Annotated in this window: 887 protein-coding genes, 11 tRNA genes, 1 rRNA gene, 1 other RNA gene, 1 pseudogene and 2 riboswitches (1 of these 903 running past the window's edge); of the genes and pseudogenes, 360 read left to right on the forward strand and 541 right to left on the reverse strand. The window is 71.2% G+C overall.

The genetic code is table 11. The annotated features are described in order from the left end of the window. The 3 genes from rrf to Q5722_RS00010 all read left to right on the forward strand — a co-directional run. Positions 1-69, forward strand: a 5S ribosomal RNA gene (rrf, locus tag Q5722_RS14955); the annotation flags it as partial. A gap of 109 nt (positions 70-178) precedes the next feature. Beyond that, positions 179-1,210, forward strand: a complete 1,032-nt coding sequence (locus tag Q5722_RS00005; protein ID WP_305026162.1) for a tetratricopeptide repeat protein — start codon at positions 179-181, stop codon at positions 1,208-1,210. Between the two features lie 108 nt (positions 1,211-1,318). Beyond that, positions 1,319-1,642, forward strand: coding sequence for a single-stranded DNA-binding protein (locus Q5722_RS00010; RefSeq protein ID WP_305026163.1), 324 nt, complete (start codon positions 1,319-1,321; stop codon positions 1,640-1,642). Here Q5722_RS00010 and Q5722_RS00015 read toward each other — a convergent pair. After that, positions 1,620-2,699: a DUF1015 family protein gene (locus tag Q5722_RS00015; protein ID WP_305026164.1), complete on the reverse strand. Its 1,080-nt coding sequence runs from the start codon at positions 2,697-2,699 to the stop codon at positions 1,620-1,622. The genes Q5722_RS00010 and Q5722_RS00015 overlap by 23 nt on opposite strands. Before the next feature lie 27 nt (positions 2,700-2,726). Between Q5722_RS00015 and Q5722_RS00020 the strand changes: the two genes are divergently transcribed. From Q5722_RS00020 to Q5722_RS00060, 9 genes are all read left to right on the forward strand, one after another. Next, entirely contained in the window at positions 2,727-3,737 is a 1,011-nt protein-coding gene (locus tag Q5722_RS00020; RefSeq protein ID WP_305026165.1) for an HAD-IIA family hydrolase, read from the forward strand. Then, positions 3,734-3,964: a hypothetical protein gene (locus Q5722_RS00025; RefSeq protein WP_305026166.1), complete on the forward strand. Its 231-nt coding sequence runs from the start codon at positions 3,734-3,736 to the stop codon at positions 3,962-3,964. Before Q5722_RS00020 ends, Q5722_RS00025 begins: the two co-directional genes overlap by 4 nt. Next, positions 3,964-4,818: a TlyA family RNA methyltransferase gene (locus tag Q5722_RS00030; protein ID WP_305026167.1), complete on the forward strand. Its 855-nt coding sequence runs from the start codon at positions 3,964-3,966 to the stop codon at positions 4,816-4,818. Before Q5722_RS00025 ends, Q5722_RS00030 begins: the two co-directional genes overlap by 1 nt. Continuing rightward, complete coding sequence (locus Q5722_RS00035) at positions 4,815-5,777, forward strand: NAD kinase (RefSeq protein WP_305026168.1); 963 nt, start codon at positions 4,815-4,817, stop codon at positions 5,775-5,777. The genes Q5722_RS00030 and Q5722_RS00035 overlap by 4 nt, the downstream gene beginning before the upstream one ends. Next, positions 5,778-7,526: a DNA repair protein RecN gene (recN, locus tag Q5722_RS00040; RefSeq protein ID WP_305026169.1), complete on the forward strand. Its 1,749-nt coding sequence runs from the start codon at positions 5,778-5,780 to the stop codon at positions 7,524-7,526. It begins immediately after the preceding gene. A gap of 156 nt (positions 7,527-7,682) precedes the next feature. After that, positions 7,683-9,389, forward strand: a complete 1,707-nt coding sequence (pyrG, locus tag Q5722_RS00045) for a CTP synthase (protein WP_305026170.1) — start codon at positions 7,683-7,685, stop codon at positions 9,387-9,389. A 9-nt stretch (positions 9,390-9,398) separates the two neighbouring features. Beyond that, complete coding sequence (locus Q5722_RS00050; protein ID WP_305026171.1) at positions 9,399-9,986, forward strand: NUDIX domain-containing protein; 588 nt, start codon at positions 9,399-9,401, stop codon at positions 9,984-9,986. Beyond that, positions 9,983-10,909 carry a site-specific tyrosine recombinase XerD gene (xerD, locus tag Q5722_RS00055; protein ID WP_305026172.1) on the forward strand — a complete coding sequence of 309 codons (927 nt, stop codon included), beginning with the start codon at positions 9,983-9,985 and terminating at the stop codon, positions 10,907-10,909. Before Q5722_RS00050 ends, xerD begins: the two co-directional genes overlap by 4 nt. After that, positions 10,906-13,428 carry a DEAD/DEAH box helicase gene (locus tag Q5722_RS00060; protein WP_305026173.1) on the forward strand — a complete coding sequence of 841 codons (2,523 nt, stop codon included), beginning with the start codon at positions 10,906-10,908 and terminating at the stop codon, positions 13,426-13,428. The genes xerD and Q5722_RS00060 overlap by 4 nt, the downstream gene beginning before the upstream one ends. Positions 13,429-13,453: 25 nt before the next feature. Here the strand turns inward: Q5722_RS00060 and Q5722_RS00065 are convergent, their stop codons facing one another. Genes Q5722_RS00065 through Q5722_RS00075 form a run of 3 tightly spaced genes read right to left on the reverse strand, consistent with a single transcriptional unit; the run spans position 13,454 to position 15,822 of the window. Next, a complete protein-coding gene (locus Q5722_RS00065; protein WP_305026174.1) occupies positions 13,454-14,449 on the reverse strand; it encodes an aldo/keto reductase in 996 nt (331 codons plus the stop codon). 8 nt (positions 14,450-14,457) lie between these two features. Next, entirely contained in the window at positions 14,458-14,853 is a 396-nt protein-coding gene (locus tag Q5722_RS00070) for a MerR family transcriptional regulator (protein WP_305026175.1), read from the reverse strand. 33 nt (positions 14,854-14,886) lie between these two features. Then, a complete protein-coding gene (locus Q5722_RS00075) occupies positions 14,887-15,822 on the reverse strand; it encodes a methylenetetrahydrofolate reductase (protein WP_305026176.1) in 936 nt (311 codons plus the stop codon). Positions 15,823-16,108: 286 nt separating this feature from the next. Here Q5722_RS00075 and Q5722_RS00080 point away from each other — a divergent pair, with 286 nt between their 5' ends. Genes Q5722_RS00080 through Q5722_RS00100 form a run of 5 tightly spaced genes read left to right on the forward strand, consistent with a single transcriptional unit; the run spans position 16,109 to position 19,769 of the window. Continuing rightward, complete coding sequence (locus Q5722_RS00080) at positions 16,109-17,083, forward strand: ParA family protein (RefSeq protein WP_305026177.1); 975 nt, start codon at positions 16,109-16,111, stop codon at positions 17,081-17,083. After that, the gene (locus Q5722_RS00085) at positions 17,068-17,415 is read left to right on the forward strand and encodes a hypothetical protein (RefSeq protein ID WP_305026178.1); all 348 of its coding nucleotides are present in this window, start codon (positions 17,068-17,070) and stop codon (positions 17,413-17,415) included. The genes Q5722_RS00080 and Q5722_RS00085 overlap by 16 nt, the downstream gene beginning before the upstream one ends. Further along, positions 17,412-18,341, forward strand: a complete 930-nt coding sequence (locus tag Q5722_RS00090) for a segregation and condensation protein A (RefSeq protein WP_305026179.1) — start codon at positions 17,412-17,414, stop codon at positions 18,339-18,341. Before Q5722_RS00085 ends, Q5722_RS00090 begins: the two co-directional genes overlap by 4 nt. Continuing rightward, complete coding sequence (scpB, locus tag Q5722_RS00095) at positions 18,334-18,966, forward strand: SMC-Scp complex subunit ScpB (RefSeq protein WP_305026180.1); 633 nt, start codon at positions 18,334-18,336, stop codon at positions 18,964-18,966. The genes Q5722_RS00090 and scpB overlap by 8 nt, the downstream gene beginning before the upstream one ends. Then, positions 18,963-19,769 carry a pseudouridine synthase gene (locus tag Q5722_RS00100; RefSeq protein WP_305026181.1) on the forward strand — a complete coding sequence of 269 codons (807 nt, stop codon included), beginning with the start codon at positions 18,963-18,965 and terminating at the stop codon, positions 19,767-19,769. Before scpB ends, Q5722_RS00100 begins: the two co-directional genes overlap by 4 nt. A 9-nt stretch (positions 19,770-19,778) precedes the next feature. On the opposite strand, the gene Q5722_RS00105 is transcribed toward Q5722_RS00100, so the two are convergent. Next, positions 19,779-20,342, reverse strand: a complete 564-nt coding sequence (locus Q5722_RS00105; RefSeq protein ID WP_305026183.1) for an NYN domain-containing protein — start codon at positions 20,340-20,342, stop codon at positions 19,779-19,781. Between the two features lie 83 nt (positions 20,343-20,425). On the opposite strand from Q5722_RS00105, the gene aroH reads away from it, so the two are divergent. The 6 genes from aroH (at position 20,426) to Q5722_RS00135 (ending at position 26,180) form a co-directional block, all read left to right on the forward strand. Next, positions 20,426-20,830 carry a chorismate mutase gene (aroH, locus tag Q5722_RS00110; RefSeq protein ID WP_305026184.1) on the forward strand — a complete coding sequence of 135 codons (405 nt, stop codon included), beginning with the start codon at positions 20,426-20,428 and terminating at the stop codon, positions 20,828-20,830. Beyond that, on the forward strand, positions 20,823-21,911 hold the full coding sequence (locus Q5722_RS00115; protein WP_305026185.1) for a prephenate dehydrogenase: 1,089 nt from the start codon (positions 20,823-20,825) through the stop codon (positions 21,909-21,911). The genes aroH and Q5722_RS00115 overlap by 8 nt, the downstream gene beginning before the upstream one ends. Positions 21,912-21,951: 40 nt before the next feature. Continuing rightward, positions 21,952-22,629, forward strand: a complete 678-nt coding sequence (cmk, locus tag Q5722_RS00120; RefSeq protein ID WP_305026186.1) for a (d)CMP kinase — start codon at positions 21,952-21,954, stop codon at positions 22,627-22,629. Between the two features lie 10 nt (positions 22,630-22,639). Further along, on the forward strand, positions 22,640-23,335 hold the full coding sequence (locus Q5722_RS00125) for a lysophospholipid acyltransferase family protein (RefSeq protein ID WP_305026187.1): 696 nt from the start codon (positions 22,640-22,642) through the stop codon (positions 23,333-23,335). Further along, on the forward strand, positions 23,332-24,723 hold the full coding sequence (gene der / locus Q5722_RS00130; RefSeq protein WP_305026188.1) for a ribosome biogenesis GTPase Der: 1,392 nt from the start codon (positions 23,332-23,334) through the stop codon (positions 24,721-24,723). The genes Q5722_RS00125 and der overlap by 4 nt, the downstream gene beginning before the upstream one ends. 143 nt (positions 24,724-24,866) lie before the next feature. Beyond that, positions 24,867-26,180: a sigma-54-dependent transcriptional regulator gene (locus Q5722_RS00135; RefSeq protein WP_305026189.1), complete on the forward strand. Its 1,314-nt coding sequence runs from the start codon at positions 24,867-24,869 to the stop codon at positions 26,178-26,180. On the opposite strand, the gene Q5722_RS00140 is transcribed toward Q5722_RS00135, so the two are convergent. The 10 genes from Q5722_RS00140 to Q5722_RS00185 form a co-directional block, all read right to left on the reverse strand. Continuing rightward, entirely contained in the window at positions 26,177-26,728 is a 552-nt protein-coding gene (locus Q5722_RS00140) for a hypothetical protein (RefSeq protein WP_305026190.1), read from the reverse strand. The two genes, Q5722_RS00135 and Q5722_RS00140, sit on opposite strands and share 4 nt — an antisense overlap. A 9-nt stretch (positions 26,729-26,737) precedes the next feature. Beyond that, the gene (locus tag Q5722_RS00145; RefSeq protein WP_305026191.1) at positions 26,738-27,871 is read right to left on the reverse strand and encodes an amidohydrolase; all 1,134 of its coding nucleotides are present in this window, start codon (positions 27,869-27,871) and stop codon (positions 26,738-26,740) included. After that, positions 27,868-28,653: an amidohydrolase family protein gene (locus tag Q5722_RS00150; RefSeq protein WP_305026192.1), complete on the reverse strand. Its 786-nt coding sequence runs from the start codon at positions 28,651-28,653 to the stop codon at positions 27,868-27,870. The genes Q5722_RS00145 and Q5722_RS00150 overlap by 4 nt, the downstream gene beginning before the upstream one ends. Then, a complete protein-coding gene (locus Q5722_RS00155; protein ID WP_305026193.1) occupies positions 28,650-29,675 on the reverse strand; it encodes an aminotransferase class I/II-fold pyridoxal phosphate-dependent enzyme in 1,026 nt (341 codons plus the stop codon). Before Q5722_RS00155 ends, Q5722_RS00150 begins: the two co-directional genes overlap by 4 nt. Beyond that, positions 29,668-31,284, reverse strand: a complete 1,617-nt coding sequence (locus Q5722_RS00160; RefSeq protein ID WP_305026194.1) for a hypothetical protein — start codon at positions 31,282-31,284, stop codon at positions 29,668-29,670. The genes Q5722_RS00155 and Q5722_RS00160 overlap by 8 nt, the downstream gene beginning before the upstream one ends. Before the next feature lie 12 nt (positions 31,285-31,296). Next, complete coding sequence (locus Q5722_RS00165) at positions 31,297-32,601, reverse strand: hypothetical protein (RefSeq protein ID WP_305026195.1); 1,305 nt, start codon at positions 32,599-32,601, stop codon at positions 31,297-31,299. A gap of 11 nt (positions 32,602-32,612) precedes the next feature. Next, positions 32,613-33,497 (reverse strand): hypothetical protein, encoded by an 885-nt coding sequence (locus Q5722_RS00170; protein ID WP_305026196.1) that lies wholly within the window; start codon positions 33,495-33,497, stop codon positions 32,613-32,615. 35 nt (positions 33,498-33,532) lie between these two features. Continuing rightward, positions 33,533-34,213 carry a hypothetical protein gene (locus tag Q5722_RS00175; protein ID WP_305026197.1) on the reverse strand — a complete coding sequence of 227 codons (681 nt, stop codon included), beginning with the start codon at positions 34,211-34,213 and terminating at the stop codon, positions 33,533-33,535. 122 nt (positions 34,214-34,335) lie between these two features. Then, the gene (locus Q5722_RS00180; protein WP_305026198.1) at positions 34,336-35,583 is read right to left on the reverse strand and encodes an RNA polymerase factor sigma-54; all 1,248 of its coding nucleotides are present in this window, start codon (positions 35,581-35,583) and stop codon (positions 34,336-34,338) included. Between the two features lie 82 nt (positions 35,584-35,665). Further along, positions 35,666-36,220, reverse strand: a complete 555-nt coding sequence (locus Q5722_RS00185) for a hemerythrin domain-containing protein (RefSeq protein WP_305026199.1) — start codon at positions 36,218-36,220, stop codon at positions 35,666-35,668. A gap of 85 nt (positions 36,221-36,305) precedes the next feature. On the opposite strand from Q5722_RS00185, the gene Q5722_RS00190 reads away from it, so the two are divergent. Together Q5722_RS00190 and Q5722_RS00195 are read left to right on the forward strand one after the other, a co-directional pair. Beyond that, positions 36,306-37,241 carry a hypothetical protein gene (locus tag Q5722_RS00190; RefSeq protein ID WP_305026200.1) on the forward strand — a complete coding sequence of 312 codons (936 nt, stop codon included), beginning with the start codon at positions 36,306-36,308 and terminating at the stop codon, positions 37,239-37,241. A 50-nt stretch (positions 37,242-37,291) separates the two neighbouring features. Continuing rightward, positions 37,292-38,440, forward strand: coding sequence for a CDP-glycerol glycerophosphotransferase family protein (locus Q5722_RS00195; protein ID WP_305026201.1), 1,149 nt, complete (start codon positions 37,292-37,294; stop codon positions 38,438-38,440). 15 nt (positions 38,441-38,455) lie between these two features. Here Q5722_RS00195 and Q5722_RS00200 read toward each other — a convergent pair whose 3' ends face one another. Then, complete coding sequence (locus Q5722_RS00200; RefSeq protein ID WP_305026202.1) at positions 38,456-39,145, reverse strand: acyltransferase; 690 nt, start codon at positions 39,143-39,145, stop codon at positions 38,456-38,458. A 98-nt stretch (positions 39,146-39,243) separates the two neighbouring features. Here Q5722_RS00200 and hutH point away from each other — a divergent pair, with 98 nt between their 5' ends. The 6 genes from hutH (at position 39,244) to hutI (ending at position 47,096) form a co-directional block, all read left to right on the forward strand. Continuing rightward, positions 39,244-40,812, forward strand: coding sequence for a histidine ammonia-lyase (gene hutH / locus Q5722_RS00205; RefSeq protein ID WP_305026203.1), 1,569 nt, complete (start codon positions 39,244-39,246; stop codon positions 40,810-40,812). Between the two features lie 19 nt (positions 40,813-40,831). Then, on the forward strand, positions 40,832-41,584 hold the full coding sequence (locus tag Q5722_RS00210) for an IclR family transcriptional regulator (protein ID WP_305026204.1): 753 nt from the start codon (positions 40,832-40,834) through the stop codon (positions 41,582-41,584). A 127-nt stretch (positions 41,585-41,711) separates the two neighbouring features. Next, entirely contained in the window at positions 41,712-43,370 is a 1,659-nt protein-coding gene (gene hutU, locus Q5722_RS00215; protein WP_305026205.1) for a urocanate hydratase, read from the forward strand. Then, positions 43,367-44,755 carry a formimidoylglutamate deiminase gene (locus tag Q5722_RS00220; protein WP_305026206.1) on the forward strand — a complete coding sequence of 463 codons (1,389 nt, stop codon included), beginning with the start codon at positions 43,367-43,369 and terminating at the stop codon, positions 44,753-44,755. Before hutU ends, Q5722_RS00220 begins: the two co-directional genes overlap by 4 nt. Further along, positions 44,752-45,939 (forward strand): allantoate amidohydrolase, encoded by a 1,188-nt coding sequence (locus tag Q5722_RS00225; RefSeq protein WP_305026207.1) that lies wholly within the window; start codon positions 44,752-44,754, stop codon positions 45,937-45,939. The genes Q5722_RS00220 and Q5722_RS00225 overlap by 4 nt, the downstream gene beginning before the upstream one ends. Further along, a complete protein-coding gene (gene hutI / locus Q5722_RS00230) occupies positions 45,936-47,096 on the forward strand; it encodes an imidazolonepropionase (protein ID WP_305026208.1) in 1,161 nt (386 codons plus the stop codon). The genes Q5722_RS00225 and hutI overlap by 4 nt, the downstream gene beginning before the upstream one ends. A 66-nt stretch (positions 47,097-47,162) precedes the next feature. Here hutI and Q5722_RS00235 read toward each other — a convergent pair. From Q5722_RS00235 to Q5722_RS00245, 3 genes are all read right to left on the reverse strand, one after another. Continuing rightward, positions 47,163-47,236, reverse strand: a tRNA-Pro gene (locus tag Q5722_RS00235). A 30-nt stretch (positions 47,237-47,266) separates the two neighbouring features. Next, the gene (locus Q5722_RS00240) at positions 47,267-47,935 is read right to left on the reverse strand and encodes a hypothetical protein (protein ID WP_305026209.1); all 669 of its coding nucleotides are present in this window, start codon (positions 47,933-47,935) and stop codon (positions 47,267-47,269) included. A 90-nt stretch (positions 47,936-48,025) separates the two neighbouring features. Beyond that, positions 48,026-48,856: an adenylate/guanylate cyclase domain-containing protein gene (locus tag Q5722_RS00245; RefSeq protein WP_305026210.1), complete on the reverse strand. Its 831-nt coding sequence runs from the start codon at positions 48,854-48,856 to the stop codon at positions 48,026-48,028. A gap of 80 nt (positions 48,857-48,936) precedes the next feature. Between Q5722_RS00245 and Q5722_RS00250 the strand changes: the two genes are divergently transcribed. The 13 genes from Q5722_RS00250 to gcvP all read left to right on the forward strand — a co-directional run bounded on the left by Q5722_RS00250 (position 48,937) and on the right by gcvP (position 61,357). Further along, positions 48,937-50,289, forward strand: coding sequence for a hemolysin family protein (locus Q5722_RS00250; RefSeq protein ID WP_305026211.1), 1,353 nt, complete (start codon positions 48,937-48,939; stop codon positions 50,287-50,289). Further along, entirely contained in the window at positions 50,286-51,323 is a 1,038-nt protein-coding gene (locus Q5722_RS00255) for a hemolysin family protein (RefSeq protein WP_305026212.1), read from the forward strand. The genes Q5722_RS00250 and Q5722_RS00255 overlap by 4 nt, the downstream gene beginning before the upstream one ends. Positions 51,324-51,386: 63 nt before the next feature. Continuing rightward, a complete protein-coding gene (gene clsA / locus Q5722_RS00260) occupies positions 51,387-51,986 on the forward strand; it encodes a cardiolipin synthase ClsA (protein ID WP_305026213.1) in 600 nt (199 codons plus the stop codon). Further along, entirely contained in the window at positions 51,979-52,824 is an 846-nt protein-coding gene (locus tag Q5722_RS00265) for a DUF881 domain-containing protein (protein ID WP_305026214.1), read from the forward strand. The genes clsA and Q5722_RS00265 overlap by 8 nt, the downstream gene beginning before the upstream one ends. After that, on the forward strand, positions 52,821-53,153 hold the full coding sequence (locus tag Q5722_RS00270) for a small basic family protein (RefSeq protein WP_131584125.1): 333 nt from the start codon (positions 52,821-52,823) through the stop codon (positions 53,151-53,153). Before Q5722_RS00265 ends, Q5722_RS00270 begins: the two co-directional genes overlap by 4 nt. Then, positions 53,146-53,883: a DUF881 domain-containing protein gene (locus Q5722_RS00275; RefSeq protein ID WP_305026215.1), complete on the forward strand. Its 738-nt coding sequence runs from the start codon at positions 53,146-53,148 to the stop codon at positions 53,881-53,883. The genes Q5722_RS00270 and Q5722_RS00275 overlap by 8 nt, the downstream gene beginning before the upstream one ends. 55 nt (positions 53,884-53,938) lie before the next feature. After that, a complete protein-coding gene (gene gcvH, locus Q5722_RS00280; protein WP_369415003.1) occupies positions 53,939-54,325 on the forward strand; it encodes a glycine cleavage system protein GcvH in 387 nt (128 codons plus the stop codon). Positions 54,326-54,469: 144 nt separating this feature from the next. Further along, the gene (locus Q5722_RS00285; protein ID WP_305026217.1) at positions 54,470-54,967 is read left to right on the forward strand and encodes a zinc-ribbon and FHA domain-containing protein; all 498 of its coding nucleotides are present in this window, start codon (positions 54,470-54,472) and stop codon (positions 54,965-54,967) included. Between the two features lie 11 nt (positions 54,968-54,978). Then, positions 54,979-55,704, forward strand: coding sequence for a transcriptional regulator FtsR (ftsR, locus tag Q5722_RS00290; protein WP_305026218.1), 726 nt, complete (start codon positions 54,979-54,981; stop codon positions 55,702-55,704). A gap of 32 nt (positions 55,705-55,736) precedes the next feature. Then, positions 55,737-56,201 (forward strand): bifunctional nuclease family protein, encoded by a 465-nt coding sequence (locus Q5722_RS00295; RefSeq protein WP_305026219.1) that lies wholly within the window; start codon positions 55,737-55,739, stop codon positions 56,199-56,201. Positions 56,202-56,427: 226 nt separating this feature from the next. Then, a complete protein-coding gene (locus Q5722_RS00300) occupies positions 56,428-56,979 on the forward strand; it encodes a MerR family transcriptional regulator (protein ID WP_305028304.1) in 552 nt (183 codons plus the stop codon). Positions 56,980-57,055: 76 nt separating this feature from the next. Continuing rightward, positions 57,056-58,261: a low temperature requirement protein A gene (locus tag Q5722_RS00305; RefSeq protein WP_305026220.1), complete on the forward strand. Its 1,206-nt coding sequence runs from the start codon at positions 57,056-57,058 to the stop codon at positions 58,259-58,261. A gap of 30 nt (positions 58,262-58,291) precedes the next feature. After that, a riboswitch (glycine riboswitch) is annotated at positions 58,292-58,384 on the forward strand. A gap of 75 nt (positions 58,385-58,459) precedes the next feature. Further along, positions 58,460-61,357: an aminomethyl-transferring glycine dehydrogenase gene (gene gcvP / locus Q5722_RS00310; protein ID WP_305026221.1), complete on the forward strand. Its 2,898-nt coding sequence runs from the start codon at positions 58,460-58,462 to the stop codon at positions 61,355-61,357. A gap of 81 nt (positions 61,358-61,438) precedes the next feature. Here gcvP and Q5722_RS00315 read toward each other — a convergent pair whose 3' ends face one another. Further along, positions 61,439-62,653: an SGNH/GDSL hydrolase family protein gene (locus Q5722_RS00315; protein ID WP_305026222.1), complete on the reverse strand. Its 1,215-nt coding sequence runs from the start codon at positions 62,651-62,653 to the stop codon at positions 61,439-61,441. 177 nt (positions 62,654-62,830) lie between these two features. Between Q5722_RS00315 and Q5722_RS00320 the strand changes: the two genes are divergently transcribed. Continuing rightward, positions 62,831-63,493 (forward strand): hypothetical protein, encoded by a 663-nt coding sequence (locus tag Q5722_RS00320; protein ID WP_305026223.1) that lies wholly within the window; start codon positions 62,831-62,833, stop codon positions 63,491-63,493. A gap of 30 nt (positions 63,494-63,523) precedes the next feature. Here the strand turns inward: Q5722_RS00320 and Q5722_RS00325 are convergent, their stop codons facing one another. Beyond that, a complete protein-coding gene (locus Q5722_RS00325) occupies positions 63,524-64,906 on the reverse strand; it encodes a DNA recombination protein RmuC (RefSeq protein ID WP_305026224.1) in 1,383 nt (460 codons plus the stop codon). 80 nt (positions 64,907-64,986) lie between these two features. Here Q5722_RS00325 and Q5722_RS00330 point away from each other — a divergent pair, with 80 nt between their 5' ends. Beyond that, on the forward strand, positions 64,987-65,415 hold the full coding sequence (locus tag Q5722_RS00330; protein WP_305026225.1) for an OsmC family protein: 429 nt from the start codon (positions 64,987-64,989) through the stop codon (positions 65,413-65,415). Positions 65,416-65,418: 3 nt separating this feature from the next. Here the strand turns inward: Q5722_RS00330 and Q5722_RS00335 are convergent, their stop codons facing one another. After that, positions 65,419-66,069: a peptidylprolyl isomerase gene (locus Q5722_RS00335; protein ID WP_305026226.1), complete on the reverse strand. Its 651-nt coding sequence runs from the start codon at positions 66,067-66,069 to the stop codon at positions 65,419-65,421. A 511-nt stretch (positions 66,070-66,580) separates the two neighbouring features. Beyond that, on the reverse strand, positions 66,581-67,216 hold the full coding sequence (locus Q5722_RS00340) for an aggregation-promoting factor C-terminal-like domain-containing protein (protein ID WP_305026227.1): 636 nt from the start codon (positions 67,214-67,216) through the stop codon (positions 66,581-66,583). A 60-nt stretch (positions 67,217-67,276) separates the two neighbouring features. On the opposite strand from Q5722_RS00340, the gene Q5722_RS00345 reads away from it, so the two are divergent. Then, positions 67,277-67,771 carry an asparaginase gene (locus Q5722_RS00345; protein WP_305026228.1) on the forward strand — a complete coding sequence of 165 codons (495 nt, stop codon included), beginning with the start codon at positions 67,277-67,279 and terminating at the stop codon, positions 67,769-67,771. A gap of 304 nt (positions 67,772-68,075) precedes the next feature. Then, positions 68,076-69,551, forward strand: coding sequence for a glycosyltransferase family 39 protein (locus tag Q5722_RS00350; RefSeq protein WP_305026229.1), 1,476 nt, complete (start codon positions 68,076-68,078; stop codon positions 69,549-69,551). On the opposite strand, the gene Q5722_RS00355 is transcribed toward Q5722_RS00350, so the two are convergent. Continuing rightward, the gene (locus tag Q5722_RS00355; protein ID WP_305026230.1) at positions 69,532-69,999 is read right to left on the reverse strand and encodes a GNAT family N-acetyltransferase; all 468 of its coding nucleotides are present in this window, start codon (positions 69,997-69,999) and stop codon (positions 69,532-69,534) included. The genes Q5722_RS00350 and Q5722_RS00355 overlap by 20 nt on opposite strands. Further along, on the reverse strand, positions 69,996-71,012 hold the full coding sequence (locus Q5722_RS00360) for a zinc-dependent alcohol dehydrogenase family protein (protein ID WP_305026231.1): 1,017 nt from the start codon (positions 71,010-71,012) through the stop codon (positions 69,996-69,998). Before Q5722_RS00360 ends, Q5722_RS00355 begins: the two co-directional genes overlap by 4 nt. A gap of 99 nt (positions 71,013-71,111) precedes the next feature. Between Q5722_RS00360 and Q5722_RS00365 the strand changes: the two genes are divergently transcribed. Beyond that, positions 71,112-72,638 carry a UDP-N-acetylglucosamine 1-carboxyvinyltransferase gene (locus Q5722_RS00365; protein ID WP_305026232.1) on the forward strand — a complete coding sequence of 509 codons (1,527 nt, stop codon included), beginning with the start codon at positions 71,112-71,114 and terminating at the stop codon, positions 72,636-72,638. Between the two features lie 58 nt (positions 72,639-72,696). Here Q5722_RS00365 and Q5722_RS00370 read toward each other — a convergent pair whose 3' ends face one another. Beyond that, the gene (locus Q5722_RS00370; protein ID WP_305026233.1) at positions 72,697-72,963 is read right to left on the reverse strand and encodes a TFIIB-type zinc ribbon-containing protein; all 267 of its coding nucleotides are present in this window, start codon (positions 72,961-72,963) and stop codon (positions 72,697-72,699) included. An 81-nt stretch (positions 72,964-73,044) separates the two neighbouring features. Here Q5722_RS00370 and Q5722_RS00375 point away from each other — a divergent pair, with 81 nt between their 5' ends. The 3 genes from Q5722_RS00375 (at position 73,045) to Q5722_RS00385 (ending at position 75,676) form a co-directional block, all read left to right on the forward strand. Further along, the gene (locus Q5722_RS00375; protein WP_305026234.1) at positions 73,045-73,803 is read left to right on the forward strand and encodes a glycerophosphodiester phosphodiesterase family protein; all 759 of its coding nucleotides are present in this window, start codon (positions 73,045-73,047) and stop codon (positions 73,801-73,803) included. Continuing rightward, positions 73,800-75,131 carry an MFS transporter gene (locus Q5722_RS00380; RefSeq protein ID WP_305026235.1) on the forward strand — a complete coding sequence of 444 codons (1,332 nt, stop codon included), beginning with the start codon at positions 73,800-73,802 and terminating at the stop codon, positions 75,129-75,131. Before Q5722_RS00375 ends, Q5722_RS00380 begins: the two co-directional genes overlap by 4 nt. A gap of 158 nt (positions 75,132-75,289) precedes the next feature. Then, on the forward strand, positions 75,290-75,676 hold the full coding sequence (locus Q5722_RS00385) for an RNA polymerase-binding protein RbpA (protein ID WP_107699674.1): 387 nt from the start codon (positions 75,290-75,292) through the stop codon (positions 75,674-75,676). A 27-nt stretch (positions 75,677-75,703) separates the two neighbouring features. Here Q5722_RS00385 and Q5722_RS00390 read toward each other — a convergent pair whose 3' ends face one another. From Q5722_RS00390 to Q5722_RS00405, 4 genes are all read right to left on the reverse strand, one after another. Then, a complete protein-coding gene (locus tag Q5722_RS00390) occupies positions 75,704-76,198 on the reverse strand; it encodes an FxsA family protein (RefSeq protein WP_305026236.1) in 495 nt (164 codons plus the stop codon). A gap of 4 nt (positions 76,199-76,202) precedes the next feature. Next, entirely contained in the window at positions 76,203-76,982 is a 780-nt protein-coding gene (locus tag Q5722_RS00395) for a polyprenol monophosphomannose synthase (RefSeq protein WP_305026237.1), read from the reverse strand. Then, positions 76,960-78,459, reverse strand: a complete 1,500-nt coding sequence (lnt, locus tag Q5722_RS00400) for an apolipoprotein N-acyltransferase (protein WP_305026238.1) — start codon at positions 78,457-78,459, stop codon at positions 76,960-76,962. Before lnt ends, Q5722_RS00395 begins: the two co-directional genes overlap by 23 nt. Before the next feature lie 414 nt (positions 78,460-78,873). After that, complete coding sequence (locus Q5722_RS00405; RefSeq protein ID WP_305026239.1) at positions 78,874-79,818, reverse strand: alpha/beta hydrolase; 945 nt, start codon at positions 79,816-79,818, stop codon at positions 78,874-78,876. Positions 79,819-79,923: 105 nt separating this feature from the next. Between Q5722_RS00405 and Q5722_RS00410 the strand changes: the two genes are divergently transcribed. From Q5722_RS00410 to Q5722_RS00465, 12 genes are all read left to right on the forward strand, one after another. Continuing rightward, complete coding sequence (locus tag Q5722_RS00410; protein WP_369415004.1) at positions 79,924-80,856, forward strand: 5'-3' exonuclease; 933 nt, start codon at positions 79,924-79,926, stop codon at positions 80,854-80,856. Positions 80,857-80,955: 99 nt separating this feature from the next. Continuing rightward, positions 80,956-82,239: an urea ABC transporter substrate-binding protein gene (gene urtA, locus Q5722_RS00415; protein ID WP_305026240.1), complete on the forward strand. Its 1,284-nt coding sequence runs from the start codon at positions 80,956-80,958 to the stop codon at positions 82,237-82,239. A 96-nt stretch (positions 82,240-82,335) separates the two neighbouring features. Beyond that, positions 82,336-83,220, forward strand: coding sequence for an urea ABC transporter permease subunit UrtB (gene urtB, locus Q5722_RS00420; protein ID WP_305026241.1), 885 nt, complete (start codon positions 82,336-82,338; stop codon positions 83,218-83,220). After that, positions 83,217-84,293, forward strand: coding sequence for an urea ABC transporter permease subunit UrtC (gene urtC, locus Q5722_RS00425; RefSeq protein ID WP_305026242.1), 1,077 nt, complete (start codon positions 83,217-83,219; stop codon positions 84,291-84,293). The genes urtB and urtC overlap by 4 nt, the downstream gene beginning before the upstream one ends. Then, complete coding sequence (urtD, locus tag Q5722_RS00430) at positions 84,290-85,057, forward strand: urea ABC transporter ATP-binding protein UrtD (RefSeq protein ID WP_305026243.1); 768 nt, start codon at positions 84,290-84,292, stop codon at positions 85,055-85,057. Before urtC ends, urtD begins: the two co-directional genes overlap by 4 nt. Next, complete coding sequence (locus Q5722_RS00435; RefSeq protein ID WP_305026244.1) at positions 85,050-85,730, forward strand: ATP-binding cassette domain-containing protein; 681 nt, start codon at positions 85,050-85,052, stop codon at positions 85,728-85,730. The genes urtD and Q5722_RS00435 overlap by 8 nt, the downstream gene beginning before the upstream one ends. A gap of 1 nt (position 85,731) precedes the next feature. Further along, complete coding sequence (locus tag Q5722_RS00440) at positions 85,732-86,034, forward strand: urease subunit gamma (RefSeq protein WP_305026245.1); 303 nt, start codon at positions 85,732-85,734, stop codon at positions 86,032-86,034. A gap of 8 nt (positions 86,035-86,042) precedes the next feature. Beyond that, positions 86,043-86,354, forward strand: coding sequence for an urease subunit beta (ureB, locus tag Q5722_RS00445; RefSeq protein ID WP_369415005.1), 312 nt, complete (start codon positions 86,043-86,045; stop codon positions 86,352-86,354). Further along, the gene (locus Q5722_RS00450) at positions 86,355-88,061 is read left to right on the forward strand and encodes an urease subunit alpha (RefSeq protein ID WP_305026246.1); all 1,707 of its coding nucleotides are present in this window, start codon (positions 86,355-86,357) and stop codon (positions 88,059-88,061) included. 3 nt (positions 88,062-88,064) lie between these two features. Beyond that, complete coding sequence (locus tag Q5722_RS00455; protein ID WP_305026247.1) at positions 88,065-88,736, forward strand: urease accessory protein UreF; 672 nt, start codon at positions 88,065-88,067, stop codon at positions 88,734-88,736. Next, the gene (gene ureG, locus Q5722_RS00460; protein WP_305026248.1) at positions 88,729-89,442 is read left to right on the forward strand and encodes an urease accessory protein UreG; all 714 of its coding nucleotides are present in this window, start codon (positions 88,729-88,731) and stop codon (positions 89,440-89,442) included. The genes Q5722_RS00455 and ureG overlap by 8 nt, the downstream gene beginning before the upstream one ends. Beyond that, the gene (locus Q5722_RS00465; protein WP_305026249.1) at positions 89,426-90,205 is read left to right on the forward strand and encodes an urease accessory protein UreD; all 780 of its coding nucleotides are present in this window, start codon (positions 89,426-89,428) and stop codon (positions 90,203-90,205) included. The genes ureG and Q5722_RS00465 overlap by 17 nt, the downstream gene beginning before the upstream one ends. On the opposite strand, the gene Q5722_RS00470 is transcribed toward Q5722_RS00465, so the two are convergent. Then, positions 90,142-91,233: a substrate-binding domain-containing protein gene (locus tag Q5722_RS00470; protein WP_305026250.1), complete on the reverse strand. Its 1,092-nt coding sequence runs from the start codon at positions 91,231-91,233 to the stop codon at positions 90,142-90,144. The two genes, Q5722_RS00465 and Q5722_RS00470, sit on opposite strands and share 64 nt — an antisense overlap. 41 nt (positions 91,234-91,274) lie before the next feature. On the opposite strand from Q5722_RS00470, the gene Q5722_RS00475 reads away from it, so the two are divergent. After that, on the forward strand, positions 91,275-91,745 hold the full coding sequence (locus tag Q5722_RS00475; protein WP_305026251.1) for a MarR family winged helix-turn-helix transcriptional regulator: 471 nt from the start codon (positions 91,275-91,277) through the stop codon (positions 91,743-91,745). A gap of 23 nt (positions 91,746-91,768) precedes the next feature. Here Q5722_RS00475 and Q5722_RS00480 read toward each other — a convergent pair whose 3' ends face one another. The 7 genes from Q5722_RS00480 to pafA all read right to left on the reverse strand — a co-directional run bounded on the left by Q5722_RS00480 (position 91,769) and on the right by pafA (position 100,018). Continuing rightward, positions 91,769-94,570, reverse strand: coding sequence for a DEAD/DEAH box helicase (locus tag Q5722_RS00480; protein WP_305026252.1), 2,802 nt, complete (start codon positions 94,568-94,570; stop codon positions 91,769-91,771). Between the two features lie 25 nt (positions 94,571-94,595). Next, entirely contained in the window at positions 94,596-95,432 is an 837-nt protein-coding gene (gene tatC / locus Q5722_RS00485) for a twin-arginine translocase subunit TatC (protein ID WP_305026253.1), read from the reverse strand. A 14-nt stretch (positions 95,433-95,446) separates the two neighbouring features. Continuing rightward, positions 95,447-95,674: a twin-arginine translocase TatA/TatE family subunit gene (gene tatA / locus Q5722_RS00490; RefSeq protein WP_305026254.1), complete on the reverse strand. Its 228-nt coding sequence runs from the start codon at positions 95,672-95,674 to the stop codon at positions 95,447-95,449. A gap of 47 nt (positions 95,675-95,721) precedes the next feature. Beyond that, entirely contained in the window at positions 95,722-96,678 is a 957-nt protein-coding gene (locus tag Q5722_RS00495; RefSeq protein ID WP_305026255.1) for a helix-turn-helix transcriptional regulator, read from the reverse strand. Next, positions 96,675-97,646 carry a helix-turn-helix transcriptional regulator gene (locus Q5722_RS00500; protein WP_305026256.1) on the reverse strand — a complete coding sequence of 324 codons (972 nt, stop codon included), beginning with the start codon at positions 97,644-97,646 and terminating at the stop codon, positions 96,675-96,677. Before Q5722_RS00500 ends, Q5722_RS00495 begins: the two co-directional genes overlap by 4 nt. A gap of 17 nt (positions 97,647-97,663) precedes the next feature. Then, entirely contained in the window at positions 97,664-98,581 is a 918-nt protein-coding gene (locus Q5722_RS00505; protein WP_305026257.1) for an FKBP-type peptidyl-prolyl cis-trans isomerase, read from the reverse strand. A 75-nt stretch (positions 98,582-98,656) separates the two neighbouring features. After that, positions 98,657-100,018 (reverse strand): Pup--protein ligase, encoded by a 1,362-nt coding sequence (gene pafA, locus Q5722_RS00510; protein ID WP_305026258.1) that lies wholly within the window; start codon positions 100,016-100,018, stop codon positions 98,657-98,659. Between the two features lie 51 nt (positions 100,019-100,069). Between pafA and Q5722_RS00515 the strand changes: the two genes are divergently transcribed. Next, on the forward strand, positions 100,070-101,479 hold the full coding sequence (locus tag Q5722_RS00515; RefSeq protein WP_305026259.1) for an FAD-dependent oxidoreductase: 1,410 nt from the start codon (positions 100,070-100,072) through the stop codon (positions 101,477-101,479). Positions 101,480-101,486: 7 nt separating this feature from the next. Here the strand turns inward: Q5722_RS00515 and prcA are convergent, their stop codons facing one another. From prcA to Q5722_RS00550, 7 genes are all read right to left on the reverse strand, one after another. Next, entirely contained in the window at positions 101,487-102,404 is a 918-nt protein-coding gene (prcA, locus tag Q5722_RS00520; protein WP_305026260.1) for a proteasome subunit alpha, read from the reverse strand. A 4-nt stretch (positions 102,405-102,408) separates the two neighbouring features. Then, positions 102,409-103,254, reverse strand: a complete 846-nt coding sequence (gene prcB / locus Q5722_RS00525) for a proteasome subunit beta (RefSeq protein ID WP_305026261.1) — start codon at positions 103,252-103,254, stop codon at positions 102,409-102,411. Beyond that, positions 103,251-103,454 carry a ubiquitin-like protein Pup gene (locus Q5722_RS00530; protein ID WP_305026262.1) on the reverse strand — a complete coding sequence of 68 codons (204 nt, stop codon included), beginning with the start codon at positions 103,452-103,454 and terminating at the stop codon, positions 103,251-103,253. The genes prcB and Q5722_RS00530 overlap by 4 nt, the downstream gene beginning before the upstream one ends. 18 nt (positions 103,455-103,472) lie before the next feature. Next, the gene (dop, locus tag Q5722_RS00535; RefSeq protein WP_305026263.1) at positions 103,473-104,981 is read right to left on the reverse strand and encodes a depupylase/deamidase Dop; all 1,509 of its coding nucleotides are present in this window, start codon (positions 104,979-104,981) and stop codon (positions 103,473-103,475) included. Between the two features lie 23 nt (positions 104,982-105,004). Continuing rightward, positions 105,005-106,639 carry a proteasome ATPase gene (arc, locus tag Q5722_RS00540; protein WP_305026264.1) on the reverse strand — a complete coding sequence of 545 codons (1,635 nt, stop codon included), beginning with the start codon at positions 106,637-106,639 and terminating at the stop codon, positions 105,005-105,007. 87 nt (positions 106,640-106,726) lie between these two features. Next, complete coding sequence (locus tag Q5722_RS00545) at positions 106,727-107,632, reverse strand: tRNA (adenine-N1)-methyltransferase (RefSeq protein ID WP_305028306.1); 906 nt, start codon at positions 107,630-107,632, stop codon at positions 106,727-106,729. 147 nt (positions 107,633-107,779) lie between these two features. Beyond that, the gene (locus tag Q5722_RS00550) at positions 107,780-108,949 is read right to left on the reverse strand and encodes a site-2 protease family protein (protein WP_305026265.1); all 1,170 of its coding nucleotides are present in this window, start codon (positions 108,947-108,949) and stop codon (positions 107,780-107,782) included. 71 nt (positions 108,950-109,020) lie between these two features. Between Q5722_RS00550 and Q5722_RS00555 the strand changes: the two genes are divergently transcribed. Then, the gene (locus Q5722_RS00555) at positions 109,021-109,908 is read left to right on the forward strand and encodes a RecB family exonuclease (RefSeq protein WP_305026266.1); all 888 of its coding nucleotides are present in this window, start codon (positions 109,021-109,023) and stop codon (positions 109,906-109,908) included. A gap of 20 nt (positions 109,909-109,928) precedes the next feature. Here the strand turns inward: Q5722_RS00555 and Q5722_RS00560 are convergent, their stop codons facing one another. Then, complete coding sequence (locus tag Q5722_RS00560) at positions 109,929-110,594, reverse strand: HAD family hydrolase (RefSeq protein WP_305026267.1); 666 nt, start codon at positions 110,592-110,594, stop codon at positions 109,929-109,931. A 22-nt stretch (positions 110,595-110,616) separates the two neighbouring features. On the opposite strand from Q5722_RS00560, the gene Q5722_RS00565 reads away from it, so the two are divergent. Next, positions 110,617-111,042, forward strand: coding sequence for an SRPBCC family protein (locus Q5722_RS00565; protein ID WP_305026268.1), 426 nt, complete (start codon positions 110,617-110,619; stop codon positions 111,040-111,042). Between the two features lie 116 nt (positions 111,043-111,158). Beyond that, positions 111,159-112,427, forward strand: coding sequence for an MFS transporter (locus Q5722_RS00570; RefSeq protein ID WP_305026269.1), 1,269 nt, complete (start codon positions 111,159-111,161; stop codon positions 112,425-112,427). A gap of 13 nt (positions 112,428-112,440) precedes the next feature. On the opposite strand, the gene metH is transcribed toward Q5722_RS00570, so the two are convergent. Then, entirely contained in the window at positions 112,441-116,148 is a 3,708-nt protein-coding gene (gene metH, locus Q5722_RS00575) for a methionine synthase (protein WP_305028307.1), read from the reverse strand. A 250-nt stretch (positions 116,149-116,398) separates the two neighbouring features. Between metH and Q5722_RS00580 the strand changes: the two genes are divergently transcribed. After that, on the forward strand, positions 116,399-117,244 hold the full coding sequence (locus Q5722_RS00580; RefSeq protein WP_305026270.1) for a PAC2 family protein: 846 nt from the start codon (positions 116,399-116,401) through the stop codon (positions 117,242-117,244). Positions 117,245-117,262: 18 nt separating this feature from the next. On the opposite strand, the gene mshC is transcribed toward Q5722_RS00580, so the two are convergent. From mshC to Q5722_RS00600, 4 genes are read right to left on the reverse strand one after another with little or no spacing between them, the layout of a single operon-like run. Further along, positions 117,263-118,489 (reverse strand): cysteine--1-D-myo-inosityl 2-amino-2-deoxy-alpha-D-glucopyranoside ligase, encoded by a 1,227-nt coding sequence (gene mshC, locus Q5722_RS00585; protein ID WP_305026271.1) that lies wholly within the window; start codon positions 118,487-118,489, stop codon positions 117,263-117,265. Positions 118,490-118,518: 29 nt separating this feature from the next. Further along, positions 118,519-119,253, reverse strand: coding sequence for an SCO1664 family protein (locus Q5722_RS00590; RefSeq protein WP_305026272.1), 735 nt, complete (start codon positions 119,251-119,253; stop codon positions 118,519-118,521). Next, positions 119,246-119,806, reverse strand: coding sequence for a DUF3090 domain-containing protein (locus Q5722_RS00595; protein ID WP_305026273.1), 561 nt, complete (start codon positions 119,804-119,806; stop codon positions 119,246-119,248). Before Q5722_RS00595 ends, Q5722_RS00590 begins: the two co-directional genes overlap by 8 nt. A gap of 9 nt (positions 119,807-119,815) precedes the next feature. Further along, complete coding sequence (locus Q5722_RS00600; RefSeq protein ID WP_305026274.1) at positions 119,816-120,517, reverse strand: MSMEG_4193 family putative phosphomutase; 702 nt, start codon at positions 120,515-120,517, stop codon at positions 119,816-119,818. Between the two features lie 23 nt (positions 120,518-120,540). On the opposite strand from Q5722_RS00600, the gene Q5722_RS00605 reads away from it, so the two are divergent. After that, a complete protein-coding gene (locus Q5722_RS00605) occupies positions 120,541-121,542 on the forward strand; it encodes a magnesium and cobalt transport protein CorA (protein ID WP_305026275.1) in 1,002 nt (333 codons plus the stop codon). A gap of 16 nt (positions 121,543-121,558) precedes the next feature. On the opposite strand, the gene Q5722_RS00610 is transcribed toward Q5722_RS00605, so the two are convergent. Both Q5722_RS00610 and Q5722_RS00615 read right to left on the reverse strand, forming a co-directional pair. After that, on the reverse strand, positions 121,559-122,389 hold the full coding sequence (locus Q5722_RS00610) for an undecaprenyl-diphosphate phosphatase (protein ID WP_305026276.1): 831 nt from the start codon (positions 122,387-122,389) through the stop codon (positions 121,559-121,561). Between the two features lie 10 nt (positions 122,390-122,399). Beyond that, on the reverse strand, positions 122,400-122,594 hold the full coding sequence (locus tag Q5722_RS00615) for a hypothetical protein (protein WP_305026277.1): 195 nt from the start codon (positions 122,592-122,594) through the stop codon (positions 122,400-122,402). A 72-nt stretch (positions 122,595-122,666) separates the two neighbouring features. Between Q5722_RS00615 and Q5722_RS00620 the strand changes: the two genes are divergently transcribed. Together Q5722_RS00620 and Q5722_RS00625 are read left to right on the forward strand one after the other, a co-directional pair. After that, complete coding sequence (locus Q5722_RS00620; RefSeq protein WP_305026278.1) at positions 122,667-123,614, forward strand: aldo/keto reductase; 948 nt, start codon at positions 122,667-122,669, stop codon at positions 123,612-123,614. 1 nt (position 123,615) lies between these two features. Continuing rightward, positions 123,616-123,846 (forward strand): DUF5703 family protein, encoded by a 231-nt coding sequence (locus tag Q5722_RS00625; protein ID WP_305026279.1) that lies wholly within the window; start codon positions 123,616-123,618, stop codon positions 123,844-123,846. A gap of 2 nt (positions 123,847-123,848) precedes the next feature. On the opposite strand, the gene Q5722_RS00630 is transcribed toward Q5722_RS00625, so the two are convergent. The 6 genes from Q5722_RS00630 to rpe all read right to left on the reverse strand — a co-directional run bounded on the left by Q5722_RS00630 (position 123,849) and on the right by rpe (position 129,727). Then, positions 123,849-125,168 carry a M20/M25/M40 family metallo-hydrolase gene (locus Q5722_RS00630; protein ID WP_305026280.1) on the reverse strand — a complete coding sequence of 440 codons (1,320 nt, stop codon included), beginning with the start codon at positions 125,166-125,168 and terminating at the stop codon, positions 123,849-123,851. Between the two features lie 61 nt (positions 125,169-125,229). After that, positions 125,230-125,712 (reverse strand): 6,7-dimethyl-8-ribityllumazine synthase, encoded by a 483-nt coding sequence (ribH, locus tag Q5722_RS00635; protein ID WP_305026281.1) that lies wholly within the window; start codon positions 125,710-125,712, stop codon positions 125,230-125,232. Then, positions 125,709-126,989 carry a bifunctional 3,4-dihydroxy-2-butanone-4-phosphate synthase/GTP cyclohydrolase II gene (locus Q5722_RS00640; protein WP_305026282.1) on the reverse strand — a complete coding sequence of 427 codons (1,281 nt, stop codon included), beginning with the start codon at positions 126,987-126,989 and terminating at the stop codon, positions 125,709-125,711. Before Q5722_RS00640 ends, ribH begins: the two co-directional genes overlap by 4 nt. Then, on the reverse strand, positions 126,986-127,612 hold the full coding sequence (locus tag Q5722_RS00645; protein ID WP_305026283.1) for a riboflavin synthase: 627 nt from the start codon (positions 127,610-127,612) through the stop codon (positions 126,986-126,988). The genes Q5722_RS00640 and Q5722_RS00645 overlap by 4 nt, the downstream gene beginning before the upstream one ends. Then, the gene (ribD, locus tag Q5722_RS00650) at positions 127,612-128,661 is read right to left on the reverse strand and encodes a bifunctional diaminohydroxyphosphoribosylaminopyrimidine deaminase/5-amino-6-(5-phosphoribosylamino)uracil reductase RibD (protein WP_305026284.1); all 1,050 of its coding nucleotides are present in this window, start codon (positions 128,659-128,661) and stop codon (positions 127,612-127,614) included. Before ribD ends, Q5722_RS00645 begins: the two co-directional genes overlap by 1 nt. Positions 128,662-128,791: 130 nt before the next feature. After that, a riboswitch (FMN riboswitch) is annotated at positions 128,792-128,951 on the reverse strand. A 119-nt stretch (positions 128,952-129,070) separates the two neighbouring features. Next, positions 129,071-129,727 carry a ribulose-phosphate 3-epimerase gene (rpe, locus tag Q5722_RS00655; protein WP_305028308.1) on the reverse strand — a complete coding sequence of 219 codons (657 nt, stop codon included), beginning with the start codon at positions 129,725-129,727 and terminating at the stop codon, positions 129,071-129,073. A gap of 86 nt (positions 129,728-129,813) precedes the next feature. On the opposite strand from rpe, the gene Q5722_RS00660 reads away from it, so the two are divergent. Continuing rightward, positions 129,814-130,095: a hypothetical protein gene (locus Q5722_RS00660; protein ID WP_305026285.1), complete on the forward strand. Its 282-nt coding sequence runs from the start codon at positions 129,814-129,816 to the stop codon at positions 130,093-130,095. Further along, entirely contained in the window at positions 130,080-131,201 is a 1,122-nt protein-coding gene (locus Q5722_RS00665) for a hypothetical protein (protein ID WP_305026286.1), read from the forward strand. The genes Q5722_RS00660 and Q5722_RS00665 overlap by 16 nt, the downstream gene beginning before the upstream one ends. 4 nt (positions 131,202-131,205) lie before the next feature. On the opposite strand, the gene ligD is transcribed toward Q5722_RS00665, so the two are convergent. The 26 genes from ligD to efp form a co-directional block, all read right to left on the reverse strand. Beyond that, positions 131,206-132,159 carry a non-homologous end-joining DNA ligase gene (gene ligD, locus Q5722_RS00670; protein ID WP_305026287.1) on the reverse strand — a complete coding sequence of 318 codons (954 nt, stop codon included), beginning with the start codon at positions 132,157-132,159 and terminating at the stop codon, positions 131,206-131,208. A gap of 9 nt (positions 132,160-132,168) precedes the next feature. Continuing rightward, positions 132,169-133,551, reverse strand: coding sequence for an RsmB/NOP family class I SAM-dependent RNA methyltransferase (locus Q5722_RS00675; RefSeq protein ID WP_305026288.1), 1,383 nt, complete (start codon positions 133,549-133,551; stop codon positions 132,169-132,171). A gap of 1 nt (position 133,552) precedes the next feature. Next, entirely contained in the window at positions 133,553-134,488 is a 936-nt protein-coding gene (fmt, locus tag Q5722_RS00680) for a methionyl-tRNA formyltransferase (protein WP_305026289.1), read from the reverse strand. Then, positions 134,488-135,036 (reverse strand): peptide deformylase, encoded by a 549-nt coding sequence (gene def, locus Q5722_RS00685; RefSeq protein ID WP_305026290.1) that lies wholly within the window; start codon positions 135,034-135,036, stop codon positions 134,488-134,490. Before def ends, fmt begins: the two co-directional genes overlap by 1 nt. A gap of 42 nt (positions 135,037-135,078) precedes the next feature. Continuing rightward, on the reverse strand, positions 135,079-137,133 hold the full coding sequence (locus Q5722_RS00690; protein ID WP_305026291.1) for a primosomal protein N': 2,055 nt from the start codon (positions 137,131-137,133) through the stop codon (positions 135,079-135,081). Between the two features lie 97 nt (positions 137,134-137,230). Beyond that, complete coding sequence (gene metK, locus Q5722_RS00695) at positions 137,231-138,430, reverse strand: methionine adenosyltransferase (RefSeq protein WP_305026292.1); 1,200 nt, start codon at positions 138,428-138,430, stop codon at positions 137,231-137,233. 77 nt (positions 138,431-138,507) lie between these two features. Continuing rightward, the gene (gene coaBC / locus Q5722_RS00700; protein WP_305026293.1) at positions 138,508-139,731 is read right to left on the reverse strand and encodes a bifunctional phosphopantothenoylcysteine decarboxylase/phosphopantothenate--cysteine ligase CoaBC; all 1,224 of its coding nucleotides are present in this window, start codon (positions 139,729-139,731) and stop codon (positions 138,508-138,510) included. Between the two features lie 16 nt (positions 139,732-139,747). Continuing rightward, a complete protein-coding gene (gene rpoZ, locus Q5722_RS00705) occupies positions 139,748-140,077 on the reverse strand; it encodes a DNA-directed RNA polymerase subunit omega (protein ID WP_305026294.1) in 330 nt (109 codons plus the stop codon). A 61-nt stretch (positions 140,078-140,138) separates the two neighbouring features. Continuing rightward, positions 140,139-140,699 (reverse strand): guanylate kinase, encoded by a 561-nt coding sequence (gene gmk / locus Q5722_RS00710; RefSeq protein ID WP_305026295.1) that lies wholly within the window; start codon positions 140,697-140,699, stop codon positions 140,139-140,141. Further along, complete coding sequence (gene mihF / locus Q5722_RS00715) at positions 140,699-141,016, reverse strand: integration host factor, actinobacterial type (protein ID WP_131584923.1); 318 nt, start codon at positions 141,014-141,016, stop codon at positions 140,699-140,701. Before mihF ends, gmk begins: the two co-directional genes overlap by 1 nt. A 98-nt stretch (positions 141,017-141,114) precedes the next feature. Beyond that, positions 141,115-141,498: a hypothetical protein gene (locus tag Q5722_RS00720; protein ID WP_305026296.1), complete on the reverse strand. Its 384-nt coding sequence runs from the start codon at positions 141,496-141,498 to the stop codon at positions 141,115-141,117. Then, positions 141,495-142,334, reverse strand: a complete 840-nt coding sequence (gene pyrF / locus Q5722_RS00725) for an orotidine-5'-phosphate decarboxylase (RefSeq protein ID WP_305026297.1) — start codon at positions 142,332-142,334, stop codon at positions 141,495-141,497. Before pyrF ends, Q5722_RS00720 begins: the two co-directional genes overlap by 4 nt. After that, complete coding sequence (locus tag Q5722_RS00730; RefSeq protein WP_305026298.1) at positions 142,331-143,131, reverse strand: nitronate monooxygenase; 801 nt, start codon at positions 143,129-143,131, stop codon at positions 142,331-142,333. Before Q5722_RS00730 ends, pyrF begins: the two co-directional genes overlap by 4 nt. Continuing rightward, positions 143,128-143,928, reverse strand: a complete 801-nt coding sequence (locus Q5722_RS00735) for an iron-sulfur cluster-binding protein (protein ID WP_305026299.1) — start codon at positions 143,926-143,928, stop codon at positions 143,128-143,130. The genes Q5722_RS00730 and Q5722_RS00735 overlap by 4 nt, the downstream gene beginning before the upstream one ends. Continuing rightward, positions 143,925-144,980 (reverse strand): quinone-dependent dihydroorotate dehydrogenase, encoded by a 1,056-nt coding sequence (locus tag Q5722_RS00740; protein ID WP_305026300.1) that lies wholly within the window; start codon positions 144,978-144,980, stop codon positions 143,925-143,927. The genes Q5722_RS00735 and Q5722_RS00740 overlap by 4 nt, the downstream gene beginning before the upstream one ends. Beyond that, the gene (carB, locus tag Q5722_RS00745) at positions 144,977-148,300 is read right to left on the reverse strand and encodes a carbamoyl-phosphate synthase large subunit (RefSeq protein WP_305026301.1); all 3,324 of its coding nucleotides are present in this window, start codon (positions 148,298-148,300) and stop codon (positions 144,977-144,979) included. The genes Q5722_RS00740 and carB overlap by 4 nt, the downstream gene beginning before the upstream one ends. A gap of 5 nt (positions 148,301-148,305) precedes the next feature. Next, a complete protein-coding gene (gene carA, locus Q5722_RS00750) occupies positions 148,306-149,424 on the reverse strand; it encodes a glutamine-hydrolyzing carbamoyl-phosphate synthase small subunit (RefSeq protein ID WP_305028309.1) in 1,119 nt (372 codons plus the stop codon). A gap of 2 nt (positions 149,425-149,426) precedes the next feature. Further along, positions 149,427-150,722: a dihydroorotase gene (locus tag Q5722_RS00755; protein ID WP_305026302.1), complete on the reverse strand. Its 1,296-nt coding sequence runs from the start codon at positions 150,720-150,722 to the stop codon at positions 149,427-149,429. Positions 150,723-150,727: 5 nt separating this feature from the next. Continuing rightward, positions 150,728-151,678 carry an aspartate carbamoyltransferase catalytic subunit gene (locus Q5722_RS00760; protein ID WP_305026303.1) on the reverse strand — a complete coding sequence of 317 codons (951 nt, stop codon included), beginning with the start codon at positions 151,676-151,678 and terminating at the stop codon, positions 150,728-150,730. Beyond that, positions 151,675-152,265: a bifunctional pyr operon transcriptional regulator/uracil phosphoribosyltransferase PyrR gene (gene pyrR, locus Q5722_RS00765; RefSeq protein WP_305026304.1), complete on the reverse strand. Its 591-nt coding sequence runs from the start codon at positions 152,263-152,265 to the stop codon at positions 151,675-151,677. The genes Q5722_RS00760 and pyrR overlap by 4 nt, the downstream gene beginning before the upstream one ends. Before the next feature lie 111 nt (positions 152,266-152,376). Further along, positions 152,377-153,201, reverse strand: a complete 825-nt coding sequence (locus Q5722_RS00770) for a DUF1206 domain-containing protein (RefSeq protein ID WP_305026305.1) — start codon at positions 153,199-153,201, stop codon at positions 152,377-152,379. A gap of 37 nt (positions 153,202-153,238) precedes the next feature. Continuing rightward, a complete protein-coding gene (locus Q5722_RS00775) occupies positions 153,239-154,954 on the reverse strand; it encodes a TIGR03767 family metallophosphoesterase (RefSeq protein ID WP_305026306.1) in 1,716 nt (571 codons plus the stop codon). Between the two features lie 78 nt (positions 154,955-155,032). Then, a complete protein-coding gene (locus Q5722_RS00780) occupies positions 155,033-155,611 on the reverse strand; it encodes a hypothetical protein (protein ID WP_305026307.1) in 579 nt (192 codons plus the stop codon). Beyond that, complete coding sequence (locus Q5722_RS00785; RefSeq protein ID WP_305026308.1) at positions 155,608-157,338, reverse strand: lamin tail domain-containing protein; 1,731 nt, start codon at positions 157,336-157,338, stop codon at positions 155,608-155,610. The genes Q5722_RS00780 and Q5722_RS00785 overlap by 4 nt, the downstream gene beginning before the upstream one ends. Positions 157,339-157,526: 188 nt before the next feature. Then, positions 157,527-157,925 carry a transcription antitermination factor NusB gene (nusB, locus tag Q5722_RS00790; RefSeq protein ID WP_305026309.1) on the reverse strand — a complete coding sequence of 133 codons (399 nt, stop codon included), beginning with the start codon at positions 157,923-157,925 and terminating at the stop codon, positions 157,527-157,529. Next, a complete protein-coding gene (efp, locus tag Q5722_RS00795) occupies positions 157,925-158,491 on the reverse strand; it encodes an elongation factor P (protein ID WP_305026310.1) in 567 nt (188 codons plus the stop codon). The genes nusB and efp overlap by 1 nt, the downstream gene beginning before the upstream one ends. Before the next feature lie 574 nt (positions 158,492-159,065). Here efp and Q5722_RS00800 point away from each other — a divergent pair. The 4 genes from Q5722_RS00800 to Q5722_RS00815 are packed head-to-tail and all read left to right on the forward strand — an operon-like array spanning position 159,066 to position 161,376. Next, the gene (locus Q5722_RS00800) at positions 159,066-159,521 is read left to right on the forward strand and encodes a prolipoprotein diacylglyceryl transferase (RefSeq protein ID WP_305026311.1); all 456 of its coding nucleotides are present in this window, start codon (positions 159,066-159,068) and stop codon (positions 159,519-159,521) included. An 8-nt stretch (positions 159,522-159,529) separates the two neighbouring features. Next, a complete protein-coding gene (locus Q5722_RS00805) occupies positions 159,530-160,087 on the forward strand; it encodes a hypothetical protein (protein WP_305026312.1) in 558 nt (185 codons plus the stop codon). Then, entirely contained in the window at positions 160,084-160,614 is a 531-nt protein-coding gene (locus Q5722_RS00810) for an RNA polymerase sigma factor (RefSeq protein ID WP_305026313.1), read from the forward strand. Before Q5722_RS00805 ends, Q5722_RS00810 begins: the two co-directional genes overlap by 4 nt. Before the next feature lie 15 nt (positions 160,615-160,629). Next, positions 160,630-161,376, forward strand: a complete 747-nt coding sequence (locus tag Q5722_RS00815) for a DUF4184 family protein (RefSeq protein ID WP_305028310.1) — start codon at positions 160,630-160,632, stop codon at positions 161,374-161,376. On the opposite strand, the gene Q5722_RS00820 is transcribed toward Q5722_RS00815, so the two are convergent. The 21 genes from Q5722_RS00820 to Q5722_RS00925 all read right to left on the reverse strand — a co-directional run bounded on the left by Q5722_RS00820 (position 161,339) and on the right by Q5722_RS00925 (position 186,339). Further along, on the reverse strand, positions 161,339-162,082 hold the full coding sequence (locus Q5722_RS00820; protein WP_305026314.1) for an SIMPL domain-containing protein: 744 nt from the start codon (positions 162,080-162,082) through the stop codon (positions 161,339-161,341). The two genes, Q5722_RS00815 and Q5722_RS00820, sit on opposite strands and share 38 nt — an antisense overlap. 93 nt (positions 162,083-162,175) lie before the next feature. Next, positions 162,176-162,607: a type II 3-dehydroquinate dehydratase gene (locus tag Q5722_RS00825; RefSeq protein ID WP_305026315.1), complete on the reverse strand. Its 432-nt coding sequence runs from the start codon at positions 162,605-162,607 to the stop codon at positions 162,176-162,178. Between the two features lies 1 nt (position 162,608). Next, positions 162,609-163,721 carry a 3-dehydroquinate synthase gene (gene aroB / locus Q5722_RS00830; protein ID WP_305026316.1) on the reverse strand — a complete coding sequence of 371 codons (1,113 nt, stop codon included), beginning with the start codon at positions 163,719-163,721 and terminating at the stop codon, positions 162,609-162,611. Beyond that, the gene (locus Q5722_RS00835) at positions 163,718-164,227 is read right to left on the reverse strand and encodes a shikimate kinase (protein ID WP_305026317.1); all 510 of its coding nucleotides are present in this window, start codon (positions 164,225-164,227) and stop codon (positions 163,718-163,720) included. The genes aroB and Q5722_RS00835 overlap by 4 nt, the downstream gene beginning before the upstream one ends. A gap of 7 nt (positions 164,228-164,234) precedes the next feature. Then, a complete protein-coding gene (gene aroC, locus Q5722_RS00840; protein WP_305026318.1) occupies positions 164,235-165,416 on the reverse strand; it encodes a chorismate synthase in 1,182 nt (393 codons plus the stop codon). Between the two features lie 67 nt (positions 165,417-165,483). Beyond that, entirely contained in the window at positions 165,484-167,388 is a 1,905-nt protein-coding gene (locus Q5722_RS00845) for a hypothetical protein (RefSeq protein WP_305026319.1), read from the reverse strand. Positions 167,389-167,440: 52 nt separating this feature from the next. Then, complete coding sequence (locus tag Q5722_RS00850; protein ID WP_305026320.1) at positions 167,441-168,118, reverse strand: prepilin peptidase; 678 nt, start codon at positions 168,116-168,118, stop codon at positions 167,441-167,443. Next, complete coding sequence (locus tag Q5722_RS00855) at positions 168,118-168,924, reverse strand: shikimate dehydrogenase (RefSeq protein ID WP_305026321.1); 807 nt, start codon at positions 168,922-168,924, stop codon at positions 168,118-168,120. The genes Q5722_RS00850 and Q5722_RS00855 overlap by 1 nt, the downstream gene beginning before the upstream one ends. Further along, entirely contained in the window at positions 168,924-170,165 is a 1,242-nt protein-coding gene (gene mltG / locus Q5722_RS00860; protein ID WP_305026322.1) for an endolytic transglycosylase MltG, read from the reverse strand. The genes Q5722_RS00855 and mltG overlap by 1 nt, the downstream gene beginning before the upstream one ends. Next, positions 170,162-170,647 (reverse strand): Holliday junction resolvase RuvX, encoded by a 486-nt coding sequence (ruvX, locus tag Q5722_RS00865; protein WP_305026323.1) that lies wholly within the window; start codon positions 170,645-170,647, stop codon positions 170,162-170,164. Before ruvX ends, mltG begins: the two co-directional genes overlap by 4 nt. 15 nt (positions 170,648-170,662) lie before the next feature. After that, entirely contained in the window at positions 170,663-173,347 is a 2,685-nt protein-coding gene (gene alaS / locus Q5722_RS00870) for an alanine--tRNA ligase (protein WP_305026324.1), read from the reverse strand. Continuing rightward, positions 173,347-173,649 (reverse strand): DUF6167 family protein, encoded by a 303-nt coding sequence (locus tag Q5722_RS00875; RefSeq protein ID WP_305026325.1) that lies wholly within the window; start codon positions 173,647-173,649, stop codon positions 173,347-173,349. Before Q5722_RS00875 ends, alaS begins: the two co-directional genes overlap by 1 nt. Beyond that, on the reverse strand, positions 173,646-174,158 hold the full coding sequence (locus Q5722_RS00880; RefSeq protein ID WP_305026326.1) for a hypothetical protein: 513 nt from the start codon (positions 174,156-174,158) through the stop codon (positions 173,646-173,648). Before Q5722_RS00880 ends, Q5722_RS00875 begins: the two co-directional genes overlap by 4 nt. Before the next feature lie 201 nt (positions 174,159-174,359). Then, positions 174,360-175,751 (reverse strand): replication-associated recombination protein A, encoded by a 1,392-nt coding sequence (locus Q5722_RS00885; protein ID WP_439652464.1) that lies wholly within the window; start codon positions 175,749-175,751, stop codon positions 174,360-174,362. Positions 175,752-175,789: 38 nt separating this feature from the next. Continuing rightward, positions 175,790-177,457 carry an ABC transporter ATP-binding protein gene (locus Q5722_RS00890; RefSeq protein ID WP_305026327.1) on the reverse strand — a complete coding sequence of 556 codons (1,668 nt, stop codon included), beginning with the start codon at positions 177,455-177,457 and terminating at the stop codon, positions 175,790-175,792. A 360-nt stretch (positions 177,458-177,817) separates the two neighbouring features. Next, on the reverse strand, positions 177,818-178,903 hold the full coding sequence (locus tag Q5722_RS00900) for an ABC transporter permease (protein ID WP_305026328.1): 1,086 nt from the start codon (positions 178,901-178,903) through the stop codon (positions 177,818-177,820). Then, positions 178,900-180,462: an ABC transporter permease gene (locus Q5722_RS00905; RefSeq protein ID WP_305026329.1), complete on the reverse strand. Its 1,563-nt coding sequence runs from the start codon at positions 180,460-180,462 to the stop codon at positions 178,900-178,902. The genes Q5722_RS00900 and Q5722_RS00905 overlap by 4 nt, the downstream gene beginning before the upstream one ends. A 58-nt stretch (positions 180,463-180,520) precedes the next feature. Continuing rightward, on the reverse strand, positions 180,521-182,347 hold the full coding sequence (locus tag Q5722_RS00910; RefSeq protein WP_305026330.1) for an ABC transporter substrate-binding protein: 1,827 nt from the start codon (positions 182,345-182,347) through the stop codon (positions 180,521-180,523). A gap of 145 nt (positions 182,348-182,492) precedes the next feature. After that, positions 182,493-184,283 carry an aspartate--tRNA ligase gene (gene aspS, locus Q5722_RS00915; protein ID WP_305026331.1) on the reverse strand — a complete coding sequence of 597 codons (1,791 nt, stop codon included), beginning with the start codon at positions 184,281-184,283 and terminating at the stop codon, positions 182,493-182,495. Continuing rightward, on the reverse strand, positions 184,280-185,632 hold the full coding sequence (gene hisS / locus Q5722_RS00920) for a histidine--tRNA ligase (RefSeq protein ID WP_305026332.1): 1,353 nt from the start codon (positions 185,630-185,632) through the stop codon (positions 184,280-184,282). The genes aspS and hisS overlap by 4 nt, the downstream gene beginning before the upstream one ends. After that, complete coding sequence (locus Q5722_RS00925) at positions 185,632-186,339, reverse strand: MBL fold metallo-hydrolase (RefSeq protein WP_305026333.1); 708 nt, start codon at positions 186,337-186,339, stop codon at positions 185,632-185,634. Before Q5722_RS00925 ends, hisS begins: the two co-directional genes overlap by 1 nt. Before the next feature lie 93 nt (positions 186,340-186,432). Between Q5722_RS00925 and Q5722_RS00930 the strand changes: the two genes are divergently transcribed. From Q5722_RS00930 to Q5722_RS00940, 3 genes are read left to right on the forward strand one after another with little or no spacing between them, the layout of a single operon-like run. Continuing rightward, positions 186,433-187,707, forward strand: coding sequence for a DUF349 domain-containing protein (locus Q5722_RS00930; RefSeq protein WP_305026334.1), 1,275 nt, complete (start codon positions 186,433-186,435; stop codon positions 187,705-187,707). An 18-nt stretch (positions 187,708-187,725) separates the two neighbouring features. Next, complete coding sequence (locus tag Q5722_RS00935; protein WP_369415006.1) at positions 187,726-188,187, forward strand: helix-turn-helix transcriptional regulator; 462 nt, start codon at positions 187,726-187,728, stop codon at positions 188,185-188,187. Positions 188,188-188,197: 10 nt separating this feature from the next. Beyond that, positions 188,198-188,596 carry a VOC family protein gene (locus Q5722_RS00940; RefSeq protein WP_305026335.1) on the forward strand — a complete coding sequence of 133 codons (399 nt, stop codon included), beginning with the start codon at positions 188,198-188,200 and terminating at the stop codon, positions 188,594-188,596. Between the two features lie 40 nt (positions 188,597-188,636). On the opposite strand, the gene Q5722_RS00945 is transcribed toward Q5722_RS00940, so the two are convergent. The 24 genes from Q5722_RS00945 to Q5722_RS01060 form a co-directional block, all read right to left on the reverse strand. Continuing rightward, entirely contained in the window at positions 188,637-190,970 is a 2,334-nt protein-coding gene (locus tag Q5722_RS00945; protein WP_439652465.1) for a RelA/SpoT family protein, read from the reverse strand. 112 nt (positions 190,971-191,082) lie between these two features. Further along, positions 191,083-192,516, reverse strand: a complete 1,434-nt coding sequence (locus Q5722_RS00950) for a glyceraldehyde-3-phosphate dehydrogenase (RefSeq protein WP_305026336.1) — start codon at positions 192,514-192,516, stop codon at positions 191,083-191,085. A gap of 45 nt (positions 192,517-192,561) precedes the next feature. Further along, positions 192,562-193,125, reverse strand: a complete 564-nt coding sequence (locus Q5722_RS00955; RefSeq protein WP_305026337.1) for an adenine phosphoribosyltransferase — start codon at positions 193,123-193,125, stop codon at positions 192,562-192,564. Beyond that, the gene (gene secF / locus Q5722_RS00960; protein ID WP_305026338.1) at positions 193,125-194,309 is read right to left on the reverse strand and encodes a protein translocase subunit SecF; all 1,185 of its coding nucleotides are present in this window, start codon (positions 194,307-194,309) and stop codon (positions 193,125-193,127) included. Before secF ends, Q5722_RS00955 begins: the two co-directional genes overlap by 1 nt. Next, positions 194,309-195,841, reverse strand: coding sequence for a protein translocase subunit SecD (gene secD, locus Q5722_RS00965; protein WP_305026339.1), 1,533 nt, complete (start codon positions 195,839-195,841; stop codon positions 194,309-194,311). Before secD ends, secF begins: the two co-directional genes overlap by 1 nt. A gap of 1 nt (position 195,842) precedes the next feature. After that, a complete protein-coding gene (gene yajC, locus Q5722_RS00970; protein WP_305026340.1) occupies positions 195,843-196,118 on the reverse strand; it encodes a preprotein translocase subunit YajC in 276 nt (91 codons plus the stop codon). A gap of 69 nt (positions 196,119-196,187) precedes the next feature. Next, a complete protein-coding gene (gene ruvB / locus Q5722_RS00975) occupies positions 196,188-197,219 on the reverse strand; it encodes a Holliday junction branch migration DNA helicase RuvB (RefSeq protein ID WP_305028314.1) in 1,032 nt (343 codons plus the stop codon). A 71-nt stretch (positions 197,220-197,290) separates the two neighbouring features. Further along, the gene (gene ruvA, locus Q5722_RS00980) at positions 197,291-197,887 is read right to left on the reverse strand and encodes a Holliday junction branch migration protein RuvA (RefSeq protein WP_305026341.1); all 597 of its coding nucleotides are present in this window, start codon (positions 197,885-197,887) and stop codon (positions 197,291-197,293) included. After that, positions 197,884-198,405, reverse strand: coding sequence for a crossover junction endodeoxyribonuclease RuvC (ruvC, locus tag Q5722_RS00985; protein ID WP_305028315.1), 522 nt, complete (start codon positions 198,403-198,405; stop codon positions 197,884-197,886). The genes ruvA and ruvC overlap by 4 nt, the downstream gene beginning before the upstream one ends. A gap of 82 nt (positions 198,406-198,487) precedes the next feature. After that, positions 198,488-198,841 carry an iron chaperone gene (locus tag Q5722_RS00990; protein WP_305026342.1) on the reverse strand — a complete coding sequence of 118 codons (354 nt, stop codon included), beginning with the start codon at positions 198,839-198,841 and terminating at the stop codon, positions 198,488-198,490. A 71-nt stretch (positions 198,842-198,912) separates the two neighbouring features. Then, positions 198,913-199,680, reverse strand: a complete 768-nt coding sequence (locus Q5722_RS00995; RefSeq protein ID WP_305026343.1) for a YebC/PmpR family DNA-binding transcriptional regulator — start codon at positions 199,678-199,680, stop codon at positions 198,913-198,915. A gap of 47 nt (positions 199,681-199,727) precedes the next feature. Next, positions 199,728-200,339: a pyridoxal 5'-phosphate synthase glutaminase subunit PdxT gene (gene pdxT, locus Q5722_RS01000; RefSeq protein WP_305026344.1), complete on the reverse strand. Its 612-nt coding sequence runs from the start codon at positions 200,337-200,339 to the stop codon at positions 199,728-199,730. 9 nt (positions 200,340-200,348) lie between these two features. Continuing rightward, on the reverse strand, positions 200,349-201,047 hold the full coding sequence (locus Q5722_RS01005) for a TetR/AcrR family transcriptional regulator (protein ID WP_305026345.1): 699 nt from the start codon (positions 201,045-201,047) through the stop codon (positions 200,349-200,351). A gap of 45 nt (positions 201,048-201,092) precedes the next feature. Continuing rightward, entirely contained in the window at positions 201,093-202,562 is a 1,470-nt protein-coding gene (locus Q5722_RS01010) for an FAD-dependent oxidoreductase (RefSeq protein WP_305026346.1), read from the reverse strand. A gap of 33 nt (positions 202,563-202,595) precedes the next feature. Beyond that, a complete protein-coding gene (locus Q5722_RS01015; RefSeq protein ID WP_305026347.1) occupies positions 202,596-203,594 on the reverse strand; it encodes an AurF N-oxygenase family protein in 999 nt (332 codons plus the stop codon). A 63-nt stretch (positions 203,595-203,657) separates the two neighbouring features. Further along, entirely contained in the window at positions 203,658-204,551 is an 894-nt protein-coding gene (locus tag Q5722_RS01020; protein WP_305026348.1) for an acyltransferase family protein, read from the reverse strand. 50 nt (positions 204,552-204,601) lie between these two features. Next, positions 204,602-205,153, reverse strand: coding sequence for a DUF6891 domain-containing protein (locus tag Q5722_RS01025; RefSeq protein ID WP_305026349.1), 552 nt, complete (start codon positions 205,151-205,153; stop codon positions 204,602-204,604). Positions 205,154-205,188: 35 nt separating this feature from the next. Further along, complete coding sequence (gene pdxS / locus Q5722_RS01030) at positions 205,189-206,088, reverse strand: pyridoxal 5'-phosphate synthase lyase subunit PdxS (protein ID WP_305026350.1); 900 nt, start codon at positions 206,086-206,088, stop codon at positions 205,189-205,191. Positions 206,089-206,158: 70 nt separating this feature from the next. Further along, positions 206,159-206,812, reverse strand: coding sequence for a phosphatidylinositol phosphate synthase (gene pgsA, locus Q5722_RS01035; RefSeq protein ID WP_305026351.1), 654 nt, complete (start codon positions 206,810-206,812; stop codon positions 206,159-206,161). A gap of 12 nt (positions 206,813-206,824) precedes the next feature. Further along, on the reverse strand, positions 206,825-207,595 hold the full coding sequence (locus Q5722_RS01040; protein ID WP_305026352.1) for an inositol monophosphatase family protein: 771 nt from the start codon (positions 207,593-207,595) through the stop codon (positions 206,825-206,827). Positions 207,596-207,681: 86 nt separating this feature from the next. Then, positions 207,682-208,302: an antibiotic biosynthesis monooxygenase gene (locus Q5722_RS01045; RefSeq protein WP_305026353.1), complete on the reverse strand. Its 621-nt coding sequence runs from the start codon at positions 208,300-208,302 to the stop codon at positions 207,682-207,684. Positions 208,303-208,402: 100 nt separating this feature from the next. After that, positions 208,403-208,945: an HIT family protein gene (locus Q5722_RS01050; protein WP_305026354.1), complete on the reverse strand. Its 543-nt coding sequence runs from the start codon at positions 208,943-208,945 to the stop codon at positions 208,403-208,405. Between the two features lie 103 nt (positions 208,946-209,048). Further along, positions 209,049-211,040, reverse strand: a complete 1,992-nt coding sequence (thrS, locus tag Q5722_RS01055; RefSeq protein ID WP_305026355.1) for a threonine--tRNA ligase — start codon at positions 211,038-211,040, stop codon at positions 209,049-209,051. Positions 211,041-211,171: 131 nt separating this feature from the next. Further along, positions 211,172-211,855, reverse strand: a complete 684-nt coding sequence (locus Q5722_RS01060; RefSeq protein WP_305026356.1) for a GAF and ANTAR domain-containing protein — start codon at positions 211,853-211,855, stop codon at positions 211,172-211,174. A 143-nt stretch (positions 211,856-211,998) separates the two neighbouring features. On the opposite strand from Q5722_RS01060, the gene Q5722_RS01065 reads away from it, so the two are divergent. Then, positions 211,999-212,511: a DUF6328 family protein gene (locus tag Q5722_RS01065; protein ID WP_305026357.1), complete on the forward strand. Its 513-nt coding sequence runs from the start codon at positions 211,999-212,001 to the stop codon at positions 212,509-212,511. Here the strand turns inward: Q5722_RS01065 and Q5722_RS01070 are convergent. Then, entirely contained in the window at positions 212,482-212,715 is a 234-nt protein-coding gene (locus Q5722_RS01070; protein ID WP_305026358.1) for a hypothetical protein, read from the reverse strand. The genes Q5722_RS01065 and Q5722_RS01070 overlap by 30 nt on opposite strands. 35 nt (positions 212,716-212,750) lie before the next feature. Then, positions 212,751-212,927: a hypothetical protein gene (locus tag Q5722_RS01075; protein WP_305026359.1), complete on the reverse strand. Its 177-nt coding sequence runs from the start codon at positions 212,925-212,927 to the stop codon at positions 212,751-212,753. Between the two features lie 154 nt (positions 212,928-213,081). On the opposite strand from Q5722_RS01075, the gene Q5722_RS01080 reads away from it, so the two are divergent. The 4 genes from Q5722_RS01080 (at position 213,082) to Q5722_RS01095 (ending at position 215,844) form a co-directional block, all read left to right on the forward strand. Continuing rightward, positions 213,082-213,906, forward strand: a complete 825-nt coding sequence (locus tag Q5722_RS01080; RefSeq protein WP_305026360.1) for a sigma-70 family RNA polymerase sigma factor — start codon at positions 213,082-213,084, stop codon at positions 213,904-213,906. A 1-nt stretch (position 213,907) separates the two neighbouring features. Then, entirely contained in the window at positions 213,908-214,759 is an 852-nt protein-coding gene (locus Q5722_RS01085) for an SDR family oxidoreductase (protein ID WP_305026361.1), read from the forward strand. A 39-nt stretch (positions 214,760-214,798) separates the two neighbouring features. Then, positions 214,799-215,527 carry a VIT1/CCC1 transporter family protein gene (locus tag Q5722_RS01090; protein ID WP_305026362.1) on the forward strand — a complete coding sequence of 243 codons (729 nt, stop codon included), beginning with the start codon at positions 214,799-214,801 and terminating at the stop codon, positions 215,525-215,527. A gap of 122 nt (positions 215,528-215,649) precedes the next feature. Continuing rightward, entirely contained in the window at positions 215,650-215,844 is a 195-nt protein-coding gene (locus Q5722_RS01095) for a hypothetical protein (RefSeq protein WP_305026363.1), read from the forward strand. A 37-nt stretch (positions 215,845-215,881) separates the two neighbouring features. On the opposite strand, the gene Q5722_RS01100 is transcribed toward Q5722_RS01095, so the two are convergent. The 3 genes from Q5722_RS01100 to Q5722_RS01110 form a co-directional block, all read right to left on the reverse strand. Continuing rightward, a tRNA-Val gene (locus Q5722_RS01100) sits at positions 215,882-215,956 on the reverse strand. A 22-nt stretch (positions 215,957-215,978) separates the two neighbouring features. After that, a tRNA-Cys gene (locus tag Q5722_RS01105) sits at positions 215,979-216,052 on the reverse strand. Positions 216,053-216,097: 45 nt separating this feature from the next. Then, a tRNA-Gly gene (locus tag Q5722_RS01110) sits at positions 216,098-216,170 on the reverse strand. A 107-nt stretch (positions 216,171-216,277) separates the two neighbouring features. Here Q5722_RS01110 and Q5722_RS01115 point away from each other — a divergent pair. Next, a complete protein-coding gene (locus Q5722_RS01115; RefSeq protein WP_305026364.1) occupies positions 216,278-216,994 on the forward strand; it encodes an aminotransferase class IV in 717 nt (238 codons plus the stop codon). 76 nt (positions 216,995-217,070) lie between these two features. Here Q5722_RS01115 and Q5722_RS01120 read toward each other — a convergent pair whose 3' ends face one another. Continuing rightward, the gene (locus tag Q5722_RS01120; RefSeq protein ID WP_305026365.1) at positions 217,071-217,499 is read right to left on the reverse strand and encodes an SsgA family sporulation/cell division regulator; all 429 of its coding nucleotides are present in this window, start codon (positions 217,497-217,499) and stop codon (positions 217,071-217,073) included. A gap of 170 nt (positions 217,500-217,669) precedes the next feature. Here Q5722_RS01120 and Q5722_RS01125 point away from each other — a divergent pair, with 170 nt between their 5' ends. From Q5722_RS01125 to Q5722_RS01135, 3 genes are all read left to right on the forward strand, one after another. Then, positions 217,670-218,062 carry a PGPGW domain-containing protein gene (locus Q5722_RS01125; RefSeq protein ID WP_305026366.1) on the forward strand — a complete coding sequence of 131 codons (393 nt, stop codon included), beginning with the start codon at positions 217,670-217,672 and terminating at the stop codon, positions 218,060-218,062. 17 nt (positions 218,063-218,079) lie between these two features. Continuing rightward, a tRNA-Val gene (locus tag Q5722_RS01130) sits at positions 218,080-218,151 on the forward strand. A gap of 73 nt (positions 218,152-218,224) precedes the next feature. After that, entirely contained in the window at positions 218,225-219,229 is a 1,005-nt protein-coding gene (locus tag Q5722_RS01135; RefSeq protein WP_305026367.1) for an FUSC family protein, read from the forward strand. Here Q5722_RS01135 and Q5722_RS01140 read toward each other — a convergent pair. The 5 genes from Q5722_RS01140 to Q5722_RS01160 form a co-directional block, all read right to left on the reverse strand. Next, the gene (locus Q5722_RS01140) at positions 219,219-219,392 is read right to left on the reverse strand and encodes a CsbD family protein (RefSeq protein WP_305026368.1); all 174 of its coding nucleotides are present in this window, start codon (positions 219,390-219,392) and stop codon (positions 219,219-219,221) included. The two genes, Q5722_RS01135 and Q5722_RS01140, sit on opposite strands and share 11 nt — an antisense overlap. A gap of 46 nt (positions 219,393-219,438) precedes the next feature. After that, a complete protein-coding gene (locus tag Q5722_RS01145) occupies positions 219,439-220,413 on the reverse strand; it encodes a DUF389 domain-containing protein (RefSeq protein ID WP_305026369.1) in 975 nt (324 codons plus the stop codon). Between the two features lie 12 nt (positions 220,414-220,425). After that, entirely contained in the window at positions 220,426-220,770 is a 345-nt protein-coding gene (locus tag Q5722_RS01150; protein ID WP_305026370.1) for a hypothetical protein, read from the reverse strand. A gap of 5 nt (positions 220,771-220,775) precedes the next feature. Continuing rightward, a complete protein-coding gene (locus Q5722_RS01155) occupies positions 220,776-221,684 on the reverse strand; it encodes a YihY/virulence factor BrkB family protein (RefSeq protein WP_305026371.1) in 909 nt (302 codons plus the stop codon). A gap of 110 nt (positions 221,685-221,794) precedes the next feature. Continuing rightward, positions 221,795-223,165 (reverse strand): cation:dicarboxylate symporter family transporter, encoded by a 1,371-nt coding sequence (locus Q5722_RS01160; protein WP_305026372.1) that lies wholly within the window; start codon positions 223,163-223,165, stop codon positions 221,795-221,797. Between the two features lie 130 nt (positions 223,166-223,295). On the opposite strand from Q5722_RS01160, the gene Q5722_RS01165 reads away from it, so the two are divergent. Beyond that, a complete protein-coding gene (locus Q5722_RS01165) occupies positions 223,296-224,873 on the forward strand; it encodes a sensor histidine kinase (protein WP_305026373.1) in 1,578 nt (525 codons plus the stop codon). Beyond that, positions 224,870-225,550: a response regulator gene (locus Q5722_RS01170; protein WP_305026374.1), complete on the forward strand. Its 681-nt coding sequence runs from the start codon at positions 224,870-224,872 to the stop codon at positions 225,548-225,550. The genes Q5722_RS01165 and Q5722_RS01170 overlap by 4 nt, the downstream gene beginning before the upstream one ends. A gap of 62 nt (positions 225,551-225,612) precedes the next feature. On the opposite strand, the gene Q5722_RS01175 is transcribed toward Q5722_RS01170, so the two are convergent. Next, positions 225,613-227,055 carry a glycine hydroxymethyltransferase gene (locus Q5722_RS01175; protein ID WP_305026375.1) on the reverse strand — a complete coding sequence of 481 codons (1,443 nt, stop codon included), beginning with the start codon at positions 227,053-227,055 and terminating at the stop codon, positions 225,613-225,615. 148 nt (positions 227,056-227,203) lie between these two features. On the opposite strand from Q5722_RS01175, the gene Q5722_RS01180 reads away from it, so the two are divergent. The 4 genes from Q5722_RS01180 (at position 227,204) to Q5722_RS01195 (ending at position 232,260) form a co-directional block, all read left to right on the forward strand. Continuing rightward, positions 227,204-228,574 (forward strand): FAD-binding oxidoreductase, encoded by a 1,371-nt coding sequence (locus Q5722_RS01180; RefSeq protein WP_305026376.1) that lies wholly within the window; start codon positions 227,204-227,206, stop codon positions 228,572-228,574. Positions 228,575-228,800: 226 nt separating this feature from the next. Continuing rightward, positions 228,801-230,486 (forward strand): nitrite/sulfite reductase, encoded by a 1,686-nt coding sequence (locus Q5722_RS01185; RefSeq protein ID WP_305026377.1) that lies wholly within the window; start codon positions 228,801-228,803, stop codon positions 230,484-230,486. A 196-nt stretch (positions 230,487-230,682) separates the two neighbouring features. After that, entirely contained in the window at positions 230,683-231,429 is a 747-nt protein-coding gene (locus Q5722_RS01190; RefSeq protein WP_305026378.1) for a phosphoadenylyl-sulfate reductase, read from the forward strand. An 87-nt stretch (positions 231,430-231,516) separates the two neighbouring features. Continuing rightward, a complete protein-coding gene (locus Q5722_RS01195) occupies positions 231,517-232,260 on the forward strand; it encodes a sirohydrochlorin chelatase (protein ID WP_305026379.1) in 744 nt (247 codons plus the stop codon). Between the two features lie 105 nt (positions 232,261-232,365). Here Q5722_RS01195 and Q5722_RS01200 read toward each other — a convergent pair whose 3' ends face one another. The 5 genes from Q5722_RS01200 to recA all read right to left on the reverse strand — a co-directional run bounded on the left by Q5722_RS01200 (position 232,366) and on the right by recA (position 236,094). After that, positions 232,366-232,749: a DUF3037 domain-containing protein gene (locus Q5722_RS01200; protein WP_305026380.1), complete on the reverse strand. Its 384-nt coding sequence runs from the start codon at positions 232,747-232,749 to the stop codon at positions 232,366-232,368. Further along, positions 232,746-233,513 (reverse strand): HipA family kinase, encoded by a 768-nt coding sequence (locus Q5722_RS01205; protein ID WP_305026381.1) that lies wholly within the window; start codon positions 233,511-233,513, stop codon positions 232,746-232,748. The genes Q5722_RS01200 and Q5722_RS01205 overlap by 4 nt, the downstream gene beginning before the upstream one ends. Beyond that, on the reverse strand, positions 233,513-234,355 hold the full coding sequence (locus Q5722_RS01210) for a PPK2 family polyphosphate kinase (RefSeq protein ID WP_305026382.1): 843 nt from the start codon (positions 234,353-234,355) through the stop codon (positions 233,513-233,515). The genes Q5722_RS01205 and Q5722_RS01210 overlap by 1 nt, the downstream gene beginning before the upstream one ends. Before the next feature lie 63 nt (positions 234,356-234,418). After that, positions 234,419-235,060 carry a regulatory protein RecX gene (locus Q5722_RS01215; protein WP_305026383.1) on the reverse strand — a complete coding sequence of 214 codons (642 nt, stop codon included), beginning with the start codon at positions 235,058-235,060 and terminating at the stop codon, positions 234,419-234,421. Continuing rightward, positions 235,060-236,094 carry a recombinase RecA gene (gene recA, locus Q5722_RS01220; protein ID WP_439652466.1) on the reverse strand — a complete coding sequence of 345 codons (1,035 nt, stop codon included), beginning with the start codon at positions 236,092-236,094 and terminating at the stop codon, positions 235,060-235,062. The genes Q5722_RS01215 and recA overlap by 1 nt, the downstream gene beginning before the upstream one ends. A 230-nt stretch (positions 236,095-236,324) precedes the next feature. Here recA and Q5722_RS01225 point away from each other — a divergent pair, with 230 nt between their 5' ends. The 3 genes from Q5722_RS01225 to Q5722_RS01235 are packed head-to-tail and all read left to right on the forward strand — an operon-like array spanning position 236,325 to position 238,766. Then, entirely contained in the window at positions 236,325-237,368 is a 1,044-nt protein-coding gene (locus Q5722_RS01225) for a polysaccharide pyruvyl transferase family protein (RefSeq protein ID WP_305026385.1), read from the forward strand. Continuing rightward, positions 237,368-238,240, forward strand: a complete 873-nt coding sequence (locus Q5722_RS01230) for a glycosyltransferase family A protein (RefSeq protein ID WP_305026386.1) — start codon at positions 237,368-237,370, stop codon at positions 238,238-238,240. The genes Q5722_RS01225 and Q5722_RS01230 overlap by 1 nt, the downstream gene beginning before the upstream one ends. Positions 238,241-238,286: 46 nt before the next feature. Continuing rightward, entirely contained in the window at positions 238,287-238,766 is a 480-nt protein-coding gene (locus Q5722_RS01235; protein WP_305026387.1) for a nucleoside deaminase, read from the forward strand. Positions 238,767-238,815: 49 nt separating this feature from the next. Here the strand turns inward: Q5722_RS01235 and Q5722_RS01240 are convergent, their stop codons facing one another. The 3 genes from Q5722_RS01240 to Q5722_RS01250 are packed head-to-tail and all read right to left on the reverse strand — an operon-like array spanning position 238,816 to position 240,819. Next, on the reverse strand, positions 238,816-240,075 hold the full coding sequence (locus Q5722_RS01240; RefSeq protein ID WP_305026388.1) for an MFS transporter: 1,260 nt from the start codon (positions 240,073-240,075) through the stop codon (positions 238,816-238,818). Between the two features lie 19 nt (positions 240,076-240,094). Continuing rightward, the gene (locus Q5722_RS01245) at positions 240,095-240,292 is read right to left on the reverse strand and encodes a DUF3046 domain-containing protein (RefSeq protein ID WP_305026389.1); all 198 of its coding nucleotides are present in this window, start codon (positions 240,290-240,292) and stop codon (positions 240,095-240,097) included. After that, positions 240,292-240,819: a DinB family protein gene (locus Q5722_RS01250; RefSeq protein WP_305026390.1), complete on the reverse strand. Its 528-nt coding sequence runs from the start codon at positions 240,817-240,819 to the stop codon at positions 240,292-240,294. The genes Q5722_RS01245 and Q5722_RS01250 overlap by 1 nt, the downstream gene beginning before the upstream one ends. A gap of 70 nt (positions 240,820-240,889) precedes the next feature. Between Q5722_RS01250 and Q5722_RS01255 the strand changes: the two genes are divergently transcribed. The 5 genes from Q5722_RS01255 to Q5722_RS01275 all read left to right on the forward strand — a co-directional run bounded on the left by Q5722_RS01255 (position 240,890) and on the right by Q5722_RS01275 (position 248,536). After that, a complete protein-coding gene (locus Q5722_RS01255; RefSeq protein ID WP_305026391.1) occupies positions 240,890-241,468 on the forward strand; it encodes a DUF305 domain-containing protein in 579 nt (192 codons plus the stop codon). A 31-nt stretch (positions 241,469-241,499) separates the two neighbouring features. Beyond that, positions 241,500-246,044, forward strand: coding sequence for an ATP-dependent helicase (locus Q5722_RS01260; protein ID WP_305026392.1), 4,545 nt, complete (start codon positions 241,500-241,502; stop codon positions 246,042-246,044). After that, on the forward strand, positions 246,037-246,810 hold the full coding sequence (locus Q5722_RS01265) for a DNA-formamidopyrimidine glycosylase family protein (RefSeq protein ID WP_305026393.1): 774 nt from the start codon (positions 246,037-246,039) through the stop codon (positions 246,808-246,810). Before Q5722_RS01260 ends, Q5722_RS01265 begins: the two co-directional genes overlap by 8 nt. Before the next feature lie 293 nt (positions 246,811-247,103). After that, a complete protein-coding gene (locus Q5722_RS01270; protein WP_305026394.1) occupies positions 247,104-247,490 on the forward strand; it encodes a GNAT family N-acetyltransferase in 387 nt (128 codons plus the stop codon). 62 nt (positions 247,491-247,552) lie between these two features. Beyond that, positions 247,553-248,536: a pseudouridine synthase gene (locus tag Q5722_RS01275; RefSeq protein WP_305026395.1), complete on the forward strand. Its 984-nt coding sequence runs from the start codon at positions 247,553-247,555 to the stop codon at positions 248,534-248,536. A 104-nt stretch (positions 248,537-248,640) separates the two neighbouring features. Here Q5722_RS01275 and Q5722_RS01280 read toward each other — a convergent pair whose 3' ends face one another. The 7 genes from Q5722_RS01280 to Q5722_RS01310 form a co-directional block, all read right to left on the reverse strand. Beyond that, entirely contained in the window at positions 248,641-248,946 is a 306-nt protein-coding gene (locus Q5722_RS01280; RefSeq protein WP_439652489.1) for a helix-turn-helix domain-containing protein, read from the reverse strand. A 30-nt stretch (positions 248,947-248,976) separates the two neighbouring features. Beyond that, positions 248,977-249,489 (reverse strand): CinA family protein, encoded by a 513-nt coding sequence (locus Q5722_RS01285; protein WP_305026397.1) that lies wholly within the window; start codon positions 249,487-249,489, stop codon positions 248,977-248,979. Between the two features lie 20 nt (positions 249,490-249,509). Further along, entirely contained in the window at positions 249,510-250,151 is a 642-nt protein-coding gene (gene pgsA, locus Q5722_RS01290; RefSeq protein WP_305026398.1) for a CDP-diacylglycerol--glycerol-3-phosphate 3-phosphatidyltransferase, read from the reverse strand. Further along, a complete protein-coding gene (gene rimO, locus Q5722_RS01295; RefSeq protein WP_305026399.1) occupies positions 250,148-251,611 on the reverse strand; it encodes a 30S ribosomal protein S12 methylthiotransferase RimO in 1,464 nt (487 codons plus the stop codon). The genes pgsA (Q5722_RS01290) and rimO overlap by 4 nt, the downstream gene beginning before the upstream one ends. 36 nt (positions 251,612-251,647) lie before the next feature. Continuing rightward, on the reverse strand, positions 251,648-252,343 hold the full coding sequence (locus Q5722_RS01300; protein WP_305026400.1) for a sunset domain-containing protein: 696 nt from the start codon (positions 252,341-252,343) through the stop codon (positions 251,648-251,650). Positions 252,344-252,487: 144 nt separating this feature from the next. After that, positions 252,488-254,281 carry a helix-turn-helix domain-containing protein gene (locus tag Q5722_RS01305; RefSeq protein ID WP_305026401.1) on the reverse strand — a complete coding sequence of 598 codons (1,794 nt, stop codon included), beginning with the start codon at positions 254,279-254,281 and terminating at the stop codon, positions 252,488-252,490. Beyond that, entirely contained in the window at positions 254,278-256,863 is a 2,586-nt protein-coding gene (locus tag Q5722_RS01310; RefSeq protein WP_305026402.1) for an FtsK/SpoIIIE family DNA translocase, read from the reverse strand. Before Q5722_RS01310 ends, Q5722_RS01305 begins: the two co-directional genes overlap by 4 nt. A 112-nt stretch (positions 256,864-256,975) precedes the next feature. On the opposite strand from Q5722_RS01310, the gene Q5722_RS01315 reads away from it, so the two are divergent. Next, the gene (locus Q5722_RS01315; RefSeq protein WP_305026403.1) at positions 256,976-257,683 is read left to right on the forward strand and encodes a lysoplasmalogenase; all 708 of its coding nucleotides are present in this window, start codon (positions 256,976-256,978) and stop codon (positions 257,681-257,683) included. Here the strand turns inward: Q5722_RS01315 and Q5722_RS01320 are convergent, their stop codons facing one another. Genes Q5722_RS01320 through Q5722_RS01350 form a run of 7 tightly spaced genes read right to left on the reverse strand, consistent with a single transcriptional unit; the run spans position 257,684 to position 264,620 of the window. After that, on the reverse strand, positions 257,684-259,375 hold the full coding sequence (locus Q5722_RS01320) for a ribonuclease J (RefSeq protein ID WP_305026404.1): 1,692 nt from the start codon (positions 259,373-259,375) through the stop codon (positions 257,684-257,686). 25 nt (positions 259,376-259,400) lie between these two features. Next, the gene (dapA, locus tag Q5722_RS01325; protein WP_305026405.1) at positions 259,401-260,294 is read right to left on the reverse strand and encodes a 4-hydroxy-tetrahydrodipicolinate synthase; all 894 of its coding nucleotides are present in this window, start codon (positions 260,292-260,294) and stop codon (positions 259,401-259,403) included. A gap of 37 nt (positions 260,295-260,331) precedes the next feature. Continuing rightward, positions 260,332-262,236 carry a serine/threonine protein kinase gene (locus Q5722_RS01330; protein ID WP_305026406.1) on the reverse strand — a complete coding sequence of 635 codons (1,905 nt, stop codon included), beginning with the start codon at positions 262,234-262,236 and terminating at the stop codon, positions 260,332-260,334. Positions 262,237-262,296: 60 nt separating this feature from the next. Further along, entirely contained in the window at positions 262,297-262,779 is a 483-nt protein-coding gene (locus Q5722_RS01335; protein ID WP_305026407.1) for a dihydrofolate reductase, read from the reverse strand. Continuing rightward, positions 262,776-263,570 carry a thymidylate synthase gene (locus Q5722_RS01340; protein WP_305026408.1) on the reverse strand — a complete coding sequence of 265 codons (795 nt, stop codon included), beginning with the start codon at positions 263,568-263,570 and terminating at the stop codon, positions 262,776-262,778. Before Q5722_RS01340 ends, Q5722_RS01335 begins: the two co-directional genes overlap by 4 nt. A gap of 4 nt (positions 263,571-263,574) precedes the next feature. Continuing rightward, positions 263,575-264,375: an aminoglycoside adenylyltransferase domain-containing protein gene (locus Q5722_RS01345; RefSeq protein WP_305026409.1), complete on the reverse strand. Its 801-nt coding sequence runs from the start codon at positions 264,373-264,375 to the stop codon at positions 263,575-263,577. Further along, positions 264,372-264,620 (reverse strand): hypothetical protein, encoded by a 249-nt coding sequence (locus Q5722_RS01350; RefSeq protein WP_305026410.1) that lies wholly within the window; start codon positions 264,618-264,620, stop codon positions 264,372-264,374. The genes Q5722_RS01345 and Q5722_RS01350 overlap by 4 nt, the downstream gene beginning before the upstream one ends. Before the next feature lie 29 nt (positions 264,621-264,649). Between Q5722_RS01350 and Q5722_RS01355 the strand changes: the two genes are divergently transcribed. Together Q5722_RS01355 and Q5722_RS01360 are read left to right on the forward strand one after the other, a co-directional pair. Next, the gene (locus tag Q5722_RS01355) at positions 264,650-265,180 is read left to right on the forward strand and encodes a bifunctional adenosylcobinamide kinase/adenosylcobinamide-phosphate guanylyltransferase (RefSeq protein WP_305026411.1); all 531 of its coding nucleotides are present in this window, start codon (positions 264,650-264,652) and stop codon (positions 265,178-265,180) included. Beyond that, positions 265,177-266,001, forward strand: a complete 825-nt coding sequence (locus Q5722_RS01360) for an adenosylcobinamide-GDP ribazoletransferase (RefSeq protein WP_305026412.1) — start codon at positions 265,177-265,179, stop codon at positions 265,999-266,001. Before Q5722_RS01355 ends, Q5722_RS01360 begins: the two co-directional genes overlap by 4 nt. A 3-nt stretch (positions 266,002-266,004) precedes the next feature. On the opposite strand, the gene gcvT is transcribed toward Q5722_RS01360, so the two are convergent. Beyond that, positions 266,005-267,108: a glycine cleavage system aminomethyltransferase GcvT gene (gcvT, locus tag Q5722_RS01365; RefSeq protein ID WP_305026413.1), complete on the reverse strand. Its 1,104-nt coding sequence runs from the start codon at positions 267,106-267,108 to the stop codon at positions 266,005-266,007. 33 nt (positions 267,109-267,141) lie between these two features. Here gcvT and Q5722_RS01370 point away from each other — a divergent pair, with 33 nt between their 5' ends. Then, positions 267,142-268,620: a leucyl aminopeptidase gene (locus tag Q5722_RS01370; RefSeq protein WP_305026414.1), complete on the forward strand. Its 1,479-nt coding sequence runs from the start codon at positions 267,142-267,144 to the stop codon at positions 268,618-268,620. 83 nt (positions 268,621-268,703) lie between these two features. Here the strand turns inward: Q5722_RS01370 and Q5722_RS01375 are convergent, their stop codons facing one another. Next, positions 268,704-268,997: a hypothetical protein gene (locus tag Q5722_RS01375; RefSeq protein ID WP_305026415.1), complete on the reverse strand. Its 294-nt coding sequence runs from the start codon at positions 268,995-268,997 to the stop codon at positions 268,704-268,706. A 118-nt stretch (positions 268,998-269,115) separates the two neighbouring features. On the opposite strand from Q5722_RS01375, the gene sucB reads away from it, so the two are divergent. From sucB to Q5722_RS01425, 10 genes are all read left to right on the forward strand, one after another. After that, positions 269,116-271,188: a 2-oxoglutarate dehydrogenase, E2 component, dihydrolipoamide succinyltransferase gene (gene sucB / locus Q5722_RS01380; protein ID WP_305026416.1), complete on the forward strand. Its 2,073-nt coding sequence runs from the start codon at positions 269,116-269,118 to the stop codon at positions 271,186-271,188. Between the two features lie 162 nt (positions 271,189-271,350). Next, positions 271,351-273,264 (forward strand): hypothetical protein, encoded by a 1,914-nt coding sequence (locus Q5722_RS01385; RefSeq protein WP_305026417.1) that lies wholly within the window; start codon positions 271,351-271,353, stop codon positions 273,262-273,264. Between the two features lie 5 nt (positions 273,265-273,269). Next, positions 273,270-275,177 carry a hypothetical protein gene (locus tag Q5722_RS01390; RefSeq protein WP_305026418.1) on the forward strand — a complete coding sequence of 636 codons (1,908 nt, stop codon included), beginning with the start codon at positions 273,270-273,272 and terminating at the stop codon, positions 275,175-275,177. 123 nt (positions 275,178-275,300) lie between these two features. Further along, on the forward strand, positions 275,301-277,253 hold the full coding sequence (locus tag Q5722_RS01395) for a hypothetical protein (RefSeq protein ID WP_305026419.1): 1,953 nt from the start codon (positions 275,301-275,303) through the stop codon (positions 277,251-277,253). Then, the gene (locus Q5722_RS01400; RefSeq protein ID WP_305026420.1) at positions 277,250-278,155 is read left to right on the forward strand and encodes an SDR family oxidoreductase; all 906 of its coding nucleotides are present in this window, start codon (positions 277,250-277,252) and stop codon (positions 278,153-278,155) included. Before Q5722_RS01395 ends, Q5722_RS01400 begins: the two co-directional genes overlap by 4 nt. 5 nt (positions 278,156-278,160) lie before the next feature. After that, the gene (locus tag Q5722_RS01405; RefSeq protein ID WP_305026421.1) at positions 278,161-279,612 is read left to right on the forward strand and encodes a flavin-containing monooxygenase; all 1,452 of its coding nucleotides are present in this window, start codon (positions 278,161-278,163) and stop codon (positions 279,610-279,612) included. An 88-nt stretch (positions 279,613-279,700) separates the two neighbouring features. Further along, positions 279,701-280,600 carry a TIGR01777 family oxidoreductase gene (locus tag Q5722_RS01410; RefSeq protein ID WP_305026422.1) on the forward strand — a complete coding sequence of 300 codons (900 nt, stop codon included), beginning with the start codon at positions 279,701-279,703 and terminating at the stop codon, positions 280,598-280,600. After that, entirely contained in the window at positions 280,597-281,364 is a 768-nt protein-coding gene (gene lipB, locus Q5722_RS01415) for a lipoyl(octanoyl) transferase LipB (protein ID WP_305028316.1), read from the forward strand. The genes Q5722_RS01410 and lipB overlap by 4 nt, the downstream gene beginning before the upstream one ends. Positions 281,365-281,375: 11 nt before the next feature. Further along, entirely contained in the window at positions 281,376-282,323 is a 948-nt protein-coding gene (gene lipA, locus Q5722_RS01420) for a lipoyl synthase (protein ID WP_305026423.1), read from the forward strand. Between the two features lie 25 nt (positions 282,324-282,348). Continuing rightward, entirely contained in the window at positions 282,349-283,047 is a 699-nt protein-coding gene (locus Q5722_RS01425) for a DUF4191 domain-containing protein (protein WP_305026424.1), read from the forward strand. Between the two features lie 54 nt (positions 283,048-283,101). On the opposite strand, the gene Q5722_RS01430 is transcribed toward Q5722_RS01425, so the two are convergent. Together Q5722_RS01430 and Q5722_RS01435 are read right to left on the reverse strand one after the other, a co-directional pair. Further along, entirely contained in the window at positions 283,102-283,878 is a 777-nt protein-coding gene (locus tag Q5722_RS01430; protein WP_305026425.1) for a hypothetical protein, read from the reverse strand. Next, on the reverse strand, positions 283,875-284,270 hold the full coding sequence (locus tag Q5722_RS01435) for an RDD family protein (protein ID WP_305026426.1): 396 nt from the start codon (positions 284,268-284,270) through the stop codon (positions 283,875-283,877). The genes Q5722_RS01430 and Q5722_RS01435 overlap by 4 nt, the downstream gene beginning before the upstream one ends. 191 nt (positions 284,271-284,461) lie before the next feature. Between Q5722_RS01435 and Q5722_RS01440 the strand changes: the two genes are divergently transcribed. The 5 genes from Q5722_RS01440 (at position 284,462) to Q5722_RS01460 (ending at position 290,481) form a co-directional block, all read left to right on the forward strand. Further along, positions 284,462-286,639 (forward strand): glutamine synthetase III family protein, encoded by a 2,178-nt coding sequence (locus Q5722_RS01440; RefSeq protein WP_305026427.1) that lies wholly within the window; start codon positions 284,462-284,464, stop codon positions 286,637-286,639. A gap of 93 nt (positions 286,640-286,732) precedes the next feature. Then, positions 286,733-287,266, forward strand: coding sequence for a GNAT family N-acetyltransferase (locus Q5722_RS01445; RefSeq protein WP_305026428.1), 534 nt, complete (start codon positions 286,733-286,735; stop codon positions 287,264-287,266). Between the two features lie 79 nt (positions 287,267-287,345). Further along, entirely contained in the window at positions 287,346-288,512 is a 1,167-nt protein-coding gene (locus Q5722_RS01450) for a permease (protein ID WP_305026429.1), read from the forward strand. 9 nt (positions 288,513-288,521) lie between these two features. Beyond that, a complete protein-coding gene (glnA, locus tag Q5722_RS01455; protein WP_305026430.1) occupies positions 288,522-289,940 on the forward strand; it encodes a type I glutamate--ammonia ligase in 1,419 nt (472 codons plus the stop codon). Positions 289,941-290,115: 175 nt separating this feature from the next. Next, positions 290,116-290,481, forward strand: a complete 366-nt coding sequence (locus tag Q5722_RS01460; protein ID WP_305026431.1) for a hypothetical protein — start codon at positions 290,116-290,118, stop codon at positions 290,479-290,481. Between the two features lie 214 nt (positions 290,482-290,695). Here the strand turns inward: Q5722_RS01460 and Q5722_RS01465 are convergent, their stop codons facing one another. Then, positions 290,696-291,736, reverse strand: a complete 1,041-nt coding sequence (locus tag Q5722_RS01465) for a fatty acid desaturase family protein (RefSeq protein ID WP_305026432.1) — start codon at positions 291,734-291,736, stop codon at positions 290,696-290,698. Between the two features lie 517 nt (positions 291,737-292,253). On the opposite strand from Q5722_RS01465, the gene Q5722_RS01470 reads away from it, so the two are divergent. After that, a complete protein-coding gene (locus tag Q5722_RS01470) occupies positions 292,254-292,547 on the forward strand; it encodes an ANTAR domain-containing protein (protein ID WP_305026433.1) in 294 nt (97 codons plus the stop codon). A gap of 45 nt (positions 292,548-292,592) precedes the next feature. Beyond that, complete coding sequence (locus Q5722_RS01475) at positions 292,593-293,315, forward strand: GAF and ANTAR domain-containing protein (protein WP_305026434.1); 723 nt, start codon at positions 292,593-292,595, stop codon at positions 293,313-293,315. A gap of 66 nt (positions 293,316-293,381) precedes the next feature. Here Q5722_RS01475 and Q5722_RS01480 read toward each other — a convergent pair whose 3' ends face one another. From Q5722_RS01480 to Q5722_RS01500, 5 genes are all read right to left on the reverse strand, one after another. After that, entirely contained in the window at positions 293,382-293,897 is a 516-nt protein-coding gene (locus tag Q5722_RS01480; RefSeq protein ID WP_305026435.1) for a DUF5994 family protein, read from the reverse strand. 167 nt (positions 293,898-294,064) lie between these two features. Beyond that, positions 294,065-294,289: a hypothetical protein gene (locus Q5722_RS01485; protein ID WP_305026436.1), complete on the reverse strand. Its 225-nt coding sequence runs from the start codon at positions 294,287-294,289 to the stop codon at positions 294,065-294,067. A 2-nt stretch (positions 294,290-294,291) separates the two neighbouring features. Continuing rightward, on the reverse strand, positions 294,292-294,612 hold the full coding sequence (locus tag Q5722_RS01490) for a hypothetical protein (protein WP_305026437.1): 321 nt from the start codon (positions 294,610-294,612) through the stop codon (positions 294,292-294,294). Between the two features lie 38 nt (positions 294,613-294,650). Beyond that, positions 294,651-294,899, reverse strand: a complete 249-nt coding sequence (locus Q5722_RS01495; protein ID WP_305026438.1) for a hypothetical protein — start codon at positions 294,897-294,899, stop codon at positions 294,651-294,653. A 2-nt stretch (positions 294,900-294,901) separates the two neighbouring features. Beyond that, complete coding sequence (locus Q5722_RS01500; protein ID WP_305026439.1) at positions 294,902-295,372, reverse strand: DUF5994 family protein; 471 nt, start codon at positions 295,370-295,372, stop codon at positions 294,902-294,904. Between the two features lie 374 nt (positions 295,373-295,746). Here Q5722_RS01500 and Q5722_RS01505 point away from each other — a divergent pair, with 374 nt between their 5' ends. From Q5722_RS01505 to Q5722_RS01525, 5 genes are all read left to right on the forward strand, one after another. Next, on the forward strand, positions 295,747-296,154 hold the full coding sequence (locus Q5722_RS01505) for a hypothetical protein (RefSeq protein ID WP_305026440.1): 408 nt from the start codon (positions 295,747-295,749) through the stop codon (positions 296,152-296,154). Positions 296,155-296,396: 242 nt separating this feature from the next. Further along, positions 296,397-297,470, forward strand: a complete 1,074-nt coding sequence (locus Q5722_RS01510; RefSeq protein WP_305026441.1) for a helix-turn-helix domain-containing protein — start codon at positions 296,397-296,399, stop codon at positions 297,468-297,470. Then, on the forward strand, positions 297,442-298,626 hold the full coding sequence (locus Q5722_RS01515; protein ID WP_305026442.1) for a tyrosine-type recombinase/integrase: 1,185 nt from the start codon (positions 297,442-297,444) through the stop codon (positions 298,624-298,626). The genes Q5722_RS01510 and Q5722_RS01515 overlap by 29 nt, the downstream gene beginning before the upstream one ends. 445 nt (positions 298,627-299,071) lie before the next feature. Next, entirely contained in the window at positions 299,072-299,761 is a 690-nt protein-coding gene (locus Q5722_RS01520) for a ferredoxin--NADP reductase (protein WP_305026443.1), read from the forward strand. Positions 299,762-299,996: 235 nt separating this feature from the next. After that, complete coding sequence (locus Q5722_RS01525) at positions 299,997-300,710, forward strand: flavodoxin family protein (protein WP_305026444.1); 714 nt, start codon at positions 299,997-299,999, stop codon at positions 300,708-300,710. On the opposite strand, the gene Q5722_RS01530 is transcribed toward Q5722_RS01525, so the two are convergent. After that, positions 300,707-301,297: a hypothetical protein gene (locus Q5722_RS01530; protein ID WP_305026445.1), complete on the reverse strand. Its 591-nt coding sequence runs from the start codon at positions 301,295-301,297 to the stop codon at positions 300,707-300,709. The two genes, Q5722_RS01525 and Q5722_RS01530, sit on opposite strands and share 4 nt — an antisense overlap. 147 nt (positions 301,298-301,444) lie before the next feature. Next, on the reverse strand, positions 301,445-303,010 hold the full coding sequence (locus Q5722_RS01535; RefSeq protein WP_305026446.1) for an alpha-amylase family protein: 1,566 nt from the start codon (positions 303,008-303,010) through the stop codon (positions 301,445-301,447). An 81-nt stretch (positions 303,011-303,091) separates the two neighbouring features. Here Q5722_RS01535 and Q5722_RS01540 point away from each other — a divergent pair, with 81 nt between their 5' ends. After that, entirely contained in the window at positions 303,092-304,102 is a 1,011-nt protein-coding gene (locus tag Q5722_RS01540; RefSeq protein WP_305026447.1) for a 5'-3' exonuclease, read from the forward strand. Between the two features lie 39 nt (positions 304,103-304,141). On the opposite strand, the gene Q5722_RS01545 is transcribed toward Q5722_RS01540, so the two are convergent. After that, on the reverse strand, positions 304,142-304,264 hold the full coding sequence (locus tag Q5722_RS01545; protein ID WP_305026448.1) for a hypothetical protein: 123 nt from the start codon (positions 304,262-304,264) through the stop codon (positions 304,142-304,144). 52 nt (positions 304,265-304,316) lie between these two features. Between Q5722_RS01545 and Q5722_RS01550 the strand changes: the two genes are divergently transcribed. Further along, entirely contained in the window at positions 304,317-304,757 is a 441-nt protein-coding gene (locus Q5722_RS01550) for a PaaI family thioesterase (protein ID WP_305026449.1), read from the forward strand. 56 nt (positions 304,758-304,813) lie between these two features. Next, on the forward strand, positions 304,814-305,752 hold the full coding sequence (locus tag Q5722_RS01555) for an alpha/beta hydrolase (protein ID WP_305026450.1): 939 nt from the start codon (positions 304,814-304,816) through the stop codon (positions 305,750-305,752). Here the strand turns inward: Q5722_RS01555 and Q5722_RS01560 are convergent. Further along, the gene (locus tag Q5722_RS01560; RefSeq protein WP_305026451.1) at positions 305,674-306,534 is read right to left on the reverse strand and encodes a class II glutamine amidotransferase; all 861 of its coding nucleotides are present in this window, start codon (positions 306,532-306,534) and stop codon (positions 305,674-305,676) included. The genes Q5722_RS01555 and Q5722_RS01560 overlap by 79 nt on opposite strands. A 71-nt stretch (positions 306,535-306,605) precedes the next feature. On the opposite strand from Q5722_RS01560, the gene Q5722_RS01565 reads away from it, so the two are divergent. The 7 genes from Q5722_RS01565 (at position 306,606) to Q5722_RS01595 (ending at position 312,567) form a co-directional block, all read left to right on the forward strand. Beyond that, entirely contained in the window at positions 306,606-307,724 is a 1,119-nt protein-coding gene (locus Q5722_RS01565) for a carboxylate-amine ligase (RefSeq protein ID WP_305026452.1), read from the forward strand. Between the two features lie 23 nt (positions 307,725-307,747). Next, the gene (locus Q5722_RS01570) at positions 307,748-308,317 is read left to right on the forward strand and encodes an HNH endonuclease (RefSeq protein ID WP_305026453.1); all 570 of its coding nucleotides are present in this window, start codon (positions 307,748-307,750) and stop codon (positions 308,315-308,317) included. Between the two features lie 10 nt (positions 308,318-308,327). Next, positions 308,328-308,825 carry a MarR family winged helix-turn-helix transcriptional regulator gene (locus Q5722_RS01575; RefSeq protein ID WP_305026454.1) on the forward strand — a complete coding sequence of 166 codons (498 nt, stop codon included), beginning with the start codon at positions 308,328-308,330 and terminating at the stop codon, positions 308,823-308,825. A gap of 32 nt (positions 308,826-308,857) precedes the next feature. Next, a complete protein-coding gene (locus Q5722_RS01580; protein WP_305026455.1) occupies positions 308,858-310,078 on the forward strand; it encodes an acyl-CoA dehydrogenase family protein in 1,221 nt (406 codons plus the stop codon). Positions 310,079-310,229: 151 nt separating this feature from the next. Continuing rightward, a complete protein-coding gene (locus tag Q5722_RS01585) occupies positions 310,230-310,655 on the forward strand; it encodes a hypothetical protein (RefSeq protein WP_305026456.1) in 426 nt (141 codons plus the stop codon). After that, complete coding sequence (locus Q5722_RS01590; protein WP_305026457.1) at positions 310,652-311,881, forward strand: NRAMP family divalent metal transporter; 1,230 nt, start codon at positions 310,652-310,654, stop codon at positions 311,879-311,881. The genes Q5722_RS01585 and Q5722_RS01590 overlap by 4 nt, the downstream gene beginning before the upstream one ends. Next, positions 311,881-312,567 carry a hypothetical protein gene (locus Q5722_RS01595; protein ID WP_305026458.1) on the forward strand — a complete coding sequence of 229 codons (687 nt, stop codon included), beginning with the start codon at positions 311,881-311,883 and terminating at the stop codon, positions 312,565-312,567. Before Q5722_RS01590 ends, Q5722_RS01595 begins: the two co-directional genes overlap by 1 nt. 6 nt (positions 312,568-312,573) lie before the next feature. Here the strand turns inward: Q5722_RS01595 and Q5722_RS01600 are convergent, their stop codons facing one another. Further along, positions 312,574-313,251: a spermidine synthase gene (locus tag Q5722_RS01600; protein WP_305026459.1), complete on the reverse strand. Its 678-nt coding sequence runs from the start codon at positions 313,249-313,251 to the stop codon at positions 312,574-312,576. A 114-nt stretch (positions 313,252-313,365) separates the two neighbouring features. On the opposite strand from Q5722_RS01600, the gene Q5722_RS01605 reads away from it, so the two are divergent. Further along, entirely contained in the window at positions 313,366-313,740 is a 375-nt protein-coding gene (locus Q5722_RS01605; RefSeq protein ID WP_305026460.1) for a VOC family protein, read from the forward strand. 4 nt (positions 313,741-313,744) lie between these two features. On the opposite strand, the gene helR is transcribed toward Q5722_RS01605, so the two are convergent. Both helR and Q5722_RS01615 read right to left on the reverse strand, forming a co-directional pair. After that, complete coding sequence (gene helR, locus Q5722_RS01610; protein WP_305026461.1) at positions 313,745-315,892, reverse strand: RNA polymerase recycling motor ATPase HelR; 2,148 nt, start codon at positions 315,890-315,892, stop codon at positions 313,745-313,747. A 152-nt stretch (positions 315,893-316,044) separates the two neighbouring features. Next, on the reverse strand, positions 316,045-316,317 hold the full coding sequence (locus tag Q5722_RS01615) for an SHOCT domain-containing protein (RefSeq protein WP_305026462.1): 273 nt from the start codon (positions 316,315-316,317) through the stop codon (positions 316,045-316,047). A 140-nt stretch (positions 316,318-316,457) separates the two neighbouring features. On the opposite strand from Q5722_RS01615, the gene Q5722_RS01620 reads away from it, so the two are divergent. Together Q5722_RS01620 and Q5722_RS01625 are read left to right on the forward strand one after the other, a co-directional pair. Further along, positions 316,458-316,877: a pyridoxamine 5'-phosphate oxidase family protein gene (locus tag Q5722_RS01620; RefSeq protein WP_305026463.1), complete on the forward strand. Its 420-nt coding sequence runs from the start codon at positions 316,458-316,460 to the stop codon at positions 316,875-316,877. A gap of 105 nt (positions 316,878-316,982) precedes the next feature. Next, positions 316,983-318,431 (forward strand): annotated as a pseudogene (locus Q5722_RS01625) (GAF domain-containing sensor histidine kinase); the annotation flags it as partial. A gap of 66 nt (positions 318,432-318,497) precedes the next feature. Here Q5722_RS01625 and Q5722_RS01630 read toward each other — a convergent pair. From Q5722_RS01630 to Q5722_RS01650, 5 genes are all read right to left on the reverse strand, one after another. Further along, positions 318,498-319,130, reverse strand: a complete 633-nt coding sequence (locus tag Q5722_RS01630) for a response regulator (protein WP_305026465.1) — start codon at positions 319,128-319,130, stop codon at positions 318,498-318,500. Between the two features lie 46 nt (positions 319,131-319,176). Further along, positions 319,177-319,602: a pyridoxamine 5'-phosphate oxidase family protein gene (locus Q5722_RS01635; protein WP_305026466.1), complete on the reverse strand. Its 426-nt coding sequence runs from the start codon at positions 319,600-319,602 to the stop codon at positions 319,177-319,179. Then, the gene (locus Q5722_RS01640) at positions 319,593-320,471 is read right to left on the reverse strand and encodes a universal stress protein (RefSeq protein ID WP_305026467.1); all 879 of its coding nucleotides are present in this window, start codon (positions 320,469-320,471) and stop codon (positions 319,593-319,595) included. Before Q5722_RS01640 ends, Q5722_RS01635 begins: the two co-directional genes overlap by 10 nt. Positions 320,472-320,613: 142 nt before the next feature. Next, positions 320,614-322,410, reverse strand: coding sequence for an acyl-CoA dehydrogenase (locus Q5722_RS01645; RefSeq protein WP_305026468.1), 1,797 nt, complete (start codon positions 322,408-322,410; stop codon positions 320,614-320,616). A gap of 53 nt (positions 322,411-322,463) precedes the next feature. Next, positions 322,464-323,516, reverse strand: coding sequence for an oxygenase MpaB family protein (locus Q5722_RS01650; RefSeq protein ID WP_305026469.1), 1,053 nt, complete (start codon positions 323,514-323,516; stop codon positions 322,464-322,466). Positions 323,517-323,637: 121 nt separating this feature from the next. Between Q5722_RS01650 and Q5722_RS01655 the strand changes: the two genes are divergently transcribed. Next, positions 323,638-324,264 (forward strand): TetR/AcrR family transcriptional regulator, encoded by a 627-nt coding sequence (locus tag Q5722_RS01655; RefSeq protein ID WP_305026470.1) that lies wholly within the window; start codon positions 323,638-323,640, stop codon positions 324,262-324,264. A 58-nt stretch (positions 324,265-324,322) separates the two neighbouring features. Then, positions 324,323-325,993, forward strand: a complete 1,671-nt coding sequence (locus tag Q5722_RS01660; protein ID WP_305026471.1) for a GMC oxidoreductase — start codon at positions 324,323-324,325, stop codon at positions 325,991-325,993. Here the strand turns inward: Q5722_RS01660 and Q5722_RS01665 are convergent. The 3 genes from Q5722_RS01665 to Q5722_RS01675 all read right to left on the reverse strand — a co-directional run bounded on the left by Q5722_RS01665 (position 325,990) and on the right by Q5722_RS01675 (position 331,214). After that, positions 325,990-326,517, reverse strand: coding sequence for a DUF4334 domain-containing protein (locus tag Q5722_RS01665; protein WP_305026472.1), 528 nt, complete (start codon positions 326,515-326,517; stop codon positions 325,990-325,992). The two genes, Q5722_RS01660 and Q5722_RS01665, sit on opposite strands and share 4 nt — an antisense overlap. A gap of 108 nt (positions 326,518-326,625) precedes the next feature. Beyond that, positions 326,626-330,084, reverse strand: a complete 3,459-nt coding sequence (locus Q5722_RS01670; RefSeq protein ID WP_305026473.1) for an indolepyruvate ferredoxin oxidoreductase family protein — start codon at positions 330,082-330,084, stop codon at positions 326,626-326,628. Continuing rightward, positions 330,081-331,214, reverse strand: a complete 1,134-nt coding sequence (locus tag Q5722_RS01675) for a Glu/Leu/Phe/Val dehydrogenase dimerization domain-containing protein (RefSeq protein WP_305026474.1) — start codon at positions 331,212-331,214, stop codon at positions 330,081-330,083. Before Q5722_RS01675 ends, Q5722_RS01670 begins: the two co-directional genes overlap by 4 nt. A 213-nt stretch (positions 331,215-331,427) precedes the next feature. Here Q5722_RS01675 and Q5722_RS01680 point away from each other — a divergent pair, with 213 nt between their 5' ends. Beyond that, positions 331,428-331,715, forward strand: a complete 288-nt coding sequence (locus tag Q5722_RS01680) for a Dabb family protein (protein ID WP_305026475.1) — start codon at positions 331,428-331,430, stop codon at positions 331,713-331,715. A 10-nt stretch (positions 331,716-331,725) separates the two neighbouring features. Then, positions 331,726-332,454 (forward strand): ABC transporter permease, encoded by a 729-nt coding sequence (locus Q5722_RS01685; protein WP_305026476.1) that lies wholly within the window; start codon positions 331,726-331,728, stop codon positions 332,452-332,454. A 27-nt stretch (positions 332,455-332,481) separates the two neighbouring features. Here the strand turns inward: Q5722_RS01685 and Q5722_RS01690 are convergent, their stop codons facing one another. Both Q5722_RS01690 and Q5722_RS01695 read right to left on the reverse strand, forming a co-directional pair. After that, positions 332,482-332,949 (reverse strand): Rieske (2Fe-2S) protein, encoded by a 468-nt coding sequence (locus Q5722_RS01690; RefSeq protein ID WP_305026477.1) that lies wholly within the window; start codon positions 332,947-332,949, stop codon positions 332,482-332,484. A gap of 10 nt (positions 332,950-332,959) precedes the next feature. Beyond that, positions 332,960-333,433: a DUF2231 domain-containing protein gene (locus Q5722_RS01695; protein ID WP_305026478.1), complete on the reverse strand. Its 474-nt coding sequence runs from the start codon at positions 333,431-333,433 to the stop codon at positions 332,960-332,962. Between the two features lie 101 nt (positions 333,434-333,534). Here Q5722_RS01695 and Q5722_RS01700 point away from each other — a divergent pair, with 101 nt between their 5' ends. After that, complete coding sequence (locus Q5722_RS01700; RefSeq protein WP_305026479.1) at positions 333,535-334,227, forward strand: response regulator transcription factor; 693 nt, start codon at positions 333,535-333,537, stop codon at positions 334,225-334,227. After that, positions 334,224-335,552, forward strand: a complete 1,329-nt coding sequence (locus tag Q5722_RS01705) for a sensor histidine kinase (protein WP_305026480.1) — start codon at positions 334,224-334,226, stop codon at positions 335,550-335,552. Before Q5722_RS01700 ends, Q5722_RS01705 begins: the two co-directional genes overlap by 4 nt. An 18-nt stretch (positions 335,553-335,570) precedes the next feature. Here the strand turns inward: Q5722_RS01705 and Q5722_RS01710 are convergent, their stop codons facing one another. Beyond that, positions 335,571-336,290, reverse strand: a complete 720-nt coding sequence (locus tag Q5722_RS01710) for a lysophospholipid acyltransferase family protein (RefSeq protein ID WP_305026481.1) — start codon at positions 336,288-336,290, stop codon at positions 335,571-335,573. A gap of 48 nt (positions 336,291-336,338) precedes the next feature. On the opposite strand from Q5722_RS01710, the gene Q5722_RS01715 reads away from it, so the two are divergent. From Q5722_RS01715 to Q5722_RS01730, 4 genes are all read left to right on the forward strand, one after another. Further along, complete coding sequence (locus tag Q5722_RS01715) at positions 336,339-336,758, forward strand: DoxX family protein (protein ID WP_305026482.1); 420 nt, start codon at positions 336,339-336,341, stop codon at positions 336,756-336,758. Positions 336,759-336,886: 128 nt separating this feature from the next. After that, positions 336,887-338,485, forward strand: coding sequence for an AMP-binding protein (locus Q5722_RS01720; protein WP_305026483.1), 1,599 nt, complete (start codon positions 336,887-336,889; stop codon positions 338,483-338,485). Then, the gene (locus tag Q5722_RS01725) at positions 338,482-339,561 is read left to right on the forward strand and encodes an alpha/beta hydrolase (protein WP_305026484.1); all 1,080 of its coding nucleotides are present in this window, start codon (positions 338,482-338,484) and stop codon (positions 339,559-339,561) included. The genes Q5722_RS01720 and Q5722_RS01725 overlap by 4 nt, the downstream gene beginning before the upstream one ends. Positions 339,562-339,629: 68 nt before the next feature. Next, positions 339,630-341,117 carry a flavin-containing monooxygenase gene (locus Q5722_RS01730; protein WP_305026485.1) on the forward strand — a complete coding sequence of 496 codons (1,488 nt, stop codon included), beginning with the start codon at positions 339,630-339,632 and terminating at the stop codon, positions 341,115-341,117. Between the two features lie 111 nt (positions 341,118-341,228). Here Q5722_RS01730 and Q5722_RS01735 read toward each other — a convergent pair whose 3' ends face one another. After that, complete coding sequence (locus Q5722_RS01735) at positions 341,229-342,536, reverse strand: acyl-CoA dehydrogenase family protein (protein ID WP_305026486.1); 1,308 nt, start codon at positions 342,534-342,536, stop codon at positions 341,229-341,231. A gap of 130 nt (positions 342,537-342,666) precedes the next feature. Further along, positions 342,667-343,362 carry a TetR/AcrR family transcriptional regulator gene (locus tag Q5722_RS01740; protein ID WP_305026487.1) on the reverse strand — a complete coding sequence of 232 codons (696 nt, stop codon included), beginning with the start codon at positions 343,360-343,362 and terminating at the stop codon, positions 342,667-342,669. Between the two features lie 121 nt (positions 343,363-343,483). On the opposite strand from Q5722_RS01740, the gene Q5722_RS01745 reads away from it, so the two are divergent. From Q5722_RS01745 to icmF, 12 genes are all read left to right on the forward strand, one after another. Continuing rightward, the gene (locus Q5722_RS01745; RefSeq protein ID WP_305026488.1) at positions 343,484-344,683 is read left to right on the forward strand and encodes a lipid-transfer protein; all 1,200 of its coding nucleotides are present in this window, start codon (positions 343,484-343,486) and stop codon (positions 344,681-344,683) included. A 41-nt stretch (positions 344,684-344,724) separates the two neighbouring features. Next, on the forward strand, positions 344,725-345,165 hold the full coding sequence (locus Q5722_RS01750; protein ID WP_305026489.1) for a type II toxin-antitoxin system Rv0910 family toxin: 441 nt from the start codon (positions 344,725-344,727) through the stop codon (positions 345,163-345,165). A gap of 28 nt (positions 345,166-345,193) precedes the next feature. Then, a complete protein-coding gene (locus Q5722_RS01755) occupies positions 345,194-346,078 on the forward strand; it encodes a MaoC/PaaZ C-terminal domain-containing protein (protein ID WP_305026490.1) in 885 nt (294 codons plus the stop codon). A 38-nt stretch (positions 346,079-346,116) separates the two neighbouring features. Next, positions 346,117-346,986, forward strand: coding sequence for an SDR family oxidoreductase (locus tag Q5722_RS01760; protein WP_305026491.1), 870 nt, complete (start codon positions 346,117-346,119; stop codon positions 346,984-346,986). Between the two features lie 39 nt (positions 346,987-347,025). Further along, a complete protein-coding gene (locus Q5722_RS01765; protein WP_305026492.1) occupies positions 347,026-349,236 on the forward strand; it encodes an acyl-CoA dehydrogenase family protein in 2,211 nt (736 codons plus the stop codon). Further along, entirely contained in the window at positions 349,226-351,016 is a 1,791-nt protein-coding gene (locus Q5722_RS01770; RefSeq protein ID WP_439652467.1) for a GMC oxidoreductase, read from the forward strand. The genes Q5722_RS01765 and Q5722_RS01770 overlap by 11 nt, the downstream gene beginning before the upstream one ends. 19 nt (positions 351,017-351,035) lie before the next feature. Then, complete coding sequence (locus Q5722_RS01775) at positions 351,036-351,839, forward strand: alpha/beta fold hydrolase (RefSeq protein WP_305026494.1); 804 nt, start codon at positions 351,036-351,038, stop codon at positions 351,837-351,839. 57 nt (positions 351,840-351,896) lie between these two features. Beyond that, entirely contained in the window at positions 351,897-353,042 is a 1,146-nt protein-coding gene (locus tag Q5722_RS01780; protein WP_305026495.1) for an acyl-CoA dehydrogenase family protein, read from the forward strand. 168 nt (positions 353,043-353,210) lie between these two features. Further along, on the forward strand, positions 353,211-354,707 hold the full coding sequence (gene mqo, locus Q5722_RS01785; RefSeq protein ID WP_305026496.1) for a malate dehydrogenase (quinone): 1,497 nt from the start codon (positions 353,211-353,213) through the stop codon (positions 354,705-354,707). Between the two features lie 74 nt (positions 354,708-354,781). Continuing rightward, the gene (locus Q5722_RS01790) at positions 354,782-355,087 is read left to right on the forward strand and encodes an MGMT family protein (RefSeq protein ID WP_305026497.1); all 306 of its coding nucleotides are present in this window, start codon (positions 354,782-354,784) and stop codon (positions 355,085-355,087) included. A 9-nt stretch (positions 355,088-355,096) separates the two neighbouring features. Then, positions 355,097-355,597 carry a MarR family winged helix-turn-helix transcriptional regulator gene (locus tag Q5722_RS01795; RefSeq protein WP_305026498.1) on the forward strand — a complete coding sequence of 167 codons (501 nt, stop codon included), beginning with the start codon at positions 355,097-355,099 and terminating at the stop codon, positions 355,595-355,597. 76 nt (positions 355,598-355,673) lie between these two features. Continuing rightward, positions 355,674-358,787 carry a fused isobutyryl-CoA mutase/GTPase IcmF gene (icmF, locus tag Q5722_RS01800; RefSeq protein ID WP_305026499.1) on the forward strand — a complete coding sequence of 1,038 codons (3,114 nt, stop codon included), beginning with the start codon at positions 355,674-355,676 and terminating at the stop codon, positions 358,785-358,787. 3 nt (positions 358,788-358,790) lie between these two features. Here icmF and Q5722_RS01805 read toward each other — a convergent pair whose 3' ends face one another. The 5 genes from Q5722_RS01805 to glnA (Q5722_RS01825) form a co-directional block, all read right to left on the reverse strand. Next, complete coding sequence (locus tag Q5722_RS01805; protein ID WP_305026500.1) at positions 358,791-359,669, reverse strand: DUF3592 domain-containing protein; 879 nt, start codon at positions 359,667-359,669, stop codon at positions 358,791-358,793. A gap of 2 nt (positions 359,670-359,671) precedes the next feature. After that, the gene (locus Q5722_RS01810) at positions 359,672-360,178 is read right to left on the reverse strand and encodes a hypothetical protein (protein WP_305026501.1); all 507 of its coding nucleotides are present in this window, start codon (positions 360,176-360,178) and stop codon (positions 359,672-359,674) included. A gap of 17 nt (positions 360,179-360,195) precedes the next feature. Then, a complete protein-coding gene (locus Q5722_RS01815) occupies positions 360,196-361,383 on the reverse strand; it encodes a WXG100 family type VII secretion target (RefSeq protein ID WP_305026502.1) in 1,188 nt (395 codons plus the stop codon). A 232-nt stretch (positions 361,384-361,615) separates the two neighbouring features. After that, positions 361,616-364,594 (reverse strand): bifunctional [glutamine synthetase] adenylyltransferase/[glutamine synthetase]-adenylyl-L-tyrosine phosphorylase, encoded by a 2,979-nt coding sequence (locus Q5722_RS01820; protein WP_305026503.1) that lies wholly within the window; start codon positions 364,592-364,594, stop codon positions 361,616-361,618. 36 nt (positions 364,595-364,630) lie between these two features. Continuing rightward, positions 364,631-365,974, reverse strand: coding sequence for a type I glutamate--ammonia ligase (glnA, locus tag Q5722_RS01825; RefSeq protein WP_305026504.1), 1,344 nt, complete (start codon positions 365,972-365,974; stop codon positions 364,631-364,633). A gap of 164 nt (positions 365,975-366,138) precedes the next feature. Between glnA (Q5722_RS01825) and Q5722_RS01830 the strand changes: the two genes are divergently transcribed. Beyond that, positions 366,139-366,597 (forward strand): hypothetical protein, encoded by a 459-nt coding sequence (locus Q5722_RS01830; protein ID WP_305026505.1) that lies wholly within the window; start codon positions 366,139-366,141, stop codon positions 366,595-366,597. Positions 366,598-366,703: 106 nt separating this feature from the next. Here the strand turns inward: Q5722_RS01830 and Q5722_RS01835 are convergent, their stop codons facing one another. From Q5722_RS01835 to Q5722_RS01845, 3 genes are read right to left on the reverse strand one after another with little or no spacing between them, the layout of a single operon-like run. Continuing rightward, positions 366,704-368,773 (reverse strand): NAD(+) synthase, encoded by a 2,070-nt coding sequence (locus tag Q5722_RS01835; RefSeq protein WP_305026506.1) that lies wholly within the window; start codon positions 368,771-368,773, stop codon positions 366,704-366,706. A gap of 34 nt (positions 368,774-368,807) precedes the next feature. Further along, a complete protein-coding gene (locus Q5722_RS01840) occupies positions 368,808-369,968 on the reverse strand; it encodes a TIGR03118 family protein (protein ID WP_305026507.1) in 1,161 nt (386 codons plus the stop codon). 57 nt (positions 369,969-370,025) lie between these two features. Beyond that, positions 370,026-370,574 (reverse strand): hypothetical protein, encoded by a 549-nt coding sequence (locus Q5722_RS01845; protein WP_305026508.1) that lies wholly within the window; start codon positions 370,572-370,574, stop codon positions 370,026-370,028. Between the two features lie 211 nt (positions 370,575-370,785). Between Q5722_RS01845 and Q5722_RS01850 the strand changes: the two genes are divergently transcribed. Then, a complete protein-coding gene (locus Q5722_RS01850; protein ID WP_305026509.1) occupies positions 370,786-372,246 on the forward strand; it encodes an alpha/beta hydrolase in 1,461 nt (486 codons plus the stop codon). A 112-nt stretch (positions 372,247-372,358) separates the two neighbouring features. Then, entirely contained in the window at positions 372,359-373,237 is an 879-nt protein-coding gene (panB, locus tag Q5722_RS01855) for a 3-methyl-2-oxobutanoate hydroxymethyltransferase (protein WP_305026510.1), read from the forward strand. Positions 373,238-373,323: 86 nt separating this feature from the next. Here panB and Q5722_RS01860 read toward each other — a convergent pair whose 3' ends face one another. The 6 genes from Q5722_RS01860 to Q5722_RS01885 all read right to left on the reverse strand — a co-directional run bounded on the left by Q5722_RS01860 (position 373,324) and on the right by Q5722_RS01885 (position 376,135). Further along, positions 373,324-374,064: a hypothetical protein gene (locus tag Q5722_RS01860; RefSeq protein WP_305026511.1), complete on the reverse strand. Its 741-nt coding sequence runs from the start codon at positions 374,062-374,064 to the stop codon at positions 373,324-373,326. Beyond that, complete coding sequence (locus Q5722_RS01865) at positions 374,061-374,705, reverse strand: SatD family protein (protein WP_305026512.1); 645 nt, start codon at positions 374,703-374,705, stop codon at positions 374,061-374,063. The genes Q5722_RS01860 and Q5722_RS01865 overlap by 4 nt, the downstream gene beginning before the upstream one ends. 43 nt (positions 374,706-374,748) lie before the next feature. Then, complete coding sequence (locus Q5722_RS01870; RefSeq protein WP_305026513.1) at positions 374,749-375,240, reverse strand: SRPBCC family protein; 492 nt, start codon at positions 375,238-375,240, stop codon at positions 374,749-374,751. Next, positions 375,237-375,584: an ArsR/SmtB family transcription factor gene (locus Q5722_RS01875; protein ID WP_305026514.1), complete on the reverse strand. Its 348-nt coding sequence runs from the start codon at positions 375,582-375,584 to the stop codon at positions 375,237-375,239. Before Q5722_RS01875 ends, Q5722_RS01870 begins: the two co-directional genes overlap by 4 nt. A gap of 78 nt (positions 375,585-375,662) precedes the next feature. Continuing rightward, entirely contained in the window at positions 375,663-375,950 is a 288-nt protein-coding gene (locus Q5722_RS01880; protein ID WP_305026515.1) for a hypothetical protein, read from the reverse strand. Further along, positions 375,947-376,135 carry a hypothetical protein gene (locus Q5722_RS01885; RefSeq protein ID WP_305026516.1) on the reverse strand — a complete coding sequence of 63 codons (189 nt, stop codon included), beginning with the start codon at positions 376,133-376,135 and terminating at the stop codon, positions 375,947-375,949. The genes Q5722_RS01880 and Q5722_RS01885 overlap by 4 nt, the downstream gene beginning before the upstream one ends. 24 nt (positions 376,136-376,159) lie before the next feature. Here Q5722_RS01885 and map point away from each other — a divergent pair, with 24 nt between their 5' ends. Together map and Q5722_RS01895 are read left to right on the forward strand one after the other, a co-directional pair. Continuing rightward, positions 376,160-377,017 carry a type I methionyl aminopeptidase gene (gene map / locus Q5722_RS01890; protein ID WP_305026517.1) on the forward strand — a complete coding sequence of 286 codons (858 nt, stop codon included), beginning with the start codon at positions 376,160-376,162 and terminating at the stop codon, positions 377,015-377,017. 100 nt (positions 377,018-377,117) lie between these two features. Next, a complete protein-coding gene (locus tag Q5722_RS01895; protein WP_305026518.1) occupies positions 377,118-377,834 on the forward strand; it encodes a L,D-transpeptidase family protein in 717 nt (238 codons plus the stop codon). 4 nt (positions 377,835-377,838) lie between these two features. Here the strand turns inward: Q5722_RS01895 and Q5722_RS01900 are convergent, their stop codons facing one another. Then, entirely contained in the window at positions 377,839-378,252 is a 414-nt protein-coding gene (locus tag Q5722_RS01900; RefSeq protein WP_305026519.1) for a tetratricopeptide repeat protein, read from the reverse strand. Positions 378,253-378,373: 121 nt separating this feature from the next. On the opposite strand from Q5722_RS01900, the gene Q5722_RS01905 reads away from it, so the two are divergent. Genes Q5722_RS01905 through Q5722_RS01915 form a run of 3 tightly spaced genes read left to right on the forward strand, consistent with a single transcriptional unit; the run spans position 378,374 to position 381,728 of the window. Next, positions 378,374-379,960, forward strand: a complete 1,587-nt coding sequence (locus Q5722_RS01905) for a circularly permuted type 2 ATP-grasp protein (protein ID WP_305026520.1) — start codon at positions 378,374-378,376, stop codon at positions 379,958-379,960. After that, the gene (locus tag Q5722_RS01910) at positions 379,954-380,889 is read left to right on the forward strand and encodes an alpha-E domain-containing protein (protein ID WP_305026521.1); all 936 of its coding nucleotides are present in this window, start codon (positions 379,954-379,956) and stop codon (positions 380,887-380,889) included. Before Q5722_RS01905 ends, Q5722_RS01910 begins: the two co-directional genes overlap by 7 nt. Further along, a complete protein-coding gene (locus tag Q5722_RS01915; RefSeq protein ID WP_305026522.1) occupies positions 380,889-381,728 on the forward strand; it encodes a transglutaminase family protein in 840 nt (279 codons plus the stop codon). The genes Q5722_RS01910 and Q5722_RS01915 overlap by 1 nt, the downstream gene beginning before the upstream one ends. 12 nt (positions 381,729-381,740) lie before the next feature. On the opposite strand, the gene Q5722_RS01920 is transcribed toward Q5722_RS01915, so the two are convergent. Then, the gene (locus Q5722_RS01920; RefSeq protein ID WP_305026523.1) at positions 381,741-382,079 is read right to left on the reverse strand and encodes a hypothetical protein; all 339 of its coding nucleotides are present in this window, start codon (positions 382,077-382,079) and stop codon (positions 381,741-381,743) included. A 200-nt stretch (positions 382,080-382,279) separates the two neighbouring features. Between Q5722_RS01920 and Q5722_RS01925 the strand changes: the two genes are divergently transcribed. The 5 genes from Q5722_RS01925 to Q5722_RS01945 are packed head-to-tail and all read left to right on the forward strand — an operon-like array spanning position 382,280 to position 389,873. Then, positions 382,280-383,716: a cytochrome ubiquinol oxidase subunit I gene (locus Q5722_RS01925; RefSeq protein ID WP_305026524.1), complete on the forward strand. Its 1,437-nt coding sequence runs from the start codon at positions 382,280-382,282 to the stop codon at positions 383,714-383,716. Positions 383,717-383,736: 20 nt separating this feature from the next. Continuing rightward, a complete protein-coding gene (cydB, locus tag Q5722_RS01930) occupies positions 383,737-384,759 on the forward strand; it encodes a cytochrome d ubiquinol oxidase subunit II (protein ID WP_305026525.1) in 1,023 nt (340 codons plus the stop codon). Further along, positions 384,756-388,121 carry a thiol reductant ABC exporter subunit CydD gene (gene cydD / locus Q5722_RS01935; protein ID WP_305026526.1) on the forward strand — a complete coding sequence of 1,122 codons (3,366 nt, stop codon included), beginning with the start codon at positions 384,756-384,758 and terminating at the stop codon, positions 388,119-388,121. Before cydB ends, cydD begins: the two co-directional genes overlap by 4 nt. After that, on the forward strand, positions 388,108-389,049 hold the full coding sequence (locus Q5722_RS01940; RefSeq protein WP_305026527.1) for a universal stress protein: 942 nt from the start codon (positions 388,108-388,110) through the stop codon (positions 389,047-389,049). The genes cydD and Q5722_RS01940 overlap by 14 nt, the downstream gene beginning before the upstream one ends. After that, positions 389,049-389,873, forward strand: coding sequence for an SDR family NAD(P)-dependent oxidoreductase (locus Q5722_RS01945; protein ID WP_305026528.1), 825 nt, complete (start codon positions 389,049-389,051; stop codon positions 389,871-389,873). The genes Q5722_RS01940 and Q5722_RS01945 overlap by 1 nt, the downstream gene beginning before the upstream one ends. Positions 389,874-389,925: 52 nt before the next feature. Here Q5722_RS01945 and rnpB read toward each other — a convergent pair. Together rnpB and Q5722_RS01955 are read right to left on the reverse strand one after the other, a co-directional pair. Then, an RNA gene (rnpB, locus tag Q5722_RS01950) (RNase P RNA component class A) lies at positions 389,926-390,312 on the reverse strand. Positions 390,313-390,337: 25 nt separating this feature from the next. Beyond that, complete coding sequence (locus tag Q5722_RS01955) at positions 390,338-391,780, reverse strand: RNB domain-containing ribonuclease (RefSeq protein ID WP_305026529.1); 1,443 nt, start codon at positions 391,778-391,780, stop codon at positions 390,338-390,340. Positions 391,781-391,837: 57 nt separating this feature from the next. Between Q5722_RS01955 and yaaA the strand changes: the two genes are divergently transcribed. After that, positions 391,838-392,653 carry a peroxide stress protein YaaA gene (gene yaaA / locus Q5722_RS01960; RefSeq protein ID WP_305026530.1) on the forward strand — a complete coding sequence of 272 codons (816 nt, stop codon included), beginning with the start codon at positions 391,838-391,840 and terminating at the stop codon, positions 392,651-392,653. Between the two features lie 6 nt (positions 392,654-392,659). Here yaaA and Q5722_RS01965 read toward each other — a convergent pair whose 3' ends face one another. The 10 genes from Q5722_RS01965 to Q5722_RS02010 form a co-directional block, all read right to left on the reverse strand. Then, the gene (locus Q5722_RS01965) at positions 392,660-393,403 is read right to left on the reverse strand and encodes a histidine phosphatase family protein (protein WP_305026531.1); all 744 of its coding nucleotides are present in this window, start codon (positions 393,401-393,403) and stop codon (positions 392,660-392,662) included. A 4-nt stretch (positions 393,404-393,407) separates the two neighbouring features. Next, a complete protein-coding gene (locus Q5722_RS01970) occupies positions 393,408-394,148 on the reverse strand; it encodes a zinc ribbon domain-containing protein (RefSeq protein ID WP_305026532.1) in 741 nt (246 codons plus the stop codon). 30 nt (positions 394,149-394,178) lie between these two features. Beyond that, complete coding sequence (locus Q5722_RS01975) at positions 394,179-395,300, reverse strand: Nif3-like dinuclear metal center hexameric protein (RefSeq protein ID WP_305026533.1); 1,122 nt, start codon at positions 395,298-395,300, stop codon at positions 394,179-394,181. 13 nt (positions 395,301-395,313) lie between these two features. After that, positions 395,314-396,063: a CHAD domain-containing protein gene (locus Q5722_RS01980; protein WP_305026534.1), complete on the reverse strand. Its 750-nt coding sequence runs from the start codon at positions 396,061-396,063 to the stop codon at positions 395,314-395,316. A 16-nt stretch (positions 396,064-396,079) separates the two neighbouring features. Beyond that, positions 396,080-397,612 carry an AMP-binding protein gene (locus Q5722_RS01985; protein WP_305026535.1) on the reverse strand — a complete coding sequence of 511 codons (1,533 nt, stop codon included), beginning with the start codon at positions 397,610-397,612 and terminating at the stop codon, positions 396,080-396,082. A 76-nt stretch (positions 397,613-397,688) separates the two neighbouring features. Further along, positions 397,689-397,763 (reverse strand) — tRNA-Val (locus Q5722_RS01990). A 212-nt stretch (positions 397,764-397,975) separates the two neighbouring features. After that, entirely contained in the window at positions 397,976-398,473 is a 498-nt protein-coding gene (locus tag Q5722_RS01995) for a peroxiredoxin (protein ID WP_369415007.1), read from the reverse strand. A 2-nt stretch (positions 398,474-398,475) separates the two neighbouring features. Next, the gene (locus Q5722_RS02000; RefSeq protein WP_305026536.1) at positions 398,476-400,074 is read right to left on the reverse strand and encodes an AMP-binding protein; all 1,599 of its coding nucleotides are present in this window, start codon (positions 400,072-400,074) and stop codon (positions 398,476-398,478) included. Positions 400,075-400,090: 16 nt separating this feature from the next. Continuing rightward, entirely contained in the window at positions 400,091-400,525 is a 435-nt protein-coding gene (locus tag Q5722_RS02005) for a DUF3052 domain-containing protein (RefSeq protein WP_305026537.1), read from the reverse strand. Between the two features lie 95 nt (positions 400,526-400,620). Then, entirely contained in the window at positions 400,621-401,586 is a 966-nt protein-coding gene (locus Q5722_RS02010) for an alpha/beta fold hydrolase (protein ID WP_305026538.1), read from the reverse strand. A gap of 93 nt (positions 401,587-401,679) precedes the next feature. Here Q5722_RS02010 and Q5722_RS02015 point away from each other — a divergent pair, with 93 nt between their 5' ends. Both Q5722_RS02015 and Q5722_RS02020 read left to right on the forward strand, forming a co-directional pair. Further along, positions 401,680-401,928, forward strand: coding sequence for an acyl carrier protein (locus Q5722_RS02015; RefSeq protein ID WP_305026539.1), 249 nt, complete (start codon positions 401,680-401,682; stop codon positions 401,926-401,928). Between the two features lie 13 nt (positions 401,929-401,941). Then, a complete protein-coding gene (locus Q5722_RS02020) occupies positions 401,942-402,817 on the forward strand; it encodes a crotonase/enoyl-CoA hydratase family protein (protein ID WP_305026540.1) in 876 nt (291 codons plus the stop codon). Positions 402,818-402,907: 90 nt separating this feature from the next. Here the strand turns inward: Q5722_RS02020 and Q5722_RS02025 are convergent, their stop codons facing one another. The 3 genes from Q5722_RS02025 to Q5722_RS02035 form a co-directional block, all read right to left on the reverse strand. After that, entirely contained in the window at positions 402,908-403,417 is a 510-nt protein-coding gene (locus Q5722_RS02025) for a DUF3145 domain-containing protein (protein ID WP_305026541.1), read from the reverse strand. Positions 403,418-403,570: 153 nt separating this feature from the next. Next, positions 403,571-404,389 (reverse strand): PP2C family protein-serine/threonine phosphatase, encoded by an 819-nt coding sequence (locus tag Q5722_RS02030; protein ID WP_305026542.1) that lies wholly within the window; start codon positions 404,387-404,389, stop codon positions 403,571-403,573. Between the two features lie 79 nt (positions 404,390-404,468). Beyond that, positions 404,469-404,924, reverse strand: coding sequence for an MOSC domain-containing protein (locus Q5722_RS02035; protein WP_305026543.1), 456 nt, complete (start codon positions 404,922-404,924; stop codon positions 404,469-404,471). A 61-nt stretch (positions 404,925-404,985) separates the two neighbouring features. On the opposite strand from Q5722_RS02035, the gene Q5722_RS02040 reads away from it, so the two are divergent. Continuing rightward, positions 404,986-405,381 (forward strand): hypothetical protein, encoded by a 396-nt coding sequence (locus Q5722_RS02040; protein ID WP_305026544.1) that lies wholly within the window; start codon positions 404,986-404,988, stop codon positions 405,379-405,381. A 141-nt stretch (positions 405,382-405,522) separates the two neighbouring features. On the opposite strand, the gene Q5722_RS02045 is transcribed toward Q5722_RS02040, so the two are convergent. Further along, entirely contained in the window at positions 405,523-405,945 is a 423-nt protein-coding gene (locus Q5722_RS02045; RefSeq protein WP_305026545.1) for a hypothetical protein, read from the reverse strand. 49 nt (positions 405,946-405,994) lie between these two features. After that, positions 405,995-406,068 (reverse strand) — tRNA-Ile (locus tag Q5722_RS02050). Between the two features lie 173 nt (positions 406,069-406,241). Between Q5722_RS02050 and Q5722_RS02055 the strand changes: the two genes are divergently transcribed. Continuing rightward, the gene (locus tag Q5722_RS02055; protein ID WP_305026546.1) at positions 406,242-406,673 is read left to right on the forward strand and encodes a MarR family winged helix-turn-helix transcriptional regulator; all 432 of its coding nucleotides are present in this window, start codon (positions 406,242-406,244) and stop codon (positions 406,671-406,673) included. Beyond that, complete coding sequence (locus Q5722_RS02060) at positions 406,670-408,109, forward strand: DHA2 family efflux MFS transporter permease subunit (protein WP_305026547.1); 1,440 nt, start codon at positions 406,670-406,672, stop codon at positions 408,107-408,109. The genes Q5722_RS02055 and Q5722_RS02060 overlap by 4 nt, the downstream gene beginning before the upstream one ends. Positions 408,110-408,342: 233 nt before the next feature. On the opposite strand, the gene Q5722_RS02065 is transcribed toward Q5722_RS02060, so the two are convergent. The 3 genes from Q5722_RS02065 to dnaG all read right to left on the reverse strand — a co-directional run bounded on the left by Q5722_RS02065 (position 408,343) and on the right by dnaG (position 411,136). After that, positions 408,343-408,981, reverse strand: a complete 639-nt coding sequence (locus Q5722_RS02065; RefSeq protein ID WP_305026548.1) for a sortase domain-containing protein — start codon at positions 408,979-408,981, stop codon at positions 408,343-408,345. A gap of 100 nt (positions 408,982-409,081) precedes the next feature. Next, a tRNA-Asn gene (locus Q5722_RS02070) sits at positions 409,082-409,157 on the reverse strand. A 65-nt stretch (positions 409,158-409,222) separates the two neighbouring features. Continuing rightward, positions 409,223-411,136 carry a DNA primase gene (dnaG, locus tag Q5722_RS02075; RefSeq protein WP_305026549.1) on the reverse strand — a complete coding sequence of 638 codons (1,914 nt, stop codon included), beginning with the start codon at positions 411,134-411,136 and terminating at the stop codon, positions 409,223-409,225. A 182-nt stretch (positions 411,137-411,318) separates the two neighbouring features. Between dnaG and Q5722_RS02080 the strand changes: the two genes are divergently transcribed. Then, positions 411,319-412,086 (forward strand): L,D-transpeptidase, encoded by a 768-nt coding sequence (locus tag Q5722_RS02080; RefSeq protein WP_305026550.1) that lies wholly within the window; start codon positions 411,319-411,321, stop codon positions 412,084-412,086. 92 nt (positions 412,087-412,178) lie between these two features. Next, positions 412,179-413,072 (forward strand): hypothetical protein, encoded by an 894-nt coding sequence (locus Q5722_RS02085; protein WP_305026551.1) that lies wholly within the window; start codon positions 412,179-412,181, stop codon positions 413,070-413,072. Between the two features lie 86 nt (positions 413,073-413,158). Here Q5722_RS02085 and Q5722_RS02090 read toward each other — a convergent pair whose 3' ends face one another. From Q5722_RS02090 to Q5722_RS02120, 7 genes are all read right to left on the reverse strand, one after another. Beyond that, positions 413,159-414,394 (reverse strand): deoxyguanosinetriphosphate triphosphohydrolase, encoded by a 1,236-nt coding sequence (locus tag Q5722_RS02090; RefSeq protein WP_305026552.1) that lies wholly within the window; start codon positions 414,392-414,394, stop codon positions 413,159-413,161. 25 nt (positions 414,395-414,419) lie between these two features. Then, a complete protein-coding gene (locus tag Q5722_RS02095; RefSeq protein WP_305026553.1) occupies positions 414,420-415,199 on the reverse strand; it encodes an ABC transporter permease in 780 nt (259 codons plus the stop codon). Continuing rightward, the gene (locus Q5722_RS02100) at positions 415,196-416,128 is read right to left on the reverse strand and encodes an ABC transporter ATP-binding protein (RefSeq protein WP_439652468.1); all 933 of its coding nucleotides are present in this window, start codon (positions 416,126-416,128) and stop codon (positions 415,196-415,198) included. The genes Q5722_RS02095 and Q5722_RS02100 overlap by 4 nt, the downstream gene beginning before the upstream one ends. A gap of 69 nt (positions 416,129-416,197) precedes the next feature. Next, positions 416,198-417,046, reverse strand: a complete 849-nt coding sequence (locus Q5722_RS02105) for a VldE C-terminal domain-containing protein (protein WP_305026555.1) — start codon at positions 417,044-417,046, stop codon at positions 416,198-416,200. A gap of 170 nt (positions 417,047-417,216) precedes the next feature. Beyond that, complete coding sequence (gene dusB, locus Q5722_RS02110; protein ID WP_305026556.1) at positions 417,217-418,356, reverse strand: tRNA dihydrouridine synthase DusB; 1,140 nt, start codon at positions 418,354-418,356, stop codon at positions 417,217-417,219. A gap of 47 nt (positions 418,357-418,403) precedes the next feature. Further along, positions 418,404-419,081: a hypothetical protein gene (locus Q5722_RS02115; RefSeq protein WP_305026557.1), complete on the reverse strand. Its 678-nt coding sequence runs from the start codon at positions 419,079-419,081 to the stop codon at positions 418,404-418,406. 24 nt (positions 419,082-419,105) lie between these two features. Further along, positions 419,106-420,506 (reverse strand): glycine--tRNA ligase, encoded by a 1,401-nt coding sequence (locus Q5722_RS02120; protein WP_305026558.1) that lies wholly within the window; start codon positions 420,504-420,506, stop codon positions 419,106-419,108. Between the two features lie 107 nt (positions 420,507-420,613). Between Q5722_RS02120 and Q5722_RS02125 the strand changes: the two genes are divergently transcribed. The 3 genes from Q5722_RS02125 (at position 420,614) to Q5722_RS02135 (ending at position 425,653) form a co-directional block, all read left to right on the forward strand. Beyond that, on the forward strand, positions 420,614-422,575 hold the full coding sequence (locus Q5722_RS02125; RefSeq protein WP_305026559.1) for an APC family permease: 1,962 nt from the start codon (positions 420,614-420,616) through the stop codon (positions 422,573-422,575). A gap of 88 nt (positions 422,576-422,663) precedes the next feature. Beyond that, positions 422,664-425,105, forward strand: coding sequence for a molybdopterin-dependent oxidoreductase (locus Q5722_RS02130; RefSeq protein ID WP_305026560.1), 2,442 nt, complete (start codon positions 422,664-422,666; stop codon positions 425,103-425,105). Further along, positions 425,102-425,653, forward strand: a complete 552-nt coding sequence (locus tag Q5722_RS02135; RefSeq protein ID WP_305026561.1) for a TetR/AcrR family transcriptional regulator — start codon at positions 425,102-425,104, stop codon at positions 425,651-425,653. Before Q5722_RS02130 ends, Q5722_RS02135 begins: the two co-directional genes overlap by 4 nt. A gap of 9 nt (positions 425,654-425,662) precedes the next feature. Here Q5722_RS02135 and Q5722_RS02140 read toward each other — a convergent pair whose 3' ends face one another. Next, positions 425,663-426,910 carry a YibE/F family protein gene (locus Q5722_RS02140; RefSeq protein WP_305026562.1) on the reverse strand — a complete coding sequence of 416 codons (1,248 nt, stop codon included), beginning with the start codon at positions 426,908-426,910 and terminating at the stop codon, positions 425,663-425,665. Positions 426,911-427,010: 100 nt separating this feature from the next. On the opposite strand from Q5722_RS02140, the gene Q5722_RS02145 reads away from it, so the two are divergent. From Q5722_RS02145 to Q5722_RS02160, 4 genes are read left to right on the forward strand one after another with little or no spacing between them, the layout of a single operon-like run. Then, positions 427,011-427,949, forward strand: coding sequence for a metal ABC transporter substrate-binding protein (locus tag Q5722_RS02145; RefSeq protein ID WP_305026563.1), 939 nt, complete (start codon positions 427,011-427,013; stop codon positions 427,947-427,949). Beyond that, entirely contained in the window at positions 427,946-428,791 is an 846-nt protein-coding gene (locus tag Q5722_RS02150) for a metal ABC transporter ATP-binding protein (protein ID WP_305026564.1), read from the forward strand. The genes Q5722_RS02145 and Q5722_RS02150 overlap by 4 nt, the downstream gene beginning before the upstream one ends. Next, a complete protein-coding gene (locus Q5722_RS02155; RefSeq protein ID WP_305026565.1) occupies positions 428,788-429,795 on the forward strand; it encodes a metal ABC transporter permease in 1,008 nt (335 codons plus the stop codon). Before Q5722_RS02150 ends, Q5722_RS02155 begins: the two co-directional genes overlap by 4 nt. Next, complete coding sequence (locus tag Q5722_RS02160; RefSeq protein ID WP_305026566.1) at positions 429,782-430,198, forward strand: Fur family transcriptional regulator; 417 nt, start codon at positions 429,782-429,784, stop codon at positions 430,196-430,198. Before Q5722_RS02155 ends, Q5722_RS02160 begins: the two co-directional genes overlap by 14 nt. Before the next feature lie 3 nt (positions 430,199-430,201). Here the strand turns inward: Q5722_RS02160 and Q5722_RS02165 are convergent, their stop codons facing one another. Next, entirely contained in the window at positions 430,202-430,999 is a 798-nt protein-coding gene (locus tag Q5722_RS02165) for an isoprenyl transferase (RefSeq protein ID WP_305026567.1), read from the reverse strand. A gap of 120 nt (positions 431,000-431,119) precedes the next feature. Here Q5722_RS02165 and Q5722_RS02170 point away from each other — a divergent pair, with 120 nt between their 5' ends. Continuing rightward, entirely contained in the window at positions 431,120-431,632 is a 513-nt protein-coding gene (locus Q5722_RS02170; RefSeq protein WP_305026568.1) for a MarR family winged helix-turn-helix transcriptional regulator, read from the forward strand. Positions 431,633-431,659: 27 nt separating this feature from the next. Here Q5722_RS02170 and recO read toward each other — a convergent pair whose 3' ends face one another. Beyond that, positions 431,660-432,400, reverse strand: a complete 741-nt coding sequence (recO, locus tag Q5722_RS02175; protein WP_305026569.1) for a DNA repair protein RecO — start codon at positions 432,398-432,400, stop codon at positions 431,660-431,662. Between the two features lie 18 nt (positions 432,401-432,418). Here recO and Q5722_RS02180 point away from each other — a divergent pair, with 18 nt between their 5' ends. Then, complete coding sequence (locus tag Q5722_RS02180) at positions 432,419-433,237, forward strand: ion transporter (protein WP_305026570.1); 819 nt, start codon at positions 432,419-432,421, stop codon at positions 433,235-433,237. 132 nt (positions 433,238-433,369) lie between these two features. After that, on the forward strand, positions 433,370-433,735 hold the full coding sequence (locus Q5722_RS02185; protein ID WP_305026571.1) for a hypothetical protein: 366 nt from the start codon (positions 433,370-433,372) through the stop codon (positions 433,733-433,735). 52 nt (positions 433,736-433,787) lie between these two features. Here Q5722_RS02185 and leuA read toward each other — a convergent pair whose 3' ends face one another. Together leuA and Q5722_RS02195 are read right to left on the reverse strand one after the other, a co-directional pair. Further along, on the reverse strand, positions 433,788-435,515 hold the full coding sequence (leuA, locus tag Q5722_RS02190) for a 2-isopropylmalate synthase (protein ID WP_305026572.1): 1,728 nt from the start codon (positions 435,513-435,515) through the stop codon (positions 433,788-433,790). A 144-nt stretch (positions 435,516-435,659) separates the two neighbouring features. Further along, positions 435,660-436,058 carry a DUF1003 domain-containing protein gene (locus tag Q5722_RS02195; RefSeq protein ID WP_305026573.1) on the reverse strand — a complete coding sequence of 133 codons (399 nt, stop codon included), beginning with the start codon at positions 436,056-436,058 and terminating at the stop codon, positions 435,660-435,662. Between the two features lie 30 nt (positions 436,059-436,088). Between Q5722_RS02195 and Q5722_RS02200 the strand changes: the two genes are divergently transcribed. From Q5722_RS02200 to Q5722_RS02210, 3 genes are read left to right on the forward strand one after another with little or no spacing between them, the layout of a single operon-like run. Beyond that, positions 436,089-436,592 (forward strand): flavodoxin family protein, encoded by a 504-nt coding sequence (locus tag Q5722_RS02200; RefSeq protein WP_305026574.1) that lies wholly within the window; start codon positions 436,089-436,091, stop codon positions 436,590-436,592. A 19-nt stretch (positions 436,593-436,611) separates the two neighbouring features. Next, the gene (locus tag Q5722_RS02205; protein ID WP_305026575.1) at positions 436,612-437,448 is read left to right on the forward strand and encodes a septum formation family protein; all 837 of its coding nucleotides are present in this window, start codon (positions 436,612-436,614) and stop codon (positions 437,446-437,448) included. Positions 437,449-437,456: 8 nt separating this feature from the next. Further along, the gene (locus Q5722_RS02210) at positions 437,457-438,281 is read left to right on the forward strand and encodes a septum formation family protein (RefSeq protein WP_305026576.1); all 825 of its coding nucleotides are present in this window, start codon (positions 437,457-437,459) and stop codon (positions 438,279-438,281) included. 52 nt (positions 438,282-438,333) lie between these two features. Here the strand turns inward: Q5722_RS02210 and era are convergent, their stop codons facing one another. The 9 genes from era to Q5722_RS02255 form a co-directional block, all read right to left on the reverse strand. Then, entirely contained in the window at positions 438,334-439,320 is a 987-nt protein-coding gene (gene era, locus Q5722_RS02215) for a GTPase Era (protein WP_305026577.1), read from the reverse strand. Continuing rightward, positions 439,317-440,117: a siderophore-interacting protein gene (locus tag Q5722_RS02220; RefSeq protein ID WP_305026578.1), complete on the reverse strand. Its 801-nt coding sequence runs from the start codon at positions 440,115-440,117 to the stop codon at positions 439,317-439,319. The genes era and Q5722_RS02220 overlap by 4 nt, the downstream gene beginning before the upstream one ends. Before the next feature lie 25 nt (positions 440,118-440,142). After that, entirely contained in the window at positions 440,143-441,423 is a 1,281-nt protein-coding gene (locus Q5722_RS02225) for an SAM-dependent methyltransferase (protein ID WP_305026579.1), read from the reverse strand. A 2-nt stretch (positions 441,424-441,425) separates the two neighbouring features. Beyond that, positions 441,426-442,808: an FAD-binding oxidoreductase gene (locus tag Q5722_RS02230; RefSeq protein WP_305026580.1), complete on the reverse strand. Its 1,383-nt coding sequence runs from the start codon at positions 442,806-442,808 to the stop codon at positions 441,426-441,428. Between the two features lie 46 nt (positions 442,809-442,854). Beyond that, positions 442,855-443,181, reverse strand: a complete 327-nt coding sequence (locus Q5722_RS02235; protein ID WP_305026581.1) for a cytidine deaminase-like protein — start codon at positions 443,179-443,181, stop codon at positions 442,855-442,857. 5 nt (positions 443,182-443,186) lie between these two features. Then, a complete protein-coding gene (locus Q5722_RS02240; protein WP_305026582.1) occupies positions 443,187-444,515 on the reverse strand; it encodes a hemolysin family protein in 1,329 nt (442 codons plus the stop codon). 4 nt (positions 444,516-444,519) lie between these two features. After that, positions 444,520-444,987 (reverse strand): rRNA maturation RNase YbeY, encoded by a 468-nt coding sequence (gene ybeY, locus Q5722_RS02245; RefSeq protein ID WP_305026583.1) that lies wholly within the window; start codon positions 444,985-444,987, stop codon positions 444,520-444,522. Next, positions 444,984-445,958 (reverse strand): PhoH family protein, encoded by a 975-nt coding sequence (locus Q5722_RS02250; RefSeq protein ID WP_305028319.1) that lies wholly within the window; start codon positions 445,956-445,958, stop codon positions 444,984-444,986. The genes ybeY and Q5722_RS02250 overlap by 4 nt, the downstream gene beginning before the upstream one ends. Positions 445,959-446,101: 143 nt before the next feature. Continuing rightward, positions 446,102-446,461, reverse strand: coding sequence for a histidine triad nucleotide-binding protein (locus Q5722_RS02255; protein ID WP_305026584.1), 360 nt, complete (start codon positions 446,459-446,461; stop codon positions 446,102-446,104). 87 nt (positions 446,462-446,548) lie between these two features. On the opposite strand from Q5722_RS02255, the gene Q5722_RS02260 reads away from it, so the two are divergent. Both Q5722_RS02260 and Q5722_RS02265 read left to right on the forward strand, forming a co-directional pair. Next, positions 446,549-447,088 carry a SigE family RNA polymerase sigma factor gene (locus Q5722_RS02260; RefSeq protein WP_305026585.1) on the forward strand — a complete coding sequence of 180 codons (540 nt, stop codon included), beginning with the start codon at positions 446,549-446,551 and terminating at the stop codon, positions 447,086-447,088. After that, the gene (locus Q5722_RS02265; RefSeq protein ID WP_305026587.1) at positions 447,085-448,179 is read left to right on the forward strand and encodes a Gmad2 immunoglobulin-like domain-containing protein; all 1,095 of its coding nucleotides are present in this window, start codon (positions 447,085-447,087) and stop codon (positions 448,177-448,179) included. The genes Q5722_RS02260 and Q5722_RS02265 overlap by 4 nt, the downstream gene beginning before the upstream one ends. A 6-nt stretch (positions 448,180-448,185) precedes the next feature. On the opposite strand, the gene Q5722_RS02270 is transcribed toward Q5722_RS02265, so the two are convergent. The 3 genes from Q5722_RS02270 to hrcA are packed head-to-tail and all read right to left on the reverse strand — an operon-like array spanning position 448,186 to position 451,149. Further along, positions 448,186-448,926, reverse strand: a complete 741-nt coding sequence (locus tag Q5722_RS02270; protein WP_305026588.1) for a 16S rRNA (uracil(1498)-N(3))-methyltransferase — start codon at positions 448,924-448,926, stop codon at positions 448,186-448,188. A gap of 14 nt (positions 448,927-448,940) precedes the next feature. Continuing rightward, a complete protein-coding gene (gene dnaJ / locus Q5722_RS02275; RefSeq protein ID WP_305026589.1) occupies positions 448,941-450,104 on the reverse strand; it encodes a molecular chaperone DnaJ in 1,164 nt (387 codons plus the stop codon). 22 nt (positions 450,105-450,126) lie between these two features. Then, positions 450,127-451,149, reverse strand: a complete 1,023-nt coding sequence (hrcA, locus tag Q5722_RS02280; RefSeq protein ID WP_305026590.1) for a heat-inducible transcriptional repressor HrcA — start codon at positions 451,147-451,149, stop codon at positions 450,127-450,129. 151 nt (positions 451,150-451,300) lie between these two features. On the opposite strand from hrcA, the gene Q5722_RS02285 reads away from it, so the two are divergent. Next, positions 451,301-452,149: a DUF3097 domain-containing protein gene (locus Q5722_RS02285; protein WP_305026591.1), complete on the forward strand. Its 849-nt coding sequence runs from the start codon at positions 451,301-451,303 to the stop codon at positions 452,147-452,149. 6 nt (positions 452,150-452,155) lie between these two features. Here Q5722_RS02285 and Q5722_RS02290 read toward each other — a convergent pair whose 3' ends face one another. The 3 genes from Q5722_RS02290 to hemW are packed head-to-tail and all read right to left on the reverse strand — an operon-like array spanning position 452,156 to position 454,271. Then, positions 452,156-452,656: a hypothetical protein gene (locus Q5722_RS02290; protein WP_305026592.1), complete on the reverse strand. Its 501-nt coding sequence runs from the start codon at positions 452,654-452,656 to the stop codon at positions 452,156-452,158. Then, on the reverse strand, positions 452,643-453,023 hold the full coding sequence (locus Q5722_RS02295) for a hypothetical protein (protein ID WP_305026593.1): 381 nt from the start codon (positions 453,021-453,023) through the stop codon (positions 452,643-452,645). Before Q5722_RS02295 ends, Q5722_RS02290 begins: the two co-directional genes overlap by 14 nt. Positions 453,024-453,050: 27 nt before the next feature. Continuing rightward, the gene (gene hemW, locus Q5722_RS02300) at positions 453,051-454,271 is read right to left on the reverse strand and encodes a radical SAM family heme chaperone HemW (RefSeq protein WP_305026594.1); all 1,221 of its coding nucleotides are present in this window, start codon (positions 454,269-454,271) and stop codon (positions 453,051-453,053) included. 128 nt (positions 454,272-454,399) lie between these two features. On the opposite strand from hemW, the gene Q5722_RS02305 reads away from it, so the two are divergent. Next, entirely contained in the window at positions 454,400-455,245 is an 846-nt protein-coding gene (locus Q5722_RS02305) for a putative endonuclease domain-containing protein (RefSeq protein ID WP_305026595.1), read from the forward strand. A gap of 50 nt (positions 455,246-455,295) precedes the next feature. Here Q5722_RS02305 and Q5722_RS02310 read toward each other — a convergent pair whose 3' ends face one another. Next, positions 455,296-457,107, reverse strand: a complete 1,812-nt coding sequence (locus Q5722_RS02310) for an AMP-dependent synthetase/ligase (protein ID WP_305026596.1) — start codon at positions 457,105-457,107, stop codon at positions 455,296-455,298. A gap of 27 nt (positions 457,108-457,134) precedes the next feature. Then, positions 457,135-457,794 (reverse strand): MOSC domain-containing protein, encoded by a 660-nt coding sequence (locus Q5722_RS02315; protein ID WP_305026597.1) that lies wholly within the window; start codon positions 457,792-457,794, stop codon positions 457,135-457,137. 28 nt (positions 457,795-457,822) lie between these two features. Between Q5722_RS02315 and Q5722_RS02320 the strand changes: the two genes are divergently transcribed. The 6 genes from Q5722_RS02320 to Q5722_RS02345 all read left to right on the forward strand — a co-directional run bounded on the left by Q5722_RS02320 (position 457,823) and on the right by Q5722_RS02345 (position 462,462). Continuing rightward, the gene (locus tag Q5722_RS02320; RefSeq protein ID WP_305026598.1) at positions 457,823-458,692 is read left to right on the forward strand and encodes an AIM24 family protein; all 870 of its coding nucleotides are present in this window, start codon (positions 457,823-457,825) and stop codon (positions 458,690-458,692) included. Positions 458,693-458,792: 100 nt separating this feature from the next. Further along, positions 458,793-459,158, forward strand: a complete 366-nt coding sequence (locus Q5722_RS02325) for a YciI family protein (RefSeq protein WP_305026599.1) — start codon at positions 458,793-458,795, stop codon at positions 459,156-459,158. A 10-nt stretch (positions 459,159-459,168) separates the two neighbouring features. After that, positions 459,169-460,431 (forward strand): RNA polymerase sigma factor, encoded by a 1,263-nt coding sequence (locus Q5722_RS02330; RefSeq protein ID WP_305026600.1) that lies wholly within the window; start codon positions 459,169-459,171, stop codon positions 460,429-460,431. A 17-nt stretch (positions 460,432-460,448) separates the two neighbouring features. Continuing rightward, entirely contained in the window at positions 460,449-460,850 is a 402-nt protein-coding gene (locus Q5722_RS02335) for a hypothetical protein (RefSeq protein ID WP_305026601.1), read from the forward strand. A 331-nt stretch (positions 460,851-461,181) separates the two neighbouring features. Continuing rightward, positions 461,182-461,823, forward strand: coding sequence for a hypothetical protein (locus tag Q5722_RS02340; protein ID WP_305026602.1), 642 nt, complete (start codon positions 461,182-461,184; stop codon positions 461,821-461,823). Positions 461,824-461,973: 150 nt separating this feature from the next. Beyond that, a complete protein-coding gene (locus Q5722_RS02345) occupies positions 461,974-462,462 on the forward strand; it encodes an SRPBCC family protein (RefSeq protein WP_305026603.1) in 489 nt (162 codons plus the stop codon). 1 nt (position 462,463) lies between these two features. Here Q5722_RS02345 and Q5722_RS02350 read toward each other — a convergent pair whose 3' ends face one another. Both Q5722_RS02350 and Q5722_RS02355 read right to left on the reverse strand, forming a co-directional pair. Then, a complete protein-coding gene (locus Q5722_RS02350) occupies positions 462,464-463,231 on the reverse strand; it encodes a hypothetical protein (protein WP_305026604.1) in 768 nt (255 codons plus the stop codon). 31 nt (positions 463,232-463,262) lie between these two features. Then, positions 463,263-464,126 carry an SGNH/GDSL hydrolase family protein gene (locus tag Q5722_RS02355; RefSeq protein WP_305026605.1) on the reverse strand — a complete coding sequence of 288 codons (864 nt, stop codon included), beginning with the start codon at positions 464,124-464,126 and terminating at the stop codon, positions 463,263-463,265. Positions 464,127-464,241: 115 nt separating this feature from the next. On the opposite strand from Q5722_RS02355, the gene Q5722_RS02360 reads away from it, so the two are divergent. Continuing rightward, positions 464,242-465,552: a GDSL-type esterase/lipase family protein gene (locus Q5722_RS02360; protein WP_305026606.1), complete on the forward strand. Its 1,311-nt coding sequence runs from the start codon at positions 464,242-464,244 to the stop codon at positions 465,550-465,552. Between the two features lie 23 nt (positions 465,553-465,575). On the opposite strand, the gene Q5722_RS02365 is transcribed toward Q5722_RS02360, so the two are convergent. The 4 genes from Q5722_RS02365 to lepA form a co-directional block, all read right to left on the reverse strand. Then, positions 465,576-466,394 carry an aminoglycoside phosphotransferase family protein gene (locus Q5722_RS02365; protein ID WP_305026607.1) on the reverse strand — a complete coding sequence of 273 codons (819 nt, stop codon included), beginning with the start codon at positions 466,392-466,394 and terminating at the stop codon, positions 465,576-465,578. Continuing rightward, the gene (locus Q5722_RS02370; RefSeq protein ID WP_305026608.1) at positions 466,391-466,810 is read right to left on the reverse strand and encodes a DUF309 domain-containing protein; all 420 of its coding nucleotides are present in this window, start codon (positions 466,808-466,810) and stop codon (positions 466,391-466,393) included. Before Q5722_RS02370 ends, Q5722_RS02365 begins: the two co-directional genes overlap by 4 nt. Continuing rightward, on the reverse strand, positions 466,807-467,538 hold the full coding sequence (locus tag Q5722_RS02375) for a DUF4328 domain-containing protein (RefSeq protein WP_305026609.1): 732 nt from the start codon (positions 467,536-467,538) through the stop codon (positions 466,807-466,809). The genes Q5722_RS02370 and Q5722_RS02375 overlap by 4 nt, the downstream gene beginning before the upstream one ends. Before the next feature lie 148 nt (positions 467,539-467,686). Beyond that, complete coding sequence (lepA, locus tag Q5722_RS02380; protein WP_305026610.1) at positions 467,687-469,582, reverse strand: translation elongation factor 4; 1,896 nt, start codon at positions 469,580-469,582, stop codon at positions 467,687-467,689. 55 nt (positions 469,583-469,637) lie between these two features. On the opposite strand from lepA, the gene Q5722_RS02385 reads away from it, so the two are divergent. Further along, entirely contained in the window at positions 469,638-470,567 is a 930-nt protein-coding gene (locus Q5722_RS02385; RefSeq protein WP_305026611.1) for a protein kinase family protein, read from the forward strand. Positions 470,568-470,711: 144 nt separating this feature from the next. After that, positions 470,712-470,972: a 30S ribosomal protein S20 gene (gene rpsT, locus Q5722_RS02390; protein WP_305026612.1), complete on the forward strand. Its 261-nt coding sequence runs from the start codon at positions 470,712-470,714 to the stop codon at positions 470,970-470,972. A gap of 86 nt (positions 470,973-471,058) precedes the next feature. On the opposite strand, the gene Q5722_RS02395 is transcribed toward rpsT, so the two are convergent. From Q5722_RS02395 to leuS, 6 genes are all read right to left on the reverse strand, one after another. Beyond that, positions 471,059-471,295 carry a hypothetical protein gene (locus Q5722_RS02395; protein WP_305026613.1) on the reverse strand — a complete coding sequence of 79 codons (237 nt, stop codon included), beginning with the start codon at positions 471,293-471,295 and terminating at the stop codon, positions 471,059-471,061. A gap of 130 nt (positions 471,296-471,425) precedes the next feature. Further along, a complete protein-coding gene (gene holA, locus Q5722_RS02400) occupies positions 471,426-472,400 on the reverse strand; it encodes a DNA polymerase III subunit delta (RefSeq protein ID WP_305026614.1) in 975 nt (324 codons plus the stop codon). Positions 472,401-472,410: 10 nt separating this feature from the next. Then, positions 472,411-474,735, reverse strand: a complete 2,325-nt coding sequence (locus Q5722_RS02405; RefSeq protein ID WP_305026615.1) for a ComEC/Rec2 family competence protein — start codon at positions 474,733-474,735, stop codon at positions 472,411-472,413. Next, on the reverse strand, positions 474,732-475,640 hold the full coding sequence (locus tag Q5722_RS02410) for a ComEA family DNA-binding protein (RefSeq protein ID WP_305026616.1): 909 nt from the start codon (positions 475,638-475,640) through the stop codon (positions 474,732-474,734). The genes Q5722_RS02405 and Q5722_RS02410 overlap by 4 nt, the downstream gene beginning before the upstream one ends. Positions 475,641-475,704: 64 nt before the next feature. Beyond that, positions 475,705-476,589, reverse strand: a complete 885-nt coding sequence (locus Q5722_RS02415) for a DegV family protein (protein WP_305026617.1) — start codon at positions 476,587-476,589, stop codon at positions 475,705-475,707. 21 nt (positions 476,590-476,610) lie between these two features. Beyond that, complete coding sequence (gene leuS, locus Q5722_RS02420; RefSeq protein ID WP_305026618.1) at positions 476,611-479,064, reverse strand: leucine--tRNA ligase; 2,454 nt, start codon at positions 479,062-479,064, stop codon at positions 476,611-476,613. A gap of 243 nt (positions 479,065-479,307) precedes the next feature. Between leuS and Q5722_RS02425 the strand changes: the two genes are divergently transcribed. Next, entirely contained in the window at positions 479,308-482,379 is a 3,072-nt protein-coding gene (locus Q5722_RS02425; RefSeq protein WP_305026619.1) for a choice-of-anchor G family protein, read from the forward strand. Between the two features lie 73 nt (positions 482,380-482,452). Here the strand turns inward: Q5722_RS02425 and Q5722_RS02430 are convergent, their stop codons facing one another. After that, positions 482,453-483,286, reverse strand: coding sequence for an SDR family oxidoreductase (locus Q5722_RS02430; RefSeq protein ID WP_305026620.1), 834 nt, complete (start codon positions 483,284-483,286; stop codon positions 482,453-482,455). A 9-nt stretch (positions 483,287-483,295) separates the two neighbouring features. Continuing rightward, positions 483,296-483,883, reverse strand: a complete 588-nt coding sequence (locus Q5722_RS02435; protein WP_305026621.1) for a TetR/AcrR family transcriptional regulator — start codon at positions 483,881-483,883, stop codon at positions 483,296-483,298. Between the two features lie 146 nt (positions 483,884-484,029). On the opposite strand from Q5722_RS02435, the gene imuA' reads away from it, so the two are divergent. Genes imuA' through Q5722_RS02455 form a run of 4 tightly spaced genes read left to right on the forward strand, consistent with a single transcriptional unit; the run spans position 484,030 to position 489,955 of the window. Then, positions 484,030-484,677: a DnaE2-dependent mutagenesis accessory factor ImuA' gene (gene imuA', locus Q5722_RS02440; protein ID WP_305026622.1), complete on the forward strand. Its 648-nt coding sequence runs from the start codon at positions 484,030-484,032 to the stop codon at positions 484,675-484,677. Next, positions 484,674-486,299 (forward strand): DNA polymerase Y family protein, encoded by a 1,626-nt coding sequence (locus Q5722_RS02445; protein ID WP_305026623.1) that lies wholly within the window; start codon positions 484,674-484,676, stop codon positions 486,297-486,299. The genes imuA' and Q5722_RS02445 overlap by 4 nt, the downstream gene beginning before the upstream one ends. A gap of 13 nt (positions 486,300-486,312) precedes the next feature. Continuing rightward, positions 486,313-489,699, forward strand: coding sequence for an error-prone DNA polymerase (locus tag Q5722_RS02450; protein ID WP_305026624.1), 3,387 nt, complete (start codon positions 486,313-486,315; stop codon positions 489,697-489,699). Positions 489,700-489,751: 52 nt separating this feature from the next. After that, positions 489,752-489,955, forward strand: a complete 204-nt coding sequence (locus Q5722_RS02455) for a PLD nuclease N-terminal domain-containing protein (RefSeq protein WP_305026625.1) — start codon at positions 489,752-489,754, stop codon at positions 489,953-489,955. An 8-nt stretch (positions 489,956-489,963) separates the two neighbouring features. Here the strand turns inward: Q5722_RS02455 and Q5722_RS02460 are convergent, their stop codons facing one another. Further along, a complete protein-coding gene (locus Q5722_RS02460; RefSeq protein WP_305026626.1) occupies positions 489,964-490,599 on the reverse strand; it encodes a TetR/AcrR family transcriptional regulator in 636 nt (211 codons plus the stop codon). Positions 490,600-490,662: 63 nt separating this feature from the next. Between Q5722_RS02460 and Q5722_RS02465 the strand changes: the two genes are divergently transcribed. After that, positions 490,663-491,109: an ester cyclase gene (locus tag Q5722_RS02465; protein WP_305026627.1), complete on the forward strand. Its 447-nt coding sequence runs from the start codon at positions 490,663-490,665 to the stop codon at positions 491,107-491,109. On the opposite strand, the gene Q5722_RS02470 is transcribed toward Q5722_RS02465, so the two are convergent. Beyond that, positions 491,093-493,333, reverse strand: a complete 2,241-nt coding sequence (locus Q5722_RS02470; protein WP_305026628.1) for a polyprenol monophosphomannose synthase — start codon at positions 493,331-493,333, stop codon at positions 491,093-491,095. The two genes, Q5722_RS02465 and Q5722_RS02470, sit on opposite strands and share 17 nt — an antisense overlap. A gap of 67 nt (positions 493,334-493,400) precedes the next feature. Between Q5722_RS02470 and Q5722_RS02475 the strand changes: the two genes are divergently transcribed. Together Q5722_RS02475 and Q5722_RS02480 are read left to right on the forward strand one after the other, a co-directional pair. Further along, on the forward strand, positions 493,401-494,081 hold the full coding sequence (locus Q5722_RS02475; protein WP_305026629.1) for a response regulator transcription factor: 681 nt from the start codon (positions 493,401-493,403) through the stop codon (positions 494,079-494,081). Continuing rightward, positions 494,078-495,460, forward strand: a complete 1,383-nt coding sequence (locus Q5722_RS02480; RefSeq protein WP_305026630.1) for a sensor histidine kinase — start codon at positions 494,078-494,080, stop codon at positions 495,458-495,460. Before Q5722_RS02475 ends, Q5722_RS02480 begins: the two co-directional genes overlap by 4 nt. A 21-nt stretch (positions 495,461-495,481) precedes the next feature. On the opposite strand, the gene Q5722_RS02485 is transcribed toward Q5722_RS02480, so the two are convergent. From Q5722_RS02485 to Q5722_RS02500, 4 genes are all read right to left on the reverse strand, one after another. Continuing rightward, complete coding sequence (locus tag Q5722_RS02485; RefSeq protein ID WP_305026631.1) at positions 495,482-497,389, reverse strand: hypothetical protein; 1,908 nt, start codon at positions 497,387-497,389, stop codon at positions 495,482-495,484. A 159-nt stretch (positions 497,390-497,548) separates the two neighbouring features. Next, the gene (locus tag Q5722_RS02490) at positions 497,549-498,604 is read right to left on the reverse strand and encodes a hypothetical protein (protein WP_305026632.1); all 1,056 of its coding nucleotides are present in this window, start codon (positions 498,602-498,604) and stop codon (positions 497,549-497,551) included. After that, a complete protein-coding gene (locus Q5722_RS02495) occupies positions 498,601-500,556 on the reverse strand; it encodes an acetoacetate--CoA ligase (RefSeq protein ID WP_305026633.1) in 1,956 nt (651 codons plus the stop codon). The genes Q5722_RS02490 and Q5722_RS02495 overlap by 4 nt, the downstream gene beginning before the upstream one ends. 76 nt (positions 500,557-500,632) lie before the next feature. Then, on the reverse strand, positions 500,633-500,923 hold the full coding sequence (locus tag Q5722_RS02500) for a hypothetical protein (RefSeq protein WP_305026634.1): 291 nt from the start codon (positions 500,921-500,923) through the stop codon (positions 500,633-500,635). 294 nt (positions 500,924-501,217) lie between these two features. On the opposite strand from Q5722_RS02500, the gene Q5722_RS02505 reads away from it, so the two are divergent. Further along, a complete protein-coding gene (locus Q5722_RS02505) occupies positions 501,218-502,273 on the forward strand; it encodes a sensor histidine kinase (protein WP_305026635.1) in 1,056 nt (351 codons plus the stop codon). Beyond that, positions 502,263-502,919, forward strand: a complete 657-nt coding sequence (locus tag Q5722_RS02510; RefSeq protein WP_305026636.1) for a response regulator transcription factor — start codon at positions 502,263-502,265, stop codon at positions 502,917-502,919. The genes Q5722_RS02505 and Q5722_RS02510 overlap by 11 nt, the downstream gene beginning before the upstream one ends. Here the strand turns inward: Q5722_RS02510 and Q5722_RS02515 are convergent. The 3 genes from Q5722_RS02515 to Q5722_RS02525 are packed head-to-tail and all read right to left on the reverse strand — an operon-like array spanning position 502,905 to position 507,582. Beyond that, entirely contained in the window at positions 502,905-503,966 is a 1,062-nt protein-coding gene (locus Q5722_RS02515) for an FUSC family protein (RefSeq protein ID WP_305026637.1), read from the reverse strand. The genes Q5722_RS02510 and Q5722_RS02515 overlap by 15 nt on opposite strands. Continuing rightward, positions 503,967-505,175 carry a PucR family transcriptional regulator gene (locus tag Q5722_RS02520; protein WP_305026638.1) on the reverse strand — a complete coding sequence of 403 codons (1,209 nt, stop codon included), beginning with the start codon at positions 505,173-505,175 and terminating at the stop codon, positions 503,967-503,969. It abuts the gene before it with no gap. A 25-nt stretch (positions 505,176-505,200) separates the two neighbouring features. Further along, complete coding sequence (locus Q5722_RS02525; RefSeq protein WP_305026639.1) at positions 505,201-507,582, reverse strand: FdhF/YdeP family oxidoreductase; 2,382 nt, start codon at positions 507,580-507,582, stop codon at positions 505,201-505,203. Between the two features lie 199 nt (positions 507,583-507,781). On the opposite strand from Q5722_RS02525, the gene fdhD reads away from it, so the two are divergent. After that, a complete protein-coding gene (fdhD, locus tag Q5722_RS02530; protein WP_305026640.1) occupies positions 507,782-508,606 on the forward strand; it encodes a formate dehydrogenase accessory sulfurtransferase FdhD in 825 nt (274 codons plus the stop codon). Positions 508,607-508,715: 109 nt separating this feature from the next. Continuing rightward, on the forward strand, positions 508,716-509,948 hold the full coding sequence (locus Q5722_RS02535) for a PucR family transcriptional regulator (protein ID WP_305026641.1): 1,233 nt from the start codon (positions 508,716-508,718) through the stop codon (positions 509,946-509,948). Positions 509,949-509,950: 2 nt separating this feature from the next. Here Q5722_RS02535 and Q5722_RS02540 read toward each other — a convergent pair whose 3' ends face one another. The 6 genes from Q5722_RS02540 to Q5722_RS02565 form a co-directional block, all read right to left on the reverse strand. After that, positions 509,951-511,195, reverse strand: coding sequence for an NAD(P)/FAD-dependent oxidoreductase (locus Q5722_RS02540; RefSeq protein WP_305026642.1), 1,245 nt, complete (start codon positions 511,193-511,195; stop codon positions 509,951-509,953). 1 nt (position 511,196) lies between these two features. Beyond that, on the reverse strand, positions 511,197-511,388 hold the full coding sequence (locus tag Q5722_RS02545) for a ferredoxin (protein ID WP_305026643.1): 192 nt from the start codon (positions 511,386-511,388) through the stop codon (positions 511,197-511,199). A gap of 4 nt (positions 511,389-511,392) precedes the next feature. Further along, positions 511,393-512,808, reverse strand: a complete 1,416-nt coding sequence (locus Q5722_RS02550) for a fatty acid desaturase (protein WP_305026644.1) — start codon at positions 512,806-512,808, stop codon at positions 511,393-511,395. 132 nt (positions 512,809-512,940) lie between these two features. After that, positions 512,941-514,320: a YncE family protein gene (locus tag Q5722_RS02555; RefSeq protein WP_305026645.1), complete on the reverse strand. Its 1,380-nt coding sequence runs from the start codon at positions 514,318-514,320 to the stop codon at positions 512,941-512,943. A gap of 47 nt (positions 514,321-514,367) precedes the next feature. Continuing rightward, positions 514,368-515,594: an amino acid deaminase/aldolase gene (locus tag Q5722_RS02560; protein ID WP_305026646.1), complete on the reverse strand. Its 1,227-nt coding sequence runs from the start codon at positions 515,592-515,594 to the stop codon at positions 514,368-514,370. Continuing rightward, complete coding sequence (locus Q5722_RS02565) at positions 515,591-516,862, reverse strand: D-arabinono-1,4-lactone oxidase (protein WP_305026647.1); 1,272 nt, start codon at positions 516,860-516,862, stop codon at positions 515,591-515,593. The genes Q5722_RS02560 and Q5722_RS02565 overlap by 4 nt, the downstream gene beginning before the upstream one ends. 158 nt (positions 516,863-517,020) lie before the next feature. Between Q5722_RS02565 and Q5722_RS02570 the strand changes: the two genes are divergently transcribed. The 3 genes from Q5722_RS02570 to Q5722_RS02580 all read left to right on the forward strand — a co-directional run bounded on the left by Q5722_RS02570 (position 517,021) and on the right by Q5722_RS02580 (position 518,843). Next, a complete protein-coding gene (locus Q5722_RS02570) occupies positions 517,021-517,953 on the forward strand; it encodes a LysR family transcriptional regulator (RefSeq protein WP_305026648.1) in 933 nt (310 codons plus the stop codon). Between the two features lie 119 nt (positions 517,954-518,072). After that, complete coding sequence (locus Q5722_RS02575; protein ID WP_305026649.1) at positions 518,073-518,483, forward strand: pyridoxamine 5'-phosphate oxidase family protein; 411 nt, start codon at positions 518,073-518,075, stop codon at positions 518,481-518,483. 123 nt (positions 518,484-518,606) lie between these two features. Beyond that, the gene (locus Q5722_RS02580) at positions 518,607-518,843 is read left to right on the forward strand and encodes a hypothetical protein (RefSeq protein WP_305026650.1); all 237 of its coding nucleotides are present in this window, start codon (positions 518,607-518,609) and stop codon (positions 518,841-518,843) included. A gap of 432 nt (positions 518,844-519,275) precedes the next feature. Here Q5722_RS02580 and Q5722_RS02585 read toward each other — a convergent pair whose 3' ends face one another. From Q5722_RS02585 to Q5722_RS02630, 10 genes are all read right to left on the reverse strand, one after another. Continuing rightward, positions 519,276-520,346 carry an STAS-like domain-containing protein gene (locus tag Q5722_RS02585; protein WP_305026651.1) on the reverse strand — a complete coding sequence of 357 codons (1,071 nt, stop codon included), beginning with the start codon at positions 520,344-520,346 and terminating at the stop codon, positions 519,276-519,278. An 844-nt stretch (positions 520,347-521,190) separates the two neighbouring features. Continuing rightward, entirely contained in the window at positions 521,191-521,859 is a 669-nt protein-coding gene (locus Q5722_RS02590; protein ID WP_305026652.1) for a TetR/AcrR family transcriptional regulator, read from the reverse strand. Between the two features lie 15 nt (positions 521,860-521,874). Further along, complete coding sequence (locus Q5722_RS02595) at positions 521,875-522,963, reverse strand: MCE family protein (protein WP_305026653.1); 1,089 nt, start codon at positions 522,961-522,963, stop codon at positions 521,875-521,877. Beyond that, complete coding sequence (locus tag Q5722_RS02600; RefSeq protein WP_305026654.1) at positions 522,960-524,093, reverse strand: MCE family protein; 1,134 nt, start codon at positions 524,091-524,093, stop codon at positions 522,960-522,962. The genes Q5722_RS02595 and Q5722_RS02600 overlap by 4 nt, the downstream gene beginning before the upstream one ends. A 2-nt stretch (positions 524,094-524,095) precedes the next feature. Then, positions 524,096-525,130, reverse strand: a complete 1,035-nt coding sequence (locus Q5722_RS02605; RefSeq protein WP_305026655.1) for an MCE family protein — start codon at positions 525,128-525,130, stop codon at positions 524,096-524,098. Positions 525,131-525,150: 20 nt separating this feature from the next. After that, entirely contained in the window at positions 525,151-526,122 is a 972-nt protein-coding gene (locus Q5722_RS02610) for an MCE family protein (protein ID WP_305026656.1), read from the reverse strand. After that, positions 526,119-527,129 carry an MCE family protein gene (locus tag Q5722_RS02615; RefSeq protein ID WP_305026657.1) on the reverse strand — a complete coding sequence of 337 codons (1,011 nt, stop codon included), beginning with the start codon at positions 527,127-527,129 and terminating at the stop codon, positions 526,119-526,121. Before Q5722_RS02615 ends, Q5722_RS02610 begins: the two co-directional genes overlap by 4 nt. Position 527,130: 1 nt before the next feature. Beyond that, the gene (locus Q5722_RS02620; protein ID WP_305026658.1) at positions 527,131-528,177 is read right to left on the reverse strand and encodes an MCE family protein; all 1,047 of its coding nucleotides are present in this window, start codon (positions 528,175-528,177) and stop codon (positions 527,131-527,133) included. 4 nt (positions 528,178-528,181) lie between these two features. After that, a complete protein-coding gene (locus Q5722_RS02625; protein WP_305026659.1) occupies positions 528,182-529,054 on the reverse strand; it encodes an MlaE family ABC transporter permease in 873 nt (290 codons plus the stop codon). Next, positions 529,054-529,884 (reverse strand): MlaE family ABC transporter permease, encoded by an 831-nt coding sequence (locus tag Q5722_RS02630; RefSeq protein ID WP_305026660.1) that lies wholly within the window; start codon positions 529,882-529,884, stop codon positions 529,054-529,056. Before Q5722_RS02630 ends, Q5722_RS02625 begins: the two co-directional genes overlap by 1 nt. A gap of 183 nt (positions 529,885-530,067) precedes the next feature. On the opposite strand from Q5722_RS02630, the gene Q5722_RS02635 reads away from it, so the two are divergent. The 3 genes from Q5722_RS02635 (at position 530,068) to Q5722_RS02645 (ending at position 533,184) form a co-directional block, all read left to right on the forward strand. Further along, entirely contained in the window at positions 530,068-530,835 is a 768-nt protein-coding gene (locus Q5722_RS02635) for a 1-acyl-sn-glycerol-3-phosphate acyltransferase (RefSeq protein WP_305026661.1), read from the forward strand. A gap of 25 nt (positions 530,836-530,860) precedes the next feature. Beyond that, on the forward strand, positions 530,861-532,390 hold the full coding sequence (locus tag Q5722_RS02640) for a bifunctional 3-(3-hydroxy-phenyl)propionate/3-hydroxycinnamic acid hydroxylase (protein ID WP_305026662.1): 1,530 nt from the start codon (positions 530,861-530,863) through the stop codon (positions 532,388-532,390). Positions 532,391-532,521: 131 nt separating this feature from the next. After that, entirely contained in the window at positions 532,522-533,184 is a 663-nt protein-coding gene (locus tag Q5722_RS02645; protein ID WP_305026663.1) for a TetR/AcrR family transcriptional regulator, read from the forward strand. A gap of 18 nt (positions 533,185-533,202) precedes the next feature. On the opposite strand, the gene Q5722_RS02650 is transcribed toward Q5722_RS02645, so the two are convergent. The 4 genes from Q5722_RS02650 to Q5722_RS02665 all read right to left on the reverse strand — a co-directional run bounded on the left by Q5722_RS02650 (position 533,203) and on the right by Q5722_RS02665 (position 538,269). Next, positions 533,203-534,141, reverse strand: coding sequence for a chymotrypsin family serine protease (locus Q5722_RS02650; RefSeq protein ID WP_305026664.1), 939 nt, complete (start codon positions 534,139-534,141; stop codon positions 533,203-533,205). Between the two features lie 164 nt (positions 534,142-534,305). Further along, positions 534,306-536,192, reverse strand: coding sequence for an acyl-CoA synthetase (locus tag Q5722_RS02655; RefSeq protein WP_305026665.1), 1,887 nt, complete (start codon positions 536,190-536,192; stop codon positions 534,306-534,308). Continuing rightward, on the reverse strand, positions 536,189-537,130 hold the full coding sequence (locus Q5722_RS02660; RefSeq protein WP_305026666.1) for a fumarylacetoacetate hydrolase family protein: 942 nt from the start codon (positions 537,128-537,130) through the stop codon (positions 536,189-536,191). The genes Q5722_RS02655 and Q5722_RS02660 overlap by 4 nt, the downstream gene beginning before the upstream one ends. After that, positions 537,127-538,269 carry a VOC family protein gene (locus Q5722_RS02665; protein ID WP_305026667.1) on the reverse strand — a complete coding sequence of 381 codons (1,143 nt, stop codon included), beginning with the start codon at positions 538,267-538,269 and terminating at the stop codon, positions 537,127-537,129. Before Q5722_RS02665 ends, Q5722_RS02660 begins: the two co-directional genes overlap by 4 nt. 112 nt (positions 538,270-538,381) lie before the next feature. Here Q5722_RS02665 and Q5722_RS02670 point away from each other — a divergent pair, with 112 nt between their 5' ends. Beyond that, positions 538,382-538,993: a TetR/AcrR family transcriptional regulator gene (locus tag Q5722_RS02670; protein ID WP_305026668.1), complete on the forward strand. Its 612-nt coding sequence runs from the start codon at positions 538,382-538,384 to the stop codon at positions 538,991-538,993. A gap of 64 nt (positions 538,994-539,057) precedes the next feature. On the opposite strand, the gene Q5722_RS02675 is transcribed toward Q5722_RS02670, so the two are convergent. Beyond that, entirely contained in the window at positions 539,058-539,837 is a 780-nt protein-coding gene (locus Q5722_RS02675; RefSeq protein WP_305026669.1) for a hypothetical protein, read from the reverse strand. A gap of 200 nt (positions 539,838-540,037) precedes the next feature. Here Q5722_RS02675 and Q5722_RS02680 point away from each other — a divergent pair, with 200 nt between their 5' ends. Then, a complete protein-coding gene (locus tag Q5722_RS02680; protein ID WP_305026670.1) occupies positions 540,038-540,472 on the forward strand; it encodes a tyrosine-type recombinase/integrase in 435 nt (144 codons plus the stop codon). Between the two features lie 113 nt (positions 540,473-540,585). Here the strand turns inward: Q5722_RS02680 and Q5722_RS02685 are convergent. The 7 genes from Q5722_RS02685 to Q5722_RS02715 all read right to left on the reverse strand — a co-directional run bounded on the left by Q5722_RS02685 (position 540,586) and on the right by Q5722_RS02715 (position 544,406). Then, positions 540,586-540,658 (reverse strand) — tRNA-Ala (locus Q5722_RS02685). A 41-nt stretch (positions 540,659-540,699) separates the two neighbouring features. After that, complete coding sequence (locus Q5722_RS02690; RefSeq protein WP_305026671.1) at positions 540,700-541,386, reverse strand: histidine phosphatase family protein; 687 nt, start codon at positions 541,384-541,386, stop codon at positions 540,700-540,702. 21 nt (positions 541,387-541,407) lie between these two features. Next, on the reverse strand, positions 541,408-541,791 hold the full coding sequence (rsfS, locus tag Q5722_RS02695) for a ribosome silencing factor (RefSeq protein WP_305026672.1): 384 nt from the start codon (positions 541,789-541,791) through the stop codon (positions 541,408-541,410). Then, positions 541,788-542,417 (reverse strand): nicotinate-nucleotide adenylyltransferase, encoded by a 630-nt coding sequence (gene nadD / locus Q5722_RS02700; protein WP_305026673.1) that lies wholly within the window; start codon positions 542,415-542,417, stop codon positions 541,788-541,790. The genes rsfS and nadD overlap by 4 nt, the downstream gene beginning before the upstream one ends. Positions 542,418-542,421: 4 nt before the next feature. Further along, positions 542,422-542,580 (reverse strand): hypothetical protein, encoded by a 159-nt coding sequence (locus tag Q5722_RS02705; RefSeq protein ID WP_305026674.1) that lies wholly within the window; start codon positions 542,578-542,580, stop codon positions 542,422-542,424. Positions 542,581-542,644: 64 nt separating this feature from the next. Then, positions 542,645-543,121 carry a hypothetical protein gene (locus tag Q5722_RS02710; protein WP_305026675.1) on the reverse strand — a complete coding sequence of 159 codons (477 nt, stop codon included), beginning with the start codon at positions 543,119-543,121 and terminating at the stop codon, positions 542,645-542,647. Between the two features lie 34 nt (positions 543,122-543,155). Beyond that, the gene (locus Q5722_RS02715) at positions 543,156-544,406 is read right to left on the reverse strand and encodes a glutamate-5-semialdehyde dehydrogenase (RefSeq protein ID WP_305026676.1); all 1,251 of its coding nucleotides are present in this window, start codon (positions 544,404-544,406) and stop codon (positions 543,156-543,158) included. 57 nt (positions 544,407-544,463) lie between these two features. Here Q5722_RS02715 and Q5722_RS02720 point away from each other — a divergent pair, with 57 nt between their 5' ends. Then, positions 544,464-544,976: an SGNH/GDSL hydrolase family protein gene (locus Q5722_RS02720; RefSeq protein ID WP_305026677.1), complete on the forward strand. Its 513-nt coding sequence runs from the start codon at positions 544,464-544,466 to the stop codon at positions 544,974-544,976. Then, positions 544,973-545,494 carry an SGNH/GDSL hydrolase family protein gene (locus Q5722_RS02725; protein WP_305026678.1) on the forward strand — a complete coding sequence of 174 codons (522 nt, stop codon included), beginning with the start codon at positions 544,973-544,975 and terminating at the stop codon, positions 545,492-545,494. The genes Q5722_RS02720 and Q5722_RS02725 overlap by 4 nt, the downstream gene beginning before the upstream one ends. A 271-nt stretch (positions 545,495-545,765) precedes the next feature. Here the strand turns inward: Q5722_RS02725 and Q5722_RS02730 are convergent, their stop codons facing one another. The 5 genes from Q5722_RS02730 to Q5722_RS02750 all read right to left on the reverse strand — a co-directional run bounded on the left by Q5722_RS02730 (position 545,766) and on the right by Q5722_RS02750 (position 549,118). Next, on the reverse strand, positions 545,766-546,710 hold the full coding sequence (locus Q5722_RS02730) for an electron transfer flavoprotein subunit alpha/FixB family protein (protein WP_305026679.1): 945 nt from the start codon (positions 546,708-546,710) through the stop codon (positions 545,766-545,768). Between the two features lie 11 nt (positions 546,711-546,721). Continuing rightward, a complete protein-coding gene (locus tag Q5722_RS02735) occupies positions 546,722-547,489 on the reverse strand; it encodes an electron transfer flavoprotein subunit beta/FixA family protein (protein ID WP_439652469.1) in 768 nt (255 codons plus the stop codon). A 132-nt stretch (positions 547,490-547,621) separates the two neighbouring features. Continuing rightward, positions 547,622-547,939, reverse strand: a complete 318-nt coding sequence (locus Q5722_RS02740) for a hypothetical protein (protein ID WP_305026681.1) — start codon at positions 547,937-547,939, stop codon at positions 547,622-547,624. Between the two features lie 64 nt (positions 547,940-548,003). Continuing rightward, complete coding sequence (locus tag Q5722_RS02745; RefSeq protein WP_305026682.1) at positions 548,004-548,792, reverse strand: enoyl-CoA hydratase/isomerase family protein; 789 nt, start codon at positions 548,790-548,792, stop codon at positions 548,004-548,006. Between the two features lie 134 nt (positions 548,793-548,926). Further along, positions 548,927-549,118 carry a hypothetical protein gene (locus Q5722_RS02750; protein WP_305026683.1) on the reverse strand — a complete coding sequence of 64 codons (192 nt, stop codon included), beginning with the start codon at positions 549,116-549,118 and terminating at the stop codon, positions 548,927-548,929. A gap of 155 nt (positions 549,119-549,273) precedes the next feature. Between Q5722_RS02750 and treS the strand changes: the two genes are divergently transcribed. Genes treS through Q5722_RS02770 form a run of 4 tightly spaced genes read left to right on the forward strand, consistent with a single transcriptional unit; the run spans position 549,274 to position 553,742 of the window. Then, complete coding sequence (gene treS, locus Q5722_RS02755) at positions 549,274-550,950, forward strand: maltose alpha-D-glucosyltransferase (RefSeq protein ID WP_305026684.1); 1,677 nt, start codon at positions 549,274-549,276, stop codon at positions 550,948-550,950. Further along, complete coding sequence (locus tag Q5722_RS02760) at positions 550,947-552,329, forward strand: maltokinase N-terminal cap-like domain-containing protein (RefSeq protein ID WP_305026685.1); 1,383 nt, start codon at positions 550,947-550,949, stop codon at positions 552,327-552,329. The genes treS and Q5722_RS02760 overlap by 4 nt, the downstream gene beginning before the upstream one ends. A 4-nt stretch (positions 552,330-552,333) precedes the next feature. After that, positions 552,334-552,930, forward strand: a complete 597-nt coding sequence (locus Q5722_RS02765; protein WP_305026686.1) for a hypothetical protein — start codon at positions 552,334-552,336, stop codon at positions 552,928-552,930. A gap of 44 nt (positions 552,931-552,974) precedes the next feature. Beyond that, a complete protein-coding gene (locus Q5722_RS02770; RefSeq protein ID WP_305026687.1) occupies positions 552,975-553,742 on the forward strand; it encodes an NUDIX domain-containing protein in 768 nt (255 codons plus the stop codon). On the opposite strand, the gene Q5722_RS02775 is transcribed toward Q5722_RS02770, so the two are convergent. The 6 genes from Q5722_RS02775 to Q5722_RS02800 all read right to left on the reverse strand — a co-directional run bounded on the left by Q5722_RS02775 (position 553,743) and on the right by Q5722_RS02800 (position 558,668). Further along, the gene (locus tag Q5722_RS02775) at positions 553,743-554,633 is read right to left on the reverse strand and encodes an EamA family transporter (RefSeq protein WP_305026688.1); all 891 of its coding nucleotides are present in this window, start codon (positions 554,631-554,633) and stop codon (positions 553,743-553,745) included. Positions 554,634-554,701: 68 nt separating this feature from the next. Further along, positions 554,702-555,628, reverse strand: a complete 927-nt coding sequence (locus Q5722_RS02780) for a co-chaperone YbbN (RefSeq protein ID WP_305026689.1) — start codon at positions 555,626-555,628, stop codon at positions 554,702-554,704. A 28-nt stretch (positions 555,629-555,656) separates the two neighbouring features. Further along, positions 555,657-556,175, reverse strand: a complete 519-nt coding sequence (locus Q5722_RS02785; protein ID WP_305026690.1) for a PH domain-containing protein — start codon at positions 556,173-556,175, stop codon at positions 555,657-555,659. 9 nt (positions 556,176-556,184) lie between these two features. Then, positions 556,185-556,361: a hypothetical protein gene (locus Q5722_RS02790; RefSeq protein ID WP_305026691.1), complete on the reverse strand. Its 177-nt coding sequence runs from the start codon at positions 556,359-556,361 to the stop codon at positions 556,185-556,187. 121 nt (positions 556,362-556,482) lie between these two features. Continuing rightward, complete coding sequence (gene meaB, locus Q5722_RS02795) at positions 556,483-557,484, reverse strand: methylmalonyl Co-A mutase-associated GTPase MeaB (RefSeq protein ID WP_305026692.1); 1,002 nt, start codon at positions 557,482-557,484, stop codon at positions 556,483-556,485. Beyond that, the gene (locus Q5722_RS02800; RefSeq protein ID WP_305026693.1) at positions 557,481-558,668 is read right to left on the reverse strand and encodes an acetyl-CoA C-acetyltransferase; all 1,188 of its coding nucleotides are present in this window, start codon (positions 558,666-558,668) and stop codon (positions 557,481-557,483) included. Before Q5722_RS02800 ends, meaB (Q5722_RS02795) begins: the two co-directional genes overlap by 4 nt. Before the next feature lie 154 nt (positions 558,669-558,822). Here Q5722_RS02800 and mce point away from each other — a divergent pair, with 154 nt between their 5' ends. The 4 genes from mce (at position 558,823) to Q5722_RS02820 (ending at position 563,205) form a co-directional block, all read left to right on the forward strand. Then, a complete protein-coding gene (mce, locus tag Q5722_RS02805) occupies positions 558,823-559,269 on the forward strand; it encodes a methylmalonyl-CoA epimerase (RefSeq protein WP_305026694.1) in 447 nt (148 codons plus the stop codon). 223 nt (positions 559,270-559,492) lie between these two features. Further along, entirely contained in the window at positions 559,493-560,830 is a 1,338-nt protein-coding gene (ccrA, locus tag Q5722_RS02810; RefSeq protein WP_305026695.1) for a crotonyl-CoA carboxylase/reductase, read from the forward strand. 136 nt (positions 560,831-560,966) lie between these two features. Continuing rightward, positions 560,967-562,130, forward strand: a complete 1,164-nt coding sequence (locus Q5722_RS02815) for a coiled-coil domain-containing protein (RefSeq protein WP_305026696.1) — start codon at positions 560,967-560,969, stop codon at positions 562,128-562,130. 1 nt (position 562,131) lies between these two features. After that, a complete protein-coding gene (locus tag Q5722_RS02820) occupies positions 562,132-563,205 on the forward strand; it encodes an AI-2E family transporter (protein WP_305026697.1) in 1,074 nt (357 codons plus the stop codon). Positions 563,206-563,240: 35 nt separating this feature from the next. Here Q5722_RS02820 and Q5722_RS02825 read toward each other — a convergent pair whose 3' ends face one another. Continuing rightward, a complete protein-coding gene (locus Q5722_RS02825) occupies positions 563,241-564,200 on the reverse strand; it encodes an EamA family transporter (RefSeq protein WP_305026698.1) in 960 nt (319 codons plus the stop codon). Positions 564,201-564,239: 39 nt separating this feature from the next. Here Q5722_RS02825 and Q5722_RS02830 point away from each other — a divergent pair, with 39 nt between their 5' ends. Then, positions 564,240-564,782 carry a CGNR zinc finger domain-containing protein gene (locus tag Q5722_RS02830; RefSeq protein ID WP_305026699.1) on the forward strand — a complete coding sequence of 181 codons (543 nt, stop codon included), beginning with the start codon at positions 564,240-564,242 and terminating at the stop codon, positions 564,780-564,782. Between the two features lie 13 nt (positions 564,783-564,795). Here the strand turns inward: Q5722_RS02830 and Q5722_RS02835 are convergent, their stop codons facing one another. Continuing rightward, positions 564,796-565,569 carry an alpha/beta fold hydrolase gene (locus tag Q5722_RS02835; protein WP_305026700.1) on the reverse strand — a complete coding sequence of 258 codons (774 nt, stop codon included), beginning with the start codon at positions 565,567-565,569 and terminating at the stop codon, positions 564,796-564,798. A gap of 198 nt (positions 565,570-565,767) precedes the next feature. On the opposite strand from Q5722_RS02835, the gene Q5722_RS02840 reads away from it, so the two are divergent. Then, complete coding sequence (locus Q5722_RS02840) at positions 565,768-566,502, forward strand: MBL fold metallo-hydrolase (RefSeq protein ID WP_305026701.1); 735 nt, start codon at positions 565,768-565,770, stop codon at positions 566,500-566,502. A gap of 78 nt (positions 566,503-566,580) precedes the next feature. On the opposite strand, the gene Q5722_RS02845 is transcribed toward Q5722_RS02840, so the two are convergent. Together Q5722_RS02845 and Q5722_RS02850 are read right to left on the reverse strand one after the other, a co-directional pair. Then, a complete protein-coding gene (locus Q5722_RS02845; RefSeq protein ID WP_305026702.1) occupies positions 566,581-567,663 on the reverse strand; it encodes a 3-hydroxyacyl-CoA dehydrogenase family protein in 1,083 nt (360 codons plus the stop codon). Positions 567,664-567,721: 58 nt separating this feature from the next. Further along, complete coding sequence (locus tag Q5722_RS02850) at positions 567,722-568,399, reverse strand: hypothetical protein (RefSeq protein WP_305026703.1); 678 nt, start codon at positions 568,397-568,399, stop codon at positions 567,722-567,724. Positions 568,400-568,485: 86 nt separating this feature from the next. Between Q5722_RS02850 and nucS the strand changes: the two genes are divergently transcribed. Together nucS and Q5722_RS02860 are read left to right on the forward strand one after the other, a co-directional pair. Next, the gene (nucS, locus tag Q5722_RS02855) at positions 568,486-569,184 is read left to right on the forward strand and encodes an endonuclease NucS (RefSeq protein WP_305026704.1); all 699 of its coding nucleotides are present in this window, start codon (positions 568,486-568,488) and stop codon (positions 569,182-569,184) included. Next, positions 569,184-569,702, forward strand: a complete 519-nt coding sequence (locus Q5722_RS02860; RefSeq protein ID WP_305026705.1) for a DUF952 domain-containing protein — start codon at positions 569,184-569,186, stop codon at positions 569,700-569,702. The genes nucS and Q5722_RS02860 overlap by 1 nt, the downstream gene beginning before the upstream one ends. A gap of 13 nt (positions 569,703-569,715) precedes the next feature. On the opposite strand, the gene Q5722_RS02865 is transcribed toward Q5722_RS02860, so the two are convergent. The 4 genes from Q5722_RS02865 to Q5722_RS02880 form a co-directional block, all read right to left on the reverse strand. Further along, the gene (locus Q5722_RS02865) at positions 569,716-570,240 is read right to left on the reverse strand and encodes a ferritin (protein ID WP_305026706.1); all 525 of its coding nucleotides are present in this window, start codon (positions 570,238-570,240) and stop codon (positions 569,716-569,718) included. Positions 570,241-570,331: 91 nt separating this feature from the next. Next, on the reverse strand, positions 570,332-570,691 hold the full coding sequence (locus Q5722_RS02870; RefSeq protein ID WP_305026707.1) for a hypothetical protein: 360 nt from the start codon (positions 570,689-570,691) through the stop codon (positions 570,332-570,334). A 78-nt stretch (positions 570,692-570,769) separates the two neighbouring features. After that, positions 570,770-571,456, reverse strand: a complete 687-nt coding sequence (locus Q5722_RS02875) for a response regulator (RefSeq protein WP_305026708.1) — start codon at positions 571,454-571,456, stop codon at positions 570,770-570,772. After that, positions 571,453-573,096: a sensor histidine kinase gene (locus Q5722_RS02880; RefSeq protein WP_305026709.1), complete on the reverse strand. Its 1,644-nt coding sequence runs from the start codon at positions 573,094-573,096 to the stop codon at positions 571,453-571,455. The genes Q5722_RS02875 and Q5722_RS02880 overlap by 4 nt, the downstream gene beginning before the upstream one ends. A gap of 139 nt (positions 573,097-573,235) precedes the next feature. Here Q5722_RS02880 and Q5722_RS02885 point away from each other — a divergent pair, with 139 nt between their 5' ends. From Q5722_RS02885 to Q5722_RS02895, 3 genes are read left to right on the forward strand one after another with little or no spacing between them, the layout of a single operon-like run. Continuing rightward, entirely contained in the window at positions 573,236-574,207 is a 972-nt protein-coding gene (locus Q5722_RS02885) for a Bug family tripartite tricarboxylate transporter substrate binding protein (RefSeq protein ID WP_305026710.1), read from the forward strand. After that, positions 574,207-574,716 carry a tripartite tricarboxylate transporter TctB family protein gene (locus Q5722_RS02890; RefSeq protein WP_305026711.1) on the forward strand — a complete coding sequence of 170 codons (510 nt, stop codon included), beginning with the start codon at positions 574,207-574,209 and terminating at the stop codon, positions 574,714-574,716. The genes Q5722_RS02885 and Q5722_RS02890 overlap by 1 nt, the downstream gene beginning before the upstream one ends. Further along, complete coding sequence (locus tag Q5722_RS02895) at positions 574,716-576,230, forward strand: tripartite tricarboxylate transporter permease (RefSeq protein ID WP_305026712.1); 1,515 nt, start codon at positions 574,716-574,718, stop codon at positions 576,228-576,230. Before Q5722_RS02890 ends, Q5722_RS02895 begins: the two co-directional genes overlap by 1 nt. Before the next feature lie 64 nt (positions 576,231-576,294). On the opposite strand, the gene Q5722_RS02900 is transcribed toward Q5722_RS02895, so the two are convergent. Next, on the reverse strand, positions 576,295-578,292 hold the full coding sequence (locus tag Q5722_RS02900; protein WP_305026713.1) for a protein meaA: 1,998 nt from the start codon (positions 578,290-578,292) through the stop codon (positions 576,295-576,297). Between the two features lie 34 nt (positions 578,293-578,326). Then, entirely contained in the window at positions 578,327-578,713 is a 387-nt protein-coding gene (locus tag Q5722_RS02905; RefSeq protein WP_305026714.1) for an STAS domain-containing protein, read from the reverse strand. A gap of 42 nt (positions 578,714-578,755) precedes the next feature. Here Q5722_RS02905 and Q5722_RS02910 point away from each other — a divergent pair, with 42 nt between their 5' ends. Next, positions 578,756-579,340 carry a cob(I)yrinic acid a,c-diamide adenosyltransferase gene (locus Q5722_RS02910; protein WP_305026715.1) on the forward strand — a complete coding sequence of 195 codons (585 nt, stop codon included), beginning with the start codon at positions 578,756-578,758 and terminating at the stop codon, positions 579,338-579,340. A 1-nt stretch (position 579,341) separates the two neighbouring features. Here Q5722_RS02910 and Q5722_RS02915 read toward each other — a convergent pair whose 3' ends face one another. From Q5722_RS02915 to Q5722_RS03005, 19 genes are all read right to left on the reverse strand, one after another. Further along, complete coding sequence (locus Q5722_RS02915; protein WP_305026716.1) at positions 579,342-580,220, reverse strand: catalase; 879 nt, start codon at positions 580,218-580,220, stop codon at positions 579,342-579,344. Then, the gene (locus Q5722_RS02920) at positions 580,220-580,651 is read right to left on the reverse strand and encodes a DUF2550 domain-containing protein (protein WP_305026717.1); all 432 of its coding nucleotides are present in this window, start codon (positions 580,649-580,651) and stop codon (positions 580,220-580,222) included. The genes Q5722_RS02915 and Q5722_RS02920 overlap by 1 nt, the downstream gene beginning before the upstream one ends. Before the next feature lie 99 nt (positions 580,652-580,750). Beyond that, positions 580,751-581,149 (reverse strand): F0F1 ATP synthase subunit epsilon, encoded by a 399-nt coding sequence (locus Q5722_RS02925; RefSeq protein WP_305026718.1) that lies wholly within the window; start codon positions 581,147-581,149, stop codon positions 580,751-580,753. Beyond that, entirely contained in the window at positions 581,149-582,606 is a 1,458-nt protein-coding gene (gene atpD, locus Q5722_RS02930; RefSeq protein ID WP_305026719.1) for a F0F1 ATP synthase subunit beta, read from the reverse strand. Before atpD ends, Q5722_RS02925 begins: the two co-directional genes overlap by 1 nt. A gap of 5 nt (positions 582,607-582,611) precedes the next feature. Then, positions 582,612-583,517, reverse strand: coding sequence for a F0F1 ATP synthase subunit gamma (locus Q5722_RS02935; protein ID WP_305026720.1), 906 nt, complete (start codon positions 583,515-583,517; stop codon positions 582,612-582,614). A gap of 3 nt (positions 583,518-583,520) precedes the next feature. Further along, on the reverse strand, positions 583,521-585,161 hold the full coding sequence (gene atpA, locus Q5722_RS02940; RefSeq protein ID WP_305026721.1) for a F0F1 ATP synthase subunit alpha: 1,641 nt from the start codon (positions 585,159-585,161) through the stop codon (positions 583,521-583,523). Between the two features lie 59 nt (positions 585,162-585,220). Continuing rightward, positions 585,221-586,030 carry a F0F1 ATP synthase subunit delta gene (locus Q5722_RS02945; protein WP_305026722.1) on the reverse strand — a complete coding sequence of 270 codons (810 nt, stop codon included), beginning with the start codon at positions 586,028-586,030 and terminating at the stop codon, positions 585,221-585,223. Beyond that, on the reverse strand, positions 586,027-586,575 hold the full coding sequence (locus Q5722_RS02950; protein ID WP_305026723.1) for a F0F1 ATP synthase subunit B: 549 nt from the start codon (positions 586,573-586,575) through the stop codon (positions 586,027-586,029). Before Q5722_RS02950 ends, Q5722_RS02945 begins: the two co-directional genes overlap by 4 nt. Before the next feature lie 41 nt (positions 586,576-586,616). Continuing rightward, positions 586,617-586,823: an ATP synthase F0 subunit C gene (locus Q5722_RS02955; RefSeq protein WP_131580974.1), complete on the reverse strand. Its 207-nt coding sequence runs from the start codon at positions 586,821-586,823 to the stop codon at positions 586,617-586,619. 102 nt (positions 586,824-586,925) lie between these two features. Then, positions 586,926-587,726 carry a F0F1 ATP synthase subunit A gene (gene atpB, locus Q5722_RS02960; protein ID WP_305026724.1) on the reverse strand — a complete coding sequence of 267 codons (801 nt, stop codon included), beginning with the start codon at positions 587,724-587,726 and terminating at the stop codon, positions 586,926-586,928. Continuing rightward, positions 587,723-587,902 carry a hypothetical protein gene (locus Q5722_RS02965; protein ID WP_305026725.1) on the reverse strand — a complete coding sequence of 60 codons (180 nt, stop codon included), beginning with the start codon at positions 587,900-587,902 and terminating at the stop codon, positions 587,723-587,725. Before Q5722_RS02965 ends, atpB begins: the two co-directional genes overlap by 4 nt. A gap of 83 nt (positions 587,903-587,985) precedes the next feature. Beyond that, positions 587,986-588,456: a hypothetical protein gene (locus Q5722_RS02970; protein ID WP_305026726.1), complete on the reverse strand. Its 471-nt coding sequence runs from the start codon at positions 588,454-588,456 to the stop codon at positions 587,986-587,988. Beyond that, complete coding sequence (locus Q5722_RS02975; protein WP_305026727.1) at positions 588,453-589,601, reverse strand: glycosyltransferase family 4 protein; 1,149 nt, start codon at positions 589,599-589,601, stop codon at positions 588,453-588,455. The genes Q5722_RS02970 and Q5722_RS02975 overlap by 4 nt, the downstream gene beginning before the upstream one ends. Beyond that, positions 589,601-590,284 (reverse strand): L-threonylcarbamoyladenylate synthase, encoded by a 684-nt coding sequence (locus Q5722_RS02980; protein WP_305026728.1) that lies wholly within the window; start codon positions 590,282-590,284, stop codon positions 589,601-589,603. Before Q5722_RS02980 ends, Q5722_RS02975 begins: the two co-directional genes overlap by 1 nt. Beyond that, positions 590,281-591,138, reverse strand: coding sequence for a peptide chain release factor N(5)-glutamine methyltransferase (gene prmC, locus Q5722_RS02985; RefSeq protein WP_305026729.1), 858 nt, complete (start codon positions 591,136-591,138; stop codon positions 590,281-590,283). The genes Q5722_RS02980 and prmC overlap by 4 nt, the downstream gene beginning before the upstream one ends. After that, the gene (prfA, locus tag Q5722_RS02990; RefSeq protein WP_305026730.1) at positions 591,135-592,205 is read right to left on the reverse strand and encodes a peptide chain release factor 1; all 1,071 of its coding nucleotides are present in this window, start codon (positions 592,203-592,205) and stop codon (positions 591,135-591,137) included. Before prfA ends, prmC begins: the two co-directional genes overlap by 4 nt. 87 nt (positions 592,206-592,292) lie before the next feature. After that, a complete protein-coding gene (gene rpmE, locus Q5722_RS02995) occupies positions 592,293-592,499 on the reverse strand; it encodes a 50S ribosomal protein L31 (protein ID WP_305026731.1) in 207 nt (68 codons plus the stop codon). 110 nt (positions 592,500-592,609) lie between these two features. After that, on the reverse strand, positions 592,610-593,998 hold the full coding sequence (locus tag Q5722_RS03000; protein ID WP_305026732.1) for a GntP family permease: 1,389 nt from the start codon (positions 593,996-593,998) through the stop codon (positions 592,610-592,612). Further along, complete coding sequence (locus tag Q5722_RS03005; RefSeq protein ID WP_305026733.1) at positions 593,995-594,540, reverse strand: gluconokinase; 546 nt, start codon at positions 594,538-594,540, stop codon at positions 593,995-593,997. Before Q5722_RS03005 ends, Q5722_RS03000 begins: the two co-directional genes overlap by 4 nt. 119 nt (positions 594,541-594,659) lie before the next feature. Here Q5722_RS03005 and Q5722_RS03010 point away from each other — a divergent pair, with 119 nt between their 5' ends. Beyond that, positions 594,660-595,367: a FadR/GntR family transcriptional regulator gene (locus Q5722_RS03010; RefSeq protein WP_305026734.1), complete on the forward strand. Its 708-nt coding sequence runs from the start codon at positions 594,660-594,662 to the stop codon at positions 595,365-595,367. Positions 595,368-595,400: 33 nt separating this feature from the next. On the opposite strand, the gene rho is transcribed toward Q5722_RS03010, so the two are convergent. The 7 genes from rho to argS all read right to left on the reverse strand — a co-directional run bounded on the left by rho (position 595,401) and on the right by argS (position 604,668). Continuing rightward, a complete protein-coding gene (gene rho / locus Q5722_RS03015; protein WP_305026735.1) occupies positions 595,401-597,041 on the reverse strand; it encodes a transcription termination factor Rho in 1,641 nt (546 codons plus the stop codon). Positions 597,042-597,257: 216 nt separating this feature from the next. Further along, positions 597,258-598,163 (reverse strand): hypothetical protein, encoded by a 906-nt coding sequence (locus Q5722_RS03020; RefSeq protein WP_305026736.1) that lies wholly within the window; start codon positions 598,161-598,163, stop codon positions 597,258-597,260. Between the two features lie 47 nt (positions 598,164-598,210). Further along, positions 598,211-599,131 (reverse strand): homoserine kinase, encoded by a 921-nt coding sequence (thrB, locus tag Q5722_RS03025; RefSeq protein ID WP_305026737.1) that lies wholly within the window; start codon positions 599,129-599,131, stop codon positions 598,211-598,213. An 8-nt stretch (positions 599,132-599,139) separates the two neighbouring features. Next, positions 599,140-600,204 carry a threonine synthase gene (thrC, locus tag Q5722_RS03030; RefSeq protein ID WP_305026738.1) on the reverse strand — a complete coding sequence of 355 codons (1,065 nt, stop codon included), beginning with the start codon at positions 600,202-600,204 and terminating at the stop codon, positions 599,140-599,142. Beyond that, a complete protein-coding gene (locus Q5722_RS03035; RefSeq protein ID WP_305026739.1) occupies positions 600,204-601,490 on the reverse strand; it encodes a homoserine dehydrogenase in 1,287 nt (428 codons plus the stop codon). Before Q5722_RS03035 ends, thrC begins: the two co-directional genes overlap by 1 nt. An 84-nt stretch (positions 601,491-601,574) precedes the next feature. Continuing rightward, positions 601,575-602,963 (reverse strand): diaminopimelate decarboxylase, encoded by a 1,389-nt coding sequence (gene lysA / locus Q5722_RS03040; protein ID WP_305026740.1) that lies wholly within the window; start codon positions 602,961-602,963, stop codon positions 601,575-601,577. A 13-nt stretch (positions 602,964-602,976) separates the two neighbouring features. After that, positions 602,977-604,668 (reverse strand): arginine--tRNA ligase, encoded by a 1,692-nt coding sequence (gene argS, locus Q5722_RS03045; protein WP_305026741.1) that lies wholly within the window; start codon positions 604,666-604,668, stop codon positions 602,977-602,979. Positions 604,669-604,751: 83 nt separating this feature from the next. Between argS and Q5722_RS03050 the strand changes: the two genes are divergently transcribed. After that, positions 604,752-604,824, forward strand: a tRNA-Arg gene (locus Q5722_RS03050). Between the two features lie 54 nt (positions 604,825-604,878). Here Q5722_RS03050 and Q5722_RS03055 read toward each other — a convergent pair. Then, entirely contained in the window at positions 604,879-605,952 is a 1,074-nt protein-coding gene (locus tag Q5722_RS03055; RefSeq protein WP_305026742.1) for an acyltransferase family protein, read from the reverse strand. Between the two features lie 229 nt (positions 605,953-606,181). Here Q5722_RS03055 and Q5722_RS03060 point away from each other — a divergent pair, with 229 nt between their 5' ends. Both Q5722_RS03060 and Q5722_RS03065 read left to right on the forward strand, forming a co-directional pair. Next, complete coding sequence (locus tag Q5722_RS03060) at positions 606,182-609,856, forward strand: multifunctional oxoglutarate decarboxylase/oxoglutarate dehydrogenase thiamine pyrophosphate-binding subunit/dihydrolipoyllysine-residue succinyltransferase subunit (RefSeq protein ID WP_305026743.1); 3,675 nt, start codon at positions 606,182-606,184, stop codon at positions 609,854-609,856. A gap of 83 nt (positions 609,857-609,939) precedes the next feature. Beyond that, a complete protein-coding gene (locus Q5722_RS03065; protein ID WP_305026744.1) occupies positions 609,940-610,119 on the forward strand; it encodes a DUF6104 family protein in 180 nt (59 codons plus the stop codon). Positions 610,120-610,259: 140 nt separating this feature from the next. Here the strand turns inward: Q5722_RS03065 and Q5722_RS03070 are convergent, their stop codons facing one another. The 3 genes from Q5722_RS03070 to Q5722_RS03080 are packed head-to-tail and all read right to left on the reverse strand — an operon-like array spanning position 610,260 to position 612,830. Continuing rightward, entirely contained in the window at positions 610,260-610,475 is a 216-nt protein-coding gene (locus tag Q5722_RS03070) for a hypothetical protein (protein WP_305026745.1), read from the reverse strand. Positions 610,476-610,485: 10 nt separating this feature from the next. Further along, positions 610,486-611,685: a fatty acid desaturase family protein gene (locus Q5722_RS03075; RefSeq protein ID WP_305026746.1), complete on the reverse strand. Its 1,200-nt coding sequence runs from the start codon at positions 611,683-611,685 to the stop codon at positions 610,486-610,488. A gap of 32 nt (positions 611,686-611,717) precedes the next feature. Further along, a complete protein-coding gene (locus Q5722_RS03080; protein WP_305026747.1) occupies positions 611,718-612,830 on the reverse strand; it encodes a ferredoxin reductase in 1,113 nt (370 codons plus the stop codon). 155 nt (positions 612,831-612,985) lie between these two features. Between Q5722_RS03080 and Q5722_RS03085 the strand changes: the two genes are divergently transcribed. Both Q5722_RS03085 and Q5722_RS03090 read left to right on the forward strand, forming a co-directional pair. Beyond that, a complete protein-coding gene (locus tag Q5722_RS03085) occupies positions 612,986-613,633 on the forward strand; it encodes a TetR family transcriptional regulator (protein ID WP_305026748.1) in 648 nt (215 codons plus the stop codon). After that, a complete protein-coding gene (locus tag Q5722_RS03090; RefSeq protein WP_305026749.1) occupies positions 613,630-614,715 on the forward strand; it encodes an alpha/beta hydrolase in 1,086 nt (361 codons plus the stop codon). Before Q5722_RS03085 ends, Q5722_RS03090 begins: the two co-directional genes overlap by 4 nt. 31 nt (positions 614,716-614,746) lie before the next feature. On the opposite strand, the gene Q5722_RS03095 is transcribed toward Q5722_RS03090, so the two are convergent. Together Q5722_RS03095 and Q5722_RS03100 are read right to left on the reverse strand one after the other, a co-directional pair. Continuing rightward, the gene (locus Q5722_RS03095) at positions 614,747-615,136 is read right to left on the reverse strand and encodes a DUF6234 family protein (RefSeq protein ID WP_305026750.1); all 390 of its coding nucleotides are present in this window, start codon (positions 615,134-615,136) and stop codon (positions 614,747-614,749) included. Between the two features lie 181 nt (positions 615,137-615,317). Then, positions 615,318-616,784, reverse strand: a complete 1,467-nt coding sequence (locus tag Q5722_RS03100; RefSeq protein ID WP_305026751.1) for an MDR family MFS transporter — start codon at positions 616,782-616,784, stop codon at positions 615,318-615,320. Between the two features lie 220 nt (positions 616,785-617,004). On the opposite strand from Q5722_RS03100, the gene Q5722_RS03105 reads away from it, so the two are divergent. Together Q5722_RS03105 and Q5722_RS03110 are read left to right on the forward strand one after the other, a co-directional pair. Further along, the gene (locus Q5722_RS03105; RefSeq protein WP_305026752.1) at positions 617,005-617,763 is read left to right on the forward strand and encodes a dihydrofolate reductase family protein; all 759 of its coding nucleotides are present in this window, start codon (positions 617,005-617,007) and stop codon (positions 617,761-617,763) included. Beyond that, entirely contained in the window at positions 617,753-618,298 is a 546-nt protein-coding gene (locus Q5722_RS03110) for a flavin reductase family protein (RefSeq protein WP_305026753.1), read from the forward strand. The genes Q5722_RS03105 and Q5722_RS03110 overlap by 11 nt, the downstream gene beginning before the upstream one ends. On the opposite strand, the gene Q5722_RS03115 is transcribed toward Q5722_RS03110, so the two are convergent. From Q5722_RS03115 to Q5722_RS03130, 4 genes are all read right to left on the reverse strand, one after another. After that, the gene (locus Q5722_RS03115) at positions 618,273-618,968 is read right to left on the reverse strand and encodes an SDR family oxidoreductase (protein ID WP_305026754.1); all 696 of its coding nucleotides are present in this window, start codon (positions 618,966-618,968) and stop codon (positions 618,273-618,275) included. The two genes, Q5722_RS03110 and Q5722_RS03115, sit on opposite strands and share 26 nt — an antisense overlap. Next, positions 618,965-619,933 carry a zinc-binding dehydrogenase gene (locus Q5722_RS03120; RefSeq protein WP_305026755.1) on the reverse strand — a complete coding sequence of 323 codons (969 nt, stop codon included), beginning with the start codon at positions 619,931-619,933 and terminating at the stop codon, positions 618,965-618,967. Before Q5722_RS03120 ends, Q5722_RS03115 begins: the two co-directional genes overlap by 4 nt. A 79-nt stretch (positions 619,934-620,012) precedes the next feature. Beyond that, positions 620,013-621,212 (reverse strand): NAD(P)-dependent malic enzyme, encoded by a 1,200-nt coding sequence (locus tag Q5722_RS03125; protein WP_305026756.1) that lies wholly within the window; start codon positions 621,210-621,212, stop codon positions 620,013-620,015. A 106-nt stretch (positions 621,213-621,318) separates the two neighbouring features. After that, on the reverse strand, positions 621,319-621,675 hold the full coding sequence (locus tag Q5722_RS03130) for a S24/S26 family peptidase (RefSeq protein WP_305026757.1): 357 nt from the start codon (positions 621,673-621,675) through the stop codon (positions 621,319-621,321). Positions 621,676-621,702: 27 nt separating this feature from the next. On the opposite strand from Q5722_RS03130, the gene sodN reads away from it, so the two are divergent. Together sodN and Q5722_RS03140 are read left to right on the forward strand one after the other, a co-directional pair. Further along, positions 621,703-622,122, forward strand: coding sequence for a superoxide dismutase, Ni (sodN, locus tag Q5722_RS03135; protein WP_439652470.1), 420 nt, complete (start codon positions 621,703-621,705; stop codon positions 622,120-622,122). A gap of 144 nt (positions 622,123-622,266) precedes the next feature. After that, a complete protein-coding gene (locus tag Q5722_RS03140; protein ID WP_305026758.1) occupies positions 622,267-622,809 on the forward strand; it encodes a sigma-70 family RNA polymerase sigma factor in 543 nt (180 codons plus the stop codon). Here the strand turns inward: Q5722_RS03140 and Q5722_RS03145 are convergent. Continuing rightward, entirely contained in the window at positions 622,781-623,188 is a 408-nt protein-coding gene (locus Q5722_RS03145) for a hypothetical protein (RefSeq protein WP_305026759.1), read from the reverse strand. The genes Q5722_RS03140 and Q5722_RS03145 overlap by 29 nt on opposite strands. Before the next feature lie 182 nt (positions 623,189-623,370). Here Q5722_RS03145 and Q5722_RS03150 point away from each other — a divergent pair, with 182 nt between their 5' ends. Further along, positions 623,371-623,622, forward strand: a complete 252-nt coding sequence (locus Q5722_RS03150; protein WP_107699106.1) for a WhiB family transcriptional regulator — start codon at positions 623,371-623,373, stop codon at positions 623,620-623,622. An 18-nt stretch (positions 623,623-623,640) separates the two neighbouring features. Here the strand turns inward: Q5722_RS03150 and Q5722_RS03155 are convergent, their stop codons facing one another. Beyond that, positions 623,641-625,143, reverse strand: coding sequence for a sensor histidine kinase (locus Q5722_RS03155; protein ID WP_305026760.1), 1,503 nt, complete (start codon positions 625,141-625,143; stop codon positions 623,641-623,643). Positions 625,144-625,218: 75 nt separating this feature from the next. On the opposite strand from Q5722_RS03155, the gene Q5722_RS03160 reads away from it, so the two are divergent. After that, positions 625,219-626,022: a DUF2785 domain-containing protein gene (locus Q5722_RS03160; protein WP_305026761.1), complete on the forward strand. Its 804-nt coding sequence runs from the start codon at positions 625,219-625,221 to the stop codon at positions 626,020-626,022. A gap of 153 nt (positions 626,023-626,175) precedes the next feature. Here Q5722_RS03160 and Q5722_RS14960 read toward each other — a convergent pair whose 3' ends face one another. The 6 genes from Q5722_RS14960 to Q5722_RS03185 form a co-directional block, all read right to left on the reverse strand. Continuing rightward, the gene (locus Q5722_RS14960; RefSeq protein ID WP_369759046.1) at positions 626,176-626,250 is read right to left on the reverse strand and encodes a 50S ribosomal protein bL37; all 75 of its coding nucleotides are present in this window, start codon (positions 626,248-626,250) and stop codon (positions 626,176-626,178) included. 89 nt (positions 626,251-626,339) lie between these two features. Next, positions 626,340-626,621, reverse strand: a complete 282-nt coding sequence (gene rsrA, locus Q5722_RS03165; RefSeq protein ID WP_305026762.1) for a mycothiol system anti-sigma-R factor — start codon at positions 626,619-626,621, stop codon at positions 626,340-626,342. Beyond that, on the reverse strand, positions 626,618-627,229 hold the full coding sequence (locus tag Q5722_RS03170; RefSeq protein ID WP_305026763.1) for a sigma-70 family RNA polymerase sigma factor: 612 nt from the start codon (positions 627,227-627,229) through the stop codon (positions 626,618-626,620). The genes rsrA and Q5722_RS03170 overlap by 4 nt, the downstream gene beginning before the upstream one ends. Before the next feature lie 113 nt (positions 627,230-627,342). After that, positions 627,343-627,978 (reverse strand): alpha/beta hydrolase family protein, encoded by a 636-nt coding sequence (locus tag Q5722_RS03175; RefSeq protein WP_305026764.1) that lies wholly within the window; start codon positions 627,976-627,978, stop codon positions 627,343-627,345. A 20-nt stretch (positions 627,979-627,998) separates the two neighbouring features. Next, positions 627,999-628,721, reverse strand: coding sequence for an SOS response-associated peptidase (locus tag Q5722_RS03180; RefSeq protein WP_305026765.1), 723 nt, complete (start codon positions 628,719-628,721; stop codon positions 627,999-628,001). A gap of 100 nt (positions 628,722-628,821) precedes the next feature. Continuing rightward, entirely contained in the window at positions 628,822-629,562 is a 741-nt protein-coding gene (locus Q5722_RS03185; protein ID WP_439652471.1) for a hypothetical protein, read from the reverse strand. 197 nt (positions 629,563-629,759) lie between these two features. Here Q5722_RS03185 and Q5722_RS03190 point away from each other — a divergent pair, with 197 nt between their 5' ends. From Q5722_RS03190 to rsgA, 3 genes are read left to right on the forward strand one after another with little or no spacing between them, the layout of a single operon-like run. Beyond that, positions 629,760-631,721, forward strand: a complete 1,962-nt coding sequence (locus Q5722_RS03190) for a sigma-70 family RNA polymerase sigma factor (RefSeq protein WP_305026767.1) — start codon at positions 629,760-629,762, stop codon at positions 631,719-631,721. 23 nt (positions 631,722-631,744) lie between these two features. Further along, on the forward strand, positions 631,745-633,007 hold the full coding sequence (aroA, locus tag Q5722_RS03195; protein ID WP_305026768.1) for a 3-phosphoshikimate 1-carboxyvinyltransferase: 1,263 nt from the start codon (positions 631,745-631,747) through the stop codon (positions 633,005-633,007). A gap of 13 nt (positions 633,008-633,020) precedes the next feature. Further along, positions 633,021-634,025: a ribosome small subunit-dependent GTPase A gene (rsgA, locus tag Q5722_RS03200; protein ID WP_305026769.1), complete on the forward strand. Its 1,005-nt coding sequence runs from the start codon at positions 633,021-633,023 to the stop codon at positions 634,023-634,025. Positions 634,026-634,035: 10 nt separating this feature from the next. Here the strand turns inward: rsgA and Q5722_RS03205 are convergent, their stop codons facing one another. Next, complete coding sequence (locus tag Q5722_RS03205; protein ID WP_305026770.1) at positions 634,036-634,500, reverse strand: DUF2231 domain-containing protein; 465 nt, start codon at positions 634,498-634,500, stop codon at positions 634,036-634,038. 90 nt (positions 634,501-634,590) lie between these two features. On the opposite strand from Q5722_RS03205, the gene hisN reads away from it, so the two are divergent. From hisN to Q5722_RS03225, 4 genes are all read left to right on the forward strand, one after another. Continuing rightward, positions 634,591-635,451 carry a histidinol-phosphatase gene (hisN, locus tag Q5722_RS03210; protein WP_305026771.1) on the forward strand — a complete coding sequence of 287 codons (861 nt, stop codon included), beginning with the start codon at positions 634,591-634,593 and terminating at the stop codon, positions 635,449-635,451. Between the two features lie 36 nt (positions 635,452-635,487). Further along, a complete protein-coding gene (locus Q5722_RS03215; RefSeq protein ID WP_305026772.1) occupies positions 635,488-635,919 on the forward strand; it encodes a CBS domain-containing protein in 432 nt (143 codons plus the stop codon). An 85-nt stretch (positions 635,920-636,004) separates the two neighbouring features. Beyond that, positions 636,005-636,715, forward strand: a complete 711-nt coding sequence (locus Q5722_RS03220) for a response regulator transcription factor (RefSeq protein ID WP_305026773.1) — start codon at positions 636,005-636,007, stop codon at positions 636,713-636,715. Then, positions 636,712-639,288: a DUF4153 domain-containing protein gene (locus Q5722_RS03225; protein WP_305026774.1), complete on the forward strand. Its 2,577-nt coding sequence runs from the start codon at positions 636,712-636,714 to the stop codon at positions 639,286-639,288. The genes Q5722_RS03220 and Q5722_RS03225 overlap by 4 nt, the downstream gene beginning before the upstream one ends. A 64-nt stretch (positions 639,289-639,352) precedes the next feature. Here Q5722_RS03225 and Q5722_RS03230 read toward each other — a convergent pair whose 3' ends face one another. The 7 genes from Q5722_RS03230 to Q5722_RS03260 are packed head-to-tail and all read right to left on the reverse strand — an operon-like array spanning position 639,353 to position 645,593. Next, on the reverse strand, positions 639,353-639,724 hold the full coding sequence (locus Q5722_RS03230; RefSeq protein ID WP_305026775.1) for an FKBP-type peptidyl-prolyl cis-trans isomerase: 372 nt from the start codon (positions 639,722-639,724) through the stop codon (positions 639,353-639,355). Positions 639,725-639,780: 56 nt separating this feature from the next. Further along, positions 639,781-640,071, reverse strand: coding sequence for an RNA-binding S4 domain-containing protein (locus tag Q5722_RS03235; protein WP_305026776.1), 291 nt, complete (start codon positions 640,069-640,071; stop codon positions 639,781-639,783). Continuing rightward, entirely contained in the window at positions 640,068-640,427 is a 360-nt protein-coding gene (locus Q5722_RS03240) for a hypothetical protein (RefSeq protein WP_305026777.1), read from the reverse strand. The genes Q5722_RS03235 and Q5722_RS03240 overlap by 4 nt, the downstream gene beginning before the upstream one ends. A gap of 29 nt (positions 640,428-640,456) precedes the next feature. Beyond that, entirely contained in the window at positions 640,457-641,764 is a 1,308-nt protein-coding gene (locus tag Q5722_RS03245; RefSeq protein WP_305026778.1) for a DUF445 domain-containing protein, read from the reverse strand. A 13-nt stretch (positions 641,765-641,777) separates the two neighbouring features. Continuing rightward, positions 641,778-642,872, reverse strand: a complete 1,095-nt coding sequence (locus Q5722_RS03250; protein WP_305026779.1) for an ABC transporter ATP-binding protein — start codon at positions 642,870-642,872, stop codon at positions 641,778-641,780. After that, entirely contained in the window at positions 642,869-644,548 is a 1,680-nt protein-coding gene (locus Q5722_RS03255; RefSeq protein WP_305026780.1) for an ABC transporter permease, read from the reverse strand. Before Q5722_RS03255 ends, Q5722_RS03250 begins: the two co-directional genes overlap by 4 nt. Before the next feature lie 7 nt (positions 644,549-644,555). After that, the gene (locus Q5722_RS03260; RefSeq protein WP_305026781.1) at positions 644,556-645,593 is read right to left on the reverse strand and encodes an extracellular solute-binding protein; all 1,038 of its coding nucleotides are present in this window, start codon (positions 645,591-645,593) and stop codon (positions 644,556-644,558) included. Between the two features lie 106 nt (positions 645,594-645,699). Between Q5722_RS03260 and Q5722_RS03265 the strand changes: the two genes are divergently transcribed. From Q5722_RS03265 to Q5722_RS03275, 3 genes are all read left to right on the forward strand, one after another. Beyond that, complete coding sequence (locus Q5722_RS03265) at positions 645,700-646,098, forward strand: FAD synthase family protein (protein ID WP_131581074.1); 399 nt, start codon at positions 645,700-645,702, stop codon at positions 646,096-646,098. Between the two features lie 41 nt (positions 646,099-646,139). Continuing rightward, on the forward strand, positions 646,140-647,756 hold the full coding sequence (locus Q5722_RS03270; protein ID WP_305026782.1) for an MXAN_6640 family putative metalloprotease: 1,617 nt from the start codon (positions 646,140-646,142) through the stop codon (positions 647,754-647,756). Between the two features lie 133 nt (positions 647,757-647,889). Beyond that, positions 647,890-649,437, forward strand: coding sequence for an MXAN_6640 family putative metalloprotease (locus Q5722_RS03275; protein ID WP_305026783.1), 1,548 nt, complete (start codon positions 647,890-647,892; stop codon positions 649,435-649,437). Positions 649,438-649,455: 18 nt separating this feature from the next. Here the strand turns inward: Q5722_RS03275 and Q5722_RS03280 are convergent, their stop codons facing one another. Continuing rightward, positions 649,456-649,845, reverse strand: coding sequence for a hypothetical protein (locus Q5722_RS03280; protein ID WP_305026784.1), 390 nt, complete (start codon positions 649,843-649,845; stop codon positions 649,456-649,458). Positions 649,846-650,004: 159 nt separating this feature from the next. Here Q5722_RS03280 and Q5722_RS03285 point away from each other — a divergent pair, with 159 nt between their 5' ends. Further along, entirely contained in the window at positions 650,005-651,270 is a 1,266-nt protein-coding gene (locus Q5722_RS03285) for a choice-of-anchor P family protein (protein ID WP_305026785.1), read from the forward strand. A gap of 349 nt (positions 651,271-651,619) precedes the next feature. Here Q5722_RS03285 and pntB read toward each other — a convergent pair whose 3' ends face one another. The 6 genes from pntB to Q5722_RS03315 form a co-directional block, all read right to left on the reverse strand. Beyond that, a complete protein-coding gene (gene pntB / locus Q5722_RS03290; protein ID WP_305026786.1) occupies positions 651,620-653,035 on the reverse strand; it encodes a Re/Si-specific NAD(P)(+) transhydrogenase subunit beta in 1,416 nt (471 codons plus the stop codon). A 2-nt stretch (positions 653,036-653,037) separates the two neighbouring features. After that, the gene (locus Q5722_RS03295; RefSeq protein WP_305026788.1) at positions 653,038-654,567 is read right to left on the reverse strand and encodes a Re/Si-specific NAD(P)(+) transhydrogenase subunit alpha; all 1,530 of its coding nucleotides are present in this window, start codon (positions 654,565-654,567) and stop codon (positions 653,038-653,040) included. 173 nt (positions 654,568-654,740) lie between these two features. Continuing rightward, positions 654,741-655,940: a phospholipase D-like domain-containing protein gene (locus tag Q5722_RS03300; RefSeq protein ID WP_305026789.1), complete on the reverse strand. Its 1,200-nt coding sequence runs from the start codon at positions 655,938-655,940 to the stop codon at positions 654,741-654,743. Between the two features lie 113 nt (positions 655,941-656,053). Then, positions 656,054-656,506, reverse strand: coding sequence for a DUF5709 domain-containing protein (locus Q5722_RS03305; protein ID WP_305026790.1), 453 nt, complete (start codon positions 656,504-656,506; stop codon positions 656,054-656,056). 29 nt (positions 656,507-656,535) lie between these two features. Further along, on the reverse strand, positions 656,536-657,168 hold the full coding sequence (locus Q5722_RS03310) for an SRPBCC family protein (RefSeq protein WP_305026791.1): 633 nt from the start codon (positions 657,166-657,168) through the stop codon (positions 656,536-656,538). Between the two features lie 63 nt (positions 657,169-657,231). Continuing rightward, positions 657,232-658,215 (reverse strand): LysR substrate-binding domain-containing protein, encoded by a 984-nt coding sequence (locus tag Q5722_RS03315; RefSeq protein ID WP_439652472.1) that lies wholly within the window; start codon positions 658,213-658,215, stop codon positions 657,232-657,234. A 26-nt stretch (positions 658,216-658,241) separates the two neighbouring features. Between Q5722_RS03315 and Q5722_RS03320 the strand changes: the two genes are divergently transcribed. The 3 genes from Q5722_RS03320 to Q5722_RS03330 all read left to right on the forward strand — a co-directional run bounded on the left by Q5722_RS03320 (position 658,242) and on the right by Q5722_RS03330 (position 661,344). Then, on the forward strand, positions 658,242-659,579 hold the full coding sequence (locus tag Q5722_RS03320) for an FAD-dependent oxidoreductase (RefSeq protein ID WP_305026793.1): 1,338 nt from the start codon (positions 658,242-658,244) through the stop codon (positions 659,577-659,579). 215 nt (positions 659,580-659,794) lie between these two features. Next, on the forward strand, positions 659,795-660,364 hold the full coding sequence (locus tag Q5722_RS03325) for a DinB family protein (RefSeq protein ID WP_305026794.1): 570 nt from the start codon (positions 659,795-659,797) through the stop codon (positions 660,362-660,364). A 59-nt stretch (positions 660,365-660,423) separates the two neighbouring features. Further along, a complete protein-coding gene (locus tag Q5722_RS03330) occupies positions 660,424-661,344 on the forward strand; it encodes an alpha/beta fold hydrolase (protein WP_305026795.1) in 921 nt (306 codons plus the stop codon). Positions 661,345-661,394: 50 nt separating this feature from the next. Here Q5722_RS03330 and Q5722_RS03335 read toward each other — a convergent pair whose 3' ends face one another. The 3 genes from Q5722_RS03335 to Q5722_RS03345 form a co-directional block, all read right to left on the reverse strand. Then, positions 661,395-662,066, reverse strand: coding sequence for a GTP cyclohydrolase II (locus Q5722_RS03335; RefSeq protein ID WP_305026796.1), 672 nt, complete (start codon positions 662,064-662,066; stop codon positions 661,395-661,397). Between the two features lie 107 nt (positions 662,067-662,173). Further along, positions 662,174-662,977: a DUF3152 domain-containing protein gene (locus Q5722_RS03340; protein ID WP_305026797.1), complete on the reverse strand. Its 804-nt coding sequence runs from the start codon at positions 662,975-662,977 to the stop codon at positions 662,174-662,176. A 36-nt stretch (positions 662,978-663,013) separates the two neighbouring features. Beyond that, positions 663,014-663,490: a hypothetical protein gene (locus Q5722_RS03345; RefSeq protein ID WP_305026798.1), complete on the reverse strand. Its 477-nt coding sequence runs from the start codon at positions 663,488-663,490 to the stop codon at positions 663,014-663,016. An 84-nt stretch (positions 663,491-663,574) separates the two neighbouring features. Here Q5722_RS03345 and Q5722_RS03350 point away from each other — a divergent pair, with 84 nt between their 5' ends. Next, positions 663,575-663,922, forward strand: coding sequence for a DUF2200 domain-containing protein (locus Q5722_RS03350; RefSeq protein WP_305026799.1), 348 nt, complete (start codon positions 663,575-663,577; stop codon positions 663,920-663,922). Between the two features lie 11 nt (positions 663,923-663,933). Here Q5722_RS03350 and Q5722_RS03355 read toward each other — a convergent pair whose 3' ends face one another. Next, positions 663,934-664,125 carry a hypothetical protein gene (locus Q5722_RS03355; RefSeq protein ID WP_305026800.1) on the reverse strand — a complete coding sequence of 64 codons (192 nt, stop codon included), beginning with the start codon at positions 664,123-664,125 and terminating at the stop codon, positions 663,934-663,936. A 92-nt stretch (positions 664,126-664,217) separates the two neighbouring features. Between Q5722_RS03355 and Q5722_RS03360 the strand changes: the two genes are divergently transcribed. Then, complete coding sequence (locus Q5722_RS03360) at positions 664,218-665,141, forward strand: Gfo/Idh/MocA family protein (protein ID WP_305026801.1); 924 nt, start codon at positions 664,218-664,220, stop codon at positions 665,139-665,141. Here the strand turns inward: Q5722_RS03360 and Q5722_RS03365 are convergent. After that, positions 665,088-666,254 carry an ROK family transcriptional regulator gene (locus Q5722_RS03365; RefSeq protein ID WP_305026802.1) on the reverse strand — a complete coding sequence of 389 codons (1,167 nt, stop codon included), beginning with the start codon at positions 666,252-666,254 and terminating at the stop codon, positions 665,088-665,090. The two genes, Q5722_RS03360 and Q5722_RS03365, sit on opposite strands and share 54 nt — an antisense overlap. Positions 666,255-666,433: 179 nt before the next feature. Here Q5722_RS03365 and Q5722_RS03370 point away from each other — a divergent pair, with 179 nt between their 5' ends. Genes Q5722_RS03370 through Q5722_RS03380 form a run of 3 tightly spaced genes read left to right on the forward strand, consistent with a single transcriptional unit; the run spans position 666,434 to position 669,545 of the window. Further along, positions 666,434-667,504 carry a sugar ABC transporter substrate-binding protein gene (locus Q5722_RS03370; RefSeq protein WP_305026803.1) on the forward strand — a complete coding sequence of 357 codons (1,071 nt, stop codon included), beginning with the start codon at positions 666,434-666,436 and terminating at the stop codon, positions 667,502-667,504. Then, complete coding sequence (locus Q5722_RS03375; RefSeq protein ID WP_305026805.1) at positions 667,501-668,304, forward strand: ATP-binding cassette domain-containing protein; 804 nt, start codon at positions 667,501-667,503, stop codon at positions 668,302-668,304. The genes Q5722_RS03370 and Q5722_RS03375 overlap by 4 nt, the downstream gene beginning before the upstream one ends. Next, positions 668,301-669,545, forward strand: coding sequence for a sugar ABC transporter permease (locus tag Q5722_RS03380; RefSeq protein WP_305026806.1), 1,245 nt, complete (start codon positions 668,301-668,303; stop codon positions 669,543-669,545). Before Q5722_RS03375 ends, Q5722_RS03380 begins: the two co-directional genes overlap by 4 nt. Before the next feature lie 66 nt (positions 669,546-669,611). On the opposite strand, the gene Q5722_RS03385 is transcribed toward Q5722_RS03380, so the two are convergent. The 10 genes from Q5722_RS03385 to Q5722_RS03430 form a co-directional block, all read right to left on the reverse strand. Further along, positions 669,612-670,391: a prepilin peptidase gene (locus Q5722_RS03385; protein ID WP_305026807.1), complete on the reverse strand. Its 780-nt coding sequence runs from the start codon at positions 670,389-670,391 to the stop codon at positions 669,612-669,614. Then, positions 670,388-672,484, reverse strand: a complete 2,097-nt coding sequence (locus Q5722_RS03390; protein ID WP_305026808.1) for a hypothetical protein — start codon at positions 672,482-672,484, stop codon at positions 670,388-670,390. Before Q5722_RS03390 ends, Q5722_RS03385 begins: the two co-directional genes overlap by 4 nt. Then, positions 672,481-673,140: a PulJ/GspJ family protein gene (locus Q5722_RS03395; protein ID WP_305026809.1), complete on the reverse strand. Its 660-nt coding sequence runs from the start codon at positions 673,138-673,140 to the stop codon at positions 672,481-672,483. Before Q5722_RS03395 ends, Q5722_RS03390 begins: the two co-directional genes overlap by 4 nt. Further along, positions 673,128-673,616: a type IV pilus modification PilV family protein gene (locus Q5722_RS03400; protein WP_305026810.1), complete on the reverse strand. Its 489-nt coding sequence runs from the start codon at positions 673,614-673,616 to the stop codon at positions 673,128-673,130. The genes Q5722_RS03395 and Q5722_RS03400 overlap by 13 nt, the downstream gene beginning before the upstream one ends. Further along, positions 673,616-674,821 carry a type II secretion system F family protein gene (locus Q5722_RS03405; RefSeq protein WP_305026811.1) on the reverse strand — a complete coding sequence of 402 codons (1,206 nt, stop codon included), beginning with the start codon at positions 674,819-674,821 and terminating at the stop codon, positions 673,616-673,618. The genes Q5722_RS03400 and Q5722_RS03405 overlap by 1 nt, the downstream gene beginning before the upstream one ends. Position 674,822: 1 nt before the next feature. Further along, positions 674,823-676,556 (reverse strand): GspE/PulE family protein, encoded by a 1,734-nt coding sequence (locus Q5722_RS03410; RefSeq protein ID WP_305028320.1) that lies wholly within the window; start codon positions 676,554-676,556, stop codon positions 674,823-674,825. Positions 676,557-676,560: 4 nt separating this feature from the next. Further along, a complete protein-coding gene (locus Q5722_RS03415) occupies positions 676,561-677,661 on the reverse strand; it encodes a type IV pilus twitching motility protein PilT (RefSeq protein WP_305026812.1) in 1,101 nt (366 codons plus the stop codon). 84 nt (positions 677,662-677,745) lie between these two features. After that, positions 677,746-678,075, reverse strand: a complete 330-nt coding sequence (locus Q5722_RS03420) for a prepilin-type N-terminal cleavage/methylation domain-containing protein (RefSeq protein ID WP_305026813.1) — start codon at positions 678,073-678,075, stop codon at positions 677,746-677,748. Positions 678,076-678,289: 214 nt separating this feature from the next. After that, a complete protein-coding gene (locus tag Q5722_RS03425; RefSeq protein WP_305026814.1) occupies positions 678,290-678,805 on the reverse strand; it encodes an NAD(P)H-dependent oxidoreductase in 516 nt (171 codons plus the stop codon). Positions 678,806-678,931: 126 nt separating this feature from the next. After that, a tRNA-Met gene (locus tag Q5722_RS03430) sits at positions 678,932-679,005 on the reverse strand. Between the two features lie 146 nt (positions 679,006-679,151). Here Q5722_RS03430 and eda point away from each other — a divergent pair. After that, entirely contained in the window at positions 679,152-679,799 is a 648-nt protein-coding gene (eda, locus tag Q5722_RS03435) for a bifunctional 4-hydroxy-2-oxoglutarate aldolase/2-dehydro-3-deoxy-phosphogluconate aldolase (RefSeq protein ID WP_305026815.1), read from the forward strand. A 1-nt stretch (position 679,800) separates the two neighbouring features. Here the strand turns inward: eda and Q5722_RS03440 are convergent, their stop codons facing one another. The 5 genes from Q5722_RS03440 to Q5722_RS03460 are packed head-to-tail and all read right to left on the reverse strand — an operon-like array spanning position 679,801 to position 685,230. After that, positions 679,801-682,818: a UPF0182 family membrane protein gene (locus tag Q5722_RS03440; RefSeq protein ID WP_305026816.1), complete on the reverse strand. Its 3,018-nt coding sequence runs from the start codon at positions 682,816-682,818 to the stop codon at positions 679,801-679,803. Beyond that, complete coding sequence (locus tag Q5722_RS03445) at positions 682,815-683,360, reverse strand: PPA1309 family protein (RefSeq protein WP_305026817.1); 546 nt, start codon at positions 683,358-683,360, stop codon at positions 682,815-682,817. The genes Q5722_RS03440 and Q5722_RS03445 overlap by 4 nt, the downstream gene beginning before the upstream one ends. Next, complete coding sequence (locus tag Q5722_RS03450; protein WP_305026818.1) at positions 683,344-684,489, reverse strand: YlbL family protein; 1,146 nt, start codon at positions 684,487-684,489, stop codon at positions 683,344-683,346. Before Q5722_RS03450 ends, Q5722_RS03445 begins: the two co-directional genes overlap by 17 nt. Beyond that, complete coding sequence (locus Q5722_RS03455; RefSeq protein ID WP_305026819.1) at positions 684,482-684,718, reverse strand: hypothetical protein; 237 nt, start codon at positions 684,716-684,718, stop codon at positions 684,482-684,484. The genes Q5722_RS03450 and Q5722_RS03455 overlap by 8 nt, the downstream gene beginning before the upstream one ends. Positions 684,719-684,735: 17 nt before the next feature. Further along, entirely contained in the window at positions 684,736-685,230 is a 495-nt protein-coding gene (locus Q5722_RS03460; RefSeq protein ID WP_305026820.1) for a molybdenum cofactor biosynthesis protein MoaE, read from the reverse strand. A gap of 24 nt (positions 685,231-685,254) precedes the next feature. Here Q5722_RS03460 and Q5722_RS03465 point away from each other — a divergent pair, with 24 nt between their 5' ends. Next, positions 685,255-686,601: a zinc-dependent metalloprotease gene (locus Q5722_RS03465; RefSeq protein WP_305026821.1), complete on the forward strand. Its 1,347-nt coding sequence runs from the start codon at positions 685,255-685,257 to the stop codon at positions 686,599-686,601. Then, complete coding sequence (locus Q5722_RS03470) at positions 686,598-687,176, forward strand: NUDIX hydrolase (protein WP_305026822.1); 579 nt, start codon at positions 686,598-686,600, stop codon at positions 687,174-687,176. The genes Q5722_RS03465 and Q5722_RS03470 overlap by 4 nt, the downstream gene beginning before the upstream one ends. 93 nt (positions 687,177-687,269) lie before the next feature. On the opposite strand, the gene Q5722_RS03475 is transcribed toward Q5722_RS03470, so the two are convergent. From Q5722_RS03475 to Q5722_RS03490, 4 genes are all read right to left on the reverse strand, one after another. After that, entirely contained in the window at positions 687,270-687,827 is a 558-nt protein-coding gene (locus Q5722_RS03475) for a hypothetical protein (protein ID WP_305026823.1), read from the reverse strand. Positions 687,828-687,907: 80 nt separating this feature from the next. Then, a complete protein-coding gene (locus Q5722_RS03480; protein ID WP_305026824.1) occupies positions 687,908-688,471 on the reverse strand; it encodes a M48 metallopeptidase family protein in 564 nt (187 codons plus the stop codon). A gap of 18 nt (positions 688,472-688,489) precedes the next feature. Beyond that, entirely contained in the window at positions 688,490-689,542 is a 1,053-nt protein-coding gene (locus Q5722_RS03485; protein WP_305026825.1) for a PHP domain-containing protein, read from the reverse strand. A 320-nt stretch (positions 689,543-689,862) separates the two neighbouring features. Further along, complete coding sequence (locus Q5722_RS03490) at positions 689,863-690,666, reverse strand: enoyl-CoA hydratase/isomerase family protein (protein WP_305026826.1); 804 nt, start codon at positions 690,664-690,666, stop codon at positions 689,863-689,865. Between the two features lie 155 nt (positions 690,667-690,821). Here Q5722_RS03490 and Q5722_RS03495 point away from each other — a divergent pair, with 155 nt between their 5' ends. Together Q5722_RS03495 and Q5722_RS03500 are read left to right on the forward strand one after the other, a co-directional pair. After that, positions 690,822-690,980: a DUF5679 domain-containing protein gene (locus Q5722_RS03495; RefSeq protein ID WP_165872837.1), complete on the forward strand. Its 159-nt coding sequence runs from the start codon at positions 690,822-690,824 to the stop codon at positions 690,978-690,980. Between the two features lie 211 nt (positions 690,981-691,191). After that, on the forward strand, positions 691,192-692,040 hold the full coding sequence (locus tag Q5722_RS03500; RefSeq protein ID WP_305026827.1) for a hypothetical protein: 849 nt from the start codon (positions 691,192-691,194) through the stop codon (positions 692,038-692,040). Positions 692,041-692,065: 25 nt separating this feature from the next. Here the strand turns inward: Q5722_RS03500 and Q5722_RS03505 are convergent, their stop codons facing one another. From Q5722_RS03505 to Q5722_RS03520, 4 genes are all read right to left on the reverse strand, one after another. Next, a complete protein-coding gene (locus Q5722_RS03505) occupies positions 692,066-692,290 on the reverse strand; it encodes a putative WhiB-interacting protein (protein ID WP_500797203.1) in 225 nt (74 codons plus the stop codon). Continuing rightward, positions 692,287-692,568, reverse strand: a complete 282-nt coding sequence (locus tag Q5722_RS03510) for a WhiB family transcriptional regulator (RefSeq protein WP_305026829.1) — start codon at positions 692,566-692,568, stop codon at positions 692,287-692,289. The genes Q5722_RS03505 and Q5722_RS03510 overlap by 4 nt, the downstream gene beginning before the upstream one ends. A 112-nt stretch (positions 692,569-692,680) precedes the next feature. Continuing rightward, on the reverse strand, positions 692,681-692,881 hold the full coding sequence (locus Q5722_RS03515; RefSeq protein WP_305026830.1) for a hypothetical protein: 201 nt from the start codon (positions 692,879-692,881) through the stop codon (positions 692,681-692,683). 155 nt (positions 692,882-693,036) lie between these two features. Then, positions 693,037-695,088 carry an ATP-dependent DNA helicase UvrD2 gene (locus tag Q5722_RS03520; RefSeq protein ID WP_305026831.1) on the reverse strand — a complete coding sequence of 684 codons (2,052 nt, stop codon included), beginning with the start codon at positions 695,086-695,088 and terminating at the stop codon, positions 693,037-693,039. Positions 695,089-695,191: 103 nt separating this feature from the next. On the opposite strand from Q5722_RS03520, the gene Q5722_RS03525 reads away from it, so the two are divergent. After that, positions 695,192-695,437, forward strand: coding sequence for a mycoredoxin (locus Q5722_RS03525; protein WP_305026832.1), 246 nt, complete (start codon positions 695,192-695,194; stop codon positions 695,435-695,437). Here the strand turns inward: Q5722_RS03525 and nudC are convergent, their stop codons facing one another. Genes nudC through moeZ form a run of 5 tightly spaced genes read right to left on the reverse strand, consistent with a single transcriptional unit; the run spans position 695,438 to position 705,033 of the window. Beyond that, on the reverse strand, positions 695,438-696,355 hold the full coding sequence (gene nudC, locus Q5722_RS03530) for an NAD(+) diphosphatase (RefSeq protein ID WP_305026833.1): 918 nt from the start codon (positions 696,353-696,355) through the stop codon (positions 695,438-695,440). Positions 696,356-696,377: 22 nt separating this feature from the next. Then, on the reverse strand, positions 696,378-699,596 hold the full coding sequence (locus tag Q5722_RS03535) for an ATP-dependent helicase (protein WP_305026834.1): 3,219 nt from the start codon (positions 699,594-699,596) through the stop codon (positions 696,378-696,380). Beyond that, the gene (locus Q5722_RS03540) at positions 699,593-702,862 is read right to left on the reverse strand and encodes an ATP-dependent helicase (RefSeq protein WP_305026835.1); all 3,270 of its coding nucleotides are present in this window, start codon (positions 702,860-702,862) and stop codon (positions 699,593-699,595) included. Before Q5722_RS03540 ends, Q5722_RS03535 begins: the two co-directional genes overlap by 4 nt. Before the next feature lie 39 nt (positions 702,863-702,901). After that, complete coding sequence (locus Q5722_RS03545) at positions 702,902-703,744, reverse strand: hypothetical protein (protein WP_305026836.1); 843 nt, start codon at positions 703,742-703,744, stop codon at positions 702,902-702,904. Positions 703,745-703,803: 59 nt separating this feature from the next. Next, complete coding sequence (gene moeZ / locus Q5722_RS03550; RefSeq protein WP_305026837.1) at positions 703,804-705,033, reverse strand: adenylyltransferase/sulfurtransferase MoeZ; 1,230 nt, start codon at positions 705,031-705,033, stop codon at positions 703,804-703,806. 235 nt (positions 705,034-705,268) lie between these two features. On the opposite strand from moeZ, the gene Q5722_RS03555 reads away from it, so the two are divergent. From Q5722_RS03555 to Q5722_RS03580, 6 genes are all read left to right on the forward strand, one after another. Beyond that, positions 705,269-707,545: an immune inhibitor A domain-containing protein gene (locus Q5722_RS03555; RefSeq protein ID WP_305026838.1), complete on the forward strand. Its 2,277-nt coding sequence runs from the start codon at positions 705,269-705,271 to the stop codon at positions 707,543-707,545. 103 nt (positions 707,546-707,648) lie between these two features. Then, positions 707,649-708,272, forward strand: coding sequence for a TetR/AcrR family transcriptional regulator (locus Q5722_RS03560; RefSeq protein ID WP_439652473.1), 624 nt, complete (start codon positions 707,649-707,651; stop codon positions 708,270-708,272). Between the two features lie 49 nt (positions 708,273-708,321). Next, complete coding sequence (locus tag Q5722_RS03565; RefSeq protein ID WP_305026839.1) at positions 708,322-708,543, forward strand: DUF3107 domain-containing protein; 222 nt, start codon at positions 708,322-708,324, stop codon at positions 708,541-708,543. Between the two features lie 137 nt (positions 708,544-708,680). Continuing rightward, the gene (locus tag Q5722_RS03570; RefSeq protein WP_305026840.1) at positions 708,681-708,950 is read left to right on the forward strand and encodes a GlsB/YeaQ/YmgE family stress response membrane protein; all 270 of its coding nucleotides are present in this window, start codon (positions 708,681-708,683) and stop codon (positions 708,948-708,950) included. Between the two features lie 143 nt (positions 708,951-709,093). Beyond that, the gene (locus tag Q5722_RS03575) at positions 709,094-710,611 is read left to right on the forward strand and encodes a DEAD/DEAH box helicase (RefSeq protein WP_439652474.1); all 1,518 of its coding nucleotides are present in this window, start codon (positions 709,094-709,096) and stop codon (positions 710,609-710,611) included. 369 nt (positions 710,612-710,980) lie between these two features. Beyond that, positions 710,981-711,532, forward strand: coding sequence for an alpha/beta fold hydrolase (locus tag Q5722_RS03580; protein WP_305026841.1), 552 nt, complete (start codon positions 710,981-710,983; stop codon positions 711,530-711,532). Between the two features lie 9 nt (positions 711,533-711,541). Here the strand turns inward: Q5722_RS03580 and Q5722_RS03585 are convergent, their stop codons facing one another. Beyond that, complete coding sequence (locus tag Q5722_RS03585) at positions 711,542-712,315, reverse strand: ParA family protein (RefSeq protein ID WP_305026842.1); 774 nt, start codon at positions 712,313-712,315, stop codon at positions 711,542-711,544. Between the two features lie 77 nt (positions 712,316-712,392). On the opposite strand from Q5722_RS03585, the gene Q5722_RS03590 reads away from it, so the two are divergent. Beyond that, positions 712,393-713,274, forward strand: a complete 882-nt coding sequence (locus Q5722_RS03590) for an SDR family NAD(P)-dependent oxidoreductase (RefSeq protein ID WP_305026843.1) — start codon at positions 712,393-712,395, stop codon at positions 713,272-713,274. A 21-nt stretch (positions 713,275-713,295) separates the two neighbouring features. On the opposite strand, the gene Q5722_RS03595 is transcribed toward Q5722_RS03590, so the two are convergent. From Q5722_RS03595 to Q5722_RS03615, 5 genes are all read right to left on the reverse strand, one after another. After that, positions 713,296-713,916, reverse strand: coding sequence for a MarC family protein (locus Q5722_RS03595; protein WP_305026844.1), 621 nt, complete (start codon positions 713,914-713,916; stop codon positions 713,296-713,298). Further along, the gene (locus Q5722_RS03600; protein WP_305026845.1) at positions 713,913-714,806 is read right to left on the reverse strand and encodes a PHP domain-containing protein; all 894 of its coding nucleotides are present in this window, start codon (positions 714,804-714,806) and stop codon (positions 713,913-713,915) included. Before Q5722_RS03600 ends, Q5722_RS03595 begins: the two co-directional genes overlap by 4 nt. 31 nt (positions 714,807-714,837) lie before the next feature. Continuing rightward, positions 714,838-715,392, reverse strand: coding sequence for a DUF6758 family protein (locus Q5722_RS03605; RefSeq protein ID WP_305026846.1), 555 nt, complete (start codon positions 715,390-715,392; stop codon positions 714,838-714,840). Positions 715,393-715,466: 74 nt separating this feature from the next. After that, positions 715,467-716,117, reverse strand: a complete 651-nt coding sequence (locus Q5722_RS03610; RefSeq protein ID WP_305026847.1) for a class I SAM-dependent methyltransferase — start codon at positions 716,115-716,117, stop codon at positions 715,467-715,469. Beyond that, positions 716,114-716,671, reverse strand: coding sequence for a histidine phosphatase family protein (locus Q5722_RS03615; RefSeq protein WP_305026848.1), 558 nt, complete (start codon positions 716,669-716,671; stop codon positions 716,114-716,116). The genes Q5722_RS03610 and Q5722_RS03615 overlap by 4 nt, the downstream gene beginning before the upstream one ends. 62 nt (positions 716,672-716,733) lie before the next feature. Here Q5722_RS03615 and Q5722_RS03620 point away from each other — a divergent pair, with 62 nt between their 5' ends. After that, entirely contained in the window at positions 716,734-718,095 is a 1,362-nt protein-coding gene (locus Q5722_RS03620; RefSeq protein ID WP_305026849.1) for a cytochrome P450, read from the forward strand. Positions 718,096-718,154: 59 nt separating this feature from the next. On the opposite strand, the gene Q5722_RS03625 is transcribed toward Q5722_RS03620, so the two are convergent. The 7 genes from Q5722_RS03625 to Q5722_RS03655 form a co-directional block, all read right to left on the reverse strand. After that, the gene (locus Q5722_RS03625) at positions 718,155-719,192 is read right to left on the reverse strand and encodes a MaoC family dehydratase (RefSeq protein WP_305026850.1); all 1,038 of its coding nucleotides are present in this window, start codon (positions 719,190-719,192) and stop codon (positions 718,155-718,157) included. 115 nt (positions 719,193-719,307) lie between these two features. Beyond that, positions 719,308-720,501, reverse strand: coding sequence for an acyl-CoA dehydrogenase family protein (locus tag Q5722_RS03630; RefSeq protein WP_305026851.1), 1,194 nt, complete (start codon positions 720,499-720,501; stop codon positions 719,308-719,310). A gap of 135 nt (positions 720,502-720,636) precedes the next feature. Then, the gene (locus Q5722_RS03635; RefSeq protein WP_305026852.1) at positions 720,637-721,863 is read right to left on the reverse strand and encodes a phospholipase D-like domain-containing protein; all 1,227 of its coding nucleotides are present in this window, start codon (positions 721,861-721,863) and stop codon (positions 720,637-720,639) included. Between the two features lie 94 nt (positions 721,864-721,957). Beyond that, on the reverse strand, positions 721,958-723,070 hold the full coding sequence (locus Q5722_RS03640; RefSeq protein ID WP_305026853.1) for a hypothetical protein: 1,113 nt from the start codon (positions 723,068-723,070) through the stop codon (positions 721,958-721,960). A 10-nt stretch (positions 723,071-723,080) separates the two neighbouring features. Then, complete coding sequence (locus Q5722_RS03645; RefSeq protein WP_305026854.1) at positions 723,081-724,187, reverse strand: PIN domain-containing protein; 1,107 nt, start codon at positions 724,185-724,187, stop codon at positions 723,081-723,083. Between the two features lie 3 nt (positions 724,188-724,190). Beyond that, positions 724,191-724,403 (reverse strand): DUF6752 domain-containing protein, encoded by a 213-nt coding sequence (locus Q5722_RS03650; protein ID WP_305026855.1) that lies wholly within the window; start codon positions 724,401-724,403, stop codon positions 724,191-724,193. Further along, positions 724,400-725,905, reverse strand: coding sequence for a LicD family protein (locus tag Q5722_RS03655; RefSeq protein ID WP_305026856.1), 1,506 nt, complete (start codon positions 725,903-725,905; stop codon positions 724,400-724,402). Before Q5722_RS03655 ends, Q5722_RS03650 begins: the two co-directional genes overlap by 4 nt. 176 nt (positions 725,906-726,081) lie before the next feature. Between Q5722_RS03655 and Q5722_RS03660 the strand changes: the two genes are divergently transcribed. The 5 genes from Q5722_RS03660 to Q5722_RS03680 are packed head-to-tail and all read left to right on the forward strand — an operon-like array spanning position 726,082 to position 731,375. Then, positions 726,082-728,031 carry an alkaline phosphatase family protein gene (locus tag Q5722_RS03660; RefSeq protein ID WP_305026857.1) on the forward strand — a complete coding sequence of 650 codons (1,950 nt, stop codon included), beginning with the start codon at positions 726,082-726,084 and terminating at the stop codon, positions 728,029-728,031. Between the two features lie 19 nt (positions 728,032-728,050). Further along, positions 728,051-729,304: a magnesium transporter MgtE N-terminal domain-containing protein gene (locus tag Q5722_RS03665; protein ID WP_305026858.1), complete on the forward strand. Its 1,254-nt coding sequence runs from the start codon at positions 728,051-728,053 to the stop codon at positions 729,302-729,304. After that, complete coding sequence (locus Q5722_RS03670) at positions 729,301-729,834, forward strand: DUF1003 domain-containing protein (RefSeq protein ID WP_439652475.1); 534 nt, start codon at positions 729,301-729,303, stop codon at positions 729,832-729,834. Before Q5722_RS03665 ends, Q5722_RS03670 begins: the two co-directional genes overlap by 4 nt. Positions 729,835-729,879: 45 nt before the next feature. Next, positions 729,880-731,025 (forward strand): Mrp/NBP35 family ATP-binding protein, encoded by a 1,146-nt coding sequence (locus tag Q5722_RS03675; RefSeq protein WP_305026859.1) that lies wholly within the window; start codon positions 729,880-729,882, stop codon positions 731,023-731,025. Positions 731,026-731,045: 20 nt separating this feature from the next. Further along, on the forward strand, positions 731,046-731,375 hold the full coding sequence (locus tag Q5722_RS03680) for a sec-independent translocase (protein ID WP_305026860.1): 330 nt from the start codon (positions 731,046-731,048) through the stop codon (positions 731,373-731,375). Positions 731,376-731,391: 16 nt separating this feature from the next. Here the strand turns inward: Q5722_RS03680 and Q5722_RS03685 are convergent, their stop codons facing one another. Continuing rightward, a complete protein-coding gene (locus Q5722_RS03685) occupies positions 731,392-731,919 on the reverse strand; it encodes a hypothetical protein (RefSeq protein ID WP_305026861.1) in 528 nt (175 codons plus the stop codon). Positions 731,920-732,097: 178 nt separating this feature from the next. Between Q5722_RS03685 and Q5722_RS03690 the strand changes: the two genes are divergently transcribed. Together Q5722_RS03690 and Q5722_RS03695 are read left to right on the forward strand one after the other, a co-directional pair. Continuing rightward, on the forward strand, positions 732,098-732,655 hold the full coding sequence (locus Q5722_RS03690) for a LysM peptidoglycan-binding domain-containing protein (RefSeq protein WP_305026862.1): 558 nt from the start codon (positions 732,098-732,100) through the stop codon (positions 732,653-732,655). Continuing rightward, positions 732,652-733,179: an Rv3235 family protein gene (locus tag Q5722_RS03695; RefSeq protein ID WP_305026863.1), complete on the forward strand. Its 528-nt coding sequence runs from the start codon at positions 732,652-732,654 to the stop codon at positions 733,177-733,179. Before Q5722_RS03690 ends, Q5722_RS03695 begins: the two co-directional genes overlap by 4 nt. 90 nt (positions 733,180-733,269) lie before the next feature. Here the strand turns inward: Q5722_RS03695 and secA are convergent, their stop codons facing one another. The 14 genes from secA to Q5722_RS03765 all read right to left on the reverse strand — a co-directional run bounded on the left by secA (position 733,270) and on the right by Q5722_RS03765 (position 749,323). Continuing rightward, complete coding sequence (secA, locus tag Q5722_RS03700) at positions 733,270-736,095, reverse strand: preprotein translocase subunit SecA (protein ID WP_305026864.1); 2,826 nt, start codon at positions 736,093-736,095, stop codon at positions 733,270-733,272. 63 nt (positions 736,096-736,158) lie between these two features. Then, on the reverse strand, positions 736,159-737,379 hold the full coding sequence (locus Q5722_RS03705) for a winged helix-turn-helix domain-containing protein (protein ID WP_305026865.1): 1,221 nt from the start codon (positions 737,377-737,379) through the stop codon (positions 736,159-736,161). Between the two features lie 7 nt (positions 737,380-737,386). Further along, entirely contained in the window at positions 737,387-738,061 is a 675-nt protein-coding gene (locus tag Q5722_RS03710) for a response regulator (protein ID WP_305028324.1), read from the reverse strand. A gap of 52 nt (positions 738,062-738,113) precedes the next feature. Continuing rightward, positions 738,114-738,734 carry a ribosome hibernation-promoting factor, HPF/YfiA family gene (hpf, locus tag Q5722_RS03715; protein WP_305026866.1) on the reverse strand — a complete coding sequence of 207 codons (621 nt, stop codon included), beginning with the start codon at positions 738,732-738,734 and terminating at the stop codon, positions 738,114-738,116. A gap of 51 nt (positions 738,735-738,785) precedes the next feature. Next, a complete protein-coding gene (locus tag Q5722_RS03720) occupies positions 738,786-739,670 on the reverse strand; it encodes a ComF family protein (RefSeq protein WP_305026867.1) in 885 nt (294 codons plus the stop codon). A gap of 68 nt (positions 739,671-739,738) precedes the next feature. After that, complete coding sequence (locus tag Q5722_RS03725) at positions 739,739-741,442, reverse strand: LpqB family beta-propeller domain-containing protein (protein WP_305026868.1); 1,704 nt, start codon at positions 741,440-741,442, stop codon at positions 739,739-739,741. Beyond that, entirely contained in the window at positions 741,439-743,040 is a 1,602-nt protein-coding gene (gene mtrB, locus Q5722_RS03730; RefSeq protein WP_305026869.1) for an MtrAB system histidine kinase MtrB, read from the reverse strand. The genes Q5722_RS03725 and mtrB overlap by 4 nt, the downstream gene beginning before the upstream one ends. A gap of 3 nt (positions 743,041-743,043) precedes the next feature. Next, positions 743,044-743,748, reverse strand: a complete 705-nt coding sequence (gene mtrA / locus Q5722_RS03735) for an MtrAB system response regulator MtrA (RefSeq protein WP_305026870.1) — start codon at positions 743,746-743,748, stop codon at positions 743,044-743,046. A gap of 25 nt (positions 743,749-743,773) precedes the next feature. After that, the gene (gene ahcY, locus Q5722_RS03740; protein WP_305026871.1) at positions 743,774-745,216 is read right to left on the reverse strand and encodes an adenosylhomocysteinase; all 1,443 of its coding nucleotides are present in this window, start codon (positions 745,214-745,216) and stop codon (positions 743,774-743,776) included. A 141-nt stretch (positions 745,217-745,357) separates the two neighbouring features. Then, positions 745,358-746,293, reverse strand: a complete 936-nt coding sequence (locus Q5722_RS03745) for a DUF808 domain-containing protein (RefSeq protein ID WP_305026872.1) — start codon at positions 746,291-746,293, stop codon at positions 745,358-745,360. A 24-nt stretch (positions 746,294-746,317) separates the two neighbouring features. After that, positions 746,318-747,337 (reverse strand): SIS domain-containing protein, encoded by a 1,020-nt coding sequence (locus tag Q5722_RS03750; protein WP_305026873.1) that lies wholly within the window; start codon positions 747,335-747,337, stop codon positions 746,318-746,320. A 25-nt stretch (positions 747,338-747,362) separates the two neighbouring features. Next, positions 747,363-747,527 carry a Trm112 family protein gene (locus tag Q5722_RS03755; RefSeq protein WP_305026874.1) on the reverse strand — a complete coding sequence of 55 codons (165 nt, stop codon included), beginning with the start codon at positions 747,525-747,527 and terminating at the stop codon, positions 747,363-747,365. Further along, complete coding sequence (locus tag Q5722_RS03760) at positions 747,524-748,900, reverse strand: phosphomannomutase/phosphoglucomutase (protein ID WP_305026875.1); 1,377 nt, start codon at positions 748,898-748,900, stop codon at positions 747,524-747,526. The genes Q5722_RS03755 and Q5722_RS03760 overlap by 4 nt, the downstream gene beginning before the upstream one ends. Before the next feature lie 51 nt (positions 748,901-748,951). Beyond that, on the reverse strand, positions 748,952-749,323 hold the full coding sequence (locus tag Q5722_RS03765) for a DUF3499 domain-containing protein (protein WP_305026876.1): 372 nt from the start codon (positions 749,321-749,323) through the stop codon (positions 748,952-748,954). Between the two features lie 63 nt (positions 749,324-749,386). On the opposite strand from Q5722_RS03765, the gene Q5722_RS03770 reads away from it, so the two are divergent. Next, entirely contained in the window at positions 749,387-749,833 is a 447-nt protein-coding gene (locus tag Q5722_RS03770; RefSeq protein WP_305026877.1) for a metallopeptidase family protein, read from the forward strand. 35 nt (positions 749,834-749,868) lie between these two features. Here the strand turns inward: Q5722_RS03770 and Q5722_RS03775 are convergent, their stop codons facing one another. The 3 genes from Q5722_RS03775 to Q5722_RS03785 form a co-directional block, all read right to left on the reverse strand. After that, positions 749,869-751,251: a DUF5719 family protein gene (locus tag Q5722_RS03775; protein ID WP_305026878.1), complete on the reverse strand. Its 1,383-nt coding sequence runs from the start codon at positions 751,249-751,251 to the stop codon at positions 749,869-749,871. After that, positions 751,248-754,064: a glycosyltransferase family 2 protein gene (locus Q5722_RS03780; RefSeq protein ID WP_305026879.1), complete on the reverse strand. Its 2,817-nt coding sequence runs from the start codon at positions 754,062-754,064 to the stop codon at positions 751,248-751,250. The genes Q5722_RS03775 and Q5722_RS03780 overlap by 4 nt, the downstream gene beginning before the upstream one ends. A gap of 90 nt (positions 754,065-754,154) precedes the next feature. Then, positions 754,155-754,409 carry a WhiB family transcriptional regulator gene (locus Q5722_RS03785; protein WP_305026880.1) on the reverse strand — a complete coding sequence of 85 codons (255 nt, stop codon included), beginning with the start codon at positions 754,407-754,409 and terminating at the stop codon, positions 754,155-754,157. Positions 754,410-754,665: 256 nt separating this feature from the next. Here Q5722_RS03785 and Q5722_RS03790 point away from each other — a divergent pair, with 256 nt between their 5' ends. Next, positions 754,666-755,427, forward strand: a complete 762-nt coding sequence (locus tag Q5722_RS03790; RefSeq protein ID WP_305026881.1) for a DUF3105 domain-containing protein — start codon at positions 754,666-754,668, stop codon at positions 755,425-755,427. An 87-nt stretch (positions 755,428-755,514) separates the two neighbouring features. On the opposite strand, the gene Q5722_RS03795 is transcribed toward Q5722_RS03790, so the two are convergent. Further along, positions 755,515-756,600, reverse strand: coding sequence for a mannose-1-phosphate guanylyltransferase (locus Q5722_RS03795; RefSeq protein ID WP_305026882.1), 1,086 nt, complete (start codon positions 756,598-756,600; stop codon positions 755,515-755,517). A 70-nt stretch (positions 756,601-756,670) separates the two neighbouring features. Between Q5722_RS03795 and Q5722_RS03800 the strand changes: the two genes are divergently transcribed. After that, positions 756,671-757,390 (forward strand): TIGR03089 family protein, encoded by a 720-nt coding sequence (locus Q5722_RS03800; protein WP_305026883.1) that lies wholly within the window; start codon positions 756,671-756,673, stop codon positions 757,388-757,390. 3 nt (positions 757,391-757,393) lie between these two features. On the opposite strand, the gene Q5722_RS03805 is transcribed toward Q5722_RS03800, so the two are convergent. The 9 genes from Q5722_RS03805 to Q5722_RS03845 form a co-directional block, all read right to left on the reverse strand. Then, a complete protein-coding gene (locus Q5722_RS03805; protein WP_305026884.1) occupies positions 757,394-760,240 on the reverse strand; it encodes an FG-GAP-like repeat-containing protein in 2,847 nt (948 codons plus the stop codon). A gap of 193 nt (positions 760,241-760,433) precedes the next feature. Then, complete coding sequence (locus Q5722_RS03810; RefSeq protein ID WP_305026885.1) at positions 760,434-761,201, reverse strand: ABC transporter ATP-binding protein; 768 nt, start codon at positions 761,199-761,201, stop codon at positions 760,434-760,436. A 1-nt stretch (position 761,202) separates the two neighbouring features. Further along, the gene (locus Q5722_RS03815; protein WP_305026886.1) at positions 761,203-762,078 is read right to left on the reverse strand and encodes an ABC transporter permease; all 876 of its coding nucleotides are present in this window, start codon (positions 762,076-762,078) and stop codon (positions 761,203-761,205) included. After that, positions 762,075-764,054 carry a glycosyltransferase gene (locus Q5722_RS03820; protein ID WP_305026887.1) on the reverse strand — a complete coding sequence of 660 codons (1,980 nt, stop codon included), beginning with the start codon at positions 764,052-764,054 and terminating at the stop codon, positions 762,075-762,077. Before Q5722_RS03820 ends, Q5722_RS03815 begins: the two co-directional genes overlap by 4 nt. Beyond that, positions 764,054-765,241, reverse strand: a complete 1,188-nt coding sequence (gene glf, locus Q5722_RS03825; RefSeq protein WP_305026888.1) for a UDP-galactopyranose mutase — start codon at positions 765,239-765,241, stop codon at positions 764,054-764,056. Before glf ends, Q5722_RS03820 begins: the two co-directional genes overlap by 1 nt. A gap of 47 nt (positions 765,242-765,288) precedes the next feature. Further along, positions 765,289-766,227 (reverse strand): glycosyltransferase family 2 protein, encoded by a 939-nt coding sequence (locus Q5722_RS03830; protein ID WP_305026889.1) that lies wholly within the window; start codon positions 766,225-766,227, stop codon positions 765,289-765,291. Continuing rightward, positions 766,224-767,162 carry a glycosyltransferase family 2 protein gene (locus Q5722_RS03835; protein WP_305026890.1) on the reverse strand — a complete coding sequence of 313 codons (939 nt, stop codon included), beginning with the start codon at positions 767,160-767,162 and terminating at the stop codon, positions 766,224-766,226. The genes Q5722_RS03830 and Q5722_RS03835 overlap by 4 nt, the downstream gene beginning before the upstream one ends. A gap of 25 nt (positions 767,163-767,187) precedes the next feature. After that, positions 767,188-768,555, reverse strand: a complete 1,368-nt coding sequence (locus Q5722_RS03840) for an LCP family protein (protein WP_305026891.1) — start codon at positions 768,553-768,555, stop codon at positions 767,188-767,190. A 187-nt stretch (positions 768,556-768,742) separates the two neighbouring features. Continuing rightward, positions 768,743-769,252 (reverse strand): acyl-CoA thioesterase, encoded by a 510-nt coding sequence (locus Q5722_RS03845; RefSeq protein ID WP_305026892.1) that lies wholly within the window; start codon positions 769,250-769,252, stop codon positions 768,743-768,745. A gap of 26 nt (positions 769,253-769,278) precedes the next feature. Between Q5722_RS03845 and Q5722_RS03850 the strand changes: the two genes are divergently transcribed. After that, positions 769,279-770,508: an LCP family protein gene (locus Q5722_RS03850; protein ID WP_305026893.1), complete on the forward strand. Its 1,230-nt coding sequence runs from the start codon at positions 769,279-769,281 to the stop codon at positions 770,506-770,508. Positions 770,509-770,709: 201 nt separating this feature from the next. Further along, complete coding sequence (locus Q5722_RS03855) at positions 770,710-771,561, forward strand: universal stress protein (RefSeq protein WP_305026894.1); 852 nt, start codon at positions 770,710-770,712, stop codon at positions 771,559-771,561. Between the two features lie 77 nt (positions 771,562-771,638). Here the strand turns inward: Q5722_RS03855 and Q5722_RS03860 are convergent, their stop codons facing one another. Continuing rightward, positions 771,639-772,808 (reverse strand): acyl-CoA dehydrogenase family protein, encoded by a 1,170-nt coding sequence (locus Q5722_RS03860; RefSeq protein ID WP_305026895.1) that lies wholly within the window; start codon positions 772,806-772,808, stop codon positions 771,639-771,641. A gap of 112 nt (positions 772,809-772,920) precedes the next feature. Between Q5722_RS03860 and Q5722_RS03865 the strand changes: the two genes are divergently transcribed. Then, the gene (locus Q5722_RS03865; RefSeq protein ID WP_305026896.1) at positions 772,921-773,595 is read left to right on the forward strand and encodes a TetR/AcrR family transcriptional regulator; all 675 of its coding nucleotides are present in this window, start codon (positions 772,921-772,923) and stop codon (positions 773,593-773,595) included. A 66-nt stretch (positions 773,596-773,661) separates the two neighbouring features. On the opposite strand, the gene purE is transcribed toward Q5722_RS03865, so the two are convergent. The 4 genes from purE to Q5722_RS03885 form a co-directional block, all read right to left on the reverse strand. After that, positions 773,662-774,186: a 5-(carboxyamino)imidazole ribonucleotide mutase gene (purE, locus tag Q5722_RS03870; protein ID WP_305026897.1), complete on the reverse strand. Its 525-nt coding sequence runs from the start codon at positions 774,184-774,186 to the stop codon at positions 773,662-773,664. A gap of 4 nt (positions 774,187-774,190) precedes the next feature. Further along, on the reverse strand, positions 774,191-775,348 hold the full coding sequence (locus Q5722_RS03875) for a 5-(carboxyamino)imidazole ribonucleotide synthase (protein WP_305026898.1): 1,158 nt from the start codon (positions 775,346-775,348) through the stop codon (positions 774,191-774,193). 93 nt (positions 775,349-775,441) lie between these two features. Then, positions 775,442-775,969, reverse strand: coding sequence for a PH domain-containing protein (locus tag Q5722_RS03880; protein WP_305026899.1), 528 nt, complete (start codon positions 775,967-775,969; stop codon positions 775,442-775,444). Next, the gene (locus tag Q5722_RS03885) at positions 775,966-776,685 is read right to left on the reverse strand and encodes a biotin--[acetyl-CoA-carboxylase] ligase (RefSeq protein ID WP_305026900.1); all 720 of its coding nucleotides are present in this window, start codon (positions 776,683-776,685) and stop codon (positions 775,966-775,968) included. The genes Q5722_RS03880 and Q5722_RS03885 overlap by 4 nt, the downstream gene beginning before the upstream one ends. A 110-nt stretch (positions 776,686-776,795) precedes the next feature. Between Q5722_RS03885 and Q5722_RS03890 the strand changes: the two genes are divergently transcribed. The 7 genes from Q5722_RS03890 (at position 776,796) to Q5722_RS03920 (ending at position 784,425) form a co-directional block, all read left to right on the forward strand. Then, positions 776,796-778,400, forward strand: coding sequence for an acyl-CoA carboxylase subunit beta (locus tag Q5722_RS03890; protein WP_305026901.1), 1,605 nt, complete (start codon positions 776,796-776,798; stop codon positions 778,398-778,400). Continuing rightward, on the forward strand, positions 778,400-778,651 hold the full coding sequence (locus Q5722_RS03895; protein ID WP_305026902.1) for an acyl-CoA carboxylase subunit epsilon: 252 nt from the start codon (positions 778,400-778,402) through the stop codon (positions 778,649-778,651). The genes Q5722_RS03890 and Q5722_RS03895 overlap by 1 nt, the downstream gene beginning before the upstream one ends. Before the next feature lie 100 nt (positions 778,652-778,751). Then, complete coding sequence (locus Q5722_RS03900) at positions 778,752-779,342, forward strand: hypothetical protein (protein ID WP_305028325.1); 591 nt, start codon at positions 778,752-778,754, stop codon at positions 779,340-779,342. Between the two features lie 46 nt (positions 779,343-779,388). Further along, positions 779,389-779,997, forward strand: a complete 609-nt coding sequence (locus Q5722_RS03905) for a Maf family protein (RefSeq protein WP_305026903.1) — start codon at positions 779,389-779,391, stop codon at positions 779,995-779,997. Between the two features lie 51 nt (positions 779,998-780,048). After that, positions 780,049-780,933 (forward strand): ABC transporter ATP-binding protein, encoded by an 885-nt coding sequence (locus tag Q5722_RS03910; protein ID WP_305026904.1) that lies wholly within the window; start codon positions 780,049-780,051, stop codon positions 780,931-780,933. Next, positions 780,930-782,507: an ABC transporter permease gene (locus tag Q5722_RS03915; protein ID WP_305026905.1), complete on the forward strand. Its 1,578-nt coding sequence runs from the start codon at positions 780,930-780,932 to the stop codon at positions 782,505-782,507. The genes Q5722_RS03910 and Q5722_RS03915 overlap by 4 nt, the downstream gene beginning before the upstream one ends. Positions 782,508-782,625: 118 nt before the next feature. Continuing rightward, positions 782,626-784,425, forward strand: a complete 1,800-nt coding sequence (locus Q5722_RS03920) for an acetyl/propionyl/methylcrotonyl-CoA carboxylase subunit alpha (RefSeq protein ID WP_305026906.1) — start codon at positions 782,626-782,628, stop codon at positions 784,423-784,425. Positions 784,426-784,529: 104 nt separating this feature from the next. Here Q5722_RS03920 and Q5722_RS03925 read toward each other — a convergent pair whose 3' ends face one another. The 6 genes from Q5722_RS03925 to Q5722_RS03950 form a co-directional block, all read right to left on the reverse strand. Then, positions 784,530-785,747, reverse strand: coding sequence for a SpoIID/LytB domain-containing protein (locus tag Q5722_RS03925; RefSeq protein ID WP_305026907.1), 1,218 nt, complete (start codon positions 785,745-785,747; stop codon positions 784,530-784,532). Positions 785,748-785,863: 116 nt separating this feature from the next. Next, entirely contained in the window at positions 785,864-787,255 is a 1,392-nt protein-coding gene (locus Q5722_RS03930) for an NAD(P)H-quinone dehydrogenase (protein WP_305026908.1), read from the reverse strand. 72 nt (positions 787,256-787,327) lie between these two features. Further along, positions 787,328-788,170, reverse strand: coding sequence for an ABC transporter permease (locus Q5722_RS03935; RefSeq protein ID WP_305026909.1), 843 nt, complete (start codon positions 788,168-788,170; stop codon positions 787,328-787,330). After that, a complete protein-coding gene (locus tag Q5722_RS03940; RefSeq protein WP_305026910.1) occupies positions 788,160-788,984 on the reverse strand; it encodes an ABC transporter ATP-binding protein in 825 nt (274 codons plus the stop codon). The genes Q5722_RS03935 and Q5722_RS03940 overlap by 11 nt, the downstream gene beginning before the upstream one ends. A 10-nt stretch (positions 788,985-788,994) precedes the next feature. Beyond that, positions 788,995-790,029: an ABC transporter substrate-binding protein gene (locus Q5722_RS03945; protein ID WP_305026911.1), complete on the reverse strand. Its 1,035-nt coding sequence runs from the start codon at positions 790,027-790,029 to the stop codon at positions 788,995-788,997. A 63-nt stretch (positions 790,030-790,092) separates the two neighbouring features. Continuing rightward, positions 790,093-791,439, reverse strand: coding sequence for an LLM class flavin-dependent oxidoreductase (locus tag Q5722_RS03950; protein WP_305026912.1), 1,347 nt, complete (start codon positions 791,437-791,439; stop codon positions 790,093-790,095). Between the two features lie 142 nt (positions 791,440-791,581). On the opposite strand from Q5722_RS03950, the gene Q5722_RS03955 reads away from it, so the two are divergent. Beyond that, positions 791,582-792,559 carry a DMT family transporter gene (locus tag Q5722_RS03955; protein WP_305026913.1) on the forward strand — a complete coding sequence of 326 codons (978 nt, stop codon included), beginning with the start codon at positions 791,582-791,584 and terminating at the stop codon, positions 792,557-792,559. A gap of 63 nt (positions 792,560-792,622) precedes the next feature. On the opposite strand, the gene Q5722_RS03960 is transcribed toward Q5722_RS03955, so the two are convergent. Continuing rightward, entirely contained in the window at positions 792,623-793,639 is a 1,017-nt protein-coding gene (locus Q5722_RS03960; RefSeq protein WP_305026914.1) for an AurF N-oxygenase family protein, read from the reverse strand. Positions 793,640-793,913: 274 nt separating this feature from the next. Here Q5722_RS03960 and Q5722_RS03965 point away from each other — a divergent pair, with 274 nt between their 5' ends. Further along, positions 793,914-794,162 (forward strand): hypothetical protein, encoded by a 249-nt coding sequence (locus tag Q5722_RS03965; RefSeq protein ID WP_305026915.1) that lies wholly within the window; start codon positions 793,914-793,916, stop codon positions 794,160-794,162. A gap of 70 nt (positions 794,163-794,232) precedes the next feature. Here the strand turns inward: Q5722_RS03965 and lpdA are convergent, their stop codons facing one another. Continuing rightward, positions 794,233-795,633: a dihydrolipoyl dehydrogenase gene (lpdA, locus tag Q5722_RS03970; protein ID WP_305026916.1), complete on the reverse strand. Its 1,401-nt coding sequence runs from the start codon at positions 795,631-795,633 to the stop codon at positions 794,233-794,235. A gap of 59 nt (positions 795,634-795,692) precedes the next feature. Between lpdA and Q5722_RS03975 the strand changes: the two genes are divergently transcribed. The 5 genes from Q5722_RS03975 to Q5722_RS03995 all read left to right on the forward strand — a co-directional run bounded on the left by Q5722_RS03975 (position 795,693) and on the right by Q5722_RS03995 (position 800,167). Beyond that, positions 795,693-796,145: a gamma-glutamylcyclotransferase family protein gene (locus Q5722_RS03975; protein WP_305026917.1), complete on the forward strand. Its 453-nt coding sequence runs from the start codon at positions 795,693-795,695 to the stop codon at positions 796,143-796,145. 65 nt (positions 796,146-796,210) lie between these two features. Continuing rightward, positions 796,211-797,005: a purine-nucleoside phosphorylase gene (locus Q5722_RS03980; RefSeq protein ID WP_305026918.1), complete on the forward strand. Its 795-nt coding sequence runs from the start codon at positions 796,211-796,213 to the stop codon at positions 797,003-797,005. Between the two features lie 13 nt (positions 797,006-797,018). Then, the gene (locus Q5722_RS03985; RefSeq protein WP_305026919.1) at positions 797,019-798,023 is read left to right on the forward strand and encodes a hypothetical protein; all 1,005 of its coding nucleotides are present in this window, start codon (positions 797,019-797,021) and stop codon (positions 798,021-798,023) included. An 8-nt stretch (positions 798,024-798,031) separates the two neighbouring features. Next, positions 798,032-798,469, forward strand: a complete 438-nt coding sequence (locus tag Q5722_RS03990; RefSeq protein WP_305026920.1) for an SRPBCC family protein — start codon at positions 798,032-798,034, stop codon at positions 798,467-798,469. 18 nt (positions 798,470-798,487) lie between these two features. After that, entirely contained in the window at positions 798,488-800,167 is a 1,680-nt protein-coding gene (locus Q5722_RS03995) for a phospho-sugar mutase (protein ID WP_305026921.1), read from the forward strand. A 7-nt stretch (positions 800,168-800,174) separates the two neighbouring features. On the opposite strand, the gene Q5722_RS04000 is transcribed toward Q5722_RS03995, so the two are convergent. Then, a complete protein-coding gene (locus Q5722_RS04000; protein WP_305026922.1) occupies positions 800,175-801,854 on the reverse strand; it encodes a phosphatidylglycerol lysyltransferase domain-containing protein in 1,680 nt (559 codons plus the stop codon). Positions 801,855-801,965: 111 nt separating this feature from the next. On the opposite strand from Q5722_RS04000, the gene deoC reads away from it, so the two are divergent. The 3 genes from deoC to Q5722_RS04015 all read left to right on the forward strand — a co-directional run bounded on the left by deoC (position 801,966) and on the right by Q5722_RS04015 (position 804,329). Then, the gene (gene deoC / locus Q5722_RS04005; protein ID WP_305028326.1) at positions 801,966-802,613 is read left to right on the forward strand and encodes a deoxyribose-phosphate aldolase; all 648 of its coding nucleotides are present in this window, start codon (positions 801,966-801,968) and stop codon (positions 802,611-802,613) included. 116 nt (positions 802,614-802,729) lie between these two features. Then, on the forward strand, positions 802,730-803,182 hold the full coding sequence (locus Q5722_RS04010) for a MaoC family dehydratase (RefSeq protein ID WP_305026923.1): 453 nt from the start codon (positions 802,730-802,732) through the stop codon (positions 803,180-803,182). Between the two features lie 199 nt (positions 803,183-803,381). Next, positions 803,382-804,329 carry a putative endonuclease domain-containing protein gene (locus Q5722_RS04015; RefSeq protein ID WP_305026924.1) on the forward strand — a complete coding sequence of 316 codons (948 nt, stop codon included), beginning with the start codon at positions 803,382-803,384 and terminating at the stop codon, positions 804,327-804,329. 100 nt (positions 804,330-804,429) lie between these two features. Here the strand turns inward: Q5722_RS04015 and Q5722_RS04020 are convergent, their stop codons facing one another. The 8 genes from Q5722_RS04020 to meaB (Q5722_RS04055) all read right to left on the reverse strand — a co-directional run bounded on the left by Q5722_RS04020 (position 804,430) and on the right by meaB (Q5722_RS04055) (position 813,384). Further along, entirely contained in the window at positions 804,430-805,518 is a 1,089-nt protein-coding gene (locus Q5722_RS04020; RefSeq protein ID WP_305026925.1) for an adenosine deaminase, read from the reverse strand. After that, positions 805,518-806,804 carry a thymidine phosphorylase gene (locus Q5722_RS04025; protein WP_305026926.1) on the reverse strand — a complete coding sequence of 429 codons (1,287 nt, stop codon included), beginning with the start codon at positions 806,802-806,804 and terminating at the stop codon, positions 805,518-805,520. The genes Q5722_RS04020 and Q5722_RS04025 overlap by 1 nt, the downstream gene beginning before the upstream one ends. Then, positions 806,801-807,193, reverse strand: coding sequence for a cytidine deaminase (locus Q5722_RS04030; protein WP_305028327.1), 393 nt, complete (start codon positions 807,191-807,193; stop codon positions 806,801-806,803). The genes Q5722_RS04025 and Q5722_RS04030 overlap by 4 nt, the downstream gene beginning before the upstream one ends. Beyond that, positions 807,190-808,452 carry an ABC transporter permease gene (locus tag Q5722_RS04035; RefSeq protein ID WP_305026927.1) on the reverse strand — a complete coding sequence of 421 codons (1,263 nt, stop codon included), beginning with the start codon at positions 808,450-808,452 and terminating at the stop codon, positions 807,190-807,192. Before Q5722_RS04035 ends, Q5722_RS04030 begins: the two co-directional genes overlap by 4 nt. Next, positions 808,449-809,549, reverse strand: coding sequence for an ABC transporter permease (locus Q5722_RS04040; protein ID WP_305026928.1), 1,101 nt, complete (start codon positions 809,547-809,549; stop codon positions 808,449-808,451). The genes Q5722_RS04035 and Q5722_RS04040 overlap by 4 nt, the downstream gene beginning before the upstream one ends. Further along, entirely contained in the window at positions 809,549-811,066 is a 1,518-nt protein-coding gene (locus Q5722_RS04045) for an ABC transporter ATP-binding protein (protein ID WP_305026929.1), read from the reverse strand. The genes Q5722_RS04040 and Q5722_RS04045 overlap by 1 nt, the downstream gene beginning before the upstream one ends. Before the next feature lie 114 nt (positions 811,067-811,180). After that, the gene (locus Q5722_RS04050) at positions 811,181-812,263 is read right to left on the reverse strand and encodes a BMP family lipoprotein (protein WP_305026930.1); all 1,083 of its coding nucleotides are present in this window, start codon (positions 812,261-812,263) and stop codon (positions 811,181-811,183) included. A gap of 140 nt (positions 812,264-812,403) precedes the next feature. Further along, positions 812,404-813,384, reverse strand: a complete 981-nt coding sequence (gene meaB / locus Q5722_RS04055) for a methylmalonyl Co-A mutase-associated GTPase MeaB (protein ID WP_305026931.1) — start codon at positions 813,382-813,384, stop codon at positions 812,404-812,406. 85 nt (positions 813,385-813,469) lie between these two features. On the opposite strand from meaB (Q5722_RS04055), the gene Q5722_RS04060 reads away from it, so the two are divergent. Then, on the forward strand, positions 813,470-813,712 hold the full coding sequence (locus Q5722_RS04060; RefSeq protein ID WP_305026932.1) for a hypothetical protein: 243 nt from the start codon (positions 813,470-813,472) through the stop codon (positions 813,710-813,712). 3 nt (positions 813,713-813,715) lie between these two features. Here Q5722_RS04060 and Q5722_RS04065 read toward each other — a convergent pair whose 3' ends face one another. The 3 genes from Q5722_RS04065 to Q5722_RS04075 are packed head-to-tail and all read right to left on the reverse strand — an operon-like array spanning position 813,716 to position 815,021. After that, positions 813,716-814,015, reverse strand: a complete 300-nt coding sequence (locus tag Q5722_RS04065; protein ID WP_305026933.1) for a YciI family protein — start codon at positions 814,013-814,015, stop codon at positions 813,716-813,718. Then, on the reverse strand, positions 814,015-814,497 hold the full coding sequence (locus Q5722_RS04070; protein ID WP_305026934.1) for a DUF8821 family protein: 483 nt from the start codon (positions 814,495-814,497) through the stop codon (positions 814,015-814,017). The genes Q5722_RS04065 and Q5722_RS04070 overlap by 1 nt, the downstream gene beginning before the upstream one ends. Positions 814,498-814,535: 38 nt before the next feature. After that, a complete protein-coding gene (locus tag Q5722_RS04075) occupies positions 814,536-815,021 on the reverse strand; it encodes a cupin domain-containing protein (RefSeq protein WP_305026935.1) in 486 nt (161 codons plus the stop codon). Positions 815,022-815,262: 241 nt separating this feature from the next. Between Q5722_RS04075 and infA the strand changes: the two genes are divergently transcribed. Beyond that, the gene (gene infA / locus Q5722_RS04080; RefSeq protein ID WP_305026936.1) at positions 815,263-815,493 is read left to right on the forward strand and encodes a translation initiation factor IF-1; all 231 of its coding nucleotides are present in this window, start codon (positions 815,263-815,265) and stop codon (positions 815,491-815,493) included. 26 nt (positions 815,494-815,519) lie between these two features. Here infA and Q5722_RS04085 read toward each other — a convergent pair whose 3' ends face one another. The 4 genes from Q5722_RS04085 to Q5722_RS04100 form a co-directional block, all read right to left on the reverse strand. Beyond that, the gene (locus tag Q5722_RS04085) at positions 815,520-815,900 is read right to left on the reverse strand and encodes a limonene-1,2-epoxide hydrolase family protein (protein WP_305026937.1); all 381 of its coding nucleotides are present in this window, start codon (positions 815,898-815,900) and stop codon (positions 815,520-815,522) included. A gap of 131 nt (positions 815,901-816,031) precedes the next feature. Beyond that, complete coding sequence (locus tag Q5722_RS04090) at positions 816,032-816,799, reverse strand: class I SAM-dependent methyltransferase (RefSeq protein WP_305026938.1); 768 nt, start codon at positions 816,797-816,799, stop codon at positions 816,032-816,034. 98 nt (positions 816,800-816,897) lie between these two features. After that, on the reverse strand, positions 816,898-819,054 hold the full coding sequence (gene scpA / locus Q5722_RS04095) for a methylmalonyl-CoA mutase (RefSeq protein WP_305026939.1): 2,157 nt from the start codon (positions 819,052-819,054) through the stop codon (positions 816,898-816,900). Further along, positions 819,051-820,784 (reverse strand): methylmalonyl-CoA mutase family protein, encoded by a 1,734-nt coding sequence (locus Q5722_RS04100; protein WP_305026940.1) that lies wholly within the window; start codon positions 820,782-820,784, stop codon positions 819,051-819,053. The genes scpA and Q5722_RS04100 overlap by 4 nt, the downstream gene beginning before the upstream one ends. A gap of 292 nt (positions 820,785-821,076) precedes the next feature. Between Q5722_RS04100 and Q5722_RS04105 the strand changes: the two genes are divergently transcribed. The 6 genes from Q5722_RS04105 (at position 821,077) to Q5722_RS04130 (ending at position 826,659) form a co-directional block, all read left to right on the forward strand. Then, the gene (locus Q5722_RS04105; RefSeq protein ID WP_305026941.1) at positions 821,077-821,271 is read left to right on the forward strand and encodes a hypothetical protein; all 195 of its coding nucleotides are present in this window, start codon (positions 821,077-821,079) and stop codon (positions 821,269-821,271) included. A gap of 42 nt (positions 821,272-821,313) precedes the next feature. Continuing rightward, positions 821,314-821,775: a hypothetical protein gene (locus tag Q5722_RS04110; RefSeq protein ID WP_305026942.1), complete on the forward strand. Its 462-nt coding sequence runs from the start codon at positions 821,314-821,316 to the stop codon at positions 821,773-821,775. Positions 821,776-821,924: 149 nt separating this feature from the next. After that, positions 821,925-822,992 carry a glycosyltransferase gene (locus tag Q5722_RS04115; RefSeq protein ID WP_305026943.1) on the forward strand — a complete coding sequence of 356 codons (1,068 nt, stop codon included), beginning with the start codon at positions 821,925-821,927 and terminating at the stop codon, positions 822,990-822,992. A 146-nt stretch (positions 822,993-823,138) separates the two neighbouring features. After that, on the forward strand, positions 823,139-823,843 hold the full coding sequence (locus tag Q5722_RS04120; protein WP_305026944.1) for a succinate dehydrogenase cytochrome b subunit: 705 nt from the start codon (positions 823,139-823,141) through the stop codon (positions 823,841-823,843). A 39-nt stretch (positions 823,844-823,882) separates the two neighbouring features. After that, a complete protein-coding gene (locus tag Q5722_RS04125; RefSeq protein WP_305028328.1) occupies positions 823,883-825,907 on the forward strand; it encodes a fumarate reductase/succinate dehydrogenase flavoprotein subunit in 2,025 nt (674 codons plus the stop codon). A gap of 8 nt (positions 825,908-825,915) precedes the next feature. Continuing rightward, the gene (locus Q5722_RS04130; protein WP_305028329.1) at positions 825,916-826,659 is read left to right on the forward strand and encodes a succinate dehydrogenase/fumarate reductase iron-sulfur subunit; all 744 of its coding nucleotides are present in this window, start codon (positions 825,916-825,918) and stop codon (positions 826,657-826,659) included. 162 nt (positions 826,660-826,821) lie between these two features. On the opposite strand, the gene Q5722_RS04135 is transcribed toward Q5722_RS04130, so the two are convergent. The 7 genes from Q5722_RS04135 to Q5722_RS04165 all read right to left on the reverse strand — a co-directional run bounded on the left by Q5722_RS04135 (position 826,822) and on the right by Q5722_RS04165 (position 834,551). Beyond that, positions 826,822-827,052 (reverse strand): SCO4848 family membrane protein, encoded by a 231-nt coding sequence (locus Q5722_RS04135; RefSeq protein ID WP_305026945.1) that lies wholly within the window; start codon positions 827,050-827,052, stop codon positions 826,822-826,824. A 19-nt stretch (positions 827,053-827,071) separates the two neighbouring features. Continuing rightward, positions 827,072-828,220: a YihY/virulence factor BrkB family protein gene (locus Q5722_RS04140; RefSeq protein WP_305028330.1), complete on the reverse strand. Its 1,149-nt coding sequence runs from the start codon at positions 828,218-828,220 to the stop codon at positions 827,072-827,074. Between the two features lie 13 nt (positions 828,221-828,233). Continuing rightward, entirely contained in the window at positions 828,234-828,776 is a 543-nt protein-coding gene (locus Q5722_RS04145) for a 2'-5' RNA ligase family protein (protein WP_305026946.1), read from the reverse strand. A gap of 9 nt (positions 828,777-828,785) precedes the next feature. Beyond that, positions 828,786-829,832 (reverse strand): tryptophan--tRNA ligase, encoded by a 1,047-nt coding sequence (trpS, locus tag Q5722_RS04150; RefSeq protein WP_439652476.1) that lies wholly within the window; start codon positions 829,830-829,832, stop codon positions 828,786-828,788. 15 nt (positions 829,833-829,847) lie between these two features. Further along, complete coding sequence (locus tag Q5722_RS04155; protein WP_305026948.1) at positions 829,848-831,092, reverse strand: MFS transporter; 1,245 nt, start codon at positions 831,090-831,092, stop codon at positions 829,848-829,850. Between the two features lie 68 nt (positions 831,093-831,160). Continuing rightward, on the reverse strand, positions 831,161-832,267 hold the full coding sequence (cax, locus tag Q5722_RS04160; RefSeq protein ID WP_305026949.1) for a calcium/proton exchanger: 1,107 nt from the start codon (positions 832,265-832,267) through the stop codon (positions 831,161-831,163). A 79-nt stretch (positions 832,268-832,346) separates the two neighbouring features. Further along, complete coding sequence (locus Q5722_RS04165) at positions 832,347-834,551, reverse strand: NADP-dependent isocitrate dehydrogenase (RefSeq protein WP_305026950.1); 2,205 nt, start codon at positions 834,549-834,551, stop codon at positions 832,347-832,349. A gap of 283 nt (positions 834,552-834,834) precedes the next feature. Between Q5722_RS04165 and aqpZ the strand changes: the two genes are divergently transcribed. After that, the gene (gene aqpZ / locus Q5722_RS04170; protein WP_305026951.1) at positions 834,835-835,572 is read left to right on the forward strand and encodes an aquaporin Z; all 738 of its coding nucleotides are present in this window, start codon (positions 834,835-834,837) and stop codon (positions 835,570-835,572) included. Positions 835,573-835,686: 114 nt separating this feature from the next. Here aqpZ and katG read toward each other — a convergent pair whose 3' ends face one another. Then, entirely contained in the window at positions 835,687-837,924 is a 2,238-nt protein-coding gene (katG, locus tag Q5722_RS04175) for a catalase/peroxidase HPI (RefSeq protein WP_305026952.1), read from the reverse strand. A gap of 32 nt (positions 837,925-837,956) precedes the next feature. Beyond that, on the reverse strand, positions 837,957-838,391 hold the full coding sequence (locus Q5722_RS04180) for a Fur family transcriptional regulator (RefSeq protein WP_305026953.1): 435 nt from the start codon (positions 838,389-838,391) through the stop codon (positions 837,957-837,959). Between the two features lie 159 nt (positions 838,392-838,550). Here Q5722_RS04180 and Q5722_RS04185 point away from each other — a divergent pair, with 159 nt between their 5' ends. After that, the gene (locus tag Q5722_RS04185) at positions 838,551-839,534 is read left to right on the forward strand and encodes a malate dehydrogenase (protein ID WP_305026954.1); all 984 of its coding nucleotides are present in this window, start codon (positions 838,551-838,553) and stop codon (positions 839,532-839,534) included. 99 nt (positions 839,535-839,633) lie between these two features. On the opposite strand, the gene Q5722_RS04190 is transcribed toward Q5722_RS04185, so the two are convergent. Next, on the reverse strand, positions 839,634-840,041 hold the full coding sequence (locus Q5722_RS04190; RefSeq protein ID WP_305026955.1) for a DUF3017 domain-containing protein: 408 nt from the start codon (positions 840,039-840,041) through the stop codon (positions 839,634-839,636). 1 nt (position 840,042) lies between these two features. Further along, positions 840,043-840,894, reverse strand: coding sequence for a bifunctional methylenetetrahydrofolate dehydrogenase/methenyltetrahydrofolate cyclohydrolase (locus Q5722_RS04195; RefSeq protein WP_305026956.1), 852 nt, complete (start codon positions 840,892-840,894; stop codon positions 840,043-840,045). A 197-nt stretch (positions 840,895-841,091) separates the two neighbouring features. Here Q5722_RS04195 and Q5722_RS04200 point away from each other — a divergent pair, with 197 nt between their 5' ends. Further along, positions 841,092-841,313: a cupin domain-containing protein gene (locus tag Q5722_RS04200; RefSeq protein WP_305026957.1), complete on the forward strand. Its 222-nt coding sequence runs from the start codon at positions 841,092-841,094 to the stop codon at positions 841,311-841,313. 225 nt (positions 841,314-841,538) lie between these two features. Here the strand turns inward: Q5722_RS04200 and purH are convergent, their stop codons facing one another. The 3 genes from purH to Q5722_RS04215 are packed head-to-tail and all read right to left on the reverse strand — an operon-like array spanning position 841,539 to position 845,268. Continuing rightward, entirely contained in the window at positions 841,539-843,152 is a 1,614-nt protein-coding gene (purH, locus tag Q5722_RS04205; protein ID WP_305026958.1) for a bifunctional phosphoribosylaminoimidazolecarboxamide formyltransferase/IMP cyclohydrolase, read from the reverse strand. Beyond that, positions 843,149-843,790 carry a phosphoribosylglycinamide formyltransferase gene (gene purN, locus Q5722_RS04210; RefSeq protein WP_305026959.1) on the reverse strand — a complete coding sequence of 214 codons (642 nt, stop codon included), beginning with the start codon at positions 843,788-843,790 and terminating at the stop codon, positions 843,149-843,151. The genes purH and purN overlap by 4 nt, the downstream gene beginning before the upstream one ends. Positions 843,791-843,801: 11 nt before the next feature. Then, complete coding sequence (locus tag Q5722_RS04215; protein WP_305026960.1) at positions 843,802-845,268, reverse strand: cell division protein PerM; 1,467 nt, start codon at positions 845,266-845,268, stop codon at positions 843,802-843,804. A 71-nt stretch (positions 845,269-845,339) separates the two neighbouring features. Between Q5722_RS04215 and Q5722_RS04220 the strand changes: the two genes are divergently transcribed. The 3 genes from Q5722_RS04220 to Q5722_RS04230 all read left to right on the forward strand — a co-directional run bounded on the left by Q5722_RS04220 (position 845,340) and on the right by Q5722_RS04230 (position 848,980). Next, on the forward strand, positions 845,340-847,178 hold the full coding sequence (locus Q5722_RS04220; RefSeq protein ID WP_305026961.1) for a SigE family RNA polymerase sigma factor: 1,839 nt from the start codon (positions 845,340-845,342) through the stop codon (positions 847,176-847,178). Positions 847,179-847,278: 100 nt separating this feature from the next. Beyond that, positions 847,279-847,773, forward strand: coding sequence for a SigE family RNA polymerase sigma factor (locus Q5722_RS04225; protein WP_305026962.1), 495 nt, complete (start codon positions 847,279-847,281; stop codon positions 847,771-847,773). Continuing rightward, on the forward strand, positions 847,766-848,980 hold the full coding sequence (locus Q5722_RS04230; protein ID WP_305026963.1) for a DUF4232 domain-containing protein: 1,215 nt from the start codon (positions 847,766-847,768) through the stop codon (positions 848,978-848,980). The genes Q5722_RS04225 and Q5722_RS04230 overlap by 8 nt, the downstream gene beginning before the upstream one ends. A gap of 269 nt (positions 848,981-849,249) precedes the next feature. Here the strand turns inward: Q5722_RS04230 and sucD are convergent, their stop codons facing one another. Next, entirely contained in the window at positions 849,250-850,164 is a 915-nt protein-coding gene (gene sucD / locus Q5722_RS04235; protein WP_305026964.1) for a succinate--CoA ligase subunit alpha, read from the reverse strand. Between the two features lie 20 nt (positions 850,165-850,184). Further along, positions 850,185-851,351, reverse strand: a complete 1,167-nt coding sequence (sucC, locus tag Q5722_RS04240; protein ID WP_305026965.1) for an ADP-forming succinate--CoA ligase subunit beta — start codon at positions 851,349-851,351, stop codon at positions 850,185-850,187. Between the two features lie 302 nt (positions 851,352-851,653). Between sucC and Q5722_RS04245 the strand changes: the two genes are divergently transcribed. After that, positions 851,654-852,532, forward strand: a complete 879-nt coding sequence (locus tag Q5722_RS04245; RefSeq protein ID WP_305026966.1) for a M23 family metallopeptidase — start codon at positions 851,654-851,656, stop codon at positions 852,530-852,532. Between the two features lie 60 nt (positions 852,533-852,592). Here the strand turns inward: Q5722_RS04245 and Q5722_RS04250 are convergent, their stop codons facing one another. Further along, positions 852,593-853,516 carry a cation diffusion facilitator family transporter gene (locus tag Q5722_RS04250; protein WP_305026967.1) on the reverse strand — a complete coding sequence of 308 codons (924 nt, stop codon included), beginning with the start codon at positions 853,514-853,516 and terminating at the stop codon, positions 852,593-852,595. Positions 853,517-853,568: 52 nt separating this feature from the next. Continuing rightward, positions 853,569-856,031 carry a DNA helicase PcrA gene (gene pcrA, locus Q5722_RS04255; protein WP_305026968.1) on the reverse strand — a complete coding sequence of 821 codons (2,463 nt, stop codon included), beginning with the start codon at positions 856,029-856,031 and terminating at the stop codon, positions 853,569-853,571. Positions 856,032-856,131: 100 nt separating this feature from the next. Here pcrA and Q5722_RS04260 point away from each other — a divergent pair, with 100 nt between their 5' ends. Continuing rightward, on the forward strand, positions 856,132-857,154 hold the full coding sequence (locus Q5722_RS04260; RefSeq protein WP_305026969.1) for an LLM class flavin-dependent oxidoreductase: 1,023 nt from the start codon (positions 856,132-856,134) through the stop codon (positions 857,152-857,154). Positions 857,155-857,228: 74 nt separating this feature from the next. Here the strand turns inward: Q5722_RS04260 and Q5722_RS04265 are convergent, their stop codons facing one another. Both Q5722_RS04265 and yczR read right to left on the reverse strand, forming a co-directional pair. Beyond that, a complete protein-coding gene (locus Q5722_RS04265; protein ID WP_305026970.1) occupies positions 857,229-857,573 on the reverse strand; it encodes a hypothetical protein in 345 nt (114 codons plus the stop codon). A gap of 41 nt (positions 857,574-857,614) precedes the next feature. Beyond that, complete coding sequence (gene yczR, locus Q5722_RS04270) at positions 857,615-859,045, reverse strand: MocR-like transcription factor YczR (protein WP_305026971.1); 1,431 nt, start codon at positions 859,043-859,045, stop codon at positions 857,615-857,617. Positions 859,046-859,106: 61 nt separating this feature from the next. Between yczR and yczE the strand changes: the two genes are divergently transcribed. Beyond that, on the forward strand, positions 859,107-859,808 hold the full coding sequence (gene yczE / locus Q5722_RS04275) for a membrane protein YczE (RefSeq protein WP_305026972.1): 702 nt from the start codon (positions 859,107-859,109) through the stop codon (positions 859,806-859,808). Positions 859,809-859,859: 51 nt separating this feature from the next. On the opposite strand, the gene Q5722_RS04280 is transcribed toward yczE, so the two are convergent. Beyond that, positions 859,860-860,498 (reverse strand): LuxR C-terminal-related transcriptional regulator, encoded by a 639-nt coding sequence (locus Q5722_RS04280; protein ID WP_305026973.1) that lies wholly within the window; start codon positions 860,496-860,498, stop codon positions 859,860-859,862. After that, the gene (locus Q5722_RS04285; RefSeq protein ID WP_305026974.1) at positions 860,495-861,775 is read right to left on the reverse strand and encodes an ATP-binding protein; all 1,281 of its coding nucleotides are present in this window, start codon (positions 861,773-861,775) and stop codon (positions 860,495-860,497) included. Before Q5722_RS04285 ends, Q5722_RS04280 begins: the two co-directional genes overlap by 4 nt. Positions 861,776-861,918: 143 nt before the next feature. Here Q5722_RS04285 and Q5722_RS04290 point away from each other — a divergent pair, with 143 nt between their 5' ends. Together Q5722_RS04290 and Q5722_RS04295 are read left to right on the forward strand one after the other, a co-directional pair. Continuing rightward, a complete protein-coding gene (locus Q5722_RS04290) occupies positions 861,919-863,220 on the forward strand; it encodes a PspC domain-containing protein (RefSeq protein WP_305026975.1) in 1,302 nt (433 codons plus the stop codon). Continuing rightward, positions 863,220-863,477 carry a hypothetical protein gene (locus tag Q5722_RS04295; protein ID WP_305026976.1) on the forward strand — a complete coding sequence of 86 codons (258 nt, stop codon included), beginning with the start codon at positions 863,220-863,222 and terminating at the stop codon, positions 863,475-863,477. Before Q5722_RS04290 ends, Q5722_RS04295 begins: the two co-directional genes overlap by 1 nt. Before the next feature lie 72 nt (positions 863,478-863,549). Here Q5722_RS04295 and Q5722_RS04300 read toward each other — a convergent pair whose 3' ends face one another. The 4 genes from Q5722_RS04300 to Q5722_RS04315 form a co-directional block, all read right to left on the reverse strand. Further along, complete coding sequence (locus Q5722_RS04300) at positions 863,550-864,281, reverse strand: hypothetical protein (RefSeq protein WP_305026977.1); 732 nt, start codon at positions 864,279-864,281, stop codon at positions 863,550-863,552. A 5-nt stretch (positions 864,282-864,286) separates the two neighbouring features. Continuing rightward, a complete protein-coding gene (locus tag Q5722_RS04305) occupies positions 864,287-864,871 on the reverse strand; it encodes a SigE family RNA polymerase sigma factor (protein ID WP_305026978.1) in 585 nt (194 codons plus the stop codon). Positions 864,872-864,936: 65 nt separating this feature from the next. Then, positions 864,937-866,061, reverse strand: coding sequence for a glycerophosphodiester phosphodiesterase family protein (locus tag Q5722_RS04310; RefSeq protein WP_305026979.1), 1,125 nt, complete (start codon positions 866,059-866,061; stop codon positions 864,937-864,939). Positions 866,062-866,163: 102 nt separating this feature from the next. Then, positions 866,164-867,399 (reverse strand): cytochrome P450, encoded by a 1,236-nt coding sequence (locus Q5722_RS04315; protein WP_305026980.1) that lies wholly within the window; start codon positions 867,397-867,399, stop codon positions 866,164-866,166. Positions 867,400-867,635: 236 nt separating this feature from the next. Between Q5722_RS04315 and Q5722_RS04320 the strand changes: the two genes are divergently transcribed. From Q5722_RS04320 to Q5722_RS04330, 3 genes are all read left to right on the forward strand, one after another. Beyond that, complete coding sequence (locus Q5722_RS04320; RefSeq protein ID WP_305026981.1) at positions 867,636-868,697, forward strand: TerC family protein; 1,062 nt, start codon at positions 867,636-867,638, stop codon at positions 868,695-868,697. A gap of 256 nt (positions 868,698-868,953) precedes the next feature. Then, entirely contained in the window at positions 868,954-871,698 is a 2,745-nt protein-coding gene (locus Q5722_RS04325; RefSeq protein ID WP_305026982.1) for an FAD/NAD(P)-binding protein, read from the forward strand. An 88-nt stretch (positions 871,699-871,786) separates the two neighbouring features. Further along, positions 871,787-871,933: a GPGG-motif small membrane protein gene (locus tag Q5722_RS04330; RefSeq protein WP_305026983.1), complete on the forward strand. Its 147-nt coding sequence runs from the start codon at positions 871,787-871,789 to the stop codon at positions 871,931-871,933. A gap of 19 nt (positions 871,934-871,952) precedes the next feature. Here Q5722_RS04330 and Q5722_RS04335 read toward each other — a convergent pair whose 3' ends face one another. From Q5722_RS04335 to Q5722_RS04345, 3 genes are all read right to left on the reverse strand, one after another. Then, positions 871,953-872,948 carry a hypothetical protein gene (locus tag Q5722_RS04335; protein WP_305026984.1) on the reverse strand — a complete coding sequence of 332 codons (996 nt, stop codon included), beginning with the start codon at positions 872,946-872,948 and terminating at the stop codon, positions 871,953-871,955. An 88-nt stretch (positions 872,949-873,036) separates the two neighbouring features. Next, on the reverse strand, positions 873,037-873,297 hold the full coding sequence (locus Q5722_RS04340; RefSeq protein WP_305026985.1) for a metal-sensitive transcriptional regulator: 261 nt from the start codon (positions 873,295-873,297) through the stop codon (positions 873,037-873,039). 1 nt (position 873,298) lies between these two features. Next, the gene (locus Q5722_RS04345) at positions 873,299-873,703 is read right to left on the reverse strand and encodes a DUF302 domain-containing protein (RefSeq protein ID WP_305026986.1); all 405 of its coding nucleotides are present in this window, start codon (positions 873,701-873,703) and stop codon (positions 873,299-873,301) included. Positions 873,704-873,801: 98 nt separating this feature from the next. On the opposite strand from Q5722_RS04345, the gene Q5722_RS04350 reads away from it, so the two are divergent. The 4 genes from Q5722_RS04350 to Q5722_RS04365 are packed head-to-tail and all read left to right on the forward strand — an operon-like array spanning position 873,802 to position 876,782. Beyond that, positions 873,802-875,973, forward strand: coding sequence for an MMPL family transporter (locus Q5722_RS04350; RefSeq protein WP_305026987.1), 2,172 nt, complete (start codon positions 873,802-873,804; stop codon positions 875,971-875,973). Between the two features lie 11 nt (positions 875,974-875,984). Further along, entirely contained in the window at positions 875,985-876,365 is a 381-nt protein-coding gene (locus Q5722_RS04355; protein WP_305026988.1) for a carboxymuconolactone decarboxylase family protein, read from the forward strand. A 29-nt stretch (positions 876,366-876,394) separates the two neighbouring features. Next, entirely contained in the window at positions 876,395-876,571 is a 177-nt protein-coding gene (locus tag Q5722_RS04360) for a DUF8730 family Cys-rich protein (protein WP_305026989.1), read from the forward strand. A gap of 1 nt (position 876,572) precedes the next feature. Continuing rightward, the gene (locus Q5722_RS04365; protein ID WP_305026990.1) at positions 876,573-876,782 is read left to right on the forward strand and encodes a YgaP family membrane protein; all 210 of its coding nucleotides are present in this window, start codon (positions 876,573-876,575) and stop codon (positions 876,780-876,782) included. A gap of 275 nt (positions 876,783-877,057) precedes the next feature. Here Q5722_RS04365 and guaA read toward each other — a convergent pair whose 3' ends face one another. From guaA to Q5722_RS04415, 10 genes are all read right to left on the reverse strand, one after another. Beyond that, entirely contained in the window at positions 877,058-878,629 is a 1,572-nt protein-coding gene (gene guaA / locus Q5722_RS04370) for a glutamine-hydrolyzing GMP synthase (RefSeq protein WP_305026991.1), read from the reverse strand. Between the two features lie 352 nt (positions 878,630-878,981). Continuing rightward, positions 878,982-880,718, reverse strand: a complete 1,737-nt coding sequence (locus Q5722_RS04375) for a GMC oxidoreductase (protein WP_305026992.1) — start codon at positions 880,716-880,718, stop codon at positions 878,982-878,984. Beyond that, positions 880,715-882,343, reverse strand: coding sequence for a succinic semialdehyde dehydrogenase (locus Q5722_RS04380; protein WP_305026993.1), 1,629 nt, complete (start codon positions 882,341-882,343; stop codon positions 880,715-880,717). Before Q5722_RS04380 ends, Q5722_RS04375 begins: the two co-directional genes overlap by 4 nt. 98 nt (positions 882,344-882,441) lie before the next feature. Further along, on the reverse strand, positions 882,442-884,163 hold the full coding sequence (locus tag Q5722_RS04385; protein WP_305026994.1) for a glycerol-3-phosphate dehydrogenase/oxidase: 1,722 nt from the start codon (positions 884,161-884,163) through the stop codon (positions 882,442-882,444). 71 nt (positions 884,164-884,234) lie between these two features. Next, positions 884,235-885,344, reverse strand: a complete 1,110-nt coding sequence (locus Q5722_RS04390; RefSeq protein WP_305026995.1) for a GuaB3 family IMP dehydrogenase-related protein — start codon at positions 885,342-885,344, stop codon at positions 884,235-884,237. Positions 885,345-885,388: 44 nt separating this feature from the next. Further along, the gene (locus tag Q5722_RS04395; RefSeq protein ID WP_305026996.1) at positions 885,389-887,155 is read right to left on the reverse strand and encodes a hydroxysqualene dehydroxylase; all 1,767 of its coding nucleotides are present in this window, start codon (positions 887,153-887,155) and stop codon (positions 885,389-885,391) included. A gap of 100 nt (positions 887,156-887,255) precedes the next feature. Continuing rightward, positions 887,256-887,648, reverse strand: a complete 393-nt coding sequence (locus tag Q5722_RS04400; protein WP_305026997.1) for an RNA-binding S4 domain-containing protein — start codon at positions 887,646-887,648, stop codon at positions 887,256-887,258. A gap of 115 nt (positions 887,649-887,763) precedes the next feature. Continuing rightward, entirely contained in the window at positions 887,764-889,266 is a 1,503-nt protein-coding gene (gene guaB / locus Q5722_RS04405; protein WP_305026998.1) for an IMP dehydrogenase, read from the reverse strand. A gap of 91 nt (positions 889,267-889,357) precedes the next feature. Continuing rightward, positions 889,358-890,239, reverse strand: coding sequence for a GNAT family N-acetyltransferase (locus Q5722_RS04410; protein ID WP_305026999.1), 882 nt, complete (start codon positions 890,237-890,239; stop codon positions 889,358-889,360). Between the two features lie 138 nt (positions 890,240-890,377). Continuing rightward, a complete protein-coding gene (locus Q5722_RS04415; RefSeq protein WP_305027000.1) occupies positions 890,378-891,289 on the reverse strand; it encodes a sterol desaturase family protein in 912 nt (303 codons plus the stop codon). Positions 891,290-891,402: 113 nt separating this feature from the next. Here Q5722_RS04415 and Q5722_RS04420 point away from each other — a divergent pair, with 113 nt between their 5' ends. After that, entirely contained in the window at positions 891,403-892,053 is a 651-nt protein-coding gene (locus Q5722_RS04420) for a TetR/AcrR family transcriptional regulator (protein WP_305027001.1), read from the forward strand. 68 nt (positions 892,054-892,121) lie between these two features. Here the strand turns inward: Q5722_RS04420 and Q5722_RS04425 are convergent, their stop codons facing one another. From Q5722_RS04425 to Q5722_RS04455, 7 genes are all read right to left on the reverse strand, one after another. Continuing rightward, positions 892,122-893,297, reverse strand: coding sequence for a sensor histidine kinase (locus Q5722_RS04425; protein WP_305027002.1), 1,176 nt, complete (start codon positions 893,295-893,297; stop codon positions 892,122-892,124). 158 nt (positions 893,298-893,455) lie between these two features. Beyond that, positions 893,456-895,093, reverse strand: coding sequence for a chaperonin GroEL (gene groL / locus Q5722_RS04430; RefSeq protein ID WP_305027003.1), 1,638 nt, complete (start codon positions 895,091-895,093; stop codon positions 893,456-893,458). Then, the gene (groES, locus tag Q5722_RS04435) at positions 895,093-895,386 is read right to left on the reverse strand and encodes a co-chaperone GroES (RefSeq protein WP_305027004.1); all 294 of its coding nucleotides are present in this window, start codon (positions 895,384-895,386) and stop codon (positions 895,093-895,095) included. Before groES ends, groL begins: the two co-directional genes overlap by 1 nt. 179 nt (positions 895,387-895,565) lie before the next feature. After that, a complete protein-coding gene (locus tag Q5722_RS04440; protein ID WP_305028331.1) occupies positions 895,566-896,132 on the reverse strand; it encodes a thermonuclease family protein in 567 nt (188 codons plus the stop codon). 53 nt (positions 896,133-896,185) lie between these two features. Beyond that, the gene (locus tag Q5722_RS04445) at positions 896,186-896,704 is read right to left on the reverse strand and encodes a hypothetical protein (RefSeq protein WP_305027005.1); all 519 of its coding nucleotides are present in this window, start codon (positions 896,702-896,704) and stop codon (positions 896,186-896,188) included. A gap of 27 nt (positions 896,705-896,731) precedes the next feature. Further along, positions 896,732-897,886 carry a 23S rRNA (uracil(747)-C(5))-methyltransferase RlmC gene (gene rlmC, locus Q5722_RS04450; protein ID WP_305027006.1) on the reverse strand — a complete coding sequence of 385 codons (1,155 nt, stop codon included), beginning with the start codon at positions 897,884-897,886 and terminating at the stop codon, positions 896,732-896,734. Further along, a complete protein-coding gene (locus Q5722_RS04455; protein ID WP_305027007.1) occupies positions 897,883-898,311 on the reverse strand; it encodes a homing endonuclease associated repeat-containing protein in 429 nt (142 codons plus the stop codon). The genes rlmC and Q5722_RS04455 overlap by 4 nt, the downstream gene beginning before the upstream one ends. A 58-nt stretch (positions 898,312-898,369) precedes the next feature. Between Q5722_RS04455 and Q5722_RS04460 the strand changes: the two genes are divergently transcribed. Next, positions 898,370-899,356, forward strand: a complete 987-nt coding sequence (locus tag Q5722_RS04460; protein ID WP_305027008.1) for a TolB-like translocation protein — start codon at positions 898,370-898,372, stop codon at positions 899,354-899,356. Positions 899,357-899,360: 4 nt separating this feature from the next. On the opposite strand, the gene Q5722_RS04465 is transcribed toward Q5722_RS04460, so the two are convergent. Further along, on the reverse strand, positions 899,361-899,795 hold the full coding sequence (locus tag Q5722_RS04465) for a hypothetical protein (protein ID WP_305027009.1): 435 nt from the start codon (positions 899,793-899,795) through the stop codon (positions 899,361-899,363). 239 nt (positions 899,796-900,034) lie between these two features. On the opposite strand from Q5722_RS04465, the gene Q5722_RS04470 reads away from it, so the two are divergent. The 6 genes from Q5722_RS04470 (at position 900,035) to Q5722_RS04495 (ending at position 906,407) form a co-directional block, all read left to right on the forward strand. Next, complete coding sequence (locus tag Q5722_RS04470; RefSeq protein ID WP_305027010.1) at positions 900,035-902,221, forward strand: DEAD/DEAH box helicase; 2,187 nt, start codon at positions 900,035-900,037, stop codon at positions 902,219-902,221. 51 nt (positions 902,222-902,272) lie between these two features. Then, positions 902,273-903,307 carry a GTP pyrophosphokinase gene (locus Q5722_RS04475; protein ID WP_305027011.1) on the forward strand — a complete coding sequence of 345 codons (1,035 nt, stop codon included), beginning with the start codon at positions 902,273-902,275 and terminating at the stop codon, positions 903,305-903,307. Beyond that, positions 903,304-903,708 carry a DUF2237 family protein gene (locus tag Q5722_RS04480; protein WP_305027012.1) on the forward strand — a complete coding sequence of 135 codons (405 nt, stop codon included), beginning with the start codon at positions 903,304-903,306 and terminating at the stop codon, positions 903,706-903,708. The genes Q5722_RS04475 and Q5722_RS04480 overlap by 4 nt, the downstream gene beginning before the upstream one ends. 13 nt (positions 903,709-903,721) lie before the next feature. Then, positions 903,722-904,639 carry a WYL domain-containing protein gene (locus Q5722_RS04485; RefSeq protein WP_305027013.1) on the forward strand — a complete coding sequence of 306 codons (918 nt, stop codon included), beginning with the start codon at positions 903,722-903,724 and terminating at the stop codon, positions 904,637-904,639. A gap of 1 nt (position 904,640) precedes the next feature. Then, positions 904,641-905,624 carry a helix-turn-helix transcriptional regulator gene (locus Q5722_RS04490; protein ID WP_305028332.1) on the forward strand — a complete coding sequence of 328 codons (984 nt, stop codon included), beginning with the start codon at positions 904,641-904,643 and terminating at the stop codon, positions 905,622-905,624. A 306-nt stretch (positions 905,625-905,930) separates the two neighbouring features. Further along, positions 905,931-906,407: a ScoMcrA-related endonuclease gene (locus Q5722_RS04495; protein WP_305027014.1), complete on the forward strand. Its 477-nt coding sequence runs from the start codon at positions 905,931-905,933 to the stop codon at positions 906,405-906,407. A 105-nt stretch (positions 906,408-906,512) separates the two neighbouring features. On the opposite strand, the gene Q5722_RS04500 is transcribed toward Q5722_RS04495, so the two are convergent. Continuing rightward, positions 906,513-907,859, reverse strand: the 3' portion of a protein-coding gene (locus Q5722_RS04500) for an adenylate/guanylate cyclase domain-containing protein (RefSeq protein WP_305027015.1). The gene runs 153 nt beyond the window's last position; the window shows 1,347 of its 1,500 coding nt (coding positions 154-1,500); the start codon falls outside the window, past its right edge; it ends in the stop codon at positions 906,513-906,515.

Below are 907,859 nucleotides of genomic sequence, written 5' to 3' on the forward strand. Positions count from 1 at the left end.
GAAGTTAAGCCTGACAGCGCCGATGGTACTGCAACCGGGAGGTTGTGGGAGAGTAGGACGTCGCCGGACAAATTTTCACTAGGGGCCTCCGCCTTCGCGGGGGCCCCTAGTCTTTTGTCCACCACTTCGTGCACGCAGGTCCGTGTGCGCACGCCGCCGTTGTTGAAAGGTTGCCCCCATGGCTGACCAGTCCCGTCCCCGTCGTTCCGACGCCCCGCGCGGTGGGCGCCCCCAGGGTGGCGGCCGCCCCGCTTCGGGTGGCGGCAAGCCCGGTGCAGGGCGTGGTGGCAACGGCAAGTCGGACTTCCGTGCCTCGGGCCGCTCCGAGGGGCGCGAGGGCACGGCTGCCGACCGGGGTGCCAAGAGCTACAGCGACAGGGGTGGCAAGCCCGAGGCGCGTGGCGGTGGCCGTCCTGGCGGTCGCGACGGGAAGCCGGCGTACGTCGATCGCAAGCCGGGCTCGCGTCCGGGCCGCAAGGACGACTGGAAGCGTCCCGCTGACGACCAGCGCCCCCGTACGGAGGAGCAGGCCCGTTACGACGGACCCGAGATCCCCGAGGAGATCACGGGCAAGGAGCTCGACCGGTCGGTGCAGGCGCAGCTGAAGGGTCTCCCCGAGAAGCTGGCCGCGCGCGTTGCGCGTCATCTGGCTGCTGCGGGCATGATCATCGACGAGGACCCGCAGACTGCGTACAAGCACACGCTTGCCGCTCGTGCGCGTGCTGCACGCCTCGCCGTCGTGCGCGAGGCCTGCGGCGAGGCCGCGTACGCCGCGGGGGAGTATGCCGAGGCGCTCTCCGAGCTGCGTGCGGCCAAGCGGATGAACGGCAACTCGGCCTACCTGCCGATCATGGCCGACTGCGAGCGTGCGCTCGGCCGTCCGGACCGCGCCCTCGCCCTGGCGAAGAACCCGTCCGTCGCGAACTTCGAGCCCGACGCCAAGGCGGAGATGACGATCGTCGAAGCCGGCGCCCGCCGCGACCTGGGCGAGATCGACGCCGCGCTGCGCACGCTCGAGTTCGCTCCGCTGATGTCGCGTTCACGCGCGTCGTGGGTCGTTCGTCTTCGCTACGCGTACGCCGACACCCTCGAGGCCGCCGGCCGGCTGGAGGAGGCACTCACCTGGTTCCACCGGACGGCGGGTATCGACGGGGACGAGATCACCGACGCGATGGAGCGTGCGGAGGCGCTGGAGAAGCAGGTGCGCTGAGCCGCTTTCGCTCCACAGGGCCCGCACGGAGCCCGTAGCTCAACAGGCCCGAACCACACGGTTCGGGCCTGTTCGCATTTCGGGTCTGATCGCCGTGGAGGTGACGTGATGACCAATGAGGTTCGTCTCGCAGGCAGGGTGTCCCGTGCTCCTGAGGAGCGCCTGCTCCCGAGCGGGGACAGGGTGGTGTCGTTCCGGCTCGCTGTCCCGCGGGACACGGCAGCAGCCCGGTCTGGGTCGGACTGGGTGGACTGCGCTGCCTGGTCCGCGCGTCTCCGGCGGGCCGTCGCAGGCTGGGAGGTGGGTGACGAGGTCGAGGTGACGGGCGCATTGCGTCGACGTGTGTTCCGTGCGGGTCACCGCGCCGTCCCTCTGGTGGAGATCGAGATCGGCGTGGCGCGCCGGCTGGTCAGGTCCGGAGGTCGCGCATGAGCGCGCCGAGGTGTGGCTTGGGCTGGAACGACGTGGCCTTCTGCGGGAAGGGGCGCCCCGCCCTCGCCGCGGTGGCGACCTGCTCGAACGACGGCGCGGGCAGCAGGATCGCGACGCCGTCCCGCGCGCGGGCGAGTGCCTGGCCGGCGGTGTGGTGATGGTGCACCTGGTCCTCGTCGACTCCCCACGCGGGCAGGAGCTCCTCGTGGAGGGCGAAGACCGGAAGCTGCAGGCCGCGGGGGTGCAGGGTCGCCCACGCCTCACCGTCGTGCAGGACGAGCGCGTGCTCCAGGCCTGCGAGCGCGTCGCGGCGGTTGGCCTGCGGCCGGTAGTCGTCGCCGCGACGAATGGCGGCCTGGGCGACGGTCTCGAGGCTGAGGCCGGTGACGGAGCGGTGGATCGCTCCGAGCTGGAGGGGCGTGTCGGACTGATCGACGAGCATGACCAGCGTCTGCTCCCATTCGGTCCCCGGTCGCTGCTCGGCGAGCTCGAGGGCGGCGGCGTACCGGTGGTGCCCGTCGGCGATGACGGCTCGGCTGGAGGCCACGAGGGTGCCCAGCAGCTGGACGTCGTCCGCGTCCTGGATCCGCCACATCCGGTGGTGCTGGCCGCCGGGGTCGGAGAAGGAGACATCGGGCTTCCGCTCGGTCAGGAGGCCGACGGCAGTGCGGAGTGCGGCCGTGCCGCGGTGCATGAGGAGGATCGGTGCGGGGTTGAGCGCGATCGTCTCCATCCGCTCCGCCAGCTCGGCGACCTGCTCGAGCCGGACCGCTTCGTGGGGGAGGACGGCGTCGCCCGCGCGCGTGACGTCGAGCTCGCCGACGATCCCGCGCACGCTGACTCCCGACGAGGTGTACTCGTGGATGTAGAGAGCCGGGCCGTCGTCGAGCCTGATGTGGCGCTGCCGCTGCCAGTCCTGCAGTCGGCGGGCGGCCGAACGGTAGGGTCGCGCGAAGATCCTGTTGGCGACCGGTGCGCCGACGAAGCTCTCACGGAGCCGGAGCGCGCGGAACGGTCGCAGCACCAGCTGCGGGCCGGGTTCCGACGTGATCTCCATCCGCTGCATCGTAGGGGGAACCAGCAAGTGCTCCGCGCCAGTGACGTGCCCCTGGTCGATCGCTACGACCTCGCGATGCTGGACCTCGACGGCGTCGTCTACATCGGTGACCACGCGGTCCCGGGCGCTGCGCAGGCCATCGCGGCTGCCCGGTCGCACGGCGTGGCGGTCGCCTTCGTGACCAACAACGCGGCGCGCCCGCCGGCAGCCGTCGCAGGCCACCTCACCCGGATCGGGGTGGAGGCCGCTCCGCGCGACGTCGTCACCTCGTCGCAGGCGGCGGCCCGGCTCGTCCGCGAGCGGTGGGGTGCCGGAAGCCGGATCTTCCTCTGCGGTGGCCCCGGTGTGGAGTCCGCCCTGCTCGCCGAGGGCCTGGTGCCGACCGTGGAGCCTGCGGAAGCGGTCGCCGTCGTCACCGGCTATGGCCCTGAGCTGCCCTGGCATCGGATCCTCGAGGCCGCGATCCTCGTGAAGGCGGGGCTCCCGTGGGTCGCCACGAACGCGGACATGACGATCCCGACCTCCGCCGGGGTCGGGCCCGGCCACGGAGCGGTGGTCCGGCTCATCGAGGAGTTCAGCTCCGTGCGGGCGGAGGTCGCGGGGAAGCCCGAGCGGCCGCTGCTCGACGAGACGATCCGCCGTGTGGGTGGTCGACGCCCGCTGATGGTCGGCGACCGCCTCGACACCGACATCGAGGGAGCGCACAACGCGGGGCTCGACTCGCTCCTGGTCCTCACCGGGGTCTCGGGGCTGGCCGACCTCGTCGTCGCCCCGCCGGAGCTTCGTCCGACCTATCTCGCAGAGGACCTCGGTGGCCTGCTCGTGTCGCACCCGCCCACGCAGCGGGGTGCTGAGGGCCGCTTCACCTGCGGCGGGTGGACAGCCCACGTCGAGGAGGGACAGGTCACCCTCGCTGGTGCAGGCAGCCGCGTCGACTGCTGGCGGTCGGTGGTGGGCGCTGCGTGGCACCACCTCGACGCCACGGGGAGCCCGGTGCTCCTTCCGGAGGCCGTGCGTTCGGTAGCGTTGGCGCCATGAGCGAGGAGCAGTTCGTGGCCGACGGCGCACCCACCGCGCAGGTCGGAGAGACCGCCGCGACCGGTCATGGGTCCGTGGACGGCGTCATCGCCAGCCTCGGTCAGCTGGCCGAGCTCCCGGTCGACGAGCACGTGGCGGTGTTCGAGCGAGCGCACGAGCAGCTCCGCGGTGCGCTCGACGCCCCGTCCGGTCCCCGTCCACCGGCCGGCACGGCCTCCGTCGGCTGATGCCGCCCCGCAGACTCCGCCTGGACGCCGAGCTCGTCCGGCGCGGCCTCGCCGCCTCGCGTTCGCACGCCTCCGAGCTGCTGGGCGCGGGCCGCGTCAAGGTCGGCGGCGCCGTCGCGACGAAGCCGGCGACCCAGGTCACCACCGATGCCGACATCTACGTCATCGACGACCCGGATGACCCCGGCTACGCCTCGCGCGGAGCCCACAAGCTGGCAGGCGCGCTGGCGGCGTTCGGGCCACTGGGGCTGGTCGTCGAGGGGCGCCGCTGCCTCGACGCCGGCGCATCGACGGGTGGCTTCACCGACGTGCTCCTCCGCGCCGGCGCACGTGAGGTCGTCGCGGTCGACGTGGGCTACGGCCAGCTCATCTGGCGTCTCCAGAACGACGACCGGGTGCAGGTGCACGACCGCACGAACATCCGCGACATCACGCCTGAGATGCTCGGCGGTACCGTCGACGTGGTCGTCGGCGACCTGTCGTTCATCAGCCTCGAGCTCGTGCTCGACGCCCTGATCGGCGTGTGTGCTCCTGACGCGGACCTCGCGCTCATGGTCAAGCCACAGTTCGAGGTCGGCAAGGACCGGCTCGGCAAGGGTGGCGTCGTGCGGAGCGCGGCGCTCCGTGCGGAGACCGTGACAGCCATCGCCGATGCCGCAGCCCGCCGCGGTTGGGGCGCGCGGGCGGTCTCCACGAGCAAGCTGCCCGGGCCGTCGGGCAACGTCGAGTTCTTCCTGTGGCTGCGCAGGGGCGCGGCGACGATCGGTGAGACGGAGATCGCTGCCGAAGCAGGCGTCGCCACCGCGGGAACCTCCACCGGCACGTCGGTGCCGGGTGAGAAGGTGGACCCGTGACGACAACCGAGACGACGGCCGGGAGTGGCGCCGCGCCGCGGCGTGTGCTCGTCGTCGCCAACACGACCCGGGAGGCCGCGTGCGACATCGCCCACGCCTTCGTGAAGTCGCTGGGGGCGCACGGGATCGTCGTACGTCTCCTCGCGGCCGAGGCGAGCGAGCTCGGCCTCCGCCCGGACGGCGCGCTCGTGGAGGTCGTTCCTGACGACGGTTCCGCGGCCGTCCACTGCGAGCTCGCGGTCGTCATCGGCGGGGACGGGACGATCCTGCGGGCTGCGGAGATCACGCACCGTTCGGGTACGCCCCTGCTCGGGGTGAACCTGGGCCACGTCGGGTTCCTCGCCGAGGCCGAGCCCGACGACGTCGAGCACACGATCAGCGCGATCGTCGACCGCAGGTGGACCACGGAGGAGCGGCTCACCGTCGACGTCACCGTGCTCCAGGGGTCGGAGATCGTGGCCAACACGTTCGCGCTCAACGAGGCGTCGGTCGAGAAGGCGGCGCGTGAGCGGATGCTCGAGCTGGTCGTCGAGATCGACGGCCGTCCGCTCTCGCGCTGGGGCGCGGACGGCGTCGTCTGCGCGACGCCGACGGGCTCCACGGCGTACAACTTCAGTGCGGGTGGCCCCGTGGTGTGGCCGGTCGTGGAAGCGCTCCTCATCGTGCCGCTCAGCGCGCACGCGCTCTTCGCACGACCGATGGTCGTCGCCCCCAGCTCTGTCATCGCCGTCGAGGTGATGTCGACCAACGAGGGCGCCGGAGTGCTCTGGTGCGACGGTCGCCGGACCGTCGACCTGCCCCCGGGCGCCCGCATCGAAGTGCGACGAGGTGCCCCGGTGCCGCTCGTCCGCCTGCACGACTCGCCGTTCACCGACCGTCTGGTCGCGAAGTTCGGGCTGTCGGTCGAGGGCTGGCGCGGAGCGGCGGAGCGGCGCATGCGCGAGAACGGAAACGACTAGATGTTTGAAGAGATCCGGATCCAGTCGCTCGGCGTCATCGAGTCCTCCACGCTGGAGCTCGGTCCCGGCCTCACGGCGATCACCGGTGAGACCGGTGCCGGCAAGACGATGATCGTCACCGCGCTCGGTCTGCTGATGGGCGGACGGGCCGACTCCGGCGCCGTGCGTCGTGGGGCGAAGGCAGCCCGTGTCGAGGGCGTCGTCCACGCCGAGGGTCTCGCCGACTTCACCGGCGCCGTCGAGGAGCTCGGGGGAGAAGCCGAGGACGGTCGCGTGCTGCTGGCGCGCAACATCTCGAGCGAAGGGCGCTCGCGCGCGTTCGTCGGCGGTGCAGCCGTGCCCGCGTCGCAGCTCGCCGACCTCTCCGACGCGCTGGTCGCGGTGCACGGCCAGTCCGACCAGCACCGGCTGCTCAAGGCCAGCGCCCAGCGCGAGGCGCTGGACCGCTTCGGAGGCGACACGATCGCCGCGCTGCTCGAGGCATACCGCCTGCTCCACAAGGAGCTCGGGGCCACGGAGCGTGAGCTCGCTGACGTCGTCGCGCACGCCCGAGAGCGGGCGCGTGAGGCGGACCTGCTCCGGTTCGGCCTCGAGGAGGTCGGCGCCGTCGAGCCGCTGTCCGGCGAGGACACCGCCCTGGCTGCCGAGGAGGCCCGCCTCGGCTTCGCCGACACGCTGCGCGGCGCTGCCGAGCAGGCTCGTGAGGCGCTCTCCTCCGAGCACGACCGCCCCGACGCCCTCGGCGCCGTCTCCGCTGCGCGCCGTCTGCTCGATGGCGTGCGCGACCACGACGTGGAGGCGGCTGCCCTCGCGGACCGCCTGGCGGAGGTGAGCTACCTCCTCGCCGACGTCGCGGCCGACGTCGCGTCGTACGCTGCCGGACTCGACACCGACCCCGCCCGCCTCGCCGTGGTGTCGGAGCGGCGTGCGGCGCTCGGTGCGCTGACCCGGAAGTACGGCGAGACCATCGACGAGGTGCTCGCGTGGTCACAGCAGGCGTCCGTGCGGCTGCTCGAGCTCGACGGCACCGACGACCGGATCGCCGAGCTCCGCGAGAAGCGTGCCGACCTGCGGTCCCGCCTTGCCGAGGCCGCCCAGTCGCTGAGCACCGCGCGCCAGGAGGCCGCCGGACGCCTCGCGGACGAGATCACCGCCGAGCTCGGCCTGCTGGCGATGCCCCACGCGCGCGTCTCGCTCGCGGTGACCCAGGTCGAGGAGGCGGCACCGGAGGGTGACGCCGCTTCCCTCCCGCTGCAGGTGGGGGAGCGCTGGGTTCGCTACGCGGGGCATGGCATCGACGAGGTCGAGTTCCTGCTGGCTGCCAACACCGGCTCCGATCCGCGCCCGCTCCACAAGGGGGCCTCGGGTGGTGAGCTCTCCCGCGTGATGCTGGCGCTCGAGGTGGCGCTGGCCGGCACGAGCCCCGTGCCGACGTTCGTCTTCGACGAGGTCGACTCCGGCGTGGGCGGCAAGGCCGCGGTCGAGATCGGTCGGCGCCTCGCGCAGCTCGCGCGCAGTGCCCAGGTCCTCGTCGTCACCCACCTCCCTCAGGTCGCGGCGTACGCCGACCGGCACGTGGTGATCGCGAAGTCGACCGACGGCGTCGTGACGACGTCGGGCCTGACGGTGCTCAGCGAGGACGAGCGCGCCCGCGAGCTCTCGCGCATGCTGGCGGGGATGGACGAGTCCGACACCGCCCTCGCGCACGCGGAGGAGCTCCTCGAGGCCGCACGAGCGGCCCGGGGCTGAGGCGGCGCCCGTTGCCGGGCCCGTTTCCCGGCCCGTTTCCCGGGCTGGGCCCCGACAGGGCCAGACGCACCACGCGCGCCACGTGGAGCGTCGGATGCCATACGTGGGATAGGATCGAACCCCGTAGCCGATAGAGATTCGACAACGGGAGTTCCCTTGGCCAGTGCCTCGCAGACCAAGCACGTCTTCGTCACCGGAGGCGTCGCGTCGTCCCTCGGCAAGGGCCTCACCGCCTCGAGCCTGGGCGCCCTTCTCAAGGCTCGCGGTCTGCGGGTCACGATGCAGAAGCTCGACCCGTACCTCAACGTGGACCCGGGCACGATGAACCCGTTCCAGCACGGCGAGGTGTTCGTGACCGAGGACGGCGCGGAGACCGACCTCGACATCGGCCACTACGAGCGCTTCCTCGACACCGACCTGGTCGGCAACGCGAACGTGACGACCGGTCAGGTGTACTCCAACGTGATCGCCAAGGAGCGGCGCGGCGAGTACCTCGGCGAGACTGTCCAGGTGATCCCGCACATCACCAATGAGATCGTCGACCGGATCCTCGCGATGCACGCTCCCGAGATCGACGTCGTCATCACCGAGATCGGCGGCACGGTCGGCGACATCGAGTCGCTGCCGTTCCTCGAGGCCGCGCGCCAGGTCCGCCAGAAGATCGGCCGCGACAACGTCTTCTTCATCCACGTCTCGCTCGTTCCCTACATCGGCCCGTCCAAGGAGCTGAAGACCAAGCCGACGCAGCACTCCGTCGCCGCCCTGCGGACGATCGGTCTCCAGCCCGACGCGGTCGTGTGCCGCGCCGACCGTGAGCTCCCGCAGGGCATCAAGTCGAAGATCGCGCTCATGTGCGACGTCGACGAGGACGCCGTCGTGACCGCCGCGGACGCCCCGTCGATCTACGACATCCCCAAGGTCCTGCACCGTGAGCGCCTCGACGCCCTCGTCGTGCGCAAGCTGGACCTGCCCTTCCGCGACGTCGACTGGTCGGTCTGGAACGACCTGCTCAAGCGGGTCCACCACCCGAAGGAGGAGGTCACCGTCGCGCTGGTCGGCAAGTACATCGACCTCCCCGACGCCTACCTCTCCGTGGCCGAGGCGCTGCGTGCGGGTGGCTTCGCCAACGAGGCCAAGGTCAACGTCCAGTGGATCGCCTCGGACGAGTGCGAGACGCCGGCCGGCGCAGCCAAGCACCTCGGTGACGTCGACGCCGTCCTCGTTCCCGGCGGCTTCGGCATCCGTGGCCTCGAGGGCAAGCTCGGCGCCCTGCAGTACGCGCGCACCCACGGCATCCCGACTCTCGGCATCTGCCTCGGCCTGCAGTCGATGGTCATCGAGTACTCGCGCAACGTGCTCGGCCTCGACAAGGCCGCGTCGACGGAGTTCGACCCCGAGACTCCCGAGCCGGTCATCGCGACGATGGAGGAGCAGAAGGCGTTCGTCGAGGGTGCTGGTGACCTGGGCGGCACCATGCGCCTCGGTTCCTACCCGGCGAAGCTCGGCAAGGGCACGCTGGCGCGCGAGGTCTACGGCGAGGAGCTGATCACCGAGCGGCACCGCCACCGCTACGAGGTGAACAACGCCTACCGCGCGCCCCTCGAGGACGCGGGCCTGGTCTTCTCCGGCATCAACCCCGACCTCGACGTCGTCGAGTTCGTGGAGCTGCCGAAGGACGTCCACCCCTACTACATCGCGACGCAGGCCCACCCCGAGCTCAAGTCGCGGCCGACCCGGCCGCACCCCCTCTTCGCCGGCCTGGTGAAGGCAGCGATCGAGCGCCAGCGCGAGCTGCGCATCCCGATCGACGACTCCAACCTGCACAAGGTCGAGGAGTCCGCCGACGACCGCATCGAGGACTGACAGCACCTCATGCCGATCGCGGACCGACCCGAGTCGTGGCCGGTGGTGTCCACCGAGGACATCCACCGGGACGACTGGGTGGTCGCGCTCCGCGCCGACGCCGTACGCCGACCCGGCGACGACGGCACGGGGGAGGGCGCGCCGTTCCGGCGCCTGGTGCTCGAGCACCCCGGCGCCGCGATCATCCTGGCCGTCGACGACGAGGGCCAGGTGCTCTGTCTCCAGCAGTACCGCCATCCAGCCCGGATGTCGTTCGTCGAGCTGCCTGCGGGGATCTGCGACGTCCCGGGCGAGGACCCGATCGAGGTCGCGAAGCGGGAGCTGCGCGAGGAGGTCGAGCTCGCCGCTGACGAGTGGGTCCACCTCGGCTCGGTCTGGGCCAGCCCCGGCATCAGCGCCGAGCGGCACCACCTCTACTTCGCCCGTGGGCTGACGCCGTCGAGCCGCGGTGACTTCGAGCTGCACGGCGAGGAGGCGGAGATGGAGGTCTTCCGGGCCCCCTTCGAGGAGCTGCACGCCGCGGTCCTCGACGGCCGGGTCTCCGACGCCCCGATCGCCCTCGCCCTGCTGATGGCCCGCGCGAAGGGCCTGGCGTGAGCGAGGGTGCGGTCGAGCGAGCGATCCGCACCTGGCTGGACCACCTGGCCGTCGAGCGCGGTCTCGCCGCCAACACGCTGAGCTCCTACCGCCGCGACCTCCGCCGCTACGCCGCCTACCTCGCCGCCCGTGACGTGGCCACGATGGAGGCGATCACGGAGGCGACCGTCACCGACTTCCTGGTCAGCCTGCGCGAAGGCGACGCCGACCACCCGCCGCTCGGCTCGACCAGTGCGGCGCGGACGATCGTCGCGGTGCGCGGCTTCCACAAGTTCGCGGTCCTGGACGGGCTGGCGACGCACGACCCCGCCGCCGCGGTGAAGCCCCCGGCTCCTGCGAAGCGCCTGCCCAAGGCGCTCCCGCTGTCGGAGGTCGAGGCGATCCTCGACGCCGCCGGTGCCCCCGGCACGCAGCTCGCTCTGCGTGACAGGGCGCTGCTCGAGGTGCTCTACGGCACCGGCGCCCGCATCTCCGAGGCGGTCGGCCTCGACATCGACGACATCGACCTCGAGCTGGGCCAGGTGCTGCTGCGGGGCAAGGGGTCGAAGGAGCGGATCGTGCCGATCGGCTCCTACGCCAGAGAGGCGCTGTCGGCGTACCTCCGGGACGCGCGGCCGGAGCTGATGAGCACGACGACGCCGGCCGGTGCGGTCTTCCTCAACTCGCGCGGAGGGCGGCTCTCGCGCCAGTCGGCGTGGGCTGTGCTGGTCAAGGCGGCCGGGCACGCGGGGATCACCAAGGACGTGTCGCCACACACCCTCCGGCACTCGTTCGCCACGCACCTGCTCGACGGCGGAGCCGACGTACGCGTGGTGCAGGAGCTGCTCGGGCACGCCAGCGTCACGACCACGCAGGTCTACACGCTGGTCACCGTCGACAACCTCCGCGAGGTCTTCGCGACCGCGCACCCGAGGGCCCGATGACGGCCAGCGAGCAGGGCTACGAGGCGTTCTCGACCTGGGCGGACGGTGCGGGCATCAGCCTGTATCCGCACCAGGAGGAGGCGGTCCTCGAGGTGTTCGCCGGCAACAACGTCGTCCTGGCCACCCCGACCGGCTCGGGGAAGTCGCTGGTCGCGATCGCCGCGCACTTCGCTGCGCTGGCCGATGACCGGGTCAGTTTCTACACCGCGCCGATCAAGGCGCTGGTCAGCGAGAAGTTCTTCGCGCTGTGCGAGGTCTTCGGTCCCGAGGACGTCGGCATGCTGACCGGGGACGCGAGCGTCAACCCGGATGCCCCGATCATCTGCTGCACCGCCGAGGTGCTGGCCAACATCGCGCTGCGCGAGGGCAGGGCCGCCGACGTCGGCCTGGTCGTCATGGACGAGTTCCACTACTACGCCGAGCCCGACCGCGGCTGGGCCTGGCAGGTGCCGCTGCTGGAGCTGCCGCAGGCGCAGTTCCTGCTGATGAGCGCGACGCTCGGCGACGTCACGGAGATCAGCGCCGACCTGTGCCGGCGTACCGGCAGGGAGACGGCGCTCGTCGACGGCGCGGAGCGACCGATCCCGCTGCACTTCACCTGGTCGCTGACGCCGCTGTCGGAGACGCTCGAGGAGCTGGTCACGACGAAGCAGGCGCCGGTCTACGTCGTGCACTTCACGCAGAAGGACGCCGTCGAGCACGCGACCGCACTGCTCAAGGCGAAGCTCGCCGTCCCCGGGGACAACAAGGCGGCGATCGCCGAGCGGATCGCGACCGTGCGCTTCGGCACCGGCTTCGGCAAGACGCTGAGCCAGCTGCTCAAGGCCGGCATCGGCGTGCACCACGCCGGCATGCTGCCGCGCTACCGGCGCCTCGTCGAGCAGCTCGCGCAGCAGGGCCTGCTCACCGTCATCTGCGGCACCGACACGCTCGGCGTCGGCATCAACGTGCCGATCCGCACCGTGCTCTTCACGGGCCTGGCCAAGTTCGACGGCTCCCGCCAGCGGGTGCTCCGGGTGCGGGAGTTCCTCCAGATCGCGGGGCGCGCGGGGCGAGCCGGCTACGACACGGCCGGGTACGTCGTCGTGCAGGCGCCCGAGCACGTCATCGAGAACGAGCGGGCCAAGGCCAAGGCGGAGGAGCGTCGCGCCGCCGGCAAGAAGAACTCCAAGGCCCAGCTCCGCAAGGCGCCCGAGGGCACGGTGGTGTGGACCGAGGCGACCTTCAGCAAGCTCGTCGAGGGCGTCCCGGAGTCACTGCAGAGCCGGATGAAGGTCGACAACTCGATGCTCCTCAACGTAGCCGCGCGCACGGAGGACACCTCGGAGGCGATGCGGCGGATCCTGCAGGAGAACCACGAGGACCGCCGCTCCCAGCTCCGGTTGACCCGGCGGGCGATCCGGCTCACCCGTTCGCTGCTCGCCTCGGGGGTGCTGACCCGCCTCGACGACGTCGACGCGTTCGGACGTCGTTTCGTGCTCACCGAGACCCTCCCGGCCGACTTCGCGCTCAACCAGCCACTCGCGCACTTCGCCATCGAGGTGCTCGACCTGCTGGACCCGGACTCCGACACCCGCATGCTCGACACCGTCTCCGTGATCGAGTCGGTCCTCGAGGCGCCGCGGCAGATCCTCTTCGCCCAGCAGTACGCCGCCCGCGGAGCCGCGGTGCAGGAGATGAAGGCCGACGGCGTCGAGTACGACGAGCGGATGGCGCTGCTCGAAGAGATCACCTGGCCGCAGCCGCTCGCGGAGCTGCTCGGTGCGGCGTACGAGATGTACCGCTCGAAGCACCCGTGGCTGCCCGACGACGCCCTCTCGCCGAAGAGCATCGTGCGGGAGATGTGGGAGAGCGCGATGTCGTTCACCGACTTCGTCTCCCGCTACCAGCTGGCGCGCTCGGAGGGACTGGTCCTGCGCTACCTCACCGACGCCTACCGCACCCTGCGGCAGACCGTGCCCGACGCGCACCGCACCCCCGAGCTCGACGAGCTCGTGGAGTGGCTGGGCGAGACGGTGCGGCAGACCGACTCGAGCCTGCTCGACGAGTGGGAGGCGCTGGCGCACCCCGACCACGTCGCCCCCGAGGTCAGTCATCACCAGCCGCCGAAGCCGCCGCGCGCGCTGACCGACACCCCGGCCTTCCTGGTGATGATCCGCAACGCCATGTGGCGCCGCGTCGACCTCGCGGCGCGCGACGACCTCGACGGGCTGATGCGCCTCGAGCGGGACGCCGCCGACCGCACCGACCCGCCCGCCGACGTCGTCATGACCCGCAGCGTGTGGGACAACGCGCTCGAGGAGTACTTCGCCGAGCACGACGACATCGTGCTCGAAGGTGACGCACGCGGCCCGAAGTTCCTCACCATCGAGCGCACCGGACGGCTCTGGAGGGCCGTCCAGACGATCGCCGACCCGGAGGGCAACCACGACTGGGTCATCGAGGCCGAGGTCGACCTCGACGCCACGGACGCGTGCGGGGAAGCCGTCGTCCGTGGAGTCGCGATGCGCTGCCTCTGACGGCCAGGGTGCAGCTGGCGCCGGCTCAGGCGTCGATGTGGCTCATGTCGCCGTAGCGCGCACCGGCCACGGCGTCGCGGGGCACAGCCGCCTCGAGCGCGGCCAGGTCGGCGGGGGAGAGCTCGACGGTGAGCGAGCCGGCGTTCTCCTCGAGGTAGCGGACCCGCTTGGTGCCCGGGATCGGGACGACGTCGTCACCCTGCGCCAGGACCCAGGCGAGCGCGACCTGGCCCGGCGTCGCGCCCTTCTGCTCGGCGATCGCACGCACGTTGTCGACGAGCACCAGGTTCCGGGCGAGCGCCTCGCCCTCGAACCGCGGGAAGTACGCCGACCGGCGGAAGTCGGCCGCGCCGTCCGCCCCGCTCTCCGCCGTGATCGTCCCGGTCAGCAGGCCTCGCCCGAGGGGGGAGTAGGGGACCAGACCGATGCCGAGCTCGCGGAGGACGGGGAGGATCTCGTCCTCGAGGTCGCGCGTGAAGAGGGAGTACTCCGTCTGGAGGGCGGTGATCGGGTGTACGCCGTGCGCACGCCGGATCGTGTCTGCGGACGCCTCCGAGAGCCCGAGGTGCCGGACCTTGCCGGCCTCGACCAGCTCGGCCATCGCCCCGACGGACTCCTCGATCGGCACCGTCTTGTCGACGCGGTGCTGGTAGTAGAGGTCGATGTGGTCGACGCCGAGCCGCTGGAGCGAGGCGTCGCAGGCGGCACGGACGTACTCCGGCCGACCGTTGATGCCGACCCGCGTGCCGTCGGGGAGCCGTTCGTTGCCGAACTTGGTGGCCAGCTGGACCTCGTCGCGCCGGCCTGCGACGGCGCGGCCGACGAGCTGCTCGTTGCTGAACGGGCCGTACATGTCTGCGGTGTCGAGGAAGGTGATGCCGAGGTCGAGGGCGCGACGGATGGTCGCGACGCCGCCAGCCTCGTCAGGGGTGCCGTAGAACTCCGACATCCCCATGCAGCCCAGGCCGAGCGCGGAGACGTCGAGTGCGGATGCAGTGCCGAGAGTGCGTCGTGGGGTCATGGCTCCACTCAACGGCTTCGAGTGCGCTCGAAGTCAAGCGCCTGCTCGACCTTTCCCTCGTAGATCCCGATCTTGTGGTCGACGGCTCGCAGGTGCCCGGTGATCTCGGCCAGCTGCGCCTCCACCCGGGCGCGGTGGGCGAGCAGCAGGTCGAGGCGTTCCTGCTCGTTGCCGTCGCCGGCCCGGACCAGGGCGGCGTACCGCTTCACGTCGCGGATCGGCATCCCGGTGGCCCGCAGCCGCGTGATCAGCGTGATCCAGGCCAGGTCCTGCTCGGAGTAGCGGCGGTGGCCGGAGGCACCCCGCTCGACGGGGCGGAGCAGCAGGCCGTCGCGCTCGTAGTAGCGCAGCGTGTGGGCGGTGAGGCCGGTCTGGTCGGCGACCTCGGCGATCGTGAACGGCATCGGACCAGTCTGTGGCCTCGAGTGCACTCGAGGTCAAGCGGGGGCGGTGGTGCCGCGCAACGTCCCGATCAGGCGGCGGGCCAGCTCGACCGAGGCGTCGATCTCCACCTTGCGGATGGAGACGCTCTCGATGTTGAGGCCGAACGGGACGCCGAGCCGCTCGCAGTAGGCGACCAGCTCGGTCGCCGTGGCGAGCGCCTGCTCGAACGAGGCCTGCAGGGTGTCCTCCGCGTGGCGCAGGTCGTTCTCGATCCAGCGAGGAACGTCGACGCCGAGCCAGCGCAGGAACTCCAGGGTCTTCATCGAGCCGCACACCGAGAACGTGAAGACGATCGGCACCGGTGCGATGCCGGCCTCGCGGCACGCGTAGGCGTAGTCGGAGACGAGGTTCTTCGCAGCGTTGACGTCGTAGACGACCTGGGTGACGAAGAAGCGGCAGCCGGCCGCCTGCTTGGCGAGGAGCCGCTCGTGCTCGTTGCCACGGCGGGTGTGGCGCTCCGGGATCGCGACACCGCCCAGCAGCAGGTCCGGGTTGGCTGCGCCGGCGAGCTGCTGCGCCTCGGCGAGGGTCAGTGCCGGCTTGCTGTCGCTGGAGGCGGCGCCGACCAGCACCGAGAGCGTGCGCCCGGGATCCTGGGCCCCGGCCCAGCCCTCCAGGGTGGGCCGCTCGTACTTCCCGACGGCGCGGTAGACGACGACCGGCGTCTCCCAGTCGGTGAGGTCCTCCGCCAGGTACGCCGCGGGGTCGAGGGTCGGCGTGAACGGGAACGGGCGCTCGGTGGGGTTGCGCGAGCTCTCGTCGTCGATGTCGTAGAGGACGAGGCCGTCGAGCCCCAGGGGGCGCAGGCGCGCCTTGGTGGCCTCGGCGATCTCCGCGACGCGCTCCGGTGCGGTCGACTGGCGAGGCGGCGTCAGGGCGAAGAGCACGAAGCTCCCCTGACGGTCGCGGATGCGTGCGGCGAGGTCCATGGACAGGACCCTATGCGCACGCGGGGGTGCGTGCCGCACGGGTGCCGGGCGCCGTGACCGCGCCAGCGTTCGCGCGGCGTTTCCTCCACAGATTGCTCCACAGGCAACGAGATCCTGTGCACTCAAGCGGGGGCGATTCCACACGTCGTGCACAGATTTCCGTAGCCCCGGTGGACAACCCTCACCCGCCTTGCGACGCGCGAGACGGCCTCCCTAGAGTCCGCATCAACTCGGCGAGTTGTCGCCGAGTCGACAAACGGACCACGACCTCGAGGAGAGCTGGCAGATGAGCGGATTCACCCCCACGGGAACCACCGCGACCGAGATGCCGCCCCTCGTGCGTACGCCGGCCGCACCCGAGACCGCAGGAGCGACCGTGAGCGCCTTCCCGACCCCGACCACGACGCCGGCCCTGACCGGCGAGATCGGCCCGACCGGCCGCCCGCTGCCGGTCTTCCCCGACCCCAAGCCGCTGACCACGCACGGCAACGCGCGCATCATCGCGATGTGCAACCAGAAGGGTGGCGTCGGCAAGACCACGACGACGATCAACCTCGGTGCCGCGCTGGCCGAGTTCGGACGCAAGGTCCTGCTCGTCGACTTCGACCCGCAGGGCTCGCTCTCGGTCGGCCTGGGCCTCAACCCCAACGACATCGAGGTCGGCACCTACCAGCTGCTCATGGACCCGGCCACGACGTTCGACGACGTGGTCGTCGAGACCGGCGTCGAGGGCATGGACCTCCTCCCGGCCAACATCGACCTGTCGGCCGCCGAGATCCAGCTCGTCCACGAGGTGGGCCGCGAGCAGGTCCTGGCCAGCAAGCTGGCCCCCGTGCGCGACCGCTACGACGTGATCCTGATCGACTGCCAGCCGTCCCTCGGCCTGCTCACCGTCAACGCGCTGACCGCCGCCCAGGGCGTGATCATCCCGCTCGAGTGCGAGTACTTCGCGCTCCGTGGCGTCGCACTGCTCAAGGACACCATCGACAAGGTCAAGAGCCGCCTCAACCCCGGCCTGCAGATCGACGGGCTGCTCGGCACCATGTTCGACGGCCGCACGCTGCACAGCCGCGAGGTGATGGAGACCCTGGTCAAGGGCTGGAGCGACATCGTCTTCCACACCGTCATCCGTCGTACGGTGAAGTTCTCCGACTCCACCGTGGCCGGTGAGCCGATCACGACGTACGCCTCGACCTCGTCCGGCGCCGACCAGTACCGCCAGCTCGCGAAGGAGGTGGCCGCACGGTGTCTCGACGCGTGAGCATGCCGGCGGCGGACGACCTCTTCCGTCCGACCGCCGCGTCACTGCAGGCTGTCCCGAACGTCGGCAGCGCGGCGCCCGCGCCCGCCCCCGAGCCGGCTCCGCAGGGCCGCAAGACGTCGTCGGGCCGGGTCCGGCACGACGAGAAGATGACCGTCTACATCACCTCCGACGAGCTGATGGACATCGAGCACGCCCGCCTGGTGCTGCGGCGTGAGCACGGCATCGCCGCCGACCGCGGCCGCGTCGTCCGTGAGGCGGTCGCGCTCGTGCTCGCCGAGTTCGAGGCGCACGGCGAGGACTCCGCACTCGTCCGCCGCCTGACGCGATGACCACGATCTCGGAGGAGGCCGGTGACCGAGCACCGGTCTCCTCCGCCCGGTCCGGGGCTGACGGTGCCGACCTGCCGCCCTCGGACATCGAGGGAGCGGCGGAGTCCGGCGGCTTCGCGGTCCGGCTCGACAACTTCGAGGGGCCCTTCGACCTGCTCCTGTCGCTGATCTCCAAGCACAAGCTGGACATCACCGAGGTCGCCTTGTCGAAGGTCACCGACGAGTTCATCGCCCACGTGAAGGCGGCGGGCGACGCCTGGGACCTCGAGCAGACGACGTCGTTCCTGCTCGTGGCGAGCACGCTGCTCGACCTCAAGGCCGCGCGCCTGCTCCCGCAGGGCGACGTGGAGGACGAGGAGGACCTCGCGCTCCTCGACGCCCGCGACCTCCTCTTCGCCCGGCTGCTGCAGTACAAGGCGTTCAAGCAGGTCGCGTCGGTCTTCGAGGCGCGCATGGCGGGTGAGGAGAAGCGCCACGCACGGGCCGTCGGGCTCGAGGAGCGCTTCGCCTCGCTGCTCCCGGAGGTGCTGATCGGCATCGGCCTGGAGCAGTTCGCGGCGCTCGCGGCCAAGGCGATGGCACCCAAGCCGGTGCTCGCGCTCCCGACGCACCACATCCACCAGAACACCGTCTCCGTCCGTGAGCAGGCCGCGCTCGTCGTCGAGCGCCTCAAGCGCTCGGGCACGCTGACCTTCCGCGCCCTCTGCGGAGACGCCCCCGACACGCTGACCCGCGTGGCCCGGTTCCTGTCGCTGCTGGAGCTCTACCGCGAAGGCGCCATCGCCTTCGACCAGGTCTCGCCGCTGGGTGATCTGTCGGTGCGCTGGACCGGCGACGACGACACTGACTTCGAGATCGACGAGTTCGAGGGCGCGCCGCTCGACCCGACCGACGACGTACCCCTTCCGGAGGAGAGCGATGACTGAGCCGACCGACGTGGCCGCCACCGACGCGGTGGTGGGCGAGGAGACGACGCTCGCCGTGGCCGTGGCCGATCTCAACCCGGCCCTGGAGGCGATCCTGATGATCGCCGACCAGCCGCTCGACTCGGTGACCCTCGCCTCGGCCGTGGGCTACCCGGTCGAGGAGGTCGTCGGCGCGCTCCAGACCCTCGCCGAGGAGTACACCGAGCAGGGACGCGGCTTCGAGCTGCGCAACGTCGCCGGAGGCTGGCGCTTCTACACCCGCGAGGAGTACGCCGCCGTGGTCGAGGCGTTCGTCCTCGACGGACAGCAGGCGCGGCTGACGCAGGCGGCGCTGGAGACGCTCGCGGTCGTGGCCTACAAGCAGCCGGTCTCGCGTGCCCGGGTCTCCGCGATCCGTGGCGTCAACGTCGACGGCGTCATGCGCACGCTTCTCGCACGCGGCCTGGTCGAGGAGGCCGGCAGCGACGACCAGACCGGCGCCAACCTCTACCGGACCACGAGCTACTTCCTCGAGCGCATCGGCGTGACGTCACTGGAGGAGCTGCCCGAGCTGGCGCCGTTCCTCCCCGAGATGGACGACCTCGAGGACGAGCTCGCGGCGGCGTTCGCGGAGGGCTCGGCGTGAGCGACGACATCACGAAGCCCCCGAAGACCTCGCGGCACACCCGGGCGCTCGTCGAGACCGACGAGGACGGCCTGGTCCGGCTGCAGAAGTTCCTGGCGCAGTCCGGCGTCGCGTCGCGCCGCAAGTGCGAGGAGCTCATGCTCGACGGGCTGGTCGAGGTCGACGGTGAGGTGGTCACCAAGCTCGGCACCAAGGTGGACCCGCACACCGCGGTCATCCACGTCGACGGCAAGCGGCTTCCGCCCGTCTCCGCCCACGTCTACCTCGTGCTCAACAAGCCGCGGGGCGTGGTGTCGACGATGAGCGACCCCGAGGGGCGTCGCACGCTCACGGAGTTCGTCGAGGACCGCCCGGAGCGGCTCTTCCACGTCGGCCGCCTCGACACCGACACCTCCGGCCTGATCCTGCTCACCAACGACGGGGAGTTCGCGCACCGCATGGCGCACCCGTCGTACGAGGTGGACAAGACCTACGTCGCCGAGGTCGACGGCGAGGTCTGGCCCTCGACGCTGAAGCAGCTGCGCGGGGGCGTGTCGCTCGAGGACGGTCCGGTGCTGCCCTCGAAGGTGAAGCTCATCGCCGGTCCGAAGGGCAACCCCACCGGCCGCTCCATCGTCGAGATCACCCTCCACGAGGGCCGCAACCGCATCGTGCGTCGCCTCATGGACGAGGTCGGCCACCCGGTGCGCCGGCTGACCCGCACGTCGTTCGGGCCTGTGCTGCTGATGGGCCTGGGTCTGGGCAAGGTCCGCGAGCTGACCGACGACGAGCTGGGCGCGCTGCTGGACTCCGTCGGCCTCTGACGGCTCCGCTCAGAGCAGGAACTGCGCCGGGTCGAACTCGTGGATGGGGATGATCCGGATCCGGGGGAGCGACTCGGTGAAGGCCTGGACGTCGTACTCCAGGTCGAAGGTCTCCAGACCGGCAGAGACCAGCTGCTGGAAGGCGCTGTTGCGGAACTCGGTGAAGCCGGCGACACCGACCCGGCGGCCGTCGAGGAGCTCGTCGATCTCGTCGACGAAGTCTCCGTCGTTGCTGACCAGGATGACGTCGTCGTCGCGCTCGCGCAGCGCGTCGAGCGTGCGCTGGATGGCGATGTCGACGACCTTCTCGCCGGGAGCACCGGAGAGGGGCACCGGCCGGTAGCCGATCGCGATCAGGGCCTGCACGAACGCCATCGGCAGGTTCTCGTTCGCGGCGAGGAAGAAGAGACCCGCCACGGGCTGGCGCCAGTGCTCCTCGGCGAACTGCAGCACGCGGTCCCACCGGGGGCGCTCGTCGGCGCGTGGACGCCGACCGAGGATGTTGCCGCCGAGGGTGGCGTCGATGTTCTCGCCGTCGACGAGGACGTAGGTGGTGCGCGGTGCCTCAGCCATGTCCCGGACCCTACTGCTGCGCAGCGGCATCCGGGTGGAGGCCGCTAGGGTTGCCCCCAATGTCAACGTCTTGAGGAGGACCCGTGGCAGTGCGCGCGGTGCGAGGCGCCACCCAGCTCGACAGCGACACCCGCGAGCAGATGCTCGACCGGGTCGCCGAGATGGTGCGCGGCGTGATGGAGAGCAACGACATCACCGTCGACGACTTCATCTCGATCATCTTCACCTCCACCTCCGACCTGACCAGCGAGTTCCCGGCGTACGCCGCCCGGGTGCTCGGCTTCCACGACGTCCCACTCGTGTGCGCCCGCGAGCTCGAGATCGAGGGTTCGATGCCGCGGGTCGTGCGGATGATGGCGCACGTCGAGACCGACCTGGCGCGCGCGGATGTCACCCACGTCTACCTCCACGGCGCCGCCAACCTCCGTCGCGACCTGACCAAGGTCCGCGAGGTGCCGGACGACGAGACCGCTGCGACGGATGCCTGAGGTCGACCGCGGTCCGGCGGCCCTGGTCGGCCCCGTCCGCATCATCGGTGCCGGCCTGCTCGGTGCCTCGATCGGCCTCGCGCTGCGGGCCCGCGGCCTCGACGTGCAGCTCGAGGACCTCGACCCCGCCAACTTGCGCACGGCGAGCGGCCTCGGAGCCGGCGTGCCGGTCGCGGGTGACGAGACCGAGCCCCAGCTCGTCGTGGTCGCCGTCCCGCCCGACCACCTCGCCGGCGTGATCGAGGGAGCGCTGGAGGCGCACCCCGGCGCGGTCGTGACCGATGTCGGCAGCGTGAAGTCGGGACCGCTCGCGACGGTCGCCGCCCATGCCGACGTGGCGCGCTACTGCGGCAGCCACCCGATGGCGGGTACCCAGCACACCGGCCCGCTCACCGCGTCGGCGACGCTCTTCGAGGGCCGCCCCTGGGCGATCACGCCGCACGCGTCGACCACACCCGAGGCCACGCAGGTCGTGACCGGGCTCGCCGAGCTCACCGGCGCCATGCCGCTGACCTTCGCCCCCGACGAGCACGACCTCGCCGTGGCCCGCACCAGCCACGTGCCGCACCTGATGTCGGCCCTCGTCGCCGGCCGTCTCGCCGACGCGCCCGAGGGGCACCTCGCCCTGTCCGGACCGGGGGTCCGCGACGTCACCCGCGTCGCTGGCACCGATCCGGGCATGTGGCTCCAGATCGTCCCCGCCAACGCGCCCGCGATCCTGGAGCTGCTGGGGCAGATCCGGGCTGACCTCGACCGGCTCGAGTCGGCGATCCAGGACGGCGACCGCGAGGCGCTGCGCGGCGTCCTCGCCAACGGCGTCGCCGGCACGAAGGCGATCCCGGGCAAGCACGGCGGGCCGGTGCGACCGACGACCTCCCTCTTCGTCCACGTACCGGACCGTCCCGGCAACCTGGCCCGGCTCTTCGCCGACGTGGACGCGGTGGGCGTCAACATCGAGGACGTCCGCATCGACCACGACCCTGCGCGTGCCGGTGGACAGGTCGAGCTCGTCGTCGACCAGGCGCGCGTCGAGGACCTGACGGAGGCGCTCGACGCGCGAGGATGGGCCCTGCACCAGTAGGTGCGGTGCCGGGGGTGCCGGAGCAGTAGGCTCCGGGCTCATGAGCAGCGCCCCCACCCTCGCCACCATCGTCGTCGCCATGGACGGGCCCTCCGGCTCGGGCAAGTCGAGCACGTCGCGTGGCGTCGCCGACCGGCTCGGTCTGCGCTACCTCGACACGGGCGCCATGTTCCGTGCGATGACCTGGTTCATGCTGGAGCAGGGTGTCGACCTGACCGACGCCGCGGCGATCGCCGCGCTGGCGGACAAGCCCGCCATCGTCTCCGGTACGGACCCGCTCGCGCCCACCATCACGGTCGACGGCACCGACGTGGCCGAGGCGATCCGCGGCGAGGCCGTGACCGGTGCGGTCAGCCCGGTCTCGGCGGTGCCCGAGGTGCGTGCCCGCCTGCTGCAGCTGCAGCGCGAGATCATCGGCGCCGGCGGCATCGTCGTGGAGGGCCGTGACATCGGTTCCGTCGTCGCGCCCGATGCGCCGGTGAAGGTGTACATGACCGCCGATCCGGCGGCCCGGGCGGCTCGCCGGGCACTCGAGGAGGGCGGCACCGACGCGGCTGCCGTGGAGGCGAGCCTCCTCGCCCGCGACAAGATCGACTCCAGCCGGGCCACGGCGCCGCTCACCATGCCCGAGGGTGCGCACCACATCGACACCACGCCGTTCACCCTCGACGAGGTGATCGGGCAGGTCGTGGCGCTCGTCGAGGCCGCGACCGCCTGATGGCTCCCGCATGAGCGCAGGGGCCGTCGTCCCGCGCACCGGGCTGCTGCGCGGAGCGCGACCCGCGGCGCGGTGGCTCGTCCGGCGCCGGTACGACGTGCACCTGCACGGCGCGGCCCGGGTGCCGTCGTCCGGCCCGGTGGTCCTGGCCAGCAACCACGTCGGCTTCCTCGACGGCCCGCTGCTGGCGACGTTCGCCCCTCGGCCCGTGCACGCGCTGGCCAAGCGTGAGCTGTTCGCCGGTCCGATGTCGCCCTTCCTGCGGGCGGCCGGTCAGATCCCGGTCGACCGGACGCACCCGGACCCGGCGGCTGTCCGCTCGTGCCTGGCGGTGCTCGCCCGCGGGGGCGTCGTCGGCATCTTCCCCGAGGGTGCGCGTGGGGCGGGGGAGTTCGAGGAGGTCCACGGGGGAGCGGCGTACCTGGCGCTGGTGACGGGTGCGCCCGTGGTTCCCGTCACGCTGTTCGGCACGCGGGAGCGCGGAGCGGGTTCGGAGAGCCTTCCCCCGAAGGGCGCTCGCGTGGACATGGTCTTCGGAGCCCCGTACCGTTTGCAGGCGGTGTCGTGGCCGCGGACCCAGGAACAGGTCGGGTCGGCCACGGTGTCGCTGCGCAGCCACCTCCTGGCTGCGCTCGAGGACGCGAAGGTCCTCACCGGGCGGGAACTTCCCGGCACCCTTCCAGCTGAACAGGACGACCACGCATGAGCGACGACTACACCGGCGCGACCCTCCCCGCAGGCTTCGGCGACGACGAGGAGACCGGCCCCGTTCCGGTCCTCGCGGTCGTGGGCCGCCCCAATGTCGGCAAGTCGACGCTGGTCAACCGGATCATCGGCCGTCGCGAGGCCGTCGTCGAGGACCGTCCGGGCGTCACCCGCGACCGCGTCCCGTACGACGCCAGCTGGAACGGCCGCGCGTTCACCGTCGTCGACACCGGCGGCTGGATCCCGGACGCCGAGGGCCTGGCGCTCAACATCGCCGCCCAGGCCGAGATCGCGGTCCGCCTCGCCGACGCGGTGCTCTTCGTCGTCGACGCCACGGTCGGCATCACCGACGACGACGAGGCAGTCGTCAAGATCCTCCGCCAGGCGAAGAAGCCGGTCATCCTCGCGGCCAACAAGGTCGACAACCTGGCCCTGGAGGCCGAGGCCTACTCGCTGTGGAACCTCGGCCTGGGCGAGCCCTACCCGATCTCCGCCGCCCACGGCCGCGGCACCGGTGACCTGCTCGACGTCGTCCTGGAGAAGCTTCCCGAGCCGCCGCCCGAGCGCGAGGGCAAGGAGGTCGGCGGCCCCCGCCGCATCGCGATCGTCGGTCGCCCCAACGTCGGCAAGTCGTCGCTGCTCAACAAGCTCGCCGGCGAGAACCGCGTCGTCGTCGACAACGCCGCCGGCACCACGGTCGACCCGGTCGACGAGCTGGTCGAGTTCGGCGGGCGCGAGTGGCGCTTCATCGACACCGCGGGTATCCGCAAGCGGGTCAAGGAGGCCTCGGGCCACGAGTACTACGCCAGCCTGCGCACGGCCACCGCGATCGAGCGGGCCGAGGTCTGCATCCTGGTGCTGGACGCCGAGCAGAGCATCGCCGAGCAGGACGTCCGGATCATCCAGATGGTCCGGGAGATGGGCAAGGCGCTGGTCATCGCCTTCAACAAGTGGGACCTGGTCGACGAGGAGCGCCGCTACTACCTCGACCGCGAGATCGAGCGCGAGCTCGTGCAGGTCCAGTGGGCGCCGCGGATCAACATCACCGCGCGCACCGGCTGGCACATCGACCGCATCGTGCCCGCGCTCGACAAGGCCCTCGAGGGCTGGGAGACCCGGATCTCCACCGGCACGTTCAACGCCTTCCTCGGCCGCCTCGTGCAGGAGCACCCGCACCCGGTCCGCGGTGGCAAGCAGCCCCGCATCCTCTTCGGCTCGCAGGTCTCCGTCGCCCACCCGACGTTCAAGCTCTTCACGACCGGCAAGCTCGACGCCGGCTACGAGCGCTTCATCGAGCGTCGCCTCCGCGAGGAGTTCGGCTTCGTCGGAACGCCGATCGAGATCAAGGTGCAGCCGCGCGAGAAGCGGAAGGGCACGCACAAGCGCTGATTGGTTGCATCTTCCTCGATAGCGGAGAGCGCCATTGATCACCCGAACGGGCTATTGGGGCCCCGGGGACCGGCGCTGCCATTCTCGTGGGAGCGGCGCGATGCCGTGACGTGGACGGGGACCACCACCGGATTCGGGGCGGCGTGGCAACGATCATCGGACACCCAGGTGCAGTCGAGGCGGCAGAGCTCTGCCGGGCCCTCGACGATGCGGGGCTCTCCGGAGCCGGCGACGGGTACGTCGTCGCGCTCCACGACCCGGCGCAGGGTGTGCCGCTCCGGCCCGAGCCGGGCCGGAGGCTGCTCGTCGTCACGCCGTGCACCGCGACCACGCCACAGGTCTGGGCCCTGGTCCGGGGCGGGGCGTCGGACGTCATCAGCTGGGTGGGGCCCGAGGCGGCCGAGGCCGTCGTACGCCGGATCCAGCGGTGGAAGGCGGTCGACGAGGTCGTCGCCTCGCCTGCCGTGACGGACCTGATCGTGGGCTCGAGCCCGGAGCTCAGGGCCGCGCTGACCGAGCTCGTCGAGCTGGCGCTGTTCGGGTCCGGCCCGATCCTCGTCATCGGGGAGACCGGCACCGGCAAGGAGCTTGCTGCCCGCCTCGTGCACGCCGTCGGCCGGGCGGCGGGGGAGCTGGTGGTGCTCGACTGCACGACGATCGTGCCCTCGCTCTCGGGCAGCGAGCTGTTCGGCCACGAGAAGGGCGCCTTCACGGGTGCCGACCGGGCCCGCGCCGGGGCGTTCGCCGCCGCGGATGGCGGCACCCTCTTCCTCGACGAGATCGGCGACCTGCCGCTGGGCCTGCAGGCCGAGCTCCTGCGTGTCGTGCAGGAGGGGACCTACAAGCGGGTCGGCGGCGACGTGTGGGCGCGGACGTCGTTCAGGCTGGTGAGCGCGACCAACCGCGACCTCGCCGCCGAGCAGGCAGCGGGGCGCTTCCGGAGCGACCTCTTCCACCGCATCGCCTCGGGCGTCGTGCGGCTGCCGGCGCTGCGAGAGCGCCCGGACGACATCGAGCCACTCTTCCGCCACTTCCTGCGGGAGGCCTCCTGCGGTGCCGAACCGGACCTCGCCCCGGCGGTGTCGGCGCTGCTGCAGGCACGGGCCTTCCCGGGCAACCTCCGTGAGCTGCGCCAGCTCGCCTTCGCCGTCGCCGCGCACCACGCCGGTCCCGGGCCCGTGACGCCGGGTGAGATCCCGGCCCGCTACTGGCCCGCCGCCGACGCCGACGTACCGCACGGGTTCCAGCCGCCGCTGGAGGCCGCAGTTCGCGCCTGCCTGCGCTGCGGTGTCGGGCTGAGCGAGATGAAGGCGATGGTCGGAGACCTCGCCGTCGATCTGGCGCTGGCCGAGCACGGCGGCAACGCGCGACGCGCCGCCGCGGCGCTCGGCGTGACCGACCGGGCGATCCAGCTGCGGAAGCAGGTGCCCAGGCAGCGCCAGCCGACGGATCACTAGCTGCCGTACCGCGCCTCCAGCTCGAGCTCGGTCGCGAGCTCGTGGAGGAACTCCGCGAGCTCGTGCTGGAAGTCGGGCCCGTGGGCGGCCGACGACTTGAGCGCAAGCGGGGGGATGCCGATGCGGGCCGCGTAGTGCGAGCGGACACGTCGCTCGATGAGCCCGCCGAGCAGGGAGGGACAGTCACGGCGCTGGATCGTCTGCAGCGCCTCGGCGAAGTAGAACTCGCCGAGGCTGTACCAGGGGATGCCTGCCGGCTTCACGCCAGTGAGCGCCCACTGCTTCAGGAGGGTGGAGTCGGGTGCGAGCACCTCGTAGTAGCCGTCGCGTGCCGAGGCGCGATAGGTCACGAGTTGGGGGCGGATCGCGATGCGCTGGGCCGGTGACACCGCAAGCAGCCGCCTGCGCAGCTGTGCGACGCCGGCGGAGATCCCCGAGCTGGTGTGGGGCTTGATCTCGCCGATCACCTTGGCCTGGGGGAACGGGTCCCGGGAGCGGTTGGGCGCCCCCGCTGGAGTGGGCAGGAATCGCTGCGTGGACGTTGTCATGTCGGCTCCTCAGGTCCGGTTCCAGATGTCGAGGGTCAGGTGTGCCAGCAGGGCCGCACCGTCGAGGACGGCGCGGTCGCCTGCGGGGGAGACGGCGGCGCGTGCGAACTCGGCCGAGTGCTGGGGGACGGCACCGATGCCGAGCTTGGGGTGCAGTGCGGGCACGAGGTGGCTGACGTTGCCCAGGTCCGTGCTTCCCGCGGTCAGGACGTCGGACTCGCGCGGCGGCAACGGATGGCGGCCGAGGCTCCGCAGGTGGACCTCGGCCCGGGACGCCAGCCACGGGTCGCTGCGCACCTCGCGATAGGTCGGGCCGTCGGGCCGGACCGCCACGGAGCAGCCGGTGGCGAGCGCGCCGGCATCAGCCGCACGGCGTACGACGGCGGCGAGGGCGGGCAGCCTGCGTGCCTCCGCCGCGCGGGTCATCACCCGCAGCAGCGCACGGTCAGGCACGACGTTCGGGGCTCTGCCGCCCTCGGTGAGGACGGCGGTGACCTGGTCACCGAAGGCGAGTGTCGGCCGGGCCGCCCGCAGCGCGTCGTAGGCGAGCAGGGCGGCGTCGAGGGCGTTGCGGCCCTGCTCGGGTGCCATTGCGGCGTGGGCTGCCCGCCCCCGGAAGGCCACGCGCCACGACGCCGCGGCGCGGAAGGTGGCGCGGACCTGGTCGTTCGGACCCGGATGCGCGAGCAGTGCCGCGGCGGCCCCGTCGAAGGCGCCCCGGGCCAGCAGCTCGATCTTGCCGCCACCGCCCTCCTCCGCCGGCGTACCCAGGACCACGACCCGGCCGCCCCGCCGCGCAGCGAGCGGTGCGAGCACGGCGCCGGCACCGGCGGCGGCGCTGGCGATGACGTTGTGGCCGCAGCCGTGGCCCAGACCCGGCAGCGCGTCGTACTCGCAGCAGAGGACGACCAGGGGACCGCGCGTCCCGGCGTGCGCTACGAAGGCGGTCGGCAGGCCGTGGGCACCCCGGCTGACTGCCAGACCTGCCCGCTCGAGGGTGCTGGCCAGGACGGCGCTCGAGCGGTGCTCGCGCCAGGCGAGCTCGGGATGGTCGTGCAGGTCGTGCGAGAGGGAGAGCAGCTGGGGCGCCAGCGCGCGGACGGCCCCCGCGATGTCGGCGCGTTGCGGCGTGAGGGTCGTCATCGTGCTGCTCCGGCCCGGAGAGCCACACGCCGTGCACGGAACCTGCTCCGGGCCGGCGCCGTCAGCCGCAGGACGTTGCCCGCCAGCACCTGGGCCTGACCGGCCGCGTCGAACGGGAGGGCACGGGCCTTGGCCAGCTCGACCGCGGGATGCAGGAAGGGCCCGTCGCTGCCGAAGAGGATCTTGCCCGGGCCCGCTCGCCGCGCCGCGTCCTCCAGCAGGTCGAAGTACCGCACCCCCGAGGTGTCGGTGAAGAGGTTCGGGAGCCGCACCAGCTGGTCGACGAACGCGCACTGCGCCTTCCAGTCGTCGGCGAACGACGAGAGGTGCGGGACCACCCACGCGACGTCGGGATAGGACCGCACGACCATCTCGACCGTGGCCGTGTCACCGGCGGGGTCGTACAGCACGGGCAGGTGCCAGCGCCGCGCCGCCTCGGCGACCTCGCGGGTGATGCGGGCGTCGTGCGCGTGCACCTTCAGGCCGCAGAACCCGTCCCGGAGCACGGCCGTGGCCACCCGTTCACCCACCTGGCCGGCCTCGGTACGGGCGTTGACGAACAGGTACCCGAGCAGCCCCCGGTGCTGCCGCAGGAGTCGGGCGACCTCTGCGTTCGCCCGGGGATAGTCCGAGGTGAGGGGCGCCATGATGACCGCGCCCCGGATGCCGGCCGGCCGCGCCCGGGCGAGGTACGTCGCCAGGGAGGCCCGCGTGTCCCAGGGGCCGCGCAGCCCGTCGCCCGTGCCGATGTGCACGTGGGCGTCGATCACCAGGTTGCTCATGCCGCCACCTCGCCGACGGCGCGCGTCAGGGCACGGTCGAGGCGGTCGAGCTCGCCCGGGCCGAGGTCCGCCCGCAGGCAGAGGGTCAGCGTCGGCCGTCCGGTGCAGCGGCCGCGCGTCGCCAGCGTCCGGACGCCCAGGCTCGCGAGGCGTCGCTGCAGCTCGAGCGGGTCGACGCGGCCACCCTCGGTGCACACCACGGCGAAGGGGACGCCGAGCGGTGCCAGGCCCAGCCGGACGAAGGTGGACCGGACCCGCTGGACATGACTTCCGAGCCGGCGCCGGCGGCCCGGTGTCGTCGGGTCGGCCAGTGCCTGGCGCAGGGCATCGACGTCGCACGCCGACGCCGGGCTGCTGTGCGTCCGGGTGGGACCGTCCCGCCGGAGTCGCGTCACCAGGTCGGCCGGCCCGAGGACCGCGGCGACGGGTGCGGCGTACCCCTTGGCGAGCGAGGCCGCCACGAGCATGCGCTCCGGGGCGGGCGCGAGCCAGCCCGCCGTCCCTGCGCCGCCGGGCCCGAGGCCGGCAGCGAGCGAGTCGTCGACGACGAGGTGCCCGCCGTGACGCGCGGCGACAGCGGCCAGGTCGGCGAGCGGGGCGGGACGGAGGCAGGAGCCGCACAGCCCGTCGGTCACCACCACGACAGGGCGTCCGGCGCGACGAGCCACGCGTGCGGCGTCGCGCACGTCCTGGTGCCGGAAGGTGAGCACGGTGCCTCCTTCGCAGGTGCCGGATCCGACGGCGGCGTCGGCTGCCCAGCGACCGACGGGGTAGATCGCCTCGTCGACGAGGAGCGCCGCGCCGCTGGGGGCGGTCGACAGGGCGTCGATGAGCGCGTGGAGGCTGGAGCGCGCCAGGACCGCGTCGGCGACGCCGACGGTCCGGGCGAGACGAGCAGCCACGTGGGTGTGGAGGGCCGGCTCGCCGACCACGGCCGGGCGGCCGGTGGTCAGCGGGCCGGCCGCCACGGCGGCGGGCCTCAGCCCGAGGAAGTGCCCGGAGGTGAGATCGACATCAGGCACGGATCCGGTTCCCGGCGAGCTTCCGCGCCAGCAGGGTCGAGGGCATCTCGGCGTTGGCCTCACGGGCCAGGTCCACGCCCGTCGCGGTGCGGTACGCCGCTGCGTACTGCTGGATGCTGCCGCGCAGGGCCTTCGCCCACGTCGCGGCATCGCCGGTGCCGTCGCTGGTGCCGACCCAGTTGCCGAGGCGGATGGTGAGGACGAGCTGCTCGCCGATCGAGGCGAGGTCGTGGAAGTGCATGATGCTCGTGTCCGTCCACCCCTGGATCGCCTTCATCGAGTCGACGCGGTCCATCCAGGGCTCGGGGTACGGCGTCATCGGCCGACCGCCGAGGAACTCGCGCATCTGCGGCTCGGCGAGGATGTCCTGCATCACGAGGAACTCCGCCCGTGCGGCGACGGCCATCTCTCCGTACTGGTTCTGGCTGCCCTGGCTGAGCACGATGTGGCAGTCACGCAGCGCCCGGTACAGGGGGAACGAGTCGGCCTGGATGGTCAGGTCGTCGAGCTCCTTGAAGTACTGGTGCGCGAGGAACAGCACCTGGTGGAAGGCGGGCAGGAAGCCGCTGCGCCGCTCGACCTCGACGCCGCCGCGGGGGACGGCGCGGCCGATCAGGTCGAAGCCGAGCTCGTACTTGTACTCCAGCGCACGGCGCCGGATCGTCATCCGGTGGACCTCGTCCTCCGCGAAGCCCCACAGCTTGTTGCGCAGCGGCAGCAGGGGAGTGACGTCGAAGCGGACGAGCGGGTCCCGTCCCGGCAGGCGGCGGTTCTGGAAGCGCGCCAGGATCACGTTGAGGGTCTGCACGAGCATGCCCTCCTCGAGCCAGTAGTTCCAGATCAGCTCGACGCCGGGCACACGATCCCGGGACCGCTCGACGGTCTTCCGGAGGTACACGGCGCGGTCGCCGACCACCAGCTCGTCGATCTCGCGCGCGTCCTGGCCGCCGGTCGCCGCGATGCCGGCCTCTGCCTCCTTCGCCGCGAGGTAGCCGGCGGGGATGAGGTCGTCATAGGCGGTGAGGTGCGAGGCGTCGGTGACGTAGCTGCGGGCGGCGTTGCGGAGCTCGACGTACTGGGCTCCGCCGAATGTCGGGAAGTCGTAGGTGAACCCGTGGGACCGCAGGTACTCCCGGAAGCCCAGGTAGGTCACCGCCGAGGGCCGGCTGGCCGTGGTGGTCACACCGTCGCGCACTAGCGAGATGCGCAGGGGCTCGCCGGCGTCGGCTGCCTCGGCGCCGATGCCCGCCGGGACGTTCTCGGCCACGCTGAAGGCATCCTCGTCGAGCACCTGCGCGGTCTGGACGAAGTCGAGGAACGCCACGTCGTCCGGTGACTGGGCGCCTTCCGGGCGGCCGTTGTAGAGCCGGACCGCGTAGTCGCCCTCCGGCACGGGGTCGAGGGTGATCGAGTGTTCCGAGGCGGGGCGCCGGGTGGAGGTCGGCGACTTGGGCCGCCAGCCTGCGGTGACCAGCACCTCCTCGTCGGTCTCGTCCGTCGCGAAGACGGCATAGGTGAAGGCCGACACCGCCGACTCGATCGCGATCTCGATCACGACAGCGTCGTCCGGCTCGAAGGCCCGGCTGACCGGCCTGATCTGGTTGGACATGGTGACTCCTTCTCAAGATGCGCGCTGGAGGGCGCGTCGGTGGGTGGTGACGTTCTCGGCGGTGCTCAGGCTGCTCCGCAGTGCCCATGCGCGGAGCAGCGCGGAGACGAGCTGCGTCTCGGCCTCGGGGTCGATCCGGCCGGCGGCTCGCGCCTGGCCGATGACCGCGAAGACGAGCGCGGGGCGTTGGCGGGCCATGACCCCGAGGTCTCCCTTCCAGGCCTGGTGGAGCGCGAGCAGCCGGGCCGGTTGCCGCTCGGCGAGGGGGAAGGTCTCCCGAAGGGGGCGTCCCTTCAGCGAGGCGGGGCGGTGGTTCACCAGTACCTTCACGAAGGCCGGGATCCCGGCTTCGATGAGCGCGAACTCCCGCTGCCGTTCGGGTGGCAGGGACGTGACCGGGTACAGCGCCTTCCACGTCCGCGCCATGTCGGCCCACTGCGGGTGCGGGTAGAGCTCCTGGCCGATCGCGCAGCTCAGCAGGACACGCACGTACGGGATCGGGTGCGGGTCGTCCCCGGAGGGGCGGAACACGAAGAAGCGAGGGAGGCTCACCACCGCCAGGAGGCCCAGGGTCGAGGAGATCCCGAGGGTGGCGACCGACCAGAAGTCGGCGACGATCTCCGAGATCCAGTTCTCCCAGTTCTTCCACACCGGGGCGGACGCACCGGCCCGCGCCCGGTGGCCGGCCAGCTCCTTGCGGAGCGACGGCACGAGGTCCAGCAGGGCGGCGCCCTGGTGGCCGACCTCGTGCACGAGCGAGGAGGCGATGCCGTGCCCCACCATCCGCTCACGGGGGACCCGGATGATGCCGGCGGGACTCAGGTCGCCACCGGGCATCTTGGTCTTCGCCCGCCGGATCGCGGCGCCGGGCCCCCGGGCGAGGTAGCAGACCAGGGGTGGAGGATCGGTGATGTACGGGTTGGTCACCAGCGCGTCCGCCGCGACGACGTCGAGCCCGGCGAGCCAGACCCCGGTGCGGTACTCGCTGCGCTGGGTCACGACCTCGGTGAACATGTCGAACTGGCTGAGGATGGCGTTGAACCGCATGCGGATGAGCACGAAGCGGTACTGCTGCTGCTCGGGCGTCGCCGTCCGGCCGGGTCCGCGCAGCCAGGCGAGGTACTCCCGCACCTGGTTGCGCAGCACCTGACGGCCGGTGTGCAGGAACCGTTCGATGTCGAGGCTCGCCCGAGGCGGCAGGCACGCAGCCGGGACCATCGTCTCGTGGAGTGCGATGGGCCGGATCTGGTCCAGGCGGGACAGCAGGGCCCGCGCCTCGAGGTCGAGCAGGGCGCTGCTCTGGCGGCGTACGTCCATGGGGTTGCTCCTCAGACCCCGTGGATCACGATGTTGTTGCCCCGGCGGTACCAGCGCCCCGCCCCGAAGCCGACCTCCTGCGCCTCGTTCGCCTCGTGGCTCTCGTGCGACTCGAAGAGGTCGCCCGCGTCGCCACCGTCGAACGGCTCGAAGTCGCCTGCGGCCGGTGCGAAGCCGCGTCCGCCGCACGAGCAGCCGCCTCCCTGCTGCGGCGCCCAGCCCTGGCCGGCGGACGGCGCGGCATAGGACGGGAAGGCGTACGACGGGCTCCCGTACGACGGCGACCACGGCGAGCGGCCCCACGACGCGGACCGGCGGCTCCGGTAGGCGCCCGGGCGGGCACCCGACGAGGTGCGGACGAGCGCGGGGGCGTAGCGGCGTGCGGAAGAGACCGCGGCGCTGCGCGCGACGGTGCGCGGCGGCGCTCCGTAGGGGGCACGCATGGCGTTGCGGACGGTGCCGGAGGCCCAGCGGACGTAGCGGCGCGCCGCCTCCATCTCGGCCTCGGCCTCGCCCATCGACTCCAGCTCCTCGGCCTCGAGGAGGTTGGCGGCCATGCCACCCAGCTTGCCGCCGATGGCGGTCCCGAGGCCCGGGGCGACCATCGACCCGAGCGCGGAGCCCACCATGGGGAGCGCGGTCTTGGCGACGTTGCGCAGCACGCCGCCGACGGCCTTGCCGATGCCGGACTTCATGAACGAGCTGGCGCCGCGTGCGACGCTGCGCACGAGCTTGCCGAGGAACTCCTCCAGCTCGGCTTCGTTGGTGATCTCCAGCAGCTCCTGGGCCAGCTCCATCTCGAGGGCCTCGTGCAGCTCGTGGACCTCGTGCATCTCGTGGGCCTCGAAGGCCTCGTGCATCTCGGGCTGGAACTCGAATGCTTCGTACGCAGTCATCGGTGCTTCTCCTTCAGGTGGGTGGGTGGTGGCGCTCAGGCGCCGATGAGCACGATCCGGTTGCCGCTGCGGATCCAGCGGCCGCTCGAGCGCCGCGGGGCGCCGAGTGGGAACGCGGCGGGCGCGAGGCCGCCGGTGATGACCGGCACGAGGCCGGGAAGGCTGCGCTGGGCAGCGGTGACGACCGCCGACGTCGCGGCCTGCTGCGGCGGCAGGTACGCCGTGCGCTGGGCGATCCGGGTGGCGTCGCGCGCCGTGCGCACGAAGGCCCGGGCCAGCTCGAACTCGCGGTCCTCCTGGGACAGCGCCTCCATCTCGAACTGCCGGCCCAGCCACTGGCCGCCCGCGGTTCCCAGACGTCGGCCGAGGTCACCGCCCACGGCGTTGCCGAGGATGCCGCCGACCTGGGGGAGGACCTGGCGGGCGGCGCCCTTGAGGACGCCGCCGAGGGCCTGGCCGGTCGGCGAGCTGATGAACGAGCGGGCGGCGGAGGCCGCAGAGCTCAGCAGTCCTCCGAGGAAGTCCTCGAGCTCGGCTTCGCTGTTGACCTCGAGCAGGCGGGCCGCCAGCTCCATCTCCAGCGCCTCGTTCTCGTGCGAGGCCTCGAACGCCTCGTGGGCCTCGAACGCCTCGTGGGCCTCGCCCGCGAGCTCGCCCGGAGCGATCTCGTACGCCTCCTGTTCGGCCTCGAACATGGCGCGGTCGATGTCGTGCATGGGGTTCCCCTCTCGGTCGGAAGAAGCTCTCGACCTGATCCATGCAAGTTGCGTGCCACGCCCTGCCGGGCGCAGGGCGGCGTCGGTACGCCGAAGCGTCCTTCGCTCTGCGGTCGACGCGCTCAGTCCGCCGGCGAAGCCGGCTTCGGCACGCTGCCCAGCAGTGCCCGGTACTTCGCCACCGTGCGCCGGGCGAGGGGCTCCCCGGCCGCGGCCAGCTCCGCGGCGATCTGGGCATCGGTCGCACCCGGATGAGCACGCAGTGCCTCCGCCACGCGCTCGAGGTGGGCCGGGCCGGCACCGAAGAACCGGGTGAGCGGCACCGTTCGGCCGTCGGGGAGGCGCGCGGTCTTGTCGGCCACGGCCCGCCCCACCGTGGACGGATGGACGCCGAGGGTCCGTGCGACGTCGGCACGCCGCAGGGCACGGTGCGCGCGGCCGGTCTCGATCCATGCCCCCTGCTCTGCGGCGAGCACGTCGGCGACCCGCTGCAGCATGGTCGCGCGGGCGTTGAGCGCGTCGAGGAGGTGCTGCGCCTCCCGCAGGTGTGGACGCAACCAGGCAGCTGCCTCCGCTCTGCCGTCGCCGAGGTCTCGCACCACGCCCAGGCCGTAACCGTCGGTGTCGACGACCACGGCGGTGATCCGTCGCGCACCCGCGGGCGTGAGCCGAAAGACGACGTCGGTCGGCACGGCCGCAGCCGGTGCGTCGACGGGCACGTAGGGCGTCGTCGTGCTGCGCACGCGGTCGAGGACGCCGGCCACCTCGGCCGGGGTGACGCCGAGGGCGGCGGCGACCTCGACGATCCGGCCGGCCGCGAGGGCCTCGAGATGCCCGGTGAGGAGTTCCGGGGCATAGCCGGGAAGGCGACCGGCCGCCGACAGGGCCGCCACCTGCACGAGGACGCAGTCGACCGCGGAGCTCGCCGCGACGCCGGGCGGACCGACCTGTCGCAGGATCTCCACGACCGTCCGCAGCGTCGGTGGCGCGAGGGCCACAGGGCCGGACAGCAGACCGCGGTCGTCGAGTGAGGCGACCACGAGCTCGATCGCGCCGGCCAGTCCCGCGGGGGCCTCCAGGCGTGCCGCTGCGGCCAGGTCCGCGCGCCAGTCGGCGGCCGCTGCCCGCTCCTCGCTGATCGCGGTCGAGGTCAGGACGCGACAGGCGGCGCAGCGGCCACCGACGGCGTACTGACCGCATCGGGGGCAGAACCCGCCGGGCCTCCGCTCGAGCACCGGGTTCGCCGCCACGGCCGCGGTGATCCGGCTCTCCAGGTCAGCGGCGCCGACATGGAGGAGCGAGAGGAAGGTGAGCAGGGAGGCACGCAGCTGTGTCGTCGTCCGGAGCTCGAGCTGGGGGCTGCGGTCCACGGAGGCCTCCTCGGTGTGCCTCCATGGCTACCGGCTCAGGCCCGCGACACGCCAGTACCTCCTCCGCTGCGCCTGCGTCCCGCTACTTCGAGGCCTCCGACCGCAGGGTCTCCTGGAGCTCCTCCTTGGTCGCGCCGCGCGGCTGCGGTACGTCCATGTTCGCGGCCTGCTGGCGCAGCTCGTCGCGCGTGATGTCCTCGGGCTGGTCGCCCAGGTGCTCGGCGCGGCTCGCGAGGAAGGCGTCGCCGAGCTCGGCGAGGCGCTCGACCGTGAGGCCGTCGCGCATGTCGGCGAGGACGGTCTCCTCCTCTTCCTCGATGTGGTGCGAGACCGCCTTGACGACCTTCTCGAGGGCCGGGAGGAAGTCGTCACCCTCCGGGTCGGTCTCGGCGAGCGCAGCGAGCAGCTCGTCGGCCTCGACGTGCTCCTCCTGGCTGTGGGCGACGTGGTCGGCGGCGCCCACCTCGTCAGCGACCGCGGGGTAGACCTCGGCCTCCTCGGCACGGCTGTGGGCGAAGAGCAGCGTGGTGAGCACCGGCAGGGTGCCCGGCCGGCTCGCCGGGTCGGTACGCAGCTGCTCGAAGAGGCGCTCCACCTCGCGGTGGTCCTTCAGGATCAGCTCGACGACGTCGTTCACGGGTCCTCCTCGGTTTCGGGATCGGTTCCCGGGACGTACCCCCGACCTGCCCACACGACACCTTCCGGAGCGCTAGCCTCACCGCGTGCCTCGTTACACGGATCTCGCGCTGGGCGCGGGTGCGGTCCTCGCTGTCGGTCTCGGACTCATCGCTCTCAAGCCGGACTCGCTGCCGACGTCCGGCGAGGAGGCGGGGTCGGTCATCACGGACACGCCCTCGTCCCTGGCAACGAAGGCCGCGCCGACGTCGTCGGCCAGTGCCTCGGCATCGGCCTCGTCGCGCGGCTCGGCGAAGCCGGATGCGTCCTCGGGCTCTGCGTGGGTCGTGGGGGCCGGCTACGGCCTCGCGGTGCGGTCCGAGCAGCGCGGGTGCGACGCCGACGGTCCGGCGTCGATCACCGTGATCGGCTCCGCCGGAGGCACCATCACGCGCGAGGTCGACGGGCTCCGCGCCGTGGGCGGAATCGACGTGGAGTCGGCCCAGCAGGCCCAGCTGGTCGGTGTGGACACCGACTGCAAGCGTGTCGGCTACGCGACCGACGACGCCGGCCGCACGTGGACGAAGCTCGGCGAGGTGCCGACGATCTGGTCGCTCGTGCCCGACGACACCACCGAGGTCCACGCGCCGTCGGGGCAGGTCGACGTGCCGTGTGCTCCCCGCTCCATCACCGGGCTGGACGACAAGGTCGCGCGGCTGGCGTGCACCGACGGCCGCTTGCTCGGCACCGTGAACGCTGGCGACGACTGGTCGATCCTCGGCAACAACGGGGACGTCGAGGCGGTCGGCTTCGTGTCGGCCACCACCGCGCTCGCCCTGACCGGCTCCGACGCGTGCGACGGCGTCGAGGTGCAGCGCTCGACCGACGGGGGCACGGACTTCGCGTCGGCGTACTGCGTGGAGGGGCACGGTCCCTGGGGCGTCTACACCGACTCCGACACGGCCGTCGTGGTGGGTGGCGACGTGGTGGCCAGGAGCGCCGACGGCGGCGAGAAGTGGGACGTGACGAGGATCCGCAGCTGACGGGGTCCCATGTGTCCGGAGCATCCCTCCGGAGACCGTAAAATTCGGACGTGCAGACCCCCGATGTGATCGCGTACTTCGCCGACGACCCGGCCCGCGTCTACCAGCTGCTGCAGTGGCTTCCGGTGCTGGAGCGTCTGGACGCGAGCCATCCGACGGCCATCGTGACCCGCAACGAGGAGACCGCCGCGATCGTGCGCGAGCACACGCGCCTGCGGGTCTTCGATGCACCGGGCTTCAACGACCTCGCCGAGCTCTACGCGGAGATCGACCCGAAGGTCGCTGTCTACTGCAACAACAGCATGTTCAACTTCAACTCCCTGCTCCAGGGCCGGATGCTGCACGTGCACATCAACCACGGCGAGAGCGACAAGCAGTCGATGGTGAGCAACAACGCCAAGGCCTACGACCGCGTCTTCGTCGCCGGTGAGGCGGCTGTGCAGCGCCACCGCGCGGCGCTGATGGAGCTCGACGAGTCACGCCTCGTGCGGATCGGACGTCCCCAGCTCGACCTCCGCCCGGAGCCGGTGATCCCCGCATCGGAGCGCCGGACCGTGCTCTACGCGCCGACGTGGGAGGGCGACGCCGAGTACAACGACTACACCTCGGTCGACCTCTTCGGCCCGGAGATCGTGCGCTCGCTGCTGGCGGTCCCGGACACCCGCGTCGTCTACAAGCCGCACCCCCGGGTCGCGACGAGCGAGACCCCCGCGATCCGCGACAACCACCTGGCGATCCTCGAGCTGCTCCTGGACGGAGCCCGCCGCGACCCGTCCGCGGGACACGAGGCGGTGCTCAGCGGCGACATCCTGGCTGTCTTCCCGCGCTGCGACGCGATGGTCACCGATGTCTCGTCGGTCGGCCTGGACTGGCTCTACCTCCAGACCGACAAGCCGATCATCATCACCGACCGCCACCACGACGCCGACCGCCTGCGCCTCGAGGTCCCGGTCAGCCGCTGTGCCGACGTGATCGACTCCGACAACCTGGACGGCCTGACCGCGCTGGTGACCGACCGGCTCGAGCACGACGCGCACCACCTGGCCCGCGTCGCGATGCGGCACCACTACTTCGACGACAACGCCGTCGGGGACAGCACCCGCCGGTTCATCGAGACCGTCGGCGAGCTCGTCGTACGCCGTGACGCGTTGCTGGGCGACCTCGGCCTCCTCGGCGGCACCGAGTCGGTCATCGCCTGAGCCGTCCGGCCGGGCTCAGCCGCCGTCGAGCAGCCGCTCGACGTCCTCGTGACGCCAGATCGGCCGTACCTCGCCCTCGCCGCTGGCCGGGGCCCAGCCGAGGCCGGGTTCGAAGCGGCGCAGCACCCGGGCAGGCACGCCGCCGATGACGGCGTGGTCGGGGAACTGGCCGCGCACGACGCTGCCGGCGGCGACCACCGTGTTGCGGCCCAGGCGCGTACCAGGGAGCAGGATCGCGCCGTGGCCCACCCACGAGCCGGCGCCGATCACGACGGGGGAGCGTTCGCCCCACTGCACCCCGATGGGGGTGTCGGGGTCCTGGTAGCCGTGACCGGAGTCGGAGACGAACACGTCCTGGCCGAACCACACGTCGTCGCCGATCTCGATCGACTCGTGGGCGGTGATGGTGGCCCGCTGCCCGATCACGCAGCGGTCCCCGATCACCAGCCCGCGGGGCGGGAGCGAGGGGTCGTCGTCGCCGTAGCCGACGGAGAGCGAGCAGTGCCGCCCGATCAGGGTGTCCTCGCCGAGGTGGATCTCCGCGCAGCCGAAGAGCGCCGCGTAGGGGAAGGTGATCATCGACCCGCGCCCGAAGCGGCCGAACTCGTCGGCCTTGTCGGTGCCCGGCGCGACCGAGCCCCAGAACTCGAGGCGGCGCCAGGCCGCGTGGATGGCACGCGCGGCGAGGCGGTGGGAGATCAGCACGCGTGAACGGTATCGCGCGCCGACGGACGTCTGGGATCCCAGACCCCACGTGGATCCGGGCCGTTCTCCCGGCCGCTGGGCCCGCCTGTAATGGAGCCATGACCGCGCAGATCGACCTCGCCCGCCCCCGCACCACCGTCTCCGTCGGCACAGGCCCCGTCTCGTTCCGGGACGTCGTCGCCGTCGCGCGCCACGGAGCCGCGGTCGAGCTCGACGACGAGGCACTCGCGGCCCTCGCGGCCGCCCGCGCCGTGATCGACGAGCTGGCGGGCGCCACCGTGCCGGCGTACGGCGTCTCCACGGGGTTCGGCGCCCTCGCCACGCGCCACATCGCGCCCGGGCTGCGGGCCCAGCTCCAGCGCTCGCTGGTCCGTTCCCACGCCGCGGGGTCCGGCCCCGAGGTCGAGCGCGAGGTCGTGCGCGCCCTGATGCTGCTGCGCCTCTCGACCCTCGCGACCGGCCACACCGGCGTACGACCGCAGACCGCGCAGCTCCTCGCGGGACTCCTCACCCACGGGATCACCCCGGTCGTCCGGGAGTACGGCTCGCTCGGCTGCTCCGGCGACCTCGCGCCTCTCTCGCACTGCGCGCTCGCGCTCATGGGTGAGGGCGAGGTCCGCGACGCCGCCGGCACGCTGATGCCGGCCGCCGAGGCGCTGCGTGCCGTCGGCCTGGACCCTGTCGAGCTCGTGGAGAAGGAGGGGCTGGCCCTCATCAACGGCACCGACGGCATGCTCGGCATGCTGGTCCTCGCCCTGGAGGACCTGCGGATGCTGCTCGCGACCGCCGACGTCGCGGCCGCCATGAGCGTCGAGGGCCAGCTCGGCACCGACCGCGTCTTCGCCCCGGAGCTCCAGGCGGTCCGCCCGCACCCGGGCCAGGCGCTCAGCGCGGCCAACCTCACCGCCCTGCTCGCGGACTCCGGCGTCGTCGCCTCCCACCGTGGCCCGGACTGCAACCGCGTCCAGGACGCCTACTCCCTCCGGTGCTCCCCCCAGGTCCACGGTGCTGCCCGCGACACCGTGGCCCATGCCGCCGCCGTCGCGGGACGCGAGCTGGCCAGTGCCGTCGACAACCCGGTCGTCATCGGGGACCGGGTCGAGTCCAACGGCAACTTCCACGGAGCGCCGGTCGCCTATGTGCTCGACTTCCTCGCGATCGTCGCCGCCGACGTCGCGTCCATCTCCGAGCGCCGCACGGACCGGTTCCTCGACAAGGCCCGCAACCACGGCCTGCCGCCGTTCCTGGCCGACGACCCGGGCGTCGACAGCGGCCACATGATCGCCCAGTACACCCAGGCGGCGATCGTCTCCGAGCTCAAGCGGCTCGCCGCCCCGGCGTCCGTCGACTCCATCCCGTCGAGCGCCATGCAGGAGGACCACGTCTCGATGGGCTGGTCCGCCGCCCGCAAGCTGCGGAGGTCCGTCGACGGACTGACGCGGGTCCTCGCCATCGAGGTGCTCACCGCAGCCCGCGCGCTCGACCTGCGCGCGCCTCTCGAGCCGTCGCCTGCCACCGCCGCGGTGGTACGCCGGCTGCGTGAGGCCGGCATCCAGGGCCCGGGTGCCGACCGATGGCTCTCGCCGGAGATCGAGGCCGCCGTCGCGCTCGTCGCCGACGGCGCGATCCTGGCCGCCGCCGAGTCGGTCGTCGGTACGCTGGCCTGACTCCGGGGAGAGGTGGGACATGGCTGTTCCTGCGGCCGAGCAGACGCTCGGCATCCTGCGCTACCTCTCCAGCCAGGCCAGCCCCGTGCAGGCGACCGCGATCGCCCGCTCGCTGCAGCTGCCGCGGTCGACCACGTACCACCTGCTCAACACGCTGATCGACTTCGGGTTCGTGGTCCACTACCCGGAGGAGCGCCGCTACGGGCTCGGCGTCGCCGCCCACGAGCTGGGCAGCGGCTACGCACGCCAGGAGCCGCTGCAGCGGCTGGCCCGGCGTCCGCTGGCGGCACTGGCCGACCGGTGCCGCAACAGCGCGCACCTGTCGGTGCTGCTCGGTCGTGACGTCGTGTACGTGATCGAGGAGCGCGCAGCGGGCCGGCCGCTGCTCGTCACCGACGTCGGCGTCCGCCTGCCCGCGGTCATCACGGCGTCGGGCCGGGCGATGCTCGCGGCGCTGCCGCAGCCCCAGATCAAGGCGCTGTACGCCGAGCGCGAGGCGTTCTCCCTCGGCGTACCGGGGGCCCCGACGTCGCTCTCGACCCTGCGCCGCCTCCTCGTGGACGTCCGCGCCCGGGGATGGGCGACCGAGGACGGCGAGGTGACCGAGGGGCTCGCCTCCGTCGCGATGCCCGTCCTGGACGCGACCGGGTTCCCGGTCGCCGCGGTCGCGGTGACCTATCCCAAGTCCGAGGAGACGCCCGCGCTCGTCGACGCGCTGGTCGCCGACGTGAGGGCCACCGCCCGCACGCTCGCGCGCCGGCTCGGAGGCTGACCCGGACGCGCGCCGGGTGTCTGGCATCCCAGACCGCTGTCGCGGCGCGCACCTTCCGCCGCACCACGCGCCTCGCTGGAATGGAGGTGGGCCAAGGCCCGACGACCTCTCACCCAAGGAGAAGCCCATGGAAGGCGCGCGCCCCGTCCGCAGCCCCCGCGGCACCGAGCTGACGGCCAGGTCCTGGCAGACCGAGGCCCCGCTGCGGATGCTGATGAACAACCTCGACCCGGAGAACGCCGAGCGGCCCGACGACCTCGTCGTCTACGGCGGCACGGGGCGGGCAGCGCGCAGCTGGGAGGCCTACGACGCCCTGGTGCGGACCCTGACCACGCTCGGGGACGACGAGACGATGCTGGTGCAGAGCGGCAAGCCGGTGGGTGTCTTCAGGACCAGCACCTGGGCGCCGCGCGTCCTCATCGCCAACTCCAACCTGGTGGGCGACTGGGCCAACTGGGAGGAGTTCCGTCGCCTGGAAGAGCTCGGCCTCACGATGTACGGCCAGATGACCGCCGGCTCGTGGATCTACATCGGCACCCAGGGGATCCTGCAGGGCACCTTCGAGACGTTCGCGGCGGTCGCTGACAAGCGCTTCGGTGGCACGCTGGCCGGCACGATCACCCTGACCGCCGGCCTCGGCGGCATGGGCGGTGCCCAGCCCCTGGCCGTCACGATGAACGACGGCGTCGCCCTCTGCGTCGACGTCGACCAGAGCCGCATCACCCGCCGCATCGAGCACCGCTACCTCGACGTGCAGGCCGACGACCTCGATCACGCACTCGAGCTGGCCGTGAGCGCGCGCGACGACCGACGTCCGCTCTCGATCGGCCTGCTCGGCAACGCCGCGGAGGTCTTCCCGCGCCTGCTCGCGAGGAAGGCGCCGATCGACATCGTCACCGACCAGACCTCCGCGCATGACCCGCTGTCGTACCTGCCCGTGGGCGTGGCCTTCGAGGACTGGCACACCGCCGCCGAGCGCGACCCGGCCGGCTTCACCAAGGATGCACGGGCGTCGATGGCCGTGCACGTCCGCGCGATGGTGGAGTTCCAGGACGCCGGCGCCGAGGTCTTCGACTACGGCAACTCGATCCGCGACGAGGCCCGCAAGGGTGGTTACGACCGCGCCTTCGAGTTCCCGGGCTTCGTCCCGGCTTACATCCGGCCGCTCTTCTGCGAGGGGAAGGGCCCCTTCCGCTGGGCCGCGCTCTCGGGCGACCCCGAGGACATCCGCAGGACCGACGAGGCGATCCTCGAGCTCTTCCCCGACAACGCTCGCCTGCATCGCTGGATCCGGATGGCGCAGGAGCGGGTCCACTACCAGGGCCTGCCGGCGCGCATCTGCTGGCTCGGCTACGGCGAGCGCCACCTGGCGGGCCTGAAGTTCAACGAGATGGTGAGGAACGGCGAGCTCACGGCGCCCATCGTCATCGGCCGCGACCACCTCGACTGCGGCTCGGTCGCCTCGCCGTACCGCGAGACCGAGGCGATGAAGGACGGCTCCGACGCGATCGCCGACTGGCCGCTGCTCAACGCGCTGACCGCGACGGCCTCCGGTGCCACCTGGGTGTCGCTGCACCACGGTGGCGGCGTCGGCATGGGCCGGTCGATCCACTCCGGCCAGGTCACGGTCGCGGACGGCACGGACCTCGCCGCGGAGAAGCTCGAGCGGGTGCTCACCAACGATCCCGGCATGGGCGTCATCCGCCACGTCGACGCCGGGTACGACGAGGCCGCCGCGGTCGCCGCCGAGCGTGGGGTCCGCATCCCCATGCAGGAGCAGCCGTGAGCCCAGCGGCGTACCTCGCCGACCACGCCTGGCTCGGTGGTGGCCAGGCCAGGTCCGACGTGCTCATCCACGTCGAGGGCGAGCGGATCCGCTCGGTCACACCGGGCGTGCGGGCTGCACCCGCAGGCGCAGTGCGGTTGCGGGGGCTCACCATCCCGGGGATGGCCAACGCCCACAGCCACGCCTTCCATCGCGCGCTGCGCGGCCGGACCCACCGGGGCGGCGGCACGTTCTGGACCTGGCGTGACGACATGTACGCCATCGCGTCGCGACTCACGCCCGACTCCTATCTCGACCTCGCCCGCGCGACGTACGCCGAGATGGCGCTGGCCGGCATCACGGCGGTGGGGGAGTTCCACTACCTGCACCACGGACCGGGAGGCCGGCCCTACGCGGCCGCCAACGCGATGGGCGAGGCGCTGATCGCTGCAGCGGCCGAGGCCGGCATCCGGATCACGCTGCTCGACGCCTGCTACCTCACGGGCGCGCCGGGAGCGCCCCTCGAGGGGCCGCAGCTGCGCTTCGGCGACGGCGATGCGGACGCGTGGGCTGCGCGGGCCTCGCAGCTCTCCGGCGCGGCCCATGCCCGGATCGGGGCGGCCATCCACTCCGTACGCGCGGTGCCCGCCGACCAGCTGTCCACTGTGGCCGCCTGGGCTGCGGAGCGGGACGCGCCCCTGCACGTCCACCTCTCCGAGCAGCGCGCAGAGAACGCCGCGTGCCGGGCCCACCACGGCTGCACCCCGACCGAGCTGCTCGCCCGCCACGGCGCGCTGGGCCCACGCTCGACCGCCGTCCACGCGACGCACCTGACCGATGGCGACGTCGCCGCGCTCGCGGGGTCGCGGACCACCGTCTGCATGACCCCGACCACGGAGCGTGACCTCGCCGACGGCATCGGCCCCGCACGGGAGCTCGCCACAGCCGGTTCGCCGCTGTCGCTCGGCAGTGACAGCAACGCCGTCATCGACCTGCTCGAGGAGGCGCGGAGCCTGGAGATGGACGAGCGCCTGCGCACCGAGCGCCGCGGCCACTGGACCGCTGCCGAGCTCCTCACCGCTGCCACCGCCGACGGCCACGCCTGTCTCGGGTGGGCCGACGCCGGACGCATCGAGGCCGGTGCCCTCGCCGACCTGACCACGGTGTCGCTCGACTCCGTCCGGCTGGCCGGGTGGGCGGCCGGGTCCCTGCTGGAGTCACTGGTCTTCGCGGGCGGAGCCCCCGACGTGACCGATGTCGTGGTCGGCGGGCGTGCTGTCGTCCGCGACAGGCAGCACGTGACCGTCGGTGATGTGGCGGGGCGGCTGCACCGGGCGATCGCTGGGGTCACGGATGCGCCGGTCTGCTTGCCTCCCGGCGGCACAGGCGCTGGAGTCAGCCCATGACGTTCGAGCAGATGTGGGCGGGAATCGCCTCCGTCGGCCGGTCCGCCGCGACCCGCGGCTACTTCCGGCAGCCGTACACGTCGGCCGAGCTGGAGCTGCGTGCCTGGTTCACCGAGGAGTGCACACGCCGGGGGCTCGATGTGGAGGCTGACGGCAACGGCAACCTGGTGGCGTGGTGGGGGAGCGGCGACGGCGCCGTGCTCACCGGCTCGCACCTCGACAGCGTCCTCGACGGGGGCGCGTACGACGGCCCGCTCGGCGTCGTCTCGTCGCTCGCGGCCGTCGACCTGCTGCGTGACCGTGGCGTCACGCCCCGGCGGCCGATCGGCATCGGCGTCTTCGCCGACGAGGAGGGGTCGCGCTTCGGTATCGGCTGCCTCGGCTCCCAGCTCGCGACCGGGCTGCTGGCGGTGGAGGACGCTCGGGTGATGCGGGACCGCGACGGTCGGCTGCTGGAGGATGTCATGGCGGCGGCGGGACTCGAGCCGGGGCTGGGCCGCGCGGCCTGGCTGGACCGGGTCGGCTGCTACGTCGAGCTCCACGTCGAGCAGGGCCGCAACCTGGTCGACCGCGATGCTGCCGTCGGGGTGGCCAGCGGGATCTGGCCGCACGGTCGCTGGCGCTTCGACTTCGACGGGGAGGCCAACCACGCCGGCGCCACCCGCATGGAGGACCGACGCGACCCGATGGTCACCTTCGCCCAGACCGCGCTCGTGGCCCGTGCCGAGGCGCTGAGCAGCGGCCAGCGCGCCACCTTCGGCCGGATCGAGGCGACGCCCAACGGCACCAACGCCGTCCCGTCGCGGGTGGCGGCCTGGCTCGATGCGCGGGCCGAGGACGACGAGCTGCTGAGCGGGCTGGTGCACACGCTGGAGCAGGCGGCGGCCGACCGGGCCGGGCTCGACGGCACCGCCGTGACCGTGACCGCCGAGTCTCTGTCCGCCGCGGTCGAGTTCGACCCCGCCCTCGCCGCCCGCATCGCCGCGCCGGGCGGCTGGCCGGTCATCCCGACCCAGGCAGGGCACGACGCCGGGATCCTGCAGACCGCCGGCATCCCCACCGCGATGCTCTTCGTGCGCAACCCGACCGGCATCTCGCACTCGCCCGAGGAGTACGCCGGCACGGGCGACTGCCTGGCCGGCGTCGAGGCACTGGCCGACACCCTCCAGGAGCTGACCCGATGACGCGTACGACGGACCGCACCCTGCTGGTCACCGGCATCGCCGAGCTGGTCACGGGCGATGCCGCGCGCCCGACCATCGAGCGGGCCGCCTTCGTGGTGGAGGACGGTCGGGTGGGCTGGGTCGGGCCGGAGGCAGGGGCACCGGCTGCGGACGCGTCGTACGACGCGGGTGGGCGGGCGGTGATCCCGGGGTTCGTCGACTCGCACAGCCACCTCGTCTTCGCCGGCGACCGGTCGGGCGAGTTCGCGGCCCGGATGGCGGGGGAGTCCTACGCCGCCGGTGGCATCCGCTCGACGGTGCGCTCTACCCGCGCAGCCAGCGACGAAGAGCTGCGTGCCCACGTGGCACGGCTGGTCGCCGAGATGCGGCGCCAGGGCACGACGACACTGGAGATCAAGAGCGGCTATGGCCTCTCGGTCGAGGACGAGGCGCGCAGCCTCGCGATCGCGCGCGCGTTCACCGACGAGACGACCTTCCTGGGCGCTCACGTGGTGCCCGAGGGGACCTCCGCGGAGGACTACGTCGCCCTGGTGACCGGCGCGATGCTGGAGGCCGCCTGCCCCCACGCACGCTGGATCGACGCCTTCTGCGAGCACGGTGCCTTCGACGCCGATCAGGCGCGCGCCGTGCTCGCGGCAGGCGAAGCGGCCGGCCTGCGCGGGCGGCTGCACGCCAACCAGCTGACCTACGGGCCGGGGGTCCAGCTCGCCTGCGAGCTGGGCCTGGTCGCGGTCGACCACTGCACCTACCTCTCGGATGCCGACGTCGACGCGCTCGCGCAGTCGGGCACGGTCGCCACACTCCTCCCGGGCGTGGAGTTCTCGACGCGGCACCCGTACGTCGACGCCCGCCGCCTCATCGACGCCGGCGTGCGCGTCGCGCTCGCGTCCGACTGCAACCCGGGCTCGTGCTTCACCAGCTCGCTGCCGTTCTGCATCGCGCTCGCCGTCCGTGACATGGGCATGACGCCGACGGAGGCGGTGCTGGCGGCCACAGCCGGCGGAGCGGCGGCCCTGGACCGCACCGACGTCGGACGGCTGACGGTGGGTGCTCGGGCAGACTTCGCTGTCCTCGACGCGCCCTCGCACGTCCACCTGGCCTACCGGCCCGGTGTTCCGCTCGTGGCGGAGACGTGGCGCGGCGGCGTCCGCGACTGACGCGCGCGCCCCGCCAACGACGAACCGCCCCCGACCCGCACGAAGCAGGTCGGGGGCGGTGCTCTGTCGGGCTGACAGGATTTGAACCTGCGACCCCTTGACCCCCAGTCAAGTGCGCTACCAAACTGCGCCACAGCCCGATGCCCCCGGCTGGCGGGAGCGGTTGAACCCTACAGCAGGTGAGCCGCTGCTTCTGCATCAGGGTCGTGGTGTGGCGGCGGGTCGTCGGGGAGGAGCCGGTCGACGAGCTCGGGCCACGTGTCGTCGACGAGCTGGAGCAGGTCGACGCGCATGATCCGCTGGATGTGCGGCTTGGCGAACTCCTTCTCCATGACCCGCATCATGAAGCGGCGCAGCTCGTTCTCCAGGCCCGCGACGCGCTGCAGCACCGCGGAGCGGCGCTTGTCCGTCTCCACCTGCAGCGAGACCTCGTCCTCCTCCGGCAGGGCGACGTCGACGAGCAGGTCGAGGGGCGGCTCCAGCCGCAGACGCACCGTGATCGGCACCAGCAGGCGTGCGCGGAAGCGGTTGACGTCGCGGGCGATCTCGATCTCGAAGTCCACGTCGACGGGCACGATGATCCGGAACCCGATGTCGGGCCCGGGGATCTCGATGCCGGAGGTCGGCTGGAACCAGCCCACGGCACGCACCTTGGCGAACTTGCGGCCGGGGCCGGCGCCGATCGGGCCGAGCTCGATCTTCTCGCCCAGCACACGCTCGATGACCTCCAGGACCCGGCGACGGTGGATCACCTTGCGCAGGAAGGCTTCGCCGAAGTCGGCGTACGTCATGGGGGCGGGAGCCGGCGGAGTCGGCTCGAGCGCGGGCTCGTCGGTCACGGTCACCGGTCCTCCCTTCTGGCTTTCGCGGCGTCTTCCAATCTAGCGGCCACTGGCACTTTCTGGCTCAACTGAGCCAGATCCGTGACCCTAGTGAGCGTGGACAGGGGTCCACTCGACCGACCACAACTGGTGGTGACCGGGGATGCCCTTCAGGCTCGCGGCGGGCATCCGCAGGCGGAAGTGCTGGTCGGGCACCGCGTCCCGGACGCCTTCACTGGCCAGGATCTCGCCGCCCACGGCGAGGCCGGCGACGCGGGCGGCCATCGCGACGTTGAGACCGAAGTAGTCGCCCTCGCGGTGCACCACATGGCCCGCGTGCACGCCGATGCGCACCCGGATCGGCGTACGCCGCAGCGCGCGGCGCCGCGACACGGTGAGCGCGCGCTGCATGGCGATCGCGACGTTCACGGCAGCGGCCGGGTCGCCGAACGCCAGCATGAAGCCGTCGCCCTGCGACTTCACCACGTGGCCCCCTGCCTTCGCCACGAGCTTGCGGATCACCTGGTCGTGCGCGTCCAGGAGGGCGACCCAGGCATCGTCGCCGAGACGCTCGTTGAGCGCCGTGGAGTCCTCGATGTCGGAGAAGACGATGGTGACCGTGCCGTCCTCGCCGATCACCCTGTCGATCGCCTGTTTGTCCTCGAGCGCGAAGCCGGTGAGCTCCTCGATGGAGGAGCGGAGCATGCCGCCGACGCCCTGCTCGCGGATCCGTACCGCCGTGCCGACGACGCCTCGGACCGCCCAGCCCGCAGCCCGGGCGGCCTGGTTGGTCAGGGGCTCGCTGGCGTTCTCGAGAGTGCGGAGGCGGCGGCGTGCGCGGCGCAGCTGCACGCGGCTGACCACGAGGAGCGCGACGGAGACGGCGAGCGCACACGTGAGCGCGGCCGTCAGCACTGAGGCGCCGGTGGAGAGGTCCATCGCCGAGTGACGCTAGCGCAGGACAGTAGGGTGCGGGGTGTGAAGTCCGACCCAGAGGTCCGCGACCCAGGAGCCCGTCTGTGACCGCGTGGATCCTCCTCCTCGTCTCCCTGCTCCTCATCGCCGCCGCCGGCGCCTTCGTCGCCGCCGAGTTCGCATTCCTCACCGTCGACCGCGGCCAGGTCGACCGGCTCGCAGCGGCGGGTGACGGCAGCGCCAAGGGGGTCCAGACGGCACTGAAGTCCCTCTCGACCCAGCTCTCCGGTGCCCAGGTGGGCATCACCGTCACCAACCTGGCCATCGGCTTCCTCGCCGAGCCCGCCATCTCGGACATCGTCGACGCGCCCCTGCAGGCGGTCGGCCTGCCGGAAGGAGCGGTCGGACCGGTCGCGCTGGCCTTCGGCCTGACGCTGAGCACACTGCTGACCATGGTCTTCGGCGAGCTGGTGCCGAAGAACCTCGCCGTCGCGCGGCCGATGGGCACGGCCCGGGCCACGCAGCGCTTCCAGCGCACGTTCACGGCGGTCAACCGGCTCCCGATCTGGCTGCTGAACGGCTCCGCGAACGCCGTTGTGCGCCGCCTCGGCATGGAGCCGCAGGAGGAGCTGCGCTCAGCCCGCAGTCCTGCCGAGCTCCAGTCGCTCATCCAGCGCTCCGCCGACCAGGGCACGCTCGACGCCGACACCGCCGAGCTGATGGACCGGTCCGTGGAGTTCGGAGCGCGCACGGCCGGCGAGATCATGACTCCCCGGGTGCGCGTGCACAGCCTCGACTCGACCGACCGGGCGATCGCGGTCATCGAGCTGGCCCGCCAGACCGGCCACTCCCGCTTCCCCGTCTACGGCGAGGGCGACGAGGTGGTGGGCACGGTGCACGTGAAGCATGCGGTGGCCCTGCCGGTGCACGAGCGGTCCACGACCCGGGTGCGGCACATCATGGTGCGGCCGATCGTCGTCCCGGACTCGCTGCGCCTCGACCCCCTGCTCGCCCTGCTCCGCGGCGAGGGGTTCCAGCTCGCCGTCGTCCTCGACGAGTACGGCGGCCACGCGGGCATCGTCACGCTCGAGGACGTCGTCGAGGAGATCGTCGGCGACATCTCCGACGAGCACGACCGGCTCGGGGCCCGCGTCCACCAGCGTCGGGACGGCTCCTGGTCCCTGTCGGGCCTGCTCCGCCCCGACGAGGTGGAGGACGAGACCGGCATCGAGCTGCCCGAGCACGACGACTACGACACCATCGCCGGCCTCGTCCTGCGCACCCTCGGCCGCGTCCCGATGGCCGGCGACGTGGCCCTGGTCGACCTCACCGCCGACCCGGAGCGCCCCGCTGTCCGGCGTACCGCGCGGCTGCACGTCGAGCGCATGGACGGACGCCGGATCGACCGGATCCGGCTGAGCGTCGAGGAGACCGCGTCCGAGGGGGGCCACGCATGAGTGCCGTGCTCCTCGCCCTCGTCCTCCTCCTCGGCAATGCGTTATTCGTCGGAGCCGAGTTCGCCCTCGTGGCCGCGCGCCGCACCCAGATCGAGCCGAAGGCGGAGGCCGGCTCGGCGCTTGCCCGCACCACGCTCAAGGCGATGGAGAACATCTCCCTCGTCATCGGCGTCAACCAGCTCGGCATCACCGTGTGCTCGCTGGTGCTCGGCGCGGTGGGTGAGCCGGCCGTGGCCCACCTGCTCGAGCCCGTGCTGCACGCGGCCCACGTGCCGCACGACCTGCTGCACCCGGTGTCGTTCGTGGTCGCCCTGATGGTCGTCGTCTACCTGCACGTCGTCCTCGGCGAGATGATCCCGAAGAACATCGCCCTGGCCGGGCCCGACCGGGCCGCTCTCATCCTCGGGCCGGCGGTCTGGGGCTTCGTGGTCGTCCTGCGTCCGGTGATCGTCGTCGTCAACGCGTTCGCCGCCGGGGTCCTCCGGCTGGTCGGTGTCGAGCTCCAGTCGGAGGTCTCCTCGACCTACACGCGCGACGAGGTCGCCGCCCTGGTCGAGGAGTCACGCGGAGAGGGCCTCCTGGAGGAGGACGAGTACGGACGGCTCGCGGGTGCCCTCGGCTTCACCGAGCGGACGGTATCGGCGGTGGTCTTGGACCCCGACGGCGTGACGACGCTGCCCCGCGGTGCTGCCGCATCGGTCGTCGAGGAGCTGTGTGCCGCCACCGGCTTCTCGCGGTTCCCGGTCACCGGCGACGACGGGGACTGGGTCGGCTACGTCCACATCAAGGACGTCCTGGAGACCGACGAGGTCCGGCGGCTGCGCCCGATCGACGACAAGTGGATCCGTCCCTTCGCCAGCGTGCGGCCCGACGACGTGCTCCACGACGCGCTCGAGACGCTGCAGCGCCGGGGTGCGCACATGGCGCGCGTGGTCACCGACGCCGGCGAGGTGGTCGGCCTGGTCACGCTCGAGGACGTGCTCGAGGAGCTCGTCGGCGAGATTCGCGACGCGGCTCACCACGACGAGGACTGACCCCGACTAGGGTCATACCGACCAGTGCAACGCGCCACGACGAGAGCGACCGGCAGGGGAGACGTGCAGGCAGTACGACGCAGCAACCGGGTGCTCACGCTGCCCAACGCACTGAGCTTCGTGCGGCTCGCCGGCGTTCCCCTCTTCCTCTGGCTGCTGCTGGGGCCGCACGCCGACTGGTGGGCGCTCGCGGTCCTCGCCCTCGCTGGCGTGACGGACTGGGCCGACGGCTATGCCGCGCGGAAGCTCGACCAGCGCTCGGCACTCGGCGAGATCCTCGACCCCGTCGCCGACCGTCTCTACATCCTCGCGGTCGTGGTCGGCTTCGCGGTGCGTGACGTGGTCCCGTGGTGGGTCGCGGTGCTGCTGCCCGCACGCGACCTGTTCCTGTGGTGCCTTGTGCCGTTCCTGCGCCGGCGTGGATACAGCGCCCTGCCGGTGCACTTCCTCGGCAAGGCCGCCACCTTCAACCTGCTCTACGCCTTCCCGCTGCTCCTGCTCGGCCAGGGCGAGTCGGTCGGTGCGACGATGGCCAACGTGTTCGGCTGGGCGTTCGCCTGGTGGGGCATCACGCTCTACTGGTGGGCTGGTCTGCTCTACGCCTGGCAGGTGCGCAAGCTGCTCGCCTCGCCCGACCCGAGGGTGGCGCGCTCCGATGCCTGACCGCGCCCCGCTGCCGCCGCACGTCACGATGCCGCTGCTCGACGTCGTCATCCGCAACTCGCTCGACGTCGACTACCAGCACGTGGCGGAGGTCCGGAAGGCGGCAGGCGGTTCCGGGGCAGAGGGCCCGCGGCGCTGGCGTTCCGCAGCCGTCGTCGCCGTGTTCGGCCTGCTCCTGGTCGTGGCCGCCGTGCAGACGCGTGCCTCGGCGGGTGCCGACGCGCTGGCACGGGACGAGCTCGTACGCCAGATCGACCTCAAGCGCGACGGCCTCCGTGACGCCAACCGCCAGATCGGTGACCTGCAGGACCAGATCGCGTCCCTGACGACGCGCCAGCAGTCGCTCACGCACACCGAGAACTCGCTCGCCGCCCGCAACGACGAGGTGGGCGCGCTCGCGGGCTACCACGCCGTGCACGGCGGGGGAGTGAAGGTGACCCTCGACAACGCGGCCGACGGCTCGTCCGACGGCGTGGTCCGCGACGAGGACCTGGCCACGCTCGTCGACGGGCTCTGGGCCGCAGGTGCCGAGGCGATCGCCATCAACGGCATCCGGCTGACCGTCACCACCGGCATCCGCACGGCCGGCAGCGCGATCCTCGTGCACGACCGCGCGCTCCGGCCGCCGTACGTCCTGCAGGCGGTCGGCAACGTCAACACCCTGCAGAGCCGCTTCGTCGAGACCTCGTCCGGCATCGACTTCCTGGGGCTCCGGTCCCGGTTCGGCTTCGTCTTCGCCATGAACAACCAGACCAACCTGCGTCTCCCGGCAGCCGCACGCCCCGACCTGGTGCGGGCGAAGCCGGTGGACGCCAAGACCGAGGAGGTCGCCCCGTGATCGCTGTCCTGGGACTCCTGGCCGGCGTCGTCGTCGGACTGCTGCTCAAGCCCGATGTCCCGACGCCGTTCGTGCCGTACCTGCCGATCGCCGTCGTCGCCGCGCTCGACGCGGTCTTCGGCGCCCTCCGGGCATTCCTGGACGGCATCTTCGACGACAAGGTCTTCGTCGTCTCGTTCGTCAGCAACGTGCTGATCGCGGCCGCGATCGTGTTCCTCGGGGACAAGCTCGGCGTGGGTGGGCAGCTGACGACCGGTGTCATCGTCGTCCTCGGCATCAGGATCTTCTCCAACGCCGCGGCCATCCGGAGGCACGTCTTCCATGCCTGAGGAGCAGCAGGACAACGCGCGCGACCGGATCCGCACCTCGTTCTTCGGTCGCCCCGGCCGGGGGCACTGGATCGTGGCAGGACTCCTGTTCGTGCTCGGCTTCGCGGCGGCCACGCAGGTGGCGAGGCAGTCCACCGACGACCTCAGCGGGCTGCGGCAGACCGACCTGGTCCGCGCCTTCGACGGACTGGCCGCGAGCACGGAGAGGGCCGAGAAGGAGATCGACCGCCTCAAGAGCGACCGTGACCGCCTGAAGACGAGCACGAGCAGCCGGGAGACGGCCGTCGACCTGGCCAGGCAGGAGGAGACCGCACTGGGCATCCTCTCCGGCACCGTCGCCGCACACGGTCCCGGCGTGCGGATCACGATCACGGACCCTGACTCGAAGGTGAGCGCCGCGATCCTCCTCGACATGGTCCAGGAGCTCCGCGCGACGGGCGCCGAGGCGATGGAGTTCAACGACCGCGTGCGGGTCGTCGCGCAGACCTCCTTCGAGGACTCCGCCGAGGGCATCCGTGTCGGCGGCGAGCTCGTCACGGCGCCCTATGTCATCGACGTGATCGGCGAGTCGTCGGCGCTCGAGGGCGCCCTCGACTTCCCGTTCGGCCCCGTCGAGCGGGTCGAGGACGCGGGCGGCACGCTGACCACGACCAAGGACGACGACATCGTCGTCGACGCGGTCGTGCCGGTCGGCGAGCCCAAGTTCGCCCAGCCTGATACCGACCGCTAACCTGCCCGTGAAACCGGCCCCGCATGATGGTGCGGACTACTCCCGAGGAGTCGCAGTGATCCCCGACGACCTGAAGTACACCAGCGAGCACGAGTGGGTCCGGACTCCGGGCGAGGCCGCCGGTTCGGTGCGCGTCGGCATCACCGACTTCGCCCAGGACGCGCTCGGCGACATCGTCTACGTCTCGCTCCCGGAGGTCGGCGACACGGTCGAGGCGGGTGCCGCGATCGGCGAGCTCGAGTCGACCAAGTCCGTCTCCGACGTGTACTGCCCCGTGGCCGGCGAGATCGTTGCGCGCAACGAGTCCCTCGAGGCGACCCCCGAGCTCGTCAACTCCGACCCGTACGGTGAGGGCTGGCTCTTCGAGGTCGTCCCGTCCGACCCGTCGCACGTCGACGGACTGCTCGACGCCGCGGCCTACGAGGCAACGCTCCAGGGCTGATCGAGCCCGCGCGGAGCCGAGCCAGGCCCGGCTCCGCCGAGGCCATGACGGCCAGCAGCGCGAAGCGTTGCCGGGCTGATACGTTGAAGGCAGTACCCTCGACCTCCCGTTGAGGGTGATGCCGGATCAGGGAGGGTGGCAGAGATGCCCTATTGCACGAACTGCGGTCACCAGAACCCCGCCGAGGCGCGGTTCTGCTCCCAGTGCGGCACCCGTCTGGCGCCCTCGGCTGCCCCGGCTGCGGAGAGCGCGAGCGAGACCACGGCGACGATCACGTTCGATGCGGCTGAGCGCGGCATCGGTTCGGCGGAGTCGGCGGCCGTCGACGCCCTGCCCGAGGGCCAGGCGCTCCTCGTCGTCCAGCGGGGTCCGAGCGCTGGCTCGCGCTTCCTCCTCAACGCCCCCGTCGTCACGGCCGGCCGCCACCCTGACAGCGAGATCTTCCTCGACGACGTCACCGTCTCCCGACGCCACGCGGAGTTCCGCCGCGAGGGCTCGGCCTACACCGTGTCCGACGTGGGCTCACTCAACGGCACCTACGTCAACCGCGACCGCATCGACTCCGTCACCCTGCAGGACGGCGACGAGGTCCAGATCGGCAAGTACCGCCTGGTCTTCTTCGCCGGTCACGCCGAGGCCTGAGCATGGGGGCGATGCCGGGAGCATCCGCCGCCGCGCGGATGAACATCGGGCAGGTCCTCGACCTGCTCCGTGACGACTTCCAGGTCACGATCCCCAAGATCCGCTTCCTCGAGGCGGAGGGGCTGATCAAGCCCGAGCGCACGGCGTCCGGCTACCGCAAGTTCTCCCACGGCGACGTGGAACGGTTGCGCTACATCCTGAAGATGCAGCGCGACCACTACCTGCCGCTGAAGGTGATCGGGGAGCACCTCGACGCGATCGACCGCGGCCTCGAGCCCCCGCCGATCGCTGCAGTGGTCCCGACCGTCCCGACGGTCGCGCTCGCCCCCGACGGCATGCCCAGTGCCGAGTCCTTCCAGCAGCGCGGTGACGTGCGCGTGTCGCGCAAGGAGCTGGTCAAGATCGCCGGCATCTCCGAGGAACAGCTCGCCGAGCTCGAGCAGTTCGGCCTGGTGCGCCCGCGCACGGGCACCAGCCTGTACGACGACGATGCGCTGCTGATCGCACGCACGGCGGCCGAGCTCGCCGAGTTCGGCATCCAGCCGCGACACCTGCGTGCGTTCAAGGCTGCTGCCGACCGCGAGGTCGGCCTGGTCGAGCAGGTCACGGCACCTCTTCGGAACGGCCGCGACGCCGCCGCATCCGCACGTGCGGACGAGGCCGCCGCCTCGGTCGCCGCGCTCTCCGTCCGGCTCCACGCGACGCTGGTCAAGAGCGGCCTGCGCCGTAGCCGCTGACCCGTCTCGGCTGCGCGGGTAGTGTGGTTGACGTGCACGAGGTCGACGTCGTCGGAGTGAGGGTCGAGATGCCCTCCAACCAGCCCATCGTGCTGTTGCGCGAGGTGGCGGGGGACCGCTACCTGCCCATCTGGATCGGTGCGGTCGAGGCGACGGCGATCGCGTTCGCCCAGCAGGGTGTCGTGCCGCCGCGCCCCCTGACGCACGACCTGCTGCGCGACGTGATCGCCAGCACCGGCAACGCGCTGACCGAAGTCCGCATCACCGAGATGCGTGACGGCATCTTCTACGCCGAGCTCGCGTTCGAGTCCGGGGTCGAGGTGAGCGCGCGGCCGTCCGACTCCATCGCGCTCGCGCTGCGTACCGGCGCGCGGATCGTCTGCGCCGAGGAGGTCCTCGCCGAGGCGGGCCTCGCCGTGCCGGAGGAGCAGGAGGACGAGGTCGAGCGGTTCCGGGAGTTCCTCGACCATGTCACCCCCGAGGACTTCGAGGGCTGAGCCCGCCCGGGCAGACCCTCACGTTCAACTTGAGGGTGAGACACGCCGGGGTGTCGCGTTGACCCGGTCCGTGAGCCGCCTTACCTTTGAGTGTCTTCGTTGTAACTCCACCGCTGTGGTCCCCACCACCTGCGGACCTTCCCCCGGGAGTTGCGTTGGACGGAGCGAGACGACGGAGGTCGACGTGGAGCTGAACGAAGGTGTGAAGGACACCGCCGCTGCCGAGATGGCAGCCGGCGAGGCCGAAGAGCAGGGGCTGCTCTTCACCGACGACGTGTCCCCGCTGCCCAGCGACCAGGGCTACCGCGGCCCGACCGCGTGCAACGCCGCCGGCATCACCTACCGGCAGCTCGACTACTGGGCGCGCACCGGCCTCATCGAGCCGAGCGTCCGGGGCGCGTCGGGCTCGGGCACGCAGCGCCTCTACTCCTTCCGCGACATCCTCGTCCTCAAGGTCATCAAGCGACTCCTGGACGCCGGCATCTCGCTGCAGCAGATCCGTACCGCAGTGACGCAGCTGCGTGAGCGCGGCACCGAGGACCTGACCCGTGTGACGCTGATGAGCGACGGCGCCTCGGTCTACTACTGCACCAGCAACGACGAGGTCATCGACCTCCTCCAGGGTGGGCAGGGCGTCTTCGGCATCGCGATCGGCGGCGTCTGGCGCGAGATCGAGGGCACGCTCGCCGAGCTGCCCAGCGAGCGTGCCGAGGACTCGGCCCCCGCTGCCAACGCCAACGACGAGCTCGCCGCTCGCCGCGCCCGCAAGATCGGCTGACCTCCGCCGACTCCCGCGTCGTCCTGACAGACGGCCCGCACCCCGCCGGGGGAGCGGGCCGTTAGTCTTTCCAGCCATGGAGCGCACCGAGGAACACCAGTCCGCCACACCGCTCGAGCTCTTCTTCGACCTGGTCTTCGTCTTCGCTCTCACGCAGGTCACGGCGTTCATGGCCCACCCGGATCCGCTGCGCTGGCTGGCGGTCGCGCAGGGCATGTTGGTGCTGGCGCTCTTCTGGTGGGGCTGGGTCGGGTACTCGTGGCTGTGCAACCTGGTCCGCGCGGACGAGGGGGAGATCCGGCTGATCCTCATGCTGGCGATGGCGGTGATGTTCCTCGTCGCCCTGGCGATCCCCGAGTCGTTCCACGACCTCGACGGTGGTCTCTCGGGTCCGTACGTGATCGCGGCAGGCTACTTCGCCTTCCGGATCACGCACCTGCTGCTGTTCTGGGCCTACGCCCGTGACGACGCAGGCCTGCAGCGCCAGCTGATCCGGTTCTTCCCGACGATCATCCTCAGCACCGGCTTCCTGGTGCTCGGTGCCGTCACCCACGACGAGGTGCATCGCACCCTCTTCTGGGTGGGGGCGGTCGTCTCCGACTACGGCGGCACGTTCCTCGGAGGTGCGAGCGGCTGGCGGCTCCGCTCCGCTGGCCACTTCGCCGAGCGTCACGGTCTGATGGTCATCATCGCTCTCGGCGAGTCGATCGTCGCGATCGGCGTCGGCACCAACGAGCTCCCGATCTCGTGGCCGATCGTGGCCGCCGCCGTCGCCGGCATCGCCCTCGCGGCCGGCCTGTGGTGGCTCTACTTCGACATCAGCGCGATCAAGGGCGAGGAAGCCCTGGCCGCGGTGCTCCGGGAGGGCCGGTCGGTCTCCCTCGCCCGCGACGCCTACTCGCTGCTCCACCTGCCGATGATCGCGGGCATCGCCCTGCTCGCGCTCGGCCTCAAGAAGGCGATGGCGTACGTCGGCGACCCGGCGCACCACGACCTCTCCGAGCCGCTCGGGACGATCGCGGCGGCAGCCCTGTTCGGTGGTGTGATGGTGTACCTGCTGGCGCACATCGGCTTCAAGCTCCGCACGCTCCGGACGTTCAGCAAGCCCCGCGCCGGGCTCGTCGTCCTGGTCGCCGTCGGGTGGGCCGTCTCCGGCGACGTACCCGCGCTGGCACAGGTCGTGATGCTCGCGGTCCTCGTCTGGCTGCTGGCCGGCTTCGAGACGGTCCGGTACGCCGAGGAGCGGGCGCGCGTCCGGCACGCCGGTCACGCCCATTCCTGAGCCGCTCCTGAGGTAACCTTGCCCCGCTGCTGACACCGCGCGGGAGAGTCTCCGCGTCAGCGGAGCGCCGAAGGGGCAATTCCTCCCCGGAACCTCTCAGGCGCCAGGGACCGTGCGGACTGAGGCAACTCTGGAGCGCTTTGCACCGGCGTGACAGAGGGGGAGGCGAGACCGACCCGTCCCGTGGGGACGCTTCCGATGGAGATCGCCTTGACCGACCTGCCCAGCCTGCACGACCTCGATCGCGCGCTGCCCTTCGTCGACCGCCACATCGGTCTGACGCCGTCCGACATCGAGTCGATGCTCGCGACGCTGGGCCACGACACGCTCGAGGGCCTGATGGACGCCGCCGTCCCGGCCGGCATCCGGCCCGCTGCGGACCTCTCGCTGCCGCCGGCGATGACCGAGGCCCAGGTCGGCGCACTCGCGCGCGAGCTGGCCGGCCAGAACTTCCCGGGCGAGCCGCTCATCGGCCTCGGCTACCACGCGACGATCACGCCGCCGGTGATCCGGCGCAACGTGCTCGAGGACCCGTCCTGGTACACCGCGTACACGCCGTACCAGCCGGAGATCTCGCAGGGCCGCCTCGAGGCCCTCCTCAACTTCCAGACGATGATCGGCGACCTCGCGGGCCTGCCGGTCGCCAACTCCTCTCTGCTCGACGAGGGCACGGCTGCTGCCGAGGCGATGACCCTCGTGCGCCGCGCCAACCGCAAGGCCGCGGGCCCGTTCGTCGTCGACGCCGACGCCCTGCCGCAGACCATCGAGGTCGTTCGCACCCGCGCCGAGGCGATGGGTATCGACGTGGTGGTCGCCGACCTGACGCAGGGGCTTCCGGAGGGCACGGTCTGCGGGACGCTCATCCAGTACCCGGGTGCCTCCGGTCGCGTGCTCGACCCGCGCGCCGTCATCGAGGCCACCCACGCACAGGGCGGCCTCGCTGTGGTCGCGGCGGACCTGCTGGCCCTCACCCTGCTCGAGGCGCCGGGTGCGCTCGGTGCGGACGTGGTCGTCGGCTCGTCGCAGCGCTTCGGCGTCCCGCTCTTCTACGGCGGCCCGCACGCCGGCTACATGGCGGTCGCGAAGGGCCTCGAGCGCCACATGCCGGGTCGTCTCGTCGGCGTCTCCATCGACTCCGAGGGCCGTCCGGCGTACCGCCTGGCACTCGGCACGCGCGAGCAGCACATCCGCCGCGAGAAGGCGACCTCCAACATCTGCACCGCACAGGTGCTCCTGGCCATCACCGCCTCGATGTACGCCGTGTACCACGGCCCGGCGGGCCTGACCGCGATCGCGACCCGCACCCACCGCTACGCCGCCGTCATCGCGGCCGGCCTGAAGGCGCTCGGCTACACGCTCGGCTCTGAGACGTTCTTCGACACGCTCACCGTCGCGACCCCGGGCCGCGCCGAGGCGGTCGTGAAGGCCGCCCGTGCCGCGGGCCTGCACCTGCGCCTCGTGGACGCCGACACGGTCGGCCTGTCGACCTCGGAGGCGACCACGCACGAGACGGTCGAGAAGGTGCTCGCCGCCTTCGGGCCGACCGTCGAGGGCACCACCGCCCTCGACCTGGACGAGCTCGACCGCACGACGCCCGATGCGCTGCCCGACGAGCTCGGGCGCCGGACGGCGTTCCTCACCCACGAGGTGTTCCACACGCACCGCAGCGAGACCCAGATGCTGCGCTACCTGCACAAGCTCTCGGCGCGCGACTACGCCCTCGACAAGGGCATGATCCCGCTCGGCTCCTGCACGATGAAGCTCAACGCGACCGCGGAGATGGAGCCGATCTCGCTCCCGGGCTTCGCCGACCTGCACCCGTTCGTCCCGGCCGAGGACGCGCAGGGCTACCACCGCCTGGTCGCCGAGCTGGAGGGCTGGCTGGCCGAGGTCACCGGCTACGCAGGGGTCTCCATCCAGCCGAACGCCGGCTCGCAGGGCGAGCTCGCCGGCCTGCTCGCGATCCGCGCCTACCACCTCGCCAACGGCGACACCCACCGTGACGTCTGCCTGATGCCGGCCTCGGCCCACGGCACCAACGCTGCGTCGGCCGTCATGGCCGGCATGCGCGTGGTCGTGGTCAAGTCCAACGACGACGGCACCGTCGACCTCGACGACCTGCAGAAGCAGTGCGACGAGCACTCCAACGACCTCGCCGCGATCATGGTGACCTACCCCTCGACGCACGGCGTCTATGAGGAGGGCATCACGCAGCTCTGCGAGATCGTCCACAGCCACGGCGGCCAGGTGTACGTCGACGGAGCGAACCTGAACGCCCTGCTCGGCCACGCCCGCCCGGGTGAGTTCGGCGGAGATGTCTCGCACCTCAACCTGCACAAGACCTTCTGCATCCCGCACGGCGGCGGCGGTCCCGGCGTCGGCCCCGTGGCGGTCGGCGCGCACCTCGTGCCGTACCTCCCGACGCACGCCCAGCACCCGCTGGCGGAGAAGCGCTCCGGTATCGGTCCGATCAGTGCTGCGCCGTACGGCTCGGCCGGCATCCTGCCGATCTCGTGGGCCTACGTCCGCCTCATGGGGGCTGCCGGCCTGACGAAGGCCACCGCGACCGCGGTGCTCTCCGCCAACTACGTCGCGGCCCGGCTCGAGGAGCACTACCCGGTGCTCTACAAGGGCGAGAACGGCCTGGTCGCGCACGAGTGCATCCTTGACCTGCGTGGCATCTCCAAGGAGAGCGGCGTGACCGTCGACGACGTCGCCAAGCGCCTGATCGACTACGGCTTCCACGCGCCGACGATGTCGTTCCCGGTGGCCGGCACGCTCATGGTCGAGCCGACCGAGTCGGAGGACCTGGCCGAGCTCGAGCGCTTCATCGACGCGATGATCGCCATCCGCGGCGAGATCGCGAAGGTCCAGGCGGGGGAGTGGAGCCACGACGACAGCCCGCTGGCCCGTGCCCCGCACACGTCCCGGTCGATCGTCGGCGACTGGGAGCGTGCCTACTCCCGCGAGGTGGGCGTCTTCCCGACCGGCATCGACCCGGACAAGTACTGGCCGCCGGTCGGTCGCATCGACAACGCCTACGGCGACCGCAACCTGGTCTGCGCGTGCCCGCCGCCGGAGGCCTTCGCCGACTGAGCGACGCGACTGAAACGTGAGACGGGCCTTGTGCCGGGGAATCCCGGCACAAGGCCCGTCTCGGCGTCGGGGAGCAGTCGCTCAGCTGAGCGTCATGTTGGGCTCGCCGTAGGCGTTGAGGCCGTTGGCCCCTCGGACACAGGTGCCTCCGCGGGGCGTGCCGCCGTTGTATGCCTGGGCCACACAGTTGGAGAGCGCTCCCTGACCCCAGTAGTTCGGGTGCAGGGACTCCTGGATGTAGTAGTTGCCGGTCGCCGTGGCCGTGCGGATCGTGTTGATCCACTCCGTCTGGTCGACGGCGCCCGGGGACTGCCAGCTGCTCAGTCCCTTCTCCTCGAGCAGGCCGACCGTGTTCTCGCAGAGGCGGCGTCCGTTGAACGCGTTGCTGAGGTTGAGGGTCTTCACGTTGGTCAGCCCGGCGTCGGTGGCTGCGCCGAAGACCGCGTTGTTGATGGTCGGGAGGAGGGTGCCGTTGGCGTAGTCGGCGTCAGCGTTCCAGAAGCCGCAGCCACCGGTGCTCTGCCGGGTGTAGCCGCTCTCGGCGTAGCGGATCCCCGTGCCGTTGGGGAGTGGCGACATGTAGTTCTGGACCAGCAGCGTCCAGCTGTTGTCTGCATATCCGGCGTTCTGCATGGCCGTGCGGATGTTGAGGAACGCGTTCTTGATCGCGGCCCGGCGGGCGGTGACGTTGGAGGCGGCCATCGCGCTGGTGACGATCGAGTCGTCCTTGCAGTAGTCCTTCCAGAGGTACGAGGAACCGAGGAAGTCGGTCACGCACTGCTGGACGATGCCGGCGAAGTTGAAGTCGTTGCCGCCGATGGAGACCGCGACCATCTTGACGTTGTGGGTGCTGGCGAAGTTCTGCAGCATGAGCGCCTGGCCCTGGCCGGCAGAACCGTTGTAGAAGTCGAGGCCGGGCTTGAAGTTGCCGCTGCTGTCCGAGGCCACGGTCGCGGTCTTGGCGCCGGAGCACGCCAGGTTCGCCGAGTTCACGCCGCGTCCGATGTTGATCTCGGCGGTCCACGCGCGGTGGCAGCGGTTGATCACCTCCGCGGTGTGGCTGGCGTTGTCGAAGTACGTCGTGCTGCCACCGGCGTCGTGGAGCGACTCTCCGTTGTTGGTGTTCCCAGCCCAGCGGCCGGCTTCACCGGAGATGTAGGAGTCGCCGACGGAGACGATCCACGGGGATCCGACCCCGGGGCCGTCCGCCATCGCGGGGGAGGGGACCGCGGCCAGTCCGGCCACGACGATCGAAGCAGCCCCGCATGCGGTGGCCACTGCTCGGGTGAGACGCATCAACAGCTCCTGGGGTGTGACGAGGATTACATCCGCAAGATACTGACGAGTAGCCTCCCTGCATAGAGGTTGGACGTCCAAGGTTTCCGCTGTGGCTTTCGCCCGGAATCGGCACAACTGGGCTTCCCGATCCGTCTATCCTTCTGCTGGGAAATCGCGGGAGGAGCGACGACAGCGGTGGACGAGAAGCGCTGCGAGTGGTGTGGCACGTTGTCGCCTGTCGACGCCGTGAAGTGCACCCTGTGCCGGATCCCGTTCGGCGCGCCCGTGCCGCCGCCGCAGGACTGGAGTCACCTGACGGGCAACATCCCGGTGATCACTGCGCCGCTCCTGGAGACGCCGGCCGCGCCGAACGTCGCCGTCCCGAGTCCCGCGCCCGCTGCTGATGCGGCCGCGACGCCCATGCCGGCGACCGTGCCGGTCGCAGCGCCGGCGGCCATGCCGGGTGTCGCGGCCACGGCGACGTCTCAGGTGTCGGATTCGCAGGCGCCCGCCTCGGCCGGCTCCGCCGCGCAGCCTGCCGCCGCTGCCTTCCAGCAGCAGAGCCCACCTGCACTGCCCACTCAGCGGGTCGCTGCCGAAGCCGTCGTGGGTGCGGCGGCCGTCGACAGGCCGGACGACATGGCACTCCCCGGTTGGCGGGCTCCCGATGACCCGACGCTGCGCGTCTTCGCGGACAAGCTCGAGGAGCGTGAGCGTCGTCGCCGAGGTGCAGCCCGGTCGTCCGCCCGACGTTCCCGGGGTCGGCGTCGCGCCGCGAGGCTGCTCGTGTGGCTGCTGGGCATCGGTCTGATCACGGCGTTCCTGCTGCTCGCACCCGCGCGCCTTCCCGGCTTCTGACGGTCGCAGTCGGGGCCGGGGCTTCCCGGATCAGCCGGTGGCGCTGGAGTCGTCGACCACTTCTGCGTCCACCGCGTCATCGACGTGCAGGGGAAGCTCGTCTCGTGCGACGTCGCGGAGCGCCTCGAAGTCGGCGGCCACGATCCGCTTCGGGGTCTTCTCGATGAGCGTGGGGGAGGGGAGGAGCTTCGCCTCGTCCACCTGGTCGAGCTTGCGGGCCGTGACGAGCACGCGCGACTCCAGCGAGCTGGCGAACGAGTTGTAGTGGTTGACCGCGCTCTCGAGCGAGCTGCGCATCTTCTCGGCGTGGCCCGCAAGCGTGCAGATGCGCCGGTAGAGCTCCTGGCCGAGGTCGAAGAGGCGCTTCGCGTCCTCCGTGAGGACGTCCTGGCGCCACGTGTAGGCGACCGTCTTCAGGACCGCCCAGAGGTTGGCGGGCGTGGCCAGCACGACGCCCTTGGCGAATGCGTACTCCATCAGCGAGGGGTCGACCTCGAGGGCAGCGTTGAGGAGCTGCTCGTTGGGGATGAACGCAACCGTGAACTCCGGGCTCGCGTCGAGGCCGGTCCAGTAGCTCTTGCCGGACAGGGCGTCGACGTGGCCGCGGATCTTCCGGGCGTGGTCGACCAGCAGGCGGTGGCGCTCGGCCGGGTCGGCCGATGACCGGAACGCCTCGACGAAGGAGGTGTACGGCGCCTTGGCGTCGACCGCCATCTGCTTGCCGCCCGGGAGGTTGACGACCATGTCGGGACGACGTGCGCCCGAATCGGCGGTGATGGACGCCTGGGTGGTGAAGTCGACGCGGGGGAGCAGGCCTGCGGACTCGACCAGCGTCTTGAGCTGGGTCTCGCCCCAGTATCCGCGGGTGGCGTTGTTGCCGAGGGCAGAGGCGAGGGTGTCGGCCGCCTTGCGGGACTCCTCGGCGGTACGCCGGGTGGTGCGCAGCTGCTCGGCGAGCTCGCCGTGCTGGAGCGCACGCTGCTGCTCGAGCTCGTCGACCTTGCGCTGCATCGCGAGCAGTTGCTGAGCCACGGGCGCGAGGGTCTTCAGGACCTGGGTCTGGCCGGCCTCGGCCCGCTGGCGCTCGGCCTGGTCACGACGCTGGCTCTCGAGCAGCGCCTGGTGGTCGTCGCGTGCCGTCACGAGCGCCTGCTGGAGCCGGGCGACCGTGTCGCGCAGGCCGGCGACGGTCGCCTCGGCGTGGGCCACCTCGGCCTGGAGGGTCGCGCGGACCTCGGCCTCCTCGTGGCGGATCGCGGCGATCTCCGCCCGGTGGTGGGCGGCCGCGACCTCGGGGTCCTCGACGACGGGCGTGGGGAGGGCGGCAGCCGCGGCATCCAGCCGCACACGGGCCGCGAGCCAGCCCAGGGCCGCACCGACGAGAAGTCCGAGGAGGAGTCCGATCAGGAGCATGTGCCCATCCAAACAGCGACCTCCGACAGAACCCTGCGCACACGCCGGGTGCCGCCGGACGGCGCGCGTAGTCTCGGCCCATGAGTGACACGCATCGTGAGGTCGGGCTGGAGAAGATCGGTCCCGCGCGGTTCAGGGCCACCAATGCGCGCGGGGGCGTGATCACCCTTGGCGGGGGAGACGACCCGGACTTCACGCCGGTCGAGCTGCTCCTCGCAGCGCTCGCGGGCTGCGCCGCGGTCACGGTGGATCCCATCACGGCGCGCCGCGCGACGGCGACGGTGTTCCGCGTGGCGGCTATGGGAGAGAAGGTGCGCGACGAGGTCGGCACCCGCATGCAGAACCTGACCGTGACCTTCGATGTCGAGTTCCCGGAGGGCCCGGAGGGAGATGCTGCACGCGCGATCCTCCCGTCGGCCATCGCACGCACCCATGACCGGCTCTGCACCGTCAGCCGGACGGTCGAGACGGGAGAGCGGGTTGTGATGGGTGTGGCGACAGGACGGTGAGGGCTACTTGATCGAGGAGATGTCGACGGCGGGTGAGGGCGCCACGCCGTCGGGTCCGTTGCCGCCCTTGTTGATCTTCGCCAGGACCTTGAGGCCGGCGGGATCGACTTTGCCGAAGACCGTGTACTGCGCCTGAAGCGGGTAGTCCGCAACCATCATGAAGAACTGCGACCCGTTGGTGTCCGGCCCCGCGTTCGCCATGGCGAGGGTGCCCAGCGGGTAGGTCTCCTTACCGGTGAGCTCGTCGGGGAAGGAGTAGCCGGGGCCACCCATGCCGGTGGCGGACGGATCGCCGCACTGGACCATGAAGTCGTTGATGAAGCGGTGGCACGTCGTCTTGTCGTAGTAGCCCTGGCGTGCGAGCGACACGAAGGAGTTGACGGTGCAGGGAGCAGCATCGGCGTCGAGGGTGACCGGAATGTCGCCCTGGCTGGTGTGGATCGTGAGGTGCTGGGCGCCCTTCACGGTCGGCTCCGATTCCGGCAGGGTCGCCGGCTTTGCCGCCTGCCCGGACTTGGCGTAGGTGCACGTGGAGTCGGCCGTGGGCTGTGCGGCCGGAGCGCCGTCGGCGTCCTTGCTCGCGCCGCACGCGCTCAGTGCGGCAGCCGGGATCAGAAGCAGCGAGGCGGCGCCCAGCGCCGTACGGGTCAGCATGCGGGCGACTGTAGCCGGGAGGGGGAGGAAGGGTTGGAGGAGCTCACGGCCACACGGAATGACATAATGTCCATTATCGGAACTGTGCCGGGAGTCGGCGAGAGGGGCTTCCCCGGCCCGCATGTCGCCGATCTCCCTGCCGTTCTCCGTGCACAGCCGGCGTGTGTGGCGTTCGTGTGCGCGTCCGCTCCGTCGTGACCGCTCGTGCGGTCGCTGTCGGCGCCATCCGCGCGTCCTTCGTGCCGTCTCGCTGCCTCCGTTGAGCCGAGCCCGTCGCCATGGCCATCCGGTTCGCCCGAAGCCGCTCTGACAGCACCCGCTCAGAACGGCCTGCACGGAACCTGTCCGGGACGGCGGCGCGGCACGCGCTCAGAACGGCGCTCACGCAACTCGCCTGGAGAGCTCGTCGAAGTCGCGACACCCAGGAGGCGGCGTCCGTCGACAGCCGACCTCCGACGGCCGTCGAACCTCCGCTGTCGGCACCGGCCAGCAGCCACAGGTTGACGTAACGTCAGTACCAGCCGAACTTCTCCGAGTGCGCCCACGCGGCGTGCGGACTTCCGTACCGCGCTCCGATGTACGCCAGGCCCCACCGGATCTGGGTCTCCGGGTTGGTCCTCCAGTCCGGACCGACGGCGGCCATCTTGCTCGCGGGCAGGGACTGGGGAATCCCGTACGCGCCGGACGAGCGGTTCTCGGCCACCTGGCTCCAGCCGGACTCGCGCTGCCAGAGCGCATCCAGCGCGGGCCACTCGGAAGCGGGCCACCCGAAGTCGAGGAGCAGGTGGTAGCCGAGCGCCCGGTTGGTGCCCGGCTGGACGCTCGTCGGTGCCGGCACGGAGCCGCCGCCGGCTGCCAGGTTCTGCGCGATGCGCTCGGCGGTGTTCGCCAGCTGCCGCATGATGTCGCCGTCGGACACGCTCATGCGGGCCTGCGTCATCGCCGACAGCTGAGCCGGGGTCAGGGTCCGGTCCTGCCCACGGGAGACCGCCGTGCGCTGGGAAGGCGTCGGCGACGCCGAGGCCGTCGCCGGCCGCGAGGCAGGTCCACTCCCCTGGGCCGGCGCGGCCGTCTCGAAGAGGGGTTCGCAGGCGGTGAGCACCATGCAGGCAGACGCGATCACAAGTGCGGCCCGCCGTGTCCTCATGCCGCGACGCTAACCCAGGGCGGCCGCCCGGCGGGAGGCTTCGCTCGGTATCGTCGCCGCATGCCGCACATCCACGTCCTCGCCACGGGCGGAACGATCGACAAGGTCTACTCGCTCTCGGGTGAGCTCGAGATCGGTACGCCGGCGGTCGAGACGTTGCTCGCTCCGGTGCTCACCGACCTGACGTACGACGTCACCCCGGTGCTCGCCCTCGACAGCCTCGACATGACCGACGCGGACCGGGTCGTGCTGTGCCAGGCGGTCGACGCGTTGCCGGGGCGTCACGTCGTGATCACGCATGGCACCGACACCATGCCGGAGACCGCGGCCTTTCTGGATGCGCACCTGGCGGCTGCGGACCAGACGGTCGTGCTGACCGGCGCCATGCGGCCGTCGGCGATGGCCAGCAGTGACGCGGCGTTCAACCTCGGCGCGGCTTTCACGGCAGTCCAGCTCCTCCCGGCCGGCGTGCACATCGTGATGAGCGGCCGGGTCTTCTCCGCCGGGAAGGTCGCCAAGGACCGCGAGCGCGGGGTCTTCGTCGACCAGCCGTGACGGATTTCTGACAACTGCCCAGAAACTCACGTCATGTCCTCGCGTGGCCCCCGTCTCACCGGTGTCGGACACGTCAGAGGAGCAGGTCATGTGGGACACCGTCGAGGAGAGCACCGTCCACCTCGCACACGATCGTCCGTGTACGGGATGCGGGCACGCCGTGCACGTGTACCTGCCGTGTGACCTGTGCAGCTGCACTCCCCCGGACGTTCCCGGCGCGACCCGCTTCTGAGGCCGGCTCCCGACCGGTCCGGTTCACGAGTTCGTCATGAACCGGACCGTCGACGTCCGTACGCTCGCGTGCGTGGACCGTAGGACCCGCCTCCTGTACGCCGGCGCCGGACTGGCCGCGCTCTCCGCGGCGGTGGCGCGCCTTCCCTTCGTCGACGGCGTCGCGAGCCACGACGAGGCCGGCTTCCTGGTCCTCGCCCGCCAGTGGAAGCCCGGCAGCAGCCTGTACGGCGACTACTGGGTCGACCGGCCGCCCCTGCTCCTGCTCCCCTACCGTCTTGCCGACTCCCTCGCCGGGGTCGTCTTCCCGGTCACCGCCCTCCGCCTCTTCGCCTGCGCGGTCGTGATCGTCACGGTCCTGCTGACGGCGGCGACGGCGCGGAGGGTGGCCGGCCCGCGGGCGGTCCTTCCCGCGGCCCTCGTGGCGGCGGTGCTGCTGGCCAACCCGCGCAGCGGCGCGCAGGTCGTCGACGGCGAGCTCCTGGCCGCACCGCTCGTGGCCCTCGGGGTCTGGGCCTGGACGGGCGCTCTCCGCGCTCACCCGGTACGCCGCGGGCTGCTGGCCGGCGCCGCGGCCGCCTGCGCGGTCCTGGTCAAGCAGAACATGATCGACGTCGGTGTCTACGCCGTCGTGCTCCTCCTGCTGCTCGTGCTGCGGCGGCCCGATCTCCGGGCCGACCTCCGGACGGTCGCGGGCAGGGCGGTCCCGGCTGCCGCGGCCGGAGCCTCGGTCGCACTCGCGGTCGTGCTGGGCTACGCGGTCCACGCCGGCACCGATCTCGGCGCCCTCTACGACGCGATGTTCCCCTTCCGGGTCGAGGCGCACGCCGCCGCGGCGCGCATGTCCGTGGCGAACGGTCGGCCCGGCGAGCTCGTGCGGGTGGCGGTTCTGTGCGGGTTGCTGCCCGTCCTCGCCTGGGTGGCGCTCGTCCTGCGGCGCAGGCTCCTGGAACCGGCCCCCATGGCGCTCGTCGTCGTGCTCGTGTGGGACCTGGTCTCCGTCATCGCCGGTGGCGGCTACTGGACGCACTACCTCGTCCAGGCGGTCGTGCCCCTGTCGGTGCTCGCGGGCGTCGCCGGCGCAGCCGCATCCGAGCGGCGCCCGGTGACGCGGGTCGCGTGCGCGCTGGCCGCCGTCGTCCTGGTGGGCTCAGTGGTGCCGGGCCTCGCCTACGCGGTGCGGCACCCGATCCACTCACCGGAGATGCGTGTCGGCCGGTCGATCGCCGCGGTGGCTGCTCCCGGCGACACGGTCGTCAGCCTCTACGGGAGCCCGGAAGTCCTCCTCGGCACGGGACTGGAGTCGCCGTACCCGTACCTGTGGATCCTGCCGCTGCGGGTGAAGGACCCCGATCTCGCCGACCTGTCGGCGATCCTCGGCGGTGACGATGCGCCGACCTGGGTCGTGGTGACCAACGAGCCTGGCCGGATGGACCCGGTCCTCCGGGCCCGCTACCGCGATCTCGGCGACATCTGTGGGGTCGACGTACGGCTGCTGGCATCGGTGACGCGGCCGACGCCGACCTGCGTCAGACCGCGCGGGTCATGAAGACGGAGTGGGGATCCGGCACGTAGTCGGCGAACGGCGGGCACTCCACGAAGCCGTGCCGCGCGTAGAGGCGCCGGGCGGGAGCGAAGTAGTCCTCGACCCCGGTCTCGAGGGAGACGCGGGCAGCGCCACGGCGTGCGGCCTCGGCCAGCAGGTGCAGCAGCATCGCGGCACCCGTGCCCCGGCCGCGGTGCTCACGGACCGCCCGCATCGACTTGATCTCCAGGTGGCCGTCGCCGAGGTCGCGCAGTGCGCCGCAGCCGAGCAGGGTGCCGTCGTCCCAGGCGCTGTAGAAGGTGATGTCGGGTGCGCGCAGGGCCTCGAGGTCGAGCGCGTGGACCGAGTCCGCCGGCGAGGTGGCGTACATGTCGGCGAGGTGCTCGGCGAGCAGGGCCTGCACCTCTCCCCCACTGAGGTCGTCGGCGCGGATCTGCAGGCGCTCGCTCACGGCTGCAGCATCACCTTGATCGCCCGGCGCTCGTCCATCGCCTCGTAGCCGGCTGCGACCTCGTCGAGGGGCAGGGTCAGGTCGAAGACGCGGCCGGGGTCGATCGCGCCGTCGAGGACGAGTGCGAGCAGCTCGGGCAGGTACTTGCGGACCGGCGCCATGCCACCGGCCAGGCCCACGTTGCGGCCGAACATCGTCGAGACCGGCAGCACCACGCCGTGGGGTACGCCGACGAACCCGACGGTCGAGCCCGGACGGGCTGCGTGGAACGCGGTCTTCATCGAGTCGTCGGTGCCCACGCACTCGAGCACCGAGTCGGCGCCCGCTCCGCCGGTGAGCTCGAGGACCGCCGCCGTCGCCTCCTTGCCGCGGACGGCGACGATGTCGGTGGCACCGAACGCCGTCGCGATCTGCTGCCGCGGCGCGTGGCGCGACATCGCGATGATCCGGTCGGCGCCGAGCTGCTTCGCGGCCAGGACGCCGCAGAGGCCGACCGCGCCGTCGCCGACGACCACGGCCGTCCCGCCCGGGCGGACCCCCGCGGACACCGCGGCGTGCCAGCCGGTCGGCATCACGTCGGCCAGGGCCAGCAGCGACGGGACCAGGGACGCGTCCGGGGTGCTCGGGACCTTCACGAGGGAACCGTCGGCCTGCGTGACGCGGGCGTACTCCGCCTGGCCGCTGACGGTGAAGCCGAGGTTGACGCAGGCGGACTGCATGCCGGCGGCGCAGTGCACGCAGGTGTTGTCGCAGTGGTCGAAGGGGACGACGACGAAGTCGCCGACCCGGATGTCGCGGACGTCGCTTCCGACCTCCTCGACGAGGCCGATGCACTCGTGGCCGATCGTGTTGCCCGCGACGATCGGGTTCTCCCCGCGGTAGGGCCACAGGTCCGAGCCGCAGATGCAGCCGGCGACCACCTTCACGATGGCGTCCGTGGGCTTCTCGATGCGGGGGTCCGGGACCTCCGAGAGACGGATGTCGCGGGTGCCGTGGATCGTCGTTGCGCGCATGGTGCGATCCTTGCACGGGGCTGCTCGCGCCCGCGCTCCTCCGGCGCGTCCCGCGTGACCTTCCGTTGACGTATCTCATATCTGAGATACCTTGGATGCATGACCGAGGACTACCTGGGACGCATCGGCAACCTGATCCGCGACGCGCGGAAGCACCGTGGCCTGACGCAGCAGCAGCTCGCTGACCTGCTCGGGACCAGCCAGTCGGCCGTCAACCGGATCGAGAAGGGCCACCAGAACCTCTCCCTGGAGATGCTGGCCCGCATCGGTGCCGCTCTCGACTCCGAGATCGTCTCCCTGGGAGCCGGCCCGACGCACCTGCGGATCACGGGTCCGACGAAGCTCTCCGGCACGATCGCGGTGAAGACCTCCAAGAACGCCGGCGTCGCGCTGCTGTGTGCCTCCCTGCTCAACAAGGGCCGGACGACGCTGCGCAAGGTCGCTCGCATCGAGGAGGTCAACCGGCTGATCGAGGTGCTCGAGAGCCTCGGCGTGCAGACCCGCTGGCTCAACGAGGACAACGACCTCGAGATCATCCCGCCGGCCACGCTGGACCTCTCGAACATCGACGAGGCCGCTGCGCGTCGTACCCGCTCGGTGATCATGTTCCTGGGCCCGCTGCTGCACCGCGAGGACGAGTTCGCCCTCCCCTACGCCGGCGGCTGCAACCTGGGTGAGCGCACTGTCGAGCCGCACCTGTCGGCCCTGCGCCCGTTCGGCCTGACGGTGAAGACCACCGACGGCTCCTACAACGCCAGCGTCAACCGGGCCATCGAGCCGGGCAAGCCGATCGTCCTCACCGAGCGCGGCGACACCGTCACCGAGAACGCGCTCATGGCGGCCGCCCTCCACCCGGGCACGACGGTGATCCGCAACGCCTCCTCCAACTACATGGTCCAGGACCTCTGCTTCTACCTGCAGAAGCTGGGCGTCACGGTCGAGGGTGTCGGCACCACGACGCTGACCGTCACGGGTCTGCGCGAGATCGACGTGGACGTCGACTACGCGCCGTCGGAGGACCCGATCGAGGCGATGTCCCTGCTCGCGGCGGCCATCGTGACGGAGTCGGAGATCACCATCCAGCGCGTGCCCATCGAGTTCATGGAGATCGAGCTCGCCACCCTCGAGGAGATGGGGCTGCGCTACGACGTCTCGGCGGAGTACCTCGCCGAGAACGGCCACACGCGCCTGGTCGACCTCACGCCGAAGCCGTCCCGGCTGCGCGCGCCGCTGGACAAGATCCACCCGCTGCCGTTCCCGGGTCTCAACATCGACAACCTGCCGTTCTTCGCGGTCATCGCCGCGGTGGCCGAGGGGCAGACCCTGCTGCACGACTGGGTCTACGAGAACCGCGCGATCTACCTGACCGAGCTCACCAAGCTCGGCGGCAACGTGAAGCTCCTCGACCCGCACCGCGTGCTCGTGGAAGGCCCCACGCACTTCTCCGGCACCGAGATCGTGTGCCCGCCGGCGCTGCGCCCGGCCGTCGTCATCCTGCTGGCGATGCTGGCCTCGAAGGGCACGAGCGTGCTCCGGTCGACGTACGTCATCCACCGTGGCTACGAGGACCTCGCCGAGCGGCTCAACGAGCTCGGCGCCAACATCGTCACCTTCCGCGACATCTGACCGGATGCACGACGAGCCCGTCACGACCCTGGTCGTGGCGGGCTCGACTGCGTGTGGGTCAGTCGAAGAGCGTGGCGATCCACGCCTGGGCGCGCGGAGGCCGCGGCGGAGGCGCCGTCATGTCGGCGGTGATCCGCGGGATCGCCATGGTGTGCCGGCCGTCGGACTCGTGCCACGCACGCTCGGCGTCGATCAGCTCGGCCAGCTCGTAGCGCGCCAGGAAGATGCCGTGCCCGTCCGGGCACTGCTGGATCTCGATGCGGCCCACGCCGCGCTGCACCATCCCTGCGCCACACCGGGGGCAGGCCATCGACTCCGCGTCCATGGAGCGAACCTACTCCCCCGATGCCCTGTTTTGAGCAGGTCGCACCATGGCGCGTCACGGGTTCTTTGCCACGATGGCTGCATGATCCCGTTCGCGCACCGTGGCGGCGCCCTCCACCCGGAGCTCGAGGGCCTCGAGAACACGCTGGCCGCCTTCCGCCACGCCTATGCGTTGGGCTACCGGCACCTGGAGACGGACGTCCACGTGACCCGCGATGGCGTCCTGCTCGCGTTCCACGACGAGCGGCTGGACCGGGTCACCGACCTGACCGGTGCCCTCGCCGACCTGACGTACGCCGAGGTCCGCACGGCCCGCGTGGGCGGCCGCGAGCCGGTGCCGACGCTGGCCGACCTGGTCGACGCCTTTCCCGAGGCCAGGTTCAACATCGACATCAAGTCGCGCCGTGCAGCGGCTCCCCTGGCGCGCTTCCTGACGGACCGCGGCGTGGAGGATCGCGTCATGGTCGGCTCGTTCTCGCCTGCCGCGCTGCGCGAGTTCCGGCGGCTCACGCGTGGCGCGGTGCCGACGTCGGCCCATCCCCTGGAGGTGGCGGCGTTCCTCGCCTCCCCGAGCGGGCGGGTTGCCGGGCGGCTGACGATGGGGCGCCCACGGGCCCTGCAGGTGCCGGTGCGGCACGGGCGCGTCCGTGTCGTCACGCGTCGGTTCGTCGAGAAGGCACACGCGGCCGGACTCGAGGTCCACGTCTGGACGGTGGACGACCCGGCGGAGATCCGCAGGCTCCACGAGCTCGGCGTGGACGGGATCTTCACCGACCGCACCGACCTCCTGCGTGACACGTTGACCGAGCTGGGCCTGTGGCACTCCGTGGAGGACTCATGAGCACGTTCGCCGACCTGCGCCCCCTGGAGCGGGCCCGCGAGCAGCGGGCGTGGTACTTCTACGACTGGGCCAACTCCGCCTTCGCCACCACCGTGCTCGGCGCCCTGTTCGCGCCGTACCTGATCGCCGTGGCCGAGGACGCGGTCGGCGAGCACGGCCGCCTGCACCTGCTCGGCCTGGCCATCGCGCCCGGAGCGCTGCCGTCGTACACGATCACCGTGTCGACCCTGCTGGGGGCCGTCCTCTACCCGCTCGTCGGTGCCGTCGCGGACCGCAGTGCCCGCAAGCCCGGGATGCTCGCGGGGTATGCATGGCTCGGGTCGGGTTCGGCCGCTCTCCTCTTCTTCCTCACCCGCGACACGGTCTGGCTCGGCGTGGTCGCCTTCCTCGTCGCGAACCTCTCCTTCGGCGCCTCGATCGTCATCAACGACGCGATCCTCCCGCTCATCTCCGAGGAGCACGAGCGTGACCGGGCCTCCTCGACGGGTTGGGCCTACGGCTACGCCGGGGGCGGACTGCTCCTGGCCATCAACTTCGCCATGGTGAAGTTCCACGACGGGATCGGCCTCACGGAGTCGATGGCGGTGCGCCTGAGCCTGCTCTCCGCAGCGGCGTGGTGGGCGGCGTTCACCCTCATCCCGTGGCGAGGGATCCGCCGGCACGCTCCGGTCGACGTGGAGCGGGTCGAGGGCGGCGTGCTGCACCGCTCGTTCGGCCAGCTCGCACACACGCTGCGCGACCTGCGGAACTACCCGGTCGCCGTGACCTTCCTCGTCGCCTACCTCTTCTTCAACGACGGCATCCAGACCGTGGTCGCGTCGGCGTCGACGTTCGGGGTGGAGGAGCTCGGCTTCGCGACGGGCGACGTGCTGCTCGCCTATCTGGTCGTCCAGTTCGTCGCGGTCGGTGGTGCCATCGGGTTCGGGCGGCTGGCGGCACGCGTGGGAGCGAAGCGGACGGTGCTCACCGGCATCGGCGGCTGGATCGTCATCGTGACGGTGGCGCTGGTCGTGCCCGACCGCAACTTCCCGGCCTTCCTCGCGCTGGCCGCAGCGATCGGCATCGTGCTCGGGGGCACGCAGGCGCTGGCGAGGTCCTACTTCACGCTGCTGATCCCGCGCGGAAAGGAGGCGGAGTACTTCAGCTTCTACCACGCGATGGACCGGGGCACCTCGTGGCTCGGCACGCTGACGTTCGGCCTCGTCTACCAGCTGACCGGGTCCTACCGCCCTGCCATCTTCGCGCTGATCGTGTTCTTCGTGGTGGGTGGCGCCCTCCTCGCGCGGGTCGACACCGCGCGCGGTATGCGGGACGCTGGAACCGTCTGACGACTCGGGCCGGTCGGGGAATCCTTGCCCGTGCCCGTACGTTTGATGACAACGACACCAACTGGTGTCGGCTCCTCGCGTCATGGTGACGGCTCCCGTGCGTCCCATCAGCGAGAGCCACATCAACGGGAACCACCCCACGTCATCCGGAGGTAGCAATGGCAGAGCGCACGCTGCGCGGGGCTCGTCTCGGAGGCCAGAGCTTCGAGGACGAGCGCGGGATCGAGTTCGCTGCACGGCAGCAGGTCGGTTACAACTGCCCGCAGGGGCACTTCTTCGAGATCACGATGTCGGTCGAGGCCGACATCCCGGCCCAGTGGGAGTGCCCGCGCTGTGGCACCGTCGCGCTGAGCGCAGCGGGCATCCTGCCCGAGGAGAAGGCCGAGAAGCCTGTACGCACGCACTGGGACATGCTCCTCGAGCGTCGCTCGGTCGAGGAGCTGGAGGACATCCTCACCGAGCGGCTGGAGCTCCTGCGCGGTGGCGAGATCGGACCGGCCCACCTGCACCGCCCGAGCAAGGCCAAGAAGAAGGCCAACGCCTGAGCCGATGCACCGCCGAGCCCGGCTCGGTCAGTCGTCGACGACCTCGCCCTGCACCACGTCGTGGTGCCCCCGGCGGGGTCGTTGCTCATTTCCGCCGAGGTCGGGACCACCGGCCAGCGGTCGCGACGGCAGCACGACCAGGCGCGCTGCGACGAACCGGGTGAGCACACCGCGTGCGATCGGGCGCGTGAAGGGCAGGATGCAGAAGAAGCCGACGATGTCGGAGAGGAACCCGGGCGTGAGCATCAGTACGCCGCCCACCAGGATCAGCATGCCGTCGGCGATCTCGCGAGCGGGCATCCGTCCGGACCCGAACGCCGCGCCGAGTGCCGCGAGCGCGCGCCGACCCTCGCGCTTGAGGAGCCACGCGCCGAACAGGCTGTCGGCGACCAGCAGGAGGATCGTCCACCCGACCCCGACCGTCTGGCCGACCCGCACGATCACGATCAGCTCGAGCAGCGGCACACCGATGAAGAGGACGGCCAGCAGCCAGCCGGGGACGCTGCGTACGGAGGTGGTCACACCCTCAGCGTCGCATGCCGCCCAAGGCGCGGAGCACCTGGCCCCACCTCTGCTTCAGCCCCCACCAGGTGATGCGCTGCAGTGACTCCACAGCCACCGCCCGGCTCATCTTGGAGTCACCCCGTTCGCGCTCGACGAACTCGATGGGGACCTCACGCACGGTCAGGCCCGACTTGAGGGTCCGCCAGGCCATGTCCGTCTGGAAGACGTAGCCGGTGACGTTGACCGTGCCGATGTCGATCTTCTCCAGCGTCGTGCGCCGGAACAGCCGGTAGCCGGCGGTGGAGTCGTGCACGCGGATCCCGAGCAGGAGCCGGACGTAGAGGTTGCCGAAGGCCGACAGCAGCCGTCGGAAGAGCGGCCAGTTCACGACGGACCCACCGGGGACGTAGCGAGAGCCGATCACGAGGTCGGCGTCGAGGAGCGCCGACCGCAGGCGGTAGAGCTGCTCGGGCTGGTGCGAGCCGTCGGCATCCATCTCGCCGATGACGTCGTAGCCCTGGGCGAGCGCGACCTGGAAGCCGTGCAGGTACGCCGCGCCGAGGCCGGCCTTCTCCGTGCGGTGCACGACCTGGACCTGCGGGTCCTCGGCCGCCAGCGCATCGGCGATCGCACCGGTGCCGTCGGGCGAGCCGTCGTCGACGATCATCACGTCGACCTCGGGCTCAGCGGCCCTGAGCCGTCCGACGATCCAGGCGAGGTTCTCGGCCTCGTTGTACGTGGGAACGACCATGACGGTACGGCCGAGCCCGTCGTTCACGTCACTGCGTCCTTCGCTGTTCACGCCTGCGACGATACGCGCGGGACGTGAACGCGAGCCCAAGCAACGTCAACGCCACGGCGACGGGACCGAGGACAGGTCCGACCCAGAGCGACGGGGGCCTGCTGTCGTAGAGCTGCACCGGCTGGACGAGGACGTCCCTCGTCCGCGTCTGGGCAGTGTCGACGAGGTCGCCGTCGGCGTCGATGAAGCCGGTCCGCCCATTGGTGGAGGCAACCGCGACGTCCCGGCCCAGCTCCTTCGCGCGCACCCGCGTGATGGCGAACTGCTGGTCGATCTGCCGCGTGTTGATGAAGGTCGCGTTGGACGTCTGGACGACGACCATCCGTGCACCGCGACGGACCTCGTCGGCCAGCGGCTGGCTGAACGCGACGTCGAAGCAGATCGCGTCGGCGACCTCGGTCCCCGCGATGGTGAGCGGCGTCCGGCGGGTGCCCGCCTCCATGTCACGGCGGACCAGGCCGAGGTCCTCGGTGAACCGCGTGCCGAAGACGCCGCGCCACGGCACGAACTCGCCGAACGGCACCGGATGGGCCTTCACGTAGGTCTCCCCTGGGCCCGTGGCCGGGTCCATGACGATGCCCTGGTTGATCACCCGGGTGCGGTCGCGGGGGTCGTCGGAGATGGCTCCGACCAGCACGGGACGGCCGACATGCGCGAGGGCGCGGCTGATGTCGCGACGCACTCGCGGGTCGGCCTCGGGATCGACCGCCGTGGAGTTCTCCGGCCAGACCACGAAGTCCGGCATGGGCGCACGGCCGGCCCGGACGTCGTTCGCAAGGCGGACGGTGAGGTCGGAGTGCGAACGGGTGACCTCGTAGTGGTGGGTCGCGACGAGGGTGCCGTCGCCGGGCACGTCCCCCTGGACGAGTGCGACCGTGGCGGTCCCTGTGCCGTGGCGGGGCGGCTGGACCCAGGCAGGCAGGACCAGCAGCGCGACGAGCCCCGCGATGACGACCAGCGCTCCCCTCCCCCGACCCTCGGTGAGCAGCCACGCGAGCCCGGCCCCGAGGCAGGCCACCACCAGGCCCGCGCCGGGTACGCCGATCCACGGGAGCCAGTTCGCGACCGGGGTGTCGATCACTCCCAGACCGAGGTCGCCCCAGGTGAAGCCCCCGAGCGGCAGGTGACCCCGTACGGTCTCGGCGGCGAGCCAGGCGACGGCGTACCAGGCCGGCCAGAGGCGGAGCGTTCCCAGACGGGCCAGGACCACGGCGAGGACGACGAGGAAGGCGGCCTGGAGGAGGGTGATCGCCACCCACGCATCGTTGCCGAGCGTGCGCATCCAGAGCAGGTGCGTGCCGAAGAAGGCCAGGCCGAAGGCACCGCCAGCGGCCGCGGCGCGAGTCGGGGTCGCGCCGCGGGCCGCGAGGAAGTAGGCGGCAAGCCCGACCGGCATCAGCCAGGCCCATGTCACCGGCTCGAAGGCCAGTGCGGTGACCACACCGGCCGTCGTGGCGACGAGGAGGCGGGTGGGCACGGCGGCTAGGTTACCGGCGTGCCCGCACCCCTCCCTCCGCAGGCGAAGGAGTGGCCCGACCCTTCGGGCCCACCCGGTGCGCTGCTGGCTGCGACGGCCGGGAAGTTGTCTAGGGAGTCGGGTTCCTGCGCGTCTGCCCCCGAAGCGGGTCCCCGACTGGCGGACACCGCACTCGTTCGGAACTGGTGGGGACCCGAGGAGTACGGCGCCTTCCGGCCGGTTCGGCCGCGACGGCTGCGCGGGCGGACTGCCCGAATGTGCTGGTTTCCGGCGTCGATGTCAACCCTCGTCTGACCAGCGCGAACGCACGAACCCGCAGGTCAGCGACAGGCCCGCGTCACGGTTCGTTTGCCGGGATTTTCCAGACGATCGGCGTGTCGGTCTGCGACACGCCGGGACCGGTGACCGACGTCCTCACGCCGAGGCGGCGGCCTCACCCCTGACAGCGGACCAGGCACGGTCCGCCCATGCCGCGAGCGCCCCGACGGCCTCCACCGCTTCCGGCACGACGGACGCCGCCTGGAAGACGTGGACCTGTCCCGGCCAGACGTGCAGGTCCGTGGGGACGCCTGCTTCCTCGAGCAGCTGCGCGAAGCGGGCCACCTGACGGTAGAGCGCCTCGCTGGAGCTCACCTGCAGCAGGACCGGCGGCAGGGTGGCGAGGTCGCAGTCGACCGGGGTGCGGACCGCCCCGGGTGCGCCGCCGACCACGCGGCCGAAGGTGCGCAGCGCACGCGGCCCGAAGACGTGGTCGCCTCGACGCGTGCGGCCGACCGGCGTACGGATGAAGTCGAAGTCGATCAGCGGCGACATGCCGACCAGTGCCCGCGGCATCGGAAGCCCGGCCTCGCGGGCGGCGTCGGCCACGGTGAAGATGAGGAAGCCGCCCGCCGAGTCGCCCATGAAGACGATCTCCTCCGGGGACACGCCCTGGGCGAGCAGGTGGCGATAGGCCGCCAGGCCGTCGGCGGTGGACTGGGTGACCGAGTGTCGGGGGAACTGGCGGTACTCCACGGAGGTGACCGTCGCCCCCGTCGCCGCTGCGATCCGCGACAGCAGCCCGCCGTGGAGGTGCCAGCCGCCGACGAGGAACGCGCCGCCGTGGAAGTACAGGACGTGCCGCCCGGGCCGGGCCGACCCGTGGCGCACGACCCGCGCGCGGATGGGGCCGATGCGGGACTCCTCGAACCGGGTTCCGGGGACCTTGCGCTGCAGCTGGCCGAGCTGGTCGACCACGCCGTAGGGCCACGGCAGGGACGGGGCCCAGGCCCAGGCGTCGATGATCCGGCGCGCGCTGTGGCGCAGCACCAGGCCGAGGACCTGGGACTGGAGGGAACCGCCTCCGAAGTCGGTGCGCATGGATGTGACGGTACCCACAAAGGCCACCGGTGGTTGCCATTTCGCGATGTTTTCTGGACAGCTGCCCAGAGGGCCTCGTCGGGGACGTCCGGCAGAATCTCCGCCGTGACCCAGCGCCTCATGCTCCTCGACACCGCGTCGCTCTACTTCCGTGCCTTCTTCGGGGTGCCGGACTCGATGCGGGCGCCTGACGGCACGCCGGTGAACGCCGTGCGCGGCCTGCTCGACTACATCAGCCGCCTCGTCGAGGAGTACTCCCCCACCGACCTGGTCTGCTGCTGGGACAACGACTGGCGTCCGCAGTGGCGGGTCGACCTCATCCCGAGCTACAAGGCGCACCGGGTCGTCGAGGAGGTCGCGAGCGCGCCTGACGTCGAGGAGATCCCCGATCCCCTGCTCGTGCAGGTGCCGGTCATCCGCGAGGTCCTCGCTGCGTACGGCATCGCCGTGGTCGGTGCCGACGGGTACGAGGCCGACGACGTCATCGGCACGCTGGCCACCGGCGCCGGCATGCCGGTCGACATCGTCACCGGCGACCGCGACCTCTTCCAGCTCGTGGACGACGCCGCGGCGGTCCGGGTCCTCTACGTGGGCCGCGGCGTGAGCCGTCACGACCGCGTCGACGAGGCCTGGGTGCGCGACAGGTACGCCATCGAGGCCCGGCAGTACGCCGACTTCGCGACACTCCGCGGCGACGCGTCCGACGGCCTCCCCGGCGTCAAGGGCGTCGGTGAGAAGACGGCCGCGACGCTCCTGCAGCGCTTCTCCGACATCCCGACGCTGGTGGCGGCCGTGGAGGACCCGGCCAGCGACCTCGGACCGGGCCCGCGCGCCAGGCTGCGTGACGCCGAGGCCTACCTGGCGGTCGCCCCGAAGGTGGTGGCTGTGGCCCGCGACATCGACCTCGGTGAGCACGACACGGTCCTGCCGGGCGCGCCGCGCCATCGTGACGTGCTCGACGCCCTCGTGGAGCAGTGGGGCCTGGGCGCCTCCGCGGAGCGCCTCTCCGCGACGCTGGCGCGCGTAACAGGGATTTAATTCCATTCGGTAATAACTGAAACGCCTGCTTCCTACGGTCAGGGCCACGAGAGCACATCCGTGCTTCACCGAGTGGTCCTACCGAGAGGTCTTACCAAGGTGTTCAATTCCCGCAACCGCACGCTGTCCGTGACGGCTGCCGCGCTCGCGACGGGTCTTCTCCTGTCCAGCTGCGGTGGCGCCACCACGAAGGACGCGGCTCCCTCCGCAGCTCCGAAGTCCTGTGTCGACACCTCGGGAGACACGATCAAGCTCGGCTTCCTCAACTCGCTCACCGGCGGCATGGCGATCTCGGAGAAGACCGTCTCCAAGACGCTGCACATGGCGGCCGACGAGATCAACGCCTCGGGCGGCATCCTGGGCAAGAAGATCGTCCCCATCCAGGAGGACGGAGCCACTGACTGGCCGACCTTCGCCGAGAAGGAGGAGAAGCTCCTCACCAAGGACTGCGTCGCGGCTACCTTCGGCGGCTGGACGTCCTCCTCCCGCAAGGCGGTCAAGCCGGTGGTCGAGAAGTACAACGGCCTCTTCTTCTACCCCGTCCAGTACGAGGGCCTGGAGTCGTCGAAGAACATCTACTACACCGGTGCCACCACCAACCAGCAGATCATCCCGGCGATGGACTTCCTCAAGAAGCAGGGCGTGAAGACCCTCTTCCTGGCCGGCTCCGACTACGTCTTCCCGCGCACCGCCAACGCGATCATCAAGCTGTACGCCAAGCAGCTCGGCATCAAGATCGTCGGCGAGGAGTACGTCCCGCTGGACAAGGCCGACTGGACGACGCAGGTCGCCAAGATCGTGAAGGCGAAGCCGGACTTCATCTTCAACACCATCAACGGCTCCTCCAACGTCGGCTTCATCAAGGCCTACTACGACGCGGGCCTGTCGCCGAAGACGACGCCGATCATCTCCGTCTCGATCGCCGAGGAGGAGGCCCCCGCCATGGGCCACGACGTCTCGGGCAACTACGCCTCGTGGAACTACTTCCAGTCGCTGAAGACCCCGACCAACCCGAAGTTCATCGCCGACTGGAAGAAGTACCCGGGCAGCTCCGGCGTCACCTCCGACCCGATGGAGGCGGCGTACGACTCGCTGTACCTCTACAAGGCGCTCGTGGAGAAGGCCGGCTCGTTCGACGTCGACAAGATCAACGCCGCCGCCAAGGCCAACAAGATCACCTTCAACGCACCCGAGGGCATGATCACGCTCGACGGCGACAACCACCACATCTACAAGCCCGGCCACATCGGCCGGATCAACAAGGACAACCAGTTCGACATCGTCTGGTCGTCGCCGGAGTTCATCAAGCCGGACCCGTACCTCGAGGGCTACGACTGGTTCCCGGCCGCGACGCGCGACGCGCTCGTCAAGGCAGCCGGCTGATCCTGCTCCACCCGGGAGGGGCCCCGTGTGTCGCACACGGGGCCCCGCTCCCCCGCCTCTTCGACGCATCGACGTCGTCACCGGAAGGTCCCCTGCGTGGATTCCCTCATCGCTCCGCTCCTCAACGGCACCGCAGACGGTGCCCTCCTGCTCATCGCCGCGCTCGGCCTGGCGCTGACGTTCGGCCAGATGGGCGTCATCAACATGGCGCACGGCGAGTTCCTGCTCGCCGGGGCACTGACCGGCTACGTCATCCAGCAGGCGATCTCCAGCACCAACGGCTCGATCCTGGTGGCCCTGCCGGTCGCGTTCGTCGTCGCCGGCCTGCTGGGCGTCGCCCTCGAGGCGACCGTGATCCGCTGGATGTACGACCGTCCGCTCGACACGCTGCTCGCGACCGTCGGTGTCGCGATGATCCTGCGCCAGGTCGTGCTGGACACCTTCCCGAGCCAGGGCGTCGGCGTGGTCACCCCCGACTGGCTCGACCACCAGCTCGACGTCTTCGGCTACGAGTGGCCGCTCCGGCAGCTGTTCACGATCGTCCTGGCGGCCGCCTGCCTCACCGCCCTTGCAGCGCTGCTCAAGTTCACGGCGTTCGGTCGCCAGATCCGGGCGACGGTGCAGAACCGCGCGCTCGCGGAGACGCTCGGCGTCTCCACCCGCCAGGTGGACCGGATCACCTTCTTCGTGGGTTCCGGCCTCGCCGGCGTGGCCGGCGTCGCGATCTCCCTGATCGCCGCCACCGACTCGACGCTCGGCACCAAGTACATCGTCTCGGCGTTCCTGGTCGTGGTGGCCGGGGGTCTCGGCCAGCTCAAGGGCACCATCATCGCGGCCTGGGTGGTCGGCGTGTCGACGGCGTTCTTCACCCAGTGGACGACGGGCAGCATCGCGCAGGTGATCGTCTTCGTCCTCGTCGTGATCTTCCTTCAGGTCAGGCCGCAGGGCCTGTTCACGGTCCGCACCCGGGGGCTCGCATGACCACCAGGCTCAAGTCACTCCTGCCGCTCGTCGGCATCGCTGCGCTGGCCATCGCGCTCCTGGTCGTGGCGCCCGCCGTCCTCAGCGACCTGCGCCTCAACAACCTCGCGAAGTACTGCTGCTGGGCGATGGTCGCCGTCGGCATCGGCCTGGTCTGGGGCCGCGGCGGGATGCTGGTGATGGGCCAGGGCGTGTTCTTCGCGCTCGGCGCCTACGCCATGGGCATGCACATGCAGCTCGAGTCCGTCGGCGAGGGTGGCATCCCGACGTTCATGATCCTCTACGACCCGCTCGCTCCCCTGCCGGCGTTCTGGGAGCCCTTCCGCAGTGGTGCGTTCACGATCGCAATGATCGTCGTGGCTCCGGTGGTGGTCGCCTCGGTGCTCGGCTTCGCCATCTTCAAGCGCCGGGTCAAGGGTGCCTACTTCGCGATCCTGACCCAGGCACTCGCGGTCGCGCTGGCGACCCTGATCAGCGGCACCATCAAGTACACCGGTGGCGACACGGGCCTCTCCGGGTTCACCTCGTTCTTCGGGTACACCCTCGACGACCCGCTCAACCGCCGGCTGATCTTCACCATCACGGCCTCGCTGCTCGTCGGCTGCCTCGTCGTGGCCTGGCAGCTCTACCGCAGCCGCTTCGGGGAGCTGCTGGTCGCCACCCGCGACGCGGAGGAACGGGTCCGCTTCCTGGGCTACGACCCAGCCAACGTCAAGCTGGTCGCCTTCGTGGTGGCCGCCGTGATGGCCAGCATCGGCGGTGCGATGTTCGTGCCGATCGCGGGCATCATGGCGCCGAAGTCGATGGACGCGGCAGCGTCGATCTTCTTCATCGCCGGTGTCGCCCTGGGTGGGCGTGCGGCGCTCTTCGGCCCGGTGCTCGGGGCCCTCGCCGTCGGCTACGGGCAGTCCACGCTCTCCGAGCGGTGGCCCGGCGCGTGGATCTACCTGCTCGGACTGCTCTTCATCGTGGTCACCATCGCCCTCCCCGGCGGCATCGCCTCGCTCGGCAGCCGGGGAGCTGCCGCCCTGGCCCGCGTGCGTCCCCCTCACCGGAAGGCGGAATCGGCATGACCGATCGTCACCTGCATCCTGAGGCCCTGCTCGTCCGGGACCTCAGCGTCGCCTTCGACGGCTTCAAGGCCGTCTCCGGCGTCGACATCACGTTCGCTCCGGGCGAGCTGCACTTCCTGATCGGCCCCAACGGCGCGGGCAAGACGACGCTGGTCGACGCCCTGACCGGCCTGGTGAAGGGCACCGGCTCGGCGTCGTACGGCGGGAAGGAGCTGCTCGGCATGCGGTCGCACAAGATCGTCCGCGCAGGCATCGGGCGGACCTTCCAGACCGCCACGGTCTTCGAGCAGCTGTCCGTGCTGCAGAACCTCGACATCGCAGCGGGCCTGCACCGACCCGCGTGGAAGCTCGCGTTCGCCCGACACGGCGTTCCGGCGAAGGTCGAGGAGGCGCTCGAGACCATCGGCCTCTCCGACCTGCGCCACCGGCCCGCGGGCGTGCTCGCCCACGGCCAGAAGCAGTGGCTCGAGATCGGCATGCTGCTCGTCCAGGACGCGCGCGTGATGTTCCTCGACGAGACGGTCGCGGGCATGAGCGCGGAGGAGCGTGCCGGTACCGGCGACCTGCTGAGGCGGATCGGGGGCGACCGGACCATCGTCGTCATCGAGCACGACATGGACTTCGTGCGCACGTACGCCGACCTGGTCACCGTCATGCACGCCGGCAAGGTGCTCGCCGAGGGCACCGTCGCCGAGATCCAGGCCAACGAGGCCGTCCAGGAGGTCTATCTGGGCCGGACGGCGAAGGGACAGGTCCATGCTTGAGCTGAAGTCGGTGACGGCCGGCTACGGGCGCACCATGGTGCTCGACGACGTGAGCATCAGCATCCCCACCGGCCAGGCCGCTGCGATCATGGGCCACAACGGCGCCGGCAAGACCACGCTCCTCCGGGTCGCCTGCGGCCTGCTCCCGGTGAAGCGGGGCCAGGTGCTGCTGGACGGCGAGGACGTGACGAGGCTCCGGCCGAGCGCCCGGGTGCGGCGCGGTCTGGGCTACGTCCCGCAGGGTCAGCTCTGCTTCCCGCAGATGACGACTCTCGAGAACCTGCACCTCGTCAGCACCGAGCGGGCGGCGGTGGACGGCGTCCTCGACACGTTCCCCGCGCTGCGCGCGCAGCTGGGGAGGCGTGCTGGGCTGCTCTCGGGCGGCCAGCGCCAGCAGCTCGCGATCGCGCGCACCCTCCTGACGCAGCCGCGGCTGCTGATCCTCGACGAGCCGACCGAGGGGATCCAGCCCAACGTCGTCGAGGAGATCGAGCAGGTGATCACGCGCCTCGCCGAGCGCGGTGACCTGTCGGTGCTGCTCGTGGAGCAGCACGTCGGGTTCGCGCTTCGCGTGACCGACCGCTACTACGTGCTCGAGTCCGGCCGGATCACCTCGACCGGCGACGGCGGTGACGGCGCCGAGGGTGCCGTCCGGGCAGCGATGGCGGTCTGACATGCACCTCACGCAGAGTGACACCGAGAAGCTGCTCCTCTCCGTCGCGGGCATGGTGGCCCGCGACCGGCTGGCGCGCGGTGTACGGCTCAACTACCCCGAAGCGGTGGCCTACCTGTCCACGTGGGTGATCGAGCGGGCGCGTGACGGCCTCAAGGTCTCGGACCTCATGGTCCTCGGACGCGAGGTCCTCACCCGTGACCAGGTGATGCCCGAGGTCGCGTCGATGCTGCGCGACGTCCAGGTGGAGGCCACGTTCCCGGACGGCCGCAAGCTCGTCACGATCCACCAGCCGATCGCCTAGGAGGACCCATGGCCATCTCCACGACCGGACCCGGCTCCTTCCGGGTCACCGACGGCACCCTCGAGCTGAACGCCGGGCGGCTGCGCCGCACGCTCGTCGTGCTGAACACCGGCGACCGCCCGATCCAGGTCGGCTCGCACCTGCACCTCCCCGATGCGAACAGCGCGCTGGACTTCGACCGTGAGGCCGCCCGCGGCTTCCGGCTCGACATCCCCTCCGGGACCTCACGCCGGTTCGAGCCCGGTGCGTCACGCGAGGTCGACATCGTCGCCCTGGGCGGTCCCGGCCTCGTTCCCGGCATCCAGATCAAGGAGTCCTGAGTGGTCTTCGTGACGCGCGAGCAGTACGCCGCGCTCTACGGCCCGACCGTCGGCGACCAGGTCCGCCTCGGCGACACCGACCTGTGGATCGAGGTGGAGCGGGACCTGACGTTCGGCGGCGACGAGGCGGTCTTCGGCGGCGGGAAGTCGATCCGGGAGTCGATGGCACAGGGCACGACCACGCGCGCCGAGGGTGCTCCGGACACGGTGATCACCAACGCGCTCGTGCTCGACCACACCGGCGTGTTCAAGGCCGACGTCGGCATCCGCGACGGGCGCATCGTCGCCCTGGGCCGCGCCGGCAACCCCGACATCAGCGACGGCGTGCACCCGCTGCTCCGGATCGGTCCGTCGACCGACGTGATCTCCGGCGAGGGCCGGATCCTCACCGCCGGTGCGATCGACGTGCACGTGCACTTCCTCTCGCGTTCTCAGCTGATGGAGGCACTCGCGACCGGCATCACGACGGTCGGAGGCGGTGGCACCGGACCCTCCGAGGGATCGAAGGCCACCACCGTGACGCCGGGTGCGTGGCACCTGCAGTCCGTGCACCGCGCGCTGGACTCGCTGCCGCTCAACGTCCTGCTGATGGGCAAGGGCAACACGGTCTCCGCGGCCGGCCTCGCCGAGCAGGCGCTGGCGGGAGCTGCGGCGTACAAGGTGCACGAGGACTGGGGCTCGACGCCCGCGGCGATCGACGCGGCCCTGCGGGCTGCCGACGAGCACGGCCTCCAGGTCGCGCTCCACTCCGACAGCCTCAACGAGGCGGGCTACCTCGAGTCGACGGTGCGTGCGATCGGCGGGCGCTCCATCCACGCCTTCCACGCGGAAGGTGCCGGAGGCGGACACGCCCCGGACATCCTCGAGGTCGCGTCGCTCCCGCACGTCATCCCGGGCTCGACCAACCCGACGCTGCCCCACACCGTCAACACCGTGGCCGAGCACCTCGACATGCTGATGGTTTGCCACCACCTCAACCCCCGTGTCCCGGAGGACCTCGCCTTCGCCGAGTCGCGGATCCGGGCGACGACGATCGCGGCCGAGGACCTGCTGCACGACATGGGCGCCCTCTCGATCACCTCCTCCGACGCGCAGGCCATGGGGCGTATCGGCGAGGTGGTCTGCCGGACCTGGCAGGTCGCGCATGCCATGAAGAACCGGCTCGGCCCGATCGGCGGTGTCGCCGACAACCTCCGCGCCACGCGCTACGTCGCCAAGTACACGATCAACCCGGCCATCGCCCACGGCATCGCCGACGAGGTCGGCTCGGTGGAGACCGGCAAGCTGGCCGACCTCGTGCTGTGGGACCCGCGCTTCTTCGGGATCCGTCCGGAGGTCGTGATCAAGGGCGGCATGCTGGTCTGGGGCGCACTCGGCGACCCGAACGCGTCCATCCCGACCCCGCAGCCCCAGCTGATGCGGCACACGCTCGTGGATCCCGCCGACGGAGCGGGGGCCGACCACGCCGTCACCTTCGTCGCGCCGTCCGCGATCGAGGACGGCCTGGCCGAGCGGCTCGGACTGCGCCGGCGCCTGGTCGGGGTGGCGCCGACCCGCGACATCGGCAAGGCCGACATGGTGCACAACGACGCGCTGCCGCGGATCGAGGTCGACCCGGAGACGTTCGCGATCTCCATCGACGGCCAGCGCGTGGTGCCCCTGCCCGCCGAGCGGCTGCCGCTGGCGCAGCTCTACACGATGTTCTGAGCCATGACGTCTCCCGCCACCGCCAGCGACCTCGTGCTGATGCTGCTCGCCGACGCGCGCCTGCCGGTCGCCGGCCACACCCAGTCCGCAGGGCTGGAGCCGGCGGTGGCAGACGGGCTGCGCGACGTCCCCGGGTACATCAGGACGCGGCTGCACACCGTGACCAGGGTCGATGCGGCCTCGGCCGTCGTCGCGCTCCACCGCCTGCGCCAGGGCATGGCACTGGACGAGGTCGAGACGGCCTGGGCCGCCCGCACGCCGAGCGCGGCGATGCGCCGTACCTCGCGGGGCCAGGGGAAGGCCCTGCTCCGCCTGGCCCGGCGTCTCTGGCCCGATGCCGCCGTGATCGGCACGGTCGCGTCCCTGGACGCGCCGTCGCGTCCCCTCGTGCTGGCCGCCTGCGCGGCCGTCACGGGTCTCGCGCCGCGCTCGCTGGCCCGCCTCGTCGGCTACGACGACGTCCAGACCGTCGGGTCCGCCGCACTCAAGCTGCTGCCGCTCGATCCGGCCGACGTCGCCTGCTGGGTGTACGACGCCCTGCCGGACGTGGAGGCGATGGCCGACGCGGTGGCCGCGCTGCTCGACCCCCACGAGATCCCCGCTGCGGGGGCCCCGCAGCTCGAGGCATGGGCCGAGGCCCACGCCCGCACCACGAGGAGACTGTTCAGTGCGTGATGACTTCGCCCCCACCTTCGCCTGCGACTCCCGGGCCCTGCGGCTCGGCGTCTGCGGCCCCGTCGGCACCGGCAAGAGCAGCCTCATCGCCCTGCTGTGCCGGGAGCTCGCCGGGTCGCTGCAGCTGGCCGTGGTCACCAACGACATCTACACCGACGAGGACGCACGCATGCTGCGGGCCGCCGGTGTGCTCGATCCGGACCGGATCCGGGCCGTGGAGACCGGCGCCTGTCCGCACACCGCGATCCGTGACGACATCACCGCCAACCTGATCGCGGTGGAGGAGCTCGAGGCGGACTACGTCGACCTCGACGTGGTGCTGATCGAGTCCGGGGGCGACAACCTGACGGCCACGTTCTCACCGGCGCTGGTCGACGTGCAGGTCTTCGTCCTCGACATCGCCGGCGGCGGCGACGTGGCACGCAAGGGTGGGCCCGGCATCGAGCGCGCGGACCTGCTCATCGTGAACAAGACCGACCTGGCGCCCCACGTGGGCGTGGACCGTGACCGGATGGTCGCCGATGCCAGCGCGGCCCGCGACGGCCGACCGGTCATCGCCCTCGCGCGGACCGACCCGGACGCGATCGCCGAGCTGACGGCGTGGGTCCGGCACCAGCTCCAGCATCACCGGGAGGGTCTGCTGGTCCCGCAGGACCCGGGGCCGATGGCAGCCCACAGCCATGGTGACCATGTCCACGTCCACTGAGGTCGCGAGCAGCACCACCGTCCGCGTGGAGCTCGCCGGCGACCGGGTGCGGGTCCACCTTGCCTGCGACGCGCCCGTCGGCGCGCCCCAGGTGCGGCCCCTGCTCCTCGGCAGCGACGCCCGGTCCGCGCGCGTGGCACTGGTCCCCGACGGTGCGCTTCTCCTGGCCGAGGACCACGTGAGGATCTCCGTGGAGGTGGGGCCCGGGGCCGCGCTGGAGCTCGTGGAGCCAGGCGGCACCGTGGCCTATGACATGGGCGGCGGATGGGCTCGCTGGGATGTCTCCGTGGCGGTCGGAGCCGACGCCTCCCTGATCTGGCACGGCGAACCGTTCGTGGTCAGCGGCGGCGCGGGGGTCCGTCGTACGACGCGGGCGGTCGTCCACGAGCGGGCGCAGGTCGCCGTGAGGGAGGTCCTCGTCCTTGGCCGCCACGGCGAGGCGTCCGGGCGGCTGGTCCAGACAGTCGTCTGCGACGATCCGGCCGGCAGGCCCCTACTCGTGGAGGGGCTCGACGTCGATGCCCGGCGTGCAGCGGCACTCCTCGGCGGGAACGCCGTGATGGTGTCGGCCGTCGTGCTCGGCGCTCACTCGTGCGATGCCGGGCCCGCGACGGTGCGCTACGACCTGGAGGCCGGCGGCCACCTGTACCGCGCCTGCGCGGGCTCCGTGCACGAGGCGATCGACCACGCGCTCTGGGATCAGGTCGTGCGCGCGATCCGCTCGCGGACCTCGAACTCCATGCCCACGGCCTCGGCGAGGTAGACATCCTGGTCCACGAGGTTGCCGTCGAGGCGGAGCAGGCCACGCGGACTGGCGTAGGCGTGGCCGGTCTGGAGCGCCTCGACTGCGCGCACGTCGAGGCTGCCGCACACGTCGGCTACCCGCTCGAGGAAGTGGATCGCCTCGTAGCAGGACTCACCGACCGCGTTGAGCACCGGCGCCCAGCGGCCGAACCGTGCGTAGTACGCCGAGGCCAGGTTGGACCCGGCGGCCGTCGGGTGACCGTCGAAGTAGGCGGCCGCGGCGAAGAGCCCCCGGTGCGAGTCGGCGCCCCCGGCGAGCAGGGTGTTCTCCTCGACGGCCGGGCTCAGCCGATGGAGCCGGTCATCGAGGCCCGCGCGGGCGAACTGCCGGTTGAAGTGGACCGCGTCCTGTCCCATCAGCAGCATCATGACGCCGTCGACCGCGCTGCCCTCCAGCTCGCGGAGCACCTGCCGGAAGTCACGCGTGCCGAGTGGCACGTAGGTCTCGCTGACGATCGCGGACGGGCCCCCGTCGAGGGCGAGGCGAGCGGTGGCTCCGGTGACCCGCGGGAACACGTAGTCGTTGCCGATGACCGCCCACTGGCCGGTGCCGAGCTGCTCGCGCATCCAGTGCGCGGCAGGCAGCAGCTGGTTGATCGGGCGCTCGCCGAGCATGAAGACGCCGGGGGTGTCGTCGCGGCCCTCGTGCATGGCGGCGTACGCGTAGACGACCTGGCCACCGATGCGCCGCGTGATCGCCTGGCGCACCGCCGAGATGTGCCAGCCCGCGACCGCCTCCACGGCGCCCCGCTGGACCAGCGATGCCACCTCGGAGGCGACGACCTCGGGATCCCGGCCGCCGTCGACGATGGTGAGCTCGACCTCGCGCCCGAGGATGCCCCGTGCGGCGTTGAGCTGCTCGACCGCGAGCTGGCCCGCCGCGAGACAGGAGGGACCGTAGATGCCCGTGGGCCCCTGGAGAGGCACCACGAAGGCGATCGGCAGCGTCGCGTTGCGCTGCGTCGCGCGCGATGCCTCTGCCGTCATGTCGCCTCCGCACGTCGGGCCGTGGCGCCTACGATATCGGCATGAGTGAGCTGTCGACGGGGTCTTTGCCCGCGATGGACGCAGCGACGGGGCCCCGGGGTGCGGGCCTCTCGCTGCTGCTCAAGCACGCCGAACAGGCAGTGCGCCAGCGGCTGCAGCCTGCGCTGGACGAGCACGGGCTCACCTACGACCACTGGCGGATCCTCGCGGTGCTCGAGCTGCAGCCGGGGCTGACCATGAGCACCATCGCCGACGCGGCCGTCGTTCCCGCGGCGACGCTGACCCGGCTCGTCGACCGTCTCACCGAGTCAGCACTCGTGGTGCGACGGATCGACCGGGCGGACAAGAGGCGTGCCCTCGTCGCCCTCTCGCCCCGCGGCGAGGACGTGACCCGCGAGCTGCGTGCCATCGAGGACCGCCTCGCGTCAGAGGTCGCCGCGGCTCTCGGGCCTGATCGGGCGGCCGCGCTGCACCGCGACCTCACCGTCCTCGCACACGTCGTCGACCAGTAGCGGTCGGGTGTCCGACCGTTCGCTCAGTCGTCGTCACCCAGCGTCGAGAACGCGACCACGCCGCGGCGCATGCGGGCGCCGGCCTCGCGGGCGACCGTACGCATGGCACCGTCCCCGGTCGCAGCGGCGACCTGGTCGGTGAGGTCGAGCAGCTGCTTGGTCCAGCGCACGAAGTCACCCGCCGCCAGACCGGTCTCGCGCAGCACGTCGTCGAGGTCGTCGCCCTCGGCCCAGCGCCAGGCAGCCCAGGCGAACCCGAGATCGGGCTCCCGGAGGAAGTCGAGCCGGTTCTCCTTCTCGAGCACGTCGAGCTTCGCCCACAGGTGCACCATCTCGCCCACCACGTCCTTGACGATGCCGCCGGGCAGCCGCGGAGCCGCCGAGTCGTCGGCCCGGCGCCCCTCGAAGACGAGGACCGAGAGCACCGCGGCGAGCTCGGAAGGATCCAGCTCGTCCCAGAGGCCGGCACGCAGGCACTCGGCCGCGACGAGGTCCATCTCGGTGTGGATCCGCATGAGGTGGCGACCCTCGTCGGTCACGACCGTCGTGCCGTCCTGCTCCTCGAGGTAGCCCAGGCTGGAGAGCACGTCGCAGACCCGGTCGAACTGGCGGGCGATCGTGTTGGTGCGCGACTCGATGCGCCGCTGGAGCGTGTCGGCGTCGCGCTGCAGCTTGAAGTACCGCTCGGCCCACCGGGCGTGGTCCTCCCGGTCGTCGCAGCCATGGCACGGGTGCTGCTTGAGCTGTCGCCGCAGGGCGTCGGCCTCGTCGGTGGCGTGGTGCCGGGAGCCCGAGCGCGGACGGGTGCCCTGTCGGTCCCCGCGCTGCTCCTCCGGGAAGCCGTAGAGCGTCTTCTCGCGGAGGGCGGAGGCGAGGTCACGGCGCTGCTGCGGGTTGCGCCCGCTGAAGCCCTTCGGGATCCGCAGCCTCGCGAGGGGCGCGACCGGCGTCTGGAAGTCGATCAGGGCCAGGCGACGGGCCTGGCGGTCGAGCGTCACGACGTAGGGCCGCGGGCCCTCGGTCGAGATCCCGGGATCGACGACGACGGCGTAGCCGGCGAACTTCCCGTTGGGCACCCGGATCACGTCGCCGGGACGGAGCTTCTCGAGCGCGGCGACGACCTCGTCGCGGCGATCGGTACGCCGGTCGCGTGCGGCCGCCTTCTCCACGTCGGAGATGCGGCGTCGGAGCGCGGCGTACTCCATGAAGTCGCCGAGGTGGCACTGGGCCGCCTCCTTGTAGCCCTCGAGCGCGTCCTCGGCCTTCCGGTGCTGCCGGGCGAGGCCCACGACCGCCTTGTCGGCCTGGAACTGCGCGAAGGAGGCCTCGAGCAGCTCGCGTGCGCGCTCGCGGCCGACCTGGTGCACGAGGTTGACGGCCATGTTGTAGCTGGGCCGGAACGACGACCGGAGCGGGTAGGTGCGGGTCGAGGCGAGACCGGCCAGCTCCTTCGGGTTGGTGCCCGGCTGCCACAGGACCACGCCGTGCCCCTCGACGTCGAGGCCCCGGCGCCCGGCGCGGCCGGTCAGCTGGGTGTACTCCCCCGGCGTGATGTCGGCGTGGGTCTCGCCGTTCCACTTGGTCAGCTTCTCGATGACGACCGTGCGCGCCGGCATGTTGATGCCGAGCGCGAGGGTCTCGGTCGCGAAGACGACCTTGCAGAGGCCCCGCTGGAAGAGCTCCTCGACGCACTCCTTGAACGTCGGCAGCATGCCGGCGTGGTGCGCAGCGACGCCGCGCGTGAGGCCGTCGAGGAACTCGTGGTAGCCGAGCACCTGGAGGTCGGCCGCGGGCAGGTGGCGCACCTTCGCCTCGACGTACGCGAAGATCTCGTCGCGCTCCTCCGGGCTGGTCAGCCGCAGGTTGGCGTCGAGGCACTGGGTGACGGCTGCATCACAGCCCACCCGGCTGAAGATGAAGGTGATCGCAGGCAGCAGCCCCTCGCGGTCGAGGCGCTCGATCACCTCGACGCGGCTGGGGATCCAGACACGCCGGCCGTTGCCGACGTTCTTCTGGCCCGGCTTGCGCTTGTCGCGCGGCGTACGCCGGTCGCGGGTGCGGCTGGAGGCCCAGTCGTCGCGGGCCACCCGCATGAGCTGCGGGTTGACCGGCGCTCCCTCGCGGACGAAGCCGGCCTTCGCGTCGACGTCGGAGTCGGCGAAGAGGTCGTGCAGGTGGCGGCCCACCATGACGTGCTGGAAGAGCGGTACCGGGCGCTTCTCCTCGACGATCGTGGTGACCTCGTCACGCACCGTGTTGAGCCACTCGCCGAACTCCTCGGCGTTGGAGACCGTGGCGGAGAGGGCGACCAGGGCCACCGAGTCGGGCAGGTGGATGATCACCTCCTCCCACACGGCGCCGCGGGAGCGGTCGGCGAGGTAGTGGACCTCGTCCATGACGACGTGGCTCAGGCCCGCCAGCGTGCGGGAGCCGGCGTACAGCATGTTGCGGAGCACCTCGGTCGTCATCACGACGATCGGAGCCTCGCTGTTGACGCTGTTGTCGCCGGTGAGCAGGCCGACCTTCTCGGGGCCGTAGCGCTCGACGAGGTCGTGGAACTTCTGGTTGCTCAGCGCCTTGATCGGCGCGGTGTAGAAGCACTTGCGGCCCTGTGTGAGCGCCAGGTGGATCGCGAACTCGCCCACGATCGTCTTGCCCGAGCCGGTGGGCGCGGCGACCAGGACGCCGCGGCCCCGCTCCAGCTCGTGGGCCGCGCGGACCTGGAAGTCGTCGAGCGGGAAGTCGTACAGCGAGGCGAACTCGGCGAAGACCGGGAACTCCTGGCGCTTGCGGAATGCGGCGTACTGCTCAGACGGCGAGGTCACACCACGACCCTAGTCCGCTGCCGGATCAGATCGGTGACGCCTCGTCGGGCGACAGGCCGGCGAAGGGGTCGGCCGCGACCTTGCGCCGGTCGTGGACGCGCGCGACGCCCTCGGAGACGAAGAAGAGCAGGCACATCGGGATCGCCATGGCCGTCATGGTGAACGGATCCGTCGACGGCGTCGCGATCGCCGCGAAAACGAAGACGAAGATGATGATCCAGTGCCGGTACGCCGCGAGGGTCGCGCCCTTGACCACGCCGGCGAGGTTCAGCAGCACCACGAAGACCGGGATCTCGAACGCGATGCCGAACATCAGCAGCGTGCGCGTGAAGAAGGTCAGGTAGTGGTTGAAGTCGACCAGGTTGGTGAAGTTATCCGGCGTGAAGCCGATCAGGATCTCCAGACCCTTGGGCAGCGTGTAGTAGCCCAGGGCGACGCCGGCGAGGAAGAGCGGGCCGGCGACGGTCACGAAGATCGCGGTCCACTTCTTCTCGTGGCGGTGCAGTCCGGGCAGCACGAAGGCCCAGAGCTGGTAGAGCCAGAGCGGCGCGGTCAGCACGGTGGTCGCGAGCGCCGAGAGCTGCAGGTAGACCATGAGCGGCTGGCCGGCCCCCTGGATCACCGGCTCCGTCGTGCCCTTCGGCAGGGCCGCCTGCGCGTCGAGGTAGGGACCGAAGACGACGTCGAGCAGCTGCTCGTGGAAGACGAGGGAGAGGCCGAAACCCACCAGCCAGATCAGCGCGATCTTGAGCAGGCGCGCCCGGAACTCGCGGAAGTGGTCCGACAGCGCCATGCGGCCGTCGGCGCCGACGGGGTGGACCGGGGCGCCACGGAAGAGCCGGACGATCCCGCTCCCGTACATGACGGGGCGGTCCTTCAGTTCGTCTCGGTGGGCTTGTCGCCGTCGACGACCGTGCCCTCCACCGTCGACGTGTCGGCGTTGTCCCCCTCGCGCAGGCCCTTGGTCTCGGCCTTGAAGATGCGGAGCGCCTGGCCGCTGTTGCGCGCGAGCTCGGGGAGCTTCTTCGCGCCGAAGAGAAGCACGACGACAGCGAGGATCAGGAGCAGCTCCCAGCCACCGGGGAACTCAAGCAGGGAATACATGGTCGTCCTCATCGCATCGGGTCGGGCGTTCGGCTGAATCGTACGCCTCAGGTGTACAACGCCCGGACCTCGGCCACCGTCTGGCGGTACGCCGCGGCGTACGCGTCAGGGGCGAGGACGCTGACGTGCGGGGTCAGCCGCAGCAGGAGCCGCTGCAGCCAGGCTTCGTCGGCCACCCGGAGAGTGACGTCGAGCGCCCCGTCGCTGCCCTCCGCGCGGCTCTCGACCGGGTAGTACTCCGCCACCCACCGCGCAGCCGGGGCGAGCCGCAGCGTGACCAGTGGCAGGTCCGCAGCGGGCCGGAAGATGCCCTCGGACAGGTCCAGCGGGGCGAGGTCGTGGTCAGCGGCGGGCGTGTCGAGCACGGTGACCGCGAGCATCCGGTCGAGCCGGAAGGAACGCCGGTCGTCGGCGCGGTGGCACCATGCGTCGAGGTAGTCCACTCCCCCGTCGGTCACGATGCCCAAGGGGTCGACCACGCGCTCGGTCACCTCGTCGCGCGACGCGACCAGATAGCGCAGGCCGACCTGGCGCCTGTCCCGGACGGCGCCCTCGAGCGTCGCCCGGGTGGCGGCCTGCGGCCCGGGGCGGACTGCGACGGACGCCACCGGGCGGGCACCGACGGCCTCCTCGATCTTGGCCACCGCGCGGTCGATCGACGGCAGCACGTCCTCGCCTGCGCTGCTGCGCAGGGTCTGGAGTGCCACCAGCAGCGCCGACGCCTCGGCGCGGCTCAGCCGCAGCGGCGCAGCGAGGTAGTCGGCGTTGGCGATCCGGATCATGCCGTCGCCGCCGGGCTCCAGGGCATCGAGGTCGACCTCGATCAGGTCGCCCGGGAGCCATCCGGGCCAGCCACAGAAGATGAGGACACGCAGGTCCGTCACGAGCTGCGCAGGGCTGACCCCGAGCAGCGCGGCGGCCTCGTCGACGTGGATCTCGCCGCGTCGCCGGATCAGCGGCACGAGGGCCAGCAGGCGGCCGACCTGGTCCTTGGCCGAGCTCATGCGGACTCCTGCACCGCGTCGAGTCGCCGCACGACCTCCGTGACCAGCGCGTCGGGCGCCTCCGCGCGTACCGCGGTGCCGTGGGCGAGCACCTCGTCGGCCAGCCAGCGGAGCGACGAGACGGTGAGCGTGACCCGGTCCCAGCCGGTGCTGCCGTCGGGGCCGGTCACACCGGCCTCCACCACGTCCCCGGTACGCCGCAGGGACGCGCCGCTGCCCTGGCGGACCAGCAGCGTCGCGGCCTCGGTGCGCGGGCCGGGGCCGAGGCGCCGGGTGAGGCTGCGCAGGTCGACACCGGGCGGCACGGCGTACGAGCCCGCGCGACCGATCTTGGTGATCCGGCCCTGGATCCGCGACAGCCGGAACATCCGCTCCGCGTCCCGGTCGAGGTCGCGACCGACGACGTACCACCGGCCCGAGGTGGAGACGAGGCCCCACGGCTCGAGCGTGCGCTTCATCGCCGCGGTCGCGCCGGCCCGCTGGTAGTCGAAGCTGACGCGCTGACGGTCGAGCGAGGCCTGCCACAGCGCGTCGAACGCCGGCTCCTCGGCGCTGATCTCCGGTGCGAGGACGTCCAGGCGCCCGCGGTCCACGTCGATGCCCGCGGCCGCCAGCTTGGCCAGTGCGTCGCTGGTGTGACCCGCCAGCCCGGCGTGGCGCCACACCCGCGTCGCGAGGCCGAGCACGGCGGCCTCGTCGGCGGTCAGCTCGATGCCCGGCAGGGCGAACTCGTCCGCCGGGATCCGGTAGCCCGGCTCGTCCTCGAAGAACCCGTCGACGTAGCCGGTCTCGACGGGGACGCCGAGGGCGCGCAGCTCTCCCTTGTCGCGCTCGAACATCCGCTCGAAGGCCTCGTCGGGGGCGTCGCGGTAGTCGTCGATGAGCGCGCGGATGCGCGCCTTGCCGACGTAGCGGCGCTGCACGAGCAGCAGGATCAGGAGGTTGAGCAGGCGCTCACTCTTCTGCACGGAACCTCCGTCCCGGATCAGGAGCCGCTGACGATGTCCATCACGAAGACGAGTGTCGAGTTGGCCGGGATGTCGGTGCCCTTGGCCTGGGCGCCGTAGCCGAGGTCCGCGGGGATCACGAGCTCGATGCGGCTGCCGACCTTGGCGCCGACGAGCCCGAGGTCCCAGCCCTGGATGACGCCACCGGAACCGACCGTGACCGAGATCGGGTCCCTGCCCTTGCTGAACGTCTCGTCGAAGACCTTGGAGGACCCGTAGACGCTGCCGAGGTACTTCACCTTGACGGTCTGGCCGGCCTTGATCGGCTCGCCGGTGCCGGGCTTGAGCGTGGCGCGCAGCAGGTCGGTCGACGGCTTCTTCGGGGACGCCGAGAAGTCGAAGCCCGCGGGCACGCCGCCGCCCTTGCCGAAGAGCTTCGGCACGGCGGAGCGGTCGACGTCCTTCGGACCGACCTTCTTGATGATGTCGATCACGAAGACCGTCGTGTCCTTGTTGCCGATGTTGAGCGAGGAGTTGCCCCCGGCCGGACCCCAGGTGTCGTCGGGCGCCGCGATGACCTCGATGCGCGAGCCGACGGTGGCACCGACCACGGCCTTCTTGATCGCCTTCAGGGTGTTGTCGTCGGCGGTGACCGAGGACGGCGACTCGCCCTCGTCGAACGTGCTGAACGCCTTCGCGCCGGTGTAGCCGTCGCCGATGTACATGTCGAGGCTGACCGAGTCACCTGCGGCGACAGTCGGGCCGTCGCCCTTCGAGAGCACCTTCACCTCGGTCTTCTCGCGCACCAGCGTGCCGTCGTAGGTGACCTTCGGGGCCGTGCCGAACGCTCCGGAGACGGTGACCTTGCCGGTGTCCGTGGAGTCGGTGCCGCCACAGGCGGCGAGGCCGGCCGTGGAGAGGGCGAGGACGGTGGAGGTGACGACGAGGCGGCGCACGGGTTCCCCTTGCAGGTGCAGGATCTTTGTCGCGGGCAGCCTAACCAACCCGGCTGAGTGGCACCTGAACGGCACTCACATCCCGTCGATCAGTCGCTGCACGCGCTCGTCCACGGCCCGGAACGGGTCCTTGCAGAGCACCGTCCGCTGTGCCTGGTCGTTGAGCTTGAGGTGCACCCAGTCCACCGTGAAGTCACGGTGCCGGTCCTGTGCGGCCTTGATGAAGTCCCCGCGCAGCCGGGCCCGGGTCTCCTGTGGCGGCACGGTCTTGGCGCGGAAGACCGCGAGGTCGTCGGTGACCCGCGCCACGGCACCTCGCCGGTCGAGCAGGTAGTAGAGACCGCGGTCGCGGCGGATGTCGTGGTAGGCGAGGTCGAGCTGGGCGATGCGGGCGTGGCCGAGCGGCAGGTCGTGCTTGGCGCGGTAGCGCTCGATCAGCTTCCACTTGATCACCCAGTCGATCTCGCGGTCGACGAGCGACAGGTCACCGGACTCGACGGCCTTCAGGCCCCGCTCCCAGAGGTCGAGGGTGCGGTCGATGACCGGCGTACGGAGGTCGCGGCGGTCCACGAAGTCGCGGGCCCGCGTGAGGTACTCCAGCTGGATCTCCAGCGCGCTCGCCTCGCGGCCGTTGGCCAGCCGCACCTTCTTGCGCCCGGTCATGTCGTGGGCGATCTCGCGGATCGCCCGGATGGGGTTCTCCATGGTGAGGTCGCGCATGACGACCCCGGACTCGATCATCCGCAGCACCAGGTCGCAGCTGGCGACCTTCAGCATCGTCGTCGTCTCCGACATGTTCGAGTCGCCGACGATGACGTGCAGCCGGCGGTAGCGCTCCGCATCGGCGTGGGGCTCGTCGCGGGTGTTGATGATCGGCCGGCTCCGCGTGGTCGCGGACGAGACGCCCTCCCAGATGTGCTCGGCGCGCTGGCTCACGGAATACGACGCTCCCCGCGGGGTCTGGATGATCTTGCCGGCGCCGACGATGATCTGCCGCGTCACGAGGAACGGGATGAGGACGTCGGCCAGCCTGCTGAACTCTCCCTGGCGGCTGACCAGGTAGTTCTCGTGGCAGCCGTAGGAGTTGCCTGCGGAGTCGGTGTTGTTCTTGAAGAGGTAGATGTCGCCGGCGATGCCCTCTTCGTGCAGGCGGTGCTCGGCATCGACGAGGAGCCCCTCGAGGATCCGCTCCCCCGCCTTGTCGTGGGCGACCAGCTCGGCGACGTCGTCGCACTCCGGCGTCGCGTACTCGGGGTGGCTGCCGACGTCGAGGTAGAGCCGGGCGCCGTTGCGGAGGAAGACGTTGGAGCTGCGTCCCCACGAGACGACCTTGCGGAAGAGGTAGCGCGCGACCTCGTCAGGACTCAGGCGACGCTGCCCGTGGAAGGTGCAGGTCACGCCGTACTCGTTCTCGATCCCGAAGATCCGACGGTCCATGACCCGACACTAGACCCGCATCCCACACGACGTGGCGGGTACGACACACCCATGTCGCATGCATTCTGGAGCTCTCCGTCCCTGCCGGACCGTCCCGCCCTGGCCGCCGACGCGACGTACGACGTCGTGGTGGCGGGTGGCGGGGTCAGTGGCCTGCTCGTCGCCGTGCTGCTGGCGAGGGCCGGGAGGCGTGTGGCGGTGCTCGAGGCGCGGCGCGTCGGCGACGGCACCACCGGCCACAGCACAGCCAAGGTGTCGATCCTGCAGGGCAGCCGGCTCGCGACGATCATGGAGCACCACCCCTCCGACCTCGCGCGCGCCTACGTCGACGGCAACCGCGAGGGGCAGGCGTGGCTGCGCCGCCACCTCGAGGAGAACGAGGTCCCGCACCGCGCCGCGACGGCCTGGACCTACGCCACCACGGACGAGGGCGCGGTGAAGGTGTCCGCGGAGGCCGACGCCTCGCGGGCCGCAGGGCTCGACGTCCTGCGCACCGCCGACATCGGCCTCCCCTTCCAGGTGACCGACGCGATCGGCCTGGCCGACCAGGTGCTCATCGACCCGATGGACCTCGTGCGCTCCCTCCTGGCCGAGCTCGAGGCGCACGGAGGCGTCGTCCACGAGGGCACGCGGGTGACCGGAGCCGACGCAGACGGTGACTGGCTGGGCGTGACCACGGACGGCGGCCACCACGTGCGCGCCCGCCACCTGGTGCTCGCCACGGGCTGCCCGGTGCTCGACCGAGGGGGCTGGTTCGGACGCCTGACCGCTCATCGCTCCTATGCGCTGGCGGTCGAAGGCGTGTCGCCGCCTGTCGGCATGTACCTCTCGGTCGATCCGACGACGCGGTCGCTGCGCCCTGCCGGCGCCGACGGAGAGGTGCTCCTGGTCGGCGGCAACAACCACGTCACCGGGCGCGGTCCGGACGAGGCGGAGCAGCTCGAGAAGCTGGCCTCATGGACCCGGGACACCTTCCCGGGCGGCCGGATCACGCACCGCTGGTCGGCCCAGGACTGGCACGGGCCGAGCGGGCTGCCCTACGCCGGACCGCTCGTGCCGCGCGATGACCGCGTGCACGTGATGACCGGTTACGCCAAGTGGGGCTTCACCAACGCAGCAGCCGGGGCGCTGGTGCTCTCCAAGCGGATCCTCGGCGGCGAGCTGCCGCCGTGGGAGCACGCGTGGGCGACCTGGTCCGGAGCGGACCTGCGGGGAATCCCCGACGTGCTCAAGGCGAACGCGATGGTGGCCGCCGAGATGGTCGCGGGCCACGTCACGCGGGGGCCGTTGCAGCGCCTGACCGGGAGTCACGACGACCCGGCGCCGGTCTGCACGCACCTCGGCGGACGGTTGCGCTGGAACGACGCCGAGCAGAGCTGGGACTGTCCCCTGCACGGATCGCGCTTCGCGGCCGACGGGAGCGTGCTGGACGCTCCCGCCTGCCGCGCGCTCGATCTGTAGGAGCAGGTCAGGCAGGCGGCGCCGGCGGCGGGGTCGAGGGCCCCACCGGCGGCAGCACCTGGGTGGGCTGGTCGGGTGCTCCCGGCTCGCCCGTGAGCGGGTTCTCCAGGGGCGGGACGTCGCCCCCGGGGAGGTCGGTCGGGTCTGCCACGTCGTCGGCCGGGAGGTCGCGGGCGGCGCGGCCCGGGTCGGTGTCCTCGGCCTGGGGGCCGTCGTGCGCCTCCGGCCCACGGGGTCCGAGCAGGTCGGTGAGCTGCTGGCCCCGGATCCGCTTGAACTTCCGCGGCTGCGAACGCGTGCGGTCGAGCACGGCGACCTCGAGGTCCTCGTCGGGCACGACGCGGTCGCCGGCCTCCGAGTGGCCGAGCGCCGCCACGGCCAGCCGCAGGGCGGAGGCGAGGTCGGCCCCGGGCGCATAGCGCTCCTTCAGGTACGCGGCGACGACGTCCGCGGCGCCGCCCATGACGGCATAGCCCTGCTCGTCGGCCACCTGGCCGTCGTAGGTGAGGCGGTACAGCTGGTCACCGGCCGCCGTGTCACCGATCTCCGCGACGAAGATCTCCACCTCGTAGGGCTTCTCTCCCCCACTGCTGAAGATCGTGCCGAGGGTCTGGGCGTAGGCGTTGGCGAGCCCGCGGCCGGTGACGTCGCGCCGGTCGTAGGCGTAGCCCCGCATGTCGGCCAGGCGGACGCCGGCGATGCGGAGGTTCTCGAACTCGTTGTAGCGGCCGACGGCGGCGAAGGCGATCCGGTCGTAGATCTCCGAGACCTTGTGCAGCGCCTGGCTGGGGTTCTCCGAGACGAACAGGACCCCGTCGGCGTACTGCACGGCCACGACGGAGCGGCCCCGGGCGATGCCCTTGCGCGCGAAGTCGGCCCGGTCCTTCATCATCTGCTCGGGCGAGACGTAGAACGGCATGCTCATGGGCTCAGACCTCCAGGGCTGCGGCGGGGCCGTCGGGCCGGCGCATGCGGCCGTCGATGACGCGGTCGGCGATGGTGGCGACGTCCTCGTGAAGCAGTCGCTGGCCTCCCTCGGCGGTGATCACCTGCACGACCGGGAAGATCCGGCGCGTCACGTCGGGACCGCCGGTCGCCGAGTCGTCGTCCGCAGCGTCGTACAGCGCCTCGACGACGGCCTGGACGGTCGCCTCGGCCGTCAGGTCGTCGCGGTAGAGCTTCTTGAGCGAGCCACGGGCGAAGAGCGATCCGGACCCCACCGAGTGGAAGGCGGTCTCCTCGTAGCGGCCGCCGGTCACGTCGTAGGAGAAGATCCGGCCGATGCCGGCGTCGAGGTCGAAACCCGCGAACAGGGGGACGACCGCGAGGCCCTGCATCGCCAGCCCGAGGTTGCCGCGGATCAGGGCCGCGAGGCGGTTGGCCTTGCCGTCCATCGACAGCGTCGAGCCCTCGATCTTCTCGTAGTGCTCGAGCTCGGTCTGGAAGAGGCGGACCATCTCGACGGCGAGGCCAGCCGTGCCCGCGATGCCGACGCAGGAGTACTCGTCGGCAGGGAACACCTTCTCGATGTCGCGCTGGGCGATGATGTTGCCCATCGTCGCGCGACGGTCGCCGGCCATGACCACACCGCCGTTGAACGTCGCAGCGACGATCGTGGTGCCGTGCGGAGCGAGGTCGCCCGCACTGCCGAGGCCCGTCGCGCGGGAGCTGGGCAGCAGGTCGGGCTGGTGCGTGCTCAGGAAGTCGGTGAACGACGAGGTGCCGGGCGCCATGAACGACGACGGCAGCGCCGCACCCCGGTCGAGGGCGCTCATTCGCCGCCCTTCTGGATGAACGACTTCACGAAGTCCTCGGCGTTGGACTCGAGCACGCCGTCGATCTCGTCGAGGATCGCGTCGATGTCCTCGTCGAGCTGCTCCTTGCGCTCGGCGACCGTCTCGTCAGAGGTCGTCTCCGCGACTTCCTCGACGGACTCCTCCGCCGACTTCTTCGGGTGCTTCTGCTCCTGGGCCATGCCTCGACACTAGCCGGATCAGCGGGTCAGTTCACGGAACAACTGCTCAGCAGTTGCGCAACGATCCAGCAGCGCCTCGACATGGTGCCGGGTCCCTCGCAGCGGGTCGAGCGTCGGGATGCGGTGGAGCGTGTCGTGGCCGGGGAGGTCGAGGATCACCGAGTCCCACGAGGCGGCGGCGATGCCGTCGCCGTAGCGCTGGAGGCACTGGCCGCGGAACCACGCCCGGGTGTCCTCCGGCGGCTGGTGCACCGCGCGCTCGACGCTCGCGGGGTCGACCAGGGTGACCATCCGGCCCAGTGACACCAGCCGGTGGTACAGCCCCTTCTCGGGACGGATGTCGGCGTACTGCAGGTCGATGGCGTGGAGCTTGGCATCGGACCAGTCCAGCCCGTCGCGGTCGCGGTAGGACTGCAACAGCTGGAGCTTCGCCACCCAGTCGAGCTCGCGCGCGCAGAGCATCGGGTCGCGCTCCAGGCGGTCGAGGACGGACTCCCAGCGGTGCAGGACGTCGCGGGTCTGGGCGTCGGCGTCGACGCCGTAGCGGTCCTCGACGTACTTCCGGGCGAGATCGAGGTACTCGAGCTGGAGCTGGACCGCCGTGAGGTGCCGGCCGTCCTTGAGTGGCACGGCGAGGGTGCAGGTCGGGTCGTGGCTGATCGCCCGCAGGCTGGCCACCGGGGTCGCGAGCTGGAGGTCACGGTCGACGAAGCCGTCCTCGATCATCGCCAGCACGAGCGACGTCGTGCCGAGCTTGAGGTACGTCGAGGTCTCGGCGAGGTTCGCGTCGCCGATGATCACGTGCAGCCGCCGGTAGACGGCCGGATCTGCGTGCGGCTCGTCGCGGGTGTTGATGATCGGTCGCTTGAGCGTCGTCTCCAGCCCGACCTCGACCTCGAAGAAGTCCGACCGCTGGGTGATCTGGAACCCGTGGCCCGCGCCGTCCTGACCGATGCCGACCCGGCCCGCGCCGCACACGACCTGGCGGCTGACGAGGAACGGCGTCAGGTGCCGCACGATCGCCGCGAAGGGCGTCGTGCGCCGCATCAGGTAGTTCTCGTGGGCGCCGTAGGAGGCTCCCTTGTTGTCGGTGTTGTTCTTGTAGAGCTGGATCGGAGCCGCGCCGGGCACCTGGGCAGCCAGCCGGCTGGCCTCGAGCATCACCTGCTCCCCCGCGCGGTCCCAGCGCACGACGTCGAGCGGGTTGGTGCACTCGGGGGTGGAGTACTCGGGGTGGGCGTGGTCGACGTAGAGCCGGGCCCCGTTGGTGAGGATCACGTTGGCGAGCCCGAGGTCCTCGTCGGTGAGCTGGCTGGCGTCGGCCGTCGCGCGCGACATGTCGAAGCCACGCGCGTCACGCAGCGGCGACTCCTCCTCGAAGTCCCAGCGCGCACGTCGGGCACGGAGTGTGGCCGAGGCGTAGGCGTTCACGATCTGCGACGAGGCGTGCATCGGGTTGGCCGTGGGCTGACCCGTCACCGAGATGCCGTACTCCACCTCGGTGCCCATCACGCGGACGACGCTCATGGCACGCTCCCCTCCGCCGGGGCTCAGAGGTACTGGCCGGTGTTGGCGACCGTGTCGATCGAGCGACCGGGCTCCGTGCCCTGCTTGCCGGTGATCAGCGTGCGGATGAAGACGATCCGCTCGCCCTTCTTGCCGGAGATGCGGGCCCAGTCGTCGGGGTTGGTGGTGTTGGGGAGGTCCTCGTTCTCCTTGAACTCGTCCACGCACGCCTGGAGCAGGTGCTGCACGCGCAGCCCCTTCTGGTCGTGGTCGAGGAGGTCCTTGATCGCCATCTTCTTCGCGCGGTCGACGATGTTCTGGATCATCGCGCCGGAGTTGAAGTCCTTGAAGTAGAGGACCTCCTTGTCTCCGTTGGCATAGGTGACCTCGAGGAAGCGGTTCTCCTCGGTCTCGGTGTACATCCGCTCGACCGCGGCACGGATCATCCCGTTGACGGTCGCGGCCCGGTCGCCGCCGAACTCCGCCAGGTCCTCGGCGTGCAGCGGCAGGTCGGCCACGAGGTACTTCGAGAAGATGTCGCGGGCGGCCTCGGCATCGGGACGCTCGATCTTGATCTTCACGTCGAGGCGGCCGGGACGCAGGATCGCCGGGTCGATCATGTCCTCGCGGTTGGAGGCACCGATCACCAGGACGTTCTCCAGCAGCTCGACGCCGTCGATCTCGCTGAGCAGCTGCGGGACGATGGTGTTCTCCACGTCGGAGCTCACCCCCGAGCCACGGGTGCGGAAGAGCGAGTCCATCTCGTCGAAGAAGACGATGACGGGGGTGCCCTCGGAGGCCTTCTCCCGCGCGCGCTGGAAGACCAGCCGGATGTGGCGCTCGGTCTCGCCGACGTACTTGTTGAGGAGCTCGGGGCCCTTGATGTTGAGGAAGTAGGACTTCCCCTCCTGGCCGGTCTTCTCCGCGACCTTCTTGGCCAGGCTGTTGGCGACCGCCTTGGCGATCAGCGTCTTGCCACAGCCCGGAGGGCCGTAGAGCAGCACGCCCTTCGGCGGCTTGAGCTGGTGCTCCTTGAAGAGCTCCGGGTAGAGGTAGGGAAGCTCGACCGCGTCGGTGATCTGGTCGATCTGGGCACCGAGTCCGCCGATGTCGGAGTAGTGGATGTCGGGGACCTCCTCGAGGACCAGCTCCTCGACCTCCGACTTCGGCACCTTCTCGTAGACGTAGCCCGCGCGCACGTCGAGCAGGAGGGAGTCACCCGCGCGGAGCTTCTCCGCCTTCAGCGGCTCGGCGATGCGGACGACGCGCTCCTCGTCGGCGTTCGCGATGACCAGGACGCGTTCGGCGTCGGCCAGCACCTCCTTGAGCATGACGACCTCGCCGACCTGCTCGAAGGCCATGGCGTCGACGACGTTGAGCGCCTCGTTGAGCATGACCTCCTGGCCACGCTGCAGCGCCTCCGCGTCGACGTTGGGGCTGACGTGCACCCGGAGCTTGCGGCCCCCGGTGAAGACGTCGACCGAGCCGTCGTCGTTGCGCTGGAGGAACGTGCCGAAGCCTGCCGGCGGCTGCGCGAGCCGGTCGACCTCCTCCTTGAGCGTGACGATCTGGTCGCGGGCGTCGCGCAGCGTCTGCGCGAGCCTCTCGTTCTGCGCGGTGACAGCAGCGAGTGACCGCTGTGCCTCCAGGAGCCTCAGGTCCGGGTCGGATGCCGACATGTGCGCCACCTCCTTGCTGCGACATTACCCAGATCCACGCCAGGGGAAAGGGATTAGCCGCGCAGAGGCAGCAACTTCATCGACCTGTTACGCGTCGCGCTCCTCCAGCGACTGCTCGCTGAGGTCGGCGGGACGCGGTCCGAAGTAGTCCGCGCCGTAGGCCCCGGGGGCTGGACGACGGGTCTTGCGGGGCGGCTTCTCCCCCGGCGCCATGCGGCGCGCGGTGCACAGGAACGCCGTGTGGCCGATCATCTTGTGGTCGGGGCGCACCGCGAGGCCCTCGACGTGCCAGTCGCGGTTGAGGGACTCCCAGGCGTGCGGCTCGGTGAAGCCACCGTGCACGCGGACCGTCTCGACGAAGCGGCTCAGCTGGGTCGTGGTGGCGACGTACGCGATGAGGATGCCGCCCGGGGTCAGCGCGTCGGCCGCGGCGTCGACGCACTCCCAGGGGGCCAGCATGTCGAGGATGACGCGGTCCGCGCGGATGCCGGAGGCCGGCAGCGCCTCGGCCAGGTCGCCGAGCCGCAGGCTCCACGACGGGTGCTCGCCGCCGAAGAACTGCGTGACGTTCTTGCGGGCGACGTCGGCGAACTCCTCCCGGCGCTCGAAGGAGTGCACCTGCCCGTAGGGCCCGACCGCGCGCAGCAGCGAGCAGGTCAGTGCGCCCGAGCCGACACCGGCCTCGACCACGACTGCGCCCGGGAAGATGTCGGCCATCGCCACGATCTGCGCCGAGTCCTTGGGGTAGATCACCGCGGCACCACGCGGCATCGAGACCACGAACTCGCTCAGCAGAGGCCGGAAGACCAGGTACTCGGCGCCACCGGAGGACCGGACCGTGAAGCCCTCCTCCCGCCCGATCAGGTCGTCGTGCTCGAGGTGGCCGCGGTTGCTGAAGAACCGCTTGCCCTCCACCAGCTCGAAGTTGTGCTTGCGCCCCTTGGAGTCGACCAGGCGCACCCACTCGCCGGCACGCAGCGGGCCACGGTGCACGCCGGACCAGGCCGCGGAGGCGACGTCGGCCAGCGGTGCCGTCGTCGGCGCGACCTCCGGAGCGGGCGTCTCGGCGGGCGTCTCGGGAGTCGTCTCGGCGGCGTCAGGCATGCGGGCCAGCCTATCGGCGTACGCCCGGCCCTCCGGTCAGCGGTGGCGCTCGCGGAACGCGCGGTCGACGTCGGCCGTCGCCAGCACGCCGTAGATGCTGCCCTCGGGGTCGACCAGGAGGTACTCGTGCGCGGGCAGGAACGTGATCGCGCGGATCAGCTCCTCACCCTTGATGTCGACCGGCAGGGTCATCCCGGGCACCAGGCTCCGCGCCACGGCGGACGACGGGACCCACGGCCGGCGGTCCTCCGGCGTCGCCTGGACGGCCGCCTCGTTGACGATGCCAACAGGGCGGCCCTCGGCGTCGACGGTCACGATGCTGCCGGCCTCCGCCTCCTGGGCACGGCGTACGGCCTCGGCGATCGGCAGGTCAGCAGGTACGGCGAGCGTGCGTCGGGCCAGCCGGCGCGCCACCAGCGAGGGCAGCGTCCGACGCAGCCGCGCGCCCTGCATGGCGGCGGTCGCGCCGGTCCAGATGAAGGCGGCGAGGATCGCGGCGAAGGCCCACGACGTCACGTCGGCGGGCACGTCGTACCACCGGTCCATCGCCAGCGGCAGGAAGAGGGTGAGCACCGCGACGAGCCGGCCCGCCCAGCCAGCGACCAGCGTGCCGCGGACCTCGTTGCGCGTGGCTCCCCAGACGAGCGCCTTGAGCACGCGGCCGCCGTCGAGCGGCAGGCCGGGCAGGAGGTTGAAGATGCCGATGACCAGGTTCGCCCAGGCGAGGGTGTCGACCACCAGCCCGATCAGGCCATCGGGCAGCACCTGCGCGAGCAACCAGGCCACCAGCGCCACGCCGAGGGAGGCCAGCGGCCCGACGATCGACATGACCAGCTCCTGCCCCGGGCTGCGCGGGCCTCCGTCGACGCCGGTGTGGCCGCCGAGGAAGTGGAGCGTGATCGACTCGACGGGGTACCCGTAGCGACGCGACGCCACGGCGTGCGCTGCCTCGTGGACCAGGATGGTGAAGGCGTAGACGACCGCGATCACGAGGCCGGCGACGTACTTCCACGCACCGAGGCCGGGCTCGGCCTCCTCCACGACGGGCGCCATGATCACGGCGATCAGGGCGGCCAGCAGGAACCAGGTCCGGGAGACGTGGACGTCGACCCCGAGGAACCGGCCGAGCCGGAAGTGCCCGGGAGGGACCGGAGCGGGAGTCCGGCGCTCGGGCTCGCTCGGCGTCGGGACGTCGTGTGCTGGCACGGCCCGAGGCTAGCGGATCCCCGGTACGGACCAGCGCCGTCACTGTCGGGGGTCTCGCCTAGATTTCCTGCATGAGCTCGCCCGCGGACGTCCACTCCACCCCCGTCGACGGGGTGGAGGTCATCGGTGCGCTCTCCCCGAGCCGCGCCGGCGACTTCATGACCTGTCCCCTGCTCTATCGCTACCGGTCGATCGACAAGCTGCCCGAGGCGCCGTCTCCCGCGGCGGTGCGCGGCACGGTGGTGCACAAGGTCCTCGAGGACCTCTTCGACCTCGAGGCCACGGAGCGGACGCCGGAGCGTGCCCAGGAGATGGTGGTGCCGTCGTGGGAGGCGCTCCTCGCGGCCGAGCCGGGGCTGGAGGCGATGTTCGGAGACGACGGCCCGGAGGTCGGCGCCTGGCTCGCCGAGTGCCGGCGCTCACTGGAGAAGTACTTCACCCTCGAGGACCCCACGCGCCTGCAACCCTCCGAGCGCGAGCTCTACGTCGAGACCGTGCTCGACTCGAGGCTGCTGATCCGTGGCTTCATCGACCGCGTCGAGGAGGCGCCCGACGGCCGGGTGCGGATCAGTGACTACAAGACCGGCCGCAGCCCCGGGGAGCTTTTCGAGGCCAAGGCGCTCTTCCAGATGAAGTTCTACGCCCTCGTCTGGTGGAAGACGCGTGGCGTGGTCCCGGCGATGCTGCAGCTGATCTACCTGGGCAACGGGGAGACGGTGAGCTACGCCCCCGACGAGGCCGATCTGCGGGCGCTCGAGCGGAAGGTCGACGCCGTCTTCGACGCCATCCGCAAGGCCGAGCTGACCGGCGACTGGCGGCCCCGCAAGTCACGCCTGTGCGACTGGTGCTCCTTCCAGGAGCACTGCCCGGAGTTCGGCGGCGAGATCCTCCCGCTGCCGATGGTGCGCGAGGCGCTCGCGGCTGCGGGCGACCTGGGCACCGACCTGACCGACGACTGAGGCTCGGCTCAGTCCGGTGGTCAGGGCGCGAGCGTGAGCAGGTCCGCAGGGGTCAGGCCCTCCAGCGAGTCGCGGAAGACCCGCCGCTCCCCCGGCGCGACCGGCACGTGGCACTCGACGACCAGCACGGTGCAGCCGGCCGCCTCTGCGGAGGTCGCACCGGTGTTGGAGTCCTCGATCGCGAGGCACGTCTCCGGCGCGAGGCCGAGTCCGGCGGCGGCCTTCAGGTACGGCTCCGGGTGCGGCTTTCCCTGGCTGACCCGGTCGCCGGTGACGATCTCGGCGAACGCCCCGTCCGGCAGCTCGGCGAGGATGGGGTCGACGAAGCGCTGGTAGCTCATGGTCACCAGGGCGCACGGCACGCCCGCGGCGAGGAGCTCGGCCAGCAGGGCGCGGGCGCCGGGACGCCAGGGCACCGCGTGCTCGACCCGGGCGACGACGCCGTCGAGCAGCAGCTCCACGACCTCCTCGGGCGTGAGCCGCGAACCGGGCGACCCGGGGTCGAACATGTGCCGCAGGATGTAGCGGCCCGACTCGAGCAGGTCGTTGCCGACCAGCGCGAGGCCGTGCTCGTGCGTCCAGTGGCCGCCGTACCGCTCGGCGAGGTCGAACTCGGCCTCCATCCAGTAGGGCTCGGTGTCGACCAGGGTGCCGTCCATGTCCCAGAGGACCGCCGCGTGCTTCACGGAAGGATCCTAGGATCACGCCATGCGAGCAACGAGCACGGCCACCGTCCGGGTCAACATCGACGAGGCCTGGCGGATCCTGTCCGACCACGCCGGCATGACCGACTGGGGTCCGGGCGTGACCGCCGTCGTGACCAAGCCGGGCACCCCGGAGCCCAACGGCGTCGGCGCCGTCCGGAAGATCACCGCCCCGGGCCCCGCCCCGGCCATCGTCGAGGAGATCACCACGTTCGAGGCCCCCACGCGACTCGGCTACAAGGCGCTGGCCGGCGTTCCGTTCGCGGACTACGCCGGTGAGGTCAGCCTGGTCGCGACGGAGTCCGGCACCGAGATCACCTGGACGCTCAGTGCCCGTCAGCGCGTGCCCTTCGTCGAGCAGAAGGCGCTGAAGGCGCTCTCCCTGGGCCTGCTGCAGGCCTACGTCCGTCGCCTCAAGCGCGCCGCCTGACCCACCGTCCCTCGGCGATGCCGATCAGGACGGCCCTTCCCGGCTGGGCGCGGGCTGTCCTGGTCGGTGTCGCGGGTGCCCGCCTGCAGGTGCCGGGTACGGCTAGCGTGCGAGATGTGACGACGGCACGCTCGGTCCAGCGGACCTACCTCCTCCTCATGCTGGGCAACACGCTGGCGGCGTCGCTGATCTGGGGCATCAACACGATCTTCCTGCTCGACTCCGGGCTGTCGAACCTCGAGGCGTTCGCCGCCAACGCCGCGTTCACGGCCGGCATGGTCCTCTTCGAGATCCCGACCGGCATCGTGGCCGACACGGTCGGCCGGCGTGCGTCGTACCTCCTGGGGACCGTGACCCTCGCCGCCTCGACGCTCTTCTACGTCGGCCTGTGGCAGGTCCACGGGCCGTTCTGGCTCTGGCTGGCCGCATCGGTCCTGATCGGCCTCGGGTTCACCTTCTTCTCCGGCGCCGTGGAGGCGTGGCTGGTCGATGCACTCGCCGCCACGGGCTTCGACGGCTCGCTGGACAGCGTCTTCGGCCGCGGACAGATGGTCTCCGGGGCCGGCATGCTGGTCGGATCCGTGGCCGGCGGATGGGTCGCCCAGCACGCGAGCCTGGGCGTGCCGTACCTGGTCCGCGCCGGCGTCCTGCTGCTCATGCTCGTGTTCGCAGCCGTCGCGATGCGCGACCTCGGGTTCGCCCCCGAGCGCCATGGCACGGTCGGCCAGGAGGTGGCGCGGCTGGCACGCCAGACCGTCGACCTCGGCTGGCAGGTGCCCGCGATCCGCTGGCTCATGGTGCAGGCGCTGGTCACCGGTGGCGTCGGGCTCTACGCGTTCTACGCGCTCCAGCCCTACCTGCTCCAGCTGTACGGGGACCCGCACGCCTACCAGGTGGCCGGGCTGGTCGCAGCTGCCGTGGCCCTCGCCCAGATGGCCGGCGGCCTGGCCGCCGGGCAGGTACGCCGGCTCGCGCGCCGGCGCACGTCCGCGCTCATGCTCACCACGGCGATCGCGGTGGCGGCGATGCTGGCGATCGGGTCTGTCGACTCCTTCGGTGCGGTGCTGGCGCTCAGCGGGCTCTGGGGCCTGACCTTCGCCGCGTTCACGCCGGTGCGGCAGAGCTACCTCAACGGCCTCATCCCGTCCCGGCAACGCGCGACGCTGCTGTCGGCCGACTCGCTGATGAGCTCGGCAGGCGGGGTCTGGGCCCAGCCGGCGCTGGGTCGTGTCGCCGACCTCCGCGGCTACGCCGCGTCGTACCTCGTCGCCGCGGGGATCAGCGCGGTCGCGATCCCCCTGATCGCACTGTCACGGCGCACGGACGCCCCGGCCGACTCCTACGAGCCGACCGGGGCGTCCGGGTCAGACGGGTCCAGCGGCTGACGCCGCCTCCGGCCTAGTCCTCCGGGTCGTAGGCGAGGTTGGCCGAGAGCCACCGCTCGGCCTCGGCCAGCGTCCAGCCCTTGCGCTCGGCGTAGTCGGCCACCTGGTCACGCCCGACGCGGCCGACCACGAAGTACTGCGAGTCCGGGTGGCTGAAGTAGAAGCCCGAGACGGAGGCGCCCGGCCACATGGCCATCGACTCGGTCAGCTCGATGCCCGTGGTCGCCTCGACGTCGAGGAGCTCCCACAGGGTGCGCTTCTCGGTGTGCTCGGGGCACGCCGGGTACCCGGGCGCAGGGCGGATGCCGGCGTACTGCTCCTTGATCAGCGCCACGTTGTCGAGGTGCTCGTCGGGCGCGTAGCCCCAGAACTCCTTGCGGACCCGCTCGTGCATCCGCTCCGCGAACGCCTCCGCGAGGCGGTCGGCGAGCGACTCGAGCAGGATCGCGTTGTAGTCGTCGAGCCGCTCCTTGAACTCCTTGACCTTCTCCACCGAGCCCAGGCCCGCCGTCACCGCGAAGGCGCCGACGTAGTCCTTGAGCCCGGTGGACTTCGGCGCGACGAAGTCCGAGAGCGCCTTGTTGGCGATGCCCTCGCGGTGCTCGCCCTGCTGGCGCAGGTGGTGCAGCACGGTCCGCACCTCGGTGCGGTGGTCGTCGGTGTAGAGCTCGATGTCGTCACCGACCGCGTTGGCCGGGAAGAGGCCGATGACACCGCTGGCCGAGAGCCACTTCTCCTCGATCAGCTGGTCGAGCATCGCCTGCGCGTCGTCGTACAGCTTGCGGGCAGCCGGACCCGACGCCGGGTTGTTCAGGATGTCCGGGAACGACCCCTTCATCTCCCAGGCGTTGAAGAACGGCTGCCAGTCGATGTAGCGGCGCAGCTCGGTCAGCGAGTAGTCCTTGAACACCTTCACGTACTGGGTCGCGTGCCGCTCGCCGATGTTGGCGACCGCGCTGACGTCGTGGCTCTGCTGGAGCAGCAGGTGCGGACGCGGCGGGTGGTACGTCGACCAGTCGAGCTGCGGTGCGTTGGCGCGCGCTGCCTCGAGCGTCACCATCGGGCGGTCGTTCTTGGCCGCGTGCCGCTCGCGCAGCGCGTCGTAGTCGGCCTGGACCTCGTCCATGAACTTGGGGCGCTGCTCGTCGGAGAGGAGGGTCGCCGCGACCGGCACCGAGCGCGACGCGTCCTTCACCCACACCACGGGGCCGTCGTACTTCTTGTCGACCTTCACGGCCGTGTGGGCACGCGAGGTCGTGGCGCCACCGATCAGGAGCGGGATGTCGAAGCCCTGGCGCTGCATCTCGGTCGCGACCGTGACCATCTCGTCGAGCGACGGGGTGATCAGGCCGGAGAGGCCGATGATGTCGGCGTCGTGCTCCCGGGCCGCGTCGAGGATCTTCTGCACCGGCACCATGACGCCGAGGTCGATGACCTCGAAGTTGTTGCACTGCAGGACGACGCCGACGATGTTCTTGCCGATGTCGTGCACGTCGCCCTTGACCGTCGCCATGACGATCGTGCCGTTGGTGTCCTTGCCGGTGTTGCCCGACTTCGCCTTCTCCGCCTCGATGAACGGGATCAGGTAGGCGACGGCCTTCTTCATCACGCGGGCGCTCTTCACGACCTGCGGGAGGAACATCTTGCCCGCACCGAAGAGGTCACCGACGACGTTCATGCCGTCCATGAGCGGTCCCTCGATGACCTCGATCGGACGGCCGCCGGCCTGCTCGATCTCGGCGCGCAGCTCCTCGGTGTCGGCCTCGACGTGTGCGTCGAGGCCCTTCACCAGCGCATGGGTGATCCGCTCGCGCACCGGCAGGCTCCGCCACTCCTCCGCAGCCGCCTCGGCCTGCTCGCCGGAGCCCCGGTGGGCCTCGGCGAGCTCGAGCAGGCGCTCGGTGGCGGCCTGCGGGTCCGCCGCGCGGTTGAGGACGACGTCCTCGATGGCGTCGCGCAGCTCGGGGTCGATCGAGTCGTAGGTGACCAGCGCGCCGGCGTTGACGATGCCCATCGACAGGCCCGCCTTGATGGCGTGGAAGAGGAAGACCGCGTGGATCGCCTCGCGCACCGGGTTGTTGCCGCGGAACGAGAACGAGACGTTGGAGATGCCACCGGAGATCTGCGCTCCCGGGAGGTTCTCCTTGATCCAGCGGGCGCCCTCGATGAAGTCCACGCCGTACGACGCGTGCTCCTCGATGCCGGTGGCCACGGCGAAGACGTTGGGGTCGAAGATGATGTCCTCGGCCGGGAAGCCCTCCTCCTCCACCAGGATGCGGTAGGCGCGCGCGCAGATCTCCTTGCGGCGCTCGAGGTTGTCGGCCTGGCCCTCCTCGTCGAAGGCCATCACCACGACGGCCGCGCCGTACTTGCGGCACAGGCGGGCCTGCGTGCGGAACTCCTCCTCGCCGGCCTTCATGGAGATGGAGTTGACGATCGGCTTGCCCTGGATCGTCTTCAGGCCGGCCTCGATGACCTCCCACTTCGAGGAGTCGACCATGATCGGGACCCGGCTGATGTCGGGCTCGGACGCGATCAGCTTGAGGAAGCGGTCCATCGCGGCGACGCCGTCGATCATGCCCTCGTCCATGTTGACGTCGATGACCTGCGCGCCGGCCTCGACCTGCTGCGCGGCGACCTGGAGGGCGGTGTCGTAGTCGCCGTCCTTGATCAGGTTGCGGAAGCGGGCGGAGCCGGTGATGTTGGTGCGCTCGCCGACGTTGACGAAGAGCGACTCGTCGGTGATGTTGAGCGGCTCGAGGCCCGAGAGCCGCATCGCGGGGGCGACTGTCGACGGCACACGCGGCGTGAGGCCGGTGGTGGCCTGCTGGATGCAGCCGATGTGCTCCGGGGTCGTGCCGCAGCAGCCGCCGAGGATGTTCACCAGGCCGGAGTCCGCGAACTCCTTCACGACCGCGGCCATCTGCTGGGCCGTCTCGTCGTACTCACCGAAGGCGTTGGGCAGGCCGGCGTTCGGGTAGCAGGAGACGAAGCAGTCCGCGATCCGGGCCAGCTCCGCGACGTACTGCCGCATCTCGGCGGCGCCGAGCGCGCAGTTGAGGCCGACCGCGAGCGGCTTGACGTGGCGGATCGAGTTCCAGAACGCCTCCGTCGTCTGGCCCGACAGCGTGCGTCCCGAGGCGTCGGTGATCGTGCCGGAGATGATGACCGGCCAGCGGCGGCCACGCTCCTCGAAGAGCGTCTCCACGGCGAAGATGGCGGCCTTCGCGTTGAGCGTGTCGAAGATCGTCTCGATCAGCAGGATGTCCGCGCCGCCGTCGACGAGGCCGTTGGCCTGCTCGAGGTACGCCGCGACGAGCTCGTCGTAGGAGACGTTGCGGGCGCCGGGGTCGTTGACGTCCGGCGAGATGCTGGCGGTCTTCGGGGTGGGACCGAGCGCGCCGGCGACGAAGCGCGGTCGCTCGGGGGTCGAGTACTCGTCGCAGGCCTCGCGGGCCAGGCGGGCGCCGGCGACGTTCATCTCGTAGGCGAGCGACTCCATCTCGAAGTCGGCCTGCGCGATGGTGGTCGCGCCGAAGGTGTTGGTCTCCACGATGTCCGCGCCGGCGGCGAGGTACTCCTTGTGGATGCCGCGGATCATGTCCGGCTGGGTCAGCACCAGGAGGTCGGAGTTGCCCTTGACGTCGAGGTGGAAGTCCTTGAACCGCTCGCCTCGGTACTCCGCCTCGCCCGGGGTGTGGCGCTGGATCATCGTGCCCATGGCGCCGTCGATGACGAGGATGCGCTCACGCAGCAGCGAGGTGAGGGCCTCGGTGGCGTCGGGGCGGATGTTGGGCGTGGAGTTGGACACGGGTTCCCTTCCTCATCGGAAGGCGTCCTTGGTGGTCAAACCGAGCGTGGCGGGCGCGTCATCACGACGGGTCCCGTTGCAACGCCTCTCGGTCGCCACACAGTCTAGGGGGTTCGGTGTTGTGCGTCCCACCGTGTATCGCCGTGGCTAGGCTGGAGGCGTGATCGAGATCGATGACGTCCGCGACCTGGTCGACCCTGTGGTGATCGCCGCCTTCGAGGGCTGGAACGACGCTGCCGACAGCGCCTCGTCCGTCATCGACCACCTCATGGAGGTGTGGGACGCCGAGGTCGTCGGCGCCATCGACCCCGAGGACTTCTACGACTTCCAGATGAACCGGCCCAACATCGAGTCGGGCACCGACGGGCACCGCCGGATCGTCTGGCCCACGACGCAGATCGCGATCGCCTCTCCCCCGGGGCTGGACCGCGACGTCATCCTGATCCGCGGCCTCGAGCCCAACATGCGCTGGCGTCAGTTCTGCGCCGAGCTGCTCGCGGCCTGCGACGAGCTCGGGGCATCCCTGGTGATCACGCTCGCTGCGCTCCTCGCCGACACGCCCCACACGCGTCCGCTCCCCGTGACCGGCTCGGCCACCGAGCCCGAGCTGGTCGACCGGCTGCGCGTCGAGCAGTCGTCGTACGAGGGTCCGACGGGGATCGTCGGGGTCTTCCAGGACGCGTGCGGACGGCTCGACATCCCGGCGGTCTCCTACTGGGTGGCGGTGCCGCACTACGTGGCCCAGCCGCCGTGTCCCAAGGCGTCGCTCGCACTCGTGCACGAGCTCGAGGACCTGCTCGGCTGCGCGATCCCGCTGGCCGACCTCCCCGAGGAGGCGCGCGCCTGGGAGCGCGGCGTCGACGAGCTGGCCGAGGAGGAAGAGGAGATCGGCGACTACGTCCGTGCGCTCGAGGAGACCCGGGACACCGCGGACCTTCCGGAGGCGTCGGGCGAGGCGATCGCCCGGGAGTTCGAGCAGTACCTCAAGCGGCGCAACACCGAGTGAGGCCAGCGGCGCGGGGGCTCAGGCCTTGAGCCCCAGCCCCGCGTCGAGGACGGCCCGGATCTGGTCGGCGGCGTAGATGTCCTTGTGGTCGCCAGCGCTCGTCGCCGCAGCCCACGCGTCGATCGCCGCGACGGCCGCGGGGGCGTCGAGGTCGTTGGCGAGCGCCGCGAGCACCTGCTCGACGACCGGGCCCGCCGGCGCGCCGACACCGTGGCGCAGCGCCTCGCGCCACCGGTCCAGCATGTCCTCGGCGTTCCACAGGTTCTGGGCGGTCCACTCCCAGTCCTCGCGGTAGTGGTGCAGCAGGAGGCTCAGCCGGATCGCGGCCGGGTCGACCTCGCTGCGGCGGAGCTCGTTGACGAAGACCAGGTTGCCCTTGGACTTCGACATCTTCTCGCCGTCGTACGCCACCATGCCCGCGTGCACGTAGGCGTGAGCGAACCGCTCGCCCTCGGCGACCTGCGCCTCGCCGGCGCACATCTCGTGGTGCGGGAAGGACAGGTCGCTGCCGCCGGCCTGGACGTCGAACGCGTGGCCGAGGTGCTCCAGCGCGATCGCCGTGCACTCGATGTGCCAGCCGGGCCGGCCCTTGCCGAACGGGCTGTCCCAGCTCGGCTCCCCGTCGCGCTCGGCACGCCACAGGACGCAGTCGAGGGGGTCCTTCTTGCCGGGACGCTCCGGGTCGCCACCGCGCTCGCCGAAGAGCGCCAGCATCTGCTCCCGGTCCAGGCCGGACACCTCGCCGAACGCCTTGTCGGCGTTGACCTCGAAGTAGAGGTCGCCCTCGACGTCGTAGACCACGCCCTGCTCCTGCAGCTTCTGGATGAGGGCGATAACGAGCGGGATGGACTCGACTGCGCCGACGTAGTGGTCCGGCGGGAGGACGCGCAGCGCCTCCATGTCCTCGCGGAAGAGCTGGGTCTCGCGCAGGGCGAGCTCCTCCCACGGCACGTTGACCTTGGCGGCGCGCTCGAGCAGCGGGTCGTCGACGTCGGTGACGTTCTGGACGAAGGTCACCGCGTGACCCGCGTTGCGCCAGGCGCGGTTGAGCAGGTCCATGCCGATGTACGTCGCTGCGTGGCCCATGTGCGTGGCGTCGTACGGCGTGATGCCGCAGACGTACATGCGGGCCCCGGTCTCGGCGGGGCTCGTCTCGACCAGTCCGCCGGTGGCGGTGTCGTGGACCCGGACGACGGGTCCCTTGACCTGCAGAGGGGCGATCTCGGGAGCAGACCAGGCGCGCATGCTGGAACTCTAGACGGTCGGTGTGACGCTCAGAGCGCAGGCCACGGGATGGCGGGCCACTCGCCCGACGGCGGCGGGAAGACACCCGCGTCCAGCAGGGCGCCGGCCCGCGTGCGGAACGCCTCGATCTCGTCGTCGCTGAGGAGCCGGGAGAGCTGCCCGGTCAGGGCGCCGTCCGTGGCCACGTGCGCGACCGCTCGTCGTTCCTCCTCGGTCAGCGGTTCGCCGATCCAGCCCCACAGCACCGTGCGGAGCTTCGGATCCGTGTGGAAGGTGACCCCGTGGTCGATGCCGAAGCGCTCCGCGCCCCGGCTGAGCACGTGACCGCCCTTGCGGTCGGCGTTGTTGACCAGGACGTCCAGGAGCGCGATGCGACGCAGCGCCGCGGACTCCTCGTGGACCAGCAGCACCGGTCGGCCGGTCTCGTCGCGGGCCTCGAGGACGACGACCTGTCCCGGCAGCTGTTCGCCGGGCAGCACCACGTCCACGGCGGCCTGGCCCGGATCCTCCTCGATCCACTCCTGGAGCATCCCCGGTCCGTGCGGGCCGTCGTCCAGCCAGGTCCGGGGTACGACGTGCCAGCCGAGCGCCTCCGAGACCAGGTACGTCGCGAGCTCACGGTGCGCGAGGTGGCCGCCCGGGAAGTCCCAGAGCGGCCGCTCCCCCGCCACGGGCTTGTAGACGACCTGCAGGTCGCCGAGCCGCCCGAGGAAGGTCGCGTTGGAGGCGGTCGTCAGCCGGCCCTCGAGGACCAGCTCAGCCACGTCGCTTGAAGCCGTTGGCACGGACGCAGAGGTGCCCCGACGCGTCGATCGGCTCACCGCAGAACGGGCAGTCGGGCCGACCAGCACCCACGACCTTCTGGGCACGAGCCACGAACGCACGCGCCGTCGCAGCGGCCAGGCGGACCACGAGCACCTCGCCGGCGGCCTCCTGTGCGGGCTCGCCGCTCTCATCGCCCGCGTCGACGAGCGGATAGACCTCGATGACGATGCGCTCCTCCGCGGTGTCCCACGAGAGCGTCATGGTGCCGACGCGGAACTCCTCGTCGATGGGCTGCTCGAGCGGCCCGTCGTCGGCGAGGTCGAGCGGCGCCACGGCCGGGATGATCCCGCTCGTACCACCCTGCTGCATGAGCTCGTCGAGGAGCTCGTCCACGCGCTGCGCCAGCACCGCGACCTGCTGCTTCTCGAGCGCGACGCTGACGATGCGGCGGCCCGCGCGCGCCTGCAGGAAGAACGTGCGCTGCCCGGGCGCGCCGACCGTGCCCGCCACGAACCGCTCGGGCGGGTCGAACGAGTGCATCACCGGATCCATGACGCCAGCCTAGGACCCGGCCCCTCGGGCCGCGGGGCCCGCTCCGCCACCGACCTCGGCGTCGTCCGGCCGCTCCACCGGCGCACGCAGCCAGCCCAGCTCGCCGGCATGCGTGTTCATCGCCAGGACCGTCGGACGCACGCTGCCGTAGCGGACGATCGAGACCGAGCCGGGGTCGACGTGGATGCGCTGGAAGTGGTCGAAGGGCAGGCCGAGCGCGTCGGCGAGGGCTGCCTTGATCGGGTCGCCGTGGCTCACCGCGACCCAGACGGCGCCGGCTCCGTGGGCGGCCTCGATCCGGGCGTCGTGCGCCCGCAGTGCGGCTGCGATGCGCTCGGCCATGTCGCCCAGGCACTCGCCGTCCGGGAAGGTCGCGGCCGACGGCGTCGCCTGGACCGTCCGCCACAGCGGCTCCTCGAGCAGCTCCTTGATGGCGCGCCCCTGCCAGGCGCCGTACCCGACCTCCTGGAGGGCCTCGTCGACGGTGAGGTCGAGACCGGTGGCGTCGGCGATCGGGGCCGCGGTCTGCAGGCACCGGTCCAGCGGGCTGACCGCGATCGCGACGGGGTGCGCGTCGGCGATCCGCCGGGCGACCTCCTCGGCCTGCGCTCGTCCGACGTCGTCGAGGTCCACTCCGGGCGCGCGGCCGGCGAGCACACCCGAGGTGTTCGCCGTGCTCCGCCCGTGTCGCACGAGGATCACCGTTGCCATGCCGGCGAGCGTACGCTCAGGCCGTGATCGTCGACAGCGCCCTCTACCGCGACGGCGTGCGCGTGCCCCTGGACCGGTCCCTCGACGACCTCACCGCGCTGCGAGACCAGTGCGATGCGGCCAACGAGTTCGTCTGGGTGGGGCTGCACGAGCCGACGAAGGACGAGCTCGCCCGGGTGGCGGCGATCTTCGACCTCCACCCCCTCGCGGTCGAGGACGCCCTCCTCGCCCACCAGCGACCGAAGCTCGAGCGCTACCCCCACTCGCTCTTCCTCGTGCTCAAGACGCTCTGGTACGTCGACGACACCGATGCGGTCGAGACCGGCGAGATCAACGTCTTCACCGGGCCCGACTTCGTCGTCACGGTCCGCCACGGCCAGGGCGCGGAGCTGCACAGCGCGCGCCTGATGCTCGAGCAGCACGCCTCGATCCTCAGCCACGGTCCCTCCGCGGTGGCGTACGCCGTCTGCGACCGCGTGGTCGACGAGTACCTCAAGGTCGCCGCCGAGCTCGAGGTCGACGTCGACGAGGTCGAGACCTCGGTCTTCTCCGAGGAGGAGACCGACGAGACCGAGCGGATCTACATCCTCAAGCGCGAGCTCGCCGAGGTACGCCGTGCGGTGCTGCCGCTGCGGGAGCCCATGAACCGGGCTGCCACCGGCATGGTGCCCGGCATGACGCCCGACGCAGCGCCGTACTTCCGCGACGTCGCGGACCACCTGGGTCGGGTGGCGGAGTCGATCGACTCGCTCGACTCGCTGCTGTCCTCGGCGTTCGAGGCGCAGACGGCGCGGATCTCGCTCCAGCTCGCGAAGGTGTCGGCACAGCAGAACGAGGACATGCGCAGGATCTCCGCCGGTGCGGCCCTGATCCTGCTGCCGACCCTGATCGCCGGCGTCTACGGCATGAACTTCGACCACATGCCCGAGCTGCACTGGCTCTTCGGCTACCCGATGGCCGTGCTGCTCATGATCGGTACGTCGGCCTACCTCTACCTGCGGTTCAAGCGCTCCGGCTGGCTGTGAGCGCCGACGTGGAGGCTCAAGTGGCCGACATGACCCCGCCGGCGAGCAGCGCCAGCAGCCCGGCGCCGAGCAGCAGGCGGTAGGGCACGAACGACACGATCGTGTGCCCGGCGACGAACTTCAGCAGCCACGCCACGGACGCGTAGGCCACCACGAAGCTGACGGCCGTGCCGACGAGGGTCTCCCCCACGCCGATGTGCGAGCCGACGACGTCCTTGAGCTCGTAGAGGCCGGCAGCGGTCAGCGCGGGGATCGAGAGGAAGAAGCTGAGGCGGGTCGCGGTCACGCGGTCGAGCCCTCGCAGGAGTCCGGCCGAGATCGTCGCGCCGGAGCGGGAGACGCCCGGGACCAGCGCGATGCACTGCACCGCGCCGACGACGAGCGCGTCCTTGAGCGTGAGCTTCTTCTCGCCACGCTCCTGGGTGCCCTGCTTCTCCGCCCACCACATGACCGCACTCCAGAGGATCAGGGCGGCGCCGACGACCCAGAGCGAGCGGAGCGGCCCGGAGATGAGGTCCTTCGCGGCGAACCCGATGATGCCGATCGGGATCGAGCCGGCGATGACGTACCAGCCCATGCGGTGGTCGAGCGTGCCGCGCTTCGCCGGGTCGACGATGCCGCCGAGCCACCCGGCCGCGATCGCCACGATGTCCTTGAAGAAGTACAGCAGCACCGCGGCGATGGCGCCCATCTGGATGACGGCGGTGTACGCCGTCACCGCGTCGTTGTCGATGGGCAGGCCGAGCGCCTTCTCGGCGATCGTCAGGTGTCCGGTGCTGGAGACCGGGAGGAACTCGGTGAGCCCCTCGACGATTCCGAGGATGACGGCGTCGAAGTAGTTGAGCACGGGCGGGAGCCTACGGGTGGATCCATGACGGGACCATGACGACACCCGCGAGCAGGACGATCGCGAGAGCCGCCCCGCCGAGCAGGCAGCGCCACAGCGACGGGCCGTCGCCGCGGGAGGGGGCTGCATCGCCGGCGACGAACGCGCGCAGCACCCGTCGCCGCTCCCACGCCTCCGCCTCGGCGCGCTCCCGGATGGTCGCCATGCCGCCGACCGTACGGCGGCCCGGCGGCGTGGCGCGCGCGGGCGCCCGTGTACCTGTGGATACCGTTTGCGCATGCAGCAGCGCACGTTGGGCTCCACCGGCCTCCAGGTCTCCAGCCTCGGGCTCGGCACGCTCACGTGGGGCCGCGACACCGACGAGTACGAGGCGCGCGAGCAGCTGACGTCGTTCGTCGCCGCTGGCGGCACCCTGCTCGACACCGCTGCGGGCTACGGCGACGGTGCCTCGGAGGAGCTGATCGGCTCGCTCCTGGGCGACGCGGTCGACCGCGACGACGTCGTCATCGCCACCAAGGCCGGCATCACCCGCCGCCGCGGCGAGCGCGAGACCAACGTGTCGCGGGGTCGCCTGATCGCCGAGCTCGACGCCTCGCTGCGTCGCCTCGGCGTCGACCACGTGGACCTGTGGCAGGTGCACACCTGGGTCGACGAGACGCCGCTGGAGGAGACGCTGTCGGCCCTTGACTACGCCGTGACCACCGGCCGGGCCTCCTACGTGGGCGTCTCCAACTACTCGGGCTGGCAGACCGCACAGGCAGCGACGTGGCAGCGCGCGGTCCCGGGCCGCGCGACGCTCGCGTCGACGCAGGTGGAGTACTCGCTGCTCAACCGCTCGATCGAGGCGGAGGTGGTGCCCGCCACCCAGGCGCTCGGTCTCGGCATCCTGCCGTGGTCCCCGCTGGGCCGTGGCGTGCTGACGGGCAAGTACCGCACCGGCACACCCGCGGACTCCCGGGCCGCCTCCTCGCACTTCGCGAACTTCGTCGGCGTCTACCTCAACGAGCGCTCCCAGCGGATCGTGGAGGCGGTCTGCCGGGCCGCCGACGGCCTGGGCTGGACGCCGCTCGAGGTGGCCCTGGTCTGGGTCCGCGACCGTCCCGGTGTCGCCGCACCGCTCGTCGGCGCACGCACCGCCGCCCAGCTCAAGGCGGCGCTCGGCATCGCCGACCTGGTCATGCCGCCCGAGATCACCGACGCACTGGACGACGTCTCAGGAGACTGAAGTGGCTGCACCCGCGCGCAAGGCACTCCGGCCCGGACTCGAATGGGAGTTCAACCAGTTCGTCCTGCCGCGCGACGTGAGCCGATCCTTCGTCACGCGTTACCTCGTCGAGCTCGCCGAGACCGAGGGCTGGGAGCTGGCGCGGCTCGGCATCGGCAACGACGGGATGCGGCGGATCACCGTGCGCCGGAAGATCATCCGGCAGCAGAGGTCGGTCTACGCCCTCTACTGAGGTCAGACCCGGTCGAGGAACCGGTCGAAGACCCGCGCACCGAACTCCAGGCCGTCCACGGGCACACGCTCGTCGACGCCGTGGAAGAGCGCGGTGAAGTCGAGCTCGGCCGGGAGACGCAGCGGTGCGAAGCCATAGCAGCGCATGCCGAGCCTGCGGAAGTGCTTCGCGTCGGTGCCGCCGCTCATCAGGTACGGCGCCACGAGCGCATCGGGGTCCTCGGCGATCAGGGACTGCTCCATCGCACGCACCAGCGAGCCGTCGTACGGCGTCTCCCAGGGCTGCTGGTGGGAGACGAAGTCGAAGGCGATGTCGGGTCCGGCCAGCTCGTGCAGGGTGGCGAAGAACTCGTCCTCGTAGCCGGGCAGGAAGCGGCCGTCGACGTGGGCGGTGGCCTCCCCCGGCACCACGTTGACCTTGTAGCCCGCGCCCAGCATGGTCGGGTTGGCCGTGTTGCGGATGACCGCGCCCAGCATGCGCGCCGCTCCCCCGAACTCCTCGACCAGAGCCGCGGCGTTGTCCGGGGTGGCCTGCACGCCGGCGAGGGTGCCGACCGAGGCGAGCAGCACCTCCATGGTGGGTGTGAGGCGGACGGGCCACTCGTACGAGCCGATCCGGGCCACTGCGCCGGCGAGCGCGGTGACGGCGTTGTCGTGGTTGATCATCGAGCCGTGACCGGCCCGGCCCTTCGCGGTGAGGCGCATCCAGGCCATGCCCTTCTCGGCCGCCTCGACCAGGTACATGCGCTGGCCGCGGACGGTCGTGGAGAAGCCGCCGACCTCACCCACGGCCTCGGTGCAGTCGGCGACCAGGTCCGGGTGCTCCTCGACCAGCCACTGTGCTCCGAGGTGGCCACCGGCCTCCTCGTCCGCCGTCATGGCCAGCACGATCGGACGCTCCGGCAGGCGTCCGGCACGCGCACGGGCGCGGATGACCGACAGCGCCATGGCGTCGAAGTCCTTCATGTCGACCGCGCCTCGGCCCCACAGGTACCCGTCCTGGATCTCGCCGCTGAGCGGGTGGACGCTCCAGTCCTCCGCCGCCGCCGGGACGACGTCGAGGTGGCCGTGCACGAGCAGCGGATCCCGGTCGCCCGAGCCGATCCGCGCGACCAGCGTCGTCCGGCCGGGGCGTGACTCGACGAGGGTCGAGTCGATGCCGACCTCGTCGAGGAGCGCCGCGACGTGCTCGGCTGCTGCGCGCTCCCCCGGGCCGGTGTCGGTGCCGTCGTTGGTCGAGTCGATGCGGATCAGGTCACGGCAGATGTCGACGACCTCTGCTGCCGGGTCGTACGACGGGCTCGGGTGCTCACCGGAGGACATGCGCCGATCCTTGCACGAAGGGCCCCGCCACCTGCCGGTGACGGGGCCCTCGCAGCTGTGCTCAGAAGCCCTGGCGGATCTTCTTCAGCGTCTGGGCGGTGACGATCGCTGCGGAGGTGGCTTCCCAGCCCTTGTCCTCCTTGGAACCCTCGAGGCCGGCACGGTCGAGGGCCTGCTCGTCGTTGTCGGTCGTCAGCACGCCGAAGCCGACCGGCACCCCCGTGTCGAGGGCGACGCGGGTCAGGCCGTCGGTGGCGGCGTTGCAGACGAAGTCGAAGTGCGGGGTGCCGCCGCGGATGACGACACCGAACGCGACCACCGCGTCGTAGCCCTTGAGGGCCAGCTCGCGGGCGACGATCGGGAGCTCGAAGGCGCCCGGGACCCGGACCAGCGTCGCGTCGCTGACCTGGTAGGCGTCGAGGCAGCGCTGGGCGCCCGCGAGGAGGCCGTCCATCACCTGCTCGTGCCAGGTGCCCGCGACGATCGCGACCCGCAGGTCCGAGGCGTCCGTGGGTGCTGCGGTGGGTGCGCCGGCGCCGCTCATGAGTTCCCCTCCAGGGTGTCCAGGTCGATGGTGTGGCCCATGCGCTCCGCCTTGGTGCGGAGGTAGGCCACGTTGTTCTCGTTGACGTGGGTGTCGAGCGCGACCCGCTCGGCCACGGCCACACCGTAGTCGGCGAGGCTCGTGCACTTGTCCGGGTTGTTGGTGATCAGCCGGACGTTGGTGACGCCGAGGTCGCGCAGGATCTGCGTCGCCGCGCCGTAGTGGCGGGCGTCGGCCGGCAGGCCGAGGTCGAGGTTGGCGTCGACCGTGTCGCGACCCTGCTCCTGCAGCGCGTAGGCCTGGAGCTTGGCGGCCAGGCCGATGCCGCGTCCCTCGTGGCCGCGGAGGTAGACCACGATGCCGGTGCCGTCCTCGACGATCTGCTGGAGCGACTGCTCCAGCTGCGGGCCGCAGTCGCAGCGCTCGGAGCCGAACACGTCGCCGGTCAGGCACTCGCTGTGCACGCGGGTCAGGACGGGCATGCCGGCCGCGACGGCCGCCGCGACATCGCCGCGGACGAGCGCCATGTGCTCGGAGTCGTCGACGGTCACCTTGTAGCCGAACGCCGTGAACTCGCCGTACTTTGTGGGGAGCCGCGTCTCCGCGACCCGCTCGACCAGCACCTCGGTGCGGCGGCGATGCCGGACCAGGTCCTCGATGGAGATCATCTTCAGGCCGTGCTCGTCGGCGAACTCGCGCAGCTCCTGGGCGCGCTTCATGGTGCCGTCGTCGTTGACCACCTCGACCAGGACGCCGACCGGCGTCAGGCCCGCCAGGCGGGCCAGGTCGACGGCGGCCTCGGTGTGGCCGCGCCGGACCAGCACGCCGCCCTCGCGGTAGCGCAGCGGGAAGACGTGGCCCGGGCGGGTGAGCTCCCACGGTTCGGTCGCGGAGTCGGCCAGCACCTTGACGGTGCGGGCCCGGTCGGCCGCCGAGATGCCGGTCGAGGTGCCGTCGCGGGCGTCCACGGAGATCGTGTACGCCGTGCGGTAGGCGTCCTTGTTGTGGGGCGTCATCAGCGGGATCTCGAGGCGGTCGAGCATCTCGCCCGGCATCGGAGCGCAGATCACGCCCGACGAGTGGCGGATCGTGAACGCCATCAGCTCGGGCGTCGCCTTGGCGGCGGCGAAGATGATGTCGCCCTCGTTCTCGCGGCCCTCGTCGTCGACGACGACGACGGCCTTGCCGGCGGCGATATCGGCGATGGCGAGCTCGACGTCGTCCAGGCGGACGCCGCCGTGCTGCTGCTCCGGCTGCGGGGTGTGGGTGGTGCTCACTGGTTCTGCTCCTTCATGAGCTTCTGCAGGTAGCCGCTGGTCAGCAGCTTCTCGACGTGCTTGGCGATGACATCGGCCTCGAGGTTGACCCGGTCGCCCGGCTGGCGGCGACCCATCGTCGTCCGGGCGAGGGTCTCGGGGATGAGGCTGACGGTGAACGTGTCGTCGTCGCGGGCCTCGACGACCGTGAGGCTGACCCCGTCGATCGTGATCGATCCCTTGTCGACGAGGTAGCGGCCCATGCCTGCGGGCGCCTGGAGCTCCACGATCTCCCAGTGCTCGCTCGGCGTCCGCGACACGACGTGGCCGACACCGTCGACGTGACCCTGCACGACGTGGCCGCCGAGTCGCTTGTCGGCGGTGACCGCGCGCTCGAGGTTGACGACGTCGCCGACCTGGAGGTCACCGACGGAGGTCTTGTCGAGCGACTCCTGCATGACGTCGGCGGTCCAGAGCTCGTCGGTCATCGTCACCACGGTGAGGCAACAGCCGTTGACGGCGATCGAGTCGCCGAGGCCGGTGCCCTTGAGCACCGTGCTGGCGCGGATCGTGAGCCGGATCGCGTCGTCCAGGCGGTCCACCGCCTCGACGGTGCCGAGCTCCTCGATGATGCCGGTGAACATCAGTCCTCCTCGTGCGTGGACAGCCCGTGCAGGGCAGTGCCGTGGGTCGTCATGGTGATGCGGACGCAGGTGTCCTCGCCGTCCGCCTCGATGACGGTGACGTCGGTGACGCGCAGGTGCGCTGCGTCGGTGATGGTGTGAATGCCGAGGTCGTCCACGGCATTCCGGCCGGCCCCGAGCAGCACGGGCGCGACGTAGGTGACGACCTCGTCGACGAGACCTGCGCGGAAGAACGCCGCCGCCAGCGTCGGGCCGCCCTCGAGGAAGACGTGGCGCCGCTCCCGCGCGAAGAGCTGGGCAAGCGCCTCGGCGGGCTCGTGGGTACGCAGGTGCACGGTGCCGGCACTGCCGTCGAAGACACGGCTGCGGGCGGGCAGCTCGCGCATGCCCATGACAGCGCGCAGCGGCTGGTCCGCGATGGGGCGGTCGTCGGCGTCCCGCACGGTGAGCTGCGGGTCGTCGACCTCGACCGTGTTCGTGCCAACGAGGATGGTGTCGGCCAGGCCACGCAACCGGTGGGTGTCGATGCGCGCGGCGCGGCTGCTGATCCACTTGCTCGTGCCGTCACTGGCGGCCGAGCGGCCGTCGATGCTCGTCGCGAGCTTCCAGGTGACGAACGGGCGCTGGTGCGTGAGCGCGAAGCTCCAGACGCGGTTGAGGTCCTCGGACTCGGCAGCCATCAGGCCGTGCTCGACGTCGATCCCCGCGTCACGCAGGGTCTGCGCTCCGCCGGCCGCCTCGGGGTTGGGGTCGGACTGGGCGAAGACGACCCGTCCGACGCCGGCACCGATCAGTGCCAGCGCGCACGGGCCCGTGCGCCCCGTGTGGTTGCAGGGCTCCAGGGTGACGACGGCGGTGGCACCGGTGAGGTCGATCCCGCGCTCCTGCGCGGTCGCGATAGCGGCCGCTTCGGCGTGCTTCGTGCCGGCACCCTCGTGGAATCCCTCGACGAGCGTGGTCCCGTCCGGCGCGAGGATCACGCAGCCGACCCGCGGGTTCGGCCCCAGCGGTACGCCGGCGGTCGCGGCGAGCTCGAGGGCGCGACGCATCGCTTCGTGCTCTGCTGTGGTGAAGGCCATGGCTCTCTGAAAGGTCCGTGTCGCGGACTCCAGGGGCTGCCGGCGCGGGCCTGGTCACCTGCGGCGCGTCCGGGACGGACCTCGGTGAGCGGGCGTCGTACCGCGTGCGCTTTCCATCCGGACTCTGACCGTCGGTCGAAGATTCTCACTTCGTCAACCGGCCGCTGGCTGCGGCCGGGTCGCGGACTTCTGACTCCCCACCTGGTGGAGGGGCCCCAGTCACCGCCGGTGCGGAATTTCACCGCCCCCAGTGCACGCGAGTGTTCAACTCGTCGGCGCAATACTCGCACATGGCTGACACCTCAACCATGTGGGGTGTGCCATGTGGCGCACGGGAATTCCGGGCGGGTGATCGGTCTGACCGGTCAACCGGCGCGGCTCAGGCGCGGACGGCCTCGGCCTTCGACCGGAGGTCCTTGACCATCGCGTCCGGGTCGGCGGCGCTGTAGACCGCGGAGCCGGCGACGAAGACGTCGGCGCCCGCCTCTGCGCACCGCTCGATCGTCTCCAGCGACACGCCGCCGTCGACCTGGAGCCAGGTCTCGACGCCGTGCTTGTCCATGAGAGCGCGGGCGCGACGGATCTTGGGCAGGCACATGTCGAGGAACTTCTGGCCACCGAAGCCCGGCTCCACGGTCATGATCAGCAGCATGTCCAGCTCGGCGAGCATGTCCTCGTAGGGCTCGATCGGCGTGGCGGGCTTGAGGGCCATCGACGCACGCGCGCCCTGTGCGCGGATCTCGCGGGCGAGGCGCACCGGGGCGGCCGCGGCCTCGACGTGGAAGGTGACCGACGCACAGCCCGCCTCGGCGTACGCCGGAGCCCAGCGGTCCGGGTCCGCGATCATCAGGTGGGCGTCGAACGGCAGCTCGGTGTGGGCCCTGAGCGACTCGACGACCGGGAGGCCGAGCGTCAGGTTCGGCACGAAGTGGTTGTCCATGACGTCGATGTGCACCATGTCGGCGCTGCCGATGCGGCGCACCTCGGCACCGAGGTTCGCGAGGTCGGCGTTGAGGATCGACGGGGTGATCTGCATGCACGTGGCCACGGGCGCAGTCTAGGTCCCTCCACAGGTCGCGGGTGCTCGAGGATCGGTGCTGGGCAGTGCGGGTAGTCACAGGCATGAGCGACGACTTCGCGGTAGCCACGACCGCCCTGACGACCCACGCCGCGAGCATCCGGTCGGTGCGTGAGGCGGTCGCCTGCCTCGCAGCGCCGCCGCTGCCCGACGCCGGAGAGTCCACCGGTCTGCTCGCCACCACCGTGGCCGGCATCCTGGCCTCGGTGGACGAGGCCGGTGCCGAGCTGACGGCACTCGGCGCAGCGCTCCTCGACGCCGCCCGGGAGTACGCCGCAGCCGACGCCGCGGTTGCGGGTGCGCTCGGCTCGTGGTCGGCGCCGTGATCCACCACTGGGACACACAGGTCGCCGCTGACCCGGCGCAGTGTCGGACGGCTGCCGCCGCGGTGCACCGGCTCTCGCGGTGCCTCGGGTCCGCAGCGCTCGACCTGGCGCCACGGTGTGATGGCGAGTGGACCGGCCCGGCCAGCACCGCAGCGTCCCAGCGGACCGTCGCGGCCGCCCGGCACCTCTCTGCTGCTGCGGACCGCTGCAGCGTGCTGGCGGCCGCACTCGACGGGTTCGCCCAGGCGCTCGCCACGGTGTGCGAGGACCTGCGCGTCGCGACGTCGGTCGCGCTCGATGCCGGGCTGACGATCGACCACAGCGGGTTCTACTCCGCGAGCGACCACCCGGCAGCGATCGCCGTGAGGCGGGCGCGGGCGGACGAGGCGACGGCGCATGCGGTCTTCCGGTCGCGGCTCCCGAAGCCGGCTGCGCCCGACGCCTGGACGGACCTGAGCCGCGCCCTCCTCGATGCACCGCCTCGTGGCGGTGACACGGCCGAGTGGCTCGCGTGGAGCGCCAGTCAGCCCGGAAGCCTCGCCGGGTTGCCGGGACGCAGGCTCTCGGCAGAGCTCGAGTGGTTCACCCGGTCAGCGGCTGCGTCCACACGACCGTTCATCGGACGGGCGGGCAGCCTTCTCGAGGCGGCGCGCCCGGCTGGAGCGCACCTCCTGCGGGAGCTCGGTCTCGCCGGGTCGGTGCTCACGGTCGGGCTCGATGCGCGGCACCAGTGGACTGCCGATGCAGCGCATCCATCGATGTCCGCCACCGAGCGGTCGCTCCGGGCCGGGGTCCGCGGAGCCGTGGAGGGCGGCATGACCCTCGCCTTCGCCGCGGGTGGCGCCGCAGCCCTGGCGGCCATGCCGGGCGGGGCCTACCTCGGCGGCACGCTCGGCGCGTGGGCCGGTCAGCGCGTCGGCGGTGCCGTCGCCGACGTGGCGGTGGAGCATGTCGACGACGTGCTCCGGGTGGCCGAGACCCTGGGTGACACGGGCAGCGACGTGGTCGACGCCGTCGGGCACGCCGCCGAGGCTGTCGACGACGCCGCCGATGCGGTGGGTGACGCCGTCGGGCAAGCCTCCGACCGGCTCTGCTTCTGGCACTGAGCCGTCAGCCCTCGTCCTCGGGTGCGGACTCCCCTGCCGCGGCATCGCGGTCCGCCCAGTCGAGCAGTGGTGCGATCTCCCACGGGTGCTCGTCGATCGCCGCGTGCAGGTCGCCGATCTCGGCGAAGCGAGCGGGCATCGTGTCCATGGTGAAGTCGTCGGGCTCGCAGTGAGGGATCTCGTCCCACGCCACCGGCGCCGAGACCCTGGCGTTCGGCACGCCCCGCACGGAGTAGGCCGCCGCGATCGTGTGGTCCCGCGTGTTCTGGTTGTAGTCGATGAAGAGCTGGGCCGGGTCACGGTCCTTGCGCCACCACGCCGTGGTCACCATCCCGGCCGCGCGTCGTTCGACCTCGCGGGCGAAGGCGTGGGCCGCGCGGCGCACCTCCCGGAAGCCGTGCTCGGGCGGGATCCTCACGTAGACGTGCAGGCCGCTGCCACCGCTCGTCTTCGGATAGCCGGTGGCGCCGAGCTCGTCGAGCACCTCGTGCACCACCCCGGCAGTGCGCTGCACGGTCGACCAGTCGCAGCCCGGGCCCGGATCCAGGTCGATGCGCCACTCGTCGGGCTTCTCGGTGTCGGCACGGCGGCTGTTCCACGGATGGAACTCGACCGTGCTCATCTGCACGGCCCAGATCACCGCGCCCAGCTCCGTGACGCAGAGCTCGTTCGCGGTGCGGCCCCAGCGCGGGAAGTACAGCTCGACGGTCTCGACCCAGGGCGGCGCCCCGGCCGGCAGCCGCTTCTGGTGGACCTTCTCCCCCGCCAGGCCCTTGGGGAACCGGTGCAGCATGCACGGCCGCTCGCGCAGCGCGTTGACGATGCCTGGGCCCACGCTGAGGTAGTAGTCGACGAGATCCAGCTTCGTCGCGCCGGTCTCGGGGAAGTAGACGCGGTCAGGGTTGGTCACCTTGACGACGCGGTCGTCCACCTCGATCTCGACGAAAGGACTGGCCATGGACCGACCCTAGGCCTCCGCGCGCCGGAGCACGGCGAAGTACATCGCGTCGGAGCCGTGGCGATGCGGCCACAGCTGCTCGGTGCGCTCGAGGGTGGTGTCGTCGCGGCCGGCCAGGACTGCGTCGACGACGTCTCGCGTCTCGGCGAGGACCGGCGAGCACGTCGCGTAGACCACGACGCCGCCGGGCCGCACGGAGTCCAGTGCCGTGGCGAGGAGATGCTGCTGCAGCGGCACCAGCTCCTGCACCTCGTCGGCCGTCTTGCGCCACCGCGCCTCCGGACGCCGACGCAGGGCGCCGAGGCCCGAGCAGGGCGCGTCGACCAGGACGCGGTCGAAGCTGCCGGAAGCCCAGGAACGCCGTGTCCCGTCACCCGTGATGACCCCGGCCAACCCGGCCGCGGCCGCGCGCGTGCCGTCGGCGACGAGCCTCGCCCTGTGGTGCTGGCGCTCGTTGGCGACGACCAGCGCGCCGCGCTGCGCGGCGACGGCCGCGAGCAGGGCGGTCTTGCCGCCGGGACCCGCGCACAGGTCGAGCCAGAGCTCGTCCCGACCGTCGAGGGGCGCCGCAGCCAGGGCGAGTGCGACGCGCTGGGAGCCCTCGTCCTGGACCCCTGCGCGCCCCTCGGCGACGGCCGGGATGGCGGAGGGGTCACCGCCGCCCAGCTCGACGGCGTAGGGCGAACGGCCGGTGGGCTCACCGCCTGCCGCGATGAGCTCGTCCAGCGTCGCCAGGCCGGGTCGGGCGACGAGCATGACCTTCGGAGCAGCGTTGTCGGCCGCCAGGAGCGCGTCGAGCTCGACCCGCATGTCCGCAGGCTTCGTCGCTGCGAGGGCCTCGGCCAGGGTGTCGACGACCCAGAGCGGGTGCGAGTGGGCGAACGCGGCGAAGGCGTGCACCTTCGTCGGTCCCAGGAGGCGGATCCACTCGTCGAGTGGGTGCTCGGAGACGCGCCGGAGCACGGCGTTGGTGAACCCGGCAGGACCCTGGCCCACGGTGCTGCGGACCAGGTCGACCGTCGTCGAGATCGCTGCGTGCGACGGCACCCTCATGGCGAGCAGCTGGTGGGCGCCGAGCCGGAGGGCGTCGAGCACCTTGGCCTCGATGCGTGCGACGGGCCGGTCGGCACAGGCGCCGATGATGACGTCATAGGTGCCCTGGCGTCGGATCGTGCCGCTCACGAGCTCCGTGACGAACCCGGCGTCACGGCCGCTGAGGCCGTACTTGCGCAGCACCTGCGGCAGCAGCAGGTTCGTGTAGGCGCCGTCGAGCCGGACGGCCGTCATCACGTCGTACGCCGCGAGGCGGGACGGGTCAGCCGCCGGGCGGGGCTTCGGCGGCCGACCGCCGGACGACGGGCCCGGACGGCCGCGGCGGCGCGGGTCCGCCACGTCAGTCCTCGCCGAAGCGTGCGTCGGCGGGGAAGTCGTGGATGCCCCGCGCCCAGTCGGCAGCCGCCATCTGCTTCTTGCCGAACGCCTTGACCTCCCCGAGCTTCACGACGGTGGATCCGGTGCCGACGTAGACGGCGTTCTTGGTGACCTCGATCTGGCCGGGGGCCAGGTCGGACGTCGCTCCGGGGGTCACGGGACCGATCTTGATGCGCTCGCCCTGGAACGTGCTCCAGGCCCCGGGGAACGGGCTGCACGCCCGGATCCGGCGGTCCACACCGACGGCGGGCTCGGTCCACACGATGCGGGCGTCCTCGACCAGGATCTTCGGTGCGTAGGACAGCAGGCCCTCGGTCTCCTGCTCCCGCGCCTCGAGCTGGCCGGCCTCGATGCCGTCGAGCGTGGCGACGAGGAGACCGGCGCCACCTTCGGCCAGGCGGTCGAGCAGGTCGCCAGCCGTGTCGGTGTCGCGGACGCGCTCCGTCATCATCCCGAACGTGGGCCCCGCATCGAGCTCCTTGACGATCCGGAAGGTGGTCGCCCCGGTGATCTCGTCGCCGGCCCAGATCGAACGCTGCACCGGCGCTGCCCCACGCCAGGCCGGCAGCAGCGAGAAGTGCAGGTTGACCCAGCCGTGCTTCGGGATGTCGAGCGCCTCCTGCGGGAGCAGCGCACCGTAGGCCACGACCGGGCAGCAGTCGGGATCGAGCTCCCGCAGGGTGGCCTGGAACGCCGGGTCACGCGGGTGTTCCGGCTTGAGCACCGGGATGCCCAGCTCTTCCGCGCGGAGCGCCACCGGCGACGGCAGCAGCTTGCGGCCCCGACCGGCGGGCGCGTCCGGTCGGGTCACGACCGCCACGATCTCGTGCGGCGAGGCGTGGATCGCGTCGAGGGACGGCACGGCGACCTCGGGGGTGCCGGCGAAGACGACGCGCATCAGAAGCCGAACCCGTTGGTCTTGTGCGGGGAGACCTTGATCTGCGGCTGGCCGGCCTCGGCGAACCAGTCGCTCTCGCGGATCTGCCGCATCGCCGCCTTGCGGTCGTCGGCGGTGAGCTTGTCGATGAAGAGCACACCGTCGAGGTGGTCGGTCTCGTGCTGGATCGCGCGCGCCAGCAGATCCGAGCCGTGGATCGTGACGGGCTCCCCGTGCATGTCGAAGCCCTCGGCCACCACGGACAGCGCGCGCAGGCAGTCGTAGGTCAGGTGGGGCAGGGACAGGCAACCCTCGGCACCGTCCTGAGTCTCCTGGGAGAGCTCGAGCGTCGGGTTGACCAGGTGCCCGACCTCGCCGTCGACGTACCAGGTGAAGACGCGCAGCGACACACCGATCTGGGGCGCCGCCAGCCCCGCTCCGGGCGCGTCCATCATCGTGTCCGTGAGGTCCTGGACCAGGCGCCGGAGCTCACGGTCGAAGGTGGTGACCTCGGCGGCGCGCTTGCGCAGCACCGGGTCTCCGAACAGGCGGATCGGCTGGACTGCCACGGAACTCCTTCATCGGGACGACAGGCAGAGTCTAGAGAGAAGTCAGAGCGACGGCGGATCGACCTGCACGCGCACAGGATCGAGGCGACGCGCGGACCTCACGCGCTGGAGCTCGCCGAGCGCGTCGGCGAGCGCCTGACCCGCCGCCCAGGGAACCCGCAGCACGGTCCGGTGCTCGGCGCCGTGCTCGGCCGGGCCGAGCACCTCCGTGCCCGCGGGCACCGCGAGCAGCGTCATCGCGTCGTCGACCGCGCCGAGCGACCCGGTCAGGGTGGCGACGGAGCAGGCCGGGGGCATGTGCGCCGACGAGCGGTCGGCCAGCTCGCGCTCGGCGTGACCGACGGGATCCCAGCGGACCAGTGCCTGCAGGGTCGGGTCCCCCGGATCGCCGACGGCGAGCACCCGGCCGCCCGAGCGCACCAGCGAGGCGGCGTTGAGCCAGCGCCGCAGGGCTTCCTCGCGCACCCGCAGGTCGGGGCGCGCGAGCATCAGCCAGGTGTCGAGGAGGACGACGGCCGCGTATCCCCCACCCTCGACCAGCGGCTCTGCGCCCGGCGTCGCGACCACGATCGTGCGGGGCGTCGGGGGAACGGTGTCGAGGATCCGGTCGCCTCCCGAGGAGACGACGCGGGCCCCCGGGAAGGCCCGCCCCAGCTCCTCCGCGGTGCGCACCTCCCCCACGACCGGCGCCCGCAGGCCCCGGTGCCCACACTCACAGCAGGCCCACGCCTCGTCGGCCCGCCCGCACCACGCGCAGGTCGGTGGGGCGGTCGGGGCCGCGAGCGCGAGCGGGCCGGCACAGGTCGCACAGCGGGCCGACGCACGGCACCGCTCGCAGGCGAGGGCAGCCGCGTAGCCGCGGCGCGGCGTCTGGACGAGCACCGGTCCGTCGTCGAGTGCCTCGCGGAGCAGCTGGTGCACCTGCTGGGGCAAGCGGCTCGACCGCGCGAACGGGTCACGCTCGAGCTCGCGGTCGGTGGCGCCCGTGACCGCTGTCGTCACCTGGCGCCGCACGACGTCGCGCAACGGGACCATCGTCTGGGCCAGCCCGGTGCGGACGAGCAACTGTGCGTCCGGTGTGCGGCTCGCCCCACCGACGAGCAGCGCACAGCCCTCGATCTCGGCCCGCAGGCGCAGCACCTCCCGCACGTGCGGGTACGGCGCGCGGGGCTCGGCGTGGGAGTCGTCGCCGTCGTCCCAGAGCACCACGAGGCCGAGGTCGCGCACCGGTGCGTACGCCGCGGAGCGGGTGCCGATCACCACGTCGACCTCGCCGCGGAGGACGGCCAGGAAGTCGCGGTAGCGCTGAGCCGGACCGGCATCGGCCTGGAGCACACGGTGCGCGACGTCGGAACGCGCCAGCGCCGCGCTCATGCTGCTCGCGTCGCGGGCGTCGGGGACCACGACGAGGGCCCCCCGACCACCGACACGCGTCGCGAGGACCGCGCTCGCGACCTGCGCGCACCAGACCGGCGTGCCGGAGAGGTCGCCGGGTGGGGCGCACCAGACGGCGTGCGGTGAGGCTCCCTCGGCCAGGGAGAGGACGTGGTCCCGGCCGCCCTCGACGCCGTCCCACGGAGCCACCCACCCCTGGAGGTCGACCCGCGGCGCCGGCCCGGCGGCAGCCCCCGGGGGCTCCTTCTCGACCGTCGCGTGCCGGGGTGGCACCGCGAGCCGCAGCAGATCGCCACGAGAGCCTGCGTAGCGCCGGGCGAGGCGGGTGACCAGCTCGACGATGCGGGGCTGCAGGACAGGCAGCGGGCTCACGACCCGACGGATCGGCTGGAGCCGGCCGTCGTGCTCGCTGGCGGCAGCACGACCGATCACGTATCCGTCGACGTCCTGCCCCGCGAAGCGGACCTTGACCCGGGCCCCGGGAACCGTGTCGGCGGCGAGCGTGGCCGGCACGAGGTAGTCGAAGGCGCGGTCCAGGTGTGCCAGCCCGGTGTCGACGAGCACCCGTGCGACCGGATCGACGGCAGCCGGCGTCACCGGAGCGGCAGCCCTGGCTGCGCGCGTCTTCGCCGCCTTGACCTGGGCGCGCACCAGCCCCGGGACCAGCTCTGGCTGGTCGTCGGCGGCAGGGCGATCGGGCATGCGGAGAACTCTCCCAGAGACGGCCGACACCACAACGGCCGCGTCGTCCCGGTGTGGAGACCGGGCCGACGCGGCCGTGGCGGATGAAGCCGGTGGATCAGACGCCGGCGGCAGCCTTGAGGGCCTCGGCGCGGTCCGTGCGCTCCCAGGTGAACTCCGGGAGCTCGCGGCCGAAGTGGCCGTAGGCGGCCGTCTTCGCGTAGATCGGGCGACGCAGGTCGAGGTCGCGCAGGATGGCGGCCGGGCGGAGGTCGAAGACCTCGAGCACGGCCTCCTGGATCTTCTCGTCCGGGACGACGCCGGTGCCGAAGGTCTCGACGAAGACGCCGACGGGCTTGGCCACACCGATGGCGTAGGCGACCTGGACCTCGGCGCGGCGGGCCAGGCCGGCGGCGACGATGTTCTTCGCGACCCAGCGCATGGCGTAGGCGGCCGAGCGGTCGACCTTCGACGGGTCCTTGCCCGAGAACGCGCCACCACCGTGACGGGCCATGCCGCCGTAGGTGTCGACGATGATCTTGCGACCGGTCAGGCCGGCGTCACCCATCGGGCCACCGACGACGAAGCGACCGGTGGGGTTGATGAAGAGCTTGTGTCCCTCGGACGGCACCGAGTCCTTGAACTGCTCCAGGACCGGCTCGATGACGTGGACGGTGATGTCCTTGGCCAGCGTCTCCTGGTCCACGTCCTCGGAGTGCTGCGTCGAGAGGACGACGGTGTCGACGCGGATGGCGCGGTCGTCCTCGTCGTACTCGATGGTGACCTGGGTCTTGCCGTCGGGGCGGAGGTACGGCAGCGTGCCGTCCTTGCGCACCGCGGTGAGGCGCTCGGAGAGCGTCTGGGCCATCTTGATCGGGAGCGGGAAGAGCTCCGGCGTGTCGTCGCAGGCGTAGCCGAACATCAGGCCCTGGTCGCCCGCGCCCTGGCGGTCGAGCTCGTCGCCCGAGCCGTCCACGCGCTCCTCGAAGGCGTCGTCGACGCCCTGCGCGATGTCCGGGGACTGCGCACCGATGGCGATCTGGACGCCACAGGAGTTGCCGTCGAAGCCCTTCTCCGAGGCGTCGTAGCCGATCTCGAGCACCTTCTGGCGGACCAGCTGCGCGATCGGCGCGTAGGTCGAGGTGGTGACCTCGCCCGCGACCATGACCAGACCGGTGGTGACCAGCGTCTCGACCGCGACCCGGCTCGTCGGGTCGTCGGCCAGGAGCGCGTCGAGGATCGTGTCGCTGATCTGGTCAGCGATCTTGTCGGGGTGACCCTCGGTCACGGACTCCGAGGTGAAGAGGCGTCCAGCCACAGTCGTTCCACTCCCATGCATTGGTGTGATGTCGAACTCAACGATAGACGGGCATGCTCGGCCCCCGACTGCCCGTCTCAGCCGCGAAGGTTAGCGGCAACCTGGTCCCAGATGGCGTGCGCCACGCTCGCCTTGGAACCGCGCGGCACATCGGCGCGCACGCCGGAGGTGGAGAGGATGACCGCCTCGTTGTCCGGGCTGCCGAACACGGCCCCGCCGCTGACGTCGTTGACGACCAGCAGGTCGCAGCCCTTGCGGGCGAGCTTGGCGGCCGCCAGCTCGAGCACCGAACCGGTCGCGTCACCGGTCTCCGCGGCGAAGCCGACGATGACCTGACCGTCGCGCAGGCGGTGCTGCGAGATCTCCTTGAGGATGTCCGGGTTCTGCTCGAGCGTGATCGCCGGGGCCGAGCCGTCGTCGGACTTCTTGATCTTGGCGTCGCTGACGTCGGTGGGCCGGAAGTCGGCCGGCGCAGCAGCCATCACCACCGCGTCGGCGGCAGGCGCCGCGGCGAGGACGGCGTCGCGCAGCTGCGCGGTGGTCTCGACGCGGACCACCTTCACACCGGCGGGGTCCGGCAGCGCGACGTTCGCGGCGACGAGGGTCACCTCGGCACCCCGTGCAGCCGCGGCGCGCGCGAGCGCATAGCCCTGGAGCCCGCTCGACCGGTTGCCGAGGAACCGGACCGGGTCGAGGTACTCCCGCGTGCCGCCCGCGGAGACGAGGACGTGGCGGCCGGCCAGGTCCGGCGCCGCCGCGCCGCGGGAGAGCACGTCGACGGCGAGCTCGAAGATCTCGCTCGGCTCGGGAAGCCGGCCCTTGCCGGTGTCCTTGCCGGTCAGGCGCCCCTCGGCAGGCTCGATGACCACCGCTCCGCGCTCGCGCAGCGTGCGCACGTTCGCCTGCGTGGCCGGGTGCTCCCACATCTCCGTGTGCATCGCCGGGGCGAACACGACCGGGCAGCGCGCGGTGAGCAGCGTGTTGGTGAGCAGGTCGTCGGCGAGGCCGTGCGCGGCCTTGGCCAGGATGTCGGCAGTCGCGGGCGCGACGACGACGAGGTCCGCGTGCTGTCCGATGTGGACGTGCGGAACCGCCTCCACGCGCGTCCAGACGTCGGCCGCGACGGGCTTGCCGCTGAGCGCCGCCCACGTCGGGGCACCGACGAACTCGAGCGCCGCGGCGGTGGGCACCACGGTCACGTCATGGCCGGACTCGGTGAAGCGCCGCAGCAGCTCGCACGACTTGTACGCCGCGATGCCGCCGCTGACGCCGAGGACGACCCTGGGTGCCGTGGCGCCCATCAGAACCAGCCTCGGGTCACTCGGCGTCGGTGAACGAGCCGGCGTCGGAGGCCGCGGCGGCCTTGGCGGCCTCCTCGGCAGCGAGCTCGGCCGGGTCGATGTCCTCGCAGGTCAGGAGGTCGTTGTTGATCTCGCGCAGCGCGATCGACAGCGGCTTCTCCTGGACGTGCGTGTCGACCAGGGGGCCGACGTACTCGAGCAGGCCCTCGCCCAGCTGCGAGTAGTAGGCGTTGATCTGCCGAGCACGCTTCGCGCTGTAGAGGACCAGCTTGTACTTCGAGTCCGTCTTGGACAGCAGGTCGTCGATCGACGGGTGGGTCACACCCTCGCCGGTGGGAGCAGACACAGATAACGCCTTAAAGATCGGGGATCCGGAGGACACGGAGCCGTGCCCGGACAGGCCTTGCTCAGGCCTGCATCAACTTTACCAACTCGGCGGCGGCCTCGTGAACTTCGTGGTTGACGATCGTCACGTCGAACTCCGTCTCGGCGGCCAGCTCGACCTTCGCGGTCTCCAGCCGGCGCTCGCGCTGCTCCTCGGTCTCGGTGCCCCGCCCGACGAGCCGGCGGACCAGCTCCTCCCACGACGGCGGTGCCAGGAAGACCAGCTGTGCCTCGGGCATGTTGGCCTTCACCTGACGGGCGCCCTGCAGGTCGATCTCCAGCATGGAGGGTCGTCCGGCCGCGAGGGCCGCCTCGACGGGACCACGCGGGGTGCCGTACTTGGCGTGGCCGTGGACGACGGCGTACTCGAGCATCTCGCCGGCCTCGACCATGCGGTCGAACTCCTCGTCGCTGACGAAGTGGTAGTGCTCGCCGTCGACCTCGCCCGGCCGCGGGGCCCGGGTGGTGCAGGAGACCGAGATCCAGACCTCGGGGTAGTCCTCTCGGACGGCAGCGGCGACCGTGCCCTTGCCCACGGCCGTCGGACCGGCCAGCACGATCAGGCGGTGTGCGGTGCCCGGCATCAGTCGCGGGTGAACTCAGCCTCGAGGGCCGCGACCTGCTTGGCACCGAGGCCACGCACGCGCCGGCTCTCGGCGATCGCGAGGCGCTCCATGAGCTGCTTCGCGCGCACCTTGCCCAGGCCGGGCATCGACTGCAGCAGGTCGACGACCTTCATCTTCCCGACGACCTCGTTGATCTGACCCTCACGGATCACGTCCATGATCGAGGCGCCGGAGTTCTTCAGCCGGTTCTTGACCTCGGCCCGCTCGCGGCGGGAGGCGGCGGCCTTGTCGAGGGCAGCCTGGCGTTGTTCCGGGGTCAGCTGGGGCAGGGCCACGTGTCAGGTCCTCGTGTTGGTTGCGGCGGGCAGAGCGCCAATCTAGTCACGAGATCCTGCGGGCGGCAACGCGGTCCGGAGATCCGGGCCGATCGGCCTCAGAAGAGGCCCGTGTGGCAGACGTCGCGGGCCTCCTGGTCGACCGCGTCGGCGGCCGCCTGGACGTCCGGCGACGCCAGCTTGAGAGCGGCTGCCCTGGTTGCCGCGTCGTCCTTCGCGTCGACCGCGTCGGAGAGTGCCTGGACGGCGTCGACCACGGTCCGCCAGTCGTCCCGGACGTCGGGCGGCGCGGCCTGCGCGAGGTCACGAAGCGTCGGCAGCGCCTCGAGCAGCCCCTTCCGGGCGCCGCCCTCGTCGAGGGTCCGGCCGAGCTCCGGGGCACCGCTCGAGACGCGGTCGCACCACTTCTCCTGCTCGGTCGCGCAGCCACCCACCGCCACCAGGGTGGCGGCGAGCGCGACGAGGGCCAGCAGGAACCTCACAGCAGCGCGGCGAACTCGTCGTTGGCACGCGCCGCGGCGTCGCGCAGCGCCTGCACGGACGGGCCCGCACCGAGGATCTCGCGGGTGGACGTGGGAACGACGTTGCGGACCGCGGCGCCGAAGATCCGGCGTACGTCGTCGGCTGTGCCGCCCTGGGCGCCGATGCCCGGGACCAGCAGCGGCCCGTCGATGTCGAGGTTCTCGTCGGTGGAGCCGATCGTGGCACCCACGACCGCGCCGAAGGACCCCAGGGACGCGGCGCCCTCGTTGGCGGCCCGCAGGCCGGCGAGCACCTCCCCCGCGATCGTCGCACCGTCCGCGGTGCGCGCGTGCTGGAAGCGCGGGGCCTCGGGGTTGGAGGTCAGCGCGAGGGCGAAGACCCCGGCGTTGTGACGGGCAGCCGTCTCGATCATCGGCGCCAGCGAGCCGAAGCCCAGGTACGGGCTCGCCGTGATGGCGTCGGACGCGAGCGGGCTCGTCGGGTCGAGGTAGGCGTCCGCGTAGGCCTGCGCCGTGGTGCCGATGTCGCCGCGCTTGACGTCCAGGATCACCAGGCAACCCGCCTCCCGCGTGGCGGCGATGACCTTCTCCAGGACCGCGATGCCACGTGAGCCGTGGCGCTCGAAGAACGCGCTCTGCGGCTTGATGCTCGAGACGACCGGCGCCAGCGCCTCCACCGCGGTCATCGCGAAGCGCTCGCACCCGTCGGCGGTGTCGGGGAGGCCCCAGGCCGCGAGCAGGGACGCGTGCGGGTCGATGCCCGGGCAGAGGGGGCCGCGCGCCGTCATCGCAGCGCGGAGGCGGGCGCCGAAGGGCTGGTCGGGTCGGGTGGTCATCGGGACTGCTCCTCGAGCTCGGCGGTGATGCGGGCAAGGACGGACGGGTCGTGCAGCAGGGCGCTGCCCACCTGGACCCCACGGGCACCCGCTGACCCGAACGCTCGCACATCGGCGGCGGACCTGACACCGCCGACGCCGATCACCGGGAACTCGGGCAGCTCGTGGCAGACCGTGCGCACGGCACGGAGGGCGGTCGGGAGGACGGCCGGGCCGGACAGCTCCGCCGCGGTGCCGTTGGGCAGCGCGGCCGGGAGTGCTCCGCCGACGACGAGCGCGTCGGCGCCGACCTCGGCGACCGCGCGGGCGACTACGGGCAGCCGACGCACGTCGGAGCCCAGCTTCACGTGCAGGGCCAGGCTCTCCGGCAGCACGTCCAGGACCGCACGCACGGCAGCCGCGGCGCCCTTCGGGGTCGACCCGTCGTGGAGGCGCAGGGCACCGGGGTCGTCGACGGCGAGGTTGAGCTCGATGCCACTCAGGCCGGGTGCCGTCGCCACGCGGCGTACGACGGCGGCGATCTCGTCGGTGGTCGCGCCCGTGACCGACGCCCACGTCGGCACGCCCTGCTGCGCCAGCCAGGGCATCTCGGTGGTCAGGAAGCGGTCGACACCGGGGTTCTGCAGGAGGTGAGCCCGCACGAGGCCGCTCGGCGACTCCGCGATCCGCAAGCGGCTCCCCCGGCGCGGATCGAGCGTGAGCGTCCGCGTGACGAAACCGCCCACCCCGGCCAGGTCGGCGTACGGCGCCAGCTCACGGCCGGTGCCTCCGCACCCTGCGGCGACGAAGAGCCTCACAGCAGCCCCCACTGGATCCGGTCACCGCGGAAGACCGGTCCCTCGGCGCAGGCACGGACCCGGTGAGCGATGGCGTCCTCGCCCACGGCCGGGACGATGCATCCGTGGCACAGGCCGGTGCCGCACGGCTGGTTGACCTCGAGCGCCACCTGGCTCCACGCGCCGTGCAGCTCGGAGACGCCGGCGACCGCGTGCAGCGTGGACGACGGGCCGGCCGCGTAGACCACCGATGCCCCGGAGCGCTGCAGCGCGCCCGGCAGGGCCTGGGCCACACTCCCCTGCGCGCCCATCGACCCGTCGCCGGTGACCACCGTGACCGCCTCCGCCGAGCGGCGTACGTCGAGGCCGTCGATGACCTCGTCGGCGGTGTCCGCGGCGAGGAGGAGCGAGACCGGGCAGCCACGCTCCACCAGCCGCTCGGCGAGCGGGAACAGCGACGCCGCGGCGTACCCCTCCCCGACCAGCAGGCAGGGCACGGGCTCCTTCGGCTGCGCGAAGGGGCGTCCGAGCGGACCGATCAGGTCGACCGAGGCACCGACGGGCAGGCCGGCCAGCCACGTGCTGCCGGCGCCCCCGGGGCGGACCACGATGTCGATCGTCGCCCCGAAGGAGCTCGACGACCGCACGCGGTGCACCCAGAAGCTGCGGCGCGCGAGGTGCACGCCGTCGTCGAGGCCGATGCTCACGAAGTTGCCGGGGCGGAAGGTCTCGACCACGCCCGGGGCAGCGAGCGTGACGTGCTGGAAGGCACCGACGCGCTCGCTGGCCCGCACCTCGGCGGTCGACTGGAGAGTCATCGGGTGCGGGACACCCCGCGCACGATCGCGCGTGGCCACAGCGGACCCTCGTAGATGAAGGCGGTGTAGCCCTGCAGCAGGTCGGCGCCCGCGTCCAGGCGGGCCTTCGCGTCGGCCACCGTCGTGATGCCGCCGACGCCGATGAGGGTCAGGTCGTCGCCGACCCTCCCCTTGAGCAGCCGCAGCACCTCGAGGGACCGCTCGGTGAGCGGTCGGCCCGACAGGCCGCCGGCCCCGATCTCGGCGACGCGCGCCGACGGGGACCGCAGTCCCTCGCGGCTGATCGTGGTGTTGGTGGCCGTGATGCCGTCGAGTCCGATCGCCTTCGCCATGTCGGCGACGGCGAGGACGTCGTCGTCGGCCAGGTCGGGGGCGATCTTGACCACGAGCGGCACACGCCGGTCGGTGACGACCTCGTCGGCACGCCTGCGCACGGCCTCGAGCAGCGGGCTGAGCTTCTCGACGGCCTGGAGGTTGCGCAGCCCCGGCGTGTTCGGCGAGGACACGTTGACCACGAGGTAGTCGGCGTACGGCGCGAGGTGGTCGACGGACTTCTCGTGGTCCTTGATCACGGCCGCGATGTCGTCGTCCGGCACGACCTTGGTCTTGCCGATGTTGACGCCGACGACCGGCCCCGACTTGCCCTTCCGGGCCGCAGCCCGGGCGGCGAGCCGGCGGCCGACGACCTCGGCACCGTCGTTGTTGAAGCCCATCCGGTTGACCACCGCGCGGTCGTCGAGCAGGCGGAAGAGGCGCGGCTTCGGGTTGCCCGGCTGGGCCTCCCCGGTGACGGTACCGATCTCGATGTGGCCGAAGCCGAGACCTGCGAGCGCGTCGATGCCGACGGCGTTCTTGTCGAAGCCGGCCGCGAGGCCCAGGACGTTGGGGAACTCCAGACCCAGCGCCGAGACCGGACGCGGCTTCAGCGTGCGCCCCCACGCCGCCGTGGCGAACCGGCCCGCGCGGATCGCCGCGAACGCCTGCTCGTGCGCCTTCTCCGGGTCGATCTTGGAGAAGACGCCGTCGAAGAGGACGTCGTACGGCTTCCTCACGCGCCCTGACCCGCCCCGGCGATCTCCGCCGCCCACTCCTGCAGCGACTTGACGCCGATGCCGCCGCCCCGCACCGCGTGGATGCCCTGGACCGCCGCGGCGGCGCCCTGCACCGTCGTGATGCACGGCGTGCCGGTCAGCACGGCAGCGGCACGGATCTCGTAGCCGTCGACGCGCGCCTCCGAAGCGGAGCCGTTGGGGGTGTTGACGATGAGGTCGATCTCGCCGTCGAGGATCATCTGCACCGAGGTCTTCTCGCCCTCGTCGCCGGCTCCCTCGAAGTGCTTGCGCACGACGGTGGCCTCGATGCCGTTGCGGCGCAGCACCTCGACGGTGCCCTGCGTCGCGAGCAGCTCGAAGCCGTAGTCGGCGAGGACCCGCGCCGGGAAGATCATCGAGCGCTTGTCGCGGTTGGCGATGGAGATGAAGACCTTGCCCGAGGTCGGCAGCGGACCGTACGCCGCGGCCTGGGCCTTGCTGAAGGCCGTGCCGAAGTCGGCGTCGAAGCCCATGACCTCACCGGTGGACTTCATCTCGGGGCCGAGCACGGAGTCGACGAACTTGCCCTCCGGGGTGCGGAAGCGGTTGAACGGGAGCACCGCCTCCTTGACCGCGATCGGGGCGTCGGCCGGCAGCATGCCGCCGTCGCCGCTCTCCGGGAGCACTCCGGCCTTGCGCAGGTCGGCGATCGACTCGCCCATCATCACGCGCGACGCGGCCTTGGCCAGCGAGGTGCCGGTCGCCTTGGAGACGAACGGCACCGTGCGCGAGGCACGCGGGTTGGCCTCGAGGACGTAGAGCACGTCGGAGCCGAGCGCGAACTGGATGTTGATCAGGCCGCGGACGCCGACGCCCTTCGCGATGCCCTCGGTGGCCTCGCGGATCCGCTTGATCTCCGTGGCGCCGAGGGTGATCGGCGGCAGGGCGCAGGAAGAGTCACCCGAGTGGATGCCGGCCTCCTCGATGTGCTCCATCACGCCGCCGAGGAAGAGCTCCTCGCCGTCGTAGAGCGCGTCGACGTCGATCTCGACCGCGTCGTCGATGAAGCGGTCGATGAGGACCGGGCGGTCCTCGCTGATCAGGTCGGTCGCCATCTCGAGGTACGACTTGAGCTGGTCGTCGCTGTAGACGATCTGCATGCCGCGGCCGCCGAGCACGTAGGACGGGCGCACGAGCACCGGGTAGCCGATCGTGTGCGCGATGTCGCGGGCGTCGTCGTAGGAGACCGCCGTGCCGTGCTTCGGCGCGACCAGGCCGGCCTCGTCGAGGACCCGGCCGAAGGCGCCGCGCTCCTCCGCGAGGTCGATCGCCTCGGGCTGGGTGCCGACGATCGGGACACCTGCGTCCTTCAGGCCCTGCGCGAGGCCGAGCGGCGTCTGGCCACCGAGCGTCGCGATGACGCCGGCGACCGGGCCCGCGGCGAGCTCGGCGTGGTAGATCTCGAGGACGTCCTCGAGCGTCAGGGGCTCGAAGTAGAGGCGGTCCGCGGTGTCGTAGTCGGTGGAGACCGTCTCCGGGTTGCAGTTGACCATGATCGTCTCGTAGCCCGCCCGCGACAGCTCCAGGGCGGCGTGCACGCACGAGTAGTCGAACTCGATGCCCTGGCCGATGCGGTTGGGGCCGGAGCCGAGGATCAGGACGGCCGGCTTCTCCCGCGGCTGCACCTCGGTCTCCTCGTCGTAGGACGAGTAGTGGTACGGCGTCTTGGCGGCGAACTCGGCGGCGCAGGTGTCGACGGTCTTGTAGACGGGGCGGACGCCGGTGGCCCAGCGGGCCGCGCGGACCTCGGCCTCGGACAGGCCGCGGATGTCGGCGATCTGTGCGTCGGAGAAGCCGTGGCGCTTGGCCAGCCGCAGCGTCGCCTCGTCGAGCTCCTTCGCCTCCGCGGTGGCGACGGCCACCTCGTGGATGAGGAAGAGCTGGTCGACGAACCACGGGTCGATCTTCGTGGCCTCGAAGATCTCCTCCTGGGTCGCGCCGGCGCGGATCGCCTGCATGACCTTCTGCACGCGCCCGTCGTGCGGCCGCTTGATCTGCGCCAGCAGCTCGGCCTTGTCGCCGGCCTCGCCGGTGAAGCGGAACGGCGCGGCCTTGTTCTCCATGGAGCGGAGCGCCTTGTTGAAGGACTCGGTGAAGTTGCGGCCGATGGACATCGCCTCGCCGACGGACTTCATGTGCGTGGTGAGGGTGTCGTCCGCGGTCGGGAACTTCTCGAACGCGAACCGCGGGACCTTCACGACGACGTAGTCGAGGGTCGGCTCGAACGACGCCGCCGTGGAGCCCTGCGGGCCGGCGGTGATGTCGTTCTCGATCTCGTCGAGCGTGTAGCCGATCGCGACCTTGGCGGCGATCTTGGCGATCGGGTAGCCGGTCGCCTTCGACGCCAGCGCCGAGGAGCGGGAGACGCGCGGGTTCATCTCGATGACGATGACGCGGCCGTCTGCCGGGTTGACGGCGTACTGGATGTTGCAGCCGCCGGTGTCCACGCCGACCTCGCGGATGATGCCGATGGCGAGGTCGCGCAGGTGCTGGTACTCGCGGTCGGTCAGGGTCATCGCCGGGGCGACGGTGATCGAGTCACCGGTGTGGGTGCCCATCGGGTCGAAGTTCTCGATGGAGCAGATGATGACGACGTTGTCGTTCTTGTCGCGCATCACCTCCAGCTCGTACTCCTTCCAGCCGAGGATCGACTCCTCGATGAGGACCTCGGTGGTCGGCGACGCGGAGAGGCCGGCGCCGGCGAGGCGACGCAGCTCCTCCTCGTTGTAGGCGATGCCGGAGCCGGTGCCGCCCATGGTGAACGACGGGCGGATGACGACCGGGTAGACGCCGCCGAGGGTCTCGACGGCCGCCAGGACCTCGTCCATCGTGTGGCAGATCTCGGAGCGGGCGACCTCGCCGCCGACCTTCTCGACGATCGCGTTGAAGAGCTCGCGGTTCTCACCTCGGTGGATCGCGTCGAAGTTGGCGCCGATCATCTCTACGCCGTACTTCTCCAGGACGCCGGACTCGTGCGCCGCGATGGCGGCGTTGAGGGCGGTCTGGCCACCGAGGGTCGGCAGGATCGCGTCAGGGCGCTCCTTGGCGATCACCTTCTCGACGAACTCGGGGGTGATCGGCTCCACGTAGGTGGCGTCGGCGAACTCCGGGTCGGTCATGATCGTGGCCGGGTTGGAGTTGATCAGGATGACCCGGAGACCCTCGGCCTTGAGGATGCGGCAGGCCTGGGTGCCGGAGTAGTCGAACTCGCAGGCCTGGCCGATGATGATCGGGCCGGAGCCGATGACGAGGACGGACTTGATGTCGTCGCGCTTGGGCATCTTGGTCAGGCCTTCCGGTCGTTCATGAGCTGCACGAAGCGGTCGAAGAGGTACGCCGCGTCGTGGGGGCCGGCAGCGGCCTCCGGGTGGTACTGCACGGAGAAGGCCTTGAGGCCGTTCCCGTCGACGAGCTCGAGGCCCTCGACGCAGTCGTCGTTGAGGTTGATGTGCGAGACCGTGGCCTCGCCGAAGGGCGTCGTCGTCGAGCCCTCGAGCGGGGCGTCGACCGCGAAGCCGTGGTTGTGCGCGGTGACCTCGACCTTGCCGGTCGTGCGGTCCAGCACGGGCTGGTTGATGCCGCGGTGGCCGTACTTCAGCTTGTAGGTGCCGAACCCGAGCGCGCGACCGAAGAGCTGGTTGCCGAAGCAGATGCCGAAGTACGGGATCCCCTCGCCCAGCGCCGCCTTGAGCAGCTCGACCTGGCCGGTGGTCGCCGCCGGGTCGCCGGGACCGTTGGAGAAGAAGAGGCCGTCGGGCTGGACGGCCTGCACGTCCTCGAGCGTCGCGGTCGCGGGGAGCACGTGCACCTCGATGCCGCGCTCGGCCATCATCCGCGGCGTGTTCGCCTTGATGCCCAGGTCGACCGCGGCGACGGTGAGCTTCTTCTCGCCGATCGCCGGGACGACGTACGCCTCCGTGGTGGTGACCGCGTCGGACAGGTTGGCACCGGTCATCTCGGCCTCTGCGCGGACCTTGGCGAGCAGCGCCTCCGGGTCGGTCTCGACCGTGGAGATGCCGACGCGCATGGAGCCGACCTCGCGGAGGTGGCGGGTCAGCGCGCGCGTGTCGATGCCGGAGATGCCGACGACGCCCTGCTCCTTGAGCTCGTCGTCGAGCGAGCGCACCGAGCGCCAGTTGGACGGGACGCGGGCAGGGTCACGCACGACGTAGCCGGCGACCCAGATCTTCCGCGACTCCGGGTCCTCGTCGTTCATGCCGGTGTTGCCGACGTGCGGCGCGGTCATGACGACGACCTGACGGTGGTACGACGGGTCGGTCAGCGTCTCCTGGTAGCCGGACATGCCGGTGGAGAAGACGGCCTCGCCGAAGGTCTCGCCCTCGGCACCGAAGGACTCGCCACGGAACGTCCGTCCGTCCTCGAGCACGAGGAGTGCGGGCTTCACAGTCACTGCAGCTTTCCTTCCATCACGGTTGCCTTGCCACGCAGGAACGTGGCGTGCACGGCGCCGGTCAGCTCGCGACCGTGCCAGGGGTTGTTGCGGGACAGCGACACGCTCGCGTCGCGGTCCACGGTGACCTTCGCCGACGGGTCGACGAGGGTGATGTTGGCGGGGGCGCCGACGGCGATCTCGTGGCCGTGGCCGTCGAGACCGGCGATGCGCGCGGGGTTGGTGCTGAGCACGCGGGCGACGCCGGCCCAGTCCAGCAGGCCGGTCTCGACCATGGTGGTCACGACCACCGACAGCGCCGTCTCGAGGCCGAGCATGCCGAACGCGGCGTCGACGAAGGCGTGCTCCTTGTCGTGCTTCGCGTGCGGGGCGTGGTCGGTGGCGACCGCGTCGATCGTGCCGTCGGCGAGCGCGGCCCGGAGCGCCTGCACGTCCTCGGCGGGACGCAGCGGCGGGTTGACCTTGTACGTCGGGTCGTAGCCGAGCAGCTCGTCGGTCGTCAGGATCAGGTGGTGCGGGGTCACCTCGCAGGTGACGTCGATGCCCTGGGACTTCGCCCAGCGCACCACCTCGACCGAGCCGGCCGTGGAGACGTGCGCGACGTGCACGCGGCTGCCGGTGTGGCGCGCCAGCATGACGTCGCGGGCGACGATCACCTCCTCGGCGATGCCGGGCCAGCCGGGCAGGCCGAGCTGGCCCGAGATCTCGCCCTCGTGGCAGCAGGCGCTGCCGTAGGGCGCGAGGGACGGGTCCTGGGCGTGCTGGGAGACGACACCGCCGAACGCCTTCACGTACTCGAGGGCACGGCGCATGACGCGCGCGTCGTGGACGCACTTGCCGTCGTCGGAGAAGACCCGGACCCGGGCCCGGCTGCGCGCCATCAGGCCGAGCTCGGCCAGCTCGTGGCCCTCGAGGTCCTTGGTGACGGCGCCGACCGGCTGCACGTCGACGTAGCCGGCGGCGACGCCGAGGTCGAGCACCCGCTCGGCCGCCTCCGCGGTGTCGGTGACCGGGTTGGTGTTGGCCATGGCCAGGACGGCGGTGTAGCCACCGACCGCCGCGGCCTGGGAACCGGTGAGGATCGTCTCCGCGTCCTCACGGCCGGGCTGGCGCAGGTGGGTGTGGAGGTCGACGAAGCCAGGCAGCGCGACGAGGCCGGCTGCCTCGACGACGACGGCACCGGTCGCGTCGAGGTCCGTGCCGAGACCGGCGATCGCGCCGTCCGCGAGCAGCAGGTCGGCGGGCTCGCCACCGAGGATCCGGGCGCCCCTGATCAGGGTCTTGTCGGACATGAGGTTCACTCCCCCGTCGTCGCTGCCGCAGCCGACGGGCCGGCGAGCAGGTGGTAGAGCACGGACATGCGGATCGCGACACCGGCGGAGACCTGGTCGAGCACGGCGCTGGACGCCGCGTCGGCCGCCTCCGGCGCGATCTCGAGGCCACGGTTCATCGGCCCCGGGTGAAGGATCGGAGCGCCCTCCTTGAGAAGGGCGAGGCGCGACCGCGTCAGGCCGTAGCCGACGGTGTACTCGCGGGCCGTCGGGAAGTAGCCGCCCGACATCCGCTCCTTCTGGACCCGCAGCATCATCACGGCGTCCGCGGTGGGCAGCACCGCGTCGACGTCGTACGACGTGGCGAAGCCGGCGTCCTTGGACCAGGCGGTGATGCCCGAGGGCATCAGGGTCGGCGGGGCCACCACGGTGACCTCCGCTCCGAGCTTGGTCAGGCACTTCACGCCCGAGCGGAACACGCGGCTGTGCGTGAGGTCGCCCACGATCGCGATGTGGCGGCCCTCGAGCGAACCGAGCCGGCGGGTCAGCGTGTAGGCGTCGAGCAGGGCCTGGGTGGGGTGCTCGTGGGTGCCGTCGCCGGCGTTGATCACCGGGATGTCCAGCCACCCGGCGACCTGGTGGGCGGCACCCGACGCGGAGTGGCGCATGACGAGGCCGTCGATGCCCATCGCGGTGACCGTCAGGACGGTGTCGCGCAGCGACTCGCCCTTCGAGGTGGAGGAGCCCTTGGCAGACAGGTTGATCACGTCCGCCGAGAGCCACTTGCCGGCGATCTCGAAGCTCGAGCGGGTCCGGGTGGAGTCCTCGAAGAAGAGGTTGATCACGGTCTTGCCACGCAGCGCGGGCAGCTTCTTCACGTCACGCCGCTGCACGTCGTGCATCTCGGCGGCGGTCTCGAAGAGTGCGTGGACGTCGTCGACCGTCAGGTCGTCGATCGACAGCAGGTGCTTCTTCACGCGCCCCTCCCTTCTGCGATGCGGACCTCGTCGGTGCCGTCGGTCTCGGCCAGGCGCACGCCGACGCGCTCCGTGCGTGCGCTGGGGAGGTTCTTGCCGACGTGGTCGGCACGGATCGGGAGCTCGCGGTGCCCGCGGTCCACGAGGACTGCGAGGCGCACGACGGCCGGCCGGCCGAGATCCGCGAGGGCGTCGAGCGCGGCCCGGATGGTCCGACCTGAGTACAGCACGTCGTCGACGAGGACGACGGTCTTGCCGTCGATGCCGCCGGCAGGCACGACGGTCTTGTGGGGGCTGCGCATCGGGTGCGACCTGAGGTCGTCGCGGTACATCGTGACGTCGAGCTCACCGACCGGCACCGCGGTGCCCTCGACGGCGAGGATCTTCGCGGCGATGCGCTTCGCGAGCGGCACACCCCGCGTGGGCAGGCCGAGCAGGACGAGGTCCTCGGCTGACCTGTTGCGCTCGAGGATCTCGTGCGAGATGCGGGTCAGCGCGCGGTTGACGTCCTGGAAGTCGAGCACGATGCGACCGGGACCGGTCGACGCATCGGTGGAGTCACCGGGGACCAGATCATGGGTAGGCATCAGCGCTGCTGACTCCTTCTCCGCCTCACGGGACGGCTCGTTAAAGGATGTCGAACGGGGCCCACCCTAACAGGCGCACGGCTGCTCGTCCGCACCGGCCGGGCTCGCGTCTCACCGTGCGAGGTGGCGCGCGCGGACGACCTGGAAGAGCCCGTAGCAGGCCAGGCCGAGCGCGACCCCGCCGAGCAGCCACGGGCCCGCCGGCTCGTGCAGGAGCCGCCCGAGCGCCTGGTCCAGGCCCCCGGCCCGTGCCGGGTCGTGGGTCGCGGCGGCCCAGATGAAGAGTCCGCCGACGATGCCGAACGCGAGTCCCTTGGCGACGTACCCGACCGTACCGAGCGCCACGTAGAGGGTGCCGGCGTCGCCGCTGCGCCCCTCGGCGGTGAGGTGCTCGCGGTGCCGTCCGGTGAGCCCCCGCCAGCACATGCCGACGGTGTAGCCGAGAAGGGCGGCTCCGACCGCGGCGACCAGCCAGGGGCCGCCCGGCCACGCCATGATCCGGCCCGACCATCCCTCTTCCGAACGGCCCGATGCACCGCCACCGCTTCCCAGGAGCACCCCGAACGCGCTCGTGCCGATCGCCCCGTACGCGACTGCCTTGGCGGCAGCGACCGCCCGGTGCCACCAGCGCGGGCCGGTCTCCTCCTCACGGTGCTCGACCGCGAGCTCCAGCACGCGCCAGAGGACCAGGACGGCCATGCCTGCCGCGACGAGCGCCACCGCCGCCTTGCCGAAGGGCTGCTCGGCGAGCTGGTGCACGGCGCCGCGCCGGTCGATGCGGTCCTGGCGCTGCCCGAGCGCCAGCTGCAGCGCGAGCCAGGCGATGACCAGGTGGACCAGCCCGTAGGCGACGAGGCCGAAGCGGATCCCGGCGTCGAGCAGGTCGCTGCGGTCCGCCCGCCGCCCGGCTTGTTCCACCTCGCCCTTCACGCTCACGTCGGGAACGGTTCCCCCGGGCAGCCTCCCGTAGTCGCTACGGCTTCTGGATGAGCAGCTCGACGTTGCGGTCCGTCGGCTCGCCGCTGCGGTTCGTCGTGTGCTCCTGCCAGTCGTTGGCGCTCAGCTCCCGCGCCAGGGCGGCGAGCTGCACGGTGTTGGCCAGGCTGCCGGACCACGTACCCGCTGCGTGGTCGACCATGGTGCAGAAGAGGGAGAGCGTGCCGTCACCGTTGTCGGCGATCTCGAGCAGGCGCGACTGCTGCGGGAAGTCGACGTGCGAGGCCGTGTTGATCTCCCAGAACCCGCGCTTGCCACCCGGCCGGGCCCAGATCTGGTTGCGGTGGCTGTGCCCGTTGATCCAGGCGATCACGCGCGGGTGCTCCTGGAGCAGGGCGACCACGGCAGGGCCCTGGACGCGCGGGTTCGGGTCGCCGCCGGTCACGATCAGCGGGTTGTCCATCGTCTCGCTGGTGTGGTGGCTGCAGACGATCTGGTACGCGGCGCGCGGCGCGGCCAGCTCGGCGGCGAGCCAGTCCATCTGGGGCTGGTCGATCGAGCCGTTGGAGTAGCCGTTGGGGTTGACGGTGTCGAGCACGAGGAACTGCACGTCGCCCCGCACGAAGGTGTAGTAGGCGGTGCCGTCGGCGCGGTTCGCCTCGGTGAAGCCGTGGCCGACCGGCGTACCGGTCGTGGTGAAGTGCTCCTCGACGATCTGTCGTCGCGTCAGGATGCGGCGGTCCGGGTCGGGACTGACCAGGCGCACGTGGGTCCCGAGCTCGAGGGTGCCGAGCAGGTTGTTCAGGAGGCCCAGCGGGTCGGTACGCAGTGCGTGCAGCAGATCGGCCTGGCTCAGGCCCGAGGGCGGGCTGATGATCTTGAGGCTGCCGGTCGCGATCGCGCTCATGCCGGCACCGAGCGTCCCGGGCGGGAAGTTGCCCTGCACTCCCCCGTCGTGGTTGCCGAACGCGGTGAACCACGGCATGCGCAGGCCCACCGGCGTGAACGGGCGCCGTGCGGCGTCGAGCAGGCCCGGGACCACCGGGAAGCCGTACTCCTTGCGAGGGATGTCGACGGGCCGCAGCAGCGGCTGCCCGTCGGGATGCCAGTAGTGCAGGTCGTAGCTGAGCAGGTCCTGGTCCGCGACGCCCTCCCACCGCGTCCGGTTGCCGGAGTCGGGGGTGAGCACCGTGCCGCCGGAGAGCACCGCGATGTTCCACCGGGTCTCGTTGTACTGGGCGTTGTCGGCGTTGTCGCCGGTCTGGATCGCGAGGGCGAGCGGAAGCCCGGTCACCGGCGCTGCGGCGGCCACCTCGTTGATCGCGCGGACCATCGCATCGGCGACCTGGGTGCTGAGCATCTCGTGTGCGCGGTACGCCGAGGACGCAAGGCCCGTGGTCGGGTCGCCGTCGATGTCGGTGTCGTCGAAGCGGTCCACCCACTCCAGCCGCATCGGCGACTGGGCGTCGACGATGTGGACGTCGGAGAGCTGGGCGAACGCCAGGACGCCGGAGCGTCGGGCGGCACGGTCGGCCGTGGGGGTGGCGACGAACTCGGCGCGGACGACGTGCGGCTCACCCGGACCGGCGACGACCTTGCGGTAGCCGCCCGTACCGGCCGGTCCGCGCTGCCACGTGCGGGCCAGCGTGGTGCCACTCGCCGCGACGGCGAGTGCCGGGACCGGACGGAGGATGCCGGTGACAGCTGCAGCGGCCAGGCCGCTCCGGATCAGGTTGCGTCGCGTGATCTGCACCACTGGAGGCTAGCGCCCGGAACGCCGTTCCGGCAGGGAATTGACCCGCGGGTCACAAAGCAGCCCGCGCGGCCGGCGTCACGGCCTCGGGAGATCGTGGACGTGCTTGCTCCCGGGCGGGTCGGCCGCGCAGGTCCGTCCCTGCGGGGGGAGCTCCCGCAGCTCCGGTCGGGCGACCCAGCCGCGCAGCGGCTTCGCGGCGCCGTCTCCGCCGGGGACCGTCTCGACCAGGACCCGGTCGTCCTTCACCGCGTACACGAGCACCTGGCGACCGCCATCGACATGCGCCGAGCCGATCGTGGCGCCGCAGAGCGGCGGCGCACCGACGAGGTGGAACTGCCCCCTCAGGTGGAAGTCGTCGAGCCATCCCGTGACCGACGGACCCTCCAGCGTCGTCACGCGCATCGCGGTGTGGTCGCGCTGCACGACCCGTACCAGCGTGCCGTCGTGGATCCGGCCCACGACAGCACCCGTGATCCGACCGCCGGACTCGCTGGCGCGGACCGGCACGCGGTCCAGGTCGACGAAGCCGTGGTCGTCCCGTCCGCTCACCATCGCCAGGCGCCCGTCGCCGGTGTCCTTCTCCCCCGCTGCCTCGCTGGCGCAGCCCGTGAGGAGCACGCCGGCGAGCGCGAGGCGGGCAGCACGGCTGGTCATGGGCAGGTGGCCGGGTTGGCCGTTCCCTTGGTGACGTTGGCCGACGCCGTGTCGCACCAGCTGCCGCCGTCTCCCACGCGGTGGATCACCTTGTCGGACTGCGCCGTGGGCCAGGAGTAGGACTTGCTGTCGAGCTCGACCCCGCCCGGGGAGACGTAACGGGCGTAGTCCGTGCCGGTGTTGTTGAGGAATCCGGACGCGAACTCGTAGACCCAGCGTCCGTGGGCCGGGATGACCGTCCCGGCCGGGATCGTCTTCGGTGCACCGCCAGCGTTGGCGACGTCGTCGACCTTGTAGCCCGACACGTCGACCGCCACCGCGGTCGGGTTGTAGAGCTCGATCCACTCGTTGCCGCTCGTGGGCGCGGGGAGGAACTCGTTGACCTTGACCACCGTCGGGTCGCCCTGCGTGCCGCCGCCACCGCTGTGCACACCGGAGACGTACGACCTCGTGCCGGCGTCGTAGTCGACGGAGAAGTCGGCGCCGCCGTTGGTGGTGTAGAGGTGCACCGTGCCGTTGCTGTTGAGCGTGCCGCTGTAGTCGATCGGCGCACCGGAGACGTCGGTGGTGTCGCAGGGGTTGTTGGCGAGGTAGATGTCGGCCCCGATGGCGCGGTAGGCGTCGAGGGTCCGGTTGGCCGGGTGACCGTAGGAGTTGGTACCGCACGAGATGAACGTCGTCTGCGGGTCCATGCCGTTGACGTACGCCGCCGAGCTGGAGTGGCCCGAGCCGTGGTGGTTGGCGCGCACGGTGTCGTAGGCCTGGTTGCCGAACTTGCCGACGAGCCCGGCTTCGATGTCGTTGTAGGTGTAGCCGTCGGCCGACGTGGAGTACTCGCCGTCGGAGTCGCCGGCCGTCGCGTACCGATAGCTGCCGTAGGTGGTCTTCACCGCCGTCGAGTAGTCGTTCTCGCTCGGCGGGACCGCGTCGGCGGAGTGGTCGCCGGAGACCGGCGTGGTGCCGTCGGCCTGCATCGTGCCGGCGGCATCGGCGTTGACGACGACCGACTGCGCGCCACCGCCGAGGTCGATCGTCGGCCACGAGGCCGGACTGGTCGTCAGCGGTACGACGTGCCCCTGGATGTTGGCGCGGTCTGCCTGCCCGGCCGGGCCGTAGAGCCAGCAGATGAACCGCCGCGCGGTCTGGCTGGTCGTACCGACGTTGTGCCAGGCCACTTCCGGGGCCGGCGCCGTGGCCGTGCCCACCTGGCACTGGCCGTCACCGTTGGCATCCGTCCAGCTGCCGGCGTCGCGGTCGTAGAGGGTGCCGACGGTGAAGTCGAGGCCACCCGAGGAGGCGGGCGCGAGCAGCTGCCACAGTCCGTTGCCGATCGAGGACGCACCGTCCTCCGGCACGTGGGCGTAGCCGATGTGGTCGAGGTGCTGGTGGCTGACCATGACGTAGTCGAGCGCGACAGGGTTGGCGCCCGTGCCGCAGATCGACCTGATCTGCTGGGCCACCTCGTAGGCCTTCGTCCCTGTGCCGGTGGAGTTCCACGCCCGCTCACCGAGGTCGACCAGCATGGTCGTGCCGGTCGGTCCGACGATCAGCTGGCTGTCGCCCTGGTCCACGTCGAACCAGTAGACGTTCAGCTCGCCCTGGCGCCACGTGCCACTGGTCGAGCACGAGGTGGCAGCGGCCGAGGCGGGGGCGGCAGTCGCGACCGGCACGGCGGCGAGCCCGGCCGCGACGGTGACGACGGCGGCGACGGAACGGAAGACGGACATCGGCACAGGCTCCTCGGGCGCGGGATGTTGCTCGACAGGAGCACTGTGCCGGTCCAGACCACGCCGCACGCACGTGGCATGCCGTACGAGCGGTTAACAGTGCGTAACGGTTGATTCCGGGGTCCGGGGACGACGAACGGCCCGCCACCCTCCCGCGAAGGGTGGGTGACGGGCCGCGTCGTACGGAGTCAGGCGGACTTGCGCTGGATCGCGCCGAGCACGCCGTTGACGAACGCCGGCGACTCGTCCGTGGACAGGTCGCGCACGAGGTTCATGGCCTCGGTGATCGCGACCGCGTCGGGGATGTCGTCGACGTAGAGCAGCTCGTAGACGCCGAGGCGCAGCACGTTGCGGTCGACCGCCGGCATGCGCTCGAGGCTCCAGCCCTGCGCGGACTCCGACAGCAGCGCGTCGATCTCCGCCGCGTGCTCGACGACGCCGAGCACGAGGGTGGTGGTGTAGGGGTTGGTCGGCGCCTCGCCGTCCTCGATCGCACGGTCCAGCGCGTCACGCGCGCTCTCCCCGCGGAGCTCGGAGGCGAACAGCAGGTCAAGAGCCCGCTTGCGGGCCTTGCCGCGAGCGCTCATCAGCCCTTCACTCGGGACAGGTAGGAGCCACCCTCGCGGGTGTCGACCTTGATCTTCTCGCCGTTCTCGATGAAGAGCGGGACCTGGATCTCGTGGCCGGTCTCGAGCGTGGCCGGCTTGGTGCGGCCGGTCGCGGAGTCGCCGACGACGCCGGGCTCGGTGTAGGAGATCGTGAGCTCGACCGAGGCCGGGAGCTCGACGTAGAGGACACGGCCCTCGTTCATCGCGATGATGACGTCCATGTTCTCGAGGAGGTAGTTGGGCGCGTCGCCCATCAGCTCCGGCTGGACCTCGACCTGCTCGAACGTGTCGCCGTCCATGAAGACGTACGCCGAGCCGTCGTTGTAGAGGTACTGGTAGGTGCGCTTGTCGACCGTGGCGGTCTCGACCTTGGTGCCGGCGTTGAAGGTCTTGTCGACGTTCTTGCCCGACTCGACGTTCTTGAGCTTGGTGCGGACGAACGCGGGGCCCTTGCCAGGCTTCACGTGCTGGAACTCGACGACCTGCCAGAGCTGGCCTTCGAGGTTGAGAACCATGCCGTTCTTCAGGTCGTTCGTGGTTGCCATGCGCGCGTGAACCTCTTCATGTGTCAAGTAAACGGATGCCGTCGGGGACAGCAGCCGCCAAGTCTAGACGTCCGGCGTCGTCACCGCCCATTCGGAGGTCGCGTCCGATGCGCCGGAACGGACGCCCCGCGACCTGCGCAGGTGTCCCGGTGACAATGGGCGCGTGAACACGCGCGCTCTCGGGACCTCACTGGTCTGCGTCTCCTTCGCCTCCGCCCTTGCCGGCTGTGGTCGGGCGACCCCACCGGTCTCCCCCACGCCGACCTCCGCAGCGACCGTACTGAGCGGCACACCGTCACCGTCGGCCACTCCGACGCCGGGGCATCGGAAGGCCACCCCGCGCGCCACCCCTCACCCCACGTCGCGCGGCACGGCGCCGGCCTCCGGCGTTCCGACCCCGCGCGTGTCCGCCGCGGCGACCTGGACGCCGCGGCCGACCCCGACCACCACGGCGGTCACGAGCGACATGGGTCCCGGGGCACACGATGGCGACGGGGAGTAACGCCCGCTCGTCCTCGCGACATGGACAGGACACAGGGCCGCATCGGGCGGCCCCGGTGAAAGGGAGCACCTCATGCCGAACCTGCTCGACCCCCGCATCCTGGCCGGCGCGGTGGCGACCGTCGTCGTCGCCGGTGTCGGCGTCGCCTATGCAGCCGACACCGCCACGCGTGACGACAGCTCGACGACGTCCGTGACCGAGGCGCCGGAGACGGACGCCCCCGACACCCAGGCTCCGGAGACGGAGGCCCCCGAGGCGACCGAGAGCGAGGCACCCGAGGCCGCGGAGACGGACGACCCCGAGACGGAGGCGCCGGAGGCTCCCGAGGCCGACGACCCCGAGACCGAGGCACCCGAGGCCGCGGAGACCGACGAGCCCGAGACGGAGGCGCCGGACACCGACGCCGATGAGCAGGGCGAGGACGCCGACGACCAGGGCGAGGACCACGAGACCCACGTCGACGGGGACGACGACGGGTCGGACCACGAGGACGGCGCCGAGGCCGACGGCCACGGCGAGGACGACTGAGGCAGACGATGAAGGCGGCCGAGCTGCGAGTCGACGTCCCGCGGCGCGAGCCGTCGGACGCGTTCGTCGCGCAGATGGCCGGCCTGGCGGCTGCCGGTGCACCCGCACCGGTGGCCGCCCCCGTCCGTCGAGCGCGGTGGCGTGGATGGACCGGTCAGGCGGTGGCCGTCGCCGCGGTGCTGCTGCTGATCCTCGGGGCGATCGTGCTCGGGGGCCGGTCCGACCGTGCCGCCCCTGCTCCGGCGACGACGCCGACGTCGACCGGGTTGCGTGAGCACGCGACGCCGACGGTCGCACCGCGCGAGCCCGGCCCGGACGACGTCCGGCACCGCTCCAACTCCGTCACCGGTGCGTACTCCGGCACCGCGGGCGCGCAGCCGACGCCCGACACGGGAGATCCGGTCGGCACTGGTCCTGCCCTCGAGGTGAGCCCGAAGCGGGAGGTGGCGAACGACCCGGATCCGGCCGATGAGTCGCCGGACGTCGACGAGCCGGAGGAAGACCAGGCATCGGCAGACGTGGCGGACGACCCGGTGGACGACCGCGGCGGTGACGACGCCGAGTGAAGCGGGACGACGCACTCGTCGAGTGCGCGAAGCGAGGTGACCCCGACGCCTGGCGCGAGCTCTACCGGAGCCACGCCGGGCGCCTCGTCGTCTGGCTGCAGAGCCGGTCGTCCAGCGATGCGGCCCTCTCCTGCGAGGACATCGCGAGCGAGGCCTGGCTGGTCGCCGCGAGCCGCGTGCAGGAGTTCAGCGGCTCGTCCGACGAGTTCGCCGGCTGGCTCTTCGGCATCGCACGCAACCACGTGCTGAACCTGCATCGACGCGCGGGCCGGCGCCGCACCGAGCCCGACGGCGGAGTGGCGGCCGGAAGCCTGCTCGCCCGCGACGACATCGCGGCGTACGACGGGCTGGACGCGGTCCGCCGTCACCTCGCCGTGCTCCCGGACCGCGAGCGCGAGGTGGTGGCGTGCCTCGAGGTCGTCGGCCTCGACGTCGCCGGTACCGCGGCGGCACTCGGCATCTCCGCCACCGCGGTCCGGGTCGCCCGCCACCGAGGTCTGAAGAAGCTGCGCGGAGCCACCACCTAGCCTTGCCGGGTGCCGATGACACTCGCCCACCCGGCGGCTGTCCTGCCCTTCGCGAGGACGCGCCTCCCCCTGCCGGCGCTGGTCGCAGGCTCGATGCTGCCCGACATCCCGGTCTTCCTCGGCATGCCGCACCTCTACGAGGTGTCACACAGCATCCGTGGGGTCCTCGGCATCGACATGGTGGCGACCTGCCTCGCCGTCGTGCTGTGGATCGGTGTCTGGCGGGAGGCGGTGCTCGACATGGCGCCTGGCGCGGTCCGACGCCGCTTCGCCCCGCCGCGACGACCGGCGCTCGACTGGTGGCTGCTGGTCCCCGTCGCGGCCTGGGTGGGCGCAGGCACCCACGTGCTGTGGGATGCGTTCACCCACGGCGGTCGCTGGGGGCCGCGGCACCTCGCGTGGCTCGACGACCGCTGGCACGGCTACCTGGCCTACCGGTGGCTGCAGTACGGCTCGAGCGTGGTCGGGCTCGCCATCGTCGTCGGCGCACTGGTGACGGCCGTGGCGCGGCGTTCGCCCCGCGGAGATACCCGTGCCCGTCGCCTCCCGCCTGCCACGCTTCCCGCCATCGCGGTCATCGGGCTGACGGCAGGCCTGGCCGGCGCCATCCGGTCGGCGCACCGGGGGCTCCACGACATGGCGTTCAACGGCGTGGTCGACAGCATCATGACGACGACCGCCCTGGTCGCACTGGCCTGCCTGCTCTGGCAGGCCAGCCGCCTGCTCAGTCCAGCTCGTACACGACCTGGACGGACACGCTGAGCTTCTGCTCGCCGGGCTCGATCGGCACGGCGGCGCCGGCGGCCGACGCCTTGGCGTCGAATCCGTCGATCGCCGCGGGCTGGTAGCCGGCCGAGGCGCTGTTCTCGCGGATGGTGACGACCTCGCCCAGGTCGCGCCCGCCTGCGGCGGCGTACGCCTTCGCCCGCGCCTTCGCGTCCTTCATCGCCTTCTCGCGGGCCTCGGCCATGGCGGCGTCCTTGTCCGAGAGGGTGAGTCGGGTGCCCTGTACCCGGACCGCGTTGCCGCCCGCCGTGACCGCGTCACCGATGACCTTGCCCGCGGTGTCGAGGTCGCGCGCGTAGACGCGGATCGAGTGGTCCGCGTCGTAGCCGGCCTGGCGCTCCCCGCCGCGGCTGTAGTCGTAGTGCGGGTTGACCGAGAAGCCGGTGGTCCGGATGTCCTTCTTCGCGACACCGGCCTTCTGGAGCGCGGCGGTGACCTTCGCCTCGATCGCGTTGCCGTCGGCGAGGGCGGCGGCGTTGGTGTCCCGCGTGACGTGGATGGTGAGGTCGGCGATCAGCAGGTCGGGCACCACCGTGACCTTGCCCGAGCCCGCGACGGTGACGGACTCGCTGCCGGGCTTGTCGTGTCCCTTGGCGCCGAGCGCATAGGCACCCAGCACCCCGAGCACGAGCAGGACGACGAGGGCGGCGACCCCGCCGATGAGGGCACGTGGACTGGTCATGACGACTCCTGGAGCTCCGGGGTTGATGCAGAGTAGACGCCGCACCGACCTGATCGGTTCCGTTTCCGGCCCCTTGCGGTCCGGCGAGCCCCGTCAGCCTCTCGCCAGCAGCTCCAGCGCCTGGCGATAGCCGTCGATGCCCTGGCCGGCGATCACCGCAGCGGCGTACGGCGTGACCACGGAGGTGTGCCGGAACTCCTCCGGCCGCTGCTTCGGGTCGGAGATGTGCACCTCCACCAGCGGGGCGACGAGCTGGGCGCACGCATCGAAGATCGCCCACGAGTAGTGCGTCCAGGCGGCCGCGTTGAGGACCACCGGCGTCGCGTCGTCGGCAGCCTCGTTGAGCCAGTCGAGCATGACGCCCTCGTGGTTGGTCTGCCGGGTCTCCACCAGGAGGCCCAGGTCGGTCCCCCACTGCGCGCAGAGGTCGGCGAGCTGGTCGTGGGTGGTCGTGCCGTAGATCTCCGGCTGGCGGCGTCCGAGGCGCCCGAGGTTCGGTCCGTTGAGGACCAGCACGCGTCGCATGTCAGGCCTCCTGCCGGGTGGCACCGGCCATCACGTCGTACGCCGCGCGGAGGTGCTCCTCGGACGGCCCGCTGAGCACGACGGGCTTGCCGATCTCGTCGAGGACCACGAAGCGCAGGGTGTTGCCGCGGGACTTCTTGTCGACGCGCATGGCAGCGAGCAGGTCCTCGAACGAGGCCCGGTCGTAGGAGATCGGCAGGCCGACCGAGGCGAACGCCGCAGCGTGGCGCGCCGCCAGCTCGTCGTCGATGTGGCCGGTGAGCCGCGCGAGCTCGGCGATGAAGACGCAGCCGATGGCGACCGCCTCGCCGTGCCGCATCGTGTAGCCCTCGGCGCGCTCGATGGCGTGCGCCATCGTGTGGCCGTAGTTGAGCGCCTCGCGGCCCGGATGGCCGTCGCGGCCGCCGGTCTCCTTGAGGTCATCGACGACGACGTCGATCTTGACCTGGATCGCGCGCTGCACCAGTTCCGGCAGCACCTCGCCGGCAGGGTCCGTGGCCGCTCCCGGGTCCGCCTCGACGAGCGCGAGGATCTCGGGGTCGGCGATGAAGCCGCACTTGATCACCTCTCCGAAGCCCGCGACGAGCTCCTGCCGAGGCAGCGTGAGCAGCGTGTCGAGGTCGACCAGCACGCCCGACGGCTCGTGGAACGCTCCCACGAGGTTCTTCCCCGCGGCGGTGTTGATGCCGGTCTTGCCGCCAACTGCCGCGTCGACCATGGCCAGCAGCGTGGTCGGCACGTGGACCACCTTCACGCCGCGCAGCCACGACGCGGCCACGAAGCCGCCGGCATCGGTCGTCGCGCCGCCACCGAAGGTGACGACCGCGTCCGACCGGGTGAAGCCGGCCTCTCCGAGCGCCTCCCAGCACTGCACGATGATGTCGGCGTCCTTGGTCTGCTCGCCGCTGGGCAGACCGAGCGCGAGCACGTCGTACAGCGGGCGGAGGACGTCCAGCACCGGCTCGGCGAGCTCGGCGAGCTCGGCCGCGTAGAGGAACGCGACACGCTGGACGCCCTCACCCAGCAGGCCGGGCAGGCGGTCGGCGAGGCCGCGCCCGATCACCACGTCGTACGGTGCGGCACCGCCGACGTGCAGCGTGATGTCGTTGCTCATGCGTTCTCCTCCACGCGACGGATGATCTCCGCCGCCACGTCGTCGGGGGTACGGCCGTTGGTGTCGACGGTGATGGTCGCGACTGCCGCGTAGATCGGCGCTCGCTCCTCGAGGAGCTTCATGACGCGTGCGCGGACGTTGCCGAGCAGCAGCGGGCGTCCGTGGCCGAGGCCGACACGCTTGACCGCGTCCGCGACGCCGACCTCGAGGTAGACGACCGTGTGCCCGGCGAGCGCTTCCTGCGTCACCGGCGCCAGCACGGCGCCACCGCCGAGGGCCAGCACGCCGTCGTGCTCGACGAGGGCGGTCGCGACAGCGGCCACCTCGAGCGCACGGAAGTGCTCCTCGCCCTCGTCGACGAAGATCTCGCTGACCGGCTTGCCCGCCGCGGCCTCGATGTCCTGGTCGGTGTCGCGGACGCCGAGGCCCCAGTGCTCACCGAGGCGGCGCGCGACGGTCGACTTGCCTGCCCCCATCGGACCGACGAGGACGACGCGCGGAGCCACCCTCAGCTCACTTGAAGTTGATGGCGTCGAGGTACGCCTGCGCGTTGCGGCGCGTCTCCTGCACGGAGTCGCCACCGAACTTCTCGATGACGGCGTCGGCCAGGACGAGGGCCACCATCGCCTCGGCGACGATGCCCGCGGCCGGGACGGCACAGACGTCCGAGCGCTGGTGGTGGGCGACGGCCTCCTCGCCGGTGGCGACGTCGATCGTCTTCAGTGCGCGCGGGACGGTGGCGATCGGCTTCATCGCAGCGCGGACGCGGAGCACCTCGCCGGTCGACATGCCGCCCTCGGTGCCGCCGGCCCGACCCGACGTACGCCGGATGGTGCCGTTCTCGTCCTTGACGATCTCGTCGTGCGCCAGCGAGCCCGGGGTGGCGGCCAGCTCGAAGCCGTCGCCGATCTCGACGCCCTTGATCGCCTGGATGCCCATCATCGCCGCGGCCAGACGCGCGTCGAGACGACGGTCCCAGTGGACGTGCGAGCCGAGGCCCTGCGGCAGGCCGTAGACGACGACCTCGACGACACCGCCGAGGGTGTCACCGGACTTGTGGGCCTCGTCGATACGGGCGACCATCGCCGCCGACGACGCGGCGTCGAGGCACCGGACCGGGTCGGCGTCGAGCTTCTCGACGTCGGCGAAGACCGGCAGGTCGGTGCCGGTCGTGCGTACGCCACCGAGCTCGATGACGTGGCTGACGATCTCGATGTCGAGGACCTGCTGGAGGAAGTTGCTGGCGACGCGGCCGAGCGCCACCCGAGCTGCGGTCTCACGCGCGGAGGCGCGCTCGAGGATCGGCCGGGCCTCGTCGAAGTCGTACTTCTGCATGCCCACGAGGTCGGCGTGGCCCGGGCGCGGACGGGTCAGCTTGGCGTTGCGACCGGTCTCCTTGAGCAGCGACGGGTCCACCGGGTCGGCGGACATGACCGTCTCCCACTTGGGCCACTCGGAGTTGCCGACGCTGAGCGCGATCGGGCCGCCCTGGGTCTTGCCGTGGCGGACGCCGCCGGTGATCGTCACGACGTCCTGCTCGAACGCCATGCGCGCACCGCGGCCGTAGCCGAGGCGGCGACGGGCCAGGGAGTCGGCGATGTCGGCCGAGGTCACCTCGACGTGTGCCGGGAGACCTTCGAGGATTGCAGTGAGCGACGGTCCGTGGGACTCGCCCGCAGTGAGCCAGCGAAGCATGGGGTCATCCTTTCACGCTCGCGCGTCCGCCCGTGCCGGCGGTGTCGCTGGCGGGACACGTGACAGGTCAGGGCGTGATTATCAGTGTCGGCAGGCGCCGCACCGTCTGGAGGAAGCCGCCACCGGCCGGGCGCACCACCCTGAGTGGCAGCTTTCCGGTCGCAGCCGGTCGGAAGGCGAGGCGGTAGGTGCCGGTGGAGGTCGCGCACCGCTCGGCCTCGGTCACCCACCGGTGTTGGCGGTAGCTCTCGAGGCGGAGCTTCGTCGTGCACGAGCCCGGCAGCATCGTGCCGGTGACGACGACGGCGTCGCCGGCACGGACCGTCGTCGCACGGAGGTGTCCGGTGAGAGCCACGAAGCTGTCGACGCGGATCGACGGCCCCGTCGACCCACCCCAGGAGCCGTCGGAGGCGAGGGTCTGCACCCGGTAGTACGCCGACCGCCCCGCGATCGGGCTGAACCGCACGATCCCGGACGCGTCCGACGTCGTCGTGGCCACGGCGCGCCACGTCGTCGTCCCGACGACCCGACGCTGCAGGGTCGCGGTCACCCCCGCCCGCGGAGCCCCGTCCACCGAGGTTGTGCCGCTGAGCGCCACCTGCGCGCCGTAGGTCCCGGGAGGCCGCGTACGCAGCGTCCCGAGCGCGCGCGGGAGGACCCGGTAGGTACCGGTCAGGCGCATGTCGTGGCCGGCCATCGGGGACACCGTCACCTCGACGGTGTGGGTGCCCGGCTGACCGGTGGGCAGAACGACGACCGGCTCAGCGGTGGTCGGGCACGACGCGGAGCAGATGAAGCCACCGGCGGTGATGCCGTCGACGGTCACGGTGAGATCGACGAGGGAGGAGTTCGTGGTGCTGGCGCGACTCGTGAGGGACAGCTTCGAGCCGGGCATGACGACGGCGTCGCTCGGCAGGTCCCAGCTGGCGAACAGGGTCTGCGTCACGTCGACCGCGGCACTCACGGTCGACGAGATCCCGCGATCGTCCGTCACGGTGTAAGCGATGGTGTGCTGGCCCGCAGGCACGCGCTCACCGGAGTAGCCCGCGGCAACGTGGTTGACCTCGTCGCTCGCCCCGACCGGCTCGACACTGCTGACCGCGCCGTCGATGGTGGTGGTCACGGACGCGACGCGTGTCTCGGGCAGGTCGTTGCCTGAGTTGTTGCGGAGCGCGTACTGAAAAGGGATCTCCACGCGGTCGAGGTCGTCGTCCAGGGTCGGATTGCCCAGGACCGGCGCCGTGAGGATCGGACCGTGATCGACCATGTATCCCACGACGTGGCCGATGTTGCCGATGCCGCGGTCGTCGACTGCCCGCACCGCGATTCGGCGGCCGTCCTCGTAGTAGGCGGATGTGTCGAGCGACGCCGTCCACGGGCCACCGACGACCGAAGGGGCCGCCATCGGGATCTTCGCGCTGCTGGTGAAGAGGTACATAGCCTGCACGGAGCCGCCGTCGTGTGCGCTCGGATAGGCCCGGACCAGGAGGGAGTCATCGGCCGTCAGCGGCCAGACACCGCCTCGGGACGCACCGTCCACGACCACCGTCGGGCGCTTGTTGTCGAGCTGGACAGTGCCCGTGGCCCTTGCAGGCGCGGAGTTGTCCGTCGTGTCGGCGCGCACAGCGAAAGTGCTGACACCGTCCTCGTACTCCCAGGACGAGACATTGCCCGACTGCGTCCAGATGTCCGGCGTGCGTGTGGTGTCGAACGTCGCGGTCTCGATGCATCCGGCTGTGCAGTCGGCGCCGTAGAGGGAGAACGACGACTTCTGGTCGGCGAACGTCGCGGTCGCGGAGTAGATCGGCGTGCCGGCCGACGCCGTTACCCGGAAGGTGACGGTCAGATTGCCGGTGACGGTCGCCCCGTCCGCCGGGCTGATGATCTCGACCGACAACGTCGATGCGGCATCTGCCGGAGCAGCAACCAGCAGGGGGCTCAGCATGAGCAGCGCGGCCAACGTTCGTCTCACGGCACGAAGCCTAAGCGTCGGTGCAGCAACCAATCGCATCGGCACCGATCGGCTAGGACACGGCCTGCCAGACAACGCCCACGAGCACGCCCAGCAGCATGAACGGACCGAACGGGAACGACCGGTCCGTGGTCAGCCGGAGCAGCCGCATGGGCACCCACAGCACAACGCCCAGCACGAACCCGGCGTAGCCACCGACCAGGAGCGCAGGGGCACCGAGGTAGCCGAGGGCGAGGCCGATCACGCCGGAGAGCCGGACGTCGCCGAAGCCCATGCCGGGCGTGAAGCGCCAGAGCAGCCAGTAGAGCGCGCGGAGCACCGCGAGCCCGACCAGCGCGCCGAGGAGGCGCCGCGGCTCCCCCGCCAGCAGGCCCGCAGCGACGACGAGCACCCCCACCACGAGGTACGACGGCCGGATCAGCGCCGTGGGCAGCAGCCGCAGGCGCCAGTCGACGTAGCCGAGCGCCACACCGACCGGGCAGAGGTAGAGCAGGAAGAGCAGGGCCCAGTCCGCGCCCAGTGCCCCACCCACCACGGCCCCGGCTGCTGCGGAGGCGAGGGCTGCCTTCCAGAGGAGGCCCGGGGCGGCCGCGAGGTCGGCGTACGGGACCTTGTCGGTGGCCGACGGGCTGTCGGGTGCCGGTTCGGGAAGCGCCCGGACGAGACGGGGCACCAGCAGGCCGAGGAGGCCCGCGACCGCGGCACACCAGGCGGCGACCACGAGGTGCATCAGAGGAGGTTCCGCGCGCCGAGCTCGGCCTCGCCGGCCGCGCGCATCTCTGCGAGTGGAGCCTCGTGGCCGGTGAAGAGCGAGAACTGGATCCCGGCCTGGTGCACGAGGAGGTCCAGGCCCGACACGAGGACGCCCTGGGCCGCACGTGCCAGCGGCGTCGGCCACGGGTGGTACAGCACCTCGAACGTGACCGCGACGTCGTCGCACCGGGAGATCAGGTCCGGCGTCTGTGCCTCGACCGGGATGGTCGAGACCAGGATGTCGCCCTCGGCGAAGTCGTCGGCAAGCGACCCGACGATGATCGTCGGCGCCGAGGGGTGCCGGTGCACGGCGGCGACGGTCTCGGCAGCCCGCTCCGGCGAGCGGACCAGGAAGCGGATCTCGGTGACGCCCAGGTCGCACAGGGCGAGCGCCGTCGACGTCGCGGTGGCGCCACCTCCCAGCACCGTCGCGGCGAGCAGGCGTCCGTCGAAGCGCTCGTGGATCGCCGCCACCGCACCGGGGATGTCGGTGTTGTCGGCGTGGACCGTGCCGTTGTCGAGGACCAGGGTGTTGGCCGCACCTGCCAGCCGGGCGCGGTCGGTGATCGTGTCCGCCAGCGGCATGGCCTCGCGCTTGAGCGGCATGGTCAGCGAGAGGCCGCGCCACTCCGGCCCGCGCTCGGCGACGAAGGCAGCGAGACCGCCGGCCGGGACCCGCTTGGTGCGGTAGGTCCAGTCCATGCCGAGGGCTGCGTAGCCGGCCCGGTGCAGGACCGGCGAGAGCGAGTGGGCGATCGGGTCGCCCAGGACGGCACACTTCATCAGCAGCGGTCCGACTCGGTCGCGCAGTAGTGCTGGAACTCGGCCTTGTACTTCGCGAACTCAGCCGCTGTCGAGGCGAACTTGGTCTCCCCCGTGCGCAGGTTGACCGTCACGTAGTAGTACCAGTCACCGGTGGCGGGGTGGGCCGCTGCAGCGAGCGCGTCGTCGCCCGGAGCCTCGATCGGGCCCGGCGGCAGGCCGGCGTTGCGATAGGTGTTGTACGGGCTCGCCACGTCGAGGTCGGCGTTGGAGGTGTGGGCCACGCCGGTCCGGCCGAGCGCGTAGTTGACCGTCGCGTCGATCTGGAGCTTGCCGACCGTGCCGGCCGTGCCGGGGTGCTCGATGCGGTTGTAGATGACCCGGGCGATCTTGGGCATGTCGTCGCCGCGGCCCTCCGCCTCCACGAGAGCCGCCACCGTCATCAGCTCGCCGGGCGTGTAGCCCAGGCGCTTGGCGGACGCCTCGAGGTCGACCTTGTCGGCGGCCTGGCGCCAGCGCGCGACCATCTCCTTGAGCATGTCGACCGGCCTGGCGTTGGGCGCGAAGGCGTAGGTCGCCGGGAAGAGGTAGCCCTCCGGGTTTCCCTTGGCGTACGCCGGCAGGCCGAGCTGCCCGGGGTGGTCCAGGACCTTCTGGAACTGCGCCTTGGAGAAGTCGGTGTGCTTGACCAGCAGGGCGACGACGTCGACGACGCGGAGCCCCTCGGGGACGGTCACCTTGTCCGTGCGCTGGTTGGCCGGATCGCTGAGGACCGCGAACGCCGCCTCGGCGCTCATCTCCTTGCGGACCTCGTAGAAGCCCACCTGGATCTGCGAGGAGGCGTCGGCATGCGCGCGGGCGTAGTCGATGTAGGCCTGTGCCGACTTCACCACGCCCGCGTCACGCAGCTTCACGCCGATCTGGTCGGCGGTGTCACCGGCTGCGACCTCGACGAGGACCGGGGTCGTGCCGTTGCCGGAGTAGTCCTCCGGGCCCTGGAACTGCTCCTTGATGCGGTCGAGGCCGACGATGCCGCCGGCGACGACGGCACCGCCCATGAGGACGATGAGGACGAGCAGGAGCAGGCAGCCCCCGCCGACGCGCTTGCGCCCGCCCCTGTGACCGCCGCTGACGTCGTGCGAGAAGCCCAGGGCCGCGCCGAGGTCACCGTGGTGTCCGGCGGGCGAGCGGTGCTGGCCCGCGGGGTGGGGCTCCGGGGTGGCCGGCTGCTCGATCGGCTGCTCCGGCTGCTGCTCGGTCACGCCTGTTCTCCCTCGTTCACCACATCGTCTGCGACCGCCACGACCTCACCGGGCGCGCTGCCGCGTGCCCTCTCGGAGTCGAGCGCGTTCTGCAGGATCACCACCGCGGCGACCTGGTCGACCACTGCGCGGCGCTTCTGGCCCTTCCGGCCCTGGGACCGCAGCTGGGCCTCCGCCGTCACCGTGCTCAGTCGCTCATCACACAGCCTCACGGGCACGGGCGCAATGCGCCGCGCCAGCAGACCGGCGAACTCGCGGACCTTCACCGCTGCGGGCCCCTCCGTGCCGTTGAGCGACCGTGGAAGGCCCATGACGACCTCGACGGCGTTCTCCTCCTCGAGGATCGCCGCGAGCCGCCCGAGGTCGCCCTCGCCACGCGGGACCGTCTCGACCGGGGTCGCGATGATGCCCATCGGGTCGCACCGCGCCACGCCGATCCGGGCGTCTCCCGGGTCGACGCCGAGGCGCACTCCCATCCGCATCGTCAGGACCGTCCGTCAGCCCTGGACCGTCTGCTGCACGGAGGCGACCACGGCAGCCACGGCGGCGTCGACCTGACCGGTCTCGGTGCCGCCGCCCTGCGCCATGTCGGCCTTGCCGCCGCCCTTGCCACCGATGTGCGGGCTCACGGCACGCAGCAGGTCGTTGGCCGAGAGACCCTTGTCGCGGGCGACCTCGTTGGTCGCGGCGACCACGGAGACCTTGCCGTCCGCCACGCCCAGGACGACGACCACGACGGCCTCGCTCGGCGCGAACCGCGCACGCACGTCGGTCACGAGCGTGCGGACGTCGCCGCCCCCGGCACCGTCGACGCGCTTCGCGACCACCTTGACGCCGTTGACGTCCTGCGCGGCGGCAGCGATGTCGCCGGCGGCTGCGAGGAGCTGCGCGACGCGGACCTTCTCGATCTCCTTCTCCGCGGCGCGGAGACGGTCGACGAGATCGCCGACGCGACCCACGAGGTCGTCCGGCTGGGCCTTCAGGAGCTCGGTCAGCTGGCCGACGACGTCACGCTCGCGGGCGAGGTACCTGAAGCCCTCGAGGCCCGTGAACGCCTCGATGCGCCGGTTGCCGGAGCCGACCGAGGCCTCGCCCGTGACGACGAGCGTGCCGATCTGCGAGGAGTGGTCGACATGCGTGCCACCGCAGAGCTCGCGGCTCCAGGGGCCGCCGATCTCGACGACGCGGACCTTGCTGTCGTCGTAGGTCTCGCCGAAGAGGGCGATGGCGCCCCACTCCTTGGCCTGCGGGAGCGTCATGTAGTCCCAGGAGACCGGGAGGTCGGCGCGGAGGGCCGCGTTGGAGACCTCCTCGACGTCCTTGAGCTGGGTCGCAGTGAGGGACTGGGTCCAGCCGAAGTCGAGGCGCAGGTAGCCCGGCCGGTTGAACGAGCCGGACTGCAGCGCGGTCGGGCCGAGCACCTCACGGAGTGCCGCGTGGATGACGTGCGTGCCGGAGTGCGCCTGGCGGGCCCCCGTACGCCACTCCTTGTCGACCTGCGCGTGCAGGGACCCGGCTCCGGCAGCACCGGGGGCGTACTCGCCGTCGACGACGCGGACCTGGTGGACGACGAGGCCCTTCACCGGGCGCTGGACGTCGAGCACCTCGAAGCGTCCGCCGTCGAACTCGATGATGCCGGCGTCTGCGGCCTGGCCACCGGACTCGGCGTAGAACGGCGTGCGGTCGAGCACGAGCTCGCCGACCTCGCCGTTGCGCAGCACGTCGACCCGGGCGCCCTCGCGGAGCAGGGCCACCGGGCGCGACTCCGTCTCGAGCGTCTCGTAGGCGAGCCACTCGGTGGGGCCGGTCTCGTCCATGATGCCGCGGTAGACGGTGAGGTCGGCGTGGCCGCCCTTCTTCGCCTTCGCGTCGGCCTTGGCCCGCTCGCGCTGCTCGGCCATGAGGCTGCGGAAGCCCTGCTCGTCGACGCTGAGGCCTGCCTCGGCGGCCATCTCGAGCGTCAGGTCGATCGGGAAGCCGTAGGTGTCGTGGAGCTGGAACGCCTTGTCGCCACCGAACGTGGTGGCGCCTGACTTCTTCACCTCGGCGGCCGCCAGGTCGAAGATCTGGGTGCCGGACGTGAGCGTCTTGCGGAACGCCTCCTCCTCCGCGTTGGCCACGGCGGAGATGCGCTCCCAGTTGTCGAACAGGTCGGTGTAGGTCTGCCCCATGCGGTCGCGCGACACCGGGAGCAGCTCGCGCAGCGCCGGGTCCTCGTAGCCGAGCAGGCGCATGTTGCGGATCACGCGGCGGGCCAGGCGGCGCAGCACGTAGCCGCGGCCCTCGTTGCCCGGGGTGACGCCGTCGTTGATCAGCATCATCGACGAGCGGATGTGGTCGGCGACGACACGGAAGCGGACGTCGTCCTCCGGGTTCGCGCCGTAGCGCTTGCCGGTGAGCTCCTGCGCCTTCTCGATGACCGGGAAGACCACGTCGGTCTCGTACATGTTCGACTTGCCCTGGAGCAGGTACGCGACGCGCTCCAGGCCCATGCCGGTGTCGATGCCGGTCTGCGCGAGCGGGCCGGCGATGTCGACGTCGTACTTGGACCGGGCGGCGGAGATGTCGTCCTGCATGAAGACGAGGTTCCAGAACTCGAGGTAGCGGTCGCCGGCGTCCCAGTCGCGGTCGGCACCGAACGCCGGGCCACGGTCGATCAGGATCTCCGAGCACGGGCCTCCGGGGCCGGGAACGCCCATCGACCAGTAGTTCTCGCTCGGGGGCAGCCGCACGATCCGGTCGTCCGGAAGGCCGGTGATCCGCTTCCAGAGGGCGACCGCCTCGTCGTCGCCGTTGAGCACCGACGGGTAGAGGACGGACTCGTCGAGCCCGAAGCCGCCGTCGGCCTGCGACTTGGTGACCAGCTCCCAGGCGAGCTGGATCGCACCCTCCTTGAAGTAGTCGCCGAAGGAGAAGTTGCCGCACATCTCGAAGAAGGTGCCGTGGCGGGTGGTCTTGCCGACCTCCTCGATGTCCGGCGTGCGGATGCACTTCTGCACGCTGGCGGCACGCTTGAACGGCGGGGTCTCCTGGCCGAGGAAGTAGGGCTTGAACGGGACCATGCCCGCGTTGACGAAGAGCAGGTTCGGGTCGTCCAGCAGCAGCGAGGCGCTCGGGACCACCGTGTGGCCCGCGTTCGCGAAGTGGTCGGTGAACCGTCGGCGGATCTCGGCGGTCTCCATCAGTGCTGTCCTCGGCTTTCGATCTGCTTCATCTGTGCTCCCGCAGGAGCGAGTTCGGTGGTGCGGCGGCTGGTCTCCAGCGGGGGCAGCCCGAGCCGGCCGCGCAGCTCGTGCTCCTTGTCGATGCGGGCCTGCTCGACCTCCGCTCGGAGCATCCGGGCCCCGAGCGCCAGCGAGCGGCCCCGGTCACGGAGCCCGTCGGGCGTGAGGGCCTCCTGGGCGCGGCGCGCCTTGACCATCCCGTAGACGCCCACGCCGACTCCGGCGACGAACATCGCGGCCCGGCCGGGAACGACGCTCATCCGGGCACCCGCTGCGACGATCGGGGCGACTCGCGCTGGGCAGCCCGCTCTCGCGCGCGGATCTCGTCCCGGACGCGGCGGTACTCGTCCTTGCGCGCCTTGCGGGACCGCTTGACCTCGCGCTTCATCTCGAAGCGGATCCGGTTGCGGACCTCGGGAGCCAGTGCCCGTCGTACGCCGTGGGTGAGGGCTGCTGCCTTGACCACGGTCTCGCGCGCGACGATGTCGACGAAGAGCCGGCCGTCGATGCGCTGCACGGTCTCGGCCGGCTCGGGGGTCTCCTCGTCGCCGTCGCCGAGGCTGGTGATCACGAACTCCTCGGGCGCGGCAGGCGGGCGCGCTGCCTGCACGGCGAGTGCGTCGACCCTGGCCCGGAGCTCGGCCGCCTCGGCACGGGTCCGGGCGAGCTCCGCGGCGGTGCGCTCCCGCTCACGGCGCACCAGTGCGACGGCGGAGGCGCACACAGCGACCACAACCACCACGGCGAGCGCGACGACGACCCAGATCACAGTGCCCGACCCTATCGCGGCGGCGGGCGCGGCCACACGACGGTTCACCACAGCCGCGGTCGGCGTGAACCGACACGTTGACGTGTCAACCTCCAGCGATCCCCGCGTGCAGCCCGGTCGATGACGCGTCAACCTGTCGGTTCGCGTCGTCAGCCACGACGAGCATCGCCGTCACCGGTCCGGGTCGACGCGTGACGGCGCTCAGCGCTGGCCGCGCACGATCGCCCTGATCCGCTCCCAGCGCTGCTTGACCGACGCCTCGGCGCCGAGCTCCGTCGGGCGGTAGTACGCCGCGTCCGCCACGACGTCGGGGAGGTACTGCTGCGAGGCGATGCCGAAGGGCTCGTCGTGCGCGTAGATGTACGGCTGCGGCGCCCCTGCGGCGTGACCGAGCTTCTTCGCGCCCGCGTAGTGGCCGTCGCGCAGGTGCGGGGGCACGGCGCCGACCTTCCCCGCGCGGACATCGGCCTGCGCCTCGTTGATCGCGACGTACGCCGCGTTGGACTTCGGGGCCACGGCGAGCGCGATCGTGGCCTGCGAGAGGTTGATGCGCGCCTCGGGCATGCCGATCAGCTGCACCGCCTGGGCGGCGGCCACCGCGGTCTGCAGCGCCGTCGGGTCGGCCAGCCCGATGTCCTCCGAGGCGGAGATGACGAGGCGGCGGGCGATGAACCGGGGGTCCTCCCCCGCCTCGATCATCCGGGCCAGGTAGTGGAGCGCGGCGTCGGCGTCGGACCCGCGGATCGACTTGATGAAGGCCGAGATGACGTCGTAGTGCTGGTCCCCCTGCCGGTCGTAGCGCACCGCCGCCACGTCGACGGCCGTCTCGGCGGTCGCGAGGTCGATGACCGGCTTCGCGTCACCGGCCTGCAGCCGTGCACCTCCGGCGGCGGCTTCGAGGTAGGTGAGCGAACGCCGGGCGTCTCCCCCCGCGAGCCGGACCAGGTGCGCGGCAGCGTCCTCCTCGAGGAGCACCTCGCCGTTCAGCCCGCGCGGGTCCGCGAGCGCGTGGTCCACGACCTTCCGGATGTCGTCGTCGGTGAGCGACTCGAGGCGCAGCAGCAGGGAGCGCGAGAGCAGTGGAGAGATGACCGAGAAGAACGGGTTCTCGGTCGTGGCGGCGACGAGGGTGACCCACCTGTTCTCGACCCCGGGCAGGAGGGCGTCCTGCTGGGCCTTCGAGAAGCGGTGCACCTCGTCGACGAAGAGCACGGTCTCGCGCCCTCCACGGGCCAGCTCGCGCCGTGCGTCGTCGATCGCCGCGCGGACCTCCTTGACGCCCGCCGAGACCGCCGAGACCTCCACGAACCGGCGGTCGGTCTGCTGCGACACGATCGACGCGATCGTCGTCTTGCCAGTGCCCGGCGGCCCCCAGAGCAGCAGCGACAGGGCCTGGTCGCCCTCGACCAGCTGCCGGAGCGGCGAGCCGGGCGCGCGGAGCTGCTCCTGCCCGACGAGCTCGTCGAGGGTCCGCGGCCGCATGCGGACGGCGAGGGGCGCCGACGCGTGGGTGTTGACACCCAACGAGCCGGCGCCCGGCACCTCACCGCCTGCAGGCGGGGTGTCGTCGTACGCGAAGAGGCTGTCATCCACGCTGCCAGCCTAGGGCGTGTCCGGCAGACCTCCCCCGCCTAGGAGACGCCCTCCTGCTCGATCAGGCGGTCCCGCTCCTCGCGCCGCCAGCGCTGCTCCACGGGGTCCGGGACGGGCACCGCTGCGACAAGGCGCTTGGTGTAGTCGTCCTGCGGGTCGTGAGCGACCTGGTCACGCGGACCGATCTCCACCAGGCGGCCCAGGTGCATGACGGCGATGCGCTGGGTGAGCTGCTCGACCACGCCCAGGTCGTGGCTGATGAACAGGCAGGCGAAGCCGTGCGACTGCTGCAGCTCGTGGAACAGCCCGAGCACGCGCTCCTGCACCGAGACGTCGAGCGCCGACGTCGGCTCGTCGGCGATCAGCAGCTCCGGTTCGAGAGCGAGCGCGCGGGCGATGCCGACGCGCTGCCGCTGGCCACCGGAGAGCTCGTGCGGGTAGCGGTTGCGGAAGCCGCGGGCGAGCTGCACGTCGTCGAGGAGCTTCTCCACCCGCGCGCTGAGCTCCTTGCCGCGAAGCTTCCGGTGCAGGTAGAGCGGCTCGCCGATCGACTCACCGATCGGCAGACGGGGGTTGAGGGACGAACCCGGGTCCTGGAAGACGAACCCGACCTTCTCGCGGAGCGGCCGCAGCGACTTCACCTTGGCGCCACGCATCTCGATGCCACCGACCGTGAGGGATCCCCCGGAGACCGGCTGCAGGCCGACCAGTGCGCGACCGATCGTGGTCTTGCCGGAGCCCGACTCGCCCACGAGGCCGAGCACTTCGCCGGCCGAGATCTCGAACGAGACGCCGTCCACGGCGGTGAACTCGGGCTGCTTGCCCCGCTTGGGGTACTTCAGCACGAGGTCCCGGGCCACCACGACGGCCGGCGCGTCGAGGTCGACCAGCGGCATCTCGAAGTCGTTGCGCGGGTTGCCGAAGTACGGCACCGCGCCCAGCAGGCGCTGCGTGTACGGGTCGGCCGGCGACGCGAAGACGTCGATCGTGTCACCGCGCTCGACGACCTTGCCGTCCTTCATGACGATCATGCGGTCGGCCATGTCGGCGACGACGCCCATGTCGTGCGTGATCAGGATGATGCCGCAGTCGATCCGCGTGCGGAGGTCGCGCATGAGCTTCAGGATCTCCGCCTGCACGGTGACGTCGAGGGCCGTCGTCGGCTCGTCGGCGATCAACAGCTTCGGCTCGCAGGCGAGGGCCTGCGCGATCATCGCGCGCTGGCGCTGACCGCCCGAGAGCTGGTGCGGGAAGCTGTTGAAGCGGCGCGCCGGATCCGGGATCTCGACCATCGTCAGCAGCTCGATGGCACGCGCCTTGGCAGCCTGGGGCGTCAGGTCGAAGTGCGAGCGCAGCGTCTCCACGATCTGGAAGCCGACCGTGTAGACGGGGTTCAGCGCGGTCATCGGCTCCTGGAAGATCACCGCGATCTCCTTGCCCCTGACCTTGCGCATCGGAGCACCGGTCAGGCCGATGAGCTCCTTGCCGTCGAGCTTCGCGCTGCCGGTCGCCCGGCCGTTGCTCGGGAGCAGGCCGAGGAGCGACATCGACGTCTGGGTCTTGCCCGACCCCGACTCGCCGACGATGGCCAGTACCTCGCCGCGGTTGACGGTGTAGTTGACTCCCTCAGCGGCGGTGATCCACTCACCGTCGACGAAGAACTCGACGCTCAGGTCCTGGACCTCGAGGATGGGAGTATCAGACATGCGCATTCACTCCGGACGCTTGCTGGGTTGGACGGCCATCGGTGTTGCCGTGGTGGGTGTCGCGGCGCTCGTGGCCGCAGGAGAGCTGGTCAGCGGTTACACGCTGGCGCTGGCCGCGCTCGGGGTGGCCGGCTACGCGGCGTACGTGCGTCCGTACGTCGACATCAACCCGGGCGAGCTGGTCTTCGCCAACCCGCTCCGCACCGTCCACATCCCGTGGCCGGCGGTCGAGGAGGTCAACGGACGCCTCGGCCTGCAGGTCACCACCACCGAGGGACGCCACACCGCCTGGGCGGCGCCGCTGCGCCGCCGCCTCGACGAGGACGTCCTCCAGCAACTCGAGGAGCATCGTGCCGCCGGTCACCTCGACGACCCCCGCTTCGAGCGGCCGAAGCCGACGATCCGCTGGAACATCGGCGTGGTCGCCGCCGCCGCGTTGTTGTCCGCCTTCGCCATCGCCTTGGCGCTCGGCACCTTCTTCTGACGAGGGTCGAACGCGTCGCGCAGGCCGTCGCCGATGAAGTTGATGCACAGCGCGAGGATGATGATGATCAGGCCCGGCCACCAGAAGAGCCACGGACGGGCGGCGAAGGCGCTCTGGTAGTTCGAGACCAGCCATCCGAGCGAGACGTTCGGCGGGTTGATGCCGAAGCCGAGGAACGACAGCGCCGTCTCCAGGAGCACCGCCGACGACATCAGCAGCGTCGTCTGGACGATGATCACGCCCATCGCGTTGGGCAGGATGTGCTTGAAGATGATGCGCGCCGGACGCGCACCCGACACCCGGGCAGCGTCGACGAACTCCCGCTCACGCAGGGCGAGGAACTCTCCCCGGACCAGGCGGGCGAGCGTCATCCAGAGGATGGCCCCGAGCACGACCGCGAGGACCCAGGGCGGGGCCTCGTTGAACTTCTTGCCGAGCACCGCGCCGACGACGATGACCGGGAAGGTCAGGAACAGGTCGGTGATGCGCATGAGGGCCTGGTCGGCCCACCCGCGGTAGAAGCCCGAGACCGCGCCGACGACGATGCCGATGACCATCGAGACCACGCCGACCACGACCATCACCATGATCGAGGTCTGCGTGCCCTTCATGACCAGCGCGAAGACGTCGTGACCGACGTCGTCCTGGCCGAACGGGTGGATGCCCCACGGGATGGTGCCCGCGACCGTGCTCGGGTCACCGCCGTTGACGATCTCGGGCAGGTCGTTGATCCCCCAGCGCCACCAGCCCGGGACGTCCAGGCCGAGGATCGAGAAGCCGACGGAGGAGTACGCCAGCAGGATCACCAGCGCGAGGACGACGAGGCCGCCGATGGCGCCCCGGTGGTGCAGGAAGCGTCGACGGACGATCTGGCCCTGGGAGAGCCCCATGACCTCCTTCAGCTCGATCGCGTTCTCGAGGTGCTCCGCGGGTCGGTCCACGGGATGCAGGTCGTTGGTCATGCGTCCACCCGGATTCGAGGGTCGAGGACGGCGTAGAGCACGTCCGCGAGGATGTTGGCCAGGGGCGCGAGGATCGCGACGATCAGCAGGTAGCCCATGACCGGGTCGAGGATCTCCTCGTGCAGTGAGGCGACGAAGAGATGGCCCATGCCGGACCAGCCGAACACCGTCTCGGTGATGAGCGCGCCACCGAGGATGAAGAGGATGTCGACCGGGACGACCGAGGCCAGCGGGAGCAGGGCGTTGCGGAAGGCGTGCCGCATGATCACGGTGCGCTCGGCGAGGCCCTTGGCCCGCGCCGTACGGATGTAGTCCTGGTTGAGGACCTCCAGCGTCGACGCCCGCACGTAGCGGGTGTACGACGCCATCGAGACGAGGACCAGGGTGATCGACGGCAGCGCGATGTGCGTCAGCAGGTCGGTCGTGTGCATCCAGAACGAGCCCGTCAGGTTCGGCGTCGAGTCGCCGGACGTGGCGATCGGACGGCCGTGGACCCACGACGAGTTCGTGTAGTCGTGCCAGGTCTGCGCGAGGCGATCCAGGAAGAGCATCGCCGCCACCAGCACGGCCGTGATCGCTCCGGTGCGTGCCGAGCGGGAGCGCTCGGTGCCGCCGAAGGCATAGCCGACGCCCATGCCGACGACGGCCGACACGACGGCGAGGCCGATCATCAGCAACCACGAACCCGGCACGGCGTTCCAGAAGAAGAGCATCGGGTAGTAGAGGACCCCGCCGATTCCCGCGACCGTCAGTGCCGTGTAGAGCGACCTGCGGTTGCGGAGACCCGTGCTCAGGGTGGTCACGCCGAACGCGATCGCGACCGAGATGAGCAGCACCTTCAGCAGGTCGAGGGGACTGCCCTCACTGGGGGTCACGAAGAAGTCCGACAGGTTGGCGTACAGCATCAGGGCTGCGACGAGGGCGGCCGTGATGCCGCCGATGCGCAGGATCCGGGCCCGCCCGCCGCCACACGCGGCACCCACGGCGAGGCCCGTGGCGAGCGCGGCGCCGACGATCCACCCGACCGAGAACTGGCCGCCCTCGGCGATGAAGTCGTTGAAGTCGATCGCGAGGAATGACTTGAGCATGACCGCCACCCAGAAGACCGGCAGCGAGTACATGAGGAACGACAGGAAGGTGATGCTGTAGTCGAAGCCGCTGTACTGGCGCAGGGCGCTGACGATGCCGATGGCGGCGCCCACGATGATCGCGATGACGGTGGCGAGCAGCACGAGCTGCACGGTGGTCACGATCGCGCCGCTCAGCATGCTGGTGACGGCCTCGTGGGTCTTCCAGTTGGTGCCGAGGTCGCACTGGCCGTAGACACAGCCCGAGGCGCCCTTCAGCCAGTCGAAGTAGCGGGTGATGATCGGCTCGTCGAGGTGCAGCTGGGCGGTCAGGTGCGCCATCTGCTGCTGCTTGGCGAGGGTCGGCATGGTGCTCGCACGGAGCGTGGACAAGGGGTCGACCGCGATGGCGACCAGGAAATACATCAGGAAAGACGAGATCAGCACGACGAGTGCGGACGTCGTCAGGCGACGTACGAGAAAAGTGATCATGGCTTCATGCGCGGTGGGGTGCGCCTGAGACAGACGCACCCCACCAGCTGGCTGCTTTCTACTTGGCGGTCCAGTTCCAGTAGCCGTAGAACATGTTCGGCGACAGGTAGGCCGGGTCGAGACCCCCGATGGCCTTGCTGTCGTAGAACACGACGCCCGGGAACTCGAAGATCGGCAGGGTCACCGCGTCCTTGTAGATCTCGGTGTCGATCGTCTTCAGGAGCGAGATCTGCTCCTTCGGGTCGGTCGTGAACTGCAGGTCCGCGTAGGCCTTGTTGACGGTCGGGTTGTCGTAGCCCTGGAAGTTCGAGCCCGCCTTGCCGACGTAGTTGGCCATCGAGCCGAGCACCGAGGTGGTGGTGCTGTTCCAGCCGAAGAAGATGGCGTCGTACGACTTGTTGCCGAGCTTGCTGCTCCAGTCGCCGTCACCCAGGTTGACCATCTTGAAGCCGGCAGCGGTCTCGGCCGCCGCCGCGAGCGCGTACTCGGCGGCACGACGCGGGTTGGTCTTGTCGTACATCTCGCGGACGACGGGGTTCTTGACGCCGGCCTGCTTGAGCAGGGCCTTCGCCTTGGCGATGCCCTCCGCGCCACCGGCACCGTAGGAGGCAGAGCCGTTGGCCGCCGAGATCTCGTCGTAGCCGGGAGCACCGTTGAAGGTGGTCAGCGACGTGCGGAGCTTCGCGTCGGGGACGATCGGCTTGATGATCTTGTCCATGATCTCCTGGCGCGGGTACGCCATGAGGAACGCCTGGCGGACCAGCTTGGCCTTGGCCTCGTCACCGCCGTAGCTCTTCGGGTCAAACGGGCCACCGTTGTTCACCGTGAGATCGATGTGCTCGTAGGTGCTCTCCAGGCCACGGTGCATGTCCAGGCCCTTGGCCTCGGCGTCCTTCACCGAGTCGGTCGTCGCCTGGCCCTCGTACGCCGACATCTCGCCGTTCTTGAGCGCCTGGAGCGCCTGCGTGGCGTCCGGGTAGAACTTGACGGTGATCTGGTCGACCTTGCCCTTGTGGTCACCCTCGTAGTTGGGGTTCTTGGTGACCGTGACGTACTGGTCCTTCTTGGCGGCGCTGATCACGTACGGACCGGAGCCGACGAGGAGCTGCTTGTCCTTCGGGGTGTCGGCGAAGTCGAAGCCGGAGTTCCAGAAGTTGGCCAGCTTGGCCAGCGACGCCTTGTCCTTGTCCTGGAAGGCCTTGATGACGGCCTCGTTGCCCTTGTCGGCGTCCTTGATGCCGAGCGCCTCGGCGGCCATGACGTGCGCCGGCGTGCGCAGCGCGTTGAAGAAGTCGAGCTCCCAGTCGGCGAACGGCTTGTCGTAGACCAGGGTCACCGACTTGCCGTCGTCACTGATGGTGGGGAACTTCGAGATGTACTGGAAGCCGTTGGCACCGGCGGCGGCGGCGTTGAAGTACGCCTCGCCCTTGGGAGCGGTGGTGGCACCGGTGTTCTCGTCGACCTTCACACCGTCGCTGCCGACGGTGTTGAAGTTGCCGCTGTTGGCGCCGTACCCGAAGATCAGGTCGGCTGCGGTGACCGGCACTCCGTCGGACCACTTGGCGGTGTCGGCCAGTGTGTACTTCACCGTGAGCGGGTCGTCCGACACCTTCTCGTACGTGCCGAAGGACGTGTCCTTCTGCAGCTGGCTGTCCGCGTCGAAGTAGTTGAACTGCGAGTTGGTCAGGTACGAGATGTTGGCGTTGGTGACGTTGTTGCCGGTGCCCGTCTGGTCGTTGATGGAGTAGAACGGCTGGTTCCAGCCGACCGTGAGCGACTTCGGACCGTTGTCGGTCTCGCTCTTGGTCACTCCACCGCAGGCAGCGAGCGAGGCCGCGGTGGCCGTCACTGCAATGATCGGGATGATCTTCCTGCCGAGATTCACGTCGGTGCCTCCTGTGCTTCAGGGCACGCTCGACACTGAGCGGGCCTGTGACGTAGGCATCACCCAACCACAGGGAAACCGCGCTTCCCATCCCAAAAGTTCAACGTTTTGATATCGAAATATTGGGATGACCAACCCGTATCTATCAGGGGGTTGCGTCGCCCTCGGACGTGTGCTCGGGCTCGGGCTTGGCGTCCACTCCGGCCTCGGCCCGCTGCTGCTCCGTGATGGGTGCGGGGGCCGCCGTCAGCGGGTCGAAACCGCCGCCCGACTTCGGGAACGCGATGACCTCGCGGATGGAGTCCGTCTTCGTCAGGTGCTGCAGGATCCGGTCCATGCCCAGCGCGATGCCACCGTGCGGCGGAGCGCCGAACTTGAAGGCGTCGAGCAGGAAGCCGAACTTCTCCTGGGCCTCCTCGTCGCTGATGCCCATCACGTTGAAGACACGCTTCTGGACGTCCTCGCGGTGGATACGGATCGAGCCACCGCCGAGCTCGGAGCCGTTGCAGACGATGTCGTAGGCGTAGGCCAGTGCACTGCCCGGGTCGGTGTCGAAGGTGTCCAGGAACTCCGGCTTCGGGCCGGTGAAGGCGTGGTGGACGGCCGTCCACTCCCCTGCCCCGACGGCGACGTCACCGGAGGCGACGGCGTCGCCGGCCGGCTCGAACATCGGCGCGTCGACGACCCACGTGAAGGCGAAGACGTCGGGGTCGAGCAGGTCGAGTCGCTTGCCGATCTCCAGGCGGGCGGCACCGAGGAGCGCCCGGGACGCCTTGGTGCCGCCGGCGGCGAAGAAGATGCAGTCGCCGGGCTGGGCGCCCGTGTGGGCGGCCAGGCCGGCGGCCTCGGCCTCGGACAGGTTCTTGGCGACCGGACCGGTCAGCGTGCCGTCCTCCTGGACCAGGACGTACGCGAGGCCGCGCGCACCGCGCTGCTTGGCCCACTCCTGCCAGGCGTCGAGCTGCTTGCGGGGCTGGCTCGCGCCGCCCGGCATGACGACCGCACCGACGTACTCGGCCTGGAAGACGCGGAACGTGGTCTCGGCGAAGTACTCGGTGCACTCCACGAGCGGGTTGCCGAAGCGGAGGTCGGGCTTGTCCGAGCCGTAGAGGCGCATCGCGTCGGCGTACGTCATCCGCGGCAGCGGGGTCTGCACCTCGACGCCGATGGTGGCCCACATCGCCGTGATGACGTCCTCCATCATCTCGATGACGTCCTCCTGCTCGACGAAGGACATCTCGATGTCGAGCTGGGTGAACTCCGGCTGGCGGTCGGCACGGAAGTCCTCGTCGCGGTAGCAGCGCGCGATCTGGAAGTACTTCTCGATGCCGCCGACCATGAGCAGCTGCTTGAAGAGCTGCGGGCTCTGCGGCAGCGCGTACCAGCTGCCCGGGTGCATGCGGGCCGGCACGAGGAAGTCGCGGGCACCCTCCGGCGTCGAGCGGGTCAGGGTCGGGGTCTCGACCTCGGTGAACCCACGGCGGGCCAGGACGTCGCGGACCGCCTTGTAGACGTCGGAGCGCAGGCGGATGGCAGCGGCGGGACCGCTGCGCCGCAGGTCGAGGTAGCGGTACTTCAGGCGCGCCTCCTCGCCCACCTCGATGTGGTCGTCGATCTGGAACGGCAGCGTCGCGGCGGTGTTGAGCACCTCGAGCTGCGCGACCACGATCTCGATCTCACCGGTGGCCAGGTTCGGGTTGACGTTGCCCTCCGTGCGGGCGACGACCTCGCCGGTCACCTTCACGACGTACTCGTTGCGCAGCGAGTGCGCCAGCTCCTCGTCACGGATGACGACCTGCACCACACCGCTGGCCTCGCGCAGGTCGATGAACGCCACACCGCCGTGGTCGCGACGACGCGCGACCCAGCCGGCGAGGGTGACGGTCTGGCCGACGTGCTCGGCGCGCAGGGTGCCGGCCTCGTGGGTGCGGATCAAGAGAGCTGCTCCTTCGTGATGACCTGGGGGGTGAGGTCGGTTGTGGGCGGGGTCCAGGTGGCCGGATCGACGCTCACCTGCTCTCCCGAGCGGATGTCCTTGGCTTCGTACGTGGTCGTGCCCGCCTCGTCGGTGCGGGCGAAGAGCACGAACGGGATGCCGCGCTTCTCGGCGTAGCGGATCTGCTTGCCGAACTTGTCGGCCTTCGCGGCCACCTCGGTCGGCACGCCGGAGGAACGCAGCTGCTGCGCGACCGCGTCGGCGGCCGGGCGGGCGCCCTCCTCGTTGAGGGCGACCAGCACCGCGCTCGGGACCGGGCGCGAGCCACCGAGGTGGCCCTTCTGCACCAGCGGCACGAGCAGTCGGCTCAGGCCGAGCGAGATGCCGACGCCCGGGTAGGTGAACCGGCCGTCGGAGGCCAGAGCGTCATAGCGGCCACCGGAGCAGATCGAGCCGAGCGACTCGAAGCCGGTCAGCCGCGTCTCGAAGACGGTGCCGGTGTAGTAGTCGAGGCCTCGCGCGATCTTGAGGTCCGCGACCACCTTGACGGTCTCGGAGGTCACCGGGGCACAGCCCGCGACGACCGCGGCCAGCTCGGCCAGGCCCTCCTCGAGCAGCTCGCTCTCGACACCGAGCGCGCGGACCGCGTCGACGAACGACGCGTCCTCCGACTCGATGGTGGCGAGCTGGAGGCAGAGGTCGGCCTGCTTCTCGTCCAGGCCGGCGTCGGTCTGGAGCAGCTCGCGGACCTTCTCGACGGGCAGCTTGTCGAGCTTGTCGATGACCTGCATGACCTTGTCGGTGTCGGTCGCGCCGACGCCCTCGTAGAAGCCCTGGATCAGCTTGCGGTTGTTGACCTGGAGGCGGAAGCCGGGCAGGAACTCCAGCTGCGACAGCGCCTCGACCATGACCCGCGCGACCTCGACGTCGTGGTGGAAGGGCAGCACGTCGCGTCCGACGATGTCGATGTCGGCCTGCGTGAACTCGCGGAAGCGGCCCTCCTGCGGGCGCTCGCCGCGCCACACCTTCTGGATCTGCCAGCGACGGAAGGGGAACTCCAGCTTGCCGGCGTTCTCCATGACGTAGCGGGCGAAGGGCACGGTGAGGTCGAAGTGGAGACCCATGCCGGCGTCGCCGTCGGTGTCGTGGAGCCGCTTGAGGACGTAGACCTCCTTGGAGGTCTCGCCCTTGCGCAGCAGCTGGTCCATCGGCTCGACGGCACGCGTCTCGATGTTGCCGAAGCCGTGCAGCTCGAAGGTCCGCGAGAGCGTCGCGATGACCTGCTGCTCGACCACGCGGTCGGCAGGAAGGAACTCGGGGAAGCCGCTGAGCGGCGTGGGCTTGGCCATCACAGGCCCCGCTTGACCTGGTGCGCCGTGCCGGCGTTGATCAGGTCCTGGAGGTAGGGGTTGGTGAGACGCTCCTGGCCGATCGAGGTCTGCTGGCCGTGGCCGGGCAGCACGACGATGTCGTCGGCGAGCGGGAGCACCTTGTCCTGGAGGCTCTGCAACATCTGGGCGTGGTTGCCGCCCGGGAGGTCGGTGCGACCGATCGAGCCGGCGAAGAGCAGGTCGCCGGAGAACATCACCTGCGGGACGTCGCCGCCGTACGGCGTGCGGAACGCGACCGAGCCCTGGGTGTGGCCCGGTGCGTGGTCGACGGTGATGTCGATGCCGGCGAGGTTGAGGACGGCGCCGTCGGCGAGCTCGCGCACGTCGTCGGGCTCGGCGAACTCGTGCCGACCGCCCAGCAGCATCGCGGCGCTCTCGCGCGAGATGCCCGCCATCGGGTCGGTGAGCAGGTGGCGGTCGGCCGGGTGGATCCACGCGGTGGCGTCGTAGGTGCCGGCGACGGGGGTGACCGACCACATGTGGTCGATGTGCCCGTGGGTCAGCAGGACGGCCACCGGCTTGAGGTTGTGCTCGCGGACGACGGCCTCGACGCCCTTGGTCGCGTCCTGGCCGGGGTCGATGACGATGCACTCGGCACCGGGCTCCGTCGCGATGACATAGCAGTTGGTGCCCCAGGAACCGGCGGGGAATCCGGCGATGAACACGTGGCGACCTCATCTGCCTCGGTGACTGCGGACCGTCAGAGCCTACCGATTGCCTGCCTCGGGTCCCGACCCGTGTGACTACGATGGGCAACCATGAGCGAGCAGCAGGACACGACCACCTCGTCCGCGCCCTCCGCGGGGCAGCCGAACGACTGGGGCCGCGTCGCCGAGGACCGCACCGTCTACGTCCGTACGGCCGACGGCGAACGAGCCGTCGGGCAGTACCCGGAGGGCACGCCCGAAGAGGCGCTGAAGTTCTTCACCGACCGCTACGACGCCCTGGCGTTCGAGGTGGACCTGCTCGAGCAGCGCGTGAAGGGCGGGGCCCTCGGCCCCGACGAGGCCGCCGGTTCGGTGAAGAAGGTCCGCGAACAGGTCGTCGACGCCCACGCCGTCGGTGACCTCGACTCCCTCGTCGCCCGCCTCGACGCCCTCGGCACCGTCATCGCTGAGCAGCGCGAGGCCAAGAAGGCCGAGCGTGCCGCGAAGACGGCCGAGTCCAGGATCCGCAAGGAGCAGATCGTCAGCGAGGCCGAGAAGCTGGCCGGCTCGTCGGACTGGCGCAACGGCGCCAACCGCCTGCGGGACCTGCTCGAGGAGTGGAAGGCGCTCCCCCGTCTCGACCGCGCCAGCGACGACGCCCTCTGGCGCCGCTTCTCGACCGCGCGCACGGCGTACACCCGCCACCGCAAGTCCCACTTCGCCGAGCAGAACGAGAAGCGCGACGCCGCGAAGTCGATCAAGGAGAAGCTCGCCGAGCAGGCCGAGGCCCTCGCCGGCTCGACCGACTGGGGTGCGACCGCGGGCGAGTACCGCCGTCTCATGCAGCAGTGGAAGGCAGCCGGCCCCGCCCCTCGCGAGATCGACGACAAGCTCTGGAAGCGATTCCGCGGCGCCCAGGATGCGTTCTTCGGCGCCCGCGACGCGGCCAATGCCGAGCTGGACCAGGAGTTCGCTGCCAACGCCGAGGTCAAGGAGCAGATCCTCGCCGAGGCGGAGAAGCTCGTCCCCGTGACCGACCTCGAGGCCGCCAAGAAGGCACTGCGCGACCTCGCCGAGCGCTGGGAGGCTGCGGGCAAGGTCCCGCGCGACCGCATCAAGGAGCTCGAGGGCCGGATGCGCAAGGTCGAGACCGCCATCCGTCAGGCCGAGGACGAGCAGTGGCAGAAGTCCGACCCGGAGAAGTCCGCCCGTGCCGACGGCATGGTCGCGCAGCTCGAGGCCGGCATCGCCGAGGTCGAGGCCAAGCTCGAGAAGGCGAAGGCCGCCGGCGACGACAAGCGGGTCAAGCAGCTCGAGGCCGACATCGCGAGCAAGCAGCAGTTCCTGGAGATGGCCCGCAAGGTCAGCTCCGAGTTCAGCGCCTGACCGGAAGCCACCCGAGCGATGGCGCAGACGCCCGCGGACCTGCGGGCGCTGCGCCGCGCCCGTGACCTCATGGACCGGCGGTACGCCGACCCGCTCGACGTCGATGCCATGGCAGCGACGGCGCACATGTCGACCGGGCACTTCCACCGCGCCTTCAAGGACGCGTTCGGCGAGACGCCGTACACGTACCTGATGACGCGGCGCATCGAGCGTGCGATGGCGCTCCTGCGCGACGGCGTGAGCGTCACCGACGCCTGCTTCGCCGTCGGCGCCTCGTCGCTGGGGTCGTTCAGCAGCCGCTTCACCGAGGTCGTCGGGATGTCGCCGTCGGCCTACCGTGCCGCCGACCATCCGCCGTACGAGGAGATCCCGGCCTGCATCGCCCGGATCATCGGCCGACCGCCGCGCTACCCGGCCCCGCCGGCGGTCGAGGCCGATCGGTCAGGATCCGAGAAGCCCGCGCCCGACTCCCCTGCCTAGGGTCGGTGACATGAAGATCCAGAACACCTTCCTCACCGTCGACGACCACGACAAGGCCCTCGAGTTCTACGTCGAGCGGCTCGGGTTCGTCACCACCAACGACGTCGCGTTCGGCGACTTCCGGTGGGTCAGCATCGCGGCCCCCGACGACCTGGGCACCAACGTCGTCCTGATCAACGTCGGCGGCGGCCCGGACACCTCGCCCAGCGACCGCGAGGCACTCGCCGGCCTGCTCGCCAAGGGCCTGCTCCCCGGACTGGTGCTCTCCGTCGACGACGTCGACGCTGCCTTCGCCCGACTCGAGGCCGCGGGCTGCGACGTCATCCAGGAGCCGACCACGCAGCACTGGGGTCGCGACTGCGCCTTCCGCGACCCCGCCGGCAACATGGTGCGCCTCAACCAGCACTGACCGCCCCGGTGGTCCTGCGCGGACTGCGGAGGACCACCGGTCAGACGCGGTAGGCGTCGAAGACGCCAGGCACGCCGCGCACGGCCCGCAGGACGTTGTCGAGGTGCTTGGCGTCGGCCATCTCGAAGCTGAACTTCGACTTGGCGACCCGGTCCCGGGAGGTGTTGAGGGAGGCCGAGAGGATGTTCACGTGGGCGTCCGAGAGCGCCATCGTGATGTCCGACAGCAGGCGCGACCGGTCCAGCGCCTCGACCTGGATGTTGACCAGGAACGTCGCCTTGGCGCTGCCCTCCCACTCGACCTCGATCAGGCGCTCGGGCTGGCTCTGCAGGTCGGCGGCGTTGGTGCAGTCGGTGCGGTGCACGGAGACACCTCCGCCCTTGGTGACGAAGCCGAGGATCTCGTCCGGCGGCACCGGCGTGCAGCACTTGGCCAGCTTCACCCAGAGGCCATCGGCACCCTTGACGACCACCGGCACCTCGCCGCTGGCCGACCCGAAGGAACGCGGCGTCCGTCCGGTGCGACCGGTGATCGTCACGCCCTCGGCGAGGTCCTCGGCAGCCCCCTGGTCGCCGCCGTGCAGCTCGATCACCCGGCGTACGACGGCAGCAGCGGAGAGCTGGTTCTCCCCGACGGCCGCGTAGACCGCCGACACGTCGGCGAGCTTGAAGTGCTCGGCGACCTCGGTCAGGGCCTCGTGCGACATCAGGCGCTTGAGGGGCAGGCCCTCCTTGCGCATGAGCTTCACGATCTGGTCCTTGCCGTGCTCGATCGCCTCGTCGCGCCGCTCCTTGGTGAACCAGTGGCGGATCTTGTTGCGCGCACGCGGCGACTTCACGAACGAGAGCCAGTCCTGCGACGGGCCCGCGTTGGGTGCCTTCGAGGTGAAGACCTCGACGACGTCGCCGTTCTCGAGCTGGGACTCCAGCGAGACCAGGCGACCGTTGACCCGGGCACCGATGGTGTGGTGGCCGACCTCGGTGTGCACGGCGTAGGCGAAGTCGACGGGCGTCGCTCCAGCGGGCAGCGCGATGACGTCCCCGCGCGGGGTGAAGACGTAGACCTCCGCCCGGTTCATCTCGAAGCGGAGCGACTCCAGGAACTCCCCCGGGTCCTCCACCTCGGACTGCCAGTCCAGCAGCTGCCGGACCCAGGTCATGTCGTCCTTGTCGGCCAGCCGGTCGGTGTCGACGCCGTTGCGGCCGTCCTCCTTATACTTCCAGTGCGCCGCGACGCCGTACTCCGCGCGGCGGTGCTGGGCGTAGGTGCGCACCTGCATCTCCACGGCCTTGCCGTGCGGGCCGATGACCGTCGTGTGGAGCGACTGGTACATGTTGAACTTCGGCATCGCGACGTAGTCCTTGAACCGGCCGAGCACCGGGTTCCACCGGGCGTGCAGGACGCCCAGGACGGCGTAGCAGTCGCGGTCCTCCTCGACGAGGACGCGGATGCCGACGAGGTCGTAGATGTCGGAGAAGTCGCGGCCGCCGACGATCATCTTCTGGTAGATCGAGTAGTAGTGCTTCGGACGGCCGGTGACGGTGGCCTTGATCTTCGCCTCACGCAGGTCCGCCTCGACCTGGGCGATCACCTCGGCCAGGAACTTGTCGCGGGAGGGCGCACGCTCGGCGACGAGGCGCACGATCTCGTCGTAGATCTTCGGGTGCAGCGTCGCGAAGGAGAGGTCCTCCAGCTCCCACTTGATGGTGTTCATGCCGAGGCGGTGGGCCAGCGGCGCGAAGATGTCGAGCGTCTCGCGTGCCTTGCGCTCCTGCGTCTCCTGCTTCACGAAGCGGAGGGTGCGCATGTTGTGCAGCCGGTCGGCGAGCTTGATGACGAGCACCCGGATGTCGCGCGACATCGCGACGATCATCTTGCGGATCGTCTCGGCCTCGGCGTTGGCGCCGTAGTGGACCTTGTCGAGCTTGGTGACGCCGTCGACCAGCTGCGCCACCTCCTCGCCGAAGTCCTTGCGCAGCTCCTCCAGCGTGTACGCCGTGTCCTCGACCGTGTCGTGGAGCAGCGCCGCGCACAGCGTCGCCTCGGTCATGCCGATGTCAGCGAGGATCGTCGTCACCGCGAGCGGGTGCGTGATGTAGGGGTCGCCGCTCTTGCGCCGCTGGTCGCGGTGGTGGAACTCCGCGGTCAGGTAGGCGCGCTCCAGCAGCGCCAGGTCGGCCTTCGGATGGCTAGCGCGCACCGAGCGGAACAGCGGCTCCAGGACCGGGTTGGTGCCCCCGCGCTGCTGCGCGCCGATGCGGGCCAGACGGGCGCGCATCCGGCGCGCCGACTGCGCACCGATCGGCTCGGCGGCCGGCGTCGCAGGCGACTGCGCGGACGCCGGGGACGGAGATGCAGCACGGTCCTCGGTCATCTCCTCATCCTAGGGGCGCGCGCACGTCCGGCGTACGCCGACCGGGCGCAAAGCGAAACGCGGCCCGCGCCCTGGGGGCGCGAGCCGCGTGACGGTGAAGCGATGACCCGGATCAGGCCGACGGGAACAGCGGGTACTCCACGCCGGAGATGTGCTGGACCACGCGGACCACCTGGCACGAGTAGCCGAACTCGTTGTCGTACCAGAGGTAGGCGATCGCGTTGGTGCCGTTCACGATGGTCGCGTTGGCATCGAAGATCGACGCGTGGCGCGAGCCGACGAAGTCCGTGGAGACCGCGTCGTTGGACGTGGTGAAGTCGATCTGACGCTTCAGGTCGGAGTGCAGCGACGTGTTGCGCATGAAGTCGTTGAGCTCCTCCTTCGTCGTCTCGCGCTTCAGCGTCAGGTTCAGGATCGCCATCGACACGTCGGGGGTGGGGACGCGGATCGAGGAGCCCGAGATGTGGGCGCCGAAGTCCGGCATCGCCTTCTTGATCGCGGACGCCGCACCGGTCTCGGTGAGGACCATGTTGAGCGGCGCAGAGCGACCGCGACGGTCACCCTTGTGGAAGTTGTCCAGCAGGTTCTGGTCGTTGGTGAACGAGTGGACCGTCTCCACGTGGCCCTGGACGATGCCGAACTCGTCCTCGATCGCCTTCAGCGGCGGCACGATCGCGTTGGTCGTGCAGGACGCGCAGGACAGGACGTTGTCCGTGTCCTCGATCGTGTGGTGGTTCACGCCGTGGACGATGTTCTTGACGTCGCCCTTGCCGGGCGCGGTCAGGACCACCTTGGCGACACCCGGGCGGAGGTGCAGCGACAGACCCTCGCGGTCGCGCCACTTGCCGGTGTTGTCGATGAGGATGGCGTCGTTGATGCCGTACTCCGTGTAGTCGACCTCGGAAGGGTCGTTGGAGTAGATGAACTGGATCTCGACACCGTTGGCGATGATGACGTTGCGCGACTCGTCGATCTCGATGGAGCCGTTGAACTGACCGTGGATCGAGTCGCGGCGCAGGAGCGAGGCACGCTTCTTGAGGTCGTCGTCGGATCCCTTGCGGACGACGACGGCGCGCAGCGCGAGGCCGTTGCCCGAGCCGGACTTCTCGATCAGCAGGCGGGCCAGGAGGCGGCCGATGCGACCGAAGCCGTAGAGCACGACGTCGGTGTGGCCGTCGCGGACCAGCTTGTTCTCGCCGGTGGCGCCGGCGAGCTCGGCCGCGACGTACTCCTCGACGGAGAGGCCCTTGGAGTCCTCGGCGTAGGCGAGGGCGAGCTTGCCGATGTCGATGCGCGAGGGACCGAGGTCGAGCGCGGCGACGGCCTTGAGGATCGGGAAGGTCTGCTCGATGCTCAGGCCCGTGCCGACGATCTGGCGGACGTACTTGTGGGTCTTCAGGATGCTGATGACCGACTTGTTCACCAGGGACCGGCTGTGCACGAGGACGGTGACGTCCCGCTCGCGGTAGAGCTGGCCGATGATCGGGATCATGGCCTCGGCAAGCGCCTCGCGCTGCTTCCAGTCGGCGAAGTGGTCAGACGTCACGTCAGTGCTTCTCTTTCTCGAATGGATCTGTGAAGTTCAAGCGGGTCAGACGGTACCGAGCGCGGTGACCGGAAGACCCGGGTTTGTCTCGCGACCCGGAAGGAAGCTGAGCTCCATCAGGACCGCGACCGCGTGCACCGAGCCCCCACAGGACTCGACGAGCTCGCGCGTCGCGGCGATGGTGCCGCCCGTCGCGAGGACGTCGTCGACCAGCAGGACCCTCTCCCCCGGCGCGACCGCGTCCCGGTGGATCTCCAGGGTGGCCTCGCCGTACTCGAGGGCGTAGGACACAGCGTGGGTCTCACGCGGCAGCTTGCCCGCCTTGCGCACCGGGACGAACCCGGCACCGAGGGCGAGGGCCACAGGGGCAGCGAGGATGAACCCGCGTGCCTCCATGCCCACGACCTTGTCAATGATGACGTCTCCGGCCTCGTCGCGGCCAGCAGATGCGAGAGCCGTCACAACGGCGGTGAAGGCGTCGTGGTCGGCCAGCAGCGGCGTGATGTCCTTGAACATCACGCCTTCCTGCGGGTAGTCCGCCACGTCGACCACGCACGCCTGCAGCGCGCGATCGACCTGGGCGCGGACCTCGGGGGCCAGCTCCACCATCAGCGCTCGTCCAGCTCGTCGGGCGTCTCGTCCTGGTCCTTGAGGAAGCCCTTCGGCAGGCGGTCGCGCGTCATCGGACGCTGCGGGGCGTTCGGGTCGATGTGCAGGCGCGCCTGCTCCAGCGCAGTCGTCGTCGGGTCGGCGAAGACCGGCATGCCCTCCGCGAACGACGGCACGCTGGCGTACGGGTCGGCGGCACGGATCCGGGCGGCGGCACGGCGGTTGACCACCTCGACGTCGTCGTCGTTCTTCTTCAGGATCACCAGCAGCGGCGTCGCGATGAAGATCGAGGAGTAGGCACCGGCGAGCATGCCGACGAAGAGCGCGAGTGCCAGGTCCTTCAGCGACCCGGAGCCGAGCTGGACCACGCCGACGTAGAGAAGCGCCGCGACCGGGAGCAGCGCGACGATCGAGGTGTTGATCGAGCGGACCAGCGTCTGGTTGACCGCGAGGTTGGCGCCGTCGGCGTAGGTCCGGGAACCGGCCTTGCCCTGGTGGGTGTTCTCGCGGACCTTGTCGAAGACGACGACGGTGTCGTAGAGCGAGAAGCCGAGGATGGTCAGGATGCCGGTGACGGTCGCGGGCGAGACCTCGAAGCCGGAGAGCGCGTAGATGCCGACGGTGATCAGGACATCGTGCGCCAGGGCCACGATCGCGGCCACGGACATCTTCCACTCGCGGAAGTAGGCCCAGATGAAGAGCACCACGACGATGAGGAAGACGATCAGGCCGAGGATCGCCCTGTTGAGGACGTCCTTGCCCCAGCTGGACCCGATGTCGGAGACCGACACGTCCTTCTGGGCGTCGACGTGCGCTGCGGAGGCGAGCTCGTCCATCACCTTGATCGAGTCCGCGGTCGAGAGCGACTCGGTCTGGACGAGGATCGCCTTGTCGCCGGAGGTGGTGACGACCGGCTGCTCGGCATCCTTGATGCCCAGGCCGGCGACGGCGTCACGGAGCTTGTCGGCGTTGGCCTGGGTCACCTGGTCCGCAGGCAGGCTCACGGAGTACTCCGAGCCGCCGACGAACTCGATGCCGAGGTTGAGGCCCTTCCACGCCAGTCCGGTGATCGCGAGGATCAGGATCACCGCGGAGGCGGCGTACCAGGTCTTCCAGCGACCGACGAAGTCGATCGAGCGGTGACCGTTGTAGAGGTCGTTGCCGAGACGGTTGAAACGGCCCATCAGGCTGCCCCTCCCTTGATCGCCGCGGCGTCGAGGCCGAGGGTGTCCGTGCCCAGGCCCGAGAACTTGTGGCCGGAGTTGAAGAAGTGGAACCGGCCCAGCCACGAGACCGCCGGCTTGGTGAACCAGAAGAAGATCGCGAGGTCGATCAGCGTCGACAGTCCGAGGGTGAAGGCGAAGCCCCGCACCTCGTCGATCGCGAAGATGTAGAGCACCACCGCAGCCGACAGCGAGACAGCGTCTGCGGCCAGGCAGGTGTTCCGCGCACGGACCCAGCCGGCCTCCACCGCGACCCGCATCGACTTGCCCTCACGCATCTCGTCGCGGATGCGCTCGAAGAAGACGATGAACGAGTCCGCGGTGATGCCGACCGCGACGATCAGACCCGCGATGCCGGGCAGCGAGAGCGTGAAGCCCGCACCTGCCAGCAGGAGCACCATGCCGTAGGTCGTCACACCCGCCGCGACCAGCGACGCGATCACCACGAGACCGAGGCCACGGTAGTAGAGCAGGCAGTACAGCATGACGAGGAGCAGGCCGACGATGCCGGCCCAGATGCCCGCGTCGAGCTGGTTGCCCGCGAGCGAGGGGCCGACGGTGTCGTTCTTCGGGTTGGACTCGAACGCGACCGGCAGGGCGCCGAACTTGAGGCTGGTGGCCAGGGAGTTGGCCTCGGCCTGGGAGAAGCTGCCGGTGATCGACGCGACCTTGGACAGGTTCGGGTCGTTCATGCTCGGCGCCGAGAGCACCGTGCCGTCGAGCACCATCGCGAACTGCTCGGTGCTGTTGGAGTAGAGCGCCTTGGAGACCTGGGCGAACTTCTTGGCACCCTCGCTCTTGAACTTCAGCCCGACCTCCCAGGCGATCGAGTTCTGGGAGTTCTGCTGCGCAACGGCCGTGGAGAGCTCCTTGCCCTCGAGCACGGCGGGCGACAGCAGGTACTTCTGGGCCGGTGCGTCCTTCGTCGCGGCGCTGCAGGCCACCATGGGGGTGCCGGGGGCGTCGGCGTTCTCGTCCGGCTCCGTGGCGGGCGGGCACGTCGCGGCGTTGAACTTGTCGATCCAGGCCTGCGGCGGCGCAGCGCGCCAGGCCAGCCCGTCGTGGACGACGCCGGTCGTGGTCTTGTCCGGCTTCGGCGCCGGCGTACCACCGCAGGCGCCGGGCACCTGGGTCGAGCACGCGATCAGGCGGAAGCCGAGGCGCGCCTGGCGCTGCACGATGTCGACGAGCTTCTGGTTCGACTCACCGGGGATCGACACCACGATGTTGGTGTTTCCCTGGGTGGAGACCGAGGCCTCGCTGACGCCCGAACCGTTGACACGCTGGTTGATGATCTTCGCCGCCTCGGCCATCGCCTCGGCCGTGACGTTGTTGTCCTTGGCGCGGAGCGTGATGCGCTGGCCGCCCTGCAGGTCGAGGCCGAGGGCCGGCTTCCACGTGCCGCCGATGGCCACGAGCCCGAACAGGATCGCCACGCCGACGAAGAAGAGGATCAGGGTGCGGCCCGGGTGGGCCGTCTTGGGTGCAGCCACGTCAGCCATCCATTCCGTCGAGCACTGTCTTGCCCACAAGCGCGCCTCGCGCGATCTCGACGACGACCTGCGGTGCGACCTCGAGGCCCACGCGGTCCTCCGCGAGGTGGGCGATGGTGCCGAACATCCCGCCCGAGGTGACCACACGGTCTCCGACGGCGAGCTCCGACTGCATCTGCGCCGTCGCCTTCTGACGGCGTCGCATCGGCAGGATCATCAGAAACCAGAAGACGGCGAAGATGCCGACAAGCGGCAGCAGGGCGCCAAGGTCCTTCACGAAATCAGGGCCTCTCGAAAGGGGTCGTCGTCGGGCCGCTCCAGCGGCCGCGGTGCAGTGTAGCCCGCGTCAGGAACCAGGAAGCGGGTCGTCCCCCGGTGCGCCGAAGGGCTGCTGCAGACCGAGGTGCGCCCACGCCGCCGGAGTCGCGACCCGCCCGCGCGGAGTGCGCGCGAGGAAGCCGTTGCGGACCAGGAACGGCTCGGCCACCTCCTCGACGGTCTCCCGCTCCTCACCCACGGCCACCGCCAGCGTCGAGATGCCCACCGGCCCTCCGCCGAAGCGTCGGCACAGGATGTCCAACACCCCGCGGTCGAGGCGGTCGAGCCCGCTCGCATCGACCTCGAAGAGGTCGAGCGCCTTGCGCGCGACGTCGAGGGTGACCACGCCGTCGGCGCGGACCTGCGCGTAGTCGCGAACACGGCGGAGCAGGCGGTTGGCGATGCGCGGCGTCCCCCGCGACCGTCCGGCGATCTCCGAGGACCCCTCGTCGGTGAGCTCCACGTCGAGCAGGTGGGCGCTGCGGTGCACGATGCCATCGAGCTCGTGCGGCTCGTAGAACTCCAGGTGGCCCGTGAACCCGAAGCGGTCACGCAGCGGGCCGGGCAGCAGCCCGGCGCGGGTGGTCGCGCCGACGAGCGTGAACGGCGGGATCTCCAGCGGAATCGAGGTCGCCCCCGGCCCCTTGCCGATGATCACGTCGACACGGAAGTCCTCCATGGCCATGTAGAGCATCTCCTCGGCCGGCCGGGACATCCGGTGGATCTCGTCGACGAAGAGCACCTCCCCCTCGTTGAGGCCGGAGAGGATGGCCGCGAGGTCACCGGCGTGGGTGATCGCCGGCCCGCTGGTCAGGCGCAGCGGCGCCTCCATCTCGGCCGCGATGATCATCGCGAGCGTCGTCTTGCCCAGGCCCGGCGGACCGGAGAGCAGCACGTGGTCGGGGACCCTCCCCCGCGCCTTCGCCGCATCCAGCACCAGCCCGAGCTGCTCGCGGACCCGCTCCTGGCCGATCACCTCGTCGAGACGTCGTGGCCGCAGCGCGGCTTCCACCGCACGCTCGTCGGAGTCGGCCTCGGCCGCGGTCAGGCGCCCCTCCATCCGGGCCAGGTGCTCCGCTTCGTACGCCGACAGCCCGGTGTCGTCGTACTCGAGGTCGTCGCGGGCCATCGTCACGCCTTCCGCAGGGTCTGCAGGGCGGCGCGGAGGAGCGCGCCGATGTCCGGAGTTGGGCCGGCGTCCGGCGCGACGACGTCGACCGCCTTCTCCGCCTCCTTCGCCGACCAGCCGAGGCCGGTGAGGCCCTCGACGACCTGGGCTCGCCAGGCGTCGACGACCGGCGTCGGGACAGCGCCGCCGCGACCGACGGGCGCACCGATGCGGTCCTTCAGCTCGAGGATGATCCGCTGGGCCCCCTTCTGACCGATGCCCGGGACCTTGGTCAGTGTCTTGACGTCCTCGCCCGCGATCGCGATCCGCAGGTCGTCGGGCCCGAGGACCGCGAGGATCGCCTGGGCCAGCTTCGGGCCCACCCCGCTCGCCGTCTGGACGAGCTCGAAGCAGGACTTCTCGTCGTCGTCGAGGAAGCCGAAGAGGGTCAGGGAGTCCTCGCGCACGACCATGCTGGTCGGGAGGGTCGCCGTGGCACCGTGGCGCAGCGTCGCGAGGGTGCCGGGCGTGCACTGCAGCTCGAGGCCGACTCCGCCCACCTCGAGGACCGCACTGGTGAGGCCGAGTGCGGTGACGGTGCCACGGACGTGAGCGATCAACGGGTGCCTGCCTTCAGGGCCTGGGCAGCGACGGCTGCCTCGAGTCGGGACTGCGCGCCTCCGCGCCAGATGTGGGTGATGGCCAGCGCGAGCGCATCGGCGGCATCGGCCGGCCTGGGCATCGCGTCGAGGCGCAGGATGCGGGTCACCATGAGGCCGACCTGCGCCTTGTCCGCTCGGCCGTTGCCGGACACCGCGGCCTTGACCTCCGACGGCGTGTGCATCGCGACGGGGATGCCGCGCCTCGCTGCGACGACCATCGCCACCCCGGCGGCCTGGGCGGTGCCCATGATCGTGCTGACGTCCGAGCGCGCGAACATCCGCTCGATCGCGACCGCGTCCGGTCGGTGCTCGTCGATCCAGGCGTCCACGCCCTTCTCGATCGTCACGAGCCGCTCCCAGACCGGCAGCGCCGAGGTGGTGCGGATGACGTTGACGTCGACGAGGGCCAGGGGCCGGCCGAGCGATCCCTCGACGACACCCATGCCCATGCGGGTCAGTCCCGGGTCGATGCCCAGGACCCGCATCGGCGACTGGCTCTGCGAACGCATGTTCGAACCCTAGCCGTCTCCGGTGTGCGAGGACCGGCCCGACACGCGGTCAGCCCAGCGCGCGGTCGATGCGATCACGCGACCACAGCACCATCTCGTCGTACGCCGCGAGCGGGACGCGGTGGGTGGCCGTGAACTGCACGCCGCCCTTCGTCGACGGCAGCCCGTCGAGACGGTCGCGCACGAGGTCGACCGGTTCGGAGCCGAAGGGGAAGAGCGAGAACCCCTTCCTCGTCCGCACCACCGACACGAGGCCACGGCCGCGGTAGGTCAGGCACGCCATCGCGTACTTGCGTCCGGGCGCGGCCTCCGGCACCAGCTCAAGCGCCCGGGCGTAGTAGCCGCGGATCACCTCGGCATCGGCGGGCGCGAGCCCGGCCAGGTACGAGTCGACCTCGGTCATGGCGCCATGATGGCAGCCAGGACCGAGGTCGGCATCAGCTCGTGCGTGACGGCAGGACGCCGCCCGCCGGATCAGGCGTCGAGCTCCTCGAGGATCTCGTCGGAGATGTCGGCGTTGGAGAACACGTTCTGCACGTCGTCGAGGTCGTCGAGGACGTCGACCAGCTTCATGACCTTCTCCGCGGTCGCGGCGTCGGCGACGGGGATGTCCATCGACGCGACGAACTCGGTCTCCGCGGAGTCGTAGTCGAGGCCGGCGTCCTGGACGGCGGTGCGGACCGCGAGCACGTCGGTGGCCTCGGACTGGATCTGCCACGAGTCACCGAGGTCGTTGACCTCCTCGGCGCCCGCGTCGAGGGTCGCCTCGAGCACGGTGTCCTCATCGACGTCCTTGCCGTCCTGCGACTTCGCGACGACGACGATGCCCTTGCGGGTGAAGAGGCGCGAGACCGAGCCCGGGTCGGCCATGGTGCCGCCGTTGCGGGTGACCGCCGTGCGGACCTCCATCGCGGCACGGTTCTTGTTGTCGGTGAGGCACTCGACGAGGAGGGCGACGCCCGCGGGGCCGTAGACCTCGTACATGATCGTGTCGTAGGCGACCGAGTCGCCCGACAGGCCCGCGCCCCGCTTGATCGCGCGGTCGATGTTGTCGTTGGGGACCGACTGCTTCTTCGCCTTCTGGACGGCGTCCACGAGCGCGGGGTTGCCGGACAGGTCAGCGCCGCCGGCCCGCGCCGCGATCTCGATGACCTTGATCAGCTTCGCGAAGCTCTTGGCCCGCTTGGCGTCGATCGCCGCCTTCTTGTGCTTCGTGGTTGCCCACTTGGAGTGGCCGGACATGCGCTCTCTTCCGTCAGACGTGCAGATGCTCCCGGGAGGACGGCGCCTCAGGACCGGACGAGCTCGACGAAGAGCTCGTGGATCCGCGTGTCGCCGGTGATCTCCGGGTGGAACGACGTGGCGAGCAGACGCCCCTGTCGGACCGCGACGATCCTATCCCCACCGGGTGCCGTCACCGTGGCGGCCACTTCCGCGGCGCCGCCGACCTTCTCGACGTACGGCGCGCGGATGAACGTCGCGGGGGAATCGAAGGCCGTTGCCCAGGAGGGATTGAAACGGACGGTGGCCTCGAAGGAGTCGACCTGCCGCCCGAAGCCGTTGCGCCGCACGACCATGTCGATGCCGCCGAACGTCTCCTGGTCGGCGGTGCCGCCCTCGATCGCGTCGGCGAGCATGATCATGCCCGCGCACGTGCCGAAGGCCGGCAGTCCGTCGCGCAGGCCCTGCCGGAGAGGCTCGAACAGGTCGAAGATGCGCGCGAGCTTGCCGATCGTCGTCGACTCGCCACCGGGGATCACGATGCCGTCGACCTGCGCGAGCTCGGCCGGGCGGCGTACGCCGATGGTCTGCACGCCGCACTGCTCGAGCATGGCGCGGTGCTCACGGACGTCTCCCTGGAGGGCGAGGACTCCGATGGTCAGGCTGCTGGTGGTGCTCACGCGACGATTCTAGTTTTGCGTCGCGGCGAGCAGCGTCGTCAGGTTCGCGATGGGCAGGTTCGGGTCGAGCTTGCCACCGCGCGTGCTGGCCATGCCGTCCAGCTGGTACCAGATGATCTGCGAGAGCCGGTAGGCCAGCGGCTCCGGGTCGGGCTTGCGGTCCTCGCCGCGCGCCAGCCACAGGCGAACGGCGGAGACGATCTGCGACACCACGCCGAAGGCGACCAGGTCGACCGTCGCCGCGTCGTCCTCGTCGAGCTCGACTCCGAGCACCGTGGCACCCTCCAGGAGCAGCGGCTTGAACTGCTCCGAGATGCCGCGGATGACGTTGCGGACCGGGTTGTCGATCTTGCCGGGCAGCTCGCGCATGGCGAAGCGGTGCAGGGCCCGGTGGTCGTGCGCCCACTGGACGTAGCGGAGGACGGCGCGCTCGATCACGTCGCGCAGGCCGCCACCCTCGACGACGGCGCCGATGATCTGCTCGGTCAGCATGTCGAGCGCACGGCGCTGGACCGCGCGGTCGAGGTCGTCGCGGTCGACGAAGTGGCGGTAGACCACTGGCCGGCCGATGCCGGCCTTCTTCGCGATCAGCTGGACGTGGATGTCGGTGCCGGGCGGGTGCTCCTCGGTCGCCTCGATGGCTGCCTGGATGATGGCAGCGCGACGCTCACGCTTGTGCGCTTCCCAGCGCACACTGCGCCCGTCCACCTGCGGTTCGTCGGTCCCCATGACCCACTTTCGGCCCAGAAGTTGCTATCGGGCCGCCATCTTGTCAGATCCGGGGGCGATTCGTGCGCTGGCGACGTCGGCGAGCAGACTGTCGACCGTCTCCTCGGCGCACGTCTTGTTGGTGCCGAGAAAGCCCGTGGGACCGCGCTTGATCCATCCGGCGACGTAGACGCCGGGCTCGACACGGCCCTTCTCGTTGGGGACGGTGCCGGTCTTCTCGTCGAACGGAAGGCCCGGAACCGGGCGACCGCGGTAGCCCACGCTCCGCAGCACCATCGACGCCTCGATGGTCTCGCGCTGATCGGTCAGCTCAGCCCGGACCGGACCGGCCTGGTCGGCGACGAGAACGGTGTGGGCGACCTCGAGGCCCGTCGCGCGCGTCGTCCCGGTGACCGCGACCGGGGCGGACAGGAAGCGCAGCACGATCCGGCGCCGCTCCCCTGTCGCCGCGGGGCGCGCGGCGATCTCGCGGAGAAGGTCGACCTTCGGGCTCGCCGGCAGGCCCGCGAGGACCGTCTCGCCGTCGTGGACCACCACGTCGACCTCGGTCAGCCCGGCGAGGCCGACCAGCTCGGGCAGAGTGAACGCCGCTTCGGCCGGTCCGCGGCGACCGAGCACGACGACCTCGCGGACGCTGCTGGACCGCAGCGCCTCGAGCGCGGCCGGTGCGATCTCGGTGCCCTCGAGGGAGCTCGGGTCGGCGGTCAGGATGCGTGCGACGTCGAGGGCCACGTTGCCGTTGCCGACGATGACGACCCGCTCGCCGGTGAGGTCGGGCGCGACGTCCGCGTGGTCCGGATGGCCGTTGTACCAACCGACGACCGAGGTGGCGGAGATGCTGCCGGGCAGCTCCTCGCCGGGGATGCCCATGGCTCGGTCTGCCGACGCGCCGACGGTGTAGACGACCGCGTCGTACGCCGCAGCCAGCTGCTCGTGGGAGACGTCCTTGCCGACCTCGACGCCGAGCTCGTAGGTGAAGCCCTGCTGCTTCTCGATCGTCTCGAAGAGGCTGCGGATCCTGCGGGTGTGCGCGTGGTCGGGAGCCACGCCGAAGCGGGCGAGGCCGTGCGGCACGTCCAGCCGGTCGAGGACCGTCACCGTGACGCCCGGGAAGTGCAGCAGCTCGTCGGCGACGTACAGGCCTGCCGGACCGGCGCCGACGACGGCGACGCGGAGGCTGTCCGCCGCCGGCCGCTCACGCCGCCGCAGCGGTGCCAGGACCGGGCGGTCGCTCCGGTCCACGCCGGCGAAGAAGTCCGCGTTGATGTCGACGAACGGCAGCTCGGCCGGAGCCAGCCGGGTGTGTGCCTTGATGGCCCCGACGGGGCATGCGGTGACGCACGCGCCACAGTCCACACAGGTCTGAGGGTCGATGTAGACCTGCTCCGCGAGGGCGAAGCCGTCCTCGAGCGGACCGGGGTGGATGGCGTTGACCGGGCAGGCGACGACGCACGAGGCGTCGGCGCAGCACGACTGGGTGACGACGTGGGGCATGACGTCCTGTCTCAGGTGGAAGTGGGCCGACCGTCAGGCGGCGTGGTGGTCGACCGCGGCCGGCTCGTGGATCGTGCGGTCGTGGATCTCGCCGCGGAAGCGCGACGGAGTGCCGCCGATGTTGAGGCGCTTCCACAGGTGGCGTGCGACCCGGTTGTCGGCGAGGCCCACCTTCGACGTCAGCATGCGCACGTCGCCGAAGATCTCGCTGAGCACGATGCGGCGCTCGGGAGCGCCCCAGTAGATGTCCTGGATGACCTCGCGCGGGATCTCGAGCTCCTTGCACATGCGACCCGGCGGGATCAGGATCATGTCGGCCATGATCCGGAACGCCAGCGGCGTGAGGACCGACAGCAGGCCGCGGCGGATCCGGCCCATGCCCGGAGCGTCCTCGGTCAGCTTCGCGTGGGCGAAGGAGATGTGGCGCGCCTCCTCGGCGACGTGGATCTGCATGATGCGGCGCATCAGCGGGTGGATCTTGCCTTCGCCGGCGCGCAGGTAGACCTTCTGCATGTGGTCGATCGGCTCCTCGCCGCCGAGCACCAGTACGAAGAAGAACTCCGGGAAGATCCGCGCGAACGACGGGATCAGGTTCTGCATGACGAACGTCTTGGTCCACTTCTGCATGCCCGGGGCGTCGTACTCGCAGCGGTTCACGAACTCCTGGAACATCTGCGTGTGGTGCGTCTCCTCGGTCGCCTCGTGGGTGACGTAGCGGAACTCCGGCGAGCCGTTGGGCAGGTCGTAGACGTACTGCATGAGGCCGCGGATCAGGAGGTTCTCGAACTCGAGGCCGACCTTCGCGACCTGCGCCATGTAGGCGCGGCCGATCTGCCGCTGACGGTCCGCGGGAAGCGCCTGGTACCACGGGTGGGCGCCCATCTCGTGCTCCGGCGGAAGGACCCACTGGGGGTTGTCCGCGGAGACGTCGTAGGAGCTCCAGTCGATGTCGACGAACGGGTCGAAGTGGAGGTCAACCGAGCCCTGCGACAGCGTCGCCAGGTGCTCTTCGTAGCTCACGTCAGTCGTCATGCTTCACCTCGTCGTGTGACCGCGCTCACCGGTTAGTGAGACGCCGTGTTCATGACAACGACGTTAGTGGGACATGGCGTCCCGGAAAACAGGAAAGGTGGTGTTTCCGACCGTGGGTTGCGTCACATTGGCCCGCGGCCACGCGAAGAGCAGGCGCCAGCGCGGGGCGTGCTGCACCGCCGCCAGGGCACGGCCCGCAGCGAGCGCCAGGCCGACCGTGAGGACCCAGACCAGCCAGGGCATCCGGACCTCGAGGCCTGCCCACAGCAGCGGCACGGCGTACACGACGACCGGCATGTGGCAGACGTAGTAGACGATCGAGCTGCGTCCGACGGAGGCGAGAGCAGGGACGTGCACGCGACGAGCTGCCACTGCGACAGCGGGTGGCACGCGGCCGGGCAGCGCGCGGCCGAGCACGTCGCCGAGCAGGAAGAACGGGAAGAGCCACACGAACCGGGCGGCGTCCGGATCGAGCCCCGAGACACCGTGGGCCAGCACGAAGCCACCGACCATGAGCGCTGTCCGCACCGGCGCCGGCAGCGGGCCGGCGAGGAGGTGGAACGCGAAGAGCCAGCCGAGGAACCACAGGTAGCCCTGCGGGTCGTGGAAGGCCTGGCCGACGAGGTGCCAGGGCACGGGACGGCCCGCTGAGGCGGCGTCGAGCAGGACGTGCGCCAGGTCGACGGCCATCCACACGGCGTAGGGCCACAGGATCGCGCGCACCTTGCCGGCGACGTGCCGATGCAGGCCCTTCGCGAGCGAGCGCGAGAGCAGCACGCCGCTCAAGAGCATGAGCAACGGCATCCGCACGGGCTCGAGGTGCTCGTTGACCCAGACGAGCGGACGCAGCGCCGCGCCCGTGACGAGCGTGGTCGTCAGCTGCGCGTGAAGGCCGATCACCGCGACGACCGCTCCCCCGCGCAGCGTGTCCATCCAGTCCATGCGTGCGCGGCTCATGGAGACACCGAACACGGGACGCATGACCCGTCAGTGACGCTGCGGTGAACTCAGATGCGCCGCTGCCAGAGCGCGGCGACCTCGATCCGGCCCTCGTCGAACCGGGCCCGCAGGCCATGGCGCTCCAGGCACGCGAGGACGGAGGTGGTGAGCGCGTCACCCTCCGCCGCGTTGGCGCCGTCGGCGTGCCAGAGGTTCACCTCGAGCATGGGGGTGTCGACGGCGTGCCAGACGTCCATCACCACGAACCAGATCACCCCACGCAGCTGGCCGGCGGCCTCCTCGAGGGCGCGCCGGGCCGCCCAGTGGTCCTCGACGCCGGCCAGGACCTTCACGCCGTGCTGCTGGCACTCCACGAACGCCGCACGCAGGCGGTCCACATCGGTGGTGGCCGGCCATCCGGCCTGCTCCTCGAGCAGCTCCTTTCGGGCCGCGGCGAGCCAGGCCCGGGCCAGGATGCCGGGGTCGGTGTGCGGCAGCTCGGCGGCAACGGCTTCCCGGACCTCGTCGAGCTGCTCGGCCTCGTTGAGCAGGCCCGCGCGGACCTGCAGACGCGCGAACGCGCGGAGCTCACGCTCCGCGCGTTCGGTGTTGGTGCTCATCAGTCAGGGTCGACGACCAGAAGGACCGGCCGTGGTCACCAGCCGCGCTCTTCGAGGCGGTGGTGCACCGGGATGTCGGCGACGTTGATGCCGACCATCGCCTCACCCAGACCCCGCGACACCTTCGCGATCACATCCGGGTCGTCGAAGAACGTCGTCGCCTTCACGATCGCCTCAGCACGCTGCACCGGGTTACCGGACTTGAAGATGCCCGAGCCCACGAACACACCCTCGGCACCCAGCTGCATCATCATCGCCGCATCCGCCGGAGTCGCGATGCCACCCGCGGTGAACAGGACCACCGGGAGCTTGCCGGTCTCGGCGACCTCCTTGACCAGCTCGTACGGCGCCTGGAGCTCCTTGGCCGCGACGTACAGCTCGTCGGGGGCGAGCGTCGTCAGGCGGCGGATCTCGGCACGCAGGGTGCGCATGTGGGTGACCGCGTTCGAGGCATCACCCGTACCGGCCTCGCCCTTGGAGCGGATCATCGCCGCACCCTCGGTGATCCGGCGCAGCGCCTCACCCAGGTTCGTCGCACCACAGACGAAGGGAACCGTGAAGGCCCACTTGTCGATGTGGTTGGCGTAGTCGACCGGGGTCAGCACCTCGGACTCGTCGATGTAGTCCACACCGAGCGACTGCAGCACCTGCGCCTCGACGAAGTGACCGATGCGAGCCTTGGCCATGACCGGGATCGAGACCGCCTCGATGATGCCGTCGATCATGTCCGGGTCGGACGCGCGCGAGACGCCACCCTGAGCACGGATGTCGGCCGGGACGCGCTCGAGAGCCATCACCGCCACGGCACCGGCGTCCTCGGCGATCTTCGCCTGCTCCGCGTTGACGACGTCCATGATCACGCCGCCCTTCAGCATCTCGGCCATGCCGCGCTTGACGTGGGAGGTGCCGGTGGTGGGGTTCTGCTGCTCGCTCATGCCACCAATCCTAGGGCCGCGTGGTTCACGATCCGACACCGGGAGGGGCCGGTGGAACGGCCGCGATCGATCAGGCCGAGGCGTCCTGCGCCGCGACCTCCGCGATGCACTGCTTCCGGACCTCCCAGATGCGCTGGCCGACCGTGATGGTGGTGGTCACGGCCATGAACCAGAGCACCGCCTCGATGAGGTACGGAAGTCCGAAGAGCGCCGCGACGCCCGTCGCCACGAGCGTGAAGACCAGACGGGTGGCCCGCTCGGCGATGCCCACCTGCGCGGTCATGCCCAGCGACTCCGCCTTCGCCCGGACGTACGAGGTGACACTGCCCATCACCAGGGCGATGAGGCAGAGCACCTGGTACAGGTGGGGGCTGCCGAGCTCGATCAGCTCGTCGCCGTGCGGGCTGGCGAAGTAGAGAGCGAGTCCGGCGAAGATCGCACCGTCGGCGACGCGGTCGAGCGTGGAGTCGAGGAACGCCCCGAAGCGGGTGGTGCGGCCCGAGAGGCGCGCCATGTGGCCGTCGATCAGGTCGCTGAAGACGAACGCCGTGATGAACATGACGCCCGCGAAGAGCCGTCCCTGCGGGAAGAACACGAGCGCACCGGCGCAGACGCCGAAGGTGCCGACGATGGTGACCGCGTCAGGGCTGATGCCGAGGCGGAGGAAGAACTTGGCGAGGGGCGCGATGATGGCGGTCCAGAAGCCGCGGAAGCGTTCGAGCATGGTGGGCGCAGGCTATCGCTCGTCGCGCAGCGCCGTCACAACCTCGCCGGCCGCGGTCGGGAGCCCGAGGACGTTCCACGTCACTCCCCCGGCCTCGACCTCCTCGCGCACGCCTCCGAGCGACCGGACCAGCGCCTCGCCGGGCAGGCGGTCCCACAGGGGGACGTCGTGCTGGAAGCTGACGCCCAGGATGCCGGTCGCCACCGCGACCGCGTCCATGCTGCCGGAGCCGAGGACCCGCAGCGTGGCCGGCCGGGCCACGGCTCGTCGCCACGCCGCGCCGACGGGGGTGGTGTGCCGGTCCGGGTGCAGGTAGGTCGCGGCACAGACCTCGTGGACCCCAAGGTCCCCCAGGGAGGCCAGGGGCAGCCCGTCGCGCGTGGCCGGGTGCCCCGGCCCTCCGGCGTACGTCGTGTCGGTCGCGGGGTGGTGGATGGCGCCGAGCACGACGTCGTCGTCGGTGGTCAGCGCGATCGCCGAGCACCACCAGTCCAGGCCGTGGAAGAAGTTCCAGGTGCCGTCGACGGGGTCGATCACCCAGGTGCGCCCCGACGTGCCCTGATGAGCGGCGCCCTCCTCGCCGAGGATGGAGTCATCGGGCCGGAAGGCACGCAGGCGCGCCACGACGTGTGCCTCGGCCGCGTGGTCGGCGGCAGTGACGATGTCGGACAGCGACGTCTTGTGGCTCGCCGCGAGCCCTTCGGCACGCATCGAGGCGGCGAGGTGTCCGGCCTCGCGCACCAGCGTGGCGGCGAGCTGCAGGTCGGCGCGGAGGTCGTCCATGCGCCGCACGCTACCCGCGGACGGTGACCGCGCGGGGACCGGCGAGCAGCCGGGCGGCGAACGCGCCGCCCGGCGTTCACCCACGCTCAGACGACCTCGGGCACCCGCAGGTGGGCGATGGCCAGCTCGAACTCGGCTGCGTCGAGCACATCGACCCCTGCCTCGCGTACGCCGCGCTCCCGGATCGCCCAGCTCTCCTCGCGGCTGGCCTCCATCGCGTCGCGGCTCTCGAAGGCGGTGGTGGCACAGGCCCGGCGCGTCTCCCGGTCCACCATCAGGCTGGCACTGCAGAACCCGGGCAGCGCCTCCAGCATCGGGAGCAGGACGTCACGGTAGATCCCGATGCCGCGGTCCATCTCGGTGTGGTCGGTGCGCAGCCAGACGGCGCGGGCGCACGCTCCCTGGTGGGTGAAGTGCTCGCGGTGCATGGCCGCGATCTCCCACTCCTCGACGCCCGCGAACCCGCCGAGGATCCGTGCCGCCTCGTCGCGGACCTCACCCAGGCTCGCGAAGCTCGCGCGCAGCGACTGCTCGTCGAGCCAGGAGCTCGTGGCGATGCAGTGGCCCTGCTCGCGGTCGACCATGAGCGAGATGCCGAGGCATCCTTCGGTCTCCGTGAGCGACGGCATGACCGTGTCGCGGACGAAGTCGACCAGCCGGTCGACGTTCTCCGGCTTCCCGTGGATCGTGGTGGAGCGTGCAAACACGTCGGTCTCCCTGCTTCGGGGACGGCGCCCCGGCGGCGCCGCCGCTCCCCTCCACCGTCTGCCCGACCGACGGGTAACGCAACCCCTGACCCCGGGTGACCTACCAGGAGTCGGCGAGGAGCATCCGCGTGTCGCTCATGACCTGCGGCAGCACCTTCGTGCGGCCGATGATCGGCATGAAGTTCGCGTCGCCGGACCAGCGCGGCACCACGTGCTGGTGCAGGTGGGCCGCGATGCCGGCGCCCGCGATCGCGCCCTGGTTCATGCCGATGTTGAAGCCGTGGGCGCCGGACACGAGCCGGATCACCTCCATCGCCCGCTTGGTCAGCGCGGCGATCTCGACGACCTCCTCGGGGGTCGTCTCCGTGTAGTCGCCGATGTGGCGGTACGGGCAGACCATGAGGTGCCCCGGCGAGTACGGGTAGAGGTTGAGGACGACGTAGGCGAGCTCACCGCGGTGGACGACCAGGCCCTCCTCGTCACCGAGCGTCGGGATCCGGCAGAAGGGGCACTCGCCGACGGAGCTGTCCGAGGGCTTGCTCTCGCCCTTGATGTAGGCCATGCGGTGAGGCGTCCAGAGCCGCTCCAGCCCGTCGGGCTCGCCCACACCGTCCTGGCGGATCGCCTGCTCGTCGCTGTGCATGCGGACATCCTTCCAGCCCGTGGCTCGCCGAGGACACCGCGGGCAGGTGGAGCACGACGAACGCCCCGCCGGCAGGTCCGGCGGGGCGCCCGTTGCTGGGTGGTCAGACCTGCTCGCGGCTCGCGACCGCGGCCTGGACCCGGGCGATCGCCTCGGCGATCGGCACACCGTTGTCCTGTCGGCCGTCTCGGTAGCGGAACGAGACCGCGCCCTTCTCGACGTCGTCGTCGCCGGCGATCATCATGAACGGCACCTTCTGCAGCTGCGCGTTGCGGATCTTCTTCTGCATGCGGTCGTCGGACTCGTCGACCTCGACCCGCAGGCCCTGCGCGTTCATCTGCTTGGCGACGTCGTAGAGGTAGTCGACGTGGCGCTCGGCGATCGGGATGGCGGTGACCTGGACCGGCGCGAGCCACGGCGGCATGGCACCGGCGTAGTGCTCCAGCAGGACGCCGAAGAAGCGCTCGATGGAGCCGAACTTCGCCGAGTGGATCATCACCGGCTGGTGCTTGGTGCCGTCAGGACCGACGTACTCGAGGCCGAAGCCCTTGGGCTGGTTGAAGTCGTACTGGACAGTGCCCATCTGCCACGTGCGGCCGATGGCGTCCTTCGCCTGGACCGAGACCTTCGGACCGTAGAACGCGGCGCCGCCCGGGTCGGGAACGAGCTCGAGGCCGGTCTCTGCACAGACGTCGGCGAGCACCTGGGTCGCGACCTCCCAGTCCTCGTCGGAGCCGACGAACTTGTCCTTCTTGGAGTCGTCGCGGGTCGACAGCTCCAGGTAGAAGTCGCTGAGGCCGAAGTCCCGGAGCACGGTCAGCATGAAGTTGAGCAGGTGCTTGACCTCGGCCGGCGCCTGCTCCTTGGTGCAGTAGCTGTGCGAGTCGTCCTGCGCGAAACCACGGACGCGGGTCAGGCCGTGGATGACACCCGACTTCTCGTAGCGGTAGACGTGACCGAACTCGAAGAGGCGCAGCGGCAGCTCGCGGTAGGAGCGGCCACGGGAGCTGTAGATCAGGTTGTGCATCGGGCAGTTCATCGCCTTCAGCTGGTAGTTCTGACCCTCGAACTCCATCGGCGGGAACATCGTGTCCGCGTAGTACGGAAGGTGGCCGCTGGTGTGGAACAGGCCGTCCTTGGTGATGTGCGGGGTGCCGACGTAGGAGAAGCCCTCCTCGATGTGGCGCTGGCGGACGTAGTCCTCCATGACCCGCTTGATGACGCCACCCTTCGGGTGGAACACGGGAAGGCCGGAGCCGATCTCGTCCGGGAACGAGAACAGGTCGAGCTCCTTGCCGAGCTTGCGGTGGTCGCGGCGCTCGGCCTCCTCGAGCAGGTGGAGGTAGTCGTCGAGCGCCTCCTTCGACTCCCAGGCGGTGCCGTAGACGCGCTGGAGCTGCTTGTTCTTCTCGTTGCCGCGCCAGTACGCCGCCGCCGACCGCATCAGCTTGAACGCCGGGATCCGCTTGGTCGTCGGCAGGTGCGGACCGCGACACAGGTCCTTCCAGACCGTCTCACCGTTGCGGTTGAGGTTGTCGTAGATGGTGAGCTCACCCGCGCCGACCTCGGCGGAGGCACCCTCGGCCGCCTCGGCCGAGTTGCCCTTGAGGCCGATCAGCTCGATCTTGTACGGCTCGTTCGCGAGCTCGACGAGCGCGTCGGCGTCGTTGGTCACCCGGCGTGAGAACTTCTGGTTCTCCTTGATGATCTTCTTCATCCGCGACTCGATCTTCTCGAGGTCGGCCGGGGTGAAGGGAACCTCGACGTCGAAGTCGTAGTAGAACCCGTTCTCGATCGGCGGGCCGATGCCGAGCTTCGCCTCCGGGAAGATCTCCTGCACGGCCTGGGCGAGCACGTGGGCACACGAGTGCCGGAGGATGTCGCGACCGTCCTTGGACGCCATCGCGACGCCCTCGACGGTGTCGCCGTCGACGAGCTCGTAGCTCAGGTCCTTGAGGGCACCCTCGAGGCCACCCACGCGCGCCGCGATGACGTCAGGCTGCTCGGTGAAGAGCTCCCATGCCTTCGTGCCGGCGGCGACGGTGCACTCCTCCGTGCCGTCTGCGGTGACGATGCTGACCTTGATCTCGGACACGGTTGAGCTCCCTCAGGTTGCGGGCGGGCTACGGCCCCGCCTCGTGGCGTGATCCTAGCGACGACAGCGTGCGGTCTCGAACGCGTATCGGGTGCCCGTCCGGGCAGCGACGCAGCGGTGCGGGCTGCCGGTCAGAGCTCGGGCAGCCTGCGGGTGGACACGAGCTCGCGCGCCACCTCGTTCAGCTTCGTGTTGGTCGTCTGCGAGTAGCGACGCAGGACGTCGAAGGCCTGCGCGTCGTCGAGGTCGTAGCGCTCCATGAGGATGCCCTGCGCCTGGCCCACCAGCTTGCGCGCGTCGATCGCCTGGCTGAGCGACTCCTCCTGGCGCGCGGCAGCCAGCGCCACCGAGGCATGCCGGCCGATGATCTCCGCGATCGCGACCTCGTCGACGTCGAACGCATGCGGCCGGCTGGCGTAGAACGTCAGGGCGCCGAGGGTGTGCTTCGAGGTCCACAGGCGCACCGACAGCGCGCTGTGGAGCCCGAGCCCCGCGACGGACGGACCCCAGTGCGCCCAGCGGCTGTCGAGTGCCGAGTCCTTCACGAGGACGGAGTGCTCTTCACGCACCGCGACGAACGCCGGCCCCTCGCCGAGGTCGACCTGGAGCCGGTCCGCCTTGTCGGCGATCTCTGCGGTGCGCGGCCCGCTCTCGACCAGCCTTCCGTGCCGCAGGAGCAGGATCGAGGCGCAGTCGGTGCCCACGAGCGCAGGGGCCGAGTCGAGCAGCAGCTCGATGGTCTCCTCCAGACCACCCTGCTCGTGCAGCTCGTGGGCGAGCTGGGCGAACGTGAGCGCTGAGCGCGGCTCCGGCACGGACAACCTCCGAGGCACTCTGGCAGGGCGGAATGCCCATCCTGCCGTCCCCGGAAAGGTAGCGCCGATCTCCGTCCCACCGCAGCGCTTCGCCTGTGCAGGCACAGGTAGTCCGCCGCCCGCGCGCGGGTACGGGGCGGTGCATGAGGCACGTACCCGGTCCCGACCCCGACGATCCCAAGACGCTCGACCGCAACTTCCACGAGCTGCTGCAGGAGCTGCGCGTGACCCAGACAGGCGTCCAGCTCCTGTCCGGCTTCCTGCTCACGGTCCCGTTCTCGGACCGTTTCAAGGAGCTCGACGACGTGCAGCTCGCGGCGTACGTCGTGGTCTTCTGCGGCTCGCTGCTCGCGACGTCCCTGCTGGTCGCACCGGTCGCCTTCCACCGCGTGCTGTTCCGGCGACGTCAGCGCAAGCTGATCGTCGAGCTGGCGAACTGGTGCGCGCTCGGCGGCCTGGCGGTGCTGGGGCTGGTCACCAGCGGGATCCTGTTCCTGGTGATCGACCTGGTCGCCCCACGCCCCGCGGCCGTGGCCTCGTTGGCCTTCGCGCTCGTGCTCTTCGCCGTCATCTGGGCGGTGCTGCCCCTGGTCGGGGCAGCCCGCACCCACGGACACGTGGTCGAGTCAGGCGACGAGCCTGTTGCGGAGGAGTGACTTCGCCTCCTCGGCCCCACGGATGGAGGACGTCTGGGCGCGTGCGAAGAAGGCAGCGGCCTCCTCGTCGCCGGCGCGTCGCGCATCCTCGATGTACGTCTCGAGGCGCAGCGCGTTGCTGAGGCAGGTCTCCGTGAACCAGATCAGGTTGTAGTCCTTGTCGGCGGTGCCGGTGATGACGCCCGCCTCGGTGAGCTGTGCCATGGATCTCTCCCTCGTGTAGATGGTGTGCCCGGGAGTTACCCGCGTGGCCCCGACCCATGCTCCGTGGTGGGGTGCTCCGTCGGGTCGGTCCGCTCCGGGAGGTCGCCGACGACCTCCTTGCCACGGCGCCGGTCGCGCAGGGCGGCGAACACGAGGATGCTCGCGACGAAGGCGAGGGCGATTGCTCCAGCGAGCCAGTAGGTCCAGTGCATGCGGCCGGTGTACCCATCTGCAGAACCTTCATGCATCGGCGTGCTTGGCCTTGTCCTGGTGGTCTGGACCGGTCTAGGTTCGAAATGCAGCACAGGTGACACAGACCTGCTCAAGACGTGGGCAGGCTCCATACGAATCCCGCAAGGAATCGTCATGCACCTCTCTTCCATCTCTGCGAACACTGCTGTCAACAACCCGCACAGCCCCCTCAGCCGCCTGGAGCGGCGTCAGCGCACACGGGCTCTCCTCGCCCTCGCGCACAGCACCTCGTCCGAGCAGGAGCGCCGTGAGGCCCTCGACGAGGTCGTCCGGATCAACATGCCGGTCGCCCGCACCCTCGCCGCGCCGTACGGCGGTCGCGGCATCCCGCTCGACGACCTCGAGCAGGTGGCGTACATGGCCCTCATCCGGGCCGCACGCGGCTATCACCCGGACCGGTCCGGTGACTTCCTCGCGTACGCCGTGCCGACCATCCGTGGCGAGGTGAAGAAGCACTTCCGCGACCACGGCTGGACCGTCAGGCCGCCGCGGAGGATCCAGGAGCTGCAGGCGGAGGTCATCCGCACGCGATCGGAGCTCGAGCAGGAGACCGGCCACGAGCCCGACCTGGCCGAGATCGCCGAGGCGATCGGCGAGGACGAGGCCGAGGTCGCCGAGGCGATGGCAGCCGACGGGTGCTTCTCGCCGAGCTCGCTGGACCAGCCGGTCCGCTCGTCGGGCACCCCGCTCGGGGAGCTCATGGCCAGCGAGGAAGACGGCTTCGACGCCGCGGAGGCCCGCGCCATGCTGGCCGACGCGATCCGCACCCTCGGGCCGCGTGACCGGAAGATCCTGCGGATGCGCTTCTTCGACGGGCTCACGCAGAAGGAGATCGGTCGCGAGATCGGTGTCACGCAGATGCAGGTCTCGCGCCTGCTGACCCGGATCCTGGCGGACCTCCGCTCGGCCCTCCATGTCGACCTCCCGGCGGCGAGCTGAGATGACGACACCTGTCCAGATCCCGGCCCAGCGGCAGGAGCCGCCGGGCCACCAGGGCTGGATGGAGCCGGTCCCGGACTGCGGTGAGGAGACCTACCGCGGTTCGGGCCGGCTCGCCGGCAAGAAGGCCCTGATCACCGGGGCCGACAGCGGCATCGGACGCGCGGTGGCCATCGCCTACGCCCGCGAGGGCGCCGACGTGGCGATCGCCTACCTGAACGAGGATGCCGACGCGGAGGCGACGGCCGCGCTCGTGGAGGAGGCCGGGCAGCGTTCCCTCCTGCTGCCCGGCGACCTCGCCGAACCAGGCCTGGCGGCCGAGCTGGTGCAGCGCACCGTCGACGAGCTCGGGGGACTCGACGTCCTGGTCTGCAACGCGGCGTACCAGATGGCCCACGAGTCCATCGCCGAGGTCAGCGACGAGGAGTGGGACCGCACGTTCGACGTGAACATCGGCGCCATGTTCCGCCTCGTGAAGGCTGCACTCCCCCACCTGCGCGAGGGCAGCGCGATCATCGGCAGCTCCTCGGTCAACTCCGACGCCCCCAACCCGACGCTGGCTCCGTACGCCGCGACCAAGGCCGCGATCGCCAACTTCTGCGCCTCCCTGGCGCAGGAGCTCGGACCGCGCGGCATCCGGGTCAACAGCGTGGCCCCGGGCCCGGTCTGGACGCCGCTGATCCCGTCGTCCTTCCCGGAGGAGAAGGTCGAGGGCTTCGGCTCCGACACACCGCTCGGCAGGGCCGCCCAGCCGGCCGAGCTCGCGCCGGCGTACGTCCTGCTGGCCTCCGACGAAGCCAGCTACATGTCCGGCGCTCGGGTGGCGGTGACCGGGGGACGTCCGATCCTGTGAGCGGGGCACTGCCCCTTCACCGCTGCTAGCGTCGCGTCCATGGCGAATGACACGACTCCTCCCCCGCCGCTGGCGCACCCGGACGAGCCGCACGCGGCCTCGACGGCGAGCCGGCTCAACTGGCTGCGCGCAGGCGTCCTGGGCGCCAACGACGGCCTCGTCTCCACGGCCGGCCTGGTGATCGGCGTCGCCGCCGCGACACCGGAGCCCACCGCGATCCTGACGGCGGGCATCGCCGGCCTCGCCGCAGGCGCTGTCTCCATGGCCCTGGGCGAGTACGTCTCCGTGAGCACACAGCGCGACACCGAGCTCGCGCTGATCGCCAAGGAGAAGCACGAGCTGAAGCACGAGCCCGAGGAGGAGTTCCTCGAGCTGGTCGGTCTTCTCGAGCAGCGCGGCCTCTCCCCCGAGACGTCGCAGAAGGTGGCGCACGAGCTCACCGAGGCAGATCCGTTGCGCGCACACCTGGCGCTGGAGCTCGGCATCGACCAGGAAGACCTGACCAACCCCTGGCACGCGGCGATCTCGTCGGCGATCTCGTTCAGCCTCGGCGCCCTCATCCCGATCCTGGCGTCGCTGATCGGGTGGCACCGCCTGCCGTGCATCGTGGTCGCGGTCGCCCTCGGCCTGGTCGCCACCGGCTACATCTCCGCTCACCTCGGCGACGCGCGGCGCGGTCGCGCCATGACGCGGGTCCTGGTCGGCGGCCTGATGGCGATGGCGATCACCTACGTCGTCGGTCGTGCCGTCGGCGCCAGCGGGATCTGACCCCGTCGGCCGCGACATCGCGGCCGACAGGCCCGCGGGCCATTCGGCCCGGGCCAGGGCGACCCCGGGCCCTGTCGCGACCACCGCACGCGCGCGATGCTGGCGGTGATCGGAGGTGCACCATGACTCAGAGCCAGGTCAGGCACGACAACGCCGAGGCGCTGCGGGACGAGGCCGTCGACGAGATCGAGGAGGTCGGCCGCTTCCTCGCGGCCCCTTTCCTCGCGGTCGCAGCCCTCGCCACCTACGGCGCCATCCAGGTCGCGAACCGGGTGATCCGGGCACGCGACGACTGGCGCCAGCACCGGCACGCCTGAAGGACGAAGCCCCCTCCGGATCCCGGAGGGGGCTTGGTGGTGGGCGATACTGGGTTTGAACCAGTGACCTCTTCCGTGTCAAGGAAGCGCGCTACCGCTGCGCCAATCGCCCAAGCTTTTGAGTTGTGGTGAGTTGGAGGTGGGTACCGGATTTGAACCGGTGTACACGGATTTGCAGTCCGTTGCCTCGCCTCTCGGCCAACCCACCATGGAGGCCTGGTGTGGCCCAGTCAAGGTGCACTTGACTTCTCCGAGCGGACGACGAGACTCGAACTCGCGACCCCAACCTTGGCAAGGTTGTGCTCTACCAACTGAGCTACGTCCGCTTGTTGTTTCCGCGGCTTCCGCCCCGGGCAACGACGAGAACATTAGCGGAACGCATCCGACGTGCAAAATCGGGGGTCCGGAGCGTGTCGGGTGGCAGGATTTCCCCATGCAGGCAACGGCGAACGGCGTCTTCACGACCGTGCTGGTCCGCGACGGCGAGCCCCACCACCTCGGCCTGCACCTTCGCCGGATCGACCAGAGCGCCCGGATCGCCGGCCTGCCCGCGCCCGACTGGCGCACCGTCGACGCGCGCGTCACGGCCGCCCTCGTGGAGGCCGGGGCGACCGTCAGACCCTCCTCGCGGATGCGGATCCGCTGGGACGGCGACACGCTGACCGTCACCGCTGCGCCGTTCGCGGGACACGACGCGACGACCAGTGCGCTCCGTGCCGACGAGGCCCGCGATCCGACCGCACCCGCAGCCGGGGCGAAGACCGAGGCGCTGGGCGACCAGGGCCGCCGCCTCCTGGCATGGGCACACGAGCGGGGGGCGGGTGAGGCCCTCCTGGCCACCACCGGCGGCTTTCTCGCCGAAGGGGCCACGAGCAATGTCTTCTACGTGATCGGGGGCGAGCTGCGGACGCCGACGGCCTCGACCGGCCTCCTGGACGGCATCGCGAGGCGCCTCGTCCTCGCGGCGACCGGCGGACGCGAGGTCGACGCGCCGTACGACGTGCTGCGGGACGCGGACGAGGTCTTCCTGACCAGCAGCCTGCGCGGCGTACAGCCCGTGACGAGCGTCGATGGCCGGGAGATCGGTGGTCCCGGGCCGACGACGCGTGCCGCACAGCGTGCGTGGCAGGCGTTGCCGGTCGGCGACTGACAGGGCACGACGGCGAAATGGAACAAGGTCCGAACCCCTCCCTCCGGGGTTCGGACCTTGCTGGCGAGGAGGCTGATCAGGCAGCCATGAGCTGGCCGATCAGCATGTCCAGATCGAGGTGCTCGCCCTCGGTGCCGAGAGGCACGGCAGCGAGCGTGCGGTTGACGAAGCGGTAGATGTCCTTGGTCGCGACCTGGACGAGCAGCTCGCCGTCGGGCGAGTGGAGCTCGATGATCACGACGGCCTGGCCGTCGGCGTCGAGGCACGGCCACACGTGGACATCTCCATCGCCTGCAGGCGTGGTGAGGCCGCGGACCATGAGGTCACGGGCGAAGGTCCAGACCACGTCCCCGCCCACCGTGCGGAACGTCATCGTGACCGCGTAGGGGTCGGTGGAGGTGTACCCGAGCTCGCCGGGGAGGGTCATCGCCTGACCCGCGCCATCGACACAGTCGAGGGTGACGGACTCGGTGACCGTCGTCGTCCTGATCTCGTCGAACTGCATTGCTTCCTCCAGGTGGACCCGGGCCGCTCAGCGTGGCCTTCGCGGATGAAACGGGTGCCATCGACGGTCATGACGCGGTTTCCGCACGACCTCTGGGGTGACCCCAGTCACAGTGCACGGACGGGGTCAGCCGGCCGCCCGGGCGAACACTCCCCCGCTAACCTCGCCCCATGGCGGAGGTGCACTGGCTCAGGCGGCTGCACGAGCGCCTGCACGCACACCCGGTCAGTGGAGCGATCACGAAGCTCGTCGTCACGGTCGCCGGCCTCCTCGTGCTGACCGCCGGGCTGGTGATGATGGTGACGCCCGGGCCCGGCATCGTCGGGATCCTCGCGGGCCTCGGGCTCCTTGCACTGGAGTGGGAGTGGGCCCGCCGCTGGCTCAGCACCGCGCGGCACAAGGCCGCCGTCGCGGCTGAGCGGGCGCGCACCATGGACCCCGCCGTACGCCGACGACGTGCGCTGCTGCTCGGCCTCGCCCTGGCGCTCGCATGCGTGGCCGCGGCAGCCCTCGTCTGGCGGTTCGGCTGGCCCGGTTTCGGCTCACTGAACCCTTTGCGCTAGGGTTTCTGACACACCACGGGTGATTGGCGCAGTGGTAGCGCACTTCGTTCACACCGAAGGGGTCACTGGTTCGAACCCAGTATCACCCACCGCGGGACGAGCCCCGCTGGTCTGCGGAGACGCGACCAGCGGGGTTTTCTCATTTCTCGGAGGAGGACGGGTGTGACCGTGCCGGGCCCGGTGCAGGCGGCGTTCGTCGTGCAGCGTCTCGAGGGCACCCGCTGGGTGGCGCTGCGTGCCGCCGTGTCGACGGGTGCTCCCCTGCTGCTGCTCTGGGCCTCCGGCCACCTCGAGTGGTCGCTCTATGCCACCTTCGGCGCCTTCGCCTCGGTCTACGGGCGCGGCGAGTCGCACCGCACCCGCCTCACCATGCAGACCACCGTCGGCCTGCTGCTCACCGCTGCGGTCAGCCTCGGAGCAGCCGTGGGCTGCCTCGACAGCCGGGCATGGGTTGCGGTCGCGGCCTCGGCTGGGGTGGCAGCCGTGGGGGCCGTGCTGTCCGACCTGCAGCAGTGGCACCCGCCAGGTCCGATGTTCTTCGTCTTCGCCGTCGCGTCGACGGGTTCCATCCCGGCAGTCCCGTCCGACGTGCTCACTTCCGCCGTCGCCGCTGCCGCTGCCGCCGCGTTCGCCGTCGCCGTGGGCGCCGTGGGTGCCGTCCGCAGCGGATGGGGCGTCGCCCGACCGCGACCCGGGCGGGCGCTCGACCGGGCCCTGCGGCGCCATGTCGCCCGCAGCGTGGTCGCCGTGGTCCTCGCAGGGACGATCGCCACCTCCGTCGGGATCGGGCGCCCCTACTGGGCGATGATCGCCGCGGTCGTGCCGCTGGCGGCACGGGAGCTCGACGCCCAGCTGACGCGAGCACTGCAGAGGGCGGCGGGCACGACGCTTGGCCTCGTGCTCGCCGCCCTCCTGCTCGAGCTGCACCTCGGCGGTCTGGTGACGATCCTCGTCGTCACCGTGCTGCTCGCCGCGACCGAGGTCCTGGTCGGCCGCAACTACGCGCTGGCGCTGGTCACCATCACGCCGCTGGCGCTGCTCATGGTCCACCTCGCCAGTCCGACGCCGACCGGCGTCCTGCTGTGGGACCGCTGGATCGAGACGATCATCGGTGTGGTCATCGGCGCCGGCGTCGGCTACCTGACGCGCGTCCACGTCACTCGGTGAAGGCGTCCTTCAGCTTCTCGCCGGCCTGCTTGAGGTTCGCCTTCGCCTTCTCGACGGTCCCCTCGGCCTCGAGGTCCTCGTTGTCCGTCGCGTCGCCGACCTTCTCCTTGGCCGCGCCCGACATCTCCTCGAACTTGTTGGCTGCCTTGTCCTCGAACCCCATGGTTCCTCCTTCGTGTCGGTTGCTTGCCCACCACGGGTACCCGCGGTCAGGCGCCGTACACGTCGGACCGGCGCCGATCTTCCAGCCGAGGGACACGGCGCACGGCAACACGACTCCAGACCCGCTCCTGGACGGCGAGCGTGAGCCACCCGGCGAGCGCCATGCCGGTCAGGTTCACCGCCAGCTGGAGGGCACTTCCGACGATCTCGTCGGTCTGCCAGAACGCCAGGCCGAGAGCGATGTTGCCCGCGGCCGGGATCGTGGTCACCGAGATGAAGACACCCGACAGTCCACCGACCCGGGATGAGGTCACCGAGAGCACTCCCGCCGCACCGGCGATCACCGCCACCACGAAAGACCACCGGTCGGGTGAGTAGACGAACGCCGTCGCCGGGCGCGCCGCCGTGACCTGCTCGACCGTCACCCAGCCCAGGGCCCGGCCCACGAGCGCGAGGGCGGCACTCACCGCGATCGCGACCAGGAAGCCCAGCGCGAGGGCACGGGTGGCCGTCGCGAGCAGGGTGCCGCGGCGCCGCACCAGCGCAACGCCGAGCGCTGCGACGGCCCCGAACTCCGGGCCGAGGACCATGGCTCCGATCACGAGGATCTGCGAGTCCAGGACGATCGCGATGCTCGCCAGCAACGTCGCCAGGCTCATGAACGTCAGGAAGATCCAGTTCAGCTCGCTGTCGTCGTACCCGCGCTGCACGACGTCGGCCCAGACCACGGCGTCCGCGCTGCTGCCGGGCGTGCGCCGCTCCGCGTCGAACCCGTCGCGCGAGGCCCAGGTCGCCACCGGCTGGAGCTGCACGGTGCCGTCGCGGTGCACGCCGAGGGCGCGCAGCGCCTCGACCACGGCGTTGGCGCCCTCGCGGGGCAGGTCGGCCTCGACCAGGTCACCCGCGGGCAGCAGCGCCGCTCCGCGGACCACCGTCAGTCCCGTCACCGCAGGGTCGGCCCGCAGGAGCTCGACCACGGCGGCGGACGACGCGGCCGGTACGACGGCGCGCAGGTGCAGCACGGGCCGGCCCGCTCAGTCGGCGACTTCGCCGAAGATGCTGATCCGGTCGTCGGCGGTGCCGGCCTGGCCCCTGGTCACCGAGGACACGAAGCGGAACTCGTCGCCGACCGTCGGCACGGCCGAGCCCGAGACGCGCTGCCACTGGCCACAGAGCGTGTCGCCCTTCGCACCCTCGAGGTCGGAGACCGCGTCTGCCTTGAGGCACAGACGGTGTGTCTTCGTGTCGTACGACGAGACGACGGCTGTCGTACGGTCCGGCGAGTCCCAGCCGGTGACCGCGCCGGTCAGGTAACCGCCCGCGAAGACGATGACGCCCGCGGCGATGACGACGGGGGTCGGAAGGTTCACGTTTCCCACGGGCGTCAGTCTGGCACGGACCTGTTCGTCAGGTGTGGCCACACGACGTCGACGGAGGCGTTGACCGCGGCGCCGATGAGCACGGCGATCGAGACGATGTAGAGCCAGATCAGGACCGTGATCGGCGCGGACAGCGGGCCGTAGACGCTGGTCGACTCACCCGCCGTGGCGGTGAGGACGGTCCGCAGCAGCCACGAGCCACCGATCCAGCAGACGATCGTGAAGAACGCTCCCGGCAGGTGGTAGCGCCAGGCCGACCGGGACGGCACGCTCACGTGGTAGAGCGTGGTCAGGAAGCAGACGCAGAGCAGCAGGACCGTCGGCCAGTAGAGGCTCTCGAGGAAGTCGAGACGCTCGGGGATCCACCGGCGCACGAGCGACGGGCCGGCGACGACGAGCGGGATCGTGACCATGCCGGTGAGCAGGCCGAGGATGTAGAGCCCGAAGGAGAGCATCCGGGTCCGGATGATTCCCCGCGACCCGCCCAGGCCGTGCATGATCGTGATGGTGTCGACGAAGACGTTGAGCGCTCGCGAGCCCGACCACAGGGCCAGCACGAAGCCGATCGAGATGACGTCGAGGCGGCCGCCCTTCATGACGATGTCGAACGTCGGGGCGATCACCGCGTTGACCGTGCTCTCGGTCATCGCCTGACTGGCCAGGTCGATCACGTCCGTGCGGATCTCCAGCATCTGGGCCGCCGTGAACTCCTTCACGAAGAAGCCGATGGCGCCGGTCAGCGCGAAGATCAACGGAGGGACGGAGAGCACCGCGAAGAACGCCGCCTCCGCAGCGAGGCCCGTCACACGCCACCGCAGGCACGACGCGACCGTCGCGGTGATCAGCCGCCAGAGGCCGTGCCCGACCCGGCGTACGACGCGGCGGAGCAGCTCGAGCAGCTCGTCCGACGTCATGGGGATCAACCTAGCGACGCCGCCGGGTGAGCAGCCGTCGGAACGGCGAGTGTCGGCGTATCGAGATCCACGTCTCGATACGCCGACACAGGCGTGGTGCGCGGCAGGGGTCAGGCGGTGGCGTGCTCCCGCGGCGCCGGGACGCTGACCGGTGCCACGACCTCGCCGTGTCCGTCGTCGACCATGCTCGACTCGTCGAACGGATCGGCGCCCGAGAGTGCGCGGTCCAGCTGTCCCCGGTCGATGCCACCGGTCCAGCCTGCGACGAGCACCGTGGCGACGGCGTTGCCGGCGAAGTTCGTCAGCGCACGCGCCTCCGACATGAAGCGGTCGATGCCGACGATCAGTCCGACGCCGTCGAGCAGCTCCGGACGGTGCGACGACAGGCCGCCGGCGAGGGTCGCCATGCCGGCACCCGTCACGCCGGCCGCGCCCTTGGAGGCGACCATCATGAAGAGCAGCAGCGAGACCTGCTCGCCGATCGAGAGCGGGTCGCCCATCGCGGAGGCGATGAAGAGCGAGGCCATCGTCAGGTAGATGGCGGTGCCGTCGAGGTTGAAGGAGTAACCGGTCGGGACGACCACGCCGACGGTGGGCCGGTCGATGCCTGCGTGCTCCATCTTGGCGATCAGGCGCGGCAGGGCAGACTCCGACGACGACGTCGACAGGATCAGCAGGAACTCACGGCCCAGGTAGCGCAGCAGGCTGAAGAGGTTCACGCCGGCGGCGACCCGCAGGATGGTGCCGAGGACGACGAACACGAAGAGCGCGCAGGTGATGTAGAAGCCGACCATCAGGACGGCGAGGCTCTTCAGCGCGTCGACGCCGGTCTCCCCGATGACGGCGGCCATGGCGCCGAACGCGCCGACCGGCGCCGCCCACATGATCATCGACAGGACGCGGAAGACGAGTCGCTGGACGTGGCCGACGCCACGCAGCACCGGCTCCCCCGCGGTGCCCATCGCCTGGAGCGCGAAGCCCACGAGCAGGGCGACCAGGAGCGTCTGCAGCACCTCTCCGGAGGTGAGGCCACCGAGGAGCGAGGTCGGGATGATGCCGAGGAGGAAGTCGGCGGTGGTGGCGTGCGCGCCCTCGGCCAGCCCGCTGCCGGCCTCCGCGGTCGCGGAGGTGATGTGCAGGCCGCTGCCCGGGTGGAGCAGGTTGCCGACCACCAGGCCGATGCCCAGGGCGACGGTCGACATCACCATGAAGTAGCCGAGCGCGAGCCCGCCGACGCGGCCGACCTTGGCCGCGCTGCGCACCGAGCCGACGCCGAGGACGATCGTGCAGAAGATGACCGGCTGGATCATCATCTTGATCAGCGCGACGAAGGCCTGGCCGAGCGGCTTGAGCTGCACGGCGGCGTCCGGCGCGAGGATGCCCACGGCGATGCCGAGGGCGACCGCGCCGATCACGGCGAGGTAGAGGTAGTGGGTGCGGTCCTTGCGGCGGTTGGTCGCCTGACCGGTGCTGTCGCTCATCAGTTCCTCCAGCGGTGTGCGGGACCCTCCCGACCCGCTCATGCTGTCCAGTCGTGTGACGACCGTCACCGTTCTGTTCACAGAGTTCACGCCGCTGCACGTGCGGCCCGGAACGTGCAGAATCACCGGCATGGCCCGTCCCCGGCGCGACAGCTCCGTCGCGCGGCAGATCCTGCTGCTCCAGCTGCTCCTGGTGACGGCGCTCGTTGCCGCGGCGCTCGGCCTGGCGGCGTACGACGCACGGGGCGACGTCCGCGCGCAGGCCCGCCAGGACGCGCTGGCCGTGGCCCTGACCGTGGCCGACTCCCCCGCGGTGCTCGCCGCGCTGCGCTCCCCCGACCCCTCGCAGGCACTGCAGCCCTACGCCGAGGAGGTCCGGCGCGACACCGCCACCGACTTCGTCGTCGTCATGGGCCTCGACCGGACCCGCTACACGCACCCCGACCCGGCACAGATCGGCAGGAAGTTCGTCGGCGACCTCGGCACGGCACCGGAGGGCACGCCGTTCACGCAGCAGTACAAGGGCACCCTGGGCCCCTCCGTGCGCGCCGTCGTCCCGGTGATGGACGGCGACCGGGTCGTCGCCCTCGTGTCGTGTGGCATCACGCTCGACCGGATCCACCACCAGCTGGTGGGCGCGCTGTTGCCGCTGGGCATCGCGGGAGCGGTGGTGCTCCTGGCCGGCGCAGGCGGCGCCTTCCTCGTCAACCGGCGCCTGCGTCGCCAGACGCACGGGATGGGGGCCGACGAGATCACGCGCATGTACGAGTACTACGACGCGGTGCTCCATGCGGTGCGCGAGGGCCTCGTGCTCGTCGACACCCACGACCGGGTGCAGCTGGTGAACGACGAGGCTCGCCGTCTCCTGGGCCTCCCCGACGAGGTCGCGGGCAGGTCCATCCACGAGCTCGGCCTGCCGCCCGGCCTGAGCACGGCAGCGGTCGACGACAGCGCCGCCGCCGACGACATCTACGTCACCGACCGCAACGTGCTCGTCGTCAGCTCCTCGCCCGCCGTCTGGCGCGGTCGCACCGTCGGCTCCGTCGTCTCGCTGCGCGACCGCACGGAGCTGCAGGACGTGGCCGGCGAGCTCGACCTGGTCCGCGGCCTGACCGACTCGCTCCGGGCCCAGAACCACGAGGCGGCCAACCGCCTGCACGCCGTGGTCTCCCTGATCGAGATGGGCCAGCCGGAGGAGGCCGTCGACTTCGCCATCGGAGAGCTCCAGGTGGCGCAGCTGCTCACGGACCGGATGACCGCCTCCATCGAGGAGCCGGTCCTCGCCGCCCTGCTGCTCGGCAAGAGCGCGGAGGCGGCCGAACGCGGCGTCGCCCTCGAGGTCGAGGGGCGGCTGGTCGTCGCCGACCTGCCCCTGACCCCGCGGGAGCTGCTGACCCTCGTCGGCAACCTCGTCGACAACGCCCTCGACGCGGCGGCGGGCTCCGACGTACGCCGGGTGCGCGTCGCCTTCGAGCACACGGCGGACCGGCTCGAGGTCGTCGTCGACGACAGCGGCCCGGGCGTGTCCGCTGCGGATGCCGACCGGATCCTCGAGCGCGGCTGGTCCAGCAAGGCCGCCTCGGGTCGTGGCGTCGGGCTGGCCCTCGTGGCCCAGCTCGTCCGTCGCCACGGCGGGTCCGTCAGCGTGGAGTCGGCGCCGCTCGGGGGCGCGCGGTTCCGCGTGACCTTCCCCCTGGAGCAGCCATGAGCATCCGCGTGCTCGTCGTCGAGGACGAGGAGATCGCAGCCCGCGCCCACGCGGCGTACACCGACCGGGTCGCGGGCTTCGAGACGGCAGGCGTCGCACGCTCGGCGGGCGAGGCGCTCCGGCTCCTGTCCGCTGACCCCGGCATCCAGCTGGTCCTGCTCGACATGCACCTGCCGGACGGCCACGGGCTCGGCCTCGTCCAGCGGCTCCGCGCCGCCGGCCACCTCTGCGACGTCATCGCGGTGACCTCGGCTCGTGACGCCGACGTGGTGCGGGCGGCGGTCGCCCAGGGCGTCGTGCAGTACCTGCTGAAGCCCTTCACGTTCGCGACCTTCCGCGACAAGCTCGAGCAGTACGCCGCCTACCGCGCGCAGCTCACCTCCACCGGAGGCCAGGTCGCCCAGCACGACGTCGACGCGATGTTCGGTGCGCTCCGGGCACGCGGTGCCAGTGCACCCCTGCCCAAGGGCATGTCGGCCGAGTCGCTCCGGGAGGTGTCCGATGCCCTCCGCTCGGCAGGCCAGGCGATGTCTGCCTCGGAGGTGGCGGCCGAGATCGGCGCCTCACGGGTGACCGCGCGGCGCTACCTCGAGCACCTCGCCGACACGGGCTCCGTCGAGCGCACGCCACGCTATGGCGGCGCGGGCCGCCCCGAGGTGGCCTACCGCTGGCGCTGAGACGGCGAAGGGCGCCCCGCTGGACCAGCGGGACGCCCTCGGCCGTGAGCAGATGACGCGGCTCAGGCCAGGTCGAGGCCCGGGTAGAGCGGGTGCTTGTCGAGCATCTCGGCCGACGCGGCGCGGGTCTTGTCCGCGACGCCGTCCGCGAGCTTGTACGTCGCCTTCGAGGAGCCGCCGTCCTTGGTGACACCGGGGGTGGTGTTCTGCAGGACGTTGACGACCAGGTCGGCGACGTTGTCGAACTCGTCGTGACCGAAGCCGCGGGTCGTCAGCGCCGGCGTGCCGAAGCGGATGCCCGAGGTGTACCAGGCACCGTTGGGGTCGGCCGGGACGGAGTTGCGGTTGGTGACGACACCGGCGTCGAGCAGGGCCTGCTCGGCCTGGCGGCCGGTCAGTCCGAAGCTGGTGACGTCGAGCAGGACCAGGTGGTTGTCCGTGCCGCCGGTGACGAGCTTGGCTCCACGCTTGAGGAAGCCGTCGGCGAGCGACTTGGCGTTGTCGGCGACGTTCTGCGCGTAGGTCTGGAAGGACTCGGTCTTCGCCTCGGCGAGCGCGACGGCCTTCGCGGCCATCACGTGCGAGAGCGGGCCGCCGAGGACCATCGGGCAGCCACGGTCGACGTTGGCGGCGTACTCCTTGGTGGCGAGGATCAGACCACCGCGCGGGCCGCGCAGCGACTTGTGCGTCGTGGTGGTCACGACGTCGGCGAACGGCACCGGGTTCTCGTCACCGGTGAAGACCTTGCCCGCGACCAGGCCCGCGAAGTGCGCCATGTCGACCATGAGGGTCGCGCCGACCTCGTCCGCGATCTCGCGCATCTTCGCGAAGTTCACGCGACGCGGGTACGCCGAGTAGCCCGCGACCAGGATGAGCGGCTTGAACTCCTTGGCCTTGGCACGCAGCGCGTCGTAGTCGATGAGGCCCGTGACCGGGTCGGTGCCGTACTGGTTCTGGTGGAACATCTTGCCCGAGATGTTCGGGCGGAAGCCGTGGGTCAGGTGACCACCGGCGTCCAGGCTCATGCCGAGCAGGCGCTGGTTGCCGAGCTCGTGGCGCAGCTTCTCCCAGTCCGCCTCGGTGAGGTCGTTCATGTTCTTGACGCCGGCGTTCTCGAGCCACGGGCCCTCGACGCGCTGGGCGAGGATCGCCCAGTACGCGGTCAGGTTCGCGTCGATGCCGGAGTGCGGCTGCGCGTAGGCGTACTCGGCGCCGAAGAGCTCCTTGGCGTGCTCGGCGGCGAGGGTCTCGACGGTGTCGACGTTCTGGCAGCCGGCGTAGAAGCGGTGACCGACCGTGCCCTCGGCGTACTTGTCGGAGAACCAGGTGCCCATGGTGAGGAGGACAGCCGGGCTGGCGTAGTTCTCCGAGGCGATGAGCTTCAGCGACGCACGCTGGTCCTCGAGCTCCTTGCGGGTCGCCTCGGCGACGCGCGGCTCGACGGAGGCGATCACGTCGAGGGCCTGCTTGTAGGCGGAGCTGGTGAGAGCAGAGAGATCGGTCATGTCGCAGATCCTAGTGAGATCTGCGGGCTGGTCCTGCATCGTCCGCAACCCCAGTGCCGCCCTCCAGTCTTCCCACCGGCCCGTTGCCGGCCCCACGTCCGGGGCAGGACGCTCGAATTCCCGTCGCGTCCCCCGAGAAGGCAGCGCCATGACCGAGACCACCGAGCACCGCTTCAGCGGAGAGACACTCACCCCGGAGAGCGCGGGGTACGACGCGGCGCGCAGCGTCTTCAACGGGCTGGTCGACCGCCGCCCCCAGCGGATCATGCGGTGCTCCTCGGCCGAGCAGGTCGCCGCGGCGATCGCATCAGCCCGCGCGGACGGCCTCCCCCTCAGCGTGTACGGCGGAGGCCACGGTGTCACCGGTTCCGCGGTCGTCGACGGAGGCGTGTGCGTCGACCTGCGCGGGATCGACCACGTGGTCGTCGACGCCGACGCCCGCACCGCCCGCGTCGGCGGCGGAGCGACCTGGGGCGCCTTCGACGCCGCCACCCAGGAGCACGGACTGGCGGTCACGGGAGGCCGGGTCTCCACGACGGGGGTCGGGGGACTCACCCTCGGCTCGGGGAGCGGCTGGCTGGAGCGCGCCTTCGGGTTCGTCTGCGACAACCTCGTGTCGGCCCGGGTGGTCACGACGGACAGCCGCATCGTCACCGCCAGCGAGTCGGAGAACCCCGACCTCTTCTGGGCGCTGCGTGGCGGCGGCGGCAACTTCGGGGTGGTCACGGAGTTCACCCTGCGCCTGCACCCGCTCGGCCCGATCGTGTTCGGCGGAATGCTGCTCTACCCGGGCTTCATGGCCGTCGACGTGCTCCGGAACTGGCGCGACTACATGCTCACCGCACCCGACGCGGTCGGCTCCGGAGTCGCCCTCATCACGGCGCCTCCGGCGGAGTTCGTGCCCGAGCCGGCACGCGGCCAGCCGTGCGTCGGCGTCGTCATCGCGTACGCCGGTGACCCGGACGAGGCACCGGCGGTGCTCGCCCCGCTGCTCGAGTTCGGCCCGCCAGCGGCCAACCTCTGCCAGCCGATGCCGTACGTCGCCGTCCAGCAGCTGCTCGACCCACCGAACCCGAAGGGGATGCACAACTACTGGACCGGCGACTTCCTGACGGAGTTCCCGGACGAGGCGGTCGAGGCCTGGGTGGAGCACGGCTTCCCGCCCGTCTCGCCCCTGACGCAGCTGATCGTCGTCGCCGGCGGCGGGGCGATCGCTCGGGTCGACGACGACGCGACGGCCTTCGGCAACCGCCAGTCGCCCTTCAACCTCCACATGCTCGGCATGTGGCCGCCCGACCCCGCCCAGGACGAGCAGAACATCAGCCACATCCGCGCGCTGTCGGCGGCCATGAAGCCGTGGTCCACCGGCAGCGTCTACCTGAACTTCATCGGTGACGAGGGACTGACGCGCGTGGAGTCGGCGTACGGGCCGGAGAAGTACGCGCGGCTTCGCGGGATCAAGCGCACGTGGGACCCTGACAACGTCTTCCGGCACAACCAGAACATCCCGCCCGCCTGAGGGCCCCGCCTGGTTGCCGAGGCCAGCCATCGTGTCTGGTCCGTCACACGCGTCGCCGCGATGAACGGGAAACGACCGCACGGTGTCTCGGATCACGGACTTCTTGTCCACATCACGAGATTTCGGCTTGTGACGGGGGTGTCCGCAACGTGAGACTTGCCCGCGTCAATGTTGGACCGGCGCTCGCCCGGGTCCGCATTCCCGTTGCCCCGTTCGAAGGACATCGATGAACGACCAGCCCACCCCTGCCGTCAAGGTGGAGATCCCCCGTCCGAAGCGCGGAGAGGGTCAGTGGGGGCTCGGCTATCTCGAGCCGCTCAACAAGAACGAGCAGTCCAAGCGCGACGACAACCCGCTCAACGCGATCGGTCGCATCAAGGGCACCTGGGCCCAGACCGAGTTCGACCGGATCGACCCGGCCGACAAGCGCGGCCGCTTCCGGTGGGCCGGCCTCTACACGCAGCGCGCCCCCGGCTTCGACGGCGGCAAGACCGCGACGCTCGAGGAGGAGGAGCTGGACGACAGCTTCTTCATGATGCGCGTCCGCACCGACGGCCAGATCCTCTCCGCCGCCGCGCTCCGCACCCTCGGCGACCTGTCCAACGAGTACTGCCGCGGCACCGCCGACATCACCGACCGCAACAACATCCAGTACCACTGGGTGGACATCGCGTCGGTGCCCGACATGTGGGAGCGCCTCGACGCCGTCGGCCTCACCACGATCGAGGCCTGCGGTGACTCGCCGCGCCCCTTCCTCGGCTCCCCCGTCGCCGGCATCGCCAAGGACGAGCTCATCGACGGGTCGTCGGCTCTCGCCGAGATCAAGCGGCGCTCGCTCGGCAACCCCGACTACTCGAACTTCCCGCGCAAGTTCAAGACCGCATTGACCGGGCACCCGTCGCACGACGTGGCACCCGAGGTCAACGACGTCGCCTTCGTCGCGACCGTCCACCCCGAGCTCGGCGTCGGCTTCGACTGCTGGGTCGGTGGCGGCCTCTCGACCAACCCGCACCTCGCACAGAAGCTCGGCGTGTGGATCCCGCTGGAGGAGGTCCCGGACGTCTGGGAGGCCGTCGCCGGCATCTTCCGCGACTACGGCTACCGCCGCCTGCGCTCGCGCGCCCGCCTCAAGTTCCTCGTCGCCGACTGGGGCGTCGACAAGTTCCGTGAGGTCATGGAGGTCAAGTACCTCAAGCGCGCGATGGTCCGCTGCGAGTCGCCGGCCGTTCCGGAGCACCAGGGCGACCACATCGGCGTGCACGAGCAGAAGGACGGCAAGTTCTTCATCGGCGCCGCCCCGGTCGTCGGCCGGATCAACGGTGACGTCCTGACCGGGCTCGCCGACCTCGTCGAGCAGTACGGCGCGACCGGCGCCCGCCTGACGGCGTACCAGAAGCTAGTCGTGATCGGCGTCGACGGCGACGACACCGAGGCGTTCGTCGCCGCCCTCGAGAAGATCGGCCTCACGGCCACGCCGTCCAACTGGCGCCGTCGCACGATGGCCTGCACCGGCATCGAGTTCTGCAAGCTCGCGATCGTCGAGACCAAGGACAGGGCTGCTGCGCTCATCGAGGAGCTCGAGAAGCGCTTCCCCGAGCTCGACACCCCGATCTCGGTCAACCTCAACGGCTGCCCCAACGCATGCGCCCGGACCCAGGTGGCCGACATCGGCCTCAAGGGCCAGCTCGTCCTCGACGAGAACGGCGAGCAGGTCTCGGGCTACCAGGTCCACCTCGGCGGCGGCCTGGCGCTCGGCGCCAACTTCGGCCGCAAGCTGCGCGCCCACAAGGTCACCTCGGCCGGCCTGGACGACTACATCACCCGGGTCGTGTCCAACTACCTCGAGGGTCGCGAGACCGGCGAGTCGTTCCAGACCTGGGTGCAGCGCGCCGACGAGGACCTGCTGCGCTGATGACCACCTCGACGATGAGCTCCCGCGCGGAGATCTACCACTGCCCGTACTGCGGCGAGGAGGACCTGCGTCCCCACTCCGCCACGACGGGCGAGTGGGAATGCCGCAGCTGCCTCCGGGCGTTCACCGTCACCCTGCTGGGCCTCATCCGACCGGACGGATCCAGCGGGTCCGTCTCTTCACCGGAGGATCTGGCATGACCGCCGCAACGACGCGCGCCGCGCGCCTCTCGCGAGGCTCGCAGATCGAGGGCCGCTCCCAGGAGGAGCTGCGCGAGATCGTCTCCCACGTGGGCGCCGAGCTGGAGCTCGCCCCCGCGGAGCACATCATCGAGTGGGCCGCCGCCACCTTCGGCGAGCGCTTCTGCATCACCTCGTCCATGGGCGACGCCGTGCTCGCGCACCTCGCCTCCAAGGTGGTGCCGGGGATCGACGTGGTCTTCCTCGACACCGGCTACCACTTCGCCGAGACGATCGGCACCGCTGACGCGGTCAAGCACACGATGCCGGTCAACCTGATCACCATCACCCCGCGCCAGACCGTCGCCGAGCAGGACGCCGAGTACGGTCCGGACCTCTACAAGCGTGACCCCGACCTGTGCTGCAAGCTGCGCAAGGTCGAGCCGCTCGCGACGTCCCTCGACGGCTACGACGCCTGGGCAACCGGCCTGCGCCGCGCCGAGACGCACAACCGCGTGACGGCTCCGGTCGTCGGCTGGGACGCCAAGAAGAAGAAGGTCAAGGTCTCCCCCATCGCGCGGTGGACCGACGAGCAGGTCGAGCAGTACATCCAGGACAACGGCGTGCTCGTGAACCCGCTCGTCTACGACGACTACCCCTCGATCGGTTGCTGGCCGTGCACCTCGCGCGTCAAGCCCGGTGACGACCCGCGCTCGGGACGCTGGGCCGGCCAGAACAAGACCGAGTGCGGCATCCACACCTGAGCCGCGCTGGACTCTCACAACTGAATTGACCGTCTGATCGACAGCGTTGTCGACTCGCACCGATATCCCGAAGGGAGGCCGCACACGATGGCTGCTCCTGCACTGGTTGCCCTGGCTCACGGTTCCCGTGACCCGCGGTCGGCCGCGACGATCAACGCCCTCGTGGCAGAGGTCCGGGCCATGCGCCCCGACCTGCGCATCGAGGCTGCGTTCCTTGACCTGTCGCGTCCGTCGTTCTCCACGGTGGTGGACCGTCTGGTGAAGGCCGGTTTCGACGAGATCGTCGTCGTACCGCTGCTTCTCTCGGACGCGTTCCATGCCAAGATCGACGTGCCCTCGGCCGTCGCGGAGCAGGCCGCTCGCCACGAGGGCCTGCAGATCCGCGCGACCGCGATCCTCGGTCACGAGATGTCCTTCCTCGAGGTCCTCGACCAGCGCCTCCGCGAGGCCCTGTCCGCGGCCCGATGTCGCGAGCTGGACGCCCTCGTCCTCGCCGCGGCCGGCTCCTCCGACCCGCTCGCCAACCAGGCCGTGGCCAGGCTCGCCCGGGTCTGGGGCGCGCACCACAAGCTGCCGGTCAAGGCCGCCTACGCCTCCACCGCTCCGCCGGCCACCGGCGAGGCCGTGCGCGCGTTCCGCAACGAGGGTCGGCGCCACATCGCCGTCGCATCGCTCTTCCTGGCTCCCGGCTCGCTGATCGACCGGGCCTCCGAGCTCGCCCTCGAAGCCGGCGCCGTCGCCGTCTCCGAGCCGCTCGGCGCCCACCCGGAGCTGGCCCGCACCATCCTCGCCCGGTACGCCGTCGGCGCCGTCGAGCTCGTACCGGTCTGACCGACCCTCCCTCGCCGAGACGGGGCCCGTGCCGCGCCGAGACGGGGCTTGTGCGACATCGAAACGGGGCTCGTGCTGTGCACGAGCCCCGTTTCGTCGTATCGGCTAACCGACGAAGCGCTGGAGCAAGTGCTCGAGCTCGCGCTTCGGGTCGGCGGTGACACCGCCGTGCACCGGACTCGGCTGGAGGACGGTGCTACGCGGGGCCTTCACGAACCCGAACCGGGTGCCGAGGTCCCCGCGACCCGCAGCGCCCACGGCCGGGTCGCCCTCGCAGATGCCCTCGACATACGCCAGGGCGTCGCAGACGCGGCCCACGTCCAGCGTCGGCGCGAGCGCCTGCAGGCGGGCGGTGTCGCAGCTCCATGCCGCCGCGAGAAACTTCTCCTCCTGGCAGTAGACGACGACGCCCACGTTGACGAACTCCTCCCGCTCCACGCGCGGGACGCAGCGGAGCACGACGTACTGGTAGGGGTGGCGGACCGTCATCGGGCGACCGCCTCCCACCACGCCGTCGCCTGAAGGCGTGCATCGAGGAAGTCGACGTAGGCAGCACGCACCGCGGCTGCAGACTCCGCACCGGGCACCGGTTCCAGCCACGCGTCGGGTACGTCGGCGAGGATCGCCTCGAAGACTCCGCGGTCGAGGCAACCACGGGCGCGACGGTCGATGGCCTCCAGGTCGTCTGCCTTGGCCGCCTCGAGCAGCACGTGGTCGTCGGCGTTCCAGGCCAGAGCGGCGAAGCGTGCAGGATCGCCGACTCCCCCGCCCCAGCCGTGATGGAAGTAGAGGGACGCGCCGTGGTCGATGACCCAGAGGTCTCCGTGCCAGAGCAGGAGGTTGGGGTTGCGCCAGGAGCGGTCGACGTTCGCGATGAAGGCATCGAGCCAGAGCACCGTGCCGGCAACGCCGTCGGGGACGGCGGAGGTGCCGTCGAAGCCGAACGAGCCGGGCAGGAAGTCGACGCCCAGGTTGAGCCCCACGCTCGCTCGGAGCAGGTCCTGGACCTCCTCGTCCGCCTCGTACCGAGCGAGCTCCTCGCTGAGCTCGAGGGCGACGAGTCGCGGAGTCTGCAGGCCCAGCCGGGTCGCCAGGCCGCTCGCGATCGTCTCGGCGACGAGCACCCGGAGCCCCTGCCCCGCGCCGCGGAACTTGCACACGTAGGTGCCGAGGTCATCAGCCTCGACCAGGCCGGGAAGCGAACCACCCTCGCGCAGCGGGGCGATGTAGCGGGTGACGGAGACCGTCTGCATCACTGGACCGGCACCTCGTCACGCAGGCGCTGCTTCTCGTGCTCGACGTCGAAGTCTGCAGGCGGCCACGTCAGGTCGAGACCGCGCAGTGCCTCGAGCAGCAGATGGCCGATGGCCAGGTTGCGGTACCACTTGTGGTCGCTGGGCACCACGTACCACGGTGCAGCGTCGGTGTTGGTCCGCTCGAGCGCGATCTCGTAGGCCTCGCGGTAAGACGCCCACCGGGCACGCTCGTCGATGTCGCCCGGGTTGAACTTCCAATGCTTCGCCGGGTCGTCGAGACGTGCGAGCAGCCGCTCCTTCTGCTCCGCCGCCGAGATGTGGAGCATGCACTTGACGATCGTCGTGCCGCCGTCGGCGATCCGCTTCTCGAAGTCGTTGATCGCACCGTAGCGACGCTCGATCTCGTCGGCGGGCGCCAGGTCGCGGACCCGACCGATGAGGACGTCCTCATACTGCGAGCGGTCGAAGACACCGATGATGCCTGCGGGAGCCAGCGCCTTCTCGATCCGCCACAGGAAGTCGTGGGCCCGCTCCTCCTCGGTCGGAGCCTTGAAGCTGGTCACCTTCACACCGGCCGGGCTGACCAGGCCGACGGTGTGCTCGAGGATGCCGCCCTTGCCGGAGGTGTCCATCCCCTGGAGCACCAGCAGCACGCTGCGGCCTCCGGCCCTGTTGGCGTAGAGCCGCTCCTGCAGCTCGGCGAGCTCGGGACCGAGGCCCTCCAGCGCCGCTTCGGCCTCCTCCTTCCCCCCGTCGTACGCCGGGGTGCCGGCCGGGTCGATCGCCGTCAGGTCGACCGGACCGACGGGGAGCCGAAGTGCGCTCACGAAGGACGTCATGGCAGAACCATAGAGGGCACGGCACAAGCCCCGTCTCGGCGCGGCACAAGCCCCGTCTCGGCGTCAGTCGGGGGGCTCGACGTCGTCGTCGGCGAGCGCACCGAGCTCCTCGCGCACGACCGCGAAGGCGACCCCGGGACCGTGGCCCTTGCGCGCCAGCATCCCGACCAGGCGGCGGGTGGCCACCTCGGGAGCGAGGCCACGCATGGAGCGGAGCTTGCGCTGCACCAGCCTGCGGGCCACCTCACGCTCGTCCTCGGGGTCGATCTCGTCGAGCGCCTCGCGCGCCACCTCGTCGTCGATGCCCTTGCGGCGCAGCTCCTGGGCGAGGGCACGCGAGGCCAGCCCCTTGCCGGGCTGGCGCGAGGCGATCCACTGGCGGGCGAAGGCCGCGTCGTCGACGAGTCCGACTTCCTCGAAACGGTCCAGCAGCCGGGTCGCGATCGCCTTCGGCACGTCCTTGGCATCGAGCTTCTTCTGCAGCTCCGCCCGTGAGCGCGCCTGGCCCGTGAGCTGGTCGAGCAGGATCTTGCGGGCCACCGCCTCGTGGTCGGCCTCGGGCCCCAGGGCCTCGAGGTCCTCAGGCGGCATCGCGTCCGCGGCGGAGGCGAAGTCCGGCGGCGGACCTGCTTCACCGAGCCACGCGGCCACCCCGGCGTGCACGTCGCCGTGCCACGCCGGAGCGGCTGCAGTGGGGTCAGACATCAGAAGTCGACGTTGGTCGGCTCCTCAGCGGGAGCGTCGATGGTCGGGCCGACACCGAGCTTCTCGAGGATCTTCTTCTCCAGCTCGTTGGCCAGGTCGGGGTTGTCGCGCAGGAAGTTGCGCGCGTTCTCCTTGCCCTGGCCGAGCTGGTCACCCTCGTAGGTGTACCAAGCGCCGGCCTTGCGGACGAGGCCCGCGTCGACGCCGACGTCGATCAGGCCACCCTCACGCGAGATGCCCTTGCCGTACATGATGTCGAACTCGGCCTGCTTGAACGGCGGGGCAACCTTGTTCTTCACGACCTTGACGCGGGTGCGGTTGCCGACCATGTCGGTGCCGTCCTTGAGCGTCTCGATGCGGCGCACGTCGAGGCGGACCGACGAGTAGAACTTCAGCGCGCGACCACCGGTCGTGGTCTCGGGCGAGCCGAACATGACGCCGATCTTCTCGCGCAGCTGGTTGATGAAGATCGCGGTCGTGCCGGACTGGTTGAGCGCACCGGTCATCTTGCGGAGCGCCTGCGACATGAGGCGGGCCTGGAGACCGACGTGGCTGTCACCCATCTCGCCCTCGATCTCCGCGCGGGGCACGAGCGCCGCCACGGAGTCGATGACGATGAGCGACAGCGCGCCGGAGCGGATCAGCATGTCCGCGATCTCGAGCGCCTGCTCGCCGGAGTCGGGCTGCGAGACCAGCAGTGCGTCGGTGTCGACGCCGAGGTTCTTCGCGTACTCCGGGTCGAGCGCGTGCTCGGCGTCGATGAAGGCGACCAGGCCACCGTTGCGCTGGGCGTTGGCCACCGCGTGCAGCGCGACCGTCGTCTTACCCGAGGACTCCGGGCCGTAGATCTCCACGACTCGACCACGCGGGAGGCCACCGATGCCGAGCGCCACGTCGAGCGCGATCGCGCCGGTCGGGATCACCTCGAGCGGAGCACGGGTCTCGTCGCCCAGGCGCATGATCGAGCCCTTGCCGAACTGCTTCTCAATGTTTGCAAGCGCTGCGTCGAGCGCCTTGTCGCGGTCTCCAGCCATCTTCTTCATCCTGTCGCGTAGTCACCAGCCGAGTACATCGGCGACGTTAGGACGAACCACCGACAGAGCCTGATCAGCCCGGTCGTCACCTGTGGAGAACATCGTCCGTGCGTCGTACCCGGTGAGCACACGCTAGCCGAACACCTGTTCGAAGCGCGCCGCAACACGCCGTACTCGCCGGCAGTCCCCCGCGGCGAGCCGACAGCCCGGCGTCCGTCTAGGCTCCAGCCGTGCGTGAACGAGACAGGTCCACCCTGGAAGAGCTGCGGTCCCGGACCCTCGACGTGCTGGTCGACGTCATCGGGCGCGGCGCGACGGTGGCGCTGCTCGACGCGCCCAACCAGCGCAACGTCGGCGACTCGATGATCTGGGCCGGCGAGGTCGCCTACTTCCGGCGGCTCGGCCTGAAGGTCGTCTACGTCGCCGACCTGCAGTCCTACGACACCGACGTGCTCCGCCGAACCCTTCCGGCCGACGGAGTGATCCTCCTCCACGGCGGAGGCAACGTGGGCGACCTCTGGCGCGGCCACCAGAAGCACCGCGAGCAGGTCGCGCGCGACTTCCGCGACCGGAAGATCGTGCAGCTGCCGCAGTCGGTCTGGTTCTCGGAGGAGAAGTACGCCGCCAACGCGAACCGCATCCTCGGCGCGCACCCGGACTTCACGCTGCTCGTGCGCGACCGGGAGACGGAGGAGCGAGCCGCTGCCTGGCTGCCGGACGTCCCGCGGCGCTACTGCTGGGACATGGCCCTGGGCTGGGACCCGCGCCCGTCGCGGAAGCAGCACGGCGGGGCACCCGCTCTCGTCGTGGCCCGCACCGACCACGAGGGCGCCTCCGGACTCGGGACGGCCGACCTGGCGAGCGACCTGGGGGTGGCCGCCGACGTCCGCGACTGGACGAGCCCCGAGCTGGACACGCTCGGCTGGCGCCTGGCCCGCGCCGTGCCGCGGATCGCGAGGCGCTGGCCGGCGCTCAGGCGCTGGCACCTCTTCCAGGTGCTGCTGCGGGCGAGCTTCGGCTGGATCAACCGCGCCAACGTCCGCAGCGGCGTCCGCCTCTACGCCGGACGCCGCGTGGTCGTCGTCGACCGGCTGCACGCACACGTCCTCGCCGTCCTGATGGGGATCGACCACGTGATGCTCGACAACAGCTACCGCAAGCTCGGAGCGGTCTTCGACGACTACACCCACCGGTTCAGCACCGCGGCGTACGCGCACGACCGAACCGAAGCCATCGACCTCGCGCGCACCATCCTGAACCGACCGGAGAACTGATGCTGGCCTTCGTCACCTCCCTTCGTCACCCGCACAACTCGGCCGACTACGGACGCGTGGAGCAGCTGCTCCAGGAGACCCTCGGCTCGGTCACCGCGCAGACCTCCGACGACTACGTCGTGTACGTCGTCGGCAACCGGGCACCGGCCTTCACGCTGCCCGACCGGACCTTCTTCGTCCCGGTCGACTTCGCCCCACCGGTCGACGTGGCAGGTCCCCAGTTCGAGCTCGGCCCGTTCGTGCGCGACAAGGGCACGAAGATCGGGATCGGCCTCGCCGCAGCCCGTGAGCACCGCCCTGACCACGTCATGATCTTCGACGCGGACGACTACGTGCACCACGACATCGCGGCGCTGTCGTCCTCCGACCCGGATGCGAACGGATGGCTCGTCGAGGAGGGCTACATCTACTCGCGGGCGCGCCAGGCCTACCAGGTGCAGAAGCGGTTCTTCGGCGTCTGCGGCACCAGCCACGTCGTCGCCTGGCGGGCCTACGACGTGCCGCAGGACCTCCCCCTCACCGCGACCCAGGACGAGGTCGCCGAGGCGTACGGCGAGCGGCTGGGCGCCCTGCTCGGCGCCCACCGCAACAAGCGCATCTGGCTCTCCAAGCACGGCAACAAGCTGGACCCGATGCCGTTCCGCGGCGCGGTCTACCAGGTCGACACCGGCGAGAACCACTCCGGCAAGGGCCTGCGCGGTGTGGCCCGCCCGCTCGGTCGCGAGCTCACGTCGACCTACGGCGTGCCGCGCCTCCGGTCGCGGGTGGCCGCCGCCGGGGCGGCGTGGGCGCCCTCCGAGCTGGTGTACAGCGCGAGGAAGCGCTCTGCAGACCGCCGGGCCCGGGCTGGGAAGGCCGCCGCCTCCGCCTGATCCGGAGGACCGCCGGCGACGTGGAGCCGTGTGCCACGATCGGCCCATGGCGACGACAGGCAGGGACCAGCACTGGCTCGAGCGAGCGGTGGAGCTGGCGACCGCCAACGTCGCCGACGGCGGCGGGCCGTTCGGCGCCGTCCTGGTCCGTGACGACGTCGAGGTCGCGAGGGGCCAGAACCGGGTGACGCGGGACCACGACCCCACGGCGCACGCCGAGGTGGTCGCGATCCGCAGCGCGTGCGCCGTGCTCGCGACCCACGTCCTGACCGGCCTGACCCTGTACAGCTCCTGCGAGCCGTGCCCGCTCTGCCTCACCGCCAGCCTCTGGGCCCGCCTCGACCGCGTCGTGTACGCCGCGGACCGGACCGACGCCGCCGGCGCCGGGTTCGACGACCGGGTCTTCTACGAGCTGCTCGACCAGCCGAGGAGCACCTGGCCCACCCCCGTGGAGCGGCTGGAGGTCGTGGGCCACGAGGCCCCGTTCTCGGCGTGGCTCGCCCACGCGGCGCGCATCCGCTACTGAGCGCAACCCGGCTCGGGGCCCTCCACGGACGCTCCGGGGAGGGCCACCGTCACGGGCGCGAGCCGGACCGGCCGGCGACCACGCCCACGCCGAGTACCACCGCCCCCAGCGCTGCGGCGAGCGCGTTGAGCCAGCCGTAGCCCAAGGCGCCGACGACCACTCCGGAGAGTCCCCCGGCGACACCGGCGGAGAGGCCCATGACCAGGTCGGACGCGCCCTGCACGTCGGTGCGGGCGGCCAGCGGCGTCCGGTCGGTCAGCAGGGTGGACCCGGCGATGGTCACGAACGACCACCCGATGCCGAGCACGAAGAGACCCGCGAAGACCTGCCACGAGCTGCCCTGGGGCGAGAGCCCCGCCAGGGTGACCGCGACGAGGAGCACCGCACCGCCCAGCACGATCATCCGTGGACGGCCCATCCGGTCGGTGAGCCATCCGACGACCGGCGCGAAGGCGAACATGCCCAGGACGTGCACGCTGATCACGAGGCCGATCACGTGCAGGTGCGCGCCCCCGTGCTGCATGTGCAGAGGCGTCATCACCATGACGCCCACCATGACGGCGTGGGCCGCTGCCACGGCTGCCATCGCGCACGCGACGAGGGGCTCGTCGCGCATGACCGCCAGCGCTCCGACCATGACGCCGCCGGGTCCGGGACGCCGAGGCACGCTCTCGCCCGCGACCTGCCTGGCGACGACGAGGGGGTCCGGGCGCAGCCGCACGGCGACGACCACCGCTGCCACCGCCATGCCGACGGCCCCGACGAGGAACGGGCCGGTCAGCGGCGGCAGACCGAGCCGGTCCGCCAAAGCAGCCGACGGCTCCGCGAGGTTCGGCCCCAGGACGGCGCCCACCGTGGTCGCCCAGACGACCAGCGAGAGGTCCCGCGCGCGGGTCTCCGGGTCGGCGAGGTCGGTCGCCGCATACCGTGCCGACGAGTTCGCAGCGGTCATCGACCCCACGAGGAACGTGCCGAGCAGCAGCAGGGGCATCGAGCCCACCGCACCTGCGACGACACAGAGCAGGGAACCGACGGTGGCGAAGCAGATGCCCGCCAGCAGACCCACCCGGCGACCCCGCGTGGCCATGACCGACGCCAGGGTCCACGACGCCACCGCGGCACCGAGCACCTGGCTGGTCTGGGCCAGGCCGGCGAGGCTGTCAGAGCCGCTGAGGTCACGCGCGAGCAGGGAGGCGGTCGCCAGCGCGATCGTGATGCCGAGCGCGCCTACGGCCTGCGTGGCCACCAGGCTGCGGACCGTGCGCCGCTGCAGGGCGACCGTGTCCACCCTCTCCGAGGCGAGACTCATCGCGCGCTGCTCGGGAGGCTCACCGGTCGCGCTCGGGCAGGTCGAGCACGGCGTGCACGGCCCGCCAGACGGCCTTGGGGCTCTCACCGGCCGCGAGCGCTTCGTCGACCGTGCGTCCCTCCAGGCTGCCGATGACGGTGCTGCCGGCCCAGTAGCGGGCATAGCCCTCGTCGCGCAGCGCCGCCGTCATCCGCTCCCAGAACTCGCTGTGCCGCATCAGCCGTGCACGTCGTCGAGGTGGTGGACGTCGTCGTGCAGGTGGTAGCGCCCGATCGTGTCGACCGTGAACACCGAGCCGTTGCTGCGCGTGCCCGGACGTGACCACTGGTCACCGTGGACGCCGTCGTAGATCGAGGCGACGTGGGCGGCTGCCTCGACGAGCTCGGCGGCGACGACGGCGGGGTCCTGCTCGGCGTAGCGCTCCTCGACCGCGGTGGCGTCCTGGTCCCAGTTCGGGAAGCGCGGGTTGTCCGTCTCGAGCATGAGCACGAGCCGCTCGGCGAAGATCCGGTGCACGTCGCGCACGTGGCAGGCGTACTCCAGCGGCGACCACGTGCGCTCTGCGGGCCTCTCGACGGCGTCGCGGCGCTCGAGGACCTGCACCCAGCGCTCGGCGTTGATCCGCACCATCTCGCCGAACTCGGTCGCCTCGAGGGTGTCGGCGGCGAAGCCGCACTCGGGGCACGGGCGACTCAGGACCCAGGTCCAGTCCTTGTCGTCGGGGATCGGCTGCAGCGTCGACATGCGCCACATTGAACCAGCCGGCACCCTCCACGTCGTCTGAGTTCCTGCCAGACATGACAGCATCCCTGCCATGCGCCCCTCCGTCGTACGCCGCCCCGCCGCCGCGTCGTTCCTCGCCGCGCTCGCCGCCCTCGCGGGCCTCACCGCGTGTGGTGGCCGGCCGGCTGCCGCTCCCGCCCCGGTGGAGACCGCCCCCAACGGCGCGGTCTTCAACGCCGCCGACGCCGCGTTCGCTCGCGACCTGCTCCGGCAGCGCGCCGAGGAGTTCGCCCTGATCGACCTCACCGTCGGACGCCGGCTGGACCCGGAGCTCACGGCATTCCTCGACCGGGCCCGCGAGGCCCGGGCCGCCGAGGTCGACACCACCACGACCTGGCTGACCGACTGGGGCAAGGACGTGCCGAGCACGGTCCGGGACCACGCCGCCGGTCACGCGGGGGTGCACGCCTTCCCGGAGGTCGAGAAGGCCTCCGACGCCGACTTCCAGGAGCGCTGGATCGCGACCTTCCTCGACGAGCTCCGCGACAGCGGCCGCATCGCGGCCGCCGAGGCCACGCATGGCGCCAACGCCGACGCCCGGGACCTTGCAGCCTCGGTCCGGGACACCAACGAGGAGGAGTCCCACGCCCTCGAGGAGCTCCTCGCCTGACGTTGTCGGTGGCGTCGGCGAGGATGGTTCCGTGGCTGATCCCCTGGAGCGTTTCGGTGAGGCGACGCGGACGTGGTTCCGCGCCGCCTTCGCTGCGCCCACGCCTGCACAGGTGGGGGCGTGGGCCGCGATCGCGGCCGGGCGCCACGCGCTCGTCGTCGCGCCCACCGGCTCCGGCAAGACGCTGTCGGCGTTCCTCGCCGGGGTCGACCGCCTCCTGACCGACGAGCCGCCGGAGGACCCACGGCGACGCTGCCGTGTCCTGTACGTCTCCCCGCTCAAGGCCCTCGCCGTCGACGTCGAGCGCAACCTGCGCGCACCGCTGACCGGCATCCGGCACACCGCCGACCGACTCGGCCTCCCGGTCGCCGACGTACGGGTCGGCGTGCGCTCCGGCGACACCCCTGCCGCCGAGCGGCGCAAGCTGGCGACCGCACCGCCGGACATCATGATCACGACGCCGGAGTCGCTCTTCCTCATGCTCACCTCCGGAGCGCGCGAGGCGCTGCGGGGCGTGCAGACGGTGATCGTCGACGAGGTCCACGCCGTGGCCGGCACCAAGCGCGGTGCCCATCTCGCGCTGACCCTCGAGCGGCTCGACGCCCTGCTGGAGCGGCCGGCGCAGCGGATCGGCCTCTCCGCGACCGTGCGCCCCCTGGAGGAGGTAGCCCGCTTCCTCGGCGGCGCTGCTCCCGTCGAGATCGTGGCGCCGCCCTCGACGAAGGAGTGGGACCTCCGGGTCGTCGTCCCGGTCGAGGACATGACCAGCCCCGGCGACTACGACGAGGAGAGCGAGGACCCGGCCCGGTCCGGCTCCCTGTGGCCCCATGTCGAGGAGAGCGTCGTCGACCTCATCGAGCAGCATCGCTCGACGATCGTCTTCGCCAACTCCCGCCGCCTCGCCGAGCGGCTGACCGCCCGTTTCAACGAGATCGCCACCGAGCGGTCAGGGCTCGCCGTCGACCGTGCGGTCGCGTCCCCCGCCGCGGTGATCGCCCAGTCCGGCACGTCGTACGCCCCGGAGACCGTCATCGCCAAGGCCCACCACGGCTCGGTGTCGAAGGAGCAGCGCGCGCTCATCGAGGACGACCTCAAGCGCGGCCGCCTCCCCTGCGTCGTGGCCACCTCCTCCCTCGAGCTCGGCATCGACATGGGCGACGTCGACCTGGTCGTGCAGATCGAGTCGCCGCCCTCGGTGGCGTCCGCCCTCCAGCGCGTCGGCCGGGCCGGCCACCAGGTCGGCGAGGTCTCGCGCGGAGTCCTCTACCCCAAGCACCGTGGTGACCTCGCCCAGACGGCGGTCGCCGTCGAACGGATGCGTGCCGGCGCCATCGAGTCGCTGCGCGTCCCCTCCAACCCGCTCGACGTCCTGGCCCAGCAGGTGGTCGCGATGACCGCGCTCGATGCGTGGCACGTCGACGAGCTCTACGAGCTGGCGCGGCGGTCGGCGCCCTACGCACACCTCCCGCGAGCGGCGTTCGACACCACCCTCGACCTGCTCGCGGGGCGCTACCCCTCCGACGAGTTCGCCGAGCTGCGTCCGCGCGTCGTGTGGGACCGCGTGACCGGCCAGGTCACCGGTCGCCCCGGTGCGCAGCGGCTCGCGGTGACCAGCGGCGGCACCATCCCCGATCGAGGACTGTTCGGCGTCTTCCTGGTCGGCTCGGAGGCCGGGAGCGGGGGCGGCAAGCGCGTCGGCGAGCTCGACGAGGAGATGGTCTACGAGTCGCGCGTCGGTGACGTCTTCGCCCTCGGTGCGACCAGCTGGCGCATCGAGGACATCACCCACGACCGGGTGCTCGTGACGCCGGCACCCGGCGTGCCCGGCCGCCTCCCGTTCTGGAAGGGGGACACTCTCGGGCGCCCCGCGGAGCTGGGCGAGGCGGTCGGCGCACTCGGCCGGGAGCTCGCCGCGCTTCCACAGGAACTGGCCGTCGCGCGCGCGAAGGAGGCCGGGCTCGACGAGTGGGCGGCAGCCAACCTCGCCGGGTACGTCGCCGAGCAGGCCGACGCCACGCGCATCGTGCCCAGTGACCGGTCGATCGTCGTGGAGAGGTGTCGTGACGAGCTCGGCGACTGGCGCCTGGTCGTCCACTCGCCCTACGGCACGCCCGTCCACGCCCCCTGGGCCCTGGCCATCAACGCGCGGCTGCGCGAGCGCTACGGCGTGGAGGCCTCCGCGGTGGCCTCCGACGACGGCATCGTGCTGCGGGTCCCGGACACCTCGGCGGAGCCGCCGGGTGGCGACATCGTCGTCTTCGAGCCGGGCGAGATCGAGGAGATCGTGACCGCCGAGGTCGGCGGTTCGGCACTCTTCGCCTCCCGCTTCCGCGAGTGCGCCGCGCGGGCCCTCCTGCTCCCCCGCCGCGACCCGGGCAAGAGGTCGCCGCTCTGGCAGCAGCGCCAACGCTCTGCGCAGCTGCTCGAGGTCGCGGCGAAGTACCCGTCGTTCCCGATCGTGCTGGAGGCGGTCAGGGAGGTGCTTCAGGACGTCTACGACCTGCCTGGCCTCGTGGGCCTGCTGACCCGGATCGACCGGCGCGAGGTGCAGGTCGTCGACGTCGACACCCCGATGCCGTCCCCCTACGCCCGCTCGCTGCTCTTCGGCTACGTCGCGCAGTTCGTCTACGAGGGCGACTCCCCCATCGCCGAACGCCGGGCCGCCGCCCTCCAGCTCGACCAGGGGCTGCTGGCCGAGCTCCTGGGGCGTGCCGAGCTCCGCGAGCTGCTTGACCCGGTCGTGCTCGCCGAGACCGAGGCGGAGCTGCAGCGCCTCGTCGAGGACCGCAGGGCGCGCGATGCCGAGGGCGTGGCCGACCTGCTGCGGCTGCTCGGCCCCCTCTCGGCTGCAGAGGTCGGGGCCCGCTACCGGGGCGTGGACGCACAGGCCGACCTGGCCACGCTCGCCGCTGCTCGACGGGCCGCCGTGCTACGTATCGCCGGTACGGAGCACTGGGTCGCCATCGAGGACGTCGCGCGCCTCCGCGACGGCCTCGGAGTGCCCGTGCCGCCGGGCACTCCCTCGGTCTTCACCGAGCCCGTGACAGACCCGCTCGGCGACCTCGTCGGCCGCTACGCACGCACGCACGGGCCCTTCACCGCCGACGAGGTGGCGGCCCGCTTCGGGCTGGGCGTCGCGGTCGTCCGGCACACACTCACGCGGCTCGCCGGCGAGGGGCGCGTGCTGGAGGGTGAGTTCCGGCCCGCCGGAGCCGGGTCGGAGTGGTGCGATGCCGAGGTCCTCCGCCGTCTGCGGAGGCGGTCGCTGGCACGGCTGCGGGCCGAGGTCGAGCCGGTAGACCCCGCGGCCCTGGGTCGTTTCCTCCCGCACTGGCAGGGCGTCACCCGCAGGCAGGGAGCCCTGCGTGGGGTCGACGGCGTCGTCGCCGCGATCGAGCAGCTCGCCGGCTGTCCGGTGCCGGCCAGTGCGCTCGAGTCGCTCGTGCTGCCCGCCCGCGTTCGTGACTACTCCCCGGCGTTCCTCGACGAGCTGACCGCGACCGGCGAGGTGCTCTGGGCCGGCCACGGTGCGCTGCCCGGGGACGACGGCTGGGTCTCGCTGCACCTCGCCGACCAGTGCGACCTGACGCTGCCCGCCCCCGTGCCCTTCGAGCACTCCGAGCTCCACCAGGCGGTTCTCGACGCACTCGCACCAGGAGGTGCGTGGTTCTTCCGCCAGCTCGCCGACACCGTCGGTTCGACCGACGACCAGGCCCTCGCGACCGTGCTGTGGGAGCTGGTGTGGGCGGGCCGGATCGGCAACGACACCCTGGCGCCGCTGCGAGCGCTGATCGGGGGCGGCTCGACGACCCACCGCACCCGTCGCCCCGCGCCCCGGGCACGCACGGCGTCCCGACGGCCCGCGATGCCCAGCCGCGGGGGGCCGCCGCAGACGGCCGGCCGCTGGAGCGCGCTGCCGGCCGTCGACCTCGATCCCACCCGCCGCGCACACGCGCTCGCCGAAGGGCTGCTCGAGCGCCACGGGGTGGTCACCCGCGGAGCAGTGCAGGCCGAGCGGTCCCCGGGCGGGTTCGCCGCGGCGTACAAGGTGCTGAGCCAGTTCGAGGAGTCCGGACGGTGCCGACGCGGCTACTTCGTGGCCGGCCTGGGCGCAGCGCAGTTCGGCTCGTCGGGCGCGGTCGACCGGCTGCGCACCTTCTCCGATCCGGGTGACGAGCCGGTGGCGATCGCCCTGGCAGCGACCGATCCCGCGAACCCCTACGGGGCCGCGCTGCCCTGGCCCGAGCGCTCTGTCGTCGACCCGACGGCCGAGGGTGGGTCCGGACACCGCCCCGGGCGCAAGGCAGGCGCCCTCGCCGTTCTGGTCGACGGTGCCCTGGTGCTCTACGTGGAGCGCGGCGGGCGCACGCTGCTCACCTTCACCGACGACCACGAGCTCCTCGTCCCGGCAAGCGCCGCTCTGGCCGATGCCGTGCGTCGTGGCCAGCTCGGACGGCTCACCGTCGAGCGTGCGGACGGCGAGCAGCTGCTCGGCAGCGGGTCGACACCGCTGCGCGAGGCACTCACTGCGGCGGGCTTCGTCGCCACTCCCAGGGGGCTGCGGATCCGTGCCTGAGGGCGACGCGGTGTGGCGTGCAGCCCGGTCTCTCGACCGGGCCCTGTCCGGACGCGTGCTCACGTCCACCGACTTCCGCGTCCCGGCCCATGCGACCGCCGACCTCAGCGGTCGCACCGTCGTCGAGACGGTGGCCCGCGGCAAGCACCTGCTCACCCGGATCGGTCCGGACGTCACCTTGCACACCCACCTCAAGATGGAGGGATCCTGGGCGGTCGGCCGCGCGGGAGAGCGCTGGCGCAAGCCGGCGCACACGGCACGTGTCGTGCTGCGCACCGACGACGTGGAGGCAGTCGGCTTCTCCCTGGGCATCGTGGAGCTGCTCCCCCGCGCTGCCGAGTCGGACGCCGTCGGCCACCTCGGCCCCGACCTGCTCGGCCCCGACTGGGACGCCGCCCGCGCGGCCCACAACCTGGTCGGCGACCCCGACCGGCCGCTCGCCGAGGCCCTCCTCGACCAGCGCAACCTCGCCGGCATCGGCAACGTCTATGCCGCCGAGCTCTGCTTCCTCACCGGCCGCCTGCCCACGACGCCCGTGGGCGAGGTCGAGCGTCTCGAGCGCCTGGTCTCCCGCGCACACCAGCTGCTGCTGGTCAACCGGGAGCGCTCCGGCATGGTCACCACCGGTGACACCCGGCGCGGTCGGTCGCACTGGGTCTACGGCCAGCGCACGTGCCTGCGCTGCGGCTCCGTCGTACGTCGGGAAGAGCAGGGCGAGCCCGGTCGCGAGCGGATCCGCTACTGGTGCCCCTCCTGTCAGCGCTGAGGCCGCAAGCCGCTGGCCTCACGCCTCGGTCACTGCCACGCGGGTGGTGACCTGGTCCGCGACCTCGCGTGCCCGGGGGCGCCGATGAGTGCAGCGCGGAGGACGTAGCCACGGGGCACAGTGCCCAGGCAGAGCACCGACCCGGTCGGTGTGGGTCACCGCGAGCAGCGTCACCACGCACATCGTCGGCGCGAGGACGAAGAGCACCAGCACCACGGCGATGCGTCACGATCCATGGGGCTCTCCTCCAGCAGACCGACATCAGCAGACTGCGAGCGGGTACTCCACGGCTCATGGAACCCACCGTCACCCCCGCCGAGTACGCCGCCCTCCGCGCCGCCGTGGACTGGCCGGTCTGCCCGCCGGCGGAGGCCGAGGCGGCCTTGCAGCGGTCGCTGGCGGTCGCCATCGCCCGCAACGCCGACGGTCGCCTGGTCGGCCTGGCCCGCGCGGTCGGTGACGGCTTCTACGTGGTGGTCGTCGACGTCATCGTCGACCCCCGCGAGCAGGACCAGGGCATCGCGCACCGCCTCCTGACCGACCTGCTCGCCACGCAACCGGTGCGCGCCGCAGGCCACCTGACCCTCTTCGCAGCTCCGGAGGCGGTCGGCCTCTACGAGGAGCTCGGCTTCCGTGAGGAGAAGGGCGTCTACATGGTCCGGCCCACCCCGGACGCGTGACCCCGGGCGGCGGCCGCCACCCGGATGCCGTCCGCGGGCACCTCCACACCTACGATCTGCGCGTGCCTCCCCCGTCGCCCCTGCCGCCGCGCCATGGGCTCAGCGCAGCATGGGTCCGCACGCCTGCGGCCGGCACAGCCCCCGAGCACGAGGGCACGATGCGCGACTGGCTCCGGCACCGCCTGCCGCCTCGCAACCTCGAGGCCACGGGCGTGCACGCGCTGGCGGAGCTCGCCGTTCCGCTCGGCGACGGACAGCAGCCGAGCGTCGACGTCGACGCCTTCCTCGCGGCGGGACGCTTCGTCTGGCAGGACGGCGCTCCCGTGCGCGCGGACGATCCCTACCGGCCGCACACGTTCATGTGGTTCCACCGGGACCTGCGCGAGGAGCCGGTGGTACCCGGCGAGCTGACCCTCCTGCACCGCGATGAGCGGATCGTCGTCGTGGACAAGCCTGCCTTCCTCTCGACGATCCCGCGCGGCAGCCACGTCGTCCAGAGCGTCGTCGTCCGCGCCCGGGAGGAGCTCGGTCTTCCCGAGCTCTCCCCTGCCCACCGCCTCGACAGGGTCACCTCCGGAGTGCTCATGCTGACGGCCGCGAAGCAGTGGCGCGGCGCCTACCAGGGCGTCTTCGAGGACGGCACGGCGAGGAAGGTCTACCGCGCCGTCGCGCCGTACGACCCCGCGCGCGAGCAGCCGACCTGGGTGCGCAACCACCTCCAGAAGCCACGGGGTCAGTGGCAGGGCGAGGTGGTGCCGAACGCGCCCGTCAACGCGGAGACGCTCGTGGAGCTCGAGGCCCGCCTCGACGGTGACCGCGCGATCTACCGGCTCACACCGCTGACGGGGCGCACGCACCAGCTCCGGATGCACCTGCACGGACTGGGCATCCCGATCGAGGGAGATCCCCTCTACCCGGTCGCCACCGGCGTCAGCGTCGACGACTTCAGCACGCCGCTCCAGCTGCTCGCGAGCGAGCTCGCGTTCACCGACCCGGTCGACGGCACGGAGCGCTCGTTCAGGAGCACCAAGGTGCTGCCCCTCTGATCACCCGGCACACGCCTCGTCTCGACGCGGCACACGCCTCGTCTCGACGCGGCACACGCCTCGTCTCGGCGCGGCACCCGCCTCGTCTCGGCGCGGAAGGACCGTCAGGCAGCAGACGACGCGGCGGTGGCGTCGACACGGACGGGCAGCGGGATGGGAGCCAGTGCGGCTTCCTCGAGCGCGACCTGGTCGGAGACCTCGCGGATCACCTGCGACAGGGTCAGGTCCATCGCGTTGCACAGCGACGCCAGCAGCTCCGAGGAGGCTTCCTTCTGGCCGCGCTCGATCTCGGAGATGTAGCCCAGCGACACGCGGGCACCGGCGGAGACCTCGCGCAGCGTCATGCCGCGCTGCACGCGCTGGTGACGGAGCACGTCGCCGAGCACTCGACGGAACAGCACCATGGCGATCTCCTTCGCGATCGTGGGGATGGGGCAACGCTACCCGAGGCGTGGTTCTTCCCGCGGCACATGTTCGAGGAGTAGCGCGAGCGCCGCCTCGACCGTCGCCTCGCGGATCCGGACCCGGTCACCCTCCAGGTGCAGTGCGTACGACGTGACACCGGCCGGACCGGCCAGGCCGACGAAGACGGTGCCCACCGGCTTGCCCTCCTGCTCGTCCGGGCCGGCGACGCCGGTCGTCGCGACGCCGAACGTCGTACCGAGCAGCCGGCGCACACCGCCGGCCATTGCCTCGGCGCAGGCTGCCGACACCACGCCCGGGCCGGCGATCACCTCCGGAGGCACCGCGAGCAGCTCCTCCTTCGCGTGGGTCGCGTAGGTGACCACGCCGCCGACGTACACCGCAGAGGCACCGGCCGCCGCCGTGATCGCTCCGGCGACGAGCCCGCCGGTCAGCGACTCCGCCGTGGCGACCGTCTGGCCACGGACCTGCAGGGTCGCGACGAGCTGGGCCGCGACGGTCGGGGACTCGGTGATCTCCTCGGGGGCCATGACCCGAGCCTACGAGGGCCTCAGGCGCGCGCCGCGCGCTTCTGACGGATGGCGTCACGGAAGAACTCGTAGCCCGACCAGACCGTCAGGAGCACGGCGACCGCGAGGATCACCTGCGCGACGTAGAAGATCGCCTTGCCCGGCGTGCCCCAGGCGTGGTCGTCCGCGACGAGCGGCAGGGACAGCAGGCCGAGCGCCACGCCCTGCGCGGTCGTCTTGATCTTGCCGAGCTGCGCGGCCGGGATCACGACGTCCTTCATGATCGAGAGGCGCAGCAGCGTCACGCTCCACTCGCGCACCAGGACGAGGACCGTGACCCACCACCAGATCTCGCCGCCGGCGACGTACCAGGCCTCGCCGGACCGCGAGCCGACGATCGAGAGGCCGATGAACGCCATGCCCGTGATCGCCTTGTCGGCGATGGGGTCGGCGATCTTGCCGAAGTCCGTGACCAGGTTGTGCTTGCGGGCGAGGTCGCCATCGATCTTGTCGGTGACCATGGCGATCGCGAAGAGCACGTAGGCCGTGATCCGCCAGCCGATCGAGTCGCCACCGTCGTGCAGGAGGGCGTAGCCGAAGAACGGCACCATCACGATGCGCAGCGTGGTGAGCGCGTTGGGCACGTTCCAGTTGCTGGTCTTCACCGCGGTCTCGGTGGTCATCGGCTGGTCTCCTCGTCCACGAGACCGGCCACGAGGTCCACGCCCTCGCTACCGGTCACTTCGGCGGTCAGCAGGTCGCCGACCTTCACGTCCTCGGGGGCGCCGAGCACCAGTGTGGTGCCATCGACCTCCGGACCCTGGAACGCCGCGCGGCCGATCACCGCGGGATCGCCGTCCTCATCGGTCAGCGACTCCACGAGGACCTGCACCCGCTCGCCGATCCGCTCCTCCGCGCGCTGCGCGGTCAGCTCCTCGACGAGGTCCTGCAGGTGGGCGACGCGGGCGTCGATCTCGTCCTGGTCGAGCTTGCCCTCGAAGCGCTCCGCCTCGGTGCCGTCCTCATCGGAGTAGCCGAAGACACCGGTGACGTCGAGGCGCGCGGCCTCGAGGAAGTCGCACAGCGTCTGGAACTCCTCCTCGGTCTCCCCCGGGAAACCGACGATGACGTTGGAGCGGACACCGGCCTCGGGCGACTTCGCGCGGACCTGCTCGAGCAGGCCGAGGAAGCTCTCCGGGTCACCGAAGCGCTTCATCCGGCGCAGCACCGTCGCCGAGGCGTGCTGGAAGGAGAGATCGAAGTACGGCACGACTCCCGGCGTCTGCGCGATCGCGTCGATCAGCGTCGGGCGCATCTCGGCGGGCTGCAGGTAGGAGACGCGCACCCAGTCGATGCCGTCGATCGCGGCCACCTCGGGGAGCAGGGTCTCGAGGAGGCGGATGTCGCCGAGGTCCTTGCCGTAGGAGGTGTTGTTCTCGCTGACGAGGAAGACCTCGCGCGTGCCCTGCTCGGCGAGCCAGCGTGCCTCGTTGAGGACGTCGCTGGGACGCCGGCTGACGAACGAGCCACGGAACGCCGGGATCGCGCAGAACGTGCAGCGGCGGTCGCAGCCCGACGCGAGCTTGAGCGGCGCCATCGGCCCGGAGTCGAGCCGGGCCCGGAACGGCATGCCCAGGTCGCCAGAGCCCGCAGAGACACCGGGAACGACGATCCCGGACGCGTCACGCGACGTCGGCGCCACCGGCAGCAGCTTGCGGCGGTCCTGCGGTGTGTGCGCGTGGTGCTGCTCGCCGGCGAGGATCCCCTTCAGCCGGGCGGCGATGTCGGGGTAGTCGTCGAAGCCCAGGACGGCGTCGGCCTCGGGGAGGCTGTCGGCCAGGTCCTTGCCGTAGCGCTCGGCCATGCAGCCGACCGCCACGACGGCCTGGGTCTTGCCCGCAGCCTTGAGGTCGGCGGCCTCGAGGAGGGTGTCGACCGAGTCCTTCTTGGCGGCCTCGACGAAGCCACACGTGTTGACCACCACCGTGTCGGCGTCCTCGGGGTCCGCGACGAGACGGAATCCGCCCGCCTGGAGTCGTCCGGCGAGCTCCTCGGAGTCGACCTCGTTGCGGGCGCACCCGAGGGTGACCATCGCAACCGAGAGCAGGCCGTCGTCGGAGGTGGGGGCAGCAGTCTTCGTCATGGCCCGGCGAGTATCCCACGCGGGCCGTGCCCCTCCCTACTCGTCGGTCCAGGCCTCGAAGCCCGCCGCGCGGGCCGCATCGGCGTCAGCGAACCAGACGTCCGCACGTGTCTCGTCGTACGCCGAGGAGTCGCGGGTGTGGAACACCTTGGCGGTGCTGTCGCCCTTGATCGTGTAGGCCGCTCCCGGGGACGTCCCGTCCTCGAGCGGCGCGGCGGAGCCGGCACCGTACGGGCCTTCACTGGTCTGCGCGGTCCCGCCCACGGCCGCGCCACCGAAACCGTCATCGGCTCCGCGGTCGGCAGCACCGCCCGCCGAGCCGGCGGCCCCGGTCGCCGCCTCCTCGCGCTTCGCGTACCCCGAGGTGGGCGACGTCGCGTCCGGAGCGCTCGAATGGCTCGGCGCCCAGGGGGCTTCGGCCGAACGGCGTGCCACGAACCAGCCGACGACGGCGCCCACCAGTGCCAGGAGCCCGAGCGTCGTGACACCACGACGGTGATCGGCCGCGAAACGCCGCGCCCGCCCGACGCGGCTGCAGCGCCCCGCCCCCGGCAGGTGGTCGCGAACGGCATCCGGCAGGTGGTCCACCAGGCCGTGCGGCAGGCCCTGCGGCAGGTGGTCCGCCAGGCCCTGCGGCCGGTGGTGCGGGACGTGGTCGGTCACGCGGTCCAGCACCGGCCCCACCTTCTCGAGTGCGGGTGCGGTGACGTCGGTCAGCTTCGGTGTGTGCACGGCAGTCCCTCCGTTGTCGGCATCGTCCCGGCCGGGCCGGGTTCTGTCCGAGACGTACCCCGAGGGCGCGATCCGACACGGCAGGACCGAGAAACGCCGGAGGCGGCAGGACCGTGGTCCCACCGCCTCCGAGTCATGCCGCGCTCACTGCTTCGGCTTGAACGTCCTGCTCGTCTCGTCGGTCGCACCGTCGAGGACGCCCTTGTCCTTGCCGTCGACCGTCACCTGGACGGCGCCCTGGTCCTTGACCGACACGGTGAACGGCGGCATGACCGTCAGCTCCTGGCTGCCGAGCGCCGCGATCGAGCCGCGGAACGCCACGCCGTCGTCGTCCTTCACCACGACCCGCGCCCCGTCCTCGAGCCCCTCGAGGTGGAGCTTCACGGGCTGCGCGCCGATGTAGTTGGGCACACCGGAACCGTCCGGCCCGGCCACGATCGACGGAGCCGTCGGCGTACGCACCTCGGCCGGGTCGTCCATGACCAGCCGCGCGATCGACCAGGCGAGCACGACCGCCATGACCGCCGCGACGAGGACCGACCAGTTGGGACCGCCGCGCATCGACCGCATCCCGCCGGTGGCGCCGGAGGCCAGCTCCGCCTCGAAGACACGACGCGGGTTGATCTCGGCGTCGGCGTACCGCTCGTCGTAGGTCGCGAGCAGCGGCGCGGGGTCGAGACCGAGCACGCGGGCGAGGGTGCGGAGGTGGCCTCGGGCGTAGAAGTCGCCACCACAGGGCACGAAGTCGTCGACCTCGATGGACTCGATGACGTGCGGACGGATCCGGGTGCGCTCGGCGAGCTGCTCGACGGAGAGGCCGATGCGGGTGCGGGCAGCCTTGAGGTCGGGACCGATCACCGGGTCGGCGGCCGGCTGGACCGCGAAGTCGTCGATGACCAGCGGCTCGACCGTCTCGCGCAGCCGCGCGAGCGGGCGCACCCGGTCACCCCACGACGCCTTCTCCTCGACCAGGTCGACCGAGCCGGGACGACGGAGCTGGCGGCCGTCGAGCTGCTCGGCCGGGACCGAGGTGAGCTCGGCACGGCGCGGAGCACGCGCCTCGCGGAGCGGGGCGGGCGTCGGCGACGCGACGACCGGCGTGGCGGCCTCTGCTGCCGCAGTCTCCGCGGCGAGGCGAGCCTCCTCGGCAGCCTCCTCCTTCGAGGCACGACGCTCGGCGCGCGCCTCGGAACGGGCCTTGAGCGCGTCCGAGACGCTCGAGATGGCGTGGGCCACCGCCGGGCGCGGGTCGACGAGGTGACGCGACGAGCGCTCGTCCGCGGTGTCGGCGGTCGTCTCGACGACCTCTACCTCCACGGCGGCGCCGGACTGGTCGCGGACCAGCTCGACGACGCGCGCACCGCTGCCGGCGAGCTGGCGCAGGGACGTGGTGAGGTCCTCCTCCACGCCGGCGACGCGGGTCGACAGGCCGAGCGGCACGGCGAACGGCGAGCCGTAGAGGCGCTCAGCGAGCCGGCCCTGGCGGCGACCCGAGGCGTCGAACGAGGCGAGGACGCGCTCGGCGTTGCGCGGCACCAGCGTCAGGCGACCGTCGCGACCGAAGCCCGTGCTCGGCGCGACCTCGACGGAGGCCAGGCCGCCCCACGGGATCCCGCGCCATGCGCGGCCGAGACGGATCCGGACGCCCTGGGTGTCGGCGACCATCAGCGGCGTACGCGCGTCGACGAAGGCATGCAGGTAGTAGGCACCGAGGACACCGAGCACGGCGGCCAGCGCCCAGTCGAAGACCGAGGCCGTGGACACCGCCCGGGCGAGATAGCCGATGGCGACCGCACACGACGCGCCGCCGAGCAGCGCGGCCAGGCCGCCGTTGCGGCGTACCTCGACGGCGTCGGGCGCAGCCGACAGCATCACGGACGAGGTCGACTCGCGCCCCGACTCGTGGTCGTCGTACGGCATGGCTTCGTTGGTGCTCACATCTCCCCCTGCAGGGTCGCGATGACGGAATCGACTTCATCAGGCTTCACGAGGACGTCGCGGGCCTTGGAGCCCTCGGAGGGTCCGACGACGCCGCGGCTCTCGAGGATGTCCATGAGGCGGCCGGCCTTGGCGAAGCCGACGCGCAGCTTGCGCTGGAGCATCGAGGTCGAGCCGAACTGCGTCGACACGACGAGCTCGACCGCCTGGATGACCAGGTCCAGGTCATCGCCGATGTCGTCGTCGAGGACCTTGCTGGACGCCGCCGGGGCGGTGACCTCCTCGATGTACGTCGGCTCGAGCTGGCCCTTGACGTGCTTGACGACGGCGTCGATCTCCTTGTCGCCGACCCAGGCGCCCTGGACGCGGATCGGCTTGGAGGCGCCCATCGGGAGGAAGAGGCCGTCACCCTGGCCGACCAGCTTCTCCGCACCCGGCTGGTCGAGGACGACGCGGGAGTCGGCGAGGCTGGAGGTCGCGAACGCGAGGCGCGACGGCACGTTGGCCTTGATCAGACCGGTGACGACGTCGACCGACGGGCGCTGCGTGGCCAGGATCAGGTGGATGCCGGCCGCACGCGCGAGCTGCGTGATGCGGACGACCGACGCCTCGACGTCGCGCGGGGCGACCATCATCAGGTCCGCGAGCTCGTCGATGACCACGAGCAGGTACGGGTACGGCGCGAGCACGCGCTCCGAGCCCGCCGGCACCTCGACCTGACCGGCCTTGACCGCCTTGTTGAAGTCGTCGATGTGGCGGAAGCCGAAGTTGGCCAGGTCGTCGTAGCGCATGTCCATCTCGCGACAGACCCACTCGAGCGCCTCGGCGGCCTTCTTGGGGTTGGTGATGATCGGCGTGATCAGGTGCGGGACGCCCTCGTAGGCCGTCAGCTCGACCCGCTTGGGGTCGACCATGATCATCCGCACCTCGTCCGGCGTGGACCGCATGAGGAGCGAGGTGATCATCGAGTTGATGAAGGACGACTTGCCGGAGCCGGTGGCACCGGCGACGAGCATGTGCGGCATCTTCGCGAGGTTCGCGACCACGAAGCCACCCTCGACGTCCTTGCCGAGGCCGACGACCATCGGGTGCGGGCTGTTGCGCGCCGCGTTGGAGCGGAGCACGTCGCCGAGGGAGACGATCTCCTTGTCCGGGTTGGGGATCTCCACACCGACCGCGGACTTGCCGGGGATCGGGCTGAGGATCCGGACGTCGGCGCTGGCGACGGCATACGCGATGTTCTTCTGGATGCCGAGGATCTTCTCGACCTTGACGCCCGTGCCGACCTCGACCACGTAGCGGGTGACCGTCGGACCACGCGTGTAGTCGGTGACCTGGGCATCGATGCCGAACTCGTCGAGGACCCCCTGCAGGCGGCCGACGATCTCGTCGCTGGCCTTCGTGCGCGTCTGGTGCGCGTCACCGGCCTTCAGGACGGTCGAGTCCGGCAGCGTGTAGGTGATGTCGCCCGAGAGCGAGAGCTGCTCGACGCGCTGGGGCAGCTGCGAGTGCGGCGGCGGCTCGAGGTCGCCCTTCTCCTTGGGCTCGGCCTTGGGGCGCGGCTTCGGGGCGACCTTGGAGACCAGGCCGGCGATCGGGCCGGTCGGCTCGTCGTCGGGGGTCGCCGTGCCGGTGAACGAGGTGGCGACGTCGACGGCGTCGGCCTCCTCGATGCCGGTGGCGAGGCGCTTGCGCTTCCTGACCTCGCGCTCCTCGAGCATGGGGGTCTCGAACGGCTCCAGCTCACCCACGGTGTGGTTGCGGCCGCGCTGGAGCGCCATCGGCTGCTGGTCGTGGAGGTGGTGAGTGCCGAGCAGGGTGTCACGCAGCTCGCGGAGGCGAGTGGGGATCAGGTAGACCGGCGTCGCGCTGATCACGAGGATCCCGAAGACGGAGACCAGCGCGAGCAGCGGGACGACCACGTACGGCGTCTGGAGCAGGTCCATCAGCAGCGAGCTGACCACGAACCCGACGGCACCGCCCGCGGCCTGCAGCCCCGCGACGTCACCGGGCTCGGGGCTGCCGTTGGCGATGTCGACGATGCCCAGGATGCCGAAGACGAGCGCGGACCAGCCGATCACCTGGCGCCCGACCGGGCCGTTGCGCTCGGGGTCGCGCAGCGTGCGCCAGCCCATGAACCACAGCGCCAGCGGGACGAACCAGGCGACCTTGCCGACCGAGCCGGCGACGATCGTGCGGGTGCCCTCCATGACCGACCCCGGGAGGTCCCACCAGACAGCGGCGGCCACGACGATGCCGAGGCCGATCAGCGACAGTCCGACCCCGTCGCGGCGGTGCTCCGGCTCGAGCTCGCCGGCCGTGTGGCCGATCGAGCGAGCGATGGAGCCGACGCCGGCAGCCAGGCCCATCCACACCGCGGCGAGCGCGCGGAAGAGGGCCTGGAAGGCACGGAAGATCGGGCCAGGTCCGTTGCGGACGGCTCGCGGTGCCGGACGGGCCTGGGAAGGCTTCCGCGCGGACGACGAGGGTCGCTTGGCCTGGCTGCCAGTACTACGGGTCCGAGGCGCAGGAGACGTGCTCTTGCTCCGCGAACCCGTCGGGGAAGACGTACGGGTCGCCATGCTCAGCACCCTAGGCGATCGCCCCATCCGTCACAGGGACCACAGAGTGCGTGTCGCGCCCCGTTCGTCACGCGCCATCCGGAGGCCTGCGGGATCTGCGAGGATCCGCGGCATGACTGTCTGCGCGTGGGTCCTCTTCGCCGTGCTGGCCGTGTCCGACTGGGTGGCGGTCGCGGTCGGCTCCAAGCGCGCCGAGGCGTTCCTCAAGCCCGCTGCCACGCTCGCACTGCTCGCGGTGCCGGCGGTAGCGATCGCGGCGGAGCCGGCCACCTTCCTCGGACCCGGCGGGATCATCGGGGGCGAGGGGCACGTGGTCATCGTCAGCCCGTGGCTCTTCGTCGCCCTCGGCTTCGGGCTGCTCGGCGACATCCTGCTGCTGTCGGACTCGGTCCCCCGCTTCAAGGCCGGACTCGCGGCGTTCCTGGTCGGACACCTGGCGTACCTGCTCGCCTTCGTGGACGCGGGTGCGGACTGGTGGACCTTCCACGCGGCCGCCGGCGGCTTCGGCGCGTGGCTCTTCGCGGCCCTCATGGTCGCGGCACTGGGCTTCACCAAGGACGTCCTGCCGAACACGTGGAAGTCCGGCGGCCCCGGGCTCGCCATCCCGGTCGCGCTCTACACCCTGGTCATCGCCACGATGCTCGGCTTCGCCTTCGGCACCGGCCAGTGGCTGATCGTGCTCGGCGCGGTGATCTTCGTGGCGAGCGACTCCGTCCTCGCGCGGGACCGGTTCGTCGCTCCCCTCCCCCGCGGCCACCTGCTGGTGATGGTCACCTACCTGGTCGGCCAGGCGCTGATCGTGGCCGGCCTGCTGGGCTGATCAGGCCTCGATGATGACCGGCACGATCATCGGACGACGCTTCACCTTCGTGCCCACCCAGCGGCCGATGGTGCGGCGTACGGCCTGCTGCAGCTGGTGCTGGTCGTCGCAGCCCTCGGCGAGGAGGTTGTCCACGGCCGTGACGATCTTCGGCTTGATCTCGTCGAAGACGGCCTCGTCCTCGGCGAAGCCGCGCGCGTGGATCTCCGGCCCGGAGAGGACCTTGCCGTTGGCGAGGTCGACCACCGTGATGACGGTGATGAAGCCCTCCTCGCCGAGGATCCGGCGGTCCTTGAGGTCGGCCTCGGTGATGTCGCCGATGCTCGAGCCGTCGACGAAGACGTACCCGCAGTCGACCTTGCCGGCGATCTGCGCCTTGCCGTCGACCAGGTCGACGACGACGCCGTCCTCGGCGATCACCACGTGCTCGTCCGGTACGCCGGTCGCCTTGGCGAGGGCGGCGTTGGCCTGCATGTGCCGGATCTCGCCGTGCACCGGCAGGACGTTCCGCGGCTGCACGATGTTGTAGCAGTAGAGGAGCTCGCCGGCGGAGGCGTGGCCGGAGACGTGCACGTTGGCGTTGCCCTTGTGCACGACGTTGGCGCCCCAGCGGGCGAGGCCGTTGATCACGCGGTAGACGGAGTTCTCGTTGCCCGGGATCAGCGACGAGGCGAAGACGACGGTGTCGCCCTCCTCGATGTGCACGAAGTTGTGGTTGCGCTGCGCGATCCGGCTGAGCGCCGAGAGCGGCTCGCCCTGCGAGCCGGTCGAGATCAGCACCTGCTTCTCGGGCGGCAGCTGCGCGAGCTCCTTGGCCTCGACCACGACGCCGGCGGGCACGTGGAGGTAGCCGAGCTCCTGGGCGATCGCCATGTTGCGCACCATCGAGCGGCCGACGTAGCCGACCTTGCGGCCATGGGCGGCAGCCGCGTCGAGCACCTGCTGGACGCGGTGAACGTGCGAGGCGAAGCAGGCGACGATGATCCGCTGCGAGCTCTGGTGGAAGACCCGGTCCAGGACGGGGGCGATCGACTTCTCCGCGGTGGTGAAGCCAGGCACCTCGGCGTTGGTCGAGTCGGTCATGAAGAGGTCCACGCCCTCCTCGCCGAGCCGGGCGAAGGCACGCAGGTCGGTGATCCGGCCGTCCAGCGGCAGCTGGTCCATCTTGAAGTCGCCGGTGTGCAGCACGAGACCGGCCCCGGTGCGGATCGCGACGGCCAGTGCGTCCGGGATCGAGTGGTTGACCGCGACGAACTCGAGGTCGAACGGCCCGAACGAGACCCGGTCGCCCTCCTTGACCACGTGGTGCACGGTCTCGCGCAGGCGGTGCTCCCGCAGCTTGGAGCCCAGGAGCGCCAGGGTCAGCTCGGAGCCCACCAGCGGGATGTCCTGCCGCTCCCGCAGGAGGTACGGCGTCGCGCCGATGTGGTCCTCGTGGCCGTGCGTGAGCACCAGCGCCTCGACCGCGTCGAGCTTCGAGCGGATCGAGGACCAGTCGGGGAGGATCAGGTCGACGCCCGGGTGGTTCTCCTCCGGGAACAGCACGCCGCAGTCCACGATCAGCAGCCGGCCGGCGTACTCGAAGGCCGTCATGTTGCGGCCCACCTCACCCAGACCGCCCAGCGGGATGACGCGCAGGGCTCCCTCGGGGAGCTCGGCGGGGGCGGAGAGTTCCAGGTGCGGGTGGCTCATGGGGTCCTTGTCGTGGAGGTCGGGGTCAGAGGAGGCCGGAGGCGACGAGCCCGGCGCGCAGCGCGGCGTACTCCTCGTCGTCGAGGGCCATCAGCGGCGAGCGCACGGCCCGGTTGTCGAGGACACCGAGGGCCTGCAGGGCGCCCTTGGCCGTCGTTGCGCCGTAGTTGGGCACGCCCATGACGGCCTCGAGCGCCGGACGGAGCTTCGCGTCGATCTGCTGCGCGGTGGCGAGGTCGCCGGCGAGGAAGGCCTCGATCATCGCGGAGAGCTGCGTACCCGCCGCATGGCCCAGCACGGAGACGACACCGCAGGCGCCGTAGGCCAGGAAGCCCAGGGTCAGCGCGTCGTCACCGGAGTAGACGTCGTAGCCCAGGCTCCGCAGCAGCACCGTGTTGGTGACGTCGGCGGTGGCGTCCTTGACGGCGATCACCTTGTCGTTGTCGGCGAACGCCTCGTACGTCGACGGCGCGAGGCGGGTGCCCGTGCGGCCGGGGACGTCGTAGAGCATGACCGGCACGTCGGTGGCGTCCACGACCTGCTGGAAGTGGTGCACGATGCCGGCCTGGCTGGGCTTGTTGTAGTACGGCGTGACGAGCAGCAGCCCGTCGGCGCCGAGCTTCGCGGCCTGCTCGGCCAGCTCGATGGAGTGCGGCGTGTCGTTGGTGCCGACACCGGCGATCACCTTGGCACGGTCGCCGACCGCGTCCTTGACCGCCGCGAGCGTGCGGCCGTCCTCGGCCACGGTCGTCGTCGCGGACTCACCGGTCGTGCCGGACACGACGATGCCGTCGTTGCCGTTGTCGACCAGGTGGAGGGCCGTGCGCGCGATCGCGTCGAGGTCGAGCTCGCCGGTCGGCGTGAAGGCCGTTGCCATCGCGGTCAGCACACGGCCGAAGGGAGCGGCGGGAGCAGTCATGGGGCAAGGCTATCGCTCGCGCACCCGCGACGTGGGGTCAGCCGAGCGCCGTGGACGGCTCGACGACCACGTGGGTGCGTCCGTAGTCGCGACGGGCGGGGTTACGGGCCTCGATGCTCACGGCGTACGGAGCGTCGGAGTACACCGCGGTCCAGCGGAACGCCCGGTCCGAGCCGTCGTTCGCGTGCCAGGTCCACTGCGTGCCGGCACGCTCGCCCCGCAGCGACCAGGGGCTCCCGTCGCCCTTGTGGGCGACCAGCTGACGGGCGTGCTGCTGGCTGTCCCAGTGCGTCAGGACCACCCGGTAGCCGTTGCGCTCGCAGGTCCAGCGCTCGCGGCGGTGGGGCATCGTCGCGCTGCCCTTCGCGCAGTCGTCCTTGCCCACGATCGGGAAGAGCCGCGCGAGTGCCTTGGTCGCGTCGTCCGACGGCACGCGCCCGTTGGCACTCGCGTGCGGGAGGCTGCTCGCCGCCGGGTTCGCGTCACCGGCATCGAGGGCCTTGAAGTGACGCACTCCCCACACGCTCACGACGGCGAGCGTGCCGAGGACGGCGGCCACGGACAGTCCACGGGCGGCACCCTTGACCCGCTTCGCCCCGCGGTCACGCATCCGCGAGACCGCGCGGCCGGCAGCCCAGTGGTCGATCGCCGTGCGCATCGCGGGCTCCACCGACTCCTCGTTCCCGACGTGTGCGGCTGGGTGCGCGGCTCCCGGGTCGACGGCGGCCTTCGGCTCGGGCTCCTCCGGCGGACGGAGGCTCTCGATCGGCGCCCAGCCGGCAGCGACCTCGGCCAGCGCCGACCGCTCGGTGGGCGAGGTGCTGAGCACCGCCGCCTCGCGGGCCGCGAAGGCGGCGCGCGCCTTGGCCAGCGCCGGCTCCTCCACGTCCGGCGCCGCGACCGGCTCCTCCGCGACCGAGGGATCCTCCGGCTCCGCGGAGTCGTGCGACTCCGCCGGGACCGGACCCGCAGCCGCGACCGTCCGCGCCACCGGGTCCTCCGGCGCGACGTCCGACGGCACCGGCCGCCCCGGCTCGGGGGCGAGAGCGGATGCCTCGACCTCCGGCACGGCGTCGTCATGGAGCGGGACCAACCGCTCCGGCAGCGCCCCGGCAGCACCGTCTCGCGCGAGCGTCGCGATCGCGCGCAGCGTGCCGACGAGGGCCGCGACGTCGCGGTAGCGCGCAGCAGGGTCCTTGGCGAGGGCGGTGCGCAGGACGGCGTTGACCGCCTCCTCGACGGCCCCGTCACCGGCCACCTGCGGCACCTCGGCCGCCCGGTGCCCGACGTACGTCGGGTACGGCGTCCGGCCGGTGAGCGCGAGCCAGAGCAGGCAGCCGAGGGAGTAGATGTCCGCGCGGACGGTGGGCTCACCGCCGTGGTGCAGCTCGGGCGCGCCGTAGTCCAGCGCTTCCTGCTTCTGGGTGCCGAAGAGGGCGCTGGTGCCCAGGAGCGCCGGCAGGATCCCGGCGTCGCGCAGGGTCGCGACCACCCGTCCCTCGCGCTCGGCCACCAGCACCCGGCGCGGCCCGAGGGCCCCGTCGACGAGGCCGGCGTGGTGGAGGTGCCCGATGCCCGCGCCGACCTGCGCGATGAGCTCGAGCGCGTCCACGGGCGGGATGCCGTCGGGCTCGGCGACGCGGGTCAGGTCGACGGCGCCGGCCACCGAGCCGCTCGCGAAGAACGGCTGACCGTCGATCTCGCCGAACTCGTGCAGGCGCAGGACGTGGTCGGAGTCGAGCCGGCGCAGGACGCGCGCGACGCGGACGACCTCCTCGCGCTGGCCGGCCTCGTTGACGATGTGCGGCATGACCAGCCAGAGCGTGCGCGGCTGGCCGGTCCGGACCTCGACGGCCTCCACGACCGTTCCGGCGCCGTGGTACGCCGGAGCCCCCGTCATCCGGTAACGGCCGAACACCACTCCGGGCCCAGGTTCAAGCATGGGCGGAAGACTAGCCACCGACCCACCCCATTCATGCCAGAAACGGCAGGATGTCCCGGACTATCTCCGCTCGAGCCAGACGAAGGAGTACGCCGGGTCCCCCGCGTGGTCCTCGCGGCGCGTCTCCACCCACTCTCCGGCCTCGAACTCGGGGTAGAAGGTGTCGCCCTCGGGAGCCAGGTCGACCTCGGTGAGGATCTGGTGCGTCGCCAGTGGCAGTGCCTGGGCGTAGATCTGCGCGCCGCCCATGATCACGGTGTCGCCGGTGTGCCCCGCCGCGAGCTCGACGGCCTCCGCCAGGGATCCCGCGGTGAAGACGTTGTCGTGCGACCACTCCGGGTCGCGCGTGACCACGATGTTGGTGCGGAACGGCAGCGGGTGGCCGATCGAGTCGAAGGTCTTGCGGCCCATGATGATCGTGTGGCCCCGGGTGACCGCCCGGAAGTGCTTGAGGTCCTCCGGGATCGACCACGGGATGTCGCCGTCGAGCCCGATGACGTGGTTGCGGGCGACCGCAGCCACCATGACGACGTGCTTGCTCATACGGCGATCGGGGCCTTGATCGCCGGGTACGGGTCGTAGCCCTCGACGGAGATGTCCTCGAGCTCGAAGGCGTCGATCTCCTTCACCTCGGGGTTGAGCACCAAGGTGGGCAGCGGGCGCGGCGTGCGCGTGAGCTGCAGCCGCGCCTGCTCGACGTGGTTGGAGTACAGGTGCGCGTCGCCGAGGGTGTGCACGAAGTCGCCGACCTCCAGGCCGGTGACCTGGGCGACCATGTGGGTCAGGAGCGCGTAGGAGGCGATGTTGAACGGCACACCGAGGAAGATGTCCGCCGAGCGCTGGTAGAGCTGGCAGCTCAGCTTCCCGTCAGCGACGTAGAACTGGAAGAGCGAGTGGCACGGCGGCAGCGCCATGTTGTCGACCTCCGCCGGGTTCCAGGCGGAGACGATGTGCCGACGGCTGTCCGGGTTGGACCGGATCTGGTCGATGACCTGGGCCAGCTGGTCGATGTGCCGGCCGTCGGGCGCGGGCCACGAGCGCCACTGCGCGCCGTAGACAGGGCCGAGGTCGCCGTTGTCGTCGGCCCACTCGTCCCAGATCGTGATGCCGCGCTCCTGGAGCCACCGTACGTTGGTGTCGCCGCGCAGGAACCACAGCAGCTCGCCGAAGACCGACCGCGTGTGGATCTTCTTGGTGGTCAGCAGGGGGAAGCCGGCCGAGAGGTCGAAGCGCATCTGGTGGCCGAACACGCTGCGTGTGCCCGTGCCGGTGCGGTCACCCTTCTCGGTGCCCTCCTCGAGGACGCGGGTGAGGAGGTCGAGATAGGTCTGCACGGGCTCAGCCTAGGTCAGGCGCGCACGCCGCCGACGCAACGACGTGCGCGACGAACGCCGCGACGTCGCGGCCGCGCTCGGCCGGGTCGGCGTACGACGGCGGGAGGGCGCGGTCCTCCGCAGAGGCACCGCGCAGGCGGAGCGCGTCGCGGAGCACGGGGTGCCACCGCTCGTCCATCGTGGCCAGGGCCCAGCGGCCGGCCTGCGACTTGGCGGACTGCTCGCCCGTCACCAGCAGGTGGTGCATGCGGGCGGCGCCGAGCACGTGCCAGGTCGCGTCGTCGGTGGAGGACTCGGCCGGGAACTTCTCGAGCGACGCGGCGATGCCGGCCCACTCCCCCGTGAGGCAGTCGCGGGTGAAGGCGCGGAGCCGCGCGGCGTCGGTCCACACGGGTGGCAGCTCACCCCGGACCGGCACCGAGTGGAGCGCCAGCTCGTGCCAGCCGACGGGCGTGACGTCGAAGCGGCCCGCGGGGTCGAACCAGCCGTGCAGGATGCACGGGAGGTCCGGGCAGTCGTCGGGGTCCAGCGCCAGGTCCTCGGCGTACACGTGAAAGCCGTCGAGCGGCGCACCGGCCGTCGAGTCCGCGAGCAGCGCGTGCGACTCCTCCAGCGCAGTGAGGTCGTCGTCCGACGGGCGTCGCGCCAGGACGGCCACCATGTCGACGTCGCTCACGCCCGGCACGAACTCGTCGAACCCGAGGCCACCCCGGACGTGGAGCCCCACGACCAGGCCCGGCGCCACGTCGTCGACGAGCCCCAGCCACGACGAACAGACGTCGACGACCTCCGGAGGGAGGCTCACGCTTCCAGCGACATCGGGCCGTAGACCTCGCGGTCGGCCTCGAAGAGCGTCACGGCGGCGACGCCCGCGGCCGCGAGGTCGGGCCAGAACTCCCCCACCCACGACTCGGCGTCCGCCTGGCTCGGGAAGGTCTTGTCCGCCAGGTCGGCCGCTGCCTCCACGACGCCACCGGCGCCGTCCTCGAGGCGCCAGCGCCAGGGGTGGGCCTCCGTCGAGCGGGCTCCGGACTGGTCGAAGTCGTTCATGGCTCCACCCTAGGCGGTAGGTTCCCCGCGTGAAGACGTTGGTGATCGGGGGCGCCCGCTCGGGCAAGAGCCGGTACGCCGAGTCCCTGCTGCTCGAGCGTCCCGACACCACCTACGTGGCGACCGGCTACCCCGCGGCCGAGGACGACGCCGCCTGGGCCGACCGGGTGGCGCTGCACCGGGCACGGCGGCCGTCGACCTGGACCGTCGAGGAGACGCTCGACCTCCGGGCACTGCTCGAGGCCCCCGGCGGACCACTGCTGGTCGACTGCATGACCCTGTGGCTCACGCGGACGATGGACCGCCACGACGTGTGGACCGAGGACGGCTGGACGCTGGGCGCGGCGGACCTCCGCACCGACGTCGCGGCGCTGGCCGATGCGGTCGCACGGTCCGGTCGCGACCTCGTGCTCGTCACCAACGAGGTCGGTCAGGGCGTCGTCCCGGCGGATGCCGGCACCAGGCGCTTCGTCGACGAGATGGGTGCGCTCAACAGTGCCCTGGGCGACGTCGTCGACGACGTCGTCTGGTGCATCGCCGGTCGGCAGGTCCGGCTGTGAGCGGCCCCGAGACGCGCGTGGTGCGGCCCGCGCTCTTCGACCCGTTCCGGCTGCTGTTCGGGACCCTCACCGTCCTGCCCGTGCAGCCTCCGCGGGTGGTCAACCGGGTCGTCGCGGGGAGGGCGATGACACTGGCCCCGGTGGCCGGCATCGTGCTCGCACTGCTCGTCGGCGTACCCCTGCAGCTGGCCTGGCGCTGGGGGCACGGGTCCAGCGCGCTCCTTGCGGTGCTGGTCGTGGGAGCGCTCGCCGTCCTGACCCGGGCCATGCACCTGGACGGCCTCGCGGACGTGGCCGACGGCCTCGGCTCCGGACGCCGCGGCGACGACGCCCTCGCGATCATGAAGAAGTCGGACATCGGACCCTTCGGCGTCGCGACGCTCGTCCTCGTCCTGCTCGTGCAGGTCGTCGCGCTCAGCGACCTCGTCGCCACCGGACGCGGCTTCGCGGCCGTCGTCGTGGCGCTCGTCGCGAGCCGCACGATGCTGCCCGTGCTGTGCGGCCCCCGCTTCCGGGCCGCCCGGCCCGGCGGCCTCGGTGCGGCCGTGTCCGGCAGCGTGTCGACCCGTGGGGTCGCGGTCGCGCTGGCTCTCGCCATCGGCCTCGTGCTCGCAGCGACCGGCCTCTTCGGCATCCCCGGCTGGATGGACCCGCCGCGCGTGGAGGAAGCCGTGCTCGCGGCCCTCGGCGGCACCGCCTGCGGACACCTCCTGGCATGGCGCGCGGTGTCACGGTTCGGGGGCACCACCGGCGACGTCTACGGCGCGGTCGTCGAGACGACGTTCACCGCGACCCTAGCGCTGGCGGCGTTCTTCCTCTAGCGGTCAGTCCGCGCGGACGCTCGTCTCCACGAACGGCGGCTTCACGACGTCGAAGACCTCGGCGCGTCCCCGGATGTCGACGGTGACCTGCTGGCCCTCCTCGACCGTGGCGGCGATCAGCGCGAGGGCGATGCCCTTCTTCAGCGTCGGCGAGAACGTGCCGGAGGTGACCTCGCCCAGGACGACATCGTGGGTGAGGTGCACGGCCATGTGCGGGCGCGGGATGCCACGGCCGGCGGCGACGAGGCCGCGCAGGATCCGCTTGGGGCCCGCCTCCTTCTCGGCGACCAGCACGTCCCTGCCCCAGAACGCCGGCTTCTTCCAGCCGACGGCCCAGCCGACCCGACCCTCGTTGGGGGTGACGGTCGGCGAGATGTCCTGGCCGTGGAGCGGGTAGCCCATCTCCGTGCGGAGCGTGTCGCGGGCACCGAGGCCGCACGGGGCGATGCCGAACTCCTCACCGGCCGCCATCAGCGCGTCCCAGACCGCACCCGCCGCGGCGTTGGCCACGATCAGCTCGTAGCCGCGCTCACCGGTGTAGCCCGTCCGGCAGACCACGACGCCGGTGCCCTCGAAGTCGGCCTCGACGAACGCCATGTAGTCGTGCCCCGTCGGCAGGCCCACCTTCGCCAGGGTCTCGTCCGACTTCGGGCCCTGCACCGCGAGGACGGCGTACTCCTCGTGGTGGTTGACGACCTCCACACCCTCCGGAGCCTTGGCGGCCAGCCGCCGCACGACCTCGGTGGTGTTGGCGGCGTTGGGGACGAGCAGGACGTGGTTGTCGTCCTTGTAGTAGGCGATGAGGTCGTCGACGATGCCGCCGGTCTCCTCGTCACAGCAGAGGGTGTACTGGGCCTGTCCCGGGCCGATGCGGTCGAGGTCGTTGGTGAGGGTCGCGTTGACGTACGCCGCCGCGCCCTCGCCGGTGACCATGGCCTTGCCGAGGTGGCTGACGTCGAAGATGCCGACACCGTTGCGGACCGCGTCGTGCTCCGCCACCACACCGGAGGGGTACTGCAGCGGCATCGACCAGCCGCCGAACTCCGAGAACTTCGCCCCGAGGGCGACGTGGCGGTCGTGGAGCGGCGAGGTCAGCAGGTCAGTCATGGCGCTGAACCTACAACGAGTAAGTTGCGTCGCGTGACGACCTACCTGCTGCGTGCCGCGAGCCCCGCCAAGACCAAGGCTGACGCCGTCGTCGTCGGCGTCGTGACGTCCGACAAGGGCGCACGCCTCGCAGCAGGCGGCGAGGACGTCGCGGCGGCGTACGGGCGCAAGCTCGCACCCCTGCTCGCCACGCTCGGCGTCACCGGCAAGGCAGGCGAGAGCGCCAAGATCCCCACCGCCGGCACGATCGGCTCTCCGCTGCTCGTCCTGGTGGGCATGGGCGACGCGGACGCTGTCACCCCCGACGCCGTACGCCGCGCGGCCGGCGCCGCTGCCCGCGCCGTCCCCAACGCCGCCACCGTCGCCCTCGCGCTCCCCGCGACCGATCCCGGCCTCGTCGCCGCCGTCACGGAGGGACACCTCCTGGGCGGCTATGCGTTCAACCGCTACCGCAAGGACTCGGCCAGCCCCTCGAAGGACGCTCCCGAGGTGATCGTCCTCGCCGCCGGCGCCCGCCAGAAGGAGACGGTGGCGGCGTTCGAGAAGGCCCAGCTCGTCGCGGCGGCGACGGCGTGGGTGCGCGACCAGGTCAACACACCCGCCAACGACCTCTTCCCCGCGACGCTCGCCGAGGCCATGGTCAGGGACCTCCCCCAGGGGGTCACCGCCGAGGTCTGGGACGCCGACCGCCTCCGTGAGGAGCGCTGCGGCGGCGTGCTCGCCGTCGGCGGCGGCTCTGCCAACCCGCCGCGTCTCGTGAAGCTCACGTGGTCCCCCGAGGGCGCCACGCAGCACGTCGCCCTGGTCGGCAAGGGCATCACGTTCGACACCGGCGGCTACTGGATCAAGCCGTCGTCCTCCATGACGACGATGAAGTCCGACATGGCCGGTGCGGCCACCGTCGTCGCGGCGATCACCACGATCGCCCGCCTCGGCCTGCCCGTGCGCGTGACCGCCTGGGCCCCGCTCGCGGAGAACATGATCAGCGGGTCCGCCATGCGCCCCGGCGACGTCATGACCGCCCGCAACGGGACCACGGTCGAGATCGTCAACACCGACGCCGAGGGTCGTCTCGTCCTGTGCGACGCGCTCGCGCTCGCCGCGGAGGAGGAGCCGGATGCGATCGTCGACATCGCCACGCTCACGGGCGCGATGGTGATGGCGCTCGGCGACCGGATCGCCGGTGTGATCGGAGACGACGAGGTCGTCGCGGGCCTTACCGCCGCCTCCGAGGTGGCCGGGGAGCCGTTGTGGCGGATGCCGATCCCCGAGGAGATGCGCGGCCGGGTGCGGTCCAGCAAGGTCGCGGACCTGGCCCACTACGACGGCGTGCGCTGGGGCGGCGGGCTGTTCGCCGCGGCGTACCTCCGCGAGTTCGTCGACGGTCGCCCGTGGGGACACCTCGACATCGCCGGCCCGTCGTGGGCCTCGGCCCCGTCCGGACACGTCACGGCCGGCGGCACCGGCTTCGGTGTCAGCACCCTGGTCGAGTACGTCGCCGGCCTGGCCTGACCTGCTCCCGGCTCCTCCCGCTGCCGGTCGAGCGCCGGTACGCGTCGCCGGCCGGACGCGGGGCCCCCGGGGCGCCGGAGGGGTCAGGGCTGCTGGCGGCGGTTCCAGTCACGCATCTTCTGGGGCACGCCGACCACCGCAGCGTCGTACGACGGCACGCCGTGCTTGTTGGCGAACTTGTGCGCCCACTGCACCGACGGAACCCGTCGCCGGGTCCACTCACCGTCGTGAGCGACGAGCAGGAGCGTGATCCCGCTGATCACCGTCGGTGGCTCGACGAAGCCCTCGACGCCGCGGCGCGTACGGATGAAGTCGAGCAGGTGCTGCTCGTCCTGAGGGGTCGAAGCTCGCGGTGTGCGGCGGCCGAACAGTCCCATGTGTCGAGTCTGCCCGACGTCCGTGACAGCCGTGAGGCTGTTAGTGCAAAGATGGTTCCCGCACGCGGCTGAGCCGGGCCCTTGAGAGCGCCCGGGATATCTGGAGCAAAGGACGCACATGGCCACCGAAGTCACCCTGCCGGCACTCGGAGAGTCGGTCACGGAAGGCACCATCACCCGTTGGCTGAAGCAGGTCGGTGACACGGTCGCAGTGGACGAGCCGCTGCTCGAGGTCTCCACCGACAAGGTCGACACCGAGATCCCGTCGCCGGTCGCCGGCGTCCTCACGGAGATCCGTGCCTCCGAGGACGAGACGGTCGAGGTCGGCGCCGTGCTGGCGGTCGTCGGTGGCGAGGGCGAGGCTGCTGCCCCGGCCGCTCCGGCCGCCGAGGCCCCTGCCGCCCCCGCTGCGCCGGCCGCCGAGGCCCCCGCTGCGCCCGCTGCTCCGGCCGCCCCGGCCGCCCCCACCGGCGCAGCCTCAGGCACTTCCGTGACGCTTCCCGCCCTGGGCGAGTCCGTCACCGAGGGCACGGTGACCCGCTGGCTGAAGAACGTCGGCGACACCGTCGCCGTCGACGAGCCGCTCGTCGAGATCTCCACCGACAAGGTCGACACCGAGATCCCCTCGCCCGTCGCCGGCACCCTGCTCTCCATCACCGCCCAGGTCGACGAGACCCTCGAGGTCGGCGCCGAGCTCGGCGTGGTCGGCACGGGCGACGCCGCCGCTGCTCCGGCAGCACCCGCAGCTCCCGCCGCACCGGTCGCCGAGGCCCCTGCCCCGGCCGCACCTGCCCCGGCCGCTCCGGCCGCTCCGGCCGCCGTCGAGGAGGCCCCGGCCCCCGAGCCGGCCGACAACCCGGCCGTCTCCGACGCCGGTTCCGCCAACGGCACGTCGGTGGTCCTGCCCGCGCTCGGCGAGTCCGTGACCGAGGGCACCGTGACGCGCTGGCTCAAGCAGATCGGCGACGACGTCGCGGTCGACGAGCCGCTCCTCGAGGTCTCCACCGACAAGGTCGACACCGAGATCCCCTCGCCGGTCGCCGGCAAGCTGCTCGCCATCAAGGTCCAGGTCGACGAGACCGTCGAGGTCGGCACCGAGCTCGCTGTGGTCGGCGACGGCGTCGCCGCGGCTCCTGCCGCTCCCGCTGCGCCGGCGGAGGAGGCACCGACCCAGGCCGAGGCGCAGGCCCCGACCAACGAGCCGATCGCTGCCGCAGCCCCCGCTCCGGCAGCCCCCGCTCCGGCAGCCCCCGCTCCGGCAGCCCCGGCCCCCGCCGCTCCAGCGGCGCCCGCCGCCCCGGCAGCTCCTGCGGGCGACGCGCCGTCGTACGTCACCCCGCTGGTCCGCAAGCTCGCGGCGAAGAACGGCGTGGACCTGGCGACCCTCAAGGGCTCCGGCGTCGGCGGCCGCATCCGCAAGCAGGACGTTCTCGACGCCGCGAAGGCCGGCGCCGCTGCTCCGGCTGCCGCAGCGCCCGCTGCCCCCGCCGCCGCTGCCTCGCCGCTGCGCGGCACCACCGAAGAGCTCAGCCGCCTGCGCCAGGTCATCGGCTCCGGCACCGCAGACTCGCTGCGCACCGCCCCGCAGGGCACCGCGGTCGTCGAGGTGGACGCCACCGCGATCGCCCGCCTCCTCGAGGCCAAGGGCTCGGACATCGGCTTCACGCCGTTCTTCGCGAAGGCCGCTGCCGACCTGCTCAAGCAGCACCCGAAGCTCAACGCGCAGATCGACGCCGCGACCAACGTGGTCACCTACTTCGACCACGAGAACCTCGCGTTCACGGTCGACACCGAGAAGGGCCAGCTCGCCCCTGTCGTCCCGGACGCCGGCAGCCTGACGGTCGAGGCGCTCGCCACCAAGATGGCCGAGGTCGCCGACCGCGCCCGCACGGGGCGGATCACGCCGACCGACCTGGCCGGCGGCACGTTCACGGTCGCCGACTTCGGCAGCAACGGCGCCCTGCTCGACACCCCGGTCGTGCACCTTCCCCAGGTCGCCGTCCTCGGCACCGGTGCCGTGGTCAAGCGCGCGGTGGTCATCGACGACGCCGAGGCCGGTGAGTCGATCGCGGTGCGCCAGATGGCCTACGTGACGCTCTCCTACGACCAGCGCCTGATCGACGGCGGCGACGCCTACCGGTTCCTCGGCGACCTCAAGGCACGCATCGAGGCGGCTCAGTTCCAGCTCTGACCCCGCCTCACGACGAAGGCCCGCACCGTCCCGGTGCGGGCCTTCGTCGTTCCTGCGACACGGATGGAGGAATTGCCTCGGAGGAAACACCCCGAAGTGCTTCCCGCGCGGTGTGATCAGCGCCATTGTGGGCCCAAGGACTCCCCTGCCCCAGGAGGCACGATGCCGCTCCCCCTCGTCACCCCGGCCACACCGCCCGCAGGGGGCGCTGCGTTCCACGAGATCCTGATCGCCGCCGGCATCGCGGGAGTGGTCATCCTCTTCTTCGGCTGGGTGACGCTGATGGAGCGCACCAACCGGCCGACGTTCGTCGGGCGGCTCGCCGACTGGGCGGCGAAGATCTCCGGCCTCCCCCGCTGGGTGGCGCTGCCGATCGTGCTGGGCCTGGTCTCCATCGCGTCGGCCGCCTGGGGCGTGTGGTGGGACGTCCCGATCCACATGCAGCGCGGCCGCGACTCGGGGCCGCTGGCCAACCCGAGCCACTACCCGATCTTCCTCGGCATCCTCGGCTTCTGCCACGCCGGCATCCTGTCGATGGCCCTGGCCCGCGACCCGCTGCCGCGGCACACCATCAGGCTCGCCCCCGGCTGGCGTACGCCGCTGGGCGCCGTGATCATCACCGGCGCCGGCTTCATCGCACTCGTGGGCTTCCCCGCCGACGACATGTGGCACCGGTTCTTCGGCCAGGACGTCACCGAGTGGGGCCCGACGCACACGATGATGATCGGCGGTGCGGTGACCTTCGTGCTCGGCGTACCGCTGCTGCTCGCGGAGGCCGCGCAGGTCAGCACCGGACCTGGCCGGGCCCTGCTCGCCCGGCTCTTCGGGCACCGCGTGGTCACCGGTCTCGCGATCGCGATCTGCGGGATCCCGTTCGCGTTCCTGATGGAGTTCGACCTCGGTGTGCCGCAGTTCCCGGCCGTCACCGAGTTCATCATCTTCGGCTTCCTGGCCGCCTGGATCTGCACGTCCGTGCGGCTGTGGCTGGGCCCCGGCGGTGCCCTGCTGGTCGCCGGCGGCTACCTCTTCATCCACGCGGCGCTGTGGGTCAGCATCGCGGTCCTCCCCGACGTGCTGCTCGCCCGCTTCCTGCTGCTGGTCCCGTCGGCGCTCATCGTCGAGGCCGTCGGGCTGGCGCTGCGCCCCAACAAGAACAAGCGCGCCATCCCGTTCGCACTCGTCTCCGGCGCGCTGGTCGGCTCCCTCGGCATGTACGGCGAGTGGCTGTGGTCGAAGGTCTTCATGCCACTCCCGCAGCCCTTCAACGCCGATGCACTGCCCTTCCTGCTCGGTGTCTCCACGGTCGCCGGCCTCGGCGGCGGGTTCATGGGTCTCTGGATGCGCAGCCGGATCACGCTCGCCGGCAGCGCGGACGCGCCGAGCGACCCGAAGCAGCTGCGCTACCGCGGCTTCGGACTGGTCGGCCTGGTGGTCTTCGTCGGGCTGATGGGCGCCTTCGGAGTCCCGCACGAGGGCGACACCTACGCGGGCACCATCACCTACAGCGACGTCTCCACGGGCGGCACGCAGTGCGACGGCGTCCACCGCTGCCTGGCCCGGGTGACGGTGACCTTCCAGGGCGAGGACATGGCGAAGGACGCGATCTGGTTCTACGCCCTCGCCTGGCAGGGCAACCCCAAGCACGGCGCCGGCAGCGACGTACCCACCGATCCGACCGCACACGTGCCGGGAATCGTCCGCACGGCGCTCGAGCCCACCGGGAAGCCGGGCCAGTACGCGACCAAGGACCCGGTGCCGGTCTACGGCACCTGGAAGACCCTGCTCCGGCTGCACCGTGCGCCGAGCCAGATGGTCTCGTTCCCGATCTACGCGCCCGACGACCCGGCCATCAAGGCCGCCACCGGCCGCCAGGTGCTCGTCGACAACGGCGCCACCGTCAAGACGGAGCTCGAGAGCAAGTTCCTGCAGCGCGAGAAGAAGGACAACATCCCCGCCTGGGCCTTCACCCTCGGCTACCTCCTGGTGCTGGCCACCTGGATCGCGATGTTCCTCTTCTACGGCTGGTGCTACAACCGGGCCGCGACCGGCCGGCGTACCGCCACGGACGAAGGCTGAGAACCGTGCTGGCGGACGCTGCGGCTCCGACCGCGGGTGGTTCGTCGTTCAGCGACATCGCGCTCGCGACGGGGATCGCCGCACTCTTCTACCTGCCCACGGGCTGGGTGATCGTGCGCGAGCGTCTCGGGCACCCGACCGTCCTCGGGCGCTTCTCCGACGTGCTCGGCACGCGGATCGGCCTGCCGGGCTGGGCTGCGGTCCCCGTCCTGATCATGGTTCCGGTCTGGCTGGTCGCCGCGGCGGTCTACTGGGACGTGCCCCTCCACCTCCAGAAGGGGCGCGACCCGGGGGCGCTGGCGAACCCGAGCCACTACCCGATCTTCCTGGCCCTGATCTTCTTCAACTGCCTCGGCCTGCTGGTGATGGCGCTCGCCCGCGACCCGCTTCCCCGGCGCACGCTGCGCCTGGCTCCGGGGTGGCACGTCCCGTGGAGCTCGGTGATCCTCACGCTCTCGGGCTTCATCGCCGTCGTCGGCTTCCCGCTCGACGACCTCTGGCACCGCCTCTTCGGCCAGGACGTCACCGAGTGGGGCCCCACGCACGTCCTGATGATCGGCGGTGCGGTCACCTCGATCTTCAGCGTGCCGCTCATGCTCGCCGAAGCCCAGCAGACCGGCGCCCGGCTGATGAACGGTCCCGCCGGCCGTTGGGTGATGGCGAGCTTCCTGTCGCTGAGCATCGTCTGCTCGGTCTTCCTGATGGAGTTCGAGCTCGGCCTGCCCCAGTTCCCGGCTCCGACGGAGTTCATCATCTTCGGCTTCGTCATCACCTGGACCGCGATCGGGGCCCGCCTCTGGTTCGGGCCTGGTGGCGCGCTGGTCACCCTCGCCTGGTGGTGGATCATGCGTGGCTACCTGATCGGCGCTGCCGCGCTCATCCCCGACATCATGTCGATCCGGTCCTTCAGCGCCGTGCCCGCCACGGTCACCATCGAGGCCGTCGCCCTGGCCTTCGGCGTACGGCGAGGCGCGCGCAGCGTCGTCCCGTTCGCGGCGACGGCTGCGGTCGTCTCCGGCACGCTCGGCCTCTGGCTCGAGTTCCAGTGGTCGAAGCACGTGATGACGCTGCCGCAGCCCTTCGACGCCTCCGGGCTGCCGCTCTACCTCACCGTGGGCACGCTGGCCTCACTGGCCGGAGCCCTCGTCGCGACCTGGCAGGTGCGCCGCCTCGTCCTCGTCGCCTCGGACCCCCGCGCCACCGCGGCACTACCCGACATGCCGCGCGGGCGTCGGTGGTACGGCCTGACGGGGTTCCTCGCGCTCGTCGCGCTGATGGCGGTCTTCGCGCCGCCCGGCGGCGCCGCCCCGAGCAGGGCGACGGTCACCTGGAGCGACGCGAGCAACGGCGAGGGAGAGTGTCCGGCCACGTCGGAGCGCTGCCTCGCCACCCTCACGCTCACCCTGGAGGACCCGTCTGTCGTGCACGACGCGGCGTGGTTCTACGCCCTCTCGTGGCAGGGGAACCGCGCAGGTGAGACCGACGTCCCGCGCGACCCGGTGGCCGACGTGCCCGGCATCGTGCGCGCCCGGATGCTCCCGACCGGCGAACCCGGGGTCTACCGCTCCTCGGTGCCGCTCCCCGTCTACGGCCAGTGGAAGACGATGGTCCGGCTCCACACCCTCCCGCGCACGATGATGGCCTGGGCGCTCTACATGCCCGACGACCCCGCGATCAGCAGCAGCCGCGGGCGGCTCGTCCACGCTGCGAGCGGCGCGGTCGTCTCCAGCCACTTCGAGCCCGAGCTGCTCCAGCGCGAGCGCCGCGACGACGTCCCCACCTGGCTCTTCGACGCTGGCAACGGGGCGGTGTTGTGCCTGTGGGTGCTCGTCCTGCTCGGCTACGGACGGTGCTACAACCTCGCCGCCGCGCCCCTGCAGGGAAGGCGGAAGCCCGAACCTACGGCGGCGTAGATCACACGTCCAGACGCTGACCTGTAACTCCGTGTCCGACTAACCTGAGCGCATTCCGGTGTGTGTAACCCGGCGTCATGGACATCTGTGACCTGGGCCTCACCGCAGACTCAGGAGAACCTCGTGATCCACACCCTTGCGCCGCTCGCTGCTGCGCCCGCGGCACCGAACGCCGGAGGCGCGGCACTGTCCGACGTCCTCACGGCGACCGGCATCGCGTCGGTCTACTTCGCCTGCACCGGCTGGATCCTGGTGCGCGAGCGCATCCAGGGGAAGCGCACCGCGCTCGGCCGCGTGCTCGACGCCTTCGGCGCGAAGATCGGCCTGCCTGGCTGGGCTGCCGCGCCCTTCGTCATCACCCCGCCGTTCCTGCTCCTGGCCGGCTTCGGCGTCTACTGGGACGTGCCGCTGCACATGCAGAAGGGCCGCGACGACGGTGCCTTCGCCAACCCCAGCCACTACCCGATCTTCCTGGCGCTCATGGCGCTGCTGAACATCGCCATGCTGATCATGGCACTGGCCAAGGACCCGCTGCCGCGGCACACCCTGCGCCTGGCGCCCGGCTGGAAGGTCCCCTTCAGCTCGGTGGTCATCTTCCTCGCCGGCTTCATCGGCGTGCTCGGCTTCCCGCTCGATGACGTCTGGCACCGGATCTTCGGTCAGGACGTCACCGAGTGGGGCCCGACGCACGTGCTCATGATCGGCGGGGCGATCACGGCGCCGTGGAGCATGCCGCTGCTCCTCGCCGAGGCGAAGCAGATCGGTGCCCCCCTGATGACCGGCCGTGGTGGCCGCTGGGTGATGGGCCTCGCGCTCGCGCTCTGCATCGTCCCGTTCGCGTTCCTCATGGAGTTCGACCTGGGTGTCCCGCAGTTCCCGGCGTCGACGCAGGGGCTGATCTTCAGCTTCGTGCTCGGCTTCACCTGTGTCGCCACCCGCCTGTGGTTCGGCAAGGGCGGTGCCCTGTTCGTCAGCGCCCTCTGGGTCGGCGCCCACCTGTTCCTGGTCGGCGTCGTCGCGGTCCTGCCGCACGTCCTGACGATCCAGTTCCTCACCAGCGTCCCGTTCGCCGTCCTCGTCGAGCTGGTCGCCCTCGCCTTCGCCGTCGACCGCGACGCCGCCCGTCGACTGCCCTTCGCCGTCGTCGCCGGTGTGCTCGGCGGTTCGCTGGGCTACTACCTGGAGTGGGTCTGGTCCAAGGACCACATGCCGCTGCCCCAGCCGTTCAACGCGCACGCGCTGCCGTTCCTGCTGGTCGTGAGCACCGTCGCCGGCCTCGGTGGCGGTCTGCTGGGCGTCTGGAAGGTCCGCCGCCTGGAGAACGTCGCCGACGTCGAGGTCACCGCGTACGGCGCCGCCGTCCCGGCCGCCACGTTCCGCTGGTTCGGCCTGGCCGGCTTCGCCACGTTCGTGGCCCTCATGGCCGTCTGCGCGCCGCCGATGAAGGGCGACGTCCACACCGCGACCGTGCACCTGAGCGACGTGTCGACCGGCGCGACGAACTGCACCGCCTACGAGGTGCAGTGCCTGGCCACCGTGACGCTCCACATCGACGGCAAGGACCCCGTCCCGGACGCCACGTGGTTCTACGCGCTCTCGTGGCAGGGCTATCCCGGCACCGACGCCTTCGAGAAGGTCTCCGACATCCCGACCGATCCGGACGCCCACGTCCCGGGCCTGGTCCGCGCGCGGATGCTCCCGACCGGCGAGCCGGGCACCTACCGCTCGGAGCATCCGCTGCCGCTCTACGGCCAGTGGAAGTCGCTCATCCGCATCCACGAGGGCACCAACGACATGATGTCGTGGGCGCTCTACATGCCCGACGACCCGGCGATCACCAGTGACCGGGGCCGCGAGGTGCGCGTGCTCGACGGTGACTCGATCGCCTCGCAGTACGAGCCGCACCTGCTCCAGCGCGAACGCAAGGACTCCATCCCGGAGGGCCTGTACGCCGCCGGCAACTACGTCGTGATGTCGCTGTGGATCCTGGTGCTCCTCGGCTTCGGCTACAGCTACAACGCGGCTGCCGGAACAGGTCGACGCAAGGCCTCCGCCTACGAGAAGGTGAGCGCATGAGCAAGGACATCGACCAGGTCATCCTGATCACCGGTGGCGCACGCGGCATCGGAGCTGAGACCGCCAAGGCGCTCGCGGCGCGCGGCGCCCGCCTGATCCTCACCGACCTCGACCGCGCGGCTCTCGACGAGACCGTCGCCGCCATCGGTGCCGACAAGGCGCTCGGTGTCGTCGCCGACGTCTGCGACCTGCCGTCGATGGAGGCGGCGGTCGCCGAGGGCGTGGCGAAGTTCGGCCGCCTCGACAGCGCGATCGCCAACGCCGGCATCGCCAGCTACGGCTCGGTGCTCAACACCGACCCGGCCGCGTTCAAGCGGGTCATGGACATCAACGTCCTCGGCGTCTTCCACACCGCCCGCGCCACGCTGCCCGCGCTGATCGAGTCGCAGGGCTACTTCCTCGTGGTCAGCTCGCTCGCCGCCTTCGCGGCAGCGCCGGGCCTGGCGGCGTACAACGCGTCGAAGGCCGGTGCGGAGCACTTCGCCAACGCGCTGCGCCTCGAGGTCGCCTACCAGGGCGTCGACGTCGGCTGCGCACACATGTCGTGGATCGACACCCCGCTCGTGCGCGACGCGAAGTCCGACCTGCCGGCTTTCCAGACCCTGCTGACGAAGCTCCCCTACCCGCTCGGCAAGACGACCAACGTCGAGGCCTGCGTCAACGCGTTCGTCAAGGGCGTCGAGAAGCGGTCCCGGCACGTCTACTGCCCGGGCTGGGTCCGCGGCGTCGGCCTCAACCGCAACGTGGTCAACTCGGCCGCCGGCGCGGTGGCCGTCCTGCGACACGTACCGACCCTGCTGCCCCAGATGGACCGCGAGGTGGCAGCCTTGGGCCGCGCCACCAGCGCCCGCAACATCGCCAACGACGCCAGCGACGCCGCTGCCGTTGACACCAAGGAGTGACCCAGATGAGCGAAGCCACGCACCTCGACGTGCTGATCGTCGGCGCCGGCCTGTCCGGCATCGACGCCGCCGTGCACGTGTCGAAGGCCTTCCCCGCCAAGAGCTACGCGCTCCTCGAGATGCGCCAGGAGCTCGGCGGCACCTGGAGCCTGTTCAAGTACCCGGGCCTGCGGTCGGACTCCGACATGTACACCCTCGGCTTCGGCTTCCGCCCGTGGACGGGCAAGGACGCCATCGCCGACGGCAAGGACATCCTGCAGTACCTCAAGGACACCGCTGCCGAGTACAAGGTCGACCAGCACATCCGCTACGGCCGCAAGGCCACGGCGTACTCGTGGTCGTCGGAGGACAACCTCTGGACGGTGACGGTCGAGGACGTCGAGACCGGCAAGACCCAGAAGCTCACCGCGAGCTTCCTGGTCAACACGACCGGCTACTACAACTACGAGGCCGGCTACACCCCGGAGTTCCCGGGCGCAGCCGACTTCAAGGGCCAGATCGTCCACCCGCAGCACTGGCCCGAGGACCTCGACTACACGGGCAAGAAGGTCGTCGTCATCGGCTCGGGTGCCACCTCGATCACGCTGATCCCGTCGATGGCCCCGGATGCCGGGCACATCACGATGTTGCAGCGGACCCCGACGTACATCATCAGCCAGCCGAAGATCGACCCGGTCGCCTCGGTCCTGAAGAAGACGCTGCCGGCGAGCGTCGCGGCCAAGGCGATCCACGCCCGCTACGCGTCGGTCACCATCGGCTTCTTCGAGTTCGCGCGCCGCCAGCCGAAGGCGACGAAGGCGCTCATCAAGCGCTGGGCGAAGATCCACCTGCCGAAGGACTTCGACTACGACAAGCACCTCGTCCCGCCGTACAACCCCTGGGACCAGCGCCTGTGCGTCGTGCCGGGTGCCGACCTCTTCAAGGCGATCCACAGCCACAAGGTCGACATCGTCACCGAGCACATCGAGAAGTTCGACGAGACCGGCATCCTGCTCAAGAACGGCCAGCACCTCGACGCCGACATCATCGTCACGGCGACGGGCCTCGACATCCAGATGTTCGGCGGGGCCGACGTCGAGGTCGACGGCCGGAAGGTGGACCTCGGCAAGACGTTCACCTACAAGGCGCTGATGCTCAACGACATCCCGAACTTCGCCTTCATCATCGGCTACTCCAACGCGTCCTGGACGCTGAAGGCCGACCTGGTCTGCGAGTACATCGTCCGCCTGCTCGACTACATGGACGAGAACAACTTCACCAAGGTCGTCCCGGTCGTCGACGGCGGGCTCGAGGCCGAGGACATCATGAAGCTGGACTCGGGCTACCTGGCCCGTGCCGCGGACAAGATGCCGAAGGCGGGCAACCGCGACCCGTGGCGCCTGAAGCAGAACTGGTACTTCGACAAGAAGTTCATCCAGAAGTCCCCGCTGGTCGACAGCGAGATCCACTTCAGCTGACCCGTCATCGAGGCCGAAAGGCACCGATGACGACCAACGGCCGGAAGGCCTCTAGGCAGCGTTACCGGCGACCCGGCAGAGTGGGAGCGTGCAGCTCCTGCTTGCCGGGTCGTCCGGCTTTCTCGGCACCCACCTGACCGATGCCCTGCGTGCGGACGGGCACGACATCACCCGACTGGTACGCCGCACCCCGGCCGCCGCCGACGAGGTGCAGTGGTCCCCCGCTGACAGGGACGTGCCCCAGGACGTCGTCGACGCCGCCGACGTGGTGATCAACCTCTGCGGCTCCCCCACCGCGGGCAACCCGCACTCGCGGCGCTGGGCCTCGGACCTGCGCACCAGCCGGGTCGACGCGACGCGCACGCTCGCGGCGGCGGTCGCGCGCTCGCACGAGCAGGGGTCCGGCCGCCCGGCGCTCTTCAACGGCAGCGCTGTCGGCTACTACGGCGACCACGGCACGCGCCTCGTGGCCGAGGCCAGTGACTCGGTCGGCGGCTCCTTCATGACCTCGGTCGTGCGCGAGTGGGAGGCGGCCACGACCGTCGCCCGCCACGCCGGCGCCCGGGTCTGCCTGCTGCGCACGGCCCCGGTCATGGACCGCGACAGTGCCCCGCTCAAGCAGCTCCTGCCGGTCTTCCGACTCGGCCTCGGCGCCCGCCTCGGCGGGGGCTCGCAGTACTTCCCGATGGTCTCGCTGCGCGACTGGGTCGGTGGGGTGCAGCACCTGCTCGGCACCGGCCTGGCCGGCCCGGTCAACCTGTGCTGCCCGATGACGCCGACCAACACCGAGTTCACCCAGGCGCTGGCCGACGCGGTGGGCCGACGCGCGCGCCTCGCCGTACCGTCGAAGCTGATCGAGGCAGGTGCTGGGCGGATCTCCCCCGAGCTGCTCGGCTCCTGCCGCGTGACGCCGCTCGCCCTGCGGTCCACCGGCTACGTCTTCCGCGACCACGACGTGCGGGACGTCATCTCCGCGGCAGTACGCTGACGGACGTGGAGTTCAGGGTCGCCGGTATCGGCAGCAACGCGGTCGACTACCTCGAGGCGTGGGAGATGCAGCGCCGCGTGCACGAGTCCGTGGTCGCCGGCGCCGAGCCGACCGTGCTCTTCCTCGAGCACCCGCCGACCTACACGGCCGGCAAGCGCACCGACCCGCACGAGCGGCCCCTCGACCCCGGTGGCGCCCCCGTCATCGACGTCGACCGCGGCGGCAAGATCACCTTCCACGGCCCCGGTCAGCTCGTCGGATACCCGATCGTGCGGCTGCCCGACCACGTGCTCGTCGTCGACTACGTGCGCCGGGTCGAGGAGGCCCTGATCCGGGCGTGTGCGGATCTCGGCGTCACGACCGCGCGCGTCCCCGGCCGCAGCGGCGTGTGGCTGCAGGCCGACCCCTCGACAGGCCGGCCCGAGCGCAAGATCGCCGCCATCGGCATCCGCGTCTCCCGCGGAGTCACGATGCACGGCTTCGCCCTCAACTGCGACGTCGACATGAGCTGGTACGACCGGTTCGTGGCCTGTGGCATCAGTGACGCCGGCGTCACCTCGCTCTCCCTCGAGCTCGGTCGCGACGTCACCGTCGCCGAGGTGATCCCTGCGGTGCAGGAGCACCTTGCGACGTACCTCGCCTGGGAGCCCTACGAGCCGACCCCCGACTACGAGCCGCGCCCCGAGCCGCCGCGCATCGCACTCGTCCGTCCCACGGCCCGAGCGTCCCTGCCCCGACTCGGGAGTAACCCAGCCCCCGCGTAGACTCGGGCCTTGTGACCAGCGCTCCTGACGGCAAGAAGCTCCTTCGCATCGAGGCCCGCAACGCGGAGACCGGGATCGAGCGCAAGCCGGAGTGGATCAAGACCCGGGCCAAGATGGGCCCGGAGTACACCTCCCTCCAGAAGCTCGTGAAGACCGAGGGGCTCCACACGGTCTGCCAGGAAGCCGGCTGTCCCAACATCTACGAGTGCTGGGAGGACCGCGAGGCCACCTTCCTCATCGGCGGTGACCGCTGCACCCGCCGCTGCGACTTCTGCCTGATCGACACCGGCAAGCCGCTGCCCCTCGACCGCGAGGAGCCGCAGCGCGTCGCCGAGTCCGTCCAGAAGATGGGCCTCAAGTACGCCACCATCACCGGCGTCGCCCGCGACGACCTGCCCGACGGCGCTGCCTGGCTGTACGCCGAGACGGTCCGGGCGATCCACGACCTCAACCCCGGCACGGGCGTGGAGAACCTCATCCCCGACTTCAACGGCGACCCGGACCTGCTGCGCGAGGTCTTCGAGTCGCGTCCCGAGGTGCTCGCCCACAACGTCGAGACGGTGCCGCGGATCTTCAAGCGGATCCGCCCGGCGTTCCGCTACGAGCGTTCCCTCGACGTGATCACGCAGGCCCGCGCCTTCGGCCTGGTCACGAAGTCGAACCTGATCCTCGGCATGGGCGAGACCCGCGAGGAGATCAGCGAGGCACTGCAGGACCTGCACGACGCCGGCTGCGAGCTGATCACGATCACGCAGTACCTGCGCCCGAGCCTGCGCCACCACCCCGTCGAGCGGTGGGTCAAGCCGGAGGAGTTCGTCGAGCTCAACCAGGAGGCCGAGGAGATCGGCTTCTCGGGCGTCCTCTCGGGACCGCTCGTCCGTTCGTCGTACCGCGCCGGACGCCTGTACCGTCAGGCCATCGAATCCCGGGCCCAGGGCGACTCGCTCGCCATCGTCTGACCCCCGTCCCAGCAAGAGGCATCGCATGTCGACCCCCACCGCAGCGCCGCAGAAGCGTCGCCAGCAGCTCGTCCAGGCCTACAAGATGGCCAGCAAGACCGATCGCACGCTCGGCCTCTGGATCGCTGCGGCGTTCCTGGTCTTCTTCGCGCTCGGCTTCCTGCTCGGTCGCCTCATCGGCGGTCCCTGGTTCGCGTTCCCGCTGATCATCGGCCTCGTGCTCGGTGTGCTCGGCGCGCTCCTCGTCTTCGGCCGCCGCGCCCAGCGTGCGGCGTTCGGCCAGATGGAGGGCCAGAAGGGCGCCTCCGTCGCCGCGCTCTCCATGCTCCGTCGCGGCTGGAAGGTCAACCAGCAGCCGGTGGCCTTCACCAAGCAGCAGGACATGGTCTTCCGGGTCGTCGGTCCGCCGGGCGTCGTCCTCGTCGGCGAGGGCCAGGGCGCGCGCCTGCGCCAGCTCCTCGCGACCGAGAAGCGCAACACCCAGCGCGTGCTCGCCGAGACCCCCGTCCACGAGGTCATCCTCGGCGACGGCGAGGGCGAGGTGCCGCTGGCCAAGCTGCTCAAGCACGTGCAGAAGCTGGGTCGCCAGGTGAAGCCGGCCGAGATGACCGACATCCTCAACCGCCTGAAGGCGCTCGACGCCCAGCGCGGCATGATGCCGATCCCCAAGGGCCCGATGCCGACCAGTATGAAGGGCCAGCGCGGCAACCTGCGCGGCCGCTGACCCAGACGACGAAGGGCCCCTCCGCTGCGGCGGAGGGGCCCTTTCGCGTTGCTCTCAGCGCTGGATCAGGTCGCTCGCATCGGGCGCCTTGATGTCGACGGGCTCGCAGTAGTCGGTGAAGGTCTCGACGGTGCGCTCGTCCTTGCCGGTGGTCTCGACCTTGCGGATCAGGTCGTAGCGATCCACCCAGACGTACGACGTCGACGACTGCTCCAGGCCCGGCGGCGGGGTGATGCCGGAGGCCCGGGCGACGATGCGCGGGTCGATCTGGAACTCGTAGAGCTCGGCCCTGGTGCCGTCGTCGAGCGTCTCGGTCTTCACGTAGTTGACCGCGAGCAGGCCGACGGTCCAGGCGTTGGCCGTGGCCGCGGCACCCGACTGGTCGAACCACGCCTTCAGTGGCGCGGCCAGCGGGTCGCCCTTCTGGTCGGGGTCCACGACGTAGAACTTGCCGTCCTGCTCCCCCTCGGCGGAGACGTAGACCCGGTCGTCCTTGAGGATCAGCTTCACGGTGCCGTCGTCACCGGGCATGGTCTGCGAGAGCCCGTAGATCTTGTCGGGCGAGGCGTCGACGCTGCCCTCGATCGCGGCGGTCTTGCCGTTGATCGTCATCTCCTGGCGGAAGGTGAGCGTCTTGCGGCCCTCGGCCGCCTTCGCGAGCGCGGCGGCGGCGTTCTTCGCGGTGAGGTGGCCCTTGCGGGTGTCCTTCAGGCCGCACGGCGCCTTGGCCGCCGGCTCGTCGTCGCCGCACGCTGCCAGCGAGAGCGAGCCGAGGAGCGCGACGCCTGCGAGGCCGGCTGCAGCGAGGCGCCGGCGGGCGGGCGTGGTCATGCCGCCGCCTTCGCGCCGGACTGCAGGTCGTCGAGCCGCACGATGTAGGAGCGCAGGGTCATGTCGTGGAGGCCGCGGCGGTCGGGGCCCGCGACGAGCGGCGGCACGACGAGCAGGATCAGCAGCGGGCGCGCGATCGCGCGGAAGAGGTCGAGCGGACGCCCGTCGGCCCGGATCACCCGGAGCCGGACGGCGAGATGGCCGAACGAGCCACCCAGGAGCACGGTGAAGAAGGCGCTCTCCAGGACGAACAGGCCGTAGACGTAGAGGCCCGACCGGGGCCCGTCGCCGAAGTACGACGACCCGGTGAAGGCGAGCACGACGCCCACGCACGCGATCCAGTCGATGACGATGGCGAGGAGCCGGCGTCCCCATGATGCGGTCTCGAACACCGCGCCAACCTACCGGGTGGGAGGATCTGCGCGGGTTTCCTCCCGACCTGCCCGTTCTCACGAACGCACGGTTCCGGCGTTAGTTAACACGCCTGAAACATTCGGCTACGACGGTGAAACCCTGCCCGCCTAATCTCGACCCTGTTTCGTTCACCGTCGGCGCCACGAGGTGCCGTGCTGAGGAGTATTTGATGACTGCGAACCCCACCCGCCTGGGTGCGATCCGCGAGATCGAGGCCAACGAGGCCCCGGCCGCCTTCTTCAACGGCACCGGCGACTCGCCGGAGATCTTCGGTGAGAACGTCTTCTCGCTGCCGGTGATGGCCAAGCGCCTCCCGAAGTCCGTCTACAAGTCGGTCGCCGCGACGATCGAGAAGGGCGAGAAGCTCGACCCCGCCATCGCCGACGTCGTCGCTGCCGCGATGAAGGACTGGGCGATGGAGAAGGGCGCCACGCACTACGCGCACGTCTTCTACCCCCTCACCGGCCTGACCGCCGAGAAGCACGACTCCTTCATGGAGCCGGTCGGCGACGGCACCGCGATCTGGGAGTTCCAGGGCAAGATCCTCGTCCAGGGCGAGCCCGACGCCTCGTCGTTCCCCAACGGTGGCATCCGTGCCACGTTCGAGGCCCGCGGCTACACCGGCTGGGACGTCCAGTCGCCGGCGTACATCCTCGAGAACGACAACGGCGCCACCCTCTGCATCCCGACGATCTTCGTCTCGATGACCGGTGAGGCCCTCGACTACAAGACCCCGCTCCTGCGCTCGCAGAACGCGATGTCGGACCAGGCCAAGCGCGTCCTCGCCCTCTTCGGCCACAAGGACATCGACAACGTCGTGTCCTACTGCGGCCCGGAGCAGGAGTACTTCCTGGTCGACACCTCCTTCGTCAACTCGCGCCCTGACCTCCTCAACGCCGGCCGCACGCTCTTCGGTGCCAAGCCGCCGAAGGGCCAGGAGTTCGACGACCACTACTTCGGTGCCATCCCGGAGCGTGTCCAGCACTTCATGTTCGACACCGAGCGGGCGCTGTTCAAGCTCGGCGTGCCGGCCAAGACCCGCCACAACGAGGTCGCCCCCGGCCAGTTCGAGATCGCGCCGGTCTTCGAGAAGGCCAACCTGGCCGCCGACCACCAGCAGCTGATCATGTCGACGTTCAAGTCGATCGCGAAGAAGCACGGCTTCGAGGCGCTCTTCCACGAGAAGCCGTTCGCGGGCGTCAACGGCTCCGGCAAGCACGTCAACTTCTCCTTCGGCAACGGCAACCAGGGCAACTTCCTGAACCCGGGCGACAACCCGCACGACAACGCCCAGTTCCTCGTGTTCTGCGCCGCCGTCATCCGCGCCGTCCACCTGTACGGCGGCCTGCTCCGCGTCTCCATCGCGTCGGCCGGCAACGACCACCGCCTGGGCGCCAACGAGGCCCCGCCGGCGATCATCTCGATCTTCCTCGGCGACCAGCTGCAGGACGTCTTCGAGCAGATCGCGAAGGGTGGTGCGACCTCCTCCAAGCAGAAGGGCGCCCTCTCCGTCGGTGTCGACAGCCTCCCCGTCCTCACGCAGGACGCCGGCGACCGCAACCGCACCTCGCCCATGGCCTTCACCGGCAACCGCTTCGAGTTCCGCGCCGTCGGCTCGGCCCAGACCGTCGCCGCCCCGCTGACGATCATCAACACGATCATGGCCGAGGCGCTCGACTACCTCGCCACCGAGCTCGAGGCCGCGGTCGCCGCCGGCACCGACTTCAACGACGCGGTCCAGCAGGTCCTCGCCAAGGTCATCGAGCAGCACGGCGCCGCGGTCTTCAACGGCAACGGCTACTCCTCGGAGTGGCACGAGGAGGCTGTCCAGCGCGGCCTCAAGAAGCTCGACACCACCGTCGACGCCCTGCCGGAGTACCAGACCCCGGAGGCCAAGGCCCTCTTCTCGAAGTACGGCGTCTTCAACGAGGCCGAGCTCGAGGCCCGCTACGAGGTCGCCCTCGAGCAGTACCTGATGGCCGTCAACGTCGAGGCGAACCTGACCGAGGAGATCGCCAAGACGATCATCCTTCCGTCGGCCGTCCGCTACCAGACGGAGCTCGCCAACAACATCGCCGCCCTCAAGGCCGCCGGTGTCGAGGGTGACCTCGAGGACCTCAACGCCGTCTCCGCGCTCGTCGCCGAGCTGCGCGCCGGGATCAAGGGCCTCCAGGCCGCCGTCGCCGCCCAGCACGACACCGAGGGCATCGCCGAGGCGCAGCACGTCAAGGACGTCGTCCTCCCGGCCATGCTCGCGGTCCGCGCGGCTGCCGACGCCCTCGAGGGCGTCGTGGCTGACGACCTGTGGAACCTCCCGACCTACCAGGAGATGCTCTTCATCAAGTGATGAGCTGACCTCGCGGTCCCTCCGGCAGCCGGTGCCCCCTCGGGGCGCCGGCTGTCGGCATTTGCGCCGCTCCCCTCCCCTACTGTCGTCTCCATGACGACGCTCCTGACGACCGAGCGCCTGGTCCTCCGGCTCATGCAGCCCGGCGATGCGCCGGCGCTGGCGGCGTACCGCAGCGACCCGGAGGTGGCGACCCTGCAGGGCTGGGACCTGCCGTTCACGCTGGAGCGTGCCGAGCGGTTCGTCGCGGAGGTGGGGGCGCTCGGCTGGCCGGTGCTGGATGACTGGCAGCAGGTCGCGATCGAGCTCGACGGCGCGATGGTCGGCGACATCGGGGTGCACCGCACCGCAGACGGGCAGGTGGCCACCATCGGCTACACCCTGGCCCGCTCCGCGCAGGGCCAGGGCTATGCGACCGAGGCGGTCGGCGCGCTGCTCGCGCTCCTCTCCTCCGAGGGCGTACGCCGGGTGGACGCCGCCACCGACCCGGAGAACGCCGCATCGGCGAGACTGCTGCTCCGGCTCGGGTTCACGCTGGTGGGCCGCGGGACCAGCGAGGTGCGCGGCGAGACGGTCGTCGACGACCTGTATGTGCTCGCCCTGGACGGTTCGCGCACGCAGGGCTGACGAGCGCCTCCACGAGTCGAGGCATTTCCGGGACCTTCAGCCCGTGTTGCTCCGGGCGGACGGAGGGCACTGTGGATGCATGGAGACCGTGTGGGAGCCCTTCCGGATGGCGGCTGCGATGGGCTGGGAGATCCTGTGGCCCCTGATCCTCGGCTTCGCGCTGTCGGGGGTCGTGCAGGCCGTCGTCCGCCGCGACGCGGTGGTGGCCCGCCTCTCCGGCGACTCCCCGCGCGCCCTGCTGTGGGCGACCGGGCTGGGAGCTGCGTCGAGCTCGTGCTCCTACGCAGCCGTAGCCCTGGCCCGGTCCTTGTTCCGCAAGGGCGCTTCGCTCACCGCCGCCATGGCGTTCGAGATCGCCTCGACCAACCTCGTGGTCGAGCTCGGCATCATCCTGTGGCTGCTGATGGGGTGGCAGTTCACCCTCGCCGAGTTCATCGGCGGCCCGGTGATGATCGTCGTGGTCGCCGTCTTCTTCCGCCTGTGGATGCGAGGACGCGTCATCGAGGCGGCGCACGCCCAGGCGGAGAAGGGGCTGCTCGGCGCCATGGAGGGTCACGCCGCGATGGACATGTCCGTCGGCGGACCCGCGTCGTTCTGGCGTCGGCTGTTCTCGCCGAAGGGCTTCACCGCCGTCGCGCACTTCTACGTGATGGACTGGGCGTCGGTGGCCCGCGACATCCTGATCGGGCTGCTCATCGCGGGGGTCTTCGCTGCGTGGGTCCCCACCTCGTGGCTCGAGAGCTTCTTCCTCAGCGACAGCGAGACGTGGGCACCGATCTGGGGGCCGGTCGTCGGCCCGCTGGTGGCGGTGGTGAGCTTCGTCTGCTCGATCGGCAACGTGCCCCTCGCGGCCGTGCTCTGGAACGGCGGCATCAGCTTCGGTGGGGTGATCTCGTTCCTCTTCGCCGACCTGCTCGTCGTCCCGATCCTCGTCATCTACCGGCGCTACTACGGCACGGCAGCGGCGCTGCGGATCACCGGCTTCTTCTACCTCGCGATGGTGATCGCCGGGTATGCCATCGAGGTGCTCTTCGGAGCAGCCGGGCTCACGCCGGAGCACCGCAGCGCGACCGTCATGGAGGCCGGCTTCACCTGGAACTACACGACCTGGCTCAACCTCGCGTTCCTCGCGCTGAGCACCGCCCTGGTCTGGCGCTTCTTCCGGACCGGCGGCCCGGCGATGCTGCAGATGATGCGCACGCCACCGCCAGCCGAGCACCACCACCACGCGCATGCACCGGAGTAGGGTTCCAGCATGTTCACGACCCAGGACGATCTGCTCCGCTTCATCAAGGACGAAGGCGTCGAGATGGTCGACGTCCGCTTCGTCGACCTGCCGGGCATCGAGCAGCACTTCACCGTGCCGGTCTCCTCGTTCGACGAGTCGGTCTTCGAGAACGGCCTCTCCTTCGACGGCTCCTCGATCCGCGGCTTCCAGGCCATCAACGAGTCCGACATGTCGCTCTTCCCCGACGTGACCACGGCCTACATCGACCCGTTCCGGGTGGCGAAGACGCTCGTGCTGAGCTTCTTCATCCACGACCCGATCACGGGCGAGGCCTACTCCCGCGACCCGCGCAACATCGCGCGCAAGGCGCAGGCCTACCTCGCCTCGACGGGCATCGCCGACACGGCGTACTTCGCCCCGGAGGCGGAGTTCTACATCTTCGACTCGGTCCGCTACGCGACCTCGGCCAACGAGGGCTTCTACCACATCGACTCCGTCGAGGGCTGGTGGAACAGCGGCAACGAGGGCGAGAACCGCGGCTACAAGACGCGCTTCAAGGGCGGCTACTTCCCCGTCGCGCCGTACGACCACTTCACCGACCTGCGCGACGAGATGGTGAAGAACCTCGAGGGCGCGCAGCTGCTCGTCGAGCGTGCGCACCACGAGGTCGGCACGGCCGGTCAGGCTGAGATCAACTACCGCTTCGACACGCTGCTCAAGGCCGCGGACGACGTGATGAAGTTCAAGTACATCATCAAGAACACCGCGTGGGAGGCCGGCAAGTCGGTCACCTTCATGCCCAAGCCGCTCTTCGGTGACAACGGCTCCGGCATGCACGTCCACCAGTCCCTCTGGAACGGCGGCGAGCCGCTCTTCTACGACGAGACCGGCTACGCGGGCCTCTCGGAGATGGCGCGCCACTACATCGGCGGCATCCTGCGCCACGCGCCCGCCCTCCTGGCGTTCACCAACCCGACGGTCAACTCCTTCCACCGCCTGGTGCCGGGCTACGAGGCGCCGATCTCGCTGGTCTACTCCTCGCGCAACCGCTCGGCGTCCGTGCGCATCCCGATCACCGGTGCCAACCCGAAGGCCAAGCGCATCGAGGCCCGCTTCCCCGACCCGTCGGCGAACCCCTACCTCGCCTTCTCGGCCCTGATGCTGGCCGGCCTGGACGGCATCAAGAACAAGATCGAGCCGGCCGAGCCGATCGACAAGGACATCTACGAGCTCCCGCCGGACGAGATGGCCGAGATCGCCCAGGTGCCGACGTCGCTCAACGCCGTGCTCGAGGCACTGGAGGAGGACTCCGACTTCCTGACCGAGGGCGGTGTCTTCACCCAGGACCTGATCGAGACGTGGGTGGACTACAAGCGCACCCAGGAGATCGCTCCGGTGCAGCTGCGTCCCCACCCGCACGAGTTCGAGCTGTATTACGACATCTGATTCGCAGGTCTCGCTGACCTGCGCGTCGGCGCCTGACCTGGGAAAACGTCTTCCAACGTCTTCCAGCGTCAGGCGCCGTTTTTCATCCTTGTGCGTACCCAGTGCACCCCACGGGACCACGCGCAGCGTCGTCATTCGGCAGCCCCACCGCGCATACGCCTGTTAGACATAGATCATGCCTGCACGAGCTAACCGAAAGTGGTCGCGCGAAGAGACCGTCATCGCCTTCGAGGTCTTCCAGAAGCACGGGCTAGCGAGTAAGACCAGCCCCGAAGTGCTGGCTCTGAGCACAACGCTCCGGGATCTTGCAGAGGCCCGTGGCGAGGAGATCACGGCCAACTTCCGCAACCCCGCTGGCTGCGCGATGAAGCTCGGCCACTTCCTCTACGTGACGACCGACGGCAAGCAAGGCCTGTCAGGGCACGGCGCGATGGACCGCGAGGTTGTCGATCGATTCCGACACGACGCCCTTGGGCTCGAGCTGGCAAGCAGCGACGCCAAGGGCCGGCAAGCTTCTGTCGCCGCAAGAGCTCCCGGTTGAGCTTCCGGTTGGATACGCGACAGACGACCTAGCGAACACCGTCGATGCCACGCTGAAGCTCGTCACTACTCCTCAGATCGCCGGCACGCCGATCGTCCAGCCAGCCCTCAAGCCACTCGGCGAGATGCTCAAGAACGACGCACCGTTCACGATTCCGCGCTACCAGAGATCGTATTCGTGAACCGAGGACGAGGTGGAGCGGGAGACGTCCGCGTCACCTTGAACTCGACACCCCACCGCGTAGCGGGGCGCCCACCTGGTGCAGGTGTCGGAGTGCCAGCCCGTACGACTCATGCAGCGTCGTTTCCGAGTACGAGATCCCGCGGGCCCGGCAGTGGCGCTCGATGATGGGTTGGGCTCGTCTGAGGTTGGGACGGGGCATGCTCGGGAAGAGGTGGTGCTCGATCTGAAGGTTGAGGCCGCCAAGGGCCAAGTCGACGAATCGTCCTCCTCGGATGTTGCGGGCGGACAGTACCTGACGGAGCAGCGGGTCCGCGGCTTGCTGCGGCGTGAGCGCTGGCATCCCCTTGTGCGACGGGGCGAACGAGCAGCCGAGGTAGACACCGAACAAGGCCTGGTGGATCACGAGGAACACCAGCGCCTGGATCCAAGTGAGGGTGCTCAAGAGCAACGTGAGGTACAGGGTGAGGTGACCGAGCAGCAAGAGGCTCTCGACTTTCCGGTAGCGGAGTCCGGGCCTGAGAACCGAACGCACGCTCGAGACCCGAAGGTTGAACGCCTCGAGCGTCAGCATCGGGAAGAACAGACCGGCCTGATGCCGCGTCAGCCAGGCGGCCGCTCCTCTGCGCGCGCTGGCCTGGTCAGAGTCGAACACGAACGCACCGACAGCGACATCGGGGTCGGCCTCCAGGTCGTTCGGGTGGGCGTGGTGGGCGTTGTGCTTGGCGATCCACCAGCCGTAGCTGAGCCCGTTCAGCAGGTTGCCGTGCACCAGGCAGAGCAGGGCGATGGTCCGGCCACGATGAGCGATCTGGCGATGGGCGGCGTCGTGGGAGAAGAACGCGATCTGGGTGGACACGATCGCGAACCCCGGGGCCAGCAGGAGCGCCCACCACGAGTCGCGCAGAAGGAAGAGACCCGCCACGACCAGAGCCAGTCCGGCGAGGTTGAGGGTTCCCAGGACGGCGTAGAACGCAGGTCTAGGCTGGAGGAGTCCTCGACTCCGGATTTCGCGAACCAGCTCGCTGTAGTCGCTCTGGAGGGGCGGAAGCGCTGACCCAGTGGTGGTGGACATGAGGATCCCGACTGTTCGCAGATGGCGCCGCCGGGGTCCGAGGTGGCCTCGATTCGAGGCTACTCCCCCGACCCTGAGGTGGGTGGAAGCGTGAAGACCACGGCCCAGATCCTCGCGGCGATCGACGCCGCGGCCGGGCCGGGGCGGTCGCCCCCGGAGTTGCTGTGCGTCGACTGCACCACGGCACTCGGGCTGAGCGGTTGCGTGATGGCGCTCATGAACGATGCCGGTCATCAGGGGGTGGTCGGAGCCTCGGGCGGGGTCGCCGCCCAGTTGGAGGACCTCCAGTTCGAGTTGGGCGAGGGGCCGAGCGTCAACGTGTCTCACTTCGCGCGCCCCGTCTTCCATTCCGACCTGGTGACGGCCGGCGAGATGTCGGCATGGCCGGGGTTCGGACCCGAGGCGGTGGGCGCTGGAGTGCGGGCGGTGTTCGCGTTTCCACTCCAGGTGGGCGGCGTGCGTCTGGGCACGCTCTGCCTGTATCGCTCGACCGCTGCTCAACTTGATCGCGAGGGAGATGGCGAGCGCCCTCGCCTACGCCGATGCCGCGCTGGTGGTGCTTCTGCGTCTGCAGGCCGAGATGCAGCCGGGATCAGTGCTCCATCCCGACCTGGGCGAGCCGTTGGAATACCGCGCCGAGGTCCACCAGGCGACGGGGTTTCTCTCGGTTCAGGCGTCGGTCGGTCTCACGGACGCCCTGCTGCTACTTCGGGCCCATGCGTTCGCCGGCGAGCGTTCCCTCCTGGAAGTCGCGCGTGACGTGCTGGCGGGGCGTCTTCGCATTCCTCTGGAAGAAGACGAAGATGACTGACATACCCGCCCGCGACATTCGTCAGACCAATAAGAGGCCACTCTCATGAGCGCTGAACAACGGTTGACCGAGGTGTTCGTCGAGCTCGCCGACACGCTCGTCGACGAGTTCGACGCACTGGACTTCTTGTCCACGCTCACCGAGCGAAGTGTCGAGCTTCTCCATGCGGACGCGGCGGGTGTGATCCTCAGTGATCTGCGTGGCAGCCTGCACGTGGTCGCCTCGACGAGCGACCAGGCTCAGATTCTCGAACTCTTCGAGCTCCAGAACGACGAAGGGCCGTGCCTTGACTGCTTCAACAGCGGTCGCGCGGTCGTCAACGTGGCGATTGCCGAAGCCCGCTCCCGGTGGCCACGGTTCACCGCCGCTGCGACTGAGGTGGGCTACTCGTCCGCGCACGCGATCCCCCTGCGCCTGCGGGACTCCGTGGTCGGAGCCATGAACCTGTTCTGCGTGAGCGCTTCTCGCCTCAGCGAGGAGGATGTCGCGCTCGGCCAGGCGTTGGCCGACATCGCCACGATCGGCCTGCTGCAGGAGCGTGCCGTTCGCCAGTCAGGGCTGATCGCCGAACAGCTTCAGACCGCACTCAACAGTCGCATCCTGGTCGAGCAGGCCAAGGGCGTCCTGTTGGCAAGCGCCGGCATCGACGTGGACCGGGCCTTCCAGTTGATGCGTGACTACAGCCGCCGCAACAACCAGCCGGTCAAGACCGTTGCCCAGAGCGTGATCAATCGGGTCCTGACCGTCGACCAACTCCGCCGCCCTTGACTCCCCGCATTAGGCGGGAGGGGCCGGCAGAGAGGGGATCTCGCCAGTCGCTGACGAATGCGGCCCTTATGCGTGGCTGCCCGCGTGGTCGTCCCAGACGGCGTCCGCGATGTGGCTCTGGTCCGGTCCGGACAACCCGAGGAGCGTGCTGGGCGACTCGGTGTTGCGATCGTCAGCTGCCTGCTGCATGACCCTCGCTGCGAGGCCGGTCTCGGTGTCGCTGGGGACCACCAACAGCCGTATCCGTTGCCCTGAAATCATCTTCACGATCATCACGTGAGTGTCGTCGCTCGGGAAGGAGCCCACCTTGACCGCGCCGCGGGCAGCCTGGATCCGGCGAAGGCTCGGGGCGCCGCTGACCGCGTCCCAGTCGGGTCGGGAGAACAGCAGACGCTCGATCCGGCCGATCAAATCGGGGAAGTGATCCACGAGGTCCGCGGCTTCGACTTGAAGATCACGGGACTGGGGCCACCAGGCCCCGTCAAGCGGGCCGGATTGGAAGCTGGTGTCGAGGCGGAGTCGCAGCGCAACGCGCTCGCGCGGCGTCTGCGATGAGAGGGAAACTGTCGGTGACGTCGTCATGACGTCCACCTTCCGATCTGCCCTCGCGGACTCGGCGAGTCCGGCCTGGCAGGTGATTAACTCCAACCTACCCTGCTCTCCTAACGCGCTCCCGGCTGCCGAGCCACCTAATCCGAATGGGGGTTACGCGAGAGCAGCGTCGTGCCGCTCGCTGGAGGATGAGCAGTTCACAGGACCGCGCCCCGTGGCGCTACTTCCAACGCTGAAGTCCCCCGCGCGTACAACACCAGTAGCCGATCGCCGTGCCTGCAGCGCAGGACGCCCGAGTCGCTCGACAGCGTGGCGACGACGTGGTCAATCACTTCGGCGTCGCTTGCCGCATCTGGGTGTTCATAGGTGACATCCATGCTGTCACCGCCGACGAGCCGGACACGTAGCGCGATGCCGCCCATGGTCATGGGCCTATGGCGGTGCAGACCTGCTGCTGCACCCGCCGGGCCGCGGCGCGGGCACCCGCCTCGCTGGTGAACCAGTCGCCCGAAACTGCGACTCGGATCCCCTCCGGGCGCCAGGCGGTCCACTGCCAACGACCACTGGTCTTGGCGTGGACCCGGTAGTCAGGGTCGTCGGCGTTCACCCGGAAGTCATGGGCCGCCTGATCGGCATAGGCGAGGCTGGGGTAGGTCCGCCCAGCCCAGGCGACGACCCGGTTGTCGTCGTCGAGCAGCCACCACGCGGGCTTGGTTGCCAGATTCGTTTCGATGACGAACTTCATAGTTGGACCTTCGGGTTCGCGTGCGATGGGCGTTGTCGTCAGGCGTATTGGCCTGATGCCCGGTCATCGACCGATCGAGCCGATCCGTCGAGCACAACGGCGGCGGCGACCAGCGCCCACGCCACCCACAGGGTGACTTCGGAATCAGAACCGGGATCGACCACGGTCAGTTGCCCTGTGGCGGGGGTACCGATCTGGGCTATCTGGGTTCGGATGTGATCCTCTGTCCCAGGGGCGATCGCCCAGCGTTGGGTCCAACCATTCCCATAGAGCATCAGGTAGGCCACGGTCACGCCCCCATGCGCGAGGAGGGCGTACCCGGCTCTGGTCCCCACCATGAACCGCCATCGTCGCTCCAGTGTCCGCCGGGGTCGAGGTCCGGGTGGCCGGCCACCTCGTGGAGGACTTCGGTGGCCGTGTGGTCATTCCCCGTCTCGGCCGACGCCCGGAGCGCTTCGTCGCCTTGGGCAGGAGTGAACCCGGGCGGAACAACCAGGACGTAGAGCGTGCGCCGGTCCGACGTCTTGAGCAGGACGAGGTGGGTATCGTCGCGAGGGAATGCCCCGACCTTCACGTAGCGACCCGTGACCGGAACGATGCGCGGCGTGGAATCCCAGTCGGGCGGCGAAACCAATGCGCGGACAACCCGTCCGGACTGCGCCGGGAAGTGGTCGACCAGATCCGCCAGTTCCACGGCCAGCTCACGGGTCTGGGGCCACCAACCCCCGTCCAGATGGTCTTTACCCGGGTGCTCGGCCATGCGAAGCCGTAGCGGAAGACGGCTCGGCGTAGGAACCCATGAAACGAGAATAGGACCGTTCGACGTCGACATGACGTCCGCCTCTCGACCGGCACAGCGGTGTCCGTATGGAGGCCTCATCTCCGGTCAGTCAACCCAAGCCTACGCCGGGTCACCAAGGCGAGTTTCGCCAACGGTGGGGTCTCCTATCAAGTGGCGACAACGAACGCGACTTCACGGGTCTCTCAGCCCATAGGGCTGTGGGAGTTCGGGCATGGCTCCGTCACATCCGCCATGCGCAGACGGGTAGATCGGCCACCGACCGACACCACGGCGACACGGCGGACTCCCCCGCGCACCTCTTCGATGAGAAGCCATCGACCGAGGAGCCACCGATGCCTACCTTCAACGACCCGGCCGCCGACGCCGACGAACTCCGGGAAGCAGTCCGCGGCCTTGCTCACGCGACGCGCACGATCGATGATCCGACCGCGATCTACGCGATTCTGGGTTCCATCAGCTCCGCTCTCGCATCGCTGAGCCAGTCACTGCACCGGCTCGGCGAGTTCCACGACGGGCCGACTCGCAAGCAGGCGTGGATGAACGGCGATGCGAACGCCGGGCGCGCCGCGTCGTACAGGGAGTCCTGGGAGCTTCATCGCGCCGCCGAGATGATCCACCAGGTCGCCGAGTGCGTAGATCGGGCGCACGAGATCGAGGCGACGATCGCCTACGACATCGGCGACTACCCGTCCTTCGCTCCGGTTCAGCGCTCGACGCACCAGCCAGGGATGTCGCTATGACGGGGTGGCAGGACGGGCGCCTCCACTCCGCCGTGCTCGTCTCACCAGGACGAGAACGGCGGCACGATCGCAGGCTCCGCAAGGCCGCGGCGCGAGAGTTGCTGTCCGCCGACCGCGAAGCCCGGCGCGCCGAAGCCAAGCGCAAGGCCGAGCAACTTTCAGCGGAGAAGCGGGCGACCGTGACGCTCCCCCGCGCCGGCGAACACGGTCCCGCCACACTGCGGACTCCCGGACGATTCCGCGTGCCACGCCACCAAGACACCTCGGCGACCCTGGCTGGCGCCTACCCCTTCCTCGCCGAAGGCGGCCTCGGCAGCGAAGGCGTGTTCGTCGGCCACCTCTACTCCGGGAGCTCCTTCGTCTACGACCCCTGGATCCTCTACGCGCGCGGGCTTATCACCGCACCGAACCTCGTGCTCGCCGGGATCGTGGGCTCCGGCAAGTCCTGTCTCGCCAAGAGCCTCTACACGAGGTCGATCCCCTTAGGTCGCCGCGTCTACGTCCCCGGCGATCCCAAGGGGGAGCACACCGCCGTCGCGGAAGCCGTCGGCGGTCGCGCCATCGCACTGGGACATGGCATGGCCAGCCGTCTGAACCCGCTCGACGAGGGCCACCGTCCGTCCGGGTACGACGACGCACAATGGGCCAGCCAGCTCGCATCCCGTCGCCGCGACCTCGTCGGCGCATTGGCAGAGACCGTGCTCGAGCGCCGTCTCACCCCACTCGAGCACACGGCTGTCGACATCGCCATCGACCGCACCGTGCGCGGTGTCGACGTCCCGGTTCTGCCGATGGTCGTCGACCGGCTGCTCACACCGGATCCGGCCGATGACCCCGACGGGCGACTCACGGAAGACGGACGACTGGTCGGTCACGCACTCCGGCGCCTCGTCGCGGGCGACCTCGCCGGGCTCTTCGACGGCCCCTCGACGGTGGCGTTCGACCCGAGCCTCCCGATGATCTCCCTAGACCTGTCCCGCGTCACCGAGAACGCCACGCTCATCTCCGTCCTTATGACGTGCGCCTCGGCCTGGATGGAATCGGCGTTGCTTGACCCGAACGGTGGCCAGCGCTGGGTCGTGTACGACGAGGCCTGGCGCCTGATGTCGCACCCCGCACTGCTGCGCCGGATGGACGCCCACTGGCGCCTCGAGGTGGCCGAGTTTCTCGGCATCCCGGTCGCCACGCTCTACCAGTGGCGCCACAAGGGCTGTGGCCCAGACGCGTATCGGGTCGGGCGGCACCTCCGGTACGACCCGGCGGTCGTACGGGCTTGGCTCGAAAGTCATGGAGCGCACCAACATGGCGTGGGTTGAGCGCCGGGTCCGAAAGGACAGCAAGGGAAAGCAACAGGTCACGTATCGAGTGCGGTGGCGCGAACCGGACGGACGTGCTCGGGCGAAGAGCTTCCCGCGGAAGGTGGATGCTGACCGCTACGCGGCGACAGTCTCAGCCGACATCGTGCGCGGCCACTACTTCGATCTCGATGCCGGCAAGGTCCCGTTCGAGGAGTACGCGCTCAAGTGGCTGGCGGCGCAGACGTTCGACGAAGGCACCTACGAGGCGACAGAGCTGAGACTCCGCTTGCACGCCTACCCGTTCCTGGGACCCCTGCTCCTTAAGGAGATCCAGCCCTTCACAATCCAGACCTGGCTCAGGGGGCTGGACGGCCTGGCCCCCACCTATCGCCGCGTCCTGTACTCGAACGTCTCGACCGTCTTCACAGCCGCCGTCGACGACAAGCTGATTCAGCAGAACCCGTGCACAGCGAAGTCGGTTCGCCGACCGAAGCTCGATCCCAAGAAGGTGGTGCCTTGGACACTCGATCGGGTGCTCGCGGTACAGGCCAAGCTCCCCGAACGGTTCGCCTTGGTCGTCGCTCTTGGCGCCGGCCTCGGACTCCGCCAAGGCGAGATCTTCGGGCTATCGATCGACGATCTCGACCTGGAGAAGAACGAGGTGAGCGTGCAACGCCAGATCAAGGTGCGGAACGGCAACAAGCTGATCTTCGGCCTTCCCAAGGGCCGGAAGACACGAACCGTCCCTCTTCCAGGCGTCGTGCTCGAGGCCATCAACGAGCACGTCTCGGCTCGCCCTCCGCGCGCCGTCACCCTGCCCTGGGACAAGCTGGACGGCCCGAAGCACACGGCGAACCTCTTACTGACCACCCGCCAAGCGGGCGCGATCAACCGCAACAACTTCAACCCGTACATCTGGCGTCCGGCCTTGATCGCGGCCGGCGTCGAACTCAGGCGCGAGAACGGATGCCACGCCCTTCGGCACTTCTACGCCAGCACGTTGCTCGACTCGGGCGAGTCCATCAAGGCGCTGAGCGAGTATCTTGGCCATGCGGACCCCGGCTTCACGCTCCGGACCTACACGCACCTGATGCCCACATCGGCAGAGCGCACCCGGAACGCGATCAACGAGACGCTGAGAGTACCCAGTGCGCCCCCAGAGGAGCCCGACTGAGCGTTTTCGCAGGTCACAGGCGCGTCCCCAGTCAGTATGACGACATCTGAGCAGTCATCGGGAACGCTGAAAGCGCCCCCGTCTCCACTGTGGAGGCGGGGGCGCTTTCGTGGCTGAGCGCCACGCGGCCTGAGACGGGGACGGCCGGTGGCGCTCTCGGGGGATGCCGCGACCGTGGAAGGCCCAACCGGGGAGAGGGGCGGCCGCCGCGAGGGAACTCTGGCACGCCTGGCGGCCCGTCGGGGCGGCTGCGACCCAGGTCTGACCGATCGTACGCGCGAACGGCCCAGTCGTGCCGACGACACTGTCCGATCAGGCGACACCAACGCGACGCACGCCGCCCGCACGCCGCCCGCACGTCCCCTCGCGAGGCGCCGCAAGCCTCGCTCCGTAGGATCGACGCGCTTCAGCTCCGACCTGCTGGGCACCACCAGGAGGACGCCGCATGCCGCACCAGAACGTCGACATCCCGCTCACCGTGATCGCGCGGCGGGAGGAGACGCCGGACCACCTGACCGTCCTCTTCGAACGGCCCCGCGGCTTCACCTTCGACGCCGGTGACTGGATGGACCTGGACCTCCCCGGGCAGGACCTTGCTGGTGGCAAGACGTACTCACTGTCGTCCTCCCCCGGCGAGCCCGACCTGGCGATCACGTTCAAGGTGGGGCAGAGCCCGTTCAAGCGCGCGCTCCAGGAGGCCCGGGCAGGCGACCGGTACCGCATGTCGGCGTACGGCAACGACTACGACTTCCAGCTGCGCCAGCACCGCTCCAGCGTGCTGATCGCAGCGGGCGTGGGGGTCGCGCCGTTCCGCAGCATGATCGCCGAGATGGCCGAGACCTCGAGCAACGAGGAAGCCCACCTGATCTACCTCAACCGCACCGGCGACTTCCTCTTCCGCGACGAGCTCGACGCGTGGAGCCGGCAGCTGCCAGGTGTCACCCTCGACTACGTCGTGACCGCCGGCGTGAAGAGCAAGGAACGCCGACGCCTCCTCGCCGACAGCGTCAGCGACGCCGTGCACTACTACTTCATCGCGGGTCCGCCGGCGATGATCGAGGCGACCGAGGCGGTCCTCATGGAGGCGGGCGCGGACCACGACGACATCCGCATCGACTCCTTCGACGGCTACTGAGCCGGACCCCGAAAGCGGGTCCGGAAAATCTTCTTCGAGGAGGCGTAACCCCCGCCCACCGCGCGCGTTGTCCCTCTCAGACGACGCCGGACCTCATCCCTCCCTCCCGAGGCTCCGGCTCCAGCCCGCCAGCCGCCTCCCTCCCTTGGCTCGGCGGGCTTCGTCATTTCCGGCCTCTGGTCGTCAGCACGGCTGCGTGCCATGGTGGCAGCACCCGACGCAGGAGGACCGACCCGTGGCGACCCCCGACTTCACCGGCCTGCGGGCCATGTTCATCAACTGCACGCTGAAGAAGAGCCCCGAGGTCAGCAACACCCAGGGCCTGGTCGACGCCAGCGTCGAGATCATGCGCAAGCACGGTGTCGAGGTCGAGGTGATCCGGGCCGTCGACCACGACATCGCCACCGGGGTCTATCCCGACATGCGCGAGCACGGCTGGGAGACCGACGAGTGGCCGGAGATCTACCCACGACTCCTCGCCTCCGACATCCTCGTGCTCGCGGGGCCGATCTGGCTCGGTGACAACTCCAGCGTGATGAAGCGGGTCATCGAGCGGCTCTACGCCCTCAGCGGCATGCTCAACGACAAGGGTCAGTACCTCTACTACGGCCGGGTCGGCGGCTGCCTGATCACCGGCAACGAGGACGGCATCAAGCACTGCGCGCAGAACGTCCTCTACTCGATGCAGCACATCGGCTACACGATCCCGCCGAACGCCGACGCCGGCTGGATCGGCGAGGCGGGACCGGGGCCGAGCTACCTCGACCCCGGCAGCGGTGGGCCGGAGAACGACTTCACCAACCGCAACACCACGTTCATGACGTGGAACCTCATGCACCTCGCTCAGCTGCTCAAGGACGCCGGCGGGGTCCCGTCGTACGGCAACTCCCGGAAGGAGTGGGACGCCGGCGCCCGCTTCGACTTCGAGAACCCGGAATACCGGTCCTAGGCGCTCTCGAACCAGGGGCTGTGCAGGTCGTAGAAGGTCGCCGACGCCATCGCGTACTGCAGCTCCCGCTGCACCTCGGGCGGCGGAGGCGTCTTCTCCCCCTCGCGTGCCTCGGCCTCGCTCGTGAAGGCGACGGTCTCGGTGAACGTGCCGTCGGGCTCGAGGGCCAGGCTCGCGCCGATGATGTCCGGCCGCATCTCGTGCAGCGACCGGGTGTCGGCCATCATCGCCTTGAGCCGCGCGGGGTCGTCGACCTTGCCGCGGATGATCTGGACGAAGCCCGCACGGTCGGAGCCGCCGTCGAGCATGAGCGTCACGTCGTCGCAGTCGTGGAACTCCAGCGGGCCGTCCATCAGGGCGGAGAGCCGCTCGGCCCAGGCGCCCTGCTCCGGCCGCGCCGAGTTGGCTGCCGCAGCCTCGCGGGACTCGAACCGGACCACGCCGATCAGCTGGCCGTCGTCCGTGCAGCCGAACGTGCCGCCCAGCCAGCCGTCCGCTCCCGGAGCCAGGTCACGGCGCCACTCGTCGAGCAGCGCGTGGGCCTCCTCCGGCCGCGAACAGGGTCCCTGGAACACCTGGATGAACATGGTCTGCCTCCTCGGTCGTCGGGTGAGAGACCGGTCGAGGCTCAGGGGCGGGCCCCGGCCGGGCCCACCCGTCAACGTACGCCCGGCGCGCACCGGGCGCCACGGACCCCAGTCAGGTTCACAGGGGCCAGACCAGGACCTCCCAGGTCAGCCCGTGCCTCCGTCGACCCGGCGGTCCGGACCGCCTGCGGGTCCGACGCGGAACCAGCGGTATCCGTAGGCGTTCAGCCGCAGCCGCGCCGGCGACCCCGACGGACGTGGGTAGTCGGCGTCCGCGACGATGTCCTGCAGCTCGTCGGCGTCGGTGCCGGGCAGCTCGCAGTCGACGGCCTCGCCGGCGAGGTTGACCGCGGTGACCACCGTCTGGCCGACGCCGTGGTGACGCAGGCAGAAGACCGCCCGGTTGCCCGGGTCGAGTGCCTCGCGCTCGCCGGTGGCGATGGCCGGGGCGCCGAGCCGCGTGCGCACCAGGTCCCCGACGCGGGACAGGAGGCTCTGCGGGTCTGCTGCCTGCTGGTACGCCGTCCGCCACTCCATCGGGGTGCGCACCGACGCCCGCTCCGGCCGCGAGAGGTCCTCGCCCATCCCGATCTCGTCGCCGTAGAGCAGCACCGGCGATCCCGACAGGCTGAGCAGGAGCGCATGCGCCATCGCGATCCGGTCCGGGTCGTCGTCGAGCATCGGCGCGAGGCGCCGCCTGATGCCGCGACCGTAGGCGCGCATCCGCTCCTCCGGAGCGAACGCCCGGAAGACCTCCTCGCGGGAGGACGCCGTCAGCCGTTCGAGGTCGAGCTCGTCGTGGTTGCGCAGGAACGGTGCATAGGAGCCGAGCGCGGTCGGGTCCGGCTGCTCCTTGATCGCCCTGAGCAGCGGCTCGGCCTCGCCGCGCGCGAGCGCGAGGAAGACGTGGTTGTTCTTCCAGAAGTCGAGGAGCATCGTGAGCCGGTCGCCGCCGCCGAGGTAGTCGTCGTACTCGTCGGGCGGGACGTCCACCTCGCCCAGCAGGAGCGCCTGCGGGTTGCGGAGCCCGACGTAGCGACGCATCTCCTCCAGCAGCCACAGGCCGTCCCTCGTCGGGTCGGCGGCGCGCGCCCGCTCGACCATGAACGGCACGGCGTCCACGCGGAAGCCGGCGACTCCCAGCCGCATCCAGAAGCTCATCGCGCGGTACATCTCCTCGCGCACCCGCGGGTTGCCGAGGTCGAGGTCGGGCTCGTGGGAGTAGAAGACGTGCCGGTAGAACTGCTGCGCCTCGTCGTCCCAGGTCCAGACGCTCTGCTCCGTGGGCGGGAACGCCGGCGAGACGTCGGTCTCGACGGGCTCGTCGGACCACACGTAGTAGTCGCGGTACGGCGAGCGCCGGTCGCTCCGCGCTTCCTGGAACCACCGGTGCTCGGTGCTGGTGTGCTGGAAGACGAGGTCGAGGATCACCCGCAGGCCGAGCGTGTCGGCCTTGTCGAGCAGCGCCACGAAGTCCGCCACGTCACCGAAGCGGGGGTCGACCTGCAGGTGGTCGGCGACGTCGTAGCCACCGTCGCGGTACGGCGAGGCGTAGATCGGCAGCAGCCACAGGCACGTCGCGCCCAGCCCCCGGATGTACTCCAGGCGGTCGGTGATCCCCCGCAGGTCCCCCCGCCCGTCGCCGTTGGCGTCGTCGTACATGGCCGGGTCGATCTGGTAGGTGACGGCGTTGCGGTACCACAGCGGCTGCATCCTGCTCCTCGGGTCGACTCCCCTCGGGGTACCCCGGCGCCCGCGCGTGACACGGTGCGGCGCGACCTAGGATGGGCGCCGATGTCGACCGCCGAAGCCACCGAACGCCGCTTGCTCCTCGTGGTCGACGCCCCGTCGCTGCTGCACCGCAACCATCACGCGCGAGCCCACACGGGCATGACCGACCGCGCCGGCCGCCCCAGCTGGGCGCTGCACGGCATGCTGCGGCAGATCCTCGAGGCGATCGACACCTTCGCGCCGGACGCCGTGCTCTTCGGCATCGACGACCGCGAGCGGTCCGAGCGGCGTGAGCTCTATCCCGACTACAAGGCCGGCCGCGCGGAGAAGGACGCCCACCTCGTCGACCAGCTCGAGCGTGCGGGCTCGCTCCTGGGCGCACTCGGCCTCGCCACCGTGACTCCCCCGGGCCTCGAGGCCGACGACGTCAACGCCTCGGCCGCTGCCTGGGCCGAGCGCAACGGCTGGAACTGCGTCGTCGTCACCTCCGACCGCGACGCGTTCGCGCTGATCAGCGAGCACACCCGCGTGCTCCGGCTCATCAACGGCGGCATCAACGGCTCACCCCTGCTCAACCCGCGCAGCCTCCAGGCGATGTACGGCGTCCGGGCCGAGCGCTACCTCGAGTACGCCGCCCTCCGCGGCGACGCCAGCGACAACCTCCCCGGCGTCACCGGCATCGGCGAGAAGACCGCCGCGACCCTGCTCGGCCAGCTCGGCCCGATGGAGGGAGTCTGGGCCGACATCGACCACAACGGCGGCGCGGCCGTCGTCGCGGTGCTCGACGAGTGGGCCGCAGAGGCCGGCAGCCGCAAGGTCGGTGCCCGCGTCGTGCGGGCGCTGACCGCCGAGGGCGCCCGGGAGCGCTACGACTTCAACGTGCGGATGATGACCGGCCGCACCGACATCGAGCTCGGCCTCACCCCCGACGTCCCGGGCACCCCAGGCCTCCTGCCGCTGCCGTGGGAGCGGGTCGCGCGGGTCGTGGAGTTCCTCGGCGACGACGCCACGACGGCGTACGCCCGGCGGGTGCTGAGCACCGACCCGGCATCCGCCGGCTACGGGCGCGGCTGACGCCTCGGCGCCGCCGGAGGCCTCACCTGGCGCGCCTGCTCAGTGGCAGGGCGCGCCCTCACAGCAGGGCCGGATGTAGCCGCAGCCGTCGCAGCGCTCGTGGGAGGTCTCCCAGCGCATCAGCGTGTCGCAGTTGGGACAGGGTTCGGTCAGGTCAGCCACCCGCGCAGCGTACGATGTAGACCACTCAGTCTACTCGGACGGAGGCCACCGCATGACCGCCCTCACCGAGCTGACCGGCCTCGAGCAGCTGCGCCTCTTCGCCGGCATGGACACGTCCGCCATCCCCAACATCGGCGGCCTGCTGGGCATGGAGATCGAGCTCATCGACGAGGGGCGGGTCGCCTTCGCCGTGACCACGCGTCCGGACTTCGCCAACCCGATGGGCAACGTGCACGGCGGCATCTGCGCCACCCTGCTCGACTCGGTCATGGGCTGCGCGGTGCACACCACGCTCGCACCGGGCGAGAGCTACGCGACGGTCGAGCTCAAGGTGAACTACACCGGCTCGGTCGCCACCGACGGACGCCGCCTCACCGCGACCGGCGAGATCATCCACGTGGGCGGCCGGATCGCGACCGCGGAGGGACGCGTCGTCGACGAGGACGGCCGCCTGGTCGCACACGGCACGACCACCTGCATCGTCAACCGCTGATCCCTCCTCGTCCGGGCCGTTCGCGTGCCACGATCGGTCCGGACGAGAGGACTTCCATGAGCTACGCATCGCAGACCGCCTGGCGCACCATCCAGCAGCAGCTGCCGCCGGCGTACCGGCTGACCCCGGCGACGGAGCCGGCCGAGGAGTGGTGGGAGCACGAGGGGCACCGGATCCACCTCGACGCCTACCGCAACCCCGAGGCGCCGGTGAAGGTCCTGCTCTTCCACGGCGTCGGCACCAACGGCCGCCAGATGACGACGATCCTGGGCCGCCCGCTCGCCGCGCGCGGCTACGAGACCGTCGCTGTCGACATGCCGACATATGGCATCACAGAGGTGGCACCAGGCGCGCTCGTCACCTACGACGACTGGGTGCGCATCGGCTCGGCGCTCGTCGAGAAGGAGCGGGACGGCCGCCCGATCGTGCTCTACGGCCTCTCCGCAGGCGGCATGGAGACCTTCCACATCGCCTCGCTCAACGGCGACGTCGCGGGCATCGTCGGCATGACCTTCCTCGACCAGTCCTCCGCGCGGGTACGCCGCGAAACGGCGTTCGACCCGGTCACGGGCATGCTCGGCGCGACCCTGATGAAGCTGCTGGCGAGAACTCCCCTGCGCCGGCTCCGCGTGCCCATGCGCTGGGTCAGCAAGATGCGCACCCTGGTCAACGACCCCGCCGCGAAGAAGGCCTGCTACGCCGACCGGACCTCCGCGGGCAACAGCGTCACCATCGCTTTCCTCGACTCCTACCTGAACTACGTCCCGCCCCTCGCGGCCGCCGACTTCGCCGTCTGCCCGGTCCTGCTCACCCAGCCGGCCGCGGACCGATGGACGCCGCTGCACCTGTCCACGCCGTTCCTCGAGCAGGTCACCCGGGTGCCCGTGCAGACCGTGATGCTGGAGAACGCCGGCCACTACCCGCTCGAGCAGCCGGGGCTGGACCAGATGGTCGACGCGATCGACGCCTTCTGCGCATCCGTGGTGGGCGACTGATCCGCGATCCGCCACTCCAGCGACCGCGCGGCCAGGTCGACGATCCCGATCGAGTCCTCCGGCACCGGCTCCCAGCCCTCGGGGTCGATGCCGCTCGAGATCAGCTGCACGCCCTCCGGCGAACGGCGGAAGTCCATCGCGAAGTACTCGTCGTCGGTGTGGCGGATCCGCTCCGCGGCGATGCCGAGCCCCTTGAGTGCGGGCGGGGGCGAGGCGTGGCTGTTGACGTGCACGGCTAGGAGGCGCGCCGGCGTGAGCAGGAGCGCGTTGAGGCTGGCATACGGGAACTCCGCCTCGAGCGTGGCCACGGCCTCGCCGAGCCCGACCGCCTCGTCACCGGCAGCCTCGATGCACTGGAGCACGTAACGGAAATAGCGCTCGCTGTCGGTGTCACCGCGCAGGACCGCCCGCGACGCGGGCGTCAGCAGCCGTTCCAGCCGGTCGACGGGCGCGATGTGACCGTTGTGCGCCATGGCCAGGTCGCCCGCCACGAAGGGGTGGGTGTTCTCCGCCCTCACTGCGATGCCCGGCGAGGCCCAGCGCAGGTGCACGATCCCGGCGCGGCCGAGAGGCTGCGCCGCCAGATCGGCGTACGCCGGATCACCCGCCGCCGAACAGGCCGAGCCACGTCGCTGCAACCGACCGGCCTGGTCACGCCAGGCCATGCCCCAGCCGTCGTCGTGCACCACGGTGAGGGCCGTGAAGGCGTCGAAGTCCTCCTGCCCGAGCAGGTCGACGAGCGACGTCGGCTCATCCGTGACGTATCCGAGCAGTCGGCACATGCGTCCTCCGTTCCCTGCCCTCGACGGTGTCACGCGGCATGGGCCGGCACAACCGCGGGAACAGGACGGCCATGCGCACCGTCGGAGTGGAGGAGGAGTTCCTCCTGCTGGACGCGCACCGCGACGACAGCCGCCCCACCGCTGCCGAGGTGCTGCTGCTGGCCACCCCTCTCACCGGACAGGACGGCACACGCAGTGGCACCGCGACGGAGGGGTCGCTCGTCGCCGAGCTCAAGCAGCAGCAGCTGGAGTCCAACAGCTCGCCCCACACGACGATGAGCAGCCTCGTCGCCGACCTCTCCTCGTGGCGCCGGAAGGCAGCGACAGCGGCCGAGCGGGCCGGGGCACGACTCCTCGCCAGCGGCACGTCGCCGGTGCCCGTCGTACCCCTGCAGGTGCACACCGACCGCTACGACCGGATGGACCGCCAGTTCGGACTGCTGTCGCGCGAGCACCTGACCTGCGGCTGCCACGTGCACGTCGCCGTCGACTCGGACGAGGAGGCCGTCGGGGTCCTCGACCGGATCCGGGCCTGGCTGCCGGTGCTGCTCGCGCTCAGCGCCAACTCGCCGCTCTGGCAGGGCGGCGACAGCGACTACGCCAGCTGGCGCACCCAGGTCATGGGGCGCTGGCCCGGCGCCGGACCGATCGACGTCCTCGGCAGTGCCGACAGGTACCACGCGCTCGTCGAGTCGATGATCCGGACCGGGGTCCTCCTCGACGACGGGATGGTCTACTTCGACGCGCGCGTCTCCGTCGCCAACCCGACCGTGGAGATCCGCGTCCCCGACGTCTGCCTGGACGTGGGCGATACCATCCTGGTCGCGTCCCTCACCCGGGCGCTCGTCGAGACCGCCGCCCGCGCGTGGGCGGCGGGCGAGGCACCACCCGACGTGCCGAGCGACCTGATCCGGCTCGCCACCTGGCGGGCCTCACGCTTCGGCATCGACGGCGACCTGCTCGACCCCTTGGCGTGTACGTCGGTCGCGCCGCGGTCGGCCGTCGGAGCGCTCGTGGAGCACGTCCGCGAGGCTCTGCGCGACGCAGGCGACGAGGAGCTCGTCACCCACCGCATCGAACGCCTGTTCACGCTCGGCAACGGTGCCCGCCGCCAACGCCGCGCCCTGCAGGAGAGCGGACTCGACGGCGTCGTCGAGATGCTCGTGGTCGACACCGTCGCCGGCGCCTGAGGCCGGTGCGTGAGGATGGAGGCGTGACTCCCCCGCCCCGGCGCCCGCTTCCCGAGGTCCTGCCCGGCGAGGACCGGACCTTCAACCCGGCACCGGACGGCGCACCGCTCTTCGTCGACCTGGTTCCGGCGTCCTGCTGGTTCACCAACGTCCGCTCGCACCTCGCGCCCGCCGACTGGGACCGCGTGCGGCGGATGGTCTACGAACGAGCCGGACACCGGTGCGAGGCCTGCGGGGAGCCGGCCCGGCCACAGCAGCGGATCTGGCTCGAGGCCCACGAGCGCTGGGCCTACGACGAGGCGCCGACCGACGAGCCGTTCGCGTCGTTCGGCATGCCCGTGCAGCGGCTGCGCCGCCTGGTCTGCCTCTGCACCCGGTGCCACGAGACGACCCACCTCGGGCTCGCAGGGCTGCGCGGCCACCACGAGCGGGCGTTCGACCACCTGTGCGCCGTCAACGGCTGGACCCGGTCCCGGGCCCGCATCCACGTCACCGAGGCGAACCGTCTCTTCGAGGAGCGCTCGCGCGTCGAGTGGCTGCTCGACCTGAACATCCTCCTGCTCGCGGGGGTCCAGGTGCTCCCGCCCCGGTAACCTTCCGGGCATGACGGGCGGCGCACAGGCTTCAGAGACGACGAGGCCGACCCTCGTCCCCGGCGGGATCGCCAACCACCCGAGCTGCCTGCTCGTGCGGCTCGGCCAGGTCGCCTACCGGCTCCAGGAGCAGGCGATCAGCCCGCTCGGTGTCCGCGTGCGGCACTTCAGCGTGCTCCAGCTGCTCGCCGACCTCGGCCCCACCGGACAGGTCGACCTGGGCCGCCAGCTACGCATCGACCCGGCCACGATGGCCGCCGCCCTCGACCACCTCGAGTCCCTCGACGCAGTGGTCCGCGAGCGCGACACCGCCGATCGCCGGCGCTACGTGGTCGCCCTGACCCGCGACGGCCGCGCGTTGCTGCAGCAGATCGTGGCGGCGTTCGGGCGGGTGGACCGGATGATCGACGACGAGCTCGGCGGCCGCGCCGGCGACCTGCTCACCTCGCTGCAGACGATCGCCACCAGCCAGCCGCTGATCGAGGCGTTCGACGGAGAGAACGCCTAATTCATTCGCGTCACGAATGATATGTTGCGCGCATGATCGTTGCGCGCCAGTACGACAAGCTCTTCCACGACCTGCTCTCGCCCCAGGACGTCCTCGACGCCCGCGCCCGGGCCCGCGAGGTCGCCGACCGCATCGTCGCGCCCGCCGCCGCGCGGATCGCGAACGGCGACGAGCAGGTCGACGGCTTCCCCCGCGACGTCTTCGACGCCCTCGCCGCCGAGGGCCTCTTCGGCGTCGGCTTCGGCAGCGAGGTCGGCGGCCACGGCCTGGCGCACCCGGCCACCGCGACCGCCGCCACGATCGAGGAGCTCGCCTACCACTCCAGCAGCATCGGCGCAGTCTTCGACGTCCACTGCATCCTGTCGGGCAACGCCCTCAACCAGGGCACCGACGAGCAGAAGCAGCGCTGGCTGACCAAGATCGTCTCCGGCGAGATCGTCGGCGCCTTCGCCACCACCGAGCCGGACGCGTCGACCGACCTCTCCATCGACGCCCTGAAGACCGAGGCCGTGCCGACCGCCGGCGGCTGGGTGCTCAACGGCCACAAGCGCTGGATCTCCAACTCGCCCGTCGCCGGCGAGATCGTGGTCCTGGCCAAGACCGGCGAGCGGATGTCGATGTTCATCGTCGACACCTCGCTGCCGGGCGTCACCGTCGGCACCCCCGACCGCAAGATGGGCAACCGTGGCCAGCTGACGGCGGACGTCCACTTCACCGACGTCCACATCGACGGCGCCGAGCTCCTCGGCGGCGTCGAGGGCCACGGCCTGCGCCAGGCGCTGCAGACACTCACCTTCGGCCGCATCGGCATCGCCGCCGCCGGGGTCGGCATGGCCCAGCGCGCCTTCGACCTGATCGTCGAGCAGGTCTCCACCCGCGAGGCGTTCGGACGCAAGGTCGGCGCCAACCAGCACTGGCAGTTCCTCCTCGCCGACCGCGCGACCGAGATCGAGAACGCGCGCAACCTCTACCTCAAGGCAGCCCTGCGCCTGGACGCGGGCAACCCGTTCCCCGAGCCCGAGGCCGCGATGGCCAAGCTCTACGGCACCCGCCTCTCGGTCGACATCGCCCGCGACGCGGTGCAGGCCTACGGCGGCTTCGGCTTCGCCCGCGAGCTGGCCGCGGACGGCACTCCGGGGCCGGTGGAGGCGCTCTACCGGGACTCCAAGATCGGCGAGATCTACGAGGGCACCAACGAGATCCAGAAGTGGGTCATCGCCCGCCAGATCCTCGGCCGCGACATCACCGGCTGACGCCACGGCCCGGCGTCGCCGGCCGACGCATCCGGACCCAGCGGAGGCAAACGCACGGATCAGGTCCCGCGTTGCTGGGTACAGCGACGTCGTGACCGACCTCCTGACTGCCCAGGTCCGGCGGAGAGAGCCTCGACGCAGGCTCTCCGCCGTGCTCCTCGTCCTCGCCGTCGCCGCCACCGCCGCCTGCGGTCGGGTCCCGGCACGGCCGGACGAGCAGTCCTGGCGGGAGACCGCGAGCACCGCGGTCGACGACGCGGTGGCACTGGTGGGCACCGCGTCGCTCGTGCTGGAGCAGCAGAAGGACGGGCACCTGCTCGGCGGCTTCGGGGTCTCCACGCTCGTGCACTCCGAGGACTCGCTGGGCAAGGCCGTCGACTCGGTCAGCACGGTGCAACCCCCGGCCGGCGTCGCCGGACTGGCCGACAAGGTCGACCAGGTCCTCAGCGACGCCGACGACGCCGTCCGCACCGCGCGGATGGACCTCGTCGACGGAGAGACGGCGTCGTTCGACGACGACCGGCGCGAGCTGGCCGACGTACGGCACCGCCTGCTCGAGGCGGGTGACCGGCTGTGAAGAAGTACCTGGCCGTCGCCCTCGGCATCCTGACCGCGATCGGCGGCTTCGTCGACATCGGCGACCTGGTCACCAACGCCGTCGTGGGCTCCCGCTTCGGCATGTCGATGGGCGTCGTCGTCGCCGTCGGCGTGCTCGGCATCTGCGTGTACGCCGAGATGTCCGGCCGCGTCGCCTGCGTCTCGCGCCGCGCGACGTTCGACCTGGTCCGCGAGCGGCTCGGCCCCCGGCTCGGCCTGCTCAACCTCGTCGCGTCGATGCTGGTCACGTTCCTGACCTTCATCGCGGAGATCGGCGGCGTCGCGCTGTCGCTGGAGCTGGTCAGCTCGGTCAGCTACCTGCTGCTCGTGCCGTTCGTGGCACTCGTCGTGTGGCTCGTCCTGTGGCGCGCGAAGTTCTCGCACATGGAGAACGTCCTCGGCCTCCTCGGCCTCTGCCTCGTCGCCTTCTCGGTGGCGCTGTGGCAGCTCGGCCCGGACTGGGGCGACTACCTGGGCCAGGCCGCCCGCTTCGACAAGCCCGCCGACGAGGACTGGTCCACGTGGGCGTACTACGCCGTCGCGCTGTTCGGCGCCGCGATGACGCCCTACGAGGTCTTCTTCTTCTCCAGCGGGGGCGTCGAGGAGAAGTGGACGCCCGAGGACCTCGGCGTCATGCGCGCCAACGTCTTCATCGGCTTCCCCCTCGGCGGCCTGCTGTCGCTCTCGATCGCGGGCGTCGCGACCGCCGTCCTGCTGCCGCAGGGCATCGGCGTCGACGCGCTCGGCCAGGTGGCGCTGCCGGTCGCGGTGGCGCTGGGCAAGGTCGGGCTCGCCGTCGTGATCATCGGCTTCGTCGCCGCGACCTTCGGTGCCGCCTGCGAGACAGGACTCGGCGTCGGCTACTCGATCGCGCAGTACTTCGGGTGGCAGTGGGGCAAGTTCGTCACCCCGCGCCAGGCCTCGCGCTTCCACGCCATGCTGCTGGTCGCGACGCTCGCCGCAGTCGCCGTGCTCATGTCGACCGTGGACCCGATCCTCGTCACGGAGGCCTCCGTCGTGTTCTCGGCGGTCGCGCTCCCCCTCACCTACTTCCCGATCCTCGTCGTGGCCAACGATCCCGACTACCTCGGCGAGTACGTCAACGGCCGGGTCACGAACGCCCTCGGCCTCGTCTACCTGGTGCTCCTGACGGTGGTCGCGCTGGCCGCGCTGCCGCTGATGGTGATCACCGGAATGGGGGCCTGATGGCACGCCTGCACGGTCACCTCGACGCTGCGCTGCACCTCCTCGACCGCCAGGTCGTGGATGTCGACGGCGCGCTCGTCGGCAAGGTCGACGACCTCGAGATCACCGAGTACGCCGACGGGCGGCTGGAGGTCACCGGCCTCCTGCTCGGGCCGGCCGCCCTCGTGGTCCGGGTGGCCACCCGCCACGACGACCGGGCCCTCGCCTGGTGGGTGCGGCTCGGGCCGCAGTGGCGCGACCGCGGCCGGCCGGGCTGGATCTCGATCGAGGACGTGAAGCAGCTCGACAGCGAGGTGACGCTGCGCAAGCGCCGCGCCGGCGTCGTCGTACCCCAGCCGGAGGCGGCACCGGGACGCACGCTGCACCGTGCCTCGACCCTGCTGGAGAGCACGGTCGTGGGCCCGGGAGGTGAGGTGCTCGAGGAGCGGGTCCGCGACTTCCGCCTGGAACCCGGCGAGCGCCCGACCGTGCATGCGCTCATCGTCAGCCGCGGCCGCCCGGGCACGTTGCTCGGCTACGACCGCGACCGCGTCAGGCGACCCGTCCTCCTCGCGAAGGCACTGGGCTGGCTCAACCGCCACACCGGCGAGCTGGGACTCGACGACGTCGAGATCGACTGGGACGGCCGCACCGTCCGGTCGCGCCGGCTTCCCGGGCCCCTGACCCGGCTGCACGCCGAGGCATGAACGCCGTCAGCCGAAGGCGTCGGCAACCGCCTGCCCGCGGAAGACCCGGAACTCGGTCGCGTCGTCGGGGAACGCCTCGCGCGGCACCGCCCCGCACGCGATCAGCATGTTGCCCTCGCGACGCCCCTTGAGCGTCGCAGGCTCGACCGCGACCACGAGGCCGCCGAAGTCGCGCGCCGCCGCGACGAACGGCCGGATCCGGGGGTACGGCGGCCGGTCGACGATGTTGGCCACGCACACCCCGCGCGGAGCCAGGACGCCCCGCACCTGACGGATCCACGGGGCAGACGTCAGAGCCTCGGGCACGACGCCCCCGTCGTACGCGTCGAGGATGACGAGGTCCTGCGAACCGGGCCGGATCCCGGCGACGCCGGTCTGACCGTCCTCGGCCCGGACCTCGATCCCGGAGCGCGGCGGAAGCGGGAGCTCCCGCTCGACCCGCGCGATCACCGACTCGTCGGGCTCGAGCACGACCTGGCGCGAACCCCGACGGGTGGCCGCGACGTACCGCGGCAGCGTCATCGCCGCACCGCCGACGTGGAGCACCCGGAGCGGCCCGGCAGGCATCGCGTCGATGAGGTCGCCGATGCGGCGCACGTAGTCGAAGACCAGCCGGGTCGGGTCGTCGGGATCGACCGCCGACTGCTGCAGGCCGTCCATCTCGAGGACGAAGAGCTCCGCCACGGCTCAGGACTCGCGGTGGCGGGTGGTGTCCATGCCCCGATCATCCCGGATGGGGACGCGCACCCCGGCCGCGGGGCCTTGCCCCGCGCTGCCGGAGCGGCGCAGGGTGGCTCCATGACCATCTCGAAGATCGCCGTCGCCATGTTCTCCGTCGCGGACCAGGACGCAGCAGTCGCCTACTACACCGGCACCCTCGGGTGGGAGGTGCGCTCGGACGTCTCCTTCGGCGAGGGTGACCAGGCGGGTCGCTGGGTCGAGGTCGCTCCCCCGGGCTCCGATGCCCGCCTCGCGCTCAACCCGCCGATGAACGGCGAGCCCGGCGGCGGCGCCATCGGCGTCGAGACCCCGGACGTCGACGCCACCCGCGCCGTTCTCGAGGCCGCCGGCGCCACGCTGGGCGAACCGATGGGCGGTGACGGCACCGTGCCGCGCATGTTCTCCGTCACCGATCCCGACGGCAACTGGATCTGGGTCGTGCAGGAGCGCTGAGCGGTCAGGAGAGGACGACCAGCTCGCGCGTCGTCCGGGTCATGGCCACGTAGCGGTCGACCGCACCTGCCACCCCGGCGCCGAAGGAACCCGGGTCCACGAGCACGACGAGGTCGAACTCGAGGCCCTTCGCGAGCGTGGGGCTCAGCGACTGCACCCGGTCCGTCGCAGCGTACGACGGGTCGCCGATGACGCACGCCGTTCCGCTCGGGTTCGCCGCGACCCAGTCCGCCACGACGCCGGCCAGCCCGGCACGCACTCCGTGGCGGACCGCGACGCCGGCGCGCCGGATCGACGTCGGGACGTTGGCGTCGGGGATCTCCTGCCGGATCACCGGCGCCGCCTCCGCCATCACCTCCTCGGGCGTGCGGTAGTTGATCGACAGCGACGCCGTCCGGACCTCGGTGAAGCCGACGCGCCGCAGCCGCGCCTCCCAGCTCTCGGGAAACCCGGCGCGCGCCTGTGCGCGGTCACCGACGATGGTGAAGCTCCGGCTCGGGCAGCGGGCGAGGAGCGTCTGCCACTCGGCATCGGTGAGCTCCTGCGCCTCGTCGACGACGATGTGGGCGAAGGGCCCGGCGAGCAGGTTCGGGGAGACTTCGACCAGGCCGGAGGGATCGTCGAGGTCGTTCTGCGCGTCCTGCCCGCGCAGCATGGACATCAGCTTCATCTCCGAGTCGTCGTGCTCGATCAGCTGGTCGATGACGAAGGACCGTTCGGCACGTTCGGATGCCAGCACCGCCTCGTTGCGCGCCCTGCGCCGCGACGCGTCAGGGTCACCCACTCGCCGACGCGCTGCATCCAGCAGCGGGAGGTCCGCCATGGTCCAGGCCCGCGGGTCGGTCCGTCGGAGCAGCTGCAGCTCCTCCGACCCGAGCCACGGAGCGCAGTGCCGCAGGTAGGCCGGCACCTCCCACAGGTCGCCGACGACGTCGAACGGGTCGAGCAGCGGCCACGCCCCACCGAGCGCGTCGACGAGGGCCGGGTGTCGCCGGAGGTGGCGTCGGAGGCGGTCGCGCTCGCCGTCGTCGCCGTTGTACCGGTCCAGCAGGATGTCGACGAGGGCGTCATGCACCTCGGCCCGGGCCTCGTTGTGCGGCGTACCGGGGTCGGGGGTGCCGAAGGCCTCGGCCCAGTCCCCCGCCGTCAGGCGAAGGTCGCCCCAGGGCGTCTCGACGAGGAGCGAAGTGGTCGGTGGCTCCTCGTAGAGGCCGACTGCCGGCTCGATCGCCTCCACCATGCGCCGGTCGGCCTTCAGCCGGGCCACGGCGGCGTCCTGCTCGTGCCGGAGGTCACCACAGCCGGGCACGAGGTCGCGAAGCGTGCACGTCTGCACGCCCTCCTCGCCCAGGCTCGGCAGCACATCCGCCACGTAGGCGAGGTAGGGCTGGTGCGGCCCGACCACGAGGACGCCACCACGACGGGTGCCCTGTTCCCGGCCCAGGCGAGGGTCGGCGTACAGGAGGTAGGCCGCGCGGTGCAGCGCCACGACGGTCTTGCCGGTGCCCGGACCGCCGTCCACGACCAGCGCTCCGCGCGAACCGGCCCGGATGATCGCGTCCTGGTCGGCCTGCAGCGTGCCGAGGACGTCGCGCATCCGCGGCTCGCGGCTGCTGCCGAGGCTGGCGAGGAACGCGGAGTCGTCGTCGAGCGCCGCGTGCGCCCTCCCCTCCTCGGTCCACGCCTCGTCCCAGAAGTCGGTGATGCGTCCGCCCGTCCACCGGTACCGGCGCCGGCTCGCGAGCCCGCGCGGATCCGCGGCCGTGGCCGCGAAGAAGGGCTCGGCTGCGGGCGACCGCCAGTCGACCAGGAGCTGCCGACCGTCGCCGTCGATGAGCCCGAGGCGCCCGATGTAGACGGGATGGCCCGGGTCGTCGGCCCGGACCATCCGTCCCAGGCAGAGGTCCAGGCTGTACCGGCGCAGCATCCGCGCGCGGGCAGTGAGCCGGTGGATCTCGAGGTCGCGGTCGAGCGCCGCCTGGCCGTGGCCGCCGGGCTGGCGACGGGTCTCGTCGAGGCGGTCGGCGAGCCCGCCCAGCTGGTCGGCAAGGACCCGCTCGATGTGGGCGAAGTGGGTGGCGTCAGCGGCGATGAGGTCGGGCCGGGCCTTGCCGGCCAGGGCGTCGGGCAGGTCGAAGACGGACGTGGTCACGCGGCTCCTCGGAGGGTCTCCCCGCCGCCGGCGGGCAGCGGGACCGAGGATTCTGCAGGGCCGAGGGGGCCTTGCCGCAAGACCCCCTGACGGCTATACCTTGGAAGTGGAGAGACCCGCTCTGGTCTCTCCACTCGTCGTCGTCAGCGCGGTCACTCGTCGAGCGCACGCCGTCGCGACCGGTACTCCTCGGGGTCGATCTCCCCGCGCGCGAGCCGCTCGTCCAGCAGGCGGCGCGCCTCCCGCCGCGGGCTGTGCTCGAGGTGCTGCACCTCGTCGCGAATGGGGTGGTCCCGGTCGCGCCAGGGCCAGCCCGCCACGAGCTCGACCAGCCAGATCCCGGCCACGACGAGGACCACCACCGAACCGACCATCGCCAGCCCCATCCAGGCCCAGGCGTGGTTCCCGTAGTCGTCGAACATCATCGTCGTCTCCTTCCGGCGTCCGCTCTGCTGTCTACCTCCAACAGTCGCTCGCGCACCGCCGGCAGACCAGTGAGCGAGGTCCCTCGGGGTCAGGACCTCCTACCCGTGTGGCCACGAGACGGAACACGCACGCTGGAGGCATGGACACCGAGCTGCGCTACCGCGAGTGCCGGGACCTCCTGGCCGCCACCACGGTCGGCCGCTGCGCCCTCAGCACACCGCAGGGCCCGGTCATCGTGCCGGTCAACCACACGGTCGTGGACGACGCCCTCATCCTGCGCACCTCTCCCTACAGCCAGCTCGGGACCTACGGGTGGAGCGCCCGCATCGCCTACGAGGTCGACTCCTACGACGAAGCCACACGCTCGGGCTGGAGCGTCATCGCTGTCGGCACCTGCGAACGGGTCGAGGACCTGGCAGAAGCCAGGTTCCTGCGCACCTTCCACGACCCCGACCCGTGGGCGACCGGTGCACGGACCCTCTACCTGCGGCTGCGCTGGGACGAGCTGACCGGTCGGCGGATCGGGGTGACCCGAACGGATGTCCGTTCGGTGGGGTGATTTTGTTACATGCACGGGCATGCTCCTGCGACCATGGGACGCATGGAGGGGACCGAGGAGGGACTCAGCACGGACGCGCGTGTGCTGCTGGAGGCCGTCGCGGCGATGAGCTCCGACCTGGACCTGGACAAGGTGCTGCGTCGGATCGTGGAGTCGGCCTGCGAGCTGACCGGGGCGCGCTACGGCGCGCTCGGCGTCATCGGCGACCACGACGACCTGGCCGCCTTCATCACGCACGGCGTCGACGACGACGAGCGCGCCAGGATCGGCGACCCGCCGCACGGCCGCGGCATCCTCGGACTCCTCATCCGGCACCCCGGGCCGCTCCGCCTGCCACACCTGCAGGAGCACGCCGCGTCGTACGGCTTCCCGGCGAACCACCCGCCCATGACGAGCTTCCTGGGCGTCCCCGTCCTGATCCGCGGTGTGGCGTTCGGCAACCTGTACCTCACCGAGAAGGCTGGCCGGGCCGAGTTCACCGAGCAGGACCAGGCGCTCGTCGAGGCCCTCGCCAGCGCCGCGGGCGTCGTCGTGCAGAACGCCCGCGCCTACGCCCTCTCCGAGCGGCAGCGGGTCTGGCTCGAGGCCACCGCCCGGCTCGAGCAGGCGCTGCGTCCCGGGTCGACCACCAAGGAGGCGCTCGACCTCGTCGCCGTGGCCGCCCGGGTGGTGTCGCGCTCTCCGCTCGTCGCCGTCCTCTCCGATGCCACCGGCACCCCGAGCATCGTGAGCACGGAGGGGCGGGAAGCGGACTCGGCGCCGCTCGTCGTCGCGAAGGCGCAGGACGCCGTGCTCGAGGCCTTCGCCGGTGGCCGTCCCGACCCGGTCGCCCTCGACGACGAGCTGCTGGCGGTCGCCGTGCCGGTCCGCGCCGAGCTCTTCGGCGCCGCCGTCCTCGTGGTCGTCCTCGACCCCCGTCAGGAGCGCGGCATGCTGCGCGCCGACCTCGACATGCTCAGCTCCTTCGGCGAGCAGGCCGGCCTGGCCCTCGACCGTGCGCGTGCCCTCGCGGACCGCGCCGAGCTCGCGATCGTCTCCGACCGCGACCGCATCGCCCGCGACCTGCACGACCTCGTGATCCAGCGCCTCTTCGCTACCGGCCTCCAGCTCCAGGGCGTGCGCGGACAGGTCGTGTCACCGGTCGTCGCCGACCGCATCGACAGCACGGTCGCGGACCTCGACACGACGATCCGCGACATCCGCAGCACCATCTTCGCCCTCCAGAGGCCGGGAGCAACGTCGCTGCGCGCACAGGTCGCTGCTCTGGCACTCGAGTACGAAGGCGTGCTCGGCTTCGCCCCCGTCGTCCGCACGGCCGGGCCCGTCGACACGGCGGTCTCCGCCGACATCTGCGAGCACCTCGTCGCAGCCTGCCGCGAAGCCCTCTCGAACGCCGCGCGGCACGCGTCCGCGCGCAGCATCGCGGTCTCGGTCTCCACCGACTCCGAGGAGGTCGTCCTCACCGTCACCGACGACGGCATCGGCATCACTCCCGGTGGCCGGGAGAGCGGCCTGCGGAACCTGCGCCAGCGCGCGGACGGTCTCGGGGGCTCGCTCTCCGTGCTGCCGGCGGACCCGCGCGGCACGCGCCTGCTGCTGCGCGTGCCCCTCTCCGGGTCGTCAGTGCAGCAGGCGTGAAGCCAGGACGGCCGCCTGGGTGCGGCGCTCCAGGCCGAGCTTGGCGAGCAGGTTCGAGACGTAGTTCTTGACCGTCTTCTCGGCGAGGAAGAGCCGCTCGCCGATCTGTCGGTTGGTCAGGCCCTCGGCGATCAGCTCGAAGATCTCCCGCTCACGGGCGGTGAGCGACTCGAGCTCCTCCGGGCCCGACGCACCCGAGCGCACCCGCTCGAGGACCCGTGCGGTCAGCGTCGGGTCGATCAGCGACTGACCCTCGGCGACGCGACGCACGGCGTCGATCAGGTCGGTGCCGGTGATCTGCTTCAGGACGTAGCCGGACGCGCCGGCCATGATCGCCGCGAAGAGCGCCTCGTCGTCGTCGTACGACGTCAGCACGAGACCGCGGATCGTGGGGTCGACCGAGCGGATGTCGCGGCACACGTCGACTCCGCTGCCGTCGGGCAGGCGCCCGTCGAGGACGGCGACGTCGGGCTTGAGCGCGGGGATCATCGCGGTCGCCTGGACCGCCGAGCCACTCTCCCCCACGACCTCGATGTCGCCTGCGGACTCGAGGAGGTCGCGGAGGCCGCGACGGACGACCTCGTGGTCGTCGAGCAGGAACACACGGATCGTCATGACACCGTTCTACCGGAACGCGACAACCCAGACAGGGAAGTTCGGGTCATGGTTGCAGCCTCCGTCCCGAGATGGTGTCGCCCGAGAGCCGGATCCACACGTCTCGCTCCCCCGCAGCCCAGGGGCGCGGCCACTCCGACCGGTGCTCGGGCAGGTCCTCGGGACTGATCCGGTGCGCGTCACCGCGGACCAGGACGCTCCAGCCCGCCTGGCGGAACTCGTCGAACCCGTCGATCTCGTACGACGCGCGCCCGTCGGCGAGCGCAGCGGCGAGCAGCGACCCCTCCCGCAGCCGGAAGTACACGTCGACACCGTCGGTGCGCCCGTTGACCGGGGCCACCAGCGGACCGTCGGCGTCATTGACCGCCACCCGCCCCACCCGGCTCTGCGCGAGCAGGCGCAGGCACTCCGGCCGGGCCAGCTCGACGATCTCTCCCTGGAACAGCTTCTCCGCCTCGTCGATCAGTCGCATGGCAGGTCTCCTTCCTCCTCGACCGGCGCGTGGATCACCGCGACCGGGCAGTGCGAATGGTGCAGCACGGCGTTCGCGACCGAGCCGAGCAGCAGCCCGGGCAGGCCACCGGTGCCGCGTGCGCCGACGACCACCAGGGAGGCGTTTTCCGAGGCCCGGGTGATCTCGTGAGCTGCCGAGCCGTCGGCGGTCCGCACCTGCGCGACCACCTCCGGGTGGCGCGACAGCACATCGGCGACGCTGGCCTGGACCTCGGCGTCGTAGGCCTCGAGGTCCCGCAGCAGCTCGACCGGCGTGGACCCCTCCCAGTACACGTAGCCCGGCAGGTGCTGCGGGACGTAGAGCGCGTCGACGGGGACACGGCGCGCCGCACCCTCCGCCAGCGCGAACTCCAAGGCCGCCATGCTGCCGGGCGAACCGTCGACGCCGACGACCACCGGACCGACCGCCACTCCGCCCGCCCGCACCACGAGCAGCGGGCAGGCGGCGTGACGGGCCAGCTGCTGGCTCACCGAGCCCAGCAGCCGGCCGAAGAGCGGTCCGTGGCCGCCGGCACCGACCACCACGGCGGAGGCGGTGCGGCTCTCACGGGCCAGCACCTCCGCCGGTGTGCCCACGACGAGGTCGGGGACCAGGTCGGGGCGCCCGAGCTCGGCGAGCACCTTGCGGGCCTTCTCGCACCACTCGTCGCCGAGACCGCGGGTCCACTCGTCGGCCCAGCGGGAGAGTCGGCCGATGTCACCGAGCGCGATCACCACGCGCAGGGGACGTGACTCCCGCTCAGCGCGCGCGTGCGCCTGCTGCAGTGCGAGGTGTGCCTCCGGGCTGGCATCCCAGCCCACGACCACCGGACCCGACGTCTTCTCCATGGAACGAGCCTGCGGCGTCACGGGCCCAGCCGGCAGGGCCGGGCGCCCCCGACCGCCAGGACCTAGGTCATCGACGACCCGGACGACGAAGGCCCGGACGACGAAGGCCCGGACCATCGACGGTCCGGGCCTCCACCGCGGGTCAGAACCAGGCGTCCTGCATCTCGTACGACGTCAGGTCACCCGCCGCGACCAGGTCCAGCATCGGGGTCACCTTCGGCAGCTCGGTGGTGAAGAAGTACCGGCCGGCCTGGCGCTTGCCGCTGTAGAAGTCACCCTGCTCGTCACCGGCGGCGACCAGCTGCTCGAGCCAGACCCACGCCACGACGAGGTGACCGGCGGCCTCGAGGTAGACCGAGGCGTTGGCCATGATCTTGTCCGGTTCGCCCAGGGCGACCAGACCGAAGGTCACCTCCCCGATCCGGTCGAGCTGCGCCTTGAGCTGGTCGGCGTAGGCAGATGCCTCGCCGCCGAGCTCGCGGGCCGCCGCGATCGTCTTCTCCATGCGGGCCGCCAGTGCCATCAGGCCGGCGCCGCCGTCCATGAGGATCTTGCGGCCGAGCAGGTCCATGGCCTGGATCCCGTGGGTGCCCTCGTGGATCGGGTTCAGCCGCTGGTCGCGCCAGTGCTGCTCGACGTCGTAGTCGCGGGTGTAGCCGGCACCGCCGAGCACCTGGATGGCCAGCGAGGTCGACTCCTGACCCCACTGGGACGGCCACGACTTGACGATCGGCGTCAGGACGCCGAGCACCTTCGACGCCTCGGCGCGGGCCTCCTCGGTCTCGGCGGTCTTCTCGTCGTCGAGCAGGCTCGCGCACAGGAGGGTGAGCGCCATCGCGCCCTCGACGTACGACTTCTGCGCGAGCAGCATCCGGCGCACGTCGGTGTGCTCGATGATGTCGACCTGCGGGGTGGACTGGTCGCTCGTGGTGAGCGCGCGGCCCTGCGGCCGGTTGCGGGCGTAGTCGAGCGACTTCAGGTACGCCGCGGAAGCCGTGCCGGTCGCCGCCGTGCCGACCGCGAGCCGGGCCGCGTTCATCATGTGGAACATGTACTTCAGCCCCTTGTGGGGCTCGCCCACGAGGAAGCCGACGGCGCCGGGCTCGCCCCCGGGCTGGAAGGCCCCGTCGCCGAAGACCGGCGCGGTGTTGACCGTGCCGCGCGAGCCGAGCTTGTGGTTGATGCTCGAGAGCACCACGTCGTTGCGCTCGCCGAGCGAACCGTCCTCGTTGACGAGGAACTTGGGGACGACGAAGAGCGAGATGCCCCTGGTCCCCTCGGGCGCGTCGGGGAGCTTGGCGAGCACGAGGTGGACGATGTTCTCCGCGATCTCGTGGTCTCCGCCCGAGATCCACATCTTCGAGCCGAAGACACGGTAGGTGCCGTCGGCCTGCGGGATCGCGCGGGTGGTGACGTCGCCGAGCGAGGTGCCGGCGTGCGGCTCGGACATCGCCATCGTGCCGAAGAAGCGACCGGCGAACATCGGCTTGGCGTAGCGCTCCTTGATCTCGTCACTGGCGTGCGCGACGAGGAGCGAGGCGTTGGCCTGCGTGAGGAACGAGTAGCACAAGGTTCCGATGTTGGCCGCCGTGAACCAGGTCGAGACCGCGGTGCCCACGGTCGCCGGGAGCTGCATGCCGCCGAACTCCTCGTCGGCGAGCAGGGCGAAGCCGTCCATGTCGGCGAAGCGCTTGAGGGCCTCCCCGATCTCGGGGATCAGGTGCACCGTGGTGCCGTCGAACGTCGGCTCCTGCTCGTCGCTCTTGCGGAAGTGGGTCGCGAAGTGGTCCGTCGCGAGCTGCTCGGAGAGCGCGAGCAGCGCGTCGTACGACTCGCGGGAGTGCTCGGCGAAGCGCTCGCGGGCGGAGAGCCGCTCGACGTCGAGCCACTCGTAGAGCAGGAACTCGATGTTGCGCGCGGAGACGAGGTTCGAGGCCACGGGGGTCCTTCCGGGGTGGGAGACGCGGCGAATGCTACGCCGTTGGAGGAAAGTCAGGCGAGACGGCCCAGGACTGCCTGGGACTCGATCAGGCCCTCGTCGCTGGGCGCGATCCCCTCGCCGAAGACGCGCTGCGCCTGTCGGGCACGGAGCTCGAGGTGTGCCTCGCGGGGGCGGACGTAGCCCCACTGGTGGCGCGCCTGCTCGGGCGTCAGGACCACCGGGTTCTCCGGCGGGATGCCGCGCCAGTGCGGCTCCACGACGGCAAGCGTCCGGGGCGAGAGCGTGCGCAGGATGTACCGCTGCAGGCCGGACGACCGCGCGACCACCGCCATCACCGAACGGAACCAGCACGTGACGAGGAGATCCGTCACCCGACCCTGGCGTACGCCGGCCAGGTCGCGCATGTGCCGCGGCATGGTCGCGATGGTCGCGTGCCGGAGCGTCCGGTTCGCGACCGGCCGGACCAGGCGCAGCACGCCCGTGCGGGGCACCACCGCGTTCACCCCGTCCAGCAGGTGGTCCATCATCTGCTGCGCCGCCTCACTGGCCGCCAGCCGCGGACGCCAGTCGGCGAAGTAGGCGCGGACCTCCTCGCGGGAGCGCGGGACGTCGGCAGGGTCGCAGGTCTGGAACTCGGCCGCGATCGCGCACTCGGCCCAGTACTGCCGCTCCTCGTAGTCCGTGAGCTTCCCGGGGCCGAACATCTCGTACGCCTTGAGGACCGAGTGCCAGCCGGTGATCAGGATCCAGAGCTGGGAGTCGGGGTCGTTGGCGTCGTAGCGCCCGCCGCCGACGGGCTCGTGGCCGATCGCCTTGGAGTGGATCTTGACCAGGACGTCGGCGAGCTTGAGCACCGTCTGCGCGTCGGCGAAGGCGACGGAGGCGAAGTACTGCACCGTCCGCGCGTAGCGGGTGTCCAGACGGGAGTAGTTGTCGCCGGTGTCGTGCACGGCGGCGATCAGGTTCGGGTCGAGCTCCTCGATGACCGTGGCCCGCTGGATGCCCACCAGTGGCGTGGTCGGGTAGCCCCAGACCCTGCGCGTGACGGAGTCCGGCGCGAAGAAGCCGTGGTCCCGGTGCGGGGTGACGGTGTGCGGTGCCATGTGCAGGCCTTTCGGAGCGACTCCCGGCGGGAGGGGTTGGTGTGACATTAAGTCACACGTGAAGGAATTTCCTACATGCGTGAATCAAATCTCGTCGTGTCGCCTGTGTCAGGATCTGGCCATGCCGTCGAGCAAGCCCCGCACCCGCGCCGCCCACCTCGGGCCGGAGCGCCGACGCCCGGCCGTGCTCGACGCCGCGCTCGAGATCGCGGTGGACGGCGGCATGGCGGCCGTGACGATCGGCACCGTGGCCAGCCACCTCGGCGTCACCCGGCCCGTCGTCTACGCGTGCTATCCCGACCGCGTCGAGCTGGTCAGCGCGCTCCTGGACCGCGAGGCGACGCTGCTGCGCGAGTCGCTGCTGACCGCGCTCCACTCCTCCGGCGGCCAGGCCGACCCCGAGGCGGCGTTCGTGACCGGCTTCCGGTCGCTGCTCGCGGCGGCCGAGAAGCAGCCCCTGACCTGGCGCCTCCTGGTCAGCGGCGAACCCGACCCGGCGCTCTCGGCCCGGTTCCAGGCGGCACGCGCCGAGATCCTCGAGCACGCCACCCACTGGATCCGCTCGGCCGTCGACCAGTGGTGGGAGATCGACGACCTCGACCGCAAGATGCCGGTCCTCATGGAGCTCTTCATGGCGTCGTGCGAGGCGGCGATCAGGTCACTCCTCGACGAGCGCAACCCGTGGACCCCTGACGAGCTCGGCGCGCTCGTCGGCAGCGCTGCCTGCCGGATGTTCAGCGGCGCCTGACCCCGCGCAGCCCTATGCTGCGGATCACACCCCGTGTCGATCACCGCAGGAGCAGCGCATGGCCACCTTCGACTACGACGTCCTCGTCATCGGCTCCGGTTTCGGAGGCTCCGTCACCGCCCTCCGGCTGACCGAGAAGGGGTACCGCGTCGGCGTACTCGAGTCGGGGCGGCGCTGGGCAGCCGAGGACATCCCGAAGACCAACTGGAACGTCCGCAAGTCGATCTGGGCACCGCGCCTCGGCATGACCGGCCCGCAGCGGATCAGCATGCTCGGCAAGTGCATGGTCTTCAGCGGCGCCGGCGTCGGCGGCGGCTCGCTCATCTACGGCAACACCCTCTACAAGCCGCTGCCGGACTTCTACACCGACAAGGCGTGGTCGCACATCACCGACTGGGCCGACGAGCTCGCGCCGTACTACGACCAGGCCGAGCGGATGCTCGGCGTGGCGGAGAACCCGCGCACCGGCCCGGCCGACGACCTGCTCCTGGAGATCGCTCGCGACCGCGGCGTCGCGGACACCTTCCACCGCACCCGGGTCGGGGTCTTCTTCAACGAGGGCAACGAGGGCCAGGAGGTCGCCGACCCGTACTTCGGCGGCGCCGGTCCGGCCCGCCGCGGCTGCATCCACTGCTCGGAGTGCATGACCGGCTGCCGCCACAACGCCAAGAACACCACGGTCACCAACTACCTCTACCTGGCCGAGCAGAACGGCGCCGAGGTGCACCCGCTGACCACCGTGACCTCCGTGCGCCCGCTGGCCGGCGGTGGCTACGAGGTCGACGCCGAGCGCTCCAACGGCAAGGTCCGCAAGGGCCGCCGCACGTTCACCGCGGAGCAGGTCGTCTTCTCCGCCGCCGCGCTCGGCACCCAGAAGCTGCTCCACAAGCTCAAGGACGACGGCTCGCTCCCCCAGCTCTCCGACCGGCTCGGCGAGCTCACCCGCTCCAACTCCGAGGCGATCCTCTGCGTGGCCAGCAAGAGCCGCGACGACTTCGCCCAGGGCGTCGCGATCACCTCCTCGATCCACCCCGAGTCGCAGACCCACATCGAGGTGGTCACCTACGGCACCGGCCAGAACGCGATGTACGCCCAGGCTGCGCCGATGATCGACGGCGGACCGTTCCGCTTCCTGCGCTTCCTCGCCTTCCTGCTGATGCACCCGCTGAAGTCGCTGCGCGCCTTCGACCTGCGCAAGGCCGCGGACCGCACCGTCGTGCTGCTGGTCATGCAGTCGCTGGACAACTCGCTGACCTCCTACCTCCGTCGCGGTCAGCTCCGGACGAAGCAGGGCACCGGCGAGCCCAACCCCGACTGGATCCCGGTCGCGCACGACATCGCGCGGGAGTACGCGAAGAAGGCCGACGGCGTCACGAGCGCCGTCGTGACCGACCTCTTCAACATCCCGGCGACCGCCCACTACATCGGCGGGTGTGCGATCGGCGACTCACCGGCCACGGGCGTCGTGGATCCGTGGCAGCGGGTCTACGGCCACCCCGGCCTGCACGTCGCCGACGGCTCCGCGGTGACCGCCAACCTCGGCGTGAACCCGTCACTGACGATCACCGCCCAGGCCGAGCGTGCGATGGCGTTCTGGCCCAACAAGGGCGAGGCCGACCCGCGGCCCGCGCTGGGCTCGGCGTACGAGCGGGTGGCGCCGGTCGCGCCTCGGCAGCCGGCCGTGCCCGCCGGAGCGCCGGCGGAGCTGCGGCTCCCGGTCGCCGGCTAGTCGCGCTCGAGCACGAAGACGTACGGCGCGGAGTCGCGCAGGTCCATCACACCGAGCAGGGTGTCGGCGTCGACCCGTCGGAAGACGTCGATGATCGGCAGGTGGTCGTAGACCATCGCGGCGGTCACGACGCCGCGGAACTCGACGTTGCGCAGGCGTGCCCGCGGCTTGCGGGTCGCCATCGCGACCCTGGTGATGCCGAGGGTGCGACGAGCTGCGGACATCGCGCCGCGTGGGAGCTGGTCGGCGAGCCCGAGCGGCACACGGCGCGGGTCGAGGCTGACCAGCTGCCCACCCGGCGTACGGAAGAGCAGCGGGTGGACGTCGTCGACGCCGTCGAACTGCTTGCCGTACCAGCCCGACGCCTCCAGGGCGCCGTCCATCGGGTGCCCGGTGCGGAGCTCGCGCCCGCGCCAGCGGCCGGTGATCTCCTCCGCGCGTACGGCGTCGAGCGCGTCGAAGAGCGCCAGCGCGTCGTCGAGACTGCAGGAGGTGCCGAGGATGTCGAGGCGGGTGCGCGTCATGGCGCCATGGTGACAGGGGATGTTGTCAGCGGCCAGAGGGCGGGCCAGCCTCCGCCCGCGGCCTCGCGCCGTGCAGCCCGGCGGCTGCCGGACCGCACGCGCGCGTCCTCAGAACGTCGGGTGCTCCCCCTCCGCCTCGAGCAGGCCGCGGTAGAGCTCGACGTTGCGGAGCTTGACCGACTCGTAGCCCCGGACGACGTCGGGCAACGCCGCCAGGCGCACCGCGCGCTCGTAGCCGGCCTCGCTCAGGTCGTCGGCGAGCCGCGCCACCAGATCGCGGTAGTGGTCGCGCATCGCCCGCTCGGTCCGGCGTACCTGCGCCCGGCCGAACGGGTCGAACGCCGTGCCGCGGAGCACCTTGAGCGTCGCGAGCAGGCGCAGCAGCCAGTGCCACCGCGGGCCGAACGCCATCTTCCGCTCCTTGAGGAACCACGCGAACGCCGGCGGCCTCAGGTTGAAGGTCACCTGGGTGCCACCGGGCACCTGGGCAGCCACCGCCTCGCGCGCCTCCGGCGAGGTGAGCATGCGCGCGACCTCGTACTCGTCCTTGTAGGCGGTGAGCTGGAAGAGGTGGCGGGCCACGGAGTCGGAGAGGCGGGTCTCGTCGGTCACCGCCCGCTCCGCGGTCCACACGCGGTCGACGAGCGCGACGTAGCCCGCAGCGAGCGAGGCCGACTGGTAGTCGACCAGGCGCGCAGCCCGGTCCACGACGAGCGACCGCACCTCGCCCTGTACGGCGGCCTCGCGCAGCCCCGGGACGTCGACGGGCCGGACCCGCTCCCCCGGCTTCGCGGTGGCCGTGGCGAACGCCTCCGGGTCGGCGACCGCCACACGGCCCCACCGGAACGCGGCCACGTTGGCGGTGACCGCGACGCCGTTGATGCCGATCGCCTCCTCGATCGCCGCTGCCGGGATCGGCAGCGCCCCGGCCTGGTAGGCGGCACCGACCAGCAGGAAGTTGGCTGCTGCGTTGCTGCCGAACAGCGCCTCGGCCGCGGCGATCGCGTCGAGCGGGCGAATGCTCGCGACAGAGCCCTCGACCCGCTCGAGCAGACCGCCCTCGTCCGGGTGCGCGAGGCTCTTGTCGTAGACCATCGGCCCGGTGGGCGTACGGCTCGTCGACACCACCGCGAGCGTGCGGCCGGGGTCGGCGTACTGCAGGTTGCGGCCCTCCGCGAGGGTGAGCAGGTCGAAGCCGAGAAGCGCGTCGGCGGATCCCGGCGTGACCCGGTTGGACGGCTCGACCGTGCCGGGGCCGAACCGCAGGTGGGCGGTGACGGGCCCGGCCTTCTGGCTCATGCCGACCTGGTCGAGGGACTCGACACCGAATCCGGCGCGCAGCGCGGCCGTCGCGAGCACCTGGTTGACCGTGACGATGCCGGTGCCGCCGATGCCGGCCATGAAGACGCTCCACGTGCGGTCCAGCACGCCCCCGGCCGGCTCCGCGACCGCAGGTGGTGCGGGCGCCTCGCGGCGCGCGACCTTCGCGGACGGGTCGGTCTCCACGGTGACGAACGACGGGCACTCCCCCTGCACGCAGGTGTAGTCGGTGTTGCACCCCGTCTGGTCGATCCGGGTCTTGCGCCCGAGCTCGGTCTCGACAGGCTGCACCGAGAGGCAGTTGCTCTTCACGCCGCAGTCGCCGCAGCCCTCGCAGACCGCTTCGTTGATCACCACCCGCTTCGTGCGCGGCGCGAGCGTGCCGCGCTTGCGCTGGCGACGCGCGTCGGCGGCACAGTGCTGGTCGTAGACCAGGACGGTCGTGCCCTTGATCTCCCGCAGCACCTTCTGGGCCTCGTCGAGCCGGTCGCGGTGCCACAGCTCGACACCCTTCGCGAGGTCGCTGCGGCGGTAGCGGTGGGGCTCGTCGGCGCAGATGATCACCTTGGCCACGCCCTCGTTGACGAGGTTGTGGGTCAGCTTGGAGATCGCGAACCGGCCCTGCGGGTCCTGCGCTCCCGTCATCGCCACGACGTCGTTGTGCAGCAGCTTGTAGGTGATGTCCACGCCGGCCGCGACACAGGCCTGCACGGCGAGCTGGGCGGAGTGGAAGAAGGTGCCGTCGCCGACGTTCTGGAACATGTGCTCCGCCCTGGCGTAGGGCGCCTGGCCGATCCACTGGGCACCCTCACCGCCCATCTGGGTGACGCCCAGGACGGCGCTGTCACTGCGCTGCGAGATCGTCACGAGCGTGTGGCAGCCGATGCCCCCGCCACCCACCGAGCCCTCCGGCAGCGCCGTCGAGCGGTTGTGCGGACACCCGCTGCAGAAGTACGGCGTCCGGCTGGTGCTGAGCAGCGGCAGGTCGATCCGCACGGGCGGCTCAGGGGTGAGCGGCATCCGGTCGCGCAGCACCCGGCGCAGCGGGGCGAGCAGCCGGCCGGCGGTGAGCTCTCCGTCGTACGGGATGAGCGGCACGCCCTTGTCGTCGTTCTTGCCCAGGATGCGCGGCGCGTCGGGGCGCCCGTAGAGCAGCTCGCGGAGGCCCTGTTCGACGAAGGGCGTCTTGTCCTCGACGACGAGGACCTCGTCGAGGCCGTCGGCGAAGCCGTCGATGATCGACGGCTCCAGCGGCCAGATCATGCCGAGGTGCAGCACACGCACGCCGGCCTGCTCGAGCGCCTCGTCGGAGGCACCGAGGTCGGTGAGGGCCTGGCGCAGCGAGTCGAAGCAGCTGCCTGCGGCCACGATGCCGAGCCGCGCATCACGCGTGGCGACCTCGATCCGGTTGAGCTCGTTGGCAGCGGCGTAGGCCTTGACGGCCTCCATGCGGGGGCCGTAGAGCTTCGCCTCGGCGCCGACGATGCGGTCGGGATAGAGCTCGATCTTCGTCGGCTCGTAGGTCCAGGGCGTGCCCTGCCACTCGATCGCCGGGGCGACCGGGTCGATCGTCGACGTGCTGCCGTCGACGACCCAGGCACCGTCGGCGACGTCCGCGACCACCTTGAGGGCGACCACGCACCCCGACGCGCGCGACATCGCGATGCCGTGCATGCCGAGCTCGACGATCTCGGCGGCGTTGCGCGGGAACAGGACCGGAACGCCGAGGGTGGCCAGCGTCCGCTCGCTGACCGCCGGGACGGTCGAGGACTTCGCGGCCGGGTCGTCGCCGACCAGCATGAGCACGCCTCCCTGCGGGTGGCCGCCGTACATGTTGAGGTGGCGGATCGCGTCACAGGCGCGGTCGACTCCGGGGCCCTTGCCGAACCACACCCCGGTGACACCGTCGTAGCGGTCGGTGTCGAGCGTGGCGGCCGACTGGGTCCCCCAGACTGCGGTCGCGGCGAGCTCCTCGTTCAGGCCCGGCACCACGGTGATGCCGTTGTCGGCCATCTGCTCGGGCATCGCCAGCAGCAGCTGGTCGAGCCCGCCGAGCGGGCTGCCCGGGTAGCCGGAGATGAAGAGGCCGGTCCGCAGGCCACGGCGTCGGTCGAGGGCGCGCTGCTCCACGAGCATGCGGGCGATCGCCTGGACGCCGGTGAGCAGCACGGGACCGGCGCCGGCGCGATAGCGGTCGGCGAGGTCGTAGCCCTCGAAGACGGTGCCCGGCTCGAAGACCGCGGTCACCGAGCCGACTCCTGCGCACCGATCTCGGCACGACGGGCCGCGAGGCGCGCCTCGACGACGGCATCGGCAGCGGCGGACGTCGTGATGCCGAGGTCCTCGGCAGTCCGCAGGATCTCCTCGGTGGTGTGGCCGATCGCGGCGATCTTCGCCTCGACCTCCTCGTGCGAGTGCCCGTAGAGCTCTCCCCCGACCTGCACGACACCTCCGGCGTTCGCGACGTAGTCGGGCACCCACAGGACGCCCCTGGCGTGCATCAAGTCGGCGACGTCGTGGGTCAGCAGCTGGTTGTTGGCGGCGCCGCAGACCACCGGCGCGCGGAGCAGCTCGACGCTCTGCGGGGTCAGGGTGGCGCCGAGCGCGCACGGTGCGTAGACGTCCACCTCTGCGTCGATCACCGACCCGACCACCTCGACGTGAGCCAGGTTCGCGGCGAGCGCCGCCGTGGCCGTGGCGTCGGGGTCGGCGACCAGGATCCGCTCCACCCCGGCAGCGGCGAGCAGGCTGACCAGCCGCGCTCCGACCTTGCCCACGCCCTCGACACCCACCGTGCGCCCGGCGAGGCCCTCGGGGCCGAAGCGTCGCTCGGCTGCCGCGCGCATCGCGCAGAACACGCCGTACGCCGTGGAGTAGCCGCTGTCGCCCGATCCGCCCTTGTTCTTGCCGACGACCCAGCGGGTGGCCTCCGCGACGATGTCGAGGTCGTCGGCAGTCGAGCCGATGTCGGCAGCCGTCACGTAGCGTCCGCCGAGGCTGTCGACGAAGCGCCCGTAGGCCCGCAGGAGGGCCGGGGTCTTGACCGTCGCGGGGTCGCCAATGATGACCGCCTTGCCGCCGCCGAGGTCCATCCCGGCCGCCGCGGACTTCGCGGTCATCCCCTGGGACAGCCGGAGGACGTCGGTCACGGCCTCGGCCTCCGAGGCGTAGGCCTTGATCCGGGTGCCGCCGAGCGCGGGACCGAGCGTGGTGTCGTGGATGGCGATGATCGCGCGGAGGCCGGTGGCACGGTCGTGGCAGAAGACGACCTGCTCGTGCGCGGCGGCGGCGAGCTCGTCGGTGCGATCGAAGACGAGGCCACCGGGAGAGGACCCTGACACGGTCTCGGCGGCGGTGGTGACGACGGCTGTGGACACGGATGGCTCCTCAGGTGGGCCGGGCGGCACGAGTGGTCCGTCCGGGGTGTGGCGGGCGGACCTGGTGGGACCGCCCCGTGGTGCACCGCCGCATGGGTGACGGAGGTGTGATCCACATCATGCCCCGCGAACGCCGCCGATCCCAGTCCCCACGGCGCGCGTCGTCGTACCCCGCCGGATAGCGTGGGGCGACCCCGCGCGAAGGAGCAGCAGATGATCGGCCACGTCGTGATGTGGAGCCTCAAGGACCCCGCTGACGCACCCGCCTTCAAGGCCGCGCTCGACCGCTGCGTCGACCTGGTCGAGGGCATGCTCGACTTCCAGGTCGGCATCCGGTCGGACGGCCTGGAGGCCTCCGCCGACGTCGTGCTGGTCTCGCGGTTCACGGACGAGGCGGCACTGGCGGCGTACCAGGAGCACCCGGTGCACAAGGAGGTCGCGGCGACCATCGGTCCGCTGCGCTCGGAGCGCCACGTCGTCGACTACACCTACGACGCCTGACCCTCTCGCCGTGACCGTCTGGTTCGCGCTCGGACTGCTGGTGGTCGCCGCGGCCACCGCGGCCGTGGCGCGCACCTTCCGGATCCCGATCGGGTGGCAACCGGTCGTGGCCCTGGCCCGGGCCGCGCTGCAGCTCACGATCATCGCGCTGCTGCTGAAGGGCGTGCTGTCGGCACCCGCGACAGCCGCGGCGTTCATCGCCCTGATGCTGCTCACCGCGTCGACGGTCGCGGGCGGTCGGATCCGGGCCGTTCCCCACGGCCGGCGCCATGCAGCGACCGGTGTCGTCGTCGGTGCCGGCGTCGCGCTCGGCACCGCCCTCGCGCTGCACCTGGTTCCCCTCGACGCCCGCCACGTGATCGCCCTGAGCAGCATCGTCATCGGCAACGCGATGAGCGCCTCCACGCTGGCGGGGCGGCGCTTCGCGCAGGACGCGGCCGCGCGGAGGGGCGAGGTGGAGGGCTGGCTCGCCCTGGGGGCCACCCCTCGCCGGGCGTACGACGACATCCTCCGCGCCGCGGTGGCCGAGTCGCTGCTGCCCAACCTCGACCAGACCCGCGCCACCGGCCTCGTCACGCTGCCGGGCGCGTTCGTGGGTGCGCTCTTCGCCGGAGCCCCGCCGGCGGAGGCGGCCCGGTTCCAGCTGGTCGTGCTCGCGTCGATCGGACTGGCGATGCTCGTGACCGCACTCGTGGTCACGCTCCAGGCCGCCCGCAGCCCCCACGTCTTCGTGGAGTGAGGCACTGCCGCGGCGCGCGCCCGAGCCTCAGGCCAGGCGGACCTCACCGTCGTGCACCGCGATGCGGCGTTCCGGGAGGGGCGTGGCCGCAGGGCCGCGCAGCACGGACCCGTCGGCGATCGCGAACTCGCTCCCATGGCACGGGCAGACCAGCGGAGAGCCGGCCCGCACCGTGCATCCCGCGTGCGTGCACACCGAGCTGAAGCAGCGGAACTCCCCCGCAACGGGCTGGGTGACGACGAGCGACTGAGCGGCCACGACCACCGCTCCCCCGACCGGCACCTGGCTCGTGGCGAGCAGCGAGGGGCCCTCAGGGGCGGCCCCCGCCGGACCCCGGCCGGCACCAGCCGACGGGTGCGCCGTGGCACCGGGCGTCGGCGTCACGGACGCCGCGGGGGCCGCCTGCCGGGCCGCCTCGGCACCACATGCCGCCAGCAACGGAGCAGCACCCACGGCCGCGACCACCGAACGGCGGCTCAGGTTCCCGGCGGACACGGCAAACGCCTCAGTCGCCGGAGTCGGAGGCCGGGACGCTGGCGCTGACCTGGTCGCCCCACGCGGCACGTGCGCCCGAGTCGCCGACGCGGTAGACCTGCACACCGGCGGCGAGCGCCGCCACGACGGCCAGCGCAGCGATCGAACGCAGCAGCGCCGCGCCCGTCGTACCGCGACGGTGCAGGACGACGAGGGCGACGTCCAGCACGAGGAGCGGGATCGCGAACCAGATGAGCTGGTCACCGAGGGCCGCGTGGCGGCCCGGGTCGCCGACGTGCTTCTCCAGCGCCTCACCGCTGGAGGTCGCCACGGGGATGAGCAGGGTCGCGACGGCAGCCGTCCCGACCAGCAGCAGGCCGTGGGTGTCACGCCAGGCGGGACGGACCACCAGTGCGATGGTGCCGAGGATCGCCAGCGGGAGCAGGACGACGACGGCGTGGACGACGAGCGGGTGCACGGGCAGGCCGTTGATGAGGTTGAACATGGGCCGAGTCTCGGCGGGGCTGTCTCAGGCTCGCGGCAACGCAACGTCAAGTCCAGGTCAAGGAGCACCGCACCGGCGGACCACATCGCTAGCGTGACCCCGTGGCCCACCTGATGGTCGTCGAGGACGACGAAGCGATCCGGCGCGCGCTCACCCGCGGCCTGACCGGGCTCGGGCACGTCGTCGCCCCGGTCGCCACGGGTGCGGAGGCGATCGCGGCGATCGCCGCCTCCCCCGTCGACGTCGTCATCCTCGACCTCGGGCTGCCCGACATGGACGGCACGTCGGTCCTCGGCGTCGTGCGCGCCCTCGGCGAGACACCCGTCATCGTGGCCACGGCCCGCGACCAGGACAGCGACATCGTCCGCCTGCTCGACGCCGGCGCCGACGACTACCTGGTCAAGCCCTTCTCGGTCGCGCAGATCGACGCGCGGATCCGGGCGGTCCTGCGAAGGACCAGCGCGGGCGCTGAGGCCGTGCCGGCCCTCGCGGTCGGCGAGCTGCGGCTCGACCCGCGCTCCCGCGAGGCCACCCTGGCGGGGCGGCCCCTGGAGCTCTCCCGGCTCGAGTTCGACCTGCTCCACCTGCTGATGCAGCGTGCGGGAGAGGTGGTCTCGAAGCCGACGCTGCTGGCCGAGGTCTGGCGCCAGCCGTGGGGCGGTGCGGACCGGACCGTCGACGTGCACCTGTCGTGGCTGCGGCGCAAGCTCGGCGAGACCGCGGCGGAGCCGCGCTACCTGGTCAGCGTGCGCGGGGTCGGGGTCAAGCTCGTGGACCCGGGACAGCCGTCGTGAGGCTCCGCACCCAGATCACCGTGCTCGGCGTCGGCACCGCTCTCCTGGTGACGGTCCTGGCTGCACTTCCGCTCGCCTTCCTCATCCACGACCACGCCTGGGACGAGGCACAGCAGCGCGCCACGTACGCGGCCCAGAGCACGGCCGACTACATGACGGCGGCCTCCTACGACCAGGCACACCTCGCGTCGTACGTCGAGCGGCTCAACCGCCGCGCCGAGACACCCGTCACCGTGCTCGAGCCCGGTGGTCGCTCGGCGGGCGCGCGGCTGGTCGGCGAGCGCCTCCGGGACGCTCTCCGCACGACCCGTCCCGCGCTCGGGGACGGCGACGAGGACAACCTCGGCACGGTGTCGCGTCCACGCGTGACGTCGACCGACGGCGCACGGCTGGTCCAGATCTTCTGCCAGACGCGCGACGGCGAGGCCCGCATCGTCGCCGTGCTCGAGGGCACCACCGTCCGGTCGAGGATCCGCGCCGAGCTGGCCACCATGGTCGGCGTCGCCCTCCTCCTGGTGGCGCTCGCGTGGGTGGCAGCCGAGCTGGTCGGCGCGCGCATCGTCCGCCCGCTGCGGCGTACGGCGGCGACCGCCAGCGCCCTGAGCTCGGGGGACCTGACCGCACGGGCACCCGAGTCGGGGCCGATCGAGGTGGCCCAGGTCGCCCGCGAGCTCAACGCGCTCGCGACCCGGATCGGGGAGCTGCTCACCATGGAGCGGGAGAACGCCGCCGACCTCTCGCACCGGCTCCGGACGCCGCTGACCGCCGTGCGGCTCGCCGTCGAGGCCCTGCCTCCCGGACCCGGCCGCTCCGACCTCGAGCACCACGTGGCCGCCGTCGAGCGCAGCCTGACGCAGACCATCCGCGCCGCCCGCAGGGGTGACCGCGAGGGCCTGCACCCGTCCTGCGACGCCGCCGCGGTCGCACGGGACCGGGCCTCCTTCTGGCGGCCACTGGTGGAGGACCAGGGCCGGTCGTGGGAGGTCACGCTCCCGGAGGGCGAGGTCCGGGTCCGGCTCGCGGCCGAGGACCTCGGCGACGCCCTCGACGCCCTCCTCGAGAACGCCGTCGCCCACACGCCGGAGGGCACCCCGCTGGCCGTGCGGGTGCGGGGCGACGCCTCCGCCGGCGTCGTGGAGGTGCTGGACCAGGGCACCGGCGTGCCCGCGTCCGCGCTCGTGCGCGGGCGGAGCGACCGCGGGTCCAGTGGCCTGGGCCTCGACATCGCGCGACGCACCGCCGAGGCGTCCGGCGGCGCGCTCGAGCTCGTGACGACCCCGCCGTGGCACGGCGTGCGTCTCCTCCTGGGTCACGCGCCCGACTGAGCCCGGCGACCGGCTGGCTCAGCGCATGCGGCGACGGATCGCCCACGCGCCGAGGCCCACGGCCGCGGCCGCGGCGGCGATCGCACCCGGACGGTTCTGCCAGCGGGTGTACTCCTCGGACACCTGCGGCCACGCGCGTCCGATCGCCGTGGCGGCGTCCTCGGGGGTCGCCTCGAGGTCAGCCACGGAGACCGGCTCGCCGAAGGTCAGGGTCACCTTGCGCGGCAGGGGCCACCTCCGCTTCTCGGTGCCGGTGATGGTCGCCGGCACCAACGGTGCACCGGCCTCGATCGCGAGGCGGGCCGCGCCGCGCTTCGGGGCGCCGAGGTCGTCACCCCGCACGCGGGTGCCCTCGGGGAACAGCGCGAGCGCGTCACCACGGGCCAGGATCGCGCGCGCGGTCTCCAGCGCCTCGGCGTCGGACTCGCCCCGGCGCACGGGGAAGTAGCCGAGGGCGAGGAAGTACTTCGCCCACCGGCCCTCGGCGTACTCCGCCTTGCCCATGAAGTGCACCGGACGCCGCAGGACGAGCGCGACGAAGAACGGGTCCCAGAAGCTCTTGTGGTTGGGCACGATGACGATCGGGCCCGTCTTCGGGACGTTCTCCTTGCCCCGGACCGTGAAGCCGCACAGCAGCCGGAAGACCAGTCCCACCACGGTCTTCACCACGAAGTAGAACGGTCCGCTCACGCCCTCTTCGCGTGCGATCCGGTGGGCTTCGGCGTTCGTCATCGACATGCGCCGATCATGGACCACCAGCGGCCCCGCGTCAGGCATGCTGCACACATGAGTTCGCCGGACGCGTCGACCTCCCTCACGCGCACCCTCGCCCGCCTGCTCCTGGGAGCGTTCCTCACCTTCGCGGGGATCGGGCACCTGACCTTCCTCCGCACCGAGTTCCGGGCCCAGGTGCCGTCGTGGTTCCCGGTCGACGCCGACCTCGTGGTGCTCGCCTCCGGAGCCGTCGAGATCGGCCTCGGGTCGGCGTTGCTCCTGTGGGCCCGGCGCCGCGTGGGGGTCGGGTTCGTCGTCGCTGCCTTCTTCGTCGCGGTCTTCCCGGGCAACATCGCCCAGTACCTGGAACACACGGACGCCTTCGGGCTCGACACCGACGGCAAGCGCCTCGCCCGGCTCTTCGGCCAGCCGGTGCTCGTGGCCTGGGCGTTGTGGTCGACGGGAGCACTCCGGGACCGCGTCCGCCGCTGAGGAGCGACCAACGTCACGCTTCTGAGTACTGCCGCGTACACAGAAACGGAACTACATTTCGAGGACGCCGTGTCCAGCGTTTCCTCGCCCGACACGCGTTCACCCCCACCGCGTCCCGAAGGATCCAGATGCTGCTGCACCGCGCCCTGCTCGAAGGTCGTTCCCTCGCCGCCATGGCCCGCGCCGGAGTCCTTCCGCTGACGCGCCCGGACCACACCGTCCGGATGGCCCTCGCGATGAAGGCCTACGGCCCGATGGGTGGAGCGGTCGCCGCCGCAGCCGGTCGCCACGGCTCCCAGCCGGCGATCGCCGACGAGCGCGGCACGATCACCTACGCCGACCTCGACGCCACCATCAACCAGCTGAGCAACGTCCTGCGCGCGGAGTACCAGCCGGGCCAGACGGTCGGCATCCTCATGCGCAACCACCGCAACCCCCTGGTCGTCGCCTGGGCCGCCTCCCGCGCCGGCCTGAACACCGTGTGGCTCAACACCGGCTTCTCGCCTCGCCAGGCCACCGAGGTCGCCGAGCGCGAAGGCGTCGACGTCCTCTTCGTCGACGCCGACCTGGTGCACCTCGCCGAGGACCTCACCATCCCGGTGGTCACGACCGACATCACGGCTGCGACCGACGACCTCGACGCCTACCTGGCGACCGGCTCCACGACTCCCCCGCCGAGCCCCGCGCGCCCGGGCCGCCTGATCCTGCTCACCTCCGGCACCACGGGTACGCCGAAGGGGGCGCCGCGCACCGAGCCCAAGGGCTACACGCTGCCGGGCGCCATGCTCGACCGCCTCCCGATGCGCACGCGCGGCGCCACCGTCATCGGTCCGCCGCTCTTCCACGGCACCGGCCTGATCATGACGATGATGACCATCGCGCTCGGCTCGACGGTCGTCCTGCGCCGTTCCTTCGACCCCGAGACGTTCCTCGCCGACATCGCCGAGCACAAGGCGACCGCGATCTGCGTCGTCCCGGTGCTGCTCCAGCGCGTGCTGGCGCTGCCGACGGAGGTCACCGCGACGTACGACACCTCCTCGCTGCGTGCGGCGTTCTGCTCCGGCTCGGCGCTGCCGGCCGCGGTCTCGGCCGAGTTCCAGGACCGTTTCGGCGACGTCATCTACAACCTCTACGGCTCGACCGAGGTCTCGCTCGCCACGATGGCGAACCCCGATGTCGTCCGGTCCCACCCGACCTCGGTCGGCACCCCCATGCTGGGCTCGCGCGTCGTCCTCATCGGCGACGACGGCAAGCCGGTCGCCCAGGGCGAGCGGGGACGTGTCTTCGTCGGCACGGTGACGCCGTTCGAGGGCTACACCGGCGGCGGCCACAAGGAGATCATCGACGGCATGCTGGCCACCGGCGACGTCGGCCACTTCGACGAGGCCGGCCTCCTCTACATCGACGGCCGCGACGACGACATGATCGTCTCCGGCGGCGAGAACGTCTTCCCGGCCGAGGTCGAGGAGCTGCTGATCACGCACGACGCGGTCCGCGAGGTCGCGGTGGTCGGCGTGGAGGACCCCGGCTTCGGCATGCGCCTGCGGGCCTTCATCGCCTGCCAGGACGGCAAGGCCCTCACCGAGGCCGAGGTCCGCGACCTGGTCCGCGACAACCTGGCCCGCTACAAGGTGCCGCGCGACGTCATCTTCGTCGACGAGCTCCCCCGCAACCCCACGGGCAAGGTGCTCAAGCGCCAGCTCGTGGAATGGGACGCCGACCAGTGACCGACTCTCCCCTGCACGTCGCCACCCGGATGGCCCGCACCGCCTGGGACATCTCGTGGTTCGGCAACGGGCTCGAGGACCCCTCACGGACCCCGACCGAGCTGCTGTACGACGAGCCCCACGCGCGCGTCGAGCGGGTCGCCCCCGAGGCAGCGGTCTCCGGCAACCCCGTGCTGCTGGTGACCCCGCTCGCGGTCCCCGTCACCTGCTGGGACCTGCGCGAGGGCCAGAGCCTGGCCGCCCACCTCACCGGCACCGACGGCAGCGGCAACGCTGGCCGGCCGACGTACACGATCGACTACGGCGCCATCCGCTTCGGCGACCGCGCGATGGGCTTCGAGGACTGGGTCGACGGGATCCTGCCGACGGCGATCCGCCGCATCTCCGCGGCCCACGGTGGCGCGAAGGTGCACCTGGTCGGCTGGTCCCACGGCGGCACGATGTCGCTGATGACCGCCGCCTGGCAGCCCGACCTGCCGATCGCCTCGATCAGCGCCTTCGGGACGCCGACGGACTACCGCAAGAACCCGGCGTACGCCGGCGTGCAGTGGGTCTACGACCGCGTCGGCGCCCTCCCCCTGGTCGCCCCGACCGCGCTCATCGGCGGTACGACCGCGCCGTTCACGCGCCTGGGCTACCGCTGGATGGCACCGGTCCGCGAGATCACCAAGCCGTGGACCCTGCTGCGCAACCTCCACCAGCCCGAGGTCCTCGCACGGATCAACGCGGTCGACCAGTTCGTCGACGCGATGCCGGGCTACCCGGGCCGCTTCTACCACCAGTCGCTGGTCCGGCTGGTCTGCGAGAACGACATGGCGAAGCGCCGCGTGCACCTCCGCGACGACCTCGTCATCGACATGGACCGGCTGGTCGCGCCCCTGCTGCTGATCGGCAGCACGACCGACGTCCTGGCCAACGCAGCCTCGGTCGGCGCCGGCGTGGAGGCCTACCGCAACGCCGATGTCCGGTTCGTGAAGGTGAAGGGGCTCAGCCACCTCGGGCTGATCGCCTCGCCGCGCGCTGCCACGGCCACCTGGCCGGAGGTCGACACCCACCTCGCGGCCCACGACGGCTGAACCCGGTGTGACCGGCGCGACACCCCGCGCCGCTTACATCGGACAGCGTGTCTCACTAACGTGCGGGCATGACCCGTTCCACGCTCGAGCACCATGACGTCGTCATCGTCGGCGCCGGTTTCTCCGGCCTCGGCGTCGCGATCGCGCTGAAGCGGGCCGGCTTCGATGACGTGCTCCTCGTCGACGACGCCGACGGGGCCGGCGGCGTGTGGCACTGGAACACCTATCCCGGCGTCGCCGTCGACATCCCGTCCTTCAGCTACCAGTTCTCCTACGCCCAGCGCGCGGACTGGAGCCGCAGCTACGCCAAGGGCGCCGAGCTCAAGCAGTACGCCGAGCACCTCGTCGACCGCTTCGACCTCGCCAAGCAGATCCGGTTCGAGACGCGCGTGACGTCGGCGACCTACGACGAGGACACCTGCGCCTGGGAGGTCGCGACCTCGACCGGCGACCTCACCGCGACGCACGTCGTCCACGCGGGCGGGCCGCTGAGCCAGCCGAAGTACCCCGACATCGAGGGCCTCGACACCTTCGCCGGCCAGGTCATGCACACCGCCCGCTGGGACCACGACGTCCAGCTGGCGGGCAGGCGCGTGGCGATCATCGGCACGGGCGCCTCCGCCGTGCAGATCATCCCGTCGATCGCCCCCGACGTGGAGCACCTGACGGTCTTCCAGCGCACCCCGATCTGGTGCCTGCCCAAGGCCGACTTCCCGCTGGTCGCGCCGCTCCGGGCAGGGCTCGGCCTCCTGCCGGGCGCCAAGCGCGTCGCCCGGCTCACCAGCGACCTCTACGTCGAGGCGACGTTCCCGTTCCTCGCGCACTACGGCGGTGCCCTGCAGGCCGGCAAGGTGCTCGAGCCACTGGCGCTGAGCTACCTGAAGACGCAGGTCGACGACCCGGAGACCCGCGACAAGCTCACGCCCCGCTACGGGCTGGGCTGCAAGCGCCCGAGCTTCCACAACAGCTACCTGTCGACGTTCAACCGCGCCAACGTGGCGCTGGAGACCGGGGGCATCGCCCGGATCACGCCCACCGGCGTCGTCACCACCGACGGCGTCGAGCACCCCGTCGACGTCCTGCTGCTGGCCACCGGGTTCAAGGTCACCGAGAAGGACGCCCTCCCCGGCTACGACGTCGCAGGCCGCAACGGTCTCGTGATCGCCGACTGGTGGGAGACCGACCGCCTGCAGGCCTACCAGGGCGTCTCGGCACCCGGCTTCCCCAACTTCTTCACGACGTTCGGGCCCTACGGCTACAACGGGTCGTCGTACTTCCAGCTGGTCGAGGCCACTGCGAGCCACATCGTGCGGGTCCTCACGGAGGCCCGTCGGCGCGGTGCAGCGGAGGTCGAGGTGACCCCGCGCGCCCACGAGCGCTACATGGACTCGGTACGCCGGCGCCGCGGACCGCAGGTCTTCTGGCAGCCCTCGTGTGCCCAGGCGAACAGCTACTACTTCACCAAGGACGGCGACGTGCCGCTGCGCCCGGCGCTCACCCCCGAGGTGCGCTGGCGCAACGCCCACTTCCCGCTCGACGACTACGCCTACGCCTGACGTACGCCGCAGCGGTGCCGGCCCGTCGGCCAGCGACCAGCTGCCACGCGAGGAGCCCCCGACGCGCCGTCCTGCCCGGCGTGTCGGGGGCTCCTGTCATCGCAGGTGGCCTCAGCCTGCGAGCAGGCCCTTCGCCACGTGCGTCACCTGGATCTCGTTGGAGCCGGCGTAGATCATCAGCGACTTGGCGTCGCGCGCCAGCTGCTCGACGCGGTACTCCGCCATGTAGCCGTTGCCACCGAAGAGCTGCACGGCGTCCATGGCGACGTCGGTGGCCGCCTCGGTGGAGTAGAGCTTCATGGCGGAGGCCTCGGCGAGCGTGGGGATCGTGCCGGCGCGCAGCTGGCCGAGGGCACTGAAGACCATGTTCTGGCAGTTGAGCCGGGCCACCTCCATCTTCGCCAGCTTGAGCTGGACCAGCTGGAAGTCGCCGATCGGCTTGCCCCACAGCTCGCGGGTCTTCGCGTACTCGACGGAGAGCCGGTGGCACTCGTTGATGATGCCGAGCGAGAGCACCGCGCAGCCGACGCGCTCGATGACGAAGTTCGCCTTCGCGCTCTCCCGGCCGTCGTTGGAGGCCAGCGAGCGGTCGAGGGCCTTCGGACCACCCAGCAGCCGGTCCATGCCGAGGCGCACGTTGTCGAAGGTGAGCTCGCCCGTGGGCGAGCTCATGATGCCCATCTTCTTGAAGGGCTTGCTCTGCATCAGGCCCTCGTCGCCCTTCTCCAGGACGAAGGTGAGGACCTGGCGGTCGCGGATCGGGGTCCCGTCGCCCTCGTCGAGCTTGGCGTAGACGACGATCACGTCGGCGTACGGGCCGCCGGTGGTGAAGGTCTTGTGCCCGTTGAGGATCCACTCGTCGCCGTCGCGGCGGACGGTCGTCTTCATGCCTCCGAAGGCGTCCGAGCCCGACTCCGGCTCGGTGATCGCCCAGGAGCAGAGCAGCTCGGCGGTGACGATCTTCTTCAGCCACCGCTCCTTCTGCTCGAGCGTGCCCTTCGCAGCGATGGTGCCGGCACCGAGGCCGAGCGAGACGCCGTAGGTGACGACGGTGCCGAGGCTCTGGCCGGCCAGCTCGGCGAGCAGGACGGCGCCCATCGAGTCGACGCCCTCCATGCCGGCGAGGAGACCGGTCGGCGCGTCGTCGCCGGCGGACGCCTTCCGCGCCGCCCGCTCGGCCTTGCGTGCCGCCACCTCCTCCGGCGAACGCTCCGCCCGCCTGCGCTCGGCGGCCAGCATCCTGTCCACCGCGTCGGCGGCCATGGCGTCGAGACCGAAGTCGGCGAAGAGCTTCCGGGCGAGCTCCATCGGCGGTACGGCGCCCGTCTCGATGTCGTCGCGGACCGGCGTGAAGTTCTTCGCGATCCAGTCGCGGACTCCCTCGCGGATCGCCTCGTCCATGTCGGACCACTGGTGCATGGGGTTCCTCCTCGATCGGGCGCGGTACGTGGACCGCGCACGCGACGGCACACCCGTCGGATGAGGGGATACTTACATGGACAGCGTGTCCAGCATAGATGTCGGCGCCGGGTTTCTCGGCGCCCCGGCGTCAGAGGGAGACGGGCGCATCCAGGTCGAGACCGACGCCCGCGACGCTCGCCGCTCCGAGGATCACGCCGCACGACGCCTCGGTGAGGAACTGGATCAGCTCCTTCTTCGTACTGCGCGCACGGCCGGCGACGAGCCACCGGTTCACGACACTGTCCGTCACGCCGGTCAGCGCGAAGGCGAGGTTCTCCGCCGACCCCCGACTCACCTTCGCCGACGGGTCCAGATGCCGCAGCAGGACGATGACGAGGTCGGCCACGTTCTGGGCGAACGCCGCCTTGCCTCCGGCGATCGACGGCGACCCGGGCGTGGGTCGCGTGGTCGAGCCCGTACCGATGAAGCGGTGCAGGTTCGTGTGTGCGGTGACCCAGTCGACGTACGTCTTCGCGGCGACGCGGACCATCTCCCGCAGCGTGCCACGCGGGACCAGGAGCGGGGCCAGCGTCGCCGTCGCCTCCTCGATGATCCGGATCCGGATCTGCTCGTCGAGGTCCTCGCGGTCACGGAAGAGCTTGTAGACGACCGAGCGCGGGATGCCGGCCTCCGCAGCGATGGCCGCCACGCCGACGTCGGCCCCCTCGCGGTCGATCAGCGACACGGCGGCCGCCAGCAGGCGCTCGCGGCGCTCCTGGCGATGGTCCTCCCAACGCCGATCGCGACCGTCGACCGACGCCGCTGCGTCCACAACCTGGCTCATGCGGAAAACCCTAGCCGGAGTCCTTGACTGGACATCATGTCCAACCTAGTTTTTACCTCGGACACCGTGTCTCAGACAGGGCGCCGTTGGCGACCCCTCCATCTACGAAGGACTGCATCGCATGGGCAACAAGGTCTACGTCGTCGGCGTCGGCATGACGAAGTTCGAGAAGCCGGGTGCCAAGGACTGGGACTACCCGGACATGGCCCGCGAGGCCGGCACCAAGGCGCTCGAGGACGCCGGCATCGCCTACGACGCGATCCAGCAGGTCCACGTCGGCTACGTCTACGGCGACTCCACCTCCGGCCAGCGCGCGGTCTACGAGCTCGGCAAGACCGGTGTCCCGATCACGAACGTCAACAACAACTGCTCGACCGGGTCCACGGCGCTGTACCTCGCCGCGCAGGCGATCCGCGGCGGCCTCTACGACTGCACCCTCGCGCTGGGCTTCGAGAAGATGCAGCCGGGCTCGCTCACGTCGCACTTCGACGACCGCACCAACCCGATGCTCGACCACCTGATGGCGCTCGCCGAGCTCCAGGAGTTCTCGCTGCCGGCCGCTCCGTTCATGTTCGGTGCCGCGGGCCGCGAGCACATGGAGCGCTACGGCACGACGCTGGAGCACTTCGCCAAGATCGGGTTCAAGAACCACAAGCACTCGGTCAACAACCCCTACGCGCAGTTCCAGACCGAGTACACCCTGGAGCAGATCCAGGACGCTCCGATGATCTACTCGCCGCTCACCAAGCTGCAGTGCTCCCCCACCTCCGACGGCTCCGGCGCGGTGGTCCTCGCCAGCGAGGCGTTCGTCGACAGGCACGGGCTCGGCGACCAGGCCGTCGAGATGATCGGCCAGGCGATGGTGACCGACATGGAGTCGACCTTCACCGACAACTCCGCGCAGTCGCTCGTCGGCAAGGAGATGTCGCGTGAGGCGGCACGCCAGGTCTACGAGCAGGGCGGGTTCGGCCCGGAGGACGTGTCCGTCATCGAGCTGCACGACTGCTTCTCGGCCAACGAGCTGATCACCTACGAGGCGCTCGGCCTCTGCGCCGATGGCGAGGCCGGCAAGCTCATCGACAACGACGACACGACGTACGGCGGCCGCTGGGTCGTCAACCCGTCCGGCGGCCTGATCTCCAAGGGCCACCCCCTCGGCGCCACCGGCCTGGCCCAGTGCTCCGAGCTGACCTGGCAGCTGCGCGGCACCGCCGACAAGCGCCAGGTCGAGCGCGCAGCACAGCAGGGCGGCATCGCGCTGCAGCACAACATCGGCCTGGGCGGCGCCGTCGTCGTCTCGGCGTACCGCCGCGCCCACTGACCTTCTCCCACCCACCCGCACCACCCCACCAAGGAGCCACCATGGCCAGCGTTTCCGTCACCCAGTCCCTTCCCGTCGGCCCGGACGCCGCGTTCGCGGCGCTCGCCGACCTCAGCAACTTCGAGAACTGGCTCAAGATCCACCAGAGCTGGAAGTCCGCCCTCCCGTCGGTCGACGAGATCGCCGTCGGCACGCAGATGACCGAGGTCGTCTCCGTGATGGGCATGGCCAACAAGATCGAGTGGACCGTCGTCGAGGCCAACGCCCCGACGTCCATGGCCATCGAGGGCACCGGCATGGCCGGCGTGAAGATCAAGTTCACCCTCTCCGTCGCCCCGACCGAGGCCGGCTCCGACGCCACGATCGACGCCGAGTTCAACGGCACGATGGTGGTCGGCCCGATCGGCAAGGCGATCGCCAAGAACACCGAGGCCGACCTGACCGCGTCGCTGGCGAAGCTCGCCGAGCTCGTCGCCGCCTGAGCAACCCGAGCGAAAGGCGTACTCCGCGATGAGCACCGAGACCATCAAGGCCACCAGGCCCGTCACCTTCAACGACGACGGCATCGGCGAGTGGACCGAGGACGTCGTCTTCGAGGTCACCAGCGAGCGCATCGCGGAGTACGCCGCCGCGACGAACGACCCGATCGCGGCGCACCGCAACGGCGAGATCGCCTCACCGGTCTTCGCGGTCGTGCCGACCTTCTTCTCGATGGCGCCGGCCGCCCTCGAGGTCGCGCCGGTCGAGCTGCTGATGAAGCTCGTGCACGGTGAGCAGGACTTCCACTTCCACGCGCCGATCCGGCCCGGTGACGTGCTCACCTGCCGCGCCCGCGCCACCGGCTACGCCGCACTGAGCACCGGCTCCACGGTCGTGGTGAAGGCCGAGACCCGCAACCAGGAGGGCGTCCTGGTCAACGAGCAGTTCATCACCGCGTTCTTCCGGGGCGTCGACGCCGGCGGCACCGTCGGCGAGCTGGCACCCGGTCACGCCCTCGACGAGGCAGTCACGACCGGCGCCCCGGCTGCCGAGGTGACCGCGCACGTCGACGAGGACCAGACCTTCCGCTACTCCCCCGCGTCCGGCGACCCGATGCCGATCCATCTCGACGAGGAGATCGCGATCATGTCCGGGCTGCCGGGCATCATCAACCACGGACTGTGCACGATGGCCTTCACCTCGTGGGCCGCGCTGGAGTCCTTCGCCGACGGCGACGTCACGCGCCTGAGGCGCTTCGCCGTCCGCTTCGCCAAGCCGGTCCTGCCCGGCCAGGACATCACCACCCGCTTCTGGGACCTGCCGGCTACCCCCGACGGCGACCGCGCCGTCGGCTTCGAGACCTCGGTCGGCGACGACCTCGTCATCCGCGACGGCCTCGCCGTCTTCACCCACTGACCCCACGACATCCGAGACAGCTGAAAGGCACCACCCTGATGGGAACCCTCGACGGACGTATCGCCATCGTCACCGGCGCGGGCCGCGGCATCGGCCGTGAGCACGCGCTCCTCCTCGCCCGCGAAGGCGCCAAGGTCGTGGTCAACGACCTCGGCGGGGCCAACGACGGCTCAGGCTCGGACGCCGGTCCTGCCCAGGAGGTGGTGGAGGAGATCCTCGCCGCCGGCGGCGACGCCGTCGCCAACACCGACGACGTCTCGAGCTGGGCCGGCGCGGAGAACCTGGTGAAGCAGGCGATCACCGTCTTCGGCGGCCTGGACATCCTCGTCAACAACGCCGGCATCCTGCGCGACGCCTTCATCCCCAACATGGAGGAGCACCAGTGGGACGCCGTCCTGGCGGTCGTGCTCAAGGGCACGGCGGCTCCGATCCACCACGCCGCGGCGTACTGGAAGGAGCAGTCGAAGGCGGGCCGCACCGTCGAGGCCTCGATCATCAACACCGCATCGGCGTCGGGCACCTTCATGCCGAACGCCGGTCAGGCCAACTACGGGGCGGCCAAGGCCGCGGTCGCGGCGCTCACCCTGGTCGCCGCCGACGAGCTCGAGCGCTACGGCGTCCGCGCCAACGTGATCGCCCCGATCGCCCGCACGCGGCTCACGCTGGCCACGCCGGGCATGGGCGCGATGTTCGCCCAGGAGGTGGAGGAGGGCGAGTTCGACGCCTTCGCCCCGTCGAACATCTCCCCGATCGTCGCCCGCCTGGCGGCCGCCGACTGCAAGCTCACCGGCAAGTTCTTCGGCGTCCAGGGTGGCGCGATCCAGGAGTTCCAGGGCTGGCACGAGGTGAGCTGCATCGAGTCCGAGGGGCCCTGGCAGATCGCCGACCTCGCCGACCGCCTCGGCTGAGCCCCACCCACCCGCGCCACCCTCAGGAGAGACCACCACATGGCCCGCCAGAACTACGAGCTCGGACTCGGCATCATCGAGGAGCACGTCGACCTCGCAGCCGCCGTCGCCGACCTCGCGGAGAGCGCCTTCTCCGCCGATGCGATCCGCACGATCGTCGACGCGAAGGCGACCGAGAAGTTCCCGCCGTTCTGGAAGTCGCTGGTCGACTACGACCTGCTCGGCCTGCACGTCTCCGAGGTGCACGGTGGCGCGGGTGGCGGGCTCACCACCCTCGCCGTGGCACTCGAGGCACTCGGCCGGCACGCCGTGCCCGGCGCGTTCGTGCCCACCGTGCTCGCGTCCGCGCTGATCGAGGCGGCGGGCGGCGCGCCGACCTCCCTGCTCCCCGGGCTCGTCGACGGCACCACGACGGCTGCTGTGGCTCCGGAGGGCGTGACGCCGCCGACCGCCACGGTCTCCGCTGACGGACTCACCGTCAGCGGGTCGTGGGACGGCGTGGCCGCCGGCGACATCGCCGACCTGCTGGTCCTCCCCGTGGCCGTCGACGGCGACATCCGCTGGGTCGTCGTGCCCGCCGACGAGCTCGACGTCACGAAGCAGGACAGCGTCGACGTCCTGCGCGGCGCAGCGCGGGTCACGGCGACCGGGCTGGTCGTGGCGGCGGACCGGGTCCTCGACGGCCTGACGGCCGACCGTGCGCGCTCGATCGCCGCGGTCGTCATCGGTGCCGAGCTGACCGGCGTGATCGCCTGGTCCGTCGCCGCCGCCTCGGAGTACGCCAAGATCCGCGTGCAGTTCGGCCGCCCCATCGGCCTCTTCCAGGGGATCAAGCACAAGTGCGCCTGGATGGGCATCGCGCTGGAGCAGGCCCGAGCGGCCGTCTGGGACGCAGCCACCGCGATCGACAAGGGCGACCAGACCGCGGACTTCGCCGGCAAGGTCGCTGCCGCCCTCGTGCCCGAGCTGGCCGTGAAGGTCACCCAGGACTGCATCCAGGCCCACGGCGGCATCGGGTTCACCTGGGAGCACGACGCCCACCTGTACTACCGCCGCGCCCTCGCGACCCGCGCGACGCTGGGCAGCCAGGAGGTCCGCGCGCTGCGCGTCGCCGACGACTTCATCGCCGGTCGGGCCCGCGCCCTCGAGATCGAGCTGCCTGCCGAGGCCGAGGCCATCCGCGCGCAGGTCCGCGCCGAGCTCGACGCGATCCGGGCCATCGCGGACGAGGACGAGCGCCTCGCCGCGCTGGGTGACGGCGGCTGGGTGCTCCCGTACTTCCCCAGGCCCTACGGCCGCGCGGCCGGTCCGCTCGAGCAGGTCGTCATCGCCCAGGAGATCAAGGCCGCCGGCGTGCAGGTGCCCAACCTGCTGATGGGGATCTGGGCGCTCGCCTCGATCGTCGGCTACGGCTCCGACGAGCTCAAGGAGGAGTTCGGCCTGCCGACGCTGCGCGGCGACATCATGTGGTGCCAGCTCTTCTCCGAGCCGGGCTCGGGCTCCGACCTCGCCTCGCTGCAGACGAAGGCGACCAGGGTCGAGGGCGGCTGGCGGATCAACGGCCAGAAGATCTGGACCTCGATGGCCCAGTTCGCCGACTGGGGCATCCTCATCGCCCGCTCCAACCCGACGGCGCCGAAGCACGAGGGCATCACCTACTTCCTCCTCGACATGACGAAGGAGGGCGTCGACGTCCGGCCGCTCCGCGAGATGACCGGTTCGGCCCTCTTCAACGAGGTCTTCTTCGACGACGTCTTCATCGAGGACAGGTACGTCGTCGGCCAGGTCGACGACGGCTGGAAGGTCACCCGCACCGCGCTGGCCTCCGAGCGGGTCGCGCTCTCCGGCAAGATGGAGGCGTACGCCAACGACCGCGACCTGCTGCGCTTCACCAGGGGCCGCGAGCTCTCTGCCGTCAGCCGCGCGAAGATCGGTGAGCTCGTCGCCGAGTCGCAGGCGATCGACGTGATGAGCAACCGGATCGTGCTCAAGCAGCTGCTCGGTGCCGACAGCGGCACGACCGCCTCGGTCAACAAGCTGCTCGCGATGAGCATCAGCCAGAAGATCGCGGAGTTCATCACCGCCGGGCTGGATGTGGCCGGCGCCTTCTCCGTGCCGGGCGAGCGCACCGACCACGCCCTCGAGCAGCTGCTCGGCGGCCGGGCCACCACCATCTACGGCGGCACGACGGAGGTGCAGCTGAACCTGATCGGCGAGCGCATGCTCGGCCTCCCGCGTGATGCGCAGTGAGCGGAGCAGGGCGAGCTTGCTCGCACCTGCGGAGCGAGCAAGCAGCGGTCACGGAGTGACCGCCCGCCGAGCCCACGGCGTGACGCACTACGACGTCCTCGTCATCGGCTCCGGCTTCGGTGGCTCGGTCAGCGCGCTGCGCCTGACCGAGAAGGGGTACCGGGTCGGCGTCCTCGAGGCGGGCGCGCGGTTCGCCGACGACGACTTCGCCAGCACCAGCTGGGACGTGAAGCGCTACCTCTTCGCCCCGGTGGCCGGCTGCTACGGGATCATGCGGATCGAGATGGTCCGCGACTGCATGATCGCGGCAGGTGCCGGCGTGGGCGGCGGGTCGCTGGTCTACGCGAACACGCTCTACGAGCCGCTCGACCCGTTCTACGAGGACCCGGCCTGGGCCGGGATCACCGACTGGAAGGCCGAGCTCGCGCCGTACTACGACCAAGCGAAGCGGATGCTCGGCGTGACGACGTATCCCGGGTTCACCCCCGCAGACGGGCTGATGAAACAGGTCGCCGAGGAGATGGGGGTCGGCGACACCTTCCACCCCACCCCCGTCGGTGTCCTGTTCGGCGAGGCTGCCGGGGAGACCGTCGCGGACCCGTTCTTCGGCGGAGCCGGGCCGACGCGGAGGACCTGCACCGACTGCGGGGAGTGCATGACCGGGTGCCGCCACGGCGCCAAGAACACCCTGGTCAAGAACTACCTGCACCTCGCCGAACGCAACGGTGCCGTCGTGCACCCGCTCACCACCGTGACGCGTGTCCGCCCGCGCACCGGAGGCGGCTACGAAGTGACCGCGCGCTGGACCAAGGCGAAGCTGTCCCGCAGGTCCGCGACGCGGACGTTCACCGCCGACCAGGTCGTCTTCTCGGCTGCGTCGCTCGGCACGCAGAAGCTGCTCCACGCGCTCCGGGCCGACGGCGACCTACCCCACGTCTCGGACCGCCTCGGCGTCCTCACCCGGACCAACTCCGAGGCGATCCTCGGAGCCCTGGCACCCGACCGCAGCGTCGACTACTCGCAGGGCGTGGCGATCACCTCGTCGTTCCACCCCGATGCGGTGACCCACGTCGAGCCGGTCCGCTACGGGCACGGCAGCAACTTCATCTCGCTCATGCAGACCGCCCTGGTCCCCGGTGGTCCGGGCGTCAAGCGACGCTGGGCGAAGGAGTACCTCAAGCTGCTCCCGCAGGCGCACCGCCTCTACGACGTGAAGCACTGGTCGGAGAAGGCCGTCATCGCGTTCGTCATGCAGGCGACCGACAACTCGATCACGGTCTTCCCGAAGCGGGTGCCGTGGGGCTGGATGCTCAGCTCGCGGCAGGGCCACGGCGCGCCCAACCCCACCTGGCTTCCCGAGGCGCACGACGTCGTACGCCGGATGGCGCGGCTGCTGAGCCGTGACGGGCGCGAGGGCCTCGCCGGCGGCAACATCGGCGAGCCGTTCGGGCGGCCCTTCACCGCGCACTTCATCGGCGGCTGCACGATCGGCGACAGCCCGGAGACCGGCGTCATCGACCCCTGGCAGCGCATGTACGGCCACGACGGCCTGCACGTCGTGGACGGGTCCGCGATCAGCGCCAACCTCGGCGTGAACCCCTCGCTGACCATCACCGCCCAGGCCGAGCGCGCGATGGCGTTCTGGCCCAACAAGGGCGAGGCGGACCCGCGGCCCGCGCTCGGAGCGGCGTATCGGCGGATCGCGCCGGTCCCGCCCCGTCGTCCTGCGGTGCCGCCGTCGGCACCCGCCGCCCTCCGCCTGCCGATCGTCGGCGTGTGAACGCCCGGAAGGAGCCCGCGTGCTGACCCACGAGATCCACGGGAGCGGTGATCCGCTCGTGCTCGTCCACGGGCTCACCCACCGCCGGCAGGCGTGGTACCCGGTCCTCGAGCACCTCACGGACCACCGGACCGTGGTGCTGCTGGACCTGCCCGGACACGGCAACTCCCCCGACCTGGTCGTGCGCGACGGGGACGTGCAGGGCGCGATCCGCGACGAGCTGCAGGAGACGCTGGACGCACTGGGGCTCGACCGGCCGCACATCGCGGGCAACTCGCTCGGCGGGCGGATCGCGCTGGAGGCAGCCGCCGACGGCATCGTCCGCAGCGCCACGACGCTCTCCCCTGCCGCGTTCTGGTGGGGCGCGCCGGACTTCGTGTACATCCGCTCGGTCTTCACCTGGCTGACGACGAGCGCGCGCCTGATGACGCCGGTGATCCCCACACTGGCCCGGTCTCCGCGCGCACGGCGAATCATGGGCACGATGGTCTCGGAGCGCAGCGACCTGATCCCGCCTGCGGAGTTCGTCGCGGACCTCGACGGGATGCGGCGCGCCATCCCCGCGATGAAGAAGATCTTCCCCGCGGCGGAGCCGTTCAGCGGCCGCATCCCGCTCGACGTCCCGGTCACGATCGCCTGGGGCGAGCGCGACAAGATCCTGCTCACCTACCAGGCCGCGATCGCGCGACGCCGCCTGCCGCACGCACGCCACCTCTGGCTCGAGGGGTGCGGTCACGTGCCGATGGCCGACGACCCGGCCCAGGTCGCCCGGGTGCTGCTCGAGGGCAGCGCGCCGGTCCGCTCGGGCGCGGCGACGGCCTGACCACCCACCGGGCACACCATGTACCCCTGCTGGGTTAGCGATCGTTAACATGGCGCCATGGACCGCAACATCTTCGAGCCCGAGCACGACGACTTCCGCAAGAGCGTCCGCGCCTACGTCGAGCGTCAGGTCGTCCCGGCGTACCCCGACTGGGAGAAGGCCGGCATCGTGCCCAAGTCGCTCTTCACCGACCTCGCCGAGCTCGGCCTCACCGCTGCGGTCCCCGAGGAGTTCGGCGGCGCCGGCATCCACGACTTCCGCTACAACGCGATCTTCATCGAGGAGGGCGCGTACGCCGGCGTCGGCCCGGCCCTCCTCGGCCCGACGCTCCACTCCGACATCTGCCTGCCCTACCTGCTCGAGCTGACCACCGACGAGCAGAAGGCGCGCTGGCTGCCGAAGGTCGCCACCGGCGAGTCGATCGTCGCCATCGCGATGACCGAGCCCGGCACCGGCTCCGACCTCTCCGGTATCCGCACCAAGGCGGTCCGCGACGGCGACGACTACGTCATCAACGGCGCGAAGACGTTCATCACCAACGGCCAGAACGCCGACCTCGTCATCCTCGCGTGCCGCACCGGCGAGCACCCGCACAAGGGCATCTCGCTGATCGTGGTCGAGGAGGGCACCCCGGGCTTCTCCCGCGGCCGCAACCTGGAGAAGGTCGGCATGCACGCGCAGGACACCTCGGAGCTGATCTTCGAGGACTGCCGCGTCCCGGCCGCGAACCTGCTCGGCAACGAGGGTGAGGGCTTCTTCGGCCTCACCAACAACCTGCCCCAGGAGCGCCTCAACATCGCCATCGGCGCCATCGCCGGCGCCCGGGCCGCGCTGGAGTGGACCAAGCAGTACGTCCGCGACCGCAAGGCCTTCGGCAAGCCGATCGGCTCGCTGCAGACGATCAGCCACCGCCTCGCCCTGCTCGAGACCGAGGTCGAGATCACCCAGACCTACATCGACCGCTGCATCGTCGAGCACAACGCCGGCGGCCTCTCCGTCGCGGACGCCGCCAAGGCGAAGCTGTGGTCCACCGAGGTCCAGGGCCGCGTCGTCGACGCCTGCGTCCAGCTGCACGGCGGCTACGGGTACATGCTCGAGTACCCCATCGCCCGGGCCTACATCGACAACCGGGTGCAGCGCATCTACGGAGGCACCTCCGAGATCATGACCGAGATCATCGGCCGCAGCCTGAACCTGGCCTGACCTCGCTGCACGGCCCCGCGCGCCGGTCATCCTCACGGGTGGCCGGCGCGTTCTGCCTCACCCGTGAGACGACCCGACCGGGGTGGCCATGTGACTTTCCTCAAAAGGGCGTCCCGAAATGTGCCGTCAACTTCGTGAATCCATTCACATGACGCCAGAATGAACCCCGTGACCGAGACCAACCAGTCGCAGCAGACCACGACCGACGTCCTCCTCATCGGCGGCGGCATCATGAGCGCCACCCTCGCCACGATGATCGCCGAGCTGGAGCCGTCCTGGAGCATCCGCGTCCTCGAGCGCCTCGACCGCCCGGCGCGCGAGTCGACCGGCCCGTGGAACAACGCCGGCACGGGCCACGCCGCCCTGTGCGAGCTCAACTACACCCCGCAGGCCGAGGACGGCAGCGTCGACATCTCGAAGGCCATCGTGGTCAACGAGCAGTTCGCGCTCTCGCGCCAGCTGTGGGCGTTCCTCGTCGAGAACGGTCGCCTGCCGTCGCCGGACGCGTTCATCCACGCGACTCCGCACATGAGCTTCGTCTGGGGCGAGGAGAACGTCGCCTACCTGCGTGAGCGCCACCGCCTGCTCTCCGAGCACCCGCTCTTCGAGGGCATGCTCTACACCGAGGACCCCGAGCAGATCCGCGCGTGGGCCCCGCTGCTCCTCGAGGGCCGCACCGACGACGAGCCGATCGCCGCGACGTACGCCGTCCAGGGCACCGACGTGGACTTCGGCGCCCTCACCGAGCTGCTGCTCGACAGCGTCGCCGAGCGCGGCCTCACCGTCGACTTCAACGCCGACGTGAAGTCCGTGAAGCGCGACAAGGACGGCCTGTGGGTCGTCAAGGGCAAGCAGGACGGCACGAAGTTCGAGCACCGCGCGAAGTTCGTCTTCGTCGGCGCGGGCGGCCGGGCCCTCACGCTGCTGCAGAAGTCCCGCATCCCGGAGATCAAGGGCTTCGGCGGCTTCCCCGTCAGCGGCGAGTTCCTCCGTACGGACAACCCCGAGATCGTCGCGCGCCACCATGCCAAGGTCTACGGCAAGGCTGCCGTCGGCGCCCCGCCGATGTCGGTGCCGCACCTCGACACCCGCGTGGTGAACGGCAAGACCAGCCTGATGTTCGGCCCGTACGCCGGCTTCTCGCCGCGCTACCTCAAGCACGGCTCGCTGCTCGACATGTTCAAGTCGCTGCGCTGGCACAACCTGATCCCGATGATCCGCTCGGGCCTGGCCAACATCCCGCTGACGATCTACCTGATCACGCAGCTGATCTCGCGCCCGAAGACGAAGTTCAAGGACCTCCTCGACTTCTTCCCCGACGCCGAGATGAAGGACTGGCAGAAGATCATCGCCGGCCAGCGCGTCCAGGTGATCCGCCCCAATGGCGTGCTGCAGTTCGGCACCGAGGTCATCACGCACGCCGACGGCTCGATCGCCGGCCTGCTCGGCGCCTCCCCCGGCGCCTCGACCGCGGCCCCGATCATGTTCGAGGTGCTCGAGCGCTGCTTCCCGGCCCAGTGGGACGGCTGGCAGCCGAAGCTGACCGAGATGGTCCCGAGCCACGGGCACAAGCTCTCCACCGAGCCGGGCCTCGCCCGCGAGGTGCAGAAGCGGACGGCCGAGGTCCTGGGCCTCGACGTCCCGGACGTCTCCGACGTCGCCTGACCCACCTGCCCGGAGGCCCGCCACGATCCGTCGTGGCGGGCCTCCGGCATTTCGCCATGACGTAGGTTGGCTCCGTGAACGACGACTTCACCGAGGACGTGCTGCGGCTGGTCGAGGAGATCCCTCCGGGCCGTGTCCTCACCTACGGCACGATCGCGCGCCTCCTCGGCCACGGCGGTCCGCGCGGCGTGGGTGGCGTCATGAAGCGGGACGGCGACGGGGTCGCCTGGTGGCGCGTCGTACGTGCCGACGGCACGCTGCCGGCACACCTGGTGATCGATGCACAGGAGCACTGGCACCTCGAGGGCACTCCCCTGCGCCGCGGCGTCGTCGACGTGGCTGCGGCTCTGTGGAGCCCGGACCAGGACGACCCCCGCTAACCTGTCGCCATGGCAGCGCCGAAGGACCCGATCCACGAGGCCCACGCCCAGTGGCTCCGTCACGGGTGGGAGGACGCCGCCGACGGCATGGCCATGGTGACGTCGCTGACCCGCGTGCAGCAGCTCTTCCTGGAGCGCATCGACGCCACGCTGAAGCCGTTCGGGCTGACCTTCGCCCGCTTCGAGGTGATCCGGCTGATCTCCTTCACCCGGTCCGGGTCGATGACGATGTCGCGCCTCGGCTCGTTGCTGCAGGTCCACGCGACGACCGTGACCAGCGCCGTCGAGCGTCTGGTCCAGCAGGGCTACGTCGAGCGGCACCGGTCCAAGGAGGACCGCCGCGTCATCCACGCCTCACTGACGCCAGAGGGGTCGCGCGTCGTCGACGAGGCGACGGCGGCGCTCAACGCCGCTGTCTTCGCCCGGCCGGGCCTCGCGCCTGCCGACACCGCGCAGCTGCTCGGCGTGCTCACCGAGCTCCGCGGCGCGCTGGGCGACCTGCCCGTCTGATCGTCTCGACGGGATTCCTCGGATGTCCTAGTATCCTGATACTAGGACATCCAACCACCTTCGTTCGGGAGCTCCTGTGCCTGCTCTGCACGTGCCCACCCACCCGGTACGCCTCGTCACCGCGTCCAGCCTGTTCGACGGCCACGACGCCTCGATCAACATCATGCGGCGGATCCTCCAGTCACAGGGCTGCGAGGTCATCCACCTGGGCCACAACCGCTCCGTGCAGGAGGTCGTCGAGGCCGCTCTCGAGGAGGACGTGCAGGGCGTCGCGGTCTCGTCGTACCAGGGCGGGCACGTGGAGTACTTCGAGTACCTCGTGGAGTCGCTCCGCGCCGCGGGCGCGGGGCACGTGCGGGTGGTCGGGGGCGGCGGTGGCGTCATCGTGCCGGCCGAGATCGCCAGGCTGCGCGAGTCGGGCGTCACGATCTTCTCCCCCGAGGACGGTCAGCGGCTCGGCCTCGCCGGCATGGTCAACACGGTCGTCGAGCAGTGCGACCACGACCTCTGGGCGCTGGCGCCCGCTGCGCTCGACGGCGTCCTCACGGGCGACCGGCCCGCGGTCGCACGCGCCCTGACCGGCGCCGAGTCCGGCCGCCTGCCCTCCGACCTGTTCGACCACCTCCGCACCGCAGCCGCCGCGCGCACCGTGCCGGTCCTCGGCATCACCGGCACCGGTGGGTCCGGCAAGTCCAGCCTCACCGACGAGCTGGTACGCCGCTTCCGCACCGACCTCGGCGACAAGCTGCGCATCGCGGTGGTCGCCGTCGACCCCACCCGCCGCCGCGGCGGCGGGGCCCTGCTCGGCGACCGGATCCGCGCCAACGCCATCACCGGCGACGAGGTCTTCTTCCGCTCGCTCGCCACGCGCGGCGCCCACGAGGTGCCCGAGCACCTCGACGACGTGATCACCGTGCTCAAGGCGGCCGGCTTCGACCTCGTGATCGTCGAGACGCCGGGCATCGGACAGGGCGATGCGGCGATCGTCCCCTTCGTCGACCACGCCCTCTACGTCATGACGCCCGAGTTCGGCGCCGCGTCGCAGCTGGAGAAGATCGACATGCTCGACTTCGCCGACACCGTGGCCATCAACAAGTTCGAGCGCCGCGGCGGGGCCGATGCGATGCGTGACGTCGCGCGGCAGCTGGTGCGCAACCGCGAGGCGTTCGGTTCCTCACCCAGCGACATGCCGGTCTTCGGCACGAGCGCGGCGACGTTCAACGACGACGGCGTGACCGCGCTCTACCAGCACCTGCGCGACGCGCTCGTGGCGCTGGGCCTGCCCGCCGGCGAGGGCGTCCTGCCCCGGGTGGACGTGCGTCACTCGACCGGCCTGCACCAGGTGGTGCCCGCGGACCGCACCCGCTACCTCGCCGAGATCACCGACACCGTGCGCCGCTACCACGCCGCCACCGAGGAGCTGGCCGAGCTGGCAGCCGACCACCAGGCGATCGAGCGGGTCCGCGCTCTCGGGTCGCGCGCCGTGCGCGCGGGCAAGGGCACCCGGCCGCTCCCCCCGGAGATCGCGGAGGCGATCCAGGGCTGGCCGGCCGTCCGCGATCACGAGGCCACACAGACCCGCGAGTCGCTGTCGGGACTGCAGGTACCCCGCGTGGCCGTCCCCCGCGGCACCGACCACGGCGAGCTGGTCCGCTACCTCCGCCGGGAGAACCTGCCCGGCCGCTTCCCGTTCACCGCCGGCGTCTTCCCCTACAAGCGCGACGACGAGGACCCGGCGCGCATGTTCGCGGGCGAGGGCGACCCCTTCCGCACCAACCGTCGCTTCAAGCTGCTCTCCGAGGGGCAGCCCGCGACCCGGCTCTCGACGGCGTTCGACTCCGTCACGCTGTACGGCCGCGACCCGGACGAGCGGCCCGACGTCTTCGGCAAGGTCGGCACGTCGGGTGTCTCCGTGGCGACGCTGGAGGACATGAAGGCGCTCTACGACGGCTTCGACCTCGCCTCCCCCACGACCAGCGTCAGCATGACGATCAACGGCCCGGCGCCGACGATCCTGGCCTTCTTCCTCAACACGGTCATCGACCAGGCGATCGCCGAAGGACGCGACCCCGAGCAGGCGCTGCGCACGGTCCGGGGCACCGTGCAGGCCGACATCCTCAAGGAGGACCAGGGGCAGAACACCTGCCTCTTCTCCACCGAGTTCAGCCTGCGCTGCATGGCCGACGTGCAGGAGTGGTTCATCGAGCACGGTGTGCGGAACTTCTACTCCGTCTCCATCTCCGGCTACCACATCGCCGAGGCCGGGGCGAACCCCCTGACCCAGCTCGCGTTCACCCTGGCCAACGGCTTCACCTACGTCGAGGCCTACCTCGCACGCGGCATGAAGATCGACGACTTCGCGCCCAACCTGTCGTTCTTCTTCTCCAACGGCATGGACCCGGAGTACTCCGTCCTGGGCCGCGTCGCCCGCCGGATCTGGGCGATCGCGATGAAGGAGAAGTACGGCGCGAACGAGCGCTCGCAGAAGCTGAAGTACCACGTCCAGACGTCCGGCCGGAGCCTGCACGCACAGGAGATGGCGTTCAACGACATCCGCACGACGCTCCAGGCGCTCTGCGCGATCTACGACAACGCGAACTCCCTGCACACCAACGCCTACGACGAGGCGGTCACCACGCCCACCTCGGAGTCGGTACGCCGCGCACTCGCCATCCAGCTCGTCATCAACCGCGAGTGGGGCCTGGCGATGAACGAGAACCCGCTCCAGGGCTCCTACGTCATCGACGAGCTCACCGACCTCGTGGAGGCGGCGGTGCTCGCCGAGCTGGACCGCATCTCCGAGCGCGGTGGTGTGCTCGGCGCGATGGAGACGGGCTACCAGCGGGGCCGGATCCAGGACGAGTCGATGCTCTACGAGCAGCGCAAGCACGACGGCTCGCTGCCGATCGTCGGCGTCAACACCTTCCGCAACCCCGCCGGTGAGCCCGAGCACGAGGTCGAGCTCGCCCGGGCCACCAGCGAGGAGAAGCAGTCGCAGCTGCGGCGCGTGAGCGCCTTCCGCGACGCCCACCGCTCCGAGTCCGCGGCGGCGCTGGCCCGCCTGAAGCACGCCGCCACCTCGGGCGAGAACGTCTTCGCGGTCCTGATGGACGCCGCGCGGGTCTGCACGCTGCAGCAGGTCACCGAGGCGTTCTTCGAGGTCGGCGGGGAGTACCGCCGGACCGTCTGAGGATCAGCTGCTGCGCGGTCGCACCTGGTCGGTCCACCCCGAACCGTCGTGCCAGCGCTCGTGCGTGCCGTCGGCTGTGGGGTACCACCCCGCGGCAACGACGTCGGGCGCCACGACGGAAGGAGCGGTCACGCCCGCGGAAGAGGCGGCCCCCGTGGGCGCCATCGCGCCGGCGAGGCCCGACCCGATGCTGCCGCCGCCACGCAGCACGCGCAGGAAGTCCGCCTTCGCCCGCGACGCGAGGTCGTCGGCGCCAGGGGTGGGCGGGTTCGCCCTGACCATCCGGCCACCGGAGCGCCACAGCTTCCAGCCGAAGTAGATGCTGCCGGCCCGCAGGGCGACCAGGACGAGTCCGATCAGGGAGAACAGCAGTCCGACGCCGAGGAAGACCCAGCCGACGATGCCGAAGACGGAGACCCCGATGCGGTTCTGGCTGGGGTCGGCGGAGTCGTAGCGGACCTCGATCCGGTCGCCGACCTCGCGCTTGCACAGGCCCGACGAGGAACCCTCGGACATCGCCCGGTAGCTCGACCCGCCGACCTCGAACGTCGCGGTGGCGCTGCAGGTGCGGTCGGAGTCGGGAGCGCTGACCTGCGTGATCCTGCCTGTCGCCGTGGCATCGACGTCGACGCCGCGGGTCATCACGATCGGCCCGAGGACGACGAAGACGAGACCCAGCCCCAGGAAGACGAGCGCACCGAGGATGCCGGGCCGTGACCGGCGTCCGAAGGGGTTCTCCAGCCCGACGAGCCCGTCGGCGATCAGCACGCCGCCGATCACCTGCCGCACGCGGCCCGCGACGTACGGATCCGTCGACTCGTGCTTCTCTACCTCGGCCCTTGCCTGGGCGACCAGCTCGGAGGCCTTGCTGCGGATCGACATGCTCACTCGCCTTCCGGCGCCTGCGGGAGGCGCTCCTGGTCCAGCCGGACCGCGCTGATGTACGACGCGAACTCGGGCCGTACGGTGGGGAACTGCTCGGCGGTGCAGGTGACCGTGTGGACGACGATCGCCTGCTCGTCGGGCTTGTCCGTCGCGAAGGACATGATCACCTGGATCGCCTTCAGCGGGTCCGGCGTGCCCGGAAGGACGCAGTCGAGCAGCTGCATCAGGCCGGTGATGCCCTCGGCGCCGAAGGGCTTCCGCTCGACGACGCTGACCGTGACGCCATCGGCACGGAACGCCTCGAGCGCCTCGTCGGCGAGAGCCTCGGCCGGGAGGTCGGCCGGACGCACCGCACCACCGACCGTGAGGGTGGGGGTGTACTCCCCCTCCGGCACCCAGCGCAGGGCGACGAACTCCGCGCTCGTCACGCCCACCGACTCCGGCGTCACCGCCTGCCAGTACCTGCTCGGCTCCTCGAGCGTGAGGGGCACCGGAATCGTGTTCACCTTGTTCTCCATCCAGATCACCAGTTCCAGGGGGCGTACTTGGAGTCGGCCACGGCATCGATCGCATCGCCACCGGCATCGAGCACGGCATCGCCGGCGTCGCTGACGGCGTCGACGACGGCACCCGGGTCGACCGTCACGTCGAAGTCAACCTTGCCGCCCAGCCCGAGTGCGGCACCGAACTCGCCACCGATGTGGAACTTCCCGTCGGGGCCCTTGCCGACCGTGACGTCAGCCTCCACGCCGGCACCGGCCCAGCCCTCGACACCTCCGGTGCCTCCCACACCGGCGACCGACGCGCTGATGTCGGCGCGGGCCCGGGCGCCGGCGAACGCGTCGACACCCGCATGCAGGCCGTCCTTGCCGAGGGAGGCCTCGCCCGACACCGTGGCCTCGACCGACGCCTCGGCCGAGCCGCCGACCTCGGCGACGCCTAGCTGGGCCTTGCCGGACGCCTTCGCCCCGACCGCCACGACGCCGGCACTGCCGCCGACGGCGAGACCCTCCTCGGTGATCCCGGCGTGGTAGTCAGCCTTGGCTTCGCCGACGTGGTACTCGGCCTTGCCCTCGTAGGAGACGTCGCCCGCCTTGCCACTGCCCTCGGCCTCGCCACCCGCGATCTCCGCGGACGCCTCGCCCTCGTGCAGCTTCACGTCGAGACCGGGCTTGCCCTTCTCCGTGTAGCCGTCCTTGGTCTGCGTGCGGTCGTCGGCGCGGTGCTGGGGGTCGTCGCCGTCGTTGTCGAAGTCGTGGCCGTACTGACCGTCCTTGTGCTTTCCCTTGAAGCCCTCGCGCACCGTGTCGTCGGCCTGGTCCGGATCCTCGTACGGCTCGTCGTCGTCCTCGTCGGGATCGGCCGGCTCGCCCGGACCGGAGGGGTTGCTCCCTGGCGGCACGGCACCGGGAGGGAGCACGCTGCCGGGCCCACCCGGGACGATGCCGCTCGCCTTCTCCTGCTGCGCGATCTGCTCGACGGCGTCGCTCGACATCTGCTCGAGCTGCTGCGCGCACTGCTGCAGCGTCAGCTTGTGCTGGCCCGTCCACGCGTCGGAGAAGTCGAGCGTGTCCTGACCTTCCCACGCCTGCGTGGCCTGGGTGATCAGGCGCTGGACGGTCTCGTTGACCATCGTGAGCTGGTGGCTGTTCTGCCGGAGCTGCTCCGCGACCTTCCTGATCCGCTCCGGGTCCATGCCCACGAACGCCATCGCCGCCGCCTTCCTCGCCAGGACCGGCCCCGAGCCGGTCTTCCCCCGAAAACTAGGTGGCAGGCCTGCGTGCGTCGATGGGGAGAAGTACCCGCCGAGCCAGGTGCCAGCGGCACCGTACCGCAGACCAGTTGTGCGATACAGGGGTCAGTCGCAGGTGTCGCACGTGCCGGCCCGCCGACGGTAGGCAGCCCACGTGGCAGCCGGGAGACGGCCGGGTGAAGTGCCGGTGTCAGCCCCAGAACACTCGGTCCACGACCGCCCGGGCCCGCCGGGTGGCGCGCAGGTAGTCGTTGAGCATCTCGGTCGCCTCCCCGGGCGCGTAGCCGAGCACCGCTGCGACAGCCGCACGTTCCCGTGCGTCGCTCGGTACCGCGTCACCGGGGCGGCCCCGCACCAGCGTCACGGCGTCGCGCACCCGGCTGACGAGCCGCCACGCGAGCACCAGGTCCTGGGCGTCGTCCGCGTCGAGGAGCCCGAGCGACTCCGCCGCCTGCAGCGCCTTCAGGGTGCGCGGCGTACGCAGCTCGGGATGGCGCCCGGCGTGCTGCATCTGCAGCAGCTGCACCGTCCACTCGATGTCGGCCAGTCCCCCACGGCCTAGCTTGAGGTGGGTGTGCGGGTCGGCACCGCGCGGCAGCCGCTCGGCGTCGACGCGCGCCTTGAGGCGTCGCACCTCGAAGACAGCCTCCTCGTCGAGCCCGGCGTCGGGGAAGCGGAGCGGGTCGACGAGCGCCGTGAACCGGGCACGCAGGTCGGCGTCGCCCACGACCGCCTCCGCCCGCAGCAGGGCCTGCGCCTCCCACGTCGACGACCACGAGGCGTAGTAGGCGGCGTACGAGTCGAGGGTGCGGACCAGCGGGCCCTGCCGCCCCTCCGGCCGGAGGTCGGCGTCGAGGTCGAGCGCGGGGTCCGACCCCGGAAGCCCCAGCAGCCGGCGCAGCTCGAGCGCCACCCCCTGTGCGTACGCCGCGGCACGCGACGCATCCACACCGGGCAACGGCTCGTGCACGAACATCACGTCGGCATCGGAGCCGAACGAGAGCTCGGCTCCGCCGTAGCGCCCCATGGCCACGAGCGCCATGTGCGTCGGCGGCTCGTCGAACCCGCGCTGGCGGCACAGGTCGGCCATGACGACCTCGAGCGCAGCCTCCAGGGTGGCGTCGGTCAGGCCGGACAGTCCGGCGCCGACCTCGGCCACGTCGGTGTCCCCCACGAGGCTCCCGGCAGCGATCCGCAACAGCTCCCGGCGGCGCACGGCACGGATCGCGCGGACACCGGCTGCGGCGTCGGGCTGGCGGCGCGCGACGCTGCGCATCTCGGCCAGGATCGCGGCGTCGCCGAGGGGGTGCAGGTCCTCGGCGAGCACGCGCACGCCCTGGGGCTCTCGGTGCAGGAGGTCGGTGGCATAGCGCGAGGTCGCCAGCAGGCGCGCCATCCGCTCCGCGACCTCGCCCTCGTCGCGGAGGAGCCGGAGGTACCAGGTCGTCGTGCCCAGCGCCTCGCTGATCCGGCGGAAGCCGAGCAGTCCCGCATCGGGGTCGGGCGCGTCGGCGAACCACTCGAGCATGACCGGCAGCAGGGTGCGCTGGATCGCGGCGGCACGGCTCAGCCCCGATGTCAGCGCCTCGAGGTGGCGCAGTGCGGCCGCGGGGTCGTCGTAGCCGAGCGCCGCGAGCCGGGCGCGGGCCGCCTCGGCACTGAGCACCGCCCCGTCACCCGGCAGCCGGGACGCCGCGCCCAGCAGCGGCCGGTAGAAGAGCTTCTCGTGCAGGCGGCGCACCTCGCGGCGGTTCGACCGCCACTGGCGCTCCAGCTCGGTGCCGGCGTCCCGTCCGAGGCCGAGCGAGCGTCCGATCCGCCGCAGCTCGTCGGGGTCGTCGGGCACCACGTGCGTGCGCCGGAGACGGTGCAGCTGGATCCGGTGCTCGAGCCGCCGGAGGAAGCGCCAGGAGTCCTGGAGGGCCTGGCCGTCGCTGCGGCCGACGTAGCCGCGGCTGGTCAGTGCCTCCAGCGCGGGCAACGTGCCGCCGTCGCGGATCGCCGGGTCGGCCCGGCCGTGCACGAGCTGCAGCAGCTGCACCGCGAACTCGACGTCCCGCAGACCTCCCGACCCCAGCTTGAGCTGGCGCTCCGCCTCCTGGGCGGGCAGGTGGGCGACGACCCTGCGCCGCATCGCCTGGACGTCCTCGACGAACCACGGGCGGGTCACGGCCTGCCAGATGAACGGCTCCACCATCTCCCGGTACGCCGCACCCAGCGCAGCGTCGCCGGCGACCGGCCGGGCCTTGAGGAGCGCCTGGAACTCCCACGTCTTCGCCCAGCGCTCGTAGTAGGCGCGATGGCTCGCCAGCGTGCGGCTCAGCGGTCCCTGCGACCCCTCGGGCCGCAGGTTGGCGTCGACCGGCCAGATCGTGCCTGCGGCGGTCTGCTCGGAGCAGATCCGGATGACGTGGCTGGCCAGGGCCGCAGCCGTGCGCCCCGCGCTCGCGTCCTCGGCCTCCCGCCCGGGCTCGTGCACGAAGACGACGTCGACATCGCTGACGTAGTTGAGCTCGCGGCCACCGCACTTGCCCATCGCGATGATCGCCAGGCGCACGTCGTCGGCAGCGGCGCCCACCCGGGCGCGGGCGATGGCGAGGGCGGCCTCGAGCGTGGCGGCGGCGAGGTCGGAGAGCTCGGCGGCGACGTCCTCGACCGCGGCCCCGTGGGCCAGGTCGCGGGCGGCGAGGCGCAGCAGCAGCCGGCGGTAGCCCAAGCGCAGGGCGTCGACCGCAGCACCGTCCGGCAACGTCGCGACGGGAGCCGACGAGTCCGGGGAGGCCCCCACGGCTGCCAGCAGCTCGGCACGGAGCACGAACGCCGGCGGCCGGGTGCAGGCGAGCAGCGGGTCGGCGAGCTCCTGCCAGTCCTCACGTACGCGCAGCAGGTGCTCCGCCAGCGCCCGGCTCGCGCCGAGCACGGCGAGCAGCCGGTCCGCGGTGAGGACGTCGTGGGCGAGGGTGTCGAGGAGGCGGTCGCGGTCGGTCACCGCGGCGAGCGCGAGCAACGCCGCGAGGGCTGCGTCGGGATCGGCGGTGTGGCCGATCGCCTCGCGCAGGCCGTCGGCGTACGGCCCGAGAGCGGTGAGCCCGGCCGTGGCCCCCTCGACGTCGACGAAGCCGAGCCGCAGCAGCGTGCTGCGGTCGGTCCGGCGCTCTCCGGGGCTCATGCCGCTCCAGGCGGACGAAGGCTCAGAGGCTGGCCGTCACAGGATGGGCAGCATCTGGTCACGCTCGTACTGCGTGACCTGCGCGCGCCAGTCCTCCCACTCCTGGCGCTTGTTGCGCAGGAAGAAGTCGTAGACGTGCTCGCCCAGCGTGTCCGCCAGGAGCTCGGAGGACTCCGCGATCTCGATCGCCTCGGCGAGGTTCTTCGGCAGCGGCTGGATGCCCAGGGCCTTGCGCTCGCGGTCGGACAGCGACCAGACGTCGTCCTCGGCCTCGCGCGGCAGCTCGTAGCCCTCCTCGATGCCCTTCAGGCCTGCCGCCAGGATCACCGCGAAGGCGAGGTACGGGTTGCACGCCGGGTCGATGGTGCGGAGCTCGATGCGGGTCGACTGGCCCTTGTTGGGCTTGTACATCGGCACCCGGACCATGGCGGAGCGGTTGTTGTGACCCCAGCAGATGTACGACGGCGCCTCGCCGCCGCTCACCAGGCGCTTGTAGGAGTTGACCCACTGGTTGGTGACGCTGGTGATCTCCGCGGCGTGGTGCAGGATCCCGGCGATGAAGGCCCGCCCCGTCTGCGAGAGCTGGTACTCCGAGCCGGGCTCGTAGAAGGCGTTCTGGTCGCCGTCGAAGAGCGACACGTGCGTGTGCATGCCCGATCCCGGGTGCTCGCTGTACGGCTTCGGCATGAAGCTCGCCCAGACGCCCTGGCTCAGGGCCACCTCACGGATCACGGTGCGGAAGGTCATGATGTTGTCAGCGGTGCTCAGCGCGTCGGCGTAGCGCAGGTCGATCTCCTGCTGACCGGGACCGCCCTCGTGGTGCGAGAACTCCACGGAGATGCCCATCTGCTCGAGCATCGTGATCGCCTCGCGGCGGAAGTCGGCGCCGAAGGACTGCGCGGTGTGGTCGAAGTACCCGCTGCGGTCCACCGGCGTGGGGCGCTTGCCCTTCTGGTACTCGCCCTTGAAGAGGTAGAACTCGATCTCGGGGTGCGTGTAGAAGGTGTAGCCCTTCTCCGCGGCCCGGCTCAGCGTCCGCTTCAGCACGTGCCGCGGGTCGGCGTACGACGGCGAGCCGTCGGGCATCTGGATGTCGCAGAACATCCGGGCCGTCGCGCGACCGTCGTCGTGGCCACGCCAGGGCAGGATCTGGAAGGTCGACGGGTCCGGGACGGCGAGCATGTCGGACTCGTGCACGCGGGCGAAGCCCTCGATGGCCGAGCCGTCGAACCCGATGCCCTCCTCGAAGGCTCCCTCGAGCTCGGCCGGTGCCACCGCGACGGACTTCAGCGAGCCCAGCACGTCGGTGAACCAGAGGCGCACGAACCGGACGTCGCGCTCTTCGAGAGCGCGGAGAACGAAGTCTTCCTGCTTGCCCATGACGGGAAGCGTAGTGCCTGCCGCCCCTGCCCCGGCGGAGGGACGCCGGCCGCGGTGCCGAATCCTGTCCTGACCTGCGGAAATGCTTGTCGCCGGAGTCCGGCGGGTCTACCGTCGAAATGAACCTTCCCAAGACCTGGGGAGCTCTCGAAAGGAACACGGCCATGGCACTCACCCACGCCATGCACGACATGGTCGCCGACATGCGCGACGAGATGCACGACCTCACCAAGATCACGAGCGTGGACGCCTCGCGCCAGGCCTACCTGGCGATGTGGGCCTCGTTCACCGTCCTGCCGCTGCTCTACGGTCTCGACAAGTTCGCGGGCTTCATGAACGTCACGTGGGGTGACTTCATGGCCTCCTGGATGCACGACGCACTCCCCGGCACGGGTGACACCGAGCTGTACACGCTGGGCGTCGTCGAGATCGTCCTCGCAGCCCTCGTGCTGGTCGCACCGCGGATCGGTGGTGACCTCGTCGGGCTCTACTTCGTGCTCTTCGCGGTCAACTTCTTCGCGATGGACGGCATGGCGCTCTTCGCATTCGGCTCGCTCGCCCTGGCCTTCTGCGCCGTGGCGATGGCCCGCATGTCGACGCACTACCACCACCACGACGGCTGAGCCTCGGGCTCGCCGCCTCTTTCTGTAGCGAACCTGCCGTCGGTCCGGATCCTGCCCCGCCTCCGGACCGGCGGCTCGCCTCGTCCGACGCCGGACGACACACCGCCTACGACCGCGGCACGTTCTCCAGCTCGGCGAGCCAGGCCGCACGGCTCGCGTCCGACGGCATCCGCCAGTCGCCGCGCGGACTCATCGTGCCGCCCGCCGTCACCTTCGGCCCGTTCGGCAGCGCCGACCGCTTGAACTGGCTGGCGAAGAACTTGCGCACGAAGACCTCGAGCCAGCGCCGGATCTCCGGGAGGTCGTACTGTCGACGGTCGGCTCCTCCAGCGGCACCGTCGAACCCGGGCGGCCACGCTCCCACCTCGGCGTTCGCCCAGGCGTGCAACGCCAGGAAGGCGATCCTGCTCGGCTTCATGCCGTAGCGCAGGACGTGGAACAGGGTGAAGTCCTGCAGGGCGTAGGGCCCGGTGCTGTCCTCGGTCGCCTGGGGCTTGACGCCCTCCTCGGTCGGGATCAGCTCGGGCGTGATCTCGGCGGCCACGATCTCGGCGAGCACGTCGTTCGCGGCGGGCGCGAAGTCGGCGTGCGCGATCACCCAGCGGATCAGGTGCTGGATGAGCGTCTTCGGCACACCGGCGTTGACGTTGTAGTGCGACATCTGGTCGCCGACGCCGTAGGTGCACCAGCCCAGGGCCAGCTCGGAGAGGTCACCGGTGCCGAGCACGATGCCGCCGCGGTGGTTGGCGAGCCGGAAGAGGTAGTCCGTGCGCAGGCCCGCCTGGACGTTCTCGAAGGTGATGTCGTAGGTCTTCTCCCCGTCGGCGTACGGGTGGCCGAGGTCCTCGAGCATCTGCTGTGCCGCCGGCTTGATGTCGATCTCCTCGAAGGTGACGCCGAGCGCCTGCGCCAGGCGGGTCGCGTACGACTTCGAGGTCGCGCCCGTCGCGAAGCCCGGCATCGTGATCGCGTGGATGTCGGTGCGTGGGCGACCCAGCCGGTCCATCGCCTTGGCCGCGACGAGGAGGGCATGCGTGGAGTCGAGCCCGCCGCTGACGCCGATGACGACCTTCGGCTGGCCGATCGCCTGCAGGCGCTTCTCCAGGCCCGAGACCTGGATGTTGTAGGCCTCGTAGCAGTCCTGGTCGAGGCGCGCGACGTCGTCGGGCACGAACGGGTAGCGGTCGATCTTGCGGAGCAGGCCGATGTCGCCCGCGGGCGGCCCGAGCGTGAACTCGACCCGGGTGTACGCGGCGGGCTCGACGCCCTGGAAGCGCTTGTTGTCGTCGAAGGACCCCTGCCGGATCCGCTCCTGGCGGATCTTCACCAGGTCGACGTCGACGACGGTCGCCCGCGCGCCGTCCGGGAAGCGCTCGGTCTCGCCGAGCAGGTCGCCGAGCTCGTAGACCATGGTCTGCCCGTCCCAGCTGAGGTCGGTGGTCGACTCCCCCTGGCCGGCCGCCGTGTACAGGTAGGCCGCGTTGCACCGCGCGCTCGCGCTCTGCACGAGCAGCCGCCGCGACTCCGCTCGGCCGATGGTGATGGGGCTCGCGCTCAGGTTGGCGAGCACTGTCGCGCCGGCGAGGGCTGCCTCGGCACTCGGGGGCACCGGCACCCACATGTCCTCACAGACCTCGACGTGGAGGTGCAGGTCGGGCACGTCGGCGGCGGAGAACACCAGGTCCCAGCCGAACGGCACCTCGGCACCGTTGAGCTCGATGACACCGCCCCCGCACTGCTCGTCACCCCGCGCGAAGTGCCGCATCTCGTAGAACTCGCGGTAGTTGGGCAGGTGCACCTTCGGAACGACGCCGAGCACCTCGCCACGGTGGATCACCACGGCGCAGTTGTACAGGCGGTTGAGGCTGTGGAGCGGCGCACCGACGACGAGCACCGGCAGCAGGTCCTCGCTGGCCTCGCGGATCTCCTCGATCGCGGCGAGGGTCGCCTCCAGCAGCGTGTCCTGGAGGAACAGGTCGTCGACGGCGTAGCCGGTCAGGCACAGCTCCGGGAAGACCGCGACGCCGACGCCCTGGGCGTGCAGCGCGCGTGCCTGCTCCAGGACGGCCGCTGCGTTGGCAGCCGGGTCCGCGACCGTGACCGGGATGGTCACGGCCGCGACCCGCGCGAAGCCCTGCTGGTACGACGAGTAGAAATCCTGCCCAGAACTGTCCACGTCGCGAGTCTAGGGACCGCGGTGGACAGCCTGCTCAGTCGTTCGCGGTGAGCCGCCCGAAGATGCCGTCGGCCTCCGGGCCGGGGCCGGCCGCGAAGTAGAGCGCGTCCTTCTCGCCCAGCGACTCGCCGTTGCCGAAGGTGAGGCCCCACAGGCCGTCGATCTCCACCCGGTTGCCGTCGGGGCGCCGGAGGAAGTCCACGGCCTTGTGGGTCTTCGCGTCGAGCACCGCGATCGTGCCGTCGCCGAAGTTCCCGACCAGGAGGTCGCCGGAGTACTCGCCGAAGCCCTTCTCCGGAGCCTTGGCGATGCCCCACGGAGCATTGAGGTAGCGGCCGCCGTCCCACGCCCGCACGAGCTCGCCCTGGGGCGTGAACTCGGCGACGCGGCCCTCGCCGGGGCCCGCCTCCTCCTCGCCCGGCTCGTCCCACTCGGCGTACGTCACGAAGACGGAGTCGCCGATGGTCTGCACGTTGAAGGGCTGGTACTCCGTGCCGAACGGGTTGGCGAACCCGCCGTCGCGCACCGGCTTGAACGTGTCGTCGAGGACGACGACGCCCGGGTGCTTGCCGAAGTCCGCGAGGTAGAGCCGGTCGTTCACCGGCGAGATCGCCATGCCGAGGTACGACGCACCCTGCTGCGAGCGGTCGAACTTCACCAGCGACTCCGTCGGCTGGGTCTTGGTGCCGTCGCCGTTGTCGCGCTCGGTCCAGGCGGCGACCTTGCCGGTGTCGGTGGCGAAGAAGAACTTCGCAGGTCCGGTGTAGGAGTCGCCCTTCGCGACGTCCTGGGTGATCACGAAGCCCGTGCCGTGGTCGTTGTAGACCGTGCCCGTCGGCGTTCCGGCGTCCGCGCCGATGCCGGGCACCGTGACCTCCTTCAGCCCGTCCTGGTGGAGCTTCTCGCCGTTGACGTCGCCGACGTACTCGAAGGACGTGCCGGAGCCGTTGGCGGTGATCCAGAAGTGGCCACCCGCACCCGCCGGACGCATCGAGATGCCCCACGCGTTCTTCAGCTCGGGCTCGACGACCTGCGGCTTGTAGGCCGCCCAGTTGGCGACGAGGTTGGTCTGCACGTAGCCGCCGTGCTCGTCGGTCGCCGAGGGCGCGGCGTCGTCGCTGCCACATGCGGCGAGGGCGAACGGCGCCAGGGCGGACGTCGCGAGGGCGGCGATGGCGGAACGGGAGAGGGTCATGCGGGTGCCTTCCGAGGAGGTGGTGTGCGCGGCTCGGCCGCGCCTGGGTTCACGCAGTCAGTGCGCGTTGATGAAGCCGACGACGGTGGCCGTCCACCAGGCCGCCTGCGAGACGGTGGCGCAGGCCATGCCCGCCACGAGGACGCGGCGCGTCGAGGAGACCTCGAGGTGCCAGTGGAGCCAGGTCGCGACCAGGCCGTTCAGACCGATCACGAGCACGGAGCCGAGCTTGACCTGTGTCGCGAGCCGGGTCAGGTCCGGCTCGAGCACGAGGCCGCTCGCGACCAGACCGGTGTAGCCGACCCAGATCGCTGCCTGGACGTGGCCGGCGGTGGCCACCACGTCGCGGAGCTGACGTCGCCCGACCATCCACTGGAGGGCGACGGAGTCGACCGAGAGCACGGCCCCGAACCCGAGCACCAGGAACGCGAGGTGCGCGAAGAGCGCGACGTGGTGCACCCACGGCTCGAGGTGCGCCCGGCTGCACACGACGAGGAGCGCGGGGCAGGCCAGGACCATCAGCAACGCGAGGCCGGCCAGCACGGTCCAGCGCGGGACCGTGATGGTGAGCGGCTCGTGCAGCGCCTCGGGCGCAGGGTGGGTCATGGTCGCGATCGGTCCTCGGAACGTGCCGTGCATTGACTTAGGGGTGCCTAAGTAAGGTGTGCCTGACCGTAGAGGTTAGGTATGCCTTCCTGCAAGATCTCCGGGCGTTCTGGACACATGACGAGCGTCACGGCGCGAACCGTCGCCGCAGCCCTCCACAGCCCGCACCGCAGCCGTTGCGACACCCGGCCGGCACCGTCAGCGTGAGGCCGTGACCGGACTGCCGATGCCGCCCTTGCTGCCACCCCCTCCCGCGGGCGCGGCGACGGCGGCCGCCGCCGCGAGGGCCTGGATCGAGACGGCCGCAGCAGCCCACGGGCTCGCCGACGACGTGCGCGGCAGCGTCGCCCGCGCGCCCGACTGGGGCGGCGCGGCGGCCGTCGCTGCCCGGGCCCGCGCCGCGCGCGAGTCCGACACCCTCACGAGCCACGCAGCTCGCGGGCTCGCGCAGGCCACGGCGGTGGCGCGCTGGGCGGCCGTCGTCACCGCGCTCAGCCACGCCTGGGCCGCCCTTGCGGCCCGTCGGACCTCCTTCAGCGAACGCCGCGACCGACTGGAGCCGGTCCCCGACTCCGATCCCTCCGCTCCCGCGCTGCGGCAGGGGATCGAGGCCGACCACACGGCGCTGTCCGGCGCGATCCGTCGCTGGGCCTCCGCCTGCGAGCGTGCCGACCAGCAGCTCGCCGACGACCTGCGCCAACCTGCGGCCCCCTCCGCCCTGCAGGCCCTCGACGCCGCCTGGCGCAGCCTCCTGGCCCTCGACACGTCGGCAGCCGGGCGGTCGACCCGCGAGGCGCTCGCCGGTGGCGACGGCCCGACGTACCTCCTCGACTACGAGCCGGAGCGCTTCCACGGCGACGGCGCGGTCGTGATCTCCTTCGGCGACCCCACCACCGCAGACGAGGTCGCCGTCGTCGTGCCCGGCATCACCAACGACGCCAGCACGATGGCGGACGTCGGGGCCCTCGCTCTCGCCGTCGGCCAGAGCGCCGAGCGCGCACGGCCAGCGACGACGACCGCCGCCATCGCCTGGCTGGGCTACGACGCCCCGAGCGGCGGGCTCGACGGTCGGCTCGACCCGCGCCACCTGGACGACCTCGCGCGGACACTCACGCCGTCCGCGGCGGACGCCGGAGCGGGCGAGCTGGCCCTCTTCGTCGACCGGCTCGGGGCCGAGACCTCGGCGGAGATCACCGTCGTGGGCCACAGCTACGGCTCCACGACGGCCGCGATCGCCGCCCGGCGCGGCATGGACGCCGACCGCCTGGTGCTGCTCGGCAGCCCGGGGGCCGGGCCCGGGGCGATGGCGGCGACCGACCTGCACCTGCCGGTCTGGGTCGCCTCCGACGACCTGGACCCGGTCACGTGGGTCGGCTCCGCAGACCGCCTCGGAGGCCCCGGCGCACTGGGGGCCGATCCTGCCCAGGAGGGGTTCGGGGCCACACGGCTCCCGACCGGCCTCACGGCGGCGCCCCACCTCGACCAGGCTCTTCGCCTCGTCGACATCCATCTCGGCTACCTCCGCCCCGACAGCCCGACCGCAGCCGCCGTGGGCACCGTCGTCACCGGGCAGGCGCCGCCCACGGTCCCCGGGCGCACCAGGGGCGGCACGGAGCTGGCCGCCCGGTGGCTGGCCGGCCAGGTGGCCTATGAGCTGACCAGCTGGCGATGAGGTTCGCGACGTGACCGACGAGACATGCCCGCGGCGGCCACCTCAGGACTAGCCTTGCCGATGCGTCCGGGGACTCCGACAGGGAGCCTCGAGTCCACCCAAGGAGATCGCGATGAGCGAGCAGCAGTCGACCCCGTCCCCCTCAGCCGAGGTTGCCGCGCCGTACGGCTCCGGCAGTGCCCCGGCGAGCGCCGCGATCAAGCGGATCCGCACGCACCACCTCGCGGAGATGAAGGCCCGTGGCGAGAAGGTGACGATGCTGACGGCGTACGACATGTACACCGCCGAGATCTTCGACGAGGCCGGCATCGAGCTGCTGCTCGTCGGCGACTCCGCCTCCAACAACGTCCTCGGCAACGAGACCTCGCTCCCGATCACCGTCGACGAGCTGCTCCCCCTCACGCGCGCCGTCGCCAGGACCGCCAAGCGCGCGATGGTCGTCGGCGACCTGCCCTTCGGCAGCTACCAGGCCTCCCCCGAGCAGGCCTACCTGACCGCGGTCCGCTTCATGAAGGAGGGCGGCGCCCACTGCGTGAAGCTCGAGGGCGGCGCGGAGATGGCGCCCGTCATCAGCAAGCTGGTCCAGGGGGGCGTGCCGGTCATCGCCCACATCGGCTTCACCCCGCAGAGCGAGCACACCCTCGGCGGCTACCGGATCCAGGGACGCGGCGCGGGTGCCGAGAAGCTGCTCGCCGACGCGCACGCCGTCCAGGAGGCCGGCGCCTTCGCGGTGGTCATGGAGATGGTGCCGGCCGACGTCGCGGAGCAGGTCTCCAAGGAGCTCGACATCCTCACCATCGGCATCGGCGCCGGCGCCGGGTGCGACGGACAGGTGCTCGTGTGGACCGACGCATTCGGCATCCGCTCCGGTCGCATGCCGAAGTTCGTCAAGCAGTACGCCGACGTCCGGTCGGTGCTGCTCGACGGCGCGAAGGCGTACGCCGCCGACGTCAAGGCCGGCACGTTCCCCGACGCCGAGCACTCCTTCTGACCTGCCCCTGACGCCGAGACGGGGCCCGTGCCGAGACAGGCGCGGCACACGCCCCGTCTCGGCGCGGCACACGCCCCGTCTCGGGGTCAGGAGAGAAGCAGGAGCGAGGTCAGCGGCACCAGCCAGCTGACGAAGCTGCCGACCAGGAAGTACTCCGTCAGCTGGTGGATGCGCTCCTGCTCACCCTTGGACTGCAGCTCGGGGAAGCGCAGCAGGCCCTTGGCCGCGATCACGATGCCGGCGGCGGTGAGCTCACCGGCGAGGCCCAGGCCGAGGATGACGAGGCGCTCCATCGGACCGAGGAGCCGACCGCCCTTGAGGCGCGTCTCGGGATCGCCGGCCGTGCCGTGCTGTGCGGGCAGGACGGTGCCGGTGGCGGTCAGGACGAGCCGGACGACCACGTTGCCGGTCGAGAGCTGCACGAGGGCGAGGGCCGCGACGAGCAGCACCCGCTCGGGTGCGGCGTCGTGCAGCAGCGGCCACGGCACCGTGTCGAGCCAGCGCCCCAGCGGCCCGCCGGCGCCCGGAGCCGCTGCGAGGGGCGACAGCACGACGGCACCCGCGACGGCTCCCCCGAGCACGGCCAGCGGCACCCAAGGCCGCCCGCCGCGTGCGAAGCCGCGGCTGACCGACGTACCCCAGGCCACGGTGGCCAGGACGACGAGCACCAGAGCGGCGATGTCACGGGCGGACGTCAGGCCGGCGACGAGGGCGAGCACCACGGCGGCGAAGGCCCCGACGCACTGCGGCACCACGTGGCGCTGGACGACTGAGTGCGTCAGGTCCGTCACGGCCACGCCCGTCAGCAGGAGTGCCAGCCAGGTCATCGCACCTCCTCGAGCAGCGCCTCGGCCGCGACCAGCATCGCGAGCCCGTCCTTGCGCACACGCTGGGAGACGGCGGAGGCGGAGATCTGCTCCGCCTCGGCGATCTCGCCCTGCGTGCGCCCGCCCAGCAGACCACGGACCACCGACAGCGACCGGGACGACAGGCCGCCGATCACCTCGTCACGCAGGAGCAGGGCCGCATTGACGGCCGCCGGATCGGGACCGGCGACCCCGTCCGCCCTGCGGTAGCTCGTACGGAGGCGGCGGGTGCCGGCCCGGGCGGCCTCATCGGCGACGTGCTCGATCGCGGCCCGGGCCGCCCACCAGCCGGGACCGTCCTCGACCCGGGGCTCCGCCTGCAGGACGGTCACCGGCCCCCAGCCGATGCCGAAGCGCAGGTCCACCTCCGGCAGCCCGCCGAGCCGCAGCATGCGCACGGCTCGCACGGCGCTGCCCAGGTCCTCGAAGCAGCCCTGGAACTCGTCGCCGACGGTGATCCGCAGGGGCACGGCCGGCCCGGTCGCGTTGACCTCCTCGAGGAGGTCGAGCAGGCGCTGGTGCAGTGCTGCCCGACTGGCTGCCGTGCGCGACGCGACGACGTCCCCGATGAGGGTGGCGAGGGGGCGCTCCGACGTGCTCATGTGAAGATATTACCTTCACATGTCAGATCTGAAGCGTCCTGCTTCACTCCGCCGCAGCGAGGAACTCGTCGAGCTGCTCGTAGCCCTCGATCACGCCGGAGGACATGCCCGCGGCGATCATCCGGTCGCGCGCCTCGACACTGTCGCCGACCGACACCGCACGCAGGCGGCACCTGCCGCCGTCCAGCGGCTCGAGCGTGAGGATCTCCAGCGACACCGCATCGGGGAAGCCGGCGTACGTGAACGTCTGGACGATCCGCTCCCCCGGCCGCACCTCGTGGAAGGAGCCGAAGAACTCCGCCACCTCCTCGCCCCCGCGCACCGCGGCATAGCGCCACCGTCCGCCGGTCTCGCACGACCAGTCGTCGATGCGGGCCTCGACACTGCGGGGGCCGTTCCAGCGCGCGAACAGCTCAGGGTCGGCATGCGCCCGGAAGACCGCCGACGGCGGGGCGTCGAACTCCCGGACGATCTCGATGATCGGCAGCCCTTCGGGCGCGTCGATCGTGGTCTCGTGGTGCACCACCGTGGTCATGACACTCCTCGCTCTCGTTCGTCGACTTCCAGGGATCCCAGGACGGCGTCGAGGCGGGCATAGCGCTCCTCGACCTCGCGCCGGTAGCGCTCGATCCACTTCGTCATCAGGTCGAAGACGCCCGGCTCGAGGTGGACCGGCCTGCGCCGACCCGCGACGGAGCGCGTGACAAGGCCGGCCTCCTCGAGCACCTTCAGGTGCTTCGAGATCGCCTGCAGGCTCATCGCATACGGCTCCCCGAGCTCGCCCGGTGTGGCATCGCCATCCGCGGCCAGGCGCGCCACGAGGTCGCGCCGCGTCGGGTCGGCCAGGGCGGCAAAGGCCCGGGAGAGCTGGTCCGTCATCTCGACTCCTCGATCAACCGTCTGGTTGTCAATCAGTCAACGCCGCGAACGTCAGATTGTCAACCCCTTGGTTGAACGTCAGGCGGTCCAGTGGAAGACAGCCGCCCCGAGGTTCACCAGACCGAACCACAGCACCACCGAGACGACGGGCAGCAGGAGCACACGGCCCGGGTGCGGCGTCCACCACCGGAAACCCAGGAGCAGGAGGCCCAGCCAGAGCGCCAGCAGCACCACGACCGCCCAGGCGGGCACGAGGAGGCCGGAGGCGGCGTTCAGGAAGAAGGTGCAGGCCATGCCGGCCATGCCGACGAAGGGCCAGGGCGAGATGGCCGGCCCGACCGGCTGGCCGCGGCGCGGCTCGCTCAATCCTGGTCGTTCCACTCGGGGTCGTTGTCCCAGGCCTCGTTGCGCTCCGCGACCTTCTCCAGGGCGCGGGCAGCCTCCGCCTCGGTGGCGTAGGGACCGAGGCGGTCGTTGGCCTTGCAGCCCTCCGTCGGCTCGACGGTGTGGTGCTTCAGGCAGAACCAGTACTCCGGGTCGCTCTCGCTCATGTCTCTGAAACTACACTCGCCCTCATGCCTGTCGCTGCTCCTGTCGCCCCCGGCGTGGTCTCCCCGCGCCGCCCCGTGCCCGCCTCCATCCCGCGACCGGAGTACGTCGACAAGCCGGCACCGGCGAAGTTCACCGGATCCGAGGTCAAGGACGCCGAGACGATCGAGAAGATGCGCATCGCAGGCAGGCTCGCCGCGCAGGCGCGCGAGCTCGTCGGTGCCGCCGTCACGCCGGGCATCACCACGGACGAGCTGGACCGGATCGGCCACGAGTTCCTCTGCGACCACGGCGCCTACCCGTCGACCCTGGGCTACCGCGGCTTCCCGAAGTCCCTCTGCTCGAGCGTCAACGAGGTCATCTGCCACGGCATCCCGGACAGCCGGGTTGTCGAGGACGGCGACATCGTCAACATCGACATCACGGCGTACCTCGACGGCGTGCACGGCGACACCAACGCGACGTACCTGGCCGGCGAGGTGGACGAGGAGTCGCGACTGCTCGTGGAGCGGACGAAGGAGTCTCTCGACCGCGCGATCAAGGCCGTGAAGCCGGGCCGCAACATCAGCGTGATCGGCCGGGTCATCGAGTCCTATGCCAAGCGCTTCGGCTACGGCGTGGTGCGGGACTTCACCGGCCACGGCATCGGCACGTCGTTCCACAGCGGCCTGATCATCCCCCACTACGACCAGTCGCACTACGACGACCTGATCCAGGTCGGGATGACCTTCACCATCGAGCCCATGCTCAACCTCGGCACCCACGAGTACACGATGTGGCCCGACAACTGGACGGTCGTCACCAAGGACCTCAAGCGGAGCGCGCAGTTCGAGCACACCCTGCTGGTCACGCCCGACGGCGCCGAGGTCCTCACCAACCCCTGATCGCCCGTACGCCGGCCCGGCGCCGGCGGCTTGCCTGCGGAGTGCAACCTCCCGGGGGCCTGGCGCGTCTCATGGATGACCGCACATCCCGGAGGCACCCATGTCGCACCTCGGCTCCACCCTCGTCGCCCTCGTGACCACCTCGCTCGCCGTGGCCGGCATGGTCAGCGCCGCTCCCCCGGCGACGGCCGCTCAGACCGTCGCCTCGGCACAGCGGCTGCTCAACGACCTCGGCTGCGACGCGGGCGTCGCGGACGGTGTCTTCGGCACCCGCAGCAAGGCGGCGGTGATCAAGTTCCAGGCCGCGAACGCGCTCGCGCAGACGGCGTCGCTCGACACCGCGACCTGGCGCCGGCTGGGCGCCGCCACCAAGGTGCGGTGCGACCGGAGGCCGGTACCGGCCGGCTCCGGAAGCGGCCGCCGGATCGTCGTCTCGCGGACCCAGAACTACGTCTGGCTGGTCCGCGCCGATGGCACCGTGCGCTGGCAGGGCGGCGTGATCGACAACCCGTCGGTCTTCGGCACCGGGACCTACCCGAGCGGTGCGGCGTGCGGGCGACCGGCCCACGTGCTGCACAACACCGACTACTCCGGCACCCTCCGCCTCGACCACTACAGCAGGATCCGCACCGGCCTCTGCGGTGTGGGCTTCCACCGCGTGCCGGTGCGGAAGTCCGACGGCACGCAGATCCATGCCGACTGGCTGCTGGGCACCAACCTCAAGGAGTCCCACGGCTGCCTGCGCGTGACCGCGCGGACGGCACAGGAGATCTGGGACTTCACCCAGTCCTCCGTGCCGGTGGTGTTCAGGCCCTGAGCCGTCAGAGGCCCATCAGGTGCCGCTCGACGCGCAGCACCGCGGCCTCGTGCTCCGGATCGCCGGTCATCGCGCCGGCCAGCCGCAGGTGCGGCAGGGCATCGGCGTACCGGCTCTGGCGCTCGAGGGAGCGGCCCAGCGCGTGACGCGCCCAGGCGTCGTCGGGGACCTCCTCGACCAGCGTGCGGAGCTCGGCCTCGGCCTTCTGCAGCTGGGCGCGCATCAGGTAGGCCCAGGCACGCAGGCTGCGCAGGCCCCGGTTCTCCGGCTCGTCCGCGAGCGCCTTGTCGACCAGCTCGAGCGCCTTGGCAGGCTCACGCCGGACCAGCAGGTCGTACGCCGTGGCGTACGCCCGCTCGGGCGCCTCCTGCAAGGGGAAGACGAGGGCGGGGGCGGTGATCTCGAACTGCTCGGACATGCCGCCTCAACGCACGTTCGGGCCGTGCTGTTCCCGTGACGCAATCGGTTTCGTGCAACGACGACCCCGCGGTCATGTGTCCGCAACATGACGGAAACCCCACCTCCCTACGTTGCTGCGCATGCAGGGACCGTTCGACGCCTACACGCCAGGGCTCGCCTACGACGAGATGTTCGACGAGACGAGCCAGTCGCGGCAGCCCTACGCGATGCTCCACGACGCGTTCGAGGCGCTCTCCGCCACGGAGCTGAAGTCGCGCGTCGACGCGCTCGCAGCCAGCTACCTCGACCAGGGTGTCACGTTCGACATCGGCGGCGAGGAGCGGGCGTTCCCGCTCGACATCCTGCCGCGCGTCATCGAGGCCGATGCCTGGGCCTCCGTCGACGTCGGCGTCCAGCAGCGCGTGAAGGCGCTCGAGCTCTTCCTCGCCGACGTCTACGACGCCGGCCGGGTCTTCGACGACGGGGTCATCCCGCGTGCGGTCATCACGACCTCGAGCCACTACCACCGGGCCGCTGCGAGCGTCGCCCCGCCGAACGGCGTACGCGTGCACGTGTCGGGCATCGACCTGATCCGCGACGCGAACGGCGAGTTCCGGGTGCTCGAGGACAACGTGCGCGTGCCGTCCGGTGTCTCCTACGTGCTCACCAACCGGCGCGCCATCTCCGGCGCGCTGCCCGAGACGTTCAGCCACCACCGGGTGCGGTCGGTGGCGGCCTACCCCCAGCGACTGCTCGCCGCCCTGCGTGCCGCGGCGCCTGCCGGCGTGAGCGACCCGCGTGTCGTCGTGCTCACGCCGGGTGTCTTCAACGGCGCCTACTTCGAGCACGCCCTGCTGGCCCGTCGCATGGGCGTCGAGCTGGTCGAGGGACGCGACCTGGTCTGCCGGCGCGGACGCGTCATGATGCGCACGACGCAGGGCCTGGCCCAGGTGCACGTGATCTACCGCCGGGTCGACGACGAGTTCCTCGACCCGGTGCACTTCCGCGGCGACTCGCTGCTCGGCTGCCCCGGCCTGGTCAACGCGGCCCGCGCCGGCAACGTGACGCTCGCCAACGCGATCGGCAACGGCGTCGCCGACGACAAGCTGGTCTACACCTACATGCCGGACCTGATCCGCTACTACCTCGGCGAGGAGCCGGTGCTCCGCAACGTCGACACCTGGCGCTGCGGCGAGCCGGACCACCTCGAGGAGGTCCTGGACCGGCTCGGCGAGCTCGTGCTCAAGCCGGTCGACGGCTCGGGCGGCAAGGGCATCGTCATCGGCCCCCACGCCACCCCCGAGGAGCTCGACGAGCTCCGCGTGAAGGTGACCGAGGACCCGCGCTCGTGGATCGCCCAGCCCGTCGTGCAGCTCTCCACCGTGCCGACGTACGCCAACGGGCAGATGGCGCCGCGCCACGTGGACCTGCGGCCGTTCGCGGTCAATGACGGCGACAACGTGTGGGTGCTGCCCGGTGGCCTGACCCGGGTGGCGCTCGCCGAGGGCGAGCTCATCGTCAACTCCTCGCGCGGCGGAGGGTCGAAGGACACCTGGGTGATCTCCGGCGGACCGGTCGACGTCGAGGTGCTGCCCGCGCGGCCGGACGTCCCGGAGAAGCCGTCCCCGCAGAGCACAGGCCCTCGCCTGACGGCGACGCAGCAACCGGAGCAGCAGGAACAGGCAGGCCCGCCCACCACGGCAGCAGAGGAGGACGACGCATGCTGAGCCGGATCGCGGAGTCCCTGTTCTGGATCGGACGGTACGTCGAGCGCGCCGAGGACACCGCACGCATCCTCGACGTCCAGCTCCAGCTCATGCTGGAGGACGCCACCGTCGACGAGGACCTCACCTGCCGCACGCTGCTCTCGATCATGGGCGTGGAGGCCGAGCTCGGCCCCCGGCTGACCTCGCGGGAGGTCCTCGACCTCCTCGCCTACGACCTGGACTCCCCCGCCTCGATCGCCTCGGTGCTCGCAGCGTCGCGCGAGTCCGCACGCCGGGCCCGCGAGACGCTCTCGGAGCCGCTGTGGGAGGCGATCAACACCACGTGGCGGACGATCCCGTCGGGCCGGTTCACCACGTTGCGGCCGCCGGCTGTCTTCGGCTGGGTACGCGACCGGGCGGCGCTGATCAACGGCACGGCCGACGCGACGATGACCCGTGACGAGGGCTGGCAGTTCCTCGTCCTGGGCCGCTCCATCGAGCGGGCCGACATGACCGCGCGGCTGGTGGCGACGGCAGCCCTGGCCGCATCCGGGTCGTCGACCGCCTGGACCTCGACGCTCCGCGCCTGCGGTGGCTACGAGGCGTTCCTGCGGACCTACGGCGGCCTGGAGGCCGACCGCGAGGCGGCGGAGTTCCTGCTCCTGGACCGGGTCTTCCCGCGCTCGGTGGTCTACGCGCTCTCCCGCGCCGAGCAGTGCCTGCAGAACCTCGACTCCGGGGGATCACGCGCCGGCTTCCAGAACGACGCCCAGCGGCTCATCGGCCGCACCCGGGCCGACCTCGAGTACCGCTCGCTGAGCGACGTCCTCGCGGACCTGCCCAACGAGATGGAGCGGCTGCAGCAGACCTGCGCAGCCGCGACCGATGCGATCGCCCGGCGGTACTTCGCCGGGTCCGAGGCCACCGAGTGGCATGGAGGTCGGGTCTGATGCAGCTGCGGATCGTCCACACGACCGGCTACCAGTACGCCGGCGGCGCGAAGGCGTCGTACAACGAGGCACGCCTGACGCCGACGACGTCGGCCGAGCAGATCGTCGTCCACAGCCGGCTGGACATCTCCCCCACGCCCTGGACCTACGGCTACCGGGACTACTTCGGCGCCGAGGTGGCGGCCTTCGAGATCACCGAGCCCCACGACACGCTGCGGGTCACCTCCGTGGCCACGGTGCACACCAACCGCCCGGTCGCCTCGCCGCCCGCCCTGGCCTGGGCCGAGCTCACCTCCGACGAGGTGGCCGACCTGCACTGCGAGTACCTCGCCACCGACGACCTCGTCGCGTGTCCGGAAGACCTGCTGGAGGCCTCCCGCGGGATCGCCGCGCGGTCCACCCGCCCGGGCGCCGCGGCCCGGGAGATCTGCGCCCTCGTCCACGACGCGATGGCCTACGAGCCGGGCTCGACCGACGTCCTCACCACTGCGGCCGCTGCCTGGGAGCAGCGCGCGGGCGTGTGCCAGGACCTCGTGCACCTGGTGATCGGGGCGCTGCGCGCCATCGGCATCCCGGCCCGCTACGTCTCCGGCTACCTGCACCCGACCGCGGAGCCGCTCGTCGGCGTGACCGTTGCCGGCGAGTCGCACGCCTGGGTCGAGTGGTGGGACGCCGGCTGGCGAGGCTTCGACCCGACGACCGACGAGCCCGTGGGCAACCGGCACGTCTCCATCGCCGCCGGCCGCGACTACCGCGACGTGCGGCCGCTGGCGGGGATCTACAGCGGCGGGTGCACCTCGTCGATGTTCGTCGACGTGCAGATCACGCGCCTGGCCTGACGGCCCGGTGCGTCAGTTGAGCTCGACGTCCCACATCCGCATCGCTGCTGCGAGCAGGGAACCGGGGACGTCGGGGTTCAGCGCGTCACCGACGAAGACAGCCACCCCGCGGAGCGTTCCCTCACCCCGCCAGCCGAGGGACCGGGCGAACGCCGTCGCGGGCCCGTTGTCGAGCGCCGAGCACTGCTCGAGGAACGCGCGCCAGGACGTGCCCCGGAACTCGCCGTCGATGGGGCTGCCCGTCAGCATGCTCAGGAAGGAGACCTCGACCAGGCCGTCGGGCCGGATGATCAGCCCCTGACGGGGGCGCTGCGTCTCGTCTGTCGCAGCAGAATCAGTTGCCGTGCTCATTGGAGCCTCCGTCCGGGCCCCACCGAGTAAAGGGACTGCTCTGTCGACACTACGCCTGTCCTCCCCGGATGTCGCTGCGAGGGGCGAAAGTCCCGCCCGGACAGGCTCTCCGCCGGTGGGCGGGTGCGTGGGGCGCTGCCTAGCGTGGGTGGGGCCGGAGGCCTGCCGGCGAGCTTCCCCCTGACACCAGGAGCACCCTCGTGGACCCGACCGACATCGCGCGGTGGCAGTTCGCCATCACCACCGTCTACCACTTCCTCTTCGTGCCGATCACGATCGGTCTCTCGGCGATCATCGCGGGCTACGAGATCACCTGGGTCCGCACCGGGGACGAGCGCTGGCTGCGGCTGACGAAGTTCTTCGGCAAGCTCTTCCTCATCAACTTCGCCATCGGCGTCGTGACCGGGATCGTGCAGGAGTTCCAGTTCGGCATGAACTGGAGCGACTACTCGCGCTTCGTGGGAGACGTCTTCGGCGCGCCCCTCGCCATCGAGGGCCTGCTCGCCTTCTTCCTCGAGTCGACCTTCCTCGGGCTGTGGATCTTCGGCTGGGACCGGCTCTCCCCCAGGCTGCACGCCGCCTGCATCACGCTCGTGCACATCGGCACCGTGTTCTCGGCCTACTTCATCCTCGCCGCGAACTCCTGGATGCAGCACCCGGTCGGCTATGCCTTCAACCCGGAGACCGGCCGCGCGGAGATGGACGACTTCGCTGCCGTGCTCCTCAACAAGGTGCAGCTGGTGACCTTCCCTCACGTGCTGCTGTCCGCCTACCTGACCGGTGCCGCCTTCGTCGTCGGCGTGGGTCTCTGGCACCTGCGTCGCAGCACCACGGAAGAGGCGGACCGGACCTACCGTCCGGCCGTCCGCGCCGGCGCGTGGGTCATGCTGGCCGCAGCGGCGGGCGTCTTCGTGACCGGCGACCTGCAGGGCAAGGTCATGACCGAGGTCCAGCCGATGAAGATGGCAGCTGCCGAAGGGCTCTACACGACGGAGAAGCCGGCCGCCTTCTCCGTCTTCCAGCTCGGCACGCTCGACGGTGCCCACGAGACCTTCTCGGTCAAGATCCCCGGCCTGCTCTCGTTCCTCGCGACGGGCTCGCCGGAGGGTGAGGTCACGGGCATCGACGACCTCCGCGCCGCCTACGAGAAGACCTACGGGGCCGATCCCGGAGCGGCGTACTACTCCCCCGGCGACTACACACCGGTGATTCCGCTCACCTACTGGACCTTCCGCCTGATGATCGGCCTCGGCGTCGTCGGCGCCGCGGTCGCGGCATGGGTCCTGTGGGCGACCAGGAAGGGCCGCACCCCGCAGGGACGGAGCGTCCTCGCTGCCGCTGTCGCGGTGCCCTTCCTCCCCCTCCTCGCCAACTCCTTCGGGTGGATCTTCACCGAGATGGGGCGCCAGCCCTGGGCCGTCTTCGGCCTGATGACCACCGAGCACTCCGTCTCGCCCGGGCTCACCACTGCCGAGGCATGGACCTCGCTGCTCGCCCTGACCGCCGTGTACGGCGTGCTCGCAGTCGTCGAGGTGCGCCTGCTGCTCACGTGGATCCGCCAGGGCGCCGAGGACGCGCAGCCCGCGACGGACCCCGACCGAGCCGGCGGGGACCGTCCGCTCGCGTTCGCCTACTGACGCCTCGAGAAGAGAAGCCCATGGAGCTCACCACCGTCTGGTTCATCCTCATCGCCGTCCTGTGGATCGGCTACTTCACCCTCGAGGGGTTCGACTTCGGCGTCGGCCTGCTGCTGCCGGTCCTCGCCCGCGACGACACCGAGCGCCGGGTCATGATCAACACGATCGGGCCGGTCTGGGACGGCAACGAGGTCTGGCTGCTGGTGGCTGGCGGCGCCACCTTCGCCGCCTTCCCGGAGTGGTACGCCACGCTGTTCAGCGGCTTCTACCTGCCGCTCCTGCTGATCCTCCTCGCGCTCATCGTGCGCGGCCTCGCCTTCGAGTACCGCGCGAAGCGGCCCGAGGCGAGCTGGAAGGCGAGCTGGGACCGCGCGATCATCGTCGGCTCGTTCGTCCCCGCCGTGCTGTGGGGCGTGGCCTTCGCCAACATCCTGCGGGGTGTGCCGATCAACGCCCACCTGGAGTACGCCGGCGGGTTCCTCGACCTGCTCAACCCCTACGCCCTGCTCGGTGGCCTGACCACGCTCGCCCTCTTCGTCACCCACGGAGCGCTCTTCGTGGCCCTGAAGACCGACGGAGAGATCCGCCACCGTGCCCGGCGGCTCGCGGTGCCCGCGGTGGCGGTGAGCGCCGTCCTCGCGGTCGTGTTCCTGGCCTGGACCCAGCAGCAGACCGGCACGACCGCATCGGCGCTGGCCTTCGTGCTCGCCGCGCTCGCGCTGGTCGGGGCGGGGCTCACCGCCCACGCGGGACGCGAGGGGTGGGCGTTCCTCGGCACGTTCGCGACGATCGCGCTGGCGGTCGCGGGGCTCTTCCTCGCCCTCTTCCCCGACGTCATGCCGAGCACGCTGGCCGGGGGCACGAGCCTGACCACGACCAACGCCGCCGCGACGGCGTACACGCTGCGGATCATGAGCGTGACCGCGGTGGTCTTCACGCCTCTGGTCCTGGCGTACCAGGGCTGGACCTACTGGGTGTTCCGCCAGCGCATCGCGACCCACCACATCCCGGAGTCACCCGTCGCGACCGCAGCAGCGCGATGAAGCCGACCGACCCACGCCTGCGGGCCCTGCTGGCTCCGGCGCGAACCCAGCTGGCCGGGGTCGTCGGCGCGGGAGTGGCCGGCGGCCTCCTGGTGCTCGCCCAGGCGTGGGTCGTGGCCGGCCTGGTGGTCTCCGTCCTCGACGGTGCCGACATCCGGGGGTGGTCGATCGCGGTCGTGGTCGTGCTCTCCCTGCGAGCCGCGGCCGCCGCGCTCAGCGACGCGTGCGCCACCCGCGCCGCCTCGGTCGTCGGCACCGTCCTCCGCCACCGCCTCGTCCGGGCGTACGTCGACCGGGCCGGCGTGGACGGCGGCACCGGCGAGGAGGCAGTGCTCGCGACCCGCGGTGTCGCGGCCGCCGAGCCCTACCTGACGCGCTACGTGCCCGCCGTCGTCGTGGCAGCGCTGCTGCCGCCGCTCACCGTGGTCGCGATCGCCACCCAAGACCTGCTCAGCGCCGTGATCGTCCTCGCGACCCTGCCGCTCGTCCCGGTCTTCGGCGCCCTGGTCGGACTGGCCACCCGCGACCGCGCCGACGAGCAGTGGCAGGCGATGGCGGCGCTCTCGGGGCACTTCCTCGACGTGGTGCGCGGCCTGCCCACGCTGGTCGCACACCGGCGAGCGCGCGCGCAGTCGTCGCGGATCGCGGAGGTCACCGACCGGTACCGTCGCGCCTCGCTGCGCACGCTGCGCATCGCCTTCGCCTCCTCCGCCGTGCTGGAGCTGGTGGCGACCCTGTCCGTCGCACTCGTCGCCGTCACCGTCGGCGTACGGCTGGCAGGTGGCACGCTCGGGCTGCACACCGCGCTCGTCGTCCTGCTCCTCGCCCCCGAGGCCTACTGGCCACTCCGGCGGGTGGGGGCGGAGTTCCACGCCGCCGCGGAGGGCGCGGCGACCTTCACCGCCGCCCACGACCTGCTGGCACCGGACGCCTCCCCTGCGCTCGACGGGGCGGCTCCCGACGGGGCCGACCTCGTGCTCGACGGAGTGACGGTGAGCTGGCCCGGGCGGGCTGTGCCGGCGATCAGGGACCTGTCGGCCGTCGTGCCCGCACGGGGGCTCACCGCGCTCACCGGTCCCTCCGGATGCGGCAAGTCCACACTCCTGGCCGCGATCGCAGGTCTCCTCCCCCTCGGCGCAGGGAGGATCTCCTCGGGCGGTGTCGCCGTCGGCGGAGCGGCGTGGCAGGCCCAGGTCGCGTGGCTCCCCCAGCAGCCGCGCTTCGTGGCGGGGAGCATCGCCGACAACCTGCGGATCGCCCAGCCCGCAGCGACCGACGCAGCCCTGTGGACGGCGCTGCGAGAGGTCGCCCTCGAGGAACACGTCCGGGCCCTCCCCCTCGGGCTCGACACCCCGCTCGGGGAGGACGGCACGACCCTCTCCGCGGGTGAGCGCGCTCGACTCGCCCTGGCCAGGGCCGTGCTGAGCGACCGGCCCTGGGTGCTCCTCGACGAGCCGACGGCGCACCTCGACGACCTGACCGAGCAGGTCCTGGCCGACACGCTGGTCACGCTCGCGCAGCGCCGCGGAGTCGTGGTCGTGACCCATCGCCCGCGCCTGGTCGCGCTCGCCGGCACCGTCATCGAGGTGCCCATGGCCCCGACGCTCCCGGGGCCCCGCCGCCCGGCTGCGAGGTCGCTCTCGTCGAGCCTGCCCCCGCCGCCCGTGGAGGCGCGCGACCGCGTCCGTCACGAACGACGAGGCCTGCTCGGCGCCGGTGCCGTGGGTGCCCTCGCCTCGGCCTCCGGCGTCGCCCTCACCGCGACGGCGGGCTGGCTGATCGTGCAGGCCTCCTCGCGGCCTCCGGTCCTCACCCTGATGGTCGCGATCGTCGGCGTCCGGGCCTTCGGACTGGCCCGCCCGATCCTGCGCTACGTGGAGCGGGTGTGGTCGCACGACGCGGCCCTGCGCCTGCTCGCCCGGCGGCGCGTGGAGGTGTACGACGCCCTGGTGCCACTGGTCCCGGGCCGCCTGGGTCGCCGTCGCGGTGACGTGCTGAACACCGTGGTGGACGACGTCGACAGCGTCGTCGAGCAGCAGCTGCGGGTCCGCCTGCCGCTGCTCCAGTTCACCGTGGTCGGCGTCATGGCGTGCGTGGTCGCCTGGGTCCTGCTGGACGCCGCGTCGCTGGTGGTCGCCTCGTCGCTGGTCCTCGGGTGGGCCGCCTTCCTCCTCGCGCGACGTGGTGCCCACGCTGCGGAGCACCAGCTCGTCGACCTCCGTGCCGCCCTGTCGGAGACGGTCGTCGAGACCGTCCAGGTCGCGAGCGAGCTGCGCATGTGGCAGCGCACGCTGCTGGAGGCCGACCGGACGGCCCTGCTCAGCGCCCGCATCGGTGCGGTGCAGGCGGCCGCGACCGCGTGGCTCGTCGCGGGGCGCACCCTCGTGCTCGTCGGCACCGGCGCCGCAGTGGCGGCGATGGCATCGGTCACCGCCGGCCCGGTCGCTGACCGCTCGTTGGCGGGTCCCGTGATGGCGCTGCTCGTCCTGCTCCCGCTGGCCCTCGCCGACGTGGCGGTGCCGTGTGCCGATGCCGGCGTGCTCGCGGCCCGCACGGCTGCGGCCCGGGAGCGGCTGCGCGCCCTCGAGTCCGCCTCCCCGGCCGTGGCGGAGGTCGACGACCCCGCCGCCGCAGCAGGCCTTGCGGTGTCGTTCGAGGACGTCGCCGCACGCTGGAGCCCCGACGGCCCCGTGACGGCGCCGGTCACCCTCGACCTGCAGCGCGGTGACCGGGTCGCACTGGTCGGCCGGTCGGGTTCGGGCAAGAGCACCGCGGCAGCGGTGCTCCTCCGGTTCCTGGACCCCGCCAGCGGCGACGCGCGGTTCGGTGGGGCGGCCCTGCAGCGGCTCGCGCCCGACGACGTACGCCGACAGGTCGGGCTGCTGGACGAGCACCCCCACGTGTTCGCGACGACCCTCGTCGAGAACGTCCGTCTCGCCCGGCCGCATGCAAGCGACGCGGAGGTGGAGGACGCCCTGCGCCGCGCCCACCTCGGCACCTGGCTCGACGGGCTCCCCGATGGGCTGGGCACCTGGCTCGGCGTCGGGCACGGCGGGCTCTCGGGCGGTGAGCGTGCCCGGCTCGGCCTGGCCCGATCGTTGCTGGCCGACCACGCCGTGCTCGTGCTGGACGAGCCGACCGCGCACCTCGACGCCCCGACTGCAGCAGCGCTCGCCCGCGAGGTCCTGACCGGGCACCGGGACCGCTCGGTGCTCTGGATCGACCACGGCCCGGTGGGCCTCGAGCTCGTGGACCGCACGGTCGTGCTCCCTCCGGGGGCCGAAGGTCCCCCGCATGCGGGGGCCACGGGCCGTACCGGGCGCGGCGGGGACGTCGCACGCTGGATCCATGACCACGACTGACACCACCCCCTCCATCCCGGCCAGCAGCATCGTCGTCGCCACCGACGGATCCGACGACGCCCGGCGCGCAGTCCGGTGGGCTGCGGACCAGGCCTCCCGCGAGCACCGCCCGCTCACCGTCCTCGCCACGGCCCACGCCGAGGTCCTCCCGGCCGGCGGCATCGGCACCATGAGCGCGGCCTATGCCTACGACCCCCAGCAGCTGCTCGCCGATGCACACGAGACGGCGCAGGCGGGGGCCCGCCTCGCGCACGCCCTGCACCCGGACCTCGACGTCACCGGCATCGCCCAGTTCGGTGCCGCCCGTCACGTCCTCATCGAGCTGTCGCACCAGGTCCACATGATCGTCCTCGGGTCGCGGGGCCGCGGATTCCTCCGCAGCAAGCTGCTCGGCTCGGTGAGCGCTGCGGTCAGCCGCGACGCCGCCTGCCCCGTTGTCGTCTGCCGCCCGGTGCCCCGCGACCAGTCCGCCCAGGGAGGCATCCTCGTCGGCGCCGACGGCACGCCCGAGTCCCTGCCGGTCATCGAGTTCGCCTTCCGCCAGGCCTCGCTCACGGGCGAGACGCTCACCGTGGTCCACGCCGTGTGGGACGAGCTGGCTGCCGTCCAGGGCCCCGGACCGGTCTCCGCCACGGAGCCCGACCTCGAGGCGTACCGGCTGCTCCTCGGCGAGAGCGTCGCCGGGATCTCGCCGAAGTTCCCCGACGTCCCGCTCGACCTCCGGCTCGCCCGCGGAATGGCGCAGGACTGCCTGCAGGACACCAGCGGGATGTGGAGCACCATCATCGTCGGCCGGCACCCCGTCGACTCGTTCGCACGCCTGGTCACCAGCACGGTCGCCACGGCGGTCATCGAGCGCGCCCACACGACCGTGGTGGTCGTGCCGCAGGCGGGCACCACCACCGCCGCGGGCGAGGAGGAGGCGTGATGGGCACCGTCGCACCAGCGCCGCTGGGCTTGCCCTCGCTGACCGACCTGGTCTCCCTCGCCGGCCGGACGGCGATCGTCACCGGTGGCGCCATGGGGATCGGACGCGGCATCGTCGAGCGCCTCAGCGAGGCAGGCGCCTCGGTCGTGATCGCGGACGCCGACCTGGCAGCCGCGGAGGCCACGGCGGAGGAGCTGACGGCCCGGGGACGCTCGGCCTTCGCGATGTTCGCCGACGTCGGCGAACCCGACGACGTGCGCCGGCTCGTGGCGGACACGATCGGCTGGCGCGGGCAGGTCGACGTCCTCGTGAACAACGCCGGCATCTTCCCGAGCGTTCCCGTGCTCGACATGGCGCCCGAGGACTTCGACCGGGTGATCAGGACGAACCTCCGTGGCACCTACCTCTGCTCACGCGAGGTGGCGCTGCGCATGCGCAGCCGGGGCACGGGCCGGATCATCAACGTGACCTCGATCGACGCCCTGCACCCCTCCGCCGTCGGCCTGGCGCACTACGACGCGTCCAAGCACGGCGTGTGGGGCTTCACCAAGAACCTCGCCCTGGAGCTCGCGCCTCACGGGATCCAGGTGAACGCCGTCGCACCGGGTGCGGTCGCCACCCCCGGTGCGGCCGCCATGCAGGCGGCGGCAGGAGCCGGGGGCGACCAGGAGGCGGTGCTGGCGGCCTTCCTCGAGCGCGTCCCGATGCAACGGATCGGCGCGCCGGACGACATCGCACGCGCCGTCCTCTTCCTCGCCAGCGACCTCGCGTCGTACGTCACGGGCGTCCAGCTGGTCGTCGACGGCGGCCGCCTCCTCGCCTGACGCGGCGGGTGGCCGGGCGTCGTGCGCATCGCGGGGTCCGGAGCCGTGGATGCGGAAGGGCTGGCTCATAGGCCGGGTTCTGTTCCCCGGCCGGCCTCACGACCGACCGGCTGGCGACCATCCATCTAGGCCTGCCGTTGCCGACAGGCTCGAGCGCTCTACCCGTGTGCTCCGGCGGGCCGCCTTCTGACCGGCGAACCGGTCGCACACACTGTTTGAACTTGCTCCGGGTGGGGTTTACCTAGCTACGCCGGTCACCCGGCGTACTGGTGGTCTCTTGCACCACCGTTTCACCCTTACCTGTTGCCAGGCGGTCTGTTCTCTGTGGCACTGTCCCGCGGGTCACCCCGGGTCGCCGCTAGCGACCACCCTGCCCTGTGGAGCCCGGACCTTCCTCGGCCGCTCCCGAGGGAGCGAACGCGGTCGCCCGGCCAGCCCTTCCGCAGGCGTGAGTGTAGTGCCGATCAGGCGCTGAAGGTCACCCGTCGCTTCACCGGGTCCGCCTCCACGAGCTTCACCTGGATCTCCTCGCCGAGCGGGAGGGTGCCGGTGCTCGTCGCGTCCGCCTCGACGGCAGGCTCGGCGATCGTGATCCGGCCACGGCTCGGCCGCTTCTCGTCCACGTCGACGACGACGGCGTCGAACGTCTCGCCCACGCGGGAGGAGAGCACGCCGGCCTCGACGAGGTCGAGCACACCGCCCTCGTAGCTGCGCGCGCGGCGTCCCGACTCGCGCATCGTCTCGGCGAGGGTGTCGAGCCGCGCGAGCACCCAGTCCGGCACCGGCTCGCCCGCACAGAGCGCGACGCAGCACTCGAGGGCGTAGCGGTCGACGAGCCGCCGGATCGGCGCGGTCACGTGGGCGTACTCCGCGGCGATGGCGCTGTGGCGGGTCTGCTCCGGCTTCGTGCCGTTGAACCCGACGTAGCCGGCGCCGCGCAGCAGGCTGGTGGACGCAGCCGCCACCGCGGCGTGGGCGGGCTTCGTCGGGTCCAGCGTGCGCAGGAACGCCGGGTAGTCCTGACCCGCGGGCCAGTCCACCTTCAGCGCGTGCGCCGTACGCCGGAGCCGGGCGACGTCACGCGGGTCCGGGTCGGGCAGCGTGCGCAGGATGCCGACGCCACCGTCGAGCATGATCCTCGCCGCCGCCATGCCGGTGAGCAGCGAGATCTGGGCGTTCCACTGCTCGACCGGCGCCTGCGCGCGGAACTCCAGGCGCCAGGTGTCGCCGTCGACGTCGATCTCCTGCTCGGGGATCGGCAGGGTGACTCCGCCCCGTTCGGCCTCGAGGGCCAGCCGGAGCTCGCCCACCTCCTTCAGCAGGCCGAAGACCGGATCGGCGGTGCCGGCGTCGATGTCACCCTGCACCCCGTCGTAGGAGAGCTTCGCGCGTGACGTCACCAGCGCGCGCTCGACCTTGGCGTCGGTCTGGTTGCCCTGCGCGTCCAGGGTGATGGTCCACAACAGGGCGGGCCGGACCTGGCCGGGCAGCAGCGACCCGGCCGCCTCGGAGATCGGCTTCGGGTGCAGCGGGATCTTGTCGTCGGCTCCGTAGAGCGTCTCGCCGCGCTGGTTGGCCTCCACGTCGACCGGGTCACCCGGCGCGATGAAGGCGGCGAGGTCGGCGATCGCGTAGTGCACGACGTAGCCGGTGTCGGCCTTCTCGATGTGGAGCGCCTGGTCGAGGTCCATGGCGCCCTCGGGATCGATGGTGACGAGCGGGACGTCGGTGCGGTCCAGCTGCGGGAGACGGGGCCCGGCCGCCGCCTTCTCCGCGGCTGCTTCGACGTCCGGTGCGAACTCCGGGGTCACCCCGAGCTCGCCTTGCAGCGCCTTCACCCCCGCGCGCAGCGTCGCTGCAGCGACGCCGTCGGAGACGGAACGGACCCGGACCACGCGCTTCGCCATGTCCAGCACCCTAGCCACTGGCCCCGCGACGACACGCCCCACCATTAGCCTTGGCGGGTGCTGATCCTGCTTCCCCCGAGCGAGGGCAAGGCCGCGCCCCGGCGCGGGAAGCCGCTCGACCTGGCCGCCCTCGGCTCCCCCGCGCTCACGCCCGCTCGCGAGCGCGTCCTCGACGCCCTCGTCGAGCTGTGCGACGTCCACCGTGACCCGTCGGTGCCGACCCAGAACGCGCTCCTGCTCGAGCAGGCCGCGGCCACCCTCGGGCTCGGCGTGTCCCAGTCCGACCTGGTCGACCTCAACGCCCGTCTGCGCACGGCCCCGACCGCGCGCGCCGACCGGATCTACACCGGTGTCCTCTACGACGCCCTCGACTTCGCCACGCTCTCGCCCGCCGCCAAGCGCCGCGCGAACACCCGCATCGGCATCGCCTCCTCGCTCTTCGGCCTCGTACGGCCCGGCGACCCCATCCCCTCCTACCGGCTCTCGGGAGACGTCGCGCTCCCCGGCCTCGGTGCCGTCGCCGGGGTGTGGCGCGAGGCCCTGGAGCCGGTCATGGCCGAGGCGCTCGGCTCCGGACTGCTCGTCGACCTCCGGTCCGGGATGTACGCCGCGTTCTGGCGCCCGCCGGCCGACCTCGCCACCCGCGTGGCCACCGTCCGGGTGCTGCACGAGCACAACGGCACCCGCAAGGTCGTGTCGCACTTCAACAAGGCGACCAAGGGCCGGATCGTCCGCGCCGTCCTCGAGCACGGCGGCGCGCCGCGCACACCTGACGGCTTCGCCGACCTGCTCGTCGAGCTCGGCTGGGACGTCGAGGTGCACGAACCGACGAAGAAGGGCACCCAGCTCGACGTCGTGGTCAGCGAGCTCTGAGGGGACTCAGAGCGGGAACGCGCCGTCCCAGTGCGCTCCCGGGGTCGCGTTGAACACCCGCATCGACGCCATCGGCTGGTCGCCCGTCTCGCCGCCGAGGAACCAGCTCAGCACGGTCACCGACGCGGGCTGGAGCTCCATCCGGTAGAGCGACTCCAGTGGTGCACCGAGCGCCTGGGCCACGAGCGTCTTGATCGGCGTCACGTGGCTGACCAGCACGACGGTCTTGCCGGCGTGGGACTCGATGACCCGCTCGAGGCCGGCCAGCACGCGGGCCTGGACCGTGCGGAAGGACTCGCCGCCGCCCGGGGCGTGGTCGAGGTCCCCGAACCACGACGTCAGCTCGTCGGGGTAGGCCTCGGAGACCTCCATGAAGGTCATCCCGTCCCAGGTGCCGAACTCCATCTCGGCGAAGCCGTCGTCGACGAGCACCTCGTGGTGACCGAGCACCTCCGCGATGATCTCGGCGGACTCGAGGGTGCGGCGTACCGGCGAGGAGAGAACGACGTCGACCTGGTCGGCCACGGTCGCCAGCCACTGCGCCGTCTCGCGCACGTGGCGCCGGCCCAGCTCGTTCAGCGGCGGGTTCGCGGAAGCGAGGCCGCCGGAGAAGCGCTTGTCGGTGGTGTGGTCGGTCTCGCCGTGGCGGACCAGCACGATCCGGGTCGGCGCCATGCCGGGCCGGCCCCAGCCGCGTGCCGGTGCGGAGCTCGTCGACCCGTCGAGGCCGGCCGTCTGGCCTTGGGTCATCGGCTCAGATGCCCGACTCGGAGGTGCGGACCAGGATCCGCTCGCACTCCGGGCAGCGGAGCACCTCGTCGGCCGGCGCCTTGGCCAGCTCGGCCAGGTCGCCGGGGTTGAGGGTCAGCTGGCATCCGCCGCAGGTGCGGGCGCGCAGGGCTCCTGCGCCGATGCCGCGCGACTCGTGCAGGCGGTCGTAGAGGGCGAGCAGCGGAGCGTCGACGCCGACGACCGCGTCGACGCGCCGGCGCTGGGCGCCGTCGAGCTCGCGCTCCAGCGAGACCGACTTCTCCAGGCGACGGGCCTCGAGGACCTCACGCTGCTCGACGGACTCGGCGACGGCCTGCTCCGCCTTGGCGAGCTCGATCTGTGCGGCCTCGAGCATCTCCATGACCTCGAGCTCCTCGTCCTCGAGAACGCCGATGCGGCGCTCGAGCGACTCCAGCTCGTGGGTCATCGCCTGGATCTGCTTGGGGTCGGTGATGACGCCCTGCTCGAGCCGGCTGCGGTCGCGCTCGCGGCGCGCACGGACCTGCTCGACGTCGGCGTCGGCCTTCTTCTGCTCCTTGGTCAGGTCGTCGACCCGGATCTTCGCGTCACGCATCCGGTTGGTGCGCGCGGTCTCCTCCGCAGCGAGCGTGGCGAGCTCGGCGATCTCCGGGAGCGAGGTCAGCTGGTGCTTCAGCTGGGCGATGCGGGCGTCGAGGTCCGCGACCTCGAGAAGCTGGGCCTGGACGGCGGGATCGGCCTTCACCGGTGACTCCTGGGTTGAGTTGTTGCGAGCTCAGATCCGCGCGGTCCACGGATCCGTGCGGATCGTGCTGACGCGGGTCTCCACCGTATCGCCCAACGCCTCCTGCAGCTTCGCCCGGACCACCGGAAGCCACGTCCACTCCGCTGACCAGTGGGCGACGTCGATGAGCGCGGGGCCTCCGGCCTCGAGGAACTCGGCCGCCCGGTGGTGCCGCAGGTCCGACGTCACGTAGACGTCGACGTCGGAGCCGGCGAGCCGGTCGAGGAGGAAGTCGCCGGCCCCACCGCACACGGCGACCCGCTTGACCTCGCGGTCAGGCTGGCCCGCGACGCGTACGCCGCCCGCGGTCTCCGGCAGCGCGGCGGCCACGGACTCCGCGAAGGCGGCCAGCGTCATCGGCTCGATGACGCCACGGCGCCCGGTGCCGGCCTCGGCGATGCCGGGATCCGCCACCTCCACGACGCTGTAGGCGGGCTGCTCGTAGGGATGGGCGGCGAGGAGCGCCCGCACGACGTCGGCGCGACGGCTGCGGGGCAGCACGACCTCGATCCGCTCCTCGGGCACCACCTCGAGGTTGCCGACCGTGCCGATCGCCGGGTCCGCACCCTCGAGCGGACGGAAGCGTCCCTCCCCCGGGCTCTGGAACGAGCAGTGGTCGTAGTGGCCGATCGCCCCGGCTCCCGCCTCCGCCATGGCGGCCCGGACGGGCGCGGCAGCGTCGGCGGGCACGTAGACGGCGAGCCGGTCGAGGGCCTCCGCCGGTGCCGGGACGAGTGGCGCCAGGTCCGTCAGCCCCAGGGCCTTCGCCATCGCCTCGGAGACCCCGTCGACGGCCTGGTCGGCGTTGGTGTGGGCGGTCAGCAGCGCACAACCGGCCCCGGCGAGCGTCGCCGCGGTGCGGCCCTTCGGCGTGGTCGCTGCGAAGCTCGTCACCGGGGTGAGGAAGAGCGGATGGTGCACGACGAGCAGGTCGGCACCCCACTCCGCAGCCTCGCGGGCCACCGCCTCCGTCGGGTCGACCGCGAAGAGGACCTTCCTGACCGGCGCCGCGGGATCGCCCAGCACGAGACCGACCGCGTCCCACGAGTCCGCCGTGGCCGGCGGGTACCAGGAGTGCAGGAGGGAGACGACGTCACCGAGGGTCTGGCTCATGCGCCCACCCTATTCACGCGAGCCCACCGAGGCAGTCCGTGGCCGCCACCTCGAGCCGGCCGACGAGGCGCAGCGCCTCCGGACGTGCTGCGGGCTCCACCGGCGCGGCCGCCAGCCAGCGCGCGGCGACCGTGAGGTCGTGGTGCGTGCCGAGCACCCGCTGGACGTGCTGCTGTCGAGCGGCCTGGCCGACCTTCCCGGTCACCTCGGCGGCGTAGCGCGCCCTCTTGGCCGCCTTGCGCGCGTCGTGAAGCGCATCGGGGTCCCCGCAGGCACCTGCCAGTCGCTTCGCCGCCCGCCGCGCAGCCGCACGCGCCCGCTTGCGCATCCGGACGTCGCCGGGCGCCGTCGCCTCCAGCACCGCGCTGAAGCGGCTGCGCAGCTCGCCGTCGTCCGCGGCCGCCACCGCCGCGGAGGCGTCGTGCCACGCTGCCTCGAGCTCGGCACCGAGGCGGTCGTGGATCCACCCGGACAGTGCATCGGAGATCTCGCCCGCCACGCCCGTCACGAAGACGTCGTCCAGCACCTGGAGGTCGCGGACCGTCCCCAGCCGCCGTGCATGCGCCACCAGCGCGGCGTCCAGCTGGCGTGCGGGGCCCGAGGGGAAGCACGCCCGGAAGGTCCGCAGCGTGCTGCGGGCCCGGCGTACGGCGACGCGGCTGGTGCGCACCGCCGAGCGGTCGCCGTCGCGCAGGCGGGCCGTCGCGTCGAGCAGCGCCCGCTCCTGGTCGGCGAGGTACCGCCGGGCCGCTCCCGCCCCCATCTCGTCGGTCCGGCCCTCAGTTGACCGCGCGTTCGCGGCCCTCCCAGTACGGCGCCCGCAGCTTGAACTTCTGCAGCTTGCCCGTGGCAGTCCGGTCGAGCACGTCGCGGAACTCGACCGACGTCGGTGCCTTGTAGCCGGCCAGGCGCCCCTTGCACCACGCGATCAGCGTCGCTTCGTCGACGGTGCCATCCGGCGTACGGACGACGAGGGCCTTGATCGTCTCGCCCCACTTCTCGCTCGGCACGCCGATCACCGCCACCTCGGCGACGTCGGGGTGGGAGAAGAGGCAGTCCTCGACCTCGATGGAGGATACGTTCTCGCCGCCGGTGATGATCACGTCCTTCTTGCGGTCGCTGATGGTCAGGTAGCCCTCGTCGTCGATCACGCCGCCGTCGCCGGTGTGGAACCAGCCTCCGGCGAGCGCCTTGGCGGACTCCTCGGGCTGCTCCCAGTAGCCCTCCAGCACGTGGTTGCCGCGCGCGAGCACCTCGCCCTCGGCGTCGGTGCGGACCCGGATGCCGATCGCCGGCGCGCCGGCCCGCACGAGCTTGGCCGCACGGTCCTCCGGCGCGAGCTCGTCCCACTCCGCGCGGCGACGGTTGACCGTCAGCAGCGGGGAGGTCTCGGTGAGCCCGTAGATCTGGATGAACTCCCAGCCGAGCTCCTGCTCCATCCGCACGATCACCTTGGTCGGCGGCGGCGCCCCCGCGCAGATGACCCGCACCCGGTCACGGCCGGGCACCTCGCCCTCCCACTGCGGCAGGGCGTCGAGCACGGCACTCACGACGGCCGGCGCGGCGCACATCAACGTGACACCGTGCTGCTCCACGCGGCGGAGGATCTCCAGGCCGTCGACCTTGCGCAGCAGCACCTGCGGGACGCCGAGGCCCGTCGTCACGAACGGCATCGTCCAGCCGTTGCAGTGGAACAGCGGCAGCGTGTGCAGGTAGACGTCGCGGTCGCTGACGCCCAGGTGCAGGCCCATCATCACGGTGTTCGTCCAGATGTTGCGGTGGGTGATCTGGACGCCCTTGGGCCGCGCGGTGGTGCCGGAGGTGTAGTTGATCGTGGCCGTCGCCGCCTCGTCGTGCTGCCATGCCTTCGGCTCCGCGCCCGGCGGCGCGTAGAGGTCCTCGTCGTCGCCCAGCACGAAGGTGTGCTCGCACTCGACGCCGGCCAGCGCCTCGGCGAGCTCCGGGTCGACGTAGAGCACGCGGGCGCCCGAGTGCCCGACGATGTAGCGGATCTCCTCGACGGAGAGCCGGAAGTTGACCGGCACGAGGACCCGGCCCCACCCCGGCACGCCGAAGAGGGAGGTCAGCAGCCGCGCACTGTTCTGCGAGACCACGGCGACCCGGTCGCCCGGCTCGATGCCCAGCTCGTCCAGCTTCGCGGCCTGGCGCCGGGCGAGGTCCGCGACCTCCCGCCAGGTCAGCCGCGGCAGCGGCGGGGCAGGCTGGTCGGGTTCGTCGAGGAGGGCGACCCGGTCGGCGTAGACGGTCTCGGCGCGGTCCAGGAAGTCCCGGACACTGAAGGGCACGAACATGGGACCGACTGTGGCACGAGCCACACCGGCACCGCGAGGGCTACGCGCCGAGCGGCACGAACCGCACGACGAACGGTGGTGGGCGCGGAGGGGTTCGAACCCCCGACCGTCCGGGTGTAAACCGGAAGCTCTACCGCTGAGCTACACGCCCGTGGCCCGCAGACGGGCCTCCGGAACCCTACGCGAGACGAGGCGCGAGGGCGGAATCAACCCCGGAAATGAAAGATGCGACCGCCGGGGTCTCGGGTCCCCAGCGGTCGCAACACCTGAATCCTGTCGCATCGACGACCACGTTGTCCGGCGAATCCATGAAATAGCCGGAACCCGTCCTGACTGGTCCAGACCAGTTGGTCCCTGCGTCGTTCAGCCGAGCGCGCGGAGCTGCTCCAGGTGCGTGGCCAGGTCGCGTGCCTCGTGACGCGCGTTGTGCATCGCCCAGCGCACCACGCCGTCGGTGTCGACGAGGAACGACGAGCGCTCGGGTGATCCCTTCGCTGCGTTGAACACGCCGTACGCCGACGAGACCGCGCCGTGCGGCCAGAAGTCGGAGAGCAGCGGGAAGTTGAGCGAGTCCTGGTCGGCGAAGGCCCGCAGCGAGTACGTCGGGTCGCACGAGATCGCGAGCAGCTCGCTGTCGAAGGTCAGGAACTCGTCGAGGCGGTCGCGCACTCCCCCGAGCTCACCGGTGCAGACTCCGGAGAACGCGTACGGGTAGAAGAAGAGGAGCACCGACTTCCGCCCGCGGTAGGACGACAGCCTGACGTCCTGGCCGAACTGGTCACGCAGGGTGAAGTCCGGGGCCAGGTCTCCGGCGACAGGACGCACGGCTCCGTCCCCGGGCATGGCAGGCGCAGCGCTCACGATCAGGACCCCGGGGTCCAGGTCACGAGCTCACGCTTGAGGATCTTGCCGGTGGCGTTGCGCGGCAGCTCGGGCACGAAGACGATCTCGCGCGGCACCTTGAAGCGGGCGAGGTTGTCGCGCACGTGCTCCTTGAGCTGCTCCTCGGTGAGGGTCGAGCCCTCCTCGACGACCACGAAGCCGCGCAGGCGCTTGCCGAAGTCGGGGTCGTCGACGCCGACACAGGCAGCCTCGACGACGCCGTCGATGCGGACGAGGCAGTCCTCGACCTCCTGCGGGAAGAGGTTCTCACCGCCGGAGACGATCATGTCGTCGTCGCGGCCCTCGACGAAGAGCCGGCCCTCGCTGTCGAAGCGACCGACGTCGCCCGACGACATGAGACCGTCGATGACGGCCTTGCCGCCGCCACCGGTGTAGCCCTCGAAGAGGATCGAGTTGCCGACGAAGATCCGGCCGGAGTCGAGCGGGCCGACCGGCTTGTCGTTGCCGTCGAAGAGGCGCACGGTCGCCCCCAGCGGCGGCTTGCCCGCCGTGCCCGGCGCGGAGCGCATGTCCTCGGGCGTGGCGATCGAGGCATAGGCGACCTCGGTCGAGCCGTAGGTGTTGTAGAGGTTGTCGCCGAAGGCGTCCATCCACTCCGTGGCGAGGTCGCCGGGCAGCGCCGAGCCCGACGAGGCGACGACCTTGAGGCGGGACAGGTCGTACTTCGCGCGGGTCTCGGCCGGGAGCTGCAGCACGCGCTGGAGGAAGACCGGGATGACGATCGCTCCGTCGCAACGCTGCTCGTCGAGGATCCGGAGGAACTCCTCCGGGTCGAAGCGGCGCGAGAGGACGATGGTCGTCTCCAGGAGCATCGCGAGCATCCAGTGCGCGAGGCCCCAGGTGTGGAACAGCGGGGCGGCGACGTGGATCCGCTGGCCGCGCTTGAACGGGATGCGCGAGAGCAGCGCAGCCGCGGCGTCGAGGCCGGCCTCCGACCGCGGGGCACCCTTCGGCGTACCGGTGGTGCCGGAGGTCAGGATGATGATCCGGCCCTGGCGCGAGGGTGCCTTCGGCGCGGCCGTCGGCGAGGTCGCGATCAGCGTCTCCACGTCGGGTACGCCCTGCGTGTCGCCGTCGACCCACGCGATGACGCGCGTGACACCCTCGACGGAGGAGAGGAGACCGGTGAACTCCTGGTCGTAGACGACCACCGTCGGCTTCTCGCGCTCGATGACCTCGGCCAGCTGCGGGCCGGCGAAGGCCGTGTTGAGGTAGAGCATGTCCGCGCCGAGCTTCGCGGTCGCGATGGAGGCATCGACGAAGCCGCGGTGGTTGCGGCACATGATCGCGACGCTGTCACCGGCACTCACCCCGAGGCCGGCGAGGGCGTGGGCGAGCGCGTTGGAGCGCTCGTCGATCTGCTGGTAGGTGAGCTCACCGAGCTCGTCGATCAGGCCGATCGCCCGCGGCGCACGGTGCGCCAGGGCGGTGAAGCCGCCGGCCGGACCGAGGCCGAAGCCCTTGAGCGTGACCAGCGTCTTCACGCCGGCGAGCGGGCCGATCGGACGGACCATGCCCGCGCGGGCGAGGACACGCAGGACCTGAGGGACGTTCTGCACAGTGGTGACTCCTGGTTCAGCGGGAGGCGGTCTTCGGCGCGACCAGGCGCGTCGCCGACCAGTCCTTGCTCACGGTGGCCGTGGTGGTCTGCGAGAGGCCCGCGATGGGCGCGGCCTCGGCCACGTCGGCCGGGTCGACCGCGCCGGGGCGGCCGACCTTGGGGGTCAGCAGCCAGATGACGCCGCCGCCCGCGAGGTCCGTGAGGGCGTCGACGAGGGCGTCGACGAGGTCACCGTCGTCCTCACGCCACCAGAGCACGACGACGTCGACGACGTCGCCCTGGTCGCCGTCGACCATGTCGGCGTCGATCGCGTCCTCGATCGCGATGCGCAGGTCGTCGTCGGTGTCGTCGTCCCACCCGAGCTCCTGGACGGCCATGCCGGGCTTGAGCCCGAGCCGACCGGCCACCGTGGATGTCTGGGCGGTCTCATCGCCCGTGGTGGAACTCAACTGACGCCTCCTGGCTCGCGGTAAGCGCCCGGCTTGCTGCCGGGCTGGGGCCAGTCCAGCGGACAACGGCCCCCGGGTGCAAGCCTCACACGCGATCAGGCCGGCGCTGCGACCGGGTCCACCGGAGCGTCGCCCATCTGCGCGACAGGCACGTCGACGAGCGGTCCGCGCCGCAGCAGGGCCACCATCCCGTCCTTGTCGTACGCCGGCGCGGGCGAGGCCATGAAGGCGTCGACGAACGCGACGAACGCCGCCGGGTGGTCCTTGTGCGGGAAGTGGCCCGAGTCCTCGAGCAGCTCGGTCATCGCGCCCGGCGCGAGGTGGCGCACCGTCTCCAGGTGGTGGGCCGGCAGCACGCGGTCGTCGGCGCCCCAGATCGCAGCGAAGGGCATGCTCTCGGTCAGGTAGAACCGGTCGGCCATCGAGATCACCTGGCCGCGCCAGTCGATCACGGCGTTGACGAGGTGACGGATCGCGAAGCGCGTGCGCCGGTCCTGCCAGGAGTCGACGATCGCGGCGACCTCGTCGAGGTCGCGGGTGTAGGCGGGCCACAGGTCCCGGGAGGCGCGCAGCACCCCTGTGACGACCGGCCGGAGGAAGGGACGGGTCAGGACGCGCATCAGCGTCTCCCATCCCGGCGCCTGGATCACCTTGATGAGCGGTGTCACCTCGCGGCCGAGGCCACCTGCCGAGACCAGCATCAGCCGCTCGGTCCGCTCGGGGAACTGGTAGGCGAACTGCATGGCGACGCCTCCCCCGAACGAGTGGCCGATGACGGAGGCCCGCTCGACACCGAGCACCGCGAGCAGGTCGCGCATGCCGTTGGCATAGCCGCCGACGGTGTAGTCGGCCCGCGGCTTGTCCGACGCGCCGTGCCCCAGCAGGTCGGGGGCGATGACCGTGTAGCGCTTCGCCAGCTCCTCGATCACGGGGTCCCAGGTGCTGTGGTCGCAGGCCAGGCCGTGCAGAAGCAGGAGCGCCGGTCCCGAGCCGGCCTTCACGTAGGCACGGCGATGACCGTGGAGCGTGACGTACTGGAGGTCGAGCTGCGGACGCGCCATGAGGACCCCTTTGCTCCGCCCTGCGGGGCGGCCACCAGCCGGAAGTGCGAGAATCCCACCGTAGGACCGGATTGTTTCCCGGAGGTGACAGCAGTGCCCCAGCGTGACAGGGACGAGATCACGGCAGGCCTCGTCGAACTCCTGCACCTCATCCTCGAGGTCCCGGCCGACACCATCGACCCGACCGCGCGGCTGGTCGACGACCTCGGCGTCGACTCCCTCTCCCTCGTGGAGCTCGTGCTCGGTGTCGAGGAGCACTTCGGCGTCCGCATCTCCGACGCCGAGGTCGCCCGGATCAGCACGCTGGACGACGCGGCGGAGCTCATCACCACCGCCGTCTGACATCCTCGCTCCCATGAGCTACGAGACCCTCGCCTACGACGTCGCCGACGGCATCCTGACGCTGCGGCTGAACCGGCCAGACGCCCTCAACTCGTTCACGGTCCAGATGGCCGACGAGCTCGAGCACGCCTTCCGCCGGGCGAGCGACGACGACGGCGTCGCCGCCATCGTGGTGACCGGCGAGGGACGCGCCTTCTGCGCAGGCATGGACCTCACCCGCGAGGGCAACGTCTTCGGGCTCGACGAGTCGCAAGACCCGACGATCACCGACATGCGCGAGCGCCTCGACGCTCCGGAGATCGCGGTGGGCGTCCGCGACACCGGCGGCCGGGTCACCCTCGCGATCTACGACTGCAAGAAGCCGGTCATCGCCGCCGTCAACGGACCGGCCGTCGGCATCGGCGCGACGATGATCTGCGCGATGGACGTCCGCATCGCGTCGACGAAGGCACGCATCGGCTTCGTCTTCGGCAAGATCGGGATCACGCCCGAGGCCTGCTCGACCTGGTTCCTCCCCCGCATCGTCGGGGTCTCGCGCGCACTCGAGATGCTCTACTCCGCCGAGATCATGACGGCCGAGACGGCACAGGAGCAGGGACTGGTGCGCTCCGTGCACGAGCCTGAGGAGCTGTTGCCCGCGGCGTACGAGCTGGCGCGGAAGTTCACGCAGAACCGGTCGCCGGTGGCGACCGCCCTGGCCCGGCAGCTCGTCTACCGCAACATGGCGGCCGACCACCCCCTGCGCGCGCACGAGTCGGACTCGCTCGCGATCTTCTACGCGTCCCGCGAGGACGGCAAGGAAGGGGTCGCGTCGTTCCTGGAGAAGCGCGACCCGCAGTTCACGGGCAAGGCGTCGCAGATGCCGCCGTTCTATCCCTGGTGGGAGTGACCTCCCGCGCGAGTGTGCAGAAGGGCCCCGGTCGACGACCGGGGCCCTTCTGGTGTCTAACTACGCTGCCTGGCTACCTGACTGTCCGGGTCAGACGACCTGGTGCAGCCAGCGGACGGGCGCCCCGTCACCTGCGTGACGGAACGTCTCGAGCTCGTCGTCCCACGGCTTGCCGAGGAGCTTGTCGATCTCGAGCATCAGCGTGGTGTCGCCCAGGGCGGCCTTCACGACCGATGCCTTCAGCCGGTCTTCGGGGATGAGGATGTCGCCGTGCACTCCCGTGACGGCGTGGAAGACGCCGAGCTCGGGGGTGTAGCTGTAACGCGAGCCCTCGGTGCCCTGTGAGGGCTCCTCGGTGATCTCGAATCGCAGGTGGTTCCACCCTCGGAGGGCCGAGGTGATCGCTGCAGCAGCGCCGACGGCGCCGGTCCACGACAGCTCGGCACGGTAGGTGCCGCTCTGCGCGGGCTGCGGGATCCACTCGAGGTTCACGGAGACGCCAAGGACGCCGCCGACTGCCCACTCGACGTGCGGGCACAGCGCCGAAGGCGCCGAGTGCACGTAGAGAACACCCCGGGTAGCGGTGCGGTTGCTGGTCACGTGACCCCTCCTTCATCTCCGGCGTCGGACAACGCCTTCCCCAGCGGCCCTTCAGTGGAGATGCACGAACAGTCAAGTGACACATATGTAGTTATGGGCCTCATTGTGACCGATGAGGCCTCGTGTTGCCAGCGTTGTCGCAGGTGAGTTTCGTCAGTACGCCGAGAGGCCGGTGGCCGCGAGCACGTTCCCGTCGTCGGCGAGCGCCCCGAGCCGGAGCCCCTCCCCCGGCACGCGCTGCCGCGCGGTGGGGTGCGCGGTCACGACGTCGGCGACCACGCAGGTGACGTTGTCGCGCCCGCCGGCCAGGAGCGCCTCGTCGACGAGGATCCGCGCGGCCTCGTCGGCGCGCGGCACGGCGAGCAGCGCGGCGATCCGCTCGTCGGTCAGGCAGTCGGTCAGGCCGTCTGTGCAGAGCAGCAACCGGTCGCCGGCGACAAGGGCCAGCTCGGTGAACTCCGGACGCTCGTCGTCCGGGATCGGCAGGGCGTGGATGGAGCGCGTGACGACGTGGCGCCACGGGTGCGCCGCTACGCCCGACTCCTCGAGGAAGCCGTCGTCGAGCAGCTGCTGGACGTAGGTGTGGTCGCGGGTCAGCCGGGCCAGCCCTCCCGACCTCAGGAGGTACGCACGGGAATCGCCGGCGTGGACCAGCGCGACCCGGTCGCCGTCCACTGCGAGGGCGGTGAGGGTCGTGGCGAGACCACCACGATGCTCATCGGCGGCCTCGGCCCCGGAGAGCACGTCGACCGCGCGGCGTACGGCCTTGTCGAGGGAGAGCATCGGGTGGGTGCCGGGGGTGGCCGCCCGCGCGAAGACGTACGCCGTCGTGGCCGACGCGACCTCGCCGGCAGCCGAACCGCCGACACCGTCAGCGACGACCAGGACACTCGCCGAGAGGAAACCGGCGTCCTCGTTGACCTCCCGTACCGGCCCGCGGTCCGAGGCGCCGAACCCGTCGAAACGAAGCATGACGCCCTCCTCTCCCGCACCGATCGGTGCAGCGAGTCAACCGGAACTCGGGAGGTGTCACAAGTTCCACCGGGTGCCGTCAGGCGGGTTCGCTGACTTCGACCGGGGCGCCGACACGGATCTCGCCGCCCTCCAGCACGCGGCAGATCGCTCCCCCACGGCCTCGCCGCAGCGCCTCCATCGCGCCCGGCCCGAGGTCGTCCTCGAGCAGCTTGCACGGGGCTGCGACGCGCACTACCTCGAGGAGCACCTCGCCGATCCGGAGGCGTGTCCCGGGCGCAGTGGGCACGACGCCGTGGCTGAGCGTCAGGTTGCGGCGGGTGCCCGTGGCGTCGACGTCGCGGCCGAGGATGCGCGCCGCCTCGGCCAGCCCGTCGGCCGACTGCACCGTCACGTGGCGGTGCCTCGTGCCGTGGTACCGGTCACCGACGAGGCCCTTGCCCGCCTCGGCGAGCACGGACTCGACCGGCCGCATCGGGAGGCGCCGCGCCTTGGCGACGTGGATCGACGCAACGGTCGGCTGCTCGGCGTGCACGTCCCGAGCGTACGGCGCTGCCGGCCCGCGTGCTCCTGACGCCTCCGGGTACCGCCCCAGCATGACGACGGCGCCCGACCGCTTCCCCAGCCGCCTGCTCGAGCCGGCGGTCCTCGCCCGCGTGCACGGCGCCTTCAACATGGCGGGCGGCCTCTGGCCCCTCCTGCACCTGCGCAGCTTCGAGGCCGTCTTCGGACCGAAGGCGGACCGCTGGCTCGAGCACACCGTCGGAGGACTTCTCACCGGGCTCGGCTGGGCCCAGTGGCAGGCCGGTACACCCGCCGACTGGAAGCACGCGCGGCGGATCGGCGTAGCGACAGCGGGCACACTGCTGGCCATCGACCTCGTCTACGTGCCACAGGGCCGGATCAGGTGGACCTACCTGTTCGACGCCGCCGAGGAGATCGCCCTGCTCGCCGCCTGGGCCGCCGCGAGCACGCGCCACGCGGCGTCGTAGATCGGGTGGGGTCGACCCATGACCCGGAGATCATCGGCTGGCTCGGCTCGCCGGCGCATGGTCTCCGTCGTCAGCAGCGGCGGGGTTGAACTGTCCCGCTTCCATCCTTCAAAGTGAGCTGGGAGCGGGGCTGCCGTCATTTCAGGAGCCGAGCGTCACGACCACTCCATCCGCATCGTCCTTACCGAACACGATCTGCCCCCGATGCGACACCTCAACCGACATGGGCCAGTCGCCACTCACATCCTTCACGGTGAAGCGGTACGTGCAGATGCCGTATGCCTCCTCACGTGTCCCAGCCTCCAGGGACCCGACAGATACGGTCTTACCGCCACTGTCGCGGACAACCACCTGCGTGCCCTCGCCGATGTCCGAGTAACCGCCGCGGGCGATGCATGATGTGCCGTCGTCGCTTGCCGGGTCTCCGAGGTCGGACAGCAACAGGGCGCCACGCACAGTGACGAGCGACGGAAGCATCACGAGCGCCGCTGCCGCCCCGACAGCGACGACCAGACAGATTGCGGCCACGATCGCGAGAACCTTGTTCTGAAACAACGTGCGCATGTCACCCAAGGTGCACCCGTTTCCGCCGACCCGCAGCAGAACAGCGTAGTAGGCCAGGTGGGACTTGAACCCACGACCGAGCCATTATGAGTGGCTTGCTCTAACCGGCTGAGCTACTGGCCCGCGTGGTCGGACAGTACCGCCACGCCAGATCTGGCGTGCGGGTGGGCCTTTGTTGAATCGGCTCACGACGTAGCTGACACCGGGCCACCGATTGAGCTACCGGCCCCTCGACGTCTGACCCTATCGCCGTCCGGAGCAACTTCCCGTTTTAGTTGCATGAATACAATCGTTGCATGCGTACAACTAGTTCGGATCCGATCGCGGTCTGGATGGGCCTGATGGGCCTGGTGATGGACCACAAGCTGCTCGCACAGGGCCTGCTCCAGGAGGCCTCCGGCATGCCGTGGAGCCGCTACCGCGCCCTGCGCCGCGTCGAGGACCGAGGCTGGTCGCAGCGGGAGCTCGCCGAGGCGATGCGCGTCGATGCCTCCGCCATGTCGGGCATCGTCGACGACCTCGTCGAGCGGGGGTACGCCGAGCGGGTCACCCACCCGCAGGACGCGCGGATGAAGCTGGTGACCATCACCGAGTCGGGGCGCGACCTGATGGAGCACCTCCGGACGCTGCCCGGCGTCGTTCCACCTCCGGTCGCGACGCTGACCCACGCGGAGCGACGCGAGCTGGCGAGGCTGGTCGACAAGATGCGCGCGGCGGCGGAGGCATGAGCACGGTGGCACCGGCATCCGAGGACCTCGCGCACGGGCGACGCATGGGCGTCCTGGCCATCTGCTGCCTCAGCCTCTTCATCGTGGGGATCGACGCGACGGGGGTGAACCTCGCGCTGCCGTCGATCCGCCGCGACCTGGGCGCGGACGGCAGCCAGCTGCAGTGGGTGATCGACGCCTACACCCTGGTGCTCGCGAGCCTGCTGATGCTCGCGGGATCGACGGGCGACCGCCTGGGGCGGCGTCGGGTGTTCCAGTGCGGCCTGGTGCTCTTCGGCGTCGGATCGCTGCTCTGCTCCGCGGCGCAGACACCCGGCGTCCTGATCGCAGCCCGCACCGCCCAGGCTGCCGGTGGGTCGATGCTCAACCCGGTCGCGATGTCGATCATCACCAACACGTTCCGCGAGCCGAAGGAGCGCGCCCAGGCCATCGGGATCTGGGGCGCCACCGTCGGCCTCAGCATGGCGCTCGGCCCCGTGCTCGGCGGCGTGCTCGTCGACAGCATCGGATGGCGCGCGATCTTCTGGCTCAACATCCCGGTCGTCGTCGCTGCCATCGTGCTGAGCTCGCTCTTCGTCCCCGAGTCGCGCGCTGACCGCGTGCGCCGACTCGACCCGCTCGCACAGGCGCTCGTCGTTGCCCTGCTCGCCAGCCTCACCTTCGGCATCATCGAGGGACGCACCTTCGGCTGGGGCTCGGCGACCGTCCTCGGCTGCTTCGCCGGAGCAGGAGTCGCCCTGGTCGTGCTCGTGGCGCACGAGCTGCGGCGTACCGAACCGCTGCTGGATCCCCGGTTCTTCGCGAGCATCCCGTTCAGCGGAGCGGTCGCGAGTGCGATCCTCGGGTTCTGCGCCATGGGCGGGTTCCTGTTCCTCAACACCCTCTACCTGCAGGACGTCCGTCAGCTGTCGCCGCTGCAGGCCGGCCTGATGACCCTCCCGATGGCAGGAGCGACGGCATTGATGTCGCCGATCTCCGGCCGGGTGGTCGGAGTCGTCGGACCGCGGCTGCCGATGCTCGTGGCCGGCGGTGGCATCGCCCTGAGCGGCACGATGCTGCTCAGGATCGAGGACGGGACCTCCTTCGCCTACCTCGGCCTGGCCTACCTCGCCTTCGGGATCGGGTTCGGCATGCTCAACGCGCCGATCACGAACGCCGCGGTCTCGGGGATGCCCCGCGCCCAGGCAGGCGTCGCCGCGGCCATCGCCTCGACCAGCCGGCAGGTCGGCATGTCGCTCGGCGTGGCCACGCTCCCGACCGTCACCTACGCCCACCTGCACGGACCAGCGTCGACCGGCCTCGCCGCGGCCTCGCACACGGCGTGGTCGCTCGTGGCCGGCTGCGGAGTCGGGGTGGCCGTGCTGGCACTGGTGACCACGAGCCGCGCGGCGATCCGCACGCGGGACCGCGTGGCGGCCGAGCTCGGCGCGGCCTGACCTGAGAGGCGGCGGGCGGCCGACACATGCAAAAGGTGTCCGCCTGGCGGCCGGCACACCCCATGTGATGCCGGGCGAGGGACGGCGGACACCGTGCACCGGATCCTGGGAGGGAGGGCGGATCCAGTGCGGTTCCCTGCCCGCTCAACGAAGCACCTCCCGCGGGGTTACGCCATGCATCCCAGCCGGGCTGTGAGCCGCCTCACGAGCAGGGGTGCGCGACTCTCGCGTGGTCAGGAGGTCTTCTGCTGCACCTGCTGCAGCTCGCCGAAGACCGCGAGGCGCCAGTCGGAGTGGAAGAGCTCCGCGCACGTGACCATCGTGATCAGCCGCTGTCCGGGCTTCTGGGGCGGCTCCACTCCCCCGGGCTCAGGGTTGTGCGGCAGCGTGTCCATCACCCAGCCGCCGCTGTCGAAGCTCACCCGGAGTGCGTCGCCGCGGGTGATCAGACGGTAGGTGTAGATCCGGGTCCGGGTCTCGATGCTGACCGTGTCCCCGGGCCGCAGGTCGGGCATGTGGCGCAGTGGCTCGTTGCGGGTGGTGCGGTGGGCGACGATCACGAAGTTGCCCTGCTCGCCCACCTTGGCCGAGTTGATGACGTGCCCGAACCCGGCGTGGAGGGCGTCGTAGCCGGTGAACTCCATGAGCGGGATCGCGTAGTCCCTGCCGAACCGCGGGATGCGCACGATGCCGTCGACGGTGCCCCACTTCACGTGGGGCTCCCTGCCGCGCGCCCACGCCTGCTGGGTCGTGCCGATGACCTGCTTCTGGATCCGCGCGGACTGCCAGTCGGTCCCCCAGAACTGCCAGCCGATGTAGCCGAGGCCGGACAGGCCGGCGAGGATCAGCACGACACCGATCAGACGACGCATGGGTCCCCCTCAGGACTTCACAACCGCACCAGCGTAGCCGCGCCGCGCTTGTCTGAAATGAGAACCGCCCCCAGCCCGGGGTACGGACTGGAGGCGGTGGTGGCTCCCCCGGCTGGACTCGAACCAGCAACCCTTCGATTAACAGTCGAATGCTCTGCCAATTGAGCTACAGGGGAATGCTTTGCAGCGGGCGAAACCATAGCAACCAGAGGGCCGCGAGATGAAATCGGGGGCCCGGCTCTCAGGAGCCGAGCGCGGCCTCGCGCAAGGTCCGCCGCCGCTGCTCGAGCGCCATCAGCTCCTGGAACATCCGGTTGTACTCCACCGGGTCCTGCTGGGGGCTGGTGCGCTGGAGGCGGGACTTCACGTCGGCGATCCGGCGGGCAGCCGTGAGCTCGAGGAGCTTGTTGACGTGGACCACGACATAGGCCGTGTCGGGCTCGCGCGGGGAGAGCACGGGCTCGACCGCGAGCGCGCTCAGGGCGGCCATGGCGAGCGGGTCGGTCATCCGGTCACGCAGGCCGGTCGGCCAGGTCGCGTCCACGGCCCCCGCGGACGGGCCGCCGGCGGCCGCGACCGCCTGCCACACCCCGGCGTACGTCGGGTGGGTGAAGTCGTGGACGGTGACGTCGCGAGCAGCGTTCGCGACCGCGACGGGGTGCTGGAGCACGAGCTTGAGGGTCTCGCGCTCCAGGGCGAAGCGCGGGTCGCGGAGGTCGGGCACCTGCGGCGCGGCAGCGGGCGCTGCCGGCCTGCCCTGCGCCGGCTGTCCCTGCCCCATCGGCAGCCGTCCCTGCTCGCGGCCGCCGGCGTCACGACCGCCCTTCGCAGCCCGGGCCGAGGCGCGACGCACCTCGGCGCGCGCGTCGTCAACGTCGATGCCGATCGACGCCGCGAGCTCGCGCGTGAACGCCTCCACCTTCGACTTGTCGCGCACCGACGAGACCAGCCGTGCTGCCTCGCGCAGGGCGTCGACACGGCCGTCGGCGCGGTCGAGGTCGTAGCGGGACAGCACGTTGCCGAGCACGAAGCGGTAGAGCGGGGTGCGGCCCGCGATGAGCTCACGGACCGCCTCGTCGCCCTTGGCCAGACGCAGGTCGCACGGGTCCATGCCGGACGGCTCGACCGCGACGTAGGTCTGGGAGACGAAGTTCTGGTCACCACCGAAGGCGCGCAGCGCGGCCTTCTGGCCGGCGGCGTCGCCGTCGAAGGTGAAGATCACCTCGCCGCGCGCGTCCTGGTCACCGAGGAACCGGCGGAGCACGCGTGCGTGGTCGTCACCGAAGGCCGTGCCACAGGTCGCGACGGCGGTCGTGACGCCGGCCAGGTGGCACGCCATGACGTCGGTATAGCCCTCGACGATGACGGCCTGCGAGCTCAGGCCGATCGACTTGCGCGCCAGGTCCAGCCCGTAGAGGACATGGGACTTCTTGTAGATCGGCGTCTCGGACGTGTTGAGGTACTTGGCCTCGATCCGGTCGTCGTCGAAGATCCGGCGGGCGCCGAAGCCGATGACCTCGCCGTTCGCCTCCCGGATGGGCCAGAGCAGGCGCCCGCGGAACTTGTCGTAGTGGGACCGGCCGAGGCCGGCGAGGCCTCCGGCCACGAGCTCCTCCGCCGAGAAGCCCTTCTGCCGCAGGTAGCGGAAGAGGACCTCGCCCCCGCGCGGGGCGAAGCCGACACCGAACGTCGCCGCCGCGTGCTGGTCGAACCCGCGGGACCCGAGGAACTGGCGTGCCGCCTGGGCGTCAGGCGTCGTCAGCTGGTCGACGTAGAACTCCGCCGCCAGCCGGTGCGCCTCGATCAGCCGGCCGCGAGCCGGACCCCGCGGCCCCTGCGGTGCGTCGCCCTCCTCGCGGCGCAGCTGGATGCCGGTCTTGTCGGCAAGCCGCTCGACGGCCTCCGTGAAGGTCAGCCCGTCGATCTTCATCAGGAAGTTGATGACGTCGCCGCCCTCACCGCACCCGAAGCAGTGGAAGAAGCCACGGCTCGGCGTGACGTGGAACGACGCCGACTTCTCGTCGTGGAAGGGGCACAGGCCCTTCATCGAGCCGCCACCGGCGTTGCGGAGCGTGACGTAGCCGGACACGACGTCGTCGATCCGCGCCTTCTCGCGGACCTCGGCGATGTCCTCGTCACGGATCCGTCCAGCCACGTGCGGAGCCTACACAGCGGAAGCCGCCCGCCGCGGCGCGGCGGGCACCGCACAGAAAGCACGAAACCGGGCGTTCCGGGGTGAACGTGTGGAAGGATGGCGGGCGGTCCAGAGAGGGTGGACCGGACACATCATGGGGAGTGGGACACGTGTCGGGAGCAGCCGGCCGCGGAGCGTCGTGGATGACGTCGGTGATCATCGCCGTCGTCGCCTGTGGGCTGCTCGCGTTCGCCTTGTTCACGGTGCAGGAGCACCGCAAGGACACCGCCAAGCCTGCTGACTACGCCGCGGCGCTGCGCGACAAGGGATTCGCCACCACCCACACCCGCACCCCGCGTGCGCCCCGTGACCCGTACCCGAACCAGGCCACGACCGGCCTCGTGGTGCACCCCAACCGCACCGTCGGCCTGTACGACGCGCCGGCGGGCAAGCCGTTCGCGAAGCTGAACCCGATGGAGTTCGGTGACTCCTGGTTCCCCGCGATCGCCCGCGCCGGAGGCTGGCTGCAGATCATGCTGCCCTCGAAGCCCAACGGCTCCACGGGGTGGGTGCGCGCCGGCCTCATGGCGACCGGCCACACGCCGTACGTCATCCGGGTGCACCTGAAGAGCACCCAGCTCGAGCTGTACAAGGACCGCATCCTCATGGGCGCCTGGCGCGTGGCGGTCGGGGCACCGAAGACCCCGACTCCGACCGGGCGCACCTTCGTCCTGGGACAGTTCACCGACCCCGCCCAGAGCTTCTCGCCGGTGATCCTCCCCCTGGGCACGCACAGCGCGACCCTCGACAGCTTCGGCGGAGGCCCCGGCACCGTCGCGATCCACGGCTGGAACGACCCGAAGGTCTTCGGTCACGCGGTCAGCCACGGCTGTGTCCGGGTGCCCAAGGAGGCGCTCTTCCAGCTGCGGCAGGTCCCCATCGGCACGCTCGTGATGATCGATGGGAACTAGCAGAAAAACGTGTGGCAATCGACCGTCACGAAACGGACCTTGCTCCGTTGTCCAGACAGAGCTTAAGAAAAGCAACGAAGGGAACAACCACCATGAAGCGTGAGCTGAAGGCAGCCCTGGGCGCCACCGCGCTCCTCGCTGGCGCGGCCACCGTCGTCGTCGGCGGCGCCACCTCGGGTACGGCGGCCGGTGTGCCGTCGTCGGCCTACGGCATCACCGCCAGCGGTCTGATCCCGATCGACCCGCTCCCCTACGTCGTCTCCACCGACGGCACGCTCAAGGAGGACAGCGCAGTCGGTCTCCCGGTCCAGGGTCTCGCCGACGTCGGCGTCATCAACGCCTCCGCCGAGAACGACCACGCCACGGCCTCGGTCGCCAGCGTCGACCTCACCGGCGGCCTGCTCAAGAACGCCGGCCTGGCCGACGCGCTCGCGCCGATCACCGACGCGTGCACCCAGCTCGCGACGGCGCTCAACGACACGACCGCCCAGCTCGGCGGCTCGCTCACCAACCTGATCGGTCAGATCGGCACCGTCACCCAGCCGCTCACCGGTGGCGACCTCATCTCCGACCCGACGCTGCTCACCTCCCTCCAGGGCCTGTGCGACACGCTCAGCAACCTCGGTGACCTCGTCAACGTCGGCGCCGTCACCGCCGAGTGCACCGGCCACACGGGCGAGGGCAAGATCGCTTCCCTCAACCTGCTCGGCCTCCCGGTCGACCTGCCGACCGGCGCCAACCAGTCGCTCTCCTCCGGCGCCCTCGGTGCCCTGGCGCCGATCCTGGACGTCAAGCTCAACACGCAGACGACCAACGCCGACGGCACCTTCACCGTCACCGCGCTCGAGCTCGACCTCCTGGGCCAGATCCAGATCAAGGTCGCCTCGGCCACCTGCGGCCACGTCACCAACGACGTGACCCCGACCCAGGTCCCGTCGGCTCCGGCCCCGAAGCCGATCCGCACCGACGTCCCGGTCACCGGCTGACGCACCAGCTCCACTGACGAGGCCCGTCCCGCACTGCGGGGCGGGCCTCGTTGCATGTCCCGGGCCGGAACCGCGTGGAGCCGTCCTCAGACGAGGCGTGCGTGCCAGGCGTGCGCCGAGGCGTCGGTCAGCGACGCCACCTGGTCCAGGACCACGCGGAGCCGTGCGGCGTCGTCCCCGGCGCCGTGCCAGTCCTCGGCGTACATCGGGTCGAGCGCGTCCGCCCCACGGTCGAGGATCGCCTCGACCAGCTCGTGGAGCAGGACCTTCTGCCGCTCCTGGAGCTCCAGGCGGTGCGCCGACTGCATCACGTAGTGCGCGGCGATGCCCTTCAGCACGGCGATCTCGGTCGCGGTCTCGCGCGGGACGACCAGCTCGGCGTCGTAGCGCGCGATGGGCCCGTCGTACGCCGCGAACGTCGCCGCCTGCGCGCTGCCGCAGAACCGTCCGATGAGGTCGCTGGTCAGGTTCTTGAGCGCGGCGAGCGAGCGGCGCGTGCCGTCGTAGGGGCCGGTCGGCCAGCTGCCGATCGCCATGAGCGCCGCGAGCGACTCGTCGAGCTCGGCGTCGGTGGCCCGCGGGAGGTACCAGCCGCGCACGGTCTCCCAGGTGGCGTGCCTCTCCCCCGGGTCCTCGAGACGCCCGAGGTCGATGAGGCCGGCGACCACGCCGTCCTCCACGTCGTGCACGGAGTAGGCGACGTCGTCGGCCAGGTCCATGACCTGCGCCTCGACGCACTTGCGGCTGCCCGCGATGCCGGAGCGGAGCCAGCCGAAGACCGGCAGGTCGTCCTCGTAGACACCGAACTTGGCCCCGGGAGCCGGCCGGCGCCACGGGTACTTGGTGCAGGCGTCGAGCGTCGCGCGGGTCAGGTTGAGCCCGACCGAGCGGCCCTCCGCGTCCACGGACTTGGACTCGAGCCGGGTCAGGATGCGCAGCGTCTGCGCGTTGCCCTCGAAGCCCCCGCACGCATCGGCCATCGCGTCGAGCACGGACTCGCCGTTGTGCCCGAACGGCGGGTGGCCCAGGTCGTGGGCCAGCGCAGCGGTCTCGGTGATGTCGGGGTGGCAGCCGAGTGCGCGGGCGAGGTCGCGGGCCACCTGGGCGACCTCGAGGCTGTGGGTGAGGCGGTTGCGCACGAAGTCGTCCGACCGCGGGTCGACGACCTGCGTCTTGGCGGCCAGGCGCCGCGACGCCGCGGCGTGCACGACCCGCGCCCGGTCGCGCTCGAACGGCGTGCGCTCCGGCGCGTCCACGCGCTTCGGCGGCTCGGGGACGAGGCGCTCGCGGGCGTGCGCGTCGTACAGGCTCTCGGGATCCATCGGGAGCGACCCTAGGGCACGCGTGTCAGACGCGGGCGGTGTCCTTGCTCATCCGCCAGGCGGCGCCACCGACGAAGATCACCAGCCAGGCGATCGCGTTGACGACGGCGTACCAGGGCAGGTCGCCGGTGAGCACGGAGCGCGAGACCATCGCCGGGCCGAACATCGGCGTGCAGGACGCGACCCACCACATCGTGCTGCCCTCGTCGATCGGGATGAACACGTTGCCGAGGAACGCCAGGAGCGCGAGCGCAGGTCCGAGCACCTGCATCGCGTTCTCCCCCGGCACCAGGTAGCCGACGAAGACGCCGAGGGCCGCGAAGACGAGAGCACAGGCCAGCGTGAGGAGCGCGCTCGCGACCCAGATGCCCACCGGCATGTCCGGCTTGCCCTGCACCAGGCCGGCGATGTTGACGACGGTGATCGAGATCGCGCCGATGACGAGGGCGGTGATCGCCTTCACGGCGATGTAGGCGACCGGCTGCAGCGGGGTCAGCCGCAGCTGTCGCGACCAGCCCAGCGCCCGCTCGAGCGCGACGATCGCGCCCGCCGACGAGGCCGTCAGGGCCGCGCCGTAGAACGCCATCGACACCATGATGTACGCCGACACGTTGCCGTGGCCGACCCGCTCGTCGGAGCCCTGGCCGCCGAAGGCGAAGAAGAGGGCCGCCGGGAAGATCAGGGTGAAGACGATGGTGCGCCGGTTGCGGAGCACGCGCAGCAGCTCGAGCCGCAGCAGCGTGGCGTTGAAGCCACCCATCGCGGGAACGCGCCGCGCTGCCGGGTCGTAGGTCGTCGTGCTCATGCGCGGGCCTCCTCGCGGGCCGGAGCGGCGTCGCCGGTGAGACTGAGGAACGCCTCCTCGATGCCCTTGGCGGTGATCTCGAGATCACGGGCGTCGGTCGCGGTCAGCAGGTGGCGTGCGACAACGTCGCTGTCGCGGGCGTGGGCGATCACCGCCTCGCCACGGACCTCCACGGCGTCCACGCCCGGCAGCGCACGCAGCTCCTCGGCGACGCCGCTGGCGTCTCCGACGGTGGCACGGACCGTGCGGCCGGACGACAGTGCCTTGATCTCCGAGCCCGAGCCGTCGGCGACCACCCTGCCGTGGCTGACCAGCACGATCCGGTCGGCGTACTGGTCGGCCTCCTCGAGGTAGTGCGTCGCGAAGAGGACGGTGCGTCCCCGCTCGGCGTCCTGCCGGATCGCCGACCAGAACGACCTGCGTCCCTCGACGTCCATGCCCGTCGTGGGCTCGTCGAGCAGGAGCAGGGCAGGGTCCGGCAGCAGGGCCATCGCGAAGCGCAGCCGCTGCTGCTCGCCGCCGGAGCACTTGCCGACCTTCCGGTCCGCGATCGCGCTGATGCCGGCGCGCTCGAGCACCTCGTCGACAGGCGCAGCACCCGGGAAGAGGCTCGCCGTGTAGGCAACCGTCTCGCGCACGCTCAGGTCCTTGAGCAGACCGCCGGTCTGCATCACGGCCGAGATCAGCCCACGCGCGATCGCTGCGCGCGGCTCCAGCCCGAGCACCTCGACCTCGCCCGACGTGGGGCGGCTCAGCCCCAGGATCATGTCGATGGTGCTGGTCTTGCCGGCGCCGTTGGGGCCCAGGAACGCGACCACCTCACCCTGCTGCACGGTGAGGTCGATCCCGTCGACGGCGGTCACGGACCCGAACTTCTTGCGGACGCCGGAGAGGCTGATGGCCGGAGCGCTGGTCACAGGCGTCAGCATGCCTGATGCATGCAACGAACGCCGGGCGAACCGCCCGGCGTTCGTGCGTGGTGCGTCGTGAGGTCCGCGTCAGTTGGTACGGACGTGCACGTGGTCGAAGTGGTTCGCGGTGAGCGAGCCACGGTCCGACATGCTCTTCCAGCCCACGCCCGGCTGCCAGATGCGCTGCCGGTAGATGATGTCGTTGAGGTTGAGCTCCGACGCGTGCGCGAGCAGGAAGTCGACGACGGCGTAACCGAGGGTGGTGTCGGAGACGGCGATCATCGCGTCGATGGACGAGCCGTCGGCGTGCTCGCCGTGGTTGTCCCAGCCGCCGTACGTGGCGATCTGCGGGAACGCCGCGCACAGTGACCGCAGCGTGTAGGTCGCGTCGCGGGTCAGGCCCAGGTCACTGCCGCCGGTTGCGGCGCAGGGCGTCATCGACAGGCCCGAGGCAGCGACGATCGGCTTGGAGGAGGAGAGCTTGCCGGCCTCGACCCAGCGCGGCTCGCGGCTGCGGAGGATCTCCACGCGACCGTGGGCCTCGCGCCCGGTGACGAGCACCTCGGTGACGGCCTTGACGGTGCCCTTGGGGTTGGCGTCCTTGCCGGGGCCGGACCACAGCTTGAGGTCCTCGGTGGTCCACATCCGCACGTGTGCCTCGCGGACCGCCTTGTCGGTCGCGGCCTTGCGGGCGAGCCGGTCCGCCTCGGCCGGGGTCCAGGAGACGCGCGGCACGCTGCGGGAGACCTGCGGTGCACGGGTCGCGTCGGACGCGCTGGCGGCATCGGCGCTGAAGACGGCGCCGAGGTCGGCCTGCACCGGGGCGCCGCCGGCGGCGGCCACGCCGAGGCCCACAGGAGCCAGCGTGGCCACGAGGGCGAAGGGGGCGGCGATCTTCACGGCACGGCCGGAGATGCGGCCACGGAGGGGGGTCATGCGGGCAATCGGGCTCCGCTGGTGGCTGTCGGCCACGGCGCTACGTCCTTAGCTCGGGGTCATGGGCTGGTGTCATGCAGCAGGGCCGCCTGTGGGCGACCCGGTGACCAGTTCACCATGCTTGCTCGCAGCTAGCATCATCCTGGGTCACAGCGGCGGCGTGAGAACGCTCACCCACCGGTGGTGTCGTGCGCGTCCTCGGAGATGACACACCCGTGCCCGTCCATGTCGTCCAGCCAGCCCTCGGGCAGCACCACACGCTTGCGCGGGGCACCCTGGCGACCGCGGGGCGTACCCAGCTCGTTGACCGGGAACGGCGCCGTCGGGTCGAGCTCCGCGATCAGTGCATCGAGGTCGGCGAGGGTGTCGACGAGGGCCAGGCGGTGGCGCAGGTCGCCGCCGGCCGGGAAGCCCTTGAGGTACCAGGTGATGTGCTTGCGGATCTCCTTGCAGCCCCGCTCCTCCCCCATGTGCTCGGTCAGCAGCTCCGCGTGGCGTCGCAGCATCGCGCTCACCTCGCCGAGGTCAGGCAGCGTGGCCACCTCCTCGCCGTTGAACGCCGCGGCGAGGTCGCGGAAGAGCCATGGCCGGCCGAGGCATCCGCGGCCGACCACGACGCCGTCCACGCCGGTCTCCTCGACCATGCGGACCGCGTCGGCCGCCTCCCAGATGTCGCCGTTGCCGAGCACCGGGATGCCGACGCTCGCCTTGAGCTCGCCGATGGCGTCCCAGTCGGCCTGGCCGGAGTAGGCCTGCTCGACGGTGCGGCCGTGCAGGGCGATCGCGGCGCAGCCGCTCTCCTCGGCGATGCGGCCTGCGTCGAGGTAGGTGAGGTGCTCGGGGTCGATGCCCTTGCGGGTCTTCATCGTCACCGGCACGCCGTACGGCGTGGCTGCGCGCACGGCGTGATCGAGGATCTCGCCGAGCAGGTTACGCTTCCACGGCAGGGCGCCTCCGCCACCCTTGCGGGTCACCTTGGGCACCGGGCAGCCGAAGTTGAGGTCGATGTGCGCGACGCCGTACTCGTTGCAGAGGATCTCCGCGGCCTTGCCGACGTAGACGGGGTCCGTGCCGTACAGCTGCACGCTGCGGACGCTCTCGAGCTCGTCGAAGACGAGCATCTTCTTCGTCGTCTCGTCACCCTCGACCAGGCCGCGGGAGGTGATCATCTCGCAGACGTACAGGCCCGCGCCCTGCTCCGCGCAGAGCCGGCGGTACGCCGCGTTGGTGATGCCCGCCATCGGCGCGAGGACGACGGGTGTCTCGACGCGCAGGGACCCGAGCTGCAGGTGGGTGGGCAGGGACGACATGTCCCCATTCTCGCAGGAGGAAGGACCTTCCTCCTCCGGCGGGGCTGTCAGCCCTTGCTCGGCGACGCCTTCGGCCGGGGCTTCGTGCCCGCCTTCTTCGTCGGCGTCGGAGACGGGCTCGGGGTGGTCACCTCGCCGGGCCAGGTGATCACGTCACCGACGGCGGGCTGCAGGATCATCTGGTCCACGGGAGCGGTGGGCACGTAGACCAGGCAGACCGTCGCCTTGGCGCCCTTGGCGAACTTCGTGGGCAGGACGCCGCGCGGGCACTTGTCGAACTTCATGTCGGCGCGCAGGTCCGCCGGCGGGTTGAGCAGGTCCGTGCCCTCGTCCAGGAAGAGCGGCAGGCGGCTCACCGGGACACCGCCGAGGTCCGTGGTGCCGAGGTTCTCGACCGCGACGGTCACGTAGTAGAGGTGCGGGTCCTCGGGCTTCGGCGTGATCCTGATCCGCGCGATGTCGGCCTTGCTGCCCTGCACGATCTTCGTGACCGCGACCGAGACGATCCCCTTGGTGTTCTGGTCAGGGGCCCAGGTGAGCTTCGCTGCCTCGCCGAGGTCGAGGTGCTGCCCGCTCGGGGTCAGCGTGACGCCCGCGGTCACCGTCGGCTTCGCGCTCGGCTCCGCGTCCTTCCTGGCGTTGCCCCCGCACCCGGTGAGACCGAGGGAGAGCGCCAGGACGGCGGCAGAGCCAGCAAGAAAGCGACGGTGTCCGCGAGAGGTCATGCGGGCATTGTGCACCCGCCCGGCTCAGCAGCCGAGGAGACGCTCCGCGAAGTAGCGGGAGATGCCGTCGAGGCTGATCCGCTCCTGCGCCATCGAGTCGCGCTCGCGCACGGTGACCGCGTTGTCCTCGAGCGTGTCGAAGTCGACGGTCACGCAGTACGGCGTGCCGATCTCGTCCTGGCGGCGGTAGCGCTTGCCGATGGCACCGGCGTCGTCGAAGTCGACGTTCCAGTTCTGGCGCAGCTCGGCCGCAAGTGCCTTCGCCTTCGGCGAGAGGTCGGCGTTGCGCGAGAGCGGGAGGACCGCGACCTTGACCGGCGCCAGGCGCGGGTCGAGGCGCAGGACGACACGCTTGTCGACGCCGCCCTTCGTGTTCGGCGCCTCGTCCTCGTGGTAGGCATCGACCAGGAAGGTCATCAGCGAGCGCGAGAGACCCGCTGCGGGCTCGATGACGTACGGCATGTACCGCTCGTTGTTGGCCTGGTCGAAGTACGACAGGTCCTTGCCCGAGTGCTTGGAGTGGGTGCCGAGGTCGAAGTCGGTGCGGTTGGCGATGCCCTCGAGCTCGCCCCACTCCGAGCCGGCGAAGTTGAAGCGGTACTCGATGTCGACGGTGCGCTTGGAGTAGTGCGACAGCTTCTCCGGCGCGTGCTCGTAGTGGCGCAGGTTGTCCGGGTTGATGCCCAGGCCGGTGTACCAGGCGGTGCGCTCGTCGATCCAGTACTGGTGCCAGTCCTCGTCCTCGCCCGGCTTGACGAAGAACTCCATCTCCATCTGCTCGAACTCACGGGTGCGGAAGATGAAGTTGCCCGGCGTGATCTCGTTGCGGAACGACTTGCCGATCTGCGCGATGCCGAACGGGGGCTTCATGCGCTGGGACACGACGACGTTCTGGAAGTTCAGGAAGATGCCCTGCGCGGTCTCGGGGCGCAGGTAGTGCAGGCCCGACTCGTCCTCGATGACGCCCAGGTAGGTCTTGAGCATCATCTGGAAGTCACGGGACTCCGTCCACGAGCCGCGGGCGCCGCAGTTGGGGCAGGCCACCGACGCGTTGATGTCGACGTCATCGGGGTTGTCGATGCCCTTCTTCTCCGCGTAGTCCTCCTGCAGGTGGTCCTCGCGGAAGCGCTTGTGGCAGGACTGGCACTCGGTCAGCGGGTCGGTGAAGGTGCCGACGTGGCCCGAGGCCACCCAGGTCTCGCGCGGCAGGATGATCGAGGAGTCGAGGCCGACGACGTCCTCGCGGCCCTGCACCATCGCCTTCCACCACTGGCGCTTGATGTTCTCCTTGAGCTCGACACCGAGCGGCCCGTAGTCCCACGCGGAGCGGGTGCCGCCGTAGATCTCGCCGCACGGGTAGACGAATCCCCGGCGCTTGGCGAGGGACACGACGGTGTCGACGGTGCTGGCGGGCGGCTTGGCCACGATGGCTCTCCTGTGTTCTTGCGGACCGGCTGGCTGCCGGCTCGTGCCGCAGAAGCGTACCGATCCGGTGCGTGGCCGCGCGCACGTGGGGACTTAGGGTGAGCGCCATGACGACGACGCCCACGCCGACGCCGCCTCGACGTACGCTCCGCGACTGGTTCCTCGAGGGTGACCGGCCCGAGCCGGAGGGCTTCTACGAGTCCGAGGCGCACGTCGAGGCACAGCACCACACGCATGCCTGGTGGAAGGTCATGTGCCTCACCGGCGTCGACTACTTCTCGACGCTCGGCTACCAGCCGGGCATCGCCGCCCTGGCCGCCGGCGCGCTCTCCCCCATCGCGACGCTCGTCCTCGTCCTGATCACGCTCTTCGGCGCCCTGCCGATGTACCGCCGGGTCGCCCAGGAGAGCCCGCACGGCGACGGCTCCCTCTCCATGCTGGAGCGGCTGCTGGCCTACTGGCCGAGCAAGCTGCTCGTCCTGGCCCTGATCGGCTTCGTCGCCACCGGCTTCGTCATCACCATGACCCTGTCGGCCGCCGACGCGGCGGCCCACATGATCGAGAACCCGTTCCTGCACGACGCCCTGAGCGGCGGCCAGATCTGGGTGACACTCGGCCTCCTGGCGCTGCTCGGCGCCGTCTTCCTCAAGGGCTTCAACGAGGCGATCGGCATCGCCGTCGTCATCGTCGTGGCCTACCTGGGCCTCTCGTCGGTCGTCATCGTCAACGGGCTCGCGGCCATCGTGCAGGAGCCCTCCCTGCTCGACGACTGGTGGGGCAACGTCACGCTCGACCACTCCGCGCCGTTCGGGATCATCGGCGCCTCGCTGCTGGTCTTCCCGGCACTCGCGCTCGGCCTCTCCGGCTTCGAGACCGGCGTCGTCGTGATGCCGCTGGTCAAGGGCGACCCCGACGACAAGCCGCGCCGCCCGAAGGGCCGGATCCGCAACGCGAAGAAGCTGCTCACCACGGCGGCCGCGATCATGAGCGTCCTGCTGCTCAGCTCCTCGCTGGTCACCACGGTGCTCATCCCGCACGAGGCCTTCGAGGACGGCGGTCCGGCCAACGGTCGCGCGCTCGCCTACCTGGCTCACTCGCGGCTGGGTGACGGTTTCGGCACGGCGTACGACGCCTCGACGATCGCGATCCTCTGGTTCGCCGGCGCCTCGGCGATGGCGGGCCTGCTCAACATCGTTCCCCGCTACCTGCCGCGCTACGGCATGGCACCGGACTGGGCCCGCTCGGTGCGGCCGCTGGTCGTGCTCTTCACCGGCATCGCCGCCGTCGTCACGCTCGCCTTCCGGGCCGACGTCGACGAGCAGGCCGGCGCCTACGCCACCGGCGTCCTCGCCCTGATGACGTCGGCCGCCGTCGCCGTGACGCTGACGGAGTGGCGGCGCCGCCACCGCCCGCTCGCGGCGTTCTTCGGCGTGATCAGCGCGATCTTCATCTACACGATCAGCGTGACGATCGTCGACCGACCCGAGGGCCTCCTCATCGCACTCGTCTTCGTGCTGATGATCCTGGTGATCTCCGTGATCAGCCGGATCCGCCGCGCCACCGAGCTGCGCGTGCAGGGCGTCCACCTGGACGCCGGCGCCCAGCAGATCGTGGACACGGCCATCGGCGACCCCCGACCCATCCGGTTCATCGCCAACAAGCTCCAGGCCGGCGACGACCTCGAGTACGACGCCAAGATGGCCGAGGTCCAGCTCGACAACCACCTCGGCGACCACGAGGACCGGATCTTCCTGGAGGTCGCGGTCACCGACGCGAGCGACTTCGCGGGAGTCGTCGAGGTCACCAGCGTGCAGGTGGGTCGACACCGGGTGCTGCGCGCGACGGGCCCGTCCGTGCCGAACACGATCGCCGCCTTCCTCCTGCACGTGCGGGACCTCGACCAGCAGGTGCCCCACGTCTACTTCGAGTGGAGCGAGCGCTCGCCGGGCGAGAACGTCATGCGCTTCCTGCTCGCCGGCGAGGGCGACATCCCGCCGCTGACGCACGAGATCCTGCGCAAGGCCGAGCCGGACGAGTCGCGCCGCCCCCAGGTCCACGTCGGCGGCTGACGCCGACACGCCGGCCGACTCTTGACCGGACGGTCACGTGCGGCGACTATGACAGTCGTCATAACCGTCGTACGCCGAGGAGCCGACCGTGTCCGAGTGGCAGAAGTCCGCCTGCATCCTGTGCGAGTGCAACTGCGGCATCGAGGTGCAGGTCGACGACCGGCACCTGTTGAAGATCCGCGGCGACAAGTCCCACCCGGGCTCCGAGGGCTACACCTGTGAGAAGCCGCTGCGGCTGGACCGCTACCAGAACGGCACCGCCCGACTCACCTCTCCACTGCGCCGCCGCCCGGACGGAACCTACGAGGAGATCTCCTGGGACACCGCGATCCGTGAGATCGCCTCGCGACTCACCGCGATCCGCGACGAGCACGGCGGTGACAAGATCTTCTTCTACGGCGGAGGAGGACAGGGCAACCATCTCGGCGCGACCTACGGCCAGTCGCTGCAGGCCGCCCTGGGAGCGAAGTACCGCTCCAACGCCCTCGCCCAGGAGAAGACCGGGGAGATGTACGTCGACGGGCGACTCTACGGCGGACACACCAAGGGCGACTTCGAACACGCCGAGGTCGTCGTCTTCATCGGCAAGAACCCATGGCAGTCGCACTCCTTCCCCCGGACCCGTCCGGTCCTCAAGGAGATGGCCGCCGACCCGCACCGCTGCATGGTCGTGCTCGACCCCCGGCGGAGCGAGACCGCCGCGATGGCCGACATCCACCTCCAGGTCAAGCCCGGCACCGACGCCTGGTGCATCGCCGCCCTCGTCGGCGTCCTGGTCCAGGAGGACCTGGTCGACCACGACTTCATCGAGCGGCACACGACGGGTGCGCTGCCCGTGCTCGCGGCGTTCGCCGACGTCGACATCGCCGGCTACGCCACCCGCTGCGGGGTGCCGGAGGAGCTGATCCGGACCACCGCCCGCCGGATCGCCGCCGCACAGAGCGTCTGCACCTACGAGGACCTCGGCACGCAACAGGCGCCGCACAGCACGCTCAACTCCTACATGCAGAAGATGCTGTGGATCCTGACCGGCAACTTCGCCAAGCAGGGCGGCATGTTCCTGCACTCGACTTTCGCCCCGATCGCCGGCGCGGCACCTGGCGGCGCCAGCAGCCACCGGCCAAGGTCGCCGCTGCAGCGTGCCCTCGCCGGACTGCAGGCAGCCGCCGTCGACAGCGTCGGGGCTGCCGCCGTCCGGGTGCCGGCTTTCCTGCCCGACGTGGTGGCCGTACCCCTCGCGGTCCGCCTGCGCGGACCGGTCGCCGCCGTCGCCAACGGGCCCACCCGCACGGCTGGGCCGCCCCGCTCCCCCGCCGCCGACCGTCGTACGCCGGTGACGGGCGCGCGCATCATCGCCGGCTTGGTGCCCTGCAACTCGATCGCCGAGGAGTGCCTGGGGAATCATCCCGACCGCATGCGTGCGCTGTGGATCGACAGCGTGAATCCGGCCCACTCGCTGGCGGACTCCGAGTCCTTCCGGCGTGCGATGCGCGCGGTGGAGCTGAGCGTGGTCATCGACATCGCGATGACCGAGACCGCACAGCAGGCCGACTACGTCCTGCCCGCGAGCACGCAGTTCGAGAAGTGGGAGTGCACGTTCTTCAACGTCGACTTCCCGACCAACGTCTTCCACCTGCGCCGCCCGATGATGCCACCGCTCCCGGGCACCCTGCCCGAGCCGGAGATCTACGCCCGACTGCTCCGCGAGCTGCACCCCGTCGACGAGAAGGTGCTCGCTCCCCTGCGCCGCGCCGCCCGCAAGGGCCGCACGCAGTTCGCGATCGCCTTCTTCGCAGCCGTCGCCGCCGAGCCGCGGCTGATGGGACTGGCCGGCTACCTCCTCCACGAGACCCTCGGTGAGGTCCTGCCCGAGGGCGCCCGAGGCACCGCCTCCCTGTGGGGCATCAGCCAGCTCTGCACCATGTCCAACCCCGCGGCGACGGCGCGGGCGGGCTTCACGGGGTCTGGCTTCGAGCCCGGCAATGCGCTGTTCGACCGGATCCTCACCGGCGAGGCGGTCGCCTTCACGGTCGACGACTACGCGGACGCGTGGAGCTACACACGACGCCCCGACAAGCGCTTCACCCTGGAGATCCCCGAGCTGCTCGAGCACCTGCGCGCCCTGAAGACGGCCGAGAGCTCATGGACCACCGAGGAGTTCCCCATGGTGCTCTCAGCAGGAGAGCGTCGGGCGTTCACTGCCAACACGATCATCCGCGACCCCTCGTGGCGGCGCCGAGACGCCCAGGGCGCGCTCCGGATCTGCCCGGAGGACGCCGCGGCGTACGGCGTGGAGACCGGCGACTCGCTGCGGGTCGTGACCGAGAAGGGAGCGGCCGTGGCCGTCGTGGAGGTGACCGACCAGATGCAGGCGGGCCACATCTCGCTTCCCAACGGTCTCGGCGTCGGGCACGCCGACGGCACACCGGGCGTGGCCCCCAACGAGCTGACCTCCCTGCACCACAAGGACTTCCTGGCAGGGACCCCGTGGCACAAGTACGTGCCGGCGCGCCTGGAGCCCGTCGGATGAGTGTCCGGGACACGATGGTCGCGAGCGCTGCGGCCCTGTTCCGCCAGCGCGGTGTCGCGGGCACGTCCCTGCGCGACGTCGTCGCGCACGCCGGCGCGCCCCGTGGGTCGATCTACCACCACTTCCCCGGCGGCAAGGCCGAGCTCGCGAACGCCGCCACGGACCTGGCCGGCGGATTCATCGAGCGCCTCCTCACCGGGGTCCTGGACAGCGGGGATCCCGCTGGGGCGATCACCGCGTTCGTCGACTACTGGAGCCGGTCTCTGACCGCGCACGACTTCGCCGACGGCTGCCCCGTCGCGGCAGCGGCGGTGTCGTCCGACGAGACCGCAGGCGCCCGAGCCCGAGCGGGTCGCGCTTTCGCCCGCTGGCAGGAGCAGCTCGCGACCGCGCTCATGGCGCGGGGCATGGCGTCGGACCTCGCCGTCGACCGCGCCGGGCTGGCGATCGCCGCCGTCGAGGGAGCGCTCCTCGTCGCGCGTGCCCAGCGGAGCACGGAGCCCCTCGAGCGGGTGGCGCGCCAGCTCACACCGCTGCTCGCGAGCTGAGCACCCGGGTCACCAGGCAGCGCGGCGACGACCCTGCGTGCGGGGTCCGCTGACCGTCAGGGCCGCGATCACCGTCGTCGCCGGCATCGCCAGGACCAGGCCGATGCTCGAGGCGAGCGTCATCACGCACTCCTCGGCGAACTGCTCGGTGAGCAGCATGTCGAGGAGCGTGCGGTCGTAGAGCGCCACGAACAGCAGCGTCGTCAGCGCCGTGCCGGCGTACACGAAGACGATGGTGTAGATCGCCGAGGCGATGTGGTCGCGCCCGATGCGCATGGCACTGGTGTAGATCTCGCGCCGGGTCATCGTGGCGGACGCAGCCCGCAGCTCCCAGACGGCCGAGGCCTGGGTGATCGTGACGTCGTTGAGGACGCCGAGGCCGGCCACCACGATCGCCGCGACCATCAGCGCACGGAAGTCGAGGTCTCCCGCATAGGTCCGCAGCGGGTCGCTGGCCTCGGCTCCGAGGCCGCTCAACCGCGACCAGCCCACCGCCTGGAGACCGAGGAGCGCGGTGACGCCGAGTCCGACGAACGTGCCCGCCAGGGCGGTGCTCGTCCGCACGGACAGCCCGTGGGCGGCGTAGAGGACGACGAACATGATCGTCGCCGAGGCGGTGAGTGCGACCGGCACGGGCGCATGGCCCTCGAGCAGCGCCGGCACCATCCAGAAGCCGACGACCAGGACCGCGATCCCGAGGCCGAGCAGCGCCATCAGTCCTCGCCACCGGGCCACCAGCAGCACCACCAGCACGAACGCCGCGAGGAGCAGGCCGACCGGCACGCTGCGCTGGGTGCCGAAGTAGGAGTAGACCGTCGTGCCGTCCGGGGTCGGCACCTTGGCCAGCGTCACCCGGTCGCCCGCGCGCAGGCCCGACCGCGTGGCTCCCGGCTCCGCCTGCACGTCGACCTTCGTCCCGTCGGCGAGCTTGACGGTGAGGCCGTCACAGCCCTGGGGCATGGTCGGCGCGTCGGCCGGATCGGCGTTCGGGTCGATGACGGGGCACGGACGGTGCGCGTCCACGACGGTCGCCGACGGGTAGGTCACGCCGGTGGCGGCGTACTGCGCATGGGGCCGGTGGCCGTCTGGCCAGAGCTGGACCAGCCCGACCACCGTGGCGATCGCCGCGAGGACGAGGAAGGCGAAGAGGGCCCGGCGCGGCGTCGCCGCCGTGCGCACGTCCGCGAAGGCGGCCGCATCGTGCCCGTGGGAGTGCCCGTGCGAGTGCGCGTGGGAGTGACCGTGCGTGTGCGCCATGGCGCGAAGCCTGCCACCTGGCCCGAACCCGCCGACGAGACCCGGCGGCCGGAACGCCAACAGTTGACAACGATTCTCAAATCGAGTGAGAATTGTTCTCATGTTCTCGCCTGTCACGCGCACCGCTGCCCGCCCGCTCCTCGCGACGATCCTTGCCGTCAGCGCGGCGTCCGGCCTGGCTGCGTGCGGCGTCGACTCCCCGGGGTCCGGTCGTCTCCAGGTCGTCGCAGCCTTCTACCCGCTGCAGTACGCCGTCGAGCGCGTGACGGGCGGGAACGCCGACGTCACCAACCTGACCCAGCCGGGCAAGGAGCCGCACGACCTCGAGCTCTCGGTCCACCAGGTCGCCGAGGTCGCGAAGGCCGACCTCGTCGTCTACGAGGCCCACTTCCAGGCAGCGGTCGACGCGGCGGTGGACGACAACCGCACGGGCCCGTCGGTCGACGCCGCCGCCCACGTCGACCTCCTGCCTGCGCCCGATCCACACGGCCACGAGGCCGACGGCGAGGAGCACGGCGACCTCGACCCCCACTTCTGGCAGGACCCGCTGCGCATGGCCTCCCTGGGCGACGCCCTCGCGAAGGAGCTCGGCACGGTCGACCCCGAGCACGCCCGGGAGTACACCCGCAACGCCGCCGCCCTCCGGTCCGACCTCGTCGACCTGGACGCCGCCTACCGGACGGGACTGGCGAGCTGCCAGCGGGACACGATCGTCGTCAACCACGACGCCTTCGGCTACCTCGGCACGTACGGCCTGCACATCGAGGCGATCTCCGGCCTCTCCCCCGATGCCGAGCCGACCGCCTCGACCCTCCAGCACCTCCACGACCTGATCCGCAGCCACCACCTGACGACGGTCTTCTCCGAGACCCTGGTCAGCCCCCGCGCCGCAGACGCGATCGCCGGCGACCTCGGCATCCACACCGCCGTGCTCGACCCGCTCGAGGGCCTCACCTCCGAGGCGGAGCAGAATGGCGGCGACTACCTGACCGTCATGCGGCAGAACCTCGCCCTCCTGAAGAAGGCCAACGGCTGTTGATCACTCCCGACCCCGCCCCGACGCACGTCGACGACAGCCCCGTCGTCGAGGTACGCGACGCCTCCGTCTCCCTGGGCGGCCGGCCGATCCTGCGCCGGGTCGACCTCACCGTCCACCCGGGCGAGTTCGTCGCGCTCATGGGGGCCAACGGCTCCGGCAAGTCGACCGTCGTCCGCACGATCACCGGCCTCGCGCCGCTGACCGGTGGCGAGGTCCGCCTCTTCGGAACCCCGCTCGACCGCCTCCACGACCGCCACCGCCTCGGCTTCGTCCCGCAGCGGGTCGGCGTCGGCGGCGGCGTGCCCGCGTCGGTCTGGGAGGTCGTCGCCTCGGGGCGACTGACCCGCCGCCGCTGGCTGCGACCCTTCAACGCCGCTGACCGCGCAGCGATCCGCAGCGCCCTCGAGGTCGTCGGTCTCTCCCACCGGGTCCGCGACGGCGTCGCCACGCTCTCCGGCGGGCAGCAGCAGCGCGTGATGATCGCGCGGGCCCTCGCCAGCGAGCCCGAGCTGCTCTTCCTCGACGAGCCCACCGCGGGCGTCGACCTGCCCAACCAGGTGGCACTGGCCGACGCCCTGCGCCTCCTCAAGGAGCGTGGCGCGACCATCGTCCTCGTCGCCCACGAGCTCGGCCCGCTGGCCCCGCTCGTCGACCGTGCGGTGGTCATGCGCGACGGCCGGGTGGCGTACGACGGCGCCCCGCTCGCCGACCACGAGGTCCACGGTCCGCTCTTCGGCGAGATCCACACGCACCACCACCCGGAGGGCGAACCGGCCAAGCCGCACCGGCCCCAGGTCGCCTCGCCTCTCGACCCTCGCGAGACCCCGGAGGCGGGCCGATGAGCGACATCCTCTCCGTGCTGACCCTGCCGTTCATGCTGCGCGCGCTCGTCGCCGCGCTCTTCACGGGCCTGGCAGCACCCGCGATCGGCACCTACCTGGTGCAGAAGCGCCTCGCCCTCATGGGCGACGGCATCGGCCACGTCGCCGTCACCGGTGTCGCACTCGGCCTGCTGACCGGCGCCTCGCCGACCTGGACCGCGGTCGGCGTGGCGGTGGCGGGGGCCGTGGTCATCGAGCTGATCCGCGAGCGGGGCACCACCAACGGCGACGTCGCCCTCGCGCTGCTCTTCTACGGCGGCCTGGCCGGTGGCGTCATGATCACCGGCATCGCCGGGCAGAGCGCCCAGAGCCTCCAGGCCTACCTCTTCGGTTCGCTGCTCAGCATCGACACCTCGGACGTCGTGGCCACCGTCGCCCTGGCCGCCACCGTGCTCGTGCTCTGCATCGGGCTCGGGCCTCAGCTCTTCGCGGTGACACAGGACGCCGACTTCGCGCGCGTGGCCGGTCTGCGCGTGCGCTTCTACAACGTGCTGATCGCCGTGCTGGCGGCGGTCACGGTCACGGTCGCGATGCGCACCGTCGGCCTGCTGCTCGTCTCGGCCCTCATGGTCGTGCCCGTGGCGACGGCCCAGCAGGTCACCCGCTCCTTCCGCACGACGCTGACCGCGGCGATGGGGATCGGCGTGCTCTCGGCGATCGGCGGCCTGGTGGCGTCGGCGTACCTCTCGGACCTGGCGGACGTCGCCCCCGGCCCGACCATCGTCCTGGTCGCCCTCGCACTGTTCGCCCTGTCGTGGCCCCTCGGCGTGGTGCTGCGGCGCAGGCGTCGGCAGGTGGAGCCGTTCGCGCCGCTCGACCCGCTCGCACACGAGGTCATCGGCGAGCACCCGCACGAGCACGGCGAGGACTGCGGCCACCCGGCCGTCCCGCACGGCGACCACGTCGACTACATCCACGACGGCCACCGCCACGCAGCGCACGGAGAGCACTATGACGAGCACTGAGCACGGCCACGCCGCCGCGCCCGCCGTCCGGCCCACCCGGCAGCGCCGGGCGGTCGCCGACGCGCTGGCCAGCTTCGACGACTTCCGCAGCGCGCAGGACATCCACGCGCTGCTCACCGAGCGTGACGAGAAGGTCGGCCTCGCGACCGTCTATCGCACGCTCCAGCTGCTCAGCGAGAGCGGTGAGGTGGACATGCTGCGCACCGAGGACGGCGAGGCGATCTACCGCCGTTGCTCGGCGACGCACCACCACCACCTGGTCTGCCGCTCGTGCGGTGCCACCGTCGAGGTGGAGGGCCCGGCCGTGGAGCGCTGGACGCGCGCGATCGCGGCCGAGCACGGCTATGCGGACATCGCGCACACGCTGGAGCTGTTCGGCACCTGCCGGGCGTGCGCGGGCTGAGTCCTACTCGACGACGGTGCCGGCGACCTCGTTGGGCACCGCGCCGCCGTAGCGGCGGTCGCGCCGGGCGTACTGGTCGCACGCCGCCCACAGGTGGCGCCGGTCGACGTCGGGCCAGAGCACGTCGGTGAAGACGAACTCGGCGTACGCGGACTGCCAGGTCAGGAAGTTGGAGAGGCGCTGCTCCCCCGACGTACGCCAGATCAGGTCGGCATCGGGGAACTCCGGCACGTAGAGGTGCTGGGCGATCGTCTTCTCGTCGATCTTCTCGGGGTTGATCTTCCCCGCTGCTGCGAGCCGGGCGATCGCCCGCGTGGCGTCGACGAGCTCGGGGCGTCCGCCGTAGTTGATGCACATCGTGAGGGTGAGGACGTCGTTGTCCTTCGTCATCTCCTCCGCGATGCGGAGCTCCTTCAGGACCGACTTCCACAGCCGTGGCGCGCGACCCGCCCACCGGACCCGTACGCCGAGGGCGTGCATCTCGTCGCGGCGGCGACGCACGACATCGCGGTTGAAGCCCATGAGATAGCGGACCTCCTCGGGCGAGCGCGACCAGTTCTCGGTCGAGAAGGCGTAGACGGTGACCGCCTTGATGCCCAGCTCGATCGCACCCTCCATCACGTCGAAGAGCGCGAACTCGCCCTGTGCGTGGCCGGCGTTGCGCGGCAGTCCACGCTCCTTCGCCCAGCGTCCGTTGCCGTCCATGACGATCGCGACGTGCTCGGGGACCAGCTCCGCCGGAATCGGCGGCGGCTTCACACCCGAGGCGTGCGGCTGGGGCGTGGCGTAAGGATGAGGCACAGGCCTCACTTTAGGGGGCACCCTCTTCGGCGATTCACCACGCGGGCGATGTGACGCAGGAGTAACTTCGTTCGTGCACACTGTTATCCAACCGTGACCTTCACACTGCGAAGAGGAACCGTGGAGCCGAAGACCCCCAACGACGTGATCGAGCAGCAGCTCACCAAGGTGATGCGCCGCAGCAACGCGATCCACGTGAGCACCGCCAGCGGCGAGGTCGCCCTGGAGCGCTCCAGCTACGGCATCCTGTGCCTGCTGGCCGACGAGGGTCCCCAGCGCCTCGGCGCGATCGCCTCGGCCTTCCACCTCGACCCCTCGACCGTCACCCGCCAGGCACAGGCCGTCGTCAAGCTCGGCCTCGCCGCGAAGAAGACCGACCCGGGCGACCGGCGGGCGACCCTGCTCAGCCTCTCCGACTTCGGCGAGCGCTCGATCATGGAGGCACGCAACTTCCGACGTCAGGCGCTCGACCTGCTCCTCGCCGACTGGTCGGCGGAGGACATCGCCGAGTTCGGCCGGCTGCTGTCGAAGTTCAACGACACGATCGACCACTGGGACAACGGCGCCGTGCCCGACGAGATCACCAACCACCCACTGGCCGCCCCCGCACCCGACGGCGAGCCCGAGGCCTGACGCCCTCGCTCGACGGCGCCCTCGCGGTCAGCGCTCGACGTACGCGAGCGAGCGCAAGCCACGCTCCACGTGCCACTGCAGGTACGCCGCGACGAGGCCGGTCGCCTCGCGACGGTGCCGCGGCTCGCTCGCGTTGACGGTGGCCCAGTCCCCCGCGAGCAGTGCGCCGAGCAGGACCAGGGTCTCGGGAGCCGGCCCCGCCGAGCCGGGCAGCTTGTCCGCCGCACACAGCACGCCGCCCGCCGCCGGGTGGAACCAGCGGTGCGGCCCGAGCTCGCCGCAGCGTGCGCACGCGTCGAAGCTCGGCGCGTAGCCAGCGACCGAGAGGCTCCGGAGCAGGTAGGAGTCGAGGACCTGGCCGTGCGGCTTCGGGTCCGCGCCGTCGAGCCCGGTCATTGCGCGCAGGCCGCCGACCAGCAGCAGGAACTGCTGGAGTGCGGGCTCGCGGTCCTCGGTGATCAGCCGCTCCGCCGTCTCCAGCATCGCCGTCCCCGCGGTGTACCGCTCGTAGTCCCTCCCGAGGTTCGCGGCGAACGGCGTGAGGGTCACCGCCTGGGTGATCGTGTCGAGGTTGCGGCCCTCGGCGAGCTGGAGGTCGACGTGGCTGAACGGCTCGAGCCTGCTCCCCCAACGGCTGCTGGTCCGGCGTACGCCCTTGGCGACGGCACGCACCCGACCCTGGTCGCGGGTCAGCAGCGTGATGATCCGGTCGGCCTCACCCAGCTTGTGGGTGCGGAGGACGACGGCCTCGGCGCGGTAGAGGGGCACGCGTTCTATTGTGCCGTGGTGACCTCGCCCTCGATGACGCCGCGCCACCACGCCCAGGACGTGTTCTTCGACGCGGTGATGCCGGCGCTGCCACCCGAAGCCCAGCACGCCGCGGCCGAGCTGCGGAAGGTGGGCTTGCGCGACTGGGTGATGTCCCTGGCCTCGGTCGCCTCGCTCGGCCTGATCGTCTGGTTCGGCTTCTGGCGGCCGGAGTCGGGCTCCGTGCGGCAGGCGGCGTACCTCGCCGACGCGGCCATCTCCGTGCTCTTCGCCCTGCGCCTGCTCGCGCGCCTGGCCCGCTACGGCCGCACGTCGCGTTTCTGGGCCACCGGCTGGTGGGAGCTGATCGCACTCGTCCCGCTCGTGACGCCCTGGGCGGGCACGGCCGCGCTGCCCCTCGTCGTCATCGGCCTGGCCCGCACGACGCGCGCCATCGACACCGGTGACAACGTCGTGGGCGACGCCGTCACCGTCTTCCTGATCGACCACTTCTCCGCGCCGATCGTCGATGCGATCAAGCGCCCGATCACGGTCGCGGTGCTCGACGAGGTCATCGACGTCATCCAGACCGGGACGTACGCCGCCAACGTGCGCGACGCGCTCGACGAGAACCGCATCGAGCTCGAGCAGATGGTCCACGACCTGCTCATGGCCGACCCGACCGCGGGCAAGCTGAAGTACGTGCCGTTCCACGACGAGATCGTCGGCCTGGTCTCCGACACGGTGCTGCGCATCGTCGAGGGGGCCCTCGAGGACCCGCGGACGACCGAGCTGATCAGCGACGTCATCCGCAACTCCGCCGACCAGCTCCGCGACGCCGTGCGGGCCAAGGCCTAGGCGAGCGCGTCGGGCATCGAGCGCCCACACATCGGCGCACGTGGACGGCGCACGGACCACAGGCGCCGCCTGCACATCCAGGGAGAGGGCTGATCGCGGCGTCATCTTGACGTTCTGGCGCTACGGTCAGGCATGGCCAGCCGCTACTCCCGCGCCGAGACGACGCTCCTCCTCGGATCGGAAGGACTCGTGATCGCTGCGGGGTTCGCTGGTCTGATCGGCGAGAACCAGGCGCTCGCGGGTCTCGTGACCGGGCTCGTCGCAGTCGCCGTCGCGGCCGGACTGCTGTGGGGAGGCAGCCGCGTGGCATGGCCGGCACTCGGAGCTGGGATCGGTTTCACCGTCGCCCAGGCCTACGTGCTCGCCAGCGGCTGGGGCGACGAAGAGCTCATCGACCCGCTCGTGGTCCTCGGGGCCATAGGCATCCTCGCCGGAGTACCCCTGGCCGGTGCGACGGAGAGCGTCATCAGGGGCGGACGGTCCCAGCGCCACCGCTGACGTGCCGCTGCCGGCCGGTCCGCGGACCGGCCGGCAGCGGCACGTACGGTGCTCAGGCGCGGTTGACCGCGCTCAGCACGGCCTTCAGCGAGGCCGTCACGATGTTGGCGTCGATGCCGACACCCCAGAGGACCTTGTCGCCCACCGCGCACTCGACGTACGCCGCAGCGACCGCGTCACCGCCGGCCGACAGGGCGTGCTCGGTGTAGTCGAGGACCCGGACGTCGTAGCCGACCTGGCTGATCGCGTCGACGAACGCCGCGATCGGCCCGTTGCCGGAGCCGCTGAGCTCCTTGTGCTCGCCGTCGACGTAGACACCGACGCGCAGCGCGTCTGCAGCACCGACCGCGCTCTCGGTGTGGACCGAGTTCAGCTTCAGCGGCGCGTCCTTCTCGAGGTACTCGGCCGAGAAGATCTTCCAGATGTCGTCCGAGGAGATCTCCTGCCCCGAGGAGTCGGTGTGCTCCTGGATGACCCGCGAGAACTCGATCTGCGCACGCCGCGGCAGGTCCAGGTTGTGCTCGGCCTTCAGCAGGTACGCGACGCCGCCCTTGCCGGACTGGCTGTTGACCCGGATGACGGCCTCGTAGGTGCGGCCGACGTCCTTGGGGTCGATCGGCAGGTAGGGCGCCTCCCACGGGATCTCGCCGACCGGCTTGCCCTGCTCGCGGGCGATCCGCTCGAGGTCCTCCAGGCCCTTCTTGATGGCGTCCTGGTGCGAGCCGGAGAACGCCGTGTAGACGAGGTCGCCGGCGTACGGGTGGCGCGGGTGGACCGGCAGGTTCGTGCAGTACTCGACCGTACGACGGACCTCGTCGATGTCACCGAAGTCGATCTGCGGGTCGATGCCCTGCGAGAAGAGGTTCATGCCCAGCGTCACCAGGTCGACGTTGCCGGTGCGCTCGCCGTGGCCGAAGAGGCAGCCCTCGACGCGGTCGGCGCCGGCCATCAGCGCCAGCTCGGTGGCCGCGACGGCGGTGCCGCGGTCGTTGTGCGGGTGCAGGGAGATGGCGGAGACGGAGCGTCGCGTCAGACCACGCGAGAAGTACTCGATCTGGTCGGCGTAGGTGTTGGGCGTCGACATCTCGACGGTCGCCGGCAGGTTGAGGATGATCTCGCGACCTGCCTCGGGCTGCCACACGTCCGACACGGCCTCGCAGACCTCGAGCGCGAAGTCGGTCGGCGTCTGCGTGAAGATCTCCGGGCTGTACTGGTAGCCGAAGTCCTCGGTGCCGACGATCGGCCCGAGCAACGACTCGGCGTACTTCATGACCAGCTCGGTGCCGCGGGTCGCGATGCCGATGCACTCCTCCGGCGTCACGCCGAAGACGACGCGGCGGAAGAGCGGGGCGGTCGCGTTGTACATGTGCACGGTCGCGCGCGGAGCTCCGACCAGGGACTGCACGGTGCGCTCGATCAGGTCCTCGCGGGCCTGGGTCAGCACGGAGATCTGGACGTCGTCGGGGATCCGGTCGCCCTCGATCAGCGAGCGGACGAAGTCGAAGTCGGTCTGCGACGCCGACGGGAAGCCGACCTCGATCTCCTTGTAGCCCATCGTGACCAGCAGCTTGAACATCTCGAGCTTGCGGGCCGGGTCCATCGGGTCGATCAGGGCCTGGTTGCCGTCACGCAGGTCGGTGGAGAGCCAGCGCGGCGCCTTGGTGATCTTCGCGTCGGGCCAGGTGCGGTCCGGCACGGTCACGGGCTCGAACGCCGTGTAGCGGCCGTACGGCATCGGCGACGGCTTCTGCTGGTTCCGGGTGTTGCTGATGTTCGTCATGGGAATTCGCCTTGGTTCAGTGAAGGAGCGTCAGCCGCGCAACACAACACCCCGCAGCGAGGAAGGCCGACAGTCTCAGGCCTCGCTGCGGCAGCCAAGAAGAAGGAACTGGCGCATCATGACCCCTCCAGACTAGCAGGCCGCTCACGCTCCGTCGTCGAGGAGGCGGCGGTGCAGCTCCGTCGTCAGCTGGTGGATCGCCCGGGTGATCTCGGTGTTCGTCTTCAGCTCGAGCTCCTGCTCCACGAAGTCGTGGTCGGCCTTCGCCTGCACGAGCGCCGCCTGGCGGTTCTGCCCGATCATCACGAACGTCGACAGGAAGATCGCCTCGAGCGACACGACGAGGGTCAGCGTCGGCCACGGGCTCCGCTCCCCCACGAGCATCCACACGGTGAAGGCCACCGCGTGGATGTAGACGAACCACATGGACCCCGCGAACGCCGTGATCGCGTCGGCGAGACGGTGCTGCGCGTTGGACCCGCGCTTCTCGAGGTACGCCGCGACGCCGGGGTGCGACGGACGCATGGGCTGCTCGGTACTCATGCCCCCGATGCTCGCACTAACCTCGGGGGCATGGCCCGGCTTCTGGTGGTCCACCACTCCCCGACCCGCTCCCTGCAGGCGCTGACGGACGCCGTGGTGGCCGGTGCCCACGACGAGAGCATCGAGGGCGTCGAGGTGGTCGTCCGCCCCGCCCTCGAGGCGAACGCCGACGACGTGCTCGCCGCCGACGGCTACCTGCTCGGCACCACCGCGAACTTCGGCTACATGAGCGGGGCGCTGAAGCACTTCTTCGACTCGACCTTCCTCGCCATCGGCGGCCAGCTCGACGACTCCGGTTCCACCGACGTCGCCAACGACAGCGGCACCACGGCCCGGCGCCCGTTCGGCCTCTACCTGCACGGCCACTACGACCTCACCGGAGCCGTCCGCAGCGTCACCAGCATCACCGGCGCACTCGGCTGGCGCCAGGGATACGAGGTCCTCGGCGTGCTCGGCGAGGTCACCGACGCACACCGCGAGGCGGCGTACGAGCTGGGCGGTACGATCGCGGCGCTCGTGAGCGACGGCTCCTGAGCGGTCGACGGGGAGCCGGATGATGGTGCGAAGCGTGCTGCGCGTGTGTGCGCTCGCCGGCGCCTTCGTGGTGTCCGCGGCTGCGCTCCTGGCGCTCTCGGGCTGCGGCACGGCCCTGCCCGCGAACGTCGATCCCGACCAGGTCGATGCGGTCGACCCGCCGGCTGTCGGCGCCTGCCGTGTCCTCACGCCACGCGACGTCGAGCAGCACCCGAGCAACGCCACCCGCACCGTTCCGTGCAGCAAGCCCCACACCGCCGAGACGTACGCCGTCGGCGAGTTGCCCGCCGACCTCGACGACGCGGCGTACGACAGCCGCGAGGTGGCCCGGACCCTCTACGAGCTCTGCACGGACGGGTTCGCCCGTCACCTCGGCGCCGACGAGTCGGTCGCCATGCGCACGATCCTGAGCTGGGCGAAGTTCCAGCCCTCGGAGAAGGCGTGGAAGAAGGGGGCGCGCTGGTACCGCTGCGACCTCGTGGGCGGCACCGAAGACGTCGCGAAGGACCGCTACCTGGACCTCCCGACGCACACGCGGAACCTGCTGCGCGGCACCCGGCCGCCGGACCGCTGGATGGCCTGCGCACGTGGTGCCTCGATCGCCACCAGCACGAAGGTCCCCTGCACGAGGAAGCACGACTGGCGCGCGGCGACGACCATCAAGGTCGGCGACCCCGGTGAGGCCTATCCGGGCGACCGCGCCATCGAGGTGAAGACCCGCGAGTACTGCCACAGCTCCATCAGCGCGTGGCTCAACTACGCCCTGGACTTCCAGTTCGGGTACACGTGGTTCCACGAGGCCGAGTGGGAGGCGGGGATCCGCCGGTCGGTCTGCTGGGCACGAACGGACACGTGAGGATCCTGATGCGCATCACTCCCCTGGTGCTCGCCGCCGGCCTGCTGCTGGGGACGGCGGCCTGCTCCGACCCGAAGCCCGCCGCGGCGCCGTCGTCGACGCCCATGCCGCCGCCCACCGCAGCCGCCGCCCCCGTGCCACCGGCGCATGGCTGCTACGACCTCTCCTACCAGGCAGCCCTGGCGTCGACCAGCGACGCCAGGCCGGTCGACTGCAGCAAGGCCCACACCGTCCGCACGTTCTTCGTCGGCCAGGCCGACACCCTCACGGCGGGCGGCCACCTGCTCGCGATCGACTCCGAGAAGGTACGTCGGCAGATGGCCACCACCTGCCCGCAGCGCTTCGCGTCGTACGTCGGCGGGAACACGGAGGAGCGGCGGCTGAGCATGCTCTCGCCGGTCTGGTTCGGACCGACGCTGAAGGAGTCCGACGAAGGCCAGTCGTGGCTGCGGTGCGACGTGATCGCGCTGGCCTCGGAAGGCAGGCTCGCGCGACTCGGCGGCCGGCTGGAGAAGGTCCTCGACAAGGCCGACGGGCGCGACCGCTGGGGCCGCTGCGCCACCGCCAAGCCGGGCACCCGCAACGCACACCAGGTGATCTGCTCCGTCGACCACGCCTGGCGCGCCGTGGCGACCGTCGACGTCAAGGGAGGCCCGAAGGGCGCCTTCCCCGGTGCGAAGGCAGCCGATGCCGCTGGCGCTGCGTGTGAGGACAAGGTGCGCGCGAAGGCGAGCGACAAGCTCAGCTTCACCTGGGGCTGGACGCCGCCCACCAAGGCGCAGTGGGACGCGGGCCAGCACTACGGCTTCTGCTGGGCGCCCGGCAAGCAGTAGGTCGTCCGCGTGAGGCCTACCTATAGCTAGGCCTCACGCGGACGACCCCGCGTCAGAAGCCGAGCTTGCGGAGCTGGCGCGGGTCGCGCTGCCAGTCCTTGGCCACCTTCACGTGCAGGTCGAGGTAGACCGGCGTGCCGAGCATCGCCGAGATCCCCTTGCGCGCCTGGGTGCCGACCTCGCGCAGGCGCGACCCCTTGTGGCCGATGATGATGCCCTTCTGGCTGTCGCGCTCGACGTAGAGGTTGGCGTGGATGTCCAGCAGCGGCTTGTCGGCGGGGCGCCCCTCGCGGAGGTTCATCTCCTCGATCACCACGGCGATCGAGTGGGGCAGCTCGTCGTGCACGCCCTCGAGCGCGGCCTCGCGGATCAGCTCAGCGGCGATCGCCTGCTCCGGCGCGTCGGTCAGCTCGCCGTCGGGATAGAGCTGGGGCCCCTCGGGGAGCAGGTTGATCAGCAGGTCGGCGAGCAGGTCGACCTGGCTGTCACCCACCGCCGAGACGGGCACGATCTCGGCCCACTCGGTGCCGGTCTTCTCGCCGAGCTCGACGATCGAGAGCAGGTGCGCAGCGAGCTGCTCGGGCGTGGCCTTGTCGGTCTTGGTCGCGATCGCGATCTTGGTGGTGCGCCGCACCTTGGCCAGCTCGTTGACGATGAAGGTGTCACCCGGGCCGATCTTCTCATCGGCCGGGAAGCAGACCGCCACCACGTCGACCTCGGACCAGGTCGTCATCACCAGGTCGTTGAGGCGCTCGCCGAGCAGGGTGCGCGGGCGGTGCAGGCCGGGGGTGTCGACGAGGATCAGCTGACCGTCCTCGCGGTGCACGATGCCCTTCACCACAGTGCGGGTGGTCTGCGGCTTGTTGGAGGTGATCACCACCTTCGAGCCGACCAGCGCGTTGGTCAGGGTGGACTTGCCGGCGTTGGGACGGCCCACGAAGCAGGCGAAGCCGCTGCGGTAGCCCTCGGCGACCTGCCCGTGGATCGGCCCGGCCGGCGCCACGCCCTTGATGTCGAAGTCGCGGTCGTGCTCGCTCATGCCTGCTCCTCCGCAGCGCTGCGGGCTGCGTCGTACGCCGCCCAGATCTCGTCGTCGGTCTTGCCCTGCGCCTTGCCCTCGCGCCAGATCGGGCCCGGGTCGATGGCGCGAGGCTGGCGCTGGTGTCCGCCTCCGCGCCAGTAGCCCATGACGTCGTACGCGCTGGTCGGGAGCTTCACCTCCCGCATGAGGTGCTTGCGGATCGCGCGCATCTGCGCTGACTCCCCAGCCATCCAGAAGTAGCCCTCGCCCTCGGGCCACTCGATGCCCTCGACGATGGCGGCGGTGGCCGTCTCGGCGTCGTGCGGGACCGGCACCCAGGTGATCTCGCCGCCCGCCACCGCGTTGTCGAGGTAGTCGGTCAGCGGCGTGCCGGGGATCTCGACCCACGCGGTGACCGGCACCGAGACGGTCTCCATGGTGCGCGCGATCGCGGGCAGCGCGGTCAGGTCACCGACCAGCAGCAGCCACTGTGCGGACTCCGGCATGTCGAAGCTGCCCTTGGGCGCACTGACCGTGACGACGTCGCCCACGCAGTCGCCGGCAGCCCACTCGGTCACCAGCCCGTGGTCGTGGACCACGATGTCGAGGGTGAGCTCCCCGCCCGCCCAGGAGCGCACCGTGTAGTAGCGCGTCTGGAACTGGCCGGGCACCGTCAGAGCGACCCACTCGTCGGGGATCCCCGTCGACGTGAACTCCGCCAGCCCGTCGCCGCCGAGCACGATCCGCACGAAGTGGTCGGAGAGCTGCTCCCGCCTGAGGACGGTCGCGGGGTACTGCGCTGCTCGGGTGCTCACCGGCCAAGGCTACCGGCGGGCGGGCTCACGCCCCGAATGCGTGGCGCATCGGGTAGGTGGTCTGGCCGTCGACGGTCTTGGTCGCCAGGACGTGGTGCAGCTGGATCTCGTTGCGCTCGAAGCCGATCCGCGACCCGGCCATGTAGAGGCCCCACACCCGTGCCGTGCCCAGCCCCACCTCGGCGACCGCCTCGTCCCAGTTCTCGACGAGGTTGCGGTTCCAGCCGGCCAGCGTGAGGGCGTAGTGGCGCCGGATGTTCTCGTGGTGCTGCACCTCGAGGAAGGCGTCCTCCAGGGCAGCCACGATGGTGCCCGACGTCGCGAGCTCGCCGTCGGGGAAGACGTAGCGGTCGATGAAGGCACCGGCCTTGGCGCCGTGCCGGCTGTCGGCGCGGGTGATGCAGTGGTTGAGGAAGCGACCGTCGGGCTTGAGCCGGTCGTGCACGAACCCGAAGTACGCCGGGTAGTTGGCGACGCCGATGTGCTCGGTCAGCCCGATCGAGCTGATCGCGTCGAACCCGGTCTCCTCCACGTGGCGGTAGTCCATGTGTCGCACCTCGGCGAGGTGGTCGAGCTGCTGCTCCTTGATCGCCCGCTGCGCCCACGAGGCCTGCTCACGCGAGAGCGTCACTCCGAGAGCGCGGACGCCGTACTCCCGGGCGGCGAAGCGGACCATCCCGCCCCAGCCGCAGCCCAGGTCGAGCAGGCGCTGCCCCGGCCGGAGGTCGAGCTTGCGGCAGATCAGGTCGTACTTCGCGTCCTGTGCCTCCTCCAGGGTCGCCACCGGCTTGGGGAAGAGCGCGCAGGTGTAGGTCATCGACGGCCCGAGCACCATCTCGTAGAACCGGTTGGAGACGTCGTAGTGGTGGTGGATCGCGTCGGCGTCGCGCTCCTCGGAGTGCCGCAGGAACCAGCGCAGGCCCTCGAGCTTGTGCCGCCAGGCCGGCAGGTGCTCCTCCGGGGGCGGCTTGGGCGGCACGAAGTGCGAGACGCCGAGCTCGGCCATCAGCCTCACGACCTCGACCGGCCCGGGGCGGGCGATGTCGGTGTGCCCGACGATCCGGGAGAGCAGCGGGTAGGGATCGCCGGGGTGGGTGCCGTGGAGCACGAGGTCACCGCTCACGTACGCCCTCGCCAGGCCCAGGTCTCCGGGCGCGGTGAGGAGGTACGCCAGGCCGCGCGGCGTCGCCACCTCCATCGTGTACGGGCAGGCGGTGTCCCCCGCCTCGCTGCCGTCGTACGCCGTGAGGCGGATCGGGAGCCCGCCGTCGAAGAACCCGTCCAGCACCTCGGCGATCCGTGCCATGCCTACCTCCTGTGCACTGCCTTGTCGTAGAGCGAGGTCAGTCGCCCGCCGGGGTCGTACTGCTGCTTCACCGCGGCGAGGTTGTCGCCGTTGTAGAGCCGGTTGAACTCGGATGGCGCGTAGAAGGCCTCGCTGTAGAGCGACTTGTGGCCGCCCAGCTCGCTGACCTTCGCCTCGATGGCGCGGTTGGTGGGACCCTCGTCCGCGCCCTCGCCGACCCGGACGGTGCCCCAGAAGCCGACGTTGACGTAGGTCGTCCCGGCCTCGAGCGGGTACGACGACCACGGACGCGCCCCCGCGGGTGCCTCACGGCTCAACCGCAGGGGACAGAGCCAGACCGGACGCATCCCGACCTCGGCGTCGAACCAGGCGAGGAACTCCCCCAGCCGGTCGAGCGGCACCTCGACGTCCTGCACGACCCGCTCGGCGGCGGGCCGCCCGGCGCGCTCGTCGAGGCGGCGTGAGATCCCGAAGCGCTGGTCGAGACCGAGCAGCCGGTGGTAGACGTCGGAGCGACGCCACCGCCGGGGCCAGACAGCGCGGACCAGCGGGTGCTGCGCCCCGAAGGCCTTGCTGCACCAGAACCAGTCGGTGTCCCAGCGCCAGAGGTAGTCGTGCATGGTGAGGACGTCGGACTCGCGCTCCTGGAGCGACCGGTAGAAGACGTGGCCGCCGGTGTAGTCCGAGGGCCACTGGTCGCCCGGGTCGTCGGTCCAGTGGGCGAGGGTCAGCACGAGCTCTCCCGGGGCGAAGGCCACGCCGTCCATCGCGTGCACCTGCTCGCCCTCCCACTCCCCCGTCTCCACGACCTCGGCGATCGCCTTCTCGAGCATGCCCGCGTCGGAGAAGCGCACGTGCCGCAGCCGGACGTACGCCGGCGCCGGCTCGAGCGCGATCCGCAGGCGCGTCGCGTAGCCCAGGGAACCGTAGGAGTTGGGGAACGCGTCGAACAGCGGGTCGCCCGGCATGGTCGTCACGATCTCGCCGGCACCGGTCAGGACGTCCATCGCCAGGACGCTCTCGTGCGGGAGGCCGAGGCGGAAGCTGGTCGCCTCGATGCCGAGGCCGGTCACGGCGCCGCCCAGCGTGATGGTCCGCAGCTGGGGCACGACGTACGGCACGAGGCCGTGCGGGAGCGTCGCCTCGACCAGGTGCTCGTAGGTGCACATCCCCTGCACCTCCGCGACACCGGCGCGCGGGTCGACCTCGATGACACCGTCGAGGCCGGAGACGTCCAGACCCGCCTCGACCTCGGCGCGCGGCCGGAAGAGGTTCGACGTCTTCTTGCGCAGGCGCACCGGGGCGCCGGGCGGGATCGCGGCGTACGACGTCAGGAGCCGTGCCACGCCCTCCCGGTGCTGCTGCCAGCCGACCGGGGTGGACACGCTCCGACGCTAGCGCGGTGCGCCGGAGAGCGTCACTCGCCGGAGTTCAGCGGAGCTTGCCGGCCGGGTCCGCGAGGTGGATGACGACGGCGTCGCCTGCGAAGTCGCGCACCGCCGCGGCGTCGGGCTCGGTCATCGCCTCCGCCTCGCCGAGGAGCACGAGCGCCTCGAGACCACGCGAGCCGGAGGCGACCGCCATGCCGATGCAGACCTGCACGGCACTGAGCTGGAGGCTCGGGAGGTCGACGGTGGCAGCGGCGTACGTGCGTCCGTCGCTGTCACGGACCGCGGCGCCCTCGGCAGCGCGGGTGCGGGCGCGCGTCGCGCGGGCGAGCACGACGAGCTTGTTGTCCTCGGCGGAGAGATCAGCCATGCGGGTCAGGCTACCGAGCCGGACTCGTCGGCCGCGTCGGGAGCCCCCTCGGGAGCCGCGAGACGGGTGATCACGACGGTGTCGACGCGGTTGCGGCGACCGCTCGCCGCGACGGCCTCGAAGTGCAGCCGGCCCCCCTCGGCCTCCACCTCGACGACCGATCCCGGGATCGGGACGACGCCCATGAACTTCGCCATCAGGCCGCCGACCGAGTCCACGTCGTCGTCGGAGAGGGCGATGTCCGGGAAGAGCTCGTCGAGGTCGTCGACCGGAAAGCGGGACGAGACCTTCACCCGGCCCTCGTCGAGGTGCTCGACCTCGACCTCGGCGGCGTCGTACTCGTCGGTGATCTCGCCGACGATCTCCTCCAGCACGTCCTCGATGGTGACGATGCCGGCCGTGCCGCCGTACTCGTCGACCACGATCGCCATGTGCTGGCGGCGGGCCTGCATCTCCTTGAGCAGCGCATCGGCAGGCAGGCTGTCGGGCACCCAGTGCGCGGGCCGCAGCAGCGTGTCGATGCGCTGCGTGGTCTCGGCGTCAGCGTCCTCGAAGACGCGGCGCGAGACGTCCTTCAGGTAGGCCAGGCCGACGACGTCATCGAGGTTGTCGCCGATGACCGGCAGGCGCGAGTAGCCGCTGCGGAGGAAGAGCGACATGGTCTGGCGGAGGTTCTTGTGCCGCTCGACGAAGACCACGTCGTTGCGCGGCACCATCACCTCGCGGACCGTCGTGTCCCCCAGCTCGAAGACGTTGTGCACCATCTGGCGCTCGCCCTCCTCGATCACGCTGGAGGCGCTCGCGAGGTCGACCAGCTCCCGCAGCTCGGTCTCGCTCGCGAACGGTCCCTCGCGGAAGCCCTTGCCGGGCGTGATCGCGTTGCCGAGCAGGATCAGCAGCCGTGGCAGCGGCCCGAGCAGCGGCGTGAGGGCGAGCAGCACCGGCGCCGCGGCGAGCGCGATCGGCTCCGCGTGCTGACGGCCCAGCGTGCGGGGGGCGACGCCGACGACGACGTAGGAGACGACGACCATCGCGGCCGTCGCCAGCAGGGTCGCCTGCCACCACACGTCGAGGTGGTCGAGGGCGAGGTGGGCCACCATCACGGTCGCGGCCACCTCGGCCGCGATGCGCAGCAGGAGGACGCTATTGAGGTAGCGCGGCGGGTCCTCCAGGAGGCGCACGAGCTTGCCCGCGCCCGTGCGTCGCTCGTGCTCGATCTCCTCCGCGCGGGCGCGGGAGAACGAGATGAGGGCGGCGTCGACGGCGGAGAGCAGGCCCGCCACAGCCGTCAGCGCGACGGCGAGGACGAGCAGCCAGAGATCCGCAGGCTCCATCGGGTCAGCCCGCGCGGAACTCGGCGAGGAGCTGGTCCTGCAGCCCGAACATCACCCGGTGCTCCTCCGGCTCGGCATGGTCGTAGCCGAGGAGGTGCAGGATGCCGTGGACGGTCAGGAGCTGGAGCTCGGCCTCGGTGGAGTAGCCGGCGTCGCCGGCCTCGCGCCGCTCGGTCGCCTGGCGCTCGGCGACGACCGGGCACAGGACCAGGTCGCCCAGGACGCCCTCCTCGGGCTCCTCGTTGACCTTGCCCGGGCGCAGCTCGTCCATCGGGAAGGCGAGCACGTCGGTCGGGCCCTCCTTCTCCATCCACTTCTCGTTCAGCTCGGCGATCGTCGGCTCGTCGACGGCCTTGATGCAGAGCTCGGCGAGGGGGTGGACGCGCATGCGGTCCAGCACGAACCGGGCGAGCCTCGAGGTGGCCTGCACGTCCAGCGGCAGGCCCGACTCGTTGAGCACCTCGATGGTCACCGACGGTTCTCCTTCTGCGTGTTCTTGGTGAGGGCGACGGCTGCCGCAGCAGCCGCTTCGAGCGCGGCGTCGTGCTCGTCGTACGCCGCGACGATGTGGCCGACCAGCTTGTGGCGTACGACGTCGTGGCTGGTGAGCCGGTTGAACGAGATGTCCTTGATGCCGTCGAGGATGCCCTCCACGACCCGGAGGCCGGAGCGCACGCCGCCGGGCAGGTCGGTCTGGGTGATGTCGCCGGTGACGACGATCTTCGAGCCGAAGCCGAGGCGGGTGAGGAACATCTTCATCTGCTCGGGCGTGGTGTTCTGCGCCTCGTCGAGGATGATGAAGGAGTCGTTGAGGCTGCGACCGCGCAGGTACGCCAGCGGGGCGACCTCGATCGTGCCGGCCGCCATCAGCTTGGGGATCAGCTCGGGGTCGAGCATGTCGTGCAACGCGTCGTAGAGCGGGCGCAGGTAGGGGTCGATCTTCTCGGTCAGCGTGCCGGGCAGGAAGCCCAGCCGCTCGCCGGCCTCGACCGCGGGCCGGGACAGGATGATCCGGTTGACCTGCTTGGACTGCAGGGCCTGCACGGCCTTGGCCATCGCGAGGTAGGTCTTGCCGGTGCCCGCGGGGCCGATGCCGAAGGTGATCGTGTTCTTGTCGATCGCGTCGACGTAGCGCTTCTGGTTGAGCGTCTTCGGGCGGATGGTGCGGCCGCGGTTGCTCAGGATGTTGAGGCCGAGCACGTCGGCCGGCTTCTCCTTGGACTCCGCGCGCAGCATCGAGATGATCCGCTCGACGGTCTCGTTGGTGACGCCCTGACCGGTGCGGATGACCGTCACGAGCTCCTGGAGGTAGCGCTCGATCAGCGCGATCTCGTGCGGTGCGCCGTGGAGCACGAACTGGTTGCCGCGGACGTGGATGTCGGCGTCGAACTCGCCCTCCATGATGCCGAGGAACTCGTCGCCCGGGCCGAGCACGCTGACCATGTCGACGCTCGCGGGGACCACCACCGTGTGGCGGGTGTTCTTGGCACCGGGCTCCTCGAAGGGGCCATCGGCGTGCGGGGGCGTGCGCGGGTTCTCTGTCATGGGTCCGGCCAGTCTATCCGCGCCGCCCGAGGAGGCGCGGCTCAGCCCGGAGGCCACTGCAGGTGGCGCCCACCGAGCACGTGCAGGTGCGCGTGGAAGACCGTCTGGCCGGCGTCGGCACCCGTGTTGAACACGAGGCGGTAGCCGCCCTCGAGGCCTTCCTTCTCCGCGACGTCGCGGGCCGTCGTGATCAGGTCGGCGGCCATCGCGGGCGCCCAGTGCGCCACCTCGGCGGCGTTGACGTAGTGGTCCCGGGGCACGACCAGGACGTGCGTCGGCGCCTGCGGGTTGACGTCACGGAAGGCGACGGAGTGCTCCGTGGCGTGGACGATCTCGGCCGGGATATCGCCCGCGACGATCTTGCAGAACAGGCAGTCCGGGTCGGGCATCGGTGCGCTCATGCGGCCAGCCTAGGGGCGCGCGGGGAAAAGGGTGTGTCGCCCGGTAAACCGCCGGCGGGTGGTGCGCGTGGGACTAGCGTGACCATCGTGGACCCGGACCCGCTCGCGCTGCAGGCGTCATCGGCCGACGAGGCCGTCTCCGCGCTGTACGCCGCGCACTGGCGCCGCCTCGTGCGGCTCTCCGTGCTCCTCGTCCACGACCAGGGCCTGGCCGAGGAGATCACCCAGGACGCCTTCGTGGCGCTGCACGGGCGGTGGTCGCGACTGCGCTCCCCCGACTCGGCACTCGCCTACCTGCGGCAGTCCGTGGTCAACCGCTCCCGCTCCGCCCTGCGGCACCGCAAGGTCGTCGACCGGCACGCCGCCCGGGAGCGGCTCCCCGAGCCCGCGCCGTCCGCGGATGCCGGGGTCACCGCCGACGTACGCCGCGCGGAGGTGCTCGCCGCGCTCCACACCCTCCCGCGGCGCCAGCGCGAGGTCCTCGCCCTGCGCTACTACCTCGACCTCTCCGAGGCCGACATCGCTGCGACGCTCGGCATCAGCCAGGGCGCGGTGAAGAGCCACGCCTCACGCGGCTCCGCCACGCTCCGCACCCACCTCGCTCCCCACCTGGAGGACCTCCGATGACTGACCGACGTGATGCTGGCGACGACCTCGCCCGGCTCGTCCGGGAGGCTGCCGACCAGGTCCAGCCCCGCCCCGCCCTCGACGCGATCCGCGCCCGGACCGTCACCGCCCCGAAGGAGAGCGCCATGTCCATCGCCCGCACCTGGGTCCTCGGAGGACTCGGTGGCGCCGTCGCCACCGCAGCCGTGATCGGCGGCGTCTACCTCGCCTCCAGCAACGGCGGCGACGACCACGTCACGCCCGGCCCGGCCGCCAGCCCGACGCAGTCGGTCGAGCCGACACCGTCGGAGTCCGCTTCGTCGACCCCGCCGGCCGGCGCCGGCGAGACCGTGACGGTCCCGGTCTACCTCGCCGGCGACACACCTGCCGGGGTGCGCCTCTACCGCGAGTTCCAGCGCACGACCATCCCGGAGGGCGGCGACCTGAACGAGAAGGTCGGCGCCGCACTGACGGCTGCGATCGCGGGCCACGCCCTCGACCGCGACCACCGCACGCTGTGGCCCGAGGGCACCGAGCCGGTGACGGTCGTCGCGGTCCGGAACGACGGGATCTCGATCAGCCTCGCCGGAGCCAGCACCCTCCACGACCGGCCCGCTGGCATGTCGGCGCAGGAGGCCTCGCTCGCGGTGGAGCAGCTGATCTACACCGCTCAGGCCGCCGCGGGGCAGGGCCGGCTCCCGGTCCAGCTGCTGCTCGACGAGAAGCACACCGACACCATCCTCGGTGTACCCACCGCGGAGCCGCTGAGCAACGGTCCTGTCCTCGACACGCTGTCGCACGTCAACATCTCCAGCCCGGCCGAGGGTGACGAGGTCACCGGCGACACGCTCCGGGTCACCGGGGTCGCGAACTCCTTCGAGGCCAACGTCGTGGTGAAGCTGCAGCGCTACGAGGGCACGTACGTCGCCTTCCAGGAGCCGGTCACGGCCGAGGGCTGGATGGGCGAGAAGCTCTTCCCGTTCTCCGGGTCGTTCGACATCTCGAAGCTCGAGCCCGGGAAGTACGTCCTGACCGCCACGACCGACGACCCGTCGGGCGGCGCCGAGGGTCCGGGCGCCTACACCGACTCGAAGGTCATCACGGTGCGGTGATCGGGCTCAGGCCCAGCGAGGTGTCCGCGACAGGAGCGCGGCGACGGCAGCGACACCCGCGGTCGACGTGCGGAGCACCTCGTCGCCGAGCTTGACCCCCTGCACGCCCGCGTCCGCGAACGCCGCGAGCTCCTCGGGGCTGATCCCGCCCTCGGGGCCGACCACGACCACGATGGAGCCGCTGGCCGGCACGTCGAGCGAGGAGAACGACTCCGGGCCCTCCTCGTGGAGCACCACGGCCAGGTCCGCCTCGCGGATCAGGCCGACGACCTGGGCCGTCGTCGCCATCGGCGGCACGAGGGGAAACCACGAGCGACGCGCCTGCTTGGCTGCCTCCCGCGCCGTCGAGACCCACTTGCCGTGCGACTTCACGGCGCGCTCGCCTCGCCACACGGCGACGGAGCGCGAGGCCGCCCACGGCACGATCTCGGCGGCGCCGATCTCGGTCAGCACCTCGACGGCGAGCTCGCCGCGGTCGCCCTTCGGGATCGCCTGCACGACCGTGAAGCGTGGCGAGGCGGGCTCCTCACGGGCAACCGAGTCGACCGCCACGACGAAGACGCGCTTGCCGGTCGACTCGACGGCGCCGGTCACGGAGACGCCCGAGCCGTCCGTGAGGACGACCTGCTCCCCGACGGCCAGCCGGCGTACGGCGACCGCGTGATGCGCCTCGTCGCCGGTGACCTCGACGAGCGAGCCCTCGACGACGCCCGTGAGCGTGGGGACGAGGTGGACCGGCAGCGACATCTCTGGGGCCCCGGTCAGTGCTGCGAGAACGCGTCGCGCAGGCGGTTGAAGACGGACTTGTGCGCCGGCCGCAGCGAGCCCTCGACCGCCTCCTCGCCACGGAGCTTGGCCAGCTCCTTCAGGAGCTCCTCCTGCCGGGCGTCGAGCTTCGTCGGGGTCTCGACGACGACGGTCACGACCAGGTCGCCGCGCGTCTGCGTGCGCAGGCCGGGCACGCCCAGACCGCGCAGCGTGGTCGTGCTGCCGGACTGCGTGCCGGCCGCGATGTCGAGGTCGAAGGACTGGTCGCCCTCGGTGCCGAGATCGGACTCCAGCGTCGGCAGCGTGAGCACGGTGCCGAGCGCTGCGGCGGTCATCGGCACGGAGACCGTCGCGTGCAGGTCGGTGCCGTTGCGACGGAAGACGGCGTGCGGCGCGACGTGGATCTCGACGTACAGGTCGCCGGCGGGGCCGCCGCCCGGGCCGACCTCGCCCTGCTCGGAGAGCTGGACGCGGGTGCCGTTGTCGACACCGGCCGGGATCTTCACGGTCAGCGAGCGCCGGGCCCGGACGCGTCCGTCGCCGGCACACTCGCGGCACGGGTCGGGGATGATCGTGCCGAATCCCTTGCAGGCCGCACAGGGACGCAGGGTGCGGATCTCACCGAGGAACGAGCGCTGGACGTGGGCCACCTCGCCGCCGCCGTGGCAGGTCTCGCAGGTGACCGGCTTCGAGCCGGGCGCGGCGCCGTCGCCGTTGCACGCCGTGCAGCGGACCGCGGTGTCGACCTTGAGCTCGCGGGTCACGCCGAACGCCGCCTCGGCGAGCTGCACCTCGAGCCGGATCAGCGCGTCCTGGCCCCGGCGTACGCGCGGTCGGGGACCGCGGCCGCCGGTCGAGCCCTGCTGGCCCGCGCCGCCACCGAAGAAGGCGTCCATGATGTCGGTGAACGAGAAGCCCTGGCCCGCGCCGCCGAAGCCGCCACCGAACGGGTCGCCACCACGGTCGTACGCCGCGCGCTTCTGCGGGTCGCTCAGCACCTCGTAGGCGTGGGAGACCGTCTTGAAGGTCTCCTGCGCGTCGGGGTCGGGGTTGACGTCGGGGTGGTACTGCCGGGCAAGACGGCGGTAGGCCTTCTTGATGGCGTCCGCATCCGCGTCGCGGGAGACGCCGAGGAGCTCGTAGAAGTCCTGGCTCACGTGATGTTCCTTCAGTGTCGGGTCAGGGCTGCTCGTCGAGCAGGCGGGAGATGTAGCGGGCGACGGCACGGACCGAGGCCATCGTGCCGGGGTAGTCCATGCGGGTCGGACCGACGATGCCGAGGCTGGCGATCGCCTGGTCCTGCGGGCCGTAGCCCGCCGCGACGACGCTGGTGCCGGAGAGCTCCTGCACCGGACCCTCGTGGCCGATGCGGACGGTGACCAGGTCGGAGGAGGCCTCGCCGAGCAGCTTGAGCAGCACGACGTGCTCCTCGAGCGCCTCGAGCATCGGCCGGACGGCGGTGTCGAAGGACGCGCCGAAACGGGCCAGGTTGGCGGTGCCGCCGACGGCGACGCGCTCGTCGGAGCGGTGGTCGGACATCGCCTCGGCGAGCACCTGGACCACCGTCTCGACCGAGGACCGCACCTCCGGCGCGACCACGTCGGGTACGCCGGAGAGGCCGGCGACCGCGTCGGCTATGCGCTCGCCGACGGTGGCGTGGAGGAGCCGGCTGCGCAGGTCGGCGAGGTCCTGCTCGGCGAGCTCGCCGGGGAGCTCGACCAGGCGCTGCTCCACCCGGCCGGTGGAGAGGATGAGGACCAGGAGCAGGCGGGTCGGCGCGAGGGCCACGACCTCGACGTGCCGGACCGTGCTCGAGCTGAGCGTCGGGTACTGCACGACGGCGACCTGGCGGGTCAGCTGCGCGAGCAGGCGCACCGAGCGCTGCACCATGTCGTCGAGGTCGACGGCTCCGTCGAGGAAGGTCGAGATCGCCCGCTTCTCCGCGACGCTCATCGGCTTGACGGTGGAGAGCCGGTCGACGAAGAGCCGGTAGCCGGCATCCGTCGGCACCCGACCGGCGCTGGTGTGCGGCTGGGTGATGTACCCCTCCTCCTCCAGCGCAGCCATGTCGTTGCGGACCGTTGCCGGCGAGACACCCAGCGAGTGCCGCTCGACGAGCGCCTTCGAGCCGACCGGCTCCTCGGTCGCGACGTAGTCCTCGACGATGGCACGCAGCACTGCGAGCCTGCGCTCCTCGAGCATGCGTCCTCCTCGCCGACGTCTGACCGGATCTGGCACTCCGAACGGTTGAGTGCCAAGACTACCCGGGACGCACCAGAGTTCGCCGGTGACGAGCGCGACACCCCGTGTGTCGGTGCCCGCGCCAGGCGCCGGCGCTCGGCAGACTTGTGCGGTGAGCTTCGATCGATACGGCACGGATGTCCTCAACGACGACTGGCGCAAGCCGAAGAACGGTCGTGCCGTCGAGATCTCGGCCGACCTCGGGCTGGTCATCGAGGAGGTCATGACGGACTGGTGCGGCGAGATCGTCGCCGTCGACCGCGACCTGCGGACCGTGACGCTGGAGGACCGCCGCAACAAGCGGCGTACCTTCCCGCTGGGGCCGGGCTTCCTGCTCGAGGGCCGCCCGGTCATCCTCGCTCCGCCGATCACGCAGAAGGGCCCCGAGCTCCCCACGCGTACGGCGTCCGGCTCCATCGCCGTGCACGGCACCAAGGCGCGCGTGGCGCGGGCCAGCCGGATCTTCGTCGAGGGCCGCCACGACGCCGAGCTCGTCGAGAAGGTCTGGGGCGACGACCTGCGGATCGAGGGCGTCGTCGTGGAGTACCTCGACGGCATCGACGACCTCTCCGACCACCTCCGCGACTTCCAGCCCGGCCCCAACCGCCGGGTCGGCGTCCTGGTCGACCACCTCGTGCCCGGCTCCAAGGAGAGCCGCATCGCCCAGGCGGTCATGAAGGGGCCGCACGGCCGCGACGTGCTGATCGTCGGCCACCCGTTCATCGACATCTGGGCCGCGGTGAAGCCGGAACGGCTGGGCAAGAAGGCCTGGCCGGAGGTCCCGCGCCACCTCGAGTGGAAGAAGGGCGTGTGCCAGGCCTGGGGCTGGCCGCATCGCGACCAGGCCGACATCGCCCGCGCCTGGAAGCACATCCTGGGCGGCGTCCGCGGCTTCCAGGACCTCGACCCCGCCCTGCTGGGCCGGGTCGAGGAGCTGATCGACTTCGTCACCCAGCCCTGACCGGACTCAGTCGGGGTCGACCTCGTCGTGCACCTCGAACTCGACCTGCAGCACCTGGGTCTCCTCCGGCCCCGGCAGCTCCCGTGGCGGTGCGACCTCGCCGGTGAGGCGCTGGCGCACCCCCTCGGCGATCCGCGACGAGACGGACTCGATGCCGCGGTAGAGACGCTCTGCGGACTCGTCGTGGACCATCTGGGCGCGCATCCCGCGCTCGCGGGTGGCCGGGATCGCCTTGAGGAGCGCGAACGGGATCGATGCGAGCGCGCGGTGGCCGGCACGGGTCAGGGCGCTGCCGAAGACCACGGTCTCGGCGCCCACCTGGACGCCGTCGGCGATCCGCTCACGGGAGGCGAGGAAGGTCGCCCGCTCGACCGCCCAGGCGCGCTGACGGCGTACGGCGCGCTCGCCGCCGAGCAGGGCGCGGTCGGCGTCGCGGAACCAGAAGCAGGCGAGGGTCACCAGCGCGCCGCAGACGACGACCAGCACGACCGCGCTAGCGAGCAGCATGGACACGCACCTCGGCCTCGAGGCCCTCGGCCGCCATCTCGGTCACCAGCTCGCGTGCCGCCTGCTCGAGGACGATCCTGCGCAACCGCTCGGGCGCCATCGCGGCGACGACGCCGGCGACCTTGTTGCGCGAGAGCGCCACGTCGAGAGGGTTGAGGATCTCCACGACGAGGAGCCGCCGGGTGCCGGCGCCGAGGGCGGCCTCGAGATCAGCCGGGAGCGGCGGCGCGGGCTCGAGCGCCTCGACCTGGTCGGTGAGCGCCTCGGCCCGTGCCTTGAGGCCGTTGAGCTGCCACAGCAGCAGCGCGCAGGCGCCGGCCAGCAGGAGGGCCACCACGAGCGCGAGCACGGCGAGGACAGCAGTCATGGGGGAAGCGTAGGCCGCCGACGGCGCTCAGGGCAGGAGGTCGCGCACGACGGCGTCGGCGAGCAGGCGACCGCGTGTCGTCAGCACCAGGTGCGTGCCGTCGAGCGAGGCCTCCTCGAGCAGTCCGTCCGCCACGAGGGCCGGCACCGCCGCTGCGCCCTCGGCGTCCAGCACGTCGCGCGGGAGGCCCTCGGCGAGGCGCAGCTCGAGCAGGACCCGCTCGACCCGCTGGTCCTCCGGCGCGAGCACCTCACGCCCGTGCGCCGGGCTCTCCCCCGCGCCGAGCCGCTGCGCGTAGGCGCTCGGGTGCTTGACGTTCCACCAGCGGACGCCGCCGACGTGGCTGTGGGCGCCGGGGCCGACACCCCACCAGTCGGCGCCCTTCCAGTAGAGGAGGTTGTGCCGGCACGCCGAACCCTGGCGAGCCCAGTTGGAGACCTCGTACCAGTCGAGGCCGTCACCGGCGAGCAGCCCGTCGGCCAGCAGGTACTTGTCGGCGAGGTCGTCGTCGTCCGGCATCGGCAGCTCACCGCGGCGCACCTGGCGCGCGAGCGCAGTGCCGTCCTCGACGATCAGGGCGTAGGCACTCACGTGGTCGGGACCGCAGGAGAGCGCCGCGCGCACGGAGGTCTCCCAGTCGGCGACCGACTCCCCCGGCGTGCCGTAGATCAGGTCGAGGCTGACCTGGTCGAAGCCAGCCTCCCGAGCCCACTCCACCGCCCGTGGCACCCGCTCCGGGTCGTGGGTCCGGTCCAGCACCTGGAGCACCGACGGCACGGCGGACTGCATGCCGAAGCTGAGCCGCGTGTAGCCCGCCTCACGCAGCTCGGTCAAGTAGGCGAGGTCGACGCTGTCGGGGTTGGCCTCGGTCGTCACCTCGACGTCGGCCGCGAGGCCGAACTCGTCGCCGATCGCCCGGAGCATCCGGCCCAGGTCCCGCGCCGGCAGCAGCGTCGGCGTACCTCCGCCGAGGAAGACGGTCTCGACCCGTCGGTCGACATCACCGAGCACGCGGCGCGCCAGGGCGACCTCCCGCACCGCCGTGTCGGCGTACGACGACTGTGAGGCGCCACCGCCCAGCTCCTGAGCCGTGTAGGTGTTGAAGTCGCAGTAGCCGCACCGCACCCGGCAGAACGGCACGTGGACGTAGAAGGCGAAGGGCCTCTGCTCCTGGCCGGCGAGCGCCGTCGGCGGGAGGGCGCCGTCAGCGGGCGCAGGCTCGCCGTCAGGCAGGGTCGAGGGACTCACGGCTCCATCCTCCCAGCCCCCGGCGGGTCGTCCGCGCGAGCCCTGTCCATTGCTAGGGCTCACCCGGACGACCGCAGCCTGTGGAGGGCTGAATGCGACCCCGGGTCCTCACGTCAGACCCTCACACCATGAGTTCTGTCAGGAGGCCGCGGCCGGACCGGGAAACGCAGCCCGGAGAGTGGCGTGCTGCGGCGGCGTCGCAAGACGGACTGCTGACGCGATCACAGTTGAGCAGGCTCGGATACGACGAACGACATGTCCGTCACCGGTTGCGCAGCGAGCGCTGGCAACTGATCACGCCGATCGTCGTCGCAACCTTCACGGGCGTCGTGTCCCGTCAACAGCTGATGTGGGCAGGCGTGCTTCATGGCGGGCCACACGCCGTGCTGGGCGGCATCACGGCACTGGAGGTTCACGGCATCAAGAGCTGGAGCCGGCCCGAGATCACGGTGGTCATTCCAAAGTCGAAGACCGTCGAGCCGCTCGACGGTGTGAAGTACGTCGAGACCCGACGCGACTTCAGCGGCGCCCACGCGCCCTGGCTCGCCACACCCGCGTCGTTGCGCGAGTGGATCGACCTGATGCAGCCGCTGCGGCGGACGCACCAGTTCCGGCGCGCGCTGGACGACTTCGAGGGCGGCAGCCAGTCGCTCGCCGAGCGCGACTTCCTGCGCATCTGCCGATGCTTCCACCTGCCACCGCCCGACCGGCAGACCAAGCGCCGCGACGCGTCCGGGCACTGGCGCTACATCGACGCAGAGTGGCATCTGCCCGACGGCACGATCGTGATGCTCGAGATCGACGGCGGCTTTCACATGGACATCGAGCACTGGCAGGACGACATGGAGCGCTCTCGGGCCCTCGCCCGCCCGGGTGTCATCCAGCTCCGTTGCACCACCTTGGAACTGCGCGAGGCGCCGGAGATCCTGGTACAGGACCTCCGACGCCTCGGAGTTGACAGGTTGTCCGTGTGAGCCCTAGCCATTGCTAGGGCTCACACGGACGACCCAGGCGGGCCGCAGGATCAGCCCTGGTAGAGGGAGTCGATGAGCTCCTTGTTGTTGGTCTCGACGACCTTGCGCTTGACCTTGAGCGACGGGGTCAGCTCGCCGCCCTCGATCGAGAAGTCCCGGTCGAGGATGACGAACTTCTTGATCGTCTCCCAGCGGTTCAGGCGGCCGTTGAGCTCGTCGACGTAGCCCTGGACCATCTTCTGGCAGGCGTCGGAGGTGACGATCTCGGCGTAGGACTTGCCGGCCAGGCCGTGCTCCTTGGCCCAGTCGGCGATCAGGTCGGGGTCGAGCGTGATCAGCGCCGAGACGAAGTTGCGCTCGTTGCCGTGGACCAGCATGTTCGCGACGAACGGGCAGATCGCCTTGAACTGGGACTCGATCGACGACGGGGCGACGTACTTGCCGCCGGAGGTCTTGAACAGGTCCTTCTTGCGGTCGGTGATCCGCAGGTGGCCGTCGGCGTCGAGCTCGCCGATGTCACCGGTGTGCAGCCAGCCGTCGACCAGCGTCTCGGCGGTCGCGTCGGGGAGGTTGTGGTAGCCCTCCATGACGTTGGGGCCCTTGATCAGGACCTCGCCGTCAGCCGCGATGCGGACCTCGGAGCCCGGGAACGGGATGCCGACGGTGCCGATCTTGTTCTGCTCGGGGTGGTTGACGAAGGCACCGGCCGAGGTCTCGGTCAGGCCGTAGCCCTCGAGGATCACCAGGCCCGCGGCGTTGAACCACTCGGCGATCTCGCGGTTGAGAGCAGCCGAGCCGGAGATGAAGAACTTGATCCGGCCGCCGAAGCGCGCGCGGACCTTGCTGAAGACCAGCTTGTCGAAGAGCGCGAACTTGAGCTTGAGCGGCAGCGGGATCGGCTTGCCTGCGGCCTGGAGCTTCTTGACCTCGAGGCCAGTGGCGAAGGCCTTGTCGAAGATGCCCTTCTTGCCCTCGGACTCGACCATCGTGATGATCCGGCCGTAGGCCTTCTCGAAGATGCGCGGCGCGGCGCCCATGAAGGTCGGCTGGATGACGGCGAGGTTGTCGACGATCTTGTCGACGCGACCGTCGATGGCGGTGGCGAAGCCACAGGCGAGCTGCGTCGAGAGAAGCACCTTGCCGAACGAGTGGGCCATCGGCAGCCAGAGGAACTGGAGGTCGTCCTCGCCGAGGATGCCCTGCGACTTGATCGCCTCGCCCTCGAAGACCCACGACTTGTGGCGCAGGCGGACGCCCTTCGGCTTGCCGGTGGTGCCCGAGGTGTAGATGAGGGTCGCGAGCTGGTCGGCCGGGATGGCGGCCGCGTGGTCGTCGATGACGGTCGGGTGCTTGGCGAGGTACTCCTCACCGAGACGCTCCAGGTCGGCGAGGGTGAGGACGCCCTCCGACGCGGTGCCGGTCAGGGTGACGATGGTGCCCAGCTCGGGCATGTCCCCGCGGTGCTCGTTGACCTTGGCGATCTGTCCCTCGTCCTCGGCGAACAGGAGGCGGCTGCCGGAGTCGGCGAGGATGTACGCCGTGTCCTCGCCGCCCGTGGACGGGTAGACGGTGGTGGTCGCGGCACCGGCGCACATGATCGCCAGGTCGGCGAGGATCCACTCGTAGCGGGTGCCGGACAGGATGCCGACCCGCTGCTCGGGCTCGATGCCCAGGGAGATCAGGCCCGCGGCGAGCTTGCGCACGCGGTCACCCGCCTCGGCCCAGGTCACCGACTCCCAGCCGTCGCCGGCAGGGAAGCGGAACGCCTCGCGGGGACCGGACTGCTTCACCCGGTCGAGGAACTGGATGGCCACGTTGGCCGGCATGGTGTCCAGGAAGGACGCATCGCGGTTGATCGGCATGCGCGCAGCGTACTCCCGGGTAACCGCCTACGCCGTGTAGACGTCGACCTTGGACCGCACCGACGTGGCCAACCCCTCGATCACGGCGAGGTCGGGAAGCAGGGCGGGGTCGGTGGTGAGCGCGCGGAACATGTGGCTGACGGTGATGCCGTGGTCCGGGCGGTGCACGACCTCGATCGCGTCACCGGCGGCGATCTCCCCCTCCTCGAGCACCCGGAGGTACGGCCCGGGGATCGCCGCCTGCGTGAACCGCTTCACCCAGCCGCGGTCGGGGCCGCCTGCCTCGGCGATCCGGAGCTGGAAGGTGTTGCACGGGATGCGCACCTTGGCGATCTCGAGGAGCGCGCCGCCGATGCGCCACCGCTCCCCCACCAGTGCGGCGTTGACGTCGATGCCGAGGGTGGTCAGGTTCTCCCCGAACCAGCCGTCGGGCAGCTGGAGACCGAGCTCGCGCTGCCACGCGTGGAGGTCCTCGCGTGCATACGCGTAGACGGCCATGTCCACACCGCCGTGGACGTCGGGACTGCCCACGGCGTCGCCGACGAGGCCGAGCCTGGTCGCCAGGGTCGGGCCCGCGACGGGCGTCTTGCCGATCGCCGTGCGGGCCTCGCGGGTACCGCTCGTGGCGCGCGGCTGACCGACGTTGACCGAGAGGACGGAGGCGCTGGGTCGGAAGGGGATGGTCACAGGTTGATCATGCCGGTAGAACTGCCACATGACCGCTGCGCAGTGGCTCCCCGACCCGACCGGCAAGCACGAGCTCCGTTACTGGAGCGGCCACTCCTGGACCGAGCACGTCGCCAACGACGGCGTCCAGGCGACGGACCCGCTGCCCTCGGCCGAGATGCCGACGCCCGCGGAGCCACGCGAGGAGCACGCCCCGACGGGCGGCGGCCACGGCCGTGGCGGCATCACCGGCGACCTCGTCGACGGCCGCTTCAGCGAGACGTCGTCCGTCACCCCCGGCCCCTCGCTGCAGAACGCGAAGCTGCTCCGGGTCCGGGTCGCCGAGCCGTTCATGGCCCGCCAGGGCTCGATGGTCGCCTACCAGGGTGGGGTGACCTTCGCCTACCAGGGCGGTGGCGCCGCCCGCTTCCTGAAGAAGGCGCTGACCGGCGAGGGCCTCTCGCTCATGCGCGTCGAGGGCCACGGCGACGTCTTCCTCGCCGACGAGGCCAAGAAGATCCACATCCTCCAGCTCGACGACAGCGGGATCTCCATCAACGGCGACAACGTGCTCGCCTTCTCCGCCCAGCTCCAGTGGAACGTCGAGCGGGTCAAGGGCGGTTCCATGGTCGCCGGCGGTCTCTTCAACACCACGCTGCGCGGCACCGGCTGGGTGGCGATCACCACCGATGGCGACCCCGTCGTCCTCGACGCCGCTGAGGCGCCGACCTTCGCGGACGCCAACGCCCTGGTCGCGTGGTCCATCGACCTGCAGACCGCGCTCCGCTCGACGGCGACCGCCGGCGCGCTCATCGGCCGGGGGTCGGGCGAGGCGTTCCAGGTGGCGTTCAGCGGGCGCGGCTTCGTCATCGTCCAGCCGTCGGAGGGGCCGACCGTCCCGCCGCACAGCCACGGCTGAAAGATTTCTCGCCGGGCCTGTCGGATCCGGCATACGCCGCTCGTGGAGTGGATGACCGGGCGGGACGGACCCGCCCCTCGAGGACAAGGATCTGATTGCGATGACGCTCTACATGCTCTCCGTGCACCACGACGGGACCGCCGACTTCGAGTCGAAGACGATGGAGGAGCTGCAGCCCGTGTTCGAGGCGGTCGACCGGTTCAACTCCGAGCTGCAGGAGTCGGGTGCGTGGGTCTTCGCAGGCGGCCTCGAGCCGATCGAGTCGGCGACCACGGTCGACAACACGAAGGGCCAGGCACTGGTGGTCGACGGCCCCTTCTCGGAGTCGAAGGAGTTCCTCGGCGGCTTCTGGGTGATCAAGGCGGCCGACCTCGACGAGGCGCTCGCCTGGGCCCAGAAGGGCTCGGCCGCCTGCGAGGGCAAGGTCGAGGTCCGGCCGTTCCAGGGCGACACCGAGTCGCTCTGACCGGCGCGTCGTGTCCCCCGCCGACCTGAGCGACGTACTCCGTGGCGTCTTCCGGGAGGAGCACGGTCGCGTCGTCGCCACGCTCGCCCGCCGCCTCGGCGACCTCGACCTCGCGGAGGACGCGACGGCCGAGGCGCTGCTGGTGGCGGTCGAGCGGTGGCCGGTCGACGGCGTACCTCCCAACCCGGGCGCGTGGCTGACCACCGTCGCGGGCAACAAGGCGCTCGACCGGATCCGGCGGGAGGGCAGGCGCGACGCGAAGGAAGCGGAGGCCTCCCTCATGGCATCACAGCTGACCCCGGACCCCGCACCCGATGCGGGTCCGATCGAGGACGACCGGCTGCGGCTGCTCTTCACCTGCTGCCACCCGGCGCTGGCTCCGGAGAACCGGGTCGCCCTCACCCTGCGCATGCTCGGCGGGCTGACGGTCGCCGAGATCGCACACGCCTTCCTCGTGCCCGAGCGCACGATGGAGCAGCGGATCACGCGCGCCAAGGCGAAGATCCGGCAGGCGCACATCCCCTACCGCGTGCCGGGGGCAGCGGACCTCCCGGCGCGGGTGTCCGGCGTGCTGGCGGCGCTCTACCTCGTCTTCAACGAGGGCTACCTCTCCTCCGGCATGGTCTCGCGTACGGCGGGAGCCTCGGCGCCTGCACCGGTGGCGGTGCGGTCGGAGCTCTGCGACGAGGCGATCCGGCTGGCACGGCTGGTGACCCGGCTGCTGCCGGACTCCCCCGAGCCGCTCGGCCTCCTCGCGCTGATGCTGCTGACGCAGGCGCGGGCGGCGGCACGCGTCGTCGACGGCGAGCTGGTCACGCTGGACGCCCAGGACCGGACGTTGTGGGACGCCCGGCTGATCGACGAGGGGCATGCGCTGGTACGTCGGTGCCTCGCGATCGGGCGTCCGGGCCCGTACCAGCTGCAGGCGGCCATCCAGGCCGTGCACTGCGACGCGGTCGACGTGTCGATGACGGACTGGTCGCAGGTCGTCGCGCTCTACGACCAGCTGCGGCTCGTGGCGCCGTCCCCCGTGGTCGAGCTCAACCGCGCCGTCGCGGTGGCGGAGCTGGCAGGGGCATCCGTGGGCCTCGACCTGGTCACGCCGCTGGCCGACGTCCTCGACGGCTACCACGCCTTCCACGCCACTCGCGCCGACCTGCTGCAACGGCTGGGCCGCGCCGACGAGGCGCGCGAGGCCTACGACCGTGCGATCGCGTGCGCCGGCAACCCGGCCGAGGTCGCCTGGCTGGCCCGTCGCCGTGACCACCTCTGACCTGCGAGGCTGCGCCCATGTCTGTCGTACGTGACGTCACCGGCCTCGTGGTCGGAGGCGCGCTGGGCAAGGCCTCCGCCGTGGCGGTACGCCGGATCGCACCCGGCTCGTCGACGCGTCTGCTCACGCTGGCACTCGTGCCCGTCGCCCTGGTCTACCCCGTCGCACGCCGCTCGGCGACGGGCTCGGGAGGAGCGGTGGTCCGCGAGGCGGGCGGCGTGCTCGCGATGGCGGCCGTCGTCGCAGCAGCCCGGCGGACCACGCGTCCCGAGCTCGTGACCGCGGCCGGATGGCTGGCCCACGCCGGCTTCGATGCGGTCCACGACCCGGGTCACGGGTCCCGCCTCCCGGACTGGTACCCGGCGTTCTGTGCCGGGTACGACGCGGGGGTCGCTGCAGATCTGCTCCGTCGGTACTGAGGGCTCGGCAAGACGCGGTGCCAGCCGGCCCCGCTCGTGGCTCGGTCTGGACCAGTGACGACGAACATCGGGAAGTTCGCCGTGTCGCCGAATAGTTGAAGATTGAATGGCATGATCCACACGAGGTGGAGATCGTCGCTGGCCAAGGGAGGGTCGGGACGACTCCAAGGAGGTGGGTCGGAGGGCGCGCTCGCGCGCAGTCCGGCCGTCAAGACGCCCGTGTGGGCGGGAAGAGTGCTGGCGTGCGCCACCCCTCCCCGCGCGCACGCCAGCACGTCCGCCACCACGGGAGGCGAGCCGCTGGCAACGCCGGCGGCTCGGGAGGAGAAGCATGAAACGACACGTCGCAGCGATCGCCCTCGCATGTGCAACCACCGGTGCGTGCACAGGACCGACCCCGGATCCGCACACGGCACTGCCGACTGCTCCGGTCGTGCTGCCCACACCACAGGCACACCTGGAAGAGAGACTGGAGAGCGCGGTCGAGTCGGCTCTCGGCGCGGCGAAGCTGCTGACGGCCGACCGCACTCCGGTCCAGGCGACCCAGACGCGCATCCGGGCCGGCGCAGGCCCGGGCTGGACCTCCGCCGGGTTCCCGTCCACCGGCGTGGCAGCACAGCAGTACCTGACCCGCTACCAGCTCGCCGGGTCCTCGACCGGAGCGCTGTTCGCTGTGCTCCTGGAGCTCGAGGTGCCAGCCGGCGCGGACCTCTGTCAGGCCCCCTGGATCGACCCGGACTTCTCACGCCGACCGTGTGACCTGACCGACCTCCCGGGTGGCACTGACCTCCTGACGGTGGAGTACTCCAACATCCGGGAGACCTACCTGGTGGGCCCGCACGCGACACTCGCGATCACGACGATGCGACCCGACAGCACCGGCCGCATGCGCGGCGCTCCTCCCGTCGACAAGGACCAGCAGATCCAGCTCCTGCTCGACACGGCCCGAGCCCTCACCGCGGCAGGAGTCTGACCACCCGGTCCACGGCCACTCCCAGGACGGCGGTCCCGCCACCACTCCGCATCAGCACCGACGGCCTTCATGGCCGGCTGCGCGTGTGTCTCCCGCCGCATCGAGCCGGAGTCGGTGGACGAGCCGGAGCTCCACGGGCACAGTGTGGCCATGCGCTACCGCGACCAGCCCTCCGCCGAGGTCTCCCGCCGCCTCCCCTGCTCCCCCGAGGCCGCGTGGGCGGTGGTCACCGACATCGAGCTCCCCCTCGCGCACTCGCCCGAGCTGCGCAAGGTGCGGTGGATCGAGGGCGATGAGGTCGCTGTCGGCAACGTCTTCCGCGGCGACAACGAGAACGGCGGCCTCGGCGGCTGGAGAACCGACTCCGTCGTAGCGGAGGTCGAACCGGGACGCCGCTGGACGTGGGCGGTCCGCGGCCGGGGCGGTGTCATGGCGACGTGGGGCTTCGAGGTCGACCCGACCAGCGACGGAGGCTGCATCGTCCGTCAGTGGGGGCGGATGGGCCCGGACCCGTCGGGCCTGAGCATCTTCATCGCGCAGCACCCCGACAAGGAGTCGCGGATCATCGAGGGAAGGCTCCAGCAATGGCGCGAGGGCATGGAGGCCAACCTCGACGAGGTCGCCCGGCGTACGGCCTGAGTCAGTCGCGTGGCCTGTAGGCGTACCAGCCGCCAGCCCCTTCCGGGAACACGAAGCGTTCGGGGCGCGCCCGCACGGGCGGCAGCTCCTCGCGCACCGACTGCTCGAACTCTCCCTTCCAGAAGACGAGGAAGGTCTCGCCGTTCCGGGCCGATCCCATCAGCTCCCCGAACGCCGCGTTCTCCGGACCGACGCTCTCGAGGAATCCCGCCCACTCCGCGGGCGTGACGACGACGGTGAACCTCAGGCCCGGCTCGTCCTCGAGCGGGGCACAGGACACCTCGAAGCGATCCGGCGACGCTGCCTCCGTGACGAGACCCTCGCGGCCGAGCAGCTCCAGCAGCAGCGCCCGCTGCTCCTCAGCGCGAGCCGGTACGGCCCGACGGTCGGCCTGCCCGTCCTCCGACCTGCCGCTGTGACGCCTCCACGTCTCCCGTGCAGCGCGCTCGACCTCCCTAGCCACCCGCGGTGCGTACGCCGACGGGTCGGCGTACCCGGAGAGCTCGCGCCACCCGGCATCCAGGGAGACGCGGCCACGGTCCGCGATCTCCGGCTCGCCGTCGGGCCGGATGACGAAGTCGATCTCGAGCTCGCTGCCGTACTCGCCTCCGACGACGCGACCGCCCGTGACGACGACGTCGCGCCCGAATCCGCTGTAGCGATCGATGCCGTCGTCGGCCTGCCCGTAGGGGTCGTCCGGGCGGATGCCGGTCGGGTGCGGGTTGGTCAGGATCCGGATGAGCTCGGCGGCGTACGCGGGGTCATCCACACGTCCATCATCGCCAGGAGCGAGGACGGCGTCAGCCGATCCCGAGCACTGCCATCATCTGGGCGGCCATCTTGGACTCGCCGAGCGCGTTGGGGTGGACGATCACCGGGTTGGTGCCGAAGAGGGCGGGCTCCACCCACCGGACGCCGTACGGCTTGCAGGCGTCGTGTCCATCGGAGACCACGTTGAGGTTCACGTACGTCGTGCCGGTCGCGGCGGCGGCGCGGCGGATCGCGTCGTTGAGGTTCCACTGGATGTTGCGGATGTACGGGACGTCGCCCGTGGCGACCGGCATCTTGGTGTAGCAGCCGCCGGTGGCCGGCATGATCCACGGGTAGCCCATGATCGCGACACGGGCGTGGGGCGCCTTGGCGTGCACCGCGGCGAGCGCGTTGACCAGCGACGGGTACGTGACGTTGCGGATCGTCTCGACGAACGACGAGCCGTACCGGGTCTGGCACGGGTTGCCCTTGCCGAGCGTGGAGAGGCCGGCCGCGCCGCACTTCGTGATCACGTTGATGAACACGCCGCTGTCGTTGCCGCCGATGGTCATCGTGATCAGGTTCGTGTCGGTGCCCACGGCGTCGAGCTGCGGCGGGGTGTTGAGGTACTGCTTGCCGGCGAAGTCCTTGGTCTGCGCCGCGCCGCAGGTGACATCGGTGAAGGCGTAGCCGGTCCGGGCCGCGATCACGTGCGGGTAGTTCCTGGTGGAGCGGGCGCACTCCAGCGGAGCGGTCAGGTCCGGCGGGAACACGCCGGAGGCCGCGCTGTAGGAGTCGCCGAGGGCGACGTACCAGACCGTGGCCGCGTCCGCGGACAGCCCACCGGTGGGAACGACGGCGACCGCCGCAGCGGATGCCAGGCCGGCGACGACGGTGATGACGCGACGGAACACGCGGGGACTCCCTCAGCTCGATGACTCTCGATGACTCTCGATGACCTCGGGGACACAACGAGCGAGTCGGCGATTTGTGACGGTGACCACCACCGCGCTCGCTCGTTGGTCCACCATGCGCCGCACCGTCCTCGCCTTCGCCCTGGCCCTCGTCGGCAGTGCCCTCGCCACCCTCGGCCCCAGCACGGTCACGCCCGCGACCGGCGCCGCCCTGCCGTCGTGCAGCTCGAGCACCTGGCTCTCCGCCTGGTACGCCGCTCCCGGCGACGCCGTGCTCTCGCAGCCTCCGCTCGAGCAGACGTTCCGGATCCAGGTCCGTCCGCTGGCGAAGGGCGGGGTCGCGCGGTACCGGTTCTCCAACCGCTTCGGCACGGGGCCGGTGACCTTCGGCCACGTGACGGTGGGGGTCCAGCGGGCCGGGGCGGCGATCACCCCCGGCACGCTCCACGCGGTGACCTTCGGTGGCACTGCGCGCGTCACCGTGCCCAGGGGCGCCGACGTCGTGAGCGACCCGGTCCGGATGTCGTTCGCGCGCTTCCAGAAGCTCCTGGTCAGCGTCCACGTGGTCGGCTTCCCCGGCCCCGCGACGCAGCACGGCATCGCCGAGCAGACGACGTGGCAGACGGCCCCGCTGAGCGGCGACCACACCAGCAACCTCACCGGCAGCGGCTTCGTGCCGCTGCCGTTGCTGAAGACCGCACCCACGCTGCCGCAGTCGATCCCCTACCTCACCGGCGTCGACGTCCTGGCGCCCCGCTCGACCGGTGCGGTCGTCACGATGGGCGACTCGATCACCGACGGCACCGAGGCCGAGGTGCTGCCGTTCGTACTGTCGGCGGACAACATCGACCGCTTCGTCAGCTATCCCGACCAGCTCGCCAACCGGATCGCGGCCGCCGGCCTGCCCTTCTCGGTCGCCAACGCGGCCATCTCGGGCAACATGTTGCTCACGAACGCCGTGGTGCCGATCTTCGGGCCGTCCGGCCTCTCCCGCTTCGGCCGCGACGCCCTCGACCGCTCCGGCGCGACCACCGTGATCCTGCTCGAGGGCATCAACGACATCGGACAGACATACGCCAGCCGCGACGCCCTGGTCGCCGGCTACACGAAGGTGATCACGGCTGCCCACGAACGCGGCATGCGGATCCTGCTCGGCACCCTGACGCCGATGGCCGGCACGCTCCAGCCGCCGGCGTACGGGCCACTCGGCGAGCCGACCCGCCTCGCCGTCAACACCTGGATCCGCAGCCAGAAGCTCTCCGACGGCGTCATCGACTTCGACAAGGCAGTGCGCGACCCCGCACAGCCCTCGCGCATCCTCCCGGCGTACGACGGCGGCGACCACCTGCACTTCAGCGCGGCCGGCTACAAGGCGATGGCCGCGGCCGTGCCACTGTCCCAGCTGAAGCGACCCGTGTGCAGCTGAGCCCCCAGCCGGGTGAGGTGTGCTCAGTCGCGGACGGCCTTGGCCACGCTGAGCATCGCGGTGGTCCAGGAGCGGTCGGCGCCCGGCTGCTCCAGCACGGCCACCATCAGCCGGACGACCGTCCACGCGCGGGCCCGGTCCTCGTCGAGCTCCGCACCGTCGACGAGGGCGAAGAACCGGTCGCGCACGCCGTCGCGGACGCGTCCCGCATAGTCGTCGAGCCGGTGCCACAGCATCGGCGCCAGCTCGCTGTGCGGGTCGCCCGACAGCGGCTTCGGGGCGATCGCACACCAGCCGTCCTCCGGCGTACGCAGGACGTTGCCGTAGTGCAGGTCGGTGTGGACGACGACGCCGTCGGTGGCCTCGTCCGTCGCGAGGTCGCGAGCCAGCGACGCCGCCTCCTGGACCAGGCGCGGTGGCACGGGGAGCCCCGTCGCCGCGGCGAGGGCGGTCGACCATCCGGCCGTCCTCGTCGACAGCCGGGTCAGCTGGACCGGCGCCGGCACGTGCAGGCGGCGATAGAGGTCGGCGACCACCCCACAGGCGTCGAGGTCCCATGTGGTGCCCAGGTCGGTCGGCTCGAGGCGCTCGAGCAGCAGGGCCGAGCGGTGCGGGTCGGCACTCACGAGCCGCACCGCGCCGGCGCCGTGCCAGAGCTTCAGGGCGAGGGCCTCCTCAGCGACTCCTCCCTGCGCGACGACCTTGAGGACGCAGGGCCTGCGTCCCTCGGCGAGCACCGGCACGACGACACCGGCCCGGCCGTGGATCGTCGGACCGTCGACGGCGAGACCCCAGTCATCCAGCAGCCCTGCGACCAGCGCCTCCAGGCGATCCCCCGTCACTCCGTGGCCCCGACATGCCCGCGCGCGCAGGCGACGAGCGCGTCGAGGTCGAGGCCATAGCGCTCCCCGTCGTACGCCGCGAGGTGCTGCGCACCGCGCTCGACGAGGCGTTGCGCGCCGACCGGCCTGCCCCGCGCCGCGTGCGTGAGGCCGACGCAGAGCTGGGCGAGGCCCTGCCACAACGGACGCTCGTCGGCCGGGCAGTCCTTCCAGCGCGCCTCGAGCACCTCGTGGGCACTGAACGGGCGACCCCCGTCGAGCAGCTCGCGCGCGCGGGCGATCGTCTCGACGGGAGGAAGCGGCTCCTCCGAGACCGGCTCGACCCCCTCGGCGTCGTACGGCAGCGGGCGGCCGAGCGCGTCGCGCGGCCGCGCCTGCCTGGGTCGTCCGGTGTCATCGCGGTCGCGTGGGGTCACGTCTGGATCCTCGCAGCCTGCCGGGCGAGAGCCGCCCGGGAGAGCCGGCGAACGATCGCCAGTGCGAGCAGGTCCACGCTCAGCCAGCACAGCGACGCGACGAGTCCCACGCAGTTGAGCCAGCCGGGCGAGTCGACATAGCCGTTCTCGTCGATGAGGTCGGGCCAGACGTTCTCGACGACGTTCTGCAGGATCCACGCGGCCCACCACCAGCCGAGCAGGGCACGCCCCCGGGGGCCGACGTGGGCGTCCCACAGGTCCCGCATGTTCTGCAGCGGGAACCAGAGGGAGGCGATCGGGATGAACCAGGACCCGGCGTGCCATCCGGCCGAGCGGCGCAGCGACGCACGAGGCGTGGCAGCCGCGATCCGGTACTGCCAGATGCACCAGAACACCGCGCCGACGACCATCAGCAGCACGCTGACGAACGAGGCCATCAGTGCCACGGCACCGGCACGGACCGCCATGTCCGGCTCGTCCCGGACCATGCCCAGACCGATCACGCTGATCACGACCTGGGCCAGCGCCACGAGCATGGCCGCCACGATGATGCCGGCGAGCGTCCGCCAGACGAAGGCGAACCCGCGGCCGAGCGACCCCGCCGGCACCTGCGAGGCATGCCACTCCGCGCCGTCCCACCAGCGGGGGTTGCCCGGCGCCTCGGGGTCGTCGTACCACCCGGCCGGTGGCAGCGCGGCGGCGTACGGCGAAGGCATCTCGTCACTCATGGGCGTGATTCTGTGCCAGCAACGCCGCCGCCGGCCTCGAAACCGAGCATCAACCGTGGTCGCCGGCGACCGCGGTGGCGGTGGTGGCGGTCGCGACGACCTTCCCGGTGCTCCACCGGCACGGCGAGGTCCGTCACACGGACCTGCCCTACTTGGTCTTCTTCTCCGCCGGCTGCGTCGTGGACAGCGCAGCGACGAAGGCCTCCTGGGGCACCTCGACGCGGCCGACCATCTTCATCCGCTTCTTGCCTTCCTTCTGCTTCTCGAGCAGCTTGCGCTTGCGGCTGATGTCACCGCCGTAGCACTTCGCAAGGACGTCCTTGCGGATGGCGCGGATGGTCTCGCGGGCGATCACGCGGGCGCCGATGGCGGCCTGGATCGGCACCTCGAACTGCTGGCGCGGGATCAGGTCCTTCAGCTTGCCCGCCATCATCAGGCCGTAGGAGTACGCCGCGTCCTTGTGCACGATCGCGGAGAACGCGTCGACCGGCTCGCCCTGGAGCAGGATGTCGACCTTGACCAGGTCCGCGGCCTGCTCGCCGGAGAGCTCGTAGTTGAGCGAGGCGTAGCCCTTGGTCTTCGACTTGAGCTGGTCGAAGAAGTCGAACGCGATCTCGCCCATCGGCAGGGTGTAGCGCATCTCGACGCGGTCCTCGGAGAGGTAGTCCATGCCCAGGAGCGTGCCGCGCTTGGTCTGGCACAGCTCCATGATCGTGCCGATGTAGTCGGACGGCGCCAGGACGGTCGCCTTGACGATCGGCTCGCGGACCTCGGCGATCTTGCCGTCGGGGTACTCGCTCGGGTTGGTCACCTCGATCTCGCGACCGTCGTCGAGGACGACCTGGTAGACGACGTTCGGCGCGGTCGAGATGAGGTCGAGGTTGAACTCGCGCTCGAGGCGCTCACGGGTGATCTCCATGTGCAGCAGGCCGAGGAAGCCACAGCGGAAGCCGAAGCCCAGCGCGCCCGAGGTCTCCGGCTCGAACGTGAGCGCGGCGTCGTTGAGCTGCAGCTTCTCCAGCGCCTCACGCAGCGTCGGGTAGTCGTCGCCGTCGATCGGGTAGAGGCCCGCGAAGACCATCGGCGTCGGGTGCTCGTAGCCACCGAGCGCCTCCAGGGCCGGGCGACTGTTGACCGTGACCGTGTCACCGACGCGCGACTGGCGCACGTCCTTCACACCCGTGATCAGGTAGCCGGTCTCGCCGACGCCGAGCGAGCCGCACTTCATCGGCTCCGGGCTGATCACGCCGATCTCCAGCATCTCGTGGAGGGCGTTGGTCGACATCATCTTGATCTTGTCGCGGTGCGTCAGCGTGCCGTCGAAGACCCGGACGTAGGTCACGACGCCGCGGTAGGTGTCGTAGACCGAGTCGAAGATCAGGGCGCGGGCGGGCGCGTCCGCGTCGCCCACCGGCGCCGGGACCTGCTTCACGATCTCGTTGAGCAGGTTCTCGACGCCGAGGCCGGTCTTGGCCGAGGTGAGCAGCACGTCCTCGGGCTCGCAGCCGACGAGGTTGGCCAGCTCCGCGGCGTACTTCTCGACGTTGGCCGACGGCAGGTCGATCTTGTTGAGCACCGGGATGATCGTGAGGTCGGCGCCCATCGCGAGGTAGAGGTTCGCCAGCGTCTGCGCCTCGATGCCCTGCGCCGCGTCGACGAGCAGGATCGCGGCCTCGCACGCCTGCAGGGACCGCGACACCTCGTAGGTGAAGTCGACGTGGCCCGGCGTGTCGATCATGTTGAGGATGTACGTGCCGGGCTCTGCGCCCGCCTCGTTGCCCTCGGCGACGGTCCACGGCATGCGGACGGCCTGCGACTTGATGGTGATGCCGCGCTCGCGCTCGATGTCCATGCGGTCGAGGTACTGCGCCTTGGCCTCACGCTCGCCGACGACACCGGTCAGCTGGAGCATGCGGTCGGCGAGGGTCGACTTGCCGTGGTCGATGTGCGCGATGATGCAGAAGTTGCGGATGATCGACGGATCGGTCTTGCCGGGCTGGGGTGCCGACTTAACAGTGCTGCTCACAACAGGCCATTCTCCCATGCGTGGAGGGCGCCTCTTGCCATCTCGCTTGGGGCGTGCGGCACGATGTGCCCCCATGACCGTCCCTCCGCTCCGCCTGCCGCAGGCGCGCCGCATCGGCTGGCCGTTCCTGCCGCCGGAGATGCGCTCGGCGATCGAGGGACACTGCGGCTCCGCCGTGGTCGGCGAGGAACCGTGCGAGCTGGGCTTCACACCCGGCTTCGCAGCGCTCCTCACGTGCGCAGACGGGTCGCGCCACTTCGTGAAGGCCGCGTCCGCCAAGGCCCAGCGCGGGTCGGCGATGTCCTACCGCGCCGAGATCGCGGTGCTGCGCGCGCTGCACCCCACCGTGCCCGCGCCGCGACTGCTGTGGTCGATCGACAGCGACTGGGTCGCCCTCTCCACGGCGTACGCCGCAGGGCGGGCGCCGGCGCTCCCCTGGCTCGCCCCGGAGCTCGATGCCTGTCTCGATGCCCTCGAGGCGGCCGCGGAGCTGCTGACCCCGTCGCCGGTGGCCGCGGGAGCGGTGGCGGACGAGTTCGCCGCCTGGCCGTCGTACTGGTCGGCCGTGCTGCCACGACCACACCGCGACGACGCGGCGGCCCTGGCCGCGCGCTTCGCGGAGCACTGTGCCGGCGAGACCCTGGTCCACGGTGACGTCCGCGCGGACAACCTGCTGATCCTCGACGACGGTGCCGGGCTGCGTGCCGAGGTCATCGACTGGACCTGGCCCGCCGAGGGCGCGGCCTGGCTCGACACCGTCACGCTGCTGGCCCTGGCCCGTGCGCAGGGCGCTGCCGCGGTGGACGAGCGCCTCGCGACCCGCACCCTGACGCGCGACGTGCCCGCGGACGCGGTCGACTCCTGGCTGGCGCTGCTGGCCGGCTACTTCCTCAAGTCCGCTGACGACCCCGTCCCGCCCGCCGCTCCTCACCTGCGCGGCCACCAGCGTGTGGCGGGTGAGGCGTTCTGGGACTGGCTCGCCGCCCGCCGCGGATGGCTCTGACCCGTTTTTGCAGCCCGGTCGCGCGCTGGTAATCTTTGCGGTCGCGTGTTCACGTCGGGCCTCTCCCCTCTCACCCCACGAGTGGCCAGGGATCGAGCGCCGTACCTAACACCCGTTTTCTCCAGTCTTTCGAAGGACAGATTCATGGCGAACATCAAGTCGCAGATCAAGCGCAACAAGCAGAACGAGATCGCTCGCGAGCGCAACAAGGCCGTCAAGACCGGTCTCAAGTCCGCGATCCGCAAGTTCCGCGAGCTCGCCGCCGCCGGCGACAAGGACGCCGCTCTCGAGGCCTCGAAGGTCGCGCTGAAGAAGCTCGACAAGGCTGCCTCCAAGGGCGTCATCCACAAGAACCAGGCTGCCAACCGCAAGTCCTCCATCGCCAAGCAGGCCGCTCAGCTCTGAGCCCCTCCGCGATGACGGACGCCGGCCCCTCGGGGCCGGCGTTCTGCATTTCCGGGTGCCACCGGTCCGGGCTGGGTCCTGCCGCGTCAGGCGCCGCGCTGCTGCGGGACCCCCGCCCGCAGCGCGAGGAGCTGGCGCGTCAGCCGCTCGGCCTCGACGCAGAGCTGGCTCGCCGGACAACCCGAGAGCCGCGCCATCCGGACTGCTCGGGAGAAGCTCCGCAGCACGACGCCCGCGGGCACCTCCACGGTCTCCCCGGCAAGCCGTGCCGCTGCACTGAGGAGCTCCTGGTTGGCCAGCCTGATCTCGTCCGTCGTCGTCATCCCCGGTCCTCCTGCACTCGCTGTCGCGACCTCGGACAAGCGAACCTGCAGGTGACCATCGCGACCAGAGTCGTTGGTCCCGCACCCCCGCGACAGGCGCCCACGCTGTCTTCAGCGACCGTCAGCGGGCTCAGCGCGCGTCGCGGAGACCGGCGACGGTCAGCACCAGGCGCTCCAGCGTGTACGCCGCGTCGTGTGCCGCGCCCTTGATGTCGGCGTCGGCCTGGGCCACGGCCCGGATGGCCGCGGCGAGCCCGTCCGGGGACCAGGAACGCGCCTGCTCGCGGATCGTGCGCAGCTTCCACGGAGGTACGCCGACCTCCCGGGCCAGGTCCGCCTCGCGCATGCCGCGCGGGGCCCCGACGAACTTCGCCAGGCCGCGCACGCCACCGGCGAACGCGGAGGTGACGAGCACCGGCGGGGTACCGCCGTCGAGGGCCCACCGCAGCTCCTCCAGGGCAGCGGCGCGGCGCCCGTAGAGAGCGGCATCGGCGACCGCGAACGACTTCGCCTCGGCCCGGCCACCGAAGTAGCGCTTCACCTTCTCGACCGTGAGCGGCTCCCCCGGGAAGTCGTTGGCCAGCTGGTGCGCGGCCGCCGAGAGCGACCGCAGGTCCTGCCCGACCGCCGTGACCAGGAAGCCCGCTGCCTCGGAGTCCATCCGGGCGCCCGAGGCGCGGGCCTCGGAGACGGCGAACCCGACGAACTCGGACGGCTTGAGCGCCGCTGACTTCACCTCGGTGACCGCCGCGACCTTGCGGAGCCTGGCCAGGACGCCGGAGCCCTTCTGACCGCCGGAGTGGACGAGCACGAGCGCGATGTCGTCCACCGGGCTCGCGCAGTAGTCCAGCAGCCCGGCGACCGACTCCTCCGGGAGATCCTCGAGCTGGCGCACCACGATGCAGCGGGTCGCCGAGAACAGCGAGGGCGCCGCGAGCTCACCGAGCGTCGCCAGCGTCAGGTCCCCACCCCGGGCCTCGGAGAACTCCGCCTCGGCGTCGTGCGCCTTCACCGCCTGGCGGGCCGTCTGCACGGTGCGCTCGTTGAGGAACTCCTCGGGGCCGGTCACCAGCGTGACCCGGCCCAGCACCTGCGGTCCGGACATGGGGCAAACCCTAGCGGCGCGTGCTGACAGCCAGCCCTCCGCCGGGCCGCGCGACCACGATGACGTCGCCGTCGAGATCGGTGCGCCGGACCTCCATACCCGCGGCGGCGAGCGCAGCCAGGAGGTCGCGCGCGGGGTGCCCGTAGTCGTTGTCCGCCCCGACCGAGACCATCGCGAGCCGCGCACCCAGCGAGGTCAGCCAGGCCGTCTCCTGGTAGCGGCTGCCGTGGTGCGGCACCTTGAGCACGTCCACCTGCAGGCCCGGCAGCGTCCGCTCCAGCACCCGCTGGGCCTCCGGCTCCACGTCGCCCGGCAGCAGGATCCGCACCCCGGCCACCTCGGCCAGGAGCACCACCGAGGCGTTGTTGGGCCCACTCCCCTCGTCTGCGGCCGTGCCGTGCTGCACCACCCCCGGCACCGGGCCGAGCACCTCCAGGGCCACCGCCCCGACCCGTCGGGTCTCGCCGTAGGCCACCACCCGTGCCCGGCCCCGGGCCAGCCGCTGCACCGCCGCCACGCGTTCGGGCGGCTCGCCGAGCCCCGTGACCTCGACCGCGCCGACCTGCCGGCCGGCGTACACCCCGGGGAGGCCGTCGACGTGGTCGGCGTGGAAGTGGCTCAGCACGACCAGTGGCACCCTGCGCACCCCGAGCCGGTCGAGACAGTGGTCCATCAGCACAGGGTCCGGGCCGGCGTCGACGACCACGGCCGTGCCCCGGCCGGCGTTGAGCGCGAGGCCGTCGCCCTGGCCCACGTCGCACATCGCGAAGACCCAGCCGGAGGGAGGCCATCCCGGCGTCGGTCGCGGCACGAGCAGGACCACGACCAGACCGGCCGACAGGAGCAGCGTCGGGCCACGACGCGCGAGCAACGGGCCGGCGAGTACGCCCCCGACGGCGCACAGGACGGTCAGCAGGACGAGCGCCAGCGGGCCCGTCCCCCAGCCGAGCGCGGGCGTGGCCAGGCCTGCGCTCGACCGGGCGACGGCGATGATCGCGGCCGCACATCCTGCGGCGATCCAGCCGGCGGCTGCCCCGAGCGGGTGCCACACGAGCTCGAGCACCCCGCCGAGCAGGCCGGCGATCGTGGCCGGCGCGACGAACGGCTCAGCGACCAGGTTGGCGACCACCGCAACCAGGCTCACCTGGCCCGAGATCGCGGCCACGAGGGGCGTGCAGGCCACCTGTGCAGCGGCGGGCACCGCCAGTGCCGCGGCGAGCCAGCGCGGCATCCATCGGGCCAGCGCACGCGTCCACCCGGGAGCGACGAACAGGATCCCCGCCGTCGCGAGCACCGACAGTGCGAAGCCGACCTCGACCGCCAGCCAGGGCTGGACCAGGAGAAGGGCGAACACCGCGAGCCCGAGCGCGCGCGGCCCGCGGTCGCGCCCGCCGCTCCCGAAGCCCAGCAGGCCCACCGTGCCCATCGCTGCGGCCCGCACGACGCTCGGCTCGGTGCGGGCGACCAGCACGAAGCCGACGATGCCGACGACGGCCAGCGCCACCTGCCAGCGCCCCCGGACGCCGACAGCGCGCCCCACCAGCAGGAGGAACCCGACGATCAGGGTCAGGTTCGTGCCGCTGACCGCCGTCAGGTGGGTCAGCCCGGAGGTGCGGAAGTCCGCCTGCACCTGGGCGGGGAGGCCGACGTCGTCACCGTCCACCAGAGCCGGCACCAGGTCACGCTGTGGCGCACCGCGCCCCGCGACCGCCTCCCGAACGCCGCTCCGCAGCGCGGCGGCGCACTGCCAGAGCAGGCCGGGCGGGGTGACACGACCCGGGCTGCCGCTCGGCGAGAGGACCGCCGCCAGTCGCGGGTCGGGCGAGCTCCGCAGCCGTCCGCGCACGACGAGCGTCGATCCCAGAGGGACACCACTCCACGACTCGTCCGCCATGACCAGCACGTCGGCACGCAGCCGGGCCGCAGCGGCTCCTGAGCGGACGACCAGCAGCGTCGCCCCGAACCGCACGCCACCACCGAACCTCTGCACGAGCGGAACCGGGTCCGAGGTGACCACCAGCTGCGCCTCGACGGGCGCACGTTGCGCGGCCAGCGCCGGGACCGGCCCGGCCGATGCCTCCTCCGTCCTCAGCAGCGCACTACCCGCGGTCGCCGAGGCCACGAGAGCCCCGACCAGCAGGACGGTACGCAACGTGCGGCGGCGACGGGCCAGCCAGAGGCCCGCCGAGCCGACCAGGGCAACGGCCGCCGCGACCACCCCGACACCGGTCCGGGGCTCCACGGCGAGCACCAGCAGGGCCCCGCACCAGGCTGCGCAACCCAGGGCCGGACCGCGGAGGTCCGGACCCTCGCCGTCCATCCGGAACGGGCTCACACCGATGCGTGCGGCGCGATCTGCGCCAGCGTCGCCTCTCCGATGCCGCTCACGTCGAGCAGCTGGTCGACGCTCGTGAAGGCGCCGTGCTCCTGACGGAAGGCCACGATCGCCGCAGCCGTCACGGGGCCCACCCCGGGCAGCTCCTCGAGCTCGGACTCGGTGGCGGTGTTGATGTTGACCATGCCCGGCGCGCCCTCGCCGGCGCCCGCCACCGCTCCTGGGGCAGCGGCCGTGGCCGGCGCACCCGTGCCCACCAGGATCTGCTCCCCGTCGACCAGGAGGCGGGCCAGGTTGACGCCGGCCAGGTCGACGCCCGGGCGTGCACCGCCGGCTGCCCGGACCGCGTCGACGACGCGTGCGCCTGCATCGAGCACGACGATGCCCGGGTGCCGCACCTTCCCGGCGACGTGCACGACCACCTGCGCGGCGGCACCCGCCGAGGCTGTGGCAGACGCCGCACCGCTGCCGGGCAGGGCGACGGGGGTGGCGAGGCCTGCCGCCACCGGGGCCGCCATCGGCAGCTCCCGGGGCTCGCTCCGCAGCGTCAGCCAGGCCACGACCGCGAGGCCCACCGCCACGAGGACGGCGACGACCGCGATCGTGCCCGGCGTCAGGAGGCCAGCCGGCACACGCGCCGCGACGGACGGGAACCGCCGCGACGCATGGCGCCCCGGCTGGCGGAAGGTCGCCACGGCGGGCTCCTCCGCCACCGGGTCCGACCTCTCCGGCTCCGACCTCTCCGGCTCCGACCTCTCCGGCTCCGAGCGAGCGTTCTCCGCGCGCTCGACCCGCTCCGCCCGCGCCCGGGCACTCTCCGCCGCGGCGCGCTCACCGGTCAGCTCGGCACGCAACAGCGCCAGGCGGTGCGCCAGTGCCTCGTCGTACGACTCCCGAGATCCCATGCGAGGCACGCTAGGCAGCGCACCGGCCACCACCAACCGGCGACGGCCGGACCTGTGGAGAAGGTCAGGAAGCGGGGACGACGACCGCGGCGATCATGCCCGGGCCGACGTGGGCGCCGAGGACGGCACCGAGCTCACCGACATGGACCTCGTCGGCGAGCTGGTCACCGAGCCGGTGGGCGATCTTCTCCGCGAGCACCTTGGCCCGGTCCGGACTCGCGAGGTGACCGACCGTCACGTGGACGCGCACGTCCTCGCCGAGGGCGTGCGCATGGGAGACCGCGAGCTCCTCCACGCGTGCGAGCGCCTTGCCCGCCGTGCGCACCTTCTCGAACGACTCGATCCTGCCCTCGTGGAAACGCAGCAGCGGCTTCACCGCCAGCGCCCCTCCGAGGAAGGCACCGACGGCGCTCACCCGGCCGCCACGGCGCAGGTACTCGAGGGTGTCGACGTAGAAGATCGTCTGGGACCCCTCGATGCTCCGCTTCGCGGCGTTGACCGCCTTGCGCACCGACCCACCGGCCGCGACGACCTCGGCGGCCGCACGCACCGCGTAGCCCAGCGCGAAGGCCGACTGCTCGCTGTCCAGGACGGTCACCTTGATGCCCCGGGCCGACACCTCGCGCGCCGCCAGCCGCGCGGACTCGACCGTGCCGCTCAGCTCACCGGAGAGGTGGATCGACAGCACCTCCGTCGCCCCGGCCGCAGCCGCCTTCTCGTAGGCCTCGACGAAGGTCGCCGGGTTGGGTCGGGACGTCGAGACCGGCGTCCACTCCTTCAGCGCGGTCGCGACCATGTCGGGCGTCGCCATGCCGTCGTCGTACACGGTCGCGCCGATGATCACCTGCACCGGCACGACGACGACGCCCAGCTCGGAGGCCTCCGACGGCGTCAGCGACGCCGTCGAGTCGGTCACCAGCGCGATGCGCCGCTCCTGAGCCTTGGCCATGCCCTGACGATAGACCCGGCGTCAGCCGGCGACGATGTTGACGAGCTTCGGCGCGCGGACGATCACCTTGCGGACCGTCTTGCCCTCGAGCGCACGCTGCACGTTGGCGTCGGCCAGCGCAGCGGCCTCCAGGTCGGCCTCGGAGATCGACGGGGACACCTCGAGACGGCCCCTGACCTTGCCCTGGATCTGCACGACCGCGGTCACGGTGTCGTCGACCAGCAGCGTCTCGTCCACGGTCGGCCAGGCGGCCTGGGCCACCGACGGCGCGTGGCCGAGCAGCTCCCACATCTCCTCCGCGGCGTACGGCGTCACGAGGGAGAGCAGGATCGCGACGGTCTCGACGGCCTCGCGCACGGCCGGGTCGGCCGGGCCGACCTCCGGGTTGTCGATCGCCTTGCGGGTGGCGTTGACCAGCTCCATCGTGCGCGCGACGACGACGTTGAAGCGGTGGCGCTCGAGCAGGTCGGCGCACTCGTGGACGGTCTTGTGGGTGACCCGTCGCAGCGGGACGTCACCACCGGTCGGGTCGGTGCCCGGCTCCGAGGTGACGTCGCCGGCGAGGCGCCAGGCGCGCTTGATGAACTTCAGCGATGCCTCGGGCGACACGTCTGCCCAGTCGATGTTGTCCTCCGGCGGGGACGCGAAGACCAGCGTGAGGCGCACGGCGTCGACGCCGAACTTCTCGATCTGCTCGCCGAGGTTGATGCCGTTGCCGAGCGACTTCGACATCTTCTTGCCGTTGTTGATCACCTTGCCCTGCGAGAGGTACGACGTGAACGGCTCGTCCCAGGTGATCAGCCCCATGTCGCGCAGCGCCTTGGTGAAGAAGCGCGCGTAGAGCAGGTGGAGCACCGCGTGCTCGTCGCCACCGAGGTAGAAGTCGACCGGGCCCCATGCCTCGGCGAGCGCCGGGTCGAAGGCCTGGGTGTCGTCGTTGGGTGACAGGTAGCGGAAGAAGTACCACGACGAGTCGACGAAGGTGTCCATCGTGTCGGTGTCGCGCTCGGCCGGACCGCCACAGACCGGACAGGCCACCTCGACCCACTCGCGGGCGGCGCCGAGCGGCGAGGTGCCCTTCGGCTTGAGGTCGGCTCCCTTGAGCTCGGGCAGGCGGACCGGCAGCTGGTCCTCGGGGACGGCGACCTCGCCGTCGACCGGGCAGTGGATGATCGGGATGGGCGCGCCCCAGTAGCGCTGGCGCGAGAGCAGCCAGTCGCGCAGGCGGTAGTTGACCGTGCCCTGGCCGTGGCCGCTCTCCTCGATCTTCGCGATCGCCGCGGAGATCTCGGCGGCCTTGTCGTAGGGCTGGTCCTCGGAGTAGACCTCGACGACCGGCAGGCCGAACTTCTCCGCGAACTCGCGGTCGCGCTCGTCGTGGGCCGGCACGGCCATGATCGCGCCGGTGCCGTAGTCGGCCAGCACGTAGTCGGAGGCCCAGACCGGGATCTGCTCGCCGGTCAGGGGGTTGGTCGCGGTGACACCCAGGTCGACACCCGTCTTCGGGCGGTCGGTCGCGAGACGGTCGATGTCGGAGGCCTTCTTGACCTCGTCGAGGTAGGCCTCGAGGGCCGGCCGCTGCTCGTCGGAAACCAGCGAGGCAGCGAGCTTGGCGTCTGCGGCGACGACCATGAAGGTCGCGCCGGGCAGCGTGTCAGGACGCGTGGTGAAGACGGTGATCGGCTCGTGGCCGGCCACCTCGAACGTCACGTGCGCACCCTCGGAGCGGCCGATCCAGTTGCGCTGGGCGTTGACCACCTTGGCGATCCAGGTGTCCTGCATGCCGTCGAGGCAGTCGAGCAGCTCCTGCGCGTACTGCGTGGTCTTGAAGTACCACTGCGTGAGCTCCTTCTTGGTCACCTCGGCGCCGCAGCGCTCGCAGGTGCCGTCGGCCAGGACCTGCTCGTTGGCGAGCACGGTCTGGTCGTTGGGGCACCAGTTGACCGGGGAGTTCTTGCGATAGGCCAGGCCCTGCTCGCGCAGCTTGAGGAAGAGCCACTGCGTCCACTTGTAGTACTCCGGGTCGGAGGTGTGGAGGCGGCGGGACCAGTCGAAGGCGAGGCCGTACTTCCTGAACGACTCGTACTGCGTCTCGATGTTCGCGTAGGTGTACGTCGAGGGGTGCTCGTCACGCTTGATGGCGGCGTTCTCCGCCGGCAGGCCGAAGGAGTCCCAGCCCATCGGGTTGAGCACCTCGAAACCGCGGAACTTCTTGTAGCGCGCGACGACGTCGTGCAGCGCCATCACCTCGGCGTGGCCCATGTGCAGGTCGCCGGAGGGGTACGGGAACATCGTCAGCGCGTAGTAGGTCGGCTTCTCGCCAGCCAGCGCGACGGCGTCGTCGGCACGGAAGAGGTCGAGGCCGTCCCAGCGCTCGAGCCACTTCGCCTGCACGGCCTCCACGTCGTACGTCGCGGCGTCCGGGGCGGACTCGTTGACGGAGGTGTTCTCGGGGCTCTGCGCAGGTGTCGACACGACGGGCGATCCTACCGGAGCAGCACCGTTGTGGCCGCGGCGCATGCGCGGGTGACACACGTGCCCCGCGCAGGCGACACCTGGTCACCACCGGGCGACACCGACCCCTACTGGGAAGTAGGGGTTGACAGCAGTCCCGGTCTAGACCTTGAGTGTGTCCCAGGTCACGGCGGGGCTTTCTCGGGCTCCCCTCCCTGCCCTTGCTTTGCATCACATGGGGTCTTTCAAAGCGAAGGGGAGAGCATGTTCGATCTGTCTGCAACGGCGCGTCGCTCGACGAGCGCCACGTCCTGGCGGAAGGGGCTGGCCGTGACAGCGGCCGCCACCCTCGCCGTCGCCGTCCCGGCACTGCCGGCGACGGCCGCGGGCACCAGCACCGAGCCCGGCAGCGCGTCTGCCAGTGTCCTCGAGGGCTATCTCGGGACCACACCGATCGCCGGCATGGCCTGGTCGGAGGCGTCACCGTCCACCAACCCCGGCCCCAACCGCAGCCAGCTCAACGCGAGCGCCGCAGGGGCCGTCATCAGGATCGCGGGGGTCGACGTTCCCCTCAGCGACGTCATCGACTTCGGCCAGGCCGGAGCCCTCTACTCCGAGTCCACGGCCACCAGCCCGTGGGACAACCACGCGATCTCGGGCGCCCTGTCGAGCGACGGGTCGATCACCCTCGACCGCACCGACGGCGGCTTCTCCCCCGTCACCGTCGACCTGCTGTCCGTGCTCAGGAAGGCCGGCGTCTCCGGCCTCACGAACAGCCTCGTCTCCCGCGCCGACTTCGAGCTCGGCATCGGAGGTGCGGAGCTAACCGCCCGCAACGGCCGGTTCCTCGACCCCGACGGCGTCGGCGGCGCGGGTCGCTACCGCGTCGCGCAGGCCGATCTCGACCTCGGCTCCCCGGCGATCAAGGGGGCGGCGGCGACGCTGTACGACGCCGCCGGCCGCATGCAGGCGGCGACCGAGGACAAGATCAACTCCCTGCTCGACAAGGGCGCCGTGGCGAGCAGGTTCCCGACCGGGACGACGGTCGACGCCCGCGTCCACGCCGACCTGCAGGACAAGATCTTCCGGGCGATCCTGGCGAAGCCGATCACGACCCGGAACCACATCATCACCGTCGACTTCTCCACGGGCACGATGACCGTGCACCTCGACCAGGCCCTGCACGGCCAGGAGACCGTCGACGGTCCCCTGCTGCCCGCCCAGGACGTCCGGCCCGGCGACCCGACCGGCCTCAACTCGCAGAACCCGAACACCGAGCTGGTCGACGACGAGCTCTACCCGATGGTCGCCGAGTCGATCCACGACCTGATGGACGAGGTCTACTCGATCGCCGTGGGCGTGGTGCTCGGCGCCGTCGACAGCTCCACCGTCGACTGGACGGCCACCTACCAGCCGACGCCCACGGATGGTGCAGTGGCCACGTGGACCACCAACCTCAAGGGTGACCTCTCCCGCCAGGCCTGCACGAGCACGGGGCCGCAGGGCGCAGCGTTCTGCGAGGGGGTCGGGGCGATCGAGCAGGCGTACGGCTGGAGCAGCGCCTTCCAGCCGATCCGCGACTACTGGACGGCCGACAACGCCGACCAGCTGTTCCGCCTGGCCGTCGACGACATCAAGACCGGGCTCATCACCGTCCCGGTCCGCAACGCACTGGCACCCTTCTTCGACGTCCTCGCGAAGGTCGTGTCGCTCCAGGTCAACCACCAGGACTCCGACACCTGCCTGCGGCCTGACGGCAGCAAGGGCGTCAGCAAGCTCCGCGTCTCCGCACTGAGCCTCGCCGTCCTCCGCTCCCAGAACGTGGCGACCATCAACCTCGGCAACGCCGGCACCAAGGTCGACGCGTGCAGCCCGGAGGCCTCGGCCACCGTCCTCGAGATCGCAGGCGGCGCCCGCAACCTCGCCGACGCCGCCTACTCGGAGGCCGACGCCCCGAGCAACCCGGGCCCGAACCGCAGCGGCGTCAATGCCAGCGTCCTCGGCAACCGCACGATCAGCCTGGGCGGCGCCCAGGTCCCGCTCGACCAGGTCATCGACTTCGGCCAGCTCGCGGCCCTGCTCTCGGAGTCGACCGCGACCAGCCCGCAGGACGCACGTGCCGTCACCGGGCTGGTTGGAGCCGACGGGTCGGTGTCGCTCGACAACACCGACGGCTCCACGCCCGCCCCGGCGTCGATCGACATGCTGTCGATCATGCGCAAGGCCGGCATGGACGGAGTGACCGACCTCGCGGTCGACCAGCTCCTGCTCAAGCTCGGCGTCAGCGGCTCCGAGCTCCAGGCCGTCAAGGGACAGCTCCTCGATCCTGACGGCGTCGGCGGCCCCGGTCGCTACCGCATCGGTCAGGCCGACCTCGACATGCACTCCCCGTTGGTCGCCAGCGCTGCGTCGTCGATCTACGACGGCGCCGGCCAGGTCGACCGTGCGGTCGAGAACACGCTGAACCCGCTGCTCGACCTGACCGCCCTGACCAACGCCCTGCCGGTCGGCACCAAGGTCACGGCCCGGGTCCGGTCGCACATGCAGGACAGCATCTTCAAGGCGATCGTGGCGCAGCCGCTCACCACGAAGAACCACGTCCTCACGGTCGACTTCTCCACCGGCAAGGTCACGGTGCACCTCGACCAGGCCCTGCACGGCGAGGAGACGATCGACGGTCCCCTCCTCGCGCCCCAGGTCAACCGTCCGGGCGACCCGACCGGCCTGAACTCGCAGAACCCGAACACCGAGCTGATCGACGACGAGATCTACCCGATGATCGCCGAGACGGTCCACGACCTCATGGAGGAGGTCTACACCGTCGTGATCAAGGCAATCGAGGGTTCGCTCGCCAGCGTGACGGTCGACCTCACCGCGACGCTGGAACCGGTGCCCGGCCAGAGCGCCACGGCGACGTGGAGCGTCAACCTGATGGGGACGCCCACCGCGCCGACCTGCACCGCAGTCGGCATCACGGGACCGCTGCTCTGCAAGACGCTGGCCGCCGCGATCACCCTGGCAGGCCCGACCGTCACGAAGCTCGCCACGGTCCTGCACGACTACGTGACCAGCGACGCCGGTCACCAGGTCTTCGCCCTCGCGATCGACGACATCAAGACCGGGCTCATCACGATCCCGATCCGCAAGGCCCTCGACCCGGTCCTCCAGATCGTCGACAAGGGCTTCTCGATCCAGGTCAACCACCAGCAGAAGGGCACCTGCGCCGACGGCAGCACCGGCTCGATGGACCTCTCTGCACTGAGCGTGGCGGTCCTCCGTCCGCAGGCGGGACCGCGGATCAACTTCGCCAACACCCGGCTCCACCTGGGCTGCTGACGAACGAACGACGACGGGGCCGCCTCCTCCCGGAGGCGGCCCCGTCGGCTGTCCGCTGCGGGAGGCTGGGGCCTCAGGCCTTCGCGGGCACGCCGGTCGCCTTGCGCAGCACGGCGTCGAGCACCGGCGTGGGCGTCGTGCCGCTGAGGGCGACCTGGGCCTTGGGACCGAGGCCGACGACGTAGCGGGCGCGGGGGCTGCGCGACGTGATCGCCTTCTCGATGGCGCGGGCGACCTTGTCCGCGGGGACGGCGAGCTTCTGCGAGAGCGGGATCATCCTGCGGAATCCGGCCAGGTGCGGGCGGTAGAGCTCCTGCGCGGCCGGCGACATGCTGGCGATGGCCGCGTCCAGGTCGGCGTCGGCGTTGTGCCAGATGTCGGTCGAGACCTGCGCGGGCTCGACCAGGGAGACCCGGATCCCCCACGAACGCAGCTCCATGCGCAGCGCATCGGCGGCACCCTCGAGCGCGAACTTCGAGGCGTTGTAGGCACCGGTCAGCGGGGTGGCGACGCGACCGCTGAGCGAGGACGTGAAGACGATCCGGCCGCGGGAGGCGCGCAGCTGCGGGAGCAGGGCCTGGGTGACCGCGAGGTGGCCGATCAGGTTGATCTCCATCTGCTCGCGCAGGGTCTCGACAGGGAGGCCCTCGAGGGGGCCGAGCTTCGCGACGCCGGCGTTGTTGACCAGGGCGTCGAGCGTGGTCACCTCGGCGGCCACGCGGGCGATCTGGGCCGCGTCGGTGATGTCGAGGAGGACCGGGGTGATGCGGGAGTCGAGGGCGGCGAGCTCGGCGCCGTCCTCCTCCCGCCGGACGCCGGCGAGGACGTCCCAGCCGGCAGCGGCGAGACGGAGGGACGTGGTGCGGCCGATGCCGCGCGAGGCGCCGGTGACGAGAACGGTGGGCATGGGCGGACTCTAGGCGAGCAGGAGCGGCATCGCCTCACGCAGGCGCAGGACCAGGGCGCGCGAGGCGTTCTCGTCGCCCTGGAAGTGCTCCTGCAGCGCACGCTGGAAGAGCCCGTCGACGAGGGCGTACGCCGTGGCCGCCTCGACCCGGAGGCGCCGGCCGGAGAGGCGGGCGTAGGTGTCGAGCACGCGGACCACCATGGCCTCGATGAGGGCGTCGATCTCGGCGAGCGCGGCCCCGTCGACGGAGCCGAACCACCCCTGCGTGCGGACGTCGTACCAGAGGCGGTGGAGGCGGCCGTCGGTCAGGAGCGAGTCGACCAGCCGGTCCTCGAACGCGGCGAGCACGCCGGCCGCCGTGGTGACACCCTCGAGCGCTGCGTCGTAGCGCTCGACGCAGGCGGTCTTGAAGAGCCGGACCGCCTCCAGGATGAGGCTCGACTTGTCCTTGAAGTAGTAGTGCAGGACCCCGTGCGAGTACGACGAGCGCTGGGCGATGTCGCGGATGCCGGTGTTGGCGTAGCCGCTCTCGCTGAGCACCTCCAGCGCCGACTGGGCGAGGTGCGTGCGGCGGTCGCCGACGCGCGCAACGGTCATGCGGCCACCACCCCTTGAATCCCCGAAGTCGGACAAATCTAACGGCGCGACGGGCCACTCCGCCGGGGAATGGGAGCATTCCTCCGGACCGCCACAGAACCCCTTCCCCGATTGACATGTTCGAACATCTGTTCGAACATGGAGGAGTGACAGCAGCCCTCGATCTGGCCCCCGAGCCGGGCACCTCCCGGGTCCCCGACCTGGCCGCCCTGCGCGCCCGGATCCGGCGCCTCGAGGGGTCCGAGTCGCCCGGCGACGTGATCGGCTTCGGGGTGCCCGAGGCGCTGCGGGCCGCGCTCCCGGGCGGGCTCCGGGCCGGGGCGACCTATGCCGCGACGGGCTCGCTGACCCTGGCCCTGATGCTGCTCGCCGAGGCCTGCTCGCAGGGCGCCTGGAGCGCCGTCGTCGGCCTGCCCGACCTCGGCCTCGAGGTGGCCTCCCGGATGGGTCTCGACCTCGACCGCACGCTCGTCGTCCCGGCTCCGGGCGAGCAGTGGGCGACCGTGGTCGCCGCGCTGGCCGAGATCGTCCCGGTCGTGCTGGCCCGACCGGTCCGCCTCGTGCCGACGGAGGCCGCCCGCCTGACCGCACGCCTGCGCGAGCGCGGCTGCACCCTGCTCCTGACCGAGGAGCCGCCCTCGACCTGGCCGGCCCTGCAGGCGACCCTGCATGCCTCCCCCGCCGGCTGGCGCGGGCTGGGCTCCGGTCATGGCTGCCTGCTGCAGCGCAGGCTCGCCGTCGAGGTCCGCCAGCGCACCGGCCGCACCTCCCGCCACCACCTGGAGGTGTCATGACGCCCCCGGAGGTCCGGCGCAGCCTGGCCCTCTGGTGCCCCGACTGGTCGCTGCTGGCCACCCGCACCGGGCACGGGCTCGACCCTGACGTGGCACTCGCCCTCCTGGAGAAGGGCAGGGTCGTCGCCCGCTCGGCGGCCGCCGACGCCGAGGGCGTGACCGTCGGGCTGCGGATGCGCGAGGCACAGGCGCGGTGCCCCGGCATCACCCTGCTCCCCCACGACCCTCTGCGTGACGCGCGTGCTTTCGAGCCGGTCGTCCGGGCCGTCGACGAGGTCATCCCCGGCGTCGACGTGCGCCGGCCCGGGCTCGTCGCCGTCCACGTCGCGGGGGCGGCCCGCTACTACGGGGGCGAGCAGGTCGCGGCCCGGGCGCTGGCCGACCAGGTGCGGGGCGTCGCCGGGCTGGTCGACGTCCGCATCGGCATCGCCGACGGCATCCACGCCGCCGAGCTCGCCGCGCAGGCGACGACAGCCGCCGTGCCCCTCCGGGTCGTGCCGACCGGTGCGTCAGCGGCGTTCCTCGCCGCGCTGCCGCTCGACGTCCTGGCCAACCTCCCCGGCGCAGGACCCGAGCTCGTGACACTGCTCAAGCGCCTCGGGCTGACCACCCTGGGCGACTTCGCCGCCCTGCCCGGCTCCTCGGTGCGGGCCCGGTTCGGCGTGCCGGGCATGCAGGCCCACGACCTGGCCCGCGGCCGTGAGGTGGCGCCGGTGCGCGCCGCTGCCGCTCCTCCCGACCTGACCCGCCACGTCGTCTTCGAGCCCGGGCTCGAGCGGGTCGACCAGGTCGCGTTCGGCTGCCGCACGATGGCGGAGGAGTTCATCGCCACCCTGACCGCTCGGCAGCTGGTCTGCTCGCAGGTCCAGGTGAGCGTCTTCACCGACGATGACGACACCGGGCGGGCCCACAGCGACCAGGTCTGGACCCATCCCCGCCACTTCAGCTCGACCGAGGTCGTCGACCGGATCCGGTGGCAGCTCCAGGGGGCGGCCGCCTCCGCACTGACCGCCCCGACCACGCGTCACGGCGCTGTCGTCCGGGTCGAGGTCGCGCCGCTCGCCCTCGACGACGCGGCCGCCCACGCAGGCGGGCTGTGGCGTGACGGGCCGGCCGACCGGATCCACCACACCGCCACCCGCCTGCAGGGTCGCCTCGGCCACGACGGCGTCCTGACTGCGGCCATCGGCGGCGGTCGGCTGCTCGCCGAGCGCACCCAGCTGCGCCCGTGGGGCGAGGCTGCCCCCACGGCCGCTGCCCGCAAAGCCGACCAGCCCTGGCCGGGCAGCCTGCCCGGGCTCGCACCGACCCTCGTCTACGACGAGCCGGTGCCGGTGCGGCTCCTCGACGCCGCACGCGCACTCGTGCGCATCGGGAGTCGTGGCGACCTCTCCAGCGACCCGGTCTGGCTCGACCCGGGCCCCCTCGGCGACGGCCTGCGACGGGTGACCGCCTGGGCCGGTCCCTGGCCGATCCGGCAGCGCTGGTGGGACCCGTCCGAGACCCGACGTGTCGACCGCGTGCAGCTCGTCGACGACCACGACCAGGCCTGGCTGCTGCTCTACGAGCAGCTCTCCCCCGACGAGGCCGAGCCCTGGTCGGTCGAAGGGCGCTACGACTGATGGGCCAGGAGTAATGGGCTGGAGCAACCCGCCTATCTCCTGGAAGGAGATGGAGCGGATCCACAGTGGTCGCCCTGCCAAGCCTCCGGTCAACGGGCGCGACGAGGCACCGGTCTCGCGCAAGCGCCAGCCGTTCCGCGCCCCTGTGGTCGAGCAGGTGGTCTCGACGACGCGCTACGCCGAGCTGCACGCACACTCGCACTACAGCTTCCTCGATGGTGCCTCCTCCCCGGAGGAGCTGGTCATCGAGGCAGCACGGTTGGGCCTGCACGGGCTCGCCCTCACCGACCACGACGGGATGTACGGCGTGGTCCGTTTCGCCGAGGCCGCCGAGGCCTACCCCGACCTCCAGACGATCTACGGCGTCGAGGTCTCCCTCGGGTTGCCCTCGCCCCAACAGGGCGTGGCTGATCCGGTCGGCGACCACCTGGTCCTCCTCGCCCGGGGCCAGGACGGTTACCACCGGCTCGCCGGCGCCCTCACCGATGCGCACCTCGCCATGGGCGCGGAGAAGGGGCGCCCCGTCTACGACCTCGCCGGCCTGGCCTCGTCCACCCAGGGGAAGGTCATGGCACTCACCGCCTGCCGCAAGGGCGCGGTCCGACGGGCCCTCACCTCTGCCACCGATGCCACCGCAGGCGAGAGGGCCGCGGAGCGTGAGCTGGCCCGGCTGCGGGAGCTCTTCGGCCGCGACGGCGTGGCGGTCGAGCTGCTCGACCACGGGCAGCCGCTCGACTCCCTCCACAACGACGCCCTCGCGCGGGTCGCCGCCCGGCTCGGCCTGCCCACGGTCGCCACCACCGGCGCTCACTACGCCACGCCTGCGCGGCATCCGCTCGCGACCGCCCTGGCCGCCGTACGTGCCCGGCGCAGCCTCGACGAGCTCGACGGCTGGCTGCCCGGCGGCGACGGTGCCCACCTGCGCAGCGGCGACGAGATGGCGCGCCGGTTCCGCCGCTACCCGGGCGCGGTCGAGCGCACGGCGGAGATCGCCGACGACCTGGCGTTCCCCCTCCGCAAGGCGAAGCCCGGCCTGCCGAGGCTCGACCTGCCCGGTGGCCAGACGCCGATGGAGCGGCTGCGCGAGCTCGCCTGGGAGGGCGCGGAGAAGCGCTACCCGGGCTACGGCGAGGAGGTCCGCGAGCGGCTGGAGAAGGAGCTCGCGGTCATCGAGCTGAAGGACTTCCCCGGCTACTTCCTCATCGTCCACGACATCGTCCAGGAGGCCCGGCGCCGCGGGATCCTCTGCCAGGGGCGCGGCTCGGCGGCCAACTCTGCGCTCTGCTACGTCCTCGAGATCACGTCGGTCGACTCGATCTTCTACGGGCTGCCGTTCGAGCGGTTCCTCTCCCACCTGCGCGACGAGGAGCCCGACATCGACGTCGACTTCGACTCCGACCGGCGCGAGGAGATCATCCAGTACGTCTACGGGAAGTACGGCCGCCGCAATGCCGCGCAGGTCGCCAACGTCATCACCTACCGCCCGAAGAACGCCGTGCGCGACATGGCGAAGGCGCTCGGCTTCTCCCCCGGCCAGCAGGACGCCTGGTCGAAGTCGATCGACTCCTGGGGCCACGTCGCCGTCGATGACGCGAGCATCCCCCGGCAGGTCGTCGACCTGGCACAGGAGGTGCTCACCTTCCCGCGGCACCTCGGCATCCATTCCGGCGGCATGGTGCTGACCGACCGGCCGATCGGCGAGGTCTGCCCGATCGAGCCGGCCCGCATGGAGAAGCGCACCGTCCTGCAGTGGGACAAGGACGACTGCGCGTGGATGGGGCTGGTGAAGTTCGACCTGCTGGGCCTCGGCATGCTCGCCGCCCTGCAGTACTCCTTCGACCTGGTCGCCGAGCACCTCGGCGAGCACTGGACGATCGAGACGCTGCCACGCGAGGAGCAGGGGGTCTACGACATGCTCTGCCGCGCCGACTCGATCGGTGTCTTCCAGGTCGAGTCGCGTGCCCAGATGGGCACGCTCCCCCGGCTCAAGCCACGCTGCTTCTACGACCTGGTCATCGAGGTCGCCCTGATCCGGCCCGGCCCGATCCAGGGCGGCGCGGTGCACCCCTACCTGCGCCGCCGCCAGGGTGAGCCGTGGGAGTACGACCACCCGCTGCTGAAGCCCGTCCTCGAGCGGACGCTCGGCATCCCGCTCTTCCAGGAGCAGCTGATGCAGATGGCCGTGGCGGTGGGCGGCTGCGACCACGCCGATGCCGACATGCTGCGTCGCGCGATGGGGTCCAAGCGGGGCGTCGTCCGGATCGAGGCTCTCAAGGACCGGCTCTTCGCGGGCATGCGCAGCAACGGTCTCTCCGAGGAGAAGGCTGCGGAGATCTACGAGAAGATCCAGGCCTTCGCCAACTTCGGCTTCGCCGAGTCGCACTCGATCTCGTTCTCGGTGCTGGTCTACGCGAGCTCGTGGATGAAGCTGCACTACCCGGCGGCGTTCCTGGCGTCGTTGCTGCGCGCCCAGCCGATGGGCTTCTACTCACCCCAGTCGCTCGCGGCCGACGCCCGTCGCCACGGCGTGACGGTGCTCGGTCCCTCGCTCGACCTGTCGGGCGTGCACGCGGGGCTCGAGCGCCTCCCGTCGTACGACGGACACCACGGCCGTCCCGAGTGCCTGAGCTTCGAGCAGCCTCCTGTCGGCGAGTTCGACCGGCGTGCTCCCGACACGACGACCAGCCACCACCGCGACCTCGGCTGGGGCGTGCGGCTCGGACTGGCCGACGTCACCCAGATCGGCGTGGAGGTGGCGCAGCGGATCGTCGCCGCGCGCGATGCCGGCGGTCCGTTCCGCGACCAGGCGGACCTTGCCCGCCGGGTGGACCTGACCACGACCCAGCTCGAGGCCCTGGCGATGGCGGGCGCCTTCTCCGAGCACCGGCGCCAGGACCTCTGGGCCTCCCGCGAGGCCTCCGCCCTCTCGCCGGGCCAGCTCGACCTCGGCGGTCTCAGCTACCAGCCACCCCTGCTGCCGATGCTGACCGAGGCCGAGCAGCTCGTGCAGGACCTGGCCACGACCGGCCTCTCCCCGGGCGACCATCCCCTGCGCCACCTGCGGGCCGGGCTCGACGAGCGGGGCGTCGTGCCGATCGTCGAGGTCGGCGCGATCGAGTCGGGGCGCCGCATCGAGGTCGCCGGCCTGGTCACGCACCGCCAGCGACCCGGCACCGCCGGCGGCGTCACGTTCCTCAACCTCGAGGACGAGACGGGCCTGCTCAACGTGGTCGTCTCCCCCGGCGCCTGGGCGCGCTACCGCCGGGTGGCGCGGACGTCGGCGGCCCTCGTCGTACGCGGGATCCTGCAGCACACCCAGGACGGGGTGCTCAACCTCGTCGCCGACCGGTGCGAGCAGCTGATCGTCCGCGCATCACCGAAGTCACGCGACTTCCGCTAGCCGTCAACAGGGCCTGATTGCCGCGCCACCCCGGCGGGACGACACTGGCCCCGTGACAGCGTCGCCCCTGCCCGTCGCCATCGTGACGGTCGCGCTGGCGTTCTGGGCCTGGTGCCTGGTCGACCTCGTGCGCACCGACGACCGTGACGTGCGCGGCCCGGCGAAGCCGATGTGGCTGGCCATCGTGCTCCTCGGCAGCACGGTGGGTGCCCTGTGCTGGTACACGCTCGGCCGTCCGGCGACCCGGCGGCAGTGACGTCGTGCTCAGGTCAGCAGCACCGTGAGCTGGCCGGTGAGCCACGCCTCGTACTCGGACGAGGTCCACCCCGAGCGACGCACGAGCCGGTCGTAGGCGTCCGGCGCGTTGAGCGCCCACACCGCATCCACGAGCCGGGCGAAGCCGCGCTCACCGACCACGTGCTCGGGCAGGCCGAGCCGCGTCCGGAGGCCCGTCATCGCCTGCGTCGTCCCCGTGTAGCGCTCCCGCTCGATGGTCGCCACGAAGTCCGCGAGCGACGCGTCGGCACCGTGAGCGAGCAGGGCGCCGAGCAGCGGCGCGACCCGCTCGAGGACCACCCGCACCCAGGCCGCATAGGCGGCCACGAACGCGCTCCGGTCGGTCGCGGCGAACAGCGCCTGGAACTCCGGCCGGTCGCTCATCGCGACCTCGGCCTCATCGCCGGCGAGCAGCCGGTCGTAGACGGCCTTGACCACCGCCGGCTTGCCGCCGACCGAGTTGTACACCGTCTGCGGGCTGACCCCTGCCGCTGCCGCGAGGGAGGCGACCGTCATCGCCGCGTAGCCGCCGTCGAGGAGCAGCCCGAGCGCGGTGTCGAGGATCTGCCCTCGGGTCACCAGGGCGCGCTCAGCACGGCCGGTGTTGTCGTAGGCCCTTGCCACGACACCTCCATTTGCTTAGATTGGAATTCCAATGGAATCACGTTCCAGTCAGGAGACTACGCCATGAACCCCGCCCGCAGCGCTGCCCTCGCCGTCTTCGACGCGATCAACGACCGCGACCTCTCCCGGCTCGACGAGCTCGTCACCGACGACTTCGTCGACCACGGCTCGCCGTTCCCGCTCCCCCCGGGCCCCGAGGGCTACCGGATGATCCTCGGCTTCGTGACCGGCGTCCTCCAGATCCGCTACGACCTCGAGGACGTCCTCGAGACCGAGGACCGGGTCGTCATCCGCGCCACGGCGCACGGCGTCGGCGTGGACGCCGTGCACGGCGAGGGCGCAGCCGGCGGCAGCTACGCGATGCCCACGGTGCACGTCTACCGGACCGAGGGCGACCGTCTGGCGGAGCACTGGGGCGTCCGCGACGAGTACGGCGCCCGCATCCAGCTGGGCACCATCGCCCCGCCGGACCCCGCCGCCCTGAGCGCGGTGCTCACGCCAGCCCGGTGACCCTGTCGCCCGATCCGTCACGCAGGTGCAGGATCCGCCACTCGCCGATCCGCGCCACCTGGACGTACCCGGCCCGCAGCACGGGCGCTGCGAGCGACGGGTCGATCGCCCACGACGTCAGGCCGTAGCGTCCGGTCACGACCCAGGTCGGGCGGTCGGGGCCGGACAGCACGTCGCGCAGCTCCTCCAGGCGCGGGTCACGCACCCGCACGGGCAGGCTCCACAGGTGGCTGTACGGACTGCGCAGCCCGGCTTCCCGCAGGATCTGCGACTGGCCGTAGGCGACCAGGCCGGTGTCTCCCGGCCGGTCGTGCTGGGCCAGCCACGAGGCGACCTCCGCCGTACCGGCCGGCTCGTGGGCGCCACGCTCCACGGCGTGCACCGTGCTGAGGGCGACGGAGGCAGCGACGACGGCGAGGGCAGCGGCGTACGAGACCACGGGCGTACGCCGGGCGCGCGCGACGCCGCGGGCGACGACCAGCACCGTGCCCGGCACGGTGCCGATCAGGTAGTGCAGCCAGTAGCTCCCGCCAGCCACCACCCCGAACGCCTCCCAGCCGAGCAGGCCGACTGCCATCCAGCCCAGCGGCGGGCCCGCCGCGCGGCCCGCACGCGCACCCCGCAGCGCGGCGACCGCCAGCAGGACCGGAACGCCGCTCCACAGCCAGGCCAGCGCGAGCACGTGCGCCCGCTCCGCGGTGTGGTGCGACGCCTCGGTGGCGATCACGGCTGCCGCCTGCAGGCGGAACGTCACGACGGCGTCCCAGATCCCTGCCGGCGAGGTGCCGTGCAGCCAGGCGATGCCCAGCACGAACCCGAGGACGCCCGCCGCACCTGCGACCAGCGCTGCCAGGGCGGCGAGGGCGTGGGACCGCGAACGCTGTACGGCCTGCCAGGCGATCACGACGCCGGCGACGACGAAGACGTCGACGACGTTCTGCTTCACCAGGGCCGCCGCCATCGCGGCGGCACCCGCACCGGCCCACCAGAGCGGCGACCCGCACGTGCGCGAGGCCCGGATCAGGCAGCACAGCCCCGCCAGCACGAAGGGCACCGCGAGCAGCTCGCCGTTGACCTGCATGCCTCCGAACAGGGAGGCATCGAGCAGCAGCAGCGCCGTCGCCGCGGCCGCCACGGGCCCGAGCCGTCGCGGCGTCAGCTGGCGCGCCAGCCCGGCCGCGAGGGCGACCGAGACCATCACCACCAGCAGACCGAGAAGCCGCAGCGACACCGTCCCCCCGTGCAGCGCGGCGATCCGGTACAGCGCGACCAGCAGCGGCGGCCGGTCGACCCAGTAGTCGCCGTACAGCGACGAGCCGGGGTGCCACTGTCCGGCGACGGTCAGGAAGCCCGCCTCGTCCGGAGTGAGCGGACGGTGCAGGAACGGCAGGCGCACGAGGCCTGCGAGCAGCACGAGCCCCACCACGAGGGCGTACCGGCGCACCCACGCGCGGAGCTCCCCGGCACGCCACCGCGCGATCAGGGTGACCGCCTCGAGGGCGACGGCAGGGCTCATCTTCGACGCACCGGCCACCCGCTCTACGAAGGTGATCGGCTCCTCGGCGACACGCAGGCCGGCACGTTCGGACCGCCAGGTGTTCTCCACCTGGAAGCCATACCCGTCGGCACTGCTGCGCAGCACGCCCGCCGAGTCCAGCGCGGCGGCGCGCCAGGCACGGAAGCCCGCGGTGGAGTCCTTCGTGCGCAGCCACAGCACGGAACGGGCGTAGGTGTTGGCACCCGCCGACAGCACCCTGCGGCGCAGCGGCCAGTTCTCCGTGCGACCCCCGCGCACGTAGCGCGAGCCGATGACGAGGTCGTGCGTGGCCAGGCCCGCGAGCATCGCCGGGAGCGCGGAGACCGGGTGCGAGCCGTCGGCGTCCATCTGGACGACCAGGTCGTAGCCGTCCTCGAGAGCCCGCGCGAAACCGGCCCGGTAGGCGGCTCCGAGCCCGTCCTTCGCGGTCCGCGGGAGCAGCCCCAGCCAGACGCCGTACGCCGGGTGGTGCCGCACGAGGTCAGCGGTGCCGTCGGGGCTGCCGTCGTCGACGACGAGCACATCGAGGGTGGTGCCCTCGGGGAGCGACGTGCGGACATCGGCGATGGCGGAGAGCAGTACCGGCAGCGACTCGGACTCGTTGTAGGTGGGGACCACGACGACAGCGCGGCTGGTCCCCGCGGAGTGAGTCGCGAGGCCCCGGGAGCGCGCGGTCGTCGTGGTCATGCCTCGAACGTAGGAAGCGCGACCTTTCAGGAACGTGAACGACCTCCGGACCCGGCAGAGTGGACCCATGCAGATCCTGATCGCCGAGGACGACCCGCGGCTCGGCCCCCTCCTCGTCGAGGCACTGGCCGAGGCCGGCTGGTCCGCGGAGCTGGTCGCCGACGGCCGCTCGGCCTACGGGCGCGCGCTTCCGGGCGGCCTGCCCTACGACGTGCTGCTCCTGGACTGGATGCTCCCCGAGATGGACGGCGTCACCGTCTGCCGACGCCTCCGGGAGATCGGGGTCACCACCCCGGTGCTCCTGCTGACCGCGCGCGGTGCGGTGTCGGACCGCATCGACGGCCTCGACGCCGGGGCCGACGACTACCTGCCGAAGCCGTTCGACCTCGGCGAGCTCCTCGCCCGCCTGCGGGCACTGCATCGCCGCAGCACCGTCAGCGAACCCGAGGTGCTCGTGCTCGGCGACCTGGTCCTCGACGTCGAGGCCCGCACCGTCGCGCGCGGGGGCACGCCGATCGAGCTCTCCGTCCGCGAGTTCGACATCCTCCGCGTGCTCCTGGCGAACGCCGGCAAGGTGGTCTCGCGCTTCGACCTCTTCGACCGGGTCTGGGACGGCGAGACCGACATCGCCAGCAACGTGATGGACGTCCACCTCGCCCGGATCCGCGCCAAGATCGACAAGCCGTTTGGCACCGACACGATCACCACGGTCCGCGGCGCCGGGTTCCGGGCGGAGCTGCCGACGTGAGGCGCCTCCCGATCCACGTGCGGCTGATCGCCGGGTTCGCCGCAGCGATGTTCGTGCTGCTGACCGCAGCCGGGGTCTTCGTCTACGAGCGCGTGGAGTACGCCCTCGACCGCGGGCTCGACACCGAGCTCAAGCAGGCGACGGATGCGATCCGGCCCCTGGTCGACGACAACGGCCACGTGCTCGACCACGCGCGTGCGGCGGCGACCGGCGCGGACTGGCAGGTGCTGCGCCCCGGCCTCACCCGCGACGCCGTGCCGATCGTCGAGGACGCCGGGGGCAGCGCCCCCGTGCTCTCCCTGGTCGGCGGATCCCGACTGCCGGCCGCCGGCACACGCACCTTCGACGTCGGGTCGATCTTCCCCGGTGGCGACACCCCGGCTCGCCGCGTGCGGGTCTACCGGCTCACCCAGGACGGGCCTCTCCTGCTGGTCGCCGTCCGCCGCAACCACCGCGACGAGGCCCTCCGGGAGCTCTTCGTCCAGCTCGTCCTCGCCGGGCTCGCGTCACTGGCCGTGACCACCCTGATCGGTGGCCTGCTCGCCCGCTCGGCCCTGCGCCCCGTGGAGCGCTACCGCGCGCGGGCCGCCGAGATCGCCGCCGGCCAGCAGGGGCTTCGGCTCGACGTGCCGGCCGGACGCGATGACGAGGTGACCCGTCTGGGCCACACCCTCAACGCCATGTTGACCGCTCAGGAGCAGGCCCTCGAGCGGGAACGCCGGTTCGTCCAGGACGCCAGCCACGAGCTCCGGACACCGCTCACCCTCCTCAAGGCACGGATCCAGATGACCCGCAGCCGCCCCCGCGACCGCGAGGCCTACGAGCGGGCGCTCGACGAGCTCGGCGCCGACGTGGAGCGGCTCGCCCAGCTGAGCGAGGACCTCCTCGAACAGGCCACGCCCACGTCCTCGCTCGACACGGTCGACGTCGGCGTCGTCGCGCGCGAGGTCGCCCGCGAACGCGGCGGCGTACAGGTCTCGGCCGCGGCGCGGAGCACCGCGACCGGGCTCGACGAGCCCGGGCTGCGCCGGGTCCTGACCAACCTGCTCGACAACGCCGCCCTGCACGGGGCACCCCCGGTGACGGTCACCGTCGACCGGGTCGGCGACCGCGTCCGCCTGGTCGTCGAGGACGCCGGGACCGGCCTCTCCCCCGACCTGCTCGACACCGTCACCGGGCGCTTCACCAGGGCCCCGGAGGCACGCGGACGGCGCGGGTCCGGACTCGGCCTGTCACTGGTCGAGCAGCTCGTCACCAGCGCCGGCGGAGAGCTCCGCCTGTGCTGCGGGGGCGGCCACGCCTCGTACGGCGTCGCGGCGGCAGTGCCCTGCGCGCACGGGGACCGCATGCGCGTGACGGTGCTGCTGCCGGCCGCGTGACCGACAGCAGCACCGCGCACATCAGGCGGTGCGCGTGCCCTCGCGACGCTGGCCGGCGGCGCGGTTGTAGCACCAGCCGAAGAGCAGCAGCACGAGCAGCCAGCCGCTCAGCACCACGTCGTTCGCGACGCCGTAGACCCAGTCCGGGATGGAGTCCTTGCGCTCGCGCTGCAGCATCTTCGGCTCGAAGGCGCTCTCGACGGTCTGCCCGTCGGTCACGTGGATCATCCGTCCGCGCGCGCTCTTCAGCGCCGGGTCGTCGGGCATGTAGAGGACCCACGTCATCATCGTCCGCGGCGCCTCGTGGATGCGGATCATCGACTTCCAGCCGCCGTACATCGGCATCGGGTCGGCCGAGCGGTACTGGCCGGGCTCGCCCGTCGGCAGCATCCTCGTCCGCACCACACCCGGGACGCCCTCGATCGGGTCCTTCGGAACGTCGGCGGCGGCGATGCCCTTGCGCCAGCCCTGCCACGCGTAGCCGGTGAACCAGACCGCGTCCTTCGCGTGGTCCTCTTCCGGGAACGTGACGGTGACGTAGGCCTCGCAGCGCTCGGCGGTGCCGGGGCACTCCTCCTGGCCGGCCGTGACGTGGTCGAAGCTGACCGTCACCGGCACCGGCTCCCCCGCCTTGGGCTGGGAGAAGATCGCCATGAGGACGACGAAGATGCCGAAGCCGGCGAGGCCGTAGCGGCGGAACGTCGGGGCGATGGTGAAGCCCGCCGCCTCCATCTGGTCGTCGCCGGCGACGTCCAGCGTGCGTCGCACGTGCCACAGGGCGAAGAGGCCGCCGCCGACCGCAGCGATCGTGCCGACGGTCAGCAGGAAGGGCAGCGCGTCGCCGTTGATCTTGATCGTCATGAACTTCTCGGCCCACAGCCACTCCAGCCAGAGTCCGAGCGAGCCGGCCAGCAGTCCGGAGACGACGGCGAAGGGCACGAGCCGTGCGCCGCCGCGTCGTACGCCGAAGGCCAGCGCGACCAGCTCGACGATGACGGCGACCGGAATGGCGGACATGAAGCGGATCGTGAGGATGCCGGGCAGCGGCAGGATGATCAGCACCAGGAAGACGTGTGCGAACCACCACCAGAAGAGCGTGTAGAGCGCGCCACCGCCGCCGAACCAGATGCGCGTGGCCACGCAGACCCAGGTCATCAGGAACCCGAAGATGATGAACTCGGTCGACGCCGGGAACTGCGGCAGGCCCAGGTCGAACTCCATGAGGAACGCGAACGGCAGCATGCAGATCGAGAACGCGTAGCCGAAGAGCCACCGGCCCTTGGTGCCTGCGAGGAAGCGCGCACCGACCTGGCGCGCCTCGGCGAAGAGCAGCGGCATGCAGAACGGCGAGGTGATCGCGCCGCCGATCATCATCACGTGGGTCGGTCCCCACTCGGTGACGTCCTGGCCGAACATGCGGTGCCACGCGTCGTCGGCCGGGAAGCCGCAGACCGCGATGAAGCCGGCGATCGTCAGGAGCACGGCACTGAACGGGACCTTCCAGCCGGGCGCGAGCTTCAGCGTGTGCTTCGGCAGCGGGCTGCGGGCAAGCGCCATGATCCCGACGCCCATGCAGGCGAGGAAGAGCAGTACGAGGAAGATCGGGTAGTGGCTCGGGTTGGCGAGCGGGCCGGCGTCGCGACCCTTCTGCATGTGGATCGGGACGTCCCAGTAGACGCCGAAGCCCGCGAGCAGCCAGACCGGCAGGAGCCCGAACGTCGGGATCACCGCCCAGACCGGCAGGCCGACCTTGTCGCCGAGCCAGCCGGCTCCGCGGCCGATCAGCGTCGGGTGCCCGGTCCGCTCCCGGAGCAGCACCCAGCCGGTGATGCCGAAGTAGACCGCGGCGATGCCGGCGGCGATGAGGATCTCGCTCGCTGCTGCTCCGCCGGCCGGTGCGGCCGTCGTCGCTTCCAGGGTGAGGGACACCCGGACCTCCCTGCAGTTGTACAAACCGATGGCCGTTGTCCACGGCCCCGCAGAAGGTATCCGCTACATGGCGTACCGGTCAGTCCGGAGCGATGTGATCTCCGTGACACGGTGTCACACATGTCACACGGCGGTCCGCACGGGTGGCGCGCGAGCGGTTCAGCGGAACCAGGCGGGCCGCTGCTCGGCCGTCTGCCGCAGCTCGTACGCCGACCACCAGCTGCGCCAGCCCGCGAGCATCGCCACGTCGCTGCCGGGCCGCCCCGGATTGCCCCAGCGGGGGCGCGGATCCCGGGTGATCCGGGGGTCGTGCTCCGTGACGACCACCGTCACGCCACCGGCGACGTCGGTCCAGACGGCCGTGGCGACACCGGGCCGCCAGCCGGTCACCACCGCGGGCTCCCCCTTCCTCGGCTGACAGCTCCAGCCCGCCGCGCACCTCGGCTGCTTCACCGCACCGACCGAGACCTGCACCACGGTGAGGTCGCGGTCGCGGTAGTGCAGCGTGACGCCGATGGCGCCCGCACCGTAGCGGCTCGCATCAGCCGCCTGCCCGCTCATCGGCGCACCCAGCTGCTCGTTGAGACGCGCGGCCATGCCTTGGGGGGTCTGCCGCACGACGTCGCCGGCTGCCTCGTCCTTGGGCCACTTCGCGAGGTCCGCGTGCACCATGGCCCGGGTGCTGGTGACGCCGAAGCGGCTGTCGGTGAGGACACCGAGGAGGTCGTCGACGGAGACCGGCAGGCCCGCCTGCGCACGCGGGTCGCCGGTGATGGCCGCGCCCGCGTAGCCGGCCTCGCGGAGCTCGCCGCCGCGCTGCCACGCCAGGTGGAAGAGTCCGGGATCCTCCTCGGGCGCCTCGGTCTCCCAGGTCAGCACCGCGGTCCCGCCCTTCACCCGCCAGGTGGCGCACCGCGGCGCGTCCTCACCGGCGGGACAGCCGCGAGCGGGCGCGTCCGCCGTGGCATCGAGCGTGAGGCGGTGGGCGTCATGGCTCCCCTTCGGGTGCCAGCGCACCTCGACCTGCAGCGGGGCCGGGTAGTACCAGCTCGGGGTCAGCCCGTACGACGACGGTGTGATGCCGAGGTCGTCGACGGCCACGGCGGCCAGCGCCTTCTTCGTCGCCGGCGCGGGGGTCGTGTCCTCACCGCACCCGGCGAGCGCGCCCGCGGAGAGCGTGGTGATCACGAGAGCTGCGACGAGGCGGTCCTTCATGGGCCGACGGTAGCCGAGCGCCGCGCGGCAAGGTCCGCGTACCAGCCGAGGAGGTCGGGGCGGTCGACGCTGTCGGGGTCCGCGACGTCCTCGGGGCGGCGGCCACCGAGGATCCGCTTGACCGGGACCTCCAGCTTCTTGCCGGTGCGCGTGTGCGGGATCGCCTCGACCTGGATCAGCTCGTCGGGCACGTGGCGTCGGGACAGCCCCGTGGCGATCGCGTCGCGGATCCGCTCGCGCAGTGCGTCGTCGAGCGGCTGCTGGTCGGTGGTGACGACGAAGAGCGGCATCCAGTAGTCGTCGCCCTCCTCGAGCCCGATCACCATCGCCTCGGCGACCTCCGAGAGCGCCTCGACGACCGCGTACAGGTCGCCGCTGCCGATGCGGACACCCTTGCGGTTGAGGGTGGCGTCGGAGCGGCCGTGGATCACCACCGAGCCGTGGTCGGTGATCGTGATCGCGTCGCCGTGCCGCCAGGCGCCCGGGAAGTACTCGAAGTACGCCGCACGGAGCCGCGAGCCGTCGGGGTCGGCCCAGAACGAGACCGGCATCGAGGGCATCGGCCGGGTCAGCACCAGCTCGCCCTGCACGCCGCGCACCGGCTCCCCCGCATCCGACCACGCGTCCACGGGCGCCCCGAGCCATGGCGCCGACAGCTCACCCGGCCACACCGGCAGCACCGGCGCGCACCCGACGACCGCCGTGGCGACGTCGGTGCCGCCGCTGAGCGAGCCGATCTGCACCCGGTCCGGCAGCTGCGCCGCCAGTCGCGCGTGCGCCTGCGGGGAGAACGTCGACCCCGTGATCCCCACCGTCCGCAGCGCGCCGAGGTCGAGCGACGCGAGGTCGGCCCCCGCCTTCAGGCACGCCCCGACGTACGCCGGAGAGGTGCCGAGCACGCTCACGCGCTGCGCGGCCGCGTGCCGCCAGAGCTCGTCGGGACGCGGGTGCGCCGGGCTGCCCTCGACGAGGACCACGGTCGCGCCCGCGAGGAGGGCACCGACCTGCACGTTCCACATCATCCAGCTGGGCGAGGTGTACCAGAGGAAGCGCGATCCCGGCCCGAGATCGAGGTGAAGCGCCGCCATCTTCAGCTGCTCCAGGGTGGTGCCGCCGTGGCCGTGGACGATGCCCTTGGGCCGGCCGGTGGTGCCGGAGGAGAAGAGCACCCAGAGCGGGTGGTCGAAGGGGACCTCGACCGGCTGGAAGCCTGCCGTCGGAGTGGCCAGCAGGTCCTCCCACTCGACCGCGCCGGGCACGGCTGCCGCATCGCCGACCACCACCGTCGTCACGCCCGGGATCGCCGCAGCCAGGGCAGCAGCCTCGGCCCCGGTGTCGCGGACCACCCCGCCGAGGAGCTGGGACGTCGCTGCGACCAGCACCGTCGGCTCGAGCTGGCCCAGGCGCGCCTCGGCTGCGGCGGGCGCGTAGTCCAGGCCGCAGACCGCCCAGACGGCGCCGAGGCTGGCGGTCGCGAGGAGCGCGACGACCGCCTCGGAGCGGTTGGGCAGGTAGCCGACGACGCGGTCGCCCTCCCCCACACCGAGCTCCCGCAGCCCGGCCGCGACGGAGGCGACCCGGCGTTCCAGCTCGGCCCAGGTCAGCGAGGTCGTGGTGCCGTCCTCCGCCAGCTCGACCAGCGCCTCTCCCCCGGGGTCGCGGTCACGGAAGACCTCGCCGGCGAAGTTGAGGCGCACGCCGGGGAACCACACCGCACCGGGCATCCGGTCCTCGGCCAGGACCTGCTGTCCGGGAGGCAGGGCGGGCAGCCCGAAGAAGTCCCACGCCGTCGCCCAGAAGGTGTCGAGGTCCTCGACCGACCACCGCCACAGCGCCGCGTAGTCGCCGACCAGGTCGAGCCCGCTGCGCCGCTGCGCGAGCCGGGCGAAGGCACCGAGGCGGCTGGTCTCCCAGGCGTCCGCGGGAGGGGTCCACTGCGCTTCCCGATCCACGCCGCCAATCTAGTCATGCGCTGCCGGCTCGTGGCTGCACGGACGTGCCACGTGAAGCCGGAATACGGCGCTGCGCTCAGAACCCCGCGACCATCGCCCAGTGCGCGACGACGCGCGTGTACAAGGCGTCGAGCTCGGACCGGTCGATGCCGACGCGAGCCCGAAGCTCCTTGGCCGGGATCTCCCGTGCGACGTGGACCAGCGACCTGCAGACCGGCGGCAGGCACGTCGGCTCCAGGACGAGGCGGTTCCGGCCGGCACGAAGCGCGGCCTCGTCCGAGCGGAGGCGCACCGCCGCACCCGCCTCGGCCATGGCGGCTCGCACCGCACGCGTCTCGCGCAGGCTGAGCTCCAGCTCCCTCGTCACCACACCTCGTCCTCCCTCGACATCCGGTGCTGCGCGCCCGGTCCCCCCGTCTGGTCCGGGTGCGACGCCCCGCCACCGCAACCTAGGCCGAGCACCTCCCGACAGCACCCACGAACGGCGATGACGATCCGCCAGGCGCAGCAGTCGAGCGGAAGGGTGCAGACCGATCTGCACCCTTCGGCTCATGGAACGCGGAACATCCGGCGCGGAGGGTGTCGGGAGTCAATACGCTGCGGACTACCCATGGCGTCCGGCCCCGGACGCACCGCGACCTGACTATGGATGCCCTGCGCTGTGACCGACGAGATCCCGCCTCCATCGAGCGCGTGGCCCGACACCCGGGAGCGCATCGCCTCGCGGTACTTCGACCTGCTCGAGGCCGCGGGGAGCCCACTGCTGGGTGCAGGCGAGTCGATCCGCGAGCAGCTCCGGTCGCAGCTCCTGGCCATCGTGGACGAGGCCGTCGGGTTCACTGCCCCGGACACCACCGCACCCGGTCTCTCCGCCACCATCGGTCGGGAGCGGGCATCGAGAGGGGTCCACCCGTCGGCCTCACTGGCAGCGGCAACGATGATCTTCGCCGCGAGCCTGGACGAGGTGTCGGCCCACCTGGCGGCGGAGTCGGTCCCCGAACCCCTGCAGACGGCCGCGTTGCGGCTCAATGCGGCGATCCTCCAGAGGATGGCCGATGCAGCCGCCAACTACGTCGACTTCCTGCTCGCGAAGGCGGGCTCCGCCCATCGTGACGAGGCCCTGCGCCTCTCGCGCGAGCTCCACGACACGGTCGGACCGGCGATCGCGGTCGGGCTGCAGAACCTCGACCTGATCGAGTACTGGAACGAGCGCGACCCGCACGCAGCCCGTGCCCGCATCCAGTCCGGCCGGGAGCAGCTGCACGACGCCATGGCCCTTGTGCGAGCGCTCGCCGCGGAGACCAGAGTGACGGTGGAACCCGGCGGCCTGGTTGACGCCCTGCGTCGCCACCTCGCGACCCTGCCGAGGACGATCACCACCCGCTTCACCAGCGACGAGGACCTCACCCACCTCTCCGCGCACTACGCGAGCGAGACATTCCTGATCCTGCGCGAGGCCATCCGCAACGCCACCCAGCACAGCAACCCGAGCACGGTCACCGTCGACCTCACGGTCACAGAAGCGGCTCTCACAGCATCAGTCACGGATGACGGAGACGGTTTCGACGTCGAGTCGACCGCCCGAGGGACCGGACGCGCCTCCATGCAGGAGCGGGCCGATCTGATCGGTGCCGACCTCGTGACAGTGAGCCGTGCATCCGGCACCACCGTGACCCTGACGGTTCCCCTCCCCACAGGAGCGCCCCATGCCACCTAGCCTCCGTGTCGCTGTCGTCGACGACCACCAGCTCTTTCGCGAGGGGATCGTGGAGCTGCTGGGGACGGCCGAGGACATCACGGTCGTCGGGCAGGCGGGCACCGCCGCCGCTGCTCTCGACCTCGTCGTGCGCACGCGCCCGCACGTGGTGCTTCTGGATCTCGACATGCCGGACACCGTCGTGCCGTCGTCCGGCCCGGGCGATGCCACCCGCCGCATCTGTGGGGCGAGCCCGGGCACCAGCGTCGTCATCCTCACGATGCACGACGAGGCCGAGCTCGTGCGCGCCCTTCTCGACGCCGGAGCTGCCGGCTACTTGCTGAAGACCGCCGGCCGCGAAGAGCTGCTGAACGCCGTGCGAGCCGCGGGCTCCACAGGCGCAGCGACCGTCAGCCTTCCACGTGACACGGTGGTGGCCCTGTCGCGGTCGGCCGGAGGACCCGGCGACATCCTCACGCCGCGCGAGCGGGCAGTGCTGACCTGTCTCGCCGCCGGAAGCTCCAACCGGGCCATCGCCAGCGAGCTGCACGTGTCGGAGGCGACCGTGAAGCGGCATCTGGCGACGGTCTACACGAAGCTCGGCGTCTCGAGCCGGCTGGAGGCCGTGATCCAGGCCCAGGAGCGGGGCCTGCTACGCCAGCGATGACGGGGGCTTCGGCTGCTCACGGGACGGGACCGGCGTCGACGTCCACGACGTCGCATCGCGCAGCACCCAGCTGACGACGAGGGCGACGACGACGCCCAGCATCGTGCCGAGGGCCCGGTCCTCGAGCAGCTCGCGCATGCCGATCGGCTGGGCCAGCTCGGTCATCAGCATGATCATCGGCGTGAAGAAGCTCAGCGCCAGCGCGTAGTTGACCGCCATGAAGAGCTCGGTCGGGAAGAGCAGGCAGATGACCACGATCGCGAGGGTGCGGGGCGAGAAGCCCGGAGCCAGCGCGAGTGCGGTCACGGCCAGTCCCGCGATGGTGCCGACGACACGATGGATGCCCCGCAGGAGCCGGCCGCGCGAGTCCGCGGCGGCGAGCGTGACCGCGGCGCCGGCGATCGCCCAGTTCACGTGCGTCAGGCCGCAGGCCAGCGCCGCCGAGCCGGCGGCCGCCACGGCGACGGCGTACCGGAAGGCGTGCACCACCGCCCCGGGCCGGGACCGGAGCCGCTGCGCGCGCACGGTCTCCACGAGCGCGCGCACCGCGTCGCCGCTCCGCCCGCTGGCCAGGCCGATCAGCACCGCCAGCACCGCGGACGCGACGGCGATCGTGGTCAGGGCCAGCGGCGACGCCAGCTCCGGCATGCCGGCCAGCGCCCCGAGCGCGAAGATCCCGTAGAACGGCCCCTCGGGCCGGAGGCTGAAGAAGTCGGCGACGAGCGACCCCACGACCGCGAAGCAGGCGGCCGCCACGATGATCGTCGGCCGGTCGGCGTCCGCGTGGGCCAGCGCCACGCCGATGACCGTGCCGGTGAGAAGCAGCAGCGCCCCCTGGCTCTGGTGGAGCAGCCGCAGGGTCCGTGACTCGGCCCGGCCGTACATGCCGGCGAAGGAGCCGAAGACCGCGTAGATGATCAGCTCGGGCCGGTCGGCCAGGACCAGGGCCGCCCCGGGAAGGACCAGGCCCAGACTCACGCGGGCCGCATGCGCCCAGTCCGCCATCGCCCGTCGTCGGGCAGCCGCCACGTCGAGGTGGCCGGGCACTCAGGCACCACCCGGCAGACGGCCCCGCTCGTTGCGCATCCGGACGGCGTACGACGCGGCGGCCAGCTCGGCGAGCGCGTACGGGTCCTGCAGCGAGCGGCCGGCGATCTCGGTCAGCCGGCGCAGCCGGTAGCGGACGGTGTTGGGGTGGCAGTGCAGCACCCGGCCCGCGAGCTCCGCGGAGGCCTGCTGGTCGAGGTAGGCGTGCAGCGTCTCGAGCAGGACGTCGCGGTCCTCGGACGGCAGCGCGAGGACGGCGCCGAGCACGTCGACGCCGAGCCGCTCGGCCGCGGCCGGGTCGCACGCCATCAGGGCAGCCAGGGGGCTGCTGCTGAAGAGGTGCACACCGGGCTTCCCCGCACGCTGGACCGAGATCGCAGCACGGGCCAGCTGCAGCGCACGCGGCGTCTCCGCGATCGAGGTGTAGCGCGGGCTCACGCCGCTGCGCGACCGCGTGATCTCGCCCAGGAGCGCGATGAGGTCGGCCTCGCGCCCCTCCGGCAGGGCCACGATGCCGACCTGCAGCGCGGGCATCAGCCGCCACGCGGAGGCCAGGCCGCGCTCGAGCAGGCGGCGCTCGACGTCGGGCAGGCTCTCCTCCGCCAGCCCGGTCGTCTCGGCGGCGACCGCGACGAAGCCCGAGTCGGGCGGCAGTCCGAGCAGGCTGGCCGCCTCCCAGCAGCTCCCTGACCCGGCCGTGCCGAGGAACAGCGCCTCGACGAGTGCGGAACGGCGTCGCTGGTCGCGCACGAGCATCTCCGCTGTCGTGGCGCGGTAGGCCTCGGTCAGGGCGACCGCGTGCTCGTCAGCCAGCTGCCACAGCCTGCTCGCGGCGGCGAAGAGCGCGGCGGCCAGCTCCGGGTCGTCCGACGCGCGCACGTGGCCGACGAGGGCCTCCCACAGGGTGCTGAAGACGAGGCGGTAGGCGCGCAGCACCTCCGGCAGCGGCATCGCCGCCCGGGCCCGTCGCTGGCCGGTCGCCACCGGCGTACGCATGTCGACGTCGTCGCCGTCGGGGCTGCCGAGGGCGGTGATGAGGAAGCGGAGGTTCTCCTCGACCGACCAGCGCAGCTCGGAGGCCGGCACCGGCTCCTCGAGGGTGTACGCCGGCACGCGCGCGACGATCGTCTCCTGCGCGGCGACGGCGAGCGCGGGCAGGCGGGGCTCGACCCAGGTCATGAGGCGCTGGAGCGCAGGGTCGATGGGCACACGCCCAGTATCGGGGTTGGGCGCGTCAGGCACGCGTCACTGTCACCTGGACGTTCTTCATCAGCGGCTGGTCGCTCTGCGTGCTGTAGTCGGCGATGCCGATCAGGACGTTCATCTCCGGCATGTAGCCGGCCGCGCTGCCCCGGGGCAGGTTGTACTCGAGCGCCCGGTAGCTCTTGAGGTGGCGCTGCGAGCCGTCCTTCGACGTCGAGGTGATGTCGACGAGGTCGCCCTGCTCGAGGCCCCGGGCCTTCATGTCCTCGGCGTTCATGAGGATCAGCTCACGGAGGTTCTTCACGCCGCGGTAGCGGTCGTTGCTGGAGTAGATCGTGGTGTTCCACTGGTCGTGCGAGCGCATCGTCTGCAGGACGAGGGTCTCGCTGTCGGCCGGAATGACGTTCGGCAGCGGCGCGTGCGAGAACTCCATCCGCCCCGACGGGGTGAGGAAGGTCCGTTCGCGGGCCGGCTGGGCGATCCGGAAGCCGTTGGTCTGCCGGACCACCTGGTTGAAGTTCTCGAAGCCCGGGAAGATCCCGGCCATGACGTCGCGGATCCGGTCGTAGTCCGCGACGAACTCGTCCCACGGGCTGGGCGAGTCGACCAGGGTGGCCTTCGCCATCCCGGCGATGATCGCCGGCTCCGAGAGCAGGTGCTTCGAGGCAGGCTTCCGGGAACCCTTCGACAGGTGCACCATGCTCATCGCGTCCTCGACGGAGACCGACTGGAGGCCCGCCTTCTGCTCGTCACGCTCGGTGCGGCCCAGGCAGGGCAGGATCAGCGCCTTCTTGCCGTGCACCAGGTGGCTGCGGTTGAGCTTGGTGCTGACCTGCACGGTCAGGTCGGTCTTGGCCAGGCCCTTGGCCGTGTAGACCGTGTCGGGGGCGGCCATCACGAAGTTGCCGCCCATGCCGACGAAGACCTTGACGCTGCCGTCGTGCATGCCCTCGATGGTGGCCACCGTGTCGAGGCCGTGGTGACGCGGCGGCTCGAAGCCGCACACCTCGCCGAGGCGGTCGAGGAACTCGTCCGAGGGTCGGTGGTCGATGCCGCACGTGCGGTTGCCCTGCACGTTGCTGTGGCCACGGACCGGCGACGGGCCGGCACCCAAACGGCCGAGGTTGCCCTTGAGCGCGAGCAGGTTGACGAACTCGCGCGGGGTGTCGACGCCGTGCTCGTGCTGCGTCACGCCGAGGCACCAGCTGATGATCGAGCTGTCGGCCTTGATGTAGATCTCGGCCACCTCGCGCAGCTGCGCCTCGGTGAGGCCGCTCTGCATGACGAGGTCGGCCCAGGACGTGCCCTCGACCAGCGCCTGGTACTCCGCGAAGCCCTCGGTGTACTGCGCCAGGAACGCATGGTCCAGGACGCCGCCGCGCTCGGCCTCGGCCTCGAAGGTCGCCTTGGCCACCGCACGCATCAGCGCGAGGTCGCCACCGGGGCGGACCTGCACGTTGAGGGTGCTGGTCTCGGTCGTGCGGAAGATCGCCATGTCGACGAAGTCGTGCGGGACGATGGTGCGGGTCGCACCGACCTCGTGGAGCGGGTTGATGTGCACGATCTGCGCACCGCGGCGGAACGCCTCGGAGAGCGTCGTGAGCATGCGTGGCGCGTTGGAGGCGACGTTGACGCCGAGCACGAAGAGGGCGTCGGCGTGCTCCCAGTCCTCCAGGTCGGCGGTGCCCTTGCCGGTGCCGATCGACGCGGTCAGCGCACGGCCGGACGCCTCGTGGCACATGTTGGAACAGTCGGGCAGGTTGTTGGTGCCGAGCTCACGGACGAACAGCTGATAGAGGAACGTGGCCTCGTTGCTGAGTCGGCCCGAGGTGTAGAACGACGCCTGGTCGGCGCTGTCGAGCTTGCGCAGCTCCTCGCCGATCAGCGCGAAGGCGTCGTCCCAGCTGATCGGGACGTAGCGGTCGGTCGCGGCGTCGTACGCCATCGGCTCGGTGAGGCGGCCCTGGTCCTCGAGGTCGAAGTCGGTCCACGTGGCCAGCTCGCTGACGGTGTGGCGGGCGAAGAAGCTCGCGTCGACGCGCTTGGGGGTCATCTCCCACGTGGTGTGCTTGATGCCGTTCTCGCAGACGTCCAGCTTGAGGCCGTGCTGGTCGTCGGGCCAGGCACAGCCGGGGCAGTCGTACCCGACCTCTTCCTGGTTCATCCTGAAGATGGCGCGGGTGCCGCGGATCATCTCGCGCTCGCGGGTGAGCACGTTCATGACCGACATCGAGGCGCCCCACCCGGCAGCCGGGTGGTGGTAGTCCATCTGCGACCACTTCTTGGTGGTCAGCGGACCGAAGCCGCCCTGCCGCGGCTTCACCGGCAGGAGGCCGGGGGCGGTGTCCTCGCCGACGTTGCCGGAGGGGACCTGGGCTGCGGGGGCGGCGTCTTCGCGCTGGTCGCTGGTCACCTGTCGATCGTGGCACTCCGAGGGCGCCCCGACGACCCCCGTCGGGCATCGGCTGCCGATCGGGGGCGAAGTTTGTCAGCGCCGACAAGGAATCCCGTCAGCATCGACAACGGCACCGGGCAGGACCCGGTCCCGCGTCCGGACTAGGGTCGGAAGAGACCTCGCCGCACGTGGCGGCGAGCGCTGCCGAGGAGACCCTGTGGGACGTGTGACCGCGCGCCGTTCCGTCGTGACCTACGACGCCGAGACCCGACGCCAGCGCCCCGACAGCCTGGCCGTCGAGGAGCCGATGGAGATCCGCGTCAACGGCGAGCAGTTCGCCGTGACGATGCGGACCCCGGGTTCGGACTTCGAGCTGGCACAGGGGTTCCTGCTCAGCGAGGGCGTCGTCTCCCGCCGCGACCAGATCGCCGCGATCCGCTACTGCGCGGGCAAGAACGACGACGACGAGAACACCTTCAACGTCCTCGACGTCGCCGTGCGCGGTGGCAACCTCGCGGCCCTCGACGCGATGAAGCGGCAGACCTACACGACCTCCTCGTGCGGCATCTGCGGCAAGGCCTCGCTCGAGGCGGTCGCGACCACCACCAGCTTCAGCCCGGCGGCCGACCGCACGGCGTTCGCCCGGGAGGTCGTCGCCTCACTGCCGGACCGGCTCCGGGAGGCGCAGCGGGTCTTCGACGTCACCGGCGGCCTCCACGCTGCGGGTCTGTTCACGGCCCACGGCGACGCCCTCGTCGTCCGCGAGGACGTGGGGCGGCACAACGCGGTCGACAAGGTGCTCGGCTGGGCCCTGGAGCACGACCGCCTCCCCATGACCGGCATCGCGCTCTGCGTCAGCGGGCGTGCGTCGTTCGAGCTCGCGCAGAAGGCGACCATGGCCGGCATCCCGCTGCTCGTCGCCGTCTCTGCACCGTCCTCGCTGGCGGTCTCGCTCGCCGAGGAGGTCGGGCTGACGATCGCCGGCTTCGTCCGCGGGACGTCGATGAACGTCTACGCGCACGCGGACCGGATCAGGGACTGACCTCAAGCAGGACTTTCCCACAAGCACTGCGCTCACGAAGGCGGTCACGAAGCGTCACCGGGGAGAGGTTGTTGTGCGCTCGTCCAACTGCGGCGCTACGGTCAGGGTCATGCGCAGAGACGACACCGTCGACGCACTCGTCGAGGCCTTCATCACCGCCGAGAGCCAGCCGGCGGCTCTGGACACCTGGGTCGAGCGGATCGCCGGTCCGACCCTCAGCGAGCTCCCCGCCATCGCCGGCGACGCGGTCCTGGCCGACAGCCTGCAGACCTCGGTGCGAGCCCACTGGCTGGCGTTCCTGGCCGCGCTGCGTGAGCCGGCCCGCGAGGTGCAGCTCGTGCAGGCAGCGGCCGACTTCGCCGCCGACATGGCGCTGCGAGGTCGCCCGCTCACCGAGCTCTTCCAGACCTACCGGGTGGCCCAGAAGGCGGTGTGGGACTACCTCACCACGGCTGCCCGCGCCTTCTCCGGCGACAACCGCGACGAAGCCGGCTTCCTCGTCTTCGTCTGGAACCGGGCGAGCGACTGGCTCAACGCCTCGATCGAGGCCTCGGTCGAGATCTTCCAGGACGAACAGGACCGCCTGCGGCAGGGCGCCGCAGCGCAGGCTCTCGTCACGGTGCGGGGCATCCTCGACGGCTCGGCGGGCACGGCCGCCGACCCCCGCGAGCTCTCCACCGCACTCGGCGGCTACCCGCTGTCCTCACGGCACACCGCCGTGATCCTGCGCGCGGAGACTCCCGAGCGCGTGAGCGAGCTGCGCGACGCCGCGCTGCACCTCGCTCGCAGCGTCGGCAGCCGCAACCCGTTGCTGGTCAGCCCTGGCGGACGGGACCTGTGGTGCTGGCTCGCCACCAGCAACGCGCCCGAGCGCGAGACGCTGCTCGTCGCCGCGGCGCGCTTCGGCGAGCGCGGCATCCGCTCCGCCGCGGGCACCGCGCTGCCCGGCGTGGACGGCTTCCGGCTCAGCCACACCGAGGCCCAGGAGGCGATGCGGATCTCGCTGCGTTCCCCCCACACGCGGCCGATCACGCTCTTCGCGGACGTCGAGATCCTGTCGCTCATCTCCAGCGCCGGGGTCGCGGCCGACCGCTTCGTGCAGCGCACGCTCGGCGAGCTGGCCCGGGACACGGACGCCAACGCGCGCCTGCGCGAGACGCTCCAGGCCCTGCTGACGACGGGCAGCGTGGACGCAGCGGCACGTCTCCTGACCGTGCACAAGAACACCGTGCGCTACCGCGTGGCACAGGCCGAGGCACTGCTCGGTGCACCGCTCGCGTCCGGGCGGGCCGAGGTCGAGCTGGCGCTGCGTTACCTCGACGCCTTCGGTGTCACCCGCTGACCTCAGGCGGATGCTGTGACCCGGTCCGCCGCCTGGAAGAGCGCCTCGTCCCAGCTGCCCGGCTCCATCACCAGCCGGCGGAACTTCATGATGTCGCGCGGCCGGTCGATGGTGAGGACACCGGCGAGCTGGGTGCCCCGGCGGTACAGGACGATCGCGCCCGGGCCGTGCGGACCGACCGTGACCACCTCATCGGCGCGCGGGGTGCCCACGAACTGCAGCCGGTGGCCGTACCAGTCGGACCAGAAGTACGGGATCGTGTCGAGGAAGGCGATCTCCTCCCCCGTGCCCGCCAACGCGTTACGCGCTGCCAGGGCACCTTGCTCCGCGGCGTTCGTCCAGTGCTCGAGGCGCATGAGGTCGCCTCCGAACCGGACGTTCGGGAAGTGGGCGACGTCGCCGGCCGCCCAGATGCCTGGCACCGAGGTGGCGAGCGAGGCGGTGCAGAGCACGCCGCGGTCGCCGTCGTGGAGGGCGACCGGGCTGTCCTCGAGCCAGCCCGTGGCCGGGCGGACGCCGATGCCCACGACGACCAGGTCCGCGGGGACGGTCGTGCCGTCGTCGAGCACGACGCCGGTGACCCGGCCGCCTGTGCTCTCCAGTCCCGACACGCCGACACCGAGTCGCAGGTCGGTGCCGGCGTCGCGGTGCAGGTCGGCGCAGATGGCACCTGGCTCCGGGCCCAGGGACCTGCTCAGCGGCACCTCCAGACGCTCGACGATCGTCGCCGGGAGCCCACGCTTGCGCGCGGCCGAGGCGATCTCGGAGCCGATGAACCCGGCGCCGATCACGACCGTGCGGGCTCCGGCATCCAGCGCCCGGCGGACGGCGACGGCGTCGCTGTGCGTCCGCAGGCCGGTCACGCCGGCGATGCCGTCCGCCCCCGGGAGCCGGTACGGCGTGGCCCCGGTAGCGATCACCAGGGCGTCGTACGCGACGGCAGTGTCGCCGAGCAGCACCCGCCGGCCATCGGTGTCGAGTCCGGTCGCGGGCGTCCCCAGGAGCGTCGTCACCCCGAGCCCGTCGAGCTCGTCGCGCGACCGGAGCGGCACGAGGTCGTCGCCGGTGCGGTGGTCGAGCTGCGCCTTCGAGAGCGGAGGCCGGTCGTAGGGCAGGTGGTCCTCCGCCCCGACGAGCACGATCTCGCCGTCCCAGCCGGTCCTGCGGGCGGACTCGGCCGCCCGCAGCCCCGCCAGGGAGGCTCCGACGATGACCAGGCGACGGACGCCGGGCTCCCGGGTGCTCACGTCAGTCCCTCAGCGACAGCGCGGAGACCGGGCAGGAGTCGATGGCCGCCCGGATGAAGGCGCGCTGCCCCTCGTCCGGCGCCTCGTCGAGGACGACGACGAAGCCGTCGTCACCCACTTCGAAGAACTCGTGCGCCATGGCCTCGCACATGCCCAGGCCCTCGCAGCGGCTGCGGTCGACGTCGATGCGCATGACCTCACACCCCCGCCGTCTCGACCGGGACGAAGTCGACCTTCTCGCGCACGCCGCAGTCCGGGCAGCACCAGGTGTCGGGGATGTCGGCCCAGGCGGTGCCCGCCGCGAAGCCTTCGAGCTCGTTGCCCGCGGCGACCTCGTAGGTGTAGCTGCAGCCGGGGCAGCGCGCCGCGAGGACCTCGTTGGTGAAGGTGTGGGCCGAGCTGTCCTCGTGCAGGTCCTCGACCGCGGTCGCGACCGGCACCGGGTACCGGCGCAGGAGCTTCTCGCGCTTGGCCGGGTGCACGTTGGCGAGGCGGAGGTCGCCGCCGTAGTGGGCCACGACCCGCTTGTCCATGAGCTTGCGGAAGAGCGGCGGGACGAGGGCGACCACGATCATGCCGGTGTAGCCGGTCGGCAGGACCGGAGCCTCCCGGAAGTCCCGCAGCGTCTGGTAGCGACGCGTCGGGTTCGCGTGGTGGTCGCTGTGGCGCTGCAGGTGGTAGAGCAGCACGTTGGTGGCGATGTTGTTCGAGTTCCAGCTGTGGCTCGGGTCGACCCGCTCGTAGCGCTGGCGCTCCGGCGTACCGACCTTCTGGCGGAGCATGCCGTAGTGCTCCATGTAGTTGACGACCTCGAGGAGGGAGAAGCCGACGACACCCTGCAGGACCAGGTACGGCAGGATCCCGACGCCGAGCCAGACGGTGAGGCCACCCCACAGGACGACGGTCATCAGCCACGCGTTGAGGACGTCGTTGCCGAGGTGGAACGGGTGCGTGCCCTTGCGCTCGTAGCGCTTGGCCTCGAGGTGCCACGAGCTGGTCAGCGAGCCGAGGACGGTGCGCGGCCAGAACCGGTAGACGCTCTCACCCATGCGGCTCGAGGCCGGGTCGTCCGGGGTGGCGACGCGGACGTGGTGGCCGCGGTTGTGCTCGATGTAGAAGTGGCCGTAGAACGACTGCGCCAGCGCGATCTTGGAGAACCAGCGCTCGTGGCTCTCCTTCTTGTGGCCCAGCTCGTGGGCGGTGTTGATGGCGACGCCCGCCACGACACCGATGGAGATGGCCAGACCGACCTTGTCCGCGACGCTCAGGTCCGCGGTGGCGAGGTACCACATGGCGAGGACGAAGCCGGCGTACTGCACGGGGAGGTAGAGGTAGGTCACCCACCGGTAGTAGCGGTCGTTCTCGAGCGCCTCGATGATCTCCTCGGGCGGGTTGGTGTCGTCGTAGCCGGCGACGAGGTCGAGCAGCGGGATGACCGCGAAGAACATCAGCGGCGTCAGCCACAGCCAGCCGGACCAGCCGGTCTGGTGCTGGAGCCCCAGACCGATGAGCGGCGTCACCGGGATGACGAGGCCGAGGATCCACAGGTAGCGCTTCTTGTCCTTCCACGCGGGCGCGGAAACCGCGCCTGCGCCGTACGAGGCCGTGGACATGGTGTCCTCCAAGAGATCGGGAAATCTGGCGATGTTGAGACGATCGCACAACGATTTCGCGCCGATCTAGGAGGATCGCTCTGAATCAGCGGGGCCAAATTGGACTATCGGCCAACTGACTGTGGCGGCGTGTCAGGACGACGCGATCGACTCCAGCACCCAGCCGTGGCGGATCCGCTGCGGGTGGTCGCCGACCGGGAAGTAGGCCAGCTCCTTGCCGGTGGCGAAGTCGATCACTGCGACGGAGTCGGCCTCGCTCAGGGAGATCCAGCACCGGTTTCCCGGGCCCTCGGTGGTCCAGTAGGGCTTGGCGTAGGCGTGCCCGGTCGTCGCGGTGTCGTAGAGCCGGTACGTGCCGCTCGAGCGGTCCACGAGCGCGACGTAGTCGTCCATCGTGCCGGCCGCGCACAGTGTCCGGCCGGTGGTGTCGATCGAGAGGCCGTGGTGGGCGGAGTCGTTGACGTAGTCCTCCAGCGGCATCGTCGGCACCCGGTTGGGCAGGTCGATCACGCGTGTGACGGCCCCGGTGCGCGGCTCCGCGACCGTGCCGGCCTGGTAGTCGACCGTGCCATTGAGGTCGGGGGCCTGGGTGTCGAACTCGACCAGCCCGTGGAAGTAGGAGACCTGGAAGTAGACGAACCGCTCCCCCGGCGCGATCGCCATCGGACGCACCGCCGAGCTCATCCCCGGATGGCCCGCCTCGGCGAGCTCCTTGCCCATGTCCCAGCGCTGGGTCACCGCGAAGTCGGCGTTGCGGACGATCTCGAACCAGCGGTCACCCTTGACCGCGTCGTTGAGCGGCCCGATCTTGACCGCACCGGCGTAGAGGTCGTCGCCCGGGGTGTAGACCCGGCCGATGGAGGCGTGGAAGATCCGCGACCCGTCCGCGGAGTAGTTGCTCTCGTGCGGCGTCTCGCCGGACTCGAAGGTACGCAGCCGCTGGCCCATGGTGACCTTCGTGCCGTCGGGCAGCGTCTGGTTCACCATCGAGTACTCGTGCACCGTGTGTGAGGTCGAGTCCGACACGAGCAGGCGCTGGCCGTCGGGCGAGAGACCCATGTGGTCGGTGCGGAAGCCGTCCATCTGCTCCTCGTGCACGATCGCACCCGGAGCCTTCGCGATCGCCTTCGCGATGTCGATCCAGACCACGTCGGCGAAGCTCGGGCGGGAGACCGCGAGGTACTTCCCGTCGGGCGTGGTGAACATGTCGTCGACGAACTGGTCATGGCCCTCGCCGGGACCGGTGCGGATGAGCAGGAACTCGGCCAGCTTGACCGGGTTCAGGTAGATGTCCGCGAGCTCCTGCGCCTTGTCCGGCACCAGGTTGATGCCGGACCGCAGCGTCTGCAGCGAGCCGGCGTCGACCATCGATGCCGTGCCCGCCCAGTTGTTGCCGACGAACATCACGCTGCGCATCGAGGTCGCTCCCGCTGCCGGACCGGAAGCCGACAGCGGGGCCAGCGAGAGGCCGACCACGGCCAGGGCGGTGGCGACACGGGACGGACGACGCATGGGTACTCCTCGGGGTGGTGGTGCTGAGGTTCAACGACGCGGGGGCGTCACAGGAACGCGCGGCCCTCGCCGCGGTAGGTGGGGACGGTCCCGACGAGGACGCCGTCGTGGACCAGGTGCAGCTCGTTGACGCGCTCGCACAGCTCGCCGGCCTTGGCGTGCCGGAACCACACGCGGTCGCCCACGGCGAGGTCGGCCGCTCCCGCGAGCGGCGTCTGCGCCTCCCCCGCACCCTCGAGTGGCGTCAGCCTCAGGCCCTCGGGCCAGACCGGTCGGGGCAGCCGGTCCGTGGCCGGCACACCGCTGGCGACCCAGCCACCGCCGGCGACCGTCGCGATGCCGGCGACGGGCCGGCGCACGACCGAGGTGACGAAGTACGCCGCGGGGTGCGGCCGGAAGCGCTGGTAGCCGTCGAAGAGCGTCGGTGCGTAGAGGCCCGACCCGGCCGCGACCTCGGTGACGGCGTCCTCCGCGACGGTGGACTCGATGCTCCCCGTGCCGCCGCCATTGACGAACTCGAGGTCCACGACCTCGCGCACGGCCGCGACGACCGCAGCCCGGCGCCGGGCGAGCTCGGCGATCGAGGCAGCCTGGATCGCCCGGATCTGGAGCCGGTGCGCGAGCGACCCCGCGTTGTCGCCGAGGCCGGCGACCTGGCCCTCGTAGGCCATCAGTCCGACGAGGCGGAACGCCGGCCGCGCGGCCACCGTGCGGGCAAGTGCGACCGCCTGGCCGACCGAGTGCACCGGTGACCGTCGTACGCCGAGGTGGATCCGGCCGTCGAGCAGCCGCAGGGACGCGTCCAGGTCGAGGCAGACCCGGATCGGCTGGTGCCCCGCCGGCACGGCCCGCTCCACCAGGTCGAGCTGCGCGACGTCGTCCACCATGAGCGTGACCCGGTCCAGCAGCCGTGGGCTGGACGCGAGCTGCTGCAGCGCCCTCCGGTCGGCGGTCGGGTAGCCGACCACGACGTCGTCATGCTCCTCGGCCAGCCAGAGCGCTTCGGCCAGGGTCAGCGCGAGGATGCCGCTGAATCCCTCGGTCGCGAGCACCGCGGCGGTGAGCGACCGGCAGCGCACGGACTTGGACGCGACCCGCACCGGCTTCCCCGCGGCGCGGGCGACGAGCGAGCGTGCGTTGGCGGCGAAGGCACCGAGGTCGACCACCGCGAAGGGGGCGTCGAGGTGGGCGGTTGCCTCGTCGAGCGCCGCGAAGTCCGTCGGCGTCGGCGCGAGCGCTGTCAGGTCGAAGCCGGCGGTCGGGGACGGGGTCATCCGAAGATCCGCCGGACGTGGTCGTTGGCGAAGACGCCTGCGGGGTCGAGACGGCGGCGCACCGCCTGGAAGGAGTCCCACTCGGGGTAGCGCCCGCTCAGCTCCGCTGCATCGAGGGTGTGCCGCTTGCCCCAGTGCGGGCGGGCGGCGTACTCCACTCCGATCGCCTGGACCGCGGCGAAGTACGCCTGCCACGGCATGCCCTGGTAGGCGTGGACCGCGACGTACGCCGTCGCCCGGCCGTAGGACGGGCTGAGCATCGACTCGCTGTCGGCGGCGACCACGCGTACCTCGATCGGGAAGTTGACGCCGTGCTGCTCGGCGACGCGGAGGATCCGCGGCAGCACCTCGGGCAGCACCTCCCGCGGGAAGGCCCACTCCGACTCGGTGAAGCGCACCTCGCGCGGCGAGGAGAAGACCTTGTGGCCGACGTTGACCTTCTCCGACGGCGAAGCGACCGAGGTGACCAGGCGGTTGAGCCGCGGGACCTGGCTCGGGAAGCGACGCCCCGCGCGGCAGATCAGGTCGAGCACCTTGTTCTCGAGGATGACCTCGTCGAAGTACGCGCGACGCTCGCTGCCCGGCTGCGCCAGGTCCTGGGTGCGCTCGAGCTGCTTGGTGAGCGCCCGGTCGGCGTAGGGGAAGACGAAGAACTCGAAGTGGTCGCTGCCGTCGGCGAACGCGTCGAAGTCGCGGAGCACGGTCACCAGCGGCATCCGGTCGCGCCTCTCCCGCAGCCGGAACGCCGGCACCGTCCGCAGCGTGTACGCGGTCACCACGCCCAGCGCACCCACGCTCACCCGGCCGGCACGCAGGTCGTCGCCGTCCAGCTCGACCACGTCGCCGGCCGCGGTCACGATTTCCATCGACTCCACGAACGTCGCGAGGTTGCCGAATGCCGCGCCCGTGCCGTGGGTCGCCGTCGAGATCGCTCCGGCGACGCTCTGGACGTTGATGTCGCCGAGGTTGGCCAGGGCCAGGCCATGCGCGTCCAGCAGCTCGTTGACGGCGTACAGGCGGGTGCCGGCGGCGACCCGGACCAGCCCGGTGGCCGGGTCGACGTCGAGCAGGCCGGAGAGCCGGTCCAGCGAGACCAGCGTGCCGTCGGTGACGACGTTGTCGCCGAAGGCGTGGCCGGCACCGACGACCCGGACGACGTCACCACGGGCTGCTGCGGAGACCACCACCGACGCGACCTCGTCGACCGACGCCGGGCTCACCCGGTGCCGCGGCGTACACACCTGGTCGCCGGTCCAGTTGCGCCACATCGAAGCTCCCCCTCGTCCGATCGGCCCGTGTGGCCGTCGGTCCACCCTGCCGTGTGCGCGACCCGCGGCGGAAGCGCCAATGTCGCCGCGGATTCACATGATGGCGTTGTCAGTGCTCCGCCACATGACGGACCGCGACGGTGCATAGTGGTGGCCCGATGGACGTCCACACCCGCAAGCTGCGCTGCTTCCTCGTCGTCGCGGAGGAGCTGCACTTCAGCCGTGCCGCTGCGCGGATCTTCCTCACCCAGCAGGCCCTGAGCCGGCAGATCCGCGAGCTCGAGGAGGAGCTCGGCGTCGCCCTCTTCGAGCGCACCACGCGGCGGGTGGCCCTGACACCGGCGGGCGAGGCCTTCCGCGAGACGACGGCGCAGCTGCTGGCGGGCTTCGACGACGCGGTGGAGGCCGCCCGGCGCACTGACCGGGCGATGTCCGGCCGCCTCCGGATCGGCTTCTGCCCGGGCGCGGCGCTGGAGCTCACGACACCGATCCTGGGCGACTTCCGGGAGGCGTTCCCCGACGTCGACCTCGACCTGCGCGAGTTCCCCGCCAACGACCCGTCGGCAGGACTCGCGACCGGGGTCAGCGACGTCGCGTTCATCCGGTTGCCCCAGGGCACCGACGGGATCGAGACCGAGGACCTCTTCGTGGATCCCTGCATCGCCGCGGTCGCCTCGGGGCACCGGCTCGCGGGTCGCACGACGGTGACGGTCGCCGACCTCCTGGACGAGCCACTCACGCTGAGCGACACCGCCGACGACGTCTACAAGGCCTTCTGGAGCCTGCGCGACGCGCGCACCGACCCGCCGCCCAAGATCCACCCGGTGAGCTCGGTGACGGAGGAGGTGGCCCTGGTCGCGACCGGCATGGCCGTCTCCGTGACCAGCTCCGCGGTGCAGACCTTCACCCCCATGCCCGGCGTGAGCTACCTCCCGATCGAGGACTGGCCCGGATCCCGTGTCGCCCTGGGCTGGCACGCAGGCGAGCGGTCGCGGATCGTGGCGCACTTCGTCAACACCGTCTGCGCCGTGCGTGACCGGGAGACCGACCTCGTGCGATCGCTCGAGCGGCGCGGCCTGCCCGACGCCTGAGCCGGCGCGCCGGTCCGGCCCGTCGAGGTGACCAAGGTCCCGGCTGGTGGACGACACCCGCCCCTGACGGCCGACGGCATCCCGGAGTGTGCTGGAGGGACCACCCGAAGGAGACCCCGATGACCACCAGCCACTGGTTCAAGGCCCATGTGCACGAGCTCGGCACCGGCGAGTGCCGCGACTACCTGCTCAACCACGTCGTCGGCCGGATCGTCCTCGACGACGACCAGGGCCCCGTCGCGTTCCCCGTCAACTACGCCCTCGACGGCAACGACATCGTGATCGCGGTCAGCGCGGACGGCGAGATCGCGCGGCACGCCACGGGCCACCCGGTCGCGTTCGAGATCGACGACATCGACCCCGCCAACGAGGCGGGCTGGTCCGTCGTCGTACGCGGCGTGGCGGAGCAGGCCGCAGACCTCCCGCAGGACCCCGACGGCCGTCCGTATCCGTGGGCAGAGGGGAACCGCAGCCACCTCCTCCGGATCCGGCCGCAGTCCGTGAGCGGTCGGCAGCTGATCCCGGCATGACCCCGCGCGCGTGCGTTCCCGCGCCGGTTCGCGCGCGGGTGAGCCGTGACAGCGGTGACGTCGCCGGGGCACACTGGCTGGGGATCGACCAGGAGGGGTCGAGCATCGCGGAGGGGGATCGCCATGTCGTCACCCGCGGTGCGGGACTACCGAGCCGGCGCTCGCGCCGCACGACAGCTGGGCTGTGAGGACACCGGCACCGCGCTCGACCGCCGCGAGCGGCTGCGTCGCCTGGCACGCGAGATCGTGGCCGGAGACTCGGTGTGGTCGGGCACCGCCTTCGGCCACGGGTTCGTGGACTACGTCCAGAGCCACACCGGTCCGGTCGTTCCTGCGCAGCGACGGACGGCGCCCGACTGAGAGCCCTCGTCGTACGGACGCACGGAAATGCCAGAAGCCCGGTCCGTCGGACCGGGCTTCTGCTTCCTGTGGAGGTGAGGGGACTCGAACCCCTGACCCCCTGCATGCCATGTCGAGCCATGGGGCTCTGTGAGCACGGTTTGAGCGTGGCGCGTGCTCGATATCGGCTGTTCGCAACATCGAACTGCTGCAGCGTTGCTGCACTTTCGTTCTGCACCTGCGGTGGTGACTGTCTGCGCCGGCGGCGACCACTGACAAGCGCGACCACGCAACCAGGGTGAGGCTTCGGGGCGGCCCCGGAGATGGTGACGGCGTCTCCACTGTGGGCGACCGCCCCGGGCCGTGACCGCTGGGGCGCCGCATCAATGGAGCGACGGCTCTCCTCCCCTTCGCCGCAACACGTCGCCCCACGACGCTTGCGTCTTCGGGCCGTCACACGGGGTCGTCGGCGGCGGTCATAACCTTGCTTGGGAGACCGTCTTGCATTCGTCGAGCGACCGCACGATCCACGAGCGAGGCGACCGTTGGGTTCATGTTGACCAACTTGACCTTGCTCGCAAACGTGCTCATTCCCATATCTACGAACATCTTGCCGATGACCTCATCGGCGAAGCTCGAGGAGACCACCGCCTGTCCCTCAAAGTCGAGGACGATGTGCGGCGCCCCATCGCTGAGAATGTTCATGATCAAGGTCTTCAGCTCACGGGCGGCTTCCCGACTTCCGGCACCCCCCGCCTGATCCCGAATGTTCAGGACGTGCTCGCCGGAATCAGACTCGAGACTCTCTAGAAACATGTTTGGCGGGTCGTAGTTCAGGGCCTTGCTGAGACTCACCGGCCGATCAATCGAGAGCTGGAAGTCGACGATGGTGCCGCCACCCGTTGCGTTGATTGCCCACTGATCGTTGTTACCCGTGACCGAGGCTCCAGTTAGTCGGAGCTCGCCCTTTCCGGAGCGCAGGATCAGCGAGCCATCGTTCTGATCGATGATCTGTGTGAGGCCGAACAGGCCGTTGCCCTGGTTCGTCTCCGTGTTTCGGGTGACGCCTTCTTGGATAGCCAAGGTGAGAGCGTCGTAGGCCGTCTTGGGCCTGTAAGTCACCGACGACGCGAGCGAAGCTCGAATCCCGCGGCCAGCATCCGCTACGCAAACGGCAAGGCGCTTGTTCGCTGGATGAAGCTGCAGCATCGAGAAACCAACTGCTCCGTCTGAATGTTGGACGACGTTGTCCAACACCTCGTAGAGGCACCACTCGAGCGCCTCAAGGACACCAGCCTCGCACTCGACCTTGCGACGGACACAGTCGATGTACGCCGTCGTCAGGGCATTCGCTTGAACGTGATCGAAATAGGCCCAGACTTTGGATGTCGGCTCGGCAATCTCGCGGAGGTTCTCCGGAGTAGCCTCAATCGGGTTGCGGAGCCGCATTCGCTCCGCAATCTCCGGAACATTCTGCAATTCGATGCGGACGCCGGCACTGCGGTAGTGCTCAATGGCAGCCACGGCCGGAACGACCGCGTTTGGATAGAAGCCGCTGGCGTCCGCAAAATCGAACTGAAGTGGGCGCCTAGCGCGCTGAGCAGCGGTGCGACACTCGCGCGCGATCCGGGAGACGTCACTTTGACGTGACAGCGTGTGGATCGAGACCAAACGGGGTCCGGACTCTGGTGAGGGCTTCGGCGTTGACTTGCGGCTACCACCGCGGGCACCGCTCGACCGCTTGGGTGGATTCGTAGAGGTTGAGCTCCGCGGACGTTTGCGCGCTTGCTTCCGCTTCAGCAAGGCCGCCTTGATTGCGCTGGCCGAATCCTCGTTGACCGAGGGCGGGGTGCCCACCAGCGACAGGCCCAGTTCTCGCGCGGTCTCAACGACGACGCTTGCCCCGAACCCTGTCTCACGGGCGAGACTCACAATTGACCTCAAACGACATTCCTCCGCCAGGGCGATGCAGCTCCACGTGGCACCGACACTATTAGGAACCAACTACTTCCGGTCGCAAGTTGGGGGAACGCAACATCGATATCCGCCGTCCGAAACTGGCTCGGGACTCGGATGGCACGTTGGAAGGGGGCGACGTGCCAACGGCCCTAGCGGACGGATCATCTGGCCACAGGCACAGAGCCTGGGCGCCCGGCGTCGGGCACCATCCCCGGGTGACAAGATGTGAACCTTGAAGTGCGCGGGGTGCGCGGAGGGACCGGCGCCAGCCGCAGCCCGGAGCGCGGGGCCCCGCGGCGGCGCCGGCGCAGCCGGCGCCCTTGATTTCATAGAGCCGAACTCGGCAACGTCAGCGCGCAACGCTCGGCGCCGACGAGCGCAATCTGGTGACGTTCGACCCGGGACTGGTTCAGGTCGCCGGCCGGATCATCGACCGGGCTGCCTGGGGCATCGATTGCAAGCCCTCGCGCCGAGGTGCCGGAACGCCGGGGCCGGATAGACGGCGCGAGATGTCCGTGAGCATCGGAACGAGCACACGATCGACATCTTCCGGATCCACTGCCCCTGCGCTCTCCAGCCGAAGGAACCCATTGACGGCGGTCGCGAGCTGCAGGACGTATGGGCAGGTACGACCATCAGCGCCCGTCGCAGGTTCGGCCCGCCCGGAATCGTCCAGACACAAGCGGTCGAACGACAACTCAAGAAGCCCGATCACGACCGGCTTCACGGAACCACGAAACCGTTCGTCTTCCCACAGCGACCACAGGCCCCGATTCTCCCGACAGAAGTCGACGTAGACCCGTGCGAGTGTCACCATCGCGGCTCCGGGCGACTCATGAGTCACCACGCCCGGGATCGCGGACCTCAGCTTGCTCTCCCCCGCTCGTGCAACGGCGTCACCGAGGGCCTCGATCGACCCAAAATAGCGGTAGATCCCCATGTGGCTCACCCCAGCGGCAGCGGCGACGTTGCGCACGGAGAACCCCGCGAGTCCGCGCTCGTGGAGCACGCGCGTCGCGGCCGCGAGGAGCCCCGCTCGGGTCTCCGCGGCCTGGGTGGAAGTGGTGTAGACGAGCACGTCAGACTTCCGGATTCATCGAAGCGCTCCCGGAGCGAACTGGGCACCCCGCTGGCTGTAATCCCTCAGCGACCGACTGCAGTGACCCTCGTCCTGGAGGGGCCGGTAGCTGGTGTCTCGTGGGTCGCGTGCACGCGTCGGGTACTCGCAGTACGGACCGCGGCGCATGATCTGGTCGATCTGCAGCCTGCCGTCGGACATCGCACCTGCCAGGAGGTTGATGCCGGCCGGGAAGTCCTGCAGGAAGGCACGGATCTGGGGGTTACGGGCATTGAGGATGGACGAAAGGTCGCCCTGCGCCTGGAGGTAGGCAGGCATCACGTCAACCAGGTCAGCCACAAGCTTCCGCAGCTGCGCGATCTGCTCGGGCCCCCGTCCGAGCGCCTTGTAGAGCTCGGGCTGATAGGCACGCAGCCATGACGTGAAGGTGGCGAGATCGCTGGTCGCTGCAATCAGGTCATCACGGGAGTCGGCTCCGACCTCGAGGATGGTGTGGCTCTCGGAGCCGAAGCGGGTGAGCAGCCCCGCGTTGCGGTCGAAGGTCCCGATCAGCGACGAGCTGTCGGCGATGAGCCGCTGGAGGTCCTCCTCCGCGCCGCCGAGGCCGATGCTCAGCTCGCGCAGCACGGTGTGGACCTTGGCGGGATCCATCTGTCCCATGAGCCGGTCGAGCGAGACCGCGAGGTCGGCGACGGTCGTCGGCACGTCAGGCGCGGACGCCCTGACGACGTCTCCAGAGCGCAGGAAGCTGCCACCGGAGGCGACCGGCTGAAAGTCGAGATACTGCTCGCCGATGGGCGACAGGCTGCGGACCTGCACCCGGCTGCGGGAGGGGACGTGAGTGCCTGGCGCGATCCGGACCGCCGCTCGCACGCCGTTCGCTGTGAGGTGCATGTCGGTCACCTTCCCGACCACGATGCCGCGATAGCTCACGCCCGAGCCGACGTAGAGCCCACCGGTGCGCGGAAGGTCGACGTCGACATTGGTCGCCGGCGTGAGCAGGGGCGCGCGCAGGACGCTGCCGTACAGGTAGACGACGCAGGCCACGAGGACCAGGCCGACGCTGGCCAGGCTGTAGAGGTAGGTGCGCTTGATCCGCTTCACTTCGACCCTCCGAGGAGACCGTTGAGCAGTGGTAGACCGCCGCCGCCCGAGCTGTCGGACCCGGGTCCGAGCAGTCCTCCGACCGTCCCGGTGAGACCTCCGAGGAGACCACCACTCTGCGTATCGCCGGTCCCCGAGGAGCCGCCGGAAGAGGGTGCGTTCGCATCCAGGAGCCCGCGGAGGTCGAGGTGCAGGAGCGCGTCCTGGGGTACGACGTCCCCTGGCACGGCTTGGTCGAGGATCCGGCGCGCGGCAGCAAGCGATCGCAGGCCGTCGACGAACTGCGGCTCCACGGAGACGATCTCGTCGAGGATGGGGCCGAGCTGGTGCAGGATCTGCACGAGCTCGGCGTCAGTCCTGTCGAGGACTCCGTTGGTGCGGGCCACGACCTGGTTGGAGCGGGCCAGGAGCCTGGTCAGCGTGGGCGTCTCGCGGCGGAGCACTTCGGCCATCGGGCCGAGGGCCCGGATCGCCTCGCCGAAGACCTCCTTGCGCTTCATCAGCATCGCGGAGGTGGCGTTGAGGTCGCGGAGCAGGCCGTCGAGGTCGCCGGACGCGGCATTCGCCTGCGCGAGGAAGGCGTTCGCGCGGTACATCACCGACCGGACGTTCGCCTCGCGGCCGCCGAGCACGTCGTTGAGCTCCTCGTTGATGGTCTGTACCTGGGTCAGGCCGCCGCCGTTGACCAGCAGCGAGGCCTGGGCGAGCGTGTCCTCGACGGACGGTGCGGTCGAGGTCTTCGTGGCCGCGAGGGAGCCACCGTCCTCGATCGCCTTCCCTGCCGACGCAGGCGTCAGCTCGACGAACACCTCGCCGAGCGGGGTGTCATAGCGCAGACGGGCCGTGGTGCCGGCGCGGAGCTCGACGTCGTCCTCGATCTCCATCGAGGCAACGGCGTGAAAGCCTTCGGCGCGCAGCTCCGTCACCCGACCGACCGGCAGGCCTCCGATCTTGACCCTCGCCCCTTCCGTGAGGTTGAGGGCGTCCTGGAACGGCGCATTGATCGTGTACGTCGGCCCGTCGACGCCGCGCCCCGGAAGGGGCAGGTCCTGGTAGCCGGGGCCACAGGCAGTTGCGAGGCCCACGACGGCAGCCGCTCCTGCGGCTGCGCGCACGGTTCGTCCGTTCATGGTCAGATCCCCCCACCGTGGAGCAGGTCGAGGACGATGCTGGTGAGCGTCGTCGGGTTCAGGGTGAGAGCGAGGCTGTTGCAGACCGATCCGAGCCTGGAGCAGAGCTTCTCGATGTAGGGGCCGAGCGGCGTGAGTGCTGCCGGGTCGAGCTGGAGCCGGATCCGCCCGGAGGGGGCTGCACGTTCGAGGTTCTGCCCCAGGAGCGGCAGGGTGTCGAGTGCCTCCTCGACGTCAGCCTGGCTCGCCAGCGTGTTGTGGAGCGTCCGGGTCAGGCCCCTCACGTCCGTCGTCAGCGCGGCGCGGTGGCGCCGGGCAAGCCTGCTGACATCGTCGATGGACGCGGAGAGAGAGGTGAGCGCCGCGCCGATGCTGGTGCGCTCGTCGGCCAGCAGGTCGGCCGCGTCGGCGAGGTTGTCCACGAAGGCCCGCACGGTCGACTCGTTGGCATTGAGCGCCGTCGCGAGTGCCGTCATCGACCGCACGGTGCCGACGAGCGTGTTGCGCTGGGCGTTGACCTCGCCGAGCGCACTGGCCAGGCCGGTCGTCGCGTCGTGCATCGCCTTGCCGTTGCCGTCGAGGGTGGTTGCCGAGACGTCGATCAGGTCGCGTAGGTCGGTCGACACGGCAGGGTTGCTGGTCAGGTCGTTGCCCAGCTTCGTCATCGAGGCGAGGGCCTTGTCGAAGTCCACCGGCGTCGCGGTGCGGCGCATCGGTATGACCGCACCGTCCGCCAGGGTCCTGCCCCCGGTGTAGACGGGCGTGAGCTCGATGTAGCGGTCAGCTGCGATGCTGCGGGTCACCACGGCTGCACCCGCGTCGGCAGGGAGCTCGATGTCGGCGTTCGTGATCTCGAGGCGGGCCTTGACGGTGTCGCCGTCGGGGTCGAGGGACACCACGCGTCCGACGGGGACACCGAGGACGCCCACGTCGTTGCCGACGAACAGGCCGGCCGAGTCGGGCAGCATCACCGTGATGTGCCGAGGAGCGGGCTGGCGGACGATCGCGATCACCAGCGCGAGGATCGCGATGCTCACGAGAGCAGTCAGGAGTCGCTTCACTGGGGGCATCCGTTCGTGAGGCAGTGGACGGCATCCGGCGTTCCGTCCGGGATGTAGAGGTCGAACCAAGGGCCGTTGCCGGAGGCGTTGTCGAGGTAGCGGGCGGAGACGGCGACCTGGTGGATCGCCTTCTTCAGCTCCTTCTCGCGAGCGAGCAGCACGGTGTTGACCGTGTGCAGGTTGCGCAGGAGTGGCCCCAGGGTCGCGTCGTTGTCCGAGACGATGCCGCTGACCGTCGTCGACAGGTGCTGGACGTTGAGGAGGAGCTGGTGGATCTTGTCGCGCCGTCTGACGAGCTCGGAGAGGAAGAGGTTCGAGGCCTTCATGAGCGTGACGAGGTCCGTCGTCGACGCCGAGAGCTGGTCGGAGACGGTGCGAGCAGCTCCGAAGAGGCGCTCGTACTGGGCGCCCTGTCGGGTCACCATGGTCGACAGGCGGGTCACGCCACGCGCAGCGGGACCGAGGTCGGTCCCGCTGGCCCGCAGGGTCTGCGTCACCGCGGCGAGGGCACCGCTCAGCGCCTTCGTGTCGAGGGCCTCGAACTGGTCGGTGCCGTTGTCGATGACGTCCTGCAGGTTGTACGGCACCGACGTACGGCTCAGCGGGATCGTGGCGTCGGCGGGCTCGCCTGACCCGGCTGGCGCAACCGCGAGGTAGTGGGTGCCCATCAGCGTCGCGACTCGCACGGACGCGGTGGACCGCGAGCCGATGTGCACTCCTCGATCGACGGTGAACCGTGCCTCGACGTGCTTGTCCACCAGGTCCAGCGCGGTGACCTCCCCGACCTCCACGCCGGCCACCTCGACTGCCTCACCGACCCGCAGGCCGGCCGTCTGGGCGAGCTCGGCACGGTACTCGCGGCTTCCGAACGAGACGGAGCTCAGCACCACCACGATGGCGCCCAGCAGGACGAGGGAGAGCAGGCCGATGACTCCGACCGTGCGCGGCTCCTTCCACGAGGACTTCATCGACATACCTCCGAGTGACGGTCGGCCGGCGTGCCGACCGGGATCCGGGTGTCGCCGGAGCTGATGGTGAGGTTGCAGACCAGCGTCGTGATCGCGCTCCGGTACGACGTCGAGCGCCCGAGTGCCTCGAGCACGGCACCGAAGTCACCGAACGAGCGACCCCAGGCCTTGCCGTTCGCGGCGTAGGTGCGACTGACCAGTGCCAGCAGACGCAGGTCGTTGCGCAGGTCGGGGCGGATCGCGCTGACCATCCGGTCGGTCTTGCCGATCGCGACCGAAAGCCCGTCGATGCTCGCTCCGAAGGTCCGCCGGTCGCGGGCCAGCCCACTGGTGAGCGAGGCGAGCTGACGCACGGACTGCTGCATCGCTGGACCCGTGCGAGCCACCTCCACCAGCAAGGGGGTGAGGTTCTGGGCGACCCTGTCGAAGAGCTTGTCGCGATCCGCGAGGTAGTTCGTCAGCTCGGTGGTCTGACGGAGCAGTGAGGAGACCGTTCCGCCCTCACCCTGCAGCACCTGCACGATCGACTCGGAGAGCGCATTGATGTCGGCCGGCTTGAGGACCTGGAAGAGTGGGCGGAACCCGTTGAGGAGTGCGGTGAGGTCGAAGCCCGGGCTGGTGCGGTCGACGGGGATCGAGGCGCCGGAGGCGAGCGCGGTGCCGGGCTTCGGGCCCGCGACCAGGGCGAGGAAGCGCTGCCCGATGAGGTTCTGGTAGCGCAGGACCAGGCCGCTGGTGTCGGTGATCTCCTGCTCCCTGGTCAACGAGAACGCCACGCGTGCACGGGCGCCGTCGACCTCGATCCGGTCGACATGGCCGACGGCGACGCCGGCGACCCGCACGTCGTCACCGACACGCAGGCCGCTGACATCGACGAACGTCGCCGAGAAGTGCCGTGGCGCCTCTCCTGCTCCGGCGGTCATGGTGTTGTAGAGCAGGCCGATCAGCAGCACGCCCGAGATCCCGAAGGCGGCGCACTTCGCCGCAAGAGTCCTGAAGCCAGTCATGTCAGTTCCCCGGACAGTTCGATCCGGCGCTGCTGCCGTAGCGGGGGCAGTCGCGGGAGGTGTAGTAGTGGAAGGCGCCCGGGTCCACGAGGCGGATGTCCAGCCGGATGGGACCGCCATCGGTGATGGAGAGGACCTGGTGCATGAGCCGGTTCAGGGCGCGTGACTGCTCCGACACTCCGCGCCGGTTGTCGTAGACGGCGTCCACGACGCCTGCCGACTCGAGGATCGCACGCGCGTACCTGGTCTCCGTCGCATCCAGCAGGTGGTCGCTGTCGTCGACGAGCTGGATCGCAGCGATCAGCAGGGCGTGGAGCTCCTTCTGGTGGCGGACGACCCCGCGGGCGATGTCGGCGGTGTTGTCGAGCGTGGTGATCAGGTCCGGCGCGAGGCGCCGGACGGTGCTCATGTTGATGCGCAGCAGCCGGACGTCGTCACGGAAGAGGGGCATCCTGGGGTTGATGACGGACAACAGGTGGTCGAGCTGGTCGATGCTCGTCCCGAGTTGCTTGCCCTTCCCGTCGAGGGAGGCTGCCAGCGCGTGCAGGACGACCGACAGGTCGGCGGGGCCGAGGGCCGACACCAGCTGGTCGATGCTGTCGAGTGCACGCTGGAGCTCGAGCGTCGGGGCGGAGAGGTCCTGCCTGATGGTGTCGCCGGACGCGAGTGCGGGCGCGGGCCGCGCTGTGTCGACGTTCAGGTCGAGGAAGGACGTGCCGAAGACGGATGCCGGGAGGACTCGCGCCACGACGGAGCTCGGGATACGGCGCAGCGCCGCGTCGTCGATGGAGACGTCGAGCGTGATGTCGCCAGGCCTGCCGGACACGGAGTCCACCGTGCCGACGACGAGGCCGCGCGCCTTCACGTCGGAACCGGCAGTGACACCGCCGCCGATGTTGGCCATCCGGACGTGCACGCGCGCCACGTCGCGCAGCGAGCCGCGGAGTGACAGTCCTGCGGTGCCTGCGGCAACGAGGACGAGGAGGAGCGCGAGCCCGTGGAGCAGGAAGTAGGTCTCGGTGGGCTCGCCGTTCTTCATGAATCGCATCGCGTCACCCCGAGATCCGGAACCCGGGAGTGGTGCCCCAGAAGAGAAGGGTCAGGAACATGTCCAGGAGGACGACGGCGACGATGCTGGCCCTGATCGCGCGGCCGGTGGCTTCACCGACCCCTTGTGGACCGCCGGAGGCGTTGAACCCGTACCAGCAGTGGATGAGGGTGACGGTGATCGCGAAGATCAGGATCTTGATGACCGAGAACGTGATGTCGCGGCCGTCGATGAAGCCCTGGAAGTAGTGCAGGTAGGTGCCCGGCGACTGACCGAAGACGTAGACGACCGTGCCTTCTGCGGCCAGATAGGAGCCGATCAGGCCCACCAGGTAGAGCGGGACGATGGCGAGCATCGCCGCGATGACGCGGGTGGTGACCAGGTAGCGGAGTGAGCTGACGGCCATCACCTCGAGTGCGTCGATCTCCTCGTGGAGTCGCATCGAGCCGATCTGGGCGGTGAAGCGACAGCCGACCTGGGCGGCGAGGGCGAGGGCAGCCACCAGCGGGGCGATCTCGCGCGTCGCGACAGCAGCCGAGATGAAGCCGGTCAGCGGGGCCAGGCCGACGACCTCCAGGCCGCTGAATCCCTCGATGCCGAGCGAGGTGCCGGCGGCGATGGAGAGGAGGACCATCACGCCGATCGTTCCGCCGCCGACGAGGATCGCGCCGCTCCCCCAGGCGATGTCGGTGAACTGGCGCAGCATCTCGTCGGGGTACTTGCGCAGCGTGGCCGGTACGGCGCGAAGAGCGCGACCTGCGAACGTGCTGAACCTGCCGAGGTCGGCCAGTGCGCTGCGGGTGCTTGCCGTCGAGGCCGCCGCGGCGCGCCGCATCGTGGTGGCCGCTCCCCCGCGATCGGCCTGACGGCCGCTCATCACGCGATCCTCTGCGGCACGAGCATCACGTACGCCTGGGTGATGGCGACGTTGACGACGGCGAGCAGGATCACGCTGAGGACGACCGACTGGTTGACGCCATCGGCCACCCCCTTGGGCCCGCCGTGGGCGTTGAGGCCCTTCTGAGCCGCCACGAGGATGGCGATGAACGCGAAGACCAGGGCCTTGAACATGGCGAGCGCCAGATCGGTCAGCTGCGCGAACGACGCGAACCCACCGAGGTAGGTTCCCGCACTCACCTTGCCGCCGCCCACCACGAGCGCGAAGCTCGTCAGGATGGACGTCGTCGCGACAACGGCAGTGAGGACGATGGCGACCGCCAGCCCGGCGACCAGGCGCGGCGCCACGAGGCGCCGGATCGGCGAAAGGCCCATCACCTTGAGCGCATCGATCTCCTCGCGCACGGTCCGTGCTCCGAGGTCGGCCGTGATGGCCGAGCCGACGACGCCCGCGATCATCAGCGACGTCACCAGCGGTGCACCCTGGCGCAGGACCCCGACCCCGTTGACCGCACCCTGCATCGAGGAGGCGCCGATCTGTGCCGAGATGCCGCCGATCTGCACGGCGACGATGACCCCGAACGGGATCGACACCAGGATCGTCGGCAGGAAGGCGACCCGCGCCATGAACCACACCTGGTGGAGGAACTCCGCCCAGGAGAACCGGCGCGTCACGATGTCACCGGCAGCGGCACTCACGGTCTCGCCCGCGAGCAGGATCAGCCGGCCCGTCGTCTCGAGCGCCGTCAGCCCGCGCTCACCGACGCCGCTCACCAGTCCGTGCAGCCCGGTTTCTCGTGTCCGGCTCATGTCTGCGTCCTTCATCTGAGGGGTGGCACTGTCACCTTCTTGATCAGTACTGAATAGATCGTCAGTGACGAACGGCGCGTCAGTCAAGCACTTCTGACGAATTCATCACTAGTCTTGACGAACCAGTGTTCATCATTGACGATTTCATCAATACCGTTCTCTAGCGAAGGTGGACCACTGTCCATGACCGACCCGACACCCGCATGGGCACAGACGACGCGCGAGTCCGCGGAGGCCTGGATCGCGGCGTACCACCGCCACGAGTTCGTCGTGGACGCCCCCTTCCCCGACGAGCCTTCGCTCGTGGTGGGCAACCATGGCTTCGGCGGCGTCTTCGACCTCAACGTCATCGCGATGTCCCGGACGCTCGGACACGTCACCGATCGCCCGCTCACCTATCTGGTGCACCAGATCGCATGGAAGATGGGCTTCGGCTGGCTGGTCGAGCCGCTCGGCTGCCTGCCCGCTTCGGCGGGGAACGCAGCCACGGGCTTTGACGCTGAGCACCATGTCGTCGTCTTCCCCGGAGGCGACGTCGAAGCGGCGAAGCCCTTCCAGAGGCGCAACGAGATCGTCTTCGGTGGGCGGAGCGGCTTCGCACGGCTGGCCATGGAGCGAGGTGTGCCGATCGTTCCGGTCGTGACTGCGGGCGCCGGCGAGTCTCTTCTCGTCCTGTCCGACGGTCAGGGCCTCGCAGCGCGGCTCGGCATGCCGAAGTGGCTGCGCGTCAAGGCACTCCCGGTCAGCCTCACCTTCCCGTGGGGGCTGAACGTCGGGGTGGCCGGCATGGCGCCGTACCTCCCGCTTCCCTCCAAGCTCGTCACTGCCGTCCTGCCGGCGATGCGTCCCCATCCGGACGAGGACGCGGCCGCGTTCGCCGAGCGTGTTCAGCAGGCGATGCAGCAGCGCATGGACGACCTCGTCGCCGACCGACGCTTCCTTCTGGGCTGACCCACACCACTACGGAGAAACTCGCATGAGCAGCAATCCCGCCACCGCCGACGCCGTGACGTCCCCGGTCGTGATCGTCGGCGCAGGCCCGACCGGCGTCACCAGCGCCATCCTCCTGGCCCAGCTCGGCGTGCCCGTCGTCGTGCTGGACCGGTGGGCCGACGTCTATCCGCAGCCGCGGGCTGTGCATCTCGACGACGAGGTCTTCACGATCCTCGACCGCCTCGGCGTCGCCGCCGAGTTCACTGCGATCTCGCGGCCTGCTCTCGGTCTGCGCCTGCTCGACCGTGACCTGCGGGTCCTCGCCGAGATCGACCGCGGCGGCCTCGCTCCCAGCTCCGGCTATCCCCGGGCGAACATGTTCGACCAGCCGGTGCTCGAGCGAGTCCTCCGAGCGCGGATGCACGAGCTTCCGCTCGTCGACTTCCGGGGCGACGTGATCGTGACCGATGTCGCCGAGGTCGGAGACGGCTACGCGGTCTCCTACACCGACCGCACGACCGGCACCGGGCAGACGGTGGGTGCCCGCTTCGTGCTCGGGTGCGACGGAGCCAACAGCATCGTCCGCCAGGCCGTCGGCGCCACGATGCAGGACCTGCGCTTCGAGCAGCGATGGCTGGTCATCGACGTGACATCGGAGAAGACCCTCGACCAGTGGGAAGGCGTGCACCAGGTCTGCGACAGCGGGCGTGCGGCGACCTACATGCGCGTCGGGGCGGACCGGTACCGGTGGGAGTTCCAGCTGCGGGACGGCGAGTCCGCAGCCGACTACGCCACGCTCGATGACGTTGCTCCCCTGATCGAGCCGTGGACCACGGAATCGGACACCTCCGGGTTCGAGCTCGTCCGGGTGGCCGAGTACACCTTCCGCGCGATGATCGCGGACCGCTGGCGACGAGAGGGTCTCTTCCTCCTGGGCGACGCTGCGCACCTGACGCCGCCGTTCATCGGCCAGGGCATGGGCGCCGGTCTGCGCGACAGCATGAACCTCGCCTGGAAGCTCGCCGGCGTCCTGCAGGGCCGGCTACCTGAGGATGTCCTGGACAGCTACGAGCCCGAGCGCAAGCAGCACGTCGACACGATCATCCGTCTCGCGAAGCTGACGGGTGTCGTGATGACGTCCGGCGGGAGGGTCGGCAACGCCCTCCGCCGCTACCTGGCGCCGGCCGCCCTCGCGGTTCCCCGGGCGCGCAGGCGGATCGCCGACAGCGAGACGGCACCGCTGACGCGCTCCGACTGGATCAACGCGCGACGACGCGATCGCCTCGCCGGGCGCCTGGCGCCGTACGCCACGATCTCGCGGCTGAACGGCGGGTGGAGCACCGACCAGCCGTTCCGGCTGATCACCACCACCGAGCTCTCCTACCCGGTCCGGCACGCGCTGGAGGCGCGCGGCTGCCGGGTCATCCGGGTCGAGGCGAGCAGCCCCGCCGGCACCTGGCTGGGGGGCGGTCGCGCGAGGGCCGCGCTCGTGCGGCCGGACGGCACCGTGCTGATGTCGGCCCAGACGCCGAGCCTCGTCGTCAACGAGGCGTTCCGTCGCTTCGCCTGCTGACCCGTGACGAGAAGGGCGGCCGACGCGGCGCGTGGCACGCAGAAGCAGCATCAGGCTTTGCAAGAATCGTCAGAAGTGAACATCGCCGGCCGTTCGTCCACTGCGCCAGCAGACTCGTGAGGGAGAAGTCCATGTCGTCAACGAACGATGCGCCGCGGTCGAACCGCCTGGAGGCCCGCAAGGCCCGGACCCGGGCCGCCCTGATCAAGGCAGCCCAGACGTTGATGGCCGACGGTCGGCAGAACGTGCCGATCCTCGAGATCACCCAGCTGGCGGACATCGGTCTCGGCTCCTTCTACAACCACTTCGCCACGCGGGAGGAGCTGTACGAGGCCGCGGTCCTCGAAGCCCTGGACACGCACGGCGCGGTCCTCGACGCCCTCACGAGCGACATCGCCGACCCGGCTGCGGTGTTCGCGACGAGCTTCCGCCTGACCGGCCGTCTGCACCGCATCGAGCCGCAGCTGAGCGGGGTCGTCCTCGCCATCGGGTCCGACATCCTGCGGCAGAACTCCGGCCTTCTCCCCCGCGTACGACGCGATCTCGAGCGCGCGCGGGACGCAGGACGTTTCGCCATCGCTGACCTCGACGTCACGGTGGCCGTCATCGCCGGCGCCGCGCTGACGCTGGGCCAGCTCATCCACGACGATCCCGAGCGCGACGACGCGGAGACGACGGACCGGATGCTCCTCGACCTGCTGCGGATGCTGGGGGTGAAGGCCAGGGACGCCGATCGCCTCGTGGCCCTCGAGCTGCCCGAGTTCATCGTGCCGGCGCTCGACGCCTCAGCCTGAGGGCCAGCCGACGGCTCCTCAGCCGTTGAACGGCGTGGTCCCGAGCTCGAGGGCCAGGCCGGCGATGCCGGAGTGCGCCTGCGCATAGCGCAGCTCCCTGCCCAGGTCACCCACGCTGTTGATGATGGGGATGCTCAGCCCGAGCGTGGACAGTGTCCCGAGCGCGAGCCCCGGCCCCGAGAGGTACGCACTGCCGGAGTCGCCAGGCACTCCGGGCGTCGGCGACACCAGCGAGTGGGACCAGCCGTCGGCCGCAGCGTCGTCAGAGCGCGCGGTTCCCTGCTGGCGGGAGAACTCCGTGAGTCCGAACCGCAAGCTCGAGTTCCCGTAGCTGTACACCGGGTCTCCGGCAGCGACGCCGTCGGTGTCGATTCCTGTCGGGCCGCCCCAGAACGGCACCGACGGATTGACCTGCTTCGCGTCGGCACTGTCGATCCTGATCAGTGCGAAGTCGTTGTACGCACACGTCGCCGCGTTGTGCTCGTTGTCGTGCTGCATGGCCCGCCAGCTGCTGTAGACGAGCGTGCCCGCGGCCAGGCGCTTTCCCTCGTCGAGCGGCGTACCGTGCTCCCGGAAGATGACCCGGGTCCCCAGCTCGACACTCCCCGTATCGCACCCGTTGGTGTCGGAGGACTCTCCCGTGCTGCCGCAGTGCGCCGCCTGCCCGAGGTACACGCGTGCGTCAGCGTCCGTGAAGACGAAGTTCGTCGTGCACTGGCCGCCACCTGCGGTGTACGCCTGGACGCCGGGCGTGAGGACGGCCTCGCCCGCTGACGCCCAACGGTCCGATCGGCGGGTCAGCGGGGACGCGACCTGCCCGGAGGCCGAGGAGGAAGCCTGCGCCGAGACGCCCGTGGCCACCTCGGTGTCGCAGGCGGACACCGCTGGACCAGCAAGCAGGAGGAGGCCGGTCAGGGCCACGCGCCCGCGGGGTCCGATGCGTCGTGCAGTCGTCATGGTCTTCCTCCAGGTCACGATGGGTCTGATGCCGCTTGTCGATGCTGATGAACGCCCCGCCTGCGCGTCGGCGCCTGTTCTGGATGGCGCCCCACGGGCGCACCGACGTGTCGTTCGTCGGTGCGCCCGTGCTCCCTCCCGGAGCTGTGAGGCCGACGCGGTCGTCAGCGCGTCACGTGAAGGCGCCAGGTGAGTGCATAGGCACCCAGGACCTTGGCAACGCGGGCCTCGTCGACGTCGGGCTCGGCGTAGACGACGGCCTCCACGGACCCGTCGACGACAACGCCGTCCACCCCGTTGACCTCCGGAACGCCCTCGAGCGCCCGGGCGACCTCGTCCCGCAGCGCATCAGCGCGCAGCGGGAGCTTGTAGGGCTTGCCGACGTCGGTTACCGGCAGAGCGTCGCGGATCTCCACCACCTTGGGGGCGGCAGCCTTCTCGGGAACGGCGGCAGCGGCCCAGGCGCGGAGCTCCTCGGCACTCGTCCGGGCCCCGACGGCCAGCGTCACGTAGGCCACCGGCACCTCTCCCGCGTAGGCGTCCGGGCGGCCGACGGCCGCCGCGGCCACCACCTCGGGGTGCGTGAGGAGAGCGTCCTCGATCATCGACGGGTCGATGTTGTGGCCACCCCGGATGATCAGGTCCTTGGCCCGACCGGTGAGGTACACGAAGCCCTCGGCATCGATGCGGGCGAGGTCACCGGTGTCGAGCCAGCCGTCCTTCAGCTTGCCCAGGTCGTCCAGCACGGGACCGGTGCCGTCGTGACCGACGACGTAGCCGGGGAAGACCGTCGGCCCACCGATCACGAGCAGGCCTGTCTCCCCCGCCGGGAGGTCGGTCCACGAGCCGTCGGCCTCGACCTTGACGACCTTGACCTGCTGGTACGGCATGCGCTGGCCGACCGACCCGGGACGGACGTCGTCGGGGAAGCTCCGGATGCTCGCACAGGTCGCCTCGGTCAGTCCGTAGCCCTCCACCAGCGGTACGCCGGTGGAGGAGGTGAACGCCTCCGCGACGGCCCTCGGCAGCGCCGAGGCTCCCGCGACCGCGAAGGCCATCGAGGAGATGTCGGCGTCGACGGGGCACTGGGCGAGCACCTGGTAGACCGTCGGAACGGCGCTCATGGTCGCGATCCGGAACGCCTCGACAATTCGCCAGATCTCCGCGTAGAGCGCGAAGTCGCGGTAGCCGAGTGGCCCGGCCCAGACGACCCGCTGGCCGCGGAACAGCGGAGCCAGCGTCGTCACCACGAGGGCGTTGACGTGGAAGAGCGGGAGCGCGGCGAAGATCGCGTCGTCGTCGTCGAGCAGGTAGTTGGCCGCGATCATCCAGGCGTCTGCGACCTCGTTGGCATGGGTGTGCGCGGCGAGCTTCGGGATGCCGGTCGTGCCTCCGGTGTGGAAGACGGACGCGATGTCGTCTGCTGCCGGCTCCTGGCCGGCGAAGGCGCTGGCCGCCTGCACTGCCGCGAGGTCGTCGAGGTACACGCACAGCACCCCCTCCACCGCGGGAAGGTCCGGGGCCGGGCCGGTCGCGTCCGTGGGGCGGAGCGCCAGCAGCACCGAGACGCCCCCGCTGCGCGCGATGTCGAGTGCGGTCGTCCAGATCGAGGCGTCCAGCTCCGGCCCGGCAGCGATGAGGACCGCCGTGCCCGACCGCTCGAGCAGCGTGGCGGCGTGCTCCGGGTTCAGCCCCGGGTTGACCGGCGCCGCGATGCCCGCGACCTGCGCCGCCAGCGTGGCCGGGATCAGCGAAGCGCAGTTGGTCGACATCAGGCCGACCGCGTTGCCTCGCCGGACGCCCAGCTCGTGGAGCGCGTTCGCGTAGCGGACGACCGATGCGTAGAGGTCGCCGTAGGTGAGGTCGACGTGCTCCTTCCACCGCGAGGCGTCCGGAAGGACCGAGGCCGCCACCTTCGCGGGCCACAGGAAGGCGGCACGGCGGAGGAGGTCGAACGTCGTCGGCGGCAGGTCACGCTCGGCGAGCGGGACCTTCTCGATGTGAGGGAGATCGGCGAAGCCGGCGTACGGCGGCCACAGCGCCGCGCTCATCGTGCCCACCGGACGGTGTTGCGCTGCGTGCCGAGGTCGATCGCACCGTCGGGCGTGGAGACGGTCGCCTCGACGACATCTCCGTCCTGCAGGTACCTGGTGTTCTTCGCCTGCCTCTTGAAGAAGGCCTTCCACTTCACGTGCGCGGGCAGCAGGCTGCCGATCACCTCGATCGGCTTCGGAGGGGCGCTGAGCGCGGTGCCCACCGGCGTACCGGTCAGGAGGACGTCGCCCGCATCGAGGTGCTGGAAGCCGGTCAGGTAGCGGATCGCCTCGAGCGGGCGATAGACCATGTCGTCGCCGACCACCGAGTCCTGGCGGACCTCACCGTTGACGCGCAACGTCAGCCGCAGGTCGTCGAACCGCGCGAGCTCGTCCTCGTCGAGGAGCACGAGCGCCGGCCCGACGGGGGTGAAGGTCGGATACGACTTGCTCTCGAAGAATTGGGTCTTGGGCAGCTGCAGGTCCCGGGCGGAGATGTCGTTGGTGACGACCAGGCCCGCGACGAAGTCAGGCAGGTTCGCGGCGGTGATCTCCGTGCCGACGGGCAGCGCCTTGCCGAACACGATGCCGATCTCGACCTCGTAGTCGAGGAGCTGCACGTGGGCGGGCTTGATGATCTCGTCCTCGGGCCCACAGATGGATCCCGACGTCTTGCGGAAGAACGTCATGGGGATGGTGTCCGGATCCATGCCGGCATCACTGATGTGGGAGCGGAAGTTGGTCATCTGGGCGACGACGCGGCACGGCGCGGTCACCGGTGACACCAGGTGCAGCGTCTCGAGGGGAGTCGCTTCTTCGGCGAGCGCGGCCATCTCGATCGCGCGGCGGTCGGCGAGGAGTTCCCGCGTCGTCGTCGCCGCCGTGTCGATGCGAGCGGCACCCAGGCCGGTCTGCACCCACCAGGCGTCGACAGTGCGGAGGATCGTGGTCGTCATGAACGGGCTACCTTCATCAGGCCGGCGAGGCGCCGGGAGGTGAATTCGTTGTCGTCCCGGAGCGCGGTCACCATCGACCGGAGCTCGCGGTAGGTGTCGGCGCGGGTGGGCTTGATGCCCATGAAGTCAGCGGTCGGCGCCGGTCCCCACTGGGCCAGCCCGGACGCGGTCATGGGCGACCAGCCGGGCTCGAGCGTGCAGTCGAACATGTCGCCGTCGGTGAAGTGCTCGACGAGGAAGCCGTCCGGGTCGCGCCAGTAGTCGAAGATCTGGCTTCCCTCGATGTGGCGACCGATGCCCCACGAACGGTCGTAGCCCTCCTCCAGCAGGAACTCGCCGCCCGCCGCGAGCGCGTCGAGGTCGCTGACCTGGAAGGCGGAGTGCACGTACCGGTTGCGCGGACCGAGGGTGAGCGCGAGCGTGTGGTGGTCGACCGCGACCGAACCCTGGTCACACCGGATGAAGCTCATCGTCGGGCCCGCCTCGCGCTGGCCCTCGAAGAACTTGAAGTCGCTGACGATCAGGCCCAGGTGCTCGAGGTACCAGTCGAGGGTCTCCCGGTAGCGCGTCGACTGGAGCACCACGTGGCCGAGGCGCTCGATGACGGCCGGCACCCGCGGAGGCCGCTGGGTGGCGTTGACACGCTTCACGTCACCGCCGGCGTTGAGGACGTGGGCCGCCTGGGTGCCGAGAGCGGGAAGGTCGTGCGTCTCCGCCACGACCCGGACACGGGCACCGCTGGGGTCGACGAGGTCGACGACCCGCCCGCCGATCGAGTCAGGCAGGGGCCGGACCGCTGCGCCGGTCGCCGACGCGAGGCGGACGAGGTCGTCGATGGCGGCTGCCCGGAAGGCCGATCCGGCGAAGCGCGAGCGCGGCCCCTTGCGGATGATCACGCAGGGCGCGCCGGCGAGCGCGCCACGCAGCTGCAGCTCGGTCGGCGTACGCGCGACAGTGACGAACCCGAAGGCCTGCGCGAACCGCTCCGCACCGTCGAGATCGGGCTTCTCGAACTCCAGCCAGGCGAGGTCGAGCACCTTGATGAGCGGGTTCCGCGCCCGGCCGGGGTGCTCCCCCGCCAGCGCACCCTGCTCGCTGTGCAGGTCGTTGTGGGTGCCGTGGTGGCTCGCGTCGGTCATGCACTCAGTTGAACATCTGTGTTCAATATCTGTCAAGAATGTTCATTCGTTCTGTATTTTGCTCTACTCGACACGGACCAGTACGGTCGGATACAGCCAACAGGGGGTCGCCATGAACGCAACGGAGCGCCGGATTCACGACGCCGCAGTGCGGCTCTTCGCCGAGCGCGGACACACGGAGCTGAGCGTGAGCGACCTGGCGTCCGAGGCCGGCGTCGCTCGGGGCACCCTGTATCGCAACGTCGAATCGGTCGACGGGCTCTACGAGCAGGTCCGCATGCAGCTCGCCATCGACGTGCACGAGCGGGTCAACGAGGTCATGGGTGCAAGTGGCATCACGGATCCTGCCCTCAGACTCGCCACAGGCATCAGGCTCCTCGTCCGGCACGCGCACGAGAATCCGGCCATGGGTCGGTTCTTCGTTCGCTTCGGCCTCACCGACGAGTCCCTGCGCGAGATGCTCTCCGGCCCGCCACTGAGGGACCTGAACGAAGGGATCGACGCCGGGCGGTACACCGCCGAACGTGGTCGCGACCTCAGCATCGCCAGCATGATCATGGGCACGACGGTCGCCGCCATCTGGATGGCCCTCGAGGGACACCAGGGCTGGCGCGAGGCCAGCAGCGACGCCGCAGAGCTGATCCTCATCGCCCTCGGGATCGCACCGGGCGAGGCCCGCGCCCTGGCCACCACCCCCCTGCCATCGGCCTCCCTGACCGCCTGACCGGCCCTCCAGGCAGCGCACAAGACTGCCGCGCCTCTGTCGCTTTCGCGGAGCACGTCGGCGCTCAGCTCGACTGACCCGTGGCCTCATCACCATCGCCGGAGCCTGTGTCAGCACACGTGAAGCCCGCGAGGTCATCGACGCCCACCGACGTGCCCGAGGCGCGATACGCCAGGCCGCCCTGACTGCCCGACACTCGCGTAAGACTCAGCTTCTCCGGCAGGCCGCCCGACCACCTCAGACGGAGCGCATCACCCAACCCAAGCGAAGGAACCGGGGCATCGACGCCGGCAACGGTCACGCGCACCACCGTCGCGATCACATATCCGCTGGCGACAGCCAGGGAGAGCTCCGCCTGCGCTTTCGCCGCCCCCAAGGGGCCGTCAACAGCGAACTCGACGACTGGATGCGCACCCGCCGGCCGAGCGAAGTGGGCACCCAGGGACGCCGCCCGCTCATCGCTCGCGCGGAGCAGGGCCGTTGCACTGGCCCAGCTCAACGTTCCCCGCACATCGACCCGGTCCACCACCCGGTGCTTCACGTCGAGACCGTGCATCGTGACGGTGACGTCGGTCGGACCACCCACCGTCCCGAGCTGGTCGACGCCGACCCGGACCTCACGGAACGTGTCGCGCGGCGCCTGCAGAAGCACCGGCGAAGACACCGAAGCCGTCACACGACGGGATTCACAGTGGGCAGCCTCGAGGAGTCGGACCGCCTCGTGCGCGACGCGCGACTCGACTTCATTGCGAGCCACGATCTCGAGCCCGCAGGCGATCACCAGGAGCAACCCGAGGACCACAAGTGGCACGACGACCGACAAGCGACCAGGCAGAAAGCGCATGCGAGGACAATGACAAGAAACTGATGATTTCGTCAACTCTGTTGTTGGCGGAGACCATGCGCGCAGCGGAGACCGCATGAGCGAGCCGCCGGGCAGCCATAGGCCGGACCGAGATCGCGGCTGCCGTCGTCCCTGGCTCTGTGCAATCCCGGCCATCACGACGTACGCGAACTGGCGGCATCGTGAGGGGCCGGGATGAGTTGTCCACAGCCAGCGCCACCAAGACTGCCTCCTCGGACGCACTTCTGCCGCTTCCAGATATCTGCGTCGAAGCCCTCCGCTCGCACCGAGTCCTGAGCAACCGCTGGAAACGTCGCGCCGGCGAGGCGTGGCACGACTCCGGCCTCGTGTTCTCGACGCAGTTCGGACTGCCCATCGACCCGCGCAACTTCAACCGCAGCTTCAAGCGCCGCGCGGAACTGGCCGGCGTGCCTGTCATCCCGGTCCACTCAACCCGTCGCACGTGCGCGTCGCTGCTGGTCGAACTCGGCGTCCATCCTCGAGTCGCGATGGCCATCATGCGGCACAGCCAGATCTCCGTAACGATGAACATCTACAGCCAGGTGGCGTCGTCTTCCACCCGCGATGCCCTCGCAAATCTCGGCGCGAGACTCGCGGAAGGGGGTCATTCGTGACCAGCGTTGCTGCACTTTCGTGTGCACCCCCGCGAAATCCAGCCGTTTCGGCCGAAATGACAAACAGCCTCTGATCCGCGTTTCCGCAGATCAGAGGCTGTTTGTGTTTCCTGTGGAGGTGAGGGGACTCGAACCCCTGACCCCCTGCATGCCATGCAGGTGCGCTACCAGCTGCGCCACACCCCCAGGTGGGTTGTTCCCCGGTCTCCCGGGCAACGACGAGAACTTTAGCGAACAGGTGGCGCGGATGTGAAATCGGGGTCCGGCACGGACAGGTTCCAGGCCGCCAGACGCCACCGACCAGCGGAAACAGGGCCTTCGTGCTCGAGCAGCGCCCAGCCGCAGTTGACCGGGTGACGCAGCGCCTGGGCGATCTCCGGGGTCCAGCCGAGCAGGGCGGAGACACCGACCTTGATCGCTCCGCCGTGCGCCACGACGGCCGCGGTCTCCCCCGGCGCGATCGAGGCGACGAGGTCCACCAGCGCGGCGGAGACACGGGCGGCGAGCTCCTCGGTCGTCTCCATGCCCGGCAGCGGGTCCCAGCGCCCTTCCCTGAACGCCGCGTACTGCTGCGGGAAGCGGGCCTCGAACTCGGCGTTCGTCAGCCCCGTCCGCTCCCCCAGCGCGAACTCGCGCAGGCGCGCGTCGAAGACCGGGTCGAGGCCGCTCTCCTTCGCGACGTACGCCGCGGTCTCGCGCGCCCGGGCGAGGTCGGAGGACCACAGGGCCACCGGCGACAGCCGGGCGATCCACGGCGCCGCCGCAGCGGCCTCCGCGTGGCCGGAGCGGTCGAGCGAGACGTCCGAGTGCCCCTGGGCGCGGCCCTCGGCGTTCCAGGCGGTGCGGCCGTGGCGCAGCACGACCAGGCGGCGTACCTCTCCGGAGGCGGCCCCCGGCATGTGCTGCGCGCTCACGAGCCGTCGATCAGGGAGGGATCAGGCGTCCGCAGGACCGTGCAGGTCCTTGGGAAGCTCGATGAGGGGGCTGTCGCGCCACAGGCGCTCGAGCGCGTAGTACTCGCGCTCCTCCTGGCGCTGCACGTGGATCACGATGTCGCCGAAGTCGAGGAGGACCCACAGGCCCTCCTTGTCGCCCTCGCGGCGGATCGGCTTGAGGGCGCTGTCCTCGCGGAGCTTGTCCTCGATCTCCTCGACGATCGCCTTGACCTGCGGCTCGTTGTTGCCGGTGGCCAGGAGGTAGGCGTCGGTGATGCCGACCTGCTCGCTGACGTCGTACGCCCGGATCTCGGTCGCCTTCTTGTCCGCGGCAGCGCGCGCGGCGATGGTGATCAGGCGGACGGACTCTTCGTGGGCGGTCATGCGGTGTCCCCTTCGAGGGCAGGTGTGTAGAGGCGGTGCTTGGCGACGTACTGCACGACGCCATCGGGCACGAGGTACCAGATCGGCTCCCCGCGCTCGGTGCGCTCACGGCAGTCGGTCGAGGAGATGGCCAGCGCCGGGATCTCCACGATGGAAACACGATCGGAGGGAATGTCCCCGATCGTGGCCGGGTCCATCTCGTACCCCGGGCGGGTGCAGCCGACGAAGTGCGCGAGCTCGAAGAGCTCCGCCACGTCGCGCCAGGTGAAGATCTCGGTCAGCGCGTCGGCGCCGGTGATGAAGTAGAGCTCCGCATCCGGCATCTCCGCGGCGAGGTCGCGCAGCGTGTCGATCGTGTACGTCGGACCGTCACGGTCGATGTCCACGCGCGAGACCCGGAAGCTCGGGTTGGCCGCCGTCGCGATCACCGTCATCAGGTAGCGGTGCTCGGCGGGACTGACCGACCGGCCGTCGCGTGCGGTCTTCTGCCACGGGTCACCCGTGGGGACGAAGACGACCTCGTCGAGGTCGAACCACGCGCGGACCTCGCTCGCCGCCACGAGGTGGCCGTGGTGGATGGGGTCGAACGTGCCACCCATCACGCCCACGCGGCGGCGAGGAGTCATGCGATCAGCTGTGCTCGCGGCCGCCACCGATCGCGAAGACGACCAGCAGCAGGGAGACGATCAGGATGCCCAGCGTGACGCCGCCGATGATGTAGGGGGCGTTGGTCGTCTCCTCCGCCTTCTCGGCGGTCGCGACCAGGGCAAGAACGAAGGTGCTCAGCATGGCGGACACGATACCGGTCCCCGGCCCCGACCGGCGTCACTGACCGTGTGACGTCGTACGCCGCTCAGTGGCCGACCGGCAGCACGTCGAGCAGCGAGGTGAAGCCTGCGAGGATCGCCCACGACTGCAGGGCCCGCCCGAGGAAGATCGCACCGAAGAAGATCACCTGGTTCATCCGCAGCGCGCCGCCGAGCACGCCCATCACCAGCAGCGGAGGTACGCCGATCAGGCCCGAGGCGAAGGTCAGCCCCGCTGCAGCGAGCGGGTGCCCGTTGACGACCTTCTCCCACCGCTCGTAGCGCGCCTTGAACTTCGGCGTCTCGAGCCGCTTCTGCATCCACGGCATGCTCATGCTGCGCAGGGAGCCGTGATACCAGACCACCTTGCCCGCGGCCTGGCCCGCGCCGGCCGCGATCGCGACGGGGATGATCGCCGAGCTCGGGATGAGGGTGGCGATGCCGACGAGGTAGACCTCGACGTTGAAGAGGGGGATCACCGAACCCAGGATCGAGTAACCGAGGGTGCCCAGGATCGCCTTCACGGGTGCGGACGCTACCGGCTGGGAAGTGACGCTGTCAGCGAATGTGGCCGTCGCCGGTGACGACGTACTTCGTGCTGGTCATCTCGGGCAGGCCCATGGGGCCGCGCGCGTGCAGCTTCTGCGTCGAGATGCCGATCTCGGCCCCGAAGCCGAACTCGCCGCCGTCGGTGAATCGCGTGCTGGCGTTGACCATCACCGCCGCCGAGTCGACCGCCGCGGTGAAGCGACGCGCTGCCCGCTGGTCCTCGGTGACGATCGCGTCGGTGTGGCCGCTCGAGAAGCGGCGGATGTGCGCGATGGCGTCCTCGATGTCGCCCACCACGCGCGCCGAGATCTCGAGCGCGAGGTACTCGCACGCGTAGTCCTCGTCGGTGGCGGCGGTGACGTCGTCGTACTCCTGGAAGCGGTCGTCGCCGTGGATCGCCACCCCAGCGCCCTGGAGTGCCTCGATCACCCGCGGGAGGAAGTCGTCGGCGATCGCCTCGTGCACGAGCAGCGACTCGGCGGAGTTGCAGACGCTCGTGCGGTGGGTCTTGGAGTTCATGACGATGGCCAGCGCCTTGTCGAGGTCAGCGGCGGCGTCGACGTAGACGTGGCAGACGCCGACGCCGGTCTCGATGACCGGCACGATCGACTCGGTGACCACCGCGTTGATCAGACCGGCGCCACCGCGCGGGATGAGCACGTCGACCAGGCCGCGGGCCTGCATCAGCGCCTTGACCGAGTCGTGGCTCTCCGCAGATACCAGCTGGATGACGTCGGCGGGCAGGGAGGCGCCCGCGACGGCGTCGCGGAGCACCTCGACGATGGCGGCGTTGGAGCTCAGGGCGCTGCCCGAGCCGCGCAGCAGCACCGCGTTGCCCGACTTCAGGCAGATGCCGGCGGCGTCGGCGGTGACGTTGGGGCGCGCCTCGTAGATCATGCCGACGACACCGAACGGCACCCGGATCTGGCGCAGCTCGAGGCCGTTGGCCAGCGTGCTGCCCCGCACGACCTCGCCGACCGGGTCGGCGAGGCCCGCGACCATGCGCAGGCCGTCGGCCATGTCCGCGATCCGCTGCTCGGTCAGGCGCAGGCGGTCGATGATGTTGGGCGGCGTGCCGCCCTCCTCTGCCCGCGCGACGTCGTCGGCGTTGGCCGCGAGGATCCGCGGGGTGTGGGCGACGAGCGCGTCGGCCATCGCGTGCAGCGCTGCGTCCTTGGTCGCGCGCGTGGCGACGGCCAGCTCGTGGCTGGCCTCGCGGGCGCGGAGTGCTGCTGCCTGGACGTCCTGCTCGATGCTCACGAGGAAATCCTACGGGGGCGGACCCGCGGTCCTCCCCGTCGTCCGTAGGGTGCAGCCATGCGCGTCCTCCTCTGCGGCGACAGCCAGCTTGCCCGCCTCGCCCGCTACCCCCTTCCGGTCGCTCGCCACGTCGTCAACCGGGCCGTCGGCGGAGCGACCGCCCTCGAGGTCGCGCAGCAGGTGGCCGATCTCGACCCGCGGGAGTTCGACGTCGTCATGCTGGGCGTCGGGACCAACGACGCCGGCACCCGGCCCGTGCCCCTCTCCGACTTCACGGCCGCCGTGCGGTCGCTCGTCGACTGGGCGCGCCCGACTCCCGTGGTGTTCGTGTCCAGCCCGGGCGCCGACCCGCGTGCCGACGCGGCCTACGACGACGCGAACATGGCGGCCTACGCCGCCGCCGCGCGGGACGTCGTGACCGCTGCCGGCGGCCGCTTCGTCGACACGCCGCGCCTGCTGGGGCCGCTCGGGCGCGTCGGCCGCATGCCCGACGGCATCCACGTCGGCAAGCTGGCGCACGCCGTGTACATACCCGCGCTCCGGCGGGCCGCGCGGCGGGCCCTGGCGTGAGGGTCCTGATCGCCGGCGACAGCCACCTCGCCCGCCCGGTCCGGGGCGGCTGGTCGATCGCTCCGGGCGCCGTTTCGGTGGCGGTCGGCGGCTCCGTGGCCACCGACCTCCCCTGCCAGGTGGCCACGCTCGACCCGTCGGCATACGACGTGGTGGTGGTGTCGATCGGCACCAACGACGCGGGCTGGCGCGAGGTCCCGCTGGAGGAGTTCCGCGCGGCGGTCTCGGGGTTCCTCTCCTGGGCCGGCCAGACACCGGTCCTCCTGATGACGTCTCCCGGATGCGACGAGTCACGCGCGTCGGGGCACTGGAGCGACGCCCGCCTCCGCGCGTACGCCGACGCCGCGGCGGAGGCCGTCACGCGAGCCGGGGGCAGCGTGCTGAGCACCCCGTCCGTGCTGGCTCCCCTCGGTGCAGCCGCGTTCGTCGAGGACGGCTTCCACCTCACGCCGGCGGCGTACGACCTGCTGCTGCCCGCACTGGCGGAAGCCGCGCGCGCCACTGGCCGCAGTCGCTGACCGTCTCCGGCTCGTACTCGGTTCGACTCGCCACGGGTCACGAGCTCGGAGCATGATCCGCACGACGTTCACCGAGTCGCGCCGAGACGGGGCCTGTGCCGGGCACAGGCCACGTCTCGGCGCGGCACGGGCCCCGTCTCGGCGCGGCACGGGCCCCGTCTCGGCGCGGCACGAGGCCCGTCTCGGCGGAGATGACGAACGCCCCGACCCTCCGGAGAGGATCGGGGCGTTCGCTACGACCTGGGTCGCGGGATTCAGCTCATGCGGAGCGTCAGCCCTTGCGCGCCTTGATCTCGTTGGTCAGCGCCGGGAGGACGGTGTGCAGGTCACCGACGACACCGAAGTCGACGAGCTCGAAGATCGGCGCCTCCTCGTCCTTGTTGACCGCGACGATCGTCTTCGACGTCTGCATGCCGGCGCGGTGCTGGATCGCACCGGAGATGCCGTTGGCGACGTACAGCTGCGGCGACACGACCTTGCCGGTCTGGCCCACCTGGAAGGTGTGCGGCTTCCAGCCGGAGTCGACGGCGGCACGCGAGGCACCGACAGCGGCACCGAGCTCGTCGGCGAGGGCCTCGACCGCGGTGAAGTCACCGCCGGTGCCACGACCACCGGAGACCACGATGGCGGCCTCGGTGAGCTCGGGGCGACCCGTCGCCTGACGCGGCTGCGAGGCCACGATGGTGGCGGCCTTGGCGGCGTCGGAGATGGTGACGGCCGTCGGGACGGCGGTGCCGGCGCCGGCGACCTCCTCCGGGGCGGCAGCGTTGGGCTTGACCGTGATGATCGGGGTGCCCTTGGTGACCTTCGCCTGGACGGTGTAGTTGCCCGCGAAGACGGACTGCGTGGTCACACCGTTGGCGTCGACGTCGACGGCGTCGGTGATGACACCCGACTCGAGCTTGATCGCCAGGCGAGCCGCGATCTCCTTGCCCTCGGCGGAGGAGGAGATCAGGATCGCGCCCGGGTTGGCCTGGGCGGCGATCTGCTGCAGCACCTCGGCCTTGGGGGCGACGAGGTAGCCCTTGATCTCGGCGTCGTCGACGACGTAGACCTTCTCGGCACCGAACTTGGCCAGCGCCTCGACCGGGGCAGCGCCCGAGCCGATGAAGACGGCCGACGGCTCGCCGATGCGGCGGGCGATCGTGAGGAGCTCGTTGGTGGTCTTGCGGACAGCACCGTCGACGTGGTCGACGAGAACCAGAATCTCAGCCATTGTCAGACTCCTCAGATGAACTTCTTGGAAGCGAGGAAGTCGGCGAGCGCCTTGGCGCCCGAACCGTCCTCGTCCTTGACGATCTCGCCGGCGGTGCGCGGCGGGCGGGCAGCGGTGGCCTCGACCTGGGTCCAGGCGACGGAGAGGCCGACCTGGCCGGCGTCGACACCGAGGTCGCTCAGCGACAGGGTCTCGAGCGGCTTCTTCTTGGCGGCCATGATGCCCTTGAACGACGGGTAGCGCGGCTCGCCGGTCTGGTCGGTGACCGAGAGGACGACCGGCAGGGTGGCGCCGATGACCTCGGTGGCGGCGTCGCCGTCACGCTTGGCGCGGATCTGGTCGCCCTGGGTCTCGACGACCGAGGCGAAGGTGACCTGCGGCAGGCCGAGGCGCTCGGCGAGGGCGGCCGGGACGAGCGAGGTGCCCGCGTCGGTCGACGCCATGCCGGTGATGACGATGTCGGGGGTACCGATCTTCTTGATCGCCTCGGCCAGCACCAGCGAGGTGGCGATGGCGTCGGAGCCGGCGATCGCGTCGTCGACGATGTGGACGCCCTTGTCGGCACCCATCTGGAGGGCCTTGCGGACGGCGTCAGCAGCGCCCTCCGGGCCGATGCAGAGGGCGGTGACCTCGGAGCCCTCGTTCTTCTCGGCCAGCTGGAGCGCCTGCTCCACGGCGTACTCGTCGAGCTCGGAGAGGAGGCCGTCGACGCCAACGCGGTCGACGGTGTTGTCGCTCTCGAACTTCCGGTCGGCCGTGGCGTCCGGCACGTGCTTCACACAGACAACAATGTTCATGGTGGTGTGGCCCTGGGGCCCCTCCTGTGCAGTCGGATTTGGTCGTGATGTTACTGGTGAGTCACGGCGTCACGGTATGTCGTTCCACCGTGCGATCGCTCACAAGATGCGGTGTCAGGGACGGACGACGCGGTCCAGGACCCGTCCGAGGACGAGCCAGAAGATCGCCCCGATCCCCCAGTTGAACAGCGCGTTCTTGACATCGGCGTTGTCACCGGTGAACTGCTTGATGCCGTTGTCGCGACTGAAGACCCCGAGGTCCACCCAGCCGGCCACCGAGCGCACGAACGACACGAGGCCGTTGTCGGCGTTGGCGGACAGCGCGAACGTGAGTGCGCCCAGCGCCAGGAACAACGCGAACAGCACGCACAGGGCCCACAGCAGCTGCGCAGCACGGGTGCGCACCTGCGGGAGCGTCATCGAGAAGCCCACGGCCCCTCCCCTTCGTTTGATGGAGACCTTGCAGACGGTAGCCGACGTACGCCGCCGGCGCGGGTCAGCGGCCCGAGAACTCCGCCTTGCCCGGACCGCTCGCGAGGAACGAGGTCATGCCGGTGGTGCGGTCCTCGGTCGCGAAGACCGAGGCGAACTGCTGCTGCTCGATCGCCAGGCCGGTGTTGAGATCGACCTCGAGGCCGCGGTCGATGCACTCCTTCGCGGCCCGGATCGCCAGCGCGGCCGCCGTGGTGAACTGCGACGCCCACGCGACCGCCTCGGCGAAGACCTGGTCCGCGGGGACCAGCTTGTCGACCAGGCCGATGGCGAGCGCCTCGTCGGCCTTCACGAAGCGACCGGTGAAGATCAGGTCCTTGGCCTTCGCGGGGCCGATCAGGCGCGGCAGGCGCTGGGTGCCGCCCGCGCCCGGGATGATCCCGAGCAGGACCTCGGGCTGGCCGAAGGTGGCGTTGTCGGCGGCGATGCGGACGTCGGCGGCCAGGGTCAGCTCGCAGCCACCGCCGAGGGCGTAGCCGGTGACCGCGGCGACGACAGGCTTGGGGATGTTCGCGATCGCCGTCGCGGCCTCGCTGACGCCACGGGTGGCCTTGACCATGTCGGCGTACGACATCTCCGCCATCTCGGCGACGTCGTTGCCGGCCGCGAAGAGGCGCTCGCCGCCCCAGATCACGACGGCGCGCACGTCGTCGCGCTCGGTCGCCTCGGCGCACGCGGCCTTGAGCTCGGCCTGCACCTGCAGGCTGATCGCGTTCATCTTGGGCCGGTCCAGCCGGATCACGCCGACGCCCGGGGTGTCCTCGGAAACCTCGAGATTCACGAACTCGCCCATGTGCCTGCCACTCCTCAGATCGCTCTACGTCGGTGACGGCACACCCGGCCGTCGTACGCCGCGCATTCTGCCGCGCCACAGCGGCGAGCGCGGACGATGACCACCGCGGGCGAGCCCGAGTGCTTGCGACGGCCTCAGACCAGGAAGAAGGCGATGGCGCTGACCATCGTGAGGGCGCTGCCGCCGGTCAGCAGGAAGCGGCTGCGCGCGAGGCGCTGCTTCTTCCAGAGCCAGTGCTCCGCGTGGACCTGACGGTTGCGCAGCGAGATGCCGACAGCGAGGGCGACCACGCCCGAGAGACAGAGCAGCACGAGCAGCGCTTCCATCGTCACACCTTCCACCCAGTTCCCGAGAGTCGCAGGCCATCGCCCACGTAACGGAGCAGCAGCAGAACCATGACGCAAGATGCGGCAACTCTCCAAATGGGATCGACGATCCTACGTGATCGCCCCCACTCAAACGATTGCGTATCGTGCAGTGCATGACGCTTGATGCACAGCCGGAGTGGTTCCGGACCGCCGTCTTCTACGAGGTCCTCGTCCGCGCCTTCAAGGACTCCGACGGCAACGGCACCGGTGACTTCCGGGGCCTCGCCGAGAAGCTCGACTACCTGCAGTGGCTCGGCGTCGACTGCCTGTGGGTCCCGCCGTTCTTCCCGAGCCCCCTGCGCGACGGTGGCTACGACGTCGCGGACTACACCGGCGTCCACGAGGAGATCGGCACGATCGACGACTTCCGCTGGTTCCTCGAGCAGGCGCACGAGCGCGGCATCCGCGTGATCATCGACTTCGTCATGAACCACACCTCGGACCAGCATCCGTGGTTCCAGGCCTCCCGCTCCGACCCCGAGGGCCCCTACGGCGACTTCTACGTCTGGTCCGACACCGACGAGCTCTACCAGGACGCCCGGATCATCTTCGTCGACACCGAGCCGTCGAACTGGACGTGGGACCCGGAGCGCCAGCAGTACTACTGGCACCGCTTCTTCAGCCACCAGCCGGACCTCAACTTCGACAACCCCAAGGTGCACGAGGCGATCTTCGAGGCCCTCACCTTCTGGCTGGACATGGGTCTGGACGGGTTCCGCCTGGACGCGGTGCCCTACCTCTACGAGCGTCCCGACACCAACGGCGAGAACCTCCCGGAGACCCACGCCTTCCTCCGGTCGGTCCGCAGCTTCGTCGACGAGCACTACCCGGGCCGGGTGCTGCTGTGCGAGGCCAACCAGTGGCCTGCCGACGTCGTGGAGTACTTCGGCGGCGAGCACGACTCCGAGGGCAACTGGGTGGGTACGGAGTGCCACATGGCGTTCCACTTCCCGGTCATGCCCCGCCTCTTCATGGCGGTGCGCCGCGAGTCGCGCTTCCCCATCTCGGAGATCCTCGAGCAGACGCCGGCCATCCCCGACGGCTGCCAGTGGGGCATCTTCCTGCGCAACCACGACGAGCTGACCCTCGAGATGGTCACCGACGAGGACCGCGACTACATGTGGGCGGAGTACGCCAAGGACCCGCGGATGAAGGCCAACATCGGCATCCGCCGCCGGCTCGCACCCCTGCTCGACAACGACATCAACCGCATGGAGCTGTTCACCGCGCTCCTGCTCTCCCTGCCCGGCTCCCCCGTCCTCTACTACGGCGACGAGATCGGGATGGGCGACAACATCTGGCTCGGCGACCGTGACGGCGTCCGCACGCCGATGCAGTGGACCCCCGACCGCAACGCCGGATTCTCCAGCGCCACGCCCGGACGGCTGCACCTGCCGGCGATCCAGGACCCCGTCTTCGGCTACCAGGCCATCAACGTCGAGGCGCAGATGGAGAACACCTCGTCGCTGCTCCACTGGACACGCCGGATGATCCACGCGCGGCGCGGCCACGCGGCGTTCGGCCTGGGCACGTTCCACGACCTGGGCGGTTCGAACCCGACGATCTTCTCCTTCATCCGCGAGCACGGCGGCGACGTGATCCTCTGCGTCAACAACCTGTCGCGCTTCCCGCAGCCGGTCGACCTCGACCTGCGTCGCTGGGAGGGGTGGACGCCCGTGGAGCTGCTCGGAGGCGTGCCGTTCCCCCGCATCGGCGAGCAGCCCTACGTCCTCACCCTCGGTGCCCACGGCTTCTACTGGTTCCGCCTCACTCGGGAGACAACGGCATGATCACTCCGGTTCCGTCCGACATCGAGCGCTACCTCGCCACAGCGCGGTGGTTCGCCGGCAAGGGCCGTGCGTTTCGCGTCAGCGACACCCACGTCGCCGCGTTGGACGGAGCCGAGCCACGCTCGGTCGTGGTGCTGGCCGAGGTCGCGTACGACGACGCGGCCGGCGGCAGCGAGCTCTACCAGCTCCCGGTCTCCCTCCACCCGCGACCGCAGGAGCACCTCGAGTCCGCGCGGATCGGGCTGTGGGGCGGCCTCCACGCGTACGACGCCGTACACGACAGGGCTGCGATGACCGGGTGGCTCAGGGCGCTCTCCGGGGCCGAGCACACCGGCCAGCTCCGCTTCCACCGCTGCGCGGACGCCCGGATCGACACCGATGAGCGGCCCTCGCTGATGACGGCCGAGCAGTCGAACTCCTCCGTGGCCTTCGGCGAGGAGAGCCTGCTGAAGGTCTTCCGCAAGGTGACCCCGGGGACCAACCCGGACGTCGAGATCCACGACGTGCTGACGCGTGCGGGCTCCGACCACGTGGCCGCCCTGTACGGGTGGGTCGACTGGGAGCGCGGCGACGGCGAGGTGTTCCAGCTCGGGTTCCTCCAGCAGTTCCTGCGCACGGCCAGCGACGGGTGGACGCTGGCCTCCGCGAGCGTGCGCAGTCTCTTCGCCGAGGCCGACCTGCACCCGCACGAGGTCGGCGGCGACTTCGCCGGAGAGGCGGCCCGCCTCGGGGAGGGCCTGGCGGAGACCCATGCCGCGCTTGCCGAGCACTTCCCCGTCGCCGCCCTCCCCGCTGGCGGCGCACGCGACCTCGCCGACACGATGCTCGAGCGGCTCGACCGCGCGATCGAGCCGGTGCCCGCGCTCGCGGCGTACGCCGACCGGATCCGTCCACTCCTGGCGGCCGTCAGCGACGTCTCCCACATCCCGGTCCAGCGGATCCACGGCGACCTGCACCTCGGCCAGACACTGCGCACCGTGAAGGGCTGGAAGTTCGTCGACTTCGAGGGCGAGCCGGCTCGGCCGCTGGCGGCCCGTCGTCTCCCCGAGTCGGTGTGGCGCGACGTGGCGGGCATGCTCCGGTCCTTCGACTACGTGGCGGCCGTCGTCCAGCGCGAGCTCGACGGCGACGTCCCGACGCGCGAGCAGCGCGCCTTCCGCGCCCGCGAGTGGGTCGAGCGCAACCGCGCCGCCTTCCTCACCGCGTACGCCGGACGGCCGCTCACGCCGGACGAGCAGGTGCTCCTGACGGCGTTCGAGGCGGACAAGGCCGTCTACGAGTGCGCCTACGAGATCCGCAACCGGCCGGACTGGATCGACATCCCGCTCACCGCCGTGGCGCGCCTCAGTGACCACGAGGGGCGGCCTGGGGGAGAGTGACCCCATGACGGACGACACCACCCTCTCGGGCACCGCGGGCACCTCCGGCACGGACAAGGCGAAGGGCGGCGTCCGCGAGACGCTCAGCAACGGCCTGCTCTTCCTCGGCCTCCTCGTCTTCCTCGGAGCCGGAGCCTTCGTCGGCTGGCTCCTCGCGATCAGCATCGGCTTCCGGCTCTGGGCCAGCTGGCTGGGCCACCGCGTCGACGGCAGCATGCTCAACGGCACGCTGTGGGGCCTCTCCCTGGGCTTCGTCTGCACGCTGATCCCGCTGATCATCGCGCGACAGGCGCTGCGCCGGATCCGGTTCGTCGCGCGCCTGGTGATCCTCGTGATCGCGCTGGCGATCGCGCTCCCCAACATCGCCACCCTCACGGTGCACTTCGGCTCGGGCAAGGGCGCCCACGCCGGCCAGCGGATCCTCGACGTGGACGCCCCGGGCGTCGTCGTCGGCACCTACGTCGGCATGGCGATCGCCGTCGGCGTGTTCCTGCTGCTGGTGCTCTGGGGCATCATGCGCTGGAACGACAAGCGCAAGACCCGCAAGCTCTCGCGCAAGCTGGCCGAGATGGCCGGCGATGCAGCCGACAGCGCCGACTGACCGCGCGACCTGACCCGCGACGCGCAGCCCCGTAGGGTGGTCCCGTGACCCAGCCCGGCACCGACGTCCAGACCATCGCCGACGGCATCGCGCGGCTCAGCTGGGCGTTGCACGTCCAGGAGCGGAGCTTCCTGGACGCCGTGGGCGAGGTGTCCGAGGCCGTCCAGCAGGCGCTCGCCAGCCACGGCCGCGTCGAGGTCGTGATCGACCCCGACGACACCGTGGCGCAGCGCGTCGCGACCTGGTCGGGGCTGCACCGCGAGGGCATCCTGCGCGGGTACGCCGGCGGTGCCGACCGGATCCTCTACGCACGGCTCAGCACGGATGTGCCGGTGAGCGAGCCGGTCGGCTTCCGCACGCTGCTCAACTCGTTCCTGCCGCGCAAGCGCGCCATCGGCCAGGTGCTGGTCCGCGATCCCGAGGGTCGGGTGCTGCTGTGCCAGCTCACCTACAAGAAGGACTGGGACCTCCCTGGCGGCGTGGTGGAGGTCGGCGAGTCACCGCAGCTCGCGGCCGTGCGCGAGGCCGAGGAGGAGCTGGGCCTGCAGATCCCGCCGGGCGACCTCCTGCTCACCGACTGGCTCCCACCCTGGGGCGGCTGGGATGACGCGATCTGCCTCGTCTTCGACGGCGGCGTGCTGCCCACCGACACCCTCGACCGGATCGTGCGCGAGGAGCGCGAGATCCGTTCGGTCGCGTGGTGCACCCCCGACGAGGTCGCCGAGCGGGCCGCTGACTTCACCACACGCCGGATCCAGGCTGCGCTGGATGCGCTGACGGGCGGGTCGGCCTACACCGAGTCGGGCCGCTGATCAGGCGGGAGCCTCCACCGGCACCACGACGCGGGTCCGCGCCGGCGGGCGCAGGGCGATCAGCACCCCGAGGAGCATGACCATGCCGCCCATGACCTCGGCCAGGTTGGGCCGGTCGCCGAAGGCGACCCAGGCGGAGACCATCGCCACGGGCGGCACGACCAGCACCCAGGGCACCACCTGGTGCGCGGGGTTGCGGGCCAGCAGGGAGTTGAAGATCCCGTAGCCGAGCAGCGAGCTGACCCCCGCGGTGAACGCCGTCGAGGCCACCGCCTTCCACCCGAACGCCGCGAGCCCGTCGGCGATCCGTGCCGGACCCTCGACCAGCAGCGACACCGCGAAGAGGGGCAGGGGAACGAAGAGCGCCGACCAGACGGTGACCCCGAGACCGCCGGGAGCCTTCGCTGCACGCGCGATGGTGTTGCCGACGCCCCAGCTCAGTGCGCCGCAGAGACAGAGGAGCAGCGCGGTCAGCGGCACCTCTCCCCCGCGGCCGGCGCCGACCACCACGAGGCCGACGGTGGCGACCGCGACGCCGAGCACCTGCACGGGCGCCGGCAGCTCGCGCAGGACGCCTGCAGCGATGACGATGGTGAAGACGACCTGCGCCTGCAGGACCAGCGCCGCGATCCCAGGCGGGAGGCCCGCCTCCATGGCGGCGTACACGAAGCCGAACTGACCGGCCGACATGAACAGCCCGATGCCCGCCAGGGTGCGCCACGGCACCGCGGGGCGCGCCACGAGGAAGACCGCCGGAAGCACGACCGCGACGAACCGGATCGAGGCGAAGAGCAACGGCGGCACGTCCTGCAGGCCCCACTCGATGGCGAGGAAGTTGACCCCCCAGATGACCATCACGAGCAGGGCGAGGAGGGAGTCGCGGCGGTTCATGGCCGGAGTCTGCCGCCCCGACACCTGCTCATGCCACACGATTTCGGCCGAGCACGCGGCCGCACGGGTCAGAAGAGCGCGGAGGCGAGGTTCTGCCGGCCACGGAGCACCCGCGGATCCTCGTTGCCGACCGCGGCGAAGAGACCGATCAGGTGCTCGCGCGCCTTCGCCCGCTCGTCGCCGGACGTGCGGGCCACGAGCCCGACCAGCCGGTTGAACGCGTCGTCGACGTGACCGCCGAGCAGGTCGAGGTCGGCCACCAGCGTCTGGGCGTCGACGTCGTCGGGGTTCTCCGCGGCGGCGGTGCGCGCGGCCGTCAGGTCGACGCCGCGGGTCCGCTGGAGCACGCGCGCCATGGCCAGCCCGGCAGCGGCCTCGACGTCGGCGGGGTTGGCGTCGACGAGCTTCTTGTACTCCGCCACCGCGGCGTCGATGTCGCCCGCCTCGAGCGCGGCCTGGGCGGGCGCGTAGCGCGGGTCGACCGCGTCCTCGTCGCCCTCGGCGACCGTCGAGCGCGGCTGGTGGCGCTGGGTGATGCCCTGGGCCGTGAGCTGCTGCGACATCGTCTGCAGCAGCGTGTCGATCTCCTCGCGGGTCAGCAGGCCGGTGATCGGCTGGGTCACGGGGCGGCCGTCGAGCAGGATCAGCATGAGCGGCACCGTCGGGATCTGCATCGCCTGGGCGAGCTGGGGCGTCGCGTCGACGTCGACCAGGCCACAGAGGAAGCGACCCTCGTAGCCCTCGATCGCACCCGCCACGTCCTCGGCGTACGCCGCGGTCTCGGGCGAGCGGTCCGGCGCGAAGAAGGCCAGCACCACCGGGGCATGCATCGACGCCTCAAGGACGCCCTGGAAGCTCTGTTCGTCGACCGTCACCGTGTAGGCGCCCGCGAGGCCGCCCGCGGGTGCCTCACCCGCGGGGGTCGCCGGAGCGGCGGGGCGCTTGAGCGCCGAGAGGTCGATGGCACCAGGACGGGAGAACGGCTGCTGCGTCATGCCCCCATCTTTCCAAACGGGGCCAGCCTCAGTTGACCGAGGGTCGCAGGCCGGCGCGTGCGATCACCCGCTGGATGGCGAGGTCCCGGGCGTCGGGCCGGGCCACGTACCGGATGTCGCGCAGGCCCTGCTCCTGCGCCGCCGACTCGAAGACGAAGTGCCCGAAGCCGAGCAGGCGGCCGTGCAGCGGCTTGCGGACCGTGATGTCGAGGATCCGGCTCAGCGGCATGGTCGCGACCTGCTGGCCCAGGACGCCCCGCACCCGGAAGACGCGCATGTTGGTGACCACGAAGCGGTCCATGTGCTCCTCGAGCGCACGCCAGCCCGCGTGCAGCAGCACGAGCGCGGCGAGCACCATCGGAACCCACGCGATCTCGACGGCCACGAAGGGGGCGGCGAGGAGCAGCGCGAGGGCACCGAGCACCTCGAGTGCCGGGAGCAGGAACACGACCCAGTGGTGGCCGACCTCGTCGACGATGACCTCACCCTCGTCCCGCAGGAGGTGCTTGCCGATGTCGGGGTCGGTCAGCCGCCGGGCGAGGCCCATGGTCCCGGCTTACTTCGAGGTGAGCGACTGGACGAACGAGATGATCGAGTTGAAGAGCTGCTGGGTGACGTCCCAGCCCTTCTCGCCGAACGTCGAGGCGACGTCAGCAAGACCCTGCGGGTCCTGGAACAGCCAGAACGCGATGAACAGCGCTCCGACCAGCAGGATCAGCTTCTTGAGGTTCATGCTCTCCGTCGTCCTCACGTCCCGGGATGCGTGGCCCGGGCGGGCGCACACGTCTACGCCTCATTGGTAACACCAGTCCCACGCGTGTGCACGGAGGCTCGCCGTCCAGCGCCCGCGGAGGTCAGGCCAGCAGCTCGTCGGCAGCCGTGTACGGGTCGAGCTCCCCGGTCGCGACCCGGGCCGCCAGCACGTCGAGCTCGGCACTGCCGGAGACCGCACCCCAGCGACGGCGCAGCTCGCCGAGAGCGATCTCCTCGACCTCCACCCGCGCCCGCTTGGTACGCCGCTTCGCCAGCTCGCCGGTCGACTCCAGGAACGCGCGGTGCTCGGCGATGGCCTCGACGACCTCGGCCACACCGGTGCCGTCCTGCGCGACCGTCTTCAGGATCGGCCGCTTCCAGACGGTGCCGGCAGGTCCTTCGAGGGTGGCGGAGAGGTTGAGCATGCCGCGCAGGTCGCGGCTGACCTGGGCCGCCCCGTCGCGGTCGGCCTTGTTGACGACGTAGAGGTCGCCGATCTCGAGGATGCCGGCCTTGGCCGCCTGGATGCCGTCGCCCATGCCCGGTGCGAGCAGCACGAGGGTCGTGTCGGCGAGCCCGGCGACCTCGACCTCGCTCTGGCCGACGCCGACGGTCTCGACGAGGATCGTGTCGAAGCCGGCTGCGTCGAGGACGCGGAGCGCCTGCGGCGTCGCCCACGACAGGCCGCCCAGGTGACCGCGCGAGGCCATCGAGCGGATGTAGACGTCCGGGTCCGTCGCGTGCTCGGACATGCGCACCCGGTCGCCGAGCAGCGCACCGCCGGAGAACGGCGACGAGGGGTCGACCGCGAGGACGGCGACCCGCTGCCCCTGCTTGCGCAGCTCGGTCACGAGCGCCGAGGTGGAGGTCGACTTGCCGACGCCGGGCGAACCGGTGAGACCGACGATGCGCGCGTTGCCGGTGTGCGGCGCGAGCGCCGCCATCACCTCGCGCAGCAGCGGCGAGGCCTCCTCGACGAGCGTGATCAGGCGGGCGACGGCCCGGGGCGAGCCGGCACGCGCCTGCTCGATGAGCTCGGGAACGGCAACGGCCGACCGACCCGAGGGTCGGCCGGCCGTTGCGGTGTTCAGGCTGTCGTTCACGCCTTGGCGTTGACGCGGACGATCATCGCGTCACCCTGGCCACCGCCACCACAGAGGGCAGCAGCACCGGTGCCGCCGCCGCGGCGCTTGAGCTCGTTGGCGAGGTGGAGCACGACGCGCGTGCCCGACATGCCGAGCGGGTGACCGATGGCGATGGCGCCACCGTTGACGTTGACGATGTCCTCGGAGAGGCCGAGCTGCTGGGCCGACGCCATGCCGACCGCGGCGAACGCCTCGTTGAACTCGACCAGGTCGAGGTCGGCGGCGGTGAGGCCGGCCTTCTCGAGGGCCTTGGCGGTGGACGACGCGGGCTGCAGCTGCAGCGTCGAGTCCGGGCCGGCGGTCTGGCCGACGGAGACGATCTCGGCGAGGTAGTCGAGGCCGAGCTCCTCGGCCTTGGCCTTGCTCATGACGACGACGGCGGCAGCACCGTCGGAGATCTGCGACGCGGTGCCGGCGGTGATGGTGCCGTCCTTGGCGACCGGGCGCAGGCCGGCGAGCGACTCGACGGTGGTGTCGCCACGGACGCCCTCGTCGGCGGAGACCACGATGTCGCCCTTGCGGGTCGAGATGGTGACCGGGACGATCTCGTCGTCGAAGATGCCGTTCTTCTGGGCGGCGGCCGCACGCTGGTGCGACTGGGCGGCGAACGCGTCCTGCTGCTCGCGGGTGAAGTTCTCCTTGGCCGCGTTGCAGGCGTCGGTCAGGTTGATCATCGCCTGGTTGGTGAAGACGTCGGTGAGGGCGTCGTGGACCATCGAGTCGATCAGCTTGGTGTCGCCGTACTTGAAGCCGTCACGCGACTTCGGGAGGACGTGCGGGGCGTTGGTCATGGACTCCATGCCACCGGCGACGACGATCTCGGCCTCGCCGGCGATGACCATCTGGGAAGCCTGGGCGATGGCGTTGAGGCCCGAGAGACACACCTTGTTGATGGTGATGGTCGGGACGCTCATCGGGATGCCGGCGCCCGTGGAGGCGACGCGGGCGGGGTTCTGACCGGCACCGGCCTGGATGACCTGGCCCATGATCACGTAGTCGACCTGCTCCGGCGAGACGCCGGCCTTCTCGAGCGCGCCCTTGATGGCGACCGAGCCGAGCTCAGCGGCCGAGAGCGACGAGAGGCCACCGAGAAGGCGACCGATCGGGGTGCGGGCACCCGCGACGATGACGGTTCCGGACATGAAAGTCCCTCCTGAAGCGAAAGCTGTGAATACAGCGAGCGTAGTCCTCGCCCCGGCCCCCTCGACAGGTGACTGGGATGTGGACCCCGTCACGGTGTCCGTGACAGGACGTCAAGGGACGGACGGCGCGGGGGCACTGGGGCAGGATGGCCCCATGACGATCGAGATTCCCGAGCACCTGTTCATCGCCATCGACCACGTCGGCATCGCCGTTCCGGACCTCGATGAGGCGATCGCCTTCTACACCGAGAAGTTCGGCATGAAGGTCGCCCACGAGGAGACCAACGAGGAGCAGGGCGTGCGCGAGGCCATGGTCGCCGTCGGTGACACCGGCTCCCACATCCAGCTCCTGGCGCCCCTCTCCCCCGACACCACCATCGGCAAGTTCCTCGCCAAGTCCGGCCCCGGCCTGCAGCAGCTCGCCTACCGCGTCACCGACATCGACGCCGTCTCCGCGATCCTGCGCGAGCGTGGCCTCCGCCTGCTCTACCCGGAGCCGAAGCGCGGCACGTCCGACTCGCGCGTCAACTTCATCCACCCCAAGGACGCCGGCGGCGTGCTGGTCGAGCTGGTCGAGCCGAACCCCGACGCGCACCACTGACCGGACAGGCGGAACCGCGCCGATCGGAGGGTGGGAGACCTGCCCGCCCGGACGGCGCGGACCGACCGCTGAACCACCCGCAAAACTGACCGCTTGAAGACTCCTTCATGCCGGTCTGAGACGTCGCGCACAGCCTCCCCCGTGAGGCCGTGCGCGCGCTTATGCTTCGGCCCAATCAACGCTGGCAACACCGCCGTACCTGAGAACACAGGGAGTCACCCCAGTGCAGAACATTCTCGACGCGATCCAGAACGAAGCTTCGGCTGAGGAGTTCGCGAACCTCGAGCTTCCCGAGTCCTACCGCGCTGTCACCGTCCACAAGGACGAGGTCGACATGTTCGAGGGCCAGAAGTCCCGCGACAAGGACCCGCGCAAGTCGCTGCACCTCGACGAGGTCGCGATGCCGGAGATCGGTCCGGGCGAGGCGATCGTCGCCGTCATGGCGTCCGCCATCAACTACAACACCGTGTGGACCTCGATCTTCGAGCCGGTCTCGACGTTCGGCTTCCTCGAGCGCTACGGCCGCGAGTCCGCGCTCGGCAAGCGCCACGACCTGCCGTACCACATCGTCGGCTCCGACCTCGCGGGCGTCGTCCTCGCCGTCGGCCCGGGCGTGACCAAGTGGAAGGCCGGCGACCGCGTCGTCGCGCACTGCCTCTCGGTCGAGCTCGAGGCCCCCGACGGCCACAACGACACGATGATGGACCCCTCGCAGCGCATCTGGGGCTTCGAGACCAACTTCGGCGGCCTCGCCGATGTCGCCATGGTCAAGGCCAACCAGCTCATGCCGAAGCCGGAGCACCTCACCTGGGAGGAGGCTGCGTCGCCGGGCCTGGTCAACTGCACCGCCTACCGCCAGCTCGTCTCCAAGAACGGTGGCGGCATGAAGCAGGGCGACAACGTCCTCATCTGGGGCGCCTCGGGCGGCCTCGGCGGCTTCGCGACGCAGTACGCCCTCAACGGTGGCGCCAACCCGGTCTGCGTCGTCTCCAACGAGGAGAAGGCCCAGATCGTCCGCAACATGGGTGCCGAGATGGTCATCAACCGCTCCGAGCTCGACCCCAAGTTCTGGAACGAGGAGGGCACGAAGCAGAACCCGAAGGAGTGGCAGCGCTTCGGCAAGGCCATCCGCGAGCTCACCGGCGGCGAGGACATCGACATCGTCTTCGAGCACCCGGGCCGCGAGACCTTCGGTGCCTCGGTCTACGTCACCCGCAAGGGCGGCACCATCACCACCTGCGCCTCGACCTCGGGCTACATGCACGAGTACGACAACCGCTACCTGTGGATGAACCTCAAGAAGATCGTCTCCTCGCACTTCGCCAACTACCGCGAGTCGTGGGAGGCCAACCGCCTCGTCGCGCAGGGCAAGATCCACCCGACCCTGTCCCGCGTCTACTCCCTCGAGGAGACCGGCCAGGCGGCGCTCGACGTGCACCACAACAAGCACCAGGGCAAGGTCGGCGTCCTCTGCCTCGCCCCGGAGGAGGGCCTCGGTGTGAAGAACGAGGAGCTCCGCGCGAAGCACATCGACAAGATCAACCTGTTCCGCGGCATCTGATCTCAGCCCCGCGCAGCACACAGGACGCCCCCGCCGGTCACGGCGGGGGCGTTCGTCGTGTTGGCGCCCCGTCCTCCCCATCCCACACGGTGCGTCGGCGTCCCTCGCCTTGTCCTGAACCGGCAGACTGTCCCCCATGAGCGACGACAGCCTCTCGATCTTCGGTCAGGACGCGGCCCCCAAGGCCGCCAGCTCGGGTGACACGGAGCGCACGCAGGTGATTCCTGTGGTGAAGGCCGCTCCGGCGCAGTCCGCTGCCCAGGCGCCGTCCGCACCTGCCGCCCCCGCAGCGCCCGCCGCTGCCCGCCCCGCCACGCTTCCCGCGCTTCCGGTCGTACGCCGCGGCTACGACGTCCCCGCGGTCGACAGCCTGCTGCGCCAGCTGGTCAGCGAGAAGGCCGGCCTGGGCAGCAGCCTCGGCGAGAGCGAGAAGCGCGTCATCGAGCTCGAGAAGCAGGTGAAGGAGCTCCAGGCCAAGCTCTCCGAGACCGAGGCCCCGACCTACGCCAGCCTGGGCGGCCGCGCCAACGAGCTGCTCCGCCTCGCCGAGGAGGAGGCCGACGACATCCGCAACGCCGCGGTCGCGGAGGCCGCCGAGATCCGCTCGCAGGCCACCAAGGACGCCAAGGCGATCCGTGCCGAGGCCACGCGCGAGGCCGAGGACATGCGCGTCGTGCAGCTCAAGGAGCTCGACGAGCAGCGCACCCGGATCCTCGCCGACGCCGAGCAGGAGCGCGCCCTCGCCCGCAGCGAAGCCGCCGACCACCGTGCCTCCGCGCAGCGCGAGGCCGACCAGCACCGCCTGGCCGCCCAGCAGGAGACCGCCGAGCTGCGCACCGCCGCGCAGCGCGAGGCCGAGAAGGCCCGCGCCGCCGCCGACCGCGAGGTGCAGGAGGCCCGTCGTACCCTCGCGGTGGAGAAGGAGCGCCTTGCCAAGGAGGCCGCCGACCACCACTCCAGCGCCCTCGCCGAGACCAACCGTCTGGTCAAGGAGGCCGAGGACCGCGCCACGGCCGCCGAGAAGCGTGCCGGCGAGGCGATCGCCCAGGCCAACGCCCAGCGCCAGCAGGCCCAGACCGAGTCCGACGCCCTCCTGGTCCGTGCGCGTCGCGAGGCCGAGCAGATCGTCGCCTCCGCCCGCTCGCAGGCCGAGAACCTCACCGCCTCCGGCCAGGCCGAGGCCGAGCGCGAGCTCACCGACGTCCGCAACGAGGTCGCGCGCCTCACCAAGCGTCGCGACGCGATCGTCGCCCAGCTGGCGCAGCTCCGCGACGTGGTCGCCGGCTTCGGCGAGGAGTGACGTGACGGCTCCCCAGAAGCCGGGTGGCGCGGCGCTCTCGCACAGCCCCTTCTACCTCGGCTTCGTCGGAGCCCTCGGAGCGCTCAGCGCGTTCTGGCTCGGCACGCAGGTGATGGCCATCGGCCACATCCTCGTGCTGATCGTCGTGTCGCTCTTCCTCGCTGCCGGTCTCAACCCGGCCGTGACCTGGATCCAGCGGCGTGAGGTCCGAGGACGGACCCTGCGGCGGCACTGGGCGCTGCTGATCGTGATCTCCGTGGTTATCGGGGTGCTGGCGCTCTTCCTGTCCGCGATCGTGCCCGTGATCGGTGACCAGGTCGCCCTGATCACGGCGCACGCTCCGGGCTGGCTGGACCAGCTGCAGCACAACGCCCAGGTCCAGAAGTGGAACGAGGAGTTCGGCCTCATCGAGCGCGCCAAGGAGTACATCCAGAACGGCGACCTCGGCAAGCAGCTCTTCGGCGGCGTCCTCGGCTTCGGCCTGGCCGTGCTCTCCGCGCTGGGCAACGCGTTCGTCGTCATCGTGCTGACGCTCTACTTCCTCGCCTCGATCGACACCACGAAGGCGGCCCTCTACGAGCTCGCCCCCGCGTCGCGGCGCGCGCGTGTCGCCGAGCTCGGCGACCGGATCTTCACGAGCGTCGGCGGCTACGTCTCCGGAGCCTTCGTCGTCGCTCTCTGCGCCGGCGTCAGCTCGCTGGTCTTCCTGGTCGTCATCGGCCTCGGCGAGTACGCCGTGGCGCTGGCGTTCACGGTCGCCCTGCTCGACGTCATCCCGATGATCGGCGCCACGATCGGCGCCGTGGTCGTCACCGCGATCGGCTTCGCCACCGACGTGCGGATCGGCATCGCCTGCGCGATCTTCTACCTCGTCTACCAGCAGGTCGAGAACTACGTGATCTACCCCAAGGTCATGAAGCGCTCGGTCAACGTACCGGGCTCGGTGACCGTCATCGCCGCCCTGATCGGCGCGGCCCTGCTCGGCGTCGTCGGCGCCATGCTCGCCATCCCCACGGCGGCGGCGATCCTGCTGCTGCTGCGCGAGGTCGTCATCAAGCGGCAGGACGCTGCCTGAGGCAGCCCGGGAAGCCCAGCACCCCGGCCGTCCGGTCAGGCAGCCACCGGAGGCGCCACGGGGGCCTCGCTGACCAGCGTCTCCCCCGCCGGCTCCCCGAGCTTGACCAGCACGACGCCGGCGAGGATGCCCAGACCGCCGAGCGCCTGCACCGGCGCGGGCGCCTCCCCGAGCAGCACCCACGCGACCGCGAGCGCCGCCACCACCTCGAGCAGCGCCGCGAACGACGACAGCCTCGACCCGAGCCGACGCCCCGCCTCGATGCCGCAGATGTAGGCGAAGGCGGTGGACACGATGCCGACCAGCAGGAGCGGCACCCACCAGGGCACCGCGAGGCCGCCGTACGACACCCAGGACGTCGCGGCACGGAGCTCGAGCAGGCCCAGGAGAGCTGCCAGGCTCAGCACGGTGCCGCCGACGACCATGCCGCCCGCAGCGAGGGCGAGCGGCGGCAGCGTGGCGGGGTGGGCGGACAGGACGAAGTAGACGGCGCAGCCGAGCATCGCGGCCAGGCCCCAGGCGATCCCGACGAGGCTCACGTCGGCGCCGGAGAACAAGTCAAGCACGAGGACGAGGCCGACGACCGCGAGGACCGCCCCGAGGGCGGTGAGCCGGCTCGGGCGCTGCCCGTGGCGGGCCCAGAGCCAGCCGAGGACCACGACCGGGGCGACGTACTCGATCAGCAGCGCGACGGCGACGTCCATGTGGGCCACCGAGCTGTAGTACGAGAACTGCGTGAACGCCACCACGATGCAGCCGTACGCCGCGACGAGGCGCGCGTTGTCCCGCAGCAGGTGCCAGCGGCCGCGCAGCGCGATCGCAGCCGGGACCGCGAGCACCGTGCTCGCGACGGCGATCCGGATGATCACGACGGCCGCCGGGCTCCAGCCGGCGTCGAGCAACGGGCTGGCGAGCGTGCCGGAGAAGCCGAAGGTGACGGCGGAGAGCAGCGCGAAGCCGAGGCCCGTCCGCATGTCATGAGTCATCCCCTGCATGACACATGACGGTAGGCGGCGCTTCGGTAGCCTGTCAAAGTGCTTTTCGCCCATGACACCGAGATGAACCTGAAGGCAGCCGTCGCGCTGGTCAACAGCCTCTTCTCGAGCCCGCGCGACACCGACCGGCTCTCGACGACGGACGACCTCGACGAGTTCTTCCGGGAGCACTCCTACAACTTCGCGCCGCGTGCGACCACGCAGCTGCTCGGCGAGATCCAGGAGCTCCGCGCTCCCCTGCGCGACCTGCTCACCTCCCCGCGCGACGCAGCCGCCGAGACGGTCAACGCCTGGCTCTCCGGCGCCGGAGCACTCCCCCAGCTGGTCCGCCACGACGCCCTCGACTGGCACGTGCACGCCGTCCCCACCGATGCCCACGTGCCGGTGCAGATCCGGGTCGAGACCGCGATGGCCCTCATCGACCTGATCCGCTCCGACGAGCTGAGCCGTCTCGCGGTCTGTGCCGACGACCAGTGCGAGGGGATCGTCCTGGACCTCTCCCGCAACCGGTCGCGCCGGTTCTGCTCCACGACCTGCGGCAACCGCGCGGCTGTCGCCGCCTACCGGGCGCGGCAGGCCTGAGCCGCGTCGGCGGTCAGCCGACGAAGCGCGTGAGCACCTCGCGGAAGACCTGGGGCTGCTCGGAGTGCACCCAGTGTCCCGCGCCCTTGATCATCACCTTGCGCACGCGCGGGAAGAGCGCCTCCATCGCCGGCGCGTACTCGTCCTTCACGTAGCCGGAGTCGGCCCCACCGACCCACAGCACCGGTCCGTCGTACGGCGGAAGGCCGGCGAGCTCCTCGGCGGGCCAGCCGGAGATGGTGCCGAGCTCCTCGCGGAGGAGCTCGAGGTTGGGCTGCCAGCTCCAGCCCTCCGGCGTACGCCGCAGGTTCTGCAGGAGGAAGGACCGCACCCCCGTGTCGGGTACGGCGTCGCGCAGCGCCGCGTCGGCCTGCTCCCGGGAGGCGTCGGAGGGCAGGTCCAGGGCGAGCATCGCGTCGATGTAGCCGCGGAAGCCCGAGCCGTTGCCGTACGCGACCGGCGCCATGTCCACAACCATCAGCCGCTCGACCAGCTCGGGACGCCGCAGCGTCAGCACCATGGCGGCCTTCGCCCCCATCGAGTGGCCCACCAGCGCGACCGGGTCGGACGGGTCCAGCAGCTCGGCGACCTGGTCGGCCATCCAGAGGTAGTCCATGCGGTCACTCCACGGCGAGCGCCCGTGGTTGGGCATGTCGACGAGCAGCACGCGGTGGCGCTCCGCGAGCGCCCGCGCATGCTGGGTCCAGTTGCGTCCCTGCCCGAAGAGCCCGTGGCAGAAGACGACCCGGCTGCCGGAATCGCCGTAGGAGGTCGTGTGGAGTGGCACGGGCTGCAGTCTCCCACCTGACGCGGCGCGGCTCCCGGGTCGGGGCCGTGGCGAGCGGTGGCTTGCGGAGTGCCCGGCAAGGCGGAGGAGGGAGGCGATGCGGAGCGTCGCCGACTGACCACAACGCAGTCCGGGCGCCCGCAGGGCACCGCGCAGCAGGTCCCGACCCGGGAGCCCTGCCGTAGTAGCGTCACCCCCATGCCCCGCCTCACCGTCACGCAGGTCGCCGACGGCGTGCACCTCGCGTCGACAGGACTGGTCAACTGGATCCTCGCGGAGGAGGACGGGCAGGTCACGCTCGTCGACGCCGGCTATCCGGGCGACGCCTGCCGCGTGCGTGAGTCGCTGGCCCACATCGGCAGGTCGCTCGACGACGTCGCCGCCGTGCTGGTCACCCACGCCCACGTCGACCACATCGGTGGCATCGGGTGGAGCGGCCTGACCGCACCCGTCTTCACGGGCGCCGACGAGGTGCCGCACGCGAAGCGGGAATTCCTCCAGCAGGCCACCGAGAAGGACGTGCTGCTCCGCGCCTGGAACCCGCGCGTCCTGCTCTGGTCGCTGCGCATCCTCGCCGTCGGAGCGACCCGCGACGTCGCGGTCTCCGAGGTCACCTCCCTCGTTCCCGGCACTCCCCTCGACCTCCCCGGCCGGCCGGTCGCCGTTCCGACGCCGGGGCACACGAGCGGCCACACGGCGTACCACTTCCCGGGGGCGGGTGCGGTCGCCACCGGTGACGCACTGGTCACCGGACACCCCGTCACCGGCGTACGCCGACCCCACCTGCTGCCGGGCTTCTTCAGCCACGCGCCGGACCGGGTGGGCCAGGGCCTCGACGCGCTGACCGCACTCGACGCGGACGCGGTGCTGCCCGGCCACGGCCCCCTGTGGCGCGGGCCGATCCGCGAGGCCGTGGAGACCGCCCGCGGCTGACGCCGTGCGCCCTGCGGAAATGGCACACGGCGCCGGCCCCGTGAGGGACCGACGCCGTGGCGCGGGACTGCGACTGGCTCAGGCCGAGTAGTCGTAGAAGCCCTTCTTGGTCTTGCGGCCGAGCTCGCCCGCCTCGACCTTGGCGACCAGGGTCGCGGCCGGCTCGAACTCCGGGGCCTCGGCGCCGAAGGTCTCGAAGAGCTCCTTCTCGATGGCGAGCGAGACGTCGTTGCCGACCAGGTCGAGCAGCGCGAACGGACCCATCGGGAAGCCGGTCTGCTCCTTGATCGCGGCGTCGATCTCCTCCATCGTGGCCTGGCCCGACTCGAGCAGCTTGACCGCGTCGTTGAGGTACGGGAAGAGCAGGCAGTTGACGATGAAGCCCGAACGGTCACCACAGGAGACCGCGACCTTCTTGATGTTCGCGCAGAGCGCCAGCACGGTCTCGGCGACGTCAGCGGAGGTGGCCTCGGTCGTGACGACCTCGACGAGCTTGAGGATCGTGGCCGGGTTGAAGAAGTGCATGCCGATGACCGACTCGGGGCGGCTCGTGGCCTCGCCCAGCTTGGTGATCGGCATCGACGAGGTCGTCGTCGCCAGGATCGCGCCCGGCTTGCAGATCCGGTCGAGGTCCTTGTAGAGCTCCGTCTTGATCGCGAGGTCCTCGGCGATGGCCTCGACGACGATGTCGACGTCGGCCAGGGCCTCACGCTCGGTCGAGCCCGACAGGCGGCCCAGCACGTCGGACTTCGCGTCCTCGGTCAGGCGGCCCTTCTCGACGAGCTTGGAGAGGCCCTTGTCGATGAAGGAGACGACGCCGTCGAGCTTGTCCTGGCCGCGGCCGACGTAGACGACGTCGTAGCCGGCCTGGGCGAAGACCTGGATCATGCCGGAGGCCATCGTGCCGGTGCCGACGACGCCGACCTTGTTGATCTCGATCTTGAACTCGGGGGCGCCGGCGTCGGACGAGCCCGCGGCCGGGGTGAAGATGCCGCGCTCCTGCGCGACCGTCATCGGGCCCTTCGGGTAGCCGCAGCCGTAGATCATGCCGTTGTCGATGTCGACGGCCGAGGCGTAGCCGGACTCGAACATGCGGATGGCGTGGTTGAGGTACGGCAGGATCAGCGCGTCGGCGATCTGCTCGTTGGTCAGGTCGGTCATGCGCGCGATCCTGCCACGCTCCGTGTGCGGCGCGAGGCGGCTTCCGGTGCGTGGTCGGTCACTGCACGGCCGCGCAGACGACCCATCCAGCGAAGTTGTAGTCCGCGGTGGCGTTGCCGTTGAGGTTGGTCAACCGGGCGGAGACGATCCACCCCTCACCACCCAGGCTGTAGTAGTGGTTCTGATCCACGGTCACCACGCGCGAGCCCGTCGACATGTCGTAGCCCCCGGAGAGCGGCTTCTTCCCAGCGGGGCAGTACATGATCACTTCCTTGTTGAAGTCGCTCACGCTCCCTGCATAGGGCTGCCGGATGACCTCCCAGCCGCTGACACCGTTCGTTCCCGGAGCACCCTGGGGCCCCGCAGGACCCGTCGCACCCGTGAAGCCTCGCGGTCCGGTCAGGCCCGTGGGCCCTTCCGGGCCGGTCGGTCCTTCCGGCCCGATCGGACCTGCCGGCCCCGTCGGGCCCGCTGGTCCCGTCGGGCCTTCCGGCCCGGCAGGGCCCACCTGTCCCCTCAACGCCGCTTCCGTCAGGTCGCTGATGTCGGATCGCGTGATCGTCCCATCGCGGACATCGCGACCAAGCAAGGCACCGTCGGCGACGTCGACGGACTGGATCGTGCCGTCCTTGATGTTGGCGGACGTGACGACGATGGCGGCGTAGGCGGTGCCGCTCAGCGAGAGGACGAGTGCCGCCGTGGCGGCGACGTTGGCGTAGGTGGCCCGGAGCTTCATGGACCCATGGTGATTGGAAATCCGGCAATCCGGGCGGACGGGTCAGCGGGCGGACGGCGAGCCCGCCTCGGGTAGATTCACCGCCCGTGAGGATCGTCGTAGCCCGCTGCCAGGTCGACTACGCAGGGCGCCTGTCGGCCCACCTGCCGATGGCCACCCGTGTGCTGATGCTGAAGTCCGACGGATCGGTGCTGGTGCACAGCGACGGCGGCTCCTACAAGCCGCTCAACTGGATGAGCCCGCCCTGCTCGGTCCGCGAAGGCGCCACGGACGACGGCCAGATCGAGTGGGTGGTGACTTCCAGGGCCCCGTCCAAGGGCCAGCCCGACACCCTCCGGATCCTTCTCGAGGAGATCCACCACGACTCCTCCCACGACCTCGGCATCGACCCCGGCCTGCAGAAGGACGGCGTCGAGAAGCACCTGCAGGAGCTCCTCGCCGAGCACCCCTCGACACTGGCCGACGGCCTCACTTTGGTACGCCGGGAGTACCCCACCGCGATCGGGCCGGTCGACCTGATGTGCCGCGACGCGGGCGGCCAGTCCGTGGCCGTCGAGATCAAGCGCCGCGGCGAGATCGACGGCGTCGAGCAGCTCACCCGCTACCTCGAGCTCCTCAACCGCGATCCCCTGCTGACCGCCAAGGGCGGTGTCCGCGGCATCTTCGCGGCACAGGAGATCAAGCCGCAGGCGCGCGTCCTCGCGGAGGACCGTGGCATCCAGTGCGCGGTCGTCGACTACAACGCGCTCCGTGGCCTCGACGACCCCACCGACCGGCTCTTCTGATGCAGGTCTTCCATATCGCCGAGCGTGCGCGCTGGCGGGCGGCCAAGGTCGCCGGCGCCTACGCGTGGTCGACGCGCGACCGCACGCTCGAGCAGGAGGGCTTCATCCACTGCTCCCGCGAGGACCAGTGGGAGGGCATCCGCGACCTGGTCTACAAGGACGTGCGCGAACCGCTCGTCCTGCTCGTGATCGACACCGACAGGCTCACCTCCCCCTGGCGTGAGGACCCGGTCGGCGACGACACCTACCCCCACATCTATGGTCCGCTGAACCCGTCGGCCGTCGTCGAGGAGCGTCCGCTCGTCGTGACGGACCCGCCCACCGGGTCGTTCTTCCGGGCGTTCGTCGGCGACGTGCTCGTGCGCATGATCGCCGCGGTGCTGGTCATGCTCGCTGCCCTGGTCGTCCACGCACTGGTGGCCCCGGCGGCAGGTAACGGCGTCGCCCTCGCCGCCATGGGCGCGACGATCGTGGTCGGCACCCTCGTGGCGATCGGCGTCTACCGCCGCCTCGGCTAGGACTGCGCCAGGGTCAGGCGCCGGCGGCGCGCGGCGCGGTCGGGTCGGCGCCCTCGCCGCCCTGCTCGCGCGCGACGAAGTCCTCGAGGTTGTGGACGGAGTCGCGGTTGCGCTCGGCGATCGTGAGCAGGGCGCCGATGGTGGCCTGCTCCTCGACCTGCTCCTTGATGAACCAGCCCATGAACTGCTCCGAGGCGAAGTCGACCTCCTCACGCGCGATCCGCGTGAGCTCGTTGATCTGGGCCGTGACGCGCTTCTCCTGGTCCAGGGCGAGCGCCAGCGGGGCCACGATGTCGGCGAAGTCCGAGGTCGTGCCGGGCAGCGCGGGGATGGTCACCTCGGCGTCGGCGTCGAGCAGGTACTGCACCATCATCATCGCGTGCTCGCGCTCCTCGAGCGCCTGCGCGTAGAAGAACGCGGCCATCTGCGGCATCGTCTGGGCGTCGTACCAGATGGCGCAGGCGAGGTACTGGTTGTGCGCGGCGAGCTCGTTGCCGATCTGGGCGTTGAGCTGCTCGACGAAGCGCTGGGCGGCCATGCTGGTGCTCCTCGGGGGTACGACGTGGTCCGGCAAACCTAGCGACTTGCCGGGGACATGCAACGAAGGCAGGCCTGCCTTCCCTGCGGCGTCAGGCGACGCGGCGCAGGGCCTTCTTGGAGACCTTCTTGCCGTCGGCACCGACGAGCTTGCGGTGCTTGACCGTCATGCCCTCGGGCAGCGTGCCCTGCTTGAGCATGAGGATGGGGCAGCGCGTACAGCGCTCCTTGCTCCCGCAGCACTCGGTCTTGGGCAGCAGCGACTTCGGCGCGCAGACGGTCTCGACCTCGACGGGGCCCGGCCCCTTCTCCAGCGGTACGACGCTCGTGCCGGCGCCTGTTACGGCACCCAGCTCCGACCGCAGCTCGGCGAGCTCCCGGCGGACGCGCTTCAGCTCCGCACGGAGCTGCCTGAGCTCCTTGTGCGTCTGCTTCGTGCGCTTCTTGGCCATGCAGGAACGGTAACACCGACTTAGGCAAGCCTCACCTGAATCGTGGCGTGCTTCACAGTCACGCGCCGCTCCCCCGGGTCAGTCGCGCACCCAGGCGTAGAGCCGCTCCGGGCGGCCCGCGGCGCCGTACTTGAGCGTGACCTCGACCCAGCCCATGCCGACGAGGTGCTCGAGGTAGCGGCGGGCACTGACCCGCGAGAGCCCGGCGCGGTCCGCCAGCTCGGTGGCGGACTCGGCAGCGTCCTGGGAGCGCAGGGTGGCCACGACCAATCGCATCGTCGGCTCGGACAGTCCCTTGGGGAGGCCACGCAGCGGGGTCGGCGTGCGCACCGCTCCGAAGACCCGGTCGATCTCCGCCTGGGCCAGGGTCGCGTCGCTCGCGAGCTGCTGCCGGGCAGCAGCCACCTGGCGCAGGCGATCGGAGAGGTCGGCCAGGGCGAACGGCTTGACGAGGTAGTGGACCGCACCGAGCCGGAGCGCCCTGCTGACGGTCTCGGTGTCCCGGGCGGCGGTGATCATCACGACGTCGGCCTGGGGCGCACCACCGGCGCGCAGCTCCTCCAGCACCTGCACCCCCGACAGGTCGGGGAGGTAGACGTCGAGCAGCACGATGTCCGGGTGCAGGCGCGACGCCGCGTCGAGGGCATCGCGTCCGGTCTGGGCGACACCGGCCACCACGAAGCCGGCCAGCGACCCGACGAGCTCGGCGTGCAGCCGGGCCACCATGAAGTCGTCGTCGACGACCAGGACCCGTACGTCGCTCATCGTGCCGCCTCGTCCGTGTACAGCTCCGCCCGGAGCACCGCGCCTTCGCGCTGCCCGACCGTCACCGACCCGCCGTGGCGACGGCACGCCATCCGGGTCAGGGCGAGCCCGAACCCGTGCAGCGCCGCATCGCTCCCGTGCTTGGTCGTCCACCCGAGCTCGAAGACCCGGGCGAGGTCCTCCGCAGCGATGCCGCCGCCCGTGTCGGCGACCTCGACCACGATCCTTCCCGCCGACTCGGCGAGCTCGACCTGGACCCGCCCTCCGGGGCTGACGGCGTCGAAGGCGTTGTCGACCAGGTTGCCCACGACCGTGACGAGGTCGGCCGACAGCGCGGCGTCGTGCACACCGAGGTGGCTCTCCGGCGTGAGCAGGAAGTCGATGCCCAGCTCGTCGGCCCGGCTCGCCTTGGCCACGAGCAGCGAGGCGACGGCCGGGTCGTCGACCTGTGCCGAGACCTGACCGACGCGCCCGTCGAGATCGCTCATCACCGCGTGGACGAACTCGCTGACGCGGTCCATGCGCCCGAGCTCCGCCATGCCCGCGATCGCATGCAGCCGGTTGCGGAACTCGTGCACCTGCGCGCGCAGCGTGTCGGTGCCCGCCTGGGCCGCCGCGAGCTCCTGCTCCAGCGCGAGCAGCTCGGTGCGGTCGCGCATGGTCGTGACCCAGCCGGTCCGGCGCGCCCGGATCCGTACGGGCTGGGTGTTGAGCACGAGCAGGCGTCCGCCCACGGCGACGACGACATCGCGGCCCGCTGCCTCGCCGCGCAGCGCTGCACGGACCTCCGGACCGACCTCGAGCTCGTCGACGCGTCGCCCGCGGGACGGGCCGGGCAGCTCGAGCAGGGCGACGGCCTCGTCGTTGGCGAAGGCGACGCGCCCCGTCCCGTCGACGCCGAGCACCCCCTCCCGGACGCCGTGCAACATCGCCTCCCGCTGCTCCACCAGCGCGGTGATCTCGCCCGGCTCGAGGCCGAGCGTCTGCCGCTTGACGCGTCGCGCGATCAGCAACGAGCCGCCCACACCGATCGCGCCGGCGATCGCGAAGTAGAGCAGTGCGTTCGGGATCGCCGCGCGCAGCACCTCGAGCCTCGAGGGGTAGTTGCGGCCGATCGTCAGGTAGCCGATGACGTCACCCGGCGCGATCCCGAGCTGCTCGAAGCTGCCGTCCGCGAAGACCGCCACCTGCGCTTCGACCGACTTCTGGCCGAACCGCTCGGTGGTCCCCGTCCAGCCCGCGCCGCGCCGCGTGGCGGCGGCGAGGTCGAGCGGGTCCCCCTTGCCCAGCGGCGGGAGCGCGGTGAGCACGTCGTCGTCGACGGCCACCAGCATGATGTACGACGCGCCGGCAGCCGCACGGACCCTCTCGAGCCGCTCCGGGAGACTCTCGCGCAACCGCGCGCTCTCGTCCGCCTCGGTCGCGGGGTCGTCGAGGACGAGCGCGCCACGCACGACGCCCTCGGTGGCAGTCGCCTCGGCGGTGGCCAGCAGCCGCCGGGTCTCGTGGCGGCGGAACGACTGGTCCGCCTGGACCGTGGAGACCCACCCGACGACGCCGACCACCAGCACGACCATCAGCATCTGCAGCAGCAGCAGCTGACGCGCGAGCGACAGGCGCGCGAGTGAGAGGCGGGTCACAGGTGCGAGTCTGCAACATGGACGACACGCGCTGCGACGGATGACGCATGACCACAAAGACCGAAACGATCTCGACGACCACAACGACGACAGCGCTGTGTGACGAGCACCACTCTGGCGGAGCGAAAGGAGACATCCCATGTCGAAGCAGAAGCTCACCAAGGTGGCCAGCGCCGCCGTCACGACCGTCGCCATCCTGGGCCTCACCGCCTGCGGTGGGGGCGGCAACACAGCCGTCCGGATCATGGTCCCCAACTCCCCCGGCGGCGGTTACGACACCACCGCTCGGGTCGCGGCCAAGATCATCGAGGACGAGAAGATCAACAACGACGTCGAGGTCTACAACCTCGAGGGTGCCGGCGGCACGACCGGCCTGGCGAAGCTCGTCTCCCAGAAGGGCAAGACCGGCGAGCTGATGCTCATGGGCCTGGGCGTCGTCGGCGCCACCTTCACGCAGAAGTCGGACAAGACGCTCGCCGACACCACGCCGATCGCGCGCCTGATCAGCGAGCCCGACACCATCGTCGTTCCGGCCGACTCGCCCTACGACACCGTCGCAGAGCTCAAGGCGGCCTGGGCCAAGAGCCCGGGCGACTTCCCCGTCGGCGGCGGCTCCTCGCCCGGCGGCCCGGACCACCTCGCCGCGCACCTCACGGCCGAGGCGCTCGGCATCGAGCCCAAGGACGTCAACTACGTCGTGTACGACGGCGGCGGCCCGCTGCTCAACGGCCTCCTCAGCGGTGAGGTCAAGGCCGGGTTCTCCGGCGTCGGCGAGTACAAGGACCAGATCGAGGGCGGCCAGCTCAAGGTCCTCGCGGTCACGAGCGGCGACCGCGTCCCCGGCTTCAAGGCTCCGACCCTCAAGGAGCAGGGCGTCGACCTCGAGTTCATCAACTGGCGCGGCCTCGTCGCTCCTCCGTCGATCCCCAAGGCCGAGGTCACCCGTCTCATCGAGATGACCGACGAGCTGCACGACACCAAGGCCTGGAAGGACGCCGAGGAGGAGAGCGGGTGGACCGACTCCTACCTCACCGGCAAGGACTTCGGTGACTACATCGACGAGCAGAACCAGCAGGTCGAGGACCTGCTCGACGAGCTGGGTCTCGTCTGATGTCTGCCTCTCCTGAGGCCGCAGAGGCCCAGGGCAAGCGGGCCGGCCGCTCCGAGTACGGAGTGGTCGGCCTGCTGGCCGGCCTCGGCGTCCTGGTGCTCGTCGAGACCCAGTCGATCAGCGAGTCGATGGCGTCGGCCCGGACCCTGGGCCCGCGCGTCGCGCCGTACTTCATCGGTGGCCTGCTGCTCGCCACCGCCGCCCTGCTCCTCGTCGACCTGCTCCGCGGTGGCCACGGCTACCAGGAGGAGGGCGAGGACGTCGACCTGAGCCACGGCACCGACTGGAAGACCCTCGCTGCGCTCGCCGTGCTGATCGCCGGCTGCGGCCAGCTGATCCCGCACATCGGTCTCCCGTTCGCGGGCAGCATCCTCTTCTTCGGGATCATCCGCCTGCTCGGTGGCCACAGGCTGTGGCTCGACGTCGCCGTCAGCCTCGTCGTGCCGTGGCTCGCCTACCTGCTCTTCACACAGGCCCTCGGCCTGTACCTCCCGGGAGGGATCTTCTGATGGACTCCTTCAGCCAGCTGCTCGACGGCTTCGCCGCCGCAGCCACCCCCGCCAACCTCCTGTGGGCACTGATCGGCGTCACCCTCGGCACCTTCGTCGGCGTCCTGCCGGGCATCGGGCCGGCCATGGCGCTGGCCCTGCTGCTGCCACTGACCTACTCGCTCGACGCATCGGGCGCGCTGATCCTCTTCGCCGGCATCTACTACGGCGGGATGTACGGCGGCTCGACGACCTCGATCCTGCTCAACGCGCCCGGTGAGAGCTCGTCGGTGATGACCGCCGTCGAGGGCAACCTGATGGCGAAGGCCGGCCGCGCCTCCCAGGCGCTGGCGACCGCCGCCATCGGCTCGTTCGTCGCCGGCACGATCGCGACGCTGCTGCTCATCTTCACCGCGCCCGTCGTCGCGCACTTCGCCGCCGGCCTGAAGTCGCAGGACTACTTCGCTATCACGCTGCTGTCCTTCTTCGCGGTCTCGACCGTTCTCGGCGGATCCCCGATCCGTGGCATCGCGTCGCTCGCGCTCGGCCTGATGATCGGCCTGATCGGCATCGACAGCGTGACGGGTCAGCAGCGCCTCACGTTCGGCGTCGACTCGCTCGCCACCGGCATCGACACCGTCGTCATCGCCGTGGCCCTCTTCGCGGTCGGCGAGGCGCTCTGGATCGCTGCGCACCTGCGGCACAGCCCGCCGGACATCATCCCGACGGGCAGCGCCTGGATGTCGAAGTCGGACTGGAAGCGTTCGTGGCCGGCCTGGCTGCGCGGCACCGCGCTCGGCTTCCCGTTCGGCGCGATCCCCGCTGGTGGCGCCGAGATCCCGACCTTCCTGTCGTACGCGGCGGAGAAGAAGCTGACCAAGCACCCCGAGGAGTTCGGCCACGGCGCGATCGAAGGTGTCGCGGGTCCTGAGGCCGCCAACAACGCCTCGGCTGCGGGCACCATGGTCACGCTGCTGTCGCTCGGCATCCCGACCACCGCGACGGCTGCCGTCATGCTGGAGGCGTTCAAGCGCTACAACATCCAGCCCGGGCCGCTCCTGTTCGAGAACAGCGGGCCGATCGTGTGGGCACTGCTGGCCAGCCTGCTCATCGCGAACCTCCTGCTCCTGGTCCTGAACCTGCCGCTCGCACCCGTCTGGGCGAAGCTCCTGCAGCTGCCCCGCCCGTACCTGTACGCCGGCATCCTGTTCTTCTCGATCCTGGGCAGCTACAGCGTCAACGCCAACCCGACCGACATCCTGATCCTGGTGATCCTGGGACTGCTCGGCTTCACCATGCGGCGCTACGGCCTCCCCGTCGTGCCGGCGATCATCGGCGTCATCCTCGGCCCCGTGTCGGAGGGCAAGCTGCGGCAGGCGCTCCAGGTCAGCAACGGCGACTGGTCCACGCTCTGGGGCACGGCGTTCTCCATCGGTGCGTACACGCTCCTGGCCGGGCTGCTCGGCTGGACCCTGTTCAAGGTCCTGCGCAACCACGACCAGCCCGCGCCGGACGCGCACCTGCCGCACGGGTGAGCGTCTCCTGCAACGCGAACGGCCCCCGGGGAGAACCCGGGGGCCGTTCGGCGTACTGCTGGGATCAGTCGAGGCCGTTGGCCTTGCGGATCACGGTGACCACGTCGTCCATGATCTCGGTCAGGCTGAAGTCCTTCGGCGTGTAGACGGCAGCGGCACCGAGCTCGACCAGCTTCTTGCCGTCGGACTCGGGGATGATGCCGCCGACGATCACCGGGATGTCACCGGCGCCGGCGGCCTTGAGGCCCTCGAGGACGACCGGGACCAGCTCCATGTGCGAGCCGGAGAGGATCGAGAGACCGACCACGTGGACGTCCTCCGCGACCGCGGCCGCGACGATCTGCTCGGGCGTCAGGCGGATGCCCTGGTAGACGACCTCGAAGCCGGCGTCACGCGCACGGACCGCGACCTGCTCGGCGCCGTTGGAGTGACCGTCGAGGCCCGGCTTGCCGACGAGGAAGCGCAGGCGACCGCCGAGCTCGTCACCGGTCTCCTTCACGCGGTTGCGGACGGCGGTGAGCGCCTCGCCGGCCTCCTGGACACCGACGGCGCCGGAGACACCGGTGGGGGCGCGGAACTCGCCGAAGACCTCGCGCAGGGTGCCGGCCCACTCACCGGTGGTCGCACCGGCGCGAGCAGCAGCCAGCGTGGCCTGCATGAGGTTCTCGTCGGTCTTGGCCGTGGCGGCAAGGTTGGCGAGCGCCTCGGCGACGGCCTTCTCGTCGCGCTGGGCCTTCCAGGCCTCCAGCGACGCGATGGCCGCCTCCTCCGCCTTCGGGTCGGCGGTCATGATCGCCTCGTCGAGGTTGGCGGTCAGCGGCGACGGCTCGGTGGTCTCGAACTTGTTGACGCCGACGATGATCTCCTCGCCGGCCTCGATCTTCGCGCGACGCGCTGCGTGCGAGGAGACGAGCGCGGACTTCATGTAGCCCGACTCGACGGCGGGGATCGCGCCGCCCATCGCCTGCACGCGGTCCATCTCGGCCTTCGCGCCCTCGATGAGCTCGTTGACCTTCGCCTCGATGACGACGGAGCCGTCGAAGATGTCGCCGTACTCGAGCAGGTCGGACTCGAAGGCGAGGACCTGCTGGAGGCGCAGCGACCACTGCTGGTCCCACGGGCGCGGCAGGCCGAGGGCCTCGTTCCACGCGGGGAGCTGGATGGCACGGGCGCGGGCGTTCTTCGAGAGGGAGACACCCAGCATCTCGAGCACGATGCGCTGGACGTTGTTCTCCGGCTGGGCCTCGGTCAGGCCGAGCGAGTTGACCTGGACGCCGTAGCGGAAGCGGCGCATCTTCGGGTCGGTCACGCCGTAGCGGTCACGGGTGATCTCGTCCCACATCTGGGTGAAGGCCCGCATCTTGCAGGTCTCCTCGATGAAGCGGACACCCGCGTTGACGAAGAAGGAGATGCGGCCGACGGTCTTCTCGAAGTCCTCGTCGGAGACCTGGCCCGCGGCCTTGACCGCGTCGAGCACGGCGATCGCGGTGGTCAGGGCGTAGGCGATCTCCTGCACCGGCGTCGCGCCGGCCTCCTGCAGGTGGTAGCTGCAGATGTTGATCGGGTTCCACTTGGGGATGTTGTTGACCGTGTAGGCGATCATGTCGCTGATCAGGCGCAGGGAGTGCTGCGGCGGGAACACATACGTGCCGCGCGACAGGTACTCCTTGATGATGTCGTTCTGCGTGGTGCCCGCGAGGAGCTTGGCGACCTCCGCCGGCTCCATGTCGGGGTTCTGCTCCTCCGCGGCGACCTGGTACATCGCGAGCAGCCACATGGCCGTCGCGTTGATCGTCATGGAGGTGTTCATCTCCGTCAGCGGGATGTCCTGGAAGAGACGACGCATCTCGCCCATGTGCATGACCGGGACGCCGACCTTGCCGACCTCACCACGCGACAGCGGCGAGTCCGGGTCGTAGCCCGTCTGCGTGGGCAGGTCGAAGGCAACCGAGAGACCGGTCTGACCCTTCGCGAGGTTCGTGCGGTACAGCGCGTTCGACGCGGCGGCGGTCGAGTGACCGGCGTAGGTCCGCATCACCCAGGGCTTGTCCTTCTGGCTCATAAGAGCGGAGCCTATGCGGAATCTGTGGAGGCGGTCACGTGGTCTCGCGTGTGGCACTGGCGACATCGCCATCGCCGCGCGGCTGCGGGATCCGGAACGCTCCCGGCACCCGCTCGATCTCGACGAGGCGCGCCAGCCGCGACACCGTCAGCAGCCGCCGCACCGTGTCCGGCACACCACGGAGCACGACCCGTCCCCCGCGCAGGGCCGAGAGCCGGCTCGCGGCGGCGATCACCCGCAGCGCGACCACGTCCGCCGATGTCACCGCGCCGAGGTCGAGCACCACCACCCGCCCGGGTACGTCGAGCAGCCGCTGGAGCGCCGTGCGGATCTCGGGCGTGGAGCGCGCGTCGAGTGAGCCCGAGAGCTCCAGAACCTCGTCGCCGACCTCGCCCATCTCGTACCTCGCCTCCGCCACCATGCTGCACCCGTACCCCGTCTTCCAGTAAGTAGGCTCACCGGCATGGTCAACCTCACCCGCATCTACACGCGCACCGGCGATGCCGGCACGACGCGGCTCGCCGACATGAGTGAGACGTCGAAGAACGACCTCCGGTTGCACGCCTACGCCGACGTGGACGAGGCCAATGCGTCGATCGGCGTCGCGCTGGCCCACGCGGGTACCGACGGCGACCTGGACCCGGCCATCGCGAAGATCCTCGTCCACGTCCAGAACGACCTCTTCGACGTCGGCGCCGACCTCGGTACGCCGGTCGTCGAGAACCCGCCCTACCCGCAGCTGCGGGTCGAGCAGGACTACATCGACCGGCTCGAGGCCTGGTGCGACCAGTACAACGAGGAGCTGGAGACGCTCCGCTCGTTCATCCTCAACGGCGGCACGGTCGCGGCGGCCCACCTGCACGTCGCGCGCACCGTCGTACGCCGTGCGGAGCGGAGCGCCTGGGCGGCGTACGCCGAGCACGGCGCGACCATGAACGTGCTGGCGGTCAAGTACCTGAACCGGCTGAGCGACCTGCTCTTCATCTTCGCCCGCCACGCCAACAAGGCGCAGGGCGACGTGCTCTGGGTGCCGGGCGGCGAGCGCTGAGTCAGACCCGGCGGGCCACGGACTCCGAGTAGGCACCCGCGCGGTAGCGCAGGATCGGGTCGTCGGAGAGCTCGATGCCGTCGACGACACGGGTCGGGTCGAACACCACGACCTCTCCCCCGGTCTCGCGCTCCGGGTCGAGGCCGGTGACCTCGAGCGTGCCCGCGTCGAAGGTGTGCGCGCCGACCCAGACCGACATCGGGTCGTGCGGGTCGTCGCCATCAGCCGCCACCGTCACCCGGAGCGTGAAGCGCACGGGCCCCTGGGCCAGGCGGGCCTCCAGCTCCTCGCGGAGCCGGTGCTTGCCCTGGGTCCTGGCCGGACGCTGGTCCTTGGTGGCCTGCGGCTCGAAGACGTAGCGGACCCACCGCTCGGTGCTGTCCGGCGCGATCCAGCGGTAGGCGTGGACCGGGTAGTAGGTCGCCTCGGCGTAGGAGTACGGCGGCACGACGGCCTTCGCCTTCACGTTGGCGAGCAGCGGCCTGATGGCCGACCGGTGACGCGCCATGAAGCCCGGGAGCTGGTGCGGCTTGCTGTGCTCGACCAGGGCGATGAAATCCTCGGGCGTGCGCACGGGGAACCGCGGCGCGGTCTGCCCGAGCAGGTCGGTCGCAGTGCCATCGGGCAGCCGGAAGGAGACGCCGATGCCGCGCACGTCCGGCGCGCCGTCGCCGACACCCGGGTGGCCGCCACCGTTGGAGAAGCGCACCCAGACCGGCACGGGGGCCTGCAGGTGCAGCGCCCGCCCCAGGCGGCCGGCCTCGGCCGTCGGGGTGAACGTGGCCGTGTAGAAGCGCCCCTTGGCGTGCAGCGCCCGGTGGCCGGCGTGGCGCCCGAAGACCGCGTTGATCCGGTCGATCGCCTCGGCGGGTGTGATCATCAGCGGATCTCCGCTCCCGGGGGGCCGGACTCGGCCCACGACTGGAAACCGGTGAGCGAGGGACCGCTCATCGCGAACTCGACGGGGCCACCCGGCGTCTGGCACTGGACGACGACATGGTCGGGGTAGAGCGACATCGTCTCGATCCCCGCAGGGTCGCGGCGGCCGACGTACTCCAGGGTCTTGCGGTGCCAGGACAGGCGCGGCTTCAGCGAGAGCGAGAAGATCCGGAACCACTCCAGCTCCTCGCCGGAGTACCGCCCGATGCCGAGCACCCAGCCACGGCCGGGCGTCACGGAGCGCATGCGGTAGGAGAGCTCGAAGGTGCCGCCGTCACGCGCGATCCAGCGTCGGCGCACGACGAGGGCCACGGCCAGGACGACCAGCAGCGCGAGCACGGCCACGAGGGCCTCGACACCCCACTCCCACACCGCCAATGCAGCCTCCCTGAAATGGACCCGACCCCGGTCCGGTGGCGCAAACGATAGCGCCACCCGACCGGGGTCGGACCAACTGGGTTCAGACAGCCGTCAAGAAGCCTTCTCGACGGCCCGGATGCGAGCCTCGGCCCGACGGACCGCCTCAGTCGCCGCACCGTTGTCCTCGCCGGCGGCAAGCGCCCGCTCGAGGTCGTGGCGCGCCTTCTCGAGGTCGATCTCGTGCGACATCTCGGCGTGCTCCGAGAGGATCGAGATCCGGTTGTCGGCGACGGACAGGAAGCCCGCGTCGACGGCCGCGACCCACGTCTCGTCGTTGGCGGTGCGGATGTCGACGACACCGTCCACCATGAGCGAGAGCAGCGGGGCGTGGTTCGGCAGGATGCCGACGTCGCCCTCGGTGGTGCGGGCGATGACCATGGTGGCCTCGCCCTCCCACACGACGCGGTCAGCCGCGACGAGCGAGACCGTGAGGACCTTGTCGGTAGCCATCAGAGGCTCGCCTGGATCTCGGCCCACTTGGCCTCGACGTCGTCGAGGCCACCGCACATGAAGAACGCCTGCTCGGCCACGTGGTCGTACTCGCCGTCGCAGATCTTGTTGAAGGCCTCGATGGTCTCCGCGATCGGAACCGTGGAGCCCTCGATGCCGGTGAACTGCTTGGCGACGTAGGTGTTCTGCGAGAGGAAGCGCTGGATGCGACGGGCGCGGTGCACGACCGTCTTGTCCTCCTCCGAGAGCTCGTCCACACCGAGGATCGCGATGATGTCCTGGAGCTCCTTGTTGCGCTGCAGGATCTTCTTCACGCGGATCGCGCAGTCGTAGTGCGCCTGACCGATGTACTGCGGGTCGAGGATGCGCGACGTCGACGTGAGCGGGTCCACGGCCGGGTAGATACCCAGCGAGGCGATCTCACGCGAGAGCTCGGTCGTGGCGTCCAGGTGGGCGAACGTCGTGGCCGGAGCCGGGTCGGTGTAGTCGTCAGCGGGGACGTAGATCGCCTGCATCGAGGTGATCGAGTGACCACGCGTCGAGGTGATGCGCTCCTGGAGCTGACCCATCTCGTCGGCGAGGTTCGGCTGGTAACCAACGGCCGACGGCATGCGGCCGAGCAGCGTGGAGACCTCGGAACCGGCCTGCGTGAAGCGGAAGATGTTGTCGACGAAGAGGAGCACGTCCTGCTTCTGGACGTCGCGGAAGTACTCCGCCATCGTCAGCGCCGAGAGGGCGACGCGGAGACGCGTGCCCGGCGGCTCGTCCATCTGACCGAAGACCAGGGCGACCTTGTCGAAGACGCCCGCGTCCTGCATCTCGTGGATGAGGTCGTTGCCCTCACGGGTGCGCTCGCCGACACCGGCGAACACGGAGACACCGGCGTGGTTCTTGGCCACACGCGCGATCATCTCCTGGATGAGGACGGTCTTGCCGACACCGGCACCACCGAACAGGCCGATCTTGCCACCGGTGACGTACGGCGTGAGCAGGTCGATGACCTTGATGCCGGTCTCGAACATCTGCGTCTTCGACTCGAGCTGGTCGAAGGCCGGGGCCTTGCGGTGGATGCCCCAGCGCTCGGTCTCCGGGAAGGACTCGCCCTCCTCGAGGTTCAGGACGTTGCCGGTGGCGTCGAAGACGCGACCCAGCGTGGCGTCACCGACCGGGACGGAGATCGAGTCGCCGGTGTCGCGCACCTGCGCACCGCGGACCAGGCCGTCGGTGGACTTCATCGAGATCGCGCGGACGATGCCGTCACCGATGTGCAGCGAGACCTCGAGCGTGAGCTCGGTGGTCTGGCCGTCAGCGGTCTGCAGGTCGACCTTCAGCGCGTTGTAGATGGCCGGCATCTGGTCAGCCGGGAACTCGACGTCAACGACCGGGCCGATGACGCGGGCGACGCGACCGACAGCGCCGCTGGCCGACGCGATCGTCTCTTCAACAATGGCAGTCATGTCTCTCACTCACTCCCGGCGGTCGCGTCGGCGAGGGCGTTGACGCCACCGACGATCTCGCTGATTTCCTGGGTAATGCCGGCCTGACGGGCCTGGTTGGCAATTCGGGTGTACTTCTTGATGAGCTCTTCGGCGTTGTCCGTGGCCGACTTCATCGCCTTCTGGCGGGCAGCGAGCTCGGAGGCCGCCGCCTGCAGGTGGGCGTGGTAGACGCGGCTCGTGACGTACTTCGGGAGAAGCGCGTCCAGCACGTCGGAGGCCGACGGCTCGAACTCGTAGAGCGGAAGGAGCTCGTTCTCGGCCGGAGCCTCCGTGCCCTCGACGACCTCGAGCGGAAGCAGACGCAGCGCCGTGGGCGTCTGGGTCAGCATCGACACGAAGCGGGTGAAGACGAGGTGGACCTCATCGACGCCGTCGTTGTCCTCGAGGAACTCGGCGATGAGGGTGTCGGCGATCTCCTTGCAGACGTCGTACGTCGGCTGGTCGGAGAAGCCGGTCCACGCCTGGGCCACCGGGCGGTTGCGGAACTTGTAGTACGCCTCGGCCTTGCGACCGGAGACGTACAGGACCACGTCCTTGCCCTCGGCGCGGAGCTTCTCGACGAGGCGCTCCGCCTCCTTGATAGCGTTGGAGGCGTACGCGCCGGCCAGACCACGGTCGCTGGCGACCACCAGGACCGCAGCGCGGCCCGCGTCGGTGGTCTCCCGGGTCAGCGGGTGGTCCACGTTGGAGAACGTGGCCACCGCGCTGACGGCACGGGTCAGCTCCCGGGCGTACGGCTCAGCGGCCTGCGCCCGCTGCTGCGCCTTGATGATGCGGGACGCAGCGATGAGCTCCATGGCGCGCGTGATCTTCTTCATCGACTGGGTCGATCGGATCTTCGCGCGGTACTCACGCAGCGAGACGGCCATGGATCAGGCCTTCTTCTGCTTGACGATCTGCTCCTGGGCAACGTCGCCGGCCTCGAGCGCCTCGGCCTCGGCGTTGACGGCCGCGGAGCCGCCCTCGGAGGTCTCGAACTGCTTGAGGAACTCGTCGTAGGCGGCGGCGAGCTGGGTCTCGGTCGAGTCCTCGAACTTGAGGGACTCGGCGATGCCGGCCAGCACGCCCGCCTGCGAGCGACGCAGGTAGTCGAGGAACTCCTGCTCGAAGCGGATGACGTCCTCGGTCGGGATGTTGTCGAGGCGACCCGACGTGCCCAGCCACAGCGAGACGGTCATGTCCTCGACCGAGTACGGCGAGTAGGCCGGCTGCTTCAGCAGAGCCATCAGCTTCTGGCCACGGGCCAGCTGCTGCTTCGACGCGGCGTCGAGGTCCGAGGCGAACATGGCGAACGCCTCCATGGCACGGAACTGCGCCAGGTCGACCTTGAGCGAACCGGTGACGGCCTTCATGGCCTTCGTCATCGCGGCGCCACCGACGCGGGAGACCGAGACACCGACGTCGATGGCCGGACGCTGGTTGGCGGCGAAGAGGTCCGACTGCAGGAAGATCTGGCCGTCGGTGATGGAGATGACGTTGGTCGGGATGAACGCCGAGACGTCGTTGGCCTTCGTCTCGATGATCGGGAGGCCCGTCATCGAGCCGTGACCGAGCGCGTCGGACAGCTTCGCGCAACGCTCCAGCAGGCGGGAGTGGAGGTAGAAGACGTCACCCGGGTACGCCTCGCGGCCCGGCGGGCGACGGAGGAGGAGGGAGACGGCACGGTAGGCCTCGGCCTGCTTCGTCAGGTCGTCGAAGACGATGAGGACGTGCTTGCCCTGGTACATCCAGTGCTGGCCGATGGCCGAACCGGTGTAGGGCGCGAGGTACTTGAAACCGGCCGAGTCGGATGCCGGGGCGGCGACGATGGTCGTGTACTCGAGCGCACCGGCCTCCTCGAGGGCACCACGCACGGAGGCGATGGTCGAGCCCTTCTGACCGATGGCGACGTAGATGCAGCGGACCTGCTTCTCCGGGTCGCCGGTGGCCCAGGCGGCCTTCTGGTTGATGATCGTGTCGATCGCGACCGTGGTCTTGCCGGTGGCGCGGTCACCGATGATCAGCTGACGCTGGCCACGGCCGATCGGGGTCATCGAGTCGATGGCCTTGATGCCGGTGGCGAGCGGCTCGTGGACCGACTTGCGGTCCATGACGCCGGCGGCAGGGATCTCGAGGGAACGACGACCCTCGATGCCCGTGATCTCGCCCAGGCCGTCGATCGGCTTGCCGAGCGGGTCGACCACGCGGCCGAGGTAGCCCTCGCCGACCGGGACGGAGAGGATGTCGCCGGTGCGGCGGACCGTCTGGCCCTCCTCGATGTTGTCGAAGTCGCCGAGGACGACGGCACCGATCTCGCGGGTGTCGAGGTTCAGCGCGAGGCCGAGCGTGCCGTCCTCGAACTCGAGCAGCTCGTTGGCCATGGCGGAGGGAAGGCCGCTGATACGGGCGATGCCGTCGCCGGCCTCGGCAACCGTGCCGACCTCCTCACGGGACGCGGTCTCCGGCTTGTAGTCGGACACGAAGCGCTGCAGTGCGTCGCGGATCTCGTCCGGACGGATGGACAGCTCCGTCATTTGGTCTTCCTCACTCTTGGTGTGCTGCTCGAAAAAGTTCTGGGTGGCCGGGCTGGTGGTCAGCCGGCCAGACGACGACCGGCGTCGTCGAGGCGCGTGGAGACGGTGCCGTCGATGACCTCGTCGCCGATCTCCACCTTGATGCCACCGATGACCTGCGGGTCGACGACGACGTTGAGGTGGATCTCCTTGCCGTACTGCCGGGTGAGGGCAGCAGCCAGGCGCTCGGCGTCGGCGTCGGAGAGCGGGCGCGCCACACGGACGACCGCGACCCCCTTGCCCTGCACGTCGGCGACGACCTTCTGGTACGCCGTGAGCGCGACGTCGACCGTGCGGTGCGAGCCGCTCAGCGACTGCTCCGCAAGGGCGATGGTGGCCGGCAGGGCCTTGCCCTCGAGGAGGCTGCGGACCAGACCGTTGCGGTCGGCCTGCGAGCGGCTCTGGTCGGCCAGGGCGTCCCGGAGCTCCGGGTTGTCCTTGACGGCCGAGGCGAAGGCGAAGAGCTCGTCGGCCAGACGGCCCGCGTCGGCACCGGTGGACGTCACGGTCGCGACGACACCGAGGTGCTCGAGCACGTCCGCGAGGTCACGCGCGGTGGTCCAGCGCTGGCTGAACGCCGACGTCACCAGACCGAGGGTCGCGGCGCTGACGTGGCTGCCGAAGACCTGCTCGGCCAGACCGGACTTCGCCTCGGGCAGGATCGACACGTCGGTCGCGATCCGGCGCAGGGCCGGCTCGGCCCGCAGCACAGCGGCCACCGAGAAGAGCTCGGCGCCCGTCGTGGCGGCGTCGGCCGCCCCCTCCAGCTGGCTGGAGAGGGTGGCCAGCGCCTCGGCAGAGGCGCCCCGGATGCCCGCGGGGACGGTCACTGCGCGCCCTCCAGCTCGGACAGGAAGCGCTCGACGACACGGCTCTGGCGAGCGTCGTCCTCGAGGCTCTCGCCGACGATGCGGCCCGCGAGACCGGTCGCGAGCGTGCCGACCTCGGCACGCAGCGAGGTGATCGCCTGCTGGCGCTCGGCCTCGATCTGCGTCTTGCCGTGCTCGACGATGCGCGTGGCCTCGGTCTGGGCCTGCTCGCGCATCTCGGCGACGATGGCCGCACCCTGCTCGCGCGCCTCCTCACGGATGCGCGCCGCCTCGTGGCGGGCGTCCGCGAGCTGCTTCTCGAGCTCGGCGAGCTTGGCGTCCGCCTCGGCCTGCTTCGTCTCGGCGGCGGCCAGGCCGCCCTCGATCGCCTGCGTGCGCTCGGCGTAGGCCTTCTCGAAGTTCGGAACGACGAACTTCCAGATGCCGATGAGGATGATCGCGAAGACGATCGCGCCGAGGATGATCTCCGGCACCGCCGGCATCAGCGGGTTGTGCTCCTCAGCGGCAGCCTCACCCGACATCGCGATGACGATGTTGCTGATCATGCTGGTCTCTCCTTAGTCGAACCGCTCGGACCGGCCGAGGGTCACTTAAGGACGAACGCGATGGCGAGGGTGATGATGAAGAGCGCCTCGGCGAGAACGAAGCCGAGGATGGCGCGACCGAACAGCGTGCCGGCAGCCTCGGGCTGACGGGCGATGCCGCCGATGAGCGCAGCGAAGATGAGACCGATGGCAACGCCCGGGCCGATGGCGGAGAGGCCGAGGCCGATGAGGTTGAGGGAGCCGGTCATGGCTTTTTCCTTTCGTCTGCGACGTGGCGGTCACGTCGCGGTTGGCGAAACTTGTGGGGGGTACTACGGGGTGGAGCTGGTCGTGCAGGTCTCTTCGACGGCTCAGTGCTCGTCGGCGATGGCCTCGCCGATGTACATCGCAGCGAGCAGCGTGAAGACGTAGGCCTGCAGGAACATGACGATGAGCTCGAGGAAGCTCACCGCGATGCCCATCACGAAGGCCAGGATTCCGACGCCACCGTGGACGATGTTGCCGTCCTGCAGGAGGAAGGCGCCACCGCCGGCGAAGAGCGCGAGCAGCAGGTGGCCGGCGAACATGTTGCCGAAGAGACGGAGCGTGAGCGTGAACGGGCGCACGATGATGTTCGAGAGGAACTCGAGCGGGACCAGCAGCACCAGGATCCAGGCCGGCACGCCGTGCGGGACGGTCGCGTGCTTGAGGAAGCCGAAGAAGCCGTGCTTCTTGATGCCGGCGCCGATGAAGGTCAGCCAGGCGAGGGCGGCCAGCGGCACGATATAGCCGATCCGGCCGAACGACGGCAGCTGCACCAGCGGGATGATGCCGTAGTAGTTGTTCACCACGATGAACAGGAAGAGCGAGAAGAGGAACGGCACGAACTTCATGAACTTCTCGGAGCCGATCGCCTCACGGGCGATCGTGTTGCGCACGAAGCCGTAGACCAGCTCGCCGGCGAACTGCAGGCGCCCCGGGACGATCGAGGCCTTGCGCGACGAGGCGATCATGAAGCCGAGGATCAGGACGGCCGAGAAGGTCACCAGAACCATCGACTTGGTGATGCTGGACCCGCCGATGCCCGGCAGGTCGAAGATCCCGGCGCTCGGAGCGTGGAACTCGTCCCCCGCCTTGATCGTGGCGGCCGCAATCGTCGCGGTGAGGCTCACTCTGTCTCCTTGCCGTGGCTCTGCTCGGTGTCAGGCGCATCTGCGCCGAACCGCTTGAAAGTCATGTAGATCCCGAGACCAGCTCCGAAGAGGATCCCGATGACGACCAGGAAGCCCGTCCCCAGCCATCGATCAGCGAGCCAGCCCAGGGCGCCGTACAGCGCCACTCCGGACACGACGTATCCGAAAGCGAGCCAGGGGTCACCCTCTGGCTGCTGTGTTTCTTCCCTGCGAGGCATCGCGGGCCGGACAATACCAGTCATGGGCGCTCGTCGCTCACCGGCGTGAGACCGTGAACACCGGTCACGTCGTGACGTGCCCGCCACGCCCCCAGGACCTGTCCAAGCACCCACGCCACCGTGGCCGCCGCGATGCTGAGCGCCAGCCACTCCGCCGACAGCGCATCCTGCATCGCATCGTCCTTCTGGTAGCGCACGAACAGGGCGAACAGGACGGCGACCTGGGCGAGATAGACGACCATCGCCACCAGCAGGCTCGCCTCGGGCACGAAGCGCACGACGAGCGCCATCGTGAGCACCCCGAAGAGCAGTACGCCGAGCACGGCGAGGCCGCCGGTCAGGGCGCCGGCCAGCGCACGGTCGTCGGAGAGGACGGCCGCCGCGAGTGCGACGACCGCCACCGCCACGACCGTGAAGGCCGCGGCGATGACCATGGGCACGAGCGCGTCGCGGACGGCGCTGCGTGCGCCGCTTTCGGAAGTGGGGGTCACGTCTGTGGAACCTCTGACTCGGGGCGGTGCGGGAGGTGCACGCGCGGGACGGCGAAGGTCAGGAAGACCGTGACCACGAACCAGACCGCCAGCAGGGCGAAGACGATCGGCCCGGAGTAGAGGCTGGCCAGCACCATGCCGTAGCCGACGAGCGCGGCCCACAGCCAGATGATCATCACGGCACGGCGGTGCGAGTGGCCGATCTCCAGCATCCGGTGGTGCAGGTGCTGCTTGTCCGGGTGGTAGAACATCTGCCCCCGCCGGGTCCGGCGGATCACCGCGAGCACCAGGTCGGCGAAGGGCACGATCAGGATCGAGAGCGGGAGCAGGATCGGCAGCAGCACCGGCAGCAGGCTGGCCTCGGCACCGTCGCCGCCCTGGGTCAGCGCGGTCGCCGGGAACTGGCCGGTCAGGGTGAGCGCGGAGGCGGCCAGCACGAAGCCGAGCAGCATCGACCCGCTGTCCCCCATGAAGAGCCGCGCCGGGTGGAAGTTGTGCGGCAGGAAGCCCGCACAGGCCCCGGCGAGCGCGGCACACAGGAGCGCCGCCGTGGAGGCCAGCACCTGACCGTTGAGGTAGGAGAGCTGGTAGCAGAAGAGCAGGAAGGCGCTCGCGCCGATGCCGACGACACCCGAGGCGAGGCCGTCGAGGCCGTCCACGAAGTTCACGGCATTGACCGTGGCCACCACCGTGACGACGGTCATCAGCGAGGCGAGGTCCGCGGGGAGCGCGAACTGTCCGATCCCGGGGAGCGGGAAGAACCGGTAGGTGACGCCGAAGAGAATGAGCAGGCCGGCGGCGACGACCTGGCCACCGAGCTTCGTCAGCGCGTCGAGCTCGAGCAGGTCGTCGAGGACGCCGATCGCGCAGATCAGCGCGCCGGCCGCGAGCACGACGCCTGCGTCGCGGAAGACGTTTCCGGGGTCCTTCGCGCTCAGGAACGGCAGGTGGCGAGCGACCAGGTAGGCCGCGACGAGGCCGCCGAGCATCGCCACGCCCCCGAAGTACGGGATCGGGATGACGTGCATGTCGCGGTCACGGACCTGTGCCACTGCACCGGTGCGCAGGGCGATCTCGCGGGCGATGACGGTCAGCAGGTAGGTCACCGAGCCGGCGACCAGGAAGACGACGAGGTACTCGCGCATCAGTCCTCGTCGAGGCCGTCGTCGGACGGGATCGTCACGCCGAGCGGGGCGATCACGGCGTTGAGCTGCTCCAGGCCGAGGGCACCCAGGCGCAGCAGGCGCGGCGCGTCGGGGTCGGTGGCGGCGATGATCGTGCTCGGCTCCGATCCCGCGGACGGACCACCGTCGAGGAGGACCGTGATCTCGCTGCCCAACATCTCCTCGGCGGCGTCGGCATCGGTCGCCGCCGGGTGGCCGGTGAGGTTGGCCGAGCTGACCGCGAGCGGGCCGGTGCGCTCGAGGAGCGCGATGGCGACCTCGTCGTCGGGCATCCGCACCGCGACCGTGCCACGGGTGTCACCCAGGTCCCACTGCAGCGACTGCTGCTGGCGGAGCACGATCGTCAGCGCGCCGGGCCAGAACTCCGCCGTCAGCGCACGAACCCAGGCCGGGATCTCGATGGCCAGGGCGTCGATCGTCGAGGCGGCTCCGATCAGCACCGGCGGCGGCATCTCCCGGCCGCGCCCCTTGGCAGCGAGCAGCCGACGTACCGCGGCGGGGTCGAAGGCGTCGGCACCGATGCCGTAGACGGTGTCGGTGGGCAGGACGACGAGCTCGCCCCGGCGTACGGCGAGGGTGGCGGCCTCGAGGGCCTCATCGCGTTCGGCGGGGTCGGTGACCAGGAAGCGCTTCACGGAGGTCATCGTGCCAGTCGAGCCGTCAGGTAGCGCGCACGACCGGCCAGATCCTGGTGATCGCGCACCTCGCGCCAGCGTCCGGTGGCCGCGAAGACCGCCGGAGCCGACTTCCCCTGCACGTCCGCGTGCTCGGCGCCCACGACGCCACCGGGCCTGAGCAGGAGGGCAGCGTGGCCCTCGAGGAGGCGCATCGCGTCCAGGCCGTCGTCGCCGGAGAAGAGGGCGAGGTGCGGGTCGTGGTCGCGCGCCTCGACGGCGACGGACTCCCAGGCCTCGAGCGGGATGTAGGGAGGGTTGCAGACCACCACGTCGACCGTGCCCACGAGCTCGGCGAACGCCGTGAAGGCGTCGCCCTGGCGCAGGTCGACACCCGTGCCGGCGAGGTTGCGACTGGCCCACACGAGCGCCGGCTCGTCGAGCTCGACGGCGTGGACGTCGGCGTCGGGGAGCTCGTCCTTGATCGCCTTCGCGATCGCGCCGGAGCCGGTGCAGAGATCGACGACGACCGGTCGCTCCCCCGCCGCGCGCGCCGCGTCGATCGCCCAGCCGGCCAGCAGCTCGGTCTCGGGGCGCGGCGTGAAGACCCCCGGTCCGACCTGCAGCGTGACGTGGCGGAAGTACGCCGTGCCGGTCAGGTGCTGCAGTGGCTCGCGGCTCTGGCGACGGCCGAGCAGGTCCTGGTACGCGTCCCACTCCCCTGCCGAGATCTCGCGACCGCGGAGGTCGAGCAGCTGGAGCTCACCGGGGTCGACCTGGAGCACGTGGGCAAGGAGCAGCCGGGCATCGGACTCGGGCGACTCGACGCCCGAGGCGGCGAGCCGACGTGCCGCCTCGGCGACCGTGGCGCGGATCAGGCTCACCCGAGCTCCTCGAGCCGGCTCTGCAGGTCCGCCTGGACGCAGCTGTCGAGGACGGGACCGAGCTCACCGTCGAGGACGGTGTCGAGGTTGTAGGCCTTGTACCCGGTGCGGTGGTCGGAGATCCGGTTCTCCGGGAAGTTGTAGGTGCGGATCCGCTCGGAGCGGTCCACGGTGCGGATCTGGCTCTTGCGGGCAGCGCTCGCCTCGCTCGCGGCTGCCTCCTCGGCGGCAGCCAGCAGCCGCGCACGCAGGATGCGCATCGCCTGGTCCTTGTTCTGCAGCTGCGACTTCTCGTTCTGGCAGCTGACCACGATGCCGGTCGGCAGGTGCGTGATCCGCACGGCCGAGTCGGTGGTGTTGACGCTCTGGCCACCCGGGCCCGAGCTGCGGAAGACGTCGATGCGCAGGTCGTTGTCGTTGATCTCGACGTCGACCTGCTCCGCCTCCGGCATCACCAGTACGCCGGCGGCGCTGGTGTGGATCCGGCCCGCCGACTCGGTGGCCGGGACGCGCTGCACGCGGTGGACGCCCCCCTCGAACTTGAGCAGCGCGTAGGGCGCCTCACCCGGCTCCGGGGTGCCCTTGGCCTTCACCGCGGCCGTGACCGACTTGTAGCCGCCGAGGTCGGACTCGTTGGCGTCGAGGATCTGGACGCTCCACCCACGCCGCTCGGCGTAGCGGGTGTACATCCGGAGCAGGTCGCCGGCGAAGAGCGCGGACTCCTCGCCACCCTCACCCGACTTCACCTCCAGGATGGCGTCCTTGCCGTCGGAGGGATCGCGCGGCACCAGCAGGTGGCGCAGCTTCTCGGCCTTCTCCTCGCGGGCCGCTGCGGCGGTCTCGGCCTCGGCGGCGAACTCCGGGTCCTCGGCCGCGAGCTCGCGAGCCGCGTCGATGTCCTCGCCGAGCTGCTGCCACTCCCGCCACGTGCGCACGATCGCCGAGAGCTCGGCGTACCTCTGGTTGAGGCGCTTGGCCAGGCCCTGGTCGGCGTGGGTCGCGGGGTCGGCGAGCTGCTGCTCGAGCTCGGCGTGCTCGGCGGCGAGTCCCTCTACGGCGTCAAACATCTCCACGTTCCTTGCAGTCCCGGCGTCAGGTGAAATGACGAGCGCCGGCCACCCGCGACATGCGCGGGGGCCGGCGCCCGGAAGCTGCTACTTCTTGCCGTAGCGAGCCTCGAACTTCGCGACGCGACCGCCGGTGTCGAGGATCTTCTGCTTGCCCGTGTAGAACGGGTGGCACTGCGAGCAGACGTCGGAGTGGATCTTGCCGGAGGTCAGCGTGCTGCGGGTCTGGAACGACGCGCCGCAGGTGCAGGTGACCTCGGTCGGGACGTACTCGGGGTGAATGTCCTTCTTCACAACTTCTCCTGGGATTCGAGGGCTCCGGGTCGCCCGTCCGGATGGACGTGCGTGAACCGGGACCAGCGGGCAATTCTGCCACCTGGGCCAAGCGGTCGCCAAAACGGGCGTCAGACCACCACGCCGAGCAGCAGGACCATGGCCAGGCCGGTGACCGAGAGCACCGTCTCCATGGCCGACCACGAGCGCAGCGTCTGGCCGACGGAGAGCCCGAAGTACTCCTTGACGAGCCAGAACCCGGCGTCGTTGACGTGGGAGAAGAAGACCGATCCGGCGCCGATGGCGAGGACCACCAGCGAGGTCTCCCCCGACGACAGGCCGTCGACCAGGCCGACCATGAGCGAGCTGGCGGTGATGGTCGCGACGGTCGCCGATCCGGTGGCGAGACGGATGAGCACGGCGAGCACCCAGGCCAGCAGCAGCACCGAGACGTTGGCCCCGGTGGCCCAGTCGGCCAGCATCGTGCCGATGCCGGTGTCGACGAGGACCTGCTTGAAGCCGCCTCCCGCGGAGACGATGAGCAGGATGCCCGCGATCGCGGGCAGTGCGCCCTCGACGATCTTGCCGACCTCTGCGCGACCCAGGCCCGCGCCGCGGCCGAAGGTGAACATCGCGACCACCACGGCGATCAGCAGGGCGACGAGCGGCGTACCGAGGATGTCGAGGGTCCGGCGGGTCACGTCCGTGGCGTCGTCGACCGCGATGTCGGCGATCGCCTTGGCCATCATCAGCACGACCGGGAGGAGGACGGTCGCCAGCGTGACGCCGAACGCCGGCCGGCGCGCGTCGGCCGCGGCCTCGTCGGCGTCGAAGCGGGTCGGCGCCGGAACGACGACCCAGCGGCCGGCGAGACGACCGAACAGCGGGCCGGCGACCACGACGGTCGGGACCGCGACGAGCACACCGAGCATCAGGGTGGTGCCGAGGTCGGCGCCGAGCGCGTCGATCGCGACGAGCGGGCCCGGGTGCGGCGGCACGAGGCCGTGCATCGCGGAGAGGCCGGCGAGCGCCGGGATGCCCACGGTCACGAGCGAGAGCTGCGAGCGCCGCGCCACCAGGTAGATCACCGGCATGAGCAGCACGAGGCCGATCTCGAAGAACATCGGCAGGCCGATGATCGCGCCGACGAGCGCCATCGCCCACGGAAGGGCACGCGGAGAGGCGTGACCGACGATCGTGTCGACGATCTGGTCGGCACCGCCGGAGTCGGCCAGCAGCTTGGCGAACATCGCGCCGAGCGCGATGAGGATGCCGACGCCCGCTGCGGTGGAGCCGAAGCCGGTGGTGAAGCTCGCGAGGACCCCCTCCACCGGGACGCCGGAGACGACGCCGACGGTCAGGCCACCGCCGATCAGGGCCAGGAACGGGTGGACCTTCAGGCCCATGATCAGCACGACGATCAGGGCGATCGCGGCGAGCGCGGCAGTGACGAGCTGCCAGCCCGGCGCGACCGGCTCGATCAGGTCGGTGCCTGCCAGGGGCAGGACGAGCGCGGTCATCGGTTCTCCTTCTGTGAGGGCGACGCGTCGAGGACGCGGTGGGCGTCGACGTACTGCTGGACGAGGACGTCGACCGGCTGGGCGACGTCGAGGACGAGGCCGTGCTCGTCCGGAGCGAGGGCCTCGAGGGTCGCGAACTGCGACGTGAGCAGGGAGGACGGCATGAAGTGGCCGGGACGGCCGGCCTGCCGGGCCGCGATGACCTCGCGGGTGCCGTGCAGGTGGACGAACTCGACACGGTGGGCGTGGTGGCGCAGCTGGTCGCGGTAACGACGCTTGAGGGCGGAGCACGTCATCACGCCGCCGTCGAGCTCGTGCTCGTGCAGCCAGGCGCCGATCTTCTCCAGCCAGGGCCACCGGTCGCGGTCGTCGAGGGCGTGCCCCGACGCCATCTTCACGATGTTGGCCGCCGGGTGGAAGTCGTCGGCGTCGGCGAACGGCACCCGCAGTCGCTGGCTCAACGCCGCGCCGACCGTCGTCTTCCCGGACCCGGACACGCCCATGACCACGACGAGCGGCCGGGCGGGCTGCTGGGCTGTCATCACTGTTCCTCTCGATGTGGCGGTCTTCACATCAGAACCGAAAGGTATGACCTTTGGCAAGAGCGAAATGAAATAAATCTGCTCTTTCATGGAAACGGTGTGCATGCCACGCTGTCCCCATGACCCGCTCCCCCGGTGCCCCTGCGCTGCACGGCTCAGTCCTCGACGCGCTCGGTGCTGCGATCGCGGCAGGCCGCCTGGCACCGGGCAGCGTGCTCACCCTGGAGTCGATCGGGCAGGAGTACGCCGTCTCCCGCAGCGTGGCCCGCGAAGCGGTCCGCGTGCTCGAGTCGATGGGGCTGATCGCCTCACGACGACGCGTCGGCCTGACCGTCCGCGAGCGGGGAGACTGGAACGTCTTCGACCCGCAGGTGATCCGCTGGCGCCTCGCGGGAGACGACCGGATCGCGCAGCTGCTCTCGCTCTCGGAGCTGCGCCTCGGCGTCGAGCCGGTGGCGGCCCGCCTCGCCGCGACCAGGGCGACCCCGGAGCAGAGCCGGGCACTCGCCGACGCGGTGCGCGACATGGAGATCCACGGCACGAGCGGCGCGCTGGAGGAGTTCCTCGAGAGCGACCAGCGCTTCCACCGGACCCTGCTCGAGGCCAGCGGCAACGAGATGCTCGCCTCGCTCGGCGAGATGGTCGCGGGCGTGCTCGAGGGGCGCACGCACCACGACCTGATGCCTCACCACCCGAAGCCGGAGGCGATCGCGCTCCACGACGCGGTGGCCCGCGCCGTCCGGACCGGTGACCCGGACGGCGCGGAGCGCGCGATGCGCGCGATCATCGACGAGTCCGCGCAGGCCATGGCCGACCTGCCCGAGTGAGGCAGGTGCGGCCGCGGCCCCACGGCGTACCCGTCAGAGGGGCTGCAGCAGCTCGCGGTGCCGCGTGCCCGAGGCCGCGACGTCGACGGCGGGGAACGCCTCCCCCTCGCCGGCCTGGCGCAGGCGCAGCTCCATGTTCGCGGTGCCCGCGAACTCCTCGAGGATGACCTCGTCGGTCTTGGAGCCCGACTCGACCAGCGCGGTGGCGAGGATGGTCAGCGAGCCGCCGTTCTCGATGTTGCGCGCCGCACCGAAGAACTTCTTGGGCGGGTAGAGTGCAGCAGCGTCGACACCGCCCGACAGCAGGCGGCCCGACGGCGGGATGGCCAGGTTGTAGGCACGGCCCAGCCGCGTGATGCCGTCGAGCAGGACGACCACGTCGTGGCCGAGCTCGACCAGGCGCTTGGCCCGCTCGATCGCCAGCTCCGCGACGATCGTGTGGTCGCTCGCCGGGCGGTCGAACGTGCTCGCGATGACCTCGCCCTTGACGCTGCGCTGGAAGTCGGTGACCTCCTCCGGGCGCTCGTCGATGAGCACGACCATCAGGTGGCACTCCGGGTTGTTGGTCGTGAGTGCCGACGACATCGTCTGCAGGACCGTGGTCTTGCCGGCCTTCGGCGGGCTCACGATGAGGCCGCGCTGGCCCTTGCCGACCGGGGCGGCCGTGTCGATCGCCTTGCCGAGCGGGCTACCGCCGTCGGTCGCGACCTGCAGGCGCTCGGTCGGGTGGAGCGGCGTCAGCTTCTCGAAGACGACGCGGTCCTTGGCGGTCTCCGGGTCCACGCCGTTGACCGAGTCGATCCGGACCATCGGGTTGAACTTCTCCTTGCGCTCGCCCTCGCGGGGCTGGCGCACCTGGCCGACGATCGCGTCACCTCGACGCAGGCCGAGCTTGCGGACCAGGCTCAGGCTCACGTAGACGTCGTCGGGGCCGGGCAGGTAGCCGCTGGTACGGACGAAGGCGTAGTTGTCGAGCACGTCGAGGATGCCCGCCGCCGGCACGAGGACGTCGTCCTCGAGGATCGTCGTGTCCGGCTCGTTGCGGCCGCGCGCGCTGCGGTCACGGTCGCGGCCGCGTCGGCGACGGTTGCCGGTGCCGTCGCCGTCCTCGCCCTGCTGGTTCTGGTTGCCCTGCTGCCCCTGCTGCCCCTGCTGGTTGCCCTGGTTGCCCTGGCCCTGCTGCGGGCTCTGCTGGCGCGCCTGCTGGTTGCCCTGCTGGCGCTGGTTGCCCTGCTGGTTCTGCTGTCGGCCGCCCTGCTCGGGCTGGTCGGTGGTCTTCTCCTCCGCGGCCTCGCCGTCGTGGGCAGCACTCTCGGCCTGCTCCTCGGCGTTGCGGTTGCGGTTCCGGTTGCGGCGGTTGCGGCTCGGCGCCTGCTCCGCCTGCTCGCCCTCGGAACCCGCCCGGTCGGCCGGCTGGTCGCCCTGCGGGGCCTGCTCATCCTGCGCGGCGGGTGCTTCGGCCCGGGGAGCACGCTGCCGGGCGGGCGCGGAGGTCTCACCCTTCGGCGTACCGGCGCCCTGGATGGCGGCGACGAGGTCAGCCTTCTTCATCGAGTTGGCGCCGGGAATGGCGAGGGCGTTGGCCATCGCCTTGAGGTCGGCGATCAGCATGCCGTTCAGGCCGGCAGGCTTCTTGGTCTTCCTGGCCGGCGTGGCTTCGGGTGCTTCGGTCACGTGAGGTCCTTCCCACACGTCGGGCGCCGCGCACAGAGGCGGCGTCGTGAGGTGAATCCGTCGCACACCGGCGCCGGTCGGCGCCGTCGCACGGCGGAGATGATGTCCTCGACCTCAGCGGCCGGCGGACGGGGCGTCCCGCAGATCGGGGACGCGCTGCCACAGTAACACCGCCGGATTCCCGCGGACCGGAGGACCGCCAGACGAGCGGCTGCGTCAGTCCGCGGCAGGACCGGGCTCGACCGGCCGGGCCGTCGTCCGCTTGCGGGTGCCGGGCACGCGTCCCGCGATCGCACTCAGCGGCGCGATGGCCGCCGCGAGCCCGTCGAGGTTCCCCTCGAGCCGCTGCACGGACTGGTCCATCCCGTTGACGACGCCCTCGAGCGAGGCGAGGACGGGCGCCAGCCGGTCCACGTTGTCGATCAGGCCGCTCAGCCGGTCGAGCAGGCCACCCTCGGCGACGAGCTGCTCGAGCACGCCCTCGCGGGCGACGAGGCGATCGATGACACCGTCCGGCGCGAGCAGGCGCTCCACCGCGCCCTCCTCCGCCAGGAGACGCTCCACCGGGCCGTCAACGGCCAGGATCCGGTCCAGCGCACCGCCCGGCGCGATCAGCCGGTCGACGGTGCCACCCGTGGCGAGGAGACGGTCCACGAGGCCGTTGTCGGAGAGCAGCCGCTCCACGAAGCCGCCGGGTGCGATGAGGCGCTCGACCGCGCCGTCCCTGGCCAGGACGCGGTCGACGAACCCGTCGGCCGCGACCAGCCGGTCCAGGACGCCGTCGGGCTGGGACAGGCGGGAGAGGACGCCGTGCTCGTCGAGCACGCGGTCCACCACGCCGCCGTGCTGCAGCGCCTGCCCGAGCGGCCGGTCCTCGGCAGTGACCGCGCTCATCAGGTGCAGCAGCCGCACCGGGCCACCGGGCTCCACCAGTCGTGCGACGCCGATGCTGGCGTGGCCGAAGGCTACCGCTGCGCGCACCGGGAAGAGCGCCGCCTTCAGGACCCTCGACGTCGTCGAGGTGATCGGCGTGCTCACGGCAGCCGGCACCGCGTGCTGGAGGGACGCCGGCAGGGCCGTCGGCAGGTGGATCACGGACGCGAGTCGCTGAGTGTTCGACATGGTGCGCGAAGCCTAGGTCGGATCGTTGCCCACGGTCGAGGAAACGCTCAGGAGACGACGACACCCTCGTGGTCGACGTCGAGCGGGTAGGAGACCCAGCCCTCCGGGGTGCGGGCGACGAGGGCCTGGCGGTCCCCCTTCGAGGCAGCGAACGCGAGCACCGTCGGACCGGCGCCGGAGATGATCGCGGCATGGCCGTCGGCACGCAGCGCCCGCACCAGCGCCACCGACTCCGGCATCGCCGGCTCGCGGTAGTCCTGGTGCAGCCAGTCGCGCGTCGCCCACAGCAGCAGCGACGGCTGACCGGCGAGGGCAGCGACGAGGAGCGCGGCACGGCCGGCGTTGGCGGCAGCGTCGGCATGCGGCACGGTCGCGGGCAGCAGGCCGCGGGCCACCTTGGTCTCGACCGGGGTCGACGGCACGAAGACGACCGCGGAGATCGACGGGTCGACGGCCGACTCGGCCGCATAGAAGGTGTCACCCTCATGACCCGCGATCACGAACCCGCCGTACGCCGCGGGGGCGACGTTGTCGGGGTGCCCCTCGATCTCGGCAGCGAGGGCGAAGAGCGCGTCGTCGTTCATCAGCAGGTCGCCGCCGACGACCAGGGCACGACCGAGGGCGAGACCGGCCACGATCGCCGCCGACGAGGACCCGAGCCCCCGCGAGTGCGGGATGACGTTGTCGCAGGTCAGCCGAAGGCCGTGGGCCGAGTCCGGCAGGCCGACCGGCTCCTCGCCGAGCTCGTGCAGCGCACGGTTGATGCACCGGACGACCAGGTGCGACGAGTCGCGCGGGACCTCGTCGGCACCCGCACCGGTGACCTCGATCTCGAGGCCGCCGTCGAGCAGCGTCGCTGTCAGGCGGTCACGCATGGTGAGCGCGAGGCCGAGCGCGTCGAAGCCGGGGCCGAGGTTGGCCGAGGTCGCGGGGACGCTGACCCGGACGGTGCCGGTGACGAGGGCCATGCGCGGTGTCAGACCAGGCCGGCGGCCGACGCCGCAGCGTCGACGTCCGCGTCGATGACGGTGTCGACCACGTCGCCGAAGCCGGCGAGAGCGGTCGCGGTGTCCTTGAGGCCGTGACCGGTCACCGTGATGACGACCGTCTTGCCGGCGTAGGACTCCCCCGCCTCGAGCTCACCGAGCAGGCCGGCGACACCAGCGGCCGAGGCAGGCTCGACGAAGACGCCGTCGTTGGCGGCGAGAGCGCGCTGCGCCGCGAGGATCTGCTCGTCGGTGCGCGAGGCGAAGCGGCCCTCGGACTCCTTGGCTGCGTTCATCGCGAGATCCCAGGAGGCGGGGTTGCCGATGCGGATGGCGGTGGCCAGCGTCTCCGGCTCGTCGACCGGCGCTCCCAACACCAGCGGAGCCGCCCCGGCAGCCTGGAAGCCGCGCATGACAGGACGCTTCGTCGCCTTGCCGGCCGCCTCGTACTGCGTGTAGCCGAGCCAGTAGGCCGAGATGTTGCCGGCGTTGCCGACCGGAAGCAGGTGGTAGTCCGGGGCGTCACCGAGGAAGTCGACGATCTCGAACGCCGCGGTCTTCTGGCCCTCGAGCCGGTGCGGGTTGACCGAGTTGACCAGTGCGACGGGGTACTTCTCCGCCATGCCGCGCGCCATGCGCAGGCAGTCGTCGAAGTTGCCGCGGACCTGGATCACCACCGAGCCGTGGAGGACGGCCTGGGCCATCTTGCCCGCCGCGATCTTGCCCTCGGGCACGAGCACGATCGGCGTCACGCCGGCCTTGGCGGCGTACGCGGCCATGGCGGCCGAGGTGTTGCCCGTGGAGGCGCACACGACGGCCTTGGCGCCCTGGTGCACGGCGACCGAGAGCGCCACGGTCATGCCGCGGTCCTTGAACGAGCCCGTCGGGTTGTTGCCCTCGACCTTCAGCCAGACCTCACCACCGGTGAGACCGGAGAGCCAGTCGGAGTGGACGAGCGGCGTACCGCCCTCGCGGAGGGTCACCGCCGGGGTGTCCTGCGGGATGTCGAGGAGCTCGCGGTACTCCTCGATCACGCCCTTCCACTGGTGCGCCATCACTCGGCTCCTTCCACGCGCATCACCGAGGTGACCTCGCGCACGATGTCCATGTTGCGGAGGTGCTCCACCGTCGCGGCCAGCTGGGCATCGCGCGCGGGGTGCGAGACGACCACGAGCTGGGCGTCCGCGCCGCGACCCTCCTGACGGACGGTCTGGATCGACACGCCCTGGTCGGCGAACGCGTTGGCGACCGCGGCCAGGACGCCGGCACGGTCGTCGACGTCGAGCTGCACGTGGTAGCTGGTCACGGTCTCGCCCATCGGCAGCAGCTCCCGGGCGGCGTACGCCGACTCGCCGGCGCCGCGGGTGCCCGCGAGCTTGTTGCGGGCGACGGTGACGAGGTCACCGAGGACGGCCGACGCCGTCGGTGAACCACCGGCACCCGGGCCGTAGAACATCAGCTGGCCAGCGGCCTCGGACTCGACGAAGACCGCGTTGTAGGCGCCACGGACCGATGCCAACGGGTGCGAGGCGGGGATCATCGCCGGGTGGACGCGCGCGGAGACGGCACCGTCGCGCAGCTCGCAGATCGCCAGCAGCTTCACGACCGAGCCCATCTCGCGCGCCGAGGCGACGTCGGCCGCGGTGACGTCCGAGATGCCCTCGCGGTGCACGTCCGCAGCCGTCACGCGGGTGTGGAACGCCAGCGACGCGAGGATCGCAGCCTTGGCGGCCGCGTCGAACCCCTCGACGTCGGCGGTCGGGTCGGCCTCGGCGTAGCCGAGCTCCTGCGCCTCGGAGAGCGCGTCGGCGAAACCGGCGCCGGAGGTGTCCATCTTGTCGAGGATGAAGTTGGTGGTGCCGTTGACGATGCCGAGCACGCGGGTGACCTTGTCACCGGCGAGCGACTCGCGCAGCGGACGGAGGATCGGGATCGCGCCCGCGACCGCCGCCTCGAAGTAGAGGTCGCGGCCGGCCTTCTCGGCGGCCTCGAAGAGCGTCGGACCGTCCTCGGCGAGCAGGGCCTTGTTGGCCGTGACGACGGAGGCGCCGTTCTCCAGCGCCGCCAGGATCAGGGAGCGGGCCGGCTCGATGCCGCCGATCACCTCGACCACGAGGTCGATGTCGCCGCGCGTGACCAGTCCGAGGGCGTCCGTCGTCAGGAGCTCGTCGGGGAGCTCGACCTCGCGCGGGGCGTCGAGGCGACGGACGGCCACGCCGGCGAGCTCGACGGGCGCACCGATGCGCGCCGCGAGGTCGTCGGACTGCTCCTGGAGCAGGCGGACCACCTGCGAACCGACGGAGCCACAGCCGAGGACGGCAACCTTGAGCGGACTGTTCACGCAACGAAGCCTATCCGTCGTACGCCGCTCCCCCGGCCCGCATCCCAGTCCCCGGCCCCGGGGCGGAGCACGGTGCGCGCGGTGTCAGCCCAGGTCGGTCGCGAGCAGGTCGTCCTCGGTCTCGCGCCGCACGATGACGCGGGCCACGCCGTCCTTGACCGCGACCACCGGCGGGCGCAGCGCGTGGTTGTAGTTCGACGCCATGGAGCGGCCGTAGGCACCGGTGCCGGGCACCGCGACCAGGTCTCCGGGGGCGATGTCGCCCGGCAGGAACTCGTGCTTGACCACGATGTCGCCCGACTCGCAGTGCTTGCCGACGACGCGGGCCAGGACCGGCTCCGCGTCGGAGGTCCGCGAGGCGAGGGTGCACGAGTAGTCGGCGTCGTAGAGCGCGGGGCGGATGTTGTCGCTCATGCCGCCGTCCACCGAGACGTACGTGCGGGTCGCTCCCCCGTCCAGGGTCACCTGCTTGACCGTGCCGACCGTGTAGACGGTGCACATCGACGAGCCGACGATGGCACGACCGGGCTCGATCGACAGGTGCGGCACCGGGAACTGCAGGGCTGCGCACTCGCGCTCGACGATGCCGGTGATCTGGCGGGCCAGGTCGGCGGGGTCGGCCGGGTCGTCCTGGGTCGTGTAGGCGATGCCGAAGCCACCGCCGAGGTCCATCTCGGGCATGACGTGGCCGAGCTCGCGACCGATCTCCGCGTGGAGCGCGAGGACGCGCCGGGCGGCCACCTCCCAGCCGGAGGTGTCGAAGATCTGCGAGCCGATGTGGCTGTGCAGGCCGCGCAGGTCCAGGCGCGGCGTCTCGATGACCGCCTGCGCGGCACGGAACGCGTCGCCCGAGGAGATCGAGAAGCCGAACTTCTGGTCCTCGTGCGCCGTCGCGATGAACTCGTGGGTGTGCGCCTCGACCCCCGCGGTCACGCGGACCATGACGCCCTGGACGACCTCCAGCTCGGCGACGATCTCGCCGAGCCGCTCGATCTCGGCGTACGAGTCGACGATGATCCGCCCGACACCGGCCGCGACCGCACGGCGCAGCTCCATCGGGGTCTTGTTGTTGCCGTGGTAGCCGATCCGCTGCGGGTCGACCCCGGCGCGCAGCGCGATGCTCAGCTCGCCGTTGGAGCAGACGTCGAGACAGAGGCCCTCCTCGGCGACCCACTTCGCGACGGCGACCGACAGGAACGCCTTGCCGGCGTAGTAGACGTCGTAGCCGGCGAAGCCGTCACGGAAGGCACGGGCCCGCGAGCGGAAGTCCTCCTCGTCGAGCACGTACGCCGGGGTGTTGACGTCGGCGACGAGGTCCGGGATCGCGAGTCCGCCGACGTGCAGCACCCCGTCGGCGTCCTTGCGGGCGGTCCTGGACCACAGCACCGGGACCAGGGCGTTGACGTCGTCGGGCTGGCGCAGCCAGACGGGCGAGGTGCCGGCGAAGTCGCCGGGAGGGACGCGGCCTGCCATCAGCTCTCTCCGATCACATGCGCTCGGGCGCCGAGACGCCGAGCAGGTCGAGGCCGTTGCGCAGCACGGTCTGCATGGCGTGCACGAGCACCAGGCGGGCGTTGTTGGCCGGGCCGACCGGCTCGTCGCCCTGCGGGAGCATGCGGCACTCCTTGGTGTCGTACCACTTGTTGAAGGTCGACGCGGTGTCCTCGAGGTACCGCGCGACGCGGTGCGGCTCACGCAGGTCGGCGGCGCTGGCGACGACCCCCGGGTAGGCGGCGAGCGCGCGCAGCAGCTCCCCGTCACGCTCGTGGTCGAGCAGCGCAGGGTCGAACGCCGCCCTCGCCTCGTCCAGCGACATGCCGAGGTCACCGGCGTTGGCGATCATCCGGCAGGTGCGCGCGTGGGCGTACTGGACGTAGTAGACCGGGTTGTCGTTGGAGGCCTTGGTGATCTCGGCGACGTCGAGCACCAGCGGGCTGTCGGCCGGGTAGCGGGCCAGCGAGTAGCGCAGGGCATCGACGCCGATCTCCTCGGCGAGCTCGTTGAGCGTGACGATCGTGCCGGCACGCTTGGAGAGCTTGAGCTCCTCTCCGTCGCGCAGGATCTTCACGAGCTGCCCGATCATGACGTCCAGCGTCTTCTCCGGGTCGTCGCCGACGCAGGCCGCCATGGCCTTCAGCCGGCCCACGTAGCCGTGGTGGTCGGCGCCGAGCAGGTAGATGCAGTGGTCGAAGCCGCGCGCCCGCTTGTTGAGGTAGTACGCCGTGTCGGAGGCGAAGTAGGTCAGCTCGCCGTCGCTCTTGATGAGGACGCGGTCCTTGTCGTCGCCGAAGTCGGTCGTGCGCATCCAGAGGGCGCCGCCGTCCTCGAAGACGTGGCCGAGCGCTTCGAGCTTCTTGAGCGTGTGGGGGACGCCGCCGTCCTCCTGGCCCTCCTCGTGCAGGCTCAGCTCGCTGAACCAGACATCGAAGTGGGTGTTGAAGGAGTCGAGCTGGTCCTGCTGCTCCTTGAGCTGCAGCGCGTAGCCGACCTTCCGCACAGCCGCGAGGCGCTCGGCCTCGTCCTCGATCTGGAAGATGCCCGGCTGGGCGGCCTCGACGGCCTTCGCGAGGTCGTCGATGTAGTCGCCGGCGTAGCCGTCCTCCGGCTTCTCCAGCCCCAGCGCCGAGGCGATGATCGAGCTCGCGAAGTTGTTCATCTGGACACCGCGGTCGTTGATGTAGAACTCGCGCGTCACGTCGGCACCCGCAGCCGCGAGCACGCGGGCGATCGCGTCGCCGAGCACCGCCCAGCGCGTGTGGCCCAGGTGCAGCGGTCCGGTCGGGTTGGCGGAGATGAACTCGACGTTGATCTTCTTGCCGGCGAGCGTCTCGAGGCGGCCGTACGCCGCACCCGCGGCGACGATGGCGGCGGCCACCTCACCCTGGGCACCGGCCTCGACATGGATGTTGAGGAAGCCCGGCCCGGCGATCTCGACCTGCTTGATGCCGTCGGAGGCCTCCAGGCCGGCCTTGACCAGCTCGGCCAGCGCGCGCGGGTTGGTACCGGCCTTCTTGGCCAGCTGCAGCGCCACGTTGGTGGCGTAGTCACCGTGCTCCTTCTGGCGCGGACGCTCGACGTTCACGGTCGCGGGAACGCCGTCGGGCAGGGCGAGGGCGCCGTCGGTCACGAGGGCCTGGAGGACGTCGACGATCGTGGCGGAGAGCTGCTCAGGAGTCACCGGGGAAGCCTATCCGTGGGGGTCGGTTTCCTCCGCACCGATATCAGCCGGTAGTGTCCGCTATCGCGCTGGTCACAGCGCACGCCCTCGTAGCTCAGGGGATAGAGCACTGGTTTCCGGTACCAGGTGTCGCAGGTTCGAATCCTGCCGAGGGCGCCGAACAAGGCCCGCATCGCACGCGATGCGGGCCTTCGTCGTCCGAGGGGGCGGTCAGCCGCCCAGCAGGCGCAGGACGCCGTCCCGCAGCCGGTCGTGCCAGCGCCGCTCGACGAGGTAGTGCAGCCCGACCGCGATGCCGAGCGACAGGCCCACCGCCAGCGCCACGACGGCGTACGCGCCCAGGCGCCCGTGGAGCGTGTCGATGACGGCGAAGCCGAACTGTCCGTGGACGAGGTAGAGCGGGTAGGTCAGCGCGCCGACCACGGAGAGCCAGCGCCAGTCGAGGTGGCGCAGTGGCCCGTCGGCGACGAGCCAGACGGACGCGATCATGGCGACCACGACGACCGCGCAGGCGACGGGCGAGATCTCGACGCCCACCCCGCGGGTGGCCAGCGGTGCATGGCGGACGGTCTGCTCCACGCAGAGCAGTCCGGTGACGGCGACGCCGAGCCAGCGCAGGAGGGTGCCACCCTCGCGGTGGATGAGGAAGAGCAGCATCCCGACGCCGAAGTAGGGCGCGAACTCGGCGATGAAGAGGTTCTCGAGGAAGGTCCAGCCGGCCAGCCGGAAGGTCTGCGAGAGCACCGGCCAGAGGATGGCAAACGCGAGGACCCGTCGGGGCGTGAAGCCGACCAGCAGCACGAGCGCGGCGAGGAGGTAGAACTTCAGCTCCACCCAGAGCGTCCAGAAGGCGCCCTGGACCGAGTCGATGCCGAACCCCTCCTGCACCATCGTCAGGTTCATCGCGTTGTCGAACCAGCCGAGCTGGCGGCCGCCCGCCCAGACCAGCTGGAGCAGGACGGTCAGCCCGACCGCCACCCAGTACGCCGGGTAGAGCCGCGCGACGCGGGAGGCCACGAACCCCGGGAGCGGTCGGCCCCACGCGGTCATCAGGATGACGAAGCCGGAGATGACGAAGAAGAGCTCCACGCCGAGGTACCCGTAGCGGGTCACGTGGTTGAGCGTGGGGAAGACGGCCGACGGCGGCCGCCCCCAGTAGTCCCGGTCGATGCCGGTGTAGTGGTAGCCGACCACCACCGCAGCCGCGAGGAAGCGGAGCCCGTCGAGTCCGCGAAGGCGGGAGCGGCGTGCCGTTGCGGGCGTCGTCGTCAGGGCGCTGGTCACCGGCGCAGGTTACCGGCCGTCGCAGACGAAGGCGTTCTTCCCTTGTGGGAAAGGGAAATGAAGCGGCGAGGACCAGGGCGACGACGGACGTGAGGACGTGAGGCGTGTGGAGTGCGTCATCCGCAGTCCGAAACGGCATCCCACCTGCCCCATTTCGTGCACCGGGGGTCTAGCCTTGCTCCCGTTGTCGTTACCCGTATGAGCCGCACCGGAAGAGGCGAAACTAGCCGTGGCCGAACAGAACAACCCGCTCTCCGACTTCGGAGCCAACGAATGGCTCGTCGACGAGATGTTCGAGCAGTACAAGAAGGACCCGTCGAGCGTCGGACCTGAGTGGACCAGCTACTTCGCCACGCGCAACGGTTCGGCCGTTGCGGCCGCCGCGCCGGCCGCCGCCGCTCCGGCTCCGGCCGCCGCACCGGCCGCCCCCGCGGCCGCCGCCCCGGTGACCGCGCCGATCCCGGTGGCGAAGCCGCGCCCGGACAACACCAAGGCCGTCGAGCCCGCCAAGGGCACCTCCAACCCGGCCCCGCGCGACCCGAAGCCCGCTGCCCCCGCCTCGGCCAACGACGAGCCGACGTACACCCAGCTCAAGGGCATCCCGCTGGCCACGGCCAAGAACATGGACCTCTCGCTCGCGGTCCCGACCGCGACGTCGGTGCGCAACATCCCGGTCAAGCTGCTCTGGGACAACCGCACGGTCATCAACAACCACCTCAAGCGGGCCCGCGGTGGCAAGGTCTCCTTCACGCACCTGATCGGCTACGCGATCATCAAGGCGATCAAGGCGAACCCCGAGTACAACAACACCTACGCCGTCATCGACGGCAAGCCGACGATGGTCACCCCGGCCCACATCAACCTGGGCCTCGCGATCGACCAGCAGAAGCCCGACGGCACCCGCCAGCTGGTCGCCCCGTCGATCAAGGGCTGCGAGTCCATGGACTTCGCGCAGTTCTGGACGGCGTACGAGGAGATCGTCAAGAAGGCGAAGAACAACAAGCTGGGCATGGACGACTACCAGGGCACCACGGTGTCCCTGACGAACGTCGGCGGCATCGGCACCAACAACTCCGTCCCGCGCCTCATGCAGGGCCAGGCCGCCATCGTCGGCGTCGGCTCGATGGAGCTGCCGCCGGAGTTCCAGGGCGCGTCGCCCGAGACGATCAACCGCAACGCCGTCTCGCGGATCATGACGATGACCTCGACCTACGACCACCGCGTCATCCAGGGTGCGCAGTCCGGCGAGTTCCTCCGCACGGTGCACCAGCTGCTGCTCGGCGAGGACGGTTTCTACGACGAGATCTTCCGCTCGCTGCGGATCCCGTACCAGCCGATCCGCTGGGCCAACGACATCGCGCACTCGCACGACGACGAGATCTCCAAGCAGGCCCGCATCCTGGAGCTGATCCACGCCTACCGCGTGCGCGGCCACCTGATGGCCGACACCGACCCGCTCGAGTACAAGCAGCGCAGCCACCCCGACCTCGAGATCGAGTCGCACGGCCTGACCCTGTGGGACCTCGATCGCGAGTTCGCGACCGGCTCGTTCGGTGGCGAGGGCCGCCGCTTCATGCAGCTGCGCCAGATCCTCGGCATCCTGCGCGACTCCTACTGCCGCACCACCGGCGTCGAGTACATGCACATCATCGACCCGGAGCAGCGCCGCTGGATCCAGGAGCGCGTCGAGAAGCCCTACGACAAGGAGACCCGCGAGGAGCAGCTCCGGATCCTGGAGAAGCTCAACCAGGCCGAGGCGTTCGAGACCTTCCTGCAGACGAAGTTCGTCGGCCAGAAGCGCTTCTCCCTCGAGGGCGGCGAGACCGCCGTCGCCGTGATCGACGAGATCGCCGAGGCGGCCGCCCAGGCCGGCCTCGACGAGGTCTGCATCGGCATGGCCCACCGTGGCCGCCTCAACGTGCTCGCCAACATCGTCGGCAAGTCGTACAACCAGATCTTCCGCGAGTTCGAGGGCAACATCGACCCGCGCACGGTCCAGGGCTCGGGCGACGTGAAGTACCACCTCGGCGCCGAGGGCGAGTTCGTCGCCGGCTCCGGCGACAAGATCAAGGTCTCGGTCGCGGCGAACCCGTCGCACCTCGAGACCGTCGACCCGGTCGTCACCGGCATCGCCCGCGCCAAGCAGGACATGCTCGACCGTGGCAACGAGTACCCCGTCCTCCCGCTGCTCGTGCACGGTGACGCGGCGTTCGCGGGCCAGGGTGTCGTCGCCGAGACGCTCAACCTCTCGCAGCTGCGCGGCTACCGCACCGGTGGCTCGATCCACCTGGTCATCAACAACCAGGTCGGTTTCACCACCTCCCCCGGCTCGTCGCGCTCGACGCTCTACTGCACCGACGTGGCCCGCATGGTCCAGGCGCCGATCTTCCACGTCAACGGCGACGACCCCGAGGCGTGCATCCGCGTCGCCCGGCTCGCCTTCGAGTACCGCCAGGCGTTCAACAAGGACGTCGTCATCGACCTCGTCTGCTACCGCCGCCGCGGTCACAACGAGGGTGACGACCCGTCGTACACCCAGCCGCTCATGTATGACCTCATCGAGCAGAAGCGCTCGGTCCGCAAGCTCTACACCGAGTCCCTCATCGGTCGTGGCGACATCACGATCGAGGAGGCCGAGGAGGTCCTGCGCAACTACCAGGCCCTGCTCGAGCGCGTCTTCACCGAGGTCCGCGAGGCCGACGCGAAGCCGGACCAGTGGACGACCGTCCCGGACTACCCCGAGAAGCTCGCCGGTGGCACGACCGCCGTCTCGGCCGACGTCCTCAAGCGGATCGCCGACGCCTACATCACCCCACCGGAGGGCTTCACCGTCCACCCGAAGGTGATGCCGCAGCTGCAGCGTCGCGCCGCCGCGATCACCGACGGCCCGATCGACTGGGGCACCGGCGAGATCCTCGCGTTCGGCTCGCTGCTGATGGACGGCCGCCCGGTGCGCCTGGCCGGCCAGGACTCGCGTCGCGGCACGTTCGTGCAGCGCTTCGCCACGATCATCGACCGCAACAACGCCGACGAGTGGACGCCGCTGGCCAACCTCACCGAGGACCAGGCCAAGTTCTTCGTCTACGACTCGCTGCTGTCGGAGTACGCCGCCCTCGGCTTCGAGTACGGCTACTCCGTCGCCCGCCCGGACGCGCTCGTCCTGTGGGAGGCGCAGTTCGGTGACTTCGTCAACGGCGCCCAGTCGGTCATCGACGAGTACATCTCCTCGGGCAAGACCAAGTGGGGCCAGGACTCCGGTGTCGTCCTGCTCCTCCCCCACGGCTACGAGGGCCAGGGCGCCGACCACTCCTCCGCCCGCATCGAGCGCTTCCTGACGCTCTGCGCGGACGAGGCCATGGTCGTGGCGCAGCCGTCGACGCCCGCGTCGCACTTCCACCTGCTCCGCAAGCACTCGCTCGGCGGTGAGCACAAGCCGCTCATCATCTTCACGCCGAAGTCGATGCTCAAGCGCAAGGAAGCCGCGTCGCAGCCGTCCGACTTCACCTCGGGCGAGTTCCGTCCGGTCATCGGTGACGACGCGGCCGACCCGGCGAAGGTCACCACGGTCATGCTGGTCTCCGGCCGCCTGACCTGGGACCTCGTGGTCGAGCGCCAGAAGCAGGGCCGCGACGACGTCGCGATCGTGCGCGTCGAGCAGCTCTACCCGTGGCCGACCGCCGAGATCGCGGCCGAGCTGGCGAAGTACCCCAACGCCAAGGTCAAGTGGGTCCAGGACGAGCCGTTCAACCAGGGTCCGTGGCCGACGTTCGCGCTGAACATCGTCCCGGAGCTCGGTCGGGCCGTCGAGCCGGTCACCCGTCCGGCGTCGTCGACCACCGCGGTCGGCACGGCGAAGCGCCACCAGGTCGAGAACGCCGAGCTCCTGGCCCGCGCGTTCTCCTGACCCACCCGCTCCACCCAGGAACCCCCGGCTCCGGCCGGGGGTTCCTGCATTTCCGCCCCGCGGGCTCCTGACAGAATGGGGGCATGTACTTCACCGATCGCGGCATCGAGGAGCTCCAGAAGCGGCGGGGCGACGACGAGGTCACCCTCGAGTGGCTGGGTGACCAGCTCCAGGCGTTCGTCGACACCTTCCCCGAGTTCGAGACGGCCATCGAGCGGTTCGCCACCTGGCTCGCCCGTCTCGACGACCCGGACGACGACTGAGCGAGCGACCGGCGAGCTTGCTCGACGGGTCGCGAGCGAGGGAGGCAGAGGCGCGCAGCGCCTCACGGCTTTCCCGTCACCCGTGAACGCGGAGCGGCCCCGCCTCCCGGGTGGGAGACGGGGCCGCTCTGCGTGGTGGATCAGTCGTCGTCGTTCTCGACGCCCATGTCGGCCCGCGCCTTGCGCGCGGCCTCGCGGATCTCGAAGAGGTCGGTGGCGAAGCCGCCGATCGCCTTCACCACGTCACCGACCGCGGTGATCACGATGTGGGAGACCTGACCGGCAGCGTGCGTGGCCGCCTCGATCGAGTCCTGGACCTGGTCCTTGCGGATCTCGGCCTTGCTGAGGTTCGTCATGCGCCCAGTCTCAGGCGGCGGCAGCCTCGGCGACAACGTGCTGCTCGTCACGGGCGTTCTCGTCCTGCTTCGCGCGGAACGGGAAGGTCAGCGCCTCGCGGAGGCCGGCCAGCGGCCCCTGCGTGTAGGTGCTGTCGGGAAGCGTGAGCTTGAAGACCTGCTTCCACACGCTCCACAGCTGCTTGGCCATCGGCGCCTCGTTGTAGCGGATGCCGTAGCGCTCGCAGATCTCGCGGACCTCGATGGCGATCTCCTTGTAGCGGTACGCGGGGATGTCCGGGAAGAGGTGGTGCTCGATCTGGTAGCTCAGGTTGCCGGAGAGGACGTCGACCAGGTGGCTGCCGGTGAAGTTCGCCGAGCCGAGGATCTGGCGGTAGTACCACTCGGCGTGCGACTCGTCCTCGGTCTCCTCGATCGAGAACGTCTCCGCGCCCTCGGGGAAGTGGCCGCACCAGATGACCGACGAGGACCACAGGTTGCGGACCAGGTTGGCGGCCATGTTGCCGGCGAAGGCGAACGGCGCGAACGGACCCGACAGCAGCGGGAAGAGGGCGTAGTCCTTGAGCGCCTGCTTGCCGGCCTTCTCGCGGAAGCGCTTGAGACCCGGCTTCATCTCGGCCCAGGACTTCTCGCCGCGGAAGAACTTCTCCGACTCGAGCTCCTGGATCGCGGTGCCCCACTGGAAGAGGACCTGCAGCGTGCCGCAGAAGATCGGGTTGAGCAGCCAGATGGGGTGCCAGGGCTGCTCCTCGGTGACGCGGATGACGCCGTAGCCGGTCGCGTCGTGGTCCTTGCCGACGATGTTGGTGAAGGTGTGGTGCACGTAGTTGTGCGTGTACAGCCAGCTGTCGGCGTGGATGGTGTTGTCCCAGTCGAAGTTCTTGGCGGTGAACTGCGGGTCGTTCATGAAGTCGTACTGGCCGTGCATGACGTTGTGGCCGATCTCCATGTTGTCGATGATCTTCGACAGGGAGAGGGCCGTGACGCCTGCGATCCAGGCCGGCGGGAACCAGCCGGCCCACAGGAGGGCGCGGCCGGCGACCTCGAGCTTCTTCTGCTTGTTGACGATGTCGCGGATGTAGTCCGCGTCCTTCTCGCCGAGGTCGGCGACGATGCGGGCCCGCAGGTCGTCGAGCTCCTTGCCGAACGCCTCGATCTGCTCGGGGCTCAGCTTGTGCTTCTGGCTGGTCGTGGTGGTGGCAGTGCTCATGAGAACTCCTTGGTGAGGTTTCTGCTGAGAGGTCAGAGGTCGATGGAGACGTCGCCACACGGAGCCGAGATGCACGGCTTGATGTTGACGTCGTTGTCGGTGTTGAGCTCGCCGGTCAGGACGTTGCGCGTGATGCCGCTGAGCTTGGTGCTGACGCAGGCGTTGCAGATGCCGATGCGGCAGCCGTAGTCCGGGGTGAGGCCGGCGGCCTCAGCCTGCTCGAGGATGGTCTGGCCGTTGTTGTCGGCCTTCTCCCCCGAGGCGCTGAAGGTCAGCTCGCCCGTGGCCTCGTCGGTCGGGACGGTGCGGGTCGGAGCGGCGAACTGCTCCAGGTGCAGGCGGTCGGAGATGCCCTCGGCCTCGAAGACGGCGCGGACGCCGTCCATGAGCGGCATCGGGCCGCAGAGGTAGGTCTCGGCCTCGGCGAAGTGCTTGTCCGCCGCGACCAGGTGCTCCTTCGAGAAGAAGCCCTGCAGGTCGCCGTTGTCGGCGTTGGTGTAGGCGCGGATGATCCGCACGCCCTCGTACTTCGCCTCGATCTCCGCGAGCTCGTCGCGGTAGATCACGTCGTCCTCGGTGAAGGCGTAGTGCAGGAAGGTGACCTTGCCGATGTAGGCCCGGTCGGTCAGCGTGCGCAGCATCGACATCACGGGGGTGATGCCGGAGCCGCCGCTGATCAGCAGGATGCTGCGCGGGTGCGGCAGCGGGATGTGGAACTCGCCCTGCGCCGGCGAGATCTGCACGATCATGCCGGGCCGCGCGTTGGCCAGGAGCCACGGCGACACCAGGCCCTTCGGGTCGACCTTGATGGTCAGCTCGATCTTGCCGTCCTTGCGGAACTGCGAGTTCGCCGGCGAGTAGCAGCGCGTACGACGGACGCCGTCGATCTCGACCGAGAGCTTCACGAACTGACCGGCCTTGAAGCCGGCCCAGTTCTCGTTGGGGCGGAGCGTGAGCGTGACGCTGTCGGCGGTCTTGCGCTCCACGTCCGTGATCTCGGCGCGGGTCTCGGTCCGGGACCAGAGCGGGTCGACCATCTCGACGTACCGGTCGACGCCGTGCGGGGTGGCGAGGGCAGCGGCGAAGGACGAGTCCAGGAAGCGGCGACCCATCCGGGAGGAGGTCAGCATCTGCATGCGGGACATGGCGGCTCCTTTCGAAGTTTGGGTGAACACTCGTTTCTTCGGTGAACGGCTGTTCACCGAAACTATGTCCGCGTTGGCCGTGCCGGGTCAACCCGATCAGGCGTGATGCCGCCCACTTTCAGTGAACAGGCGTTCACTCGCGTTACACTTCCGTCATGAGCAGCGCAGGGGTCTCCCGGACCGAGCAGAAGGAACGCACGCGGCGTGCGATCCTCGACGCTGCCCTGACCCTCGCCGAGGACGGCGGACTCGCCGCCCTCTCCCTGCGCCAGGTGGCCAAGGAGATCGGCATCGTGCCGACCGCCTTCTACCGGCACTTCGCGAGCATCGACGAGCTCGGCCTCAGCCTCGTGACCGAGGCCTTCGACGCGCTCCGGGCGCTGCTGCGCGACGCGCGCGCGATCCCCGAGCAGACCGACTCCGAGTGGGACCTCGCCGTCTCGATCGCCGACAAGTCGGTCGACGCCGTCGTCGCCCACGCCCGCCAGAGCGATCGCCAGCTCCGCTTCATCGCGCGCGAGCGACTCGCCGGGCCCACCGCCGTCCGCGAGGCCGTGCGCCACCAGCTCGAGCTCGTCGAGCGCGAGCTGGCCACCGACATCGCCCACGCGCCGTTCACGCGCGCCTGGTCGGCCAGCGACCTGGCCGTCCTCTCCAACCTCCTGGTCAACGCCATGCTCACCCACGTGGAGGAGCTGAGCCGCGCGACCAGCGCATCCGACACCCGGCGCATCGCCGACACCGCCCGCCGCCAGCTGCACATCGTGCTGGTCGGCGCACTCCGATGGGACTCCAGCAAGTGACCAGCACCCTGCCCGCCGTACCCGACGAGCGGACCACCTCTCCCCTGGCCACCCTCGCCGCCGCTGCCCGCAACGCGTGGGCGATCTCGCCGTTCGGCGAGGGCATCGAGCAGTACGCCGGCATGCCCCAGCACGTGCTCGTCGACGAGCCGCACCGCCAGCTGCGGCGCTACCTGAGCACGAAGCCGCACACCCAGGCGCGCCCGGTGCTGCTCGTCCCGCCGCAGGCCGTGTCGACCAACTGCTACGACCTGCGCCCCGGCCAGAGCCTCGCGGCCCACCTCGTGTCCCAGGGTCGCGCGACGTACGTCGTCGACTACGGCGACATGACGTTCGCGGACCGCCACATGGGCTTCGAGTCGTTCATCGACGACATCATCCCGGCCGCGATCCGCCGCGTGTCAGAGGAGCACGACGGCGCTCCGGTCGACGTGGTGGCCTGGTCGCTGGGCGGCACCTGCAGCCTGCTGACCGCAGCGGCCCACCCCACCCTGCCGATCGCCTCGATCACGGCGTTCGGCACCCCGATCGACTACCGGCTCATCCCGGCCGTCCAGATCCTGCGCTACCTCGACAGCGTGCTGGGCTCCAGCGTCATGACGTTCGGCACCGGCCTGATGGGCGGCGTCCCCCGCCACCTGACCCGGCTCAGCTTCCGCGCGATGGCACCCATCCGCGAGCTCAAGAAGCCGCTCTTCCTCGCCCAGAACATCCTGGACAAGGAGACGCTCGCGCGCACCACCGCGATCGACAACTTCATCAACGCCATGCCGGGCTACCCCGGTCGCTTCTACCACCAGGTGCACACGCGCCTGCTGACCCGCAACGAGCTGGCGACCGGCACCGTGCACCTCACCCACGGCCGTGCGGTGCGCCTCTCCTCGATCCGCACGCGCGTGCTCTTCATCGGCAGCCGCACCGACGCGATCGGCCCCGGCCCCGCGGTGGAGGCGGGCACCCGTTCGGTGCCCGGCGCTCGCTACGTCGCCGCCGACGGCCTGTCGCACCTCGGTCTGGTGGCCGGTCCGCAGGCTGCCGAGCTGGCCTGGAAGCACCTCGACGCGTTCCTCGACGAGGTCTGACCGAGCGAGCGGGGCGCCCGCCGTCAGGTCGTCATCCTCCGGGGCAGTCCCCTGACCCCGAGTAGCACGGCACGTAGTCAGGGTTTCGCGGCACCGGCTCCGGGTCGGGCGACCAGTCGACGCCCAGGGTGAAGCCGATGACGGCGACACCCGCCACCGCCGCCACGCTCACGTGCCAGAGCCATGACCAGCGTGCTCCCCTACGGGCAGCCAGCAGGAGCGTGGTGAGGACCGTGGCGACGAGCAGGACGGCGACGCCCTGCGAGACACGGATCTCGCGGGTGGTCGGCTCCCGGCACTCCGCGAAGGCACAGATATGCGTGCCGATGGCGAAGACGGGAAGGAACACAGCCCCGGCCACGGCGGCCAGGGACGCGGCCACCTCGGTTCCGAGGCTCTTCCTGCGCGTCCTGTCGTCCATGGCACCAGACTCCCCCGCGTCCGTCGTGGGCGCGTGAGCAGCCGTACTCGCACTGCACGAGGGGCTCCCGGATCTGAGTAGATCGACGCAGGCCGGCCGGGACGCGAGGCGGGAGGATCGTGCCCGGCACGACGAAGGCCTCCCGACACGGGGGTGCGGGAGGCCTTCGTGGGTGTTCGGGTCAGTGCCCGGCGGCGCCCGCCGTGCTCGGCGACCGCGCGGGGAGCAGCAGGGCCATCAGGAACACGACGACACCGAAGCCGGCGCCGGTGAGCAGCGCCCAGTCGAGGCCGCCGACGAACGCGTGCGCCCGGTCCGTACCGTCGAGGGCGAGGTGCTTCGCCCGGCTCTGGAGGATCGCGATGAGCAGGGCCATGCCGGCCGCACCCGCGACCTGCTGCAGCGTGCCGAGCAGGGAGCTGCCGTGCGAGTAGAGCTCCGGCGGCAGAGCGCCGAGGCCGAGCGTGAAGACCGGCGTGAAGACGCAGGCCAGGCAGCTCATCAGCGCCACGTGGAGCAGCACGATGAGCCAGTACGGCGTGTCCAGGTCGGTCACCTGCGACAGGAGCACCAGGGCCGTGACCAGGCCGGCCGCGCCCGGGATGACGAGCGGCCGGGTCCCGACCCGGTCGAACACCTTGCCGACACGCGGGCCCAGCAGGCCCATCGCGAGACCACCCGGCATGACCAGCAGCCCGGTGCGGAGCGTGCTCAGGTGGCGGTAGTCCTGCAGGTAGAGCGGCAGCAGCACCATCGCACCGAAGAACGCCATGAAGGCCGCGCACATGAGCAGCACCGCCGTCGCGTACGTCCGGATCCGCAGCGTCCGGAGGTCGAGGAGCGGCGCGCCCCGGCCCTGGAGCACGATCTGGTACGCGACGAAAGCGCCGACGAGCAGGACGCCGAGCACGGTGAAGGCGACCGGCTTGGTGAGCGTGCCGGCACCGAAGTTGCTCAGGCCGTAGACGAGGCTGGAGAAGCCGGAACCGGCCAGCAGGACGCTGAGCCAGCTGACCGGCCCGGCCTTGGGCTCACCGATGTTCTCCACGAGGCGGTGGCCGACGATGCCCATCAGGACGGCGAGCGGCAGGATGACGGCGAAGATCAGGCGCCACGAGCCGAGCTCGAGCAGCAGGCCGGACGTGGTCGGGCCGAGCGCCGGTGCGACCGAGATCGCCATCATCATGTTGCCCATGACGCGGCCGCGGTGAACCATCGGGACGACGGTCATGACGGTGGTCATCAGCAGCGGCATCATCACCGCCGTACCGGCGCCCTGGACGGCGCGCGCGACCAGCAGGACGGCGTACGTGGGGGCGAGCATGCCGAGCAGCGTGCCGGTGCAGAACGTCGCCATGGCGACCGTGAACGCCGTCGTCGTCGTGACCCGCTGCAGGAACCAGCCGGTCAGCGGGATCACCGACGCCATCGTGAGCATGAAGACGGTGTTGACCCACTGACTGGTGCGCTCGTCGATGTGGAAGTCCCGCATCAGGCTGGGCAGCGCGTTGATCATCGTGGTCTCGTTGAGGATCACCACGAAGGTGGCGGCCACGAGGAGCTTGACGACCAGCGGCGTCGTGAAGGGTGCGTCAGGAGAGTCGTGGTTCTCGACGACGAGGTCGTCGAGGTCCTGGGGCGCTGACATGGGAGGCCTTTCAGGGAGGGCGCGGGGTGGCCTGGTGACCGCCCGTTCATGCACTCCACGAACGAGACCCCGGTGATCCGACAGCGTCCGTCCGGATGCGGACACGTCATGGTGAATTCTCGTTGCGCAACCCCTGCGGACGCCAATCAATTCCCGTCCGACCGGTCGCCGCCGCGAGGCGGCCCGCCCCGTCTTGGCACCCGGTGCGAGCATGAGGGTCATGGACGTCCTCGGAGTGACCGCACGTCTCGCCGACCCGCTCACGCCGTACGTCGACGTGGACCGCCTACGACCGGCGGGCCCTTGCTGGGTGGTCGCCAACATGGTCGGTGGCCTCGACGGGTCGGCGGCGATCGGCGGCCGCGTGGCCGCCCTGTCGACAGCGCCCGACGCCGCCCTGTTCCTCGCCATGCGCACGCTGGCCGACGTCGTGCTCGTCGGGGCCGAGACCATCCGGCGCGAGGGCTACGGGCCACTGCTGCTGCCCCGGGGGCGGGCGGCAGCGCGGAGGGCCGCCGGCAAGCCGGGCTCACCGCGGCTGGCGATCGTGAGCCGCTCGCTCGATCTCGACTGGACCGGCCGTGCGTTCACCGACCCCGCGCTCGACCAGCCGCCCTACGTCGTGACCTGCCAGGCGGCGGACCGGCAGCGCCTGGCCAGGGCCAGCCAGGTCGCCGAGGTGGTGCTGGCCGGCGACGAACGCGTCGATCCGGCGCTGGCACTGGAGGAGCTCGCACGCCGGGGCGCCACGGTCGTGCTCACCGAGGGCGGTCCGACGCTCCTCGGGGAGCTCGTCGCCGGCGGCCACCTCGACGAGCTCCTCCTCACCGTCTCGCCCCTCATGGGCGGAGATCCGCTCCCGGTCGCGGTGGCGCCTCCGGGTGCACCCCTCACCGGCTTCGCACTCCGCCACGTGCTGCGCGAGGCGGACACGCTCTTCCTCCGCTACGAGCGCGCCGAGGCGGACCGTGGGCAGTGAGTTCGACGAGGTCGCTGCGGCCACCGACCCGGCGATGGTCGTGGTCACGACCGCGGTCGGCGGCGAGCGCGCCGGCTGCCTGGTCGGATTCCACAGCCAGTCGAGCATCGACCCGCCGCGCTACGCAATCTGGCTCTCCCGGGCCAACCACACGTACGGCCTGGCACTCCGCGCGGAGTACCTGGCGATCCACTTCCTCGGGGAGGACCAGCTGCCGCTCTCCGTCCGGTTCGGCACGCTGACCGGCGACCGGACCGACAAGTTCGCGGGGCTCGCCGTCGAGGACGGACCCGGCGGCGTGCCCGTGCTCACCGACGTCCCCCGCCACCTGCTCGTCCGCCGGGTGGCCCTGCTGGACGAGGGCGGCGACCACGTGTGCCTGTCCACCGAGCCCGTGGCGGTCCGGCACGGTTCCGGCTTCGTCCCGCTCCGGCTGTCGGCGTGCGACGAGCTCGATCCCGGCCACGCCCACGACGACCGCCGGTCGCGAGCGGACGCGCAGGGGACGGTCAGCGAGGACCCGGGCGCACGCTGACCTCGGGCATCACCGCGTCGCGCGGCAGGTCGAGGACGTGGAGGATCGACGCGGCGACCGTCTCGGCCTGGATCCACCGGTCGGCGCTGTAGTCCGCGCCTTCCTGCGCGTGGACCTTCTCCTGCATCGGCGTCGCGGTGCGACCGGGGAAGACGCTCGTCACCCGGACGCCGTGCTCCGCCTCCTCACCGCGCAGGGCGTCGGCGAACCCGCGGAGGCCGAACTTCGTCGCCGCGTAGGCGCCCCACGTGGGGTGCGCGGAGAGGCCCGCTCCGCTGTTGACGAAGACGACGGTGCCGCGTGCAGCCCGCAGGGCTGGCAGGCAGAGCTGGGTCAGCACCATCGGGGCGACCAGGTTGACGTCGACCTGCGCCCGCACCTCGGCGTAGTCCAGGTCGTGCACCGGGGCGAGGTCCACGACGCCGGCGATGTGGAGCACCGAGTCGAGGTGCGGCGGCAGGTTCGCGGCTGCGAGGGCGTGGGCGAGCGATCCGGGGTCGGCGAGGTCGGCGACCACGACGCGCGCTCCGTCGTACTGCTGCTGGAGCTCGTGCGCACGGGGCTGGGACCGGGCGAGCAGCACGAGCTCGTCGCCCCGCGCGTGGAGTGCCGACGCGACCGCTGCGCCGATGCCGGAGCCGGCGCCCGTGAGGAGGTGGACGTGCGTCATCGGGTCAGGATGATCTTGCCGAAGACGTCACCGGCGTGCAGTGCGGCGAACGCGTCGCGCGCCTGCTCCATCGGCACCGTGTGGTCGATGAGGGGCTTGAGACCGGTCGCGTCGAGCATCTGCACCAGCGAGGCGAGCTCACCGCGGGTGCCCATCGTCGAGCCGATCACCTGCAGCTGCAGGAAGAAGATGTGCGGGAGCATCGCGTTGTCGAGGTTCGGGCCACTGGTGTTGCCCGACGTGACCAGCTTGCCGCCCGGGCGCAGCGACCGGATCGAGTGCTCCCACGTCGCACGGCCGATGGTCTCCATCACGGCGTCGACCTTCACCGGGAGCTTCTCGTTGGACCCGAACACCTCGTGGGCGCCGATCTCGAGCGCCTTGGCCCGCTTCGCCTCGTCGCGGGAGGTCGCGAACACCTTCAGGCCGGCCGCCCGGGCGAGCACGATGCACGCGGTCGCGACACCACCGCCGGCACCCTGCACGAGCACGGAGTCACCGGCCTTGAGCCCGCCCTGCGTGAAGAGCATGCGGTACGCCGTGAGCCAGGCCGTCGGGAGGCACGCGGCCTCCTCGAAGCTCATGCTCGCCGGCTTCGGGACGATGTTGCGCCGCGGCACGATGACCTTGTCCGCGAAGGTGCCCTGGTGCAGCTCGGAGAGCAGCGAGCGCTTCGGGTCGAGTGTCTCGTCGCCGACCCAGTCCGGGCTGGAGATGACGGCGTGCACGACGACCTCGTTGCCGTCCTCGTCGTAGCCTGCGGCGTCGCAGCCGAGGATCATCGGCAGGCGGTCCGCCTTGAGGCCGACGCCCTTGAGCGACCAGAGGTCGTGGTGGTTGAGGCTGGCTGCCTTGACCGTCACCGTCGTCCAGCCGTCGGGCGCCACCGGGTCGGGGCGCTCCCCCACCACGAGGCTGTCGAGCGGGGACTCGGCGTTGAACGAATCGGCGTAGACGGCGAACATGCGACCCAACCTATCGAGAACGTCGAAGGACCCGGCCGCAGGAGCGGCCGGGTCCTAGGACGTAAGACGGTGGAGTGCCTCAGGCGCGGGCGACGCCGTCGCGGCGGGCAGCCTCGGCCACGGCCGAGGAGACGGCCGGCCCCACCCGCGGGTCGAACGGACCCGGGATCACCATGTCCTCCGCGAGCGCGTCGCCGACGAGCGCAGCGAGGGCATCGGCGGCCGCGAGCTTCATGCCCTCGGTGATCGCCGTGGCCCGGACGTCGAAGGCGCCGCGGAAGATGCCGGGGAACGCGAGCACGTTGTTGATCTGGTTCGGGAAGTCCGAGCGGCCGGTCGCGACGACGCGGGCGTACTTGTGCGCCACGTCGGGGTGGACCTCGGGCGTCGGGTTGGCCATCGCGAAGATGATCGCGTCGTCGGCCATCGAGGCCACGACCTCCTCCGGCACCGTGCCGCCGGAGACGCCGAGGTAGACGTCGGCGCCGTCCATGGCGTCGGCGAGGGTGCCCTTGCGGCCGTTGCGGTCGGCGGTGATCTCGGCGAGCGCGCGCTTGACCGGCGTCAGGTCCGAGCGGTCGGAGCTGACCACGCCGCGGCGGTCGGTGACCGCGATGTCGGTGATGCCCGCCACGATGAGGATCTTGGCGATCGCGACGCCCGCCGCACCGGCGCCGGAGATGACCACACGGGTCTCCTCGGGCTTGCGGCCGGTGAGCTTGAGGGCGTTCTTGAGTGCCGCCAGGGCGACCACGGCGGTGCCGTGCTGGTCGTCGTGGAAGACCGGGATGTCGAGGCGCTCCTTGAGCCGGTCCTCGATCTCGAAGCAGCGCGGCGCGGAGATGTCCTCGAGGTTGATGCCACCGAACGACGGCGCCATGCGCACGACCGTCTCGATGATCTCCTCGGTGTCGGTGGTGTCCAGGCAGATCGGGATGCCGTCGACGCCACCGAACTGCTTGAACAGGATCGCCTTGCCCTCCATGACCGGCATGGCGGCAGCCGGACCGATGTCGCCGAGGCCGAGCACCGCGGTGCCGTCGGTGACGACCGCGACCGTGTTGGGCACCCACGTGTAGTGCTGCGTCAGCTCGGGGTTCTCGGCGATCGCGGTGCAGACGCGGGCGACACCCGGCGTGTAGGCGAGCGACAGCTCGTCGGCGCCGGCGAGCTCCACCGACGACCGGATCGCCATCTTGCCGCCTACGTGGAGGTCGAACACCGGGTCGCCGGCCAGCGGGTGGCCCTCGGACTGGACGGTGGACTCGAGCTCAGACATTTTCGGCAAGACTTTCGGGGCGTTCGGAAGGTTCGGAAGCGCGGCTCGACGCGAATGGTGTGTCGCGGAGCTGCCAGACAGGGGTTCACCCTCGCCCGGCATCCTTTCACAAGGGAGCGTGCTCCGACACGGGCGGCGGGGGAATGTGACGCATCAGGCACCTGCGGACGAGCACCCTCGCGACCGCGTGCACGTGCTCCTCCGGCACCACGCCACGGTGCCGCGAGTCCACACCTTCAGCGGCGTTGTCGCTCAGCAGCCACCAGCCCGGGGCACCCGTCCTGGTCGTACGCCGCTCGACCGCGCGCTTCACGGCGAGGGTGCCGTCGGCGAACTCCGCGAGCACCACGTCGCCCTCGCGCGCCGGACGCCCCCAGCGGACCAGGAGGCGGTCGCCCTCACGCAGGCCCGGCTCCATCGACCGTCCGCGGACGATGGCCCAGCCCCATCGACGTCCTCGCATGGGGAGTAGTGTCGCAGCCACACACCCGTGACCCCCACGAAGGAGCTGTCGAGCATGCTGTTCGCCCCCACCGTCGAGGCCCAGGCCCACTGCGACCTCCCCTGCGGCGTCTACGACCCCGCCCAGGCCCGCATCGAGGCCGAGTCGATCAAGGCGCTCATCGCCAAGGTCAACGACTCCGACGACCCGGACTTCCGCACCCGCGCCATCGTCATCAAGGAGCAGCGCTCCACCCTGGTCAAGGAGCACCTGTGGGTGCTGTGGACCGACTACTTCAAGGCGCCGCACTTCGAGAAGTACCCGCAGCTCCACACCCTCATCAACGAGGCCACGAAGCTCGCGGGCGCCGGCGGCACGAAGGGCACGCTCGACGCGGCCGTCGCCGACGAGCTCCTCGCCAAGATCGACGAGATCGCCGGCATCTTCTGGGAGACCAAGAAGGCCTGAGCCGGCAGGCGAGCTTGCTCGCCCCGGCTCGGTGACGGGCCCGCCTCCTCCGGGAGGCGGGCCCGTCCGCCATTTCTCCCGCTCCGGCGAGACCGCTGTGGACGAGCGTTCGCACCACTGCCGCTCCGGGCGTCAGATGGGTGCATGGACATCGACGCCCTCGTGCTCGAGCACCTGCCCCTGGTCGACCGCTGCGCCCGCCGCTTCCACGGCTGGGGCGAGCCCCACGACGACCTCGTGCAGGCCGGGCGGCTGGCCCTGCTCCTGGCCGCACGTCGCTACGACGCAGCCCGCGGCGTGCCCTTCGCGGCGTACGCCGCCCCCACCGTCCTCGGCGGCATGCGTCACCACCTGCGCGACAGGGGCGCGCTGGTCCGCACCCCACGCGGCGCCGACCCGCTCCGCTTCGACCAGCTGGACGACGAGGCGTCGCCGGACGGCACCGACCCGGCCTACGAGGAGGCGGAGCTGCGCATGCTCCTGCAACCCCAGCTCGCGCGGCTTCGTCCGCTGGAGCGGGACGTGGTGGCCCTCCGGTTCCTCGACACACTGACCCAGGACGAGGTCGCGGGACGGCTCGGCATCAGCCAGGCGCAGGTCTCCCGCGTGCAGGCGCGGGCACTGACCCGACTGCGCCGGAGGCTCGGCGCCCCGGCCGTCAGCCCTCCGACGACGCCAGGTGGCTGATCGACCTCGGGTGGAAGATCCCGACAAGGACGACGAGCGTGACCGCCGCGAGCAGCCAGGCGACGATGTGGTCGGTCCGGTCGGAGTGGGCGTCGGTGGCGAAGTTGTAGGCCAGGCCGAGCTGCACGAGCTGCGCCATGACGATCGGGCTGCGGGCCCACGACCGGCTGCGGCGCAGCGCCATCCCGCACGCGGCGAGCATCAGGCCCCACAGGGCGAAGAACGCCAGGGTCGTCCACCCCATGGCCGACCGGGTACTGTCGAAGGTCACGGCCTGCACGACCGCAAGGGCCGCGAAGCACACCGCTTCGAGCAGCACGACCAGTGCCGCGACGGTCAGCGGACGCGGTACGACGGAGTTTTCAGCGGTAGCAGGCACGGTCTCAATCTACTTGTGACCAAAGTGACGGCCGATAGGGGTTGTCGTCCGATGGAACTCTTGCCAACCTTGCGTGTGCATTCGTGAAAGAATTCACGAGGCCACCTCATCTTCTCTGCGCGTCAGCGCCTCCACCGAGGCCTCGCGCCCACCCCAGCAAACCAAAGGGAGTACACCCAGCCGTGGATTGGCGTCACGAATCTGCCTGCCTCGACGAGGACCCGGAGCTGTTCTTCCCGATCGGAAACACCGGCCCGGCGATCCTCCAGATCGAGGAGGCCAAGCAGGTGTGCCGTCGCTGCGACGTGCGCGAGCAGTGCCTCGCCTGGGCCCTCGAGGCCGGTCAGGACCACGGTGTGTGGGGAGGCCTGAGCGAGGACGAGCGCCGTGCGCTCAAGCGGCGCAACGCGCGTGCCCGCGTGCGCACCGCCTGACCCCAGCAGTACGACGGCTCATCCGAGCCGCTGAGCGACCGGTACGTCGATCTCGACGCGCGTGCCGGTCGCTGTCGCGTGTGCCGCCCCCAGCGTGAGCTGCCCGTCGAGCTCGGACTCGACCAGCGTCCGGACGATCGAGAGCCCGAGGCTCGTCGACCGGTCCGGGTCGAATCCCTCCGGGAGCCCGACGCCGTCGTCCTCGATGACGAGGCGCAGGCGGCCGACGAGGCGGCGCGCCTCGACGGTGATCCGGCCGACCCGGTCGGTCTCCGGTACGGCGAGCTGCCGATAGCCGTGCTCGACGGCGTTCTGCAGGACCTCGGTGAGCACCATCGCGAGCGGCGTGGCGATGTCGGAGTTGAGCACGCCGAAGCTGCCCTCCCGGCGTACGGCGACGGCGTGGCCGATCCCGCCCACGTCGGCGACCATCCGCCCCAGCCGGTCCGCGATCTCGTCGAACGCGACGTGCTCCTCGTCCGTGTGACTGAGCGTCTCGTGGACGAGAGCGATCGAGCCGACCCGGCGCACGGCCTCCTCCAGCGCCAGCCGGGCATCGTCGTTGCCCATGCGTCGGGCCTGGAGCCTCAGCAGTGCGGCGACGGTCTGCAGGTTGTTCTTCACGCGGTGGTGGATCTCGCGGATCGTCGCGTCCTTCGTGACCAGCTCGCGGTCGCGGCGGCGGAGGTCGGTGACGTCGCGGACGAGGATCACTCCCCCGACGGCGGCGCCGTCGGGCTTGAGCGGCAGGGACCGCAGGATCAGGGCCACTCCGTCGGAGGCGACCTCGGTGTCACGCGCGACGAGCCCGCCGAGCACGGCGCTGAGCGTCTCCTCGTCGGGACGGTCGCGCGGGGGCACGAGGCTCCGGGTGAGCTCGGCGAGATTCCGGCCCACGAGGTCGCCCGCGTGGCCCAGGCGACGGTAGACCGACAGCGCGTTGGGCGAGGCGTAGCTGACCCGTCCCCCGGTGTCCAGGCGGATGAAGCCGTCACCCACACGCGGAGTGTCGGCGTGGTCGCTGCGCTGGCCGGGGACCGGGAACGCGCCACGGGTGATCATCCGGGTGAGCTCGCCGGCCGTCTGGGTGTAGGTGAGCTCCAGGTGTGACGGCGTCCGCACGCCGAGCAGGTTCGTGTTGCGGGCGATCACGGCGAGCACGCGGTCGCCCTGACGCACCGGGATCGTCTCCACCCGCACAGGGACGTCGTAGACCCACTCGGGGTCGCCGCCCTCCCGGGTCAGCCGGCCGGTCTCGTACGCCGTGTCGAGGAGCTTGCGCCTGCCCTTCGGGACGAAGGTGCCCGCCACGTCGTCGAGGAGCGCGGTGGGACCGGTCGTGGGCCGCTGCTGCGCGCCGGCCCAGAACCCACGCCCCTCGCGGTCGGGAAGCCAGAGCACGAGGTCGGCGAAGGAGAGGTCCGCGACGATCTGCCAGTCGGCCACCAGCAGGTGCAGCCAGGCGAGCTCGTCGTTGTCGAGATCGGTGTGGGCCCGGGCGATCTCGTCGAGGGTCGGCATGGCCCGAGAGTACGACCCCCGATAGTCCCGGAAGCCAATTCGCACGGTGTCGGACCCCGCTGGCACGATAGGAACATGCCGCCTCTGCCGACGGACCGTCCCCTGGACGACGTGACCGCCGAGCTGACGGGGCTTCTCGGGAGCACTGACCCTGTCGCGCGCATCCGTGAGGCCTACCGTCGACTCTCGACGTGGATCCAGGAGGGCGCCTACGACGATGTCCTCGCGGGCCTGGGCGACGGCATGGCCGTCGGCCTCGAGGTGGGGCTGGGCCAGAGCGAGGACGACAGCGTCTTCCGTCGCAGCTGGACAGCGAAGGTCCTGGCGGACTGCATCGCGCGCGACAACGCCGCGGGGCTGCTCTCCTCGCGCCAGGTGCTGCTGTGGGGTGACCGGATCGCCACCTGGCTGGTCCGTGAGCGCGACCTGCGCGGCCATGTCGGACCCAAGGGGGCGGCCCTGGCCGTCGCGCACGGCGCTGACGCCATCGCCGAGCTGGCCTGCTCGAGCCACTTCGGCCTCCCGGAGCTGACCGTGCTCCTCGACGTGGTCGCCGACCGGCTGCTGCTGCCGACCGGCCTCCGCCTCGTCGCGGGCGAGCCGGACCGTCTCGCCCGCGCGACCGTCGCGGTCCTGGCCCGCGACCTGGTCCCCCTGGGCCTCCTCGAGCCGTGGATCGCCCGGCTGGCCAATGGCGCCGTCGCGGTCGATCCCGAGGGGGCCGTCGCGTGCCGGGCCTTCAACACACAGTCGTTCCTGCGCGCCCTCTACCTGCAGGTGGCGCACGGCCCGGTGCGACCGGCCGTCCGGTCCGACCTGCTGCTGGTCATCGTCGAGGCACTGCGCGAGACCACCCCGGAGCTCCGCGCAGCGCGCTGACGCCGCAGCCGTCGCGCGTCCCCCGATCCGCGCCTGGCGGGCCGGTGAACGCCGGCGTCCGGACCGCCGCGGCTCGGCCGGAGGTGCCCCTGAAATGCGACGAACCCCCGGAGCAGTGCTCGGGGGTTCGGGCGCTTGCGCTGAGTACGGGACTCAGGCGTTGGGGCGCTTGCCGTGGTTCGCGCCCTTCTTCTTGCGAGCGCGGCGCTTGCGGCCGGTCTTGCCCATGGGGATCCTCCTCGATCGCGGAACGGCTCATCTTCCCAGACGACTGCGTCTGGGTCGAATCGGGTGAGCCGGGGCGGCCCGTCAGGGCCTCAGTCGGTGGTGGTGATCCGCACCTGGACCTCACGCAGCTGCACGAGGACACGCGCGCGGAGGCCCTCCGGCGCCGACTCGTGGCATGAGCGGGCGACGACCTGCTTCACGGTGCGCTCGAGGTCGTACTTCTTCAGACAGGGGCCGCACTCGTCGAGATGGTGGCGGACCGCGCTGCAGTCGGCCTCGTCGAGCTCGTTGTCGAGGAAGAAGACGATGCGCTCGAGGTAGTCGGCACAGTCCTCGGTGCGGGGCTGGCCCTGGGGCTCCGGGGCGCTCACGACACGACCTCCTCACGGGTCAGGCCGAACATGTCGTTCTCGCGGACGTAGTCCTCGAGGAGCGTGCGCAGCTGGCGGCGACCGCGGTGCAGTCGCGACATCACGGTGCCGATCGGAGTGTCCATGATCTCCGCGATCTCCTTGTACGGGAATCCCTCGACGTCGGCGAGGTAGACAGCCAGACGGAACTCCTCGGGCAGGCGCTGCAACGCGTCCTTCACCTGGGAGTCGGGGAGGTGCTCGAGCGCCTCGTGCTCAGCAGACTTCAGCCCCGACGACGTGTGCGACTCGGCGCGTGCGAGCTGCCAGTCCTCCACGTCCTCGGACATCGACTGCTTCGGCTCCCGCTGCTTCTTGCGGTAGCTGTTGATGAAGGTGTTCGTCAGGATCCGGTACAGCCAGGCCTTGAGGTTCGTCCCCGGCTTGAACTGGTGGAACGCGGCGAACGCCTTCGCGAACGTCTCCTGGACCAGGTCCTCCGCGTCGGCCGGGTTGCGGGTCATGCGCAGCGCCGCCGAGTAGAGCTGGTCGAGGTAGGGCAGGGCGTCTCGCTCGAAGCGGAGCGATCGCTCGGCCTCGGTCTCGTTGTCAGGAACCACGTCAGTCATCGCCTCCCAGAATAGGTCAGCGCTCAGCGACGAGCGGTCGAGTACGGCGTTCACGTCGATGCTCAACGGCGGCTGTGCCCGATTTCTTCCGACTTCCTCCGTCGCCGGACGCGTCAGCCGCGTGCGATCTCCCGCACGACCCATTCGAGCGTCGCCTCGACCACCACGGACAACGCCTCCTCCTGCGAGAGCGGTGCCGACTTCGGGACCTTGAAGGAGTGGTCGGCCGCAGGGACGACGGCCATCTCGGTGCCGTCGGGGAACTCGTCGGGCCGGCCGAAGGGGTCGCGCTCTCCCTGGATGACGAGCGTGGGTACGCGGGACCCGGTCAGCTCCCCGACCCGCGACTTCTCGGGCTTGCCCGGCGGGTGCAGCGGGAACGCGAGGGCGAGGCATCCGCTGGCGCCGAGCCCGCGGGCGCAGCGCGCCGCCGAGCGGGCGCCGGCCGACCTGCCGCCCACGACGAGCGGGTTCCGCGGGCGGATCTGGTCGGCCACGGCGTTCAGGGCGACGTCGAGGGACGCAGGTGTGCCTGCGATCTTCCGTCCGGCGACCCGCCAGGGCTGCTCCAGGAGGAGCACGCTGATCCCCTGCCCCGGGAGGTGGCCGGCGAGTGCACTCAGGTCCGGTGCGTCGATGCCACCGCCGGCGCCGTGGCTGAGGAGGAGCGTGGCCACCGGACGCTTGGCGCGATGGGCGACGAGCCGCGCAGGACCGCCCGGTGTCTCGTACGTGCGACTCTCGCTCACGCGACCATCATGCCCACAGGTCACGACTGCAGGGGAAGCGGCGCGACGAGCTCCGGCCCGTTGTTGCGGACGTTGCCGACAGCGGACGACACCGGATAGGCCGTCAGCCGTCCGGGCGCCGCCGGCTCGAGCAGGTTGAGCAGTTCCGCGCCGGCGGCGGTCGGGTCGAGCCAGTCGTCCCAGCGGTCACGCTCGACCATCAGCGGCATGCGGTCGTGGATCATCCCCACGTCGTCGGTGGCCTCGGTGGTGATGACGGTGCAGGTCCAGAGGAAGCGCCCCGGGTCGTCCTCACCGCGGGCCGGGTCGCGCCAGATCTCGTACAGGCCCGCCATCGGCAGCACTCCCCCGTCCGCGGGGCGGATGAAGAACGGCTGCTTCCGCGGCTTGCCCCTCGCATCGAGCTCGGAGGTCGGGTACCACTCGTAGTAGCCGTCCGCCGGCACCAGGCAGCGGCGTACGGCGAGGGCGCGGCGGAACGCGGGCTTCTCGGCAAGTGTCTCGAGCCGCGCGTTGATCATGCGCGTGCCGATCGACCGCTCCTTCGCCCAGGACGGGACCAGGCCCCAGTGGACGGCGCGCAGCTGGCGCTCCTCGTCCTTGGGACGCTCCATGACCGCGTAGACCGGGTCGGTCGGAGCGACGTTCCACGACGCAGTGATCTCCTCGTCGAGGTGGGGAACGGCGTCGAACTCCTCGATCAGCTCGTCCGGGCGCCGGGAGGAGGCATAGCGACCACACATGTCCGTGACGATACGACCACGCCCTGACATGACTCGGGCCGGCCGCATCCCCCCGTCAGGTGCGGTCGGCCCGATCCATCCCGAGAGGGCTGGGTGCGCCCTAGCGGGCGAGCTCGTCGAGGAGCAGCGCAGCGACCTCGTCGGAGCCGGGCAGGCCCTCGATCCAGACGCGCGTGGGGAAGTCGGCCGAGGCGAGCAGCGTGCGTACGAGCGCGACCCGGCGCCCGAGAACCGGATCGCGCTCGACGACAGCCACGACACGGCGGACGCCGAGGCGCCCGATCGTCTCCGCACCGTTGAAGACAGTGCCCGCCGACTGGCCGACCCGGGCCAGCCTCAGCGTGCGGGAGAAGCCGGAGTCAGGAGCCGCGAGCGACTCGACGGTCTCGGGGATGTCGATGACGACGAGCGCGTGCTGCAGCGACACGTCGCCGCCGCTGCGCGCCGCCGCCCGGTAGAGCTCGGCGAGCCGGCTGCGCACGTGGGCGAGGCTGGCCAGACCCGTGAGCGGGTCCTCGCAGGAGATCTGGTGGAGGTAGGCGAGCGTGCCCTCGCTCCACGCGACGCTGATCGCACGCACGGCGTCGTACGACGGATCGGCGCCGAGCACCGCCTGCGACGTCTGGCGGAGCGCGTCGAGCACCTCGTCGAGGGCAGCGCCGTCCTGGGCGAGCCGGCGCCCGACGACGTCGTACGCCTCCAGAGAGCGTGATCCCGAGGCCAGGACCTCCCCGACAGCCTCGAACCGGCGCGGCAATGCGGCGCGCACCTGCTCGGACAACTCCCGGCCTGCCTCGGGACCGCCCGTGTGGCCACGGCGTCGTGTCGTCAACAGCCCCACGGTTGCTCCCCTCTGTGTCTTGCTCCACTGAAGTCATGCGAGGCCCGCCCCCGTCATGCGGGCCTCGAACACCGGTGAAACGGGGGCCCACGCGGTTCATGACGCGGATTCGGCGACGAATTTCCGGAACATCCCGGAGACGGTGTCCGCCACATAGGATTGGCGTCATACATCCGCGATCCGATCGTTGAGCACACGTGACCGACACCTTGACGCTCCAGGAAACGGGCGATGCCGAGCTCATCTCGGCCGTCCGTGGTGGTGACGTCTCCGCATACGGTCCGCTCTTCGAGCGACACGTCGAGGCAGCCCGGCGACTCGCCCGCCAGCTGGTGGGCGCGGCCGACGCCGACGACCTGGTCTCCGACGCGTTCGCCAAGGTGCTCCGTGTGCTGCAGGGCGGCGGCGGACCCGATGTCGCCTTCCGCGCCTACCTGCTCACCTCGATCCGCCGCCTGCACGTCGACCGGATCCGGGCGACCTCGCGCCTGCACTCCACCGACGACATGGAGGCGTTCGACCCCGGCGTCCCGTTCCGCGACACGGCGGTCGAGGGGTTCGAGAGCGCCGCGGCAGCCAAGGCGTTCGCCTCGCTCCCCGAGCGGTGGCAGGCGGTCCTCTGGCACACCGAGGTCGAGGGCCAGAAGCCCGCTGAGGTGGCAGCGCTCCTGGGGATGACGCCCAACTCGGTCTCGGCCCTCGCCTACCGCGCCCGCGAGGGCCTGCGCCAGGCGTTCCTGAACTCCCACGCCATGGAGGTCGACGACGACGCCTGCGCGTGGACGCACCAGCACCTCGGCGGCTACATCCGCAAGGGCATCAGCAACCGTGACGCGAGCAAGGTCGAGAAGCACATCGACGAGTGCCGCAAGTGCATGGCGATCTACCTCGAGCTGAGCGAGGTCAACAACAACCTCGCCGCCATCCTGGCCCCGCTCCTGCTCGGCAGCGCCGGCGTCGGCTACCTCGCGACCGCCGGCGCGGCCACCAAGGGCGCGGTCGTGCTCTTCTTCGACCGGATCAAGGACGGCATCAGCTCGAACGGGCCGGCGACCGCGGCAGCCGCCGGCGTGGCCGCGGCCGGCGTGATCGCGGCAGCCACCGTCTTCGCGCTCCAGTCGGGTGGCGACAAGCCCTCGTCTCCGCAGGCCGACGCTCCGCCGCCTGCCGCGACCTCGACCACACGGCCGTCCACGTCCTCCGACGAACGGTCGACCGCACCGACCACCACCTCCTCCTCCTCCTCGTCCACCGCGCCGCGCACGAGCAGCTCGACCACGCCGACGGCCACCTCGACCGCGACGGCCAGCCCGACGCCCACGACGTCGCCCACCACCTCCTCGCCGACGCCCACCCCGACGCCCACGCCCACGCCGACTCCCACACCCACGCCGACCACCGCCGACGTGGTCGTGACCGCCGGCACGGTGAGCGCCCCCGATGCGAGCGGCACCTCGACGGTCGACATCGCGGTGTCGGGCATCCCGGCGGGCGAGAGCGTGACCGTCACCTGGAGCGAGCCGGCGCCGGCCAGCCCACGCCCGGCCATGCGTCAGTACCTCGCTGCGACGACCACGACTCCGTCCAGTCCCGGGCTCGAGGTGTCCTGCGAGGACGACGACTGCCTCCTGACCAGGACCCGTGACCACCTCGTCCTCACCGCGACCGTGACCGACGACGTGGCGCACGACCTGACCATCACGCTGGTCCCGTCGAGCGGCATCCACGATCCCGACCCGAGCGACAACTCCACGACCATCCACCTCGAGCCGGCGCCGACGGCCCCGCCGGTGACCGGTGACGCCTCCGTCTCGGTGGTGTTCCTGCCGAGCAACGGGATCGGCGACCCCAAGCGGCGCTTCAGCATCACGGCAACGGGTGTGCCGACCGGCCAGACCGCGACCGTGGTCATCAGCTGGCAGGGACTCACACCGCAGTCCGACGTACCGACCGGATGTACCGACACCGGCGATGCATGGTCGTGCACGGTCACGGACACAGGACTGCTCACCGAGGCGCAGTTCAAGGCTGATGCCCTCGCGCTGCTCCCCAGCCTCACGGCCACGCTGACGAGCACCAGCTTCACCGACACCGATCCGACCAACGACACCTCGACCGCAGCAGGCTGCATCGTGGGCGCTGGCGGACTGTGCATCTGAGTGCTGTCGATACCCTTCTCCCCGTGACGATCACCGACCCCTGGCCTGCTCCACGCGCCCTGGCGCCCGTCGACGTGACGGTCTCGCTCCCGGGGTCGAAGTCGCTCACCAACCGTGCACTGCTCCTCGCCGCGATCGCCGACGGCCCCTCGGTCGTACGCCGGGCGCTGCGGTCGCGCGACACGCTCCTGATGGCGGCGGCGCTGACCTCGATCGGGGCGGCCGTCGACACGAGCGGCGACGACTGGACGGTCACCCCCGGAGCCTTCGACCGCGACGCGGAGGTCGACTGCGGCCTGGCCGGCACGGTGATGCGCTTCGTCCCACCCGTGGCCGCCCTGTCGACGGGCGCCATCGCGTTCGACGGCGACGAGCACATGCGCAACCGCCCGGTCGGCGAGATCCTCGCGGCCCTGCGCAGCCTCGGCATCGACATCACCGACGGCGACCGGCTGCCCTTCACCGTGCGCGGCACCGGCGCGGTCGCGGGCGGTGAGGTCACCGTCGACGCCTCGAAGTCCTCGCAGTTCATCAGTGCGCTGCTGCTCGCCGGAGCCCGCTACGACAAGGGCGTGGACGTGCGGCACGTCGGTGCGCCGGTGCCGTCGCTGCCCCACATCGAGATGACGGTCGAGATGCTGCGTGCCCAGGGCGTCGCCGTCGACGACTCCGAGGCCGATCGCTGGACCGTCGCGCCCGGCCGCGTCGCCCCGGTCGACCTGGCCATCGAGCCCGACCTCTCCAACGCCGCGCCCTTCCTCGCGCTCGCGGCGGTCTCCGGGGGCTCCGTCACCGTGCGCGACTGGCCGCTGCGCACGACCCAGGCCGGCGACGCGCTGCGCCAGGTCCTGGCCGACATGGGCTGCACGGTCTCGCTGGACGCCGACGGGCTCACCGTCGAGGGCCCCGACGCGCTTCAGGGCGTCGACCTCGACCTGCACGACGTCGGTGAGCTCGCCCCGGCGATCGCCGCGCTGTGCGCGCTGGCCGTCAGCCCGTCGCGCCTCACCGGCATCGAGCACATCCGCGGACACGAGACCGACCGGCTCACCGCCCTGGCCACCGAGCTCAACGCGCTCGGCGCCGACGTGACCGAGCTGCAGGACGGCCTCGAGATCCGGCCCGCTCCCCTGCACGGTGGCGTCTTCCACACCTACGCCGACCACCGGATGGCCCATGCCGGCGTGATCATCGGCGCCGCGGTCGACGGCGTCGAGGTCGAGAACGTCGCCACCACGTCCAAGACCTTCCCCGACTTCGCGACCTTCTGGTCCGGGCTGCTCTGACGGTCGGGCGGCGATGAGCGGACGGCAGCGGTACACCGAGCACGACCACGAGCACTACGAGCGCCCGCGTCGTCGTACCAAGCCGCGCACCAAGGACCGGCCCACCTACGACGACGCGGTCGACGGCCTCGTCGTCACCGTCGACCGGGGCCGTTTCACCCTCCTGGTCGACGGTCGGCTGGTCTACGCGATGAAGGCACGGCCCCTGGGACGCAAGGGCGTCGTCGTCGGCGACCGGGTGCGCGTCGTCGGTGACGTCTCCGGCGACGACGGCACGATGTCCCGCATCGTCGAGGTCCGGAAGCGCGTCACCACCCTGCGCCGCACGGCCGACGACGACGACCCGGTCGAGCGGATCATCGTCGCGAACGCCGACCAGCTGGTGGTCGTCACGGCCCTCGCCGACCCCGAGCCCCGGCCGCGCCTGATCGACCGCGCCCTCGTCGCGGCGTACGCGTCGGGGATGAAGCCGGTGCTCTGCCTGACCAAGGCCGACCTCCGTGACCCCGAGACCCTGCTGTCGACCTACCGCTCCCTCGGCGTGCCCTACGTCGTGACGCAGCGCGGTGGCGACCTCGCCGAGGTCCGCGAGGTGCTCGAGGGCCACACGAGCGTGCTGGTCGGCCACTCCGGGGTCGGGAAGTCGACGCTGGTCAACGCGCTCGTGCCCGACGCGGGCCGGGAGGTGGGCCACGTCAACGCGGTCACGGGCCGCGGACGTCACACGTCGACGAGCGCCTACCTCCTCGAGCTTCCCGACGAGGCCGGGTGGATCATCGACACCCCGGGCATCCGGTCCTTCGGCCTGGCGCACGTCGAGCCGTCGATGCTGATCGAGGCGTTTCCCGACCTCGACGAGATGACCGAGGACTGCCCGCGGGGCTGCACGCACGGTGCGGGCGAGCCCGAGTGCGGGCTCGACGACGCGGTCGCGTCGGGGCAGGCGGACGCCGAGCGGGTCGAGTCCTTCCGCCGCCTGCTCGCCTCGCGCGAGGGCGGCGCCGACCACCCGGGCTGAGGCCCCGGGGTCAGGCCCCGACGCCCTTCCAGACCGCCTCCGCGCCCGAGTGCCCGGTCATCACCACGAGGTAGAGGACCGCCACGGCCGCCAGCGGCAGCAGCACCGTGACCAGGCGGCCGAGCAGGACACCGCCGTGAGCACCGCGCACGGCCCGGACCGGGAGAGCCCACCACGCCACGACCGCGATCGCGGCAAGGACCCAGGCCGCGGCCTGCAGCCGTCCGGCCCACGCCTCGTGCGTCTGGACGAGCGGGTTCGCCCCGCCGAGGCTGGCGGCCAGGCTGTCTCCGGTCATCGCGGCCAGCTGCACCGCCCCTGCCGCGACCACCGCGATCAGCGCGGCCGCGTGGCGCAGCCACGCACGGCCTGCGGGCACGACGGCGTACGCGAGGGCAGCCAGGGCGGCGGTGGGTGCGAAGACCACCGCAGCGTGCACGACGAGCGGGTGGAGCGGGATTCCGGAGATGGTCACGAGATGCACCGTATCCACCGTTTCCTGACAAAAGCCTGACTGGCGGGCACGCGTCGCCGGCCCGTGACGTCGACCCCATAACCTGTAGCCATGGCTGACGACTACACCGACGACCTGCGCCTCGCGCACGTGCTCGCCGATGACGCCGACTCGATCACGCAGGACCGGTTCAAGGCGCTCGACCTCCACGTCATGAGCAAGCCCGACCTGACCCCGGTCAGCGACGCCGACCAGGCCGTCGAGGAGTCGATCCGCCGTACGCTCTCCCGCGCGCGCAGCCGCGACGCCATCGTCGGCGAGGAGCAGGGATCGAGCGGCCACAGCCAGCGACGCTGGATCATCGACCCGATCGACGGCACCAAGAACTTCGTCCGCGGCGTCCCCGTGTGGGCCACGCTGATCGCCCTCGAGGTCGACGGCGAGGTCGTGCTCTCCGTGGTCTCCGCTCCCCTGCTCCAGCGGCGCTGGTGGGCGGCCAAGGGCCAGGGCGCCTGGACCGGGCGCAACCTGATGAAGGCCACCCAGATCCACACCTCCGACGTACGCCGGCTCGAGGACGCGTCGTTCTCCTACAGCTCGCTGGCGGGCTGGGAGGAGCGCGGACAGCTCGACGACTTCCTCTCGCTGTCGCGCCGGGTCTGGCGCACCCGCGCCTACGGCGACTTCTGGAGCTACATGATGGTCGCCGAGGGCGCCGTCGACATCGCGGCCGAGCCCGAGCTCGAGCTCTACGACATGGCGGCGCTCGACGTGATCGTCCGCGAGGCCGGCGGCCGGTTCACCTCGCTGGACGGCCAGGACGGTCCGTGGGGCGGCAACGCCGTCGCGACCAACGGCCACCTGCACGACGCCGCCCTGGCGTTCCTCGGCTCGGTCGACGACGACACCGACCCCGACAGTGAGCGGGTACCCGGCAGCGTCGCCCTGTTCAGCCGCCGCCCGCAGGGCTAGCGTGGTGATCCGGGGGTCACTGCGAGGAGGCACCGGATGCAGATCAGCGACGTACTCCGCAGCAAGGCGGACCAGGCAGTCGTGACGATCGCCCCTGATGCGGGCGTGCGCGACCTCCTGGCCCTGCTGGCGCTCCACAACATCGGCGCGGTCGTGGTCAGTCCCGACGGCCAGCACATCTCCGGCATCGTCTCCGAGCGCGACGTCGTCCGCCGGCTGCACAGCGACGGCACGGTGATCAACAACGTGGTCTCCGCGATCATGACCACCGTCGTGCGCACCTGTGAGGCCGGCGATGACCTCGACGAGGTGCTCGAGGTGATGACCAACGGCCGCTTCCGGCACATCCCGGTGACCGACGGGGCGGCCTGCGTCGGCATCGTCAGCATCGGCGACCTGGTCAAGCACAAGATCGACCAGCTCCAGTTCGAGCGCGACCAGCTCGACCACTACGTGCACCAGACCTGAGTCCTCGCACGACCTGCGCGACCCTGCACAACTCCTTCACACGTCGTGCGCACCTCCTGACCTCCCGCGCTCCTACGCTCGGAGCATGTCGAGCACTCCCCCGCCCGTCGCCGCCCGCTGCGTCCTCGTCGTCGAGGACGAGCCGGTGATCAACCAGGCCGTCACCGACCGCCTGATGGCCGAGGGCTACGCCGTCGTCAGGGCGTACGACGGACCCGGGGCTGTGGCTGCGTTCGAGGAGCACGCGCCGCAGGTCGTCGTGCTCGACGTGATGCTCCCGGGCTTCGACGGTCACGAGGTCTGTCGCCGGATCCAGGCCCAGCGCCCTGTCCCGGTGCTCATGCTCACCGCCCGCGACGCGGAGGAGGACGTCCTGGTCGGCCTCGGCGTGGGCGCCGACGACTACCTGACCAAGCCCTTCCGGATGCGCGAGCTGGTCGCCCGCGTCGCGGCGCTGCTGCGTCGCGTCGAGCGTGCTGCGGCACTAGCGGCGGCTCCCGCCGCCGAGACGACCGTCGGTGACCTTCGCATCGAGGGAGCCGCGCGCCGCGTCTGGGTCGAGGGCGAGGAGCGGCACCTCACCCCGACCGAGTTGGACCTGCTGGTGTGTCTGGCGGCAGCACCGGGCACCGTCCTCACACGCGAGCGCCTGTACGCCGACGTGTGGGGCTGGCCGGGAGCGTCGGGCACACGGACCGTCGACAGCCACGTTAAGGCGCTGCGCGCCAAGATCGGCGTCGACCGGGTGCGGACCGTGCACGGGGTGGGCTACGCCCTGGAGGCGGTGTCGCGATGAGCACCGTCCCCCGCATGCTCGACGCGGTCCGGTCGGTGAAGGTCAAGCTCGGCCTGCTGATCCTGGCCAGCGTCGTCGTCGCCATCCTCGTCGTCTCGCTGGGCCGCGACGCGGGGGTCGCCGCCTGGGTGAGCGTGCCCGTCACGCTCGCGCTGGCACTCGGCGTGACCCAGCTGCTCGCGGTGGGGATGACCTCCCCGCTGCGCGAGATGACCGAGGCGGCGCGACGCATGGCGACCGGCGACTACTCGGCACGGGTCACGGCCACCTCGAACGACGAGGTGGGCCAGCTGGCGCGGGCGTTCAACCGGATGAGCGCCGACCTGGCCGCCGTCGACCGCCAGCGTCGCGACCTGGTCGCCAACGTCAGCCACGAGCTCCGCACGCCACTGGCCGCCCTGACCGCCCTGCTGGAGAACCTCGCCGACGGCGTCTCCCCGGCCACACCCGACGCGCTGCAGGCGGCACTGGCGCAGGCCGAGCGCCTCTCCACCCTCGCCGGCGACCTGCTCGACCTGGCCCGCGTCGACGCTGGCAAGGCACCGCTCGCCGTTGCCGCGGTCCGCGTCGAGGAGCTGCTCGACGAGGTCGCTGCCGAGGTCCAGGACGCCACAGCCGGCACCGGCCGCGCTGTCACCCTCAGCGTCGCGGCACCCGACGACCTCGTCGTGGACGCCGACCCCGCGCGCCTGCGCCAGCTCGTGACCAACCTGCTCGACAACGCCGTGCGGCACAGCCCCGTGGGCGGCGTCGTCGCCCTGTCGGCGTACGCCGTCGCGGAGGGGTGGCGGCTCGAGGTCCAGGATGCGGGTCCGGGCATCGCGCCCCCGGACCGGGAGCACGTCTTCGAGCGCTTCGGCACGCTGACCGACCCGGCCACCGCCAGCGGCGGCGGCACGGGCCTCGGCCTGGCCATCGCCCGGTGGGTGACCGACCTGCACGGCGGCTCCATCGCCTTCATCGACCCGCCGGCCGGTACCCCGGGCGCCTTGGTGCGCGTGGACCTGCCCCGCGCACCCGGCGAGCGTCCGGTCCCGCTGCCGGCCCACGTCCTCGACGCACGACCCCAGGAGGTCCCCGTGCCCACGCCCGTCCAGGCGCCGCCGATCCCGGCCGTCCCTCCGGCCCCGACCATCGACGACCTCTTCGGCCGCTTCTGGCCCGAGGCAGGCCTTGCCCCGCAGGTCAGGGCGCTCGCAGCCGCGCTCACCGTCGGCGTGCTCGCGGCGATCGTCGTCCCGGACCGCGACTTCGGTCTCGGCACGACCCTGGTGCTGCTCGCGGCGGGCGGCTCCGTGCTCGCCTTCGCCCGGCACCGGCGTACGCCGTTCACGCTCGGGTGCGCCGCGCTCTGCGCCGCGCTCTCCCTCGTCCCGACCATCCGCGACGCCGACTGGATCGTGGTGCCGTGCCTGCTCGCGGGTGCTGCGCTCTGTGTCGCCGGCCTGACCCACGGCCGCACGCTCCCGTCGTTCGTGCTCGCGGCGGTCTCGTGGCCGCTGGCGGGCCTGCGCGGGCTTCCGCTGCTGGGCCGGACGCTCGGCGCGCTGGGAAGCGTCGGCAACGGCGCTGCGATCGCCCGCACGGTCCTGTGGTCGCTGCTCGGCCTCGCCATCTTCGGCGTGCTCTTCGCCAGCGCCGACGCCGTGTTCGCCGAGTGGACCGACGCGCTGGTGCCCGACCTCGGCCTGGAGACGGTGGTCCCACGGATCTTCTTCGCCTTCTTCGTGTCCGGCGTCGTGCTCGCTGCGACGTACCTCGGCATCAACCCGCCCCAGGTCTCCGGGCCGGCCCCGACCGTCCGTCCCGTTGCCCACCGTTTCGAGTGGCTGGCGCCGGTCCTGCTGGTCGACGCGGTCTTCGTCGCGTTCCTGGCGGCCCAGGCCACCGTCGTCTTCGGCGGCCACGACTACCTCCGGCGCACCACCGGCCTGACATACGCCGAGTACGTGCACCAGGGGTTCGGGCAGCTCACCTTCGCGACGGTGCTCACGCTGCTCGTCGTCTGGGCTGCGGCACACAAGGCGCCGGTCGTGACGGCGTCGGACCGTGCCTGGCTGCGAGCTTCCCTCGGCCTGCTCTGCCTCGCCACCCTGGTCGTGGTGGCATCGGCCCTCTACCGGATGGGCCTCTACCAGGACGCCTACGGCTTCAGCCGCCTGCGCCTCCTCGTCGACGTCTTCGAGGGCTGGCTCGGCTTCCTCGTGGTCACGGTGATGGCCGCTGGCCTCACCCTCCGCGCCGCGTGGCTCCCGCGGACGGCGCTGCTCACCGGCGCGGGGGTGCTGCTCGGCCTCGCGCTGCTCAACCCGGACGCGTGGATCGCCCGGCACAACCTGGACCGCCTCGAGCAGAGCGGCAAGGTCGACTGGACCTACCTCCAGGGGCTCTCCGACGACGCGGTGCCGGTGTTCACCACGCTGCCCACGGCGCAGCGGGACTGCGCACTCGCGGGCCGCAGCGGCTCGGGCGATGACTGGCTGGAGTGGAACGCCGGCCGGGCGGAGGCTGACCCCGTGTTCCGGCTCGGCGGACATCCCGAGGCTTCCTGCCAGGACGACGCCCTCCGCTAGCGCACACGCAACGACGAAGCGCCCGGCTCCCGGACGGGAGACGGGCGCTTCGTGCGCGTGCGGGTCAGCCGACCTTGAGCAGGTCGACGACGAAGATCAGGGTCTCGTTGGGCTTGATGACGCCGAGGTCGCGGCTGCCGTAGCCGAGGTGCGGCGGGATGACGAGCTGGCGACGGCCGCCGACCTTCATCCCCTGGACGCCCTGGTCCCAGCCGGCGATGACGCGGCCGCCACCGAGCGGGAACTGGAAGGCCGCACCGCGGTTGTAGGACGCGTCGAACTCCTCACCGGTGGACAGCGCGACGCCGACGTAGTGGACCGCGACGTTCTTGCCGGCGACGGCCTCGTCGCCGTCACCCTCGATGAGGTCGGTGATGACGAGGTCGGTGTAGGTCTGGGTGGGGTCGACGAACTCGACCTCGGGCTTCTGGCTCATGGGCCCAGCCTAGACGGCGCCGGCGGGCGACCCGGGCCGGACCACCCGGGGGCACCTCACCAGGGCAGGTCGTCGGGGAGGTCCTCGGCGACGCCGGCGACGACCCGCGCGGCCTGACCACGCAGCTCCACGACGTCGCCGTCGACGAGCTGGCGGCCACGTCGCGTGTCGACCTCGCCGTTGACCTTCACCAGGCCTGCCGGGCAGACCTCCTTGGCCTCCGCCCCGGTGTCGATCAGGTTGGCCAGCTTGAGGAACTGCCCGAGCCGGATGACGTCCTCGCGCACCGCGACGTCGACCGGCTCCGGGCCCCTGGACGCGCCTCCGCGGCGCAGCCCGAGCCTCATCCGAGCACCCACGCAGCGCCGACGACGGACGGGACGAAGCCGAGCAGCAGCCACGGCGAGATCCACGACTTCTGGTGGATGACGCGGCCGCCGGCGATGCCGGCGACCCCGAAGGCCGCCGCGTTGGCCAGCAGCACCCACTTGCCGGGCGTCTTGTGCACCATGGTGCCGGCGATCGCGATCCAGCCGACCGCGAGCAGCATCGCGACCGTCACCACGAGCGCGGTCATCACCCAGCGCTGGACGCGGCGCACGGACGCGTCGTCGTACGACGCCGGGCGCACCGGCAGCGCGTTGGGGTCCATCAGGTGCCGCGGACGGCGCTGCTGCGGCCGCTCGGGAAGGTTGCTGCTCATGGGGCCATTCTCCCCCAGCCCAGGGCCGCTCAGTGCACGAGGACCGTGAGTGCGTGGATGATCACGCCGACCAGGCCGCCGACGATGGTGCCGTTGATCCGGATGAACTGCAGGTCGCGGCCCACGTGCAGCTCGATGCGCTCGGCCGCCTCCTTGCCATCCCACTTCTCGATGGTGTGGGTGATGACGGCGGTGAGCTCGGAGCCGTAGCGGCTGACGGCGAAGACCGCTGCGTCCGCAGCCCAGCCGTCGAGGCGGGCGCGCAGCTCGGGCTCGGCGAGCAGGCGCTTCGCGAAGGCGACGACCTCCTCCTCGAGCCGCTGGGCGAGAGGTCCCTCGGGGTCCTGCAGTGCGCCGGCCAGCGCGTTGCGGAACGCCGTCCACAGCGAGATCGCGGTGGCGGTGAACTGCGGGTGGTCGAGCACGCGGAGCTTGAAGCTCTCGGCGCGCTGCTGGGTCGAGGCGTTGGTGAGCAGGTCGTCGCCCAGACGGGCCAGCATCGAGTCGAGTGCCTTCCGGGCCCGGTGGCGGGGGTCTTGGCGGATGTCCCCGAGCCAGCGCACGGCCTCGACGTGCAGCCGCTCGGTCACCAGCTCGTTGAGCCGCTCCGGGGCCCACCAGGGGGCACGCTCCATGAGCACGTCCGCGAACGTCTCCGGGTTGTGGACCAGCCAGCCGTGCAGCTCCTCGAGCGCGAGGTCGACGAGGCCGTGGTGCAGGTCGTCACGGACCGCCTCCGTCACGAAGGTGCCGAGGATGGGAGCGATCGGCTCCTCCCGGAAGCGCGGCACCAGTGCCATCTCCACGAGGTCGGTGATGTGGTGGTCCTGGACCTTGCCGAGGGCGATCGCGGCGACGTCCATCGTCTCGGCGACCACCTTGCGCGCGTTGGCCCGGTCGACCGCCCAGGTGCCGACCCGGCGGCTGAGCTCGGCGGAGGTCACCCGGTCCCGGATGATCGCCTCCTGGAGGAAGTTCTCCCCCACGAACTCCTCGAGCCCCCGACCGAGCTCGTCCTTGCGCTTCGGGATCAGCGCCGTGTGCGGGATCGGCAGGCCCAGCGGGTGCCGGAACAGGGCGGTCACGGCGAACCAGTCCGCCATCGCGCCGACCATGCTCGCCTCGGCACCGGCGTTGACGAAGCCGAGGAGGCCGTCACGTCCCAGCGTCGCGGTGTAGACGACGGCGGCGAAGACCAGCAGCGACAGCGCGACGGCGCGCATCCGCCGCAGCGCCGTGCGCCGGGCAGCATCGGCGGCGGTGTCACCGGGCGGCAGTGTCGACCGCCCGGGGGTCGAGGGGCCCGGCGCCGGCTGGCTCTGCGTCAGCGTGTCCACGCGGGCGATTGTGTCAGGAGACCGGCGGAGCGGCCGGAGGCGCGACGACCGCGTGGTCGCCGACCATCAGGGTCGGCGTGACTCCCGCGACGACGCTCGCGTCGACGGGGGTGCCGACCGGGTAGCGGACCGCGTGCTGCTGCCACGAGCGCAGCGTGCGCCCGGAGGCCAGCCGCACGGTGTGCAGGACGAAGGCACCGTGGTACTCGACCGCGATGACGACCGGCCCCTCTCCCGTACGACGGGGCGCCGGCGTCAGCGCGACCTCGTGCGGTCGCAGGACGACCTCGACGTCCGTGTCCGCCCTGCCCCACCCGGGGACGGTGGAGACGACGCCGATCTCGCAGGTGAGCAGCGCCTTGTGGACGTGCGCCGGAAGGAAGTCCGCGTCTCCCATGAAGGACGCCACGAAGCGGGTCGCCGGCTGCTCGAAGACCCGCTGCGGGGTGTCGGCCTGCTCGATCCGGCCGGACTGCATGACCACGACCCGGTCGCCGATCGACAGCGCCTCGGTCTGGTCGTGGGTCACGAAGACGGCCGTGGTCCCGGTGGAGCGGAGCACCCCCACCAGCTCGGCGCGGACCTGCGCACGCAGGTTCTCGTCGAGCGAGGAGAACGGCTCGTCGAGCAGCACGACCGCGGGCCGCGGCGCCAGGGCGCGGGCCAGCGCGACGCGCTGCTGCTCACCACCGGAGAGCTCGTGCGGGTAGCGCTTGGCCTTGTCGGCCAGCCGCACCAGCTCGAGCACCTCCTGCACGCGGGCCCGACGGTCGGCGCGCGGGAGCCCCGAGAGGCCGAAGGCGACGTTGCGCTCGACGCTGAGGTGCGGGAAGAGCGCGTGGTCCTGGAAGACCATCCCCACGCGACGGCTCTCCGGCTGCACGAAGGTGCCGGGGCCGGCCACGACCTCGTCGGCGACCAGGATCCGGCCGGCGTCGGGACGCTCGAGCCCGGCCATCAGGCGCAGCGCCGTCGACTTGCCGCAGCCGGACGGACCGATCAGCGTGACGATCTCGCCGCGCTCGACGACGAGGTCGAGCCCGACCGCTGCCTGCGTGCGGCCGTAGCTCTTGGCGACGGACTCGAAGACCAGCGCAGGAGTGCTCATCGGTCCTCCTCGAGGCGTCGTCGGGCAGCACGGTCGGAGGACCACACCTGGCGGAAGAGCAGGAACACCGGGATGACCGCCAGCGCGACGATGATCAGCGCCGGCAGGGCCGCGAGGTTCCAGAGGTTCTCCGTCGCGAGAGAGTAGACCCACACCGAGACGGTGGTGAAGTCGACCGGCCGGAGCATCAGCACCAGCGGCAGCTCCTTGATGGCGTCGATCGCCACGAGCACCGCGGCGACCGCGATGCCCGGGCGCACGAGCGGGGCGTGGACCGTGCGCAGCACGCGCATCGGACGGGCACCCAGCGACAGCGCACCCTGCGTGATCGACGCCGACAGCTTGGAGTACGACGCGTCGACGGCCTGGTAGGCCGGCCCGAGGAACCGCACGGCGTAGGCGAAGAGGATCGCGAAGACGGAGCCGGTCGCGAGCAGGCCGAGGCCGCCGGGCACGCCGAGCGCACTGACCCCGTCGTTGAGCGTCTTGAGCACGAGCAGCGTGCCGATGCCCACGACGGCGCCGGGGACGGCGTACCCGAAGGTGGTCAGCTGGGCGCAGGCCCTGACGATCCGGCCGCCGCCGAGCCGCAGGGCGTGGCCGATCAGGAGGGCCACGACGACGCAGACGAGGGCGGCCAGGGCGGCGATCACGAGCGAGTTGGCCAGGGCCTGCCCGAAGTCGGCGCTGAAGACGCCCTCGGCCGTCTTGTGGGTGGGCTGCAGCGCCCAGCCGAGCAGCCGGCCCACCGGCACGAAGACGGCGACGGCGAGCGCGACGGCACAGAGCAGTGACGCGAGGAGGCCGCGGACGGGGCCGAGGGGGACCGCCTGCAGCCCGGTGCCACGGCCGCCCTGCGTGAAGCGGGCACGGCCGCGGAGAAGCCGCTCCCCCACCATGACCGCCGCTGCGAAGAGCATGACCATGGAGGCGAGCTGGGTGGCCGCCGCGAAGTCGTACTTGCCCTTCCACACGATGTACGCGCCGTAGGAGACGGTCTGGACGTTGAAGTACTGCACCGTCGCGAAGTCGGTGAGCACCTCCATCATCACCAGCGCCAGGCCGGCGGCCAGCGACGGGCGCGCCAGCGGGAGCAGCACCGTGTAGAAGGCCCGGCGGCGGCTGGCCCCGAGGGTCCGCGCCGCGTCGTACGTCGCCCGGCCCTGCTCCGCGAAGGCCGCGCGCGCCATCAGGTAGACGTAGGGGTAGAGCGTCAGCGACATGACGACGGCGCAGCCGGCGAGCGAGGCGACCGAGAACTGCACGTCCAGCCCGAGGCCGCGTAGCCACTGCTGCACCGGGCCGGCGGCGTCGAACGTCGAGAGGAAGACGAAGCCCAGGATGTACGCCGGCATCGCGAGTGGCAGGACCAGCAGCCACACGAAGACGTTGCGCAGCGGGAACGTGTAGGCCGTCACCAGCCAGGCCAGGCCGACGCCGAGCGCGAGCGAGCCGGCGCCGACCGCCGCCATCAGCGCCAGGGTGGTGACCACCATGTGCGGGAGCTGCGTCGGCAGGGAGTCGGGCCAGTGGGTGCTGACCTCGAGCAGGATGGCCACGACCGGTGCCGCGACGAGGAGCGCGACCGCCACGACGACCGCCGACCAGCGGGTCCGGCCGCGTGCCTGCACGCGCCGGACCCGCTGCGTCAGCGTCGGGACGAGGGTCTGGGCCATCAGGGCGTCAGCGGCCGTAGCCCGCGGCGTCGAGGATCTCGACGGCGGCCTTCTCCTGCCGGCCGAGCTGGTCGGCCTGCAGCGGTGCGGGCTTGAAGGAGCCGAACTGCGAGGCCTCGGCGTCCGGCTTCACGGCGGGGTTGACCGGGAACTCGTGGTTGCCCGACGCCATGGCGGCCTGGCCGGTCTTGCCGGCCAGCCACTCGAGGAGGATCTCGGCGTCCTTCTTGTTGTCGCTGGTCTTCACGACGCCGGCGCCGGAGATGTTGACCATCGTGCCCGCACCCTGCTGCGAGGCCCAGTAGACCTTCACGTTCAGGTCCGGGTTGTCCTCGAGCTCGCCCGCCACGTAGTAGTGGTTGACCAGGGCCACGTCGCAGGTGCCGGCGTCGACGGCCTCGATGAGCAGCTTGTCGTTGGCCATGATCTGCGGCTTGTTGGCGACCCAGCCCTTGACGATCTCGGTCGTCCGGTCCTTGCCGTAGAGGTTGATCAGGTGGGCGACGAGGGCGACCTGGTAGGCCTCGCTCTCGTCACGCATGCAGAGCTTGCCCTTCCACTTCGGGTCGGCGAGTCCCGCGTAGGTCTCCTTCGCGTCGAACTCCGACGGCTTCACCTGGTCGGGGTTGTAGAGCACGGTGCGGGCGCGGGAGACGAGGCCGAACCAGCGGTTCTGGCTGTCGCGGTACTCGGCCGGGATCTCGGCGTCGAGCTTCGCGTTGTCGACCGGCTGCAGCAGGCCCTCACGAGCGGCCTCGTAGAGGTTTCCGGCGTCGACGGTGACGTAGAGGTCGGCCGGCGAGTTGGCGCCCTCGGCCTTGATGCGCTGCAGCAGCTCGGCGTTCTCTCCGCCGAGGAAGTCGACGGTGATGCCGGTCTCCTTGGTGAACTGCTTGAAGACCGCCTCGCTGCCGTAGTGGCGAGCCGAGTAGACCTGCAGGTCCGCCGGCTTCGAGCCCAGACCGAGGAAGGAGCAGCCCGAGGTGACCGAGGCCAGCGCGAGGCCGGCGGCGACGAGGGCGACAGAGCGAGGGGTACGGCGCATGCGGCCATCCTAAGGTAAGCCTTACCTCCGGCGGGAGTGGACTACGTCACTGCCCCCCGCGTCCTCGAAGTGGGCGCGGCCGCACCACCATGGGAGAATCCCGGCCATGTCCCGCACCGTCATCACCTTCGGCACCTTCGACGTCTTCCACGTCGGCCACCTGCGCGTCATCGAGCGCGCTGCGGCTCTCGGTGACCGCCTCGTCGTCGGCGTCTCCGCCGATGCGCTCAACATGCGCAAGAAGGACCGCCTCCCGGTCTTCTCCGAGGCGGAGCGACTCGCCATCGTCGGCGCGCTGAAGCCGGTCGACGAGGTCTTCGTCGAGGAGAGCCTCGAGCTCAAGCGGGAGTACATCCTCAAGTTCGGCGCTGACGTCCTGGTCATGGGCGACGACTGGGAGGGCCGCTTCGACGAGTTCAAGGACATCTGCGAGGTCGTCTACCTGCCCCGCACCCCCGCCATCTCGACCACCGCGCTCATCGAGAAGATCTCGGCCGGCGCGTAGTCTGACCGCCTCCTCTGCCACGACTTCCTCGGGACCCGTCCATGCGCACTCGCCCCCTGATCACCGCCGTCGCTGCCGCCTCGCTGGCCCTGGCCGTCACCCCCGCCCTCAGCGGGGCCGCCGCCGCAGCGCCGACCACCCCGGGCACTCCGCCGGCGTCGTCCGCTCCCGTGGCGCAGAAGGCGCTCGACGAGGTCGCGGCGCTGCTCGCCGCCCACCAGGCGGGCACCGGCGCCTCCGACGAAGCCTCCGACCTGACGCTCGCACTCCTCGACCTGCGCAAGCACCTCCCCCAGCTGGACGCGGCCGACCGCCGACAGGCACGTGCACTGCTGGCGCGCCCCGACGGCAGCGCCAGCGCGACCGCGGACCCGACGGCAGCGCGCTGGACCGGCGACGAGCGGACCCAGGCCAGGAGCACCTGCGACGACACCGCCACGTACGGGGACAACCCGTTCTGCGTGCACTGGGTGCCGCGGTACCACGCGGACGGCACGACCCTCACCACCAACGGAAGCGGCGCCGCGAGCCGCCAGTACTCCACCCTCGACGCGGTCAGGAAGACGGTCGACGAGATGAAGCTCGTCTGGAACTCCGAGATCACTCAGATGGGATACGCCGCACCTCCGGGCGACGGCCACCTCGGCGAGAGCGGGCTCCTGTCGCCGAGCAACCGCCTGGACGTCTACCTCGCCGACGCGGGCGCGGCCGGGGTCTACGGCTATGCGGTCCCGGAGACCGACAACGTCTCCAGCTACGGCTACCTCGTCCTCGACAACGACTTCAGCCTCCAGCAGTTCCCGTCGTCGACGACCACCTCCGACGAGGCACGCGAGGTCACGACGGCCCACGAGTTCTTCCACCTCGTCCAGTTCGGCTACGACTCGTGGGAGAACGCCTGGCTGATGGAGTCGACAGCGACCTGGATGGAGGAACAGGTCCACGACGACGTCGACGACAACCGCCAGTTCATCCCGGCCGGCTCCGAGAAGTGGCCGGCGAAGCCCCTGGACACCTTCGACAGCGCCGGCGCGCAGTACGGGACGTGGGTCTTCCACCAGCTGGTCACCGAGCACCTCGGCACCGCCGTGGTGAGGCACGTCTGGGAGTACGCCGCCCAGGGCCCCACCCCGACGGCCACGCAGGATCCCTACGTCGTGCGCGACAACGCCCGCTGGGCGCTCAACGCCGCACTCACGGACGCCGGATCGTCGCTCTTCCGCGAGTTCCGTGCGTTCTCGGCGGGCGGCATCGCACCGAGCCGCTTCTGGAGCGAAGGCAGCGCGTTCCCCTATGCGTCCATCACGAGGTCGTGGGCCCTCGGCATCGACGCCCGGTCGATCCCGTCGGGCAGCGTCACGGTCGACCACCTCGCCGGCGCCGACTTCAAGTTCACCCCGAAGTCGGGCCTCGACTCGACATGGCGGATCGGCATCAAGGTCGACGCGCCGAACCACGGCGGCACGGCGTACGCGCTCGTGATCTGGACGGACGGCCACGTCACCCGGACGCCGATCGATCTCGACAGCACCGGCTACGCCCGGCGGGTCCTGCCGTTCTCGTCGGCCAGCATCCGCACGATCGGGCTCGCGGTCGCGAACGCCGGCACGGGCGAGGACATGAAGATCAGCCTCGCAGCCAGCATCTTCCGCAGCTGATCACGCCTTCACGGCTGCAGGCGTCGACCTCGGTCGACATCTGCAGGATGCATGGATTTCGGAATCCGCCCTCATCGGGAGGAATCCGCCCTTAGGCTGAGCGCTCCTCCGCCGCACCTCAGACGGGATGACCATGCGCCGCCGCTCCGCCCAGCTCCTCCTGGGCTCCCTCCTCCTTCCGCTCGGCATCACCCCGGTGGTGACCGGACCGGCCTCGGCGAGCGAGCCCAGCGCCCCGGCGCACTCCTCCCCCGCTGCCGCGCACGCCCTCGAGCGTGCCCTCGCGCTCGTCGAGGGCCACCGCACCCGCAGCCGCACGACGACGGGCACGGACGAGCAAACCGACGCCACCATGGCCCTGCTGGACCTGCGCCGTCAGTACGACCGCCTCGACGGTGGCGACCAGGCCACCGCGCAGCGGATCTTCGCCCGTCCGAACGACGACAACAACGACCCGAGCTTCGCGGACGCAGGCTGGAGCTACGACACCGCCGAGCGGGCAGCACTGCAGGACTCGTGCACGGACCGCTTCTGCGTCCACTGGATCCCTGCGGGCACGCTCGACGACAACGGATCCCCCAGCCGGCACGCCGCGACCCAGGCATACGTCGACGCGACGATCGCCGCGATGACGAAGTCCTGGGACACCGAGATCACCCGCATGTACTACGAGCGCCCTCCGGGCGACGGCGCCGACGGCGGCGGGACGGACCTGGTGGACGTGTACCTCGTGGACACGGCCTCCCCCGACATGCAGGTCATGGGCTACGCCGTGCCGGAGGACAACTGCGGCCACGACGCCGCACCCGGCAGCGACTGCACCGGCTACATGGTGGTCGACAACGACATGGCGGAAGCGGCGGACGCGACCGACACCGCGAGCGAGCTGCTCCAGGACGTGACTGCCCACGAGTTCTTCCATCTGGTGCAGTTCGGGTACGACGTCGACGAGGCCAACTGGCTCTACGAGACGACGGCGGCATGGATGCAGGAACAGGTCTACGACGCGAACAACACCAACCGCTGGGCCGTCCGGTACAGCTCGATGCGCCTCACCTGGCTGCCACTTGACGAGGTGAACGGCTACACCGAGTACGGCAACTGGACCTTCCACCAGCTGGCCTCGGAGCGACTCGGGAAGAGCGTCGTCCTGCATGCATGGCGCAACGCCGCCGGCCGGGCGGGGACCAACACGTTCGGGGCCCTCGACGCGTCCTATCGCCAGGCCGGGTCGAGCTTCGTCACCGAGTTCAAGAACTTCACCAGTGCGTCCCTGATGCCGAGCAGGTACTGGTCAGAAGGCACTTCCTTCGCGCCGGCAACGAACACGAAGACCTGGACGTTGGGCACCAGCAAGAAGACCACCGACTGGTGGTGGGTCTCCAACGACCATCTGGCCTCGCACGCGTTCGAGGTCAGGCCGGGCACGAGCCTGACCGGCAAGTGGAAGCTGCGCATCACGGCTGACCCGCGCGCCACGAGCTCCAACACGGGCGCCGTCATGGTCGTCTACCGTGACGGAAGTGTGACCGTGCGCTCGCTGGCCTTCCAGGGCGGAGACCGGCTCGTCAGCAACGTCCCGTTCTCCAACCGCCGGGTCAAGCGGGTCGTCGTCAGCCTCGGCAACGCCTCCGGCAGCGACGACCGCAAGACGGACTTCCGCTTCACCATCTGGCGCTGAGCGCCCAGGCGCCGCCTGCTACCCGGCAGGCGGCGTGGCGCCCGGCTCGCGGATGACCAGGCTGAAGACGGGCGCCGTCAGGTTCTCCAGCGACTGGACGACGGCCGCATGACGGTGCGCCAGCGACTCGACGAGCGCAGCGAGGTCGGCCTGGACGGAAGCCAGGCTGGCCATGGTGTCCGCGATCTCCCGCTGCTTGACGACGAAGTCCTGAAGGGGCTGCACGCTGGCCGAGGCGAGGTCCCCGACGGCGTTGGCGAGCGCGGAGATCTGACGCACCGCCTCGTCCGGCTGTGTCGCGGTCTTGCCGATGGCGACGAGTGCGTCCAGCGCACCGGTGGCGGCATCGACGGCGAGCCGCTGCGACTTGCTCAACAGGACGAACGGGTCGATCGGAAGGTCAGCCATGTGCCGAGGTTAGCCAGGTCACATCTGGGGAACCATCCCCGGGTGGTTTCCTGGCAGCACGCGGGAGCGAGTCGCCGTACGATGAAGCTACTTACCTGCAATGTCCATCTTTGGCTATCGCGGGTTTCCATATTTTCTGCACACACAGGGATGGGGCCCATGTCCATCAAGCTCAAGAGTCTGCTCGCCACGGCGGGCGCCGCACTGCCGCTCATCGCGGCGGGCGTCGCTGCTCCGGCGAGCGCCGCGACCACCTCGTGGCAGTACCAGGCGGGCGCCGGCGCGACCTACGTCCGCGTCATCGGCCAGACCGTCAGCAGCGACGTCACCGCGCAGTCGTCGATCTCCGGTTACAAGGTGCCGAACTCGGCCACCAACTCGACCGCCGCGGTCAGCGCCCTCAGTGGCGCGGTGAAGACCGGTGCCGTCCAGTCGAGCACCACCTCCGCCGCAACCTCCACCGGCGGCATCGCGCTGACCGCGTGGAACCGCACGGCGGGCGTCAACCTGCTCAACGGCCTGATCACCGCCGACGCCGTCGAGACGACCGCGCGCACCGTCGGCAACACCGACGGCACGATGACGGGCTCGGCCGCGACGCGCTTCGTCAACCTGCACATCCTCGGCATCGACCTGCCCGTCGACATCAAGCCGAACACCGTCGTGTCGGTCCCGAAGATCGCCACGATCAGCCTCAACCACTCCGCCAGCACGGTCTCTGGCTCCACGCGCAAGACCGAGGGCTGGGCGCTCAGCGTCACCCTCCTCGCGGCGTACGCCGGCGCGCCGTCGGGTGCGACCATCGTCCTCAACCCGAGCCAGGCGAACCTCCGCCCCGGTGACCCGCAGGCTGCCCCCGAGGTCGGCGGCTACGCGTACGCGACGCAGGTCAACGTCCAGGCCGGCGACGTGCTGAAGGTCCAGAGCGGCCCGACCGCCCGCGTCGCCGTCCCGCAGGGCGGCAGCGACGGCAAGACCATCACCAACAGCACCGCCGGCGTCAGCCTGCCGAACGTCGCGGTCCTGAAGGCGGTGAGCTCCTCGACGACCTCCACCGTCAGCGGCACCACCGCCGACGTCGTCACGCAGAGTGGCGCCGCCACCCTCGACGTCCTCAGCGGCCTCGTCGCTGCCGACGCCATCGACGTCCGGGCGCACGGCCACAAGGCCTCTGGTGCCTACACGGGCGACATGAAGATGACCACGGTGAACCTGACCATCCTCGGCCAGCAGATCCCGGTCAACGTCTCGCCGAACACGACCATCGAGGTCCCCGGCATCGCGAAGATCGTGCTCAACGAGCAGATCCAGTCCGGCCCGGTCAACAAGATCACGGGCATCCACATCACGCTGCTCGACGCGCGCGGCGGACTGGCTGCGGGCGCCCAGGTCGAGGTCGCCACGGCGGTGACCTGGATCCACTGATCCACGCACGACACGAAGGCCCCCGGGTTCTCCCGGGGGCCTTCGTCATTTCCGGGTGAGCCCGGAAGGCCGGCGAGCCGCGGACCGCGGACGGGAGGCGGCCCGCTGGGGGCTGCGGCATGGGGCCCCTCCCACGCGGCACGAGCCCCGTTCCGGCGCGGCACCAGCCCCGTCCCGGCGCGGCACCAGCCCCGTCTCAGCGCGGCACCAGCCCCGTCTCAGCGCGGCACCAGCCCCGTCTCAGCGCGGCACCAGCCCCGTCCCAGCGCGGCACCAGCCCCGTCCCAGCGCAGACGACGACAGGGCCCCGGGACCGTGTGGTCCCGGGGCCCTGTGCGTGGAGCGTGGATCAGATGTGCTTGAGGATGTCCTCGACACGGTCCTTGGCGTCACCGAAGAGCATCGCCGAGTTCTCGCGGAAGAACAGCGGGTTCTGCACACCGGCGTAGCCCGACGCCATGGAGCGCTTGAAGACGATGACGTCCTTGGCGTTCCAGACCTCCAGCACCGGCATGCCCGCGATCGGCGAGGACGGGTCCTCCGACGCAGCCGGGTTGACCGTGTCGTTGGCGCCGATGACCAGGACGACGTCGGTCTCCGGGAAGTCCTCGTTGATCTCGTCCATCTCGAGGACGACGTCGTAGGGGACCTTGGCCTCGGCCAGGAGCACGTTCATGTGGCCCGGGAGGCGACCGGCGACCGGGTGGATGCCGAACCGGACGTTGACGCCCTTCTCGCGCAGCTGCTCGGTCAGCGACGCGACCGGGTACTGCGCCTGGGCGACGGCCATGCCGTAGCCCGGGGTGATGACCACGGAGGAGGCGTTCTTGAGCAGCTCGGCGACACCCTCGGCGTCGATCTCGCGGTGCTCGCCGTAGTCGACGTCGGAGGCCGGACCGGCCTCGATGCCGAAGCCACCGGCGATGACGGAGATGAACGAGCGGTTCATCGCCTTGCACATGATGTACGACAGGTAGGCACCGGAGGAGCCGACGAGGGCACCGGTGACGATCAGCAGGTCGTTGTTGAGCAGGAAGCCCGACGCCGCAGCAGCCCAGCCGGAGTACGAGTTGAGCATCGAGACGACGACCGGCATGTCACCGCCGCCGATGGAGGCGACGAGGTGCCAGCCCAGCAGCAGGGCGAGCACGGTGAGCGCGCCGAGCAGGATGGTCTGGGTGTCGTGGTCCTCGACCGCGACGTAGACGGCGGTCAGGACCGCGAAGACGACCAGCGAGCCGATGTTGATGAAGTTCTTGCCCGGGAGCATGAGCGGGGAGGACTTCATCTTCGCCGACAGCTTGAGGTTCGCGACGATCGAGCCGGTGAAGGTGACCGCACCGATGAAGATGCCGATCGCGACCTCGGCCTCGTGGATGTTGACGAGGCTGTTGAGCGACTCCTCCGAACCCAGCAGGTGACCGTTCCAGCCGATGAGGACGGCGGCGAGACCCACGAACGAGTGCAGGAGCGCGATGAGCTCGGGCATACCCGTCATCTCGACGATCTTGGCGCGCCACAGGCCGATCAGGCCACCGATGACGACGGCACCGGCCATGAGGCCCAGCGCGACACCGCGGTTGTCGATGTGGTCGGAGAGGTCGATGACCTTGGCGACGGTGGCGACGAGCGCGATGACCATGCCGGCCACGCCGTAGGCGAGACCGTTCTTGGCCGACTCGTGCTTGGAGAGGCCCGCCAGCGACAGGATGAAGAGCAGGGCGGCGACGATGTACGCCGCGTTGGTGAGCGACAGGATGTCCATGGTCAGTTCCCCTTGCTGAACATCGCGAGCATGCGACGGGTGACCGCGAAGCCACCGAAGACGTTGATCGACGCGAGCAGGATCGCCGCGGCCGACAGGCCCATGACGAGCGAGTCGTCGGAGGCGACCTGCAGCAGCGCACCCACGACCACGACGCCCGAGATGGCGTTGGTGACCGACATCAGCGGCGTGTGGAGCGCGTGCGCGACCTTGCCGATGACGTAGTAGCCGATGACGATCGAGAGCATCAGCACGGTGAAGTGACGACGCAGGTCCTCGGTCGGCGCGGCCGCGTTGAGCAGCCAGAACAGCGCGATGCCCGCGAGCACCAGGCCGACCTTGCGGCCGTTGGACAGGGGAGCCTTCGGCTCCTTCTTCTCGACCGGGGCAGCGGCTGCGGGCGCAGCCGGAGCAGCGGAGACCGAGACCTCCGGCGGCGGCCAGGTGCCCTCGCCGTTGCGCACCACGGTGATGCCGCGCTGGACGACGTCGTCGAAGTCGAGGACGAGCTGGCCGTCCTTGCCCGGGGTCATCAGCTTCATCAGGTTGACCAGGTTCTGGCCGTAGAGCTGCGAAGCCTGGGCCGGCAGGCGGCCCGCGAGGTCGGTGTAGCCGATGATCGTCACGCCGTTGTCGGTGACGATCTTCTGGCCGGGGACGGTGCCCTCGACGTTGCCGCCGTTCTGTGCGGCCATGTCGACGATGACCGAGCCGGGCTTCATCGAGGCGACCATCTCCGCGGTGATGATCCGGGGCGCGGGGCGGCCCGGGATCAGCGCGGTCGTGATGATGATGTCGACGTCCTTGCACTGCTCGGCGTAGAGGGCGGCCTCCTTCGCCTTGTAGTCGTCGCCCATCTCCTTGGCGTAGCCGGTGGTCGAGACCTCGGTGTCGTCAGAGACCGAGAGGTACTCACCGCCGAGCGAGCGCACCTGGTCGGCGACCTCGGGACGCGGGTCCGTCGCGCGCACGATCGCGCCGAGCGAGCCCGCAGCGCCGATCGCGGCCAGGCCAGCGACACCGGCACCGACGACCAGCACCTTGGCCGGCGGGACCTTGCCCGCGGCCGTGACCTGACCGGTGAAGAACCGGCCGAAGGCGTGCGACGCCTCGACGACGGCGCGGTAGCCGGCGATGTTCGCCATCGACGAGAGCACGTCGAGCGACTGCGCACGCGAGATGCGCGGGACGGTCTCCATCGCGAACGCCGTGATCGGGCGCGAGGTCAGGTCGGCGACCATGTCCGCGTCCAGGCGCGCGTTGAGGATCGCGACGAGCGTCGCACCCTCCTTCAGGCCATCACGCTGCGCGACCGTCGGCGCGTTGACGCCGAAGACGATGTCCGCACCCAGCGGGTCACCGATGGTCGCGCCCGCCTCGACGTACGCCTCGTCGGCGAAGCTCGAGAGCTCACCCGCGCCGGACTCGACCACGACGTCGTATCCGAGCTTGAGGAGCTGGGCCACCGTGGCAGGAGTCGCGGCAACGCGCGTCTCACCCGCCTGGGCCTCCTTGAGGACTCCGATGATCATGCGATCTCCGTTTCACTGTGGATGCGGGCCCGTGGGGCAGCGTTGCCCCCGGACCCGTAGCGGGCCGATCCTAACGACCGCACAGGGTCACGGGGAGAGTTGCCGCTTACTGGGACGTCGTGTCTGCTGTCACAGGTTTTGCACCCGGAAGTACGTGCTTCGGCGCGTACCGATCAGTCGTGCCGCGGACGGCAGGTCCGGCCATCCAGGCCGTCGGTCCGCCGGGCAAGCGGAGCGAACGCCGCTACGAACTGCCGCTGCGGCCCCGCACCCTCGAGGCCGAGCACGGCCTGGTCGCTCGTCATGCCGCGCGAGGTCCAGTTGTCCGACCCCACCCAGGTCCAGCGCACCGTGCGGCCCCGGTGCACGTAGGTCAGTGCCATGTCCTTGCTGTGCACGAAGGTGCCGTCGGGGAAGCAGCCGTTGACGACCTGGCCCCCGGCTGCACGCAGGGTCGCCCGCGTCGCCGCGTCGACCGTCGGTCCGGCGACCATGACCACGTGGCCACCGCCCCTGCTGATCCGTGCCAGCTCGGCGGCGATCCAGGCGGCCCGGGTGTCCCACATCGAGTACATGGCGACCCGCACCCGGGTGGTCCGCGTCGCGGGGACGGCGCGGAGGATCCGCATGACGGGGTCGATCGACGCATCCGCCGCGACGGCGTGGTGCGACAGCGGCAGGAAGTACGCCGCCCACCCCTGCCCGCGGAACCAGCGTGCCGGGCCGGGTCCCCGCATCCTTTCCTTCTCGGCTGCCTCCGCGGCAGCGAACGCGTCGTACACGTCCTCGTGGCCGGCCACGCGCCACATCGCGGCGTACGTGTTGCGGTCGGAGGAGTCAGCGGCGTTCCACGAGCCGGTGACGACGACCCAGCGGTCGGCGCCGGTCCGCGAGAAGCGGAAGGTCTTCTCGTGCAGGATGCCTTCGTCCGCGCCGGCGACGTGCCGGTCGCGGTGCAGCCACGAGCCGTCGTCCGGCGTGCGGGCCAGCTCGGCGGCGACGGTGTGCGCCTCCGGCGTCCGGGAGCGGGAGCTGGCGTCCACCCGCAGGTGTACGACGACGCCCCGGCGGTGGGCACGAACGAGCGCCTCCGCGATCCGTCCGGACTCCAGCCAGTAGGTGGTGATGTCGATCCGCTCCCCCGGTGGCACGCCGTCGATGTCGTCGACGAGCGCGTCGGCGATCGCATGGGGGTCGGTGTGAGGGTCGTTGTGGAGGAGGCGTTCGCTGGGAGCAGCCGTGCGCTGGGAGCGCGGCAGCGAGGCCGCCACCGGCGAGACAGCCGGCCGCGGCCCCGCCTGCTCGTGCGTCGCCGCAGCGAGGACGACAGGGGCGAGCAGGGCCGGCACGAGGACGATCCACAGGCGCTTCATGACGGCACCACGGTGTCCGGCGCCGGTGACGGGCCAGCCCCTGCTCCACGTCCGTCACGTGAACCCCGGTCGGCGTCTTCCCGACGCCGTGGGGCGCATGTCACTCACACCGGTCAGTCGGGCGGCTCCGAGGCGCTCTCGCCCTCCTCCAGCGTGGTGTCGCTGACCACGTGCACGGCGGCCTCCTCGGCGCTCGCCCCTGCACCGTCGATCCCGACGTCGCGGGCGACCTCGTCCTTCTCGACATCGGTCTCGATGCCCTGGTCGGGCGCCACGAGGCGACCGGCCCGTTCGTCGCCGACCGCGCCCGCGGGCGCCGGATCGGCCTCCGGGTTCTCGTCCATCTCGTCCTCCTCGAGCCCGTACGCGACCTCGGCGGCCGGATCGGGCTCCTCGCGCGCGACGCGCTGGTCGAGGCTCTCGCCCACCTCCTCCTCGTACGGCGTGGTCCCGAACTCCTCCACACCACGAGGCCTCTCCGGCGGCGAGATGCCCTCGTCCAGCACGTCGTCGACTCCCCTGTCGTCCAGGGTCTCTTCCGGCTGCAGCTGTCCTGATTCAGTCATGCACCGTCAGGTACCCCGGCACCTGCCGGTCACACCGGCGGGATGGTGTCGTCTTCCGTCGGGTAGCCCCGACCGGACATGTCGCCGAGGCCGGCGGTGCCCGCCGGGTCGGTGGCGCCGGTCGTGCCCGTCGTGCCGGTGGTGCCCGTCGTGCCGGCGCCGCCGGCGGGGGCCGCCGCGCCGGTCGAGCCCGTGGTGCCGGCGTCGCCCGGCTTCACCTCGCCGCGCCAGCCTCCGGTCGCGTGACCCGCGTGCTCGATGAACTCCTTGAACCGCTCCAGATCGCCGCCGACGCGGCTCTGCACGATGTGCAGCATGTCGCCGGCCTTCTCGGCGAACCCCTCGGGCTCGAAGTCCATCCGCAGCGTCACGCGGGTGCAGCTGCCGCCGTCGACCGGCGCGAACGACACGGTGCCGTCGTTCTTCGTGCCCTGCATCGCGCGCCAGGTGATCCGCTCGTCGGGCGTCTGGTCGACGATCTCGGCGTCCCACTCGCGCTCGACGCCGGCGATCTCGGCCCTCCAGTGCAGGTGGGTGTCATCGAGCTGCCGGACCTCCGCGACGCCCTGCATGAATCGCGGGAACGACTCGAACTGGGTCCACTGGTCGTAGACCTCGTGCACGGGGACGTCGACGGTGACGCTCTTCTCCATGGTCGTCATCGGTTGTTCTCCTTTCGTGGGCGTGAATCCGGGCCGTACCCACTCGAGGCGAACGAACGCGGGTCAGTCCTCCACGGATCCCACTCGCCCCGCGGCCCAGCGCACGAGGTCGCGCGCGGGCCCTGCCGGCGGCGTCGGCCCGCCGGTCCACACGGCGTGCAGGTGGCGGCTGAGGTCGAGGCCGGAGACGGAGACCGCGACCAGGCGACCGGAGGCCAGGTCGTCGCGAACAGCGTGCGAGCTCAGCGCTGCCGGGCCTGCCCCGGCCATGACGGCGGCGCGCACCGCAGCCGCGCTGGAGAGCTCGAGTGCGGGGTCGGCCGCGGGCAGGCCGGAGAGAGCGCGCTCGAGGACCTCGCGGGTGCCCGACCCCACCTCGCGGACGACGAGGGGCGTCGCCGCCAGGGTCACCGCGTGGATGCGACGCGACTTCTGCGCCCAGGCGTGGTCGGGCGCGACGACCACGACGAGCTCGTCGACCCCGACCAGCTCGTGCTGGAGGCCCGGCGGCGGCTTCGGGCCCTCCACGAACCCCAGGTCCACGCTGCCGGACGCCACCAGCGCGGCGACCCGCTCGCTGTTGGTCGCGGTCATCACGAACTCCGTCGGCGGTACGCCGCGGCGCCGCTGCTGGTCACGCACCGCCACCAGCCAGCCAGGCAGCAGGTGCTCGGCGATGGTCAGGCTGGCCGCCACCGACAGGTGACCGCGACGGTCCGAGCGGAGCGCCTGCAGGCCGGCGTCGAGCTCGGCCGCGGCCTCGAGCACGCGGGTGGACCACTGCACGACGAGCTCGCCCGTCGGGGTCAGTGCCGACCCCTTGCGGCTCCGGCTCAGGAGGGGCGCGCCGACCAGCGCCTCCGTCGTACGCATACGGGACGAGGCGGCCTGTTGTGTGATTCCGGTCTCAGCGGCAGCGGCGCTCAGGCTGCCGGTGCGGCCCACGAGGGCGAGCAATTCCAGCGCACGGAGGTCCGGAACATGGTTTCCCAGCACGTTCCACAAGTTAGCCTTGTGACCCCACAACCACAACCTCGTTTTGTCCACGCGCGATCAGGCTTCACAATTGAGCCATGACTCTTCGCGTTGCTGTGGTGGGTGGCGGTCCGGCCGGCATCTACGCCGCCGACATCCTCACCAAGTCCGACGTCGATGTCTCCGTCGACATCATCGAGCGCCTCCCTGCGCCGTTCGGCCTCGTGCGCTACGGCGTCGCGCCGGACCACCCGCGCATCAAGGAGATCATCAAGGCGCTCGACCGCGTGCTGGCCAAGGACGAGATCCGCTTCCTGGGCAACGTCAACTTCGGCACGGACGTGAAGCTCGAGGAGCTCCAGGAGTTCTACGACGCCGTCATCTTCTCCACCGGCGCCAAGTCCGACCGCGACCTGGGCATCCCGGGCGAGGAGTACTCGATCGGCGCCGCCGACTTCGTCTCCTGGTACGACGCCCACCCCGACGACGCGCCCACGTGGGACTTCGAGGGGGCGACCTCCGTCGCCGTCCTCGGCGTCGGCAACGTGGCGCTCGACGTCGCCCGCGTGCTGGCCAAGACCGGTGACGAGATGCTCGTGACCGACATCCCGGCGCAGGTCTACGAGGGCCTCAAGAGCAAGCAGATCACCGACGTGCACGTCTTCGCCCGCCGCGGTCCGGCGTACGCGAAGTTCTCGCCGCTGGAGCTGCGCGAGCTCAACCACTCCCCGAACGTCGAGGTGGTCGTCCACCCCGAGGGCTTCGACGTGGACGAGCACGGCATGGAGCACATCGGCAAGCACAAGTCGCAGAAGATGGTGCTCGACACCCTCGCCAACTGGGTGGGTCGCGACGAGGTCGGCAAGCCGCACCGCATCCACCTGCACTTCTGCGAGGCGCCGGCCGAGATCGTCACCGACGAGGCCGGCAAGGTCGTCGCACTGAAGACCGAGCGCACGCACTCCCCCAACGCCGACGGCAACGTCGAGGGCACCGGCGAGATCACCGAGTGGCCGGTCCAGCAGGTCTACCGCGCCATCGGCTACAAGTCCGACGCACTGCCGGGCCTCCCGTGGGACGAGCGCAACGCGGTCATCCCCAACGACGGCGGCAAGGTCCTCGACCTCGACGGCAACCACATCCCCGGCGTCTTCACCACCGGCTGGATCAAGCGCGGCCCGGTCGGCCTCATCGGCCACACCAAGTCCGACGCCGCCGAGACCGTCGGCCACCTGCTCGAGCTCACCACGGAGACGGCGCCGCAGCGTTCGGACGCCGCCGTCGACGCGTTCTTCGCCGAGCGTGGCGCCAACGTGTTCACGCACGACCACTGGCTGGCCCTCGACGCCCACGAGATCGCCCTGGGCGAGGCCCAGGAGCGCCTGCGCGTCAAGGTGCCGACCCGCGAGGGCATGCTCGACGCCGGTCAGAAGTGACCGACTGACTCATCCCGCAACGGCGGCCCGGTGATCCGGGCCGCCGTTCGGCGTTTCGGCGTACGTCGACGCTGATGCGGTGGCGGCCACAGCCACCGGCCGGGCACGTGCACCAACCGACACAGTCACACGTCACCTCCACGGGTTTCCCGGAGGAAACGGACAGCGTCGTGCGGAGTGTGTCGGTTCACGCACGCGCGAGCCAGACTGGCCGCATGAAGGACGTGCTGCACCGCTACCTCCAGTCCAGCCGCGAGGCCCTGCTCTGGAAGCTCGAGGGACTCCCCGAGCGCGAGCTGCGCCTGCCACGCACGCCCACCGGGACCAACCTGCTCGGACTGGTCAAGCACATGGCGAACGTCGAGGCCGGCTACTTCTGCGCGACGTTCGGGAAGCCGTGCCCGGCTCCCGACGAGCTGGTCCCGGAGTCGGCCTTCGAGACCGACCCGCAGGCCGACTTCTACGCGCTCGCGACCGAGTCCGCCGCCGACATCAGCGACCTCTACCGCCGTGTGTGGGCAGCCGCGGACCAGACCATCGCGGACCTGCCGCTCGACGCCCCCGGCGAGGTCCCGTGGTGGCCGGAGGAGAGGAGGGCGGTCACGCTCGGACAGGTGATGGTGCACGTCCTGACCGACCTGACCCGGCACGCGGGGCACGCCGACATCCTCCGGGAGTCCATCGACGGGGCTGCGGGCCTGCGGACCGCGGCGCCCAACCTGCCCGACGGCGTCGACTGGCCGGCGTACGTCGCGCGACTGACGGCGCTCGCCGACGAGGCCTGAGGCGTCACCTCCGTCACAGACGGATCCTTGGACACCATGTCCATGTCATCATCGTGCGCATGACGTCCCCCGCGCTCGCGCGCCGCAACGGCCGCGCTCCCGGCATGTCCACGCTGGCCCTGGCCGACGGCACCGTCGTCGCCTACCGCGCGACCGGTCCCGTCGACGCGGGTACCACGGTCGTGCTCCACCACGGCTGGACACAGGACCACACCACGTGGGACGACGTCGTTCCTCTCCTCGCCCGCACCCTCCGCGTCGTCCGGTACGACGCCCGCGGCCACGGGCGTTCCGACGCGGGCCGGTCCGCGGCCACCCTGGACCAGCTCGCCGACGACCTGGCCGACGTGATCCGAGTGACCGCGCCGACCGGCCGGCTCGTCATCGCCGGCCACTCGCTCGGCGGACCCGTCGTGCTGGCGTTCGCAGCACGGCATCCCGACCTGCTCGCCCGGGTCGACGGACTGGCCCTGGTCGCCACCTCGGGCGCCGGCATCGGCCGCGACATCCTCGGCCTGCCCGGCCGGGTCACCGGCCCGGTGATGCACGTCGCGCCCTACGTCCTCGGGCCTGCGGGCCGCCTGCCGCTGCGCCGCGTCACGCGCTTCCCCGGCGTGCTGGCGCCGGCCCTGCGCATCGGGCTCTTCGGACCGGGCGCGGCGACGGCGACCAACCGGCGCCGCACGGCTGCGCAGGTCGGGCGGAGCCACCCGCCGACGGTCGCGGCGCTCGCGGTCGAGCTCGTCGGCCACGACATGGCGGCAGAGATCCGCGCGGTCGGCAGCACGCCGGTCGCGATCCTCGGCGGCACCCACGACGTGCTCACCCCGGTCGCGCACTCGCACGCCCTCGCAGCGGCGCTCCCGCACGCGACCCTCACCATCTACAAGGGCGCGGGCCACATGCTCCCGTACGAGCGCACGAGCGAGCTGGTCGCGGAGATCGAAGCCCTGGCCCGCCCGGCCGCGGCCGCCGTCTGAGCGATCGCTGCCGTCCGGGCGGTGGCGTTGCCGCCACCGCCCGGGACAGGTCAGGCGCTGAAGCCGAGGTCGAGGGTGTGCGCCGTGTGGTCGCGCTTGGCGACCAGGTAGCGCTCATTGGCCAGCGACAGGTGGACGCCGGTGCGCACCTGCTCGGTCACCGTGACGCCGTAGGCGTCCAGCTGGACCGCCTTGTCCGGGTTGTTGCTGAGCAGCCGGATCCGGGGCGACCCGAGGGCACGCAGCATCTGCGCAGCGGCGGTGTAGTCACGCTCGTCCTCGCCGCGCCCCAGGGCCCGGTTGGCCTCGTAGGTGTCGAGGCCGTCGTCCTGCAGCGCGTAGGCGTCGAGCTTCGCGTAGAGGCCGATGCCACGGCCCTCCTGACGCAGGTACAGGAGGAACCCGCCCTCCTCGGTGATCCTCTCGACGGCCTCCCGCAGCTGCGGGCCACAGTCACACCGCTGCGACCCGAACACGTCGCCCGTCAGGCACTCCGAGTGCGGGCGCACCAGCGGCGCCTCTCCCCCGGCGCGGCCGCGCGCGACCGCGGACTCCCAGTCGCCGAGGCCGAGGGCGAGGTGCTCCTTGCCGTCGGCAAGGCCGCGGAACGTGAAGACGTCCGCGACGGTCTCGTAGCCATCGGGGAAGCGCAGGGGCACGCGCACGCGGGTGCGGACCGCCAGCGACGGGCAGTCGGGCAGGACAGGTGCGTCGGTCGTCATGAAGGCTCCCCATCGTCGACAGGTCGGAATGATGACGCTTCAACCACCGGGCCGACGAGGGCTATTCCCCCACGGCTGCGTGAATTCTTCGATCACCCGGGCAGGTGTCAGCCGACCTCCGCCTCGGTGGGCCACGGGTTGGCCCGGCACCCGTGGAGACCGAGGGTCTGCTGGAGCATGACCGGCGCGAAATCCCCGCGACCGGTGCAGCGCGCATGGCCGTGCCCGAGGCCGTGTCCGACCTCGTGGTTCACCACGTAGATCCGGTACGCCGCCACGTCCCCGCCATAGCTGGGCGCGCCCTGCGCCCACCGCAGGGCGTTGATCACCACGTCGTCGCCGTTGCGACACGAGACCTGCCCTTCGGTGGTCAGCGGTGCACACAGTCGGTCCGTCGTCGCGGGCGAGGCGAGCACGATCCGAAGGTCGGCGGCACCGTCGACACGCGCCATCGGCCGGCCGGTGCGGGCGGGCCAGCTCCGCGGGTCCCCGAGCGTGCGGTCGACGGCCCGCGCGAAGCCCACGGCGTCGTACGGGAGGCCTCGCTCGACCTCGACGCGATAGGTGACGGCGTCGCCGACAGGCGCAGCGCGCGGAGCAGGCGCGGTCACGAAGCTGCCCGTGGCGCGGTGCGGGACCTCGGGGCCGAGCGCGGCGATCACCGGGCGCACACCCGGCGTGGGCACCGCGCCGCCCCGGACGTCCGGGACCGCAGCGTCGGCCGGGTACGCCAGGAGCCCTGCAACGGCGCCACCGGGTTCCCGCCCATCCTCGGAGGCGACGAGTGCGGGCAGGGCGCCGAGCAGGCCGACGTGCGCCACGACGAGCCCCAGCAGCGCCATTGCGCGCGACGTGCGGCGCCGCGCGGGCGCAGCACGACGCCGCCCCGCCACCGTCCTGCGCCGCCGCATCCCGCGAGTCTAGGACGGGACACGCCGCTGCGGGCGCTACGCGTCCTCGCCACCAGCGGGCCGCGCCGCACGCCGCATGACCTCGGCCTCGGTGCGCACTGCGCGAGCGACGCCCGGGTCGATCAGCGGCTCGTCGCCGGCATCCGCCGCGGGGTCGACGGGCACGACCGGTCCCGGCTCCTCGGCGAGCTCGTCACGCCAGTCGTCGCCGTGCCGGCCGGCGGGTCCGCCATGGGCCTCCCGGCGGCTGGCCGGCTTGGGCTCGGTCGCGACCGCCTCGTGGAGCGGGGTGGGCTCGGGCGGCGGCACCGGGTCCGTCGGCGCCGACCAGGCACCGGCACGTGCCTCGCGCTCACGTGGGCCGGTCTCGCCGGCGAGTGCGTGGGCGACACCGCGCACGGCTCCCCTGACGAACCCCGGCACGGGCATGACGTCCGCGGCCCGGGCTGCGGTCCGCGACGCGGTGGCGGCGGCGGACCGGGCGATCGAAGTGAGGCTGTCGGCGAGAGGCATCGGTCTTCCTTCCGGGCGGAGTCCTTCCCCGCACCAGTGCCCGCCCGCAGCCCCGGCATGCGGTCCGGACCTAGGCTCGGCGCCATGAGCCACCGGATCTTCACGGCGTCCGTCGCATCCGTCTATCCGCTCTACGTCGCCAAGGTGGAGCGCAAGGGCCGCACGGTGGCGGAGCTGCGTACGGCGATCACGTGGTTGACCGGCTACGACGACGCCACGTTCGACCGCATGCTGGCCGACGGCACCACGTTCGAGGAGTTCTTCGCGCGGGCGACGCTCAACCCGAGGTCTGCCCTGATCACCGGCAGCGTCTGCGGCGTGAAGGTGCAGGAGGTCGAGGACCCGCTCATGCGGTCGATCCGCTACCTGGACAAGCTCGTCGACGAGCTGGCCAAGGGCCGGCCGATGGCGAAGGTGCTCCGCGAGGCCTGAGGCAGGGCAGGTCAGGGGCGCTTGGGCGCCAGGCTGACCCAGCCGAGTGCCACGCCCAGGCCGGCTGCGGCCGGACCGACCGTGGCGTACCAGCTCGCACCGTCGCCGGCGTCACCGAAGGCGCCCAGCCCGATCGCCGTCATCACGCCACCGAGCACGAGCAGGACGAGCCCGCAGCCCGCTCCGAAGATCCGCATTCCCACGACGCGATCGTACCGATCCGCTTTTGTTTGCCACGAGCCCTAAGTTCTGCTGTCCTTGACACAGAAGAACGTCATCACCGAAGGGCACGAGCGTGACCATCCGCATCGGCGTCGTGGGCACCGGCCCCTGGGCGCGCACCACCCACGCAGCAGGCTGTGCCGCACACCCCGACGTCGAGCTGACCGGCATCTGGGGACGCGACCTGGGCCGCGCCTCCGCGCTCGCGGACCCGCACGGCGTACCCGCCTACGACGACTTCGACGCGTTCCTCGAGGCGGTCGACGCCGTGACGTTCGCGATCACGCCGGACGTCCAGGCCGAGCTCGCGATCCGCGCCGCACGAGCCGGGAAGCACCTGCTGCTCGACAAGCCGGTCGCGACCACCACCGAGCTCGCTGACGCCGTCGTCGACGCGGCACGGGACGTCAGCTCGGTGGTCTTCTTCACGGGGCGCTTCGTCCCCGACTGGGAGGCCTGGCTCGCCGGCTTCCGTCCCGCGACCACCCACAGCGGCAGCGCCGCCTGGCTCACCCTGCTCGCCCCCGACAGCCCGTACGCCGGGTCGACCTGGCGCAAGGAGCAGGGCGCCCTGTGGGACGTCGGACCGCACGCACTGTCGTTCCTGCTGCCGGCGCTGGGTCCCGTGGTCGCCGTCACGGGCGCCCGCGGTCGCGGTGACCAGGTGCAGCTCGTGCTGACCCACGAGAGCGGCGCGACCAGCTCGATGGACCTCAGCCTGACCATGCCGGTGGCCGCACGCCACCAGGGCGTCGAGCTCTGGGACGCGACCGGGCGCCACACGCGGCCCGACACCCCACGCGACGTCGAGGCGGCATACGCGCAGGCGCTGACCGAGCTCGTCACCTGCATCCGCGAGGGCCGTACGACGCACCGGTGCGACGTCCGCTTCGGGCGCGACGTCGTCGACGTGCTCGCCCGGTGCGAGGCCGCGCTGGGCGGCTCAGGCGAGGACGTCGGTGCGCTCGGCGGCCAGGAGCAGGCCGCCGACCAGTGACGCGCGGCGGCCGAGGGCACTGACGACCACGGGGGTGTCGGCAGCGTCCGCGAGCGCATGACGCCGCAGGCCGACCCGCGTCGCATCGAGGACCAGGTCGCCGGCGAGCGCCAGGTCGCCTCCGACCACCACGACGTCGGGGTTGACGAGGTTGACGATGGAGGCGAGGCCCCAGCCGAGGTGGAGGCCGGCGTCCTCGAACACGCGGCGTGCCGAGACGTTGCCCTCGTGCGCCGCGGTCACGAGGTCGGCCATGCCGACCCCACTGCCCTGCCCGGCGAACATCGCGGCCAGCGTCGCGGTCGAGGTGTAGGCCTCGAGGCAGCCGCGGCTGCCGCAGCGGCACAGCGGCCCCTGCTCGTCGATGGTGAGATGGCCGATCTCTCCGGCCATGCCACGCGCACCGCGGAAGAGCCGGCCGTCGATGATCAGGCCGCCGCCGACACCGGAGGAGGACTTCACGAAGACGACGTTGTCCCTGCCCCGCGCAGCGCCGACGCGGTGCTCCGCCCAGGCACCGAGGTTGGCGTCGTTCTCGACGTGGACCGGGATGCCGAAGGCCTCCCCCACGACTGCCTCGGCGTCGACGCCGATCCATCCCGGGAGGATGGCGGAGGCCCGGACCACCCGCTCCTCGATCGGCGCCGGCAGACCCACGCAGATGGTCCGGATGTCGGAGCGCTCGTGGCCCGCCTCGGCGAGCGCCCGGTCGAGCAGCTCACCGGCCAGGGCCAGGCCCTCGACGTAGGAGTGGTCCGCATGGAGCGGGGCCTCGGCCTCGGCGACGACGACGCCTGCCAGGTCGGCCACCGCAGCGGCGAGGTGACTGTGGCCGAAGTCGAGCGCGGCGACCAGACCCGCGGTACGGGCGAAGCGCACGACCGTGCCCCGCCGCCCGCTCCCGGGCTCGATGTCGAGGATGCCGGCGGCGGTCAGGTCGCGCACGATGTTGGAGACCGTCGCCGCGGCCAGGCCGGTCTCGCGCGCCGCCTCGGCCTGCGTCACCGGCTCCCCGCCACGGGCGCGCAGCAGCTCGACGATGCGCCGCTGGTTGGCCGGCCGCAGCGCCGCGGTCGACCCCGGAGCAGGCACGGGCGAGCGCGAGGTGGTCATGCTCCCGAACTGTGGGTCACGCACCCACATGACGTCAAGAGATGAACGCTATTCGCACTTTTGACTTCCCAGAGACTTATTTGTGTTCACCTCTTGACGACAAGAATGTGACGGACCACACTCGAGGAAGGTCATCCACCCCGTCAGGCTGACCACCTACTCATCCCGAGGAGCTTCCCGTGGCAGCACCCATCACCCGCGGCGTCGTACTTGGCGCGGCTCTCCTGTTCGGAGCGACGTCGTTCACCGCCTGTGCCGCGAACGACGCCCAGAGCGGCGGCGGCAAGAAGGACGGCGGCACGATCGCCCTCCTCCTGCCCGAGTCCAAGACCACGCGCTACGAGGCGTTCGACAAGCCGCTCTTCGAGGCGAAGGTCGCGTCGCTCTGCAGCGACTGCAACGTCGACTACTACAACGCCGACCAGGACGAGGCGAAGCAGGCGCAGCAGATGGAGACCGCGATCTCCAAGGGCGCCAAGGTCGTCGTGCTCGACCCGGTCAACGGTGCCGGCGCAGGCGCCATGGTCAAGAGCGCCCAGAGCTCCGGCGCGAAGGTCGTGGCCTACGACCGGTTCATCGCCAGCGCCGACTACTACCTCTCGTTCGACAACGAGACCGTCGGCAAGATGCAGGCCACCGCCCTCGTCGACGCCATGGGCGGCAAGGGCAACATCCTCATGACCAACGGTGCGCCGAGCGACCCCAACGCCGCGCAGTTCAAGGCCGGCGCGCACAGCGTCCTCGACTCGTCGAAGGTCAAGATCCTCGCCGAGTACGACAACCCGGACTGGAGCCCCGACAAGGCCCAGAAGTGGGTCACCGACCAGCTCAGCAAGTTCCCCGCCACCACCATCCAGGGCGTGTACGCCGCCAACGACGGCCAGGCGGGTGGCGTGGTCGCCGCCCTCACCGGCGCCGGCGTGAAGGCCGACGCGCTGCCGCCGATCACCGGTCAGGACGCCGAGCTCGCTGCGATCCAGCGCATCGTCGCCGGCCAGCAGGCGATGACGATCTACAAGCCGATCAAGATCGAGGCGGACAAGGCCGGCGAGCTCGCGGTCGCCCTGATCAAGGGCACCGACGTCGGCGACACGACCGACTACAAGGGCGTCAAGTCGTTCATCTTCGACCCGATCGTGGTCACGGCCGACAACGTCAAGGACACGGTGGTCAAGGACGGCTTCTACAAGGCGTCGCAGATCTGCACCCCGGCCTTCGCGAAGGCGTGCGCGGAGGCCGGCCTCCAGTGAGCACCGCCCTCCACGCGGCGGCACCGGTGAGGGAGACCGTGCTCTCCCTCACCAGGGTCCACAAGCGATTCGGCGCCGTCCAGGCCCTGACCGACGTGCACCTCGAGGTGGCCGCCGGCGAGGTGGTCGCCCTCGTCGGCGACAACGGCGCCGGCAAGTCCACGCTGGTCAAGGTGATCAGCGGCGTCTACCAGCCCGACGAGGGCGAGGTGGAGCTCGCCGGCCAGAAGGTCAGGATCTCCGCCCCGCGCCAGGCCCAGTCGCTCGGCATCGCCACCGTCTTCCAGGACCTGGCGCTCTGCGACAACCTCGACGTCGTCGCCAACCTCTTCCTGGGGCAGGAGCACCTCACCGGTCCGTTCATCGACGAGGTCTCGATGGAGAAGGAGGCGTGGCGCCTGCTGCGCTCCCTCTCGGCGAAGATCCCGTCGGTGCGCATCCCGATCGCCGGCCTGTCCGGCGGCCAGCGGCAGACCGTCGCCATCGCGCGCTCACTGGTCGGCAGCCCGAAGGTGGTCATGCTCGACGAGCCGACCGCTGCGCTCGGTGTCGCCCAGACCGCGGAGGTGCTCAACCTCATCGAGCGCCTGCGCGACCAGGGCCTCGGCGTCATCCTGATCAGCCACAACATGGCCGACGTCCAGGCCGTGGCCGACCGCATCGTCGTCATGCGCCTGGGGCGCAACGCCGCCGAGTTCGAGGTCGAGAACGTCACGACCGACCAGCTCGTCGCCGCCATCACGGGCGCGTCGGACAACGTCGTCGCCGCCCGCCAGTCCCGCAAGGAGGGCTCGCGATGAGCACCGACCTCTCCCCCGTCGCCGCCGACCTCCAGGACGAGCGGCTGATCAACAACCAGGGGCTCGGCGCGACCGCGACGGCGTTCTGGCACCGGCTCAAGGGCGGCGAGCTCGGCTCCTTGCCGGTCGTCTTCGGCCTGCTGATCATCTGCACGGTCTTCTACGTGCAGGAGCCGCGCTTCCTGTCGTCGTTCAACCTGGTCTCGATGCTGCAGTTCGCCGCACCGGTCGGCATCATCGCCCTCGGCATCGTGCTGGTGCTGCTGCTGGGCGAGATCGACCTCTCGGTCGGCTCGGTCAGCGGCTTCGCCGCGGCCTGCATGGCCGTGCTCGTGGTGGACCACGGCCAGTCGATGGTCGTCGGCCTCCTCGCCGGCATCGCGGTCGGCGCGGCGATCGGCGTGGCCTACGCGTTCCTCTACACGAAGATCGGCGTGCCGAGCTTCGTCTTCTCCCTCGCCGGCCTGCTGGCGTTCCAGGGTGGACTGCTCTACGTCCTCGGCACCAACGGCACGGTCAACCTGCCCGACGACTCCTTCCTGGTGAAGTTCGCCCGCTTCGAGTTCGTGCCGGCGTCGGTCGCCTACGCACTCGTCGTCCTCATCGTCGCCGCGTACGCCGTGACGCACGTGGTCGCACGTCGCCGCCGGGCTGCTGCCGGGCTCAGCAACGGCTGGCTCCCGCTGGTCATCGCGAAGGCCCTCGCGATGCTGGTGGGCCTGCTCTGGCTGACCTGGTACCTCAACATCGACCGTGGCTGGGGCTACCTCTGGGTCCTGTTCGCGGCGCTCGTGGTCGGCCTCGACCTGCTGCTCCGCAAGACCCGCTGGGGCCGCTACGTCTTCGCCGTCGGCGGCAACGAGGAGGCGGCGCGCCGCACGGGCATCAAGGTGACCCGGGTCTACCTGTCGGTCTTCGTCGGCTGCTCGACGCTCGCCGCGCTCGGTGGCCTGATGATGGCCGGCAACCTGACGACGGTCTCGCAGTCCAGCGGCACCACCGACACCAACCTCACGGCGATCGCCGCCGCGGTCATCGGCGGCACCAGCCTCTTCGGCGGTCGCGGGTCGGCGTACTCCGCGATGCTGGGCATCATCGTCCTGCAGTCGATCCAGAGTGGTCTCAACATGCTCAACGTCGACTCGTCGGTGCGGTTCATGGTGACCGGTGCCGTGCTCCTGCTGGCGATCGCGATCGACTCGGTCTCCCGCAAGGCCCGCACCAGCAGCGGCCGCGGCTAGCCACACCGCAGCGCTGCACGAACGCCCTGTCCGGCGCCACCGGGCGGGGCGTTCGTCGTGTCGGCCTCAGGCCGCGCCCACGGCACGCAGGTAGGCATCCCCGAGCCCACCGGCGCCGAGGATCGCCGCGGCTGCGCCGACGAGCATGAAGGGACCGAACGGGACCGCGGTCTTGCGTCCCGCGCCGCTCACGACGATCAGCAGCACGCCCACCACCGCGCCGATGACGAACGCCCCGAAGCCACCGGCGAGCAGCGTCCCCCAGGAGAGGTAGCCCAGCATCGCCCCGACCGGGGCGGCGAGCTTCACGTCACCCCAGCCCATCGCTCCGCGGGCCACCACGGCGATGACCAGGTAGACACCCCCGAGCAGCGCTCCCCCGAGCGCCGCCCGGAGGAGGGCGTGAGGGTCGCCGTCGACCGCCAGCAGCACCGGCAGGACGACGTACAGCGGGAGCACGATCACGTCCGGAAGCCGCCGTACGTCGAGGTCGATGAGGGCGAGCGCGACTCCCCCGGCCACGAAGGCCAGGTACGCCGGAAGGAGCGCCGGCCGGTCTCCCAGCCGCAGGGCGACGACCGCGAAGAGGACCCCGGTGCCGAGCTCGACCAGCGGGTACCGCGCGCTGATCGGCGCACGGCAGTCGCGGCAGCGGCCGCGTAGCAGGACCCAGCCCAGCACGGGCACGTTGTCGCGCGCACGGATCACGTGGCCGCATGCCGGGCAGGCACTCGGCGGGCTCACGATCGACTCCCCCCGCGGCACGCGCCAGGCGACCACGTTGAGGAAGGAGCCGATGAGGAGTCCGAGAACGCCGGCGACCGCGGCCCAGGCGACCGGGGTCACTTCTGCTCCGCCCAGCTGAGCACCTTGATCTGCCGCTGGCCCGGCACCGGCGCGTTGCTGGCCCCGTAGGGCGGATCGGTGATCATCACGCGACTGGTGAGGGCCTTCGTGCCCCCCGAGGCACAGGACCCCTGCTCCACGCAGACGTACACGACGAGGTCGACGACGGTCACCTTGGGACCGAGGCCCCTGCCCGGCCTCGGGATCGACACGAGCGGGTAGCCGTAGAGCTGGGGCGGCTGGGACTTGAAGTCGACGCCGAGGGCGACGATGCCCCAGCGGAAGGACACGAGCGCGTTGTTGTCCGAGCCGGGGTCCAGGGCGATGTAGCCGTGCGGTGCCCAGGTGGCTCCCTGGACGACGAACTCGCCGGCGAAGTTGCTGCCGGACGCGAGCCCGACGACCGTCACGTCGGTAGCGGCGCGCAGCGCCGGCGGAGTCCAGGTCACCGAGAGCTGGACGGCGTCGATCGTGAGCGTGTCGAGCTTGGTCGCGTCGAGGAGGCGCAGCTGGATCGTCGGGCTGGCCGCGGTGAAGGCGCCGTCCTGGAGCAGGGTGCGCAGCTGCGAGGCGAGGTCGACCGTGCCCCAGCCGGCGCCGTCCGGGGCGGTGACCGCCACGTTCGCCGGCGTCTGGCCGACGACCGTGGCGGTGAGGCTCCGGGCGCTGGTCTTGGCGTACTTCACGCGCAGCTGGGCGGAGCTGATGTCCGAGCCGGCCGGGATGCTGCCGAGCCCGAAGTCGTTCAGGTCGAGGCCGACGTCGTCGTTGTTGCCGGCGATCGTGTAGGTGAGCGAGGACGCGTCGGGGGCGCTGATCGCCTGCTGCGGCGTCGCCCCGACCGGCACCCGGACACTCGTCGTCCACTTGAACCCGTTGGCGCTGCCCGACTTCTCTGTCACCGTCCCCGCGCTCCGGTTGCTGAGGGAGTCCGAGGCCGGGGTCGAGCCGGTGGGCTGCTGGTAGATCGTCATCGGCGGCTCGCCGCCGTTCGACGGGCCGCACAGCTCGACGTGAGCCCGGTCGCCCAGCGTGATCCGGCTGTCCCGCCCGAAGACGAACTGGACGCCGGCCACCGGGTCGTACTGGATCGGGCTCTTGCAGGACCCGGGGATGCCGCCCCCGAGGTACTCCCCACCGATGACGCGGGTGTTGATCATCCACTCGTTCTGGCCGCCGTGCTCGGAGTCGACGAAGTCGAAGTAGTACGCACCGGAGGAGAAGCGTGCCTCGGAGCAGCCGTTGACCGCCGCCGTCAGGGCGGCTGCGTTGTTGTAGTAGCCGGCCGCGAAGGTGCACGACCCGGCGTAGTCGGCCGGATCACGGTAGGTGGGCACGGACCCGAGGGGCGAGGCCGGCGTGGCCGGCACCGGCACCGTGCCGGCTGCGTTGCACTGCTTGGCGGGGTTGCTCACAATCTGCCCCGTGCACGCGCCCTCGGCGACGACGTAGCCGTCGGTGACCAGGGCGCCGTTGGTGACCGTGATGTAGGACTTCGACGCCACGCCGCCACGCATCGGCATCGGGGCCCCGTTGCCGGTACCGAGCGGCTTGAGCGTCATCCCCTGCAGGGCACCGCTCGTGCCGATGGTCGTGAGGGCACGCCCGAAGGCGTCGGTCGGATCGGAGTTGTCGATGCCCACGCCGCCTCCTGCACCGAAGATGCCCGTGCCCGGCACGGCGGTGCACTCGACGCGCGCGGAGGTGTCGGCCGTCTGGCGCCCCGCCCGCGGCTCGATGTTGGCGAGCTCGAGGGTGTTCTTCGGGGCTGTGCCGTCGGCGCCGAAGCAGCCGGTGCCGTCCGCGTTGTTGGTGTAGACCCAGTTGGTCCACTGGCCGGGGAAGCTCGGCGTCGTCCACCCCGGTGCCGTCGCGCCCAGACGCAGGTTGTTGATCGCGACCTTGGCCGCAGCGTCCGAGGCGTACGACGTCCCGGCGACGCCGCGCAGGGCCACCGTCGCCCGGAAGTTGGTGCCGCCCTGCGACAGGATGACCCCACCCACCAGCGCGATCGTGGTGATGATGATCAGCGCGAAGATCAGCGCCGCACCGGTGTCGTCCTTCGCCGCCCCACGCCAGGTCCGTGTGTTCATCCCTGCCTCCGGTCGGCGGTCACCGTGGTGACGTAGTGGGTGTCGGCCGTCGGCTCCGAGGTGTCGCGGACGTTGAACTGCATCGAGACGGTGCGCGGCAGGGTCCCGCCCGGCGTGCACGACGGCACGCAGGTGACCGTCGGGGCACCGTCGAGGTTGCGGGCCACCCGGATCGGTGCCCCGGCGGTTCCCCCGCTGCACCGCACGCGAACGAGCTCCGTCGGGCCGCGCCGTACCCAGGCGGCTTCCTGCAGCGTCGAGTTCCAGGCGTCATCGGGGTTCGCCGCGTTCACCGTGAAGTCGGTCCACGAGAACGCCACGACCACCGCGCCGACCCCCGCGCCGCAGTTGCCGGGGCTGCCTCCGCCGACGAAGACGGAGGCCGAGACCGGGACCGGGTCAGCGACATTCGCCGGCGCGAAGGAGCGGCGCCCGAGGCTGCTCACGTCCTGCTGCCAGTACGCCGAGATGAACTGCTGGTCGGTCGACTCCGTGAGCCTGGTCCGGGTGGACGTGCTGACCTTGAGGTACTCGAGGACCACACCGGTCAGGGCGACGGTGATGATGCCGAGGATGGACACGGCCATCACCAGCTCGATCAGGGTGAACCCCTCGTCGGGCCGCCGCCTCTGGAGGACGCGCCTCAGGGTGCGCACGGGTCTGCTCCCGCGACTGCTGCGGACCCGTTGCACGGGCGGCGCAGGACGACGACGAGGGTCTCGTCCGTGACGTGCGAGACATCGCCGGAGGTGCGGACGTCGACGGTGATCCGCTGGGTACCCGTCGCGTCGCAGGGTCCCCATCCGCTGCCGGTCCACGACTTCACGTCGACGACGGACGTCGAGTAGCCCGCCGGCAGGTCGGGCACGGCGACCGCGCCGTAGGTGGCGGCAGCCGTGCCGCACCCGGCGTACCCGCCCGCGTCGTCGACCGAGTTCTGGATCGCCTCGGCGAAGCTGCGCGCGTAGGCGCCGCCCGTGGCCTGCTTGCGGCCGAGGTCCGACGTCTTGACCCCGAGGAGCATCCCGGCGACGACCGAGACGCCGGCGATACCGAGGATCGCGACGGTCACGATCAGCTCGATCAGCGACTCACCCCGCTCTCCTGCGGAGGCCGCCGGCGTCCCGGGCATCAGATGTCCACCTGGCTGAAGATGCCGTACATCGCGGAGACGAGGGCCACGGCGACGAAGCCCACGATGAGGCCCATCAGGATGATCACGGCGGGTTCGAAGAGGGCGGTCAGCTTGGCGATCTTGTAGTCGAGCTCGGTCTCGTAGTACTCCGCGGTCACCTCGAGCTGGGTGTCCAGCGAGCCGGTCTCCTCACCCACCCTCAACATCGAGGTGGCCGTGCCCGGGAAGAGCCGGGTGCGCGCGAGCGGGCCGGCGACTCCCTGCCCCTCGAGCATCTGCTCGCGCACCTCGGTGAGGCGGCGGATGAAGACCCGGTTGCGGAGGGCTTCGGTCGTGACCGTGAGCGAGTCGGTGAGGTTGACACCGGCCGACACCATGGAGGCGAGCACCCGGCAGAACCGCTCGACGAGGGCGTACTGGATGGTCTCGCCCAGCACGGGGGTCTTCAACAGGATGTGGTCGCGGACGTACTTCCCCCGCTCGAACCGCGTCGCGACGAAGACGAGCAGCGACACGGCTGCGACGACGGCGAGCAGGAGCCACCACCAGGCGGTCAGGAAGTCCGTCACTGCCAGCAGCATCCGCGTCGGCAGGGGCAGCTCGGCGTCGAGGTCCTCGAAGAAGAGCTTGAACTTCGGGAGGACGTACGCCGCGAGGACCACGACCGTGACGACGGACATCCCTGCCACCACCAGCGGGTAGGTGAGCGCCGACTTGATCTTGCGGCGGGCCTCGAGGTCCCGCTCGATGTAGTGCGACAGACGGACCAGCACCGTGTCGAGCTCTCCGGTCAGCTCCGCCGACCGGACGATGCCGCGGAAGAAGGGAGGGAAGACCTTCGGGAAGGCGTCGAGGCAGTCGGAGAAGCGGTCGCCGCCGCGCAGGCCGTCCTCGATGCTGTTCATCATCCGGCGGACCGAGGAGTTCTCGCTCTCGGCCCCGATGGTGTGCACCGCGTCGAGGATCGGCAGGCCGGCCCGCAGGAACGCCGCGATCTGGCGTGACAGGTGCATCACCTCGGCCCGCTTGATGCGCGGCCCTGAGATCTCGTACTGGAGGATGCTCTTCTTCTCGGTCACCCGGATGTCGCGGACCTGCCGCTGGTAGAGGGCGACCTCGGCATCGCCGCGCGAGGCGGCGCGCTCGACGCCCTTCACCTGGGTGCCGGCGGGGTCCACCCCGACGTACGCGAACTTCGGCATCTCACACTCCTGCCACGTAGATGGAACGCATGACCTCGGCCGGTGTCGTCAGCCCTTCCGCGACGAGCCGCGCTCCCTGCTCCTGCAGGGTCCGCATGCCCTGGCTCCGGGCGAGCTTGCGCATCTCGTCCTGGGGCACGCGGTCGACGATCTGCTCGCGGACCTCGTCCGTGACGGCCAGCAGCTCGTAGACCCCGATCCGGTCGAGGAAGCCGGTGTGCGCACAGAAGTGGCAGCCGGCTCCGCGGACGAACCCCTCGACCGGATCCTCGCCGCCGACGCTGGCGAGGAAGGCGCGCTCCTCGGCGGTCGGCTGGTAGGGCTCGAGACAGTTGGTGCAGCTGCGCCGGACCAGTCGCTGGGCCATGACCGCGCTGACAGAGGACGCCACCAGGAACGCCTCGATGCCCATGTCGAGCAGGCGGTACAGGGCCGAGACCGCCTCCGTCGCGTGGACCGAGGAGAGGACCATGTGACCGGTGAGCGCCGACTGCACGGCGATGCGGGCCGTGTCGACGTCGCGGATCTCGCCGACGAGGATCACGTCGGGGTCCTGGCGCAGGATCGACTTCAGGCCGCCCGCGAACGTGATCCCGGCCTGCTCGTTGATCTGGATCTGGTTGATCGAGTCGAAGGTGTACTCGACAGGGTCCTCGATCGTCATGATGTTGCGCTCGACCGTGTCCAGCTCGCTCAGCGAGGCGTACAGGGTGGTCGTCTTGCCACCGCCCGTGGGCCCGGCACAGACGATCATCCCGTAGGGCTGGTGCACGAGCCTCCGGAACCGGTCGGCCGTGTCGTCCGGCATGCCCAGCTGGGAGAGCTGGAAGAGCGGACGGCTCTTGTCGAGCAGGCGCAGGACGATCTTCTCGCCGCCGACCACCGAGGTCGTCGCGACCCGGATGTCGACCTCCCGCCCTTCGACGTTCATCGAGATCTGGCCGTCCTGGGGCCGGCGTCGCTCGACGATGTTCATGCCGCCGAGGATCTTCAGGCGGCTCACCAGCGCCGGACCGATCGAGCCCGGCAGGTCGAGCACGTCGACCAGCGCCCCGTCGATGCGGAAGCGGACCCGGACCCGGGCACCGGCCGGCTCGATGTGGATGTCGGAGGCGCGGTCGCGGAGCCCCTGGGTGATCACCTTCTGCACGACCTGGACGACGGGCGCGTCCTCGTTGACCTGTGCTCCCTCGGCGAGGGCCTCGCGACGGACCAGGTCACGCGCCTCGAACGCCTCCACGTGGGCACCGACCTCGTGGGTCGCCTTGTACTCGGTGTCGAGCGCCTGGGTCAGCGTCCTGCGCGAGGCCATGCAGGGTGCCACCGGGTGCCCGATCGCCGCCGACACGAGGGCCACGTGCTCCGGCGACGGATCGAGGAGCGCCACGGCGACCGTCTCCCCCGTGATCTCGAGCGGCACGACCTGCAGCTCCCGGGCCTGCTCGCGTGAGAGCAGCGCCACCGCCTCGGGGGTCGGGTCGACCATCCGGAAGTCGACGACACCACAGCCGTAGTGGTTGGCGATCAAGGCCGTCAGCTCCCGGTCGGTCAGCAGCCCGGAGCGGACCACCTCGACCGCGAGTGGGCTCTCCGGGGCTCCGACCCGCAGCGCGTCCAGCTGGTACGGCTCGATCCGTCCGGCACCCACCAGCACCGCCGTGACGACCTCGTCGTACGCCTCGCGCCGCGGGGCGGGCGCCTCCGGCTCCTCGTGACGTCGGCCGCGAATCCGCATCACGTCACGACCTGACGGCGGTCACGACCCGCTGGCGCGGGACGATGTCCTTCGGGTACAGGCTGCGCGCGATCGCCTCGTCCTCGCTCACCGTGCCCGCCACGATCAGGTCCGAGAGCGACTGCTCGAGCGTCACCATGCCGTCGCGCATGCCGGTCACGAGCGAGTTGCGCAGCTGGTGCGTCTTGCCCTCCTTGATCAGGTTCCGCACCGCGGGTGTCGCCGTCAGCACCTCGTACGCGGCGACCATTCCGCCCCCGATGCACGGGATCAGCCGCTGGTAGACCACGCAGCTGAGGGCAGCCGCCAGCTGCACGCGGATCTGCTCCTGCTGCTCCGCGGGGAAGACGTCGATCATGCGGCCCAGCGACTGGGCGGTGTCGTTGGTGTGCAGCGTCGCGAAGACCAGGTGTCCGGTCTCCGCCACGGTCAGCGCGAACTGGATCGATTCCAGGTCCCGCATCTCGCCCACGAGCAGCACATCGGGGTCCTCGCGCAGCACGCTGCGCAACGCTTCGTGGAAGCTCTGCGTGTCGGTGCCGACCTCGCGCTGGTTGACGGCCGACCGGATGTGGTCGTGCACGTACTCGATCGGGTCCTCGATCGTGATGATGTGGGCTCCGCGGTTGCGGTTGATCAGGTCGATCAGCGAGGCCAGGGTCGTGGACTTTCCCGAACCGGTCGGTCCCGTGAGCAGGATCAGCCCCTGGTGGCGCAACGACAGGTCGCGGAGCACCTGCGGCAGTCCGAGGTCGTCCGGCGTCGGGATCGCGCGCGGGATCATGCGGAGGGCGACGGCGGTCACGCCACGCTGGGTGAACGCGTTGCCGCGGATGCGCGCGTGGTGGCGCCAGGAGAAGGCGAAGTCGTACTCGTTGACGTCGTCCCAGGCCTTGAGCTGGTCCGGCGTGAGGATCTCCGCCAGGAGGCCGTCGGTCGCCTCGGCGGTGAGCGGTGCGGCGCCCGGGACGGGCGCCAGGACCGCGTCGACCCGCAGCATGGGCGGGAGGCCGACCGTCAGGAGGAGGTCCGAGCCGCCGGCCTGCCACAGCTGGTCGAGGAGGCCGTCGACCGTGGAGCCGACCGGGTGGGGGGTGCTGTGCATGGTGCCCTCGCTGGTGGGAGGTGGGAGAAGGGCTGGTGACCCGGGTGGGCGGTGCGCAGGCACCACCCACCCGGGGATGCACGATCAGCAGGAGTGCGTGACCTGGCCGGTGGAGGCGTCGTAGTCGCCGGAGACGACGATGGACGGTGCCGAGTGCAGGAACTGGTCGGCGCCCGTCGCAGTCAGCTGCGCCCACGTCGGGTACGAGCCCTTCTTCGCGTAGTAGGCCTCGGCCGCCGTCTCGACCGTCCGGACCTCGGTCTTGCAGGCGGCGGTGTTGCCGCGGTCCGCGATGCCGCGCACGGAGAAGACCACGATCGCAGCGAGGATGCCGAGGATGATGATGACGATCAGGAGCTCGATGAGCGTGAAGCCGTCGTCGCCGCGGCGACGGGCCGAGAGGGAGTTGGCCATGACTGAGGTCCTTTGCGGGAGTGGAAGGAAGTTCCCGAGACGCCTTTGAGACAACACCCAGTGGAGCGCCGCCCGTCAGGTCAAGGGGCCTCATTGGCACTAGTCACTTGGGGTCTGGGGAGGGACCCCAGTACTGCCCGGTGGAAACCCCAGCAAATGAGCGAGGGCCCGGACCCGACGGTCTGGACCCTGCCATCCTCACCTCGCGCGAGCGTCAGCCTCCGAGCACCTCGCGGTAGCGCTTCGCGTGCAGCTCCAGGTCCTCGTCGGTCGCCGTGCGTGCGCCGAACAGCACCAGCGGCGTGGCGAACTCGAGCCCGGTGAGCCGGGCCGTGGCCCGGAGCGGCGCCGCGAGGTCGTGCAACGTGGTCTGGTGGTAGCCCTCCTCGGAGTACGCCGCCTCCGGGCCACCCGTGGAGGTCACGACCTGCAGCACCTTGCCCTGCAGCTCGGAGGCGCCTGCGTAGGCGAAGCCGGCCGTGAACACCTGGTCGATCCACGCCTTGAGGACCGCCGGGACGGAGTACCAGTACCAGGGGAACTGCCACACGATCCGGTCGTGCTCGCGGAGCAGCTGCTGCTCGCGCTCGACGTCCAGCCGCCCGTCCGGGTACGCCGCGACGAGGTCGTGCACGGTCACGTCGGGCAGGTCACGCACGGCATCGGCGAGGCGCGCGTTGATCCGCGAGGAGGCGAGGTCGGGGTGGGCCAGGATCACGAGGGTCTTCACGGGCGGCACAACCACGGCGCCCGCGGTGGTGTTCCCCGCTCAGCCGAGCCGGTCCCCGCTCCACGGAGCACCCACCGCAGGAACGGCAGAAGGCCCGAACCTGACGGTCCGGGCCTTCGCACTTTGTAGCGGGGACAGGATTTGAACCTGCGACCTCTGGGTTATGAGCCCAGCGAGCTACCGAGCTGCTCCACCCCGCGTCGGTGATCAGAACCTTACGTCATCGACGGTGACGACTCCAAATCGAGCGCCTCACCCGCGGCCGATCTGCTCACGCAGCCCATTAAGACCGCCTGCAAGTCTTCTTTTGCTTGCTTAAAGTGCAAAAGTGAGAGACCGTGCTCACATGAGCATCCTCTCGATCAGTCCTGTCATCCCCGCCGTCGTCATCGAGGACCCGAGCCGCGCAGTCAACGTGGCCCGCGCGCTCCTCGACGGCGGCATCGGTGTCGTCGAGGTCGCAGCCCGCACCCGCGAGGCGCTCGTCAGCATCGAGCGCATCGCCACCGAGGTCCCCGAGATCGTCGTCGGCGCCGGCACCATCACGCGCACGGCGCAGGCGGTCATGGCGGTCAACGCGGGCGCCTCGTTCATCGCGTCGCCCGGCCCGACCCCCGCCCTGCTCGAGGGCATCCTCGAGACCGGGCTCCCCTACCTCGCGGGCTGCTCGACCGCAGGCGAGGCGATGCAGCTCCTCGAGCACGGCCTGACCGAGGCTCGCTTCTTCCCGGCCGAGGCGTCGGGCGGCCCGGCGTACCTGGCCGCGCTGGCCGGCCCGCTCCCCGGCCTCCGGTTCTGCGCGACCGGCGGCATCAGCCTGGAGAACGCCGGCCGCTACCTCGCCGTGCCCAACGTCAGCTCCGTCGGCGGCACCTGGATCGCCCCGGCCGACCTGATCCGCGCGCACGACTGGGCCGGGATCACCGACCGGGCGCGACGCACCGGAGAGATGCTGGTCGCCCTGAGCTACCTCCAGGACACGATCAGCGCGTGAGCTAGCCCTTCTTCGTCGGCTGCGCCGACGGTGCGGGAGTGGACGACGCGGAGGGCTGCTTCGACGGTGTCGCCGGAGCCGCCGCAGGAGTGCGCGAGGCCTGCAGGGCTCGGGCGACCAGACGCTGAGCCGCGTCCGTGTGCTCCTGGTACTTCGCCAGGTCGCCTGCCTTCAGCGCATCCTTCGCGAGGCCGAACTCGCGGTCGGCCTGCTGCAGGAGCGTGACCACCTGGTCGTCGAGCACCCCGCCGCCGTCGCCGGGCTTGCCGCCGTCACCGCCGTCGCCACCGTCCGCGGAGCCCGCGTTGCCATCGACCTGCAGCACCTCGGCCACCGCCTCGGACATCGTGGTCGCGATCGCCAGCCGGTCGCCGAAGGAGACCAGGACGTAGTTGAGCACGGGGAAGTTGCCGGAGCTGTCCGAGCCGGCCTTCTGGGTGTAGAGCGGCTGCACGTAGAGCAGGCTGTCACCGACCGGCAGGGTGAGCAGGTTGCCGTAGACCTTGCTGATGTTGGTCGAGGCGTTGAAGCGGGTCAGCTCGTTCTGGATCCGCGAGTCCGTGGCGAAGTCCGTGGCCACCTGCTTGGGTCCCTTGACCGGGCCGGTCGAGGGCAGCTCGAGGATCCGCAGCGTGCCGTAGCCCTTCTGCGAGGCGTCACCGTCGACCGACATGAACGCCGCCAGGTTGGCGTTGCCCTTCGGCACGAACGTGGTGGTCAGCGAGAAGACCGGCTTCGTGCTGTCGGCACCGGTGCGGACCGAGAGCCGGTACGGCGGCTGGAGCTTCGTCGCGACGCCCGGCGAGCTCGGGACGGTCGGGTCGGCCGGGACCTCCCACTGCTCCTTGCCCTCGTAGAACGTGTCCGGGTCGGTCACGTGGTAGCGCTGCAGCTGGTAGCGCTGCACCTTGAACATGTCCTCGGGATAGCGCATGTGGTCGAGCAGGTCCTGCGGGATCTGGTCCTTGTCCTTGACCGTGCCGGGGAACGCGTTGCGCCAGGCCTGGAGGATCGGGTCGCTCTCGTCCCAGGCGTAGAGCGTCACGGTGCCGTCGTACGCGTCGACGGTGGCCTTGACCGCGTTGCGCATGTAGTTGATCTCGTCGGTCGGCAGCGTGCGGAACTCCGTCGGGCTCGCCTGCGAGTCGGACGTCATCTCCTTGTACGAGCCGCGCTCCGAGAGCGGGTACTGGTCCGTGGTCGTGTAGCCGTCGAGCATCCAGACGACCTTGCCGTCGACGATCGCCGGGAACGGGTCGCTGTCGACGGTGAGCCAGGGCGCGACCTTCTCGACCATCTCGCGCGGCTTGCGGTCGTAGAGGATCTTCGAGTTCTTGTTGACGCGCTCGGAGAGGGCGATGGTGGCGTTGCCGTACTTCCAGGCGTACAGGACCTGGTGGAAGAGGCTGCCGATCGGCACGCCCGCCTTGCCGTCGTACGTGCTGGTGGTGTCCTCCTCCCCCTTCGCCGACTGGTCGAGCTCGACGTCGCGCGCACCCTTCGACGCCTTGCCGACGATGGAGTACTGCGGCGACTTCTCGCCGAAGTAGATCTGCGGGCGGTAGCCGCCGGGCGCGAGGTCGCTGGAGGAGTCGGAGCCACCGGCACCGGCCCACTCCGGGTTGTCCGGCAGTGACTGCTCGTGGAACTCGGCGTCACGCTGGTTGCCGTACGCCGCGATCACGCCGTAGCCGTGCGTGTAGACGGTGTGCAGGTTCGACCAGTTCTTGGCGTCGTCGGGGATGCCGGCCTGGTTGATCTCACGGACGCCGAGCACGACGTCGCGGTCGCGCCCCTGCACCGGGTAGTGGTCGACGTCGAGCACGTTGGCGACCGAGAAGTACTTGCGCAGCTGCTGCTGGTTCTCGAAGGCCTTCTGGATCAGCTGGGGGTCGACCAGCCGGATGCCGGGGACGTTCGCGAGCTCGGTGCGCTGGTCCTCGGGCGTCAGCGTGCTGCGACCGGCGTACGGCGTGACCTTGGCGCCGGCGATCTTGTACGCGTCGCGGGTCGCCGCGATGTTGCGCGCGATGTACCGCGGCTCCTTGTCGGAGGCAGACGGGTTGACCTGGAACTGCTGCACCACTCCGGGCCAGACCATGCCGAGCAGGATCGCCGAGAGCACGAGCAGGGCCAGGCCGACCGAGGGAAGCAGCCAGGTGCGCTGGACGACGTTGGCGAAGAAGAGGACCGCACAGATGATCGCGATGGACATCAGGATCAGCTTGGCCGGCAGCACCGCGTGGTCGTCGGTGTAGGTGATGCCGTCGACGATGCCGCCACCGGCGCTCAGCAGGTCGTAGCGGTCCAGCCAGTAGTCGGCCGCCTTGCCGAGCACGAACAGGCCCAGGAGCACCGAGATCTGCGCCGCCGCCGGGCCCGAGAGGCGGTCGCGGGTCGCCTGCAGACGGATCCCGCCGTACAGGTAGTGGACGACCAGCACCACGAGCAGCGACACCACGGAGACCGCCATCGCGAAGTTCACGACGTGGTGCAGCCACGGGAGGTCGAAGACGTAGAAGCCCTTGTCCCGGTGGAAGTAGGGGTCCTTGCTGCCGAACGGGACGCCGTTGCGCCACAGCATGTAGGACCGCCAGGAGTCGGCGCCCGCCGTGCCTGCGAACGCCCCGGTGACCAGGGCGACACCGGCGAGCACCCAGTAGCGCACCGGGCCGACGGCCTGCCGGTACCGGTCCAGGCCGACCTGCTCGGGGCTGGCAGGACGGAACATCGGCCGCAGCCGGTAGGCGAGGACGACGTTGGCGGCCACGGCGACCGCCATGATCCCGCCGAAGGCCAGGAAGAGGCCGATCTTGGTCAGCACGAGGCGGTCGAAGACCGAGCTGAACCCGGTCGAGGAGAACCACAGCTTCTCGGTCCAGAAGCTGGTGAAGCCGCTCATCGCGAAGAAGAGCACCAGCAGGATCACCGCGGTGACCAGGACGCCGCGTGCCCAGCCGGGGCGTGCGGCCGGCTCCGGCACTGCAGGCCCGGCGCCCTCGCCGAACATCGAGCTCATGCCTCATCCTCCAGCGTCGCTCCGAGCAGGGCCAGCAGCGCCGGCACGAGGTCGACTCCCCCGATGACGTCATCGGTGTTGTCGTGCGCGCGGAGCCGGAGCGTGCACCAGGCACCCCCGCGCCGGGTGACGCCGGCGACGATCCGCACTTCCTGGCGGTCCGGGTGGTCGGCCGCGAAGGCCTGCGCCTCCTCCAGCCCCTCCGGGACCTGCCCCTCCGCGGCCGGGGGAAGTACCAGCCGCTCGACGACGGCCGCGCAGCCGGCGACCTCCGGCGGCCAGCCGATCTGCTCGAGCACCTGCTCCAGCTGCTGCCCCGGCTCGAGGTCCTGCTCGATCGGCGTCAGCGAGCCGTCGGCGTCGTGGGCGTCGAGGCCGAGGGCGGCGGCGAGGGCCGGCTCGCGCGCGACCAGCGCGCTGGTGTCGACGAGCGCGAACAGGCGCGCCTGGCCGTCCCAGCCCGTCTCGGCGGCATGCTCCTCGATCTCGACGACAGCCGCCGCGAGCGCGGGGTCGAAGGCCGGGTCACTGAGCTCGGTCATGCTGGAGCACCTCTTCGCAGGTCGGGAGCTTGGCGCGGTGGTCCGCGGCGTAGGTGGAGACGGTCTTCTCGGCATCGTTGAGCGTCGCGACCGCTGCCAGCCGCATGCTGCCCGGATGGGCGGTCACGGCCTCGTCGCAGTTGGCTGCGGGCACGAGGAAGAGCGAGGCGCCGGCCTGGCGGGCGCCGGCGATCTTCTGCTGGATGCCACCGATCGGCCCGACGATCCCCTCGGGGTTGAGCATCTCGCCGGTGCCGGCGATGCGGGCGCCACCCGTGAGCGAACCCGGGGTCAGCGTGTCGACGACCGAGAGAGCGAACATCAGACCGGCGCTGGGACCCCCGATGTCGCCCGGCAGGTTGATCGTGACCTTGAACGGGAACTCGTAGTCGAACGCCTCCTGCACGCCGATGACCGTGCGGCCGTCGACGACCCGCGGGGTCACGGGCACGGTGAGCCGCTTGCCGTCGCGCTCGACGACGAACTCCAGCGGCTTGTCCGGCGTCGCGTGCGAGATCGTGCGCACGACGTCGCTCCAGGCGTGGATCGCGTGGCCGCCGATGCGGACGTAGCGGTCACGCTCGACCAGCGCTCCGTCGGCGGGGTAGCCCGGCGAGATCGGGCCGACGACCGGCACCCTCGGCACCTTGATCCCGAGATGGACCATCGCGGCGGCGATCGCCACGTCCTGCGACGTCGACATCTGGACCGCCGACTGGCGCTCCTGGGACACAGCGGTGTCCTGGGCGCCGTAGACGTCCTCGTCCGGTTTGACGGCCTGGTCCGCGGAGAGCCATGCGGTGACCGCCGCGATGAGCGAGATGCCCGTCTTCGGCGGCGTGGCCATGATCGTCGTCATGCGGAGCTCGCCGTCGTCGGGATAGGACCTGTGACCCTCGACCTGGATCCGCTCGGTACCCCGCGTCGCCGACAGGAGGTCGACGGTGGTGCCCGGCTGGAACCGCACGTAGGGCATCGGCACCGTGGCCATCACGACGGCTCCGACCGCCGTCACCGCTGCGGCCACCAGGGTCGCGACCGTGTGGCGGCTCATGCGCTGCGGCGCGAGGGGGTAGTCGCGATGGTGGACGCGGGCCTCGTCGCCCGGATCCGCCACGACCTCACTCACCACGCGAGGGCCGCACCGCGATGCCGGTGCTGCGGTCGCGCGGGCGCGTGGCGGCCGGACCGGTGACCTTCTGGCCGGGGTGCTCCTTGCGCAGCGCGCGGGCCATGCGCTCGGCCGCCACCTCGGGGTCGACGCTGCCGCGCGCCTTGCCGGCCCACGTGACCCACGCGATGGCGACGAGCGTGACGACGACGGGCGGGGCCAGCCACCACAGGATTCCCAGGTCCACGATCGCAGCCTACGGGGTCAGGGGGTGCCGACCCACTCATCCGAGCCGTCCGCGAAGCGCTGGTGCTTCCAGATCGGCACCTCGGCCTTGAGCGTGTCGATGAGGTCGCGCGTGGCCGCGAAGGACTCGCCGCGGTGTGCCGCAGCCGTCGCGACGACCACCGCGAGGTCGCCGATGGCCAGCTCGCCGACGCGATGCACCGCCGCGACAGCCCGTACGTCGTGGCGCGCGGCCACCCGCTCGCAGACCTCGCGGAGGCGATCGAGCGCGGTCGGGTGTGCGGAGTAGTCGAGACCGGTGACCGCCTGCGCGTCGCCGTGGGACGCGCCTGTGTCGTCCGGGCCGTGCTGGCCGCAGCCTCCGCGCCGGTCGTGGTCGCGCACCCTGCCCACGAACAGGTTGAGACCACCCGCGGCGTCGTCGCCCAGCGCCTCGAGGACGGCCGTCACGTCCAGCGGGGTCTGCTCGATCGCGACCAGCCGGACGACGTCCCTCTCCCGTCCCTCCGTCATGCGCGGAAGGGTACCGTGAGGGACATGAGTGACACCCCCGGCCCCGGCGACCAGGGCGAGCCGAAGAACCCCTTCGAGGGCACGCCGTTCGAGCAGTTCCTCGGGCAGTTCCTCGGGCAGGGCTCAGGTCAGGGCGCGTCAGGAATGCCCGACCTGAGCGGCCTGCTGAGCCAGGTCCAGGCGATGATGCAACCGTTCGACGGCCCCGTGAACTGGCAGCTGGCCACCGACCTGGCGCGTCGCACGGTCGCGGCGGAGCCCGACCCGTCGCCCGACTCCTCCCAGGTCAACGCCGTCGCTGACGCCGTGCGCCTGGCCGACCTGTGGCTCGACGAGGCCACCGACTTCGCCAGCGGCGTCACCTCGACGGCCGCCTGGAGTCGTGCGGAGTGGATCGAGTCGACCCGCGAGGTCTGGCAGCGCCTGGTCGAGCCGGTCGCCGAGCACGTGGTCGCGGCGATGGGCAAGGCGCTGCCGGCCGAGGCCGCTGCCATGGCCGGGCCCTTCCTCGGCATGCTCAACCAGATGGGTGGAGCGATGTTCGGCAGCCAGATCGGCACCGCCATCGGCGGCCTGGCCTCCGAGGTGCTCACAGCCTCCGACATCGGCCTCCCGCTCGGGCCCACCGGTCGCGCCGCCCTGGTTCCCACCAACATCGCGGCGTTCGCCGAGGGGCTTGACGTCTCCCGCGACGACGTCACGCTCTACCTCGCCCTCCGCGAGGCCGCGCACCAGCGCCTCTTCGCCCAGGTGCCGTGGCTGCGCGAGCACCTGCTGACCGCGGTCGCCGACTACGGCCGGGGCATCACGATCGACACGGCCGGCATCGAGGAGCAGATGCGCAACCTCGACCCGTCCAACATGGAGGAGATCCAGTCCGCGCTCGAGGGCGGGTTGTTCGCACCCTCGAAGTCGCCGGCACAGGAGGCCGCGCTGCAGCGGCTCGAGACGACGCTCGCCCTCGTCGAGGGCTGGGTGGACGAGGTCGTCGGCCAGGCCACCGCGACCCGGATGCCGTCTGCCGGCAAGCTCCACGAGGCCGTACGCCGTCGCCGCGCCGCTGGCGGTCCGGCCGAGGAGACCTTCGCCGCGCTGGTCGGCCTCGAGCTGCGGCCCCGCCGCCTGCGTGACGCTTCGACCCTGTGGGGCTCGCTCCGCGCCCGGCAGGGCGTCGAGGCGCGCGACGCGGTGTGGCTGCACCCCGACCTGCTCCCCACCGCCGAGGACCTCGACGACCCGCTCGGCTTCCGCGAGGGGCTGGACATGCCGTCCGAGGAGATGTCGCAGGAGGAGTTCGACGCCGCGCTGCAGCAGCTCCTCGACGGTCCGTCTGACGCCGCTCCTGGCGACGACGAGGGCACCGGGGAGTGAGCCTCCACGCCGACGCGAGCCGCGTGCTCGCGGACTGGGTCGCGCCCACGGTCGAGCAGGAGGCACTGCGGCACCGCTACGCCGACGTGCTCGCGGCGAGTCCGGATGCGATGTCCCGGGCGTGCCGGCCCGACCACCTGACGGCGTCGACGCTGGTCCTCTCCGCGGACGGCGCGTCGGTACTGCTCACGCTGCACGCCAAGGCCCAGGCATGGTTCCAGTTCGGCGGCCACTGCGAGGAGGGTGACGCGACCCTGGCCGATGCAGCGCTCCGCGAGGCCCGCGAGGAGTCCGGTCTCACCGAGCTCGCCCTCGACCCGGTGCCGGTGCAGCTCTCGGAGCACGCCGTGCCCTTCTGCGGGGGGCCCCTGTCTGCCGCGGAGTCAGGCGGCGACCCCTCGCGCTCAGTCCACCACCTCGACGTGCGCTACGTGGCCGTCGCGCCGGCAGACGCGGTCCATGCCGTGAGCGAGGAGTCCCTCGACGTGCGCTGGTGGCCGGCCGACGCCCTGCCGACCCAGGACGCCGACATGGTCGAGCTGGTCGCCTTGGCCAAGGCGCGGCTGGGGCACTGACCGCCGCTGGGTCCCTGCCGGGCCCGAAAACGGACATCTCGCCGCCTCTGGCAGCCGCCCTGTTACGCGACCTCAACGGGTGTTGAGCAGACCTCAACGGATGGTGAGGTCGCGGAAGAGGCACTCCGCATCGGCCACGCGCAGCGCCGGGTCGAACGCCAGCGCAAGACGGGTCCCGTCGATGAGCGCCCGGAAGGCGGCGAGCTCCGCCTCGGGCCGCCCCGCAGCGCGCCACCACTCCAGCACCAGCTCCGCCTCGTGGTCCCCGAACCAGTGCCACCTCTCGAGGGCATCACGGTGCCCCTGCACCGCCGCCGTCGCGGCGAGCTCGCGCACGACCGCCCAGACGCGGACCCCGTGGCGTTCCAGCACCGTCCGGGGCAGGGCCGGTTGCCCGCCGTGCGCGAGCGCATGCGTGCTCCAGGCGATCCATCGCCGCCCGAGGCCTTCGACGATGAGCAGGAGCGTGTCGGGCCACCCGGCCCGGTGGGAGAGGGCGGACGGCGTGACCTTCATCCACGCCGCCAGGGCACGCATCGTGACGGCGTCGACGCCGCACTCGCGCGGCATCTCCACCACGCCGTCGGTGACGATGTCGACGTAGCGGGGTGAGTTGATCCTCAGGAACGGGTCGGCTTCGCGGTCGCGCACACGCCGACGGTGGCGCGAACCGCGTACGAACGCGAGCGGTCCTCCACAGGCACGGGACCAGCGGCGGACCGGCGACGGGATCAGCCGCGGTCGTCGTCCCCGTCCTCCCCGTCGTCCTCGGCATCACCGTCGTCGCCGGCGTCCAGGCGCGCACCGGCGGAGAAGCCCTCGAGGTAGCCCTTGGCCTTCTCCGCGTGCGGGTAGTTCGAGACCCACGCCCAGAACTCGTCGGTGTGGCCGGACTCGATCAGGTGCGCCAGCTCGTGCACGAGCACGTAGTCGACGACCCACCGCGGCATGTCGTGGAGGCGGTCGGAGAGGCGGATGGTGCGTTCCCCCGGCGTGCAGGAGCCCCATCGGGAGCGCTGGTTGCTCACCCAGCGCACCGAGTCCGGTTTCGCCAGGCCCCCGAGGTAGGTGTCGGAGAGCTGCTTCGCCCGCCGCATGAGGTCGGCGTCCGTGGAGCGCTTCGCCCGCTCGGTGCGGCTGAGCAGCCGCTTCACGATCCGCTCGACCTCGAGCTTCTCCTGCGCCTTCGACAGGCTCGACGGGACCATCACGATGACCCGGTTGCCCTCGAGGCGCGCGGCGATGGTGCGACGACGCTGCTTGGAGCGGCGTACCTCGACCTCGGGAGTGCCCATGGACGGGCACAGTAGCGCTCAGAGCACGAAACGTGGCGCAGCCCACTCCAGCAGCCGTTCGACGGGCCACGTGGTCACGATGCGGTCCGCGTCGATCCCGGCCGCCTCGGCACGGGCAGCGCCGTACGCCAGGAAGTCGAGCTGACCCGGCGCGTGGGCGTCGGAGTCGATCGAGAAGACGCAGCCGATGTCGCGAGCCAGCTCGAGCAGCTTCGTGGGCGGGTCGCGCCGCTCGGGGCGGGCGTTGATCTCGACGGCGACGCCCTCCTCCGCGCATGCCTCGAAGACCGCCCGGGCGTCGAACGCCGACTGGGGGCGCGTGCCCCGGTTGCCCATGACCAGGCGTCCCGTGCAGTGGCCCAGCACGTTCGTGAACGGGTTGCGCACCGCGTTGACCATGCGGCGCGTCATCGCGTCGCGGTCCATGGCGAGCTTGGAGTGCACGCTCGCCACGCGAACGTCGAGACGGGCCAGCATCTCGTCGGTCTGGTCGAGGCGCCCGTCGTCCAGGATGTCGACCTCGATGCCCTTGAGCAGCGTGAAGGCCCCACCCAGGTGCGCGTTGACGGCGTCGACCACGTCGAGCTGGCGGGCCAGGCGCTCCGCCGAGAGCCCGTTGGCCACTCGGAGGCGTGGCGAGTGGTCGGTCAGCACCTGGTACTCCCGGCCGAGCTCCATCGCGGTGACCGCCATCTCCTCGATCGGCGAACCGCCGTCCGACCAGTCCGAGTGGCTGTGCAGGTCACCGCGGACCTGCCGCATGAGCGCCTCTCCCCCGGTGACCAGCGGACCCCCGTGGCGCGCCTCGAGGTCGGCGAGCCGCTCGGGCATCTCCCCGCGGACGGCAGCCTCGATCACCTTCGCGGAGCTCGCGCCGACGCCCGGCAGCGTCGTGAGTGAGCCGGTGGCCGCCAGCGAGGCGACGTCGTCCGCGGGCAGCGGCAGCAGCGTCGATGCAGCGGAACGGAACGCCTTGACCTTGTAGGAGTCCTCGCGGCCGCGCTCGAGGAGGAACGCGATCCGGCGCAGCGCGGCGACGGGCCCTCCGGCGTACGGCTGGGGAGCGCTCACTTCTTCTCCTCCACAGGCTGGGGAACGGCGTTCCCGCTGGTCGGTACGGCGCGGACGACGCAGCCCGCGCGTGTCGCCCACAGGCTCATCCCGAGCCGTTCCACAGTCAATCGCATCCGTTCAACAGGTTGTCCACATCGTTGTCCACAGGCTGTGGGCAGCAGTCCCCGCCAGAATGTTGACCGACGCACACATCGCTCCTAGCGTCGGAACCACGCGAGGCCTCCGGGCTCCGCCGCCGCGCAGGCAAGGGGAAGGCAGGCGCGGCAGGCGTGAGATCCGGGGGCCTCCGCTGTCTGTGGGAGTCGGCCTTCGTGACCTCAGCGACCGGTGAACTCCGGAGCACGCTTGGCCTGCACCGCGGCGATGCCCTCCTGGAGGTCCTCGGTGCCGAACGTGATCGGCTGCGCGAGCGCCTCCACCTGCAGGGTCTCGTCGAGCGAGGTGCGCTGGCGCCGCAGCGTGACCTTCGTGTAGCGCGTCGCCAGGGGCGCGTTGGCCGCGACCTGAGCGGCGGTGGCGAGCACCTCGTCGAGGAAGCCCTCGCGCTCGACGACGCGCGAGACGAGACCGAGGCGCAGGGCCTCGCCGGCGTCGACCAGGCGGCCGGTGAGCAGCAGGTCGCGCGCCGCCGCGTCGCCGACGACCTCCGGCAGGAGGTAGGAGATGCCCATGCCCGGGTGCAGGCCGAGCTTCACGAACGAGGCACCGAGCTTGGCGCCGGCAGCGGCGTACCGCATGTCGCAGGCGAGGGCGATGCCGAGGCCGGCGCCGACCGCCGCCCCGTTGACCGCCGCGATCGTCGGCACCTCGAGGTCGCGGATCGCCAGCCAGGTCCGGTAGAAGCCGAGCATCTGGTCCCGGAGGGCAGGCGTGGGCAGGGCGCCACTCTCCGCGAGCCACGTGGTGTTGCCACCCGCCGAGAAGGCCCGACCGGCACCGGTGACGACGACGCAGCGCACCGTCGCGTCGGCCTTCAGGGCGGCGATGGCCGCGGCCCACGAAGCGGTCATCTCGTCCGACATCGCGTTCATCTGGTCGGGGTTGTCGAGGGTGAGCAGGACGACACCGTCGACCGGGCGCTCGATCCGGAGGTGGGCAGGGCTCTCAGGCGCGGAGGACATGGCGGCACCCTACGGCGTGGCGCCTCCCACATTCACGCTCAGGCGTGGTCTAGGGTCACGGTGGTTGCGCGTACTTCCCGGTGTGCGCAGCCCCGGCGGGCTTCCCCATCCTCCCCGTCGCGACGACCAAGTGATACAGAAGCAAGGAGGCCGTCATGGCGGAGACCTGGAGCGGCGAGTTCTACTGCGTGAAGTGCAAGGAGAAGCGCGAGGCCACGGGCGAGATCCGTGTCAACGAGAAGGGCACCAAGATGGCCAAGGCCGTCTGCCCGGTCTGCTCGACCAACCTGAACCGGATCCTCGGCAAGGCCTGAGTCCGGCACGCGGCACTGCCGCACACTGACTTCGACCCCCGGTCCCTCGTGGACCGGGGGTCGTGTCATGCCCGGGCCGGCCAGCCCTGTGGAGGAGGTACGACGCCCTGCCGCCGCGCGTGCCAGCCTGCGACGCATGGAGCCGACCGACCCTCTCGCACGTCATCCTGGATTTCCCGCCCGCGCGGCCCTGCGGCCCGGCGTCCGGGTCGTGCGGCGGTCAGCCTCCCAGCTCCAGGTCGGCCTCTCCACCGCCAGGGCCGTGGTCCTGCCCGACCATCCGGCGGTTCATCTGCTGCTCGCGGGCCTCGACGACGGCCGGCCGCCCGCTCATCCCGCCTTCCTCGAACCAGCTGCCGTGCAGGCGTGCCGCGCACTGCTCGACCACGACATGGTGGTCGATGCCGACCTGTGGTGCCGCGCGCTGGACGGCACGGACGGGGCGGCCGCGGGGGCTCGGTCGGCGCTGGTCTCCGAGGCGGGTGACGCCGGGGCCTCCCGGCTCGCCGCACGACGACAGGTGCAGGTGGGCCTGATCAGCCGGGGCCTCCACGCAGCCGTCGACCAGCTCCGCGAGCTCCTGTGCCTCGGCGGCATGACCGTCGGGGCGCACGGGCGGCTCGACGTCGTCGCCGTCGTGTCCGAGGGCGAGCCCGACCGTTCCGTGCTGGACGGCCTCGTCCGCGACGACGTGCCCCACCTGTCCCTGGTGCTCAGCGAGGGACACGTGCGGGTGGGGCCGTTCGTGCATCCCGGCCTCACCGCATGCCAGCGGTGCATCGACGCCCACGCCTCCGAGCGCGACCCGCGCCACGCCCTGGTGCTCGAGCAGCACACTGGCCCGCCCCACACGCTCTGGGGCCTGCCGACGCCCGTGCCCGCCGACCTCGTCGCCCTCGGGGTGGCCCTGCTCGCCCGCGACCTCAGCCGCTGGGCCGACGTCCTGCCGCCGGCGACCTGGTCGACGGTGATCGACGTGGACCCGGCGCTCACGCTCCCCCGGACGCAGTGGAGCCGCCACGCGGCCTGCGGTTGCAGCAGCAACAGCAGGACCGCGTGACGGCTCCGGGGGTCCCTGCGTCGGCTCAGCGGCCGACGCGACCGAGGGCGAGGCGTGCGTCGTACGCAGCGCGCTCGGCGGCCCGGCTCAGGCGGGCAGCCTGGGTCAGGAAGCGCCGGCGGCGGATGCGTTCTGCCTCGGCCAGGCGCGCGGCGATCAGCTCACGCGCGAGGATCTCCGTCTGGATGTACATGGTGGGTGCTCCGTTCAGGTTTCGGGTGGGGAGGGAGGACGCGGTCGGGCGGGTCACGCCGCCACCGCGTCCTTGCGCGGACGGCCACGGGGCCGCTTGCGGGGGATCACCACTCCCTGGAGGAAGAGCTCACCGCCCCACACGCCCCACGGCTCACGCCGCTCGAGTGCGCCGGCCAGGCAGGCTGCCTGGATCGGGCAGGACTGACAGAGGGCCTTGGCGTACTCGACATCGCTCGGCAGCTCGGCGAAGAAGAGCTCCGGGTCATTCGCGTGACACGGGAATCCTTCGGTGGCACCGGATGCGATGCTGCGCTCGAGAACGCTGGTGGTCATCTGTGTTCACCTCCTGGGTGTGGACCGGTGGGTCCGGAATTGGTTGGGAAAACGAAAAGGCCGCGGATCCCGGGTTTCGGGTTCCGCGGCCTGGAGTGGCGCCTGCACGTGCTCAGCAGTGAGGTGGACTCCAGACCGGAAGACCCGGGACGTTGCCGACAACGGCCACGTGCTTCTGGTTGCGCTTGTCGGCCGACCAGACACGGGTGCCACCGAAGGCAGCGGCGGACGGCATGGCGAGGCGCGGCTGCGCGACGGCAGCAGCGACGGCGTACGGCGCCGTCGTGATCGTCGTGATCGTCGTGATCTCCATGGGGTCCACCTCCTTCGGTGTCTCGGGTGCGAATGGGGCTGACGACGTTGCGGTCGTCTGTGATGACGACCGTAACGTGCCGCGCTTGTCATGGGCAAACCATTTATTGACGAATGTCGTCGACATCCTGCCAATCGCCGCTGTCGCGGCTCGGGTCAGCTCTCGGCGACGATGGCGAGGACGTCCTCGCCGTACTGCTCCGCCTTCTTCGCCCCGATGCCGGCGATGCGCAGCAGCGCACCCGGGCCGTCGGGCCGGTGCTCGGCGATCAGCTCGAGAGTCTTGTCGGTGAAGACGACGTACGCCGGGACCTTGGCCTCGCTGGCCCGCTCCAGGCGCCACTCCTTGAGGCGGTCGAAGAGCGCCTCGTCGTAGGCGGCGGGGCAACCGTCGCAGCGACCGGTCTTGCGCTCCCCCGCGCTCGAGAGCGGCTTGCCACACGTGCGGCAGTGCTGCGCACGGCGGGCACCGCTGACGCTCGGGCGGTTGAAGCTCGAGGAGGCCTCCGGTCGCAGGCCGTCGAGGAACCGCGAGGGCTTGCGGCTGCGGCGCTGGCCGGGGTTGCGCGCCGCGGCCCAGCTCACCCGCAGGTGCAGCCGGGCCCGGGTCAGGCCGACGTAGAGGAGACGCCGCTCCTCCTCGATCTCGGCCGGCGTCTTCGCGAACGTGATCGGGAGCGACCCCTCCTGCACGCCACAGACGAAGACGGCGTCCCACTCGAGACCCTTGGCCGCGTGCATCGTCGCCAGGGTCACTCCGCCCGCGACCGGGGCGTGCTGCTCGGCCGCGCGCCGGTCGAGGTCGTCGACGAAGGCACCGAGCTTGCCGGGATGCTCCGTCGCGTAGGCCTCTGCCTGCGACACCAGCGCCTGCAGCGACTCCCAGCGGTCGCGGGCGGCGCCGCGTGCGGCCGGCGGCTCGGGCGACCAGCCCAGGCCGGCGAGCGTGCCGGTCACCGCACCCACGAGATCGTCGGGATCACCCTCGGACCGGGCGGTGCCGCGCAGCAGCGTGATCGCCTGGCGCACCTCCGGGCGGTCGAAGAAGCGCGCGGCACCACGGATCACGTACGGCACGTTGCGTGCCGCCAGCGCGTCCTCGAAGGCCTCGGACTGGGCGTTGATGCGGAACAGGACCGCGATCTCGCTGACCGGCGTGCCATCGGCGACCAGCCTGGCGATCTCGGCGGCGACGGCCTCGGCCTCGGCGACCTCGTCGTCGTACTCCAGGTAGCGGACCGCAGCACCGGACGGACGCTGCGCGCGCAGGTCGACGCCGCGCGAGCTGGTGCCCGCGAGCAGGCCGTTGGCCGCAGCGACGACCTCGGGGGTGGAGCGGTAGTTGCGGACCAGCTCGACCTTGGTGGTGCCCTCGTAGCGCTGCGGGAAGCGGCGCAGGAAGTCCGCGTCGGCGCCGGCGAAGCTGTAGATGGTCTGGGCCGGGTCACCGACCACGCAGATCTCGTCACGGCCGCCGAGCCACAGGTCGAGGAGCGTCGACTGGAGCGGCGAGACGTCCTGGAACTCGTCGACAACGAAGAACTTGTACTGCCGCCGGACCTGCGCGGCCACGCGCTCGTCCTCGGCGAGGAGGCCTGCCGTCAGGAGCAGCACGTCCTCCATGTCCATGCGCCCGGCCGCCCGCTTCACCTCCTCGTAGGAGCCGTAGACGTGGGCGACGGTGGAGGCGTCGGCGCCGTTGACCTCGCGGCCGCGCCGCGGCGCGACGAGGGCGTAGTCGTCGGGGCTGACGTTGCTGACCTTGGCCCACTCGACCTCGCTGGCCAGGTCGCGGAGCATGCCCTGGTCGGAGCCGATGCGCAGGCGCCGCACTGCCTGTGCCATCAGGCCCAGCTTCGACTCCGTGAGCGTCGGCAGCTCGGTGCCGTGGATGGCGGGCCAGAAGTAGCGCAGCTGGCGCAGCGCCGCGGCATGGAAGGTGCGCGCCTGAACCCCCGGCGCACCCAGGTCGCGCAGGCGTGTGCGCATCTCACCCGCCGCGCGGGTGGTGAACGTGACAGCCAGGACCTCGGTCGGCTGGTAGACGCCCTCGGCGACGCCGTGGGCGATCCGGTGCGTGATCGCCCGCGTCTTGCCCGTGCCGGCGCCGGCGAGAACCTGCACCGGCCCCCGCAGCGCCTCGGCGACACGGCGCTGCTCGGGGTCGAGTCCCGCGAGCAGGTCGCCACCCAGGTCGGATCGAAGCATGCGCGCAAGCCTAGACGTGGCCACCGACACCTCGATGCCGGGAATGCGCCCGGTGCCTGGCACCGTTGAACGCACGTCTCTCCCCCGGCCCGCGAGGAAACCCATGAGCCCGATCACGATGTACAGCACCACCTGGTGCGGCTACTGCCACCGCCTCAAGAGCCAGCTCGACCGTGAGGGAATCGCCTACCAGGTCGTCGACATCGAGAAGAACGAGGACGCGGCGTTCCTCGTCATGCAGGTCAACGGCGGCAACCAGACCGTCCCCACCCTCGTGTACGCCGACGGCTCGGCGCACACGAACCCCTCGCTCGCCCAGGTGAAGGCGAAGCTCTCCGAGCTGAACTGATCACCAGCTGCCGGGCAGCTCGCCGCCGTACCAGGCCTCGATGAGGCTGCGGGAGATCGAGATGCCGCGGCCGGGCAGCGCGATCTCCCCGGACTCCGCCTGCTCACGCAGCTCCGCCCGGGTGAACCACCGGGCGTCGGCGATCTCTGCGGGGTCGATCGTGATCGCAGTCGACGTCGCGCGCCCGAAGAACCCGAGCATCAGCGAGCTCGGGAACGGCCACGCCTGACTTCCGAACCACGTCACCTCACCCACCTCGACGCCCGACTCCTCGCGCACCTCGCGGCGTACGGCGTCCTCGAGCGACTCCCCCGGCTCCGCGAAGCCAGCCAGCGTCGAGAAGCGCGTCGGGCCCCACTTCAGCCCGCTGCCGAGGAGGCAGCGCTCCTGGTCGGTGCCGGGCTCCCCGTCGGTGATCAGCATGATCACGGCCGGCTCGATGCGCGGGAAGTGCTCGCGCTGGCAGCTCTGGCACCGCAGCACGTGACCGGCCATCTCCGGCCGCAGCTCGCCGCCGCAGCGGGCGCAGAAGCGCGTGCGGCTGAGCCACTCCGACATGCCGAGGGCGTGGAAGACGAGCCGGGTGTCCCAGCCGTCGACGAGGAAGTGCCGGCCGATCTCACGCATGCCCACCCAGGCGAGCGCGTCGTCGCGGTGCCGCACATGGAGCGCGAAGTAGTGCACCCCCTCGTGGTCGCCGAGCAGGATCCGGGTCCCCTCGCCGTGCGCCTGGGCCTCGGCCGACGCCATCCACGCCGGCGCGTCGTCGCGCCCGAGCATGAGGCCGCCGCTGACCACCAGGACCCGCGTCGCTGGGTCGGACCACAGCTCGTCGAGCCGGGCCATGTCACCGCGGAGGTGGCCGAGGCGGTCGTGGCTGGTCAGGCCGGGTGCCGCGGGCGTGGTCTGCTCTGTCACGTCTCGATCATGGCAGCCGCGGTCACGGCCGGAGCAGGGACTCCAGCGCGTCGCGGCCCGGCAGGTCGTCGTGGACGACGGTGTGGCCGGTCCGCACGTAGTGGAACGCCGCACGCACGGCCTCGACGGGCACCCCCATCAGCTCGGCCCAGGCCAGCCGGTAGACCGCCAGCTGGAGGGGATCGGCGGTCTCGGCCTTGCTCGTCTTCCAGTCGATGACGAGGAAGCCGCCGTCGGGCTCGGCGTAGACCGCGTCGATGCGGCCGCGCACGACCTGACCGGTGCCGTCCGCCCCGAGGACCAGCGCGAACGGCGGCTCCACGGCAACCGGCACGCGGTCGGCGAACTCCCCCGCCTCGAACGCCGCGACCAGCTCGCGCAGCTCGGCCTCGTCGATCTCGGCGTCTCCGGCACCCGGCAGCTCGTCGAGGCCGATCAGCTGCTGCTGCCCGAACCGCGCCTCGACCCAGGCGTGGAAGCGGGTGCCGAAGCGGGCCGCCGCCGACGGCTTGCGCGGCATCGGCCGGGCCAGGTCACGGGCGAAGGACGTCGGGTCGTCGCGAAGCCGCGCCAGGGAGGTGGCCGACAGCGACGACGGCATCGGCACGGCGATCTCGGTGGATCGCTCGGCGCGGGCCTCGGCGATCAGCCGGTCGAGCTCGGCGTCCCACTCCTGGACGACGGCCGCGTGCACGAGGTCGACGTCGTCCTCGGGCGCGGCGAGGTCCACGCCACGCACACGGGCGGCGGCCTCGCGACGCAGCTGCGCCTCACGGCCGACGCCGGTCAGCGGCCAGGCGACACTCGGGTCGACCTCGTCCAGGGGGTTGGTCTCCCCCTTCGCGGGGACGTCGAGCCAGCCCTCCGGCGGGATGCCCCACTCGACGAGCGCGTCGCGCACCACCCGCTGGTACGCCGACGGGCCGTACGGTGTCTTGCGCGCGCCCCACTGGTAGGAGCTGACCACGAGCCGCTGCGCAGCCCGGGTGAAGGCGACGTAGCCGAGCCGGAGCTCCTCCTCGGCGCCGTGCGCACGGGTGGCTTCCCGGTAGGCGTCGAGCGCCTTCTTGTCCCAGCCGTCCAGCATCGGCTGGTCGACCGCGTCACCCCGCAGCTCCGCCGGGAGGACAGAGGGCGACGAGGTCCACAGGGTGCGGGAGCGGTTGGACGGGAAGCGGGTCTCGCAGACGCCCACGCAGAAGACCGTCTCCCACTCCAGGCCCTTGGAGCGGTGCACGGTCAGCAGCTTCACCGAGTCGGCCTCGGTCGGCGTCGCGACGTCGAGGCCGTTGCCCTGGTCGTCCTCGGCCGTGAGGTAGGCGAGCAACGCCGCGAGCGAGACGTCGCCGTCGACCGCCTGGAAGTCGGCGACGGCCTTCACGAACAGGTCGAGGTTGTCACGCCGCGCAGCAGCAGCCGGACTCACCGCCGCAGCGAGCTCGACGTCGACCCCCGAGGCGTCGATGATCCGGCGGACGACGTCGAGCAGCGGGTCGGAGGCGTGCATGCGCAGCAGCCGGAGCTCGGCCGACAGCAGCGCGAACCGCTCCCGGGCCTCCGGGCTGTACGGGAGGTCACCGGGGTCGTCGAGCGCATCGCCGAGGGAGGCGACCTCGGCGGGGTCGACACCGTCGGCGATCTCGGTGAGCTGCTGGTCGATGCCCGCGGCCTCCTGGCGTCCACCGCGCCCGGCGATCTCCGCGGCCCGCTGGCCGAGGAGCTTGAGGTCACGGGCGCCGATGGCCCACCGCGGCCCGGTCAGCAGCGTCAACAGCGCAGCGTTGGCGGTGACGTCGTGGAGCAGGTGCAGGGTCGCGACGATCTCGGCGACCTCGGGCAGGCGCAGCAGGCCGGAGAGGCCGACGATCTCGACCGGGATGCCTGCCCCGGTCAGCGCATCGAAGACGTCGGCCGCGTGGGCGTTGTCGCGCACGAGCACACCGATGTCGGACCAGCGGCCGTGCTTCTCCCCCGTGTGTGCCGCGGCGACCTCGGCGGCCAGCCACGCCAGCTCGTCGGCGTACGTCGCGAAGGTGCGCGCCTCGACCGTGCCCTCGCCCGCGCTCTCGGGAGCCTCGAGCGGCGCGACCTGCGCGAACTTCTCCAGCAGCGGCTGGGCGAGCCGGTTGGCGACGTCGAGGATCCGCCGCTCGGAACGGCGGTTGACCGTCAGCGGGTGGACCCTGACCCCGGACGGCCCCGTGATCGCGGGAAAGGCGTCGGCGAAGTTGAGGATGTTGGAGACCGACGCTCCGCGCCAGCCGTAGATCGCCTGGTTGGGGTCACCGACCGCCGTGACCGGGTGCGCCTCGCCGAAGAGGCGGCTCAGCATGATCGCCTGGGCGACGGAGGTGTCCTGGTACTCGTCGAGGAGGACGACCTTGAAGCGCGCCCGCTCGATCTCCCCGACCTCGGGCTGCTCGACCGCGAGGCGCGCACCGAGCTCGATCTGGTCGGCGAAGTCCATCAGGCCGAGGTCGCGCTTGAGCCTGCGGTACGACGCGACGAGGCCGAGCAGCTCGCCACGGCGCTCGATCACGTTGAGCACCCCGGCCAGGGCGTCGACGTGGGTCTTGACCCGCTTGCCGTCGGCGAGGTCGGCCTGGGCCCGCGCGAGGGCCTGGCCGAACCCCTCCCACGCCCGGGCGTCGACCCGCCGCACGTCGTCGGGGCCGACCAGGTGCTCGGTCATCGCGCCGTCGAGCGCGAGCAGGCCCTGGATGACAGTCGGCGGGTGGTCGGAGAGCAGCCGGACGTCGCCGGTGTAGCGGTCGACGACGCGGGCACCGAGCTGGTAGCGGGCCGCGTCGGTGATGACCCGGGTGTCGGGCTCGTGGCCCATGCGCAGGCCGTGGTCGGCCAGCAGCGTCGACGCATAGGCGTTGTAGGTCGCGACGGTCGGCTCGAGGACGTCCTCGGGCTCGCCGTCGGCGCCGATCACCGGCTCCATCACGCCCGCGCGCTCCAGCGCCTCGCGGATGCGCACCCGCAGCTCGGCCGCCGCCTTGGTGGTGAAGGTCAGGCCGAGCACCTCCTCCGGCCGCACCTGCCCGGTCGCGACCAGGTAGACCACCCGCGCTGCCATCAGGGTGGTCTTGCCGGAGCCGGCGCCCGCGATCACGACCGCCGGCTCCAGCGGCGCCGAGATCGCCTGCCACTGCTGGGCGCTCGGCGCGTAGTCGGTGCGCATGAGGCGCTGCAGGTCCTCCGGCGTCTCGATCCGCAGGTGAGGACCGTTCATCGGGTCACCACCGATCCGGCCGACTTCGCAGGACAGATCGCGGTGAACGCGCAGCGGTCACAGTGCTGGCCGGTCAGCGCGGGGAACTGCTCGTCGCGGACCAGCGTGGCGGTGTAGGCCAGGTGCTCCCGCAGCCGCGACCGCTCAGGCCCGTCGGGGGCATGCTGCGCCTGCCGCTGCACCTGCGCCTCCGGGAGGCCGTCCTCGAGCCCGAGCTGCACGAGCTCGGCACCGCCCGAACCGGCCGTGACGCCCTCGATCGCGCCGGCGTCGACGGCGTACTGGTAGAGGGCGAGCTGCGTGTGGCGCTCGACCGCCGGACCGGTGGGCTTGCTGCGCCCGGTCTTGAGGTCGACGACCACCACGCGCCCGGCGGCATCCAGCTCGAGCCGGTCGGCGTAGCCGGTGAGGCGCACCCGCTCGCCATCGGCGATCTCGACCTCGGCCGAGAACCGCACCTCGGTGCCGAGCAGCTCACGCGGGTTGCCCGCGTGCCATGCCAGGAACTTCACCAGCGCGTTGCGGACCCGCTCGTGCTCACGCGCCGCCGACCAGGGAGTGCGGAAGGCGAGGCGGCCCCACACCGCGTCGACGTGCTCCATCAGCACCTCGAGGTCGGGCGTCAGGTCACCGGCGGCCACGCCCTCGGCAAGCGCGTGGACGAGCTGCCCGAGGTTGGCCGACTGGTGGGAGGCGCCTGCACCGCCGGCCTCGCGCTCCAGGAACCACGCCATCGGACAGGCGAGCACGCTCTCGAGCATGCTCGCCGAGACCGGCACCGGCTGGTCGCTCTCACGCACGGGCTGGCTGCTGAACGACGCGGCGCGGGTGCCCCACCAGCTCGACGGGTCGGCCAGCGCGACGCCCTCGGCCGCGAGCCGGGCCAGCCTCCGGGCCGCGGCGTCGCGCAGCGGCTCGGGCGCCTCCGGGTCGGCGACCATGCGACGCAGCTCGGCGACCATGCCGCCGAGGGAGAGCGGCCGCCGGGGTCGGCCGGACAGGTGGTGGATCGGCAGCGAGTCACGACGCTCGCGCACGACGTCGAGCGGGAACAGGTCGGTGAGGAAGCGCGAGGGCTGCTCGCCCTCGTCGTCGCTCGACTGCACGGCCGTGACGACCAGCCGCTGCTGCGCACGCGTGCACGCGACGTAGAAGAGCCGCCTCTCCTCCATGAGCAGCTCACGCGTCGTGACGGGCGGCTGCAGCACGGGCGCACCGGAGGGGTCGGCGCCGATCAGGTCGGCACCGAGCAGCGAGGAACGGCGCCGCAGGTCCGGCCAGCCGTCCTCCTGCACGTGGGCGACCACGACCAGGCGCCACTCCAGCCCCTTGGACCGGTGGGCGGTGAGGAGCCGCACGGCGGCTCCGCGCACGCCCCGCTCCGCCATCGTGTCGCCCGGGATCTCCTGTGCGACCAGGGTGCTGAGGAACGTCGCCACGCCGGTGTGGTCGCGCTGCTCCTCCACGCGCGCGGCGGCCTCGAAGAGCGCGCAGATGGCGTCGAGGTCGCGATGGGCCCGACGGGCCGAGCCGCCACCGGCCTCGACGCCACGCCGCAGGCGCGCGGGCCAGGCCGTGCCGTCCCACAGGGTCCAGAGGACCTCCTCGGCGGTCGCTCCCGCGACGGTCTGCGCACGGGCGGTCACCAGCAGGTCGGAGAGCGCTCGGGCGCGCGCTGCCTCGGGAACGGCGAGCCCGTCGAGGAAGCCGGGCTCGACGACGGCGAGCCGGATCAGCTCACGGGAGGAGCGCGCAGGGCGGCCCGCCTCCGCAGCCATGGCCTTCTCGCGCGCACGCAGGGCCCGGGCGAGCCGGCGCGCGTCGCCGGCGTCGAGGCCGCCGAGCGGGCCGGTCAGCAGTGCCTCCGCGCGCGCGGCCCCGACGTGCTCGACAGACTCCGGGTCCCGGTCGTCGAGGTGGACCACCGCGCGCAGGGCGTCGAGCAGCGGCAGGACGGCCGGGTCGCGGACCAGCGGCAGGTCGTCGGAGGCGACCTCGACCGGCACCCCTGCCGCCCCGAGGGAGCGGCGCAGCGCCGGGATCGAGGACCGTCCCGAGCGGACCAGAACGGCCATCTCGTCCCAGCCGATGCCGTCCTCGAGGTGGGCCCGTCGCAGCAGGTCGGCGAGGTGCTCGGCCTCGGCGCGCTCGCTGTCGAACGTGCGGACCTCGACCTGCCCGTCCCCGAACGGGCCCGGCAGCGCCCGCGGAGCGAGGAACGCCTCGCGTGCCTCGACGGGGATCGATCCCTGGAGCGAGAGCCGACTGGCGACAGCCTGGCTGGCGCGCAGCAGCCGCGGACCGAAGCGACGTGTCGTGGCCAGGGCGATGACCTCGGCCGGCTCTCCCGAGGCCTGGGGGAACGCCGTCGGGAACTCGAGGATCCCGCGCACCTCAGCGCCGCGGAAGGCGTAGATCGACTGGTGCGGGTCGCCGACGACGGTCAGCGAACGGCCGTCGCCGGCCAGGGCCTGCAGCAGCGCGACCTGGCCGGGGTCGGTGTCCTGGTACTCGTCGACGAAGACGTGGGTGAAGCGCTCGCGGAGCTCCGCGCGGTGCGCCTCGGCCTCGATCGTCGCGCGCCGGATCAGGTCGGCGTAGTCGGTGGCGCCCTGCGCGTCGAGGATCGTGAGGTACTGCTCCAGGAACGCACCCGCCGCCACGAACGCGGGCAGCCCGTGGTCGCGGCCGAGCGCGGCGAGGTCGTCGGGCGCCAGCCCCTTCTCGCGGGCACGGCCGAGCACCGCCTGCACCTCACGCGCGAAGCCCCGCGTGCCGAGGGCACCACGCAGGGAGTCCGGCCACCGCACCGACTCGGGGTGGTCGGCCAGCAGCTCGCGCAGCACCACGTCCTGCTCGGGTGCCGACAGCAGGCGCAGCGGAGCGTCGTAGAGCTCCTTGGGCGCGTGGGCGCGGATCAGCCCGTAGGCGAAGGAGTGGAACGTCGAGCACATCGTCGCCGTCGTGGTGCGCCCGATGCGGGCCGTGACGCGGTCGCGCAGCTGCTCCGCCGCCTTGCGCGAGAAGGTCAGCGCGAGGATCGACCCGGGCGAGACCCCGTCGCGCTCGATGCGCGTCGCGATCGCCTCGACCAGCGTCGTCGTCTTGCCGGTGCCCGGCCCGGCCAGGACCAGCAGCGGCCCGCCCGCGTGGTCGACGACCCGCTGCTGCGCCTCGTCGAGCAGCACCGCGGATCCGCCGGACGACGGCGGGACGAGGCGGTAGGTGGGCGCGGTGTCGAGCACGTGTCCCACCCTGTCAGACACGGCCGGCAGATCCGTCCGCCGGGAGCAGGCCCACCGCCGTCACGCGGGGTGGAAGCGCACCGTGCCGGGAACCAGCCGGAGGCCGGCGATGCCGGAGTGCGCCTGGGCGAAGGCGAGCTCGTGGGCCAGGTCACCGACGCCGTTGCTGGTGCCGGTGAGGCCGAAGGCGAGCGTCGAGAGCACACCGGCAGCACGCCCGTCGGGACCGAGGTAACCCGATCCGGAGTCGCCCGGGATCCCGGTGCCACCACGGACGACGTGCTCCCAGCCGCGGCCCTCGGTCGCCGTCTTGCGCGCGGTCCGGGCCGAGCCGCCGCCACCGAGCGTCATGCTGGAGGCCCCGTAGGTGTAGACCGTGCTGCCGACCGGCACACCGTCGGTGTCCAGCGCGACCGGACCCCCGGTCACCGGCATCGACGGGTTCACCTTGCCGACCGAGCCGGCGTCGACGCGGACCAGCGCGAAGTCGTTGTAGGCGCACCGGATGGTGTTCGTCTCGTGGCGCGCCTGCATGGTGCGCCACGAGCTGTAGGCGAGGCGGCCCGAGCCGGTGGTCGTGCCCGACGTGAGGAGCCCCGCGCCGGTGCCGAAGCGGACCGGCGTGCCGAGAGCCAGGCTGCGGGTGGCGCAGCCGTCGGTGTCGCTGGAGCCACCAGTGGCCGCGCAGTGCGCCGCGTAGCCGACGTACACGCGGCGGGCGTCGTCGGTGAAGACGAAGTTGGCCGTGCACTGCGCACCGTCGGTGAACATCTGCACGCCGGGGTGGATCGTCGCCGTCGACGCGGGAGCCCAGCGCGACGCGGCCTGCGCACCGCCGGCCTGCATCCCCGGGGCGACGACGGCGAGCAGGACCGGGACGGCGAGAAGACGAAGGCGCGGCACGAGGGGCAACGTACCCCGCGTGCCGCGCCTTCGCGGCAGCTTGTGCTGCGGTCGCTCCGTCAGTACGACGGCTGCGACGGGTCGATCTGGTTGACCCAGGCCACGACGCCACCGCCCACGTGGACGGCGTCGGAGTAGCCCGCGCCCTTGAGGATCGCGAGCACCTCGGCCGAGCGGACGCCCGACTTGCAGTGGAGGACGACCTGCTTGCCGGAGTCGACCGCCGGGATCTTCTCCAGGGCGGAGCCGTTGAGGAAGTCACCCTTCGGGATCAGGGTCGCGCCGGGGATCCGGTTGATGTCCCACTCGACCTGCTCGCGGACGTCGACGAGGAAGATGTCGTCACGGTCCTCGAGCCACTGCTTGAGCTGGTGGACCGAGATCGTCGAGCCGGCCGACGCGTCCGCGGCCTCCTCGGAGATGGCGCCGCAGAACGAGTCGTAGTCGATGAGCTCGGTGACCGTGGCGTTCTCGCCGCAGAGCGCGCAGTTGGGGTCGCGACGGACCTTCAGCTTGCGGTACTCCATCTCGAGCGCGTCGTAGATCATCAGCTTGCCGACGAGCGGGTCGCCCATGCCGGTCAGCATCTTGATGGCCTCGTTGACCTGGATCGAGCCGATCGAGGCGCAGAGGACACCGAGGACGCCACCCTCGGCGCAGGACGGGACCATGCCCGGCGGCGGCGGCTCCGGGTAGAGGCAGCGGTAGCACGGCGCCTCGGCGGCGGCCTCGCGCATCGCCGGGTCGTCGGAGTTGCGCAGGCCCGCGGCGTACACGGAGGCCTGGCCGTCGAAGCGGTAGATCGAGCCCCAGACGTACGGGATGCCCAGGAAGTACGCCGCGTCGTTGACCATGTAGCGCGTGGCGAAGTTGTCGGTGCCGTCGACGATCAGGTCGTAGCCCTCGAAGATCGCGTAGACGTTGTCGTTGTCGAGGCGCTCGCCGTGGACGACGACGTTGACCAGCGGGTTGATCTCCTGGACCGACTCCTGCGCCGAGACCGCCTTCGGGCGGCCGACGTCGGACTGGCCGTGGATGATCTGGCGCTGCAGGTTGGACTCGTCGACCTCGTCGAACTCGACGATGCCGATGGTGCCGACGCCCGCGGCGGCGAGGTACATGAGCGCCGGGGAGCCGAGGCCACCCGCGCCGATGACGAGGACCTTCGCGTTCTTCAGGCGCTTCTGGCCGATCATGCCGACGTCGGGGATGATCAGGTGGCGGCTGTAGCGGCGGACCTCGTCGACGGTCAGCTCGGCTGCCGGCTCCACGAGTGCGGGGATGGACACGCAAGGCTCCTCGGGTCGGAAAAACGTCAGCGACGTGCGGACCGGGCCAACACGCCGTACGCCGCCATTGTTCCCCACGCACCACTGCGGCCCGGCCCGTGACCGAATCGCAACCAGCGAATCAGTGCAGAACGTCTGGACAGTGCACACATACCGCGCTTGAGTCGGCGGTGGCGTTCGCGCCAGCCGCCCGGCCTGCCTGACCGGCGCGGACAGCACTCTCGGAAGGCCACACGTGAAGAGATTCGCCACCGGCGTCCTCGCCGGCACCGCAAGCCTGGCTCTCGCAGTCACCGCACTGCCCGCGTCAGCGCAGGAGTCCACACCACTCCAGGCGGAGAAGCAGCAGGCCCAGCGGTCGGACAACCGCCCCGGGCCGCTGACGGAGAAGCAGGAGCGCCTCCGCACGAAGGCGCTCACCATGCTCGACGCCGGCAAGGCCCGGCTGAAGGCGCAACCCGACGGCGGTGCCACCGTCGCTCTCTCCAACGGGGAGTACGTCGAGTTCCCGACCGCCGACAAGACCGACCAGATCTGGACCGTCCTCGCCGACTTCGGCACCCAGTCGGCCGGACGCTACGGCCGGACACCGGGACCGGTGCACAACCAGATCCCCGAGCCGGACCGCACGAAGGACAACTCGACGCTCTGGGTGCCGGACTTCGACCGCGCCCACTACGAGCAGATGTTCAACGGCAGCGGCGACTCCTTCGCCGACTACTACGCGAAGCTGTCCGGCGGGAAGTTCACCGCCCACGACACGGTCGAGGACTGGGTGACCGTGCCCTACAACGCCTCCTACTACGGCGACAACGCCGTCGAGGACAAGGGCGGCTCGTGGCAGTTCATCGCCGACTCCGTCAACGCCTGGTACGCCCAGCAGGTCGCCGCGGGCAAGACCGCCGCGGAGATCGACGCCTACCTGTCGAGGTTCGACACCTGGGACCGCAACGACTACGACAACGACGGCGACTTCAACGAGCCCGACGGCTACATCGACCACTTCCAGGCCGTGCACGCCGGCGAGGGCGAGGAGGCCGGCGCCGACCCCGACGCCATCTGGTCGCACCGCTGGTACGCCGACGGCGACCTGTACGGACAGACCGGTCCCACCGTGGGTGGCACCGCCAACCTGATGGGCGGCACCCGCGTCGGCGACTCGAAGTACTTCGTCGGCGACTACACCGTCGAGCCGGAGAACGGCGGCCTCGGCGTCTTCGCCCACGAGTTCGGGCACGACCTCGGCCTGCCGGACTACTACGACACCGACGGCGGCGAGAACGGCACGGCGTTCTGGACCCTGATGTCGTCCGGATCGTGGCTCAACCACGGCACCGAGGACATCGGCTCCGTCCCGGGCCTCATGGGACCCGAGGAGAAGCGGTACCTGGGCTGGCTCGACCACAGCGAGGTCGGCCTCGGGCAGTCGGGCACCTACACTCTCTCCCCCAGCCAGAACACCGTCGACGGCCAGGACCAGGCGGTGAAGGTCGACCTGCCCGACGCGGTGACCAGCTCGACGTACACGACGCCGCCGCAGGGCACGCACGCCTGGTGGTCAGGCCGCGGCGACGGACTCAACAACAAGCTGACCCGCACGGTCCCGGCGGCCAGCCGGGTCGTCGTCTCCGCCGACACCTGGTACTCCATCGAGGACGGGTTCGACTACCTCTACGCCGAGTACTCCACCGATGGCGGGGCGACCTGGCAGAAGGTCGGCAACGCCCTCACCGGCACCTCCCGGGGCTGGGTGAGCAAGCGGTGGGCCTATGACCCGAAGGGGAAGGCCTCGCTCTTCCGCTTCCGCTACCAGACCGACGGCGGTGTCAACGAGGCCGGCGCGTTCCTCGACTCCGTCTCCGTGGCACCGGCCAAGGGCACGGCGTTCACCGACGACGCCGAGGCCGGTCCGGGCGACTGGACCGTCCAGGGCTGGTCGATCAGCGACGGCACCGAGACGAAGAGCTCGCACCGCTACTACCTGATCGAGAACCGTCAGTACGTCGGCTACGACGCCACGCTGGAGACCGGGCCGTACCAGTTCAGCGAGGCGGTCAGCCGGCCGGACTGGGTCGAGCACTTCCCGTTCCAGGACGGCATGCTCGTCTGGTACGTCGACGAGCGCTACCCCGACAACAACGTCAGCGCCCACCCCGGAGCCGGCGCCTCGATGGTCGTGGACGCGCATCCGACCTCGCTGGTCTACAGCGACGGCACGAGGCCGAGCAACCGTCGTCAGCCGTTCGACGCGACCTTCGGCCTCGACCCGGTGGACCCGGTCTGCCTGCACAAGCAGGTGCCCGACTCCTCTCCCGCGGGCTACACGACGTACGAGGCATGCGCGACGGACCTGGCCGCGAAGCCGACCTTCGACGACAGCGACCCCGACGCCTACTGGTCGGCGGACAACCCGCAGAACTCCGTCAAGGTCGCCGGCCACGGAGTGCGTGCCACCGTCACCGGCACGACGGGCAACGCGATCACGGTGGAGGTGAGCAACCCGGCGGCCTGACGGCACTCCGGCCCCACAGCGCGATCCGACCGTCTCCTGCGTGGTTGTCGTCACGCGGCTTGTAGGCTGCTGCAGCAACCACGTGGGAGACGGGAGGGTCGTCGTGACGACTGAGGAGATCGAGGACATGCGTCCCCGGAGTGGTCGACTGCCGCGTCACGCGCGCCGTGCCCAGCTGCTCGAGTCCGCGCTGGAGGTCTTCGCCGCGCAGGGCTACCACGCGGCCGCGATGGACGACATCGCCGCGAAGGCCGGCGTCTCCAAGCCCGTGCTCTACCAGCACTTCCCCGGCAAGCTCGAGCTCTACCTCGCCCTGCTGGAGTCCGCGTGCGACGCGATCATCGAGCGCACCCGCGAGGCGCTGCGCTCGACGCACGACAACAAGCTCCGCGTGGCCGGCACGATGGCTGCCTTCTACGACTACGTGGCGGCCGACACCGGCGCCTTCCGTCTCGTCTTCGAGTCCGACCTGACCAGCGAGCCCGCGGTCCGCGAGCAGGTCGAGCGCGTGACCACCGAGTGCGCCGCCGCGATCACCGAGGTCATCGCCGAGGACACCGGCCTTCCGGCGGAGGCTGCGCACCTCCTCGCGGTCGGCCTCGTCGGCATGGGCCAGGTCAGCGCGCGCTACTGGCTCAACGACCCGGGATCGCTCTCCCGCGAGCAGGCCACCGCCCTCGTCTCCGGCCTCGCCTGGCGTGGCATCGGCGGCTACCCGCTCCACTGACACACTTGTCCGCAGACCCGCTCACGCAGCACAGATGAAGGAGGGCCTCATGGAGGTCAAGATCGGTATCCAGAACGTCGTCCGCGAGCTCGTCGTCGAGACGAACGAGACGGCTGCTGCGGTCGAGAAGCTGGTCAGCGACGCGATCGCCGATGGCGGCGTGCTCGCGCTCACCGACGGCAAGGGCCGCCGGGTCGTCGTCCCGGTCGCCTCCCTGGCGTACGTCGACTTCGGCGGCGGCGTGCAGGGCCACGTCGGCTTCCGCTCCTGACCCGGACGGCGCGTCTCGCGACACGCCGGAGGTCGCCGTGGCGAGCGACCGTTGCCAACCCCTGCGATCACGGGCAAGGTGAAGTGCGACAGGACCGGCCGGAGGGCCGGCTCCGCTGTGCGAAAGGCAGGCTCGACATGGGTTCGATTCTCGGTGCCATCATCGGCGGCGCGATCATCGGCATCCTCGGCAAGCTCGTGGCCCCCGGCGGCCGCGACAACATCCCCCTGTGGCTCACGGTCATCTGCGGTATCGGCGGTGCCTTCATCGGCACCTACCTGTACACCGCGGTCGGCTTCAAGGCCGAGACCAACGGCATCGACTGGTGGCGTCACGTGTGGCAGATCGTCTCCGCGGCGGTCCTCGTCGTGATCGCCGCCGGCATCACCGGCCGTCAGAAGGCCTGACCCACCGCAGCACCCTCCGAAGCCCCCTGCATCGTCGATGCAGGGGGCTTCGGCGTTCCTCGGTAGACTCAACTCCCGTATGTGCGCGGTTGACCCGGTAATGGAGTCGGCCGCACGACCTCCAACCGGAAGAACTGAAGACCGTGACCACTTTCCGCGACCTCGGCGTGCTGCCCGAGATCTGTGACGCCCTTGAGCGCAAGAACATCACCGAGCCCTTCCCGATCCAGGAGATGACCCTCTCGGTCGCCTTGATGGGCACCGACCTGATCGGCCAGGCCCGCACGGGCACCGGCAAGACCCTCGCCTTCGGCATCCCCATCATCCAGCGGGTCGTCACCGTCGACGACCCGGCGTACGCCGGCATGGCGCAGGGCAAGCCGCAGGCCCTCGTCGTCGCCCCGACCCGCGAGCTCGCGCTCCAGGTCTCCTCCGACCTCGAGCTCGCCGGCTCCGACCGCGGCGTCCGCGTCCTCACCGTCTACGGCGGCGTGGGCTACGAGGGCCAGCTCGAGGCCCTCGAGGCCGGCGTCGACGTCGTCGTCGGCACCCCGGGGCGCCTCATCGACCTGATGAACAAGCGCGCCCTCGACATCTCCCACGTCAAGGCCCTCGTGCTCGACGAGGCCGACGAGATGCTCGACCTCGGCTTCCTCCCCGACGTGGAGCGGCTGCTCCGCGGCACCCCGGAGACCCGCCAGACGATGCTCTTCTCGGCCACCATGCCGTCCGCGATCATCACCCTGGCGCGCATGCACATGCGCCACCCGATGAACATCCGCGCCGAGTCCGCCGCCGACGAGCAGACCGTGCCCGCGACCGCGCAGTACGTCTACCAGGTGCACGACCTCGACAAGCCGGAGATCATCGGCCGCGTCCTGCAGGCCGACGACGTCGACAAGGTCGTCATCTTCACCCGCACCAAGCGCCAGGCGCAGCGCGTCGCCGACGACCTCGTCGAGCGCGGCTTCTCCGCCTCGCCGCTGCACGGCGACATGGCCCAGGTCGCGCGCGAGAAGGCGCTCACGAAGTTCCGCGAGGACAAGGTGAAGGTCCTCGTCGCCACCGACGTCGCCGCCCGTGGCATCGACGTCCGCGGCGTCTCGCACGTCATCAACTACACCTGCCCCGAGGACCACAAGACCTACGTGCACCGCATCGGCCGCACGGGTCGCGCCGGCGCCTCGGGCACCGCGATCACCTTCGTCGACTGGGCCGACCTGCAGCGGTGGAAGCTCCACAACAAGGAGCTCGACCTGCCGTTCGACGAGCCGGTCGAGACCTACTCGACCTCCCCGCACCTCTTCCACGACCAGGGCATCCCGGAAGGCACCAAGGGCCGCATCAAGGCCGCCGCCCCGGTCGAGCGCAAGCCGCGCGAGGACCGTGGCGGCTCGGCCTCGGGCGAGCGCTCGGGCGACCGTCCGGCGCGCAACCGCAACCGCACGCGGACCCGCAGCGGCCAGACGGTCGCAGGCGAGGCGAAGCCGGCCGAGGCCAAGGCCCCTGCCGCCGAGGGCAGCGCCGACGGCGAGGCGAAGGCCCCGTCCGCCAACCGCAACCGCAACCGTCGGCGCCGTCGCCCGAGCGGCCAGGGTGGCCAGGGTGGCCAGGGTGGCCAGGGCCAGTCTGTCGCTGCCGCCACTCCCGCCGGCGAGTGACCTGACGCAGACAGCACGAACGCCGCGTTCCCTCTCGGGGAGCGCGGCGTTCGTCGTTGCGGGGTCTTGCGCCACGCGACGCCGCGACCGAGGCTGGGCGAAGCAGTCCACGGAGGTCCACATGAACGATGCTCTCGCCCCGGGCGTCCTGCGCCACGACGTCACCGGATCGGGGTCCGTCGTCCTCCTGGTGCCCGGCGGCCTGACCGGGCGCCCGGCCTGGGCGCCCCTCGTGCCGGCCTTCAGCGAGCTCCACCGGGTGGTGGCGGTCGACCTCTGGAACAACGCCTTCGGAGCGGATGGCTGGTCGGCCGGCCGGGCTACACCGCCGCACTCGACCGCGAGAGCCTCCTGCTCACCCTCGACCACGTGGGCGCCGACGACCCCGTCGACATCGTCGCCTGGTCCAACGGCGCCCGGGCCTCACTCGACTTCGCCCTGCACCACCCGGAGCGGGTGCGGAGCGTGACCGCCGTCGAGCCCGCGGCGTGGTGGCTCGCTGGCGAGGAGCGCGAGGACGTCCGCGCCTTCACCGAGTTCTTCGCCAGCGTGGCGTGCAGGGACCTGTCCGAGGAGGACCTGATCCGGTTCCTGGTCGACGTAGGTGTCGCACCTGCCCAGACCCCGTGGCGCGACCTGGCCGGCTGGCCGCTCTGGTACTCCTGTCGCAACGCCCTGTCGTGGTTCACGCCGGAGTCGTTCGCGACCATCCGCGCCGGGATCAGCGACCTCGCTGCGCTCGACGTGCCCCTGCTGCTCTTCAAGGGCAGCAGCGGTGCCGCTCACTTCGCCGACACCGTCGATGTCATCGCCGCGACCGTGGGGGGTGCGCGTGCTGCGACGCTGGAGGGCGGCCACGCGTGCCACCTGCAGGACGCGGAGGGCTTCGTGCGCCAGACGCTGGCGCACCTCGCGACGTGAGCCCTCAGGTCAGCGCGCGGCGCGCTCGACGAGCTTGCCCGCCACCTCGCGGTACGCCGCAGCGCCCTTGCTCGTCCTGCTCGTCGCCAGGATCGAGCGACCCGCTGCCGGCGCCTCGGCGAACTTGATGGTCTTCGGGATCGGCGGCTCGAAGACGTCGAGCTCGTACACCTCGGAGATGGTGTCCAGCACCTTGCGGGCGTGGTTGGTGCGGCCGTCGTAGAGCGTCGGCAGGACGCCCCAGACCTCGAGCCGCCGGTTGGTGAAGCGCCGGACGTCGTGGACCGTGTCGAGCAGCTGGCCCACGCCGCGGTGCGAGAGCGTCTCGCACTGGAGCGGCACCAGGACGCCGCGGGCGGCGGTCAGCGCCGCGACCGTGAGCACACCCAGCGACGGCGGGCAGTCAAGCAGCACCCAGTCGTAGGCCTCCCCTGCCTCGGCGAGGTCCTCGAGCACGCCCTTGAGCACCTGCTCGCGCCCGGTGCGGGTCAGCAGGTCGGCCTCGGCCCGGGCGAGCTCGATGGTCGCCGGCAGCAGGTCGACGCCGTCCTCGGTCTCGATGATCACCTCGCGGGCGTCGAGCCCCTTGGTGAGCACGTGGTGCACCGACGCGTCGAGGTCCTCCGGGTCGATGCCGAGGGAGAACGTCAGGCAGGCCTGCGGGTCGAGGTCGACGAGCAGGACCTTGTGGCCCGCCTCGGCGAGCGCGGCACCGAGGGAGGCGACGGTGGTCGTCTTGGCGACGCCACCCTTCTGGTTGGCGATCGCGAGCGTGGTGGTCATCGCGGCCATTCTGCCCGACGCGTGGGCCACGTCACGTGATGACCGCTCCGTGTCACGCCACCACTACCCTTGCGGGCATGGCTGACGCGCACGACCACGACCACGTCCACGGCGAGGACTGCTCCCACGAGCACGACCTGCTCCCCCTCGCGGACGAGGAGGCCGGCGGCTGTGGGCCTGACTGCCGCTGCGGCCAGCCGCGGACGGCGCTGGTCACCGGCGCCACTGCCGGCATCGGCCACGAGTTCGCGCGCCAGCTCGCGTCGTTCGGGTGGAACCTGGTGCTGGTCGCCCGCGACGAGGAGCGCCTCACCGAGGTCGCCGAGCAGCTGCACCAGGAGTACGACGTCGCCGTCGAGGTGCTTCCTGCCGACCTGGCCGACCCTGCCCGCCGTGCGGCGGTCGCGGGCCGTGTCGCCTCGGCCGACCAGCCGGTCGACCTGCTCGTCAACAACGCCGGGTTCGGCCTCAAGCAGAAGTTCCTCGACAACTCCTTCGCCGACGAGCAGCGCATGCACGACGTGCTGGTCACTGCGGTCGTCGAGCTCTCCCACGCCGCCCTCGGCGCGATGGCGGAGCGCGGGCACGGCGGCATCATCAACGTCTCGAGCGTCGCCGCCTTCGTCCCGCGCGGCACCTACTCCGCCGCGAAGGCCTACGTGAACCGCTTCAGCGAGTGGGCGCACAACGAGTACGGCCCGCAGGGGGTCGCGGTGATGGCGCTGTGCCCGGGCTTCACGAAGACCGAGTTCCACGGCCGCCTCGGCATCGACCGCGACGCCTCGGCGCCGAAGTGGATGTGGCTCGAGGTCGAGCGCCTCGTCTCCGACGCGATCAAGGACTTCGAGAAGGGCAAGGCCTTCTCGATCCCGTCGAAGCGCTACAAGGCCCTCGTCACCGCCTCGCGCGTCGTGCCGGGGCCGGTCAAGCAGAAGCTCCAGGGCCTGGGCCGGAAGTGACCGGCCGTCACCGGCGGGGTCTCAGGCGCCGCCGGTGACGAACGCGCGGACCGCGTCCGCGACCATCTGCACCGCGATGGCCGAGAGCAGCAGACCGGCGATGCGGCTCACCAGCAGAACGCCGCTGGGACGGATCAGCCGCATGATCGGCAGTGAGAACCTCATCGCCGTGTAGATGCACAGGTGCACGCCGATGATGCCCAGGGCGACGGCGCTGAACGACGCCACCGAGTCGACCTGCTTCACGAAGAGCATGGTGGCCACGATCGCTCCGGGGCCGGCGAGCAGCGGGGTGCCGAGCGGCACCATGGCGACGTTCTGCTCTGCCTTGACGCCGGCCACCGGGTCCTCGTCGCCGGTGAGCAGCTCGAGGGCCACGAGGAGCAGGAGCAGGCCGCCGGCGCCCTGGAGCGCCGGGATCGAGACGTGCATGTAGTCGAGGATCTGCTGGCCGAAGACCGCGAACGTCGTGATCACCAGCAGCGAGACCGCAGGCGCCTGCCACGCGGCGCGGCGTACGACGGAGGCCGACCGCCCCGAGGTGAGGGCGAGGAAGATCGGGATCGACCCGGGCGGGTCCATGATCACGAACAGCGTCACGAAGACCTCGGTGAGGAGGACGACGTCGACGACCGAGCTCATGGCGTCACCACCTCCGGCGTCGTGCGACCGGAGGCCGCCGACGCGGCAGCGGCACGGGCCAGGAGGCGCTCGTACTCGATGGGCGAGGTCGTGTTGCAGCCGAGGTCGTGCCCGACCTTGCCGGCACCGTGGTGGTCACTGGACCCGGTGACCACCAGGTCCAGGTCACCGGCGATGGCGCGCAGCTGCCGGCGCGTCTCCGGACCGTGGTCCTCGTGGTCGACCTCGATGCCGCTCAGGCCGACCGCGGCGAGGTCGGCGAAGCCCGCCTCGTCCAGCGGACCGGGGTCGTTGCTCCTCCCCCACGCATGGGCCACCACGGTCACGCCACCGGCCTCGGCGACGGTGCGGATCATGGGCTCGAGCGGAGCGGCGTAGCGGTCGACGTACGCCGGGCGGCCGGGGCGGAGCAGCTCGTCGAAGGCCTGGTCACGGTCGCGGACCACACCCGTCGCCACCAGCGCATCGGCGATGTGCGGCCTGCCCACCGCGGCGGCATCCCCGGAGACCCGGCGGACGTCCTCGACCGTGAGGGCGATGCCGAGCTCGTGCAGCTTGTCGAGGATCGCGGGCACGCGTGAGCTGCGCCCGTCGAGGACCTTCTGCAGCGCATCGACGAGCGGGGCGTAGGTCGGGTCCGGGAGGAAGGCGAGCAGGTGCACGTCCCGCCCCCGGTGCCGCGTGCTGATCTCCATGCCGCGGACCAGGTCCAGTCCCACTGCGGCAGCGGCGTCGGCCGCCTCGTCCCATCCGGCCGAGGTGTCGTGGTCGGTGATGGCGAGGACGTCGAGGCCGGCGGCCTTCGCCGCGTGCACCAGCTCCATCGGGGACTGGGTCCCGTCGCTCACCCGGGTGTGGGTGTGGAGGTCGATACGGAGGTCGGGGCGCACCCGAGCAGCCTAGGGGACGAGCCGGCCGCGCTCACCACTCCGTGGGCGCTGCGCCGAACGGCACCGCGAGCAGGGGCGCCCCGATCGACGACGCGTCGGCGAAGTGCCCGATGTCGTGGACCATCAGCAACGCCGACGCCGGCCGGACCACCAGCCAGAACCACCGTCCGTCGGCCTCGCCGGCCAGGACCGAGCGGTCCAGCTCAGCCGAGGCGTCGTGTGTCGACACCGTCCAGAGCGGCACCGTGCTCCCTCCGACCCGCAGCCGGGCGTCGGCCGGCCGGTCGGCGATCTCGGCGCCCGGGTCGGAGCAGACCGTGCCGGCCACCCGGGCTCCCAGGCCACAGCCGGGTTCCTCGGCGACCGTCGTCAGCGACACACCGCCGTCGTCGGGGCTGATCCCCTGGACGGAGGCGAGCGTCGCGCGCGGACGACCGGCCTCGCCCACGGCACCGAAGTCCACCACCCGCCATCCCGTGGCAAGCGGCCACGGCAGGTAGGTGGGGAACCCTGCGGTCCGGGCCAGGTGCTCCACCATCGAGGCGTACGACGGCTGGTCGGGCCGCCAGAACTCGTCCGGCGCCATGCGTCCACGGTAGCCCCTGGCGGCGCAGCGGTCAGCAGCCGGGCAGCCACGGGGCGGCTGCGGACCGCCGGTGGTCAGCCGCGGGCCGCGAGCACCTCGAAGGTCCCGAAGACGGTGCGCAGCCGGTGCACCCTGTCGAGCCCCGCGAAGCCGGCCGACTCGACCAGCTGCGGCACACAGCCCTCGACGTTGCGCTGCGTGTTGGCGTAGCCGTCGAGCAGCTGGACGGGCAGGAACGCCGCCCGCATCACCGGGTCGTGCGGCCGGCCCCAGTCACCGATGACGAGCAGGCCACCAGGGCGCAGCACGCGACGCATCTCGCGCACCGCCGCCTGCTTCAGCTCGAGCGGGAGGTGATGGAGGACGAGGGTGCAGACGACGGCGTCAACCGACCCGTCGGCGTACGGCAGGAGCGTCGCGGACCCGATCTGCCAGCGGACGTCCCCGGCTCCCTCCTTGGCCTGGGCGAGCGCCATCACGTCGGGGTCGAGGTCGAGACCGGTCACGACGCCTGCGCCGAGGCGCCCAGCGAGGGCGAGCGCGAGCGTGCCCGTGCCGCAGCCGACGTCGAGCACCGTGCGTGGCGCCTCCGCGGCGACGAGGTCGACGATCCGCGGCCGCCAGTGTGGCTCGCGCATCGACAGGGCGATCGCGGTGTCGTAGAAGCGGGTCAGCCCGGCGAAGCCCAGGGCCGGGACGTGCCCGTCGAGGTCGGAGCGGCTCATGCGTTCCACCGCAGGATCACGGGCGTCTCGCGCTCCCAGCCGAGCACCGAGATCGTGGCCGTGTCGAGGCGGAAGTGGGCACCGCCGGACACAGGGAGGCCGAGCCAGCGCGCGGTCAGCGCGCGGAGGGCGTGGCCGTGCCCGAAGACGAGCGCGCGGTCGACACCGCGGACCCTGGCGATGACCCGGTCGAGCCGCTCCCCCACCTGGCCGGCTGTCTCTCCGCCGGGCGACGGGTGCGACCACACCGTCCAGCCGGGGTCGGTCTCCCTGATCTGGACCGTGGTCAGGCCCTCGTAGTCGCCGTAGGCCCACTCGGCCAGGTCCTCGCTCGGCGCGGCATCGGGGAACCCTGCCAGCTCCGCCGTGCGCCGGGCCCTCAGGCGCGGCGACGTGAGCACCAGGTCGAACTCCTGGCCGGCCAACCGGCCTGCCAGCGACTTCGCGACCTGCTCGCCCTCGTCGGTGAGCGGGAGGTCCGTGGTGGAGGTATGCCGCCCGGCGCTGGACCACGCGGTCTCGCCGTGCCGCACCAGCCAGAGCTCAGGCGTCATGTTTCCACCCTAGGGCGGACGCCCTTCCCGCACCTACGCCCCTACGCCCCTACGCTGCAATGGTGACGACGGCACGGCTGCATCCCGGCTCCTTCCTCCTCGGCTCCACGCGCGAGCTGCTGGCCAACCAGGTCGACTTCCTGGCCTCGACCTACGACGGCGAGCACGACGTGGTCCGCTTCCGGATCGGACCGCCGGGGCCGCTGCGCCGCGAGCTCCACGCGGCGCACAGCCCGGAGGCCGCGGAGCAGATGCTGAGCGCGAAGACGTTCGCCGGCTGGCGCAAGGACAACGTCTTCTACGACGAGATCCGGCTGGCGCTCGGCAACGGCATCCTCACCGCCCAGGACGACGACTGGCTGCGCCAGAAGAGGTTCGTCCAGCCGGTCTTCACCCGTGCCCGGGTCGACGGCTACCTCGAGGCGATGGTGGCCGAGATCGCCGCGGTCATCGCCACCTGGCAGCAGCGGGAGGACACCGAGGTGGACCTCCACGAGGAGATGACGGCGCTGACCCTCGCGATCGTGGCACGCACCCTGTTCGGCGACGACCTCCACGAGCTCGCCGACGAGGTCAGCCGGTGGTCTCCCGTCGCCAACGCCGCGATCCTCGGCCGCGTGGCGCTGCCCACCCGGATCCCGCTGTCGTGGCCCCTGCCCGTCAACCGCTCGATCCGCGAGGCCCAGCACCGGCTGTACGCCGTCTGCGACGAGATCATCCGCCGGCGCCGAGCCGGCATCGACGTGGGTGACGACCTCGCCAGCCTCCTCATCGACGTGCGGGACGGCGCCGACGCGCTGACCGACGAGGAGATCCGCGACCAGATGCTCGTCTTCCTGCTCGCCGGGCACGAGACGACCTCGACCAGCCTCACCTTCGCGCTGCATCTGCTGGCCAGGCACCCCGAGGTGCAGCAGGCAGTGCTCGACGAGGTGACGGCGGTCCTCGGCGACGCCGCTCCCACGCCCGCCCAGGCCCACAGCGGGCTCCCCTACACGACCGCTGCGCTGAAGGAGGCCATGCGGCTCTACCCGGCCGCCCCGTTCACCGGGCGCCGGACGGTCGCGGACACCGACCTGTGCGGTGTGCGCGTGCCGGCAGGGTCGGACGTGGTCGTGTCGACCTGGTCGATCCACCGCCGCCCGGACCTGTGGCCGGACCCGGAGCGCTTCGACCCGACCCGGTTCCTCGGCGAGGCCGAGAAGGGGCGCCACCGCTACGCGTGGATGCCCTTCGGCGCCGGCCCGCGGGCCTGCATCGGGCAGCACTTCTCCATGCTCGAGTCGGTCGCGGCGCTGGCGATGCTGGTGCGCGCCTTCGAGCTCGAGGACCGCACGGACGGCGAGGTCCGGGTCGCCTCGGCGATCACGCTCTTCCCCCTCGATCCGGTGCGGACGCGGATCAGGCCCCGCACCCTCGCCTGAAATGCGGTCGTCCGGCTGAGGCCTAGCCATGGCTAGGCCTCAGCCGGACGACCTCAGGCTCAGCGCGGGATGAAGACCCAGTAGTCCAGGTCGAGCAGCACGCCGTCGGCGTACTTGCCCTCGTCGTTGCGCAGCGTCATCGACTCGTCGCGACCCTTGGTGGCGACCAGGCGCAGGCGCAGGGCGCCCACGGTCTCGGAGACCTCGGCCTTGTCGAGCACCTCGGACCAGGCGTAGACGGTGTCACCCGCGAACGCCGGCGAGACGTGCGAGCCAGCGTTGATCGCGGAGATCATCTGGGCGTTGGCCAGGCCGTTGAACGACAGGGCGCGGGCCATCGAGATGATGTGGCCGCCGTAGATCAGGTTGCGGCCGTCGGGACGCGCCTCCTTGTTGAAGTGCACCTTGGCGGTGTTCTGCCACAGGCGGGTGGCCTGCTGGTGCTCCGACTCGGTCAGCGTCACGCCGTCGACGTGGTCGATCTTCTCGCCCACCGCGTAGTCGTCGTAGCGGAACGGCTCGCCCGCGAGCGCGACGTCGTAGCCGGCGAAGTCCAGGCCGGCCGGCACGACCAGGTCCGAGACCTCGAGCGCCTTCTTCAGCTCGGGGAGCACGACCTCGGGCGCAGGCGCCTCGACGTCACGCTTGTGCACCATGACCCAGCGGACCCACTCGAGCGCGGTCTCACCGCGCTGGTTGGTCGCGGTCGAACGGACGTAGACGACGCCGGACTTGCCGTTGGAGTTCTGCTTCAGGCCGATGACCTCGGACTTCGTGCGCAGCGTGTCGCCCGGGACGACCGGCTGGTGGAAGCGGAGCTCGGCGTAGCCGAGGTTGGCGACCGCGTTGAGCGAGACGTCCGGGACCGTCTTGCCGAACGCGATGTGGAAGGCGACCAGCTCCTCGACCGGGTGGACCGCGAGACCCGACGCGGCGGCGAACTCCGCGGACGACGGGATCGCGAAGCGCGTCGGGTAGAGCGAGCCGTAGACGGCGCGGTCGCCCTCCGTCACGGTGCGCGGCACCGCGTGCTCGATGACCTGACCGATCGAGAAGTCCTCGAAGAAGTTGCCCGGGTTCGTCTTGCTAACGCTCATGGGGTGAATCCTGCCGTACGCCGGCCTGCCCGACCGCGCCGTGTCCGTGTGAGAACGACGACGGCCGCCGCTCCCCTGCGGGAACGGCGGCCGTCGTGGACCGCTGGTCAGCGGATCAGAGCGCGTACTCCTTGAGGAGCTGGCGACCGATGATCATCTTCTGGATGTCGGAGGTGCCCTCACCGATGAGCATGAACTTGACCTCGCGCATGAGGCGCTCGATCTCGTACTCCTTGGAGTAGCCGTAGCCACCGTGGATGCGGAACGAGTCCTCGACGACCTCGTTGGCGTACTCCGAGGCGAGCATCTTGGCCATGCCGGCCTCGACGTCCATGCGCTTGCCGGAGGCCTTGAGCTTCGCGGCGCGGACCATCATGTTGTGGATGGTCTCGACCTTGGTCGCCATCTCCGCGAGGCGGAAGAGGACGGCCTGGTGCTCGGCGATCGCCTTGCCGAAGGTCTTGCGCTGCTGGGCGTACGCGACTCCGAGCTCGAAGCCGCGCCAGGCCAGGCCGCAGGCGCGGGCGGCGACGTTGACGCGGCCGACCTCGACGCCGTCCATCATCTGGAAGAAGCCCTTGCCGGGAACGCCGCCGAGGATCTGGTCGGCGGAGATCTTGTGGTCCTCGAGGATGAGCTCGGTCGTCTCGACGCCCTTGTAGCCCATCTTGTCGATCTTGCCGGGGACGGTGACGCCCTGGGCGGTCTCGCCGAAGCCGGCCTCCTTCTCGACGAGGAAGGTGGTCATGTTCTTGTAGACCGAGTCCTGGCCCTCGTCGGTCTTCGTGAGCAGCGCGACCAGGGTCGAGGAGGCACCGTTCGTGAGCCACATCTTCTGACCGGTGATGGAGTACGAGCCGTCCTCGAGCTTGGTGCCCTTAGTCGAGATCGCGGAGACGTCGGAGCCGAGGCCCGGCTCGGACATCGAGAACGCGCCACGGACCTCGCCGGTCGCCATGCGCGGGAGGTACTTCGCCTTCTGCTCCTCCGTGCCGTGCTGCATGAGGAGGTACGCGACGATGAAGTGCGTGTTGATGACGCCGGAGACCGACATCCAGCCGCGGGCGATCTCCTCGACGACGAGCGCGTAGGTGAGGATCGACTCGCCCAGGCCACCGAACTCCTCGGGGATCGTGAGGCCGAAGACGCCGAGCTCCTTGAGCCCGTCGATGATCTCCTGCGGGTACGTGTCCGAGTGCTCCAGGTCCTGCGCGACCGGGATGATCTTGTCGTTCACGAACTGGCGAACGGTGGACAGGATCTCCTGCTGGATCTCCGTGAGGTCCTCGGTCTGGCACAGCTTGGCCATGGGGGCGTTACCTTCCTGAGCGCGGGCGCAAAACAGATGGAGTCTAGGACGTGGCGGCGCCGGGTGGCGCCCCGTCCCGATGTGCGATGGCCCACCCGGCGTACGACGCGGGGTGGGCCATCGGATGCTGCGGGGTCAGCCGACGTACGCCGGCTTCGTGGTCGGGTAGATGCCGAACCGGTGTGTGTACTTCTGGTTCATGTAGGCGAACCGGTCGAAGTAGGTCTGGACCGCGTTGGCGTCCCACATGCCCACCGTCAGCTCGTCGTTCATGAACGACAGGCCCGACCAGTTCTCGGACCCCGTCCACACGACCTTCGCCGGCGCACGGTTATAGGTGCCGCTGAGCGCCATCACCTTGAGGTGCGAGTAGAAGTCGACCGTCTTCGTGCCGTCGGCGTTGGTGATGTACTTGTAGTCGGCGCTGCGGACCGGGACGCCGGCGTCCCGGAGGATCTTGATGACCTGGCCGCCGGCAACGCTCGTGATGACCTTGATGTCGCAGCCCTGGTGCTCCAGCTCGGCGACCTGGTTGGCGAGCCAGACCCCACGGTCGCCGTTCCAGCCGTACATCATGATCCGGATGGCGGTGTGGCCGTTGATGCCATAGCCGGCGGGTGCGGTGCAGTCGACGGCCTTGAGGCGGTTCATGACCGGGTCCTCGGAGGCGGAGGGCGTACGGGTGTAGACGCGCGGCTGCTGCCCCTCGGCGGTCCGGTAGTACTGCGCGGTCATGCCCGGCTCCTGGTCGAAGTAGATCCACTCCGGCGAGGCCGGGCGGTCGTACTTGAGCTGGTTGAAGACCTTGACCGTCTCCATGTAGAGCTCGGGGGCGTTGCGGAGGGTGACCAGGTCGTTCCACTGCAGCTGGACCGCACGGTCGGTCATGTTGGCCGATCCGAAGTACATCAGCCGCTGGTTGCTGCCCGCCTGGGAGAACAGGTAGACCTTGATGTGCAGGTTGCCCGCGCCGCTGCCGCGGCAGTTGCCCTCGCAGATCCGGACGAAGCTGGGGTTGCTCGGACCGGAGCCGAGTGCCTTGCGCAGACGCAGGGTCTGGGTGGAGGTCCAGTTGTCGTTGAGGACGATCTGGACGTTGACCCGGCGGTGGTAGGCGTCGATCAGCGCGTCCGCCACGTCCTTGCGGTCGAACGAGTACGACGCGATCCGGATCGTGCCGCCGCGGGGCGTGTTGTTGATCGCCCAGATGATCTTGCGCGGCAGCGCGGCGCGCTCGGACACCTTCGGCGAGACCGGGACGTTGAACGTCGGCGAGGCGATGTACGCCGCGTTGGCGGGCGCTGAGGTGAGGCCGGCGAGGAGCAGCACGGCGACCAGAAGTGTGATGACGCGGCGAAGCAAGAGAAGACCCCCATGGTGACTGCAGTGCGTATCAGTAGAACATGGCGTGCACACACTTTGGGCCGAAGCGGCACAGGTCACACGCCGGGAACGGTCAGCGGCGCGCGAAGAGCCGGCGGACGCGACCGGGGGCCGGATCCGGAGCGGGCGCCGCCTCGACAGCCGCCGCGCGGCGCACGCGGAGCTCGGCCGCCCGCTCCGAGAGGATCGAGGCCAGGGCGTTCGTGGCGGCCGCGAAGACCTCCTGCTCGGTCACCTCGAAGCCAGCGTCGGTGAAGGAGGACGGCACCGGGTCGAGGTCGGTGAGGTCGCCGGTCACCGGGTGTCCGGCCGCGCGGATGGCAGCCGAGTACCGCGTCGAGAGGTCGCGGACCCAGTCGGCGTACTCCGAGGGGATCCGGATCCGGTCACCGTTCTGCGGGCCGAGGACCTTGACGGCGAACCAGCGCTTGCCGACCTCGCCGTAGACGTCACGGCGGCGGTCGGCCTCGGGCAGGCGGTAGTTGACCCGTCGCAGCACCTCGGCCTGCACCCGACCGATGCCGCGGTTGCGCGCCGGCAGGCTGCGGTCGAGGCGGGTCCAGTCGACGCCCAGCACCTCGCAGAAGCGGTGCAGGAGGATCTCCGGGTCGGCACCCGGCGGCGGGACCGTGACGACGTGGATCCGCTCGGCCGGGACGTGGCGCGCCCAGCGCTCGAGGATCGCGGCGACGTCGGTGCTGCGCCAGTACTTGCTGGGGACGTCGCCCTCGCAGGCCTTCATCGCGTCGAGGTAGTCGTCCCACGCGATGTAGCCACCGGACTGGATCAGCTGCTGCCACGCCGACGGGATCTGCCGACCCAGGTCGCGTAGCGTCACGACGAGGTGCACCTCGCGGCCCGTGCAGGCAGCCAGCAGCCGCTCGATCTGGCCGTCGGGTGCCGGGGCGAAGGACTCCTCGGTGATGAGGGCGCGGGTCCCGGGGGCCTCGGCGAGCTGCTGCGGGAGGCGGTCTAGCGCCCCGGCGACACCCGGCGGGTCGACGTCGGGCTGGTAGCGGTCGCGCGCCCGCAGCATCAGGTGGAAGGTCGCACGCTTCGAACCCGGGACCATGTCGAGGCCCTGGGCAGTGAGCTCCTCGACGTTCTGCCAGAAGATGCTCTGAAGGTACGACGTGCCGGTCTTCTGGAGGCCGATGTGGATGTACAGGGGCCGCTCACCGGTCATGGCGGTCATCCTAGTCAGCGCGGCGGGACCGGATCCGCCCGAGGACGGTCCGGCGCGTCGGGGCCGCGGTGTCCCTCTCCCCTGCCTCCCGGCGCAGCCGGGTGTTCTCGCGCCGGATCTCGCGCATGTCGGTGAGCAGGCGGCGGGCGGTGTCGAGGGCGACCTCGCGGATCTCGTCGTCCGTCACCGACGAGGGGTCGCGGCCCGGAACCTCGGCCGGCACACGGAGCCGCTCGACGTCTCCACGGATGTCGAAGCCCGTGCCTGCCAGCCAGTCGACCGCGTCGTCCGCGATGGCGCGCAGCTCCTCGATCCGCTCGTCGGAGGGCCGGGGGCGCTCGCCTGCTCGGGGCACGAGCACCCGGTGCGAGAGGTAGCCACGGAGCCAGACGCCACGGTCCAGCGCGTTGTCGAAGTCGGCGAGCCCGCTCGCGAAGCGCCGCATGAACTCGGCCTCGACCACGGAGAGCGAGCTGTTCTCACGGGCCCGCTCGAGGTCGAACTCCTCGGCTCCCTCGATCCCGAGGATCGCCGCGAACTCGGTCCACAGCGCGTCACGCGGTGCCGATGCGTCCGGGAGCACGAGCACGTGGACGCGCTCCGCCGGGATCGCGCTGGACCAGCGCTCGAGCACCTTGCGCAGGTCGAGCGTCCGCCACGTCCACTCCTCGTAGCCGCGGCCGGGCTCCGGGAACTCGTCGAGCGCCAGGTCGAACCAGCCGTGCTTGACGTACTCCTGCCAGTACGACGCCACGACCGTCAGCACGTCGCGCGCCGTGACGACCAGGTGCACCTCGCACCCGAGCGCCGCAACGGCCTGCGCCGCCTGCGCCTCGGTGGCGGCGCCGAAGAACTCGTGGCTGATGACGGCGGGACCCGGGTGCGCACGCACCTCGTCGACCAGGCGCTGCCAGGAGGTCTGTGCCGCGGGCGCCCGGTCGCCGATGCGGCCGTGCTCGCGGACCACCAGCGTGGCCCACATGTGGTCGCGCGCGCTGTTCCCGGGCAGCAGGATGCCCTGCTCCGCCAGCGCCGGCTTGTTGTCCCAGAGCACCGACTGGAGGTAGGTCGTGCCGGTCTTGGGCAGACCGACGTGGAGGTAGACCCGCGACGCCACGGGTCAGAGGCTGTTCTGGTACTTGGCGAGAAGCTCGGTCAGGCGCTCCTCGTCGCGCTGCTCGACCGGCAGGAGGAGCTCGCTGACCACGTCGGTCAGCTCGGCCAGGCGCAGGTTGAGCCGGCGGCACTCCTGCACCTCCTCCTCGAGGACACGCACACGGCGACGCAGGTCCACGACGGCCATGCCGCTCACCTTGCTCCGGAGGTTGCTCATCGATGCCATTGGACCACCATTCGACAGATCTGGGCGGCGGACGCCGCTCCGTTCTTGCTCCTCGCCGGGAACTGCTCCCGGCTCACGACCGTGCCACCGCTCTCCGCGATCTCGCTCGCCACGACGTCGGCGTGCAACGCCCGGCCGCGGAGTGCCTCGCCGGCCTTGCCGTCGGGGTCCACCGCGAGGAACTGCAGGTAGAGCCGTCCCCCGTCGCGCGTCATCATGTCGGCTGCGCGCCACAGCGACTCGCGTCCCTTGAGGTGCATCGACTCGATCATGTGCCGGCACAGGAGCGCACGCGGAGCAGGCGAGCGAGCGATCAGCGCCGCGGTGCTGAGGGCCGACCGGAGCTCGAGCGGGTTGAAGAAGAGGAAGCTGGCAGGGGTGCCGGCGGCTGCCTGCGCCTCCGCCACGGCGGCGTACGCACCCCGGACGAAGTCGAGGCCCGTGGCGCGGATGCCGCGGCCGGCGAACCACGCGACGTCCGTGCCGTAGCCACAGCCGAGGTCGACGACGTGCGCGACGCCGGGCTCCGACTCGGCGAGCCAGGATGCGGCGTCGCTGGGCGCCTTGGGGAGGGCACGCCGGCCCGAGTAGTAGCGGTCCCACACGTTGCGACCGTCGCGGGTGCCGCGGAACCACGCGTTGAAGCGCCGGTGGGTCGACGTGGGCGTCGGGAAGTGGAAGGCAGGGTCCGGAACCCGCCAGCCGGCACCGTAGGTCGCGGTCAGGAAGCGGTCCGTGTCGGCGGGCGCCGCGAACTCCCAGCCCTCGAGGGTCGTGGTGCCGAGCGGCGTGATCCACTCCTGCTTGAACGGCGTGCGGATCTCGCCCATGAGGTGCAGCTTGCCGTCGAGCATGAACCCGCCGAACACGTCGAGGCCGCGCACGGAGCCGTCGGACTCGACGACGTCGACCTTGAACGCCGCCCCCGAGTACCGGGTGACCGGGTAGCCGCGCTCCATGATCTCGCGCTGCAGCCGGAACGACTCCCGCATCACGTCCACCGGGTGCGACCAGCGGGAGACGTAACCGAGGTCGGCGTCGCTGTCGTGGCCGATGAGCTGGCCGTTGCGCACCGCGCCGAGCAGCGTGCCGTAGGCCAGGAAGGCGTCGATGTCGAGGTCGTGCAGCACGGAGAGGACGTCGTCGATGGCACGCATGAGCGGCGCGACGTGCTCGGCCGACCGCGTGTCGAAGGTCTGCACGCGCCGCATCGACTTGTCGAGCGCGATCGGGTGGCCCTCGGGCGTCTCGATCCGGATCGGGCCGTCGTCGACCCCGCCGAGCACGACCTCCTGGTCGAAGACGTCCTCGCCCGTCGCGTGCACCCGCAGCGTGATCCGGCTGCGTCCCTTGAGCAGCGGGACGAGCGTCGCGGGCCACGGCATGCGCCAGGCGTCCCCCTCGGCCGCTGCGTCGCGGTGCAGCCAGTAGGAGAAGATCCTGCGGTCGTCGACGAGCAGGTCGAGGATCGCCTCCGCCTTCGAGCGAGCCACGATGCCACTGTCATCAACGCGGACGACGGTCACCGATGACCGCCTCGACCTGCCACTCAAACGCCCGGCTCCTGACTCTGGGCGGCCCGCCGCAGACGCCGGGCCGTGCCCGCATGATAGCCAGCGCAACGCGCGTCCTCGCACCGTTGGACACTTCGGCGACCTACGATTCCCGTGTGACTGGAGTGAATCTCGGGACAGCTGGCCGAGGCCTCGGCCGCCGCGCGGCCGTGGTCCTGGCCTGCGCCGCCGCACTGGTCCTCGTGCTGGCGGGCCTCCTCGCCCTCCGCACGGGCACGCCCGGGGCTGCAACGCCTCCGGACCACGCGGTCAAGGCGGGCGACTCCGTCTACGCCCTGGGTGCGACCAGGTGGCGGATGGCGACCTTCAACGTGCTCGGCTCGGGCCACACCGACGGGCCGGGCGCCGACACCCCGGGCTATCCCGACGCCATGACCCGGATGGGCAACACCGTCACGATCATCGGCCGCGAGCACCTCAGCGTCGTCGGCTTCCAGGAGATGCGCCTGGACCAGTACGACGAGTTCAACCGCCTGACCGGCACCGGCTGGGACGTCTGGCCGGACCGACCGACGAACACGACCGTCTTCGCGCAGCGGCACATCGCCAACTCCCTCGCCTGGCGCACGAACACCTGGACCGCCATCCGCAAGGACGTGCAGCAGCAGCGGTACATCAATGACGACTCGACCGTGAACTACCCGGTGGTGTGGCTGCGCAACAACGTCACCGGCCAGGTCGTCATCGTGGCCAACTTCCACAACGTCTCGGACAAGTTCGACAGCCAGATCACGGGCGGCGCCGAGGCCCGCCGCAAGGAGGAGCTCGCAGCCGAGGTCAAGCTGGCCAACGACCTCCACGCCGCGCACCCGGACACCCCGATCCTCTTCACGGGCGACTTCAACGAGCGTGAGGAGACCTTCTGCACGCTCGTGGGCCAGACCCAGCTCCGTGCCGCCAACGGCGGCGTCGCGGGTCGCTCGAGCTGCCGTCCGCCCGCGGACCCGCTCCCGGTGGACTGGATCTTCGGTACCGCCCCCGCCACGTTCAGCGGGTGGACCCGGCTCCGCGACGACCTGGTGAAGCAGACCACCGACCACCCCGTCGTGATGTCGGACGTCTGGGTGCCTCCCGCCCGCGCCGTGACCCAGCCGATCGACCACGTGGTGCTGCTCTCTCTCGAGGGCGTCCGCTCGCGGACCATCGCCCAGCTCGGGGCGAGCGCCACGGGCTTCCAGCGGCTCCGGAAGTACGCCGCGTCGACCCTCAACGCGCGCACGGTCGAGCGGGCGGTGAGCATCAGCAACGTGACCTCGATGCTCACCGGCAAGCCGGTGAAGCCCTCGATCAGCGGCCACGGCGTCGTGGACAGCACCACGGCGACGACGGTCCACCAGACGGCCGGTCGCTACGTCACCAGCCTGATGTCCCTGGTCCACGACCGCGGGATGAGCACGGCCCTCTTCACCAGCGACCCCCGGGCCGCCATCCTGGACCGCTCCTGGAACGCCACCTACGGCGCGCCCGACACGACGTGGACCGACAACGGCCGCGACAAGATCAGCGCGTTCCACTCCATCCCGAAGCCCGCGGACCTCTCCCGGGCCCTCTACCGGAACCTCTCCGGCACCCCGGCGACCTTCACCTACGCCCAGCTCGCTGCGGCCGACGACGTGGGTCACCGGTACGGCTTCGAGTCGCAGCAGTACGCCGACGCCGTGGTGCGCGTGGCGAAGCAGGTCGACGCCGTCATCGACGTGGTCCGCAGCAACCCGGTCCTGCGGGACCGCACGCTCCTGGTCGTGGCCGGAGAGCACGGCGGCTACCACAAGCAGCACACCCGCACCGACCTGCTCCCGGACGTGCAGGTTCCCCTGTACGTCTACGGTCCGGGCGTGCCCGGCGGCGTGGGCCTCTACTCCCTCAACCCGGACTACCAGGACCCGGGCGGTGACCTCTCGGGCTACCACGGTCCACAGCCGCTGCGCCCGTCCCTCGTGGCCAACCTGGTGACCGCCGTCCTGGGCCTCCCGGCGATCCCCGGCAGCACGATGAACACGCAGCAGAACTTCAACGTGTTCAGCGCACCGTCGACGACCCCCTGACCCAGTACGGTTGGCTGACGTGAGCACCTCGCCCTCTCGCGTCTTCGTCGCCCGCCTCGCCGGGCTGCCGATCTTCGACCCCCTGGGCGACCAGGTGGGCAAGGTCCGCGACGTCGTGGTGACACTGCGCGCCGACGGCCGCCAGCCGCGTGTCCTGGGCCTGGTCGTCGAGGTGCTCGGCCGCAAGCGGGTCTTCGTGCCGATGACCCGCGTGACCAGCGTGGACAGCGGCCAGGTGCACACCACCGGGCTGGTCAACATGCGCCGGTTCGAGCAGCGCGGCTCCGAGACCCTCGTGGTCGGCGAGATGCTGGACCGCCACGTCACGGTCCGCGGGAGTGACATCGCCGGCACCGTCTACGACGTCGCCATGGAGCAGGGCCGCACCCGCGACTGGGTGCTCTCCCGCGTCGCCATCCAGGAGGCCGGCAAGGGACTGCGCCGACGCGGCCAGAGCCACGTCCTCGAGTGGGACGAGGTGGTGGGCCTGGCCCACGCCCACGCCACCCAGGGCGCCACGCACCTGCTCGCCTCGCTGAGCGAGATGCGGCCTGCCGACGCCGCCAACATCATCCACGACCTGCCGCCCGAGCGGCGTACGGCCGTGGTCGCCGGCATGGACGACGAGCGCCTCGCCGACGTCCTGGAGGAGCTCCCGGAGGAGGACCAGGTCGAGATCCTCGAGCGCCTCGACTCCGAGCGCGCTGCCGACGTCCTCGAGGAGATGTCGCCCGACGACGCCGCCGACCTGATCGCCGACCTCTCTCCCGAGACGGCCGCGACGCTGCTCGAGCTGATGGAGCCCGAGGAGGCGGAGGACGTCCGGCGCCTGCTGTCCTACGGCGAGGAGACCGCGGGCGGCATGATGACCGTCGAGCCCGTCATCCTCGGCCCGGACGCCACCATCGCCGACGCGCTGGCCCGGGTCCGCAACCCCGAGCTCACCCCGTCCCTCGCCTCCCTCGTCTACGTCTGCCGTGCTCCCCTCGAGCCGCCGACGGGCCGCCTGATCGGCGTCGCGCACATCCAGCGCCTGCTCCGCGAGCCCCCGTCGACCCTCGTCGCCGCCGCGCTCGACGACTCGCTCGACCCGCTGCGCGTCGACGCCTCGATCCAGGACGTCGCCGCCCACCTCGCGACGTACAACCTGGTGGCCGCGCCCGTCGTCGACGACGAGGGGCGGCTCCTCGGTGCCGTCACCGTCGACGACCTCCTCGACCACATGCTCCCGTCCGGCTGGCGCGACCAGAGCGACGCGGGAGGTCGCGGATGAGCACGACCCAGAAGCGGCTCGACCTCCCGCGCGAGAAGCGCCGCGCGCTGCGTGCCTCGATGCTGAGCACCGAGGACTTCGGCGTCTTCGCCGAGAAGTTCGCGCGCTTCATGGGCACCGCCAAGTTCCTGATCTGGATGACCGTCTTCGTCGTCATCTGGCTGGGCTGGAACACGATGGCGCCGGAGAAGCTCCGCTTCGACCCCTACTCGTTCACCTTCCTCACCCTGATCCTCAGCCTCCAGGCGTCCTACGCCGCTCCCCTGATCCTGCTCGCGCAGAACCGCCAGGAGCAGCGCGACAAGGTGATCGCGGAGCAGGACCGGCAGGCCAACGCGCGCGCCCACGCCGACATGGAGTTCCTCGCCCGCGAGGTCGCCTCCCTGCGCATGTCCGTGGGCGAGGTCGCCACCCGTGACTTCCTTCGGGGCGAGCTCCGCTCCTTCCGCGAGGACCTCGTCGAGGGACTGGCCGACCACCTCGCCGACCGACCCGAGGCCGGCGACGAGGATCACCCTGCCAACCGCTGATCCTCGCGTCGGAACCGCACCGGTGACCACGTACCCTTGGACACCATGAGCACCCCCACCCTCGAGCAGGTCAACGCCGCGCTGGCCACGGTCAACGACCCCGAGATCAAGCGCCCCATCACCGAGATCGGCATGGTCGGCTCCGTCCACATCACGGACGCCGGCGAGGTCACGGTCGGGATCCTGCTGACGGTGGCGGGCTGTCCGATGAAGGACACGCTCACGCGCGACGTCACGGCCGCGGTCTCGAAGGTCGCCGGCGTCTCCGGCGTCTCGGTCGACATGGGCGTCATGGACGCCGACCAGCGCGCCAGGCTGCAGGAGGTGCTCCGCGACGGCAACGCCCAGCGCGAGATCCCCTTTGCCAAGCCGGGCTCGCTCACCAAGGTCTACGCGATCGCGTCCGGCAAGGGTGGCGTCGGCAAGTCCTCGATGACCGCCAACCTCGCCATCGCGCTCGCGAAGCAGGGGCTCAAGGTGGGTGTCGTCGACGCCGACATCTACGGCCACTCGATCCCGGCGATGCTCGGCGTCGCGGACTCGCGCCCGACCCAGGTCGAGGACCTGATCATGCCCGTCCCGACCCCGTCGGGCGTCTCCGTGATCTCGGTCGGCATGCTCAAGCCGCGCCGTGACCAGGTCATCGCCTGGCGCGGACCGATGCTCGACCGCGCGCTCGTGCAGATGCTCGCCGACGTCTACTGGGGCGACCTCGACGCGCTCCTGCTCGACCTGCCGCCGGGCACCGGCGACATCGCGATCTCGCTGGGCCAGCACCTGCCCAACGCGGAGGTCGTCGTCATCACCACGCCGCAGGAGGCCGCTGCCGAGGTCGCCGAGCGCGCCGGCACGATGGCCTCGATGATGCACCAGCGGGTCGTCGGCGTCATCGAGAACATGTCGTGGATGGAGCTCCCCGACGGCTCCCGGATCGAGCCGTTCGGCTCGGGCGGTGGCCAGCGGGTCGCGGACACGCTCTCCCAGCGCTTCGGCTACGACGTGAAGCTGCTCGGCCAGGTGCCGCTCGACCCGTCCCTGCGGGAGGGCGGCGACGCCGGCAAGCCGGTCGTCGAGTCGGACCCGACCTCCGCCGGCGCGAAGGCCGTCACGGAGATCGCAGCCGCCCTCTCGGGTCGCGGTCGCAACCTCGCGGGCATGCAGCTCGGCCTGACGCCGTCCAACAAGTTCTGATCCGGGTCTAGGCTCGCGCCGTGTTCGACATCGGTCTGGGCGAGCTCGTCGTCATCGCCCTCGTGGTGGTCGTGGTCATGGGCCCCGACCGGCTGCCGGAGTTCGCGGCGCAGGCCGGGCGGTTCGTCCGCCGCCTGAAGAAGTACGCCGACGCTGCCCGCGACGACCTCCGGCGCGAGCTCGGCCCGGAGTACGCCGACCTGGAGCTGCGTGACCTCGACCCTCGACGGATCGTGCGCCAGCACATCAACGAGGCGCTTCGCGACGACCCGGCCGACGAGCCGGTCCGCGCGGGGCTGCGCCCGCTGGAGAAGAGCGAGCGTCCCCCGTTCGACCCCGACGCCACGTGAGCCTGCGACCGCGCCCTCAGCGTCGTACGGCGGCGAGAGCACGGTAGGCGACCACCACGGAGGTGCCCCCGCCGGCGTGCACCTCCACGAAGTCAGCTCCGGCGCGGCCCACCCGCCCCTCGACGCGGGCGCCCGAGCGCAGCCGCAGCACGCACGGCTCCCCCGCCAGGCCGCGCAGCGCTGACGCGAGGCCGAGCCGGGCGGTCACCGGCCACGCCTCCGGTGCGACAGCGGACGGCGCGAGCCCGCGCACCGTCTCGACGGCCTCGAGCAGCACCAGCCACTCCGCTCCGGCCACCTCGAGCAGGCTCCATCCGTCGGCGACACGCACGAGCGTTCCGGTGAGCGGGCCGACCCCCTGCACGACGAGATCGAGCCGGCTCCCACAGGAGGCCATGAGGCGCGCGGCCAGCGAGACGCGGGCGTACTCGGCACGCGCCCGTTCCTCCACCTCGAGGCGCCGTTCCACCGTCAGCGCCCCGGCTGCCTCGTGCTCCAGGTCGTCCAGGAACGCCGCCAGGCGCTGGTCCGCGTCATGCGTCATGCGTCCACCTCCCGAGTGGTGTGTGCACCCATGAAACCTGTGAACGGGAGCCTTGACAACGGGATCGAACAGCCGTGTAGTGAAGCAAACACACGCAAACGAACGAATCGGGGTCGTTCTCATGTCTCGGGACTCTCGGCGTGCACCGGCCTTCAGGTGCCTTCTCGTCTGGTCGGCGGTGAGCGCGGCGACGACTGCCCTGCTCGTGCTGGCGCACCACGACCTCGCGGCGGCCCGGGAGGCGGCCTCCAGCCCGGTCGGGCTCGACTTCCCGCATGTCCTTGCCGCTGCAGCCACCCTCGTCGTCGCGGTCTGTGCGCTCTGGTGCTGGTCGGTCACGACAGCGGCGACGCTCGAGGCGCTGCGCGGCGTGCGGCAGGCCGCGTTGCCCGGGCCCCGCGGAGCCGTACGGCGCCTGGTGCTCGCCGGCTGTGGTGTCGCACTCGCCGCCACCGTCGCGCCCGCCCAGGCAGACGACCTCGGTGCCGTGGCCGGCGAGCCACCGCAGCCGGTGGCAGCGCGGGCCATCCTCGGCGACGCTCCGTCCCGCCACACCGTGAGGGCCGGCGAGTCCTTGTGGGCGATCAGCGCGGCACGCCTGGGTCCGGGGGCCTCGGACGCCGCCATCTCCGGTGCCTGGCACGCGACCTGGCGTGCCAACGAGGAGACCATCGGCAGCGACCCCGACGTCATCGAGCCCGGGCAGCGGCTCGACCTGCCGGAGCTCACCCGATGAGCGCGTCCGCCGCCGAGCGGACCTGGTCACCGGCACCCCTGCTCGCCGTCCAGGAGACCCTCGACCTCGACACCGGCACCGTCGACCGCACGTCATCCCGCCTCGGCGCCCCCGTCGTCCCCACGACATCGGTCCTGCGCGGAGCGGACGCCGTCGTCGTCGGTCCTGCCCTCCGCCGCCACGTCCAGCAGTGGGCGCTCGCCTTCGGCCAGGCGGCCGTCGAGGCGGTGCTGGGCGACCGCCCGGTCTCCCAGCTCCTCCGGTGGACCACACCCGCCGTGCACCGCGAGCTCGCCTACCGTGCCCGCGTCGTCTCCCAGGCGACGCTGCGACAGGCGGGCGGGCACGGACAGCGACGCCCCGCAGTGCGGCCGCAGGTGCGCCAGGCGCGGATCTGCTTCGTCGACGCCGGGGTCGCCGAAGTCGCCCTGACCATCCAGTACGGCCCGCGGACGCGCGCGCTTGCCTCGCGCCTCGAGCTCCGGGACGGCCGGTGGCTCTGCACCGTGCTGGAGTTCGCCTGACCGGTCGCCGGTCCACGACCGGGAGAGAACGCCAGCGCCGTCCGGAGGAAGGGGTCCCTCCGGACGGCGCTGGTGTGTGTCAGGTGCGCGTCAGCCGTTGACGCGCGTGGTCAGCCCGGTCGGGCCGCCCGGGGCGCCGTGGCACTGCTTGAACTTCTTGCCCGAGCCGCAGGGGCACTTGTCGTTGCGGCCGGTCCCCTCGTAGGGGTCTGCCGGACCGGCCTCGCGCGTGACCGCGACGTCGCCGTCCTCGGTCGGGCCGGCGTAGGAGAGGTTGCGCAGCGGCTCCGGGGCGGAGAGGCCCTTGGCCTGGACCTGCGGGCGCTGGCCCGTCGGCGGCTCGGCGAAGGCACCCTCGTGCATCGGGCCGTCGTGGCGGGATCCGTCGGCGTGGTAGTGGAACTCGCCCGCCTCGGGCGCCTCCTCGACCTGGACCTCGACGTTGAAGAGGTAGCCGACGGCCTCCTCCTTGATGCCGTCCATCATCGCCGTGAACATCTCGAAGCCCTCGCGCTGGTACTCGACCAGCGGATCGCGCTGCGAGTAGGCGCGCAGGTAGATGCCCTCGCGGAGGTAGTCCATCTCGTAGAGGTGCTCGCGCCACTTGCGGTCGAGGACCGAGAGCAGCACGCGGCGCTCGAGCTCGCGCATCGTCTCGTCGCCGATCTGCGCCTCCCGGGCGTCGTACGCCGCCTGGGCGTCCGTGCGGATCGCCTCGATGAGGGCTTCCCGGTCGAGGCCGGCGACGCCGCCCGCCTTCGCCGTGAGGTCGGCGTGCTTGAGCGAGATCGGGTAGAGCTGGCGCAGCGCCGTCCACAGGGCGTCGAGGTCCCACTGCTCGGCGTAGCCGTCGGTGGCAGCGGTGACGTAGCCGGCGACGACGTCGTCGATGAAGTCGCGGATCAGCTTCTCGAGGTCGGCGCCCTCGAGGACCTCACGCCGCTCGGCGTAGATCACCTTGCGCTGGCGGTCCATGACGTCGTCGTACTTCAGGACGTTCTTGCGGGACTCGAAGTTCTGGCCCTCGATCTGGCCCTGCGCGTTGGCGATCGCGCCGGTGACGCGCTTGTTCTCGATCGGGACGTCGTCCGGCACCTTGAGCATCGTCAGGACACGGTCGACCCAGTCCGACTTGAACAGGCGCATCAGCTCGTCCTGCAGCGACAGGTAGAAGCGGGACTCGCCCGGATCACCCTGACGGCCCGAACGACCACGGAGCTGGTTGTCGATGCGGCGCGACTCGTGGCGCTCGGTGCCGACGACGTAGAGGCCGCCGAGCTCCTTGACCTCGTCGTGCTCGGCCTGGACCTGGGCCTTGATCCGCTCGACGGTCGCGGGCCAGGCCTCGTCGTACGCGTCGGCGGTCTCGCCGACGGGCTCGAGGCCCTTCTTGCGCAGCTCGGCGTCGGCGAGGAACTCGACGGAGCCACCGAGCATGATGTCCGTGCCTCGACCGGCCATGTTGGTCGCGACGGTGACCGCGCCCTTGTGACCCGCGAGCGCGACGATCTTGGCCTCGTCGGCGTGGAACTTGGCGTTCAGGACCGAGTGCGGGACGCCCTTCTGCCGCAGCAGCTGCGAGATGTGCTCCGACTTCTCGACGGAGACGGTTCCCACGAGGACCGGCTGGCCGGCCTTGTTGCGTGCGGCGATGTCCTCCACGACCGCGCGGTACTTCGCCTCCTCCGTGCGGTAGACGAGGTCCGGCTGGTCGATGCGCGCCATCGGCTTGTTGGTGCGGATCGGCACCACGCCGAGGTTGTAGATCTTGTTGAACTCGCCGGCCTCGGTCATGGCCGTGCCGGTCATGCCGGAGAGCTTCTTGTAGAGGCGGAAGTAGTTCTGCAGGGTGACCGTGGCGAGGGTCTGGTACTCCTCGCGGACCTGGACGCCCTCCTTGGCCTCGATCGCCTGGTGGAGGCCCTCGTTGTAGCGACGACCCGCGAGCATGCGGCCGGTGTGCTCGTCGACGATGAGCACCTCGCCGTTCATGACGACGTACTCCTTGTCGTTGCGGAACAGCTCCTTGGCCTTGATGGCGTTGTTCATGAAGGAGATGAGCGGCGTGTTGACCGTGTCGTACAGGTTGTCGATGCCGAGGTGGTCCTCGACCTTCGTGATGCCCGGCTCGAGCACCGAGATCGTGCGCTTCTTCTCGTCGACCTCGTAGTCGACGTCCTTCGTCATGCGGGCCGCGATGCGGGCGAACTCGCCGTACCAGCGCGGCTCGTCCTGCGTCGGACCGGAGATGATCAGCGGGGTGCGTGCCTCGTCGATGAGGATCGAGTCGACCTCGTCGACGATCGCGAAGGCGTGGCCGCGCTGCACGGTGTCGGCGATGTCCGTCGCCATGTTGTCGCGCAGGTAGTCGAAGCCCAGCTCGTTGTTGGTGCCGTAGGTGATGTCGCAGGCATAGGCCTCGCGCCGCTCCGCCGGGGACATGCTCGGCAGGATCACGCCGACGCTCATGCCGAGGAAGTGGAAGACGCGGCCCATCATCTCGGACTGGTACTTCGCGAGGTAGTCGTTGACCGTGACGACGTGGACGCCCTCGTCCGCGAGCGCGTTGAGGTACGCCGGGAGGGACGCGGTCAGCGTCTTGCCCTCGCCGGTCTTCATCTCGGCGATGTTGCCGAGGTGGAGGGCGGCACCGCCCATGATCTGCACGTCGAAGTGGCGCTGGCCGAGGACACGCCTGGCCGCCTCGCGCACGACGGCGAAGGCCTCGGGCATGAGGTCGTCGAGCGACTCCCCCTTCTCCAGGCGGTTGCGGAACTCCGCGGTCTGGCCACGCAGCTCCTCGTCGCTCATCGCGACGAAGTCGTCCTCGATGGCGTTGACCGCCTTGGCCACGGCCTCCAGCTCACGGAGGATCTTGCCCTCGCCGATGCGGAGGATCTTGTCGAGCACGGCCACTGAGGTCGCTCCTGGTGAAGTCGTCGGGAAACGCGGGTCATGCTACCCGCGTCACAAACACGGTCAGTGCACTCCGCTCGCCAGCACGGCGGCAAGGGCAGGAGCGAGGTCGCCGCGCTCCCCCACGACGATCCGCTCGAGGCCCAGCCAGCCCGCGAGACGGCGCAGCTCCGTGGCGAGCTCGGCCGCGGTCGCGTCGGGCGCGGCTGGTTCGGCGAAGGCGCCCGGCACCAGCAGGGTGCCGGTCGCCCGGTCGGCCTTGAGGTCGACGCGGGCGACCGGGCGGTCGCCCAGGAGGAACGGGAGCACGTAGTAGCCGTGCACCCGCCTGGCCTCGGGCACGTAGATCTCGATGCGGTACCGGAAGTCGAACAGCGCCTCGGCACGTGCACGCTCCCAGACGACCGGGTCGAACGGGCTCAGCAGCGTGCGCGCAGCGACCCGGCGCGGCAGCCGCGCCTCCCGGTGGAGGTACGCCGGGCGGCCCCACCCCTCGACCGTCACCGGCAGCAGCTCCCCGGCCTCGACCAGCTCGGCGATCGCTGCACGAGCCTCCGCGACACCCATCCGGTAGTAGTCGCGGAGACACTGCTCGGTGCCGACTCCGTGGCTGACGGCAGCCCGGCGCACCAGCTCGCGGTGCTGCTCCGCAGCCGTCGGCGTCGGCGTCTCGAGGACCACCCGGGGCAGCACGCGGTCGGGGACGTCGTACAGCCGCTCGAAGGAGCCGTTGCGGCCCGCGACCGTGAGGTCTCCGGCGTAGAAGAGGAACTCGAGAGCCTTCTTCACCTCCGACCAGTTCCAGCCCCAGTGGTCCTTGGTACGTGCCGCGCCGCCGGTCAGGTCGGCGTCGATCTGGCGGGCCGTGCGGGCACCGCGCTCGCGGACGTCGGCCAGGACGTCGCGGACCAGGTCGGGCCGCTCGCGTGCGATCGAGCGCGGGCCGCCCCAGGCCCGCTCATGGGCGCGCGCCATCCGGTGCTGCATGAAGGGCCACAGGTCGACCGGCATGTACGCGGCCTCGTGCGCCCAGTACTCGACCAGACGGCGGGGGCGCTCCTCCGCGGCCCGGCGCAGCAGGTCGGTGTCGTAGGGACCCATCCGGGCGTAGAGCGGCATGAACTGGGCCCGCTGCAGCACGTTGACCGAGTCGATCTGGAGCACGCCGGTACGGCCGACCGCGCGGTCGAGCGTGCGGAGCGTCGGCTGCGCGTGCGGGGTGTCGAGGAAGCCCTGGGCGGCCAGCGCGACCCGACGGGCCTGGGCCCGGCTGAGCGACTCCACGCCCGTGCTACGGGATGTCGAGGAGCTTCTCGCGGACGGCGTACATGACCGCCTCCATCCGCGAGTGGAGCTGGAGCTTCTCCAGGATGTTGCGTACGTGGTTCTTCACGGTGTTCTCGCTGATGAAGAGCTGACGCGCGATCTCGCGGTTGTTCATGCCGGTGGCGACCAGGCGCAGGACCTCGAGCTCGCGCTCGGTGAGCCGGAGCGGCGAGACCTGGTCGCGGTCGGGACGTGACATCTGCTTGAACTCGTCGATCAGCTTGACCGCCATCGACGGGCTGATCAGCGACTGGCCGTCGGCCACGACGCGGACCGCCTGGGTGACCTCGTCGATCGAGGAGTCCTTGAGCAGGTAGCCGGACGCGCCCGACTTCACCGCCTCGTAGAGGTCGGCCTCCTCGTCACTGACGGTGAGCATGATGATCTTGGCCGACGGCACCGTCTCCTTGATCGCCACGCACGCCTCGATGCCGGACCGCTTCGGCATCCGCACGTCGAGCAGGACGACGTCGGGGGCCAGGCTGGCGGCGAGGGAGGTGCCCTCCACACCGTCGCCTGCCTGACCCACGACCTCGATCGCCGGGTCCGTGCCCAGGATCATCGTCAGTCCGCTGCGGAACAGCTCCTGGTCGTCGACGACCAGGACCCGGATCGGTTCACGCTCTCCCGAGGGCTGCATCGTGGTCACACGAGCATCATTGCAGACCGTGCCGACACGACCGTGCGGTCGACTAGCCCACGAGGTCGAGGGAGATGACGCCGTAGTCGTAGCCCTTGCGGCGGTAGACCACCGCCGGCCGCTCGCTCTCCTTGTCGACGTAGAGGTAGAAGTCGTGGCCGACCAGCTCCATCTCGTAGAGGGCCTGGTCGAGCGTCATCGGGGTGGCCGGGTGGGACTTCTCGCGGACCACGAGCGGTCCGTCGCCGAGGACGGCGATCGGTCCGACCTGGTGCTCGAGGACGACGTCCTCCGTGGCGGCAGCCTGGGTCGGGACGGACGCGCTCCCGGCGAGCGCCTGCCCGACCGAGACGGGCGTGTGGCGGCCGTGGTGCACCCGGCGGCGGTCGGCCGCACGGCGCATCTGGGAGGCCATCTTGTCGAGTGCCAGGTCGAGTGCTGCCATCTTGTCGGCGGCACACGCCTCGGCCCGCACGACCGGGCCCTTCGTGAATGCGGTCAGCTCGACGCGCACGCTGCGGTCCTGCTGACGGGGGTTGCGCTCCTTCTCCACCTCGACCTGCATGCGGATGATCCGGTGATCGTGCTTCTCCAGGCGTGCGAGCTTCTCCTCGACGTGACTGCGGAACCGGTCGGACACGTCGCAGTGCCGGGCGTTGACCACAATTTCCATGGAGACCTCCGTGATTCCTCGGTGTCGTTGCTGGTTATCAGCGCTCCACCGTCATCCGACGGTGGAGGGACCGGCGAATGGAGTCGTGGTGGTCGACGGCATCGACGTGGGAGCGGGGGCCCGGAGGGGGCGTCCCGCCGCGGCATCCACGGAACCGGACTGACTCCATGCACCGAAACTAGACCCGAACGCCGAACGATGAAAGGACTCTTGCTGAACTTTCGCTGTGGGTCTCACGGAGCGGCGCCGGGTCGCGGCCACGACCGCGACGCCGACGATCTGCACGCCGCTCGCTGCCAACGCGCGCTGCGCCTCGCGGGCCGTCGACCCCGTCGTGAGGACGTCGTCGCACAGCACGACCAGTGCCGAGGGGCGTCGCCGGGCGAGCTGCGCCAGGGACCGGTGGTGCACCCGCATCGCGTGGTCCAGGTTGCGTGCGCGGCCCCGCGCAGAGAGGTCGCGCTGGTCCTCCACCCGGCCCACACGCAGCAGCTCGACGACGACCACCTCGACCCCGAGGCGACGCAGCACGGTCGCCGCGCGGCGACACGTGTCGCGCACCGGAGCGTGGCCGCGACGGCGGGCGGCCCCCGGCCGCGAGGGGACGGGGACCAGGACCACCGGCGCGCCTGCCGCGGACGGCACCAGCCCGCTGACCGCCGCCGCGAGGAGCAGGCCGAGCGGACGGACGAGCCCCAGCCGGTGGTGCTCCTTGAGCCCGAGGACCAGCCCGCGGAGCAGGCCCGCGTACTCGCCGGCGGCGCGGATCGGCGCGAGGCCCGGCGGACAGGGCACGGGCCGGACCTCCTCGGAGGCGACCGGCAGGCTGCGGGCACACGCCCGGCAGAGCTGACGCCCCGGCCGTCGACAGCCGACGCACGCGCTCCCCGCGAGCAGGTCGAGCACCGGATCGACCCATCCCTCGTCGCGCGGCACGCGACCATGTCACCGTCGCTGGTCCTGCGCGACAAGCGCCTCCGGTCGCGCCTGTGGAGAGGCGCCGGTCAGCCGGCCCAGGTCAGCGCGGTCGCCCGCGCCACGGGAGCGGGCTCCCGCACGGGCCCGGTGCCGACCAGGTCGCCCGACGCGGTGACCACCCAGGCGGGCTCACCCTCCGCTCCGGAGGAGACCACCCGGCGTACGTCGTCGAAGATCGTGTCGACCGGCAGGGCCTCGCGGACGTCGTCGGGCGAGCCGTCGAGCGACAGCCAGCGGACCTGGCCGACCCCGCGCCCCTCCGTGAGCGCGACGACGGTCGTGGGCCCCGACCAGGCCAGGTCGCGCAGACCAGACGCCTCCGCGATCGTGACGGCCGGGGAGGCGGTGACGCCGCCGGACCGCCACTGCAGACGGCTCACGACGACGGTGCTGCGACGACCAGTGCGCACCGCCGCGACCAGGCGCGTGCCGTCGCGGGAGACGAGCAGGTCGGCGACGTCCCGGCCGCTGACACCCGGGACCGCGACGACCGCAAGCCTGCTGCCGACCGCGACGGTGACGACGGCCCCCGACGTACGCCGGTCGAGCAGCCAGGTGCGTCCTGCGGCGTCCCAGGCGGGGTGGGCGAGGTCGGAGCCGTGGACGGTCGTGACCTGGCCCGCCGCGTCGAGCGAGCCGATGCGCACCTCGCGCCCGTCGTCGCTCACACCCGCGGCGGCGGTGCCGCGCAGGTCCACGCTGAGCTCGCGCAGCCGCAGGCTCCGCCAGCTCCTGCCCGAGACGGGCGTCGCAGTCGCCCCGTCGACCCGTGCCGGACGACCCCCGACGAGCCCGAAGAGGCCATCGCTGGCGTCGGCGCCCGCCGGGTCGAAGCGACCGGCGCTGCCGACCGGGATCTCGGTGAGACCGCCCTCGAGGGTCAGCGGGGTGTCGTCGACCCGCACCTCGAAGGTCCGGACACCGGGCACCTGGCGCAGCGTCCATGCCAGCTGGGCCGCCAGCTCGGTACGGCCGCCGGGCGACGTCGGAGCCGGGCCGGTGAAGTCCAGCTCGGCGACGCCGTCCGTCACGGTGACGGCCCCCTCGCTGAGGCGGAGCTCCGCCAGCCGGTTCAGGAGCCAGGGCGCAGCCGGGTCGGGTGGTCCCGCGAGCAGCGACCGCACGAGCGCCGTCGCCAGCTGTCCCCCGCGCGGCTCGAAGACCGGCTCCGGGACCAGCACGGAGCGACCGGGGTCGAGGAAGTGCACGTCGAACTGGCCGTACTCGCGGACGAACCAGGTGCGACGGACCAGGAGCGCGTCGGGGAGTGCGGAGATCCGCCACTGGCCCTTCTCCCGCACCAGCCCGAGCCGGACCCGCCGCTCCGCCGCAGGCAGCTCGCCCCGCCACCGTCCACCCGCGTCGACCCACGCGGTGTCCGCGAGCGTCAGGTCCCCGGGAGCGCCGCCGGGCGTGCCGGCGACACCGCCGTAGACGACGACGCGCTGCTGCGGGCGCCATCCGGCAGCCGCGTCCGCTGTGAGGAACTCGCGCGCCGTCGAGGTCTGCACGGGACTCGCGAGCATCGCGTCCAGGAAGCCGCTCACCACCGCCTCGGGCGTCGCCCCCGGGAGCGGGCCCGGCGGGACGTAGCGGATGCCGGCGTCGGACGGCAGCGCGTCGCCCTCCTGGGCCTCGACACCGCCGCTGTCGGGCAGCGAGGCACAGCCGCCCGTCGTGAGCAGCGCCAGGAGCAGACCGGCGACCGCGGTCCGACCCGAGCGCGTCACGGGGCGTCGCCCGCGTCGGAGGGCACGAGGGGCAGCGCCGACTGCCGCAGCAGGGCGCCCGCGCGGCGCGGAACGGTCAGCCGGAACTGGGCGCCCTTGCCCGGGCGGCCCCACGCCTGCAGCCATCCACCGTGCAGATGGGTGTCCTCGAGCGCGATCGAGAGGCCGAGGCCGGTGCCACCCGACGTCCGCGTGCGGGCTGGGTCGGCCCGCCAGAACCGGTTGAAGACCAGGGCGGACTCCCCCACCGCCAGGCCCACCCCGAAGTCACGGACGGTCACGGCCGCCGAGTGGTCGTCGCCGGCCACACGCACCACGACGCCGGTGTCGGCATCGGCGTGGTCGATCGCGTTGGTGATCAGGTTGCGCAGGATCCGCTCGACCCGGCGGTGGTCGACCTCGGCCCTGACCGGCCAGTTCGCGATCTCGACGGTGACGGTGGTGCCCTGCTGCTCCGCCAGCGGTCGCGTCATGTCCACGACGCGACGGGCGAGCTCGCCGAGGTCGAGGTCCTCGACGTCGAGCGCGGCAGCGCCGGCGTCGAAGCGACTGATCTCGAGCAGGTCGCCGAGCAGTCCCTCGAAGCGGTCGAGCTCGGTCTGCAGCAGCTCGGCCGAGCGGGCCGTCACCGGGTCGAAGCCTCCCTTGGCGTCGTGGATCACCTCGGCGGCCATGCGGACCGTCGTGAGCGGCGTACGCAGCTCGTGGGAGACGTCGGAGGTGAAGCGGCGCTGCACGCGCGAGAGCTCCTCCAGCTGGCGGATCTGCCGCTGGAGGTTGGCCGCCATCTGGTTGAACGACTGCGCGAGGCGCGCCAGGTCGTCCTCGCCCCGCACACGGAGGCGCTCCTCGAGCTGCCCCGCCGCCAGGCGCTCCGCGACGCGGCGGGCCATCCGGATCGGGGTGAGGACCTGGTGCGTGACGCCGAAGGTCAGCAGCGCGACCAGGACGAGGAGCAGAGCGCCGGCGGTGAGGAGCGCACGACCGACGAGGTCGATCGTCGCCTCCTCCTGCTGCATCGGGAAGAGGTACTCGATCACGTAGCGGCCCCGGTCGGCCGGGAGCACGACCACGTGGCCGACCGCCACGCCCGCGACGTCGACGTCACGGCGCGACGGGTCGACCGAGTCGATGCGGACGCGCGTGAACGCCCACGACGGGCGGTCGCTGTCGACGAAGTGCCGAGTGAGTGAGCGCGGGACGGAGGAGACGTCCAGCCCCGGCGAGGACCGGACACCCGGTACCGCGCCGCGGCTGTCGCTGACCGGCCCGGTGAGCACGACCCCGAAACCCCGCACCTGCCCGAGCTCGGCGAGCGGCTCGAAGAGCAGCGCCACCTGCTCCGCCGTGTCGTAGTCCGTGCCCGGGATCGCGGCCAGCCGTGTCTCGACCTCGCGGGTCTCGTGGGCGGCCTCGGCGACGGAGGACTTCACCTTGGCGTCCACGAGGCCCGTGCGGATCTCGCTCATGAGGAACCAGCCGGTCGCACAGATGACGAGCGCACCCAGGGCGATCGCACTCAGCACGATCCGGACCTGGAGCGACCGGCGCAGGAACGCCGGACCCCGGCGCAGCGCCACGGTCAGCCGACCGGACATGCCCTAGCTGCGTCCGGCCTTGTAGCCGACCCCGCGCACGGTGACGACGATCTCGGGGTTCTCCGGGTCGAGCTCGATCTTGGAACGCAGGCGCTGCACGTGGACGTTGACCAGACGGGTGTCGGCCGCGTGGCGGTACCCCCAGACCTGCTCCAGGAGCACCTCGCGGGTGAAGACCTGCCACGGCTTGCGGGCGAGGCAGACCAGCAGGTCGAACTCGAGGGGCGTCAGGTTGACCGGAGCTCCGTCGCGGGTCACGGCGTGACCGGCGACGTCGATGGAGACCGGGCCGATGCTGAGGGTCTCCGGGGCGGGAGCGTCGAGGCGGCGTACGCGGGCGCGGATGCGGGCGACGAGCTCCTTGGGCTTGAACGGCTTGGTGACGTAGTCGTCGGCCCCGGACTCGAGACCGACGACCACGTCCACCGTGTCGCCCTTGGCCGTGAGCATGACGATCGGGACACCGGACTCGGCGCGGATCTCCCTGCACACGTCGATGCCGTCCTTGCCGGGCAGCATCAGGTCGAGCAGGAGCACGTCGGGGCGGAACTCGCGGAACGCCGCGAGGGCCTGGTCGCCGCGTGCGCACACGCGGCTCTCGAACCCCTCCTGGCGCAGCACGATCGTGAGCATCTCGGCGAGGGAAGCGTCGTCGTCGACGACGAGGACCTTCCCCTTGGTCGCGAAACCGACCGACTGCTCACTCATCCCAGGACCCCGACGTGCTCGATGCTCAGTAGCGGTAGTGGTCCGACTTGAACGGACCCTCGACCGGGACGCCGAGGTAGTCGGCCTGGGCCTGCGTGAGCTCGGTGAGCTCGACACCGATGGCGTCGAGGTGCAGGCGGGCGACCTCCTCGTCGAGGTGCTTGGGCAGCACGTAGACGCCGATCGGGTACTCGGCCGTCTTCGTGTAGATCTCGATCTGCGCGAGCACCTGGTTGGTGAACGAGTTCGACATGACGAACGACGGGTGGCCGGTCGCGTTGCCGAGGTTCAGCAGGCGGCCCTCGGAGAGGACGATGACCTTCTTGCCGTCGGGGAAGATCCATTGGTGGACCTGGGGCTTGATCTCGTCCTTGACGATGCCCGGGATCTTCGCGAGGCCGGCCATGTCGATCTCGTTGTCGAAGTGGCCGATGTTGCCGACGATGGCCTGGTTCTTCATCCGCTCGAAGTGCTCGACCCGGATGATGTCGAAGTTGCCGGTCGTGGTGATGAAGATGTCGGCGAAGTCGACGACGGACTCGAGGCGCTTGACCTCGTAGCCGTCCATCGCCGCCTGCAGGGCGCAGATCGGGTCGATCTCGGTGATGATGACGCGGGCACCCTGGCCACGCAGGGACTCGGCCGAGCCCTTGCCGACGTCGCCGTAGCCACAGACGACCGCGGTCTTGCCGGCGATCATGACGTCGGTGCCACGGTTGATGCCGTCGATCAGCGAGTGGCGGCAGCCGTACTTGTTGTCGAACTTCGACTTGGTGACGGAGTCGTTGACGTTGATCGCCGGGAAGAGGAGCGAGCCCTCCTTGAAGCGGTCGTAGAGGCGGAGCACACCGGTGGTGGTCTCCTCCGTGACGCCCTTGATGCCGTTGGCGATGGTGGTCCAGCGCTGCGGGTCGTTGTCGAGGGAGCGCGCGAGGACCCGGAGGACCTCCTTGTACTCCTCGTTGTCGGTCGAGTCCTGGCTGGGGACGGCGCCGGCCTTCTCGAACTCCACGCCCTTGTGGACGAGCAGCGTGATGTCGCCGCCGTCGTCGAGGAGCATGTTCGGGCCGATCTTGTTGCCCTCGGCGTCGGTGAAGTCGAAGACCTTCTCGGCCTCGTCCCAGTACTCCGCCAGCGTCTCGCCCTTCCAGGCGAAGACCGGGGTACCGGACGGGGCGTCGACGGTGCCGTTGGGGCCGACCACGACCGCGGCGGCGGCGTGGTCCTGGGTGGAGAAGATGTTGCAGGTCGCCCAGCGGACGTCGGCACCGAGCGCGGTCAGCGTCTCGATGAGGACACCGGTCTGGATCGTCATGTGCAGCGAGCCGGCGATGCGCGCGCCCTTGAGCGGCTGCGAGTCGGCGTAGCGGCGACGCATCTCCATCAGGCCGGGCATCTCGTGCTCGGCGAGGGTCAGCTCCTTGCGGCCGAACTCGGCCAGGGAAAGGTCAGCAACCTTGTAGTCCATGAATTTCCTCAAACGTGAAGAAGGGTGTCTTGCGGTGCATCTGCACTCGTCCGGGATCTCCCGCGCACGACAGTGACCCAGCGTACAAGCGGGGCGCCGCGACGGACGACTCAGCGGCACCCCGGACGCCGCGCGGCGTCCTCAGTGGGCCGCGTCGGGACCCGTGCGGTGCGGGAGGAGGTGGAGGACGACGGCCACGAGGGCACCCACGGCCAGCCCGACGACGGCGGAGCAGCCGGTGTTGACCAGCCAGCCCACCGCTCCCCCGTGCACCGCGTGCTCCAGGTGGTGGACCAGCTCGTACGGACCCTCCCACCAGCCGAGCTCGTGGACGTTGACGAGGAGGATGTGGCCGCCGACCCAGAGCATCGCGACGATGCCCACCGTCGAGAGCGTCGAGAGCACCTTCGGCATGGCCGCGACCAGGCCGCGCCCGAACCTCTGCACGCCGGGCGACTTCCGTCCGGCCAGCAGCAGGCCCACGTCGTCCATCTTCACGATGGCGGCGACGACGCCGTAGACGCCGATCGTGATCGCGATCGCCACCACGACCAGGATCGCCAGGCGGGCCAGGAACGCCTCGTCCTTCACCGAGTCGAGCGCGATGACCATGATCTCGGTGGACAGGATGAAGTCCGTGCGGACGGCGCCGGCGATCAGCTGCTTCTCCTCGTGGGGCGTGTGCTCCACGGTCTCGAGGTCGCCGACGTGGTCGTCGTGGTGCGCGAACGCCTCCCACACCTTCTCCGCACCCTCGAACGCCAGGTAGGTGCCGCCCAGGATCAGCAGCACCGGCAGCGCCGAGGGAAGGAACTGGCTGAGCAGGAGGGCCGCCGGGAGGATGAAGACCAGCTTGTTGCGCAACGACCCGACCGCGATCTTCTTGATGATCGGCAGCTCGCGCTCCGCGGCGATGCCGTGGACGTACTGCGGGGTCACGGCCGTGTCGTCGACCACGACGCCGGTCGCCTTCAGCGTGGCCTTGCCGGCGGCCGCGCCGACGTCGTCGATCGACGCCGCGGCCAGGCGGGCCAGGGCCGCGATGTCGTCGAGAAGTCCGAAGAGTCCAGCGCTCATGGCGCGAAGGCTATCGGGACCCCACTACTCGCCGGCGAGGCCCACCGCGAGGTACTCGGCGGCGTACGTCCCGGCGAGGAGGAGCGAGGCGTAGCGGGCGACCTCGCTGACGGCGTCGCTCGCCAGCGTCTCCACGCGAACGCCGCTGCGCGCGGCCGCCGTCTGCAGCCGGCCGCGCTGCTCGCGCACCACCGGGTCGTCGGCGCCGTCGTCCAGCACGAGCAGCAGCGGGCGCAGGTCCGAGCCGTCGACCGGGTCGTCGAAGAGGTTGCGCGGCCTGGTGGCCTCGATCACGGGCAGCAGGTGCTCGGCGTCTCCGGCCAGCGCGCTGCGTCCCGAGGAACGGCGGAACTGCTCCGCGAGCCGGCGGGCCGCCCGGGCCGCGAGCGTCGAACCGCCCCAGACCAGCGGCAGCGCCTCGGCGAGCGCGATCGCGAGCTCCTTGGCCGGGTTGCCGGCCAGGTCCGTGTGCGGCGACGAGGCGACCGCGACCTCGTCGAGCGAGGCGGCGACCTCGTCGGCAGCGCAGGCGGGGCCGAGGCCCACCCGGTGCAGGAAGTCCAGCATCACCACGGCGGTCGCCAGCTGGTCGCCGGTCGTCGTGGGCAGCAGCGTGGACCAGCGGCCCTCGGCGTGCTCGGCGACCATGGAGCCCGGTCGGCAGGCGACGACGACCTGGCAGCCACGGCGCACGGCCTCGGCGACAGCGGAGGCGGCGGCCGGGTCGGACCCCTGGGGCGCGAGCATGACGACCAGGTCGAGACTGCCCGCCCACCCCGGCAGGCCGGGGGCCGGCCAGGCCACGAACGGCACCGGACACCACGGCTCGAGCACGGCACGGAGCAGACGGGAGTCGGGACCGGCGGCGATGACCGCCCGGGGGCGCTCTCCCCCGCGCTCGGCGACCGCACGCAGGATCGCCTCGCCGGCCTCGCCGGCCTCACGGCGGACGCGGGCGCCGGACTCGGCGAGCTCGCGCAGCCGCTCGTCCGCCGCCGCCAGGGCCGCCGGGTCGTCCAGACGGGCCTCGTCGAACTCGGCCATCACGTCTCCTCCAGGGCCGGGTCGATCAGCGCGTCGCGCGGGCTTCGTCGACGAGCAGGACGGGGATGTCGTCGCGCACCGGGTAGGCCAGGCCACAGCCCTGGCAGACCAGCTCCTCGGCGACCGGGGCGAGCACGCCCTGGCAGTCCGGGCAGCGGACGATGTCCAGCAGACGGGGGTCGATCTTCATCGCTCGCTCCTGATCACGGTGAGTACGGCGTCACGGACCGCGACCATCGTGGCCTGGTCCTTGCCCTCGGCGTTGAGTCGCAGCAGCGGCTCGGTGTTGGAGGCACGCACGTTGAACCACCAGTCTGCGTGCGCGACGGTCAGGCCGTCGAGCTCGTCGAGGGTCACGCCCTCGCGGTCGGCGTACGTCGCCCGGAGCTCGTCGAGGACGGCGGCCTGGTCGGCGACGGTCGAATTGATCTCTCCCGACATCGGGTAGCGCGCGTAGTCGGCCAGCAGCGACGAGAGGGGCTGGTCGGTCTCGGCGAGGGCGGCCAGCGCGTGCAGAGCCGCGAGCATGCCGGAGTCGGCGCGCCAGAAGTCGCGGAAGTAGAAGTGGCCGGAGTGCTCACCGCCGAAGATGGCGCCGGTCTCGGCCATCGTGGCCTTGATGTAGGAGTGGCCGACGCGCGTGCGGACCGGGTTGCCGCCCTGCTCGGTGACGATCTCGGGCACCGAGCGGCTCGTGATCAGGTTGTGGATGATGGTGCCGCCGGGCTCCTTGGCCAGCTCGCGGTGCGCGATCAGGGCGGTGAGGGTCGAGGGCGAGACCAGGGCCCCCTTCTCGTCGACGAGGAAGCAGCGGTCGGCGTCGCCGTCGAAGGCCAGGCCGATGTCGGCACCCTCCTCGAGGACGCGCTTCTGCAGGTCGACGAGGTTCTCCGGCTCGATCGGGTTCGCCTCGTGGTTGGGGAACGTGCCGTCCAGCTCGAAGTACATCGGCACGAGCGTCGCCTGCTCCGCGCCGAGCCGCTCGAAGACCGCCGGAGCGGTGAGGCCGGCCATGCCGTTGCCCGCATCGGCGACGACCTTGAGCGGGCGGCCCTTGACCGGGGCCAGGCTGAGCAGGTGCGCTGCGTACGCCTCCAGGACGTCGTGGCTGGTGATCTCGCCGACGCGGCCCGACGTCGGCGCGGTTCCGGCGAGGACGAGGTCGCGGATCTCGGCCAGGCCCGTCTCCATGCCGACCGGCGCAGCGCCCGGACGGCAGAGCTTGATCCCGTTGTACGCCGCGGGGTTGTGGCTCGCGGTGAACATCGCGCCCGCGTGGCCGAGGCTGCCGGAGGCGAAGTAGAGCTGGTCGGTGGAGGCCAGCCCGATCAGGACGACGTCGGCACCCGCCTGCGCGGCGCCGTCGGCGAAGGCACCGGCCATCCCGGGCGACGAGGGGCGCATGTCGTGGCCGACGACGACGGTCTCGGCCCCGAGGACCTGGACGAACGCCGCCCCGATCCGGTGCGCGAGCTCCTCGTCGATCTGCGAGCCGACGAGGCCCCGGATGTCGTAGGCCTTGAAGATGGCGTGGAGGTTCTCCGCGGAGAGCGTCTCGGACATGGGCCCGAGCCTAGCGGGAGCGAGGGGCGCGCCGTCGGGAGGCGCCCACTCCTAGTCGGAGGAGAGAGCGCGGAGGTGGCCGCGGCGCGCGGTCTCGCGCATCCCGCCGTCGGCGAGGCGCGGCTGGACCGGCTCCGGCGACGGCGCGATCGGGCGGGCCGCCTCGCGGACGGCATCCGCCAGGGCGAGCAGGTCGTCGCTCGAGGGGCCGGCGAGCGAGGGGTCGGCGGCGAGGCGCAGGACCTCCCACCCACGCGGCGCAGAGAGCCGCTCGCTGTGGAACTCGCACAGGTCGTAGGCGTGCGGCTCGGCGTGGAGCGCCAGCGGGCCGACGACGGCCGTCTGGTCGGCGTAGACGTAGGTCAGCGTCATCACGGCCGGGCGGCCGCAAGCAGTCTTGGAACAACGACGGGCTGAACTCACGGAGCAGACGCTACCGCCCGATTCCTCACGTCCGGCTGAGGCTCGCCCATATAGGGTGCGGCCGTGGCTACGAGACCCCGTCGGGACCGCCGCGGGCGCGGCATGCGCGGCCCGGGCGTGCTGCCCGCGTGGGCAGGCGGCGTCCGCTCGATCCCGCCGCGTCCGACGCGTCGCGAGCGCTTCGACGACCTGGTCCTGGCGGTCGCCGACGCGATCGACGCGCGCTGGCAGCGGGAGCTCCAGGCCGTCGGCACCCTCGAGTACGCCGTGGAGGACACGCCGCTGCTGCCCGACGGCTGGGCACACGACTCCACTCCCCTGGCCTCGATGGTCCGCGGCGGCGCCGGGCGCCCGCACCGGCTCGTCCTCTTCCGCCGTCCGATCGAGCACCGGGCTCCCGAGCGCGAGGACCTCGAGGCGCTCGTGCTCACGCTCGTCGTCGAGAACGTCGCCGAGCTGCTCGGGCTGCCGGCCGAGGACATCGACCCCCGCTACCAGCCCGGGGACTGATCCATCCGGCGCGAGCCGCCGCCGGTCCGGTGCCGCTAGCGGGGCGGCCAGGCCGGCCGGACCGCCGGCACGAGGAGCTCGGTCGCGACGGCGCGCAGCGGCAGCAGCGCTGCTCCGTCCTTCGTCTGCGTGCGGACGACCGACGCGACCGGCACGTCGGCGTCGACCGTGACCAGGTGCGCGTGCCTGGGCGCGGCCACGGCCAGCGTGGTGCCCGCGTTGATCTCGAGGGTGGTCTCGCGACCGCCGTCCCACCGCACCGTGACCTTGCCGGTCGTGTCCCCCGCTGTCAGCACGAGGGTCGGCGTGCCGACGTCGGGCACGACCGAGGAGAGGAGCCCCGTGCGCAGCTGGATCGCCGGATGGTGCACCAGGTCCCCGGCGACCACGGCACGGACGCCCGCCGCGACCGGCACGGTCGAGCGCACAACGAGGGAGGTGTCCTCGCTTCCGGTGACCTTCTCCAGCGCCTTGGTCAGGTCGGTGACCACGACCTTGCCGGCCGGGACCCGGATCTGGCCGACACCGCTCGGGGCGAACGTGCTGCGCGCGCCCGCGATGCCCAGCGTCACCTGGGCCTCGCTGGTGCCCGGGTTGACGAGCGTGAGCACGCGCGAGGAGGCCTTGCGGGTCAGCCCCGGCACGACCTGCTCGCGCGAGGGGGACGCTCCGGCGGGCAGCGCATCGGCGCGAAGGGCCTCGCCCACCTTGCCGAACTCGTCGCGCATCGAGGCAGCCAGGCGCCCTCGGGAGACGACGACCCGAACGGCGAGCTCGTGCGCGTCGGGAGCCAGGGACTCCAGCGACAGCGTCGACACCTTGCCGCCGCTGATGGTGAGTCCCCGGGACTGGATGTCCTGGAGCTGGCCGTCGGTGGACCAGATCGTGATGTCGGCGACGGCGGGACCGCCGTCGGGGTTGGCCAGGGTCAGGGTCGAGAGGTGGGACGCACCGGAGCCGGCCCCGACGAACCAGCGGACCCCACCCGGAGCGGTGCACTCGCGGGCGGCGGGACGCGGCTCGCCCAGCCGTGCGCCGACGAGCCCCGGGGCCAGGCCGCCCTCGGCGTGCAGGAGCAGGCCGTCCGGCGAAGAGACGGTGCGGGTGCCGCCGACCGCGAGGGCGAGCGGGGTGCGCGTGCCGCCGGGCTTGCGCTGCGTCAGCGAGCCGGGGTCGGCGCTGGTCGACGCAGAGGCGATCCGGATCGGTCCGCGGTCGGAGGCAGGGCAGAAGAGGTCGGCCGAGGTCAGGGCGTGCGTGGTCGGCTCGTGACGGGCGTCGTCGTGCTGTGTGTCGGCCGGGGCCTGCACGAGCAACGCGAGCAGCGTGACGGCCGGAGCGCCGACGGCGATCGCCGTGGCGGGCCGGACCTTGCGCGCGGTGCCGAGCGCGACGCGGCGGCCGGGGAAGTCGTTCACGCGTCCTCCTCCCGTCGGGTCGGTCCACACAGCACGGCGACGACGACGATCGCGATGAGCTGCAGCGTGACCAGGATGCGGTGCCACCACGGGTCCTCACCGGCGACGGCGTCACCGTCAGCGGTCTTGGTGAGCTGCCACGCGCGGGTGCGCGGGTCCGGAGCGCTGGCCTGGGTCAGGCCGTCGGCCGCATCGAGACCCGCCGCCACCTGCGCCGATGCGGGCGTCGGCAGCAGCACGTAGTCGATGCCGGCGCCGGTCAGGGTGTCGAGCACCTGCGGCGTCGCCCGCGAGACCAGCGAGCGGACCGCCTTGTCCAGCCGCTGGTCGGGACCGGTCAGCGCCAGCACCTCGTCCTCGCCCAGGGTGATGCCGGAGCCACGGTGCACCTCCCAGGTGATGCCCTTGTGGGCGTCGCCGCGGATGACGAGCACGCCGTGACCGCGGCCCTCGTCGGCCGCCTGCACCATGTACGCCGGCACGTCGCTGTGCGTGGGCCGGTCCAGCAGGTTGTCGCCGTCGAACACCCACCAGCCGAGCCCCACCACGGGCCCGGTCACGGCCACGAGGGCCAGCAGCGCACCGCCGACGAAGCGCCAGTCCTGCGAGTGGACGCCGGTGCGCCGGGGCCGCAGGCCCTGCGCGGCGATGACGGCCGCGCAGAGCAGCGCGCCCTGGACCACCACGACCAGGAAGCCGAGGCCCGGGCGGACAGGACCGGCGGGCAGCGAGACGGTGACGTGGCTGAGGATCGCCGCGACCACGGCTGCGACCGCTACCAGGATCCAGCAGGCCAGCACCGGCACGCGGGTGCGCGCACGCAGCAGCGCCGCGAGGCCGGGCACGAGGAGCAGCAGGCCGGCCCAGACCGGCGCACCGAGCCCGCCCACGCGTCCGGCGATCAGGTCGAGGGCCCCCGGGGTCGGCGAGAGCCGGCCGGCCTCGAGGAAGAGCGCCGCGGGATCGTGACCGACCATGCCGACCGCGCCCGGCAGCATGAGTGCCGCGGGCACGAGCAGGACCACGACGAGCGGAAGCCAGACGTCCTTCGAGGCGACGACGTCGCGAGCGAGCACGAAGCCCAGGCCGAGCAGCACGGCCACACCCATCAGCGCGACCAGCCAGGCCGACGGGGTGAAGGCGGTCAGCAGGGCGAGCATCGCGCCACCGCGCCACGCAGCACGCCAGCGGCGGTCCGCCGAGGTCTCGAAGAGGCCGGTCACGACGTGGGCGAACCACGGCAGCAGCGCCGCCGAGGCGACGATGCCGAAGCGACCCTGGCCCCACGCACCCGAGGCGACGGGGACGGCGGCGTACGCGATCGCGCCCCAGAGGGCGACGGCGGTGTCGACGCGACCGGTGACCAGCTCGCACACCGCACGGAGGAAGCGCCATGCGCCCCAGCCGGCGAACGGGACGGCGACCAGGAAGAGGACGGAGACCGCCACCGTGGGCGAGCCGAACAGGACGGTCGCGGCGAGCGCGAACGGCAGGACGTAACCCGGGGCCGGGGCGTCCGTGCCCTGCCCGAGCTGGTGCCAGCCGTCGAGCGCGAGGTGCCACCAGTCACTCGCCTGGGCGGGCGCCGGGCTCAGCGCACCACCCGCGATGGGGCCGAAGGCCACCCGCGCCGCCCACAGGCCGAGGATCGCCGCAGCGGTGATGGCCAGGGCGAGCGGACTGGTGAAGTACCGCGCGACGAGCCCGGTGTCGTCGGCGAGCTCGTCCTCGTCGACAGGCACGGGCGCCGGCAGGCCGAGCCGCTCGGCGCGGGCCACGCGGCGACGGTCGGCGGCGTCGCGGCCCTGCAGGGCGACGGCGGAGGCGAAGTCGGTGACGGTGTCCAGACCGTGCCGGTAAGGCAGCCACCAGGGCGGGCGCAGGCCCGCCGTGTCGCTGACGGCAGGCGGCAGCGAGCGCCGCCGGTGGAGGATGCCGGGCAGGTGACCGTAGGTGTTGAGGAGCGCGGCGAACTCGTCGCCCGCGTGGCCGGGCTGGCGGGCGAGGAGGTAGCCCAGCACCCGGAGCACGGTGCCCAGGGTGAGGCGCAGCAGACCCGGCAGGAACCACCGCTCGCTGTTGACCAGCAGCGTGTACAGCGCGGCCTCGCGCTCGTAGCGATGGGTCCGCGTGCGTCGCCCGGACAGCGCGCTCCGGCGTACGCCGCGGTGGGCGGCCTCCGCGTGGAAGACCACCGCCGTGGGCACCACGACGGTGCGGAGGCCGGCGCGAGCCGCGCGCCAGCCGAAGTCGATGTCGTTGCCGTAGAGCGGGAGGTGCCGGTCGAAGCCGTCGAGCGCCTCGAGCGCGTCGCGGCGTACCAGCATGCCGGCGGTGTTGACCGCGAGGACCTCACGGACCTTGTCGTGCTGCCCCTGGTCGTACTCGCCCCGCTCCAGGCCGGTCTCCCGGCGCCCGGTCGCCGAGAGCGAGACGCCGAGCTCGAGCAGGCGGAGCAGCGACGGCCACTCGCGCAGCTTCGGACCCGCGATGGCGGCGTCGTGCCGCGTGGCGGTCGCGACGAGCTCGGCGAGCGCGGTCGGCGCGGGGTTCGCGTCGTCGTGGAGGATCCAGACCCAGTCGGTGGTCACCTCCGGCAGGAGGCGGGCGATCGCCTCCGGGAACGAGCACTCCTCCTCGCGGACGGCGGCATCGCCCAGCGCCTCCCTCAGCAGGTCGGCGGAGCCGTCGCTGCTGCCGGTGTCGATGGCGAGGAGGCGGTCGGGCTGCCGGGTCTGGCCGGCCAGCCCCTCGAGGACGGCCGGAAGCCAGCGGGCTCCGTCATGGCTGACCAGGAGGGCGGTGACTGTCACGCAAGGGACCCTAACGGGTGAGGAGGAGTGAGAAAACGCGAAGACGGGGGCCCGTCGGGCCCCCGTCGTTCTCCGTGATGGCGCTGCCGGTCAGACCGCGCGCTTCTTCAGCTTGCGACGCTCCCGCTCGGACAGACCGCCCCAGATGCCGAAGCGCTCGTCGTTGCCGAGCGCGTACTCGAGGCAGTCACCCTGCACCTCGCAGGTGTGGCAGACCTTCTTGGCCTCGCGGGTGGAACCGCCCTTCTCCGGGAAGAACGCTTCCGGGTCGGTCTGGGCGCACAGCGCACGCTCCTGCCAACCAATTTCCTCGACGTCCCCGTCGAGCAAGTACAGCTCACGCATGGGAACTCCCCTTTGTGTCGACCCTGAAAACTGCTGGCCCCATGTGTTCCTGGCCTGGTGTCCCACACAACTTCCCCGCTGCGAACGACACTACGGGAATTACATGCCTGTCGTACGCGTGAAGTCAAGCCCGGTTCTGCTATACGTCCGTCCAGTGATTGACGTGTGGGGACCACCCGTAGACTCCGTTCCACTCGCGCGGCCGCACGCCGCGATGACCGACGACTGACACCCCCACGAAAGGTGCCGAGCAGCCGTGGCCAGCTCCTCCTCCGACCGACGCGCCGCCGTCGACAAGATCCGTCGCGACGCCCAGCGCGCCGACCAGCGCCAGGGCCGGGTCATCCTCACCGTCGCCGTGATGGTCGCGCTCCTCATCGTCGGCGGTGCCGCGTTCAAGCCGGTCAAGGACTGGTGGGACCTGCGTTCCCTCAACAAGGTGCAGCTCGCCGACATCGGCGCGAAGGCCAGCGTGTGCGGGCCGCGCTCGTTCAAGTCGGCCGAGGGCGACCAGCAGCACGTCGACCCGGGCACGTTCGTCGACTACTCCAAGGAGCCGTCGCCGCCGGCGTTCGGCCAGCACGAGATCTACCCGGACTCGATCAAGCGCAAGCTCTACACCGAGAAGGACCGCCCGCGGGTGGAGATGCTCGTCCACAACCTCGAGCACGGCTACACGATCCTCTGGTACGACGAGACCATCGCCAAGGACGACAAGCAGATGGACGACCTCCGCGGCATCGCAGCGAAGTTCCAGGGGCAGGACGACTACCGCCTCAAGGTCAAGCTCGTCCCGTGGCTGAAGAAGGACGGCAAGCCGTTCCCCGAGGGCCAGCACGTCGCGATCACGCACTGGGCCAAGACGGTCGCCGACGAGGACAAGAAGATCGCCGAGAAGGCCAAGGTCACCGCCGAGGCCGGCGTGTGGGAGTACTGCAGCGCCGTCTCCGGCGACGCCCTGAAGAAGTTCATGACGGCGTACCCGTATCTCAACAGCCCGGAGCCGACCGCCGCCTGACCGCGCCGGCCCACCCCGCCACACGGACGAAGGGGCGCACCGATCGCGATCGGTGCGCCCCTTCGTCGTCTGCCAGGGCAGGTCGGATCACACCAGGTCGGTGCGCCCGGCGTCCTTGAGTGCGTTGACGACGGCCTTCACGTCCTGCGCGTGGTCGCGGCTCGCGACGAGGACGGCGTCCGGGGTGTCGACCACGATGACGTCGTCGAGCCCGAGGACGGCCACGAAGCGTCCGCCGCCGGGGACGACGAGTCCGGAGGAGCTCCTCGTGTGGACCAGCGCCTCCTCACCGAGGACGGTGAGCGCGCCCGAGGAGGCATCGGGGTCGAGGAGGTCACCCAGCGAGGCGAAGTCGCCCACGTCCTCCCAGTCGAACGCACCCGGCACGACGGCGATGCGCCCCGCGGCTGCCGCCGGCTCCGCGACGGCGTGGTCCAGCGCGATCTTCGGCAGGGTCGGCCACAGGCGTGCCATCGCCTCCTCTCCCCCGGCGGCGATCGCGCGGAGGTCAGCGGCGAACCCGGGGTCGCCCTCGGCGAGGAGGTCGAGCAGCACCGTCGGGCGTACGACGAACATGCCGGCGTTCCATCGGTAGTCGCCCGAGGCGACGTACTCCGCGGCCACCGGCGCGGACGGCTTCTCCACGAACTCCTTGACGTGGAAGGCCGGCAGGTCGGGCATCGCCGCACCCACGTGGATGTAGCCGAAGCCCGTCGCAGGGTGGGTGGGCTCGATGCCCAGCGTGACCAGCCAGCCGGCCTCGGCGGCCTCGATCGCGTCGCGCACGCACCTGCCGAAGGCCTCGCCGTCGGGGATCACGTGGTCGGCGGCGAACGAGCCCATGACCGCGTCGGGATCCCGGCGCTCCAGGAGCGCGGCAGCGAGACCGATGGCGGCCATCGAGTCGCGCGGCGTCGGCTCCGCGACCAGCTGCGCGTCGGCCACATCCGGGAGCTGGCGCGCGACCGCCGGCAGGTGGGCGGCACCCGTGACGACGACGACGCGGTCGCCGGCGAGGGGGCCGAGCCGGTCGACCGTCGCCTGCAGCAGGGATCGGCCCGAGCCGGTCAGGTCGTGCAGGAACTTGGGAGCCCCCGCCCGCGACAGGGGCCAGAGCCGGGTGCCGGCCCCGCCCGCGGGGATGACGGCCCAGAAGTGGTCAACCGAAGTCATGGAGCGAAGGGTAGACGGCGTGTGTCACATGGGGATCACGCGTCCCCGGGATGGTCCCTAGGCTGGTGCCATGAGTCCCGCAGCCCCCACCACGTTCGCCGGCCTGCTGGGCCAGATCCTCCGGGGCGAGCCCGGCCGTCCGCTGGTCACCTTCTACGACGACGCGACGGGCGAGCGGGTCGAGCTCAGCGGCACCACCTACGCCAACTGGGTGGCGAAGACCTCCTCGCTGCTGGTCGAGGAGCTCGACATCGAGCGCGGCAGCCGCGTGCTCGTGGACCTCCCGACGCACTGGCTCGTTCCGGTCGTGATGGGTGCGGTGTGGAACGTCGGCGCCGAGGTGACCGGCGACGCCAGCGACGCCGACCTCGTGGTCTGCGGCCCTCTGCGCTCCCGCCTGGAGGCGTACGCCGACGGCCCGGCCCCCGTGCTCGCCTCGGCGCTCCTGCCGCTCGGCGTCCGCTTCCGGGAGCCGCTGCCGGCCGGCGTCCACGACTTCGGGGTGGAGGTGTGGTCGCAGCCGGACGCGTTCGTCCCGTGGGACCCCGCCGACGGCACCGAGGGCCTCTGGCACGGCGCCACGTGGAGCGAGCTCCCCCTCGACGGCCCGTGGGCAGGCGAGCGCCTGCTCACCACCGCCAACCCCCTCGCGGAGCCTGCGGTGCTCCTGCAGCCCCTGGTGCACGGCGGATCGGTCGTCCTGTGGCGCAACCCGGACCCGCGACGTCACGAGGTGCTCCGCACGCAGGAGCGCGTGACGGCGGAGCACCTCGTGACGGTGGAGCAGTAGGCCTCAGCCGAGCAGGTCGTAGCCCGCGTAGCCGGCGCCGAGGTAACGGCGCGTGCCGAAGCCGCCGGCCACGCCCGGCAGCAGCCACAGCCGGGAGCCGCTGCGGCCGACCAGGTCGCGGCGACCGTCGCCGGTCAGGTCCCCGGCACCGATGACCCCCGTGAGGCCGGACAGGTCGGCGGCGAGCTTGCGCGGCGTACCCGTGTTGCTCGGGAGCCAGCCGAGTGCGGTGCTGGAGAGGACGCCGGTGTCGAGCGTGCCCCCGGAGTCCCAGCGACCGAGGTCGAGGAGCGCACTGCCGCTGATCGTGGAGTTGAGCACCTTGGCGACGCTCAGGGCCGCTGTGCCACCGTTGCCCGCGAACGCGACCAGCTGGCCGTCCTTGTTCGCGATCAGGTCGGGCTTGCCGTCGCCGGTGACGTCGCCGGCCGCGGTGAGCATGGTGACCGAGTTGAAGTTGCGCTTGTCGATCGTGGCGCCCGGAGCGAGCTTGCCGTTGCCCAGGCCGCGGTAGAGCACGAGGTAGCCGTTGGCGGCGTAGCGCGTGATCACGTCACCCTTGCCGTCGCCGTCCCAGTCACCGACGTTCAGCACCTGGTTGGCGTTGCGGAAGGTGACCCCCGCGTCGATCGGCCGGCCCACGTTCGTCCGGCCGCTGTTGGGGACGAGGACGAGCGAGTCGCCGTCGAAGCCGATGGCGTCGGGAGCCGCCGTTCCGACCACCTGCGCGGCGCCGACGCCGGACAGGCCGCCCAGGCTGCCGCCCATCGGGACGAGCGGGCCGAAGCCGCCGGCACCCGTGCCCGGCGCTGCGGCGACCGTGCCGGCACCGGTGCGGACCAGGAGGTCGTTGAGGCCGTCGCCGGTGAGGTCACCCGCGGCTGCGAGCACCGGGTAGTCCCACGTGCCACCGATGCGGGTGCCCGGCCCGACGGCACCGTGTCCGTCGCCGTCGTAGCGGTAGAGGCGACCGCTCGTGGTGCGCGCAAGCACGTCCGGATGGCCGTCGCCCGTGATGTCGCCGGGGACGACCAGGCGCGTCACGTCGCCGAAGCCGGAGGCGATGGCGGTCTTGGTGAAGTGCCCGGCTCCGTCGCCCTTGAAGAGGACCAGGTTCCCGGTGGCGACGCTGCGCCCGACCAGGTCCCCGAAGCCGTCCCCGTTGAAGCGGCCGGCCGCGGTGATCCGGTCGTAGCCCACGAACGTCTTGACCGGCGCGACCGCGCGGCCGAACGTGCCGTCACCGGCTCCAGGCCGTACGCCGGCGGTGCCGGTGCTGGCGATCCGGACGAGCATGTCGGCGCGACCGTCGCCGGTCAGGTCCGGGGAGAGCACCTTGACGTCGTACCTGGACCAGCCGGTGCCCTTGGCGACCGGAGAGGAGAAGGAGAGCAGCCCGCCGGTCGGCAGGACGACACCCTCGCCATCCGAGGCACGGCGCGCTGCGAGGTCGGGGTACGAGGCACCGGCCAGGTTCGGCACCCGCGGCGTGCCGGTGACGGGCGTGGGCGTCGGGGTCGCGGTGGTCGTCGGGCTCGGCGAGGTCGTCGGCGTGGCCGAGGCACCGGCGAGCTGGTACTTGCGGGCGGCGGTCCGGATCCCGGGGATCTGGGCGTACAGGTACTTGCCCGGACACGCCGTCTGTCCGGCGTCACGGTGGCCGTTGATCGCCTGGAAGTAGCGCGACCCGACGTACTGGCTCGTGTCGTCGGCGGCGATCCCCTTCAGCGCGAGCTTCCAGGCGTACAGGCGGGCATAGGCGTCCAGCGTCGCGGACGACGGCTGGGCCTCCTCGTAGTTGCCGATCGCGGACGCGGCGAAGGAGTAGGAGTTGTAGCCCTGCGTCGCGGCCGGCACGACGTCCTTGTCGACGCCGCCGTAGCGACCCTCCCAGATCCGGCCGAAGCGGTCGATCAGGAAGTTGTAGCCGATGTCGTTCCAGCCCTTGGTCTTGGTGTGGTACGCGTAGATGCTGCGGATGATCCCCGGCACCTGGTCGGCGGTGTAGTCGTTCGCGTTGACCGTGTGGTGGATGAAGCCCGCCGCGATGTTGCCGTAGAGCGGGGCTGCCTTGCGCCACGACTCGTCGGCACCCCACTGCGCGCGGGAGTAGATCGTCGGGCGCGGAACGGTCGTGGTGCCCGCGGCCGGCGTGATCGTGTCCGCCTGCAGCGAGATGTCACCGTGCGACGTGGACAGGGCTTCGCCGCCGGCAGCGGTGATCGCCGGCTTCTCGACCTCGGTCCCCGAGCTCGCACCCGGGGCGACGACGGCCATCTCGAGGTCGGGCGCGGTGACACCGGGCGCCGTCACGACACGGGTCTGTACCTGGTCGACGTCGCCGACGATCAGCGGGTCGGTGCCCGGGCGCGCGTGCAGCGCGTCGGGCGAGCCGGGGTCCGGCCCCTCCCCCTCGTCGTAGTGGACGGTCGTCCATCCGGACCAGGTGCCGTCCTTCGAGGTGCGCGCCTGGACCGTGATGTCCTTCTCGTCGATCTGCGTGCCGGGCTTCCAGGTGACGCCGACCGTGCCGAACCCGTCGACCGCGTGCGGCGCCGTCTGCACGACCTCCCCGCCTCGGGGGACGTCCGTGTGTGCCGGAGCGGCCGCCTTCTCGTCCACCGGCACCGCGGTGACCTTCGCCTCGACCGGGGCGGTCTCGACGCGGGCGGTGGGCGCGGGCTTCCCCCCACGCACCGGTACGCCGGCATCGTGCTGCGCCGACGCGTCGGGCTGCGTCACCACGTCGAGCGAGATGACGTCGGCTGCGGGACCGAGCACGGCGAACGCGGTGCCGACGATCAACGCCTGCTGGCAGACGGTGACGAAACGGGTCTTGGTGAGGCGCATCGGTGGCTCTCCAGTGCGGGGAAGTGTCACAGGAGCCACCAGTTTCACAACAGTCACACGGGTAACGGAAGGGTTCGTGAGTAACTACAATCCTGTAATTTCCAGTCGACACGCCGGTCATCTCCAGAAATGTCAAGTTGCCGGAACATGCACGAAGGCCCCCTCCCGGCGGGAGGGGGCCTTCGTCCGGGCCTCAGATGTCGGCGCCGAGCGCGCCTTCGTCCGGCGCGCCGGGCTCGTCGTCGTAGTGGATGTAGGCGATGCCTTCCTTCACTCCCCCGTCGAAGCCGAGACGGCCCTTCTCCAGCACGATCACGCGGTCGCAGACCCGCTCGACCGAACCGGCGGAGTGGCTGACGTAGAAGAGCGTGCGGCCCTCCTTGCGGATCTCGTCGATCTTCGCCATGCACTTCTGCCGGAAGGGCTTGTCACCGACGGCGAGCACCTCGTCCGCGAGGAAGATGTCGGAGTCGACGTGGATCGCGATCGCGAAGCCGAGGCGGGAGTTCATGCCCGAGCTGTAGAAGCCGACCTCGGTGTCGATCTGCTTGCCGATGTCGGCGAAGTCGATGATCGAGTCGAGCTTGCGCTTCGTCTCGGCCTCGCTCATGCCGAAGACGGCGGCGTTCAGGAAGATGTTCTCGCGGCCCGAGAGCTGCTGGTGGAAGCCCGCACCCGTGGCGATCAGGCCCGCGATGCGGCCGCGCGTGCGCACCGTCCCACGGTCGGGGCGCATGACGCCCTGGACCAGCTTGAGCAGCGTGCTCTTGCCGGATCCGTTGAGGCCCATGAGCCCGATCGCCTCGCCCTGCTGCACCTCGAAGGTGACGTCGTCGAGGGCGAGGAACTTGTCGCGGACCTTGTTGCCCTTGCTCACCGCCACCGCCATCTGCTTCATGGTGCGGTGGTAGTTGAGCGTGAACTCCTTGCTCACGTGGTCGATCTTGATCGCAGTCGTCATGTCACACCCGCTCCGGGACCTTGTTCTCGAACTTGCTGAAGACCAGCTGGCCGATCAGCAGGATGGCGATGGACACGGCCAGGGCGACCGCTCCCCGCTCGAGGAGATGGCTCGGGAAGTGCTGCTGCTCGATCTTGTGGATGTCACCGCGCGTCGTGCCCGCCCAGAACGCTCGCTGCATCAGCAGCACGGCCTCCGCGAGCGGGTTGGCGAGGTAGACCTCCACCAGGTGGATGTGGGCCACCCGGGTGTACGGGTACATCATCGGGACGCCGAAGCGGACGTAGTTGACCAGGATGCCGACCAGCTGGCCGAAGTCGCGGAAGAACACGTTGGCGACGCTGAAGACCAGCGCGAGACCCGTGCCGGCGGCGGCCATGATGCCTGCGCCGAGGAAAAAGGCGATGACGCCGGTCATGTCGGGGTGCCAGCCGCAGAAGAGGCAGATCACCGTGAGGATGATCAGCTCCGGCACCATGCCGACCGCGGAGACGAGCATCGACGACACCGGGAAGAGCTCCAGCGGGAGCGCCATCTTCCGCACGAACGCCTTGTTGCGCACGATCGACCGGGTGCCGGCGTTGAAGGTCTCCGTGAAGAAGTGCACCGTGACCAGGCCGACGAACACGTGGATCGCGAAGTTCTCGGTGCGACCCGACATGCCCATGATCTTGCCCATGACGCCCCAGTAGATGAAGAGCTGGGACAGCGGGTTCACGTAGGACCAGGCCATGCCGAGCGCAGAGCCGGAGTAGCGCGCCTGGAGCTCGCGGCGGACGAGCAGCTTCAGCAGGTAGCGGTGCTTGCGCACCTCGATCAGCCCGCTGCCTCCCGCGGGGTCGACCAGCGGCAGCGAGGCGTAGTCGGTGGTGCTCACTCCGCCTCCTCGATGCCGAACGTGCGGGCCCAGGCCTCCTGCGAGGTCACGTCCTGCAGGCCTGCGCGGTACTGCTCCGCGAGCGCGGGCCACTCCCGCAGCAGGCGCTTGTGGATCTCGACGGTCTTCTTCAGCGCCGCACGGAACTGCTCGGGGTCGCGCTGGTAGAACGCGGCCGACGTGCCGTCCGGCATGGAGACCACGGCCGCGTCGAGCGAGGCGAGGCGGTACCACTTCGCGTCCATCGCCGGCAGCGCGACCTCGGGGAACTCCCGCGACAGCGCGCGGACGCCCTTGAACTGCCGGGCGGCCCCGATCAGCTTCATCTTGGTCTGCGCAGCGCGCCCGGGGACGTCGCTGTCCATGTCGCGCTTCCTGGGCTTCTCACGGCGCGGGCTCGGGAACGCGTCCGGGTCGCCCTGGAGGTCGGCGTCCTGCCACTGCTTGCGCATCTCGCGGACCTCGCCGAGCTTCGTCGGCAGGTCGGCGTGGAGCTTGCCTGGACCCTCGAGGACGTCGAGCAGCGCCTGGTGGCGCATCTCCACGACGGAGTACTGCATCGACATCAGGTGCATCACCTGGTGCTGGAAGGACTCCGACACCATGCGCCCACCGCGCTTGAACGGTGAGTGGAGCAGCGCCGCGACGAAGCGGTTGCGCTGGTGGAAGTAGGCCTGCCAGTCCAGGGCGTCGTTCTTGTCGGTCCACGGGACGTGCCAGACCGCCGCGCCCGGGAGCGAGACGGTCGGGAAGCCCGCGGCCTGCGCGCGCACGCCGTACTCGGAGTCGTCCCACTTGATGAAGAGCGGGAGGCCGAGACCGATCCGCTCCATCACCTCGACCGGGATCAGGCACATGAACCACGGGTTGAAGTCGACGTCGATGCGCTTGTGCAGCCAACGGGTCGAGCGGAGGTTGCGGTTGCCGAAGTCCCAGTTGGGCAGCACCGTCGGGGCGGACTGCCACCAGAACCGGTAGCGGTTGATGACCTCGCCGTAGGAGTGCATGTCGGCGCGACTGTAGATCGAGAACATGTGGCCGCCCACGATCGTGGGACGCCGGGCCAGGTCACCGAAGGTGACCGCACGCAGGATCGACTCCGGCTCGCAGATGATGTCGTCGTCGAGGAAGAGGACGTACGCCGACTCCCCCGCGCGCAGCGTCTCGAGCTGCGCCCGGGCGAAGCCGCCCGAGCCGCCGAGGTTCGCCTGCTCGATCACCCGGAGCTTGCCCTGGAGGGCCTTCTCCGCCGCCGGGAACCCGGCGTCGTCGGCGACCTTCTTGGTGCCCTGCTCCATGACCAGGACGCGGTCGATGATCGCGAGCACGTCCTCGTCGGCACCGAGCGACTCGAGGAGGGCCGCGCAGAAGTCCGGGCGGTTCATCGTCGTGATGCCGACGGTCGCGGTGCGGGAGGCGGCGCGGTCATCCGGGACCTCGGCCGACCACGTGGCCGCCGTGACGGTGGCGTCGGCGGCACCGGCGATGACGTCGAACCAGTACCAGCCGCCGTCCTGGAAGGGGACCAGCGGCAGGTCGAACGAGAGCGTCGTCTCGGCGTCGCCGGTGACGACCGCGTCGTCGACCTTCTGCGAGCGGCCGTTGGCCATCGACCGGTAGACGATGACGTGCGCGCCGGCGCCGGAGAGCGTGACGTCCAGGGTCACCGCGTCCACGACGGTCCAGCGGCGCCAGTAGCCCGCGGCGAAGCCGTTGAAGTAGGTGCCGAAGGAGAGCTCCTGGCCCTCGCGCACGCGGAACGCGTGGCGGCCGAGGACGTCCTCGACCGCGACCTTCGCACCGGTGCTGGTCGACTGCCGGCTGGCGGCCGCGTTCAGCGCCTTCGCGGACTTGTCACCGCCGACCGTGTCCTTGTCGGCGTCGAGGACGATCGCCTCGGGGTCGACGTAGAGCGGAAGGACGTCGGGGTCCTTGTCCAGCGGCATGATGAACCGCTGCAGCACACGGGTGGCCATCAGGCGTCAACTCCTCCGGACGCGAACTCGGCGCCCTCGGTGAAGTGCGGCTTCACCTTGTTGTCGTACATCGACAGGGCCGAGGCGATCGCCATGTGCATGTCGAGGTACTTGTACGTGCCGAGGCGGCCGCCGAAGAGCACCATCGGCTCCTTCTTGGCGAGGTCGCGGTACTTGAGGAGCTTCTCGCGGTCCTCGGCGGTGTTGATCGGGTAGTACGGCTCGTCGCCCTCCTCGGCGAAGCGGCTGTACTCGCGCACGACGAGCGTCTTGCCCTTGGTGTACGACGCCGCCCGCTCCGGGTGGAGGTGCTTGAACTCGAGCTCGCGGGTGAACGGGACCTCCGGGTCGTTGGCGTTGACCACGCCGGTGCCCTGGTAGTCGTCGACCGGGATGATCTCCTGCTCGAGGTCGACGGTGCGCCACGACAGGCGGCCCTCGGAGTTGCCGAAGTACTCGTCGACCGGGCCGGTGTAGACGACCGGGACCTTGCCCTTGAACTCGGCGTTGACCTCGGGGTCGAGGAAGTCGACGTTGAGCCGCACCTCGATGTTGGGGTGGTCGGCCATGCGCTCGAGCCAGGCCGTGTAGCCGTCGACCGGGAGACCCTCGTAGGTGTCGTTGAAGTAGCGGTTGTCGAAGTTGTAGCGGACCGGGAGGCGCGTGATGATCTCCGCGCTCAGCTCGGTCGGGTCGGTCTGCCACTGCTTCGCGGTGTAGCCCTTGATGAACGCCTCGTACAGGGGACGGCCGATCAGGGAGATCGCCTTCTCCTCGAGGTTCTTCGCGTCCTCGGTGTTGATCTCGGAGGCCTGCTCCGCGATCAGGGCGCGCGCCTCGTCGGGCGTGTGGCTACGACCGAAGAACGAGTTGATCAGCGCCAGGTTCATCGGCAGGGAGTAGACCTGCCCCTTGAACTTGCCGAAGACCCTGTGCTGGTAGTTGGTGAACGACGTGAAGCGGTTGACGTACTCCCAGACACGCTCGTTGGAGGTGTGGAAGAGGTGCGTGCCGTACTTGTGCACCTCGATGCCGGTCTCCTCGTCGAACTCGGAGTAGGCGTTGCCACCGATGTGGGGACGCCGCTCGAGGATGAGGACCTTGAGGTCGAGCTCGGCGGCGCAGCGCTCCGCGAGCGTCAGGCCGAAGAAGCCGGAGCCGACAACGACGAGATCAGGCTGGGTCACGTTTCTCCTGGGGTTCGTCGACGCTCACGCGCCGATCGGGCGTGAGTCTAGCGAGGCGGACGGACCGCATCCGGGGACGACGCGGGGTCGAGGTGACGCATCTCGCGGGCGGAGCGGATGGCCTTGATCACGTTCGCGGCCTCGCCCCTCCCGCCGCGCAGGGGGCTGAGCAGCACCACCATCAGGACGATCAGCCACGGCTTGAGGCGCACCAGCACGTTGCCGCCGTAGCGGAAGTGGACCACGAAGAGGTTCCGGAACATGTAGAACCCCTTCCAGCTGCCGAGGTCGTGCTGCTGGTTGAAGTCGAGCTGGCGCACCAGCACCGCGTCGCGGAGGCAGACCACCGGGTACCCCGCCCTGCGGGCCCGGATCGCGAAATCCACGTCGTCGTAGAAGATGAAGAACGACGGGTCGGGCAGGCCGATCGCCGCGATCACGTCACGACGGACCATGAAGCCCTCGAAGGCGACGTTCTCGACCTCGACCTCGGCGGGCATCTCCGCACGGCTCGCGTACGTCGAGTCCACGCTCGCCGTCTTCGGCTTGATCGCCAGCGGGTTGTCCAGGTCGAAGCGGATCGCGGCCTTCTCGACGAGCCGGCCCTGCAGGTCCTCGCGGACCGCCATCTGGCACGGGCCCGTGTGGGCGGTCATGACCTCGAGGAAGTCGGGAGCCGGCACGACGTCGTCGTCCATGAGGAGGATGCGGTCGTGGCCCGCGTCGTACGCCTGGCGCATGCCCAGGTGGAAGCCGCCGGCGCCGCCGAGGTTCTCGGCGCTGGTCGTGACGTGGAGCGGCAGGTCGGTGCGTGCGTCGAGGACGGTGCGGGTGTGGTCGGTGCTGGCGTTGTCGATGACGAAGACCGCGTCGGCCGGACGGGTCTGCGCGGCCAGGCCGTCGAGCATGCGCACGAGCAGGTCGGCCCGGTTGAAGGTGACGACGACGACCGCGACGGTCTCGCGTCGTGTGCTCTCGCCGCTCACTGCAGGAACCTCCGGTGGCCCGAGAAGTCGTTGCGCACGCCGGCGCCGATGCCCTGGGCGCTGAGCCGGAGCCGGTGCGCCGAGGGGCGGGTGAACGCGTAGAACCACACGGTCTTCAGCACGAAGGCCAGGACGAAGACCCAGCCGCGGTAGTCACGCAGGTTGACCACGTTGTTGCGCGCCATGCAGTAGTGCTTGAGGTCGCTGGGCGTGTGGTTGTAGGTCGTCCGTCCGAAGAGCATCGGCGTGCCGAGGTCGTCGGTGGCCGGGTGCAGGAAGTGCGCGGCGACGACGGTGGCGATCCGGGCCCCCGCCTTCTCGGCGCGCAGGCGGTACTCGTGGTCGTCGCCCCAGATGAAGAACTCCTCGCGCGGCAGGCCGATGCGCTCGACGAGCTCACGGGTGACCAGCACGCCGTTGAAGGGGATCACGATGTCGTGGAGCAGGCCGTCGTGCGTCGCCGCCTCCGCCTCCGCGTCGGCCATCGCGTGCACCACCTGGGCACGGCCGGGCAGGCGGATGGGGAAGCAGAGACGGTCCGGGTCCTGCTCGGCGAGGACGGCCGGGCCCCAGAAGTCGAACTCCCCGCGGTGCTGCAGCAGCAGGTCGAGCGACCCGTCCACCGGCACGCCGTCGTCGTCCATCAGCCATGCGAGGTCGGCTCCGCGCTCCATCGCCAGCCGCAGTCCCTCGTGGAAGCCGCCGGCACCGCCGAGGTTCGCGGTGAGCGTCACCGCATGGACGGGAACGCCGTCGCCGCCGGTCGCCGCGGCGAGCCACTCCCCCGTGCCGTCGGTCGAGGCGTTGTCGACCACGACGACCTCGGCCAGCTGCGGGGTCGCGCGCAGCACGCCGAGCAGCCGCTGGAGCAGGGCCAGGCGGTTGAAGGTCACCACGACCGCCACGATGCGCGGAGCGTCAGGGGTCGGAGTCACGGCGCCACCCTAGGGCCTGGAGCGGTCAGCAGGCGGACGACAGGTCCGTGCTCTCGTTGGCGGCGTAACCAGTCTCACGTGTGCCGATCGACCCGCCGCGCTGGGTCTCGCCGTTCGGGGCCGCGGACGACGACGGGACGACGGCCTTGCCGGCCGGCTTGCCGGCCTTGCCCTCGGCCCTCGCGATCGCCTGCTTGACCTTCTCGTGGATGAAGTCCATGTCGGGGTGCGCGGTGTCCTTGACCAGCGGCGGGACGAGGGAGAGCGTCGAGATCTTCTGCGAGCGCGCCTTCATCGCGAGCGGGACGAGCCTGGAGAAGTCGCCCGTGGGGATGTTCGTGGCGATCATGCCGGTGGTCGCCTTCGTGATCGCCCCGAACTTGCGGACGATCGTCGTCGGGCTGACCTGCTGCGCGAGCGCGTTGATCATGCACTTCTGCCGTGCCATGCGGGAGTAGTCGTCGGAGTCGTGGCGAGCGCGCGCGTACCAGAGCGCCTCGAAGCCGTTGAGCCGGTAGTAGCCGGTCTTGAGGTGGGTGTAGAAGCTGTCGCCGGGGATGCCCACCGGGATCGGCTCCCGTACGTGCAGCTTGACGCCGCCGACGGCGTTGACGACGTCGCGGAAGCCCTGCAGGTTGACCATCGCCCAGTAGTTGATCTTGAGGCCGGTGACACCCTCGATCGCCATGACCGTGGCGTCGATGCCGGGGTTCTTCGAGCCCGGGAAGAGGTCGGTGTGGTCACCGGCCCAGGTCGAGACGCCGTTGAGGTAGCAGCCGTCGCAGTCGAACCCGTCGGGGAACTGCTTGTCCATGACCGATCCCGGCGCGAAGTGGAAGTTCTCCATGTTGCGCGGCAGCCCGATCAGCACGGTGCGGCCGGTCTCCTCGTCGACGCTCGCGACCTGCATGGAGTCCGGGCGCATGCCCCAGCGGCTGGACCCGGAGTCCCCGCCGAGCAGCAGGATGTTGTAGCGGCCGGCGTTGGCGCTGCCGTCGCCACCCTCGCCGCCCACTGCGAGCAGCGCGGCGCGGCTGACACCGGCGATGTGGGCTCCGAAGAGCAGGGACCCGGCGACGACGAAGGTGAGCGCGGCGTTGAGGCCGGTCATCGCGAGGCGGTGGTTCTTGACCAGCGTCAGCGGCTGGCCGAGGCGCCAGGCGTCGACCAGCAGCGCGAACCAGCCGATCGCTCCGGCGATCAGGCCGAGCCGGACCAGGAGCAGGAAGAACGGGCTCACCGCGAGCTTGATGACCAGCGGGTGCCACACGAGCGTCACCAGGCCGAGCAGGAGAGCCGTCGCGAGGAGGACCAGCACGACCCGCAGAGCGATGCGGCCGACCTTGCGGTTGCCGGCGACGAGCTGCGCCGACCCGGGCAGCACGATCGTCATCGCCATGAGCGTGATGGCGCGGCGGAAGCGGATCCGCGCCGCTCGGTCGTGCTCGCGACTCAGGTGCGACCCGGGGGGAAGGACGGGTGGCATCGGACGGCCTCTCTCATCGAACGGGGAAGTTGCCGACAAGTATCACCAGTCACATGCGTCACGGCGGCTACGGCGCGCCGGAACCCGGCGGACGTCAGGATCCGTCGCGCGCCCTGAGGATCTCGGCCTTGGCCGCCAGCCGGTGGGAGCGGCGGATCTCTGCCTCACGCTGCCGGCGCAGCTCCGCGTCGGTCTCCGGGCGGAAGCCGGGGATCTTGCGTGCGTGCCCGTTGCCGTCGACCGCGACGAAGACGAGGTACGCCGACGCCACGTGCACCGACGCGTTGGGCGCGTCCCACGGCTCGGCCTCGACCCGGACACCGATCTCCATCGACGAGGACCCGGCCCAGTTGACCTGGGAGTAGGTGCGGAGGATGTCGCCGACGTGGACCGGCCTCAGGAACGCCATCTCGTCCATCGCGGCTGTCACCGCGAGCCCGCCGCTGTGACGCTGGGCCACGGCGCCGGCGGTCGAGTCGACCAGCTTCATGATCTCGCCGCCGTGCACGTTGCCGTGCAGGTTGGCGCGCGTGCGCTCCATCACCATCGCCAGCTCGACACGCGAGTAGGAGGCAGGCAGGGTTCCCAGCGATGCTTCGGTCATGGCACCGCACGGTAGCGTCTGGCGCCATGGCAGATCGGCGCGAACCTCCCAAGCCGGGCACGCCGGAGTATCGCTGGCTCTACGGCGACCCCGACGAGACCCGCGCCACCGACGTGGGCGGCGGCCAGAGGCGGCCCCTCCCCGAGTCCGACGAGACGCGCGTGATGCCGGTCGTCCTGCCCCCCGAGCGGCCTCGCCAGCAGCGGCAGGCGCCCTCGCGGCCGTCGGCGTACCAGCCGCCGGTGCCGCCGGCCAGCCCGCCGCGGCGCCCCGTCTCTCCCCCGCCGGGCAGCTCCGGGTCGGACCGCCCGCGGGCACGGACCCGGCGCCCGCTGCGACGCTGGATCGTCCTCGCCCTGTGCGCCTGGCTCGCCTTCCTCGTCGCCACCCCCGTGCTGGCGATGCAGAAGATCGAGCGCGTCGAGGCGTTCCCGTCCGGTGACCGGCCCGCCGACCAGCCGGGCACGACGTACCTCGTCACGGGGTCGGACTCGCGCAAGGGCCTGACCGCGAAGCAGCGTCGCCGGCTCCACACCGGCGGCGACGTCGGCCAGCGCACCGACACGATCATGATCCTGCACATCGGAGCCGGGCCGGACCTGCTCATGTCGATCCCCCGCGACTCGCTCGTCGACGTCCCGGGCCACGGCGTCACGAAGATCAACGCAGCGTTCTCGTACGGCGGCCCGAAGCTGCTCGTGCAGACCGTCGAGCAGAACACCGGCATCCGCATCGACGACTACGTCGAGATCGGCATGGGCGGCGTCGTGAAGCTGGTCAACGCCGTCGGTGGCATCACCATCTGTCCGACGCAGGACATGGACGACCCGCTCGCCAACCTGCACGTCAAGAAGGGCTGCCAGCACGCCAACGGCCGCAAGGCCCTGGCCTACGCACGGTCCCGCCACACCTCGGGCCTCGGTGACATCGACCGCGCCAAGCACCAGCGCGAGGTCGTCGGCCAGGTCGGCAAGAAGGCCGTCTCGCCGTGGTCGGTGCTCAACCCGGTCCGCTACTGGAAGCTGACCCACGCGGGCGCGTCGACGCTGACCGTGTCGCAGGGCACCAGCACCTTCGCCCTGGCCCGCTTCGCGATGGCCATGTCGAGTCCCGACAAGAGCTGCGTCGTCCCCCTCGCCGACCTCGCCGTGCACTGGGACAGCGAGCGCTCGAAGCGGATGTTCACGCTGATCAAGGAGGACCGCACCGACGACATCGGGGCGAAGCTCTGCACGGACTCCGGCCTGCCCGGCTGAGGCCTCCGAAGGTCCCGGCACGTCCCCTCCTTCGGCCCTGCCGTCCGCGCCCCCGCCGGCGCACGCTGGAGGAGCCGGGTACGACGGCGTCCCGGCGCCCCGAGAGGAGCCGAGCGATGACCACCCAGGTGCACATGACCAGGCCCGGAGACCTGCCGCCCTCGTCCGGCGGGAACGCGGCGCGACCCGGCGGGGCCTGAGATGTCCACGCCCCGACCGGTCGTCGTCGGCGTCGACGGCTCCAAGGCGAACACGCCGGCGATCGACTTCGCAGCGGACTGGGCGACCTCGGCCGGGGTGCCGCTCGAGCTGCTCGTGGTCGTGACGGGCGCAGGCACCCTCCCGCCGTACGTCGCCTCCCCGGACCCCTCCGATCACACCCTCCTGGCAGCACTGGCCGAGCGCGTCGGCAGCGACCACCCGGGCCTCGTCGTCAGCACCCGGATCGCCTTCGGCAACGCCGTCGAGTGCCTGGTCGCCGCGAGCGCGACCGCGCGCCTGACGGTCGTGGGCAGCCGCGGGCTCGGCACGTTCGCACGCAGCATGCTCGGGTCGGTCTCGGGCAGCCTGACGGCGCACGCCCGGGGCCCGGTCGTCGTGGTGCCACCGCACTGGATCGCCAGTGCCCACGCCGACGACGACCCGGTGGTCGTCGGGGTCACGGCCGACCCCCGCGAGCAGCGTGCTGCGCTCCGCTGGGCCTTCGCGGAGGCGACGCGGACCTCCACCCTCGTCGAGGTGGTCCACGCTGTCGACCTCGCGCCAGTTCTCGCGTGGGACGGCGAGGGGCTCGGCCTGCGTCACGTGGCCCCGACCCCCTCCGACCTGCCTGCGCTCCGCGACGCGGTGGCACGCCAGGCACGCGAGTTCCCCGAGACCCCGGTCCGGGTCGTCGACGAGGCGGGCCACGCCGCCGACGTCCTGCTCCAGCGGGGCGCCGAAGCCCGCCTCCTGGTGGTCGGCGCCCGGCACCGGGGCCTCGGGTCGGTACGCCGCGCGGTGCTGCACCACGCCGAGGTCCCGGTCGTGGTGGTGCCGGCCCCCGAGGAATGACCGCTGCGCCCGCGCACGACGAAGGGCCGGTCACCACCACGGTGACCGGCCCTTCGGCGTGATGCTGGCGCGCGGGATCAGCGCGGGATGACGTCACCCGACTTGAGGAAGCGGGAGATGATCTCCTTCATGATCTCCGAGGTGCCGGCGTAGATCTGCGAGATGCGCAGGTCGGCCCAGGCACGGGCGACCGGGTACTCGTTCATGTAGCCGTAGCCACCGTGCAGCTGCAGGCACATGTCGGCGATCTTCTGCGAGCGCTCCGAGCACCAGAGCTTGACCATGGCGGCGGTGGGGATGTCGAGCTGCTTCTTGACGTGCAGCTCGATGCACTCGTCGAGGAAGGCACGCGCGACGCGGGCCTCGGTGGCGATCTCGGCGAGCTTGAACTTGGTGTTCTGGAACTTGCCGATCGGCTTGCCGAAGGCGTTGCGCGACTCGGTGTACTCGAGCGTGAGGTCGAGGAGGGCCTCCATCGCGGCCACGTTCGAGACGGCGACGATCAGGCGCTCCTGGGGCAGCTGCTCCATGAGCTGGATGAAGCCCTGGCCCTCGTCGGTGCCGAGGAGGTTCTCGACCGGGACGCGGACGTCCTCGAAGAAGAGCTCGGAGGTGTCCTGGCCCTTCATGCCGATCTTGTCGAGCACGCGACCACGCGAGAAGCCGGGGGTGTCGGTCGGGACGATGATCAGCGAGATGCCCGCGGCCGCCTCCTCCGGGTTGGTCTTGGCGACGACGACCACGACGTCGGCCTGCGCGCCGTTGGTGATGAAGGTCTTGGAGCCGTTGATGACGTACTCGTTGCCGTCCTTGATCGCCTTGGTCTTGACGTTCTGGAGGTCCGAGCCGGTGCCCGGCTCGGTCATCGCGATGGCACCGACGGCCTCACCGGAGGCGAGCTTCGGGAGCCAGATCTGCTTCTGCTCCTCGCGGCCGTACGCCTGGATGTAGTGCGCGACGATGCCCGAGTGCAGCGAGGCACCCCAGGACGAGTCGCCGACGTACGCCTGCTCCTCGATGAGGACGGCCTCGTGGGCGAACGTGCCGCCACCGCCGCCGTACTCCTCGGAGATGGAGGCGCAGAGGAGGCCGAGCGCGCCCGCCTTGTTCCACAGGTCGCGGTCGACCTGCTTGTTGGCGATGTACTTCTCGACGTTGGGCTTGATCTCCTTCTCGGCGAAGGTGCGCGCGAGGTCGCGGAAGTCCTTGAGGTCCTCGTCCATCCAGCGGGACACGGGGCGAGCCATGGGTCCGTCCTTTAGAGGTAGGGAGTGGGTACACGCTGTACCCCGACAACGGAATCATGCCACGGATGCCCGGTAAGTGGTACACCGTGTCCCCAGTGTAGGTTCTGGTCCCATGACGGCGCAGAAGTGGGAGGACACGACCGCGGCCCGGCGCGCGAGCAGCCGGCAGGGCCACCGCGCCCCCGTGCGTGACCGGATCATCCAGGCCGCGGCCGAGGCGATCGAGCAGCACGGTCCCGACGCCGCGACGAGCCAGATCGCCGAGCTCGCCGGGGTCGCCCGTCCGCACGTCTACCGGCACTTCTCCAGCAAGGAGGAGCTGCTCCACGAGGTCGCCCGGTACGCCGCCGGCTCGCTCAAGGACCGCGTCCTGCCCGCCCTGGAGGCCAAGGGCGACGCGGTCGACTGGATCCGGGAGCCCGTGAAGCAGGCCGTCGAGTGGGCCTCGGAGAACCCCGGCCTCTTCCTCTTCCTGATGGGCCGCAGCCAGGCCCGCGACCTGCAGCGCGGCCGCGCCGGGCGCAGCCACTTCCTCGGCAAGATCGTCGAGGCCGCCGAGACGCACCTCGCAGCGGTGGGCACCGGCGGCGTCCCGCTCGACGCGCTCTTCGCGGGCCTCAAGGGCATGGTCGACACCAGCATCATCTGGTGGGTGCGTCACCAGGACGAGGAGCGCGACGCACTCGTCGACCGGCTCTCGCGCCAGGTCGGCATGATCGTGCAGAGCGGCCTGGCCGAGCACGGGATCACCGTCGACGACGCAGGCGTCGTCTCGAAGTTCGCCTGACCGCTCCCCCACCGGACGCCGACGGCCCGCACCCCGTGAGGGTGCGGGCCGTCGTGGCGTCGCGGGTCAGAAGCCGAGGCGCGGCTTGCCCGCGGCGTAGTCGCGCACGACCTTGCCCTTGGCGTGGGCCTGCTCGGACAGCGACGCGGCGTACTCCTCGAGCCTCGCCTGGAGCTCGGCGTCGGAGGTGCCGATGATGCGCGCGGCGAGGATGCCGGCGTTCTTGGCGTTGCCGATGGCGACCGTCGCGACCGGGATGCCTGCGGGCATCTGGACGATCGAGAGCAGCGAGTCCATGCCGTCGAGGTACTTCAGCGGCACCGGGACGCCGATGACCGGCAGCGGGGTGAGCGAGGCGAGCATGCCCGGCAGGTGGGCGGCGCCACCGGCGCCGGCGATGATCGCCTTGAGCCCCCGCCGGGCGGCGTCGCGGCCGTACTCGACCATCTCCACCGGCATGCGGTGCGCGGAGACGACGTCGGCCTCCCACGGGATGCCGAAGTCGGTGAGGACCTCGGCCGCCGCCTGCATGGTCGGCCAGTCGGAGTCGGAACCCATGACGATGCCGACGAGCGGCGTCTGGTCGGTCATTGCATTACTCGCTCTCGTTGCCGAGGCTGCCGTCGAACCAGGCGGCGGCGTGCCGCGCCCGCTCCAGGCAGTCCTCGAGGTCGTCGCCGTAGGTGTTGACGTGGCCCACCTTGCGGCCCGGACGGATCTCCTTGCCGTAGAGGTGGACACGCAGCTTCGGGTCACGCGCGAACGCGTGCGGGTAGCCGTCGTACAGGTGGCCGGCCTCGGGATCGCCGCCGAGGATGTTGACCATGACGGTCCACGGCTGGCGGGGCTCCGGCGAGCCGAGCGGCAGGTCCATCACCCCGCGCAGGTGCTGCTCGAACTGGCTGGTGACCGCGCCGTCCTGGGTCCAGTGACCGGTGTTGTGCGGACGCATCGCGAGCTCGTTGACGAGGATCCGGCCGTCGTTGGTCTCGAAGAGCTCCATGGCCATCACGCCGGTGACCTCGAGCTCCTTGGCCACCCGGAGCGCGGCCTCCTGGGCCAGCGTCGCCAGGGCGGGGTCGAGATCGGGCGCGGGGGCGACCACCTCATGGCAGATGCCGTCGCGCTGGGTCGTGGCCACCACGGGGTACGCCGCGGCCTGGCCGCTCGGCGAACGCGCCACGATCGCCGACAGCTCGCGCCGGAAGTCGACGAGCTCCTCGGCCAGGATGCGCACACCGGTCTGCTCCGCCACCGCGAAGGCCTCGGCCGCGTCGTCGGCCGAGCGGACCACCCACACGCCCTTGCCGTCGTACCCGCCGCGGGTGGTCTTGAGGACGCAGGGGAAGCCGAACTCCTCCACCTCCGCGATCGAGGAGACGATCGCGTTGCGCGGGCACGGCACGCCGAGCTCGGCCAGGATGCGGCGCATCTCGCCCTTGTCCTGCGCGTAGACCAGCGCGGACGGCCCCGGGCGCGGCGAGTGGCCCGCGGCCTCGAGGGCGTGGAGGTGCTCGGTGGGCACGTGCTCGTGGTCGAACGTGACGACGGAGCAGCCGGCGGTCACCTCGAGCAGGGTGTCGAGGTCGCGGTAGTCACCGACCGTGTGGTCCGGGATCACCTGAGCGGCACTGACGCCCTCCGCCTCGGCGAGGAGGCGGAGCGGGAGACCGAGGGCGATCGCGGGCTGGGCCATCATCCGGGCGAGCTGGCCGCCTCCGATGATCGCGAGGGTGGGAGCTGCGTCGGACACGGAGCAAACCCTAGCGTCGCAGCCGGCGCGCACCCGCGCCCTCGTCACCTGTTGAGTCCGGCTCACCGGATGGTGAGGACGCGCGAGCAGGCCTCAGGTGCCGTCGTCGTGGTGGTCGCGGCCCTGGCTGAGCCGGTGCAGCTCCTCGGAGACGAGCAGCTGCACCTGCTCCACGCGTGGGATGTCGTCGAGCTCCACCCGCCCGTCGGTGCTCGCGTCGCTGACGATGAGCGTGCCGCAGCCGAAGAGCCGGTCGACCACGCCGATCTCGAAGTCGACGCCGCTGATCCGGTTGAGCGGGATCGTGCGCCCCTCCTTCGCGATCAGGCCGGACCGCTTGATGAAGCGCCGGTTGGTGAAGGTGTACGTCGTCGTCCACCAGCGGACGAAGGGCGGCACCGCTGCGAGCAGCGCGACCAGGGCCAGGATGCGCATCGCCCAGCCGAGCAGTGACCGCCCGAGGCCGTCATTGCCCGCACCGTCGTACGCGAACGACCAGACGGCGAGCACGAGCGCGACCACGACGAGGGCCGCGGGCCAGACCAGCGCCTTCCCGTGCGTGCGCGTGGTGACGACGACCCGCTCGTCGTCGTTGAGCAGCCGGGCCGGAAAGGTGCTCACTGCGCAGCCCGGACGTGGATGACGTCGCCGGCGCCGACGGGCACCTCGCCCGCCCCGGTGTCGACGACCAGCCGGCCCCCGGCGTCGATGTCGACGGCCGTGCCGGTGAGCGGCTCCCCGGCGGGTACGTCGACGCGCACGGTCTTGCCGATGGTCACGCACTCCCCGGCGTAGGCCCGGCGCAGCGCGTCGGTGTCCTCGATCAACGGCAGCAGCGCGTCCAGCGAGGAGAGCACCGTGGCGAGGACCTCGGTGCGGTCGGGCACGCCCTCGACGAGCTGCTCGAGGGAGGTGGCTGCCTCGATGGGCAGCTCCCCCGGGGTCTGGTGCACGTTGATGCCGACGCCGAGGACGGCCGCGGGGCCGGTCGGGGTGTCGACCCGCTCGACGAGGATTCCGGCGAGCTTGAGCGGCCCGTCGAGGGTCTCCACGACGATGTCGTTGGGCCACTTCAGCCCGATGCCGTCGGCCCGGTCGTCGAGCGCCGCGTGGACGGCGTACCCGGTGAGCAGCGGCAGCCACGGCCAGGAGGCGGGCTCCACCTCCGGGCGGACCAGCACCGAGAAGGTCAGGGCCGCGCGCGGCGGCACCTCCCAGGTCCGGTCGAGGCGCCCGCGGCCCGAGGTCTGGTGCTCGGCGACGATGACCAGCCCGGCGTCGGCACCCTCCCGGGCGCGCGCGGCGACGAGGGCGTTGGTCGACCCCGCTTCCTCCACGATCTCGACAGTGTGAGGAAGTCGATGCGGATCAAGAGGCGGTCGCGAGTCGTCGTGAAGCGTCATGGGCACTAGATTGGCGCAGCACACCAACAGGAGGCCAGACCCCCATGAGCGCACTCGAGTCGACTCCCGAGATCGACCTTCACACCACTGCCGGCAAGCTCGCCGACCTCGAGCGTCGTACCGACGAGGCCGTGCACGCCCCCGCTGCCAAGGCCCAGGAGAAGCAGCACGCGAAGGGTCGCAAGACCGCCCGCGAGCGCCTCGAGCTCCTCTTCGACGAGGGTTCCTTCGTCGAGCTGGACGAGTTCGCGCGTCACCGCTCGGTGGCGTTCGGCCTGGAGAAGACCCGCCCCTACGGCGACGGCGTCGTGACCGGCTACGGCACGGTCAACGGCCGCCAGGTCTGCGCCTTCTCGCAGGACTTCACCGTCTTCGGCGGCTCCCTCGGCGAGGTCTACGGCGAGAAGATCGTCAAGGTCATGGACCTGGCGATCAAGACCGGCTCCCCGATCGTCGGCATCAACGAGGGTGCGGGCGCCCGCATCCAGGAGGGTGTCGTCTCCCTCGGCCTGTACGGCGAGATCTTCAAGCGCAACACCCGCGCCTCGGGTGTCATCCCGCAGATCTCCCTGATCATGGGCAACTGCGCCGGCGGCCACGTCTACTCGCCGGCCCTCACCGACTTCGTGGTCATGGTCGACCAGACCTCCGCGATGTTCATCACCGGTCCCGACGTCATCAAGACCGTCACCGGCGAGGACATCTCCATGGAGGACCTCGGCGGTGCGCGTGCGCACAACTCCAAGTCCGGCTCCGCCCACCACATGGCGGTCGACGAGGAGGACGCCATCGAGTACGTCAAGGGCCTGCTGGACCACCTCCCGCAGAACAACCTCGACGAGCTCCCGGTCTACGACGCCCCGGCCGACCTCGAGCCCAACGAGCTCGACCTCAAGCTCGACACGATCATCCCGGACGGCGCGAACCAGCCGTACGACATGCACGAGGTCATCGAGACGATCCTCGACGACCAGGAGTTCCTCGAGGTCCAGGAGCTCTTCGCCCCGAACCTCATCATCGGCTTCGGCCGGGTCGAGGGCTCCCCGGTCGGCATCGTCGCCAACCAGCCGATGCAGTTCGCCGGCACGCTCGACATCGACGCCTCCGAGAAGGCCGCGCGCTTCGTCCGCACCTGCGACGCGTTCAACATCCCGGTCGTCACCCTCGTCGACGTCCCCGGCTTCCTGCCGGGCACCGACCAGGAGCACACCGGCATCATCCGCCGTGGCGCGAAGCTGCTCTACGCCTACTGCGAGGCGACGGTCCCGCTGGTCACGGTCATCACCCGCAAGGCCTACGGCGGCGCGTACGACGTCATGGGCTCCAAGCACCTCGGTGGCGACATCAACCTCGCGTGGCCGACCGCCCAGATCGCGGTCATGGGTGCGCAAGGCGCGGCCAACATCATCCACCGCCGCACGCTGTCCGACCTGGCTGCCGCCGGTGGCGACGTGGAGACCAAGCGCGCCGAGCTCATCGACGAGTACGAGACCACGCTGGCCAACCCGTACATCGCGGCCGAGCGTGGCTACATCGACGGCGTCATCCGCCCCCACGAGACCCGCGCCGAGATCGTCAAGGCGCTGCGTCTGCTCAAGGGCAAGCGCGTCGAGCAGCTGCCCAAGAAGCACGGGAACATCCCGCTCTGATGTCGACCCCGACGGAGAACGAGACGGTGGAGACCGTCGCGGAGGAGCAGAAGCCGCTCCTGCGCGTCATCTCCCCCAACGCCACGCCCGAGGAGATCGCGGTGCTCACCGCGGTCTTCGCGGCCATGGGCTCCGGCGGCGCGGCTCCGGTGACGAAGCGCCCCTCTAACTGGGCCTCGCCGGCGCGACGCGTGCGTCGTACGCTCCCCCATGGTCTCGGCGGCTGGAAGGCCTCGGCCCTCCCCCGCTGACCCTGCTCCACTCCGCAAGGCGGAAACCTCTCGTCACCTCGTGGCGAAAGGTTTCCGCCTTGTGCGATTTCCGGGGCGGGCACGCGACACTGGCGGCGTGATGATCCCGCGGGCACTCATGGACGGCATCGTGTCCGGCGAGCTCGACCTCGCCTTCCGCCGCTGGACCCGACGCATGCACGTGCCCGGCGGCACCCAACGCACGCCGGGCGGCGTCGTGCGGTTCGAGGCCGTCGATGTGGTGGATCTCGACGCGATCACCGAGGACGAGGCAGGGCGGGCCGGCCAGCCCCTCGAGCGGATCCGCGCAGCCCTCGCGCAGAAGGAGGGCGACGTCTACCGGATCCGGCTCTCGTTCGCCGGTGCCGACGAGCGGGTCGCGCTGCGCGAGAAGGCACGGCTGACCCCGAAGCAGCGCGACGACCTGGTCTCCACCCTCGCCGGGATGGACGACCGCAGCAAGCGAGGCCCCTGGACGCGCCAGCACCTCGAGCTCATCGAGGCCCACCCCTCGACCCTGGCTGAGGAGATCGCCGCGAGCATCGGGCGCGAGAAGCTGCCGTTCAAGGCCGACGTACGCCGGCTGAAGGAGCTCGGCCTCACGGAGAGCCTGCGGCCGGGATACCGGCTCTCGCCGCGCGGCCGTGCGCTGCTGCGCCACCTGCGCTCCCTCGATGGGTCGTCCGCGTGAGGCCTAGCCATAGGTAGGCCTCACGCGGACGACCTAAGGTCTGCGCGTGACGTTCGTGCTCGCCTCCCAGTCCCCCGCCCGCCTGGCCACGCTCCGCAAGGCCGGGCTCGACCCACAGGTCATCGTGAGCGGCGTCGACGAGGACCAGCTGGCCGGCCTGCCGCCGACCGAGCTCGCCCTCCGGCTCGCCGAGCTCAAGTGCGCCGCTGTCGTGGCGCGCGCGGACCTGCCGGCGGACGCCGTCGTGCTCGGCTGCGACTCGGTCCTCGAGCTCGACGGCGAGGCCCTCGGCAAGCCCGGCACCCCGGAGGAGGCCACCCGCCGCTGGCAGGCCATGCGGGGCCGCTCCGGCGTCCTCGTGACCGGCCACGCGGTGCACGACACCGCCACCGGACGCACGGTCTCGGCGACGGCGGCGACCACCGTCCACTTCGCCGACATCAGCGACGCCGAGATCGCGGCGTACGTCGCGACGGGCGAGCCGCTGCACGTCGCCGGGGCGTTCACCGTGGACGGCCTCGGTGGTGCGTTCGTGACCGGCATCGAGGGCTGCCACCACAACGTCGTGGGCGTCTCGCTGCCGCTCGTGCGCACGCTGCTCTCGGACCTGGGCCGTGCCTGGACCGAGTACTGGAGCGACCACCGGACCGGCTGACCCCGACCAAAGTCCCTGCACCGCACAACGAAAGCGCGGCACAGTGGAGGCATGACGAACGCGATCGAGATCGCCGGGCTGGTCAAGACGTTCGGCTCGTTCCGGGCGCTCGACGGGCTCGACCTCACCGTGCGCACGGGCGAGGTCCACGGCTTCCTCGGACCCAACGGATCGGGCAAGTCGACCACCATCCGGGTCCTGCTCGGCCTCCTGCGTGCGAACGCCGGCATCGCGACGCTGCTCGGCGGCGACCCCTGGCGCGACGCCACGGAGCTGCACCGCCGCCTCGCCTACGTCCCCGGCGACGTGAACCTGTGGCCGCAGCTGACCGGCGGCGAGGTCATCGACCTGCTCGGTCGCCTGCGCGGCGGAGTCGACGCGGGCCGGCGCGACAAGCTCGTCGACCGGTTCGGCCTGGACACGACCAAGCGCTCCCGCGCGTACTCCAAGGGCAACCGGCAGAAGGTCGCCCTCGTCGCGGCGTTCGCGAGCGACGCCGAGCTGCTCATCCTGGACGAGCCGACCAGCGGCCTCGACCCTCTCATGGAGGAGCTCTTCCGCGACTGCGTCAACGAGGAGCGCGACCGGGGCCGGACCGTGCTGCTCAGCAGCCACATCCTCAGCGAGGTCGAGGCGCTGTGTGACCGGGTGAGCATCATCAGCAAGGGCCGGACGGTCGAGACCGGCAGCCTCACCGAGCTGCGCCACCTGACCGAGACCAGCGTCGACGCGGTGCTGGACGGCCCGGTCCCCGACCTGCGCGACGTCGACGTACGTGACCTCCAGGTCGAGGGCCACCGGGTGCGCTGCCTGGTCGCCACCCCGGTCCTCGGCGTGCTCCTGGCGCGGCTCGGTACAGCGGGCATCGCCAGCCTGGTCTGCCAGCCCCCGACCCTCGAGCAGCTCTTCCTCCGCCACTACGGGGAGCAGGCGTGACCGGCTGGCTGGTCCTGCTGCGGATGGCTCTGCGCCGTGACCGCGTCCTGATCCCCGCGTGGATCGCGGTCTTCGCGGCCGTGGCCGGTGGCAGCGCCGCAGCCACGGACTCGCTGTACTCCGACCCGCTCGCCCTCGCGAGCGCCGGGCACGCGGTCAACTCCGCCCCCGCACTGCTCGCGATGTACGGCCCCGTCTACGACGTGACCTCACTGGGTGCCGTCGGCCTGGTGAAGATGAACGCGATGGGCGCTGCCCTCGTCGGCCTGCTCGGCCTGCTCCTCGTCGCGCGCCACACCCGCGCCGACGAGGAGGTGGGCCGCACCGAGCTCGCAGCGGCGGGAGCGGTCGGTCGCCACGCAGCGCTCGCAGCCGCCCTCGCCACGAGCGTGATCACCGTCGTCGGGGTCGGCCTGGTCTCGGCGGTGGCCCTCGCCGCTGCGGGGCTCGACGCCGGGGGGTCCTTCGCCCTCGGGGCAGCCTGGGTGGGATGCGGCGTCGTCTTCGCCGCCGTCGGTGCGGTGGCGGCCCAGCTGACCACCGCGGCCCGCGCGAGCCGCGGGATCGCGGTCGGCCTGCTCGTCTCGGCGTACGTCGTGCGGGCGGTCGCCGACGCGAGCGGGCCGTCGTGGCTGACGTGGCTCTCCCCCGTGGGCTGGTCCCAGCAGGTGCGGGCGTACGCCGGCGACCGCTGGTGGCCCCTGGCGATCTCGCTCGCCGCGGCCGTGGTCGTGGCCGCCGGAGCGGTCCGCCTCGAGAGCCGCCGCGACCTGGGCGCTGGCCTGCTGGCCGATCGGCCGGGGCCTGCCGGCGGCGGTCCTCGCGGCACCCTCGGCCTCGCCTGGCGGCTGCACCGCACCGCCCTCCTCGGGTGGACCGTGGGGCTCGCTGTGCTCGGCGTCCTGCTCGGATCCATCGCAGGCAGTGTCAGCGGCTTCGTCGAGACCGACGCGGCTGCCGAGATGATCCGCAAGCTCGGCGGCACCGCGCGCCTCGTCGATGCCTTCCTCGCTGCCGAGCTGGACTTCACCGGTCTGATGGCCGCAGCGTTCGCGCTCTCGATCACCGCCCGCCTCGCCGGGGAGGAGGCGCAGGGCCGCACGGAGGAGATCCTCGCCACGCCGACGGGGCGCCTGAGGTGGGTGCTCGGCCACCTCGCGGTCGCGGGAGCCGGGGCGGCGCTGCTCGTCCTCGTCGTCGGAGCAGGAGCCGGACTGTCCCGCAGCCTGGCAACCGGCGAGGTCAGCCAGCTCCCGTTGCTCGTCGGCGCGGCGGCGGTCCGCATCCCGGCGGTCTGGACGATGGCCGCCCTCGGCCTCCTCCTGTACGCCGTCGCGGCGCGCGCCGCCGTCCTCGGCTGGGCCGCGCTGGTCGGTGTCGTGGTGCTCGGTGAGTTCGGCCCGCTGCTCCGGCTGCCGGTGTGGATGCAGGACCTGTCGCCGTACCGGCACGTGCCGGCACTGCCCGGCGGCGACCTCGAGGTGGTGCCCCTGGTGGCTCTCTGCGCGGTGGCCGTCGGCCTCGTCGCCCTCGGCGGCGTGCTCTTCGGGCGCCGCGACGTCACCACCGGTTGAGCGGGCGGACTGCGTCAATCGTTCCGCGTGGCGGTCCACACACCGGTGTACGGCGCAATGGGACGCGTTGTACCCCTAGACTCGCTCGACGAGCCCGACATGGAAACAGGAGTGTGCCGTGCCCGAGATCAAGCCCCTGCAGAAGGTCCTCATCGCCAACCGTGGTGAGATCGCCGTCCGCGTCATCCGCGCCTGCAAGGACGCCGGCATCGGCTCCGTGGCCGTGTACGCCGAGCCGGACCGTGACGCGCTGTTCGTCCGACTCGCCGACGAGGCCTACAGCCTCAACGGTTCGACGCCGGCCGACTCGTACCTCGTGATCGAGAAGATCATCGCCGTCGCCAAGGAGTCGGGCGCCGACTCCGTGCACCCCGGCTACGGCTTCCTCGCCGAGAACGCCAACTTCGCCCAGGCCGTCATCGACGCGGGGCTGACCTGGATCGGCCCCTCGCCGGAGGCCATCGACGGCCTCGGCGACAAGGCCAAGGCGAAGCAGATCGCGCTGGCCGCCGGCGCCCCGCTGGCCCCGGGTCTCAAGGACCCGGTCAAGGACGCCGACGAGATCGTCGCGTTCGCCAAGGAGCACGGCCTCCCGGTCGCCATCAAGGCGGTCTTCGGTGGTGGCGGTCGCGGCCTCAAGGTCGCCCGCACGCTGGAGGAGATCCCGGAGCTGTTCGAGTCCGCGACCCGTGAGGCGATCTCCGCCTTCGGTCGTGGCGAGTGCCTCGTGGAGAAGTTCCTCGACAAGCCGCGTCACGTCGAGACCCAGTGCCTCGCGGACAAGCACGGCAACGTCGTGGTCGTCTCCACCCGCGACTGCTCGCTGCAGCGTCGCCACCAGAAGCTGGTCGAGGAGGCCCCCGCGCCGTTCCTCACCGACGAGCAGAACGAGCGCCTCTACGAGTCCTCGAAGGCGATCCTGCGCGAGGCCGGCTACGTCGGCGCGGGCACGTGTGAGTTCCTCGTCGCCAACGACGGCACGATCTCCTTCCTCGAGGTCAACACCCGCCTCCAGGTCGAGCACTGTGTCTCCGAGGAGGTCACCGGCATCGACCTGGTCCGCGAGATGTTCCGCATCGCCGCGGGCGAGGAGCTCGGCTACGACGACCCCGAGGTCCGTGGCCACTCGATCGAGTTCCGCATCAACGCCGAGGACGGCGGCAACAACTTCATGCCGGCGCCGGGCACGCTGACCAAGTGGAACCCGCCGCAGGGCCCGGGCATCCGCATCGACGGTGGCTACGAGGTCGGCGAGACCGTCCCGGGCGCCTTCGACTCCCTGGTCGCCAAGCTGATCGTCACCGGCAAGGACCGCACGCAGGCCATCGAGCGCTCGCGTCGTGCCATCGCCGAGTTCGAGGTCGACGGCATGCCGACCGCCCTCACCTTCGACGAGGTCATCGTCAACGACCCGGCCTGGGTGGGCGCGTCCAACCCGACCGGCGAGGGCTCCTTCGACGTCTACACGACGTGGATCGAGACCGAGTTCAACAACACGATCGAGCCCTACAAGGGCGAGTTCGGAAGCGACGAGGAGGGCTCTGCTGCTGGGGAGCGCCAGAAGGTCGTCGTCGAGGTCGGTGGCAAGCGCCTCGAGGTCGTCATCCCGGCCGGTCTCGGTGGCCTCTCCGCCGGTGGCGGTGCCGCTGCGGCGAAGAAGCCGAAGGCCTCCCGCAAGAAGGCCGGCGCCAACGTCTCCGGTGACGCCGTTGCGTCCCCGATGCAGGGCACCATCGTCAAGATCGCCGTCGAGGAGGGCCAGGAGGTCGCCGAGGGCGACGTCATCGTGGTCATCGAGGCGATGAAGATGGAGCAGCCGCTCAAGGCGCACAAGGCCGGTGTCGTCACCGGCCTGGCCGCCGAGGTCGGCGCGACCGTCCCGCAGGGCGAGGTCATCTGCGAGCTCAAGGAAGCCTGAGCCACACCAGCCTGAACGCCGAAGGGCGCCCACCTCCTCGAGGTGGGCGCCCTTCGCGCTGTGCGGGCGATGCTCGCCACGGAACCTCCTCGCCGCGGGACCCCTCAGGGCGTCGTGGTCGGACGGCCGGTGATCGCGAAGTAGGTCGACCGCAGGCCGAACCAGCTGCGGAACGTGTCGCCGTAGACGGTCACCACCTTGCCGCCGGTCCCGGTGAAGGTCAGCTTCGAGACGTGGTGGTCGTCGTTCATCAGCACGCTCACCTTGGCGACGTTCGCGATGCCGGTCTTCTTCTCGATGTCCGCGACGTCCACCGTCGCCGACCAGCTGTGGTTCGGGTTGCCGAAGCTGCCGTCGGAGCGCTTCCACGCGTCGTACGGGTCGTCCTTCGCGGGAAGGTAGGAGAAGGAGCCGGCGCTGGTGAAGCCGCCCGAGCTGGAGGAGAACTGGGTGAAGGCCGGCTTCCCGCCCGAGGTCAGGATGACGCCCTTGGTCGCCGCGATGGCGGCGTTGCTGGCCGCCCACTCCGCGTCGTTCCCGCCGTAGACCTGGCAGCTGGTCGTGTCGCAGATGTCGTACGTCGAGCCCTGCGGCGTCTGCAGCTGGTACGCCGCGTACGTGCGTGCCGCGACGGCCTGCGCCGCAACCGCGTCGGGATCCCAGGAGGCCGGCATCTCCGAGGGGACCACGCCCTTGAGGTAGTCCTCGAGCGACAGCACGTTGATCGTGTCGCGGTCGGTCGAGGTCGCGCTCGGGCGCACGGCTGCGAGGTTGCCACGGAACCGGTGGCTGGTGCCGGCGTAGTACAGCCGGATCGGCTGACCGCCCGCGGTGAAGGCGCCGTCCCCGTCGAAGGTGGTCCAGCGGGTCCAGGTCCCCTGGATGAGGTAGTCGACCGACGCCCGGTTGCCGCTGGCCACCTCCAGCCGCCAGCGCTCGGCGCCGTTCGACGGCAGGGCACGGACCTCGCCCGTCGGCAGCAGGACGCCGAGGCCCGACCGCGGACCGACCACGACGTCACGGCTGGTGTCCGCGGAGATCTTCACCCGGATCGTGCGCGCGAGCGTCGAGCGGGAGGTGCCCGGGTAGTAGAACGAGGTGATCTGCTGCCAGGTCTGGCCGGCCAGCGCCGCACCCTGGGCGCCGTACTGCGACATGCCGTGGCCGTGGCCGTAGCCGTGCCCGGCGAGCGTGACGGTGCCGGTCGACGGCAGCGTGTACGCCGTCGTGGTCGCCGCCGAGGCCGGCGCCGCGTCGAGGCCGGTCCCCACGAGGACGCTGGAGAGGAGGGCCGTGGTCAGACCGAGGGCACCGCGGCGCATGAAGGGACTCCGTGACTCGTGGGACTGTTGGGAAGCGTGAGGTCCCAGAATGCGCAGGCGAATCGCCCGATTCAAGGTCTACCGGCGAACTACAGATATGGAATTCGCCACGTGGGTCAGGCGCGGTGCAGGCGGCGAGCGGCCTCGGCGACCGAGCCGGACATCGACGGGTAGACCGTGAAGACGTGGGCGAGCTGGTCAGCCGTGATCCGCTCGGTCACCGCGACGGCGATCGGGTGGATCAGCTCGCTGGCGTGCGGTCCGACGACCACTCCCCCGAGGACCCGGCCCGAGCCGGGGCTGATCAGCAGCTTCACGAAGCCGTCCTTGACGCCCTGCATCTTGGCGCGCGAGTTGCTCGCGAGCGGCTGCAGGACGACCTCGGCGAAGGCCTTGCCGTCGTCGACCGACTTCTGGGTCAGCCCCACCGTGGCGATCTCCGGCGAGGTGAAGACGTTCGACGCGACGATGCCCAGGTCGAGGGGAGCCACCGCGTCACCGAGCACGTGCCACATCGCGATGCGGCCCTGCATCGCCGCCACCGACGCGAGCATGAAGACGCCGGTGCAGTCGCCGGCGGCGTAGACGCCCCGCGCGGTGGTGCGCGAGACGCGGTCGACCTTGATGAACCCGCCCTCGTCGAGCTCGACGCCGGCCTCCTCCAGGCCGAGGCCGCGGGTGTTGGGGATCGAGCCGAGCGCCAGCAGGCAGTGCGACCCGCTGACGGTGCGGCCGTCCTCCAGCTCGACCGTGACGACGTCGCCGTCGCGCGTCACGGACTTCATGCGGGACTTGCCGAGCACCTCCATGCCGCGACGCTTGAAGACGTCCTCGAGCACGGTCGCCGCGTCGGCGTCCTCACCGGGGAGCACGCGGTCGCGGCTGGAGACGAGGGTGACGTCGACCCCGATGCCGTTGTAGGCGCTGGCGAACTCGGCGCCGGTGACGCCGGAGCCGACGACGATCAGCTTGGTGGGGACCTCGTCGAGGTCGTAGACCTGCTCCCAGGTCAGGATCCGCTCGCCGTCGGGCTGGGCGCTCGACAGGGTGCGCGGAGCGGCACCGGTCGAGACGAGGACCGCGTCCGCGTCGTACGACGTCTCGGTGCCGTCCGGTGCGGTCGCGACCACGCGCGACGGACCGTCGAGACGACCACGACCCTTGACGACGGTGATGCCGGCCTTCGCCAGACCTGCAGCGATGTCGGCGGACTGGTCGGCGGCGAGCTGCTTCACCCGGGCGTTGACGCGGGCGAGGTCCACGCCGATGGCGGCAGCCGCGTCACCCTGGTGGTCCTTGAGGAAGATGCCGAGCTCACCGGCGACCTCGACCTGGTTCATCACGTCGGCGGTCGCGATGAGGGTCTTCGAGGGCACGCAGTCGGTGAGCACCGCCGAGCCGCCGATGCCGTCGCTGTCGACGACGGTCACCTCCGCGCCGAGCTGTGCGGCGACCAGCGCCGACTCGTAGCCACCCGGACCGCCACCGATGATCACCACGCGCGTCATGGGGTCATCCTGCCAGCCCGTCCTCCGGTGTGGACCGGAGGACGGGCATCGCACGGACTCACGCCATCCGGGTCAGGGACGCCAGCGCGAGAAGCGCCGTTCGAGGGCGACCAGCCCGTAGTTCACCCCGAGGCCGAGGACGGACGTCGTGAGGATCGCGGCGTACATCTTCGGGATCAGCATGTTGTTGTTGGAGTAGCTGATCAGGAAGCCGAGGCCGGCATTGGCTCCCACGATCTCCGCCGCGATGAGCACCAGGATCGCCGCCGCACCCGAGATCCGGATGCCGGTGAAGATCGTCGGCACGGCCGCCGGGAAGACCACCTTGCGGAATGTTGCGACCGGCGAAAGTCCCAGCACCTTCGCCGATCGCAACAGCTGGGGGTCGACCGTCGCCACGCCCGCGATCGTGCTGAGCAGGATCGGGAAGAAGCAGGCGTAGGTGATGATCGCGATCTTCGAGGCCTCGCCGATGCCGAGCAGCAGCGTGAACACCGGGAGCAGCGCGAGCGCGGCGGTGTTGCGGAAGACCTCGAGGACCGGCTGGAAGAACTCGCGCACCGGGCGGTACCACGCGATCGCCGCACCGGTCGGGATCGCGAGCACGGTCGCGAGCAGGAAGCCCGTCGCGGACCGCACGAGGCTCGCGTGGAGGTGACGCGCGAGCTCACCGCTGCGGACCAGGTCCCCCCACGCCCCGAGCACGACGTGCAGGGGCGGGATGAAGTAGTCGTCCACCAGGCCGACCCGCGGGAGCACCTCCCACAGCAGGGCCACCGTCAGCACGCCCGCCACACCGCGGGTGACCGTCACGGCACGCCTGCGACCGGGCGACACACCGCGTGCCCGGACCGCAGCCTCCTGGCGCGGGTTGGGCCGCGCCTCGGTGCGCTCGTCGAGAAGGCTAGGCGACATGCGCTGCCTCCTTGCGGTGCGCCGGGACGTGCTCCTCGCGGAGCAGCGTCCACACCTGGTGCCGGTACGCCGCGAACTCGGCCGTCGCCCGCACGTCCCGGTCCCCTGCACCGGAACGGTCGAGGTCGATGTCGACGATCGCCTTGATCCGGCCCGGCCGGCCGCTCATCACCGCGACGCGCTGGCCGAGGAAGACCGCCTCGTCGATGTCGTGGGTGATGAAGACGACCGTGGTGCCGGTGCGCTGCCAGATCGCGACCAGCTCCTCCTGGAGCCGCTCCCGCGTCTGGGCGTCGAGGGCGCCGTACGGCTCGTCCATGAGCAGGACCTCCGGCTGGTAGGAGAGGCTGCGCGCGATCGCGACGCGCTGCTTCATGCCCCCGGAGAGCTCGTGCGGGTAGCGCCCGGCGAACTCGCTGAGGCCGACCAGCTCCAGGTAGGTCTGCGCCCTCTCCTGGCGCTGCGCCTTCGACAGGCCGCCCCTGGCCTCGAGCGCGAACTCGACGTTGGCCTGGGCGGTCCGCCACGGGAGCAGCGTGTACTGCTGGAAGACCACGGAGCGGTCGAGGCCGGGCCCGGTGATCGGGGTGCCGTCGATCGTCAGGCTGCCCGAGGTGGGCCGGGCCAGCCCCGCGATCAGGTCGAGCACCGTGGACTTGCCGCAACCCGAGGGGCCCACGACCGTGAGGAACTCACCGGCAGCGATGTCGAGGTCGAGCCCCTCCAGGGCCACGAACTCGCGCAGCTGCCGGTCGTCGTTGCCGCGGACCAGGAAGGTCTGCCCGACGTCACGCAGCTCGATACGGGAACTCATCGCCGCCTCCTCACGCGTTCGGGTTGAACTCGTTGGTGTAGACGTCGGACGGCTTGATCGTCGACGTGTCGACGTCACCGCGCGAGCCGAGCCAGTCGAGCCAGATCGAGATGTCCTTGTCCGCGATCACGCCGCCCTTGCTGGAGACGCCGGTGCTGCCGTTCCAGTTCTTGTCGACGGCCTCGACCTGGTCGGCGTACCCGTGCTCGGTGAGCCACGCGTCGTAGACCTTCAGGACGTCCTCACGCTGGTGCGACTCGATGTAGTCGATCGCGTAGGAGATGCCCGAGACGAGCGTCCTGTCGGCGTCCTTGTGCTTCTCGATCCAGTCGTTGCGCAGGGCGACGCCACCGCCGTTGTAGTAGCCGACGACGTCGCTGTCCTTCACCAGCGTGTCGATCGGCACGGCGTCTGCGAGGGGCTTCAGCTGGCCGACGCCGACGTACGCCGCATCGACCTGTCCGTTCGACAGTGCCTGGGCGGTGTTGAGCGGCGGCAGCGGGACCAGCGTGACCTTCTTGATCTGGGCCTTGGTCAGCCCGCCCTTGGCGAACCACGTGTCGAGGACCGCCTCTGCGTTGGCTCCGAGCGTGTTGACCGCGACCTTCTTGCCGATGAAGGAGTGCGGGTCCTTGGTCAGGCCCGAGCCCTTCTTCGCCACGATCGCCGAGCCGGTCTTCGCGTTGGTGCCGTAGGTCGAGACCACGGCCTTGATCGGGACGCCGGTGGCGACGGTCTGGGCGATCGCGCCGTAGAACGCCGAGGAGGAGATGTCGACCTGGTTGCTGGCGAGCGCCCGCAGCGACTCGGGGCCACCCTGGACGTCACCGACCTTCTTCAGCGAGATGCCGGGCAGCTTGCCGAGCGCGTCGGCCAGCTGCAGCGGGTCCACGGAGCCGGGGTAGCTCTGGTAGCGGACCGTGGTCTTGCCGTCCGTCGTCGTCGCATCAGCTGCACCGCAGGCCGTGAGCCCACCGAGCAGCGCGGCTGCGGCGGTGGTGCCCGCCAGCAGGCGTCGGACGGAGGCGGTCGTGGTGGTGCTCATGGATGGTTCCTCTCGGTGTTTCTTCTCGGGGTGGGATGCAGCTGATGGAGCGGGTGGAGCGGGTCAGGAGGCGTCAGCGGCGGCCGCCGCGGCGGCGTACTGGCTCGCGGGGCGCTCGAGGCCGTAGTGCTCGCGCAGGGTCGAGCCGGCGTACTCGGTGCGGAAGAGGCCGCGCTCCTGGAGGATCGGCACGACCTGGGAGGTGAAGGCCTCGAGGTGCTGCGGGTAGAGCGGCGGCAGCACGTTGAAGCCGTCCGCGGCCCCGCCCTCGAACCACTCCTGGATCGTGTCGGCGATCTGGACCGGCGTGCCGTGCACGACGTTGTGACCACGGCCGCCGGCCAGGCGGTGGAGGAGCTGGCGGACCGTCGGACGGTCGCGCTCCACGATGTTGGCGACCACCTGCAGGCGGCTGCGGTTGTTGTCCAGGACGTTGCCGGCGCCACCGAAGATGTCGGCAGGGACGGGCTCGTCGAGCTCCAGGTGGGCCAGCGAGACGCCGGCGATGCTCTCCAGCTGGCGCAGGCCGTACGCCGGCACGGTGAGCCGGTTGAACTCCTCGTAGAGCTCGCGCGCCTCGTCCTCGGTGTCGCCGATGAACGGGCTGATGCCGGGCAGGATCTTCACCGACTCGGGGTCGCGGCCGAAGCCGACGGCCTTGGCCTTGATGTCGGCGTAGAACGCCTGGGCGTCGGCGAGCGTCTGGTGGGCGGTGAAGATCGCCTCGGCGTTGCGGCCGGCGAAGTTGCGGCCGTCGTTGGAGGAGCCGGCCTGGACGTAGACGGGGCGACCCTGCGGCGTGCGCGGGGCGTTGAAGGGGCCCCTGACCGAGAGGTGCTTGCCCACGTGGTTGACGTCGTGGACCCTGCTGCGGTCGAAGAAGAGGCCCGCCTCGCGGTCGGCGATCTCGGCGTCGTCCTCCCAGCTGTCCCACAGCTTGGTGATGACGTCGATGAACTCCTGCGCCCGCTCGTAGCGGGTGGCCGGGTCGGCGGCCTGGGCCTGGCCGAAGTTGGCCGCGGCCTCGTCGCCCTGCGTGGTGACGATGTTCCAGCCGGCGCGACCACCGGAGATCCGGTCGAGGCTGGCGAAGAGGCGGGCCAGGTTGTAGGGCTCGTTGTAGCTCGTCGAAGCGGTCGCGATCAGGCCGATCCTCTCGGTGACCGTGGCGAGCGCCGTGAGCAGGGTGATCGGCTCGAACTGGTTGCTCGGGCGGTGGCCGGTGCCCCACAGGACGGGCCCGTCGGCGAGGAAGACGGCATCGAGCTTCGCAGCCTCGGCCTGGCGGGCGATGTCCTGGTACCAGGTGATGTCGCCGACGCGCTCGGCGCCGCTCTCCGGGTGGCGCCACGAGGCCTCGTGGTGGCCGGTGTCGTGGAGGAAGGCGTTGAGGCTGAGCTGTCGTCCCATGGGTTCGCGTCCTTCGAATTCTTGTATTCGTAGTGGATTACTTGACTTTAATCGGGGGGCGACCACCCGTCGCAAATCAGGTGACCGGAATGTGGGACGGCGTCTCAGATTCGCAGCCCCGACAGGCCCCTAGGATCGATCGGTGACGTCGACACAGGCCGCCTCCCCGACCACTTCCGCCTCGCGCGCCCTCCGGATCGCAGCCGTGCCCCTGATGCTCGTCGCGGGTGCCATGGTCGCGGTCCAGTCGCAGATCAACGGCCGCCTGGCCGAGGCACTCGGGACGGGCCCGCGTGCCGGCATCGCAGCGGCCGTGATCAGCTTCGGCACCGGACTGCTCGCCCTCGCCGTGGGCACGGCCTGCTCCCCCACGCAGCGCTCGCACGCGCGCGGACTCGTCGCGGCACTCCGGACGCGTGACCTGCGCGCCATCGAGGTCATCGGCGGACTGCTGGGCGCGTTCCTCATCGCCACCCAGGGACTCACCGTCGGCACCATCGGCGTGGCCCTCTTCAGCCTCGCGCTCACAGCAGGTCAGTCGGTCAGCGCTCTCGCGGTCGACCACCTCGGCCTCGGCCCGGCGGGACGCCAGCGCCTCTCCGCACCGCGTGGGGTGGCCGCCGCCTTCGCGGTCGCCGCCGTGCTGCTCGCCACCGGATCACGCCTCGCCGACGAGGTCTCGCTGCAGCTGGTCGTCTTCGCCCTGCTCGCCTTCGCAGCCGGCGCCGGCTCCGCCGTGCAGCAGGCGCTCAACGGCCGCGTCTCGGCATACGTCGGCCCGTGGGTGACGACCCTCAACAACTTCATCGTCGGCTCGGCCGGACTCGTCGTCGCCTTCGCGCTCAGCCTGCTCGTCCACGGCCGGCTCGACACGCTGCCGCACACCTGGTGGCTCTACCTCGGCGGCGCCATCGGCGTCACCTTCATCTGGCTCGCCGCACTGCTGGTCCGCGTCCACGGCGTGCTCGTCCTCGGGCTGTCGATGATCGCCGGACAGATCATCGGAGCCCAGGTGATCCAGGCGGGCGTCGACCACGCGACAGTCGGCGTGACGGGGTATGCCGCGAGCGCGCTGACCGTCCTCGGCGTGCTGATCGCGCTGGGCCTGCGTCGCCGCTGACACCGCAGGGGCACGACGGCCGGCCGCCCGCTCGGGCGACCGGCCGCACACGCGCGCAAGGAGTCAGGCGCTCAGCCGCGCCGGCTCCGCACGGAAGCGCGACGGACGACCGTCGATGCCCAGCACGCGCCACAGCCGCTTCGTGACCGGCCCGCGGATGCCCAGCTCGTCGGCGAGCATCCGCACGTCGCCGAACATCTCACGCAACAGGCGACCCGAGGCCTCCGAGCCCCACCAGATCTCCCGGGCGACACTGCGCGGGATGCCCATGTCCCGGCGTGCCCGGCGGCTCGGCACCATGATCACGTCACACAGGACGCGCATCGTCAGCGGGAAGAGCACCGCGAACGCGGTCCGCTGCACCACTCCCATCGTGGGCACCTCGTGCTTGAGCCACTCGTGGGCGAAGGAGATGTGGCGCGCCTCCTCGGCGATGTGGATCTGCATGATCCGGTCGACCATCGGGTGGCTGCCGCCGTGGCGCATGATCGACTTCTGCAGGTGGTCGATCGGCTCCTCGCCGGCCAGGATCCCGGTGAAGAAGAGAGCCGGCCACCACGCGCCCGCCGAGGACAGGAGCGGGAAGAGGAGCTTGAAGTACGCCGGCGCTCCGGCGGCGTCGGCGCCCAAGCGGTTGACGCCCTCCTGGAACATCTGGATGTGGTGGGTCTCCTCGGTGACCTCGTGCATGGCGTAGCGGAACTCCGGGTTGCCGTTGCGCGCCCAGACGAGGTGGTTCATGACGCCCGCGATCAGCAGCTGCTCGAACTGCAGGCCGACCTTCGCGACCTGCGCATAGCGGTAGCGACCGATCGCGACCTGCCGCTCGAGCGGCAGGCTCTGGTACCAGGGGTGAGCGCCGATCTCGTCGACCTCACCGAGGACGAAGCGGGGGTCGTGCGGGTCCACCTCGAACTCGGGGGCGTCCCACGGGATGTCCCTGAACGCCTGGAAGTGCTTCTCCACCGACGCCTCGGACAGGCGCCGGAGCAGCACGTGGTACTCGGCGGTGGCGTCCGCTGCTGACGGGCGCGAGCTGGTGCGCGCCCGCGACGCGAGGGTGGTGACAGTGGCGTCCACGTCGACTCCTTGGGATCCGCGGCCTGCACGGCCGCTCGGGAAGGTGCCGCAAGGTATCTGCAACACCGCGTAGCAGAAACGTTAGGCCCATGTAGACCGCCCGATCTACATTGTGTGAGTGGCGCCACGCGCCCCACCGGAGAGGCCTGCGTCACGCCTCCTTGTGCGGATCTCCAAGGCACGCGCGGCACCTTGGCGGCCGGAGACATGGCTCGCGCCGGCGCGGTCGGGGATCGTCGGAAGCGATCCGACCCCGACCCTTCGAGGAGCCCCCATGCGCGACGCGATCGGCGTCTTCGCCCCACTCCTGCTCTTCATGCTGATCCCCGTCCTCATCCCGCTCGCCGCCATCACCGTGGGCGCGCTGGTCGACCGCTTCGCCCCGTCGAAGCCGAGCCCCGTCCAGGCCGCCATCGAGGCCGCCCTCGCCCGCACCCGCGCGAGCCGGGAGTCGACCCGGCTCCACCTCGCCGCCCAGCTGCAGGTCGGCGGACGACACACCCGCGAGCAGGGCGCCGCCTGACGGCTCGACCTCCGTGAACGCAGCGACGGCCGGCCACCCGCGAGGGTGACCGGCCGTCGTACGTGCTGGATCAGAGGTTGATCATGTGCCCCGCGATGCCGTGGATGGCCTCCTTGACCGCCTCGGAGAGCGTCGGGTGCGCGAAGACGTTGCGCCCGACCTCGTCCGCGGTGAGGTCCCACTGCTGCGCGAGGGTGAGGACCGGGAGCAGCTCGGTCACGTCGGGGCCGATCATCGCGGCGCCGAGGATCTCGTTGTGCTCGGCATCGGCGATCACCTTGACGAAGCCGACCGCCTCGCCGAGGCCCTGGGCCTTGCCGTTGGCCGCGAACGGGAAGGTCGCCGTCTTGACGTCGTAGCCCTTGTCCCTGGCCTGCTGCTCGGAGAAGCCGAAGGAGCCGATCTGCGGCTGGCAGTAGGTCGCGCGCGGGATCATGTCGAAGTTGATCGGCATGGTCTCGGCACCCGCGATGGTCTCCGCGGCGACGATGCCCATCGCCTCCGCGACGTGGGCCAGCATCATCTTGCCGGTGACGTCACCGATGGCGTAGACGCCCTCGACGTTGGTGCGGCTGAACTCGTCGACGGCGATGGCGCCGCGCTCGGTGGTGGCGACACCGGTCGACTCGAGGCCGTAGCCGTCCAGTCGGGGGGCGAAGCCGAAGGCGGCCAGCATCTTGTCCGCCTTCAGGACCGTCTCCTCGCCACCCGCGGCAGGGGCCACGGTGACCTCGACGCCCGAGCCGGTGTCGACGGCCTTCTTGACGGCGGTGCTGGTGAGGATGTTGATGCCGAGCTTCTTGTAGTGCTTGAGGAGCTCCTTGGAGACGTCGGCGTCCTCGGTGGGGACGATCCGGTCCAGGTACTCCACGATGGTGACGTCGACGCCGAAGTTCTTCAGCACGTAGGCGAACTCGACGCCGATCGCGCCGGAGCCGCCGATGATGATCGAGGACGGCAGGTTCGCGTCGAGGATCTGCTCCTCGTAGGTGACGATGTTCTGGCCGTTGGGCTCGACGCCCGGCACGGAACGGACCTTCGCACCCGTGGCGATGATCAGGTTGTCGCAGGTGTGCTCGGCGACGGTGCCGTCAGCGGCCTTGACCGACACGCTCTTCGGGCCCGTGAGGGTGCCCCAGCCGTCGATCTCCTGGATCTTGTTCTTCTTCATGAGGAAGTGGACGCCCTTGACGATGCCCGCCGACACCTGGCGCGAGCGCGCGTGGGTCGGACCGAAGGACATCGTGGCGTCACCCTCGATGCCGAACTTCGCCTTCTCGTGCGTCAGGGTGTGCGCGAGCTCGGCGTTCTTCAGCAGGGCCTTGGACGGGATGCAGCCGACGTTGAGGCACACACCGCCCCAGTACTTCTCTTCCACCACGGCAACGGTCTTGCCGAGCTGGGCGGCGCGGATGGCGGCGACGTAGCCACCGGGGCCGGCGCCGAGGACGAGGACATCGAAGTGGGTCACGGGAGCCAGCCTATTGCGGCTCCCATGGATACCGGCAAGTAGGCCGCTAGTCTCACCCCGTGACCCTGTACGCCGCCTACGGGACGAACCTCGATCCGCTCCGCATGGCCGAGCGGTGTCCCCACTCCCCGCTCCGCACCACGGGCTGGCTCCAGGGCTGGAGGCTGACCTTCGGCGGCGAGGAGCACGGCTGGGACGGCGCGCTCGCCACGATCGTCCAGGACCCCTTCGAGCAGGTCTTCGTGGCGATCTACGACGTGACGCCGGAGGACGAGAGGAGCCTCGACGGCTGGGAGTCCGCCGACACGGGCCTGTTCCGCAAGACCAAGGTGCGGGTCAACACGCTCACCGGCGACGAGCTGGTCTGGGTCTACGTGCTCGACGCCCACGAGGGCGGGCTGCCGTCGGCGTCGTACCTCGGCGTGCTGGCGGACGCGGCCGAAGCCGCCGACGCACCGGACGACTACGTCCGCGCCCTGCGCCGGCGCGCGTGCCGGTCGACCGGACTGTGACGGTTGCATCACGGTCTGGTCACCTGTCCCCTGACCAGCCCTGATCCTCACTACCCTCGGGTCTCGTGACCGACGCCTTCGCCCTCGCCCAGCAGGCCGCAGACCGCATCGCCGAGCTGACCGGCGTGGCCCGGCACGACGTCGCGCTGGTGCTCGGCTCGGGCTGGGGCCCTGCGGCCGAGGCGCTCGGCACCCCGCGCACCGAGGTCCCCACGACCGACCTCCCCGGCTTCCACCCGCCCGCGGTCGACGGCCATGCCGGCTCGGTCGCCAGCGTCGAGGTGGCGGGGCGCAACGTCCTCCTCTTCCGCGGTCGCACCCACCTGTACGAGGGCCACGGAGCCGCAGCCGTCGCCCACCCGGTGCGGGCCGCAGCCGCCGCCGGCTGCACGACCGTCGTGCTCACCAACGGCTGCGGCGGCCTGCGACCGGAGTGGAAGCCCGGCACGCCCGTGCTGATCAGCGACCACATCAACCTGACCGGGCACACCGCGCTCGAGGGGCCGACGTTCGTCGACGTCACCGACCTCTACTCCCCGCGGCTGCGTGCCCTGTGCCGCGAGCTCGACCCGACGCTCGACGAGGGCGTCTACGTGCAGTTCCCCGGCCCGCAGTACGAGACCCCCGCCGAGATCCGCATGGTCGCTGCGATCGGCGGCGACCTGGTCGGCATGAGCACCACCATCGAGGCCGTGGCCGCGCGCCACGTCGGACTGGAGATCCTCGGCCTCTCCCTGGTCACCAACCAGGCCGCCGGCATGAGCGGCGAACCGCTGGACCACAGCGAGGTCCTCGACGCCGGCCGCGCCGCCGCCGCCCACATGGGCGAGCTGCTGGTCAGCATCGTCCCGCGCCTCTGACCCAGGAGAAGCAATGCACCAGGTCGTACGCCGTGCCGGCACCGCCCTCGCAGGGGTCCTGCTGCTCGCCACTGCTGCGTGCTCCGGGGACGACCGCACCGCGCCCCCGCCCGCCGCGACGGCTGCACAGGCACCGGCCGTGTCGTTCGACTCGCGTGGCGGCCAGTGCACGCCGTACCCGGCCCGGTTCCTGCTCTACGAGCGTATGCGCGCCAACACGACGCTGACCCTCACCGGCGCGGAGCTGGTCCGGCCCGAGCACGGTGCCCGGATCCTCGGCAGCTGGACCAGCGACGTCACGTCCGAGAAGGTGCCCACCGGCGGCTGGACCCTCGGCGACGAGCCGGACATGCTGGTGCGCGACCGGATCGGCTGGGCGACGAAGCGCCCGCTCCCCGGCTCGCAGATCAGGGGCACGACCTCCGACGACGCCGGCCAGGAGCTCGAGTTCCTGCTCCGCCTCGACATGCCCGACGGGTCGTCGTTCGACGGCGTGGACGTCGGCTGGAAGACCGACGACGGCCGGTCCGGCACCGCCCACTGGGACGTGCCGACGAGCGTCGGCCCGAGCTGTCAGCCGCGTCGAGCCGACCGGGTGATCGACGCCGGCGGCATCCGCCCCGGTCTCTGCGTGGGCACCGACGAGGACGGGATCCGCCTGGCCCGCTCGTTCCGCGCCGTCCGCGACGTCACCCTCACCTACGACACGTTGGGCACCACACGCGGCCTCGTGCGACGCTCCTGGGTCGTCCCCGTGCCGGCGACCGAGGTCGTCGCCACGACTCTGCTGGACCGCGGCGCGCCGCTCCCCCGGTCGGACTGGAAGCACCGTCAGCGCGTGGCGGACGCCCACCTCGAGGCCGGCCGGACCTACGCCTGGGTCGGTGACCTGGTCGGCGATGCCCCGGCGTCCGGCCACGGGCTCAGCCTCGCCTGGGTGAGCGCCGGCGGCCGCTCCGGCATCGCGTCCGTGCCGCTCGACCTCGCCATCGTCGAGCACCGCGCGACGGACTGCTGAGCGGGCCGTTGCGGCACTTCGACTTCGCCTCCGCGTGGACGCTCCCCCACCCCGCGTCCCGCGTGTACGCAGCACTGGAGGATGTCGAGCACTATCCCGCGTGGTGGCCGCAGGTCGTCGCCTGCCTGAAGGTCGGCGAGGACGAGGGCGTCGTGCTCTGCCGCTCGTCCCTGCCCTACACGCTCGAGCTCCACGTCGCCCTTCTCCGTCGTACGCCGGAGGTGCTGGAGTCGAGCCTCGGGGGTGACCTCGACGGCTGGGTCCGCTGGCGGATCGTGCCCGCCGGGGACGGCTGCCGCGTCCACTTCGAGCAGTCGGTCGACGTGACCGGCCGCGTCCTCGGCCTGGCTGCGCGCATCGCGCGCCCCCTCCTGCTGTGGAACCACGCCCGCATGCTCGACGGCGCCCGTGAGGGGCTGCTCCACCACCTCGACCCCACTGGCTGAAGGGCTAGCGTGAACGCCATGGCTGCCGACCCCACCCCCGAGCTGTCCACCCTCCTCGCACAGGCCCGTGCCTGGGTCGCGGAGGACCCCGACGAGGAGACCCGGGCCGAGCTCGCCGCGGCCATCGATGCGGTCACCGCGGGTGGTGACAGCAGCGACCTGGCCGACGCCTTCAGCGGCACGCTGGAGTTCGGCACGGCAGGCCTGCGCGGCGCGCTCGGCGCCGGTCCCAACCGGATGAACCGCGTGGTCGTGACCCGTGCCGCGGCCGGCCTCGCGGCGTACCTCACGGAGAAGGGGGCGACCGCCTCGGACGCCGTGGTCATCGGCTACGACGCCCGCCGCAACTCCGACGTCTTCGCGCGCGACACAGCGGAGGTGATGACCGGCGCCGGACTGCGGGCCCTCCTGCTGCCGCGGCCGCTGCCGACGCCGGTGCTGGCGTTCGCGATCCGCAGGCTCGGGGCCGTGGCGGGGGTGATGGTGACGGCGAGCCACAACCCGCCCCAGGACAACGGCTACAAGGTCTACCTCGGCGACGGCAGCCAGATCGTGCCGCCGGCCGACGCGGAGATCGCGGCGCAGATCGCCTCCGTCGGTGCCCTCGCGGACGTGCCGCGCGGACCCGCGGGCGAGACCCTCGACAACAGCGTCTACACCGCGTGGCTCGCCGCCACGAGTGCGCTCGTCGACACCTGCGGGCCGCGCGACCTCAGCATCGTCTACACCCCTCTCCACGGCGTCGGCGGCGAGCCGGTACGCCGCGTGCTCCGGCTCGCGGGCTTCTCCGAGCCGCACGTGGTCGAGGCCCAGTTCGAGCCCGACCCGGCGTTCCCGACCGTGGCCTTCCCCAACCCGGAGGAGCCCGGCGCGATGGACGCGGCCATGGCGCTCGCGGCTGAGGTCGGGGCCGACCTGGTCGTGGCCAACGACCCCGACGCCGACCGGTGCGCAGCCGCCGTCCCGGACGCCCACGGCTGGCGCATGCTCCGCGGCGACGAGGTCGGCGCGCTGCTCGCGGACTTCCTGCTGCGGCGCGGCGTGACCGGCACCTACGCCACCTCGATCGTCAGCTCCTCCCTCGTCGGCCGGCTCGCCGCCGCGCACGGCCAGCCGTTCGAGGAGACCCTCACCGGCTTCAAGTGGATCGCGCGCGTCCCCGGCCTGGCGTTCGGCTACGAGGAAGCCCTCGGCTACTGCGTGGACCCGGCGCGGGTGAAGGACAAGGACGGCGTCTCCGCGCTCGTCCGGCTGGTCGAGCTCGCCGCGCTCGAGAAGGCCGCCGGCCGCTCGCTGCTCGACCGGCTCGACCAGATCGCGGCCGAGCACGGCCTGCACGCGACCGACCAGCTCTCGGTGCGGGTCACGGACCTGCGACTGATCGGGGAGGCGATGGCGCGCCTGCGCGCCACTCCCCCGACCACGCTCGGCGGCTTCGCGGTCGAGTCGGCGCAGGACCTCGCCGACGGCGTCGACGGGTTGCCGCCCACCGACGCCCTGCGTTACCGCCTGTCCGGTGGCGGCCGCGTGATCGTGCGCCCGAGCGGCACCGAGCCGAAGCTGAAGTGCTACCTCGAGGTCGTCGTCCCGGTCGCGGACGACCAGCCGGTCACCGAGGCGGTCGCAGCCGCACGGATCGCCGCCGCAGGCCGTCTCGACGCGGTCCGCGAGGACATGAGCGTGGCCCTGGGCCTCTGACCTCGGGTCAGGCGCGGCGCAGCCGCTTGCACCACGCCGGCGCGACGAGGAACGCCTCGGCACGCAGCGCGGCGACACCGACGCGCGGCAGGTCGGAGGACGACCGGAAGCAGAGGTAGCGCGGCTCCCAGTCCGGGTGGTACTTCGCGTTGGCGCGGTAGAGGGACTCGATCTGCCAGAACTTCGAGGCAGCCAGCAGCACCGACCGCCACAGGCGCAGCACCGGTCCGGCGCCGAGCCGCTCGCCCCGGGCGAAGACGGAGCGGAAGACCGCGAAGTTCAGCGACACCCGTCGTACGCCGAGGTCCGCGGCGGAGGCCATCAGGCCGGCCACCATCGCCTCGATGACGCCGTTCTCGCTGGCGCGGTCCCGCCGCATGAGGTCGAGCGACAGGCCGTCGCGACCCCACGGCACGAAGTGCAGGAGGCCGACCAGGTCGCCCTGCCCGTCACGAGCCAGGACGACGACCGTCTCGGGGTCGCGCTCCTCGCCGAACCGGCCCAGCGCCATCGAGAACCCGCGCTCGACCTCGCCGTCGCGCCAGGCGTCGGCGCGGTGCCGGATGTCCTCCACCTCCTCGGCGGAGAGGTCGGCGACCCGGTGCGCGCTCACGGTGATGCCACCGCGCGTGCAGCGCGAGACGGCCTGGCGCACGCCGCGCATCGAGCGGCCCTCGAGGGTGAAGGACTCGGCATCGACGATCGCCTCGTCACCGAGCTCGAGCACGTCGAGCCCCGCCCGGTGGAACGCCGTGCCGCCGGGCTCCGAGGCACCCAGGACCGCTGGCGCCCACCCGTAGGCCTTCGCCTCGGCGAGCCATGCCTCGATCGCCCCGGGCCACGCCTCGGGGTCGCCGACCGGGTCACCGGCCGCGAGCGACACGGTGCCGATGACGCGGTAGGTCAGCGCCGCCTTGCCGCTGGCCGAGAAGATGACGCAGCGGTCGTCGCGGGTTGCGAAGTAGCCGAGGGAGTCGTCGCCGCCCCAGCGGTCGAGCAGGGCCCGCAGCCGCTCGGTCTCCTCCGGGTCGGCCGGGTGCGGGCCGCCGGCCGGCTCGAGCGCGACCAGGAGCGCGACCACCAGCACCGCGGCACCGAGCACCACGAGGCCGACCGCGGCGTGGTCGGCGTCGGCGGAGCTGGTGAACGCCATCGGTCCGGGGATGCCGACCAGGCCGAGCACGGCCTGCGCGAGACGGTCGGTCCACGTCGTACCGGCCGCATGCCCGTCGGCGTCGATGGTGAGCCACAGGAAGCCGAGCACGATCGCGATGACCGGGCCGACGAGCAGGACACGGACGAGGCGGCCGCCGGAGCGGGGGTCGGGCCGGGCCGTGAACTCGCCGCGCACGGCGACGAGGTAGCCGGCGAGGGCGAGGCAGAGCAGCGCCTCCTCGACGTCGAGGCCCTTGACCACGTGCGAGGGGATGGCCAGGACGGACAGCACGAGTGCGACCAGCCAGGCACGGTACTTCCCCCGACGCAGCGCCCCGGCCAGCAGGATCAGCAGCACGCCGATCGCGGCGGCACCTGTCGTGGCGGCCGCCGGGAAGACGTCGGGAACGACCTGGTCGATGTCGTGCAGACGCCCGCGCATCGAGGGCAGCAGGGCGCTCGTCAGCGTGACGACACCGATGACCCAGACCACGCGTGCCACCCACCGGGGCTGGCGCAGCGTCTGCCACATGGCGACCTCCAGAACAGGGCCCCAGGGGACGAAAGGGGCGACCGCCGCGCAGCCTATGCTGGCCCGGTGAGCCACGACGACCCGCGCCTCGACACGTCCACGATCGCGAAGATGATCGACCACACCCTCCTCAAGCCGGAGGCCACGCGTGCCGATGTCGAGGCCCTCATCACCGAGGCCCTCGACCTGGGCACCTACTCGGTCTGCGTGTCGCCGTCGATGCTGCCCATCCCGGTCCCGGAGAACGCCGACCTCAAGGTCGCTGCCGTCTGCGGCTTCCCCAGCGGAAAGCACGACTCGACCGTCAAGGCGGTCGAGGCTGCGCAGGCCGTGCGCGACGGCGCCGACGAGATCGACATGGTCATCGACATCGGTGCCGCGAAGGAGGGCCGCTACGACCGCGTGCAGTCCGACATCGCCGCCGTGCGCGCCGCGGCGCCGTCGCCGGTCGTCCTCAAGGTGATCATCGAGGCGGCCGCGCTCACCGACGAGGAGATCGTCGCCTGCTGCATCGCCGCCGTCGACGCGGGCGCCGACTTCGTGAAGACCTCGACCGGCTTCCACCCCGCCGGCGGCGCCACCGTCGAGGCGGTGCGGCTGATGAAGGAGACCGTGGGCGACCGCGCCGAGGTGAAGGCTTCGGGGGGCGTCCGCACGTTCGAGCAGGCGGTCGCGATGATCGAGGCCGGCGCTACGCGCCTCGGCGTCTCCGGCAGTCGTGCGCTGCTCGAGGGCAGCACCCCGACCGGCAGCTACTGAATCCGGCAACGGATCCGACGCTCCTGCGTGTCGTGCCCCTCCCCAGCCCCACGTCCAGCCGCTAGGTTCGGATCGAGGGCGCGGTGGAGACCGCGCCGCAGCGACGAGGAGGTCCCATGCGCGTCTTCAGCACCCTGGATGAGGTGGCCGCTGCCGCCGGCACCGAGCTCGGTACCAGCGAGTGGGTCACGATCGACCAGGACCGCGTCAACAAGTTCGCCGACGCGACCGGTGACCACCAGTGGATCCACGTCGACGTCGACCGTGCCAAGACCGGCCCGTTCGGCGGCACGATCGCGCACGGCTACCTGACGCTCTCGCTGATCCCGTGGCTGGGCTCCCAGATCTTCAAGCTCGCGACGCCGGGCGCCAAGCTCAACTACGGCCTCAACAAGGTCCGCTTCGCCGCGCCCGTGCCGGTCGGCTCGGACATCCGGCTCAGCGTTGCGCTCGGTGATGTCGAGGCGATCGACAGCGGCCTGCGCGCGACGTTCCGGCACACGATCGAGATCGACGGCGGCGACAAGCCCGCCTGCGTCGCGGAGACCGTCGTCCTGCTGATGCGCTGAGGCGGCGGGCGGGCGGAGAGCGACCCGACTCGTGCCCACGTGAAGGTCTGCGCACAGGCGTGGACCTTCACGCTTCCTCGGCCTCCCGACCGGGAAACTCTTCACCTGGGTGAAGGCTCTCCGCCTGGCCGTGCTCCCCGTGCGCGCTACCTGTGGAGAGCGACATGCGGGAAGCGGTCAGTGCGGCGAAAGTGCCGGCATGGACCACGCAGCCACGGGGCTCGACACGGGGCGACCGTTCACGCGAGCGGCGGGGAGACGCGCTGGCCTGACGGACCGACAGCTTGGATCCGCACGCTTCACCCGCATCCTCGACGGGATCTACGTCGACGCGGCGGTTCCCCTCTCCCCTGCCGTGATGGCCGCGGCCCTGAGCCTGGCGACACCGCCGGGCTCCATCGTCAGCCATGCGAGCGCTGCCCGGTGGTGGGGCTTCCCGATCCCGTCGCTGGCAGACGAGCACGTGACCGTGCGTTCGCGCGAGCACCGCTTCAAGCGGCAAGGCGTCACCTGCCACGTGGCCCGTGGCAGCGAGAGGTTCCACCACGCGGCTGACGTCCTGGTCTCGTCGCCTGCACAGTGCTTCGTGGAGCTCGCGTCCCTGCTCTCCCTCGTGGACCTCGTCGTGGTCGGCGACTGGCTCGTCCGCACCAGGCGACTGCGTCCGGCCGACCTCATCCGGTTCTGCGACGCCTCCACGACCCGTCGGGCAGCCGCTGCGCGCCGAGCAGCCGCGTTCGTGCGCGACGGGGTCGACTCCCCGATGGAGTCGCGCCTGCGGGTGCTCCTCGTCCTCGCCGGACTCCCCGAGCCGGTGGTCAACCTCTCCATCCGCGATGTCCGCGGCATCCCGGTGCGGCGTTACGACCTCAGCTGGCCGGCTGTCCGCCTCGTCGTCGAGTACGACGGCCGGCACCACGTGGAGAGGATCGAGCAGTGGGAGAAGGACCTCGCACGCCGCGAGCAGATCGAGGACGACGACTGGCGCATCCTCGTCATCACGTCGAAGGGGATCTACGAGCGGCCGGGTGACACGGTGGCGCGAGTGCACCGCCAGCTGCTCCTGCGGCGCATGCCGGGCACACCGCGGCACCCACGCGGAGAGTGGCGGCGTCACTTCCCCGAGCGGCCGCAACCCAGTCGGTGAAGGTCTACGCACCGGCGCAGATCTTGAGGGCGTCACGCCGCTCGAGCCGTGAACATCTTCACCCCGGCGAAGACATGCTCGCTCGACGCGAACAGTCAGCTCAGCCGGCGTAGCCCGGCTTGATCACGTCGTTGATCAGCGCCAGCCGCTGGTCGAACGGCAGGAACGCCGACTTCATCGCGTTGACCGTGAACTTGCCGAGGTCGGCGCGGGTGTAGCCGAACGCGTCGACCAGGAGCGCCATCTCCTGGCTCATGGTGGTGGCCGACATGAGCCGGTTGTCGGGGTTGATCGTGACCCGGAAGCCGAGCTCGGCGAGCCGGCCGAACGGGTGCTCGGCGATCGACGCAGCGGCACCGGTCTGCACGTTGGACGTCGGGCAGATCTCGAGCGGGATCCGCCGGTCGCGGACGTACGCCGCGAGGGTGCCCAGCTGGGCGACGTCCCCCTCGAAGGAGATGTCCTCGATGATCCGGACGCCGTGGCCGAGCCGGTCGGCGCCGCACGGGTGGACCGCCTCCCAGATCGACGGCGGACCGAACGCCTCCCCGGCGTGGATCGAGATCCGCATGTTCTGCTCGGCGAGGTACTCGAACGCGTCGAGGAAACGGGTCGGGGGGAAGCCGTCCTCCGGTCCGGCGATGTCGAAGCCGGCCACGCCGCGGTCACGCCAGGCGACGGCGAGCTTGGCGACCTCGATGCCCCGGGCCGCCTGCCGCATCGCGGTCAGCAGCTGGCGTACGACGATCGGGCGGCCCGCCGCAGCAGCGGCCGCGACGCCCTCGTCGATGCCCTCCTGCACCGCGGCGACGACCTGGTCCATGCTCAGTCCGCGCTCGACGAAGAGCTCGCAGGCGTAGCGCAGCTCGGCGTACACGACGCCGTCGGCGACCAGGTCCTCCACGGCCTCACGGGCGATGCGCCGCAGGTGCTCGGGGGTCTGCATCACCGCGACGGTGTGGACGAAGCCCTCGAGGTAGCGCACCAGCGACCCGGAGGTCGCGTTGTCGCGGAACCACTCCCCGAGCTCCGCCGGGTCGGTCGTCGGGAGCTCGTGGCCGATCTCCGCAGCGATCTCCACGATGGTGGATGGGCGCAGCCCGCCGTCGAGGTGGTCGTGCAGCACGACCTTCGGCAGCGCGCGGATCTCCTCGACGGAGAGCGCCGGACCCGAGGTGGGGGTGGTCATCAGCTGATCCTGTCCAGGAGGAGGGGCGTCGCCGCGAAGGCGGTGCCCGCGGGGGCGATGTCGTAGCCGCCGTCGAGTGACGCGAGCGCGCGGTCGAACCGGGCCGGCTCGTCGGTGAGCAGGGTGAGGAGCGGCTGCCCGGCCGTCACGGCGTCACCCGGGCGCGCGTGCCAGACCACACCGGCACCGGCCTGCACCGGGTCCTCCTTGCGGGCCCGGCCGGCACCGAGGCGCCACGCCGCCAGGCCCACGGCCATCGCGTCCAGCCGGGTCAGCACCCCGGAGGAGGGTGCGGCGACGACGTGGGACTCGCGCGCGACGGGGAGCGGGGCGTCCGGATCGCCACCCTGTGCGGCGATCATCCGGCGCCAGGCATCCATCGCCTTGCCACTGGCCAGCACGTCGGCCGGGTCGACGTCATCGCGCCCGGCGCCGCGCAGCATCTCGCGGGCGAGCTCCACGGTCAGCTCGACGACGTCGGCGGGACCACCGCCGGCGAGGACCTCGAGCGACTCGGCCACCTCGATGGCGTTGCCCGCGGTCAGGCCCAGCGGCGTGGACATGTCGGTGAGCAGCGCGACCGTGCGCACGCCGGCGTCCGTGCCGAGGTCGACCATGGTGCGCGCGAGCTCCTGCGCATCGGCCAGGCTCTTCATGAAGGCACCGGTGCCGACCTTCACGTCGAGCACCAGCGAACCGGTGCCCTCCGCGATCTTCTTGCTCATGATCGACGAGGCGATCAGCGGGATCGCCTCGACGGTGCCCGTGACGTCACGCAGCGCGTAGAGCTTCTTGTCCGCGGGGGCGAGGCCGTCGCCGGCTGCACAGATCACCGCACCGACCGAGCCGAGCTGCGCGAGCATCTCCTCGTTCGACAGGGCGGCGCGCCATCCCGGGATCGACTCGAGCTTGTCCAGGGTGCCGCCGGTGTGGCCAAGGCCGCGTCCCGACAGCTGCGGGACCGCGACGCCGCATGCGGCGACCAGCGGAGCGAGCGGCAGCGTGATCTTGTCGCCGACACCACCGGTCGAGTGCTTGTCGGCGGTCGGCACCGCGAGCGAGGAGAAGTCCATCCGCTCCCCCGACGCGATCATCGCCGCGGTCCACCGCGAGATCTCGGGGCGCGTCATGCCGTTGAGCAGGATCGCCATCGCCAGCGCCGACATCTGCTCGTCGGCCACCTCGCCGCGCGTGTAGGCGTCGATCACCCAGTCGATCTGGCTGTCGCTGAGGACGCCACCGTCGCGCTTGGCGATGATCACCTCGACGGCGTCGTGAGCAGTCATCGGGTCTCCAGGTCGTGAGGGCCGAACGCGTCCGGCAAGAGGTCGGCCATCCGTCGTACGCCGGAGGTGGTGAGCACCTGCAGCGACGGGCCACCGTGCTCGAAGAGGAGCTGGCGGCACCGGCCGCAGGGCATCAGCAGGGCCCCGCTGCCGTCGACGCAGACGAAGTGCGTGAGCTGCCCACCACCGCTCGCGTGGAGCGCCGAGACCAGCCCACACTCCGCGCAGAGGGTGAGCCCGTAGGAGGCGTTCTCCACGTTGCACCCGGTGACCACCCGGCCGTCGTCGACGAGGGCGGCGGCTCCCACGGGGAACCGCGAGTACGGCGCGTAGGCGTGCGCCATCACCTCGGTCGCGGCAGCGGTCAGGGCGTCCCAGTCCGCCATCAGCCCGCCGATCCCTTGCGGTAGGGCTGGCCGTCGGCGGCCGGCATCCGCAGGCTCTGCGACGCCACCGAGAGCACCAGCAGCGTGACGAGGTACGGCGTCATCCCACCGAGGTCGTCGGGGATCGTGTCGGTGAGCAGGAACCACAGCAGGAAGGCCACGCCGATCACGCCGTTGGTCACCGCGCCGCGGATGTTGCGCTGCCACAGCCGCCACAGCGTGAGCAGCACCAGGCCGATGGCGAGGAGCAGCAGCAGTGCGTGGAGCGAGGAGGCGCTGCGCAGGCGCAGGGCGTCGGCGTACCCGAAGAGGGCGGACGCGCCGAGCGCGCCGAAGGGGTTCCAGTTGCCGAAGATCATCGCGGCGAGTCCGATGTAGCCGCGCCCCTGCGTCTGCCCCACGGTGAAGGTGCTCGAGGCGACCGTCGAGAGGTACGCGCCACCGAGTCCGGCGAGACCGCCGGAGACCATGACCGCGATGTACTTGTAGCGGTAGACGCTGACGCCGAGCGACTCCGCGGCGGCCGGGTTCTCGCCGCACGAGCGCAGCCGCAGCCCGAACGTCGTCCGCCGGAGCAGCCACCAGCTCAGCACCGCCAGGCCGATCACCATCAGCGAGACGTAGGAGATGTGGCTGACCAGCGCACCGAGCAACCCGGCGAGGTCGCTGAGCAGGAACCAGTGCCGGGCGTTGAGGTCGCTCAACCAGCCGTCGAGTCCCCCGATGTTGAGCGTCGGCAGGTCGTAGAGGCCGGAGAGGTTGCGCGGACCACCGTTGGGCGTGATGTCGCTGAAGAACGTCTTGGACAGGAACTCCACCGCTCCCGCGGCGATGATGTTGACCGCGACACCGGAGACGATCTGGTCGACGCCGAAGGTGATCGTCGCGACCGCGTGCAGCAGGCCACCGACCACGCCGAGCGCGATGCCGCCGGCCAGGCCGGCCCACGGGCCGTAGTACCAGTTGAAGTACGCCGCACCCCAGGTGCCGAGCAGCATCTGGCCCTCGAGCCCGATGTTCACGATGCCGGCCCGCTCGGACCAGACGCCGCCGAGCGCAGCGAGGGCGATGGGACAGGTCGAGAGGATCGCCGCGGTGAAGGTCGTGGTGGCGGTCAGCGGTGCCGAGTCGGTGACCAGCCGCACGAACGGCACCACCACCAGGCCCGAGACGATGAGCACCCACATGAGGGGCGAGAGGCCGAGGACGCGCCGTCCGCGCGTCGCCTCCGAGAGGACCGTGGTCCGGGTCGTCGCGCTCATGCCGCCACCGCCTCGGGGACGGCCGCAGCGACCGCCTTCTGCTCGGAGCGTGCCCGGTAGCGCTGGACCAGCTCGTAGGCCACCACCACCGCCAGCACGCAGATGCCCTGGGTGATCTCGACGATCTGCGGGGCGATGTCGGTGTCGATCTGGAGGGCGTCGGACTGGGAGGTCAGCCAGGCGAAGAGCAGCGCGCCGAACGCCATGCCACCCGCCCGGTTGCGGCCCAGCAGCGCGACGGCGAGGCCGGTGAAGCCGAGGCCGCCGGCGAAGCTGGAGTCGGAGTAGGTGTGCGCGTGCCCGAAGAGGTCGGGGATCCAGACCAGGCCCGCGACCGCACCGGAGAGCAGCATCGCGACGATCACCATCTTCCTCGCACTCACGCCGCTCGCCGCGGCGGCCGACGGGGAGAGACCGCTCGCCCGCAGGTCGAAGCCGAGGCGGGTGCGGTTGAGCAGCAGCCAGAACCCGACACCCACGGCGACCGCGAGCAGGCCGAGGGTCCAGACCTGACCGCCGTTGGCACCGTACGGCGCCCAGCCGGGGACCGTGCTGGAGCCGGTGAGCGGGTTGGTCCGGACGTCGTAGCCGGTCTGCTCGCCGTACTTGTTGTGGAAGTGGGTGACGATGATCGGGGCGATCGCGTTGAGCATGAGGGTGGTGATCACCTCGCTCACGCCGCGGTAGACCTTCAGCAGCGCGGCGATGCCCGCCCAGGCAGCGCCGACGAGCATCGCGAGCAGCGTCGCCGCGATGATGTTGATCGGCCCGGGCAGGAACATGCCGCCGGCGAAGACAGCGGCGACGTACGCCGCGAGGCCGTACTGCCCCTCCACGCCGATGTTGAACAGGCCCATCCGGAAGCCGATCGCCGCCGCAACGGCGGCGATGTAGAGCTCGACGCCGAGGTTGACGATGTTGACGATCGTCTGGTGCTGCGGCGCCGAGAGCATGACGCTCCAGAAGTCGCCGATGCCCGAGTCGCTGCCGGAGATCAGGATGACCAGGGAGGTCGCGACGACCGCGACCGCCACCGCCACCGCGGGGGCCAGCAGCGCGAGGCCGGCCCTCTTCACGAACCGCACGGAGAGCTCCATCAGTCGTGTCCTCCGGTCATGGCCGCGCCGAGCTCGGCCGGCGTCACCGCGGACGGGTCGAAGGTGCCGACGAGGCGTCCGCGCAGGACCACCTCGATGGTGTCGGAGAGGCCGATCAGCTCGTCGAGGTCAGCCGAGATGAGCAGGACCGCGAGGCCGGCGCGGCGGGCGTCGCGGATGTGGTCCCAGATCGCCGCCTGCGCGCCGACGTCGACGCCGCGCGTGGGGTGCGAGGCGATCAGCAGCACCGGGTCGCCGGACATCTCGCGGCCGACGATCAGCTTCTGCTGGTTGCCTCCGGACAGAGCGCGCGAGTTGGTGTCGATCGAGGGCGTGCGCACGTCGTACTGCTCGACGATGCGCTGGGTGTCCTTGCGGGCTCCCGCCCGGTCGATCCAGGGACCGCGCACGCTCGGGCGCCGGGTCTGGTGGCCGAGGATCCGGTTCTCCCAGAGCGGGGCGTCGAGCAGGAGACCGTGGCGGTGGCGGTCCTCGGGGACGTAGCCGATGCCCGCCTCCCGCCGCGCCCGCGTGCTGTACGACGTGATGTCGGTGCCGTCGAGGGTGATCGTGCCGGAGGTGGCCTGGGCCAGGCCCATGATCACCTCGACCAGCTCGGTCTGGCCGTTGCCCTCGACCCCGGCGATGCCCAGCACCTCACCCTTGCGGATCGTGAGCGTGATCGCGTCGAGCACGGACCGCTCCCCCTCGACGAGGCTGACGCCGTCGAGCTGGAGCATCACCGTCTCCTGGACCGTCGACTCGGCGGTCTCGGGCGACGGCAGCTCGCTGCCGACCATGAGCTCCGCGAGCTGGCGCTTGGTGACGGCGGCCGGGTCGGCGTGGCCGACCGTCGTGCCGCGGCGCATCACCGTGATGTCGTCCGAGATCGCCAGGACCTCGTCGAGCTTGTGGGAGATGAACAGGAGCGAGTGACCACTCGCGCGCAGGTCGCGGAGGTTGTCGAAGAGCGCCTCGACCTCGTGCGGCACGAGCACCGCGGTCGGCTCGTCGAGGATGATCACCTTCGCGCCGCGGTAGAGGACCTTGACGATCTCGAGCCGCTGCCGCGCGGCGACGCCGAGCTCCTCCACGAGCACGTCGGGGTCGAGGTCGAAGCCGAACCGGGCGCAGAGGTCGACGAAGGTGCGGCGTGCCGCTCCGCCGATGCCGTGCAGCCTCTCCGCGCCGAGCACGCAGTTCTCGAGGACGGTGAGGTTGTCGGCGAGCATGAAGTGCTGGAAGACCATGCCGATGCCGACCGCGATGGCGTCACTCGGGGAGCGGAAGACCCTCTCGGCGCCGTCGACGACGATCGCGCCGTCGTCGGGGCGCTGCACGCCGTACAGGATCTTCATCAGCGTCGACTTTCCGGCGCCGTTCTCCCCGACCAGGGCGTGCACCGTGCCCGGGCGGATCGTGACGTCGACGTCGTGGTTGGCGATCACGCCGGGGAATCGCTTGCCGATGCCCCGCAGCTCGATCAGAGGGGCAGTCGCTGCCTGCGTGGCGACCAAGTTCTCTCTCCTGACATGGAAAGCGGGAAACGGGGCCCGGGAGACGAACCTATCTCCCGGGCCCCGCCCGCGGTACTACCGATCAGCCGCCCTGCCGGGCACCCGGCCGAAGGGTCACTTGACCGTCTTCGGGTCGGTCGGGACCTTGATCTGACCGTTCTCGATCTTGGTGGCGTACGCGTCGATCTTCGACTTGATGTCGTCGATGAAGCCACCGCTGTAGGAGAGGCCGACGCCGTCGTTCTTGAGGTTGTAGGCGACGTAGCTGGTCTGCGGCTTGCCGTCCTTGACCGACGCGGCGAAGTCGTAGACACCGGTGTCGACGCGCTTGAGCGCCGACGTCAGGATGTGCGGCTGCTCCTCCTTGGTCGCCGAGCCGTACTGGTCGCCGTCGACGCCGATGGCCCACTTCCCGTCGCCGGCGGCGGCCACGGCCTCGAAGAGGCCCGCCCCGGAGAGGCCGGCGGCGTGGAAGATGACATCCGCACCGCCGTCCAGCATCTGCTGGGCGATCTGCTTGGCGTCGGTCGGGTCGTTGAAGCCCTTGTCACCGCTCTGGACGATGTACTTCGACTGGACCTTGATCGACGGGTCGACCGCGTGGACACCGGCCTTGTAGCCGGCCATGAACGGGTCGATGACCGCGCCCGGGACCGCGCCGATGACGCCGACGTTCTTCGTCTTCGTCTTGAGGGCGGCCGCCACACCGGCGAGGTACGACGACTCCTGCGGCGCGAACGCGTCGTAGGCGACGTTGGCGTTGGCGTTCTTGTCGGGGTCGAAGCCGTCGACGACGAGGAAGTTGACCTTGGGGTACTGCTGCGCGACCTCGTTGACCGCGTTGGAGTAGAGGTAGCCGACGCCGACGATGGCGTTGGCGCCCTTGTCCGCGAGCTGCTTGAGGCGGTCCGCACGCTGCGCGTCGGTCTCGCCCACCGTCGCCTGGGCGTCGATGCAGCTCGCGCCGAGGTCGCTCACGGCCTTCTCCGCACCGGCGTACGCCGCGTCGTTGAACGAGTGGTCACCACGGCCGCCGACGTCGAACGCGATGGCCAGCTTGACCGGGCTGCTGTCGGTGAAGCCCTTGCAGACGTCCTTGGAGCCCGACGCCGAGGTGTCGTCGTGCTTCTTCCCACAACCGGTCAGCGCGAGGGACGCAACGAGGCCCACCGCAGCGATCTTGCCGATGCTTCGCAAGACTGCTCCTCCTGTTCGGCGCCGCGGGTCGGCGCATGGAGCGCACACTAGCCAGCGCTCCGGAGGGCGGTCCTCCCCCTGCGCCAAGTCGTTACCAAGTCGCAGCCAACCGGTCGCCTCGACGACACGGCGGGGACCGGTCAGCCCTTGTCGTAGGCCGTGAGGATGCGGTCGGCGGCCTCCGGCGCGTTGATCTCTCCGGCCTTCACCAGACGCGCGATCTCGTCGCGCTCCGCCTTCACGTGCTCGTTGTGGCGCAGCCGCTGCTCGAGCTCGTCACGCACCAGGGCCCAGGTGAACTCGAGCTGCTGGTCGGCGCGCTTGGCGGCCAGCCCCTCGGGGCCGAGCTTCGCCTGATGCTTCTCGATCTCGCCCCAGACGACGTCGAGTCCCTTGTCGTGGAGGCCCGAGTAGGTCACGACGGGCGGGGCGCCGTCGGTGCCGCGGACCAGCCGCAGCGCACCGCTGAGCTCGCGGGCGGCGGCCTTGGCGGCGATCTCCTGCTCGCCGTCGTCGGCCTTGTTGACGCCGATGACGTCGGCGATCTCGAGGATGCCCTTCTTGATGCCCTGCAGCTGGTCGCCGGTGCGGGCGATGGTGAGGAAGAGGAAGGTGTCGACCATGCCGGCCACCGTGACCTCGGACTGGCCCACCCCGACGGTCTCGACGAGCACCACGTCGTAGCCGGCGGCCTCGACGATCGTCATGGCCTGGGCCGTCGTGCGGGCGACGCCACCGAGCGTTCCCTCGCTGGGGCTGGGCCGGATGTAGGCATTGGGGTCGACCGACAGCCGCATCATGCGCGTCTTGTCGCCGAGGACCGAGCCACCGGTGCGGACACTCGACGGGTCGACGGCCAGGACCGCGACCTTGTGGCCCTGCGCCGTCAGGTGGGTGCCCAGCGCCTCGATCGTCGTCGACTTGCCCACACCGGGCACCCCGGAGATGCCGACGCGGATCGCCTTGCCGGCGTGGGGCGTGAGCCGGGCCAGCAGCTCACGGGCGAGCACCCGGTGGGCCGGCTTGCGCGACTCGACCATCGTGATCGCGCGGCTCATCTGTGCGCGGTTGCCGGCGAGGACGCCGTCGACGAGCTGCTGCACCAGGTCCGTGTCGTTCACGCCGCTCAGGTTAGTCGCGTCGGGGGTGGCTCCGGCCGCGGTCCCGCCGGGCGGCAGCCTTCGCCATCCCGGCAGAATGCATCCCGTGGTGAGCTTCCTGCTGTCGGTGACCTTCGCGTGCGGTGTCGTCATCGCCTTCGCCCACGTGGTGAACAAGCGGTTCGTCGCCCCGGTCTACGACGTCGTGCTCAACCTCGCAGCGTTCGCCTCCGCCACGGCGGCGTCGCTGATGCTCGACCACCTGGTGCCGGCGACGTTCTCGGGGCTGGCGATCCTGTGCTGGCTCGTGCTGGCGCGGCGTACCGCGGTGGAGCGGCTCAGGGCGTGAGGCTCACGCCGTGAGCCAGGTGCGGACCTGCCAGCGCTCCACGACACCCTCGGTCACGAACGGGTCGGCGGCCGCGAACTCCTCCGCGGCGCTCCGGCTGGTGAAGACGTTCATGGCGCCCGGGGCGCCCTCCACCGGCTCGGCGAACGGGCCGGTCATCAGCAGCTCGCCCGGCCGGTCGGCCCGGAAACCCTCGGTGTAGGCGTGGTGGGCAGGGAAGACCGCGGGCACACGCGTGCGGCCGTCGGGACCGGAGAAGTAGAGCAGGACGAAGCGCTCCGACCAGGCGGGCATGCCGTCCATCAGTAGTCGCCCTTGATGACGAAGAACGAGCCGCGGATCTCCCCGGCGAGCTTCGACTTCTGGCGCGCGAACTTGAAGCCTGCCGCCGCGAGCTCCTCGGGCACCTCCATCCCCTGAGACAGCTTGAAGCCGACCGCGCGCTTGCCGCCCTCGGCCACGGTCCACAGCACGTTGATGACCAGGCCCGACTCGAAGTAGAACTCCGGCCACTTGATCGTGCCGGCCTTCTCGTCCTCGACCACGACGTCGGCCACCTCGAGCACCGGCGAGGCGATCTCGAGACCGCGCTCCTCCTTCAGGATGCGCTCCAGCCAGGCCACCAGGTCGGCAGCCTGGTCCGCCGGGACGGTGGCGTACTCGACCTTGTACTTGTTCGCGAAGTAGCGCGCCTCGTTGGCCCGCAGGCCGGCGAGTGCCTCCGCCACAGGGCTCGACTCGAGACCCTCCATCGAGACGTTGACGAAGTCGATGACGTGCGGCATGGGTGCTCCTCGGTGCGGCGCTGCGGGACGTGCCGAGCCTAGAGGGCCGGGCCGACAAGCGGATCCGAGACCTGCAGCGGCGGCCCCACGAACTCCAGCCCGTACGGCGCTCCCACCTCGTTCCACGCAGCCGGGTCACGGGGATCTGCACCCCGCGCCTGCCAGTCCTCGAAGAAGCGGTCGAGCCCGGACGGCGCAGTGATCGCGAGCAGCCGACCGGGCTCGGCACCCACGTTCTGGAAGCAGTGCGCAATGCCCCGAGGGCCGTAGGCCAGACCGCCGGTCGAGGCGCGGAGGATCCGGTCCCCCGCCTTGAACCGGAACTCCCCGTCCACGACGAACCACAGCTCGTCCTCGCGGTGGTGACGGTGCAGGCGGGGCCCGTTGAGCGGCGCCACCAGGATCTCGGTGATGCTCATCGCTCCCCCGGTCTCGGCCTCTCCGGCCATGACCACCAGGCCGTCGCCGGTCGGCGCCACGAACCTGCGCCCCTCTCCCGGCTGGCGCGCGAACGGCTCCACCATGGCGACCCCTTCCGACCTCTCGACGCTACGCGCGGGCGACCGGGTTGAACAGGGCCCCGGACCGCGGAAAACCCGTTGAGACGTCCGGCCCGCACGCCGTACCGTCGGGTCGTTCCGTGACAGGCCCGAGGGGGTGAGCCCCGTGATCCCAGTCCCCATGTGGGCGCTCCCCCTCAGGTCACGTGAGGTCGGCTGACGCAGCGTCGCCGGGGTGCCCGCCGCACTCTCGAGAGGCACCGCCATGACCCTGCATCCCACCGCGCACGGCATCGAGGCCGAGGGACGCGTCGTCGACTGCCTGCGTGCAGCTACCTTCCGCGTCGAACTCGACAACGGCCACACCGTGCTCGCCCACATCAGCGGCAAGATCCGCAAGAACTACATCAAGATCGTGCTCGAGGACCGCGTGCTCGTCGAGCTCAGCCCCTACGACCTGACCCGCGGCCGGATCGTCTTCCGGTACCGCAACTAGGCCGTACGCCGCCGGGGTGGGCGGGGTCAGCGGCGCAGGAAGCCGCCGAGCACCTCGCCCATCCGGTAGCGGTCGTCCCACCGGGCGACCTTGCCGTCGCGGACGCCGAACGTGCCGCTCACGAAGAACGTCGAGCTCAGCGGGCCCCACGCGAGCGTGTCCTTGCGGTCGAACCGCACGGTGCCGCCGCCTAGGTCGGTGAAGTCGTAGTCGGTGGCGCTGAAGCGCATGCGCGCCTTCGGCAGGGCGGCGAGGATGCGGCGTACGCCCTTGCCGCGGACGGTCGGCAGGCCGGTGTTGAGCCAGGCGACGTCGTCGGTGAGCAGCGCGTTGGCGGAGGCCACGTCACCGTCGGTGAGCGCGGCGAAGAGCTCCTTGACGACGTGGATGTTCTCGTTGTGGGGCATGGCCGGATCCTACGGGCGGGCCCCACTGGCGGGCCTGCTGTTCACACGTTCGCCGCGCCGCAGCCGGCCCTGCCCGCCTGCCCGGCCCCGAGCCGGGCCTGAACGTGTGAACAGCGCCTTCGGGACGGCGCTCAGGAGGGCGTCGTGGCGAAGATCGCGTAGGTCCCGAAGGGCAGGACGAGGGGCTCGTCGGCGGCGACCCGCTCCTCGATCGCGGCGAGCAGCTCCTGCCGCGTCTCCACCGGAAGGCGCAGGTAGTCGCTGCGCGTCGCCAGCCGTCCGACCCAGTCGGCCGCGCTCAGCGTCTCGGTCCACGCGTACCGCCGCGTGGCGACGGTCGCGAACCGGCCGGACTCCTCGAGGCCGGCGGCGTACGGTCGCTCGGTCGCGACCACGTCGACCACCCCGAAGTCGCGTCCCGGCGCCAGGCGTGCCTGCAGCTCCTCGACCACCTCGTGGAGCGGATGCGGCAGGGTGTGGTTCCAGAAGGGCACGAAGATACCACCGGGCACCAGCACCTCGGCCACCTTCGCCGCGCCGGCACCCGGGTCCACCCAGTGCCAGGCCTGGCCGCTGACGACCAGGTCGAACGTCCTCCCCTGCGGGTCCCATCCCTCGAGCGCGTCGACCTCGACGTCCACGCCCAGCGAGCGTGCCACCGCCGCCATCGCCGGGTCCGGCTCGACCCCCAGCACCGTGCGTCCCTCGCCGGCCAGCAGCCGGCTCGCCTTGCCGGTGCCCGCGCCGACGTCGAGCACGCGCCGGGGACGACGCGCGAGCAGGTCCGCGACCAGCTCCGGCGGGTACGACGGCCGGTACCGCTCGTACTCCGCAGCAGCGGCACCGAACGACTCGGCACGACCGCGGTCCCTGTGCATCTCCTCGTCGACGTGGCCCACGTCGCCATCAAAGCAGGCCCCTCAACGCCGGCCCCGGAATGCGCCGACGGGCGGCCACCCGCGAGGGTGACCGCCCGTCGTACGACGTGAGCGTGGGCTCAGTGACCGAGCTGCTCCGAGAGCTGGCCGAGGATGTCGAGTGCCGACTCCGCGATGACCGTGCCGGGGAGGAAGACCGCCGCAGCGCCCATCTCCTTCAGCGTCGGGACGTCGTCGGGCGGGATGACGCCACCGATGACGACCATGATGTCCTCGCGGCCCTGGTCCTTCAGCGCCTGCTTGAGCGCGGGCAGCAGGGTCAGGTGACCGGCGGCCAGCGACGAGACGCCGACGATGTGGACGTCCGCGTCGACCGCCTGCTGCGCGACCTCCTCCGGGGTGGAGAAGAGCGGGCCCACGTCGACGTTGAAGCCGAGGTCGGCGAAGGCCGAGACGACGACCTTCTGGCCGCGGTCGTGGCCGTCCTGGCCCATCTTGGCGACGAGGATGCGCGGGCGACGGCCCTCGTCCTCCTCGAACTTCGCGGTGGCCTCGAGGACCTTGGCGGCGGCGGAGTCGTTGCCGACCTCGTTCTTGTACACGCCGGAGATGGTACGGATCACGGCCTGGTGACGGCCGTAGACCTTCTCCACCGCATCCGAGATCTCGCCCACCGTGGCCTTCGCCCGGGCCGCGTTGACCGCGAGCGCGAGGAGGTTGGTCTCCATGTTCGTCGAGGTGCCGTTCTCGGCGGCCGCGGTCAGGGCGGCGAGCGCGCGGTCCACGTCCTCCTGGTTGCGCTCGGCGCGCAGGCGCTCGAGCTTGGCCACCTGCGACGCGTAGACCGCGGCGTTGTCGACCTTCAGGACCTCGAGCGCGTCCTCCTGCGGCAGGCGGAACGTGTTGACACCGATGACCTTCTGCTGGCCGGAGTCGATGCGCGCCTGGGTGCGGGCGGCCGCCTCCTCGATGCGCATCTTCGGGATGCCCTGCTCGATGGCCTTCGCCATGCCGCCGGCCGCCTCGGCCTCCTGGATGTGCTTCCAGGCGCGCTCGGCGATGTCGTGCGTGAGCTTCTCGACGTAGTACGAGCCGGCCCACGGGTCGATGATCTCCGTGGTGCCCGACTCCTGCTGCAGCAGCAGCTGGGTGTTGCGGGCGATGCGGGCCGAGAAGTCGGTCGGCAGCGCGATCGCCTCGTCGAGGGCGTTGGTGTGCAGCGACTGCGTGTGGCCCTGCGTCGACGCCATCGCCTCGATCGCCGTACGGCCGACGTTGTTGAAGACGTCCTGCGCCGTGAGCGACCAGCCGGAGGTCTGCGAGTGGGTACGCAGCGACAGCGACTTCGGGTTCTTCGGGTCGAACTCCCGGACGAGACGGCTCCAGAGGGCGCGGGCGGCGCGCATCTTGGCGATCTCCATGTAGAAGTTCATGCCGATCGCCCAGAAGAACGACAGGCGCGGGGCGAAGGAGTCGATGTCCATGCCGGCCGCGAGGCCCGCACGGATGTACTCGACGCCGTCGGCCAGCGTGTACGCGAGCTCCAGGTCGTTCGTCGCCCCGGCCTCCTGCATGTGGTAGCCGGAGATCGAGATCGAGTTGAAGCGCGGCATCTTCTGCGAGGTGAACGCGAAGATGTCGGAGATGATCCGCATCGACCCGGCGGGCGGGTAGATGTAGGTGTTGCGGACCATGAACTCCTTGAGGATGTCGTTCTGGATCGTGCCGGAGAGCTGCTCGGGCGTGACGCCCTGCTCCTCCGCGGCGACGATGTAGAGCGCCAGCACCGGGAGGACGGCGCCGTTCATCGTCATGGAGACCGACATCTGGTCGAGCGGGATGCCCTCGAAGAGCACGCGGGTGTCGTAGATCGAGTCGATCGCGACACCGGCCATGCCGACGTCGCCGCGCACGCGCGGGTGGTCGGAGTCGTAGCCGCGGTGCGTGGCGAGGTCGAAGGCGACCGAGAGGCCCTTCTGCCCGGCAGCCAGGTTGCGGCGGTAGAACGCGTTGGACTCCTCGGCGGTCGAGAAGCCGGCGTACTGACGGATGGTCCACGGCTGGGTCGTGTACATCGTCGGGTACGGGCCCCGCAGGAACGGGCTCAGGCCGGGCCAGGTGTCGAGTGCGTCGAGGCCCTCGAGGTGCTCCGGGCCGTAGACCGGGAGCACCGGGATGCCCTCGGGGCTCTGCCACGCCTCGCCACCGGTCGCGGGGCCGGGGGCCGGAGCGCCGCCGCCGAGCGGCAGGCCGGAGAAGGACGAAGGAATGCTCATGCGAGTGCCTCCCGCGTGCGGTTGAGGAACGCGAGGGCGTCGAGGCCCATCGCAGCGGAGTCGTCGACGGCGAGGTCGCCCGGCTTGCCCGCGAGGATCACGTACGCCGCACCGGCGCCGCGCAGCGCCTCGATGGCGGCGGCGCCCCACTCGGCGTACGCCTTGTCGGTGCCGGCGAGCGCGACGACCTTCTGGCCCTGGTAGGCCTTGACCAGGTCATCGGCCGACGCGGTGGCACCCGCGGCCTCGACGGCGATGCCGCCGGCGGCGAACAGGTTGGAGATGAACGTCGCACGCGCCGTGTGCTGGGCGACCGGGCCGAGCGTGGCCAGGAAGACCGGGCTGGTGGCCGGCTCGTCACGCAGCGCCTCGAACGACGCGCCGTAGCGGCGGACCCGCTCGTTGAGCGGGTCGGCGGCGCGCTGCGGGAGCTCCTCGGTCAGGTTCGGGAACTCGCTGACACCGGTGAGCGGGCGGCGGCGCGTGGCGATCTGCTGCTCGCGCTTCTCGATGACGATGGCCACGCGCTCCGAGAGGCCGGCGAGGCCGTCGGTCTCGAAGCGGCCGAGCTCCTCCCAGCCCGCGACGGCGAGGGCGTCGGTCAGCTTCTCGACGGCGTACGAGCCGCCGGCCGGGTCGGCGACCTTGGCGACGTGCGACTCGTCGATGAGGAGGTGCGAGGTGTTGCGCGCGATGCGGCGGCCGAACGCGTCGGGGCGGCCGTTGGCCGAGTCGAACGGCAGCACCGTGACCGCCTCGGCGCCGCCGACACCCGCTGCGAACGCCGCGACGGTGCCACGCAGCATGTTCACGTAGGGGTCGTACTTGGAGAACATCGGGCGCGACGTGACGCCGTGGATCCGCATGGTGCGGGCCTCCTCGGCGGCACCGGAGAGCTCCAGCACACGCGCCCAGAGGCGACGCGCGGCACGGAACTTCGCGATCGTCGGGAACTGCTCGTCGGTGGCGGCGAGGCGGAACTCGATCTGGCCGGCAGCCTCCTCGACGGAGAAGCCGGCGGCGGTCAGCGCACGGAGGTAGGCGACGCCGACGCCCAGGCCGTAGCCGAGCTCCTGCGCGTCGGAGGCACCCAGGTCGTGGGCGACCGTGGCGTCGACGACGATGCCGCGTACGCCGAGGCCGCGGGCGATCTCGGCGACGGCGACCGCGGGAGCCGGGTCGGAGGCGTCAGCGAGGCCGCGGGCGAACGCGCCCAGCGGGTCGGCACCGAGGTTGGTGTCGGCGTGGAGGTCCTGGCCCTCGGCCAGGGCCGCGAAGGCCTGCGCGGCCCGGAGCGTCGCGGTGGGCGCGTCGAGGACGATCGGAGCGATCGCCAGGTCGACGCCCGCGAGGGTGGCCGCGAGGTCGGTCGAGTCGTCGGCCGCGATCCACAGCGAGGTCACGCCACCGTTGAGGTCGGCGAGGGCCGCCTCGTTGGCAGCCTTGGCCTCCGGGTCGGCGACGAGCGACCGGATGTCCCATGCGCCCTCGCGCGTGGGACGACCGGCGGTCACGAGGCCCTCGAGGTCGGCAGGCGTGCCGATCGGGGCGACGGAGATGCCGTCGAGGGTGGTGCGCGCCAGCTTCGTCCAGACAGCGGCGTCAGCGTCTTCGTCGGTCAGTCGACCCGACTTGCGCAGCACGGCAGCAGTGATCTTCTCCCAATCAGCTGCAGAGTGCTGGTCCTGCTCGGACGCAAGCGCAAGACGGTCCTCAATGGGGCCAGTCATGCTGCGAACAATAGGCAGCAACAGGCTCACCTGCCACAACCTGTGACTTTTCCCGCCTGCTGGTACTGGGTACGGCCGATGACATGCAGGTCAACGATCCCAGTGGACACGTCTGGCGGGTCTCCCGACGCTGGATCCCGTGGCGACGACGGCAGGTCTCGGCAGCGGTCGAGCCGAGCCCCGACGGGCTCCCGTTCGTGCTCGTGCTGCTCGCGGTCGCCGTCCTCTACTTCGTCCCGGTCCTGCTGCTGGCCGTCGCGGTCGCCGCTCCGCTGCTGGTCTGCTGGTGGTCGTGCCGCTCACCCTCCTGCTGCGCATCCCCTTCGACAAGGACTGGATCGTGGAGCTCAGGCGCGGGCGCGATCCATGGACCGAGCTGAGTGCGGGCGACTGGCGGGGCACGCACGAGCGCATCGAGCAGCTCGCCGACGCCGTACGCCGCGGCGACATCCCCCGGCGCACGCTGGGCCCCGACCCGTTCGGGTGATTCGCCGGGCGGGCGCGTCCCGCTCCACCTACGTTGTGCACCGTGAAGGTGACCGATCCCTCCGGACAGACCTGGCGCGTGACGCGTCGATGGGTGCCGTGGCGTCGACGGGTCCGGTCGCGGGACGATCTCTGGCTGGACTGGCTCGACCCGACCTACGCCACCGACCTCGATGACTTCGTCATCGGCCTGGCCGTGCTCGTGGCGGTGCTCGTGATCCTGGTGGTCGCACCGATCGTGCTGGTCGTCTTCTTCGCGGCGTTCGAGCTGGTCCTGCTGCTGGCCCTGCTGCCGCTCGTCGTCCTCCTGCGCGTGCTCTTCGGCATGACCTGGACGATCGAGGTCCGTCGCGGGTTCACCCCCTGGGCGGAGCGGGAGGCCGGCGACTGGTCGGCGTCGCGCCTGGCCATCCACCGCACCGCGGACGCCATCCGGCGCGGGGAGGTCCCGACACGCGCGATTCCCGCCGTGCGCTGGGGCCGCCTCGCGCGAACCGAGCAGTAAGCACCCTCTGCGGCCCCGAGCTGGTGCTTACTGCTCGGTTCGCGGAAATCCCTCGCGGGGAACCACCGGTGACGAGCACCACGGAGCTGTTCACGACCAGTCCACCGGAGCACGGCATTCCGGACACCCGCACACGTCACCGTCGCGGCATGAGGATCGCTGTCTCCGCCGAGGCCTTCTACCCGGCGACCGATGCCGACACCCGCACCGTCAAGGCGCTGGTGGACCACCTCGTCGACGCCGGCCACGACGTCCTGGTGCTGGCCCCGGCCCCCGGGCTCGCCGACTACCGCGGCTGCACGGTCGCGCGGATCACCCTGCGCGAGGGGCGAGGCGTCCAGGTCCGTGAGGCCCTGGTCGGCTTCGGCGCAGACGCGCTGGTCGCGGTCTCCCCCACCAAGGTGGGACGCAAGGCGCTCAAGCACGCCCGCAAGCTCGGCGTACGCACGCTGGTGCTGCAGGCCTCCCCCGTCAGCACCGTCGACGCCGAGGTCTGGAGCCGCACCGTCGCGCCCCGTGCCGACCGCCTCGTCGTCACGGCCGGATGGATGGTCGACCGGTGCGCCGCGCTCGGCGCCTCGTCCGCCGTCCACTGGCAGCCCGGCGTCGACGCGCGCGGGTTCACGCCCGCCGTGCGCGACGACTACCTGCACGGCTCCTTCGCCCGTGCACGCGCCAAGGGCGGGCCGCGTGTCGTGGTCGGGCACGCGGGCGCGCTCAAGCGCAGGCACGGCGTACGCCGTCTGGTCGACGTCGCCCGTGTGCCGGGTGGACGCCTCGTGGTCATCGGCGAGGGCGCGCAGAAGGCCTGGCTGGCCGCGCAGGTCGATGACGCCCGGCTGACCGGCCACCTCTCCGACACCGAGCTCGCGGTCGCCCTGGCCAGCCTGGACGTGCTCGTCCAGCCGAGCGAGGTCGAGACCTGTGCCCACCTGCTGCGTGCCGGGATGGCCAGCGGGCTGGCGGTCGTCGCCCCCGCGGCGGGTGCCGCCGCCGAGATCGTCCGGCACGGCGAGACCGGCCTCCTCTACGACCCCGCGGACCCGGCGGCCCTTCGCCGCTCCGTCGCGCGCCTCGTCGCGGAGGCCGACCTCCGCGAACGGCTCGGGCACGCAGCGCGCGAGGACGCGCTCACCCGGGACTGGACGTCGGCCCTCACCGAGCTGGTCGAGGCCCACCTCGCACCCTGTGTGGCCGCGGCCGGGACGGCCGCCTGAGGGCCGCTCGGGGGTGGCGTACGACCGTGAAGCTGTGAGACCGGGGCAGAACCGACGAACGGGCAGGCCGGGTAGTTCCCGCACCCCGGGAAATGTCACACCGGTCACTTCGCACGCCGGCGCCGGGTGACGGTAGGTTGACCCCCGTGGCAACCCCGACTCTCGTAAGTGGCAGCAAGTCGACCCGGTCGACCATTGCGCTCAAGATGCTCATGGCAGTGAGTGGCCTGATCTTCATCGGCTTCCTCCTCGCCCACATGTACGGCAACCTCAAGGTCTTCGCAGGCCACGACGCGTTCAACACGTACGCGGAGCACCTGCGGACCATCGGTGAGCCGATGCTCCCGCACGCCGGACTGCTCTGGATCCTCCGCGTCGGCCTCATCGCCGCGCTCGTGGTCCACGTGTTCTCCGCGATCGCACTGACCCGTCGCGCGCACCACGCGCGGACGACGAAGTACGTCGTGAAGAAGAACAAGGGCAGCTCCCTCTCCTCGCGCACGATGCGCTGGGGCGGCCTGGCCATCTTCCTGTTCCTCATCTGGCACCTGCTCAACTTCACCATCGTGAAGATCAACCCGAGCAACGGCACGACCGGCGGCCACGACCCCTACGCGCTCGCCGTCGACTCGTTCGGCGTCTGGTGGATCACCGTGATCTACCTGCTCGCGCTGGTCGCCGTCGGCTTCCACCTGCACCACGGTGTCTGGAGCGCCTGCCAGACGCTGGGCTTCACCAACGCCGCGAGCTCGCGCAACCGCGCGAAGGACGCCGGCCTCGTGGTGGCGATCGTCATCGCGGGTGGTTTCGCCCTCGTCCCGCTGTCCGTCCTCTTCGGCATCGTCAAGTAAGGGATTCACTGACTCATGGGTACCCCTGACCCGTCGGGCATGGTCCCGACCAACCAGCCCTCCGTGCAGACCTCCGACGACGCTGCCGGCTACTACACCCTCGGTGCGCCGCTCGTCGACGAGCTGGCCCCCACCGGCCCGATCAACACGCGCTGGCAGCGTCGCAAGTTCGAGAACCGCCTGGTCAACCCGGCCAACCGCCGCAAGCTCGACGTGATCATCGTCGGCACCGGTCTGGCCGGTGGCGCCGCCGCCGCGACGCTCGGCGAGGCCGGCTACAACGTGAAGTCCTTCTGTTACCAGGACTCCCCGCGCCGCGCGCACTCGATCGCCGCGCAGGGCGGCATCAACGCCGCCAAGAACTACAAGGAGGACGGCGACTCCGTCGAGCGCCTCTTCTACGACACCGTCAAGGGCGGCGACTACCGCTCGCGCGAGTCGAACGTCTACCGCCTCGCCGAGGTCTCGGCGAACATCATCGACCAGTGCGTCGCGCAGGGCGTCCCGTTCGCCCGCGAGTACGGCGGCCTCCTCGACAACCGCTCCTTCGGCGGCGTCCAGGTCTCCCGCACGTTCTACGCGCGTGGCCAGACCGGCCAGCAGCTGCTGATCGGTGCCTACCAGGCCATGGAGCGCCAGGTCGCGGCCGGCACCGTCACGCAGTACACCCGCCACGAGATGCTCGAGGTGATCATCGCCGACGGCCGCGCCCGCGGCATCGTCACCCGTGACATGGTCACCGGCGCGATCGAGACCCACCTCGCCGACGTCGTCGTCCTCGCCTCCGGCGGCTACGGCAACGTCTACTTCCTCTCGACCAACGCGATGGGCTCGAACGTCACCGCCGCGTGGCGTGCGCACCGCAAGGGCGCCTACATGGCCAACCCCTGCTACACGCAGATCCACCCGACCTGCATCCCGGTCACCGGCGACCACCAGTCGAAGCTGACCCTGATGTCGGAGTCGCTCCGCAACGACGGTCGCATCTGGGTCCCGAAGAAGGCCGAGGACTGCGGCAAGGACCCGCGCGACATCCCCGAGGAGGACCGCGACTACTACCTGGAGCGGATCTACCCGTCGTTCGGCAACCTGGTCCCCCGCGACATCGCGTCGCGTCAGGCGAAGAACATGTGCGACGAGGGCCGCGGTGTCGGCCCCGCCGTCAAGGAGGTGCAGCCCGACGGCACCGAGAAGATGATGCGTCGCGGTGTCTACCTCGACTTCGCCGACGCCATCGCCCGCATGGGCCGCGAGGCCGTCGAGACCAAGTACGGCAACCTCTTCGACATGTACGCCCGGATCACCGGCGAGGACCCGTACGTCACGCCGATGCGCATCTACCCGGCGGTCCACTACGTGATGGGCGGCCTGTGGGTGGACTACCACCTGCAGACCAACATCACCGGCCTGTTCTGCTCGGGTGAGGCCAACTTCTCCGACCACGGCGCCAACCGCCTCGGTGCCTCGGCGCTGATGCAGGGCCTGGCCGACGGCTACTTCGTCCTCCCGAACACCATCCGCGAGTACCTCGCCGACGGTCCGTTCGAGAAGATCGACGAGTCGCACCCGGCCGTCGTCGAGGCCAAGACGGCCGTCGAGGAGCGCATCGCGAAGTTCCTCTCGATCCAGGGTGAGCGCTCGGCGGACTCGTTCCACAAGCAGCTCGGCCAGATCATGTGGGAGTACTGCGGCATGGAGCGGACCGAGGAGGGCCTGAAGAAGGCCATCGGCCTCATCCGCGACCTGAAGGCGGAGTTCTGGACCAACCTCAAGGTCCTCGGCACCGCGGACAGCCTCAACCAGAGCCTCGAGAAGGCCGGTCGCACGATCGACTTCATCGAGCTCGGTGAGCTCATGTGCATCGACGCCCTCAACCGTCGCGAGTCGTGCGGTGGTCACTTCCGCGCCGAGTCGCAGACCGAGGACGGCGAGGCCCTGCGTCACGACGACGAGTTCGCGTACGTCGCCGCGTGGGAGTTCGGTGGCGAGGACGCCAACCCGATCCTCCACAAGGAAGACCTGATCTACACGGCCATCGAGATGAAGCAGCGGAGCTACAAGTGAGCGGCACCATGAACCTGACCCTGAACATCTGGCGGCAGGCCAACGCGAACGCCAAGGGCGCGATGCACCGCTACTCGCTCGAGGGTGTCTCCGAGGACATGTCGTTCCTCGAGATGCTCGACGTGCTCAACGAGCAGCTCAACGCCAAGGGCGAGGAGCCGGTCGCGTTCGACAGCGACTGTCGTGAGGGCATCTGCGGCATGTGTGGCCTGATGATCAACGGCCAGGCCCACGGCCCGGAGGTCACCACCACCTGCCAGCTGCACATGCGGTCGTTCAAGGACGGCGACGAGATCACCATCGAGCCCTGGCGCGCGGACCCGTTCCCGGTCGTCAAGGACCTCGTGGTCGACCGCTCGGCGTTCGACCGGATGATCCAGAACGGTGGCTTCATCTCGGCCAACACCGGCTCGGCGCCCGACGCCCACGCCGCCCCGGTCGAGAAGAAGCTCGCCGACCTGGCGTTCGACGTCGCGACCTGCATCGGCTGTGGTGCCTGTGTCGCCGCGTGCCCCAACGGTTCGGCGTCGCTCTTCCTCGGTGCCAAGATCACCCACCTCGGCTCGCTGCCGCAGGGCCAGCCGGAGCGCGACACCCGTGTCGTCTCCATGGTCGGCCAGCACGACGCCGAGGGCTTCGGTGGCTGCACCAACATCGGTGAGTGTGCCGCGGCGTGCCCGAAGGAGATCCCGCTCGACGTGATCTCGCGGCTCAACAAGGACCTTCGCACCGCGATGGCCAAGGGTTACTGAGCCACCAGCTCCAACGGCGAAGGGCCGCTCCCCCACCGGGGAGCGGCCCTTCGTCATTCTTTCTGTGCCGAGACGGGGCCTGTGCCGAGACGGGGCCTGTGCCCGGCACAAGGCCCGTCTCGGCGCGGCACAAGGCCCGTCTCGGCGGGAGAGGCGGTCGGGTCAGGCGTCCTGGTCGGCGGAGCGCCAGGCCTTCCAGCCGAGGGCGCCGAGGACGCCGGCGATGACGAAGTTCACGATGATCAGGATCGTGTGGGCCACCCAGTAGCCGGTCGGGTGCTGCTCACCGCGCTCGTACGCCGCCGAGAGGTTCTTGATGAACGTGCCCCACGTCCAGACGTTCCACAGCGCGACGCCCATCAGCAGGGCGGCGTGCTTCTTCTCGAACTTCATCGTGCTCCTCGGGTAGGGATCAGGTGCGCGGGCGGCCCAACAGCCGCCACGCGAGGGCGCAGAGGGCGACGGCACCGAGGCCGACGCCTCCGGCTGCCGCTGCGGACTTGAGGGGCTGGGACGACGCGCGCCGCCACGCCTGGGGCGCACCGACGGGCGCACCGACGGGCGTACCGCCGCGCCCACCGGCCGGCACGGCGACAGCCTCGTCGGCGGCATCGCGGCGCGACGCCTCGTCTGTGGAACGCTCCGGACCGGGCTCCACGCGCATGGCGGTCCGCGTCGCGTGCGGCGAGGTCTGGGCCCACGCCGCGGCGTACAGGACGAGCCGGCTGAAGTAGTTGATCCAGACCAGCAGGATCAGCGTGATCCCGAAGGCCTGGAACGCCGGCTGGCCCGCCGTCGCCTTGAGCAGGTACGTCGAGGCCTGCTTCAGCACCTCGAACCCGACCGCACCCAGCACCGCACCCGACCAGATCGCACCGCGCGCGAGTCTGGGTCGCGCGAGCAGCACGAACATCGCGGCGAAGAGCACCGCGTTGGCGGCGACACCGAGCAACGGCACCAGGATCCGGACCAGCCAGCTGAGCTCGGTGCTCAGGCCGACCAGGTGCAGCAGCCGCGGTGCGATGCCGGCGACGACGCCGGAGACCGCCACGGAGAGCATGAGGACGCTGCCGAGCACCGCCAGGGCCGCGAGGTCGCGCAGCCGGCCGACGAGCCAGTTGGGCCGCTCGGCACGGGTCTCCTCGAAGACGACCAGCAGCGCGGTCTGCAGGCTGGAGAGCCAGCCCAGGCCGGACCACAGCGCGAGCGGCAGTCCGATGGAGAGGATCGCGGGAGCGGCGTCCTTGAAGGTCTGCAGGTCGAGGGCTCCGTCGATGGAGGGCTCCCCCGGCACCTGGACGATGCCGGGCAGGACCCCGTTGATCGCGCTGACCAGGGTCTGCTCCGCGTCGATGCCGGGCGGCAGCAGGCGCGCGGCGAAGCCGACCACGGCGAAGGCCAGGCCGAGGAGCGGGAAGACCGAGAGGAACGCCGCGAGCGTGACGCCGGCGGCGTACAGGCTGCCGTTGGTCGAGGAGTAGTGCTCGACCGTGCGGAAGGTGTGGTCGAGCGCGGGGACCCGCTCGCGCGCCTCCCGGACGGGCGCGAGGACTCGGTCCATCACGGAGGCCACGTCAGGCCCCGGCACCGATCGACTGGCTCGCCAGGGGCACCGGCTCGAGCGGGAACGAACGGTCGATCCGCCAGCCGAGCTCCTCGTCGTGCACGTAGAGGTGCACGTCGTTGACGATGAAGCTGCCGTCGAACGTCGCGAGCTCGTCGAAGGCCCGGTCGAGGGCGCTGTCGTCGAGGTGGTGCCCGATGGTCACGTGCGGGTGGTACGGGAAGTCGGAGTCGCCCGCGAGCGGTCCGCGGCGCACAGCGGCATAGAGCAGCTCGCACTCGGCGATGCCCTCCACGACGTTGACGAAGACGACCGGCGACACGGGACGGAAGGTACCCGTGCCCCGCAGATGGATGCGGAAGGCAGCGAAGCCCTCGGTGACGGCGGCCAGGTGCGCTTCGGCGGTCTCGAGGTCGTCGACCTCGGTCGGCGGGACGAGGGTGATGTGCGTGGGGATCTTCGCCGCGGTCAGGTCACCGATCGACTGCCGGTACTCCTGGAGCTCGGTGGCCCAGGGCTCCGGGAGCGCGATCGAGACGCCGATGGTGGGCATGCGACGACCTTAGCGAGTGAAGGGGGCGACGAAGCCGACCCGCTCGTACACGTCGCGGAGCGTCGCGGTGGCCACCGCGTTGGCGCGCTCCGCGCCGAGCGCCAGCACCTTGTCGAGCTGGTGGCGGTCGTCGAGCAGCTCGAGCGTGCGGGTCCGGAACGGTGTCACGAACTCGACCGCGACGTCGGCGAGGTCCTTCTTGAAGTCGCCGTAGCCGCGGCCGGCGTACTGCGCCTCGAGCTCCTCGATCGTGGAGCCGGACAGCGCCGAGTAGATCGTCAGCAGGTTGCTGACGCCCGGCTTCTCCTCCTCGTCGAAGCGCACCTCCGCCCCGGAGTCGGTCACGGCGGAGCGGATCTTCTTCGCCGTCACGGCCGGCTCGTCGAGGACGTCGATGAGGCCGGCGGGAGACGAGGAGGACTTCGACATCTTCTTCGTCGGGTCCTGGAGGTCCATGATCTTCGCGGTCGCAGCCGGGATGTGCGGCTCCGGAACCCGGAAGGTCTTCTTGTAGCGGCTGTTGAACCGCTGCGCAAGGTCGCGGGTCAGCTCGAGGTGCTGGCGCTGGTCCTCGCCGACCGGCACGAAGTGCGGGCGGTAGAGCAGGATGTCGGCCGCCATGAGCATCGGGTAGGTGAACAGGCCCACCGAGGCGGCGCCCTCGCCGCCCTTGGCCGCCTTGTCCTTGAACTGCGTCATCCGGCGGGCCTCGCCGAAGCCGGTGAGGCACTCGAGCACCCAGCCGAGCTGCGCGGAGGCGGGCACGTGGCTCTGCACGAACACGGCGGAACGCTCGGGGTCGACGCCGGCGGCCAGCAGCTGCGCCACGGCGCGGTAGGTGCGCTCGCGGAGCTTCTTGGGCTCCTGCTCGACCGTGATCGCGTGCTGGTCGGCGACGAAGAAGAACGCCTCGAACTCGTCCTGGAGCTGCGCCCACTGCCGCACCGCACCCAGGTAGTTGCCGAGGTGGATGGTGTCGGACGTCGGCTGGATCCCCGAGAGGACCCGCGGTCGGGCCGTGGAGCCCGGCGTGGCAGCGGTGGACATGCCGCCCATTGTGTCAGGCCCGGGTCAGGTGGCGAGGGGCCGGTTGCGCACGTGGACCCGCGCGGAGACCAGCAGGATCGCGAGACCCACGAGCGAGAGGGCGCCACCCACCAGTGCAGGCGCCCGGTAGCCCCAGCCCGCGGCGATGACGAGGCCGCCGAGCCAGGCACCCAGCGCGTTGGCGATGTTGAGCGCGGCGTGGTTCATCGCCGCTCCCAGCGTCACCGCGTCGCCGGCGACGTCCATGAGCCGCAGCTGCAGGTTGACCACAAGCACCGAGCCCACCGCGGTGACCAGGAACGCGACGGGCCACAGCAGCCAGCCGTGGGGCGCGGACCACCAGTAGACCGCCATCACGACCGCCCCAGCGGCCGAGGAGGCGATCAGGGAGCGGAACACCGACCATCCGGCGAGCTCGCCGGCCAGCCACGTGCCGACGACCATGCCGAGGCCCATGGCGAGCACGAAGACGGGCACCGTCGACTCACCCAGGCCACCGACCTCGGTGACGGTCTTCGCGATGTAGGAGTAGACCGCGAAGAGCCCGCCGAAGCCGACGGCGCCGACGCCCATCGTGAGCCACACCTGCAGGTTGCCGAAGAAGGCACGGGCCTCCTCGCGGCCCCCGCTCGCCTCACGGGCCGTCGCCTGGTGCGGGACGAAGACGAGGACCAGTGCGACGGTCGCCAGCGCGAGCGCCCCCGCGAGCAGGTACGACGCGCGCCAGCCGGCGTGCTGCCCCAACCAGGTCGCGGCCGGTACGCCGACCACGTTGGCCACGCTCAGGCCGAGCATCACGCTGGCGACGGCACGCCCCCGCCGTTCGGGGACGACGAGGCCGGCGGCCACGAGGGAGGCGACCCCGAAGTAGGCGCCGTGCGGAAGCCCGCCGACGAAGCGGGCTGCTCCCAGCACCAGGTAGCCGGGGGCAACGGCGGAGGCGACGTTGGCCGCGGCGTACGCCGTCATCAGGCCGACCAGCATCGCGCGGCGCGGGAGCCTGGCCCCGAAGAAGGCCAGGATCGGGACGCCGACCACGACGCCCAGCGCATACGCCGAGATGACCCGGCCCGCCGCGGGGACGCTGACGTCGACGCCCCGGGCGATCTCGGGCAGCACGCCCATCGTGAGGAACTCGGTGGTGCCGATGGTGAACCCGCCCATGGCCAGGGCGAGGATCGCCAGGCCGACGTGCCGACGGCCGACCGCCCCGCTGTCCGGGGTCTCCGGGTGCGGGGCGGTCGACGGGGTCGCGCTCGTGGCAGTCACAGGGGCGCAACGGGCGCGGACGGGCGGTTCATTCCACCACCCGGGTCACGATCGGGTCACGGGGCCGGTCAGCCCCACCAGAGGGAGGCGGCGATGACGACGTAGACGCCGATCAGGGCCGCACCCTCGATCCAGTTCGACTCGCCGTCGACGGTGATCAGGGCTGCGACCAGGACCGACAGGAAGACCGCGACGACGAGCACGGGGCTGAAGACGAGGGTGAGCGCGGTGAAGCCGAGGACCGAGGACAGGATCACCAGCAGCGGCGCGAGCACGAGCGCGATCTGCAGGGGCGAGTTGATGATCAGCTGGAAGGCGTACTCGGACTGGTTGCGGGCCGCGAGCTGGATGCCGATGACGTTCTCGATCGCGTTGCCGGCGACGGCGACGATCACGAGGCCGGCGAAGGTCTCGTTGATGCCCCACGAGTCCATGGCGGGCTCGAGCCCGGCGACGAACCAGTCCGAGATGAAGGCGGCGGCGACACCCGCGAGCGCGAGCAGGCCGATGGCGAGGCCGACCGACCAGCGCGGCGCCTCGTGCACGGTCTCCCCGCCGCTCATGCCGCTCGAGTCGTTGCGCTTGAGCGACGCGGGAAGGGTCAGCGCGAAGAGGCCCAGCAGCACGACCGAGACGATGATCGAGAGCGCCTGCTCGTGGCTGGCGGCGCCGTGGCCGGCCTGGGAGCCGGACTCGAGGGCGGTCAGGGACGGCGCGACCATCGCCACGACGGCGACGATCATCAGGACGGAGATCGTGCGCGCCCGCGAGGAGTCGATCTTCTGCAACCCGTGCCGCACGCCTCCCACCACGAACGCCAGGCCCATCACCAGCAGCAGGTTGCTGAGGATCGAGCCGATCAGCGCTGCCTGCACGACCGCGACCTGACCGGCCTTGAGCGCGAAGAGACAGATGAAGAGCTCCGGGAGGTTGCCCAGCGCGCTCTGGAGGACACCCGTCGCCCCCGGCCCGAAGCGGTCGCCGAGCTGCTCGACGCACAGGCCGACCAGGCTCGCGGCGAGACCGATGGCGAGCGCTGCGATCGAGAAGGCGAGCCAGCCGGCCCAGCCCGCGTAGTGCGCGATGCCGGCCAGCGCCGTGGCGCCGGCCGTCAGGCCCAGGAGGACGTAGTCGCTGCGGACGAAGGTCGGCGACGGGGCGGTCTGCGTGCTCATGGACGGCAACCTAGCCCAGCGTCGCCGAAATGCCTCGACGCCCGGCAGCCAGCTGGCTGCCGGGCGTCGAGGGGGTGCATCAGAGGGCGGCGAGCGCCTCGTTCAGCGTGGCGGAGGGACGCATGACCGCAGCGGTCTTCTCGGCGTCCGGGTAGTAGTAGCCACCGATGTCGGCCGGCTGGCCCTGGACTGCGAGGAGCTCCTCCACGATCTTCTGCTCGTTCGCACGCAGCGACTCGGCGAGCGGCTTGAAAGCGGCAGCCAGGTCGGCGTCGGCGGTCTGCTTGGCCAGCTCCTCGGCCCAGTAGAGGGCGACGTAGAAGTGCGAGCCGCGGTTGTCGATCGTGCCCAGCTTGCGGCCCGGCGAGCGGTCCTCGTCGAGGAACGTGCCCGTGGCGGCGTCGAGGGTGTCGGCGAGGACCTGGGCGCCCGCGACGCCGGCCTGCTCGGCGTACTTCTCGAACGACGGGACCAGCGCGAAGAACTCACCGAGGGAGTCCCAGCGGAGGTAGTTCTCGTTGACGAGCTGCTCGACGTGCTTCGGGGCGGAGCCACCGGCGCCGGTCTCGAAGAGGCCACCGCCCGCGATCAGCGGGACGACGGAGAGCATCTTGGCCGAGGTGCCCAGCTCGAGGATCGGGAACAGGTCCGTGTTGTAGTCACGGAGCACGTTGCCGGTCACGGAGATGGTGTCCTCGCCCTTGCGCATGCGCTCGAGCGAGTAGGAGCAGGCGAGCTCCGGCGACAGGATCTTGATCTCGAGACCGTCGGTGTCCTGGTCGGCCAGGTACGTGGTGACCTTCTTGATGAGCTCCGCGTCGTGGGCGCGCGACTCGTCGAGCCAGAAGATCGCCGGGGTCGCCGAGGCGCGGGCGCGGGTGACGGCCAGCTTGACCCAGTCCTGGACCGGGATGTCCTTGGTCTGGCAGGCACGCCAGATGTCGCCGGCCTCGACGTCGTGCTCGAGGAGCACGTCGCCGGCGGCGTTGACGACGCGGACGGTGCCCGCCTCCGCGATCTCGAAGGTCTTGTTGTGCGAGCCGTACTCCTCGGCAGCCTGCGCCATGAGGCCGACGTTGGGGACGGTGCCGATCGTGGCCGGGTCGAGCGGGCCGTTCTTCTTCACGTCGTCGATGACGGCCTGGTAGACACCGGCATACGACGAGTCCGGGATGACCGCGAGCGTGTCGTCCTCGCCGCCGTCGGCACCCCACAGGCGGCCGCCGTTGCGGACCAGGGCCGGCATCGAGGCGTCGACGATGACGTCGGACGGCACGTGCAGGTTGGTGATGCCCTTGTCGGAGTTCGTGTAGGACAGGCGCGGCCCGTTGGCCAGCGCGGCCTCGAACGCCGCCTTGATCTCCTCGCCCTTGGCGAGGCCACCGAGGCCGGCGAGGATCGAGCCGAGGCCGTCGTTGGCGGAGAGGCCCGCGGCCGCGAGGTCGTCGCCGTACTGCGCGAAGACGTCGGCGAAGTAGGCCTTCACGACGTGGCCGAAGATGATCGGGTCGGAGACCTTCATCATCGTCGCCTTGAGGTGGACCGAGAAGAGGACGTCCTGCGCCTTCGCCTCGGCCAGCGCGTTGGCGAGGAACGCGTCGAGGTGGGCGGCCTCCATCTTGGTGGCGTCGACGATCTCGCCCTCGAGGACCTTGAGGCCCTCGAGCAGGGTCTTCGACTGGCCCGACGCCGTCTCGAGCACGATCGACAGGGTGTCGTCCCGGGTGAGGGTCACGGACTTCTCGTTGGACTTGAAGTCGTGCTCCCCCATCGTGGCGACGGTGGTCTTGGAGCCCTCGGAGAACGGCTTGTTCGTGTGGGGGTGCTTCTTGGCGTAGCTCTTGACCGAGAGCGGCGCGCGGCGGTCGGAATTGCCCTCACGGAGGACCGGGTTGACGGCCGAGCCCTTGACCTTGTCGTACCTGGCCTGGATCGCCTTGGCCTCGTCGGTGTCAGCGGACTCGGGGTAGTCCGGCACGTCGTAGCCCTTGGCCTGCAGCTCGGCGATGGCCGCCTTCAGCTGCGGGATGGAGGCGGAGATGTTGGGGAGCTTGACGATGTTGGCGGCCGGGGTCTTGGCCAGCTCGCCGAGCTCGCTCAGCGCGTCGTCGGCCAGGCCGAACTGCGCCAGGATGCGGGCCGCCACGGAGATGTCGCGGGTCTCGATCTCCACGCCGGCCTTGGCGGCGTACGCCTGGACGATCGGGAGGAACGAGTACGTCGCGAGCAGCGGCGCCTCGTCGGTGTGCGTGTAGATGATCTTCTGGTCCGTCACCGGAGGCATCCTCTTTCGCGTGCTGAATAAGTCTTGACATCAAGATATCTCAGGGCGGGCAACCGTCGGGGACCGGGCTCGCACCGTGGCCCATCCTGCCCGCTCCGGTGCCCGACGTGAACCCGATCGGCGCGACGATCTCGCGCCCGCTGCCGGACGCCCCGATCCGGGCGTACGCCGCGGGAGGAGTCGGACGACACGGACATCGACCTGCGGCACGGGGCGGACACCGCGAGCGTCAGTCCCTAGCGTGGATCCGTACGTGTCGTCCCCACCGTCTCGGAGGTACCTCATGCCTGCTCCCCGCTTCAGTCCGGCCTCCCGCTGGACCGCCGAGTTCCTCGGCACCCTCGTCCTCGTCCTCGGCGGCTGCGGCACGGCCGTGCTCGCCGGCGACAAGGTCGGCTACCTCGGCGTCGCCCTCGCGTTCGGCCTCACCGTCGTCGCCGGTGCCTACGCGTTCGGCCACGTCTCCGGTGGCCACTTCAACCCGGCGGTCACCGTCGGCCTGGCCACCGCCGGCCGGTTCCGCTGGGCCGACGTGCCGGCGTACGCCGTCTCGCAGGTGCTCGGCGGCTCGCTCGGCGCCCTCATCCTGTGGGTGATCGCGTCCGGCAAGGACGGCTTCAGCACCGCTGACGGCTTCGCCACCAACGGCTACGGCGACCACTCCCCCGGCGGATACGGCCTGCTGGCCGTCGCGGTCTGCGAGGTCGTCCTCACGGCCGTCTTCATCCGGGTCATCCTCGGCGCCTCGGCGCGGGCGGCGACGCCCGGCTTCGCGGGGCTGGCGATCGGCCTGACGCTGACCCTGATCCACCTGGTCTCGATCCCGGTCAGCAACACCTCGGTCAACCCGGCCCGCTCGCTCGCGGTCGCCTGGTTCAACGCCGACGCCCTGGGCCAGGTCTGGCTCTTCGTGGTGGCGCCGATCGTGGGCGCGATCCTCGGCGCACTCCTCTACCGGGGCGAGGACGACGTCGCCGACGCCGTCGGCGGCCTCGTGGACGAGGTCGACGACCGCATCTGACCGCTCCGTACGCCGAAGGGCCCGGCCACCGTGAGGTGACCGGGCCCTTCGTGCGCTTGCTGCTGCCCTGAGTGCGCGGGCGGCCCGGACAGCCGCCGGCGCGCGCGGAGCGCGTCAGACCAGGTCGTAGCGGTCCAGCTCCATGACCTTCGTCCAGGCCGCGACGAAGTCGGCCACGAACTTGTCGGCCGCGTCGTCCTGGGCGTAGACCTCGGCGAGGGCGCGCAGCTCGGAGTTGGAGCCGAAGACCAGGTCGACCGCGGTCGCGGTCTTGGTGACCTCGCCGGTGACGCGGTCGCGCCCCTCGTAGACACCCTCCTCCGTGGCGGAGACCGACCAGACGGTGTCCATCTCGAGCAGGTTCACGAAGAAGTCCGGCGTCAGCGCGCCGACGCGGTCGGTGAAGACACCGTGCGTCGTGCCGCCGTGGTTGATGCCCAGGCCACGGAGGCCACCGAGGAGGACGGTGAGCTCCGGCGGGGTGAGGCGCAGGAGGTTGGCCCGGTCGACCAGCAGCCGCTCCGCCGGGGTCTTGTCACCCGGGCGGAGGTAGTTGCGGAAGCCGTCGGCACGCGGCTCCAGGACGGCGAACGACTCGACGTCGGTCTGCTCCTGCGTCGCGTCGGTACGGCCGGGCCGGAAGGGGACGGTCACCTCGCGGCCGGCGGCCTTCGCCGCCTGCTCGATGCCCGCGTTGCCGGCGAGCACGACGAGGTCGGCGATGGAGACCTTCTTCTCGTCGGTGTCGAAGCCGGCCTTGACCGACTCGAGCACCTCGAGGACATTGGCGAGCTCGGCCGGGTTGTTGACGTCCCAGCTGCGCTGCGGCTCGAGACGGATGCGGCCACCGTTGACGCCACCACGCTTGTCGGTGTTACGGAACGACGAGGCGGCAGCCCAGGCGGCCGACACCAGCTGCGAGACGGAGAGGCCCGATGCGACGATCTTCGCCTTCAGCGCGGCCGCGTCGGCGTCGTCGATGAGCGCACCCTCGTGGGCGGGGACCGGGTCCTGCCAGATCTGCGGCTCGGCGACCCACGGGCCGCGGTAGCGGGCGACGGGGCCCATGTCGCGGTGGAGCAGCTTGTACCAGGCCTTGGCGAAGGCCAGCCGGAACTCGTCGGGGTTCTGGTGGAACCGGCGCGAGATCTCCTCGTACGTCGGGTCGACGCGCAGCGCGAGGTCGGTGGTGAGCATCTGCGGCTTCTTGCTGGGCTCACCGTGCGCACCGGGGATGATCGCGTCGGCGTCCTTGGCGGTCCAGATGTGCGCACCCGACGGCGTCTTGTCGAGCTCGTACTCGAAGCCGAAGAGCATGTCGAAGAAACCGGTGCCCTTGCCCCACGAGGTCGGGGTCGGGGTCCAGGTGACCTCGAGGCCGGAGGTGATCGTGTCGACGCCCTTGCCGGAGTTGAACGCGCTCTTCCAGCCGAAGCCCTGCTCCTCGAGCGGCGCACCCTCGGGCTCGGGGCCGACGAGGTCGGGGTCACCGGCGCCGTGGCCCTTGCCGAAGGAGTGGCCACCCGCGATCAGCGCGACGGTCTCCTCGTCGTTCATCGCCATGCGGCGGAAGGTCTCGCGGATGTCCTGCGCGGCCTTCAGCGGGTCGGGCTCGCCGTTGGGGCCCTCCGGGTTGACGTAGATGAGGCCCATCTGGACCGCCCCGAGCGGGGTCGCGAGGTCACGCTCACCGCTGTAGCGCTCGTCGCCGAGCCAGGTGTCCTCCGGACCCCAGAAGATCTCCTCGGCCTCCCAGACGTCCTCGCGACCGAAGGCGAAGCCGAAGGTCTCGAAGCCCATGTCCTCCAGCGCGACGTTGCCGGCGAGGACGAGCAGGTCGGCCCAGGAGATGGCCTGGCCGTACTTCTTCTTGACCGGCCACAGGAGGCGGCGGGCCTTGTCGAGGTTGCCGTTGTCCGGCCACGAGTTGAGCGGGGCGAAGCGCTGGTCGCCCGAGCCGGCGCCGCCGCGGCCGTCGTAGATGCGGTAGGTGCCCGCGGCGTGCCACGAGAGACGGATCATCAGGCCGCCGTAGTGGCCGAAGTCCGCGGGCCACCAGTCCTGCGAGTCGGTCAGGACAGCCTTCACGTCGGCCTTGAGGGCCTCGACGTCGAGGCCCTCGAGGGCCTTGGCGTAGTCGAAGTCGGCGCCCAGCGGGTCGGACTTCTCACCGTGCTGGCGCAGCGGTGCCAGGTTGAGCTGGTTGGGCCACCAGTCCTGGTTCGTGCTCGGACGCGAGCCCTTCGCCGTCGGCGCGTCGAGCGCGGGGTTCTCGCTCTCGCTGCCCTGCGCGGTCACGCCGCTGTGGTCGATCGGGCAGCCGCCGAGCGGGTTGGCAGTCGGGTCGGTCATGAGGAGCAACCTTTCGGTACGGGTGTTGAGGGTCAGAGGGAGGCGGAGCAGGAGGGGCAGGTGCCCCAGTAGATGACCTCGGCCTCGTCGATCACGAAGCCGTGGGTGTCGGAGGCGTGCAGGCACGGCGCAGCACCGGTGGCGCAGTCCACGTCGCCGATCGCACCGCAGGAGCGGCACACGACGTGGTGGTGGTTGTCGCCCACCCGCGTCTCGTAGCGCGCGAGGTGGCCGTGCGGCTGGATCCGGCGGACCAGGCCCGCCGCGGTCAACGCGCTCAGCGAGTCGTAGACCGCCTGGTGCGAGACCTCCGGCAGCTCCCGGCGTACGACGGAGATGACCGTCTCGGTGTCGGCGTGCGGGTGACCGAAGACGGCCTCGAGCGTGGCGACGCGGGGCCGGGTGACGCGCAGCTCGGCACCTCGCAGGAGGACCGAGTAGTCGGGGCGCGGGGTCATGGCAGCCATCATGTACCGTTTTTTTGAATGATTCAAGAAAAGAGTGCGGCGCGTCGGTGACGAGCGGTCGTCGTGTTGCGCGGGATCGAAATCGGACGCACTCCCTCACGCGGGCGGCCGCTGCTAGCGTCGAGGGCATCCCGCCCGTCGACTCCCAGGAGTTTTCTCGTGAGCACCACCCCGCTCAAGGTCGCCGTCACCGGCGCCGCCGGCCAGATCGGTTACAGCCTCCTCTTCCGCCTCGCGAGCGGCGCCCTCGGCGACCGCCCGATCCAGCTGCAGCTGCTGGAGATCGAGCCCGCGCTCAAGGCGCTCGAGGGTGTCGTCATGGAGCTCGACGACTGCGCGTTCCCGCTGCTCGCCGGCGTCGAGATCGGCGCGGACCCGACGAAGATCTTCGACGGCGTCAACCTGGCTCTCCTCGTCGGCGCGCGCCCGCGCGGTCCCGGCATGGAGCGCGGCGACCTGCTCTCCGCCAACGGCGCGATCTTCACCGCGCAGGGCAAGGCCCTCAACGAGGTGGCGGCGGACGACGTCCGCGTCGGCGTGACCGGCAACCCGGCCAACACCAACGCCCTCATCGCGATGACCAACGCGCCGGACATCCCGCAGAACCGCTTCTCCGCGCTGACCCGCCTCGACCACAACCGCGCCCTCTCGCAGCTCGCGGCGAAGACCGGGGCGTCGGTCAACGACATCACCAGGATGACCATCTGGGGCAACCACTCGGCCACGCAGTACCCCGACCTCTTCCACGCCGAGATCGCCGGCAGGAACGCCGCCGAGGTCGTCAACGACCAGGCGTGGGTGGAGGACTACTTCATCCCGACCGTCGCCAAGCGTGGCGCCGCCATCATCGACGCCCGCGGGGCCTCGTCGGCGGCCTCCGCCGCATCGGCGACCTGCAACGCCGCGCGCGACTGGCTCAACGGCACCCCCGAGGGCGACTGGGTCTCCATGGCCGTCGTCTCCGACGGCTCCTACGGCGTGCCGGAAGGCCTCATCTCGTCCTTCCCCGTCACCACCAAGGACGGCGACTGGAGCATCGTCCAGGGCCTGGAGATCTCGGAGTTCTCGCGCGGGCGGATCGACGCCTCCGTCGCGGAGCTCGCCGACGAGAAGGCCGCCGTCACGGAGCTCGGCCTCATCTGACCCCGAGACGGGGCCCGTGCCACAGCGAGACGGGGCTCGTGCCGGAGATCTCTCCGGCACGAGCCCCGTCTCGGCGTCTGAGGCAGCGGGCCCTGGGCCTCAGGGCTGGTCGGGAATGGTCGCGGCGAGGATGATCAGGACGACGCCGACCCCGGCCAGCAGCAGCGTGTCGAACCGCCGCCGCCGTACGCCGAGCATGCCGGCGTCGTCGCCGGGCAGCACCAGCCGCCCGCCGGTGGCCACGAGAAGTGCTCCCCCGAGCCAGGTCACGCCCAGGCGCCACGCACCCGCGGCACCGATCGCGATGCCCACCAGCGCCAGGCCGAGCACCACGAGGTAGATCACGCCGCCGATGGTGGAGGGCTGCTTGAGCCGCGCCACCTCGCGCAGCGGCGGGAGCGGGCCGCGCACCGCATCGACACCGGGGACCATGTCCCCGGGGAGGTCCGCGTCCTCGGGGAGGAGGGGTTCGGTTGCGTCGACCGGCTCCGCCGGCTCGTCGACCACGTCAGGCCAGCTTGCTCTCGGCGATGCTGACGACGTTGGCGAGGAGCATGGCGCGGGTCATCGGACCGACGCCGCCGGGGTTGGGCGAGACCCAGCCGGCGACCTCCCAGACGTCGTCGGCCACGTCGCCGGTGACCTTGCCGTCGACACGGGAGACGCCCACGTCCAGGACGGCAGCGCCCGGCTTGACCATGTCGGCGGTGATGATGCCCGGGACGCCCGCGGCGGCCACCACGATGTCGGCCTTGCGGACGTGGGCGGCGAGGTCGACGGTGCCGGTGTGGCACAGCGTGACGGTGGCGTTCTCGCTGCGACGGGTCATCAGCAGGCCGAGGGGACGACCGACCGTGACGCCACGACCGACCACCACGACCTCCTTGCCGGCGATCTCGACGCCGTGGCGGCGCAGGATCTCGACGATGCCGTAGGGCGTGCACGGGAGCGGGGCGTCCTTGCCGAGGACCAGCCAGCCGAGGTTCGTCGGGTGCAGGCCGTCGGCGTCCTTCGCCGGGTCGATCAGCCCGAGCACCTTGTTCTCGTCGCGACCGCGCGGCAGCGGCAGCTGGACGATGTAGCCGGTGCAGGCCGGGTCGTCGTTGAGCTGGCGGACGGCGTCCTCGATCTCCTCCTGCGAGGCGGTCTCGGGCAGGTCGATGCGGATCGACTCGATGCCGACCTCGGCGCAGTCCTTGTGCTTGCCTCCGACGTACCACCGCGAGCCCGGGTCGTCGCCGACCAGGATCGTGCCGAGACCGGGCACGACACCCTGGTCGCGGAGGGCAGCGATGCGGACCTTGAGCTCGTCCTTGATCGCAGCGGCGGTGGCGGTTCCGTCAAGCTTCTGTGCAGTCACGCGCGCCAGTCTAGGGAGTACGCCGCACGGTGCGACCCGCACGCCGCGATGGCGGGACGCCGCCGGCCACCAGCCGACGCGCGGGCGCGCCGCACGGGCGCACCGCACGGCCGCACCGCACGGGCGCACCCGCGGATCCACCCCAGTGATCGCCGTACGCCACTGACATCCCCCGGCGGCGGTGCGAGGCTCGGCCCATGAGCGACCTCGACCCTGCGGTCAGCAACCCCGACCACTACCGGGTGATCTTCGAGAACGAGCGTGTCCGCGTCCTGGAGTACCGCGACGAGCCCGGTGCGCGCACGACGCCGCACGCCCATCCCGACAGTGTCATGTACACGCTGTCGTCGTTCCGTCGTCGACTGGTCTCCGGTGACGACCAGCGCGAGGTCGACATCCCCGCAGGTGTGGCCGGATAGCTCCCCGCGCGGCAGCACCACGGCGAGAACGTCGGCGACACCCCGACGCACGTGATCTTCGTGGAGCTCAAGGAGCCGGCGCCCTCGCCGGGCACCGGCGGGCTCGGCCCGCAGCACTGAGCCGCTGCGACGACCTGCCGCGGCACCCCTCCATGCAACGGGCCCCGACCCGCCACACCGGCGAGTCGGGGCCCGGGGCCGTCAGGGCAGCAGCCCCGCGGTGGATCAGTGGAAGAAGTGGCGCGTGCCGGTGAAGTACATGGTCACGCCGTGCTTCTTGCAGAGCTCGATGGTGAGCTCGTCGCGCACGGAGCCGCCCGGCTGGACGATCGCCTTCACGCCGGCGTTGATCAGGATCTCCGGGCCGTCCTCGAACGGGAAGAACGCGTCGGAGGCAGCGACCGAGCCACGGGCCCGCTCCTGGCCCTCGACGAGGGTGTTGGCGCGCTCGACGGCGAGCTTGCAGGAGTCGACGCGGTTGACCTGGCCCATGCCGATGCCGACGGCGCCGCCGTCCTTGGCGAGCAGGATCGCGTTGGACTTCGCGGCACGCACCGCGCGCCAGGCGAACGCCAGGTCCGCCAGCGTCGCCTCGTCGGCAGCCTCACCGGTGGCCAGGGTCCAGTTGGCCGGGTCGTCGCCCTCGGCCTGGAACTGGTCGACGTGCTGCATCAGCAGGCCGCCGGAGATCGGACGGGTCTCGACGCCACCGGTGGCCAGCGGCTCCGCGACGAGGATGCGGATGTTCTTCTTCCCCTGGAGGATCTCGACCGCGCCGTCCGCGTAGGAGGGAGCGACGATGACCTCGGTGAACACCTCGGCGACCTGCTTGGCCATCTCGACGGAGACCTCGGTGTTGGTGGCGATCACGCCGCCGAAGGCCGAGACCGGGTCACACTCGTGGGCACGGCGGTGCGCCTCGGCGACGTCCGCACCGACGGCGACGCCGCACGGGTTGGCGTGCTTGATGATGGCGACCGTCGGCTGGTCGCCGTGGTCGTACGCCGCGCGACGGGCCGCGTCGGTGTCGACGTAGTTGTTGTAGGACATCTCCTTGCCGTGCAGCTGCTCGGCGCCCGCGAGGCCGGCGGAGCCGAAGCCCGAGCGGTAGAGCGCGGCCGGCTGGTGCGGGTTCTCGCCGTAGCGGAGCACCGCGGCCTTGTCCCAGGTGGCGCCGACCCACGCGGGGAACCCGGTGCCCTCGGAGGAGTCGGTGACGACGTTGCCCATCCAGGAGGCGACCTGCACGTCGTACGTGCCGGTGTGGACGAACGCCTTCGTGGCGAGGACCTTGCGCTCCTCGTAGGTGAAGCCGTCGCCCTGCGCGGCGGCGAGGGCCGCGGCGTAGTCGGCACCGTCGGTGACGATCGCGATGTTGGCGTGGTTCTTGGCCGCGGCGCGCACCATGGTCGGGCCGCCGATGTCGATCTTCTCGATGCAGTCCTGGATGCCGGCGCCCGAGGCGACGGTGTCGGCGAACGGGTAGAGGTTCACGACGACCATGTCGAAGGCCTCGATGCCCATCTCGGCGAGCTGGGCGACGTGGTCGTCGAGGCGGCGGTCGGCGAGGATGCCGGCGTGGACCCGCGGGTGGAGCGTCTTCACGCGGCCGTCGAGGCACTCCTGGAAGCCGGTGAGGTCCTCGACCTTGGTGACCGGCAGGCCGAGCGACTCGATGAGCGCAGCGGAGCCACCGGTGGAGACGAGCTCGACGCCCGCCTCCGCCAGGCCGCGGACGAGCTCCTCGAGGCCGGTCTTGTCGAAGACCGAGACGAGCGCGCGCTTGATCTTGACCTTGTCGGGGGTCTCGATCTTGCTGAAGTCGATGGAGGAGCTCACAGTCCGAACCGGACCTTCCTGTCGGTGATGCGGAAACCTTCTCGGGCCATGCGGCCCACTTCTGTGACGAGCATCCGGCGCTCGGCGACCTTGATCCGCTCGTGGAGCGTCGCGACGTCGTCGTCGTCCTCGACGGGCACGACCGTCTGCGCGACGATCGGGCCGGTGTCGACGCCGGCGTCGACGACGAAGAGCGTCGCGCCGGTGACCTTGACGCCGTACGCGAGGGCGTCGCCCGGGCCGTTGACGCCGGGGAACGACGGGCACAGCGCGGGGTGGGTGTTGACCACCCGGCCCGCGAAGCGCTCGAGGAACGCCGGACCGACGAGCTTCATGAAGCCGGCGAGCACGACCAGGTCGGGGTCGAACGCCGCGACGCGGTCGGCGAGGGCGACGTCCCAGGCGTCGCGCGAGGAGTAGTCCTTCAGCTTCGCGACGAACGTCGGGACGCCCGAGCGGTCCGCACGCGCCAGCCCCTCGATGCCGTCACGGTCGGCGCCGACAGCGACGATCGCCGCGCCGTACGCCGGGTCGACGGCCGCATCGAGCAGCGCCTGGAGGTTGGTGCCCGAGCCGGAGACCAGGACGACCACGCGTGCGGGCGCGGTGGCAGGCTCGACGGCAGGAGAGGTGGACACGAGTGCGGAGTTTATCCGCGATCGGTGTCCTCTCCCGCCACGGTCTCGTCGCTCCCCCTGCGCCGGAGCAGGCGACCGAGCAGAGGGACGGTCGCCTCGGCGTCAGCCGCACCGGCTCCGTCCGCTGCGGCAGCGCCCGTGACGACGACGGTCGGCTCGTCGTCGGAGCTCCCGGACGACGACCTGACGACGACGGTCTCCTCGCGGTCCTGGTCGACGGGGCCCGGGACGACGACGACCGGCGGCGGGTTGCGGCGGGTCAGCCAGGTGGCGAGCAGGCCGCCGACGAGGCCCCCGATCCCGAACGAGACGATCGCGTGGAAGAAGCTCGAGGCGACCAGCGGACCGACGTCAGTCATCCGGCCCGGGCCCACCGCACCACCCGCGAGGGCGGCCAGGATGGCGAAGAGGACAGCCGCGAGGACGCCGGCCGACAGGCCGCGCACCGCGCCGATGTCCCAGTCGGTCGTCGGCCGACGGTGCCGGCCGCCGACCACGACGGCCGCTGCCAGGATCGGCGGCAGCGCGATCAGGAACGGCGTCCAGAACGGCGTCGGACCGTTGTCCGGCAGCGCGGCGAGCAGCGGGAACATCGGCACCGGTCCGAGCGCGACGACGGTCGGCGAGACCAGCGTGCCCGTGCCGACCGTGAAGCCGGGACCCAGCAGGTACGCACCGGCGCACGCCACGGCGTTGGGCACCACGAGGAGGCTGAGCGTCACGTAGACGACACCGCCCCCGAGGTTGGTGCCGAGCTGGGAGAGGACGTTGAGGGCGGCCGCGCCGTCCAGGAGCAGGGCGGCCAGGAAGACGACGGTCGCGAGGACGAGGTACCAGCCGAGGATCCGCAGGGCACCGACGAGGGTTTCGCGCACCGACTCCGGCACCGCCCCGAGCCAGACCGCGGCACGGCCCGATCCGACCGCGATCCCCGTGCCGCCCACCCCCGCGGCGAGCACGATGCACCAGAGCAGGACCGCGGGCAGGGAGGGCCGTGTGGAGAGGGAGCCCGCCACGACGGCGACGACGATCCCGACCACGACGTAGGAGGCCGTGAAGATCGCGACCCCCGCCGGGACGGTCAGGTCGCGCTCGCCGTCCGACAGCGCGTACGCGTCGGGACCGTGGCTGGAGAGCCGCTCCCCCGTGCGCAGCCCGGCCCGCGCCACGGCGTACCCGACGAGCGCGGTGAGGCCCAGCGGGAGCGCGGTGATCGCGGCCCCCTGGACGTGGATGCTGGAACCGTGCGCCATCAGCCAGGCGAGCGCGCCGACGCGGAGGGCGTCACGCGGTGCCCCGTGGGCCCCTCCGTCGGTGAGGAACCAGCCGACCAGGGCCACCGCCATCAGGGCCGACAGCGGCAGGGCGGCGGCGAGCACGCCGCCACGCACGGCCAGCAGTGCCAGGGAACGCTGCTGCTCACCCCCGCTCTCGGGCGGCGACGGGTGATAGGCGGAGAAGCGGATGCGGCTCGACATGACGGGGCTCATCCTCCCCGGTCGCGCCAACCAGGGGGACGAGGACGCGCCGGGGTAGGTTGGTCCGCGCCATGCGAGATCCGGGACAGTTCGACGCGTTCTACGCCGCCGCGCGCCAGCGCCTGCTGCTCCAGGCGTTCGCGCTCACCGGCGACCTCGCGGCCGCCAAGCGCTCGGTCCGCGACGGCTTCGTCGCCGCGTGGCACCACTGGCACAAGGTCGCCCGCCAGGAGGACCCCGAGGCGTGGGTGCGCCCGCTCACCTGGCAGCACGCGCAGCGCCGGCACACGGCCCACTTCTGGCACCGCGAGGGATCTCTCGCCCCGGAGCACCGCGCGACCCTCGACGCGCTCGACGAGCTGACGTCGGTCCAGCGCCGTGCGCTGCTGCTGCACCTGCTCGCCGGACTGGAGAGCGACGACTTCTGCCACGAGGTCGGCCTGACCCAGGCGAGCGCGCGGCGCCAGCTCCGCCTCGCGACCGCCCAGTTCGCGATCCACCGCGACATCGAGCCCGACGAGGTCGGAGCGACCCTCCTGGCTCTCGGCGACCCGCTCGAGGCGATCCGGCTCCCCCGCGCCTCGATCATCCGACGCAGCGGCACCGCACGCCGCCGTGCGCACACCTCGGTCGCCGTCGCGGCGGTCAGCGTCGCCGTCGCCGGTCTCGGCCTCGCCGTCAGCCACGACGCGACCGCCGTCGCCAGCATCGGCGGCCCCCGCGGGACCGCCGTCGTCGACACCGGCCCCGGTGCCCCCACCACGACCGCACACCTCGACCCGGCCGACCTCCTCGGTGGCAGCCAGGTCGCCCACCTCGCCGCCCAGCCGCTCTCGGAGACCAGCACCGGCAACAACACCGACGGCACGGGGCTCAACGTCCCCTGCCAGGCGCGCCGCTTCGCGGACCCCAAGGCCATGGCTGCCCTCGTGCGCCACTTCTCGACGCCGGTGGACCCGAAGAAGGGCAAGCCGACCGGGCTGGTGCAGGTCGTCGAGCGCTCGGCCGACGCGAAGGCTGCCGCCACGGCGTACGACGCGACCCTCGGCTGGTTCTCCGACTGTGCCGGCACCCGCATGCAGCTGCTCGCTGCCTACCAGCTCGCGGGTGCGGGCGACGAGGCCGCGCTGCTGGTGGTGCGCGACTGGGCGTCGCCGGTCACGACGTGGACCATCGGCGTCGCCCGCACGGGCTCCCTGGTGACCACGCTCGCCCGCGACGTGGCCGACGACCACGGTCCCGACCTCCCGCCGTTCGTGAGCACGGTGGGCGTGGCCGTCGACCGGCTCTGCACGGCCGACGGCGGCACCACCTGCGCGACGACGCCGCGGAAGACGCTCGGCGCACCACCGCCGGGGCCGTCAGCGCGGGGCATGCTCCAGGCTGTCGACCTTCCGCACCTCACGGGCATCTCGCTGCCGTGGGTCGGCACCTCGCCGACGAAGGCGACGACCAACCCCGCCGCCACCACGTGCGACCACGCCGACTTCTCCGGGTCCGACGTCACCTCGTCGCAGACCCGCACCTTCCTGGTGCCCCAGGCCAAGCTGCCGACCCAGTTCGGGCTCAGCGAGACAGTCGGACGCTTCCGGTCCGATGCGAAGGCCGATGCCTTCGTCTCCGGCATCGAGAAGAAGATGAAGTCCTGCGAGGACCGCAACCTCACCGCGACCGTCGAGGAGTTCCGGCACCAGCCCGCGGGCCCGCTCGGCGAGACCCACGCCTGGCGCCTCTCGATCGACGTCTCCGACAGCCGCACGATCGACTTCTGGGTCGCCGTCGTCCGGCGGGGACCGGTGGTCGCCCAGGTCGGGTTCGTGCCGGTCGACAAGGCCCGGATCGACCAGGCCGACTTCCAGGCCCTCGTCGAGCGCGCCCTCGCACGGCTGGAGAACCTTCCCCCAGCCTGACGCGTGCCGCAGGATGGATCCGGGATGCAACCGGATGGCTCCTCCGCGCGTATCCCCGATGACAGCCTGGTGATGCAGGCTCAGGACCAGGGAGCAGTCGATGGACGAACGCGAGTTCGACGAGTTCTACACGGCCTCGTTCGCACGCCTCGTCGGCCATCTGTACGCCCTGATCGGCAACCGGGACGAGGCGCAGGAGTGCGTCCAGGAGGCGTTCGTGCGCGCCTGGCAGCACCGCCGCACGCTCGAGCGGGCCGACCACCCCGAGGCGTGGGTCCGCACGACGGCCTACCGGCTCGCCGTGAGTCGCTGGCGGCGCGTGAAGCTGGGCCGCAGGCCAGCCGACCGGGCCGTCTCGCCGCCGGCGTGGACCGAGCCCTCCGACGAGTCCCGGGTCGCCCTCGTCGAGGCTCTCCGACAGCTCCCCGCGGCGCAGCGCCAGGCGCTCGTGCTGCACCACCTCTGCGACCTGCCGGTGCAGGCCGTCGCCCGGGAGACCGGCGTTCCCGAGGGCACGGTCAAGGCCCGCCTCTCGCGCGGTCGCGCCGCCCTCGCCACCCTGCTCTCCCCCGACTCCGGAGCCACCCATGTCTGACCGCGACCCCCTCGACCAGCTCGCCCGCTTCGGCAGCGGCGGGCCCGTCAGCCCCCTCCCGCCCGCCGAGGTACGCCGGCTCGGAGACCGCCGCCGCGCCCGTCGTACGGCGCTGACCGGTGTCGCGGGGGCCGTGGCGGTCCTCGCCGTCGTCGTCCCGGCCGGGCTCCACGCGCTGCGCGATGCCGGGCCGGCCCCGACGCCCCCGACCTCGTCCGGCACCGCGGCGGCGTCGATCCCCGACGACTTCCCGCTCGGCCTGGGTGCGCAGGACTACGGCAGCGACGGGCACGTCGAGGGTCCCGGCCGTGATGTCGCCGGCCCCACCCCGACCCCGTGCGACGCCGACCCTCTCGGCTCCTCCCCGAGCACGGACCGGCTCGGCTTCGCCAACATCGCGGTCGAGTTCGAGGACTACCGCCACCTCAGTCTCTACGAGGACGAGCAGGCCGCGCGGGAGGTGATGCAGGCCGCGCGGGACGCCGTCGCGGCGTGTCCCACCGAGGCCTTCGACAGCATGACGCTCACCTGGTGGAGCCGCACCGCCGACACCGGCTACGAGTCACAGACCTTCAGCCAGGGGGTCCGCAACGCGATCGGCGGGACGACGTACCAGCTCACGCGTGTCGGCCGCGCCGTGCTGACAGTGGCCTTCAGCGGCGAGGGCGTCGCCGCACCCCGCGAGCTCACCGCGATCACCCGGCAGATCGCACCGCACATGTGCGTCTTCACCGCCGGAGGCTGCGACGCGTCGGGGGCCAGCACGACGGCGACTCCCACGGCGACGACGCCGGACTGCCTCCGTGCGGACCTGAGCGTCAGCACCGTCCCCCTCGACTCGGCTGCGGGGAGCGCCTACGCCGAGGTCCGCTTCACCAACACCTCCGGGCACCCGTGCGCGCTCCACGGCACGACGACGCTGCGGGCAGTCACCGCGATCGGGCTCGGCCCCGGCGGCAACACGGCCACCACCGAGGCGTTCACGCTCCCACCGGGCACGTACGCCGCCGCCACCGTGCGGGACACCAACCCCGACAACTTCCCCGCCGCGGAGTGCACGCCGTCGACCGTCGTCGCGTGGCGGATCACCATCCCGGGCAGCGGCGACACCACCGACGTCGACCCGGCCGGCCACGACACCGCGTGCACCGAGATCGGCAACGTGTCGATCGATCCGTGGCGACTCGTGGCGGACGGCGGCACGTGAGCGGCGCGCGGGGCCGGACGCCGGGCCGCCCCGGCTGATGCCACTCGGAGGGCCGCGGACGACTGCGCGGATGTCCGGTCCCTGGCCGTACCTGCGCGGAGCGACACGTCGACGTGTCACGACGTCGGAGCCCCCCGCGGGGATCACGGAACGTGACGCGCGTCAACGTGTCGGTTCCTGCAGGCCGGCCGGACGACGCGGCGGCGTACCACGAGATGGCGAAGGCCCCCGGGCGAACCCGGGGGCCTTCGTGGTTCCAGGACCGTGGATCAGGCCTTGGGCTCGATGCCCAGGCCGACCAGGATCTCGCGCGCCAGGGCAGCGGTCGCGGACGGCGTCTTGCCGACCTTGACGCCGACGGCCTCGAGGGCCTCCTGCTTGGCGGCAGCGGTGCCCGCGGAGCCCGAGACGATGGCGCCGGCGTGGCCCATGGTCTTGCCCTCCGGGGCGGTGAAGCCAGCGACGTAGCCGACGACCGGCTTCGTGATGTTGGCCTTGATGTAGTCCGCGGCACGCTCCTCGGCGTCACCACCGATCTCACCGATCATGACGATCAGCTTGGTGTCGGGGTCCTCCTCGAACGCCTGGAGGGCGTCGATGTGGGTGGTGCCGACGATCGGGTCGCCGCCGATGCCGATGGCGGTCGTGAAGCCGAAGTCCTTCAGCTCGTACATCATCTGGTAGGTCAGCGTGCCCGACTTGGAGACGAGACCGACCGGGCCGGAGCCGGTGATGGTGTGCGGCGTGATGCCGGCCAGGGAGACCTCCGGCGTGATGATGCCGGGGCAGTTCGGGCCGATCATGCGCGTCTTCTTGCCCTGCAGGTACGACCAGACCTCGGCCGTGTCCTGGACCGGGACGCCCTCGGTGATGACCACGATGAGCGGCATCTCGGCGTCGATGGCCTCGATGGCGGCGGCCTTGGTGAAGGCCGGCGGCACGAAGAGGACGGACACGTTGGCGCCGGTCTCCTTCATGGCCTCCGCGACGGTGCCGAAGACCGGCAGCTCGACGTCGTTGCCGTCCTTGTCCTTGTGGGACACGGTGGTGCCGGCCTTGCGGGCGTTGACGCCACCGACGATCTCGGCGCCCGAGTCGAGCATGAGGGCGGTGTGCTTGGCACCCATGCCGCCCGTGATGCCCTGGACGATGATCTTGCTGTCAGCGTTGAGGTAGATGCTCATTGTTCTTCTGAATCCCTATCTCAGGCGTTCGCCAGCTCGGCGGCCTTGTCGGCCGCGCCATCCATGGTGTCGACGAGCGTCACCAGCGGGTGGTTGAGCTCGGTGAGGATCTGACGACCCAGCTCGACGTTGTTGCCGTCGAGGCGGACGACGAGCGGCTTGGTGGCCTTGTCGCCGAGGAGCTCGAGCGCGCCCTTGATGCCGTTGGCGACCTCGTCACACGCGGTGATGCCACCGAAGACGTTGACGAAGACCGACTTGACCTGCTCGTCGTTGAGGATGACGTCGAGGCCGTTGGCCATGACCTGCGCGTTGGCGCCGCCACCGATGTCGAGGAAGTTGGCCGGCTTCACGCCGCCGTGGTTCTCGCCGGCGTAGGCGACGACGTCGAGGGTGCTCATGACGAGACCCGCGCCGTTGCCGATGATGCCGACCTGGCCGTCGAGCTTGACGTAGTTGAGGCCGAGCTCCTTGGCCTTCGCCTCGAGCGGGTCGGCCTCTTCCTTGATCTCGAAGGCCTCGTGCTCCGGGTGGCGGACCTCGGAGGCGTTGTCGTCGAGCGACACCTTGCCGTCGAGGGCCTCGAGCTTGTCGCCCTCGAGGCGGGCCAGCGGGTTGACCTCGACCAGGGTGGCGTCCTCCTCGACGAAGACCTTGTACAGGTTCTCGATCATGGTGACGGCCTGCTCGAAGACGGCCTCCGGGAAGCCGGCCTCGGTCGCGATCTCGCGCGCCTTGGCGGCGTCGACGCCCGCACCGGGGTCGATGGCGATCTTCTTGACGGCGTCGGGGTTGGTCTTCGCGACCTCCTCGATCTCGACACCACCCTCGACCGACGCGATGCAGAGGTACTGGCGGTTCGACCGGTCCAGCAGGAACGAGAAGTAGTACTCCTCCTGCGGCGGGGTCGCCGGGGTGACCAGGACGCGGTTGACCGGCAGGTCCTTGATGGTCAGGTTGAGGATGTTGGTGGCGTGCTCGAACGCCTCATCCGGGGTCTTGGCGATCTTGACGCCGCCCGCCTTGCCGCGGCCACCGGCCTTGACCTGAGCCTTGATGACGGTCACGCCACCCAGCTCCTCGGCCGCCTTGCGCGCGTCCTCAGCGGTCTCGACGACCACACCGAGGGTGGTGGTCACGCCGTGCTTGGCGAAGAGTTCCTTCGCCTGGTACTCCATCAGGTCCACGATCTACCCAGTCCTTGTGTGTGTATGACTCCGGGGATTCCTTCGAGGCACAGTAGACCCGCACGACCGCAGCGCACCATGTGGGCCGGGCACTGGACGCTCAACGTGGGGGATCCCACACCGGCTCTCACGACCTCACGTTGTACGCCGGTTCCCCGCGGGCCCACCGTTCACGAACGCACAATCGGCGAGTCGAACTCTCCGATTTCTGTCCACATGACCAGTCCGAGGATTGGGCGACGGGTCCTGTCGTCACCTACAGTCGTCCCCACTGTCTCGTTCCCGAACAGAGGATTTCACCGATGGGCGACCACCGAGCACCTCGCGGTGCGCGCGTTGCGCAGCGCAGTGATCGAGTCACCACCGAGTACGCAGGCGCGGGCAAGCGCCGCGCCGCCACGCACGCCGCTCCCCGTGGCCCGCTGGTCAGCGGACTCCCCTCTGCTCCGGTCCTCCTCGGCGTCGCCGCCCTCTCCGTCTCCGCAACGGGTGCGGTGAGCGCTGCTGCCGCCGACGCCAGCCAGGTCACCCACGACGCAGCCCCCGCACGCTTCGCCGCCCCGGCCAACGCCCTCGGTGGCGAGAGCGTCGTCTCCGACTCCTCGCTCGAGGCCGAGCGTGCCGAGCTCGTCTCGCGTGACTCCGCCCGTGACGCGCTCGCCGACGCGTCGTCGCAGAAGCTGACCGACGCCGCCGAGGCGCAGGCCGCCCAGCGCAGCAGCGAGCTCGACAAGCTCGCGAGCGCCGCACAGAAGCGTGCCAACGAGCTCGAGGCCGACCGCTGGATCCTCCCGGTGGCTCCCGGGTCCTACCGGATCACCGAGGGCTTCGGAGACGGCGTCTCCTGGCGCGGCTACGCGCACACGGGCCTCGACTTCGCGCTGCCGAGCGGCTCGCCCGTCTTCGCGGTGGCCAACGGCACCGTCTTCGCCGCGCAGTACGCCGGCGGCTGCGGCTACATGGTCGAGATCCGCCTCGACGACGGCACCGAGATCAAGTACTGCCACAACTCCTCGCTGGCCACCACGGTCGGCGCGAAGGTGCGGGTCGGCGACGTCATCGCCTACTCGGGCTCCACCGGCCACTCGACCGGTCCCCACGTGCACCTCGAGGTGCACCCCGGCGGCGGCGACCCGGTCGACCCGTACGCCGCGCTGGTCGCCCACGGCGCCAAGCCGTAAGCCCCCGCAGCGCCGGCCGCCACCGCACGCGCACGATCCCGTGCGGCTCCGACCCCTGGGTCAGTGCATGCCGTGCTCGGTCGCGGCGTGGTGCCGCGGCTCGATCTGGAACGTCGAGTGCTCCACGTCGAAGCGCTGCTGCAGCCGCGACTGGACCTCTTCGAGCAGCTCCCCCGCGTGTCCGTCGCGGAAGCATCCGTCCTCGACAACCAGGTGTGCGGTGAGCGCCGGCAGGTCCGAGGTGATCGTCCAGGCGTGCAGGTCGTGGACCTCCACGATGTGCTCGACCTCGAGCAGGCAGGACCGGACCGCGTCGAGGTCGACGTGCTCGGGCGCCCCCTCCAGCAGGACCCTGCCCGACTGCTTCAGCAGCCCCCAGGCGGCATGGAGCATGAGCCCGACCACCACCAGCGTCGCGATGGTGTCGGCGGGGGTCCAGCCGGTCCAGAGGATCACGAGGCCCGCAACGGCCGTGCCGATGAAGCCGTAGAGGTCGGTGAGGATGTGCTGGTAGGCGCCCTCGACGTTGAGGCTGGAGCGGTTGGCCCTTGCGAGCAGCCAGACGGCCAGCACGTTGACGGCACACCCGGCCAGCGCCACCACGAGCACCGGGCCGCCGGCCACCTCGGGCGGGTCGACGAGGCGGCGTACCGCCTCCACGGCGAGCATCCCGGCGACCACGAGGAGCGTGATGCCGTTGATCGCCGCCGTGAGGATCTCGGCACGCTTGAAGCCGTAGGTCCACACCACGGAGGCGGGCCGGGCGGCGAGCCGCATCGCCCACAGCGCGGCCGCGATGGCGCCGACGTCGGAGAGCATGTGGGCGGCGTCCGAGAGAAGGGCGAGGGACCCCGAGGCCAGCGCCACGGCGACCTCACCGACCATGAACGTCGCCAGCAGGGCCATCGAGGCCCACAGGAGTCGCCGGTCTGCGTCGGCCGAGACGCCGTGCTGGTGGCCTGCGTGGTCATGGTCTCCGCTCATGGCATGAGCCTAGGACCGCACACCAGCCCGACCCCTGCCTCGCGGTGTCGGACTAGAGCTTCTCGACCGGGGCGTAGCGCAGGAGCAGCCGCTTCACACCGTCGCTGCCGAAGTCGATGGACGCAACGGCCTTCTCGGCGGCCCCCTCGACGCTCACGACGGTGCCGAGGCCGAACGAGTCGTGCGTGACCCGGTCACCCGGGGCGAGCGACGGGATCGGGCGGGACTGCTTCGCCTTCGCGGCCGCGTCGAGCCGGAGGGCTGCCGACCCGAAGGCCCGGCGGCCACGGTCCGTGGTCGACGCTCCGAACGAGCTGCCCGAGCCGGTCGCCGAGCCCCACGAGCCCCCGCCGTCGTCGTAGGACGGACGGCGCCAGGAGGTCATCGCCGACTCGGTGCGCTTCCAGTCGACCAGGGTCGCCGGGAGCTCGTCGAGGAAGCGGGAGGCCGGGTTGTGCGCCGGCGCGCCCCACGCCGAGCGCTGCACCGCGCGCGAGATGTGGAGCCGCTCGCGGGCACGGGTCAGGCCGACGTAGGCGAGGCGGCGCTCCTCCTCCAGCTCGGGGAGGTCGCCGAGCGCCCGCATGTGCGGGAAGACGCCGTCCTCCATGCCGGTCAGGAAGACGACCGGGAACTCCAGCCCCTTCGCCGTGTGGAGCGTCATCAGCGTGACGACACCCCGCTCCTCCGCCTCGGGCGACTCGGGGATCTGGTCGGAGTCGGCGACCAGCGCGACGCGCTCGAGGAAGTCGCCGAGGCCGGGCGAGACGATGCCGGCGTCGACGTCGGCGGGATCGGCCGACGGCCCGGCCTGCGGGTCGTCGCTGAACTCGCGTGCGACGGCGACGAGCTCGGCGAGGTTCTCCACACGGGTCTCGTCCTGCGGGTCGTCGGACGCCTCGAGCTCGGCAAGCATGCCCGAGCGGGTCAGCACCGTCTCGAGGATGACGTCGGCGCGCTCGTTGGCCGCGACCATCGACTGCAGCTCCTGGACCATGTCGGTGAAGCCGCGGATCGCGTTGAGCGAGCGGGTCGCGATGCCGTCGGCCCGCTGCGCGTCGAGCAGGGCCTCCCAGAAGGTGATCCGCTCGCGCTCGGCGTACGCCGACACGCAGGCCTCGGCCCGGTCGCCGATGCCCCGCTTGGGCGTGTTGAGCACGCGCCGCAGCGAGATCTCGTCGGCGGGGTTGGCCAGCATGCGCAGGTAGGCCAGCGCGTCGCGGACCTCCTTGCGCTCGTAGAAGCGGACGCCGCCCACGACCTTGTAGGGCATGCCGTGGCGGATGAAGATCTCCTCGAACACACGGCTCTGCGCGTTGGTCCGGTAGAAGACGGCGACGTCGCCCGGCTTGTAGTCGCCGGTGTCGACGAGGCTGTCGATCTCGCGGGAGACGAAGCGGGCCTCGTCGTGCTCGTCGTCGGCGACGTAGCCGACGACCTTCTCCCCCATGCCCGCGTCGCTCCACAGCCGCTTGGGCTTGCGGCCCTTGTTGTTGCTGATGACCGCGTTGGCCGCCTCGAGGATGGTCTGGGTCGAGCGGTAGTTCTGCTCGAGCAGGATCGTCGTCGCGTCGGGGAAGTCCTGCTCGAAGTCGAGGATGTTGCGGATGTTGGCGCCGCGGAAGGCGTAGATCGACTGGTCCGCGTCGCCGACGACCATCAGCTCGGCAGGCTCGATGCGCTCGCCGCCGCTGGTGCCCTCGTCCATCGGGTCGGCGCAGAGCTGGTGGATCAGCGCGTACTGGGCGTGGTTGGTGTCCTGGTACTCGTCGACGAGCACGTGGCGGAACCGGCGCCGGTAGACCTCGCGGACGTCGGGGAACGCCTGGAACAGGTGCACCGTCGTCATCAGCAGGTCGTCGAAGTCCAGCGCGTTCGCCTCGCGCAGGCGCCGCTGGTAGTTCGTGTACGCCGAGGCGTAGGCCCGCTCGAAGTCGTTGCTGGCGTCCTTCGCGGCGTCGTCGGGGTCCTTCAGCTCGTTCTTCTGGTTGCTCACCCAGGCCAGCACGGCGCGCGGCTGGAACTTCTTCGGGTCCAGCTCGAGGTCGTTGCAGACCAGCTGCATGAGCCGCTTCTGGTCCGAGGCGTCGTAGATCGAGAAGTTGCTCTTGAACCCGAGACGGTCGGACTCCTTGCGCAGGATCCGGACGCACGCCGAGTGGAAGGTCGACACCCACATGACCCGCGCGCGCTTGCCGATGAGCTCCTCGACGCGCTCCTTCATCTCGGCGGCAGCCTTGTTGGTGAAGGTGATCGCCAGGATCGACCCCGGGTGCGCCTTGCGCTCCTGGACCAGCCAGGCGATCCGGCGGGTCAGGACGCGGGTCTTGCCGGACCCCGCTCCCGCGACGACCAGCAGCGGCGGGCCGGCGTGGACGACGGCCGCACGCTGCGGTTCGTTGAGCCCCTCGAGCAGCGCCTCACGCGAGGGCGCGCGCGTGGGCGCGCCGCCGCCGGCGGCCTCGAGGCCCGGGATCGGAAAGGCGGTCTGACCGGGGATGGGAAACGCGTTCATGCTGCGCCCAGCCTACGGTCCGGGACCGACAGTCCCGACCTCCACGCCTGCTCGCGCCGGTGGGCGGGAATGACGGCCACCGCGATATAGTTGACGTGTCATGAAGAAGATCGGGTTCCTGTCCTTCGGCCACTGGACGCCGTCGCCGCAGTCGCAGACGCGCTCGGCGAAGGACTTCCTGCACCAGTCCATCGACCTCGCCCAGGCGGTCGAGGAGCTCGGGGCCGACGGCGCCTACTTCCGGGTGCACCACTTCGCCCGCCAGGCCGGTACGCCGTTCCCGCTGCTGGCGGCGATCGGCGCACGGACCAGCCGGATCGAGATCGGCACGGGCGTGATCGACATGCGCTACGAGAACCCGCTCTACAGCGCCGAGGCCGCCGCGGCGACCGACCTGATCGCCGGAGAGCGGCTCCAGCTCGGCATCTCCCGGGGCAGCCCGGAGCAGGTCATCGACGGCTGGCGCTACTTCGGCTACGCACCGGCCGAGGGCGAGGACGAGGCGGCGATGGCGCGACGGCACACCGAGGTCTTCCTCGAGATGCTCACGGGCCAGGGCTTCGCCCAGCCCAACCCCCGCCCGATGTTCGCCAACCCGCCGGGCCTGCTGCCGCTCGAGCCGCAGTCCCCCACGCTGCGCGACCGCATCTGGTGGGGCGCCGGCTCGGACGCGACCGCCCGCTGGGCCGCCGAGAAGGGCATGAACCTGATGAGCTCCACGCTCAAGGACGACGAGACCGGCGAGCCGCTGCACGTGCAGCAGCGCAAGCAGATCGAGACCTTCCGCGAGGCATGGGCGGCCGCCGGCCACACGCGCACCCCGCGGGTCTCGGTGAGCCGGTCCATCTTCCCGATCATCGACGAGCGCGACCGTGCCTACTTCGGTCACGACCGCAACTCCCGCGACCAGTTCGGCAACATCGACGAGAAGACGCGCGCCGTCTTCGGCCGCTCGTACGCCGACGTGCCCGAGCGCCTCGTCGAGGAGCTCGCGAAGGACGAGGCGATCGCGGCCGCCGACACCCTGCTGGTGACGATCCCGAACCAGCTCGGCGTCGACTACAACGCCCACGTGGTGGAGTCGATCCTCACCCACGTGGCGCCGGAGCTCGGCTGGCGCTGACACCCGGCAACACACGAGGGCCCCGCATCCGACCGATGCGGGGCCCTCGTCGTACCGGTGAAGGGGTGCGTGCCTCAGCGCCAGAGCACGGCGACGCAGACGTTGGCCACGACCAGGCCGGTGACCAGCCAGTAGAGGCCGTCGCTCAGGCCCTTGCGGCGGCGCGCCTCGAGAAGGCCGACCACCACCAGGGCGACGACCAGCTTCACGGCGAGCTTGGCGTTGGAGACGTCGGCATCGTCATCGGCCGAGACGAGGCCGGCGAGCGCGAGGCCGGCCACGAAGACGATCCGGGCGCCCCAGATCGTCGAGGTGTGGATCGCCTTCTGCGCCGCCTTGGCCTGGCCGAGGAGGCCGCCGAGCAGGGCCGCGAAGGCGACGAGGTGAACGACCAGGATGAGGTGACGCACGAAGTCCATGGTCGGATCCTACGGCGCCAGAACCGCGCCGCGGCACCGGGCTAGACGACCCTGACCCGGCCGGCCTGTGGTGCGCTCACGCCGTCCGCGACGGCCTCCCACGACGCCGCGAGCACGTCGACCGCGGCACGCAGCTCGTCCGCGGGCCTGGTCCACGGCAGCCGGATGAAGCGCTCCAGCCCACCCTCGACGGCAAACGCGGAACCGGGAGCGATCGAGGCGCCCTGTCGCTCCGCCTCACCCGCGAGCACCGTCGCGACGGGCGCCGGAAGCTCCACCCACAGGCAGAGCCCACCCGCCGGAACCCGGAAGCGCCACTCCGGCAGCCGGCCGCGCAGCGCCTCGACCAGCGCGTCGCGCTGCGTGCGGAGGCGGTCGCGCTGCACCGACGCGATCGGCTCGGGGTCGGCCAGCACGCGCGCGAGGACCAGCTGCTCGACGAGCGGTGCACCCAGGTCGAGGCCGAGCCGAGCCGACGTGAGCTGCTCGATCCGCTCCCGCGGCGCGCGGATCCAGCCCAGCCGGAGGCCGCCCCAGAACTGCTTGCTCGCCGAGCCCACCGCGATCGCATCGGGCAGGAAGGACGCGAACGGAGGCGGCATCTCCACCGCGTCGAGCGCGAGGGCCTGGTGGGCCTCGTCGACGATCGCGACGACCCGGTTGCGGCGCAACGCGGCGGCGTACTCCTCGCGCTCGTCGGCGGCCATCACGTGGCCGGTCGGGTTCTGGAAGTCGGCCAGGACGAACGCCGCTCGCGGCGCCGCCTGCCGGACGGTCGCCACCATGCCGGGCACGTCGAAGCCCGCGGCATCGACCGGCGACGTGACGAGCCGAGCACCACGGCTGGTGAGCGCACTCGTCGCGTTGGGGTACACCGGGCTGTCGACGAGCAGACGGTCTCCGGGCGAGGTGAGCGCCTGCGCGGCGATCGCGGTCGCGGAGAGCGCACCGGCCGTGACGAGCACCTGGTCCGGCTCCGTGGGCAGTCCGCGCGCGGCGTACGTCGCGGCGACCTGCTCCTGCAGGGCGGGGAGCCCAGCCGGGAAGTAGCCGTGCCCGCCGAGGTACGCCGGCAGCTCCGCCACCGCCGCCTCGTAGTGCGCCGCGAGCCCGGTCGGAGCACCACCCGCCGCACAGTTGAGGTCGATCAGCTCGGTGGTGCCGGGCAGCGGCGCGAGTCCGCGGTCCAGCGTGGCCCGCCGGCCGCCGGGCAGCCGGGTGAAGGTGCCGGAGCCGGTCCTGGCCTCGGCGAAGCCCCGCTCCCGCAGGTCGGCATACGCGCGGGTCACGGTCGTCCGGCTGACGTCGAGGGCGACGGTGAGGTCGCGCTCGCTGGGCAGGCGCGCCCCGAGCGGGATCCGGCCCTCGCCGATGAGCAGGCGCAGGGCGTCGGAGAGGCCCGCGTAGGCGGGGCTGCGGTCGAAGCCGTCGACCAGCGTGGCTATGCGACCCGCCGTCATCACTGCGCTCATGCAGTCCACTATCCCCAGATTGGCTATTTTCTACAAGGCCGATTGGTCGGATGGTGGAGTCATGACCGCGATCGTCCCCTCCGTGGCTCCCGCGCCCACCACCGCGCCGGGCCGGCAGCTCGCCTCCCTCACCCCGGGCGAGCAGCTCCGCGCGGGCCGGCTCCCGCGCCGGCTGCTCCAGCTCGCTGTCGGCCTCTGGCTGTACGGCGCCTCCATGGCGATGGTGATCCGCGGCGCGCTCGGCCTCGACCCGTGGGACGTCTTCCACGCGGGCGTCATGACCCACGTCGGGCTCACGTTCGGCGAGGTCGTGATCGTCGTGGGCTTCCTGGTGCTCCTGCTCTGGATCCCGCTGCGCCAGATGCCCGGCCTCGGCACGCTCGCCAACGTGGTCCTGATCGGCGTGGCGACCGACGCCACGCTCGCGGTGATCAGCGCTCCCGGCGGCCTGCTCGCCCGTGGTGCGCTCCTCGTCGGCGGCGTCGTCCTCAACGGACTGGCCGGCGCGCTCTACATCGGCGCCCAGCTCGGCCCCGGACCGCGTGACGGGCTGATGACCGGCATGGCCCGGCGTACCGGTCGCTCGATCCGGCTGGTGCGCACCTCGCTGGAGGTGACGGTGCTCGTCGTCGGCTTCCTGCTCGGCGGGCAGGTCGGCCTCGGCACGGTCCTGTACGCCGTCGGCATCGGGCCGCTGGTCCAGCTGTTCCTGCCGTGGACGATCGTCGAGCTCGCGCCGCGCAGCGCGTCCCGGCCCGCCTGAACGCCCGACCCCGGGCCCACGACCCAGCGCCCCGCCCACGAGCGGAGCGGGTCAGAGCAGGCGGCGGTCGGAGGCCCAGCGGGTCAGCTCGTGCCGACTCGAGAGCTGGAGCTTCCGGAGAACCGCCGACATGTGCGTCTCGACGGTCTTGACCGAGATGAAGAGCTCACCGGCGACCTCCTTGTAGGAGTAGCCGCGCGCGATCAGGCGCATCACCTCGCGCTCACGCTCGGTCAGCCGGTCGAGATCCTCGTCGACGGCCGCGACCTCGATCGTCCCGGCGAAGGCGTCGAGCACGAAGCCGGCCAGGCGCGGCGAGAAGACCGCATCGCCTCCGGCCACCCGGACGATGGCGTCGGCCAGCTCCGGACCGGTGATCGTCTTGGTGACGTAGCCGCGCGCGCCCGCCCGGATGGTGCCGATGACGTCCTCCGCTGCGTCGCTCACCGACAGGGCGAGGAAGCGGGTGGACGAAGGGCCGGTCCGGCGCATCACCTCCGCGCCGCCCCCGCCGGGCAGGTGGACGTCGAGGAGCACCACCTCCGGCTGGTGCGCGGCCACCGCGGCCACCGCCGTGTCGACGTCCTCGGCCTCCGCGACCACCTCGACGAGCGGCGAGGCCGAGAGCTCCGCGCGCACACCGGCGCGGAACATGGCGTGGTCGTCGACGATCAGCACGCGGGTGCTCATGACTTGTCCTCCAACGGCATGGTCAGCACCACCTCGGTGCCCTCCCCCGGACGCGAGCTGATGCGGGCGGTACCGCCGTGTCGCTCCATCCGGTCCTGGATCGATCCTCGTACGCCGTGGCGGTCCGGCGCCACCGCGTCGAGGTCGAAGCCGCGGCCACGGTCCTTGACGAAGACCTCGAGCCGCGTCGCGGAGGCCTCGGCGTAGACGTCGACGCGGGGTGCCCCGGAGTGACGGGCCGCGTTGACGACCGCCTCCCGGGTGGCCAGCAGGACCGGCTGCGTGCAGTCGTCGAGGACGAGGTCACCGACGGTGACGACCTCGACGGTCACGTTGTGGTCGGCCTCCACGTCGGCGGCGAGCGTCGCCAGTGCGGCCGACAGCGAGCCCGAGGGCCCGGCGTCCTCGAAGAGCCACGACCGCAGGTCGCGCTCCTGGGCACGGGCCAGACGCGCGACCTGGGCGGGGTCCGCGGAGTTCTTCTGGATCAGCGCGAGCGTCTGCAGCACCGAGTCGTGCAGGTGGGCGGCCACGTCGGCACGCTCCTGCGACCGCACCCGCTGGGCCCGCTCCTCGCCGAGGTCGTGGAGCAGCCGCAGCAGCCACGGGCCGGCGACCAGGACCACCCCGGCCAGGCCGAGGGCCGTCGCGACGAGCACATCGACGGCCAGCGAGATCCGCCCCGACCGGAGCGCGAAGAGCACGAGCGCCGTGACCAGCATCAGGACGCCGATGACCAGCCGTGACCACGCCGCCCAGCCGCCGTCGCCGACGAGGGCACGCACCGGGTCGATCCGGCCGGTGCTGTCCCGCCAGCGCTCCCTGCTCGACTCGTCCGCCTGGCGCCAGATCAGCGCCACACCGCCCAGGCCCAGCACGAGTACCCAGAGCACGAGCCCCGTGCCGAACACCAGCTGGGCGATGAAGAGCGCACCGACCGCCAAGGCGGCGAGGGCCACGGCCGGGCCGATGTCGGCGAGACCGCGCCGCGTCGTACGCCGGCCGGCGCGCTCCGCAGCGGCCAGCCCGGGCGCGGGCTCCTCGGCGGCGAGGGTGGGCAGCCACAGCCAGAGCGCGGCGTACGCGAGGACGCCCGCACCGTTGGCGGCCGTGAGTGCGACGAAGGCGACCCGGACCCAGGCCACCGGCCACCCGAGGTGCGTGGCGAGCCCTGCCGCGACGCCGCCGAGGTAGCCCGCCTCGGGCTCGCGGAACGCCCGCCGCGGCTGGTACGCCGGAGCGGGACCGGTGGGCGGTGCGGGGGCTGCGGAACTCATGGTGTGGCCATCGTGGCACGTGGCTGCGGCGCGCGGGATCGGGATCGCCCCCGACCCGACCCCGAGACGCAGGAAGCCACCCCGACGCAGGTTCAGGGTCGTCCCCGATGGCCCGGCGCGCCGGGAGGCGGAAGGCTGGGGCCATGGACGAGAACATCACTCCCCCGGCGGGCGACACCCCGCCGCCCCCTCCGCCGGGCGGCCACGAGCACGCCGGCGACCAGCCCGGAGACGGCCCGACCGGCCCGCGCGTCTCCGGCGCCGACATCCGCGACGTGACCCGCCTGCTGCGCAGCACCAGCGACCGCCACGTCGCCGGCGTCGCCGGCGGACTGGCACGCCACCTCGACATCGACCCGATCCTCGTGCGCGTCGGCTTCGTCGTCCTCACCATCTTCGGCGGCGCGGGCCTCTTCCTCTACGGCGCGCTGTGGATCCTTCTTCCCGACGACAGCGCCGGTGACCGGGCGATGGTCGACCTCGACCCGCGCAACCGCTCGCTGGCCGTGCTGGTCGTGGGCGCGCTGGCGGCCGTCGGCTTCCTCGGGAACGTGCTCGGCTTCGGTGGCGACCACGACGGCGTCTTCTTCCCCGCCATCCCGCTCCTGGTGGTCGCCGGCATCGCGTTCGTCGTGATCCGCAAGCGGGAGTGGCGCCGCCAGATGCGCATGACCGGATCCGGCACGGACCCGGCGTGGACCTACGCCGCCGCGCCCGAGGCGCCGACGACGCTGCACGAGGACGCACGCCGCAACCCCGAGAAGTACCGCGACATGCGCGCCTGGACGATGCAGGGCGACTGGCAGTCCGGCTACCGCTGGGTGCGCGACCCGCGCAAGAAGGGCCCGCTCCTCTTCTGGATCGCGCTTCCGCTGATCGCCGTGGCCCTGGGCATCCTCGGCGTCGTCGACCTCGGCGGCACGGACGTCATCCCGGCGGCGTACCCCGCACTCGCCCTGGCCATCGTGGCCGCCCTGCTGCTCCTCGGCTCGTTCTGGGGCCGCGCGGGTGGCCTGATCTTCCTCGGCCTGCTGCTGATCCCGGTGACGCTGGTGAGCACCGTCGCCCACACGTGGGATGGCCGGGACATCACCTATGCACCGACGAGCCTCACCGCCCTCAGCGACCACGGTTACAGCTACCACGAGGACACCGGCCGCCTGGTGCTCGACCTGACCCGGGTCGCGGACCCGGCATCGCTCGAGGGCCACGTGGTCGAGGCGGACCTGGCCGTCGGCGAGATCGAGGTGATCGTCCCGGACGACATCAACGTCCGGGCCACCGCCAAGGTCAACGGTCCCGGCGGGTTCCAGGTCTTCGGCCAGGACGGCGGTGGCATCCAGACCTCCAACACCGCTGGCATCGGCGTCGACACGGACGACGCGCACACGCTGCGCATCCGTGCCGAGGTCAACGTCGGCCACATCATCGTGAGGAGCAACTGATGAACGAGAAGACGACGGTGATCCCGCCGCTCCCCGACGAGGCACCCGAGCCCGCTCAGCGCGGCGGCCGCCACCCGGTCAACATCGGCCACCTCGTGATGGGCCTCGCCTTCGCCGGCCTCCTGACGGTCTGGGCGCTCTACGTGAGCGACACCGTGCCGCAGGACGACCTGCGCTGGCTGCTCCCGGTGCCGTGGCTGGTCGGCGGTGGCGCCGGCCTGGTCGCAGCCGTGCTCACGCAGCGCAAGCGACTCTGACGCACACCCGCGTCACACGACACGACGCCCCGGGACCCACGAGGTCCCGGGGCGTCGCTGCGTCCGCAGAGGTCAGTCGCCCGCGATGAAGTACATCCAGGTGCCGTCGGCACGGATCCCCACGCGCCAGCCGTAGTACATCTGCATCTCCTCGTACGACGCGAGGTCCGCGGGCTTGACGAAGGTCTCCAGCTCGCTCCGCTCGCTCGGGGTCAGCGACTGCCACCTCGCACGCACCGAGAGTGCCGGCCAGCCGACGTAGCCCTGGTTGCCGCCCTCCTTGGTCCCCTGACCCGGCGTCGTCGCCATCACCTTCAGCAGCGTGCCCAGCTCGCCCTTCCCCTCGCGCTCCCAGCGGCGCAGGTTGGTGATGCCGCCGTGCAGCCCGTAGCTGGTCGTGGCGTCGGCGCCGAGCGCCTCGAGGGCACTCAGGTCGCAGGCAGCGGCGGCGTCGACGATCTGCTGCCAGGTCCTCGCGACCGCCGGAGGCAGCCCGTCGGGCCGCGTCGGCTTCGCGACCCCGATCGACGAGCAGGTCGTGCCGGGTGTCGACGGCGTCGGCTCGACGCTCGTCGGCGCGGGGCCCACCGGGGGCGCCTCCGAGGCGCTGCGCAGCCCGCCCAGCCCGATCGCCGCAGGCACGACGAGTGCGACCACCGCGGCGCCCGCGACCGCCCCTCCGGCGATCCGGCGACGCCGGATCGACCGGGCCCGCGCCCGCACAGCGCCGAGGTCCGCCGGCGTGACCGGCACGCCCGACGCGCGCCCCTCGAGCGCCGCCGTCAGCTGCTGTTCCAGGTCCATGTCCATCACTGCTCCCCGTCCCCGGGCCGGGCCGGTCCTTCGTGGCTGTCAGGTCGTTCGAGGGCCGCGGGCACGCGGCTGCGCAGCGAGGCGAGGGCCCGGCTGCACTGCGACTTCACGGTGCCCACCGAGATCCCCATGACCTGCGCGATCTCGGCCTCGGTGAGCTGCTCGTAGTAGCGCAGCACCACGACGGCACGGGCACGCGGCGCGAGCTCGCCGACGAACGCCCACAGCGCCGCCGCGGTGCCGTCGTCGTACGCCGGATCGATGGACGCATCGGGCAGCCGGTCGACCGGAAGCTCCCTGCGCCGCCAGGCCCGGCGCCACAGCGAGGTCACCTCGTTGGTGAGGATCCGTCGCGTGTAGCTGTGCACGGCGTCGTGCGCGCTGACCTTGTCCCAGGCCAGGTAGAGCTTCGCGAGCGTCGTCTGCACGACGTCCTCGGCGGTCGCCAGGTCACCCGTCATCAGGTACGCCGTGCGCAGCAGCGCCGCGCGCCGCGCCTCGACGTACGCCGAGAAGTCGTCGTCGCGCTGCCGTGGCACGGCGGACGGGTCGTCGAGCATCGGGGCTCCCCACTTCGTCATGCACCAGGGACGCAGCGCAGGGCGGAATGGTTGCCATCATGGCGCCGCGGAGCGCCCGGGGCCTGTCAGCGCGCGGTGCGCAGGCGGCGTCGCTGCCCCGGAGTCGGCGGTGAGGAGGGCAGCCCACGGACGGATGCGAGGTGATCGGCGCGGGCGGCCAGGACGAGGTCGGGGTTGTCGGTGATCAGCCCGTCGACGCCGGCCTCGAGCAGGAGCCGCGCCTCCGTCGCGAGGTCGCCGTGGTGGCCCGGCCGCTCGTCGGAGCGCAGCTCGAGGGGCAGCCACCGGTTCTCGACGCGCAGCGTCCAGACGTGCACGGTCAGCCAGGCGCGGTGCGCGTCGTCCACGACGGCGCCGATGCCGCTGGTGCGGCCCTCGGTGTCGCGCTCGAGCACCAGCTCCTTGTGCACCCCGACACCCTGCGCGTACTCCCGGATCCCCGAGAGGCCGGCCGGCGTCAACAGGTCGGCGTACCGGATCTTCTCGCCGGCAGCCGCGAGGTCCGCCGGACGGCCCTTGCGGTCGAGCAGCTGGATGATCCCGACGCTGGACCGGGCCGCGACCTGGCGCAGCACCGTCGGCTCGAAGCACATCACCATGACCCGTGACCGGTCGTGGTCGACACCGTGGTCACGGAGGGTCGTGAGGAGAGGCGCCACGACGTCGAGGCCGCGCGCCGCGTAGTACGCCGCGTGCTTGAGCTCGATGAGCACGCCGATGGTGCGCTGCAGCAGCCGGGACTCGAGCGCCACCAGCGTCAGCACCTCGTCCAGGCTCGGGACCGCCAGCTGGCCGTGGAAAGCGGTGTTGGCGCGGCGCACCTTGCGGAAGCGCTCCCGCGCTCGCAGCGTCCGCAGCTCCTCGAAGGTGAAGTCCTCGACGAACCAGTCGTCGTGCTCCTCGCCGTCGACGACCCGCGTCGTACGCCGGTCGGCGAACTCGGGGTGGTCGGCGACGTCGGTGGTCGCGAAGAGCGTCGCGTCGTGACGGGCCACCAGGACTCCGTCCTTGGTCGGGACGACGTCGAGCTCGATGTCGTCCGCGCCCATGCGGATCGCGAGCCGGTAGGCGTCGAGCGTGTGCTCGGGCCGCTGGCCGCTCGCGCCACGGTGGCCGACGACCGCCGGCGTCGGGACCAGGCTCCGTCCCAGCGCCGCGGCGGGCACCGGGGAGATCTCCGGGTTGCTCACGCTCCCTTGATCCCACGGCCGGGCGAACCCGGGGTGACGCGCAGATGTCGGGCGGACGTTCGGACCCGCACGTCTTCGTGCTCGCCCGTGGCGGGGGTCACCTCAGTGCGCGACAGGGCAGGTCCGCACCTGCATCTCGTCGACGCCGAACACGATCGAGGTCTGGCGGTACGCCGGAGTGCCCTGCACCTGCAGGTCGGGGAAGCGGCGCGCGAGCGCGGGCAGCGCGATCTGCAGCTCCAGCCGCGCCAGCTCGGCGCCCACGCAGCGGTGGATGCCGTGGCCGAAGGCGAGGTGCGAGGACGGTTCGCGGGAGGGGTCGAAGCCCGGCCGGCCGTCGTGGTTGGAGCCGGGGATCGAGACCATCACGACGTCGCCCTTGCGGATCCGCTGGCCGGCCACGACGACGTCCTGCTTCGCGAACCGCGGGAACGCGACCTGCACGACGGCGAGGTGGCGCAGCAGCTCCTCCACGACCGGCACCGGGTCGTCGCCCTCGGCCAGAGCCCGCCACCACTCGCGGTGCTCCAGGAGCAGTCCCGTGCCCAGCGCGAGCATGGCCGCGCTGGTCTCCATGCCGCCGGTGAAGACGCCGTCGGCGAGGCCGCCGAGGTCGTAGTCGGAGATCTCGGGGTGCTCGAGGACGAGGCGCCCGATCAGGCCGGGGCCCGGCTCGATGCGCTGCCGCTCGGTCGCCCCGATGAGGAACGTGCGCGACCCCGAGATCGCACCGAAGGCACCCATGCCGCCCTGCGAGACGTCGAAGCGCGCTCCGCCGAGCTGGCGGAACGTCGCCCGGTCGTCGAGCGGCAGCCCGAGCAGCTCGCAGATCACCAGGAACGGCACGTCGAAGGCGAACGTCGCCGCCAGGTCGACGGAGTCCCCCGCCTTGCCGCGGCGCTCGAGCAGGTCGAGCTGCTCCTCGACGATCTCCGCGATGCGGGGACGCAGCGCCTCGAGCCGGCGCTTGGTGAACTCCGGCGCGACGAGCTTGCGCAGCAGCGTGTGCTCGGGCGGGTCGGTGAACCCGAGGCCGCCGATGTCGCCGTCCGCAGCGCCGCGCGCGCCGACGTACGGCCGGATGTCGGTGGAGTACGCCGTCGGCTCGGCGAGGACGGCGCGACCGGCCTCGGCGTCGGTCACCAGCCACACCCCCATGCCGAGGACCGAGGCGAGCCTGCGCACCGACTGGCCATCAGCCAGTCGGGGGTCGACCTCGACCCCGTCACGCCGCAGCGGCCAGGCCAGCGACTCCGGCAGCCTGTCCAGACGGGAGAGATCCATCTTCCGGCTGCCCACACGGGCGGCGAGACGGACCAGCGGCGCGGCGATTCCCATGGCGACATGCTGCCAAGGTCGGCTGAGGAATGCGTGAATTTCGCACGCTTTTGCGGCCGCGCGCGCCGCAGCGGCCGGCAGGTAGACTGTGCCCACCTTGGAGGGGAGTATTCCTTCGCGGTGGCGTCGTCAGTACGGACCACGGGTCCCGGTGCCATCGGTCTGCGGCGGGGCCGTCAGGCGGAAGAGACCTCCGGAGTCAGTCCTGTACACACTCCGGAGGAAAAGGATTTCCCATGGATGCACTCCTCGGCGACTCGGTCGCCTCCCCCACCGTATGGATCGCGACGCTGCTGGTCACGCTCGGCATCGTCCTCGTCGACGTCGTCATCATCGGCCGCCGCCCGCACGAGCCCACGCTGCGTGAGGCCAGCCGCTACCTGACGTTCTACGTCGCGCTGGCAGTCGCCTTCGGCATCGGTCTCTGGGTCTTCGCCGAGCCGCACGCGCTCTCGCCCAGCCCCGGCCCGGAGTTCTTCGCCGGCTGGCTGACCGAGTACTCGCTCTCGGTCGACAACCTCTTCATCTTCATCATCATCATGGCCAGCTTCAACGTGCCGCGGCAGTTCCAGCAGAAGGCACTGCTGATCGGCATCGTGCTGGCACTGATCTTCCGCGGCGTCTTCATCGTGGTCGGAGCCGCGGCGATCAACGAGTTCAGCTGGGTCTTCTACCTCTTCGGGGCGTTCCTGATCTACACCGCGGTCAAGCTCGCCAGGGAGGGCGCGGAGGACGAGGACGAGTTCGAGGAGAACAAGCTGGTCGCGTTCGCCGAGAAGCGCCTTCCGGCCACGAAGGAGTGGCACGGCACGGCCCTCCTGGTCCGGCTCGGCGACAAGCGGGTGATCACCCCGATGTTCCTCGTCGTCCTCACGCTGGGCACGACCGACCTGCTCTTCGCGCTCGACTCGATCCCGGCGATCTACGGCCTGACCAAGGACCCGTACCTGGTCTTCACCGCCAACATCTTCGCCCTCATGGGCCTGCGCCAGCTCTACTTCCTCATCGGCGGACTGCTCGAGAGGCTCGTCTACCTCTCCTACGGCCTGGCGTTCCTGCTCGGCTTCATCGGCGTGAAGCTCGTCCTGCACGCCCTGCACGAGAACGAGCTGCCCTTCATCAACGACGGCCACCACGTGGCCTGGGCGCCGGACATCCCGATCTGGCTCTCGCTGGTCGTCATCATCGGCACCCTCGCGGTCACGACCGTCGTCTCCCTGGTCGCGAGCGCCCGGATGACCGCCGCCGAGCGCGACGAGGTCACCGGTCCCCGGCGCGACTGGGCGAACGACGACTGACCCTGTCGAAGCGGGGGCCCCACGGTTCGCCGTGGGGCCCCTCTGCATTTCCGATCACCACTAACTCATGTTTTTCAGTATGGTTACTTGTCATGAGCATGCGAGCCGTCCTCGACCGATGTCGCCGTCGCGATCGACGTACCTCCGTGGTCACCCCTGAGCCGCCGTCCGGGTCGGTGCGCCTGCCTGCGGAGGAGGCTGTCCCACCAACGGCCCCGCAGGCGGCCCATGGCCACCGTCCCGGACGGCACCGCGCGTGAACGCCCGCCCCGTCGTCGCGATCCTCGGCGCCGGCGCCGCCGGCACCCTCACCGCGCTCCACCTCGTCCGCGAGTCCGGACGCCGCTCGACTCCCGTCGAGATCCTTCTCGTCGACCCGGCGGACCGCTGGGGACGCGGCACCGCCTTCGGCACCACCGACGACCAGCACCTGCTCAACGTCCCCGCAGCCGGCATGAGCGCCCTGCCCGAGGACCCCTCGCACTTCCTGCACTGGCTGCAGGACCAGCAGCCCGACGCGCACGCCTTCACGTTCGCGCCACGGCGGACCTACGGCCGTTACCTCGACGAGCAGCTGACCGCTGCCGCGCGCGACATCCTCGTCGAGACCACCGTCAGGCACGTGCGCGCCACCGTGACCGACGTACGCCGCGACGGCGCCCGCGTCCGCCTCGGCCATGCCGGCTCACCGGACGGCCTGCTCGCCGATGCGGTGGTGGTGGCGGTCGGCCTCCCCACGACCGGCGAGGACTGGGCACCGCCCGCCCTCCGCGACTCGCCGTTCTTCGTCACCGACCCCTGGGCGCCCGGCGCCCTCGACCCGATACGCCGTGACCGCACCGGCCCCGCCGACGTGCTGGTCGTCGGCACCGGCCTGACGGCGGTCGACGTGCTCTTCTCGCTGGCGGGCACCCGGCCGGACCGGCGCCTGCACACGGTCTCCCGCTCGGGACGCCTGCCCTCGCGCCACGCGGACCGGCTCAAGCCGGCCGCGATCCCCGACATCAGCGGCTGGGGCGCGCGCCTCGAGGAGATCCGGACGGCCGTCGAGCAGCACCTGACCGAGGTCGCGAAGACGACCGGTGACTGGCGGCCGGCGCTCGACGGGCTGCGGTTCCGCGTGGCCGAACTGTGGCAGCGGCTGCCGGAGGAGGACCGGACCACCTTCCTCCTCCGCGACGCCGCAGCGTGGAACCGGCTGCGCCACCGGATCCCCACGGAGAGCCACGAGCGCCTGGACGGGCTCGTCGGCAGCGGTGAGATCGTGCTCGGCGCGGCATCCGTCACGGCGGTCGAGCCGCTCGCTCACGGCGGCCTGCGTGTGGCGACGACCGACGAGGCCGTGCGCGAGGTCGGCTGGGTGGTCAACTGCACCGGCCCGCGCGCCGACGTGCGGACCCTGGGCAACCCGGTCCTCGACGACCTCCTGCGCCCCCGCCTCGACGGTGCCCTCGCGGTCACGACCACCGCGGGAATGGGCCTGGCCACCCGCGACGGACGCCTCGTGGACGGCCGCGGTCGACACGACGCCCCGATCTGGACGCTGGGCGCGCTGCGTCGTGGCGAGCTCTGGGAGTCCACCGCGGTCCCGGAGATCCGGCAGCAGGCACTGGCTCTGGCCGTCGGGGTCCTGGAAGCCGTCGCGCCGCTCCCCCGTCGCCTCGCCGACGGCACCTGGGTGCCGGGCCACCACCCGGTCGCTCGCCCGCGGGATCCGCTCGGCCTCCCGCTCTCGACCACCGCCGAGGCGGCCGCGGTCTTCAACGCCGGCCTGGAGCGGCTCATGCGCCTGCAGTCCGGGGCGGAGGAGCTGTTCGCCCAGGCCGCGGCACTCGACCCGGACTTCGCCCTCGCCCATGCCGCCCTCGCACTGCTCGGCCACGAGGCGGGCGCCGACACCGACGTCACGGCCGCCCTCGCCGCGGCACGCCGGGCCGCACGGACGAACGCCGACGACCGCGAGCGCAGCCTCGTCAGCGTCGTCGGCCTCCGCATCCGCGAGCCGCGCCGGGCCGGGGCGGACGCGCTCCGCCGCCACATCGCCGCGTACCCGCGCGACGTGCTGGCCGTCTCCGCCGCCGTGCCGACGATCGCCTTCTCGGGCGTGATCGACGTCCAGCAGGACGTCTGGGCGCTGGTCGAGAACCTCGCCCCGGCGTACGGCGACCACTGGTGGTACATCTCGCTGCTCGCCTTCGTCCGCCAGGACCAGGCGCGGTACGACGAGGCAGCACTGCTGGCCGAGTCCGCCCTGTCGTGCGAGCCGTCGTCCGGCCACGCCGTGCACGCACTCGCCCATGTCCACTACGAGACCGGGCAGCACGAGACCGGTCGCGCCTGGCTCGACCACTGGATCGACGCGGGCGGCCGGTCGGCGAGCCACCGCGCCCACTTCGCCTGGCACGCCGCGCTCCACGAGCTGGCGCTCGGCGACGTCGAGGCGGTGCGGGCCCGCTTCGCCCGGCAGCTCGCGGACGTGACCGGCGTCCGCGGGCTGGTGGACACGGCCTCGCTCCTGTGGCGCTGGCAGGTCGCCGTCACCGACTGGGACACGACGGTGCCGTCACCACCGACAGCCGCGCCCGTCCTCGCCGCGGTCGGCTCCCAGCTGCTCGGCCAGCCGGAGACGCCGTTCATCGCACTGCACGCCGCGGTCGCCCACGCGGCGAACCACGACGCCGCATCGCTCGACTCGCTCGGCACGCGGTGTCGTCGTTCGCGCGACGAGGCGAGCCGGTCCGCGGTCGCCCCCGTGTGCCGCGGCCTCGCCGCGGTGCTGCGCGAGGACTGGTCGACTGCCGTCACCGAGCTGAGCACGGCCCTGCCGGGACTCACCGCGGTGGGCGGCTCGGCGGCACAGCGCGAGATCGTCGAGGAGACCCTGCTGCTCGCACTGTGGCGCGACGGCCGGACCGACGTGGCACGCGAGGTACTGGGCGACCGGGTCGACCGCCGCCACTCACCGCTCGACGAGCGTCGGCTCCGGCTCACCGCCGGCTGAGCGAGGCATGGGGCCCGGCACCGGCGGGTACGAGAGGCCAGAGGCCCGCGACCCCGATGGGCCCGTCTGACGAAAGAAGGACCCACTCATGGCATTCATCCTGTGGATCATCGCGGTCATCCTGGTCATCGCCGGCATCGCCAGCCTCTTCCGGGGCGAGATGCTCTGGGGCATCGTCCTGATCATCGTCGGACTCGCCGTCGGACCGGGTGGCTACAGCATCTTCAACCGCTGACCCGGCAGGTACGACGCCGTCAGCCGAGCAGGGCCTGGGCCTCGGGGGAGGTGTAGAAGCCGGCCAGGCGGCGTCGTACCAGCCCCTCGAGGACGCCGGCCTGCGCCAGCGCGTCGAGCACCGGCGGACCGAAGCGGCGGGCCTCCTCGACGAGGTCCTCGCGGTCGAGGCCGAACTCGGCGAGCAGGTCGTGCAGCGTGAACGCCTCATAGGTGTCGAAGAAGACCTGGACGCCCGACTCGACCGCTGCCGCGATGTACGGCGTCGTACGCAGGTCGAGCCAGAGCTGGTAGATCGCGACGAAGAGCTCGACGACCTGCCCCTCGCTGACCGCGCCGACCAGCTCGCTGAGCGGGCGGGCGGCGAGCGCGTCCCAGACCTCCAGGACCGCCGCGCGCAGCTCGTCGTCGGAGACGGTGTCGGCGGCGCTGTCGCTGAGGTAGCCGAGCAGGACGCCGGCCGCACGCTCCGCGACCTCGCGGCTGCGCTGGTCCGCACCGTCGATCAGCCCGGCGCCGAGCTTCTCCGCCGCGTCGATGCCGCTGCTGACCAGGGGCACGCGCTTGGCGATCCGGCGTCCGGTCGTGAGGGGGCCGATGGCCAGGCCGCGCATGACCTCACCGACTCCGGACTGCAGGGTGGCGTTGTCCGCCATGCCGCGCAGGATCCGCTCGCGGATGCCACGCATCTCCGCGACGACACTGACGAGCTCGTCGACACGGGCTCGCCCCACGAGGTCGCCCAGCGCGACCTCGTTGGCCGGATGGCTCCGCACCCGGGTGGCGATGTCCGCGGCGATCTCGGGGATCGCACCCGGCAGCCGGAACGTGGCGACGTACTTGAGGGCGACGGCTGACACGAGCTCACGCCGCATGACCTGGTCGAGGCGCAGCGTCCCGAGCGTGGCGAGCAGGTGGTCGATCTCCACCACGACCTGCTCCTCGAACCTGTCGCCGCGCAGGGCGGCCAGCTCGTGGGCGACGTGGGCGTCGAGAAGCTGATCGGCGAGGCTCATGCCCCCAGTGTCCCCGATCCGGGCCGCCCGGCGCTCCTGCCGACGGGTGGGCTGCCTCACGCAGGCGAGCCGCCCTCCCCGGTCACGCCTAGGCGAGGGAGAGGAAGAGCTTCTCCATGCGGGCGGTGTCGACGCCGTCCGGCCCCTCCTCGCGCAGGCACGCCTGCATCCCGGTCGCGACCAGCGCGAACCCGCTGCGGCTGAGCGCCTTGTTGACCGCCGCGAGCTGGGTCAGCGCGTCCTCGCAGTCCGCGCCCTCCTCGAGCATCCGGATCACGGTGGCCAGGTGGCCGTGCGCCCGCTTCATCCGGGTGATGACGGGCTTGACCTCGTCCTGGTCCAGCTTCATGTCAGGCCTCCTGCCCCTCGAGCCGCGCCAGCATCTGCGTGAGCCGGTCGCGCGCCTCGGCGGCGACCTCCGCGATCGCCGACGATGCACTGAAGGATGTCATGGCCGCCGGGTCGAAGACCTCCACCCGGCTCGTCCCGTCGTCGACGGCCGAGACCACCACGTTGCACGGGAGCATCGCGGCCACCCGCGGGTCCGCCTCGAGGGCACGGTGGGCCAGCTGCGGACGGCAGGCGCCGAGGATCACACGCGGCGCCACGTCGAGGTCGAGCTTCGCCTTGAGCGTCGCCTTCAGGTCGATCTCCGTGAGCACACCGAAGCCGGCGTCGGCCAGCGCGTGACGCACACGCGCCACCGCCTCGTCGTACGGCGCGGCGATCGTGCTCGCGAGCGTGAACTCCTCCATGTCAACCTCCTGTGACCTGGTCGATAGAACCCCCAGGGGGGTTATCTGCTACGGTTTAATCATAACCCCCCGGGGGGTTCTACGGAAGGAGGCGCAGCATGGCGCACCAGATCGACCGGACGGCGGACCGGACCGCCCCTCCCCACACCGGCACCGACCCGACCAGCACTGGCCGGCTCGGCTCCCTCGGCCTGTGGGTCGCCGACCACGCACGGCTGGTCGCCCTGTCCTGGCTCGTGGTCGTGATCGGCCTCGGTGTCTTCGCGCCGTTCGTCGAGAAGAACCTCTCGGGAGCGGGCTGGCAGGCCGACGGCTCGCAGTCCGTGGCAGCACGCGAGCTCGCACAGGAGCACTTCGGCGGCAACGCCAGCCACGCCCTGCAGGTCGTCGTGCACAGCTCCGCGGGCCCGCTGACCTCCGCCGAGGGACAGCGCGTGATCGCGCACGTCACCCACCTGCTCGCCGGGGACGACCGCATCGCCACCGTCGTCCCGCCCCAGCCCGGCGCCACCCTCTCCCGCGACGGCACCACAGCAGTCGTGCTGGCCGGTGCCGGCGTCGACACGAACGAGATGGTGAAGGTCGCCACCGACCTCAAGGAGGAGCTCTCTGCCGCGGGAACCTCGACCATCTCGGTCGACCCCACGGGAGCGTCGGTGCTCTGGTCCGACTTCAACGAGGCGAACCTGAAGGCCATGCTCGGCTCGGAGATGCGGTCCTGGCCGGTGACGCTCGGCATCCTCGTGCTCGCCTTCGGCGCGCTCGTGGCCGCCGGCCTCCCGCTCCTGCTGACCCTGGCCGGCCTCGTCGCCTCGGCCGGCTCCCTCGTGCTGATCAACGAGCTCGTGCCCGTCTCCATCTGGGCGATGAACTTCGCGATGATGTTCTCCCTCGCGCTGGGCATCGACTACGCGCTCTTCCTCGTCGTCCGCTACCGCGCCGCCCGCGAGGGCCAGCACCGGACCGCGCGCGAGGCGGTCGCCGAGACGATGGACACCGCCGGCAAGGCAGTCCTGCTCTCCGGCGCCACCGTGCTCGTCTCCCTCTCCGCCGTCATGCTCGTGCCCTCGCCGTCGTTCCGCTCGATGGCCGGCGGCATCATGCTCTCGGTCGTCTTCATCCTCGCGGCGACGCTGACCCTGCTGCCCCTCGTCCTGGTCAAGCTGGACCACCGGATCAACCGCTTCGCCCTGCCCTGGGTCAAGGCCGGCGAGCACCGCTCACCCGCCTTCGCCGCCTGGGGCGAGCGGCTGTGGCGCCGCCCGGTCCTGTGGGGCACGGCCGCCCTCGTGGTCCTGGTGGCCCTGGCCGCCCCGATCATCGGCCTGCGCACGGCGATGCCGTCGATCAAGGTCCTGCCCGAGGACGCCAGCGCGCGGGTCGGCTACGACACGGTCCAGGCGGCGTTCGGCAAGGGCGCCCCCGGCGCCCTGCAGGTGATCGCCGATGCCGACCAGGCCGACACGGCGTACGCGGTCCTCACCCACGACCGGGGCATCGCGGCCGCGATGCCGCCGGTGGCGGCGGGTGACGGCAGCGGTCTCGTGCTGATCCAGGCCGTGCCGACGGTCGACCCGTCCGATCCGGCCCTGGCGACGACGGTGGAGCGCCTGCGCGCCGACCTGCCGTCGACGGCCAAGGTGGGCGGCGCCGCGATCGAGAACATCGACCTCAAGGACCAGCTCGACCGCTCGGCGCCACTCGTGATCGGCGTCGTCATGGTGCTCGGTTTCCTGCTCCTGCTGGTCGCCCTGCAGGCACCGCTGATCTCGCTGCTCGGCACGCTGGCCAGCCTGCTCTCGACGGCTGCCGCGTTCGGGGTCGCCCGCCTGGTCTTCCAGGACGGACACGGCTCCGGCCTCCTCGGCTTCGAGCACCAGGGCTTCCTCGACGCCTGGGCGCCGGTCTTCTTCTTCGCGATGATCTTCGCCATCGCGATGGACTACACGGTCTTCCTGCTGGCCTCCGCCAAGGAGCACTGGGAGAAGTCGGGCGATCCCCGGGAAGCCATGGTCGGCGCGGTGGCCCACTCCGGACGCGTGATCTTCGCCGCCGGAGGCGTCATGGTCGCGGTCTTCTTCACCTTCGCGCTCTCCGGCCCGCTTCCGCCGAAGGAGATGGGCGTCATCCTCGGCGTCGCCGTCCTCCTCGACGCCTTCCTGGTCCGGCTGGTCCTGCTCCCGGTGATGCTCCGCCTCGCCGGACGCGCGGCCTGGGCCTCCCCCGCCTGGCTCCGCCGGATCCTGCCCACCATCCGCTTCTCGCACTGAAAGGCATCACCATGACCGAGACCCACTCCGCTCACGGCAAGACCGTCCTCCGCGAGCTCTCCCCCCAGCACCGCGCACTGCGTCGGGCGATCCCCGAGGTGTACGCCGGGTGGAGCGAGCTGCACAAGGGCGCCTTCGCCCCGGGCGCGCTCGACGTCAGGACGAAGGAGCTGATCGCGCTCGCGATCGGCGTCGTCGAGGGCTGCGACGGCTGCATCGCCTCGCACAGCCAGGCCGCTGTCCGTGCCGGGGCGACGCGCCAGGAGGCAGCCGAGGCGATCGGCGTCACCTTCCTCATGCACGGCGGCCCCGCGACGATCCACGGCGCCCGCGCCTACGAGGCCTTCTGCGAGTTCGCGGACGCCCTCGAGGCCGGCGAGACGCCCTCCTGACACTGACCACCCACCCGAGGAGAAGAGACATGTGTCGACCCGTCCCCTGCAAGCAGTGCGGCAAGATCACCTGGTCCGGCTGCGGACAGCACGTCGCTGCCGTGAAGGCGTCGGTGCCCCCGGCGAACTGGTGCGCCGGGCACCCGAAGACCGAACGGCCCACGGGGCCGCGCCGCAGCTGGCTCGGCCGGATCGTGGGGCGCTGACATGACCGTCGACCGCGCCGTCCTGGTCCTCGCCGGCACCATGACCCTGGTCAGCGCCTTGCTGGTCGCCGTGGTCTCGCCGTGGTTCCTGCTGCTCACCTGCTTCGTGGGCGCCAACCTGCTGCAGTCGGCGTTCACGGGGTTCTGCCCCGCAGCGCTGGTCTTCCGCAGGCTGGGCCTGCCCGGGGGATGCGCGTTCCCGCAGAGGTGACGCCCCGAGACCGCCGGGCCAGGGACGCCCCCTTCCGCGGCCCGGCGTGACGCGGCCCCGACCGAGCATCGGTCGGGGCCGTTGTCGTTGTCTGCCAGCCGTCGGACACGACAAGGCCGCCCGACTCGCCGTACTCATCGGCAGGTCGGGCGGCCCTGGTGGCTCAGGGGGCCTCCTCGCTCACTCCCAGGCGGCCTTCGGCCGCTGGTCGCTCGCTCGTCGGGCTCCTCCGCAAGCACTCGCTGCGCTCGCGCTTCCTCCGGAGCCCTCCTCGCTCACTCCCATTCGATCGTGCCCGGGGGCTTGGACGTCACGTCCAGCGTCACCCGGTTGATCTCCTTGACCTCGTTGGTGATCCGCGTCGAGATCTTCTCCAGCACCTCGTAGGGCAGGCGGGCCCAGTCCGCGGTCATCGCGTCCTCGGAGGTGACCGGACGCAGCACGACCGGGTGGCCGTAGGTGCGACCGTCGCCCTGGACGCCGACCGAGCGGACGTCGGCGAGCAGCACGACCGGCATCTGCCAGATCGAGCCGTCGAGGCCGGCCTTGGTCATCTCCTCGCGAGCGATCGCGTCGGCCTCGCGGAGGATGTCGAGACGCTCGCGGGTGACCTCACCGACGATGCGGATGCCCAGACCCGGACCCGGGAACGGCTGCCGCTGGACGATGACGTCCGGCAGGCCGAGCTGCGCACCGACGGCACGCACCTCGTCCTTGAAGAGCTCACGCAGCGGCTCCACCAGCTCGAACTCGAGGTCCTCCGGGAGGCCGCCGACGTTGTGGTGGGACTTGATGGTCGAGGTGCCCGCGCCGTGGCCGGACTCGACGACGTCCGGGTAGAGCGTGCCCTGGACGAGGAAGCCGACCTTCGTGCCCTCGGGCGCCGACTTGATGACCTCGAGCTCGGCACCCTCGAACGCGCGGATGAACTCGCGGCCGATGATCTTGCGCTTGGCCTCCGGCTCCGAGACGCCGGCAAGCGCGTCGAGGAACTGCTTCTCGGCGTCGACGACGATCAGCTTCGCGCCCGTGGCTGCGACGAAGTCGCGCTCGACCTGCTCGGTCTCGTCCTTGCGCATGAGGCCGTGGTCGACGTACACGCAGGTGAGGCGGTCGCCGATCGCCTTCTGCACGATGGCAGCGGCGACGGCGGAGTCGACACCTCCGGAGAGGCCGCAGATCGCGCGACCTTCCTCGCCGATCTGCTCCTTGATCCGGGCGATCTGCTCCTCGGCGATGTTGCCGATCGTCCAGGTCTGGCGACATCCCGCGATGTTCCACAGGAAGTGCTCGAGCACCTGCTGGCCGTGCTCGGAGTGGAGCACCTCGGGGTGCCACTGCACACCGGCGTAGCCGCGGGCGACGTCCTCGAACGCCGCGACCGGGGTCAGCTCCGTCGAGGCGAGGACCGTGAAGCCCTCCGGCGCCTTGACGACCTGGTCGCCGTGCGACATCCAGACGTTGTGGGCCGAGGGCATGCCCGCCATCAGCACGCCGTGCTCGACGACCTGGACAGGGGTGCGGCCGTACTCGCGCAGGCCGGTCGCGGAGACCTCGCCGCCGAGGGCCTGGGCCATCGTCTGGAAGCCGTAGCACATGCCGAAGACAGGGACCTCGCCGGTGAAGAGCTCGCCGTTGAGTGACGGGGCGCCCTCCTCGTAGACCGACGACGGACCGCCGGAGAGGATGATCGCCTTCGGCTTCTTCGCCAGCATCTCGGCGACGGGCAGCGTGTGCGGCACGATCTCGGAGTAGACCCTGGCCTCGCGGACGCGGCGCGCGATCAGCTGCGCGTACTGCGCCCCGAAGTCGACGACGAGGACGAGGTCGTGCGAAGTGTCAGTCACGCGCGGATTCTAACGTCCGTACGCCGCTCTCCCGGACGCCCGTCCGCCGCCACCTCCCCGCCGAACGCACCAGGACCCCGCCGGGGAGGGAGCCTGTGCCGCCGGGGTCCGACCCCGCCGAACGCACCAGGACCCCGCCGGGGAGGGAGGGTGGCGGGGTCCTGGCCATCCACGCTTTCGTGGAACAGCGCGGACATGGGACCCGGCATGGGAGGGAGCAAGACTCTCCGGGCCCACTTCGTGCAACGAACCCTCCCCGGACGCGTTACGGCCCGGCCCCGAAAGTTTCGGGACCGGGCCGTCACGGTGGTGCGCGTGTGGCGCAGGGGGCGTGGGTGGCGTCACGCCACCGTCAGCTGATGCCCACGATCGGCAGCCGCAGCGCTGCGGGAGCAGCCTCGGGGACGACCGGGTTCTTCGGCTGGACCGGCTCGATCCGGCGGTAGGCCTCACCCTGGGCGGGGCGGGTGTCCGCCTCGCCCTTGTTGGGCCAGAACGAGAGGGCGCGCTCGGCCTGGGCGGTGATCGTCAGCGACGGGTTCACACCGAGGTTCGCCGAGATCGTCGAGCCGTCCATGATGTGCAGGCCCTCGTAGCCGTACATCCGGTGGAACGGGTCGACCACGCCGGTCTCCGGCGAGTCGCCGATCGTGCAGCCGCCGATGAAGTGCGCCGTCAGCGGCACGTTGAACGGCTCGCCGATGGTGCCGCCCGCGACGCCGTTCATGTTGTCCGCCATCTGGCGCGCGGCCTCGTTCGCGACCGGGATCCACGTCGGGTTCTCGCCGCCGTGACCCTGCTTCGAGGTCATGAAGGAGCCGCCACCGGGCAGCTTCACCCGACGCGTCGTGATCGAGTTGTCGAGGGTCTGCATGACCAGCAGGATCACCACCCGCTCGGACCAGTGCTTGACGTCGTACAGGTTGGAGACGTTCTTCGGGTTGAGCCAGAGCTTGGCGTAGTCCTTCGCCCATCGGCCGAAGCGGCCGGGGCCACCGTCGGAGAGCACCGTCTGCATGAGCGACATGGCATTGGAGCCCTTGCCGTAGCGGACCGGCTCGATGTGGGTGACCTCGTCGGGGTGCCACGAGGAGGTGATCGCGACGCCGTCGGTGAAGTCGACGTCGGCTCCCCGCTCGGAGATGACACCGAGGATCGACTCCGAGTTGGTGCGCGTGAGCACGCCGAGGCGGTCGGAGACCTTGGGCAGCGAGCCCTCGTCCTTGAGCTTGTGCAGCAGCTTCTGGGTGCCCAGCGCGGCGGCGGCGAAGATGACGTGGTCGGCCGTGAAGGTCTTGACCGCGGTCTTGCGCGACAGCTTCGCCTTGGTCCAGCGGGCGGTGACGGTGTAGCCGCCGCCCACCTTCGGGCGGACGTCGGTGACGGTGGTCAGCGGGTGCACCTCGGCGCCGGCCTGCTCGGCCAGGTAGAGGTAGTTCTTCACCAGCGTGTTCTTGGCACCGTGGCGGCAGCCGGTCATGCACTCGCCGCAGTTGGTGCACGTCGTACGCCGCGGGCCGGCGCCGCCGAAGTACGGGTCCTCGACCTCCTTGCCGCCGTCGCGACCGTCCTCGCCGCCGAACAGGACACCCACCGGGGTCATGTGCAGCGAGTCGGCCGTGCCGAACTGCGCGGCCACCTTCGCGACCTCGCGGTCCGAGGCGGTCTCGACCGGGTTGATGACGACGCCGAGCATGCGCTTGGCCTGGTCGTAGTAGGGCGCCAGCTCCGACTTCCAGTCGGTGATGTGCGCCCAGGAGCGGTCCTTGTAGAACGCGTCGAGCGGTTCGTAGAGCGTGTTGGCGTAGACCAGCGAGCCACCGCCGACGCCCGCGCCGGCGAGGATCAGGCAGTCCTTGACCATGTCGATGCGCTGGATGCCGTAGGCGCCGATCGCGGGGTTGAAGAGGAACTTCTTCAGGTCCCAGGAGTTCTTGGCGAAGTCCTCGTCGCGGAAGCGGGCACCCGCCTCCAGCACGCCGACCTTGTAGCCCTTCTCGGTCAGGCGCAGCGCCGAGACCGAGCCGCCGAAGCCGGAGCCGATGACCAGGACGTCGTAGTGCTGGCCACCCGTCACCTGGCCGCTCACGAGGTGCGACCGAACTTCGCGAGGAGCTTCTCGTTGAACGTCGAGATCGCTGCGAACTGCTTGTTGCTCAGCGGGCCGAACGCCGCGAGCGGCATGACCCGCTGCGTGCCGACGGACTGCACCTCGGTGTAGCGGTGGATGCCCTCGGCGCCCTGGCGGCGGCCGAGGCCCGACTCACGCATGCCGCCCATCGGAGCCTCGAGCGAGCCGAACGTGGCGCCGTACGCCTCGTTGACGTTGACCGTGCCCGCCTTGATCTCGCGGGCGATGGCGCGGCCGCGCTTGGCGTCCTTGGTCCAGACCGACGCGTTGAGGCCGTAGCAGCCCTCGTTGGCGAGCGCGATCGCCTCGGTCTCCTCGTGGAAGCGGTAGATCGAGATGACCGGACCGAAGGTCTCGTTGGCGTAGATGTCCATCTCGGGGGTGACGCCCTCGAGGATCGTCGGCTCGAGGAAGTACGGCGCGATGTCCGGGCGGTGCTTGCCTCCGGTGAGCACCGTGGCGCCCTTGGCCTTGGCGTCCTCGATGTGGGCGAGAGCGGTGTCGAGCTGGTCCTGCGAGATGAGCGAGCCCATGTCGATGGCCCAGTCCTGGCCGGCGCCCAGGGTCATCGCCTCGGTGCGGGCGACGAAGCGGCCCACGAAGCGGTCGTAGATCGCGTCGGCGACGAACATGCGCTCGGTCGAGACGCAGAGCTGGCCCGCGTTGGAGTACGTCGCGCGAACCGCACCCTCCGCGGCACGCTCGATGTTGGCGTCCTCGAGGATCAGGATCGGGTTCTTGCCACCGAGCTCGAGCGAGCAGTTGATGAGGCGCTCGGCACAGCCCGCGGCGACGCGCTTGCCGGTCGCGGTGGAGCCGGTGAAGCAGATGTAGTCGGCCCGCTCGATGAGCGCGGTGCCGACCTTCGAGCCGGGGCCCGCGACCGGGATCCACAGGTCCTCGGGGAAGCCGGCCTCGCGGAGCAGCTTCACACCGACGAGCGCGGTCAGCATGGTCTGGCTGTCGGCCTTGGCGACCACGGCGTTGCCGGCCATGAGCGCCGGGATGCCGTCGGACATCGCCATCGTGAACGGGTAGTTCCACGGCGAGATGATGCCGACGACGCCCTTGGGCACGCGGTTGAGGTCGATGCGGGTCAGGGCCGGCAGGACGCCCTGACGGCGCTGGGTGTCGAGGTGGCGGTGGGCACTGCGCGCGTAGTACCGCGCGGTCAGCGCGACGTGGTAGACCTCGTTGTAGGCGTCGCGACGGGCCTTCGCGGACTCCCAGACGGCGATGTCCATGATCTCGTCGGCGTTGGCCAGCACGAGGTCGTGGAAGCGCATGAGGATCGCGGCGCGCTCGTCGATCGAGGTGCGAGCCCACTTCGCCTGCGCGGCGCGCGCGCGGGCGAAGGCCGTGTCGACATCGTCGATCGACGACTGCGGGATGACACCGAGCGGCTGGCCGTTGATCGGCGAGACCGACGGGACCCCGTCGCCGGAGGTCGCCAGCAGCTGACCGGTCAGCGAGGCGACGTACTGCGGGTCGAGGGCGTAGGAGCCCTCGATGTTGTGCTCGGGGTCGTGCGGGCCCTCGACGGTGCCGCTCTTGTCGGCCGGCTCGTTGTTGCGTGCGCTCATGGGTCGAGAGTAGGCGACACGTTGTCTCATTAACCAGCGTTCAACAGGTGTGAGACTTGACACTCGGCCCCGTGATGTCAACCGGAGAGTGACACTCCTCAGATGAGGTCGGGCAGGCTCACGCGCGCCTCGTCGGCTTCCTGGTCGGTCATCATCTTCTGGCTCTGGCGCTCGGCCGCCACGCGCCGCCGGTAGTGGTCGACCTCGGCAGCCAGGCGCTCCTCGGTCCAGCCCAGGAGCTCCCCGATGAGGCGGGCCGCTTCCGGGGCGGCACCCACTCCCCGGTCGAAGGTCTCGATCGAGATCCGGGTACGCCGGACCAGCACGTCGTCGAGGTGGCGCGCACCCTCGTGGGTCACCGCGTGGACCACCTCGGCGGCCAGGTAGTCCTCCGCACCGGCGAGCGGAGCCGAGAGCTCCGGACGGTCCGCGACCAGGTCGAGGACGTCGTCGATCCGCCCGCCGTAGCGGCCGAGCAGGTGGTCGATCCGGGCCAGGTGCAGGCCACTGCGGCGAGCCAGCATGACCCGCTGGTTGGCGCGGGTCTCGTAGCCATCGGCGCCGACCAGTGGCACGCGGTCGGTGATCGAGTCGCGCACCATCGGCGACCCGCCGCTGCGCAGCGAGTGGCTCGCGGCGTCGACGGCGTCGCGCGCCATCACCCGGTACGTCGTCAGCTTGCCGCCGGCGATCATCACCAGGCCCGGCACGGGCGTGACCACGGTGTGCTCGCGGCTGATCCGGCTGGTCGGCTCGGACTCGCCGGAGAGCAGCGGCCGCAGACCGGCGTACACGCCCTCGACGTCCTCGTGGTCGAGCGGCTCCCGCAGGATCCGGTTGACGTGCTCGAGCACGTAGTCGATGTCGGCACGGCTCGCGGCCGGGTGCGCCCGGTCGAGGTCCCAGGCGGTGTCGGTGGTGCCGATGATCCAGTGGCGGCCCCACGGGATGACGAAGAGCACGCTGGTCTCGGTGCGCACGATGAAGCCGGACTCGGAGCGGATGCGGTCGCGCGGCACGACGATGTGGATGCCCTTGCTCGCCTTGACGTGGAGCGAGCCGCGGCCGCCGACGAGGCCCTGGATCTCGTCGGTCCAGACACCAGCGGCGTTGACGACGACGCGGGCCCGGATCTCCAGGTCGCGCCCCGTCTCGAGGTCACGCGCCCGCACGCCGATCACGCGCTCGCCCTCGCGGAGGAACCCCGTCACCTTCGTGCGGGTCGCGATGTGGGCTCCGTGCTGGGCGGCGGTGCGGGCGACCGTCAGCACCAGCCGCGCGTCGTCGACCTGCGCGTCCCAGTACTGGATCGCGCCGGCGAGCCGCTCCGCCTTGAAGTCGGGGGCGACGCGGGCGACGCCCTTGCGCGTGAGGTGGCGGTGTCGCGGCAGCCCGGCGTCGTGGCCACCGACGCGGGCCATGGTGTCGTAGAGCGCGAGGCCGGCTCCGACGTACCCGCGCTCCCACCCGCGGTGGGTCAGCGGGTAGAGGAACGGGACCGGCTTCACCAGGTGCGGTGCGAGCTTGGTCAGCAGCAGGCCCCGCTCGGTCAGTGCCTCGCGGACGAGGCCGAAGTCCATCATCTCGAGATAGCGCAGCCCGCCGTGGACCAGCTTCGAGCTGCGGCTCGAGGTGCCGGATGCCAGGTCGCGCTGCTCGAGCAGCCCGACCGTGAGGCCGCGGGTGACCGCATCGAGCGCAGCGCCTGCTCCCGTGATGCCCCCGCCGACGACGAGGACGTCGACCTCGTTGCCGGGCGTGCCCAGCTGCTGGAGCGCGGTCTCCCGCGCCTGTGGACTCAACGCGCTCGCGTTACCCATGCCCCATGTCTACCTCCCCTGCCCCGCGCGGGGACAGGAATGGCGCGCCGACAGGGCAGTTCGGCTGCGATTCAGCTCTCGACGACGATCTCCACGCGCTGGAACTCCTTGAGCTCCGTGTAGCCGGTCGTGGCCATCGAGCGCTTGAGGGCGCCGATGAGGTTCATCGTGCCGTCGGCGACACGGGACGGGCCGAAGAGGATCTCCTCGATCGTGCCGACCGTGCCGAACTCGACGCGCTCGCCACGCGGCAGGTCTGCGTGGTGCGCCTCCGTGCCCCAGTGGAAGCCGGCGCCGGGCGCGTCGGAAGCACGGGCGAACGGCGAGCCCACCATGACGGCGTCGGCACCACAGGCGATCGCCTTGGAGATGTCGCCCGAGCGGCCGATCGAGCCGTCGGCGATCACGTGGACGTAGCGGCCGCCGGACTCGTCGAGGTAGTCACGACGAGCCGCGGCGACATCGGCGACGGCCGAGGCCATGGGCACGGCGACACCCAGCACCGTGCGCGTGGTGTGCGCGGCACCGCCGCCGAAGCCCACGAGCACGCCGGCGGCACCGGTGCGCATCAGGTGCAGGGCAGCGGTGTACGTCGCGCAGCCACCGACGATGACCGGCACGTCCAGCTCGTAGATGAACTCCTTGAGGTTCAGCGGCTCGGCCTGGCTCGAGACGTGCTCGGCGGAGACGGTGGTGCCGCGGATGACGAACATGTCGACGCCGGCGTCGACGACGCACTTGGCGAACTCCTTGGTCCGCTGCGGCGAGAGGGAGCCGGCGACGGTCACACCGGACTCGCGGATCTCCCGGAGGCGCGCGGTGATGAGCTCGGGCTTGATCGGCTCGGCGTAGATCTCCTGCATGCGGCGGGTCGCGTCGAGCCCACGCAGGCCGGCGACCTCCTCGAGCAGGGACGTCGGGTCCTCGTAGCGGGTCCAGAGGCCCTCGAGGTTGAGGACGCCCAGGCCGCCCAGCTTGCCCAGGGCGATGGCGGTCGACGGCGACATGACCGAGTCCATCGGCGCGGCGACGACCGGGAGGTCGAAGCGGTAGGCGTCGATCTGCCAGGCGACGCTGACCTCCTCGGGATCGCGCGTACGCCGCGAGGGCACGATCGCGATGTCGTCGAAGGAGTACGCGCGGCGAGCACGCTTGGCGCGGCCGATCTCGATCTCAGTCACGGTCGCAGTCTAGTGGCGACCGGCGCGCTCCCCCGACCTGCTGCTCACCGACCCACGTCGAAGACGTTCTTCTGGCCCAGCCTGTAGCGCGCCGCGTCGACGACCTTGAAGGCCTCCCACTCGACCGGGCGGTACATCGGCATGATCTTCGCGCGCGTCGCGGTCGACCCCGACGCCGCGAGGATCGCGTTGGCGGCGGTGCGGCCCGACTCGTTGGCGCCCTCCATCGTCGCGAGGTCGATGTTGGTGCGCACGTAGTCGCCGGCGAGGAAGAAGTTGGGGATCCGCGTGGTCGAGGTCGGACGGTCCTTCCACGAGTCGACGGTGTTGACCAGCAGTGGCTCCTCGTTGGTGTTGGAGCCCGTGGAGGGGTGGAACCGGATGCCCGGGTCGAGGTGCCACGAGTGCACGATGTCGTCGGGCAGCACCGAGTCGCCGGTGTCCTCGAGCGCCGCCTTCATCTGCGCCCACGCCTCGTCGAAGATCTCCTGGCGCGTGCACTCCTTCGCGGTCTTGCCGTAGAGGATGCCCGGCGTCGTCCAGTCGGAGATGTCGATGGAGAGGCAGTCGACCGCGGTGCCGTCGCCGTACGTCGCGGCGAAGTCCTTCTCCCAGAACTGCCCCTGCGTGAGGCCCGTGATGGACCACGGCGAATCGAGGAACGCGATGTGACCCCGGGTGATCTCGACCTTCCGCTTGAGGAAGATCTGCAGGCCGTTCATCCAGTCCGTGTAGAGGTTGTGCAGGCGGGCCAGGGACGGGTCGAGGGCGAGGACCGGCGCCGTGAGCAGGCGGGCGACCCGCTCGACGGGCATCGCGCTGACGTACCAGTCAGCCGTGATCGTGAACGCCGTGCCGTCTGCGCGTCGCGCCCGGGCACCACTGATGCGGCCGCTGCCGACGGTGAGGCCGGTGACGGTCGCGCCGGTCACGAAGCGGACGCCCTTCTGGCGCAGCAACCCCACCCACGGGTCGATCCACACCTCGTTCGTCGGCCCGTCGAGGACCTGGTCCGCGTGGCCGGTCGTCCCCAGGCCGGCGAGCGCGTAGATGAACGCCTCCGCCATGTTGCCGATCGTGCGCGTGCTGGCGATCTCCTCCTTCGCCGCGACGAGGGCGCGGGTCAGGCCTCGCGCCGCGACGTTCTGGTACTCCTTCGAGCGCGTCGCGGCACCGACGAAGTCCCACCACGACGTCTTCTCCCACTCACCCATGCGGCGCGCGTCGCAGCTCGAGAGGTAGACCACCAGGCGCGAGGCGAAGTACGCCGCCTCGTCGGGCATGATGCCCTCCCGGCTGAGCCACTCGTCGACGACGAGCCGCTCGACCGCCGCCGGGGTCATCAGGTCGCGCGGGTCCGGCAGGAAGCCGAAGAACTGCTGGTCGTTGCGCCCGCCCGACCGCGGGAAGTACGGGATCGGCGCCGCGACCAGGTTGTCCTTCACACCGTTCCTGTTGGCCGCGAACGGGATCCGCGTCATGGTGTCGGGGATGTGCTTGTAGAAGCCGGGGAAGAAGCGGAAGCCGTGCTCGCCCGGAAGGGGCAGGCGACCGCCCGCGGCGGTCCCCGCGACCGGGATGCTGCGCGCCTTGCCGCCGAGCGCGTTGCGCTCGTAGACGGTGACCTCGTAGCCCCGCTCCACCAGCTCGAACGCCGCCGACAGGCCGGCCATGCCGCCGCCGAGGACGGCGACCTTCCTGCGCTCGACGGCCAGGGCCGGGGACATCGGGCCCAGTGCCACACCGGCGGCGGCGACAGCCGCCGATCCACCGAGGACGCTACGACGGGTGACCTGCTTCGACGTGTTCACATCGATGACAACGGCAGTAGTCGCCGGAGGTGACGGCTCTCCCGCGCGCAGCCGACCGGGTCGGCCCCGTGCAACGGCAAGGACGCGCGTGACAGGCGGGTCAGCGGCCGCGCAGCTGGTCGAGCTCGCGGCGTTCGCGCTTGGTGGGTCGACCGGCGCCCCGCTCCCGCGCGAAGACCGGCGCGGCCCGCTCCTCCCGGGGCGGGAGCGCGGGCGTGCGGTCCTCGTACGCCAGCGCCGCGAGTGGCGCACCCACGCGCTTGACCAGCAACTGCTTCACGATGAGGACGTGCTCGCGGGCGCCTCCGGGAAAGGTCACCGTGACGCGGACCTCGTCACCGATCTTGACCGGCTGCGACGCCTTGGCCCGCACGCCGTTGATCCGGATGTGGCCCGCCTTCGCACCGGCGGTCGCCTGCGACCGGCTCTTGTAGAGCCGTACCGCCCAGCACCACGCGTCCGCCCGGACGGTGCCGCCACTCCCCTCGCTCATGCGCCGAATCTAGTCCGCACGCGCGCCCCGCCTGCGCGAACCCGCACGCAGGCGTACGACCGCGAGGCCCGGCCCACCCACAGGTGGACCGGGCCTCGCGGACGACGTGGCAGCGTCAGCGCGCCGAGTAGTTGGGCGCCTCGACCGTCATCTCGATGTGGTGCGGGTGGCTCTCCTTCAGCGACGCCGAGGTGATCCGGATGAACTGACCCTTGGCCTGCAGGTCCGGAACCGTGCGCGCGCCGACGTAGAACATCGACTGCTGGAGGCCGCCGACGAGCTGGTGCGTGACGGCGGAGAGCGGACCACGGTAGGCGACGCGGCCCTCGACGCCCTCGGGCACGATCTTGTCGTCGCTGGTGACCTCGGCCTGGAAGTAGCGGTCCTTCGAGTACGACTTCTTGCCGCGCGAGGACATCGCCCCGAGCGAGCCCATGCCGCGGTAGGCCTTGAACTGCTTGCCCTGGTGGAAGACGATCTCGCCGGGCGACTCCTCCGTGCCGGCCAGCATGGAGCCGATCATGACCGTCGACGCACCGGCGACGAGCGCCTTGGCGATGTCGCCGGACTGCTGGAGGCCACCATCCGCGATGACCGGCACACCGGCCGGGGTCGCGGCGAGGGACGCCTCGTACACCGCGGTCACCTGCGGGACGCCACAGCCCGTGACCACGCGGGTGGTGCAGATGGAGCCGGGACCGAAGCCGACCTTGACCGCGTCGGCACCGGCGTCGACGAAGGCCTGCGCGCCGGCCCGGGTCGCGACGTTGCCGCCGATGACCTGGACGTGCCGGGTCGCGGGGTCGTTCTTCAGCTTGCGGACCATGTCGAGCAGGAGGTGCACGTGGCCGTGCGCGGTGTCGGCGACGAGCACGTCGACACCGGCCTCGACGAGGGTGGTCGCGCGCTCCCAGGCGTCACCGAAGTAACCGACGGCGGCACCGACGAGGAGGCGTCCGTCGCCGTCGCGCGAGGCGTCGGGGAACTGCTCACCCTTGACGAAGTCCTTGACCGTGATCAGGCCGGCGAGCTTGCCGTTGTCGTCGACGAGCGGAAGGCGCTCGAGCTTGTGCTTGCGCAGCAGCAGGGTCGCGTCGTCACGGGAGATGCCCGCCGGGCCCGTGATGAGCGGCATGCGGGTCATGACTTCGTCGACCTTGGTCGTGACCCACTCGGCGACCGGCGTGAAGCGCAGGTCGCGGTTGGTGATGATGCCGACGAGGTTGTTGTCGGTGTCGACGACCGGGAGGCCGGACACGCGGTACTCACCGCAGATCGCGTCGAGCTGCTCGAGCGTCTTGTCGGCGGTGATCGTCACCGGGTTGGAGATGATGCCGGTCTGGGTCCGCTTGACCAGGTCGACCTGGTAGGCCTGCTCCTCGGTCGACAGGTTGCGGTGCAGGATGCCGATGCCGCCCTGACGCGCCATGGCGATCGCCATGCGCGACTCGGTGACGGTGTCCATCGCCGCGGAGATCAGCGGAACCTTCAGCGAGATCTCGCGGGTGAGCTTCGAGGTGGTGTCGATGTCGGCCGGGTTGAGGTCCGACTCCCCCGGCAGCAGCAGGACGTCGTCGTACGTGAGGCCGAGTGCGGCGAACTTGTCGGGGAGCTCCATTGCGCCATTCTAGAGGGCGGCCGGAGCCGGTACGACACCGGCCGGCAGCTACGGACAGCCCCCGGCCGCCCGCTCGCGGACGGTCGTCGGGTCAGGCCGGGACCGGCTTGAGGTCACGCAGCGGCACCCGCACCGTGAGCGTCTCCGACGCCATCCGGATCCGGCCCCGCAGGCCCGCCGCGAGGACCATCGGCAGCACGGCCTCGTTGTCCGTGCTGGTGGTCATCACGATCTCGGTGGCCTGCCTCGTCACAGCGACGCGCGCCGCCTCCCGCAGGAGGCGACGACCCACGCCGTGGCGCTGCCACGCCGGGTCGACGCGCAGGGACAGCTCGAGCACGCCGGGCTCCTCGCTGAGCCTCAGCCTGGCCCAGCCGACGGTCACGCCGTCCAGCGTCGCCTCGACACCGTTGATGGTGGTCGAGAGCTGTGCGTCGCCGGAGACACGGACCGGGGCCGTCACCACGGGCTTGCCCCGCATGCGGTCCATCTGGTCGGCGACGAGGTCCGCGAGCGCGGCGCCGCGCGCGATCTCGGTCGGCGTGAACGGAGCGGCGCGCCGGATCTGCACGTCGACGTCACCCACGGTGAGCTCCATGACGTCCTGCTCCACGCCGTCGGGACCACGGTCGGCCTCGGCGTCGAAGAGCTTGGCCACCACGTCCGGGAACGACGCCGGGTGGCCGGCGATCGCGCGGGCCGCACGCACGTAGCGCGTGGGCTGGTCGACCAGGGCGTTCTCCGTGCAGCGGACGGCGGACGCACCGGTGCCACCGGACCGCTCGACGAGCCGTGCGAGGTCGGCCTCGCTCCACCCTGACGGCGTACGCAGGATGAGCTCGTCGGTCACCGTGTCGACGCCGGGGAAGATCTGCAGGCCGAGGATGTTCACGCCGGAGTCGCCGAAGTTCTGCGCAAGGACTGCGAGCGTTCCGGGCTGGTCCGGAAGGGTGGCGCGGACTCTCCACAGCATGACGATCTCCCTCAGGTCGACGGTGCTTCAGGACCTACGGTGACAGTGCGGGATTGCCGCGCCGGGTCGGGAATGTTTCGCCCGTGCAAACGTCACGACGGAGCCCTCCGCCACGGCGCGCGCCCGGCGGCCGCCGACTCAGGCAGCGGGCTGCTTCTCGGCCTCGGCCTGCTCGGCCGGCGCCCACCCCGGAGGGCCCCACACGTAGCCCCAGCGGTCACGCCAGGTCGCTGCGCCCCACACCTGGCGCAGCAGGACACCGAAGGCGGCGTACTCGAGCTTGAAGGTGTTGTAGGTGTCGACCTTGTAGGTCAGGCCGTACGTGGGGCGCTGGATCTCCTCCTGGAACGTGCCGAACATGCGGTCCCAGATGATGAGGATGCCGGCGTAGTTGCGGTCGAGGTAGATCTCGTCGGACCCGTGGTGCACGCGGTGGTGCGAGGGGGTGTTGAAGACGAACTCGAACCCGCGCGGCAGCTTGCCGATCAGCTCGGTGTGCGTGAAGAACTGCCAGACCAGGTTGACGCTGAAGCAGACGTAGAGGGTCCACGGCGCGAAGCCGAGGAGCGGCAGCGGCAGGAAGAAGACGAGGTCGAACCAGGGGTTCCACTTCTGCCGGAGCGCCGTGCCGAAGTTCATGTACTCGCTGGAGTGGTGCGACTGGTGAGCGGCCCAGCCGATGTTGTGCTCGTGCACGAAGCGGTGCGTGCAGTAGAAGGCGAGGTCGAGCGCGAGCATCGCCGCGACCCAATAGGCGACGCTGCCGGTCCCCCACTGGAAGGGTGCCACGTTGAGGTAGACCCACTGGTAGAGGAAGAAGGTCAGCACCTTGAAGAGGGTCAGCCAGAAGATCGAGCCGAGGCCCATCGAGATCGAGGCCCAGAAGTCGCGCGAGAGGTAGCCCGTGCGCGGCTTCCCGCCCGAGGCGACCCCGTCGTCGTCGAGCCAGGTCATCGCCGCGATCTCAAGGACGATCGACAGCAGGAAGAACGGGATGGCACAGGCCACCGGGTTGTGCTGCAGCGAGAGCACCTGGTCGAGGTCGTACATGGGTTCTCCGGGTTCTGGCCAGACAGGTGTCGGCCGCAGGGGCGTTCCTGTCGATCTATATGACTCTTGAGTAAGTTAACTCCGGGTCATATGCCATGTCTAGACTCTGCTCCGTGAGCAGCGCCACCCGCACCCCGCGCCCCAACGCCGGCACGAAGGGCGTTGCGCGCCCCGAGCGCGAGGCCCAGATCATCGAGGCCGGCTGTCGGCTCTTCGGCGAGCGGGGCTACATCGGGACCTCGGTGGCCGACGTAGCCGAGGCCGCGGGCATCTCGAAGCCGCTCATCTACAACTACTTCGGCTCCAAGGACGGGCTCCACGTCGCCTGCGTCCAGCACGCCTCGGCGGCGCTGGTCAGCGAGATCGAGCGCACGGCCGCGTCGGGCGCGGTCGGCTTCGCCCGCGCCGCCCTCACCCTCGACGGCATGTTCCGCCTGCTCGAGCCCCGGCCATGGCTCTGGCGGGTGGTCTTCGACGCCACCGCTCCCCGCGGGGGCGAGGCGCAGGTCTGGCTCGCCGAGCACGAGCGCCGCATCGTCGACTTCGGCCGCGAGGGCGTCGCCGAGATGATGCACCTCTCGGGCAACCACGACGACCTCGACATCGACGCGATGCGGGCCGCCTGGGAGTCGATCTTCCGCTCCCTGGTGACGTGGTGGCTCGACCACCCCGGCGACTCCCCCGAGGAGATGACGCAGCGCTGCCTGCGGATCTTCACCACCGTCTTCGGCGAGCTCGACCTCAGCGGTACGCCGCTCTCCTGATCGCCTGAGACCGTCGCCCGCGAGGGAGCCCGGAGGCCGGCGGCCTGCGTCAGCAGGCCGCGCGGACCTCAGGCGGCGTGCGGCAGGGAGAGGTAGAACGACGCACCCGCCCCGACCCGGCCCTCGGCACGGATGGTGCCGCCGTGCAGCTCCACGATCCGCGCCACCGAGGCCAGGCCCAGCCCGGTGCCGGGGAACTCCCGGCTGTCGTGCAACCGCGTCAGCGGACGGAACAGGTCCTCGGTGCGCCGCGGGTCGAAGCCCGCGCCGTTGTCGGCGACCACGAAGGTGTCCTGACGTGGCCCCACGGACGTGCGGGCCAGCCGGATCCGCGGGGAGTCCTGGCGACCGGTGTACTTGAAGGCGTTGTCCAGCAGGTTGCGCAGCATCAGGTCGGCCATGACGGGGTCCAGGTGGGCCCGCAGCCCGTCCTCGATGTCCAGGTCGACCGAGCGCCCGGCGCTGCGTACCAGCGGCTGCGCGATCTCCCCCGCCAGAGCCGTCAGGTCGATCTGCTCGGGCCGCAGCTCGGCGTGCGTGATCCGGTAGACAGCGAGCATCCGGTCGATCTGCGCGTCCAGCCGCTGGCCGGATCGCAGGATGGTCCGGGCCAGCTCCCGGACCGACTCGGGGTCCGCCTCGTCGACCAGCAGCTCGGCGCAGCCGAGCATCGCGAAGAGCGGGTTGCGGAGGTCGTGCACGAGCGTGTGGACGGCCGACTCGAGGTGGTCGCGCTCGGCGACCCGGCGTACGACGGCGCCCCGGAGCTCGAGGTTCTCCAGCGCGACGGCCGCGCTGCCGGCCAGGACCTCGACCAGGCGGACCTGCTCGGGCGACGGCGTGTGCGGCTCGCTCCAGTACGCCCCCAGCGCGCCGATGGGATCCTCGGAGCGGATCGGCACCATCGCCATGCTCTTCACGAACGTCGGCCGGTAGGCATCGTGCGGCACCCGGTCGTCGAGGTAGATGTCGGGGATGACCGCGGGCTCGCCGTGGAGCATCGCCCAGCCGCTGACGCAGGCGCTGAGCGGGAAGCGCGAGCCCTTCCAGAGCGGACCGACCGCGTCCTCGTCGGCGTAGAAGCACTTCGCGTCCTCGCACAGCACGAACGTCGCCCCGTCGGCCTCCATGAGGTCGCGCACGGCGGCTGCGACGATCGCGGTCACGCGCTCGACGGAGTCGGCGGTCGAGAGCTGCTCGACCACCGTGGTCAGCAGCTGTCCGGTCACAGCAGGGTCCTTCACGGCGCCAAGCCTAGGCAGCACACCCCGACCCGGGCGTCCGCCTTTCGTAGGGGATCCGCATGGCCCGGCCGGACCATGCCCGTAGGACGTAGGTCCCGGAGAAGCCGACGAGGCGCCGCCCCACCGGGGAGCGACGCCTCGTCGTCGTGCCGTGTCGGTCAGTGACCGTGGCCGTGGCCGTGCCCGTGGCCGGCGGCCTCGGGCTCCTCCTCGACCGGCTTGTCAGCGACCAGCGTCTCCGTCGTCAGCAGCATGGCTGCGATGGAGGTGGCGTTGACCAGCGCCGAGCGGGTGACCTTGACCGGGTCGAGGACGCCCTGGGCGACCAGGTCGCCGTACTCGCCGGTCGCGGCGTTGAAGCCGTACGCCGGGCCGTTGGCCTCGCCACCGTCGCGGACCTTGGTGGTCACGACGTAGCCGTTCTCGCCACCGTTCTCGGCGATCCAGCGCAGCGGCTCGTCGGCGGCCTTGCGCACGATGCGCACGCCGACCGCCTCGTCGCCCTCGAGGCCGAGGTCGTCAGCGAGGACCGAGACCGCGTGGATGAGCGCCGAGCCACCGCCGGAGACGATGCCCTCCTCGATCGCGGCGCGCGTCGCGGAGACGGCGTCCTCGATCCGGTGCTTCTTCTCCTTGAGCTCGACCTCGGTCGCGGCACCCACCTTGATGACGCAGACGCCGCCGGCCAGCTTGGCCAGGCGCTCCTGCAGCTTCTCGGTGTCCCAGTCGGAGTCCGACTTCTCGATCTCCATCTTGATCTGGTGCACGCGGGCCTCGACGGCGGCGGCGTCGCCGGCGCCCTCGACGATCGTCGTGTTGTCCTTGGTCGCCACGACGCGGCGAGCGCGCCCGAGGACCTCGAGACCGATCTGGTCGAGCTTGAGGCCGACCTCCGGGGCGACGACCTGACCACCGGTCAGGATCGCGATGTCCTGGAGGATCGCCTTGCGGCGGTCACCGAAGCCGGCGGGCTTGACCACGAGCGCGTTGAACGTGCCGCGGATCTTGTTGACCACCAGCGTCGACAGCGCCTCGCCCTCGACGTCCTCGGCGATGATGACCAGCGGCTTGCCGGTCTGCATGACCTTCTCGAGGACCGGCAGGAGCTCCTGGATCGAGGAGATCTTGCCCTGGTTGATGAGGATGTAGGCGTCGTCGAGGACGGCCTCCATGCGCTCCGGGTCGGTCACGAAGTAGGGGGACGTGAAGCCCTTGTCCCACTGCATGCCCTCGGTGAACTCCAGCTCGGTGCCCATGGTGTTGGACTCGTCGACGGTGATGACGCCGTCCTTGCCGACCTTGTCGAAGGCGTCGGCGAGAAGCTCGCCGATGTGGCTGTCACGCGACGAGATCGTCGCGACGTTGGCCATGTCGTCCTTCGAGTCGACCTCACGGGCAGCCGCGAGCAGCGCCTCGGAGACCTTGGCGGCCGCGGCGTCCATGCCGCGCTTGAGGCCCATGGGGTTGGCACCGGCCGCGACGGCCCGGAGGCCCTCGTGCACCATCGCCTGCGCCAGGACCGTCGCCGTGGTGGTGCCGTCACCGGCCACGTCGTTGGTCTTGGTCGCGACCTCCTTGGTGAGCTGCGCACCGAGGTTCTCGAACGGGTCGTCGAGCTCGACCTCACGCGCGACGGTCACGCCGTCGTTGGTGATGGTCGGGGCGCCCCACTTCTTGTCCAGGACGACGTAGCGGCCCTTCGGGCCGAGCGTCACCTTGACGGCGTTGGCGAGGGCGTCGACGCCACGCTCGAGGGAGCGGCGCGCGTCCTCGTCGAACGCGAGGATCTTCGGCATCAGCCGATGACCGCGAGGATGTCGCGGGCGCTCAGGATGAGGTACTCGCCGCCCTGGTACTTGACCTCGGTGCCGCCGTACTTCGAGTAGATGACCTTGTCGCCGACGGCCACGTCGAGCGGGACGCGGTTGCCGTTGTCGTCGATGCGACCCGGACCGATGGCCAGGACCTCGCCCTCCTGGGGCTTCTCCTTGGCGGTGTCCGGGATGACCAGGCCGGAGGCGGTGGTCTGCTCGGCCTCGACCTGCTTGACGATGATGCGGTCCTCGAGGGGCTTGATGTTGATCGACACGGTCGACCTCCACTTTCCACGTTGTGCCGGATGCCGGCGGGCGGGCGCCCGCGGCGAAGTCTTCGCCTGCGATCCAGAGCGCCGTCGCGGGGGTCGCACCGTGTCGCAAGCGTTGGCACACTCACTACGAGAGTGCCAGCGCCGACGTTAGCACTCGACCAAACCGAGTGCCAGCGCCCTCAGGGAGTGGAGGGGCAGCGCGTCCACAGGCCGCGCCCCGCCGCACGGGCGGCAGCCTCGGCGGAACGCATGCGGGCGAGGTGCCGGTCGTTGGGACGGAAGAAGAGGACCCGGGCCAGACCGCGGCGTACGAGGGCCTCGTTGACGAAGACGCCGTGCGCGTTCCACACGTAGCCGAGGGTACGTCCGTAGCGGTCGTGGAGCTCCCGGTCGGTCTGGACCCAGGCCGTGCTCCCCCGTGGCAGCAGCCGCTCGGTGGCGGCGGTCGCCCGGAGGGCGAGGCACTGCACGGGCAGGTCGGGGTCCTTGGACTCCGGGGTGTCGATCTCGAGCAGCCGGACGTGGGTGTCGACCTGCAGTGGCAGCGCCCCGCGGCGTACGGCCCGGAGGGTGACCGTGTCCCCGTCGGTGACCCAGCGGACCACCACGCGCTGCGCGTCGGTCGGGCGGCGGAGGCCGCCGCCCGGCGGGGGCGTACTGGCGGACGACGGGTTGGGTCCGGTCGTGACCGGTCGACCGACGAGATCACCGCCGGGAGAGGCGCAGCCCCCGACGAGCGCGAGCATCGCCACGACCGCGCAGGGCACGGCGCGCAGCGCCGTCTGGCCCGGGCCGAGGGTCAGCAGAGGCCGAGGCTGTGCTTGATCGGACCGCACTGCGTCGGCGAGTCGGTGGGCGACGGGCTGGGCGACGTGGTCGACCCACCCCCGCCCGAGGTGCCACCCCCGCCCGAGGTCCCACCGGAGGTGCCGCCCGAGGTGCCGCCGCCGCCCGAGGTGCCGCCGGACGTGCCGCCCGAGGAGGACGTCGGCTTGATGGTGCGGGTCGGGCCGGCCGGGGCGGTCAGGTCCGCGGCCGGGTCCTCGTCGGTGGCGAGCAGCTCGGAGGACAGGTCGCTGGGCATCGTGGCCAGCGCACCGGTCGGGGTCGGCTTCGGGTGCTTGCTGCCCTTCGGCAGCTTCGCGTCGACGCTGGTGGACGGGGCGTCGTCACCGAGCTGGTAGATCGTCTGCGCGCCCGGGATCTTGCTGAACGGGGAGCTGGGGTCGCCAGCCGTCAGCTTGATGCCGACGATCGCGAGCAGCAGCACGAACGGAACGGCTGCGAGCACCCGCCATGCGGTCTGACCCCTGTTCATGGCGGACATTGTGCCAGCCGTACCGGCTCAGTGCCGTGTGAGATGAGTGACCACCTCGTAGTGACCCGTGTGCGGGAACATGTCGAGCAGCCGCGCCCGGACCGGCCGCAGCGAGGGCATCGCGGCGAGGTCGCGCGCGAGCGACAGGGCGTTGCAGCTGGAGTAGACGACGTCGCGCACCGGCGACGCCTCGAGGGCCGCCGCCAGCGGACCGATGCCGCGCCGGGGCGGGTTCACGACGACGAGGTCGGCCGTCGGGAGCAGCGCGTCCATCGTCGTGGCGTCACCGGCCTCGAAACGCGCCCCGGACAGCCCCATCTCCTCCGCCGTACGCCGCGCGGCAGCCACGGCGTCCTCGCTGATCTCGATGCCGGTCACGACGGGCGACGACGCGCCACGGGCCGCGTGCAGCGCGAAGCCGCCGACCCCGCAGTAGAGGTCGAGCACGCGCCCCGGCGCCACGTCCTCGACCCACTCGGTCGCCTGGGCGTAGAGCGCGGCGGCGACGCCGGTGTTGGTCTGGAAGAAGCCCTGGGGCCGGAGGTGGAGGGGCAGGCCGTTGAGCCGCATCGTGAGCGTGGACCCGTGCAGGACGATCTCGCGCTCGCCCTCGAGCACGGCCTTGTGCGCCGGCTGCAGGTTGAGGCTGACGACCGCCGCGGCCGGCAGCGCCTCGAGGAGCCACGGGAGGTGCTTGCGGATCCGGGCCACCGGCTCCTGGGAGCGCAGCACGAAGCGCACCATCAGCTCGCTGTCCGGCGACTCGGTGACGATGACGTGCTTGAGCTCTCCCCGCCGGGACCCCAGGTCGTAGGGCGCGAGGTCCGCCCGCGCGATGAAGGCGGCGAGCACCTCCATGGCGGCCACGATGCCCGGCGTGTGGAGCGCACAGTCCCGCAGGTCGATGCCGGCCAGCCCGGCCAGTGCGGCCTGCGACCCGGCGGGGGCCAGGATGCCGAGGACCGGCGCCGTGCTCGTGCCGGTCACGACCATCTTCGCCTTGTTGCGGAAGCCCGACTCGGCACTGGCGACCGGCGGCAGCCACTCCACGCCGCCCGCCACGGGGTCGAGCAGGGCCCGGACGGCCGCCTGCTTGGCTGCCAGCTGGTCGGCGTACGGCGTGGGGAGCAGGGCGCAGGAGCCGCACCTGCCCGCGTCGAAGTGGTGGCAGGAGAGGCTCACGCACCGGCCCCTTCGACGGGGAGCGGGTACGCCGCGAGGGCGCGCGCCTTGAGCTCGTTCCACTTCGGCTCCCGCTGGCGGAGCGTCGGCCCGCTCGGGACACTCTCCTGTCCGCGCGCCCAGGCGACGTAGCCGGCGTAGCTGCCCGATCCCGGATCCTCGGCGAGGTAGCGCGCCACGACGGCCAGGACGTCGTCGTCGCTCCAGCGCCGCGACGTGGACCGGGTCTTGTTGGTCGCGACCCCGGCAGCGGCACACGCCCCGACCCACGAGCCGAAGCGGCGGATCACCAGCGTGCTCGACGCGGCCGGGTGCGACGCGCGCCAGGCGTCGTACGCCCCGACGGCGAGCGGCTCGCCCAGCTCCTCGGCTGCAGCACGCAGACCGGCGGCGATGGTCTCGTCGGAGAAGGTCGGGGTGCGCACCCCTGCATTCTCCCCGATCAGGCGGCCCGACGGTGCCTCGCGCCCGTAGGCTTCACATGTGAGCAGGAGCGATGCCGTCCGCAGGAGGGGGACGTTCCGCGCCCTCCTCATGCTGGCGCTGGTGGCTGCCATCGTGCTTCCCGTCGTCGGGCTGCGCGTGCTGGCGAAGGACTCCCCCGAAGCCGTGTCCCGGACCGGCAGCGTGACCCTGACACCGGGGCACCGCCTGCTCTACGTCGTCGACGGCCACGTCGCCTCGCTGTCCCTCACCGGCACCGCCATCTCCCTGCACGGGACCCCGGTCGTCTCCGACCTCCTCTGCGCCCGCGTGTACGCCGCCCACGGCACCGGTCTCTGCCTCCGCAAGATCAACGCGGTCGCATGGTCCGCGACCGTCCTGGACCGCGACCTCCAGGCCACCACGACCTGGCCGATGGCCGGCGAGCCGGCCCTCGCCCGGGTCTCCCCCAGCGGTCGGATGGTCGCCTGGACCGCCCTGACCAGGGGCAGCTCCCTCAGCGGCTCGTTCTCGGCCGTCACCTCGGTGGTCGACACCTCCACGGGCACGCAGGTCGAGGACCTCGCGGCGTACACCGTGACGAAGGGCAAGCACGGCCCGAGACTGCACGGCACCCAGGTGTGGGGCGTGACCTTCGTCGACGACGACCGGTTCTATGCCACCGTCAGCCACGACGGCACCCGCTACCTCGCCGTCGGCAGCATCCACGACCGCACGCTGCGGACGATCGCGGAGGACGTCACCAACCCGGCGGTCTCCCCCGACGGCAGGCGGGTCGCCTTCGTGCGTCCCGGCGTCGGCGAGCGCGGACGCGGCCTGCTCGCGGTGATGAACCTCCGTACGCACGGCACCGTCGAGTTCGGCGAGCAGCGCGGCGTCGTGGACCAGCCGATCTGGATCGACGCGCGCACGATCGGCTACGTCGTCCGGGACGACGCGGGCAGGAGCTCCATCTGGTCGACACCGCTCGGCGGCGGCACCCCGGAGCTGCTGGTCGACGACGCCCAGTCTCCCAGCCCGCTCTGAGGACTCAGGTCAGCAGCATCCAGGCCAGGGCGAGGAGCACCAGCGCACCCAGGCACACCAGCAGCGTGCCCGAGAGCAGCAGCGGCAGCATGACCCAGGAGCCGACGGGGCGGTGCATCCAGCTGTCCTCGTGCCCGAGCGCCTCGGCGAGGTCGACGGGCAGCGGCGTCGTCGGCGGGATCAGCCGCATCTCCCCGAGCCGGCGGTAGACCGCCGCGGCCTCCTCGAGCCCGATCGGCTCCAGCCCGGCCAGCTCGACGAACCCGTCGTGACCCTGCGTCGAGGCGTCGACCGGCAGCCAGAGGCCGGTCAGGTCGAGGCGCTCCAGGACCGGGTACGGCGGAGCGCCGGCGCCCCGGCGTACCGACTCGCGGTGGAGGGTGATGCTGAGATCGTGCTCGACGCCGGAGCGGTAGTAGCGGCAGGAGCTGGTGTTCATCGCTGTCGAGGGTAAGGCACGTCCGGCTGTCGCGGACGCGGTACGGCACCGGCCACCACCCTCCTGACCGGTCAGCAGACGCCGACGCGCCCGACGCGTACACTGGCCTCCGGCCGGACGCGGGAGTCCGGACCGCACGGGGCTTCTGGGCCCGTCCCCGCAGGGACCGGCACGTCGCTCACCACGCGCGCAGCACGACCCACGTCGTGCGCGGTCGGACCTGACCACAGGAGCACTGCTTGTCCACGCAGCCCACCCAGTCGAGCCGTCGCAACCGCGGCGGACAGGGCAACCGCCGCGGCGGCAACCGCGGCGGCAACCGTGCCGGTCAGGCGCGACGCCGGGACAACGAGGGGATCATCCCCGTGCTCGCGAAGGCGGTCCGCGAGGTCGAGCAGGCCGTGCAGAAGGGCCAGGGCCTCTCCCACCGGTCCCGCTACCAGGCGATCGCCCTGCTGGCACGCAAGGAGCGGCTGCGGGTCCGCGCCGACGACCAGATCTCCGAGCAGCAGCGCGACACCGAGCTGAAGCGCCTCGACGGCGTCGCTACCATCCTCGCCCAGTGCGCCGCCCGTGAGCCCGGCCTGTTCTCCCTCCTCGACGAGAACGCCGAGATCGGCGAGGCCACGCGGCACCGCATGGCCGAGATGCTCGAGGCCGCCGGCCAGGCCGCCGAGGCCGTGGCAGTCGAGGAGTCCCCCGCCGACACCGACGGCGCCGCACCGCGCACCGAGCGCAAGGCCACTCCTCCGTCGGTGATCGCCGCCCGCCTGGCGAACCCGTTCCTCGTCCCCGACTTCAGCCAGGCCGTGCGCCGCGTGCAGGGCACGCTCGTCGGCTGGGAGCTGATCGGGCCGCTGCTCAACTCCTTCGAGCAGCCGGTGCCCGGAGCGCCGGCCTGCATGGAGCTCCCCGAGCCGCGTCCGATGCTGCTGCCGCCGGGCGTGGAGCTGATGGAGCACCAGGCGCGCCTGCTCTCCGCCGTCGCCGGTGGCCACCGCACCTTCCTCCTCGCCGACGAGCCGGGTCTGGGCAAGACGGCCCAGTCGCTACTCGCGGCCGAGGTCGCCGAGGCGTACCCGCTGCTCTGCGTCGTCCCCAACGTCGTCAAGACGAACTGGGCCCGGGAGGCCGCCCGCTGGGTGCCGGGCCGCTCGGTCTCGGTCGTGCACGGTGACGGCAACGACGTCGACGGCTTCGCCGACATCATCATCGTCAACTACGAGGTGCTCGACCGCCACGTCGACTGGATCGGCGAGCACGGCTTCCGCGGCATGGTGGTCGACGAGGCGCACTACATCAAGAACCGCAAGTCGCAGCGCTCGCAGTACGTCGTGGAGATCTCCGAGCGGATCCGGCGCCGGGTGGCCCGTCCGCTGCTCATGGCGCTGACCGGCACCCCGCTGATCAACGACATCGAGGACTTCCGCGCGATCTGGCACTTCCTGGGCTGGATCGAGGAGCGCAAGCCGGGCCAGGCCCTGATGGCGGCCCTCGAGGAGACCCACCTGACGCCGGCGGACCACCCGTTCTACCCGGCCGCCCGCCAGGCCGTGATCGACATGGGCATCGTGCGTCGCCGCAAGGTGGACGTCGCCGCCGACATCCCCGCCCGCCGCGTGGCCGACCTCCCCGTCGAGCTCGAGGGGGCCGAGGGCCGGTCGATCCAGAAGGCCGAGCGCGAGCTCGCCGCGCGCCTCGTCGGCCGCTACGACGCCGCCATCGAGACCCGCCGCTCCTCGCCCGTCGCGGTCGCCTCGGCCGAGGGCGCCGATGGCATCGACCACGACCTGGTACGCCGCGTGGCCGAGCGCGAGGTGGCCGAGGGCTCCGACAACACCACCGGCGAGAACGTCTTCGCGATGGTGCGCCGGATCGGCCGCGCCAAGGCCACGCTCGCCGCGGACTACACCGCGCAGCTGGCGCACTCGACCGGCAAGGTCGTCTTCTTCGCCAAGCACCTCGACGTGATGGACGCCGCGGGTGAGGTCTTCGACAAGCGCGAGATCCGCTATACGCAGATCCGCGGCGACCAGTCCGCCACCGCGCGCACCAAGGCGATCGACGACTTCGTCAACGACCCCGAGGTGAAGGTCATCGTCTGCTCGCTGACCGCGGCGGGCGTCGGCATCAACCTCCAGGTCGCCTCCAACGTGGTGCTCGCGGAGCTCTCGTGGACCGACGCCGAGCAGACCCAGGCAATCGACCGTGTGCACCGGATCGGCCAGACCGAGCCGGTGACCGCGTGGCGCATCCTCGCCGCGCAGACGATCGACACCCGGATCGCGGAGCTGATCGACTCCAAGGCCGGGCTCGCGGCGCGTGCGCTCGACGGTGCCGAGGAGGAGGAGACCGCAGCGGTGGACATCCAGGTCGAGACGCTGGTCTCGATCCTCACCGACGCGCTGCGTGCCCGCACCGCCTGACACCCTCACCGCCTGACACCCGCACCGCCTGACATCTGGCACGCTCGGGTCATGCCCGAGCGCACACCCCCGGTGACGGCCGGCCACGAGCCGGTCGCACGGGCCGTCCGTGAGTACGCCGCACGCCAGCCCTCGCTGGTCCCCGTGACGTCGGCGTGGGTCGAGCTGGTGACCAGCCTGCTCGACGACGCCGGCATCAACTACCTCAGCGTGACCGGGCGGACGAAGACCGTCGCCAGCTTCGCCGGCAAGGCGGCCCGGAGCGGCCCCGACGGCACTCCGCTGTACGCCGACCCGGCCGCGCAGATCACCGACGCGATCGGCGTCCGCGTGATCACCTACGTCCACCGCGACGTGGACGCGGTCGCCGACCTGCTCGCGGAGGAGTTCGCGATCCTCGACGACCGCGACCTCGGTGCCGAGACGGCGCAGCTGGGCGGCTTCGGCTACGCGAGCCGGCACCTGCTGATCGCTCCCCCGCCAGAACGCGAGCTGGCTCCGGCGTACGCGTTGCTGGGGAGGGGCGAGGACGCCCACCACGCGTCGGTCCAGGTGCGTACGGTGCTGCAGCACGCCTGGGCGGAGTTCGAGCACGACATCCGCTACAAGGGCACCATCCCCGAGGAGCACTCGGCGGACTTCGACCGGCGCTTCACCCTCGCGGCGGGCCTGCTCGAGCTCGCGGACCGCGAGTTCTCGGCGATCCGCGAGCAGCTCGAGCGCAGCGTCCCGCAGCACCGCGCCGTCGACGAGTCGGGCGACCCGCGGATCGCGGCGAAGGAGCTGTCGAGCTTCCTGTCGGCGCACTACACCGACGCCGGCTGGTCACGGTCGGACCACTACGGGTGGATCAGTGGCCTCCTGCTCGAGCTCGGCATCACCTCCCTCGACGAGCTCGGTGCGCTGCTCGCCTCGGTGGACAGCGCGGCCCTCCACGAGCGGATGGGCTACCGCCACCCCGCGGGCGCGGTCCGCAAGCTCGACGACGCGCTGCTGGCGATCTTCGGCGACCGCTACGCGACCCTGCACGGCAACGCCCACCGCACGCCGCTGCTGCGTGCCCGTCTGGCGAGGATCGAGGCATGAGCTTCCAGGTCCCGGTCGAGCGGAACGTCCTCGGCGGGCCGCTCGAGGAGTGCGGCACCGACCCGATGACCGGCTTCCACCGCGACGGCTCGTGCGCCTGCGGCCCCCACGACGCCGGCCTCCACGCGGTCTGCGCCGTCATGACACCCGAGTTCCTCGCCCACCAGCAGTCGGTGGGCAACGACCTGGTCACCCCGCGACCTGAGTGGCACTTCCCCGGCCTGGTGCCCGGCGACCGCTGGTGCGTCGTCGCGGCCCGCTGGCTCCAGGCGTACGCCGCCGGCGCCGCCGCCCCGGTCGTCCTCGCCGCCACGAGCGAGAGGGCACTCGAGGTCGTGCCGCTGGAGGCGCTCAAGCAGTGCTCCGTCGACGTTCCCGACGACCCGGGCAGCCTCGCCTGACAGGATGGCCCGCGTGACGAAGGGCGGACGGGACCAGCGCGCGCCCATGGAGCGGATCATCGGCTTCATGGCGCTCCTCCACGATGCGCGGACCCGTGGTCGCGCGGGCGTACCCGCCACGGAGCTGCTCGCGTCGGCCGGGTGGGAGGACGCCGGCGACGGCATCACCGCCCTCAACCGTGACCTCAAGGCCCTGCGCACTCTCGGCTGGCGGATCGAGAACGTCTCCGCCAAGGGCCTCCCGGCCGTCTTCCGGATGACCAGCGTCGACAACCGCCTCAAGCTCCGCCTCACCCCCGGCCAGCAGGCCGCCCTGCGCCGCGCCGTGCTCCTCGCGGACCGCGCGGACCTCGCCGACCAGCTCGACCTGCCCGAGGACGCCGCGCCCGCGCCCCTGGCAGCCTCCGTCACGGCCGACGACGCGCCGGAGCTGACCGCTGTGGTCGCCGCCGTCCGCAGCAAGGCCCGGCTGCACTTCCGGTACTCCGGCACTCCCCGCGTCGTGCACCCCGCCTCCCTGCGCACGCAGCAGGGCCGGTGGTACCTCCGCGGCAACGAGGACGGCAGCACCGTGGTCAAGCGGTTCGTGGTGAGCCGGATGAGCGAGGTCGCCGCCGATGCCCCCGGCACAGCGGCACCCGTCGCCGACACCGAGCCCGAGAGCCTGCACCCGCTCGCCTGGGAGGTCGACTCCCCCGTCGAGGTGACCCTCCGTGCGCCGCAGCAGTACGCCGCCGACGTACGCCGCTGGCTGGGTGCCCCTGTGGAGGAGAGCGAGGAGGGCGCGGACGCTCTCCTCGTCTACCGCGTGACGCACCGGGCGGCCATGCGGGCGCGGATCTACCAGCTGGGCACGCGCGTGCGGGTCGAGGGCCCGGAGGGCTTCCGCGACGAGCTGCTCGCCGAGCTCGCGACGATGGCAGGTGAGTGAGATGGCCGCCCCGAAGTACATCCAGCGCTTCGCCCGCCTGCCCGAGGTCTTCGACCTGCTGACCGGACGTCCCGGCGGCCTGCCGCTGCGGCAGCTCGCCGATGCCGTCGGCACGAGCGTCGACGAGCTCCGCGAGGACCTGCTGACCTTCTACGCGACGGAGCCCCGCAACGCGCTCTTCGGCCTCCAGCGCCCCGACTCGATCGACTTCTGTGCCGCCGACGGGTCCGACGCGGACCCCGCCGACGCCGAGGTCGTGCGGATCATCGGCGAGCAGCCGTGGGACGAGCTGGGCGTCGAGTACCTCGATGCGTCCGAGCTGGCGCTGATCTACACCGCCGCGACCGCGCTGCTCGAGATCCGGCCCGACGACGAGGAGCTGCGCGGCGCGGTCGCCGTGCTGACGCAGACCATGCTCGGGGGCCTGGACGCGGACGCTGCGGTCGCCACCCCACACGATTCGTGGCATTCCTCGCTCGAGCCCCTGCAGGCCGCGGTGGACGGCCACCGGCGGGTCCGGATCACCTACTCCGCGGCCTGGTCCGAGGGTGTCCGCGAACGGGTCATCGAGCCGTGGCGCCTGGTCCAGACCCGCCGGGGGTGGGAGGTCGACGCCGGCGTCGACGGCGACGTGCGGACCTACCTGCTCGCTCACATCCGCTCGCTGGAGGTGCTGGAGGAGACCTTCGAGCCTCCCGCGGACGTCGACGCCCGGATCGAGGCCCAGCGCGCGACCACGACCGTCCGGGTGCGGGTCCCCCACCGCGCCCGCTGGGCGGCCGACTTCCACGCCGAGCGGGTCGACGTCGTGACCGACGACGAGCTCACCGCCACCCTCGACCTCGCCCTCCTGCCGCCCGTCGAGCAGCGGATCGGCCAGCTGCTGCTGGTCGCCGGCGAGGACGCGCAGGTGCTCGCGCCGGCCGGGCTGATCGCCGCCGGCCCGGCCCTGGCGGAGCAGCTCCTCGCCCACCACCGCGGCTGATCCGGCCCCTCCGCGGGCGCACGTGACGCGGCGTCGACACCAAGCGGTCCAGACCGGTCATGCCGCATCCGCGCACTTTCGTCACGGCTCCTGCGGGCGACCACCTACTGCCCCTAACCTCCCGTCCATGGCCGTCGAGTGGAGCTGTGTCGTCGTGGTGCACCGCCTTGCTGCTGTCGTGGTCGCCCTCGGTCCCCTGCTGCTGAGCAGCCCGCACCTCGGCTGACGCCCGACGGGTGGTGAGCATCACCGCGATCGGGGCGGTCCGTGGTGCGCGCGACCTCTGCGTGCGCCTAGCCTTGGCATGTGCAGAACTTCGCCCTGGTCACCCGGATCCACGTCCTCACCGCGATCAAGGTCCACGACCAGGGAGGCGCCCAGGCGTTCGTGGAGCAGCACGGCCTCGACGAGACCGGAGACATCGTGCTCGTCGAGCGCGGCAAGCGCTACGACTACCGCGCGCTGCTCGCCTTCGCGCACGGAAAGGCGACCGGCACGACGCTCGACGCCAGCACGATCGGCTTCGACCGGGTCAAGGTGCTGACCGACCTCGGCTTCACGGTCGCGTCCGCCTCCGAGCTCGACCGCCCGGCGCCCACGCGCGGCTCGACGCGCGTGCCCGGCTCGCCGCGCTCGGCGACCCCGCGCACCACCGTTTCCCGGACGCCGAAGGCGCCGGCCGCCGCGCCCAAGGCACCCGCCAAGCCGGAGCCGGAGATCAAGCTCTGCCCGTCGTGCTTCACCCAGCTGCCCGCATCGGGGCAGTGCGACTTCTGCGAGTGACCACCGCGGCGCGAGCCGCTGCCCGGACGGCTGCCTGACCGACTGGCTGACTGACCGACTGGCTGGCTGGCTGGCTGCGCGCCGAGCCCCGGGCGCGGCGACCGGTCACCAGCGGGTCAGGGCGTGGATCGCCACGCCGCCCGCGCGGCCGCGGAGCTCACGCTCGCCGCGGTCCTCGAGCTGCACCGGAGTGGTGAGGGCCTTCGCCGTGGTGTCCGCGAGCAGGATCGGGTCACCCGTCAGCCGGGTCATCTCCTCGATCCGCGCTGCCACGTTGACCGTGTCGCCCACCAGGGTGAACTCGAGCTTGCCCCCGCCTCCGACGGTGCCGGCGATGACCGGGCCACTGGCGATGCCGACCCCGACCGTGAGGTCCTCCCCGAAGCGGGCGTGGACGGCGTCCTGGATCTCCGTGGCCGCGGCGACCGCGCGGTCGGCGTGGTCCTCGTGCGCCTCCGGGACACCGAAGACCGCCAGCATGCCGTCGCCGAGGAACTTGTTGGCGTGGCCACCGTGCCCCCGCAGGATCGGTACCGCGATCCCGAAGAGCTCGTTGAGCCGTGCCACGGTCTCGGCCGCCGTGCTGGCCTGGGAGAACGCCGTGAACCCGACGACGTCGATGAAGACGACCGTCGCGTCGACCTCCTCGCCCTCGAAGAGCTCCGAGCCCCGCTCGAGCAGCCGCTGCGCGAGCATCGGGTCGACGTACGCGCCGAAGGCTGCCTGGAGGCGCTCCCGCTCCAGCAGGCCGGCCTGCATGCGGTTGAAGGACCGTGCGAGCTGGCCGAACTCGTCGTCACTGGTGACCGGCACGCGCCGGTCGAGGATGCCGAGCGCGACCCGCTCCGTGCCCTCGCGCAGGTCGCGGACCGGACGCAGCACGGGACCCACACCGAACGGCGCGAGGACGATCGCCGTGCCCACCGCGAAGGGAAGGGCGATCAGGGGCGCCAGGACGTACTGCTGCGCGTCAGTGCGGGCGTAGGAGACGACGAGGGCCACGACCCAGCAGCCGATGATGCTGCCGAGCAGGATGATCGTGAGCAGGCGCGCCGCCACGGCCCGGCGCGGCTCGCGCAGCGCGTCCTCCCGCAGCACCGCGTCGAGCTCTGCCTGGACCGGCCAGAGCGCGGCCTCGACGATCACGGAGCCGAGCACGCCGCTGCCGATGACGAGCGCCGGGGCCGAGAAGGCCATCGCGAGGTTCACCGGCCAGCTCAGCCCGACGGCGTTGCCGAGCAGCGGAGCGACCAACAGCATCGGCAGGCCGCCCGCCAGCCCGTAGATCAGCGGGATCCGGTCGAGCCGGTTCAGCGCCGCGCGCGTACGCCGGGGGTCGGTCTGGTCACCCCGCCCCCAGCGGTTGAGCATCAGCCGGGCCTCGCGGGTCGAGAGGAGCAGCGAGATGGCGCCGCACAGCTCGGTGACCATGAGGAAGGTGCCGCCGACGTA

Origin of the sequence: Nocardioides jiangxiensis, from assembly GCF_030580915.1 — a bacterium.
Classification (GTDB): domain Bacteria; phylum Actinomycetota; class Actinomycetes; order Propionibacteriales; family Nocardioidaceae; genus Nocardioides; species Nocardioides jiangxiensis.

Bases quoted from the DNA above. Each gene is read 5' to 3' on its own strand.
- Q5722_RS03270 (WP_305026782.1), top strand. From the start codon at position 646,140: ATGCGCACTCGCCCCCTGATCACCGCCGTCGCTGCCGCCTCGCTGGCC.
- nusB (WP_305026309.1), bottom strand. From the start codon at position 157,925: ATGAGCGCTCGCGGCAAGGCCCGCAAGCGGGCTCTTGACCTGCTGTTC.
- Q5722_RS02185 (WP_305026571.1), top strand. From the start codon at position 433,370: ATGGCCAGCCGCTACTCCCGCGCCGAGACGACGCTCCTCCTCGGATCG.
- Q5722_RS01720 (WP_305026483.1), top strand. From the start codon at position 336,887: ATGCTGCTGCACCGCGCCCTGCTCGAAGGTCGTTCCCTCGCCGCCATG.
- Q5722_RS03325 (WP_305026794.1), top strand. From the start codon at position 659,795: ATGAAGGACGTGCTGCACCGCTACCTCCAGTCCAGCCGCGAGGCCCTG.
- Q5722_RS04355 (WP_305026988.1), top strand. From the start codon at position 875,985: ATGACCGAGACCCACTCCGCTCACGGCAAGACCGTCCTCCGCGAGCTC.
- Q5722_RS02470 (WP_305026628.1), bottom strand. From the start codon at position 493,333: ATGACCACGACGACCGCGCGCTCCCGGGGCCTCGCGACTCACTCCGCG.
- Q5722_RS01580 (WP_305026455.1), top strand. From the start codon at position 308,858: ATGATCGTTGCGCGCCAGTACGACAAGCTCTTCCACGACCTGCTCTCG.
- thrC (WP_305026738.1), bottom strand. From the start codon at position 600,204: ATGGCGCACCAGTGGAAGGGCGTGATCGAGGAGTACCGCGAGCTCCTC.
- Q5722_RS01445 (WP_305026428.1), top strand. From the start codon at position 286,733: ATGACGACGCTCCTGACGACCGAGCGCCTGGTCCTCCGGCTCATGCAG.
- Q5722_RS02510 (WP_305026636.1), top strand. From the start codon at position 502,263: ATGCCACCTAGCCTCCGTGTCGCTGTCGTCGACGACCACCAGCTCTTT.
- Q5722_RS03095 (WP_305026750.1), bottom strand. From the start codon at position 615,136: ATGGACGACAGGACGCGCAGGAAGAGCCTCGGAACCGAGGTGGCCGCG.
- Q5722_RS02720 (WP_305026677.1), top strand. From the start codon at position 544,464: ATGCGCGTCCTCCTCTGCGGCGACAGCCAGCTTGCCCGCCTCGCCCGC.
- Q5722_RS01565 (WP_305026452.1), top strand. From the start codon at position 306,606: ATGCGCACCGTCGGAGTGGAGGAGGAGTTCCTCCTGCTGGACGCGCAC.
- Q5722_RS00470 (WP_305026250.1), bottom strand. From the start codon at position 91,233: ATGACGGCAGAGGCATCGCGCGCGACGCAGCGCAACGCGACGCTGCCG.
- Q5722_RS02325 (WP_305026599.1), top strand. From the start codon at position 458,793: ATGACGCTCTACATGCTCTCCGTGCACCACGACGGGACCGCCGACTTC.
- Q5722_RS02450 (WP_305026624.1), top strand. From the start codon at position 486,313: ATGGGCTGGAGCAACCCGCCTATCTCCTGGAAGGAGATGGAGCGGATC.
- Q5722_RS02780 (WP_305026689.1), bottom strand. From the start codon at position 555,628: ATGACGCAGCAGCCGTTCTCCCGTCCTGGTGCCATCGACCTCTCGGCG.
- Q5722_RS04315 (WP_305026980.1), bottom strand. From the start codon at position 867,399: ATGGGAATCGCCGCGCCGCTGGTCCGTCTCGCCGCCCGTGTGGGCAGC.
- Q5722_RS03380 (WP_305026806.1), top strand. From the start codon at position 668,301: ATGAGCACCGACCTCTCCCCCGTCGCCGCCGACCTCCAGGACGAGCGG.
- hisN (WP_305026771.1), top strand. From the start codon at position 634,591: ATGGCTGACGACTACACCGACGACCTGCGCCTCGCGCACGTGCTCGCC.
- Q5722_RS01985 (WP_305026535.1), bottom strand. From the start codon at position 397,612: ATGTTCGTGCCCTTCAGTGTCCGGGACTTCCTGGACCGCGCCGAGACC.
- Q5722_RS01285 (WP_305026397.1), bottom strand. From the start codon at position 249,489: ATGGCCCCCGAGGAGATCACCGAGTCCCCGACCGTCGCGGCCCAGCTC.
- Q5722_RS02240 (WP_305026582.1), bottom strand. From the start codon at position 444,515: ATGGAGCCTGCGGATCTCTGGCTGCTCGTCCTCGCCGTCGCGCTGACG.
- Q5722_RS03125 (WP_305026756.1), bottom strand. From the start codon at position 621,212: ATGTCTGAGCTCGAGTCCACCGTCCAGTCCGAGGGCCACCCGCTGGCC.
- Q5722_RS03695 (WP_305026863.1), top strand. From the start codon at position 732,652: ATGAGCGCGTCCGCCGCCGAGCGGACCTGGTCACCGGCACCCCTGCTC.
- Q5722_RS00690 (WP_305026291.1), bottom strand. From the start codon at position 137,133: ATGCCCGATCGCCCTGCCGCCGACGACCAGCCAGAGCTGGTCCCGGGG.
- Q5722_RS01830 (WP_305026505.1), top strand. From the start codon at position 366,139: ATGGCACTCACCCACGCCATGCACGACATGGTCGCCGACATGCGCGAC.
- tatC (WP_305026253.1), bottom strand. From the start codon at position 95,432: ATGTACGGGAGCGGGATCGTCCGGCTCTTCCGTGGCGCCCCGGTCCAC.
- Q5722_RS04040 (WP_305026928.1), bottom strand. From the start codon at position 809,549: ATGGAGCTCTCCGTGCGGTTCGTGAAGAGGGCCGGCCTCGCGCTGCTG.
- Q5722_RS03630 (WP_305026851.1), bottom strand. From the start codon at position 720,501: ATGGCCAAGCTGTGCCAGACCGAGGACCTCACGGAGATCCAGCAGGAG.
- Q5722_RS03625 (WP_305026850.1), bottom strand. From the start codon at position 719,192: ATGAGCGTTAGCAAGACGAACCCGGGCAACTTCTTCGAGGACTTCTCG.
- Q5722_RS00435 (WP_305026244.1), top strand. From the start codon at position 85,050: ATGCTTGAGCTGAAGTCGGTGACGGCCGGCTACGGGCGCACCATGGTG.
- Q5722_RS02340 (WP_305026602.1), top strand. From the start codon at position 461,182: ATGAAACGACACGTCGCAGCGATCGCCCTCGCATGTGCAACCACCGGT.
- sucB (WP_305026416.1), top strand. From the start codon at position 269,116: ATGGCCACCGAAGTCACCCTGCCGGCACTCGGAGAGTCGGTCACGGAA.
- Q5722_RS04065 (WP_305026933.1), bottom strand. From the start codon at position 814,015: ATGGACGGCATGCCCGCCTGGTCGGAGCGCTTCGTCCTGCTCTACTTC.
- Q5722_RS00385 (WP_107699674.1), top strand. From the start codon at position 75,290: ATGGCAGAGCGCACGCTGCGCGGGGCTCGTCTCGGAGGCCAGAGCTTC.
- Q5722_RS03445 (WP_305026817.1), bottom strand. From the start codon at position 683,360: ATGACCGAGCTCAGTGACCCGGCCTTCGACCCCGCGCTCGCGGCGGCT.
- Q5722_RS03320 (WP_305026793.1), top strand. From the start codon at position 658,242: ATGACTCTTCGCGTTGCTGTGGTGGGTGGCGGTCCGGCCGGCATCTAC.
- Q5722_RS03080 (WP_305026747.1), bottom strand. From the start codon at position 612,830: ATGTCCCGCATGCAGATGCTGACCTCCTCCCGGATGGGTCGCCGCTTC.
- ribH (WP_305026281.1), bottom strand. From the start codon at position 125,712: ATGAGCGGCGCCGGCGCACCCACCGCAGCACCCACGGACGCCTCGGAC.
- Q5722_RS02600 (WP_305026654.1), bottom strand. From the start codon at position 524,093: ATGAACGGACGAACCGTGCGCGCAGCCGCAGGAGCGGCTGCCGTCGTG.
- Q5722_RS02670 (WP_305026668.1), top strand. From the start codon at position 538,382: ATGAACGCAACGGAGCGCCGGATTCACGACGCCGCAGTGCGGCTCTTC.
- Q5722_RS03940 (WP_305026910.1), bottom strand. From the start codon at position 788,984: ATGAGTTCCCGTATCGAGCTGCGTGACGTCGGGCAGACCTTCCTGGTC.
- Q5722_RS02010 (WP_305026538.1), bottom strand. From the start codon at position 401,586: ATGGCGCGTCCGCAGCTCGACCTCCAGTACGTCACGCTCCACGGTCAT.
- recN (WP_305026169.1), top strand. From the start codon at position 5,778: ATGTTTGAAGAGATCCGGATCCAGTCGCTCGGCGTCATCGAGTCCTCC.
- Q5722_RS04300 (WP_305026977.1), bottom strand. From the start codon at position 864,281: ATGGACCTGGAACAGCAGCTGACGGCGGCGCTCGAGGGGCGCGCGTCG.
- Q5722_RS00005 (WP_305026162.1), top strand. From the start codon at position 179: ATGGCTGACCAGTCCCGTCCCCGTCGTTCCGACGCCCCGCGCGGTGGG.
- Q5722_RS02385 (WP_305026611.1), top strand. From the start codon at position 469,638: ATGACCGTCCCTCCGCTCCGCCTGCCGCAGGCGCGCCGCATCGGCTGG.
- Q5722_RS00995 (WP_305026343.1), bottom strand. From the start codon at position 199,680: ATGTCCGGCCACTCCAAGTGGGCAACCACGAAGCACAAGAAGGCGGCG.
- infA (WP_305026936.1), top strand. From the start codon at position 815,263: ATGACCCTGCATCCCACCGCGCACGGCATCGAGGCCGAGGGACGCGTC.
- Q5722_RS04305 (WP_305026978.1), bottom strand. From the start codon at position 864,871: ATGACGAAGTGGGGAGCCCCGATGCTCGACGACCCGTCCGCCGTGCCA.
- Q5722_RS03590 (WP_305026843.1), top strand. From the start codon at position 712,393: ATGGCTGACGCGCACGACCACGACCACGTCCACGGCGAGGACTGCTCC.
- Q5722_RS02090 (WP_305026552.1), bottom strand. From the start codon at position 414,394: ATGGATCCCGAGAGCCTGTACGACGCGCACGCCCGCGAGCGCCTCGTC.
- Q5722_RS02660 (WP_305026666.1), bottom strand. From the start codon at position 537,130: ATGACGACCACGATCCTCCGCACTGTCGACGCCTGGTGGGTGCAGACC.
- Q5722_RS00330 (WP_305026225.1), top strand. From the start codon at position 64,987: ATGAGTGACACGCATCGTGAGGTCGGGCTGGAGAAGATCGGTCCCGCG.
- Q5722_RS04000 (WP_305026922.1), bottom strand. From the start codon at position 801,854: ATGTGGCAGACGCTGCGCCAGCCCCGGTGGGTGGCACGCGTGGTCTGG.
- Q5722_RS02195 (WP_305026573.1), bottom strand. From the start codon at position 436,058: ATGAGTACCGAGCAGCCCATGCGTCCGTCGCACCCCGGCGTCGCGGCG.
- Q5722_RS04465 (WP_305027009.1), bottom strand. From the start codon at position 899,795: ATGAACACCAGCTCCTGCCGCTACTACCGCTCCGGCGTCGAGCACGAT.
- atpA (WP_305026721.1), bottom strand. From the start codon at position 585,161: ATGACGGAGCTGTCCATCCGTCCGGACGAGATCCGCGACGCACTGCAG.
- Q5722_RS01175 (WP_305026375.1), bottom strand. From the start codon at position 227,055: ATGACCGATCTCTCTGCTCTCACCAGCTCCGCCTACAAGCAGGCCCTC.
- Q5722_RS03610 (WP_305026847.1), bottom strand. From the start codon at position 716,117: ATGAGCCGCTCCGACCTCGACGGGCACGTCCCGGCCCTGGGCTTCGCC.
- Q5722_RS00620 (WP_305026278.1), top strand. From the start codon at position 122,667: ATGCAGCAGCGCACGTTGGGCTCCACCGGCCTCCAGGTCTCCAGCCTC.
- Q5722_RS01405 (WP_305026421.1), top strand. From the start codon at position 278,161: ATGAGCGAAGCCACGCACCTCGACGTGCTGATCGTCGGCGCCGGCCTG.
- Q5722_RS01215 (WP_305026383.1), bottom strand. From the start codon at position 235,060: ATGTCTGACCCCACTGCAGCCGCTCCGGCGTGGCACGGCGACGTGCAC.
- Q5722_RS03265 (WP_131581074.1), top strand. From the start codon at position 645,700: ATGTCCCGCACCGTCATCACCTTCGGCACCTTCGACGTCTTCCACGTC.
- Q5722_RS03615 (WP_305026848.1), bottom strand. From the start codon at position 716,671: ATGACGCCTGAGCTCTGGCTGGTGCGGCACGGCGAGACCGCGTGGTCC.
- Q5722_RS02630 (WP_305026660.1), bottom strand. From the start codon at position 529,884: ATGAGCCGGACACGAGAAACCGGGCTGCACGGACTGGTGAGCGGCGTC.
- cydB (WP_305026525.1), top strand. From the start codon at position 383,737: ATGGAGCTCACCACCGTCTGGTTCATCCTCATCGCCGTCCTGTGGATC.
- Q5722_RS02895 (WP_305026712.1), top strand. From the start codon at position 574,716: ATGGACTCCTTCAGCCAGCTGCTCGACGGCTTCGCCGCCGCAGCCACC.
- prfA (WP_305026730.1), bottom strand. From the start codon at position 592,205: ATGTTTGACGCCGTAGAGGGACTCGCCGCCGAGCACGCCGAGCTCGAG.
- Q5722_RS01795 (WP_305026498.1), top strand. From the start codon at position 355,097: ATGGCAGCGCCGAAGGACCCGATCCACGAGGCCCACGCCCAGTGGCTC.
- Q5722_RS03180 (WP_305026765.1), bottom strand. From the start codon at position 628,721: ATGTGTGGTCGCTATGCCTCCTCCCGGCGCCCGGACGAGCTGATCGAG.
- pgsA (WP_305026398.1), bottom strand. From the start codon at position 250,151: ATGACCACCGAGACCGCGGTGAAGACCAGCAACTGGAACGTGCCCAAC.
- cmk (WP_305026186.1), top strand. From the start codon at position 21,952: ATGAGCAGCGCCCCCACCCTCGCCACCATCGTCGTCGCCATGGACGGG.
- Q5722_RS01780 (WP_305026495.1), top strand. From the start codon at position 351,897: ATGGACCGCAACATCTTCGAGCCCGAGCACGACGACTTCCGCAAGAGC.
- Q5722_RS04380 (WP_305026993.1), bottom strand. From the start codon at position 882,343: ATGAGCGCACGCAACAACGAGCCGGCCGACAAGAGCGGCACCGTCGAG.
- Q5722_RS04200 (WP_305026957.1), top strand. From the start codon at position 841,092: ATGAGCGACCTCGACCCTGCGGTCAGCAACCCCGACCACTACCGGGTG.
- Q5722_RS03140 (WP_305026758.1), top strand. From the start codon at position 622,267: ATGGACATCGACGCCCTCGTGCTCGAGCACCTGCCCCTGGTCGACCGC.
- Q5722_RS01540 (WP_305026447.1), top strand. From the start codon at position 303,092: ATGTCGACCGCCGAAGCCACCGAACGCCGCTTGCTCCTCGTGGTCGAC.
- Q5722_RS04250 (WP_305026967.1), bottom strand. From the start codon at position 853,516: ATGAGCGGAGACCATGACCACGCAGGCCACCAGCACGGCGTCTCGGCC.
- Q5722_RS03750 (WP_305026873.1), bottom strand. From the start codon at position 747,337: ATGGCCGAGTTCGACGAGGCCCGTCTGGACGACCCGGCGGCCCTGGCG.
- Q5722_RS03535 (WP_305026834.1), bottom strand. From the start codon at position 699,596: ATGAACGGTCCTCACCTGCGGATCGAGACGCCGGAGGACCTGCAGCGC.
- Q5722_RS00660 (WP_305026285.1), top strand. From the start codon at position 129,814: ATGAGCGACGACTTCGCGGTAGCCACGACCGCCCTGACGACCCACGCC.
- Q5722_RS04285 (WP_305026974.1), bottom strand. From the start codon at position 861,775: ATGAGTTCCGCAGCCCCCGCACCGCCCACCGGTCCCGCTCCGGCGTAC.
- Q5722_RS01910 (WP_305026521.1), top strand. From the start codon at position 379,954: ATGCTGAGCCGGATCGCGGAGTCCCTGTTCTGGATCGGACGGTACGTC.
- Q5722_RS02840 (WP_305026701.1), top strand. From the start codon at position 565,768: ATGCCCCGCCTCACCGTCACGCAGGTCGCCGACGGCGTGCACCTCGCG.
- Q5722_RS03065 (WP_305026744.1), top strand. From the start codon at position 609,940: ATGTACTTCACCGATCGCGGCATCGAGGAGCTCCAGAAGCGGCGGGGC.
- Q5722_RS03340 (WP_305026797.1), bottom strand. From the start codon at position 662,977: ATGCGGCGGCGCAGGACGGTGGCGGGGCGGCGTCGTGCTGCGCCCGCG.
- Q5722_RS01710 (WP_305026481.1), bottom strand. From the start codon at position 336,290: ATGTCGATGACGAACGCCGAAGCCCACCGGATCGCACGCGAAGAGGGC.
- Q5722_RS02890 (WP_305026711.1), top strand. From the start codon at position 574,207: ATGTCTGCCTCTCCTGAGGCCGCAGAGGCCCAGGGCAAGCGGGCCGGC.
- Q5722_RS02205 (WP_305026575.1), top strand. From the start codon at position 436,612: ATGATGGTGCGAAGCGTGCTGCGCGTGTGTGCGCTCGCCGGCGCCTTC.
- Q5722_RS01350 (WP_305026410.1), bottom strand. From the start codon at position 264,620: ATGAACGACTTCGACCAGTCCGGAGCCCGCTCGACGGAGGCCCACCCC.
- Q5722_RS01250 (WP_305026390.1), bottom strand. From the start codon at position 240,819: ATGTCGACGCTGCAGCCGATCCCCGACGACAAGGACTGGACCTGGGTC.
- Q5722_RS02730 (WP_305026679.1), bottom strand. From the start codon at position 546,710: ATGGCTGAGATTCTGGTTCTCGTCGACCACGTCGACGGTGCTGTCCGC.
- Q5722_RS02345 (WP_305026603.1), top strand. From the start codon at position 461,974: ATGCGCTACCGCGACCAGCCCTCCGCCGAGGTCTCCCGCCGCCTCCCC.
- Q5722_RS03490 (WP_305026826.1), bottom strand. From the start codon at position 690,666: ATGTCCTCCGCGCCTGAGAGCCCTGCCCACCTCCGGATCGAGCGCCCG.
- Q5722_RS04010 (WP_305026923.1), top strand. From the start codon at position 802,730: ATGCGCGTCTTCAGCACCCTGGATGAGGTGGCCGCTGCCGCCGGCACC.
- Q5722_RS03105 (WP_305026752.1), top strand. From the start codon at position 617,005: ATGGACGTCCTCGGAGTGACCGCACGTCTCGCCGACCCGCTCACGCCG.
- Q5722_RS01430 (WP_305026425.1), bottom strand. From the start codon at position 283,878: ATGACCACGCCCGCCCGCCGGCGCCTCGCTGCAGCCGGCCTCGCAGGC.
- Q5722_RS03950 (WP_305026912.1), bottom strand. From the start codon at position 791,439: ATGGGACGACAGCTCAGCCTCAACGCCTTCCTCCACGACACCGGCCAC.
- Q5722_RS00805 (WP_305026312.1), top strand. From the start codon at position 159,530: ATGAAGGCGGCCGAGCTGCGAGTCGACGTCCCGCGGCGCGAGCCGTCG.
- Q5722_RS03935 (WP_305026909.1), bottom strand. From the start codon at position 788,170: ATGTCGCCTAGCCTTCTCGACGAGCGCACCGAGGCGCGGCCCAACCCG.
- Q5722_RS02265 (WP_305026587.1), top strand. From the start codon at position 447,085: ATGACTGACCGACGTGATGCTGGCGACGACCTCGCCCGGCTCGTCCGG.
- Q5722_RS03000 (WP_305026732.1), bottom strand. From the start codon at position 593,998: ATGACCGCGCTCGTCCTGCCCCTGGCAGGCACCGACCTGATCGAGCCG.
- Q5722_RS03345 (WP_305026798.1), bottom strand. From the start codon at position 663,490: ATGCCTCTCGCCGACAGCCTCACTTCGATCGCCCGGTCCGCCGCCGCC.
- nadD (WP_305026673.1), bottom strand. From the start codon at position 542,417: ATGACTCCTCGCCGCCGCGTGGGCGTGATGGGTGGCACGTTCGACCCC.
- Q5722_RS02210 (WP_305026576.1), top strand. From the start codon at position 437,457: ATGCGCATCACTCCCCTGGTGCTCGCCGCCGGCCTGCTGCTGGGGACG.
- glnA (WP_305026504.1), bottom strand. From the start codon at position 365,974: ATGGGCAAGCAGGAAGACTTCGTTCTCCGCGCTCTCGAAGAGCGCGAC.
- Q5722_RS02580 (WP_305026650.1), top strand. From the start codon at position 518,607: ATGTCGTCACCCGCGGTGCGGGACTACCGAGCCGGCGCTCGCGCCGCA.
- Q5722_RS03900 (WP_305028325.1), top strand. From the start codon at position 778,752: ATGATCCCGCGGGCACTCATGGACGGCATCGTGTCCGGCGAGCTCGAC.
- Q5722_RS01520 (WP_305026443.1), top strand. From the start codon at position 299,072: ATGCCGCACCAGAACGTCGACATCCCGCTCACCGTGATCGCGCGGCGG.
- Q5722_RS04075 (WP_305026935.1), bottom strand. From the start codon at position 815,021: ATGGTGGAGCCGTTCGCGCGCCAGCCGGGAGAGGGGCGCAGGTTCGTG.
- Q5722_RS01575 (WP_305026454.1), top strand. From the start codon at position 308,328: ATGACGGGCGGCGCACAGGCTTCAGAGACGACGAGGCCGACCCTCGTC.
- Q5722_RS01315 (WP_305026403.1), top strand. From the start codon at position 256,976: ATGACTGTCTGCGCGTGGGTCCTCTTCGCCGTGCTGGCCGTGTCCGAC.
- Q5722_RS04335 (WP_305026984.1), bottom strand. From the start codon at position 872,948: ATGAGCCTCGCCGATCAGCTTCTCGACGCCCACGTCGCCCACGAGCTG.
- rsfS (WP_305026672.1), bottom strand. From the start codon at position 541,791: ATGACCGCCCACGAAGAGTCCGTCCGCCTGATCACCATCGCCGCGCGC.
- Q5722_RS03515 (WP_305026830.1), bottom strand. From the start codon at position 692,881: ATGGAGATCACGACGATCACGACGATCACGACGGCGCCGTACGCCGTC.
- Q5722_RS00815 (WP_305028310.1), top strand. From the start codon at position 160,630: ATGACACTCGCCCACCCGGCGGCTGTCCTGCCCTTCGCGAGGACGCGC.
- Q5722_RS01940 (WP_305026527.1), top strand. From the start codon at position 388,108: ATGACCACGACTGACACCACCCCCTCCATCCCGGCCAGCAGCATCGTC.
- Q5722_RS00030 (WP_305026167.1), top strand. From the start codon at position 3,964: ATGCCGCCCCGCAGACTCCGCCTGGACGCCGAGCTCGTCCGGCGCGGC.
- Q5722_RS00990 (WP_305026342.1), bottom strand. From the start codon at position 198,841: ATGACCGAGGTCGACTCGTACCTGGCCGGGCTCGCGCCCGCCGATGCC.
- Q5722_RS03810 (WP_305026885.1), bottom strand. From the start codon at position 761,201: ATGACGACTGCGATCAAGATCGACCACGTGAGCAAGGAGTTCACGCTC.
- efp (WP_305026310.1), bottom strand. From the start codon at position 158,491: ATGGCAACCACGAACGACCTGAAGAACGGCATGGTTCTCAACCTCGAA.
- Q5722_RS02980 (WP_305026728.1), bottom strand. From the start codon at position 590,284: ATGACCTCCGTGAAGCGCTTCCTGGTCACCGACCCCGCCGAACGCGAT.
- Q5722_RS00340 (WP_305026227.1), bottom strand. From the start codon at position 67,216: ATGAGGACACGGCGGGCCGCACTTGTGATCGCGTCTGCCTGCATGGTG.
- Q5722_RS01920 (WP_305026523.1), bottom strand. From the start codon at position 382,079: ATGAGCACGGCAACTGATTCTGCTGCGACAGACGAGACGCAGCGCCCC.
- Q5722_RS00300 (WP_305028304.1), top strand. From the start codon at position 56,428: ATGGCAGCCGGCGAGGCCGAAGAGCAGGGGCTGCTCTTCACCGACGAC.
- Q5722_RS01075 (WP_305026359.1), bottom strand. From the start codon at position 212,927: ATGCACTGGACCTACTGGCTCGCTGGAGCAATCGCCCTCGCCTTCGTC.
- Q5722_RS01240 (WP_305026388.1), bottom strand. From the start codon at position 240,075: ATGAGTCTCGCCTCGGAGAGGGTGGACACGGTCGCCCTGCAGCGGCGC.
- Q5722_RS04125 (WP_305028328.1), top strand. From the start codon at position 823,883: ATGGTCCCGACCAACCAGCCCTCCGTGCAGACCTCCGACGACGCTGCC.
- Q5722_RS00265 (WP_305026214.1), top strand. From the start codon at position 51,979: ATGCCTGACCGCGCCCCGCTGCCGCCGCACGTCACGATGCCGCTGCTC.
- Q5722_RS03525 (WP_305026832.1), top strand. From the start codon at position 695,192: ATGAGCCCGATCACGATGTACAGCACCACCTGGTGCGGCTACTGCCAC.
- dusB (WP_305026556.1), bottom strand. From the start codon at position 418,356: ATGTCGTCCCTGCCCACCCACCTGCAGCTCGGGTCCCTGCGCGTCGAG.
- hutI (WP_305026208.1), top strand. From the start codon at position 45,936: ATGACGCGTACGACGGACCGCACCCTGCTGGTCACCGGCATCGCCGAG.
- Q5722_RS00335 (WP_305026226.1), bottom strand. From the start codon at position 66,069: ATGCTGACCCGTACGGCGCTGGGCGCCGCCTCGCTGCTTCTGATCCCG.
- Q5722_RS04280 (WP_305026973.1), bottom strand. From the start codon at position 860,498: ATGAGCACCCGCGTGCTGATCGTCGACGACCACGCCATGTTCCGCGCC.
- Q5722_RS00900 (WP_305026328.1), bottom strand. From the start codon at position 178,903: ATGACCAACGACCTGCATCCCGTGGACCGACCCGCGGAGCACCTCGAG.
- map (WP_305026517.1), top strand. From the start codon at position 376,160: ATGCCTGTCGCTGCTCCTGTCGCCCCCGGCGTGGTCTCCCCGCGCCGC.
- Q5722_RS00175 (WP_305026197.1), bottom strand. From the start codon at position 34,213: ATGCACGACATCGACCGCGCCATGTTCGAGGCCGAACAGGAGGCGTAC.
- Q5722_RS04035 (WP_305026927.1), bottom strand. From the start codon at position 808,452: ATGAGCGCGACGACCCGGACCACGGTCCTCTCGGAGGCGACGCGCGGA.
- Q5722_RS01155 (WP_305026371.1), bottom strand. From the start codon at position 221,684: ATGACGTCGGACGAGCTGCTCGAGCTGCTCCGCCGCGTCGTACGCCGG.
- Q5722_RS04360 (WP_305026989.1), top strand. From the start codon at position 876,395: ATGTGTCGACCCGTCCCCTGCAAGCAGTGCGGCAAGATCACCTGGTCC.
- Q5722_RS03070 (WP_305026745.1), bottom strand. From the start codon at position 610,475: ATGACGAACCTCAGCAAGGCCGAGATCCGCAAGGACCAGGTCCAGGAC.
- Q5722_RS03910 (WP_305026904.1), top strand. From the start codon at position 780,049: ATGACGAACGCGATCGAGATCGCCGGGCTGGTCAAGACGTTCGGCTCG.
- eda (WP_305026815.1), top strand. From the start codon at position 679,152: ATGAGCATCCTCTCGATCAGTCCTGTCATCCCCGCCGTCGTCATCGAG.
- Q5722_RS02320 (WP_305026598.1), top strand. From the start codon at position 457,823: ATGACCGCTGCGCAGTGGCTCCCCGACCCGACCGGCAAGCACGAGCTC.
- rpe (WP_305028308.1), bottom strand. From the start codon at position 129,727: ATGCAGATCACCCCGTCGATCCTCAACGCCGACCTCGCGAACCTCGGT.
- Q5722_RS01180 (WP_305026376.1), top strand. From the start codon at position 227,204: ATGACCGAGACCACCGAGCACCGCTTCAGCGGAGAGACACTCACCCCG.
- ruvX (WP_305026323.1), bottom strand. From the start codon at position 170,647: ATGCGGATGGGAGTGCGCCTCGGCGTCGACCCGGGAGACGCCCGGATC.
- Q5722_RS03595 (WP_305026844.1), bottom strand. From the start codon at position 713,916: ATGAGCTCGGTCGTCGACGTCGTCCTCCTCACCGAGGTCTTCGTGACG.
- Q5722_RS03570 (WP_305026840.1), top strand. From the start codon at position 708,681: ATGGGTTCGATTCTCGGTGCCATCATCGGCGGCGCGATCATCGGCATC.
- Q5722_RS04490 (WP_305028332.1), top strand. From the start codon at position 904,641: ATGGCCGCCCCGAAGTACATCCAGCGCTTCGCCCGCCTGCCCGAGGTC.
- Q5722_RS01310 (WP_305026402.1), bottom strand. From the start codon at position 256,863: ATGGCGACCCGTACGTCTTCCCCGACGGGTTCGCGGAGCAAGAGCACG.
- Q5722_RS01160 (WP_305026372.1), bottom strand. From the start codon at position 223,165: ATGAGCGACAGCACCGGTCAGGCGACCAACCGCCGCAAGGACCGCACC.
- Q5722_RS01025 (WP_305026349.1), bottom strand. From the start codon at position 205,153: ATGAGCACCAACACCGAACGCGCGGAGCGTGAGCTCCGCGCGTTCGCG.
- trpS (WP_439652476.1), bottom strand. From the start codon at position 829,832: ATGGGCGGCATGTCCACCGCTGCCACGCCGGGCTCCACGGCCCGACCG.
- hpf (WP_305026866.1), bottom strand. From the start codon at position 738,734: ATGGAAATTGTGGTCAACGCCCGGCACTGCGACGTGTCCGACCGGTTC.
- Q5722_RS01490 (WP_305026437.1), bottom strand. From the start codon at position 294,612: ATGAAGTTCGTCATCGAAACGAATCTGGCAACCAAGCCCGCGTGGTGG.
- Q5722_RS01760 (WP_305026491.1), top strand. From the start codon at position 346,117: ATGGGAACCCTCGACGGACGTATCGCCATCGTCACCGGCGCGGGCCGC.
- Q5722_RS02545 (WP_305026643.1), bottom strand. From the start codon at position 511,388: ATGCGCATCGACGTCGACCGCAGCCGCTGCGAGGGCCTGGGCATGTGC.
- gmk (WP_305026295.1), bottom strand. From the start codon at position 140,699: ATGCCGGGCACCGCACACCGCCTGATCGTGCTGGCCGGTCCGACGGCC.
- Q5722_RS04225 (WP_305026962.1), top strand. From the start codon at position 847,279: ATGGACGAACGCGAGTTCGACGAGTTCTACACGGCCTCGTTCGCACGC.
- Q5722_RS01750 (WP_305026489.1), top strand. From the start codon at position 344,725: ATGGCCAGCGTTTCCGTCACCCAGTCCCTTCCCGTCGGCCCGGACGCC.
- Q5722_RS01040 (WP_305026352.1), bottom strand. From the start codon at position 207,595: ATGGACGACCTCCGCGCCGACCTGCAGCTCGCCGCCACGCTGGTGCGC.
- fmt (WP_305026289.1), bottom strand. From the start codon at position 134,488: ATGCGCGTCGTCTTCGCCGGCACCCCCGAGGTCGCCGTGCCGTCCCTC.
- Q5722_RS03795 (WP_305026882.1), bottom strand. From the start codon at position 756,600: ATGACTTCGGTTGACCACTTCTGGGCCGTCATCCCCGCGGGCGGGGCC.
- Q5722_RS04230 (WP_305026963.1), top strand. From the start codon at position 847,766: ATGTCTGACCGCGACCCCCTCGACCAGCTCGCCCGCTTCGGCAGCGGC.
- groL (WP_305027003.1), bottom strand. From the start codon at position 895,093: ATGCCGAAGATCCTCGCGTTCGACGAGGACGCGCGCCGCTCCCTCGAG.
- der (WP_305026188.1), top strand. From the start codon at position 23,332: ATGAGCGACGACTACACCGGCGCGACCCTCCCCGCAGGCTTCGGCGAC.
- Q5722_RS01070 (WP_305026358.1), bottom strand. From the start codon at position 212,715: ATGGCACAGCTCACCGAGGCGGGCGTCATCACCGGCACCGCCGACAAG.
- pntB (WP_305026786.1), bottom strand. From the start codon at position 653,035: ATGGACATCCTGTCGCTCACCAACGCGGCGTACATCGTCGCCGCCCTG.
- Q5722_RS02655 (WP_305026665.1), bottom strand. From the start codon at position 536,192: ATGAGCGCGGCGCTGTGGCCGCCGTACGCCGGCTTCGCCGATCTCCCT.
- Q5722_RS01425 (WP_305026424.1), top strand. From the start codon at position 282,349: ATGTCGACCCCCACCGCAGCGCCGCAGAAGCGTCGCCAGCAGCTCGTC.
- Q5722_RS03890 (WP_305026901.1), top strand. From the start codon at position 776,796: ATGAGCGCACTCGAGTCGACTCCCGAGATCGACCTTCACACCACTGCC.
- Q5722_RS02765 (WP_305026686.1), top strand. From the start codon at position 552,334: ATGACGGACGACACCACCCTCTCGGGCACCGCGGGCACCTCCGGCACG.
- scpB (WP_305026180.1), top strand. From the start codon at position 18,334: ATGACTGAGCCGACCGACGTGGCCGCCACCGACGCGGTGGTGGGCGAG.
- Q5722_RS03010 (WP_305026734.1), top strand. From the start codon at position 594,660: ATGACCCGCTCCCCCGGTGCCCCTGCGCTGCACGGCTCAGTCCTCGAC.
- Q5722_RS02410 (WP_305026616.1), bottom strand. From the start codon at position 475,640: ATGGGATCTCGGGAGTCGTACGACGAGGCACTGGCGCACCGCCTGGCG.
- Q5722_RS02445 (WP_305026623.1), top strand. From the start codon at position 484,674: ATGACGCCCCCGGAGGTCCGGCGCAGCCTGGCCCTCTGGTGCCCCGAC.
- Q5722_RS04220 (WP_305026961.1), top strand. From the start codon at position 845,340: ATGCGAGATCCGGGACAGTTCGACGCGTTCTACGCCGCCGCGCGCCAG.
- Q5722_RS02060 (WP_305026547.1), top strand. From the start codon at position 406,670: ATGAGCACGGTGGCACCGGCATCCGAGGACCTCGCGCACGGGCGACGC.
- Q5722_RS04290 (WP_305026975.1), top strand. From the start codon at position 861,919: ATGGACGAGAACATCACTCCCCCGGCGGGCGACACCCCGCCGCCCCCT.
- Q5722_RS03710 (WP_305028324.1), bottom strand. From the start codon at position 738,061: ATGCAGCCCTCGGGAGAGCGTGAACCGATCCGGGTCCTGGTCGTCGAC.
- Q5722_RS04330 (WP_305026983.1), top strand. From the start codon at position 871,787: ATGGCATTCATCCTGTGGATCATCGCGGTCATCCTGGTCATCGCCGGC.
- hrcA (WP_305026590.1), bottom strand. From the start codon at position 451,149: ATGCTCGAGGAGCGCAGGCTCGCAGTGCTGCGTGCCATCGTCGAGGAC.
- Q5722_RS02775 (WP_305026688.1), bottom strand. From the start codon at position 554,633: ATGAACCGCCGCGACTCCCTCCTCGCCCTGCTCGTGATGGTCATCTGG.
- Q5722_RS04340 (WP_305026985.1), bottom strand. From the start codon at position 873,297: ATGAAGCTGGACCAGGACGAGGTCAAGCCCGTCATCACCCGGATGAAG.
- Q5722_RS00080 (WP_305026177.1), top strand. From the start codon at position 16,109: ATGAGCGGATTCACCCCCACGGGAACCACCGCGACCGAGATGCCGCCC.
- Q5722_RS01945 (WP_305026528.1), top strand. From the start codon at position 389,049: ATGGGCACCGTCGCACCAGCGCCGCTGGGCTTGCCCTCGCTGACCGAC.
- Q5722_RS00755 (WP_305026302.1), bottom strand. From the start codon at position 150,722: ATGTCCGACAAGACCCTGATCAGGGGCGCCCGGATCCTCGGTGGCGAG.
- Q5722_RS01815 (WP_305026502.1), bottom strand. From the start codon at position 361,383: ATGGCGTTCGTGGGCATGGACCCGGAGCGGATCAGGAAGGTCGCGGAG.
- Q5722_RS00305 (WP_305026220.1), top strand. From the start codon at position 57,056: ATGGAGCGCACCGAGGAACACCAGTCCGCCACACCGCTCGAGCTCTTC.
- Q5722_RS02675 (WP_305026669.1), bottom strand. From the start codon at position 539,837: ATGCGCTTTCTGCCTGGTCGCTTGTCGGTCGTCGTGCCACTTGTGGTC.
- mtrB (WP_305026869.1), bottom strand. From the start codon at position 743,040: ATGTCCGGTCGGCTGACCGTGGCGCTGCGCCGGGGTCCGGCGTTCCTG.
- Q5722_RS03785 (WP_305026880.1), bottom strand. From the start codon at position 754,409: ATGCGTGAGCTGTACTTGCTCGACGGGGACGTCGAGGAAATTGGTTGG.
- alaS (WP_305026324.1), bottom strand. From the start codon at position 173,347: ATGGAGACCGCCGAGATCCGCCGACGGTTCACCGACCACTTCGCGAAC.
- Q5722_RS02555 (WP_305026645.1), bottom strand. From the start codon at position 514,320: ATGCGTCGTCCGTCCCGTGTCGCCACCGCCCTGGCCGTGGTCGGCCTC.
- Q5722_RS01020 (WP_305026348.1), bottom strand. From the start codon at position 204,551: ATGAGCCGCGCACGCATGGACTGGATGGACACGCTGCGCGGGGGAGCG.
- Q5722_RS01905 (WP_305026520.1), top strand. From the start codon at position 378,374: ATGCAGGGACCGTTCGACGCCTACACGCCAGGGCTCGCCTACGACGAG.
- Q5722_RS01210 (WP_305026382.1), bottom strand. From the start codon at position 234,355: ATGACGTCCTTCGTGAGCGCACTTCGGCTCCCCGTCGGTCCGGTCGAC.
- Q5722_RS01730 (WP_305026485.1), top strand. From the start codon at position 339,630: ATGACCCGTTCCACGCTCGAGCACCATGACGTCGTCATCGTCGGCGCC.
- Q5722_RS02235 (WP_305026581.1), bottom strand. From the start codon at position 443,181: ATGGCTGATCTCTCCGCCGAGGACAACAAGCTCGTCGTGCTCGCCCGC.
- Q5722_RS01375 (WP_305026415.1), bottom strand. From the start codon at position 268,997: ATGGGACTGTTCGGCCGCCGCACACCGCGAGCTTCGACCCCTCAGGAC.
- Q5722_RS00145 (WP_305026191.1), bottom strand. From the start codon at position 27,871: ATGACGACCCTCACGCCGCAACGCGCCGACATCGCGGGGGCCGTCCGC.
- Q5722_RS02665 (WP_305026667.1), bottom strand. From the start codon at position 538,269: ATGACCGACGCGAGCCACCACGGCACCCACAACGACCTGCACAGCGAG.
- Q5722_RS01635 (WP_305026466.1), bottom strand. From the start codon at position 319,602: ATGCGACTGATCGACGAGGCGGAGAAGCTGTTCCAGGGAGAGATCGTC.
- Q5722_RS01665 (WP_305026472.1), bottom strand. From the start codon at position 326,517: ATGACGCGCACCCGCCTCGACATCCTCGGCACCTCCTGCAGTCTCGAC.
- Q5722_RS02635 (WP_305026661.1), top strand. From the start codon at position 530,068: ATGACCGACCCGACACCCGCATGGGCACAGACGACGCGCGAGTCCGCG.
- Q5722_RS03400 (WP_305026810.1), bottom strand. From the start codon at position 673,616: ATGCCCGGGACGCCGGCGGCCTCCGCAGGAGAGCGGGGTGAGTCGCTG.
- Q5722_RS03100 (WP_305026751.1), bottom strand. From the start codon at position 616,784: ATGTCAGCGCCCCAGGACCTCGACGACCTCGTCGTCGAGAACCACGAC.
- Q5722_RS01230 (WP_305026386.1), top strand. From the start codon at position 237,368: ATGCTGGCCTTCGTCACCTCCCTTCGTCACCCGCACAACTCGGCCGAC.
- recA (WP_439652466.1), bottom strand. From the start codon at position 236,094: ATGGCTGGAGACCGCGACAAGGCGCTCGACGCAGCGCTTGCAAACATT.
- Q5722_RS02860 (WP_305026705.1), top strand. From the start codon at position 569,184: ATGCAGGTCTTCCATATCGCCGAGCGTGCGCGCTGGCGGGCGGCCAAG.
- lepA (WP_305026610.1), bottom strand. From the start codon at position 469,582: ATGGGAGAATGGCCTGTTGTGAGCAGCACTGTTAAGTCGGCACCCCAG.
- Q5722_RS04295 (WP_305026976.1), top strand. From the start codon at position 863,220: ATGAACGAGAAGACGACGGTGATCCCGCCGCTCCCCGACGAGGCACCC.
- Q5722_RS01680 (WP_305026475.1), top strand. From the start codon at position 331,428: ATGATCGGCCACGTCGTGATGTGGAGCCTCAAGGACCCCGCTGACGCA.
- Q5722_RS03640 (WP_305026853.1), bottom strand. From the start codon at position 723,070: ATGACCGGTGAGCGGCCCCTGTACATCCACATCGGCCTCCAGAAGACC.
- Q5722_RS02760 (WP_305026685.1), top strand. From the start codon at position 550,947: ATGATCACTCCGGTTCCGTCCGACATCGAGCGCTACCTCGCCACAGCG.
- Q5722_RS00210 (WP_305026204.1), top strand. From the start codon at position 40,832: ATGGCTGTTCCTGCGGCCGAGCAGACGCTCGGCATCCTGCGCTACCTC.
- Q5722_RS04445 (WP_305027005.1), bottom strand. From the start codon at position 896,704: ATGAACAGGGGTCAGACCGCATGGCGGGTGCTCGCAGCCGTTCCGTTC.
- Q5722_RS01740 (WP_305026487.1), bottom strand. From the start codon at position 343,362: ATGAGCCAGGTTGTGGACGCAGCGGCGTCGGTCGACGGTCGCGATCGG.
- Q5722_RS02550 (WP_305026644.1), bottom strand. From the start codon at position 512,808: ATGTCCACGGCCTCGTACGGCGCAGGCGCGGTTTCCGCGCCCGCGTGG.
- ribD (WP_305026284.1), bottom strand. From the start codon at position 128,661: ATGCGTCGCGCCCTCGAGCTCGCCGCGACCGCCGGCGTACCGCTGGGG.
- urtD (WP_305026243.1), top strand. From the start codon at position 84,290: ATGACCGATCGTCACCTGCATCCTGAGGCCCTGCTCGTCCGGGACCTC.
- Q5722_RS02915 (WP_305026716.1), bottom strand. From the start codon at position 580,220: ATGATCACACCCGCCGAGGCGATCGACCGGATCAACGCGGTCTTCGGG.
- Q5722_RS02620 (WP_305026658.1), bottom strand. From the start codon at position 528,177: ATGCGATTCATGAAGAACGGCGAGCCCACCGAGACCTACTTCCTGCTC.
- Q5722_RS03760 (WP_305026875.1), bottom strand. From the start codon at position 748,900: ATGTCCGAGACGCTCTCCGCGGAGAACCTCCACGCCATCTTCAAGGCC.
- Q5722_RS03925 (WP_305026907.1), bottom strand. From the start codon at position 785,747: ATGCGCCGCGGTGCCCTCGGTCTGACCACGGCCCTCCTCTCCAGCGTC.
- Q5722_RS02870 (WP_305026707.1), bottom strand. From the start codon at position 570,691: ATGGCCAAGAAGCGCACGAAGCAGACGCACAAGGAGCTCAGGCAGCTC.
- Q5722_RS04410 (WP_305026999.1), bottom strand. From the start codon at position 890,239: ATGCTGTGGAGAGTCCGCGCCACCCTTCCGGACCAGCCCGGAACGCTC.
- ahcY (WP_305026871.1), bottom strand. From the start codon at position 745,216: ATGGACTACAAGGTTGCTGACCTTTCCCTGGCCGAGTTCGGCCGCAAG.
- Q5722_RS03130 (WP_305026757.1), bottom strand. From the start codon at position 621,675: ATGCGAGGACGTCGATGGGGCTGGGCCATCGTCCGCGGACGGTCGATG.
- Q5722_RS00600 (WP_305026274.1), bottom strand. From the start codon at position 120,517: ATGGCAACGGTGATCCTCGTGCGACACGGGCGGAGCACGGCGAACACC.
- Q5722_RS03330 (WP_305026795.1), top strand. From the start codon at position 660,424: ATGACGTCCCCCGCGCTCGCGCGCCGCAACGGCCGCGCTCCCGGCATG.
- arc (WP_305026264.1), bottom strand. From the start codon at position 106,639: ATGTCGGCATCCGACCCGGACCTGAGGCTCCTGGAGGCACAGCGGTCA.
- glnA (WP_305026430.1), top strand. From the start codon at position 288,522: ATGTTCACGACCCAGGACGATCTGCTCCGCTTCATCAAGGACGAAGGC.
- Q5722_RS03020 (WP_305026736.1), bottom strand. From the start codon at position 598,163: ATGTCGAACACTCAGCGACTCGCGTCCGTGATCCACCTGCCGACGGCC.
- Q5722_RS03160 (WP_305026761.1), top strand. From the start codon at position 625,219: ATGCCGCCTCTGCCGACGGACCGTCCCCTGGACGACGTGACCGCCGAG.
- Q5722_RS00115 (WP_305026185.1), top strand. From the start codon at position 20,823: ATGCCTGAGGTCGACCGCGGTCCGGCGGCCCTGGTCGGCCCCGTCCGC.
- pyrR (WP_305026304.1), bottom strand. From the start codon at position 152,265: ATGCCTACCCATGATCTGGTCCCCGGTGACTCCACCGATGCGTCGACC.
- Q5722_RS02750 (WP_305026683.1), bottom strand. From the start codon at position 549,118: ATGGAAGCGCTGCTCGTGCTGCTCTGTCTCTCGGGCGTGGTCGCCCTC.
- treS (WP_305026684.1), top strand. From the start codon at position 549,274: ATGACGCTTGATGCACAGCCGGAGTGGTTCCGGACCGCCGTCTTCTAC.
- Q5722_RS01550 (WP_305026449.1), top strand. From the start codon at position 304,317: ATGACCGCCCTCACCGAGCTGACCGGCCTCGAGCAGCTGCGCCTCTTC.
- Q5722_RS00060 (WP_305026173.1), top strand. From the start codon at position 10,906: ATGACGGCCAGCGAGCAGGGCTACGAGGCGTTCTCGACCTGGGCGGAC.
- Q5722_RS01840 (WP_305026507.1), bottom strand. From the start codon at position 369,968: ATGACCCTCTCCCGTTCCGCCATCGCCGCCCTCGCGACGTCCGCCCTG.
- Q5722_RS01085 (WP_305026361.1), top strand. From the start codon at position 213,908: ATGACGACACCTGTCCAGATCCCGGCCCAGCGGCAGGAGCCGCCGGGC.
- Q5722_RS01885 (WP_305026516.1), bottom strand. From the start codon at position 376,135: ATGAGCGAGAGCGACCCGGAGTACTGGTTCTGCCTGAAGCACCACACC.
- Q5722_RS01320 (WP_305026404.1), bottom strand. From the start codon at position 259,375: ATGAGCCACCCGCACCTGGAACTCTCCGCCCCCGCCGAGCTCCCCGAG.
- Q5722_RS01980 (WP_305026534.1), bottom strand. From the start codon at position 396,063: ATGGGGGCGGGAGCGGCCCGGCGGTACCTCGCCGACCAGGAGCGGGCG.
- prcA (WP_305026260.1), bottom strand. From the start codon at position 102,404: ATGAGCATGCCGTTCTACGTCTCGCCCGAGCAGATGATGAAGGACCGG.
- Q5722_RS01065 (WP_305026357.1), top strand. From the start codon at position 211,999: ATGAGGCACGTACCCGGTCCCGACCCCGACGATCCCAAGACGCTCGAC.
- Q5722_RS00595 (WP_305026273.1), bottom strand. From the start codon at position 119,806: ATGGATCCGGTGATGCACTCGTTCGACCCGCCCGAGCGGTTCGTGGCG.
- Q5722_RS04085 (WP_305026937.1), bottom strand. From the start codon at position 815,900: ATGCCCCACAACGAGAACATCCACGTCGTCAAGGAGCTCTTCGCCGCG.
- Q5722_RS00850 (WP_305026320.1), bottom strand. From the start codon at position 168,118: ATGCACCTCGTGGTCGCCGCCTGGTGTGCCGCGGTCGCGGGCCTCCTC.
- Q5722_RS01745 (WP_305026488.1), top strand. From the start codon at position 343,484: ATGGGCAACAAGGTCTACGTCGTCGGCGTCGGCATGACGAAGTTCGAG.
- Q5722_RS00955 (WP_305026337.1), bottom strand. From the start codon at position 193,125: ATGGTGGAGCTGGCCCCCGAGGTCCGCGCCCAGGTCGATCGCGCGCTG.
- Q5722_RS02095 (WP_305026553.1), bottom strand. From the start codon at position 415,199: ATGAGCACGACGACCTACGACCCGGCAGCGCGGCGCGTTCCCGCGATG.
- sucD (WP_305026964.1), bottom strand. From the start codon at position 850,164: ATGAGCATCTACCTCAACGCTGACAGCAAGATCATCGTCCAGGGCATC.
- Q5722_RS01975 (WP_305026533.1), bottom strand. From the start codon at position 395,300: ATGAGCCAGACCCTCGGTGACGTCGTCTCCCTCCTGCACTCCTGGTAC.
- Q5722_RS02785 (WP_305026690.1), bottom strand. From the start codon at position 556,175: ATGGGCCTCGCCCGGCGGCTGACCGACCCCGACATCGGCAAGCACCTC.
- Q5722_RS03520 (WP_305026831.1), bottom strand. From the start codon at position 695,088: ATGCTTCGATCCGACCTGGGTGGCGACCTGCTCGCGGGACTCGACCCC.
- Q5722_RS01440 (WP_305026427.1), top strand. From the start codon at position 284,462: ATGACTGCGAACCCCACCCGCCTGGGTGCGATCCGCGAGATCGAGGCC.
- Q5722_RS01500 (WP_305026439.1), bottom strand. From the start codon at position 295,372: ATGGCCGAGCACCCGGGTAAAGACCATCTGGACGGGGGTTGGTGGCCC.
- Q5722_RS01770 (WP_439652467.1), top strand. From the start codon at position 349,226: ATGCGCAGTGAGCGGAGCAGGGCGAGCTTGCTCGCACCTGCGGAGCGA.
- Q5722_RS02020 (WP_305026540.1), top strand. From the start codon at position 401,942: ATGAGCTACGAGACCCTCGCCTACGACGTCGCCGACGGCATCCTGACG.
- Q5722_RS03995 (WP_305026921.1), top strand. From the start codon at position 798,488: ATGGCTGCCGACCCCACCCCCGAGCTGTCCACCCTCCTCGCACAGGCC.
- Q5722_RS02575 (WP_305026649.1), top strand. From the start codon at position 518,073: ATGACCACCAGCCACTGGTTCAAGGCCCATGTGCACGAGCTCGGCACC.
- Q5722_RS04140 (WP_305028330.1), bottom strand. From the start codon at position 828,220: ATGGACCGAGTCCTCGCGCCCGTCCGGGAGGCGCGCGAGCGGGTCCCC.
- Q5722_RS01475 (WP_305026434.1), top strand. From the start codon at position 292,593: ATGAGCGCTGAACAACGGTTGACCGAGGTGTTCGTCGAGCTCGCCGAC.
- Q5722_RS00940 (WP_305026335.1), top strand. From the start codon at position 188,198: ATGAAGATCCAGAACACCTTCCTCACCGTCGACGACCACGACAAGGCC.
- Q5722_RS01660 (WP_305026471.1), top strand. From the start codon at position 324,323: ATGGCCACCTTCGACTACGACGTCCTCGTCATCGGCTCCGGTTTCGGA.
- Q5722_RS03305 (WP_305026790.1), bottom strand. From the start codon at position 656,506: ATGACTGAATCAGGACAGCTGCAGCCGGAAGAGACCCTGGACGACAGG.
- Q5722_RS01255 (WP_305026391.1), top strand. From the start codon at position 240,890: ATGCGCCCCTCCGTCGTACGCCGCCCCGCCGCCGCGTCGTTCCTCGCC.
- Q5722_RS01015 (WP_305026347.1), bottom strand. From the start codon at position 203,594: ATGACGACTGACGTGAGCTACGAAGAGCACCTGGCGACGCTGTCGCAG.
- Q5722_RS02885 (WP_305026710.1), top strand. From the start codon at position 573,236: ATGTCGAAGCAGAAGCTCACCAAGGTGGCCAGCGCCGCCGTCACGACC.
- Q5722_RS04100 (WP_305026940.1), bottom strand. From the start codon at position 820,784: ATGACTGGCCCCATTGAGGACCGTCTTGCGCTTGCGTCCGAGCAGGAC.
- Q5722_RS00555 (WP_305026266.1), top strand. From the start codon at position 109,021: ATGAGCTCGCCCGCGGACGTCCACTCCACCCCCGTCGACGGGGTGGAG.
- Q5722_RS00140 (WP_305026190.1), bottom strand. From the start codon at position 26,728: ATGACAACGTCCACGCAGCGATTCCTGCCCACTCCAGCGGGGGCGCCC.
- Q5722_RS01755 (WP_305026490.1), top strand. From the start codon at position 345,194: ATGAGCACCGAGACCATCAAGGCCACCAGGCCCGTCACCTTCAACGAC.
- ruvB (WP_305028314.1), bottom strand. From the start codon at position 197,219: ATGGAGGGGCGCCTGACCGCGGCCGAGGCCGACTCCGACGAGCGTGCG.
- Q5722_RS00935 (WP_369415006.1), top strand. From the start codon at position 187,726: ATGGCGCAGACGCCCGCGGACCTGCGGGCGCTGCGCCGCGCCCGTGAC.
- Q5722_RS03170 (WP_305026763.1), bottom strand. From the start codon at position 627,229: ATGACTGACGTGGTTCCTGACAACGAGACCGAGGCCGAGCGATCGCTC.
- Q5722_RS02085 (WP_305026551.1), top strand. From the start codon at position 412,179: ATGAAGCGTGAGCTGAAGGCAGCCCTGGGCGCCACCGCGCTCCTCGCT.
- Q5722_RS02570 (WP_305026648.1), top strand. From the start codon at position 517,021: ATGGACGTCCACACCCGCAAGCTGCGCTGCTTCCTCGTCGTCGCGGAG.
- Q5722_RS01820 (WP_305026503.1), bottom strand. From the start codon at position 364,594: ATGAGCCCCGGAGAGCGCCGGACCGACCGCAGCACGCTGCTGCGGCTC.
- Q5722_RS01195 (WP_305026379.1), top strand. From the start codon at position 231,517: ATGGCTGCTCCTGCACTGGTTGCCCTGGCTCACGGTTCCCGTGACCCG.
- Q5722_RS00905 (WP_305026329.1), bottom strand. From the start codon at position 180,462: ATGATCACTTTTCTCGTACGTCGCCTGACGACGTCCGCACTCGTCGTG.
- Q5722_RS03685 (WP_305026861.1), bottom strand. From the start codon at position 731,919: ATGACGCATGACGCGGACCAGCGCCTGGCGGCGTTCCTGGACGACCTG.
- Q5722_RS02115 (WP_305026557.1), bottom strand. From the start codon at position 419,081: ATGACCTCTCGCGGACACCGTCGCTTTCTTGCTGGCTCTGCCGCCGTC.
- mshC (WP_305026271.1), bottom strand. From the start codon at position 118,489: ATGCGCGCCTGGTCTGCTCCCGAGATCGCCCCTCTGCAGGTCAAGGGA.
- Q5722_RS00160 (WP_305026194.1), bottom strand. From the start codon at position 31,284: ATGTCCAACCAGATCAGGCCGGTCAGCCGGGCCTTCGAGCCGGACGAC.
- Q5722_RS00645 (WP_305026283.1), bottom strand. From the start codon at position 127,612: ATGTTCACCGGCATCATCGAGGAGCTCGGCACCGTCGAGGCGGTGGAC.
- Q5722_RS03275 (WP_305026783.1), top strand. From the start codon at position 647,890: ATGCGCCGCCGCTCCGCCCAGCTCCTCCTGGGCTCCCTCCTCCTTCCG.
- Q5722_RS03295 (WP_305026788.1), bottom strand. From the start codon at position 654,567: ATGATCATCGGAGTCCTCAAGGAGGCCCAGGCGGGTGAGACGCGCGTT.
- thrB (WP_305026737.1), bottom strand. From the start codon at position 599,131: ATGGCCCTCGTCACCGGCACCGTCCGGGTCAGCGTCCCCGCGACCTCG.
- Q5722_RS03965 (WP_305026915.1), top strand. From the start codon at position 793,914: ATGCGCGACGCGATCGGCGTCTTCGCCCCACTCCTGCTCTTCATGCTG.
- Q5722_RS00010 (WP_305026163.1), top strand. From the start codon at position 1,319: ATGACCAATGAGGTTCGTCTCGCAGGCAGGGTGTCCCGTGCTCCTGAG.
- hisS (WP_305026332.1), bottom strand. From the start codon at position 185,632: ATGGCCAAGCCCACGCCGCTCAGCGGCTTCCCCGAGTTCCTTCCTGCC.
- Q5722_RS04350 (WP_305026987.1), top strand. From the start codon at position 873,802: ATGGCGCACCAGATCGACCGGACGGCGGACCGGACCGCCCCTCCCCAC.
- Q5722_RS04365 (WP_305026990.1), top strand. From the start codon at position 876,573: ATGACCGTCGACCGCGCCGTCCTGGTCCTCGCCGGCACCATGACCCTG.
- Q5722_RS00125 (WP_305026187.1), top strand. From the start codon at position 22,640: ATGAGCGCAGGGGCCGTCGTCCCGCGCACCGGGCTGCTGCGCGGAGCG.
- Q5722_RS02845 (WP_305026702.1), bottom strand. From the start codon at position 567,663: ATGACCGACCTGACCAACGAGCAGATCGCCGACGCGCTGATCCTGCCG.
- Q5722_RS00090 (WP_305026179.1), top strand. From the start codon at position 17,412: ATGACCACGATCTCGGAGGAGGCCGGTGACCGAGCACCGGTCTCCTCC.
- Q5722_RS02900 (WP_305026713.1), bottom strand. From the start codon at position 578,292: ATGAGCCAGAAGGACAAGCCCTGGGTGATGCGGACCTACGCCGGTCAC.
- Q5722_RS01450 (WP_305026429.1), top strand. From the start codon at position 287,346: ATGGAGACCGTGTGGGAGCCCTTCCGGATGGCGGCTGCGATGGGCTGG.
- Q5722_RS00165 (WP_305026195.1), bottom strand. From the start codon at position 32,601: ATGGACGTACGCCGCCAGAGCAGCGCCCTGCTCGACCTCGAGGCGCGG.
- Q5722_RS01865 (WP_305026512.1), bottom strand. From the start codon at position 374,705: ATGAGCACGTCGGAGCGCCCCCTCGCCACCCTCATCGGGGACGTCGTC.
- Q5722_RS01120 (WP_305026365.1), bottom strand. From the start codon at position 217,499: ATGCAGTTCGACGAGATCAGGACGACGACGGTCACCGAGTCCGTCACC.
- gcvT (WP_305026413.1), bottom strand. From the start codon at position 267,108: ATGACTGACCTGCTGACCTCGCCGCTCCACGACCGCCACGTCGCCCTC.
- Q5722_RS03895 (WP_305026902.1), top strand. From the start codon at position 778,400: ATGTCGACCCCGACGGAGAACGAGACGGTGGAGACCGTCGCGGAGGAG.
- Q5722_RS01695 (WP_305026478.1), bottom strand. From the start codon at position 333,433: ATGTTCAACCTCATCAACGGCCTGCCCGTGCACCCGCTCGTCGTCCAC.
- Q5722_RS03800 (WP_305026883.1), top strand. From the start codon at position 756,671: ATGAGTCCCGCAGCCCCCACCACGTTCGCCGGCCTGCTGGGCCAGATC.
- atpD (WP_305026719.1), bottom strand. From the start codon at position 582,606: ATGACTGCCATTGTTGAAGAGACGATCGCGTCGGCCAGCGGCGCTGTC.
- Q5722_RS00070 (WP_305026175.1), bottom strand. From the start codon at position 14,853: ATGCCGTTCACGATCGCCGAGGTCGCCGACCAGACCGGCCTCACCGCC.
- dop (WP_305026263.1), bottom strand. From the start codon at position 104,981: ATGAGCGTCGTCCGCGTGATGGGCACCGAGGTGGAGTACGGCATCTCG.
- rsgA (WP_305026769.1), top strand. From the start codon at position 633,021: ATGAGCGGACGGCAGCGGTACACCGAGCACGACCACGAGCACTACGAG.
- Q5722_RS00875 (WP_305026325.1), bottom strand. From the start codon at position 173,649: ATGAGCGTCGTTCCCGGCCGGGCCGCGATGTTCGTCGCCGGAGTCGGC.
- Q5722_RS02040 (WP_305026544.1), top strand. From the start codon at position 404,986: ATGACGACGGCGCCCGACCGCTTCCCCAGCCGCCTGCTCGAGCCGGCG.
- Q5722_RS03390 (WP_305026808.1), bottom strand. From the start codon at position 672,484: ATGAACACACGGACCTGGCGTGGGGCGGCGAAGGACGACACCGGTGCG.
- Q5722_RS01090 (WP_305026362.1), top strand. From the start codon at position 214,799: ATGGCGAATGACACGACTCCTCCCCCGCCGCTGGCGCACCCGGACGAG.
- Q5722_RS01170 (WP_305026374.1), top strand. From the start codon at position 224,870: ATGAGCATCCGCGTGCTCGTCGTCGAGGACGAGGAGATCGCAGCCCGC.
- Q5722_RS04415 (WP_305027000.1), bottom strand. From the start codon at position 891,289: ATGTACGACCTCGACCAGGTGCTCTCGCTGCAGCACAACCCGGTGGCC.
- Q5722_RS00630 (WP_305026280.1), bottom strand. From the start codon at position 125,168: ATGTCCTCCGGTGAGCACCCGAGCCCGTCGTACGACCCGGCAGCAGAG.
- Q5722_RS02800 (WP_305026693.1), bottom strand. From the start codon at position 558,668: ATGTCCGGAACCGTCATCGTCGCGGGTGCCCGCACCCCGATCGGTCGC.
- Q5722_RS02615 (WP_305026657.1), bottom strand. From the start codon at position 527,129: ATGACTGGCTTCAGGACTCTTGCGGCGAAGTGCGCCGCCTTCGGGATC.
- carB (WP_305026301.1), bottom strand. From the start codon at position 148,300: ATGCCCAAGCGCGACGACATCAAGTCCGTCCTCGTCATCGGCTCCGGC.
- deoC (WP_305028326.1), top strand. From the start codon at position 801,966: ATGATCGACCACACCCTCCTCAAGCCGGAGGCCACGCGTGCCGATGTC.
- Q5722_RS03230 (WP_305026775.1), bottom strand. From the start codon at position 639,724: ATGAGCCAGAAGCCCGAGGTCGAGTTCGTCGACCCCACCCAGACCTAC.
- Q5722_RS01530 (WP_305026445.1), bottom strand. From the start codon at position 301,297: ATGTTCATCCAGGTGTTCCAGGGACCCTGTTCGCGGCCGGAGGAGGCC.
- era (WP_305026577.1), bottom strand. From the start codon at position 439,320: ATGAGCGAGCACGACCGCGACTTCGACATCAAGGGCGTGGCGCCGGCC.
- Q5722_RS00360 (WP_305026231.1), bottom strand. From the start codon at position 71,012: ATGCGCGCAACGACGATCCACGGCACCCGCGACATCCGTCTCTCGGAG.
- Q5722_RS02465 (WP_305026627.1), top strand. From the start codon at position 490,663: ATGAACCCCGCCCGCAGCGCTGCCCTCGCCGTCTTCGACGCGATCAAC.
- Q5722_RS04265 (WP_305026970.1), bottom strand. From the start codon at position 857,573: ATGGACTTCGTGCGTCACCTCATCCTGGTCGTTCACCTCGTCGCCTTC.
- Q5722_RS00930 (WP_305026334.1), top strand. From the start codon at position 186,433: ATGAGCGAGCAGCAGGACACGACCACCTCGTCCGCGCCCTCCGCGGGG.
- Q5722_RS03310 (WP_305026791.1), bottom strand. From the start codon at position 657,168: ATGACGACCATGGAGAAGAGCGTCACCGTCGACGTCCCCGTGCACGAG.
- gcvP (WP_305026221.1), top strand. From the start codon at position 58,460: ATGGAGATCGCCTTGACCGACCTGCCCAGCCTGCACGACCTCGATCGC.
- Q5722_RS04215 (WP_305026960.1), bottom strand. From the start codon at position 845,268: ATGTCGAGCCGCATCCGCTTCTCCGCCTATCACCCGTCGCCGCCCGAG.
- Q5722_RS00345 (WP_305026228.1), top strand. From the start codon at position 67,277: ATGCCGCACATCCACGTCCTCGCCACGGGCGGAACGATCGACAAGGTC.
- coaBC (WP_305026293.1), bottom strand. From the start codon at position 139,731: ATGGGCGCCACGGCACCCAGGGTCGTCCTCGGCGTCAGCGGCGGCATC.
- Q5722_RS02745 (WP_305026682.1), bottom strand. From the start codon at position 548,792: ATGGGCGAGTTCGTGAATCTCGAGGTTTCCGAGGACACCCCGGGCGTC.
- scpA (WP_305026939.1), bottom strand. From the start codon at position 819,054: ATGAGCATTCCTTCGTCCTTCTCCGGCCTGCCGCTCGGCGGCGGCGCT.
- Q5722_RS03285 (WP_305026785.1), top strand. From the start codon at position 650,005: ATGTCCATCAAGCTCAAGAGTCTGCTCGCCACGGCGGGCGCCGCACTG.
- Q5722_RS00075 (WP_305026176.1), bottom strand. From the start codon at position 15,822: ATGGACCTCGCCGCACGCATCCGCGACCGTCAGGGGAGCTTCGTGCTC.
- Q5722_RS02135 (WP_305026561.1), top strand. From the start codon at position 425,102: ATGAGTGTCCGGGACACGATGGTCGCGAGCGCTGCGGCCCTGTTCCGC.
- Q5722_RS01480 (WP_305026435.1), bottom strand. From the start codon at position 293,897: ATGACGACGTCACCGACAGTTTCCCTCTCATCGCAGACGCCGCGCGAG.
- cydD (WP_305026526.1), top strand. From the start codon at position 384,756: ATGAAGCCGACCGACCCACGCCTGCGGGCCCTGCTGGCTCCGGCGCGA.
- Q5722_RS02310 (WP_305026596.1), bottom strand. From the start codon at position 457,107: ATGCCGATCAACCGCGATGCGTCCTTCCTGGACACCATGCCGGCCAAC.
- Q5722_RS03510 (WP_305026829.1), bottom strand. From the start codon at position 692,568: ATGACCACCAGCGTTCTCGAGCGCAGCATCGCATCCGGTGCCACCGAA.
- Q5722_RS03495 (WP_165872837.1), top strand. From the start codon at position 690,822: ATGGCGGAGACCTGGAGCGGCGAGTTCTACTGCGTGAAGTGCAAGGAG.
- Q5722_RS03075 (WP_305026746.1), bottom strand. From the start codon at position 611,685: ATGAGCACTGCCACCACCACGACCAGCCAGAAGCACAAGCTGAGCCCC.
- Q5722_RS02200 (WP_305026574.1), top strand. From the start codon at position 436,089: ATGGCCCGGCTTCTGGTGGTCCACCACTCCCCGACCCGCTCCCTGCAG.
- hutU (WP_305026205.1), top strand. From the start codon at position 41,712: ATGGAAGGCGCGCGCCCCGTCCGCAGCCCCCGCGGCACCGAGCTGACG.
- Q5722_RS03985 (WP_305026919.1), top strand. From the start codon at position 797,019: ATGCACCAGGTCGTACGCCGTGCCGGCACCGCCCTCGCAGGGGTCCTG.
- Q5722_RS00105 (WP_305026183.1), bottom strand. From the start codon at position 20,342: ATGGCTGAGGCACCGCGCACCACCTACGTCCTCGTCGACGGCGAGAAC.
- Q5722_RS03420 (WP_305026813.1), bottom strand. From the start codon at position 678,075: ATGGCCAACTCCCTCTCGGCCCGTCGCCGCGGCGACGACGGCTTCACG.
- Q5722_RS01535 (WP_305026446.1), bottom strand. From the start codon at position 303,010: ATGCAGCCGCTGTGGTACCGCAACGCCGTCACCTACCAGATCGACCCG.
- Q5722_RS01955 (WP_305026529.1), bottom strand. From the start codon at position 391,780: ATGGCGAAGCGCGTGGTCCGGGTCCGTTCCGTCTCCGACGGCGTCGCT.
- Q5722_RS01900 (WP_305026519.1), bottom strand. From the start codon at position 378,252: ATGTCCGAGCAGTTCGAGATCACCGCCCCCGCCCTCGTCTTCCCCTTG.
- Q5722_RS03805 (WP_305026884.1), bottom strand. From the start codon at position 760,240: ATGCGCCTCACCAAGACCCGTTTCGTCACCGTCTGCCAGCAGGCGTTG.
- Q5722_RS00495 (WP_305026255.1), bottom strand. From the start codon at position 96,678: ATGAGCTCGGCCAAGGACCAGGTCGGCCGCCTGCTGGCCCTCGTGCCG.
- Q5722_RS02865 (WP_305026706.1), bottom strand. From the start codon at position 570,240: ATGGCCGCCCAGCGCTTCGTCGAGCAGCTCAACGCCCAGATCGGCAAC.
- Q5722_RS00800 (WP_305026311.1), top strand. From the start codon at position 159,066: ATGCCGAACCTGCTCGACCCCCGCATCCTGGCCGGCGCGGTGGCGACC.
- Q5722_RS01385 (WP_305026417.1), top strand. From the start codon at position 271,351: ATGCCGCTCCCCCTCGTCACCCCGGCCACACCGCCCGCAGGGGGCGCT.
- Q5722_RS03855 (WP_305026894.1), top strand. From the start codon at position 770,710: ATGTCCACGCCCCGACCGGTCGTCGTCGGCGTCGACGGCTCCAAGGCG.
- Q5722_RS03820 (WP_305026887.1), bottom strand. From the start codon at position 764,054: ATGGCCACCCGTGTGCTGCAGCGGTTCATCATGCCGCTGGACAAGGAC.
- Q5722_RS02950 (WP_305026723.1), bottom strand. From the start codon at position 586,575: ATGATCAGCAACATCGTCATCGCGATGTCGGGTGAGGCTGCCGCTGAG.
- Q5722_RS01335 (WP_305026407.1), bottom strand. From the start codon at position 262,779: ATGAGCAAGCACGTCGTCATGGTGGCTGCGGTCGCCCGCAACCACGTC.
- Q5722_RS04015 (WP_305026924.1), top strand. From the start codon at position 803,382: ATGGACCACGCAGCCACGGGGCTCGACACGGGGCGACCGTTCACGCGA.
- Q5722_RS02705 (WP_305026674.1), bottom strand. From the start codon at position 542,580: ATGCTGAGCACCTTCGTTCTTGCCCTGGTCGCGACCGCCGAGAAGGCG.
- Q5722_RS00615 (WP_305026277.1), bottom strand. From the start codon at position 122,594: ATGGCGACCATCCGGGAGCGCGCCGAGGCGGAGGCGTGGGAGCGGCGA.
- Q5722_RS02395 (WP_305026613.1), bottom strand. From the start codon at position 471,295: ATGACGACGACGGACGAGATCAGGCTGGCCAACCAGGAGCTCCTCAGT.
- Q5722_RS01190 (WP_305026378.1), top strand. From the start codon at position 230,683: ATGACCGCCGCAACGACGCGCGCCGCGCGCCTCTCGCGAGGCTCGCAG.
- Q5722_RS03335 (WP_305026796.1), bottom strand. From the start codon at position 662,066: ATGACGACCGACGCACCTGTCCTGCCCGACTGCCCGTCGCTGGCGGTC.
- Q5722_RS01465 (WP_305026432.1), bottom strand. From the start codon at position 291,736: ATGTCCACCACCACTGGGTCAGCGCTTCCGCCCCTCCAGAGCGACTAC.
- Q5722_RS02560 (WP_305026646.1), bottom strand. From the start codon at position 515,594: ATGACCCCGTCCCCGACCGCCGGCTTCGACCTGACAGCGCTCGCGCCG.
- Q5722_RS00325 (WP_305026224.1), bottom strand. From the start codon at position 64,906: ATGCTCCTGATCGGACTCCTCCTCGGACTTCTCGTCGGTGCGGCCCTG.
- Q5722_RS02435 (WP_305026621.1), bottom strand. From the start codon at position 483,883: ATGACCGTTGCGCGCGTCGGCGACCGCCGCACGCACCTCGCCCAGTCG.
- Q5722_RS04130 (WP_305028329.1), top strand. From the start codon at position 825,916: ATGAACCTGACCCTGAACATCTGGCGGCAGGCCAACGCGAACGCCAAG.
- Q5722_RS00365 (WP_305026232.1), top strand. From the start codon at position 71,112: ATGACCGAGGACTACCTGGGACGCATCGGCAACCTGATCCGCGACGCG.
- Q5722_RS02145 (WP_305026563.1), top strand. From the start codon at position 427,011: ATGTTCTCGCCTGTCACGCGCACCGCTGCCCGCCCGCTCCTCGCGACG.
- Q5722_RS03005 (WP_305026733.1), bottom strand. From the start codon at position 594,540: ATGACAGCCCAGCAGCCCGCCCGGCCGCTCGTCGTGGTCATGGGCGTG.
- pafA (WP_305026258.1), bottom strand. From the start codon at position 100,018: ATGGACCGTCGGATCTTCGGGATCGAGAACGAGTACGGCGTGACCTGC.
- Q5722_RS04145 (WP_305026946.1), bottom strand. From the start codon at position 828,776: ATGCCCACCATCGGCGTCTCGATCGCGCTCCCGGAGCCCTGGGCCACC.
- Q5722_RS01560 (WP_305026451.1), bottom strand. From the start codon at position 306,534: ATGTGCCGACTGCTCGGATACGTCACGGATGAGCCGACGTCGCTCGTC.
- Q5722_RS00465 (WP_305026249.1), top strand. From the start codon at position 89,426: ATGTCCACGTCCACTGAGGTCGCGAGCAGCACCACCGTCCGCGTGGAG.
- Q5722_RS03675 (WP_305026859.1), top strand. From the start codon at position 729,880: ATGAGCACCCCCACCCTCGAGCAGGTCAACGCCGCGCTGGCCACGGTC.
- Q5722_RS02030 (WP_305026542.1), bottom strand. From the start codon at position 404,389: ATGCTTCGTTTCGACGGGTTCGGCGCCTCGGACCGCGGGCCGGTACGG.
- Q5722_RS00065 (WP_305026174.1), bottom strand. From the start codon at position 14,449: ATGACCCCACGACGCACTCTCGGCACTGCATCCGCACTCGACGTCTCC.
- Q5722_RS01615 (WP_305026462.1), bottom strand. From the start codon at position 316,317: ATGATGTTCGACGACTACGGGAACCACGCCTGGGCCTGGATGGGGCTG.
- Q5722_RS03155 (WP_305026760.1), bottom strand. From the start codon at position 625,143: ATGCCGACCCTCGACGAGATCGCCCGGGCCCACACCGATCTCGACAAC.
- Q5722_RS00820 (WP_305026314.1), bottom strand. From the start codon at position 162,082: ATGACCAGTCCACGTGCCCTCATCGGCGGGGTCGCCGCCCTCGTCGTC.
- Q5722_RS01140 (WP_305026368.1), bottom strand. From the start codon at position 219,392: ATGGGGTTCGAGGACAAGGCAGCCAACAAGTTCGAGGAGATGTCGGGC.
- Q5722_RS00780 (WP_305026307.1), bottom strand. From the start codon at position 155,611: ATGACCAGCCGTGCTGCCCGCCTCGCGCTCGCCGGCGTGCTCCTCACG.
- Q5722_RS02565 (WP_305026647.1), bottom strand. From the start codon at position 516,862: ATGTGGCGCAACTGGACCGGCGACCAGGTGTGTACGCCGCGGCACCGG.
- Q5722_RS02910 (WP_305026715.1), top strand. From the start codon at position 578,756: ATGGTCAACCTCACCCGCATCTACACGCGCACCGGCGATGCCGGCACG.
- Q5722_RS02225 (WP_305026579.1), bottom strand. From the start codon at position 441,423: ATGGCACGGATCGCCGAGGTGCTGGACGGGTTCTTCGACGGCGGGCTC.
- Q5722_RS00530 (WP_305026262.1), bottom strand. From the start codon at position 103,454: ATGGCCCAGGAGCAGAAGCACCCGAAGAAGTCGGCGGAGGAGTCCGTC.
- aqpZ (WP_305026951.1), top strand. From the start codon at position 834,835: ATGCCTGCTCCCCGCTTCAGTCCGGCCTCCCGCTGGACCGCCGAGTTC.
- Q5722_RS01595 (WP_305026458.1), top strand. From the start codon at position 311,881: ATGGCACGCCTGCACGGTCACCTCGACGCTGCGCTGCACCTCCTCGAC.
- Q5722_RS04385 (WP_305026994.1), bottom strand. From the start codon at position 884,163: ATGGGTAACGCGAGCGCGTTGAGTCCACAGGCGCGGGAGACCGCGCTC.
- Q5722_RS00890 (WP_305026327.1), bottom strand. From the start codon at position 177,457: ATGTCTGATACTCCCATCCTCGAGGTCCAGGACCTGAGCGTCGAGTTC.
- Q5722_RS01605 (WP_305026460.1), top strand. From the start codon at position 313,366: ATGACCATCTCGAAGATCGCCGTCGCCATGTTCTCCGTCGCGGACCAG.
- Q5722_RS02490 (WP_305026632.1), bottom strand. From the start codon at position 498,604: ATGAAGGACCGCCTCGTCGCAGCTCTCGTGATCACCACGCTCTCCGCG.
- Q5722_RS02055 (WP_305026546.1), top strand. From the start codon at position 406,242: ATGCGTACAACTAGTTCGGATCCGATCGCGGTCTGGATGGGCCTGATG.
- Q5722_RS00285 (WP_305026217.1), top strand. From the start codon at position 54,470: ATGCCCTATTGCACGAACTGCGGTCACCAGAACCCCGCCGAGGCGCGG.
- secF (WP_305026338.1), bottom strand. From the start codon at position 194,309: ATGGGCCGTTTCAACCGTCTCGGCAACGACCTCTACAACGGTCACCGC.
- ligD (WP_305026287.1), bottom strand. From the start codon at position 132,159: ATGGCCAGTCCTTTCGTCGAGATCGAGGTGGACGACCGCGTCGTCAAG.
- Q5722_RS00225 (WP_305026207.1), top strand. From the start codon at position 44,752: ATGACGTTCGAGCAGATGTGGGCGGGAATCGCCTCCGTCGGCCGGTCC.
- Q5722_RS04135 (WP_305026945.1), bottom strand. From the start codon at position 827,052: ATGAAGTTCGAGAAGAAGCACGCCGCCCTGCTGATGGGCGTCGCGCTG.
- Q5722_RS03085 (WP_305026748.1), top strand. From the start codon at position 612,986: ATGAGCAGCGCAGGGGTCTCCCGGACCGAGCAGAAGGAACGCACGCGG.
- ftsR (WP_305026218.1), top strand. From the start codon at position 54,979: ATGCCGGGAGCATCCGCCGCCGCGCGGATGAACATCGGGCAGGTCCTC.
- Q5722_RS03260 (WP_305026781.1), bottom strand. From the start codon at position 645,593: ATGCGCCGTACCCCTCGCTCTGTCGCCCTCGTCGCCGCCGGCCTCGCG.
- lysA (WP_305026740.1), bottom strand. From the start codon at position 602,963: ATGGCAGGCCGCGTCCCTCCCGGCGACTTCGCCGGCACCTCGCCCGTC.
- Q5722_RS02430 (WP_305026620.1), bottom strand. From the start codon at position 483,286: ATGCCCACCGTTCTCGTCACCGGCGCCTCGCGCGGCATCGGCCGCACC.
- Q5722_RS01125 (WP_305026366.1), top strand. From the start codon at position 217,670: ATGGCGGAGGTGCACTGGCTCAGGCGGCTGCACGAGCGCCTGCACGCA.
- dapA (WP_305026405.1), bottom strand. From the start codon at position 260,294: ATGACTGCTCCCGCCGCTCCCTTCGGCCGTGTGCTGACCGCGATGGCA.
- Q5722_RS03415 (WP_305026812.1), bottom strand. From the start codon at position 677,661: ATGCACAGCACCCCCCACCCGGTCGGCTCCACGGTCGACGGCCTCCTC.
- Q5722_RS01640 (WP_305026467.1), bottom strand. From the start codon at position 320,471: ATGGAGAAGACGTCGGGTCCGGTGGTCGTGGGCTGGGATGCCAGCCCG.
- Q5722_RS04400 (WP_305026997.1), bottom strand. From the start codon at position 887,648: ATGAGCGAGGGGAGTGGCGGCACCGTCCGGGCGGACGCGTGGTGCTGG.
- Q5722_RS03840 (WP_305026891.1), bottom strand. From the start codon at position 768,555: ATGACGATCGTGCTGCCCGGGTCGGCGCAGCTCGTCGCCGGCAACCGC.
- Q5722_RS01915 (WP_305026522.1), top strand. From the start codon at position 380,889: ATGCAGCTGCGGATCGTCCACACGACCGGCTACCAGTACGCCGGCGGC.
- mtrA (WP_305026870.1), bottom strand. From the start codon at position 743,748: ATGAGTGAGCAGTCGGTCGGTTTCGCGACCAAGGGGAAGGTCCTCGTC.
- Q5722_RS02790 (WP_305026691.1), bottom strand. From the start codon at position 556,361: ATGAACCTCAAGAAGCTGATCCTGCTGGTCGGAGCGCTGTTCATCGCG.
- Q5722_RS03240 (WP_305026777.1), bottom strand. From the start codon at position 640,427: ATGAGCAGCAACCTTCCCGAGCGGCCGCAGCAGCGCCGTCCGCGGCAC.
- Q5722_RS03250 (WP_305026779.1), bottom strand. From the start codon at position 642,872: ATGAGCACTCCTGCGCTGGTCTTCGAGTCCGTCGCCAAGAGCTACGGC.
- Q5722_RS00370 (WP_305026233.1), bottom strand. From the start codon at position 72,963: ATGGACGCGGAGTCGATGGCCTGCCCCCGGTGTGGCGCAGGGATGGTG.
- Q5722_RS02425 (WP_305026619.1), top strand. From the start codon at position 479,308: ATGTTCGATCTGTCTGCAACGGCGCGTCGCTCGACGAGCGCCACGTCC.
- Q5722_RS00825 (WP_305026315.1), bottom strand. From the start codon at position 162,607: ATGCGACGCGTGCTGGTCCTCAACGGACCGAACCTCGGGCGCCTCGGA.
- Q5722_RS04480 (WP_305027012.1), top strand. From the start codon at position 903,304: ATGAGCTTCCAGGTCCCGGTCGAGCGGAACGTCCTCGGCGGGCCGCTC.
- Q5722_RS00275 (WP_305026215.1), top strand. From the start codon at position 53,146: ATGCCTGAGGAGCAGCAGGACAACGCGCGCGACCGGATCCGCACCTCG.
- cax (WP_305026949.1), bottom strand. From the start codon at position 832,267: ATGAGCACGCAGACCGCCCCGTCGCCGACCTTCGTCCGCAGCGACTAC.
- Q5722_RS01270 (WP_305026394.1), top strand. From the start codon at position 247,104: ATGGAACCCACCGTCACCCCCGCCGAGTACGCCGCCCTCCGCGCCGCC.
- Q5722_RS01200 (WP_305026380.1), bottom strand. From the start codon at position 232,749: ATGACGGTCCGCCACCCCTACCAGTACGTCGTGCTCCGCTGCGTCCCG.
- Q5722_RS01010 (WP_305026346.1), bottom strand. From the start codon at position 202,562: ATGCCCCACGTCGTCACCCAGTCGTGCTGCGCCGACGCCTCGTGCGTC.
- Q5722_RS00565 (WP_305026268.1), top strand. From the start codon at position 110,617: ATGCGAGCAACGAGCACGGCCACCGTCCGGGTCAACATCGACGAGGCC.
- Q5722_RS04345 (WP_305026986.1), bottom strand. From the start codon at position 873,703: ATGGAGGAGTTCACGCTCGCGAGCACGATCGCCGCGCCGTACGACGAG.
- aroB (WP_305026316.1), bottom strand. From the start codon at position 163,721: ATGAGCAACGACATCACGCTGCACGTCGGCGGTGCCGCACCGTACGAC.
- Q5722_RS00380 (WP_305026235.1), top strand. From the start codon at position 73,800: ATGAGCACGTTCGCCGACCTGCGCCCCCTGGAGCGGGCCCGCGAGCAG.
- Q5722_RS04260 (WP_305026969.1), top strand. From the start codon at position 856,132: ATGAAGAAGATCGGGTTCCTGTCCTTCGGCCACTGGACGCCGTCGCCG.
- Q5722_RS00015 (WP_305026164.1), bottom strand. From the start codon at position 2,699: ATGGAGATCACGTCGGAACCCGGCCCGCAGCTGGTGCTGCGACCGTTC.
- Q5722_RS03235 (WP_305026776.1), bottom strand. From the start codon at position 640,071: ATGAGGCTCGGGCTGCGCCGCGGAGGCGCGTCCAGGGGCCCGGAGCCG.
- rimO (WP_305026399.1), bottom strand. From the start codon at position 251,611: ATGACGAAGACTGCTGCCCCCACCTCCGACGACGGCCTGCTCTCGGTT.
- Q5722_RS02255 (WP_305026584.1), bottom strand. From the start codon at position 446,461: ATGAGCGCACCGATGCCCGACCCGGACTGCCTGTTCTGCAAGATCGTC.
- Q5722_RS00785 (WP_305026308.1), bottom strand. From the start codon at position 157,338: ATGTCCGTCTTCCGTTCCGTCGCCGCCGTCGTCACCGTCGCGGCCGGG.
- Q5722_RS01470 (WP_305026433.1), top strand. From the start codon at position 292,254: ATGGCGAGCGCCCTCGCCTACGCCGATGCCGCGCTGGTGGTGCTTCTG.
- Q5722_RS02360 (WP_305026606.1), top strand. From the start codon at position 464,242: ATGCGCCGCACCGTCCTCGCCTTCGCCCTGGCCCTCGTCGGCAGTGCC.
- Q5722_RS00150 (WP_305026192.1), bottom strand. From the start codon at position 28,653: ATGAGCAACCTGGTGATCGACGCCCACGTGCACATCGGCACGGGCGAC.
- Q5722_RS03650 (WP_305026855.1), bottom strand. From the start codon at position 724,403: ATGAGCAACCTCCGGAGCAAGGTGAGCGGCATGGCCGTCGTGGACCTG.
- Q5722_RS02640 (WP_305026662.1), top strand. From the start codon at position 530,861: ATGAGCAGCAATCCCGCCACCGCCGACGCCGTGACGTCCCCGGTCGTG.
- purE (WP_305026897.1), bottom strand. From the start codon at position 774,186: ATGACCGACCAGACGCCGCTCGTCGGCATCGTCATGGGTTCCGACTCC.
- pcrA (WP_305026968.1), bottom strand. From the start codon at position 856,031: ATGAACGCGTTTCCCATCCCCGGTCAGACCGCCTTTCCGATCCCGGGC.
- Q5722_RS01245 (WP_305026389.1), bottom strand. From the start codon at position 240,292: ATGCGGCACAGCGAGTTCTGGGAGCGGATGACGGCGGCGCTGCGCGAC.
- Q5722_RS01805 (WP_305026500.1), bottom strand. From the start codon at position 359,669: ATGTCGATCCGCAGCAAGGCCTCCGAGCTGGTCGCCCAGGCAAGGGCC.
- Q5722_RS03365 (WP_305026802.1), bottom strand. From the start codon at position 666,254: ATGACCACCTCGCGCTCGCCCGTGCCTGCTCCGGGGTCGACCGCGGCG.
- prcB (WP_305026261.1), bottom strand. From the start codon at position 103,254: ATGAGCGCCCTCGACCGGGGTGCGGCGCTGCCGTCGTCGTTCATGGCG.
- Q5722_RS03565 (WP_305026839.1), top strand. From the start codon at position 708,322: ATGGAGGTCAAGATCGGTATCCAGAACGTCGTCCGCGAGCTCGTCGTC.
- Q5722_RS02825 (WP_305026698.1), bottom strand. From the start codon at position 564,200: ATGCAGGGGATGACTCATGACATGCGGACGGGCCTCGGCTTCGCGCTG.
- pyrF (WP_305026297.1), bottom strand. From the start codon at position 142,334: ATGACCACCCGACCCGACCAGCCCTTCGGCGCCCGCCTCCGCGCTGCG.
- Q5722_RS01185 (WP_305026377.1), top strand. From the start codon at position 228,801: ATGAACGACCAGCCCACCCCTGCCGTCAAGGTGGAGATCCCCCGTCCG.
- Q5722_RS02650 (WP_305026664.1), bottom strand. From the start codon at position 534,141: ATGACGACTGCACGACGCATCGGACCCCGCGGGCGCGTGGCCCTGACC.
- Q5722_RS03585 (WP_305026842.1), bottom strand. From the start codon at position 712,315: ATGACCACCACGCTCGCGATCGCCAACCAGAAGGGTGGCGTCGCCAAG.
- Q5722_RS02065 (WP_305026548.1), bottom strand. From the start codon at position 408,981: ATGCGTCGTCTGATCGGTGTCGTGCTGATCCTCGCCGGCCTGTCCGGC.
- panB (WP_305026510.1), top strand. From the start codon at position 372,359: ATGAGCGAGCAGCAGTCGACCCCGTCCCCCTCAGCCGAGGTTGCCGCG.
- Q5722_RS04320 (WP_305026981.1), top strand. From the start codon at position 867,636: ATGGATGCACTCCTCGGCGACTCGGTCGCCTCCCCCACCGTATGGATC.
- mce (WP_305026694.1), top strand. From the start codon at position 558,823: ATGACGATCGAGATTCCCGAGCACCTGTTCATCGCCATCGACCACGTC.
- Q5722_RS01050 (WP_305026354.1), bottom strand. From the start codon at position 208,945: ATGCACAGCGACGAGCAGGCGATCCGCCAGGACGGTGTGGGCGAGCCC.
- Q5722_RS01095 (WP_305026363.1), top strand. From the start codon at position 215,650: ATGACTCAGAGCCAGGTCAGGCACGACAACGCCGAGGCGCTGCGGGAC.
- Q5722_RS00255 (WP_305026212.1), top strand. From the start codon at position 50,286: ATGAGTGCCGTGCTCCTCGCCCTCGTCCTCCTCCTCGGCAATGCGTTA.
- Q5722_RS02625 (WP_305026659.1), bottom strand. From the start codon at position 529,054: ATGAGCGGCCGTCAGGCCGATCGCGGGGGAGCGGCCACCACGATGCGG.
- Q5722_RS03755 (WP_305026874.1), bottom strand. From the start codon at position 747,527: ATGAAGATCGACCCCCGTCTGCTGGACATCGTCCGCTGCCCGGACTGC.
- Q5722_RS04440 (WP_305028331.1), bottom strand. From the start codon at position 896,132: ATGCTCGCGCTCGTCGGGGGCTGCGCCTCTCCCGGCGGTGATCTCGTC.
- Q5722_RS02250 (WP_305028319.1), bottom strand. From the start codon at position 445,958: ATGGTCAGCGTGCTCGGCCCGGGCGACGAGTTCCTCGGCATCATGGAG.
- Q5722_RS01515 (WP_305026442.1), top strand. From the start codon at position 297,442: ATGGAGCGCACCAACATGGCGTGGGTTGAGCGCCGGGTCCGAAAGGAC.
- Q5722_RS01845 (WP_305026508.1), bottom strand. From the start codon at position 370,574: ATGACCCACCCTGCGCCCGAGGCGCTGCACGAGCCGCTCACCATCACG.
- Q5722_RS03850 (WP_305026893.1), top strand. From the start codon at position 769,279: ATGGCAGATCGGCGCGAACCTCCCAAGCCGGGCACGCCGGAGTATCGC.
- Q5722_RS00440 (WP_305026245.1), top strand. From the start codon at position 85,732: ATGCACCTCACGCAGAGTGACACCGAGAAGCTGCTCCTCTCCGTCGCG.
- Q5722_RS00050 (WP_305026171.1), top strand. From the start codon at position 9,399: ATGCCGATCGCGGACCGACCCGAGTCGTGGCCGGTGGTGTCCACCGAG.
- Q5722_RS03670 (WP_439652475.1), top strand. From the start codon at position 729,301: ATGAGCACGACCCAGAAGCGGCTCGACCTCCCGCGCGAGAAGCGCCGC.
- Q5722_RS01205 (WP_305026381.1), bottom strand. From the start codon at position 233,513: ATGCAGACGGTCTCCGTCACCCGCTACATCGCCCCGCTGCGCGAGGGT.
- Q5722_RS03405 (WP_305026811.1), bottom strand. From the start codon at position 674,821: ATGCCGAAGTTCGCGTACGTCGGGGTGGACCCCGCCGGCACCCAGGTG.
- Q5722_RS02155 (WP_305026565.1), top strand. From the start codon at position 428,788: ATGAGCGACATCCTCTCCGTGCTGACCCTGCCGTTCATGCTGCGCGCG.
- Q5722_RS01650 (WP_305026469.1), bottom strand. From the start codon at position 323,516: ATGGCACCGCACACCGTCACCCCGCACCGGGACCACGGCTTCTTCGCG.
- Q5722_RS01765 (WP_305026492.1), top strand. From the start codon at position 347,026: ATGGCCCGCCAGAACTACGAGCTCGGACTCGGCATCATCGAGGAGCAC.
- Q5722_RS02475 (WP_305026629.1), top strand. From the start codon at position 493,401: ATGCAGATCCTGATCGCCGAGGACGACCCGCGGCTCGGCCCCCTCCTC.
- Q5722_RS02975 (WP_305026727.1), bottom strand. From the start codon at position 589,601: ATGCGCGAGTACCTCGTCGTCTTCCTGGTCGCCGGCTCGGTGACCTAC.
- Q5722_RS03215 (WP_305026772.1), top strand. From the start codon at position 635,488: ATGCAGATCAGCGACGTACTCCGCAGCAAGGCGGACCAGGCAGTCGTG.
- Q5722_RS02305 (WP_305026595.1), top strand. From the start codon at position 454,400: ATGAGTTCTGTCAGGAGGCCGCGGCCGGACCGGGAAACGCAGCCCGGA.
- Q5722_RS02140 (WP_305026562.1), bottom strand. From the start codon at position 426,910: ATGGCGCACACGCACGGTCACTCCCACGCGCACTCGCACGGGCACTCC.
- Q5722_RS02160 (WP_305026566.1), top strand. From the start codon at position 429,782: ATGACGAGCACTGAGCACGGCCACGCCGCCGCGCCCGCCGTCCGGCCC.
- urtC (WP_305026242.1), top strand. From the start codon at position 83,217: ATGACCACCAGGCTCAAGTCACTCCTGCCGCTCGTCGGCATCGCTGCG.
- Q5722_RS01860 (WP_305026511.1), bottom strand. From the start codon at position 374,064: ATGACCTGGCTGGCACTCCTGCTGACGGGCGTGGCCGTGACGGACCTG.
- Q5722_RS02535 (WP_305026641.1), top strand. From the start codon at position 508,716: ATGCGCAGAGACGACACCGTCGACGCACTCGTCGAGGCCTTCATCACC.
- Q5722_RS00025 (WP_305026166.1), top strand. From the start codon at position 3,734: ATGAGCGAGGAGCAGTTCGTGGCCGACGGCGCACCCACCGCGCAGGTC.
- Q5722_RS04020 (WP_305026925.1), bottom strand. From the start codon at position 805,518: ATGACCACCCCCACCTCGGGTCCGGCGCTCTCCGTCGAGGAGATCCGC.
- Q5722_RS01460 (WP_305026431.1), top strand. From the start codon at position 290,116: ATGCCTGCACGAGCTAACCGAAAGTGGTCGCGCGAAGAGACCGTCATC.
- hutH (WP_305026203.1), top strand. From the start codon at position 39,244: ATGACCGCGCAGATCGACCTCGCCCGCCCCCGCACCACCGTCTCCGTC.
- Q5722_RS02045 (WP_305026545.1), bottom strand. From the start codon at position 405,945: ATGCGCACGTTGTTTCAGAACAAGGTTCTCGCGATCGTGGCCGCAATC.
- Q5722_RS02125 (WP_305026559.1), top strand. From the start codon at position 420,614: ATGACGACGACGCCCACGCCGACGCCGCCTCGACGTACGCTCCGCGAC.
- Q5722_RS00855 (WP_305026321.1), bottom strand. From the start codon at position 168,924: ATGAAGTGTGCCGTCCTGGGCGACCCGATCGCCCACTCGCTCTCGCCG.
- Q5722_RS02815 (WP_305026696.1), top strand. From the start codon at position 560,967: ATGAGCGACGACAGCCTCTCGATCTTCGGTCAGGACGCGGCCCCCAAG.
- Q5722_RS02375 (WP_305026609.1), bottom strand. From the start codon at position 467,538: ATGAGTGACGAGATGCCTTCGCCGTACGCCGCCGCGCTGCCACCGGCC.
- Q5722_RS02290 (WP_305026592.1), bottom strand. From the start codon at position 452,656: ATGCTGCTCGCTAGCGCGGTCGTGCTGGTCGTCGTCTGCGGCGCGCTG.
- Q5722_RS04070 (WP_305026934.1), bottom strand. From the start codon at position 814,497: ATGCCGCACGTCATCGACTTCGTCAACGTCTCGATGGAGGGTCTCGAG.
- Q5722_RS03440 (WP_305026816.1), bottom strand. From the start codon at position 682,818: ATGAGCTCGATGTTCGGCGAGGGCGCCGGGCCTGCAGTGCCGGAGCCG.
- Q5722_RS03280 (WP_305026784.1), bottom strand. From the start codon at position 649,845: ATGGCTGACCTTCCGATCGACCCGTTCGTCCTGTTGAGCAAGTCGCAG.
- katG (WP_305026952.1), bottom strand. From the start codon at position 837,924: ATGACCGACCCGACTGCCAACCCGCTCGGCGGCTGCCCGATCGACCAC.
- aroC (WP_305026318.1), bottom strand. From the start codon at position 165,416: ATGCTTCGCTGGCTCACTGCGGGCGAGTCCCACGGACCGTCGCTCACT.
- Q5722_RS03605 (WP_305026846.1), bottom strand. From the start codon at position 715,392: ATGGCGCCGGACGAGTTCTGGCGGCCCGACCAGCCGTCGTACGCCTCG.
- Q5722_RS00455 (WP_305026247.1), top strand. From the start codon at position 88,065: ATGACGTCTCCCGCCACCGCCAGCGACCTCGTGCTGATGCTGCTCGCC.
- Q5722_RS04180 (WP_305026953.1), bottom strand. From the start codon at position 838,391: ATGGCTGCCATGACCCCGCGCCCCGACTACTCGGTCCTCCTGCGAGGT.
- Q5722_RS00375 (WP_305026234.1), top strand. From the start codon at position 73,045: ATGATCCCGTTCGCGCACCGTGGCGGCGCCCTCCACCCGGAGCTCGAG.
- Q5722_RS02080 (WP_305026550.1), top strand. From the start codon at position 411,319: ATGACGTCGGTGATCATCGCCGTCGTCGCCTGTGGGCTGCTCGCGTTC.
- Q5722_RS00405 (WP_305026239.1), bottom strand. From the start codon at position 79,818: ATGCGCACCGACTTCGGAGGCGGTTCCCTCCAGTCCCAGGTCCTCGGC.
- Q5722_RS01655 (WP_305026470.1), top strand. From the start codon at position 323,638: ATGCCGTCGAGCAAGCCCCGCACCCGCGCCGCCCACCTCGGGCCGGAG.
- Q5722_RS00735 (WP_305026299.1), bottom strand. From the start codon at position 143,928: ATGACTCTCCAGTCGACCGCCGAGGTGCGGGCCAGCGAGCGCGTCGGT.
- Q5722_RS02100 (WP_439652468.1), bottom strand. From the start codon at position 416,128: ATGCTGACGCCTGTGACCAGCGCTCCGGCCATCAGCCTCTCCGGCGTC.
- holA (WP_305026614.1), bottom strand. From the start codon at position 472,400: ATGTCCGGACCGCAGGTGCTGGGCCGGGTCACGCTGGTGACCGGCCCC.
- pgsA (WP_305026351.1), bottom strand. From the start codon at position 206,812: ATGCTCGAACGCTTCCGCGGCTTCTGGACCGCCATCATCGCGCCCCTC.
- Q5722_RS02415 (WP_305026617.1), bottom strand. From the start codon at position 476,589: ATGGCCAAGGCTCAGGAGCGGCGCATCGCGCTGGTGACCGACTCGACG.
- Q5722_RS03300 (WP_305026789.1), bottom strand. From the start codon at position 655,940: ATGAAGCGCCTGTGGATCGTCCTCGTGCCGGCCCTGCTCGCCCCTGTC.
- Q5722_RS01965 (WP_305026531.1), bottom strand. From the start codon at position 393,403: ATGACCCAAGGCCAGACGGCCGGCCTCGACGGGTCGACGAGCTCCGCA.
- Q5722_RS00315 (WP_305026222.1), bottom strand. From the start codon at position 62,653: ATGCGTCTCACCCGAGCAGTGGCCACCGCATGCGGGGCTGCTTCGATC.
- Q5722_RS03255 (WP_305026780.1), bottom strand. From the start codon at position 644,548: ATGGCCCAGACCCTCGTCCCGACGCTGACGCAGCGGGTCCGGCGCGTG.
- Q5722_RS04165 (WP_305026950.1), bottom strand. From the start codon at position 834,551: ATGCCTCCGGTGACGGACCAGAAGATCATCTACACGCACACCGACGAG.
- metH (WP_305028307.1), bottom strand. From the start codon at position 116,148: ATGGGCACGATGATCCAGCGCCACACCCCGGGCGAGGCGGAGTACCGA.
- Q5722_RS01895 (WP_305026518.1), top strand. From the start codon at position 377,118: ATGTCGCACCTCGGCTCCACCCTCGTCGCCCTCGTGACCACCTCGCTC.
- Q5722_RS01165 (WP_305026373.1), top strand. From the start codon at position 223,296: ATGGCCCGTCCCCGGCGCGACAGCTCCGTCGCGCGGCAGATCCTGCTG.
- Q5722_RS03845 (WP_305026892.1), bottom strand. From the start codon at position 769,252: ATGACCGAAGCATCGCTGGGAACCCTGCCTGCCTCCTACTCGCGTGTC.
- Q5722_RS02335 (WP_305026601.1), top strand. From the start codon at position 460,449: ATGTCTGTCGTACGTGACGTCACCGGCCTCGTGGTCGGAGGCGCGCTG.
- Q5722_RS00475 (WP_305026251.1), top strand. From the start codon at position 91,275: ATGAGTGAGCTGTCGACGGGGTCTTTGCCCGCGATGGACGCAGCGACG.
- Q5722_RS02905 (WP_305026714.1), bottom strand. From the start codon at position 578,713: ATGGTGGCGGAGGCGAGGTACGAGATGGGCGAGGTCGGCGACGAGGTT.
- Q5722_RS03120 (WP_305026755.1), bottom strand. From the start codon at position 619,933: ATGTTCGCCGTCTACGCCGATTCGTTCAACGCCGAGTCCCCGCTCGAC.
- Q5722_RS02935 (WP_305026720.1), bottom strand. From the start codon at position 583,517: ATGGCCGTCTCGCTGCGTGAGTACCGCGCGAAGATCCGATCGACCCAG.
- Q5722_RS01485 (WP_305026436.1), bottom strand. From the start codon at position 294,289: ATGGGCGGCATCGCGCTACGTGTCCGGCTCGTCGGCGGTGACAGCATG.
- Q5722_RS03115 (WP_305026754.1), bottom strand. From the start codon at position 618,968: ATGACGCACGTCCACCTCCTCACGGGCGCCGGCTCCGGCATCGGCGCA.
- Q5722_RS03860 (WP_305026895.1), bottom strand. From the start codon at position 772,808: ATGGCTCGCCCCGTGTCCCGCTGGATGGACGAGGACCTCAAGGACTTC.
- Q5722_RS01235 (WP_305026387.1), top strand. From the start codon at position 238,287: ATGGCGACGACAGGCAGGGACCAGCACTGGCTCGAGCGAGCGGTGGAG.
- rpsT (WP_305026612.1), top strand. From the start codon at position 470,712: ATGGCGAACATCAAGTCGCAGATCAAGCGCAACAAGCAGAACGAGATC.
- pdxS (WP_305026350.1), bottom strand. From the start codon at position 206,088: ATGAGCGAGCAGCAGAACCCCACCACCGGCACCTCCCACGTCAAGCGC.
- Q5722_RS02850 (WP_305026703.1), bottom strand. From the start codon at position 568,399: ATGAAGCTCCGGGCCACCTACGCCAACGTCGCCGCCACGGCGGCACTC.
- Q5722_RS01555 (WP_305026450.1), top strand. From the start codon at position 304,814: ATGAGCTACGCATCGCAGACCGCCTGGCGCACCATCCAGCAGCAGCTG.
- Q5722_RS03930 (WP_305026908.1), bottom strand. From the start codon at position 787,255: ATGACGCGCGTGGTGATCATCGGTGGCGGTCCGGGTGGCTACGAGTCG.
- Q5722_RS03865 (WP_305026896.1), top strand. From the start codon at position 772,921: ATGACGGCGCAGAAGTGGGAGGACACGACCGCGGCCCGGCGCGCGAGC.
- yczE (WP_305026972.1), top strand. From the start codon at position 859,107: ATGACCGCGATCGTCCCCTCCGTGGCTCCCGCGCCCACCACCGCGCCG.
- Q5722_RS04475 (WP_305027011.1), top strand. From the start codon at position 902,273: ATGCCCGAGCGCACACCCCCGGTGACGGCCGGCCACGAGCCGGTCGCA.
- Q5722_RS02295 (WP_305026593.1), bottom strand. From the start codon at position 453,023: ATGACTGCTGTCCTCGCCGTGCTCGCGCTCGTGGTGGCCCTCCTGCTG.
- Q5722_RS02645 (WP_305026663.1), top strand. From the start codon at position 532,522: ATGTCGTCAACGAACGATGCGCCGCGGTCGAACCGCCTGGAGGCCCGC.
- Q5722_RS01875 (WP_305026514.1), bottom strand. From the start codon at position 375,584: ATGACGGACCAGCTCTCCCGGGCCTTTGCCGCCCTGGCCGACCCGACG.
- leuA (WP_305026572.1), bottom strand. From the start codon at position 435,515: ATGACGAACATCAGCAACACCCGGAACCAGCAGAAGCCGTCGCCGATG.
- Q5722_RS00515 (WP_305026259.1), top strand. From the start codon at position 100,070: ATGTCGCATGCATTCTGGAGCTCTCCGTCCCTGCCGGACCGTCCCGCC.
- Q5722_RS02925 (WP_305026718.1), bottom strand. From the start codon at position 581,149: ATGGCTACCGACAAGGTCCTCACGGTCTCGCTCGTCGCGGCTGACCGC.
- Q5722_RS02955 (WP_131580974.1), bottom strand. From the start codon at position 586,823: ATGACCGGCTCCCTCAACCTCATCGGCCTCGGCCTCTCCGCCATCGGC.
- Q5722_RS01400 (WP_305026420.1), top strand. From the start codon at position 277,250: ATGAGCAAGGACATCGACCAGGTCATCCTGATCACCGGTGGCGCACGC.
- Q5722_RS03480 (WP_305026824.1), bottom strand. From the start codon at position 688,471: ATGGGCACTCCCGAGGTCGAGGTACGCCGCTCCAAGCAGCGTCGTCGC.
- Q5722_RS03350 (WP_305026799.1), top strand. From the start codon at position 663,575: ATGAGCCACCGGATCTTCACGGCGTCCGTCGCATCCGTCTATCCGCTC.
- Q5722_RS02610 (WP_305026656.1), bottom strand. From the start codon at position 526,122: ATGAAGTCCTCGTGGAAGGAGCCGCGCACGGTCGGAGTCATCGGCCTG.
- Q5722_RS01505 (WP_305026440.1), top strand. From the start codon at position 295,747: ATGCCTACCTTCAACGACCCGGCCGCCGACGCCGACGAACTCCGGGAA.
- Q5722_RS04025 (WP_305026926.1), bottom strand. From the start codon at position 806,804: ATGACTGCTCACGACGCCGTCGAGGTGATCATCGCCAAGCGCGACGGT.
- Q5722_RS01620 (WP_305026463.1), top strand. From the start codon at position 316,458: ATGGACACCGAGCTGCGCTACCGCGAGTGCCGGGACCTCCTGGCCGCC.
- guaB (WP_305026998.1), bottom strand. From the start codon at position 889,266: ATGGAGCTCCCCGACAAGTTCGCCGCACTCGGCCTCACGTACGACGAC.
- Q5722_RS01630 (WP_305026465.1), bottom strand. From the start codon at position 319,130: ATGACGATCCGTGTGTTCCTGCTCGACGACCACGAGGTCGTCCGTCGC.
- Q5722_RS01330 (WP_305026406.1), bottom strand. From the start codon at position 262,236: ATGCTTGAACCTGGGCCCGGAGTGGTGTTCGGCCGTTACCGGATGACG.
- Q5722_RS04245 (WP_305026966.1), top strand. From the start codon at position 851,654: ATGGGCGACCACCGAGCACCTCGCGGTGCGCGCGTTGCGCAGCGCAGT.
- Q5722_RS01870 (WP_305026513.1), bottom strand. From the start codon at position 375,240: ATGACCACGGTGGTGCACCACGAGACCACGATCGACGCGCCCGAAGGG.
- Q5722_RS03220 (WP_305026773.1), top strand. From the start codon at position 636,005: ATGTCGAGCACTCCCCCGCCCGTCGCCGCCCGCTGCGTCCTCGTCGTC.
- Q5722_RS01715 (WP_305026482.1), top strand. From the start codon at position 336,339: ATGAGTTCGCCGGACGCGTCGACCTCCCTCACGCGCACCCTCGCCCGC.
- Q5722_RS03225 (WP_305026774.1), top strand. From the start codon at position 636,712: ATGAGCACCGTCCCCCGCATGCTCGACGCGGTCCGGTCGGTGAAGGTC.
- Q5722_RS03460 (WP_305026820.1), bottom strand. From the start codon at position 685,230: ATGACGGAGGGACGGGAGAGGGACGTCGTCCGGCTGGTCGCGATCGAG.
- Q5722_RS02105 (WP_305026555.1), bottom strand. From the start codon at position 417,046: ATGACCCCCCTCCGTGGCCGCATCTCCGGCCGTGCCGTGAAGATCGCC.
- yczR (WP_305026971.1), bottom strand. From the start codon at position 859,045: ATGAGCGCAGTGATGACGGCGGGTCGCATAGCCACGCTGGTCGACGGC.
- Q5722_RS00245 (WP_305026210.1), bottom strand. From the start codon at position 48,856: ATGGACCTCTCCACCGGCGCCTCAGTGCTGACGGCCGCGCTCACGTGT.
- Q5722_RS03410 (WP_305028320.1), bottom strand. From the start codon at position 676,556: ATGCGGATTCGCGGCCGACGTCACGAGGAGCCGGAGGCGCCCGCCCCG.
- Q5722_RS03465 (WP_305026821.1), top strand. From the start codon at position 685,255: ATGAGTGACACCCCCGGCCCCGGCGACCAGGGCGAGCCGAAGAACCCC.
- Q5722_RS01080 (WP_305026360.1), top strand. From the start codon at position 213,082: ATGCACCTCTCTTCCATCTCTGCGAACACTGCTGTCAACAACCCGCAC.
- Q5722_RS02875 (WP_305026708.1), bottom strand. From the start codon at position 571,456: ATGAGCGACGTACGGGTCCTGGTCGTCGACGACGACTTCATGGTGGCC.
- Q5722_RS01735 (WP_305026486.1), bottom strand. From the start codon at position 342,536: ATGCACCAGTGGTCCGACATGGACGAGGCGATCCGCGAGGGAGTCCGC.
- Q5722_RS01115 (WP_305026364.1), top strand. From the start codon at position 216,278: ATGCAGGCAACGGCGAACGGCGTCTTCACGACCGTGCTGGTCCGCGAC.
- Q5722_RS00945 (WP_439652465.1), bottom strand. From the start codon at position 190,970: ATGACCGAGGACCGTGCTGCATCTCCGTCCCCGGCGTCCGCGCAGTCG.
- Q5722_RS03945 (WP_305026911.1), bottom strand. From the start codon at position 790,029: ATGAGCACCACCACGACCGCCTCCGTCCGACGCCTGCTGGCGGGCACC.
- Q5722_RS03745 (WP_305026872.1), bottom strand. From the start codon at position 746,293: ATGAGCGCTGGACTCTTCGGACTTCTCGACGACATCGCGGCCCTGGCC.
- Q5722_RS00170 (WP_305026196.1), bottom strand. From the start codon at position 33,497: ATGACTGCGTACGAAGCATTCGAGTTCCAGCCCGAGATGCACGAGGCC.
- ureB (WP_369415005.1), top strand. From the start codon at position 86,043: ATGGCCATCTCCACGACCGGACCCGGCTCCTTCCGGGTCACCGACGGC.
- Q5722_RS04115 (WP_305026943.1), top strand. From the start codon at position 821,925: ATGAGGATCGCTGTCTCCGCCGAGGCCTTCTACCCGGCGACCGATGCC.
- Q5722_RS02270 (WP_305026588.1), bottom strand. From the start codon at position 448,926: ATGTCGCTGCCGGTCCACCTCGTCCCCACGCTCACGGGCGTCGTCGAG.
- tatA (WP_305026254.1), bottom strand. From the start codon at position 95,674: ATGTATTCCCTGCTTGAGTTCCCCGGTGGCTGGGAGCTGCTCCTGATC.